This window comes from Nocardioides sp. LMS-CY, from assembly GCF_018732145.1.
Classification (GTDB): domain Bacteria; phylum Actinomycetota; class Actinomycetes; order Propionibacteriales; family Nocardioidaceae; genus Nocardioides; species Nocardioides soli.
The window spans coordinates 115,344-1,025,857 of record NZ_CP076104.1 but is presented as its reverse complement, the minus strand read 5'-3'; the positions used below and the strand labels follow the sequence as shown (position 1 = coordinate 1,025,857).

General features: G+C 71.7%; 852 protein-coding genes, 11 tRNA genes, 1 other RNA gene, 5 pseudogenes and 2 riboswitches (2 of these 871 cut by a window edge). Of the genes and pseudogenes, 309 read left to right on the top strand and 560 right to left on the bottom strand.

Annotated elements, in window-relative coordinates:
- The 6 genes in view from KM427_RS04905 to KM427_RS04880 are tightly spaced (at most 60 nt apart) and all read right to left on the bottom strand, a layout consistent with a single transcriptional unit that may run on beyond the window.
- Positions 1 to 136: the 5' portion of a 3-hydroxyacyl-CoA dehydrogenase NAD-binding domain-containing protein gene (locus KM427_RS04905; RefSeq protein WP_215526464.1), read on the bottom strand. The gene continues 815 nt to the left of window position 1, outside the view; the window shows 136 of its 951 coding nt (coding positions 1-136); its start codon is at positions 134 to 136; the stop codon falls past the left edge of the window.
- Positions 123 to 1,049, bottom strand: coding sequence for a 3,5-dioxohexanoate:acetyl-CoA acetone transferase (gene kce / locus KM427_RS04900; protein ID WP_215526463.1), 927 nt, complete (start codon positions 1,047 to 1,049; stop codon positions 123 to 125). Before kce ends, KM427_RS04905 begins: the two co-directional genes overlap by 14 nt.
- Positions 1,046 to 2,194 (bottom strand): aromatic ring-hydroxylating oxygenase subunit alpha, encoded by a 1,149-nt coding sequence (locus tag KM427_RS04895; protein WP_215526462.1) that lies wholly within the window; start codon positions 2,192 to 2,194, stop codon positions 1,046 to 1,048. Before KM427_RS04895 ends, kce begins: the two co-directional genes overlap by 4 nt.
- A 60-nt stretch (positions 2,195 to 2,254) precedes the next feature.
- Complete coding sequence (locus tag KM427_RS04890; protein ID WP_215526461.1) at positions 2,255 to 2,830, bottom strand: TetR/AcrR family transcriptional regulator; 576 nt, start codon at positions 2,828 to 2,830, stop codon at positions 2,255 to 2,257.
- A gap of 29 nt (positions 2,831 to 2,859) precedes the next feature.
- The gene (locus tag KM427_RS04885; protein ID WP_215526460.1) at positions 2,860 to 4,104 is read right to left on the bottom strand and encodes an RNA polymerase sigma factor; all 1,245 of its coding nucleotides are present in this window, start codon (positions 4,102 to 4,104) and stop codon (positions 2,860 to 2,862) included.
- Complete coding sequence (locus tag KM427_RS04880) at positions 4,101 to 4,520, bottom strand: YciI family protein (protein WP_215526459.1); 420 nt, start codon at positions 4,518 to 4,520, stop codon at positions 4,101 to 4,103. Before KM427_RS04880 ends, KM427_RS04885 begins: the two co-directional genes overlap by 4 nt.
- A gap of 240 nt (positions 4,521 to 4,760) precedes the next feature.
- Here KM427_RS04880 and KM427_RS04875 point away from each other — a divergent pair, with 240 nt between their 5' ends.
- Both KM427_RS04875 and KM427_RS04870 read left to right on the top strand, forming a co-directional pair.
- Positions 4,761 to 5,201 carry a VOC family protein gene (locus tag KM427_RS04875; protein WP_215526458.1) on the top strand — a complete coding sequence of 147 codons (441 nt, stop codon included), beginning with the start codon at positions 4,761 to 4,763 and terminating at the stop codon, positions 5,199 to 5,201.
- 108 nt (positions 5,202 to 5,309) lie between these two features.
- Positions 5,310 to 6,431, top strand: coding sequence for a hypothetical protein (locus KM427_RS04870; protein ID WP_183592875.1), 1,122 nt, complete (start codon positions 5,310 to 5,312; stop codon positions 6,429 to 6,431).
- A gap of 6 nt (positions 6,432 to 6,437) precedes the next feature.
- Here KM427_RS04870 and KM427_RS04865 read toward each other — a convergent pair whose 3' ends face one another.
- Positions 6,438 to 6,932 (bottom strand): macro domain-containing protein, encoded by a 495-nt coding sequence (locus KM427_RS04865; RefSeq protein ID WP_183592874.1) that lies wholly within the window; start codon positions 6,930 to 6,932, stop codon positions 6,438 to 6,440.
- A gap of 51 nt (positions 6,933 to 6,983) precedes the next feature.
- On the opposite strand from KM427_RS04865, the gene KM427_RS04860 reads away from it, so the two are divergent.
- Positions 6,984 to 7,199: a KTSC domain-containing protein gene (locus KM427_RS04860; RefSeq protein ID WP_183592873.1), complete on the top strand. Its 216-nt coding sequence runs from the start codon at positions 6,984 to 6,986 to the stop codon at positions 7,197 to 7,199.
- A 12-nt stretch (positions 7,200 to 7,211) separates the two neighbouring features.
- Here KM427_RS04860 and KM427_RS04855 read toward each other — a convergent pair whose 3' ends face one another.
- The 6 genes from KM427_RS04855 to KM427_RS04830 form a co-directional block, all read right to left on the bottom strand.
- Positions 7,212 to 8,216 (bottom strand): DNA topoisomerase IB, encoded by a 1,005-nt coding sequence (locus tag KM427_RS04855; protein ID WP_215526457.1) that lies wholly within the window; start codon positions 8,214 to 8,216, stop codon positions 7,212 to 7,214.
- Positions 8,200 to 9,153, bottom strand: a complete 954-nt coding sequence (locus tag KM427_RS04850; protein ID WP_215526456.1) for a hypothetical protein — start codon at positions 9,151 to 9,153, stop codon at positions 8,200 to 8,202. The genes KM427_RS04855 and KM427_RS04850 overlap by 17 nt, the downstream gene beginning before the upstream one ends.
- Positions 9,153 to 10,373 carry a class I SAM-dependent methyltransferase gene (locus KM427_RS04845; protein WP_215526455.1) on the bottom strand — a complete coding sequence of 407 codons (1,221 nt, stop codon included), beginning with the start codon at positions 10,371 to 10,373 and terminating at the stop codon, positions 9,153 to 9,155. The genes KM427_RS04850 and KM427_RS04845 overlap by 1 nt, the downstream gene beginning before the upstream one ends.
- A gap of 82 nt (positions 10,374 to 10,455) precedes the next feature.
- Entirely contained in the window at positions 10,456 to 13,152 is a 2,697-nt protein-coding gene (locus tag KM427_RS04840) for an FAD-binding and (Fe-S)-binding domain-containing protein (RefSeq protein WP_215526454.1), read from the bottom strand.
- Positions 13,149 to 13,643 (bottom strand): DUF1648 domain-containing protein, encoded by a 495-nt coding sequence (locus tag KM427_RS04835; RefSeq protein ID WP_183592868.1) that lies wholly within the window; start codon positions 13,641 to 13,643, stop codon positions 13,149 to 13,151. Before KM427_RS04835 ends, KM427_RS04840 begins: the two co-directional genes overlap by 4 nt.
- Before the next feature lie 43 nt (positions 13,644 to 13,686).
- The gene (locus tag KM427_RS04830) at positions 13,687 to 14,943 is read right to left on the bottom strand and encodes a hydroxyacid-oxoacid transhydrogenase (protein ID WP_215526453.1); all 1,257 of its coding nucleotides are present in this window, start codon (positions 14,941 to 14,943) and stop codon (positions 13,687 to 13,689) included.
- An 805-nt stretch (positions 14,944 to 15,748) separates the two neighbouring features.
- Between KM427_RS04830 and KM427_RS04825 the strand changes: the two genes are divergently transcribed.
- From KM427_RS04825 to KM427_RS04790, 8 genes are all read left to right on the top strand, one after another.
- Complete coding sequence (locus KM427_RS04825) at positions 15,749 to 16,912, top strand: glycoside hydrolase family 5 protein (RefSeq protein WP_215526452.1); 1,164 nt, start codon at positions 15,749 to 15,751, stop codon at positions 16,910 to 16,912.
- A gap of 125 nt (positions 16,913 to 17,037) precedes the next feature.
- Positions 17,038 to 17,283 (top strand): hypothetical protein, encoded by a 246-nt coding sequence (locus KM427_RS04820; RefSeq protein WP_215526451.1) that lies wholly within the window; start codon positions 17,038 to 17,040, stop codon positions 17,281 to 17,283.
- The gene (locus KM427_RS04815) at positions 17,280 to 19,409 is read left to right on the top strand and encodes a glycosyltransferase (protein ID WP_215526450.1); all 2,130 of its coding nucleotides are present in this window, start codon (positions 17,280 to 17,282) and stop codon (positions 19,407 to 19,409) included. Before KM427_RS04820 ends, KM427_RS04815 begins: the two co-directional genes overlap by 4 nt.
- On the top strand, positions 19,406 to 21,154 hold the full coding sequence (locus KM427_RS04810) for a hypothetical protein (RefSeq protein WP_215526449.1): 1,749 nt from the start codon (positions 19,406 to 19,408) through the stop codon (positions 21,152 to 21,154). Before KM427_RS04815 ends, KM427_RS04810 begins: the two co-directional genes overlap by 4 nt.
- Positions 21,151 to 21,924: a dihydrolipoyllysine-residue succinyltransferase component of 2-oxoglutarate dehydrogenase complex gene (locus tag KM427_RS04805; RefSeq protein ID WP_215526448.1), complete on the top strand. Its 774-nt coding sequence runs from the start codon at positions 21,151 to 21,153 to the stop codon at positions 21,922 to 21,924. The genes KM427_RS04810 and KM427_RS04805 overlap by 4 nt, the downstream gene beginning before the upstream one ends.
- Positions 21,921 to 23,090 carry a hypothetical protein gene (locus KM427_RS04800; protein WP_215526447.1) on the top strand — a complete coding sequence of 390 codons (1,170 nt, stop codon included), beginning with the start codon at positions 21,921 to 21,923 and terminating at the stop codon, positions 23,088 to 23,090. The genes KM427_RS04805 and KM427_RS04800 overlap by 4 nt, the downstream gene beginning before the upstream one ends.
- The gene (locus KM427_RS04795) at positions 23,087 to 24,586 is read left to right on the top strand and encodes a PstS family phosphate ABC transporter substrate-binding protein (RefSeq protein WP_183592860.1); all 1,500 of its coding nucleotides are present in this window, start codon (positions 23,087 to 23,089) and stop codon (positions 24,584 to 24,586) included. Before KM427_RS04800 ends, KM427_RS04795 begins: the two co-directional genes overlap by 4 nt.
- Entirely contained in the window at positions 24,583 to 25,605 is a 1,023-nt protein-coding gene (locus KM427_RS04790) for a hypothetical protein (RefSeq protein WP_215526446.1), read from the top strand. The genes KM427_RS04795 and KM427_RS04790 overlap by 4 nt, the downstream gene beginning before the upstream one ends.
- Here KM427_RS04790 and KM427_RS04785 read toward each other — a convergent pair.
- The 27 genes from KM427_RS04785 to KM427_RS04655 form a co-directional block, all read right to left on the bottom strand.
- Positions 25,568 to 26,467 (bottom strand): NUDIX domain-containing protein, encoded by a 900-nt coding sequence (locus tag KM427_RS04785; protein WP_183592858.1) that lies wholly within the window; start codon positions 26,465 to 26,467, stop codon positions 25,568 to 25,570. The two genes, KM427_RS04790 and KM427_RS04785, sit on opposite strands and share 38 nt — an antisense overlap.
- Position 26,468: 1 nt before the next feature.
- On the bottom strand, positions 26,469 to 27,704 hold the full coding sequence (locus tag KM427_RS04780) for a geranylgeranyl reductase family protein (protein WP_215526445.1): 1,236 nt from the start codon (positions 27,702 to 27,704) through the stop codon (positions 26,469 to 26,471).
- Positions 27,705 to 28,042: 338 nt separating this feature from the next.
- A complete protein-coding gene (locus KM427_RS04775) occupies positions 28,043 to 31,927 on the bottom strand; it encodes a DNA-directed RNA polymerase subunit beta' (RefSeq protein ID WP_183592856.1) in 3,885 nt (1,294 codons plus the stop codon).
- 119 nt (positions 31,928 to 32,046) lie between these two features.
- Positions 32,047 to 35,550, bottom strand: coding sequence for a DNA-directed RNA polymerase subunit beta (gene rpoB, locus KM427_RS04770; protein WP_215526444.1), 3,504 nt, complete (start codon positions 35,548 to 35,550; stop codon positions 32,047 to 32,049).
- Positions 35,551 to 35,848: 298 nt separating this feature from the next.
- Complete coding sequence (locus KM427_RS04765) at positions 35,849 to 36,583, bottom strand: DnaJ domain-containing protein (protein ID WP_215526443.1); 735 nt, start codon at positions 36,581 to 36,583, stop codon at positions 35,849 to 35,851.
- Positions 36,580 to 37,182 carry a hypothetical protein gene (locus KM427_RS04760; protein WP_215526442.1) on the bottom strand — a complete coding sequence of 201 codons (603 nt, stop codon included), beginning with the start codon at positions 37,180 to 37,182 and terminating at the stop codon, positions 36,580 to 36,582. The genes KM427_RS04765 and KM427_RS04760 overlap by 4 nt, the downstream gene beginning before the upstream one ends.
- Positions 37,179 to 38,465 (bottom strand): MCE family protein, encoded by a 1,287-nt coding sequence (locus KM427_RS04755; RefSeq protein WP_215526441.1) that lies wholly within the window; start codon positions 38,463 to 38,465, stop codon positions 37,179 to 37,181. The genes KM427_RS04760 and KM427_RS04755 overlap by 4 nt, the downstream gene beginning before the upstream one ends.
- On the bottom strand, positions 38,462 to 39,886 hold the full coding sequence (locus KM427_RS04750) for an MCE family protein (RefSeq protein ID WP_215526440.1): 1,425 nt from the start codon (positions 39,884 to 39,886) through the stop codon (positions 38,462 to 38,464). Before KM427_RS04750 ends, KM427_RS04755 begins: the two co-directional genes overlap by 4 nt.
- On the bottom strand, positions 39,883 to 41,007 hold the full coding sequence (locus KM427_RS04745; protein ID WP_215526439.1) for an MCE family protein: 1,125 nt from the start codon (positions 41,005 to 41,007) through the stop codon (positions 39,883 to 39,885). The genes KM427_RS04750 and KM427_RS04745 overlap by 4 nt, the downstream gene beginning before the upstream one ends.
- Before the next feature lies 1 nt (position 41,008).
- Complete coding sequence (locus KM427_RS04740; protein ID WP_215526438.1) at positions 41,009 to 42,001, bottom strand: MCE family protein; 993 nt, start codon at positions 41,999 to 42,001, stop codon at positions 41,009 to 41,011.
- The gene (locus KM427_RS04735; RefSeq protein WP_183592848.1) at positions 41,998 to 43,038 is read right to left on the bottom strand and encodes an MCE family protein; all 1,041 of its coding nucleotides are present in this window, start codon (positions 43,036 to 43,038) and stop codon (positions 41,998 to 42,000) included. The genes KM427_RS04740 and KM427_RS04735 overlap by 4 nt, the downstream gene beginning before the upstream one ends.
- Complete coding sequence (locus KM427_RS04730) at positions 43,035 to 44,330, bottom strand: MCE family protein (protein ID WP_215526437.1); 1,296 nt, start codon at positions 44,328 to 44,330, stop codon at positions 43,035 to 43,037. The genes KM427_RS04735 and KM427_RS04730 overlap by 4 nt, the downstream gene beginning before the upstream one ends.
- Before the next feature lie 5 nt (positions 44,331 to 44,335).
- The gene (locus KM427_RS04725) at positions 44,336 to 45,163 is read right to left on the bottom strand and encodes an MlaE family ABC transporter permease (RefSeq protein WP_183593800.1); all 828 of its coding nucleotides are present in this window, start codon (positions 45,161 to 45,163) and stop codon (positions 44,336 to 44,338) included.
- Positions 45,164 to 45,178: 15 nt separating this feature from the next.
- A complete protein-coding gene (locus KM427_RS04720) occupies positions 45,179 to 45,964 on the bottom strand; it encodes an MlaE family ABC transporter permease (protein ID WP_183592846.1) in 786 nt (261 codons plus the stop codon).
- A 12-nt stretch (positions 45,965 to 45,976) separates the two neighbouring features.
- Positions 45,977 to 46,930, bottom strand: a complete 954-nt coding sequence (locus tag KM427_RS04715; RefSeq protein ID WP_183592845.1) for an ABC transporter ATP-binding protein — start codon at positions 46,928 to 46,930, stop codon at positions 45,977 to 45,979.
- A gap of 196 nt (positions 46,931 to 47,126) precedes the next feature.
- On the bottom strand, positions 47,127 to 47,522 hold the full coding sequence (gene rplL / locus KM427_RS04710; RefSeq protein WP_183592844.1) for a 50S ribosomal protein L7/L12: 396 nt from the start codon (positions 47,520 to 47,522) through the stop codon (positions 47,127 to 47,129).
- 74 nt (positions 47,523 to 47,596) lie between these two features.
- Positions 47,597 to 48,250: a 50S ribosomal protein L10 gene (gene rplJ / locus KM427_RS04705; RefSeq protein WP_183592843.1), complete on the bottom strand. Its 654-nt coding sequence runs from the start codon at positions 48,248 to 48,250 to the stop codon at positions 47,597 to 47,599.
- 221 nt (positions 48,251 to 48,471) lie between these two features.
- On the bottom strand, positions 48,472 to 49,434 hold the full coding sequence (locus KM427_RS04700; protein ID WP_252275059.1) for a D-2-hydroxyacid dehydrogenase family protein: 963 nt from the start codon (positions 49,432 to 49,434) through the stop codon (positions 48,472 to 48,474).
- A 98-nt stretch (positions 49,435 to 49,532) separates the two neighbouring features.
- Positions 49,533 to 50,252 carry a 50S ribosomal protein L1 gene (gene rplA / locus KM427_RS04695; protein WP_183592841.1) on the bottom strand — a complete coding sequence of 240 codons (720 nt, stop codon included), beginning with the start codon at positions 50,250 to 50,252 and terminating at the stop codon, positions 49,533 to 49,535.
- 74 nt (positions 50,253 to 50,326) lie between these two features.
- Positions 50,327 to 50,755, bottom strand: coding sequence for a 50S ribosomal protein L11 (rplK, locus tag KM427_RS04690; protein WP_183592840.1), 429 nt, complete (start codon positions 50,753 to 50,755; stop codon positions 50,327 to 50,329).
- A 255-nt stretch (positions 50,756 to 51,010) separates the two neighbouring features.
- Positions 51,011 to 51,946, bottom strand: a complete 936-nt coding sequence (gene nusG / locus KM427_RS04685) for a transcription termination/antitermination protein NusG (protein WP_502887157.1) — start codon at positions 51,944 to 51,946, stop codon at positions 51,011 to 51,013.
- Between the two features lie 40 nt (positions 51,947 to 51,986).
- Positions 51,987 to 52,226, bottom strand: coding sequence for a preprotein translocase subunit SecE (gene secE / locus KM427_RS04680; RefSeq protein ID WP_183592838.1), 240 nt, complete (start codon positions 52,224 to 52,226; stop codon positions 51,987 to 51,989).
- Between the two features lie 75 nt (positions 52,227 to 52,301).
- Positions 52,302 to 52,374: transfer RNA gene (locus KM427_RS04675), tRNA-Trp, on the bottom strand.
- A 124-nt stretch (positions 52,375 to 52,498) separates the two neighbouring features.
- Positions 52,499 to 53,119, bottom strand: a complete 621-nt coding sequence (locus KM427_RS04670; protein ID WP_215526435.1) for a hypothetical protein — start codon at positions 53,117 to 53,119, stop codon at positions 52,499 to 52,501.
- A complete protein-coding gene (locus KM427_RS04665) occupies positions 53,116 to 53,649 on the bottom strand; it encodes an RNA polymerase sigma factor (protein WP_215526434.1) in 534 nt (177 codons plus the stop codon). Before KM427_RS04665 ends, KM427_RS04670 begins: the two co-directional genes overlap by 4 nt.
- A gap of 70 nt (positions 53,650 to 53,719) precedes the next feature.
- Positions 53,720 to 54,187, bottom strand: a complete 468-nt coding sequence (locus KM427_RS04660; RefSeq protein WP_215526433.1) for a hypothetical protein — start codon at positions 54,185 to 54,187, stop codon at positions 53,720 to 53,722.
- A gap of 47 nt (positions 54,188 to 54,234) precedes the next feature.
- Entirely contained in the window at positions 54,235 to 56,319 is a 2,085-nt protein-coding gene (locus tag KM427_RS04655) for a hypothetical protein (RefSeq protein ID WP_215526432.1), read from the bottom strand.
- A 208-nt stretch (positions 56,320 to 56,527) separates the two neighbouring features.
- Here KM427_RS04655 and KM427_RS04650 point away from each other — a divergent pair, with 208 nt between their 5' ends.
- The 5 genes from KM427_RS04650 to KM427_RS04630 all read left to right on the top strand — a co-directional run bounded on the left by KM427_RS04650 (position 56,528) and on the right by KM427_RS04630 (position 61,621).
- Positions 56,528 to 57,490, top strand: a complete 963-nt coding sequence (locus KM427_RS04650; RefSeq protein ID WP_215526431.1) for a helix-turn-helix transcriptional regulator — start codon at positions 56,528 to 56,530, stop codon at positions 57,488 to 57,490.
- Positions 57,491 to 57,554: 64 nt separating this feature from the next.
- Positions 57,555 to 58,781, top strand: coding sequence for a TolB family protein (locus tag KM427_RS04645; RefSeq protein ID WP_215526430.1), 1,227 nt, complete (start codon positions 57,555 to 57,557; stop codon positions 58,779 to 58,781).
- Between the two features lie 68 nt (positions 58,782 to 58,849).
- Complete coding sequence (locus KM427_RS04640) at positions 58,850 to 60,070, top strand: pyridoxal phosphate-dependent aminotransferase (protein WP_215526429.1); 1,221 nt, start codon at positions 58,850 to 58,852, stop codon at positions 60,068 to 60,070.
- Between the two features lie 19 nt (positions 60,071 to 60,089).
- Entirely contained in the window at positions 60,090 to 61,121 is a 1,032-nt protein-coding gene (locus KM427_RS04635; protein ID WP_183592832.1) for an adenosine deaminase, read from the top strand.
- Positions 61,118 to 61,621, top strand: coding sequence for a DUF4190 domain-containing protein (locus KM427_RS04630; protein ID WP_215526428.1), 504 nt, complete (start codon positions 61,118 to 61,120; stop codon positions 61,619 to 61,621). Before KM427_RS04635 ends, KM427_RS04630 begins: the two co-directional genes overlap by 4 nt.
- A gap of 3 nt (positions 61,622 to 61,624) precedes the next feature.
- On the opposite strand, the gene KM427_RS04625 is transcribed toward KM427_RS04630, so the two are convergent.
- The 8 genes from KM427_RS04625 to KM427_RS04590 all read right to left on the bottom strand — a co-directional run bounded on the left by KM427_RS04625 (position 61,625) and on the right by KM427_RS04590 (position 66,698).
- On the bottom strand, positions 61,625 to 62,662 hold the full coding sequence (locus KM427_RS04625; RefSeq protein WP_252275056.1) for a UDP-N-acetylmuramate dehydrogenase: 1,038 nt from the start codon (positions 62,660 to 62,662) through the stop codon (positions 61,625 to 61,627).
- The gene (locus KM427_RS04620) at positions 62,655 to 63,053 is read right to left on the bottom strand and encodes a MaoC/PaaZ C-terminal domain-containing protein (RefSeq protein WP_215526426.1); all 399 of its coding nucleotides are present in this window, start codon (positions 63,051 to 63,053) and stop codon (positions 62,655 to 62,657) included. Before KM427_RS04620 ends, KM427_RS04625 begins: the two co-directional genes overlap by 8 nt.
- Positions 63,053 to 63,454: an FAS1-like dehydratase domain-containing protein gene (locus tag KM427_RS04615; RefSeq protein ID WP_215526425.1), complete on the bottom strand. Its 402-nt coding sequence runs from the start codon at positions 63,452 to 63,454 to the stop codon at positions 63,053 to 63,055. Before KM427_RS04615 ends, KM427_RS04620 begins: the two co-directional genes overlap by 1 nt.
- 95 nt (positions 63,455 to 63,549) lie before the next feature.
- Entirely contained in the window at positions 63,550 to 63,720 is a 171-nt protein-coding gene (gene rpmG, locus KM427_RS04610) for a 50S ribosomal protein L33 (RefSeq protein ID WP_017932999.1), read from the bottom strand.
- A 39-nt stretch (positions 63,721 to 63,759) separates the two neighbouring features.
- Positions 63,760 to 63,836: transfer RNA gene (locus KM427_RS04605), tRNA-Met, on the bottom strand.
- Positions 63,837 to 63,892: 56 nt separating this feature from the next.
- Positions 63,893 to 63,965: transfer RNA gene (locus tag KM427_RS04600), tRNA-Thr, on the bottom strand.
- Between the two features lie 62 nt (positions 63,966 to 64,027).
- Positions 64,028 to 65,452 (bottom strand): amidase, encoded by a 1,425-nt coding sequence (locus KM427_RS04595; RefSeq protein WP_215526424.1) that lies wholly within the window; start codon positions 65,450 to 65,452, stop codon positions 64,028 to 64,030.
- A 16-nt stretch (positions 65,453 to 65,468) separates the two neighbouring features.
- Positions 65,469 to 66,698 (bottom strand): ROK family protein, encoded by a 1,230-nt coding sequence (locus tag KM427_RS04590; RefSeq protein ID WP_183592826.1) that lies wholly within the window; start codon positions 66,696 to 66,698, stop codon positions 65,469 to 65,471.
- An 84-nt stretch (positions 66,699 to 66,782) separates the two neighbouring features.
- On the opposite strand from KM427_RS04590, the gene zwf reads away from it, so the two are divergent.
- Genes zwf through eda form a run of 3 tightly spaced genes read left to right on the top strand, consistent with a single transcriptional unit; the run spans position 66,783 to position 70,751 of the window.
- Positions 66,783 to 68,279: a glucose-6-phosphate dehydrogenase gene (gene zwf, locus KM427_RS04585; RefSeq protein ID WP_215526423.1), complete on the top strand. Its 1,497-nt coding sequence runs from the start codon at positions 66,783 to 66,785 to the stop codon at positions 68,277 to 68,279.
- Positions 68,276 to 70,147: a phosphogluconate dehydratase gene (gene edd, locus KM427_RS04580; RefSeq protein ID WP_215526422.1), complete on the top strand. Its 1,872-nt coding sequence runs from the start codon at positions 68,276 to 68,278 to the stop codon at positions 70,145 to 70,147. Before zwf ends, edd begins: the two co-directional genes overlap by 4 nt.
- Entirely contained in the window at positions 70,131 to 70,751 is a 621-nt protein-coding gene (eda, locus tag KM427_RS04575) for a bifunctional 4-hydroxy-2-oxoglutarate aldolase/2-dehydro-3-deoxy-phosphogluconate aldolase (RefSeq protein WP_252275054.1), read from the top strand. The genes edd and eda overlap by 17 nt, the downstream gene beginning before the upstream one ends.
- Here the strand turns inward: eda and KM427_RS04570 are convergent.
- The 6 genes from KM427_RS04570 to KM427_RS04545 all read right to left on the bottom strand — a co-directional run bounded on the left by KM427_RS04570 (position 70,748) and on the right by KM427_RS04545 (position 77,444).
- The gene (locus KM427_RS04570) at positions 70,748 to 71,647 is read right to left on the bottom strand and encodes a hypothetical protein (RefSeq protein WP_215526421.1); all 900 of its coding nucleotides are present in this window, start codon (positions 71,645 to 71,647) and stop codon (positions 70,748 to 70,750) included. The two genes, eda and KM427_RS04570, sit on opposite strands and share 4 nt — an antisense overlap.
- A gap of 298 nt (positions 71,648 to 71,945) precedes the next feature.
- On the bottom strand, positions 71,946 to 72,521 hold the full coding sequence (locus tag KM427_RS04565) for a DNA-3-methyladenine glycosylase I (protein ID WP_215526420.1): 576 nt from the start codon (positions 72,519 to 72,521) through the stop codon (positions 71,946 to 71,948).
- A gap of 38 nt (positions 72,522 to 72,559) precedes the next feature.
- Positions 72,560 to 73,486 (bottom strand): methyl-accepting chemotaxis protein, encoded by a 927-nt coding sequence (locus tag KM427_RS04560; RefSeq protein WP_215526419.1) that lies wholly within the window; start codon positions 73,484 to 73,486, stop codon positions 72,560 to 72,562.
- Positions 73,483 to 73,989: a PAS domain-containing protein gene (locus KM427_RS04555; protein WP_215526418.1), complete on the bottom strand. Its 507-nt coding sequence runs from the start codon at positions 73,987 to 73,989 to the stop codon at positions 73,483 to 73,485. The genes KM427_RS04560 and KM427_RS04555 overlap by 4 nt, the downstream gene beginning before the upstream one ends.
- A gap of 152 nt (positions 73,990 to 74,141) precedes the next feature.
- Positions 74,142 to 75,137, bottom strand: coding sequence for a pirin family protein (locus KM427_RS04550; protein ID WP_215526417.1), 996 nt, complete (start codon positions 75,135 to 75,137; stop codon positions 74,142 to 74,144).
- A 21-nt stretch (positions 75,138 to 75,158) separates the two neighbouring features.
- Entirely contained in the window at positions 75,159 to 77,444 is a 2,286-nt protein-coding gene (locus KM427_RS04545) for an FdhF/YdeP family oxidoreductase (protein WP_215526416.1), read from the bottom strand.
- Between the two features lie 176 nt (positions 77,445 to 77,620).
- On the opposite strand from KM427_RS04545, the gene KM427_RS04540 reads away from it, so the two are divergent.
- Positions 77,621 to 78,343 (top strand): hypothetical protein, encoded by a 723-nt coding sequence (locus tag KM427_RS04540; protein ID WP_215526415.1) that lies wholly within the window; start codon positions 77,621 to 77,623, stop codon positions 78,341 to 78,343.
- A 66-nt stretch (positions 78,344 to 78,409) separates the two neighbouring features.
- Here KM427_RS04540 and KM427_RS04535 read toward each other — a convergent pair whose 3' ends face one another.
- Both KM427_RS04535 and KM427_RS04530 read right to left on the bottom strand, forming a co-directional pair.
- Positions 78,410 to 78,643: a hypothetical protein gene (locus KM427_RS04535; RefSeq protein ID WP_215526414.1), complete on the bottom strand. Its 234-nt coding sequence runs from the start codon at positions 78,641 to 78,643 to the stop codon at positions 78,410 to 78,412.
- Positions 78,644 to 78,720: 77 nt separating this feature from the next.
- On the bottom strand, positions 78,721 to 79,956 hold the full coding sequence (locus KM427_RS04530) for a homogentisate 1,2-dioxygenase (protein ID WP_215526413.1): 1,236 nt from the start codon (positions 79,954 to 79,956) through the stop codon (positions 78,721 to 78,723).
- Positions 79,957 to 80,026: 70 nt separating this feature from the next.
- Between KM427_RS04530 and KM427_RS04525 the strand changes: the two genes are divergently transcribed.
- Positions 80,027 to 80,878 (top strand): hypothetical protein, encoded by an 852-nt coding sequence (locus KM427_RS04525; RefSeq protein ID WP_252275053.1) that lies wholly within the window; start codon positions 80,027 to 80,029, stop codon positions 80,876 to 80,878.
- Positions 80,875 to 82,065, top strand: a complete 1,191-nt coding sequence (gene fahA, locus KM427_RS04520) for a fumarylacetoacetase (RefSeq protein ID WP_215526411.1) — start codon at positions 80,875 to 80,877, stop codon at positions 82,063 to 82,065. The genes KM427_RS04525 and fahA overlap by 4 nt, the downstream gene beginning before the upstream one ends.
- 373 nt (positions 82,066 to 82,438) lie before the next feature.
- On the opposite strand, the gene KM427_RS04515 is transcribed toward fahA, so the two are convergent.
- A complete protein-coding gene (locus tag KM427_RS04515) occupies positions 82,439 to 84,532 on the bottom strand; it encodes an acyltransferase family protein (protein ID WP_215526410.1) in 2,094 nt (697 codons plus the stop codon).
- Positions 84,533 to 84,612: 80 nt separating this feature from the next.
- On the opposite strand from KM427_RS04515, the gene KM427_RS04510 reads away from it, so the two are divergent.
- Positions 84,613 to 85,872, top strand: a complete 1,260-nt coding sequence (locus KM427_RS04510) for a GNAT family N-acetyltransferase (protein WP_215526409.1) — start codon at positions 84,613 to 84,615, stop codon at positions 85,870 to 85,872.
- Positions 85,873 to 85,890: 18 nt separating this feature from the next.
- On the opposite strand, the gene KM427_RS04505 is transcribed toward KM427_RS04510, so the two are convergent.
- Positions 85,891 to 86,472, bottom strand: coding sequence for a pentapeptide repeat-containing protein (locus KM427_RS04505; protein ID WP_183592812.1), 582 nt, complete (start codon positions 86,470 to 86,472; stop codon positions 85,891 to 85,893).
- Positions 86,473 to 86,524: 52 nt separating this feature from the next.
- Here KM427_RS04505 and KM427_RS04500 point away from each other — a divergent pair, with 52 nt between their 5' ends.
- Positions 86,525 to 87,457: a metallophosphoesterase gene (locus tag KM427_RS04500; protein ID WP_215526408.1), complete on the top strand. Its 933-nt coding sequence runs from the start codon at positions 86,525 to 86,527 to the stop codon at positions 87,455 to 87,457.
- Positions 87,458 to 87,469: 12 nt separating this feature from the next.
- On the opposite strand, the gene KM427_RS04495 is transcribed toward KM427_RS04500, so the two are convergent.
- The gene (locus KM427_RS04495) at positions 87,470 to 88,159 is read right to left on the bottom strand and encodes an acyltransferase (protein ID WP_215527515.1); all 690 of its coding nucleotides are present in this window, start codon (positions 88,157 to 88,159) and stop codon (positions 87,470 to 87,472) included.
- A 39-nt stretch (positions 88,160 to 88,198) separates the two neighbouring features.
- Here KM427_RS04495 and KM427_RS04490 point away from each other — a divergent pair, with 39 nt between their 5' ends.
- From KM427_RS04490 to KM427_RS04475, 4 genes are all read left to right on the top strand, one after another.
- On the top strand, positions 88,199 to 88,549 hold the full coding sequence (locus tag KM427_RS04490) for an MmcQ/YjbR family DNA-binding protein (protein ID WP_215526407.1): 351 nt from the start codon (positions 88,199 to 88,201) through the stop codon (positions 88,547 to 88,549).
- Between the two features lie 25 nt (positions 88,550 to 88,574).
- Positions 88,575 to 89,735: an alpha-hydroxy-acid oxidizing protein gene (locus KM427_RS04485; protein ID WP_215526406.1), complete on the top strand. Its 1,161-nt coding sequence runs from the start codon at positions 88,575 to 88,577 to the stop codon at positions 89,733 to 89,735.
- Between the two features lie 116 nt (positions 89,736 to 89,851).
- Positions 89,852 to 92,965 carry a M14 family metallopeptidase gene (locus KM427_RS04480; RefSeq protein ID WP_215526405.1) on the top strand — a complete coding sequence of 1,038 codons (3,114 nt, stop codon included), beginning with the start codon at positions 89,852 to 89,854 and terminating at the stop codon, positions 92,963 to 92,965.
- A 380-nt stretch (positions 92,966 to 93,345) separates the two neighbouring features.
- Positions 93,346 to 94,416, top strand: a complete 1,071-nt coding sequence (locus KM427_RS04475) for an IS110 family RNA-guided transposase (RefSeq protein WP_215525712.1) — start codon at positions 93,346 to 93,348, stop codon at positions 94,414 to 94,416.
- Positions 94,417 to 94,537: 121 nt separating this feature from the next.
- On the opposite strand, the gene KM427_RS25885 is transcribed toward KM427_RS04475, so the two are convergent.
- The 13 genes from KM427_RS25885 to KM427_RS04410 form a co-directional block, all read right to left on the bottom strand.
- On the bottom strand, positions 94,538 to 95,026 hold the full coding sequence (locus KM427_RS25885; RefSeq protein WP_215526404.1) for a zinc ribbon domain-containing protein: 489 nt from the start codon (positions 95,024 to 95,026) through the stop codon (positions 94,538 to 94,540).
- Positions 95,027 to 95,124: 98 nt separating this feature from the next.
- Entirely contained in the window at positions 95,125 to 96,726 is a 1,602-nt protein-coding gene (locus tag KM427_RS04465) for a GMC family oxidoreductase (RefSeq protein WP_215526403.1), read from the bottom strand.
- A gap of 4 nt (positions 96,727 to 96,730) precedes the next feature.
- Positions 96,731 to 97,756, bottom strand: a complete 1,026-nt coding sequence (locus tag KM427_RS04460) for a glycerate kinase family protein (RefSeq protein WP_215526402.1) — start codon at positions 97,754 to 97,756, stop codon at positions 96,731 to 96,733.
- Positions 97,753 to 98,595 (bottom strand): sugar phosphate isomerase/epimerase family protein, encoded by an 843-nt coding sequence (locus tag KM427_RS04455; protein ID WP_183592805.1) that lies wholly within the window; start codon positions 98,593 to 98,595, stop codon positions 97,753 to 97,755. The genes KM427_RS04460 and KM427_RS04455 overlap by 4 nt, the downstream gene beginning before the upstream one ends.
- On the bottom strand, positions 98,592 to 99,797 hold the full coding sequence (locus tag KM427_RS04450; RefSeq protein WP_215526401.1) for a dihydrodipicolinate synthase family protein: 1,206 nt from the start codon (positions 99,795 to 99,797) through the stop codon (positions 98,592 to 98,594). The genes KM427_RS04455 and KM427_RS04450 overlap by 4 nt, the downstream gene beginning before the upstream one ends.
- On the bottom strand, positions 99,794 to 101,416 hold the full coding sequence (locus KM427_RS04445) for an acyl CoA:acetate/3-ketoacid CoA transferase (protein WP_215526400.1): 1,623 nt from the start codon (positions 101,414 to 101,416) through the stop codon (positions 99,794 to 99,796). The genes KM427_RS04450 and KM427_RS04445 overlap by 4 nt, the downstream gene beginning before the upstream one ends.
- 37 nt (positions 101,417 to 101,453) lie before the next feature.
- Positions 101,454 to 102,209 carry an SDR family NAD(P)-dependent oxidoreductase gene (locus KM427_RS04440; RefSeq protein WP_183592802.1) on the bottom strand — a complete coding sequence of 252 codons (756 nt, stop codon included), beginning with the start codon at positions 102,207 to 102,209 and terminating at the stop codon, positions 101,454 to 101,456.
- Positions 102,206 to 103,750 (bottom strand): aldehyde dehydrogenase family protein, encoded by a 1,545-nt coding sequence (locus KM427_RS04435; RefSeq protein WP_215526399.1) that lies wholly within the window; start codon positions 103,748 to 103,750, stop codon positions 102,206 to 102,208. Before KM427_RS04435 ends, KM427_RS04440 begins: the two co-directional genes overlap by 4 nt.
- Positions 103,747 to 104,541, bottom strand: a complete 795-nt coding sequence (locus tag KM427_RS04430; RefSeq protein WP_183592800.1) for an enoyl-CoA hydratase/isomerase family protein — start codon at positions 104,539 to 104,541, stop codon at positions 103,747 to 103,749. Before KM427_RS04430 ends, KM427_RS04435 begins: the two co-directional genes overlap by 4 nt.
- A 49-nt stretch (positions 104,542 to 104,590) precedes the next feature.
- Positions 104,591 to 105,613 carry an ABC transporter permease gene (locus KM427_RS04425; RefSeq protein WP_183592799.1) on the bottom strand — a complete coding sequence of 341 codons (1,023 nt, stop codon included), beginning with the start codon at positions 105,611 to 105,613 and terminating at the stop codon, positions 104,591 to 104,593.
- A 55-nt stretch (positions 105,614 to 105,668) separates the two neighbouring features.
- Positions 105,669 to 107,156 carry a sugar ABC transporter ATP-binding protein gene (locus tag KM427_RS04420; RefSeq protein ID WP_215526398.1) on the bottom strand — a complete coding sequence of 496 codons (1,488 nt, stop codon included), beginning with the start codon at positions 107,154 to 107,156 and terminating at the stop codon, positions 105,669 to 105,671.
- Between the two features lie 39 nt (positions 107,157 to 107,195).
- Complete coding sequence (locus tag KM427_RS04415; RefSeq protein ID WP_183592797.1) at positions 107,196 to 108,269, bottom strand: sugar ABC transporter substrate-binding protein; 1,074 nt, start codon at positions 108,267 to 108,269, stop codon at positions 107,196 to 107,198.
- A 103-nt stretch (positions 108,270 to 108,372) separates the two neighbouring features.
- Positions 108,373 to 109,461, bottom strand: coding sequence for a LacI family DNA-binding transcriptional regulator (locus KM427_RS04410; RefSeq protein ID WP_215526397.1), 1,089 nt, complete (start codon positions 109,459 to 109,461; stop codon positions 108,373 to 108,375).
- Between the two features lie 93 nt (positions 109,462 to 109,554).
- On the opposite strand from KM427_RS04410, the pseudogene KM427_RS04405 reads away from it, so the two are divergent.
- From KM427_RS04405 to KM427_RS04395, 3 genes and pseudogenes are all read left to right on the top strand, one after another.
- Positions 109,555 to 109,901: pseudogene (locus tag KM427_RS04405) on the top strand (FAD-binding oxidoreductase); the annotation flags it as partial.
- Entirely contained in the window at positions 109,878 to 110,474 is a 597-nt protein-coding gene (locus tag KM427_RS04400) for an FAD-binding oxidoreductase (protein WP_353846985.1), read from the top strand. The pseudogene KM427_RS04405 and the gene KM427_RS04400, both read left to right, overlap by 24 nt.
- Positions 110,471 to 110,794: an FAD-linked oxidase C-terminal domain-containing protein gene (locus KM427_RS04395; RefSeq protein ID WP_215527514.1), complete on the top strand. Its 324-nt coding sequence runs from the start codon at positions 110,471 to 110,473 to the stop codon at positions 110,792 to 110,794. Before KM427_RS04400 ends, KM427_RS04395 begins: the two co-directional genes overlap by 4 nt.
- A gap of 220 nt (positions 110,795 to 111,014) precedes the next feature.
- Here the strand turns inward: KM427_RS04395 and KM427_RS04390 are convergent, their stop codons facing one another.
- The 3 genes from KM427_RS04390 to KM427_RS04380 form a co-directional block, all read right to left on the bottom strand.
- The gene (locus KM427_RS04390) at positions 111,015 to 112,052 is read right to left on the bottom strand and encodes an FUSC family protein (protein ID WP_215526394.1); all 1,038 of its coding nucleotides are present in this window, start codon (positions 112,050 to 112,052) and stop codon (positions 111,015 to 111,017) included.
- Between the two features lie 270 nt (positions 112,053 to 112,322).
- On the bottom strand, positions 112,323 to 112,520 hold the full coding sequence (locus tag KM427_RS04385) for a HepT-like ribonuclease domain-containing protein (RefSeq protein ID WP_252275049.1): 198 nt from the start codon (positions 112,518 to 112,520) through the stop codon (positions 112,323 to 112,325).
- A gap of 571 nt (positions 112,521 to 113,091) precedes the next feature.
- Positions 113,092 to 113,772: a GntR family transcriptional regulator gene (locus KM427_RS04380; RefSeq protein ID WP_252275046.1), complete on the bottom strand. Its 681-nt coding sequence runs from the start codon at positions 113,770 to 113,772 to the stop codon at positions 113,092 to 113,094.
- A 63-nt stretch (positions 113,773 to 113,835) separates the two neighbouring features.
- On the opposite strand from KM427_RS04380, the gene glyA (KM427_RS04375) reads away from it, so the two are divergent.
- Genes glyA (KM427_RS04375) through KM427_RS04350 form a run of 6 tightly spaced genes read left to right on the top strand, consistent with a single transcriptional unit; the run spans position 113,836 to position 121,497 of the window.
- Positions 113,836 to 115,137, top strand: coding sequence for a serine hydroxymethyltransferase (gene glyA, locus KM427_RS04375; RefSeq protein ID WP_215526392.1), 1,302 nt, complete (start codon positions 113,836 to 113,838; stop codon positions 115,135 to 115,137).
- A complete protein-coding gene (locus tag KM427_RS04370) occupies positions 115,134 to 116,354 on the top strand; it encodes a sarcosine oxidase subunit beta family protein (protein WP_215526391.1) in 1,221 nt (406 codons plus the stop codon). The genes glyA (KM427_RS04375) and KM427_RS04370 overlap by 4 nt, the downstream gene beginning before the upstream one ends.
- Positions 116,355 to 116,374: 20 nt before the next feature.
- A complete protein-coding gene (locus KM427_RS04365) occupies positions 116,375 to 116,668 on the top strand; it encodes a sarcosine oxidase subunit delta (protein WP_215526390.1) in 294 nt (97 codons plus the stop codon).
- On the top strand, positions 116,665 to 119,535 hold the full coding sequence (locus KM427_RS04360; RefSeq protein ID WP_215526389.1) for a sarcosine oxidase subunit alpha family protein: 2,871 nt from the start codon (positions 116,665 to 116,667) through the stop codon (positions 119,533 to 119,535). Before KM427_RS04365 ends, KM427_RS04360 begins: the two co-directional genes overlap by 4 nt.
- The gene (locus tag KM427_RS04355) at positions 119,528 to 120,133 is read left to right on the top strand and encodes a sarcosine oxidase subunit gamma (protein ID WP_215526388.1); all 606 of its coding nucleotides are present in this window, start codon (positions 119,528 to 119,530) and stop codon (positions 120,131 to 120,133) included. Before KM427_RS04360 ends, KM427_RS04355 begins: the two co-directional genes overlap by 8 nt.
- The gene (locus KM427_RS04350) at positions 120,124 to 121,497 is read left to right on the top strand and encodes an L-serine ammonia-lyase (protein ID WP_215526387.1); all 1,374 of its coding nucleotides are present in this window, start codon (positions 120,124 to 120,126) and stop codon (positions 121,495 to 121,497) included. Before KM427_RS04355 ends, KM427_RS04350 begins: the two co-directional genes overlap by 10 nt.
- 75 nt (positions 121,498 to 121,572) lie before the next feature.
- Here the strand turns inward: KM427_RS04350 and KM427_RS04345 are convergent, their stop codons facing one another.
- The 24 genes from KM427_RS04345 to KM427_RS04230 all read right to left on the bottom strand — a co-directional run bounded on the left by KM427_RS04345 (position 121,573) and on the right by KM427_RS04230 (position 147,308).
- A complete protein-coding gene (locus KM427_RS04345) occupies positions 121,573 to 122,403 on the bottom strand; it encodes a FadR/GntR family transcriptional regulator (protein ID WP_215526386.1) in 831 nt (276 codons plus the stop codon).
- A gap of 59 nt (positions 122,404 to 122,462) precedes the next feature.
- Positions 122,463 to 123,308 carry an EamA family transporter gene (locus KM427_RS04340; protein ID WP_215526385.1) on the bottom strand — a complete coding sequence of 282 codons (846 nt, stop codon included), beginning with the start codon at positions 123,306 to 123,308 and terminating at the stop codon, positions 122,463 to 122,465.
- 51 nt (positions 123,309 to 123,359) lie between these two features.
- Positions 123,360 to 125,123 carry an ABC transporter permease subunit gene (locus KM427_RS04335; protein WP_215526384.1) on the bottom strand — a complete coding sequence of 588 codons (1,764 nt, stop codon included), beginning with the start codon at positions 125,121 to 125,123 and terminating at the stop codon, positions 123,360 to 123,362.
- 20 nt (positions 125,124 to 125,143) lie between these two features.
- Positions 125,144 to 126,208 carry an extracellular solute-binding protein gene (locus tag KM427_RS04330; RefSeq protein WP_215526383.1) on the bottom strand — a complete coding sequence of 355 codons (1,065 nt, stop codon included), beginning with the start codon at positions 126,206 to 126,208 and terminating at the stop codon, positions 125,144 to 125,146.
- Positions 126,209 to 126,301: 93 nt separating this feature from the next.
- Positions 126,302 to 127,402: an ABC transporter ATP-binding protein gene (locus tag KM427_RS04325; protein ID WP_215526382.1), complete on the bottom strand. Its 1,101-nt coding sequence runs from the start codon at positions 127,400 to 127,402 to the stop codon at positions 126,302 to 126,304.
- 52 nt (positions 127,403 to 127,454) lie between these two features.
- Positions 127,455 to 128,663: a M24 family metallopeptidase gene (locus KM427_RS04320; RefSeq protein WP_215526381.1), complete on the bottom strand. Its 1,209-nt coding sequence runs from the start codon at positions 128,661 to 128,663 to the stop codon at positions 127,455 to 127,457.
- Positions 128,664 to 128,745: 82 nt separating this feature from the next.
- On the bottom strand, positions 128,746 to 129,684 hold the full coding sequence (locus KM427_RS04315; protein ID WP_215526380.1) for a hypothetical protein: 939 nt from the start codon (positions 129,682 to 129,684) through the stop codon (positions 128,746 to 128,748).
- On the bottom strand, positions 129,681 to 131,114 hold the full coding sequence (locus KM427_RS04310) for an amidohydrolase family protein (protein ID WP_215526379.1): 1,434 nt from the start codon (positions 131,112 to 131,114) through the stop codon (positions 129,681 to 129,683). Before KM427_RS04310 ends, KM427_RS04315 begins: the two co-directional genes overlap by 4 nt.
- Before the next feature lie 284 nt (positions 131,115 to 131,398).
- Positions 131,399 to 132,256, bottom strand: coding sequence for a mycofactocin-coupled SDR family oxidoreductase (locus tag KM427_RS04305; protein ID WP_215526378.1), 858 nt, complete (start codon positions 132,254 to 132,256; stop codon positions 131,399 to 131,401).
- A 29-nt stretch (positions 132,257 to 132,285) separates the two neighbouring features.
- A complete protein-coding gene (locus KM427_RS04300; protein WP_286674311.1) occupies positions 132,286 to 133,299 on the bottom strand; it encodes an alpha-ketoacid dehydrogenase subunit beta in 1,014 nt (337 codons plus the stop codon).
- Positions 133,300 to 133,345: 46 nt separating this feature from the next.
- Entirely contained in the window at positions 133,346 to 134,368 is a 1,023-nt protein-coding gene (locus KM427_RS04295; protein ID WP_215526377.1) for a thiamine pyrophosphate-dependent dehydrogenase E1 component subunit alpha, read from the bottom strand.
- Between the two features lie 276 nt (positions 134,369 to 134,644).
- A complete protein-coding gene (locus KM427_RS04290) occupies positions 134,645 to 135,433 on the bottom strand; it encodes an SDR family oxidoreductase (RefSeq protein WP_215526376.1) in 789 nt (262 codons plus the stop codon).
- 17 nt (positions 135,434 to 135,450) lie between these two features.
- The gene (locus KM427_RS04285; RefSeq protein WP_215526375.1) at positions 135,451 to 136,323 is read right to left on the bottom strand and encodes a mycofactocin-coupled SDR family oxidoreductase; all 873 of its coding nucleotides are present in this window, start codon (positions 136,321 to 136,323) and stop codon (positions 135,451 to 135,453) included.
- A gap of 18 nt (positions 136,324 to 136,341) precedes the next feature.
- Entirely contained in the window at positions 136,342 to 137,364 is a 1,023-nt protein-coding gene (locus tag KM427_RS04280) for an alpha-ketoacid dehydrogenase subunit beta (RefSeq protein WP_215526374.1), read from the bottom strand.
- Complete coding sequence (locus KM427_RS04275) at positions 137,361 to 138,392, bottom strand: thiamine pyrophosphate-dependent dehydrogenase E1 component subunit alpha (RefSeq protein WP_215526373.1); 1,032 nt, start codon at positions 138,390 to 138,392, stop codon at positions 137,361 to 137,363. The genes KM427_RS04280 and KM427_RS04275 overlap by 4 nt, the downstream gene beginning before the upstream one ends.
- Positions 138,389 to 138,802 carry a cupin domain-containing protein gene (locus KM427_RS04270; RefSeq protein ID WP_215526372.1) on the bottom strand — a complete coding sequence of 138 codons (414 nt, stop codon included), beginning with the start codon at positions 138,800 to 138,802 and terminating at the stop codon, positions 138,389 to 138,391. Before KM427_RS04270 ends, KM427_RS04275 begins: the two co-directional genes overlap by 4 nt.
- Positions 138,799 to 139,743, bottom strand: a complete 945-nt coding sequence (locus tag KM427_RS04265) for a polysaccharide deacetylase family protein (RefSeq protein WP_215526371.1) — start codon at positions 139,741 to 139,743, stop codon at positions 138,799 to 138,801. Before KM427_RS04265 ends, KM427_RS04270 begins: the two co-directional genes overlap by 4 nt.
- A 5-nt stretch (positions 139,744 to 139,748) precedes the next feature.
- Positions 139,749 to 141,482 (bottom strand): ABC transporter permease subunit, encoded by a 1,734-nt coding sequence (locus KM427_RS04260; protein WP_215526370.1) that lies wholly within the window; start codon positions 141,480 to 141,482, stop codon positions 139,749 to 139,751.
- A 49-nt stretch (positions 141,483 to 141,531) separates the two neighbouring features.
- The gene (locus KM427_RS04255) at positions 141,532 to 142,578 is read right to left on the bottom strand and encodes an extracellular solute-binding protein (RefSeq protein WP_215526369.1); all 1,047 of its coding nucleotides are present in this window, start codon (positions 142,576 to 142,578) and stop codon (positions 141,532 to 141,534) included.
- Positions 142,575 to 143,720, bottom strand: a complete 1,146-nt coding sequence (locus tag KM427_RS04250) for an ABC transporter ATP-binding protein (protein ID WP_215526368.1) — start codon at positions 143,718 to 143,720, stop codon at positions 142,575 to 142,577. Before KM427_RS04250 ends, KM427_RS04255 begins: the two co-directional genes overlap by 4 nt.
- Positions 143,721 to 143,751: 31 nt before the next feature.
- Positions 143,752 to 144,957 carry a M24 family metallopeptidase gene (locus KM427_RS04245; RefSeq protein ID WP_215526367.1) on the bottom strand — a complete coding sequence of 402 codons (1,206 nt, stop codon included), beginning with the start codon at positions 144,955 to 144,957 and terminating at the stop codon, positions 143,752 to 143,754.
- Positions 144,954 to 145,847 carry a cupin domain-containing protein gene (locus tag KM427_RS04240; protein ID WP_215526366.1) on the bottom strand — a complete coding sequence of 298 codons (894 nt, stop codon included), beginning with the start codon at positions 145,845 to 145,847 and terminating at the stop codon, positions 144,954 to 144,956. Before KM427_RS04240 ends, KM427_RS04245 begins: the two co-directional genes overlap by 4 nt.
- Before the next feature lie 397 nt (positions 145,848 to 146,244).
- Entirely contained in the window at positions 146,245 to 146,826 is a 582-nt protein-coding gene (locus KM427_RS04235) for a hypothetical protein (RefSeq protein WP_215526365.1), read from the bottom strand.
- A gap of 74 nt (positions 146,827 to 146,900) precedes the next feature.
- Positions 146,901 to 147,308 (bottom strand): aminotransferase class III-fold pyridoxal phosphate-dependent enzyme, encoded by a 408-nt coding sequence (locus KM427_RS04230; protein ID WP_215526364.1) that lies wholly within the window; start codon positions 147,306 to 147,308, stop codon positions 146,901 to 146,903.
- 94 nt (positions 147,309 to 147,402) lie between these two features.
- On the opposite strand from KM427_RS04230, the gene KM427_RS04225 reads away from it, so the two are divergent.
- Positions 147,403 to 147,555, top strand: coding sequence for a hypothetical protein (locus KM427_RS04225; RefSeq protein WP_215526363.1), 153 nt, complete (start codon positions 147,403 to 147,405; stop codon positions 147,553 to 147,555).
- 142 nt (positions 147,556 to 147,697) lie between these two features.
- Here the strand turns inward: KM427_RS04225 and KM427_RS04220 are convergent.
- Positions 147,698 to 147,783 (bottom strand) — tRNA-Tyr (locus KM427_RS04220).
- 111 nt (positions 147,784 to 147,894) lie between these two features.
- Here KM427_RS04220 and KM427_RS04215 point away from each other — a divergent pair.
- A complete protein-coding gene (locus tag KM427_RS04215) occupies positions 147,895 to 148,386 on the top strand; it encodes a YajQ family cyclic di-GMP-binding protein (RefSeq protein WP_183592760.1) in 492 nt (163 codons plus the stop codon).
- A gap of 55 nt (positions 148,387 to 148,441) precedes the next feature.
- On the opposite strand, the gene KM427_RS04210 is transcribed toward KM427_RS04215, so the two are convergent.
- The 4 genes from KM427_RS04210 to KM427_RS04195 are packed head-to-tail and all read right to left on the bottom strand — an operon-like array spanning position 148,442 to position 152,186.
- Positions 148,442 to 149,422, bottom strand: a complete 981-nt coding sequence (locus tag KM427_RS04210; RefSeq protein ID WP_183592759.1) for a sulfate/molybdate ABC transporter ATP-binding protein — start codon at positions 149,420 to 149,422, stop codon at positions 148,442 to 148,444.
- A 49-nt stretch (positions 149,423 to 149,471) separates the two neighbouring features.
- Positions 149,472 to 150,278, bottom strand: a complete 807-nt coding sequence (locus tag KM427_RS04205) for a sulfate ABC transporter permease (RefSeq protein ID WP_183592758.1) — start codon at positions 150,276 to 150,278, stop codon at positions 149,472 to 149,474.
- A complete protein-coding gene (gene cysT / locus KM427_RS04200) occupies positions 150,271 to 151,152 on the bottom strand; it encodes a sulfate ABC transporter permease subunit CysT (protein ID WP_215526362.1) in 882 nt (293 codons plus the stop codon). Before cysT ends, KM427_RS04205 begins: the two co-directional genes overlap by 8 nt.
- The gene (locus KM427_RS04195) at positions 151,149 to 152,186 is read right to left on the bottom strand and encodes a sulfate ABC transporter substrate-binding protein (protein ID WP_215526361.1); all 1,038 of its coding nucleotides are present in this window, start codon (positions 152,184 to 152,186) and stop codon (positions 151,149 to 151,151) included. Before KM427_RS04195 ends, cysT begins: the two co-directional genes overlap by 4 nt.
- A 316-nt stretch (positions 152,187 to 152,502) precedes the next feature.
- Here KM427_RS04195 and KM427_RS04190 point away from each other — a divergent pair, with 316 nt between their 5' ends.
- The 3 genes from KM427_RS04190 to rarD are packed head-to-tail and all read left to right on the top strand — an operon-like array spanning position 152,503 to position 156,434.
- Entirely contained in the window at positions 152,503 to 154,431 is a 1,929-nt protein-coding gene (locus KM427_RS04190) for a 2-oxoacid:acceptor oxidoreductase subunit alpha (protein ID WP_252275044.1), read from the top strand.
- Complete coding sequence (locus KM427_RS04185) at positions 154,428 to 155,510, top strand: 2-oxoacid:ferredoxin oxidoreductase subunit beta (protein ID WP_502887150.1); 1,083 nt, start codon at positions 154,428 to 154,430, stop codon at positions 155,508 to 155,510. The genes KM427_RS04190 and KM427_RS04185 overlap by 4 nt, the downstream gene beginning before the upstream one ends.
- Positions 155,511 to 155,525: 15 nt before the next feature.
- Positions 155,526 to 156,434, top strand: a complete 909-nt coding sequence (rarD, locus tag KM427_RS04180) for an EamA family transporter RarD (RefSeq protein WP_215526359.1) — start codon at positions 155,526 to 155,528, stop codon at positions 156,432 to 156,434.
- Between the two features lie 3 nt (positions 156,435 to 156,437).
- Here the strand turns inward: rarD and KM427_RS04175 are convergent, their stop codons facing one another.
- The 19 genes and pseudogenes from KM427_RS04175 to KM427_RS04085 form a co-directional block, all read right to left on the bottom strand.
- On the bottom strand, positions 156,438 to 157,442 hold the full coding sequence (locus tag KM427_RS04175) for a polyprenyl synthetase family protein (RefSeq protein ID WP_215526358.1): 1,005 nt from the start codon (positions 157,440 to 157,442) through the stop codon (positions 156,438 to 156,440).
- The gene (gene nuoN / locus KM427_RS04170) at positions 157,439 to 159,037 is read right to left on the bottom strand and encodes an NADH-quinone oxidoreductase subunit NuoN (protein WP_215526357.1); all 1,599 of its coding nucleotides are present in this window, start codon (positions 159,035 to 159,037) and stop codon (positions 157,439 to 157,441) included. Before nuoN ends, KM427_RS04175 begins: the two co-directional genes overlap by 4 nt.
- A 159-nt stretch (positions 159,038 to 159,196) precedes the next feature.
- Complete coding sequence (locus KM427_RS04165; RefSeq protein WP_215526356.1) at positions 159,197 to 160,723, bottom strand: NADH-quinone oxidoreductase subunit M; 1,527 nt, start codon at positions 160,721 to 160,723, stop codon at positions 159,197 to 159,199.
- Positions 160,720 to 162,651: an NADH-quinone oxidoreductase subunit L gene (nuoL, locus tag KM427_RS04160; RefSeq protein WP_215526355.1), complete on the bottom strand. Its 1,932-nt coding sequence runs from the start codon at positions 162,649 to 162,651 to the stop codon at positions 160,720 to 160,722. Before nuoL ends, KM427_RS04165 begins: the two co-directional genes overlap by 4 nt.
- 11 nt (positions 162,652 to 162,662) lie before the next feature.
- A complete protein-coding gene (gene nuoK, locus KM427_RS04155; RefSeq protein WP_183593791.1) occupies positions 162,663 to 162,956 on the bottom strand; it encodes an NADH-quinone oxidoreductase subunit NuoK in 294 nt (97 codons plus the stop codon).
- Between the two features lie 5 nt (positions 162,957 to 162,961).
- Positions 162,962 to 163,789 carry an NADH-quinone oxidoreductase subunit J gene (locus tag KM427_RS04150; protein ID WP_183592750.1) on the bottom strand — a complete coding sequence of 276 codons (828 nt, stop codon included), beginning with the start codon at positions 163,787 to 163,789 and terminating at the stop codon, positions 162,962 to 162,964.
- A complete protein-coding gene (gene nuoI / locus KM427_RS04145; RefSeq protein ID WP_183592749.1) occupies positions 163,789 to 164,367 on the bottom strand; it encodes an NADH-quinone oxidoreductase subunit NuoI in 579 nt (192 codons plus the stop codon). The genes KM427_RS04150 and nuoI overlap by 1 nt, the downstream gene beginning before the upstream one ends.
- Positions 164,367 to 165,644, bottom strand: coding sequence for an NADH-quinone oxidoreductase subunit NuoH (gene nuoH, locus KM427_RS04140; protein ID WP_215527510.1), 1,278 nt, complete (start codon positions 165,642 to 165,644; stop codon positions 164,367 to 164,369). The genes nuoI and nuoH overlap by 1 nt, the downstream gene beginning before the upstream one ends.
- A 17-nt stretch (positions 165,645 to 165,661) precedes the next feature.
- Positions 165,662 to 168,085: an NADH-quinone oxidoreductase subunit G gene (locus KM427_RS04135; protein ID WP_215526354.1), complete on the bottom strand. Its 2,424-nt coding sequence runs from the start codon at positions 168,083 to 168,085 to the stop codon at positions 165,662 to 165,664.
- Positions 168,082 to 169,392: an NADH-quinone oxidoreductase subunit NuoF gene (gene nuoF / locus KM427_RS04130; RefSeq protein ID WP_215526353.1), complete on the bottom strand. Its 1,311-nt coding sequence runs from the start codon at positions 169,390 to 169,392 to the stop codon at positions 168,082 to 168,084. The genes KM427_RS04135 and nuoF overlap by 4 nt, the downstream gene beginning before the upstream one ends.
- A complete protein-coding gene (nuoE, locus tag KM427_RS04125; protein WP_215526352.1) occupies positions 169,389 to 170,036 on the bottom strand; it encodes an NADH-quinone oxidoreductase subunit NuoE in 648 nt (215 codons plus the stop codon). The genes nuoF and nuoE overlap by 4 nt, the downstream gene beginning before the upstream one ends.
- On the bottom strand, positions 170,033 to 171,376 hold the full coding sequence (locus KM427_RS04120) for an NADH-quinone oxidoreductase subunit D (RefSeq protein WP_215526351.1): 1,344 nt from the start codon (positions 171,374 to 171,376) through the stop codon (positions 170,033 to 170,035). Before KM427_RS04120 ends, nuoE begins: the two co-directional genes overlap by 4 nt.
- A gap of 1 nt (position 171,377) precedes the next feature.
- Positions 171,378 to 172,091: an NADH-quinone oxidoreductase subunit C gene (locus KM427_RS04115; protein WP_215526350.1), complete on the bottom strand. Its 714-nt coding sequence runs from the start codon at positions 172,089 to 172,091 to the stop codon at positions 171,378 to 171,380.
- Positions 172,088 to 172,642, bottom strand: coding sequence for a NuoB/complex I 20 kDa subunit family protein (locus KM427_RS04110; RefSeq protein ID WP_215526349.1), 555 nt, complete (start codon positions 172,640 to 172,642; stop codon positions 172,088 to 172,090). The genes KM427_RS04115 and KM427_RS04110 overlap by 4 nt, the downstream gene beginning before the upstream one ends.
- 45 nt (positions 172,643 to 172,687) lie before the next feature.
- Complete coding sequence (locus KM427_RS04105) at positions 172,688 to 173,047, bottom strand: NADH-quinone oxidoreductase subunit A (RefSeq protein WP_183592742.1); 360 nt, start codon at positions 173,045 to 173,047, stop codon at positions 172,688 to 172,690.
- A 399-nt stretch (positions 173,048 to 173,446) separates the two neighbouring features.
- Positions 173,447 to 173,869, bottom strand: a pseudogene (locus KM427_RS04100) (class I SAM-dependent methyltransferase); the annotation flags it as partial.
- 134 nt (positions 173,870 to 174,003) lie between these two features.
- Positions 174,004 to 174,606, bottom strand: coding sequence for a hypothetical protein (locus tag KM427_RS04095; RefSeq protein WP_215526348.1), 603 nt, complete (start codon positions 174,604 to 174,606; stop codon positions 174,004 to 174,006).
- A complete protein-coding gene (locus tag KM427_RS04090; protein WP_215526347.1) occupies positions 174,573 to 174,923 on the bottom strand; it encodes a hypothetical protein in 351 nt (116 codons plus the stop codon). The genes KM427_RS04095 and KM427_RS04090 overlap by 34 nt, the downstream gene beginning before the upstream one ends.
- A gap of 192 nt (positions 174,924 to 175,115) precedes the next feature.
- A complete protein-coding gene (locus KM427_RS04085) occupies positions 175,116 to 175,805 on the bottom strand; it encodes a demethylmenaquinone methyltransferase (protein ID WP_215526346.1) in 690 nt (229 codons plus the stop codon).
- A gap of 144 nt (positions 175,806 to 175,949) precedes the next feature.
- Here KM427_RS04085 and KM427_RS04080 point away from each other — a divergent pair, with 144 nt between their 5' ends.
- Positions 175,950 to 176,780, top strand: a complete 831-nt coding sequence (locus tag KM427_RS04080; RefSeq protein ID WP_215526345.1) for a L,D-transpeptidase family protein — start codon at positions 175,950 to 175,952, stop codon at positions 176,778 to 176,780.
- Between the two features lie 29 nt (positions 176,781 to 176,809).
- On the opposite strand, the gene KM427_RS04075 is transcribed toward KM427_RS04080, so the two are convergent.
- Positions 176,810 to 177,439, bottom strand: coding sequence for a hypothetical protein (locus tag KM427_RS04075; protein WP_215526344.1), 630 nt, complete (start codon positions 177,437 to 177,439; stop codon positions 176,810 to 176,812).
- A 64-nt stretch (positions 177,440 to 177,503) separates the two neighbouring features.
- Between KM427_RS04075 and KM427_RS04070 the strand changes: the two genes are divergently transcribed.
- A complete protein-coding gene (locus KM427_RS04070; protein WP_215526343.1) occupies positions 177,504 to 178,730 on the top strand; it encodes an isochorismate synthase in 1,227 nt (408 codons plus the stop codon).
- 80 nt (positions 178,731 to 178,810) lie between these two features.
- On the opposite strand, the gene KM427_RS04065 is transcribed toward KM427_RS04070, so the two are convergent.
- Positions 178,811 to 179,446 carry an MBL fold metallo-hydrolase gene (locus KM427_RS04065; RefSeq protein WP_215526342.1) on the bottom strand — a complete coding sequence of 212 codons (636 nt, stop codon included), beginning with the start codon at positions 179,444 to 179,446 and terminating at the stop codon, positions 178,811 to 178,813.
- A gap of 48 nt (positions 179,447 to 179,494) precedes the next feature.
- Between KM427_RS04065 and KM427_RS04060 the strand changes: the two genes are divergently transcribed.
- From KM427_RS04060 to KM427_RS04050, 3 genes are read left to right on the top strand one after another with little or no spacing between them, the layout of a single operon-like run.
- The gene (locus KM427_RS04060) at positions 179,495 to 179,989 is read left to right on the top strand and encodes a GNAT family N-acetyltransferase (protein WP_252275041.1); all 495 of its coding nucleotides are present in this window, start codon (positions 179,495 to 179,497) and stop codon (positions 179,987 to 179,989) included.
- The gene (locus tag KM427_RS04055) at positions 179,986 to 181,164 is read left to right on the top strand and encodes a cytochrome P450 (RefSeq protein WP_215526341.1); all 1,179 of its coding nucleotides are present in this window, start codon (positions 179,986 to 179,988) and stop codon (positions 181,162 to 181,164) included. Before KM427_RS04060 ends, KM427_RS04055 begins: the two co-directional genes overlap by 4 nt.
- A complete protein-coding gene (locus KM427_RS04050) occupies positions 181,161 to 181,997 on the top strand; it encodes an NAD(P)H-binding protein (protein WP_215526340.1) in 837 nt (278 codons plus the stop codon). The genes KM427_RS04055 and KM427_RS04050 overlap by 4 nt, the downstream gene beginning before the upstream one ends.
- Here the strand turns inward: KM427_RS04050 and KM427_RS04045 are convergent, their stop codons facing one another.
- Entirely contained in the window at positions 181,998 to 183,863 is a 1,866-nt protein-coding gene (locus KM427_RS04045) for a Na+/H+ antiporter (protein WP_215526339.1), read from the bottom strand.
- A 50-nt stretch (positions 183,864 to 183,913) separates the two neighbouring features.
- On the opposite strand from KM427_RS04045, the gene KM427_RS04040 reads away from it, so the two are divergent.
- Entirely contained in the window at positions 183,914 to 184,585 is a 672-nt protein-coding gene (locus tag KM427_RS04040; protein ID WP_215526338.1) for a hypothetical protein, read from the top strand.
- Between the two features lie 81 nt (positions 184,586 to 184,666).
- On the opposite strand, the gene menD is transcribed toward KM427_RS04040, so the two are convergent.
- The 3 genes from menD to KM427_RS04025 are packed head-to-tail and all read right to left on the bottom strand — an operon-like array spanning position 184,667 to position 188,189.
- Positions 184,667 to 186,232, bottom strand: coding sequence for a 2-succinyl-5-enolpyruvyl-6-hydroxy-3-cyclohexene-1-carboxylic-acid synthase (gene menD, locus KM427_RS04035; protein WP_215526337.1), 1,566 nt, complete (start codon positions 186,230 to 186,232; stop codon positions 184,667 to 184,669).
- Positions 186,229 to 187,188 carry an o-succinylbenzoate synthase gene (locus KM427_RS04030; protein ID WP_221199826.1) on the bottom strand — a complete coding sequence of 320 codons (960 nt, stop codon included), beginning with the start codon at positions 187,186 to 187,188 and terminating at the stop codon, positions 186,229 to 186,231. The genes menD and KM427_RS04030 overlap by 4 nt, the downstream gene beginning before the upstream one ends.
- A gap of 17 nt (positions 187,189 to 187,205) precedes the next feature.
- Positions 187,206 to 188,189: an AMP-binding protein gene (locus tag KM427_RS04025; RefSeq protein ID WP_252275039.1), complete on the bottom strand. Its 984-nt coding sequence runs from the start codon at positions 188,187 to 188,189 to the stop codon at positions 187,206 to 187,208.
- A gap of 44 nt (positions 188,190 to 188,233) precedes the next feature.
- On the opposite strand from KM427_RS04025, the gene KM427_RS04020 reads away from it, so the two are divergent.
- Positions 188,234 to 189,109 (top strand): 1,4-dihydroxy-2-naphthoate polyprenyltransferase, encoded by an 876-nt coding sequence (locus tag KM427_RS04020; protein WP_215526335.1) that lies wholly within the window; start codon positions 188,234 to 188,236, stop codon positions 189,107 to 189,109.
- A gap of 19 nt (positions 189,110 to 189,128) precedes the next feature.
- Here KM427_RS04020 and KM427_RS04015 read toward each other — a convergent pair whose 3' ends face one another.
- On the bottom strand, positions 189,129 to 189,389 hold the full coding sequence (locus tag KM427_RS04015; protein WP_183592729.1) for a DUF4229 domain-containing protein: 261 nt from the start codon (positions 189,387 to 189,389) through the stop codon (positions 189,129 to 189,131).
- Between the two features lie 43 nt (positions 189,390 to 189,432).
- On the opposite strand from KM427_RS04015, the gene KM427_RS04010 reads away from it, so the two are divergent.
- Entirely contained in the window at positions 189,433 to 189,642 is a 210-nt protein-coding gene (locus tag KM427_RS04010) for a hypothetical protein (protein WP_215526334.1), read from the top strand.
- A gap of 28 nt (positions 189,643 to 189,670) precedes the next feature.
- Here KM427_RS04010 and ccsB read toward each other — a convergent pair whose 3' ends face one another.
- From ccsB to hemL, 6 genes are read right to left on the bottom strand one after another with little or no spacing between them, the layout of a single operon-like run.
- Positions 189,671 to 190,681 (bottom strand): c-type cytochrome biogenesis protein CcsB, encoded by a 1,011-nt coding sequence (gene ccsB, locus KM427_RS04005; RefSeq protein ID WP_183592728.1) that lies wholly within the window; start codon positions 190,679 to 190,681, stop codon positions 189,671 to 189,673.
- Complete coding sequence (gene resB, locus KM427_RS04000) at positions 190,678 to 192,252, bottom strand: cytochrome c biogenesis protein ResB (protein WP_215526333.1); 1,575 nt, start codon at positions 192,250 to 192,252, stop codon at positions 190,678 to 190,680. The genes ccsB and resB overlap by 4 nt, the downstream gene beginning before the upstream one ends.
- Positions 192,249 to 193,010, bottom strand: a complete 762-nt coding sequence (locus KM427_RS03995; protein ID WP_183592726.1) for a cytochrome c biogenesis CcdA family protein — start codon at positions 193,008 to 193,010, stop codon at positions 192,249 to 192,251. Before KM427_RS03995 ends, resB begins: the two co-directional genes overlap by 4 nt.
- Positions 193,003 to 193,584: a TlpA disulfide reductase family protein gene (locus KM427_RS03990; RefSeq protein ID WP_183592725.1), complete on the bottom strand. Its 582-nt coding sequence runs from the start codon at positions 193,582 to 193,584 to the stop codon at positions 193,003 to 193,005. The genes KM427_RS03995 and KM427_RS03990 overlap by 8 nt, the downstream gene beginning before the upstream one ends.
- Positions 193,581 to 194,264 carry a histidine phosphatase family protein gene (locus tag KM427_RS03985; protein ID WP_183592724.1) on the bottom strand — a complete coding sequence of 228 codons (684 nt, stop codon included), beginning with the start codon at positions 194,262 to 194,264 and terminating at the stop codon, positions 193,581 to 193,583. Before KM427_RS03985 ends, KM427_RS03990 begins: the two co-directional genes overlap by 4 nt.
- Before the next feature lie 12 nt (positions 194,265 to 194,276).
- The gene (gene hemL, locus KM427_RS03980; protein WP_215526332.1) at positions 194,277 to 195,602 is read right to left on the bottom strand and encodes a glutamate-1-semialdehyde 2,1-aminomutase; all 1,326 of its coding nucleotides are present in this window, start codon (positions 195,600 to 195,602) and stop codon (positions 194,277 to 194,279) included.
- Positions 195,603 to 195,895: 293 nt separating this feature from the next.
- Between hemL and KM427_RS03975 the strand changes: the two genes are divergently transcribed.
- Positions 195,896 to 197,134: a lytic transglycosylase domain-containing protein gene (locus KM427_RS03975; RefSeq protein ID WP_215526331.1), complete on the top strand. Its 1,239-nt coding sequence runs from the start codon at positions 195,896 to 195,898 to the stop codon at positions 197,132 to 197,134.
- Positions 197,135 to 197,399: 265 nt separating this feature from the next.
- Here KM427_RS03975 and hemB read toward each other — a convergent pair whose 3' ends face one another.
- From hemB to KM427_RS03940, 7 genes are all read right to left on the bottom strand, one after another.
- Positions 197,400 to 198,407, bottom strand: a complete 1,008-nt coding sequence (hemB, locus tag KM427_RS03970) for a porphobilinogen synthase (RefSeq protein WP_183592722.1) — start codon at positions 198,405 to 198,407, stop codon at positions 197,400 to 197,402.
- A 123-nt stretch (positions 198,408 to 198,530) separates the two neighbouring features.
- The gene (locus KM427_RS03965) at positions 198,531 to 200,180 is read right to left on the bottom strand and encodes a uroporphyrinogen-III synthase (protein ID WP_183592721.1); all 1,650 of its coding nucleotides are present in this window, start codon (positions 200,178 to 200,180) and stop codon (positions 198,531 to 198,533) included.
- Positions 200,177 to 201,163 carry a hydroxymethylbilane synthase gene (hemC, locus tag KM427_RS03960; protein ID WP_183592720.1) on the bottom strand — a complete coding sequence of 329 codons (987 nt, stop codon included), beginning with the start codon at positions 201,161 to 201,163 and terminating at the stop codon, positions 200,177 to 200,179. The genes KM427_RS03965 and hemC overlap by 4 nt, the downstream gene beginning before the upstream one ends.
- Entirely contained in the window at positions 201,160 to 202,449 is a 1,290-nt protein-coding gene (locus tag KM427_RS03955; RefSeq protein ID WP_183592719.1) for a glutamyl-tRNA reductase, read from the bottom strand. Before KM427_RS03955 ends, hemC begins: the two co-directional genes overlap by 4 nt.
- A 76-nt stretch (positions 202,450 to 202,525) precedes the next feature.
- Positions 202,526 to 203,224, bottom strand: coding sequence for a redox-sensing transcriptional repressor Rex (locus KM427_RS03950; protein WP_183592718.1), 699 nt, complete (start codon positions 203,222 to 203,224; stop codon positions 202,526 to 202,528).
- A gap of 186 nt (positions 203,225 to 203,410) precedes the next feature.
- Positions 203,411 to 203,659, bottom strand: a complete 249-nt coding sequence (locus KM427_RS03945) for a glutaredoxin family protein (protein WP_215526330.1) — start codon at positions 203,657 to 203,659, stop codon at positions 203,411 to 203,413.
- Positions 203,656 to 205,185 (bottom strand): AMP-binding protein, encoded by a 1,530-nt coding sequence (locus tag KM427_RS03940; RefSeq protein ID WP_215526329.1) that lies wholly within the window; start codon positions 205,183 to 205,185, stop codon positions 203,656 to 203,658. Before KM427_RS03940 ends, KM427_RS03945 begins: the two co-directional genes overlap by 4 nt.
- 55 nt (positions 205,186 to 205,240) lie before the next feature.
- Here KM427_RS03940 and KM427_RS03935 point away from each other — a divergent pair, with 55 nt between their 5' ends.
- The 3 genes from KM427_RS03935 to KM427_RS03925 all read left to right on the top strand — a co-directional run bounded on the left by KM427_RS03935 (position 205,241) and on the right by KM427_RS03925 (position 208,336).
- Entirely contained in the window at positions 205,241 to 206,125 is an 885-nt protein-coding gene (locus KM427_RS03935) for an HAD family hydrolase (protein WP_252275037.1), read from the top strand.
- Between the two features lie 107 nt (positions 206,126 to 206,232).
- A complete protein-coding gene (locus tag KM427_RS03930; RefSeq protein ID WP_183592714.1) occupies positions 206,233 to 206,997 on the top strand; it encodes a sigma-70 family RNA polymerase sigma factor in 765 nt (254 codons plus the stop codon).
- 79 nt (positions 206,998 to 207,076) lie between these two features.
- On the top strand, positions 207,077 to 208,336 hold the full coding sequence (locus KM427_RS03925) for a DUF5667 domain-containing protein (protein ID WP_215526327.1): 1,260 nt from the start codon (positions 207,077 to 207,079) through the stop codon (positions 208,334 to 208,336).
- 191 nt (positions 208,337 to 208,527) lie between these two features.
- Here KM427_RS03925 and KM427_RS03920 read toward each other — a convergent pair whose 3' ends face one another.
- The 6 genes from KM427_RS03920 to KM427_RS03895 form a co-directional block, all read right to left on the bottom strand.
- Positions 208,528 to 209,907 carry an HNH endonuclease signature motif containing protein gene (locus KM427_RS03920; protein WP_215526326.1) on the bottom strand — a complete coding sequence of 460 codons (1,380 nt, stop codon included), beginning with the start codon at positions 209,905 to 209,907 and terminating at the stop codon, positions 208,528 to 208,530.
- Between the two features lie 489 nt (positions 209,908 to 210,396).
- Entirely contained in the window at positions 210,397 to 211,527 is a 1,131-nt protein-coding gene (locus KM427_RS03915; protein ID WP_215526325.1) for a lysophospholipid acyltransferase family protein, read from the bottom strand.
- A complete protein-coding gene (locus tag KM427_RS03910) occupies positions 211,520 to 212,566 on the bottom strand; it encodes an NAD-dependent epimerase/dehydratase family protein (RefSeq protein WP_215526324.1) in 1,047 nt (348 codons plus the stop codon). Before KM427_RS03910 ends, KM427_RS03915 begins: the two co-directional genes overlap by 8 nt.
- 15 nt (positions 212,567 to 212,581) lie before the next feature.
- Positions 212,582 to 212,683: a 30S ribosomal protein bS22 gene (locus KM427_RS03905; RefSeq protein WP_008356322.1), complete on the bottom strand. Its 102-nt coding sequence runs from the start codon at positions 212,681 to 212,683 to the stop codon at positions 212,582 to 212,584.
- Positions 212,684 to 212,814: 131 nt separating this feature from the next.
- On the bottom strand, positions 212,815 to 213,018 hold the full coding sequence (locus KM427_RS03900; RefSeq protein WP_183592710.1) for a helix-turn-helix domain-containing protein: 204 nt from the start codon (positions 213,016 to 213,018) through the stop codon (positions 212,815 to 212,817).
- Between the two features lie 184 nt (positions 213,019 to 213,202).
- Positions 213,203 to 214,390 (bottom strand): acetoin utilization protein AcuC, encoded by a 1,188-nt coding sequence (locus tag KM427_RS03895; protein ID WP_215526323.1) that lies wholly within the window; start codon positions 214,388 to 214,390, stop codon positions 213,203 to 213,205.
- A 184-nt stretch (positions 214,391 to 214,574) separates the two neighbouring features.
- Here KM427_RS03895 and trpS point away from each other — a divergent pair, with 184 nt between their 5' ends.
- Positions 214,575 to 215,543 (top strand): tryptophan--tRNA ligase, encoded by a 969-nt coding sequence (trpS, locus tag KM427_RS03890; RefSeq protein ID WP_215526322.1) that lies wholly within the window; start codon positions 214,575 to 214,577, stop codon positions 215,541 to 215,543.
- Here the strand turns inward: trpS and KM427_RS03885 are convergent.
- The 8 genes from KM427_RS03885 to KM427_RS03850 are packed head-to-tail and all read right to left on the bottom strand — an operon-like array spanning position 215,540 to position 221,789.
- Positions 215,540 to 216,088 carry a TerD family protein gene (locus tag KM427_RS03885; RefSeq protein WP_215526321.1) on the bottom strand — a complete coding sequence of 183 codons (549 nt, stop codon included), beginning with the start codon at positions 216,086 to 216,088 and terminating at the stop codon, positions 215,540 to 215,542. The two genes, trpS and KM427_RS03885, sit on opposite strands and share 4 nt — an antisense overlap.
- 18 nt (positions 216,089 to 216,106) lie before the next feature.
- The gene (proC, locus tag KM427_RS03880) at positions 216,107 to 216,880 is read right to left on the bottom strand and encodes a pyrroline-5-carboxylate reductase (RefSeq protein WP_246390575.1); all 774 of its coding nucleotides are present in this window, start codon (positions 216,878 to 216,880) and stop codon (positions 216,107 to 216,109) included.
- 42 nt (positions 216,881 to 216,922) lie between these two features.
- Positions 216,923 to 217,873, bottom strand: coding sequence for a proline dehydrogenase family protein (locus KM427_RS03875; protein ID WP_215526320.1), 951 nt, complete (start codon positions 217,871 to 217,873; stop codon positions 216,923 to 216,925).
- A 39-nt stretch (positions 217,874 to 217,912) separates the two neighbouring features.
- Positions 217,913 to 218,638 (bottom strand): ABC transporter permease, encoded by a 726-nt coding sequence (locus tag KM427_RS03870; protein ID WP_215526319.1) that lies wholly within the window; start codon positions 218,636 to 218,638, stop codon positions 217,913 to 217,915.
- A complete protein-coding gene (locus KM427_RS03865) occupies positions 218,635 to 219,348 on the bottom strand; it encodes an ABC transporter ATP-binding protein (RefSeq protein ID WP_183592704.1) in 714 nt (237 codons plus the stop codon). Before KM427_RS03865 ends, KM427_RS03870 begins: the two co-directional genes overlap by 4 nt.
- Positions 219,349 to 219,406: 58 nt before the next feature.
- Entirely contained in the window at positions 219,407 to 220,015 is a 609-nt protein-coding gene (locus KM427_RS03860) for a TetR/AcrR family transcriptional regulator (RefSeq protein ID WP_215526318.1), read from the bottom strand.
- Positions 220,016 to 220,026: 11 nt separating this feature from the next.
- On the bottom strand, positions 220,027 to 221,322 hold the full coding sequence (codB, locus tag KM427_RS03855; RefSeq protein ID WP_183592702.1) for a cytosine permease: 1,296 nt from the start codon (positions 221,320 to 221,322) through the stop codon (positions 220,027 to 220,029).
- On the bottom strand, positions 221,319 to 221,789 hold the full coding sequence (locus KM427_RS03850) for a nucleoside deaminase (RefSeq protein ID WP_252275035.1): 471 nt from the start codon (positions 221,787 to 221,789) through the stop codon (positions 221,319 to 221,321). Before KM427_RS03850 ends, codB begins: the two co-directional genes overlap by 4 nt.
- Positions 221,790 to 221,939: 150 nt before the next feature.
- Here KM427_RS03850 and KM427_RS03845 point away from each other — a divergent pair, with 150 nt between their 5' ends.
- Entirely contained in the window at positions 221,940 to 223,487 is a 1,548-nt protein-coding gene (locus KM427_RS03845) for a PucR family transcriptional regulator (protein WP_183592700.1), read from the top strand.
- Here KM427_RS03845 and KM427_RS03840 read toward each other — a convergent pair.
- Entirely contained in the window at positions 223,484 to 224,278 is a 795-nt protein-coding gene (locus tag KM427_RS03840; RefSeq protein WP_215526316.1) for a sugar phosphate isomerase/epimerase family protein, read from the bottom strand. The genes KM427_RS03845 and KM427_RS03840 overlap by 4 nt on opposite strands.
- Positions 224,278 to 225,216 (bottom strand): Ppx/GppA family phosphatase, encoded by a 939-nt coding sequence (locus tag KM427_RS03835; protein WP_215526315.1) that lies wholly within the window; start codon positions 225,214 to 225,216, stop codon positions 224,278 to 224,280. The genes KM427_RS03840 and KM427_RS03835 overlap by 1 nt, the downstream gene beginning before the upstream one ends.
- Positions 225,217 to 225,265: 49 nt before the next feature.
- Between KM427_RS03835 and KM427_RS03830 the strand changes: the two genes are divergently transcribed.
- The 3 genes from KM427_RS03830 (at position 225,266) to KM427_RS03820 (ending at position 227,479) form a co-directional block, all read left to right on the top strand.
- A complete protein-coding gene (locus tag KM427_RS03830; protein WP_215526314.1) occupies positions 225,266 to 226,045 on the top strand; it encodes a DUF3109 family protein in 780 nt (259 codons plus the stop codon).
- A 92-nt stretch (positions 226,046 to 226,137) separates the two neighbouring features.
- On the top strand, positions 226,138 to 226,776 hold the full coding sequence (locus tag KM427_RS03825) for a VOC family protein (RefSeq protein WP_183592696.1): 639 nt from the start codon (positions 226,138 to 226,140) through the stop codon (positions 226,774 to 226,776).
- A 115-nt stretch (positions 226,777 to 226,891) separates the two neighbouring features.
- Positions 226,892 to 227,479 carry a class I SAM-dependent methyltransferase gene (locus KM427_RS03820; protein WP_252275032.1) on the top strand — a complete coding sequence of 196 codons (588 nt, stop codon included), beginning with the start codon at positions 226,892 to 226,894 and terminating at the stop codon, positions 227,477 to 227,479.
- A gap of 10 nt (positions 227,480 to 227,489) precedes the next feature.
- Here the strand turns inward: KM427_RS03820 and KM427_RS03815 are convergent, their stop codons facing one another.
- Positions 227,490 to 228,590, bottom strand: a complete 1,101-nt coding sequence (locus tag KM427_RS03815; protein ID WP_252275030.1) for a LacI family DNA-binding transcriptional regulator — start codon at positions 228,588 to 228,590, stop codon at positions 227,490 to 227,492.
- A 123-nt stretch (positions 228,591 to 228,713) separates the two neighbouring features.
- On the opposite strand from KM427_RS03815, the gene radA reads away from it, so the two are divergent.
- Both radA and disA read left to right on the top strand, forming a co-directional pair.
- Entirely contained in the window at positions 228,714 to 230,126 is a 1,413-nt protein-coding gene (gene radA / locus KM427_RS03810; RefSeq protein ID WP_183592695.1) for a DNA repair protein RadA, read from the top strand.
- 147 nt (positions 230,127 to 230,273) lie between these two features.
- Positions 230,274 to 231,356, top strand: a complete 1,083-nt coding sequence (disA, locus tag KM427_RS03805; RefSeq protein ID WP_215526313.1) for a DNA integrity scanning diadenylate cyclase DisA — start codon at positions 230,274 to 230,276, stop codon at positions 231,354 to 231,356.
- A gap of 8 nt (positions 231,357 to 231,364) precedes the next feature.
- Here the strand turns inward: disA and KM427_RS03800 are convergent, their stop codons facing one another.
- Positions 231,365 to 232,159: a hypothetical protein gene (locus KM427_RS03800; RefSeq protein WP_215526312.1), complete on the bottom strand. Its 795-nt coding sequence runs from the start codon at positions 232,157 to 232,159 to the stop codon at positions 231,365 to 231,367.
- 64 nt (positions 232,160 to 232,223) lie between these two features.
- On the opposite strand from KM427_RS03800, the gene KM427_RS03795 reads away from it, so the two are divergent.
- Positions 232,224 to 233,090, top strand: coding sequence for an HhH-GPD family protein (locus KM427_RS03795; RefSeq protein ID WP_215526311.1), 867 nt, complete (start codon positions 232,224 to 232,226; stop codon positions 233,088 to 233,090).
- A 77-nt stretch (positions 233,091 to 233,167) separates the two neighbouring features.
- Here KM427_RS03795 and KM427_RS03790 read toward each other — a convergent pair whose 3' ends face one another.
- The 13 genes from KM427_RS03790 to KM427_RS03730 all read right to left on the bottom strand — a co-directional run bounded on the left by KM427_RS03790 (position 233,168) and on the right by KM427_RS03730 (position 249,094).
- Entirely contained in the window at positions 233,168 to 235,747 is a 2,580-nt protein-coding gene (locus tag KM427_RS03790; protein ID WP_183592692.1) for an ATP-dependent Clp protease ATP-binding subunit, read from the bottom strand.
- Between the two features lie 157 nt (positions 235,748 to 235,904).
- Positions 235,905 to 236,234 carry a histone-like nucleoid-structuring protein Lsr2 gene (locus KM427_RS03785; protein WP_183592691.1) on the bottom strand — a complete coding sequence of 110 codons (330 nt, stop codon included), beginning with the start codon at positions 236,232 to 236,234 and terminating at the stop codon, positions 235,905 to 235,907.
- 123 nt (positions 236,235 to 236,357) lie between these two features.
- Positions 236,358 to 237,656: a glycosyltransferase family protein gene (locus KM427_RS03780; RefSeq protein ID WP_215526310.1), complete on the bottom strand. Its 1,299-nt coding sequence runs from the start codon at positions 237,654 to 237,656 to the stop codon at positions 236,358 to 236,360.
- A gap of 155 nt (positions 237,657 to 237,811) precedes the next feature.
- The gene (locus KM427_RS03775) at positions 237,812 to 239,380 is read right to left on the bottom strand and encodes a glycosyltransferase family 2 protein (protein WP_215526309.1); all 1,569 of its coding nucleotides are present in this window, start codon (positions 239,378 to 239,380) and stop codon (positions 237,812 to 237,814) included.
- Positions 239,373 to 240,458, bottom strand: coding sequence for a class I SAM-dependent methyltransferase (locus KM427_RS03770; RefSeq protein WP_215526308.1), 1,086 nt, complete (start codon positions 240,456 to 240,458; stop codon positions 239,373 to 239,375). The genes KM427_RS03775 and KM427_RS03770 overlap by 8 nt, the downstream gene beginning before the upstream one ends.
- A 114-nt stretch (positions 240,459 to 240,572) precedes the next feature.
- A complete protein-coding gene (locus tag KM427_RS03765; protein WP_183592689.1) occupies positions 240,573 to 241,349 on the bottom strand; it encodes a type III pantothenate kinase in 777 nt (258 codons plus the stop codon).
- Positions 241,349 to 242,224 (bottom strand): carboxylating nicotinate-nucleotide diphosphorylase, encoded by an 876-nt coding sequence (gene nadC, locus KM427_RS03760; protein WP_215526307.1) that lies wholly within the window; start codon positions 242,222 to 242,224, stop codon positions 241,349 to 241,351. The genes KM427_RS03765 and nadC overlap by 1 nt, the downstream gene beginning before the upstream one ends.
- A complete protein-coding gene (locus KM427_RS03755; RefSeq protein ID WP_252275028.1) occupies positions 242,224 to 243,882 on the bottom strand; it encodes an L-aspartate oxidase in 1,659 nt (552 codons plus the stop codon). The genes nadC and KM427_RS03755 overlap by 1 nt, the downstream gene beginning before the upstream one ends.
- A gap of 9 nt (positions 243,883 to 243,891) precedes the next feature.
- Complete coding sequence (panD, locus tag KM427_RS03750; RefSeq protein WP_215526306.1) at positions 243,892 to 244,311, bottom strand: aspartate 1-decarboxylase; 420 nt, start codon at positions 244,309 to 244,311, stop codon at positions 243,892 to 243,894.
- Positions 244,311 to 245,213 (bottom strand): pantoate--beta-alanine ligase, encoded by a 903-nt coding sequence (panC, locus tag KM427_RS03745; RefSeq protein WP_215526305.1) that lies wholly within the window; start codon positions 245,211 to 245,213, stop codon positions 244,311 to 244,313. The genes panD and panC overlap by 1 nt, the downstream gene beginning before the upstream one ends.
- Complete coding sequence (locus tag KM427_RS03740) at positions 245,210 to 246,127, bottom strand: Rossmann-like and DUF2520 domain-containing protein (RefSeq protein ID WP_215526304.1); 918 nt, start codon at positions 246,125 to 246,127, stop codon at positions 245,210 to 245,212. The genes panC and KM427_RS03740 overlap by 4 nt, the downstream gene beginning before the upstream one ends.
- A 176-nt stretch (positions 246,128 to 246,303) precedes the next feature.
- On the bottom strand, positions 246,304 to 247,986 hold the full coding sequence (locus tag KM427_RS03735) for a class I SAM-dependent methyltransferase (RefSeq protein WP_215526303.1): 1,683 nt from the start codon (positions 247,984 to 247,986) through the stop codon (positions 246,304 to 246,306).
- Positions 247,979 to 249,094, bottom strand: a complete 1,116-nt coding sequence (locus tag KM427_RS03730) for a hypothetical protein (RefSeq protein ID WP_215526302.1) — start codon at positions 249,092 to 249,094, stop codon at positions 247,979 to 247,981. The genes KM427_RS03735 and KM427_RS03730 overlap by 8 nt, the downstream gene beginning before the upstream one ends.
- A 135-nt stretch (positions 249,095 to 249,229) precedes the next feature.
- Here KM427_RS03730 and KM427_RS03725 point away from each other — a divergent pair, with 135 nt between their 5' ends.
- Positions 249,230 to 250,657: a bifunctional cytidylyltransferase/SDR family oxidoreductase gene (locus KM427_RS03725; RefSeq protein WP_215526301.1), complete on the top strand. Its 1,428-nt coding sequence runs from the start codon at positions 249,230 to 249,232 to the stop codon at positions 250,655 to 250,657.
- A gap of 32 nt (positions 250,658 to 250,689) precedes the next feature.
- A complete protein-coding gene (locus KM427_RS03720; protein ID WP_183592681.1) occupies positions 250,690 to 251,610 on the top strand; it encodes a sulfotransferase family protein in 921 nt (306 codons plus the stop codon).
- Positions 251,611 to 252,018: 408 nt separating this feature from the next.
- On the opposite strand, the gene KM427_RS03715 is transcribed toward KM427_RS03720, so the two are convergent.
- From KM427_RS03715 to KM427_RS03690, 6 genes are all read right to left on the bottom strand, one after another.
- A complete protein-coding gene (locus KM427_RS03715) occupies positions 252,019 to 253,074 on the bottom strand; it encodes a sulfotransferase family protein (RefSeq protein WP_215526300.1) in 1,056 nt (351 codons plus the stop codon).
- Positions 253,071 to 256,658, bottom strand: coding sequence for a bifunctional glycosyltransferase/CDP-glycerol:glycerophosphate glycerophosphotransferase (locus KM427_RS03710; RefSeq protein ID WP_215526299.1), 3,588 nt, complete (start codon positions 256,656 to 256,658; stop codon positions 253,071 to 253,073). The genes KM427_RS03715 and KM427_RS03710 overlap by 4 nt, the downstream gene beginning before the upstream one ends.
- Positions 256,659 to 256,668: 10 nt before the next feature.
- Complete coding sequence (locus tag KM427_RS03705) at positions 256,669 to 259,554, bottom strand: CDP-glycerol glycerophosphotransferase family protein (protein ID WP_215526298.1); 2,886 nt, start codon at positions 259,552 to 259,554, stop codon at positions 256,669 to 256,671.
- A gap of 47 nt (positions 259,555 to 259,601) precedes the next feature.
- Entirely contained in the window at positions 259,602 to 260,561 is a 960-nt protein-coding gene (locus KM427_RS03700) for an ABC transporter substrate-binding protein (protein WP_183592677.1), read from the bottom strand.
- Between the two features lie 78 nt (positions 260,562 to 260,639).
- A complete protein-coding gene (locus tag KM427_RS03695) occupies positions 260,640 to 261,404 on the bottom strand; it encodes an ABC transporter permease (protein WP_215526297.1) in 765 nt (254 codons plus the stop codon).
- A complete protein-coding gene (locus tag KM427_RS03690; protein ID WP_215526296.1) occupies positions 261,401 to 262,126 on the bottom strand; it encodes an ABC transporter permease in 726 nt (241 codons plus the stop codon). The genes KM427_RS03695 and KM427_RS03690 overlap by 4 nt, the downstream gene beginning before the upstream one ends.
- A 3-nt stretch (positions 262,127 to 262,129) precedes the next feature.
- Here KM427_RS03690 and KM427_RS03685 point away from each other — a divergent pair, with 3 nt between their 5' ends.
- Positions 262,130 to 263,140, top strand: a complete 1,011-nt coding sequence (locus tag KM427_RS03685; protein WP_215526295.1) for an ABC transporter ATP-binding protein — start codon at positions 262,130 to 262,132, stop codon at positions 263,138 to 263,140.
- Positions 263,141 to 263,159: 19 nt separating this feature from the next.
- Here KM427_RS03685 and KM427_RS03680 read toward each other — a convergent pair whose 3' ends face one another.
- The 12 genes from KM427_RS03680 to dacB all read right to left on the bottom strand — a co-directional run bounded on the left by KM427_RS03680 (position 263,160) and on the right by dacB (position 274,382).
- The gene (locus tag KM427_RS03680; protein ID WP_183592674.1) at positions 263,160 to 264,242 is read right to left on the bottom strand and encodes a GNAT family N-acetyltransferase; all 1,083 of its coding nucleotides are present in this window, start codon (positions 264,240 to 264,242) and stop codon (positions 263,160 to 263,162) included.
- 79 nt (positions 264,243 to 264,321) lie between these two features.
- Positions 264,322 to 264,969, bottom strand: coding sequence for a hypothetical protein (locus tag KM427_RS03675; RefSeq protein WP_215526294.1), 648 nt, complete (start codon positions 264,967 to 264,969; stop codon positions 264,322 to 264,324).
- A 9-nt stretch (positions 264,970 to 264,978) separates the two neighbouring features.
- The gene (locus KM427_RS03670) at positions 264,979 to 265,467 is read right to left on the bottom strand and encodes a DUF3180 domain-containing protein (protein WP_183592672.1); all 489 of its coding nucleotides are present in this window, start codon (positions 265,465 to 265,467) and stop codon (positions 264,979 to 264,981) included.
- Positions 265,468 to 265,486: 19 nt separating this feature from the next.
- Positions 265,487 to 266,056 (bottom strand): 2-amino-4-hydroxy-6-hydroxymethyldihydropteridine diphosphokinase, encoded by a 570-nt coding sequence (gene folK / locus KM427_RS03665; RefSeq protein WP_183592671.1) that lies wholly within the window; start codon positions 266,054 to 266,056, stop codon positions 265,487 to 265,489.
- Positions 266,049 to 266,417, bottom strand: coding sequence for a dihydroneopterin aldolase (gene folB / locus KM427_RS03660; RefSeq protein WP_183592670.1), 369 nt, complete (start codon positions 266,415 to 266,417; stop codon positions 266,049 to 266,051). The genes folK and folB overlap by 8 nt, the downstream gene beginning before the upstream one ends.
- Positions 266,410 to 267,270, bottom strand: coding sequence for a dihydropteroate synthase (gene folP / locus KM427_RS03655; RefSeq protein WP_252275026.1), 861 nt, complete (start codon positions 267,268 to 267,270; stop codon positions 266,410 to 266,412). Before folP ends, folB begins: the two co-directional genes overlap by 8 nt.
- Before the next feature lie 162 nt (positions 267,271 to 267,432).
- Positions 267,433 to 268,047, bottom strand: coding sequence for a GTP cyclohydrolase I FolE (gene folE / locus KM427_RS03650; RefSeq protein WP_183592668.1), 615 nt, complete (start codon positions 268,045 to 268,047; stop codon positions 267,433 to 267,435).
- A gap of 7 nt (positions 268,048 to 268,054) precedes the next feature.
- Positions 268,055 to 270,109, bottom strand: a complete 2,055-nt coding sequence (ftsH, locus tag KM427_RS03645) for an ATP-dependent zinc metalloprotease FtsH (protein WP_183592667.1) — start codon at positions 270,107 to 270,109, stop codon at positions 268,055 to 268,057.
- Between the two features lie 169 nt (positions 270,110 to 270,278).
- Complete coding sequence (gene hpt / locus KM427_RS03640; RefSeq protein ID WP_183592666.1) at positions 270,279 to 270,830, bottom strand: hypoxanthine phosphoribosyltransferase; 552 nt, start codon at positions 270,828 to 270,830, stop codon at positions 270,279 to 270,281.
- 49 nt (positions 270,831 to 270,879) lie between these two features.
- Positions 270,880 to 271,857 (bottom strand): tRNA lysidine(34) synthetase TilS, encoded by a 978-nt coding sequence (tilS, locus tag KM427_RS03635; protein WP_215526293.1) that lies wholly within the window; start codon positions 271,855 to 271,857, stop codon positions 270,880 to 270,882.
- A complete protein-coding gene (locus tag KM427_RS03630; RefSeq protein ID WP_252275024.1) occupies positions 271,854 to 272,912 on the bottom strand; it encodes an Rv3626c family coenzyme F420 biosynthesis-associated protein in 1,059 nt (352 codons plus the stop codon). Before KM427_RS03630 ends, tilS begins: the two co-directional genes overlap by 4 nt.
- Before the next feature lie 60 nt (positions 272,913 to 272,972).
- Positions 272,973 to 274,382, bottom strand: coding sequence for a D-alanyl-D-alanine carboxypeptidase/D-alanyl-D-alanine endopeptidase (gene dacB / locus KM427_RS03625; RefSeq protein WP_215526292.1), 1,410 nt, complete (start codon positions 274,380 to 274,382; stop codon positions 272,973 to 272,975).
- A gap of 86 nt (positions 274,383 to 274,468) precedes the next feature.
- Between dacB and KM427_RS03620 the strand changes: the two genes are divergently transcribed.
- Positions 274,469 to 274,975 carry an inorganic diphosphatase gene (locus KM427_RS03620; RefSeq protein WP_183593777.1) on the top strand — a complete coding sequence of 169 codons (507 nt, stop codon included), beginning with the start codon at positions 274,469 to 274,471 and terminating at the stop codon, positions 274,973 to 274,975.
- A gap of 83 nt (positions 274,976 to 275,058) precedes the next feature.
- On the opposite strand, the gene KM427_RS03615 is transcribed toward KM427_RS03620, so the two are convergent.
- From KM427_RS03615 to KM427_RS03580, 8 genes are all read right to left on the bottom strand, one after another.
- Positions 275,059 to 277,041 (bottom strand): acyl-CoA dehydrogenase family protein, encoded by a 1,983-nt coding sequence (locus KM427_RS03615; protein ID WP_215526291.1) that lies wholly within the window; start codon positions 277,039 to 277,041, stop codon positions 275,059 to 275,061.
- 31 nt (positions 277,042 to 277,072) lie between these two features.
- Entirely contained in the window at positions 277,073 to 278,401 is a 1,329-nt protein-coding gene (locus tag KM427_RS03610; RefSeq protein WP_215526290.1) for a C40 family peptidase, read from the bottom strand.
- A 247-nt stretch (positions 278,402 to 278,648) separates the two neighbouring features.
- Positions 278,649 to 279,683, bottom strand: coding sequence for a phosphatase PAP2 family protein (locus KM427_RS03605; protein ID WP_252275022.1), 1,035 nt, complete (start codon positions 279,681 to 279,683; stop codon positions 278,649 to 278,651).
- 46 nt (positions 279,684 to 279,729) lie between these two features.
- Entirely contained in the window at positions 279,730 to 280,737 is a 1,008-nt protein-coding gene (locus KM427_RS03600; RefSeq protein ID WP_183592660.1) for an ABC transporter ATP-binding protein, read from the bottom strand.
- Positions 280,737 to 282,371 carry an ABC transporter permease gene (locus KM427_RS03595; protein ID WP_215526289.1) on the bottom strand — a complete coding sequence of 545 codons (1,635 nt, stop codon included), beginning with the start codon at positions 282,369 to 282,371 and terminating at the stop codon, positions 280,737 to 280,739. Before KM427_RS03595 ends, KM427_RS03600 begins: the two co-directional genes overlap by 1 nt.
- Positions 282,372 to 282,378: 7 nt before the next feature.
- Positions 282,379 to 283,440 carry a thiamine ABC transporter substrate-binding protein gene (locus KM427_RS03590; protein WP_183592658.1) on the bottom strand — a complete coding sequence of 354 codons (1,062 nt, stop codon included), beginning with the start codon at positions 283,438 to 283,440 and terminating at the stop codon, positions 282,379 to 282,381.
- Positions 283,431 to 283,539: riboswitch (TPP riboswitch) on the bottom strand. It overlaps the preceding gene by 10 nt.
- A 14-nt stretch (positions 283,540 to 283,553) precedes the next feature.
- Complete coding sequence (locus KM427_RS03585) at positions 283,554 to 284,426, bottom strand: RNA polymerase sigma-70 factor (RefSeq protein ID WP_215526288.1); 873 nt, start codon at positions 284,424 to 284,426, stop codon at positions 283,554 to 283,556.
- Positions 284,423 to 285,010, bottom strand: coding sequence for a carboxymuconolactone decarboxylase family protein (locus tag KM427_RS03580; protein WP_183592656.1), 588 nt, complete (start codon positions 285,008 to 285,010; stop codon positions 284,423 to 284,425). Before KM427_RS03580 ends, KM427_RS03585 begins: the two co-directional genes overlap by 4 nt.
- Before the next feature lie 91 nt (positions 285,011 to 285,101).
- Here KM427_RS03580 and KM427_RS03575 point away from each other — a divergent pair, with 91 nt between their 5' ends.
- Together KM427_RS03575 and KM427_RS03570 are read left to right on the top strand one after the other, a co-directional pair.
- The gene (locus tag KM427_RS03575) at positions 285,102 to 286,016 is read left to right on the top strand and encodes an alpha/beta hydrolase (RefSeq protein ID WP_215526287.1); all 915 of its coding nucleotides are present in this window, start codon (positions 285,102 to 285,104) and stop codon (positions 286,014 to 286,016) included.
- The gene (locus KM427_RS03570) at positions 286,013 to 286,453 is read left to right on the top strand and encodes a GNAT family N-acetyltransferase (RefSeq protein ID WP_183592654.1); all 441 of its coding nucleotides are present in this window, start codon (positions 286,013 to 286,015) and stop codon (positions 286,451 to 286,453) included. The genes KM427_RS03575 and KM427_RS03570 overlap by 4 nt, the downstream gene beginning before the upstream one ends.
- Here KM427_RS03570 and KM427_RS03565 read toward each other — a convergent pair.
- The 6 genes from KM427_RS03565 to KM427_RS03540 form a co-directional block, all read right to left on the bottom strand.
- On the bottom strand, positions 286,443 to 287,513 hold the full coding sequence (locus KM427_RS03565) for an MBL fold metallo-hydrolase (RefSeq protein WP_286674295.1): 1,071 nt from the start codon (positions 287,511 to 287,513) through the stop codon (positions 286,443 to 286,445). The two genes, KM427_RS03570 and KM427_RS03565, sit on opposite strands and share 11 nt — an antisense overlap.
- A 10-nt stretch (positions 287,514 to 287,523) precedes the next feature.
- Positions 287,524 to 288,327 (bottom strand): SDR family oxidoreductase, encoded by an 804-nt coding sequence (locus KM427_RS03560; protein ID WP_215526286.1) that lies wholly within the window; start codon positions 288,325 to 288,327, stop codon positions 287,524 to 287,526.
- Positions 288,328 to 288,445: 118 nt separating this feature from the next.
- The gene (locus tag KM427_RS03555) at positions 288,446 to 289,669 is read right to left on the bottom strand and encodes an oxidoreductase (protein WP_252275020.1); all 1,224 of its coding nucleotides are present in this window, start codon (positions 289,667 to 289,669) and stop codon (positions 288,446 to 288,448) included.
- Positions 289,670 to 289,716: 47 nt separating this feature from the next.
- On the bottom strand, positions 289,717 to 290,133 hold the full coding sequence (locus KM427_RS03550) for a hypothetical protein (RefSeq protein WP_215526285.1): 417 nt from the start codon (positions 290,131 to 290,133) through the stop codon (positions 289,717 to 289,719).
- Positions 290,134 to 290,212: 79 nt separating this feature from the next.
- The gene (locus tag KM427_RS03545) at positions 290,213 to 290,611 is read right to left on the bottom strand and encodes a hypothetical protein (protein WP_215526284.1); all 399 of its coding nucleotides are present in this window, start codon (positions 290,609 to 290,611) and stop codon (positions 290,213 to 290,215) included.
- A complete protein-coding gene (locus tag KM427_RS03540) occupies positions 290,608 to 290,964 on the bottom strand; it encodes a hypothetical protein (RefSeq protein ID WP_252275018.1) in 357 nt (118 codons plus the stop codon). The genes KM427_RS03545 and KM427_RS03540 overlap by 4 nt, the downstream gene beginning before the upstream one ends.
- Before the next feature lie 16 nt (positions 290,965 to 290,980).
- Here KM427_RS03540 and KM427_RS03535 point away from each other — a divergent pair, with 16 nt between their 5' ends.
- Together KM427_RS03535 and KM427_RS03530 are read left to right on the top strand one after the other, a co-directional pair.
- Positions 290,981 to 291,754 carry a putative protein N(5)-glutamine methyltransferase gene (locus KM427_RS03535; RefSeq protein ID WP_252275016.1) on the top strand — a complete coding sequence of 258 codons (774 nt, stop codon included), beginning with the start codon at positions 290,981 to 290,983 and terminating at the stop codon, positions 291,752 to 291,754.
- Positions 291,751 to 292,518, top strand: coding sequence for an MBL fold metallo-hydrolase (locus tag KM427_RS03530; RefSeq protein ID WP_215526282.1), 768 nt, complete (start codon positions 291,751 to 291,753; stop codon positions 292,516 to 292,518). The genes KM427_RS03535 and KM427_RS03530 overlap by 4 nt, the downstream gene beginning before the upstream one ends.
- Before the next feature lie 18 nt (positions 292,519 to 292,536).
- Here the strand turns inward: KM427_RS03530 and KM427_RS03525 are convergent, their stop codons facing one another.
- Positions 292,537 to 293,610 carry an exonuclease/endonuclease/phosphatase family protein gene (locus KM427_RS03525; protein ID WP_215526281.1) on the bottom strand — a complete coding sequence of 358 codons (1,074 nt, stop codon included), beginning with the start codon at positions 293,608 to 293,610 and terminating at the stop codon, positions 292,537 to 292,539.
- Between the two features lie 137 nt (positions 293,611 to 293,747).
- Here KM427_RS03525 and KM427_RS03520 point away from each other — a divergent pair, with 137 nt between their 5' ends.
- Both KM427_RS03520 and KM427_RS03515 read left to right on the top strand, forming a co-directional pair.
- Positions 293,748 to 294,248, top strand: coding sequence for a thioesterase family protein (locus KM427_RS03520; protein ID WP_215526280.1), 501 nt, complete (start codon positions 293,748 to 293,750; stop codon positions 294,246 to 294,248).
- A gap of 9 nt (positions 294,249 to 294,257) precedes the next feature.
- Positions 294,258 to 294,668 carry a DUF6314 family protein gene (locus KM427_RS03515; RefSeq protein WP_215526279.1) on the top strand — a complete coding sequence of 137 codons (411 nt, stop codon included), beginning with the start codon at positions 294,258 to 294,260 and terminating at the stop codon, positions 294,666 to 294,668.
- 15 nt (positions 294,669 to 294,683) lie between these two features.
- Here the strand turns inward: KM427_RS03515 and KM427_RS03510 are convergent, their stop codons facing one another.
- The 5 genes from KM427_RS03510 to KM427_RS03490 all read right to left on the bottom strand — a co-directional run bounded on the left by KM427_RS03510 (position 294,684) and on the right by KM427_RS03490 (position 298,319).
- Positions 294,684 to 295,169, bottom strand: a complete 486-nt coding sequence (locus KM427_RS03510; RefSeq protein ID WP_215526278.1) for a response regulator transcription factor — start codon at positions 295,167 to 295,169, stop codon at positions 294,684 to 294,686.
- A gap of 104 nt (positions 295,170 to 295,273) precedes the next feature.
- On the bottom strand, positions 295,274 to 295,546 hold the full coding sequence (locus KM427_RS03505) for a DUF7218 family protein (RefSeq protein WP_183592645.1): 273 nt from the start codon (positions 295,544 to 295,546) through the stop codon (positions 295,274 to 295,276).
- A 68-nt stretch (positions 295,547 to 295,614) separates the two neighbouring features.
- On the bottom strand, positions 295,615 to 295,785 hold the full coding sequence (locus KM427_RS03500; RefSeq protein WP_215526277.1) for a hypothetical protein: 171 nt from the start codon (positions 295,783 to 295,785) through the stop codon (positions 295,615 to 295,617).
- A 228-nt stretch (positions 295,786 to 296,013) separates the two neighbouring features.
- Entirely contained in the window at positions 296,014 to 297,456 is a 1,443-nt protein-coding gene (locus tag KM427_RS03495; protein WP_215526276.1) for an aldehyde dehydrogenase family protein, read from the bottom strand.
- A 59-nt stretch (positions 297,457 to 297,515) separates the two neighbouring features.
- Positions 297,516 to 298,319, bottom strand: coding sequence for an IclR family transcriptional regulator (locus KM427_RS03490; RefSeq protein WP_215526275.1), 804 nt, complete (start codon positions 298,317 to 298,319; stop codon positions 297,516 to 297,518).
- 144 nt (positions 298,320 to 298,463) lie between these two features.
- Between KM427_RS03490 and KM427_RS03485 the strand changes: the two genes are divergently transcribed.
- Positions 298,464 to 299,834: an amidase gene (locus KM427_RS03485; protein ID WP_215526274.1), complete on the top strand. Its 1,371-nt coding sequence runs from the start codon at positions 298,464 to 298,466 to the stop codon at positions 299,832 to 299,834.
- A gap of 41 nt (positions 299,835 to 299,875) precedes the next feature.
- A complete protein-coding gene (locus KM427_RS03480) occupies positions 299,876 to 300,370 on the top strand; it encodes a nuclear transport factor 2 family protein (RefSeq protein ID WP_215526273.1) in 495 nt (164 codons plus the stop codon).
- A 14-nt stretch (positions 300,371 to 300,384) separates the two neighbouring features.
- Here KM427_RS03480 and KM427_RS03475 read toward each other — a convergent pair whose 3' ends face one another.
- The gene (locus KM427_RS03475; protein WP_183592639.1) at positions 300,385 to 301,821 is read right to left on the bottom strand and encodes an MFS transporter; all 1,437 of its coding nucleotides are present in this window, start codon (positions 301,819 to 301,821) and stop codon (positions 300,385 to 300,387) included.
- 149 nt (positions 301,822 to 301,970) lie between these two features.
- Here KM427_RS03475 and KM427_RS03470 point away from each other — a divergent pair, with 149 nt between their 5' ends.
- Together KM427_RS03470 and KM427_RS03465 are read left to right on the top strand one after the other, a co-directional pair.
- Positions 301,971 to 302,435 carry a MarR family transcriptional regulator gene (locus KM427_RS03470; protein WP_215526272.1) on the top strand — a complete coding sequence of 155 codons (465 nt, stop codon included), beginning with the start codon at positions 301,971 to 301,973 and terminating at the stop codon, positions 302,433 to 302,435.
- Between the two features lie 80 nt (positions 302,436 to 302,515).
- Complete coding sequence (locus KM427_RS03465; RefSeq protein ID WP_215526271.1) at positions 302,516 to 302,983, top strand: PTS sugar transporter subunit IIA; 468 nt, start codon at positions 302,516 to 302,518, stop codon at positions 302,981 to 302,983.
- Here the strand turns inward: KM427_RS03465 and KM427_RS03460 are convergent.
- The 14 genes from KM427_RS03460 to KM427_RS03395 all read right to left on the bottom strand — a co-directional run bounded on the left by KM427_RS03460 (position 302,910) and on the right by KM427_RS03395 (position 316,910).
- Positions 302,910 to 304,172 carry a PucR family transcriptional regulator gene (locus tag KM427_RS03460; RefSeq protein ID WP_252275014.1) on the bottom strand — a complete coding sequence of 421 codons (1,263 nt, stop codon included), beginning with the start codon at positions 304,170 to 304,172 and terminating at the stop codon, positions 302,910 to 302,912. The two genes, KM427_RS03465 and KM427_RS03460, sit on opposite strands and share 74 nt — an antisense overlap.
- 25 nt (positions 304,173 to 304,197) lie before the next feature.
- A complete protein-coding gene (locus tag KM427_RS03455; RefSeq protein WP_215526270.1) occupies positions 304,198 to 304,950 on the bottom strand; it encodes an SDR family NAD(P)-dependent oxidoreductase in 753 nt (250 codons plus the stop codon).
- Position 304,951: 1 nt separating this feature from the next.
- On the bottom strand, positions 304,952 to 305,836 hold the full coding sequence (locus KM427_RS03450) for an LLM class F420-dependent oxidoreductase (RefSeq protein ID WP_215526269.1): 885 nt from the start codon (positions 305,834 to 305,836) through the stop codon (positions 304,952 to 304,954).
- The gene (locus KM427_RS03445) at positions 305,833 to 307,404 is read right to left on the bottom strand and encodes a class I adenylate-forming enzyme family protein (RefSeq protein WP_215526268.1); all 1,572 of its coding nucleotides are present in this window, start codon (positions 307,402 to 307,404) and stop codon (positions 305,833 to 305,835) included. The genes KM427_RS03450 and KM427_RS03445 overlap by 4 nt, the downstream gene beginning before the upstream one ends.
- Positions 307,401 to 308,369 carry an amidohydrolase family protein gene (locus KM427_RS03440; protein ID WP_215526267.1) on the bottom strand — a complete coding sequence of 323 codons (969 nt, stop codon included), beginning with the start codon at positions 308,367 to 308,369 and terminating at the stop codon, positions 307,401 to 307,403. The genes KM427_RS03445 and KM427_RS03440 overlap by 4 nt, the downstream gene beginning before the upstream one ends.
- A 4-nt stretch (positions 308,370 to 308,373) precedes the next feature.
- Positions 308,374 to 309,555 (bottom strand): thiolase family protein, encoded by a 1,182-nt coding sequence (locus tag KM427_RS03435; protein WP_215526266.1) that lies wholly within the window; start codon positions 309,553 to 309,555, stop codon positions 308,374 to 308,376.
- Positions 309,556 to 309,565: 10 nt separating this feature from the next.
- The gene (locus tag KM427_RS03430; protein WP_215526265.1) at positions 309,566 to 310,375 is read right to left on the bottom strand and encodes an SDR family NAD(P)-dependent oxidoreductase; all 810 of its coding nucleotides are present in this window, start codon (positions 310,373 to 310,375) and stop codon (positions 309,566 to 309,568) included.
- A gap of 1 nt (position 310,376) precedes the next feature.
- Complete coding sequence (locus KM427_RS03425; RefSeq protein WP_183592629.1) at positions 310,377 to 311,546, bottom strand: acyl-CoA dehydrogenase family protein; 1,170 nt, start codon at positions 311,544 to 311,546, stop codon at positions 310,377 to 310,379.
- An 88-nt stretch (positions 311,547 to 311,634) separates the two neighbouring features.
- Entirely contained in the window at positions 311,635 to 312,594 is a 960-nt protein-coding gene (locus tag KM427_RS03420; RefSeq protein WP_215526264.1) for a nuclear transport factor 2 family protein, read from the bottom strand.
- A gap of 12 nt (positions 312,595 to 312,606) precedes the next feature.
- Positions 312,607 to 313,524, bottom strand: coding sequence for an SDR family NAD(P)-dependent oxidoreductase (locus KM427_RS03415; RefSeq protein WP_215526263.1), 918 nt, complete (start codon positions 313,522 to 313,524; stop codon positions 312,607 to 312,609).
- Between the two features lie 49 nt (positions 313,525 to 313,573).
- The gene (locus KM427_RS03410; protein WP_252275012.1) at positions 313,574 to 314,239 is read right to left on the bottom strand and encodes an ABC transporter ATP-binding protein; all 666 of its coding nucleotides are present in this window, start codon (positions 314,237 to 314,239) and stop codon (positions 313,574 to 313,576) included.
- Positions 314,223 to 315,083, bottom strand: coding sequence for an ABC transporter ATP-binding protein (locus KM427_RS03405; RefSeq protein WP_183592625.1), 861 nt, complete (start codon positions 315,081 to 315,083; stop codon positions 314,223 to 314,225). Before KM427_RS03405 ends, KM427_RS03410 begins: the two co-directional genes overlap by 17 nt.
- Positions 315,080 to 316,003: a branched-chain amino acid ABC transporter permease gene (locus KM427_RS03400; RefSeq protein ID WP_183592624.1), complete on the bottom strand. Its 924-nt coding sequence runs from the start codon at positions 316,001 to 316,003 to the stop codon at positions 315,080 to 315,082. The genes KM427_RS03405 and KM427_RS03400 overlap by 4 nt, the downstream gene beginning before the upstream one ends.
- 19 nt (positions 316,004 to 316,022) lie before the next feature.
- Complete coding sequence (locus tag KM427_RS03395) at positions 316,023 to 316,910, bottom strand: branched-chain amino acid ABC transporter permease (protein WP_183592623.1); 888 nt, start codon at positions 316,908 to 316,910, stop codon at positions 316,023 to 316,025.
- A 185-nt stretch (positions 316,911 to 317,095) separates the two neighbouring features.
- Between KM427_RS03395 and KM427_RS03390 the strand changes: the two genes are divergently transcribed.
- The 4 genes from KM427_RS03390 to KM427_RS03375 are packed head-to-tail and all read left to right on the top strand — an operon-like array spanning position 317,096 to position 320,238.
- The gene (locus KM427_RS03390) at positions 317,096 to 318,376 is read left to right on the top strand and encodes an acetyl-CoA hydrolase/transferase family protein (RefSeq protein ID WP_215526262.1); all 1,281 of its coding nucleotides are present in this window, start codon (positions 317,096 to 317,098) and stop codon (positions 318,374 to 318,376) included.
- Positions 318,373 to 318,858: a MaoC family dehydratase gene (locus KM427_RS03385; protein WP_183592621.1), complete on the top strand. Its 486-nt coding sequence runs from the start codon at positions 318,373 to 318,375 to the stop codon at positions 318,856 to 318,858. Before KM427_RS03390 ends, KM427_RS03385 begins: the two co-directional genes overlap by 4 nt.
- 13 nt (positions 318,859 to 318,871) lie before the next feature.
- Positions 318,872 to 319,357: a nuclear transport factor 2 family protein gene (locus KM427_RS03380; RefSeq protein WP_215526261.1), complete on the top strand. Its 486-nt coding sequence runs from the start codon at positions 318,872 to 318,874 to the stop codon at positions 319,355 to 319,357.
- Positions 319,354 to 320,238, top strand: a complete 885-nt coding sequence (locus KM427_RS03375) for a TIGR03620 family F420-dependent LLM class oxidoreductase (RefSeq protein ID WP_215526260.1) — start codon at positions 319,354 to 319,356, stop codon at positions 320,236 to 320,238. The genes KM427_RS03380 and KM427_RS03375 overlap by 4 nt, the downstream gene beginning before the upstream one ends.
- Positions 320,239 to 320,403: 165 nt before the next feature.
- On the opposite strand, the gene KM427_RS03370 is transcribed toward KM427_RS03375, so the two are convergent.
- The 16 genes from KM427_RS03370 to KM427_RS03295 all read right to left on the bottom strand — a co-directional run bounded on the left by KM427_RS03370 (position 320,404) and on the right by KM427_RS03295 (position 338,616).
- Positions 320,404 to 321,648 (bottom strand): HNH endonuclease signature motif containing protein, encoded by a 1,245-nt coding sequence (locus tag KM427_RS03370; RefSeq protein ID WP_215526259.1) that lies wholly within the window; start codon positions 321,646 to 321,648, stop codon positions 320,404 to 320,406.
- 770 nt (positions 321,649 to 322,418) lie between these two features.
- Positions 322,419 to 323,612: an ABC transporter substrate-binding protein gene (locus KM427_RS03365; protein WP_215526258.1), complete on the bottom strand. Its 1,194-nt coding sequence runs from the start codon at positions 323,610 to 323,612 to the stop codon at positions 322,419 to 322,421.
- A 29-nt stretch (positions 323,613 to 323,641) separates the two neighbouring features.
- Entirely contained in the window at positions 323,642 to 324,796 is a 1,155-nt protein-coding gene (locus tag KM427_RS03360) for a thiolase C-terminal domain-containing protein (RefSeq protein ID WP_215526257.1), read from the bottom strand.
- Positions 324,793 to 325,188, bottom strand: coding sequence for a Zn-ribbon domain-containing OB-fold protein (locus KM427_RS03355; RefSeq protein ID WP_183592616.1), 396 nt, complete (start codon positions 325,186 to 325,188; stop codon positions 324,793 to 324,795). Before KM427_RS03355 ends, KM427_RS03360 begins: the two co-directional genes overlap by 4 nt.
- Positions 325,185 to 326,747 carry an AMP-binding protein gene (locus KM427_RS03350; RefSeq protein ID WP_215526256.1) on the bottom strand — a complete coding sequence of 521 codons (1,563 nt, stop codon included), beginning with the start codon at positions 326,745 to 326,747 and terminating at the stop codon, positions 325,185 to 325,187. Before KM427_RS03350 ends, KM427_RS03355 begins: the two co-directional genes overlap by 4 nt.
- Positions 326,744 to 327,772 carry an acyl-CoA dehydrogenase family protein gene (locus KM427_RS03345; protein ID WP_215526255.1) on the bottom strand — a complete coding sequence of 343 codons (1,029 nt, stop codon included), beginning with the start codon at positions 327,770 to 327,772 and terminating at the stop codon, positions 326,744 to 326,746. The genes KM427_RS03350 and KM427_RS03345 overlap by 4 nt, the downstream gene beginning before the upstream one ends.
- Complete coding sequence (locus KM427_RS03340) at positions 327,772 to 328,971, bottom strand: acyl-CoA dehydrogenase family protein (protein WP_246390747.1); 1,200 nt, start codon at positions 328,969 to 328,971, stop codon at positions 327,772 to 327,774. Before KM427_RS03340 ends, KM427_RS03345 begins: the two co-directional genes overlap by 1 nt.
- Positions 328,972 to 328,973: 2 nt before the next feature.
- Positions 328,974 to 329,897, bottom strand: coding sequence for an LLM class flavin-dependent oxidoreductase (locus KM427_RS03335; protein WP_215526254.1), 924 nt, complete (start codon positions 329,895 to 329,897; stop codon positions 328,974 to 328,976).
- 1 nt (position 329,898) lies between these two features.
- The gene (locus tag KM427_RS03330) at positions 329,899 to 330,711 is read right to left on the bottom strand and encodes an LLM class flavin-dependent oxidoreductase (protein WP_215526253.1); all 813 of its coding nucleotides are present in this window, start codon (positions 330,709 to 330,711) and stop codon (positions 329,899 to 329,901) included.
- A gap of 28 nt (positions 330,712 to 330,739) precedes the next feature.
- Positions 330,740 to 331,867: an ABC transporter substrate-binding protein gene (locus tag KM427_RS03325; RefSeq protein WP_215526252.1), complete on the bottom strand. Its 1,128-nt coding sequence runs from the start codon at positions 331,865 to 331,867 to the stop codon at positions 330,740 to 330,742.
- Positions 331,868 to 332,398: 531 nt separating this feature from the next.
- Positions 332,399 to 333,250, bottom strand: coding sequence for a MaoC/PaaZ C-terminal domain-containing protein (locus KM427_RS03320; protein WP_215526251.1), 852 nt, complete (start codon positions 333,248 to 333,250; stop codon positions 332,399 to 332,401).
- Positions 333,251 to 333,288: 38 nt separating this feature from the next.
- A complete protein-coding gene (locus KM427_RS03315) occupies positions 333,289 to 334,200 on the bottom strand; it encodes a hydroxymethylglutaryl-CoA lyase (RefSeq protein WP_215526250.1) in 912 nt (303 codons plus the stop codon).
- Positions 334,200 to 335,300: an acyl-CoA dehydrogenase family protein gene (locus KM427_RS03310; RefSeq protein WP_215526249.1), complete on the bottom strand. Its 1,101-nt coding sequence runs from the start codon at positions 335,298 to 335,300 to the stop codon at positions 334,200 to 334,202. Before KM427_RS03310 ends, KM427_RS03315 begins: the two co-directional genes overlap by 1 nt.
- Before the next feature lie 71 nt (positions 335,301 to 335,371).
- Positions 335,372 to 335,980, bottom strand: coding sequence for a TetR/AcrR family transcriptional regulator (locus KM427_RS03305; RefSeq protein ID WP_183592606.1), 609 nt, complete (start codon positions 335,978 to 335,980; stop codon positions 335,372 to 335,374).
- A gap of 63 nt (positions 335,981 to 336,043) precedes the next feature.
- Positions 336,044 to 337,231: an acetyl-CoA acetyltransferase gene (locus KM427_RS03300; protein WP_183592605.1), complete on the bottom strand. Its 1,188-nt coding sequence runs from the start codon at positions 337,229 to 337,231 to the stop codon at positions 336,044 to 336,046.
- Complete coding sequence (locus KM427_RS03295; protein WP_215526248.1) at positions 337,231 to 338,616, bottom strand: zinc ribbon domain-containing protein; 1,386 nt, start codon at positions 338,614 to 338,616, stop codon at positions 337,231 to 337,233. Before KM427_RS03295 ends, KM427_RS03300 begins: the two co-directional genes overlap by 1 nt.
- A gap of 104 nt (positions 338,617 to 338,720) precedes the next feature.
- Between KM427_RS03295 and KM427_RS03290 the strand changes: the two genes are divergently transcribed.
- From KM427_RS03290 to KM427_RS03275, 4 genes are all read left to right on the top strand, one after another.
- Positions 338,721 to 339,914: an acyl-CoA dehydrogenase family protein gene (locus KM427_RS03290; protein WP_183592603.1), complete on the top strand. Its 1,194-nt coding sequence runs from the start codon at positions 338,721 to 338,723 to the stop codon at positions 339,912 to 339,914.
- Positions 339,911 to 340,972, top strand: coding sequence for a TIGR03617 family F420-dependent LLM class oxidoreductase (locus KM427_RS03285; RefSeq protein WP_215526247.1), 1,062 nt, complete (start codon positions 339,911 to 339,913; stop codon positions 340,970 to 340,972). Before KM427_RS03290 ends, KM427_RS03285 begins: the two co-directional genes overlap by 4 nt.
- On the top strand, positions 340,953 to 341,426 hold the full coding sequence (locus KM427_RS03280) for a nuclear transport factor 2 family protein (RefSeq protein WP_183592601.1): 474 nt from the start codon (positions 340,953 to 340,955) through the stop codon (positions 341,424 to 341,426). Before KM427_RS03285 ends, KM427_RS03280 begins: the two co-directional genes overlap by 20 nt.
- A 133-nt stretch (positions 341,427 to 341,559) precedes the next feature.
- Complete coding sequence (locus tag KM427_RS03275; RefSeq protein WP_215526246.1) at positions 341,560 to 343,257, top strand: flavin-containing monooxygenase; 1,698 nt, start codon at positions 341,560 to 341,562, stop codon at positions 343,255 to 343,257.
- A 4-nt stretch (positions 343,258 to 343,261) separates the two neighbouring features.
- On the opposite strand, the gene KM427_RS03270 is transcribed toward KM427_RS03275, so the two are convergent.
- Positions 343,262 to 344,194 (bottom strand): LysR family transcriptional regulator, encoded by a 933-nt coding sequence (locus KM427_RS03270; protein ID WP_252275010.1) that lies wholly within the window; start codon positions 344,192 to 344,194, stop codon positions 343,262 to 343,264.
- A 113-nt stretch (positions 344,195 to 344,307) separates the two neighbouring features.
- On the opposite strand from KM427_RS03270, the gene KM427_RS03265 reads away from it, so the two are divergent.
- The gene (locus KM427_RS03265) at positions 344,308 to 344,811 is read left to right on the top strand and encodes a DapH/DapD/GlmU-related protein (protein ID WP_215526245.1); all 504 of its coding nucleotides are present in this window, start codon (positions 344,308 to 344,310) and stop codon (positions 344,809 to 344,811) included.
- Between the two features lie 130 nt (positions 344,812 to 344,941).
- On the opposite strand, the gene KM427_RS03260 is transcribed toward KM427_RS03265, so the two are convergent.
- The 3 genes from KM427_RS03260 to KM427_RS03250 all read right to left on the bottom strand — a co-directional run bounded on the left by KM427_RS03260 (position 344,942) and on the right by KM427_RS03250 (position 347,474).
- Positions 344,942 to 346,204 carry an IS30 family transposase gene (locus KM427_RS03260; protein ID WP_215526244.1) on the bottom strand — a complete coding sequence of 421 codons (1,263 nt, stop codon included), beginning with the start codon at positions 346,202 to 346,204 and terminating at the stop codon, positions 344,942 to 344,944.
- Positions 346,205 to 346,310: 106 nt separating this feature from the next.
- Positions 346,311 to 346,466: a hypothetical protein gene (locus tag KM427_RS03255; protein WP_183592597.1), complete on the bottom strand. Its 156-nt coding sequence runs from the start codon at positions 346,464 to 346,466 to the stop codon at positions 346,311 to 346,313.
- A gap of 132 nt (positions 346,467 to 346,598) precedes the next feature.
- The gene (locus tag KM427_RS03250) at positions 346,599 to 347,474 is read right to left on the bottom strand and encodes a LysR family transcriptional regulator (RefSeq protein WP_215526243.1); all 876 of its coding nucleotides are present in this window, start codon (positions 347,472 to 347,474) and stop codon (positions 346,599 to 346,601) included.
- A 91-nt stretch (positions 347,475 to 347,565) separates the two neighbouring features.
- On the opposite strand from KM427_RS03250, the gene gabT reads away from it, so the two are divergent.
- Together gabT and KM427_RS03240 are read left to right on the top strand one after the other, a co-directional pair.
- Positions 347,566 to 348,921 (top strand): 4-aminobutyrate--2-oxoglutarate transaminase, encoded by a 1,356-nt coding sequence (gene gabT, locus KM427_RS03245; protein ID WP_252275008.1) that lies wholly within the window; start codon positions 347,566 to 347,568, stop codon positions 348,919 to 348,921.
- A gap of 178 nt (positions 348,922 to 349,099) precedes the next feature.
- Positions 349,100 to 350,491, top strand: coding sequence for an NAD-dependent succinate-semialdehyde dehydrogenase (locus KM427_RS03240; RefSeq protein ID WP_215526241.1), 1,392 nt, complete (start codon positions 349,100 to 349,102; stop codon positions 350,489 to 350,491).
- A gap of 169 nt (positions 350,492 to 350,660) precedes the next feature.
- Here the strand turns inward: KM427_RS03240 and KM427_RS03235 are convergent, their stop codons facing one another.
- The 7 genes from KM427_RS03235 to KM427_RS03205 all read right to left on the bottom strand — a co-directional run bounded on the left by KM427_RS03235 (position 350,661) and on the right by KM427_RS03205 (position 357,027).
- On the bottom strand, positions 350,661 to 351,440 hold the full coding sequence (locus KM427_RS03235) for an IclR family transcriptional regulator (RefSeq protein ID WP_215526240.1): 780 nt from the start codon (positions 351,438 to 351,440) through the stop codon (positions 350,661 to 350,663).
- 1 nt (position 351,441) lies between these two features.
- Positions 351,442 to 352,755 (bottom strand): zinc-binding metallopeptidase family protein, encoded by a 1,314-nt coding sequence (locus tag KM427_RS03230; RefSeq protein WP_215526239.1) that lies wholly within the window; start codon positions 352,753 to 352,755, stop codon positions 351,442 to 351,444.
- Complete coding sequence (locus KM427_RS03225; protein ID WP_215526238.1) at positions 352,752 to 353,651, bottom strand: alpha/beta fold hydrolase; 900 nt, start codon at positions 353,649 to 353,651, stop codon at positions 352,752 to 352,754. Before KM427_RS03225 ends, KM427_RS03230 begins: the two co-directional genes overlap by 4 nt.
- A 128-nt stretch (positions 353,652 to 353,779) precedes the next feature.
- Positions 353,780 to 353,926: a hypothetical protein gene (locus tag KM427_RS03220; protein ID WP_215526237.1), complete on the bottom strand. Its 147-nt coding sequence runs from the start codon at positions 353,924 to 353,926 to the stop codon at positions 353,780 to 353,782.
- 36 nt (positions 353,927 to 353,962) lie between these two features.
- On the bottom strand, positions 353,963 to 354,853 hold the full coding sequence (locus tag KM427_RS03215; protein ID WP_215526236.1) for an alpha/beta fold hydrolase: 891 nt from the start codon (positions 354,851 to 354,853) through the stop codon (positions 353,963 to 353,965).
- Positions 354,850 to 355,797: a DODA-type extradiol aromatic ring-opening family dioxygenase gene (locus KM427_RS03210; protein WP_215526235.1), complete on the bottom strand. Its 948-nt coding sequence runs from the start codon at positions 355,795 to 355,797 to the stop codon at positions 354,850 to 354,852. Before KM427_RS03210 ends, KM427_RS03215 begins: the two co-directional genes overlap by 4 nt.
- Before the next feature lie 12 nt (positions 355,798 to 355,809).
- Entirely contained in the window at positions 355,810 to 357,027 is a 1,218-nt protein-coding gene (locus KM427_RS03205) for an aromatic ring-hydroxylating oxygenase subunit alpha (RefSeq protein WP_215526234.1), read from the bottom strand.
- A gap of 256 nt (positions 357,028 to 357,283) precedes the next feature.
- Between KM427_RS03205 and KM427_RS03200 the strand changes: the two genes are divergently transcribed.
- The 6 genes from KM427_RS03200 (at position 357,284) to KM427_RS03175 (ending at position 363,173) form a co-directional block, all read left to right on the top strand.
- Positions 357,284 to 358,273 (top strand): NAD(P)/FAD-dependent oxidoreductase, encoded by a 990-nt coding sequence (locus tag KM427_RS03200; protein WP_215526233.1) that lies wholly within the window; start codon positions 357,284 to 357,286, stop codon positions 358,271 to 358,273.
- Positions 358,274 to 358,305: 32 nt separating this feature from the next.
- Positions 358,306 to 358,647 (top strand): ferredoxin, encoded by a 342-nt coding sequence (fdxA, locus tag KM427_RS03195; RefSeq protein ID WP_215526232.1) that lies wholly within the window; start codon positions 358,306 to 358,308, stop codon positions 358,645 to 358,647.
- Positions 358,648 to 359,021: 374 nt separating this feature from the next.
- Positions 359,022 to 359,357 (top strand): RNHCP domain-containing protein, encoded by a 336-nt coding sequence (locus KM427_RS03190; protein ID WP_252275006.1) that lies wholly within the window; start codon positions 359,022 to 359,024, stop codon positions 359,355 to 359,357.
- 9 nt (positions 359,358 to 359,366) lie between these two features.
- Positions 359,367 to 359,771 carry an RNHCP domain-containing protein gene (locus KM427_RS03185; RefSeq protein ID WP_183592583.1) on the top strand — a complete coding sequence of 135 codons (405 nt, stop codon included), beginning with the start codon at positions 359,367 to 359,369 and terminating at the stop codon, positions 359,769 to 359,771.
- A gap of 177 nt (positions 359,772 to 359,948) precedes the next feature.
- Positions 359,949 to 362,612, top strand: coding sequence for a pyruvate, phosphate dikinase (gene ppdK / locus KM427_RS03180; protein WP_215526231.1), 2,664 nt, complete (start codon positions 359,949 to 359,951; stop codon positions 362,610 to 362,612).
- A 192-nt stretch (positions 362,613 to 362,804) separates the two neighbouring features.
- Positions 362,805 to 363,173 carry a metallopeptidase family protein gene (locus KM427_RS03175; protein WP_215526230.1) on the top strand — a complete coding sequence of 123 codons (369 nt, stop codon included), beginning with the start codon at positions 362,805 to 362,807 and terminating at the stop codon, positions 363,171 to 363,173.
- Positions 363,174 to 363,311: 138 nt separating this feature from the next.
- Here KM427_RS03175 and KM427_RS03170 read toward each other — a convergent pair.
- Together KM427_RS03170 and KM427_RS03165 are read right to left on the bottom strand one after the other, a co-directional pair.
- A tRNA-Thr gene (locus KM427_RS03170) sits at positions 363,312 to 363,384 on the bottom strand.
- 205 nt (positions 363,385 to 363,589) lie between these two features.
- Positions 363,590 to 363,772 carry a hypothetical protein gene (locus KM427_RS03165; protein ID WP_183592580.1) on the bottom strand — a complete coding sequence of 61 codons (183 nt, stop codon included), beginning with the start codon at positions 363,770 to 363,772 and terminating at the stop codon, positions 363,590 to 363,592.
- Positions 363,773 to 363,904: 132 nt separating this feature from the next.
- On the opposite strand from KM427_RS03165, the gene KM427_RS03160 reads away from it, so the two are divergent.
- The 3 genes from KM427_RS03160 to KM427_RS03150 are packed head-to-tail and all read left to right on the top strand — an operon-like array spanning position 363,905 to position 367,415.
- Positions 363,905 to 364,822, top strand: a complete 918-nt coding sequence (locus tag KM427_RS03160; RefSeq protein WP_183592579.1) for a LysR family transcriptional regulator — start codon at positions 363,905 to 363,907, stop codon at positions 364,820 to 364,822.
- A 44-nt stretch (positions 364,823 to 364,866) separates the two neighbouring features.
- Positions 364,867 to 366,066 (top strand): peptidase C69 family protein, encoded by a 1,200-nt coding sequence (locus tag KM427_RS03155; protein WP_215526229.1) that lies wholly within the window; start codon positions 364,867 to 364,869, stop codon positions 366,064 to 366,066.
- Positions 366,063 to 367,415, top strand: coding sequence for a flavin monoamine oxidase family protein (locus KM427_RS03150; protein WP_215526228.1), 1,353 nt, complete (start codon positions 366,063 to 366,065; stop codon positions 367,413 to 367,415). The genes KM427_RS03155 and KM427_RS03150 overlap by 4 nt, the downstream gene beginning before the upstream one ends.
- Before the next feature lie 31 nt (positions 367,416 to 367,446).
- On the opposite strand, the gene KM427_RS03145 is transcribed toward KM427_RS03150, so the two are convergent.
- The 7 genes from KM427_RS03145 to KM427_RS03115 all read right to left on the bottom strand — a co-directional run bounded on the left by KM427_RS03145 (position 367,447) and on the right by KM427_RS03115 (position 377,783).
- Positions 367,447 to 368,760 (bottom strand): ISL3 family transposase, encoded by a 1,314-nt coding sequence (locus tag KM427_RS03145; RefSeq protein ID WP_215525763.1) that lies wholly within the window; start codon positions 368,758 to 368,760, stop codon positions 367,447 to 367,449.
- Positions 368,761 to 368,945: 185 nt separating this feature from the next.
- Positions 368,946 to 371,276, bottom strand: a complete 2,331-nt coding sequence (locus tag KM427_RS03140; RefSeq protein ID WP_215526227.1) for an arylsulfatase — start codon at positions 371,274 to 371,276, stop codon at positions 368,946 to 368,948.
- Between the two features lie 123 nt (positions 371,277 to 371,399).
- The gene (locus KM427_RS03135; protein ID WP_252275004.1) at positions 371,400 to 373,067 is read right to left on the bottom strand and encodes a dipeptide ABC transporter ATP-binding protein; all 1,668 of its coding nucleotides are present in this window, start codon (positions 373,065 to 373,067) and stop codon (positions 371,400 to 371,402) included.
- A gap of 13 nt (positions 373,068 to 373,080) precedes the next feature.
- Complete coding sequence (locus KM427_RS03130; protein WP_252275002.1) at positions 373,081 to 373,971, bottom strand: ABC transporter permease; 891 nt, start codon at positions 373,969 to 373,971, stop codon at positions 373,081 to 373,083.
- A complete protein-coding gene (locus tag KM427_RS03125) occupies positions 373,968 to 374,927 on the bottom strand; it encodes an ABC transporter permease (RefSeq protein ID WP_215526224.1) in 960 nt (319 codons plus the stop codon). The genes KM427_RS03130 and KM427_RS03125 overlap by 4 nt, the downstream gene beginning before the upstream one ends.
- A 12-nt stretch (positions 374,928 to 374,939) precedes the next feature.
- On the bottom strand, positions 374,940 to 376,517 hold the full coding sequence (locus KM427_RS03120; RefSeq protein WP_215526223.1) for an ABC transporter substrate-binding protein: 1,578 nt from the start codon (positions 376,515 to 376,517) through the stop codon (positions 374,940 to 374,942).
- Between the two features lie 54 nt (positions 376,518 to 376,571).
- A complete protein-coding gene (locus tag KM427_RS03115; protein ID WP_215526222.1) occupies positions 376,572 to 377,783 on the bottom strand; it encodes an ROK family protein in 1,212 nt (403 codons plus the stop codon).
- A gap of 168 nt (positions 377,784 to 377,951) precedes the next feature.
- Between KM427_RS03115 and KM427_RS03110 the strand changes: the two genes are divergently transcribed.
- On the top strand, positions 377,952 to 378,899 hold the full coding sequence (locus KM427_RS03110) for a TauD/TfdA dioxygenase family protein (protein ID WP_183592571.1): 948 nt from the start codon (positions 377,952 to 377,954) through the stop codon (positions 378,897 to 378,899).
- A 110-nt stretch (positions 378,900 to 379,009) separates the two neighbouring features.
- On the opposite strand, the gene KM427_RS03105 is transcribed toward KM427_RS03110, so the two are convergent.
- From KM427_RS03105 to tmk, 3 genes are all read right to left on the bottom strand, one after another.
- Positions 379,010 to 380,563, bottom strand: a complete 1,554-nt coding sequence (locus KM427_RS03105) for an alpha/beta hydrolase (RefSeq protein ID WP_215526221.1) — start codon at positions 380,561 to 380,563, stop codon at positions 379,010 to 379,012.
- Positions 380,564 to 380,570: 7 nt separating this feature from the next.
- Positions 380,571 to 381,728 carry a DNA polymerase III subunit delta' gene (locus KM427_RS03100; protein ID WP_215526220.1) on the bottom strand — a complete coding sequence of 386 codons (1,158 nt, stop codon included), beginning with the start codon at positions 381,726 to 381,728 and terminating at the stop codon, positions 380,571 to 380,573.
- 160 nt (positions 381,729 to 381,888) lie between these two features.
- Positions 381,889 to 382,542 carry a dTMP kinase gene (gene tmk, locus KM427_RS03095; RefSeq protein ID WP_215526219.1) on the bottom strand — a complete coding sequence of 218 codons (654 nt, stop codon included), beginning with the start codon at positions 382,540 to 382,542 and terminating at the stop codon, positions 381,889 to 381,891.
- Between the two features lie 172 nt (positions 382,543 to 382,714).
- On the opposite strand from tmk, the gene KM427_RS03090 reads away from it, so the two are divergent.
- Genes KM427_RS03090 through npdG (KM427_RS03080) form a run of 3 tightly spaced genes read left to right on the top strand, consistent with a single transcriptional unit; the run spans position 382,715 to position 385,220 of the window.
- The gene (locus tag KM427_RS03090) at positions 382,715 to 383,518 is read left to right on the top strand and encodes an electron transfer flavoprotein subunit beta/FixA family protein (RefSeq protein WP_215526218.1); all 804 of its coding nucleotides are present in this window, start codon (positions 382,715 to 382,717) and stop codon (positions 383,516 to 383,518) included.
- Positions 383,519 to 383,552: 34 nt separating this feature from the next.
- Positions 383,553 to 384,506: an electron transfer flavoprotein subunit alpha/FixB family protein gene (locus tag KM427_RS03085; RefSeq protein WP_215526217.1), complete on the top strand. Its 954-nt coding sequence runs from the start codon at positions 383,553 to 383,555 to the stop codon at positions 384,504 to 384,506.
- A 51-nt stretch (positions 384,507 to 384,557) separates the two neighbouring features.
- A complete protein-coding gene (gene npdG, locus KM427_RS03080) occupies positions 384,558 to 385,220 on the top strand; it encodes an NADPH-dependent F420 reductase (RefSeq protein WP_215526216.1) in 663 nt (220 codons plus the stop codon).
- 103 nt (positions 385,221 to 385,323) lie between these two features.
- Here npdG (KM427_RS03080) and KM427_RS03075 read toward each other — a convergent pair whose 3' ends face one another.
- From KM427_RS03075 to KM427_RS03040, 8 genes are all read right to left on the bottom strand, one after another.
- Positions 385,324 to 386,304: an LLM class flavin-dependent oxidoreductase gene (locus KM427_RS03075; RefSeq protein WP_183592564.1), complete on the bottom strand. Its 981-nt coding sequence runs from the start codon at positions 386,302 to 386,304 to the stop codon at positions 385,324 to 385,326.
- Positions 386,304 to 387,245, bottom strand: coding sequence for an alpha/beta hydrolase (locus KM427_RS03070; protein ID WP_215526215.1), 942 nt, complete (start codon positions 387,243 to 387,245; stop codon positions 386,304 to 386,306). Before KM427_RS03070 ends, KM427_RS03075 begins: the two co-directional genes overlap by 1 nt.
- A complete protein-coding gene (locus KM427_RS03065) occupies positions 387,242 to 388,660 on the bottom strand; it encodes an aldehyde dehydrogenase family protein (RefSeq protein ID WP_215526214.1) in 1,419 nt (472 codons plus the stop codon). The genes KM427_RS03070 and KM427_RS03065 overlap by 4 nt, the downstream gene beginning before the upstream one ends.
- A 46-nt stretch (positions 388,661 to 388,706) precedes the next feature.
- A complete protein-coding gene (locus KM427_RS03060) occupies positions 388,707 to 390,056 on the bottom strand; it encodes an MmgE/PrpD family protein (RefSeq protein ID WP_215526213.1) in 1,350 nt (449 codons plus the stop codon).
- A gap of 11 nt (positions 390,057 to 390,067) precedes the next feature.
- Complete coding sequence (locus KM427_RS03055; protein WP_215526212.1) at positions 390,068 to 391,693, bottom strand: thiamine pyrophosphate-binding protein; 1,626 nt, start codon at positions 391,691 to 391,693, stop codon at positions 390,068 to 390,070.
- 34 nt (positions 391,694 to 391,727) lie between these two features.
- Positions 391,728 to 393,116: a dihydroorotase gene (locus tag KM427_RS03050; protein WP_183592559.1), complete on the bottom strand. Its 1,389-nt coding sequence runs from the start codon at positions 393,114 to 393,116 to the stop codon at positions 391,728 to 391,730.
- A 70-nt stretch (positions 393,117 to 393,186) separates the two neighbouring features.
- A complete protein-coding gene (gene tcuA, locus KM427_RS03045) occupies positions 393,187 to 394,677 on the bottom strand; it encodes an FAD-dependent tricarballylate dehydrogenase TcuA (protein ID WP_183592558.1) in 1,491 nt (496 codons plus the stop codon).
- Between the two features lie 281 nt (positions 394,678 to 394,958).
- Entirely contained in the window at positions 394,959 to 395,924 is a 966-nt protein-coding gene (locus KM427_RS03040; RefSeq protein WP_215526211.1) for a zinc-binding dehydrogenase, read from the bottom strand.
- Positions 395,925 to 396,126: 202 nt separating this feature from the next.
- Here KM427_RS03040 and KM427_RS03035 point away from each other — a divergent pair, with 202 nt between their 5' ends.
- Complete coding sequence (locus KM427_RS03035) at positions 396,127 to 396,765, top strand: GntR family transcriptional regulator (RefSeq protein ID WP_215526210.1); 639 nt, start codon at positions 396,127 to 396,129, stop codon at positions 396,763 to 396,765.
- A gap of 30 nt (positions 396,766 to 396,795) precedes the next feature.
- Here the strand turns inward: KM427_RS03035 and KM427_RS03030 are convergent, their stop codons facing one another.
- The gene (locus KM427_RS03030) at positions 396,796 to 397,461 is read right to left on the bottom strand and encodes a GntR family transcriptional regulator (protein ID WP_215526209.1); all 666 of its coding nucleotides are present in this window, start codon (positions 397,459 to 397,461) and stop codon (positions 396,796 to 396,798) included.
- 160 nt (positions 397,462 to 397,621) lie between these two features.
- Here KM427_RS03030 and KM427_RS03025 point away from each other — a divergent pair, with 160 nt between their 5' ends.
- Positions 397,622 to 398,074 carry an SRPBCC family protein gene (locus KM427_RS03025; RefSeq protein WP_215526208.1) on the top strand — a complete coding sequence of 151 codons (453 nt, stop codon included), beginning with the start codon at positions 397,622 to 397,624 and terminating at the stop codon, positions 398,072 to 398,074.
- Between the two features lie 76 nt (positions 398,075 to 398,150).
- Here KM427_RS03025 and KM427_RS03020 read toward each other — a convergent pair whose 3' ends face one another.
- Together KM427_RS03020 and KM427_RS03015 are read right to left on the bottom strand one after the other, a co-directional pair.
- Positions 398,151 to 400,997: a molybdopterin-dependent oxidoreductase gene (locus KM427_RS03020; protein ID WP_183592553.1), complete on the bottom strand. Its 2,847-nt coding sequence runs from the start codon at positions 400,995 to 400,997 to the stop codon at positions 398,151 to 398,153.
- Positions 400,990 to 401,793: an FAD binding domain-containing protein gene (locus tag KM427_RS03015; RefSeq protein WP_183592552.1), complete on the bottom strand. Its 804-nt coding sequence runs from the start codon at positions 401,791 to 401,793 to the stop codon at positions 400,990 to 400,992. The genes KM427_RS03020 and KM427_RS03015 overlap by 8 nt, the downstream gene beginning before the upstream one ends.
- 206 nt (positions 401,794 to 401,999) lie before the next feature.
- On the opposite strand from KM427_RS03015, the gene KM427_RS03010 reads away from it, so the two are divergent.
- Together KM427_RS03010 and KM427_RS03005 are read left to right on the top strand one after the other, a co-directional pair.
- Positions 402,000 to 402,986, top strand: coding sequence for a substrate-binding domain-containing protein (locus tag KM427_RS03010; protein WP_215526207.1), 987 nt, complete (start codon positions 402,000 to 402,002; stop codon positions 402,984 to 402,986).
- Positions 402,983 to 404,275: an MFS transporter gene (locus KM427_RS03005; RefSeq protein WP_215526206.1), complete on the top strand. Its 1,293-nt coding sequence runs from the start codon at positions 402,983 to 402,985 to the stop codon at positions 404,273 to 404,275. The genes KM427_RS03010 and KM427_RS03005 overlap by 4 nt, the downstream gene beginning before the upstream one ends.
- Before the next feature lie 45 nt (positions 404,276 to 404,320).
- Here KM427_RS03005 and KM427_RS03000 read toward each other — a convergent pair whose 3' ends face one another.
- The 3 genes from KM427_RS03000 to KM427_RS02990 all read right to left on the bottom strand — a co-directional run bounded on the left by KM427_RS03000 (position 404,321) and on the right by KM427_RS02990 (position 408,475).
- Positions 404,321 to 405,424 (bottom strand): ABC transporter ATP-binding protein, encoded by a 1,104-nt coding sequence (locus KM427_RS03000; RefSeq protein WP_215526205.1) that lies wholly within the window; start codon positions 405,422 to 405,424, stop codon positions 404,321 to 404,323.
- Positions 405,425 to 405,466: 42 nt separating this feature from the next.
- Positions 405,467 to 407,215, bottom strand: a complete 1,749-nt coding sequence (locus KM427_RS02995) for an ABC transporter permease (protein WP_183592548.1) — start codon at positions 407,213 to 407,215, stop codon at positions 405,467 to 405,469.
- Between the two features lie 90 nt (positions 407,216 to 407,305).
- Positions 407,306 to 408,475, bottom strand: a complete 1,170-nt coding sequence (locus tag KM427_RS02990) for an ABC transporter substrate-binding protein (protein ID WP_183592547.1) — start codon at positions 408,473 to 408,475, stop codon at positions 407,306 to 407,308.
- Positions 408,476 to 408,751: 276 nt separating this feature from the next.
- Between KM427_RS02990 and KM427_RS02985 the strand changes: the two genes are divergently transcribed.
- Together KM427_RS02985 and KM427_RS02980 are read left to right on the top strand one after the other, a co-directional pair.
- The gene (locus KM427_RS02985) at positions 408,752 to 409,477 is read left to right on the top strand and encodes a cysteine hydrolase family protein (protein ID WP_183592546.1); all 726 of its coding nucleotides are present in this window, start codon (positions 408,752 to 408,754) and stop codon (positions 409,475 to 409,477) included.
- 28 nt (positions 409,478 to 409,505) lie between these two features.
- Entirely contained in the window at positions 409,506 to 409,964 is a 459-nt protein-coding gene (locus tag KM427_RS02980) for a MarR family winged helix-turn-helix transcriptional regulator (protein ID WP_183592545.1), read from the top strand.
- A gap of 50 nt (positions 409,965 to 410,014) precedes the next feature.
- On the opposite strand, the gene KM427_RS02975 is transcribed toward KM427_RS02980, so the two are convergent.
- A complete protein-coding gene (locus KM427_RS02975; RefSeq protein WP_215526204.1) occupies positions 410,015 to 411,382 on the bottom strand; it encodes an MFS transporter in 1,368 nt (455 codons plus the stop codon).
- 80 nt (positions 411,383 to 411,462) lie between these two features.
- Here KM427_RS02975 and KM427_RS02970 point away from each other — a divergent pair, with 80 nt between their 5' ends.
- Entirely contained in the window at positions 411,463 to 412,158 is a 696-nt protein-coding gene (locus KM427_RS02970) for an isochorismatase family protein (protein ID WP_215526203.1), read from the top strand.
- A gap of 17 nt (positions 412,159 to 412,175) precedes the next feature.
- Here KM427_RS02970 and KM427_RS02965 read toward each other — a convergent pair whose 3' ends face one another.
- The 6 genes from KM427_RS02965 to topA all read right to left on the bottom strand — a co-directional run bounded on the left by KM427_RS02965 (position 412,176) and on the right by topA (position 420,117).
- On the bottom strand, positions 412,176 to 413,750 hold the full coding sequence (locus KM427_RS02965; RefSeq protein ID WP_215526202.1) for an amidohydrolase: 1,575 nt from the start codon (positions 413,748 to 413,750) through the stop codon (positions 412,176 to 412,178).
- On the bottom strand, positions 413,747 to 414,502 hold the full coding sequence (locus KM427_RS02960) for an ABC transporter permease (RefSeq protein ID WP_183592541.1): 756 nt from the start codon (positions 414,500 to 414,502) through the stop codon (positions 413,747 to 413,749). The genes KM427_RS02965 and KM427_RS02960 overlap by 4 nt, the downstream gene beginning before the upstream one ends.
- A complete protein-coding gene (locus tag KM427_RS02955; RefSeq protein ID WP_183592540.1) occupies positions 414,499 to 415,278 on the bottom strand; it encodes an ABC transporter ATP-binding protein in 780 nt (259 codons plus the stop codon). Before KM427_RS02955 ends, KM427_RS02960 begins: the two co-directional genes overlap by 4 nt.
- 17 nt (positions 415,279 to 415,295) lie before the next feature.
- A complete protein-coding gene (locus KM427_RS02950) occupies positions 415,296 to 416,027 on the bottom strand; it encodes an ABC transporter permease (RefSeq protein WP_183592539.1) in 732 nt (243 codons plus the stop codon).
- Between the two features lie 94 nt (positions 416,028 to 416,121).
- The gene (locus KM427_RS02945) at positions 416,122 to 417,105 is read right to left on the bottom strand and encodes an ABC transporter substrate-binding protein (RefSeq protein WP_183592538.1); all 984 of its coding nucleotides are present in this window, start codon (positions 417,103 to 417,105) and stop codon (positions 416,122 to 416,124) included.
- A gap of 315 nt (positions 417,106 to 417,420) precedes the next feature.
- Positions 417,421 to 420,117 carry a type I DNA topoisomerase gene (gene topA / locus KM427_RS02940; protein ID WP_183592537.1) on the bottom strand — a complete coding sequence of 899 codons (2,697 nt, stop codon included), beginning with the start codon at positions 420,115 to 420,117 and terminating at the stop codon, positions 417,421 to 417,423.
- 203 nt (positions 420,118 to 420,320) lie between these two features.
- On the opposite strand from topA, the gene KM427_RS02935 reads away from it, so the two are divergent.
- The 3 genes from KM427_RS02935 to KM427_RS02925 all read left to right on the top strand — a co-directional run bounded on the left by KM427_RS02935 (position 420,321) and on the right by KM427_RS02925 (position 422,595).
- Positions 420,321 to 420,824 (top strand): sigma-70 family RNA polymerase sigma factor, encoded by a 504-nt coding sequence (locus KM427_RS02935; protein ID WP_183592536.1) that lies wholly within the window; start codon positions 420,321 to 420,323, stop codon positions 420,822 to 420,824.
- A gap of 18 nt (positions 420,825 to 420,842) precedes the next feature.
- Positions 420,843 to 421,514: a hypothetical protein gene (locus KM427_RS02930; RefSeq protein WP_215526201.1), complete on the top strand. Its 672-nt coding sequence runs from the start codon at positions 420,843 to 420,845 to the stop codon at positions 421,512 to 421,514.
- 70 nt (positions 421,515 to 421,584) lie between these two features.
- Entirely contained in the window at positions 421,585 to 422,595 is a 1,011-nt protein-coding gene (locus tag KM427_RS02925) for a carboxypeptidase-like regulatory domain-containing protein (RefSeq protein ID WP_215526200.1), read from the top strand.
- Positions 422,596 to 422,601: 6 nt separating this feature from the next.
- Here the strand turns inward: KM427_RS02925 and KM427_RS02920 are convergent, their stop codons facing one another.
- The 4 genes from KM427_RS02920 to KM427_RS02905 all read right to left on the bottom strand — a co-directional run bounded on the left by KM427_RS02920 (position 422,602) and on the right by KM427_RS02905 (position 428,073).
- Positions 422,602 to 424,056 (bottom strand): DUF7059 domain-containing protein, encoded by a 1,455-nt coding sequence (locus KM427_RS02920; RefSeq protein ID WP_215526199.1) that lies wholly within the window; start codon positions 424,054 to 424,056, stop codon positions 422,602 to 422,604.
- Positions 424,053 to 424,859 carry a metallophosphoesterase family protein gene (locus tag KM427_RS02915; RefSeq protein WP_215526198.1) on the bottom strand — a complete coding sequence of 269 codons (807 nt, stop codon included), beginning with the start codon at positions 424,857 to 424,859 and terminating at the stop codon, positions 424,053 to 424,055. The genes KM427_RS02920 and KM427_RS02915 overlap by 4 nt, the downstream gene beginning before the upstream one ends.
- Positions 424,860 to 424,962: 103 nt before the next feature.
- Positions 424,963 to 427,344, bottom strand: a complete 2,382-nt coding sequence (locus KM427_RS02910; RefSeq protein ID WP_215526197.1) for a sodium-translocating pyrophosphatase — start codon at positions 427,342 to 427,344, stop codon at positions 424,963 to 424,965.
- A gap of 390 nt (positions 427,345 to 427,734) precedes the next feature.
- Positions 427,735 to 428,073, bottom strand: coding sequence for an anti-sigma factor antagonist (locus KM427_RS02905; RefSeq protein WP_183592530.1), 339 nt, complete (start codon positions 428,071 to 428,073; stop codon positions 427,735 to 427,737).
- Between the two features lie 322 nt (positions 428,074 to 428,395).
- On the opposite strand from KM427_RS02905, the gene KM427_RS02900 reads away from it, so the two are divergent.
- Together KM427_RS02900 and KM427_RS02895 are read left to right on the top strand one after the other, a co-directional pair.
- Positions 428,396 to 430,624, top strand: a complete 2,229-nt coding sequence (locus KM427_RS02900; protein ID WP_215527499.1) for a DEAD/DEAH box helicase — start codon at positions 428,396 to 428,398, stop codon at positions 430,622 to 430,624.
- Positions 430,625 to 430,633: 9 nt separating this feature from the next.
- Positions 430,634 to 430,933, top strand: coding sequence for a hypothetical protein (locus KM427_RS02895; protein ID WP_183592529.1), 300 nt, complete (start codon positions 430,634 to 430,636; stop codon positions 430,931 to 430,933).
- 108 nt (positions 430,934 to 431,041) lie between these two features.
- Here KM427_RS02895 and KM427_RS02890 read toward each other — a convergent pair whose 3' ends face one another.
- From KM427_RS02890 to ssd, 7 genes are all read right to left on the bottom strand, one after another.
- A complete protein-coding gene (locus tag KM427_RS02890) occupies positions 431,042 to 431,383 on the bottom strand; it encodes an Rv3654c family TadE-like protein (RefSeq protein WP_215526196.1) in 342 nt (113 codons plus the stop codon).
- Positions 431,380 to 431,814, bottom strand: coding sequence for a TadE family protein (locus KM427_RS02885; protein WP_252274999.1), 435 nt, complete (start codon positions 431,812 to 431,814; stop codon positions 431,380 to 431,382). The genes KM427_RS02890 and KM427_RS02885 overlap by 4 nt, the downstream gene beginning before the upstream one ends.
- The gene (locus KM427_RS02880) at positions 431,811 to 432,014 is read right to left on the bottom strand and encodes a DUF4244 domain-containing protein (RefSeq protein WP_215526195.1); all 204 of its coding nucleotides are present in this window, start codon (positions 432,012 to 432,014) and stop codon (positions 431,811 to 431,813) included. Before KM427_RS02880 ends, KM427_RS02885 begins: the two co-directional genes overlap by 4 nt.
- Positions 432,015 to 432,175: 161 nt before the next feature.
- Positions 432,176 to 432,889, bottom strand: a complete 714-nt coding sequence (locus KM427_RS02875) for a type II secretion system F family protein (protein ID WP_252274997.1) — start codon at positions 432,887 to 432,889, stop codon at positions 432,176 to 432,178.
- On the bottom strand, positions 432,886 to 433,662 hold the full coding sequence (locus KM427_RS02870; RefSeq protein ID WP_215526194.1) for a type II secretion system F family protein: 777 nt from the start codon (positions 433,660 to 433,662) through the stop codon (positions 432,886 to 432,888). Before KM427_RS02870 ends, KM427_RS02875 begins: the two co-directional genes overlap by 4 nt.
- On the bottom strand, positions 433,659 to 434,828 hold the full coding sequence (locus KM427_RS02865; protein ID WP_215526193.1) for a TadA family conjugal transfer-associated ATPase: 1,170 nt from the start codon (positions 434,826 to 434,828) through the stop codon (positions 433,659 to 433,661). The genes KM427_RS02870 and KM427_RS02865 overlap by 4 nt, the downstream gene beginning before the upstream one ends.
- Positions 434,825 to 435,880 (bottom strand): septum site-determining protein Ssd, encoded by a 1,056-nt coding sequence (ssd, locus tag KM427_RS02860; protein ID WP_215526192.1) that lies wholly within the window; start codon positions 435,878 to 435,880, stop codon positions 434,825 to 434,827. Before ssd ends, KM427_RS02865 begins: the two co-directional genes overlap by 4 nt.
- Positions 435,881 to 436,000: 120 nt before the next feature.
- Between ssd and KM427_RS02855 the strand changes: the two genes are divergently transcribed.
- Positions 436,001 to 436,792 carry an HAD family hydrolase gene (locus KM427_RS02855; RefSeq protein WP_183592523.1) on the top strand — a complete coding sequence of 264 codons (792 nt, stop codon included), beginning with the start codon at positions 436,001 to 436,003 and terminating at the stop codon, positions 436,790 to 436,792.
- A gap of 502 nt (positions 436,793 to 437,294) precedes the next feature.
- Here KM427_RS02855 and KM427_RS02850 read toward each other — a convergent pair.
- Positions 437,295 to 438,014, bottom strand: a complete 720-nt coding sequence (locus KM427_RS02850) for a Fic family protein (protein WP_183592522.1) — start codon at positions 438,012 to 438,014, stop codon at positions 437,295 to 437,297.
- Positions 438,015 to 438,049: 35 nt separating this feature from the next.
- On the opposite strand from KM427_RS02850, the gene KM427_RS02845 reads away from it, so the two are divergent.
- The 11 genes from KM427_RS02845 (at position 438,050) to KM427_RS02795 (ending at position 449,538) form a co-directional block, all read left to right on the top strand.
- Entirely contained in the window at positions 438,050 to 438,892 is an 843-nt protein-coding gene (locus tag KM427_RS02845) for a class I SAM-dependent methyltransferase (RefSeq protein WP_215526191.1), read from the top strand.
- A 15-nt stretch (positions 438,893 to 438,907) separates the two neighbouring features.
- Complete coding sequence (locus KM427_RS02840) at positions 438,908 to 440,023, top strand: sensor histidine kinase (protein WP_215526190.1); 1,116 nt, start codon at positions 438,908 to 438,910, stop codon at positions 440,021 to 440,023.
- Positions 440,020 to 440,775, top strand: coding sequence for a LytR/AlgR family response regulator transcription factor (locus KM427_RS02835; RefSeq protein ID WP_183592519.1), 756 nt, complete (start codon positions 440,020 to 440,022; stop codon positions 440,773 to 440,775). The genes KM427_RS02840 and KM427_RS02835 overlap by 4 nt, the downstream gene beginning before the upstream one ends.
- A complete protein-coding gene (locus KM427_RS02830; protein WP_215526189.1) occupies positions 440,772 to 441,149 on the top strand; it encodes a DUF485 domain-containing protein in 378 nt (125 codons plus the stop codon). Before KM427_RS02835 ends, KM427_RS02830 begins: the two co-directional genes overlap by 4 nt.
- On the top strand, positions 441,146 to 442,651 hold the full coding sequence (locus KM427_RS02825) for a sodium/solute symporter (protein ID WP_215526188.1): 1,506 nt from the start codon (positions 441,146 to 441,148) through the stop codon (positions 442,649 to 442,651). The genes KM427_RS02830 and KM427_RS02825 overlap by 4 nt, the downstream gene beginning before the upstream one ends.
- Positions 442,652 to 442,776: 125 nt before the next feature.
- The gene (locus KM427_RS02820) at positions 442,777 to 443,427 is read left to right on the top strand and encodes a histidine phosphatase family protein (RefSeq protein WP_183592516.1); all 651 of its coding nucleotides are present in this window, start codon (positions 442,777 to 442,779) and stop codon (positions 443,425 to 443,427) included.
- Between the two features lie 167 nt (positions 443,428 to 443,594).
- On the top strand, positions 443,595 to 443,951 hold the full coding sequence (locus KM427_RS02815; protein WP_252274994.1) for a DUF485 domain-containing protein: 357 nt from the start codon (positions 443,595 to 443,597) through the stop codon (positions 443,949 to 443,951).
- Entirely contained in the window at positions 443,948 to 445,552 is a 1,605-nt protein-coding gene (locus KM427_RS02810) for a monocarboxylic acid transporter (RefSeq protein ID WP_215526186.1), read from the top strand. The genes KM427_RS02815 and KM427_RS02810 overlap by 4 nt, the downstream gene beginning before the upstream one ends.
- 88 nt (positions 445,553 to 445,640) lie before the next feature.
- Entirely contained in the window at positions 445,641 to 447,644 is a 2,004-nt protein-coding gene (acs, locus tag KM427_RS02805; protein ID WP_215526185.1) for an acetate--CoA ligase, read from the top strand.
- Between the two features lie 145 nt (positions 447,645 to 447,789).
- Complete coding sequence (gene nhaA / locus KM427_RS02800; protein ID WP_215526184.1) at positions 447,790 to 449,097, top strand: Na+/H+ antiporter NhaA; 1,308 nt, start codon at positions 447,790 to 447,792, stop codon at positions 449,095 to 449,097.
- 21 nt (positions 449,098 to 449,118) lie between these two features.
- Positions 449,119 to 449,538 (top strand): phage holin family protein, encoded by a 420-nt coding sequence (locus KM427_RS02795; protein WP_183592512.1) that lies wholly within the window; start codon positions 449,119 to 449,121, stop codon positions 449,536 to 449,538.
- Between the two features lie 128 nt (positions 449,539 to 449,666).
- Here KM427_RS02795 and KM427_RS02790 read toward each other — a convergent pair whose 3' ends face one another.
- From KM427_RS02790 to nth, 4 genes are read right to left on the bottom strand one after another with little or no spacing between them, the layout of a single operon-like run.
- Positions 449,667 to 450,842, bottom strand: coding sequence for a MarP family serine protease (locus KM427_RS02790; RefSeq protein ID WP_183592511.1), 1,176 nt, complete (start codon positions 450,840 to 450,842; stop codon positions 449,667 to 449,669).
- A complete protein-coding gene (locus KM427_RS02785) occupies positions 450,839 to 451,576 on the bottom strand; it encodes an NUDIX hydrolase (protein ID WP_183592510.1) in 738 nt (245 codons plus the stop codon). The genes KM427_RS02790 and KM427_RS02785 overlap by 4 nt, the downstream gene beginning before the upstream one ends.
- Positions 451,573 to 452,175 carry a TlpA family protein disulfide reductase gene (locus tag KM427_RS02780; RefSeq protein WP_215526183.1) on the bottom strand — a complete coding sequence of 201 codons (603 nt, stop codon included), beginning with the start codon at positions 452,173 to 452,175 and terminating at the stop codon, positions 451,573 to 451,575. The genes KM427_RS02785 and KM427_RS02780 overlap by 4 nt, the downstream gene beginning before the upstream one ends.
- A 28-nt stretch (positions 452,176 to 452,203) precedes the next feature.
- The gene (nth, locus tag KM427_RS02775) at positions 452,204 to 452,932 is read right to left on the bottom strand and encodes an endonuclease III (protein WP_252274992.1); all 729 of its coding nucleotides are present in this window, start codon (positions 452,930 to 452,932) and stop codon (positions 452,204 to 452,206) included.
- Positions 452,933 to 453,082: 150 nt separating this feature from the next.
- Here nth and KM427_RS02770 point away from each other — a divergent pair, with 150 nt between their 5' ends.
- Positions 453,083 to 453,760 carry a Crp/Fnr family transcriptional regulator gene (locus KM427_RS02770; RefSeq protein WP_183592508.1) on the top strand — a complete coding sequence of 226 codons (678 nt, stop codon included), beginning with the start codon at positions 453,083 to 453,085 and terminating at the stop codon, positions 453,758 to 453,760.
- A 67-nt stretch (positions 453,761 to 453,827) separates the two neighbouring features.
- Here KM427_RS02770 and KM427_RS02765 read toward each other — a convergent pair whose 3' ends face one another.
- The 4 genes from KM427_RS02765 to sp36 all read right to left on the bottom strand — a co-directional run bounded on the left by KM427_RS02765 (position 453,828) and on the right by sp36 (position 456,138).
- Positions 453,828 to 454,568 (bottom strand): MBL fold metallo-hydrolase, encoded by a 741-nt coding sequence (locus KM427_RS02765; RefSeq protein ID WP_252274990.1) that lies wholly within the window; start codon positions 454,566 to 454,568, stop codon positions 453,828 to 453,830.
- A gap of 65 nt (positions 454,569 to 454,633) precedes the next feature.
- Positions 454,634 to 455,503: an NUDIX hydrolase gene (locus KM427_RS02760; RefSeq protein WP_215526181.1), complete on the bottom strand. Its 870-nt coding sequence runs from the start codon at positions 455,501 to 455,503 to the stop codon at positions 454,634 to 454,636.
- A gap of 10 nt (positions 455,504 to 455,513) precedes the next feature.
- Positions 455,514 to 455,978: a RidA family protein gene (locus tag KM427_RS02755; protein WP_183592505.1), complete on the bottom strand. Its 465-nt coding sequence runs from the start codon at positions 455,976 to 455,978 to the stop codon at positions 455,514 to 455,516.
- A 1-nt stretch (position 455,979) separates the two neighbouring features.
- A complete protein-coding gene (sp36, locus tag KM427_RS02750; protein ID WP_183592504.1) occupies positions 455,980 to 456,138 on the bottom strand; it encodes a Sp36 family protein in 159 nt (52 codons plus the stop codon).
- A gap of 82 nt (positions 456,139 to 456,220) precedes the next feature.
- On the opposite strand from sp36, the gene KM427_RS02745 reads away from it, so the two are divergent.
- The 4 genes from KM427_RS02745 (at position 456,221) to KM427_RS02730 (ending at position 461,277) form a co-directional block, all read left to right on the top strand.
- Positions 456,221 to 457,372, top strand: a complete 1,152-nt coding sequence (locus KM427_RS02745; protein ID WP_215526180.1) for a sensor histidine kinase — start codon at positions 456,221 to 456,223, stop codon at positions 457,370 to 457,372.
- Positions 457,373 to 457,434: 62 nt separating this feature from the next.
- On the top strand, positions 457,435 to 458,037 hold the full coding sequence (locus KM427_RS02740) for a response regulator (RefSeq protein ID WP_221199923.1): 603 nt from the start codon (positions 457,435 to 457,437) through the stop codon (positions 458,035 to 458,037).
- 64 nt (positions 458,038 to 458,101) lie between these two features.
- Positions 458,102 to 458,869: an ABC transporter ATP-binding protein gene (locus tag KM427_RS02735; RefSeq protein ID WP_215526179.1), complete on the top strand. Its 768-nt coding sequence runs from the start codon at positions 458,102 to 458,104 to the stop codon at positions 458,867 to 458,869.
- Entirely contained in the window at positions 458,866 to 461,277 is a 2,412-nt protein-coding gene (locus KM427_RS02730; RefSeq protein ID WP_215526178.1) for an ABC transporter permease, read from the top strand. Before KM427_RS02735 ends, KM427_RS02730 begins: the two co-directional genes overlap by 4 nt.
- A gap of 109 nt (positions 461,278 to 461,386) precedes the next feature.
- Here KM427_RS02730 and KM427_RS02725 read toward each other — a convergent pair whose 3' ends face one another.
- Positions 461,387 to 462,256 carry a sigma-70 family RNA polymerase sigma factor gene (locus tag KM427_RS02725; protein WP_215526177.1) on the bottom strand — a complete coding sequence of 290 codons (870 nt, stop codon included), beginning with the start codon at positions 462,254 to 462,256 and terminating at the stop codon, positions 461,387 to 461,389.
- A gap of 186 nt (positions 462,257 to 462,442) precedes the next feature.
- On the opposite strand from KM427_RS02725, the gene KM427_RS02720 reads away from it, so the two are divergent.
- On the top strand, positions 462,443 to 463,816 hold the full coding sequence (locus KM427_RS02720; protein WP_215526176.1) for an MFS transporter: 1,374 nt from the start codon (positions 462,443 to 462,445) through the stop codon (positions 463,814 to 463,816).
- 9 nt (positions 463,817 to 463,825) lie between these two features.
- Here the strand turns inward: KM427_RS02720 and KM427_RS02715 are convergent, their stop codons facing one another.
- The 3 genes from KM427_RS02715 to KM427_RS02705 all read right to left on the bottom strand — a co-directional run bounded on the left by KM427_RS02715 (position 463,826) and on the right by KM427_RS02705 (position 466,023).
- Entirely contained in the window at positions 463,826 to 464,554 is a 729-nt protein-coding gene (locus KM427_RS02715) for an SDR family oxidoreductase (RefSeq protein ID WP_215526175.1), read from the bottom strand.
- Positions 464,555 to 464,626: 72 nt separating this feature from the next.
- Positions 464,627 to 465,253 (bottom strand): CoA transferase subunit B, encoded by a 627-nt coding sequence (locus tag KM427_RS02710; RefSeq protein WP_215526174.1) that lies wholly within the window; start codon positions 465,251 to 465,253, stop codon positions 464,627 to 464,629.
- Entirely contained in the window at positions 465,250 to 466,023 is a 774-nt protein-coding gene (locus tag KM427_RS02705) for a CoA transferase subunit A (protein ID WP_215526173.1), read from the bottom strand. Before KM427_RS02705 ends, KM427_RS02710 begins: the two co-directional genes overlap by 4 nt.
- A gap of 103 nt (positions 466,024 to 466,126) precedes the next feature.
- On the opposite strand from KM427_RS02705, the gene KM427_RS02700 reads away from it, so the two are divergent.
- From KM427_RS02700 to bagB, 3 genes are read left to right on the top strand one after another with little or no spacing between them, the layout of a single operon-like run.
- Positions 466,127 to 466,885, top strand: coding sequence for an IclR family transcriptional regulator (locus tag KM427_RS02700; RefSeq protein WP_215526172.1), 759 nt, complete (start codon positions 466,127 to 466,129; stop codon positions 466,883 to 466,885).
- 22 nt (positions 466,886 to 466,907) lie between these two features.
- The gene (gene bagA, locus KM427_RS02695) at positions 466,908 to 467,921 is read left to right on the top strand and encodes an ATPase BagA (RefSeq protein ID WP_215526171.1); all 1,014 of its coding nucleotides are present in this window, start codon (positions 466,908 to 466,910) and stop codon (positions 467,919 to 467,921) included.
- Positions 467,918 to 469,147 carry an ArsA family ATPase gene (gene bagB / locus KM427_RS02690; RefSeq protein ID WP_183592495.1) on the top strand — a complete coding sequence of 410 codons (1,230 nt, stop codon included), beginning with the start codon at positions 467,918 to 467,920 and terminating at the stop codon, positions 469,145 to 469,147. The genes bagA and bagB overlap by 4 nt, the downstream gene beginning before the upstream one ends.
- A 17-nt stretch (positions 469,148 to 469,164) precedes the next feature.
- Here bagB and KM427_RS02685 read toward each other — a convergent pair whose 3' ends face one another.
- Positions 469,165 to 469,455 carry a WhiB family transcriptional regulator gene (locus tag KM427_RS02685; protein ID WP_183592494.1) on the bottom strand — a complete coding sequence of 97 codons (291 nt, stop codon included), beginning with the start codon at positions 469,453 to 469,455 and terminating at the stop codon, positions 469,165 to 469,167.
- Positions 469,456 to 469,677: 222 nt separating this feature from the next.
- Between KM427_RS02685 and KM427_RS02680 the strand changes: the two genes are divergently transcribed.
- The gene (locus KM427_RS02680; RefSeq protein WP_183592493.1) at positions 469,678 to 472,074 is read left to right on the top strand and encodes a penicillin-binding protein; all 2,397 of its coding nucleotides are present in this window, start codon (positions 469,678 to 469,680) and stop codon (positions 472,072 to 472,074) included.
- A 15-nt stretch (positions 472,075 to 472,089) separates the two neighbouring features.
- Here the strand turns inward: KM427_RS02680 and KM427_RS02675 are convergent, their stop codons facing one another.
- A complete protein-coding gene (locus KM427_RS02675) occupies positions 472,090 to 472,551 on the bottom strand; it encodes a GatB/YqeY domain-containing protein (protein WP_183592492.1) in 462 nt (153 codons plus the stop codon).
- Between the two features lie 26 nt (positions 472,552 to 472,577).
- On the opposite strand from KM427_RS02675, the gene KM427_RS02670 reads away from it, so the two are divergent.
- Positions 472,578 to 473,528, top strand: coding sequence for a metallophosphoesterase (locus tag KM427_RS02670; protein ID WP_215526170.1), 951 nt, complete (start codon positions 472,578 to 472,580; stop codon positions 473,526 to 473,528).
- A 64-nt stretch (positions 473,529 to 473,592) separates the two neighbouring features.
- Positions 473,593 to 473,669 (top strand) — tRNA-Pro (locus KM427_RS02665).
- 81 nt (positions 473,670 to 473,750) lie between these two features.
- Here KM427_RS02665 and KM427_RS02660 read toward each other — a convergent pair.
- From KM427_RS02660 to KM427_RS02650, 3 genes are all read right to left on the bottom strand, one after another.
- Complete coding sequence (locus KM427_RS02660; protein ID WP_215526169.1) at positions 473,751 to 473,981, bottom strand: DUF2249 domain-containing protein; 231 nt, start codon at positions 473,979 to 473,981, stop codon at positions 473,751 to 473,753.
- Positions 473,982 to 474,029: 48 nt separating this feature from the next.
- Entirely contained in the window at positions 474,030 to 474,584 is a 555-nt protein-coding gene (locus tag KM427_RS02655) for a hypothetical protein (RefSeq protein WP_215526168.1), read from the bottom strand.
- 90 nt (positions 474,585 to 474,674) lie between these two features.
- Positions 474,675 to 475,319 carry a DsbA family oxidoreductase gene (locus KM427_RS02650; RefSeq protein ID WP_215526167.1) on the bottom strand — a complete coding sequence of 215 codons (645 nt, stop codon included), beginning with the start codon at positions 475,317 to 475,319 and terminating at the stop codon, positions 474,675 to 474,677.
- A gap of 39 nt (positions 475,320 to 475,358) precedes the next feature.
- Between KM427_RS02650 and KM427_RS02645 the strand changes: the two genes are divergently transcribed.
- Positions 475,359 to 476,078, top strand: coding sequence for a helix-turn-helix transcriptional regulator (locus tag KM427_RS02645; RefSeq protein ID WP_215526166.1), 720 nt, complete (start codon positions 475,359 to 475,361; stop codon positions 476,076 to 476,078).
- Between the two features lie 123 nt (positions 476,079 to 476,201).
- Here the strand turns inward: KM427_RS02645 and KM427_RS02640 are convergent, their stop codons facing one another.
- From KM427_RS02640 to ffs, 7 genes are all read right to left on the bottom strand, one after another.
- Complete coding sequence (locus KM427_RS02640; RefSeq protein WP_215526165.1) at positions 476,202 to 477,242, bottom strand: aspartate-semialdehyde dehydrogenase; 1,041 nt, start codon at positions 477,240 to 477,242, stop codon at positions 476,202 to 476,204.
- 2 nt (positions 477,243 to 477,244) lie between these two features.
- Positions 477,245 to 478,519: an aspartate kinase gene (locus KM427_RS02635; protein WP_183592485.1), complete on the bottom strand. Its 1,275-nt coding sequence runs from the start codon at positions 478,517 to 478,519 to the stop codon at positions 477,245 to 477,247.
- A gap of 39 nt (positions 478,520 to 478,558) precedes the next feature.
- Positions 478,559 to 479,170, bottom strand: a complete 612-nt coding sequence (locus KM427_RS02630; protein ID WP_183592484.1) for a DUF5063 domain-containing protein — start codon at positions 479,168 to 479,170, stop codon at positions 478,559 to 478,561.
- Positions 479,163 to 479,762 carry a recombination mediator RecR gene (recR, locus tag KM427_RS02625; RefSeq protein ID WP_215526164.1) on the bottom strand — a complete coding sequence of 200 codons (600 nt, stop codon included), beginning with the start codon at positions 479,760 to 479,762 and terminating at the stop codon, positions 479,163 to 479,165. Before recR ends, KM427_RS02630 begins: the two co-directional genes overlap by 8 nt.
- 8 nt (positions 479,763 to 479,770) lie before the next feature.
- Positions 479,771 to 480,157 carry a YbaB/EbfC family nucleoid-associated protein gene (locus KM427_RS02620; RefSeq protein WP_183592482.1) on the bottom strand — a complete coding sequence of 129 codons (387 nt, stop codon included), beginning with the start codon at positions 480,155 to 480,157 and terminating at the stop codon, positions 479,771 to 479,773.
- Positions 480,158 to 480,173: 16 nt separating this feature from the next.
- Positions 480,174 to 482,210: a DNA polymerase III subunit gamma and tau gene (locus tag KM427_RS02615; RefSeq protein WP_215526163.1), complete on the bottom strand. Its 2,037-nt coding sequence runs from the start codon at positions 482,208 to 482,210 to the stop codon at positions 480,174 to 480,176.
- A 191-nt stretch (positions 482,211 to 482,401) separates the two neighbouring features.
- An RNA gene (gene ffs / locus KM427_RS02610) (signal recognition particle sRNA small type) lies at positions 482,402 to 482,492 on the bottom strand.
- 126 nt (positions 482,493 to 482,618) lie between these two features.
- Between ffs and KM427_RS02605 the strand changes: the two genes are divergently transcribed.
- Positions 482,619 to 482,706: transfer RNA gene (locus KM427_RS02605), tRNA-Ser, on the top strand.
- Here KM427_RS02605 and eccB read toward each other — a convergent pair.
- Genes eccB through KM427_RS02585 form a run of 4 tightly spaced genes read right to left on the bottom strand, consistent with a single transcriptional unit; the run spans position 482,695 to position 486,098 of the window.
- Positions 482,695 to 484,143, bottom strand: coding sequence for a type VII secretion protein EccB (gene eccB, locus KM427_RS02600; protein ID WP_215526162.1), 1,449 nt, complete (start codon positions 484,141 to 484,143; stop codon positions 482,695 to 482,697). The genes KM427_RS02605 and eccB overlap by 12 nt on opposite strands.
- Complete coding sequence (gene eccD, locus KM427_RS02595; RefSeq protein ID WP_215526161.1) at positions 484,143 to 485,453, bottom strand: type VII secretion integral membrane protein EccD; 1,311 nt, start codon at positions 485,451 to 485,453, stop codon at positions 484,143 to 484,145. The genes eccB and eccD overlap by 1 nt, the downstream gene beginning before the upstream one ends.
- On the bottom strand, positions 485,450 to 485,752 hold the full coding sequence (locus KM427_RS02590; RefSeq protein ID WP_252275359.1) for a WXG100 family type VII secretion target: 303 nt from the start codon (positions 485,750 to 485,752) through the stop codon (positions 485,450 to 485,452). The genes eccD and KM427_RS02590 overlap by 4 nt, the downstream gene beginning before the upstream one ends.
- A 28-nt stretch (positions 485,753 to 485,780) precedes the next feature.
- On the bottom strand, positions 485,781 to 486,098 hold the full coding sequence (locus KM427_RS02585) for a WXG100 family type VII secretion target (protein WP_215526159.1): 318 nt from the start codon (positions 486,096 to 486,098) through the stop codon (positions 485,781 to 485,783).
- 218 nt (positions 486,099 to 486,316) lie between these two features.
- Between KM427_RS02585 and eccCa the strand changes: the two genes are divergently transcribed.
- Positions 486,317 to 490,291 carry a type VII secretion protein EccCa gene (eccCa, locus tag KM427_RS02580; protein ID WP_215526158.1) on the top strand — a complete coding sequence of 1,325 codons (3,975 nt, stop codon included), beginning with the start codon at positions 486,317 to 486,319 and terminating at the stop codon, positions 490,289 to 490,291.
- Between the two features lie 69 nt (positions 490,292 to 490,360).
- Here the strand turns inward: eccCa and KM427_RS02575 are convergent, their stop codons facing one another.
- A complete protein-coding gene (locus KM427_RS02575; protein ID WP_215526157.1) occupies positions 490,361 to 490,810 on the bottom strand; it encodes a nuclear transport factor 2 family protein in 450 nt (149 codons plus the stop codon).
- 172 nt (positions 490,811 to 490,982) lie between these two features.
- On the opposite strand from KM427_RS02575, the gene KM427_RS02570 reads away from it, so the two are divergent.
- From KM427_RS02570 to KM427_RS02560, 3 genes are all read left to right on the top strand, one after another.
- Complete coding sequence (locus KM427_RS02570) at positions 490,983 to 491,153, top strand: hypothetical protein (protein WP_215526156.1); 171 nt, start codon at positions 490,983 to 490,985, stop codon at positions 491,151 to 491,153.
- 69 nt (positions 491,154 to 491,222) lie between these two features.
- A complete protein-coding gene (locus KM427_RS02565) occupies positions 491,223 to 491,519 on the top strand; it encodes a type II toxin-antitoxin system VapB family antitoxin (protein WP_215526155.1) in 297 nt (98 codons plus the stop codon).
- Positions 491,519 to 492,046, top strand: coding sequence for a LytR C-terminal domain-containing protein (locus KM427_RS02560; protein WP_252274987.1), 528 nt, complete (start codon positions 491,519 to 491,521; stop codon positions 492,044 to 492,046). Before KM427_RS02565 ends, KM427_RS02560 begins: the two co-directional genes overlap by 1 nt.
- Before the next feature lie 39 nt (positions 492,047 to 492,085).
- Here KM427_RS02560 and KM427_RS02555 read toward each other — a convergent pair whose 3' ends face one another.
- Positions 492,086 to 493,573 carry a potassium/proton antiporter gene (locus tag KM427_RS02555; protein WP_215527494.1) on the bottom strand — a complete coding sequence of 496 codons (1,488 nt, stop codon included), beginning with the start codon at positions 493,571 to 493,573 and terminating at the stop codon, positions 492,086 to 492,088.
- A gap of 141 nt (positions 493,574 to 493,714) precedes the next feature.
- Here KM427_RS02555 and KM427_RS02550 point away from each other — a divergent pair, with 141 nt between their 5' ends.
- From KM427_RS02550 to KM427_RS02520, 7 genes are all read left to right on the top strand, one after another.
- Entirely contained in the window at positions 493,715 to 495,187 is a 1,473-nt protein-coding gene (locus KM427_RS02550) for an FAD-binding protein (protein WP_215526154.1), read from the top strand.
- Between the two features lie 566 nt (positions 495,188 to 495,753).
- Positions 495,754 to 496,935: a pyridoxal phosphate-dependent aminotransferase gene (locus KM427_RS02545; RefSeq protein WP_215526153.1), complete on the top strand. Its 1,182-nt coding sequence runs from the start codon at positions 495,754 to 495,756 to the stop codon at positions 496,933 to 496,935.
- 73 nt (positions 496,936 to 497,008) lie between these two features.
- A complete protein-coding gene (locus tag KM427_RS02540) occupies positions 497,009 to 497,455 on the top strand; it encodes a hypothetical protein (protein ID WP_215526152.1) in 447 nt (148 codons plus the stop codon).
- A complete protein-coding gene (locus KM427_RS02535) occupies positions 497,452 to 498,831 on the top strand; it encodes an alpha/beta hydrolase family protein (protein ID WP_215526151.1) in 1,380 nt (459 codons plus the stop codon). Before KM427_RS02540 ends, KM427_RS02535 begins: the two co-directional genes overlap by 4 nt.
- A 13-nt stretch (positions 498,832 to 498,844) precedes the next feature.
- Positions 498,845 to 499,258: a hypothetical protein gene (locus tag KM427_RS02530; RefSeq protein WP_252274984.1), complete on the top strand. Its 414-nt coding sequence runs from the start codon at positions 498,845 to 498,847 to the stop codon at positions 499,256 to 499,258.
- Between the two features lie 9 nt (positions 499,259 to 499,267).
- Positions 499,268 to 500,164, top strand: coding sequence for an ESX secretion-associated protein EspG (locus tag KM427_RS02525; protein ID WP_215526150.1), 897 nt, complete (start codon positions 499,268 to 499,270; stop codon positions 500,162 to 500,164).
- Positions 500,161 to 501,450 (top strand): hypothetical protein, encoded by a 1,290-nt coding sequence (locus tag KM427_RS02520; protein WP_215526149.1) that lies wholly within the window; start codon positions 500,161 to 500,163, stop codon positions 501,448 to 501,450. The genes KM427_RS02525 and KM427_RS02520 overlap by 4 nt, the downstream gene beginning before the upstream one ends.
- 95 nt (positions 501,451 to 501,545) lie before the next feature.
- On the opposite strand, the gene KM427_RS02515 is transcribed toward KM427_RS02520, so the two are convergent.
- The 3 genes from KM427_RS02515 to KM427_RS02505 all read right to left on the bottom strand — a co-directional run bounded on the left by KM427_RS02515 (position 501,546) and on the right by KM427_RS02505 (position 504,432).
- Positions 501,546 to 502,910: a vWA domain-containing protein gene (locus tag KM427_RS02515; protein WP_215526148.1), complete on the bottom strand. Its 1,365-nt coding sequence runs from the start codon at positions 502,908 to 502,910 to the stop codon at positions 501,546 to 501,548.
- Positions 502,907 to 503,779 (bottom strand): AAA family ATPase, encoded by an 873-nt coding sequence (locus tag KM427_RS02510; RefSeq protein WP_215526147.1) that lies wholly within the window; start codon positions 503,777 to 503,779, stop codon positions 502,907 to 502,909. The genes KM427_RS02515 and KM427_RS02510 overlap by 4 nt, the downstream gene beginning before the upstream one ends.
- Before the next feature lie 125 nt (positions 503,780 to 503,904).
- A complete protein-coding gene (locus KM427_RS02505; protein WP_215526146.1) occupies positions 503,905 to 504,432 on the bottom strand; it encodes a gamma carbonic anhydrase family protein in 528 nt (175 codons plus the stop codon).
- Positions 504,433 to 504,508: 76 nt separating this feature from the next.
- Here KM427_RS02505 and KM427_RS02500 point away from each other — a divergent pair, with 76 nt between their 5' ends.
- Complete coding sequence (locus KM427_RS02500; protein WP_183592463.1) at positions 504,509 to 504,958, top strand: hypothetical protein; 450 nt, start codon at positions 504,509 to 504,511, stop codon at positions 504,956 to 504,958.
- A gap of 109 nt (positions 504,959 to 505,067) precedes the next feature.
- On the opposite strand, the gene KM427_RS02495 is transcribed toward KM427_RS02500, so the two are convergent.
- The 5 genes from KM427_RS02495 to KM427_RS02475 all read right to left on the bottom strand — a co-directional run bounded on the left by KM427_RS02495 (position 505,068) and on the right by KM427_RS02475 (position 508,603).
- Positions 505,068 to 505,157, bottom strand: a tRNA-Ser gene (locus tag KM427_RS02495).
- Between the two features lie 58 nt (positions 505,158 to 505,215).
- Positions 505,216 to 505,824: a TIGR03086 family metal-binding protein gene (locus KM427_RS02490; protein ID WP_215526145.1), complete on the bottom strand. Its 609-nt coding sequence runs from the start codon at positions 505,822 to 505,824 to the stop codon at positions 505,216 to 505,218.
- Positions 505,825 to 505,843: 19 nt separating this feature from the next.
- Positions 505,844 to 506,455 (bottom strand): LutC/YkgG family protein, encoded by a 612-nt coding sequence (locus KM427_RS02485; protein WP_502887149.1) that lies wholly within the window; start codon positions 506,453 to 506,455, stop codon positions 505,844 to 505,846.
- A complete protein-coding gene (locus KM427_RS02480; RefSeq protein ID WP_215526143.1) occupies positions 506,439 to 507,881 on the bottom strand; it encodes a LutB/LldF family L-lactate oxidation iron-sulfur protein in 1,443 nt (480 codons plus the stop codon). The genes KM427_RS02485 and KM427_RS02480 overlap by 17 nt, the downstream gene beginning before the upstream one ends.
- The gene (locus KM427_RS02475) at positions 507,878 to 508,603 is read right to left on the bottom strand and encodes a (Fe-S)-binding protein (RefSeq protein ID WP_183593757.1); all 726 of its coding nucleotides are present in this window, start codon (positions 508,601 to 508,603) and stop codon (positions 507,878 to 507,880) included. The genes KM427_RS02480 and KM427_RS02475 overlap by 4 nt, the downstream gene beginning before the upstream one ends.
- A 151-nt stretch (positions 508,604 to 508,754) precedes the next feature.
- Between KM427_RS02475 and KM427_RS02470 the strand changes: the two genes are divergently transcribed.
- Both KM427_RS02470 and KM427_RS02465 read left to right on the top strand, forming a co-directional pair.
- Positions 508,755 to 509,153, top strand: coding sequence for a nuclear transport factor 2 family protein (locus tag KM427_RS02470; RefSeq protein ID WP_215526141.1), 399 nt, complete (start codon positions 508,755 to 508,757; stop codon positions 509,151 to 509,153).
- Complete coding sequence (locus KM427_RS02465) at positions 509,150 to 509,347, top strand: serine protease inhibitor (RefSeq protein ID WP_215526140.1); 198 nt, start codon at positions 509,150 to 509,152, stop codon at positions 509,345 to 509,347. Before KM427_RS02470 ends, KM427_RS02465 begins: the two co-directional genes overlap by 4 nt.
- A gap of 8 nt (positions 509,348 to 509,355) precedes the next feature.
- Here the strand turns inward: KM427_RS02465 and KM427_RS02460 are convergent, their stop codons facing one another.
- A complete protein-coding gene (locus tag KM427_RS02460) occupies positions 509,356 to 509,787 on the bottom strand; it encodes a nucleoside deaminase (protein ID WP_215527492.1) in 432 nt (143 codons plus the stop codon).
- Positions 509,788 to 509,810: 23 nt separating this feature from the next.
- A complete protein-coding gene (locus KM427_RS02455) occupies positions 509,811 to 510,296 on the bottom strand; it encodes a tRNA adenosine deaminase-associated protein (RefSeq protein WP_215526139.1) in 486 nt (161 codons plus the stop codon).
- A gap of 112 nt (positions 510,297 to 510,408) precedes the next feature.
- Between KM427_RS02455 and upp the strand changes: the two genes are divergently transcribed.
- Entirely contained in the window at positions 510,409 to 511,050 is a 642-nt protein-coding gene (upp, locus tag KM427_RS02450) for a uracil phosphoribosyltransferase (protein ID WP_215526138.1), read from the top strand.
- A 51-nt stretch (positions 511,051 to 511,101) separates the two neighbouring features.
- Positions 511,102 to 512,598 carry a calcium-binding protein gene (locus tag KM427_RS02445; RefSeq protein ID WP_215526137.1) on the top strand — a complete coding sequence of 499 codons (1,497 nt, stop codon included), beginning with the start codon at positions 511,102 to 511,104 and terminating at the stop codon, positions 512,596 to 512,598.
- Positions 512,599 to 512,613: 15 nt separating this feature from the next.
- On the opposite strand, the gene KM427_RS02440 is transcribed toward KM427_RS02445, so the two are convergent.
- Positions 512,614 to 512,790 carry a hypothetical protein gene (locus KM427_RS02440; protein ID WP_215526136.1) on the bottom strand — a complete coding sequence of 59 codons (177 nt, stop codon included), beginning with the start codon at positions 512,788 to 512,790 and terminating at the stop codon, positions 512,614 to 512,616.
- 73 nt (positions 512,791 to 512,863) lie between these two features.
- On the opposite strand from KM427_RS02440, the gene KM427_RS02435 reads away from it, so the two are divergent.
- Positions 512,864 to 513,622: a GTP pyrophosphokinase gene (locus KM427_RS02435; RefSeq protein ID WP_252274982.1), complete on the top strand. Its 759-nt coding sequence runs from the start codon at positions 512,864 to 512,866 to the stop codon at positions 513,620 to 513,622.
- Here KM427_RS02435 and thpR read toward each other — a convergent pair.
- Entirely contained in the window at positions 513,586 to 514,164 is a 579-nt protein-coding gene (gene thpR / locus KM427_RS02430) for an RNA 2',3'-cyclic phosphodiesterase (protein WP_252274980.1), read from the bottom strand. The two genes, KM427_RS02435 and thpR, sit on opposite strands and share 37 nt — an antisense overlap.
- 10 nt (positions 514,165 to 514,174) lie before the next feature.
- Positions 514,175 to 514,912 carry a VIT1/CCC1 transporter family protein gene (locus KM427_RS02425; RefSeq protein ID WP_183592444.1) on the bottom strand — a complete coding sequence of 246 codons (738 nt, stop codon included), beginning with the start codon at positions 514,910 to 514,912 and terminating at the stop codon, positions 514,175 to 514,177.
- Positions 514,913 to 515,079: 167 nt separating this feature from the next.
- Between KM427_RS02425 and glgX the strand changes: the two genes are divergently transcribed.
- The 3 genes from glgX to treZ are packed head-to-tail and all read left to right on the top strand — an operon-like array spanning position 515,080 to position 521,384.
- Complete coding sequence (gene glgX, locus KM427_RS02420) at positions 515,080 to 517,257, top strand: glycogen debranching protein GlgX (RefSeq protein WP_215527489.1); 2,178 nt, start codon at positions 515,080 to 515,082, stop codon at positions 517,255 to 517,257.
- A gap of 4 nt (positions 517,258 to 517,261) precedes the next feature.
- The gene (gene treY, locus KM427_RS02415; RefSeq protein WP_215526135.1) at positions 517,262 to 519,610 is read left to right on the top strand and encodes a malto-oligosyltrehalose synthase; all 2,349 of its coding nucleotides are present in this window, start codon (positions 517,262 to 517,264) and stop codon (positions 519,608 to 519,610) included.
- Between the two features lies 1 nt (position 519,611).
- The gene (gene treZ / locus KM427_RS02410) at positions 519,612 to 521,384 is read left to right on the top strand and encodes a malto-oligosyltrehalose trehalohydrolase (RefSeq protein WP_215526134.1); all 1,773 of its coding nucleotides are present in this window, start codon (positions 519,612 to 519,614) and stop codon (positions 521,382 to 521,384) included.
- Here the strand turns inward: treZ and KM427_RS02405 are convergent.
- The 5 genes from KM427_RS02405 to KM427_RS02385 all read right to left on the bottom strand — a co-directional run bounded on the left by KM427_RS02405 (position 521,368) and on the right by KM427_RS02385 (position 526,537).
- Complete coding sequence (locus KM427_RS02405; RefSeq protein WP_183592441.1) at positions 521,368 to 522,078, bottom strand: hypothetical protein; 711 nt, start codon at positions 522,076 to 522,078, stop codon at positions 521,368 to 521,370. The genes treZ and KM427_RS02405 overlap by 17 nt on opposite strands.
- A 188-nt stretch (positions 522,079 to 522,266) precedes the next feature.
- On the bottom strand, positions 522,267 to 522,956 hold the full coding sequence (locus tag KM427_RS02400) for an NAD-dependent deacylase (RefSeq protein ID WP_215526133.1): 690 nt from the start codon (positions 522,954 to 522,956) through the stop codon (positions 522,267 to 522,269).
- 7 nt (positions 522,957 to 522,963) lie between these two features.
- A complete protein-coding gene (locus tag KM427_RS02395; protein WP_215526132.1) occupies positions 522,964 to 523,584 on the bottom strand; it encodes a class I SAM-dependent methyltransferase in 621 nt (206 codons plus the stop codon).
- On the bottom strand, positions 523,581 to 524,729 hold the full coding sequence (locus tag KM427_RS02390; protein WP_215526131.1) for a GTPase family protein: 1,149 nt from the start codon (positions 524,727 to 524,729) through the stop codon (positions 523,581 to 523,583). The genes KM427_RS02395 and KM427_RS02390 overlap by 4 nt, the downstream gene beginning before the upstream one ends.
- Positions 524,730 to 524,800: 71 nt before the next feature.
- Positions 524,801 to 526,537 (bottom strand): hypothetical protein, encoded by a 1,737-nt coding sequence (locus KM427_RS02385; RefSeq protein WP_215526130.1) that lies wholly within the window; start codon positions 526,535 to 526,537, stop codon positions 524,801 to 524,803.
- Positions 526,538 to 526,789: 252 nt separating this feature from the next.
- Between KM427_RS02385 and KM427_RS02380 the strand changes: the two genes are divergently transcribed.
- Positions 526,790 to 527,536, top strand: a complete 747-nt coding sequence (locus KM427_RS02380; protein ID WP_252274978.1) for a FadR/GntR family transcriptional regulator — start codon at positions 526,790 to 526,792, stop codon at positions 527,534 to 527,536.
- Complete coding sequence (locus tag KM427_RS02375) at positions 527,533 to 528,267, top strand: cache domain-containing protein (protein ID WP_215526129.1); 735 nt, start codon at positions 527,533 to 527,535, stop codon at positions 528,265 to 528,267. The genes KM427_RS02380 and KM427_RS02375 overlap by 4 nt, the downstream gene beginning before the upstream one ends.
- A gap of 77 nt (positions 528,268 to 528,344) precedes the next feature.
- Here KM427_RS02375 and KM427_RS02370 read toward each other — a convergent pair whose 3' ends face one another.
- From KM427_RS02370 to KM427_RS02335, 8 genes are all read right to left on the bottom strand, one after another.
- Positions 528,345 to 529,739: an ammonium transporter family protein gene (locus KM427_RS02370; RefSeq protein ID WP_183592435.1), complete on the bottom strand. Its 1,395-nt coding sequence runs from the start codon at positions 529,737 to 529,739 to the stop codon at positions 528,345 to 528,347.
- Complete coding sequence (locus KM427_RS02365; RefSeq protein ID WP_215526128.1) at positions 529,739 to 530,776, bottom strand: NAD(P)H-dependent amine dehydrogenase family protein; 1,038 nt, start codon at positions 530,774 to 530,776, stop codon at positions 529,739 to 529,741. The genes KM427_RS02370 and KM427_RS02365 overlap by 1 nt, the downstream gene beginning before the upstream one ends.
- 12 nt (positions 530,777 to 530,788) lie before the next feature.
- Positions 530,789 to 531,079, bottom strand: coding sequence for a hypothetical protein (locus KM427_RS02360; protein ID WP_215526127.1), 291 nt, complete (start codon positions 531,077 to 531,079; stop codon positions 530,789 to 530,791).
- Entirely contained in the window at positions 531,076 to 532,590 is a 1,515-nt protein-coding gene (locus KM427_RS02355; RefSeq protein ID WP_215526126.1) for an FAD-binding oxidoreductase, read from the bottom strand. Before KM427_RS02355 ends, KM427_RS02360 begins: the two co-directional genes overlap by 4 nt.
- Positions 532,587 to 533,873 (bottom strand): (Fe-S)-binding protein, encoded by a 1,287-nt coding sequence (locus KM427_RS02350; RefSeq protein WP_183592432.1) that lies wholly within the window; start codon positions 533,871 to 533,873, stop codon positions 532,587 to 532,589. The genes KM427_RS02355 and KM427_RS02350 overlap by 4 nt, the downstream gene beginning before the upstream one ends.
- Positions 533,874 to 533,884: 11 nt before the next feature.
- Positions 533,885 to 535,321: an aminobutyraldehyde dehydrogenase gene (locus KM427_RS02345; RefSeq protein WP_215526125.1), complete on the bottom strand. Its 1,437-nt coding sequence runs from the start codon at positions 535,319 to 535,321 to the stop codon at positions 533,885 to 533,887.
- A 73-nt stretch (positions 535,322 to 535,394) separates the two neighbouring features.
- On the bottom strand, positions 535,395 to 536,966 hold the full coding sequence (locus KM427_RS02340; protein ID WP_215526124.1) for an AMP-binding protein: 1,572 nt from the start codon (positions 536,964 to 536,966) through the stop codon (positions 535,395 to 535,397).
- On the bottom strand, positions 536,963 to 537,997 hold the full coding sequence (locus tag KM427_RS02335) for a hypothetical protein (protein ID WP_215526123.1): 1,035 nt from the start codon (positions 537,995 to 537,997) through the stop codon (positions 536,963 to 536,965). Before KM427_RS02335 ends, KM427_RS02340 begins: the two co-directional genes overlap by 4 nt.
- 468 nt (positions 537,998 to 538,465) lie before the next feature.
- On the opposite strand from KM427_RS02335, the gene KM427_RS02330 reads away from it, so the two are divergent.
- A complete protein-coding gene (locus tag KM427_RS02330; protein ID WP_215526122.1) occupies positions 538,466 to 539,623 on the top strand; it encodes a Fic family protein in 1,158 nt (385 codons plus the stop codon).
- Between the two features lie 588 nt (positions 539,624 to 540,211).
- Here KM427_RS02330 and KM427_RS02325 read toward each other — a convergent pair.
- Positions 540,212 to 541,129: a 1,4-dihydroxy-2-naphthoyl-CoA synthase gene (locus tag KM427_RS02325; protein ID WP_183592429.1), complete on the bottom strand. Its 918-nt coding sequence runs from the start codon at positions 541,127 to 541,129 to the stop codon at positions 540,212 to 540,214.
- Positions 541,130 to 541,185: 56 nt separating this feature from the next.
- Between KM427_RS02325 and KM427_RS02320 the strand changes: the two genes are divergently transcribed.
- Positions 541,186 to 541,629: a nitroreductase family deazaflavin-dependent oxidoreductase gene (locus KM427_RS02320; protein WP_183592428.1), complete on the top strand. Its 444-nt coding sequence runs from the start codon at positions 541,186 to 541,188 to the stop codon at positions 541,627 to 541,629.
- 21 nt (positions 541,630 to 541,650) lie between these two features.
- Here KM427_RS02320 and KM427_RS02315 read toward each other — a convergent pair whose 3' ends face one another.
- Positions 541,651 to 542,271 (bottom strand): collagen-like protein, encoded by a 621-nt coding sequence (locus KM427_RS02315; RefSeq protein ID WP_215526121.1) that lies wholly within the window; start codon positions 542,269 to 542,271, stop codon positions 541,651 to 541,653.
- Between the two features lie 140 nt (positions 542,272 to 542,411).
- Here KM427_RS02315 and KM427_RS02310 point away from each other — a divergent pair, with 140 nt between their 5' ends.
- Positions 542,412 to 543,737 (top strand): MFS transporter, encoded by a 1,326-nt coding sequence (locus KM427_RS02310; protein ID WP_252274976.1) that lies wholly within the window; start codon positions 542,412 to 542,414, stop codon positions 543,735 to 543,737.
- 7 nt (positions 543,738 to 543,744) lie between these two features.
- Here KM427_RS02310 and KM427_RS02305 read toward each other — a convergent pair whose 3' ends face one another.
- Positions 543,745 to 544,821, bottom strand: coding sequence for a class I SAM-dependent methyltransferase (locus KM427_RS02305; protein WP_215526119.1), 1,077 nt, complete (start codon positions 544,819 to 544,821; stop codon positions 543,745 to 543,747).
- Between the two features lie 104 nt (positions 544,822 to 544,925).
- Here KM427_RS02305 and KM427_RS02300 point away from each other — a divergent pair, with 104 nt between their 5' ends.
- Entirely contained in the window at positions 544,926 to 545,852 is a 927-nt protein-coding gene (locus KM427_RS02300; protein WP_183592424.1) for a LysR family transcriptional regulator, read from the top strand.
- Here KM427_RS02300 and KM427_RS02295 read toward each other — a convergent pair.
- From KM427_RS02295 to KM427_RS02265, 7 genes are all read right to left on the bottom strand, one after another.
- Positions 545,806 to 546,699 carry an LLM class flavin-dependent oxidoreductase gene (locus tag KM427_RS02295; RefSeq protein WP_215526118.1) on the bottom strand — a complete coding sequence of 298 codons (894 nt, stop codon included), beginning with the start codon at positions 546,697 to 546,699 and terminating at the stop codon, positions 545,806 to 545,808. The genes KM427_RS02300 and KM427_RS02295 overlap by 47 nt on opposite strands.
- Positions 546,700 to 546,703: 4 nt before the next feature.
- Positions 546,704 to 547,330: an ACT domain-containing protein gene (locus tag KM427_RS02290; protein ID WP_183592422.1), complete on the bottom strand. Its 627-nt coding sequence runs from the start codon at positions 547,328 to 547,330 to the stop codon at positions 546,704 to 546,706.
- A gap of 59 nt (positions 547,331 to 547,389) precedes the next feature.
- On the bottom strand, positions 547,390 to 549,201 hold the full coding sequence (gene recD / locus KM427_RS02285; RefSeq protein WP_215526117.1) for an exodeoxyribonuclease V subunit alpha: 1,812 nt from the start codon (positions 549,199 to 549,201) through the stop codon (positions 547,390 to 547,392).
- An 81-nt stretch (positions 549,202 to 549,282) separates the two neighbouring features.
- Positions 549,283 to 552,573 (bottom strand): UvrD-helicase domain-containing protein, encoded by a 3,291-nt coding sequence (locus tag KM427_RS02280; protein ID WP_252274974.1) that lies wholly within the window; start codon positions 552,571 to 552,573, stop codon positions 549,283 to 549,285.
- Positions 552,570 to 555,863: an exodeoxyribonuclease V subunit gamma gene (recC, locus tag KM427_RS02275; RefSeq protein ID WP_215526116.1), complete on the bottom strand. Its 3,294-nt coding sequence runs from the start codon at positions 555,861 to 555,863 to the stop codon at positions 552,570 to 552,572. Before recC ends, KM427_RS02280 begins: the two co-directional genes overlap by 4 nt.
- 114 nt (positions 555,864 to 555,977) lie before the next feature.
- Positions 555,978 to 556,796, bottom strand: a complete 819-nt coding sequence (locus KM427_RS02270; protein WP_183592419.1) for an ABC-2 transporter permease — start codon at positions 556,794 to 556,796, stop codon at positions 555,978 to 555,980.
- On the bottom strand, positions 556,793 to 557,731 hold the full coding sequence (locus KM427_RS02265; RefSeq protein ID WP_183592418.1) for an ABC transporter ATP-binding protein: 939 nt from the start codon (positions 557,729 to 557,731) through the stop codon (positions 556,793 to 556,795). The genes KM427_RS02270 and KM427_RS02265 overlap by 4 nt, the downstream gene beginning before the upstream one ends.
- Positions 557,732 to 557,846: 115 nt before the next feature.
- Here KM427_RS02265 and KM427_RS02260 point away from each other — a divergent pair, with 115 nt between their 5' ends.
- The 10 genes from KM427_RS02260 (at position 557,847) to KM427_RS02220 (ending at position 566,882) form a co-directional block, all read left to right on the top strand.
- Positions 557,847 to 558,338 (top strand): cupin domain-containing protein, encoded by a 492-nt coding sequence (locus KM427_RS02260; RefSeq protein ID WP_183592417.1) that lies wholly within the window; start codon positions 557,847 to 557,849, stop codon positions 558,336 to 558,338.
- Positions 558,339 to 558,373: 35 nt separating this feature from the next.
- Positions 558,374 to 559,309: a Dyp-type peroxidase gene (locus tag KM427_RS02255; protein WP_252274971.1), complete on the top strand. Its 936-nt coding sequence runs from the start codon at positions 558,374 to 558,376 to the stop codon at positions 559,307 to 559,309.
- Between the two features lie 73 nt (positions 559,310 to 559,382).
- Positions 559,383 to 559,697: a LapA family protein gene (locus KM427_RS02250; protein WP_183592415.1), complete on the top strand. Its 315-nt coding sequence runs from the start codon at positions 559,383 to 559,385 to the stop codon at positions 559,695 to 559,697.
- 264 nt (positions 559,698 to 559,961) lie between these two features.
- Positions 559,962 to 561,356 (top strand): hypothetical protein, encoded by a 1,395-nt coding sequence (locus tag KM427_RS02245; protein ID WP_215526114.1) that lies wholly within the window; start codon positions 559,962 to 559,964, stop codon positions 561,354 to 561,356.
- 21 nt (positions 561,357 to 561,377) lie between these two features.
- On the top strand, positions 561,378 to 561,512 hold the full coding sequence (locus KM427_RS25680; RefSeq protein ID WP_286674279.1) for a hypothetical protein: 135 nt from the start codon (positions 561,378 to 561,380) through the stop codon (positions 561,510 to 561,512).
- 117 nt (positions 561,513 to 561,629) lie between these two features.
- Positions 561,630 to 562,778, top strand: a complete 1,149-nt coding sequence (locus KM427_RS02240; RefSeq protein ID WP_215526113.1) for a cupin domain-containing protein — start codon at positions 561,630 to 561,632, stop codon at positions 562,776 to 562,778.
- Positions 562,775 to 563,593, top strand: coding sequence for a fumarylacetoacetate hydrolase family protein (locus KM427_RS02235; protein WP_215526112.1), 819 nt, complete (start codon positions 562,775 to 562,777; stop codon positions 563,591 to 563,593). The genes KM427_RS02240 and KM427_RS02235 overlap by 4 nt, the downstream gene beginning before the upstream one ends.
- Positions 563,590 to 564,213: a maleylpyruvate isomerase family mycothiol-dependent enzyme gene (locus KM427_RS02230; protein WP_215526111.1), complete on the top strand. Its 624-nt coding sequence runs from the start codon at positions 563,590 to 563,592 to the stop codon at positions 564,211 to 564,213. Before KM427_RS02235 ends, KM427_RS02230 begins: the two co-directional genes overlap by 4 nt.
- The gene (locus KM427_RS02225; protein ID WP_215526110.1) at positions 564,210 to 565,454 is read left to right on the top strand and encodes an FAD-dependent oxidoreductase; all 1,245 of its coding nucleotides are present in this window, start codon (positions 564,210 to 564,212) and stop codon (positions 565,452 to 565,454) included. The genes KM427_RS02230 and KM427_RS02225 overlap by 4 nt, the downstream gene beginning before the upstream one ends.
- Before the next feature lie 48 nt (positions 565,455 to 565,502).
- Positions 565,503 to 566,882 carry an NAD(P)/FAD-dependent oxidoreductase gene (locus tag KM427_RS02220; protein WP_215526109.1) on the top strand — a complete coding sequence of 460 codons (1,380 nt, stop codon included), beginning with the start codon at positions 565,503 to 565,505 and terminating at the stop codon, positions 566,880 to 566,882.
- A 9-nt stretch (positions 566,883 to 566,891) separates the two neighbouring features.
- On the opposite strand, the gene KM427_RS02215 is transcribed toward KM427_RS02220, so the two are convergent.
- Positions 566,892 to 568,262 (bottom strand): FAD-binding oxidoreductase, encoded by a 1,371-nt coding sequence (locus KM427_RS02215; protein ID WP_183592408.1) that lies wholly within the window; start codon positions 568,260 to 568,262, stop codon positions 566,892 to 566,894.
- Between the two features lie 224 nt (positions 568,263 to 568,486).
- Between KM427_RS02215 and KM427_RS02210 the strand changes: the two genes are divergently transcribed.
- Both KM427_RS02210 and KM427_RS02205 read left to right on the top strand, forming a co-directional pair.
- Entirely contained in the window at positions 568,487 to 568,750 is a 264-nt protein-coding gene (locus KM427_RS02210) for a GlsB/YeaQ/YmgE family stress response membrane protein (RefSeq protein WP_215526108.1), read from the top strand.
- Positions 568,751 to 569,604: 854 nt separating this feature from the next.
- The gene (locus tag KM427_RS02205) at positions 569,605 to 570,303 is read left to right on the top strand and encodes a hypothetical protein (RefSeq protein WP_215526107.1); all 699 of its coding nucleotides are present in this window, start codon (positions 569,605 to 569,607) and stop codon (positions 570,301 to 570,303) included.
- On the opposite strand, the gene KM427_RS02200 is transcribed toward KM427_RS02205, so the two are convergent.
- From KM427_RS02200 to KM427_RS02185, 4 genes are read right to left on the bottom strand one after another with little or no spacing between them, the layout of a single operon-like run.
- Positions 570,225 to 571,598, bottom strand: coding sequence for a hypothetical protein (locus KM427_RS02200; RefSeq protein WP_215526106.1), 1,374 nt, complete (start codon positions 571,596 to 571,598; stop codon positions 570,225 to 570,227). The two genes, KM427_RS02205 and KM427_RS02200, sit on opposite strands and share 79 nt — an antisense overlap.
- 19 nt (positions 571,599 to 571,617) lie before the next feature.
- Positions 571,618 to 572,274 (bottom strand): 3-oxoacid CoA-transferase subunit B, encoded by a 657-nt coding sequence (locus tag KM427_RS02195; RefSeq protein WP_215526105.1) that lies wholly within the window; start codon positions 572,272 to 572,274, stop codon positions 571,618 to 571,620.
- Positions 572,271 to 572,927: a 3-oxoacid CoA-transferase subunit A gene (locus tag KM427_RS02190; protein ID WP_215526104.1), complete on the bottom strand. Its 657-nt coding sequence runs from the start codon at positions 572,925 to 572,927 to the stop codon at positions 572,271 to 572,273. The genes KM427_RS02195 and KM427_RS02190 overlap by 4 nt, the downstream gene beginning before the upstream one ends.
- Positions 572,924 to 574,123 carry a thiolase family protein gene (locus KM427_RS02185; protein WP_215526103.1) on the bottom strand — a complete coding sequence of 400 codons (1,200 nt, stop codon included), beginning with the start codon at positions 574,121 to 574,123 and terminating at the stop codon, positions 572,924 to 572,926. Before KM427_RS02185 ends, KM427_RS02190 begins: the two co-directional genes overlap by 4 nt.
- Positions 574,124 to 574,193: 70 nt before the next feature.
- Here KM427_RS02185 and KM427_RS02180 point away from each other — a divergent pair, with 70 nt between their 5' ends.
- Positions 574,194 to 575,075, top strand: a complete 882-nt coding sequence (locus KM427_RS02180) for a LysR family transcriptional regulator (RefSeq protein WP_215526102.1) — start codon at positions 574,194 to 574,196, stop codon at positions 575,073 to 575,075.
- A 299-nt stretch (positions 575,076 to 575,374) separates the two neighbouring features.
- Here the strand turns inward: KM427_RS02180 and pcaDC (KM427_RS02175) are convergent, their stop codons facing one another.
- From pcaDC (KM427_RS02175) to pcaH (KM427_RS02160), 4 genes are read right to left on the bottom strand one after another with little or no spacing between them, the layout of a single operon-like run.
- Entirely contained in the window at positions 575,375 to 576,571 is a 1,197-nt protein-coding gene (pcaDC, locus tag KM427_RS02175; protein WP_215526101.1) for a bifunctional 3-oxoadipate enol-lactonase/4-carboxymuconolactone decarboxylase PcaDC, read from the bottom strand.
- Positions 576,568 to 577,665: a lyase family protein gene (locus KM427_RS02170; RefSeq protein ID WP_215526100.1), complete on the bottom strand. Its 1,098-nt coding sequence runs from the start codon at positions 577,663 to 577,665 to the stop codon at positions 576,568 to 576,570. Before KM427_RS02170 ends, pcaDC (KM427_RS02175) begins: the two co-directional genes overlap by 4 nt.
- Positions 577,666 to 577,669: 4 nt before the next feature.
- Complete coding sequence (pcaG, locus tag KM427_RS02165) at positions 577,670 to 578,185, bottom strand: protocatechuate 3,4-dioxygenase subunit alpha (RefSeq protein WP_215526099.1); 516 nt, start codon at positions 578,183 to 578,185, stop codon at positions 577,670 to 577,672.
- Complete coding sequence (gene pcaH, locus KM427_RS02160; protein ID WP_215526098.1) at positions 578,182 to 578,967, bottom strand: protocatechuate 3,4-dioxygenase subunit beta; 786 nt, start codon at positions 578,965 to 578,967, stop codon at positions 578,182 to 578,184. The genes pcaG (KM427_RS02165) and pcaH (KM427_RS02160) overlap by 4 nt, the downstream gene beginning before the upstream one ends.
- 69 nt (positions 578,968 to 579,036) lie before the next feature.
- Between pcaH (KM427_RS02160) and KM427_RS02155 the strand changes: the two genes are divergently transcribed.
- The 4 genes from KM427_RS02155 to KM427_RS02140 all read left to right on the top strand — a co-directional run bounded on the left by KM427_RS02155 (position 579,037) and on the right by KM427_RS02140 (position 583,252).
- Positions 579,037 to 579,810 carry an IclR family transcriptional regulator gene (locus tag KM427_RS02155; protein WP_215526097.1) on the top strand — a complete coding sequence of 258 codons (774 nt, stop codon included), beginning with the start codon at positions 579,037 to 579,039 and terminating at the stop codon, positions 579,808 to 579,810.
- A 33-nt stretch (positions 579,811 to 579,843) separates the two neighbouring features.
- Positions 579,844 to 581,016: a 4-hydroxybenzoate 3-monooxygenase gene (locus KM427_RS02150; RefSeq protein WP_215526096.1), complete on the top strand. Its 1,173-nt coding sequence runs from the start codon at positions 579,844 to 579,846 to the stop codon at positions 581,014 to 581,016.
- A 68-nt stretch (positions 581,017 to 581,084) separates the two neighbouring features.
- Positions 581,085 to 582,395 (top strand): S1C family serine protease, encoded by a 1,311-nt coding sequence (locus KM427_RS02145; RefSeq protein WP_215526095.1) that lies wholly within the window; start codon positions 581,085 to 581,087, stop codon positions 582,393 to 582,395.
- Between the two features lie 89 nt (positions 582,396 to 582,484).
- Entirely contained in the window at positions 582,485 to 583,252 is a 768-nt protein-coding gene (locus tag KM427_RS02140) for a hypothetical protein (RefSeq protein ID WP_215526094.1), read from the top strand.
- Between the two features lie 278 nt (positions 583,253 to 583,530).
- On the opposite strand, the gene KM427_RS02135 is transcribed toward KM427_RS02140, so the two are convergent.
- The 10 genes from KM427_RS02135 to mftA all read right to left on the bottom strand — a co-directional run bounded on the left by KM427_RS02135 (position 583,531) and on the right by mftA (position 591,966).
- Entirely contained in the window at positions 583,531 to 584,010 is a 480-nt protein-coding gene (locus tag KM427_RS02135; protein ID WP_183592392.1) for a PGPGW domain-containing protein, read from the bottom strand.
- A 148-nt stretch (positions 584,011 to 584,158) separates the two neighbouring features.
- On the bottom strand, positions 584,159 to 584,821 hold the full coding sequence (locus KM427_RS02130) for a hypothetical protein (RefSeq protein WP_215526093.1): 663 nt from the start codon (positions 584,819 to 584,821) through the stop codon (positions 584,159 to 584,161).
- A 237-nt stretch (positions 584,822 to 585,058) separates the two neighbouring features.
- A complete protein-coding gene (npdG, locus tag KM427_RS02125) occupies positions 585,059 to 585,736 on the bottom strand; it encodes an NADPH-dependent F420 reductase (RefSeq protein WP_183592390.1) in 678 nt (225 codons plus the stop codon).
- Between the two features lie 13 nt (positions 585,737 to 585,749).
- Positions 585,750 to 587,150, bottom strand: coding sequence for a mycofactocin biosynthesis glycosyltransferase MftF (gene mftF, locus KM427_RS02120; protein ID WP_215526092.1), 1,401 nt, complete (start codon positions 587,148 to 587,150; stop codon positions 585,750 to 585,752).
- The gene (locus tag KM427_RS02115; RefSeq protein WP_215526091.1) at positions 587,147 to 587,872 is read right to left on the bottom strand and encodes a mycofactocin-coupled SDR family oxidoreductase; all 726 of its coding nucleotides are present in this window, start codon (positions 587,870 to 587,872) and stop codon (positions 587,147 to 587,149) included. Before KM427_RS02115 ends, mftF begins: the two co-directional genes overlap by 4 nt.
- Entirely contained in the window at positions 587,869 to 588,534 is a 666-nt protein-coding gene (gene mftE, locus KM427_RS02110) for a mycofactocin biosynthesis peptidyl-dipeptidase MftE (RefSeq protein ID WP_215526090.1), read from the bottom strand. The genes KM427_RS02115 and mftE overlap by 4 nt, the downstream gene beginning before the upstream one ends.
- Positions 588,535 to 589,135: 601 nt before the next feature.
- On the bottom strand, positions 589,136 to 590,335 hold the full coding sequence (gene mftD, locus KM427_RS02105) for a pre-mycofactocin synthase MftD (protein ID WP_215526089.1): 1,200 nt from the start codon (positions 590,333 to 590,335) through the stop codon (positions 589,136 to 589,138).
- Between the two features lie 45 nt (positions 590,336 to 590,380).
- On the bottom strand, positions 590,381 to 591,562 hold the full coding sequence (gene mftC / locus KM427_RS02100; RefSeq protein ID WP_215526088.1) for a mycofactocin radical SAM maturase: 1,182 nt from the start codon (positions 591,560 to 591,562) through the stop codon (positions 590,381 to 590,383).
- On the bottom strand, positions 591,559 to 591,843 hold the full coding sequence (gene mftB / locus KM427_RS02095; RefSeq protein ID WP_183592384.1) for a mycofactocin biosynthesis chaperone MftB: 285 nt from the start codon (positions 591,841 to 591,843) through the stop codon (positions 591,559 to 591,561). Before mftB ends, mftC begins: the two co-directional genes overlap by 4 nt.
- A gap of 15 nt (positions 591,844 to 591,858) precedes the next feature.
- On the bottom strand, positions 591,859 to 591,966 hold the full coding sequence (gene mftA / locus KM427_RS02090) for a mycofactocin precursor MftA (protein WP_252274969.1): 108 nt from the start codon (positions 591,964 to 591,966) through the stop codon (positions 591,859 to 591,861).
- Between the two features lie 93 nt (positions 591,967 to 592,059).
- Between mftA and mftR the strand changes: the two genes are divergently transcribed.
- Complete coding sequence (gene mftR, locus KM427_RS02085) at positions 592,060 to 592,659, top strand: mycofactocin system transcriptional regulator MftR (RefSeq protein ID WP_252274967.1); 600 nt, start codon at positions 592,060 to 592,062, stop codon at positions 592,657 to 592,659.
- On the opposite strand, the gene KM427_RS02080 is transcribed toward mftR, so the two are convergent.
- Positions 592,630 to 593,205 carry a TetR/AcrR family transcriptional regulator gene (locus KM427_RS02080; RefSeq protein WP_183592382.1) on the bottom strand — a complete coding sequence of 192 codons (576 nt, stop codon included), beginning with the start codon at positions 593,203 to 593,205 and terminating at the stop codon, positions 592,630 to 592,632. The two genes, mftR and KM427_RS02080, sit on opposite strands and share 30 nt — an antisense overlap.
- A 66-nt stretch (positions 593,206 to 593,271) precedes the next feature.
- On the opposite strand from KM427_RS02080, the gene KM427_RS02075 reads away from it, so the two are divergent.
- Positions 593,272 to 594,444 (top strand): acyl-CoA dehydrogenase family protein, encoded by a 1,173-nt coding sequence (locus KM427_RS02075; protein ID WP_183592381.1) that lies wholly within the window; start codon positions 593,272 to 593,274, stop codon positions 594,442 to 594,444.
- 10 nt (positions 594,445 to 594,454) lie between these two features.
- Here the strand turns inward: KM427_RS02075 and KM427_RS02070 are convergent, their stop codons facing one another.
- Entirely contained in the window at positions 594,455 to 595,225 is a 771-nt protein-coding gene (locus KM427_RS02070; RefSeq protein ID WP_215526087.1) for an IclR family transcriptional regulator, read from the bottom strand.
- Between the two features lie 69 nt (positions 595,226 to 595,294).
- Between KM427_RS02070 and KM427_RS02065 the strand changes: the two genes are divergently transcribed.
- Genes KM427_RS02065 through dmpG form a run of 3 tightly spaced genes read left to right on the top strand, consistent with a single transcriptional unit; the run spans position 595,295 to position 598,058 of the window.
- The gene (locus KM427_RS02065) at positions 595,295 to 596,107 is read left to right on the top strand and encodes a 2-keto-4-pentenoate hydratase (protein WP_215526086.1); all 813 of its coding nucleotides are present in this window, start codon (positions 595,295 to 595,297) and stop codon (positions 596,105 to 596,107) included.
- On the top strand, positions 596,104 to 597,060 hold the full coding sequence (locus KM427_RS02060; protein WP_215526085.1) for an acetaldehyde dehydrogenase (acetylating): 957 nt from the start codon (positions 596,104 to 596,106) through the stop codon (positions 597,058 to 597,060). The genes KM427_RS02065 and KM427_RS02060 overlap by 4 nt, the downstream gene beginning before the upstream one ends.
- A complete protein-coding gene (gene dmpG, locus KM427_RS02055) occupies positions 597,057 to 598,058 on the top strand; it encodes a 4-hydroxy-2-oxovalerate aldolase (protein WP_183592377.1) in 1,002 nt (333 codons plus the stop codon). Before KM427_RS02060 ends, dmpG begins: the two co-directional genes overlap by 4 nt.
- A 70-nt stretch (positions 598,059 to 598,128) precedes the next feature.
- On the opposite strand, the gene KM427_RS02050 is transcribed toward dmpG, so the two are convergent.
- Positions 598,129 to 598,275 (bottom strand): DUF1059 domain-containing protein, encoded by a 147-nt coding sequence (locus tag KM427_RS02050; RefSeq protein ID WP_183592376.1) that lies wholly within the window; start codon positions 598,273 to 598,275, stop codon positions 598,129 to 598,131.
- 168 nt (positions 598,276 to 598,443) lie between these two features.
- Here KM427_RS02050 and KM427_RS02045 point away from each other — a divergent pair, with 168 nt between their 5' ends.
- The 5 genes from KM427_RS02045 (at position 598,444) to KM427_RS02025 (ending at position 601,352) form a co-directional block, all read left to right on the top strand.
- Positions 598,444 to 598,614 carry a hypothetical protein gene (locus KM427_RS02045; protein WP_215526084.1) on the top strand — a complete coding sequence of 57 codons (171 nt, stop codon included), beginning with the start codon at positions 598,444 to 598,446 and terminating at the stop codon, positions 598,612 to 598,614.
- A gap of 64 nt (positions 598,615 to 598,678) precedes the next feature.
- Positions 598,679 to 598,930 carry a hypothetical protein gene (locus KM427_RS02040; protein ID WP_183592355.1) on the top strand — a complete coding sequence of 84 codons (252 nt, stop codon included), beginning with the start codon at positions 598,679 to 598,681 and terminating at the stop codon, positions 598,928 to 598,930.
- Positions 598,931 to 598,955: 25 nt separating this feature from the next.
- On the top strand, positions 598,956 to 599,828 hold the full coding sequence (locus tag KM427_RS02035; protein WP_215526083.1) for an AAA family ATPase: 873 nt from the start codon (positions 598,956 to 598,958) through the stop codon (positions 599,826 to 599,828).
- Positions 599,821 to 600,948: a vWA domain-containing protein gene (locus KM427_RS02030; RefSeq protein ID WP_215526082.1), complete on the top strand. Its 1,128-nt coding sequence runs from the start codon at positions 599,821 to 599,823 to the stop codon at positions 600,946 to 600,948. Before KM427_RS02035 ends, KM427_RS02030 begins: the two co-directional genes overlap by 8 nt.
- Complete coding sequence (locus KM427_RS02025) at positions 600,945 to 601,352, top strand: hypothetical protein (RefSeq protein ID WP_183592352.1); 408 nt, start codon at positions 600,945 to 600,947, stop codon at positions 601,350 to 601,352. Before KM427_RS02030 ends, KM427_RS02025 begins: the two co-directional genes overlap by 4 nt.
- Here KM427_RS02025 and KM427_RS02020 read toward each other — a convergent pair.
- The 18 genes and pseudogenes from KM427_RS02020 to KM427_RS25820 all read right to left on the bottom strand — a co-directional run.
- Complete coding sequence (locus KM427_RS02020) at positions 601,331 to 601,699, bottom strand: hypothetical protein (RefSeq protein ID WP_215526081.1); 369 nt, start codon at positions 601,697 to 601,699, stop codon at positions 601,331 to 601,333. The two genes, KM427_RS02025 and KM427_RS02020, sit on opposite strands and share 22 nt — an antisense overlap.
- The gene (locus tag KM427_RS02015) at positions 601,696 to 601,983 is read right to left on the bottom strand and encodes a hypothetical protein (protein WP_183592350.1); all 288 of its coding nucleotides are present in this window, start codon (positions 601,981 to 601,983) and stop codon (positions 601,696 to 601,698) included. The genes KM427_RS02020 and KM427_RS02015 overlap by 4 nt, the downstream gene beginning before the upstream one ends.
- A 1-nt stretch (position 601,984) precedes the next feature.
- Positions 601,985 to 602,239, bottom strand: coding sequence for a hypothetical protein (locus KM427_RS02010; protein ID WP_183592349.1), 255 nt, complete (start codon positions 602,237 to 602,239; stop codon positions 601,985 to 601,987).
- 2 nt (positions 602,240 to 602,241) lie between these two features.
- Positions 602,242 to 602,469 (bottom strand): hypothetical protein, encoded by a 228-nt coding sequence (locus KM427_RS02005; RefSeq protein WP_215526080.1) that lies wholly within the window; start codon positions 602,467 to 602,469, stop codon positions 602,242 to 602,244.
- A 4-nt stretch (positions 602,470 to 602,473) separates the two neighbouring features.
- Entirely contained in the window at positions 602,474 to 602,725 is a 252-nt protein-coding gene (locus KM427_RS02000; protein ID WP_183593745.1) for a hypothetical protein, read from the bottom strand.
- A gap of 10 nt (positions 602,726 to 602,735) precedes the next feature.
- Positions 602,736 to 603,320: an SRPBCC family protein gene (locus tag KM427_RS01995; protein WP_215526079.1), complete on the bottom strand. Its 585-nt coding sequence runs from the start codon at positions 603,318 to 603,320 to the stop codon at positions 602,736 to 602,738.
- A gap of 3 nt (positions 603,321 to 603,323) precedes the next feature.
- Positions 603,324 to 604,211 (bottom strand): XdhC family protein, encoded by an 888-nt coding sequence (locus tag KM427_RS01990; RefSeq protein ID WP_215526078.1) that lies wholly within the window; start codon positions 604,209 to 604,211, stop codon positions 603,324 to 603,326.
- A complete protein-coding gene (locus KM427_RS01985) occupies positions 604,208 to 606,610 on the bottom strand; it encodes an aerobic carbon-monoxide dehydrogenase large subunit (protein ID WP_215526077.1) in 2,403 nt (800 codons plus the stop codon). Before KM427_RS01985 ends, KM427_RS01990 begins: the two co-directional genes overlap by 4 nt.
- Positions 606,607 to 607,134: a (2Fe-2S)-binding protein gene (locus tag KM427_RS01980; RefSeq protein ID WP_215526076.1), complete on the bottom strand. Its 528-nt coding sequence runs from the start codon at positions 607,132 to 607,134 to the stop codon at positions 606,607 to 606,609. Before KM427_RS01980 ends, KM427_RS01985 begins: the two co-directional genes overlap by 4 nt.
- On the bottom strand, positions 607,131 to 608,009 hold the full coding sequence (locus KM427_RS01975) for an FAD binding domain-containing protein (RefSeq protein WP_215526075.1): 879 nt from the start codon (positions 608,007 to 608,009) through the stop codon (positions 607,131 to 607,133). The genes KM427_RS01980 and KM427_RS01975 overlap by 4 nt, the downstream gene beginning before the upstream one ends.
- Entirely contained in the window at positions 608,009 to 608,251 is a 243-nt protein-coding gene (locus KM427_RS01970) for a hypothetical protein (RefSeq protein ID WP_183592343.1), read from the bottom strand. Before KM427_RS01970 ends, KM427_RS01975 begins: the two co-directional genes overlap by 1 nt.
- Positions 608,252 to 608,414: 163 nt before the next feature.
- A complete protein-coding gene (locus KM427_RS01965; protein ID WP_215526074.1) occupies positions 608,415 to 609,356 on the bottom strand; it encodes a putative endonuclease domain-containing protein in 942 nt (313 codons plus the stop codon).
- Positions 609,357 to 609,524: 168 nt separating this feature from the next.
- Positions 609,525 to 610,484: a LysR family transcriptional regulator gene (locus tag KM427_RS01960; RefSeq protein WP_183592341.1), complete on the bottom strand. Its 960-nt coding sequence runs from the start codon at positions 610,482 to 610,484 to the stop codon at positions 609,525 to 609,527.
- A 9-nt stretch (positions 610,485 to 610,493) separates the two neighbouring features.
- Positions 610,494 to 612,875, bottom strand: a complete 2,382-nt coding sequence (locus KM427_RS01955; protein WP_215526073.1) for an aerobic carbon-monoxide dehydrogenase large subunit — start codon at positions 612,873 to 612,875, stop codon at positions 610,494 to 610,496.
- Positions 612,872 to 613,345: a (2Fe-2S)-binding protein gene (locus tag KM427_RS01950; RefSeq protein ID WP_183592339.1), complete on the bottom strand. Its 474-nt coding sequence runs from the start codon at positions 613,343 to 613,345 to the stop codon at positions 612,872 to 612,874. Before KM427_RS01950 ends, KM427_RS01955 begins: the two co-directional genes overlap by 4 nt.
- Positions 613,345 to 614,229 carry an FAD binding domain-containing protein gene (locus KM427_RS01945; RefSeq protein ID WP_215526072.1) on the bottom strand — a complete coding sequence of 295 codons (885 nt, stop codon included), beginning with the start codon at positions 614,227 to 614,229 and terminating at the stop codon, positions 613,345 to 613,347. The genes KM427_RS01950 and KM427_RS01945 overlap by 1 nt, the downstream gene beginning before the upstream one ends.
- 40 nt (positions 614,230 to 614,269) lie before the next feature.
- Positions 614,270 to 614,665 (bottom strand): hypothetical protein, encoded by a 396-nt coding sequence (locus KM427_RS25400; RefSeq protein WP_252274964.1) that lies wholly within the window; start codon positions 614,663 to 614,665, stop codon positions 614,270 to 614,272.
- A 63-nt stretch (positions 614,666 to 614,728) separates the two neighbouring features.
- Positions 614,729 to 614,986 (bottom strand): annotated as a pseudogene (locus KM427_RS25820) (hypothetical protein); the annotation flags it as partial.
- Between KM427_RS25820 and KM427_RS01935 the strand changes: the two are divergent.
- Positions 614,971 to 615,726 carry a phosphatase PAP2 family protein gene (locus tag KM427_RS01935; protein ID WP_215526070.1) on the top strand — a complete coding sequence of 252 codons (756 nt, stop codon included), beginning with the start codon at positions 614,971 to 614,973 and terminating at the stop codon, positions 615,724 to 615,726. The pseudogene KM427_RS25820 and the gene KM427_RS01935 overlap by 16 nt on opposite strands.
- 52 nt (positions 615,727 to 615,778) lie before the next feature.
- On the opposite strand, the gene KM427_RS01930 is transcribed toward KM427_RS01935, so the two are convergent.
- On the bottom strand, positions 615,779 to 617,560 hold the full coding sequence (locus KM427_RS01930) for a phosphoenolpyruvate carboxykinase (GTP) (RefSeq protein WP_252274961.1): 1,782 nt from the start codon (positions 617,558 to 617,560) through the stop codon (positions 615,779 to 615,781).
- A 239-nt stretch (positions 617,561 to 617,799) separates the two neighbouring features.
- Here KM427_RS01930 and KM427_RS01925 point away from each other — a divergent pair, with 239 nt between their 5' ends.
- Positions 617,800 to 619,566, top strand: coding sequence for an N-acetylmuramoyl-L-alanine amidase (locus KM427_RS01925; protein ID WP_215526069.1), 1,767 nt, complete (start codon positions 617,800 to 617,802; stop codon positions 619,564 to 619,566).
- 3 nt (positions 619,567 to 619,569) lie between these two features.
- Here the strand turns inward: KM427_RS01925 and pgfA are convergent, their stop codons facing one another.
- From pgfA to KM427_RS01905, 4 genes are all read right to left on the bottom strand, one after another.
- Positions 619,570 to 620,451, bottom strand: coding sequence for a cell envelope lipid trafficking protein PgfA (gene pgfA, locus KM427_RS01920; RefSeq protein WP_215526068.1), 882 nt, complete (start codon positions 620,449 to 620,451; stop codon positions 619,570 to 619,572).
- 259 nt (positions 620,452 to 620,710) lie between these two features.
- Positions 620,711 to 622,072 carry a glycosyltransferase family protein gene (locus KM427_RS01915; RefSeq protein WP_215526067.1) on the bottom strand — a complete coding sequence of 454 codons (1,362 nt, stop codon included), beginning with the start codon at positions 622,070 to 622,072 and terminating at the stop codon, positions 620,711 to 620,713.
- Positions 622,073 to 622,212: 140 nt separating this feature from the next.
- Positions 622,213 to 622,614, bottom strand: a complete 402-nt coding sequence (locus KM427_RS01910; RefSeq protein ID WP_215526066.1) for a hypothetical protein — start codon at positions 622,612 to 622,614, stop codon at positions 622,213 to 622,215.
- 966 nt (positions 622,615 to 623,580) lie between these two features.
- Positions 623,581 to 623,653: transfer RNA gene (locus KM427_RS01905), tRNA-Arg, on the bottom strand.
- Between the two features lie 431 nt (positions 623,654 to 624,084).
- Here KM427_RS01905 and KM427_RS01900 point away from each other — a divergent pair.
- Together KM427_RS01900 and KM427_RS01895 are read left to right on the top strand one after the other, a co-directional pair.
- Entirely contained in the window at positions 624,085 to 625,899 is a 1,815-nt protein-coding gene (locus KM427_RS01900) for a phosphoenolpyruvate carboxykinase (GTP) (RefSeq protein ID WP_215526065.1), read from the top strand.
- Positions 625,900 to 626,018: 119 nt separating this feature from the next.
- Positions 626,019 to 627,053, top strand: a complete 1,035-nt coding sequence (locus KM427_RS01895) for a phospholipase D-like domain-containing protein (protein WP_183592332.1) — start codon at positions 626,019 to 626,021, stop codon at positions 627,051 to 627,053.
- Between the two features lie 478 nt (positions 627,054 to 627,531).
- On the opposite strand, the gene KM427_RS01890 is transcribed toward KM427_RS01895, so the two are convergent.
- Positions 627,532 to 627,624: transfer RNA gene (locus tag KM427_RS01890), tRNA-Ser, on the bottom strand.
- Positions 627,625 to 627,715: 91 nt separating this feature from the next.
- Positions 627,716 to 628,216, bottom strand: a complete 501-nt coding sequence (locus KM427_RS01885; RefSeq protein WP_183592331.1) for a hypothetical protein — start codon at positions 628,214 to 628,216, stop codon at positions 627,716 to 627,718.
- 109 nt (positions 628,217 to 628,325) lie between these two features.
- Here KM427_RS01885 and KM427_RS01880 point away from each other — a divergent pair, with 109 nt between their 5' ends.
- Both KM427_RS01880 and KM427_RS01875 read left to right on the top strand, forming a co-directional pair.
- A complete protein-coding gene (locus KM427_RS01880; protein ID WP_215526064.1) occupies positions 628,326 to 628,709 on the top strand; it encodes a hypothetical protein in 384 nt (127 codons plus the stop codon).
- Positions 628,710 to 628,793: 84 nt separating this feature from the next.
- Positions 628,794 to 628,878, top strand: a tRNA-Ser gene (locus KM427_RS01875).
- Between the two features lie 267 nt (positions 628,879 to 629,145).
- Here the strand turns inward: KM427_RS01875 and KM427_RS01870 are convergent.
- Complete coding sequence (locus tag KM427_RS01870) at positions 629,146 to 629,379, bottom strand: biotin/lipoyl-binding carrier protein (protein ID WP_183592329.1); 234 nt, start codon at positions 629,377 to 629,379, stop codon at positions 629,146 to 629,148.
- Between the two features lie 68 nt (positions 629,380 to 629,447).
- Between KM427_RS01870 and KM427_RS01865 the strand changes: the two genes are divergently transcribed.
- Entirely contained in the window at positions 629,448 to 630,077 is a 630-nt protein-coding gene (locus tag KM427_RS01865; RefSeq protein ID WP_215526063.1) for a hypothetical protein, read from the top strand.
- On the opposite strand, the gene KM427_RS01860 is transcribed toward KM427_RS01865, so the two are convergent.
- Together KM427_RS01860 and KM427_RS01855 are read right to left on the bottom strand one after the other, a co-directional pair.
- A complete protein-coding gene (locus tag KM427_RS01860; RefSeq protein ID WP_215526062.1) occupies positions 629,989 to 631,116 on the bottom strand; it encodes a hypothetical protein in 1,128 nt (375 codons plus the stop codon). The two genes, KM427_RS01865 and KM427_RS01860, sit on opposite strands and share 89 nt — an antisense overlap.
- Positions 631,117 to 631,196: 80 nt before the next feature.
- Positions 631,197 to 631,961 carry a carbon-nitrogen hydrolase family protein gene (locus tag KM427_RS01855; protein ID WP_252274959.1) on the bottom strand — a complete coding sequence of 255 codons (765 nt, stop codon included), beginning with the start codon at positions 631,959 to 631,961 and terminating at the stop codon, positions 631,197 to 631,199.
- Positions 631,962 to 631,979: 18 nt separating this feature from the next.
- Here KM427_RS01855 and KM427_RS01850 point away from each other — a divergent pair, with 18 nt between their 5' ends.
- The 4 genes from KM427_RS01850 to KM427_RS01835 all read left to right on the top strand — a co-directional run bounded on the left by KM427_RS01850 (position 631,980) and on the right by KM427_RS01835 (position 634,735).
- A complete protein-coding gene (locus tag KM427_RS01850; RefSeq protein WP_215526061.1) occupies positions 631,980 to 632,528 on the top strand; it encodes an NTP transferase domain-containing protein in 549 nt (182 codons plus the stop codon).
- Between the two features lie 93 nt (positions 632,529 to 632,621).
- Positions 632,622 to 632,948: a DUF6457 domain-containing protein gene (locus tag KM427_RS01845; protein WP_215526060.1), complete on the top strand. Its 327-nt coding sequence runs from the start codon at positions 632,622 to 632,624 to the stop codon at positions 632,946 to 632,948.
- Positions 632,949 to 633,127: 179 nt separating this feature from the next.
- Positions 633,128 to 634,105: an NAD(P)H-quinone oxidoreductase gene (locus KM427_RS01840; protein WP_215526059.1), complete on the top strand. Its 978-nt coding sequence runs from the start codon at positions 633,128 to 633,130 to the stop codon at positions 634,103 to 634,105.
- A gap of 42 nt (positions 634,106 to 634,147) precedes the next feature.
- Positions 634,148 to 634,735 carry a bacterial proteasome activator family protein gene (locus tag KM427_RS01835; RefSeq protein WP_183592323.1) on the top strand — a complete coding sequence of 196 codons (588 nt, stop codon included), beginning with the start codon at positions 634,148 to 634,150 and terminating at the stop codon, positions 634,733 to 634,735.
- A gap of 90 nt (positions 634,736 to 634,825) precedes the next feature.
- On the opposite strand, the gene KM427_RS01830 is transcribed toward KM427_RS01835, so the two are convergent.
- The 5 genes from KM427_RS01830 to serS are packed head-to-tail and all read right to left on the bottom strand — an operon-like array spanning position 634,826 to position 638,841.
- Positions 634,826 to 635,401: a hypothetical protein gene (locus KM427_RS01830; RefSeq protein ID WP_183592322.1), complete on the bottom strand. Its 576-nt coding sequence runs from the start codon at positions 635,399 to 635,401 to the stop codon at positions 634,826 to 634,828.
- 18 nt (positions 635,402 to 635,419) lie between these two features.
- Complete coding sequence (locus KM427_RS01825; protein WP_252274956.1) at positions 635,420 to 636,229, bottom strand: HAD family hydrolase; 810 nt, start codon at positions 636,227 to 636,229, stop codon at positions 635,420 to 635,422.
- A complete protein-coding gene (locus KM427_RS01820) occupies positions 636,222 to 636,713 on the bottom strand; it encodes a GNAT family N-acetyltransferase (RefSeq protein WP_215526058.1) in 492 nt (163 codons plus the stop codon). The genes KM427_RS01825 and KM427_RS01820 overlap by 8 nt, the downstream gene beginning before the upstream one ends.
- Positions 636,710 to 637,561: an HAD family hydrolase gene (locus KM427_RS01815; RefSeq protein ID WP_215526057.1), complete on the bottom strand. Its 852-nt coding sequence runs from the start codon at positions 637,559 to 637,561 to the stop codon at positions 636,710 to 636,712. The genes KM427_RS01820 and KM427_RS01815 overlap by 4 nt, the downstream gene beginning before the upstream one ends.
- Positions 637,558 to 638,841 carry a serine--tRNA ligase gene (gene serS, locus KM427_RS01810; RefSeq protein WP_215526056.1) on the bottom strand — a complete coding sequence of 428 codons (1,284 nt, stop codon included), beginning with the start codon at positions 638,839 to 638,841 and terminating at the stop codon, positions 637,558 to 637,560. Before serS ends, KM427_RS01815 begins: the two co-directional genes overlap by 4 nt.
- 170 nt (positions 638,842 to 639,011) lie before the next feature.
- Between serS and KM427_RS01805 the strand changes: the two genes are divergently transcribed.
- The 6 genes from KM427_RS01805 (at position 639,012) to KM427_RS01780 (ending at position 648,668) form a co-directional block, all read left to right on the top strand.
- Positions 639,012 to 640,583 carry a bifunctional phosphatase PAP2/diacylglycerol kinase family protein gene (locus tag KM427_RS01805; protein WP_215526055.1) on the top strand — a complete coding sequence of 524 codons (1,572 nt, stop codon included), beginning with the start codon at positions 639,012 to 639,014 and terminating at the stop codon, positions 640,581 to 640,583.
- A gap of 345 nt (positions 640,584 to 640,928) precedes the next feature.
- Complete coding sequence (gene kdpA / locus KM427_RS01800) at positions 640,929 to 642,593, top strand: potassium-transporting ATPase subunit KdpA (protein WP_215526054.1); 1,665 nt, start codon at positions 640,929 to 640,931, stop codon at positions 642,591 to 642,593.
- Positions 642,590 to 644,641, top strand: coding sequence for a potassium-transporting ATPase subunit KdpB (gene kdpB / locus KM427_RS01795; RefSeq protein ID WP_252274954.1), 2,052 nt, complete (start codon positions 642,590 to 642,592; stop codon positions 644,639 to 644,641). The genes kdpA and kdpB overlap by 4 nt, the downstream gene beginning before the upstream one ends.
- Positions 644,642 to 644,649: 8 nt before the next feature.
- Positions 644,650 to 645,264 (top strand): potassium-transporting ATPase subunit KdpC, encoded by a 615-nt coding sequence (gene kdpC, locus KM427_RS01790; protein WP_215526053.1) that lies wholly within the window; start codon positions 644,650 to 644,652, stop codon positions 645,262 to 645,264.
- A gap of 1 nt (position 645,265) precedes the next feature.
- On the top strand, positions 645,266 to 647,755 hold the full coding sequence (locus tag KM427_RS01785; RefSeq protein ID WP_215526052.1) for a DUF4118 domain-containing protein: 2,490 nt from the start codon (positions 645,266 to 645,268) through the stop codon (positions 647,753 to 647,755).
- A gap of 235 nt (positions 647,756 to 647,990) precedes the next feature.
- On the top strand, positions 647,991 to 648,668 hold the full coding sequence (locus tag KM427_RS01780; protein ID WP_183592313.1) for a response regulator: 678 nt from the start codon (positions 647,991 to 647,993) through the stop codon (positions 648,666 to 648,668).
- Positions 648,669 to 648,965: 297 nt separating this feature from the next.
- Here KM427_RS01780 and KM427_RS01775 read toward each other — a convergent pair whose 3' ends face one another.
- Genes KM427_RS01775 through KM427_RS01760 form a run of 4 tightly spaced genes read right to left on the bottom strand, consistent with a single transcriptional unit; the run spans position 648,966 to position 651,975 of the window.
- A complete protein-coding gene (locus tag KM427_RS01775; protein WP_183592312.1) occupies positions 648,966 to 649,433 on the bottom strand; it encodes a nitroreductase family deazaflavin-dependent oxidoreductase in 468 nt (155 codons plus the stop codon).
- A 21-nt stretch (positions 649,434 to 649,454) separates the two neighbouring features.
- Positions 649,455 to 650,924 carry a DUF6297 family protein gene (locus KM427_RS01770; protein WP_215526051.1) on the bottom strand — a complete coding sequence of 490 codons (1,470 nt, stop codon included), beginning with the start codon at positions 650,922 to 650,924 and terminating at the stop codon, positions 649,455 to 649,457.
- On the bottom strand, positions 650,921 to 651,586 hold the full coding sequence (locus tag KM427_RS01765; protein WP_215526050.1) for an ABC transporter ATP-binding protein: 666 nt from the start codon (positions 651,584 to 651,586) through the stop codon (positions 650,921 to 650,923). Before KM427_RS01765 ends, KM427_RS01770 begins: the two co-directional genes overlap by 4 nt.
- Positions 651,583 to 651,975 (bottom strand): DUF4446 family protein, encoded by a 393-nt coding sequence (locus KM427_RS01760; protein ID WP_252274951.1) that lies wholly within the window; start codon positions 651,973 to 651,975, stop codon positions 651,583 to 651,585. Before KM427_RS01760 ends, KM427_RS01765 begins: the two co-directional genes overlap by 4 nt.
- A gap of 102 nt (positions 651,976 to 652,077) precedes the next feature.
- Between KM427_RS01760 and KM427_RS01755 the strand changes: the two genes are divergently transcribed.
- Positions 652,078 to 652,938, top strand: coding sequence for a prephenate dehydratase (locus KM427_RS01755; protein ID WP_502887148.1), 861 nt, complete (start codon positions 652,078 to 652,080; stop codon positions 652,936 to 652,938).
- A gap of 18 nt (positions 652,939 to 652,956) precedes the next feature.
- On the opposite strand, the gene KM427_RS01750 is transcribed toward KM427_RS01755, so the two are convergent.
- Entirely contained in the window at positions 652,957 to 653,724 is a 768-nt protein-coding gene (locus KM427_RS01750; protein WP_215526048.1) for a VOC family protein, read from the bottom strand.
- Between the two features lie 97 nt (positions 653,725 to 653,821).
- Here KM427_RS01750 and larB point away from each other — a divergent pair, with 97 nt between their 5' ends.
- The 3 genes from larB to KM427_RS01735 are packed head-to-tail and all read left to right on the top strand — an operon-like array spanning position 653,822 to position 656,874.
- Complete coding sequence (larB, locus tag KM427_RS01745; RefSeq protein ID WP_215526047.1) at positions 653,822 to 654,508, top strand: nickel pincer cofactor biosynthesis protein LarB; 687 nt, start codon at positions 653,822 to 653,824, stop codon at positions 654,506 to 654,508.
- The gene (gene larC / locus KM427_RS01740; RefSeq protein ID WP_215526046.1) at positions 654,505 to 655,662 is read left to right on the top strand and encodes a nickel pincer cofactor biosynthesis protein LarC; all 1,158 of its coding nucleotides are present in this window, start codon (positions 654,505 to 654,507) and stop codon (positions 655,660 to 655,662) included. The genes larB and larC overlap by 4 nt, the downstream gene beginning before the upstream one ends.
- Before the next feature lie 9 nt (positions 655,663 to 655,671).
- The gene (locus tag KM427_RS01735; protein ID WP_215526045.1) at positions 655,672 to 656,874 is read left to right on the top strand and encodes an arginine deiminase; all 1,203 of its coding nucleotides are present in this window, start codon (positions 655,672 to 655,674) and stop codon (positions 656,872 to 656,874) included.
- A 140-nt stretch (positions 656,875 to 657,014) separates the two neighbouring features.
- Here KM427_RS01735 and KM427_RS01730 read toward each other — a convergent pair whose 3' ends face one another.
- From KM427_RS01730 to KM427_RS01715, 4 genes are all read right to left on the bottom strand, one after another.
- A complete protein-coding gene (locus KM427_RS01730; RefSeq protein ID WP_183592303.1) occupies positions 657,015 to 657,962 on the bottom strand; it encodes a DUF5926 family protein in 948 nt (315 codons plus the stop codon).
- A 9-nt stretch (positions 657,963 to 657,971) separates the two neighbouring features.
- Complete coding sequence (locus KM427_RS01725) at positions 657,972 to 658,778, bottom strand: glycerophosphodiester phosphodiesterase family protein (RefSeq protein WP_252274949.1); 807 nt, start codon at positions 658,776 to 658,778, stop codon at positions 657,972 to 657,974.
- A gap of 13 nt (positions 658,779 to 658,791) precedes the next feature.
- Positions 658,792 to 659,994, bottom strand: a complete 1,203-nt coding sequence (locus tag KM427_RS01720; protein ID WP_183592301.1) for an ATP-binding protein — start codon at positions 659,992 to 659,994, stop codon at positions 658,792 to 658,794.
- Positions 659,995 to 660,172: 178 nt separating this feature from the next.
- Positions 660,173 to 660,442, bottom strand: coding sequence for a hypothetical protein (locus KM427_RS01715; RefSeq protein ID WP_215526043.1), 270 nt, complete (start codon positions 660,440 to 660,442; stop codon positions 660,173 to 660,175).
- Between the two features lie 84 nt (positions 660,443 to 660,526).
- Here KM427_RS01715 and KM427_RS01710 point away from each other — a divergent pair, with 84 nt between their 5' ends.
- Positions 660,527 to 661,393: an Fpg/Nei family DNA glycosylase gene (locus KM427_RS01710; RefSeq protein WP_215526042.1), complete on the top strand. Its 867-nt coding sequence runs from the start codon at positions 660,527 to 660,529 to the stop codon at positions 661,391 to 661,393.
- 18 nt (positions 661,394 to 661,411) lie between these two features.
- Here KM427_RS01710 and KM427_RS01705 read toward each other — a convergent pair whose 3' ends face one another.
- Positions 661,412 to 662,101, bottom strand: coding sequence for a hypothetical protein (locus KM427_RS01705; protein ID WP_183592299.1), 690 nt, complete (start codon positions 662,099 to 662,101; stop codon positions 661,412 to 661,414).
- Between the two features lie 462 nt (positions 662,102 to 662,563).
- Between KM427_RS01705 and KM427_RS01700 the strand changes: the two genes are divergently transcribed.
- The gene (locus KM427_RS01700) at positions 662,564 to 662,899 is read left to right on the top strand and encodes a rhodanese-like domain-containing protein (RefSeq protein WP_183592298.1); all 336 of its coding nucleotides are present in this window, start codon (positions 662,564 to 662,566) and stop codon (positions 662,897 to 662,899) included.
- 156 nt (positions 662,900 to 663,055) lie between these two features.
- On the top strand, positions 663,056 to 663,616 hold the full coding sequence (locus KM427_RS01695; protein ID WP_215526041.1) for a hypothetical protein: 561 nt from the start codon (positions 663,056 to 663,058) through the stop codon (positions 663,614 to 663,616).
- Between the two features lie 79 nt (positions 663,617 to 663,695).
- On the opposite strand, the gene aat is transcribed toward KM427_RS01695, so the two are convergent.
- On the bottom strand, positions 663,696 to 664,373 hold the full coding sequence (aat, locus tag KM427_RS01690; protein ID WP_252274947.1) for a leucyl/phenylalanyl-tRNA--protein transferase: 678 nt from the start codon (positions 664,371 to 664,373) through the stop codon (positions 663,696 to 663,698).
- Positions 664,374 to 664,406: 33 nt separating this feature from the next.
- Here aat and KM427_RS01685 point away from each other — a divergent pair, with 33 nt between their 5' ends.
- The gene (locus KM427_RS01685) at positions 664,407 to 665,099 is read left to right on the top strand and encodes an EcsC family protein (protein ID WP_215526040.1); all 693 of its coding nucleotides are present in this window, start codon (positions 664,407 to 664,409) and stop codon (positions 665,097 to 665,099) included.
- On the opposite strand, the gene KM427_RS01680 is transcribed toward KM427_RS01685, so the two are convergent.
- The 8 genes from KM427_RS01680 to KM427_RS01645 all read right to left on the bottom strand — a co-directional run bounded on the left by KM427_RS01680 (position 665,060) and on the right by KM427_RS01645 (position 675,229).
- On the bottom strand, positions 665,060 to 666,274 hold the full coding sequence (locus tag KM427_RS01680; RefSeq protein WP_215526039.1) for a hypothetical protein: 1,215 nt from the start codon (positions 666,272 to 666,274) through the stop codon (positions 665,060 to 665,062). The genes KM427_RS01685 and KM427_RS01680 overlap by 40 nt on opposite strands.
- Positions 666,271 to 667,374, bottom strand: a complete 1,104-nt coding sequence (locus KM427_RS01675) for a hypothetical protein (protein ID WP_215526038.1) — start codon at positions 667,372 to 667,374, stop codon at positions 666,271 to 666,273. Before KM427_RS01675 ends, KM427_RS01680 begins: the two co-directional genes overlap by 4 nt.
- A complete protein-coding gene (locus KM427_RS01670; protein ID WP_215526037.1) occupies positions 667,371 to 668,465 on the bottom strand; it encodes a hypothetical protein in 1,095 nt (364 codons plus the stop codon). Before KM427_RS01670 ends, KM427_RS01675 begins: the two co-directional genes overlap by 4 nt.
- A 10-nt stretch (positions 668,466 to 668,475) precedes the next feature.
- Entirely contained in the window at positions 668,476 to 669,411 is a 936-nt protein-coding gene (locus KM427_RS01665; RefSeq protein ID WP_215526036.1) for a hydroxymethylglutaryl-CoA lyase, read from the bottom strand.
- Positions 669,404 to 671,218 (bottom strand): acetyl/propionyl/methylcrotonyl-CoA carboxylase subunit alpha, encoded by a 1,815-nt coding sequence (locus KM427_RS01660; RefSeq protein WP_215526035.1) that lies wholly within the window; start codon positions 671,216 to 671,218, stop codon positions 669,404 to 669,406. Before KM427_RS01660 ends, KM427_RS01665 begins: the two co-directional genes overlap by 8 nt.
- Positions 671,218 to 672,750, bottom strand: coding sequence for a carboxyl transferase domain-containing protein (locus tag KM427_RS01655; protein ID WP_215527482.1), 1,533 nt, complete (start codon positions 672,748 to 672,750; stop codon positions 671,218 to 671,220). Before KM427_RS01655 ends, KM427_RS01660 begins: the two co-directional genes overlap by 1 nt.
- An 84-nt stretch (positions 672,751 to 672,834) precedes the next feature.
- Positions 672,835 to 673,038 (bottom strand): YgaP family membrane protein, encoded by a 204-nt coding sequence (locus tag KM427_RS01650; RefSeq protein WP_215526034.1) that lies wholly within the window; start codon positions 673,036 to 673,038, stop codon positions 672,835 to 672,837.
- A gap of 40 nt (positions 673,039 to 673,078) precedes the next feature.
- Positions 673,079 to 675,229, bottom strand: a complete 2,151-nt coding sequence (locus KM427_RS01645; RefSeq protein ID WP_215526033.1) for an MMPL family transporter — start codon at positions 675,227 to 675,229, stop codon at positions 673,079 to 673,081.
- A 104-nt stretch (positions 675,230 to 675,333) separates the two neighbouring features.
- On the opposite strand from KM427_RS01645, the gene trxA (KM427_RS01640) reads away from it, so the two are divergent.
- Genes trxA (KM427_RS01640) through KM427_RS01625 form a run of 4 tightly spaced genes read left to right on the top strand, consistent with a single transcriptional unit; the run spans position 675,334 to position 676,989 of the window.
- Entirely contained in the window at positions 675,334 to 675,705 is a 372-nt protein-coding gene (gene trxA, locus KM427_RS01640; protein ID WP_183595553.1) for a thioredoxin, read from the top strand.
- On the top strand, positions 675,705 to 675,968 hold the full coding sequence (locus KM427_RS01635) for a metal-sensitive transcriptional regulator (protein WP_183595554.1): 264 nt from the start codon (positions 675,705 to 675,707) through the stop codon (positions 675,966 to 675,968). Before trxA (KM427_RS01640) ends, KM427_RS01635 begins: the two co-directional genes overlap by 1 nt.
- Positions 675,969 to 676,024: 56 nt before the next feature.
- Positions 676,025 to 676,411 carry a thioredoxin gene (gene trxA, locus KM427_RS01630; RefSeq protein WP_215526032.1) on the top strand — a complete coding sequence of 129 codons (387 nt, stop codon included), beginning with the start codon at positions 676,025 to 676,027 and terminating at the stop codon, positions 676,409 to 676,411.
- A 20-nt stretch (positions 676,412 to 676,431) separates the two neighbouring features.
- On the top strand, positions 676,432 to 676,989 hold the full coding sequence (locus KM427_RS01625) for an SACE_7040 family transcriptional regulator (RefSeq protein WP_183595556.1): 558 nt from the start codon (positions 676,432 to 676,434) through the stop codon (positions 676,987 to 676,989).
- 16 nt (positions 676,990 to 677,005) lie between these two features.
- On the opposite strand, the gene KM427_RS01620 is transcribed toward KM427_RS01625, so the two are convergent.
- Both KM427_RS01620 and KM427_RS01615 read right to left on the bottom strand, forming a co-directional pair.
- Positions 677,006 to 677,677: an SWIM zinc finger family protein gene (locus KM427_RS01620; RefSeq protein WP_215526031.1), complete on the bottom strand. Its 672-nt coding sequence runs from the start codon at positions 677,675 to 677,677 to the stop codon at positions 677,006 to 677,008.
- Positions 677,674 to 680,364, bottom strand: a complete 2,691-nt coding sequence (locus tag KM427_RS01615; protein ID WP_215526030.1) for a DEAD/DEAH box helicase — start codon at positions 680,362 to 680,364, stop codon at positions 677,674 to 677,676. Before KM427_RS01615 ends, KM427_RS01620 begins: the two co-directional genes overlap by 4 nt.
- Before the next feature lie 605 nt (positions 680,365 to 680,969).
- On the opposite strand from KM427_RS01615, the gene KM427_RS01610 reads away from it, so the two are divergent.
- Positions 680,970 to 682,136, top strand: coding sequence for a hypothetical protein (locus tag KM427_RS01610; RefSeq protein WP_215526029.1), 1,167 nt, complete (start codon positions 680,970 to 680,972; stop codon positions 682,134 to 682,136).
- Here the strand turns inward: KM427_RS01610 and KM427_RS01605 are convergent.
- Positions 682,126 to 682,563, bottom strand: coding sequence for a GNAT family N-acetyltransferase (locus tag KM427_RS01605; RefSeq protein WP_215526028.1), 438 nt, complete (start codon positions 682,561 to 682,563; stop codon positions 682,126 to 682,128). The two genes, KM427_RS01610 and KM427_RS01605, sit on opposite strands and share 11 nt — an antisense overlap.
- Positions 682,564 to 682,634: 71 nt before the next feature.
- Positions 682,635 to 682,937 (bottom strand): type II toxin-antitoxin system TacA family antitoxin, encoded by a 303-nt coding sequence (locus tag KM427_RS01600; RefSeq protein ID WP_215526027.1) that lies wholly within the window; start codon positions 682,935 to 682,937, stop codon positions 682,635 to 682,637.
- A 213-nt stretch (positions 682,938 to 683,150) separates the two neighbouring features.
- Between KM427_RS01600 and KM427_RS01595 the strand changes: the two genes are divergently transcribed.
- The 5 genes from KM427_RS01595 (at position 683,151) to KM427_RS01575 (ending at position 686,817) form a co-directional block, all read left to right on the top strand.
- The gene (locus KM427_RS01595) at positions 683,151 to 684,047 is read left to right on the top strand and encodes an AAA family ATPase (RefSeq protein WP_215526026.1); all 897 of its coding nucleotides are present in this window, start codon (positions 683,151 to 683,153) and stop codon (positions 684,045 to 684,047) included.
- A 1-nt stretch (position 684,048) separates the two neighbouring features.
- Positions 684,049 to 684,531 carry a CBASS system Cap8 protein gene (locus KM427_RS01590; protein WP_215526025.1) on the top strand — a complete coding sequence of 161 codons (483 nt, stop codon included), beginning with the start codon at positions 684,049 to 684,051 and terminating at the stop codon, positions 684,529 to 684,531.
- Positions 684,532 to 684,612: 81 nt separating this feature from the next.
- On the top strand, positions 684,613 to 685,050 hold the full coding sequence (locus KM427_RS01585; protein ID WP_252274945.1) for a hypothetical protein: 438 nt from the start codon (positions 684,613 to 684,615) through the stop codon (positions 685,048 to 685,050).
- A 13-nt stretch (positions 685,051 to 685,063) separates the two neighbouring features.
- The gene (locus KM427_RS01580; RefSeq protein ID WP_215526023.1) at positions 685,064 to 685,915 is read left to right on the top strand and encodes a CBASS oligonucleotide cyclase; all 852 of its coding nucleotides are present in this window, start codon (positions 685,064 to 685,066) and stop codon (positions 685,913 to 685,915) included.
- Entirely contained in the window at positions 685,915 to 686,817 is a 903-nt protein-coding gene (locus KM427_RS01575) for an S-4TM family putative pore-forming effector (protein WP_215526022.1), read from the top strand. Before KM427_RS01580 ends, KM427_RS01575 begins: the two co-directional genes overlap by 1 nt.
- Before the next feature lie 279 nt (positions 686,818 to 687,096).
- Here the strand turns inward: KM427_RS01575 and KM427_RS01570 are convergent, their stop codons facing one another.
- From KM427_RS01570 to KM427_RS01525, 10 genes are all read right to left on the bottom strand, one after another.
- A complete protein-coding gene (locus KM427_RS01570; RefSeq protein ID WP_215526021.1) occupies positions 687,097 to 688,404 on the bottom strand; it encodes an HNH endonuclease signature motif containing protein in 1,308 nt (435 codons plus the stop codon).
- A gap of 39 nt (positions 688,405 to 688,443) precedes the next feature.
- Entirely contained in the window at positions 688,444 to 689,409 is a 966-nt protein-coding gene (locus KM427_RS01565; protein ID WP_215526020.1) for a hypothetical protein, read from the bottom strand.
- A 56-nt stretch (positions 689,410 to 689,465) separates the two neighbouring features.
- Positions 689,466 to 690,632 carry a WD40 repeat domain-containing protein gene (locus KM427_RS01560; protein WP_215526019.1) on the bottom strand — a complete coding sequence of 389 codons (1,167 nt, stop codon included), beginning with the start codon at positions 690,630 to 690,632 and terminating at the stop codon, positions 689,466 to 689,468.
- Positions 690,629 to 691,117 (bottom strand): SigE family RNA polymerase sigma factor, encoded by a 489-nt coding sequence (locus tag KM427_RS01555; protein WP_215526018.1) that lies wholly within the window; start codon positions 691,115 to 691,117, stop codon positions 690,629 to 690,631. Before KM427_RS01555 ends, KM427_RS01560 begins: the two co-directional genes overlap by 4 nt.
- A gap of 164 nt (positions 691,118 to 691,281) precedes the next feature.
- Positions 691,282 to 692,505: an MFS transporter gene (locus tag KM427_RS01550; RefSeq protein ID WP_215526017.1), complete on the bottom strand. Its 1,224-nt coding sequence runs from the start codon at positions 692,503 to 692,505 to the stop codon at positions 691,282 to 691,284.
- Complete coding sequence (gene narI, locus KM427_RS01545; RefSeq protein WP_215526016.1) at positions 692,502 to 693,257, bottom strand: respiratory nitrate reductase subunit gamma; 756 nt, start codon at positions 693,255 to 693,257, stop codon at positions 692,502 to 692,504. Before narI ends, KM427_RS01550 begins: the two co-directional genes overlap by 4 nt.
- Positions 693,254 to 693,874, bottom strand: coding sequence for a nitrate reductase molybdenum cofactor assembly chaperone (gene narJ, locus KM427_RS01540; protein WP_183595463.1), 621 nt, complete (start codon positions 693,872 to 693,874; stop codon positions 693,254 to 693,256). The genes narI and narJ overlap by 4 nt, the downstream gene beginning before the upstream one ends.
- A 118-nt stretch (positions 693,875 to 693,992) precedes the next feature.
- Positions 693,993 to 695,657 (bottom strand): nitrate reductase subunit beta, encoded by a 1,665-nt coding sequence (narH, locus tag KM427_RS01535; protein ID WP_183595464.1) that lies wholly within the window; start codon positions 695,655 to 695,657, stop codon positions 693,993 to 693,995.
- Between the two features lie 112 nt (positions 695,658 to 695,769).
- Positions 695,770 to 699,423 (bottom strand): nitrate reductase subunit alpha, encoded by a 3,654-nt coding sequence (locus KM427_RS01530; RefSeq protein ID WP_183595465.1) that lies wholly within the window; start codon positions 699,421 to 699,423, stop codon positions 695,770 to 695,772.
- Between the two features lie 5 nt (positions 699,424 to 699,428).
- The gene (locus tag KM427_RS01525) at positions 699,429 to 699,896 is read right to left on the bottom strand and encodes a CBS domain-containing protein (RefSeq protein WP_183595466.1); all 468 of its coding nucleotides are present in this window, start codon (positions 699,894 to 699,896) and stop codon (positions 699,429 to 699,431) included.
- Positions 699,897 to 700,105: 209 nt separating this feature from the next.
- Between KM427_RS01525 and KM427_RS01520 the strand changes: the two genes are divergently transcribed.
- The 3 genes from KM427_RS01520 to KM427_RS01510 all read left to right on the top strand — a co-directional run bounded on the left by KM427_RS01520 (position 700,106) and on the right by KM427_RS01510 (position 702,650).
- On the top strand, positions 700,106 to 700,564 hold the full coding sequence (locus KM427_RS01520) for a hemerythrin domain-containing protein (protein WP_183595467.1): 459 nt from the start codon (positions 700,106 to 700,108) through the stop codon (positions 700,562 to 700,564).
- A gap of 22 nt (positions 700,565 to 700,586) precedes the next feature.
- Positions 700,587 to 701,075 (top strand): glutathione peroxidase, encoded by a 489-nt coding sequence (locus KM427_RS01515; RefSeq protein WP_215526015.1) that lies wholly within the window; start codon positions 700,587 to 700,589, stop codon positions 701,073 to 701,075.
- 96 nt (positions 701,076 to 701,171) lie between these two features.
- Positions 701,172 to 702,650, top strand: coding sequence for a DHA2 family efflux MFS transporter permease subunit (locus KM427_RS01510; RefSeq protein WP_183595469.1), 1,479 nt, complete (start codon positions 701,172 to 701,174; stop codon positions 702,648 to 702,650).
- Between the two features lie 75 nt (positions 702,651 to 702,725).
- On the opposite strand, the gene KM427_RS01505 is transcribed toward KM427_RS01510, so the two are convergent.
- From KM427_RS01505 to KM427_RS01490, 4 genes are all read right to left on the bottom strand, one after another.
- Complete coding sequence (locus KM427_RS01505; RefSeq protein ID WP_215526014.1) at positions 702,726 to 703,778, bottom strand: NAD(P)H-dependent amine dehydrogenase family protein; 1,053 nt, start codon at positions 703,776 to 703,778, stop codon at positions 702,726 to 702,728.
- A 47-nt stretch (positions 703,779 to 703,825) separates the two neighbouring features.
- A complete protein-coding gene (locus tag KM427_RS01500; RefSeq protein ID WP_215526013.1) occupies positions 703,826 to 705,961 on the bottom strand; it encodes a RecQ family ATP-dependent DNA helicase in 2,136 nt (711 codons plus the stop codon).
- A 204-nt stretch (positions 705,962 to 706,165) separates the two neighbouring features.
- Complete coding sequence (locus KM427_RS01495) at positions 706,166 to 706,897, bottom strand: 2-phosphosulfolactate phosphatase (protein ID WP_215526012.1); 732 nt, start codon at positions 706,895 to 706,897, stop codon at positions 706,166 to 706,168.
- Positions 706,894 to 708,843 carry a M13 family metallopeptidase gene (locus KM427_RS01490; RefSeq protein ID WP_286674264.1) on the bottom strand — a complete coding sequence of 650 codons (1,950 nt, stop codon included), beginning with the start codon at positions 708,841 to 708,843 and terminating at the stop codon, positions 706,894 to 706,896. The genes KM427_RS01495 and KM427_RS01490 overlap by 4 nt, the downstream gene beginning before the upstream one ends.
- Before the next feature lie 181 nt (positions 708,844 to 709,024).
- Here KM427_RS01490 and KM427_RS01485 point away from each other — a divergent pair, with 181 nt between their 5' ends.
- On the top strand, positions 709,025 to 710,446 hold the full coding sequence (locus KM427_RS01485; protein WP_215526011.1) for a hypothetical protein: 1,422 nt from the start codon (positions 709,025 to 709,027) through the stop codon (positions 710,444 to 710,446).
- Positions 710,447 to 710,871: 425 nt separating this feature from the next.
- Here the strand turns inward: KM427_RS01485 and KM427_RS01480 are convergent, their stop codons facing one another.
- The 13 genes from KM427_RS01480 to KM427_RS01420 form a co-directional block, all read right to left on the bottom strand.
- Positions 710,872 to 711,447: a TOPRIM nucleotidyl transferase/hydrolase domain-containing protein gene (locus KM427_RS01480; RefSeq protein ID WP_215526010.1), complete on the bottom strand. Its 576-nt coding sequence runs from the start codon at positions 711,445 to 711,447 to the stop codon at positions 710,872 to 710,874.
- Between the two features lie 54 nt (positions 711,448 to 711,501).
- Positions 711,502 to 712,470: an NADPH:quinone oxidoreductase family protein gene (locus KM427_RS01475; RefSeq protein ID WP_183595475.1), complete on the bottom strand. Its 969-nt coding sequence runs from the start codon at positions 712,468 to 712,470 to the stop codon at positions 711,502 to 711,504.
- A 33-nt stretch (positions 712,471 to 712,503) separates the two neighbouring features.
- The gene (locus KM427_RS01470; protein WP_252274943.1) at positions 712,504 to 713,748 is read right to left on the bottom strand and encodes a M15 family metallopeptidase; all 1,245 of its coding nucleotides are present in this window, start codon (positions 713,746 to 713,748) and stop codon (positions 712,504 to 712,506) included.
- A gap of 39 nt (positions 713,749 to 713,787) precedes the next feature.
- Positions 713,788 to 714,771: an electron transfer flavoprotein subunit alpha/FixB family protein gene (locus KM427_RS01465; RefSeq protein WP_183595476.1), complete on the bottom strand. Its 984-nt coding sequence runs from the start codon at positions 714,769 to 714,771 to the stop codon at positions 713,788 to 713,790.
- Positions 714,768 to 715,523, bottom strand: coding sequence for an electron transfer flavoprotein subunit beta/FixA family protein (locus KM427_RS01460; RefSeq protein ID WP_215526009.1), 756 nt, complete (start codon positions 715,521 to 715,523; stop codon positions 714,768 to 714,770). The genes KM427_RS01465 and KM427_RS01460 overlap by 4 nt, the downstream gene beginning before the upstream one ends.
- A complete protein-coding gene (locus KM427_RS01455; protein WP_215526008.1) occupies positions 715,523 to 718,054 on the bottom strand; it encodes a GcvT family protein in 2,532 nt (843 codons plus the stop codon). Before KM427_RS01455 ends, KM427_RS01460 begins: the two co-directional genes overlap by 1 nt.
- A 116-nt stretch (positions 718,055 to 718,170) precedes the next feature.
- On the bottom strand, positions 718,171 to 719,793 hold the full coding sequence (locus KM427_RS01450; protein ID WP_183595479.1) for a BCCT family transporter: 1,623 nt from the start codon (positions 719,791 to 719,793) through the stop codon (positions 718,171 to 718,173).
- 28 nt (positions 719,794 to 719,821) lie between these two features.
- Complete coding sequence (locus tag KM427_RS01445; RefSeq protein ID WP_252274941.1) at positions 719,822 to 720,808, bottom strand: ABC transporter substrate-binding protein; 987 nt, start codon at positions 720,806 to 720,808, stop codon at positions 719,822 to 719,824.
- Between the two features lie 53 nt (positions 720,809 to 720,861).
- Positions 720,862 to 722,904 (bottom strand): ABC transporter permease, encoded by a 2,043-nt coding sequence (locus KM427_RS01440; protein ID WP_183595480.1) that lies wholly within the window; start codon positions 722,902 to 722,904, stop codon positions 720,862 to 720,864.
- A 67-nt stretch (positions 722,905 to 722,971) separates the two neighbouring features.
- Positions 722,972 to 724,036, bottom strand: a complete 1,065-nt coding sequence (locus KM427_RS01435) for a quaternary amine ABC transporter ATP-binding protein (RefSeq protein WP_183595481.1) — start codon at positions 724,034 to 724,036, stop codon at positions 722,972 to 722,974.
- Positions 724,033 to 725,727, bottom strand: a complete 1,695-nt coding sequence (gene betA, locus KM427_RS01430; RefSeq protein ID WP_215526007.1) for a choline dehydrogenase — start codon at positions 725,725 to 725,727, stop codon at positions 724,033 to 724,035. Before betA ends, KM427_RS01435 begins: the two co-directional genes overlap by 4 nt.
- A gap of 9 nt (positions 725,728 to 725,736) precedes the next feature.
- Entirely contained in the window at positions 725,737 to 727,215 is a 1,479-nt protein-coding gene (locus KM427_RS01425) for an aldehyde dehydrogenase family protein (protein ID WP_215526006.1), read from the bottom strand.
- Between the two features lie 166 nt (positions 727,216 to 727,381).
- Positions 727,382 to 728,146, bottom strand: coding sequence for an IclR family transcriptional regulator (locus KM427_RS01420; protein ID WP_183595484.1), 765 nt, complete (start codon positions 728,144 to 728,146; stop codon positions 727,382 to 727,384).
- Positions 728,147 to 728,261: 115 nt separating this feature from the next.
- Between KM427_RS01420 and purU the strand changes: the two genes are divergently transcribed.
- Positions 728,262 to 729,140 carry a formyltetrahydrofolate deformylase gene (gene purU / locus KM427_RS01415; protein WP_252274939.1) on the top strand — a complete coding sequence of 293 codons (879 nt, stop codon included), beginning with the start codon at positions 728,262 to 728,264 and terminating at the stop codon, positions 729,138 to 729,140.
- A gap of 233 nt (positions 729,141 to 729,373) precedes the next feature.
- Here purU and KM427_RS01410 read toward each other — a convergent pair whose 3' ends face one another.
- On the bottom strand, positions 729,374 to 730,813 hold the full coding sequence (locus KM427_RS01410; RefSeq protein ID WP_183595486.1) for a trimethylamine methyltransferase family protein: 1,440 nt from the start codon (positions 730,811 to 730,813) through the stop codon (positions 729,374 to 729,376).
- A gap of 77 nt (positions 730,814 to 730,890) precedes the next feature.
- Here KM427_RS01410 and KM427_RS01405 point away from each other — a divergent pair, with 77 nt between their 5' ends.
- The 5 genes from KM427_RS01405 (at position 730,891) to KM427_RS01385 (ending at position 735,712) form a co-directional block, all read left to right on the top strand.
- Entirely contained in the window at positions 730,891 to 731,670 is a 780-nt protein-coding gene (locus KM427_RS01405) for an IclR family transcriptional regulator (protein WP_183595487.1), read from the top strand.
- Positions 731,667 to 732,332 (top strand): cobalamin B12-binding domain-containing protein, encoded by a 666-nt coding sequence (locus tag KM427_RS01400; RefSeq protein WP_183595488.1) that lies wholly within the window; start codon positions 731,667 to 731,669, stop codon positions 732,330 to 732,332. The genes KM427_RS01405 and KM427_RS01400 overlap by 4 nt, the downstream gene beginning before the upstream one ends.
- A 67-nt stretch (positions 732,333 to 732,399) precedes the next feature.
- Positions 732,400 to 733,269 carry a dihydropteroate synthase gene (locus KM427_RS01395; protein ID WP_215526005.1) on the top strand — a complete coding sequence of 290 codons (870 nt, stop codon included), beginning with the start codon at positions 732,400 to 732,402 and terminating at the stop codon, positions 733,267 to 733,269.
- Between the two features lie 6 nt (positions 733,270 to 733,275).
- Complete coding sequence (locus KM427_RS01390) at positions 733,276 to 735,135, top strand: ASKHA domain-containing protein (protein WP_215526004.1); 1,860 nt, start codon at positions 733,276 to 733,278, stop codon at positions 735,133 to 735,135.
- A complete protein-coding gene (locus KM427_RS01385; RefSeq protein ID WP_215526003.1) occupies positions 735,074 to 735,712 on the top strand; it encodes a DUF1638 domain-containing protein in 639 nt (212 codons plus the stop codon). Before KM427_RS01390 ends, KM427_RS01385 begins: the two co-directional genes overlap by 62 nt.
- A 72-nt stretch (positions 735,713 to 735,784) precedes the next feature.
- Here KM427_RS01385 and KM427_RS01380 read toward each other — a convergent pair whose 3' ends face one another.
- Complete coding sequence (locus tag KM427_RS01380; RefSeq protein ID WP_215526002.1) at positions 735,785 to 736,633, bottom strand: methylenetetrahydrofolate reductase; 849 nt, start codon at positions 736,631 to 736,633, stop codon at positions 735,785 to 735,787.
- 40 nt (positions 736,634 to 736,673) lie between these two features.
- Positions 736,674 to 738,074 (bottom strand): MFS transporter, encoded by a 1,401-nt coding sequence (locus KM427_RS01375; protein ID WP_215526001.1) that lies wholly within the window; start codon positions 738,072 to 738,074, stop codon positions 736,674 to 736,676.
- Between the two features lie 64 nt (positions 738,075 to 738,138).
- Here KM427_RS01375 and KM427_RS01370 point away from each other — a divergent pair, with 64 nt between their 5' ends.
- Positions 738,139 to 738,999, top strand: coding sequence for a GTP-binding protein LepA (locus tag KM427_RS01370; RefSeq protein WP_252274937.1), 861 nt, complete (start codon positions 738,139 to 738,141; stop codon positions 738,997 to 738,999).
- Positions 739,000 to 739,012: 13 nt separating this feature from the next.
- Positions 739,013 to 739,936: a cadherin-like domain-containing protein gene (locus tag KM427_RS01365; protein WP_215526000.1), complete on the top strand. Its 924-nt coding sequence runs from the start codon at positions 739,013 to 739,015 to the stop codon at positions 739,934 to 739,936.
- A gap of 154 nt (positions 739,937 to 740,090) precedes the next feature.
- Here the strand turns inward: KM427_RS01365 and KM427_RS01360 are convergent, their stop codons facing one another.
- The 5 genes from KM427_RS01360 to KM427_RS01340 form a co-directional block, all read right to left on the bottom strand.
- Entirely contained in the window at positions 740,091 to 740,873 is a 783-nt protein-coding gene (locus KM427_RS01360; protein ID WP_215525999.1) for an ABC transporter ATP-binding protein, read from the bottom strand.
- A gap of 34 nt (positions 740,874 to 740,907) precedes the next feature.
- A complete protein-coding gene (locus tag KM427_RS01355) occupies positions 740,908 to 741,669 on the bottom strand; it encodes an ABC transporter permease (protein ID WP_215525998.1) in 762 nt (253 codons plus the stop codon).
- Positions 741,669 to 742,682 carry an ATP-binding cassette domain-containing protein gene (locus KM427_RS01350; RefSeq protein WP_183595529.1) on the bottom strand — a complete coding sequence of 338 codons (1,014 nt, stop codon included), beginning with the start codon at positions 742,680 to 742,682 and terminating at the stop codon, positions 741,669 to 741,671. The genes KM427_RS01355 and KM427_RS01350 overlap by 1 nt, the downstream gene beginning before the upstream one ends.
- A 120-nt stretch (positions 742,683 to 742,802) precedes the next feature.
- The gene (locus KM427_RS01345; RefSeq protein WP_252274934.1) at positions 742,803 to 743,573 is read right to left on the bottom strand and encodes a maleylpyruvate isomerase family mycothiol-dependent enzyme; all 771 of its coding nucleotides are present in this window, start codon (positions 743,571 to 743,573) and stop codon (positions 742,803 to 742,805) included.
- Positions 743,574 to 743,591: 18 nt separating this feature from the next.
- Complete coding sequence (locus KM427_RS01340; RefSeq protein WP_252274932.1) at positions 743,592 to 744,224, bottom strand: PadR family transcriptional regulator; 633 nt, start codon at positions 744,222 to 744,224, stop codon at positions 743,592 to 743,594.
- A gap of 42 nt (positions 744,225 to 744,266) precedes the next feature.
- On the opposite strand from KM427_RS01340, the gene ppgK reads away from it, so the two are divergent.
- On the top strand, positions 744,267 to 745,031 hold the full coding sequence (ppgK, locus tag KM427_RS01335; protein WP_183595531.1) for a polyphosphate--glucose phosphotransferase: 765 nt from the start codon (positions 744,267 to 744,269) through the stop codon (positions 745,029 to 745,031).
- A 107-nt stretch (positions 745,032 to 745,138) separates the two neighbouring features.
- Here the strand turns inward: ppgK and KM427_RS01330 are convergent, their stop codons facing one another.
- Positions 745,139 to 745,600 carry a MarR family transcriptional regulator gene (locus KM427_RS01330; protein WP_215525997.1) on the bottom strand — a complete coding sequence of 154 codons (462 nt, stop codon included), beginning with the start codon at positions 745,598 to 745,600 and terminating at the stop codon, positions 745,139 to 745,141.
- 62 nt (positions 745,601 to 745,662) lie between these two features.
- Here KM427_RS01330 and KM427_RS01325 point away from each other — a divergent pair, with 62 nt between their 5' ends.
- A complete protein-coding gene (locus tag KM427_RS01325) occupies positions 745,663 to 747,687 on the top strand; it encodes an MMPL family transporter (protein ID WP_215525996.1) in 2,025 nt (674 codons plus the stop codon).
- A 114-nt stretch (positions 747,688 to 747,801) separates the two neighbouring features.
- Complete coding sequence (locus KM427_RS01320; protein WP_215525995.1) at positions 747,802 to 751,578, top strand: 5'-nucleotidase C-terminal domain-containing protein; 3,777 nt, start codon at positions 747,802 to 747,804, stop codon at positions 751,576 to 751,578.
- 617 nt (positions 751,579 to 752,195) lie between these two features.
- Here the strand turns inward: KM427_RS01320 and KM427_RS01315 are convergent.
- Complete coding sequence (locus KM427_RS01315; RefSeq protein WP_183595535.1) at positions 752,196 to 753,572, bottom strand: NAD-dependent malic enzyme; 1,377 nt, start codon at positions 753,570 to 753,572, stop codon at positions 752,196 to 752,198.
- A gap of 109 nt (positions 753,573 to 753,681) precedes the next feature.
- On the opposite strand from KM427_RS01315, the gene KM427_RS01310 reads away from it, so the two are divergent.
- Complete coding sequence (locus KM427_RS01310; RefSeq protein ID WP_183595536.1) at positions 753,682 to 754,275, top strand: TetR/AcrR family transcriptional regulator; 594 nt, start codon at positions 753,682 to 753,684, stop codon at positions 754,273 to 754,275.
- Positions 754,276 to 754,315: 40 nt separating this feature from the next.
- Positions 754,316 to 756,640, top strand: a complete 2,325-nt coding sequence (locus tag KM427_RS01305; protein ID WP_215525994.1) for an MMPL family transporter — start codon at positions 754,316 to 754,318, stop codon at positions 756,638 to 756,640.
- Here KM427_RS01305 and KM427_RS01300 read toward each other — a convergent pair.
- The 5 genes from KM427_RS01300 to KM427_RS01280 form a co-directional block, all read right to left on the bottom strand.
- Positions 756,633 to 757,271, bottom strand: coding sequence for a hypothetical protein (locus KM427_RS01300; RefSeq protein WP_215525993.1), 639 nt, complete (start codon positions 757,269 to 757,271; stop codon positions 756,633 to 756,635). The genes KM427_RS01305 and KM427_RS01300 overlap by 8 nt on opposite strands.
- Before the next feature lie 35 nt (positions 757,272 to 757,306).
- Positions 757,307 to 758,797 (bottom strand): cardiolipin synthase, encoded by a 1,491-nt coding sequence (gene cls / locus KM427_RS01295; protein ID WP_252274930.1) that lies wholly within the window; start codon positions 758,795 to 758,797, stop codon positions 757,307 to 757,309.
- 67 nt (positions 758,798 to 758,864) lie between these two features.
- Positions 758,865 to 759,185: an SHOCT domain-containing protein gene (locus KM427_RS01290; protein ID WP_215525992.1), complete on the bottom strand. Its 321-nt coding sequence runs from the start codon at positions 759,183 to 759,185 to the stop codon at positions 758,865 to 758,867.
- Between the two features lie 12 nt (positions 759,186 to 759,197).
- Positions 759,198 to 759,623, bottom strand: coding sequence for a DUF6325 family protein (locus KM427_RS01285; protein WP_183595540.1), 426 nt, complete (start codon positions 759,621 to 759,623; stop codon positions 759,198 to 759,200).
- A 137-nt stretch (positions 759,624 to 759,760) separates the two neighbouring features.
- On the bottom strand, positions 759,761 to 759,961 hold the full coding sequence (locus KM427_RS01280; protein ID WP_183595541.1) for a DUF8691 family protein: 201 nt from the start codon (positions 759,959 to 759,961) through the stop codon (positions 759,761 to 759,763).
- A 362-nt stretch (positions 759,962 to 760,323) separates the two neighbouring features.
- Between KM427_RS01280 and KM427_RS25395 the strand changes: the two genes are divergently transcribed.
- The 3 genes from KM427_RS25395 to KM427_RS01265 all read left to right on the top strand — a co-directional run bounded on the left by KM427_RS25395 (position 760,324) and on the right by KM427_RS01265 (position 764,884).
- Positions 760,324 to 762,804 carry a LuxR C-terminal-related transcriptional regulator gene (locus tag KM427_RS25395; protein WP_252274928.1) on the top strand — a complete coding sequence of 827 codons (2,481 nt, stop codon included), beginning with the start codon at positions 760,324 to 760,326 and terminating at the stop codon, positions 762,802 to 762,804.
- A gap of 109 nt (positions 762,805 to 762,913) precedes the next feature.
- On the top strand, positions 762,914 to 763,504 hold the full coding sequence (locus tag KM427_RS01270) for an HdeD family acid-resistance protein (protein WP_183595542.1): 591 nt from the start codon (positions 762,914 to 762,916) through the stop codon (positions 763,502 to 763,504).
- An 18-nt stretch (positions 763,505 to 763,522) separates the two neighbouring features.
- Positions 763,523 to 764,884 carry a hypothetical protein gene (locus tag KM427_RS01265; RefSeq protein ID WP_215525991.1) on the top strand — a complete coding sequence of 454 codons (1,362 nt, stop codon included), beginning with the start codon at positions 763,523 to 763,525 and terminating at the stop codon, positions 764,882 to 764,884.
- Between the two features lie 375 nt (positions 764,885 to 765,259).
- Here KM427_RS01265 and KM427_RS01260 read toward each other — a convergent pair whose 3' ends face one another.
- Both KM427_RS01260 and KM427_RS01255 read right to left on the bottom strand, forming a co-directional pair.
- A complete protein-coding gene (locus KM427_RS01260; RefSeq protein WP_252274927.1) occupies positions 765,260 to 766,174 on the bottom strand; it encodes a formylglycine-generating enzyme family protein in 915 nt (304 codons plus the stop codon).
- A gap of 19 nt (positions 766,175 to 766,193) precedes the next feature.
- Positions 766,194 to 768,473 (bottom strand): SpoIIE family protein phosphatase, encoded by a 2,280-nt coding sequence (locus tag KM427_RS01255; protein WP_215525990.1) that lies wholly within the window; start codon positions 768,471 to 768,473, stop codon positions 766,194 to 766,196.
- 174 nt (positions 768,474 to 768,647) lie between these two features.
- Here KM427_RS01255 and KM427_RS01250 point away from each other — a divergent pair, with 174 nt between their 5' ends.
- Positions 768,648 to 769,046 carry a DUF7144 family membrane protein gene (locus KM427_RS01250; RefSeq protein WP_215525989.1) on the top strand — a complete coding sequence of 133 codons (399 nt, stop codon included), beginning with the start codon at positions 768,648 to 768,650 and terminating at the stop codon, positions 769,044 to 769,046.
- Between the two features lie 119 nt (positions 769,047 to 769,165).
- Positions 769,166 to 770,581, top strand: a complete 1,416-nt coding sequence (locus tag KM427_RS01245) for an IS1380 family transposase (protein WP_286674204.1) — start codon at positions 769,166 to 769,168, stop codon at positions 770,579 to 770,581.
- Positions 770,582 to 771,046: 465 nt separating this feature from the next.
- Here KM427_RS01245 and KM427_RS01240 read toward each other — a convergent pair whose 3' ends face one another.
- From KM427_RS01240 to KM427_RS01230, 3 genes are read right to left on the bottom strand one after another with little or no spacing between them, the layout of a single operon-like run.
- Positions 771,047 to 771,895 carry an alpha/beta fold hydrolase gene (locus KM427_RS01240; RefSeq protein WP_215525988.1) on the bottom strand — a complete coding sequence of 283 codons (849 nt, stop codon included), beginning with the start codon at positions 771,893 to 771,895 and terminating at the stop codon, positions 771,047 to 771,049.
- Complete coding sequence (locus tag KM427_RS01235; RefSeq protein WP_215525987.1) at positions 771,892 to 772,836, bottom strand: VOC family protein; 945 nt, start codon at positions 772,834 to 772,836, stop codon at positions 771,892 to 771,894. The genes KM427_RS01240 and KM427_RS01235 overlap by 4 nt, the downstream gene beginning before the upstream one ends.
- 34 nt (positions 772,837 to 772,870) lie before the next feature.
- Positions 772,871 to 774,439: a bifunctional 3-(3-hydroxy-phenyl)propionate/3-hydroxycinnamic acid hydroxylase gene (locus KM427_RS01230; RefSeq protein WP_215525986.1), complete on the bottom strand. Its 1,569-nt coding sequence runs from the start codon at positions 774,437 to 774,439 to the stop codon at positions 772,871 to 772,873.
- A 156-nt stretch (positions 774,440 to 774,595) separates the two neighbouring features.
- Here KM427_RS01230 and KM427_RS01225 point away from each other — a divergent pair, with 156 nt between their 5' ends.
- Positions 774,596 to 775,243, top strand: coding sequence for a TetR/AcrR family transcriptional regulator (locus KM427_RS01225; protein ID WP_215525985.1), 648 nt, complete (start codon positions 774,596 to 774,598; stop codon positions 775,241 to 775,243).
- A gap of 11 nt (positions 775,244 to 775,254) precedes the next feature.
- On the opposite strand, the gene KM427_RS01220 is transcribed toward KM427_RS01225, so the two are convergent.
- Positions 775,255 to 775,998 carry an IclR family transcriptional regulator gene (locus KM427_RS01220; protein WP_183595640.1) on the bottom strand — a complete coding sequence of 248 codons (744 nt, stop codon included), beginning with the start codon at positions 775,996 to 775,998 and terminating at the stop codon, positions 775,255 to 775,257.
- A gap of 59 nt (positions 775,999 to 776,057) precedes the next feature.
- Here KM427_RS01220 and KM427_RS01215 point away from each other — a divergent pair, with 59 nt between their 5' ends.
- The 10 genes from KM427_RS01215 (at position 776,058) to KM427_RS01170 (ending at position 787,709) form a co-directional block, all read left to right on the top strand.
- Complete coding sequence (locus KM427_RS01215) at positions 776,058 to 776,837, top strand: IclR family transcriptional regulator (RefSeq protein WP_215525984.1); 780 nt, start codon at positions 776,058 to 776,060, stop codon at positions 776,835 to 776,837.
- 100 nt (positions 776,838 to 776,937) lie between these two features.
- Positions 776,938 to 777,417, top strand: coding sequence for an acetyl-CoA carboxylase biotin carboxyl carrier protein (gene accB, locus KM427_RS01210; RefSeq protein WP_183595638.1), 480 nt, complete (start codon positions 776,938 to 776,940; stop codon positions 777,415 to 777,417).
- On the top strand, positions 777,414 to 778,769 hold the full coding sequence (locus tag KM427_RS01205; RefSeq protein ID WP_183595637.1) for an acetyl-CoA carboxylase biotin carboxylase subunit: 1,356 nt from the start codon (positions 777,414 to 777,416) through the stop codon (positions 778,767 to 778,769). Before accB ends, KM427_RS01205 begins: the two co-directional genes overlap by 4 nt.
- The gene (locus KM427_RS01200; RefSeq protein WP_215525983.1) at positions 778,766 to 780,241 is read left to right on the top strand and encodes a hypothetical protein; all 1,476 of its coding nucleotides are present in this window, start codon (positions 778,766 to 778,768) and stop codon (positions 780,239 to 780,241) included. The genes KM427_RS01205 and KM427_RS01200 overlap by 4 nt, the downstream gene beginning before the upstream one ends.
- Positions 780,238 to 781,128, top strand: coding sequence for an HAD-IIA family hydrolase (locus tag KM427_RS01195; RefSeq protein WP_215525982.1), 891 nt, complete (start codon positions 780,238 to 780,240; stop codon positions 781,126 to 781,128). The genes KM427_RS01200 and KM427_RS01195 overlap by 4 nt, the downstream gene beginning before the upstream one ends.
- Positions 781,125 to 782,960 (top strand): PEP-utilizing enzyme, encoded by a 1,836-nt coding sequence (locus KM427_RS01190; RefSeq protein ID WP_215525981.1) that lies wholly within the window; start codon positions 781,125 to 781,127, stop codon positions 782,958 to 782,960. Before KM427_RS01195 ends, KM427_RS01190 begins: the two co-directional genes overlap by 4 nt.
- A complete protein-coding gene (locus KM427_RS01185; protein ID WP_215525980.1) occupies positions 782,957 to 784,057 on the top strand; it encodes a PEP/pyruvate-binding domain-containing protein in 1,101 nt (366 codons plus the stop codon). The genes KM427_RS01190 and KM427_RS01185 overlap by 4 nt, the downstream gene beginning before the upstream one ends.
- Positions 784,050 to 786,044 carry an acetoacetate--CoA ligase gene (locus KM427_RS01180; RefSeq protein ID WP_215525979.1) on the top strand — a complete coding sequence of 665 codons (1,995 nt, stop codon included), beginning with the start codon at positions 784,050 to 784,052 and terminating at the stop codon, positions 786,042 to 786,044. Before KM427_RS01185 ends, KM427_RS01180 begins: the two co-directional genes overlap by 8 nt.
- Positions 786,041 to 786,928, top strand: a complete 888-nt coding sequence (locus KM427_RS01175) for an amidohydrolase family protein (protein WP_215525978.1) — start codon at positions 786,041 to 786,043, stop codon at positions 786,926 to 786,928. The genes KM427_RS01180 and KM427_RS01175 overlap by 4 nt, the downstream gene beginning before the upstream one ends.
- 28 nt (positions 786,929 to 786,956) lie before the next feature.
- On the top strand, positions 786,957 to 787,709 hold the full coding sequence (locus KM427_RS01170) for an SDR family NAD(P)-dependent oxidoreductase (protein WP_215525977.1): 753 nt from the start codon (positions 786,957 to 786,959) through the stop codon (positions 787,707 to 787,709).
- Between the two features lie 99 nt (positions 787,710 to 787,808).
- On the opposite strand, the gene KM427_RS01165 is transcribed toward KM427_RS01170, so the two are convergent.
- Positions 787,809 to 788,195, bottom strand: coding sequence for an HsmA family protein (locus KM427_RS01165; protein WP_215525976.1), 387 nt, complete (start codon positions 788,193 to 788,195; stop codon positions 787,809 to 787,811).
- A 196-nt stretch (positions 788,196 to 788,391) separates the two neighbouring features.
- Here KM427_RS01165 and KM427_RS01160 point away from each other — a divergent pair, with 196 nt between their 5' ends.
- Together KM427_RS01160 and KM427_RS01155 are read left to right on the top strand one after the other, a co-directional pair.
- Positions 788,392 to 790,074 (top strand): DHA2 family efflux MFS transporter permease subunit, encoded by a 1,683-nt coding sequence (locus tag KM427_RS01160; protein ID WP_215525975.1) that lies wholly within the window; start codon positions 788,392 to 788,394, stop codon positions 790,072 to 790,074.
- Positions 790,075 to 790,318: 244 nt separating this feature from the next.
- Positions 790,319 to 791,542 (top strand): annotated as a pseudogene (locus KM427_RS01155) (IS30 family transposase).
- 589 nt (positions 791,543 to 792,131) lie between these two features.
- Here the strand turns inward: KM427_RS01155 and KM427_RS01150 are convergent.
- From KM427_RS01150 to KM427_RS01130, 5 genes are all read right to left on the bottom strand, one after another.
- Entirely contained in the window at positions 792,132 to 792,479 is a 348-nt protein-coding gene (locus KM427_RS01150) for a DoxX family protein (protein ID WP_215525974.1), read from the bottom strand.
- Positions 792,480 to 792,764: 285 nt separating this feature from the next.
- Positions 792,765 to 793,376, bottom strand: a complete 612-nt coding sequence (locus tag KM427_RS01145) for a DinB family protein (protein ID WP_215525973.1) — start codon at positions 793,374 to 793,376, stop codon at positions 792,765 to 792,767.
- A 184-nt stretch (positions 793,377 to 793,560) separates the two neighbouring features.
- A complete protein-coding gene (locus tag KM427_RS01140) occupies positions 793,561 to 795,765 on the bottom strand; it encodes a transglycosylase domain-containing protein (protein ID WP_215525972.1) in 2,205 nt (734 codons plus the stop codon).
- The gene (locus KM427_RS01135) at positions 795,762 to 797,624 is read right to left on the bottom strand and encodes a penicillin-binding transpeptidase domain-containing protein (protein WP_215525971.1); all 1,863 of its coding nucleotides are present in this window, start codon (positions 797,622 to 797,624) and stop codon (positions 795,762 to 795,764) included. The genes KM427_RS01140 and KM427_RS01135 overlap by 4 nt, the downstream gene beginning before the upstream one ends.
- A gap of 90 nt (positions 797,625 to 797,714) precedes the next feature.
- Positions 797,715 to 798,176 (bottom strand): GNAT family N-acetyltransferase, encoded by a 462-nt coding sequence (locus KM427_RS01130; RefSeq protein ID WP_215525970.1) that lies wholly within the window; start codon positions 798,174 to 798,176, stop codon positions 797,715 to 797,717.
- Between the two features lie 286 nt (positions 798,177 to 798,462).
- On the opposite strand from KM427_RS01130, the gene KM427_RS01125 reads away from it, so the two are divergent.
- On the top strand, positions 798,463 to 799,644 hold the full coding sequence (locus KM427_RS01125) for a Cmx/CmrA family chloramphenicol efflux MFS transporter (protein ID WP_215525969.1): 1,182 nt from the start codon (positions 798,463 to 798,465) through the stop codon (positions 799,642 to 799,644).
- Between the two features lie 56 nt (positions 799,645 to 799,700).
- On the opposite strand, the gene KM427_RS01120 is transcribed toward KM427_RS01125, so the two are convergent.
- The 3 genes from KM427_RS01120 to KM427_RS01110 all read right to left on the bottom strand — a co-directional run bounded on the left by KM427_RS01120 (position 799,701) and on the right by KM427_RS01110 (position 801,960).
- Positions 799,701 to 800,591 carry a serine hydrolase gene (locus KM427_RS01120; protein ID WP_215525968.1) on the bottom strand — a complete coding sequence of 297 codons (891 nt, stop codon included), beginning with the start codon at positions 800,589 to 800,591 and terminating at the stop codon, positions 799,701 to 799,703.
- Positions 800,592 to 800,723: 132 nt separating this feature from the next.
- Positions 800,724 to 801,440: a LysR family transcriptional regulator gene (locus KM427_RS01115; protein WP_215525967.1), complete on the bottom strand. Its 717-nt coding sequence runs from the start codon at positions 801,438 to 801,440 to the stop codon at positions 800,724 to 800,726.
- 76 nt (positions 801,441 to 801,516) lie between these two features.
- On the bottom strand, positions 801,517 to 801,960 hold the full coding sequence (locus KM427_RS01110; RefSeq protein WP_215525966.1) for a hypothetical protein: 444 nt from the start codon (positions 801,958 to 801,960) through the stop codon (positions 801,517 to 801,519).
- A 122-nt stretch (positions 801,961 to 802,082) separates the two neighbouring features.
- Between KM427_RS01110 and KM427_RS01105 the strand changes: the two genes are divergently transcribed.
- From KM427_RS01105 to KM427_RS01095, 3 genes are all read left to right on the top strand, one after another.
- Positions 802,083 to 803,303, top strand: a complete 1,221-nt coding sequence (locus tag KM427_RS01105) for a M15 family metallopeptidase (protein WP_215525965.1) — start codon at positions 802,083 to 802,085, stop codon at positions 803,301 to 803,303.
- The gene (locus tag KM427_RS01100) at positions 803,300 to 803,683 is read left to right on the top strand and encodes a nuclear transport factor 2 family protein (RefSeq protein WP_252274923.1); all 384 of its coding nucleotides are present in this window, start codon (positions 803,300 to 803,302) and stop codon (positions 803,681 to 803,683) included. The genes KM427_RS01105 and KM427_RS01100 overlap by 4 nt, the downstream gene beginning before the upstream one ends.
- Before the next feature lie 211 nt (positions 803,684 to 803,894).
- On the top strand, positions 803,895 to 804,620 hold the full coding sequence (locus tag KM427_RS01095; RefSeq protein ID WP_252274921.1) for an alpha/beta fold hydrolase: 726 nt from the start codon (positions 803,895 to 803,897) through the stop codon (positions 804,618 to 804,620).
- 35 nt (positions 804,621 to 804,655) lie between these two features.
- Here KM427_RS01095 and KM427_RS01090 read toward each other — a convergent pair whose 3' ends face one another.
- Complete coding sequence (locus KM427_RS01090; protein WP_215525963.1) at positions 804,656 to 805,393, bottom strand: ubiquinone/menaquinone biosynthesis methyltransferase; 738 nt, start codon at positions 805,391 to 805,393, stop codon at positions 804,656 to 804,658.
- The gene (locus KM427_RS01085) at positions 805,390 to 806,316 is read right to left on the bottom strand and encodes a hypothetical protein (protein ID WP_215525962.1); all 927 of its coding nucleotides are present in this window, start codon (positions 806,314 to 806,316) and stop codon (positions 805,390 to 805,392) included. The genes KM427_RS01090 and KM427_RS01085 overlap by 4 nt, the downstream gene beginning before the upstream one ends.
- A 60-nt stretch (positions 806,317 to 806,376) precedes the next feature.
- Between KM427_RS01085 and KM427_RS01080 the strand changes: the two genes are divergently transcribed.
- A complete protein-coding gene (locus tag KM427_RS01080; RefSeq protein ID WP_215525961.1) occupies positions 806,377 to 806,964 on the top strand; it encodes a TetR/AcrR family transcriptional regulator in 588 nt (195 codons plus the stop codon).
- Between the two features lie 141 nt (positions 806,965 to 807,105).
- On the opposite strand, the gene KM427_RS01075 is transcribed toward KM427_RS01080, so the two are convergent.
- On the bottom strand, positions 807,106 to 807,567 hold the full coding sequence (locus tag KM427_RS01075) for a P-loop nucleotide/nucleoside kinase family protein (RefSeq protein WP_215525960.1): 462 nt from the start codon (positions 807,565 to 807,567) through the stop codon (positions 807,106 to 807,108).
- A gap of 623 nt (positions 807,568 to 808,190) precedes the next feature.
- Positions 808,191 to 808,580: a transposase gene (locus KM427_RS25815; protein WP_353846981.1), complete on the bottom strand. Its 390-nt coding sequence runs from the start codon at positions 808,578 to 808,580 to the stop codon at positions 808,191 to 808,193.
- Between KM427_RS25815 and KM427_RS01065 the strand changes: the two genes are divergently transcribed.
- From KM427_RS01065 to KM427_RS25810, 5 genes are all read left to right on the top strand, one after another.
- Positions 808,574 to 808,945 (top strand): nuclear transport factor 2 family protein, encoded by a 372-nt coding sequence (locus KM427_RS01065; RefSeq protein WP_215525958.1) that lies wholly within the window; start codon positions 808,574 to 808,576, stop codon positions 808,943 to 808,945. The genes KM427_RS25815 and KM427_RS01065 overlap by 7 nt on opposite strands.
- A 535-nt stretch (positions 808,946 to 809,480) precedes the next feature.
- Positions 809,481 to 809,798: a hypothetical protein gene (locus KM427_RS01060; RefSeq protein ID WP_215525957.1), complete on the top strand. Its 318-nt coding sequence runs from the start codon at positions 809,481 to 809,483 to the stop codon at positions 809,796 to 809,798.
- Positions 809,799 to 809,844: 46 nt separating this feature from the next.
- Positions 809,845 to 809,994, top strand: coding sequence for a hypothetical protein (locus KM427_RS01055; RefSeq protein WP_215525956.1), 150 nt, complete (start codon positions 809,845 to 809,847; stop codon positions 809,992 to 809,994).
- A 23-nt stretch (positions 809,995 to 810,017) separates the two neighbouring features.
- Positions 810,018 to 810,815, top strand: coding sequence for a pentapeptide repeat-containing protein (locus KM427_RS01050; protein ID WP_215525955.1), 798 nt, complete (start codon positions 810,018 to 810,020; stop codon positions 810,813 to 810,815).
- 9 nt (positions 810,816 to 810,824) lie between these two features.
- Positions 810,825 to 811,025: a molybdopterin dinucleotide binding domain-containing protein gene (locus tag KM427_RS25810; RefSeq protein ID WP_353846980.1), complete on the top strand. Its 201-nt coding sequence runs from the start codon at positions 810,825 to 810,827 to the stop codon at positions 811,023 to 811,025.
- Positions 811,026 to 811,060: 35 nt separating this feature from the next.
- Here the strand turns inward: KM427_RS25810 and KM427_RS01040 are convergent, their stop codons facing one another.
- Positions 811,061 to 811,753 carry a response regulator gene (locus tag KM427_RS01040; protein WP_252274919.1) on the bottom strand — a complete coding sequence of 231 codons (693 nt, stop codon included), beginning with the start codon at positions 811,751 to 811,753 and terminating at the stop codon, positions 811,061 to 811,063.
- Positions 811,750 to 813,174, bottom strand: a complete 1,425-nt coding sequence (locus KM427_RS01035) for a sensor histidine kinase (protein ID WP_215525953.1) — start codon at positions 813,172 to 813,174, stop codon at positions 811,750 to 811,752. The genes KM427_RS01040 and KM427_RS01035 overlap by 4 nt, the downstream gene beginning before the upstream one ends.
- Before the next feature lie 111 nt (positions 813,175 to 813,285).
- Here KM427_RS01035 and KM427_RS01030 point away from each other — a divergent pair, with 111 nt between their 5' ends.
- Together KM427_RS01030 and KM427_RS01025 are read left to right on the top strand one after the other, a co-directional pair.
- Complete coding sequence (locus tag KM427_RS01030) at positions 813,286 to 813,933, top strand: DedA family protein (protein WP_215525952.1); 648 nt, start codon at positions 813,286 to 813,288, stop codon at positions 813,931 to 813,933.
- On the top strand, positions 813,930 to 815,447 hold the full coding sequence (locus KM427_RS01025) for a serine hydrolase domain-containing protein (protein ID WP_215525951.1): 1,518 nt from the start codon (positions 813,930 to 813,932) through the stop codon (positions 815,445 to 815,447). The genes KM427_RS01030 and KM427_RS01025 overlap by 4 nt, the downstream gene beginning before the upstream one ends.
- A gap of 138 nt (positions 815,448 to 815,585) precedes the next feature.
- Here KM427_RS01025 and KM427_RS01020 read toward each other — a convergent pair whose 3' ends face one another.
- Positions 815,586 to 816,578: an ArsR/SmtB family transcription factor gene (locus KM427_RS01020; RefSeq protein WP_215525950.1), complete on the bottom strand. Its 993-nt coding sequence runs from the start codon at positions 816,576 to 816,578 to the stop codon at positions 815,586 to 815,588.
- A 59-nt stretch (positions 816,579 to 816,637) separates the two neighbouring features.
- On the opposite strand from KM427_RS01020, the gene KM427_RS01015 reads away from it, so the two are divergent.
- Positions 816,638 to 818,020 (top strand): MFS transporter, encoded by a 1,383-nt coding sequence (locus KM427_RS01015; RefSeq protein WP_215525949.1) that lies wholly within the window; start codon positions 816,638 to 816,640, stop codon positions 818,018 to 818,020.
- Positions 818,021 to 818,688: 668 nt separating this feature from the next.
- Here the strand turns inward: KM427_RS01015 and KM427_RS01010 are convergent.
- Positions 818,689 to 819,690, bottom strand: coding sequence for a hypothetical protein (locus tag KM427_RS01010; protein ID WP_215525948.1), 1,002 nt, complete (start codon positions 819,688 to 819,690; stop codon positions 818,689 to 818,691).
- Between the two features lie 229 nt (positions 819,691 to 819,919).
- Positions 819,920 to 820,765: a UPF0158 family protein gene (locus KM427_RS01005; RefSeq protein ID WP_215525947.1), complete on the bottom strand. Its 846-nt coding sequence runs from the start codon at positions 820,763 to 820,765 to the stop codon at positions 819,920 to 819,922.
- 872 nt (positions 820,766 to 821,637) lie between these two features.
- On the opposite strand from KM427_RS01005, the gene KM427_RS01000 reads away from it, so the two are divergent.
- The 4 genes from KM427_RS01000 (at position 821,638) to KM427_RS00985 (ending at position 824,286) form a co-directional block, all read left to right on the top strand.
- Positions 821,638 to 822,786, top strand: coding sequence for a nucleotidyltransferase domain-containing protein (locus KM427_RS01000; protein WP_215525946.1), 1,149 nt, complete (start codon positions 821,638 to 821,640; stop codon positions 822,784 to 822,786).
- The gene (locus KM427_RS25880) at positions 822,764 to 823,210 is read left to right on the top strand and encodes a type II CBASS E2 protein (RefSeq protein ID WP_502887147.1); all 447 of its coding nucleotides are present in this window, start codon (positions 822,764 to 822,766) and stop codon (positions 823,208 to 823,210) included. The genes KM427_RS01000 and KM427_RS25880 overlap by 23 nt, the downstream gene beginning before the upstream one ends.
- 70 nt (positions 823,211 to 823,280) lie before the next feature.
- Positions 823,281 to 823,739: a helix-turn-helix domain-containing protein gene (locus KM427_RS00990; protein WP_215525944.1), complete on the top strand. Its 459-nt coding sequence runs from the start codon at positions 823,281 to 823,283 to the stop codon at positions 823,737 to 823,739.
- Between the two features lie 88 nt (positions 823,740 to 823,827).
- Positions 823,828 to 824,286, top strand: a complete 459-nt coding sequence (locus tag KM427_RS00985; protein WP_215525943.1) for an ImmA/IrrE family metallo-endopeptidase — start codon at positions 823,828 to 823,830, stop codon at positions 824,284 to 824,286.
- Between the two features lie 25 nt (positions 824,287 to 824,311).
- Here the strand turns inward: KM427_RS00985 and KM427_RS00980 are convergent, their stop codons facing one another.
- Both KM427_RS00980 and KM427_RS00975 read right to left on the bottom strand, forming a co-directional pair.
- Complete coding sequence (locus KM427_RS00980; RefSeq protein WP_215525942.1) at positions 824,312 to 824,824, bottom strand: SLATT domain-containing protein; 513 nt, start codon at positions 824,822 to 824,824, stop codon at positions 824,312 to 824,314.
- A 606-nt stretch (positions 824,825 to 825,430) separates the two neighbouring features.
- Positions 825,431 to 826,990, bottom strand: coding sequence for an ATP-binding protein (locus tag KM427_RS00975; RefSeq protein WP_215525941.1), 1,560 nt, complete (start codon positions 826,988 to 826,990; stop codon positions 825,431 to 825,433).
- Between the two features lie 325 nt (positions 826,991 to 827,315).
- Between KM427_RS00975 and KM427_RS00970 the strand changes: the two genes are divergently transcribed.
- Both KM427_RS00970 and KM427_RS00965 read left to right on the top strand, forming a co-directional pair.
- Positions 827,316 to 828,488: a hypothetical protein gene (locus KM427_RS00970; protein WP_215525940.1), complete on the top strand. Its 1,173-nt coding sequence runs from the start codon at positions 827,316 to 827,318 to the stop codon at positions 828,486 to 828,488.
- The gene (locus tag KM427_RS00965; protein ID WP_215525939.1) at positions 828,485 to 828,943 is read left to right on the top strand and encodes a hypothetical protein; all 459 of its coding nucleotides are present in this window, start codon (positions 828,485 to 828,487) and stop codon (positions 828,941 to 828,943) included. The genes KM427_RS00970 and KM427_RS00965 overlap by 4 nt, the downstream gene beginning before the upstream one ends.
- 1,221 nt (positions 828,944 to 830,164) lie before the next feature.
- Here the strand turns inward: KM427_RS00965 and KM427_RS00960 are convergent.
- Positions 830,165 to 831,334 (bottom strand): protein kinase domain-containing protein, encoded by a 1,170-nt coding sequence (locus tag KM427_RS00960; RefSeq protein WP_215525938.1) that lies wholly within the window; start codon positions 831,332 to 831,334, stop codon positions 830,165 to 830,167.
- Positions 831,331 to 831,837: a hypothetical protein gene (locus tag KM427_RS00955; RefSeq protein ID WP_215525937.1), complete on the bottom strand. Its 507-nt coding sequence runs from the start codon at positions 831,835 to 831,837 to the stop codon at positions 831,331 to 831,333. Before KM427_RS00955 ends, KM427_RS00960 begins: the two co-directional genes overlap by 4 nt.
- A 405-nt stretch (positions 831,838 to 832,242) precedes the next feature.
- Here KM427_RS00955 and KM427_RS00950 point away from each other — a divergent pair, with 405 nt between their 5' ends.
- The 8 genes from KM427_RS00950 to KM427_RS00915 all read left to right on the top strand — a co-directional run bounded on the left by KM427_RS00950 (position 832,243) and on the right by KM427_RS00915 (position 835,900).
- Complete coding sequence (locus KM427_RS00950; RefSeq protein WP_215525936.1) at positions 832,243 to 832,422, top strand: hypothetical protein; 180 nt, start codon at positions 832,243 to 832,245, stop codon at positions 832,420 to 832,422.
- Positions 832,423 to 832,556: 134 nt separating this feature from the next.
- Positions 832,557 to 832,724, top strand: coding sequence for a hypothetical protein (locus KM427_RS00945; RefSeq protein ID WP_215525935.1), 168 nt, complete (start codon positions 832,557 to 832,559; stop codon positions 832,722 to 832,724).
- The gene (locus tag KM427_RS00940) at positions 832,721 to 833,434 is read left to right on the top strand and encodes a hypothetical protein (protein ID WP_215525934.1); all 714 of its coding nucleotides are present in this window, start codon (positions 832,721 to 832,723) and stop codon (positions 833,432 to 833,434) included. Before KM427_RS00945 ends, KM427_RS00940 begins: the two co-directional genes overlap by 4 nt.
- A 14-nt stretch (positions 833,435 to 833,448) precedes the next feature.
- The gene (locus KM427_RS00935) at positions 833,449 to 834,384 is read left to right on the top strand and encodes a helix-turn-helix domain-containing protein (protein ID WP_215525933.1); all 936 of its coding nucleotides are present in this window, start codon (positions 833,449 to 833,451) and stop codon (positions 834,382 to 834,384) included.
- Positions 834,381 to 834,905 (top strand): thermonuclease family protein, encoded by a 525-nt coding sequence (locus tag KM427_RS00930; RefSeq protein WP_215525932.1) that lies wholly within the window; start codon positions 834,381 to 834,383, stop codon positions 834,903 to 834,905. Before KM427_RS00935 ends, KM427_RS00930 begins: the two co-directional genes overlap by 4 nt.
- Before the next feature lie 12 nt (positions 834,906 to 834,917).
- Entirely contained in the window at positions 834,918 to 835,370 is a 453-nt protein-coding gene (locus KM427_RS00925) for a hypothetical protein (protein WP_215525931.1), read from the top strand.
- A gap of 128 nt (positions 835,371 to 835,498) precedes the next feature.
- Entirely contained in the window at positions 835,499 to 835,729 is a 231-nt protein-coding gene (locus tag KM427_RS00920; protein ID WP_215525930.1) for a hypothetical protein, read from the top strand.
- Positions 835,730 to 835,738: 9 nt separating this feature from the next.
- Positions 835,739 to 835,900, top strand: coding sequence for a hypothetical protein (locus tag KM427_RS00915; RefSeq protein ID WP_157519779.1), 162 nt, complete (start codon positions 835,739 to 835,741; stop codon positions 835,898 to 835,900).
- A gap of 35 nt (positions 835,901 to 835,935) precedes the next feature.
- On the opposite strand, the gene KM427_RS00910 is transcribed toward KM427_RS00915, so the two are convergent.
- Positions 835,936 to 836,802 carry a hypothetical protein gene (locus tag KM427_RS00910; protein WP_215525929.1) on the bottom strand — a complete coding sequence of 289 codons (867 nt, stop codon included), beginning with the start codon at positions 836,800 to 836,802 and terminating at the stop codon, positions 835,936 to 835,938.
- 217 nt (positions 836,803 to 837,019) lie between these two features.
- Here KM427_RS00910 and KM427_RS00905 point away from each other — a divergent pair, with 217 nt between their 5' ends.
- Positions 837,020 to 837,385, top strand: a complete 366-nt coding sequence (locus tag KM427_RS00905) for a hypothetical protein (RefSeq protein WP_215525928.1) — start codon at positions 837,020 to 837,022, stop codon at positions 837,383 to 837,385.
- Positions 837,375 to 838,937: a hypothetical protein gene (locus KM427_RS00900; protein WP_215525927.1), complete on the top strand. Its 1,563-nt coding sequence runs from the start codon at positions 837,375 to 837,377 to the stop codon at positions 838,935 to 838,937. The genes KM427_RS00905 and KM427_RS00900 overlap by 11 nt, the downstream gene beginning before the upstream one ends.
- Before the next feature lie 55 nt (positions 838,938 to 838,992).
- Here the strand turns inward: KM427_RS00900 and KM427_RS00895 are convergent, their stop codons facing one another.
- The 3 genes from KM427_RS00895 to KM427_RS00885 form a co-directional block, all read right to left on the bottom strand.
- A complete protein-coding gene (locus KM427_RS00895; RefSeq protein WP_215525926.1) occupies positions 838,993 to 840,180 on the bottom strand; it encodes an ATP-binding protein in 1,188 nt (395 codons plus the stop codon).
- 83 nt (positions 840,181 to 840,263) lie between these two features.
- Positions 840,264 to 840,605, bottom strand: a complete 342-nt coding sequence (locus tag KM427_RS00890; RefSeq protein ID WP_215525925.1) for a hypothetical protein — start codon at positions 840,603 to 840,605, stop codon at positions 840,264 to 840,266.
- A gap of 219 nt (positions 840,606 to 840,824) precedes the next feature.
- The gene (locus tag KM427_RS00885) at positions 840,825 to 841,280 is read right to left on the bottom strand and encodes a hypothetical protein (RefSeq protein ID WP_215525924.1); all 456 of its coding nucleotides are present in this window, start codon (positions 841,278 to 841,280) and stop codon (positions 840,825 to 840,827) included.
- A gap of 311 nt (positions 841,281 to 841,591) precedes the next feature.
- Between KM427_RS00885 and KM427_RS00880 the strand changes: the two genes are divergently transcribed.
- From KM427_RS00880 to KM427_RS00850, 7 genes are all read left to right on the top strand, one after another.
- On the top strand, positions 841,592 to 843,169 hold the full coding sequence (locus tag KM427_RS00880) for a ParB/RepB/Spo0J family partition protein (RefSeq protein ID WP_215525923.1): 1,578 nt from the start codon (positions 841,592 to 841,594) through the stop codon (positions 843,167 to 843,169).
- 115 nt (positions 843,170 to 843,284) lie between these two features.
- Positions 843,285 to 844,289 carry a DUF932 domain-containing protein gene (locus KM427_RS00875; RefSeq protein ID WP_215525922.1) on the top strand — a complete coding sequence of 335 codons (1,005 nt, stop codon included), beginning with the start codon at positions 843,285 to 843,287 and terminating at the stop codon, positions 844,287 to 844,289.
- A gap of 73 nt (positions 844,290 to 844,362) precedes the next feature.
- Positions 844,363 to 844,662, top strand: coding sequence for a hypothetical protein (locus KM427_RS00870; RefSeq protein ID WP_215525921.1), 300 nt, complete (start codon positions 844,363 to 844,365; stop codon positions 844,660 to 844,662).
- On the top strand, positions 844,659 to 844,898 hold the full coding sequence (locus KM427_RS00865; protein WP_109691838.1) for a hypothetical protein: 240 nt from the start codon (positions 844,659 to 844,661) through the stop codon (positions 844,896 to 844,898). The genes KM427_RS00870 and KM427_RS00865 overlap by 4 nt, the downstream gene beginning before the upstream one ends.
- Positions 844,895 to 845,194, top strand: a complete 300-nt coding sequence (locus tag KM427_RS00860; protein ID WP_215525920.1) for a hypothetical protein — start codon at positions 844,895 to 844,897, stop codon at positions 845,192 to 845,194. Before KM427_RS00865 ends, KM427_RS00860 begins: the two co-directional genes overlap by 4 nt.
- Complete coding sequence (locus KM427_RS00855; RefSeq protein ID WP_215525919.1) at positions 845,191 to 845,433, top strand: hypothetical protein; 243 nt, start codon at positions 845,191 to 845,193, stop codon at positions 845,431 to 845,433. The genes KM427_RS00860 and KM427_RS00855 overlap by 4 nt, the downstream gene beginning before the upstream one ends.
- Complete coding sequence (locus KM427_RS00850) at positions 845,430 to 845,780, top strand: hypothetical protein (RefSeq protein WP_215525918.1); 351 nt, start codon at positions 845,430 to 845,432, stop codon at positions 845,778 to 845,780. Before KM427_RS00855 ends, KM427_RS00850 begins: the two co-directional genes overlap by 4 nt.
- Before the next feature lie 65 nt (positions 845,781 to 845,845).
- On the opposite strand, the gene KM427_RS00845 is transcribed toward KM427_RS00850, so the two are convergent.
- The gene (locus KM427_RS00845) at positions 845,846 to 846,385 is read right to left on the bottom strand and encodes a hypothetical protein (protein WP_252274917.1); all 540 of its coding nucleotides are present in this window, start codon (positions 846,383 to 846,385) and stop codon (positions 845,846 to 845,848) included.
- Complete coding sequence (locus KM427_RS00840) at positions 846,351 to 846,737, bottom strand: hypothetical protein (protein ID WP_252274915.1); 387 nt, start codon at positions 846,735 to 846,737, stop codon at positions 846,351 to 846,353. Before KM427_RS00840 ends, KM427_RS00845 begins: the two co-directional genes overlap by 35 nt.
- Positions 846,738 to 847,037: 300 nt before the next feature.
- Here KM427_RS00840 and mobF point away from each other — a divergent pair, with 300 nt between their 5' ends.
- On the top strand, positions 847,038 to 852,989 hold the full coding sequence (mobF, locus tag KM427_RS00835; RefSeq protein WP_215525916.1) for a MobF family relaxase: 5,952 nt from the start codon (positions 847,038 to 847,040) through the stop codon (positions 852,987 to 852,989).
- Positions 852,990 to 853,394: 405 nt separating this feature from the next.
- On the opposite strand, the gene KM427_RS00830 is transcribed toward mobF, so the two are convergent.
- The 11 genes from KM427_RS00830 to pcaH (KM427_RS00780) form a co-directional block, all read right to left on the bottom strand.
- Positions 853,395 to 853,670, bottom strand: coding sequence for a M48 family metalloprotease (locus KM427_RS00830; RefSeq protein WP_353846979.1), 276 nt, complete (start codon positions 853,668 to 853,670; stop codon positions 853,395 to 853,397).
- A complete protein-coding gene (locus tag KM427_RS00825) occupies positions 853,667 to 854,014 on the bottom strand; it encodes a M48 family metalloprotease (protein WP_215525914.1) in 348 nt (115 codons plus the stop codon). The genes KM427_RS00830 and KM427_RS00825 overlap by 4 nt, the downstream gene beginning before the upstream one ends.
- Positions 854,015 to 854,166: 152 nt before the next feature.
- On the bottom strand, positions 854,167 to 854,523 hold the full coding sequence (locus KM427_RS00820; RefSeq protein ID WP_215525913.1) for a hypothetical protein: 357 nt from the start codon (positions 854,521 to 854,523) through the stop codon (positions 854,167 to 854,169).
- On the bottom strand, positions 854,520 to 855,227 hold the full coding sequence (locus KM427_RS00815) for a hypothetical protein (RefSeq protein WP_215525912.1): 708 nt from the start codon (positions 855,225 to 855,227) through the stop codon (positions 854,520 to 854,522). Before KM427_RS00815 ends, KM427_RS00820 begins: the two co-directional genes overlap by 4 nt.
- Entirely contained in the window at positions 855,224 to 856,684 is a 1,461-nt protein-coding gene (locus tag KM427_RS00810) for a type IV secretory system conjugative DNA transfer family protein (RefSeq protein WP_215525911.1), read from the bottom strand. The genes KM427_RS00815 and KM427_RS00810 overlap by 4 nt, the downstream gene beginning before the upstream one ends.
- Positions 856,681 to 857,220: a hypothetical protein gene (locus KM427_RS00805; RefSeq protein ID WP_215525910.1), complete on the bottom strand. Its 540-nt coding sequence runs from the start codon at positions 857,218 to 857,220 to the stop codon at positions 856,681 to 856,683. The genes KM427_RS00810 and KM427_RS00805 overlap by 4 nt, the downstream gene beginning before the upstream one ends.
- Positions 857,221 to 857,359: 139 nt before the next feature.
- Complete coding sequence (locus tag KM427_RS00800) at positions 857,360 to 860,506, bottom strand: VldE C-terminal domain-containing protein (RefSeq protein ID WP_215525909.1); 3,147 nt, start codon at positions 860,504 to 860,506, stop codon at positions 857,360 to 857,362.
- 403 nt (positions 860,507 to 860,909) lie between these two features.
- A complete protein-coding gene (gene pcaDC, locus KM427_RS00795) occupies positions 860,910 to 862,073 on the bottom strand; it encodes a bifunctional 3-oxoadipate enol-lactonase/4-carboxymuconolactone decarboxylase PcaDC (RefSeq protein ID WP_215525908.1) in 1,164 nt (387 codons plus the stop codon).
- Positions 862,070 to 863,263 carry a lyase family protein gene (locus KM427_RS00790; RefSeq protein ID WP_215525907.1) on the bottom strand — a complete coding sequence of 398 codons (1,194 nt, stop codon included), beginning with the start codon at positions 863,261 to 863,263 and terminating at the stop codon, positions 862,070 to 862,072. The genes pcaDC (KM427_RS00795) and KM427_RS00790 overlap by 4 nt, the downstream gene beginning before the upstream one ends.
- A 5-nt stretch (positions 863,264 to 863,268) precedes the next feature.
- On the bottom strand, positions 863,269 to 863,817 hold the full coding sequence (pcaG, locus tag KM427_RS00785) for a protocatechuate 3,4-dioxygenase subunit alpha (RefSeq protein WP_215525906.1): 549 nt from the start codon (positions 863,815 to 863,817) through the stop codon (positions 863,269 to 863,271).
- Complete coding sequence (gene pcaH / locus KM427_RS00780; protein ID WP_215525905.1) at positions 863,814 to 864,587, bottom strand: protocatechuate 3,4-dioxygenase subunit beta; 774 nt, start codon at positions 864,585 to 864,587, stop codon at positions 863,814 to 863,816. Before pcaH (KM427_RS00780) ends, pcaG (KM427_RS00785) begins: the two co-directional genes overlap by 4 nt.
- Before the next feature lie 68 nt (positions 864,588 to 864,655).
- Here pcaH (KM427_RS00780) and KM427_RS00775 point away from each other — a divergent pair, with 68 nt between their 5' ends.
- On the top strand, positions 864,656 to 865,396 hold the full coding sequence (locus KM427_RS00775; protein WP_215525904.1) for an IclR family transcriptional regulator: 741 nt from the start codon (positions 864,656 to 864,658) through the stop codon (positions 865,394 to 865,396).
- A 7-nt stretch (positions 865,397 to 865,403) separates the two neighbouring features.
- Here KM427_RS00775 and KM427_RS00770 read toward each other — a convergent pair whose 3' ends face one another.
- Positions 865,404 to 866,288 (bottom strand): LysR family transcriptional regulator, encoded by an 885-nt coding sequence (locus KM427_RS00770; protein WP_215525903.1) that lies wholly within the window; start codon positions 866,286 to 866,288, stop codon positions 865,404 to 865,406.
- Between the two features lie 72 nt (positions 866,289 to 866,360).
- On the opposite strand from KM427_RS00770, the gene KM427_RS00765 reads away from it, so the two are divergent.
- The 7 genes and pseudogenes from KM427_RS00765 (at position 866,361) to KM427_RS00735 (ending at position 872,669) form a co-directional block, all read left to right on the top strand.
- Positions 866,361 to 867,545: a thiolase family protein gene (locus tag KM427_RS00765; protein WP_215525902.1), complete on the top strand. Its 1,185-nt coding sequence runs from the start codon at positions 866,361 to 866,363 to the stop codon at positions 867,543 to 867,545.
- Positions 867,542 to 868,237, top strand: coding sequence for a 3-oxoacid CoA-transferase subunit A (locus KM427_RS00760; protein WP_215525901.1), 696 nt, complete (start codon positions 867,542 to 867,544; stop codon positions 868,235 to 868,237). The genes KM427_RS00765 and KM427_RS00760 overlap by 4 nt, the downstream gene beginning before the upstream one ends.
- Positions 868,234 to 868,917 (top strand): 3-oxoacid CoA-transferase subunit B, encoded by a 684-nt coding sequence (locus tag KM427_RS00755; RefSeq protein WP_215525900.1) that lies wholly within the window; start codon positions 868,234 to 868,236, stop codon positions 868,915 to 868,917. The genes KM427_RS00760 and KM427_RS00755 overlap by 4 nt, the downstream gene beginning before the upstream one ends.
- A 678-nt stretch (positions 868,918 to 869,595) precedes the next feature.
- The gene (locus KM427_RS00750; protein ID WP_252274913.1) at positions 869,596 to 870,096 is read left to right on the top strand and encodes an IS110 family transposase; all 501 of its coding nucleotides are present in this window, start codon (positions 869,596 to 869,598) and stop codon (positions 870,094 to 870,096) included.
- A pseudogene (locus tag KM427_RS00745) lies at positions 870,026 to 870,346 on the top strand (transposase); the annotation flags it as partial. The gene KM427_RS00750 and the pseudogene KM427_RS00745, both read left to right, overlap by 71 nt.
- Positions 870,347 to 870,581: 235 nt before the next feature.
- Positions 870,582 to 871,652, top strand: a complete 1,071-nt coding sequence (locus tag KM427_RS00740) for an IS110 family RNA-guided transposase (protein WP_147915764.1) — start codon at positions 870,582 to 870,584, stop codon at positions 871,650 to 871,652.
- Between the two features lie 72 nt (positions 871,653 to 871,724).
- Positions 871,725 to 872,669, top strand: coding sequence for an IS3 family transposase (locus tag KM427_RS00735; RefSeq protein WP_215525898.1), 945 nt, complete (start codon positions 871,725 to 871,727; stop codon positions 872,667 to 872,669).
- A gap of 375 nt (positions 872,670 to 873,044) precedes the next feature.
- On the opposite strand, the gene pdxS is transcribed toward KM427_RS00735, so the two are convergent.
- The 9 genes from pdxS to pnbB all read right to left on the bottom strand — a co-directional run bounded on the left by pdxS (position 873,045) and on the right by pnbB (position 883,498).
- Positions 873,045 to 873,962: a pyridoxal 5'-phosphate synthase lyase subunit PdxS gene (gene pdxS / locus KM427_RS00730; protein ID WP_215525897.1), complete on the bottom strand. Its 918-nt coding sequence runs from the start codon at positions 873,960 to 873,962 to the stop codon at positions 873,045 to 873,047.
- Positions 873,963 to 873,972: 10 nt separating this feature from the next.
- Positions 873,973 to 875,346: an L-serine ammonia-lyase gene (locus KM427_RS00725; protein ID WP_215527470.1), complete on the bottom strand. Its 1,374-nt coding sequence runs from the start codon at positions 875,344 to 875,346 to the stop codon at positions 873,973 to 873,975.
- Entirely contained in the window at positions 875,346 to 876,284 is a 939-nt protein-coding gene (gene lipA / locus KM427_RS00720) for a lipoyl synthase (protein WP_215525896.1), read from the bottom strand. Before lipA ends, KM427_RS00725 begins: the two co-directional genes overlap by 1 nt.
- A 1-nt stretch (position 876,285) precedes the next feature.
- Complete coding sequence (glyA, locus tag KM427_RS00715) at positions 876,286 to 877,557, bottom strand: serine hydroxymethyltransferase (protein WP_215525895.1); 1,272 nt, start codon at positions 877,555 to 877,557, stop codon at positions 876,286 to 876,288.
- Between the two features lie 2 nt (positions 877,558 to 877,559).
- Entirely contained in the window at positions 877,560 to 877,937 is a 378-nt protein-coding gene (gene gcvH, locus KM427_RS00710; protein ID WP_215525894.1) for a glycine cleavage system protein GcvH, read from the bottom strand.
- 18 nt (positions 877,938 to 877,955) lie between these two features.
- A complete protein-coding gene (gene gcvT, locus KM427_RS00705) occupies positions 877,956 to 879,056 on the bottom strand; it encodes a glycine cleavage system aminomethyltransferase GcvT (protein ID WP_215525893.1) in 1,101 nt (366 codons plus the stop codon).
- Positions 879,057 to 879,065: 9 nt separating this feature from the next.
- Positions 879,066 to 881,927, bottom strand: coding sequence for an aminomethyl-transferring glycine dehydrogenase (gcvP, locus tag KM427_RS00700; RefSeq protein ID WP_215525892.1), 2,862 nt, complete (start codon positions 881,925 to 881,927; stop codon positions 879,066 to 879,068).
- A 150-nt stretch (positions 881,928 to 882,077) separates the two neighbouring features.
- A riboswitch (glycine riboswitch) is annotated at positions 882,078 to 882,171 on the bottom strand.
- A gap of 77 nt (positions 882,172 to 882,248) precedes the next feature.
- Positions 882,249 to 882,992, bottom strand: coding sequence for a 4-nitrobenzoate reductase PnbA (gene pnbA / locus KM427_RS00695; protein ID WP_215525891.1), 744 nt, complete (start codon positions 882,990 to 882,992; stop codon positions 882,249 to 882,251).
- Positions 882,989 to 883,498: a 4-hydroxylaminobenzoate lyase PnbB gene (gene pnbB / locus KM427_RS00690; RefSeq protein ID WP_215525890.1), complete on the bottom strand. Its 510-nt coding sequence runs from the start codon at positions 883,496 to 883,498 to the stop codon at positions 882,989 to 882,991. Before pnbB ends, pnbA begins: the two co-directional genes overlap by 4 nt.
- Before the next feature lie 109 nt (positions 883,499 to 883,607).
- Between pnbB and pnbX the strand changes: the two genes are divergently transcribed.
- Positions 883,608 to 884,234: an HTH-type transcriptional repressor PnbX gene (gene pnbX / locus KM427_RS00685; RefSeq protein ID WP_215525889.1), complete on the top strand. Its 627-nt coding sequence runs from the start codon at positions 883,608 to 883,610 to the stop codon at positions 884,232 to 884,234.
- A 676-nt stretch (positions 884,235 to 884,910) separates the two neighbouring features.
- On the opposite strand, the gene KM427_RS00680 is transcribed toward pnbX, so the two are convergent.
- Positions 884,911 to 885,507, bottom strand: coding sequence for an NADPH-dependent FMN reductase (locus KM427_RS00680; RefSeq protein ID WP_215525888.1), 597 nt, complete (start codon positions 885,505 to 885,507; stop codon positions 884,911 to 884,913).
- A gap of 46 nt (positions 885,508 to 885,553) precedes the next feature.
- Between KM427_RS00680 and KM427_RS00675 the strand changes: the two genes are divergently transcribed.
- A complete protein-coding gene (locus KM427_RS00675) occupies positions 885,554 to 886,801 on the top strand; it encodes an MFS transporter (RefSeq protein ID WP_215525887.1) in 1,248 nt (415 codons plus the stop codon).
- 86 nt (positions 886,802 to 886,887) lie between these two features.
- On the opposite strand, the gene KM427_RS00670 is transcribed toward KM427_RS00675, so the two are convergent.
- From KM427_RS00670 to KM427_RS00645, 6 genes are all read right to left on the bottom strand, one after another.
- Positions 886,888 to 888,315 (bottom strand): aldehyde dehydrogenase, encoded by a 1,428-nt coding sequence (locus KM427_RS00670; protein ID WP_215525886.1) that lies wholly within the window; start codon positions 888,313 to 888,315, stop codon positions 886,888 to 886,890.
- A gap of 107 nt (positions 888,316 to 888,422) precedes the next feature.
- Positions 888,423 to 889,202, bottom strand: a complete 780-nt coding sequence (locus KM427_RS00665; protein ID WP_215525885.1) for an IclR family transcriptional regulator domain-containing protein — start codon at positions 889,200 to 889,202, stop codon at positions 888,423 to 888,425.
- 87 nt (positions 889,203 to 889,289) lie between these two features.
- Entirely contained in the window at positions 889,290 to 890,714 is a 1,425-nt protein-coding gene (locus tag KM427_RS00660; RefSeq protein WP_215525884.1) for an aldehyde dehydrogenase family protein, read from the bottom strand.
- Positions 890,715 to 890,731: 17 nt separating this feature from the next.
- Entirely contained in the window at positions 890,732 to 892,297 is a 1,566-nt protein-coding gene (locus KM427_RS00655; protein ID WP_215525883.1) for a GMC family oxidoreductase, read from the bottom strand.
- The gene (locus tag KM427_RS00650) at positions 892,294 to 893,400 is read right to left on the bottom strand and encodes a threonine aldolase family protein (RefSeq protein ID WP_215525882.1); all 1,107 of its coding nucleotides are present in this window, start codon (positions 893,398 to 893,400) and stop codon (positions 892,294 to 892,296) included. Before KM427_RS00650 ends, KM427_RS00655 begins: the two co-directional genes overlap by 4 nt.
- Positions 893,397 to 894,641, bottom strand: a complete 1,245-nt coding sequence (locus KM427_RS00645) for an amidohydrolase (protein WP_215525881.1) — start codon at positions 894,639 to 894,641, stop codon at positions 893,397 to 893,399. Before KM427_RS00645 ends, KM427_RS00650 begins: the two co-directional genes overlap by 4 nt.
- Before the next feature lie 228 nt (positions 894,642 to 894,869).
- Between KM427_RS00645 and KM427_RS00640 the strand changes: the two genes are divergently transcribed.
- Positions 894,870 to 896,267, top strand: a complete 1,398-nt coding sequence (locus KM427_RS00640) for a peptide MFS transporter (protein WP_215525880.1) — start codon at positions 894,870 to 894,872, stop codon at positions 896,265 to 896,267.
- Between the two features lie 99 nt (positions 896,268 to 896,366).
- Here KM427_RS00640 and KM427_RS00635 read toward each other — a convergent pair whose 3' ends face one another.
- From KM427_RS00635 to KM427_RS00575, 13 genes are all read right to left on the bottom strand, one after another.
- The gene (locus tag KM427_RS00635) at positions 896,367 to 897,905 is read right to left on the bottom strand and encodes a putative type IV secretion/conjugal transfer ATPase (protein WP_215525879.1); all 1,539 of its coding nucleotides are present in this window, start codon (positions 897,903 to 897,905) and stop codon (positions 896,367 to 896,369) included.
- Positions 897,905 to 899,410, bottom strand: a complete 1,506-nt coding sequence (locus KM427_RS00630) for an SCO6880 family protein (RefSeq protein ID WP_215525878.1) — start codon at positions 899,408 to 899,410, stop codon at positions 897,905 to 897,907. The genes KM427_RS00635 and KM427_RS00630 overlap by 1 nt, the downstream gene beginning before the upstream one ends.
- 73 nt (positions 899,411 to 899,483) lie before the next feature.
- Complete coding sequence (locus KM427_RS00625; protein ID WP_215525877.1) at positions 899,484 to 901,490, bottom strand: type IV secretion system protein; 2,007 nt, start codon at positions 901,488 to 901,490, stop codon at positions 899,484 to 899,486.
- Positions 901,487 to 902,287 carry a hypothetical protein gene (locus KM427_RS00620; protein ID WP_215525876.1) on the bottom strand — a complete coding sequence of 267 codons (801 nt, stop codon included), beginning with the start codon at positions 902,285 to 902,287 and terminating at the stop codon, positions 901,487 to 901,489. The genes KM427_RS00625 and KM427_RS00620 overlap by 4 nt, the downstream gene beginning before the upstream one ends.
- Before the next feature lies 1 nt (position 902,288).
- On the bottom strand, positions 902,289 to 903,161 hold the full coding sequence (locus KM427_RS00615; protein WP_215525875.1) for a hypothetical protein: 873 nt from the start codon (positions 903,159 to 903,161) through the stop codon (positions 902,289 to 902,291).
- Positions 903,161 to 903,454, bottom strand: a complete 294-nt coding sequence (locus KM427_RS00610) for a hypothetical protein (protein WP_203048687.1) — start codon at positions 903,452 to 903,454, stop codon at positions 903,161 to 903,163. Before KM427_RS00610 ends, KM427_RS00615 begins: the two co-directional genes overlap by 1 nt.
- 36 nt (positions 903,455 to 903,490) lie before the next feature.
- Positions 903,491 to 904,336 carry a hypothetical protein gene (locus KM427_RS00605; protein ID WP_215525874.1) on the bottom strand — a complete coding sequence of 282 codons (846 nt, stop codon included), beginning with the start codon at positions 904,334 to 904,336 and terminating at the stop codon, positions 903,491 to 903,493.
- Positions 904,333 to 904,554, bottom strand: a complete 222-nt coding sequence (locus KM427_RS00600) for a hypothetical protein (protein WP_215525873.1) — start codon at positions 904,552 to 904,554, stop codon at positions 904,333 to 904,335. The genes KM427_RS00605 and KM427_RS00600 overlap by 4 nt, the downstream gene beginning before the upstream one ends.
- Before the next feature lie 61 nt (positions 904,555 to 904,615).
- A complete protein-coding gene (locus KM427_RS00595; protein ID WP_215525872.1) occupies positions 904,616 to 905,575 on the bottom strand; it encodes a hypothetical protein in 960 nt (319 codons plus the stop codon).
- A 507-nt stretch (positions 905,576 to 906,082) separates the two neighbouring features.
- Positions 906,083 to 906,973: a hypothetical protein gene (locus tag KM427_RS00590; RefSeq protein WP_215525871.1), complete on the bottom strand. Its 891-nt coding sequence runs from the start codon at positions 906,971 to 906,973 to the stop codon at positions 906,083 to 906,085.
- Positions 906,967 to 907,500, bottom strand: coding sequence for a hypothetical protein (locus KM427_RS00585; RefSeq protein ID WP_215525870.1), 534 nt, complete (start codon positions 907,498 to 907,500; stop codon positions 906,967 to 906,969). The genes KM427_RS00590 and KM427_RS00585 overlap by 7 nt, the downstream gene beginning before the upstream one ends.
- Before the next feature lie 26 nt (positions 907,501 to 907,526).
- Entirely contained in the window at positions 907,527 to 907,799 is a 273-nt protein-coding gene (locus tag KM427_RS00580; protein WP_215525869.1) for a hypothetical protein, read from the bottom strand.
- 22 nt (positions 907,800 to 907,821) lie between these two features.
- Positions 907,822 to 910,514 carry the 3' portion of a LysM peptidoglycan-binding domain-containing protein gene (locus tag KM427_RS00575; protein WP_215525868.1) on the bottom strand. The gene runs 580 nt beyond the window's last position, so the window shows 2,693 of its 3,273 coding nt (coding positions 581-3,273); its start codon lies beyond the right edge, outside the window; it ends in the stop codon at positions 907,822 to 907,824.

The following is a 910,514-nucleotide window of genomic DNA, read 5'->3' as shown; positions in this document are numbered from 1 at the left end:
GGTCGTAGACCGCCACCGATCGGCCGGCGGCCAGGAACAGCGCCGTCCAGCTGCGGCCGATCAGCCCGCCGCCGAGCGCGGCGACCCGGCCGCTGTGGGTGGCCCTGGGCTCGGGGGCCTCGTCAGAAGGTGACACGGTCGGCTCCCTTCAGGCCGAGGCGCTCGCGCGCCTGCGCCGGGGTCGCGACCTGGAAGCCCAGCGCCTCGACGATGCCACGGATCTTGCGCACCTGATGGGCGTTGGAGGGCGTGAGCTCGCCGGGCCCGATGAAGAGGCTGTCCTCCATGCCGACACGGAGGTTGCCGCCCAGCATCGCCGCCTGGGTGGCGAACGACATCTGGTGGCGGCCCGCGGCCAGCACCGACCACTCGTAGCTGTCGCCGAAGAGTTTCTGCGCGATCGTGTGCAGGTGCTGCAGGTTGTCGAGGTCGGCGCCGACGCCGCCGAGCACGCCGAAGACCATCTGCACGAAGAACGGCGGCTCCAGCCAGCCCTGGTCGATCAACCAGGCCAGGTTGTAGAGGTGGCCGAGGTCGTAGCACTCGAACTCGAACCTCGTGCCGTGCCCCTGGCCCAACTCCTTCACGATGTACTCGAGGTCGGCGAAGGTGTTGCGGAAGATGAAGTCGCGCGTCATCTCCAGGAACTCCGGCTCCCACGGGTGCTTCCACTCGGCGTACTTCTCCAGCATCGGGAAGATGCCGAAGTTCAGCGAGCCGACGTTGAGCGAGGCCATCTCCGGCGACGTCGCCACGGCCGCGCGCAGCCGCTCCTCGCGGGTCATGCCCAGGCCACCGCCGGTCGAGACGTTGAGCACGGCGTCGCACGAGGCGGCGATCTGCGGCATGAACTCGAGGAACAGCTCGGGCCGCGGGTCCGGCTGACCGGTCTCCGGGTTGCGCGCGTGCAGGTGGATGATCGCGGCCCCGGCCTCCGCGGCCTCGATCGACGCGGCCGCGATCTCGTCGGGCGTGACGGGCAGGTGCGGTGACATCGTCGGCGTGTGGATGCCGCCGGTCGGGGCGCAGGTGATGATCACGGGCCTCATCGGCCACCCACCCAGGCGCGGTAGGCGTCGAGCACCAGCCCGTGGAAGTGGTGGACGCCGTGCTCGGACAGCCCGGAGCCGGAGCGGTCGGGATCGAACACGATGCGCCCCTGGTCGAACGCCGGCGTGCGCATCCCCCGCTGGACGCTCTCGACCAGCGCGATGTCCTGCTGCTGGAGCACGTCGTCGATGTAGCGGACCGACTGCTCCTCGCCCTCGGTGAGCTCGGTGGTCTCGAGGAAGAAGTCCCAGGTCTCCAGGGTGCGCTCGGGCCCGTCGGGGATCACCTGGAAGACCATGAAGTTGCCCCGGCCCGGATAGCGGAGCAGGCAGGTGTTCGGCCACAGCCACCACACGGCGTGCTCGGTGACCGAGGCGCCGGAGACGTCGTACGCCGAGTTCTCGTGCTTGCCCGCCTCGGCGAAGTGGCTCGACCAGATGCCGTGGGTCCGCACCTCGTAGGTGTCCATGTCGACGAGGTCGACGAACTCCTGGTGTGCGATGTGACAGTGGTAGCACTCGAGGAAGTTGTCGATGACGTTCTTCCAGTTGGTCGCGACGTCGTAGGTCAGCCGCTTGGCGTGGGTGAGGCTCGCGACGTCGGGCGCCCAGTGCTCGATCTCGGCCAGCAGGTCCCCGGCCTGCTCGCCGAGGGGCGCGGCGGCCGGGTCGAGGTTCACGTAGACGAAGCCGCCGAACTCCTCGACCTGCACCCGGTCGAGGCAGATGTCGCCCTTGTCGAAGCTCGCCATCCGGTCGGCGCGGCGGGCCGCCTTCAGCTGCCCGTCCAGGGAGTAGGTCCAGGCGTGGTAGGGGCAGACGATGTTCCGGGTCGTGCCCGACCCCGAGAGCAGCTCGTGGGCGCGGTGCTTGCAGACGTTGTAGAACGCCCGCAGGCCGCCGTCCCGGTCGCGGACCACCGCGACCGGCATGCCGGCGACCGTCGCCGACACGTAGCTGCCGGGCGTGGCGAGCTTCTCCACGTGGCAGATCCACTGCCAGGTGCGCCCGAAGATCGCCTGGACGTCGGCATCGGCCCAGCGTGAGTCGGTGTAGGTCTCCGCCCGCAGGGACATCGACTGCCCCGGGTCCTCGTGGAAGCCGCTGGCGACGCGGCGTACGTCGTCGGTCGTGACGTTGGTCATACCCGGAGCGTACGAAGAACTGGACGAACGTTCAATCCCTCACTGGACGATCGTTCAGTCTCAGTCGTCGCGCAGGGCGATCTCCTCGCACCGGACGACGCTCCGCTTCACCGACGCGCGGTCCAGGCCGAGCAGCGCCGTCAGCCACAGGCCGTTCTGCACCACGTCGATGTCGGCCGCCCGTCGTGCGCACTCACCCCGCGACAGCTCGGGCCGGGCCGCGCGGATCAGTGCGGCCAGCCCGGCCCGGTAGCGCTTCTGCGCCTCGGTGTTGATCTGCTCGAAGTCCTCGTGGGCCTGGGCGAGCGACCAGAGCTGGAGGCGCAGCGACAGGTACTCGGTCGTCAGGTACTCCGGCGCGGCCACCCGGGCCAGCGCGGCCCGCAGCCGCTCCTCGGGCGACAGGTCCGGGTCGGGTGCGACGATCGCGAGGTCCTGCTCCTCGACCCGCCGCAGCGCCGCCGCGATCAGGCTCGCCTTGTCGGCGTAGTGGTAGTTCACCAGCCCCAGCGAGACGCCCGCCTCCCGCGCGACCGCCCGCATGCTCACCGACGAGATGCCGCCGTGGGACAACAGCTCGACGACGGCGTCGAGGATGCGCTCCTGACGGTCCTTCCCGGGCGCGCTGGTCTCCACGTCGGCAGCCTAGAGGGAGGTCGGGCCGTCTAGCCCAGCGCGGCCAGCTTGCGCTCGAGCACGCGCCGCTCACCGTCGTTGCGGCACCGGGCGAGCGCGGTGCCGAACTCCTCGCGTGCCTCGGCGGTGCGGCCCAGGCGGGTGAGCAGCTCGCCGCGGACCGTGGGCAGCAGGTGGGTCTCGGCGAGGGCGCCGTCGGCGACGAGCTCGTCGACCAGCGGCAGCGCCGCGGCGGGGCCGTCGGCCATGGAGACGGCCACGGCGTGGTTGAGCGCGACGATCGGCGACGGGGCCAACCGGCCCAGGGCCTCGTAGAGCACGACGATCTTCGCCCAGTCGGTCTGCGCCACCGACGGTGCGACCGCGTGGCACTCGGCGATGGCGGCCTGGACGCCGTACGGGCCGAGCCCGCGACCGGTCCGTCCGGCCGCCGTCAGTGCCGCGCGCCCGCGGCGGACCGCGGAGCGGTCCCAGCGGCGCCGGTCCTGGTCCTCGAGCAGCACCGGCTCGCCCGACTCGTCGAGCCGCGCCGGGAAGCGGGCGGCGGTCAGCTCCAGCAGGGCGAGCAGCCCGTGGGCCTCGGCGTCGTCGGGCACCAGCCGGGTCAGCATCCGGGAGAGCCGGATCGCCTCGCGGGCCAGATCGACCCGGATCAGCGCCGAGCCGGCGGACGCGGTCGACCCCTCGGTGAAGATCAGGTAGATCACGCTGAGCACCGACGGCAGCCGATCGCGCCGCTCGTCGGCCGGCGGCACCTCGAAGGGCACCCGCGCCGCAGCGAGCGTCTCCTTGGCCCGGGTGATCCGGGCCTGCACGGTGGCCGTCGGCACCAGGAACGCCCGCGCGATCTCGTCGCTGGTGAGGCCGCCGAGCACCCGCAGCGTCAGCGCGACCTGCGCCTCGCGCGACAGCGCGGGGTGACAGGAGATGAACATCAGCGCGAGCACGTCGTCCTCGATCCGGTCCGGGTCCCAGTCGGGCTCCTCGGCCTCGGACGTCTCGTGGGCGAGCGCGGCGTACCTCTCGTCGAGGGCCGACCGCCGCCGGAACGCGTCGATCGCGCGCCGGCGGGCGGTCGTCAGCAGCCACCCGGCGGGGTTCGCGGGTACGCCGTCGCGGGGCCAGGTCACCAGCGCCTGGGCCAGCGCCTCCTGCGCGACGTCCTCCGCGAGCGTGAAGTCACCCGTGTAGCGGGCCAGGGTGCCGACGATGTGGGCGGACTCGATCCGCCACACCGCCTCGACCGCCTGGCGGGTGGCCCCCGGCGTGGTCACAGCTGACCGGTCGCCTCCCGCCACGCCCGCTCCTTCTGGATCCAGGGGTTGTCCTGCGGGAACTCGTCGATGCTCGCGACCCGGCGGATCTCGGTCTTCATGCCCGGCCCCGTCATCGGCGCCCGCTTGGCCCACTCGACGGCCTCCTCCTTCGACGCCACGTCGAGGATCCAGAAACCGCCGAAGAGCTCCTTGGTCTCGCCGTACGGCCCGTCGGTCACCACCGGCGGCTGCGCGGAGAAGTCGATCACGACTCCCTGCTCGGCGTCGTCGAGACCCTCCGCGGCGACCAGCACGCCCGCCGAGATCATCTCCTCGTTGAAGCGGCCCATCGTCTCGATGATCTCGTCGAAGTCGACGTTCGCGAACGCCTCGAACGCCTCGTCGGTGGCCCGCATGATCAGCATGTACTTCATCGTTCAGCCTTCCTCGGTGGGGTCGCCTTCCGACCCTCTCACCCGACAGACGAACGGCGCTGCCCCGGAATCGACACCGACGGGAGAATTTCTTTCGATCACCTCGTCCGCGCGGCCCCCTGGCGGAGCCCACCCACGACGTCATACAGAACGTGCAAGTGGATGCACCGTTCGCATGACGTCCTCGGACCGGCACCGTCCTGGTATCGAATCGTCGAGACACGTTGAAGGATGGAACCCATGGCACACGTGAGGCGCTTCGACCACATCGGCATCACCGTCGCGGACCTCAACGCAGCGACGGCGTTCTTCGTCGGGTTGGGCCTCGAGGTCGAGGGCACCGGGTCGGTGGAAGGCGAGTTCTTGGAGACCGTCTGCGGCATCCCGGGCGCCCGCTGCGAGATCGCGATGCTCCGGCCGCCCGACGGCGGGTCCCGGCTGGAGCTCTCCAGCTTCGTCACCCCCGACCACGTGCCCGGCTCCCCCGCACCGATGGCCAATGAGATCGGCCTGCGCAACGTGTCCTTCGAGGTCGTCGATCTCGACGCGGCCGTCGCCGCGGTGGCCGCGGACGGGTACGGGCTCGTCGCCGGAATCGGCGAGTACGAGCACAGCGTGCGGATGGCCTACGTGCGTGGGCCCGAGGGGATCATCGTGTCGCTGTTCGAGCAGCTCGGCTGACCCGGACGGCGTACCCGATGTTGGGCACCCGGTCCCCGACTCGCTGACAGTGCCGAGCGCCGGCTTCGACACTGTGGAGCCGGATCGCCTCGGGACAGGAGCCCGTCCATGGCCGACAACTCGATCGCAGACGCAGCACCGCTCGACCCGCTGGGCCCCGACGGCTCGGCGAGCACCGAGGCCGCGACCGGGCTCGTCCCGACCAGCGGCGGGGTGCACACCACCCCGCTCGGGTTCGGGATGCCGTTGAGCATCCGGATCCTGAGCATGTACGCCGGGCAGGACCGTCACAAGAAGCTGCTGCTGAGCTCGGCGGTCAAGAGCCGGGCCGTCTACGACGCCGCACCGCGGGCGATGCACTACGTGTTCGACGAGGTGCCGTCCGACCGGCTGCTGAAGCCCAGCCCCGCCCAGGCCGGGTCCCGCATCGTGTACTACTCACCGGCCGTGCTCGACACGGCCCTGGACCTCGAGGTCCGGTTCTCGTTCGACGACTTCGACCTCGACCAGGCCACGAAGTGGCTCGAGGTGGCCTCCGCGGTCGCCGAGCTGCCGGTGTTCGCGGTCAGCACCACCCTCGGCGGCGCCGGCGGCGCGGCCGCGGGGAAGTCGGTGCTGTACTTCGCCAAGCAGGCGGTCCAGTTCGCGCTGAACGCGATCGACGGCTGGGTCGACAACGACAACGACTGGGCGCCCACCTGGACCCTCAGCCTCGACCGCGGCTCCTCCGGTCTCGCGGAGGCCGAGCCCGGCTACGTCCTGCTGTACGGCGACGGCGAGGCGGCCGAGGTGCTGGCGCCCGTCGACGGCGACCTCAACGACCAGCAGCTCCTGCCCCGCAGCAAGGCCTACCGGGTCGACCCGACCAACGGGACGGTCGTGTACGCCGACCAGCCCAACCAGGTCGTCCTCGACGAGCCGTACGTCCTCGCCTACGTGAACGGCGCCGAGGAGCCCGACCTCGCCGGCTGGAAGGCGGCCGCCGTGAGTGCCGCACTGACCGAGAAGTTCCTCAACGTCTCCGGCCCGACCGCCGCCGACGTCGGCGAGCTGCTGACCGGGTTCAACGACATGTACATGGCCCGCCGCTACTCCGAGACCACCGAGAAGCTGAAGAGCAAGCGCCTCAGCGAGGAGGAGCGGAAGGTGCTGACGAGGAAGCGCGACGCGTTCCTGAAGAACATCCAGGACGACGACGTCAAGGACATCGTCGATCCGCAGAACGCCTAGCCACGCCTAGCCGAGCGCCTCCCTGATCAGCTCGTACGTCGGCGCGTCGAAGGCCACCAGCCTCGCCTCCTCGACCGCGGTCATGGCGGACCGGAACACCTCCAGCGGCGCCGCGATCGCGTCGTCCTTGGGCCATCCGTAGACGCCGGCGGAGACGAGCGGGAAGGCGACGATGCGCGCGCCGAGCTCGTCGGCGACCTCGAGCGCGCGGGAGTAGCAGGAGAGCAGCAGGCCGCGGTCGGTCTGGCCGGCGTGGCGGTTGGGGCCGACGACGTGGATCACCCAGGCCGCCGGGAGGTCGCCGGCGGTCGTCCACCCGGCGTCGCCGGTGGCGAGGCCGTCGGGGAACCGGCGGATGCAGTCGTCGAGGATCGCGCGTCCCCCGGCGCGATGGATCGCGCCGTCGACCCCGCCACCGCCCCGCATCCGGTGGTTGGCGGCGTTGACGACCGCGTCGACCTGCTGCCGGGTGATGTCGCCCTGGACGGCCGTGACCTCCATCGCCCCAGTCTTGCTCGACGCGCTGTCGGAGGCCACTGCTACAACGGAATCATGAAGCTGATCGAGCTGCACCGATCGCGGGCGGTGGCCGCGGTCGGCTATGAGACGGACACCGCGACGCTGCGCGTGCTGTTCCGCCACGGCGGTCTCTACGACTACTTCGACGTCGCTCGGGAGATCTACGACGGCCTGCTCGACGACCCTCATCCGTGGACCCGCTACGGGCGGGAGATCAAGGAGCAGCACGAGTGGCGACTCGTCGAGTGACGTCCATCCGGATCAACGCCCCCTGAGCAGGCGCAGCGTCGCGCGCTCCAGGGCCGCCTGCCGCTCGTCGGCCGTGTCGTAGGTCTTCGCGGTCGCCCGCACGATCGTGCGTCCCTCCTCGTAGGCGTCGACGACGCGGGGGTCGACGTACGCCGAGCGAGCCAGCGTCGCGGTGTTGCCGAGGAAGGCGGCGACCTCCCGCATCGCGCCCGCGATCGCCCGCTTGCGCGACGCCCTCGTCTCGCCGGACTCGGGGGTCGCGGCGAGCGCCGCGGCCGCGAGCACGGTCGCGTGCCAGGTGCGGAAGTCCTTCGCGGTCGCCTCGAGGCCGGTGGTGGAGCGCACGTACTCGTTGACGAGGTCCGGCAGCACCGACCGCCACCGGCGGCCCTCGCGGTAGGCGAGGAGGCGCAGGTCGGCGCCCCGGCGGCGGCGCATCACGTCGATCGCGGCGATCACCACCTCGTCGTCGATCTCGATCCGGTGCTCCACACCGGACTTCCCGACGAAGGTGAACACCAGCCGGTCCTGGCGCCGGCGCACGTGCCGTCGCTCGAGGGTCGTCAGGCCGTAGGAGCCGTGCGCATCGGCGTACACGTCGTTGCCGATCCGGAAGTAGCCCAGGTCGAGCAACCGCACGGCGGCCGCGCACGCGCGCTCGAGCGGCATCCCCTCCCGCCCGAGGTCGACGACGACCAGCTCGCGCGCCTTCGTCAGCGCCCGGCCGAAGTCGAGCACGCGGTCGAACTTCTCCGCGTCGCGCCGGGCCCGCCAGTCGGGGTGGTAGAGGTACTGCCGGCGCCCGGCGTCGTCGGTGCCGACCGCCTGCAGGTGACCGTTGTCGTACGGCGTGACCCAGACGTCGGTCCACGCCGGCGGGATGACCAGCTCGCGGACGCGGCGAGCGTCCTCGTCCGGCAGCCGGTCGCCGCGCTGGTCGAGGTAGACGAAGCCGCGGCCGGCCCGCCGACGGGTCCAGCCGGGCTGGTCGGGTGACGTCCTACGGAGCCTGGCCACGTCGCAGGAGTAGCCAGCCGCCGGCGAGCACAAACGCCGCGACCAGGCCACCGCCGAGGAACCAGGCCCACGGCGTACCCGACTCCTCGGTGATCTCGACCGGTCGCTGCGGCGGCACGTCGGCGGCCGGCGCCATCGCCCGCGCGATCTGCCGCGGGACCTCCATGCGGAGCAGGTCGGTGTACTGCCCCTCGGTGCTCAGGTAGAGCTCGTCGTCGACCCCGACCGAGATCCCCTCCCCCTGCTGCTGCGGCGGCAGCGGGAACGAGCCGACTCGCTCGTGGCCCGGGAAGGTGTAGACGGCCGCGGTCCCGTAGCCGCGCACCACGTAGTGCCGCCCGTCGGGGAAGAACGAGCCGTCGGTGGCGAACGCGAAGCCGTCCGCCACGGCGCGCAGCCGGTTGGGGTGCTCGGTCGAGAGCCGCTTCGGCGCCGCGTAGACCGTGCCCCCGAAGATGTCCTTCGATACCACGAAGAGCTGACCCGTCCGCGGGTGCGCGAGCAGCGTCTCGGCGTCGTGGGCGCGGTCGGGATAGACCAGCTCGTACGCCGTGGGCTCGGCCGTCCGATGCTCGTGCCCGTAGGGCACCCGCAGCACGCTGATCGACTCGCGTGACCTCCGGTTGTCGCCGGTGTCGCCGACCCAGACCTCGCCGGGGCCGGCCGGCGCCAATGCCTCGACGTCCATCGGGTCGGGCGACCACGACGTGGTGCCGACCGTGCGTCCGGAGCGGTCGACGACGAAGACCCGGCCGCCGTCGCCGGAGTCGTTGGTGGTGAGGAACAGCCCGTCGTCGGTGGCGACCAGCCCACTCGACTCCACGATCGCCGGGTCCTCGAAGGTGAGCGCGAGCTGCGCGGGCGGCCCGGCCGGCGCGGCCGCCGCACCCGCCGCGAAGGAGACGGCGGAGGCCAGGCCCAGCAGGCGGTCGAGCATCAGGACCCGAGGAGCTCGGCCAGCCTCGGGTGGATGCCCCAGGTCGCGACGAGCTCGTCGTACTCCTTGCGCACCGAGCCGCCCTTGACTGACCCGCCGGTGCGCACCGCCCGGAGCATGGTGTTGCGCGGGGTGTGCTGGCTCTCGACGAACTGCACGACGTCGACCCGGTAGCCCTGCTGCCGCATCAGCGAGGCCCGCAGCCCGTCGGTGAGGGTGTCGGCCAGCCGCTCGCGGAGGATGCCGTGGCGGGTGAGCACGGCGTACGGCGCGGGCGTCGGTGCCTTGCGCAGCTGAGCGGCGATGTCGTGGTGGCAGCACGGTGCGGCGAGCACGAGCTGGGCGCCCCAACCGACCGCCTGCGCGAGCGCCTCGTCGGTGGCGGTGTCGCAGGCGTGCAGGGCGAGCACGACCTCGGGCGCCGGGTCGAGCGCGACCCCGCCGATGGTGCCGACGACGAAGTTCATACTTTGGCGAGCGGCCACCCCGAGGCCCGCGGCGACCGCGCTGTTGTGCTCGCGCGACTGCTCCTTGACGTCGACGCCGGTCAGTCGGACCGGCAGTCCGCGGACGCCGGAGAGGTAGCGCTCGGCGGCGAAGGTCAGGTAGGCGTTGCCGCAGCCCAGGTCGGCGATGCGGAGCGGCTCGTCGGCGGTCGGGCGGCGCAGGTGGCCCTTGTCGAGCGCGTCGGTGATCGAGGAGTCGAGCAGGCGCAGGAACTCCTCGACCTGGCGGTACTTCGCCTGGCGGCTCGGCTTCAGCCGGCCCTGGGCATCGGAGATGCCGAGGGCGACGAAGACCGGGTCGTCCTCGGGCAGCAGTCGCTGCTTGTCGCGGTCGTGCTCGCGCTCGGCCTCGACCGGCTCGGCGCGATCGGTGGTGTGCACGACCGCCTCGAGCTTCTTGGTCACGCGCAGCTGGTGGCTCTGGGTGGTGGTGTCGACGTTCCAGTTGGCGAAGGGCTCGTCGAGCAGCGCGTCGACCGCGTCGCGCGCGGCGTCGCCGGAAACCGCGTGGTTGGCCGTGAACGCCTGGGTGTCGTCGTACGTCGTGACCTGGAGGTGCCGGCCCGCCTTGAGGTCGACGTACCGCAGCTCCGCGCGACGCCAGGCCGGCTGCTCGCCCTTCTGGCGCCCGGACGCGACGGCCTTGACCAGCACGTCGGGGTCGAGGATCAGCGCACGCAGTCGGTTGAGCTCGCGCAGCAGCGGCTCGGCCATGGCTACAGGACCGCCGCGATCACGACGATCAACAGCAGCGCCACCAGCGCGATCGGGATGACGAGGCGACGCTGGCGGGGATTCACGCCTCGAGTCTAGAAGCGAAGAGCTCGGCGAGGTGCATCGCGGGGACGTCCGCGAGGTCGTCGAGCTGGACCCGGCAGGACATCCCGTCGGCGAGGACGACGGCGTCCCGGTCGGCGCGTACCGCGGGCAGCAGATGGGTCTCGGCGACGGCGACCGACACCTCGTAGTGGCCCTTCTCCATGCCGAAGTTGCCGGCGAGCCCGCAGCAGCCGGCCACCTGGGTGACGGCCGCGCCGGCGCGCTCCAGGAGCCGCTTGTCGGCCGCCCAGCCGATGATCGAGGCGTGGTGGCAGTGCGGCTGCGCGACGACCCGGACCCCGGAGAGGTCGGGCAGCGGCAGGTCGAGCCGCTCGACGAGCTCGGCGAAGCTGAGCACGTCGAGGTGCGAGCCGGTCAGCTCGGGCAGGTCACTGCGCAGGGTGGCCAGGCACGACGGCTCCAGGCCGACGACCGGCACGCCCGACTCGACGTACGGCGTGAGGGTGCGGACCGTGCGCTCCATGATCGAGCGGGCCTTGTCGAGCTGTCCGGTCGTCACCCAGGTCAGCGCGCAGCAGGCGTCGTCGGTGATCACCCGGGCGGTGACCCCCACCGACTCCAACCAGCGGATCGCCGCATGGCCGTTGCCCGGGAAGAAGTGGTCGCTGAAGGAGTCGGCCCAGATCCAGACATCGGGCACGACCTCGGGCACGCCGACGGACCTGCGCAGGGTCTTCGGCGCGAAGGTCGGGATCGAGCGGCGCTGGTCGATGCCCGCGGTCGCCTTGGCCAGGCGGGCGACGGGTCGCAGGCGCATCATCCGGTTGGCGATCGGCGCCATCGGGGCGGCCAGCGCGGCCCACCGCGGCAGCCCGCCGAGGAGGAAGTGGCTGCGCGGGCGCCGCTCGCCCAGCACGTCGTGCTTCTGGTGCAGCGCCTCGGCCTTGTACGTCGCCATGTCGACGCCGGTCGGGCAGTCCGAGGCGCAGCCCTTGCAGGCGAGGCAGAGGTCGAGCGCCTCGTGCACGGCCGGGTCGGCGAAGCCGCGCACCAGCGTGCCGTCGACCGCCTCCTGGAGCACCCGCGAGCGGCCCCGGGTGGAGTCCTTCTCGTCCCGGGTGGCGAGGTACGACGGGCACATCACGCCCGCGGTCTTCGGGGCCACGCACTTGCCGACGCCGGTGCAGCGGTGCACCTGGTCGGCGAGGGCCAGCGCGGCGCGCGGGCGGGTCGGCCGCAGATCGGCGTCGAGCGGCGCGGGGTCGACGATGTTGCCGGGGTTGAGCAGGTTCTGCGGGTCGCAGATCGCCTTGACCGCGGCGAACAGCCGCAGCGACTCCGCGTCGTACATCAGCGGCAGCAGCTCCGAGCGCGCCCGCCCGTCGCCGTGCTCGCCCGACAGCGAGCCGCCGTGCTTGCGCAGCTCGAGCGCGCAGGCGGTGAGGAAGTCGCGGAAGACCTTCGCGCCGTCCTCGCGGCGGAAGGGGAAGTCGATCCGCACGTGCACGCAGCCGTCGCCGAAGTGGCCGTAGGGCACGCCGTCGAGGTCGTGGTCGCGCAGCAGCCGGTCGAAGTCGCGCAGCCAGGCTCCCAGCCTCTCCGGCGGCACGGCGGCGTCCTCCCAGCCCGAGTACGCCGGGGTCGGCAGGCTCAGTGCGGCCAGCCCGGCGCCGTCCTCGCGGATCCGCCACAGCGCCGCGGCCTGCGGTGCGTCCTCCACCACCCGGTGACCCAGCGCTCCCGCGGCGGCGATGACCGGGGCCACCAGATCGGGGTCGACGACCTCGACGAAGAGCCAGCCCGCGCCCGCCGGCAGGTCGGGCACGCCGCCCCCGCGGGCGCGCACGAGGTCGACGATCCGGGCGTCGAGGCCCTCGCAGGCGATCATCCGGCCGTCGGTCGCCGCGATCAGGGCGGGTACGGCGTCGGCGGCCTCGATCATCGACGGGTAGCCGAGCACCACCAGGCGCCGGTCGACCCGGTCGTCGACCAGCCGCACGGTCGCCTGGGTGACCACGCCGAGGGTGCCCTCGGAGCCGACGAGGAAGCGCTCCAGGGACCGGCCGTTCTCGGGCAGCAGGTGCTCGAGCGAGTAGCCGCTGACCTGCCGGGAGAACCGGCCGAACGACGTCCGCACGTGGGCCAGGTGCTGGTCGACCAGGCCCGTGAGCTCGGCCCGGACGTCGCCCGCCCCCGGCGCCCAGGCGACGTCGAGGTCGACGACGTTGTCGACGGTACGGCCGTAGCCCAGCGCCCGCGAACCGCAGGCGTTGTTGCCGATCATCCCGCCGATCGTGCAGCGGGTGTGGGTCGACGGGTCGGGGCCGAACCGCAGCCCGTACGGCGCGGCCGCGCGCTGCAGGTCGGCGTGCACGACGCCGGGCTGCACCACCGCGGTGCGCGCCTCGGCGTCGATCGAGACCACCCGGTTGAGGTGCTTGAGGGTGTCGACGACGATGCCCGCGCCGACCGCGTTGCCGGCGATCGACGTACCCGCACCCCGCATCGTGACCGGCACGCCCGTCGCCTGGGCGACATCGAGGATCGCGTGCAGCTCGTCGGGGTGCCGCGGCCGGACCACGACCTGCGGCACGACGCGGTAGAGCGAGGCGTCGGAGGAGTACAGCGCGCGGGCGAGCGTCGAGTCGTCGACGTCGGAGACCCCCCGGCGGTGGAGCTCGGCGACGACGCCGGTGGCGACCTCGGCGGTCATGCGTCACCGTCCGGGCGGTAGCGCAGCGGCATCACGATCGCGAGCAGCAACGCCGCCGCCAGCGCGCCGACCGCCAGCCACGGTCCGGCCGACAGCCGGGGCGACTCCGAGTGGGCGGCACCGATCGTCAGCGCCAGCACGATGCAGAGCAGGGTCATCGTCCCGACGGCGATGGCCCAGAAGTCGTGACTCAGCCGTCGCCGAGCGCGCTCCTCGCGCTCGGGGGTCGCGGTCCACCAGTCCTTGTGCGGCAGGTTGACCCACGCCGATCGCAGCGGCAGCCGTCGGGCCAGCACCGCGATGCCACCCAGCACCAGCGCCACGCCCCCGCCGAGGAGGCCGAAGACCAGCAGCGCCTCGGTGCGGGAGCCCCACCGGTCGGCGTCGCCGCCGGGCCCGAAGTGCAGCGGCACCCGGTCCGGCATCGTCACGGCGGCCACGACCACCAGGACGGCGTACGCCGCGGAGGACAGGAGGAACGCGAGGCGCACCGGCACAGTCTCCCATCCGAGCGGATCCGGGCGCGCCGGACCCTCACCAGTGGGACATCGACCGGCGGATGATCCCCGCGAGGTCCTCGTCCGTGGGCGTCTTCGGCGCCGTCGCGAGCAGCCGCTGCTGCTTGAGGGCGCCCTCGACCAGGTCGGGGACGTCGCCCTCGTCGTACCCGACCTCGGCCAGGCCGTTCGGGATGCCGACGTCGCGCATCAGCGCGACGAGGGCGGCCGGCAGCGCGTCCGGCCCGGCCTCCGCGCGGGCGCCCAGCAGGCCGGCCGCGTGCAGGTGCCGCTCGGGCGCGGCGTCGAAGGTGAACCGGAACGCCGCCGGTGCCGTCAGCGCCACCGCCATCCCGTGCGGCACCAGCGGCTCGTCGGGGTAGCCGTCGGGCGAGTAGTCGCGGACCCGGCCGGCGATCGGGTAGGCGTTCGCGTGCGGGATGTGCACCCCGGCGTTGCCGAAGCCGAGCCCGGCGAACGTCGCCGCGAGCGCCATCTGCTCCCGCGCCGCCTCGTCCCCACCGTCGCGCACGGCGTCGCGGAACGAACCGGCGAGCAGCACCATCGCCCGTTCCGACCACAGGTCGGCGATCGGGTTCGCGCCGCAGTAGGGCACCCGCTCCTCGGGCCGCTTGGCGTCGAAGTCGGCGTACCAGCGCGCGGTGTAGCTCTCCAGCGCGTGGCAGAGCACGTCCATACCAGCCGCCGCGGTCACCATCGCCGGCTGGGTCAGCGTGAGCCGGGGGTCGACCACCGCCAGCGTGGGGCGCAGCGCGGGGTGGCTGATGCCGGTCTTCACGTGCAGCGAGAGCACGTCGAGCACGCAGATCGTGGTGCTCTCCGAGCCGGTGCCGGTCGTGGTCGGCACCGCCACGAGCGGGAGCAACGGCTGCGACGGCGCCTGCGCGCGGCCGACCGGTGCGTTGACGTAGTCCATCAGTTCGCCCGGGTTGGTGGTGAGCAGGTTGACCGCCTTCGCGGTATCGATCGCCGACCCGCCGCCGACCGCGACGATCGCGTCGAAGGGCCCGGCCTCGCGGGCGAACTCAATCGCCGCCGCGAACGACTCGTCGCTCGGCTCGACGTGCACCCCGTCGTACATCGTGACCGTGACGCCGTACGCCGCGATCCGCTCGGCGATCCGCCCCGGATGGCCGGTCGCCACCACGCCGGCGTCGGTGACCAGCAGCGCCCGGTGCGCCCCGCGCTGGGCGAGGTCGTGGCCGATCTCGTCGGACGCTCCGGGGCCGAACTTGAGCGCGGGCGCGGCATAGGTGAACACGGTCTCGCTCATCCACTCACCGTAGTGGCAGCGCAACCCGACGATGCCGGGTCGGTCGGGTCAGGCGGCGTAGTCGACGGCGATGCGGAGGTCGGTGTAGTAGAGCTCGCCTCCCATGAGGGGCACGACGCGGCACTGGCGCCCCCGGGAGGACGCCGACACTCCCCAACCCGGGACCAGGTGGTTTCGAGACAGGCGCCAGCGCGCCTTCCTCAACCACCGTGCCCCCGACGCGACCAGTCCCGACGAGGTGGTTGAGGAGGTTGCGCTAGCAACCGTCTCGAAACCACCACGAACGCATCCCCGGTCCCGACCACAGATCGGCGTCCTCCCGATACGGCACCCGCACTCGTGCCGCCGGTTCAGGGCGCCTGACGATCGCTCGCGCGGTACAGGTGGTTTCGAGACAGGCGCTAGCGCGCCTTCCTCAACCACCGTGGGCGCGTCTTCCTCAACCACCGTGCCCCCGACGACGGTGGTTGAGGAGGTTGCGCTAGCAACCGTCTCGAAACCACCCCTCACGTCGAACCGACCACAGGTCGGCGTCCTCCCGATAGGCGCCGAACGGGTCCGCGGGAGCACGCCGATACTCCCCCGACACCGGCGGGTGGTTTCGAGACAGGCGCCAGCGCGCCTTCCTCAACCACCGTGGGCGCGCCTTCCTCAACCACCGTGGGCGCGCCTTCCTCAACCACCGGGGGCGCGCCTTCCTCAACCACCGGGAACCCCCACCACCGGCGCGGCGGCGCCGTGGACCGATTGTTGACGGGCCGTTGCCGAGCAGGCCGTACGCTTCGGTCCGGACGAGGGGGGCTTGATGGGGCGGCGTGCGCGCTGGGTCGTGCCGGTGGTGGCGATCGTCGTGCTGCTGACCGGCGGGGCGATCTACGCCGAGCGGCGGGCGCCGGGCGCGGAGACGGCCCGGGTGGAGACGGGAGCCCCGCAGCCGGTCGTCGACGGCAACCGCCTGGTCGACGCGCGCAGCGGCGCGACGTTCGTGCCGCGCGGGGTCAACTGGAGCAGCTTCGAGTACGCCTGCGCCCAGGGCTGGGGGATGTCGTCGCTCGACGCCCTCGCCGGCCCGGACGTGTACGCCGACGAGGCGGCCGCGATCGCCGACTGGGGTGCGAACACGGTGCGGCTGCCGCTCAACCAGGACTGCTGGCTCGGCACCCGGGGCGCGCCGGTGAGCGATCAGTTCGAGGAGCGCACCCCGATCGGCTACCGCTCCGCCGTCCGCCACTTCGTCAGCGCGCTCAACCGGCACGGCATGGTCGTGGTGCTCGACCTGCACAGCCGCAAGCGGATGGGGCAGCCGGAGTTCGGCAACCTCGCGATGCCCGACTCGGAGTCGCTGGCGTTCTGGCGCTCGGTGGCCAGCCAGTATCGCGAGAATCCCTCGGTCATGTTCGACGCGTTCAACGAGCCCTACTCGCGCTACAACGCTGTCGACAAGCTGGTCTTCGACCTGACCTGGGAGTGCTGGCGCGACGGCGGCTGCGCGGCGCCGGTCGAGGACGACCAGACCGCCACCGCGGCCCGGATCACCTACCCCGTGCAGGGCATGGCCACCGTGGTCCGCGAGATCCGCGACGCGGGTGCCGACCAGCCCGTGCTGCTCGGCGGCCTCGACTACGCCAACGACCTTTCGCACTGGCTGGACTTCGCACCCGACGACGACCAGCTGGTCGCGTCGTTCCACAGCTACGACTTCAAGGACTGCGGCACGGAGCAGTGCTGGAACTCCGTCCTCGCCCCGCTGGCCGACCGGGTGCCCGTGCTCACCGGCGAGCTCGGCGCCACCGACCCCAGGGACGGCTACGTCACCCGCTACCTCGACTGGGCCGACCAGCACGGGATCGGCTCGCTCTTCTGGGTGTGGGCCGACCACCCGACCGACCCGATGTCGCTGGTGCGCAACGACGTCGGCGCACCCTCGGCGTACGGCGTGATCGCCCGGAGATATCTGCGCCACCCCTAGACCACCCGGGGTTGTTACCCCTTTGTGGATCGGATGTGGACCCGCCGATGAACGGCTGTGACTAGCCTGGCGAGCAGCCGGAGGTCCTCAGGGGGTGGGGACCCGGCCAGCAGGGGGGCAAGAGAATGAGCGGCATTGCAGCGCGCCCACAACGCATGTCTACGGGCGCTGCGGTCGTCAGAGTGATCGTCACGCTCGTGATGTTCCTCGTCGTCTTCATCACCTTCCTCATCGCACCGCTGGTGGCGCTGGGGATCGGATTCCTCGTCTACCTCGTCTGGCGCTCGCGTGGCACACGTCCCGCGCGACCCGCCGACCCGACGGGTTCGGGTCCGAAGTCGGCCAGCGGGTTCGGAGCAGGAGCGTCATGACCACGACCGCCACCCACACCCGGGCGCGGCTCGCCGACGGCGTGCCCACGGAGCTCGGCCGGCTGCTGCCCGAGGGCATCTGCCGCACCTTCCGGGTGCTGCCGTACGCCGTCGCCGACGGCACCGTGCTGATCGCGGTCGCCGAGGCGGACGACCCGATCACCCGCCAGGTCGTCGAGGAGCGGATCGACCGTCCGGTGCAGCTGGTGCGGCACACGGGCAACGAGATCAGCGCCGCCATCGACCTCGTCTACCCGCCCGCCGAGGGCACGGTGGAGACCGCGGACGAGCGTCGGGCCCGGGTGCAGATGGCCCGGATGCTGACCAGCAGCGGGCTGGTCACCAACGAGCAGCTCCAGGTCGCGATGGTCGAGTACTCGCGGACCGGCGACCCGATCGGCGACATCCTCGTCGCCCACGAGGCCATCACCGAGGACGTCCTGGTGGCCGCCCTCTCGGAGCTGCACCAGATGCAGCGCGTCGGCCTGTCCGACTTCACGCCCGACCTCGAGGTCGCCCGCCGGCTGCCGGAGCCGCTCGCGCAGCGCCTCCAGGCGATCCCGGTCGCGGCCACCGACGAGCTGGTGCTGCTCGCTGTCGCCCGGCCGCTCGACGCCGAGCAGGCGATGGACGTCGAGGAGGCGCTCGGCTCGCCGTTCCGTCAGCTGCTGGCCAACCGCACCGAGCTCGACCAGCTCATCCAGCACGTGCACAGCGCCCACTACGTCGAGGTCTCGACGGTCGCGCTGATGGAGTCGCGCCCGGAGGACTCGGCCAGCGTCGTGTTCACCGGCACCCAGAAGGCGCTCGGCATCTGCGTCGGCATCGCGGTGCTGCTGTGCGCCGTCGTGTGGCCGCTCGGCACCCTGATCGGCCTGGTCGCGGCGTGCTCGCTGCTCTACCTGCTGGTCTCGGTCTACAAGTTCCAGCTGACCTTCCGGGCGCTGGGCACCCACCTCGAGACCGACGTCACCGACGAGGACATCGCGGCGCTCGACGAGCGCACCCTGCCGATGTACACGATCCTGGTGCCGCTCTACAAGGAGGCCGGCATCGTGCGCCGCCTCGTGCGCGGCATCAACGAGCTCGACTACCCCCGCACCCGGCTCGACGTGAAGCTGCTGTGCGAGGAGGACGACGTCGACACGATCGAGACGATCCGGTCGCTCAACCTGCCGCCGCACTTCCACCTCGTGGTCGTGCCCGACGCGCTGCCGAAGACCAAGCCCAAGGCCTGCAACTACGGCCTGCAGCTGGCGACCGGCTCGTTCTGCGTGATCTTCGACGCCGAGGACCGCCCGGAGCCCAACCAGCTGAAGAAGGCCTACATCGCCTTCCAGCGGGTCGCCGGCAACGTGGCGTGCATCCAGGCGAAGCTCAACCACTTCAACCAGAACCAGAACCTGCTCACCGCGTGGTTCGCCAACGAGTACTCGATGCACTTCGAGCTGGTGCTCCCCGCGATGGGCGCCGCCGGCTCGCCGATCCCCCTCGGCGGCACGTCGAACCACTTCATCACCTCGGTGCTGCGCGAGCTCGGCGCCTGGGACCCCTTCAACGTGACCGAGGACGCCGACCTCGGCATCCGCCTGCACCGCGAGGGCTACCGCACCGCGATGATCGACTCCACCACCCTGGAGGAGGCGAACTCCCAGGTCCCGAACTGGATCCGCCAGCGCAGCCGCTGGATCAAGGGTTACTACCAGACCTGGCTCGTGCACATGCGCCGCCCGGGCACCCTGCTGCGCGAGACCGGCGTCCGCGGCTTCACGAGCTTCAACCTCACCATGGCCAACGCCTTCGTGCTGCTGCTCAACCCGATCTTCTGGACCCTGACGACGCTCTACGTGCTGACCCAGTGGGGCCTGATCCAACAGCTCTTCCCGGGCTTCGTCTTCTACGCCGCCAGCGCGATGCTGTTCGTCGGCAACTTCGTCTTCGTCTACCTCAACGTCGCCGGCAGCCTGCAGCGCGGCGAGTTCGGCATCACCCGGACCGCCCTGCTCTCCCCGCTCTACTGGGGCCTGATGAGCTGGGCGGCCTGGAAGGGCTTCATCCAGCTCTTCACGAACCCGTTCTACTGGGAGAAGACCGAGCACGGCCTCGACGCGGGTGATCACGCGTGAGCGCCACCGCCAACCCGCCCGCCAACCCGCCCGCCGGCCCGTCCGCCGCTGAGGTCGCCGAGCCGGTCGACCCCGCCGTCGACCACGTCCGCTCCGAGCGCGAGCGCCTGGCGGGCGTGGTCCAGTCCGTCCATCAGCGGCCGCGCGACATCAAGCGGCGTCCCTGGGAGAGCGCCGCGGTCTTCGTGGTCTCGGCCGGCGCCTACGCCTGGTTCGGCTACTGGCTCGTCGTGAAGATGCACGTCGTCGGCTTCGAGACCCTCGACCGGCTCAACCGGGCGCTGATGATCTGGCACAACGACCCGGCCAAGCTGTCGGCGATCGGCTTCGACTACCCGCCGCTCGCGACCCTGCTGATCTCGCCCCTGGCGATCTTCAGGTCGATCGGCTCCTCGCTCGCCGTCGTACCGCTGACGTCCGCGCTCTTCGCCGGCCTGACGATGGTCGCGCTGAACACGCTCGGACGCCGCGCCCAGATCGTCGGCCCGGTGCGCTACGCCATCCTCGTCGCGCTCGCCCTGAACCCGCTCGTCGCGCTGTACGCCGCCGGCGGCGCCCGCCAGCTGATCGCGATGTCGTTCGTGGTGGTGGCGATGGGCGCGCTCGTCGCCTGGTACGTCACGGCCGACGTCCGGTTCGTGATGCTCTCCGGCATCGCCTTCAGCGTCGCGGCGTTGTCGGGCTACAGCAGCCTGCTGTGGTTCGTGCTGAGCGCGATCATGATCGGCGGCATCCTCGCGAAGCTGGGCGCCGACGGCCAGGAGGTCGAGGGCACCACGGTCGGCTTCGCCGCGCCCACGCTCTACGTCATCGCGCTGTGGACCGTCTTCAACCTGGTGCTGCTGATGAAGCCGTTCTACTGGATCACCAGCGCGAGCGACGCCGGCGGCGGCGACCCCGGCGCGTTCACCGGCGTGGATCTGCTGCGCAGCACCGGTGAGCTCGTGCTGTACGGCGCGCCGATCGCGATCGTGGCGCTGCCCGCGCTGATCTTCGTCGGCGCCTCGAAGAACAACCCGCTGGCGCTCTGGCTCGGCCTGATGCTCGCCGCGGCGATCGTCTGCCCCGCGCTCTCGGTGCTCCTCGACCTCACCGACTCGCCGATGCAGATGCGCAACAGCCTGCCGATCCTGCTGTTCTCGGTCATCGGCGGACTCTGGCTCGCCCGGTCCTCCGAGTCCAACGGCCTGCTCGTCAGCGCCGTCCTCACGGTGCTGCTGGTGGCGAGCATCCCGTGGACCTTCCACGCGATGAAGAGCTACCGCTACCAGAACCTCGAGGCGCCGTTCGCCGCCGCGGTCTCGACCGGCGAGTCCCAGGAGGGCTCGACGACGCTGAGCGGTGCGAGCGTCGGCGTCGTCGACGAGCAGGCGATGGCCGACTACATCAAGGCCAACATCAGCGACCGGAACTCCATCCTGACCGACAACTCCCAGACGTACGCCGTGATGCTGCTGACCGGCCGCCCCGACCTCTTCTTCGACCGGGTCGACCACAGCGACGGCCCGTGGAAGACCGCGGCCCAGGCACCGGCGCAGTACGTCGACTACCTGCTGATGTCGACCGGCACGGGCAACGACCTGCTCAGCCAGTTCTACCCCGACGCTGCCGACGGCGCCGACCCGCGGCTGCCCGTGGTCTACAATACCGACCGCTACGTGCTCGTCGGGGTGCCGGCCGGGTTCGACCCCGACCAGCCCGTCGACGAGGTTCCGGGCACGACGGCCACCGGAGGTGCCGAGTGACCGGGCAGCAGGAGACACAGCAGCGGGCGGACGCGGGCGAGTCGAGGTTCGGCGCGATCCAACCGCCACCCTCGGTCGACGACCTGCTGCAGCTCGCGTCCGACTCCCGGGTCGGCCAGGTCGACTTCGCGACCCGGCTGGTGGAGCCCGCGCCGGAGCCGGCTCCCCAGCTCGCGCCCGTCCCGCAGCCGGCGATCCGACGGGAGGCCCGCAGGGCGACCCCGCCCGAGACCGCACCGGCCGCGGAGCGGCCGGCCGAGCCCAGCAAACCCGAGCCCGCCAAGCCCGAGCCCGCCAAGCCCAAGCCCGCCAAGCCCGAGCCCAGCAAGCCCGAGACCGTCAAGGCCGAGCTCCCCAAGCCGGCCCGGCCGGCGGAGCCGGCACCACCCGTGCCACCGGCGCGACCGGCGATCGACCGGGGCCAGCCGGGACTCACCGTGCAGGAGGTCGTCGACGCCGCGATCGAGCGGGTCCGCGAGGTGGAGCTGGCCACGCTGCGCCACCTCAGCGCGCTCGAGGCGGAGGCCGAGCGTCGGGCCGAGCTGCTCACGGCGCAGGCCGAGCTCGACGCGGAGCTGATCCGGATCACCGCGCGGCGCGAGGCCCACGCGATCATCAGCGCGGCCCGCGCCCCGAGGGGCGTCGGCAGCCCCCAGACCCGAGAGACGCGCGAGCTCAGCGAGATCAGCGATGCGGTCGCCCGCTTCGCCGAATCGGTGGAGGCGAGTGTCGCCCCGCTCCGCGCCGGCGCTACGGAGGACCGGCCATGACCACGCGGCGACGTACCCTCCGGGCCCTGCTGATGACCGGCACGCTGGCCGGTGCGCTGGTGCTGGCCGGTTGCTCCGGCGACGGCGGCGGCCCCCGCGACCGCTCCTCGGACCTCGAGGTGGTGGTCAACCCCGAGAGCGCCTCCGAGGGCGTGCCGGTGCCCGAGCGGCGCTTCTTCGAGACGGACTCGCCGTGGAACACCCGCATCGACAACGCGGACGTCGACGAGAACTCCCACCAGATGATCCGGCAGGCCCGAGAGCGCGTCGGCGTCGTCCAGCGCGTCGGTCGCACCACGTACTACCCCGACCGTCGGATCGTGAACGAGGGCCTCTACATCAACACCGATCGCTGGACGACCCCGGTCGTCGCCGGCGGTACGCCGACCCAGCTGGTCTGCCGGCAGCTGGTCTGCGGCGACGGTGAGCGGACCCAGCTGCTCAACATCCCCTCGGACGTCGACCCGGACCCGCGCTACGACGGCTGGTTCACGGTGTTCGACGTCAGCAAGCCGGTCGCCTACGACCTGTGGCGCGCTCGCCGCGAGGACGACGGCAGCATCTCGTACAACTACATGCGCAAGTGGGACCTCAACGGCCCCGGCTACCAGGCGCCGTACCAGCCCAGTGCGCGCGGCTCCGGGCTGCCGCTCTTCGCCGGCCTGATCCGGCCCAACGAGCTGCGCGCCGGACTGATCAACCATGCGCTGGCGATCAGCGTGCCCGGCCCCGCGCAGAGCGTGTTCGTGCAGCCGGCGTCGGCGACCGACGGCAACGGCCGGGTCACCTCGCTCCCCGAGGGCGCCCGGATCCGGCTCAAGAGCAACGTGACGATCCCACCGCCGGTGGACCCGGTCACGCAGCGACCGATCCGGCTCACCTCGCAGCAGAAGCGGATGTCCGACGCGATCGTCGCCGCGCTGCGCACGTACGGCGCGATCGTGGTCGACCGGGCCGCGGTGCCGACGCTCTACGCCCAGCGCGACGTCACGCGCCAGATGATCTCCGGGAACGAGCTGCTCGGGCTGCGGCTCGAGGACTTCGAGGTGATCCAGCTCGGCCGCAAGTACCGGTTCCCGCCCGAGAGCGGCCGTCGGCTGGGGGCCCTGATCACCGACTCCCCGTCGGCCCCCGCCTCCCCCACGACCGAGGAGGACGCACCGTGACGGGCCAGACCACGAGCCGAACCATGGGCCGGGCCCGTACGACGAGGCCGGGGCGGCGCGCCGCCGTGGCGACCGCGCTGGCGGGGGTGCTGGTGCTGTCGGCGTGCTCGCACGACGACGGCACCGACGCGACCGACCTGGTCGCGCAGGCCCAGTCGGACCAGTACGAGCAGGAGCAGGCCCGGCAGACGCGGATCAAGGAGGCCAACGCCGGCCTGCCCGATCGGCCGCGCGGCGAGATCGCCATCGACGGGACCAGCACGATCTCGCTCACCCCGGGTGAGGTCGACCGCTACCAGGCCACCGGCACCGACACCGTGGTCGACCTCGCCGACAACGGCGAGGAGGAGGCCTTCCAGCGGCTGTGCTCGGGCAAGGTCGACATCGTCAGCTCGCTGCGGCCGATCTCGCGCAGCGAGTGGGACGCCTGCCAGGCCGTCGGCCTCGACGTAGTGCAGTTCCAGGTGGCGTCGGACGCGATCGTGATCGCGATCAAGTCCGAGTCCGACGTGGGTGGCGACTGCCTCACGACCGACCAGGTCCAGGAGATCTGGCGGGCCGGCTCGCCGATCACCAACTGGAGCCAGGTCGGCCTCGACGACGTACCGCTGAAGGTCGGCGGCCCGCTGCTCGACTCCACGGACTTCCAGGTGTTCGGCAAGTCCGTGCTCGGCTCGCTGGCGCCGGCGCTGACCGACGTCCGGTCCGACTACTTCACCTACGACGACTTCGACGAGGCGCTGCGCTTCCTCAACGGTGGCCGGGACAAGATCCGGCACTCGTTCAGGTACCCGGAGCTGGCCCGGGCCCGCGGGCTGCGCAAGTCGGAGCTCGAGACCGAGCGCCAGGTGTTCCTCGACGCGCGGTCCGAGCTCGAGGTCGCCCTGGCTGAGCGAGCCAAGGGCATCCGCGACAAGCGGAGCGCCGCCGACCGGGCCGCCGACCAGGCCCGGGTGGACGCCGCGCGGGTCGCCGCCCAGGAGGCCCGCGCCGACCTGCTCGCCGCGCGGGCTCGCTTCCAGCGGGCCAACCAGCGCCTCGGCGGCGCGACCGAGGCCAAGCGGCTCGTCGACGGCACGCTCGGACACGTGATCTACGCCCGGTTCAGCGACTACGAGGTCTTCGAGGACCAGCTGCGGCCGTTCGAGATCACCCGCCCCGACGGGCGCCGCAACTGCGTCTTCCCGAGCCAGCAGACGATCACCGACGGGGAGTACCCCTTCGCGTCGCAGATGCTGATCACGACCACGACCCGGTCGCTGGCCCGCTCGGAGGTCAAGGAGTTCATCCGCCACTACCTCAACGAGTCGCAGGCCGCGGCCGCGGACGCCCGCCTGGTGCCACTGCCCGACGAGACCCTGCGGGCCGAGCTGGCCTGGCTCGACGGCACCCGCGAACCGGTACTCGTGGTGCCCGCGGAGGGTGGCGAGACGACGACGACCGACCCGAAGGCCTCCGAGGGCGCGTCGCAGGGCCCGGCCGAACCCGCCCGATGACCCGACGTACGCACCGCCTCCTCGCGCTCGGGACCGCGGCCGCCCTGGCCGTGGCCGGCCTCGCGGTGCCCTCGTCGTCCGCGGCGCCGGCCCGCACGTCGGTCGACCGGAAGACGCGGGTCGTCGTGAAGTGGAAGGGCGAGAAGCGCAAGCGGGTCTACCAGCGGACCGCGAACGTGCCCGGCATCGGCCGGGTCGACCTGGTCTGCCGGCCGAAGAGCACCATGGTCCGGGTCCGGCCCAACAACCGGCGCGCCGAGACCCAGATGTGGCTCGCGAAGTTCGAGCAGAAGCGTGGCCGCGACGTCGTCGCGGTCAAGAACGCACGGGTCTTCACCTATGCGACCGCGGCCGACGACGGTCGCGGCGGCACCGGCCCGCGCGCCCACGAGGGACTCAACCAGCGCACGCCGATCGAGGACTTCTCCTCGGGCACGGCGTACGGCGTGATCAGCCAGCGCCCCGGGCGCGACCAGCCCGGCGGGGGCGCGCTGACGACCCCGGTGACGTCCTTCCAGCTGAGCTGGTGGTGGGAGCGGTTCCGCTACCCGGGCAACCAGTACTGCCGGATGGCGCTGTCGCTGCGTACCCAGACCGACGGCCAGTTCGGGCTGACCTGGCACGGCACCGACGAGGCCGCGACCCGGCGGACCAGCACCACCGTGATCCCGGGGCTGGGCGAGGCCATCGTGACCTGCGAGCCCGGCAGCGTGGCCTACGACCAGACCGTGGCCTTCCGACCGATCGGCACGCACCCGGAGGCGTCCTACCTCGACTTCGAGTACCTCCAGGGCGAGGGCGACGTCGGCGACCACGTCGAACGCTACGAGGACCTCGGCTACGACCCCGTGACGGGGCTGCTCGGCCCGGTCGACCTGCCGCGCAACGGGATGATGCGGCTGTGGGTGTCGGTCGACGGCGTGAAGCGGGGCTACGTGCTGTCGTCGTACTACGTCGTGAACAACGACAAGGATCCGCGGCTCAATCTGTGCGAGGTCGCCGCAGCGCCGCTCCCCTGAGCGCCTCGCGCACGAGGTCGCGCACCGGCAGCGCACCCGACTCGACGTCGGCGAGCGGCACCCACGCGGCGACCTCCGTGGTGCCGTCGACCTCCGCGACCGCCGGCTCGGCGTCGTCGGCGACGGACACCTCGAAGGCCAGCGCGACGGCATGGAAGTCCTCGTAGCGTCCCGACGGTGCGGTGCCGCTGAAGTGCTCGTCGTGCACCGCGACCAGCTCGCCCACCGCGCCGTCGACGCCGCACTCCTCACGGAGCTCGCGGAGGACCGCCCCGCGCGGCGACTCCCCGTGCTCGAGGCCGCCGCCGGGCAGCGTCCACGCGCCGCTGTGGAAGCCGCGTGCCGAGATCCGCACGAGCAGCACCCGGTCGGCGTTGACGACCAGCGCGTAGGCGCCGAGCCGCTGGTGGCGGAACGGCCGGTGGTCGGCGAGCGCCTCGAGCACCATCGGCACCGCCGGCACGGTGCCGTCGAGCACGGCCTCGACCGGGTGCCAGGCCGCCGCCATCGTCGACCCGCCGACCTCGACGACGTGGGGCGGCGGCGCGTCGACCGGCACCCAGCCCTCGTAGACGATGCGCAGCGCGTGGGCGTCGACCCGACGGCCGTCGCGCCAGACACCGGGCAGGTGGGCGGAGTAGACCCGGGCGGTCTCACCGATCGCCGCGTCGAGCCCGGTCTCCTCCCGGACCTCGCGCACCACCGCGTCGCGCGGATCCTCGCCGTGGTCGAGCCCGCCGCCGGGCAGCGTCCAGAGCTCCTCGGGGGTGACGCTCTCCGAGAGCCGGCTGAGCAGGATGTTCCCGTCGCGCAGGATCACGGCGTACGCCGCGACCCGCTGTCGCTTCGGGAGGCCGCCCATCTCAGTTGAAGGGCGGGCGGTGGTCGCGGGCGATCGAGCGCCGTCCGGCCCAGCGCCACACGCGGGCCGCCCGGTCGCGGTCGTCGTCGGTGACGAGGTTGCCCATCCAGCGCAGCGCGAGCGTCATCAGCCAGTCCGAGCGCATCCCGACCGGGCCCAGGGTCGGCAGCAGCCGCGGGACCGTCACGAGGCCGGCGAGCCGGCGCGCGATCGAGAACGCCTCGCCGTAGTGGTCGCGCAGCAGCGCCGGCCAGACGGCGCTCAGGTCGTCGTGCTCGCTGAGCACCTCGGCCACCAGGCGGCCGGTCTCGAGACCGTAGTCGATGCCCTCGCCGTTGAGCGGGTTCACGCAGGCGGCGGCGTCGCCGATCAGCGCCCAGTTAGGCCCCGCGACGTTGGACACGGCGCCGCCCATCGGCAGCAGCGCGGAGGTCGGCATCCGCAGCTCGCCCGTGAGCTGGAAGTCATCGCGGCGCTCGCCGGCGTAGTGGGCCATCAGCGGCTTGATCGCCAGGTCCGCCGGCCGCTTCGCGGTGGCGAGCGTCCCGACGCCGAGGTTCACCTCGCCGGTGCCGAGCGGGAAGATCCAGCCGTAGCCGGACAGGATCTCTCCGTCCGCCCCCCGCAGCTCGAGGTGGGAGCTGATCCACGGGTCGTCGGACATGTCGCTGGCGACGTACGAACGGCCCGCGACGCCGTACACGGTGTCGCGGTGCCACTCGCGGCCGAGCACCTTGCCCAGCGGCGACCGGACGCCGTCGGCCACGATCAGGCGGCGGCAGCCGATCTCGACCGGGCCGTGGTCGGTGCGGAAGACGACCGCGGTGACCCGGCCGCCCGCACGGCGTACGTCGAACGCGCGGTGCCCGTCGATCGCGGTCGCGCCGGACTTGATCGCGGTGGTGCGCAGGTGGTCGTCGAGCTCGGTGCGGGCGACCGCCGAGCCCCAGTCGGGCAGGTTGCCCCCCGGCCACGGCAGCAGCAGCGTCTGCCCGAAGCCGTGGGCGCGCAGCCCCCGGTTGACGGTGTGGGCGCGCAGCCAGTCCTCGAGGCCGAGCCGCTGCAGCTCGCCGATCGCGCGAGGGGTGAGGCCGTCGCCGCAGGTCTTGTCGCGGGGGAAGACCGCCGCGTCCGCGAGCACCACCTCCGCGCCCGACCGGGCCGCCCAGGCGGCGGCCGCCGACCCCGCGGGTCCGGCGCCCACGACGAGGACGTCGGTCTGGGTCGGAGTGCTCACCCCCCGATTGTCTCAGGCACCCTCCGAGAACGCCGAGTCGGCGCTGATCGCCCCCGCATGGGTGGTTTCGAGGCTCAGGCGCTAGCGCGCCTTCGCACCTCAACCAACGAGCGCGACTCCGGTGGTTGAGGAGGTTGCGCTAGCAACCGTCTCGAAACCACCCGCAACCCCAAGCGGCGACCGCCGGGTCTCGAAATGCCAGAGGCCCCACCACCCTCAGGTGATGGGGCCTCTGCTCGACTGGGTTTCGAGACGCGTCACTCATCCCGCGCTGGCGCGCGGTCTGAGTCGACGCTCCTCAACCTGACTCCTGGCATCAGAACTTCGCGCTTGCGCGCTCAGTTCTGATAGGAGCCAAAGTCGAAGTCGTCCAGCGCGACGGCCTGGCCGCCACCGAACTCGTAGTCGTAGGAGTCGTAGCCGGTGACGGAGTACGCCGCGGCGCGGGCCTCCTCGGTGGGCTCCACCCGGATGTTGCGGTACCGCTCGAGGCCGGTGCCCGCCGGGATCAGCTTGCCGATGATCACGTTCTCCTTCAGACCGCGCAGCGAGTCGGAGCGGCCGTGGATCGCCGCGTCGGTGAGGACGCGGGTGGTCTCCTGGAAGGAGGCCGCCGAGAGCCACGACTCGGTCGCCAGCGAGGCCTTGGTGATGCCCATGAGGACCGGGCGACCCGAGGCCGGCTTGCCGCCCTCGGAGACCACGCGCCGGTTCTCCTCCTCGAACCGCACCCGGTCGACCAGGTCGGACGGGAGCAGGTTGGTGTCACCGGACTCGATCACCGTGATCCGGCGCAGCATCTGCCGCACGATGATCTCGATGTGCTTGTCGTGGATCGACACACCCTGCGAGCGGTACACGGCCTGGACCTCGTCCACCAGGTGCTCCTGGGCCCGACGGACGCCGAGGATCCGCAGCACGTCCTGCGGGTCGGGCGTACCGACGGTGAGCATCTGACCGACATCGATGTGATCGCCGTCCGCCACGAGCAGGCGGGAGCGCTTCGAGACGGGGTACTCCTGGACCTCGGAGCCGTCGTCCGGCGTGAGCAGGACCTTGCGCGCCTTGTCGGTCTCCTCGATCTCCACGCGACCGGAGGCCTCGGCGATCGGGGAGCGACCCTTCGGGGAGCGGGCCTCGAAGAGCTCGACCACACGCGGGAGACCCTGCGTGATGTCGTCGGCCGACGCCACACCACCGGTGTGGAAGGTACGCATGGTCAGCTGGGTGCCGGGCTCACCGATCGACTGGGCCGCGATGATGCCGACGGCCTCGCCGATGTCGACGAGCTTGCCGGTGGCCAGCGAGCGGCCGTAGCACTTCGCGCAGGTGCCGGTCTTGGCGTCGCAGGTCAGCACGGAGCGGACCTTGACCTCCTCGATGCCGGCCGCGACCAGCTCGCCGATCTTGACGTCGCCGAGGTCCTCTCCGGCGCCGGCGAGGACCTCGCCGGTCTCCGGGTGGGTGATCTCGGTCGCCGCGGACCGGGCGTACGCCGCGGTCTCGGCGTTCTCCGCCTTGACCACAGAGCCGTCCTCACGACGCTCGCCGATCCGCTTGGGCAGACCGCGCTCGGTGCCGCAGTCGTCCTCGCGGATGATCACGTCCTGCGAGACGTCCACCAGACGACGGGTCAGGTAGCCCGAGTCGGCGGTCCGCAGCGCGGTGTCCGCCAGACCCTTGCGGGCGCCGTGCGTCGCGATGAAGTACTCGAGGACGGTCAGGCCCTCACGGAAGTTGGACTTGATCGGGCGCGGGATGATCTCGCCCTTCGGGTTGGCCACCAGGCCACGCATCGCGGCGACCTGCCGGATCTGGTTCATGTTTCCGGAGGCACCCGAGTCGACCATCATGTAGATCGGGTTGGCGCGGTCGAACGTCGTCTCCATCGCCTTGCCGACCTCGTTGGAGGCCTGGGTCCAGATCTCGATGAGCTCCTGGCGGCGCTCCTCGTCGGTGACCAGACCGCGCTCGAACTGCTTCTGGACCTTCGCGGCCTGGGCCTCGTAGCCCTCCAGGATCTGCGCCTTGTCGCCGGGGGTGGTCACGTCGTCGATGGAGACGGTGACGCCCGAGCGGGTGGCCCAGTGGAAGCCGGTGTCCTTGAGCGCGTCGAGCGAGGCGGCGACCTCGACCTTGGTGTAGCGCTCGGCCAGGTCGTTGACGATCGCGCCGAGGGCCTTCTTGCCGACCTCGTAGTTCACGTACGGGTAGTCGGCGGGCAGGGTCTCGTTGAAGATCGCCCGGCCCAGCGTGGTCTCGAGCGTGATCGGCTGCCCCGCCTCGGCCTCGTCCGCGCCCAGCTCGAGCGGCGGCACGATGTCGGTGAAGCGGATCTTGATCTTGCTCTGCAGCGAGATCTCGCCCCGGTCGAAGGCCATGATGGCCTCGGCCGGGCCGGCGAAGGCCCGCCCCTCGCCCGGCTGGTCCTCGCGGTCGGTCGTGAGGAAGAACAGGCCGATGATCATGTCCTGGGTGGGCATGGTCACCGGACGGCCGTCCGACGGCTTCAGGATGTTGTTGGTCGACAGCATCAGGATCCGCGCCTCGGCCTGGGCCTCGGCGGACAGCGGCAGGTGCACCGCCATCTGGTCACCGTCGAAGTCGGCGTTGAACGCCGAGCACACGAGCGGGTGGATCTGGATCGCCTTGCCCTCGATCAGCTGCGGCTCGAAGGCCTGGATGCCGAGACGGTGCAGCGTGGGCGCCCGGTTGAGCAGCACCGGGTGCTCGGTGATGACCTCTTCGAGGACGTCCCACACCACGGCGTACCGAGCACCGGAGTCGGCGCGCTCGACCATCCGCTTGGCGGACTTGATGTTCTGCGCGTGCGACAGGTCGACCAGGCGCTTCATCACGAACGGCTTGAAGAGCTCGAGCGCCATCTGCTTGGGCAGACCGCACTGGTGCAGCTTCAACTGCGGGCCGGACACGATGACCGAACGGCCGGAGTAGTCGACGCGCTTGCCGAGCAGGTTCTGCCGGAAGCGACCCTGCTTGCCCTTGAGCATGTCGGAGAGCGACTTCAGCGGCCGGTTGCCCGGGCCGGTGACCGGACGGCCACGACGGCCGTTGTCGAACAGCGAGTCGACGGCCTCCTGCAGCATCCGCTTCTCGTTGTTGACGATGATCTCGGGCGCGCCGAGGTCGAGCAGTCGCTTGAGGCGGTTGTTGCGGTTGATGACCCGGCGGTACAGGTCGTTGAGGTCGGACGTCGCGAACCGGCCGCCGTCGAGCTGCACCATCGGACGCAGGTCCGGCGGGATGACCGGGACGGCGTCGAGCACCATGCCCTGCGGCTTGTTGCCGGTCTTGCGGAACGCGTCGACGACCTTGAGGCGCTTGAGGGCCCGGACCTTGCGCTGGCCCTTGCCGTTGGCGATCGTGTCGCGCAGCGACTCGACCTCGGCGGCGATGTCGAAGCCCTCGAGGCGCTTCTGGATCGCCGTGGCGCCCATGTGGCCCTCGAAGTACTTGCCGAACCAGTTCTTCATCTCCCGGTACAGCATCTCGTCGCCCATGAGGTCCTGGACCTTGAGCGTCTTGAAGGTGTCCCAGACCTCGTTGAGGCGGTCGATCTCGCGCTGCGCCCGGTCGCGGATCTGCTTCATCTCGCGCTCGGCGCCGTCCTTGACCTTGCGGCGCTGGTCGGCCTTGGCACCCTCGGCCTCGAGGGCGGCGAGGTCCTCCTCGAGCTTCTTCGCGCGGTCCTCCACGCCGGTGTCGCGGCGCTTCTCGAGGCGCTCACGCTCCAGGCCGACCTTGCCCTCGAGCGAGGACAGGTCGCGGTGCCGCGCGTCCTCGTCGACGGAGGTGATCATGTACGCCGCGAAGTAGATGACCTTCTCGAGGTCCTTCGGCGCCAGGTCGAGCAGGTAGCCCAGGCGGCTCGGGACGCCCTTGAAGTACCAGATGTGGGTGACCGGAGCGGCCAGCTCGATGTGACCCATCCGCTCGCGGCGCACCTTGGAGCGGGTCACCTCGACGCCGCAGCGCTCGCAGATGATGCCCTTGAAGCGCACCCGCTTGTACTTGCCGCAGTAGCACTCCCAGTCCCGGGTGGGACCGAAGATCTTCTCGCAGAAGAGGCCGTCGCGCTCGGGCTTGAGCGTGCGGTAGTTGATGGTCTCCGGCTTCTTGACCTCGCCGTGGCTCCAGGTGCGGATGTCGTCCGCGGTGGCCAGGCCGATCCGAAGCTGGTCGAAGAAGTTAACGTCGAGCACGGTGGCTGCAACCCTTCGGTAGTACTAGAAAGATGTGAAGTAGGGGGCGGAGGCAGGGCCCCGACGGTGGTTGAGGAAGGCGTTCTGCGCCTGTCTCGAAACCCCGCCGGGGCACCAGCTCACACCTCTTCGACCGAGCTGGGCTCGCGACGGGACAGGTCGATGCCGAGCTCCTCGGCGGCGCGGAAGACGTCCTCCTCCGCGTCACGGAGCTCGATCTGCGAGCCGTCCTGGCTGAGCACCTCGACGTTCAGGCAGAGCGACTGCATCTCCTTGACGAGCACCTTGAACGACTCGGGGATGCCGGAGTCGGGGATGTTCTCGCCCTTCACGATCGCCTCGTAGACCTTGACGCGGCCGGGCACGTCGTCGGACTTGATCGTCAGCAGCTCCTGGAGGGCGTAGGCGGCGCCGTACGCCTCCATCGCCCACACCTCCATCTCACCGAACCGCTGCCCACCGAACTGGGCCTTACCGCCCAGCGGCTGCTGCGTGATCATGGAGTAGGGGCCGGTGCTGCGGGCGTGGATCTTGTCGTCCACGAGGTGGTGCAGCTTGAGGATGTACATGTAGCCGACCGAGACCGGGTCCGGGAACGGCTCGCCGGAGCGGCCGTCGAACAGGCTGGCCTTGCCGGTCTCGTCGATCATCCGCACGCCGTCGCGGTTGGGGATGGTCGCCCCGAGCAGGCCGGTGATCTCGTCCTCGCGGGCGCCGTCGAAGACCGGGGTCGCGACCCGGGTGTTCGGCTCGGCCTGGTCCGCGTGGATCTTGATCAGGCGCTGCTTCCAGTCGGCGTCCTTGGCGTCGCCGGACAGGTTGAGGTCCCAGCCCTGCTTGGCCAGCCAGCCGAGGTGGAGCTCGAGGATCTGGCCGATGTTCATCCGTCGCGGGACACCCAGCGGGTTGAGGATCACGTCGACCGGGGTGCCGTCCTCCATGAACGGCATGTCCTCGACCGGCAGGATCTTCGCGATCACGCCCTTGTTGCCGTGGCGGCCGGCGAGCTTGTCACCCACCGAGATCTTGCGCTTCTGGGCCACGTAGACCCGGACCAGCTGGTTGACGCCCGGCGGGAGCTCGTCGCCCTCCTCGCGGTCGAAGACCCGGACGCCGATGACGGTGCCGGACTCGCCGTGCGGCACCTTCATCGAGGTGTCGCGGACCTCGCGCGCCTTCTCACCGAAGATCGCGCGCAGCAGCCGCTCCTCGGGGGTCAACTCGGTCTCGCCCTTCGGGGTCACCTTGCCGACCAGCACGTCGCCGGTGTTGACCTCGGCACCGATGCGGATGATGCCGCGCTCGTCGAGGTCGGCCAGCATCTCCTCGGAGACGTTCGGGATGTCCCGGGTGATCTCCTCGGGGCCCAGCTTGGTGTCGCGGGCGTCGACCTCGTGCTCCTCGATGTGGATCGAGGTGAGGATGTCCTCCTGCACCAGGCGCTGGCTGAGGATGATCGCGTCCTCGTAGTTGTGGCCCTGCCACGGCATGAACGCCACGAGCAGGTTGGTGCCGAGCGCCATCTCCGCGTCGTCGGTGCACGGACCGTCGGCGATCGGCGTACCGACCTCGACCCGGTCGCCCTCGGAGACCAGCGGACGCTGGTTGATGCAGGTGCCCTGGTTGGAGCGGCGGAACTTCGACAGCTTGTACGTCGAGTAGGTGCCGTCGTCGTTCATCGTCTCGATGACCTCGGCGGAGACCTCCTTGACGACACCGGCCTCGCTGGCGACGACCACGTCACCGGCGTCGACCGCGGCGCGGTACTCGATGCCGGTGCCGACCAGCGGCGCGTCGCTCCGGATGAGCGGCACGGCCTGGCGCTGCATGTTGGCGCCCATGAGCGCACGGTTGGCGTCGTCGTGCTCGAGGAACGGGATCAACGCGGTCGCGACCGACACCATCTGGCGCGGCGAGACGTCCATGTAGTCGACCTCGTCGGCCAGGACCTCGGAGACCTCGCCGTCACGCTGGCGGACGAGCACCCGCTCCTCGGCGAACCGGCCCTTGTCGTCGAGCACGGCGTTCGCCTGCGCGATGACGAAGCGGTCCTCGTCGTCGGCGGTGAGGTAGTCGACCTTGTCGGTGACCTTGCCCTTCTCGACCTTGCGGTAGGGCGTCTCGACGAAGCCGAACGGGTTGATCCGGCCGTACGACGCGAGCGAGCCGATCAGGCCGATGTTCGGGCCTTCCGGCGTCTCGATCGGGCACATCCGGCCGTAGTGCGACGGGTGGACGTCGCGGACCTCCATGCCCGCGCGGTCGCGGGACAGACCACCGGGGCCGAGCGCCGAGAGGCGGCGCTTGTGGGTCAGGCCGGCGATCGGGTTGGTCTGGTCCATGAACTGCGAGAGCTGCGAAGTGCCGAAGAACTCCTTCAGCGCAGCGACGACCGGGCGGATGTTGATCAGGGACTGCGGCGTGATCGCCTCGACGTCCTGGGTCGTCATCCGCTCGCGCACCACGCGCTCCATGCGGGCCAGGCCGGTGCGGAGCTGGTTCTGGATCAGCTCGCCCACGGTGCGCATCCGGCGGTTGCCGAAGTGGTCGATGTCGTCGGCGGTGATCTCGAGCGTGCCCTGCGGCGACTCGATCTGGGTCTGGCCGTCGTGCAGCGCCACGATGTAGCGGATCGCCGCGACCACGTCGCCGACGGTCAGCGTCTGCTGGTCGAAGGCCTCGACGAGGCCGAGCTTCTTGTTGATCTTGTAGCGGCCGACCTTCGCGAGGTCGTAGCGCTTCGGGTTGAAGTAGTAGTTGTTGAGCAGCGTCTGCGCGGCCTCACGCGTCGGCGGCTCGCCCGGGCGCAGCTTGCGGTAGATGTCGAGCAGCGCGTCGTCCTCGCCCTGGGTGTGGTCCTTCTCCAGGGTGAGCTCGATCGACTCGTAGGCGCGACCCTCGGTGCTGTTCGGGTCGGCGAACTCGCGGCGGATGTCCTCGACGGTCATGCCGAGGGCCTTGAGCAGGACCGTGACGTTCTGCTTGCGCTTGCGGTCGAGACGGACGCCGACCAGGTCGCGCTTGTCGATCTCGAACTCGAGCCAGGCACCGCGCGAGGGGATCAGCTTCGCGGTGTAGATGTCCTTGTCGGAGGTCTTGTCGGCGCTGCGCTCGAAGTAGACGCCCGGGGAGCGGACCAGCTGGGAGACGACCACGCGCTCGGTGCCGTTGATGATGAAGGTGCCCTTGTCGGTCATGAGCGGGAAGTCGCCCATGAAGACCGTCTGGCCCTTGATCTCGCCGGTGTCGTTGTTGGTGAACTCGGCCGACACGTAGAGCGGCGCGGAGTAGGTGAAGTCCTTCTCCTTGCACTCGTCGACGGAGTACTTCGGGTCGTAGAAGACCGGGTTCTCGAACGAGAGCGACATCGTCTCGGAGAAGTCCTCGATCGGGGAGATCTCCTCGAAGATCTCGGTGAGGCCGGACTTCTGGGAGACGTCCTCACCGGCCTCGAGGCGGCGCTGCACCACGGCCTGCCAGGCCTCGTTGCCGATCAGCCAGTCGAAGCTGTCGGTCTGGAGGGAGAGGAGCTGCGGGACTTCGAGGGGTTCGGTGATCTTTGCGAAAGAGATGCGGCGGGAGCCAGTGGAGTTGGCGGGGGCAGAGGAGGTGCGCGCGGCCAAGAGGTGTCCTTCGACGAAACGCTGGAAGATCGGCGTCCAGCCCACCACAGAACCAGCCACCGGGCAGGCTGGAGAGCATTTGAGGGCAGACGCAAAGAGAGAGCCTACCGTAGGCAGGCTCGCGTCACAAACCCCGATCTGAGCGCCGGGTGCTGCGTTGGCCCCGATCATGAACTCCCCCGACGACAAGGTCAAGCAGCGCGGCCGGACGCCACGCCCACGGTGGTTGAGGTGCGAGCGCAGCGAGCCTCGAAACCACCCCTTCCGGACGCTGCTTCTCGGCTCACCGGGTCTGCGGTCAGGTCTCGAGTCCGGCGACCAGCCAGTCGCCGTCGACCTTCTCCATGGTCACCGTGACCCAGTTCTTGTAGACCACCGGCCGCTTCTCGGCCTTGTTGGTGCGCTCCTGGTCGACCAGCAGGAGCACCCGGGCGCGGTCGGCGTCGACGCGGACCAGGCCCGAGCGCACCAGCCTCGCCTGCACGACGGTGCCGGTCGACGGCGCGTTCTTCTCGATCACGCCGTCGAAGAGCTTGTCGTACTCCTTGCGGTAGTCGCCGGTCAGGTGCGCCTGCGCGGCGGCCCGGGACCGGTCGAGATGGGCGGCGTCGTAGGACAGCACCGGGACGATCGCCCGCTCGGCGGCCGCGCGGGCCTGCGCCGCGGCGTCCTCGACGGCGCGGTCGGAGGGCACGGTCGCCGCGACCACGGCCGCGGCACCGGCGACCAGCAGCACGACCGCGCCGACACCCGCCAGCAGCCAGCCGGGCACGAGCCGCCGGCCGGCGGCGACCGGCTCGGGGTCCCCGGCGTCGGGCACAGGCTCGGGCTCCGGCGCCCGGGCGGCGAGCTCGGCGTCGTACGCCGCGCGTCGGGCGGGGTCGAGCAGCACCTCGGCGGCGCGGCTGAGCGGCCCGAACCGCCGGTCGGTCGGATCGAGGTCGGCGACGGCCGCGCGCCAGGCGGCGCGCACCTCGTCCGCGCGAGCGTCGGGATCGACGCCGAGGAGGTCGTACCAGCTGGGTGTGCTCATCGTCGCTCCTCGCTCACCGGGGCGTAGTCGTCGACCCGCCAGTCGCCGTCGGAGCGCACCAGGTCGACCTCCCAGCGCAGCACGTCGGGGTCGGTCTCGACACGCTGGGACCGGTCCTTCGGGTGCTGCGGGTCGGGATAGCTGCCGGTGAGCCCGGCGGCCACGATCACGGTGGCGTCGGCCGGGCCGATCGACTCGACGCCCGCCCCGTAGACCTCCGCGGTGCGGCCGTAGCGCTGCTTCACGACGATCTGCTCCGCGATCGGGAGGCCGGACCTCTCGAAGTCGGCGGCGAACTTCGGCGTGATGACCTCGCTGACCTGCTGCCGGTAGCCGGGCAGGCGACCCTGGTCGTCGAGCTGGCCGGGCCCGTAGGTGTTGAGGCGCAGCACGAACTGCTCGGCCTGGCGGAGCGCGGCGTCGCGCTCGGACTGGGTCCGGTCGGCCGCCCCGCGCCGCTCGGCGAGCAGCCACACGAGGCAGCCGGCCGAGGCGAGCAGCGCGAGCACGAGCACGCCGAGCAGCACGAGCCGGAACGTGCCCCGCGGGCGCGGCGGCCGCGTCCCCGCATCCGTGGCGGGCGGGTCCGGGGCGGTCACCTCGGGCTCCTGGTCAACGGCTGGAGAAACAACCACTTCCAACTCTCCTCTCCGAGACTCGTCGGGGTGGGGGTCCCGGGCTGCGCACCGGCCGCGCCGACCCGGTCGCCCCAGCGCAGCCGCTCGGTCGCGGGGTCGTACGACGCGACGACCGGAGCCTGGTAGTCCGGGGCGGCCCGCTGGAGGTTCTGCACCCCGCGGGCGTTGCTCGTCGAGGCCGGCTCGGTGCAGCCGGCCTGCTCGTTCATCGGCCGGTTGCCGCCGTCCTGGGGCGGCCGGGTGTCGGTGCTCTCGTAGCCGCCGTGGCACACCGGGTTGGTCGTCAGGATCAGGCCGAAGTGCGCGTCGTAGAGCCCGGTGTCGGGCGACTTCGAGACGACGGTGAAGCCGCCCTCGACGACGTAGGGGTAGACGACGAGGATCTGCCGGATGCCCGGCAGGTGCTCGACGATCACCTCGCCGGTGGTCACCAGGTTGTTGACGAGCTCGCCGAGGTCGACGCCGTACTGCTCGAGGAAGGTGCGCAGCTCGTTGGCCGTCGCGGAGCCGTTGTCGATGACCCGGCGCAGCGCCCGGTCGGAGCCGGCCAGGGTGCCGCTGAAGAGGCTCAGCTGCCTGGCGAAGGTGCGGATCGCGCTCGCCTTGTCGGCCTGGGTGCGCAGCACGGTGTTGCTGTCGCGGATCAGCGCCGTGGTGAGGTCGAAGTTGGCGTCGGCCTCCTGGATGAAGGAGCCGCCGGTGTCGATGATCCGCTGCAGGTCCTGACCGGTGCCGGCGAAGGCCTGACCGAGCTCGTCGACCGTCGTGGCCAGCGACTCCTGATCGACGGACCGGACGGTGTCGGAGATGTCGGCCAGCAGCTTCTCGGTGGCGATCGGCGTCCGGGTGTCGGCCATCGCGATCTCGGAGCGGTCCCGGAGGTACGGCCGGCTGTCGCTGCGCGGCTGGAGCTCGACGTACTGCTCGCCGACGGCCGAGCGGTTGCCGACGACCGCCAGGGTGTCGGCGGGGATGTCGTCGTGGTCGTCGTCGATGTCGAGGTGGACGTCGACGCCGTCGTCGGTGAGCGTCATGTCGCCGACCCTGCCGACCTGGACGCCGCGATAGGAGACCTCGCCACCCTCGTAGATGCCGCCGGACCGCTCGAAGTGGGCGACGACGGTGTAGCTGTCGTCGAAGAAGACCCGGTCGAGGCGGGCGTAGCGGGCGCCGACGTAGCTGACGCCGAGCAGCGTGATCGCGACGAAGACGAGCAGCTGGATGCGGGTGCGCCGGGTGATCATCGCGCGCTCACCAGCCCCGGGACGAGCAGCCGGACCAGGGCCGGGTCGAAGGCCCGGCCCAGCTGCCGCATGGTCGGGCCGCGCTGCGACGCCGTCGCGGTCGGGCCGGTGGGGGCCCGGCCACGGCCCAGGAGGTCGCCGAGCACGGGGAGCGACGGGAGGTCCTCCGTGCCCGGCAGCGCGGGCAGGCCGGGCAGCTGGTTGAGGGCCGAGCACAGCGCGGTGTCCTTGTTCGCCGGCTCCAGGCAGGCCGACTTGAGCCGGTCGAGGCCCTGCACGGTGCCGATCAGCTGCTGGCAGGCCGCGCCCGTCAGCGATCCGCTGGTGAGGCACTGGGTGAGCAGCGGCACCAGCTTCGTCGGCTCGAGGTCGCCGGGGAGCAGCGTGGGCAGCCCGGTCGGCAGGCCGGTCACGCCGCCGGACAGGTCGAGGTCGAGCTCGATGGACAGGTTGGTGTAGTCGCCCATGTGCAGGTTGCGCGCCACCTGCGGATCGCGGCCGACCACCTCGTCGACGAACGGGTAGGTGAGGAACACGTTGAAGGACTTCACGAAGGCGTCCCCGGAGTCGGCGAGCCCCTCGACCACCGGGTTGAGTTGCTCGAGCGCCTCGATCGTGCCGTCCTTGGAGGCCCGGATGACCTGCACCCCAACGGCGCTCAGGTCGTCGAGCGCGCCCAGCATCTCGACCAGGTCGCCGCGCTGCTGGTCGAGGGAGCGCAGGGCGCTCGGGAGCTCGTCGAGCGCGGCGTCGATCGATCCCTGCTGCCGGCGTACCTGCCGCGCGAGCCGGTTCACGGCGTCGATCGCGGTGACGATGTCGTCCTTGTTCTCGTCGAGCTGGGACATGAACGTCCGGATCTGCCCGAGCACCGACCGGGCGGCGCCCTCACGCCCGTCGAGCGCCTGGTTGATCTCGGCCGCGATCGTCTTCAGCTGGGCGACGCCGCCGCCGTTGAGCACCAGACTGAGCGCGCCGAGCACCTCCTCGACCTCCGGATTGCGGCCGGTGCGGTCGAGCGGCAGCCGCGCGCCGTCGGCGAGCGTGCCCCGGGCCGACCCGTCGGCGGGCGGCCCGAGCGACACGAACTTCTCGCCGAGCAGACTGGTCTGCCGGATCTGGGCGGTGGCGTTGGCCGGCAGGTCGACGTCCCGCCGCAGCTGCATGGTGACGACGGCGTGGCCGTCGTCGAGGTCGATGTCGGTCACCTGGCCGACGCTCACGTCGTTGACCTTCACGGTCGACTTCGGGACCAGGTCGAGCACGTCGCGGAAGTCGGCGGTGACCGTGATCGCGTCGTCGCCGACGTCGGTGCCGCCGGGCAGCGGGAGCTGGTAGACGTCGAAGTCGCAGCCGGTGAGCAGCAGCACCCCGGCCAGCGCCCCGGCGAGGCCGCGCAGGATCGCGGTCGGCCGGCTCATCGCCGCTCCCCCACGAGACCGCCGAGCGTCGGGTCGAACCGGTCCCCCGACGTACGCCCGCCCGGCGCGCTGCGGCCGAGCCCCTGCTCGACCAGGCGGCACAGGTCGCCCGACCGGTCGGCCTGCCCGACGATCCCGCACAGCAGGGTGGCGGGGTCGGAGCTGATCTGGTGGACGAGCTCGCCGAGGTTGGCGTTGGTGTCGAGCGTGCCGGCCTCCGGGTTGTAGGTCAGCGCGAGGTTGTTCAGCGCGAGCGGCGCGGAGTCGAGGATGGCGTCGAGCTCGGCGCGGCGCTTGACCAGGACCCGGGAGACCCGGTTGAGGCCGGTGATGTTCTGGCCGAGCGCGTCCCGGTTGTCGCGGACGAAGGAGGTCACCTGGCCGAGCGCCGTCGACAGGTTCTCCAGCGCGGCCGAGAGCTCCTCGCGCTCGCCGGAGAGCATCGAGGAGACCTGGGCGAGCGAGTCGTTGAACCGGCGCACGGTCGCGTCGTTCTCGGCGAGGGTGCCGATGAAGCCCTCGAGCTTGCGGGCCGAGCCGAAGAGCTCCTCCTTGTTGTCGTCGAGGGTCGTGCTGAGCCGGCCGAAGTCCTCGATGGTCCGATGCAGCTTCGCGCCCTCGCCGCCGAAGTTCCTCGCGGTGGTCTCGAGCAGGTCGGTGAGCGCCCCCTTCCGGTTGGCGCCGTCGGGGCCGAGGGCGACGGTGAGGTCGTCGAGGCTCGTGTAGATCTGGTCGAGCTCGAGCGGTACGGCGGTGCGGTCCTCGTCGAGCGTGGCGCCGTCGGCCAGCACCTGACCGCCGGTGTAGACGGGCGTGAGCTGGACGAAGCGGTCTCCCACGATCGACGGCGCGACGATCACGGCTTTCGCGTCGGCGGGCACCTGGACGTCGGCGTCGTAGTGCATGGTCACCACGACGTCGGTGCCCGCCGGGGTCACCGTGTCCACCGTGCCGACGGCCACACCGAGCACGCGGACGTCGCTGCCCTCGTAGATCGAGATCGTCCGCGGGAAGTGCGCGGTCAGGGTCTTGGTGTCGTCGCTGCGGAACATCGTCAACGCCGCCGCCACGAGCAGCAGCACCAGCACGCCGGGGACGACGACCCGCTTCAGCACGCTCATGTCAGCCACCCACCTGCGGGACCGGCGGCAGGTTCTGGATGTAGGTGTCGAACCACGGCCCGTTGCCGAGCGTGCTGGCGAAGACCCGGTAGAACGGCTTCATCAGCCGCAGGCTGCTGTCGAGGTTGTCCTCGTTCTTGTTCAGCACGGCGACGACGTTCCTCAGGTGGTCGAGGGCGGGTGCGAGGTCGGCGCGGCTCTGCTTGACCAGGGCCGTGAGCTCCCGCGAGAGACCGGCCGTCGAGACCAGCAGGCCGTGCACGGCGTCGCGTCGGGCCACCAGCGCGCGGAACAGGACGTCGGAGTCCTTCATCAGCCCGACGATGTCGCGGTCGCGCTCGTCGAGCACGCCGGAGACCCGGTCGAGGTTCTTCAGCAGCGTGTTGATCTGCTGGTCGCGCGCGGCGATGTTCGACGACAGCGCCGAGACGCCGGCGAGCGCCTTGCGGAACTCCTGCGGAGTGTTGCGGGTCAGGTCGGCCAGCGTCGTGAGCGACGTCGCGAGCCGGTCGGTGTCGATCCGCTCCGTGGTCGAGGCCAGGCCCGAGAACGCGTCCACGACGTCGTACGGCGAGCTGGTGCGCTCGACCGGGATCTCGCCGCCCTCGGCGAGCTGACCGGGGCCGGCCGGCTCGAGGGCGAGGTACATCGCGCCGAGCAGGGTCTTGACCTTGATCGCGGCGCGGGTGTCGGGGCCGAAGCCGGAGTCGCTCTCGACCCGGAACTCGACCCGCACGTGGTCGCCGTCGAGCTCGACGGACTCGACCTTGCCGACCCGCACCCCGGCGATGCGCACCTCGTCGTTGGCCTTGAGCCCACCGGACTCGGCGAACGCGGCGTAGTAGGTGTCGCCGCCACCGATGACCGGGAGGTCCTGGGCGCGGAACGCGGCGAGCACCAGCAGGGCGACCACGGCAAGGCTCACCGCCCCGATCACGACCGGGTTGCGCTCGCGGAAGGAGGTCGGCTTGGGTCCCCTCGTCGGCCGTGTCATCCGAGATCGCACCTGTCGGAGCCGGTGTCGTAGTCGACGGGGACGGAGCCGCCGCCGGGCAGTCGGACCCGGCCCTGGAAGTGGCAGAGGTAGAAGTTGAACCACGAGCCGTACGTCGCGGTGCGGCCGACCTTCTCGAGCTTGATCGGCAGCACCTGCAGCGTCCGGTCGAGCTCGGCCTTGCCGTCGTCGAGGTTCTTCGACAGCCGGCGCAGCTGGTGGATGTCGTCGACGAATGGCTCGCGGATGCCGGACACCAGGCCGGCCGTCTCCACCGAGAGGTCGGAGATCTCGTCGAGCGAGCCGAGGAGCGCCTTGCGGTCGCCCTTGAGGCCGCCCACGAAGGAGCGGAACGTCGTGATCAGCCGGCTCAGCTGCTCGTCGCGGTCGCCGAGGTGGTCGAGCACCTGGTTGAGGTTGTCGATCAGGTCGCCGATCAGCTGGTCGCGGCCGGCCAGCGTCGAGGTGACCGACGCGGTGTGCGCGAGCAGTCCCTCGAGCGTGCCGCCCTCACCCTGGAAGACCTGGACGATCTCGTAGGAGAGCTGGTTGATGTCCGCCGGGGACAACGCCTGGAAGAGCGGCTTGAAGCCGTTGAACAGCACGGTGAGGTCGAGTGCCGGGGTGGTCTGCCCGACCGGGATCGTGTCCCCCGGTGCGAGGTCGGCGGTGTCGCCGATCTCGTCGGAGAGCGAGAGGTAGCGCTGGCCGACCAGGTTGCGGTAGCGGATCGAGGCGTGGGTGGCCCGGCTGAGCGACTCCCCGTCGTCGACGCTGAAGGTCACCAGCGCCCGGGTGCGGTCGACGATCTCGATGTCCTCGACGGTGCCCACCTTGACCCCGGCGATCCGCACGTCGTCGCCCTTCACCACGCCGGTGGCGTCGACGAACTCGGCGCGGTAGCTGCTCTTCGAGGAGAACGAGACGTTGCCGATCGTCACCACGAGGACCGAGGTGGCCAGGGTGGTGACCACCATGAAGGCGACCAGCTTGACGAGGTCGGCGCCGGTGCGGCGGTCGAGGAGCTTCGGCCTCATCGCAGCGACACCTCCGCCCCACGGGCCATCGGGCCGACCAGCAGCGGCCCGAGGTCGGGGACCTCGTCGGCACCGACGCCGAGGGCGGGCCCGAGCAGCGAGCGCAGCAGCTCGGTCTCGGCCGGGCTGCCCGGCCCGGCGTTCCGGAGCCACGCGTTGGGCACGACCCGGCTGGTGCCCTTGCCGGTCGGCTCGTCGACGCCGTCGTCGAAGTCGGGCTGGTGGCGCACCGGGTTGTCCTGGGTCCAGGGCGGGTTCGGCAGGTGCAGGCAGTTGGGCCCGCGGTCCTCGCCGAACCGCGGGACGTCCTGGGCGCCGTACGGACGCGGCTGGTGGGGCAGCGTCTCGAGGACGATGTGCAGCATGAAGCCGCGGAACGCCTCGGCCTGGCGCGCGCCGGCCTCGACGATGCCGCGGGTCAGGCAGGAGTACTCCGGCGCGTACTTGGCGAACACCCGCAGCTGGTCGGCGCCGACCTCGCTGAGCCGGATCAGGTTCTCGCCGTTCGCGTCGAGGAAGTCCTCGGCGGTGCCGGAGAACGACGACACGTCCTCGAACAGCGCGTGCAGCTTCGCCTCGCGGCCCTCCAGCGTGCCGGTCGTGAGCACGGTGTCGTCGAGGATCTGCGCGATCTGCGGCAGCACGTCGGTGTACTCGTCGGACACCTGGGCGGTGAGTCGCAGGTCGTCGACCAGCGCGGGGATCTGCGGATTGATCCGCCTCAGGTAGCCGTCGAGGGTCTCGAGGTTCTCGCCGAGCTCGTCGCCGCGACCGTCGAGCGCGGTGGCGAGGGCGTTGAGCGTCTGGTTGAGCTGGGCGGGCTGCACGGTGCGCAGCAGCGGGTAGAGGTCGGAGAGCACCTGCTCCACCTCGGTCGACACCGTGGTCCTCGCGATGGTCGCGCCGGGCTGGAGATGCTCGGCCGCGGGGTCGTCGGGCACCACCAACGACACGTACTTCTCGCCGAACAGGGTCTTGGGGACGATCGAGCCCGTGACGTCGGCCGGGATCGCGTCGAGCCGGCTCGGGTAGATGCCGAGGGTGACATCGGCGCCCGCGCCGTTCGACTCGAAGCCGAGCACCTCGCCGACGATCACGCCGCGGACCTTCACGTCGGCGCGCGCCGGCAGCTGGAGTCCGATCGTCGACGTCTGCAGGGTCACCCGGTCGTAGTCGGTGAACTTCTTGGAGAAGATCGCGTACGTCAGGTAGACGCCGGACAGCAGCAGGCAGAGGAACACGACCCCCATCACCTTGGGGAGCGCCAGGCTGCCGAGCGTGTCGCGGGCCATCGGCGTCACCCCGCCAGCCGCACGGTCGTCGTCGTCCCCCAGATCGCCATGGACAGGAACAGGTCGATGACGTTGAGCGCGACGATGCTGGTGCGCACGGCCTTGCCGACCGCGACGCCCACGCCGGCGGGGCCGCCCGAGGCGTTGTAGCCGTGGTAGCAGTGGATCAGGATCACCGTCACCGCGAAGACCAGCACCTTGCCGAAGGACCAGAGCACGTCGCCCGGCGGCAGGAACTGGTTGAAGTAGTGGTCGTAGGTGCCGGTGCTCTGGCCGAAGAACTGGGTGACGGTGAGCCGGGTCGCGAAGTAGGACGCCAGCAGGCCCACGACGTACAGCGGGACGATCGCGATCAGGCCTCCGATGATGCGGGTGGTCACCAGGAAGGGCAGCGACGGGATCGCCATCACCTCGAGCGCGTCGACCTCCTCGGAGATCCGCATCGCGCCGAGCTGGGCGGTGAAGCCGCAGCCGACCGTCGCGGCCAGCGCGATGCCGGCGACGAGCGGGGCGATCTCGCGGGTGTTGAAGTACGCCGAGACGAAGCCCGAGAACGCCGCCGTGCCGATCTGGTTGAGCGCGGCGTACCCCTGCAGGCCGACCTCGGTGCCGGTGAAGAAGCACATCGCGACGATCACGCCGACGGTGCCGCCGATCACGGCGAGCGCCCCCGAGCCGAGCGTCACCTCGGCGAGGATCCGCAGGATCTCCTTCCGGTAGCGGTTGATCGTGCGGGGCGTCCACGCGAGCGCCCGGACGAAGAACAGGAGCTCGGTGCCGAGGTCGTCGAGGAGCCTGGCCGGCCGTTCGTAGACCGCCCGGATGCCCGCCATGCCTGTCATGGCCGCTCACCCCGTCTTCGGCGGGACGAGCTGGAAATAGATCGCGCTCATCACGAAGTTGACGATGAAGAGGAGCATGAAGGTGACGACGACCGACTCGTTGACGGCGTCGCCGACCCCCTTCGGGCCGCCGGCGGCGTTCATGCCCTTGTAGCAGGCCACGACCGCGGCGATCAGGCCGAAGACCAGCGCCTTGACCATGCCCTGCCACAGGTCGGGCAGCTGCGCGAGCGCGGTGAAGCTCGCCAGGTAGGAGCCCGGGGTGCCGTCCTGGAGGACGACGTTGAAGACGTAACCGCCGGCGACACCGACCACGCTGACCAGGCCGTTGAGGAAGACCGCGACCAGCATGCAGGCCAGCACGCGGGGGACGACGAGGCGCTGGATCGGGTCGATGCCCAGCACCATCATCGCGTCGAGCTCCTCGCGGATCTTGCGGGCGCCGAGGTCGGCCGCGATGGCCGAGCCTGCGGCGCCGGCGATCAGCAGCGACGTCGCGATCGGCCCGGCCTCGCGGACCACGGCGAGCACCGCGGCCGAGCCGGTGAAGGACTGGGCGCCGAACTGCTTGATCAGGCCACCGACCTGCAGCGCGATCACCGCGCCGAACGGGATCGCGACCAGCGCGGTCGGGATGATCGTCACCGAGGCGATGAACCAGGCCTGCTGGATGAACTCCCGGACCTGGAACGGACGCCGGAACACGCTGCGCCCGACGTCGAGGCCGAAGGCGAAGAGCCGGCCCGCGGTCCCGACCGGTGCCAGGACCCGCTGCGCGGTGATCGAGGACATCAGCCGGCTCCGTCAGACGCCGACGGCCATCGACATGTTCTGCTCGAACGACCCCGGCGGCGGGACCACGCCGTGTTCGCGGCACCACTCGCCGGCGGGCCGCTGGCTGCGGCGGGACAGGCCGTTGGAGGGCTCGAGCTGGAGCGGGATCGGCGGCAGCGGCGGCAGCTCCTGGTCCTTCTCCGCCTCGAGCTCGTCGGCGTCCTTCTCCTCGGACATGCCGATCGGGCCGACCCGCTGGGCGTTGAGGAACTGGCGCACGACCGGCTCCTCCGACGACAGCAGCATCTCGCGGGGCCCGAACATCGCGAGGTGCCGGTGATAGAGCAGGCCGATGTTGTCGGGCACCGTGCGGGCGGTGTTGATGTCGTGGGTGACGATCAGGAACGTCGCGTCGATCTGGGCGTTGAGGTCGACGATCAGCTGGTTAAGGAACGCCGTACGCACCGGGTCGAGCCCGGAGTCGGGCTCGTCGAAGAGCACGATCTCGGGCTCCAGCACGAGGGCGCGGGCCAGGCCGGCGCGCTTGCGCATGCCGCCGGAGATCTCGCCGGGCAGCTTGTCCTCGGCGCCGAGCAGGCCGACCAGGTCCATCTTCTCCATGACGATGTCGCGGATCTCCGACTCGGACTTCTTGGTGTGCTCGCGCAACGGGAAGGCGACGTTGTCGTAGAGGTTCATCGAGCCGAACATGGCGCCGTCCTGGAACAGCACGCCGAACAGCTTGCGGATCTCGTAGAGCTCCCGCTCCGAGCAGGTCGCGATGTCGGTGCCCTCGATGACGATCGAGCCCTGGTCGGGCTTGAGCAGGCCGATCAGCGTCTTGAGGAAGACGGACTTGCCGGTGCCCGACGGCCCGAGCATCACGCAGATCTCGCCGGCCGGCACGGTCAGCGACACGTCGCCCCAGATCAGCTGCTTGCCGAACGACTTGCTGAGGTTCTCGACCTTGATCTCGACACCCATGATCCGTCCCTCCTCGTCGCTGCGCGCGCCGAAGCACGCCCGAACCGCTGCTCCATCTCCCTGACCGGTACCAACGGGCGCCGGCGAGCGAAGTTACGCGCGAGTTCGGTTTCTGCGGTGGCGAGGGGAAATGGCACGAGGGGCGGCCACCCCTGTCGGGTGACCGCCCCTCGTGGCGGGTGCAGCTAGGAGATCGTCACTTGACGGTGACGGTGGCGCCGGCGCCCTCGAGGGCCTCCTTGGCCTTCTCGGCGGCCTCCTTGGTGGCCTTCTCGAGGATCGCCTTGGGGGCGGACTCCACCAGGTCCTTGGCCTCCTTCAGGCCGAGGGAGGTGAGCGCGCGCACCTCCTTGATGACGTTGATCTTCTTGTCGCCGGCCGACTCCAGGATGACGTCGAACTCGTCCTGGTCCGCCGCGGCGGCGGCGTCGCCGCCGGCCGCGCCGCCCGCTGCCGGAGCCGCCGCAACGGCGACCGGGGCAGCGGCGGTGACGCCGAAGGTCTCCTCGAACTGCTTCACGAACTCGCTGAGCTCGATCAGCGTCATCTCCTTGAACGCGTCGAGGAGCTCGTCGGTGCTGAGCTTCGCCATGGTGGCGTTTCCTTCCAGTCGTTGGCCCGCCGCGATCGCGGGGGCCGGGTTTCAGGTGGTGGTGTACGCCGGGCCTAGGCCTCGGCGGTCTCCTCGTCAGAGGCGGCCTCGGCGGCGGGCTCCTCAGCGGGAGCCGCCTCCTCGGCGGGTGCCTCGTCAGCGGCGACCGGCTCGGCCGAGGCCTGGCCAGCACCACCTGCGAGGATCGAGGGGTCCTGCTCGGCCTTCGCCTGGAGCGCACCCGCGAGGCGGGCGGCCTGGGCGATCGGCGCGTTGAGCAGGTAGACGGCCTGACTGAGCGATGCGAGCATCGCGCCCGCCAGCTTGCCCAGGAGCACCTCGCGCGACTCGAGGTCCGCCAGCTTGGCGATCTCGGACGCGTCGAGGGGCTTGCCGTCGAGGATGCCACCCTTGATGACGAGGGTGGGGTTCGCCTTGGCAAAGTCACGCAGACCCTTGGCCGCCTCGACGACGTCGCCGTTGATGAAGGCGATGGCGGTCGGGCCGGTCAGCAGGTCGTCGAAGCCTTCGATGCCGGCCTCGGAGGCGGCGATCTTGGCGAGCGTGTTCTTGACCACGGCGTAGTTGGCGTTCGCACCGAGGGAGCGCCGCAGGTCCTGCAGCTGCTTCACGGTGAGACCGCGGTACTCGGTCAGCACGGCACCGGCGGACTCGTTGAACGACTCAACGATCTCCGCAACGGCCGCCTGCTTGTCTGCCCGCGCCATGGGTCTCCTTCCGGTGGTCGACCACCGGCCCCGGCCCCACAAACACGAACGCCCCGAGCGCAGGCTCAGGGCGTGGGATCATGCTTCTCGCTCTGTCACCTGCGCAGGCCGTCCACTCTCGCGGAACCTTCGGTCGGGCTGATGCACAGCACGACAACCGGCGGTCTCTGGTTTCGTAGAGAAGACTACGGCGGCGCCGGCGGATCGCCAAAACGGCGGGGTCAGCCGACCACCCGCACCGGAGAGCCGGCCCGCCAGGCGGCGACGTCCTCGACCGCCTCGGCGAAGAACGTCCGGTAGTTGCCCTCGGTGACGTAGCCGAGGTGCGGGACGGCGAGGACGTTCGACAGCGCCAGCAGCGGGTGGTCACCGGGCAGCGGCTCCTCGTCGTACACGTCCAGGCCGGCGCCCGCGATCCGCTCCTCGGCGAGGGCGGCGACGAGGGCACCGGTGTCGACGAGGCCGGCGCGCGCGGTGTTGACCAGGTACGCCGAGGGTCGCATCGCCGCGAGCTCGGGCTCGGCCACGAGGCCGCGGGTGCTCGCGGCGAGCGCGAGGTGCAGCGAGACGAAGTCGGAGCCCGCGAAGAGCTCGTGCTTCGACACCGAGCGCACCCCCGCCTCCGCCGCCCGCTCCGCGGTCAGGTGCGGGCTCCAGGCGATCACGTCCATGCCGAACGCGGCGCCCACGGCGGCCACCCGGGAGCCGATCCGGCCGAGCCCGACGACGCCGAGCGTCGCGCCCGCGAGGTCGGTGCCGACCGTCGACTGCCAGGGCGTGGTGGCGTCGGCGAAGAGCTCGGACTCGGCCACCAGGTGCCGGGCCAGGCCGAGGATCAGCGCCCAGGTCAGCTCGACGGTCGGGGTGGCGAGCGCCCCGGTCCCGCAGACCACGACGTCGCGCTCGCGACAGGCCTCGAGGTCGATCGCGGCATTGCGCATCCCGGTCGTCACCACCAGCCGCAGCGACGGCACGCGGGCGAGCAGCGCGCGGGTCAACGGCGTGCGCTCGCGCATCAGCACCAGCACCTCGGCGCCCTCGAGGATCTCCGCCAGCAGGTCCTCGTCGGCCACGTGGTCGCCGACCGCCGAGACCGTCACACCGTCGAGCGACGACCAGTCGGCGTACGAGAGGGCGACGCCCTGGTAGTCGTCGAGGATCACGCAGTGGATCGGCTCGGGCATGCGCACAGCCTCCCACGCCGATGGCGCCCGGAGCGGTGCCCCGAAAATGCCGCTGACCCGGCAGAGGATCTCTGCCGGGTCAGCGTGTGGAGCTCGGGTCAGGCGGTGGCCTCGTCCTCGACCGCGACGTTGCGGGTGCGGTTGGGGTCGACCTGGATGCCGGGGCCCATCGTCGTGGAGACGGTGACCTTCTTGATGTAGCGGCCCTTGGAGCTGGCCGGCTTCAGACGAAGGACCTCCTCCAGCGCGGCGCCGTAGTTCTCGGCGAGCTGGGCCTCGGAGAAGGACGCCTTGCCGATGATGAAGTGCAGGTTGGCGTGCCGGTCGACGCGGAACTCGATCTTGCCGCCCTTGATGTCGGACACGGCCTTCGCCACGTCCGGCGTCACGGTGCCGGTCTTCGGGTTCGGCATCAGGCCACGGGGGCCGAGCACGCGGCCGAGGCGGCCGACCTTGCCCATCATGTCGGGGGTCGCGACCACGGCGTCGAAGTCGAGCCAGCCACCGGCGACCTTCTCGATGAGGTCGTCGCCGCCGACGACGTCGGCGCCGGCCTCGCGGGCGGCCTCGGCCTTCTCGGCGTTCGCGAACACCAGGACCTTGGCGGTCTTGCCGGTGCCGTGCGGGAGGTTGACGGTGCCGCGGACCATCTGGTCAGCCTTGCGCGGGTCGACGCCCAGGCGCATGACGACGTCGACGGTCTCGTCGAACTTCTTCTTCGATGCGCCCTTCGCGATCTTGATCGCGGCAAGCGGGGCGTAGAGCTCGTCCTTGTCGAACTGCTCGGCCGCCGCGCGGTAGGTCTTGCTGCGCTGCATGGGCTTTCTCTTCTCTCTTCGAAAGTTGTGGTGAGCGGGCCAGCGCGGCCCTGCCACGGTGCTGCTGGAGCTTCTTACTGGGTGTCGACGCCCATCGAACGGGCGGTGCCCTCGACGATCTTCATGGCCGCCTCGATGTCGTTGGCGTTGAGGTCGGGCATCTTGGTCTGGGCGATCTCGCGCACCTGGTCCTTGGTCAGCTTGCCGACCTTCTCCTTGTGCGGGGCGCCCGAGCCCTTCTGCACGCCGGCGGCCTTCTTGATGAGCTCCGCGGCCGGCGGGGTCTTGGTGATGAACGTGAACGAGCGGTCCTCGTAGATGGTGATCTCGACCGGGATCACGTTGCCGCGCATCGACTCGGTCTGCGCGTTGTACGCCTTGCAGAACTCCATGATGTTCACGCCGTGCGGACCGAGGGCGGTACCGACCGGCGGAGCCGGCGTCGCGGCGCCGGCCTGGAGCTGCACCTTGACGAGTGCGGCGATCTTCTTCTTCGGAGGCATGGTGCTTCTCTTTCTGTCTCGTGGTCCTGACGAGGAGTACGTCGTACGCCTCTGCCACCTGCTGCTGCCCGTGGGCAACCGAACTATTGTGATGCGCTTCAGTCGGAACGCGAAATCTTGATCCTCTGGGTTTCGAGACGCGTCACACAGCCCTTCGCTTCGCTCAGGCCTGCGTCGACGCTCCTCAACCTCCTCGGCTCACCTGGTCCTCGCAAGCTCGGACCAGGGCCTCGGACCCCCTGTTACCGGGAGGGATCAAACGCGCTGGATCTGCGAGAAGCTCAGCTCGACGGGGGTCTCGCGGCCGAAGATCTCGACGAGGGCCTTCACGCGCTGCGACTCGGCGTTGATCTCGGTGATCGTCGCGTGCAGCGTGGCGAACGGGCCGTCGACCACCATGACCGAGTCGGAGACGTCGAAGTCGGCGACCTCGACGGGCTTCTTCGCGGTGGCGCCGCTCGTCGCGGCGGGGGTGCCGGCGGCGGCCGCCTCGGCCTCGGCGCGGGCGACCACGGCGGGCGCGAGCATGCTCTCGACCTCGGACATCGACAGCGGCACCGGCTGGTGGCTGTGGCCGACGAAGCCGGTGACCGACGGCGTGTGGCGGACCGCGGCCCACGACTCGTCGGTGAGGTCCATGCGGACCAGGACGTACCCGGGGAGCACGGTGCGCTTCACCATCTTGCGCTGACCGTTCTTGATCTCCGCGACCTCCTCGGTGGGGACCACGATCTCGTGGATGTAGTCCTCCATGTTCAGGGAGATGATGCGGTTCTCGAGGTTCGACTTCACCCGGTTCTCCATGCCGGAGTAGGTGTGCACGACGAACCAGTCGCCCGGCTTGGCCCACAGCTCGCGGCGGAACGCCTCGAGCGGGTCGTCGTCGGCGTCGTCGGAGTCCGGGCCCTCGTCGCCCTCGGCCTCGGAGAGGCCGATGCTGGTGCCGTCGGCCTCGTGGTCGTCGAGGCCGAGGGAGGCGTCGCTGGCCTCGTTGGTGCTCTCGGCGTCCAGGCGCGGGTCGTCCTCGATCTCGGGGCCGTCGTCGGCCTCGCCGTACTGGTCCTCGAGGGCGGGGTCGGGGGTCGCTTCGGCAGGCGCGTCGGCCGCGGCGTCGAACTCCGCGGCCTGCGACGTCGTGGTCTCCTCGGCGTCGACCGAGTCGTACTCCTGCTCAGACACGTACTGCTCCATCACGTTGGGTGCTGCTCTGGTTGCTCCGCGGGACGGCCCGTCAGGAGCCGGCGAAGATCTCGAAGGCGAGCTTGCCGAAGCCCAGGTCGAGCAGCGACACGATCGCCATCATCACGATCACGAACACCATCACGACGATGAAGTAGGTGACCAGCTGCTCCTGCGTCGGGTAGACGACCTTGCGGAGCTCGGCCACCACCTGGCGGTAGAACGTGGGGATGCTGGTGCGCTTGTGGGCGCTGCCGCCCCGCTCACCGCGGACTGCCTTGCTGTTCGGCACGTCCTACTCCCCTTTCCCTAGTTCGGTGCTGCGTCGTCCGGCGTGACCGGCCTGGGGGCCGGCCTGGTGGTCTTGCAGGGCACGAGGGACTTGAACCCCCAACCTTCGGTTTTGGAGACCGATGCTCTGCCAGTTGAGCTAGTGCCCTTCAGGTGACGCCATCAACCTACAAACTCCACACACATGGGCATGGCAAAGCAGCCTGATAGTTCACCGGTGGGTCAAGCATAGGGGGTCGGTGTGCGCCCCGCCTAACCAACGCTCGAAGACGGTCAGCCGGCGCCAACGGGCTCGCACGATCGCACCGGTCCGGCGGTCACGTTGAAGTCCGTCCAGCCGGCGAACCCACCTCTGGTGGTGATGCCGTCGTCGTCCGGCTCGGACTGCGGCGGGATCGCCTCCCCCGAGACGGCCATCACGAACGTCTCGCCGGCGCGGACGCTGCCGGGCGGCAGGGTGACCCGCAGCAGGTCCGACCCCATGGTCACCCCCAGCCCCGGGAGCCTGCGGGCGACCGGGACGTATCGGCCGGGAGCGCACGTCTGACGGTCGGGGAGGTAGGTGATGTCGGCCGTGACGCCATGCTCCGCCAGCTCGGCCTCGAGCCCCTCGGCGTCCTCGAGTCGTCGGACCTCGACGGTGATGGTGCCGGAGTTCCCCTCCTGCACCGAGTACGCCGCCGTCGTACCGAGCCCGGGAACCACGACGACCACGAGACCGGCGACGGCCACGGTCGCGGCCGCAACCAGGATCAGCCGCGCTCGCGAGCGGCGGGGCGGGACGGCCCGCCGGTCCGCCACGGTGGGGCCGGCGAGGATCGCCTCCAGCGTGCTCGCGGACCACTCCGCATCGAGCGGACGGATCTCGGGACGAAGTCGTTCGATGGAGTTCATGACAGCTCCTGTGCCGGGAGTCGGGGTTCGGGATCGGCGGCCTCGGGCGACGCGGGAGCGACCAGGGCGGCCCGCGCGCGGCTGAGTCGTCGCCGGAAGGCAGCGGGCGTAATGCCCAGGACCGTCGCCGCTTGATCGTTGGTGAGCCCGTCCCAACTCACGAGCAACAACGCCTCGCGGTGCTGTTCGCGAAGCAGCGACAGTCGTTCGAGCGCCTCCCTGCGCGTCAGCGCGGCGTCCGCCGAGTCCGCTGCGTAGGCCGCCACCCCGTCGAGCAGCGCGATCCGATCCACCAGGGCACGGCTGCGCCGATGGGCGCGCACCCGGTTCTGGATGACCTTGCGGGCGGCCACCAGGAGCCAGGCGATCGGCGGAGCGGGCAGGTCGTCCCAGCGCCGCCAGGCGATCATGAAGGTCTCCGCGACGACGTCGTGAGCAGCATCGGCTCCCACGTGGCGGCTGGCGAACGCCAGCACTCGCGGAGCCTCCGCGTGCCACATCTGCGTGAACTGCTCCTGCGAGGTGCTCATACCTCGTAATGTCCGGCACCACTCCGGCTGTGACCGGAGTGGTGCGATGCGGCGGGCGCGACGACCGGGCTCACGGGGCGGCGGGCGTGCCGTACAGCAGCCGCCGGACCGCTGCCCGGGACATCAGCAGCACCACGACGAGCAAGGTCACGGGCACGAAGCCGCCCAGGCTCACCGCGCCACCGAACACGAGGTCGATCAGCCAGAGGACGACGAGCTTGCTGCCCGCGGCGACCGCCCAGAGCACCAGGGCGAACGCGGTCTTCGCCGGCCGCGTGGTCGCCCCGCGGAGCCGGGCCAGGACAGCGCCCTTGAGGAGCAGCACCACCTCGAGCGCCACCTTGAGCAGCGCGGCCGTGAGGAGCGAGAGCGTGAAGGTCTCGCTGATGACCTGGGGCAGGTACTGGATGGCCAGGTTGAGCACGACGACGTAGACGAAGAGGTCGACGATGTCCGCCGGATGAGCGGCGATCCACGCGCGGAGCGGTCCTCGCGCGGGCGGCTCGCCCACGGCGTCCGACTCGACTGGTTCGGTCACGACATCGAATCCTGCCGAACCCGACGCCCGGGCGCGACGCCCGGCGCTCAGCCGTGCCGGACGTCGCGGCGTCGGCAAGCGACCAGGCCCACCCCCGCGGCGATGAGGAGGACGGCGAGTGCGGGGAGCGCGCGGGCCGGACCGCCGGCGGCCGGCAGCGGACCGCCGGGGCCATCGGGGCCGCCCGCGGCGCCAGGACCGCCGGAGTCGCCGGAGCCACCGGACTCGCCGGTGGTGCTGGCGGTGACGGCGATCGTGTACTCGCGTTCGTCGGTCCCCACGGCGTTCGTCGCCGTGACGGTGAAGTCGTACGCCCCGGCCGTGGTGGGCCGGCCCGCCAGGGTGCCGTCGGGCTCGAGCGCGAGACCCTCGGGCAGGGTGCTGCCGTCGGCGAGCTCCACCCGTGGGCGCGGGGAGCCGGTGACCTCCAGCACCGTCGCGTAGTCGTGCCCGACCCGGGCGGACGGCAGCCTCCCGGTGACGAGGACCGGCGGCTCCCCCGCGTCGGGCACGGGAGGGGAGGCGTCGTCGACGGGCGGCGAGGCATAGGAGAACCCACCGGCGACGGTCGCGGTCACCCCCGCCTCAGTGACGGTGACCGGGACGGTGGTGCCCGCCTCCCCCGGCGCGGGGATCGGCACCGTCACCCGCAGGCGGGTGCCGCCGTCGCTCGCGGTGCCGGTCACCCGGTCCGCCGCACCGAACCGCACGCTGGTGGCCCCGCTCAGTCCTTCGCCGACGATGACGACCTCGTCACCGGCGACACCCGCCTGCGGCGACATCGACAGGCTGGCGACGGTGCGCGTGAGCGCGATCGCCACGGGCGAGCTGCCGGCGGTGGCCACGCCGTACCGGTCGGACAGGAGCGTCGCCTCCTCCAGCCGACGGTCCTCGTCGTCCACCCAGGCGCCCAGCGGTGCCGCCGGGAGGGCGAAGCCTGCGGCGGCGGCGGTCGGCGCGTACGCGAACTGCGACGGGCCTCCGGGGTAGTCGAGGCGGTAGGCGTGCCCCGTGACGACGCCGCCGAGTGCGGTGGTCGCGTCCGGCATCGTGATGGCGCCGGCATTGTCGATCGTGCCGAGGTTCTCGATCGTCCCGGCGTTGTGGATGGAGCCCGCGCTACGCAGCGTGTGTCCCGCGGGGACCGTCAGGCCCTGGTCGGCGGGGATCGCCAGGATCGCGTTCGGATGGACCTGCAGCGTGTCGTCGAAGTCGATGCCACCGGATACCGTCACCTCCGCCACAGCGGACCCCGCTCCGGCGCCGGGGGCTCCGATCGCCACGACGGCCGGGGTCCCGCCGATACCGCCGCCGATACCGGGCGGCACGGTCGTTGCGACGTCCGGGACGGCCCGCGCGACGACCGTGCCGCCCGAGATCGTCACCACGCCCCCCGAGCCGGCGGCGCCGCCCCCGATGCCCGCACCCTCGCGGGTCCCGGTCGCGGTGACCTCGCCGCCGGTGATCGTGACGACTCCACCCGTGCTCCCGCTTCCGCCTCCGATCCCGGCACCGTAGGTGCCACCGGTCGCCGTCACCACGCCGCCGGCGATCGCCACGGTGCCCGCGTCCTTGCCCTGCGAGCCACCGATGCCCGCGCTCGTCCCGCCGCCCACCGCGGTGACGTCGCCGCCCGCGATCGTCACCGTGCCGCCGACGCCACCCACGCCACTGCCGATCCCCGCGCCTCCACCTGCCGCGGTCACCACCCCGCCGGCGATCGTGATCGTGCCGGTAGCGCCATGTTCATCACCCCCGATCCCGGCACCTCTGGACGTGGAGCGTGCGGCCAGCGTTCCCGGCGACCTGTTCGTGTCCCGGATCGTCAGCTCCGCGCCCGCCGGCACCCGCACCGCCGCCTGGTCGTTGCCGAACACGCTCAGGTCGTGACCGTTGAGATCCAGCACCAGGGCCTCGCCCGGATCGAGCCGCAGAGACGCCGTACCGGTGATGTCCGCGCACAGGATCACTGTCGTCTCGGTCGCCGTCGCGTCCTGGAACGCCGCCACGACGCCGGCCCAGTCGCCGGCCGTGCAGTCGTCGGCGGCCGCGGCCGGCATGCCACGGGCCACACCCGCACCGAGACCGAGCGCCGCGATCGTCAGCGCCGCGGCCGAGCGCACTACTCTCATCGGATCGCCGACCTCCCGAGGTTCCCGCTGTTGGCCGGCCGTCCCCCACCGCCGCCGGCGTTCCGAGCACGCTAGTGACGTCGATGGTGACCCGCTCCGAAACCCGGAAACGTCCTAACTAGGACATGTGTGCTCCTATCCTGTCGGTGGCCGCCGCCCGTCTCCGGGCGACATCCAGCAGTCACCATCCGGCAGTGAGGAGCGCAGGTTGCCCCGCAGCGCCCAGGACGATCTGGCCGAGGCGCTGCGCCTCTACGCGCGGGTCGCGCGCACCGGCACCAGGAGCAGCTCGGTGCTCGACCGACTCACGGTCGCCTCACCCACCCGCGTCCGGCGCCTGCTCCACCTGCTGCGCCGGCTCGGCCTGCTCCAGACGCACAACGGCGTCCTCACCCTGCCGGCCCTCGGGGCCGGCGACCGACCCACGCCCCTCGACCAGCTCGATGTCGGCACCCGGGAGCGGCTGACCGCGTTCCAGGAGTACTGGCGCGACTGGCAGCCGCCCGAGGAGAACCCCGGCGCCCTGCACGGCGCACGCGGCTACTGGTGGCACTGGTGGACCGTCGTACGCGACTGGCCCACGCACGAGCCGTTGCGCATGGACGCCGTGATGCCGGCGGACGATGCCTATCTCGCCCAGGACTGGCTCGAGTACATCGACCGCGACCTGCTCGCCGACCTCCTCGGCTCCGGCCGGATGACCGTGCGCCTCATCGTCTCCGAGCGCGTCGGCGGCACCCCTTACCAGGCGCTCGTCGACCTGCTGCACGCCCACGGCACCCAGGTCCGCCTCCTGGACGCACCCAGCTGGTACACCGTCTACGCCGACCGATACGTCGTCGCCCCCGAGAGCGCCGCCGACCTCTTCAACGGCGTCTCGCACCTCACCGAGGACCCGATCACCGCGCGCGCCCACGCCCAGCTCTTCACCCGTCAGTGGCAGGCCGCGGCCGCCTGGCGGAGACAGCGGCTCGACGACCGTGCCCACCTGATCGCTCTGCTGCGAGAGGGCCTCCACGACCACGAGATCGCCGACCGCCTCGGCACCACCGACCGCACCGTCCGTCGTCACGTCGCCGACCTGATGACCCGCACCGGCGCCCGCACCCGCTATCAGCTCGGCACCCGCATCGGCGGCAGCTCCTTGTCGATGCCGCTCGACGCCGGTTAGCCTGCCCGCTCGAAGCGGCTGGCGCGGTCTCGGCGCCGGCCGGGATACGGGGAGGCGTTTCGCCATGCGTAGGTCCGTCATCGCCGTGCTGGCCACGGCCGTGACCATCGGTCTCGTGGGGTGGGCGGCCCCGCCGGCTCAGTCGGCACCCACCGCACCCGCCGGACGGCTGGTCTACGTGTGCGGGCAGAACCTGTGCGCCGTCGACCCGGCCACCGGCGCACGGGCGCAGATCACCAGCGACGGCGACAGCGGGGCCGCCTACCGCGCACCGTCGATCAGCGCGGACGGCGGCACGGTGGCCGCGGCCCGCAACGGCGACGTCGTCGTCGGGGCGTACGGCGCCAACCTGACCGCCGCGTGGCTGACCGAGCAGAACATCCTGGGCGTGGCACTGCAGCCCGACGGCTCCGCCGTGACCGAGACGCACTCGTATGTCCGCAACGAGGTGAGGCTGTGCTGGCCCGGCCCCTACACCTGTCTCCAGCTGGTCGCCCACAACGACACCAGCTACACCACGCCCGACGGGACCAGTCGTTCCTACAACGGCGGATCGGGGACGTCGTTCCTCGGCGCGAGCACCCTGCTCAGCGCCAGCTACGACATCACCCGTGACGCGCACTACGTCTGCGCCGTGGCGAACCCGGCGGCCGAGTCGCAGGACTGCGCGGAGGTCTTCGCGGTCGCGCAGACGATCTCCAGCATCGCCGGCTCGCCGACCGGCGAGTACATCGCGGCCACCCTCAGCGACGGCGACGCCCCGAGCTCGGTCCAGCTCTACTCGGCCGCCGGAGCTCCGGTGCGCGGGGTGGCCGCCGACGCCGGCTCCCCGGCCTTCTCCCCCGACGGAAGGTGGCTCGCCTACGCCGCGGACGACGGCTGGATCTACGCCCAGCCGACCGCGGGCGGTACGCCGGTGCGACTGGTCCAGGGTGCCGCACCGGCCTGGGGTGGCGGCGCCGTGGCGGGTGACCCGGGTCTGAGCAGCGGAACCGCGAAGGTCCGCGGGGTCAAGAAGAAGGGCGTGCCGGTCAGGAAGCGCACCGTGAGGTTGACCGTCGCCTGCACCGGCGGCACCCCCTGCGCGGGACAGCTGGTCCTCACCGTCAAGAAGGGCAAGAGGAAGGCGGCGATCGCCAAGCCCAAGGCCTACACCGTGCCGGCGGGCGCCCAGAGGAAGGTCGCCGTCAAGCTCACCCCCAAGGGCCTCAAGATCGTCCGGAAGAAGAAGGTCACCAAGGCCGTCGCCACCGTCGGCGGAAACCGCACCACGATCAGGATCCGCCGGTAGCGGGCCGATCGGTCCCGCACCGCAGGCGGAGGTCGGAACGCACCGGCCGCCGCCCTACGATGGTGCACATGACCTCCGTCCCGCAGTCGTCCCCTCGCACCCACCGCGTCTCCCGTCGCGTCGGCGCCATCGCCGAGTCCGCGACGCTGAAGGTCGATGCGAAGGCGAAGGCACTGAAGGCCGAGGGCCGGCCGGTGGTCGGCTTCGGCGCGGGCGAGCCCGACTTCGCGACGCCCGGCTACATCGTCGACGCCGCTGTCGAGGCGTGCCGCGACCCGAAGAACCACCGCTACACCCCCGCCGGCGGCCTGCCCGAGCTCAAGAAGGCGATCGTCGAGAAGACCGCCCGCGACAGCGGCCTGGTCGTGGAGCCGGCGCAGGTGCTGGTGACCAACGGCGGCAAGCAGGCGATCTACGAGGCGTTCGCCGCGATGCTCGATCCCGGCGACGAGGTGATCGTGCCCGCGCCGTACTGGACCACCTACCCCGAGGCCATCCAGCTCGCCGGCGGCGTGCCGGTCGAGGTGCTCGCCGACGAGACCCAGGACTACAAGGTCACCGTCGAGCAGCTCGAGGCCGCCCGCACCGACCGCACCAAGGTGCTGCTCTTCGTCTCGCCGTCCAACCCGACCGGCGCGGTCTACACCGCCGACGAGATCCGGGCGATCGGCACCTGGGTCGAGGAGCACGAGCTGTGGGTGCTCACCGACGAGATCTACGAGCACCTGGTGTATGACGACATCGCGACCGGCTCGCTGCCGGTGCTGTGCCCCGACCTGGCCGACCACACCGTCGTCGTCAACGGCGTCGCGAAGACCTACGCGATGACCGGCTGGCGCGTCGGCTGGGTGATCGGCCCGACCGACATCGTCAAGGCCGCCACCAACCTGCAGTCGCACGCGACGTCCAACGTCGCCAACGTCTCACAGCGCGCGGCGATCGCGGCGCTCGAGGGCGACCTGTCCGCGGTCCACGAGATGAAGACCGCCTTCGACCGGCGCCGACGCACGATCGTGTCGATGCTCAACGAGATCGACGGTGTGGTGTGCCCGCTGCCGGGTGGCGCGTTCTACGCCTACCCGTCCGTGAAGGGCCTGCTCGGCCGGGAGTACGACGGGCGCGTGATCGACACCTCCGCCGACCTAGCCGAGTACATCCTCGACCGGGCCGAGGTCGCGGTGGTGCCCGGCGAGGCCTTCGGCTCCCCCGGCTACCTGCGGCTGTCCTACGCGCTCGGAGACGACGACATCGTGGAGGGCATCACCCGCCTGCAGAAGCTCTTCGCCTGACCCCGATACGCTCCGGGGGATGCGTGATCTCCGGGAGCTGCCGAAGGCACATCTCCACCTGCACTTCACCGGGTCGATGCGGCACGGGACCCTCCTCGAGCTCGCCGAGCGGGACGGGATCGCGCTGCCCGACCAGCTGGTCGAGGACTGGCCGCCCAAGCTGTCGGCGGCCGACGAGAAGGGCTGGTTCCGCTTCCAGCGGCTCTACGACGTGGCACGGTCGGTGCTGCGCACCGAGGACGACGTACGCCGGCTGGTGCGCGAGGCCGCCGAGGACGACGTGCTCGACGGGGGCCGCTGGCTCGAGATCCAGGTCGACCCGAGCGGGTACGGCGCGCGCTTCGGCGGCATCACGGCCTTCACCGACCTGGTGCTCGACGCCGTCGCCGAGGCGTCGGCCGACACCGGCCTCGGCATCGCGGTGGTGATCGCCGCCAACCGCACCCGGCATCCGCTCGACGCGCGCACCCTGGCCCGGCTGGCCGCGCAGTACGCCGGTCGCGGGGTCGTCGGCTTCGGCCTGTCCAACGACGAGCGCCGGGGCAGCACCGCCGACTTCGCGCCGGCGTTCCGGATCGCCGAGCGGGCCGGGCTGCTGCTGGCGCCGCACGGCGGCGAGCTGCGCGGCCCCGAGCACATCCGGGTCTGCCTCGACGCGCTCGGCGCCGACCGGCTCGGCCACGGCGTCCGCTCGGCCGAGGACCCGGCGCTGCTCGACCGGATCGTCGAGGCCGGGGTGGCACTCGAGGTCTGCCCGGTCTCGAACGTCGCGCTCGGCGTCTACTCCGACCTGACCTCGGTGCCGCTGCCCACGCTGCTGGCCGCGGGCGCGACCGTGGCGCTCGGCGCCGACGACCCACTGCTCTTCGGGTCCCGGCTGGCCGGACAGTACGCCACCATGCGCGCCGCGCACGAGCTCACCGACGAGCAGCTGGCCGACCTGGCCCGGATGTCGGTGGCGGCCTCACGGGCGCCGGAGTCGGTCCGCGCCGCGATCGGCGCGGACATCGACGCGTGGCTGGCGGCCGATCCTGCAAGGATGGAGCCATGACGACCGGCCCCGAGAACCCCTACGGCGAGCAGCAGCCGCCCCCGCCGCCGTACGGGCAGCCGCAGCAGGGGCAGCCGCCGTACGGCCAGCCGCAACCGGGCCAGCCCGCGTACGGTCAGCAGCCCTACGGCCAGGCGCCCTACGGCCAGCAGCCCTACCCGCAGCAGGGCTACGGCTACGGGCCGCAGTACGCCGGTCCCCCGGCGCCGAACCACCCATCCGCGACCACGGCGATGGTGCTGGGCATCATCGGCCTGGTCGGCATCCTGTCCTGCGCCGGCGTGACGCTGGTGCTCTCCCCCTTCGCGTGGGCGATCGGCGGCAAGGCCGTCAAGGAGATCGACGCGGCGCCGCCGGGCACCTACTCCGGACGGGAACAGGCGAACGCGGGGCGGATCATGGGCATCGTCGGCACGATCCTGCTCGTGCTCGGCGTGGTCGCGATCGTCGCGATCATCGGCCTGGCGGTCGCGGTCGACTCCAGCTCGTCGACGTACTGACGCCTACAGCTCCGCGCCGACCAGCACCGGCTCGTTGACGAGCACGATGCCGAAGCGCGCCGCGACGCCGTCGCGCACCTCGCGAGCCAGGGCGAGCAGGTCGTCGGTCGTGGCGGCGCCGCGGTTGGTGAGGGCGAGGGTGTGCTTGCCCGACAGCGCAACCCGGTCGTTGCCGTAGCCCTTGCCGAAGCCGGCGCGGTCGATCAGCCAGGCGGCGCTGGTCTTGACCCGCCCGTCGGCCTGCGGCCAGGCCGGCGCGCCGGCGGGCACCTCGGCCGCGTCGACGACCGGGTTGGTGAAGAAGGACCCGGCGCTCCACGTGTCGTGGTCGGCCGGGTCGAGCACCATCCCCTTCCCGGCGCGCAGTGCCAGCACCGCCCGGCGTACGTCGGCGAGCGGGGCGCGCTGCCCGAGCTCGACACCCAGGGCGGTAGCGAGCTCGGCGTAGGCCACCGGCGCACCGAGGTCGCCCTGGGGCAGCTGGTAGCTGACGGAGAGGACGACGTGGCGAGCCGGGTCGGCCTTGAACCGGGAGGTGCGGTAGCCGAACCGGCAGTCGGCGTTGGCGAAGGTGCGGACGCCGCGCAGCATCCGGTCCCAGACCCGCACCGAGGCGATCGTCTGGGAGACCTCCTGGCCGTAGGCGCCGACGTTCTGGATCGGCGTGGCTCCTACCGAGCCCGGGATGCCGGAGAGCGCCTCGATGCCGACCCAGCCCCGGTCGACGGCGAGGGCGACCAGCTCGTCCCAGGACTCGCCGGCGGCGACCCGGACCATCGCCCCGCCACAGGACGCGCCCTCGTCGGCGTCGATCTCGGCACCGGTGGTCGCGACCTCGATCACCGTGCCCGGGAAGCCCCGGTCGGCGACGACCAGGTTGCTCCCGCCGCCGAGCACCAGCACCGGCTCACCGGCCGTGTCGGCGTCGACCAGGGCCTGGACGAGCTCGGCCTCGGTGGTCGCCCGGACCCATCGCTCGGCGGGTCCGCCGAGGCGGAGGGTGGTGTGGTCGCGGAGCAGCTCGCCGGTCAGCTCAGGCACGGCCGGCTTCTCGGAGCACCGCACGCGGCATGCCCAGGACCTTCTGGCCCGCGCAGGTGACCGTGAGCACGACCGTCGTCAGACCGTCGCCGGAGGGCTTGACCTCGCCGGCGACCTCGAGCTCGACGCCGCCCTCGGCGGGCACGACGACCGGGTTGGTGAACTTGCAGCCGAAGCTGACGACCTCGGCGCCGGGGTACCAGGCCTGCACGGCCCGGGCCGCGAGCGCCATGGTGTACATCCCGTGGGCGATCACCCCGGGCAGACCGACGCTCGTGGCGACGGACTCGTCCTGGTGGATCGGGTTGTGGTCACCGCTGGCCGCGGCGTACCGCACCAGGTCGGCGCGGGTGATCGTGAACGTCTGGGTCGCGAGGGTGGGCAGCGTCATCAGGCCTCCGGCCCCCGGTGGACGAGCGTGGCCGAGGTCGTGCAGACCAGCGCGCCGGACGCGTCGATGACCTCGCTCGCGGTGCCGATGATGTCGTTGCCGGCGATCTGGCGCAGGCTCGAGACCGTCAGCGTCGCGGTGAGCACGTCGCCCGGCACGACCGGCCGCTCGTAGGCGAACCTCTGCTCGCCGTGCACGATCCGGAAGAGGTCGATGGACTCGGCCTCGAGGAAGGCGTTCATCGCGTCGAAGGCGAGCACGATCGGGTACGTCGCGGGCGCCGGGCCACCGTCGTAGGCACCACCGGTGGCGGCGACGAACTCCGCGACCTTCTCCCGGGTGACCGCGAACGGTGCCGTCGGGGGGAAGGTGCGGCCGACGAGATCCTGGTCGACTGGCATGGCCTCAAAATAGCCGTCGACCCGGCAGCGAGTCGCTGCCGGGTCGACGAAGGGCTTCGCGAGGGGCTGCCGGGCAACCGCCTCGACCACCGGGCCTATCGGGTCTCGCGGTGTGCCTGGTGCTTGCGGCAGCGCGGGCAGAACTTCGCCAGCTCGAGCCGGTCGGGGTCGTTGCGGCGGTTCTTCTTGGTGATGTAGTTCCGCTCCTTGCACTCCACGCAGGCGAGAGTGATCTTCGGGCGAACGTCGCTGCTCTTGCTGGCCACGGGAAGTCCTTCGGTAGGTACTGGTGTCGCTGGTCTGTCTGGTAGCGGGAGCGGGACTCGAACCCGCGACACCACGATTATGAGTCGTGTGCTCTAACCGCCTGAGCTACCCCGCCATCCGGGCTCGGCAGCGCGATCCAGGCTAGCCGGAACGCGCAAACACCTCTCCCAGAGCCCCTTTACGGAATCGAACCGTAGACCTTCTCCTTACCATGGAGACGCTCTGCCGACTGAGCTAAAGGGGCAACGTCGGAGAACGATACACAGGGAGTGCGGTGATCGAGAAATCGACCGCCGGAGTGGTCTTCTAGGGCTCCACCGGACCCCTCGGAGCCTCGCCCAGACGCGGCCAGGGCGCCGCCTCCTCGAGCTCGTAGGCCAGTTCCAGCAGCGTGCCCTCCTGGCCCGCTCCGGCCGAGAACATCATCCCCTGCGGCAGCCCGGCACCGGTGGTCGCGAGCGGCAGAGAGATCGCCGGATCGCCGGTGGCGTTCTGCCACGGCGTGAACGCGACCCACTCCAGGATCCGCTCCATCACGACCTCGAAGTCGGCGGTCGGGTCGAGGTGGCCGACCAGCGGCGTCTGGAGCGCGAGCGTCGGCGACAGCGCGACGTCGTAGCGCCGGTGGAACTCCGCCGAGACCCGCGACAGCCGGCGCAGGCGCGCGATCGCGCCGGGGAGCCGGTGCAGGCGGCGTCGACAGTGGCGGTCCAGGCCGAGCGTGAGGTGGTCGAGGCGGGTGCGGTCCCAGGTCGGACCGAAGCCGCGGCGGCCGGTGCGCACGACCATCGTCGCGAGCATTCCCCAGTAGAGCAGGAAGTCGTCGGGCACGGTCGGGGGCGCCGGCGAAGCCACCTCCTCGACCTGGTGGCCGAGCTCCTCGAGCAGGTGCGCGGTCTTGAGGGTCAGCTCGGCGACCTCGGGCGAGGCCGACCGCCCGATGCCGGCGGTGTGAACGCCGATCCGGAGCCGCTTGCGCCCGGGCCGGGTGATGTCGCCGATCGGCGGCAGCCGGAGCTCGCGGTAGACGTGCTCGGCCTCGCGCAGGAACGCCGCAGTATCGCGGACCGACCGGGTGATCACGCCGTCGGCGACGATCCGTACCGGCAGCTGGCGGTTGAGCCGGTCCTGGGCGAGCCGGTCGCGGGTGGGCTTGAGCCCGACCAGACCGTTGACGGAGGCCGGGATCCGGATCGAGCCGCCGCCGTCGTTGCCGTGCGCGAGCGGGACGGCGCCGGCCGCCACGAGCGCGGCCGCGCCGGCGGAGGAGGCGCCCGCGGTGCGGTCGGTGTCCCACGGGGATCGCACCGGACCGAGCCGCGGGTGCTCCGCCGACGGGCTGAACCCGAACTCCGAGAGCTGGGTCTTGCCGAGCGGCACCAGGCCGGTCGCGAGGAACATCCGGGCGAAGTCGCCGTCCGCCCGCAGCGGCGTCGCCCGATAGGCGTCGCAGCCCTGTTGGGTGGGCATCCCGGCGACGTCGACGTTGTCCTTGACGAAGGTGGGGACGCCGGCGAAGAACCCGCCGCGCGGATCGCGCGCCTCGGCGCGGGCGCGCTCGTAGGCGACGTACGACACGGCGTTCAGGTCGGGTCGGAGTCGCTCGGTGCGGGCGACGGCGGCCTCGATCACCTCGGGGATCGAGACCTCGCCCTCCTGGATCGCGTCGACGAGCCCGACCGCGTCGCGGTCACCGAGGGCGTCGTCACCGAAGGCGTGGACTCGGGGCACCCGTGGAGCGTATTGCTCAGGACTGGGCCGCGGCGAGCCTCGCGTCGACGGCGACGGGGGCGAGCACGTGGTCGAGGGCGAGCGCCGCGCAGCCGACGACGCCGGCCCGGTCGCCGTGGACGGCGGCGAGGAACTGCAGATCGCGCGTGGCCAGCGGGGCGGCGAGGGCGTAGACGCTCTCGCGGACGCCGGCGACGTGGAAGTCGAACGCCGCAGCCAGGTCGCCGCCGATCACCACAGCGGCGGGGTTGAGCAGGTTGATCGCGGTCGCGAGCACCTCCCCGAGGGCGCGGCCGCCGTCACGCAGCAGGCCGCGCGCCGTCGGGTCGCCCTGGAGGGCGAGCGCGACCAGGTCGCGCACGTGCTCGACCTCGTGACCGGCCTCCTGGGCGCGGGCGACCAGCGCCCAGCCGCCGGCGAGGGTCTCGAGGCAGCCGGTTGACCCGCACCGGCAGGGCAGATCGGCAGCGGCCTCGATCTTGGTGTGCCCGATCTCGCCCGCGGCGCCGAGGTGGCCGCTGAGCACCCGCCCGTCGGCGATGATCCCGAGGCCCAGGCCGGTCGAGGCCTTGACGACCAGCACGTCGCGCAGGCTCGCCGAGCGGCCGAGCAGCTCGGCGCGGGCGAGCACGTCGGCGTCGTTGCCGGCGAAGAGCGGGGCGGTGGTGACCCCCGCGAGGTACGGAGCGAGCTCGACGCCGTCCCAACCGGACACGTCGGGCGAGCCGATGCTGACCCCGCGCGTCGGGTCGAGGGTGCCCGGCAGGCTCAGGCCGACGCCGAGCACCGGCAGCTCCCCGAACTCGGACCGGGCGTCGTCGAGCAGACCCGCGAGGCGCCCGGCGATCTGGGGCATCAGCTCGTCGGGCCCGACGCCGACCTCGTGGTCCCGGGAGTCGGAGGAGATCTCCTCGCCGTCGAGGTCGAGGACCGCGAGCTGGCTGCGCGAGCGGCCGATCGCGACGGCGAGGACCACACCGGCGTGCTGGTTGAACACCAGCGCGCCCGGCGGCCGGCCACCGGTGGAGGCCAGCTCCTCGCCGAGCAGCAGCAGGCCGGCGGAGGTCAGCGAGCTCACCCGGGTGGTGATCGCGGTGCGGGAGAGGCCGGTCAGCGCCCGCAGCTGCGATCGGGTGCTGGCCCGGCCGGTGCGCACGAGCTCGAGGAGCTCACCGGCGGTCGCCGGGGCCGCACTCTCGCGGCCGTCGACACGCGACGATGCGGGGCGGGTCGTGGTCTGCGTCACGGCGGGAGCATAACGCCGTGTTCTTTGGTCTCAAGAAAGCATTAGTCATGCTCGCTTGAGTCCTAATGGGCTACGGTGGCGGCCATGGAGTCGACGACCAGTCCGCACGTGCTCCCCGCCGCGTGCGACTTCACCGTGTTCGGCGGCACCGGCGACCTCGCGCTGCGCAAGCTGCTCCCCGCGCTCTACCACCGCGACCTGGAGGGCCAGCTGCCCGCCGACCACCGGGTGCTCGGCGTCTCCACGTCCGACCTCGACGACGCGGGCTGGCGCGACGCGGTGCGCGCGGCGCTCACGACGTACGTCGCCGCCGAGCAGCTGCTGACGCCGGTCGTCGACCGGTTCCTCGCCCGGCTCCGCCACCTCCGGCTGGACGCCGAGGACCCCGAGGACTGGGACCGCCTGCACGCCCTGCTCAAGGACCGCGCGCACCCGGAGGACGCCGTCCGGGTCTTCTACCTGGCGGTGGCACCGCGGCTCTTCGGCTCGATCTGCCAGCGCCTCGACGAGATCGGCGTGGTGGACGAGCGCGCCCGGGTGGTGCTCGAGAAGCCGATCGGCCATGACCTCGCCTCGGCCCGCGAGGTCAACGACGCGGTCGGCCGGGTCTTCGGCGAGGCGCAGATCTTCCGCATCGACCACTACCTCGGCAAGGAGAGCGTGCAGAACCTGCTGGTCACCCGGTTCGCCAACACCTTCCTCGAGCCGCTGTGGAACTCGCAGTGGGTCGACCACGTGCAGATCACCGTCTCCGAGACCGTCGGCGTCGGCGGCCGCGGCGCCTACTACGACCACGCCGGCGCGCTGCGCGACATGGTGCAGAACCACCTGCTCCAGCTGCTCTGCCTCGTGGCGATGGAGCCCCCGACGTACGTCGGCCGCGAGACCGTGCGCGACGAGAAGGTCAAGGTGCTGCGGGCCCTCCGGCCGATGACGCCCGCGGACGTCGACCGCGACACCGTGCGGGGGCGCTACGACGTGGGACTCGTCGACGGCGCGCCGGTGCCGTCGTACGCCGAGGACCTGGGTCACGGGGGGTCTCGGACCGAGACCTTCGTGGCCCTCAAGACCGAGGTGCAGAACTGGCGCTGGGCCGGGGTCCCGTTCTACCTGCGCACCGGCAAGCGGATGGACCGACGGGTCAGCGAGATCGTGGTGGTCTTCAAGGAGCCGCCGCACTCGATGTTCCCCGGGGCCGAAGGCGCGACCGCGCCGAATCGCCTGCACATCCTGGTCCAGCCCGACGAGGGCATGCGCCTGCACCTCACGGCCAAGGAGCCCGGGCCCGGGGGCTACCGCCTCCGTCCGGTCTCCTTGGACCTCAGCTACGCGGCCGCGTTCGACGCGCGGCTGCCCGACGCCTACGAGCGGCTGCTCATGGACGTGATCAAGGGCAACCCCACGCTCTTCATGCGCCGCGACGAGGTCGAGGCCGCGTGGACGTGGACCGAGCCGATCCTGCGCCGCTGGGCGAGCTCCCCCGAGCGACCCAGGCGCTACCCCGCCGGCACCACCGGACCCACCGCCGCCGCGATGCTCCTCGAGCGGGACGGCCGTACCTGGCAGGAGCCCGACCAGTGACCCATCCCGTTGTCTCCGAGGTGACGGCGCGCGTCGTCGAGCGCAGCGCCGAGACCCGCGCCGAGTACCTGCGCCGCATCCGCGCGGCTGCCCGCCACCAGATCGAGCAGGGCGGCCCGGCTCGCGGCCGGCTCGCCTGCGCCAACCTGGCGCACGGCTTCGCCGCCGCCGAGCCCGAGGACAAGCGCGCGCTGATCGGCCGCTCGAAGCCGAACGTCGCGATCGTCTCGTCGTACAACGACCTGCTGTCGGCGCACCAGCCCTACCGCGACTACCCGCAGGCGCTCAAGCACGCGATCGTCCGCGCCGGCGGCATCGCCCAGTTCGCGGGAGGTGTCCCGGCCATGTGCGACGGCATCACCCAGGGCCGCGACGGCATGCAGCTCTCGCTCTACAGCCGCGACGTGATCGCGATGTCGACGGCGATCGCGCTCTCCCACGACCTGTTCGACGGCGCGCTGATGCTCGGCGTCTGCGACAAGATCACGCCCGGGCTGCTGATCGGGGCGCTGTCCTTCGGTCACCTGCCGACGGTGTTCGTGCCCGCCGGGCCGATGACGTCGGGGCTGCCGAACTCCGAGAAGGCCCGGGTCCGCCAGCGGTACGCCGAGGGGAAGGTGGGCCGCGCGGAGCTGTTGGAGGCCGAGGCCGCGTCGTACCACTCGGCCGGGACGTGCACGTTCTACGGCACCGCGAACTCCAACCAGTTGCTGATGGAGGTGCTCGGGCTGCACCTGCCGGGCTCGTCGTTCGTGAACCCCGGCACGCCGCTGCGCGACGCGCTCACCGCCGCGGCCGGCCGCCGGATCGTCGAGCTCACCCGCGCCGACCCCACGCCGATCGGGGAGATCGTCGACGAGAAGGCGATCGTCAACGCCTGCGTCGCACTGCTCGCCAGCGGCGGCTCGACCAACCACACGATGCACCTGGTCGCGATCGCGCGGGCCGCCGGGATCGCGCTGACCTGGGACGACCTGTCCGACCTGTCGGCGGTGGTGCCGCTGATCAGCCGGATGTACCCCAACGGCGAGGCCGACGTGAACCACTTCCATGCCGCCGGCGGCATCGCGTTCCTGGTGCGCACGCTGCTCGAGGCCGGGCTGCTCCACGACGACGTGCGGACGGTCGCCGGCGGCGGGCTGTCCGGCTACACCCGGGAGCCGGTGCTGCGCGGCGACGACCTCAGCTGGCAGGAGGGATCGGCCACGTCGCTCGACCTCGACGTGCTCCGCCCCGCCTCGGCCCCGTTCACCCCTGACGGCGGCCTGCGGCTGCTCAGCGGACCGCTGGGGCGCGCGGTGATCAAGACCTCGGCGGTCAAGCCCGAGCACCGCGTGGTGTCCGCACCCGCGGTCGTCTTCGACGACCAGCACGACTTCCTCGCGGCGTTCTCCGCAGGCACCCTCGACGGTCGCGACTTCGTCGCGGTGATCCGCTACCAAGGCCCGGCCGCCAACGGGATGCCCGAGCTGCACAAGCTGATGCCCGCGCTCGGCGTGCTGCAGGACCGCGGCCAGCGGGTCGCGGTCGTCACCGACGGCCGGATGTCCGGCGCGTCGGGCAAGGTGCCGGCCGCCATCCACGTCACTCCCGAGGCGGCGCTCGGCGGGCCGCTGGCGCGGGTCGTCGACGGCGACCTGATCACCGTCGACGCGGACGGTGGGCTGCTCGACCTGCACGTCGACCACGACGCGTTCGTGCGGCGACCGAGCACCGGTCGCGCGCCACGGGGACCGGAGTGGGCGGGCACCGGCCGCGAGCTCTTCGCGGCGTTCCGGGCCACCGTCGGGTCGGCCGACACCGGCGCCAGCGTCTTCCCGGGCATCATCGCGCCGGGCCAGGAGGTGCGTGTTGTCCAGTCTGCTTGATGCGGTCCCCGTGCTGCCGGTCGTCGTCGTCGACGACGTGTCCCACGCCGTTCCGGTCGCCCGGGCGCTCGTCGCCGGCGGGCTGCCCGCGATCGAGCTGACCCTGCGCACGCCGGTCGCGCTCGACGCCATCCGCGCCATCGCCGCCGAGGTGCCCGAGATCCTGGTCGGCGCCGGCACGGTCACCACCCCCGACCAGGCGAAGCTCGCCGCCGAGGCCGGCGCGCGGTTCCTGGTCTCGCCCGGCCTCACGCCGTCGCTGCTCTCGTCGATGCGGGACACGGGACTGCCCTTCCTCCCCGGAACGGCCACGGTCTCCGAGGTGCTCACCGCACTCGAGGCCGGCTGCACCGAGCTGAAGTTCTTCCCGGCCGCGGCGTCCGGCGGCACGGCGTACCTCACGGCGATCGGCTCCCCTCTCCCCGCCGCCCGCTTCTGCCCGACCGGCGGCATCACGCCCACGTCGGCGCCGGCGTACCTCGCACTGCCGAACGTCGGCTGCGTCGGCGGCTCCTGGCTCACCCCCGCCGATGCGCTCGCGACCGGCGACTGGGACCGGGTGACGACGCTCGCCAGGGAGGCCGCCGCGCTGCGCGTGTCCTAGGACGGGGCGCTGGGACGCTCGAACATCTGGAGCACGCCGCCCACGGCGAAGCAGACCGCGCCGGCGAACGTCCCCCAGTTGACCAGGCCGGCGTTCAGCGCGTCGGACGTGGCCGGCCGCGTGAAGGCGGCGATGCCGGCCAGGATGAAGAGGATCGAGCCCGCCTGGTTGATCCCGACGATCCACCAGCCGAGGTCGTTGACGACCCGCCAGATGCGCCCGTGACCGACCTCCACGAGCGCGAGGTGTCCCGAGACCAGGAAGCAGACGCAGCCGACCATGTCGGGGATCCAGATCCAGCCGTCGGTCTGCCGGGGCGTGAGGTCCTGCGCGAACGCCGACACCAGGCTGACCCCGAAGAAGAGCGTCCCGACGAACAGTACGGCGGCGCTGAGCCAGCCGATGTCGCGCGGCTCGAGGCCGAACCAGCGCCAGCGGGGCGACGTCAGTGACCCGTTCTCGTCGAGGACGGTGGGCGCGTTGGTCGCCTGGAGCACCGACACGTAGCCGCCCAGGCTGAAGAAGACCCCACCGACGAGGTAGACGACGTCGACCTCGCCCAGGCCGCCGACGTCCAGCTGCGCGAGGAGCGCACCGAGCGCGAAGAGCGTGCCGCCGATGACGAAGGAGGTCGCGGCGACCAGGTTGACGCGGGCCAGCCGGCGCGCGGTCGACGGCGCCGCGTCGACGTAGGAGACCCGTGAGCCGGCCGGATCGAGCAGCTCCACCCGGCCGCGTCGGCGCGCCAGGCGCGACGCCCACCGCACCGAGTGCCCGCCGGGGACGGCCCAGGTCACGCGCGTGGTGAACCAGGCGCTGCGCTCGACCCGGTCGAGGACCCAGTGGTCGTGCTCGGCCCTCGGAACCCGCGAGGACTGCGCCACTCGCTCGCCCATGTGCGAACTCTAGTGACGACTCCAGTGTCGTGGTGAGGTGTCCTCGTGCACCTTCGCAGGCATCGGGTCCAGCCCCGCTGCTCGCCGACTCGGGACTCCGGGTCGCCGCGCCCTTCCTGCGGGGCTACGCGCCGTCGGGGATCCCCGCCGACAGCGACTACTCGGTGCGGGCCCTGGCCGGCGACAGCCGCTGCACTCCTGGCACCTCGCCTACCACCAGGTGCCGGGCCTCGCCGAGCGGCGCTTCGAGCGGCTGGCGCGGACGCTGTGGCGGTGGCCGCCGCGGTGCTCGGCTTCGTCAGCTGAGCCCGCGCCGGAAGCAGCCGACCAGGTGCGGGTCGAAGATCCCGATCGCCTCCATCAGCGCGTACATGGTGGTCGGCCCGACGAACGCGAAGCCGCGCTTCTTCAGGGCCTTCGACAGCGCGACCGACTCGGCCGACGTGGTCGCCATCTCGGCGGTGTCGTGCCAGGCCGGCGGGTCGGCGGGGGCGAAGGAGAGCACGAACGCCTCCAGCCCCTCCTGCTCGCGCAACGCGACCGTGGCCCGGGCGTTGACGAGGGTCGCGTCGATCTTCATCCGGTTGCGCACGATCCGGGAGTCCTGCATCAGGCGCGCGACGTCCTCGTCGTCGAAGGCCGCGATCGCCTCGGCGTCGAACCCGTGGAAGAGCTCGCGGAACGCCTCCCGCTTGTTGAGGATCGTCGACCACGACAGGCCGGACTGGAAGGCCTCCAGCGTGAGCCGCTCGAGGTACGCCGACTCGCCGCTGACCGGCCGCCCCCACTCCCGGTCGTGATAGTCGCGCATCACGCCCGGCCCGCCCGACCACGGGCAGCGGGCGACTCCGTCGTCACCGATCTGGGGTCCCATGTGCCTCATCCTGTCCGACGGCGCCGACAGGGCCTCGGCTACTCCCGGACGGCGAGGTCCTGCAGCTCGCGTCGCAGCCGACCGGCCAGCTCCGAGAGCCCGCTGGAGTGGTCCGCCTCGTTCGACCCGGCGGCGACGTCGATCTCACGGATCCGGACGCCCATCTCGGCGATGACGTCGACGATCCGGCCGAAGACCGTGACCGCCTCCGCGGTCGCCGTCTGACTGTCGGTCACCTGCCGCCTGATGTGCTCGGAGGCGACGGCGCTCTCCCGCGCCAGCTGCTTCACCTCCTCGGCGACGACCGCGAAGCCCCGCCCGGCCTCGCCGGCCCGATGGGCCTCGATCGTGGCGTTGAGGGCCAGCAGGTTGGTCTGGGCGGCCACCGAGGTGATCAGCGTGACGGCCTGCTGGATCTGCGCCGCCGCGGCCTCCAGCCGGCGCACGATCCCGAGGGCGTGCTCGACCTCCGCGTCGGCGGTCCGCGCCGACTCGCTGAGGAAGCCCGCGGAGGTACTGAGCGCGTCGGACGCCGACGCGACCTGGCTCGAGACCTCGTAGACGGTGTCGGCGACCTGGGCGCGCCGGTCCTGCTCGCTCCGCACGGCGGCCGCCCCGGCGGACATCTCGTCTCGCGCGTCGTTGATCGTGGTGGCCCCGTGGGCGAAGGAGCCCGGCATGCCGCGCACGAGGAACTGGCGGTGGTAGCGCCCTTCCCCGGCCGCCGCCAGCGAGGCACCGGCCTCGCGCACGAACGCATCGGTGATGTCGATGAGACTGTTGAGTCCCTCCCGCACCTCGGCGAGGTCCGCGAGACCGCCGAGCTCGGGCACCCGCGCCTCGAGGTTGCCCGACGAGGCCTCGCGACACACCTGGCCGACGGCGACGACCGCCTCACGGTAGGCCCGCAGCTCGAGCACCTCGAGGGACGGCTGCGCCGGGCGCCGGCGGAGGAGGCGGCTCATCGGGCGACACCGGTCGGGGCGGCCGGCGTACCGGCCTCCTGGCCGATGCTCCAGACGAACTCGTCGTAGGTCTGGCCGCGCGCCACCAGGACCTCGCGCAGCTTCGCGGTGCCCGCGTCGACGGCTGCCGTCGCCGCGGTGTGGCGCCGCTCCTCGGCGAGGATCGCGGCGTAGATCGACGCGATCTGGTCGACCGCACGCCGGTCCGGCAGCCGCCGGTTCGAGTGGTAGCCCACGATCTCGCCACCGGGGCCGAAGGACGGCGTCACGTGCGCCAGCACCCAGTAGTGCGCCCCGTCGGCGGCGAGGTTGACGATGTAGGCGAAGATCTCCTGCCCCGACTCGAGCGTCTCCCAGAGCAGCCGGAAGACGCAGCGCGGCATGTCGGGGTGCCGGATCAGGTTGTGGGGGCGTCCGAGGACGTCCTCCTCGACGTAGTCGGAGATCCGCAGGAACACGCTGTTGGCGTAGCGGATGATGCCCTTGGGGTCGGTCTTGGACACGATGAGCTCGTCTGCCCCGAACCTTCTCTCCACGCCTGTCGGGGTGATCTGGGTATGTCGCACGGATCAACGATCGGCTGCGACGGTGTGACCTGAGCAACAGCGGCCACGGACCGATCCCTGCCTAGACCGGTCCACACCAGCCGCAGCGGTCAGCGGCGCTCCTTCAGGCGCGCGTTCGGCAGCGGCGGGGCGGGGATGGGCGGCAGGTGGTCGCCGACCACGATCCCGAACCGGCCGTCGGCGACGTCCTGCGAGTCGCCGACCACCGCGCCGTCGCGGGTGATCTGGTCCTGCCACTCGGTGCGCCAGGCGACGACCTCCTCGTGGGTGCGCGCCACGATGTTCCACCACATCACGATCGACTCGCCGAACGGCGGGCCGCCGAGCAGCAGCAGGCGCACCGGCTGGTCGCGGGCGACCAGCGTCAGCGTCGAGGAGCCCGGCGGCACGAAGGCGAGGTCGGCGGGCTTGGCGTCGGTGCCCGCCACCGACACCACGCCGGCGTCGACGAGCACGCCGAGCTCGAAGGACGGGTCGACGTCGAGGGCGAGGGAGGCTCCGGGGTCGAGGAGGATCTCGGCGCCGAGGAGCGGGGTGTACGTCGCGACCGGCGAGGTGTCGCCGAGCAGCGAGCCGAGGAAGACGCGGACCTCGTGGCCGGGCCCGGTCACCGGCGCCGGAGCGTGGTGGGCGAAGCCGGGATCGGTGTGGCGGTCGGAGTCCGGCAGCGCCACCCAGAGCTGCGCCCCGTGCAGGGTCGTGGTGACAGGCGTCGAGACCTCCGAGTGGCTGATGCCGCGCCCGGCCGTCATCAGGTTCACCTCGCCCGGACGCACCATCGCGTGGTTGCCGGCACTGTCGCGGTGCTCGACCTCACCGGTGAAGAGCCAGCTGACCGTCTGCAGCCCGGTGTGCGGGTGCGGCGCGACCTTCATCCCACCGCTGTCGGCGACGAGGTCGGGCCCGTAGTGGTCGACGAAGCACCAGGCGCCGATCAGCGACCGGTGCCGCTGCGGGAGGGTACGGCGTACCCGCATCGCCCGCGGACCGCCGAGCGGGACCTCGCGCGGAGTCATGATCTCGACCCCCGCCGCGGGTGCCGCCTCGCACTCGAGCTCGTCCGGCCTGTCCTCGAGGTTGCTCATGAGGACATTGTCGCCCACCGGCTATTCCGGCTGCCCCGGCTCGAGACGGACGATCACCGACTTCGAGGTCGGGCAGTTGCTGCCCTCGGCGACCGAGTCGAGCGGCACCAGCGGGTTGGTCTCGGGGTAGTACGCCGCCGCGCAGCCGCGCGGCTGGTCGTAGGGCACCACCCGGAACGCCGGAGCCCGCCGCTCCACGCCGTCCTCCCACTCGCTGACGAGGTCGACGACCTGGTCGACCCGCAGGCCGAGCGCCGCGATGTCGTCCGGGTGCACGAACACCACCCGGCGCCCCTGGTGGATGCCGCGGTAGCGGTCGTCGAGGCCGTAGATCGTGGTGTTGAACTGATCGTGCGAGCGCAGCGTCTGCAGCAGCAGCCGGCCCTCGGGCACCTGCAGCACCTCGGTCGGGCTGACCGCGAAGACCGCGCGCTCCTCCTTCGTCGGGAACGTGCGGCTGTCCCGCGGCGGGTGCGGGAGCACGAAGCCGCCCGGGCGGTCGACCTTCTCGTCGTACGCCTCGCAGCCGGGGACCACTCGCGAGATCCGGCGCCGGATCTCGGTGTAGTCGGCGCGGAAGTCCGACCAGGGCAGGCCGTAGCGGTCGCCGATCGTCGCCTCGGCGATCGAGCAGACGATGTCGACCTCGGACCTGAGGTGCGGCGAGGCCGGCTCGAGCGGTCCGTGGGACGCGTGCACCGCCGACATCGAGTCCTCGACCGTCACCCGCTGCAGCCGGCCGCCGGTGCGGTCGCGCTCGCTGCGGCCCAGCGCCGGGAGGATCAGCGCCTCGCGGCCGTGCACGACGTGCGAGCGGTTCAGCTTCGTCGAGACGTGCACGGTCAGGTCGGCGTTGCGCATCGCCTGCTCGGTGACCTCGGTGTCGGGGGCGGCGGACACGAAGTTGCCGCCCATCCCGATGAAGACCTTGGCGTGCCCGTCGCGCAGCGCCCGGATGGTTGCGACCGTGTCGAGCCCGTGCTCGCGCGGCGGCTCGAACCCGAACTCGTCGCGCAGCCGGTCGAGGAAGACGGCCGGGGGCCGCTCCCAGATGCCCATGGTGCGGTCGCCCTGGACGTTCGAGTGGCCGCGCACCGGGCACAGACCGGCTCCCGGCTTACCGATGTTGCCCTGCAGGAACGCGACGTTGCAGATCTCCTTCACGGTCGCGACCGCGTTGCGGTGCTGGGTGATGCCCATCGCCCAGCAGGTGACGGTCGCCGAGGAGTCGCGGAACATCGCCGCCGCCGCCTCGATCTGCTCGCGGCTGAGCCCGGTGGCGCGGCGTACGACGTCCCAGTCGATCGCCTTGACGTGCGTGGCCCAGTCCTCGAAGCCGACGGTGTGCCGATCCACGAAGTCACGGTCGACGCAGCCCCACTCGAGCAGGAGCGACCCGATCGCCTGGAAGAGCGCGAGGTCGCCGTTGATCCGCACCGGCAGGTGCAGGTCGGCCAGGGCGGTGCCCCGGCCGGCCAGTCCGCGCGCCTTCTGCGGGTTCCGGAAGCGCACCAGGCCGGCCTCGCGCAGCGGGTTGATCGCGAGGATCCTCGCGCCGTTGCGCTTGGCGGTCTCCAGGGCGCTGAGCATCCGCGGGTGGTTGGTGCCGGGGTTCTGGCCCGCGACGACGATCAGCTCGGCGTCGTGGATGTCCTCCAGCGACACCGACCCCTTGCCGATGCCGATCGACTCCGCGAGCCCGACCGACGTCGACTCGTGGCACATGTTGGAGCAGTCGGGCAGGTTGTTGGTGCCGAACGCGCGTACGAAGAGCTGGTAGGCGAACGCCGCCTCGTTGGACGTCTTGCCCGACGTGTAGAAGGCCGCCCGGTCCGGCGAGTCGAGGCCGCCGAGGTGGCGGCCGATGGTCGCGAACGCCTCGTCCCACGAGACCGGCTCGTAGTGGGTGCCGCCGGCACGGACGATCATCGGCTCGGTGATCCGGCCCTGCTGGCCCAGCCAGTAGTCGGTGCGATCGGACAGGTCCGCGAGCGAGTGGGCCTCGAAGAAGGCACGCCCGACCCGGCGCAGCGTCGCCTCCTCGGTGACCGCCTTGGCGCCGTTCTCGCAGAACTCGGCCGTGTGCCGGTGGCTCGGGTCGGGGTCCGGCCAGGCGCAGCCCTGGCAGTCGAAGCCGTCGGCCTGGTTGAGCTTGAGCAGCGTCGCGGCGGTCCGGCGTACCCCCATCTGCTCGACGGCGAGCTTCATCGTGATGGCCACCGCCTTCGGCCCGGCCGCGGCCTCGGCGGGGGCGCCGACCTCGAGATGTGCTTCGTCGATGTCCTGCTGCGGCGCTCTCCGACTCATGCCCCCATCCTGCCGTGCCTGGGCGCTCGCCGGGCCGGGTCTCGGCCCGGCGAGCGACGCGCCATCCGCAATAGCCCGTTCGCACCCTGTGCGACACCGGCCCCACACCGCTAGGTTGCTGCCCAGCCGGCGCCGCGTGCGCCGACCCATGAGCTGACCCACGAGGAGCGACCCGAATGTCGACGTACGAGCCCCCTCTGCCGCCCGAGCAGCAGCCGCCCAGTGACGGGTACGGCGCTCCGCCGCCGCCCCCGCCGCCGCCGGCCCCGCCCCAGGGCGGCGGTGGCTACAGCGCCGGGACCGCGTGGTCCTTCGGCTGGAACAAGTTCACCGGCAACCTCGGCTCCATCGTGATCGCGGTGCTGGTGCTGGTCGCCGTGCAGGTGGTCGTGCAGGTGGTGTCGTACTTCGTCGGCGACAGCCTGATCCTGCGGTGGGTCATCAGCCTGGCCGGCTGGGTGCTCTCGATGATCATCGGCGCCGGCCTGGTGCGCGCCGCGCTGGACATCACCGAGGGCCGCGAGCTGGACCCCAAGACGCTGCTGACGCCGAACAAGCTCGGCGAGGTCATCGTGGCCTCCCTGCTGATCAGCGTCGCCACCTTCGTCGGCCTCATCCTGTGCGTGATCCCGGGCCTGCTGGTGGCGTTCTTCACCTCGTTCACGCTCTACTTCCTGATGGACCGTCAGGAGCTGGGCGCGATCGACGCGATCAAGGCGAGCTTCGAGTTCACCAAGAACAACGCCGGCAACGTGATCGTCTGGTTCCTGCTCTGCCTGGCGACCTACATCGTCGGCTTCCTGCTGTGCGGCGTGGGCCTGATCGCGGCGATCCCGGTGATCCTGATCGGCACGGCGTACACCTACAAGACGCTGAACGGCCAGGCGGTCGCGGCCTGACGGCTGCGCGCGCATTGCCGGCCTGACGCCGCGCGGAATCCCGACATCGAGGGACTCCGCGCGGCGTCAGGGCTCGTCGGGAGAGACCCGGCGGGCGATCGCCGAGATGTCCTTGTCGAGCAGTCGGATCCCAGCCGTCACCTCGGCCCCCAGACTGTTGATCTCACCGAGCAGCTCGCCACGTAGACCGTCGATCTCGGCGCGCAGGACGCGGAGGAAGGTCGTGGACGCGAGACCGACCATGGCGAAGGTGCTCGCGGCGAACACGCCGATCAGGGTCCAGACCTGCGGATCGGTCACGACGGGCACCTCCTTCGACCTCGAGTCTGACACGGTCGATCGGGCCGGTCGACCGAGACCGAGGAGGCTGTGGACGGTCAGCTGTTGGAGAAGACCGCAGGGTCGTCGGGACCTCGGCCGGACCAGGTCCAGGCGTACGCCGGGTCCTCGACGGCCAGCCCGCCCTCGCCGAGCTCGAGCGGCGCGAAGGTGTCGACCATGACGGCCGACTCCTCGAAGTACTCCACGCCGAGCGAGGCCTCGACGGCCGACGGCTGCGGCCCGTGGGCGTAGCCGCCCGGGTGCAGCGAGATCGAGCCGAGGCCGATGCCGGAGCCCCTGCGGGCCTCGTAGTCCCCGCCGACGTAGAACATCACCTCGTCGCTGTCGACGTTGGAGTGGTAGTAGGGCACCGGGATCGACAACGGGTGGTAGTCGACCTTGCGCGGCAGGAAGTTGCAGACCACGAAGTTGTGGCCCTCGAAGACCTGGTGCACCGGCGGTGGCTGGTGCACCTTGCCGGTGATCGGCATGAAGTCCTCGACGTTGAAGGTGTACGGGTAGAGGCAGCCGTCCCAGCCCACGACGTCGAACGGATGGGTCGCGTAGGTCATCCGGGAGCCGACGATCCCGGCCGAGGTGCGGTGCTTGACCAGCACCTCGACGTCCGCGCCGGTCATCGTGAACGGCTGCTCGGGGCCGTAGAGGTCGCGCTCGCAGTACGGCGCGTGCTCCAGCAGCTGGCCGTAGCGGGAGAGGTAGCGCTTCGGCGGCGCGACGTGGCTGTTGGCCTCGATCGCGTAGAGCTGGCTGGGCTGGGCGGGCACCCAGCGGTGCGTGGTCGCGCGCGGCACGATCACGTAGTCGCCGGCGCGATAACCGATGACACCGAAGACGGTCTCGACCACGCCGGTGCCGGACTCGACGTACACGCACTCGTCGCCGATCGCGTTGCGGTAGTACGGCGACGGATCGGTGCCGGTCACGACGTACGAGATCCGCACGTCGTTGTTGCCGAGCACGAGCCGGCGATCGGTCACCGCGTCCGGGTTTCGAGACGGGCGCTGCGCGCCCTCCTCAACCACCGGAAACAAGGAGTGCAGCTTGAGGTGACGCGGCTTCAGCGGATGGTTGGGCGTGCGCGACTGGTCGGGCAGCTCCCAGACCTCACTCGCGACGATCGCCGACGGCACCCCGCGGTGGTAGAGCAGCGAGGAGTCCGAGGAGAAGCCCTCCTCCCCCATCAGCTCCTCGTAGTAGAGCCGACCCTCGGGGTCACGGTGCTGGGTGTGCCGCTTCGGGGGCACCTCGCCGATCCGACGGTAGTGGGCCATCGCTCTCTCTCCAACGTCCGATAATCGAACTGGGTCGTCCGCTATCTGATCCATGGCTAGAGTAGCCAGCGTGTCAACGGAACCCCTTCCGCCCACCTGGCGCGGCCTCGTCGACGACGCCGCCGTCTTCCCCCCGGGCGACGCCCCGCTGCACGAGGCGTCGGCCGCGCACGCCGAGCGCCGCCAGGCGGCGTACGCCGACCTGGTCGGCCCGTTCGTCGTCCGCGACACCGACGTGCCGCTGCTGCGCGGCACCCCGCTCGCGCTCGCGGTCGTCGTGACCGGTGGCGCCGGCCAGATCGCCGGCGCCGCCGGGCTGGGCCAGCGGCTGGGCATCGACGTCGCGGGGCTCGAGATCGCGCTGCGCGACCCCGCGGATCCGGTCGGCGCCGCCCGACGGGTGGTCGCGGCCGTCGACGACGCCCGCAACCAGGGCCTGCTCGACGACGACGTGCCGGTCTTCGTCGAGATCCCGGCGGCGTGCCCCGAGCCGCTCTGGCTCGCGGCCGCCGACGAGATCACGGCCGCCGAGCACCGGCTGAAGTTCCGCACCGGTGGGCTCGAGGCGACGGCGTACCCGAGCGCCACGACCCTCGCCGGTTGGATCGACGCCGCGCTGGACCGCGAGACGCCGTTCAAGTGCACCGCCGGCCTGCACCGCGCGGTGCGGCACACCGGCGACGACGGCTTCGAGCACCACGGCTTCCTCAACCTGCTGATCGCCACCCGCCAGGCCTTCGACGGCAGCTCGCGCGGCGAGGTCGAGGCGATCCTCGAGCAGCGCGAGCCTGCCGTGCTCGTCGAGACCGCGGCCGGGCTCGACCTGGCCGGCGCGCGACGCTGGTTCACCTCGTTCGGATCCTGCTCGATCTCCGAGCCGCTCGACGACCTGCTCGCACTCGGCCTGCTGGAGGAGCCGTGAGCGCCTCGACCTGGGTGCCCGGTGCGGCCGGGTCCCTCTTCGACGTCGACAACCTGCCGTACGGCGTGTTCTCCCGACCGGGCGAGGAGCCCCGCGTCGGCGTCCGCATCGGCGACCACGTCGTCGACCTCGCCCCGATCGCGGCGGCGGAGATGCTCGACGTCCACCACGTCTTCGAGGAGCCCTCCCTCAATCCGCTGATGGCCGCCGGCCGCCAGGTCCGCGAGTCGGTGCGCACCTGGGTCACCGGCCTGCTCGTCGACGAGACCGAGCGCGACCTCGTCGAGCCGTCCCTGCTGCCGCTCGCCGAGCTCACGCTGCACCTGCCCGTCGACGTCGCCGACTACGTCGACTTCTACGCCTCCGAGCACCACGCGACCAACGTCGGCCGGATCTTCCGTCCCGACGGCGAGCCGCTGCTGCCCAACTGGAGGCACCTGCCGGTCGGCTACCACGGCCGCGCCGGCACCGTCGTCGCGTCCGGCACCCCCGTCGTGCGTCCGACCGGACAGCGTCGCGGCGGCTCACCCACCGCGACGCCGACCTTCGGGCCGTCCGCGCGACTGGACATCGAGGCCGAGCTGGGCTTCGTGGTCGGCGTCGGCTCCGAGCTCGGCTCTCCCGTGTCGTACGACGCGTTCGCCGACCACGTGTTCGGCGTCGTCGGGCTCAACGACTGGTCCGCTCGCGACATCCAGGCCTGGGAGTACGTGCCCCTCGGCCCGTTCCTCGGCAAGTCCTTCGCCACCTCGGTCTCCCACTGGGTCACCCCGGTCGAGGCGCTCGACGCGGCATGGATCGACCTACCCGGACAGCACCCCGAGCCCCTGCCCTACCTGGGCCCTGGCGCCACCCGGGGCCTGGACATCGACGTCGAGGTGATGGTCAACGGCGAGGTGGTCAGCCGCCCGCCGTACCGCACCATGTACTGGTCCCCGGCCCAGATGCTCGCCCACCTCACGGTCAACGGCGCCTCGCTGCGCACCGGTGACCTGTTCGCCTCCGGCACCATCAGCGGACCCGAGCCCGACCAGCGCGGATCGCTGCTGGAGCTCGGCTGGGGCGACGAGTCGGCGTTCCTGGCCGACGGCGACGACGTGGTGCTCCGCTACACCGCGCCGGGCACCGGCGGCGGCCGGATCGCGCTCGGCGAGGTGGCCGGCCGGGTCGAGCCGACCCGGGGCTAGCGACGACCGGCCGCCCGGTGGACCCCGTCCCGGCGCTGGTTGAGGTGCGAAGGCGCGCTGACGCCTGCGCCTCGAAACCACCCGGAGGGGTGCGAGCGTGCCCCGGTGGTTGGCCGGCGCGGCCCGGCTCTCCCCGAGAACCGTCACACCGTGTGGAGTCGCACCCGAGGACGCCTCAGGTGTCACACCAGCACCCCGCCTCCCACCTGACAGCCGAAGCCCGCACGACACGCCGTGCTGCCCCGGCGTGTCCCGCGGGTTTCGGCTGCCAGCAGCCGAAACCCCGCGCGACTGCCCAGACGAGGCGGTGGCTTCGAGGCCCAGGCACCGAACGCCTTCACACCTCCACCACCGGCACCGCTCGGGAGCCGAGCTAGCCGAGGTCCAGCCCGTCGAAGGCGCCCGAGTCCTGCATCTGCGCCCAGATCTGCCGGCGGATCGAGAGCACCAGGCCCCGGGACAGGTGGTCGGCGTCGTGCCAGGTGACCTCGCCGTCGACGATCGGCGCGCACAGCACCCGCCCGGGGCAGTAGGCGTCGCGCAGCTCGGCGCTGAAGACGTCGGGATAGATGGTGGTGAAGTACTCGTAGAAGCTGTCGACCGGCGGCCGGGTGGTCGGCGGCACGACGGCGCAGTCGGCCTGCGTCTTCGCGACCCCGAGGCAGTCCAGCGGGTCCGGCCCGCCGATGTCGTAGCCACCGGTGCCGAAGACGCTGTGCATCAGCAGCACCCGCGCGCCGGTGTCGCGGAGCTTGTCGACCGACTCCTGCGACTTGCGCAGCAGCATCTGACGGAAGGTCTCGTCCGGGTGCTCCGCGGCGTCGTCGGCCTCGGTGTCGCGGGCCCAGTGGCCGTCGCTGCGCGCCTTGCCGACGGTCACGACCAGGTCGGCGTCCATCTCGGGGAGGATCTCGTCGTAGAAGCGCGACCGCATCTGCGCGCACTCGTCCTGACGCGCCTGACCGACCCGGGTGACGTTGATGCCGTCCTGCCACGGGCAGTTGTTGAGGATGTTGGTCGAGAGCCGGAAGCCCCGCTCGTCGGCGAGCCGGTGCAGCGCGGTCGCGAGCATCGCCGCGTGGCTGTCGCCGATCAGCACCACCAGCGGTCCGTCGTTGTCGCCGACCACGACGCACGACTCGGGGGTGCCGTCGGCGCACTGCGGACCGACCTCGCCCTCGTCGTCGGCCAGCTCCCGGAAGTCGATGTCCTTCGGCACCGGCTTGTCGAGGTCGGCCAGCGCCGCGGCGACCTCGCCGTCCTGCGCCCGGTCGGGTACGCCGACCGTCGGGCCGCCCCCGGGACCGGACGCCACCACGACCGGCTGCCGGTCGCTCTCGAGCACCACCGGCACGACGACCGCCGCCACCAGGACGCTCACGGCCAGGCCGGAGAGCACCACCGGCCACGGCGTACGGGCCAGGCTGCGACTGCGCCGGATCGGGGTCTCGAAGACCTGGAAGGACAGCGCGGCCAGGCCGGTCGCGACCGCGGTGGCCATCAGCGCGAGCACGATCGGGCGGACGTCGAAGAGCTGGGCGATCACCAGGATGACCGGCCAGTGCCAGAGGTAGGTGCCGTAGGAGATCTGACCCAGGTAGCGCGGCACCGACCAGGACAGCGCCCGGCTCACCGGGGTCGTGGGCGCCAGGCACAGGCCACCGACCGCGGCCAGCGCGGCGACCGTGCAGAGCAGGCCGCGGACGCTCTCGCTGAGGTCGAGCCATCCCGACGCGAGCACCACGACGCCGACCACCCCGAGGGTGCCGACCAGGCCCCCGACACCGCCGCTCTCGGTGGTCCCGCGGCGGCCCAGCTCGCGCAGCGCGATCGCGAGCACGCAGCCCGCGAGCGGCTGGTAGATCCGGGTCTGGGTGGCGTAGTAGGCGAAGTTCAAGTCGTTCGCCGCCGCGTGCACCTGGAGCGCGACCGAGACCGCGGTCAGCACCGCGAGCAGCAGCCCGACCCGCCGCTCGGACTGCCGCGCCTTGATCAGCACCAGGAAGATCAGCAGCGGGTAGACGATGTAGTACTGCTCCTCGATCGACAGCGACCAGTAGTGCAGGAACGGCGAGGCCGAGATGCCGTCACCGAAGTAGTCGTTGGCGTCCGCGATGAACTGCCAGTTCGCGAAGTAGAGCAGTGCGGCGCGGGCGTCGGAGACCATCGACAGCCGGCTGGCCTCCGGCGTGACCAGCACCGCCAGCACACACGTCGCGGTGATCGCGAGCACCGCGGCGGGCAGCAGCCGGCGCACCCGGCGGCCGTAGAAGGCACCGACCGAGAACGACCCTTGCCGGTCGACCTCGTCGAGGATCACGTTGGTGACCAGGAAGCCCGACAGCACGAAGAACAGGTCGACGCCGATGAAGCCGCCGCTCATCGAGACCATGCCCGCATGGAAGGCGAGCACCAGCATGACGGCGACGAACCTCAGTCCGTCGAGCTGCGGCCGGTACTCCCACACGGGCAGCAACCGTAGCGGCGCGCCCGGCACGGCACCTAAACCGGTTGAGACGCGCGCCCCGACGGCGGTTGGCTGTCGGCATGAGCGAGATCCGGGTAGGCATCGCCACCGACGCCGACCGCTACCGCGCGACCGACGACACCGTCTGGTTCAACGAGGCGCTGCCATATCCGAGCGAGCTGATGCTGACCGGGCTGCGGCCCGACCAGCGGTTCGCCGCCGAGACCGACGACGCGGACGGGACGACGTACGCCGGCATCTACGGGGTGTTCCCGCTCGAGCTCGCCGTACCGGGGCCGGGCGGCGACCCGCGGCTGGTGCCCTGCGCCGGGCTGACCTGGGTGGCGGTGCATCCCGACCACCGCCGCCGGGGCGTGCTGACCGCGATGCTGCGCCACCACTTCGAGCAGGTGCGGGCCGAGCCGGGCACGCACGTCTCGGCGCTGCACGCGAGCGAGCCGGCGATCTACGGGCGGCACGGCTACGGCCTGGCATCGCTCGACCTGGAAGTCAGCCTCGCGCGGGGTGCGCGGCTCGTCGCGCCCGGACTGGACGAGGCCGCCGCGGAGGTCCGGGTCCGGATGGCCTCGGTCACCGACGCCGACGTGCCGCGGCGGATGCGCGAGTGCCAGCGCGCCACGTCCGCGCTCGGGACCGTGGTGGGCGCCGTGGAGTACTACGAGCGGGTCTGCCTGGAGGTCCCGGAGCACCTGCGCGACAAGGAGCCCTGGCGGGTGCTGTTCGCGCAGCGGGAGGGACGCGACGTCGGGTTCGCGATGTTCCAGCGGACGGCGAAGTGGGACCGGGCCCGGCCCTCCGGCGACCTCCAGGTCTGGGCGGTCGTCGGCGACCCGGCGGCCCGCCTGGCGCTGCTGCGCCGGCTGGTCGACTTCGACCTCGTCGGCACCGTCAAGGTGGGCACGGTCGGCAGTGAGGACCCGCTGCTGACCTGGGCCGGCGGCCCGCGCGGCACCTCGGCGGTCGAGACCTACGACAGCCTGTGGGTGCGGCTGGTCGACCTTCCCGAGGCACTCGCCGACCGCAGCTGGAGCGCCCCTTGCGACGTCGTCGTGGAGGTGGCGGACCGGTCGGCTCCCTGGAACGAGGGCCGGTGGCGGATCCACGCCGACGCCTCCGGGGCCGCGTCGGTGGAGCGGAGCACCGCCGAGGCCGACCTGCGGCTCCCGGTCGAGGCGCTCGGCGCGGCATACCTCGGCGGCACGAACCTGCTCGGCCTGGCCCGGGCCGGCCTGGTCACCGAGGCGCGGTCGGGCGCCGCCCGCGAGCTGTGGCACGCGATGCGCACCGATGTCGCCCCGACGGCGGCCGTCGGCTTCTGAGCGACCTGCCTCCGGACCTCAGTCCTCCACCAGGATGCCGAGCGCCTCGGCGAGCAGCGGCGCCATCAGCGTGAGCTGGCCGGAGCTGACCGTGACGCCGCGCAGGTGCCGCACGCCGTCGATCGACTCGAGCTCGGCTCCCCTCAGGTCGACGTCGCGGAGCTCGCCCTCGCGCAGGCTCAGGTGTCCGACGCGGGTGTCCTCGAGCCGGACCCGACGGGCGCGCGCGTCGAGCAGGTCGAGCTCCTCGACCACACAGCCGGTGAAGGCGACGTCGAGCAGCTCCGCCCCGCGGAGGTTGACGAAGCTGAGCTTGCAGCCGACGAAGTGCACCGATCGCCACTGCGCGTCGTAGGCCTCGACGGAGCCGAGCCGTCCGCTCACCCGCACGTCGCGCCACTGGCCGCGGGCCGCTCGGACGACGGGCAGGTTGACCTGGTCGAGCTCGACCTCCCGCAGTCGCGCGCTCCGCAGATCGAGCTCGTCGACGCTGAGCCCGGCGAACCGCACGGTCTCCAGCTCGGCGTTCCGGGTCAGCTCGGCGGGGTCCGCGTCGTCGAGGTCGGCGGGCAGGGCGTCGATCCGGGGGGCGGCGGTCATACCGGCACCGTACGGCGGCGCACCGACAGCCACGGCCCGGTAGCGTGACGCCGTGCAGTTCGGCCAGTACCCGGCTCCGGGCCACGTCGTCGCCCACCTCAGCGACCCGCACCTGCTGGCTGCCGGCGCGCGACAGTACGACGTGGTCGACCCCGACGCCGGGCTCCGGCTCGCGCTGACCCGGCTCGACCGGCTCGACCCGGCCCCGCAGGCACTGGTGTTCACCGGCGACCTGGCCGACCGGGCCGAGCCCGAGGCCTACGCCCGGCTGCGCGCGACGGTCGAGCCTGCCGCAGCGCGGCTCGGCGCCGAGGTGGTCTGGGTGATGGGCAACCACGACGAGCGCGCGGCGTACTCGCTCGGCCTGTTCGGCGTCGCGAGCGAGGCCACCCAGGATCGCGTGCACGACGTCGACGGGCTACGGATCGTCTCGCTCGACACCAGCGTGCCGGGCTACCACCACGGCGAGCTCACCGACGCGCAGCTGGCCTGGCTGGCCGACGTCCTCGCCACGCCGGCGCCGCACGGCACGCTGCTCGCGCTGCACCATCCGCCGATCCCGATCCCGATGATGCCGGCGGCCGAGGTGATCGAGCTTCTCGACCAGCATCGGCTCGCGCAGGTCGTGCGCGGCACCGATGTGCGGTGCATCCTCGGCGGACACCTCCACTACTCGACGCACTCCACCTTCGCCGGCATCCCGGTCTCCGTCGCGTCCGCGACCTGCTACACCTCCGACCCGGCGCCGCTCGAGAGGTTCGTCTCCGGGGTCGACGGGCACCAGGCGATGACCATGCTGCACGTCTACGCCGACCGCATCGTGCACACGGTCGTGCCGGCCCACCAGGCTCCGGAGGTCAGCGGCTTCCCGTCCGACGTACGGGCCCAGGTCGAACGGCTCACTCCGGAGGAACGACGCGAGCTGCTGTCGCGCAAGGACTCGCCGATCTACACCGGAGAGATCCGGCTGCCCGGACAGGTCTGACGCGGCCGCCCGTCAGGCGCTCACGAACCCGCTCTCGTCGGCCTCGCCGAAGTGGCCACGCAGCACGGGGCGTACGTCGCCGCGGGGTCCGACCCAGCCGACGCCCGGCTCGAGCCGGCGCAGCAGCCGGGCGGGCGCACCGCCCACCACCGTGTGGTCGGCCACGTCACCCCGGACGACCGAGCCGGCGGCGACTACGACGTTCCGGCCGATGGTCGCGCCGGGCAGGATGATCGCGCCGTGGCCGATCCACGAGCCCGACCCGATCCGCACCGGCAGATGGCCGCCGAACTGCTCGCCGATCGGCAGGTCCGGGTCCTGGTAGCCGTGGCTGGCGTCGCAGACGAAGACGTCCTGGCCGAACCACACGTCGTCGCCGAGCTCGATCGAGGCATGGGCGACCAGGCTGCACCGGGCGCCGATCACGCAGCGGTCGCCGATCACCAGCCCTCGTTCGGGGATCCCGGCGTCGTCGGGGCCGTAGCCGACCGAGAGCGTCACCTGGCGACCGATGAGGATGCCCGACCCCAGGTGGATCGACCGGGTCCCCATCAGCGTCGCCGCCGGGAAGCCGATGCTGGTGCCGGACCCGAAGCTGCCGAAGCCGTCCGCGGCCCGGGTGCCGGGCGTGATCTCCCCGGCCCGGTCGAGCCAGCGCCAGCCGGCCAGCACACCCCGGTTCAGCAGCCGCTTGATGCCCATGTCCACGGTCGGAGGGTAGCCGCCTGGGAGGATCCGGGGGTGCCCTCCCGGATCCCCGACTTCCTCGAGCTCGTCGCTCAGCTGCCCGCCGTCGGCCGGCACGACACCGACCGGTGGAGCCGCTTCGAGGTCGCCGGCCGCGCCTTCGGCTACCTCTGGCCGGCCACCGCCACGGTGGGGCTGAAGCAGACCATCGCGGAGCAGCTCGGCCTGGTCGCCGAGCGACCCGACGTCTTCGAGATCCAGTTCACGGCCGGCGCCTTCGGGTGGGTGGTGGTCCACCTCGACGGCGTCGCGCGCGACGAGCTCGCGGAGCTCACCTTCGAGGCCTGGCGGCTGAGCGCACCGGACGCCCTGGTCGACGAGCGCGGCGACGTACTGCCCGCCTGACCTGCCGACGCGGCAGGATGCCGCCATGGCGAACTACGCGGACTTCCAGATCGGCCTCTACTTCGCGGGCCTGGGCGGAGAGCTGCCGGCGTACCCGCTCACCTTCGCCGGGCTGGAGGCAGCGGCCCAGGCGAAGATGGAGCATCGGCTGTGGGACTACGTCGCGGGCGGCGCCGGCGACGAGCACACCCAGCGGGCGAACGTCGCGGCGTTCGAGCGCTGGGGCATCCTGCCGCGGATGCTGTCGGGTGCCGCCGAGCGCGACCTCTCGGTCGAGCTCTTCGGCCACCGACTGCCGGCGCCGGTCCTGATGGCGCCGATCGGTGTGCTCGGGGTGATGACCGACGACGGGCACGGCGACCTCGCGGCCGCCGCGGCGTCGGCCTCGTCCGGCATCCCGATGATCGCCTCGACGCTGATGCAGGACCCGCTGGAGGAGGTCGCCGCTGCCCTCGGCGACACCCCGGGGTTCTTCCAGCTCTACACGCCCAACGATCGCGAGGTGGCGGAGAGCCTGGTCCGCCGCGCCGAGGCGGCGGGCTTCCGCGGCATCGTGGTCACCCTCGACACCTGGACGCTCGGCTTCCGGCCCCGCGACCTCCAGCACGCGACGTTCCCGCAGCTGCGCGGCGCCTGCCTGGCCAACTACTTCTCCGACCCGGTCTTCCGGTCCCGGCTCGCGGCGTCGCCCGAGGACGACCCGGGCGCCGCGACCCTGCACTGGGCGATGACGTTCGGCAACCCGACCCTGACGTGGGACGACCTCGCCTGGCTGCGCGATCTCACCGACCTGCCGCTGTTGCTCAAGGGCATCGGCCACCCCGACGACGTGCGCCGGGCCAAGGACGAGGGCGTCGACGGCATCTACTGCTCCAACCACGGCGGCCGCCAGGCGGCCAGCGCCCCCGCCCTCGAGCTGCTGCCCGCGGTGGTCGACGCCGCCGACGGCCTTCCGGTGCTGTTCGACTCCGGCGTGCGCTCCGGCGCCGACGTGATCAAGGCCCTCGCCCTGGGCGCCACCGCCGTCGGGATCGGCCGCCCCTACGGCTACGGCGCGGTGCTCGGCGGCACGGCGGGCATCGAGTTCGTGCTCTCGTGCCTGCTCGCCGAGGCCGACCTGACCATGGGCCTCAACGGCTACGCCGGCATCGCCGAGCTCACCCGCGAGGTGCTCCTGCGCTGCTGACCCCGGTCCCAGCGGGACCGGCGACGGCACAGCATGACCATTGCGGGCCAGGTGTGACCAATGTCACAGTGAGAGGTCATGTCTGCCTGCCGGGAGGTCGGATCATGCGACGGTCCATGGTTGTCGCTCTCATCTTCGCCGTCATCGCCGCGCTCTGCGCGGGGCTCACCACGGCCACGGCGGCACCGACGGGCAACGCCGGCAGAGAACCGGACCGGCTGAACGCGTACACCGCGACGGTGACGCCGGACCAGCTCTCCGTGCTGACCCAGGCGGGCGTCGACGTGAGCGGTCAGCGACGGGCCGCGTCGGGGGTCGAGCTCGACCTGGTCCTCGACAAGGCCCAGGCCGACGGGCTGCGGGCCCGCGGCATCGACCTGAGGCTCACGCGGGTCAAGGGTGGCCAGACCGTCCGGCAGTTCGCTGCGGCGCAGGCCGCCAACGGATTCAACGTCTGGCGGTCGTACGACGAGCCGGGCGGCATCCGCGACCAGCTCTACGCCGCGGCGCGCAACAACCCCCAGCTCGTGAAGCTCGAGGTCCTCGGCCACACCGGCCAGGGCCGCGAGATCATCGCGGTCAAGCTGACCCAGGGCGCCCGAGGCGTGCAGGACGGTCGGCGACCCGCCGTGCTGTTCAGCGCCACCCAGCACGCGCGGGAGTGGATCTCGACCGAGGTCGACCGGCGCCTGATGAACTACTACATCGACCGCTGGCGGGCCAACGACCGTGCGGTCCGCAAGCTGCTGCAGTCGACCGAGCTCTGGTTCATCCTCGTCGCCAACCCCGACGGCTACCAGTACACGTTCGATCACGAGCGGCTGTGGCGGAAGAACCTGCGCGACAACAACGGCGACGGCGTGACCCAGGTCGGCGACGGCGTCGACCCGAACCGCAACTTCCCCAACCACTGGGGCTGGGACGAGGAGGGCTCGTCCTCCATCCAGTCCAGCGAGACCTACCGCGGGCCCGGCCCGGCGTCCGAACCGGAGACCCGGGCCATGGTCAGGCTGCTCGACCGGATCAGGTTCGCGTTCCAGGTCAACTACCACTCCAACGGCCAGTGGCTGCTGTACGCCGAGGGCTGGCAGACCAGCACGCCGACCGCGGACGACCCCATCTACTACGCGATGTCCGGCAACCTCGACGCCCCGGCCATCGAGGACTTCCACCCGGGCCTGAGCTCGGACGTCCTCTATGTCACGAACGGCGAGACCACCGACTACGCGCACGCTGCGACGGGCGCCCTGGCCTGGACGCCGGAGCTGTCGGAGGGCTGTGACGGCTGCGGATTCGTGTTCCCCGACGACGAGGCGCTGGTGCAGGCGGAGTTCGAGCGCAACCTGCCGTTCGCGCAGTCCGTGGCGAACTCGGCCGGCGACCCCGACGACCCGAAGACCGTCACCGGGATCAGGACCAAGCCGTTCTACATCGACAGCGAGGACCCCTACAAGCGCAGCAATCCCGGCACGCAGCTGAGCTTCACGGAGTCCTACGGCGACCCGCAGCCGGTCGCCGTGATCGCCAAGCGCAGCCTGGGACGGGTGACCCTGAACTACCGCATCAACGACGGGCGCGTGCGCACCGCGCGGACCTCGGAGTGGAGGGGCGGGTCGAGGTACGACCCCGCGGCCGTCTACTACCACCAGATGCGCGGCGTGGTCAGGGGTACCGATCCCGGCGACTCGGTCGAGGTGTGGTTCACCGGCGGCGGGAAGCGGAGCGAGTCGTTCACCTACCAGGCCGTCTCCGAGACCGACCACCGCGTGCTCGTCGTGGCGGCCGAGGACTACACGGGCGCCTCGCCGGCGCAGGATCCGAACGGTCCGCACTTCGCCGACACGTACGTCGACGCCCTGGCCGCCAACGGTGAGGACGCGGACGTCTACGACGTCGACGCCGCCGGGCGCCTCGCGCCGGACGCGCTCGGGGTGCTCAGCCACTACGACGCGGTGGTCTGGGAGACGGGCAACGACCTGGTGACCCGGACGGCCGGCCGGGGCGCCGGCAACGCGGACGTGCTGGCCCTCGACGAGATCCTGCAGTTCCGCTCGTACCTGAACGAGGGCGGACGGGTGCTGTTCGCGGGCGACTCCGCGGGCCAGCAGTACACCAACAACGTCGGCAACCAGATGTACGACCCGAAGGGCGAGGTCGCGTGCAACCCGCCGCCGGCCGACATCGACCCGCGGCGGTGCCTGCCGCTGTGGGGCTCGTTCGGCGGTGGTGACCAGACCCATGACGTGCTGCAGTACTACTTCGGGGCGTACCTCGCCGTGGCCGGTGACGGCCTCGACGACACCGGCGCCGCGTTCGACGCGAGCGGCGTCGCCGACCCGTTCACCGGCCTGTCCTGGGGCCTCGACGATCCCGTCCTCGCGGGGAACACCACGCGGCGTTCGTCGTTCCTGTCGACCAGCGGCATCCTGCCACCCGACCGGTTCCCGCAGTTCGAGAGCTGGCCGGCCGCGCGGTACGACAAGCCGGGCGGGCCGTTCGACCCACACACGGGAGCGCACTACGTCTACTCCCAGATCGCCGACGTGTCCTACAAGAGGCTGACCCGCGAGATCGCGGTCCCGGCCTCCGGTGGGTCGATGACGTTCTGGACGTCGTACGACACCGAGGCCGACTGGGATCACCTGTTCGTGGAGGCGAGGACCCCGGGCCAGGACGACTGGACGACGCTCCCGGACGCCAACGGCCACACCACGCAGAACACGGGCGAGAGCTGCAAGCAGGAGAACTCGGGCGGCTGGCGCACCTTGCACCCGCAGCTCGACCACTACCAGACGCAGACGGGCGCCTCGGCCTGCGACCCGACCGGGACCACGGGCGCGTGGAACGCCGCCAGCGGCAACTCGGGCGGCTGGCAGGAGTGGAGCGTCGACCTGGACGGGTACGCCGGCCAGACCGTCGAGATCTCCATCGCCTACGCCAGCGACTGGGCCACGCAGGGCATCGGTGTCTTCCTCGACGACATCACGCTGCCCGACGGCACGAGCACGTCGTTCGAGACGGGACTCGACGGATGGACGGTCTCCGGACCGCCCCCGGGTAGCGCGTCGAACTCGAACGACTTCGAGCGCACCGACGCATCCGGGTTCCCGGTCGGCAACGTCATCGCCACGCCGCACTCGCTGCTGATGGGCTTCGGCCTCGAGGGCGTGTCCACCTCGGCGGAGCGCGCCGCGGTGATGGGGCGGGCGCTCGATCACCTGCTCGACTGACGGGGGGCGAGACGGCGAGGGCCCCGCACAGTGATCTGTGCGGGGCCCTCGTCCGGGTCGCTAGTGGTCGTCGCTGGAAGTTCCTCGGGGGTGGCCCGTGCCCGGGGTGCGTGCATCGCAAGGCTGTGAGGATCGCGTACGCAGCCTGATCGTGCTGGGCTGTCCTCGGTGGCCGCGGGCGTGACTCTTGGCAAGGCTGGCCTCGTGCCTTTCTGGCGACTCGTCCGCTCGTGGTCACCGGCCCCGGCCCGGTCGGAGGAGCTGGCCTGATTAGGAGCTTGACCGGCGGGCGTTATCGTCGCCCGTCGTGTCTCATCACAGTCCCGCCGAATCTCCGTCCCGGACCGGAACCACGTCCCTTCCGGCATAGGAGAGAACGCATGACCAGTGTGACCGACCTGCGTGAGGTGGTCGATGTCGTCATCGGCGTCGACACCCACGTCCACACACACTCCGCAGCTGCGGTGGATGCCCGCACCGGCGGTGTGCTCGACCAGATCACCGTCGACGCCACTCCCGACGGCTACGCCCAGCTGACGGAGTTCGCCGACGAGCATGCCACCCTGCGCGCGTGGGCGATCGAAGGCACCGGCAGCTTCGGCGCCGGCCTGACCCGCCACCTCCGCACGCGAGACGAACTGGTGATCGAACTCGATCGACCGGTCCGGACCAAGCGCCGCAACGGCGCGAAGTCTGATCCCCTCGACGCGATCCGCGCAGCCCGTGAGGCGCTCTCCCGCACCAAGCTGGGTGGCCCGCGCGACGGCGGGGATCAGGCCGCAGAGCGGCACTCCCTCTCGATGCTGCTCACCGTCCGCCGCTCCGCCGTGGACGCGGCCAGCGACGCCCGACGACAGCTGTTCAGCCTGGTCATTGCCGCACCGGAGCCTGTGCGGGAACGATTCCGCGGTCTCAAGGCATCCGCCATGCCCGCAGTCGCACGGAACCTGCGCACTCGCGCCTCGTGGGACGTCGAGACACGGACCGCGGTCACCATGCTGCGCACCCTGGCGCGCCGGATCCAAGCCTTCACCGAAGAAGCTGCCGAGCACGAGCGAGCCATCCTGGCGATCGTGCGGTCTTGGCGACCCGACCTCCTCGCCCAGCACGGCGTCGGACCGATCGTGGCCGCGACCGTGCTGTGCGCCTGGTCCCACCCCGGCCGAGTCCGCTCCGAAGCGGCGTTCGCGATGCTGGCCGGGGTCGCACCCATCCCAGCCAACAGCGGCCAGGTCACCACCCGCTACCGCCTCAACCGCCGCGGCGACCGACAGCTCAACCGCGCCCTGCACACCGTCGCCCTCTCCCGCTGCCGCCACGACCAACGCACCCGTGACTACGTGGCCCGACGAACTACCCAGGGCAAGACACCCCGCGAGATCAAACGCTGCCTCAAGCGATACATCGCACGAGACCTCTACCGACTCCTCCAAGCCGGCAGCACCACTTGACGTCCCATAGGAGCGTCGCCGGAGCGCGGCTCTACTTGCTTGTCCAGCAAGCGACGGCAACGCCGCGAGGTGCGTGCCCGGGGTGCGGGCCACCCGAAGAACTTCCGGTGACGGCCACTAGTCAGCGGGTGAGGAACACCGGGTCGACCGGCCGGGTCGTGACCGGTGCGTGCTCGCAGATGAACGAGCAGATCCAGTCACACGCCGGCCCGCTGCAGTACAGCATGCAGCGGTTGTAGCACTCGCCCCCGACGCCGTACCGCTCACGGAACGCGGGTTGGAACGACGCGGCCGCCGGTCCGGGCATGGCGTACTGCGGGAGCGTGCCCATCGACTGGCAGCCGCCGCAACCACCGCCGCAACCACCGCCGCAACCGCAGTCGCCGCCGCTGCTCCGCGTCGCGGCCGGCGTGAGGTCGGAGCGGCAGTGCTTGCAGCGCGTGGCCTCCGGGTGGATGGTCTCCCTGCAGAAGGGGCAGACCCCACCATGGTCGGCACCATGAGGTTTGAGACGCGACCCGCAGTGCCGGCAGACGGTGGCCTCGGCCTGGATGTCTTCCTTGCAGAAGGGGCATTGCGTGACTGTCGATTGCGTCGTTTGCTCCGTCATGAGTCACCTCTCGGGACGGACCCTCGATCGAACGTAACGCATTTCCCCGGCCATCTCGTCCCGACATCTGGGTAGGCACAGGAGCAGCGCCCGCCCCGTCAGAGCTCGGCGCCGAGCACCAGCGCGGCGCCCTTCTCACCGATCATCATCGACGGCGCCTGGGTGTTGCCGCTGATGATCGTCGGCATGATCGAGGAGTCGATGACGCGCAGCCCGTCGAGGCCGCGCACCCGCAGCTCGGGGTCGACCACGGCGAGGTCGTCGACGCCCATCTTGCAGCTGCCCACCGGGTGGTAGTCGGTCTTGCCCCACCTGCGGATGTAGTCGCGGATCTCGTCGTCGGTCTGCACCGACGGGCCGGGCAGCTGCTCCTGCTTCAGGATGCCCCGGAACGCGGGAGCGTCGAACACCGTGCGCATCAGCTTGAACCCCGCGACGGAGACCTCCAGGTCGCGCTCGTCGGCGAGGTAGTTGGGGTCGACGACGGGGGTGTCCGCGGGGTTCGCCGAGGTGAGCGTCACCGACCCGCTGCTGAGCGGGCGGACGTTGCAGGCCAGCAGCGTGACGCCGTGGCCCGGGATCCGTTCGGCGTTGCGGGCCTCGTCCTTCCACACGACGTACGCGGGCAGGAAGTGCAGCTGCAGGTCGGGTGATCGGACGGCGTCCGAGCTGCTCACGAACGCACCGCCCTCGGTGATCGTCGCGGTGGCCGGACCGGTGCGGAACAGGCCGTACTCGACCGCGTGCCTGAGGGCCCGGTGCCAACGGTCCTCACCGCTGTAGGTGATCGGCTCGGCGGCCTCGCGGGTGATGTAGACCTCGAGCTGGTCGCGCAGGTTCTTGCCCACGCCGGGCAGGTCGTGGACGGGGTCGACGCCGACCGCACGCAGCTCGTCGGCCGGCCCGATGCCCGAGAGCAGCAGCAGCCGGGGCGAGTTGATGGCGCCGGCGCTGAGCACGACCTCGCGGTCGGCCCGCACGACCTGGCGCTCCCCCTTGAGGGTGTACTCGACACCGGTGGCGCGGCCGTCCTCGACCACGATCCTGGTGACCTCGGCACCGGTGCGGACGGTGAGGTTGGAGCGGCCGAGGACGGGGTGGAGGAACGCCGTCGAGGCGCTCTCGCGACGGGCGTTGCGCTGGGTGACCTGGTGGAAGAACACGCCGTCCTGGCTCGCGCCGTTCGGGTCGTCGGTGCGCCGGATGCCGACCTCCTGCGCCGCCCGCATGAAGGCCCGGGTGGTCGGGTTGGTCTGGATCTGGTCGGCGACGTTGAGCTCGCCGTCGATGCCGTGGTACTCGTCGGCGAGGCGCTCGTTGCGCTCGTGCACCTTGAAGTAGGGCAGCACCTCGTCGTACGACCAGCCCTTGCACCCGAGGTCGGCCCACTCGTCGTAGTCGAGCCGGTTGCCGCGCACGTAGAGCATGGCGTTGATCGACGTGCTGCCGCCGAGCACCTTGCCCTGCGGGAGGAACATCCGCCTGTTCTCCATGTGCCGCTGCGGGGCGGTGTCGAAGATCCAGTTCGCGGAGGTGCCCATCAGCTTGGCGAAGCCCGCGGGGATCTTGAGCAGCGGGTGCCGGTCCCTGGCGCCGGCCTCGAGCAGCAGGACCTGGTTGCCGGGGTCGGCGCTCAGGCGGTTCGCGAGGACGCAGCCGGCGGCGCCGGCACCGATGATGACGTAGGTGTAGCGGTTCATGAGCTCACTTCCTCGTTCTGCTGCCGGACACGGCGATGTGCTGGCGGGTGATGTCGCGGGCTGCTTCGCGCAGCTGTTCGGGGGTCCCGGCCTCGCGGACGTCGGCGATGCCGAGCCCGGCCAGGACGGCGGGCTCCGCGCGGTGCTGGCCCACGGCGGCGTACACGGGCACGGCCGCGGCCCGCGCCCACCGGGTGACGCCGTCGATGACCTTGCCCTGGGCGGTCTGGGAGTCCAGGCGACCCTCGCCGGTGAGGACCAGGTCGGCGCGGGCCAGGCGGTCCTCGAACCCGACCCGGCGCAGGACCTCGTCGATACCGGAGACCAGCTCGGCGTCGTGGCCCGCCCACAGGGCGCCGGCGAGGCCGCCGGCGGCTCCCGTTCGCGCGACCCCGCGAGGATCGCGGGGGAACGACGACGCGACGGTGTCCAGTCGCTCGGTGAGACGCTCGACGGCCTCGGGGTCGGCGCCCTTCTGCGGCCCGTACACGCGCGCGGCGTCCTGGTAGGTGGTGACCACGTCGCACAGCACGACGAGGCGGGTCCGGCCGAGTCCCCCGCCCGCCTCGATCGCGGCCAGTGCCCCGAGGCCCCCGTCGGAGAAGCCGCTGCCTCCGACCCCGAGGACGATCTCCGCCACACCGGACGACGCCGCCGCGGTGAGGAGCTGGCCGGTGCCGGCACTGGTCGCGGCGTAGGCGTCGACGGTCTCGGGGTCGATCAGGTGCAGGCCGCTGGCCGACGCGGTCTCGACCACCGCGGTGCGGCCGTCCTCGGAGAGCAGGTAGCTCGCCCAGACCTGGCGGCCGTCGGGGGCGATGACGGCGTGCTCGACGTCCGTCCCGGGGACGCTCGCCCGCAGCGCCTCCAGTGTCCCCTCGCCACCGTCGGCGACCGGGCACACGTCGGTCTCGCCACCCGCCTCGCGCACCCCCGCCGCCAAGGCGTCGGCGACGACGGCCGCGGACATCGTGCCCTTGAAGGAGTCCGGGGCGACCAGCACCCGCGGACCTGGATCGGTTGTGCTCATGCGACCACCTCGAGACCGTCCAGCAGGCCGGCCATCCGGGTCCGGATGTCGCCGACCAGGGCACCGACCGGAGTCGCCCACACGTCCTCGTTCAGCACCTCCACCTCGATGCTGCCCTCGTACCCGTCCCGGAGCAATCCACCGACGATGCCGGCGAGGTCGGCGACGCCGTCGCCCGGCAGGCCGCGCCCGGTCAGCACGCTCGGCGTGGGGACGAGCCAGTCGGCGACATGCACGCTGACGGTCCGGGCAGCGGCCCGCTCGAGCGCCTGCGGCAGCCGCGGATCCCACCAGACGTGGTAGGTGTCCACGGCGATGCCCAGGTGCGGATGGTCGATGCGCTCAACCAGGTCGACCGCCTGGTCGAGCGTCACGATGGCCGAGCGCTCGGCGAGGAACATGGGGTGGAACGGCTCCACGGCGAGCACCACGTCGTGGTCGGCGGCGAACGGCAGCAGGTCCTCGATCCCGGCCCGGATCAGGTCCACCGCCGCGACCGGTCGCCCGTCATGGACCGGCCCGCACACCAGCACCAGGACCGGAGCCCCGAGCTCGGCGGCCTCCTCGACCGCGGCCCGGTTGTCGCGCCGCGCCTCGGCCGGGCTGCGGGTCCCGGTGAAGAACCCGCCACGGCACAGGCTGCTCGCCCGCAGCCCCCGCCCGTCGAGTGCTCGACGGGTCCGTCGCACGTCGCCGCCGACGTACTTGTGCCGCCACGGTGCGACCGCGGGCACGCCGGCGGCCACGCACGCATCCAGGAGCTCCTCGGTGCCGCTGGTCTCGGCCGTGGCCTGGTTGATGCTCAGCCGGGCCCGCCAGGCATCGGCCGGGCCGGTCATGGCGACACGCCCGCCACCGCCAGGAACTGGCGCATCCGGAACGTCGCCAGCTCGGGGTCGGCCAGCGCGCCGCCCTCGTCGGCCAGGGCGAAGACCCGGGCCAGGTGCGGCACCGAGCGCTGCAGCTCGGCGCCGGCGACCATCCGGAAGTGGTCCTGGTGGCCGTTGAGCCAGGCGAGGAACACCACGCCGGTCTTGTACGCCGAGGTCGGCGCGGCGAACAGGTGTCGCGCCAGGGGCACGGTGGGCTCGAGGATCGCGCTGAAGCCGTCGGCGTCGCCGGCGTCGAGCCGGTCGAGCGCCGCTCGGGCGGGTGCGGCGATGGCGTCGAAGATCCCGAGCAGGGCATGGCTGTGCCCGTGCTCGTCGCCGCGGATGAGCTCGACGTAGTTGAAGTCGTCGCCGGTGTGCATCAGCACGCTCTCGGGCAGCCGGCGTCGCAGGTCGATCTCGCGCTCCGCGTCGAGCAGGGAGATCTTGATGCCCGCGACCTTCGGCTCGTGGTCGCGGATCAGCCCCAGGACCACCTCGGCCGCGACGTCGAGGTCGGCGCTGCCCCAGTAGCCGCGCAGCGCGGGGTCGAACGCCTCGCCCAGCCAGTGCAGGAAGACCGGGCCGTCGCTCTGGCGCAGCACCTCGTCGTAGACGGCGACGTAGTCGTCGACACCGGTCGCCGAGGCCGCGAGGTGCCGGCTGGCCATCACGACCGGCTCGGCCCGGCTGTCGCGGATCCAGGCGATCTGCTCCAGGTAGGCGTCGACGAGCCGGTCGACCGGGTAGGTGCCGGCCGGGTCGAGCTGGTCGGTCATCGCCCCGGCGACGACGCGACCGCCCCGGGCGGCGGCCTCGGTGCCGGAGGTGCGGATCAGCCGGCGGGCCAGCGCCCAGTCCAGGCCGTTGCCCCGCTGGGCGGTGTCCATGGCTTCGGCCAGCCCGAGGCCGAGGTCCCACAGGTGGCGGCGGAAGGCCAGGGTGGCGTCCCAGTCGATCGCTGCGGCCGTGCCGTGGTCGGCCGGGTCCGCCAGCGGGTCGGCCACGACGTGCCCGGCGGCGTAGACGGACCGGCTGGCGACGCCGGCCCCGCCGTACGCCGCGTCGAAGACGGCGCTGCGCGGGCCGACCCGGTGCAGACGCGTCTCGCCGTCGGCACCGGGGAGGTGCAGCTCCGTCGGCGTCCGCGTCGTGGCCTGGGCGGTGCTCATCGGGCCGCCTCGCTGCCGGCGATCATCCGGTCCCGCCAGGCGGCGCCGAGTGCGACGTCGGTGAAGAGAGCGGCGTCCATCTCGCGCAGGTCGGCGGCGACCTCGATCGGGCCGGGCAGCTGCTCGAGGACGTCGCGGTCGACGTCGACGCCCGGGGCGGTCTCGACGAGCACCAGCCCGGCCGCGCCGAGCTCGAAGACCGCCCGCTCGGTGACGTAGAGGACTCGCTGGCCCCGCAGCCGCGCCTGCTCGGCGCTGAACGTGACCTGCTCCACCTGGTCGACGAACTTGCGGTGCCGGCCCTCGGACTCGATGGCGAGCGTCCCGGCGCCCGGCACGGCGCGCAGCCCGCCGGCGTTGAACGTGCCGCAGAAGACGACCGTCGACGCGTTCTGGGAGATGTTGACGAACCCCCCGGTGCCGACGACCCGCTTGTTGAACTTGGAGACGTTGACGTTGCCGGCGGTGTCGATCTGGGCGAAGCCGAGGAAGGTGATGTCGAGGCCGCCGCCGTCGTAGAAGTCGAACTGGTAGGGCTGGTCGAGCACGGCGACCGGGTTGGTGGCGACGCCGAAGATGACGCCGCGCGCGGGCACGCCGCCGACCAGGCCCTGCTCGATCGTCAGCGTGAAGTGGTCCGACCAGCCCTCCTCGGCGGCGACCGCCGCGACGCCGTCGGCGATGCCGACGCCGAGGTTGACGACGTCGCCGTCGCGGATCTCGGCGAGCGCGCGCCGGGCGACGACCTTGCGCTGGTCGAGCGGGAACGGCTCCAGGTGGCTCAGCGCCGCCTTCACCGCGCCCGAGAACGCCGGGTTGAAGTCGTGCGTCACCAGCTGGCGCTGCTCCTTGTGCACCACGACCACGTCGACGCAGATCCCGGGGACGACCACCGACCGCGGGTCGAGCGAGCCACCCTCCGCGACCTGCTTGACCTGGGCGATGACCAGGCCGCCGCTGTTGCGGGTGGCCTGGGCGATGGAGAGCATCTCCAGCCGGGCGCCCTCCTGCTCCAGCGAGATGTTGCCGCGCTCGTCGGCGGTGGTGCCCCGGATGAGGCACACGTCGATGTCGATGGCCGGGTAGAACAGCCACTCCTTGCCACCGAGCTCGACCACCTCGACGAGCTCCTCGGTGGTGACGTCGTTGAGCCTGCCACCCTCCAGCCGCGGGTCGCAGAACGTGCCCAGCCCGACGTGGGTGACCAGGCCGGGACGGCCGCCGGCGATCTCGCGGAACAGCTGGGCCATCACGCCCTGCGGGAAGTTGTAGGCCTCGAACTGGTTCTCGATGACCATCTCGCTCATCCGGGGCGCCATCCCCCAGTTGCCGGCGATGATCCGCTTGGCGAGGCCGGGCTGGGCGAGGTGGTCCATGCCGCCGCCCTCGCGGTCACCGATGCCGGTGGTGTGCACGAGCGTGAGTCCGGCCGGTGCGCCGTTCTCGCGGTAGGCGTCGCCCAGGGTCCGCAGCAGGAGGTCGGGCTCGACCAGCCCGCCACCGGAGCCGCCGATGGCCACCGTGTCGCCGGGACGGACGAGGGCGATGGCGTCGGCGGCGTCGAGGAAGCGCGGGCCGCTGCGCACCCGTCGGGACGGGCGGGGCGTCGGGTCGGTCATGGGGTGGTCCTCCGAGCTGGGGTGGTGCGGGGGTCGGTCATGAGAGGACGCCGCCGCCGTTCACGTGGATCGTCTGGCCGTGGATGTACGACGCCGCCTCGCTGGCCAGGAAGACGACGCTCGGCGCGACCTCGTGCGCGAGGCCCATCCGGCCCGCGACCAGCGAGGCGGTCCGGGCGCGGGTGAGCTCCTCGTCGAAGCTCGCGTCGGTCATCGGGGTGGTGATCGGGCCCGGTGCGATCGCGTTGACCCGCACCTGGGGGCCGACCTCACGCGCCATCGCGCGGGTCAGCCCGAGCACGCCGGCCTTGGCCGCGCAGTAGCTGGCGAAGTCCTCGGCGCCCTTGTAGGCCAGCTGCGACGAGACGTTGACGATCGCGCCGCTGCCGCGCTCGAGCATGCCGACCAGGACGTGCCGGGACACGACGAAGACGCCGGTCAGGTCCACGTCGATCGTGCGGCTCCACTGCTCGAGCGTCATCTCGGTGATCCGGCCGGCGGTCATGTAGCCGGCGTTGTTGACCAGCACGTCGATCGGGCCCAGGGCGTCCTCGGTCGCGGCCACGAACGCCGCGGCCTCGTCCCAGCTGGTCACGTCGCCCTCGACGACCGCGACCTCGGCGCCGTCGCCGCGCAGCTTCTCGGCGAGCTCGCGGGCCTCGTCCTGCTGGCCGAGGTGGTGGATCGCGACGCGCGCGCCCGCGGCGGCGAGGGCCGCGACCATCTCGCGGCCGAGGCCGCCGGCGCCGCCGGTGACGAGCGCGGTGCGGCCGGTGAGGTCGAAGGCGCTCATCGGTCGCCGCCGTACCACGGGGCGCGGGTGCCGCGACGGATCTGGACAGTCTTGTTCTCGGTGAAGAACTCCATGCCCTCGCGGCCGAACTCGGCGCCGTAGCCGCTGTCGCGCCGGCCGCCGAGGGGCACCTCGGGGAACGCATCGGTCGAGCCGTTGACCCACACGGTCCCGGTGTTGAGGGCGAAGGTCAGGTCGAGCGCCTCGTCGATGTCGTGGGTCCACACCGAGGCGGCGAGCCCGAACTGCTGGGCGTTGGCCCGGGTGGTGACGTCGGCGAGGTCGGCGTACGGCTGGATGGTGGTGACCGGGCCGAACAGCTCCTCGCGGACCGAGTAGTTGTCGTCGGCCTCGGTGAACAGCACGGTCGGGGCGAGGAACGGCGCCGCGGCGGTGCCCTCGACCGTGGCCTGGGTGCCGCCGGCGACCAGCGTCGCACCCTCCGCGGTGGCCTTGTCGACCGCGGCGAGCACGCCGTCGAAGTGCTGCCGGGAGACCAGCGGGCCCATCTCCGTGCCCGCGTCGGCGGGGTCGCCCAGCCGGATCTGCGCGGTCCGCTCGGCCAGTCGCCCGGCCAGCTCGTCGGTGATCGCCGCGTCCGCCAGGATGCGCGACCCGGCGACGCACACCTGGCCCTGATTGAAGAACGACGCGAACAGCAGCCCCTCGACCGTCAGGTCGAGGTCGGCGTTGCGGGTGACGATGACCGGGGTCTTGCCACCGGCCTCGAGCGCGACGCGCTTGAGCCGGTTGCGGCCCGCGCCGGCGGCGATGTGCCGTCCGGTGGTGGTGGAGCCGGTGAAGCTGATGACGTCGGTGTGCAGGTGGCTGACCAGGCTCGCGCCGGCCGCGCCCTCGGCGACCAGGACGGAGAGTGCGTCGGGCTCCAGGCCGGCCTCGAGGAGGATCTGCGCCACCGCGAGGGAGGTCAGCGGGGTCAGCGGGCTGGGCTTCATGACGACCGAGCAGCCCGCGGCGAGCGCCGGCGGGAGCTTCTGGCCCAGGATGCCGAGCGGGAAGTTCCACGGCACGATCAGGCCGGCGACGCCGGCCGGCTCGCGCAGGGTGAACGCGAAGACGTCGGTGCCGATGTCACGGACGGTGCGCCCGTTGATGTCGCGGGCCAAACCGGAGAAGTACTCGAACGCGTTCACGGTCGCGGCGACCTCGCCGCGGGCCTCGCGGATCGGCTTGCCGGTCTCGCTCAGCAACAGCCAGGCGAGCTCCTCGGTGCGCTCCTCGATGAGTCGGGCGGCGGTGGCCAGCACCCGGGCCCGGTCGCGGCCGGTGGTACGGCCCCAGGCGCCGGTGTCGAACGCGCGCCGGGCAGCGGCCACGGCCCGGTCGACGGGCGCGTCGGTGGCGTCGCCACCGGTGAACAACGTCGACCCGCTGGCCGGGCCGACCCGGGCCGGCATCTCCTGCTCGGCCCCGACTCCCGCACCGGAGATCAGCGAGCCGATCACGGGTACGTCGTCGCGGACGTCGAGCACGGCGGGCCCGAGCAGGCGGGCGATGTCGGCGGCGGCAGGGGTGCTCATGATGCGGTTCCTTCGGTCGGGGAGGTGGAGGCGGCCTTCGCCGCGCGAGCGGCGGCCTTGCGGTCCAGGAAGTCCTGCTTGCGGCGGCGTGAGGAGTCCAGGCACGCCGTGTAGCCGGCCAGCGCGTCCTCCCCGGTCAGGGTGGTCCGCGCACCGGCCAGGAACTCCTTGGCGAGACGCACGGCGGTGGGCTCGGCGCCCAGCAGCCGCGTGGTCGTCTCCTTCACGGCGACGTCGAGCTCGGCCGCCGGATGCGCGGAGGTGACCACGAGGAGCTCGGCGGCGCGCGCGCCACTGATCAGCTCGCCGGAGAGCAGCAGGTGCCGGGCGACGCCGAGGCCGGCGACGTCGACCAGCCGCGAGGTGCCACCCCAGGAGGGCAGGTTGCCCAGCCCGAGCTCGGGCAGTCCCAGGGTCGCGTCGGCCGCGGCGATCCGCAGGTCGCAGGCGAGGGCGAGCTCGAGGCCACCGCCGTACGCACCCCCCTCGATGATCGCGACGCTCGGCACCGGCAGCGCGGCCAGCGCGCCGAACGCGTCCTGACCGAGGCGGGAGTTCCGCTCGGCCACGTCGTGGGAGGGGCTCACCCAGTCGGCGATGTCGGCCCCGGCACAGAAGGTGCCGCCGGCGCCCCGCACCAGCACGACGCGGACGTCGTCACGGACGGCGATCTGAGCGACGGCGTCGCGCAGGGACTCGACCATGGCGATGTCGAGGGCATTGCGCTTCGCGGCGCGGTCGAGCAGCAGCAGGGCGACGCCGTCGGGGTCGACGGACACGGTCACCGGCATGGGGAGTTCACTCCTTGGGCGTGGCTGATGGTGGAGATCTGGGGCGGCGTCAGGCCTTGCGGGCTCTCGCCGCCTGGTCGACCAGGAGGGCCAGGATGATCGCGGCGCCGACCGCGACCTGCTGGTAGAAGGCCTGGACGTTGAGCGAGGTCAGCCCGGCGGTCAGGGTCGCGATCAGCACGGCGCCGAACGCCGCCCCGACCATGGAGCCCTCGCCGCCCGCGAGCTTCGTGCCGCCCATGACGGTCGCGGCGATCGCGGTCAGCAGCAGGTCGGCACCGAGGGTCGGGTCGGCGGCGCCCAGCCGGGCGGTGAGGATCGCGCCCGCGAGTCCGGCGCCAGCGCCGGCGACGACGTAGGCCGACGCGGTGTGCCGGCCGACGCGGATGCCGGCGAGGCGGGCCACCTCCGAGTTGCCGCCGATGGCGATCAGGTACTCGCCGAACAGCGTGTACTTGAGCACCAGCGCGGAGACGATGGTGAGGACGACGAACAGGAACACCGGGATCGGGATGCCGGCGATGCCTCCGGCCAGCGCGTCCTGGAAGCCGGTCGGGATGCCGTAGACGGCCTGGCCGCCGGCGATGATCAGGGCGAGCCCGGCGTAGATGCTCATCGTTCCCAGGGTGACGATGAACGGGGTGATCTTGGTGACCGTGATCAGCAACCCGTTGACCAGGCCGCACAGGGCACCGACGACCAGCGCGCCGAGGATGGCCAGTGCTGGGGGCATCGAGTGGGAGAACAGGCCCGCGCACACGGCGGTGACCGCCACCGTCGAGCCGATCGAGAGGTCGATGCCGCCGGTGATCAGGACGTAGGTCTGGCCGAGCGCGAGGATGCCGACGACCGCCGACTGCAGCAGCACGTTCATCAGGTTGCTGGAGTCGAGGAAGAACGGCTTGGCAATGCCGAAGCCGATCACCATCACGACGATGACGGCGAGCAGACCGCCCTGGCGGGCCATCCGGCCGGCCAGGGTACCGAGGCCGACGGTCCGGCCCGGCTCGTTCGGCGTCGGCTTCCCGGCCGCGTCGCCCTGGGCCGGCGCGGTGAGCGTGGTGTTGGACATGACGGGTTCTCCTGCAGTGGCGGTGTTCGATGCGGGCTCGGGAGTCGGGGGGTTCTCACTCAGCGGCGGCATGACGGACCACCACCTCCTCGTTGGCTTCGCTGCGGTCCAGCTCGGCGACCACCCGGCCGCGGCGCATCACGAGGACGCGGTCGCTCATGGCGAGGACCTCGGGCAGGTCGGAGGAGATCATCAGTACCGCCTTCCCAGCGTCCGCCAGGCGGCGCATGATCGCGTGGATCTCGCCCTTGGCTCCGACGTCGATGCCGCGGGTCGGCTCGTCGAAGATGAACACGTCGCTGTCCGAGCGCAGCCAGCGGGCGAGGACGACCTTCTGCTGGTTGCCGCCGGACAGGGTCCGCACCGGCCGGTCGATCTGCATCTTGGTGTTCAGCGGCTCGAGCGCTTCGGTGGCCACCTCGCGCTGGCGGCGCCGGTTGAGGACGCCGAGCCGCGAGGGCGGCGCCATCAGCGTGACGTTGGACGCGGTGGTCATGTCCAGGGCGAGTCCCTGGTGCTTGCGGTCCTCGGTGAGCAGGGCGATGCCGTGGGCGATCGCGTCGGCCGGGCACCGGATAGTGACCTTGCGGCCCCGGACGTAGACGCTGCCGTGGCTGGCCTTGTCGGCGCCGATGACCGCCCGGGCGAGCTCGGTGCGCCCGGCACCGACCATGCCGGCCAGCCCGACGACCTCGCCGGCCCGGACCGACAGCGAGACGCCCTCGACGACACCGGGGACGGTGAGGTCCTCGACGCGGAGCAGCTCGTCGCCGACGTTCTCGACGTTGGACGTCACGCCGATCGCGGCGAGGTTGCGACCGACCATCATCTGCACGAGGTCGTCCTCGCCGCTGATCTCCTCGCGGGTCTTGGTGCCGACCAGGCGCCCGTCGCGCAGCGCGGTGACCCGGTCGGAGAGCTCCAGGACCTCCTTGAGCCGGTGGGAGACATAGATGATCGCCTTCCCGTCGGCGCGGAGCTCGTCGATGATCGCGAAGAGCTGCTCGCTCTCCGCGGTCGTCAGGGATGCGGTGGGCTCGTCCATGATGATGATGTGCGCGTCGGTGGACAGCGCCCGGGCCAGCTCGACGATCTGCTGCTGCGCGACGCTGAGCCGGGAGACCGGGACGTTCACCGGCGCATCGAAGCGCAGCTGCGCGAGCGCCGCGGCCGCGCGGCGCCGTGCCTCCTTCCAGTCGATCACTCCACCGGTGCTGTTCTCACGCCCCAGGACGAGGTTCTGGACCGCGGTCATCTGGGGCACCAGGCTGAGCTCCTGGTGCACCATCGCGATGCCCGACCTCATGGCATCCGACGGGCGCGCGAACTCGACCGGACGGCCGCCGACCCGGATCTCGCCGGAGTCGGGGCGCTGCACCCCGAAGACCGTCTTGAGGAGGGTCGACTTCCCGGCGCCGTTCTCCCCCAGGAGGGTGTGCACCTCGCCGGGGTAGGCCTTGAATCCCACCCCGACGAGGGCGTTCACCCCCGGGAAGGTCTTGGTCAGGTCAGTGACCTCGAGCGCTGCTTCCCGAACAGTCATCGGTCTTCCGTTTCTCCGGCGTGTGCAGATTCGTGCGGATCAGTTGAAGAGGTCGGTGAGGACCTGTCCGTCCTTGTCGTAGAAGTCGTCGACGTTCTTCTTCGTGATCAGCTGGGCCGGCGCGACGATCCAGGGGGCCAGCTCCTGGCCCTCGAGCAGCCGCACGACCGACTCCACCGCCCAGTACCCCTCCCAGTAGGGAAGCGGGCTCACAGTGGCGAACATGGTGCCCTTGCGGACCGCGTCGACCGCCTCCGGGACGCCGTCGGTGCCGACGACCTCGATGTCCTTGCCGGAGGCCTGGACGGCCTTGGCGACTCCGATGGCCATCGTGTCGTTGTTCGCGTAGATGCCCTTGACGTCCGGGTGCTGCTGGATGATCTGCTGAGCGGCCGCGAACGCCTTGTCGGCGTCCCAGTCACCGGGCACGCTGGCCACCAGGTCGAGGTTGCCGGCCTTCTTCACGCCCTCCTTGAACCCCTTGATCCGCAGGATCGCGGCGCTGGAGCCGGCCTGGCCCTCCACCTGCGCCACCTTCGCGCCGTTCGGGAAGTCCTGGGCGAACTCCGCCGCGGCCTGCGAGCCGTCGAGCTCGTGGTCCGGCCCGACGTAGACCGTCGCCGGCACCCGAGCGTCGTCGACGTTCACGATCGGGGCGCCCTGGGCCTGCATCTGCTTGAGGGCCGGCGACAGGTTCGAGGTGCTCTCCGGAGCCACGACGTACCCGTCGAAGTTCTGGCCGAGCAGGGTCTGCGCGATCGTGAGCTGCTCGGTCTGCGCCGACTCGCTGCTGGCCGCCTGGATGGTGACGTCGACGCCGAGGTCGTCGGCCGCGGCCTGCGCGCCCTTCTGGATGCCCTGCCAGTACTGGTTGGTCAGCGCCTTCAGCACGACCGCGATCCGGTAGTCGTCGCTGGCCTCGACAGCGCCGAGCTCGGAGCTCATCTTGGCGCCCTCCATCTCGGTGACGCCGTCCTGGTCGCTGGTGTAGGTGTAGTTCGACTCGCCGTCCGAGCCGCCGCTGGCGACCTCGTCCGCGGAGCTGCACGCGGTGACGGCGAACAGCGAGAGGCTGGCCGCCGCGACGGCGAACATGCGCTTGTGTCGGGTCATGCTGGTCTTGCCTTTCCGGGAGGGTGCCAGGGACTGGCTCCACTGGTGGGATCCGAGAGACGGATAGGAAAACGTTTTCCCATCCGTGCCGCGCAAGAGGCGCTCAGTTGCTGCTTCCTGTGAGGGGATCGGGGGGCTCCGGGGTGCACCCGCAGGTGCCGCGCCGCACGAGTCGCGTGGGGAGCATCCGGAGCTCGACGGGGTGCGGGTGGCCACCGTCGTTCCACCTGGCCTCGATGCGGTCGAGGAGGCGATGGGCGGCGTTGCGCCCGATCTCCCGCGCCCGGCTGTCGACGGTGGTGAGCTGGACGCCGTGCAGGTGCGCGACCCAGATGTTGTCGAAGCCGACGATCGCGACGTCGTCGGGGATCCGGACGCCGCGTGCGGCGCACGCCTCGATCGCGCCGATGGCCAGGCTGTCGTTGGCCACGAACACCGCGGTCGGGGGCTCGTCGGCGCCGAGCAGCTCCGCCATGGCCGGCGCGCCGGACTCCTGACGGGTGCTCTCGGCGACCGAGATCAGGCCGTTGACGGGAAGGCCCGCCTGATGCATGACGCGCTCGAAGACCTCACGCCGGATCTCGAAGGGGTAGACGTTCTGGGGGCCCGCCAAGTGGCCGATTCGCTTGTGTCCATGGGCGATCAGGTGCTCGACGGCCTGTCGCGCGCCGTCCTCGTTGTCGACGATGACGGCGTCGACGAGGTCGGAGCGCCGCATGTGGCGACTGGCCAGGACGACGTCGAGCCCGGCGTCGACGAGCTGGCTGACCTCGGCGTCCTGGAGCGTCACCGAGGCCATCACGATGCCGTCGACCTGGCGCTGCTGCATGCTGCGGATGACGTCGGCCTCCTTCACCGAGGAGCCCTCGGTGCTGCCGAAGATCAGCGTGTAGCCCCGCTCGCCGAGCACCTCGTCGATGCCCGTGATCATCTCGGGGTAGAGAGGGTTCAACACGCTCGCGACGACGACGCCGACGGTCTGGCTGCGCCGCCGGACCAGGCCCCGCGCGAGGGCGTTCGGCTGGAAGTCGAGCTCGGCGATGGCCGCCGCGATCCGACCCCGGGTGGCCTCGGCGATGTAGTAGTCGCCGTCACCGAGGAACTTGGAGACCGTCCCCTTGGACACGCCGGCCAGCGCCGCCACGTCGGCGATCGTGACCCGCTTCGTCTCGGTAGGAAAACGGTTTCCCATACCGGAGATAGTGCAGGTGACGACCGGCACACGTCAAGGGGGACGCCGGAAAAACTCTGCGCGACCCATGCTAGGCAGGGGCACCTGGCGGCGGTGCTCCGGGCGACGTCGCCCGACGACGTCGTCGCCGCCCCGACCTGGGCGTCGACGTACGGCGTCGTGGTGGTCCCGCGCGGCGCCTGCACCGGCCCGTCCGGTGGCGCCAACGCGACCGAGGGCGGCCTGGTGGTCCCGCTCGAGGCGATGACCAGGATCCGGTCGATCGACCCGGCGAACCGGATCGCGGTCGTCGAGGCCGGCGTCGTCAACGCCGACCTGGGCCGCGCGGTCGCCGAGCACGGGCTCTTCTACCCGCCGGACCGGGCAGCTTCGAGGTGTCCACGATCGGCGGGAACCTGGCCACCGACGCCGGCGGCATGCGGTGCGTGAAGTACGGCGTCACCCGCGCCTCCACCCTGGGACTCGAGGTCGTGCTCGCCGACGGCTCGGTGCTGCAGACCGGCGGCCGCACCCGCAAGAACGTGGCCGGCCTCGACCTGACCAGCCTCTTCGTGGGGTCGGAGGGAACGTTCGGCATCATCACCGCCGGCACGATGCAGCTGCAGCCCGCGCCGCCGCGGCCGCCGGTCACCTTCGCCGCGGCGTTCGAGACGCTGGCCGGCGCGGGCCAGGCGGTCGGGACGATCCTGGACTCGGGCCTGACCCCGAGCGTCCTGGAGCTCATCGACCAGGCGACCATCAACGCGATCGAGAACTACCGGTCGATGGGCCTCGAGCGCGACCGGTCCGCGCTGCTCATCGGTCAGTCCGGCGGCGAGAGCGCGGTCGCCGACGTCGAGACGATGGTCGCCCTCTGCACCGACACCGGGGCGACGTTCGTCATCCAGAGCGAGGACCCCGCCGAGGGCGACCAGCTGATGCAGGCCCGCAGGCTGGCCGGCACCGCGACGTCTGAGGCCGGCCCTCGATCATCGAGGACGTCGCCGTACCGCGGACCTCGCTCGTCGACATGATCGAGGTGATCGCGCGGCTGAGCGAGGAGTCCGGCATCCGGGTCGCCACCGTCGGCCACGCCGGCGACGGGAACCTGCACCCGGCGCTCATACTCGACCGGCTCGACGACGACACCCAACGGCGCGCCTTCGACCTCGCCGAGCGGATCGGCGCCGCGGCGGTCGGCCTCGGCGGCACCGTGACCGGCGAGCACGGCGTCGGCCTGCTCAAGCGGGAGTGGGTGCGCGCGCAGCTGGGTCGTACGTCGATCGACGTCCACGCCCGCATCAAGGCCGCCCTCGACCCGGCCGGTATCCTCAACCCCGACCGGGCCTTCTAGCGCCGAGCGTCCGGTCGGCCTGTCGTTCGGATGGCGATGGCCCGGGCTGAACGAACAGATGCAAGGACTCTGCCGCCGCCGCCTGCGCAGGCGTATGACGCTCGATCGCCGCCAGGCTCCGTCGTACCCGACCTCAGTGTCGTGGATTCGCGGTTGGTGCAGCAGATTCGTCAGGTGCGCGAGTCGCCCAGGGCAGTGGGCCGAACCCGTTGGAGCCAGGCTAGAAGTCGAGCACGTTGTCCAGGTCGTCGTACGGCGTGCCGGCCGCGAGCATCATGTCCGCGACGATCGCCCGGATCTGGGAGGCCAGCGCGGCGGTGTTGATCGTCAAGGACCCCGAGGCCGCGCGAATCGCCGACCTGGCGACCTCGATCAGTGCCGGCACGTTCTCCGCGTCGGTACGCGCCAACCGGGCCAGCTCGGCCACCGACTCCGCGAGTCCGACAGGCACCCGCTCGTCGTGACGCAGCATCGCCGCCGTCCGCCGGGTCAGGACGCGCGTGTTGCGCACCGCATGGTCCAGCTCGATGAGAGCGCTGACCCGTCGTGCCATCTCGGTGCGCTGCCGCCATCGGAACGGCGAGAGCCGAGCCATCTCGCTCCCGCTGTCGGCCAGCGCCGATACCGTGTCGATCATCGACTGCGTCGAGCGAGCCTGCGATAGCGCCTCGGCCGCCTTGCCGGAGTCCTGCTCCCGCAGCGCTCGCGCCACCTTGTCCAGGATGGCCGCCAGCTCCTCGCGCAGGTCCTGGATGCCACGCTCCATCTCCCGGACCGGGTTGGCCGGCAGCACGATGATCATGCCCAGCGCGATCAGGCCGCCGATCAGCGCATCCGCGAACCGGGTCAGCGCGGGATCGGTCATGCCCGGCAGCGGGACCACCGCGACCAGCAGGACACCGGAGATCACCGCCTGCGTCACCGCCAGGCCGGGCAGCCCCACGAAGCGAGCACTGATCACCGCCAGCGCGACGACCAGCATCAGCTGCCAGGTCCCGCGCCCGATCGACAGCACCAGCAACTCCCCGACCAGGATGCCGAAGGCGGCGCCGATGACGATCTCGACGACGATCGAGAGTCGCTCGCCGGTACCGATCGTCAGGGTCAGGACGGCAGCGATGGGGGCGAAGAAGGCCTGGTTGTGCTCGAAGATCTGCATCGAGACCCACCACGCCAGCGCCGGAGCCACGCTGAGACGGACCACCACCCGCCAACTCCCGGTCACCGCCCTGGCCCGGTCGCCGAGAGTCTGGATCACCTGGTCCCCTTCCATGCTCGGACGCCTGAGTGAACCACGAGTCTGCCGTCAACCCTGCCCGGCGACACCCGGCTGGTCGGTCCCTCCCTGGAGAGCACGGACGAGCAGCCGATCGAGTGGCTGCCGGTACGGCTCCGAGAGGGACGTCCGGAACCCCAACGGGGCGACCTACCGGCCGGACACGGACGAAGGCCCCCAAGCGTGAGTCACCGGCAGACGGGCAGGCCCGGCCGAGGTTGCCAACACCGACGTTTCCCGACGGCCCCGCGCCTAAGAGGCCAGCAACCGCTTGAGCATCTCGGCCAGTGGCGCGGCACGAGTGGCCGCGACCTCCCAGACGAGCTCGTCATCGATGATGGCGTAGCCGTGGGCCAGGACGTTGCGGAAGGCGACGATCCTGGGGAGATCGGGGATAATGGCCGCGATCTCGGGGTCCACGCGGCTCAGGCGGTTCAGCGCGTCCTCCACGATCTGAATCGTCCGCTCGACCGCTGAGCGCAACATCGGGTCGGACGGCCTCGTCGAAAGCTCCCGTCACCGCCGACCCGAACACCACCATGCGGCTGACGCCGAACCGGCGACACAGCTCACGATCGCGTCGCGATCCAGCACTAACGGACCGACGGATTTACGGTCCGCGCCGCTCGAAGCCCTGACCTGCGGTGATGCCGCGGCACGGGCAACTTCAGCACGTATTCGACACAGACGCTTGCCGACACGACAACCGCAGCGAGCCGAGACCACCCGGATCGAACTGACGACGCCTGAAATGGACTGACCTTCTGTCAAAATGCAAGGTTGAGGCGCCCGTCCCGAGGCTCCGGGCAGGCGACTCGTGTGTCGTGGGGCTAGTAAGCGTGTTGTCGTTGGCGACCCGCGGACAACCTGATATCCCCGAACAGGCCTGGCGAGCCGCGATCGATGGCGATGGCGTCAACGCCGAGCCAACCAAGCTCGCGAAGCATCGAGGCTCGTGGAGCCGTCCGGGATCCTGGCCGATTGCGAGTGTCCAGTCTCTGGCACGCCCCGAGCTGCACACTCACAGCAGGGAGCGGACCTCTTGCTCGAAGTGGGCCACGTGCGCCGAGGCAAGCGCCGCGGCCGTCTCGGGCTCACCTGCGACCACGGCGCGGATCAGGGGTTCGTGCTGGCGCACGTGGCCTGCCATCCCGGGCAAGCGCTCGAGGAACAGGCACCAGATTCTCGTGGCCAGGTTGTCGTAGCTCACCAGCGTGTCTTGCAGGAAGGGATTGTGCGTGGCGACGTAGAGGGCGCGATGGATCCGCAGGTCCAGGCGCATCAGGCGGTCCGGACCGCTCGACAGATCCGAGTCGGTAGCGGCTGCCTCCCGCGCCAGCGCCGACAGCGCAGTGCGCTCGGCCGCGGTCGCTCGAGTCGCCGCTGTCGCGGCGGCCAGCGGCTCCAGGCGCTGCCGGACCTCCGAGATGTGGGCGAGGTCGGTGATGTTGACGTCCGTGGCGAAGGTGCCACGCCGCGGATAGACCGCGACCAGGCGCTCGTGCTCGAGCCTCTTGAGCGCCTCGCGCATCGGCGTACGCCCGACGCCGATCGAGACCGCCAGACGCTCCTCGTTGATCGGTGACCCTGGCGCGATCTCCAGCATCACCAGACGGTCACGGATCAACCGGTAGGCGCGCTCGGAGAGCGACAGGGTCGGGTCGACGGCGTCGACGGACATCTCGTTGACGGACTCACCCACGTGACATAGATTAGTCGCCACGCTGATATATCAACTGTACTTCAACCGTCCATCAGGAGAGCGATGTCTTCCCCAGCACCCGAGTTGACCAGCGATCTGGCTACGACCGACCCCCTCGTCAGCGCCGCGATCGGCGCCGAGCTGCGGCGTCAGCAGACCACGCTGGAGATGATCGCGTCGGAGAACTTCGCCCCGCTCGCGGTGATGCAGGCCCAGGGCTCGGTGTTGACCAACAAGTACGCCGAGGGCTATCCCGGGCGGCGCTACTACGGCGGGTGTGAGCATGTCGATACGATCGAGCGCCTGGCGATCGAGCGCGTGCTGGAGCTCTTCGGCGCCGAGGCGGCGAACGTCCAGCCACACTCCGGCGCACAGGCCAACGCCGCGGCGCTCTCCGCCCTACTGGAGCCCGGGGACACCATCCTCGGCCTCGACCTGGCCCACGGCGGCCATCTGACCCACGGCATGCGACTCAACTTCTCGGGCAAGCTCTACGACGTCGTCGCCTACCACGTCAGCCCGACCGACCTACGCGTCGACATGGCGGAGGTCGAACGGCTGGCACTCGAGCACCGCCCCCGGATGATCATCGCGGGCTGGTCCGCCTATCCCCGCCAGCTCGACTTCGCCGAGTTCCGCCGGATCGCGGACGCCGTCGGTGCCTACCTCCTGGTGGACATGGCGCACTTCGCCGGCCTGGTGGCGGCCGGGCTGCACCCGAACCCGGTCGAGCACGCCGACATCGTCACCACGACCACCCACAAGACACTCGGCGGACCGCGCGGCGGTGTCATCCTGTCGCGGGCCGGGCTAGCCAAGAAGATCAACAGCGCGGTCTTCCCGGGGCAGCAGGGCGGGCCACTCGAACACGTCATTGCGGCCAAGGCCGTCGCCTTCAAGCTGGCAGCCGAGGAGCCGTTCCACGAGCGCCAGCGCCGGACCCTGGCCGGGGCCCGGCAGATCGCGGAGCGGCTCACCGGCGCGGACGTCCGCGCTGCCGGCATCTCCGTGCTCACCGCCGGCACCGACGTTCACCTGGTCCTGGTCGATCTGCGCGAGTCCGCCCTGGACGGCGCTCAGGGCGAGCGTCTCCTGGACGAGATCGGGATCACGGTCAATCGCAACGCCGTCCCGTTCGACCCTCGGCCACCCATGGTCTCCTCCGGGCTGCGGATCGGGACGCCGGCGCTGGCCACCCGGGGCTTCGACGCGACCGCCTTCACCGAGGTGGCCGACGTGATCGCCACGGCACTGGCGGGCACCGACGAGTCACGTCTGCCGGCCCTCCGCTCCCAGGTGGCCGACCTCGCTGCGCGCTTCCCGCTCTACCAGACCCCGGCGCTGACGAACGGCGCCCTCGCATGAGCGCGGAGGCACTGCCCGAGCACCCGGACTGGCTCTGGCGCAACCCCGAACCGGCGCTGTCCTACGACGCCGTGGTCGTGGGTGGCGGTGGCCACGGGCTGGCCACCGCCTACTACCTCGCGCGCAACCACGGACTGACCAACGTCGCGGTCCTGGAGAAGGGGTGGCTCGGCGGCGGCAACATGGCACGCAACACCGCCATCATCCGGTCCAACTACCTGTGGGACGAGAGCGCGTCGATCTACGACTTCGCTCTCCAGCAGTGGGAGTCGCTTCCCGACGAGCTCGACTACGACTTCCTGTTCAGCCAGCGTGGCGTGCTCAACCTCGCCCACACACTGCAGGATGTCCGCGACAGCCGTCGTCGGGTCAATGCGAACCGGCTCAACAGCATCGATGCCTCCTGGCTGGGACCCGACGAGGTGGCCGAGGTGTGCCCGATCCTCAACGTCTCCCCGGAGAGCCGCTACCCGGTCCTCGGGGCGACCTACCAGCCTCGTGCGGGGATCGCCAAGCATGACCACGTCGCCTGGGCCTTCGCGCGCGCCGCCGACCGCCTCGGCGTCGACCTGATCCAGAACTGCGAGGTCCAGAGCATCGTGAAGGCGGGCGAGCGGGTGGTGGGCGTTCGCACCAGCCGCGGCGTCATCCGAACGGCGACGGTGGGGATCGCCTCCTCCGGCCACACCAGCATCCTGGCCGCACGGGCGGGGGTGCGGCTGCCCCTACAGTCCTATCCCCTGCAGGCTCTCGTCTCCGAGCTCCATGAGCCGATCCACCCGACGGTGGTGATGTCCAACCACGTCCACGTCTACGCCTCGCAGGCTCACAAGGGCGAGCTGGTGATGGGAGCCGGCGTCGACGGATACAACGGCTTCGGGCAGCGCGGCTCCTTCCACGTCATCGAGCGCCAGATGGCTGCGGCGATCGAGCTGTTCCCCGTCTTCGGACGGGCCCAGGTGCTGCGCACGTGGGGCGGGGTCGTCGACGTCACGCCGGACGCGTCGCCGATCATCGGCAGCACGCCGGTCGAGGGCCTCTACGTCAACAGCGGCTGGGGGACCGGCGGCTTCAAGGCCACGCCCGCGGCCGGCTGGACCCTGGCCCACACGATGGCGACCGGGCAGCCTCACGAGCTGAACCGTCCGTTCGCCCTGGAGCGGTTCACCTCCGGTGCCCTCATCGACGAACACGGCGCCGCCGCAGTGGCTCACTGACCAGGATCCGAGGTATCCACATGCTGTTGCTCTCCTGCCCCTGGTGCGGGCCCCGCGAAGAGATCGAGTACCACTACGGCGGTCAGGCACACGTGTCCTACCCCGAGGATCCATCGGCCCTCACCGATGCCGAGTGGGCGGACTACCTGTTCTTCCGCGACAACCCCAAGGGCCCCTTCGCCGAGCGTTGGGCGCACGCCATGGGATGTCGCCGATGGTTCAACGTGGTGCGCGACACCGCCACCCACCGAGTGCTCGCGGTCTACCGACTCGACGAGCCTCGACCGAGCGACGTGACGGGAGACCGCGCATGAGCGACGCATCGCACCGCCTGCCGACCGGAGGCCGGATCGACCGGCGTCGGACGGTGACCATCCGGGTCGACGAGGAGGAGCTGGCCGCGCACCCCGGCGACACCGTGGCCTCCGCCCTGCTGGCCCACGGACGCCTCGGCGTAGCGCCGTCGCTCTATCACGGTCGGCCCCGCGGAATCATCGCGGCCGGCGTGGAGGAGCCCAACGCCATGGTGTGCGTGATCGATCGCAGCGGTGAGGCGCTCACGCCCGCCACCACGCTGCCGGTGCGGGCCGGGCTCGCGGTCGAGACCAGGACGGCCATGGGACGGCTCGACACCGCGCAGGACAACAGCATCTACGACAAGCGGTTCCAGCACGCCGACGTGCTCGTGGTGGGCGCCGGCCCCGCGGGCCTGGCCGCGGCACTGGCCGCAGCACGAAGCGGAGCCCGGGTCATCGTCGTCGACGATCAGAGCGAGCCAGGCGGGTCCCTGCTGGCCGCCTCGACCGAGTCGATCGACGACCGGACCGCCCTGGAGTGGGTCGCCGAGGTCTGCTCGGAGCTGACCGGTCACCCCGAGGTGACCCTGCTGACCCGCACCACCGCATTCGGCTCCTACGACGACAACTACGTGCTCGCCGTCGAGCACCGGACCGATCATCTCGACGTCCCACCCGCCCACACAGCGCGCCAGCGCGTGTGGCACATCCGGGCCCGCGAGGTCGTACTGGCGACGGGCGCTCACGAGCGGCCGCTCGTCTTCGCCAACAACGACCGGCCCGGGATCATGCTCGCCGGGGCGGTCCGCACCTACCTGAACCGCTATGCGGTCCGGCCCGGCGAGCGCGTGGTCGTCGCCACCACCAACGACAGTGCCTACGAACTGGTCCGCGACCTGCTCGACACCGGCATCGACGTGGCCGCGGTCGTCGACGCACGCCCCACCGTTGCCGAGCAGCTCACGCGCCTCGGCACCCGGGTGATCACCGGCAGCGCGGTGCGCGACACCGCGGGCGCGGGGCGCGTGACGGGCGTCGAGGTCGCCCCACTGACCGACGACGACTCGCCGGAGGGACCCGGCGAGTGGATCGAGTGCGACACCCTGGCCGTCTCGGGAGGCTGGAGCCCGGTGGTGCACCTGCACAGCCAGCGGCAGGGCCTACTGAAGTGGCACGAGGCCAGTGCGGCGTTCGTGCCCAGCGGCACCGTCCCCCACCAGCACGTCGTCGGAGCCGCTCACGGCGAGTTCACCCTTGCGGGTGCACTCGCCCAGGGGACGCGGGCCGGGGTCGAGGCCGCCACGGCGTCCGGCTTCCCCACCGAGTCAACGGCACCAACCGGCACCGGAGGTGGACTCGGCTCCGTCCGGCCCGTGTGGCTGGTTCCGGGCCGCTCCGGCGGGCCAGGGACCTGGCACGAGCACTACGTCGACCTCCAGCGCGATGAGACGGTGCCGCAGGTGTGGCGAGCCGTCGGGGCCGGGATGCGCAGCGTCGAGCACGTCAAGCGCTACACCTCGATCAGCACCGCGAACGATCAGGGCAAGACCTCCGCCGTCAACGCCATCGGCGTGATCGCCGCCGCCCTGGGCGATCGGAGCAGCCCGGGCGAGATCGGGACGACCACGTTCCGAGCCCCCTTCACACCGGTCTCGTTCGCGGCGTTGGCCGGGCGCGAGGTCGGCCGTCTCTTCGATCCCGAGCGCGTCACCCCGATCCACCGTTGGCACGTGGAGCACGGCGCGGTCTTCGAGGACGTGGGTCAATGGCTGCGCCCCTGGTACTACCCTCGCGCCGGCGAGAGCATGGACGACGCGGTGCTCCGCGAGTGCCGCGCGGCCCGGACCGGCGTCGGCATGATGGACGCCACGACACTCGGCAAGATCGAGGTGGTCGGGCCGGACGCCGGAGAGTTCTTGAACCGCATCTACACCAACGGCTTCAAGAAGCTCGCCGTAGGTAGCGCCAGGTACGGCGTCATGTGCTCCGTGGACGGCATGGTGATGGACGACGGCGTCACCCTGCGCCTGGCCGACGACCGCTACTTCATGACCACGACCACCGGCGGCGCAGCCCACATCCTGGAGTGGCTCGAGGAGTGGCTGCAGACCGAGTGGCCGGATCTCGACGTCACCTGCACCTCGGTCACCGAGCACTGGTCGACCATCGCCGTGGTCGGTCCGCGCGCCCGAGACGTGGTCGGCCGGATCGCCCCGGAAATCGATCTCGGCAACGACGCGTTCCCCTTCATGACCTTCCGGGACACGAAGCTGGCCTCGGGTGTACCCGCGCGGATCTGCCGCATCTCCTTCTCCGGCGAGCTCGCCTACGAGGTCAACGTGCCCGGTTGGTACGGCAAGGCGGTCTGGGAGCAGATCCACGCCGCCGGCCAGGACTTCGACATCACGCCGTACGGCACCGAGACGATGCACGTGCTGCGCGCGGAGAAGGGCTTCGCGATCGTGGGTCAGGACACCGACGGCACCGTCACCCCCCAGGACCTCGGGATGGACTGGGTCGTCTCGAAGCTGAAGGACTTCGTCGGCAAGCGGTCCTTCGACCGGGTCGACAACCAACGTCCCGACCGCAAGCAGCTGGTGGGCCTGCTCCCCGTGGACGGCCAAACCCGAATCCCGGAGGGCGCGCAGCTGGTGGCGGAGACCGACCGGGCGGTGACCCCGGGCGGAGAGCTGATCTCCCTCGGACATGTGACATCGAGCTATCTCAGTGCCGCATTGGACAGCCCGTTCGCCCTCGCCTTGCTCTGTGGTGGACGTGAGCTGCATGGACAGACGGTGCTCGCCACCGTCGGCGAGCACCTCGTGCCGGTCCGGGTCTCCGATCCGGTCCTCTACGACCGCGAAGGGACCAAACGTGATGGCTGATCACACCGCGTGGCGGGAGAGCCCGCTGGCGCACCTGTACCTCGACCCCGAGGCTCTCCTCGCCGAGGCGGACACCTCCCTGCGCGAGGTGCCGTACCTGACCATGGTCGGCATCCGCGTGGACCCCGGAGGCCCGGCCGGTGCCCGGCTGGCCACGGTGTTGGGCGCCGCGCTCCCCGACAGGTGTGCGGCGACCTCGAGCCATGGACCACACACCGCTCTCTGGCTCGGCCCCGACGAGTGGCTCGTCGTCTCCACCGACGAGCCTGAGGCACTCACCGAGGCGCTCGTCGACGCACTCGGAGACAGCTCCGGCGCCGTCATCGACGTCTCCGCAAATCGCACGACCCTCGAGCTCAGTGGCCCGCACGCACGCGAGGCCCTGGAGAAGGGCTGCGCGGCCGACCTGCATCCGCGGAGGTTCCACCCGGGCATGGCGATCACGGCAACCGTGGGCCCGGTCCCGCTGCTGCTGTGGCAGACCACGCCCGACACCTACCGATTGCTGCCCCGCTCGTCCTTCGCCGCCTACCTGGTCGCCTGGCTGCGCGATGCTCTCCTCGAGTTCGGTCTCCATGAGGACATTCGATGCCGCTGAGCGTCTTCGACCTCTACTCGATCGGCATCGGCCCCTCCTCGTCGCACACCGTGGGACCGATGCGCGCCGCGAAGCGCTTCGCCGACGAGCTGCACAGCACCGGCCTGGCGGCCAGGGTCGAACGCGTCAGCGTCGAGCTCTTCGGATCCCTGGGCGCCACGGGGCACGGGCACGGGTCGGCCAAGGCCGTGATCCTGGGCCTGGAGGGCGCAGATCCAGCCACGGTGGACACCGAGACCGCCGACGATCGAGTCCACGACGTGGAGCGGGCACAGCGTCTGCGCCTGCTGGGCGCCACACCGATCGCCTTCGTCCCCGACACGGACCTCGTGCTCCACCGGCGCAAGTCACTGCCGGGCCATCCCAACGGGATGCTCTTCCGCGCCTACGGTGCCGGCGGAGAGTCGCTGACCGAGCGGGTCTACTACTCGGTCGGGGGCGGCTTCGTGGTGGACGAGGAGGCCAGCGGCAGCGACCGGATCGTGCCTGACCCCACGGTCGTGCGCTATCCCTTCTCCAGTGGCGCAGACCTACTGGAGATATGTGCCCGCGAGCGACTTCGGATCAGCGACGTCATGCTCGCCAACGAGCTGTCCTGGCGCAGTGAGGACGAGGTCCGCAACGGCCTCCTGCACCTGTGGCGGGTGATGGTCGACTGCGTCGAACGTGGTTGCCATCGCACCGGAGTGCTGCCCGGCGGGCTCCGCGTCCCACGTCGGGCGCCCGGGCTCTATCAGCGCCTTCTCGCCGACACCCCCAGCGAGGATCCGATGCAGGCTGCGGTCTGGGTGAACCTGTTCGCCCTGGCCGTCAACGAGGAGAACGCATCCGGCGGCAGGATCGTCACCGCTCCGACCAACGGCGCCGCCGGCATCATCCCGGCGGTGCTGCACTACTACCACCGGTTCATCCCCGACGCCGACGAGGACGGCATCGTCCGCTTCCTGCTCACCGCCGGAGCCATCGGAATCCTCTTCAAGGAGAACGCATCCATCTCCGGCGCCGAGGTCGGGTGCCAGGGCGAGATCGGCTCGGCCTGCGCGATGGCCGCGGGCGCACTGTGCGAGGTGCTCGGCGGCACGCCCGAACAGGTCGAGAACGCTGCCGAGGTGGGGATCGAGCACAACCTCGGGCTGACCTGTGACCCCGTCGGTGGACTGGTGCAGATCCCCTGCATCGAGCGCAACGCCATCGCCTCGGTGAAGGCGATCAACGCAGCCCGCCTCGCGCAGGCCGGCGACGGGACACATAAGGTCAGCCTGGACCGAGCGATCAAGACCATGCGAGACACCGGCCGGGACATGTCCACCAAGTACAAGGAGACCTCACGAGGCGGCCTGGCCGTCAACGTGATCGAGTGCTGAAGGCGCGGTCCAGACCGGACCGAAGCTAGACCGCCGGCCGGATCAGTCTCCGGGCGGGTCCGACTGCAGACCGGACTACGGGGACGCGAGCTTGTCGGCGGAGGTCGTCGGCGGCGCGGAGTCGACGTCGGCCCAATCGTGCTTCTCAGTCCGCGCGGCATCTAGCTCCAACGCCTCGATGCTGTTGCGCAGGTGCTGCAGATGCTCGGAGACCAAGGCGGCAACCCCTGCTTCGTCTCGGCGTCGCACCGCCTCGAGGATCCGGCGGTGCTCGACGACCTGCTCCCGCCGCGCCTCGGCGGACTGCATCGCGTGCGCGTTCAGGAGGGTCCACAGTGGATGCTCATCCAGGTCGACCAGCGCGGACGCGAACGCCGCCAGATGGGCGTTCCCACACTGGCTCAGCAGCTCGGCGTGGAATCCCAGGGACATCTTCATGAACTCCGCGAGCTTGGTGATGTCATCCACCAGCACCTCGGTCTCGGCGAGCAGGCGCTCCAGGTCGGCGATCGCCGCATCCGGGGCCCGTCGGGCCGCCAGCGACGCCACCACCGGCTCGAGGAGCAGCCGCGCCTCGATCACCTCGGCGTTCGGCGGCCGCAAGTCGCTGGACGCCAGCAGCTCACGCAACGGCGACTGCTTCTGGCTGTCATTGGCCACGAAGGTCCCGTCGCCCGAGCGCACCTGGAGGATCCCTACTACCTCGAGCGCGAGAATCGCCTCGCGAACCGTCAACCGGCTGACACCCATCCGGTCGGCCAGGTCTCGATCGGAGGGGAGTCGGTCGCCGACCTTCAATCCCTCGGGTTCGCCGATCGCCTGCAAGAGCTGCATGGCGACCTGGAGATACCGACGCGTCGGCGCGATCGGCCTAAAGGTCAGGCGGTCAGACCGCTCAGCAGACATGCTGCCGAGTTTACCTCGGCTGCGCAGTGGCGTCCACTCACTCCAGGATTCGGAGAGCCTCAGGCCATCAGGCAGACCGCGGCGACCGCCAGTACCAACCCCCACCGGCGCCGGCCGAGTACCTCTCCGTACCAGTACCGCGCCCACAACACAGCCACGCCGGGATACAGGGCGGCGATGACGGCGGCACTGGCCACCTCACCGTGGCGGGTGGAGGCGACGAAGCACGCGGTCGCCACGCCTCCGAGCAGACCGACGCCCGAGGCTGCGGCCACGAAGCGCGGAGCCAACGTGGCCGAGCCGGCCGGCCGGAGGCCAAACCCGCACAACACGATCGCCGACAAGACCAGCTCGACACCGATCGGCAGCAGACCCGAGGACTCGTCGAAGTTGCTGATCGACACCCAGGAGCCACCGAACCCCACCCCCGCGAGAAGGCCGAGACCCGCAGCATCGGGTCTCGATGCAACGCCGCGCACCGGGGCGCCCGCCATCAGCGGGATGGCCAGCGCCCCCAGCCCGAGTCCCGCTGCCGTCGCGCCACCGACAACGCCGCCCGTCCCCACGTTCCAGAGACACGCGATGACGCTCGCGACCACTCCGGACAGGGGCGCAACCAGGGAGACGGCACCGACAGCCAGGCCCCGGAAGAGCGCAGCCGTCCCGACTGCGTTGCAGACCGCCGCCGAGAGGATCCACGGGCGGTCGCCGACGTTCCAGCTGCCCGGCACGACCACCGCCGCGGCCAGCAGCGACACCCCGCCTGCGAAGAGGCTCACGATCGCGATGCCGACCGCAGAGGCCTGTCGCGCGAAGTAGCTCGCCAGGAAGTCCCCCGTCCCGTACGAGAAGGCGGCCAACAGCGCGAAGTGGACTGCGTTCATAGTGAGGACACGGCCGATCACGGGATGAGTTTCGAGCCGCCGCCCGGCTCGTGAGACTGAGGTGGACCGGCGTCATCGCGTTCGTCCGGATACCGACCGCCACGCGTAGCCCACGACGAGGACCACGATCGTCAGCATGAAGGTCAGCCCCGAGACCGCCGCCGCCGTCGGGTCCAGGTTGTAGCGGAGTCCGGTCCACATCTTCACCGGGAGGGTCGTGAGGTCCGTCGTCCGCATGAACAGCGCGAACACGAGCTCGGTGAAGGCGATGATGAAGCAGAAGAGGACGCTGACGATGAACGTGGGTCTCAGCATCGGCACCCAGATGTCGCGCAGGCGCTCGAGCGGACGGGCACCGAGGGACTGGGCGGCCGTGTCCAGCGTCCAGTCGAACGACTGCAGGCCCGTGGTCAGCACGATGACCGCGTACGGCAACGCGAACAGGGTGTAGCCGATCAGCAGGGACCCCCAGGTGAACGCCAGGCCCACGTGTTCCATGACCAAGAAGAGCCCGAGCGCGATGACGGGCAGCGGCATGATCATGGGCAGGAGCAGCAGGGTGAAGTAGGCCGCCTGATGGCGCACCCAGCCCTTGACCAGGACGATGGCCGCACAGAGACCGATCGCCGTCGCGAGCAGCGCCGCGGCGATGGAGACGGTCGCACTGGTCACCAGCGCCGCCGCCCAGGCCGGATCCCGGAACAGCTCCGCGTACCAGCGAAGGGACAACTCATCCGGGACGAGCTGGATCAGGGTGGAGGAGCCCAACGAAGCGGGGACCGCCGCCAAGGCCGGGGTGATCAGGAACAGCAGGATGCCCGCGGTCAACAGCCCGCGCAGTCCGACGAGAGCAACCCGCACCGGCACCCAGTCGAAGACGCTGGAGAGGCGTTGGAACGAGGTGGAGTAGACGACCGAGCTCAACGCCGCGAAGCGCCTGCGCCGAGGCGCGGGCCGCCCTGAGGCTCCCGAGGACGCGCCCGCGTACAGGACCTTCAACCCGCCCAAGCGCGCTACCACGAAGCAGCCGACCACGGCCAGGCCCAGCAACAGCATTCCCTGCGCGGCCGCCTGGTTCCAGTCGGCGGTGGTGAACATGCTCGACATGATCAGCGAGGGCAGCGTCGTCTGCTCGTTCGTGCCGCCGAGCAGGGTCGGTGTGGCGTAGTAGGCCAGACCCAGGATGAAGGCGAGCGCCCACGCCGCGAGGATGCCCGGCAGGCACAGTGGCAACGTGACCGACAAGAGCCGCTGGCAACGATTGGCGCCCATGCTGGCGGCCGCCCGCACATACTCCGGTCGAACCGCCAGCACCGTGGGAAGCGCGCTGAGGACGAAGAACGGCAACTCGACGTGCACCAGGCCGATGAGCACGCCGGCGCGATTACCGATCAGCGTCGGAGCGGAATCGAAGACCGTCTCCAGGGCGCGGGAGACCGGACCGTTGGGCCCGAGCACGAGCACCCAGGACACGATCCGGACCAGCTCGCTGGCCGCGAACGGGATCAGCAACGCCGCGATCACGACCGCACGGACCATGCCGCCCCACACGGCGAGACCGCTGAGCAGGACCAGGCCCAGCAGGGCGGCTAGCACGCTCGACTGGAACGCGATCGCCAGTGAGTTCAGCATCGCGCGGCGCACGGCCGGCCCGTCGTCGAACTTCGCATACTCCCCGAGCGTGAAGTCGGGGAACCGCACGCTGCTCAGGAACTCGACGACGACCGGCGCTACAAAGAACGCGAAGACGTATGCCACGGGCACGATGACCAGGGCGCGCCGCAGGAGCACCACCCTGGTCATCGTGCGGGTCGGCATGTTCTCGTGAGAGGACACCCAGAGCTACCTTCGTCTCGTCATCCGCCGTGCTTGGCGAGCCACTGGTTCCACCGCTCGGTCGCGGTGTCGAACTCTTCGGCCCAGTACTTCACCGAGGAGTTGAGGATGTTCGGGTCGTCGGGCGCCGGCAGGGCGTCCCGCAGCTCGGCGGGCAGCAGATCGAAGGCGGCCGAGTTGACGGGAGCCTCACCGGGGAAGGCCTCGATGAACGCCGCCTGCCGCTCCGCGCTGATCGCACAGTTGATGAAGCGCATCGCATTCTCCGTCTGCGGTGCCGTCTTCAGGACCGCCCAGCTCGTGAAGGCCTGGATCGCACCCTCGGACGACATCGAGACGGGCGCGCCCTCCGCTGCCGCCTGGTGGAAGCGACCGCCCCAAGCAGAACCGATCACCGCCGTTGCGGTCTGATACTGCTGCACGAGGGTCGTGCCCGAGTCGTAGAACATCATCTCTCGCGCCTCAAAGAGCTCGTCGAGCTTCTTGAAGGCCCGGTCGTAGTCGATCGGGTACATGTCCGCGGGTGCGACGCCGTCGGCGAGGAGGGCCAGCTCGAGGTTGTAGTTGACGGCGTTCTTCTCCAGGGTGCCGCGACCCGGGAAGCTCTCGACGTCCCACAGGTCCGCCCAGGTGGACGGCTCGCCCTTGATCTTGTCGGTGTTGTGGCCCAGGCCGATCACGGTGATGTCGTAGGGGACCCAGTAGTCGAAGAGAAGGGCATCGTTCAGCCCTTCGCGGTCGACGATCTCGGTGTCGATCGGCGCCAGGATCGAGGCGGCGTCCTCGTCGGTGAGGAAGGCACCCAGCGAGACGACGTCCCACTCCTGGGGGCCCTGCACCTGAGCCTTGATCTGTCCCACCGAGTAGTCGTAGGGAACGACCTCGACCTCGAGCCCGAGCTCCTCGCCGCACGGCTTGTAGATGGCCTCCGCGGCAGCCTCACCGAACGTGCCCCCGCCGTCGGCGAGGACGATCTTGTCGGCGCTCTCGGACGCGTTGTCGTCGCCTCCGCAGGCGGCCAGCGTCGATGCGAGCACGATGCCTGCGGCGACCAGGGCCGATCGCGCAACTCTCTTCTCTTGCATTGGCAGTCCTGTTCTTCAGAGTGGATGTGAGTTCAGGTGAGACTGATGCCCGAGATCGACCCCGCGCCGAGCTGCCGCAGGGACAACTGGCGCCTAGGGCGCGGGATAGACGTGCACCGATTCGCGGTCGAGCACGAGGCCGACCACCTCCCCGGGGCTGGGTGCAGGCAGGCCGCCGGGTGGTTCCTTGAGCACCAGCAGGCCGTCGCCTACCTGTACCTCGTGACGCTGGTGATCACCCATGAACGTCGACTTCCGCAGCCGCCCGGACAAGGCGGGCGGCTGATCGCGCCTGGCGAGGTGCACCCGCTCGGGGCGGATGCATGCGACCACGGGATCCGAGTCGCCTACCTGGGAGCCGGGCCGACGAACCGTCAGGATCTCGCGCGCCCCGCCCAGCTCGAGGTCCACCTCGTGGTCGCGAATCCCCGCCACCCTACCCACGAGCCGGTTGGTCTCTCCCATGAACATGGCAGCGAACTCGGAAGCAGGCTCCTCGTACAGATCACGCGGCGAGCCCTGCTGAACCACGCCGCCCTCCTGCATGAGGATGATCTGGTCGCTCATCGCCATGGCCTCCTCCTGGTCATGGGTGACATGCACGAAGGTCGAGCCGACGGTGCGCTGGATCTCCTTGATCTGGAACTGCAGCGAGTGGCGCAGCCGCCGATCGAGTGCGCCCAGCGCTTCGTCCAGGAGCACGATCGAGGGGTTGAACGCCAGGGCCCGGGCCAACGCGACCCGCTGCCGCTGACCACCGCTCAACTCGTCAGGCCGGCGATCGGCCATCCCCTCGAGATCCACCATCTGCAGGCACTCGGCCACGCGTTCTCGCTGTTCGGCCTTGGGCTTCTTGCGCAGCCGCAGTCCGTAGGCGACGTTCGCTGCGACGTCCATGTGGGGAAACAGCGCGTAGTGCTGGAAGACGAGCCCGAGCTCACGCGAGTGCGGCTCGAGCTTGGTCGCATCGAGGCCGTTCAAGTACACGGTCCCGCTGTCCGGCTGCAGGAATCCTGCGATCAACTGCAGGAGCGTCGTCTTGCCCGATCCGCTGGGACCGAGGAGGGTGACGAACTCTCCCGCCTCGATGTGCACGTCGACGTCCTTGACCGCCTGAACCTCGCCGTAGGACTTGTTGACGCCGGAGAGCCGGATCGCCTCGGTACGGACCGACGACTCCGGGGCGGAGGTCACGGGCATACCCCCATCGCCCATCGACGAGCGATCGCTGCCATCACCAGACTCACTAGACCGGGCCGACCTTTGCTGGATAGTCATTGAGCAGTTCACCGCCGTCCTCTCTCACCACGATCGATCGACTGGAACAGAAGGTCCCGAGACCGGGAATCACCAGGAGCGGGACCAGGTGGAAGGCCATGCCCTCCCGGACGACGCGCTGGTCGTTGCCACGGAGCCGGAACAGCTCGAACTCGGGCCAGTAGATCCCCAGCGAGTAGGCGGCATGGTTCATGAAGTACTTGGCGTACCCGCGTTCGTCGTAGGCGTTGTACGCGTACATGTAGGCATCGTGCGAGGTCATCCCCGGACGGATGTTGGCCCGGACGGCCTCGACCGCTGCGGCGACGGCGTCGATGGCCGGCTGCGCGCCGTAGAGATCCCTGCCCTTGATCGCGGTCCGCTCGATCGGGCAGGCGTAGTGGTGGTCCACACCGCTGATGAACCAGGTCGTCAGCTCGCCTTCGGCCGCCCGGACACGGAACCACGGCGCATGCCCGGTCTCACCTCCGGGACCGGAGAAGACGTACGGGTCCTGAGGCGGGTGCTGGCCTCCGCTCGCGTAGATCACACTCTGCGCTGCCATCGCCGCCTCCACGTCCGACGCGCCGTTGCGCAACGCGTCGACGATGGCATCCGACGCGGCGCAGGAGATCTTTCCGGCGTTCCGCATCAGGGCGAGCTCGGCCTCGGACTTGACGACGCGCATGTCTTCGACCAGGTAGGAACACGAGACCACCTCCTCGGCGCCCGTCAACCGGACCAGAGCCTGGATGTCCTCATAGGTGATCGACTTGCGGTCGATCTCGAGACCGAGCCGACGGATGCCTCCGGGGCAGATCTCCTTGAGCTCGCGAGCGATGACCTCGTTGGTCTTCTCCCGATCGGGGTAGGACACCCAGTTGTCGACCCAGTTCTGGTCCTTCCAGACTCCCTCCCAGCCGCGATCGATCTCGCGCAGGATGAAGCGGTGCTCACCGTTCGAGCTCATCGCCAGCCGATTGCCCGCTGCGCGGCCGCCGGCCTGATTCGCGGTGAGGTAGACCAGGTTCTGCGGCGTGGTGAACACGACCGCGTCGATCCCATCCCGGGCCATCCGCTCGACGATGCGATCGCGGCGACCCTCCATCTCCTCACGCGGTATCGGCATCTGGAGCTCCGCGATGCCCTCCGCCCAGCTCGGCGTGGTGCCACTCGCCGACTCACGTGCTGAAGCCACGACGTCGAACCCCTCTCCTGTCATCTGCATCACATCTTTCTGGTCATGCGGCCATACGTCAAGAGGTTTGCTGGTCTGACCGTTATGCCATGGTGGTCGCGCTGGCCGATGGGTCGCGGTTCTCCCATAGGACCGTGCCCGCCCGCCATTCGGCCGGACGGGCCGAGCCGGACACCTGCGCGAGAGCGAGGCGGGTCCGCGCCGCCAGCGGGTCGGTGAACAGTGCCAGAGACACGGCGTCGCTGGTCACCTGCAGACTCCCCAGGTCGAGCACGCTCGCCGACGACCCGAGGACGTCGAAGGTGCCGACCGGGCCCTCCTCCTGCCGCACGCTGTCGGCGAGGCTGTTGCGGCCCGCGGACCGAAGCCGGCGCCGCACGGCCTCCTCGGTGATCGGCTCACCGAACACCGCGAAGACCGAGCTCACCACCACGCGCTCTGCCGCGTCCCCCACCACCTGGCACTCGAGGCTGGCGACGCCGCCACCGGGCCGAGACGACAGCCCGGCTCGGTTGCCCCGACGCGCCCAGAGCAGGTCCCGCTCGGTCTGGCCGGGGTTCGCCCCTCCCACCGCGGTGACGAACAGGTGCGTCACCGGGGCGAGCGCCGCCAACGCCTCGCCGACCCGGGCGACGACGTCCGCCAACGGATCGGGTACGTCGACGTCCAGTCGCACGACCGGGGTGTCGAGCGCCGCGCCCAGGTCGGGCCAGCCCTCTGCGACGACCACGCAGTCGACATGGCGATCGTTGCCCAGTGCCTCGTCGAGGCTCGCGTAGAGCGGGATGTGGTCGTGGCGCAGTCCCCCGCGACCGTGGCGACCGGCGAGGACCAACGCGTCCGCCACGCGCGTGGCCGTACCGCGAAACCTTGTGACCGCGGAGTCATGGACGAAGGCGTAGGCCACCTCGTCGGGGTCGTCGGTGACGAGACCAACCACCTCCACCGTGGGCTGTCCGAGGGATTGACGAAGGAAGTGAAGACTCGTTGGCGTGGTGCCAGCGACAACGACATTGGTCACGCGGAAACCTCCTGTATCGAGCCGGCCGTCGGCATCTTGTCGTGGAGCATCGGCCCCGAAGCAAGCAGCTGCCCGGGCGACTCGTCCACCAGCTCCCCGTCCTTGCACACCACTCGACCCCCACGGACCACGACATCGAGGGAGCCGTGGATCCGCCGGCCCTCGAAGGGCGTGTAGTCCGAGTCCTGCCGGAGCCGGGCGACCGTCACCTCGGTCTCACCCGACTCCGACCACACCAGGAGATCGGCGTCCGCGCCGGTGGCGATCACGCCCTTGCGGGGAGACAGCCCGGACAGTCGCGCAGGGTTCGCACACAGGAGAGCGACCGCCGCGGAGACCGGGACCCGGCGGTGGACGACGAGCTCCGACAGCATCAACGGGAGCCTGGTCTGCACCCCCGGCATGCCGAAGGGCATCGTGGTCAAGTCGTGGCGCCGATCGGTCTTGATCGTGGTGCCGAAGGCGCAGTGGTCGCTCGCGAGCGTGTCGACCTCGCCGGCGCACACGGCCCGCATGAGAGCCTCCATCGTCCCGCGACTGCGCAACGGGGGGCAGCACGTGTAGTACTCTCCGCCCCGCTGGGAGTACACCGAGTCGTCGAGCAGGGCGTAGTGGGGACAGACTTCGGCGTACGCCGGCAGGCCATCCGCTCGAGCGGCTCGGGTCAACCGGGTCGCCTCAGGCGTCGACTGGTGCACGAAGTAGACCGGGGCGCCTACCTCAGCGGCGATGCCGAGCACATGACGCACCGCCTTCACCTCGGCCGCCTCCGGCCGGGCCTCTCTGATCCGCTCGAAGCCGATCGGGCCGGTCCGCCCGAGATCGGCCATCATGGCCTCGATCATCGAGTTGTCCTCGGCGTGCACGTAGGTCATCCCGGCGTGCGGCAGCAACCGCTCCATCACCGCGCGGATCAGCGCGTCGCTCGCCATCATCTGGCCGCGATACGTCGTGTAGACCTTGATCGTCCGTACCCCTCGGTCGACCAGCTCAGGGACCTGATCGATGACCCCACCATCGCGATCGGTGAAGCAGCCGTGCAGGGCATAGTCGGCCATCGAGCCGGCTCGGGCGCCGGCCAACCTCTCCTCGACAGCCGCCAGCGGGGACTGCCCCGGCCGACCGATCGCGAAGTCGACGATCGTCGTGGTCCCGCCGAGCAGGGCGGCCCGCGAGCACGCCGCATGGTCCTCGGGCGTCTGGACGTCTCCGAACGTGATCCCCACGTGCACGTGCGGGTCCACCCCGCCGGGGAGCACCCACCGGCCGGCACAGTCGAGACGCCGGTCCGCCGTCATCGGCGGGGCGTCGGCGGCGTACCAGACCCCGGCGATCGTTCCTCCGGACACCGCGACGGTGCCGGGGAAGACACCGTCCGCGTTCGCGACCATGCCTCCCTCGAGGATCAGGTCGTAGTGATTGGGATCCACGTGCTTCCTCTCGTCTTTCGTGCGCAGGCCTTTTCAAGCGCAGGCCGCGGTGGGCGCGGGAGACGATGGCGCTGCCGCCCTTCCGTCCGCGCCCGCACCGGGCGTCGGCCCCAGCTGGTGACGAGCCGAGGCGTCGGGGACGTGGAGCGGAGCCCGCTCGGGGAGGCCGGCTCGATGGGGGCACGACCTCGGCGAGGGCCTGCGCACACGCGTGGCAGGCGGTCAATGAGAGCGTTCGCGAGTCGGCCCCGTCAGGTCTCGCGACACTCGACGGGGCCTCGGCCTCATTCCGTGATGGGGTTGTGGTTGAAGCCGGGCAGGACGAGGTGCCCCGCGTCCACCGGAACCGAGATCCCGGTCAGGTGGCGAGCGTCGTCACTCACCAGCCAGGAGACGACACCGGCCACGACGTCGGGCGTGAGCGCCGGCTGGTTCCGCAGCACGTGCCACTGACGGGTCGCGGCGAGGTAGTCCTCCTCGGTCGCGTCGTCGCGGCCGAAGATCCACTTGAGATTGGTGCTGTTGTTCCCCATCACCGTGTTGACCGCACTGGGCATCACCGCGTTGACCCGCACGCCGTGCGGGCCGAACTCCAGGGCCAGGTTCTTCATGAGGCCGAGCACGGCGTGCTTGGACGCCGTGTAGTGGCCGATGCTCTCGCCGGGCTCGAGACCGTTGACCGAGGAGGTCAGGACGACGGTGCCCGACCGCTGCTCGACGAGGTGACGCAACGCGGGCTGAACCGTGTTGAACGCACCCGTCACGTTGATGTCGTTGACCTCGGCCCAGTCGGCCGGTGTGAGATCGAGGAACGGGATCCAGGTCACGAGACCTGCGTTGGCGCACACGATGTCGAGCCGACCGAGCTCGGCGACAGCGTCGTCGACGAAGGTGGACACGGCTGCGTGGTCGCGGACGTCGACGATGCGGTGGAAACAGCGCCGCCCCGCCGCCTCGACGATCCGCACGGTCTCAGCGAGATCCTCCTCCGTGGCACCCGGGTACTGCGACGTAGCCGGCTGAGCGCAGAGATCGAAGATCGCGATGTCGGCTCCCTCGGCGGCCAGCCGACGGGCGATCTCGCGACCTTGACCACGAGCCCCACCACTGATGAGAGCGACTTTTCCTGAATGCAGACCCATGACTTCCTCTCGAGTACGGGCTGGGGGGGTTAGCGGAGGACACGCCGGATGGCGTCGACGACGTGGTCGACCGTCGGGATGTAGGCGTCCTCCAGTTCGGGTGCCGCCGGCACTGGAGTGTGCGGCGCCGTGACCATCGCCGGGGCGGCCCGCAGCGACCCGAAGTCTCGGCTGGCGACCAGCCCGACGATGTCGGACGCGACCGAGCAGCGGGGGGTGTCCTCGTCGACGACGACGAGCCGGCCGGTCTTGGTGACAGACGCGGCGATGGTGCTGTAGTCGAGGGGGGCGATCGTCCGGGGGTCCACGACCTCGACGTCGATACCCTCCTCGGCCAGGATGACCGCGGCCTGCTCCGCGAGGTCGACCATCCTGGCGATGGCCACGACCGTGACATCGGCACCCTCGCGGACGATCGCCGCCCGTCCGATCGGCACGACGTACTCGCCCTCGGGAACCTCGCCCTTGGTCTCGTAGAGCCCCTTGTGCTCCATGAAGAAGACCGGGTCCTGGTCGCGGATCGCCGCGGTCATCAGGCCCTTGGCATCCGCCGGATTGGACGGGGCCACGACCTTGATACCGGGGAAGTGGGCGATCGAGGAGTAGAAGCTCTGCGACTGCGTGCCGCCCGCCCGGACTCCGGCGCCCACCATCGCTCGAACGACGATGGGAATGCCCGACCCCGAACTGCCGCGAGCATAGTGAAGCTTGGCCGCCTGGTTCACGACCTGGTCGAGACAGACGCCGATGAAGTCCAGGAACTGGATCTCGGTCACGGTCCTGAAGCCCTGGGTGGCTGCGCCGATCGCCGCGCCGAGGTATGCCGACTCCGAGATGGGGGTGTCGATCACCCTCTCGCGGCCGAATTCCGAGACGAGATCACGGGTCACCCCGAACACCCCGCCCCACGCATCGGCGCGCTCGAATCCGCGCAGCGTCGCGCCGCCGGCGACGTCCTCCCCGGTCACGATCACCTTGGGGTCGCGCCGCATCTCCTCCCGCAACGCGTCGTTGATGGCGTCGGAGTAACTGATCTTGCGCACGTCTTGGCCCTTGTCTCTCTCGGATGTCTGGAAGCTCGGGGGTCGCTCAGTAGACGCTGAGGCCTTCGCGGTCGACACGAGACGTCTCGTCGGCGTACACGCCGACGAGCGCCGAGGCCGGATCCGGCCGGCTCGCCGACCTACCCGCCTCGACCGCGTCGTCGACCAGGTCGTGGACTTCGTCCTCGATGCCGTCTCGCAGTCGTTCCCAGTCGTCGATCTGCGCGGCGAGACGGTCCGCGTGGATCCGAAGCGGGTCTCGTGAGCGGAAGTCGTTCTCGATCTCGGGAAGTCGATAGCTGCGCTTGGACTCCCCCTCCCAGGCGCCGTGATAGCTGTACGTCGTGCACTCGAGGAACGATGGGCCCTCCCCTCGCCGGGCTCGTTCCACGGCCCGGCCGGCGGCCTCGAACACCGCGACGGCGTCCTGGCCGTCCACGAGCTCCGCCGACAGCCCGAAGCCTGCGGCTCGCTGGTGCGGCGGTACGGCGGAGGCGTAGCTGATCGGCGTGGCCTGCCCGAAGACGTTGTTCTCGCACACGAAGATCGCCGGGAGGTTCCAGACCGCGGCGAGGTTCATGGACTCGAGGATCGTTCCCTGCTGGGCGCCCCCATCTCCGAAGAAGCACACGGAGACATCTGGCCGACGATCAAGAAGGGCCGCCTGCGCGGGGCCCATGGCGAGCGGTCCACCCGCTCCCACGATCCCGCCGCTGGCGAGGTGGCCGACCGTGGCGTCGGCGATATGCATAGACCCACCCTTGCCGTCATTCGTGCCGCCGGCCCGACCGTAGAGCTCGATCATCATGGCCGCCGGCGAGACACCCTTCGCCAGGGCGTGACCGTGGTTGCGATGGGTCGAGGTGATCATGTCGGCGATCCCGAGGTGGGCCATCACCCCGGCCGCCACGGCCTCCTGGCCCGAGCACAGGTGCAGCAGGCCCGGCAGCTCACCATCCTGGAACAGGGTGTGCACCCGCTCCTCGAACACCCGGACCAAGGTCATGGTCCGAAACAGCTCGATCGCCTGCTCGTCGGTGATCGGGGTCGTCTCTACGCTGCTGGGCACGCACAGTCCCTTCCATGACGGACCGGATCTCGTGGTCGAGCGCCCGAGTGGGCGCCCACACCATGGCACTGGTCTGTAGGTCTATTGGTCTGACCGGTTAACCGTAAGTGATGTCGACCACTGGGTCAATGACTTCGCCTCGGCGAACTTCCCCGAGTCTCCGTCACGGACCGGTACTCGGCCGCAGCGCACCGAGTTCCGCCCGGACCAACGCCGAAGGGCCCGACGTCGGGTACGGCGTCAGGCCCTTCGGCTCTGTTGGTTCAGTACATCGGTTCAGCGCACCGTGAAGCCCGCGTCGACCTTGATCACCTCGCCGGTCACGTAGCGGGCCCGCTGCGAGGAGACCCACACCACAGCCTCGGTGATGTCCTGTGGATCGAGTAGGTCCACGTCGAGCAGGTTCGACATGTCCGAGCCGTTGCTCTCCTGATATTCCACGCACCTGCCCATGGCGGGATTGGTGGCCATGTGCGTACGGGTCGCGGTGGGCGAGACCATATTGGACCTCACCCCGTGGGGAGCCAACTCGATGGCCAGCGTCTTGGTCAGCCCGAACACGCCGTGCTTGGCCGCTACGTAGTGAGCCGTCGACGCGATCCCCTTGTGTGCCGACACCGACCCCACGAACACTAGATTGGCGCCGGTGCGACCGAGCATGTGCGGGATGCAGGCTCGCGCCACGGCGTAGCTTCCGAAGAGGATCACATCGGAGCACTCACGCCAGGTCTCCGGCTCCAGCTCCCACGTGTTGGGCGCGAAACTGAACACACCGGCGTTGGCGACGGCCACGTCGACCCCGCCCAGCCGGCCAGCGGCGTCGTCCACCGCACTCTTGACCGCCTCGGCGTCCCGCACGTCGACGGAATAGGCCAGGACCTTCCCCCGCCCCAGCGCGTCGACCTCTGCCCGGGCCGCTTCGAGATCCTCTCCGTCTGCCAGCTCATAGGGCACGGTGGGCAGGGAGACACCCGGCGCGTCCAGCAGCACCAGGTGGTCGCCGGCTCGTGCATAGGCCCTCGCGTGATTGAGCCCCTGCCCGCGAGCGCCCCCGGAGATGACCACGACTCTCGATCGCTCATTCAGTACCACGGTCCGACGGCCTCCCCTTCGCGTTCGACGACCTCGTGATTGAAGCCCTGGAGTTGCAGATGACCGGCGTCCACCGGCAGTTCGACACCCGTGATGTAGCGCGCCTCGTCCGAGCTGAGCCAGACCACCGCGTCCGCGATCGCACTGGGCGGGAGACCGGGCCGGCCCGGCAGCAGGTGCCAGTGCTTGGTCGCCTGGATGTAGTCCGCCGTGGTGGCGTCGTCGCGCCCGAAGATCCACTTGCGGGTCTCGGGGTTCTCACCCATCGCGGTGTGCACCACGCTCGGCAGCACCGCGTTGCAGCGAACGCCGTACCTGCCCAGCTCGTACGCCGTGCTCTTCATCAGGCCCAACACACCGTGCTTCGATGCGGCGTAGTGCGCCAGGTCCTTGCCGGACTCGTGGCCCATCACCGACGACGTGATGACGATGCTTCCCTGCTCACGAGCGATCATGTGGGGTGCGACCGCCTTGATGCCTCGCCACACGCCGGTGAGGTTGACGTCCAGCACCGTGCTCCACGTGTCGTCGTCCATTTCCCACAGCGGAACGAAGCTGTGTACGCCGGCACTGGCGCACAGGACGTCGAGGGCACCGAATCTGTCGATCGTGGCCGTCACCGCAGCATCCATGTCCTGCTGTGACCGGACGTCCCCCACGATCGTGAGGCATCTCGCGCCCAACTGCTCCACCATCGTGCGAGTGGTGTCGAGATCGTCCTCGCTGCCGAGCGTGTAGGGCACCGTATCCAGGTCGTGACACACGTCGACGAGCGCCACGTTGGCGCCTTGGGAGGCGGCCTTGAGGGCGATCGCACGGCCCTGTCCGCGGGCACCGCCGGTGATCAGATAGGACTTGGACATGAGGAGTTCCTCTCTCTTCTAGACGACGCAGATGCGTTCGACGGCTGCGGCGATCCGCGAGACGCTCGGCCGCACTGCGTCGTCGAGGGCGATGGAGTAGGGAATGGGCACATGGGCACGCGCCACACGTTGAGGCGCCGCCCGCATCTCGACGCCGCGCTCGGCGACGGCTGCCAGGATCTCGGCACTCACCCCGAAACCCAGGTAGTCCTCGTCGACGACCACGAGACGACCGGTCCTGGCCACCGAGCCGAGCACGGTCTCGAGGTCCAACGGGACGATCGACCGCAGGTCGACCACCTCACAGGACAGACCCCGCTGGGCCAGTTCTTGGGCCGCGCGCAAGCACTCGTGAACGGTGTAGGACGCCGACACCAAGGTCACGTCTGACCCCTCGCGCGCCACCCGCGCGGATCCCAGATCGACCGTGTAGTCCGTCTCGGGGACGTCGAGCGCGGTCCACTGCTCGATGCCGGGACCGTAGGGCAATGCCAACAGACTGGAGTGGAAGAAGAAGAACACCGGATCGTCGCTGGCGACGCTCGCGCGCAGCAGGCCCTTGGCGTCGTATGAGGTCGCCGGCGCCACCAGCCTGAGCCCCGGCACGTGGGCGAAGGTGCCGAACAGGGTCTGCGCATGGACCGCTCCCTGTCGCAGCGGGTTGCCGACCTGCGTCAGGACCGTGACGGGTACTCGACGCCGGCCGCCGGTGCAGTACCCGATCTTCGCGATGTAGTTGTAGATCTGGTCCATCGCCACGCCGAAGAAGTCCACCCGCATCAGCTCGACCACCGGGCGGATGCCGCGTTGTGCCGCTCCAGCGGCAAGCCCGAAGAACGCCGCCTCCGAGATCGGGGTGTCGATCACCTGCCGGTCGCCGTACTTGGCGTGCAGGCCGCGAGTCTGTCCCGCGACGCCGCCCATGACCCCGACGTCCTCTCCCAGGATCAGGGTGTCCTCGTCCTCGGCGAGGGCGAAGTCGAGGGCCTCCTTCATCGCGTCGGCGAACGTGACCTGCCGGGGCGCTGCCTGGGTGCTCATGCGAACAGTCCTTCCGCTGCGGTACGAGGATCGGGATACGGAGAGGCCTCGGCGAACGCCAGGGCCTCGGCGAAGTCCTCCCTCGCCCTGTCGTTGACCTGGACGATCCACTCGGGGCTGACCACACCTGACTCGACCAACCTGGCCGAGTACTGCGGGAGCGCGTCCAGGCGCGTCTCCCGCTCCAGTTCGCCCTCGGGGCGGTAGGCCTGGCTGTCGCCCTCGAAGGCTCCGCGCAGCCGGTGGGTCCGGCTGACCACCAGACTCGGCCCCGCTCCCGCTCGGGCGCGGTCGACCGCCGACCCGAAGGCCTCGATCAGCACGTCGACGTCGCGATCGTCGACGCCGACGCCGGGCATGTCGTAGGCCCTGGATCTCACACTGAGGTCCTCGACGGCGCTCCCCCGACGGCGAGGAGTGCTAATGGCGTAGCCGTTGTCCTCGATGACGAGGATCAGGGGCAGCTTCCACAGCGACGCCAGGTTCATCGTCTCGTGCACGACGCCCTGGTTGCTGGCGCCGTCGCCGATGAACACCGCTGCGAGCCCGCCGGTCTGCTTGCGCTGGTGGAAGAATGCGTGTCCCGCGGCGACCGCGGTCAGCTGGGCCATGATGGCGCTGTTCTCGAAGTTCACACGAGAGTCGTTGAGCATAAAGTCGCCGGCCCGGCCCCCACACAGCCCGGTCGACCGTCCGTAGATCTCGGCGAGCATCGACTTCCACCCGACGCCCTTGGCGACGGCCAACGAGTGCGATCGGTGGGTGCCACCCACGTAGTCGTCGTCGGTCAACCAGACGCAGAGCGCGGAAGGAGCCACCTCCTGCCCGATCGAGAGCTCCAAGTTTCCCTGGATGGGGATCCGGAAGTCTCGGTTGTAGTCCTCGAAGGCGCTGTTGCGGCCGCCGAAGGCGGCCTTGGCGTGATCGCGCTGGCGCGCGAACTCCACACCCAGCATCTCTTCGAAGACCCGAGCTCGCTGCATCCTCTCCAGGACGCTTCGGCGCCTGGCGTCGTCCACGTCGTTCATCCGGTCTCCCCTTCTCTGTCATGGATCGGTGGGGGCGGGGCGATGCCGCCCAGCAGTGCCGGCTCATCCCCGCGCCCGCGCGGGAAGACGAAGAGCATCACCGCCTCGGTGGTCGAGTCGTTTCGAAAGGCGTGCCGCGTGCCGGGCAGTAGGAGGGTGTGGCTCCCCTCGACCAGCACGTGATCGACTCCGTCCAACACTGCGGTGAGTCGTCCCTCGATGACATAGACGAACTCGACCTCCGTGTGGGAGAGGGAGACGGTCGCACCGCTAGGTCGCATGACGGTCATACCGATGAGCAGCTCGCGTCGTGGGTCCGAGGCCACCAGGAGGTCTTGGTGCAGGGTCGCCTCGTCGGGCATGCCCGCGACTCCCGGCCAGCGTGAGACGTCGATGGGGCGGGTGCTCATGAGGCGCCTCCGGTTGCTGTCAACCAGGCCTCGGCGATCTCCAGGCGGGTGGCGAACCAGACGCCGTCACGCTGCCGAGCATGCTCCAGGAAGGAACGCAGGGAGCCCACCCGGCCAGGTCGGCCGATGATCCGCGGGTGCAGGCCGATCGACATCATCCGCGCGGAGCTCTCCCCTTCGCGGTACAGCTGCTCGAAGGTGTCGACGAGGTACTCCGAGAACTGCCGCGCGGTGACGGGCCCGTTCGCCTGCCAGAAGCGGAAGTCGTTGGCATCCGGGGTGTAGGGAACCACCAGACGCCGCTCCTGCACTCCCTCGACGAAGTACGGCGCGTCGTCGGCGTAGGAGTCGCTGTCGTAGACGAAGCCACCGACTTCCTCGAGCAACCGTCGAGTGCGCTCGCTGGCGCCGTAGCGGCAGTACCAACCGAGTGGCCGTCGCCCGACCGTGCGCTCCAGGCTGCGAATCGCCTCGTCGATGTGTGAGCGTTCCTGTGCCTCGCTGAGGCGGAAGACCTCCTCCCACCGATATCCGTGCGAGCACACCTCGTGCCGCGGGCGATCGCGGATCCACTCTGCAACCTCGCTGTTGCGCTCCAGGGCCTGTGCGCACGCGAAGAAGGTGAGCGGCACGTCGAACTCGGTGACCAGGTCGAGCAGGCGCCAGACGCCCACCCGTGAGCCGTACTCGTAGACCGACTCCATGGCCAGGTTCCGGGTCGTGGGCGGGTAGTCGTACTGGCCCCACTCCGTGCTGGTCTCCTGTGAATCGTCGCCGTTCTCGAAGGTTCGCTCGGAGCCTTCCTCGTAGTTGAGGACCAATGACACCGCCAGGCGGGCGCCATTGGGCCATCGAGCATCGGGGCCGTTCCGTCCGTACCCGACTAGATCCCTAGTCAACGCAGTCCTTTCCTCGTTCATGGATTGACAGTCGAGCGGCACGCCAGTCACCTGGGCCGCCAGCCCATCCGACCCACAGCGACGATCCCGACGGCCAGCACGGAGGCGATCAGCGTCACTCCGGCGGCGGCGGCGGTGGTGGGGTCGAGGTCGTAGCGGACCGCCGACCACAGCTGGACCGGCAGCGTGGTCAGGTAGGCCGAGCGCATGAAGAGCGCGAAGATCAGCTCGCTGAACGCGGTGATGAAGGCGAACAGCAGGCTCACCATCAGTGCCGGCCGCAGGAGCGGGAGCAGGATCCCGCCAGCGCGGCGCCACCACGGGGAGCCGAGGGACTGCGCTGCGCGGTCGACGTCCCAGTCGAAGCTCTGCAGCGCCGCGCTGAGCACCACCACGGCGTAGGGCAGACCCAACAGGGTGTAGCCCAGGATGAGTGCCAGCGGGGTGAAGGCGATGCCGACGTAGGTGAGGACGAAGAAGAGACCCAGCGCCGTGACCTGGATCGGCATGATCATCGGCATCAGCATCGTCGTCAGATAGCGGGTGCCCACCCCGTGATAGCGGCGAACCAGACCGATCGCCGCACATAGACCGATCGCGGTGGCCAGCGCCGCGGCCGGGATGGAGACCAGCAGGCTCGTGCGCAGGGAGGCCGACCAGGCCGGGTCCTGGAAGAGGGTGACGTACCACCGGGTCGACCAGGTGTCCGGCGTCAACTCCACCAGGGTGCCTCCGGACAGCGAGGCCGGGATGGCGGCCAGGGTCGGGGCGGCGAGGTACAGCAGGACGAGCAGAATCAGACCCAGGTGCACCGACCGCAGCAGCCGAGAGGCGACCCGTGTCTCGAGGAGCGCACCCGGACCACGCCACAGTCGGTCCGAGTAGGCGAAGCGCTGGTAGGAGGCGGAGACGACGCCGCCCTGACTTCGATGGTCGACGTCGGAACGTCCGCCGTAGATGACCCGCAGCCCACCCGCCCAGGCCAGGATCATGAAGCCGAGGAGTGCCACCACGACGAGGAGCACGCCGAGCGCGGCAGCATGGTTCCAGCTGCCGCCCTGACCGATGTCGTTGAGGATCAGCGCCTGCAGCGTCGTCTGCTCCTTGACGCCGCCGAGCATCACCGGCGTCGCGTAGTAGCCCAGGCCCAGGACGAAGGTGAGCGCCCAGGCTGCGACCACGCCGGGAAGTGCGAGTGGCAAGGTCACGGACAGGAAGCGCTGGATCTTGTTGGCTCCCAGGCTGGTGGCGGCCCGCCCCAGGGCCGAGTCCAGGGCCAGGACCGTGGGGAGCGCGGCCAGCGTGAAGAAGGGGAGCTCGACGTGCACCATGCCGATCAGGGCTCCGACCCGGCCGCCGAGCAGCGAGGCATCGTGGATGCCGAGGTTCGCGAGCAGGTCGGCCAGGGGACCCTCCGGACCCAGAAGCAGGAGCCACGAGACGATCCGGACCAGCTCGCTGGCCACGAAGGGCAACAGCAGCGCACCGACGATCACGGCCTTCCAGCGTGGCCCGAACGTCACGAATCCGGCGATCAGGACGCAGCCGATGGCCGCCGCGACCAGACTCGACTGCAGGGCGAGCATGAAGGTGTTGATGGTGGCCTGGCGCACTGCCGGCCCGTCGGTGAAGGAGCGGTAGTTCTCCAGGCTGAAGTGCGGGAACTCCAGGCTCCTGGCCACGATCACGAGGGCCGGCACCACGAAGAGGATGCAGACGAAGGCGAAGGGGACCCCCACCAGGGTCAGCGACCCTGCTCGGGCGCGAATTCCTTGTCGCATTGTCCCCTCTGATCCTCTCCGTGGTGCCGGCGCCGTGTCTCAGCAGTCGTCAGCTCTTGCTGGCGATCCAGTCCTGCCAACGCTTCTGCACGTCGCTGAAGTTGGCCGCCCAGTACTCCTGGTTCTCCAGCAGTACGTCCTCGGAGGTGATGTCCGGGACGATCTCCTTCAGCTCGGGTTCGAGCAGGTCGTAGGCGAGCGGGTTCACCGGGTACTGACCCTTGATGGCGTTGGCCGCCGCCGCCTGGTTCTCGGCCTCCATGGCGCACTTGATGAACTCCATCGACGCCTCGGGGTTCGGCGCGGTCTTCAGCACGGCCCAACTGGTGGAGGCCAGGATGGTGCCGTCCTTGGCGAAGGCGAGCGGAGCACCCTCCTCGGCTGCTGCGATGAACCGACCGCTCATGCTCAGCCCGATCGTGGCCGCGCCGCTGGTGTAGTTCTGGACCATGTCGGCGCCGGAGGCGAAGTAGCTCACCTTGCGCTGGTCCATCAGCTCATCGAGCTTCGCGAAGGCACGGTCGAGGTCCAGGGGATACATGTCCTTCGGCGCGACCCCGTCGGCGAGCAGCGCGAGCTCGAGGTTCTGGTTGATCGTGGTGGCCTCGAGGGTCGCGGGGCCGGGAAAGTCCTCGACGTTCCACAGGTCCGCCCATCCGGTCGGCGGAGTGGAGTACTTGTCGGTGCGGTAGCCCAGGGCCACGCCGGTGAGGTCGTAGTCGACCCAGTACGTGTGCTTGGCGCTGTCCGGAACGCCCTCGGTGTCGACCACGTCGTAGTCGATGGGCGTGAAGTAGTCGGCCGCCTCGTCCTCGGTGACGTAGGTCGGATAGGTGACGATGTCCCACTCCTTGGCACCCTCGACCTGGGCCTTGATCTGACCGACCGAGTAGTCGAAGGTGGAGTTCACGATCTTCAGGCCGGTCGCCTTCGCGCAGGGCTCGTAGATCGCCTTCTTCATTCCGTCGTGGTAGGAGCCACCACCGTCGACGACCATGATCGTTCCCTCGTCGGCACCGGAGGCGCCGCTGCTGCAGGCTGCGAGTGGTGCCAGGGACAGGAGAAGAAGGGGGGTCAGCTTGGACAGGTTCATCATGTGGATACTCCGACTCTTGCTCGGTTTGGGTCAGCTGGGACGAACAGCGGAACGTCGTACCGCGGTAGCTCGAGCTGCACTTGCTGGCCGACCTCCACTTGCGCGGTGCGCGAGCTGAAGTCCTTGATCACCAGACTCTGGGTTCCGATGTCGACGTTGTAGCGCCAGTGATCGCCCATGAAGACTCCGGCGGTGAGCACGCCTGTCAGACAGTCGCGCCCCCCGTCGGCAGTCAGGCGAATCGCTTCGGGGCGCACGCAGAGCAGAGGTTCGAAGGCGCCCACGTCCGGCACCGGGACGAGGCGGTGTGACGCCCCGAAGCGTTGCCGACTGCCCGGATGCTCCAGAGCATCCCCCTCGACCCGAGTCACCTCTACCAGGTTCGCCTCCCCCATGAACGCGGCCGCGAAGGGAGAGACGGGGTGGTCGTAGAGATCCGCCGGTGTCCCGACCTGCTCTATCGACCCCGCACGCATCAAGACGATGACATCGCTCATCGCCAACGCCTCATCCTGGTCGTGGGTGACGTGGATGAACGTCGCACCGATGTCGCGCTGGATCCGCTTGATGGTGAACTGCAGGCTCTGGCGCAGCTTGCGGTCCAAGGCACTCAACGCCTCGTCCAGCAACACCACCTTGGGTTCGAACACGAGTGCCCGGGCCAACGCCACCCGCTGGCGCTGTCCGCCACTCAGCTCGTCGGGCATCCGCGAGCCGAGGTCGGACATCTCGACCATGTCCAGGAACCTCTGCACCAGCTCGTGACGGTGCTGCTTGGCGGTGCCCCGGACCCTCAGGCTGTACGCGATGTTCTGCTCCACCGTCAGATGAGGGAACAGCGCGTAGTGCTGGAAGACCAAGCCGATCTCTCGACGGTGGGCGGGGAGCGTGGTGATGTCCATCCCGCCCGCCAGCACCGAGCCGGCGTCCGGATCCACGAAACCGGCGATGGCCTGGAGCAGGGTGGTCTTCCCCGAGCCGCTGGGACCGAGCAGGGTCACAAACTGACCCGGCTCGATCTCCAACGAGACGTCGTCGAGCGCCTGAGTGCGCCCATAGCGCTTGGCCAACCCGCGAAGCGAGATCGCCGTGCCCCCCTCGGCGGTCGCGGCAACCGCCGCCACCTCGGGCCGGGATGCCATGACTCGGCTCACCATTCCTGTGTCCGTGGCATCAGTCGAAGGCCTCGAGGCGGAGCGGTGCGTCGTTGAGCAGCTCGCTACCGTCCTCGCTCACGACCACGAAGCGACTCGCGCAGATGTTGCCGACGCCAGGGACGATGAGCATGGGGACCACATGGAGCGTCATGCCGACCTCCAGGGTGCGCTCGTCATGGGGCCGCAGCCGGAAGAGGTCGAACTCGTTCCAATGGATGCCGGTGGAGTAGGCCGCGTTGTTCAGGAAGTAGCGCTCGTAGCCGAACTTCTCGTGCACCCGGTAGGCGAGGGCATAGGCCTCCTGGGACGTCATCCCCGGGCGAATCCCGCCAACCACCGCCTCGGTCGCCGCCTCGACCGAGTCGAGCATCCGCTGGACCCCGTCGGTGTCCGGGTTGCGCAGCAGCGTCCGCTCGATCGGATTGGAGTAGTTGTGCCGGACTCCGGAGATGTACCAGCTCGTGGTCTCCCCGGGCTTCGGAGCGACTCTCGCCCAGCACATGTGCCCCATCTCGCCCGCCGGTCCGGAGAACACGTAGGGCTGGTTGTGGGTGTGACCACCGCCCTCGCGCATGATCACGGTCTGCGCGGCGATCGCGGCCTCGACGTCGGTGGCGCCAGCCCGCAACGCTTCGACCAGCGCCTCGTTCGCTCGCAGTGACGTGGGAGCCACACTGCGGATGACCTCGATCTCCGCGGGGGACTTGATCACCCTCAGGGACTCGACCATGCGGGTCGCGTTGGTCAGGCCCATGCCCGATCCGCTGCCCAGGCTGACGGCGCTCTCGTAGCTCAGCGAGGGTCGATCGAGCTCCAGGCCCAGCGTGCCCGCCGGCTTGCCGCCCACCTCGCGGATCGCCCGCACGGTGGCCGAGTCGATGCCCTCCCCGTCCTCGTAGTCGAACCAGTCCTTGACCCAGGTCTGCGGCCGCCAGACGGCCCTCCACCCCAGGTCGATCCGGCGCAGGATGAACCGGTGCGTGCCGTCGGCGGCGATCACCAGGCGGTTGAACGCCTCCGGTCCTCCGGCCTGGTTGCCGGTGAGGTAGATCAGTGAGCGCGAGGTGGTGATGACCACGACCTCGACGCCCTCGTCGTTCATCGCCTGCAGCAGGCCGTCACGACGGCGCTCGAGCTCTGCAGCCTCGAAGGGAAGAGTCCATTCACTGTCGGCCTGCACCCAGGTGGGCAGGGCTTCGACCAGTGCGGAGTTCTGCTTCATTCGGGTTTTCCTTTCGCCATCGGCGGGTCGGTTCGGTTGTCGCTTGCGGAACTGTCGCTCTCCCCGTGGGGTTGCCGGTGCCGGCGGCCCCCCTCGCCGGTGGGCCCCCAGACGCCGCGTTCAGTCGTCACCCACAGAGCCCGGACGTCCTCGGACGACTCGTTGCGCCAGCGGTGCGGGGTCTGACTCATGAAGTGCAGGCTGTCGTCGGCCCGGAGCAGGTGCTCCTCCGAACCCAGCCAGACACGGAACTCACCTCCGAGAACCAGCAAGAACTCCTCACCGTCATGCTGGTAGGTGTCAGCACTCCCCGCGCCGGGCGCGATCACGGCGTACTGCGGTTCGAGGAGGCCCTGGGTGGCGGTCAGCCATTCGTAGGTGATCCCCGGCGCCACCGTGACCTGCCTGCCCGCGCCCAGGGTGTGCATCGGCGTGGGCTGCTGGTCGTCGATCGGGTCCTCGCCACGCAGCGCGACGAGCAGCCGGGTCTCGGCCGACGGCGACATCCGTGAGAGGCCGCGTTCGATGGCGCTGAGAAAGGACACGCTCAAACCCGAGCGGTCTGCCACCTCGCGGAGCGTCAGGCCGGCCGATCGACGCAGCGTGCGGAAGTACCCGCCGTCATAGATCGGAGCAGCGCTCGCCGCCTTAGGGGTGGTCTCGAGGTCGCCCGAGATCCCCGCGTAGTCCTCCTCGTCGAGCATCCGCTTGATCGCCGGGGCGTTGAGGGAGCGCACCCGCCACCACTTGATCCGGCGCAGCCGATCCATCTCCTGAGCGCCGTACCGACGTCGACCACGCTCATCGCGAGGCGGCGAGATCAGGCCCTGGGACTCCCACAACCGCAGCGTCCCAGGGCTCATCGCCAGCGCCGCCGCCGCTTCGGTCACGGAGACGGTCGATCGTTCAACCGGAGTGGCCAAGGTCACCAATTCCTCTCTAGATACAGTCGTACTGTAGGTTCTGGTTGCCGCATCTGCAAGAGGTATATGGTGCATCTACAGAATTCCTGCAAGTATGTGGAGGCCTGATGGGAGGCGCTCGCCAGCCATCACTGAGATAGGGCGTGTCCCGGACGCGACATCCGTGCCCAAGGTCGTGCTCCGAGTGCGTGCCTCGCCAGGCGGCGGAGCGCAAGGCTACGGGCGCGCCTCGAAGCTCTGCCAACGCAGCGAGGGGAGGCTTGAGCCGAGCGCAGGCACAGGAGCGCCCTGGCGCGCTACGCCGCCCGTCAGCGCGTGCTGTCTCTCGGCGAGGAGCATGTGTGAGGTCGGCGAGCGCCGTGCGTCAGCACTTGGCGTGCGCTTCGCGCACACGTGGCATGCAACTGCGGCGGTTGCGCTCGCGGGCCGAGCGGGCATGGCCTCGCCCCGACGCCTGGCAGCGCACGGCTGAGGGATCCAACCGGGCAACGACGGCCAACGTACGGCCCTGGCCCGTCAAGGCAGCGGCCGAGCCGGCGCGCGAGGAATGCACCTCCGAGGCGCCTGGGCGGCCGACGAGCGCGAGGGCGCGCGCGGCCAGTCGCGACCGATGCTCGCAGTGACCCGCCGCGCTGCCCGACAGGCCCGGCGTCGACCACGCCGACATGGATCGCGGTGATCGTGGCAGCCTCTCGAGGAACGTCTTCCGGTTCTCGGCGAACGTGGCAAGGAAGATCGTCATCGCCGCGATGCCGCCGACCAGCGCGGCCGCGTCGCCTCCCTGGAGGCCCCCGTCGGTCCCCTTGGTGGACATCCCGTAGATCAGGTAGACGACGAGAGCCAGGTACGCGGTCGGCACCAGCACCGCGAAGGCATTGGTGACCCACACCGGACACGGCGGCTCCGCCCCGTCGGCATCCCTGCTCGACATGGCACGCTCGGCCATCGCGTCGCGGTGCGCGGTGCTCTCGGAGCCGGACCCGGCACCGTTGGACCCGGCACCAGCACGTGTCCGGTCGCCTAGAGCGCGCCCAGCGTGTTGCCGTGATGGCTGCGCCACCGGCCGACGACCTTGTACTTCTCCGGCCGACCGGTCTCCACGAAGGAGTGGCGGGCCAGCTTGATCGCGGTCTCGTTGGCCTTCGAGCCACCGGAGACGAACCGGACGTAGTCCAGGCCCTCCGGGGCGACGTCGGCCAGCTCCCGGGCCAGGGTCTCCTGGGCGTCGCTGGTGAACGACCCGCAGAACGCGACGGCGCGGGCCTGCTCGGTCATCGCCTCGATGACCTCCTCGACGCCGTAGCCGATGCTGATCACCACGTTGCCGCCCGACGAGGCGTCGAGGTACTGGTTGCCCTCCTTGTCCCACACGTGCACGCCCTTGGCGTGGCTGACCATGGTGGGCAGGCCGCGCTCGAGATCGCCCATCAGTACCGGTCGCCTCGTCGAGGCCTGGAACCAGGAACTCGTCGACCAGATCAGACGCTGCGGCCGAGCCGCCGGCCAACGACTCGGCTACCGGGTGCGGACCTTCGCCACCGATCCGGGGCGACGTGACGACCAGGGGGTCATTGTCTATGTCGCGGTCACCGCATCGAACCCGGAGGACGAGGACCGGATCAGCGAGCGGTCCAAGCTGCTCATCGAGAAGGGCCTCAAGGGCCCGTTCCGCTGATCGTCAGCCCAGCGCCCGGCCGAAACTTGCTCACGTATTCCCCACGGACCCCCGTAAATCACCGATTCTGGCCGACATCAGCCGGACACCACGCGAAGGGCCCCTGACCCGCGTCTCCGCTGGTCAGGGGCCCTTCCTCGGCTGGTGGCAGGTGCAGGATTCGAACCTGCGAAGGCGTAAGCCGACGGATTTACAGTCCGCTCCCATTGGCCGCTCGGGCAACCTGCCTCGGCGCTTCCGAGCGGGCCCCGTTTGGCCCACTGGCAGCAAGGCGAAACAATAGCGCAGGCACATCAGCGGGACGAAACTGCCGACCCGCCGGCTCGAGAGGGAGAAACCATGGCCGACTCGTCGTTCGACATCGTCAGCAAGATCGACCGCCAGGAGGTCGACAACGCGCTCGGCCAGACCGCGCGCGAGATCGCCACCCGGTTCGACTTCAAGGGCACCGGGGCCACGATCGAGTGGCAGGGCGAGCAGGCGATCGAGATCTCGGCGTCCGCGGACGACCGGGCGAGCGCCGTGCTCGACGTGTTCAAGGGCAAGCTGGTCAAGCGCGACGTGAGCCTCAAGGTCCTCGACGCCTCCGAGCCCCGCCAGTCGGGCCAGCAGAGCAAGATCGCGATCGCGCTCAAGGAAGGCATCTCCTCCGAGAACGCCAAGAAGATCTCCAAGCTGATCCGCGACGAGGGCCCCAAGGGCGTCAAGGCGCAGATCCAGGGCGACGAGCTGCGGGTCTCCTCGAAGAAGCGCGACGACCTGCAGGCCGTGATCGCGCTGGTCAAGGCCCAGGACTACGACTTCGCGGTGCAGTTCACGAACTACCGCTGAGGTCGAGTCGGCGCCGTCTCGCCTACCCCCCGGGGCGAGACAGCGCCGACTCGGCTCAGCCGACGGCCGCCTTCATGCTCGGGACCGTGAGCGCACCCGAGGCGGGGGTCACCCAGACACGGACGCCGGGCTCGATGCCGAGCTGGCGGGCGTGGGTCCGGGTGAGCACGAGCAGCACGTCCTCGCCGTCGTCGGTGAGCACGTTGACCCGGACCTCGAAGCCGACCCGCAGCACCCGCGAGACCGTGCCCTCGGCGGCGCCGGCGAGCTGGGGCGTCGTCGAGATGTGTACGTCGTGCGGCCGCAGCAGTACGCCGCCCAGGGTGGTCACCTCGCCGAGGAAGCTCATCACGAAGTCGTTGGCGGGCTCGTCGTAGAGCTGGTCCGGTGTGCCGACCTGCTCGACGCGGCCGTCATTGATCACCACGATCTCGTCGGCGACCTCCATCGCCTCCTCCTGGTCATGGGTGACGAAGACCGTGGTCACGTGCACCTCGTCGTGCAGCCGGCGGAGCCAGTCGCGCAGTTCCTTGCGCACCTTGGCGTCGAGCGCGCCGAACGGCTCGTCGAGCAGCAGCACCTTGGGCTCGACGGCGAGCGCGCGGGCCAGCGCCATCCGCTGTCGCTGGCCGCCGGAGAGCTGCGAGGGGAGCCGGTGCGAGAACTGCGAGAGGTGCACCAGTCGCAGCAGCTCGTCGACCCGCGCCGCGATCTCGGCCTTGGGCCGCTTGCGGATCTCGAGGCCGAACGCGACGTTCTTGGCGACCGTCATGTGCTTGAACACCGCGTAGTGCTGGAACACGAAGCCGACGTTGCGCTTCTGGGGTGGCAGCCTCGTCGCGTCCACGCCCTCGATCGTGACCCGACCGGTGTCGGCGGTCTCGAGGCCCGCGATGACGCGCAGCAGCGTGGACTTCCCACCGCCTGACGGACCGAGCAGCGCGGTCAGCTGGCCGGTGGGCAGGGAGACGGAGACGTCGTCGAGCGCGACGAAGTCCCCGAAGGTCTTGGTGACACCTGAGACATCGATGCTCATGGCTGATTCGGTTCCTTGCTGTGAGGTCCTGGCGAGCAGGGCGGGGCGGTCACGGGTGCTTGGGCCGCAGCACGGCGACGACGACGAGGCAGGCGATGCTGACCAGGATCAGCAGGAACGACGTCGCGTACGCCGTGCCCTGCTGGAAGTTCTGGTACTTCGCCTCCACCATCAGCGTCGCGGTCTGGGTGCGGCCGGTGACGTTGCCCGAGACGATCTTGACCGCGCCGAACTCGCCGAGGGATCGGGCCAGGCTGAGCACCACGCCGTAGATCACGGCCCACTTGATGCTGGGCAGCGTGATCCGCCAGAAGGTCTGGCGTGCGTTCGCGCCCAGGCTGCGGGCCGCCTGCTCCTGGTCGTCGCCGACCTCCGTGAGTGTCGGCACGACCTCGCGGATGACCAGCGGGAGTGCGACGAAGCAGGTGGCCATGATCATGCCGGGCGTGTCGAAGATGACCTGGAGGCCGTTGGCCTCCAACGTGGGCCCGAACCAGCCGTCCCGGCCGTTGTAGACCAGCAGCAGCGCCAGGCCGACGACGACCGGCGACACCGACAGCGGCACGTCGATCAGGGCCGAGAGCAGCCGCTTGCCCGGGAACTCGTAGCGGACCAGCAGGATCGAGATGGTCACGCCGAAGAGCGTGTTGATCACGACCGCCCAGAAGGCGACCATCAGGGTCAGCTCGAGCGCGTTGACGACGTGCGGGTCCTGGAAGGCCTCGATGAGGTTGTCGAGCCCGTTCGAGAACGTCTGCCGGACGACCAGCGCCACCGGCCACGCGACCAGGAAGAACACGTACGCGACCGCCGCGAGACGGAGCGCCCAGCGGACGGGAGTGGAGACCTCAACCACGGCGCGACACCCGCCTCTGCACGATGTCCAGCACGACGATGACCAGCAGCGCCACCGCCAGCATGATCGTCGCAAGCGCGGCCGCGGAGGCGGTGTTCCCGTTCTCGATGAACGACAGCACCCGCACCGACACCACCTCGGTGCGGAACGGCAGGTTGCCGCTCAGCAGCACCAGCGAGCCGTACTCCGAGATGGCGCGGGCGAAGGACAGCGCCGCGCCGGCGGCGATGGCCGGGGTCAGGCTCGGCAGCACGATGCGTCGGATGATCGTCGTCCGGCTGGCCCCCAGCGAGGCCGCGGCTTCCTCGACGTCGGACTCGAGCTCCTCGAGCACGGGCTGTACGGTGCGCACGATGAACGGCAGCGTCACGAAGGCGAGCGCGAGGAAGACGGCGCGCTCGGTGTTGGCCCAGTGCACCCCGATCGGGCTGTTGGGCCCGTAGAGCGCGAGCAGCACCAGCCCCGCGACGATCGTGGGCAGCGCGAACGGCACGTCGATGATGACGTCGAGGATCGCCTTGCCCGGGAACCGGTCACGGACCAGCACCCAGGCGATCACCGTGCCCATCACGATGTTGATCACCGTGACGAGCAGCGCCTGGCCGACCGTCAGCTTGATCGCGGCCCAGGTCTGCGGGTTCTGCAGGGTGGCGACGTACTGGCTCCAGCCGTTCTCACTCGCGGTCGCGACGATGGCGGCCAGCGGGATCAGCACGAGGATGCTGAACCAGACCATGGTGACGCCGAGGCCCAGGGCGGCTCCCTTGGTGAGCGTGTTCCTCGGGGTCGCACGACGAGAGCGCCGAGGCCGGCGTCCCTCGTGGGACGCCGGCTCGGCTGCCGCACCCGTGACCCCGGCGAGGGCTGACGTCACTCCTCACCCACCTTGCCGGTCTGCTGCTGGAGCTCGGTGATGATGCCCAGCGGGTTGCCGTCCTCGCCGTCGCCGAAGAACTTGTCCGCCGCTTCGGACCAGCCGCCGAAGTCGTCGTCGATGGTGAAGAGCTCGTCCGGAGCCGGGAACGGGTCGCTCGGGTCGTTGGCGCCCTCGACCTCGGGGATGTCGACGCCGTCGACGACCGGGCGGAAGCCGGAGGTGGCGTAGTCGGCCTGGGCCTCGGGGGAGGTCATGAAGTCGAGGAACGCCTGGGCGGTGTCGTCTGCGTCGGTCGTGACCGCGGCGGGGTTCTGGATCAGCAGCGTGTCCGGCGGTACGACGTAGTCGACGTCCTGGCCGTTCTGCTTGGCGAGGATCGCCTCGTTCTCGTAGGAGAGGAGCACGTCGCCGTTCCCCTGGGTGAACGCCGTGGTGGCGTCGCGACCGCTGCTCGGAAGCGCGATGGTGTTGCCGAGGAGCTTGGTCATGAACGCCTTGGCGTCGGCCTCGGAGCCACCGTTGCCGGTGATGTGGGCCCACGCGGCGAGGATGTTCCAGCGGGCCGAGCCGGACGAGCCCGGGTTCGGGGTGATGATCTCGACCCCGGGCTTCACGAGGTCGTCCCAGGTCTGGATGTCGTCGGGGTTTCCCTTCCGGACCACGAACACCACCACCGACGACGTGGCGATGCCGTCGGTCGCGTTGTCCTTCCAGTCCTTCGCGACCAGCCCCTCGTCCACCAGGCGGGTCACGTCGGTCTCCAGCGAGTAGTGGACGACGTCGGCGTCGGCACCCGCGACGACGGCGCGGCTCTGGTCACCGGAGGCGCCGTACGACGTCTGGAACTCGACGTCCTTGCCCGCGTCGGTCTTCTGGAAGTCGGCGAACACCGGCTCGTTGGCGGCCTCCATGACGGAGAACGCGTTGATGTCCAGGGTCTCCCCGCTGTCGCTGCCGTCCGCAGTCGAGCAGCCGGTCAAGGCCAGCACCCCGGCGACCGCGACCGCCGCAACCTTGATCGAAGTCTTCATCTCTCCTCTTTCCCGCCGCCCACGCTCGGGCCGTTTCTAGTGAATAACGAGGAGATTACTCGACTTTAGGCGGTTAGTGTCCAATGCCCACCTCCTGGGCGGGGCGTGTCCTGCGTCACACGCGGGCGGGCGCTCACCTGAAGAGACACCCGCGGGAGACCGGGGCGGCGGTCTATCGTGGAGAAGTCGGGAGGCGGTCAGGATGAACGGCGCTTCTGTTCCGCCGTACCGCCAGTACGATCGAGGGGGTCGTCCGCCCGCCATGGGGCGCGGGCCGACGACGGAAGCACGCAACTGAGGGAAGTGGGCGCGGCCGGTGTCTAACAAGCAGGTCAAGCAGCTCGATCGGGTGATCATCCGGTTTGCTGGTGATTCCGGTGATGGGATGCAGCTGACGGGTGATCGGTTCACTCAGGAGTCGGCGGTGTTCGGCAATGATCTGGTGACGTTGCCGAACTTCCCGGCCGAGATCCGGGCCCCGCAGGGCACGTTGCCGGGCGTGTCGTCGTTCCAGGTGCACTTCGCCGACCACGACATCCTGACCGCGGGCGATGCCCCGGACGTGCTGGTCGCGATGAACCCGGCGGCGCTGAAGGCGAACCTGGGCGATCTGCCCCAGGGCGCGACGATCATCGTGGACACCCACGACTTCACCGCCCGCAACCTGACCAAGGCCGGCTATGAGTCGAACCCACTCGATCTGCTGGGTGATGCGAACGACCCGCTGGGCGCGTTCGCGGTGCAGCCGGTGGACCTGACCGGGATGACGGTCGAGGCGGTCAAGGAGTACGGCCTGTCCCGCAAGGACGCCGCCCGGGCGAAGAACATGTTCGCCCTGGGCCTGTTGTCGTGGATGTATGGCCGCCCGACCGAGCCCACCATCGCGTTCCTGGAGAAGCGGTTCGCGAAGGTCGAGGCGATCCGCGACGCCAACATCACCGCGTTCAAGGCCGGCTGGAACTTCGGGGAGACCACCGAGGCGTTCGTGGTCTCCTACGAGATCAAGCCCGCCCCGATGGCCCCGGGGGTCTACCGCAACATCACCGGCAACCTCGCCCTGGCCTACGGCCTGGTCGCCGGCGGCGTCCAGTCCGGGCTCCCGGTGTTCCTGGGCTCCTACCCGATCACCCCGGCCTCCGACATCCTCCACGAGCTGTCCAAGCACAAGGCCTTCGGCGTCACCACCTTGCAGGCCGAGGACGAGATCGCCGGCATCGGCTCCGCGATCGGCGCCTCCTTCGCCGGCTCCCTCGGCGTGACCACCACCTCCGGACCCGGGATCGCGCTGAAGTCCGAGGCCATCGGCCTGGCCGTGATGACCGAGCTCCCCCTAGTCGTCATCGACGTCCAACGCGGCGGCCCGTCGACCGGCCTGCCCACCAAGACCGAACAGGCCGACCTCCTCCAAGCCATGTACGGCCGCAACGGCGAGGCCCCGGTCCCGATCGTCGCGCCGCAGTCGCCCGGCGACTGCTTCGACGCCGCCCTCGAGGCCGCCCGGATCGCCATCACCTACCGCACCCCGGTGATGCTGCTCTCCGACGGCTACCTCGCCAACGGCTCCGAGCCCTGGCGGATCCCCGAGATCGTCGACCTGCCGAAGATCGACCCGGCGTTCGCGACTACCGAGGACCTGACCGAGGACGGGAAGTTCCAGCCGTACGCCCGCGACGCCGAGACGCTGGCGCGTCCCTGGGCGCCCCCGGGCGTCGCCGGCCTCGAGCACCGCATCGGCGGCATCGAGAAGGCCGACATCACCGGCAACATCTCCTACGACCCCGCCAACCACGACCTCATGGTCCGCACCCGCCAGGCCAAGATCGACCGGATCGCCGACTCCCTCCCCCCACTCGAGGTCGACGACCCCTCCGGCCCCCCAGGACACGGCAAGGCCAAGGTCCTCGTGATCGGCTGGGGCTCCACCTACGGCCCCATCGGCGCCGGCGTACGCCGCGTCCGCAAGGCCGGCCACCACGTCGCGCAGGTCCACCTACGCCACCTCAACCCCTTCCCCCACGACCTCGGCGACATCCTCCACCGCTACGACAAGGTCCTCGTCCCCGAGATGAACCTCGGCCAACTCTCCCTCCTACTCCGCGGCAGATACCTCATCGACGCCATCGGCTACAACCAGATCAACGGCATGCCCCTCAAGGCCGCGGCACTCGCCGAGGCGATCGGCGGCCTCGTGGCCGACGCCGAGGGAGTCACCGTCGACCTCACTCCTCAGGAGGCAGGCAAGTGAGCACCACCGGGCTTCCGTTCCCCGGACTGCGTTCGGGTGTCGAGCTGGTCCCCACCACCGATCAGCCGCAGACCGGCAAGGACTTCACCTCCGACCAGGAGGTCCGCTGGTGCCCCGGCTGCGGCGACTACGCCGTCCTCAAGGCCGTCCAGGGCTTCCTGCCCGACCTCGGCCTGCGCCGCGAGAACATCGTCTTCGTCTCCGGCATCGGCTGCTCCAGCCGGTTCCCCTACTACCTCGACACCTACGGCATGCACTCGATCCACGGCCGTGCGCCGTCGATCGCGACGGGCATCGCGACCGCCCGCGAGGATCTCTCCGTCTGGGTCGTCACCGGCGACGGCGACGCCCTCTCCATCGGCGGCAACCACCTCATCCACGCCCTACGCCGCAACGTCAACATGACGATCCTGCTGTTCAACAACCGCATCTACGGACTCACCAAGGGCCAGTACTCCCCCACGTCCGAGGCCGGCAAGATCACCAAGTCCACCCCCATGGGCTCCCTCGACCACCCGTTCAACCCGGTCTCGCTCGCGCTGGGCGCCGAAGCCACCTTCGTCGCCCGCACCATCGACTCCGACCGCAAGCACCTCACCACCGTGCTGTCCGCGGCCGCCGCGCACCGCGGCACGTCGCTGGTCGAGATCTACCAGAACTGCCCCATCTTCAACGACGGCGCCTTCGACGCGATCAAGGACAACGACACCAAGGCCGACGCGATCATCCCGCTGGCCCACGGCGAGCCGATCGTCTTCGGCAACGGCGCGAAGGGGCTGGTCCGCGACAGCGAGACCGGCGGGGTGAAGATCGTCGCGGTCGCAGACGTCGGTGACGATGCGATCCTCGTCCACGACGCGCACAACCCCGACCCCACCACCGCGTTCGCGATCTCACGACTCACCGACGCCGGCTACCTCAACCAGTCCCCCATCGGGATCTTCCGCCAGATCGAACGCCCCACCTACGACGACCAGGCCCGCGGCCAGATCACCACCGCCCAGCAGGCCACGCCCGGCGACCCCACCGACCGCCTCGCCGCCCTCATCGGAGGCGGCGACACCTGGACGGTCGTCTGACCCTATCCTGGGTCGGTGCCAGACCAGCGCCGCGGCTTCCTCCTGGGCGTCGCGGCGTACGGTCTGTGGGGCCTGTTCCCGCTCTACTGGCCGCTCCTCGAGCCGGCCGGGGCGTTCGAGATCCTCGCCCATCGGGTGCTGTGGTCGTGCCTGACGATGCTCGCGCTGATCGTGCTGGTGCGGCGTACGCCGCAGCTGCGGGCGATCGCGCGGGACCGCCGGGTCCGGGTCGTGCTGACCATCGCCGCCGTCGTGATCAGCGTGAACTGGGTGACCTACATCTGGGGCGTCAACAACGGCCGGGTGGTCGAGACGTCGCTCGGCTACTTCATCAACCCGCTGGTGACCGTGCTCATGGGTGTGCTGATCCTGCACGAGCGCCTGCGGCCGGCGCAGTGGGTCGCCATCGGCATCGCGATCGCGGCCGTCGTCGTGCTCACGCTCGACTACGGGCGCCTGCCGTACGTCGCACTGGTCCTCGCGCTGTCGTTCGGCAGCTACGGACTCTGCAAGAAGACCGCGAACGTCGGCGCGACCGAGAGCCTGACCTTCGAGACGGCGGTCATCGGGCCGTTCGCCCTCGTCTACGTGCTGTGGCTGGGCGCCACCGGGTCGTCCAACTTCGGCAACCACGGCACCGGACACGCGCTGCTCTTCCTCACCACCGGCATCATCACGGCCGTGCCGTTGATCTGCTTCGGCGGCGCCGCCACCCGCGTCTCGATGGTGACCCTGGGCCTGCTGCAGTACCTCACCCCGATCCTGCAGTTCGGCCTCGGCGTGTTCTGGTTCCACGAGCAGATGCCCGCCGGCCGCTGGATCGGCTTCGTGCTGGTCTGGGTTGCGCTCGTCATCTTCACGGTCGAGGCGATCAGCCACCGGCGACGGCAACTGCGCCTGACCGTCGAGGCCTCCGCCGTCTGAGGACTACGCGGAACGGGTGGCGACGATGTCGGCGAAGGCCTCGAGCGCGGCGCGCACCGGGCCCTCGGGGACGGGGACGAGCCGGGCCTTGGCCCGCTCGGCCTCGGCGACGACGTACGCCCGAGCCTCCTCGATGGCGGGGTGCTTGCGCAGCAGGTCGAGCGCCTCCGCATGGCGCTCGTCGTCGCTCAGGTCGCCGTCGAGCAGCTCGCGAAGGCGGGCGTCGGCGGGGTCGGTGGAGGCCAGTGCCATCAGCACGGGCAGCGTCCGGACGCCCTCACGCAGATCGGTGCCGGGGGTCTTGCCCGACTCGCCCTGGTCGGAGGCGATGTCGAGGATGTCGTCGGAGAGCTGGAACGCCGACCCGACGATCTCGCCGTACGCCGTGAGCGCCTCCTCGACCTCACGGCTGGCACCGCCGAAGCGGGCGCCGTAGCGCGCCGAAGTGGCGATCAGCGAGCCGGTCTTGCCGGCGACGACCTCGAGGTAGTGCTGGAGCGGGTCCTCGTCGGGTCCGGCCGCGATCGTCTCGAGGATCTGCCCCTCGACCAGGCGGGTGAAGGTCTGCGCCTGGATGCGCACCGCATCGGCGCCGAGCTCGGCGGTGAGCTCGGAGGACTTCGAGAACAGGAAGTCGCCGGTGAGGATCGCGACGTGGTTGCCCCAGCGCGAGTGCGCGGTGTCGGCGCCGCGGCGCAGGTCGGCCTCGTCCATGACGTCGTCGTGGTAGAGCGACGCCAGGTGGGTCAGCTCGACCACGCAGGCCGCGGTGATCACCTCGTCGGCGTCGGGCCGGTCCCCCGCCTCGGCGGCGAGCAGCACCAGCAGCGGCCGGAACCGCTTGCCGCCCGCCTCCATGAGGTGGCTCGCCATCTCCGTCACGAACTCGGCGCGGCTGCGGACGTGACCTGCCAGCGCGTCCTCGACGAGGCCCAGGCGCTCACGAAGCCTCGTGGCCAGGGCCTCGTCACCGACGGGGAGAGCGAGAGCGGCAGATCCTGTCGTCACCTGAGGAATTGTCCAGCATGGTCGGCCAGCGTGAGAACCGGCCCAGGTACGACGCCGAGCACGAGCGTCGCGGCGAGCCCGACGGCGATGGTCAGCGAGGTGAGCACCGAGGGCCGGGTGACACTCGCGACCTCGCCCTGCTCGGGGCCGGCGTCGACGAAGAACATCAGCACGATCACGCGGACGTAGAAGAACACCGCGATGATGCTGCACACGATCGCCGCGAGCACGACCGGCCAGGCGCCGGCGGCGAGCGCGACGGTGAAGACCGCCCACTTGCCGACGAAGCCCGCGGTCAGCGGAATGCCGGCCATCGAGAGCAGGAAGAACGCGAACAGGCCGGCGACGAGCGGCGAACGGCGGCCGAGGCCGCGCCAGCGGGTGAACGCCGAGGCCTCGCCCGAGGAGTCGCGCACCAGGGTCACGACGGCGAAGGCGCCGATGATCGAGAAGGCGTAGGTCACCAGGTAGAAGAGCACCGCCTGGGTCGAGGTGATCTCGCCGTCGGAGAGCTCCGAGGCCTGCTGCACGCCGAGCACGCCGGTCAGCAGGAAGCCGGTGTGCGCGACCGACGAGTAGGCGAGCATCCGCTTCATGTCGGTCTGCACGATCGCGAGCACCGCGCCGACGAGCATCGTGAGGATCGCGACCACCCAGAGCATCGGCTGCCAGCTCCACCGGTCGGCGCCGAGCGCGACGTAGAAGAGCCGCAGGATCGCGCCGAACGCCGCGATCTTCGTGCCGGCCGCCATGAATGCCGTCACCGGCGTGGGTGCCCCCTGGTAGACGTCGGGCGTCCAGTTGTGGAACGGCGCCGCGCCGACCTTGAAGAGCAGGCCGACCGACAGCATGCCGACGCCGATCAGCAGCAGCGTCTGGTTGCCCAGGTCGTTGCGGACCGCCTCGTTGATGTTCGCGAACTCCATCGAGCCGGCGAAGCCGTACATCAGTGCGGCGCCGTAGATGAAGAAGCCGGAGGAGAAGGCGCCGAGCAGGAAGTACTTCAGCGCCGCCTCCTGGCTGAGCAGCCGGCGCCGGCGGGCGAGGCCGCAAAGCAGGTACAGCGGCAGCGAGAGCACCTCGAGCGCGACGAACAGCGTGAGCAGGTCGTTGGCCGTCGGGAAGAGCAGCATGCCGAAGACCGCGAACATCAGCAGCGGGTAGACCTCGGTGTGCTCCAGCCCGCGGGTGGACGCCTGGCGCTCGGCCTCGGTGCCCGGGAGCGCGGCGGCCTGGCCGGCGAACGCGGACACGCCGCCCTCGATCCGGCGCTCGGCGAAGAGCAGGACGCCGGCGAGCGCGCAGACCAGGATGACGCCCCAGAGGAAGACCGCCGGACCGTCGACGACCAGCGTGCCCTCGACGTCGATGGCGCCGCGGGCGGCACCGTCGCCGTGGTCCGCCAGGCCGCGCCAGACGAGGACGGTCCCGACCAGCGCGGCCACGAGGCCGCCGCCGGTGAGCACGGTCTGGACGAGGAAGCGCCGCTCGCGCGGCAGGAACGCCTCGACGATGACACCGGCACAGGCCACGGCGAAGACCAGGATCAGCGGCCAGATGTCGCCGTACTCGATGGTGGGCTTGGTGAAGTCCATAGCGTTGTCTCCTTACCGCTGACCGTCGCGAGCGGCGGCCTGCGGGATGCCTGGCAAGGCGGACGAGGGAGGCGTGGCGGAGCCACGACGACCGAGGACAACGCCGTCCAGGCGCCCGCAGGTCGTCGCGCAGCAGGTCGTGCGGTGAGGAGACATCGCTTAGTGAGCACCTTCCTCGGCCACCGGCACGGTCGGCGGGTCGTCGGTCACGCCGACGTGCTGGAGCAGCGAGTCGACGGTCGGGTTGACGGCGTCGAGCATCGGCATCGGCCAGAAGCCGAAGACCACGAGCGCCGCGATGAGCGGCACGACGGCGACCAGTTCGCGCCGGCCGAGATCGCGGATCGCCTCGTCACCGGGCACCGACGGTCCGGTCATCGTGCGCTGGTAGAGCCAGAGCACGTAGATCGCCGCGAGCACGATGCCGGTGACGGCCACCGCTCCGACCCACCAGTGGTAGTCGAAGGCGGCGATCAGCACCAGGATCTCGGAGACGAACTGGCTCAGCCCGGGCAGGCCGAGGGTGGCCAGGCCGGCGATCAGGAACAGCCCGGCCAGCACCGGCGCCCGACGCTCGACGCCGGTGATCTCGCTGATGAGGGACGTGCCCTTGCGCTGGATCAGGTAGCCGGCGAGCAGGAACAGCGCTGCGGTGCCGATGCCGTGGTTGACCATGTAGAGGATCGAGCCGGAGCCGCCCTGGCTGGTCAGCGCGAAGATGCCCAGCGTGATGAAGCCGAAGTGGCTCAGCGAGGTCAGACCGATCAGACGCAGGATGTCGTCCTGGCCGATCGCGAGGAACGCGCCGTAGACGATGGAGATCAGCGCCAGCGTGACCACCACGGGGGTCGCCCACTCCGAGGCGCCCGGGAAGAGCCCGAGGCAGAAGCGCAGCATCCCGAAGGTGCCGATCTTGTCGAGGATGCAGACCAGCAGCACGCTCGTGCCGGGGGTGGCCTTCTCGGTGGTGTCGGCCAGCCAGGTGTGCAGCGGGAACAGCGGCGCCTTGACCGCGAACGCGATCATGAAGCCCACGAAGAGCCAGCGCTCCCAGGCGGTGCTCATGTCGAGCTGCTGCAGGTCGGAGAGCAGGTACGACGGCGAGCCGGCGTCGGCCGAGACGACGTAGAGCCCGATCACCGCGGCGAGCAGCACCAGGCCGCCGCCGAGCTGGTACATCAGGAACTTCAGCGCCGCGTAGCCGCGACCCTCACGCCCGAAGCCGCCGATCAGGAAGTACGCCGGGATCAGCGTGGCCTCGAAGACGACGTAGAAGAGGAACACGTCGGTCGCGAGGAACACGCACAGGGAGAACGCCTCGAGTGCGAGCGCCCAGGCGAAGAACGCCGTCGGGTTGCGGTCACCCTCGTGCCACGCGGCGACGAACACGATCGGCACCAGGCCGACGGTCAGCAGGATCATCATCAGGCCGAGCCCGTCGACACCGAGGGCGTAGTGGACGCCGAAGGCCTCGATCCAGGTGTGGGTCTCGGTCAGCTGCATGCCCGCGCCCGCGTCGTACTGCGCCGCGATCACGATGCCGACCACCGCGGTCAGCAGCGCGAACGCCAGCGCGACCTGCTTGGGCAGCGGGGTGTGGCGGCTCGCCTTGGGCAGGAACGCCGTGACCAGCGCGCCGACGAGCGGCACGAGGATCAGGACGGTGAGCCAGGGGAAGTCGTTCACGCGAGATTCACCGCCAGGAGGGCCAGGGCGACCAGGAGCGCGCCACCGAGGATGGACAGGGCGTAGGTGCGGACGAAGCCGTTCTGGACGCGGCGGGCGAACCCGGCGAACCCGCCGAGCGCGACCGGGCCACCCGTGAACACGCCGTCGACGACGTACTTGTCGGTGATCAGCAGTGCCGTCGTGAGCTCCCGACCCGGGTTGACCACGAGGGTGTCGTTGATCTGGTTGCCGTAGACCTCTTCACGGCCGGCCTTGGTCACCCAGGAGACGTCCTGCGGAGCCTCGCGCGGGACCTCGCGCTTGCCGATCAGGAACCAGGCGAGTGCCACGCCGACGGCCACCACGCAGACCGCGATCACCGTGATGGCGAGCGCCGGGAGCGGTGGGTCCTCGTGTGGTGCTACGCCGGTCACCGGCGCGAGGAAGTCGACGATCCAGTCACCGGCGATCATCACGCCACCGAGCACCGACAGCGCGGCCAGCACGATCAGCGGCACCGTCATCACGGAGGGCGACTCGTGCGGGTGCACGTCCTTCTCCCAGCGCTTGTCGGTGAAGAAGGTCATCAGCATCATCCGGGTCATGTAGAAGCCCGTGATGCCCGCGCCGAGCAGCGCGCACAGCCCCACGAGCCAGTTCTCGGCGAGCGCGGTCTCGATGATCTTGTCCTTGGACCAGAAGCCGGAGAACCCGGGGAAGCCGATGATCGCGAGGTAGCCCATCGCGAACGTCAGGAACGTCACCGGCATCATCTTGCGCAGCGCGCCGTAGTGCCGCATGTCGACGTCGTCGTCCATGCCGTGCATCACCGAGCCGGCCCCGAGGAACATGTTGGCCTTGAAGAAGCCGTGGGTCAGCAGGTGGAAGATCGCGAACGCGTAGCCGGCGGTGCCGAGACCGGCGCCGAGCATCATGTAGCCGATCTGGCTCATGGTGGAGCCGGCCAGCGCCTTCTTGATGTCGTCCTTGGCGCAGCCGATCCACGCGCCCCAGAGCAGCGAGATCACCGCGACGATCACGACGACGGTCTGCGCGTCGGGGGCGAGGTCGAAGACGAAGTTGGAGCGGACGATCAGGTAGACGCCCGCGGTCACCATGGTCGCGGCGTGGATGAGGGCCGAGACCGGGGTCGGGCCCTCCATCGCGTCGAGCAGCCAGGCCTGGAGCGGGAACTGCGCCGACTTGCCGCAGGCGCCGAGCAGCAGCAGCAGGCCGAGGATCGTCATCGTGGTCTGCGACGCCTCGCCGGCCCCGGCGCTGATCACCGTGAAGCTGGTCGAGCCGAAGGTGATGAAGAACAGCATGATCGAGAGCGAGAGGCCCATGTCGCCGACGCGGTTGATCACGAAGGCCTTCTTGGCCGCCGCGGACGCGGACGGCTTGTGCTGCCAGAAGCCGATCAGCAGGTACGACGCGAGGCCGACGCCCTCCCAGCCCAGGAACAGTCCGAGGTAGTTCTCGGACAGCACGAGCATCAGCATCGCCGCGACGAAGAGGTTCAGGTAGGCGAAGAACCGGCGCCGCCGCGGGTCGTGGGCCATGTAGCCGATCGAGTAGACGTGGATCAGCGAGCCCACACCCGTGATCAGCAGCAGGAACAGCGCCGACAGCGGGTCGTAGAGCAGGTCCATGCCGACGTCGAGGTGGCCGGTCTGGAACCAGGTGTAGAGCTCCTGGACCACCTGGCGGTCGTTGTCGTCGCGGCCGAGCAGCGAGATGAACATCGCCAGCGAGATCGCGAACGAGCCGATCGGCAGCGCGGTGCCGAGCAGGTGGCCCCACCGGTCGGTGTACTTCCCACCGATCAGCAGCACCGCCGCGCCGGCGAGCGGGAGCGCGATCACCAGCCAGAGCAGCGAGAACACGCCGTCCGCGGAGGTCGGGTCGACGACCGGGATGCCGCCGCCTTCGTGGAACGCATACATCTACGCGACTCCTAGTACTTCAGCAGGCTGGCGTCGTCGACCGAGGCCGAGCGACGGGTCCGGAAGATGGTCATGATGATCGCGAGCCCGATCACGACCTCGGCCGCGGCGACGACCATCACGAAGAACGCCGCGATCTGGCCGTCGAGGTTGCCGTGCTGCTTGGCGAACGCGACCAGCGCGAGGTTGGAGGCGTTGAGCATCAGCTCGACGCACATGAACACCACGATCGCGTTGCGGCGGGTCAGCACGCCGACGCAGCCGATGGTGAACAGGATCCCGGACAGGACGACGAAGGGGGTCACGTCGCTCACTCGTGCTCACCTCCGGTCGCGGGGGCCTCCTCGGTCGTCGACGCCGGCGGTGCCGCGTCGCGACCGGCGTGCGGCGCCCAGCCGATCTGGTTCTCGATCTCCTCGATGTCGTCGGCCATCGCCGGGGCGGAGCGCACGGTGCCGCGGGCCGCGAGCACCCGCGAGACCGAGGACTCCGCGGCGGTGCCGTCCGGCAGCAGCGCCGGGGTGTCGACCGCGTTGTGACGGGCGTACACACCCGGAGGGGGCAGCGGGCCGAGGTGCGCGCCCTTGTCGGCGTACTCCTGGAGCCGCTGCGCGGCCCGCTCGGCCTGGCCGACCCGCGGGGTCAGCCGCTCGCGGTGGGCGAGCACCATCGCACCCACGGCGGCGGTGATCAGCAGGGCGCTGGTGGCCTCGAAGGCGAACACGTAGCGGGAGAACAGGATGTTGGCGAGCGCCTGGACGTTGCCGGGCGCATTCGCCTCGTCGAGCCCCACCGCGGTGCCGAGCGAGACCTGGCCGAGGCCGGTGACGAGCAGGACGCCGAGGGCGACGCCGCCCACGATCGCGAACGCCCGCTGGCCGCGGATGGTCTCGACGACCGAGTCGGACGCGTCGACGCCGACCAGCATCAGCACGAACAGGAAGAGCATCAGGATCGCGCCCGTGTAGACGATGATCTGCACCGCGAAGAGGAACGGCGCCTCCAGCACGAGGTAGAGCACCGCGAGCGAGATCATCACGACCGCCAGCAGCAGGGCCGCGTGCACGGCCTTGCGGACGAAGAGCAGGCCGAGGGCGGCGATCACCATGATCGGCGCGAGGATCCAGAAGGCCACCATCAGGCATCGCCTCCCTGGGCCGGCGCGGGCGCGGAGAACTCGCCGCGGTAGTAGGCGCCCTCGTCGTCGCCGAGCCGCATCGGGTGCGGCGGCTGCTCCATGCCGGGCAGCAGCGGGGCGAGGAGGTCGGACTTCTCGTAGATCAGGTCGGCGCGGTTGTCGTCGGCCAGCTCGTACTCGTTGGTCATCGTCAGCGCCCGGGTCGGGCACGCCTCGATGCACAGGCCGCAGAGGATGCAGCGCAGGTAGTTGATCTGGTAGACGCGGCCGTAGCGCTCACCGGGGCTGAACCGGCCCTCCCCGTCGGGGTCGTCGCTGTTCGATGCGCCCTCGACGTAGATCGCGTCGGCGGGGCAGGCCCAGGCGCACAGCTCGCAGCCGATGCACTTCTCGAGGCCGTCGGGCCAGCGGTTGAGCTGGTGTCGTCCGTGGAAGCGCGGAGCCGTGGGCTGCTTGTCGAACGGGTACTGCTCGGTGACGACCTTCTTGAACATGGTCCGGAAGGTCACCCCGAACCCGGCGACCGGGTCCCAGAACTGCTCCTTCATGGACTTGGACTCTGACTTCGGCTGGGCCATCAGCCCTCACCTCCGGTGACGGTGGAGCTCGAGGTGCGGAACGCGAGCGGCTGGGCGGCGCCGCGGACGGCGCCCCCGGCGGGCATCGGCGGCACCGGGTACCCGGTCGGGGCGGCCTCGGCCTCGGCGTCGGCCTCCCCCTGCTCTCCCTCGCCGACGAAGAACAGGACGAGGAACACGACGGCGAGGATGCCGATGCCGATCAGGATCCAGCGCCGGTCGACGCCACCCTCGAGCGAGATCGCGCGGATGGTCGAGACGGCGACGATCCAGAGCAGGGCGACCGGGATCAGCCGCTTCCAGCCGAACGCCATGAACTGGTCGTAGCGCAGGCGGGGCAGCGTGCCGCGCAGCCAGATGAAGATGAAGACGAAGAACATGACCTTGCCGAAGAACCACAGCAGCGGCCAGTAGCCCTCGTTGGCGCCCGCCCACACGTGGTCGATCCAGAACGGCGCGTGCCAGCCGCCGAGGAACAGCGTGGTCGCGAGCGCGGAGACCGTGGCCATGTTGATGTACTCGGCCAGGAAGAACAGCGCGAACTTCAGCGAGCTGTACTCGGTGTGGAAGCCGCCGACCAGCTCGCCCTCGGCCTCCGGGAGGTCGAACGGCGCGCGGTTGGTCTCGCCGACCATCGCGATGCAGTAGATGACGAACGACGGGGCGAGGATCAGCCCGAACCACAGGTCGTCCTGGGCGGCGACGATCTCCGAGGTCGACATCGAGCCGGCGTACAGGAAGACCGCGACCAGGGCCAGGCCCATCGCGACCTCGTAGGAGATCATCTGCGCGCTCGAGCGCAGGCCGCCGAGCAGGGAGTACGTCGAGCCGCTGGACCAGCCGCCGAGCACGATGCCGTAGATGCCGATCGACGCGATCGCCAGCACGAACAGCACGGCCACCGGCATGTCGGTGAGCTGCAGCGGCGTCTCCTGACCGAAGAAGTTCACGGTCGGACCGAACGGGATCACGGCGAACGCCACGAACGCCGGCACCGTGGCCATGATCGGCGCCAGGATGAAGACCAGCCGGTCGGCGGCCTTCGGGGTGACATCCTCCTTCAGCGCCAGCTTCACGCCGTCGGCCAGCGACTGGAGCAGGCCGAAGGGTCCGTTGACGTTCGGGCCGATGCGGTGCTGCATCCGCGCCACGACCCGGCGCTCCCACCAGATGTTGAACAGGGTGAGCAGCACCAGGACCAGGAAGATCAGCACCGTCTTGAGGCCGATGACCCACCAGACGTCGTTGCCGAACGCATCCAGCGAGTCGGCGGCCATCGGGAGTACGGAGGTGCTCACCGGTCGGCTCCCTTCGCGATCATGACCCGGCTGCCGGGCGAGGCCAGGTCGGCCAGCACGCCCCTGCCGAACGAGTTGCCCGGCACCCAGACGACGTCGTCGTCGAGGTCCGCCGGCTCCGCCGGCAGCGTCACCGAGCCGCGGTCGCCGGTGAGCGTCACGGTGCTGCCGTGGGCGTCGTACGTCGCCTGGCTCATCCGCGCGACCGGAGCGCGACCGGTGGCGCGGTAGGCCTTGTCACCGTCCTGCATCGAGCCGTTGTCGATCATCAGCTTCCAGGTCGCGAGCGCGAACCCATCGGTGGTGGAGGAAGACGCGCTAGCGCCTGCCTCGAACCCGCCGTCGAGCGTGGCACGTGCGCCGTCCCAGGGACCCATCTCCGCCATCTCGGCGCGCGCCTCGGCGACCGTGCGGAAGCCGAGCGGCCGACCCCGGCCCAGTGCGCTGAGCTCCTCGGCGATGCCGGAGAGGATGCGCAGGTCGGGCAGCGAGGAGGGGCTTGAGAAGACCGCCTCGAACGGGCGCGGGCGCCCCTCCCAGGTGACGAACGTGCCGGCCTTGTCGGCGGCCGGAGCGACCGGGAACACCACGTCGGCGGCCCGGGTCACGTCGGTCTCGCGCAGCTCGAGCGCGACGACGAACGTCGCGGCCTCGATCGCGGCGCGGGTGGCGGCCGGGTCGGCGGTGTCGTCGGGGTCGACGCCGCCGATCACCAGTCCGCCGAGCTCGCCGGAGCGCAGCCCGGCGACGATGCCGTCGGCGTCGCGACCGGGGGTGTCCGGCAGGTCGGTGCCCCAGTCGGCGCCGGCGTCGACGCGGGCGCCGGCGTCGGCGACCGGGCGGCCACCGGGCAGCAGGTTCGGCAGGCAGCCGGTCTCGACGGCCCCGCGGTCGCCGGCCCGGCGCGGCACCCAGGCCAGCCGGGCGCCGGTCTTCGCGGCCACGCTGGCGGCGGCGCTGAGCGCACCGGGCACCGTGGCGAGGCGCTCGCCGACCAGGATCACCGCGGTGCTGTCGATGCCGAAGTCGGCGTGGCCGACCAGGGCCTCGAGCGCGGCGGCCTCACCGCCGGGCGCGGTACGGATCAGCTGGCCGTGCATCTTGGCCAGGCCGCGGGAGGCGTACGGCGCGATCGACACGACGCGCGTGCCTGCCTCACCAGCGGCCTTGCGCAGCCGCAGGAAGATCATCCCCGCCTCGTCCTCGGGCTCGAGCCCCGCGAGCACGACGGTCGCGGCCGACTCGAGGTCGGCGTACTCCACCGGCGTGCGCAGCACGACCTCGGCGGCCAGGAACGCCGCCTCCTCCGCGGAGTGCGGCCGGGCCCGGAAGTCGATGTCGTTGGTGCCGAGCGTGACGCGGGCGAACTTGCTGTAGGCGTAGCCGTCCTCAGCGGTGATCCGGCCACCGGTCAGCACGCCCGTGGCACCGGCGTTGCGGAGCCCGCGGGCCGCGACCGCGAAGGCCTCGGCCCAGGACGCCGGGCGCAGCTCACCCCTGCCCCCGTCCGGCAGAGTCTCGCGGACCTGCGGGTAGCTGAGCCGGTCGGGCTCGGTCGCGTAGTGGAAGCCGAAGCGGTCCTTGTCGGTGATCCACTCCTCGTTGACCTCGGGGTCGTTGCCGGCCAGGCGGCGCATCACCTTGCCACGGCGGTGGTCGATGCGGATCGCGGAGCCGCAGGCGTCGTGCTCGGCGACACCGGGCGTCGAGACCAGGTCGAACGGGCGCGACCGGAACCGGTAGTCGGCGCTGGTCAGCGCGCCGACCGGGCAGATCTGGATGGTGTTGCCGGAGAAGTAGGACTCGAACGGCTCGCGCTCGTAGATGCCGACCTGCTGCAGCGCACCGCGCTCGACCAGCGCGATGAACGGGTCGCCGGCGATCTGCTCGGAGAAGCGGGTGCAGCGCGCGCAGAGCACGCAGCGCTCGCGGTCGAGCAGCACCTGGGCCGAGATGTTGATCGGCTTGGGGTAGGTGCGCTTGACCCCGCCCCGCGCCGAGAAGCGCGAGTCGGCACGGCCGTTGCTCATCGCCTGGTTCTGCAGGGGGCACTCGCCACCCTTGTCGCAGACCGGGCAGTCCAGCGGGTGGTTGATCAGCAGGAACTCCATGATCCCCTGCTGCGCCTTGTCGGCGACCGGGCTGGTGGCCTGGGTGTGGACGACCATGCCCTCGGCGACCGGCAGCGTGCAGGAGGCCTGCGGCTTCGGGAACCCGCGGCCGTTGCCGGCGTCGGGCACCTCGACCAGGCACTGGCGGCACGCGCCGACCGGGGCGAGCAGCGGGTGGTCGCAGAAGCGCGGGATCTGGACGCCGACCTGCTCGGCGGCCCGGATCACCAGCGTGTCCTTCGGGACGCTGACCTGGACGCCGTCGATGGTGAGCGTGACGAGGTCCGTCGTGGCGGGGGTCTGCGTCATGCCGTCACCTCCTGTCCTGCCCAAGCGGTCGAACGGGCCGGGTCGAAGGGACACCCGCCCTGGGTGAGGTGCGCGATGTACTCGTCCCGGAAGTACTGGATCGAACTGGCGACCGGGCTGACCGCGCCGTCGGCGAGCGCACAGAACGAACGGCCCAGGATGTTGTCGCACTGGTCGAGCAGCAGGTCGAGGTCCTCCTCGGTGCCCTCGCCCTTCTCCAGCGCGGCCAGCACCTGCACCAGCCACCACGTGCCCTCGCGGCACGGGGTGCACTTGCCGCAGGACTCGTGCTTGTAGAACTCCGTCCAGCGCAGCACGGCGCGCACCACGCAGGTGCTGTCGTCGAAGATCTGCAGCGCCCGGGTGCCGAGCATCGAGCCCGCGGCGCCGACGCCCTCGAAGTCCAGCGGGACGTCGAGGTGCTCGGCGGTCAGCAGCGGGGTGCTGGAGCCGCCGGGCGTCCAGAACTTCAGCTCGTGGCCCTCACGGATGCCACCGGCCAGGTCGATCAGCGTGCGCAGCGTGATGCCGAGCGGCGCTTCGTACTGCCCGGGCTTCTGCACGTGCCCCGAGAGCGAGAAGATGCCGTAGCCCTTGGACTTCTCGGTGCCCATCGACGAGAACCAGCCGCGACCGTTGGCGATGATGCTCGGCACCGACGCGATCGACTCGACGTTGTTGATCACCGTCGGGCTCGCGTAGAGGCCGGCGACGGCCGGGAACGGCGGGCGCAGCCGGGGCTGCCCGCGCCGGCCCTCGAGGCCCTCGAGCAGCGCGGTCTCCTCGCCACAGATGTAGGCACCCGCACCGGCGTGCACGACGATGTCGAGGTCGTAGCCGGAGCCGTGGATGTTCGTGCCGAGGTGGCCGGCCAGGTAGGCCTCCTGCACCGCGCGCTGGACGCGGCGGATCACGTGCAGCACCTCGCCGCGGATGTAGATGAACGCCTGGTGGGCGCGGATCGCGTAGCTGCTGATGATCACGCCCTCGACCAGCGTGTGCGGGCTGGCCATCATCAGCGGGATGTCCTTGCAGGTGCCCGGCTCGGACTCGTCGGCGTTGACGACGAGGTACTTCGGGTTCGGGTTGTCCTGCGGGATGAAGCCCCACTTCATGCCGGTCGGGAAGCCGGCGCCGCCGCGGCCGCGCAGGCCGGACTCCTTGACCTCCTCGATGACCGCGTCGGGCGCCATCGCGAACGCCTTGTCGAGGGCCCGGTAGCCGCCGCGGGCTTCGTACGCCGCCAGCGTCCAGGCGCGCTCGTCGCCCCAGTTGTCGGTGAGGACGGGGGTCAGCGTGTTCGTCACTTCTCCACCTCCGGCGCGGTCCAGCCGTTCTCGCGCGCGATCTCGAGGCCGACGAGCGAGGCCGGGCCGGCGGCCGGGCCCTCGTCGGCGAGGTCGTCGGGGAAGCCGGCGAGCACGCGCTCGGCCTCGCGCCAGGTGACGATCCGCGGGCCGCGGGTGGAGCGGACCTCCTTGCCCTCGCGGAGGTCGTCGACCAGCTCGACGGCCGACTCCGGGGTCATGTTGTCCATGAACTCCCAGTTGACCATCATCACCGGGGCGTAGTCGCACGCCGCGTTGCACTCGACGTGCTCGAGGGTGATCTTGCCGTCCTCGGTGGTCTCGTCGTTGCCCACGTCGAGGTGGCACTTGAGCTTGTCGAAGATGGCGTCGCCGCCCATCACCGCGCACAGCGTGTTCGTGCAGACGCCGACGTGGTAGTCGCCGACCGGACGCCGCTTGTACATCGTGTAGAACGTCGCGACGCCGCTGACCTCGGCGGCGGAGATGTCGAGGATCTCGGCGCAGACCTCGATCCCCTCGGGCGTGATCCGGCCCTCGACCGACTGCACCAGGTGCAGCATCGGCAGCAGGCCCGAGCGGGCCTCGGGGTAGCGGGCCGCGATCTCGCGCAGCTCGCCGACGGTCTCCTGGGTGAGTGTCATCGGTCGACGCCTCCCATCACGGGGTCGATGGATGCGATCGCGACGATCACGTCGGCGACCATGCCGCCCTCGGCCATCACGCTGGTGGCCTGCAGGTTGGTGAACGACGGGTCGCGGAAGTGCGCGCGGAAGGGCCGGGTGCCGCCGTCGGAGACGACGTGGGCGCCGAGCTCGCCGCGGGGCGACTCGACCGGCACGTACACCTGGCCGGCCGGCACCCGGAAGCCCTCGGTCACCAGCTTGAAGTGGTGGATCAGCGCCTCCATCGACTCACCCATGATGTGGCGGATGTGGTCGAGGCTGTTGCCCATGCCGTCGCTGCCGATGGCGAGCTGGCTCGGCCACGCGATCTTCTTGTCCGCGACCATGACCGGGGCGCCGTCGAGCTTCGCGAGCCGGTCGGCGGCCTGCTCGACGATCCGCAGCGACTCCCACATCTCGTTGAGCCGGATCCGGAACCGCCCGTAGGAGTCGGAGGTGTCCCAGGTCTGGACGTCGAAGTCGTAGGTCTCGTAGCCGCAGTAGGGCTCGGTCTTGCGCAGGTCCCAGGGGTAGCCGGTGCTGCGCAGCACCGGGCCCGACATGCCGAGCGCCAGGCAGCCGGCCAGGTCGAGGTGACCGACGCCCTCCAGACGGGCCTTGAAGATCGGGTTGGCGTTGCAGAGGTCGGCGTACTCGGGGAGCCGCTTCTTCATCAGCGCGATGAAGCTGCGGATCTCGTCGAGCGCACCCGGGGGCAGGTCCTGGGCCACGCCGCCGGGGCGGATGAACGCGTGGTTCATGCGCAGGCCGGTGATCAGCTCGAAGAGGTCGAGCACGAGCTCGCGCTCGCGGAAGCCGATCGTCATCACGGTCAGCGCGCCGATCTCCATGCCGCCGGTCGCGATCGCGACGAGGTGGGAGGAGATGCGGTTCAGCTCCATGAGCAGGATCCGCATGACCTGGGCCTTCTCGGGGATGTCGCCCTCGATGTCGAGCAGCCGCTCGACGCCGAGCACGTAGCTCATCTCGTTGTAGAACGGCGAGAGGTAGTCCATCCGGGTGCAGAACGTGACGCCCTGCGTCCAGGAGCGGTACTCCATGTTCTTCTCGATGCCCGTGTGCAGGTAGCCGATGCCGCAGCGGGCCTCGGTCACCGTCTCGCCCTCGAGCTCGAGGATCAGGCGGAGCACGCCGTGCGTGGACGGGTGCTGCGGACCCATGTTGACGACGATCCGCTCCATCACCTCGTCCTCGGCGAGGCCCTCGGCGATGGAGTCCCAGTCCTGGCCGGTGACGGTGAAGACGCGACCCTCGGTGGTCTCGCTGGAGCCGGCGTAGAGGTCTTCGGTGGTGCTCATGTCAGTTGTAGCTCCGTCGCTGGTCGGGCGGCGGCACGCTGCCGCCCTTGTACTCCACGGGAATGCCGCCCAGCGGGTAGTCCTTGCGCTGAGGGTGGCCCGGCCAGTCGTCGGGCATCAGGATGCGGGTGAGCGCGGGGTGGCCGTCGAAGACGATGCCGAACATGTCGAAGGTCTCGCGCTCGTGCCAGTCGTTGGTCGGGTAGACCGAGACGATCGACGGGATGTGCGGGTCGCTGTCGGGCGCGGTGACCTCGAGCCGGATCCGGCGGTTGTGGGTCATCGAGAGCAGGTGGTAGACCGCGTGCAGCTCCGCGCCGGTGTCGTCGGGGTAGTGCACCCCGCTGACGCCGGAGCAGAACTCGAAGCGCAGCCGCTCGTCGTCGCGGAGCACCTGCGCCACGGTCAGCAGGTCCTCGCGGCGGACGTGGAAGGTGATCTCGCCACGGTGGATCACGACCCGCGGGGTCGCCACCTCGAGACCCGCCGCCCGGCCGGCCTGCTCGAGCGCGTCGGCGACCTCGTCGTGCCAGCCGCCGAAGGGGCGCTGCGCGTCACCCGGGTAGAGGATCGGCTTGACGAGCCCGCCGTACCCGCTGGTGTCGCCGGAGCCGCGGACGCCGAACATCCCGTGGCGTACGCCGACCTCGTGCACCTCTCCCGCCTGGGCGGGGACGTTCTCGGGGGTCTGGTCGGTGTGGTCGTTCTCGCTCACCGCAGCAGTCCCTTCATCTCCGAGGTCGGGAGCGCGCGCAGCGCCTGCGTCTCGAGCTCCTCGACCTCACGCGCCCGGTTGGCGCCCAGCTTGGTGTTCTGCACCTGGTCGTGGAGCTTGAGGATCGCGTCGATGAGCATCTCGGGACGCGGCGGGCAGCCAGGCAGGTACATGTCGACGGGCACGACGTGGTCGACGCCCTGGACGACGGCGTAGTTGTTGAACATGCCGCCGCTGCTCGCGCAGACGCCCATCGCCAGCACCCACTTGGGGTTCGGCATCTGGTCGTAGATCTGGCGCAGGACCGGGGCCATCTTCTGGCTCACCCGGCCGGCCACGATCATCAGGTCCGCCTGGCGCGGGCTGGCCCGGAAGACCTCCATGCCGAAGCGGGCGAGATCGTACTTCGGGCCGCCGGTGGTCATCATCTCGATGGCGCAGCAGGCCAGACCGAAGGTCGCGGGCCAGAACGACGCCTTGCGCATGTAGCCGGCGACGCCCTCGACGGTCGTCAGCAGGACGCCGCTCGGGAGCTTCTCCTCAATTCCCATGAACATCTCCTCCAGCTGAGGGCGGGCAGGGCGACATCGCGGGCCTCAGTTCCAGTCCAGGCCGCCGCGGCGCCATACGTAGGCGTAGGCGATGAAGACCGTGGCGATGAAGAGGACCATCTCGGCGAGCCCGAAGAGCAACAGCTGGTCGAACTGCACGGCCCAGGGGTAGAGGAAGATGATCTCGATGTCGAAGACGATGAAGAGCATCGCGGTGATGAAGTACTTCACCGGGAAGCGGCCACCGCCGAGCGGCTGCGGCGTGGGCTCGATGCCGCACTCGTAGGAGTCCAGGCGGACCCGGTTGTAGCGCTTGGGCCCCACCACCGCGCTCATGATCACGGAGAAGACCGCGAACGCCCCCGCGAGGACGGCCAACGCCAGGACCGGCGTGTAGAGCTCCATGCTTCGCCTCTCTTCCGGACCGTCTTTCCCGGGCCGTCTTGTGACCTTGTGAATGGAATCACTAAGTGGTCCGGGGGCCATCTAACCACTTCGAAAACGCCGCTGCACCCCCGGGGGACCCCGGCGACCGGGTTGCCGCCATCGGTCCCGGAATCGGCGCCTGACCTGCGCATTTAGCGCATGGGAGCGTGCCTTAATTCGGAGGATGGGGGTGGCTGAGGTGCGAGCGCAGCGAGCCTCGAAACCACCCGCCACCGCAGCGCACGCCGACGGCGGAGACGGCTGCTTCTCGACTCACGAGGTTTCGAGGCTCGGGCCTGGCGGCCCTCACACCTCAACCGGCGTCCCGGGGTCTCGGGTCGGGCGGCCCTCACACCTCCGCCAGCGTGGCGGTGCGGCTCAGCGGGTGCCGCGGTGCAGGGCGACGATGCCGCCCGACAGGTCGCGCCACTGCGGCCGCTGCCAGCCGGCCGCACCGATCAGGTCGGCCAGGCCGCGCTGGTCGGGCCAGGCGCGGATCGACTCGGCCAGGTAGACGTAGGCGTCGGGCGCGGAGGAGACCGCGCGGGCGATGGGCGGGAGCGCCCGCATCAGGTACTCCAGGTAGACCGTGCGCCACGGCGCCCAGGTCGGATGGCTGAACTCGCAGACGACGAGGCGACCGCCCGGCCTCGTGACCCGGCGCAGCTCCCGCAGCCCGGCCTCGGGGTCGACGATGTTGCGCAGCCCGAACGAGATCGTGACCGCGTCGAAGCTCTCGTCGGCGAACGGCAGCTGGGTGCCGTCACCGGCCGTGAACGGCAGGTGCGGCAGGGCTGGCTTACGGTGCTCGCGCCGGCGATGTCGGAGCCCACAGGACGGAACCTGCGCGGACCCCCTGAATGCCTCAGTCGAAACTCTGCTCGGACCACCGACCTGGCCGCTCTTGGCCGTGGCGTGTGCCGGCGCTGAGGCACTTAGTGGTTATAAACGGCCTCAATGACGTTGTAGTCGTGGGGCGTGGCTGTGTCGACATAGGGGGCGCCGCCCTTCATACAACTGCCGTCCTGGCTTCCCTCCCACAGCACGCCAGTCGCGTGACCCAGTTCATGGCAGGTGACCTCCCGCCGTAACGCGGTGGTGTAACTATACGCATTGTTTAGTTCCACTGTCATGGAACCGTGCACGATATGCAAAGTCGCCCAGTTCACGTTGTACGTAGTCACACCTCGACCCACGCCCGGATTGTTGATAGTCGTGACGGGGACGCAATGAAGCGCGCTAGGTGTGCAATTTCCCGGCAAGAGATAGTAGGGCCGATAGTAGGCGGGGCGATTGTCCCACGGTCCGGCTATCATCGAGGCGACCGGCCAATTGGGGCCCGTGTGGTCGACGAAGTACACCTGAGCAACGGCTGTCGCGGTCGGCGTGTTGCGGTCCCAGTGTTGGTCCAACCTGTGGTCCGCCCGAGCCGGCGCCGCGATCGACACGCCGGCCACCAGCATCATCAGGACCGGAAGGGCGGCCGCCCGCAACCTTGCGCGCATCAGCGTCCCACCACCATCGACTTGTCGGCGCACCGATCTTCGCCTCGCACGATCTCTCCCAGTTCATCGCCCGACTTCAGATCTGCCTTATCCGAGGGCTCAACGGGCTGACCCAAGACCACTGTGACCTCGGCATCGCCGAGGTTGGCGCAGACATAGACGTCGGGGATCCCTGCGGGATCGATCTGCTTCTCGAATGCCTGCAATTCAGTCAGGTCGCTGACGGTTTTGTCTGCTCGATCGTGGGGCGCTTCCGGAATGACGTTCCCCTGCTCGTCGATGCGCTGCTGGTACTCCGTGCCGTCCGTCGGCCTGTGATCGTCATGTGCATACGACGGGATGTATGCCACCCCAGCACCTACTACCGCCAGTACACATCCCGAGAGGAGCAGGTGTCTGCGCGTCGTCATACCGGGGAGCATGGGCGCTTCTCGCAGATTAGTCAAGAAGAACTTGACGAGTTTTGCCAACACGCACTCCCCGTGGCCATGCCGACAGACACGCCCGCGGCCCTCACACCTCAACCAGCGTGGCGGCGTGGCTCAGCGGGTGGCGCGGTGCAGGGCGACGATGCCGCCCGACAGGTCGCGCCACTGCGGCCGCTGCCAGCCGGCCGCACCGATCAGGTCGGCCAGGCCGCGCTGGTCGGGCCAGGCGCGGATCGACTCGGCCAGGTAGACGTAGGCGTCGGGCGCGGAGGAGACCGCGCGGGCGATGGGCGGGAGCGCCCGCATCAGGTACTCCAGGTAGACCGTGCGCCACGGCGCCCAGGTCGGATGGCTGAACTCGCAGACGACGAGGCGGCCGCCCGGCCTCGTGACCCGGCGCAGCTCCCGCAGCCCGGCCTCGGGGTCGACGATGTTGCGCAGCCCGAAGGAGATCGTGACCGCGTCGAAGCTCTCGTCGGCGAACGGCAGCTGGGTGCCGTCGCCGGCCGTGAACGGCAGGTGCGGCAGGGCCTGCTTGCCCACCCGCAGCATGCCGAGCGAGAAGTCGCACGGGACGACGGTGGCGCCCGCGTCGGCGAAGGGCTGGCTCGACGTACCGGTGCCCGCGGCGAGGTCGAGCACCCGCTCTCCCGGCCGCGGAGCGACCGCGGCGATCACGGCCCGGCGCCACCGGCGGTCCTGGCCCATCGACAGCACGTCGTTGGTGACGTCGTAGCGGCGCGCGACCGCGTCGAACATGCGACGGACGTCGGACGGCTGCTTGTCGAGCTCTGCGCGGACCACGCGGAGAGACTACGGGCCGGGCGTGGGGGCCCCGGCATCGGTCACGAGTTGGTCACGACGCGGGCGACGCGCCGCCCGAATGCAACCGAAGCGCCCGTCGGGGCGTCACCCTCGTGTCCGCCTCCCACTTCCCCAGGAGTGCCCATGCTGTTCGTGCGTCGCCTGCTGCTCGGCCTCGCGATCGCCGCCCTGCTCTGCGCGGCGGCCGTCGTCACGGGTGACGCGCTCCACGACGGCCCGACCGGCCGCCCGGCCGCGGTCGGCACCGCCGGCCCCGAGGCGGCGGTGGCCGCGAGCACGACGTACCCGCCGGCCAGGGCCCGGGTGCCCCGCATCGAGGCGGGGCCGACCCTGCTCGGCCCCGGCGACCGCGGCCGGCCGGTCCGCGATCTCCAGGCGCGGCTGCGGCAGATCGACTGGTTCCAGTCCGACGTGACCGGCTTCTACGGCCGCCTCACCACCACGGCCGTGCGGGGCTTCCAGGCCAAGCGCGGCATCCCGGTCACCGGAGTCGTCGACCGGCGCACGCTCGCGCGGCTGCACGCGATGACCGCGAAGCCGACCCGAGCGGAGCTGCACAACCGCGCCAACGCGCCGGGGGCGCTCGACCCGCGCTGCCGGGTGGGCCGGGTGCTCTGCATCGACAAGACCAGCTCCACGCTCCGGTGGGTGGTCGACGGGCGGGTCCGGCAGACGCTCGACGCCCGCTTCGGCGCGGCCGCGACCCCCACCCGCGAGGGCGTCTTCCACGTCTACCTCAAGAGCGCCGACCACGTGTCGCGGCTCTACGGATCCGCGATGCCGTTCGCGATGTTCTTCTCCGGCGGGCAGGCCGTGCACTACTCCTCGGACTTCGCCGCGGTCGGGTACGCCGGGGCGTCCCACGGCTGCGTGAACATCCGCGACTACGACGGCATCGAGCGCCTCTTCGGGCAGGTGCGCCTCGGCGACGCCGTCGTCGTGTACTGGTCCTGACCGTCCTCGCCGCGGGCGAGCGGCCGGGCTCAGCCCTCCTGGAGGCTGTCGAGCAGGTCGTCGGCGATGCCGACGAGGTCCTCGGCCGAGACCGCGCCGGAGCCGACCTGCGCGGTCAGCCCGTCGTGGGTGACCTGGCACTGGCTGAACACCGGCTCGCCGGCGTCGCCGCCCATCGCCTGGCCGAAGCTGAGGATGCAGACCCCGTCGCCGACCTGGGTCATCTCGGTCGGCGCCTGGCCGCCGGTGTTCTCCGGGTCCGGCAGGTTGTTCGGGGCGAACGCGCCGCCCTCGGACTGGAAGACCTGCACGAAGATCGCCTGGGCGCCGTCCGCGACGTACGTGCGGGTGGCGGCCGCCCGGCCGAGCACCTCGGGCAGCACCTGGTTGCCGTACTCGGCGTTGGCCTTCTCCTGCTTGACGATCTCGTCGGCCTGCTCCGCGAGCTCGCCACCCTCGAACGCCTTCGGGTCGTCGGACGCGATGTAGCCGCCCGGCAGGGTGTCGGGCAGCGTCAGCGTCATGTCGCTCTGGGTCGACTCCTCGCCCTGAGCCTTCGGCAGGCCGATCGCGAACGCCGCGACCACGCCGAGGATCACGATGCCGAGGAGGATGCCGACCAGGGTCGACGTGCGGCTGGTAGACGTGGGGGTGCTCACGTCCCGCGAGGCTACCTGCCCCGTCGAGGCGGGTTTCGGCCGGGTGCGTGAGTAGTCTCGGCCCGTGACGCTCACCGTCCGCACGGTCCACCTCGACTCGGCTCAGGCCACGCGGCTCCTCGACCTGGTCCCGGCCGACCGTCCGGTGACCTGGCTGCGCCGCGCCGACGGCCTCGTCGGCTGGGGTGTCGCCGCCGAGGTCCGCACCCGTGGCGCGACCCGGTTCGCCGACGCCGACAAGTGGTGGCGCGAGACCACCGCCCGTGCGGTCGTGCACGACGTGGTCGGTGAGCCGGGCACCGGCCCGGTGGCCTTCGGCACGTTCGCGTTCGCCGACGAGCCCGGCGAGTCGGTGCTCGTCCTGCCGCGCGTCGTCGTGGGGCGCCGCGGCGACGTGGCCTGGCTGACGGTCGTCGGCGACGACCCGGTCCCCGACCTCGCGCCGGCCGACCCGCCGGCCCCGCCGTCGGGGGCGAGCTTCGCCGACGGCGCCCTCAACGGCGAGCAGTGGATGTCGGCGGTCGCCGACGCCGTCGCGCGGATCGGACGCGGCGACCTGGAGAAGGTCGTGCTGGCGCGCGACCTCGTCGTCACCGCGGACGAGCCGATCGACGTGCGCTGGCCGCTGCGCCGGCTCACCGAGCAGTACCCGATGTGCTGGACCTTCCACGTCGACGGGATGTTCGGCGCCACCCCCGAGATGCTGGTGCGCCGCGAACGCGGCCTGGTCACCTCGCGGGTGCTGGCCGGCACCATCCGGCGTACCGGCGACGACGAGCGCGACCTGGCCCTCGCCGCCACCCTCGCCCGCTCGTCGAAGGACCTCGAGGAGCACGAGTACGCCGTGCGCTCGGTCGCCGACTCCCTGGAGCCGCACTGCTCGTCGATGAACGTGCCCGAGGCGCCGTTCGTGCTGCACCTGCCGAACGTCATGCACCTCGCGACCGACGTCGCGGGCGTGGTGCACGACGCGGCGACCGTCTCCTCGCTGCAGCTCGCCGAGGCGCTGCACCCCTCCGCCGCCGTCGGCGGCACCCCGACCCCGGCGGCCACCGCCCTGATCGCCGAGATCGAGGGCATGGACCGCGGTCGCTACGCCGGGCCGGTGGGGTGGATGGACGCCACCGGCGACGGCGAGTGGGGCATCGCGCTCCGCTCGGCCGTCATCGCCGGGTCGACCGTCCGCCTCTTCGCCGGCTGCGGCATCGTCGCGGACTCCGACCCCGAGGCCGAGCTGGCCGAGGCGCAGGCGAAGTTCGTGCCGGTGCGGGACGCGCTGACCGCGGGTTGACCGGGTGCAGGGATACCCGGTGCACCGGGTATTCCTGCACATCTCCGGCGTTGCAACCCCCGAGAAGCGCAGGAACAGCCCTAGAGGTCCTCGCCGTCGGCGCGGCGGACGTACTCCAGGCCCTCGTTCGGCAGGAACGCGTTCATGTGCTGCTCGAGGATGCCGTGGGCGACCTCGGTGTAGATCCGGTCGTGGATGGCGAGGTTGCGCGGCGCCTTGACCGCCCGGGCGAACTCGACCGCCTCCGACGCCTTGAGCCAGGGCGCCGACGACGGCACGAGCAGGACGTCGACCGCCTCGCCGGGCTCGGTGAGCGCGTCGCCCGGGTGGTAGACCTTCGTGCCGCCGGCGTCGACGACGTAGCCGCTGTTGGTGATCCGCGGGAACTCCGGGTGGATCACCGCGTGCAGCTCACCGACGGCGCGCACGGGCAGGCCCACGTCGAAGGTGTCCCCCGGCGCGACGACCGTGATCCGGTCGGCCAGGGCGGGGGCGTCCTCGCGGATCTTCGCGGCGACCGCCGCGATCGTGAAGATCGGCGCGGCCGCGGCGGCCAGGTGGTCGGCCAGGTAGTGGTCGAAGTGCTCGTGGGTGATCAGTACGGCGTCGGCGCCGTCGACCGCGGCCGGGTCGGTGAAGGCACCCGGGTCGACCACCACCGTGGTGCCGTCGTGCTGGATCCGGACGCAGGCGTGGCCGAACTTGGTGATCCGCATGCGTGCCACGGTAGCGCCGGCGGCGCATCCGCTCCCTACGATGCTCACGTGGACCTCACCCAGGCGCCCGTGCTGCGTGCGGCCGGCCCCGACGACGCGGCGGCCGGCGCCACCATGCACGCGGCCTGCTGGCGCGAGGCCTACGGCCCGTACGTCGACGCCGGGCTGCTCGAGGCGCGGCTGGCCGACACCGACCGCTGGGTGCGGGCCTGGACCCGTCAGCTGGCCGAGGGGCCGCCGCGGATCCTGGCCGAGGTCGACGGTGAGCTGGTCGGCTTCGCGGTCGCCGGGCCCAGCCGCGACGAGGACCACGCCACGTCGACCGAGCTCTACGCGCTCTACACCCGCTCGGCGTGGTGGGGCAGCGGGCTCGGGCAGCGCCTCTGGGACGCCGTCCGGCCCGAGGAGCCGTGCTCGCTGTGGGTACTGGAGGCCAACCAGCGGGCCCGGGCCTTCTACCGCCGCAACGGGTTCGAGCCCGACGGATCCCGTGAGCTGTACGCCGGGCTGGACGCCTGGGAGATCAGGATGGTGACGCCATGACCTACTTCGACCTCTCCGACCCGGCGTTCGACGTCACCTCGCCGACCGTGCACGAGGCGCGCGACGAGAGCTGGTACGTCGAGACCAACTGGGGCTGGGCCGTGCTGCGGCACGCCGAGGTGAGCGCGCTGCTGCGCGACCGCCGGTTCCGCCAGGGCAACGCGCGGTGGCCGGCGCAGAACGGCATCCACTCGGGCATGTTCTCCGACTGGTGGCAGGAGACCCTGCTCAGCCTCGAGGGCGACGACCACGCCCGGATCCGCCGGCTGCTGATGCCGGCCTTCCGCAACAAGACGATCGCGGCCATGCGGCCGCGCTTCCAGGCGCTGGCCGACGAGCTCATCGACGGCTTCGCCGCCCGTGGCGAGGTGGAGTTCGTCGGCGAGTTCGCCGAGCCGTACGCCGCCCGGATCATCTGCGTGCTGCTCGGCCTGCCCGAGGACAACTGGCACCAGGTCGCCCAGTGGGCCGACGACCTCGGCGCGTCGTTCTCCATCGACGTCGGCAACCAGGTGCCGCGCATCGAGGCCGCGCTCACCGGCCTGCACGCGTACGTCGAGGAGGCCGTCGCCGACCGGCGCGCGCACCCGCGCGACGACCTGGTCACGACGCTGGTGCAGGCCACCGACGACGGCGACCGGCTCAGCGAGCACGAGCTCGGCGTGGCCCTCGTCTTCCTGGCCTTCGCCGGCATGGAGACCACCCGCAACCAGCTCGGGCTCGCGCTCCAGACGCTGCTCGCCCACCCGGACCAGTGGCGGCTCCTCGGCGAGCGGCCCGACCTCGGCGAGAACGCCGTCGAGGAGGTCATGCGCGTCAACCCGACGGTCACCTGGGTCACCCGGGAGGCGTTGGAGGACGTGGACTTCCAGGGCCTGCACATCCCGAAGGGCGGCATCGTGCAGACGCTCTCGCACAGCGCCGGCACCGACCCGGCGGCGATGCCCGACCCGGCGTTCGACATCACCCAGCAGCGGCCGCCGCACCACGGCTTCGGCGCCGGCGTGCACCACTGCCTGGGCCACTTCGTCGCGCGCACCGACATGGCGGTCGCACTGCCGCTGCTCGCGCGGCGGATGCCGGACGCCGTGCCCGAGGGCCCGGGCGAGTGGCTGCCGGTGTCGGGCAACACCGGGGCGCTGCGCTTCCCGATCCGCTTCACGCCGTCCTCATGAGCACGATCGCCGTCACCGGGGCGACCGGCGCCGTCGGCGGCATGGTCGCCCGTGCGCTGGCCGACGACTTCCGCAACGACCTGCGCCTCGTGGTCCGCGACCCGTCCCGGGCGCCCGACTACGACACCGACGTGCGCGCCTGCACGTACGCCGACCTCGACGCCTCGGTCGCGGCGCTCGAGGGTGTCGAGACGCTCTTCATGGTCTCGGCGGCGGAGTCCGCCGACCGGCGCGAGCAGCACCGCACCTTCGTGCGGGCCGCCGCCGTCGCCGGCGTCCGGCACGTCGTCTACACCTCGTTCGCCGGAGCCGCGCCCGACGCGACCTTCACGCTGGGCCGCGACCACGCGGACGCCGAGGCCGCCATCCGGGCGAGCGGGATGGCCTTCACGTTCCTCCGGGACAGCTTCTACAGCGACCTGCTGCCGTACTTCGCCGACGAGTCGGGCGTCATCCGGGGCCCGGCGGGCGACGGGCGGGTCGCCGCGGTCGCCCGCGCCGACGTCGCCGACGTGGCGGTGGCGGTGCTCCGCTCCCCTGCCGAGCACGCCGGCGCGGCGTACGAGCTGACCGGGCCGGAGGCGCTGACGATGACCGAGATCGCGGACCGGGCAGGAGCGGCGCTGGGGCGCCGGCTGTCCTTCGAGGACGAGTCCGAGGAGGCGGCGTACGCCTGGCGTCGCGAGCGGTACGGCGCGGCACCGTGGCAGCTCGACGCCTGGGTCAGCACCTACACGGCGATCCGCGACGGCGCGCTGGCCCGGGTGTCCGACGACGTGCCGCGGCTGACCGGGCATCCGGCGCGGTCCCTGGAGCAGGCGCTCGCGACCTGATCAGGCGGTCAGGTGGTGCACGTAGCACCACCGCCAGTCCTCGCCGGGCTCGGCCGACTGCATGACGGCGTGCTGGGCCTCGCGGAAGTGCCGGGTCGCGTGCTGGTTCGGCGAGGAGTCGCAGCAGGCGACGTTGCCGCACTCCAGGCAGCGCCGCAGGGCCACCCACCGGGTGCCCTCGTCGAGGCAGGCCTGGCAGTACGTCGCGGGCGGGGCGTCGACCGCCGGGAAGCGCTCGAGGTCGGCGCAGCTGTCGCCCGTCGACCAGCGGCGCTGGGCGTAGGCCGCCGCCTCGTCGCGCTCCTGCTCCGCGCTGTCGAGCATCGACTCCTCGACGTCGAGCATCGCGAGCACGTCGGCGATCACCTCCGAGGCGATGTTGCCGGACCTGCGGATCTCGAGGATCCGGCGCCGCTCCGCCTCGATCATCTGGGTGCGGATCCGGTAGTAGAGCGCGGCCGGCGACTCCTCGTCGGCGGTGGTGCCGAGGCGCTCCCAGGCGGCGAAGTTGCGCTGGTCCAGCCGCTGCCGGATCAGGTCGCAGACGCCCGCCTGGTCGTCGTACTCGATCCGCTCGAGCTCCTCGAGCGCGGCCTTGCCGGCCTGCTGGAGCAGGGTCGCCCGGGCAAGTGCGTCGTCGAGCGGGTCGGGGGCGGGCACCTTGAGCCGCCGCGCGAACCACGGCAGCGACAGGCCCTGGATGAGCAGCGTCCCGGCCACGACGGCGAACGCGACGATCAGCAGCACCTCGCGATGCTCGGTGTCCTCGGGGATCAGGAACGCCGCCGCCAGCGTCACGACGCCGCGCATGCCGGCCCAGCCGAGCAGGAACGTGAACGACCACGACGGCACCTGGCCGGTCACCGGGTCGCGCCCCGGGCGCACCAGGGCGTAGCGCGCGACGAACACCCACACCAGCCGCAGCACGATCACCGCCACCACGGTGGCGACGCACACGGCCACGATCCGGGCGCCGGAGAGCGAGCTGTCGGCGAGGTCCTGGAGCAGCCACTGGGCCTGGAGCCCGATCAGCGCGAAGACGGCGTTCTCGAGCAGGAACGCGATCGTGCGCCAGTTGATCCGCTCCGCGATCCGCGACTGCGCGGTCTGCAGGATCGGGGCCTTGTGGCCGAGCAGCAGGCCCGCGACCACGACGGACACGACGCCGGAGGCATGGATCCGCTCGGCGGCGAGGAAGCACGCGAACGGGATCACGAACGACAGCCCCACGTCGAGCACCGGCTCGGTGATCCGCTTGCGCAGCCAGCCGACGACCGCGAACCCGACCAGCCCGACCAGCACGCCGCCGCCGGCGGCGACCACGAAGTCCCAGCCGACGCTCCAGGCCTCGACCCCCACCGCCGCCGCGGCCAGCGCCGTACGCAGCGAGACGAGCGCGGTCGCGTCGTTGAACAGCGACTCCCCCTCGAGGATCGTCACGATCCGCCGGGGCAGCCCGATGTTGCGGCCGATCGCCGTCGCGGCGACCGCGTCCGGCGGTGCGACGACCGCACCGAGGGCCAGGGCGATCGGCCACGAGATGCCCGGCACCATCGCGTGGACGAGCCAGCCGACGCCCGCGGTCGTGAACAGCACGAGCCCGACGGAGAGCAGCAGGATCGACCGCCGGTTGGCGTTGAAGTCCCCCAGCGACGACGTGATCGCCGCGGAGTAGAGCAGCGGCGGCAGCAGCCCGAACAGCACGACCTCGGGCTCGAGGTGGAGCTGCGGCACGAACGGCAGGAACGACGCGGCCACTCCCGCCACGACCAGCAGCAACGGCGCCGGCACCTTGACCCGATCGGCGACGACGACTCCCGTGAGCACGCAGACGGCCAGTGCGACAAGCAGGAAGGCGACATCCACGGCGCCATTGTTCCCGGGGGACGCCGAGCCCGCTACGTAGCGTGCTCCTCGTGGTCGATCTCCTCCTGCTGCCCAGCCCGCTCCTCGGCCCGGCGTCGTGGGCGCCGGTGGCCCGCCTGCTGGGTGCGCCCGTGGCGGACCCCGCCGGCGCGACCCGACCTGAGCAGGTGCTCGCGGCGTACGAGCGCGCGGCCGAGGGCCTCGACGACCTCGTGCTGGTGCCCCACAGCAACGCCGGGCTCTACGCACCGCTGCTGGCCGAGCGGCTCGGCGCGGTGGCGACCGTGTACGTCGACGCCGCGCTCCCCGGCTCCGGAGACTCCGGGGACTCCGTGGCCCTCGCGCCGCCGGCGTTCCTGGAGTTCGTGAGCGGTCTGGTGCGCGACGACCGGCTCCTCCCGCCGTGGACACGGTGGTGGGACGCCGCGGACGTCGACGGCCTGTTCCCCGATGCGGCGACGCGGGCGGCGGTCGAGGCGGAGCAGCCGCGGCTGCCGCTGACGTACTTCACCCCCCGGCTGCCGGTGCCCTCCGGCTGGGCCGAGCGGCCGAGCGCCTACCTGGCCTTCGGCGACACCTACGCCGACGAGATCGCCGCCGCGACCGGGCGCGGCTGGCCGGTCGCCGCGATCCCCGGCCGGCACCTGCACCAGCTGGTCGCGCCGGGCGAGGTGGCGGCGACGATCGCGGCACTGGTCGAGCGGGCGGCGGGTGGGCGGTGAGCAGGCAACCTTCTGCCCGGAACAAACGGTTGCCTGCTCACCGCCGCCCAGCCAACACCGGACCGACACGCGGTGCCGGCCTCAGGGTCGCAGCGCCCGGATCCGCTCGTCGAGGGAGCGCCGGTTGTCCCGGCGCACGACGACCTCCACGACCTCGATGCCGCCGTTGGGCGAGGCCAGCACCTGCTCCAGCTCGGGCAGCGACCCCACCCGCAGGTGCGGGGTGCGGGTCGCCGCACACAGCGCCGCGAGGTCGACGCGGTGCGGGGTGCCGAAGAGCCGCTCGTACTGCGCGGCGTACCGCTCCGCCCCCTGCTCGAGCATCGTGAAGATCGAGCCCCCGTCGTCGTTGACCACCACGATCGTCAGGTCGGGCACCGGCTCGCCCGGGCCGATGACCAGGCCGTTGGCGTCGTGCAGGAACGTCACGTCGCCGACCAGCGCGAGCGCCCGGGTGCTCTCCGGCCGGGCGAGGCTCGCGCCGATCGCCGTCGAGACGACCCCGTCGATGCCGGACAGGCCACGGTTGGCGATCACCTTGCGGCGTACGCCGACCTCGTAGTGCGGCACCATCAGGTCGAGGTCGCGGATGGGGCTGGAGGCGCCGACGGTGAGCAGTCCGCCGGGCGGCAGGGCGCGGGCGACCGCGCCGACGACCTCGTGCGGCGTGAGGTCGGGCTCGGCGGCGAGCAGCGCGTCGAGCCGGCGCGAGACCGAGCGGTCGGCCGCGCGCCACTCGTCCAGCCAGCCGGTGCTGTCGGCGGCGGCCGCCGACGGCACCACCGGCAGTCGCTCGGAGACCGGGAACGGCCGCTCCGCCCACACCCCCCGCGTCGGGGTGTCGATCACCTGCACGTCGGCGCGGGCGAGCAGCCGGCTGACCGGCCGCGACAGGGTGGGATGGCCGCAGACGACCACCCGCTCGATCCGCTCGCCGAGTGGGGACCCGAGCAGCAGCCGGTAGGTGCGGATCGCGTTGTCTCCGGTGCGGGAGCCGCTGGAGGGCTCGGCGAGCAGCGGCCAGCCGCCGTCCTGGGCGAGCACCCGCGCGGGTGGACCGGCGTCGTCGCCGGCGACCACGACCGTGCGCGGGCCGGGCTCGAGCGCGACGTGCACGGCCGGTCGGACCCGCTGCGCCGGCGAGCCCGGCGTGACGGACGGCGTCCACCGGTCGTCGGGCACCAGCGGCTCGTCGAGCGGCACGTTGAGGTGCACCGGGCCGGTCGTGCCCAGGTCGATCGAGACCGACGCGTCCTGGGTCGGCACCAGGCGTCCGAAGATCCCGATCTGGTCGGTCGTCTGGTTGGCGTTGGTGCCGCGCAGCCGGGCCGGCCGGTCGGCCGTGACGACGACCAGGTCGACGTCGGCGTGCGCGGCCTCGAGGACGGCCGGGTGCAGGTTGGCGACGCCGGTGCCGGACGTGCAGACGACGGCGGCACGGTGGTGGTTCTTGCTGAGCCCGAGCGCGAGGAAGCCGGCGCTGCGCTCGTCGATGCGGGTGTGCAGCCGCACCAGCCCGGCGGCCGCCGCGTCGTACGCCGCGAACGACAGCGGCGCGTTGCGCGAGCCGGGAGCGACCACGATCTCGGTGACCCCGGCCTCGATCAGGGCGGTCAGCACCGTGCGGGCCAGATCGGTGGAGGTCACGAACGACGATCCTGCCGCACTCGGTCGTCTCTCAGGGCCAGCACCTCGGCCAGGCGGGCCTCCCAGTGCGCGACCCGGTCGGGCGCGGCGGCGTACGTCGTGAGCAGCGACTCGTCGACGACCGGCGTCCGCACGGGCAGCTCGCCGTCGACGGGCAGCAGCGGCTCGGCGGCGAGGTCATGACTCAGCAATTGAACGGTTGCGAGCCCGCACGCGTACGGCAGCTCCGGCAGCGCCGCGGCCAGCGCGACCCCGGCGGCGATGCCCACACTGGTCTCCAGCGCCGAGGAGACGACGACGGGAAGGCCGATGTCCTCGGCGATCCGCAGGCAGGCGCGCACCCCGCCGAGCGGCTGCACCTTGAGCACGGCGACGTCGGCGGCGTCGAGGTCGCGCACCCGGTAGGGGTCGTCGGCCCGGCGGATGGACTCGTCGGCGGCGATCGGCACGTCGACCGCGCGGCGCACCCGGGCGAGGTCCTCGACGGTGGCGACCGGCTGCTCGACGTACTCCAGGCCGCCGGCGGCCCGGTCCAGCACCGCGATCGACGCGACCGCGGTATCGACGTCCCAGAGCCCGTTGACGTCGATGCGCACCCGGCCGTCCGGGCCGATGGCGTCGCGGACGGCCTCCAGGCGGGCCTGGTCGTCGGCGAGCGTCTGGCCCGGCTCGGCCACCTTCACCTTGGCGGTGCGGCAGCCGCCACGGGCGACGACGGCGTGCGCCTGCTCGGCGCCGACGGCGGGCACGGTGACGTTGACCGGCACCGAGTCGCGGACCGGCGCCGGCCAGTCCCCCGCGGCCGCCTCCTCCGCGCAGCGCAGCCACGGCTCGGCGACGGCTGCGTCGTACTCCAGGAACGGGCTCCACTCGCCCCAGCCGTGCCCACCGGAGTCCCCGGAGCCGCGGAGGAGGACGCCCTCGCGCACCGTGATCCCGCGGAAGCGCGTGCGCATCGGCAGCGACCAGACCCTCACACCAGGCCCCGTAGCGTCAGCCGGTCGGGCTTGCCGTTGGGCAACAGGGGGACCGCGTCGAGGGTGACGAGCTGGCGCGGCGCCCACGACCGCGGGTGCGCCTCGGCCACCCAGGCGCGGAGCTCCGCGAGCGGCACCCCGCCCACCACGAAGGCCACCAGCCGGTTGCCCCACTCCTCGTCGGGCACGCCGAGCACCTCGGCCGCGCGGACGCCCGGGTGCTCGCGCAGCCGGGCGGCGACCGCCGGGGCGGGCACGTTGACGCCCCCGCTGACCACGACGTCGTCGACCCGTCCGAGCACCTGCAGCCGGCCGTCGTCGTCGAGTCGACCGGCGTCGGCGGTCAGGAACCAACCGCCGACGAGCACCTCGGCGGTGAGCTCCGGGTCGCCGTCGTAGCCGTCGAAGAGCGTCGGGCCGGCGATCCGGATCCGCCCGTCGGGACCGAGCGCGACGGCGACGCCGTCGAGCGGGTGGCCGTCGTAGACGCAGCCGCCGGCCGTCTCCGCGGAGCCGTACGTCGCGACCACGCGGACCCCGGACTCCGCCGCCCGGGCCCGCAGCCCGGGGTCGATCGGGCCGCCGCCGAGCAGCACGGTGTGGAAGCTGCGCAGCGACGACAGGTCGGTCTCCAGCAGCCGGTGCAGCTGGGTCGGCACGAGCGAGACGAACCGCGGCCCGGCCCCGAGCGCGGCCGTCGCGTCGGCGAACGACGGGTGGTCGTCGAGCAGCACCGGCGGGTGGCCGGCGACCAGCGACCGGCAGGCGACCTGCAGGCCGGCGACGTACGCCACGGGCAGCGCGAGCAGCCAGCGCCCCGACTCGCCGACCCGGCGCGCGCTCGCGGCCACCGACGCGAGCACGGCGCCGCGGGACAGCACGACTCGCTTCGGCCGGCCGGTCGAGCCCGAGGTCTCGACGATCCACGGCGCGGGGTCGTCGGCCTCGAGCCAGGCCGCGATCCGGTGCACGTCCTCCACCCGGTCGAGGCTAGTGCCCGGCCGGACTGCTTGAATCTCCGGTCGTGGCATCTCCTGCTCAATGGCTCGCCGGCGCTCGTCCCCGCACACTGCCCGCAGCCGTCTCCCCCGTCCTGGCCGGCACGGGTGTCGCGGCCTACGTCGACAGCGTCGCGTGGTGGAAGGCGCTGCTCGCCCTCGTCGTGGCGCTGGCGCTCCAGGTGGCGGTCAACTACGCCAACGACTACTCCGACGGCATCCGCGGCACCGACGCCGACCGGGTCGGACCGATGCGACTGGTCGGCTCCGGGGTCGCGTCACCGGCGGCGGTCAAGCGGGCCGCGTTCCTGGCCTTCGGCGTCGCCGCGGTCGCCGGGCTGGCCCTGGCCGCGACCACGGCGTGGTGGCTGGTGGCGGTCGGCCTGGTGTCGGTGCTGGCCGCATGGTTCTACACGGGCGGATCCAGGCCGTACGGCTACCTCGGCCTCGGCGAGGTCATGGTCTTCGTGTTCTTCGGGCTGGTCGCGGTCATCGGCACGACGTACGTGCAGACCGAGACCTGGGAGTGGGCCGCGCTCGCCGCGGCCGTCGGGGTGGGCGCACTCGCCTGCGCCATCCTGGTCGCCAACAACCTGCGCGACATCCCCACCGACACGGTGACCGGCAAGCGGACGCTCGCGGTCGTGCTCGGCGATCGCCGGACCCGACGGCTGTACGCCGCGCTCGTGGCCGCTGCTGCCGCCGCCGTGGTGGGCGTCGCCGCGCTCACCTCGTGGTGCGCGCTGATCGGCCTCGGCTTCCTGCTGCTCGCCCTCCCGGCGACGCGCACCGTGCTCGGCGGCGCGACCGGCCCGGGCCTGATCCGCGTGCTGCAGCAGACCGGCCAGGCCGAGCTGCTCTGGGCCGTCCTGGTCGCCGCGGCGCTGTTCGCCTGCTCGTGACCACCAGAGGGCGACCGGCTCAGTCCGCGTCCTCCTTGGAGCGCATCTCGTCGATCCGGGCGGTCATCCGGTCGGCGCGGTCCTGCACCCGGCGGGCCAGCGCCTCGCGGGGGCGGTTCAGCAGGAAGTAGGAGCCGACCCCGCTGAGCAGGAACGCGATGACGACCGCCCACAGCACCGGCACCTGGCCGTCGATGAGGAACCACACACCGACGACGACGCCGAACGAGCTCGCGAACAGCACGAGACGCAGCAGGGTGTAGATCCAGAACTCCTTCACGGGTTCAGGGTAGGCGTGACCAGGGAGGTCCTACGCTGGAGGGGTGCTGAAGTTCCTGCTCGTCGTGATCCTGGTCGCGATCGCCGTCTACCTGACGACCCGGTCGCTCCAGGGCCGTGGCGGCGCGCCGCTGCCGCGACCCCGGCCGCGCCGGCCGCAGCCGCCCCGCGTCATCGGGCCCGACGACGACCCGGACTTCCTGCGCGACCTCGACCGCAGGCGCCGGCACCCCGAGGATCCCGAGGCCGGCTGAGGGGTCGGGCCCGCTCAGCGTTGCGGGCTCAGCGTTGCGGGACGACCTCGATCTGCGCCGCGCCCCCGGCGTACGAGTGCTGCGAGGTGCTCGAGAAGTAGTTGATCCCGATGAAGTTGAACCACAGCGTGGCCATCCCGACGAGCGCGAGGATCGCGGCGTTGCGGCCCTTCCAGCCGGCGGTGGTGCGGGCGTGGAGGTACGCCGCGTAGACCACCCAGGTGATGAACGCCCACACCTCCTTGGGGTCCCAGTTCCAGTACGACGACCAGGCCTGGTGCGCCCAGATCGGGCCGGTGATCAGCACCGCAAAGGTCCACACCGGGAAGCCGAACGCGTGCAGCCGGTAGGACACCCGGTCCAGCGCCTCGGGCTGCGGCAGCCGGGCGACGTAGCCCGCCTGCTGGGGGCCCTTCTTCGCGAGCGAGCGGGCCTTGACCAGGTAGAGCGCGGAGGTGATGCCGCCGAGCGTGAACGCGCCGGTGGCGACGATCGCCGAGACGACGTGGATGACCAACCAGTACGACGACAGCGCCTCGGTCAGCGGAGCGACCGGCGAGTAGAGCCAGATCACCGCGACCATCAGCACGCTGAGCACGAAGGCGAGCACGATCGGCGCCATCCAGGCGAGCCGCAGCTTGCGGTAGAGCACGACGTAGAGCGCCGCGACCACGAACGTGCCGGCCAGCGTGAACTCGTACATGTTGCCCCAGGGCACCCGGTTGGGGTCCGCGGCCATGCCCCGGGCGACCAGCGCCACGAGGTGGACGACGACGGCCATCCAGGTGATCAGGTAGCCGAGGCGGCCGAACAGCGCCGTACGCCGGACCCGGCCCTCGACGGCGGCGTCCTCGGGACCGGTGGCGACCGCGACGCCGCCCGGGATGTCGACGGAGTCGCGGGCGACCGCCCCCGCCGCCACCGGGACCTTGCGCAGCGACGCCCACTCGACCAGATGCGCCAGGAGCGCCAGGAAGTAGAGCAGTCCGGCGGCGGCGACCGCCTGGTTGCTGAGGCTCTCCCACGCTGCGTCGGTCACGACCGGTCCTCTCGTTGCAGGGCTTCGACGAGCTCGTCGACGACGGCCGCGACGTCTCCGCTGCCGGAGCGGTCGAGGGCGGCCACCTCGACCAGTGTGCCGTCCCCGTCTCGCCGGGCACGAACCCAGACCCGCCGAGGACGGATGAACAGCGAGCCCAGCAGGCCGATCAGGGACAGCACGACACCGGCCAGCGCGATCCACTTGCCGGGGGTCTGGCTGATCTGGATCTTGTTCCAGCGCTCGAGACCGTCGAAGCTCACCGTGCCCAGTCCGTCGGGCAGCTCGACGCTCTCACCCTCGCGCAGGTCGATGCGGTACGGCGTGCCGTCCTTCTTCGTCAGCATCGTCGTCCGGGACTTGTCGAGGGAGTAGACCGACTGGGGGGTCCCGTCGTTCATGCCCAGGTCGCCGGTGTAGACGAGCATCGAGACCATCGGGTCGAGCGGCTTGCCGAGCAGCGAGTAGTAGCTGCCGGTCTGCTTGGAGAACGCCACCGTCGGGTAGAACTCGCCCTCGAGCCCGATCTGGGTCGGGTTGGCGTCCGGCGCCTTGACGACGCCGATCGACTGCAGGCTCTGGCTGGTGGGCAGGAAGATCGTCGGCCCGTCGGTGACCACGTCGCCGTTGCCGTCCCGGATCGTGATGACCGGCGCGTAGCCGTGACCGATCAGGAAGATGTCGGTGTCGCCGATGGACAGCGGGTGGTTGACCCGCAGGTTGTAGGACTTCTCGGGTGCGTCGGGCGAGGTCTGGTAGGTCACGTGGGACTCGAAGCCGCGCGCCAGGCCGGCCCGCGGGCCCGTGGTGAGCCAGTCGACGTCGAAGTCGTCGATCTTGAACGAGAAGGGCTCCATCTCGTCGGCACGGAAGAGGCTGCCCGGGTTGAACTCGTCGTACTGGGTCAGGTTGTTGGCGAACCCGTAGTCGTTGCCGATCAGCAGGATCACGCCGCCCTTGTAGCCGAACAGCCCACCCAGCGCGAAGCCCACCAGCACCACCAGCACGGACAGGTGGAAGACCAGGTTGCCGGCCTCGCGCAGGTAGCCGCGCTCCGCCGAGATCGAGTCGTCGCCGTCGATCAGCCGGTAACGGCGCCGCTTGAGCGCGGCACGCGCGCGCTCGAGGATCTCGTCGGGGGCGTCCGTCGTCGTGTACGCCGCGTGGTCCGGCAACCGGGTCAGGTTGCGAGGCGCCTTCGGCGGCTGGGCGCGCAGGCCGCGCCAGTAGTGCACGGTGCGGGGCACGATGCAGCCGACCAGCGAGATCATCAGCAGGATGTAGATCGCCGAGAACCACGGGGAGTCGTAGACCGAGAACAGCCCGAGCCGCTCGTAGATCGGCGTCAGCTTGGGGTGGTCGTCCTGCCAGTTGGAGGTCTTGAGGGCGTCGACGCCCTCCTGCGGGATCACCGAGCCCGGGATCGCCGCGAGCGCCAGCAGGAGCAGCAGCACGAGCGCGGTGCGCATCGACGTGACCTGGCGCCAGGTCCAGCGCAGCAGCTCGCGGAAGGTCAGGTCACCGGGCCGGCGGTCGTCCTCGGGGGGACGGGTGGAGAGGGCGGTGTTCACAGGGCGGTCTCCGTCGTGCCGACGAGCTGGATCTGCGTCCACGTCACGGCCTGGCTCCACCAGCCGGTCAGCAGCAGCACGCCGACGGCGATCAGCATCAGGCCGCCGGCCCGCATCACCCAGGCCTGGTGGCGGCGGATCCACCCGATGGCGGACAGCGCCTTCTCGTAGGCGAGGGCGGCGATCACGAACGGGATGCCGAGGCCGAGGGCGTAGAACGCGAGCAGGAACGCCCCCCGGCCGGCCGTGCCCTCGGTGATCGCGAGCGTGCTGATGACGGCCAGCGTCGGGCCGGTGCACGGCAGCCAGCCGAGGCCGAAGAGGAAGCCGAGGAGCGGAGCGGCCCCGAGGCCGACGGCCGGCACCTTGTGCACGCGCCACTCACGGCTGAGGAAGGGCAGCCAGCCCGCGAAGACGAGGCCGAGCACGATCGCCAGCAGCCCGAGCACGATGGTCAGCTGGCGCTCCCACTCGATGAGCCAGGAGCCGACCGCGCCGCTGAGCGTCCCGAGCAGGACGAAGACGGTCGCGAAGCCGAGCACGAAGAGCACCGAGCCCAGGAACATCCGGCCGCGCCGGGTGCCGGCGACGCCGTTGGCGAGGTCGGCGCCCGAGAGGCCGGTGGCGTAGGACAGGTAGCCGGGCAGCAGCGGGATCACGCACGGCGAGAAGAACGAGACCAGCCCGGCGATGATCGCGACCGGGACGGCCAGCGCGAGGGAACCGGAGAGCGCGGTTTCCCGGAACCAATCAACCATCGGCCGACCGCGGGGCGGGGGCGTCCAGGTCGCTCACGAGGTCGACGAGCGTCCGCTTCGAGGGCAGCTTGCCGATGATGCTCGCGGCGATCCGACCCTCCTCGTCGAGGATCACGAAGGCCGGGATGGTGCGCGGCCCGAGCGTGCCCTGGAACTGCAGCATCGCCTTGCCGTCCGGAGAGTAGAACGACGGGTAGGTGATGCCGTAGGTCCGCACGTAGGCCTGGGCCTCGGCGGTCGAGGAGTTGCGCAGGTTGATGCCGACGAACTGGGCGTCGGCGCCGATCTCCTCCGCGGCGTCCACGACATCCGGCGCCTCGACCCGGCAGGGCGTGCACCACGACCCCCACACGACGACGACGACCGGCTTGCCGCGGAAGTCGGCGATGTCGAGCGGGTTGCCGTCGAGGTCCTCGCCGGTGAGCTCCACGGCGTCCGCGCGATCGGCCGCCGCGACGGTGCGGATCGTGCCGTCGCCGGTGACGAAGCCCTTGTCTCCCGCACCCTGCAGCGAGGTGCAGCCGGTCACGGCCAGCAGCAACGGCACGGCCAGGCCGGCCAGGAGTCGCTTCACGGGCGCCGCTCCTCGGGTGCTCCGCCGGCCGAGAACGGCGCCTTGCGGTCCTTGGTCGGGATCAGATCGCCGGCGGGCTCGGAGTAGCTGACCTGGGTGATCCGGTCGCCGACGAAGTGGAACGAGGTGAGCGAGCAGAGCGTGCACTGGCGGCTGCGCGGGTCGTGGAGGAAGGAGCGCTTCTCGGCGTGCAGCCGGGTGATCCAGATCGGCAGCTGGTGGGAGACGATCACGGCCTCGTGCCCGTCCGCGTCGCGTCGGGCGTCCTCGACGGCCGCCATCATCCGCGCCACGACCTGCTTGTAGGGCTCGCCCCACGAGGGCGTGAGCGGGTTCCACAGGTGCCGCCAGAGCCGGGGGCGCTTGAGGATCGTCATCGCGCCCTCGCCGAAGCTGACGCCCTCGAACCGGTTGGTCGACTCGATGACCCGCTCGTCGGTCACGATCTCCAGGCCGCGCGCCTCGGCCAGCGGCCGCGCCGTCTCCTGGGCCCGCTCCAGCGGCGAGACCCGCAGGTGCACGATGTCGCGCCCGCCGATCGCCTCCGCGACCCGTCGGGCCATCTGGTTGCCGAGGTCGGAGAGGTGGAAGCCGTCGCGGCGGCCGTAGAGCACGCCCTCGGGGTTGTGGACCTCGCCGTGCCGGAGCAGGTGCACGACGGTGTCGGGGGTCTGGGTCACGGGATCGATCTCCTACGCCTGCGCGGCGGCCGCGGCGCGGGCCGCCCCGGGCAGGGCGTCGAGCACCGTCGAGACGGCGCGGTCGTCGTGGGCGGCGGACAGGAACCACGCCTCGTAGGCCGACGGCGGCAGGTAGACCCCGGCGTCGAGCATGGCGTGGAAGAACGCGGCGTACGCCGCCGCGTCGGTCGTCGAGGCGTCGTCGAAGTCGCGGACGCGGCCGTCGACACCCGGGGTGAAGAAGATCGAGAACATCGTGCCGGTCGACTGCACGACGTGAGCGACCCCGGCCTCGGTGAGCGCGTCGGACGCGGCGACCTTGATCGTGTCGGCAGCCCGGTCGAGGTGGGCGTAGACCTCGTCGGTCGCGAGCCGCAGTGTGGCCAGGCCGGCCGTGGTGGCGATCGGATTGCCCGACAGCGTGCCGGCCTGGTAGACCGGCCCCTCCGGCGCGAGTCGGGACATCACGTCGGCGCGGCCGCCGAAGGCGGCCGCCGGGAAGCCGCCGCCCATCACCTTGCCGAAGGTCATCAGGTCCGGCCGCCAGCCCTCCACGGCGCCGTCGAGGCCCCACTGGCCCTGTCGACTGGCCCGGAAGCCGGTCATCACCTCGTCGCTCACGAACAGCGCGCCGTGCCGCGCGCAGGTCTCCGCCAGGAACCGGTTGAAGCCGGGCTCGGGCGGGACGACGCCCATGTTGCCGGGGGCGGCCTCGGTGATCAGGCACGCGATCCGGTCGGCGTACTCCGCGAACACCCGCTCGACCGCGGCCCGGTCGTTGTACGGCAGCACGAGCGTGAGCTCGGTCGAGGACGCCGGTACGCCGGGCGTGCCGGGCACCGCGAACGTGGCGAGGCCGGAGCCCGCGGAGGCCAGCAGGGCGTCGACATGGCCGTGGTAGCAGCCGGCGAACTTCACGACCACGTCGCGGCCGGTGAAGCCGCGGGCCAGCCGGATCGCCGACATCGTCGCCTCGGTGCCCGAGGAGACGAACCGGACCCGCTCGACCGGCGCACGCGCCGCGATCTCCTCGGCGAGCTCGACCTCCGGCTCGGTCGGCGCGCCGTACGACGTGCCGCGGGCGATCGCCTCGGCGACCCGAGCCTGGACCTCGGGGTGGGCGTGCCCGAGCAGCATCGGCCCCCAGGAGCAGATCAGGTCGACGTACTCGTTGCCGTCGACGTCGGTGAGCCACGCGCCCGAGGCGGACCGGATGAACCGGGGCGTGCCGCCGACCGCGTTGAACGCTCGGACCGGGGAGTTCACCCCGCCCGGGGTCACCGCTCTGGCCCTCTCGAAGAGGGCTGCGCTCGCGGTGGTGCCCGCCGTGGTTCGCACCGCGGTATCAGGGCTCGGTCGGCCGGTCACCGGGCCATTGTCCCCGAGCGGGCCAACCCGCCCCAGTCCAGGGCGGGGGACGGGCTCGGCAGCGTGGGCCAGGCCACGTGCGGGCGCACGGACGAGAACGTGTTTCACCGCCGCGACCTGCGGGAATGGTGGTCCTACCGACGAACGGCTGCACGTCCGGCCCAAGCGACGTACCGTAACCGGTGCAGGGTCCGGTCGTTTGATGTGCGTCACGCCGTGCAGAGGGAGCACGCCGGGTCCGAGGGAGCAGGAGACAGCCGGAGATGTCCAAGAGTGGGTCGACCAGCCGCTTCGGGCGCGGTCAGAAGGCGATCGCCCTGGTGCCGCTCGCCCTGCTCTCCGCGGCCTGGACCGCCAGCCTCGCGACGACCGGCACGGGCACCGCGCTCGCCGATGCGACCACCGACCCCGCCCTGCCCGACGGCACCAGCCTGCCCGCCGAGGCGATCGAGGAGCCGGCGAGCGTCTCGGCCGCCTCCGGTGGCGTGGCCCCCGGAGTGGTCGGCAACGCCGCGCGCGTGGTCGCGACCGCCTCCACCTCCGGCATCCCGGCCGCGGCCCTCGCGGCGTACCAGCGGGCCGAGACCGTGATCAACTCCGCCGACCCCGGCTGCCACCTCACCTGGCAGCTGGTCGCGGCGATCGGTCGGGTGGAGTCCAACCACGGCCGCCACGGCGGCAACACGCTCGACGCCCAGGGCGTCGCCAGGCCGGGCATCTTCGGGCCGCCCCTCAACGGCGGTGACGGCACCAGCCGGATCTCCGACACCGACGCCGGCCAGTTCGACTCCGACGCGGTCTGGGACCGCGCGGTCGGTCCGATGCAGTTCATCCCGTCGACCTGGTCGGTCGTGGGCGTCGACGCCGACGGCGACGGCCAGCGCAACCCGCAGGACATCGACGACGCGGCGCTCGCCACCGCCGTCTACCTCTGCTCCGGCGACGACGACCTCGGCACCACCGCCGGCCAGCAGGCCGCGGTCTACCGCTACAACCACAGCCAGCCCTACGTCGACCTCGTGCTGTCGATCATGGAGGCCTACCTCGACGGCGAGTTCACCTCGGTGCCCAACGGCGTGACCTCGGCCGGCTACGTCGTGCCGCAGCTGCCCGACCGGCCCGATCGCGGCGACAAGCCCGACCAGGGGCACCAGGGCAAGGGCGACAACGGCAAGGGCAAGGACGGCCGCGACGACGACCAGGGCTCGTCCGAGCCCACGGACCCGGCGCAGACCCCGACGAAGTCGCCCACGCAGCAACCCACGCAGCCGACGACGCCCCAGCAGCCCCCGAGCTCCACCCCGGCCAAGCCGGCCGACCCGCCGAAGGCGCCGCTCCCGACGCTGACCCTCCCGGCGCTGCCGTCGACCTCGGTGGCCCCGGTCGACCAACTGCTCACCGACGTCCAGGCGCGTGCCCAGTGCCTGCTCGACGGCTACCTCGACAACATCCTGCGCACCGACGACCCGTTCGACCAGTGCGTCTACGCCTACACCCACTGACGGGTGGTTCCTGAGCCCCGGCCACCGGCCCCGGTGGTTGAGGTGCGAAGGCCGCCAGGCCTGAGCCTCGAAACCACCGCAGCCGTCAGCGTCCAAGCAGCCGCGCGAACTCGCGTCCGCGCGCCGCCCCACCTGCCCGGATGTCACCACCAGTCGCAGGTTCATCAAGGGATGAAGGTGGAGCCCCGGTTCCCCCGCCGAGTTCGGCTCGGGATGCGAAGCTTCGCCAGCATCCCTTGATGAAGCGTCGGCCAAGCGCGCCGGCTCAGCGCCGCAGCAGCCGCGCGACCTCACTCGCCCAGTAGGTCAGCACCACGTCGGCACCGGCCCGCCGGATCGAGGTGAGCGTCTCGAGGATGGCCGGCTCGCGGTCGATCCAGCCGTTCGCGGCGGCGGCCTCGAGCATGGCGTACTCCCCCGAGATGTTGTACGCCGCGACCGGCACGTCGACCGCGTCGCGCACCCGGCGCAGCACGTCGAGGTAGGCCAGGGCGGGCTTCACCATCACCACGTCGGCGCCCTCCGCCACGTCGAGCAGCGCCTCGCGGACGCCCTCGCGGGCGTTGCCGGGGTCCTGCTGGTAGGTCCGGCGGTCGCCCTGCAGCGAGGAGTCGACGGCCTCGCGGAACGGGCCGAAGAACGCGGAGGCGTACTTGGCGGAGTAGGCCAGGATCGAGACGTCGGAGTGCTCGGCGGCGTCCAGCGCGGTGCGGATCACCGCCACCTGGCCGTCCATCATCCCGCTGGGGCCGACCATGTCGACGCCGGCGTGGGCCTGGGCGCGGGCCATCTCGGCGTACGCCGCGAGCGTGCGGTCGTTGTCGACACGACCGTCGGGTGTCAGCACGCCGCAGTGACCGTGGTCGGTGAACTCGTCGAGGCACAGGTCGCTCATCACCGTCAGGGCGTCCCCCACCTCGGCCACCACGTCGGTGATGGCGAGGTTGAGGATGCCTGCCGGGTCGATCGCGCCGGTGCCCTCGGCGTCCTTGTGCTCGGGGATGCCGAAGAGCATCACCCCACCGAGCCCGAGCTCGGCCGCCTCGGCAACCGCCTTCAGCAGCGTCGACCGGGTGTGCTGCACCACGCCGGGCATCGAGGAGATCGGCCGCGGCTCGTCGAGGCCCTCGCGCACGAAGAGCGGGAGCACCAGCTGCCGCGGCTCCAGCGACGTCTCCCCCACCATCCGGCGCAGCGCCGGCGTGGTGCGCAGGCGCCGGGGCCGGACCACGGGTCCGGCCACCGGAGAGGTGCTGGACAGTTGATCGGTCATCGCTCGATCCTCCTCCTGCTCACTCGGTTTCGACCCGCCGTCGCTCGTTCGTACCTCACGAGCGGGCTCGCTCAACCTCCTCGCGTCGTGGAGGTCCGCTGACGCGGACCTCCACGGCTCGGATCACTCCGCGGCGCGAGCCTTCCGCCGCGCGGAGGTCTTGCGCTCCGACGGCTTGGTGACGGGCTGACCCGCCTCGATCAACGACACCCGGCGGGCGGCGCCGAAGTCGGCGAGCGCGTCGACGAGCTCCTCGACGTCCGGCCGGCTCGCGAGGACGTCGACGCGCAGGCCGTGCTCCTCGGCGGTCTTCGCCGTGGCGGGGCCGATCACCGCGATCACCGTCGAGGCATGCGGCTTGCCGGCGATGCCGACCAGGTTGCGCACGGTCGAGGACGAGGTGAACACGACCGCGTCGAACTTGCCGGTCTTGATCGCGTCGCGGGTCTCCGGCGGCGGCGGCGCGGCCCGCACGGTGCGGTACGCCGTGACGTCGTCGCACTCCCAGCCGAGGTCGATCAGGCCGGCGACGAGGTTCTCGGTCGCGATGTCGGCGCGCGGCAGGAACACCCGGTTGATCGGGTCGAGCAGCTCGTCGTACTCCGGCCAGTCGGCCAGCAGGCCGGCGGCCGACTGCTCGCCCGACGGCACCAGGTCGGCGCGCAGGCCCCAGTCGGCGATGGCCTGCGCGGTCTTGTCGCCGACCGCCGCGATCTTGAGGCCGGAGAAGGCACGGGCGTCGAGGCCGTACTCCTCGAACTTCTCGCGCACCGCCTTGACGGCGTTGACCGAGGTGAACGCGATCCACTCGTAGCGACCCTCGACCAGGCCGCGCACGGCCTTGTCCATCTGCTGCGGGTTGCGCGGCGGCTCGACGGAGATGGTGGGCACCTCGTCGGGCACCGCGCCGTAGCCGCGGAGTCGCTCGGACAGCGAGCCCGCCTGCTCCTTGGTGCGCGGCACCAGCACCCGCCAGCCGAAGAGCGGCTTGGTCTCGAACCACGACAGCGTCTCGCGCAGGTCGACCACGTTGCCGACGACGGTGACCGCCGGCGGGGCCATCCGGGCGGCGCGGGCGTCGGCCGCGATCCGGTCGAGGGTGGAGGACACGGTGGCCTGCTCGGTCGTGGTGCCGACCCGGGTCATCGCGATCGGGGTCTGCGGATCGCGGCCCGCGGCGACCAGCGCCTTCGCGATCTCGCCGACCTGGCCGACGGCCGAGAGCAGCACGAGCGTGCGCTTGTCGGCGTACTGCTTCCAGTCGACCTTGTCGCCGCAGGTGACGACCGCGACCTCGCGGTGGTCCTTGGTGGTCAGCGGGATGCCGGCGTACGCCGGGACCGCGTTGACCGAGGAGACACCGGGCACGATCTCGAACGCCAGGCCCGCCTTGACGCAGGCCTGCGCCTCCTCGGGGCCGGACGCGTAGAGGAACGGGTCGCCGGCCATCAGGCGGACCACGCGCTGGCCCTTCTTGGCGTGCCTGACGACCACCTTGCCGCGCGCGGCGTGGGTCAGCGGCTGGCCGTCCTCGCCGAAGCCGCCGTCGACGACCTCGGGGCCGATCGGCTCGGCGCCCTCGACCGGCTCCGGGAGGCCGAGGACCTGGCGGATCAGGCCGGCGTGCTCCGGTACCTCGGTGACGACGACGTCGGCGCGACTGAGCAGCTCGACGGCGCGGACCGTCAGCAGGCCCGGGTCACCGGGGCCACTGCCGACGAACGACACCCAGCCGCGCGGCTGGTCCTTCGGGGTGGACTTGGCTCGGGTCATGGGTTCTGCACCTTGTCTAGCGAGTGGTCGAGCGGGTCATGCTCCGACCCGTCCAGGTCTGCGGCGCCGTCGGCGAGCATCTCCTGGGCGAGTCGGTCGCCGACGCCGGCGGCGTCGGCGGGGTCACCGGTGGCGGACCTGCGCACCGAGAGCCCCCCGTCGGGCGAGAGGGCGATCGCCCGCACCCACAGCTCCTCGCCGTCCTCGCCCTCGACCACCTCGGCCAGGGCTCCGATCGGCGCGGAGCATCCTCCTTCGAGCGTCGCGAGCACCGCCCGCTCCGCCTCGACCGCCGCGCGGGCGCGGGGGTCGTCGAGCGCCTCGCGCAGCTGCGCCGCGAGATCGTCGTCGTCGCGGCACTCGACGGCCAGCGCACCCTGTCCCGGAGCGGGGAGCATCTGGAGCGGGTCGAGCACCTCGGTGGCCTCGTCGAGCCGACCGATCCGGGCCAGCCCGGCGCGCGCGAGCACGATCGCGTCGTACTCTCCCGTGCGCACCTTGCGGATCCGGGTGTCCACGTTGCCGCGGAGGCCGGCGACCTCGACCCCGAGGCCGAGGGCGTGCAGCTGGGCGGCCCGGCGCGGCGAGCCGGTGCCGACGCGGCTGCCCACGGGCAGCTCGCCGAGGGTGAGGCCGTCGCGGGCCACCACCACGTCGCGCGGGTCCTCCCGACCCGGGATCGCGACCAGCGCGATGCCCTCGGCGGGGTAGGTCGGAAGGTCCTTGAGCGAGTGCACGGCGACGTCCACGCGCCCGTCGAGGAGGGCGTCGCGCAGCGCGCTGACGAACACCCCGGTCGACGAGCCTCCGGCCAACGGGGTGCCGGCCGCCTGGCTGCGGTCGCCCTCGGTGCTGATCTCGACCAGCCGGACCGGGCGGCCCAGCCGCTCGGCGATCTGGTCGGCGACCAGCTGGGACTGGGTGGTCGCGAGCACCGAGGCGCGGGTGCCGACCCGGATCGGCGCGCTGACGGCCTGACTCATGACAGACCCTCCGCCCGGGTCACGGCGTCGACGGCCTCGGGGTCGAGCGCGAAGAGCTCGGCCAGGGCGGCCGCGTAGGAGACCGCGCCGGTCTCGTTGGCGAGCTCCTTGACGCGCACGGTCGGCTCGTGGAGCAGCTTGTCGGCGACCCGGCGCACGGTGTGCAGCACCTCGGCGCGGGCGGCCTCGTCGAGGTCGGGCAGCCGATGCGAGAGGCGGTCCATCTCGGCGTCGACGACCGCGGTCGCCATCGAGCGCAGGGCCACCACGGTCGGCGTGACGCTGGCCTGGCGGCGGGCGGCGAGGAACGCCGCGACCTCCTGGGTCACGATGCGGCGGACGGCGGCCACCTCCTGCCCGGCTTCCGACTCGCGCAGCCCCTCGGCGAGGTCGGTGAGGTTGACCAGCGTGACGCCGGGAAGGTCGCCGACCTCCGGCTGGACGTCATGGGGCAGCGCGAGATCGATGAACGTCAGCGCCCGGCCGTCGGCGGTCGCGGCCGCGACCAGGTCGCGGGTCACCACCACGCTGGTCGCACCGGTGCACGAGATGACCACGTCGGCGTGCGCGAGCTCGGCCTCGAGGTCGGCCAGCGCCGCGGAGCGCGCGCCGTACTCGTCCGCGAGGCGCTCGGCCTTGCCGGCGGTGCGGTTGACGACGGTGATGCCGGCGGCGCCCCGGCGAGCCACGGTGGCGGTGACCAGGCCGGCCATCGACCCGGCACCGATCACCAGCACTCGCTTGTCGGACAGGTCGCCCGCGGCATTGCTGTGGTCGAGGGCGGCCGAGACCAGCGACGGCGCTGCCTGGTCGATGTCGGTCTCGGAGCGGGCCCGCTTGCCGACCCGCAGCGCCTGCTGGAACAGCACGTTGAGCGCCGGCCCGACGGTGCCGATCTCCTGGCCCGCGCTGAGCGCGTCGCGGGCCTGGCCGAGGATCTGGCCCTCACCGAGCGCCATCGAGTCGAGACCGGCCGCGACCTGGAAGAGATGCGAGACCGCGCCGTCGTCGTAGTGCACGTAGAGGTGCGGGAGCAGCTCCTCGGGGGCGCCGCCGGCGCGGTCGACCAGCAGCCCGGAGAGCTCCTCGACGCTGCCGTGGAAGCGGTCGACCTCGGCGTAGATCTCCAGCCGGTTGCAGGTCGCGATGACCGTGGCCTCGGTGACGTGCTCGCCGGCGGCGACGTCGTCGATCAGCTTGTGCACGCCGTCGTTGTCGAGCGCCACCCGCTCCAGCAGCGAGACCGGCGCCGACTTGTGGGAGATGCCCACGACCAAGACGCTCATGCGCGTACTCGCTTCGCTCCGTGCGCGCATGAGGCACAGGACGCACTGCCTTGGATGATTCGCTCGCTTCGCTCGCTCATGCAGTCACCTCCTCGGTGACGGCCCCCTGCATCTTGCGCTGCTCGTGGTAGGCCAGGATCTGCAGCTCGATCGAGAGGTCCACCTTGCGGACGTCGACCAGGTCGGGCACCGAGAGCACGATCGGCGCGAAGTTGAGGATGCTGGTGATCCCGCAGGCGACCATCCGGTCGGCGACGTCCTGGGCGGCGACGGCCGGGGTCGCGATGACCCCGATGGCCACGCCGTGGTCGTGGACGATCTGCTCGAGGTCGGCGAACGGCCGCACCTCCAGGCCGGCGACCGCCTCGGCCCGACGGGCCGGGTCGGCGTCGAGGAGCGCGACGACGCGGAAGCCGCGGCTGCGGAACCCGGAGTAGTTGGCGAGGGCCTGGCCCAGGTTGCCGATGCCGACGATGACGACGGGCCAGTCCTGGGTGACGCCGATCTCACGGGCGATCTGATAGCGCAGGTACTCCACGTCGTACCCGACCCCGCGGGTGCCGTAGCTGCCCAGGTAGGAGAGGTCCTTGCGGAGCTTGGCGCTGTTGACGCCCGCCGCCACCGCGAGCTCCTCGCTCGAGCAGGTGGTGGTGCCCTGGTCGGACAGGGTCGTCAGGGCCCGGAGGTAGACGGGCAGCCGCGCGACGGTCGCTTCGGGGATGTCCCGAGCGGCGTCGGGTGAGTTCCGTGCGGTCACAGCTCTTGTCTTCTCCATAGCCAGGGGGCTGCTGGGCCGTCGTCGGGCACGCGAGGACGAACCCGTCCTCGGGGCCTGATGGCTTGTTCACTGTAGGAGTTTGTGAACGGGAGAACAAAACGGAGCGACCCTCGCCCGCTGGCCGGTGCTACCACATGTGATGTGACCCACGCTCGCGGGGCCGGTCGGCGCGATCCCGCGACCTCAGTCGCGGGCGAGCGCGGCCCGCAGGCGACGCTCGTCGACCCGCCAGAAGTCGTGCTGGCGACCGTCGACGAGGGTCACCGGGATCTCCTCGCCGAAGCGCTCACGCAGGGCCGGGTCGTCGTCGATGGTCACCTCGGCGTACGACTCGCCCACCTCGGCGCAGACCCGCTCGATGACGGCCCGCGCGTCGTCGCACAGGTGGCAGCCGGGGCGGGAGTAGAGGGTGATGCGGGGCTCGGTGCTCATTCCAACAGCCCTAGCGTGCGCCGCCGCTCGATCCCGCGCAACCGGCCCTTCTGCACCTTGCCCGTGATCGTGCGAGGCAGCTCGTCGACCACCTCGATGCGCGAGGGCTGCTTGAAGCGCGCGAGCCGGAGCGCGCAGTGCGCGCGCACCGCCGCCGCGATCGCGTCCGGCTGTTCGCCGGGAGCGCGCACGTATGCCACCACGGCCTCGCCGCTCCGCTCGTCGGTCACGCCGATCACCGCGACCTCGACGACGCCGGGGACCTCCTCGATGACGTCCTCGACCTCGACCGGGTAGACGTTGAAGCCCGAGACGATCACGACCTCCTTGAGGCGGTCGACCAGGAACAGGTCGCCGCTCTCGTCGAGGAAGCCGACATCGCCGGTCGGCCACCAGCCGTCGCCGTCGGGCCCCTCCGCGCCGTCGGGCCAGTAGCCGCTGAACAGGTTGACGCCACGGATCGAGATCTCGCCCGGGTCGCCACCCTCCGGCGGAAGCCCGTCCTCGTCGATCAGCCGCAGCTCGATGCCGGGCAGCGCGGCGCCGACCGAGCCCGCCTGAGGCGTCCGGCTGCACAGGGTGCTGGTGACGACCGGCGAGGCCTCGGTGAGGCCGTAGCCCTGGTGGACCGCGACACCGGTGCGCTCGTCGAACTCCTCCACGACCTCGGGACTGAGCGGTGCGGACCCCGACAGGATCAGCCGGACCGGGCCGAGTCGCTCCCGCAGGTCCGGCTCGGAGCGCCAGTGGGCGAAGACCGGTGGCGCGACCGGCACCACGCTGCACGCCTCGTCGTCGATGATGGCCAGCGTCTCCTGCGGGTCGAAGCGCTCGACGAGCACCAGCTTCGCCCGGCGCCGGAGCACGCTGCCGAGCACCGCGTTGAGGCCGTAGACGTGGAAGAGCGGGAGCACGCCGAGCACGACGTCGTCCCCGTGGATCATCGGCGGCTCGACCTGCGCGCATTGCTCGATGTTCGCGAGCAGGGCGCGGTGGGTGAGCATCGCGGCCCGTGGGAGACCGGAGGTGCCGCTGGTGTAGAGCAGGGCCGCGAGCTTCTCCGGATCCTGCAGCGGCGGGATCGGCCGGGCCGGCTCGGAACGCAGCTCGTCATACGACGCCTCGCCGACGACGACCAGGCGGGGCGGCGACTCGAGCGAGTCGACCGCCTCACGGACGGCCGCGGCCGTGGTCGGATCGGCGATCGCCATCCGGGCGCCGGAGTCGTCGAGCATCCGGGCCAGCTCGCCGACCGCCGAGCCGGGGTTCACCGGCACGGCCACGGCCTGCGCGCGCAGCACCCCGAGGTAGGACGTCACGAACTCGAGACGGTTGCCGACCGCGATCAGCACCCGGTGCCCGCCCACGACACCGGCGCCCGCCAGACCGGTGGCGACGCGGCCCACCTGGTCGTCGAGCTGGGCCCAGGTCAGACTGCGCCCGCCGGCCTCGACGAGTGCCAGTCGATCGGGGCTCTCGGAGGCCGCGCTGGTCACCAGCTCGGCCACGTCGCGGATCCCGGACATGGTGCGGATACTTCCACACCACCGCGTGCTGTGCCGGTGGGTCTACCCTGCCGGTGTGACGCCCACGGACCGCCGACCGCGACCGCTGAACCTCCAGCTGCGGTCGACGCTGGCCGGGGAGGCCGCCGCCGCATCCGCCGAGGTCGAGTCGGCGCTGACGCCACCGCTCGATCCTGAGGCCGCGGCCTTCTTCGACGTCGACAACACCGTCATGCAAGGCGCGAGCATCTTCCATCTCGCCCGCGGCCTGCACCGGCGCAAGTTCTTCACCACCCGCGAGATCCTCGGCGCGGCCTGGAAGCAGGCGTACTTCCGGATCGTCGGCGTCGAGGACCCCGACCACGTGGCCGATGCACGCGCCTCGGCGCTCGGCTTCATCGCCGGTCACACCGTCTCCGAGCTCCAGGAGCTGGGCGCGGAGATCTTCGAGGAGGGCATGGCGCACCGGATCTGGCCGGGCACCCGTGCCCTCGCCCAGCTCCACCTCGACGAGGGCCAGCGGGTGTGGCTGGTGACCGCGGCACCGATCGAGATCGCCCAGATCATCGCGCGCCGACTCGGGCTGACCGGCGCCCTCGGCACGGTCGCCGAGCACGTCGACGGGGTCTACACCGGTCAGCTGGTCGGCGACCTGCTGCACGGGCCGGCCAAGGCGGAGGCCGTCAAGGCGCTGGCCGCGCGCGAAGGTCTAGACCTGCGCCGCTGCTCGGCGTACTCCGACTCCTACAACGATCTACCGATGCTCTCGCTGGTCGGCGACCCCTGCGCGATCAACCCGGACGTCAAGCTGCGTCACCACGCCCGCGAGCAGGGCTGGCGGATCCGCGACTACCGCACCGGGCGCAAGGCACTGCGCGCCGGCCTCGTCGTCAGCGCGGTCGCGGGTGCCGCCACCGGTGCCGTCGCGGCGGGGCTGGCCGTGCGCAGCAAGCGGACCTGAACGCCGTAGTTACCGACCGGTTCACATTCGAGTAACTCCCGTTTACGATGGCGGAGGTTTTCGAGGGGCCGGCATCGGGGAGACCGCATTCGGGAGGGCTTGTTCGCATGGCACCAGGCATCCACGACCAGGAGCGGGGCCTCACCGTCCTGCGCCGACTCGTCGCCGAGGTGCTGCTCGCCGAGCGCCTGGCACCAAGGCCCACGCCGGCCTTCGCCGGCAGCATCCTCGCCACCGAGGCGGCGACCAGCCGCGGCAGCGGCGGGCCCGATGGTTACGGGGACGCCGGGCTCGCGGCGTCCTCCGAGGACGACGAGTCCGAGCGCACCCGGCTGATCGCCCTCGTCGAGCTGGCCCGGCAGGGCGACGCCGACGCGTTCGGGCTGCTCTATGACCACTACCAGGGGTCGGTCTACCGGTTCCTCTTCTACCGGACCCGCTCGAGGACGCTCGCCGAGGACCTCACCTCCGAGACGTTCTTCCGGGCGCTGCGCAGCATGAACGGATTCCGGTGGCAGGGCAAGGACTTCGGCGCCTGGCTGATGACCATCGCGCGCAACCTCGCGACCGACCACTTCAAGGCCGGCCGCACCCGTCTCGAGCTCACGACCGAGGACATGAGCCTCCACGACGACGCGACCGACGGGCCCGAGAGCGCGGTGCTCGCCGGGATCACCAACGAGATCCTGATGCGCGCGCTCACCGAGCTGCCCGCCGAGCAGCGCGACTGCCTGGTGATGCGCTTCCTCCAGGGCATGAGCATCGCCGAGACCGCCGCCGTCCTGGGCCGCAGCGACGGCGCCGTCAAGCAGCTCCAGCTGCGCGGGGTGCGCAACCTCGCCAAGCTGATGCCGGAAGGGCTGCGGGACTGATGGCGCGACCGGTCGAAATCGTTCAGTTCCTCGGCGGATCTCGCGTAACTCCGCCGCACTTCTCGTCGTTGAGATCGACATGACATGGGGGATCCGGGCGCGGGGGCGCGCCCACCGGTTCGCCACCCTGGTCGAGCAGTCGTCGACGGGTGAGCGGATCGACGTTGCAGATCGACGTGACCGCGAGCTGGTGGAGCTCGTCGGGGCGCTGCGGGCGGTCCCCGACCCGCAGCCGCGCCCCGAGTTCGTGGCCGACCTGCGCGCCCGGCTCGTGTCCGAGGCCGAGACGGCGCTGGCGCCCGACGACCTCTCGAAGCTCCGGCTCCCCGCTCGCCGCACCACCCGGGAGCGCCGACTCGCGGCCGTCGTCGGCGGCCTGGTGATCGTGGGGGCGAGCGCCTCGGTCGCCGTCGCCTCGCAGTCCGCACTCCCCGGTGAGTCGCTCTACCCGATCAAGCGGGCCATCGAGTCCGCCCACGTCGGGCTGTCGCTCGGCGAGGCCGACAAGGGCAGCATCCAGCTGGCGAACGCCACCGACCGGCTCGAGGAGGCCAGCGCACTGGCCGGCTCGGACGAGCCGGGCGATCAGGCGCGGGTCGCACCGACCCTCGCCACCTTCAGCGACCAGGCCACCCAGGGCGCCGACCTGCTGTTCGCCGACTACGCCCACAGCGACCGGGCCTCGTCCATCGCGAAGCTGCGCGACTTCGCCTCGAGCAGCCTGACGCAGCTCGAGGAGCTCGAGCCGTCGGTGCCCGCCGACGCCCGCGACGAGCTCGTCGCCGCCGCCAACGTGGTCGCCCAGATCGACGCCGAGGCGGCGCAGCAGTGCCCCGACTGCGGGGGTACCCCGATCGAGGCGTTCCCGCCGTCGCTGGTCGCCGCCCCGCCGATCGAGCTGCCGACCCTGCCCGCCACTCCCCAGCAGGCCGGGCCGGACGCGCGCGGCCAGGACAAGAACGGCACCAAGGGCGACCGCGGCGGCAAGGACGGTGGCCGAGGCGATCGGGGTGACCAGGGCGTCGCGCCCGGACTGCCGCCGGTCGACGGCGACCTGCCCCCGGGCAGCGTGCTCGAGCCGACCACGGACCCGACCCTGCTCCCCAGCCCCGGCGCCTCGCCGTCCCGCGGCACCAACCCGCTCAAGACGCTGACCGACGGCCTGACCGGCGCCCTCACCGGTGGCGCCGCACCCTCCGCGAGCGCACCCTCCAGCTCCGGCGGCAGTGGACCCACGTCCCCCACCGCTCCCCTGACCGAGGTGGTCACCGGCGTCACCGAGATCCTCCAGGGCGTGCTCGACCCGATCACGGGCGCCCTGTTGCCGCCCCGGCAGTAGCGACCTCAGCGGCCCGGTTCGCGGCGGCCGCGGCCGGTGACGCGCTTACCGGGTTTGTGTGGTCGCCGTAGGTGGGGGTTACGGGGGGGTGGTGACGGCTGCTGGGCGGCTTGCGGTCTGCTCGGGTCGACCGTCGTGGTCACCGCTGGAGAGGACGATGCGGTCTGCCGGGTCGGTCGGGTCGGCCCGGGTCAGGCGGCGGCGTATTCGATGACGAAGTCGGGGTAGTGGAGTTCGCGTCGGATCCGGGGCACGACGCGGCTGGGGGTGGGTGCGCGGGGTGCTGTTGATCGGATCGTGTGGCCGGTGGGCAGGGTGGTCTCGACGACGTGCTGATCGGGCGGGCCAGCCAGTGGTCTGGCCCGCCACCCGGGGGCTTGTTTGGTGTGGTTGCACTGCTCGCAGAGGCCTTGGCCGTTGATGGCGGAGGTGGGGCCGCCGTGGGCGTGGTCGGTGATGTGGTCGTGGTGACGGACCGGGGCGTTGCACCAGGGGGTGCGACACGTCTGGTCGCGGAGCTCGAGGAACAGGCCGAGGGCCTTGGGGAACGCCCGGGCCTTCGATTCCATCGCGACGAGGGTGCCGGTCTCGGGGGCCACGTAGAGCCGCCGCAGCGCCGTCTGCGCCGTCTGCGCCGTCTGCGCCTGCGCGAGGGCGGTGGCGGCGAGGTCGCGGGCGTGGTCGGCGGTCAGGGGGCCGTAGCCGGTCAGCCAGGCGGGCTGGTGTCCGCCGGCGAGGAGGGTGTGGTCGGAGACGGTCAGGTTGATCGTGACCGGGACCCCCTCCGCGGTGGCCTGTCCGGTGACGAGCTCGACGAGGGTGTCGGTCATCACCTGACCCCGGCTGCGGGAGTCGCCTTGGGCACGAGCCTGGTCGGCGGCCCGGGTCAGGGTGGCGTAGGCCGCGACACCCTGAGCGACCGGCAGCAGCACCGAAAGCCGGGCCATCGTGTCCGGCGCGGGCCGCAGGCTCACGTGCCGGTCGGCCTCCGCCTTCGCGCGGCGGTCGACCACCGCGGCCGGGTCCAGGCCGGCGACCAGCGCCCGGGTCTGCGCGACGAGTCGTCGGTCGCCCCACCCCTCGAACCGATAGGCGCCGTCGGGACCGGGGGCGGCGAGCTGCTCATCGACGATCGCCCGGTGTCCGGGTTGGAGGCAGGCGGTCTCGCGGGCGATCAGGATCGCCCGCCACTCCGACACCACCCCGGCCGCCAGCGCGGCCTCCGTCGAGGGGAGCTCGGCCAGGGCGTGCGCGAACCCCAACAACCGCGTGCCCCGCGCGGGGGACTCCCGGCGGGCGTAGGCCACCAGACCGGGCACGTCCCGCCCCCGCCGTGCCGCCGGCACCCCCTGGTCGGCGTGCCGGGCCTTCACCCGCGCATCCAGCACCCGGGTCAACCGCGCCTGGACCGCGCAGGCCTTCGCTTTGGTGTCCTCGAGGGCGCGGATCGCGTCCACCAGCTCCGCCTCGCTCATCCCCGACACATCGGGCATCGCGGGCATCGCGGGCATCTCGGACATGGCACCGGTGTCGACCGTGGGGTCGAGGTGGGTGTCCGAGATCATCGCCATATCTCATTGTATCGAACAATTGTTCGATCACATAAGGGGTTGGGCGGCGTGTTTCGCCCAGGTTCGTGGTGGTTTCGAGACAGGCGCTAGCGCGCCTTCCTCAACCACCGTGGCCCCGAGGACGGTGGTTGAGGAGGTTGCGCTAGCAACCGTCTCGAAACCACCACGAACGCATCCCGCGTCCCGACCACCGGTCGGCGTCGTCCCGATAGGCGCCGAACGGGTCCGCGGGAGCACGCCGACACTCCCCCGACACCGGCGGGTGGTTTCGAGACAGGCGCTAGCGCGCCTTCCTCAACCACCGGGAGCGCGCCTTCCTCAACCACCGTGCCCCCTGAGGACGGTGGTTGAGGAGGTTGCGCTAGCAACCGTCTCGAAACCCTGCTGCGTCGGCGGATGTGGCGGGTCGGGTGCTGGGTGGTGGTTTCGAGACAGGCGCTAGCGCGCCTTCCTCAACCACCGGGAGCGCGCCTTCCTCGACCGTCGCGACTAGCGGAAGACGGACTGGCGCTGCATCAGCAGCGTGTAGAGCGTCTGCTGGATGGTCTCGCGGACCTGGTCGGTGATGTTGAAGACCAGCATCGGGTCGTCGGCGGCGCCGGCGTCGAACTCGTCGGTGCGGATCGGCTCGCCGAACTCCAGCAGCCACTTCGATGGCAGCGGCACCAGGCCGAGCGGGCCGAGGAGGGGGAAGAACGGCGTGATCGGGATGTACGGGACGCCGAGGAGGCGGGCGAGCGAGGGGAGGTTGCCGACGAGCGGGTAGATCTCCTCGGCGCCGACGACCGAGAGCGGGACGATCGGGACTCCGGTGCGGACCGCGGCGGAGACGAAGCCGCCCCGGCCGAAGCGCTGCAGCTTGTAGCGCTCGGCGTACGGCTTGCCGATGCCCTTGAAGCCCTCGGGCCAGACGCCGACGAGCTCGCCGTTGCGCAGCATCCGTTCGGCATCCTCGCTGCAGGCCAGGGTGGCACCGCTGCGGCGCGCCATCGAGCCGACGAACGGCAGCCGGAAGACCAGGTCGGCACCGAGCGGGCGCAGGAACCGACCGGTCTCGTCATGGATCGAGACCATCGTCATCAGTCCGTCGACCGGGATGGTGCCCGAGTGGTTGGAGACGACCAGGGCGCCGCCGTCGGCCGGGATGTTCTCGACGCCACGCACCTCGATGCGGAACCACTTCTGGGCGATCGGACGCAGCGTGGCCATCAGGAAGCGCTCGGTGACCTCGGCGTCGAAGCCGTACTCGTCGACGACGTAGTCACCGGTGACCCGGCGCCGCAGGAACGCCAGGAACCTCGCCAGCTGCGGCTCCCACTCCTCGCCGAAGACCTCGGCCGCGGCCTGTTGGAACGCCGCCAGCCACTCGGCGGCAGGGATCCCGCCCGCGGGGGTGGGCTCGTCGGTCGTGACCGGCTCGCGGACCACCGCTTCCTCGACCGGCTTCGGCCGGGGCGCGGCCGTGGCCGACTGCTTCTGGGGCGCCTGCTTCTTCGCCGGCTTCGGCGCCGGCCTGGCGCCGTTCGCGGCAAGGCCGCGCGCCGCCGAGGAGGGTGCGGTGCCGGTGCCGCGCCCCGGGCGGCCCCGGGTGCCGATCGGGATCACCTCGGCGTCAGCCACGGTCGCTCCCGGCCAGGGTCGGGTCCGCGGCGGGCAGCCGGTCGGCGAGTCCGGCCAGCAGCCGCTCGGCGGGGCGCCCGCTCGCCGCGAGGGGTGCGGAGAAGTCGGCGAAGGCACCGTCGGTGGTGAACGCCGGCTCGAAGCCGAGGTCGGTGCGCATCCGGGTGGTGTCGACGCCGCGGCCATAGGTGAGGAACGCCGTCTGCTCCGGGGAGAAGTCGGCGACCCGCGCCGAGCGCAGGATCGAGCCGACGTTGCCGACCGCGAACGGCGGCAGCGGCACCGTCGGCCGCCCGAGACGGCGCAACGCCTGAGAGAGCATCAGCAGGCCGTCACCGGCGACGTTGAAGGTGCCGGGGACCTCGGAACGGATGGCGTGCAGCAGCAGCTCGAGCAGGTCCTGCTCGTGCAGGAACTGCATCCGTGCGTCGTGGCCGAGCACCGTCGGAATCACCGGCAGCCGGAAGTACGACGTGATCGGACTGGTGACGTGCGGCCCGATGACGTTGGCCGCGCGCAGCAGCGTGACGCACACGTCGGGTCGCCGCCGGGCGAAGCCGCGGACGTAGCCCTCGATCTCGGCGACGTCCTTGGCGTAGCCGGAGCGGGGCGCCCGCCGCGGCTCCATGTCCTCGGTGAACATGGCGGGGTCGCGGCTGCTCGCGCCGTACACCGTCGTCGTCGACTTCACGACGAGCGTGCGCAGCCCCGGTGCCTTCTGGCACGCGGCCAGGAGCTGCATCGTCCCGATGACGTTGAGCTCCTTCATCGTGTTGCGGCCGCCGGCGCTGCCGGGGGTCGCGATCACGCTCATGTGGACGACGGTGTCGACGTCCTCCTTGACGATGACCTTCGCGATGACGGGGTTGCGGATGTCGGCGCGGACGAACGAGACGTCGCCGATGTCGCCGCGGGGCGGTACGACGTCGACGCCGATCACCCTCGCGACGTCCGGGTCTGCCGCGGCAGCGCGCGCGAACCGCCGGCCGAGGTCACGCGAGACCCCGGTGACGAGGACGACCCTGCCGGCGCTGCCCATGCGGCGAGCGGTGGCCTACTTGCCGAGCTTGCGACGCTGGACGCGCGTCTTCTTCAGCAGCTTGCGGTGCTTCTTCTTGGCCATGCGCTTGCGCCGCTTCTTGATGACAGAACCCACGGGATACCTTTCGACAGCTGTACAGCCGTCCGCCGGACGGACCCGGTGGACCGGCCAAGCCTATCCGGGTGAGCCCACCCGGCAGAATCGACCGGTCCAGCCGAGACCCAGAGGGTCCTGCGCGGTCCGGCTCAGCCGGCGCTGTAGAAGCTCTTGCGCAGGTACTCGTCCACGTCCGACTCGAGGACGCGGAACGAGCGGCCGACGCGAACGGCCGGCAGCTCGCCACCGTGGACGAGCCGGTAGACGGTCATCTTGGAGACCCGCATCATCGCCGCCACCTCGGCGACGGTGAGGAACTTCGAGTCGTTGATGTCTCCGGAACTGGTAGCCATCGTGCACCGATTCTTTCTGTCTGGCGCGCCACCGGCTTCCCCACCGGCGATCGCACGCGCCACGCATCCGTGAGAATAGGGCCTGATGTGACTCATGGGGAAGGGCTTCACCAAAGATACACCCGGGACACGGCGTGTCCGCTTGCATCGGCCGCCAGAACTTCTCCGGTGTAGTTCGTCCCGGTCAGGGCAGCGGGTCGAGCCCGTGCAGCGGGAACGCCTCCATGCGGGTCGCGTGGATGGCCCGGTCGAGCCAGGCCTCGGGGTCGTAGCCGTCGCGCCAGTCCCGGTACGCCGGACTCCGGCCGTCGGTGAGCCGCATCGGAGCCACCCGCCCCAGCCGCTCGCGGACGTGCTCGCGCCACCCCGCCGGCGTCTCGGAGTCGGGGTCGAGCGGCACGCCGCTCACGATGGCGAGCAGGTGGCTCCAGGCGCGCGGCACGACGTCGACCACCGCGTAGCCACCACCGCCGGTCGCGACCCAGCGGCCCTCGCACAGCTCGTGGGCGAGGTCGTGGAGCGCGAGGTACGCCGCGCGCTGGCCGTCGACGGTCAGCATCAGGTGGGCGAGCGGGTCCTCGGCGTGGGAGTCGCAGCCGTGCTGGGTGACCAGCACCTGCGGCTTGAACTCGCGCAACAGCGGGGGCACCACCGCGTGGAAGGCCCGCAGCCAGCCGGCATCGGCGGTGCCGGGCGGCAGCGCGACGTTGACCGCGGAGCCGAGCGCCCGGGGACCACCGAGGTCGCGCGGGAAGCCGGTGCCGGGGAAGAGCATCTGCCCCGTCTCGTGCAGGGAGATCGTGAGCACCCGCGGGTCGTCCCAGAACACCCGCTCGACGCCGTCCCCGTGGTGGACGTCCACGTCGACGTACGCGATCCGCTCGGCGCCCTGGTCGAGCAGGCTCTGGATGCCGATCGCGACGTCGTTGTAGATGCAGAAGCCACTGGCCCGGTCGGGCATCGCGTGGTGCAGGCCGCCGGTGATGTTGGCGGCGTGCAGCGACTCCCCGCTCCACACCTGGCGGAACGCCTCCACGCTGGCGCCGACGATGTGCGCGGTCGCGTGGTGCATGCCGCGGAAGACCGGGTTGTCGTCGGTGCCGAGCCCGTGCACGCCGTCGACGGCCATCGGGTCGCGCCCGGCGTGCATCACGGCCTCGATCAGCTCGGGGCGGTGCACGGTCGCGATCACGTCCTCGCTCGCGATCGGGGCCGGTACGACGCGCAGCCGGTCGCCCACGACGTCCAGCTCGGTCGCGAGCCGCATCGTGAGGTCCACGCGGAGCGGCGACATCGGATGCTCGGGTCCGAAGTCGTACTCCGTCAGGCTCTGGTCGAAGACGACCGTCGCCGGTCCGGGACAGGCAGGCATGTGACGGACGCTACCGCTAGGCTGGATGCGTGCTGACGCTGCGTTCCACGTTCCGTACCACCGCGTGGTGGCCCGCCTGACGGCGGCCCACCGACCTGCGCTGACTCCAGCACACCTTCCAACGGCCGCCCACGGGCGGCCGTTCGCACGTCCCGACCCGTGGGCTCTCATCCCAGGAGATCCCATGAACCACCCCGATCGACGCAACCTCTCGCTGCTCACCCCGAGCGGGCACCTCACCCTCGGCAACCTGCTCGGCGCGCTGCGCCCGATGGCCCGCGGGCAGCACGAAGCAGACTGCTTCTACGGCATCTCCGACCTGCACGCGCTGACCACGCCGCACGAGCCAACCCGACTCAGGGACACCGTCCGCGAGATGGCGACCCTGCTGCTGGCCGCGGGCCTCGACGAGTCGACGCTGTTCCTGCAGAGCCGGGTGCCGGCCCACGCCCAACTGGCCTACCTGCTCGAGTGCACGGCGTACACCGGCGAGCTCAACCGGATGATCCAGTTCAAGGAGAAGGGGCGCGGGGTCGACTCGACCCGGGTCTCGCTCTACACCTATCCCGCGCTGATGGCGGCCGACATCCTGCTCTACCGCCCGCAGCAGGTGCCGGTCGGCGCCGACCAGCGCCAGCACGTCGAGCTGACCCGCGATCTGGCGATCCGCTTCAACAACGCGTACGGGCCGGTGTTCACGGTCCCCGAGGTCGCGGTGCCGGCGGCCGGCGCGCGGGTGATGCGACTCGACGACGCCACCCGGAAGATGGGCAAGTCCGACGCGTCCGCGGCCGGGGTCATCGCGCTGCTCGACCCGCCGGACGTCGTACGCCGCAAGGTGGCGCGCGCGGTGACCGACTCCGACACCGGCACCGGCGCCGTCCGGTCCGACCCGGCGAAGCCCGGCGTCACCAACCTCCTGGAGATCCTCACCGCGTGCGGCGGCAGCGCCGAGGGCATCACGACGTACGGCGCCCTGAAGCGGGCCGTCACCGACGCGGTCGTCGCCGAGCTCGAGCCGCTCCAGAAGCGGTACGCCGAGCTCGCGGCCGACCCGGCGCACGTCGACGGGGTGTTCCGCGCCGGCGCCGAGCGCTGCCGGGCGGTGACCGCGCCGGTGCTCGCCGCGGCCGAGGCGGCGATCGGGCTCTAGAGGAGCCGCTTCAGGGCCCGCTCGGACTCGGTCGGCAGCTTGACCGGCACCGGCTCGGCCAGGGCGCGGAGCCGCCAGCCGTCGCCGCTGCGACCGATCCGGGCCAGCACGACGCCGGTCTCGGGGATGCCGAGGGTGAGCGTGACGCGGGCCAGCTCGACGTCCCGCTCGTCCACCACGCGGCAGTAGGCGTTGGCGATCCACTCGAGCGTCTGACCCTGGTAGCTGGTCACCAGCAGGAAGACCGTGTCGATCTGCGGGTGCACCCGGTCGAGGTCCACGAGGATCTGCTCGTCGTCCCCCTCGCCGCTCCCGCTGGTGTTGTCGCCGAGGTGCTCGACGGACCCGTCCCGGGTGGTGTGGTTGTTGTAGAAGGCGATGTCGAAGAGCCGGCCGCCACCGAACTGCACGGCCGACGCGTCCAGGTCGGCGGCCCGCGCTCCGCCCGAGCTCAGCGCGCCGGCCCCCGGCGCCTGGTCCCAGCCCAGGCCCATCCGCAGCTTGCCGGCCAGCTCGATCTCCTGGCCGCTCGTCAGCTCGATCACGATGTCGACGTTAGCGCGTCAGCCGTTGCCCTCGGCCAGCGCGCGCGAACGGTCGCGGGCGGCCTCCATCGCCGCCAGGAACGCCGCGCGGACCTTGTGGACCTCGAGCTCGCGCAGGGCGGCCGCGGTCGTGCCGGCGGGCGAGGTCACCTGCTCGCGCAGCACGGTGGGATGGGTGCCGGTCTCGCGCAGCATCTTCCCGGAGCCCACCAGCGTCTGGATGACGAGCTCGCTGGCCGTGCTGCGGGGCAGACCGAGGTGTACGCCGGCCTCGATCATCGACTCGACGACGTAGAAGATGTAGGCCGGGCCGGAGCCGGAGATCGCGGTGACCGCGTCCTGCTGGCGCTCCGGGATCCGCAGCACCTTGCCGACGGACGCCATCAGCGCCTCGGCCTCGGCGAGGTGGTCCTCGCTGCAGTGGGAGCCCGGGGAGATCGCGGCCATGCCCTCGTCGACCAGGGCCGGGGTGTTGGGCATCACGCGGACGACGGCGACGCCCTCGGGCACCCGGGCCTCGATGAACGCCGTGGTGATGCCGGCCGCCAGCGAGACGACGAGCTGGCCGGGTCGCAGCGCGGACGCGATCTCGTCGAGCAGGTCGCCCATGTCCTGGGGCTTGACGACCAACGCGAGGGTGTCGGCCTTGCGGGCCGCCTCGACGTTGGAGACCACGGCGACGCCGTACCGCTCCTCCAGCTCGCTGGCGCGCTCGGCGCGCTTCTCGCCGACGAGCAGGTGGTCGACGCGGCGGCCGGCCCGGACCAGGCCGGAGAGCAGGGTCTCGCCCATGACTCCGGCGCCCAGAATGGCAGTTTGAGCCATGGCTACTACCTATTTCTTCGAGATCAGGGACCGCAGGAAGAATGACAGGTTCTGCGGACGCTCGGCGAGCCTTCTCATCAGGTAGCCGTACCACTCGGTGCCGTAGGGCACGTAGACGCGCATCCGCTCGCCCTTGGCGGCCAACCGGCGCTGCTCCTCGGGACGGGTGCCGTAGAGCATCTGGAACTCGTAGCTGCCCGGCGCGCGGCCGTAGCGGCTGGCCAGCGACGAGGCGATCTCGACCATGCGCGGGTCGTGGCTCGCGATCATCGGGTAGCCCTCACCGGCCAGCAGCACCTTGAGGCAGCGGACGTAGGACCTGTCGATGTCGAGGCGGTCCTGGAAGGCGACGTCCTCGGGCTCGAGGTAGGCGCCCTTGCAGAGCCGGACCCGGGAGCCCTCGTAGGCCAGCGCCCGGCAGTCGGCCTCGGTGCGGTGCAGCATCGCCTGGAGGACGGCTCCGGTCTCGGGGAAGTCCTTGCGCAGCTCGCGCAGGATCATCAGCGTCGAGTCGGTGGTGGTGTGGTCCTCCATGTCGAGGGTGACCGTGGTGCCGGCGTTGCGGGCGGCCCGGCAGATGGTGCGGGCGTTCTCGAGAGCGATCTTGTGGCCCCCGCCGGCCGCGACCGTGTCGGGCAGGAACTGACCGATGGCGCTGAGCTTCACCGACACCTCGGCGCCGCGGGTCAGGCCGCGCGCGGCGAGCTGGCGCAGCAGGTCGAGGTAGGCCTGCACGGTGGCCTCGGCCTGGTCGGCGTCGAGAGTGTCCTCGCCGAGGAAGTCCAGCGTCACCAGGAGCTTCTCGTCGGCCAGCCCGGCGGCCGCGTCGACGGCGGACTCCGTGGTCTCCCCGGGCACGTAGCTGCGGACGATGCCGGCCGAGACCGGCATGGTGCTCACCATCTTCTTGACCGCGGCGCTGCGGGCCAGGAGGAGGAGCGGCTGACGGAGGATCGGCATGTCTCTCAGGCTACGTCCGCGGTGCCGCCGCGGCCGATTTCAGGGGGTACGCCGCCGCAGCGTGGCCGCGCCCAGCACCAGCCCGGCCACGGCGAAGCCGGCCACCACGGCGAGGTCCTGCCACACGTCGGCCGTCTCGGCCGTCTGCGTCAGGGTCTGCATCGCGTCGACCGCGTAGCTGAGCGGCAGCACGTCGCTCACCCACCCGAGCACCGTCGGCAGCTGGTCGCGTGGGACGAACAGGCCGCACAGCAGGATCTGCGGGATCACCACCGCCGGCATGAACTGCACCGCCTGGAACTCGGTCTGCGCGAACGCGCTGACGAACAGGCCGAGCGCGGTGCCGAGCACGGCGTCGACCACGGCGACGACCACGAGGAGCCAGACCGGGCCCTGCACCTGCAGGTCGAGGACGCCGACGCTGAGCGCCACCGCCAGCACCGACTGCACCGCCGCGACCAGACCGAACGCCACGCCGTACCCGAGCAAGAAGTCGAGCTTGCCCATCGGCATCGTGAGCAGCCGCTCCAGGGTGCCGCCGCTGCGCTCGCGGAGGGTGGTGACGCTGGTGACCAGGAACATCACGATGAAGGGGAACATCGCGAGCAGCGCCGGGCCGACCTCGTCGAAGACCGGGGTGTCCTGGAACATCCACCACAGCAGGGTGATCAGCAGGCAGGGCAGCACCAGCAGCAGGGCGAGCGTGCGGTGGTCGCGGCGCAGCTGGGTGAGCACCCGCGCGGCGACGGTGATCCTCGAGGTCATCCGGCGTCCTCCCTCACGATCGCCAGGAACGCGTGCTCGACGCTGTCGGCGCCGGCCTTCTCCTTGATCTCGGCGGGCGTGCCGTCGGCGATGATCCGGCCCTCGCGCATCAGCAGCAGCCGGTCGCAGCGCTCGGCCTCGTCCATGACGTGACTGGAGACGAAGACGGCGGTGCCCCGGTCGGCGAGGCGGTGGAAGAGCCCCCAGAGGTCCTCGCGGAGCACGGGGTCGAGGCCGACCGTGGGCTCGTCGAGCACGAGCAGCACCGGCTCGCCCAGCAGCGCGACCGCCAGGCTGGCTCGGCTGCGCTGGCCGCCGCTGAGCCGACCCACGATCTGGTCGCGGTGGCTGCCGAGGTCGACGGCGTCGACCACCCGGTCGATCTCCTCCCTACCGACCCCGAGGACCCGGCAGAAGAACCGGAGGTTCTCGACGACGGTGAGGTCGTCGTACACGCTCGCGGCCTGGGTGACGTAGCCGACCGTCTCGCGCAGCGACCGGCTGCCGGCCGGCTCGCCGAAGACGGTCACGGTCCCCGCCCGGACCTGCTGCACGCCGACCAGGCACCGCATCAGCGTCGACTTGCCGCAGCCGGACGGGCCGAGCAGACCGGTCACGCCGTCGCCGATGGTGACGTCGAGGCGCTCGAGCACCGTGCGCTTCCCGCGGACGACGTGCAGGCCGCGGATCTCGACCGCGTTATTCACCATGCGGTGAATTATGCGCTGGTGGGCGGTTCGGGGCAAGGACGATCGCAGGGATACCCGCCTACGGCAGCGGCATCTCGAAGTACCGCTGGATGGTGGGGGCGACGGCGGCGACGACGTCCTCGGCCGGCAGGGAGGCGAGCGGCTCGAGCTCGAGGACGTAGCGGCCGACGATCAGCCCGAAGATCTGGCTCGCGACGAACGGCATCCGGCGCTCGGGCTGGTCGAGGCCGAGGGCGTCGGCGATCGGCAGGATGATCGCGGGGAGGAAGCCCTCCCGGATCAGCGCGGACCCCTCGGGCTCGAGGATGCCGCGGACCACGCCGAGCAGGGAGGGCTGGAGCTCGGGGTCGTCCCAGACGCCGAGGAACGCCGTGAGCAGCCGCTCGGCCGCGCCGTCGATGCCGCCGACCACGGCCGGGACGATCACGCCGGTCGGGTCGATCGGCAGCTCGAGAGCGGCGACGAAGAGGTCGTGCTTGGTGCCGAAGTAGTGGTGCACGAGCGCGGCGTCGACGCCGGCGTCGGCGGCGATAGACCGCACCGACGTGCGGGCGTAGCCGTGCTCGGCGAAGCGGGCGCGGGCGGCGCCGAGGATCGCCGCGCGCGTGTCGGGTGCCCCGGGACGACGACCCCGTCGTCCCGGCGCACCCGACCTGGCCTGGCTCATGGTCGCTCAGGCTACGACGTGGCGACCCGTTCGGTCCGGGTGCGGTCGAGGGCCACCGCGACCACGACGGCCACGACGATCCCGAACAGCGGCGGGATGCCGACCTCGGCCTCCTTCGACCAGTAGGCGACCCCGCTGGCCACGGCGTACGTCGCGATGTTGCGCCAGTCGAGCGCCACCGGCGCGTGATCGGCCGGGATGCCGCGCCGCCAGCGCAGGAAGAAGTCCGCGATGATCACGCCGCCGAGCGGCGGGATGAACGTGCCGAGCAGGCCGAGGTAGTCGATCAGGTGGTTCTGGACCCCGGTCAGCGCCAGCACCGTGCCGATCACCGAGCCGCCGATGACGAACGGCGTCTTGGTCGGCCGCTCGAACAGCTCCGCGCCGGCCACGCCGAAGGCGTACGCCGTGTCGGCGTTCGACTTCCACAGGTTGCCGAAGAGCAGGAAGACGCCCCAGCCGACCAGGCCGAGATTGTACAGCACCAGCACGAAGTCGCCCTCGCCGAAGGTGATCGCGCCGATGGCGCCGAAGAGGATCATCAGCCCGTTGCCGACCAGGAAGCCGATCAGGCAGGCCCAGACCGCCTGCGAGCCGGACCGGCCGAAGCGGGTCCAGTTGGGCGCCTGGGTGCCGGCCGAGACGAACGTGCCGACGACGGTGGTGATCGCGACGGACAGCGCCATGGTGGCGCTCGGCTCGACGTCGAACAGGCCGCCCAGGCCGCCGACCTCCTCGAGCGAGCGGACCACGACCCACACCGCCAGGATCAGGATGAGCGGCGTGGACACCAGGGAGACCCAGTACATCCCGCGGTAGCCGTAGCAGGCGGTCACGCACATCAGCACGCTGGTGAGCACCATGATCGACGCCTTCGCGGCGTACGACTCCCAGCCGGCCGCCTCGGCGGTCAGGTCGCCGATCGTGCCGACGACCACGCCGTACCACCCGATCTGGGTGCCGCCCAGCAGGATCGAGGCCAGCTTCGAGCCGCGGTTGCCGAAGCTGTAGCGGGCCATCACGACGGTCGTCAGCCCGGTGCGCGCGCCGACGTAGCCCATCAGCGCGACGTAGGTGCCGAGGATCGCGGAGCCGGCCAGGATCACCAGCAGCAGCTCGCCGAACCCGAACGCCGGCCCGAGCTGCGCGCCGGCGAGCATCGTCGGCGTGAAGATCGTGAAGCCGAGCAGCACGACCGCCAGCGAGAGGAACGACTTGCGGGCGCTCAGCGGGACGGGCGTGACGGGGTAGTCCGGGTCGACGGGGTCGACGTCGACCCCGTCGCGGCCGTCGACGTTCGTGGTCACGCCTCCTCCCCGATGTCCTCGGCCCAGATCTCCGCGCGCTCGTCGAGCATCCGGTCCATCAGCTGCTTGCAGGTCGGGTCGTCGAGGACGTCGACGACCACGCCCCGGCTGCGCAGCCAGCTCTCGGAGGCCTCGAACGTGCGGTTCTCGCCCACGACGATCCGCGGGATGTCGTAGAGGACCGCGGTGCCCGCGCACATGAAGCACGGCGAGAGCGTCGTGTAGAGCACGCTGGTGCGGTAGACCGACGCGGGGAGCCGGCCGGCCCGCTCGATGCAGTCGGTCTCACCGTGCCGGATCGCGCTGCCGAGCTGGACCCGGCGGTTGCGGCCCACCGCGAGTACCTCGCCGTCGTTGGTGACCAGCGCGGCCCCGATCGGGACGCCGCCCTCCTCCCAGCCGATCCGCGCCTGGTCGATGGCGAGTCCGAGGAAGTGCTTGTCGTCGAGGTGTTCTGCGGTGGTCACGGAGGGCCTCCCTTTGCCGTCGGGTGCGGACGCGACTGCGCTGCACGCCGACACGATGGCCAGTGCCAGGATCCGACCACAAGGGACACTGTGTCCGGTCCCCACACCATCTTGGGAGACAGACTGCTCGCCTGACGGCAGCATGGGGCCATGATGCCGACGCTGCGGGACGTCCTCGCCATGCCGTCCTTCCGGTCCGCCTCGGTCGAGGTCGTGACCGGCGACCTCGACGCGGTCGTGCGCTGGGTGCACTCCTCCGAGGTCTACGAGATGGGCGGGCTGCTCGCCGGCGGCGAGGTGCTGCTCACCTCCGGCCTCGGCCTGCACGGCCGCACCGCCGAGCAGCTGGTGGCCTACGTCGACCAGCTCGCCGACGCCGGCTGCGTAGCGCTCGCGATGGAGATCGGCCGCTCGTTCTTCGACGTGCCGCCGGAGCTGATCGACACCGCGCGGCGCCGCGACGTGGCCTTCCTGGCCCTGCACTCGGTGGTGCCCTTCGAGCGGATGGTCGAGGACTTCCACGACCTGCTCGTACGCCGCAAGCTCGGGTCGACGCGGTCGAGCGAGGCGATCTGGCAGGAGCTGCTGTCGCCGGTGATGTTCGGCCAGGGCATGGCCGTGCTCCTCGACGCGGTCGCGCGCCTGGCCGGCTGCGCCGCCGAGCTGGTCGACACCGACGGCCGCGTCGTCGAGCGGAGCCGGATCGCGGTCCCGTCGTCGGAGACCGACCGGGTCGTGACCGAGGTGCGCGTCCAGGCCGGGGTCGCCGGACGGGTGGTGCTGCTCGGGCGCGGCACGGCACGGCGTACGGCCGTGGCCCACCGAGCGGCGGCGGCGGTGGCGCTCGAGCTCGGCCGCCATCCCGGCGTGGGGCAGCGCCCCTCGCTCGCGCAGGCGATCGTCACCGACCTCGTGACCGGGGCGTTGGCGTCCGCCGGCGACCTGCGCAAGCGGCTGACGGACATCGGCTGGACGCCGGGCGAGAGCCAGCACGTGCTGGTCGCGGCCGTCGACGTCGACCACAAGGTGCCGGTGCAGGAGCTGCTCCCCCCGGTGCGGGAGGCGGTGCACGAGGTGCTGGGGCCCTGCGTCTCGGGAGTCGCCGGCAGCCAGGTGGTCGTGCTCGCGCACGGGTGGCAGCGCGCGGAGCCGCAGCGGCTGCGCGCGGCGTTCGTCGAGGTGTACGACGCCGTGCTGGCCGGGGCGGGCGACCTCGCCGTCGCCGTCCGCACCCTGGCGGTGGCCGCGCCCGTCGTCGACCTCGCCGAGGTGGGCGCCGCCGTCGCCCAGGCCCGTGAGGTGGTGCAGATCGCCCGTCGGTTCGGCACCCGGACCGGCGTCCTGCTGACCCGCGACGTCGGCGTGCAGCGGCTGCTGGCCGCCGGACCGGCCGCGGCCCTGGCGGCGTTCGTCTCCGAGCAGCTCGGGCCGCTGATCGACCACGACCGCGAGACCTCCGGCGACCTGGTCCGCACGCTCGACGCGTTCGTCAGCCACGGCGCCAGCAAGGCCCGGACGGCCACGGCGCTCGGCATCCGGCGCCAGTCCCTCTACGCCCGGCTGGCCCGGGTCGAGCGGCTGCTGGGCATCTCGCTCGACGACGCCGCACAGGTGAGTTGCCTCTCCGTCGCCCTGGTGGCCTGGCGGATGCGCACCGGCCTGGACCTGCAGGCGGCGTTCGACCGGAAGCCCGCCTAGGGACCGGTGGCGACGGGGAAGTGCTCGCGCGCGAACTCCAGCGACTCGCGCAGGTCGCGCTCCCGCTCGGCGCGGTCGACGCACTTGCGGGTGTTGATCTCCAGCACGATGTCGCCGCCGAAGCCGGTCGCCGCGAGGTGGTGGAGGAACGCGTCGGCACCCATCGTCCCCCGGCCCGGGACGAGGTGCTCGTCCTTCGCCGACCCGGTGCCGTCGGTGAGGTGGATGTGCCGCAGCCGGTCACCGAGCCGGTTCGCCATCTCGATCACGTCGTCGTGGGCGATCGCCGCGTGCGACAGGTCGATCGTGGTGTTGGTGTAGGGCTGGTCGGAGGGGTCCCATCCAGGCAGGTACATCTCCATCGACCGGCCGGAGGCCCGCCACGGGTACATGTTCTCCACCGCGAACGCCAGCCCGGTCGATGCCTCCAGGGCGGCGATGCCGTCGACGAAGTCACGCGCGTAGGTCTTCTGCCAGCGGAACGGCGGGTGCACCACGACCACGTCCGCGCCGACGGCGTGCGCCATCTCCGCGGACCGCTCGAGCTTGCTCCACGGCTCGGTGCCCCAGACCCGCTGGGTGAACAGCAGACAGGGCGCGTGCACGGCCGAGACCGGCACGCCGTGGTGCTCGGAGAGCTGCTTGATCGCCGACGTCTGCTGGCTCAGCGCGTCGATGCCGACCATCACCTCGACCGAGTCGTAGCCCACCGAGGCGGCGTACGTGAAGGCGTGCGCCGACGACTCGGGGTAGACCGAGACGGTCGAGAGGCCGATGCGTGAGCCGCTCATCAGAACGCGAGGTCGCTGATCTGGTCGAGGCGCTCGAGGATCACGCCCTCGCGCAGCGCCCACGGGCAGACCTCCAGCGCCGGGAGCTCGAAGATGTCCATGACCGCCTCCGCGACCAGGGCGCCGGGCAGGATCTGGTGGGCGCGACTCGGCGAGACCCCCGGCAGCTGCGCGAGCTCGTCGTGCCCCATCGCCGCCAGCTTGGGGATCCACTCCGCGAGCACGTCGAAGGCCAGCGACCGCGGCACCAGCGGGCCCTCCGCCGACGGCGCCGCACCGCAGATGCGAGCCAGGGACCGGAACGTCTTCGAGGTGCCTGCCGCATGGTCGGGCGAGCCCGGGCGCAGCAGCCGGCCGGCGTCGCGGGCGATGTCGGCGCGGATCTGCCGGCGCAGCTGCGGGATCGCCTCGTCCCCGACCGGACCGGCGGCGAGGTGCTGTCGGGCCAGCCGGGCCGCCCCGAGGGGCAGCGACCAGGCCACCTCCGGCTCCTCGTCGGCCCCGCCGGCGATCTCCAGCGAACCTCCGCCGATGTCGAAGACCCAGAGCCGGCCTGCCGACCAGCCGAGCCAGCGGCGTACGGCCAGGAAGGTCAACCGCGCCTCGTCCTCGCCCGCCAGCACCACGATCGACCGGCCGGTGCGCTCGCGCACCTCGTCGAGGACCGCGTCGGAGTTGATCGCGTCGCGGACCGCCGAGGTCGCGAAGGCCAGCATGTCCTCGCAGCCCTTCTCCTCCGCGACCCGCTGCGCACCGATCGTGAACTCCGCCAGGGCGTCGATCCCCTGCCGGGACACCGAGCCGGTGGCGTCGAGGTGCTCGGCCAGGCGCAGCGGCTCCTTGTGGGAGTACGCCGGGAGCGGGGCCGCGCCACGGTGCGCGTCGACGACCAGCAGGTGCCCGGTGTTGGAACCGATGTCGAGGACGCCCAAGCGCATGTATCCCACGCTACTAGGACGACCCGGCGCGCGACGTAGGGTTGGGGTCGTGCCCGAAGTCGACCTGGTCTTCCCTCGCGCGTACGTCGAGTTCGTGAACCCGGACGACGAGTCCGAGGTGATGCGCTGCGACCTCACCTGGCTGACGTCGAGCTACCGGTGCATCTTCGGGGAGGGCTGCCCGGGCATCTACGCGGACGCACCCGACGTCGGCTGCTGCACGCTGGGCGCCCACTTCGCCGACAAGACCGACGAGAAGCGGGTCGCGGCGTACGTCGACATGCTCGACGAGAACCTGTGGCAGCAGAAGCCGCAGGGCCGCGCCGTCCGGAAGAAGGACTGGATCGAGGTCGACGAGGACGGCGAACGCAAGACGCGCACCACCACCGTCGACGGCCAGCAGGCGTGCGTGTTCCACAACCGCAAGGACTTCGCCCCGCCGACGGGCGGGGGCGGCGCGGGCTGCGCCCTGCACGCACTGGCCTACGTGCTCGGGAAGAACCCCGTCGAGACCAAGCCGGACGTGTGCTGGCAGCTGCCGATCCGGCGCACCTTCCGCTCCGTGGAGCGGCAGGACGGCACGACGTACACCGAGGTCTCGATCGGCGAGTACGACCGCCGCGGCTGGGGTCCGGGCGGGCACGACCTCGACTGGTACTGCTCGGGCAACACCGAGGCGCACGTCGCACCCGAGCCCGTCTACGTCACCCACGAGGCCGAGCTGACCGAGCTGATGGGCCGGGCGGCGTACGCCGAACTGATCCGGCACTGCGACGCGCACGTGCGGTCGCGCTCGGCGCTGGCGCTGCATCCCGCCGACCCGCACTGACGCGCCGCGCACCCCTGAGAGCTGACCTCTCGACGTCAAGAAACAACGACCCCGGTGTCCGACGACTCCGGACGAGCACACACAATCTCTGCATGCGCCTGGACCATCTTTCTTTCGCCGCAGGACCTGATGGCCTCGCCAGCACTGCCCAGCGACTCGGGGGACTGCTCGGCAAGGAGTTCGTCGACGGCGGCGTCCACCCTCGCTTCGGCACCCGCAACATGATCCTGCCGCTCGCCGGCGACACCTACCTCGAGATCGTCGAGGCCCTGGACCACCCCGCATCCGACAAGGCCCCCTTCGGCCAGGCCGTCAAGGCCCGCTCCGCCCTCGGTGGCGGATGGCTCGGCTGGGTGGTCGCCGTCGACGACATCTCGGTCGTGGAGTCCCGGCTCGGCCGCGAGGCCGCGAACGGCAACCGGCACCTGCCCGACGGTGTCGAGCTGCTCTGGAAGCAGATCGGCGTCAACGGCCTGATCGCCGACCCCCAGCTGCCCTTCTTCATCGAGTGGGAGAGCCCCCGCGAGATGCACCCCAGCAACGGCGCCGACCCGGCGTTCTCCCTGGCCTGCCTGGAGATCGCGGGCGATCCGCTGCGCGTCAGCGAGTGGCTCGGCCAGACCGTCGAGGCGCCGCTGGAGGACGTCAAGGTCGAGTGGGTCGCGCCCAACGGCACCCCCGGCATCCTGGCCGCGCAGGTCCAGACGCCGAACGGCCTCGTGCGGCTCTAGTCCGACCCTGAACATCTCCCCCGGGGCCCGCCCGAGCCCCAACATCTGGCACCACACCGCGACGTACGAGGCCGAGAACCGCGCCGTCGACCCCGACGGTGCGATCGAGGCCGCGATGCGGTCGGTGGCGACCTGGGACGGCCGGGCCGTCCTCGACATCGGGTGCGGCAGCGGCTTCCATCTCCCGTGGCTCGCCTCGACGGCGGCGTCGGTGGTCGGCGTGGAGCCGCACGGCGACCTGATCGCGCTGGCCCGGCGACGCACCCGTCGGCTCCCCCACGTCACCGTCCTGCAGGGCACGGCCCAGCACCTGCCGATCCCCGACGCGTGCGTGGACGTCGTGCACGCCCGGTGGGCCTACTTCTTCGGGCCCGGCTGCGAGCCCGGCCTGGCCGAGCTCGACCGCGTCGTACGACGCGGCGGCACGGCGTACGTGGTCGACAACGACCCGACCCGGTCCACCTTCGGCTCGTGGTTCCGGCGCGGGTACCCCGAGGTCGACCCCGCGGCCGTCGAGCGCTTCTGGTCGACCCGCGGCTGGACCCGGATCCCGGTCGACATGCGCTGGTCGTTCGGCTCGCGCGCCGACCTGGAGAGCGTGGTGCGGATCGAGTTCGCCGCCCAGGTCGCCGACACCGTGCTGGCCGAGCACACCGGCACCGAGGTCGACTACGCCGTCAACGTGTGGTGGCGCGACTACTAGCCCGTGTCGATCAGCCGGTCCCGCGCACCGAGAGCGTCGGGGCGAGCATCACCCCGGGGCCGACGACGGGCGGGTGGGCCAGCAGGCCCGCCAGCGCGGCCACGACCGCGACGGCGACGTCCTCGAGCGGCTGCCGGACCGAGGTGAGGCCGGGCGGGACGACCTGGGCGACCTGCGAGTCGTCGAAGCCGACGACCGCCACCTGCTCACCCGGCCGCAGGTCGCGGTCGCGGAGCGTGTGCAGCACGCCCATCGCCAGCGTGTCGGAGGCGCACACGAACGCCGAGGGCCGGGCGCTGTCGAGCAGATGGGCGCTCGCCTCGCGCCCGGAGGCGACGGTGTCCTCGACCCGCGACGCGAGGCCGGACGTCGACAGCCCGCGGCCGTGCATCGCGCGCGACCATCCCGACCGGCGGTCCTCGCCGATCCGGGAGTCCTGGCGCCAGCCGATCCAGGCGATCCGCTCGTGGCCGCGGTCCAGCAGGTGGGTCGTCGCCAGCTCGGTGCCGGCCGCACCGTCGACGTCGACCCACGGGTGCCGGGCCTGGCCCACGTGTCCGGACTGCAGGGTGTCCCAGGGCCGGCCGAAGGCGACGAACGGCGCGCGCCGCTCATCGAGCCAGGCGGCCTGCGGGTTCCCGAGATAGGTGTCGGTGACGACGAACGCGTCCACGGCCGTGGACCGGAGCAGGTCGTCGTACCCCGCGATCGGGTCCGCACCGTCGCCGGCGAAGAGCAGCACGTGGTAGCCCGCCTCGCGCGAGGTGTCGACGAGGGAGTGCACGAAGCGGTCCATGGTGGCGTTCGCCGTGCCCTCCTGGGCCGGGCCGATGCGCATCCCGATCAGGTGCGAGGCGCGGGTGCGCAGGTTGCGCGCGGCACGGTTCGGCGAGTAGCCGAGTGCGGCGATCGCCTGCTGCACGCGGGCCAGGGTGTCCGGCCGCAGCAGGTCGGGGTTGTTGATGGCGTTGGAGACCGTCTGACGCGAGACCCCGGCGCGCTCGGCGACGTCGGTCAGCGTCGGCGGCGGGGTCGGCGGCAGGGTCGGCGGCGGGGTCGGCGTCGCCAGCCGCGCGACGCCGCGCCGGACCACGGGCTCGCTCCCGGACACCCCCACCTCCTCGGTCGCCACAGGGTCTTGATCGATCCAATGACACCACAGGTGGTCGCTCGTCCACAGGCGGTGCGGCGGGCCGGGGACGCGGTGTCGGCGCCGCCCCTTAGCGTGTGCGGCATGTCGAAGACTCCCAGGCCCGCCTACCGCTGCTCCGAGTGCGGTTGGGAGACCGGGAAGTGGGTGGGCCGGTGCGGCGAGTGCCAGGCCTGGGGCTCGGTGGCCGAGGCCGCCGCGGTCCCTACCGGCCGCACGGCCGCCACGCCCGTGTCCACCCCGGCCGTCCCGATCGGCGAGGTGTCGGTGGAGGAGTCGGCGTTCCGCACCAGCGGCGTGCCCGAGCTCGACCGGGTGCTCGGCGGCGGCCTGGTGCCGGGCGCCGCGATCCTGCTGGCCGGCGAGCCCGGCGTCGGCAAGAGCACCCTGCTGCTCGAGGTCGCCGCGCAGACCGCGCGCTACCAGCGCCGCACGCTCTACGTCACCGGCGAGGAGTCCGCCTCGCAGGTCCGGTTGCGCGCCGACCGCACCGGCGGCGTCCACGACGAGCTGTTCCTCGCGGCCGAGACCGACCTGGGCGCGGTGCTGACGCACATCGAGCAGGTCCGCCCGGCCCTGCTGGTCGTCGACTCGGTGCAGACCATCGGCGCGTCCGGCATCGACGGGGTCCCGGGTGGCGTCACCCAGGTCAAGGAGGTCGCGGCGGCCCTGATCCGGGTCGCCAAGACCCGCAACATCACCACGGTCCTGGTCGGCCACGTCACCAAGGACGGCTCGATCGCCGGGCCTCGGGTCCTCGAGCACCTGGTCGACGTGGTGCTGCACTTCGAGGGCGACCGCAACTCGCGGTTCCGGATGGTGCGCGCGATGAAGAACCGCTTCGGCCCGGTCGACGAGGTGGGCTGCTTCGACCTCGGCGCCGAGGGCATCAGCGCGGTCACCGACCCGACCGGGCTGTTCGTCGAGAACCACCACACCCAGGTCCCCGGCACCTGCGTCGCCGTGTCCATGGAGGGACGGCGGCCGATGCTGGCCGAGGTCCAGGCCCTGGTCACCCACAGCGCGGCCGAGCGTCCCCGGCGCACGACGTCGGGCCTCGACTCCTCCCGCGTCGCGATGGTGATGGCGGTGCTGCACCAGCACTGCGGCATCCGGCTGCAGGCCATGGACGTGTTCGCCTCGACGGTCGGTGGCGCCCGCGTGGTCGAGCCGGCCAGCGACCTCGCGGTCGCGGTCGCGCTCGCCTCGGCCTTCGAGGGCACGCCCGCGCCACGCGGCATGGTCGCGATGGGCGAGATCGGCCTGGCCGGCGAGCTGCGCCGGGTCCGCGACCTCCCGCAGCGGCTCGCGGAGGCGGCGCGGCTCGGCTTCCAGCTCGCGGTGGTGCCGACCGAGCCCGGCCGCCAGCGACCACGCTCGCCCGAGTCGTGGACCGTCGACGGCATGCGGGTGATCGACGTGCCCGACGTACGCTCCGCGCTGCGGCTGGTCGACCTGGTGGCCGAGGGCGGCCCCAGCCGACCCCACGCGCTCTGACGGGCCCCCGGCCAGACCCACGAGGGGCGCGCGGCCCCAGGCTGTGAGCGATCTGTGACCTTCCCGACGGGCGACACGCCCTAGACTGACCGCGCGGGGCCGATCGGACGCCGCCGCAGCCTCAGTCCAACGGGGAGGAACCTCGAGGTGGCCACCGACCGCTCTGACGAGCAGCTGCGCCTGCGCGCGACACTCGCCACGATCGCGCCGGGCACCTCCCTGCGCGACGGCCTGGAGCGCATCCTGCGGGGCCGCACCGGCGCCCTGATCGTGCTCGGCCACGACAAGGTGGTCGAGTCGATCTCGACCGGCGGCTTCACGCTCGACGTGCCGTTCACCGCCACCGGGCTGCGCGAGCTGGCGAAGATGGACGGCGCGATCATCGTCGACAAGGACGTCACCCGGATCCTGCGGGCCGCCGTGCACCTGATGCCCGACCACACGATCCCGTCGGAGGAGACCGGCACCCGGCACCGCACCGCCGACCGGGTGGCGCGCCAGGCCGGCTTCCCGGTCATCTCGGTGTCGCAGTCGATGCAGATCATCGCGGCGTACGTCGGCGCGACCCGCCACGTGCTCGAGGACTCCGGCCAGATCCTCTCCCGGGCCAACCAGGCGCTGGCGACGCTCGAGCGCTACAAGCTCCGCCTCGACGAGGTCTCCAGCACGCTGTCCGCCCTCGAGATCGAGGACCTGGTGACCGTGCGCGACGTCGCGGTCGTTGCGCAGCGGCTCGAGATGGTCACCCGGATCGCCCGCGAGATCGAGGACTACGTGCTCGAGCTGGGCACCGACGGCCGGCTGCTGTCGCTGCAGTTGGAGGAGCTCGTCACCGGCGTCGACACCGAGCGCGAGCTGGTGATCCGCGACTACCTGCCCGTCGGCCGCCGGTCCCGCACGCCGGAGTCCGTGCTCGCCCGCCTGGAGTCGCTGTCGTCGACCGAGCTCGTCGACCCGGCCGCCGCCGCCCGGGCGCTCGGCCTCGGCACCGGCGAGCACCTCGACGGCGCGGTCGCCCCCCGCGGCTACCGGCTGCTCGCCAAGGTGCCCCGCCTGCCCAGCGCGGTGGTCGACCGGCTCGTCGACCACTTCGGCACGCTGCAGAAGCTGCTCTCCGCCGGCATCGACGACCTGCAGGCGGTCGACGGCGTCGGCGAGCTGCGCGCCCGCAGCGTCCGCGAGGGGCTCTCCCGGCTGGCCGAGTCCACCATCCTCGAGCGCTACGTCTGACGCAGCCCTCAGTCCGGCTCGACCGCGCCCGACGGAGACTGACCCGGCTTCTTCTTGGGCTTCTTCTCGGGCTGGTTCTTGGGTTGGTTCTTCGGGGTCGCCGTCACGGTCACGGTCGCGGCCGCCGGGGTCTTCAGCTCGAACTGCACGTCCGACGGCTCACCCCCGAGGGCTGCCGCCGTGACGTGGTACCAGCCGGGCATCGCCCAGGCGGTGCCCACCATGCACGTGCTGCCGGAGCGCTTGGCCTGCTTCCACACGAGTCCGACGTTCGTGGTGACGGCCTTGCGGACGACGACGTCACGACGCGGGACGGCCTGTGGGCACTGGCGGCTGCTCCAGATTGGGTCCTTGCCCGAGGTGATGTTCACGGTCAGCGCACGGGGAGTGACCCGCCAGGTGCAGGCCTCCGCGGTGATCGTGCGCAGCTGCAGCACGATCATCACGTCACGGCCGCCCACGGCGTTGCCGACCTTGGGCGTGACGGCGATGTCGGAGCCGACACACGGGCCGGTCGGCGCCGCGAGCACGGGGGCCGTGCTGGTCTGCTTGCCCTTGCCGGGCCGCTTCTTCTTGGTGCGGGTCTCCCCCGGTGTGACCGGACCGGTGCCGCCGGTCACGGCCGGGGCCGAGGACGTGTCGGCGGAGAGCTCCGCCGCGTCGTCGGCGCCGTCCTTGGCGTCGCTGCCGCCGCCGAGCAGCCGGGCGATCGCCACCACGAGCAGGACGGCGGTGCCGAGCACCAGGATCCGGCGTACCCAGTAGACCCGGGCCGGCAGCGGACCACGGGTCAGGGCAGGCATGCCCCAACGCTAGTGAGCGGCCCGCCCGCGGTGGCGGTGCCACACCGGGGACAATGGCGGCGACATGAGTGAGCTGCACGAACCGATCCTGCGGTGGTACGACGAGCATGCCCGCGAGCTGCCCTGGCGCGGGCCCGACGCCTCGCCGTGGTCGGTGATGGTCTCCGAGTTCATGCTCCAGCAGACCCCGGTCAGCCGGGTGCTGCCCGTGCACCAGGAGTGGCTGCGCCGCTGGCCGGCGCCGGCCGACCTGGCCGCGGAGCCGACCGGCGAGGCGGTGCGCGCCTGGGGCCGGCTCGGCTACCCGCGGCGCGCGCTGCGGCTGCACGCCGCCGCCACCGCGATCGTCGAGCAGCACGACGGCGAGGTGCCCGCGGCGTACGACGACCTGCGGGCGCTGCCCGGCATCGGCGACTACACCGCGGCCGCGATCGCGAGCTTCGCGCACGGTCGGCGCCACGTGGTGCTGGACACCAACGTGCGGCGGGTGTTCGCCCGGGTCATCCAGGGCGTGGAGTTCCCGTCGCCGTCGGTGACGAAGGCCGAGCGGGAGGTCGCGCTCGAGGTGCTTCCCGACGAGGACGCCACCGCCGCAACCTGGTCGGTCGCCGTGATGGAGCTCGGCGCGCTGGTGTGCACGGCCGCCGGCCCGCGCTGCCACGACTGCCCGGTCGCCGACCGGTGCGCCTGGCGGTCGGCCGGCCACCCGGCGTACGACGGCCCGCCCCGCAAGGTGCAGACCTGGGCCGGCACGGATCGCCAGTGCCGGGGCCGGCTGCTCGCGGTGCTGCGCGACACCGACGGCCCGGTGCACCGCTCCCGGCTCGACGCCGCCTGGTCGGAGGATGGCCAGCGGATCCGCTGCCTGGCCTCACTCATCGAGGACGGCCTGGTCGCCCACGTCGGCCCCGACACCTACGCCCTGCCCTGAAATGCCGAGTCGGCGCCAGATCGCATCCGTCAGGTGCAATCTGGCGCCGACTCGCGGGTGATTTGGCGCCGACTCGGCTACTCGGCGCTGCGCGGGACGTCGCTGCCGCTGTCGGAGTCGTCCGGGCCCTCGAGGGAGGGCTCGGTCGCGGAGACCTCGGCGGTCTCGAACGGCGGCAGGTCGGGCAGCTCGCCGACCTTCTGGCCGTGGAAGGTGAACGACGCGGCCGGGCCCTCGCCCTCGACGTCGACCAGCACGATCTGACCGGGGCCGACCTCGCCGTACAGCATCTTCTCGGCGAGCACGTCCTCGATCTCGCGCTGGACGGTACGACGCAGCGGGCGGGCGCCCAGGACCGGGTCGAAGCCCCGCTCGGCGAGCAGGTTCTTCGCGGCCTGGGTGAGCTCGATCCGCATGTCGCGGTCCTTCAGGCGGACCTCGACCGACGCGATCATGTTGTCGACCATGTGGACGATCTGCTCCTGCGACAGCGGCGGGAACACGATGATCTCGTCGACGCGGTTGAGGAACTCCGGGCGGAAGTGCTGCTTGAGCTCGTCCTGCACCTTGTTCTTCATCCGGTCGTAGTCGCCGGGGCCACCAGCACCGCCGGCGAAGCCGAGGTTGACGCCCTTGGCGATGTCCTTGGTGCCGAGGTTGGTGGTCATGATGATGACGGTGTTCTTGAAGTCGACCACCCGGCCCTGCGAGTCGGTCAGGCGACCCTCCTCGAGGATCTGCAGCAGGCTGTTGAAGATGTCGGGATGCGCCTTCTCGACCTCGTCGAAGAGCACGACCGAGAACGGCTTGCGGCGCACCTTCTCGGTGAGCTGGCCGCCCTCCTCGTAGCCGACGTAGCCCGGAGGCGAGCCGAAGAGCCGCGAGACGGTGTGCTTCTCGCCGAACTCCGACATGTCGAGCTGGATCAGCGCGTCCTCGTCGCCGAAGAGGAACTCCGCGAGCGTCTTGGACAGCCAGGTCTTACCGACACCGGACGGGCCGGCGAAGATGAACGAGCCGCCGGGCCGCTTCGGGTCCTTCAGGCCGGCGCGGGTACGCCGGATCGCGCGCGACAGCGCCTTGACTGCCTCGTCCTGGCCGATGACCCGCTTGTGGAGCTCGTCCTCCATCTTGAGCAGCCGGGTCGACTCCTCCTCGGAGAGCTTCACGATCGGGATGCCGGTCGCCACGGCGAGCACCTCGGCGATCAGCTCCTCGTCGACCTCCGCGACCTCGTCCATGTCGCCCGCACGCCACTGCTTCTCGCGCTCGGACTTCTTCAGGATGAGCTGCTTCTCCTCGTCGCGCAGGCGCGCGGCGGCCTCGAAGTCCTGGCCGTCGATCGCGGCCTCCTTGCGCTGACGGACCTCGCCGATCTTGTCGTCGTACTCGCGCAGGTCGGCGGGCGCCGTCATCCGGCGGATCCGCAGCCGCGAGCCGGCCTCGTCGATCAGGTCGATCGCCTTGTCGGGCAGGAAGCGGTCGGAGATGTAGCGGTCGGCCAGCGTCGCCGCCGAGACCAGCGCCTCGTCGGTGATGGTGACGCGGTGGTGCGCCTCGTAGCGGTCGCGCAGGCCCTTGAGCATCTCGATCGTGTGCGCGATCGAGGGCTCGGCGACCTGGATCGGCTGGAAGCGGCGCTCCAGCGCGGCGTCCTTCTCGAGGTACTTGCGGTACTCGTCGAGGGTGGTCGCGCCGATGGTCTGCAGCTCGCCGCGGGCCAGCATCGGCTTGAGGATGCTGGCCGCGTCGATCGCGCCCTCGGCCGCGCCGGCCCCGACGAGGGTGTGGATCTCGTCGATGAACAGCACGATGTCGCCGCGCGTGCGGATCTCCTTGAGCACCTTCTTCAGGCGCTCCTCGAAGTCACCGCGGTAGCGCGAGCCGGCCACCAGGGCGCCCAGGTCGAGCGTGTAGATCTGCTTGTCCTTGAGCGTCTCGGGCACGTTGCCCTTGACGATGTCCTGGGCCAGGCCCTCGACGATCGTCGTCTTGCCGACGCCGGGCTCGCCGATGAGGACCGGGTTGTTCTTCGTACGCCGCGAGAGGATCTGCATGACCCGCTCGATCTCCTGCTCGCGGCCGATCACCGGATCCAGCTTGCCCTCGCGGGCGTCCTGGGTGAGGTTGCGGCCGAACTGGTCGAGCACGAGCGAGGACGACGGGGCGTCGCTCTGCGAGCCACCCGTGGTGGCGCCGGCGCCGGCCGCCTCCTTGCCCTGGAATCCCGAGAGCAGCTGGATGACCTGCTGGCGGACCCGGTTGAGGTCGGCGCCGAGCTTCTGCAGCACCTGGGCGGCGACGCCCTCGCCCTCGCGGATCAGGCCGAGCAGGATGTGCTCGGTGCCGATGTAGGAGTGGCCGAGCTGCAGCGCCTCGCGCAGGGACAGCTCGAGCACCTTCTTGGCGCGCGGGGTGAACGGGATGTGGCCGCTGGGCGCCTGCTGGCCCTGGCCGATGATCTCCTCGACCTGCGCGCGCACCGCCTCGAGCGAGATGTCCAGGCTTTCGAGCGCCTTCGCGGCGACACCCTCACCCTCGTGGATGAGGCCGAGCAGGATGTGCTCGGTGCCGATGTAGTTGTGGGAGAGCATGCGGGCCTCTTCCTGGGCCAGCACGACCACCCGGCGGGCTCGGTCAGTGAACCGCTCGAACATGCGTATCTCTCCTACAGGCTTTCGGTGGGGCTACGTAGGTCATCAACCCCGCACACAGCCTACGCGTTCCCCGGTGGGGGCCTATTCAGTCCGCTCAGAGCGAACAGCACTCGGCGGCGGCGCCAAGGCGCGGGCCGCCGCCGAGATCAGGCCAAACTCAGTGGGCTGCGTCGTAGGCTGAACGGACCTCGGCCGACACGCGACCCCGGTCGGGGACGTCGTGGCCGTTGGCCCGCGCCCACTCACGGATCTCCTTCGCGCTGGGGCCGCCGCTGCTCGCGGCGGACCGGCGCCCGCCCCGGCGCGGTGCGGCACCGACCTTGCGGCCATGGCCGACGTACGGCGCGAGCAGGCCGCGCAGCTTGTCGGCGTTCTTGTCGTTGAGGTCGATCTCGTACGAGGTGCCGTCGAGGCCGAACGAGATCGTCTGCGTCGCCTCGCTGCCGTCGAGGTCGTCTTCGAGAACAATGTGGATCTTCTGCGCCATGAGAAATCCTTTCGGGCACGGGCCCATATCGCCTATTCGGCCGCCACTCCCAGTGCGGATATCAGGCAACGCTACAGCACGTCCGGCGATACTCGCGACGGGCAACCGCGCCGAATTCGGCGCTTAGAAAAGCAGGTTCTTCAACGCCACGGCCACCCCGACGAACCCGGCCACGAGAAGGACAATGTCCCATCGGCGGCGTTGACTGACCACGCAGGCGAATACCGCAACAGCTGCCGGGAGCAGACTGAGGCCATATCTACTCGGGATCGCAAAGTAGGCGTGAGCGCCGAGGAAGATGACCAACACGAAGAACGGCGCAGCGAGCAGCATCCCGACAACGGTCGAGAACCCGAGGAGTTGCACCTGCCTCGGAGTGGTCGTGCTCCAAGCAGCCCCCAAGTTGGACGCCAGCAACAGGATATTGAAGGCGGCCACGATGGCCAGGAGCAGGGCACTGGCCAAGACCGGCGGCGTATACGAGTTCCACACGGGAGAGAATGTCGAATACAACGTGCCCAGGATCTGCTCCGACCCGATCGAGTCGACTTCGAATCGCGCCATCTCCGGTTCGGGCGGCGACGGCAGCGCGGTAGCCATGATCAGCCCCCGCCAGATGAGCGTGGGGAGCAGCGCCCCGGCGACCAGCCCCGCCATGATGAGCAGGCCGCGGCGACGTTCGAGCTGGACTCTCGAACCGTCGGCGGTCCTGTTCCCCCACGGCAGCATCATCGCCAGCACGAAGATGAGGCTCATGCCCACGACCGCCAGCCCCGTGACCTTGACCAGGCACGCCAGGGCGGCGGCGACCCCGGGCCACGCTGCGCTGGCCTCGGATCGAACGGCAGCCAACGTCATCAACACACACAGCGCACCCACGAGGAGCTGCGGACTGTCGCTGGTGACGGTGGCGGCACTGTGAAGCACACCCGGTGTCCCGGCGAGTAGCAGGCAGACGCCGAGAGCTGCGAACCCGGTGGCGCCCAGGCGCCGGGCCAGAAGGTAGGTGAGCAGCAACCCGGCAGCCAGCCACAACGCACCGAGCGCCCTGGCTCCCGTGACGATGCTGTCGACGCCGGGCAACAGGTCGACGGCCCTCGCGACGAGACCGGTCGAGTAGTAGTAGAGCGGTGGATCGGCGGCCGCCGTGTTGTATCCGAGCTCCTGGAAGGCCGAAGGATCCAGCTCCTCCTGGTGGCAGGGTGGATTGGGGAAGCCGGGAGCGTCGATGCCTCGACAGGCCTGCTCCCGCATCGCCGGCTCTTCGACCCGGTCGTTGGCGCGGACGAACTCCAGCTCCGAGGCCCGCTCGAGATAGTCGACGTGCTGCAGCTCATCGAGAGGCGAGAGCGTGGAGTACTGCTTCATGTGGACGAATACGACGATCGCCGAGATCGCCAGGAGCAGCCCGGCGACAGCCATGGTCTTCCGTCGCCGATTGCTGTCGTCAGCCCGACGAGACGCGGTCCGACCGTCGGGACTCGGGCTGTCCAGTGTGCTTCTCCTCGCAGCGTCCGACCGACCATCACTTCGACCCCGTGACGCGGTCGCGGACGCCCCGGGAGTCTCCGGTTCGGTCATGACAGATCCGGCAGGTAAGGGTCGACCACCGGCATCTCCCAGCGGCGAGTGAGCAGGTCCCGCTCCCAGGCATCCACCTGTGCCACGCGCGTCTGCGACTCGAAGTGGAACGCCTTGGCGGTCGAAATCCAGACAATTCGCAGGCCGATGTGCGCCACCTTGAGCGAGAAGTCGACGTCGTTGAAGTTGACGGGCAGAGTTTCCGTCATTCCCCCGACGCGCTCGTAGGTCTCCCTGGTGACGGCGATGCAGGCACCCGTGACCGCCGACACCTCGCGATTGATGACCAGCGCGGCGAAGTGACCCGGGTCGTCGAACGCGGACCGCGAGAAGACGTGGATCGGCCAGCGCTTCTTGAACACCAGGCCGACGTGCTGTGCCGTCGTGTCCGCGAAGCGCAGGTTGGCCCCGGTGAGGCCGACGCCCTCCTCCAGGACCGGGCCGACGAGGTCGGGCAGGAAGTTCTCACTGATCAGCTCGACGTCGTCGTTGAGTATCACCAGCAGGTCGCCGGAGGCCGCGAGCGCACCGAGGTTGCACTTCTCGCTGAAGTTGAAATCGTTGTGGTACGGCAGCAGCTTCAGGCGCTCACCTGCGAGTTCGAGCAGTTGGGTGAGCACCCATTCGGGCGTCGAGTCGTCGTGCACCACGACGAACTCGAGATTGTCGTGTCCGCCCTTCTCCAACACGGAGCGGACGGCTTCGACGACGAGCGCGCGGTCCCGACCCCACGCCCGGCGCACGGTCCCCCGCGTCGGAATGACGATGCTGACCAGCTCGTCCGGGGGCAGCTCGCGCCTGAGGAGCACCGAGCCGGTACGCGGCTCGAGGTAGGACGTCGCCTTGAGCCCCGTGCGTTCGATGTGGTCTCGAACCGCACGCAGGCGGGCGTCGACGGCGTACGGCTTCGCCTCCGCCGCGGAGGCGGTCGAACTGGCGATCGCCCGCCAGTGGTAGAGCACCTCGGGGACGTGCACGACGCGGCGGGCCCGCTCGGTGACCCGCAGCACGAGGTCGTGATCCTGCGAGCCGTCGAAGCCGAGCCGGAAGGCACCGACCTCCCGGACCAAGGAAGCCCGCAGCACGGAGAGATGGCAGGTGTACATCTGTGCGCGGAACCGCTCCGGCGACCACGGCGGCTTACGGAACAGCGAGAAGTGGTTGCCGTCCTCGTCGATCTTGTCCTCGTCGGAGTAGAGGTAGTCGACGTCCGCCTCGGAGTGGATGGCGGCGTGCATCACCTCGAGCGCGTCGGGGGTCAGCAGATCATCATGGTCGAGCAGCGCGAAGAACTCGCCTCGCGCCGCGTCAACCGCGTCGTTGGACGCGGCACAGATCCCGCCGTTGGTCGCCCGCTCGACCACCCTGATCCGACTGTCGGCGGCCGCTGCGTCGCGAAGGACCGTGCGCACCTCCTGCTCCGGGGACAGGTCGTCGACGAGCACGAGCTCCCAGTCGGCGAACGACTGCGCGAGCACGGAGTCGATCATCTCCCGCAGCACGTCGAGCCCCGGGTTGTACACGGGGGTCAGGATCGAGAAGTACGGCGCATCCACGTCAGGCACCGCGGCGGAAGATTCGGCCGGGGCTGGTCACGACCCGACCAGCTCGCCAGGTGCGGGAGGCGCGCAGCTCCCGCTCCGCTCGGCGGGCCAGCCGGAGCCTACGGCGCAGCGCCTTGATCCGGCGCCGGGTGTTCGCGAGCTTCTTGGTCCGCTCCTTGAGCCTCCGCTCGGCGATCTCACGCTGACGATTCGCCTGGGCGACCCGCTTGCGGCCGCTTGCGGCCTCGGCTTCCAGCCCCAGGATGTGATCGCGCACGTTCAGCAGCTCACGACGCAGCTGCGCCGCCTGTGCAGTGCTGATCTCGGCGAGGTTGCGGGTGTGCTGGAGGGTCTCGAGCTCCTCTTGGTAGCGACGCGCGTACTCGTCGGACTCGCGGATCTCCTGAACCGGGATCACCGGCACCAGCTCGGGCAGCTCCGCGGTGTCCTCGGGCTGGGTCGGGTGGGCGCTCGTCACGAACTGGTAGACGAACGAGTCCGGCTGGTCGCGCACCCACTCGATGAAGCCGGGCGGCAGCTCGTCGGGGCGGACGTCGACCTCGCTCGACAGCGGGTCGATGGTCACGCCCCGGAGGTGCTCGATGGTCAGGCCGGCGCTGGCGAAGAGCTTGGCGACGCCGGCGCGGTCGAAGAAGCGCACGTGCGTCTCGTCGAGGAGGCCGACCTGGGTGTAGGTCCACTGCCCACGGAGCAGCGCCAGCCGCAGCGAGCCGTGGGTGACGTTGGGGATCGAGACGACGATGCGACCGCCCTCGGCCAGGAGGGACACGGCGTCGCGCAGCGCCCGGACCGGGTCGACCAGGTGCTCGAGGACGTCGCCGAAGACGACGGCGTCGAAACTGCCCTTGTCGAAGTGGTCGGTGAGGGGCTCGGTCTCGAGGTCGGCGATGACCAGCTCCTCGAGGAGCGGCCGCGCCTGCTCAGCGGCCTCCGCGTCGATGTCGACGCCCCAGACCTTGCAGTTGCGCGCCGCGAGACCGCTCGCGACGTAGCCGGTGGCGCAGCCGACATCGAGCACGCGCTTGTGGGTGCCGACGAGTTCGACGATCTGGGTATGGCTCACGTTCCGGTTGGCCATGTCCACATGGGTGTCGTATCGCGCCACGCCGTCTCCGCTTCGTCTTCTTCTCGGGGCGCTCCACGATGATCCCCCCGGCCGATCGCGCGGCAGTCTACCGGAGCCACCGGCGGGTCACCGGTTGCGGGCGAAGACCAGCTCGAGCCCGCGCAGGGTCAGCCAGGGATCGTGCGCGGTGAAGCACCGGCAGTCGTCGACGACCAGGGGCGCGAGATAGCCGGTCGCGATCACGGTGACGTCCTCGACGGGCGCGCCGAGCTCCTCGATCATCCGGCCGACGATGCCCTCGACCTGGCTGGCCACGCCGAAGACCATCCCCGACTGCAGCGCCTCGACGGTGTTCCTGGCGATCACCGACCGGGGCCGGGCGAGCTCGACCTTGCGCAGCTGCGCGCCCCGGCGGCCCAGTGCCTCCAGGGAGATCTCGATGCCCGGCGCGATCGCGCCGCCGACGTACTGGTCCTGCTCGTTGACGACCTCGAACGTCGTCGCCGTGCCGCGGAAGTCGACCACGATCGCGGGGCCGCCGTAGTCGCGGGCGGCCGCGAGGGCGTTCATGATGCGGTCGCTGCCGACCTCGCGCGGGTTGTCCATCAGCACGGGGATGCCGGTGCGGACGCCGGGCTCGACCACGACCGTGGGCACCCCGGCGAAGTGTCGGGCCAGCATCTCCCGCCACTCGTGCAGCACCGCGGGCACCGTCGCGCAGACCGCGATGCCGTCGACGTCGCCGGCAGGGGCGTCCGCCAGCAGCCCGCGCAGCAGCACCGCCCACTCGTCGGAGGTACGCCGCTCCTCCGTGGCGACCCGCCAGTCGGCGCGGACCTGCCCGTCGTCGACCAGCCCCAGCACCGTGTGGCTGTTGCCGATGTCGGCCGCGAGCAGCGCCATCAACCCTCCGACAGGTCGAGCCCGAGGTCGAAGACCTTGACCGAGTGGGTGAGCGCGCCGACCGAGATGAAGTCGACGCCGGTCTCGGCGACCTCCCGGGCCCGCTCGATCGTCAGGCCCCCGGAGGCCTCGAGCGTCGCCCGGCCCCCGGCGATGCGCACCGCCTCGGCCATCGTCGCGGAGTCCATGTTGTCGAGCAGGATCTCGGTGCAGCCCGCCTCGAGCAGCTCGCGCAGCTCGTCGAGGTCGGTGACCTCGACCTCGACCCGCAGGTCCGGGTACGCCGCCCGCACCGCGTCGTACGCCGGCACCACGCCGCCGGCCGCGACCACGTGGTTGTCCTTCACCATCGCCCGGTCGCTGAGGCTGAACCGGTGGTTGACGCCGCCGCCGCAGCGCACGGCGTACTTCTGCAACGCGCGGAAGGTCGGCAGTGTCTTGCGGGTGTCGAGCACCCGGGCGCGGGTGCCGGCGAGCGCGTCGACCCAGTGCGAGGTGGCGGTCGCGACGCCCGAGAGGTGGCTGGCGTAGTTGAGCGCGGTGCGCTCGGCGGTGAGCAGCCCGCGGGTCGGGCCGGACACGCGCATGACGACGTCGCCCGGCACCACCCGGGTGCCGTCGGCGACCCGGTCGGTGACCTCGACGGTGTCGCCCATGACCTCGTGGAAGACCAGCGCGGCGACGCCCAGGCCCGCGACCACACCGGCCTCGCGGGCGGCGAAGACGCCGCTCCCCCGGGCCTCGGTCGAGATCGTGGCGACGCTCGTGACGTCGTCCCCGGGCAGGTCCTCGGCCAGTGCGGCGCGGATCTGGGCGAGCACCGCGTCGGGGTCGAGTCCGGCGGCGCGCAGCTCGTCGTCGTACGGGGTGGGCATCAGGCTCCGTCCGTGGCTGGGGCCGGGGTGAAGGCCAGCGTGCTCGCGCCGTCGCGCATCACGACGTCGAGGTGGCCGGCGAAACGGGCGTCGTCGCGCTCGGGGAAGTCCTCCCGCCAGTGCGACCCGCGGGTCTCCTCGCGCAGCGCGGCGGCGTCGGCGAGCGCGGTGCTGATCGTGAGCAGGTTGGTGGTCTCCCAGGACTCCTGGTCGACGCTCTCGGCCGCGACGCCGGCGAGCTTGTCGAGGTGGCCGAGCCCGTCGGCGAGCCCGTCGGCGCTGCGCAGCACCCCGGCGCGCGCGGTCATCACCTCCTGGAGCTCCCGGCGCACCTCGCCCGGCACCAGGCCGGCCGTGCGGGTGTCGGGCGCGGGCGGCCGCAGCGGGCGCAGCTCCTCGGGCAGCACGGTCGCGATCCGCCGCGAGAAGACCAGCCCCTCGAGCAGGGAGTTGGAGGCGAGCCGGTTGGCGCCGTGGACGCCGGAGCAGGCGACCTCGCCGGTGGCGTAGAGGCCCGGGACGTTGCTGCGTCCCCACAGGTCGGTGCGCACCCCGCCGGAGGCGTAGTGGCAGGCCGGGGCGACCGGGATCAGGTCGGTGACCGGGTCGACGCCGTGGCGGCGGCAGGTCGCGAGGATCGTCGGGAACCGCCGCTCCCAGAAGGCGCGGCCCAGGTGCCGGGCGTCGAGCCACAGGTGCGGCTTGCCGGTCTCGTCCATGCGGCGGGTGATCGCCTTCGCGACGACGTCGCGCGGGGCCAGGTCGCCGAGCTCGTGGACGCCCTGCATGAGGCGGTCGCCGTCCCAGTCGACGAGGAAGCCGCCCTCGCCGCGCACCGCCTCGGAGATCAGCGGCTGCTGGCCGCGCGAGTCGGCGCCGAGGTACATCACCGTCGGGTGGAACTGCACGAACTCCAGGTCGCGCAGCACCGCGCCGGCGCGCAGCGCCACCGCCATGCCGTCGCCGGTCGAGACCGACGGGTTGGTCGTCTGGGCGAAGACCTGGCCGAGGCCGCCGCTGGCGAGCACGACCGCGCGGCACAGCACGGCCCCGACGCCGTCGCGCTGGCCCTCGCCCATCACGTGCAGCGTGAGGCCCGCGACCCCGCCGTCGTCGGCGAGCAGGAGGTCGACGGCGAGCGCGTGCTGGATGACCTCGATCTCCGGAGTCTGCGCGATCGCGGCGATCAGCGCCCGCTGGATCTCGGCGCCCGTGGCGTCGCCGCCGGCGTGGGCGATCCGGTCGCGGTGGTGGCCGCCCTCGCGGGTCAGCGAGAGCTCGCCGTTCGGGTCGTGGTCGAAGTTGGTGCCCAGGGCGATCAGCTCGCGTACGGCGTCCGGCCCCTCGGTCACCAGCACCTCGACCGCGTCGCGGTCGCAGGCGCCGGCCCCGGCGACCAGGGTGTCGACGAGGTGCTCGGCGGGCGTGTCCCCCGGGCCGAGCGCCGCGGCGATGCCACCCTGGGCCCACTGGGTCGAGCCGGCCGCGAGCACGTCCTTGGTGACGACCAGGATCTTCCCGACCTGTCCCCGCAGTCGCAGTGCGGCCGTCAGCCCCGCGATACCGGAGCCGACGACGACGACGTCGGCGGTGGTGGTCCAGCCGGGTGCCGGGGCGAGCAGGCGCCCGGGCACACGTCGGACGGGGGCGGTGGGCACTGGCGAAGGCTACCGGTTGGCGAGTCGGTCGCCGCGCGTCAGGCCCGAGCCGTCGACCGCCTCGGCCGGGTCGAAGCCGGTCGCCAGGATCCGGTTGTCGGCGTCGACGAAGACCACGTGCGGCTGGTGCTCCTTGGCCTCGGCGGTCTCCATCTGGCCGTAGCCGATCAGGATGACCAGGTCGCCGGGGTGCACGAGGCGGGCCGCCGCGCCGTTGATGCCGATCACCCCGGAGCCGCGCTCCCCCGCGATCGTGTAGGTCTCGAGCCGGGCGCCGTTGGTGATGTCGACGATGTGCACGAGCTCACCGGGCAGCAGGTCGGCCGCGTCGAGCAGGTCCTCGTCGACGGTGACCGAGCCAACGTAGTGCAGGTCGGCCTGGGTCACCGTGGCGCGGTGGATCTTGCTCTTCATCATCGTGCGGAGCATCAGGACTCCTCCTCGGTTGCGGCCACCCGTCCGATCACGAGCGGCAGGTTGTCGATCAGCCGGGTGGTGCCGACGCGGGCGGCCACCAGGATCCGGGCCTCGGTCCCGGGAGGTACGTGGGGCGGCAGCTCGCCCAGGTCGGGGTCGGTGACCACCAGGTAGTCGAGGTCCACGCCCTGGGCGGCGCGCAGCTCGGCGCGGGCGGCGGCCAGGGCGCTGGCCGGGCCGTACTCCGCGGCGTGCTGCGCGACCCGGAGCAGCCGGCTGAGCGCGGTCGCGGCGTCCCGCTGCTCGGCGTCGAGGTAGCGGTTGCGGCTGGACAGCGCGAGCCCGTCGGCCTCGCGGACGGTCGGGGCACCGACGACCTCGACGCCCATGTTCAGGTCGAGCACCATCCGGCGCACCAGCACCAGCTGCTGGTAGTCCTTCTGGCCGAAGACGGCGACGTCGGGGCGCACCAGCCCGAACAGCTTCGCGACGACGGTGAGCACGCCGCGGAAGTGGCCGGGCCGGGTCCGCCCCTCGAGCAGGTCGGCCACCGGGCCGGGCTCGACGACGACCTGCGGGGCGCCGCCGGGGTAGACCTCCTCGACGCTCGGCGCGAAGACGATGTCGACGCCCTCGCGGGCGCACACCTCGAGGTCGGCGGCGAGCGTGCGGGGATAGCGGTCGAGGTCCTCGCCGGCCCCGAACTGGAGCGGGTTCACGAAGATCGAGACGACGACCGGCCCCGTCTCGCCATCTCGGGCCACCCGCTCCCGCGCGGCGCGGATCAGGCTGGCGTGGCCCTCGTGCAGCGCGCCCATGGTCGGCACGAAGCCGACGGGCCGACCGCCCGCGCGGGAGTCCGCGAGCAGGCTCGCGAGCTCGGCGCGCGTGGACGCGAGGGTGGGAGTCGTCATCGGTGGGTCGGCGTGCGCGCGGCAGCGCGCTCCGCCTCGTCGAGCACCCGGGTGATCGCGGCGGCGCGGATCGGCAGCACCCGGCCGTCGGTCACGGCCCGGCCCAGGGTGGCGCGGGCCAGCGCGACGTACGAGGTCAGCGTGAGCGGCGCGTTGGCGCGGATCTCGGCGAGATGGGCGCGCACGGTGTTGACGTCGCCGCGGACGATCGGCCCGGTCAGCGCGGCGTCGCCCTGCTCGAGGGCGTTGTCGAGCGCGGCGGTCAGCAGCGGGCGGAGCGTGCCGGCGGGGTCGTCGGAGCCGGCGGCGGCGAGCAGCTCCATCGCCTGGGTGACGAGCGTGACGAGGTGGTTGGCGCCGTGTGCGAGGCCGGCGTGGTACAGCGTGCGCATCTCCTCGGGCACCCAGGTGGGGCGTCCGAGGAGGTCGGCCACCAGCGCCTCGACGAACAGGCGCTCGTCGGGGCCGGCGGTGAGGCCGAAGACGGTTCCGGGCAGGCGGTCGAGGTCGACGGCGGTGCCGGTGAACGTCATCGCGGGGTGCATCGCGGCGACCCGCGCGCCGACGGCGGCCGCGGGCGCCAGCACGTCGAGGCCGTGCCGGCCGGAGGTGTGCACGACGTATTGTCCGAGCCGGATGGCGCCGGCGTCGCTGAGCGTGGTGACGACGTTGCCGAGCATGTCGTCGGGGACCGTCAGCAGCAGCAGGTCGCAGTCGCGCGCCACGGCGGTCGGCTTCCGCGTCGCGACCCCCGGCAGCAGGTCGGCGATGCGGGCGCGGGAGGCGTCGGACTCACCGGCGGCGGCCACGATGTGGTGGCCCGCGGCGCCCAGCGCGGCCGCGAGCACGGCGCCGACCCGACCCGCGCCGACCACGCCCACGCGCAGCGCGGTCTCCCCGGAGTGGTGCGTCATGAGAGAACCTTTCGTTCCAGTCCCGCCGACCACCCGCCGGACCGAGGTCCGTGCGGGCCGGGGTGGGTACCGGACGTTGTTCAATGATCCAGGTGGATGCTGACGCTGTGAGCGTACGCCGCGGCCCACGACCCGGAAACCGGCGTGACCCGTGGGGTGGGTCACACGGACCGGGGTCAGACGCGGCGGGCGATCACGCGGCAGAGCACCGGGTCCTCGGTGCCCCACGGGGCGAGTCCGTCGGACTCGACCTCGTAGACGATCTCCCAGCCGCGCCGGCGCAGGTCGGCCAGGAACTCCCCGGCGCTCTGGTAGCGGCGGTAGTGCTTGGGGTGCGCCTTCTGGAGCTTGGCGTCCTTGTCGGTGCGGAACTCCGCCGCAAGCACGTCGCCGGGCGCGGCCTTGGCGCCGAGGACGTCGAGCAGGGTCTGCTGCACGTCCTCGGTGATCGCGTGCAGCACGAAGCGGGTGTAGTAGAGCACCGGGCCGTCGACCCGGTCGAGGACCTCGCCGAGACCGGCCGCGTCGCCGAGGTCGCAGACCTCGAAGGTCATCCGGTCACCGAGCCCGGCGCCGAGAGCGCGGTCGCGGGCATGGGCGACGCCGACGTCGGAGCGGTCCAGCGCGACGACCGTGCGGCCGACCGAGCCGAAGTAGAAGGAGTCGCGCCCGTCGCCGCAGCCGATGTCGACGACCGTGCCGGGGGCGTCGGGGCGGTCCTGCACGAACTGCGCGAACGACGAGCCCTCGGTGTGGCCGTTGTGCGCGTAGTAGTCGGCCCAGTAGACGGTGGTGCGCTGGGCGGGGGTGAGCTGTCCGGCCTCGTCCTCGCCGCGCCGCTCGATCTTCCAGTCGAAGCCGGTCTTGGGCTGACGCCAGTCGTCGCCGTACAGCGCGGCGAGCAGCTCCTCGGCGCGCACGGGCACCAGGGCGCGGCCGCCGGAGAAGTCGATCTCGCGGGTGCCCTGCCACTCGCGCTCGGTGACCGGGGTGGTGCCGGCGTACCCGAACGGGTGTCGCAGCTCGCCGTCGGCGTCGAGGTAGGTGTGGAAGATGTCGATGCGGTACTTGGACCGCTCCGCGTCGACGATGTGGAGGCACGAGCTCATCGCCTCGACGCGGTAGCCGCGGTCGAGCAGGGTGCGTCCGAGAGCCACCAGCTCCGCGGCCGCCTCCGGGCCGGTGCGCGCCCGCGAGACGTAGGCGACGTCGAAGTCGTTGTCGTGCCCGATGTAGCCGCCCTCGCGGACCGCGCCGAGGAGGGTGCCGAACGTGAGGAACAGGTCGTAGCCGTGCTCCTCCCGCACGATCGTGCGGACCGCGGTGTAGAGGTCCATGACGGCCGCCTGCCACTCGGTGTTGAGCTGCTTGGACAGCTGCACCATGCCGGTGCGCGCCAGCACCCAGCCCGACCCGAGCCGCTCCTCCAGCAGCTTCGGGTCGTGCTCGCCGCTGTGAGGCGCCTTCACGAACATGCCGTGCCCGTGGATCGGCAGCGGCCGGCCGTCCACCTCGACCCGGAGGCGCGAGCCGCGCTTGGCGTAGGTCCAGAGGCTGTGGATCTTGAACGAGAACGTGCGGATCTGGGCCCGGCTGTTGCGGCGGTCGCCGCGCGGCGGGCGCAGCGACGGCGTCTTGGTGCGCTTCTTCGCCGACGCCTGCGACATCGCGCCGTCGGCCGTGGCGTACGTCGAGCTCACCTTGAGCGGTCCGAGGAAGAGGTCGACCCGGGTCGGCGCCGCCGCGGCGGGCACGGAGACCCAGCCGAGCACCTGCTCGTGGGAGAACTCCTCGACCATCCCGACGGCGGCCGGTGCCTCGGGCCCGCGAGCCCGGCCACGCCGGAGCAGGTCACGCATCTCGATGCTCCTCGTGGTTCGGCGTGGTGTCGTCCTTGAGCAGGTCGGGGAGTCGCTCGACGGTTGCCCGCACCAGCGCCTGCACGGCGACGGCGACGGCGGCCTGCGGCAGCGCGGGCGGTACGTCGACCGGGCCGACCGGCAGCGGCTCGCGCGCCAGCAGGGCGTCGGGCGACCCGATCACCCGGACCGCGGACTCGCGCACCGCTCGGGCCCGCTCGGCGCCGATCTCGCGCACCTGCTCGGCCGCCCACTCCGGGAACGGCGGGGTCGTCGGCGTGGCCCGCGGCAGATCGACACCCTGGAGGTGGCGGACCAGGCCGGCGGCGGTCCACGGGTCGCGCTCGCGGCGGTCGACCCCGAGGTCCTCGAAGGCGCGGTGGGCCGCCCGCACCAGCTCGACCTCGGCCCACGACAGGCTCGGGTTCGACTGCGACGGGTCGGGGGCGAGCAGCCCCTCGGGCAGTCCGAGCAGACGCTCGAAGGTGCGGGGCAGCAGGGTGCGGTCCGCGCCGTCGTTGACGATCAGGGTGATCCGCTCCGGCCCGACGACCTCGCTCCAGTTGCGCAGCAGGCGGCCGACGTCGTGGGCGCGCCAGACGTTCATGCGCTCGTAGTGGCGCTCGTCGGCGTCGCGGTCGAGGACGATCCGCAGCCACTCCTCCCAGGAGAGCGTCACGCCGGCCTTCACCCGCTCCTGCCACTGCGAGGGCAGATAGGAGTCGAGGCGCCGGGCGACGGCCACCACGTGCACGCGGTCACCGCCGAGCTCGTCGACGATCCGCTGTCGCTGCTCCTTGGTGGCCCGCCCGAAGTCCTCGTTGGAGATGCAGACCCGCTGGTCGCCGGCCGCCTCGACCTCGGCGACCAAACCCTCCCAGTGCTGGATCGGCGGGCGCGCCACGCCGTACTTCTTGCCGGCCAGGCCGATCGACCAGCCGGCGAGCCGCGGCCGACGTCCGGCGCCGGCGTAGTGGACGCCGTGGGCGGACAGCTGCTCGCGGGCCTCGTGGAAGGCCACCTGCACCGCGGTGCTGCCGGTCTTGTGCGGCCCGATGTGGACGAGACGGGTGCCTGCGGGCAGGAGCAGGTCCACGCCATCGCTCACGTGCCACACCTCCCGGGCGTCGTCCGACGGTGCCACGCGGCCCGTTCAGTCCGGGTGGCACTGTAACGGAGGTGGGCGCGGCGGCCCGCACGGGCACCACGGGCCCACCACGGCCCGTCTGCGACACTATCCGGCATGGATTCGAGCCGTCAGCGTCGCGTCGCGGTCCTGCTCGCCGGAGGCGTCGGGGCCCGGATCGGACTCGAGATCCCCAAGCAGCTGCTCAAGGTCGCGGGCCGCACGATCCTCGAGCACTCGCTGATCGCGCTGCACGAGCACCCGATGGTCGACGAGATCGTGATCATGATGACGCCGGGCCACCTCGACGCGGTCCGCGCGATCGTCGCGAAGGGCGGCTACGACAAGGTCGGCCAGATCCTCGAGGGCGGCGAGACCCGCAACGACACGACGCTGCGCGCGCTGGACGCCCTCGGCGACGACGACTGCTACGTACTTCTCCACGACGCCGTGCGACCGTTCGTCTCGGCCCGGATCATCCAGGAGTGCTTCGAGGCGCTCGACTCCTACCCCGCGGTCGACGTCGCCATCCCCTCGGCCGACACGATCATCGAGGTCGGCGACGAGAACACCATCCGCGAGATCCCGCCGCGCGCGGCGCTGCGCCGCGGCCAGACCCCGCAGGCATTCCGGTCGGGGGTGATCAAGGCGGCGTACGTCGAGGCCGGCCGCGACCCGAACTTCGTCGCCACCGACGACTGCACGGTGGTGCTCCGCTACCTGCCCGACCACCCGATCTGGGTGGTCAACGGCGACGACCGCAACATGAAGGTCACCGAGCCGATCGACGTCTACCTCGCCGACAAGCTCTTCCAGCTGACCAGCAACGACCTGCCCTCGCCGGGCGACGAGGGCGCCTACCGCGACGCGCTGGCGGGCCGGACGATGGTCGTCTTCGGCGGCAGCTACGGCATCGGCGCCGACATCGCGGAGCTCGCGACCAGGCTGGGCGCCGACGTGTTCACGTTCAGCCGGTCCAGCACCGGCACCCACGTCGAGCGCCGGACCGACATCGCCGAGGCGGCGCGTCAGGTGCTCGAGAAGACCGGCCGCGTCGACTACGTCGTCAACACCGCCGGCGTGCTGCCGCGCGGCGAGCTGGTCGACACGACCGAGGAGACGATCTACAACGCCACCGAGGTCAACTACCTCGCGCCGGTGTTCATCGCCCAGGTCTTCTTCCCGCTGCTGCGCGAGACCAAGGGCTCGCTGCTGCTGTTCACGTCGAGCTCCTACACCCGCGGCCGCAGTGGCTACAGCCTCTACTCCTCGGCCAAGGCCGCCACCGTGAACCTCACCCAGGCGCTCGCCGACGAGTGGGCCGCCGACGGGGTGCGCGCCAACTGCATCAACCCCGAGCGGACCGCCACCCCGATGCGCACGAAGGCCTTCGGCCAGGAGCCGCCCGGCTCGCTGCTCGACTCCTTCACCGTCGCCCGGACCTCGCTCGACGTGCTGCTCAGCCCGCAGACCGGGCACATCTACGACGTCCGCAAGGACGACCCCCTCGCCGCCGCGGCCGCCGACATCACCGGCGTCGGCTGAGCCGGCACGAACCACTCCTGCAAGAAGGACTGATGAGCTCCGAACGACTCCACCCCAACGCCGTACAGAACCGCCGTCTCCGACGGCTGGCGGCCCTGGAGAAGGCGCCCCACCGGGTGCCGGTCAACTTCTCGATCGTCGGCGTGCAGAAGGCCGCGACCAGCACGATCTACATGATGCTGGCCGCCCACCCGCTGATCGCGCGCGGACCCGAGAAGGAGATGCGCCTGTTCATGATGGAGCATCTCGACTGGGAGCAGCCGGACTACTCCGACTACGTGCGCCCGGCCCGCAGCGCCGAGCCGACGATGGCCGGCGACGCGACGCCGGAGTACCTCTTCTGGCCGCACGCCCTGGAGCGGATGCGGCGCTACGACGCCGACCTGCCGCTGATCGCCACCTTCCGCGACCCGGTGGAGCGCGCCTTCTCCCAGTGGTCGATGCAGCGCTCGCGCGACCCGGAGTTCCCGGACGTGCCCGAGACCATCGAGCGGTGGGCCGACCCCCGACTCCCCCTGGACATCCCCGCCGGCGTCAGCCCCTACGAGCTGCGCCGCCGCTCGCTCTACACCCGCGGGCTCTACGGCCAGCAGCTCGAGCGCGGCCTCGACCTCTTCCCGCGCGAGCAGTGGCTGCTGCTCGACCTGCGCGAGATCGCGACCGACCCCGAGGGCGTGCTCGACCGGCTCACCGACCACCTCTCGCTGCCGCGCTTCGAGAAGTACCCCGAGCGCCTGCACCGCAACCAGACCCCGACCAGCAACGACGGCGCGGCGCCGACCGTCGAGCACATCCAGCGGCTCGTCGACGTGTACGCCGACGACCTGGCCCGCTTCGCCGAGCTCTCCGGCCTCGACCTCAGCGGCTGGTCGACGGTGAAGGTGCTCGACGGCAGGCTGTCGGTCTCCGACTTCCGCGACAAACTGGTGGGCAAGCTCGGACTGGAGGGCTGAGGCGGGCCTCGCCGTTACCGCCTGGCCGCTGTCGGGCGCGGTGTCATAGCGGTGCAATTGCGCCGAAATGGTCGCCGCGGCCGCCGCGGCCGCGAGCAGCCGCCCCTCCCGCCCCCCATGTCACCGCCCGCCGCAGCTTCATCAAGGGATGACGGCCAAACCACGCTCCCCTGGGCGAACTCGGCCAGGGAAGCGCGAGGTCGACCTCATCCCTTGATGAGACACCGCCCCCCGGAGCGACCCGGATCCAGACCACAGGTCGGCGTCCTTCCGACAGGCGCCGAACGGGCGCGCGGGAGGAGTCGTCAAGGGGCGCGAAGCGGCGAAGCGAACCCCTTGACGACGGAGGACGCGCGCCCATCCTGGCGCCGCCGGAAGGGCGCCGAGAATCGCCCAACCGGGGCCGGCTCAGCCGCGGTGCAGCTTCGAGCGCATCCGGCCGGCCACGACCCGGAGCAGGTCCTTGCTGCCGGTCTCACCCACCCGGCGGTCGGCGACGGTCGCGGGCGCGGTGGCGCCGGCCTCCTTGCGGGCCTCGCGGGCACCGGCGGCACGGGCCTCGCGGCGCACCTCCTCGATCGCGTCGTGGCTGACGGCGGTCGCGTCGGCGAGCAGCCGGTCGTAGCGGGCCGACAGGGCGTCGAGGTCGGCGGACGCGCTGGCGTCGACGCCGTGGCTGTTCGCGAGCACGTCGAGGTCGTCCCAGATCCGCTGCGCGACGTCCTGGAGGTCGGCGGGCACCTCGAGGTCGTCCCAGGTGACCCGGTGCCGGCGCAGGTCGGGATCGATGAACTCGTCGACCGGGCTGGGAGCGTCGGTGGTGACGTCGACGTCGTAGGTCAGGCCCAGGTCGGTACCGAGCCCGGCGAGCACCGGCCGCCAGTCGGTGAGCAGGTCGGTGTAGCGCACGAACGCCCGCGGCAGCGCCCGGGTCTCGCGCTCGTTGACGATCGAGTTGTTGACCCAGCGGGCGACGTTGAACGTCTCGTAGCGCCGGCGGGCCACCTCGTCGTCGGGGTTGGCGTAGTACGTCGCGCGGCTGCCGACCACCTCGGCCGGGTGCCGCAGCATCGAGATGCAGCGCAGCTCGAGCCCGGCCTCCGCGGCGGCCCAGCGCCACAGCTCCTGGGTCCACACCGTGCGCGGGTCCTTCACCACGACCTGGTCGCTCTGCTCGGCCTGCTCGGCGAGGAAGGCGACCAGGCGCCGGCGCTGGTCGTCGGTGATCGATTCCTGCACGCGGCCGAACGCCGTCGGTCGGCTGTCGAACTCGTGGATGCCGGCCGCATCGGTGACCTGCTTGTGGAAGCGCACCGCCCACTTCGACTCGAAGAAGCCCTTCGGGTTCGACTCGTTGGCGCCGAGGTAGGGCCCCGGCACGAACAGGCCGAGGTGGTGCAGCGTGCCCGACATCGTGCTGGTGCCGCTCCGGCCGGTCCCGGTGATCAGGATCAGCAGCTTCATCGGGTCTCCTTCTCGGGGCCGGGGTCCGGCGGCGCGTCGCCGCGCGGCACCATCACCGCGTCGACGAAGCGGGCGCCGGCGCGACCGTCCTCGAGGTCGAGGAAGTCGGCACGGAACTTCTCGTACGCCGTGGCGTGCTCGGCGCGCAGCCGGTCGAGGTCGCGCAGCTGGTCGATGACCTCGTCGGTCGTCGCGACCAGCGGGCCGGGCGCGGTCGGCTCGAAGTCGAACAGCCAGCCGCGGGTGTCCTGGTACCGCTGCAGGTCGGGCACCTGGAAGACCATCGGCTTGCCGGTGACGCCGAAGTCGAAGCGCAGCGAGGAGTAGTCCACGACGCCGGCGTCGGCCGCCAGGTAGAGGTCGGAGATCTCCGGGTAGTCGGTGACGTCGATGCAGCCGCGCAGCGAGCCGAGCCGGTGCTCGGAGCGCGCGTTGAACGCGTGGCCGCGGATCAGGATCACGTAGTCGGGACCGAGCGCGGCGGCGGCCCGCTCGAAGTCGAGGAAGTCCGGCCACCACGCGCTGTTGTCGTCGACCGACAGGTAGTCGCGGAACGTCGGGGCGTAGAGGACCGCCTTCTGGTGCGGCTCGATGCCGAGTGCCGCCCGGGTCGCCTCGCGGATCGGCTCAGCGAGCGACGACCGGAGGACGTCGTTGCGCGGGTAGCCGATCTCGAGGACCTCGCCGTCGTAGGCGAAGTCGCGCCGCAGCAGCGGGGTGGCGTAGCGCGCCGGCGAGATCAGGTAGTCCCACTGCCGGGCGCGCTCGTCGTAGGAGTCGATGCGCGCCTGGGAGAACTGCACGTTGCGCCAGTGGGTGTGCCCCATCTGCTTGAACGGGTAGCCGTGGAAGGTCTGCACGAGCACCTGGCCGTCGGGCTTGCGGTGCCACTCCGGCTGGTACATGTTGTCGACGTAGTAGGTCGCCGACTGCACCAGCTCGTACCACTGCGGGCTGTTCACGACGACCGGGATGCTGCCCTCGGGGATCACCACCGAGTGGTCGTGCACGGCCCAGTAGACGGGCAGGTCGGAGCCGCGGCGCCGCAGCTCGCGCTGGATCGAGAGGCCGTTGTCGGTGGCCAGCTCGCCGAAGTACGACCGCAGCAGCAGGCCGCGGGTGAGCCGGGTGCGCGGCGGCGCGGAGCGCAGCCGGTTCTGCCGGTAGGTGCCGCGGCCGTCGCCGATCGGGCGCAGGATCGAGACCCGTACGACCGAGTCGGGGCCGCGCACGACCCGGCCCTCGATCTGCTCGGTGCGCACCGGTGCCGGGAGCGCGTCGTTGAGCCGGCGCGACACCTGCATCGGCACCCGCACGACGTCGCCGTTGGCGACGGTCAGGTCGGCGGCCAGGTCGTGGTCGCCCAGCGGCAGCGGCCACCGGCCGAAGCGGTAGACCTGGTGACGCAGCTCCAGCTCCGCGGTGAACCGGCCCGCGGTCACCGGGAAGAACTCGCCGACGGCGCGGCTCCGCTTGCTGCGGGCCCGGATCCGCAGGCTGCTGGCCGACCGGCCCACGACGCGGCCGGAGACGCGCAGCACCCCGTCGGCCCCGAGCTCGGCGGTGTCGACGCGCACGCCCGCGCCGAACTCGCGGACGATCAGCGCGGCGTCGCGGCGTACGTCGACCGCCAGCGCGACCCCGGCCGGGTAGGCGTAGGTGTCGTCGGTCGGTACGACGTCGCTGCGACCGGCGTCCTCGCCGGACTGCGCGGAGCGCTGGGCGACCAGCCGCCACTCGACCGCGGCGCCGGGCTTGGGAGCCGGCACGCGCGGCAGCGTGACCTGGAAGCCGCCGTCGGCCCCCACCGGGGCGACCGCCCGGTCGTTGCCGTCGTTGAGGACGATCGCGGTGACTCCGGAGGTGTCGACGACGGTGCCGCGCAGGGTCCGTCCGTCGAGCTCGACGTCGCGCACGACGGCGGCGGTCCGGTCGACGGTGAGCCGCAGCACCCGGTTGACCTGCCACTCCGGGAGCAGCCGGCCACCGCCGGTCAGCAGCACGGCGGGCACCAGACCGGCCGCGCCGCTGCGCAGCATCCGCTGCACGGGCCGGGTGACGCTGAGGCCGCCGACCTCGATGCGCAGCTGCACGGTCCACGAGGAGCCGTGCCTCGCGGCGGTCGCGAGCCGGCCGATCGGCACCCGCACGCCGAAGAGGCCGGGGTTGTAGTCGCACCAGGCGTCTTCCATCGGCGGCTCGAACGACGACTCCGGCGTCTCGGTCGACCAGCTGACGTGCTCCTCACCGGTCTGGTCGTCGCGGAGCACGACGGCGACGCGCTGCTCGTGGCTCGAGAGGTCGACCTTGCCCAGGTAGGCGCGGCCGGTGATCCGCGCGACGACCTGGCCGTCGGCGTCGGTCTCCCAGTGGAAGTTCTCGACGTGGTGCCAGAGCTGGAGCTGGTCGGGGTGGATCACGAAGAGCTCGTCCGGCAGAGCGGGGTCGCCGAGCAGCGGCAGCTCGAGCAGGACGCCGTCGTCGCGCAGCCGCGCCGGCCACGGCGGGAGGTTCTGCACCTTGCGGCGGACCAGCTCCTGGAGGTCCGCGCGGCGGTCCTGGATCGCGAGCTCGACCAGCAGCCGGCGGTTGGGGAGCGTCTGGTCCCACACCCACTCGGGCGCGCCCTCGGCGAGCTCGCGGACGGCGGCGACCAGCTCGCTCCAGTAGTCGTCGTCGACGGTGCCGGGGCTGGTGAGGTACCAGTGGAAGTGGACCTGGAAGAGGGTGAGCCGCCACTCGTCGTAGAGCTCGGGGGTGAGCTCCCGGGTCAGTACGTCGCGGCTGGTCCGCCAGGCGGCGATCCGGTCGCGGAGGTCCTTGATGCTGGCGGTCTGCTGGCTGATCGAGCTCAGGTCGTCGCGGGCGCGGTAGCGGTAGACGTGGTCGGGGATCACGTCGATGGCCGCCGCGCGGGCCAGCAGCTGGGTGACGATCGGCTGGTCCTCGTAGGCGACGCCCTCGCGGAACCACAGGCCCTGGGCGTCCCAGAAGTCGCGCCGGAACAGCTTGTTCCAGGTGTAGAGGTTGCGCAGCAGCGCGGGGTACTGCTCGATCGTGACCCGCTCGCGCACGTCGTCGTGGACCTCGGGCACCCAGGTGGGCCACCAGTCCTTCGCGACGTTGAAGCGGTCCACGGCACCGGCGACGATGTCCGATCCGGTTCGTACGGCGCTGTCGTGGAGCCGGCGCAGCGCCCCCGGGGTGAGCTTGTCGTCGGAGTCGACGAAGGTGAGGAAGCGGCCGCGCGCGGCGCGTACGCCGGTGTTGCGGGCCGCGCCGAGGCCGCCGTTCTCACGGGTGACGATGCGGAACCGGGCGTCGCGGGCGGCGTACCGCTCCGCGATCGCCCGGGAGCCGTCGGGCGAGCCGTCATCGACGAGCAGCACCTCGAAGTCGGTGAACTCCTGGGTCACGATGCTGTCGAGGCACTCCGCGATGTAGCTCTCGACGTTGTAGAACGGCACGATCACGCTCACCCGAGGGGGACGGATCCGGCGGCCGAGGCGGGTGCGGGCGGCCCGGCGCGCGACCCGGCGGGCGAGCACGGTCGCCTGGTGGCGACGGGCAGCGAGGCGGCTCACGGCGACCAACCTAACGGCTGGGTCCACGCCGTCCCGCATCCGCCTCCCTGGCCAGCACCTCCGTCAGCGCGTCGACGACCCGCACCGACGAGCGCCCGTCCTGGAACGGGTTCCAGCGGGCGTTGAACTCCGCGATCGGGCCCGCCCAGCGCTCGGCGAGGCTCGGGTCGAGGAGCTGCTCGACGACGCCCCCGGTGTCGACGACCAGCGGTCCGGGCGCCGACTCCTCGAAGGGGAAGAGGAAGCGGCGGCTGCCGCGGGCGTAGTCGTCGAGGTCCGGCACCAGGAAGACCATCGGCCGACCGGTGAGCGCCACGTCGAAGCGCATCGAGGAGTAGTCGAGGACGCTGGCGTCGGCCGCCAGGATCAGGTCGTTGACCTCGGGGTACGCCGTCACGTCGACCACCCGGGCCCCGCCGACCTCGACCGGGGCGGGCGTGTGGAAACGGTGCCCGCGCAGCAGCAGCACGAAGCGGTCGCCGAGCGCGGCGGCCGCCCGGGCGAGATCGAGGTGCTCGGTCATCCGTGCGCCGCGCGGCCGGAAGGCCAGGTGCTCGCGCCAGGTGGGCGCGTAGAGGACCGCGGTCTGGTCGGCGCGGATGCCGAGCAGGTGCCGGGCCGCGGCGCGCCGGTCGGCGGCGTCGGGCCCGACCAGGGCGTCGTCGCGGGGGTAGCCGTGCTCGAGGGCCGGGCCGGCGTAGGAGTACTGCTCGCGGTAGAGGCGGGTCATCTCCGGGGTCGGGGTGAGGATCGCGCTCCAGGTGTCGACACCCCGGGCCCGCAGCTCGCGGACCTTCGCCGGCGGGTAGTGCTGGGCCTGCCACTGGCTGGCGCCCATCGCCTTCGACGGGTAGCCGTGGAAGGTCTGCAGGAGGTACTGGTCCGGCCGCCGGCGGAACCACGCGTCCGTGTCGGTGTTGACCACGAGCGCCCGCGCCCGGGCGAGCACGTCGTACCACTGCCGGCTGCGCAGCAGCACCTGCTCGGCGCCGTCGGGCGCCCGCTGCCCGGCGTCCGCGACCCCCCAGACCAGGCGCAGATCGCGACGTCGGCCGCGCAGCTCCTCGAAGATCGCCCGCGGACTGTCGGTGGCGGTGCGGCCGGCGTAGCTCTCGAAGTAGACGAGGCCAGGGTCGAGCGGGCGGTCGTCGAGGCGGTACGCCGCCTGGAGCCGCTCCTGGGCACGGCGACCGGCCTCGTCGTCGGCGAGCGGTGGGCCGAGCTCGACCACGAGGCCGCCACGCGGCCCGAGGTGCGCGCGCACCCGGTGGCTGGCAGTGCGGTGTTCGGCCGGGAGCCGCGCGCGCAGGTCGCCGGTCACGGCGACGTTCGCCTCGCCGGCGACGATCCGGTAGCTGCCCGGCGGCAGCGCGGTCGCGCGGCCGAGGACGTCGGTCTCCAGCGCGACGGCCACCCGGTCACCGTCACGGCGCACCGGCACCGGGATCGGCACGTCGCCGCGGCGCAGCACCCGGAGGTCGTCGACGCGTCCGGTCGCGGTGAGCAGGAGCCCGTCGTCGACGACGTCGAGGCCGGCGACGGTGACCGGGCCGGGGCTCGGGGCGACGGCCGCGGGGACGTCGACCCGGGCGGTGCGGGTCAGCTCGCCGGCCCGCACCGTCACCTCGAGCCCGGCCGGACCGGACACCTCCACCCGCACCGCGACCGCCGCCTGGAACCGACGGTCCCACCAACGGGTCGCCTCGCCGGGGTCGAGCACGGTCACCGGGAGCGCGGCGCCGCGGGCGTCGCGGACCTCGACGACGGTCGCGGGGTCGGCCAGGTCCACGCCGGGGACGCCGAGCCACAGGTCGGTGCGCCCGGCACCGGTGCGGACCACCCGCGCGATCGGTGCCGTCTCGCTCTCGTCGAGCCGGCGCACCTCGCCGGCCAGTCCCGGGACCGGCCAGACGGCGAGCACGTCGCCGCCGCGGCGCTCGGTGCGCAGGTCGTCGCCGAGCCCGAGCAGCTCGGCCGCGACGGCCTCGAGATCGGTGCGCCGGCCGGCGGCGGCGAGCGCGACCAGGGCCCGCGCCGCGGCACCGATGCCGGCGGTCCAGCCTGCGTCGGCGGTGGCCCGCTCCGCCACGCGCCGCAGCTCGGACCACTGCGTCTCGTCGGCGCGCTCGGCGTCCTGGAGCAGCCGCGGCAGCTCGAACCCCACGACCGTGCGGCGCCACCGCTCGGCCAGTCGCGGGTCCCCGCCGAGCCGGCCCTCGACCCGGGACCACTGCTCCAGCCGCTGCCCGAGACCGGGCAGCGGGCTGGGCGTGGCGCCGTAGGCGCGGGTGCCGTGGTCGGGGTACCAGGTCACGCCCGTCGCCGGCAGCGCGACGGGCGCTCCGTGCTCGGCGACGAGGCCGGCGAGCGTGGGCGAGCACAGCCAGTCGTCGTGCTCGGTCAGCGTCCGGCCGCCCCAGGCCGCGCGCCGCACCACCGCGCCGGCCAGCCGCACCTCGAGGGTCTCGTCGGCGTGCTGGAGACGGCGCAGCCAGGGCTCCGGCTCGCCCGCCTGCTCCAGTCGGGGAAGCGCGGCCGGCTCACCGGCGCCACCGAGCCGGTCGACGGCCGACCGCACCGCGTCGGGGGCCAGCGTGTCGCAGCCGCGCAGCAACAGCACCAGGTCGGCGGCGGACGCCGTCAGCGCGGCGGACGCCGCCCGCTGCCAGGTCGGCTGCTCGTCGAGCAGCCGGCCCAGCCCCGCGTGGACGGCGGCGCCGGCGACCGGAGCGAGCAGCACGCCGGGTGTCGGTCCGTGCTGCGCGCCGACCGAGCGGAGCGCCTCGCCGAGTCGCGGCAGGTCGATCGGCTCGACCACCACGGCGACGTCGACCGACGGGCGGCCCGCCGACCGGAGCGCCGAGCCGAGCGCCCGGCGGACCCGGCCCGGCAGCACCGCGCGCGCGACCGACCGGACGCCGGGACGCCGCGACCGGCCCGGGGTCAGAGCAGCCCCGCCTCGGTGAGGAAGTCGTGGGCGACGTCCGCGGCCTTCTCGCGGTCGACGGCCATCCGGCCGTTGAGCTCGGTGAGCTTCTCGGTGGTCAGCGCCGCCATCAGCGGGTTGAGCACGTCGGCGATGTCGGGGTGGGCGTCGAGGAACTCGGTGCTGACCGCCGGCACGAGGTTCTGCGCCGGCTGGATCTGCTTGTCGTCGTCGAGCACCACGAGGCCCTGGGACTCGAGCGTGCCGTCGGTGGTGCTGGTCTCACCGAGCTGCGACTCGCCCTTCAGCACCGACTGGTAGGTCTGGTCGCTGGCGTAGCCCAGCGGCAGCACCTTGGTGATGTCGATGCCGTACTCGTCGGAGAGCCCGCCCTCGCAGTCGAGGCGGCCCTTGCAGTCGGGCGCGGCGGCCAGCACGACGGACTTGCCCTCGAGGTCGGAGAGCTGGGTGACGCCCTCGGAGTCGGAGTAGTCCTTCGTCACGAAGAACGCGTTGGTGTCGGTCGCGGGCGAGAGGTCCAGCAGCGTGATGCCGGCCTCGTCGAGCAGGTCCTTGCCCTGGTCGGCCAGCTCGGCGCCGTCACCCGCGGTGAACGGCTCCGCGTCGGCGCCGTTGGCCCGGCCGTTGAGGAAGTTGACGATGCCGCCGACGTATTCCGGCACCACGTCGACGTCGCCGGGGAACGTGGGCATGTAGGCGTCGCGGGCGTCGACGAGCTTGACGTCGGGCTGGTAGCCGGCGTTGGTCAGCAGCTCCTCGTACATGGCCGCCACCAGCTGGGCCTCGGGGAAGTTCTGCCCCGCGATGTGGACCGGCCCCTGGTCGGCGCTGCCGGAGGCGGCCGGGGTGCTCTCGTCGTCGCTGGCGTTGTTGTCCAGGTCGTCGCCGGCACAGGCCGTGACCAGGAGCAGGGACCCGACCGCGAGGACCGCAGCCAGGGATCGTCGGACGTTCATGTGCTTCACCTTCTGTGTCCCGCGGGCGCACCGCGCGTGTCCGGATCGAGCTGTCGACGTACCCACGTGCACAGGCCGTCAGGGGCCGACGGTGTCGGCCTTCTCGGCAACGATAGGGGCGGCCTCCGACATTCCTCGACGCCGTTTCCGAACCGTTGTCCGCGGCACCGGGTCGAGCATCCGCTGGGCGAACGCACCGACGGCCTCCAGCACCAGTGCGACCACCGCGATCACGATCGCCCCGGCGATGCCCTTGCCGTAGTTGGTGCGGAGGAAGCCGTCGGTGACCACCTCGCCGAGCCCGGGTCCCGCGACCAGGGCGGCGATCGTCGCGGTCGCCCAGACCTGCACGAGCGCGAGGCGGACGCCGGAGAGCACCAGGCCCGCCGACAGCGGGAGCTCGACCCGCCAGAACTTCTGCCCGCCGGTCATGCCCATGCCGTCGGCCGCCTGGCGCACCGCGGGCGAGACCTCCCGCACCGCGATGTTGGCGTTGGTGATGATCGGCGGCAGCGCGAAGAGGGTGAGCGCGATGATCGTGGCCAGGCCGGCGCGGCCGTACGGCCCGAACTCCCGCGTGCCGGGCCAGTCGGCGACCACGAGCAGCGCGAGCAGCGCGAACGTCGGCACCGCGCGCCCGACGTTCGAGACGTTGATCGCCAGCAGCGAGCCGCGACCGAGGTGACCCAGCCACAGCGCGAGCGGCAGCCCGATCGCCATCGCCACCAGCAGCGCGGTGCCGGTGAGCAGCAGCTGCTGCGCCATCAGCTGCAGCATGCCGTCCTCGCCGGTCCAGCTCGACGCGGTCGTGAGGTAGTCCCAGGCGTCGGAGAGGACCGTCATGCCGCGGCCGCCTTCCCGTGCGTCCACGGCGTCAGCAGCCACTGGGAGCCCACGATCAGCAGGTCGAGCACGACCGCCAGCACGACGCACAGGATCGAGGCGGTCATCAGCTCGGCCCGGAAGTTGGTGAGCACCCCGTCGCTGATCATGTTGCCCAGGCCGCCGAAGGACACGATGGTGCCGACGGTCGTGAGCGCGACCGTCGAGACCGTCGCCACCCGCAGGCCGCCCATCATCACCGGCAGCGCCAACGGCAGCTCGACGCGCAGCAGCCGCCGGGTCGCGCCGTACCCGAGCCCGGTCGCCGACTCACGCACCTCCTCGGGCACCGACCGCAGCCCCTCGAGCATGCTGCGCACCAGGATCGTGAGCGCGTAGAGCGCGAGGCCGATGACGACCGTGGTCGCGGTGAGGCCGGTGAACGGCACCAGCAGCGGGAACAGCGCCAGGGACGGCACCGTGTAGAGGGCGGTCGAGACGCCGAGGATGCTGCTCTCCAGGCGCGGCAGCCGCCGGGCGACCAGCGCGAGCGGGAACGCGATCAGGACGGCCAGCACGACCGCGGCGACCGTGATCTGGATGTGCTCGACGGTCGCGTCGACGATCTCGGACCGATAGTCCTGGAGGTACTGGCGGCAGAACCACTCGTTCGTGAGCCGGCTGTAGCAACTGGGGTCGTCCGCCGATGACGCTGCTGCCGTGGCCGCCGCGAGTAGGGTCACCGCATGGACGCTACCCCCTCGACGGGCGCCCACCCCATGATCCGGCTCTCCGGCGTCGGCAAGACCTACGACGACGGCACGGTCGCGGTCCAGGAGCTCGACCTCGAGGTGGCCCGGGGCGAGCTGGTCTGCCTGGTGGGGCCGTCGGGCTGCGGCAAGTCCACGACGCTGAAGATGATCAACCGCCTCATCGAGCCGAGCACCGGGCGGATCGAGATCGACGGCGAGGACGTCACGGCGAAGGATCCCGTGCAGCTGCGGCGCAGCATCGGCTACGTGATCCAGCAGGTCGGGCTCTTCCCGCACCAGCGGATCCTGGCCAACGTGATGACGGTCCCGCTGCTGTACGGCGAGTCGAAGGCGATCGCCCGCGAACGCGGCCGGGAGCTGCTCGACCTGGTCGGACTCGACCCCGCGACGTACGCCGACCGCTATCCGCACCAGCTCTCCGGCGGCCAGCAGCAGCGCGTCGGCGTGGCGCGCGCCCTGGCGGCGCACCCGCCGGTGCTGCTGATGGACGAGCCGTTCGGCGCGGTCGACCCGGTGGTGCGGACCCGGCTGCAGGACGAGTTCCTGCGGCTGCACGACGAGCTCGGCGTGACGGTCGTCTTCGTCACCCACGACATCGATGAGGCGGTGCGGCTCGGCGACCGGGTGGCGGTCTTCGCGGCCGGCGGCCGGCTCGCCCAGTTCGACACCCCGGCCCGGCTGCTCGGCCGGCCGGCCGACGACTTCGTCGCGGAGTTCGTCGGCTCCACGTCGGGCCTGCGGCGCCTCACCGTCACCCCGCTCGACCCCGCGCACCTGGAGCCCCTCGACGGGGTGCGGGGCGGCGACCTCGGCGACGCGGTCGGCCTCGACATCTCGCTCGGCGACGCCCTCGCGGTGCTGCTGCGCGACGACCGCGGCATGATCGGCGTCCGCGACGGCGCGCGCTTCGTGGGTGTGCTCACCCCCAACGGCGTGCACCAGGCCCTGCGGGCCGCGTTGGCGGAGATGGACGCGTCGGCGTAGGTCAGCATTCGCCGAGAAGTCAGGCCACCGGCACGTCCCGGTGCCAGGACTCGGTGACGTACTTCGTCGCCCAGCCCATCGACGTGTAGAGGCCGGCGGCACCGGTGGGCGAGTCGGCGTCGACCTCGAGCCCGACGCGGTCCCGCTCGCGCAGCGCGGCGTCGGCGACGATCGTGCGCAGCAGGCCCTTGGCCACCCCGCGACCGCGGGCGGCGGAGAGCACGCCGAGGTAGGAGACGTAGGAGCCGTCGGGACCGCCCCGGGTCTCGGAGACGGTGCCCACCAGCGCGCCGACCGGCACCGGCTCCGGGCCGTCGACGAGCTCGGCGAGCCACCAGTGGTCCCAGCGGTGCCCGGGGTCCTCCCGCAGCCGGTGCAGGAACTCCTCGAAGGTCTCCTCGCTGGAGTTGAAGTGGTCGACGAAGGCGCCCTCGAGCACGTCGTGCATCCGGCGCAGGTCGTCCTCGTCGGGCAGGCCGCCGTCGCCGTGGCGGACCAGCCGGATCACGACGCCGTCCTTCTCCCAGTGCGCGGGGTCGGGCACCAGCCCCAGCTCGGCGGGTACGACGGGCCGGCTCATCTGCCACCAGGTGCGGACCCGCTCGAAGCCCGACTCGCGCAGCCAGCGCGCCTGCCGCTCGTCGCCCTGGAACGCGCCCGTGTCGATCTGCTGGGTCGTGAGCCCGCGGGCGGCACCCACCGCGCGGGCCTGCGCCCGGGCCCACTCGACGAGCAGCTCGGCGCACCGATCCGCGATGTCGTCGGGGAGGTCGCGCGCGACGACGTGCACGAAGAGCATCCGGCCGACCGAGCGGTCGTGCACGCTCCCCCATGCCTGGATCTCCCCGTCGGCGTCGCGCACGACGACGTTCTCGCGCATCCGCAGCCCGTGCTCGGACACCTCGACGAGCACGTCGTCGACCCCGGCCCCCGCCCAGCCGCGGCCATGTCGCTCGTGGTCGCGCAGCAGGCGCGCGAGCCGCGCCACGTCGAAGCGATCCGCGGCGTCCGGGCTCCCGACGGACCAGCCGGGTGGCAGCCCGACCACCGGCCCCAGGGCCGCGTCGGGGTCGCTCTCGAACCGGTTCTGATCGGGAATCACGTTCGATCGTATGCCCCGGTCGGGGCGGGCTGACGCGAACTCCGCAGAAGTTTCCGGCCCGCTCGGCGTGACCTGGGACTCAGGCGTGCCGGCGCTGGCCGGCCTCGGCCGCGCGCCAGGCCTCGGTGACCGTGACCAGCTCGGCGCGGGCCACGTCGAGCTCCTGCTCGAGCTCCACGACGCGGACGACGGCCTCCGCGGCGCGCTCCTCCGCCTCGGCGAGGCGCTCCTCCAGCCGGTCGGCGGTCTCGCGGCCCTGCCGCTCGGCGGCCTCGGCCCGGCGGGCCTCCACGTTGAGCTTGCGGGTGGCGTCGGCGGCCCGCTGCTGGGCCGTCGTGAGCGCCTCCTCGAGCTCGTGGGCGAGCGCCTCCTGGCGCCGCAGGCGGCCCTCCATGGAGTCGACGAACGCGGCGTTCTCGGCGGCCCGCTCGTCGGTGAGGCGCCGGTAGGCCTGGGCCTGCTCGGCGCGGTCGCGGGCGGCGGCGCGCCGGGTCGCGGCCAGCTCGCTGTGGGTGATCCGGGTGGCGGCGGCGCCGAGGAGGACGCCGAGCACGGCGGCGAGCGTGACGAGGAGCCACGAGCCGCTGAGGATGGCGCCGGCCACCACGAGGGCGGCGAGCACGAGGAGGGCGACGGCGACGGTCAGCCGGGTGCTGCGCTGCCGACGCCGGCTGGAGCGGGTGGCCGCCGCGGCGGGGCGCTCCGGTCGAGCCTGGGGGGAAGCCATACCAGCAGGTTAGGACTCTTCGTCGTCGGATCTGACGCGACACGCGCGCTCGAGCAGCAGCGCGGTGCCGACGATCGCCGCGCCGGCGAGCCCGGCAACGAGCGAGCGCAGCACCCGCTGGTCGGCGAGCTCGGTGCCGACGCCGACCCAGCTCACGGCGTACCCGAGGTAGCCGCCGGCCACCAACGCGCCCACGAGCGCGCACGCGCGCGCGAGCACCAGCCGGTTGACGGCCTGGTGCGGCTGGAGCAGCTCGTGGTGGACGTGCACGGTCCGCCAGGTGAGGTACGCCGTGGTGCCCAGGATCGCCGCGACCAGCACGAGCGCCAGCGGCTGGGCCCAGGTGACGATCGGCGGGGTGCCACCCGACCGGACGACGAGCGTGCGGAGCAACCAGCCGCCGACGAGCCCCACGACGGCCCAGGCGGTGAGCGTGGCCGCCGAGGTCGGCCGCAGCCTGCCGGGGCGGTCCTCGGGACCGCTGGGACCGTCGTTCACCGCCCCACCCGCAGCAGCGTCACTGCAACTCGAGGACCAGGTCGTCGCGCAGCTTGATGCCGCTCCGGTCGGTCTGGTCCAGGAGGTCGGCGACCGGGCCCCGGTCGGGGAACTCCGCGCCGGGGTCGACGTCGAGCCACGGCTGCAGCACGAAGGCGCGCAGGTGGGCCCGCGGGTGCGGCAGTCGCAGCGACTCCTCGTCGCTGCGCCGGTCGCCGACGACGATCAGGTCGACATCGAGCGTGCGGGGGGCGTTCTGCACCTCGCTCCGCTCGCGCTCGAAGGCGTCCTCGATCGCGAGCGCGCGGTCCATCAGCCGCGGGGCGGCCAGCGTCGTGTCGATGAGCACGACGGCGTTCAGGTAGGTCTTCGCCTCGGGCGGGCAGTCGACCGGGTCGGTCTCGTAGACCGGGGACACGCCGGTGATCCACACGTCGGGAGTGTCGGCGATCGCGTTGAGGGCGCCCTGCAGGCTGGCCATCCGCTCACCCAGGTTCGAGCCGAGGGCGAGCACCGCTCGACGGATCGGACGCATCTCCCCGGTCAGCGTGTCGGCGTCGACGATGTGGGGGTTCGGGGTCTCAGTCACGGTGGCCCTTCCGGGTGATCGTCAGCGCGACGTCCGAGAACGTCGCGTCGATGGGTGCGTTCGGCTTGTGGACCGTCACCCGAGCCCATTCAACACGATCGTCCAAGAGGCAGACGTCCGCGATCCGCTGGGCCAGGGTCTCTATCAGGTCGACCGGATCCTTCTCCACGGCGGCTTTCACATGCGCCACGAGGCTCCCGTAGTCCACGGTGTCTCGCAAGTCGTCGCTGGCCGCCGCCGGGGTGCTGTCGACGCCGAGCACGAGGTCGATCACGAAGACCTGGCCCTCACGCTTCTCGAACTCGAAGACCCCGTGGTGTCCGTAGCACTCGATGCCGAGTACGGCGAGCTCGTCAACCATCGGTAGCTCCTTCGCGATCCGTCTCCAACCTGGCCAGCTCCAACCTGGCCAGCACCAGCAGGGCGTCCTTCGCGACTCGTACGTCGTGCACGCGCAGGCCCCACACGCCCTGCTGGGCGAGCAGCACGGTGAGCGCGGAGCTGGCGTGCTCGCGCTCGTCGACCGGGCGCGGGATCCCGCCGGAGGCAAGGAGCCTACCGAGGAAGGATTTCCGGCTCGCACCCACCAACAGCGGATAGCCCAGCGCGTGCAACGGCCCGAGGTCGCGCAGCAGCTCCCAGTTGTGCTCGGCCCGCTTGGCGAAGCCCAGGCCCGGGTCGAGCACGATCCGGTCGCGTTCGATGCCGGCCGCCCGCATCGCGTCGACGCGGCCCGCGAGCTCGTCGCGCACCGCGGCCACCACCCCGCCGGGGCCGTCGTAGACCGCGAAGTCGCGCATATGGTCGGCGTGGGCGCGCCAGTGCATCGCGACGTACGTCGCACCGAGGTCGGCCACGGCGTCGAGCATCCGCGGGTCCGCGAGGCCGCCCGAGACGTCGTTGACGATCGCCGCCCCGGCGGCCACCGCCGCCTCGGCGACCTCGGCGCGCATCGTGTCGACCGAGACCCGGGCGCCGTCGGCCGCGAGCGCCGTGATCACCGGGATGACCCGGCCCAGCTCTTCCTCGACCAGCGGCCGGGTCGCGCCGGGACGCGTTGACTCGCCGCCGATGTCGAGGATGTCGGCGCCGTCGGCGAGCAGTGCCCGACCGTGCTCGATCGCGGTGTCCGGCTCGAGCCACCGGCCCCCGTCGGAGAAGGAGTCAGGGGTCACGTTGACCACGCCCATCAGCAACGGGATGGTCGGCGGCATGCCCACGAGGCTAGTGCCGACCGCTCCGGGCGGGTCCAGCGGCCTCCGTGCCGGCGGGCGGGGTTTCGGCTGTCAGCAGCCGAAACCCGCGCGACACGCCGGTGGGGTACGGCGTGTCGTGCGGGGTTCGGCGGTCAGCAGCCGAAACCCGCACCACACACCTCACCGGCGATGGATCAGCGCCATCGCCTCCGCGCGGGTGGTGGCGTTCGAGAGCATCGTGCCGCGGACGGCGGAGGTGATGGTGCGGGCGCCGGCCTTCTTCACCCCGCGCATCGTCATGCAGAGGTGCTCGGCCTCGATCACCACGATCACGCCGCGCGCCTCGAGGATGTCCATGAGCGCGTCGGCGACCTGCGTGGTGAGCCGCTCCTGCACCTGGGGGCGCTTCGCGTACACGTCGACCAGCCGGGCCAGCTTGGACAGCCCGGTGATCTTGCCGCTCTCGGCGGGGATGTAGCCGACGTGGGCGACGCCGGTGAAGGGCACCAGGTGGTGCTCGCACATCGACCAGAGCTCGATGTCGCGGACCATCACCATCTCGTCGTGGCCGATGTCGAACGTCGTGGTCAGCACGTCCTCGGGGGCCATCCGCAGGCCCGCGGTGAGCTCGGCGTACGCGCGCGCCACCCGGGCCGGCGTCTCGAGCAGGCCCTCGCGGTCGGGGTCCTCCCCGATGGCGATCAGGAGCTCGCGTACGGCGGCCTCGGCACGGGAGTGGTCGAACTGCGGGATCTCGTCGAGACGGCGGACGTCGGGGCGGATCGAGTCGGTCATCGGCGGCTCAGGCCCCCGGGATCGGCGGCTCGGGGCGGGTGCCGGGCCCGCCGGTGACACCCGGGTCGCCGTGCACGTCGCCGCCGGACCCCGGCGGGGTCAGCACGGCGCCGGTGTCGGACGCCTCCGGCGTCTGTCCGTTGGCGGCCGCCCGGTCCTTGATCCACTGCGGGATCTCGACCGGCGGGACCGTCGACGGCACGCGCTGGTCGGAGCCGGTCCAGGCCGGCCGTGTCGGGCGGCGGCGCAGCGGCTCGAAGATCCGGGCCACCTGCTCCTTGTCGAGCGTCTCCTTGTCGAACAGCTCGAGCACCAGCGCGTCGAGGACGTCGCGGTTCTCGTCGAGGATCTCGAAGGCCTCCTGGTGGGCGGTCGCCAGCAGCTTCTTGGTCTCCTCGTCGACGATCGCGGCGACGTCCTCGGAGTAGTTGCGCGAGTGGCCGAGGTCGCGGCCGAGGAACGGCTCGGAGTTGGACTCGCCGAGCTTGATCGCGCCGAGCCGCTCGGTCATGCCGTACTGCGTCACCATCGCCCGGGCCAGGTTCGTGGCCTTCTCGATGTCGTTGCCCGCCCCCGTCGTCGGATCGTGGAAGATCAGCTCCTCCGCCGCCCGGCCGCCCAGCATGTAGGCGAGCGAGTCGAGCATCTGCGAGCGGGTCTGGGAGTACTTGTCCTCGTCGGGCAGCACCATCGTGTAGCCCAGCGCGCGGCCGCGCGGCAGGATCGTGATCTTGTGCACCGGGTCGGTCCCGGGCAGCGCCGCGGCGACGAGGGCGTGGCCGCCCTCGTGGTAGGCGGTGATCAGCTTCTCCTTCTCGCTCATCAGGCGGGTACGCCGCTGCGGGCCCGCGATGACCCGGTCGATCGCCTCGTCGAGCGCGGACTTGGTGATCAGCTTCTGGTTGCCGCGCGCGGTGAGCAGGGCCGCCTCGTTGAGCACGTTCGCGAGGTCGGCACCGCTGAAGCCGGGGGTACGCCGGGCGACGTTCATCAGATCGACGTCCTGCGCGAGCGGCTTGCCGCGCGCGTGGACCTGCAGGATCTTCTCGCGGCCGGCGAGGTCGGGAGCGTCGACCTGGATCTGACGGTCGAAGCGGCCCGGTCGCAGCAGTGCGGGGTCGAGCACGTCGGGGCGGTTGGTCGCGGCGATCAGGATGACGCCGCCGCGGACGTCGAAGCCGTCCATCTCGACGAGCAGCTGGTTGAGCGTCTGCTCGCGCTCGTCGTGGCCGCCGCCCATGCCGGCGCCGCGATGCCGGCCGACGGCGTCGATCTCGTCGATGAAGACGATCGCCGGCGCGTTCTCCTTCGCCTGCTCGAACAGGTCGCGGACCCGGGAGGCGCCGACGCCGACGAACATCTCGACGAAGTCGGAGCCGGAGATCGAGTAGAACGGCACGCCCGCCTCGCCGGCGACGGCGCGGGCCAGCAGGGTCTTGCCGGTGCCGGGCTGGCCGTAGAGGAGCACGCCCTTCGGGATCTTGGCGCCGACCGCCTGGAACTTCGCGGGCTCCTGGAGGAACTCCTTGATCTCGCCGAGCTCCTCGATGGCCTCGTCACAGCCGGCGACGTCGGCGAACGTCGTCTTCGGCATGTCCTTGGTGATCAGCTTGGCGCGGGACTTGGCGAACTGCATGACGCCGCGGCCGCCACCGCCCTGGACCTGGTTCATCAGGAAGAGGAACAGCAGGATGATCAGCGCGAAGGGCAGCAGCGTGGCGAGGATCGAGCCGAGCAGGCTCGGCTTGGGGACCTCGACGTTGTACTTCTCGATCGAGCCGTCGTCGGCCTGCTTCTGGATCTCGTCCTTCAGCTGGGCCTGGGTGCCGTCGAGCCAGAACGACGTGACCTTGTCACCGTTGTCGAGGGTGGCCTTGATCTGCTGGTCGCCCCCGTCGACGAAGGTGACCTCCTTGATCTCGCCGCCGGTGATGTAGCTCTCCATCTTGGAGGACTCGATCTCGTCGTACCCGCCGTTGGGGGCGAGGTACTGCAGGGCGAGCAGCACGCCCACCACGGCGAGTACGATCCACAGCCACGGACCCTTGAATATGCGCTTCACAGGCTTCTCTCGACACGACCTGGCCGCCCGGCGGCACGGTAGCCGCGTGGACGCTCAACTGAACTGACGACGGTACACACCTTCGTCAATCAGCATTGTCGCAGGAATCGGCCGGCCGGACGCATCCGGAGGCGAGCCGAATGAGACGGGCGCCCCTCGGGCGCGCCGGTCAGGAGTACACGTGCGGCGCGAGCGTCCCGATGTCACGCAGGTTGCGGTAGCGCTCCCGGTAGTCGAGGCCGTAGCCGACCACGAACTCGTTGGGGATGTCCCAGCCGACGTACTTGACGTCGACGGGCATGGTCAGCGCCTCGGGCTTGCGCAGCAGCGTGCAGATCTCGACGCTCGCGGGGCTGCGCGAGGCGAGGTTCGAGGTCAGCCAGGAGAGCGTGAGGCCGGTGTCGATGATCTCGTCGACGATGACGACGTGCCGCCCGGAGATGTCGGTGTCGAGGTCCTTGAGGATCCGCACGACGCCGCTGGACTTGGTGCCGGAGCCGTACGACGTGACCGCCATCCAGTCCATCTCCAGGTGCCGGCCGAAGCTGCGGGCCAGGTCGGCCATGACCATCACCGCGCCGCGCAGGACGCCGACGATCAGCAGGTCCTGGCCCTCGTAGTCGGCCTCGATCTGGGCGGCCAGCTCCTTCAGCCGAGCGTGGATCTGCTCCTCGGTGAAGAGAACGTTGACCAGGTCGTCCTGCACGTCGGCTGCGTCCATGCGCCAGAGACTAAGTGATCGAGATGACGCCCGCGCCAGGGGTCGGCACTCAGCGGCCCGGCTCGAACCGGAGCACCCCGTCGGCCCGGGAGCAGCGGACCGGCCCGGGGAGGTCGACCCAGCGCTGGCCGTGCCAGTCGGTGAGCAGGGCGTCCATCGCGAGGACGTGCTCGTGGAAGAGCTCCGAGCCCGGTGAGCCGGCGGCGAGCGCGGCCAGCCGGAGCACCCGCCGGCGGACCGCATCGGGGAGGGCGGCGGTCGCCGGGACCGGCAGGGTGCCGTCGGCGCCGCGCAGCCCGGCGTACGCCGTCTCGGCGAGGTCATCGAGGTAATCCATGTCGGTGCGGAGCTGGTCGGCGGTGCGGGCGAGGGTCTCCGCGACGCCGGGACCGAGCTGCTCCTCGAGCATCGGGAGCACCGTGCGCCGCACCCGTACGCGGGCGTAGGCGGGGTCACGGTTGTGCGGGTCGTCCCAGGTGTCGTGGCCCTCGACCAGGCAGGCGGTGACAGTGTCGGCGCGCCCGACGTCGAGCAGCGGCCGCACGAAGCGGTCGTAGCGGCGGCGCATGCCCGCCAGCGACCGGCCCCCGGACCCCCGGGCCAGCCCGAGCAGCACGGTCTCGGCCTGGTCGTCGCGGGTGTGGCCGAGCAGCACGGCGGCCGCGTCGAAGCGGGTGCCGACCTCCTCCAGCACGGCGTACCGAGCCCGTCGGGCGGCGGCCTCCGGCCCGAGTCCGGCGCCCTCGACGACCACCCGCGCGGTGACGGTCTCGGCGGCGCCGATCCCGGCCATCCGGGCGACGACGGCGGCGGCCCGCTCGGCGGACCCCTCCTGCAGGGCGTGGTCGACGGTGACGCCGACGACGTGCCAGCCCGCCTTGCGGCCCTCGAAGACCGTGGCGGCCAGCAGCGCGGTGGAGTCGGGCCCGCCCGAGCAGGCGACCACGACGGTGCGCCCGGGCTCGACGTCGCCGAGCGCCCGGCGTACGCCGCGGCGGACGGCGGCGACGGCGGGATGGAGGGTCACAGCACGCGCGAGATCCAGGCGGTCGGGTCGCCGATCTCGGCCTTGGAGGGCAGGTTCTCGGGGCGCTCCCAGATCGCGTTGAACTCGGCCATGCCGGCCTTGTCGACGATGGTGCGGACGAACTTCGCGCCGTCGCGGTACTGCGCCATCTTGGCGTCGAGCCCGAGCACCCGGCGCAGCGTCCGGTCGAGGACACCGACGCCCTGGCGCCGCTTGTTGAAGCGCTTGCGGATGTCCCTGACGGTCGGGATCACCCGGGGCCCGACGCCGTCCATGACGACGTCGGCGTGGCCCTCGAGCAACGACATCACGCCGGTGACGCGGTCGATGATCTCCCGCTGCTCGGGCGTGCTGACCGCCTCGATCAGGTTGCCGCCACGGGAGCCGTCCTTGAGCGACTCGATCACCCGCTGGAAGCCGTCGTCGAGGAGGCCGGAGGGCTCGAGCGAGTCGGCGATGGCGTGCATCTGGGCGAGCAGGTGGTCGCCCAGCCACGGCACCGCGGTGAACTGCACCCGGTGGGTCTCCTCGTGCAGACAGACCCAGAGCCGGAAGTCGTGCGGTGCGACGCCAAGCTCGCGCTCCACGTGCACGATGTTGGGCGCCACCAGCAGCAGCCGCCCCGCGGGTGGATAGAAGGGGTCGAACTGGCCGAGCACCTTGCCGGCCAGGAAGCCGAGCAGGCCGCCGACCTCGACGCCGGTCACCCGTGAGCCGACGGCGTGGGCGATCTTCGACTGCCCGGACTTGCCGGACTTGCCGGTCGACTTGCCGGCCATCTTCTCGACCACGGGCGCGAGCACGGTCGCGAAGCCGTCGGCGTTGGCCCGCACCCAACCGGTCCGGTCGACGACCACCACCGGCGCGGTGTTCTCGGGCGCCGCGAGCCCGGTGAAGTCGCGCACGAGTCCGGTCGACCGGGCCGCACCGGCGCGCAGCTCGGCGACCACCGCCGCGGCGTCCTGGGGACTCATCGACGGGCTCTTGCCGGCCAGCCGGCTGCCGACCGTGACCGCGAGGTCCCAGTCGACCATGCTCGGGGGCCGCTCTGTCATGTGCCGAAGGTACCCGTGCCGGCCAACGGACGCCGCCGGTCGCCGGGACTCACGAGCCGGTCACGAGCACCGGCAGCCGGCCAGCGCGGAGGTGATCTGGTCGAGGGCGGCGCGGGCGTCGAGGGTGTCGACCGGGTCGATCCGGTCGGAGAGGAACGCGAAGACCATCGGCGTGCCCGTGCGGTCGGTGACGGTGCCGGCCAGCCCGCTCACTCCGGTGAGCGTGCCGGTCTTGGCGCGCACGGCACCGCGCCCGGCGGCGTCGGCGTCCTGGGTGAACCGCTGGGTCAGCGACCCGTTGAACCCGGCGACCGGCAGCCCGGTGAGCACCGTGCGCAGCTCGGGATGCTCCGGCGCGGCGGCGACGTCCAGCAGCCCGGTGAGCGTCTCGGGGTCGAGCAGGTTGTCGCGCGAGAGCCCGCTGCCGTCGTACACCTCGGCGCCCTCGGTGGGTACGCCGAGCGCGGCGACCGTGTCGAGCACGGCGCCCGCCCCGCCGGCGAAGGTCGCGGGCGCCCCGGTCGCGAGGGCGGTCTGGCGGGCCAGCACCTCGGCGGCCTCGTTGTCGCTGGTCGCCACGGTGTGCTCGACGATCTGCCCGAGCGGCGGGCTGCTGACCCGGGCGAGCTCCTCGTCGCCGACCCCGGCCTCCCGGGGCTCGGGGACGCCGACGACCTCGACCCCGGCGCGGACGAGCGCCGCGCCGAACGCAGTGGCGGCGGCCTGGGCGGGGTCCTCGACCCGGCCGTAGCCACTCGCGGGGCGCCCCTCGTCGACCCACAGCGACTGGATCGGCGCGACCACCTGGTCGGGCACGTAGGAGTCGGGCCAGTGCGGGCTGACGTCCGGCCCGGTGAACAGGGTCGCGTCGTACCCGACCCGCACCCGCGTCGTACCGCGGGCGAGGAGCCGGGCGGCGGTGTCCTTGGCGAGGGTGACGACGTCGGCGACCCGGGGGTAGGCGTCCTTGCCGGGCCGCTTCGAGGCCAGCAGCGGGTCACCGCCGCCGACCAGCACGATCCGGCGCCGGCTCGGGGCGACCACCGTCGTCGCGAACGTCTGCTCCGGCCCCATCGTCTCGAGCGCGGCCACCGAGGTGAGCAGCTTGAGCGTCGAGGCCGGGATCGCGGTGCCGCGCCCCTTGGCGAAGAGGGGCGTGCCGTCGAGGCCCGCGACGGCGGCGAGCACGTGCGGTCCGAGGTCGTCGTCGCGCAGCAGCCGTGCGACGGCCCGGCGTACCTTGCGGGGATCGGCGACACCGGCGGCGGGCGCCGCGACCGGGCTGGGGTCCGCCAGCGGCGGCAGCTCCAGTCCACTGGGCGGCGACACCGCGGCGGGCTCCCCGTCGGGGTCCGGCCGGTCGCGGTCGAGCCAGTACGCCGTACCGGCGCCGGCGAGCAGCGCGACGACGAGCAGCACGGGAAGCCAGAACCCGAGCCGGGAGCCGTGGCGTGCGTCACTTCTCCCCACGGTCCGCCCCTTCCCGACTCCACGTTTGCGGACATTGTGCGCGAGACTGACCCCGACCCCATGCAGGGGTGGCCCGGACGCAGCTGATGGCGGAGGAAGACGTGCTCGAGTTCGACGTGCTGGTGGAGATCCCCAAAGGGCAGCGGAACAAGTACGAGGTCGACCACGAGTCCGGCCGGATCCGCCTCGACCGGACGCTCTTCACCTCGACGCAGTACCCCGCCGACTACGGCTACATCGAGAACACCCTGGGCCTGGACGGCGACCCGCTCGACGCGCTCGTGATCCTCCAGGAGCCCACCTTCCCCGGCTGCCTGATCCGCTGCCGCGCGATCGGCATGTTCCGGATGACCGACGAGGCCGGCGGCGACGACAAGGTCCTCTGCGTCCCCGCGACCGACCCGCGCCTGGAGCACCTGCGCGACATCTCCCACGTGTCGAAGTTCGACCGCCTCGAGATCCAGCACTTCTTCGAGGTCTACAAGGACCTCGAGCCCGGCAAGTCCGTCGAGGGCGCCGAGTGGGTCGGCCGCACCGAGGCCGAGACCGAGGTCAACGCCTCGTTCGAGCGGTTCAAGACCGAGGGTCACTGACCCGCCCGCCGAGTCGGCGCCAGATTTCACCCGAGTCGGCGCCAGATTTCAGCTCAGGCTGCAATCTGGCGCCGACTCGGCTTTCAGATCAGGTCCGGGGCGCGCAGCATCTCCGCCGGTATGCCCCAGGCGTCGACCAGGTCGACGGCGACCGGTCGCAGCAGTCGGCAGTGCCGGTTGACCTCGCGGGTGATCGCCTTCGACCGCTGCACCGACAGGCGGCCGTGCTCCATGAACCACGCGCGGTCGGCCTCGATCGTCGACAGCGCGAAGAGGTCGCACAGGAGGCCCAGGGCGACCCGGTTGCCCTCGGGGGTGTCGTCGGGCAGCGCCCGCATCCGGTCGACGAACGCCTCCAGCACCAGCCGCTCCACGTGCGCGCGGGCGGCGCCGACGACGTGGTCCTGCGCCTCGGAGAACACGGCACCCGGGTCGAGTCCCTGGTCGACGCCGCGCTTGAGGCGGCGGGCGACCCCGGCCAGCATGTGCTCCTCGCGGAAGCGCAGCATCGCGAGCTGGTACTCCGAGTCGAGCAGCCCCGCCTCCTGGTCCCACTCGTCGCCGCCGGGCAGCAGGTCGCGCACCCGCTCCAGCAGCTTGTGCACCGACGTCTTCTCGATGACGGTCTCGACCGCGAGGCCGGCGACGAAGCGGACCATCCCCAGCTGGTCGAGGTCCTCGAACTCGCTGGCGTAGTCGGTCAGCAGCCCCTTCGCCACGAGCTGCAGCAGCACGTGGTTGTCGCCCTCGAACGTCGTGAAGACGTCGGTGTCGGCCTTCAGGGCCGCGAACCGGTTCACCGCCAGGTAGCCGGCGCCGCCGCACGCCTCGCGGCACTCCTGGATGGTCCGGGTCGTGTGCCAGGTGCCAATGGCCTTGGTGCCGGCTGCGCGGGCCTCGAGCTCGCGGCGGGCCGCCTCACCCGACCCGGCTTCCGGAGCGGCCGAGAAGACCTCGTGCAGCTGCGCGCGTACGACGTCCTGGGCGAAGTGCAGCGCGTAGGTACGGGCGACCAGCGGCAGCAACCGGCGCTGGTGCAGGCCGTAGTCGAGCAGTAGCTGCTCCTCGGCCCCGGGCGTCGCCTCGAACTGGCGGCGGCGCACGGCGTACCTCACCGCGATCGCGAGGGCCACCTTGGCGGCGTTGATGCCGGCGCCGCCCACGCTCACGCGGCCCTGCACGAGGGTGCCGAGCATGGTGAAGAAGCGCCGATCGGGGTTCTCGATCGGGCTCTCGTAGGCGCCGTCGGGCGTCACGTCGGCGAAGCGGTTGAGCAGTGCCTCGCGCGGCACCCGCACGTCGTCGAACCAGATCCGGCCGTTGTCGACGCCGTTGAGGCCCATCTTGCGGCCGTCGTCCTCGATACGGACGCCCGGAGCGACCTCGCCGCCGACCCGGATCGGCACCACGAACGCGTGCACACCCTCCCGGCGGCCACCGACCTCGAGCTGGGCGAACACCACCGCCAGCTCGCCGTGCCTCGCCGCGTTGCCGATGTAGTCCTTGCGCGCCTGGTCGCCACCGGTGGTGATCACGAACTCCCGGGCGTCGGCGTCGTACGTCGCGACCGTCCCGAGCGCCTGCACGTTGGAGCCGTGGCCGGTCTCGGTCATCGCGAAGCAGCCCATCAGCCGGCCGCTGGCGATGTCGCGGAGGTAGGCCTCGTGATGGCGCTCGGTGCCGAGCTGGAGGATCGCGCCGCCGAACAGCCCGAACTGCACGCCGACCTTCACGAGCACCGACAGGTCGCCGAAGGCGAGCGTCTCGAACGCCGCGACGGAGGCGCCGAGATCCCCGCCCCCGCCGTACTCCTCCGGGAGGCCGAGGGCGGTCTGGCCGGTCGCCGCCAGCTCCAGGACGACCTCGCGCACCCGCTCGCGGAAGTCGTCGATGCCGAGCTCGTCGGCCTCCTCCAGCACGGAGGCGTAGGTCGCGAGGTTGTCGCGCACCAGGTCGCGGACGTCGGCGTACGCGCCGTCGAGCAGCCGCGTCAGCGCGGGCACGTCGACCTCGGGCGGAGTCGCCGTGTCGACGGCGGCGGTCGGGGCGGCGGTGTCGGAGGCCATGCCCCGAGCCTCCCCCATGCCCGTCACCGGGTCAGGGACGGGCGAAGAGTGTCGGCGCGGTCCAGGCGTACATCGACTCCTCGGTCACGGGCCGGCCGGTGCGCGGGGCGTGGATGATCCGGCCGTCGCCGACGTAGAGCGCGACGTGGTAGATCGACGACGGGCTGCCGCCGGAGCCCCAGAACACCAGGTCGCCCGGCTGGAGCTCGCTCGCCTCGATCGGCGTCGACTGCTCGTACTGGGCCACCGAGTAGTGCGGCAGCGAGACCCCGCCGGCGGCCCAGGCTCCGGCAGTCAGGCCCGAGCAGTCCCAGGCGTTCGGGCCTGCCGCGCCCCAACGGTAGGGGTCGCCGAGCTGCGCCCGAGCGAACGCGATCGCCGCCTGCGCGCCCGCGCCGGGCGCCGGCGGGGCGGGCTGGGCCTCGGGCTCGGGAGTGGGCTCGGGAGTGGGTTCGACGGCGGGGGTGGGCTCGGGCGTGCTCTCCGCCGTCGGCCGAGGCTCCGGGGTGGGCTCGGGCGTCGGCGTGGGGGTCGGCCTGGGGGTCGGCGTGGGGATGGGGGTCGGGCTCGGGGCGGGAGCCGGCGTCGCGGCCTGGTCCTGCCGGGCCGCGCGGGCGGCCCGTCGGGCGGCGCGCACCTCGAGCACCGCCTGCCGGCGCTGCGCCAGCCGGACACTCACGTGCTGGAGGCCGGCGAGCTCGGCGATCAGGTCCGCCTTCTCGGCGGCGATCGACTGGGTCTCGGCCGCGGCCAGGTCGGCGGCCCGCCGAGCCGCGCGCTTCGCCTCCCGAGCCCGGTCCATGGCTCGCACGGCCTCGGCACGCGCCTCCTCGGCCCGCTGTCGGGCCGCGTCGGCCGCCGTCGCCGCGGTGCGGAGCCGGTCGTAATTGGCGTCGAGGGCGTCGGTGGCGCTGGCCATCGTGGCGGAGCGCTGCAGCACGGCGTCGATGCCGTCGCTGCGCGCGACGGCCGCGAGGGCGGTCACCTCGGGGGCGAGCTCGTACGACGTGACGACCGCGTCGCGGACGACCGCGCGCTGCTGGTCGGCCTCGGCCTGCGCGGCGGCGGCCTCCGCCCGGGCGTCCGCGGCCGCGCTGCGGGCCTCCCGGGCCCGCCAGCGGGCACCGTTGAACTCCTCCGCGGCGCGGGCGGCGGCGATCGAGGACCGGTCCATGCGCTCGCCGGCGGCCGCCAGGCGGGCCCGGACCGCGTCGACGTCGCCGGCCCGGTCACGCACCGTCGCACGCGCCTCGCGGACCTCCTGCCGGCTCGGTGCGGTCTCGTCGGCGACGGCGACCCCGGCGGTGACCCCGAGCACCACCGTGACCACCGTCGTCGCCGCCACTCCGCGCGCTCGCACCTCGTCCAGCCCCTTCCACGACACCGCTCCGGAATGGCGGCACTCGGGGCACGCTAGACAACTTTCGTCACAATAGAAACAGTTTCCCCAATTTTCTCACCAGTCACCGGCGTGTCGCCTTGACGAACCACACGGATGTAATTCGCGCGATGAGGGGATAGTCCGTCACGTTTCGGTTGCCCCCAGGGCCTCGGGTCAACCGAAACGTGACGGACTATCCCGACGACCCACACCGCCGGAGCCCGCGTCAGCGGTCGACGGGGACGTGCGAGGTCGTGGTGGTGGGGTGGGAGGCGAGGCCGTGCCGGTCGAACTTCTGGCCGCTGGCGATGCCGCCGACGTAGAAGGAGATCAGGGCGATCATCACGCCACCGATGTCGTCGGCGATGTAGTGCCAGCCGAAGTAGAGGGTGGCGACGACGGTGAGGCCGAAGTTGACCCAGAAGACGATCCGGATGATCCGGTTGCGGACGGTGAACTGGACCATCAGCGCCCACAGCAGCGAGATCGCCGTGTGCAGGCTGGCGAAGCCGGCCACGGTCTGGGCCTGGCCGTCGCCCCACAGGACGCCTTGGCGCGCATTGACCAGGGAGTTCATCAGGTCGGTGGTGCCGGTGTGCGCGAGGTCGTAGAGGTAGGGGTACTCGAGGCCGGGGCCGAGCGTCGGCAGGGCGTAGTAGGACACGGTGCCGAGCGTCCACGCGATGCCCTGGGCGGTGACGAACCACCAGCCGTAGGAGAGGTTGCGCGACCAGACCAGCCAGACCGTGACCATGATGGCCACCATCGGGATGAAGAGCAGGTAGAAGCTCGACAGCACGTGCGCGACGACCGTGGTGCCGAGCACCTCGTGGATGACCGTGCCCGGGTTGTGGCCGAAGAAGAGGATCTTGTCCAGGCTGTGCAGCTCGCGGTCGTACATCCGGCCGCTCACCAGCGGCAGGAACGACTTGAGGTTCCGGTAGCAGACGTAGATCACGTAGAAGCAGGCGATGCCCAGCACGACCAGGAGCAGCCGCTCCCGCGACCAGTGCCCCTCCCAACGCTCGCGGACCAGCTCCGGCATCCGGCGGACCCGGCCGCGCGAGAGCCACACCGCGCGCGGCACCAGGTCGAGGAAGAGCGCGCCCACGCAGAGGATCGGCAGCCGCAGCCAGGACGGCCCGAGGAAGCTGCCCTCGGGGTCGATCAGCGGCTTGCCGACGTACCACGCCGTGATCGCCGCCCACACGCCCATGACGATGGCGTTGACCACGAGCAGGGTCCAGGCGCGGCGATACACGCCCGACAGTGTAGGGAGGTTTCGAGGCGCCCCGCGCCTCGGCTCCTCAACCGCCGGGTCTGACGGGACCCGCCGGGATCGCGGCCGTACGGGAGGCATCGACCGCGATCGCGACCCGGTCGCCCGGCGCCGGATGGGCATCCAGCCGGGCCACGGCGTCGAGCTCTCCGACGCCGTCGACGGCCACGATGAGCCTGATCTGCTCGGGTGTCACGCGGGCGGAGACCACCGTGCCGGAGAGCGCGCCGGCGTCGGCGACGACCAGCGCGGACCGGCGCACGGCGACCGCGTCGTCGCCCGGGGAGCGGCCCGCGGCCCGCAGCAGCACGTGGGCAGGATCACCCTCGAGCACCCGGGCGTAGCCGAGGAAGAGCGCGGTCTCGGCGTCGACGGGCCCGCGCCAGACCGCGGCGATGTCGCCCTGCTGCACGATCCGGCCGTCGCGCATCACCGCGAGCCGGTCGGCCACGGTGAACGCCTCGTCCTGGTCGTGGGTGACCATCAGCGCGGTGGTGCCGGCGGCGCGCAGGATGTCGCGCAGCTCGGTGGCGAGCCGCTCGCGCAGCCCGGCGTCGAGCGCCGACAGCGGCTCGTCGAGCAGCAGCAGCCGCGGCTGCACGGCGAGCGACCTCGCGAGCGCCACCCGCTGCCGCTCGCCGCCGGAGAGCGTGGCCGGCAGCCGGTGCTCGTAGCCCTCGAGCCCGACCAGCGCCAGCAGCTCGCGGACCCGGGCCGCGGCGTCGGGGGTACGCCGCAGCCGGAGCGCGTATCCGACGTTGCGGGCCACGGTGAGGTGTCCGAAGAGCTGGCCGTCCTGGAACATCAGCGCGAAGCCGCGCCGGTGCGTCGGCACCCCGCGCAGGTCGGTGCCGTCCCACGCGACCCGGCCGGACGCGACCGGCTCGAGCCCGGCGATCGCCCGCAGCAGTGTCGACTTGCCCGACCCGCTCGGGCCGAGCACGGCGAGCACCTGGCCGTCGGCGAGGTCGAGCGAGGCGTCGACGACGGCGGGCGTGCCGTCGTACGAGACGGAGACGTCGTGCAACGACAGCATCAGAAGCTCCCCAGGGACGGGACCCGCAACCGCTCGACCGCGAGCATCACCAGCGCGGTCGTGGTCGCGAGGACGACGGAGGCGGCGAGGGCCATGCCGTAGTTCATCGCCCCCGGGTGCCCGATCAGGTGGAAGATCACGATCGGCATGGTCGGGTTCTCGTCGCGGGCGAGGAACGACGTGGCGCCGAACTCGCCGAGCGACACCGCGAACGCGAAGCCGGCGCCGGCCAGCAGCGGCTTCCACAGCACCGGCAGGTCGACGGTCGCGAACGTGCGCAGCGGCCCGGCGCCGAGCGACGCGGCGGCCTGCCGCTGCCGGTCGTCGATGCCACCGAGCGCGGGCGCCAGCGTGCGGACGACGAGCGGGAGGGCCACCAGCGCCTGGGCGATCGGCACCAGCAGGGCCGAGTCGCGCAGGTCGAGCGGCGGCTCGTCGAGCGTGATCAGGAAGCCGAAGCCGAGCGTCACCGCGGACACCCCGAGCGGCAGCATGAAGAGCCCGTCGAGCAGCCCGCGGACCCGGCGCTCGGTGCGGCTGTGCGAGCGCCGGCTCACCACGATGGCGACCAGCACGCCGAGCGTCAGCGACATCCAGGTGGCGTCGACCGCGACCCGCAGCGACGTGACCAGCGCGTGGGTGACCGGCACCAGCAGCGCCTGCCGGGAGCCCTCGGTGGTCAGCGCCCGGTAGTTGCCCAGCCCCCAGCCGTCGCCGACCTGCAGCGACCCGGCGACGAGCGCGGCGATCGGCAGGCCGACGAGGACGACGACCAGGCCGGTCGCGAGCAGGCCCGGCCAGTCGCCGCGCGAGGGCCGCGGCGCCCGGACGGTCGAGCGCGCCACGGTCGGGTCGGGCACCGCTCGCAGCCGGCTCGTGATCGCCAGCAGCGCGGTGATGGCCAGCAACTGCACGATCGAGAGCGCGGCCGCCGCCTGCAGGTCGAGCAGGTTGGTGGTGAGCAGGTAGATCTCGGTCTCGACCGAGGAGTAGCGCAGCCCGCCGAGGGTGAGCACGACGCCGAACGCCGTCGCACAGAAGAGGAAGACCACGCTCGCGGCCGAGACGATCGCCGGGCGCAGCGCGGGCAGCGTGACCGTGCGGAAGACCTGGGCCGGGCTCGCGCCCAGGGCGGCGGCTGCCTCGGCCGGGCGCGGGTCGAGCGACTCCCACGCCGCGCCCACGGCCCGGATCACCACGGCGACGTTGAAGAACGCCAGGCCCGCCACGATGGCGCCGGCCGAGCCGTCGAAGCCCAGGAAGCCGAGCGGTCCCGCCTCCCCGATCAGCTCGCGGAAGGCGACGCCCACCACCACGGTCGGCAGCACGAACGGCACCAGCAGCGCGGCCCGCAGCGCACCCCGACCGGGGAACGTGCGGCGGTGCAGCAGGTGCGCCGCGGGGACCCCGAGAAGCACCGCCACCGCCGTGCCGGCCGAGGCCGACCAGACCGTGAACCAGACGACCCGGATCGTCCGCGGCCTGGTCAGTACCTCGGCGACCGCCCCGGGGTTGAAGCGTCCGTCGATCCACAGGCCCTCGGCGAGCATGCCGCTGACCGGGAGCACGAAGAACACGCCGAGCACAGCCAGCGGCAGCGCCGCGAGGCCGACCAGGGCGAGGGACCGGCGCATCGGACGGTCACCGCGAGGTGACGTCGCTCCATTCACGCAGCCATTCGTCGCGATGCTCGGCGATGTCGGCCGGGTCGACCTGCAGCGGGTCGGTCGGCTGCTTCGCGTACGTCGCCCACTCCTGCGGCAGCTCGACCGTCGAGTCGACCGGGAAGACGTACATGCTGTCCGGCAGCGCCGCCTGCACCTGCGGCGAGAGCAGGAAGTCGACCACCGCCTCGGCACCGTCGGGGTTGTCGGCCCCGGCGAGCACGCCGGCGTACTCGACCTGGCGGAAGCAGGTGTCGAGGAGCGCGCTGGTCGTGGACGATCCGTCGTCGCCGATCGTGAACGCCGGCGAGGAGTCGTAGGACAGCACGATCGGACGGTCGCCCTTGCCGCCGCCCTGGGTGAAGTCGACCTGGTAGGCGTCGGACCAGCCGTCGGTGAGCAGGGCGCCGTTGTCCATCAGCCGCTGCCAGTAGTCCGGCCAGTCGTCGCCGTACTCCGCGACGGTGGCCAGCAGGAACGCCATGCCCGGCGAGCTGGTCGCCGCGCCCGGGAGCACGAACAGCTTCGCGTACTCGGGCCGGGCCAGGTCGTCGAGCGACGTCGGCGGCGGCACGTCGTGGCCGGCGAACCAGCCGTCGTCGATGTTCACGCACACGCTCGCGTTGTCGACCGGGCTGAGGGCGTGGTCGTCGTCGCCCGCGAGGCGGTACTGGTCCGCGCCCTCGGGCAGCTTCGCGTCGTACGCCGCGAAGACACCCTCGCCCAGCGCCCGCGACGCGAAGGTGTTGTCGACGCCGAACGCCGCGTCGCCCAGGGGCTTGTCCTTGGTCAGCACCAGCTTGTTGGTGAGGGTGCCAGCATCGCCCGCGGCCCGGACGACGAGGTCGTAGCCGGTCTCCTGCTCGAACTGTCGCTGCAGCTTCTTCGGCAGTGCGAACGACTCGTGGGTGACGAGCACCACCGTGTCCGAGCCCTGCTCGGATGCGCTGTCGTCGCCGCCCCCGACGGTCGAGCAGGCGGTGAGGGCCAGGGCCCCCGCCGCCAGGAGGGCAGGCGTGATCGTACGGAAATATCTCAACTCCGACTCCCTTCGCCGGTGCTAACCGGAGCAGGTTCGAGGGTCTGCGGCTGGTCCGCACTCTCAGCACGCCGGTCGCGTGCTCCCCTGTCTGTGAGATCGACTCTAGCCCGTCACCTGGTCAGGGCGACCACCGCGTCCAGGCGAGCGAGCTTGGCCGGGTTGCGTACGGCGTAGAGACCCGTGACGCGGCCGTCCTCGACCACCATCGACACCACGGTGTCGAGCACCCCGTCGAGCAGGATCCGCAGCGCGGGCGCGCCGTTGACGACCACCACGTCGGCCTCGGCCGGGCCCTCGGAGACTCCGTCGAGGAAGCGGACCACCTTGTCGCGGCCGAGGATCGGGCGCAGCGCGGCCTTCTTCACCCCGCCGCCGTCGGTGACCAGCACGACGTCGGGCGCGAGCACGTCCATCAGGCTCTGGATGTCGCCGGTGGCCGCCGCCCGCACGAACTGCTCGAGCACCCGGTCGCGCTCGACCTGCGTCGCCTCGGCGCGCGGGCGCCGCTCGGCGACGTGCGCCCGGGCCCGGTGGGCGACCTGGCGGACGGCGGCCGGGGTCTTGTCGACGGCGGCCGCGATCTCGTCGTAGCCGAAGTCGAAGACCTCGCGCAGCACGAAGACCGCGCGCTCGGTCGGCCCGAGGGTCTCCAGCAGGGTCAGCATCGCCAGCGACACCGAGTCGGCGAGCTCGACGTCCTCGGCGACGTCGGGGGTGGTCAGCAGCGGCTCGGGCAGCCACGGCCCGACGTACGACTCGCGGCGGCGGGCGTTGGCGCGCATCCGGTTCAGCGCGAGCCGGGTGGTGATCCGCACCAGGTAGGCGCGGTCGTCGCGTACCTCGGCGACGTCGACGTCGACCCAGCGCAGCCAGGTCTCCTGGAGCACGTCCTCGGCGTCCGCGGCGGAGCCGAGCATCTCGTAGGCGACCGTGAACAGCAGGTTGCGGTGCCGCACGAAGACGTCGGTCGACCGGACCGTCATGGCTGCCTCACACTGCCCGACGGTACGGCGAGCGGCAGCTCGCACACATCCGAGTATCCCTGCGCCTGCAGGCCGGCGGCGGAGTTGAACCGCGAGCGCATGTTCTCCAGCGCGACCATCTGGGTCAGCTCGACGACGGCCGGCGTGCCGAGCTGCTCCAGCAGGCTCGCGGTCATCTCGTCGGTGACGGTCGGCGGCGTCGTCGACATCGCCTCGGCGTACGCCAGCACCTCCCGCTCCAGCGGGGTGAAGACGTCGGACTCGCGCCAGCGCGGCACCTCGCGCACCTTGGCGAGGTCGAGACCGTCGTGGTGGGCCAGGTAGTAGCCGAAGTCGAGGCACCAGCTGCAGCCGATCACGGCGGCACTGGCGAGCTGGGCGTAGGACTTGAGCGTCGGGTCGAGGGCGTCCCACTTCGCGACCTTGCCCTCGAAGCCGAGCACCGCCTTGAGCACGGGCTTGTGGTGGAAGTAGACGTAGGCGTTGTCGGGGATCTCGCCGAAGGTGCGGCGGGCGTAGATCGACATCAGCCGCCCGTAGAGGCCCGTGATCGGCGCCTTCGGGATGCGGAACGTGCTGGGCATCTCTCCTCCTCGGATCGGTCGGTCTGGCATGGAGACACCGCTCGGCCCGCTCGTGTGACATCCCTGCTGCCGCGATCTCTACGCTGGGCCCATGCCGAGCCGCCGCCACGACCTCCTCGCCTGGGCGATCCCGCGGATGCGCCGGTCGCGGGAGCTCGTCTCACCCGACGAGGAGCGGGCCCGCATCGAGGCCTGGCACCGCACGCTCGAGCCGAGACTGCCCACCCAGGCGGTGCGCCGCTTCGACCGGCGCTTCTCGGTGGTCACCGAGATGGTGCCCGGGCCGGCCGGCACGTTCCCGTCGTACGTCGTGACTCCGCGACACAGCGATCCGCGGACCACCGTCGTCTACCTGCACGGCGGTGGGTACGTCGCCGGCATCGACCCCTTCCACGTGCGCTACCTGGCCCGGCTGGCCGATGCCCTCGACGCGCGGATCGTGGTCCCCGACTACCCGCTCGCGCCCGAGCACACCTGGCGCGACTCCCACGAGGAGCTCGCCGACCTGACCGGCCGGTGGGCCAAGGACTCCGAGCGGCTGGTGCTCGCGGGCGACTCGGCCGGCGGCGGCTACGCGCTGGCCCTGGCGCTGACGCTGCGCGACCGGGGCGGCCCGCAGCCCGACCGACTGCTGCTGATCTCGCCGTGGGTCGACCTGACGACGAGTACCCCGGAGACCGAGGAGTTCTCCGGCCGGGACCCGTGGCTGTTCCTCGGCAAGCTGCGGGAGTACGCCGCGTGGTGGGCCGGCTCGCCCGACGACCTCGGCCGGCCGGAGGTCTCCCCCGCGCTCGGCGACCTGGCCGGGCTGCCGCGGGCGCTGATGTTCTGCGGCACCCGCGACACGCTCGCCCCGGGCTGCCGGCTGCTCGACCGCCGCGCGGCCGACACCGACTGGGACCTCGCCTACGTCGAGGTGGCCGACCTCGTGCACGTCTACCCGCTGCTGCCGCTGGTCCCCGAGGCCGAGGACGCCTGGGCCCGGACGTCGGAGTTCCTGCGATGAAGGTCGTCGCCGTCGCGTTCGGGCAGCTCGACCCGTACGCCGTCTACGGCGTCTGCAAGCTGCGCCAGGACGTGTTCGTCGTCGAGCAGCGGTGCCCCTACCCCGACCTCGACGCGCGCGACGTCGAGCCGGAGACCCGGCACGTGCTGCTGCTTCACGACGACGCTCTACTGGGCTACGCGCGCGTCGTCGACGACGCCGTCGACGGCCGGGCCGTCTGGCGGATCGGCCGGGTCCTGCTGGCGCCCGACGCGCGCGGGCAGGGGCTGGCCGACCCCGTCATGGAGACCGCGCTGTCGGTGGCGAAGGAGCGCGACGTCGTACTCGACGCCCAGTCGCCGCTGGCGCGGTGGTACACGACGTTCGGGTTCGTGGTGGACGGGCCGGAGTTCCTGGAGGACGGGATCCCGCACACGCCGATGCGGCTCAGCCGGTGACGGCCGTGAACACCACGCCGTCGGGGGTCTCCGTGCGGGTGACCCGGCCGCGGGCGGCGAGCAGCTCGAGGTGGGCCTTGGTCTCCATCGCGGCCATGCCGCGGGAGAACTCGTCGAGCTCGTCGTAGGCCTTCTCGTGCCGGGTCCAGCCGAGCCGCCGGGCGACCTCCTGCGACGTGGACGGGCCGGAGTCGAGGGCGGCCAGGCTCTGGTCGAGCCGGTGGTCGTGGTGGGCGAGCAGCTCGTCGACCCGCGCATGCGACGACGGGGCGACCGGGCCGTGCGCGGGCAGGATCGTCAGGTCGGGCAGTCCGCGCACCTTGGTCAGCGACGCGAGGAAGTCGCCGAGCGGCTGCGGCACCGGCGGCGTGGTGAACCCGATCGACGGGGTGATCGTCGGGAGCACGTGGTCACCGGCGAACAGCAGGCCCGCCGCCTGGTCGGCGAAGACGTAGTGGCCCGGGGTGTGCCCGGGCGTGTGCACGGCGTCGAGGGTGCGCGGGCCGACCGAGATCTGCAGGTCGCCCTCGAGCCAGGTGTCGGGGTAGGCCCACCACGCCGGGTCCGGCAGGTCGAACTCGTCGGGCCCCTGGTTCCAGAGCTCGGCGAGGTCGCGCGCCCCGGCCGAGACGAGCGGCTGGGTGAAGGGGCTCTCGGTCAGCGACTCGAGGTCGTTGAGCAGGTCGAGGCCGGGCTTCTCGTCGGCGCCGAGCGCCACCTCGGCGCCGTACTCCTTCCCGAGCACGGCGGCCATCGTGTAGTGGTCGCGGTGGATGTGGGTGACCAGGAACCGCTTGATGTCGCCGAAGCCGTAGCCCACGTCGCGCAGGCACCGCTCGAGCAGGTCGCGGGCCACCTCGATCGCCCAGCCACCGTCGATGAGGGTGAGACCGTCGGCGGTCTCGAGGACGTAGACGTTGACCGCCTTCAGCCCGTCCATCGGCAGCGGCAGCGGGATCCGGTGGATGCCTTCGGCGACCCGCCAGGCACCCTCCTTCGACCAGTGCTCGCCGGAGTCGGGCGAGATGGCGTGGGCGGTCGACGTCGAGGAGGTGCTCACGGTCCGGACCCTACGGGGCCACGTCGGGGAACCCGAGGTCCAGGGTCGGCTGCTGGATGCCGCCGTCGATCTCCAGCAGCTTGCCGGTGACGTACTGCCCGGCCCGCGAGGCGAGGTAGACGACCCCGGCGGCGATGTCCTCCGGCTCACCGACCCGGCGCAGCGGCGTCTTGGTCTCCAGCTGGCCCATCAGCTCCGGCTGGCCCGCGACGTACTCGAGTGCGCTGGTCATGATCGAGCCGACGTAGATGCCGTTGACCCGGATCCGCGGTGCGAGGTCCTGGGCCGCCATCTTGGTCCAGTGCGCGAGCGCGGCCTTGGCCGTGCCGTAGGCGAGGAAGCCGCGGTCGGCGGTGCGGCCCATCATCGAGCTGATCGTGACGACGCTCTTCTGCCGATCCGCGTCCTTCAGCATCAACGGCACCGCGGCCCTGGTCAGGGCGTGCGCGGTGGTGACGTTGAAGCTGAACGCCTCGTTGAGGAACTCGCTGCTGGTGTCGAGGAACGCACTGGGGAACGTGCCACCGACGTTGTTGACGACCGTGTCGAGCCGCCCGAGCTCGTCGTACGCCGCCTGTGCCAGGCCGGCCACCGCGTCGAGGTCGCTGAGGTCGGCCGGGACGACGACGCAGCGCCGCCCGGTGGCCCGCACCCGCTCGGCGACCACGTCGAGCTGCCGCTCGGTGCGCGCGGAGATCAGCACGTCGGCGCCCGCCTCGGCGAGCGCGACCGCGGTGGCCGCACCCAGCCCGCGTCCGGCGCCGGTGACGATCGCGACCTGCCCGTCGACGGAGAAGCGCTCCAGGATGCTCATGCAGGGCAATCTAGAACACGTTCTACTGTGCCGGGAAGGGTGCCGGCGGCATGTAACGCCGGGTTACCGACTGTTCCCACGGTGCTGCAACCTGGCGGGAACAGTGAATAACCCGGCGTTACATGCGAGAGGGTGCCGGGTCGATCACCACGCACCGCGTGCCGGAGTAGATGGTGGGCATGCACCGGTTGCAGTGGATGCAGACGCCCTCGGTGGCGCGGCCGGCGGCGAGCCGGGCGACCAGGTCCGGCTCGCGGAGCAGGGCGCGGCCCATGGCGACGAAGTCGAAGCCGTCGGCCATCGCCTGCTCCATCGTGTCGGCGCGGTTGATGCCGCCCAACAGCATCAGCGGCATCGACAGCGCCTCGCGGAAGCGCAGCGCCTTCGCGCGGAGGTAGGCCTCCTCGAAGGGGTAGGTCTTGAGGAAGCCGCGGCCGATCGGCGTGCGCATCCCCCACCGCACCAGGAACGGCATCGACTCGGCGAACTCGCGCACGGGGGTCTCGCCGCGGAAGAGGTACATCGGGTTCATCAGCGAGGAGCCGCCGCTGAGCTGGAGCGCGTCGAGGGCCCCGTCGGACTCGAGCATCGCGGCGTACTCGATGCCCTCGTCGGTCGTCACGCCGCCCTTGAAGCCGTCGGAGACCGAGATCTTCGCGGTCACGGCGCAGGAGTCGCCGACCTCGTCGCGGACCGCCCGGGCGACCTGGCGGCCGAGCCGGGCCCGGCGCTCGAGCGCGCCGCCCCAGCCGTCCTTGCGGCGATTGAGGCCGGGCGCGAGGAAGGACGAGATCAGGTAGCTGTGCGCCATGTGCAGCTCGAGCACGTCGAAGCCCGCGTCGACCAGCGTGCGCGCGGCGGCGACGTAGTCGCGGGTGATGCGCGTCAGGTCGGCCTCGCTGGCCGACCGGACCATCTGCATCGACAGCGGGCTCGGCATCCGGCTCGCGGCCAGCGCGTGGACGCCGTTGGAGCGGCCGTTGGCGACCGGGCCGGCGTGCCCGACCTGGCCGGCGATCGCGGCGCCGGCCTCGTGGATCGCGTCGGCCATCCGAGCCAGGCCCCCGCGGGTCTGCGGCCCCACCACGATCTGCTCGCGGTGGGTACGACCCTCGGGCGCGACCGCGAGGTAGGCCACGGTCGTCAGGCCGACGCCGCCGCGGGCCACCGCAAGGTGGTAGTCGATGAGCGCGTCGGTCACCCGGCCCTGCGGCGCCCGCCCCTCGAACGTCGCCGCCTTGACGGTCCGGTTGCGCAGCCGGACCGGACCCAGCCGGGCGGGAGCGAAGACGTCGGGCGCGGGCACGTCGGCCGCGGGGCGCTGCGATGCATCGGATGCCACCCCCCGAATCTAGAACACGTTCCAGTATCGGGCCAGGCCGGTCCGGATCACGCGGCGGCGAGCTGGAACAGCTCGGGCTCGCTCAGCTCGGCGAGCAGCCGGGCCTCGCTGTCGTCGTAGGGCCGCTCGTCGCGCAGGATCCGCAGCAGGCCGGCGTAGCCGTGGCCGGCGGCCAGCGCGAGCACCAGCGCCTCGGGGCCGAACCGGTCGAGCCAGGTCCACAGCGTCACGGCGTCGACGCGGTGCCGGGCCACCCGGGACATCACGAAGTCCGCGTGGGCGACGGGCAGCTCGGCGTCGAGGCGCCGGTGGACGTCGCCGAGGTTGGCGAGCGCCGGGTGGCGGGTGACCCGGCGGGCGCGGCGGGCCGCCTCCCGGCGGCGGGTGCGGGGGGTCGCGCTCGCGGTGGCGACGTACGCGATCAGCACGACGGTCGGCACGACGATGGCGATCAGGGTGTTCACGGTGGTTCCTCGATGGTGGGGGGACGGACGATCCCACGGTCCCGCACACCACTTGGCCCCCACTGGGGACGCACTGGGATCAGGCTGGGGACCGTCGCTGCCGGCGCAGCCAGAGGAGGCCGGCCACGGGCAGCGCCGCGGGCACGAAGCCGTAGCCGATGCCGTAGTCGGACCACACCGACGCGTCCGGGAACCAGTCCGGGACCAGCAGCGACACCGTGCCCACCGTGAGCACGCCGGCCAGCTCGATCCAGAGCATCACGCCGGCGAAGCCGGTGTGCCCGGACGACGCCTGGCGGATCGCCCACCAGCCGAGTGCGTAGGTGGCGGCGGCCGCGAGCGAGAGCCAGTACGCCACCGGCGCCTCGTCGTAGCGCGTCGTCAGCTGCACCAGCGACCGGGCGCCGGCCGCGAGGGCGAACAGCGCGTAGAGCGCGAGCAGCACCTGGTGCGGCCCGGAGCGCGGGGCCTCGCTCATCCGGTCATCTCGAGCCGGACGGCGATCACGCCGACCGCCAGCGCGGCGACCGCGAGCACGGCCGAGGACCACGGGGCGCGGTCGCCCGCGACGGACCTGATCGCGATCGGCAGCACGCACACCGAGGCGAGCAGGTAGCCGACGTACGTCGAGACCGAGTCGGGTCCGTCCCCGCGGAACGCCGACAGGCCGACCAGCGCGCGGACCACGAGCAGCAGCTCCAGCATCCAGGCCATCTGGTCCAGCCATGCGGGCCGCTCGCCCCTGCGCACCGCGACCATGACGGCGAGGACGACGACCAGGGCGGCGTACCCGACCACGATCCAGGTGATCTGGGTGGACACGCTCGGCATGGGAGCATCATCGACCATGGCCCTGGACGACCTGGTGGCCGCCCTCCGCGCGGCCGGCTGCGTCTTCGCCGAGGACGAGGCTCGCGTGCTGCTCGCGGCCGCCGACGGCGACCACGCCGCGCTGGCCCGGATGCTCGCCGAGCGGGTGGCGGGGGCGCCGCTGGAGCTCGTCGTGGGGTACGCCGACCTCGGCGGGCTGCGGATCGCCGTCGCGCCAGGTGTCTTCGTGCCCCGGCAGCGCTCGGCGCTGTTGGCCCGCACGGCCGCCGCGGAGCTGCGGGCGGGCGACGTCGCGGTCGACCTGTGCTGTGGCACCGGGGCGCTCGGCGCCGTGCTGCTCGCGGGCCTGCCCGGCCTCGAGGTGTACGCCGCCGACGTCGACCCCGCCGCGGTCGCGTGCGCCCGCCGCAACCTGCCCGCCGACCGGGTCGTCGAGGGCGATCTGTACGCCGCGCTGCCGGAAGAGCTGCGCGGACGGGTGCGGGCACTGGTCGCGAACGCGCCGTACGTGCCGACCGACGAGATCGCGCTGATGCCGCCCGAGGCCCGCGACCACGAGCACCGGGTCGCACTCGACGGCGGCGCCGACGGGCTGGATGTGCAGCGCGGCGTGATCGCCGGGGCGCCGGCCTGGCTCGCCCCGCAGGGGCGGCTGCTGATCGAGACCGGCCGCGACCAGGCCGACCGGACCGCGGGACTGCTGGCCGCGGCCGGGCTCGAGCCCACGATCGTGACCGACGAGGAGATCGGCGCCACGGTGGCCGTCGGACGCCTTACAGTGCGAGCATGACCGGCCTCGCGGTGACCTGGTGGGGTCACGCGTCGGCGACCGTCGAGATCGGCGGCGCCCGGGTGGCGGTCGATCCGCTGCTCTCCGACCGGCTCTTCCACCTACGGCGCTACGCCCCGAGCCCGAGCGGCGCGGCGTACGACGTGGACGTGGTGGTCGTCTCGCACCTGCACCACGACCACCTGCACCTGCCGTCCCTGCGCCGGGTGTCCCGCGACGTGCCGATCCTGGTGCCCCGCGGCGGGGAGGGCCTGCTGCGCTCGCTCGACCACGGGCGGGTCCGCCCGGTCGTGCCCGGCGAGGTCGTCGAGGTAGCCGGGGTGACGATCCGGGTGCTGCCCGCCACGCACGACGGCGGCCGCGGGCCGCACACCCGGATCACGGGGCCGCCGCTCGGCTTCCGCATCGACGCCGGTCCGCGGTCGTTCTGGTTCCCGGGCGACACCGAGCTGCGCGAGGACATGGACGAGGTCGGCCACGTCGACCTAGCGCTGATCCCCATCGGGGGCTGGGGCCCGACGCTGGAGGACGGACACATGGACCCGGTCGCCGGGGCCGCCGCCGTCGCCCGGGTCGGCGCGGACGTCGCGGTGCCCGTGCACTGGGGCACGTTCTGGCCGCTCGGCCTGCGCCAGGTCGCCCGGGCCAACCACCAGCGGCTGTTCGTCACGCCCGGCGACCGGTTCGTGGCGGCGCTGGGCGACGCGGCACCGGGCACCACGGCGACGCTGGCCCGGCCCGGCGAGCGGGTCGTGATCGGGTAGCCGGCTCAGCCTCGAGGCTCAGGTCAGCCGCAGCCGGACCACGAGCGGCCGGTGGTCGCTGTTGAAGTCCGGCAGCACCCAGTGCCGCAGGAACTCCATCCGCCCCTCACGCCGCGCGGCCCGGTCGACCCAGACGTAGTCGATGCGTCGCTGGAGCTCGGGGTAGGTCGGCGGCGTCCGCGCACCGAGCGCCTGGTACGACGAGATCGCGACCCGGCCCAGCATCCGGATCGGGCCGCCGGGCGAGCGCTGCCGGGCGTCGGCGCGGGCGTCGAAGTTGAGGTCGCCGGTGCCGACCACCCACCGGCTGCCGACCCGGCTCCAGGCCCGGGCGATCCGCGCGAGGTGCTGGCGGGCCCGCGAGGCGTTCAGGGTGGCGGCCCACCGGCCGGGCACGCCCTCGTCCTCGATCATCGTCGGCAGGTGGGCGTCGAGCACGGTGAGCCGCCGGCCGCTCTCACGGTGCTCGAGGGTGACGATCGCGATCCGGCGGCCGGCGAAGGGGAAGCGCCCCTCGTCGGGACGGACCCCGGGGATGCCGTAGACCAGCTTCGAGCGCACCAGCCGGAACGTGTCGGCCCGCCACGAGACCGCCAGCTCGGAGATGTCGCCGCGGCGCTCGAAGGTCGCCGTGCGCCAGCCCGGCAGCGAGCGCAGCACGGAGCGGAAGTGCTGGGCCTCCTGCCAGCCGACGACGTCGACGGCCGGGTCGGCGGTGAGCCGGCGCGCGTCGGCGCGCGCCTGCTCCGGGGTGAGCAGCCGGAGCATGTTCATGCTGGCGACGCCGATGTCGACCGCCGGCTGGAGCGGCGCCGCGTCGGCTCCGGTCGCGGCCCGGCCGCCGCGACCCGACGTCTCGACCCGGCGGACGAGGCGCGGCTCGATCGAGCGGGGCGTGGCGGCGGCGCTCGTCGGTGGGTCGGCATGGACGGCCGACGGCCCGGCCGACGGCCCGGGCGGGTCGTCGGCGACCGCCGGCGCGACCAAGACGCCCAGCACGGTGACGAGCAGCAGCAGCGGCGGCGGGCCCGCCCAGGCGGCACGCCGTCGCCGTACGTCGTCACGGCGCCCGCGACGGACCCGTCGGACCACGCGGCTTCCCCTCCGGCTCGGTCGATCGACGCTGATCACGCTAGCCCCGAGAGCCCCTCCCGCCCCGGAGGCCACGCCGATGTCCGGCCCGGGGGCCGCTGTCTGGCGCGGGCACGCGAGCCAGTAGCGTCCCAGGGGTGACCACCGCGCATCCGACGTACGACCAGCTCGCCGCCCTGCCCTCCTACACCGCCCAGGCCGTGCCGGCCGCGTTCGAGGACATCAACGGCCACCTCAACATCCGGCACTACGTCGGCATCGCGAGCGAGGGCCTCGACGAGTCGCTGGTCGACGTGGGCATCCCGCAGAACTGGCCGACCGTGGCCGGGCAGGGCGTGTTCACCGCGGAGCACCACATGACCTACCTGTCCGAACTGCGCACCGGCGACCGGATCTCGGCCCGGGTGCGGCTCGTCGGCCGCTCGGCCCGCGCCGCCCACGCGGTCGTCTACCTCCTCGACGACACCCACCAGCGGCTCAGCTACGCGATGGAGGAGATCTTCCTGCACATCGACATGGCGAGCCGGCGCACCGCCGCGTGGCCCGAGGACGTCGCGGCTGCGCTCGACAAGCGGATCGCCGCGGAGGCCGCGCTGCCCTGGCAGCCCGCCCTGTCGGGCTCGATGGCCCTGCGCTGACCCCGACCGGTGGACCTGGCGGCGCTCCTCGGCACCTGGTCGCTGACCCGCGTGGTCCACGACCGGCGCACGGGTGAGCGCCGCGACGTCACCGGGACCCTCACGCTGACCGCCGAGTCGCCGCGCCGGATCCGGTGGGTCGAGGCGGGCACGATGAGCTGGCCCGGGCACGAGGTGCCGGTCGAACGGACGCTGTACGCCGACCTCGAGGACGGCGGTTGGATCGTGCGGTTCGCCGACGGGCGCGTCTTCCATCCCTGGACGGTCGGCGCCTGGGTCGACCACGCGTGCGCGCCCGACCACTACCGGGGCCTGGTCGAGGTGACCGGCGACCCGGCCGAGGCGTGGACGGTCACCTGGGACGTCACGGGGCCGGAGAAGGACTACCGGATGGTCACCGTGCACGACCGGCGGCGCTGACCGTCCCCGCACCCGTCACTCGGAGGGCGGGATGACGCCGTTGCGCAGCCCCCAGGCGACGGCCTGGCTGCGACTGCCGACGCCGATCTTGCGGTACGCCGAGCGGATATAGGTCTTCACCGAGTTGATGCTCACGAAGACCCGGTCGGCGATCTCCTGGTTGGTCAGGCCCTGGGCGATCAGCGCGAGCACCTGCTTCTCGCGGTCGCTGAGCCCGACGTGCCCGTGCTCGGACCGCCCGACCCCGGCCGCTGCCTCGACCATCGCCAGGATCTGGTCCACCCCGCCCCGCAGCGGCACCCAGCCGACCGCGCCGGTGCGCCGCAGCAGCTCGTCGATGTCCTCGGCCCCCGGGCGGTCCGCGTCGTGGAGGACCACGTCGGCCTCCCCGCCCGCGACCACGACGACCCGGTCGGAGCGTGCGGTCAGCATCGTTCGCAGCCCCTCCTCGACGGTCTGGTCGGGGCTGGCGATGGCCAGCCGGAGGGGACGCCCGGGCATGCCCGAATCCTTTCGGGACAAGGCCCGTCCGAGCCACCCGGACTCACCACCCGAAGGGGTGAAAGTGCAGGTGAGACAGGTCTCTCGCGCGCGTCGCGGCGCCGTCAGTGGTCGCGCAGGGCGCGAATCAGCTCGGCCTTGGTCATCGACGAGCGGCCGTCGATGTCCAGCTCCGCGGCGCGACCGCGGAGGTCGTCGACCGTCCACTCGTCGTACGACGGGGAGCGTCCGCCCCGCTTGCCGACCTCCTGTCGAGAGGAGTTGGCGGCGGCGTTCGCGATCGCGGCGGACTTCTGCTTGCTGTTGCCCTCGCCGCGGAGCTTCTCGTACAGCTCGTCGTCCTTGACGCTGGGGCCGGGCTTCTCGCCACCGGGCATCGCGATCACCTCCGTTGCGGTCGGACCGTCTCCGTACCCGCGGTCGCCCGCGGCATGCGGGCCGGCCCTCACGCCGCCCGGCTGAACTCGCATGGCGGGACGGCGGGCGTCTCGGCCGGAGCGGGGGCGGCACGGAGCTCGCGGACGGCGATGACGAGCCCGGCGACGGCGGCGACGATCGCGACCGCGGCGACAGCGAGGAAGGCGTAGCCGAGAGCGACCAGGGTGGTGTCGATCATGAGGTCCTCCTGGGTTGCCGGGTCCGCGGTGGCGGGCCCGGATCGGTGCGTCGGGGTTCCGACCGACCCACCGTGCCCCTGGCCCCTTGAGGTCCGCTGGGAGTCGACTGGGAGCCTCGCCGACGTCGCCCGGCGGCGGGGGTGGCGGGCTCCTGACGCAGGCGCGGGTCAGGTGTGCCGCTCAACCACCGCCACCGCCCGTGTCACGACCCACCGCGGCGGATCGGGTCAGAACGGGAACGGGCGCGAGGCGTCGCGCGTCGTCACCCACTGCAGCTCGGTGAACTCGTCGACGGCGAAGCCGACGCCGAAGCTGCCCCACCCGCTGTCCTTGGTGCCGCCGAAGGGCATCTGCGGCTCGTCGTTGACCGTCTGGTCGTTGACGTGCACGATGCCGGCATCGAGTCGCCGGGCGACCTCCATGCCCTGGGCCGCGTCGGCGGCGAGCACCGCGGCGTTCATGCCGAAGGCGGAGGCGTTCGCCCGGCGCACCGCCTCGTCGCGGTCCTCGACCGCGTCGATGACCACGACCGGCCCGAAGGTCTCGTCGAAGGCCAGCTCGACGTCGGGCGGCACGTCGACGAGCACGGTCGCCGGGTAGCACGGTGGTCGCGCCTCGCCTCCCGCGAGCACCCGGGCGCCGTGCGCGACGGCCTCCTCGACCCGGCGGGCGATGGTGGACAGCGCCCAGCGGCTGATCACCGGGCCGATCACCGTCTCCGGGTCGGCAGGGTCGCCGACCGGCAGGCTGGCGGCCCGGGCGGCGAAGCGCTCGGAGAACTCCTCGGCGATGGGGCGCTCGACGTAGATCCGGCGCGCGCACATGCACACCTGCCCCTGGTGCACGAACGAGCCGAAGACGGCGGCGTCGACCGCGTAGTCGAGGTCGACCCCGTCGAGCACGATCAGCGGGTTGTGGCCGCCGAGCTGCAGCAGCATCCGCTTCAGGTGCCGGCCGGCGGCCTCGGCCAGGCGCCGGCCGGTCGTGGTGGACCCGGTGAAGTTGATCCGGCGCACCAGCGGGTTGGCGATCAGCTCCTCGCCGACGAACGCCGCCTCACCCGGCCCATGGGTGACCAGGTTGAGGACGCCCGGGGGCAGCCCGGCCGCCACGAAGACCTCGGCCAGCAGCGCCCCGCAGGCGGGGGCGTGCTCCGACGGCTTGAGGACCACGGTGTTGCCCAGCGCGATCGGCCCGGCGACGGCGCGCGAGGAGAGCGTCAGCGCGGCGTTCCAGGGTGCGATCGCGCCCACCACCCCGACGGGCCGGCGTACGGCCATGGCCCGGGTCCCGGGCAGGTCCGAGGGCAGCAGCTGGCCCTGGGACGCGTACGGCAGCGCGGCGGACTGGCGCAGCAGCGAGAGGGCGAACTCGAGCTGGATGTCGGCGAAGTGCCGGGTGCAGCCGGTCTCGTGGGCGAGCAGGGCGATGACCTCGTCCCCGCGGCGCTCGAGCTCGTCGGCCGCCCTCAGGAAGATGCCCTGCCGCTCGTGCGGCAACGACGCCGACCACGGGCCGAACGCCTGCTGGGCGGCCTCGATGGCGGCCCGGGTGTCGTCCTGGTCACCGGCCGCGACGGTGGCGACGACCTCGCCCGACCACGGGCTGACGCTGTCGAAGACGCGCCCGTTGCGGGAGTCGATCCACTCCCCGCCGATGAGCTGGCGCACGTGCTTGACCCCCGCCGGTGGTTCCGATGGACGGCCCCGCGTCCCGCGATCCGGAACGCTCACCCGAGGTACCCCATCCGCTGGGAGATCTCCTGCGCCGTGCGCCGCAGCGGGGTCTGCAGGCGGGCCACGACCGCCTCGACGGTCGCGTTCCAGGCGCTCAGGTGCACCGCGATCCCCACCGCCGCCACCACCCCGCCGCCGTGGTCGCGCACCGGCACCGCCAGCGACCGGAGACCGGCGGCCAGCTCCTCGTCGTTGACGGCGAGCCCGGTGCGCCGTACCTCGGCCAGCTCGGCGGTGAGCTGCTCGCGGGCGGTGATCGTCTTCGGGCCCCGGCGGGCCAGGTCGATCCGGTCGACCGCGGCCCGCACCGCGGCGGGGTCGCGGTAGGCGAGGAGCGCCTTGCCCATCGACGTGCAGTACGCCGGCAGCCGCGTGCCGACCTGCACGTTCAGCTCGATCCGGAACCCCGCGCGGGTGGGCCGCCGGCGGTCGACGTACACGATGTCGGCACCGTCGAGGATGGCCATGCTGACGGTGTGGTTGGTCTCGTCGGCGAGCGCCTGGAGGGCGCGGCCGGCCACCTTCGTGAGCTCGAGCGAGCTCACCGCCGCGACGCCGAGAGCGATCGCCGCGGGACCGAGCTCGTACTTGCGGGTCTCGGGGTCCTGCTCGAGGTAGCCGAGCGCGACGAGGCTGGCGACGTAGCGGTGGCAGGTGCTCTTGCTCAGCTCGGTGGCGCGGGCGATCTCGACCAGCCCGAGCGGGCGCCGGTGCTCCGCAAGGGCGGTCAGCACGGACAGGCCGCGCTCCAGCCCCGCGGCGCCCGCCCCCGCCGGCTCGGCGATCCTCGCGACCATGCCCGGACAGTACTGGAACCGGGTTCGCTGTCATGGAACACCCGTTTGACGGGGCACCCGGCGCCCCGGAGCATCTGCGGCTCAGGCATCCGCCGCCCACGATCCCGCGCACCCGCCGACCCGCACCCACGGAGGAGTCCCCGCATGACCGGCCTCGACGCCCTCACCCTGGTCGGCGCGGCACACGCGATCCGCACCGGCGAGCGCACCTCGACCGAGCTCACCGAGCACTTCCTCGCCCGCATCGAGGAGACCGAGCCGGCGGTGCACGCCTGGACCACCGTCGACGCCGACGGCGCCCGGGCGGCGGCGCGCGCGGCCGACGCGGCCGTGGCCGGGGGCGCCCCGCTCGGGGCGCTGCACGGCGTACCGCTCGGGGTGAAGGACATCGTCGACACCGCGGGCCTGCGCACGACGTACGGCTCACCGCGCTGGCTCGACCACGTCCCGGACCGCGACGCGACCGCCGTGGCCCGGCTGCGGGCGGCCGGCGCGGTCGTACTCGGCAAGCACGCCACCCACGAGCTGGCCTGGGGCGGGCGGACGGACAGCGCCCGCCTCGGGCCGACCCACAACCCGCATCGCCGCGACCACATCCCGGGCGGCTCGTCCGGCGGGTCGGCGGCCGCGGTGGCGGTCGGCAGCTGCCTCGGCGCGATCGGCACCGACACCGCCGGCAGCGTCCGGATCCCGGCCGCGCTGAGCGGCTGCGTCGGCTACAAGCCCGGCCGGGGCCGGGTCAGCCTCGCCGGGGTGATGCCGCTCGCGCCGTCCCTCGACCACGTCGGCGCCCTGGCCCGCACGGTCGAGGACGCCGCCGCGATCGTGGCCGCCATCGCGGGCCCCGACCCGGCCGACGCCCGCACCGAGGCGCTCGCGCCGGAGGACGACCCGGAGCTCGACGTCCGCGGTCTGGACGTCGCGTTCCTCACCGGCTGGCCGACGCACCCGCTCGACGCCGGCGTCGCCGCGGCGTACGCCGAGACCCGCCGCCGGGCCGTGGACGCGGGCCTGCGGGTGGGCGATCGCGAGGTCGCCGGCGAGGCCGGCGCGGCCGAGGCGCTGCTCACCCGGATCCTCGCCGAGGCGGGCGCCCGCCACCGCCCGACGTACGCCGAGCGGCCGGACCTCTTCGGCGCGGACCTGGCCGAGCTGCTGGCACTGCCGGCGCCGACGCCGCGCGAGCTGGCCGCCGCCGAGGCGACCATCGCCCGCACCAGCGCGCAGCTGTTCGGCCTGTTCGCCGACCACGACGTGCTGGTGCTGCCGACCGTCGCGGTGCCGGCCCCGCCCATCGGCGCGACGACGGTGGCCGTCGGCGGCGAGCACCAGCCGGTCGAGATCGCGCTCACCCGGCTCACCAGCCCGTTCAACGCCGCCGGCCTGCCGGTGGTGAGCATCCCGGCCGGCACGGTCGACGGCCTGCCGGTCGGCGTCCAGGTCGTCGCCGGCCCGGGCGCCGACCGCCGAGCGCTCGCGGTCGCCGCCGCCATCGAGGCCGGAGCACTCGACTAGAACGTGTTCCTATTTCCGCCGCGGCCGCCTACAGTCCCGGCATGACGCAGTTCTCCCGCGCGGAGCTCGAGACCGCCTTCCAGGACTACCAGGACGAGGTCGACCGGATCGCCGGCAGCGGCGACTGGGCCCGGTTCGCCGACCTGTTCACCGAGGACGCGACGTACCGCGAGCACGCGTACGGCGACTTCACCGGCCGCGAGGAGATCCGGCGCTGGATCACCCGCACCATGTCGGCCTTCCCCGGCAGCGCGATGCCGCACTTCCCGATCGCGTGGTACGTCGTCGACGAGGAGCGCGGCCGGATCGTCTGCGAGGTCTACAACGAGATGCACGATCCCGGGGACGGGCAGCCGCACGGCGCCAGCAACCTCACGATCCTGACCTACGGCGGCGACGGCCTGTGGTCGGGCGAGGAGGACGTCTACAACCCCGCGACGTTCCTGCGGGCCACGCAGCAATGGTGCCGGGTGGCCCGGGAGCACGACCGGATGACGCCTGCCGCCGAGGCCTGGATGGCGGCCTTCGGCGGCTGACGCCCACGCGCCGCTCAGGCGCTCCGCTCGCTCCTCGGGATGGTCAGCGCCAGCACGCCGCCGAGGACCGCGGCCGCGGTGGCGACCAGGAAGCAGACCTTGAAGGCGTCCTCGGACGGCAGCCCGGTGCCGCTGATCGTCAGCCCGGTGAGCACGGCGGCCATGACGGCCGCGGCGATCGTGGTGCCGACCGAGCGCATCAGGGCGTTGATGCCGACCGCCGAGGCGGCCTCGTTCATCGGGACGGCGTCCATGACGAGCGTCGGCATCGCGGCGTACCCGATGCCGACACCCGCGGAGCAGACGACGGACGCGACCAGGATCTCCCAGGGCGCGTCCATCAGGAAGAACGACAGCAGGTAGCCCCCGCCGAGCACGAAGGCCCCCAGCGCGAGCGCGTACTTGGCGCCGAAGGTGCGCATGATCCAGCTCGAGACGGGCGCGAGCGCCAGCATCATCAGGCCGCCGGGCGCCATCCAGAGGCCGGCGGCGAGGATCGACTGCTCGAGCCCGTAGCCCGTGGACTCCGGCAGCTGCAGCAGCTGCGGGAAGACGATCGCCTGGGCCATCATCCCGAAGCCGATCACGATCGCGGCGATGTTGGTGAGCAGCACGGGACGGCGAGCGGTCACCCGCAGGTCGCAGAGCGGGTCGCGGCGACGCAGCTCGTACCAGCCCCAGACCAGCAGCACGACCACGCCCGCCGCGATGCAGCCGACGGTGCGGCCCGAGGTCCAGCCCCAGTCGTTGCCCTTCGAGACGCCGACCAGCGTGGCGACCAGGCCGACGGCGAGGCCGATCGCGCCGCCGACGTCGAAGCTGCCCTCGTGGGCGTCGTGGACGTGCGGGACCAGGAGCCAGGTGCCGAGGCCGACGACCAGCGCCAGGCCGGTCGCCACCCAGAAGAGCCCGTGCCAGTCGCCGCTCTCGGCGATCCAGGCGGACAGCGGCAGGCCGATCGCGCCGCCGACGCCGAGCGTCGCGCTCATCGCCGCGACGGCGGTCGTCGCCATCGCGGGCGGCACCACCTCGCGCATCAGGCTGATGCCCACCGGAATGAACCCCATCGCCAGGCCCTGCAGGGTCCGGCCGGCGAGCACCGGCGCGAGGCTGGAGGAGAGCGCGCAGATCAGCGAGCCGGCGAACAGCAGCACCGAGCTGCCGACCAGGACCCGCTGCTTGCCGAAGAGGTCGGCGAGGCGGCCGGCGATCGGCATCGCGACCGCGCCGCCGAGCAGGGTCGCGGTCACCACCCATGACGCGTTGGCCGGGGTGGTGTGCAGCAGGCCCGGCAGGTCGGGCTGGATCGGGATGACCAGCGTCTGCATGAGGGCGACGCTCATGCCGCTGAAGCAGAGGACGACGACGGTCAGTGCCGCCGCGCGTCGTCCCTGGTCGACCAGCGGCTCGACCTCCTCCGCAGTCGCGGTCGTCTTGATCGTGTCCGTCACTCGCCCTCCGTCCGTGCTGCGGCGCGGCTCCGGGTCCGGAGCCGATGTGCATCATACATATGTACTCTGCACATCGGCGGTACCATCCATCACGTAGAGGCCCCGCGGAGCACAGGCACGCCTGATCCGCAGGACACGCAAGGAGGACCATGGCCGGGAAGGCCGCCCCCGACCGGGCGCAGGCATCGCTGCTCGACGACCTCGCCGACGAGCTGCTGCGCTTCAGCAAGCGCCGGCACGCCGGCATCGAGGGCACCGAGCTCGACACCTCGGCGTTCAAGCTGCTCTGGGTGCTGGCCGACGAGCGCCCGCGCACGCTGCGCGAGCTGGCCGAGGAGCTCGACCTCGAGCTCTCGACGATCAACCGGCAGGTCAACGCCGCCGTGCGCGCGGGGCTGCTGGAGCGGTTCTCGGTGCCGGACAGCCCGAGCAAGCCGGTGCGCCGTACGACGGCGGGCCGGAGGTCCTACGAGCACGACTCCGCCGTGCACGCCGACCTGCTCCGCTCGGTGCTCGCCGAGATGGGCGCGACGTCCGCGCGCGAGCTGATCAGCGGACTGCGCGCGTTCAACGACGCGTACGAGCGGCGGCCGCCGCGGCGCCGCCGGGACTGACCCCGGCCCCGGTCGCCGTCCCACCACGAGGACCGGCGGCTTGCCGGGCACCCCGCGGCGCACCGTAGGGTCGGGGCGTCATGGATGCCACGCCCCCGCCGGTCACCGCGCCGGAGCTCGCCACCGTCGACCAGGAGATCGGCTCCGACAGCGCAGCGGTCATCCACTCGCTGGCCTCTCGCCTCGAGGACGCCGGGCGGGTCAGCGACCTCGATGTCTTCGTCGAGGCGGTGCTGGCCCGGGAGGCGCTCGGCTCGACGGTGCTGCCGGGCGGCATCGCGATGCCGCACGCCCGCAGCCATGCCGTGACCGCGCCGTCGGTGGCGGCCGGCCGCCTGCCCGATCCGGTCTCGTTCGCCTCCGACTCCGACCCGGTCCGGCTGGTGCTGCTGATCGCGGCGCCGGGCGACGACTCCCCCGGCTACCTCGAGCTGCTGCAGAGGCTCGCGACCGCGTGCGTGCTGCCGGCGTTCGTCACCGATCTGGCCGAGGCGGAGACGCCCGGGGCGCTGGCCGACCTGGTCGGCTCGGCGGTCGCGCAGCACTGACCCGACCGCCCGGCACCGGCCGCGCGGGCATCCCCAGCGCGACGGTCATCGCGAGCACCTCGTCGGGGTCGTCCAGGCGGTCGCCGTAGAGGTCGCGCAGCTGGGCCATCCGGTACCGGACGGTCTGCGGATGGACGACCAGCTCCGCCGCGACACCCTCGCGTCGTCCCTGGTGACGGAGCCAGGCCCGCAGCGTCTCGACCAGCTTCTCCGCGGTGGCCGGCCGGACCTCGGCGAGCGGCGCGAGCACCCGGACCCGGAGGTCCTCGCGGGCCCGGGCGTCCGAGGTCAGCACCAGCTCGGCGAGGTGGAGGTCGGTGTCCGGCCCGAGGCCGAGTCGCCGGGCGCGCGACGCGCGCTCGTAGGACCGGCGTACGTCGAGCCAGGCCACAGCCTGCCCGGCCGTCGCGTCGTGGCCGCCGAGCGCGCGGAGCAGCACCGCGCGCCGGCGGTCGTGCATGTCGGGGACGAGCAGCAGCGTCGTGCCGTCGGCGAGCTCGGCGGCCTCGTCCAGCTGCAGGGTGCCGCCGGGCAGCAGGCCCAGCACCGACCGGGCGTGCGCCTCGGGCACCAGCACGGCGGTCAGGGTCGTCGGGATCGCCCAGCCGGCCTCCTCGGCGGCGGCTCCGACCACCTGCTCGCCGGTGCCGAGGAGCAGCTCGCGACCGAGCCGCTCCATGCGCCGCCGCCGGATCCGGCCCAGCGTGGCGCGCTCGTCGGCGTGCCCGGCGACGGCGGCGGCCGAGAGCTCGTCGATGTAGGCGAACACGAGCTCGGCGAAGTCGACGAGGACGGCGGGCTCGACCCGGTTGGCCACCGCCGCCGTCGACAGCTCGCGCCAGGCGACCCGGGCACCGATCCGGAACGCCGCCAGCAGCGCCTCGGTGGACCGGCCGCTCCGCGCCTCGCCCCGGCCGAGCTGGTAGGAGCCGGCCGCCGCCGGCGCTCCCGGCGCTCCCGGATCCGTGCTCCGCCGGCCGCTCGCGAGCGACAGGAACCCGCCGAGCGCGAGCTCCACGGCGTTGCGGATCGTCTCGGCCATCCGGCTGTCGAAGGCGTTCGTGTAGCTCGGGACCTCGCTGATCACGGCGCTCATGACTCGCTCGGACACGTGCGGCAGCTGGGCGCGCATGGCCGCGATCGCTCCCGCCGGGAGCCGCAGGCCGTGGTCGGCCGCGCGCCGTGCCACCTCGCTCAGCTCCGGCTGGCGACCGCTAGATCGACCAGTGCATGCCGCCGTCGACGCTGACGGTGTCGCCGGTGACGTACGACGCGGGTCCGGACGCCAGGAAGGCCACCAGGGCCGCGGCCTCCTCGGGGGTCCCGAACCGGCCGGCCGGGATCCGCCGGCGGATGAACTCCTCGCGGCCCTCCGCGGTCGGGAAGGCGCGCTGGACCTGCTCGCTGTCGACGCGCCCCGGCGCCACGCAGTTGACCGTCACCCCGGCCGCCGCGACCGTGCGCGCCAGCGCCTTCGACCACAGGATGCAGGCGGCGACGGCGGCCTGGGCCGCGGACACGACGGCGGGCTCCAGGAGCCCGACGAAGTTGACCACCCGGCCCTGGCCGCTCGCCTCCAGCATCGGGAGCACCGCCTGGGTGAGCCGACGCTTGGCGTGGAAGTTCAGCTCGAACTGCCGGTACCAGAGCTCCTCGGTCAGCACGTCGCCCGCCTGTTCCGCCGCACCGGCGGCGTTGACCAGGACGTCGAGCCGACCGTGGCGCTCGGCCACCGCGGCGGCGACCCGGTCGGCACTCTCCGCCGCAACGAGGTCCGCCTCCAGGACGTCCGGGCGTGCCCGGCCCGACCCCGCGATCTCGTCGGCCAGCTCCTCGAGCTGGGCGCGGCGCCGGGCGACGAGCACGACGTGCGCACCCTCGTCGGCGAGCGCCCGGGCGGTCGCCCGGCCGATGCCGGCGCTCGAGCCGGTCACCAGGGCCACCCGGCCGTCCAGCTGCAGGTCCATGTCAGAGGCCGACGATCTCGGCGTAGCGGCGCATCTTCTTCTCGTAGTCGTCGTCGCCGATCCGGGGCGAGACCACGACCTCGTCGATGCCGAGACGGAAGGCCTCCTCGATGTAGGCGCGGTCGTCCTCCCAGTCCTTCTCCGTGGTGCCCTTGCTGCGCCGGCCGACCTTGAGCGAGAGCTCGGACATGTCGCGACCGGCTGCCTCCATGGCGACCGAGAGCTTCTCGGTGAAGACCTTGATGTCCTCGTGGGTGCGGCTGTACCCGGCCCACCCGTCGCCGTACTTCACGATCCGCTCGAGGGTGGCGCGACTGTTGCCGCCGACGATGATCGGCAGCCGCGGCTGGGCGGGCTTCGGGAAGCAGTAGAGCGGCTCGAACTCGACGAATTCGCCGGAGAACGACGTCAGCTCCTCCTCGGCCCACAGCTCGCGGATCGCCGCGAGGTACTCGTTCATCCGCTCACCACGCCGCTCGAAGGGCACGTCGAGCGCGGTGTACTCCTCCTCGGACCAGCCGACGCCGACGCCGAACTCGAAGCGGCCCCCGCTGAGCTGGTCGACGCTGGCGACCTGGCGGGCGGTGACGATCGGGTTGCGCTGCGGCACCACGAAGACGTAGGTCCCGATCCGCAGGGTCGTCGTCGCGGCCGCGATGGCCGAGGCGAGCACCAGCGGGTCGTGCACGCCGAGCATCCGGTGCACCTCCTGGGCGCCGCCGGACTCGTAGGGGTACTGGGAGCGGTAGCTGGGGAAGAAGACGACGTGCTCGGGGAGCCACACGGAGTGGTAGCCGATCTCCTCGATCAGCTGCGCGGCGTCCATCGACCACCGGCCGTCGCGCGGTCCGGCGCCCGGGAAGAGCTCACTGATGCCCAGGTTCATGCCATCACCTCTGTCGTGTCCGTGCCGACCGCACCGGCCAGCTGCTCCTTGAGCACGTGCTTCATCACCTTCATGCCGGAGTTGCGGGGCAGCTCGGCGAGGAAGAAGACGTGCACCGGCTTCTTGTAGCCGGCCAGCTGGGTGCGGGCGAAGGCGCGGACGTCGTCCGCGCTCACCTCGGCGCCGGTCCGCAGCACCACGGCGGCGGAGACCGCCTCGCCCCACCGCTCGTCGGGCAGGCCGAAGACGGAGGCGTCGACGATCTCGTCCATCTGCACCAGGACCCGCTCGACCTCGGCCGGATAGACGTTGGCGCCGCCGCTGATGATGAGGTCCTGGGCACGGCCGGTCAGGTAGAAGTAGCCGGCCTCGTCGCGGAAGCCGAGGTCGCCGGTGAAGTACTCGTCGCCGCGGAGCGCGGCCGCGGTCTTCTCCGGCTGGTTGTGGTAGCCGGAGAACATCGTGTCGGCCTCGATCACGAGCTCGCCGACCTCGCCGTCCGGAACCGTCTCCCCGTCCGGGTTCGCCACTCGCATCGTCGAGGTCGGCAGCGGCCGGCCCACCGAGGCGAAGATGTCCCGCGCACCACCGAGGCCGCGCCAGTCGCTCCGGTTGGTGATCGTGATCGGACCGACGACCTCGGTCATGCCGTAGGTCTCCACCAGCCGGTCGTCGATGAGCTCGACCAGGTCCGAGGCGAGCTCGGGCGGCAGTGGTCCACCGGAGTGCAGCACCGACTGCAGCGTGTCGAGCGCCCCGGGGTGCAGGCGCAGGGCCTCCATCAGGCCGGGGATGAGCGGAGTGAGCCCGAGCGTGAACGTCGAGCGGTTCTCGACCATGTGCCGGCCCCACTCGTCGGGGGTCGCGCCGGGGATGAACGAGACGGTCCCGCCGGTGTAGAAGTGCGGGAAGATCACGCCCCACAGGCCGGAGACGAAGGACCAGCCGCCGGGGAACGCCGCGTGGCCCTGGAGCGGGAAGCGGTAGGCGTAGGGCACGAGCTTGATGCAGTTCGTGACCGCGCGGTGGCTGACCAGGACGCCCTTGGGGAAGCCGGTGGTCCCGCTCGTGTAGCCGACGAGGGCGATGTCCTCTGGCCGGACGTCGGCCTCGATCGGGTCGGCGGCCGCGGCGCCGAGGGCGGCGTCGAACGACTCGGCGCCGGCGGGCGGCGCGTCGTCGACGGCGAGCCACGCGGCAAGCGACGCGGTGGTCGTGAGGGCGGCGGCGACGGGCGACGCGCCGTCGGTGTGCACCAGCGCCACCGCGCCGGAGTCCGACAGCACGTAGTCGACCTCGGCGGCGGTGAGCCGGTCGTTGACGTGGACCGCGGTGAAGCCGCCCAGGGCGAGGCCGACGTACACCTCCAGGGACTCGACCCGGTTGCCGAGCATCGCGGCCACGGACTGGCCGGGGCGGACCCCACGGTCGCGGAGTGCATGGGCGAGCCGCCACCCGCGGTCCACCACCTCGCCGAAGGTCCGCTGACGGCCCTGCGAGACGATCGCGACGTTCCCGTGGAACCGGCGACCGGCATTGGCGAACAGTGCTCCGAGCGAGTCGGTCATGAGTGCTCCTTGAGGTCGAACAACCGAACTGCGTTGCCAGCAAGGAGGAGCCCGAGCTCCTCGGCCGAGAGGACCGGCGCGCCGCCGTCGTACGGCGCCGCGAGGTCTCGCACCATGCTGATCCACCGCACCAACTCGTCGCCCTCGGGGTCCTCCCGGGGACCCCGGATGATGTCGGAGCCGAAGACCAGACGATGCGCCCCGATCTGCTCCTTCATCAGGCGCACCCGGCGCCGGAACTCCGGGTAGTCCCGCTGCGCCAGCCGCTGCCACAGGGACAGCTCCAGGTAGGCGTGCTGCCAGCCGGTCGCGCAGTCGAGCGCCTCCGCCCACCACGCCTCGATGCCGGCGTGCGCGAAGGAGACCCGCAGCGTGGGGTACGCCGCCAGCAGCGCGCCGATCTCGGCGGGGCGGCTGCGGATCGTCTGGAGGGGGTCGCCGCCGAGCGGGCTGCAGTGCACGACGACCGGCAGGTCGCGCTCGCGGAGCGCCTCGAACAGCCAGGCGTGGTCGGGGTCGCGCAGGTCCCAGCCCGCGGCCGGGTAGAGCTTGACGCCGCGGCAGTGCGGATGGGCGACCGCGGCCTCGAAGAGCGCGCGGGCGTCCGCGTGCCGCGGGTCGAGGCCCGCCGCGAAGTAGAGCCGGCCCTCGTGCTCGTCGCAGAGCTGCTCGTACCGGGCGTTCAGGCTCGCGATCGGCAGGTGCTCGCCGGCCGGGGCCCCCACGACGGTCCAGTCGACGACCGGCACCACGCCCGCCTTGACGCCGGCCCGGTCGAAGGCCGCCATCGTCAGCCGGGCCTCGGGGTCGCTCTGGCCGCGGGAGACGTGGGCGAGGATCTCCTGCGGGTCGCGCTCGGGCAGCCGCCGGCCCGCGCCCTGCCGCGCCCAGGCGAGGCGCAGCCCCTCCGGGAGCCAGGAGGCGTCCCAGACGTGCAGGTGCGCGTCGATGACGAGGTCCGACACCCGGTCAGCCCCTCGCCAGCACGTGCACGCTCGACGCGGCGGTCAGCCAGTCGACGACCCCGCCACCGATCTGCACGACGGCCCGTCGCGGATCGAGCAGCTGGAGCTCGCCGGCCTCGCCGCGCAGCTGCTGCACCACGTCGTGGATCTGGGCGAGCCCGCTGGCGCCGAGGGCGTGGCCACGACCGACCAGACCTCCGGAGCGGTTGACGGGCATCGCGCCGTCGGCCTCGGTGACGCCCTCCATCGCCCACTTCTGCTCGTCGCCGGGCCGGCACAGGCCGACGTCGGTCCATGCCATCAGCTCGTAGGCCACCGACGCGTCGTGCACCTCGGCGAGGTCCATGTCCTCCGGCCCGAGCCCGGCCTGCTCGAACGCCGCGTGCGCCGAGGCCTCGACGGCGTTCGGCGCGTCCGGCTGGTCCTGGGGCGGCCGGGTCGCCATCCGCGAGGCGAGGATCTCGACCGCGCGCGGCGAGGCGACGGCCTCGGGGCGGCTGGTGACGACCACGGCCGCCCCGCCGTCGCTGACCGGGGAGCTCATCAGCACCGTCAGCGGCTCGACCACGACGCGCGAGGCCAGGACGTCCTCGACGGAGGCACCGAACCGGCGGTGGGCGAAGGGGTTGAGGCGTGCGCTCTCCAACGACCGGGAGGCGATCCGGGCCAGGCCCTCCATCGTCACGCCGCGCTCGTCGAAGAGCATCCCGGCCAGTCGGGCCTGGCGGTCGACGAACGGGCTGCGCTCCTGGCCGGCTCCGTCACCGGTGGCGAAGCCGGCATCGACGTCCATGCCGGCGGCGTACGCGCTGAACGTGCGCTGGCGGTCCTCGTGGTTGGCCTTCTCGACGCCGAGGGCGAGGACGGTGTCGTACATGCCCGACGCCACCGCCATCCAGGCGAGGTGCAGGGCGTTGCCACCCGAGGCGCAGGCGTTCTCGACGTTGTGGATCGGGATGCCGGCCAGTCCGAGGGGGTAGCCCACGACCTCGCCGCGGATGCACTCCTGACCGGTGATCAGCCCGGCCAGGGCGTTGGAGAAGAACATCGCCTGCACGTCGCGGACGCCGATGCCCGCATCGGCCAGCGCGGCGTCGACCGCGACCCGGCCGAGCTCCTTCATCGAGGTGTCGAGGAACTTCCCGAACGGGCTCATCCCGACACCGCTGACGACGACCTTGCTCACGAACAGCTCCTCACTGCGAAACGATCGGTGGGATCGGCCAGGCGGCGCTCACGCCGCCGTCGACCAGCAGGCTCTGGCCGGTCACGTAACCGGCGTCGTCGCTCACCAGGAAGGCCACGGCACCGGCGGCCTCCTCGGGGCGACCCTCTCGGCGCATCGGCACGACCGCCGCCCGGGCGTCGCCGTTGCCGTCGCCGAACTCGCGCCGCACCAGGGCGGAGTCGATGTTGCCGAGCACGACGGCGTTGGAGCGGATCCCCCGGTCGGCGTACCGGACGGCGACGTGACGCATCACGGCCAGCTGCGCGGCCTTGGTGGCCTCGTAGGACAGCGACCGGCGGCTGCTGAACACGCCGGCGGTCGAGCCGACGAACGCGAAGCACCCGCGCCCCTGCTCGAGCATCGGCACCAGCGCAGCCTGGGCCGTCAGCCAGTGCGAGCGCACGTTGACGTCCGAGGCGAGCTCCCAGTCGTCGAGCGACTGCACCTTGACCGGCTCGCGGCCGGAGACGCCCACGTTGCACACGACCACGTCGAGCCGGTCGCCGAACTCGACCGCGGCGCGGACGGCCGCGACACACGACTCCGGGTCGGCGGCGTCCACCTCGACCGCGAGCCCGGCCCCGTCGAGGTGGTCGACGGTCGCCTGGGCCCGTCCGAGGTCCTTGTCGCCCACCACGACGAGCGCGCCCTCGGCCGCCAGGCGCAGCGCGATCGCCCGTCCGTTGCCCATCGGCAGCGCCTCACCCGGGCGCGCCGGGCCGTCGCTGCCGCCGCCGAGCACGTACGCCACCCGGCCCTCCAGCCGCTTGCCCTCCATGTCAGTAGCTCCTCGGCAGGCCCAGCACCTGCTGGGCGATGAAGTTGAGCGACATCTCCTGGCTGATCGGCGCCAGCCGCATCACGCGGGCCTCCCGCCAGTAGCGCTCCACGTGGTACTCGAGCGCGTACCCGAGTCCGCCGTGGGTCTGCATCGCCCGGTCGGCGGCGTCGTAGCCGGCGTCCGCGGCGAGGTACTTCGCGATGTTCGCCTCGGCCCCGCAGGACAGGCCGGCGTCGCAACGCCCCGCGGCGATCAGCGTCATCTCCCAGGCCGCCTCCAGCCGGGCGTGGGAGTCGGCGAGCGGGTGGCTGAGCGCCTGGTTGCTGCCGATCGGGCGGTCGAAGACCCGCCGCACCTTGGCGTACTCCGTGGCCCGCCGCAGCGCGGCGTACCCGATCCCCGTGGCCTCGGCCGCGATCAGGATCCGCTCGGCGTTGAGCCCGGCGAGGATGTGCTTGAAGCCCTTCCCCTCCTCGCCGACGAGCCGCCAGCCCTCGACCGGCAGGTCGTCGTAGAAGGTCTCGCACGTCGCGACCGCGTTGCGCCCGGTCTTGGGGATCGGCCGGATGTCGACGTGCTCGGGGTCGAGGTCGATCAGGAAGAGGCTGAGCCCCTCGAACCGGCGGGCCTCGTCGTCGGGCGCGGGCGCCGTCCGGGCCAGCATCAGCGCCACCGAGGACTCGAGCGCCTTGCTGGTCCAGATCTTCTGACCGCTGATCCGCCACCCGTCGCCGTCGCGGACCGCGCGGGTCTTGATCTTCGAGGTGTCCGTGCCGGCGTCGGGCTCGGTCACCGCGAACGCGACGTGCAGGTCGCCCGCCGCGGCCGCCGGGAGGAAGGTCTCCTTGAGCCGCTCGTTGCCGTACTTGATCACCGGCTGCAGGCCGAAGACGTTCATGTGCAGCGCGGTACAGCCGTTCATCGCCGCACCGGAGGCGGCCACCTCGCGGAGCAGGATCGCGGCCTCGGTCACCCCGCGCCCACCGCCGCCGTACTGCTCCGGGATCGCGACGCCGACCCAGCCGTCCTTCGCCATCGCGTCGAAGAACTCCCAGGGGAACCGGTGCTCCCGGTCGCACGCCGACCAGTAGTCGTCGTCGAACTCCGAGACCCGAGCCCGGATCGCCTTGGCGATCAGCTCGTGGTCCGGATCGCGCAGCTCACGCACCTGCCACCTCCTGTTGCACTCACTGAGAGTAAAGCAAGTGCTTGATTCTTATCAAGCACTTGCTTGCGATGGATCGGCCCGGCCGCCATCAGCGGTCGATGCCGTAGACGTCGAAGGCGTGCCGGGTGTCGCAGTACTCGCGGATCTCGGCGAGTCGGCCGCCCTCGGCCCGGAGCACGAAGACATAGCGGTTCTGGTAGGTGCCGCCGTCGCGGTGCCCGCCCTGGCCTCGCACCTCGACGGCGAGCAGGCCGCTCTCGTCGTACGCGTCGTCGACGACCACGCGGTGCGCCCGCAGCGCGAGGCCGTCCGGGAAGGTCGTGCGCAGCCCGCCGATCCGCGGCGCCCGCGCCGTCACCGGCACCCGCCCGACGACCACGAGGTCGGCGTCGGGGTCGGCCGGCGCCTCGGGTCCCGCCGTACGCAGCCGGCCGCCGTCGGCCCACCAGGTGGCCTCCGGCGTGCAGACCGCGAGGAGGCGGTCGCCGTCGGCGGCCTCCAGGCTGGCCAGGAACTCCGCCGCCAGCCGCTCCGCGGGATGGCTCGACGGGCCGAGGTCGCGCAGCACGTCACGGTCGGGCGGCGGCGCGACCGACCGGCGGTCGAGGTTGCGGCCGTCGAAGACCGCAGCACTGTGCGCCGTGTCGAGGTACTCCCGCAGGCCGGTGACCAGCCCGTCGGCGACCGACATCACGAAGCAGTAGCGGTTCCGGTAGGGCCGCTCCCCCAGGAACAGCCCGTCCCCCTCCACCTCGAGCACCGCGACATCGCGGCCCGCGAAGGAGCGGCGGACCAGCTGGCGTACGCCGCCGGGGAAGCGCTCCGGGACCGACGCCAGCAGGTCGCACTTCTCGTGCGCCGGCATCAGGCCGTGCAGCGGCCACGGCCGGTCCGGTCCGGGGTCGACGTCCGGGTCACCGGCCGCGCGATCGGTCCCGGTGTCGACCCACCACGTCCCGTCGGGCGCGAACCAGCGCCGTACGCCGTCCGCGTCGTTGCGGTCGAGCTCGGCCATCAGGCCGAGGGCCGCGTCGAGCGTCGTCGTCATGACTGGCTCCGGTCAGCTCGCGCCCGCCCGGTCGCCGTCCGAGAGCATCTGCACCAGCACCGCCAGCTCCTGCTGGAACGACGTCATCACCTCGGCCCGGGCCGGGTCGTTGATCTCGTCCCAGCCGTCGCGCAGGCTCTCGGGGGAGAGGTCGCGCGCGAACAGGCCGGGGGTCTGCGCCACCACGACCCGGGCGACCCGGCCGCCGCCGACGTTGTAGACCTCGCCCGTCGTCGGGCACTCCTCCGCCGCCAGCCACGCCACCAGCGGCGCCACCAGGACGGGGTCGAGCTGGTCGGCGAGGTCGCCGAGCAGGTCCTCGGTCATCCGGGTGCGAGCACCGGGCTCGATCGCGTTGACCTGGATCCCGTGTCGGGCGCCCTCCAGGGCGAGCGTCTTGGTCGCACCCCAGATGCCGGCCTTGGCCGCGGCGTAGTTGGTCTGGCCGAAGTTGCCGAAGATGCCGGCCGCGGACGTCGTGTTCACGATCCGGCCGTATCCCTGCTCGACCATCACCGGCCAGGCGGCCTTGGTCATCCACAGCGTGCCGTGCAGGTGGACGTCGAGCACGGCGTCGACGTCCTCGCGGGTCAGCTTGGCCATCGTCCGGTCCCGCAGGATGCCGGCGTTGTTGACCAGGATGTCGAGGCGGCCGAAGCTCTCGGTCGCGAGCCGGACGATCTCGGTCGCGCCGTCGAGCGTGCGCACGTCGGTCGTGTCGACGATCGCGGTGCCGCCGGCGGCGCGGATCTCCTCGACCACCTGCTCCGCCGGGGTGGCCTCGGCGCCGCCGCCGTCGAGCGACCCGCCGACGTCGTTCACCACCACGGCCGCGCCTCGCGCGCCGAGCAGCAGCGCGTGCGCCCGTCCGAGCCCGCGTCCGGCACCGGTCACGACGGCCACCCGTCCGTCCAGCCTGATCTCGCTCATCGTGTTGGAAGCTCCTTCTCGTGGTCGATCGTGGTCGGCCGACGCGTGGTCAGCCGAAGAGTGCGGACATGACCTCCGGCCGGCCGCGGACTGCCTCCGCGGTCCCGTCGGAGACGATCTGGCCCCGCTGCATCACGTAGACGCGGTCGCTGACCGCGAGCGCGAGCTCGGCGTTCTGCTCGACGAGCAGGATCGTGGCGCCGGCCAGGTGCAGGGTCTCGATGGTCTCGAACAGCACGTCGACGATCGACGGCGCCAGGCCCATCGACGGCTCGTCGAGGAGCAGGACGTCGGGGCGGGTCATCAGCGCCCGGCCGAAGGCCAGCATCTGCTGCTCGCCGCCGCTCATCGACGCCGCCAGCTGGTTGCGCCGCTCGGCCAGCCTCGGAAAGAGGTCGAACACCCGGGCCAGCTCCTCACGCTGCTGGGCCTTGGTGCTGCGGCCGCTGTACGCCGCGAGCTCGAGGTTCTCCTCGACGGTCAGCGGCGGGGCGATCCGCCGGCCCTCCGCGACCAGCGCGACGCCCGACCGGACCACCTTGTGGCAGGACCAGCCGGTGATGTCGCGACCGCCGACGTGGACCGACCCGCCGGACGGCTTGTGCAGCCCGGCGATGCTGTTGAGCGTCGTCGTCTTGCCTGCGCCGTTCGAGCCGATCAGGGCGACCAGGGTGCCCTGCGCGACCTCGATGTCGACGTCACGTACCGCTTTCACCGCGCCGTGCGCGGCGGAGAGTCGCGATACGCGCAGCATCGGATCGTTTCCCAAAGTAGGCCTCCTTCACGTCGTCCTGTTCCAGGCACCACGTGGGTGCGCCTTCGGCCAGCAGCGCGCCAGAGTTCATCACCGAGACCGACTCGCAGAACTCCTCGACCAGCCGCATGTTGTGCTCGATGAGGATGAGGGTCAGCCCGAGGTCCCGGAGGTCGAGCAGCAGGCGGCCGACCTCCTCCGACTCCGCGTCGTTCATGCCCGCGGTCGGCTCGTCGAGCAGCAGCACCCGCGGGTTCGTCGCCAGGGCGCGGGCGATCTCGACCCGGCGCTGGTCGCCGTACGACAGGGTCTCGGCGAGCGCGGACGAGCCCGCCCGGACGCCGACCTTGTCCAGCAGCTCGGTGGCCCGCTCGCGCATCTCGCGGCGCTCCCGGCGCTCGCCGGGACTGAACAGGATCGCCCCGGCGATCGTCGAGCTGCGCTGCATGTAGGCGCCGGCCACGACGGTCTCGAGCACGGTCAGACCCGGGAACAACCGGATGTTCTGGTAGGTCCGGCCCACACCCTGCCGGGCGATCCGGAAGGGCTGCATCCGGGTGACGTCCGCACCGAACACCTCGATGCGACCGGCGTCGGCCTGGATGAATCCGCTGACCATGTTGAGCACGGTGGTCTTGCCGGCGCCGTTCGGCCCGAGGATGCCGTGGATGCGGCCGCGCGGGACCCGGATGGTGACGTCGTCGACGGCCCGCAGGCCGCCGAATGCCTTGGTCAGCCCGACGATGTCGACCGCCAGCTCGGTGCCCGGCTCAACGGTGTCGCGGTCGGGGAGCAGCTGGGTCATGAGGCCGCCTCGGCTCGCGCCGGCCCGGCCACGTCGGTGGGCTCGGGCCCGTCGTCCGACGGCGAGCTCGCTCGCGAGCGCCACCATCGCGCCTTGAGCAGCCGGAGCCGGCGTACGTCGACGAGGCCACGGGGCATGTAGATGATGATCAGCACGAGCAGCACGCCCGTGACGACCCGGTCGTACTCGCCCATCGGCTCGCGCAGCAGCTCGGGGAGGATCGTGAACACGACGGCTCCGACGATCGGGCCGAGCCAGTAGAACGCGCCGCCGAGCACGACCGCCGCCAGGCTGACGAAGCCGAGGTGGGTGTAGAAGGTGTCGGGGCCGATGTACTGCAGGAAGCTCGCCTGGAAGACGCCGGCGGCACCGCCGAGCGCTCCCGACAGCATGAAGCCCACGAACTGGATCCGGCGCGGCGAGATCGCCAGCGTCTGGGCCACCGCCGGGTCCTCGCGGACGGCGTCGGCCGCCAGCCCGAAGCGCGACCCGGCGAGGCGCGACATCACGTAGCCCGCCACCACGAGCGTGCCGATCAGCCACGCCCAGGTCCCCAGGTCTCCGGGGACGAGCGTGCCGGTGGCGCCGCCGGTGTACTCGGGCAGGTTGAGGATGACCACCCGCCCGATCAGCACCATCGCGATCGTCGCCATGGCCAGGTAGTGACTCTCGAGCCGGACCAGCAGGCCGGCGGTGACGGCACCGAGACCGGCACCGAGGGCGACGCCGATGATCAGGCAGAGCACGGGTGAGAGACCCGTGACTCCGGCCAGGTAGCCGAACGTGAACGCGCTGACGGCACCGAAGAAGATCGGCGCGAGGCTCAGCACTCCGGTCCAGAGCGAGGCGTAGATGGCGAGGGCGAACAAGGCGTTGACCCCTGCGAACTGCAGGGTCGTCAGCCAGGCCGTTGTGCTCACGAGGTTTCCTCTCCGGGGGTCAAGCCCTGACGAGCTGTCGCTCGCCGAACAGGCCCTGGGGCCGGACGACGAGGACCAGCAGCAGGACACCGAACGTGATGGCGTCGCGGAAGCCCGAGGAGATGTACTGGGCGCTCAGCACCTCGAGCACGCCGATGGCGACACCGACGAGCGCGGCGCCGCGGATGTCGCCGTAGCCACCGACGACGACCGCGGCGAAGCCCTTCAGGAGGAGCGCTTCACCGAGACTGGACGAGACGTTGTTGTCGGACAGCGCGGCGAGGATGCCCGCCAGGCCGGCGATCGCCGCCGCGAGGAAGGCGACCGTGACGAGGGTGCGCCGCGCGTTGACGCCGACGATGGTGGCCGAGCGCGGGTCGACCGCCACGGCCCGCACCGCGGCACCGAACCGGGTGTGGGTGAGCAGCACGTGGATCGCCGTCACCACGAGAACCAGCGTGATGACGCTGATCACCTGGGCCGGGAGCATCAGCAGGCCGAAGAGCCGGATCGGCTCGGTCGGCACCGACTCCGTGGGGTAGCTCGTGGCCGCCGGGCCGCTGAAGGCTTCGGCGAGGGTGAGCAGGACGATCCAGATCCCGATGCTCGCGATGATCGGGGCGAACACCCCGGCGTTGCGCCGCCGTAGCGGCTCGAACGCCAGCAGGTCCGACAGCACGCCGAGCAGACCGGCGAACGCGACGCCGGCCACCAGCGCGAGCCAGAAGTTCATGCCGTGCTCGGACACCAGCCAGTACGACGACAGCGCACCCCACGTGGCGAACGTCCCGTGCGCCACGTTGAGGATGCCCATCTTCGCCAGGATCAGCGAGAATCCGATCGCGAACAGGGCATAGATCGACCCGAGCGCGATCCCATTGACGAGCTGCTGGGCAAGCAGTTGCACGTTCGGTCCTCCGTCCCCACGAGCAGCGTTCTGGGCTGAATCAAGCGCTCGCTTGACGAGAAGTAAGCCACGTCACATGGCCCCTGTCAAGACATGAATCAAGCACTTGCTTAAAATCTCGGGCAAGGTTAGCGTCACGCCGACGAATCGGCCAGGTCGGGTCGATCCGACCGCCACCGAGGGAGGTGCTCGACGCCGTGCTGGGCCACCTCTCCACGCAGCGCGCCGCTGACGCCGTACGCCGCATCGCGCCGGGGGCGAGCATCGTCGCGGCGCCGGGCTGCGGGACGCCCGAGACCCTGCTCACCGCGCTCGGCGAGCACGCCGATGGGCTCGGCCGGCCGACGCTCTACTCCGGGCTCCAGCTCGGCGCCTACCCGTTCCTGCCCGCGGCCGCCGCCGGCCATCTCCGCTACCGCACCTGGCACCCCTACGGGCCGGCCCGCGCGGCGCTCGAGCCCGGGAAGGTCGACTACGTGCCGGCCCGCGGGTCCGCCGTGCCCGCGCTGCTCGACGAGTGGGCGACGTCGGTCGCGCTGGTCCGGGTGTCGCCGCCCGACCGCAACGGCTGGTGCAGCCTCGGCCCGTCGGCCAGCTACGTCTGCCACGCCGTCGCCCGGGCCGGCCTCGTGCTCGCCGAGGTCGACGAGCAGACGCCGCGCACGACCGGCGACTCGATGGTGCATGTGTCGCAGATCGACGTACTCGTCGACGCGGACACGCCGGCGTGCTACTTCCCCGCTGCACCCCGGGACGCCACGAGCGACCGGGTCGCCGAGCACGTCCTCGGCCTGCTGCCCGAGGCGCCCACCCTCCAGCTCGGCATCGGCGCCGTACCCGAGGCGCTCACGGCTTTCCTGGCCGGCAGCGACCTCGGCGCGGTGCGGTTCGTCGGGATGGCCAACGACGCGATGGTGCCGCTCTTCGAGCGCGGCATCCTGCGCTGGAGCGACATCGGCGACCGCCCGGCGATCTCGGCGGCCGAGCTGATGGGCACCCGGACGCTGATGGACTTCGCCGACGGCAACCCGTCGATCGTGATGCGCGACAGCCGGATCTCGCACGCGCCCCGGGCGCTGGCCGCGATCCCCCGGCTCGTCGCGATCAACTCGGCCGTCGAGGTCGACCTCGCCGGCCAGGTGGGCTCCGAGCTCGTGGGCCGGCGCCAGGTGTCGGGCATCGGCGGCAGCGCGGACTTCGTCGAGGCCGGCTTCGGGTCCGACGGCGGCCTCTCCGTGATCGCCCTGTCGTCGACCACGCCCGACGGCCGGCACAGCAGGATCGTCCGGCGCCTCGGCGCCGACGTGGTGAGCCTGGCCCGACACACCCCCGACGTCGTCGTCACGGAGCACGGCGTGGCCTGGCTCCGCGGCCGCACCGAGGCCGAGCGCACCGAGGCGCTCGTCTCCGTCGCCCACCCCGATCACCGAGCCGAGCTGCTCACCGACCCCCAGGAGGACCGATGACCGTCCACACCCGACGCGGCCGCTACTACGAGGAGATGGTGCCGGGTGACGTCTACCGGCACGAGCCCGGCCGGACCATCACCGAGGCCGACAACGTGCTGTTCTGCAGCATCACGCTCAACACCCAGACGCTGCACCTCGACGCCGTGAAGTCCGCCGAGTCGGAGTTCGGGCAGCGCCTGGTCAACAGCCTGCTGACGATGGGCATCGTGTGCAGCATCGGCGTGCCCGACCTGACCCAGAAGACGACCATCGCCAACCTCGGCTTCCAGGAGATCGCGTTCCCCGCTCCGGTCTTCATCGGCGACACGCTCTACTGCGAGACCGAGATCAAGGACAAGCGGCCGTCGGCGTCGCGGCCGGGGCAGGGCATCGTCACCCTCGAGCACCGGGGCCTGAACCAGGACGGCGTCCTGGTCTGCCGGGCGGTGCGCTCGGCCCTGGTCAGGTTCCTGCCCGAGGGCGAGCCGGCCCAGGCCTGACGGAGGAGCATCCATGACGACGTTGGAGGAGCGGCTCGACTCCCTCGAGTCCCGGCTCACCGAACTGGAGGACGTCCGCGCCATCGAGGCCCTGGCCGCGCGGTACCACTCGCTGTGCGACGGCGGCTGGGCCGGGCCGAGCCACGCCGACCCGGACGCCCTCGCCGAGCTGTGGGTCGCCGACGGCGTCTACTGCATCAACGCCGCGCGACCGCCGTGCCGCGGTCGTGGCGAGATCCGCGAGCAGTTCGTCCGGCTGCAGACGTCGATGCCCTGGATCCTGCACACCTTCACCAACAGCGTCGTCGAGGTCGACGGCGACCGGGCGTCGGGACGGTTCAAGGGGACCGCCTACTACCGCCGCAGCGGCGGCAGCCACGTCGTCGTCGGTGAGTACGTCGGCGAGTTCGTCCGCACCGAGGACGGCTGGCGCTTCGCCTCGTGGGTCGCCGACCTCGCGCACGGCTCGGTGCTCTCCGTCGACGCGGACGCCTCGTGAGCCTGCCGACCGGCCCGTGGGGCGCCTGGTCGAGCGGGCTGCGCCTGCGCGAGCGCGCCGCCGCCGTCGAGGCCGCAGCCGCACTCGAGGAGGCCGGCTGCTCGGCGCTCTGGATGACCGGCGGGCTGTCCGACCCGTTCGAGCGGGTGGCGGACCTGCTCGGCGCGACCTCCCGGGTGACCGTGGCCACCGGCATCCTGAGCATCTGGACCATGTCTCCCGACGACGTGGCGACCGGCGTACGGTCGCTCCCCGACTCCGACCGGCACCGTTTCCTGCTCGGCCTCGGCGTGAGCCACGCCCAGCTCGTCGACCGGGGCGCCGCCGGACGCTACCGGCGACCGCTCACCCAGTTGCGCACCTACCTCGACGGCCTCGACGCGACGGGCCCGGTGACCGTCGGGCGGCACAGCCGCGTCCTCGCCGCACTCGGACCGAAGATGCTCGAGCTCGCGGCCACCCGCGCCGCCGGCGCGCACCCCTATCTGACCACCGTCGACCACACCGCCGACGCACGACGGATCCTCGGCCCCGACGCCTTCCTGGCCCCGACCCAGATGGTCGTGCTCGACGCCAACCCCGACACCGCCCGGGCCGTGGCCCGGCGCCACCTCGCGATGTACCTCGGCCAGCCGAACTACGTGAACAGCTGGCTGCGCCTGGGCTTCACCGAGGACGACGCCGCCGACGGCGGCTCGGACCGACTGGTCGACGCACTCGTGATGTGGGGCGACCCGGAGCGGGTCGCGGCCCGGCTCCGGGAGCACCTGGCGGCCGGGGCCGACCACGTCGCCGTGCAGATGCTCGACCGGGAGGCGGGCTGGCAGGAGCAGCCGCTGCCGGTCGCGGACTGGCAGCGGCTCTTCACGGCGCTGCACTGATCTGCCGGATCGGCCGCGGTTGATCGTGATCTTGCCGGAAGGTGTCGCGCGCCAGGTGATCGCAGCGATCTCTCGCAGGCCAGCCAGCACTGTGGTGGTGAGGAAGTTGTCGCCGTGGTCGACCCGAGCGAGTTCGGGGAGCCAGGACGAATCTGAGCCTGACCCTCACGTTCGCCGGTGGAATCGGATCTTCCCGGTCGGGAGGTACGTCGTCTGGTAGGTGGGGTCGTGGATGAGCGTGTGGTGCCAGGCGCACAGGGGGACGGCATCGTGGAGGTTGGTGTGGCCGCCGTCGACCCAGTGCTGTTGGTGGTGGGCGTGGAGTCCGGTGGTGCGGTCGCAGCCTTCGGCGCGGCAGCCGCGGTCGCGCAGGAACATGGCGATCCGTTGGTGCTCGGTGTGGTAGCGGCTCCGCCTACCCAGGTCCAGGGGAACGCTGTTGCCGCCGAGGACGGCGGGGATGATCCCCGCCTCGCACGCCAGCCGGCGCGCCATGCCGGGGCTGATCCGGTCGCCGGTGTCCAGGACCCCGGCCTTCTCCAGCCGACCCATCAGGGAGTCCTCGTCGATGACCACCACGACGGTGGCGTTGACCCCGCCGGTCTGGGGCAGTCGGTCGACCGGGTAGCGCTCGATCAGCTCGCACAGCGCCCGGCCGAGTGCTTCGGGTCCGGGCCTGCGCTCGATGCCGGGGCCCTGGGTGGCCGCGAGGTGCTTCGGGGCGGCCAGGGCCATCAGGATCTTCTTGAGTGCGGCGGCGTGGCAAGTCGGCAGGGTGAACCGGCCCCGGGTCTTCCCGTCCCCGTCGTCGACCATCGTCAGCGAACACGCCCGCAGCGCGGCCGCCTCCTGCCGTTGCAGGATGTCGGCTTCGTGGGCGTCGGCCTCGTCGGGGGCGATGACCTCCCACAGCCGCCGCCCCAGCCGACCCAGTGCCTTCGCGTCGTGATGACGAGCCTCGGCCAGCAGATGCGCCTCGGCCTTGGCGAGGGTCTCGGCGCCGAGGTCGGCGGGGAGTCGGTCGACCCACCGAACCACCACCCGCGCCTGCTCGACGTCGATGTCCCCGGCCGCGAGCGCCTCACGGGTCGACGCGTGCTGTTCGAGGTCGTGGCCGAGCCGCACCGCGCCGTACGCCGCCGCCCGCGTGGTCTTGATGGTGTGGGCCAGCCAGTTCGCCGCACTGGACGCACCCACCTCGGCGCCCACGTGAATCGTGTCGGCGTGCGCGGCGACCCGGGCCTGCAGCTCGCTGACCTGCGCGGCCAGCCGGGTCAGCTCGACCAGTGTCGCGCCGGCCTCCGCGGGGTCCATGGACCACACCGACGCATCGGCCACGGCATCGGCCAGGTCGCGCATCCGCGCGGTCGTCGTCGACACCCGATGTCGCGGCGTGGCCTGTGCTGTCATGCCCACTACTCAAGCACCCGCCACCGACACTCAAGGCCCTGGATCCCCTTGTTCCACAGGGTTCTGGGTCACGAACAGGTCACGATCCGGGGCGCTTCTCCACACCCGGATCGGATGTCTGTGGAGGGGTGGTTTCGAGACAGGCGCTAGCGCGCCTTCCTCAACCACCGTGACCCCCGGCGACGGTGGTTGAGGAGGTTGCGCTAGCAACCGTCTCGAAACCCCGCTGCGTCGGCGGATGCGGTCGGTCGGGTGCTGGGTGGTGGTTTCGAGACAGGCGCTAGCGCAACCTCCTCAACCACCGTGACCCCCGACGACGGTGGTTGAGGAGGTTGCGCTAGCAACCGTCTCGAAACCCACCCAGCCAACGCGCGTCCCGACCGCAGGTCGGCGTCGTCCCGATAGGCGCCAAACGGGTGCGCGGGAGGAGCCGTCAAGGGCGCGAAGCGGCGAAGCGGACCCTTGACGGCGGAGGATGCGCACCCACACTGGCGCCTCCGGGAGGACGCCGACACCAGCCCCAACCCGGACCAGGTGGTTTCGAGACAGGCGCTAGCGCGCCTTCCTCAACCACCGTGCCCCCCGTGGACGGTGGTTGAGGAGGTTGCGCTAGCAACCGTCTCGAAACCCACGTACCCAACACGGCCCAGTCCGACCCGGACTGTGGTTTCGAGACAGGCGCTAGCGCGCCTTCCTCAACCACCGTGACCCCCAGGCACCAGCGCGGCTTCCTCAACCACCGTCACGCCCCAGGCGCTAGCGCGCCTTCCTCAACCACCGTGGGAGCTGGTCCACTCGGTGAGGGTGCCGTTGTCGCCCCAGACCAGGTGGCGTGCCGGGTCGGCGACCTCGGCCTGGCCTTCGTGGTAGCTGATGTCGCCGTAGACGCTCTCCTGCTGCTCGATCGCGGTCAGGGCGGCGCCGACGTCCTCGGGGTCGCCGCTGCCCGCGTCGCGGATCGCGGTCGCGAGGAGCCAGGTAGCGGTGTAGCCCTGGGCGGCGAACATGTCGGGGGCGCTGCCGTACTCCTCGGCGTAGGCCGCGGCGAACTCCTCGCCGAGGTCGTTGACCGGGAAGTCCGCGTGGTACGGCGTGGGGAAGATCGTGCCGGCCATCGCGCCCGCCGAGGCGTCGTACGCCGCGCGGCTGTCCGCGCCGACGTTGGAGACGATCGGCCTGTCGTAGCCGCGCTCGCGCAGCGCCTTGGCCAGGTTGGCCGTCGCGGAGCCGATGGTGCTGGCGACCACGACGGCGGGGTCGGCGGCGGCGATCTGGGTCGCGACGCCGGTGTAGGAGGTCTCCGCCGTGCCGACCTTGATCGTCTCGAGCAGCTCGACGTCGTGGCGCGCCAGGCCGGCGGCGTACACCTTGCCGTCCTGGACCATCGCGTCGTTGTCGTCGTTGACGACCATCACCGCGTCGGCGTAGCCGCCGTCGCCGAGGACGTCGTCGAGGAACTGGTCGTAGGTGCCGCCCGACTCCGAGGGCACCTCGAAGGGCCGGAACAGGTGGGGCGGGCTGGCCAGGCCCTCGAGGATCGACACGGTGACGACGGCGGCCGTCGATCCCGCGGCCAGCTGCGGGGCGAGCGCCCCGGCCTCGCCGCCGAGCGTGCAGCACAGCAGGCCGGCGGCGCCGTCGGCCTCGAGCTGCTTGTAGGCCGCGATCGCCTTCGCCGGGTCGCCGGCGGTGTCGACGATCTCCAGCTCGAGCCGCGCGTCGTCGCCGAGGAATCCGCTCTCGTTGATCTCGGAGACCGCGAGCTCGATGCCCTGAGCCACCGGTACGCCGGCGAACGCGCCCGGTCCGGACTGCACGATCGGCGCGCCGACGAGGTAGACCTCGCCACCGTCGCCACTGTCGTCGCCGCCACCGCAGCCGGCCAGCGCGAGGGTCAGCGCGAGGGTCAGCGCGGCCGCGCCGAGGACCATGGTGCGGCGCCGGGCCGCGGAACTGCCGTACATCGACGACTCCTGTCGCTCGAGTGAGTGGGTCAGACGGTCGCGGGGCTGCCCAGGACCAGGGTTCCGGAGCTCATGAACATGCCGCCGACACCGGTGACGACGCTGATGTCCACGCCCGCGACCTGCGCCGGCGCCGTGCCGCGCACCTGGCGGACGCCCTCCTGGATCGCGAACATCCCGTACATGCCGGTGTGCGTATAGGCCAGGCCGCCGCCGTTGGTGTTCAGCGGCAGCCGCCCGCCGGGCGCCGTGTTGCCGTCGGCGATGAACGCCGGCGCCTCGCCGCGCCCCACGAATCCGAGGTCCTCGAGGCCGTAGATCGGGACGTGCGCGAACGCGTCGTAGATCATCAGGTGGTCGACCTCGTCGTGCCGCAGCCCGGCCTGCTCGAAGGCCCGCTCCCCGCCGATGCGGATCGCCCGCGACGACGTGAGGCTCTCCAGGCCGGAGACCACGGAGGACTCGCTGGACTCGCCGGCGCCGAGCACGTAGACGGGCGGCGTCGACAGGTCCATCGCCCGGGCCCGCTCGGCCGAGGTGAGCACGAGGGCGCCGCCGCCGTCGGTGACCAGGCAGCAGTGCAGGAGGTGCACCGGGTCGGCGATGACCGGCGACGACAGCACGTCGTCGACCGTGATCGGGTCACGGAGCTTCGCCCGCGGGTTCATCGCCGCCCATTGTCGCTGCACCACCGGGACCATGGCGAGCTGCTCGCGCGTCATGCCGTACTCCGCCATGTAGCGGCGCACCCCGATCGGGAAGAGCGACGGCGCGCCCACCGGGCCGTGCGGCACCTCGAGCTGCGCCATCAGCGACTGCGGCGCCGGGGCCCACGGGACCATGCCGATCCGCGACCGGCCCGACTCGCCGTGGGTGACGAGCACGGTCTCGCACAGGCCGGCCGAGATCGCGGCCATCGCGTGACGCACGTGCAGCATGTACGACGACCCGCCGACGTTCGTGCCGTCGAGGTACTCCGGCACGATGCCGAGGTAGTCGGCGACGTCGACCGGCATCTCGCCGGCCGAGGCCACGCCGTCGACGTCCGCCGGCGTGAGCCCGCAGTCCGCGAGCGCGTTGAGCGCCGCGTCGACGTGCAGCTCCAGGGCGGACTTGTCGGGGATCTTGCCCAGGTCGGTGCTCTCGGCCGCTCCGATGATCGCGACCGCTCCGCGCAGCGTCATCCGCGCTCGTCCTCCAGCTCGAAACACACCACACGGCGGTCGCCGCGCTGCTCGAACGCCACGCGCACCGGCGCGTCGACCTCGACGAGGGCCGGCTGGTCGGTGACCAGCGTCCCCGTCAGGTGCGGCCCCTCGGCCAGCCTGACGACGGCCAGCACGTACGGCGGGTCGAACCCGGACGGCCCACGGTGGTTGACCACGAAGGACATCAGGGTCCCGGTGCCGGCCGCCTCGACCAGCTCCACCGAGCGCGCGCCGCAGCGCGGGCAGACGCTGCGCGGGTACAGGAAGTACGACGCGCAGGCTCGGCAGCGCGGCACGGTGAGCGAGCCCGCGTCGATGCGGTCGAACCACTCCTGGGTGTCGGGTGTCGGACTGGGGACGGGCTTCACGTGGTCTCCCTGACGAGATCGGGCAGCAGATGCTTGCGGAGCTTGCCGTTGGCTCCGCGCGGGAGCTCGGCGACGACCTGGAACCGGCGCGGCAGCTTGTAGCGCGCGACCCGGTCGCCCAGGAACGCCGTCAGCTCGGCGGCCGCCGCGCCGGCGTCCTCGGTCAACGGCGAGCCGGACGACACCTGGACGACCGCGCACACCGACTCGCCCCACTCCGGGTCGGGCAGTCCGATGACGCCGGCGTCCTGCACGTCGGGATGCTCGAGCAGCGCCGCCTCGACCTCCGCGGGGTAGATGTTGACGCCGCCGCTGACGATCACCTCGGCGGTGCGGCCGAGCAGGAACAGGTAGCCCGCCTCGTCGAGGTGGCCGAGGTCGCCGACGGTGACGAAGTCACCGTGCCGCGTCGACCTGGTCTTGTCCTCGTCGCCGCGGTACTCGAACGCGTGGGCACCCATCCGCAGGTACACCACGCCGGACACCCCCGCCGGCACCTCGGCGCCGTCGGCGTCCAGGACGCGCACCTCGGCGCCCGGCTGCGGCCGGCCCACGCTGCCGGGCCGCTCGAGCCACTCCGCGGAGGCGATCACGGTGCCGGCCGCCTCGGTGGCGCCGTAGTACTCCCAGACCACCGGGCCGAACCAGTCGATCATCGCCCGCTTGACCGACGCGGGGCACGGGCCGGCGCCGTGCACGAGGTTGCGCATGCTGCTCACGTCGTACGCCGCGCGCACGTCGTCGGGCAGGCGCAGCAGCCGGTGCAGCTGCGTCGGGACCATGTGGGTCGTCGTCACCGCGTGCTCCTGCACCAGCTCCAGCATCCGCTCCGCGTCGAAGCGCGCCATCAGCACGATCGCGTGCCCGTAGTGCAGCGACGTCACGGCGAGGCCGCTCACCGCGGTGTGGCTGAGCGGCGAGGTCACCAGGTGCACGCCGTCGTCGAGGGGCTGGATGCCGAACATGCCCAGCTGCCAGGCCGCTCCGGCGGCGAAGACGTCGTCGGGGTCGCCCTCGGCGAGCCGGCGCAGCACGCCCTTCGGGCGGCCGGTCGTGCCCGACGTGTAGCCGAGGTAGGAGCCCGGCGACCGGTCCTCCAGCGGGCCCGTGGCCACACCCCAGAGCTCCGCGGTCAGGTCGCGCAGCCCCGGCTCGGCGCCGAACGCGAACCGGCGCTCGGCCGGGAAGCCGGCCCCGTCGGCGGCCGACCGGAGCGTGTCGGCGTATGCCGCCGAGGCGACCACCGCGACCGGGTCGGCGTCACCGATGATGTAGGAGACCTCGGCCGTGGTGAGCGAGGTGTTGACGGGGACGAAGTAGCTGCCTACCTGCTGGCAGGCGAGCACCAGCGCCAGGGCCCAGGACTCGTTGGCCAGCACGCCGACGACCCGGTCGCCGCGCTGCAGGCCGCACTCGCGGAGCACCCGGCCGATGGCGTTCGCCCGGCCGACCAGCTCGCCGCGGGTCAGCTCGCTGCCGTCGGGATCGACGACCGCGAGCGCCTCCGGGTCGGCCGCGGCGAGCCGCCAGAACCCCAACCCGATTCCCGGGTCGCTCATCCGCGCCGCACCTCCTCGACCGACGCGAGCAGCTCGCGCGCGAGCGTGCGCCGCAGCGTCGCCGTGGTGCCGTACGACGCGGCCAGGCCCATCACCCGCTTCAGCCAGATGTGCAGGTGGTACTCCCAGGTGAAGCCGATCCCGCCGTGCAGCTGCAGCGCCTCGACGTTGGCGAGGTGGGCCGCGTCACCGGCGTAGGCCTTGGCGGCCGCCGCGCGCCGGAAGGCGTCCGGCTCGTCGACGGCGTCGAACGCCGAGAGTGCGGCGGCGGTGGCCATGTCGACCATCACCGCCATGTCGGCCGCCTTGTGCTTGACGGCCTGGAAGGAGCCGACCGGCCGGCCGAACTGCTGGCGCACCGCGACGTACTCGACGGTGAGGTCGAGCAGCCGCCGCGAGGCGCCGGCGAGCAGGCAGGCGGTGCCGGCGACCGCGAGCGTCCGGGCCCGGGCCACCACCTCGGCGGACCTGCCGAGCAGCACGCCCCCGCCGCGCAGACCCACCCGGGCGAGCGGGCGCAGCGGGTCGAGGGCCGCGACCGGCTCGACGTCGAGGTCGGCGGGTGCGTAGCCGCGGATCGCGCCGTCGTCGGCGAGGTCGAGCAGCAGGTCGGCGTCGGCGGCGTGCGCGACGTACGGCGTCAGGTCGCCGATCCGGACGGCGACGAGCGCCTCTCCGGCGGCGATCCGCTGGAGCCACGTCGCGGCCTCGGCGCCGGGCAGGGCGCCGAGCACCGCGGTCGCGACCACGGCGGTCTCGAGGTACGGCTCCGGCACCGCGTGCCGGCCGAGGCTGTGCAGCACCCCGGAGAGGTACGCCGGGGCGAGACCCGCGCCGCCGTGCTCCTCCGGCACGAGTGCCGAGACCAGGCCGGTCTCGGTGAGTCGGGCCCAGAGTTGCGGCGTGTGCGCGGTGCCCTCGTCGAGCCGGGCTCGGAGGTGGTCGAGGTCGCAGTGGCGACCGAGCAGGTCGTCGGTCAGCTCGACGAGCGCCTGCCGCTCCTGGTCGAGGATGTCGTTGGTCATCAGCGTCGAGGCTCCATCGGCAGTCCGAGCACGCGTTCACTCACGATGTTGCGCTGGATCTCGTTCGTCCCTCCAAAGATCATCGCGGCCCGGGCGTACCAGTAGCGGTGGTGCCACTCGGACCACGCCCGGAGGGTCGGGTCGTCGGCGCCGGGCAGGGCTCCCGGGTCGCCGACGACGGCACCGTCCTCCTGCATCAGGCGCAGGCCGGTGTCGAAGATGTCGTGCTGCATCTGGGTCCAGAAGATCTTGTTGATGCTCGCGGTGCTGTCCAGATTGCCGCCCGCCTCGGCGAGCGCCGCGAGCCGGTAGACGTTCGCGCGGTAGACCTCGGTCTGCACCAGCACCCGCCCGAGCTCGTCGAGCGCGGCCTCGTCGTCGGCCAGGCCGCGCGCGGAGACCAGTGCCGCGAGCGACGCGACGTCGTTGGAGAACTTGGCGTGGTCGCCGAACACCGCGCCCCGCTCGAAGCCGAGCGTGGACATCGCGACCGCCCAGCCCCGGTCGACCTCGCCCACGACGTTCTCGACCGGCACCCGGACGTCGGTGAAGAAGACCTCCGCGAAGCCCCTCGTGCCGTCGACCATCGTGAGCGGCCGCACCTCGACCCCGGGCGAGCGCAGGTCGATGCAGAGGAACGTGATGCCGTCGTGCTTGCGCCTGCGCCCCGCCTCGGGGTCGGTGCGCACCAGCGCGAAGATCCAGTCGGCGAAGCCGCCCATCGACGTCCAGATCTTCTGGCCGTTGACGACGAAGTGGTCGCCGTCGCGCTCGGCGCGGGTCCGCAGCGACGCGAGGTCCGAGCCGGAGCCGGGCTCGGAGAAGCCCTGGCACCAGATGGTCCGGCAGGCCAGCAGGTCCGGGATCCAGCGCGCGCACTGCTCGGGGGTGCCGTACTGCATGAGCACCGGTCCGAGCAGGTAGAGCCCGCCCATGTTGATCCGCTCCGGCGCCCCCGCGCGGTAGTACTCCTCAGCGAAGGCGATCGAACGGCGTAGGCCGGCGTCCCGGCCGCCGTACTCGGCCGGCCAGTCGACGGCGGCGTACCCGCCCTCGAACAGGGTCCGCTCCCAGTCGCGGTGCAGGTCGAACCCCGCGCGCTCGGTCCACGACGGCAGCGGCTCGGCGGGCACGTGCTCGGCCAGCCAGGCCCGCACCTCCGCGCGGAACTCCTCGACCTCGACGTCGGTCACGCTCATGCTCACGCCGCCAGCTCCAGGGCGTCGGCGACCGCGGCCATGGTGTCGGCGTAGCTGTCGACCTCCATCCGCAGCGAGATGTTCACGCCGTCGGCGCCGATCTCGGCGTACCGGGCGACGATGTCGGGCAGCGCGGCGAAGTCGCCGGTGAACCGGAGCCCGGCCACCACGTGCTGGTCGGCGCGGTCGCGGCCGGCCGCGTCGAGCAGTTCGCCGTATGTCGCGTGGTGCTCGGCGAACTGCGGCATCGTGAGGTTCCACGGGTACCAGCCGGTCGCCACCTCGGCCGCCCGCCGCAGCGCCGCGGCGGAGTGACCGCCGACCAGCATCCGCGGCAGCGCCGGGGACCGCTCGGGGTAGATCTCGGCGGCGTCCTCCCAGAGCCGACCGAGCTCGGCCAGGTCGTCGCCGCAGCGCCGGCCGCGGGTCTTGAAGTCGGTCTCGCAGGCGGCGAACTCCTCGGCCGACCAGCCCACGCCCACGCCGAGGTCGAAGCGGCCGTCGGTCAGTTCGCCGAGCGTCATCAGCTCACGCGCGAGCATCCGCGGGTTGCGCAGCGGCAGCAGCAGCACGGAGCTGCCGATCCGCAGCCGGGTCGTGGCGTGGCACACCTCGGCGGCCGCCTGCAGCACGTCGAGCAGGCCCTGGTCCGCGGCCGCCTCGACGCGCGGCTTTCCGTCGACGGTCTTGTTGTGCCGCTCCACGCGGTCGGGGTCGTCGGCCGACGGCGCCTCCGGATACGGGTACGCCGAGGTGTACTCGTCGAAGAACATGATGTGCTCGGGCAGCCAGATGCCCGAGAAGCCGAGCCGCTCGGCGGTCCGACCGAAGGCCGCCATGAATCCCGTGTCCCGCTCGACGGAGCCGTCGAACAGGTCGACCAGACCGATCTCCACCGGCACTCCCTGCTTACTCGTCACGGTCATGTCAGGCCACCGGCCCCGCGAGCCCGGCCAGCCCGGTCAGCTCGGTGGGCGTGGGCACGTGGTCGACGTAGGCCACGACCTCGTCGACCCGCACCTGCAGGCCGGCCACGGCGTCGCGCGAGGCGGCCAGGTCGGCGGCGCGGACGAACCAGGTGCGACGTACGTCGTCGGCCGCCTCGCCGAGCACCTGGGTGAGCGCCTCGACGCCGGCCACCAGCTCGCCCGGCGTCTCGAGCCAGGCCAGCCACCCGTGCGGGGCGCCGCAGGCCGCGACGTACCGCTCCAGCACGTCGGGCGTCGTCGCGCGCAGATGGGTCGCCGGCACCCGGTCCCCGACCGGCTTGGGGAGCGCGATCGCTCCGGCGAAGGAGACGTGCTCCCCCTCGTGCGTGGCCCGGCGCTGGGTCCAGAGCTGACGCATCGCGGCGAGCCGGTCCACGGCCAGCCCGACGTGGTCGTCGACCGGGCGGAACGGGTCGGCCAGCGCCGCGGGCGGGCGGGCCAGGTCGAGACCCAGCTCCACCCGTCCGCGACCGAACCAGTCGAGGCTGGCGATCCGCTTCGCGCGGACCGCCGCCACCTCGGTGGAGAGGATGTCTCCGGAGCAGCCGAGCCGGATCACCGTCGTCTCCCGGGCCACGCACTGCAGCCCGAGAGTCGGGTCGTGGGACCGGTCGGCCGCGACCTCGCGGTCGCCCGCGGCCCACCAGGACGCGAAGCCCAGATCCTCGGCGGCCCGCCCGGCCTGCGCGAGCGCAGGGCCGAGTCGGTCACCGCCGGTGGTCCGGAAGCTGCACGCGAGTCCGAGGTCCATCGACATCCTCTCCGTCACGAGATCGGCGTCAGCCGGCCCACTCGACCAGCTGGCCGTCGTCGCCCCACTCCAGGTAGCTACCCGGCGCGTTCAGGCTCGCCTGGCCGCCCTCGTAGGTCAGCTCGCCGTAGACCGAGTCCTGCGAGGTGATCGCCTCGAGCGCCTTCGCGACGTCCTCGGCGTCCTTGCTGCCGGCGTCCTTGATGCCCTGGGCCAGCAGCCACATGGCGGTGTAGCCCTGCGCGCCGTACATGTCCGGCTCCTTGCCGTACTCCTTCTCATACGCCTCGGTGAACTTCGTCGCCATCTCGTTGTCGGTGAACCCCGCCTGGAACGGAACAGCGAACAGCGTGCCCCTCAGGCCGCCGCCGGAGGTCTTGTAGAGCTCGGCGCTGTCGACGCCGTAGCTGGTGAGGATGCGCTTCTCGTAGTCGCGCTCGCGCAGCGACTTCGCGAGCAGCGCGGCCGGCGTGCCCAGCATGCTGGCCACCACGGCGTCGGGGTCGAGCGACTGGATCTCGGTCGCCGCCTGCGTGTAGTTGGTGTCGGTCGACGCGGTCTGGATCGTCTTCACGACCTCGACGCCGTTGCGCTCGAGCGCCGCCTGCCACACCTCGGCGTCGCCGACCATGCCGTCGTTGTCGGAGGTGACGACCATGACCACGGTCTTGATCTTCTCGGCCGGGACGACCGTGTCGACGAACTGGTCGTAGATCCCGCCCGACTCGGCCGGCAGGACCACCGGACGGTAGACGTAGGGCGGCTTCGCGAGGCCGGCCAGGATCGCCGAGGTGACGATCGCCGGCGTCTTGCTCTGCTCGATGATCGGCGCCAGCGCACCCGCCTCGGAGGACAGGCCGCAGCACAGCACGCCGGACGCTCCGTCGGCGACGTACTGCCGGTAGAGGGCGATCGCCTGCGCCGGGTCGCTCTTGATGTCGTCGATCTTCAGCTCGACGGTGGCGTCCTCCCCGAGGAAGCCGGTGTCGTTGATCTCCTTCGCCGCGAGCTTCGCGCCTTCGGTGATCGGAACGCCGGCGAACGCCGCCGGTCCGGACGTGAGGGCCGGGAACCCGACCAGGTACTCCGTGGCACCGTCGCTCCCCTCGTCCGAGGAGCCGCATCCCGAGAGAACGACGATGGCCGCCGTGGTCATGGCGACGAGGGCGCGGAGCCGCCGCCGACTGGTGATGGATCGAGACACAAGCGTCCCTTTCATGAGCAGGTGATCAAGCAAGTGCTTGATTAAAGTGAAGCAAGCACTTGATATTTGCACAGTGACGGCCGTCACGCAATGGCCATCGATGACGGAAATCGAGCGATTCCGCAGGCACGGGGTCGCGGCACGGCCACGCTGGCCGAGGCGCGAAGACGCTGGGGGCGTTCGCGACGACGGTGGTTGAGGAGGTTGCGCTAGCAACCGTCTCGAAACCACCGACCCGACCGGCGACGTCGTGGTTTCGAGGCTCGGGCCTGGCGGCCCTCACACCTCAACCACCGCGACCGGCTCGGGCCTGGCGGCCCTCACACCTCAACGACCGCGACCGGCTCGGGCCTGACGGCCCTCACACCTCAACCACCGCGACCGGCTCGGGCCTAGCGGCCCTCACACCTCACCCACCGACCTCCCGAACACGGTGGTTGAGGAGGTTGCGCTAGCAACCGTCTCGAAACCACCGGACCGGACTCAACCACCGCCCAGGACGACGCGGCCCCGGTCGAGCACGGGGTCGCCGGTGGCGGCGAGGACGCGGAAGTCGGCGCCGTCCGGATCGCGCCAGGCCAGGAGGCGGAGGGTGTCGCCGGGGAGGACGGGCCGGGTGAAGCGGCCCGACATCGTGCGCAGGCGCGAGGCGTCCCCGCCGCACAGCTCGTTGACGAGCAGCCGCGCGGCGTAGCCGTAGGTGCACATGCCGTGCAGGATCGGCCGCTCGAAGCCCCCGCGCGCGGCGAAGGCGGGGTCGGAGTGGAGGGGGTTGCGGTCGCCGGTCAGTCGGTAGAGCAGCGCCTGGTCGGGCGGGGTCGCGAACTCCACCTCCACGTCGGGCACGCGCTCCGGGGCGGACCACGCCGCGGTCGGTCCGCGCTCCCCGCCAAACCCGCCCGCGCCGCCGAGGAACGCGCCGGTCCGGCTGCTGGCCAGCAGCCGCTCGCTCCCTGGCTCCCGCAGCTCGGTCTCCGTCCACACCATGGCGTGCGGGTCCTTGTCCCACATCTGCGTCACCGTCGTGGTGACGACGGCCTCCCCCGCCGGCGGCAACGGGCCGGCCACCTCGACCTGCTGCTCGGCATGCACCGCTCGCGTCGGGTCGTAGTCGCCGATCTCCGGCATGCCGTCGCCGAACCCCAGCACCACCGCGAAGGTGGGGATCACCTGCTGCTCGGTGCCGGCGGTGTTCTCGGTCGTGAAGGCCAGCTCGGCCAGTGGATCGGCCTGGCCCGCGCCGACGGCGAGCGCGTAGAGCAGCGACTCCTTCGTGGTCCAGCGGACCGTGCGCGGCTCGCTCGCGCTGCCGATGAAGGTGGGGTCGAGCGGCATGGAACCTCCTGGACGGGAAGGGAGATGGGGCCGGGTCGTCAGACGGCGAGGCGGGTGCGCGGGCCGGCCTTGAGCACCCGCGACGGGAGCTCGCGACCCACCAGGCGCTGGGCGAGGTCGGCGACCTCGAGGAGCCGGTCGAGGTCGACGCCGGTCTCGACGCCGAGCTCGTCGAGGAGGTAGACCGCCTCCTCGGTGGCGATGTTGCCACTGGCGCCGGGGGCGTACGGGCAGCCGCCGAGTCCGCCCACGCTCGCGTCGAAGCGCTCGACGCCCAGCTCGAGCGCGGCGACCAGGTTGGCCATGCCGGTGCCCCGGGTGTCGTGGAAGTGCAGCGCGAGCGTGGCCTCCGGCGCCTGCTCCCGGAACCGGCCGACCAGCCGCCGGACCCGGGGCGGCGAGCCCATCCCCGTGGTGTCGCCGAAGCAGATGCTGTCGGCGCCGTCGCGATGGGCGCGGGCGGCGTACGACGCGACGAGGTCCTCGGGCACCTCGCCCTCGTAGGGGCAGCCGAACGCCGTCGCGACGATCACCTGACAGCTCGCCCCGGCTGCGTGGGCGACCTCGATGACCTCGGCGATCGCGTCGAGCGACTCCTCGGGCGAGCGGTTGATGTTGCGCAGGTTGTGGGTCGCCGACGCCGAGACCACGACCTCGATGTCGGTGAAGCCGGCGTCGAGGGCCCGGTGCGCTCCGACCAGGTTGGGGACCAGCGCCGAGTAGCGGATCTCCGGCCGCCGGTCGACGGCGCCCCAGACCTCGGCCGCGTCGGCCATCTGCGGGATCGCTCGCGGGTGCACGTAGGAGACTGCCTCGATCTCGGTCAGTCCGGTGGTCCCCAGGGCGTCGATGAGCCGGACCTTGCCGTCGGTCGCGACCGGCGGCTCGTTCTGGAGCCCGTCGCGGGGGCCGACGTCGCGCAGGACGACGCGTGCCGGGACGTCGCTCATCAGAACCCGACCTCGGTGGCGACCAGGGCGCGGTGCCGCGCGGGCGTGCCGTAGAGCGCCCGCTCGGCCGTCACGCGACGGAAGTGGTGGGACACCTCGTGCTCCCACGTGAAGCCGATCCCGCCGTGCACCTGCACCGACTCGCGGAGCACGGCCATCGTCGCGTCGCCGCCCCGCGCCGCCGCGGCGGACGCCGCGAAGCGCCAGTCGGCGCTGCCCTCGGCGGCCGCCTCCAGGGCGGCTGCGATCGCGGCGGACGCCGTCTGCAGCTCGGCGTACATGTCGACGAGCTTGTGCTTGACGCTCTGGAACGACGCGACCGGGCGGCCGAACTGCTGGCGCTGCACGGAGTAGTCCCGCGCGAGCGCGAACGCCCGGCCCGCGGCACCGAGCGCGTCGACCGCCACCAGGAGCGCCCCGGTGAGCCACGCGTCGTGGAGGGCTGCCGGGACGTCGGAGCCGCCCGCGACGACCTCGACCTCGGCATCCCGCAGCTCGACGACCGCCAGCCCGCGACCGGGGTCGACGGCGCTCATCTCCTCGACGACGACACCGGGCGCGGCGGCGTCCACCCTGGCCAGCACGGGTCGACCGTCGGCGTCGACAGCCGGCAGGAGCAGCACGTCGGCGTGCGTGCCGCTGTCGACGAAGGTCTTGCCCCCGCGCGCCGTCGTCCGGCCGTCGACGACGCGGACCACGGTGGCGGCGTCGAGGGAGGAGCCGGCGTCGTCCTCGTGCAGCGCGGCCACGACGACCCGGCCGTCCTCGGCGATGCCGCGACGCAGGCCGCTGGCGTCATCGGGGTCGACCCGCCCGAGCAGGACGACGGCGACCCCCGCGGTCGCGACGAGCGGGCCGGACCACCCGCAGCGTCCCGCCTCGGAGACGGCCGCGGCGAGCTCGACGAGTGTCGCCCCCTGACCGCCGTGCTCCTCCTCGACGAGCAGCCCGGCGGCGCCGACCTCGGAGACCAGCGCGTCCCACAGCTCGGGGCGCACGGCGCCGCCGAGCCGGCTGACGTCGACCGGACTCCGGTGGTCCATGAAGCGCGCGAAGACCGGACTCAGCTCCGGGCTCAGGTCGGGTACGAGACCTGGCACGAGATCCTCCTCTGTAGAGCAAGCGCTTGCTATGTCGGCGCGGACCGGACGGACCGGCCGACCGGGTTCACTCAGGCCGCGGCGCGGATCCCGTCGACCAGGATCGCGGTCTGGATGGTGATGACCTGGTCGATGCTCACCCGTCCACGCGGGTTGAACCACCGGATCACGGCCTGGATGGCGCCCATGATCGTGCGGTACATCATCCGGGCGTCGATGTCGGACCGGATGACCCCGGCGTCGATGCCCTTCTGGATCGTGTCGAGCCAGACCTTCTCGATCTGGTGCTGGCGGTCGACGATGCCTTTCATCAGCCTGACGTAGTGCCAGTCGTTCTGCAGGATGGTGACGTGCTCGCGGTTGTCGACGAGGCCGCGCAGCGCCTGGGCGATCAGCCGCTCGAGGCCGTCCGTGGAGCCCTTCGCGTCCGCCACGGCGATGCCGTAGGCGCGGACCATCCGGTCGAGGTACTCGACCAGCACCTCCTCGACCATCGCCTCCTTGGAGTCGAAGTAGTAGTAGAGGCTCCCCGACAGCATGTCGGCCTCGTCGGCGATGTCACGCACGGTGGCGCTGGAGAAGCCCTTCTCGGCGAATACCTTCGCCGCGGAGCGCAGGATCAGCTCCTTGCGGGCCACCCCAGTCGGAGATCCGGTGGAACGCCGTCGGGTCGTGCTCACGCTGACCAGCCTTTCTGGCGCCTGTGGAGTTGCTCGGTCACCCTACTGGAAACCTGATCTCGTTCACGGCCTCTGGCCCGACACGATGGTGACGGCGCTGACGAGATCACCGGGACTGCCGCCCTGGTTCTGCACGAGCCCGAACTGCGGATCGGCCACCTGTCGGTCGCCGGCCTCACCGCGGAACTGCAGCCACATCTCGAAGAGCATCCGCAGTCCGCTCGCCCCGATCGGGTGGCCGAAGCTCTTGAGGCCACCGTCGATGTTCACCGGCAGCGCGCCGTCGCGGTCGTAGCGGCCGTCCAGCACGTCGCGCCATGCCTTGCCGCGCTCGGAGAAGCCGAGCTCCTCCATCAGCACCATCTCGGTCGGCGTGAAGCAGTCGTGCACCTCGGCGAGCGAGATCTGGGTCGCGGGGTCGGTGATCCCGGCCTGCTCGTACGCCGCGCGCGCCGAGGCCGCCGACTCGGCCAGGTCGGAGTAGTCGTAGTCGCTGTCGTTGCGCCCGGTGCCGGAGCCGGCGTCGAGGGCGAGCGCGTGGACGTAGAGCGGCCGGTCGGTGTAGCGATGCGCGTCCTCGGCGCGGACGATGACGGCGGCCGCCGCACCGTCGGCGACACCCGAGCAGTCGAAGACGCTCAGCCGGCCGGCCAGCGTCGGCGCAGCGGCGATCGTCTCCTTCGGCGTCTCCTTGCGGAACTGCGCCCGCGGATTCAGCGCACCGTTGCTGTGGTTCTTCCAGGCGATGTGGGTCATCGCCTCCTTGATCTGCTCCTCCGGCACGCCGTAGCGGCGCGCGTAGGCCGGCACGATCATCGAGTACATCGCGGGCGCGCTGAGCACCGGCGGGGTCCCGTCATTCGGCACGCTCGGCATCTCGAGGCCCGAGTAGCCGGCGTCCTTCAGCTTCTCCCCGCCGACGGCCATCACCACGTCGTACGCCCCGGAGGACACGGCGTAGCAGGCATTGCGGAAGGCCTCGGACCCGGTGGCGCACATGTTCTCGACCCGGGTGACCGGCTTGTGGCTGATGTTGAGCGGCCGGGTCAGGGTGAGCCCGGAGACCCCCGAGATCATCGAGCCGAGCCAGAACGCGTCGACGTCCTGGACGTCGAGGCCGCCGGCCGAGACCAGGGCGCCGTGCGTCGCCTCGACCAGGAGGTCGTCGACGTTGCGGTCCCACAGCTCCCCGAACTGGGTGCAGGCCATCCCCACGACGGCCACCGGGTTTGCGAGCGCGTGGCTCCCCATCAGTCCTCCTCCTCCTGCGGGCGCACCTTCCAGACATAGTTGCGCACCCCGTTGCCGGCGACGCTCGCCAGCCGGAACGTCGGGCGCACGCGGTCGCCGATCGCGAGCTCGACGCCGACGGCGTCGGTCATCTCGCACTCGAACCGGCCGCCGCCGTCGAAGTCGACCGCGACCACCCGAGCCGGAAGCTGCACCGACTCCGAGAGCCAGTCGTCGGTGAACGTCGCGATCCGACCGGTCACGTCGACCATCGACACCGACTCGAAGCCGTCGGTGGCCGAGCAGCGCAGGCAGACCCGTCGCGGCGGCAGGTTGCGGTAGCCGCAGGCGGTGCACTGGGCCGCGACGAACCCGAACTTCCACGCCGCGGTCCGGCGCGACGCCGGCGGCACCGGAGGCTTCACGTCCGGACGGCGCGCGGGCTCGCGCGGCAGCAGGCCGCGCCAGTTCAGGTAGTCGCCGTAGCCCACCGGCTGGCCACCCGCCAGGTCCGCGGCCAGCCCGCTTCGCGCGCCGCCGGCGTGCCGGTCGGTGACGACGAAGACGAAGGCGTCGGCGCCGTCGACCGCGGAGACCACCAGGATGTGGTCGCCCGGCACCGCGGCGTCGAGGGCGCCGGCGAGGCCGACGCCGAGGTCGGCGGCACCCGCGAAGCCCAGGCCGTACGCCTCGGCGCCGGCCAGCTGGGCCTCGTCGAAGCCGCGCCGGACGGTGGCCCGCGCTCGTGCGTGCGGGATACTGAGGACGACGTGCTGGATCTGCTCGCGCTTGAGCTCGCAGCGGCCGAGCACCGTGTCGACGGCGCGCTCGACCAGGGGCACGTACTCCTCGACCCCGAAGCGCTCCTCCCAGGTGCGGGTGCGGACCTCGCCGGGCTCGCGCCAGCGGTCGAGGAACTCGCTCGTCAGGGACGCTGTGCCGACCAGCTCGGCGACCGGCTCGGCGCCGATCACGAACGCCGCGGCGGCGTCCGCGCCCGCGGACTCGTCGACCGACCCGGGCAGGCCGAGGCGCAGGTCGCTGGCGACGACGACCGCGGCACCCGCGGCCAGGCCGGCGCGCAGGGCGCCCGCGCCGCCGCGCACGGCACCGGAGACGTCGTACGCCGCGACCTCGACCGGCAGGCCGGCCGCGGCGGCGACCGTGGCCGCGTTGGACTTCTCCAGGTAGGCCGGTCGGCTGGTCGCGAACCACACCGACTCGACGGGGTGCGCCCCGCGCAGCGCCCGCCGGGTGGCCTCGACCGCCATCGTGGTCGAGTCCTCGTCATAGGAGGCGACCGGCCGGACACCCTTCCCTCGCCCGGCTGCCAGCACCCGGGCGATGTCGGCGCGATCAAGTCGCGGCGACGGCACATAGGCGGCGTACGACTCGATGCCGACCACGGGACCTCCGATCCTCTTTCAATCAAGCACTTGCTTTGCTATCTTAGGCGCGCCGTCAGGTCGGCGCAACCACGCACCGGCTCCCGCACCGCGATCGGAGGACGATGTCGAGCCTGAGCGAGGACGAGTTCCGCGACGAGGTGACGGAGGCGCTCAGCGCCTTCTCCAGCCGCCGGACGGCGTCCGGCTCCGGGTGGGGGGAGGGCGACGACCGGGTGTCGGTCGTCGCCGAGCGCTCCGAGGGCGAGGCCGAAGAGCTGGCCGAGCTGCGCCGCTACCGCTCCTTCCTCGCCGAGCGCGGACTGGCCTGGGTGGACGGGCCACCCGAGCACGGCGGCCGCGGGCTCCCGGCGTCGTACGTCGACCTGCTGCGCGAGCTCGAGGCCGAGTTCGACCTGCCCGACGACGCGTATCTCCGGTTCAGCGCCTCGACCCTGTGCCCGACGCTGCTCGCACACGGCACCGAGGCGCAGCAGCGCGAGCTGCTGCCACGGCTGCGCTCGGCCGAGCTGATCGCCTGCCAGCTCTACAGCGAGCCCGGCGCCGGGTCCGACCTCGCCGGCCTCTCGACCCGCGCCACCCGCGACGGCGACGGCTGGCGGATCACCGGACAGAAGGTCTGGAGCTCCGGCGCCCACTACAGCGACCTGGGGCTCTGCATCGCCCGCACCGACGCCGACAAGCCCAAGCACGCCGGCCTCACCACGTTCCTGGTCGACCTGGGCTCGCCCGGCATCGAGGTGCGCCCGATCCGCCAGCTCACCGGCGGTGCGTCGTTCGACGAGGTCTTCCTCTCCGACGTCTACGTGCCCGACGACCAGCGGGTCGGCGAGGTCGACGGCGGCTGGTCCGTCGTGGTCACCTCGCTGCTCAACGAGCGGTCCGCGATCGGCCGCGAGGTCGGCGTGGACGCGGCGCTCGTCGACCGGCTCGTCGACCTGGCCCGACACGTCCGCCAGCCGCTCGACGACCGGACCCGCGACCAGCTCGCCGACGTCGTCGTCCGGGCATGGGCGACCCGGCTCACGACCGCCCGCTTCCTCGAGGGCGGCGGGACCCCCGGGCCGGAGCTCGCCCTCACCAAGCTCCTCACCACCGACCTGCTCCGGCAGATGAGCGACGTCGCGGCCGACGTCCTCGAGGCCGCCCACGTCGCCGACAACGGCACCTGGGGCAGCTACGCCTGGTCGGAGCTGACCCTGGGCCTGCCCGGACTGCGCGTCGGCGGCGGCACCGACGAGATCCTCAAGAACGCCGTGGGAGAGCGGGTTCTCCAATTACCAAAGGATGCGCGATGAAGATCGACATGGGCATGATCGGCTCCTCCGCCGCGGCGTGCGGCCCGATCGCCGCAGACGCCGAGGAGCACGGCTTCGACGGCGTCTGGGCGAGCGAGAGCGTCACCGACGCCTTCCTCCAGTCGCAGGCCGCGCTGCTCTCGACCTCGCGGGTCTCCGTCGGCACGGCGATCGCGGTCGCCTTCGCCCGCAACCCGATGTCGGTCGCCTACCTCGCCTGGGACCTGGCGGCGATGTCGGGCGGCCGGTTCGTCCTCGGGCTCGGCAGCCAGATCCAGGCGCACGTCGAGCGGCGGTTCTCCATGGAGTGGAGCCCGCCGGTCGACCGGATGCGCGACTTCCTGCTGGCCCTCGACGCGATCTTCACGGCCTGGCGCGACGGCACCCGGCTCGACTACCAGGGCGAGCACTACCGGCACACGCTGATGACCCCGGTCTTCACCCCGCACCACCACGAGCTGCCGATCCCGACGATGATCGCCGCGGTCGGCGCCCGGATGACCGAGCTCGGCGGCGAGCTGTGCGACGGGCTGCTGCTGCACGGCATGACCACCACGGCGTACCTCGACCAGGTCACGCTGCCCGCCGTCGAGCGCGGCCTCGCGACCTCCGGCCGCGGCCGCGATGAGCTGGAGCTGTACGTCCCGCTCTTCCTGGTGATGGGCGACACCGACGAGCAGTTCGAGGAGACGGCCCGCAAGACGCGCGAGCAGATCGCGTTCTACGCCTCCACGCCCGCCTACGTGAAGGTGCTGGAGAGCGTGGGCTACGAGAACCTCCAGCCCGAGCTCCAGTCGCTGTCGCGCGAGGGCCGCTGGAGCGAGATGGGCGACCTCATCGACCAGCGCCTGTACGACGAGATCGCCCTCACCGGCACGCCCGAGCAGATGCCGGCGCTGTGCCGGGAGCGCTTCGACGGCCGGGTCGACCGCATCTCGTCGTACTACGGCTGGCCGAGCGACGACCCCGACCGCCTGCGCGCGATCCTGGCCGGCTTCGCCGACGAGTCCGCCCGCCCCGCCACCGAGGAGAACTCCCATGAGCCGATTGACGCCTGACGAGCTCGTCGCGAGGTCCGAGATCTGCGACACGCTGCACGCCTACAGCCGGGGCGTGGACCGGTGCGACATCGACCTGCTCGCCGACCTCTTCACGCTCGACGCCACCTTCGACTACGGCCACGGCAATGTGACCGCCGGCCGGGAGAGCCTGCGCGCTCTCTTCCGCCAGGCCACCGGCAAGTACACGGCGACCAGCCACCACGTGTCGACGGTCAGCTTCCTGCGGCTCGACGACGGGACGGCGAGCACGATCTCCTACGTCTACGCCTTCCACGAGAACTCCGACCAGGACCTCCACCTGCACGTGTGGGGCTGCTACGAGGATGAGCTCGTCGACGAGGGCGACCGCTGGCGGATCGCGGCCCGGCGGGTGCGGGTGGCCGGCACCAAGGCGACGGCGTCCGACGCGCTGCCCGAGCGGTTCGAGCGGTACCCGCGCCAGCGCGGCTGACGCCCCGGGCCCGGCCCTCCGGGTCGCCGTCGGAGCGTGACGCTCCCCTCGCCGCTGCGGTGTTCCCGATGCGCCCGTCCTGCGATACCGTACGATGTGTAGCAAGCGCTTGATTCACAGGAGGCCCGAAGACATGACCAGCACCGCCCCGAGCGAGACGCCCGACCTCGACTACCTGATCATCGGCGCCGGCGTGTGCGGCCTCTACCAGCTGCACCAGCTCCTCGAGGTCGGCGTCTCGGTGCGCGTCGTCGACTCCAACGCCGGGCTGGGCGGCACCTGGTACAACAACCGCTACCCGGGCTGCCGGTTCGACTCGGAGTCGTACACCTACCAGTACTCCTTCTCCGACGAGCTGCTCGCCGAGTGGGACTGGAAGGAGCGCTTCGCCTCGCAGGCCGAGACCCTCGCCTACCTCGAGTACGTCGCCGACAAGTTCGACCTCCGCCGGCACATCACGTTCAACGCGCGCGTGGCGCGGGCGGAGTGGGTCGAGGACGGCTGGTTCTGGCGCGTGACGCTGGCCGACGGCGAGCAGATCCGGGCTCGGTTCGTGCTCTGCGCGATGGGCCTGCTGTCGGTGCCGACGTACCCGCGGGTCCCCGGCGTGGGCACGTTCGGCGGGGTCGAGACGCACACGTTCGACTGGCCGGAGGACCTCGACGTCACCGGCAAGCGGGTGATCGTGATCGGCACCGGCGCCAGCGGCGTCCAGGTGATCACCGACATCGCCGACCAGGTCGAGCAGCTGATCGTCCTGCAGCGGGACGCCAACTGGTGCGCACCGCTGGGCAACGGCCCGATCACGGCCGAGGAGATGGCGAAGCTGCGCGCGTCGTACGACGAGATCTTCGACTGGTGTCGCTCGACGCCGGCGGGGTTCATCCACCGGCCCGATCGCACGCTGTCGACCGACGTCACCCGCGAGGAGCGGCTGCGGCACTGGAACGACCTCTACGACAACGGTCAGGGCGCGTCGCTCTACATGGGCAACTACCGCGACACGATGATGGAGGCCGCGCCGAACCGCGAGCTGTCGGAGTTCGTCGCCGACCGGATCCGTCAGCGGGTGCACGACCCCGAGGTCGCGGAGCTGCTGATCCCGAAGGACCACGGCTTCGGCAACAAGCGGGTCGCCGGCGAGTCCGGCTTCTACGAGGTGTTCAACCAGCCGAACGTCGAGCTGGTCGACCTGATGGCCTACCCGATCAAGGAGGTCACCGAGACCGGGATCCGCCTCGACCTCGGCGACGGACGGGTGCGCGACCTGGAGGTGGACGTGATCGTCTACGCGACCGGGTTCGACGCCGTGACCGGCCCGTTCGACCGGATCGACTTCCGCGGCGTCGACGGCGTCCGGCTCAAGGACCAGTGGCGGGACGGGCCCGAGACCACGGTCGGCGTCCAGGCCACGAACTTCCCCAACCTGTTCATGCTCGTGGGGCCGCAGTCGGGGTCCGCGACGGCGAACTTCCCGCGCGGCATCGAGGACGTCGTGAACTGGATGACCGCGACCGTGCGCTACCTCGAGGAGCACGACATCGCGCGCTTCGAGGGCCGGCGCGAGGCCGAGATCGCCTGGGTCGACCACGTGCGCGAGATCAACAGCCTGCTGCTGCTCGCGCACTCGAAGTCCTGGTTCAACGGCCACAACATCAACCTCGACCGCGACGAGCGGCCGCGGGTGATGGTCTACCTCGGCGGCGCGCCGCGCTACCGCCGGCGGCTCCAGGAGGAGATCGACAACGGGTACCCGAGCTTCGAGCTGCGCAGCCGCGCCGACGCGGGCCGCGAGGCCGAGCTGCTTCGGGCCCGGCCCGGCACTCGCTGACCGGTCAGCGCGCCCACGCGGGCTCCCAGGTGCGCCCCTGGGGTGGGCGTCGATGGGCCATCAGGTGGTCGAGGAACGCCGCGAGCACCGGATGCGCATTGTCCTCGCGCCAGACGATCGAGTGCGGGTAGACGGGCGTGGGGTCGACGATCGGGATCCGGCGCAGGTCGTACGCCTCGGGCCACAGGTAGCGAGTGCCCTCCCCGACGAAGGTGGCGAGCTCGGCGGACTCCGCCAGCTCGTCGAGGAGGACCTCGACGCCGAAGCTCGGCCCCATCGTGTCGATCCGGAGCCCGAAGGCCCGGCCGAGCTCGTCGTAGTACGCACCCCACTCCGTGTCGGCCTGCATCCCCGGCATCCAGATCCGGTGCCCGGCGAGGTCGGCCGGCCTCAGGCTGGTGGCGCCGGCGAGCGGGTGGCGCGGTCCGACCAGCAGCTGGTGCCGGTCGTCGATCACCCGCGTGGCCCGCACCGGGGACGGGACCTCGCCGCCCGGCACGGAGATCGCCCGGAAGGTCGCGTCGACGCTGCCGCCCACGACCGCGGCCACCGCGGCGTCGAGGTGGGCGTCGGGCAGAGTGACGACGTCGAGCTCGACGTCGGGGTGGCTCCGGTGGAACGCGTGCAGCGCGGTCGCCGGCGCCGTACGCCGGTTGAGGACGTCGACGCGCAGCGCTCGTCGTCCCGGTCGCACCGAGCCGACGGCTCGAGCGGCCACCCGGATCAGCTCGCGGGCGTGCGGCAGGAACGCCTGCCCGTCGACGCTCGGCTGCGTGCCCCTGCCCGAGCGCACGAGGAGCGAGACCCCGAGGGTGCGCTCCAGGGTCGCGACGCGCTTGGAGACGGCCTGCTGGCTGATGCCCAGGTCGTCCGCAGCCGCCTGGAACTGCCCCGCCTCGGCGACCGCCACGAACGTACGGACGCCCTCCAGATCCACGGCAGCACCCTAGTGAACAACCGGCGGTTGTGACGCTCCGCGATCGCGGTTGTTGGACCGGGAGGAGCGTCCCCTGGTCTCCTCTTCTCTCCGGTAGTCCACGAAAGGAAGACATGAGCTTCGTCGAGAAGGTCCAGCGCGCGATCCGCCTGACCGAGGAGATCAACCTGCTCCGGTACGCCGATCAGGAGGCGATCCAGCGCGGCTGGAGCGAGCTGACCGGTCAGGAGGTCGACGAGACGCTCCACCTGATCCCGCCGGTCTACTCCGACCACGGCATCAACATCCGGATCGGCCGCAACGTGTTCGTCAACCAGGGCTGCCGCTTCAACGACATCGGTGGCATCGAGATCGGCGACGACGTGATGATGGGCCCGAACGTCAGCCTGATCACCTCGGGCCACCCGCTCGACCCCGAGCAGCGCCGCCGCGCGGTCACCTCGGCGCCGATCCGCATCGAGCGCAACGTCTGGCTCGGGGCGTCGTCCTTGGTGATGCAGGGCGTGACCGTCGGTGAGAACGCCGTCGTCGCGGCCGGGGCCGTCGTCACCCGAGACGTCCCGCCGAACACCCTGGTCGGCGGCGTACCGGCGTCTGTCATCCGCGAGATCGCGTAGGCGGCGGCTACCTCCTCGGCACGTACCGCGCAGGCGCGCTGCGAGGGTTCCCGCCATCCGTGGGCGACTCACGCACCTGACTTATCTGCTCCCGATCCGCGGTGAGGTCAATCGGTCGTAGCAACGTGGTTCATGCTGCTGTCGGTTCGGTGAGCAGCTGGTTCAGCATCTCAGCTGGGGTCTTGAGGTCCAGGGTGGGACGGGGGCGGGCGTTGAGGGTGGCGGCGATCTGGCGCAGGTCGTTGGCGGTGAATCGGGACAGGTCGGTGCCCTTGGTCAACCAGTGCCGCAGCAGCCGGTTGGTGTTCTCGTTCGTGCCGCGTTGCCAGGGCGAGTGTGGGTCGCAGAAGTAGATCGGCATCGCGAGGTCGAGCTGGATCTTGTCGTAGCGGGCTAGCTCGGTGCCGCGGTCCCAGGTCAGCGATCGGCGCAGGTGCTCGGGCAGTTGGCGCATCTCCCGGATCATGGCCTGCGCGACGGCTTCGGCGTCGTGGCGCCCGGGCAGGTGCAGCAGGATCGTGAACCGGGTCTGGCGCTCGACCAGGGTGCCGACCGCGACGCCGCCGGCGGTCCCCATCACCAGGTCGCCTTCCCAGTGGCCGGGCACGGCCCGGTCAGCGACCTCGGGTGGGCGCTGGCTGATCTTGAACGCCTCCTTGTAGGGGCTGTTGGCCCGCCTCGCGCCGGTGCGGGGATGACGGCGGGACCGGCTGGTCGACAGCCGGCGGTAGAGGTCCTTGCGCAGCGATCCGCGGGTCTGGACGTAGAGCGCCTGGTAGATCGTCTCGTGGGACACGCGCTCCATGATCATGTGTGGGTAGTCCCGCCTGAGGATCATCGCGATCAGCTTCGGCGACCAGCCATCGTCCATCCACGCCTCGATCTGCCGACACAGCCGAAGATTGGCCACCAGCCGGAACTCCTTGGGCCGTCGTCGCCGCTGGTGCGCGGCAGCATGTGCCAAGCCACCGTGGTAGCTGCCGTCGGGACCACTGTTGCGGGCAATCTCGCGGCTGATCACCGACTTGTCCCGATCGATCAGATCCCCGATCTGAGCCAGCGTGATCTGCTCGCCCGCAGCCCGCCGCCGCAGACACACCGCGATCACCGCCCGGTCCTCACTGGTCAACGGCCGCCGCCCGGGCCGATCACCCACAACGACCGACCCCGCAGACCCCGCAGACCCCGTGGGCGGCGCGTCGGATCGAGCCACGGGCAACCCGCCACGTCTGGTCTGAACCAATCTCAACATCACCGGAGCAGACTGCCGCCACCACTCCCACGCCGACTGCTTCGCCACGCCCGCCTCCACGGCAGCAGCCGAGAGCGACCAACCCTCGGCCACCCGATCAAAGAACCTGACCCGCACCTCGCCCGGCACACCTCGGCCCATCTCACAACACCCTCCAGATCGGTGTTGCTTCGACCGATTGAATCCGCCCGCAAAACCACGACACTGAGGTCAGGTACGACGAAACCCGGCAGGCGTCGCGCACAGGTCAGTTCGTCGCGTAGGCGAGCCAGGTGATGAACAGGAAGAGCGCGACGATCCCCGCCCCCAGTAGCACTGCGCACACGAACGCGATGACCTCGGCGCCCCTCTCGTCGTAGGCCCGTGCGGACTCGTGGTGGTACTCCGGCATCTGGTCAGCCATCTCTCGTCCCTCCATCGCGCGGGCGAGCGGCCCGCTGTCTCATTGGTACTCCCCCAGCGGCGCGGCTGCCAGGCCCGAAAGGGGCCAACCGGGTCTCCCCCTTCGGGTGGTCGCGTCAGCACAAACCCCGGCTCAGCCGGGGTAGCGGTGCGCGATCCACGTCCGGAGGCGCTCGGCGAGCCCGGCCAGGGCCGCGGCGGAGTCGCCGCGGGGGTCCCAGGCCGCGACCAGGCGGATCGTGAGGGGCTCGCCGCCGAGGTCGATCGCCAGCGGCACCAGGTCGAAGCGGGGGTCGTCGGAGACCACCGCGACACCGCGCCCGGCCGCGGCGAGCGCCTGGGCGATGGTGCCGTTGGCGGCCTCGACCAGCGCGGTGTACGACGACCCGTGCGTGACGGCCGCGGCGTCGAGCGCCTCGCGGGCGGTGAACGTGGAGGGCAGCCCCACGAGCGGGCGCTCCAGCAGCTCGGCGAGCGGCACCCGGCCGCGCTCGGACCAGGGGTCGCTCGCGGGCACGTAGGCCCAGACCGGGAGCACCGCGAGCTCGCGCGCGGCGTACGGCGGCGGAGGGCACTGGGTGCCGATCGCGAGGTCGGCGCCGCCGCGCAGCATCTCGGCCGGGTCGAGGCCGTCGCCGGCGCGGGCGTCGACGACCGGGTCGTCGGTCGACATGGTGGCCACGAACGGGGAGACGACATCGGTCAGGGTCACCGTCGGCGCGGCGATCGTCAGCCGCTCCAGCCGGCCACTGCCGTGGAAGGCCGCCGAGGCCTGGAGCGCATCCGCTGCGTCGAGCAGCCGGCGCGCGCTGGGGAGCAGGGCCCGGCCCGTGCGGTTGAGGGCCAGCCGGCCCGCGCTGCGATCGAAGAGAGTGACGCCGAGGTCCTGCTCGAGCTGGCGCAGCTGGCGCGAGAGCGCGGGCTGGGTGACGTGCACGCGGGCCGCGGCACCACTGACGCTGCCGGCGTCGGCGGTCGCGACGAAGTACCGGACGTGCCGGAGCTGCAACGGTGCCCTCCCGGAATCATGCCTAAAAGGCATGGTGATGGATCAGAACAAGTATTGGACAGCATATTCTCGCGGTTCCGACACTCGACGGGTGACGACCCTCGACGTACCCACCACCATCGAGCAGCGGCGGCTGCTCGTGACCCCGCTCCCCGGCCCGCGCTCGCGCGAGCTGATGTCCCGCAAGCAGGCCGCGGTCGCCGCCGGGGTCGGCACCACGATGCCGGTCTTCGCCGCCCGAGCGGCCGGCGGAATCGTCGTCGACGTCGACGGCAACCACCTCGTCGACCTCGGCTCCGGCATCGCGGTCACCACGGTCGGCAACAGCGCCCCGCGCGTGGTCGAGGCCGTGCAGGAGCAGGTCGCGGCGTTCACCCACACCTGCTTCATGATCACGCCCTACGAGGGGTACGTCGCGGTCGCCGAGGCGCTCAACCGGCTCACGCCCGGCGACCACGAGAAGCGCACGGCGCTCTTCAACTCCGGTGCCGAGGCCGTTGAGAACGCCGTGAAGATCGCCCGCGCCCACACCGGCCGCCAGGCCGTCGTCGTCTTCGACCACGCCTACCACGGGCGCACCAACCTGACGATGGCGATGACCGCCAAGAGCATGCCGTACAAGCACGGCTTCGGGCCGTTCGCCAGCGAGGTCTACCGCGCCCCGCTCTCCTACCCCTTCCGCGACGGCGGCCTCGACGGCGAGACCGCCGCCGTGCGTGCGATCGACGTGATCGAGAAGCAGGTCGGCGCCGACAACCTCGCCGCCGTGGTGATCGAGCCGATCCAGGGCGAGGGCGGCTTCATCGAGCCGGCGCCGGGCTTCCTGCCCCGGCTCGCCGCGTGGTGCCGCGACCACGGTGTGGTCTTCGTCGCCGACGAGGTGCAGACCGGCTTCGCCCGCACCGGCGACCTCTTCGCCTGCGACCGCGAGGGCGTCGTGCCCGACCTGATCGTCACCGCCAAGGGCATCGCCGGCGGCCTCCCGCTGTCCGCGGTCACCGGCCGCGCCGAGATCATGGACGCCGCGCACGCCGGCGGCCTCGGCGGCACGTACGGCGGCAACCCGCTCGCCTGCGCGGCCGCCCTGGCCGCGATCGAGACCATCGAGGCCGAGGGCCTGGTCGACCGCGCCCGCGAGATCGAGGCGCTGATGCTCGACCGGCTGCGGGCACTCCAGGCGCGTGACCCACGGGTCGGCGAGGTGCGCGGTCGCGGCGCGATGATCGCCGTCGAGCTGGTCGAGACGGGCACCGACGTGCCGGACCCGGCGCTCGCGAAGGCGGTCGCGGCCTCCGCCCACCAGCAGGGCGTGATCGTGCTGACCTGCGGCACGCACGGCAACGTGCTGCGCTTCCTGCCGCCGCTGAGCATCTCCGACGAGCTGCTGCGCGACGGGCTGGACGTGCTGGACGCGGCGTTCTCGGCGACCACGGCGGACGCCCGATGAGCGCGCGGCTGCTGCGGGCCGGCGGTGAGCCAGCAACCGGTCTGCGACAGCAGATGGTTGCTCACACACCGCTGACGGACTGCCGTGCGGTTCCGCGGTGCGTGAGCAACCATGATGGCTCGGCAGATGGTTGCTCACACACCGCCGCTCGGACCACGCGTCACCAGGAGGCGGTCCGATGAGAAGCGTCCGCACCTTCGCCGTCGAGGACCCGGCGACCCTCGAGGTCGTCGCCCACGTGCCCGACCTGGGCGTCGACGACGCGCTCGCGGCGGTCGACCGCGCCGCCGCAGCGTACCCCTCCTGGTCGCGCACCTCGCCGCGGCACCGCTCCGACGTGCTGCGCCGGGCGCACGAGCTGATGCTGCGCGACAAGGACGAGCTCGCCGCCCTCATCGCCCGCGAGAACGGCAAGTCGCTGACCGACGCCGCGGGCGAGGTCGGCTACGCCGCGGAGTTCTTCCGCTGGTACTCCGAGGAGGCCGTGCGGCCCGGCGGCGAGTACGGCGAGGCGCCGGCGGGCGGCGCGCGCACGCTGGTGTCCCACCGCCCGGTCGGCGTGGCGGCGCTCGTCACGCCGTGGAACTTCCCCGCCGCGATGGCGACCCGCAAGATCGGCCCGGCCCTTGCGGCCGGCTGCACGGTGGTGCTGAAGCCGGCGGCCGAGACCCCGCTGACCGCCCTCGCGGTCGCGCGGATCCTCCGCGAGGCCGGCGTGCCCGACGGCGCGGTCGAGGTCGTCACGACCACCGATGCCGCCGGGGTGGTGGGCGCCTGGCTGACCGACGCCCGCGTCCGGAAGGTCTCCTTCACCGGCTCGACCGGCGTCGGCCGCACTCTGCTGCTCCAGGCGGCCGACCGGGTGCTCAACGCCTCGATGGAGCTCGGCGGCAACGCGCCTGTCGTGGTCACCGAGGACGCCGACCTCGACGCGGCCGTTGCGGGCACGATGGTCGCGAAGTTCCGCAACGGCGGGCAGGCCTGCACGGCCGCCAACCGGATCTACGTGCACCGCGACGTCGCCTTCGACTTCCTCGCCCGGTTCGGCGCGGCGGTCGAGAAGCTCACGGTCGGCCCCGCCCCCGACGGCGCCGCGATCGGCCCGCTGATCACCGCGGCCGCCGTGGACCGCGTCCGCCGTACTGTCGAGCACGCGGTCGCCGAGGGCGCCCGGATCTCTCACCGCGCCCAGCTGCCCGACGCACCCGGGCACTTCTACCCGCCGACCGTGCTCGCCGACGTCGCCCCCGACGCCACGATCCTCCGCGACGAGATCTTCGGCCCGGTCGCCCCGGTCGTCGTGTGGGACGACGAGGACGAGCTGATCCGCCTGGTCAACGACACCGAGTACGGCCTCGCGGCGTACGTCTTCGCCGGCGAGCTCGGCCGCGCCGTCCGGCTCGGCGAGCGCATCGAGGCCGGCATGGTCGGCATCAACCGGGGCCTGGTCTCCGACCCCTCCGCGCCGTTCGGCGGCGTGAAGCAGAGTGGCCTCGGCCGCGAGGGTGCGCGCGAGGGGCTGCGGGAGTTCCAGGAGACGCAGTACCTCAGCGTCGACTGGCCCGAGTAGCAGCCGCACTAGATGACTAATTCCAAGGCCTCGCACGCTGCGCGACGCTCATCATCCGCTCCGGCGGCGTTGCCGACGCTTGAAAGACGTCCAGTCTGCCGACGCATCGGCGCCTTGCCGGAGCGGCGCTGAGCGCCGCTCGCTTGCACGATCCCTTGGAATTACTCATCTAGTTGATCTGCTGGCTCGCGGCGATCTTGCGGGTGACCGCGGTCAGCGCCGCGGCGAACGCGGCGGTGTCGGCCCGGAAGGTCGGCGCGGTGAGCGAGAGCGCGGCCAGCACCATGCCGCTGCTCCCGAACAGCGGCACCGCGACCGAGGTGTAGCCGGCCGTGGTCTCCTCCTGCTCCACGGCGTACTGCCTCTCGCGGACCCCGCGCAGCTGCTCGGCCAGCACCCCGGGCAACACGATCGTCACCGGGGTCACCCGCTCCAGCCCCCGGTCGACGACCTCGTCGAGCAGCGACGGCGGGCCGTAGGCCAGCAGCACCTTCCCGGTGGCGGTGCTGTGCAGCGGCATCCGGCCGGCGATCCGGGAGGGTCGGGTCGCCTGGCGGGCGCCGGTCACCTTCTCCAGGTAGAGCACGTCGAGCCCGTCGAGTACGGCGAGATGCACGGTCTCCTTGGTACTGAAGTGGAGGCCCTCCATGAGCGGACGGACCGCGTCGCGGAGCACCCGGAAGCGGGGCACCCGGCTGCCCAGCTCGAAGGCCCGCATGCCGAGCCGGTACTCCAGCCCGGACCGCTCGAGCATGCCCCACTCGAGCAGCTCCTGGGCGAGCCGGTGCACCGAGGCCTTCGAGATGCCCGTCTGGCGGGCGAGCTCGGAGAGCGACAGGTCGACGTCGTCGAGCTGGAAGGCCTCGAGGATCAGCCGGGCCTTGCCGAGCACGCTGTTGGCGCCGGCCCCCTGCCCCTCGCCGTAGCGCCGCGGTTGGACCGTCGTCACCTCAGCCCGCCTCCCTCGCATCGTGGCCGTCCAGCACCAGCACCGTCCGGACCAGGACCTCGACCAGCCGGCGTGCCTCGCGGACGTCCACGAGGTTCATGCCGAGCGTGAAGTCGACACTCTCACCATCCGACCCCGCGGGGACCTTCGGCATGCCGACCCGGGCCGTCGGGATGCCGCGCATCCGGAGGATGTTGGCGTCGGTGGCTCCGCTGTTCTCACGGATCGGCTGGTGCGGTACGCCGGCGACCGCCTCCCACGCCGCGACGGCGGCTCGGATGACCGGCGCGTCCGGATCGGTGCGGGACGCGGGGATGCCCGCGATCTGGTCGACCCGCAGCTCCGCCTCGAGCTCGCGGCCCAGGGCGGTCACGAACTCGCGGACCTCGCGCGTCACGGTCGCCGGGGTCTGCCGGGTCGTCAACCGCACGTCGGCCCGCAGCCGCACGGTCGCGGGCGTCGAGGCGGCCAGGTGGCCGAGCCCGCCCTCGACCGAGGACACCACGCCCTGCGGGCGCATGGTGTCGTGCTCGTGGCGTACGGCGTACTCCGCGAACCAGTCCTCCAGCCGGTTCGCGACGACGCCGGCGAGCGCGACGGCGTTGCGGTAGGGCATCCGGTGCCGGCTGCCGACGTAGGTGTGCTCGCCGGGCACCACGATGTCGAGCCAGGCCAGGCCGACCTCCTCGTGGGAGACGCTCCAGCCCGGCTTGGCGATCACCGCATGGTCGGTCGTGAACCCACGCTCGGCCAGGAAGCCGGCGCCGACGCCGTGACCGGTGTTGGCCCGGCCGGGCGTGCCGATCCCCTCGGGCGCGAACGTCGGCATGCCGCCGGCGCCGAACCCGGCGACCACGTCGCCGGCCAGCTCCACGCCCGAGGCCGCCAGTGCCTCGAAGGCGACGAGCACGCAGGCCGCATGCCCCTTCGGGTTGCCCGCGCCCAGCCCCTGGACGAGGTCGCCGCGGACCACCGCACGGGGCAGCATGTCGGGCCGCATCCGGCGGGCGGCACCGGGCACGTCCCGCGTGGGATCACCGGTCGTGAAGGTGTCCAGCGGCGCGTAGAGCAGGGTCGACGCGCCGGTGCCGGAGCCGCGGAGCACGGCGACCGCGTTGGCCTGGAGCCCGTCGATCCACTGGACCTTCGACTCGATCCGGTCGCCGAAGAGACGGGCGGCGATCCAGGACGCGAGCTCGCCCTCCGCGCCGGTCGGGCTCGCGACGTCGACGAGGCCGGTGATGGCGGCGAGCAGATCCTCGTCGGCCACTCGCCGCATCACGCGGCCGACGGCCGCATCGAGCGGCGCGCTCATCCCGGCTCCCCCTCGACGGGCACCTCCGCCGGGTGCTTGCCGAGGAAGTCGAGGCTCAGCTCGTTGTACCGGTCGGCCTGCTCGTGCTGGGGCCAGTGGCCGCAGTCGTCGAGGAGGACCAGCTCCGAGCCCGGGATCGCGTCGTGCATGGCGGTCGCCTCGGGCACGTCGCCGAAGGGGTTGTCGCGGCCCCACACGATCAGCGTCGGGACGGTGATCTGCGCGAGGTCCCCCGGCTCGAGGATGTTCCGCAGCCGGGTCTCGATCTCCTGCAGGCACAGCAGGTTGTCGATGTTCGCGACGAAGTCGGGGCGGTGGTAGATCTCGTGCCGCACGGTCACGAGCTCCTCGGTGGCGTTGCCCGGGTCCGCCATCAGCAGCTGCATCCGGCGGCGGGTCAGCTCGACGTCGTCGGTCTCGACCGCGCGCCGGGTGCTGGTCCGGATCCGCTCCATCACCTCGGGGTTGGCGACCGTGCCGCCCGCGCACAGCAGCTGCAGCGACGCGATCCGATCGGGGTCGTCGATGGCGGCCCGACCGCCGACCCAGCCGCCGAGGGACTCCCCGACGATGTGGGCCCGGTCGACGCCGACGGCGTCCATGTAGGCCAGCAGGTGGTCGCGGTAGCGCGGGATCTCGTACGGGTGGTCCGGCTTGCCGGTGTAGCCGTGGCCGAGCATGTCGATCGCGTGGCAGCTGTACCGCTCGGCGTGCGGGCGGAGGTTGCGGACGAACGCCTCCAGGTGACCGGAGGTGCCGTGCAGGAAGATCACCGCCTCGGCACCGTCGCCGGCGCGCAGCGAGCGGGTCGGGACGCCGGCCGCGTCGACGGTCGACAGGCTGAAGTCCAGGTCGGCCAGCTCGGCCCAGATGGTGCGGGCCAGGTCGTTGCTCATGTCTGCTCTCCCTCGAGGTAGGTCACGGTGGTTGAGGTGCGAAGGCCCCCAGGCCCTGGCCGCCCCGGTGGTTGAGGTGCGAAGGCGCCCTGGCGCCTGAGCCTCGAAACCACCGCTGCGGCACTCGCTCAGGGCTGGTTGATACGGGTCACCCGGGTGTTGACCCGGCCGGCGAGCCCGGGCAGCACGGCCTGGTGGCTCGCCAGGCGCCGGCTCGCCAGGCCGAGCCCGGCCAGGACCAGGGCGATCAGCCCGGGGCCGAGGATCTTCTTCATGCGCTTGCTCCTTGGACGTCGAGGAGATGGACGGGCTCACGGGTGGTCGACGGAGCTCAGGAAGCCGTCGACGATCGCGTGGTAGGCGGCGGGACGCTCCTCCTGGAGGTGGTGGGAGACGTGGTCCATCACGTGCAGGTTCCCGTTCCGCACCATGCGCGCGAGCATCATCGGGTAGTCCGGGGTCAGGAACGCGTCCTCGCGGCCCCACATGAACAGGGCGGGTGCCTCGACGCGGCCGAGCTCCTCGGTCAGGTCCTGCCACTCCCCGCGCGGGGAGTCGGACATCGCGGCGAGCTCGCGCTCCTCGGGGTCGAGGCTCCGCTGCCAGCGCATCTCCAGCGTCTCGTCGGGGAGCCGGTCGGCGTCGTACCACTCCAGCCGGGTGATCAGGGACCGCATCTTCTCCCGGGTCGGCCCCTCGCCGCCGTAGTAGACGTCGCGGGCGTTCCGGCCCCGGTGACCGTTCTCGGGCAGCGGTGCGAGGGGGCCGTAGAAGACCGGCATGCTCCCGGTGATCACCAGCGAGCGCACCCGGTCCGGGTAGTTGGCCGCGAGGCAGAGCGCGATCGTGCCGCCCCACGAGTTGCAGACGAAGTCGGCCCTCTCGACGCCGAGCTCGTCCATCAGGGCGACCGTCTTGGCGGCGTGGAAGTCCCACATCGGCCCGCTGATCCGGCACTTCTCGGACCCGCCGTACTGGAGGATGTCGACGATCAGGCAGCGTCGGTCGATCGCGAACAGCGGGGCGACCGGGCCGAAGTCGCTCCAGCCCGTGCAGCCGGGGCCGCCGCCGTGCAGGAAGATCGTGTCCGGGCCCTGCCCGATGTCGAGGTAGTGGTACCTCACGCCACCGGCGTCGGCGTACCGGCTCTCGGGCATCGGTCCGGCCACGGAAGACGTGAGCCGATCGGTCGTCGTGGTCATGGTGTGCTCTCTCCTCGTTCGATCACTGCGGCGCCCATGCCGGTCAGCCATTCGGGCATCGGCGAGTAGGCAAGGGCCTGTCCAGGTGCGAAGCCGAGCGCGGAGGCCATCACCATCCAGGTGCGCAGCTCCTGCCCGCCGTTGCCGGCCCGGGCCTCGATCTCCTCGGTCGTCAGCTCCGCGTACGAGCGCAGGTCGCCCCTCTCCAGGTCCGCAAGGAACTCCTCGTCGAACTCGGAGACGATCGTCGGCCGGGCGCCGACGATGATCTCCCGGCGCCGCTTGTCGTAGCGGCTCCACTGGCCACGGCCGTTGAGCCAGGCCTCGACCAGGAACTCCTCGTCCTCGCCCTCGGGGGCGGTCCAGTCCGACGGCCAGGGCAGCTGGTGCGACAGGCCGCCCGAGGAGACCACCACGACGCGCTTGTCGTCGGGCATCCCGGCGACCGCGGCCGCGAGGTTCGCGCCGAGCTCGACGCACCGGCTCATCCGGGGCAGCGGGGCGGCGAACACGTTCACCACCAGCGGCACAACGGGTACGTCGATGCCGTCGAGCAGCCACTGGATGGCGTGCGTCTGGCCGTGGTCGATGGTCAGCCTCGCGGAGATCGCCACCTCGGTGCCGGCGTCGACGAGCGCGGCGGCGAGCGCCCGGGCGAACTCGGGATCGGTGCGCTGCGGGCCCTGCGGCGTTCCGCCGTCGCCCGCCGCGACCACCTCGCCGACCCCGAGCGTGAACGACGGGATCAGGTCCAGCCAGAAGCCGCGGAAGTGGTTGGATCCGACCACCACGACGACGTCCGGCCGGGCCTCGGCGATCCTGGCGCGGGCGGCGGCCAGGCCGTCGCGGAACGCCTCGGCCCGCTCGGTGTGGACGACCTGGTCCCAGTGGGTGTTCATCAGCGTCGAGTGCGAGGCACCGACGCCGAGCACGATGGCTGCCATCGGTCGGTCCCCTCAGGCCGTCGGGTCGGCCGGGTCGAGTCCCTGCTCGCGTAGCCGGTCGAGCCGGTCCTCCGTCGTGTCCTCGGCGAGCTTGCGCCACTGCAGCAGCGAGTCGTCGGGGCGGTAGAGCTTCTCCGGCGGCGCGTCGGTGACCTCGACCATCCACTTGTCCTGCCCGGAGAACTGGCCGTGGAAGAGCCACCGCACCGCGCCGAGGTACTTGGCGTAGAACGGCAGCGTCCGGGCGCCCTGCCGGAAGTCCGCCAGCACGCCGACGTAGAGGTGCTGGTCGGCGTCCACCGGCACGTAGAACTCGTAGTGGATGAACGTCGGGTAGGCGATCCGCAGCACGCCGGGCATGCTCACGCTCGCGAAGCCGGGGAACTCCTGGGCCGCGATCACCGGATTCACCTCGCGGTGCGAGGAGGTGTTCCCGATGTTCTTGGTCTCCTTCGGCGGCCTGGCCTTCCACCACCCCAGCCCGCTCCACCGACCCAGGCCCGGGAAGTCCGCCTCCCAGAACTGCTGCTCCTGGACACGGTAGATCCACCGCCCGCGCTTGACGATCCTCGTCGTGTTCCACACCGGCATCGGCTTGAACAGCCGCCACAGGGCCGTCCGGTGCAGGTACTTGGCGTGGCCCTCGTCGTAACCGTTCTCGCAGGCGAACCGCCAGTTGCCCTCGCGCGGCTGGATGCGCTGGCCGAGCACGGCGGCGTTGCCCACGAGCTCCTCGGGCAGCTGCTCGTCGATCGGGTGCGGCTCCTCGCCGTCGCCGACATAGACCCACACCATGCCGAGCCGCTCCTCGACGTCGTACGTCGGCTGGGTGACCTTGCCGCAGATCGGCGACTCCGGGCCGTCGGTGATCGCGGCGGCGAGGTCGCCGGTCTCGAGGTCGAAGGTCCACCCGTGGTAGACGCACGAGACCGTGCCGGGGAACTGCTTGTTGCCGTAGCTGAGCGGCACGCCGCGGTGCGGGCACCGGTCCTTCATCCCGAAGATCCGGCCCCGGTCGCGGATCACGAACAGCTCCTCGCCGAGCAGCCGCACCTTGCGCGGCTTCTCGCCGACCTGGTTCGAGAAGCAGACCGGGTACCAGTAGCCGCGGAACCCGGCGTCGGCCGCCTGGTAGTGCGGCCAGCTCGACCAGTCCTGGCGCCCGGGCAGCCTGCCCTCGCGGTGGCGGGCCGCCTGCGTCGGCGACGGGGGGTTCGCTGTCTCGGTCATGGTCTGCTCCACGTTCCTACTGGCACGGCATCGCGCTCGATCTCGGTGGGTCTCGGTGGGCTGCCGTCGCGTGGCGGCGTCTCCGACCGGGAGGACACCAGCGGCCGCGACCCCGCGACAAGGCGCGTGGTCCGCCTGGCGGACCGGGGCACCGGATTCGTCGTCCGGTCCGGTCAGCGGTCCACGGCAGAGGCCGAGTGGCCGCCGGCCTTCCTACATTCGCCGCCGAGGGAATCGAGTCGCCTGGAGGCACGACATGTCCGCACCACCCGTCCGCACCGACGTGCTCGTCGTCGGGGCCGGCCCGACCGGCCTGTACGGCGCCTACTACGCCGGCTTCCGCGGCCTGTCCACGGTGGTGGTCGACGTGCTCCCCGCGCTCGGCGGCCAGGTCACGGCGCTCTACCCGGAGAAGGAGATCCGCGACGTCGCCGCGATCCCCTCGATCCGCGGCCGCGACTTCGTGAGCGCGCTGGAGGCGCAGGCGGCGGCGTTCGACCCCACCTACCTGCTCGGGCGACAGGCCAGGCGGCTGGAGTACGCCGACGGCGAGCCGGTCGTCACGCTCGACGACGGCACCGTCGTCCACGCGCGCGCCGTCGTGCTTACGGCCGGCATCGGCACGCCCACGCCCCGCCCGCTGCCCTGCGGCGACGAGTGGGTCGGTACCGCCCTGTCCTACTTCGTGGTCGACCCGACCGCCCACGCCGACCGCGACGTCGTCATCGTCGGGGGCGGCGACTCCGCGCTGGACTGGGCAGACACCCTGGAGCCGATCGCCCGCAGCGTCACCCTCGTGCACCGGCGGGCGGCGTTCCGGGGCCACGCGGCGACCCTGGCCCGGGTGCGCGCCGGCTCGAGCGCCATCCACGTCGACACCGAGGTCGTCGGCCTCCACGGCGACCTCGGGTCCGGGACCCTCGCCAAGGTCACCCTCCGCGGCAAGGGCGGCGACGAGACCGTCGTGGCGGCCGACCACGTGATCGCGGCGCTCGGCTTCATCAGCGACCTCGGGCCGCTGCGCGACTGGGGCCTGGCGCTCGAGGGCAGGTCCGTCGCGGTCGACCGGAGCCTGCGCACCAACCTCCCCCGCGTGTACGCGGCCGGGGACCTGACCGACTACGACGGCAAGGTCAGGCTGATGTCGGTCGGCTTCGGCGAGGTGGCGACGGCGATGAACCACGTCGCCGTCGACCTCGACCCCGACCTCACCCTGTTCCCGGGTCACTCGACCGACGGCGCCTGAGCCACCCACCGACGCTCCACGAGAGGACCACCATGAGCTACGTCATCGGCTCGGACTGCATCGACGTCCTGGACCGTTCCTGTGTCGACGTGTGTCCGGTCGACTGCATCTACGAAGGCGACCGCAAGAGCTACATCCAGCCCGACGAGTGCATCGACTGCGGCGCCTGCGAGGTCGAGTGCCCGGTCACCGCCATCGTCGTCGACCGGAAGGCACGCAAGGACCCGGAGCTGACGGCGCACCTCGACGACTCGCGCACCTTCTTCGACGAGACCCTGCCGGGACGCGCCGAGCCGATCGGCAGCCCGGGCGGCGCCCAGGCGTACGGCGTGATCGGCGCGGACACCCCGCTGGTCGCGGACTGGTCCGCCTGAGAACCCGATCCGGAGCGCTCCTCGGCAGCGACGGCGGTGGCTCGGGGCGGCGCTGCTTCATCAAGGGATGAAGGTGAGGCCGCGCTTCCCCGGCCGAGCTCGGCCGGGGAAGCGCGGGGCGATCCTCATCCCTTGATGAACCCGCAGCCTCGGGTCCGGTGGGTGGCCCAGCGCCGGCGTCGGCACACCCGGGATATCCCGTGGCGCCGGCTCCGGCGCCCGGGCTACGGTCACGCCATGACCCGGCCCGCGCCGAGGACGCCTCGTGGCGTGGCTCGGAACCCCGACCACGCCGGTAGCGCCTGACGCTGCCCCTACCGAGGCGCACTCGGCCTGCTCCTGCTTTGTCATCACCGAGGAGCAAGGAGAACCGGGTGTCCGACACCTTCACCTGCGTGCGATGCGGACTCGTCGTCATCACGCTCGCGCCCGACGACGTACGCCGTAACCACTGCCCGAGCTGCCTGAGCTCGCTGCACACGCTCGACCACGCCGCTGGCGGCGCTTCCGACTGCCGGGGACGGATGGCCCCGCTGTCGATCGCCGTCCGGCGCGACGGCTCGTGGGCGCTGGTCCACCGCTGCACGCGCTGCCGAGAGCTCGACCTGCATCCGACCGCTGCCGACGACAACCAGCTGATCCTGATGCGGCTGGCCGTCCGACCGCTCGCGGAGCCGCCGTTCCCACTCGACGTCTTCGGCACCCTCTAGAGCCAGAAGATGCCGAGGAGGAAGTCGACGTCGAGGCGCACCCAGCGCCCCAAGGACGTCCTGCATCGCACCGGCGCCGCCGACACCTTCCGGTGCGTCGGCTGCCGGCTCCACGTGCCGGTCGTCGCGCCCGGCACGGCGCACCGCAACCACTGCCCGAGTTGCCTGACCAGCCGCCACGTCGACGGCCGGGTCCCCGGTGACCGTGCGTCGCCGTGCGGCGGCCGGATGGTCGCGGTCAGCCTGTCGGTGCGCGCGGACGGCGAGTGGCTGCTGGTGCACGAGTGCACCGGCTGCGGCGCGCTGAAGCTGAACCGGATCGCCGGCGACGACAACGCGCTCGCCCTGGTCCGGATCGCGGTGCGGCCGCTGGCCGATCCGGGGCTGGGACGTCGGGCGATGCTCTCGCTCTGAGGTCCCGAGGCGCCCGCGATGGACGCGGCGTCGACCCGGCCCGGCGGGGTGGGACAATTCGGCGGGCTGGGCGGGCGCGTCTTCCACCGATGCGCGCGCACAGGCGCTCAGCCTTGCGCACACGTCGAACAACGGCGGTCGATCTCGATCGAGCGTGACACCAACCAGGGGGCAGGCATGGACTACGTCTACGACTTCTCGCACGGCAGCAAGGACCAACGAGACCTCCTCGGCGGCAAGGGCGCCAACCTCGCCGAGATGACCAATCTCGGACTTCCGGTCCCCCCGGGATTCACGATCACCACCGAGGCCTGCCGGGCCTATCTCCGGCACGGCGGGGAGCCCGAGGGCCTCGCCGAGCAGGTGTCCGCGCACCTGGCCACGCTCGAGGGCACGATGGGCCGCCGGCTCGGCCAGGCCGACGACCCGCTGCTGGTCAGCGTGCGGTCCGGCGCGAAGTTCTCGATGCCGGGGATGATGGAGACCGTCCTCAACATCGGGCTCAACGACGAGTCCGTCGTCGGGCTGGCCCGCCAGAGCCAGGACGAGCGGTTCGCCCAGGACTCCTACCGCCGGCTGCTGCAGATGTTCGGCGCCACCGTCCTCCACATCGACGGCGAGCACTTCTCCGAGGCGCTCGACGCGGCCAAGAAGGCCCGCGGCACCGAGAGCGACCTCGACCTCGACGCCGACGATCTCCGCGGGCTGGTCGAGACGTTCAAGGCGATCGTCCGCGAGCGGGCCGGCCGGGAGTTCCCGCAGGACCCGCGCGAGCAGCTGGACCTCGCCGTACGCGCGGTCTTCGACTCGTGGAACACCGACCGGGCCCGGCTGTACCGCCGCCAGGAGCGGATCCCCGAGGACCTCGGCACCGCCGTCAACATCCAGGCCATGGTGTTCGGCAACTTCGGCATGGACTCCGGCTCCGGCGTGGCGTTCACCCGCGACCCTGCCAGCGGCGCCCAGGGCGAGTACGGCGACTACCTGCAGAACGCCCAGGGCGAGGACGTCGTCGCCGGCATCCGCAACACGGTCAGCCTGGCCGACTTCGCCGAGGTCGACCGGGCCTCCCACGACGAGCTGATGGCGATCATGGCCCGGCTCGAGCGGCACTACCGCGACATGTGCGACATCGAGTTCACCGTCGAGCGCGGCAAGCTCTGGATGCTGCAGACCCGCGTCGGCAAGCGCACGCCCGAGGCGGCGTTCCGGATCGCGATCCACATGGTCGACGAGGGCCTGATCCAGATGGACGAGGCCGTGACCCGGGTGACCGGCGAGCAGCTGGCGCAGCTGATGTTCCCGCGCTTCGACGAGTCGGCCGAGCGCACCCTCCTCGCGACCGGCATGAACGCCTCCCCCGGCGCGGCCGTCGGCCGGGCGGTCTTCGACTCCGACACCGCGGTGGAGTGGGCCGAGCGGGGCGAGGACGTGATCCTGGTCCGCAAGGAGACCAACCCCGACGACCTGCGGGGCATGGTCGCGGCCCGGGGCATCCTCACCAGCCGCGGCGGCAAGACCTCCCACGCGGCCGTGGTCGCGCGCGGCATGGGCCGGACCTGTGTGTGCGGCGCCGAGGCGCTGGACGTCGACGCGAAGGCGCGCGAGTTCCGGGTCCGCGGCGGCGGCACGGTGCGCGAGGGCGACCTGATCTCGATCGACGGCTCCACCGGCGAGGTGTTCGCCGGCGAGGTCCCGGTCTCGGCCGCGCTGGTGGTCCGGCACTTCGAGGGCGAGAAGGTCGACGACGACCTCGTCAGCGCCGTCGCCCGGATCATGGCCCACGCCGACGGCGCCCGCCGGCTGCGGGTGCGCGCCAACGCCGACACCCCCGAGGACGCCGCCCGCGCCCGCCGGTTCGGCGCCCAGGGCATCGGGCTGTGCCGCACCGAGCACATGTTCCTCGGCGACCGGCGCGAGCTGGTGGAGACCCTGATCGTGGCCGAGAACGAGGACGACCAGCGCGCCGCCCTCGACGCGCTGCTGCCGCTGCAGCGCCAGGACTTCACCGAGATCCTCGAGGCCATGGACGGGCTGCCGGTCACGATCCGGCTGATCGACCCGCCGCTCCACGAGTTCCTGCCCGACCTGACCGAGCTCTCGGTGAAGGTCGCCCTCGCCGAGGAACGCGGCGAGCCCGACGAGCACGACCTGGTGCTGCTCCGGCACGTCCGGCGACTGCACGAGCAGAACCCGATGCTCGGCCTGCGCGGCGTCCGGCTGGGCATCCAGATCCCCGGCCTGTTCCAGATGCAGGCCCGCGCGATCCTCGAGGCAGCGGCCGACCGGGCCGCCCTCGGCATGCGGCCGCTGCCGGAGATCATGATCCCGCTCGTCGCCAGCGTGCGCGAGCTCGAGATCGTCAAGGCCGACATCCTCGCGGTCGCGGCCGAGGTCGAGCGGAGCCGTGGCGTGACGCTCGAGTACTCGGTCGGCACCATGATCGAGCTGCCGCGTGCCGCCTTCCTGGCCGACCGGATCGCCGCCGAGGCCGAGTTCTTCTCGTTCGGCACCAACGATCTGACCCAGATGGCGTGGGGCTTCTCCCGCGACGACGTCGAGGCGGCGTTCTTCTCCCGCTACTTCGAGCACGGCATCTTCGACGTCTCCCCGTTCGAGTCGCTCGACACCCGCGGGGTCGGCGGCATGGTCGAGATGGGGACCCGGAAGGGCCGCGAGGTCCGACCCGACCTCAAGGTCGGCGTCTGCGGCGAGCACGGCGGCGACCCGCGCTCGATCCACTTCTTCGACGAGGTCGGGCTCAACTACGTCTCCTGCTCCCCCTTCCGCGTGCCGGTCGCCCGGCTGGAGGCGGGCCGCTCGGTGCTGAAGCGCCGGTAGTGGTCGTCGCTGGAGGTTCCTCGGGGGTGGCCCGTGCTCCGGGTGCGTGCATCGCAAGGCGGCGGAGCGAAGGCATACCGCGTCGTCTTTCGAGCGACGCCAACGCAGCGAGGTGCGCGCTCGGGGTGCGGGACGCCCGAAGAACCTCCGGTGGTGGCCACTAGCCGCCGGCCGGGTCTGCATACTCGATGCATGGACCCGGCCGCGGTAGCGCCCGACGCCTTCGAGGCGATGGTCGTCGACGCCCTCGACTCGCTGCCCGACTGGGTGCAGCCCGTGGTCGACGAGATCGCCGTCCTCGTCGACGACGAGCAGCCCGAGGCCGAGCGCCGTCCCGGCGTCCTGCTCCTCGGCCTCTACCGCGGTGTACCGCGCACCACCCACTACGGCCGCGCCCCCGGCACCCTGCCGGACACGATCACGCTCTACCGGATCCCGATCGTGGCGGCCTGCGCCCGGGTCGAGGACGTGCCCGACCGGGTGCGCACCGTGCTGGTCCACGAGGTCGGCCACGCGATGGGCCTGTCCGAGGCGCGGCTGCGCGAGCTCGGCTGGGCCTGACCAGCGACGGGCTGTCGTCGCACCCGACCTGAGTGTCGCGGATCCGCCGATTGGGGAGCCGCCTGGTCAGGTGCGTGAGTCGATGAACGGCGAAAGGGCCTCCGACCAGCGCTTCCGCTGGCCAGAGGCCCTTCTCGGAGCCGCCTGTCGGAATCGAACCGACGACCTTCTCATTACGAGTGAGACGCTCTACCGACTGAGCTAAGGCGGCGTGCTGCCCGGCACGGGCAACCCGAGGAAGTATAGGGAGCGGGGCGCCGGGCCGCGAAAACGGGGCCGCTGCCCGGAGGGCGGGTGCCGCGGGACCGGACAGCGCCGGGCCGGCGGAAATGCGAACTGCCCGGATCCTGGGATCCGGGCAGTCGACAGCCCTCCGTGCGCCGAACGCGACAACGCCGCCCGGAGGGTGGTCCGGGTCAGGCCGCGAGCGTGACCTTCGAGGTCGAGACGGCCTTCTTGCCGGTCACCAGGGCCTGCTCGGCCCCGCACCAGCAGGTGAACGAGACGACGATGCCATGGTCGGTGTTGGTCATCCCGGTGATCTGGCTCGAGAAGATGAGCTGACGCTTCTCGCACTGGGTGCACAGGTGATCGAACATGGATGGCCTCCCTCTCACGGTCCTCGGTCGCCCTCACGGCGAACGTCTCCACCACCATGGTCCAACATCCGTATCCATAGGGGTAGCCTTACTTTCCTTTAGAAAGAACAGGCTCGACCTAGAGTTGTGATCATGCTCTCACTCCACCAGCTCACCTGCTTCCTCGCGACGTACGAGCGCGGGTCGCTCACCGCGGCGGCCGAGCAGCTGGGCTACGCCCAGCCATCGGTGTCGGAGCAGATCCGGGCGCTGGAGAAGTCGCTCGGGGTCCAGCTCTTCCGGAGGGTCGGACGCGGCGTCGTGCCGACCACCGTCGCCGACACCCTGCGCCCGCACGCCGAGCGGGTGCTGGCCGCGGTCGACGAGGCCCAGCAATCGGTGCAGCGGGTGAAGAGCTTCGAGACCGGGACGATCCGGTTCGGCATGTTCGGCACCGCGCGGCTGTACGCCGGGGCGGGGCTGGTCGCCGACGTGCTGTCCCGCTACCCGGGGGTGCGGGTGGAGCTGATCGGCCAGAACTCCATGGACGTCCAGGAGGACCTGCGCCGCGGCCGGATCGAGGCCGCGATGATCGCGGTGCCGCAGGTCGACAGCGAGGGGTTCGAGGTGACGCCGGTGGCCCGCGACGAGCTCGTCTACATCAGCACGGACCCGGCCCGGCTGGAGAGCCCGGTCACCGCGCACCGGCTCGCGCGGGCCTCCCTGGTGATGCCCGAGACCACCTGGCGCGCCGACGACTCCACCCGCCGGGTGCTGCGGCGGATGCTGCACGAGACCGGCCGCAACCCGCAGACCCGGATCGAGGTCGAGGACGTCGAGACCGCGGTCGAGCTCGTGGGCATGGGGTACGCCGACTCGGTGATCCCGAAGGGCGCGGCGCTCCAGCTGCTGCCGCGCCTGGCGCCCGACGCGGGCTGGGTGTCGTTGCGGCCGCGCCAGTACGACACGTTCGCGATCGTCCACCGCACCGACGCGCTGCTCTCCCCCGCCGCCCGGCTGATGATCGAGCTCGCGACCAAGCGCATCCAGGCGATCGCCGACCCGATCTGACGATCCACCGTGCCGGAGCGGCCGGGAGCCCTACGATCGGTGGCGTGTGCGACACCTTCGTGATGCGGGGGATCGGCGGCTACCTGCTCGCCAAGAACTCCGATCGCGATCCCAACGAGGCGCAGCTGTGGGAGTGGACGCCGGCCGCCGACCACGCGCCCGACGCACCGGCGCGCACGACGTACGTCGAGCTGCCACAAATCGCCCGCACGCACGCCACCGTCGTCTCGCGGCCGTGGTGGATGTGGGGCGCCGAGATGGGCGCCAACGAGCACGGTGTCGCGATCGGCAACGAGGCGGTCTTCACCAAGGAGAAGGCCGGCCTGGAGCCCGGGCTGCTCGGCATGGACCTGCTTCGGCTCGCGCTGGAGCGGTCGACCGACGCACGCGAGGCCGTCGAGGTGATCGTCGGGCTGCTCGAGGAGCACGGCCAGAGCGGGCGGTGCAGTGCCGAGCGGCGCCGGTTCACCTATCACAACAGCTTCCTGGTCGCCGACCGCGAGCGGGCGATCGTGCTCGAGACCGCCGGGCGCCAGTGGGCGACCGAGGACGTGAAGGGTCACGTCCGCAGCATCAGCAACGGGCTGACCATCCCCGGCTTCGCCGAGAGGTACGCCGACCGACTGCGCGGCCGGGTCGCGGCGTGCGACGTACGCCGTGGCCTGACCCAGCGTCGGGCGAGCGAGAGCGGCGGGGTCCTCGGCGCGATCGGGATCCTGCGCGACACCGGCACCGGCGGCGGGCCGCGGTGGTCGCCGCTGAACGGGTCGATGGCCGGCCCCAACATGCACGCCGGCGGACTGCTCGCGTCGAGCCAGACCGTGTCGTCGTGGGTCAGCGACCTGACGAACGGCGTGCACTGGGCGACCGGCACCAGCGACCCGGCGTTCTCGCTGTTCGTGCCGCTGCGGGTCGGCGAGCCGGCCGCAGACGCGGCGTACCCGACCAAGGACGTCGACAACCACCGCGACGAGCACTCCCTGTGGTGGCAACAGGCCGCACTGCACCGCCGCGCCCTGCGCGACTGGGTGCGGGCCGAGCGCGTCATCGCCGCCGACCGTGACCGGCTGCAGCGGCGCTGGCTCGGCGACCCGCCCAGCACGGACGAGGCGCTGGAGCAGGCGGCCGAGGCCCGGCGGCGGTGGCGCACGGGGATCGACCCGGTCACCGTCCGCGACAGCCGGCCGCTGTGGGTGCAGCGACGGTGGGCCGGCTTCGAGCACGCGGCGAGGGCACACTCGTGACCCGCACCGACGTCGTGGTCGTCGGCGCCGGGCTCGCCGGCCTGTCGGCGGCGCGCGCGGTGCAGGCGGCGGGCCGCTCGGTCGTCGTGGTCGAGGCACGCGACCGGGTGGGTGGTCGCACCGAGGCCGGCCTGCTCTCCGACGGCCAGTGGATCGAGCTCGGCGGCCAGTGGCTGGGTCCGACCCAGGACCGGATGTACGCGCTGGTGGCCGAGCTCGGCCTGGAGACGATCCCGACGTACAACGACGGCGACATCGTCTTCGGGCTCTGCGGGCGCATCGGACGACTGGCCGGCCGGAAGGGGGCGGTGCCGCGGCTGAACCCGTTCGCGATCGCCGACCTCGCGCAGGGCACGCTGCGGTTCGCGCGGCTCGCGAAGCGGGCCGACCTCGAGCGGCCGTGGGCCACGCCGCACGCGGCCGAGCTCGACGGGCAGACCTTCCGCACCTGGGTGCGCCGCAACCTGCGCACGCCGCAGGGCCGGGCCTACTTCGAGCTCTTCTGCGAGGCGGTGTTCTCCGCCGGGCTCGCGGACGTGTCGCTGCTGCACGCGCTCTTCTACACCCACTCCGGCACCGACATGGACACGCTGATGGCCGTCGACCGCGGCGCCCAGCAGGACCGGGTCGCCGGCGGCTCGTGGCTGGTCAGCGAGCGGCTGGCCGCCGGCCTCGACGTACGCCTCTCCTCGCCGGTGCGGTCCGTCGCACACGGCGAGGGTGGCGTGCGGGTGACGACCCGCGACGGCACGGCGTACGACGCGGAGCGGGCGATCGTCACGCTGCCGCCGACGCTGGCCGGGCGGCTGGAGTACGACCCCGTGCTGCCGTCGTGGCGCGACCAGCTGACCCAGAAGCTGCCGGCGGGCAGCGTGTTCAAGGTGTACGCCGTCTACCCGACGCCGTTCTGGCGCTCCGCGGGGCTCAACGGGCAGGCGGGATCTGATCGCGGGCCGGTCAAGGTCACCTTCGACAACACGCCGCCGGGCTATGAGCGCGGCATCCTGATGGGCTTCATCGAGGCCGACGACGGCCGCCGCTGGGCCCGGCGCACTCCCGAGGAGCGGCGGGCCGCCGTGGTCGACTGCTTCGTCCGCTACTTCGGCCCGCGGGCCGCCGAGCCGCTGGAGTACGTCGAGCGCGACTGGATGGCCGAGGAGTTCAGCCGCGGCTGCTACGGCGCACACTTCGCGCCCGGCGTCTGGACGTCGTACGGCGCGGCGCTGCGTGCCCCGATCGACCGGCTGCACTGGGCGGGCGCCGAGTGCAGTCCGGTGTGGAACGGCTACATGGAGGGCGCGGTCCGCTCCGGCGAGTCGACCGCCGCCGAGGTGCTGCGCCTCCTGTAGCCGGTTGCGCGGGATCCCCGGTTCACCCGCTCTACTGACGTATCTGTGGGTCGCGTCCGGGCAGTCGTGGTGGATGCGGTCCGCGGCTGAGCATGGCCAGGGCGATCAGTGGTTGGGGTGAGTGGAAGCCGAAGGCGATGCGGGTCAGGAGTCGGATCTTGGTGTTGACCGATTCCACGAGGGCGTTGCTGAGCTTGTGCGTCAAGGTCGCCTCGACGCGGTCGCTGATCGCGGTGATGCGTCGGGCGAGGTGTGCGAACTCCTCGATCTGGCTGGCGGTGGCCCAGGCCAGCCACTCGTGGAAGGCCTCGACAGCCGGGCGGCCTTGCATCGCGAACAACAGCCGTAGACCTTCCTTGAGCCGGTAGGCCTCCCACAGCATCGGGTGGGTGGCCGCGACCCAGTCCAGGCGTTGTCGTTGCCGGTCGGTGAGGTCCTCGGGGTTGCGCCACAGGGCGTAGCGGGCGTCGCGCAGCGCCTTGGCGTCACCGGTGGAGTCACGACGCTGCCGGCCCTGCTCGTGTCCGTTCTTCCGGGTCGCGCCGGCGGCGCGAGCGGCCCGCCAGGCGGCGGCACGGACGATGGCCAGGGCCTGGTTGGCCCATTTGACGATGTGGAACGGGTCGGCGCACTGCACCGCGTCGGGGCAGCGGGCGGTGACGACCTCAGCAATCCAGGTTGCGGAGTCGGCGGTGACGTGGGTGATCTGGCGACTGCGCTCGGGCCCGAGGTCGTCGAAGAATCGATGCAACGTGGGCCGGTCCCGTCCGGGTTCGGCCCACACCAGCCGGCCGGTGTCGTGGTCGACGACCACGGTCAGGTACAGCTGGCCGCGGCGGTAGGAGATCTCGTCGATCCCGATCCGGGTCAGCCCATCGAGCCGGGCCCCGGTCGGGCCCCCGTGCTCGGCGTCGATACTCGCCCAGACCCGGTCGACGATCGCGCCCACGGTGCGCCAGGCGACCCGCATCAGCTCGGTCACCGCGCTCTTGGACGTCCGGACCACCAGCCAGGCGACCTGGGCGTCGAAGGTCAGGGTGTGACCGGCGCCGTGCACGGCCCACGGCACATGCGCGACCACCACGCCGTGCGCCGGGCAGCGGACCCGCGGTGCGTCGGCCTCCAGGAATGCCATCGCGACCCCGTGGTCCAGGGTCCGCCACCGCCGGCGTCCCGAGCCGGGGTCGTAGCCCGGACATCGACGCCGGCACCGGCCACACCGGCCACACCGGCGTGCCATCGGCCGCACGTGGAAGACCAGCGACCCATCCGGATCCCTGGTCACGTTCTCGATAGCGGTGTGCTCCAGACCGAGCAGACCCCGCCATAGGCTGACCCCAGGCACGCCGTTCTCCTGACCCGGTTCCTGTTCTTCGACAGCTCAGAAACCTAGGCAGCGAACGGCGTGCCGCCATCCACGGCGCGCTCAACCACCCACAGATGTGTCAGGAGAGCCGGCGCACCGGGGATCCCGTCACTTCTCGGGGGTTGCAACGCCTGAGAAGTGACGGGAGTCCCTGAGAAGTCGCGTCAGTGGGCGACCAGCGTGGCCTCGAGGAGCTGCTCGTCGGGTGGGGTGAGGGCGTCGTCGCCGGCCTCGATCACGACCTCGCGCAAGGCTCCGGTGAAGGGGAAGCCGCGTCCCGGGCCGTAGTCGGCGGTGACCGGGGTGCCGCGGTCGAGGCCGACGTCGAGGGTCTGGTCCATCGAGTAGAAGAACGGCAGCGTCCGCTCGACGCGGCCCTCGCCGACCAACTCATGGTCCACCACCAGGCGTACGTCGCCGCCGCGGCCGAGCCCGCCGCCGTCGTAGCCGAACCGCACCTCGACGACGTGGTCGCCGGCGAGCAGCGGCGTGGTGGCGCGCACGTGGGTGACCGTGACGGCGCCGAAGCTGTAGGCGTAGGTGAGCAGCCCGTCCTTGACGTAGAGCGACCAGCCACCGAAGCCGCCGCCCTGCGCGACGATGACGCCCTCGGTGCCGGTGCCCGCGGCGAAGGCCGCGCGGATGACGAACGACGTGTTCTTCAGGCTCGGTACGGCGTCCTCGCGCAGCCGGCCGGCGCCGGGGAGCAGTCGCAGCGACCGCGGCGGCGCGGGCCGGCCGGCCGTGCGCGCGTCGAAGCGACCGGACAGCTGGTCGTCCATGGGCAGCACGTGGTTGCGCCGCGCCTCGGCGAGGAACAGCTCCTGCAGCGCGGCGAGCCGCTCCGGGTGCTCGGCCGCGACGTCGCGCGCCTGGGTCCAGTCGGTGCGGGTGTCGTAGAGCTCCCAGCGGTCCTCGGCGAGGCTGGGCGTCTCGGTCCGTGCCGTCTCCCAGGGCGTCTTGTGCTGGGCGACCGCGGTCCAGCCCTCGTGGTAGATGCCGCGGTTGCCGAACATCTCGAAGTACTGCGTGCCGTGCCGCTCCGGCGCCCCCGCGTCGTCGAAGGAGTAGCGGAACGACACGCCGTCCAGCGGCTGCTGCGCGACGCCGTCGACCGTCTCGGGCACGGGTACGCCGGCCGCCTCGAGCAGCGTCGGCAGCACGTCGACCACGTGGTGCCACTGGTGCCGGACCTCGCCCGGCGTCGAGATCCCGGAGGGCCAGTGCACGACCAGGCCGTTGCGGGTGCCGCCGTAGTGGGAGGCGACCTGCTTGGTCCACTGGTACGGCGTGTCCATCGCCACCGCCCACCCGGTCGGGTAGTGCGCGTAGCTCTCCGGCGTGCCCAGCCGGTCGAGCTGGCTCGCGATCCGGACGGTGTCGTCCTCGATGCCGTTGAGCCGCAGCGTCTCGTTGAGCGTGCCCTCGATGCCGCCCTCGGCGGACGCGCCGTTGTCGCCCAGGATGTAGAGCACGATCGTGTTCTCGAGCTCGCCGGACGCGCGCAGCCACTCGACGAGCCGGCCGACCTGGGCGTCGGTGTGCTCGGCGAAGGCCGCGTACAGCTCCATCAGGCGCTCCGCCACCAGCCGCTCGGTGTCGGAGAGCTCGTCCCAGTGCGGCACGCCGGGCGTCCACGGCGCGAGCTCGGCGTCGGCCGGCACCACGCCGAGCGCCTTCTGGCGCTCCAGCGTGAGCTCGCGCTGCCGGTCCCAGCCGTGGGCGAACTCGCCGCGATAGCGATCCGCCCAGCCCTCCGGCACCTGGAACGGCGCGTGCGTGGCCCCGAACGGCAGGTAGCAGAACCACGGCTTGTCGGGGGCGTGGGTGCGCACGTCGCGCACCCAGTCGATGGCCCTGTCGACCAGGTCCTCCGAGAGGTGGTAGCCCTCCGCCGCGGTCCGCGGCGGGTCGACGAACGTCGTGCCCTCGACCAGCGTCGGCTCGAACTGCGACGCCTCGCCGCCGAGGAACCCGTAGAACCGGTCGAAGCCCTCCCGGGTCGGCCACCGGTCGAACGGGCCAGCGGCGGTCTGCTCCCACGACGGCGTCTGGTGCCACTTGCCGAAGGCGCCGGTCGCGTAGCCGTTGTAGGACAGGGTCTGCGCGAGCGTGCCGGCGCTGAGCGGCCGGGTCGCGTCGTACCCCGGCAGCCTGGTCGAGATCTCCACGACCGTGCCCATGCCGACCGCGTGGTGGTTGCGGCCGGTCATCAGCGCCGCGCGGGTCGGCGAGCACAGCGCCGTGGTGTGGAAGCGGCTGTAGCGCAGGCCGCCGTCGGCGAGCCGCTCGGCCACCGGCATCCGGCACGGTCCGCCGAAGGCCGACGAGGCCCCGAACCCCATGTCGTCGAGCAGGATCAGCAGCACGTTCGGGGCGCCGTCGGGCGCGGCGGCCAGCGGCCGGGTGGGCAGGGGGTCGAGCTGGTCGCGGACGTCGACCGCGGCGTCGTACGCCGGTCGCGTGCCGTCGAAGGGCAGGTGGGTGCGGTCCATGGTCTCTCCTCGTGGTGGGGTGGTGGTTTCGAGGCTCGCTTCGCTCGCACCTCAACCACCGATGGCGATGGTTGAGGCGTGAGGGCCGCCCGGCCCGAAACCCCGCGATGGTCGGTGTGCTGGTCAGGACGCGATGTGCTCGCGCAGAGCGGGCCCCGTCGCGTCGCGCACGGTCGGGTCAGGGACGGGTACGGCGTCGAGCAGCCGCCGGGTGTACTCGTGCGCGGGATCGCCGAACACCCGGGCGGCCGGGCCGGACTCGACGACCCTGCCGGCGCGCAGCACCGCCACCCGGTCGGCGACGGCGTTGACGACCGCGAGGTCGTGGCTGATGAAGACGCACGCGAACCCCAGGCGCCGCTGGAGGTCCGCGAACAGCTCGAGCACCTCCGCCTGCACCGACACGTCGAGGGCGCTGGTCGGCTCGTCGGCGATGAGCAGCCGCGGCTCGAGCGTGAGCGCGCGGGCCAGCGCGACGCGCTGGCGCTGGCCGCCCGAGAGCTCGCGCGGCCGCCGCCGGGCGAACGACGCGGGCAGGCGTACGGCGTCGAGCAGCTCGACCACCCGCTGATCGCGGGCGCGGCGGGTGCCGACGCCGTGCACGTCGAGCGGCTCCCGGATCGCCTCGCCGACCGTGAAGCGCGGGTCGAGCGAGGCCTCCGGATCCTGGTGCACGAAGGCCAGCCGCCGGCACAGCGCGGCACGTCGCCGACCGCGGGCCTGGGTGATGTCGGTGCCCGCGACCCGGACCCGGCCGCCCGCGAGCGGCACCAGCCCGGCGGCGAGGCGGCCCAGCGTGGTCTTGCCGGAGCCGGACTCCCCCACCAGGCCGAGGACCTGACCGGTCTCGAGGCGCAGCGTGACGCCGTCGACGGCAGGCAGCACCCGGCCACGCGTCCGGGAGCCGAAGTGGACGTGCACGTCGTCGTACTCCAGGGCCGGAGTCGCCATCTCGTGGGCGACGCCTTCGGGCTCGGGCTCGGCGAGCAGCTCGAGCACCCGGTCGTCGACCTCGGGCAGCCGCGGCACGGCGGCGAGCAGCTGGCGGGTGTAGGGGTGTCGGGGCCGGGCGAACAGCGCGCGGGTGTCGGCCTCCTCGACCACCTCGCCCTGGCGCAGCACGACCACCCGGTCCGCGAGGTGGGCGACCACGCCCATGTTGTGGGTGATGATCACGATGCTGGTGCCGGTGCGGTCGCGGATCCGCCGCAGCAGCGCCAGGATCTCGGCCTGCACGGTCACGTCGAGCGCGGTGGTGGGCTCGTCGGCGAGCAGCAGCTCGGGTTCGTTCGCGAGCGCCAGCGCGAGCACGACCCGCTGCTTCTGGCCGCCGGAGAGCTGGTGCGGGTAGAAGTCGAGCCGCTCCTCGGGGTCGGGGATCTCGACCTCGCGGAGCAGCTCGACCGCCCGCTCCCGCGCCGCCCTGCCCCGCGCGCCCCCATGCGCGCGCAGGGCCTCGGCGAGCTGCCAGCCGACGGTCCGCACCGGGTTGAGGGCGGTCTGCGGCTCCTGGAAGACCATCGCGACCCGGCGGCCGCGGTAACGGAGGATCTCCTCCTCGGGAAGACCGAGCACCTCCTCGCCGCGCAGCCGCACCGAGCCGGTCGCGACGGCGCCGTCGGGCAGCAGACCGATCACCGCGCGGGCGGTCATCGACTTGCCGGAGCCGGACTCGCCGACGAGGGCGACGACCTCCCCCTCGTCGACGGTCACGCTCACCGACCGGACCGCCGGCCGGGGATGGGCGAAGGAGATGGCGAGGTCGCGGACCTCGAGCACGGGATGGGACACGGGTACCTCCACGTCAGGATCGGCGGGCCTCGGCCAGCGCCTGGGACACGAGCAACAGGCCGAGGACCAGCGCCACGACGAGCGCGAGCGGTCCGACGGCGAAGAACGGCGCGTCGTACATATTGCGGACGCCGTCGCGGATCAGGGAGCCGAGCGAGGGGTGCGGCGGGCGGACGCCGAGTCCGAGGAAGCTCATCGCGCCCTCGATGAACACGGCGACCGACATCGAGACCGCGAGCTGGACCAGCAGCGGCTCCCAGGAGTTCGGCAGCACGTGCCGGCGCAGCTGCCACCACGACCCGGCGCCGACGACATGGGCGGCCTCGACGTACGGCATCTCGCGCACGGTGCGCACCGAGGTGCGCGTGAGCCGCCCGAACACCGGCAGCTCGACGGCGATGATGACGAAGAAGACGGTGCGCAGCCCGGGCCCGACGAACGCCGTGAGCGCGATCGCCAGGATCAGCGTCGGGAACGCCAGCACCAGGTCGAAGACCCGCTGGGCGATCACGTCGGTGAACGTCCACCAGCTCGACACCAGCCCGACCAGGATCCCGATCACCGCACCGATCGGGACCGCCAGGAACACCACGACCAGGTCGGTCCGGATGCCGTAGAGGGTGCGGGAGTAGACGTCGCGGTTGACCTCGTCGGTGCCGAGCCAGTGCGCTCCCGACGGCCCGACCAGGTTGGCGCCGGGGATCTGCTCGGTCGGGCCGTACGGCGCGAGCAGCGGCGCCAGCAGGCCGAGCGCCACCACGACCCCGATCAGCAGTACGCCGGCCAGGCCCTTGCCCCGGCGCAGCGCCGGCCGGGCGCCCGGCCGCCGCCGCTGGTCGAGCTCGTCGTCGGGCCGGGGCGCGGCGCCCTCCGGCGCCGCCACGTCGATCAGGGACTCGCTCACGAGGCACCTCCGATCCGCACGCGCGGGTCGAGCCACGCGTGCACGATGTCGGTCAGCAGCTGGACGGCGACGAAGACGGCGACCGACAGCAGGAGCAGCACCTGCACCAGCGGGTAGTCGCGCCCCGAGATCGCCTCCTCGATCAGTCCGCCGAGACCCGGCCAGGTGAAGATCGCCTCGACCAGCACCGCGCCGCCGAGCAGGGTGCCGAACTGGATGCCGAGCACGGTCACGGTCGAGGGCAGCGCGTTGCGCAGCGCCTGGGTCAGCACGATCCGGCGGCGGGAGATCCCGAGCGCCCGGGCGGTGGTGACGTAGGGCTGGCGCAGCTCGGTGCGCAGCGCCTCGGTGAGGAACCGGGTGAGGGCGGCACCGGCACCGAGCGCCAGGCAGACGGCCGGCAGCAGCAGGTACTGCGCGGCGATGTCGGGCCGGGCGATGAAGCCGTCCGGCGGCGTACCGCCGGCCGGGAGCACCGGGAGCACGACGGCGAACAGCAGGATCAGCACGAGGCCGGTGACGAAGGTCGGCAGCGCGATCGCCAGGGTGTTCCCGAAGGACAGCGCCGCGTTCACCCAACGGTTGTCGAGCACGACCGCGAGCACGCTGGAGACCAGCGCGACCACGACCGCGAGCAGCAGCGCGGTCACGGTCAGCACGATCGTGTTGACCGCGCCGTCGGCGACCAGGTCCTTGACCTGACCGCCGATCCGGTACGACGTGCCGAGGTCGAGGCGGGCCAGCTGGCCGAGCCAGATGAGGTACTGCCCGAGCAGCGGCTGGTCGAGCCCGAGGTCGGACCGGATCGCGGCCCGGGCCTCCGGGCTCGCGTCCGGCCCGGCCAGGGTGCTGACCGGGTCGCCCGGGACCAGGCGCACCAGGGCGAAGATCCCGAACGACGCGACGGCCAGCACGACCAGCGCCGACGGCAGCCGGCGGAGCAGGTAGCGGGTCATCTCGGCCCCCGCTCAGTCGGCGAGGTAGGCGCGACCGAGGTCGAGCTCGTTGCGCTTGGAGAGCCCGATGTCGTGCACCTTCGCGGTCGTGGCGACCCGCGGCGGCGTGACCGCGATCTCGATCAGGAACAGGTTGTCGAGCAGGTCCTGGTTGAGCTGCCGGTAGATCCGGACCGCCCCCTGGTCGGTGCCGCTGTCGCGCTGCCACGCGCCGTCGGCGTGCTTCTGGTAGGCCGGCGAGGAGAAGTGCGAGGCGTTCTTGTCGGCGTTGAACGGATACGCGCTGACCGTCAGCGTCGACGGCGTGTACTGCGCGTAGCTGTGCTCCAGGATCCAGAGCCCGCCGAAGGTGCCGCCGATCAGCTGCTTGATGAACTGGCTGTACTCCTGCGGCTCGAGCTTGGTCTCGATGCCCACCGCCTCCAGGTTGGCCTGGACGACCTGGGCGACCGCCTCGAAGTTGCCGTTGCCGGCCGGGTAGGCCAGCGGGAGCGTCGGTTGGTCGCCGAGCTGGGAGACCAGCTCCTTGGCCTTCGCCGCGTCGTAGGCGTAGGTCTGGTTGACCCGGGCGTCGTACGCCGGTGACGACTCCGGCCACGGCAGGTTGGCCGGAGTGCCCGCGCCGCGGAAGACCTCGTCGACGATGCGCTGCCGGTCGAGCGCGTAGGCGATCGCCTGGCGCAGCTTCACCTCGCGCAGGTCGGGGTTGGCGAGGTCGGCGCCGAGGTAGATGGCGTTCTCGGCACCCTTGAACTCGGTGACCGAGTAGGCGTCGTCCTTCTCGAACGACTCGCGGTCGCGGTCGGTCAGGCCGAGCGCGACGTCGAGCTGGCCCGAGCGCAACTGGGACGCCTGCGCCTGGGGGTCGGTGACCACGTCGATCTCGACGCCGTCGAGCAGGGGCTGCTCGCCCCAGTAGTCCTCATTGCGCGTCAGGACCACCTTGGAGCTCGGCGTCCACGACTCGAAGACGAACGGACCGGTGCCGACGTACGCCGTGCCCTCCCGGAGCTGGTCGATGCTCTCGCTGTCGATGATCGGGAGCATGTCGAGCAGATCGAAGACGTTGCTGAGCGGATGGGCGAAGGTCAGCGTGATCGCGTGCGGGTCGCTGGTGTCGAAGCCGGTGATCGCCGCGGCGGTGCGCTGGAGCTGGACCGTCCAGGCCGGGTCGGCCCAGGTCCTGATGCTGAACTCGACATCCTCGGAGGTGAGGTCGCGGCCGCTGTGGAAGGTCACGTCGTCGCGGAGCTGGAGGGTGAGTGACAGCCCGTCGTCGGACTGCTGCCACGAGGTGGCCAGCCGCGGCTGCGGCTCGAGGCTGTCGGTCGGGTAGTCGACCAGGCTCTCGTAGACGGTGCCGACGAGGGTGTTCGCGACGTCGGAGGAGTTGGTGAACACCGACGCCGGGATCAGGTCGGAGCCGGCGCCGACCCGGAGGACGCCGCCCTCGCTCGGGCCGGAAGCGCTGCCGCCGCCGTTGGCTTCGCCCACGGCCGACGAGCACGCCGACACGACGGCGACGACGAGCAGGCCGGCCAGGGTCAGGGCCAGGCCGCGGAGCAGATGGGGACGTCGTTCTCGGCGCACGGGTGCGTCCTTTCGCAGGGTGCTTCTCGGGAGTGGAGGAGGTGGTGGGGCCGGTCAGGCGGTCACGTGCTCGGCCGCCGGCGCGGCGCCCTGACATCGGTCGGGCGCGGGAGTGCGACGGGGCACGGCCGCGAGCGGGTCGTCGTAGACGGGGCCGAGCGCGATCATCCCGGCGGCGACGGCCTGGATGCCGGCGCCGAACCGGGTGAACGTCGGAACCAGGTCCGGCAGCCGCGTGGTCTCGCCGAAGCCGGCGAGCACCTCGTCGAGCAGCGGCGGGTAGTCGGTGAACGCCTGCCCGACCAGGATCAGCCGGTCCGGGTCGACCATGTCGCGGACGGTCGCCGCCACCCGGCCCAGCAGCCGGGCCCGCCGCTGGAGCAGGGCGTGCGCCGGCTCGGAGCCCGAGGACGCGGCGAGGTAGACCTCCTCGATGCGCGGCCGCTCGACCAGCCCGGCGTCGTACGCCTCCTGGGCCAGCGCCTGGTCGCCGGCGCTCGCGGCCAGGCAGCCGGAGTGGCCGCAGTGGCAGGCCACCCCGGTGCCGGCCGGGAAGTGCGTGAGGCTGGCGACCCGGGACACCTCCGTCTGGACGCCGCGGTCGACGGCCATCACGAAGCCGGCCGAATTGCGGGCGTAGAGGTAGGTGGTGACGCCGCCGAGTCGGTGCCGGCGGTGGATGTACTCCGCCGCCGCGACCGCGGCGATGTGGTCGGCGGCGACGACGTCGAGTCCGAGCTCCTCCTGGAGCGCCGCGGCCGTCACGGTCGGGTCCAGCCCGAGGTCGCGCCACGGCGCGACCAGCCCGGCGCCGAGCGGCACCCGCGTCGGGGCCTCGGCGAGCAGGCCGGCCGCGAGCCGGGCGATCGGAGCGAGGTCGAGCGGCGCGCCGCGCCGGTGCGGCCTCGACCGGCTGACGATCACCCGGCCGGCGAGGTCGCACAGCGCCACCGTGGTCTCGAGGACGCCCTGGTGCACGCCGACCACGACGTACGTCGTGGGGTCGATCTCGACCGGGGTGCCGGGCCGCCCGACGGCGCCGGCGGGCGTCAGGTCGCGGCGCTCGCGGACCAACCCCGCGGTGCCGAGGGAGGTGACGGCGCGTGCGATCGTGGCCCCACTCAGTCCGGTGGCCCGGACGAGCTGGTCACGGGCCAGGGGGCCGGAGCCGCGCAGCTCCTCCAGCACGCGCGTCGCCGCCGAGGCGAGCCTGCCCCGCGAGACGACGACCATCGGCGAGCGCTGCACTCCGTACCCCTCATCCATGCCGAGTTAAAGTCTAGTGATTTGATTGACTATAGAGATTGATAGCGGACGACGAGGCCGATCTCCAAGCGCGCCGCGGGGTTTCGGTCGCGGTGAGAGAAACCCTTGGCCGGGCGGCGCGGGCTCCGGACAGTGGCGGACAGACCGATCCCGGAGAAAGGACCCCCCATGACCATCAGCCTCGACCGCGTGTCCACCACGAGCCCCGCCGTCACCGTCACCAAGCTGGGCGGGCGCATCGGCGCCCGCATCGACGGCGTACGACTCGGCCCGGACCTCGGCGAGGAGACCGTGGCCGCGATCCGGGCCGCGCTCCTCGAGCACAAGGTGATCTTCTTCCGCAACCAGCGCCACCTCGGCGACGAGGGTCAGCTCGCCTTCGCCCAGCAGCTCGGCCAGCTGACGACCGCCCACCCGACGGTGAACACCGGCAGCGCCCGGGTGCTCTCCCTCGCCGCCAGCAAGGGCATGGCGGCCAACAGCTGGCACACCGACGTCACGTTCGTGGACCGGATCCCGGCCATCAGCGTGCTGCGCGGAGTCGCGATCCCGGCGTACGGTGGCACAACTAATTGGGCCAACACGGTCACGGCATACGCGGCGCTGCCGGCGCCGCTGAAGGCGCTGGTCGACAACCTGTGGGCGGTGCACACCAACGACTACGACTACGCGGCGACCTCGGAGAAGGCCGAGCTGGCGGGCGACCGGGAGAGCGTCTTCACGCGCCAGCAGTTCACCCGGATCCCCTTCCGGACCGAGCACCCGGTGGTCCGCGTGCACCCCGAGACCGGCGAGCGCGCCCTGGTGCTCGGCCACTTCGTGAAGAGCTTCGTCGGCCTCAACACCGCCGAGTCGCACGCGCTCTTCCAGCTGCTGCAGAACCGGGTCACCAAGCTCGAGAACACGATCCGCTGGACCTGGGCCGAGGGCGACGTAGCGGTGTGGGACAACCGCGCGACCCAGCACTACGCCGTCGCGGACTTCGACGAGCAGTACCGCGAGGTCCGCCGGATCACCGTGGCCGGCGACGTGCCGGTCAGCATCGGCGGCGAGCGGAGCCGGGTGCTCCAGGGCGACGCCTCGGCGTTCTCCAGCCTGGACGAGCTGATCAGCTGACGCACTGCGGTGGTTGAGGTGTGAGGGCCGCCAGGCCCGAGCCTCGAAACCACCCCACCATGAGCCGAGGCCCCGGGGAACCGCACCCTCCCCGGGGCCTCGTCACGTGCTCAGCAGGACAGCCCGTCGTCGGGCACGACGCCTGCGAGCAGGTAGCCCTCGACCGCCTCGTCAACGCAGTCGTTGCCGGAGTTGTAGCCGGTGTGGCCGTCGCCGTCGCGGCTGACCAGCACCCCGGACTCGAGCTGGTCGGCGAGCGCGACGGCCCATTGGTACGGCGTGGCCGGGTCGCGCGTCGTGCCGACCACGACGATCGGGTCGGCGCCGGCGGCCCGGAGCTCGCGGGGCGGCTCGGCGGGCTCGACCCGCATCCCGCCGCACGTGGTGAGCCCCCAGGCGAAGACCGAGCCGAAGGTGGGCGAAGCCTGCTCGAAGTCGGCGAGCTGGTCGGGCACCTCGGCCGCGGGGATCGCCCAGGGGTCGTCGAGACAGTTGATCGCGTAGATCGCCTCGGCGCTGTTGTCGGTGTAGCCGCTCGATCCGCGCGAGACGTAGAGGTCGGAGAACCACAGCAGCTCGGTGCCGTCGCCGTCCAGCGCCGCGCGCAGCGCGTCGTTCAGCGCGCCCCAGAAGTCGCGGCTGTAGAGCGGCAGCACGATGCCGTAGAAGGCGTTGCCCACCTCCAGGTCGCGGTCGGAGTCGGTGGGCAGCGGCTCGGCGTCGACGTCGTCGAGGAGCGCACGGATCCGGGCCACGCCGGCGTCGACCGTGTCGCCGAGGAAGCAGTCGCCCTCGTCGACGCAGTCCTGCACGTAGGCGCGCAGCGCGGTCTCGAACCCCTGCGCCTGCTGCCGGCTCAGCTCGCGCGAGCCCAGCGAGAGGTCGACGGCGCCGTCGAGCACCAGGCGGCCGGCGCGGTCGGGGAAGAGGTCGGCGTACGTCGCACCGAGCTTGGTGCCGTAGGAGGCGCCGAAGTAGGCCATCGACGACTCCCCGAGCGCGGCGCGCAGCACGTCCATGTCGCGGGCCGCCTCGACGGTGCTGACGTGCGCGGCCAGCGCGCCGGACCGGTCGGCGCAGCCGCGGCCGATCCGGTCGACCCAGCCGGCGTAGGTCGAGGCCTCGGCGGCCGTGTCGGGGTCGGGGTCCTGGGCGACGTACGCGTCGAGGTCGTCGTCGCCCAGGCAGTCGACCGGGTCGCTGTCACCGGTGCCGCGCGGGTCGAAGCCGACGATGTCGTAGGCGTCGCGGACGGGCTGGCGGAAGACCGCGGCGGCGCTCGCGGCGTAGTCGGTGCCGGGGGCTCCCGGCCCGCCGGGGTTGACGACCAGCGAGCCGAGCCGGCGGCCGGGGTCGGCGGCGGGCACCTTGAGCAGCGCGAGCCCGACGGTCTCGCCGCCCGGATGCCGGTAGTCGAGCGGCACCTCGAGCGTCGCGCACAGGCCGACGCCGCGGCAGGGCTCCCAGGTCAGCCGCTGGCCGTAGAACCGAGCCAGGTCGGGGCTCGGGGGCACGGTCGCGCCGGGGGCCGGCGTGGTGGTGGGGGCGTCCCTCGGATCGCTCGTGGCGGTGTCGCCGTCGAGCAGCACGAGCGCGACGGTGCCGGCGGAGCCGAGCGCGAGCGCCAGCACGAGGAGCAGCACCACCGCCCGCTGGGCGGTCACGGGTGGATCACCGGCCGCGCACCTCGGGGGCGACCAACGCGAGCATCATCGACTCCAGGGCCAGCGCCGGCTGGACGTTGAACTCCAGCATCTGCTCACGGGCCTCGAAGATCGCGGCGATCCGGCGCAGCTGCCCCTCGGGGGTGCCGGTATCGGCGAGCCGCTGGATGTCGCCGCGGATCTCCTCATTGACCAGCGGCCCGGGCGCACCGGCCGAGACCGCGATCGCGTCGCGGTAGACCGAGACCAGGTCCATCAGGCCGCGGTCGACCACGTCGAGGTGGCGGCGCTTGGCGCGGGACTTCTGCTCCTTCTCGAGCTCGCGCAGGGCGGGGGCGTACTCGCGCGGGCGGCGGCCGCGCTCGACCACGCCGTACGCCGTGTCGAGATCGGACTTCTCGCGGGCGTCGAGCTCGGAGGTGATCGCGTCGGCCTCCTCCTTGGTCACTTCGGCGAGCCGGGCGGCCTTGCTCATGCACGCGCCCAGCGAGGTCAGCGAGACCGGGATCGCGACGACCTCGCGGCGCCGGTCGCGGGTCGCCTCGTCGCGGGCGAGCGCCCGGGCCCGGCCGATGTGGCCCTGGCTGGCGCGGGCGGCGTACGACGCGAGCGCCTCGCTCGCCCCGTCGGTGCGCCGGAGGAAGTCGGCGACGTCGGCGGTGCTCGGGGTCGTCAGCGTGACGAGGCGGCAGCGCGAGCGGATCGTCGGGAGCACGTCCTCGACGGTCGGCGTGCAGAGCATCCACACCGTCCGCTCGGCGGGCTCCTCGATCGCCTTGAGGAGGGCGTTGACGCCCTGCTCGGTGAGCCGGTCGGCGTCCTCGACGATCACGATCTGCCAGCCGCGGCCGACCGGGGCGAGCGCGGAGCGGCGGACCAGGTCGCGCACCTCCTTGACGCCGATCGAGAGGCCCTGGGTGCGCACGACGGCCACGTCGGCGTGGCTGCCGGCCAGCACGGTGTGGCAGGCGTGGCAGGTGCCGCAACCGGGCGGCTGCTCCTGGCACTGCAGCGCCGCGGCGAACGCGACCGCGGCGTTGGACCGGCCCGATCCGGGCGGTCCGGTGAAGAGGAAGGCGTGGCTCATGCCGCGGCCCTCGGCCGCGGCCGAGAGGGCCTCGACCGCACGGTGCTGGCCGACCAGGGAGTCCCAGACGGTGGTCATCGCCGCACCTCCTGCCGCCGGGCGGCGGTGAGCAGGCAACCGTCTGGGACGGCGGAACGGTTGCTGACGCACCGCTGCCCGCGTGCCGCGCCGGGCGGCGGTGAGCAGGCAACCGTCTGGGACGGCGGAACGGTTGCTGACACACCGCCCCACGGCCGGCTCATCGGCGCACCGCCTGCCGCAGCAACGGGGCGATCGCCGCCCGCACCTGCGCGGTGATCTCGTCGACGTCGGCGCGCGCGTCGAGCACCAGGTAGTGGGCGGGGTCGGCCGCGGCCATCCGCAGGTACCCGGCGCGCACCCGCTGGTGGAACTCCAGCGACTCACCCTCGATCCGGTCGCGCTCCTCGAACCGGCCCAGGCCGTGCTCGGGCTCGAGGTCGAGCACGACCGTCAGGTGTGGTCGCAGATCGTGGGTCGCCCAGCGCGCGACCTCCTCGACCTCGCCGAGGTCGAGCGCCCGTCCGGCGCCCTGGTAGGCCAGCATCGAGTCGACGTAGCGGTCGGTGATCACCACCGCGCCGCGATCCAGCGCCGGCTGCACGACCGTGTCGACGTGCTCGGCCTTGTCGGCGGCGTAGAGCAGCGCCTCGGTGCGGTCGGAGATCTCCCCGGTCTCGGGGCTGAGCACGATCTCGCGGAGCTTGCGGCCGACCTCGGTGTCGCCCGGCTCGAACGTCGAGATCGCGACGTAGCCCGACTCCGCCAGCCAGGCCGCCAGCCGCCGCGACTGCGTGGACTTGCCCGAGCCCTCGCCACCCTCGAAGCACACGAACACGCCCGCCTCGGCGTACACCCCGAGCCGACTGCTCATCCGGAGACCCCCGCGCAGACGTGGGCCAAGCGAGGGGCTCCGTCGGGTGGGGTCACGGCGTACACCCTAGTGGCCCGCACCCACCGGCCTCCCGGCCGGAAGGGTGGTCGATGGCGGCATATTGTGTGCAGATGTATCCTGTTGCGCACATTCTATCGGAAGGGCGCCTGCCATGAACATCGTCGTGCTCGTGAAGCATGTCCCGGACGCGACCGCCGACCGGCGGTTCGAGCCGGACCTCACCGTCGACCGGGTCGGGGTCGCCGGCCTGCTCTCGGAGCTGGACGAGTACGCCGTGGAGCAGGCGCTCCAGATCAAGGAGAAGCGCGCGGACGGCGAGGAGGTCGTGGTGACCGCACTGACGGTCGGCCCGGAGCAGGCGGCGGAGGCGGCCCGCAAGGCGCTGCAGATGGGCGCCGACCGGGCCGTCCACGTGAGCGACGACGCGATCGCGGGCTCGGACGCGCTGGCGACCTCGCTGGTGCTGGCCCGGGCCACCGAGAGGCTCGGCGAGGCCGCGCCGGTCGACGTGGTGATGTGCGGGATGGCGTCCACCGACGCCGGCCTGTCGGTCGTGCCCGCGATGCTGGCCGAGCGCCTCGGCCTGCCGCAGGTCACGCTCGCCTCCGTCGTCGAGAGCCAGGGCGACCAGGTCCGGATCAAGCGCGACACCGACGCCGCGACCGAGGTGATCGGCGGCACGATGCCGCTGGTGCTCTCGGTGACCGACCAGTCCGGCGAGGCCCGCTACCCCTCATTCAAGGGGATCATGGCCGCGAAGAAGAAGCCGCTGGAGACCTGGTCGCTGGCCGACATCGGACTCGACGCGAGCGCCGTCGGCCTGGCCGCGGCGTACACGACCGTCGAGGAGGCGGCCGCACGCCCCCCGCGCGCCGCCGGCGAGATGGTCACCGACCAGGACGGCTCGAGCGCCGCGGCGCTCGCGGACTTCCTGGCGTCGAAGAAGTTCATCTGAGCGAGCACGGCTCGAGAGGTAGGGAGAAGCAAGGATGTCCGAGGTACTCGTCCTGGTCGACCACGTCGATGGCGCGGTCAAGAGGTCCACGTTCGAGCTGCTCACGCTCGCGGCCCGGCTCGGCACGCCCGCGGCGGTGTTCATCGGCGCCGCCGACGCCGGTGCGCGGGTGGCCGAGGCGGTGCGGGCGTACGGCGCGGAGCGGGTCCACGTCGTCGACGACTCCCCGATCAAGGGCTACCTGGTAGCCCCCACGGCGGAGGCGCTCGCGCAGCTGGCCCGACAGGTCGAGCCGGCCGCGATCCTGATCCCGTCCGGCGCGGAGGGCAAGGAGGTGGCCGGGCGACTGGCGGTCAAGCTCGACTCGGGCCTGATCACCGACGCGATCGACGTCACCGAGGACGGCGCGGCGGTCCAGAGCGCGTTCGCGGGCAACTACACGCTGACCGGCAGGGTCACGAAGGGCACACCGATCATCACGGTCAAGCCCAACTCGGTCGCCCCCGTCGAGGCCGCGGGCGCCGGCACGGTCGTGCCGTTCGCGGCGCACATCTCGGACGCCGCCAGGACCGCGCAGATCGTCGCGACCCAGCCGCGCCAGGCGACCGGCCGGCCCGAGCTCACCGAGGCCGCGATCATCGTCTCCGGCGGCCGGGGCACCGGGGGTGACTTCACCGCGGTCGAAGCACTGGCCGACGAGCTCGGCGCCGCCGTCGGGGCCTCGCGGGCCGCGGTCGACTCCGGCTGGAAGCCGCACACCTTCCAGGTCGGCCAGACCGGCAAGGTCGTCTCCCCCCAGCTCTACGTCGCCAACGGCATCTCCGGCGCGATCCAGCACCGGGCCGGCATGCAGACCTCGAAGACGATCGTCGCCGTCAACAAGGACGAGGAGGCCCCCATCTTCGAGCTGACCGACTTCGGCGTCGTGGGCGACCTGCACACGGTGCTGCCCGCCGTGACCGAGGAGATCCGGCGCCGCCGGGCCTGAGGCCTCTCGCCACCGACACCGACACCGACACCGACACCGAAGGAGCTCGACATGGACAGACGCAGGATCGCCATCGTGGGTGGCACGGGCCCGCAGGGACGAGGCCTGGCCTACCGGTTCGCGACCGCCGGCCACGACGTCACGCTCGGCTCCCGCGACGCCGGGCGCGCGGCGTCCGCCGCGGCCGACCTCGGCACCCTGGCCGGCACCGGGCTCCGGGGTGACTCGAACCCCGGAGCCGCCGCGGTGGCCGACGTCGTCGTGCTCGCGATCCCCTTCGACGGCCACGACGAGCTGGTCGCCTCCCTCGCCGACGAGCTGGCGGGGAAGGTGGTGGTCAGCTGCGTGAACCCGCTCGGCTTCGACAAGCACGGACCGTTCGGGCTCGACCTCGGCGGCGAGAGCGCCGCCGAGCGGGCCGCCGCCCTGGTGCCGGACGCGCAGGTCGTCGGCTCCTTCCACCACCTGTCCGCGGTCTCGCTGATCGACCCGGACGCCGACCTGTCGACCCAGGACGTCCTCGTCGTGGGGGACGACGCCGAGGCGAAGACCGTCGTGATGGACCTGGCGATCGCCGTCACGGGCCGGCCGGGCGTCGACGCCGGCAGCCTGCGGCTCGCCCGCCAGCTCGAGCCCCTGACCGCCGTCCTGATCTCGATCAACAAGAGGTACCGGACCCACTCGGGGGTCGCGATCGCCGGCCTCGGCCACTGATCCCGGCGGCCCGGTCGGTGCACCCGGCCACGACGTAGCGACCGACCAACGAGAGAAGACAGCCGGAGTGGACGCCCTTGTCCACTCCGGCTGTCTGCTTTGCTCAGGCGTCGGCGAGACGCGGCAGGACCTCCTCGCCGAGCATCTGCATCTGCTCCTCCCACTCCGGGAAGGACAGCCTGAAGTCGAAGGCCAGGTGGTCGAGGCCGGCCTCCTTGAGCTCCAGTGCCTGCTCGACGATGTCGTCGGGCGTGCCGTAGATCAGCACGCCGGCCAGGTCCTCGACGGTCTCGAACCGGCCGGACGCGGGCTTGACCCAGAACGGCGCGTTGTTGGCCCACTGCAGCAGGCCGGGCACGTTGATCCGGGCCAGGGCCTTCTCGCGCGAGGCGGCCACCGACGTCGTCGGGATGATGCCGACCGTGGACATCGGCCGCTGGTGCAGCTCGGCCTGCTCGCGCAGCAGCGCGATGCGCTTGCGCAGTGTGTCGATGCCGATCCGGCCCGGCAGGAAGCCGTTGCCGAACTCGGCGGCGAGGCGCGCCGACTTCGGGGTCGTGCCGCAGTACCACAGGGGAACGGCGTCGGCTCCGGGCTTGGGCGACTGCGAGGCGTCGGCGAAGGAGAAGGGCGCCTCGTCCCAGCCGACGCCGTCCTTCTCCCACATCTCGCGCAGGATCTTGAAGTTGTCGATCACCAGCTCGGGGCGCGGAACGCCGCCGAGGCCGACCGCCTCGAACTCGTGGTCGAAGTTGCCCGACCCCATGCCGAGGATGACCCGCGGCCCGAAGAGCTTCACCATGGTGGCGACCTGCTGCGCCAGCACCAGCGGGTGGCGGAACGGGATCAGCGCACCCGTGCCCAGGGTCAGCCTGCTCGTGGAGGCGCCGATCGCCGTCAGCGTCGTCAGCGCCTCGTAGAAGGTGGTGTCGGGGTTCTCGAACTCGCCGTGCGGCTCGAAGAGCAGGTGGTCGCGGACCCAGACGGAGTCGAAGCCGAGCCGCTCCGCGAGCTGGGACCCCTTGACGATCTTCTCGGGGTCGGCGTGCTCGCCGAAGTGAGGGAGCAGAAGTCCGGTGCGCATTACTCTCCTAGGTTCCTGAACGGGGACGAGGCGGTGCTCTCGTCCTTGACGATGACGCCGCCGAGCGGCCGGACGTAGGCGTCGAGCCAGCTCACGATCTCGGGGATCACGACGTCGGCGTACTTGGCGTAGGCCGTGTAGTGGCCGGTGTCGCGCTGCACCAGCAGCCGCTTCGGGCCGGCGGCCGCCTCGAAGATCGCGGTGGCATGGTCGGTCGGGGTGGTCGCGTCGTCCTGGACGGTGACCACCATGAGCGGGGTCTCGAGTCCGCGGGCGGCGTCGATCGGCCGGTAGCGGAGCAGCGGGTCGACCATCGACGCCGGCACCGACATCTGGATCTTCTTGTCGACGTCGCTCTTGAAGTCCGAGCCGAGCCGCTCCGGCGTCTGCACCATGATCTCGTTGCGCGGGTGGATCATCCGGCTCTGACCGGTGAGCACGCGCTGTCGCCGGTCCTCCTCGAGCATCTTCTTGTACTCGACCCAGTCCCACTCGTTGCGCATGCGGTGCAGCCAGTCCGCACCGTCGGCGACCGGGAACTGGCTGACGACGGCGCGGACCCGCTCGTCGTACGCCGCCAGCATCACGACGTTGCCGCCGCCGGTGCCGCCCGTCGCGAACGCGCCGATCGCACCGGCCACGACGTCCTCACGCGTGGTCAGGTAGGTGACCGCGTTGATGAGGTCCTCGAGCTGGTGGGTCGGGTTCACGATCCCCCGCTCCCCCTCGGAGTCGCCGAAGCCGCGGTAGTCGATCGAGAGGACGCCGAAGCCGGCGTCGGTGAAGCCCTCGTGGTAGCGGAGGTAGTCCTTGGCGTCCTTCAGGCCGAGCCAGCCCGGGCCCTGCACGATCGCCCGGAACGGGCCGGGGCCCTCCGGGGTCCGCCAGATGGCGCGGACCCGGTCGGGGCCGCTGTAGAACTCGATGCTCTCGGTCTTCACGGTCGTCCCATCGTCACGAGTCGCTGCTCGGTCATCTCCTCGATCGCGTAGCGGGGTCCTTCGACTCCCGCGCCGCTCTCCTTCACGCCGCCGTAGGGCATCAGGTCGACTCGACTGCTCGACGTCTCGTTGATGTGGACCGAGCCCATCCGGAGAGTTTCGGCGGCCTGCAGCGCCCGCCCGATGTCACGGGTGAAGATCCCCGCGGCGAGGCCGTACGGCGTGTCGTTGACGTCGTCGAGCGTCGTGTCGAAGTCGTCGAAGGGCACCAGGTTGACCACCGGGCCGAAGACCTCCTGGGAGAACACGTCGGCGGCGGGGTCGACGTTCGCGAGGACGGTCGGCGCGATCACCTGTCCGTCGCGGGTGCCGCCGGCGACCACGTCGGCGCCCTTCTGCTGCGCCTGCTGGATCCAGGACTCGATGCGGTCCGCGTCCCTGGCACTGATGACGGGGCCGACGAAGCCACCCTGCTGACGCGGATCGCCGACGACGCGACCCCCGAGCTCGGCGGCCAGCCTGCCCGCGAAGTCGTCGAGGGCACCGCGCTCGACGTACAGCCGCTGGATCGAGGTGCAGACCTGGCCGGCCTTCCGGAAGGCCGCACCCACGCAGGCCGTGGCCGCGCGGTCGAGGTCGGCGTCGGCGCAGACGATGGTGCTCGCCAGGCTGCCGAGCTCCAGCTGCGTCTTGCGCAGCCCCACGGCGGCGCGGATATGCCGGCCGACCTCGGTGCTGCCGGTGAAGGCGTAGAACGCCGGCACCGGGCTCTGCAGCAGCCACTCGCCCACCGTGGAGCCGCTGCCGTTGAGGACCGCCAGCAGCTCGGGCGGGAGCCCCGCCTCCAACAGCACCTCGACGAGGATGCCGGCGCTCAGCGGCGTGTACGCCGCGGGCTTGAGCACCACGCCGTTGCCGGCAGCGAGCGCCGGCGCGACCTTGTGCGCGACGGTGTTCAGGGGCGAGTTGAACGGCGTGATGGCGGCGACCACGCCGACGGGGTGCCGCACCGTGAAGGCCAACCGGCCGTCGGCGCCCGGGGCGCCGTGGAGCGGGACCATCTCACCGTGGATGCGCTTGGCCTCCTCGCCGGAGATCGTCAGCGTCTGCACGGCGCGGCCGACCTCGCGCTCCGCGTCGGCCACCGTGAAGCCCGTGTCGTCGACGATCGCGGCGACCACGTCGCCGCGCTGCTGCAGCAGCGCGGCCGCCCTGGTCAGCACCTCGTAGCGCCGGTAGTGGGGGAAGTCGACCGTCGCCTGTGCCTCGGCGACGGCGGCCAGGGCCCTCTCGACCTGCTCCCGGTCGGCCTCGTGCACCTCGGCGACCACCGAGCCGTCGTACTTGTCGCGGAGCTCGCTGGTCGACGCGCCGTCGACCCATGCTCCGTCGATCAGCAGCCGTGCCTGTCTCATCTGCCCGTCCTTCGTCGTTGCCACATCTGGTCCGGTCGCCGCCTCGTCACCGTGGGGCCGCTCCCTGCAGTGCCGGGCCCACGTCGGCCGCCGCCTCGATCGACCAGAGGGTCCTGCCGAGGGCGGTCGCGGCCTCGGCGCCCAGCACGTGGGCGACCAGCTCGGTGAACTTGTCGTCGAGCTCGGCGTCGGTGAGCGGGTCGTCGGGGTCGCCGTGCCGGGTGTGGCGCACCCGCTCCTCGCTGGTCCCGTCCTTGAGGGTGACCCGCACGCGGGCGGCCCGCTGCTGAGGGAACAGCCGGTCGAAGTCCTCCGAGACCGCGGCGTCGACCCGGCCGACGAGTTCGCGCAGGCCCTCGTCCTCCAGCCAGCGCGGGGTGAAGGACGCCAGCCGGACCGAGCCGACCTCGAACGCGGCGGCGACCGTGTAGGCGAGGCTGAACTTCGCCTCGAACTCGGTCGTCGGCTTCTCGTTGCCGGCGACCTCGAGAGCCGTGCGGTAGGTCTCCACGAGCACCCGGTCGATCTGGTCGGCGCGCACCCCGGCCGCGCGCAGCTCGAGGGCGGCGTCGACCGCCGCGAAGGTGTGCCCGCAACAGGAGTGGTTCTTCACCGTCTGCTGGGTGACGGCCCAGCTGGTGCCCAGGGCGGCGACGGCCGCCTGCCAGTCGGGCTGGTCCGACATCGCCGCGCCGAACCCGGCCGGCCCCTCGAGGATGTCCCATGCGCCGGTGAAGCCCTCGCGCGCCGCGAAGGCCGCGACCATGCCGGCGTCGGCGGCGTGGCCGGCGTGCAGCGGCTTGCCCATCGCCTCGGAGCGGAAGGCCTGCTGGAGACCGGCCGCCGTGGTGGTGGCGTTGGCCAGCGCGTGCGCGAAGCGGTCGGCGTCCAGGCCGAGCAGCTCGGCGGTGGCGGCCGCGGCACCCAGGGTGCCGACCGTGCCGGTCGTGTGCCAGTAGGCGTAGTGCGCCGGCTGGATGGCGGCGGCGGTCCGACAGGAGATCTCGTAGCCGATCGCGATCGCCCGCAGCAGCGCCTCACCGGAGGCGTTGACGTGCTCGGCGGTCGCGAGCGCAGCCGCGACCGTCGGCGAGCCGGGGTGGTAGATCCCGTCCCGGAAGATGTCGTCCATCTCCACCACGTGGGAGGCGGTGCCGTTCACCAGCGCCGCGGTGCGCGGGTCGGTCCACGCGCCGTCGGGGACCAGGCGGGCGGTCCCGCCGGTGGTCCCGAAGTCGAGCCCGGCCCGGATCCGCCGCCCGGCCTCGGTGGCGCTGCCGGCCACGGTGGCGCCGAACCAGTCGACCAGGGCCCGCTTCGCGCCGTGCATCACCTCGGGCGGGAGCGCACCGGCACGGCGAGCGACCGCGAACTCCGCGAAGTCGTGGACGATCACGCTGCCTCCTCTCAGAACTGCGACTCGTACTGGCTCGGGTCGATCCGCGCCTCGACGACCAGCGGCCGGCTGAGGTCGCGGGCGTCGGCGAGCACCTTCTCCAGCTCCGGCACCGAGTCGGCGCGCACGCCGTCGCACGCCATCGACGACGCCAGCTGCACCAGGTCGGTGTCCTCGATGCGGGTCGCGGTGCTCGGGTAGTCCTTCACCATCTGCTTGAGCTCGATGCGGTTGAGGCTGCCGTCGACGAAGACGACGACCACGAGCCCGAGCCCGAGCGCCGCCGCGAGCCGGAGCTCGGTCGCGGTCATCGCGAACCCGCCGTCACCGACCATCGCGACGACCTGCCGGTCCGGGAAGGCGTACTGCGCCGCGATCGCGGCCGGGAGCCCGAAGCCCATCGACGACAGGCCGTTGGTCATCAGCAGCTCCCGCGGGGCGTACGTCGTCCAGCCCTGCCCGACCAGGAGCTTGTGCGATCCCACGTCGGTGCTGGCGATGGTGCCTCGCGGGAAGGAGCTCCGGACGACGTCGACGACGTCCGTCGGGTTCATCCGGCCGGAGACGCGTCCCGCGTAGTACGACTCGCGCAGCGTCGTGCGGTGGGCCGCGACCTCGGCCGCCGACCAGCGCGGCTCGCCGCGCCACTCCTCGGCGAACCAGGAGTAGATCGCGGCGATGTCGCCGACGCACTCGGTCGCGGCCTGGTAGATCTGGTCGGAGTTGCTCAGCGAGTCGACGTGCAGCACCGGGGTGCTCAGCGACCACGGCTTGATCAGCTCGACCGCGTCGAACCCGGCGGTGACGATCAGGTCGGCGTCGCCCAGCAGCTGCCAGAGCACCTGGTTGCAGGCCATGTCGAGGACGCCCGCGAAGAGGTCGTGGTCCTCGGGGAAGACGCCCTTGGCCATCGGTGCGACCACGACGGGGATGCTCGCCCGCTCGGCGAACGCCACCAGCGCGTCCGTCGCGCCGGCCCGGGCGGCACCGATCCCGGCGAGGATGACGGGCCGGCGGGCGGCCTCGACGGTCCGCACCGGGTCGTCGCCGCCACGGACCCCGAAGGTCCGCACCACTGCATCCACGGGCGGCGGCACGAAGTCGGCGTCCGTGGCCGGCTGCGCGCTCACGTCGCCCGCGATCGTCAGGTGTACGGCGCCCGGCCGCTCGGCCGTGGCGGTGGCGAGCGCCTTGCGGAGGGTGGTGGCCGCCGACCCGGGCTCGATGCGGCCCGCCCACTTGGTGATGGGCGAGAACATGAGCTTGTGGTCGATCACCTGGTGGGTGAAGAACTGCTCCCGTGACGACTCGATCTGGCCGGACAGCGCCAGCATCGGCACCCGGTCGACCGTGGCGGCGGCGACGCCGTTGACCAGCGCGCTCGAGCCGGGCCCGAGGGTCGACAGGCAGACGCCGACTCGGCCCGTCGCCTGCGCGAGGCCCTCGGCCATGAAGGCGGCGGTGCCCTCGCGCCGGGCGAGGACCACGTCGATCTCGTGGACCCGGGCCCGCTCCATCAGCTCGATGATCGGGTCGCCCGGGTAGGCGAAGATCTGCTTGACGCCCGAGGCCGCGAGGCCCAGCGCCACGACGTCGGCGGTCGATACCGGCCCGGATGCGGGCGTCGGCTCAGTCACGGGAGCAGTTCCTTTCTGAGGAGGTGGGAGACGATCAGCGCTGGGGACGCAGCAGCCGGCCGGAGCCCTTCTCGGCCGTGACGTTGCCGTCCTCCATGATCACCCGGCCGCGCAGGACCGTCATCTGCGGGCGGCCCTTCGAGGGCAGGTCCTCGGCCGACATCCACCCGCACATGTAGTGCGAGTGCTCGGCGTGCAGCACCTCCTCGTGGTCCATGTCGAGGACCACGAGGTCGGCGTCGGCGCCGGGAACGATGGCGCCCTTCCGGCCGTAGTAGCCGGTCAGCTTCGCCGGGCTGTAGCAGCACAGCTCGACGACGCGCTCGAGCGTGAGGCGTCCGCTGTTGACCTCGGTGAGCAGCAGTCGCAGGTACTGCTCGATCATCGGGCTGCCGCCCGGAGCGGTGTACATGTCCGTCCAGCCGACCTCCTTCTCCTCACGCGTGTGTGGGCCGTGGTCGGAGCCGACGACGTCGATCGTGCCGTCCTGGACGGCCTTCCACATGTAGGGGTTGTCCTCCTCGGGCACCCAGAAGCCCAGCGTGAAGGGACCGTGGCGCTCGATCTTGTCCCAGTCGTTGGTCACGAACATCGCGAACGGGTTGGCCTCGGCGGTGACGTCGCGGCCCTCCGCCTTGGCCTCGGCGACCATCTTGATGCCGGCCTCGGTCGACAGGTGCAGCACGTGGAGCTTGGTGCCCACCGAGCGCTGCATCTCCAGGATGGTGGCGATCGCGGTGTTCAGGACCACGCCGCGGCCGCCGCGCAGGGCGCGCGCATAGGAGCGGAAGTCCATGCCCCACTGCTGCTGCGACCGCTGGACGAACAGCTCGTAGAGGTCGTGGTTGTGCGGGTGGATGTAGAGCGGCAGGCCGGTCTCGGCGACCTCCTCGAACACGCGGTAGAGGACCGCGTCGTTGGTCAGCGAGGTGCCCGGAGGGTGCGGGTAGTCGCGGCCGATGTCCTTCATCATCCAGACCTTGAACGCCGTCGCGCCCGCGTCGGCGAGCGCCTTGATGTTCTCGGGGACGACGCCGGAGGCGTTGTGGCCGAAGTCGACGACGGCCTTCGACTGGGCGTTCTCGAGGTGCGCCTTCAGCCGGTCGGCGGTCGTGGTCGGCGGGTCGACGTTCGGCATGTCGAAGACCGTGGTCACGCCACCGGCGGCAGCGGCGATCGTGCCGTGGTAGTAGTCCTCCTTGTGGGTGTAGCCCGGGTCACGGAAGTGGGCGTGGGTGTCGATCAGGCCGGGGATCACCGGCTTGTCGCCCGCGTCGATCACCTTGGTCGCGGCCACCGGCTCGTCGGCGCCCAGGATCGCGACGATCCTCTCGTCCTTGACGGCGATCTGGCCGTTCACGCGGCCCTCGGGGGTGAGGATGACCGACGACTTCAGGACCAGGTCGTACTCATTAGCTACCACGGTGATGCTCTCCTAGGTTGGAAGATGGCCCGCTCACGTCACGGACCGGAGGGACAGGAAGGACGCCGGGTCAGGCGTGCTGCTTGACGAAGTCGCCGGCCGAGGCGCCGGCGATCCGCCCGAAGACCGAGCCGTTCGTCAGGCCGGAGCCGCCCGGGTAGTTGAAGTAGAAGATGCCGCCGACCAGCTCGCCGCAGGCGAACAGGCCGGGGATCGGCTCACCGCTGGTCGAGACGACCTCTGCCTCGGGGGTGATCCGCAGGCCACCGAAGGTGAAGGTGACGCCGCAGGTGATCGCGTAGGCCTCGAACGGGCCCTCGTCGAGGGTGTTGGCCCAGTTGGTCTTGTCGATGTCCAGCCCGACCGTACGACGCCCGTCCTTCACGTTGGGGTTGAACGGGACGTCGGTGGCGACGGCGTCGTTGTACTTGCGGAGGGTCTTCAGCAGGTTCTCGGCGTTGACGCCCTCGAGCTTCGCGGCCAGCTCCTCGAGGGTGTTCGCGGCGACCTTGGTGACCTGCTTGATGCGGTACTCGTCACGGAGCAGGTGGATCACCTTCTGGTCGAAGATCTGCCAGGCGAACTGCTGCGGCTGGGCCAGGATCTTGTGGCCGTACTTCGCGTAGGTGTAGTTGCGGAAGTCGGCACCCTCGTCGACGAACCGCTCACCGTTGGCGTTGACCATGATGCCGAACGGGTAGCTGTGCTTCTGGAACCCGTCGCCGACGGCGAGGTCGCCGAACGGCGGCGCGTTGAGCTCCCAGCCGACCGCGTGGGCCCCGGACCAATGACCCCACGGGAGCGCCCCGAGGTCCAGCGCCATCTTGATGCCGTCGCCCATGTTGAAGCGCGAGCCGCGCACCTTGGCGAGGTCGTAGCCCTGGCCGAGGTAGCGGGTGCGCCACTCCGGGTTCGCCTCGAAGCCGCCCGCGCCGAGGATCACGGCGCTGGCCTCGACCTCGCTGACGACGCCACCCTTGCGCACCTTCACGCCGACGACGGTGCCGTCGCGCTCCAGCAGCTCGATCGCCCGGGTCTCGTACCGGATCTCGATGCCGGCGGCGGCCGCGGCGGCGGAGAGGGAGTCGACCAGGCCGGGGCCGCCGCCCCAGGTCTCGATGGTCAGGCCGCCCCAGAACTTGAACTTGCCGTCGATCTTGAAGGCCTGGCGCCCGTAGATCGGGTTGAACTTGACCCCCTTGGTGCGCATCCACTTGAGGGTCTCGAACGAGTTGCGCACGATGATGTCGGCGAGCTCGGGGTCGGTCCGGTACTCCGTGACCCGGCAGAGGTCGTCGTAGAACTGGTCGGCGTCGTAGGTGCCGAAGTTGGTGGTCTCGATCTGCTCCGGGGTGAGGTCGGGGCACAGCTCGAGGATGTCCTCCACGCCGCGGTACGCGACTCGCATCGCACCGGCGGTGAACGCCGTGTTGCCGCCACGCTCTCGCTCGGGCGCGACCTCAAGAACAAGGACCCGCGCACCGTGGTCGTGCGCCGAGAGCGCCGCGCAGAGGGCGGCGTTGCCGGCCCCGACGACGACGACGTCGTACTTCTCGTTCATGCATCAAAACCCTTCTGGGACAGCCGTGACAGCTCGGGAAGCGCGAGGGCCGAGACCGATCCGTTCCGGCAGACAAGGTAGCTAGATTCCGCTCTGGATACAAGAGCATACATCGGTCCGCAATCGACGACCGCGCCGATGTGTCGGCGACTCCTCGGGCCGGGGCACCGGCCCGAGGCGAGGACGCGGCGACCGCTCGGGCCCGGGTCCGAGCAGGCATCCGCAGCGGACCCTCCGGACCGCGGCACCCGTGCCCGCACCGCCGGCCGGGCCCACGCCGCTCAGGACAGGTCGAGCACGACCTTGAGCCGGCCGCTGGCCGGCCGGGCCGCCGTCTCGTAGGCCCGCTGGAGGTCGGCGCGCCCGAAGCGGTGGGTGACCAGGGCGGACGGGAGCGCCGCGTGCTCGTGGAGATAGTCGTCGGCCGACGTGAGCGCCCGGGCGTGGAAGCGGGTGACCCCGCCGATCAGGGTCAGGCTCTTGCGCATCAGCCGTTCGACGTCCACGGGGTAGACGTCCTGGTCGGGGATGCCGAAGCACAGTACGGTGCCGCCGACGGCGACCGCCCGGAGGGCATGGTCCACCGTCGCCGTCTGGTGCCCGACCGCCTCGACGACCAGGTCCGGCGGGCGGTCGGCGGCGGACTCGGCCCAGGCCCCGCTGTCCGCGTGGACGCATTCGTCGAGACCGAACGGGACCTGCGCGTCGGCGCGATCGACGAGGTCGACGCCGACGACGTGGCGCGCACCCCGGGCACGCGCCACGTGGGCGAAGAGCAGCCCGATCGGCCCCAGGCCGATGATCGCGACGTCACGACCCGCGATCGGCACCCGCCCCAGGGCCTCGATGACGCAGGCCAGGGACTGGATCACCACCGCGTCGCCGGGTGCCAGCGACGGTCGATAGGGCCGGAGCCGGTCACCATCGCTGATCACCCGCTCCGCCAGGCCGTCCGAGCGGCTCGCCCAGCCGACGACCCGGTCGCCGACCCGCAGCTCCGGATGGCGCGTGATCTCGACCACGCCCACGACCTCGTGGAGCGGCGCACCCAGGCGGCCGGGGAGGTTCTCGCCGTACTCGCCGGCCCCGAGGTCCTTGGTCCCCGCGAACTTCGGGAGGTCGCTGCCGCAGATCCCGCCGGCGAGCATCCGGAGCACGACCTCACCCTCGCCGACCGAGGCCTCCGTGGGCTCGTCCGCCACCTCCTCCGCGAGCCGGCCGGGGGCGACGACGCGGTACGCCCACACGCTGCCACTCCTCCCGACTCCGCTGCTGTCGATCCTTTTGCATGCTAGAGCATGCGACGGTGCACGAAAGCAATCGGTCGGATATTCTCGGACACACGTGATACATCAGAGGTGTCTCGCGCCGGATAGGGTGCGTCGAGACGTCTCGACGACGTGGCCACCTCCGCCGAGCGCGGAGCCCGGCGGACGGAAAGGGGTGCCCATGGCCGCTGGTGTCTATGAGCAACTGCGCCAGAGGATCGTGAGCGGCGACATCCCGCCCGGTGAGCGCCTCACCGAGATCGCGCTCGCCGAGGACTTCGGGATCAGCCGGACCCCCGTCCGCGAGGCCCTGCGCCGCCTGGAGCAGGACGGCCTGGTGGAGCGCGCCGCGCGCGGCATGCGGGTGCGCGAGCGCAGTCCCAACGAGATCCTGGAGATCTACGAGGTCCGCATCCTCCTCGAGACCGCCGCCGCCCGCGCCGCCGCGACCCGGCGCACGCCGCTCGACGTCGCACGCCTGGAGCAGCTGCACGAGAACATGGTCAAGACCGAGCCCGGCGACGCCCAGACCATGGAGGCGATCAACCGGCGGTTCCACGAGATGCTCTGGGCCACCAGCCACAACTCGACCCTCATCGACGTGCTGACCCGGTTGAACTCCTACCTCCTGCGCTATCGCGGCACCACGCTGACCCACGGCGACCGCTGGAAGACGGCGCTCGAGGAGCACGCCGCGCTCCTCGACGCCATCCGGGAGGGCGACGCCGACCGCGCCGCCGAGATCGCCGAGGCGCACATGACCGCGGCGCGCAACGTCCGACTGCTGATGTACGCCGAGATGAGCGACGACACGGTCTAGCCCCACCGGCCGGCCCCCGCCGGCCCCGCCTCAGATGTCGGCACGCTCGGCGTAGATCTGCAGGCGCTTGTTCCGCACGCCTGCCATGTGCCGCTCCGCCAGGGTGGCCGCCTCCCCGCTCCGACCGCGGCGGATCGCCGCCAGGATGCCGTCGTGGTCGGCGAGCACCACCCGCCACTGATCGCCGCCGTGGGCGAGCGTGGCGCCGCGATAGGGCCGCAGGCGGGCGTTGAGCTGCCGCAGCATCCGGTCCAGCGACGGGTTGTGGCTCGCACTCCAGACGTACTCGTGGAACCTCAGGTTCAGCTCCGCGAGTCGGATCGAGTCGCCGACGTCCGAGGTGACCATCGCCTCGTGCAGCCGCTGGAGACGCAGCAGGTCGAACTCCGTACGCCGCTCGGCGGCGGCTCGGCCCGCGGCCGCCTCGAGCGCGATCCGGACCTCGTAGATCTCGAGGAGCTCCTCCGGCCTCACCAGGCGCACCCGCATCCCGCGCGGACCGCGCTCGGCCCAGCCGTCCTGCTCCAGTCGGCGCAGGGCCTCGCGGATCGGCGTCCGGCTGGTGCCGAACCGGTCCGCGAGCGCCCGCTCCCGCAGCGCGCTCCCGGCGGGGAGCTCCCCACCGACGATCTCGTCGCGCAGAGCCTCGTAGATCGACCACGACATCTTCGGCGCCTCCGACCCGGTGAGCCTCACTCCGCCTCCGCCTCCGCCGCGAGCCCGCGGGCGTCGCGACGGCCGTGCGGATGGAGGCCGGTTGCATGACTGCATACCATCGCATACTTTACTCCCGAGCCACGCCGGCCGCCCCCGAAGGGGCGCGAGTCGGCGGCACCCGACGACAGGAGATGGACCCATGGCCGAGTTCGACTTCGAGCAGACCGTCCAGGTGAACGGCACTCCCGACGAGGTGTGGTCGCTCATCACCGACGTGCCGCGGCTGGTCGGCTGGATCAGCGTGCTGCACGACGCCACGACGGTCGCGGAGCTGGCACACTACCGGGCGGTCATGCAGGACAAGGTGGGCATGTTCAAGCTCAAGGCGGATCTCGACATCCGCGTGACCGAGAAGACCGAGGGCCAACGGATCGTCGTCCACGCCGAGGGCGAGGACCGGCAGGTCGGGTCCCGGATCGTCATCGACGCCACGGTGACGATGAGCCCGGGCGAGAGCGCCACCGGCGTCACCGTCGCGGGCCGGTACGGCATCAGCGGGTCGGCGGCCACGCTCGGCTCGAGCACCATCCGCAGGAAGGGCGACAAGATCGTCCAGGAGTTCTTCACGAACCTGGGCAAGGACGCCGCCTAGGGAGTGGGAGAGCCCCCGACCGGAGTCCGGTCGGGGGCTCTCCCATGCGCCGTCGGGCCGGACCGGCCGGGTGCGGTCAGTCCGCCTCGGGAGCGGAGCCGCCGGCCGCCTCCGCCCGGGCCGCCTCACCCTCCTGGATCAGGCGCCACACCCGCTCCGGCGTGAGTGGCAGCTCCGTGGGCCAGACCCCGGTCGCCCGCGCGACCGCCGAGGCGATCGCACCGCCCATGGGGATCCGGGCGCCCTCGCCACCGCCCTTCGCACCGTAGGGCCCGGTGCCGTCGCGGCGCTCGACGATCACGGAGTCCCAGCGACGGGGAGCATCGCCGATGTGCGGCACCCGGTACTCGACGAGGTTCGGATTGCGCAGCTGGGCGCCCTCGTAGACGAGCTCCTCGCTCAGCCCGCCGCCGATGCCTTGGAGTGCCGCGCCGACGTCCTGGCCCTCGACCCCCATCGGGTTGATGGCGAAGCCGACGTCGGCCATGGTGACGAGCTGGTCGACCTTGGTCACGCCGGTCTCGGGGTCGATGTCCACCGCGACGGCGACCATCCCGATCTCCCAGAAGGACGGCTGCACCTGCAGCTCGCCCTCACGCCGCACCGTGCCGCGTCCGGTGATCTCGCCGCCGCCACCGCCGTACCACTTCTTGATCAGGGGGCCGAACTCCTCGCTGCGGCCGTCGGCGTGGACGATGCGGTCGCCGACGTGCCGCACGTCGTCGACCGGACACTCCCAGACGGTGGCCGCCATGGCGAGCAGCTGCTGGACGATGTCGCGACAGGCGCGCTGGACCGACAGGCCGGTCATCGTGGTGGTCCGGCTGCCGCCGGTGGTCCGCTCGAAGGAGGTCCCGGCGGAGTCGGACTGGAAGACCCGGACCTTCGCGATGTCGAGCCCGAGCTCCTCGGCGGCGATCTGGGTGAGGATCGAGCGACTGCCCTGACCCATCTCCGTCGAGCCGCTCAGGACCAGCGCTGAGCCGTCGGGCGACATCTTCACCTGGGCCGTGGAGGTCGGGTACGCACCGCCTTCGTTGGCGCCCACGCCGAAGCCGACGGCCTGCAGCACCCCCTCGCGCGGCTCGACGCGCACCCGCGCCATCATCTGGTCGAAGTCGTCGACCAGGTCGGTGTCCATCGGCCGCTTGCCCTCGATGAAGCGCTCACCGCGGGGCACCAGGTTGATCCGACGCAGGTCCGCGGCGTCGATCCCGAGCTGCTCGGCCGCCTGGTCCATGTTGGTCTCCGCGGCCAGGTTGACCTGGAAGGCCCCGAGCGCCCGGTACGACGACGCCGGCACCGTGTTGGTGTAGACGAGCCGCCCACGGACCCGCAGGCTCGGGATCGAGTACGGACCGAAGCAGCGCGCGACGGCCTTGGAGAGCACCGTCGCGCTGTTGTCGACGTAGGCGCCGGTGTCCATGACGATGTCGACGTCGCGGGCGAGCAGCCTGCCGTCCTTCCGGAAGGCGCTGCGCACCCTGGTCCGCGCCGCGTCGGCGCGGGTCGTGTAGATCGACTCCTCGATGCTGAGGTCGAGCTTCACCGCACGCTGCGTCACCCAGGCGGCGACCGCGGTCAGCGGCTCGATCTTGGTGTAGGACTTCGATCCGTAGCCACCGCCGATGTAGGGCACCGAGACGCGGACCTTGCTGTGCGGGAGGTCGAAGACGCGCGCGAGGTCCTTGATCACCATGAACGGATGCTGGGCCGTGCTCGTGACCTCCAGATAGCCGTCGGCGAACCGGGCGCTGGAGTTGTAGGGCTCCATCGCATAGGCGTAGAGCGCGGGATGGAACGTCTCGGTCTCGACGACGAGGTCGGCCTCCGCGAAGGCGGCATCGACGTCGCCCCAGCCGAGGTGCATCGTGTTGGCGACGTTGGGCTCGTCCTCGGTGCGCGTGATCGCGACCTGGTTCACCGCCTCGCCGCTGTAGGCGTCCTCGTGGATGACCGGGGCCGCGGGCGCGAGAGCCGCCTCGGCGTCCATCGCGGCCGGCAGGTCCTCGTAGCGGACCTCCACCAGCCGGGCCGCGTCGCGAGCGATGTGGCGGGTCTCGGCCACCACGAGGGCGACCGGCTCGCCGTAGTAGCGCACCTTCCCCGCGGCGATGATGGCGTGGTCGGGGACCATGTGCCCGAAGCGCGGATAGAGGCCGTCGAGGTCCTCGGCGGTGACGACGGCCACGACGCCGGGCACGTCGAGGGCAACCTTCACGTCGATGCCGAGGATCGTCGCGTGGGCCCGGTCGGAGCGCACCGCGACGGCGTGCGTCGTGTCGGGGAACGGCGTGTCGATGGCGTAGCGTGCCCGGCCGGTCACCTTCACCCCGGCATCCACCCGCTCGATCGACCGCCCGACGTAGCGGAACGGCTCGCCGTCCTCCTTGAGGTGGCCGGCGTACGGGCGGTGCGCGGCGTCCGGGTCGTAGGTCCCGGCCAGCCGCGCGGCGGCCTGCTCGACGGCCTCGATGATGGGCAGGTACCCGGTGCAGCGACACAGGTTGCCCTCGAGCTCGTGCTCGATCTCCTCCCGGGTCGGGCTCGGGTTCGTGGCCAGGAGCGCCTTCGTCGACATGATGAAGCCGGGGGTGCAGTAGCCGCACTGCAGCGCCGTGCAGTCCGCGAACGCCGCCTGGACCGGGTCCAGCCCCGCCTCGGTCTCCAGGCCCTCGATCGTGGTCACCTCGGCCTCGTCCGCCTCGACGGCCAGGACCGTGCAGGAGCTGACCGGGCGGTCGTCGACCAGCACGGTGCACGCACCGCAGACCTGGGACTCGCAGCTCACCTTGGTGCCGCGCAGGCCCTCCTTCTCGCGGAGGAACTCGGCCAGCGTCAGGCGGTTCTCGACGCGCTTCTTGATCCGGCGGCCGTTGACGGTCGTGGAGACGACCGTCTCGTCGTAGGTCTCCTCAGGCATCGTTCGACTCCTTCAGCTCGGCAGCGGCGCGACGGACGAACACACCCACCAGGTGGCGCTTGTAGGACTCCGAGCCGTTGAGGTCCTCGATGACCTCCAGCTCGGGGAGGATCGCCTCGACGTCCAGCTCGTCGAGCGACGGGGCGGCGAAGCGCTGCGGGATCTCCCCGACCGCGCCGACCGTGACCCGCAGGCCCTCCGGGTCGGAGACCAACGCAACCGCGATCGTGGGGTACTCGGTCGGCTGGTGCCGCAGGTAGACCTGGGGCGCGACGGTCACCGGGACGAGCACCGAGTCGAGCAGCTCTCCCTCGTCGAGGTCCACGTCCATCGCACCGAGGACGAACTCGTCGATCGGCAGCACCCGCTCGCCGTCGGCGGAGCGGAGCCGCACCCGCGCACCGAGCGCGAAGAGGGCGGTGGCCACGTCGGAGCGCGGGTCGGCGAAGCACAGATTGCCGCCGACGGTGCCCGTCGCGCGCACGCGGGCGTTGCCCAGCTCCGCGCAGGCCCGAGCGAGGATCGGGGCCGAGCGACGTACGAGCTCGGAGTCCGCAACCTCGACATGCCGGACCGCAGAACCGATGACCAGCACCTCTCCCTCGAGCCGGATCCCGCCGAGCGCGGGGATCCGCTTCAGGTCCACGAGGTGGGCCGGCGAGACCAGCCCCAGCTGCATGGCGGCCACGAGCTCGGTGCCGCCGACGTAGGCGATGCCGTCGTCGGCGAGCAGGTCGAAGGCCTCGGGGAGCGTGGCCGGCCGCGAGAGTCGGAACGTCGGGAGCAGCGGAATCACCTCGCGGGTCGATCAGACATGAATGTATGCGAGCGTACACCAAGGTCGGCCGCCGAATCATCGGTCGGCGACGCCCTGTATCCCATCGTGTACATTCTGCCTCGACGGCGTTAGTTAGCCAGGACAATCATCTGCCCGGACGGGCCCGGGGAGCCACCGGGACGGGCAGGGAGTGAGCGAGAAGGAAGCAAGGAGTGAGCTCTGCCATGGGAAAGTCACTGCTGAGCCTGAGCCTCGCGCTGGGCGACTCGGACCTGAACCGGGGGCTGCTCACCGGTGCGGTCGGCATCCAGGGCGTCGAGACCCGCGCCCTGACGTTCTCCTCCCCGGAGCGGCACTGGCGGATGTTCCGGCGGCGAGAGTTCGACGTGTCCGAGGTGTCCTTCGGGGCCCTCCTGTCGATCCAGGCCCGGCAGCCCGGTGAGTTCGTGGCCGTCCCGGCCTTCCCGCACCGCCGCTTCCGGCACTCGTTCGTCTTCGTGCCCGAGGGCTCCCCGATCGCGGCGCCGAGCGCGCTCAACGGCAAGCGGATCGGCCTGCGCACCTGGACGAACTCCGCCGGCGTGTGGACCCGGGGCATCCTCCAGGACCACTACGGACTGGACCTGGGCAGCGTGGAGTGGGTCATCCAGGACGCCGACACCGCGGGCATGGAGAACCTGCCCGCGGCGTACCGCATCCACCAGGTCGCCCCGGGAACCTCGATCGTCGACCTGGCCTGCCGGGGCGAGATCGACGCCCTGATCTATCCCGAGACCCCCGCCGTACTGGGCACACCGGGCGGCCTGCGTCGGCTCTTCACCGACGCGCGCGCCGCCGAGGTGGAGTACTTCACCAACACCGGGATCTTCCCGGTCATGCACACGGTGGCCGTGCGCCGCGACATCGTCGACCAGAACGCCTGGCTGCCCTACGAGGTGCTGCGCGCGTTCCGCGCCTCCAAGGACCTGGCGCTGGACGCCATCAAGGACCCCCGCAAGATCTGCCTGGCCTGGGCGCAGGACGCCTACGAGCAGCAGGTGGCGCTGATGGGGGAGGATCCGTTCGGCTACGACGCGGAAGGGTCCCGGACGGCGGTCGAGACGCTGATCCGCTACTCGGTCGAGCAGGGCATCCTGCCGGAGCCGCTCACGCTCGAGGAGATCTTCCACCCGACCACGATGCAAGAGCCGCCGCGCTACGTGCGCCGGTGAGCGAGACCACCGATGCGGACCGGCGACCCCGAGGCGCCGTGACGGCACCGGGCCTGGCGGGCCGGCTGCTCGACTCCGCCGGGCTGCGGTCGCGGTGGGCCTGGGTCTCCTTCGGCACGCTGATCTACTGGCTGGCGCCACAGTCGGTCCGGCTCTTCTACCCCCTGCGGATGGGGGATCTCGGCGCCTCCGACCTCGTCATCGGCATCGCCGTCGCCGGCTCCTCGGTCGCCGGGCTCGTGCTGGCGGTGCCCAGCGGCTACCTGCTCGACCGGTTCGACTCCCGACGGGTGCTGATCGTGTCGATGGTCGGGCTCGCCATCACCATCGGCGGCTTCGTGGTCACCACCTCGGTCCTCGCGATGGCGGCGCTGATGTTCGTCCAGGGCCTGTTCCAGATGTGGGTCTGGCTGGTGCTGCAGGAGATGATCACGCGGGTCGGCGACGGCCGGCACGCCGAGCGCCAGCTCTCGCTCTTCTCGCTCTCCTGGGGCGTCGGCCTGGCCGCCGGCCCGGTCGCGGTCGCCTGGCTGTACGCCGCGATCGGGTTCCAACTGCTCAACGTGGTCTGCTTCGCCATGATCCTCACCGCGGCCGCCGCGGGCTTCCTGGTGCCGGCCAGCCTGCGCGAGGTCGAGCCCCGCCCGCCGGCCGAGCGCGACGCGAAACGGAGGGTCGGCATGCTCACCGCGTTGCGCGCATCGCTCTCCAACGCCGTCGTCATCGGCGTGATGGCCTCGAGCTTCGTCAACATCTTCGTCCAGTCGCTGCGCACGTCCTTCTACCCGCTCTATCTCGAGGGGCACGGGGTCGGCATCGCCCTGATCGGCGTGCTGCTCTCCTGCATCGGCGTCTCGTCCCTGGCCGTCCGGATGGTGCTCGGCGGGCTGGTCCGCCGGTTCGGCATCGTCCGGCCGCTGATCTGGAGCACCTGGTTGGCGGTGCTCGGTGTCGCCGTCACCCCGATCACCACCAGCCCGGCCTTCCTGGTGGCCGCCGCGCTGATGATCGGCGTCGGCCTGGGAGCGAACCCGCCGATCACCGTCCAGCTGCTCGCCGGCCGCGAGACGACCAACCGCGGCACGGCCGTGGGCCTGCGGATGCTCGCCAACCGGTCCGCCCAGGTCGTCCAGCCGCTGGTCTTCGGTGCCCTCTCCGTCACGATCGGCCTGGCGGCCGCGTTCCCCGTGGCGGGCGTGCTGCTCGGGGCCGCCACGATCTGGACGGGCCGGCGGCTGGCCGGGTTCCGGGACCAGGGACGCGTGCGGGCCGCGGCGCCGGACGCCTGAGCTGGCGGTCGCGGAGTCACCGATGCGGGATCCGGACGGGCCGGGTCAGTCCCCCACGAGGACGCAGCGCTGGTCCGTGACCCGCACCGCCACCTCCGTGCCGGGGGTGACGTACAGGTCGGGGCCGCTCTTGATCCGCAGCAGCGCGCCACGGACCTCGATGTCGTAGTCGATGACGTCGCCCTGGTAGACCGCGTTGCGGACCACACCCTGCTGACCGGTGCCCCCGGCTTCCAGCGAGACCCGGATCCGCTCCGGCCGCACCATGACGTTGACCTTCGCGTCGGACGCCGCGTCGACGCCGTTCCCGGTCGCCGCCAGCCGGCCCAGCGGCGTCTCGACCACGACCTCGTCGGCCCCCTCGCCCCGGCCGACGATGCCGCCCTCCATGAAGTTGGCCGAGCCGATGAAGTCCGCGACGAACCAGTTCGTCGGCTTCTCGTAGATCTCCCGGGGCGTGCCGAGCTGCTCCACGCGACCCTCGCTCATGACCGCGACGACGCTGGACATCGCCAGGGCCTCGTCCTGGTCGTGCGTCACGTAGAGGACCGTGAGCCCGAGCTCGCGCTGCAGCCGGATCAGCTCCTTGCGCATGCTCTCCCGCAGCTTGGCGTCCAGGTTCGACAGCGGCTCGTCCAGCAGCAGCAGCGGCGGCCGGTAGACGAGGGCCCGGGCCAGCGCGAGTCGCTGCTGCTGGCCGCCGGAGAGGTCGGTCGCGCCGCGGCTGGCCAGATCGCCCAGCCCCATGATCTCCAGCGTCTCCCCGACCCGCTCCTTGACCTCGGCGGCGGGCGTCTTGCGACGTCCCGAGATCAGCGGGTAGGCGACGTTCTGGAACACGGACATGTGCGGCCAGATGGCGTAGGACTGGAAGACCATGCCCAGGTGCCGCTTGTTGGCGGGCACGTCCACGCCCTGGTCGGAGCAGAACAGCGTCCGGTCGTCGACGACGATGGTCCCCTCGGTCGGCGACTCGAGGCCGCCGACGCTGCGCAGCATCGTGGTCTTCCCGCAGCCGGACGGCCCCAGCAGCGTGAAGAACTCGCCCTGGCCGACGGTCAGGCTGACCCTGTCGACGGCACGCTCCCGGCCGAACCGCTGCTTCTGCTTCGAGGCGTACACCTTCGTCAGCCCAGTGATCTCAAGCATGGTCTTCTTCCTTCGTTGTCACACGGTCTGGGTGGGGTCCGGTCACATGGCGTCGAGGCTGATCCCCCGGCGGGAGCGCCGCCCGACGAGCAGCAGCAGCATCACCAGCGTGACCAGGACCGCGATCATCAAGGTGCCGATGGCGGCCAGCGCCCCGAACTGCCCGTCGGAGTACTGCGCCCAGATCACCACCGGGAGCACCTCGTTGCCCGGCGAGTAGACCAGGAGCGACGTCGAGAGCTGCCTCATCGCGGAGACGACGATGAAGATCCATCCCCCGAGCAGTCCCGGTGCGAGCAGCGGCAGGTCGATCCGGCGCAGCGTCTCGAACAGGCCGGCGCCCGAGATCGCCGAGGCCTCCTCCAGCTCCCCGCCGATCTGGTACATCGCGCTCGACGCGTAGCGCATGCCGTAGGGGATGTAGAGCGTGATGTAGGCCAGCAGCAGGATCCAGATCGTCCCGTAGACCGGGATCGGCGAGCGCAGGTAGACGAAGATCAGGGCCACGCCGAGCACGACGCCGGGCAGGGCGAGCGGCACGAACGCCAACCCGTCGAGGGCCCAGCGGCCCGGGAGCCGGGTCCGGATCACGACCCACGCGGCCACGGCCATCAGGAGCATCACGATCGTCGCGGCCGCGCCACTGAGCCACAGGGAGTTGAAGAGCGCTCGCGGGACGACGGGGTTCTCGAAGATCCGCCGGTAGTGGTCCAGGCTGAAGTCGGCCAGGTGCTCGACGCGCGGGCGCCGGAAGTACGGCTGTGTCGAGACCCAGAGCAGGATCGCGGTGGGAGCGACCACGGCCAGGAAGAAGTACACCGCGACGAACGCGCCACCGAGCCACTTCCACGGACCCAGGGAGATGGTGCGCGGGCGGTATCCCTTGCCGGTCACCGTCTGGTACTTGCGGCCGCTCTTCGACAGGCGCGTGTAGAGATAGCTGCCGACCAGGGTCAGCAGGATGAGCAGGGTGGAGTACGAGCCCGCGGCCCCGTAGTTCGCCGGGAACTTCGACAGCTCGAACCAGATCTTCGTCGACAGCACCTGGATGCCCTCGGGCGCGCCCAGCAGGAGCGGCACCTCGAAGCCCTCGATGCAGTTGACGACCGTCACGAGCAGCGCCGCCCAGAGGGCCGGTCGCAGCATCGGGAGGGTGACCCGTCGCAGCGACTCCAGCACTCCCGAGCCCGAGATCGCCGCCGCCTCCTCGAGCGTGGGGTCCATCGCCTTGAAGGCGGGCAGCATCAGCAGGAAGACGAGCGGGACGGCGTGCAGGCCCTGCACGAAGATCATCCCGCCCATCGAGCTGATGTCGAGCGAGCCGAGGCCGACCCACTTCAGGTAGGGGTTCATCGCGCCGATGTTGGGGCTGACCAGCATCAGCCAGGCCACGGTGTGCAGGATGCCCGGGATGATCAGGGGCACGAGCGAGGCCGCGGTGACGAAGCTCTTGAACGGGATGTCGGTGCGCGCGACCAGGAACGCCAGCGTCGCGCCGATGAGGGTCGCGAAGATCGCCGATCCGGCTCCGAACACCACGGTGTCGCGCAGCATCCGGATCGTGCCGGGCTGACCGAAGGCGTCGACCAGGTAGCCCAGCGTCAGGCCGTCGGGCCCGAGGAAGGTGCCCCGCAGCAGGTAGACGACCGGGTTGGCGACCAGGTAGCCGATGACCAGGACGAGGACGACGGCCAGGGCGAGGTGCGCGCGGTTGATCCGCGTACGACGCCCTCGGGCTCGCGACGGAGCGGGCTCCGCGGGCCGGGCGCTCACCGATTGGGACAAGCTCATGAGCTTCGCTTTCTCATCGATACGGGCTGGCGGCCGGGTCAGGGGCGCCCCGTCGAGGCACCCCTGACCCGTCGATGGGAACTGGTCGCGTCACTCCCGCACGGGTCGGCCGGACGACTGCATCATCTCGGCGTAGAGGTCGTCCCACTTCTGGAGCTCGGCGTAGAGCGCATCGTCGTCGAGGATGTAGAGGTCGAAGCCCTGGCCGAGGATGCCGCCCTGGTAGTTCTCGTTGGTGGGGGTGCGGCCGGCCTCCACCCAGTACTCCTGCTCGCCGGTCAGCTGGAACTCGACGAACAGCAGGGCCGAGGCGGGCCGACTCGTCGTCGCGGCGATGCCGGTGCCGGACACCGTGGTGATGACCGGGCCGGGCTGGGGCTCCCAGGCGACGGGGGCACCGTCCTCCACCTGACGTGCCGACCGGTAGTGATAGGTGGTCGCGGCGGCGACGTACTGTCCGGACGCCAGCAGCTCGGAGAGCAGCGTGTGGCCGACCACCGGAACGCCGCGGCGCGCGGCGTCGGCCACCATGTCGATGGCCTCCTGCTCACTCACGCCCTCCTGCTCCTGCAGCAGCTGGACCACGCCGAAGAGCCAGTTGGAGTCGGTGGCCTCGAACGCCAGCTCGCCGTCGCCGAACGCCGTCAGCACGTCCTTGAACGTCTCGGGCGACTTCCCCTGGTAGCGCTCGGTGTTCCAGGCGACGATGAACGGGTACAGCTGGTCGGCGATCCAGTCGTCGTGGACCGTGCCCTCCACCATCTGGTCGGCCAGCGGCGTCTCCAGGTCGGCGTACAGGCTCTCGTTGGACGCGATCGTCGGGTCGAGCCCGGAGAAGTTGAGGACGTCACCGCGGATGCGGCCGGCCTTGGCCTCCTCCATCGTCTTGGCGAGGACCGTCGCGGACGATGCCCGATAGACCTGGACGTCGATACCGGTCTCCTCCTTGAACTTCTTGATCAGCGGCGCGGTGTCGTCGTCGGCGGCGGCCGTGTACCAGACGATCGGGCCGTCCTCCTCCTTCGCCAGCTCGATCAGCTCGGCCTTCCGCTCGCTCTCGCCGAGGCCGTCGAGCTGGTCGTAGATGTCGGCCAGCTGGTCCGAGGTCTTGGTCGCGGCCTCCTCGAACGACGTCGACCCCGAGGCGTCCGTGGAGTTGGGACCGGCCCCGCAGGCCGACGCGACGAGAGACAGCAGACAGGCACCCGCGATCACGCTGGACACCTTCAGACGTCGGGAGAACCGCGACGTAGTGAACATGGTTCCTCCATGGGCCCAGGCCCGTCAGGACACCCCGCAGCGAGTCACTCGGTCCCGGAACCGACGGCCGTCCGGCCGCGTGACTGCGGATTGTCTACGTTAGTACACAATGGAATACTGAGTGATACAGTTCACGTTGTCAACCACGAGTTCGACGTCGAGCCACCCGGGTTCCTCGCCTGCGGACGAGCCCCCTCGCCGCGCTGCGCGGCCTCTCGGGGCGACCACAGAGCGGTGCTCGGGCGGCGTCGTCACCGGAACGGAGAAGCGAGAGCCATGAGCACGGCGCCGACCAACGAGAGCACCGACGACACCCGAGCAGCCGATACCCGGATCTGGGACCGGTTCCTGACTCCCCAGGACCAGGAGGTAGCCCGCCGCCAGAGCAAGACCCAGCACGGGATCGGGCCGCGGCCGGCGGTCGTGGTGATCGACGTCTACCGCCGAGTGTTCGGCGAGCGGCCGCTGCCACTCCTCGAGGCGATCGTCGAGACGCCGAGCAGCTGCGGCCTCAACGCCTGGGAGGCGCTCGGGCCGATCCAGGACCTGCTCCGGGAGGCGCGCCGCCTCGGCCTCCCGGTCATCCACGTGACCGGCGATCCTCAGATCCCGGGCTGGCGCAACCCGCGCGGCGGCGCCACCAGCCGGGCCGACGCCGAGGCCGGCTACCGGATCATGGACGAGGTGGCCCCCCTCCCGGACGAGGTGGTCATCCGCAAGTCGGCCCCGAGCGCCTTCTTCGGCACCCCGCTCGTCGCGCTGCTGCGGCAGTGGGACGTCGACTCCCTGATCGTCGCCGGCGAGTCCACCAGCGGCTGCGTGCGCGCGACGGTCGTCGATGCCCGCTCGCACCGGTTCGCCGTCACCGTGGTCGAGGAGTGCGTGTTCGACCGGACCGAGTCGACGCACGCCATCAACCTGTTCGACATGGATCAGAAGTACGCCGACGTGCGTCCGCTGGCCGACGTCCTCACGACCCTGGGGTCACGAGCCCAGGCGTGAGACGATCGCCCGCCGTACCATCGTCGGCATGGCGCTACCGTCCGAGGTGTCGACCTCCGAGCCTCTTCCCGCGCGGCTGGACACGCTCCGGCTCGCCATCGTCCGCATCGAGCGCAAGCTGCGGAAGAGCGCCGGCGCCGAGGTCACGCCCTCCCAGCTGTCGGCGCTCTCCGTGCTGCACCGCACGGGCCCGATGCGACTGAGCGAGCTCGCCGAGCGGGAGCAGGTCAGCAAGCCGACCGTCACCCGACTCGTGGGCCGGCTGGAGGAGAAGGACCTGGTCGAGCGGATCCCGGACGACACCGACGCACGCAGCCAGACGGTCCGGCTCACGCCCACCGGTCTGCGCCTGGTGGAGAGCGCCGCGGAGCGGTCCAACGACTACCTGCGCCAGCGCGTCGGCGAGCTCGAGGAGCGCGAGCTGGAGCGCCTGCTCGACGCCGTCGAGATCCTCCAGCGCCTGGCCGGCCCGCGCCCCCGGGCCTGACCGGGCGACTCACGTCCGGCACGCGCGGGACGGCGCCGGCGCGATCGCCGTCAGCCGGCGGCCGGCGAGCTGGTGCGCCAGGCCAGCGCCGCCCCGGCAGCCACCAGGCAGCCCAGCACCATGACCACCACCATGTCGGCGAGACCGCTCGGCCCCAGCCCCGCGGAGAAGACCAGGCTGAGCACGATCGTCGCCACGGCTCCCCCGGCATGCCGGCAGGTCTGCAGCATCCCCGTCGCCACGCCGATCTTGGCCGCGGGCGCCTCGTCGTACATCGCCTTGGCGTAGCCGAGCGTCGAGATGCAGTAGGGGACGCCCAGGACCCCGCACACGACGAGCACCAGCGCCGGATGGCTGAACCCGGTGAGCAGCAGCGCCAGGCAGGAGCCGGCGGCCATCCAGACGGCGCCCACGATCAGGACCACCTTCGTGCCGACCCGCGTCAGCACCCTCGCCACCACCGGGTTGGCGACCAGCGAGACGCCCGCCAGCGGCACCATCAGCGCTCCGACCTGCCCGGTCCCGAACCCGAGCGCACCCTCCAGGTACTGGGGCATCCCGTAGAACACGCAGTAGTAGACGACCGTCATCACCCAGAACCCGACGAAGGTCGGGAGCACGCTGGCGCTCGTGACCAGCGAGAGGTCGACGAAGGGGCGCTCGACCCGGCGCGAGCGCCGTACCAGCAGGAGCGCGGAGGCGAGACCGACCGCGACCAGCGACAGCGACCACCCCCGGCTCGGCCGGGAGAGGAAGACGAGGATCGGGATGATCGTCGTCCCGAACAGCGCGACGCTGGGCAGGTCCAGGGCGGCGATCAGGGATCGCCCCCGGCCCGCCGGCGGCGGCCCGTCCGGCTCGATCAGGAGCAGGACGGCGGCCAGCGCGCACAGGGCGATCGGAGCACTCAGCCAGAAGAGCACGCTCCAGTGCCACAGGCTGACCACGAGCCCGCCCACCGCCGGCCCCAGCACGACACCCATGGAGTTGCCCAGCTGCACGCGCGCGATCGCCGGCATCGGCGCGATGCCGACGCGGTCCGCACTCCGGCGGATGATCGACAGCGCGGCGGGGAAGGCCGCGGAGCTCCCGAAGCCGATCGCCACCCGCATCGCGCACAGCGCCGCGAAGCCGGGCGCGAGCGGGGCTACGGTGCTCATCACCGCCACCACCACCATGCCGGCGGCGAGCACGCGCCGCGGCCCGACCACGTCGGCGAGCCGGCCCATCAACGGCTGCGCCACCACGGAGGTGAGGTAGAAGACCGTCACGATCCAGGTGACCTCGGCGACCGAGATCCCGAAGTCGTCGCGCAGCGCCACCAGGCCGACGGCGAGCATCGAGGAGCTGAGCGGGTTGAGCATCGTGCCGAGCCCCATCGCGGCGACGGCCAGCCGCCACCTTCTCGTGGGGTTCACGTCGCTCCCGCCATCGCCGCTATTGTATGCATAAGCATACCGAAGGCAGCGCCGCACCGCATCGAGGGCAGGAGACAGACATGACGTGGACCCAGGACGCCGACCGGCTCCTGACGGATCTCGACCGCGAGGTCGTCCGGTTGAGCGGATTCGGCCAGCGCGGCACGACCGGCGAGCGCCCGGCACTGCTGGTCATCGACGTGACCGAGGCGTTCTGCGGCGACCGGCCCGAGCCGATCCTCGAGTCCGTCAAGCGGTTCCGCAACAGCAGCGGCGAGGCCGCCTGGGACGCCGTCGAGGTGATCGGCTCCCTCGGCGAGACGGCCCGCGCGAACGACGTGCCCGTCATCTACACCCGCGGCATGTCGCCCGCGTCCGGGCTCGGACCGGGCAGGTGGGCGACGAAGAACAGCCGGGTCGCGGAGGACCGCGACAGCCAGCGCCGGATCGTCGAGCCCCTGGCGCCCCAGGACGGGGACGTCGTGCTGGACAAGGCGAAGCCGAGCGGCTTCTTCGGCACGCCGTTGCTCAGCCTGCTCATCGACCGCGGCATCGACTCGCTCATCGTCTGCGGCTGCACCACGAGCGGCTGCGTGCGCGCGACCGTCGTCGACGCCTTCTCCAACAACCTCCCCGTCAGCGTCGTGGCCGACGGATGCTTCGACCGGGTCGCGGTGTCGCACACGGTCGGGCTCTTCGACATGAACCTCAAGTACGGCAACGTCGTCGACTCCAGCGAGGCGCTCGCGATGCTGGCGGGCCGCGCTCGGGACTAGGCCGCCTCCGCGGCTGGTCAGACGGCGCGGCCGCCGACCAGGGTGAGCCGCACCCCCGGCCGCAGCGTCGCCGTCGGGTCGGCGTCCAGGCCGACCAGGTCGGCGCTCGCTCCCGGGGCGATCACGCCCAGGTCGCCGCGACCGAGCATGAGCGCGGCCGTGCGCGTGTGCAGGTGGAGCGCGGCCGACACGGGCAGGCTCTCCTCGACATCGAAGTCCTGACCCCACAGCGAGCGCCGCTCGACCGACAGCGCCACGCTCTCCAGCGGCTGGAACGGCCGGCCCCGCCTGCCCGGCGTACCGTTCCAGTCGCTGCCGAGGACGCAGCCGACGCCCAAGCGCAGCGCGGTCCGCAGCGGCACGAGACGGTGCCGGCTCAACGCCGTCGCGGCGGCGTTGAGCTCCACCCCCACCACGGCCGGCTGGGTGGACCACCAGATGTCGTGGGCCGCCATCCGCGTCAGCTGGGCGTCCGAGACGTCGAACCCGTGCTCGATGCTCAGCCGCGTCGTACTCGTGCGCCGGACCCGTTCGAAGACATCGAGGACCGCGTCCACCCCGACCCGGGTCGCGGCGTGGCAGGTGACCGCCCAGCCGAGACCGGCGGCACGAGCCACCAGCGCAACGAGCTCCTCGCGCTCCATCAGCAGCGTCGGCTCACCGCCGTCGACGATCGTCTCGATGCCGTGGTCGACGAAGATCTTCACCGCGTCGTGGGCCAGCCACTCGCCACCGAAGCCCGTGGCCGCCGGCCAGCTCGCGATCGTGGCCAGCCGGTCCGCAAGCGTGGCGGTCGGGTCCAGGCGCGGCCCGCCGAACACCCGCGTGGCCAGTCGGCCGTCGGCCGCCAGCACGCCCTGGAAGGCGGCCAGCTCGCCCTCCCGGAAGCCGGTGACCCGCACGGTGGTGATCCCGGTGCGGGCATAGTCGCGCTGGGTGGCGCGGATCGCGTCCGACAGGTCGCCGGCGACCGCTCTGGGGTCGAAGCACCGGAGCACCAGCCCGATCGCGCCGTACTCCCGGATGATCCCGGTGGGGCGTCCGCTCGGGTCGCGCTCGATCATCCCGCCCGGCGGGTCGCCCCGGTGGTCGGCGATGCCGGCCAGGGCCATCGCCCGACCGTTGAGCACCATGGCGTGAGCGCCCAGCCGGACCGCGATGGGGTTGTCGCCGGGGACCCGGTCCAGCACCTCGGCGGACGGCGGATCGCCGATCGGGAACTGCTGGAGCGAGAGAGCGTGCTCGGTGACCACCCACTGGTCCGCAGGCAGTCCGGCCACGGCGGCCGCGAGCGCGGCCACCAGGTCGTCGTTGGAGAGCACGTGCGCGGTCGGGACGGCGAAGGAGTCGAGGACGGCCGACGGGAGATGGTTGTGGGCGTCGATGAACCCGGGCACCAGCACCGTGTCGCCGAGGTCCTCGACCGCGACGCCGAGGTCCCGGCGGGCCGCTCGGTCGTCGGGATCGAAGAGGGCCAGAATGCGCCCGGCGCCGATCACGACGCCGCGGGGCAGGACCGTCTCCGCCGGCTCGTGGAAGCTGAGCACCTTGCCCGCGACGAGGGCGCGCTCCGGGCGGGGCCACCGGATCACGCGTCGGTCCTGTATCGCTCCTTGCCGAAGTGGTTGATGGCGTACTGCACGATCGCCACGAAGACCAGCAGGATCAGGATGAGCGCGAACGCCTCCGCGACCTGGAGGGTCTGCGACGCCCGGGCCAGCTCGTAGCCGAGGCCCCGGGTCGAGGCGAGCATCTCCGCCAGGATGACGGTGATCATGCACAGGGCCGCACCGATCCGGACGCCGGAGAGCACCATCGGGAGCGCGGCCGGCATCTTCACCTGCCAGTCGGTCTGGCTGCCGCTGGCCCCGAAGGCCCGGGCCACCTTCAGGTAGCGCTGGTCGATCGCCCGGAAGCCGCGCAGCGAGTTGAACGCGATCGGGAAGAACCCGGACAGCGCGCCGTAGGCGATCTTCGACTGCATCCCGACGCCGAACCACAGGATGAACAGCGGGTAGAAGAGCACCAGCGGCACCAGGTAGCCCCAGGCGATCAACGGCTCGGCGACCTCCGCCCGGAAGGGCGTGCGCCCGCAGATGAAGCCCACGACGACGCCGGCGACCAACGCGATCGCGAACGCCGCGAGGAGCTCGACGGCGGTGATGCCGGCGCTGCTCCAGGTGTGACTGGAGGTCACCAGCAGCTTGAACTGCTCCCAGACCACCGACATCTTCGGCACCAGGATCGGCGAGACCCCGCCGGGACCGGTGGCATAGGCCCAGGCGCCGAAGAGTCCGATCAGGCCGAGGATGCGCAGGCACCACACGGCGATCTTGTGCTTCACGGTGCGACGACCTCCTCGGGCGCGCCCTCCAGCAGGCCGAACAGCTCAGCCCGCAGCGTGTCGAAGGAGGCGGTGGTCATGAAGTCGAGCCGGCGCGGCCGGGGCGCGTCGACGACGAACTCGCGGACGATCCGGCCCGGGCCCTTGCCCATCACCAGCACCCGGTCGGCCCAGAAGATCGCCTCGTCGAGACTGTGGGTCACCATCACGACGGTCTTCTCCGCCTCGGTCAGCACGTTCGACATCTCGATGCCGATCCGCCGCCGCGACTGCTCGTCCAGCGCACCGAACGGCTCGTCCATCAGCATGATCTGCGGGTCCATCGCGAGCGCGCGCGCCACCGCCACCCGCTGCTGCATCCCGCCCGACAGCTCCGCGGGATAGGACTCGGCGACGTGATCGAGGCCGACCAGCTCGAGCTGCTTCATCGCGACCGCGCGCCGCTCGGCCTTCCGCACCCCGGCGAACCGCAGTCCGGTCGCCGCGTTGTCGACGACCGAGCGCCACGGGAAGAGGCTGTAGTCCTGGAAGACGAACGCCGCCCGCGACGGCTTCGGGCCGGTGATCGGCTCGCCGTCCACCGTGATCCTGCCCGAGCTCGGGCGCAGCATCCCGCCCATGCAGTGCAGCAGCGTCGACTTGCCACATCCGCTCGGGCCGATCAGCGAGACGAACTCACCCCGGCGGACCTCCAGGTCGATGTCACGGATCGCCGTGACCGGGTCACCCTTGGCCCGCTCGTAGGTGAGCGTGACCGATTCGATGTTCATAGTCATGTCTGGGCATCCAAGTTCTAGATTGTTGCGACCGTTGCGGCGCCGGTGGAGCGCCACCTGTTCATCCGGGTCTCGGCGCGCGTCCAGAGCGCGCCGGCGACGACCGCGACGATGGTGATCAGCAAGACGATGGCGAGGACGTAGTCGGTCTTCAGGGCGGCGGAGTAGGTGCGGATCAGCGGCCCGATGCCGCCGTCCGACGCCCAGAGCTGGGCGATCATCACGCCCAGGAAGGCGTGCTTGATGCCGTACCAGAACGCCGCGAAGATCCCCGGCAGCGCGGCCGGGAGGATCACGTCGGCGTAGCGGTGCACGGTCCGTGCGCCGAAGGCGTCGGCGACCTTGAGGTGCCGCTGCTCGACGAGCCCGAGGCCGCCGATCACGTTCACGACGACGTAGAAGAAGCTCTCGAACGCCCCGAACGCGGCGGCGGACATCCCGCCCAGACCGAAGATGAGGGTGAAGATCGGAAGGAAGATCGACTTCGGGGTCGAGAGCACGAAGGCGATCGGGCCGAGGAACGCCTCCCGGAGCAGCCTCGAGGCGCCGAGGGCGAGGGCGACGAAGAGCCCGGCGGAGGTGCCCATCACGAAGGCGAGCAGGATCGAGGACCCGGTACGCCGGAAGGCCTCCTGGGCGTCGGGGTCGCCGAGCAGGTCGGCCATCGCCCGGACCACCTCGGTCGGCGCGCTCAAGAAGTCGCCGTCGATGACGCCGATCCGGACCAGGATCTCCCAGAGGAGGATCACACCGATGACGATCGCGCTCCGCAGCAGCGACGCGCTGTGAGCGCGTCGCTGCCGAGGAGCACCACGTTGTGCGGAAGGCTGCCGCATGAGTACCTCAGAGGTCCTTCCAGTAGCTGTAGATCGAGGTGATGTCGAAGTCACCGATGCCCTCGACGGTCGTGTGGACGGCGTCGGCCAGCCCCTCGAGGTTCTCCTGCGGGATCTCCCCGTCGGTGGACAGGATCGGCAGCAGCAGGTCGACGGCCTCGTCGGCGACCTCCGGGTCCTTCTTCCACTCGTCCACGACGAACTTCTTCACCCAGTCCGGGTCGGCCTGCAGCTTCTCGACCGCCTCGAAGTAGCCCTCGAAGAAGGCCTTGACGTTCTCCGGGTGCTCCTTGGCGTACTTGTTGCTCACCAGGAACGCCTCGAAGGCGTTCGGACCGACCAGGTCGGCGACCGAGCCGAGGTTCTCGCCGAAGCCCTCGTTCTCGGCGGTCAGCACCGTCTCGATGCTCCAGATGAAGGCGTCGATGGTGCCCGACCGCAGCGCCCCCAGGAGGCCTTCGAGGTTGCCGAGCGGAACGACCTCGTAGTCGGACTCGGACCAGCCGAGGTTCTTCGCGACGGTCAGCGTGGCGAAGTGGCCCGCCGAGCCGAAGCTGGAGATCCCGAACTTCTTGCCCTTGAGGTCCTCGGGCTTGGACGCACCGGCGTCGGGCGACGCGATCACGTACTGGTCCCAGGGGAGCACGTCGCCGGCCGTCAGCGTGGCGTCCAGCCCGGCGATGATGTCGGAGGCCGCCTTGACGCCGGTACCGAGACCGATCTCCGCATTGCCGCTGGCGATCGACGGCCCGACCGTCGAGGAGGTGCCGTCGATGATCTTGACGTTGATGCCCTTGTCGTCCCACACCCCGAGCGCCGCGCCGGCCTCGGCGCCGATGAACGGCAGGGAGTCGCCCTCGCTCACGATCAGCCGCACCGTCGGAGTGCCGTCCGACGACTCGCCCCCGTCGTCGCCACCGCCGCATGCCGCCACCAGCAGCATGGCAAGGCCGAGACTCCCTGCGATGGCCGCCTTCCGCCGCGCACCCATATGAACCATGCCACAACCCCTCATACTGAGCCCGAACGACTCCACGTTCGGTACACGAATGTATGCATCGAAATACCAAACGCGACGGATGTCAACCCCCGTGAGCGGTTTTTGAGCACTCCCGGGCCGGGTCCGAGGGCGTCCGTAGCGGCCCGCGGAGCACACCGATCCCCGCGATGACCTGCGAGAACACGCGGGCACGCGCCCTTCGCGGGGCGGGCCGGCGGACACCACCGGATCCGGCCATCGGACGGCCGGCCGGAGTGCCTCAACACCGGCGCCGAACGACGCCGGACCCATCGCCGGACCGGGTGGTCACGCCTTCTTGGCGGGAGCCTTCTTGGCGGTCTTCTTCGCCGCGGTCTTCTTCGCCGGGGCCTTCTTGGCCGCCTTCTTCGCGGTCTTCTTGGCGGCCTTCTTCGCCGGGCCCTTGGCGCGGCGCTCGGCGAGCAGCTCGGCGGCCCGCTCGATCGTGATCGACTCGACCGAGTCGTCCTTGCGGAGGGTGGCGTTGTACTCGCCGTCGGTGACGTACTCGCCGAAGCGCCCTGCCTTCACGACCACCGGCTGACCCGACACGGGGTCGTTGCCGAGCTCCTTGAGGGGGGCCGCGGCGGCGGCCCGGCCGCGCTGCTTGGGCTGGGCGTAGATGCGCAGCGCCTCGTCGAGGCCGATCGTGAGCAGCTGGTCCTCGCTGGCGAGCGAGCGCGAGTCGGTGCCCTTCTTCAGGTACGGACCGTAGCGACCGTTCTGCGCGGTGATCTCGTCGCCGGACTCGGGGTCGACGCCGACCACGCGGGGCAGCGACAACAGCTTCAGGGCGTCGTCGAGGGTGATCGTGTCGAGCGACATCGACTTGAAGAGCGAGCCGGTGCGCGGCTTGGTGCCCTTCTTCACGTCCTCGGGCAGCACCTCGGTGACGTAGGGGCCGAACCGGCCGTTCTTCGCCACGACCTGCAGGCCGCTCTCCGGGTGCACCCCGAGCTGGATCTCCTCACCCGCCGGGTTGGCGAGCAGCTCCTTGGCCTTCTCGAGGGTCAGCTCGTCGGGCGGCAGGTCGTCGGGCACGTTCGCGCGGCGGGCGTACGGCGTGCCCTCGTCGTCCGGGCCCTCCAGGTAGGGGCCGTAGCGACCCACGCGCAGGTGGACGCCCGAGTCGGGTCCGGCGATCGGGAAGGTGGCCAGCTCGCGCGCGTCGATGTCGCCGAGCCCGTCGACGAGCGGCTTGAGCCCGGCCACCGTGTCGGAGCCGTAGTAGAACTCCGAGAGCTCGGTGTTGCGGTCCTTGCGGCCGCCGGCGATCTCGTCGAGCACGTCCTCCATGCCGGCGGTGAACTCGTAGGAGACCTGCCGCGGGAAGTGCTCCTCCAGCAGTCGGATCACCGAGAACGCCAGCCAGGCCGGCACCAGCGCCGTGCCCTTCTTGTAGACGTAGCCGCGGTTGAGGATCGTCCCGATGATCGAGGCGTACGTCGACGGCCGGCCGATCTCCCGCTCCTCGAGCTCCTTGATCAGCGTGGCCTCGGTGTAGCGGGCCGGCGGCTTGGTCTCGTGGCCGTTCGCGGCCAGCGACGCGGCGGTGACGGCGTCGCCCTCGTGCAGGTCGGGCAGCGGCACCTGGTCGTCGTCGCTGCGCTTGCCGGCGTCGGTGCCCTCGACGTACGCCTTGAGGAAGCCGTGGAAGGTGATCACCCGGCCCGACGCGCCGAACACCACGTCCCGGCCGTCGGCGGCCGCGCCGCCGATCCGCACGGACACCGTCTGGCCGACCGCGTCCTTCATCTGCGAGGCGACCGTGCGCATCCAGATCAGCTCGTAGAGGCGGAACTGGTCGCCGGTCAGGCCGGTCTGCGCAGGGGTGCGGAAGAAGTCGCCGGCGGGCCGGATCGCCTCGTGCGCCTCCTGCGCGTTCTTCACCTTGCTGGCGTAGGTGCGCGGCGCGTCGGGGAGGTACTCCGCGCCGTACAGCTCCTGCACCTGCGCGCGGGCCGCGCCGATCGCGGCACCCGACAGCGTGGTGGAGTCGGTACGCATGTAGGTGATGAAGCCGTTCTCGTACAGGCGCTGCGCGACCGACATGGTCACCGACGCGCTCATGCCGAGCTTGCGGCTCGCCTCCTGCTGGAGGGTGGTGGTGCGGAACGGCGCGTACGGCGAGCGCCGGTAGGGCTTGGCCTCGACCGAGCGGACGTCGTACGTCGTGTCCGCGAGCGCCGCGACCAGGGCCTCGGCGGCGGCCCGGTCGAGGTGGACGCGCTCGTCCTTGCGGGACTTCAGCAGCCCGTCCGGGCCGAAGTCGGAGCCGCTGGCCACCCGGCCGCCGTCGATCGAGTGGAGCTTGGCCGGGAACATCCGGGGCTCCTTGCTCGCCCCGGCATCGAAGGTGCCCTCGAGGTCCCAGTACGACGCGACCCGGAACGCCATCCGCTCGCGCTCGCGGTCGACGACCAGGCGGGTGGCCACCGACTGCACGCGGCCGGCCGACAGGCCGGACATGACCTTCTTCCAGAGCACCGGGCTGACCTCGTAGCCGTAGAGGCGGTCGAGGATGCGGCGGGTCTCCTGGGCCTCGACGAGGTCCATGGCCAGCTCGCGCGGGTTCTCGGCGGCGGCGAGGATCGCCGGCTTGGTGATCTCGTGGAAGACCATCCGGTGCACCGGGATGCCCTTGGGCTTCAGCTCGTCGAGCAGGTGCCAGGCGATCGCCTCGCCCTCGCGGTCCTCATCGGTGGCGAGGTAGAGCTCGTCGGCGTCCTTGATGAGCGTCTTCAGCTTGGAGATGTGCGACTTCTTGTCGCGCGGCACGACGTAGTAGGGCTCGAAGCCGTTGTCGACGTCGACGGCGAGCCGGCCCCACGGCTTGTCCTTGATCTTCGCCGGGGTGTCGGCGGCGCTCTGCGGGAGGTCGCGGATGTGGCCGATGGAGGACTCGACGACGTACCCCTGGCCGAGGTACTCGCCGATCTTGCGAGCCTTGGCCGGGGACTCGACGATCACCAACTTGTGGGCCACGGGTTCTTGTCTCCTGCAGTGGGATGGTGCCCGGTTCGCTCTGCCGGGTGAAGCGGTACTACGGCCGACACGGTAGCGCGTGGAGCACGCCGGGCATTCCCGGGCGTCCGCGAAGAAGACACCCCGGGCCCTCAACGTTCCGCGCCGTGTCCCCGTCAAGGAAGAGTAGGCGAGGGGACGACCGGGTGACTCGGAGGCGGACGGTGGAGGGTGATCTGACGGGGGACTTCGCGGACTTCGTCGCGGTGCAGAGCAGGTCGCTGCTCGGGTTCGCACACGCGCTGACGGCCGACCCCCACGACGCCTGGGACCTGACCCAGGAGACGTTCGCCCGGATGGGCGAACGCTGGGGCCGGACCCGGCTCGACGAGCCCGCGGCGTACGCACGCACCGTGATGGTGCGGCTCAACATCGACCGGATCCGGCGGCTGCGCCGCGAGCTCCCGCTCCTGGTCGGCACCCGCGAGGCGGCGCCGGTCGAGCTCGTCGGCGAGGTCGACGCCTGGCTCGTCGAGGCGCTCGCGACCCTCTCGCCGCGGCAGCGCACCGCGCTGGCGCTCCGGTACGTCGAGGACCTCGACGTGCGCGGCATCGCCGAGCGGATGGGCTGCTCGGAGGGCACGGTCAAGAGCCAGCTCTCCCGCGGGACCGAGCGGCTCCGCGAGCACGCCCGCCAGCACGGCGTGCTCCGCGTCGGCCAGGCATGACACGAGAGGACTGAGCACATGACCGAGCAGCAGATCAACGACGGGTACGCGCGCCTGGACGCCGCGCTGGCGCCGCCGGTGGACACCGTGCAGCGCGTCGAGCGGCGGGCCGCGGTGCTCCGCCGTCGTCGGCGTACGGTGCTGGTCGGAGGCACCGCGCTGGGCGTGCTCGCCGTCGGCGGCACCGTCTTCGCGGCGCTGAGCGGCGACGACGGCGCCGGCCAGAGCGTCGCGGTCGACCCGCCCGCCCGCGAGCTGGTGCTGACCCGGCCCGACGGCTCGACGTACGCCTTCCACGACATCGAGGTGACCTGCAAGCCCCCGGTGGAGGACGAGGCGGCGGGTGGCGGGCCGCAGCGGATCTGGGCGGTCAGCCCGCGCGCGGTCGAGGGCGACCGGGTCATCGAGCCCTTCGTCTACTTCGAGGGGATCGTGCCGAAGATCGAGGGCGATCGGACCTTCACGTTCCCCCACGAGTGGGACATGCGCTCCGACCGCTTCCCGATGGTGCTGTTCGTCGCGGACACCGACGGCAACGAGGCGGCCAGCAGCGCCGGCGGGGAGTCGGGCACGGTCCGGGTCCTCGAGGCGTCCTGCGAGCCGGCGCCGGTGCTGCGGCTGGAGGTCGACATGACGCTCGGCAGCGAGGAGCAGCAGCAGCCGCTCGAGGTGGCCGGCCAGCTCCGCTGACCGGCCTGGACCGGCGACCGGTTCTCGGGATTCGGCTACGAACCGGGGCCGCATTGCCGACCATTCAGGTATGCGCTCCCCCGTCGGCGCCGCCCCGCGCGCGCCCAGGCTCCTCGTCGCCATGCTCGGCCTCCTCCTGGCCGCACCCGCGCCCGCGGTCCTGCTGGCGCCCGCGGCGACCGCGGTCGAGCCGTTCGTGCTGTCGGGCACGGTGTCCGACCCGGACGCCGAGCCGCTGGTGGGCGTCACCGTGTCGGTGCTACCTGCAGGCGGTGGCTCCGCCGTCGCGACCGGCACCTCGCAGCTGGTCGACGACGAGGCGGTCTACGCGGTGCGCGTGCCGGCCGGCAGCTACTGGCTCAGCTTCGACAAGACCGGGTACGCCACGGCGTACCTCGAGAACGACGCGGACGACGACCCGACGACCGTCGACGTCGACGCCGCGGGCCGGGTCACGTCGTCGGGCGTCGAGCTCGAGGACGGGCTGCTGCCCGACGTCTCCCTGCTGCTGACGGCACCGACGGTGCAGCAGGCGCCGCGGCTGAGCGGCGAGGCGGCCGTCGGTCGGACCCTCACGGTCAGCACGGGCTCCTGGAGCGGCATCACCGTCGACACGGACTACGTGACCGTCGAGTGGTTCATCGGCGGTGTGGAGGCCGACGAGTACAGCGACGGCGCCTGGTGGCAGCGGTTCAAGGTCCCCCTCGAGGCGGTCGGCGCGAAGGTCGGCTTCCGGCTGACCGTGGAGGACCCCGAGGGCGCCCGCGCCGACGCCGTCTACGAGGACTCCTCGGCCGTGGTGCCCCGACCGGTCTCGTCCGTCGCCGCGGCCGTGCGGAAGACCCGGCTCACCGCCGTCGTGACCGTTCCGGGCGTGCCCCGGCCGGTCGGCACGGTGTCGGTCACCGACGGCAGCCGGAGCATGGGCCGGGCCAGGCTCACCGCGCGGAGCAAGGGCAAGGTGGTCGTGAAGCTGCGCAAGCTGAAGCCCGGCAGGCATCGGCTCACCGTGGCCTATGCCGGGCCGGCCGCGATCGTCGCGTCGAAGACCGTGGTGAGGGTCAAGGTCCCGCGGCGGTAGCCCGGCTCAGGACTCCAGGAAGCCCTCGACCACGAGCTCCCGCACCACCGGCAGGTAGGTATCCCGGGTCTCGGCCGGGTCCAGGTCGAGCAGCTGGGCGAGCGCGTCGAGGATCTGGCCCACGGACAGCTCGCCGTCGCAGGCGCCGACCAGCGCCGCCTCGACGGTGTCGGCACGGCGCGCGCGGCGCAGCCCGCGCTGCTGCCGGAGCACGACGGTCTCGGGGTCCTCGGCGCCCGGCGCGCCCAGGGTCTCCTGTCGTACGTCGGAGCGGAGCACCAGCCGGGAGTCCAGGTCGACCTCGCGGTCCCCTGCGATCGCCCAGTCGTGCAGGGCCGGGGCGATCGGCTGCTCGACGTCGTAGGGCCACTCCAGCAGCTCGCGCACCGGCCGCTCGGCGCCCGTCCGGCGCAGATTGATCCACCCGAAGCCGACCGCCCCGATGCCCTGCTCCTCGAACCACGACAGCCAGGTGTCGTAGCGGGTGGCGTAGTCGGGGCCGCCGTGCCGGCCGGCGTCCTTGAGCCAGAGCTCGACGTACGACGCCGGGTCGACGACCTCGCGCTGCACGACGTACAGGTCGCACTCGGGATCCGCCCAGCCGGCCAGCCGGTCCTCCCAGGAGGCGCCGACCGGGATCACCCAGTTGGCGAGCACCTGGCACCAGCCACCGTCGCTCAGGTGCGCGGGCGCGGCGCGCACGATGTGCTCGACCGCACGGTCGCCGGGCAGGCCGGAGTCGCGGTAGACGAGGCGTTCGCCGGTCGCCGGCGAGATCACGAACGGCGGGTTGGTCGCGATCAGGTCGAAGCGCTCCCCCGCCACCGGCTCGAAGAACGACCCGCTGCGCACGTCGACCGGCGTGCCGAGGTCGTTGAGCGCGACGTTGAAGCGGGCGATCCGCAGCGCCCGCTCGTTGACGTCGGTCGCCACGACCGCGGCGCTGTGGCTCGCGAGGTGCAGGGCCTGGACCCCGCAGCCGGTGCCGAGGTCGAGCGAACGGCCGACCGGCTCGCGGATCGTCAGCTGGGCCAGGGACGTCGACGCCGAGCTGATGCCGAGCACGTGGTCGGGCCCGACCCGGCTGGGGCCGCCGTCGAGCCCGGGGGTCAGGTCGCTGACGACCCAGAGGCTGTCGCCGTCCGCGGCGTACGGGCGGACATCGAGGCGGGCCGCGACCTCGCCGACGGACCGCTCGAGGAAGCCCTCCGCGGCCAGCCGGTCGACGAGCCCGGGCAGCGCCCGCTCGGCGGCGTCGAGGTCGACGACCGTCTGCAGCAGGAAGAGTCGCACCAGGGTCTCGAGCGGACTCCCGCCCGCCGTACGCCGCCGCGCGGGCGTGGTCTCGTTGCGTCCCAGCGCGTCGTGCGCGGCCGGGCCCAGCAGCTCCGCGACCCGGTCGTAGGTGAAGTCGGCGGCGACCAGGGCCGATCGCAGTCGTGTGGGCAGCGGGGTGCTCATGCCGGAACCCGCTCGTGGTAGCCGGTCGGGCGCTCGCCGGCGCGCCACTGGGTCAGGCCGCCGCGGTAGAGGCCGTGCCGCAGCTCCAGCTCGTAGCCGTCGTACTCCGGCATCCCCAGCTCGCGGGCGGCGGCGAGCTCGGCGTCGACGTCGTAGGGCACCCGGACGTAGGAGACCGACCACGGGGCCGTCTGCTCGCTGTCCACGACGCCCTCCAGCACGCAGTAGAGCGGGGTCGGGTCGCCCATGCAGTTGCCGACCGAGCCGGTGTTGAAGCTGGTCCGCCGCTCGAGCTGGCACTCGTAGTGCGGGTCGTGGGTGTCGGCGTACCCCACCAGGTCGGGCGGCGGGCCCTCTCCGGTCGCCTCCGTGTTGCGGAACAGCCCCTCGAACTCGGCCTGGGAGCGCACGTAGCGCACCCGTCGGTGGACGGTCTCCTCCGAGGCGTGGAAGAGCCGGACGCGGCGACCGCTGAGCCAGAAGTCGTGGCAGAAGGGCAGGCCGCGCAGCCAGGCGCCCTGCCCGGGGCCGAGCTGGTCGAGCCACCAGCGCATCGCGGCGTTGTCGAAGTCCCGGTCGGGGTCGGGCAGGAAGTCGTCCCAGTTGCCCAGCAGGTTGACCTCGCAGCGCTCGCGGCACAGCTCGATGACCTCGCGCCCGCGCGGCCCCTTGCCGACGTAGTCGCCGAGGTTGAAGATCCGAGTGATGCCGCGGGCGTCGATGTCGGCCAGCACGGCCTCCAGCGCCGTCAGGTTGCCGTGCACGTCGGAGATGAGGGCGATCCGCTCGGGTCGGTTGGTCACCGGGCCAGTCTCGCAGCGCGCCGCTGCGGGCGGTCCGCGCCCCGGCCGAACGCGAGCGACCCCGCCCCTGGTCGGGACGGGGTCGCTCGGTCGGCCGGCAGGCTCAGCGCTGCTGCGGGGCCTCGAACTGCTGCGTCGGCGCCGGATCCGCGGGCGGGGCGGGCGGCGCGGTGGCCGGCGGCGGGGGCGGCGGCGCCGTGGTCCCCGACTCGTCAGCGTCGATCGCGATCGGGCGGCGCTTGGACACGTAGACCGCGACGACGATGCCGATGAACGCGGCCAGCGCGATCGCGACGCGCAGCGGCGTGTTGGCGTCCTCGCCGACCGACAGCTTCACGATCGCGGCGACGATCAGCAGCGAGACCAGGTTCATCACCTTGAGCAGCGGGTTGATCGCCGGGCCGGCGGTGTCCTTGAACGGGTCGCCGACGGTGTCGCCGGTGACCGTCGCGGAGTGCGCCTCGGAGCCCTTGCCACCGTGGTGGCCGTCCTCGACGAGCTTCTTGGCGTTGTCCCAGGCGCCACCGGAGTTGGCGAGGAACACCGCCATCAGCGTGCCGGTCGCGATCGCGCCGGCCAGGAAGCCGGCCAGGGGTCCGACGCCGAGGCCGAAGCCGACGGCGATCGGCGCGAGCACGGCGAGCAGCCCCGGTGTGGCGAGCTCGCGCAACGAGTCGCGGGTGACGATGTCGACCACGCGCCCGTACTCCGGACGGCCGGTGCCCTCCATGATGCCCGGGATCTCGCGGAACTGCCGGCGCACCTCGTACACCACGGCACCCGCGGCCCGGCCGACGGCACTGATCGCCAGACCCGAGAAGAGGAACACGACCGCAGCGCCGAGCAGCGCACCGACCAGGATGTTCGGGTTGGAGATGTCGAAGCTGAACGACAGCACCGTCAGATCGCTGACCTCGCCGACGTCGCCGACCTCCTTGAGCGACTCCGCGAGGCTGTTGACGTAGGAGCCGAACAGCGCGCTCGCGGCGAGCACCGCGGTCGCGATCGCGATGCCCTTGGTGATCGCCTTCGTGGTGTTGCCCACCGCGTCGAGCTCGGTCAGGATCTGCGCGCCCTCGTCGTCGACGTCGCCCGACATCTCCGCGATGCCCTGGGCGTTGTCGGAGACCGGGCCGAAGGTGTCCATCGCGACGATGACACCGACGGTCGTCAGCAGGCCGCAGCCGGCCAGGGCGACCGCGAAGAGCGCGACGCCGACCGTGCCGCCGCCGATGAGGAACGCGCCGAAGACGGCCGCGCCGATCACCAGGGTGGTGTAGACCGCCGACTCGAAGCCGACCGCGAGACCGGACAGGATGACGGTCGCGGCGCCGGTCAGCGAGGTGCGACCGACGTCCTTGACGGGCCGGTACTCGGTGCCGGTGAAGTAGCCGGTCAGGCTCAGGATGATCGCGGCGAGCACGATGCCGATCAGCACCGCGACCGCGGCGATGATCCGCGGGTCGCCGTCGGACTGGATGGTGGCGTTGGTCAGGTCGGAGAAGTCGCCCGGCAGGTAGACGAAGGCCAGCACGACGCTCGCCACCGCGCCGATCGCGGCCGAGATGTAGAACGCTCGGTTGATCGTCACCAGGCCGCTCTCCCCGGCACGCGGCCGGCAGAGGTAGACGCCGGCGACCGCGGTGAGCGCGCCGATGGCGGGGATCAGGAGCGGGAAGACCAGGCCCTTGTCGCCGAACGCCTGCGAGCCCAGGATCAGGGCGGCGACCAGCGTCACGGCGTACGACTCGAACAGGTCGGCGGCCATGCCGGCACAGTCCCCCACGTTGTCGCCCACGTTGTCGGCGATCGTCGCCGCGTTGCGCGGGTCGTCCTCGGGGATGTTGTTCTCGACCTTGCCGACCAGGTCGGCGCCGACGTCGGCGGCCTTGGTGAAGATGCCGCCGCCGACCCGCATGAACATCGCGAGCAGCGCGGCGCCGAAGCCGAAGCCCTCGAGCACGTGCGGAGCGTGCTCCTGGAAGATGATCACCACGATGCTGGCGCCCAGCAGGCCGAGGCCGACGGTGAGCATGCCCACCGTGGCGCCGGTGCGGAAGCCGATGTTCATCGCCGGGTCGCGGCCCTGGGACTGCGCGGCGGCAGCGACCCGCAGGTTCGCGCGGACGGCGAGCGACATGCCGAAGTACCCGACGGCGGCGGAGAACCCGGCACCGACCAGGAAGAACACGGAGCGGAAGATCCGGACGGTGGTGTCGTCCGCGGGCAGCGCCAGCAACAGGAAGAACGCGACGCCGGCGAAGATCGCCAAGGTGCGGAACTGCCGCTGCAGGTAGGCGTTCGCCCCCTCCTGGACGGCCTGGGCGATGTTCTTCATGTTGTCGGTGCCCTCACCGGCGGCAAGTACCTCCTGGCGGAACATCGCCGCCATCGCGAGCGCGCCCAGCGCGATCAGTGCGACGACGATGACCAGGACGAGATTGCCTCCGGAGACTTCCACGACAGCGGGACTGATCCCCGTCATGTGGTTCCTCCTGGGTGCGATTGGGTGATGCAGATCTCAGCCGGACGCGCCGGAGTCTACGCATGCCCGAGCGTGCAGACCCCCTGGGGTGTGACTCGGAACACACCACGAGTTGCGGTTTGACGCCTGAGGCGGACGGTCCAGACCGGGCCCGGAATGTGCGCGTCGGGCGGGTCTGGGGGCCGCCACCGGGGGCGCGTCCGCTCGTTTCCCCGGTCGCCCGGGGAAACGAGCGCGACACGCCGCAGCGCACCGGCGTGTCGCCGTCGCTTCCGCCGACGGACGGGCTCCCCGGGCGCCGGGAGGACGCCGGCCGACACGCAGATCGCCCCGTCGTCCGGTGGACGACGGGGCGATGCGAGCCGGGTGGCGCGGGCGGGTGGCGCCGGGTCAGCTGCCGGCGAGCGCGGCCTCGGCGGAGTCGTGGATCACGAAGACCTTCGCCAGACCGGTGATCCGGAAGATCTTGAGCAGGCGGTCCTGGTTGCAGACCAGCTCCAGCGAGCCGTCATGGGCGCGGACCTTCTTCAGCCCGCCGACCAGCACGCCGAGGCCGGTGGAGTCGAGGAACTCGACCGCCTCCATGTCCACGACGATGTCGTAGCTACCGGCGGCCACGAGCTCGGTGATCTTGTCGCGCAGCTTCGGAGCCGTGTAGACGTCGATCTCGCCGCCGACGGCAACGATGGTCTTCCCACCGGCATCGCGCGTCGTCAGAGTCAGATCCACCTCAGTACTCCCCGTGCAGTTCGATCGGTCGGCCGGTCCGCCGATGGGCAGCCCATGTCGTCCAGCCTGGTCAATGAAACCACGCTCGTGCCGTCCCGCGCACAAACGAGGTCTCAGCCGGTGGAGCAAGGGCCCGGGCAGCGTACGTCGTGGCGCCCGGCCCGGCCCTGGTGTCCGCGGCCCGCGACGACGCGGTGTCGGCACGCCGCGCGAGAATGGATCGGTGACCACGACCCCGCGCTCCCGCCCGGTCGACGTCGCCGACCTGGTGGACCGGCTGGCGTCCGTACCGGGGCGCGAGGACCGGCTGCGGCACCTCGAGATGCTGCCCCCGCGGGCGGCGACGTACGCCGACTGGCCGGCCTGGGCCGGCGCCGACGTCGTGGCCGCGTTCGAGGCCCGGGGGGTCGAGCGGCCGTGGCGGCATCAGGTCGTCGCGGCGGAGGGTGCGTGGGAGGGTCAGCACGTCGTGCTGGCCACCGGCACGGCGTCCGGCAAGAGCCTGGGCTACCAGCTGCCCGCGCTGAGCGCGATCCGCGCGACACGCGGCACCCGGGGGCAGCGGGGCGCGACCGTGCTCTACGTCGCCCCGACCAAGGCGCTCGCGCAGGACCAGCTCGCCGGCGTGACCGCGCTGGGCCTGGACGTGCGCGCGACCACCCATGACGGCGACAGCTCGCACGAGCAGCGCGACTGGGCCCGCGACCACGGCGAGTACGTGCTCACCAATCCGGACATGCTGCACCGCTCGCTACTCCCCGGGCACCAGCGTTGGTCGTCCTTCCTCGGCTCGCTGCAGTACGTCGTCGTCGACGAGTGCCACCACTACCGCGGGGTCTTCGGTGCACACGTGTCCCACGTGCTGCGTCGGCTGCGCCGGCTGTGCGCGGCGTACGGCGCCGCCCCGACGTTCGTCCTCGCGTCGGCGACCGTGGCCGAGCCCGAGGTCGCGGCGGGCCGGCTCACCGGGCTCGACGTGCTCGCCGTCACCGGCGACGGCTCGCCCCGGGGCCGGGTCGCGCTCGCGCTGTGGGAGCCGCCGTTCACCTCCTTCACGGGCGAGAACGGCGCGCCCGTGCGCCGGGCGGCGTCGTCGGAGACCGCCGACCTGCTCGCCGACCTGGTCGCCTCCGACGCCCGGACGCTCGCCTTCGTCCGGTCGCGACGGGGCGCCGAACAGGTCGCGATGACGGCCGCGGAGCTGCTCGCCGAGGTCGACCCGTCACTGCCCGGGCGGGTCGCGGCGTACCGCGGGGGTTACCTGCCCGAGGAGCGCCGCGCCCTGGAGGAGGCGCTGCGCAGCGGTGATCTCGCGGGGCTGGCCGCCACCAACGCCTTGGAGCTCGGTATCGACGTCAGCGGCCTCGACGCAGTGCTGATGGCTGGCTTCCCCGGCACCCGTGCCGCGCTGTGGCAGCAGGTCGGCCGGGCCGGGCGCGGTGCGCGCGACGCACTCGGCGTCCTGATCGCCCGCGACGACCCGCTGGACACCTATCTGGTCACGCACCCCGAGGCGCTGCTCGGCCGGCCGGTCGAGGCGACGGTCTTCGACCCGGCGAATCCGTACGTGCTCGGGCCGCACCTGTGCGCCGCGGCCCAGGAGATCCCGCTGACCGAGGCCGACCTCCCGCTCTTCGGGCCGACCGCCGGCGAGATCGTGGCCGCCCTGACCGACGGCGGACTGCTGCGCCGCCGGCCGCGGGGCTGGTTCTGGACCGACCGGCGCCGGGCCAGCGACCTCGCCGACATCCGCTCTGCCGGCGGCGCGCCGGTGCAGCTCGTCGAGGCCGAGACCGGCCGCGTCGTCGGCACCGTCGACGCCTCGAGCGCGCACGCGACGGCCCATGCGGGCGCCGTCTACGTCCACCGCGGCGAGACCTGGCTGGTGCGCTCGCTCGACCTCGACGAGCACGTGGCCGTCATCGACCGTACCGAGACCGACTACTCCACGACCGCCCGCGAGATCACCGACATCTCCATCGTCGAGGAGCGGGCGCACGCCACCTGGGGCGACTGCCGCCTGTCCTTCGGGCTGGTCGACGTCAGCCACCAGGTCGTGGCCTACCTCAAGCGGCGCCAGCCCGGCGGCGAGGTGCTCGGCGAGGAGCCCCTCGACCTGCCCGAGCGGTCGCTGCGCACGGCCGCCGTCTGGTGGACCGTGCCCGAGCACGCGCTGACCGAGGCGGGGCTGACGACGCGCGACCTGCCGGGCGCCGCACACGCGGCCGAGCACTGCTCGATCGGGCTGCTGCCACTCTTCGCGACCTGCGACCGGTGGGACATCGGCGGCGTCTCCACGGCCGTACACCCCGACACCGGGCAGCTGACCGTATTCGTCTACGACGGCCACCCGGGTGGCGCCGGCTTCGCCGAGCGCGGCTTCCGCGCCGCCCGCGACTGGCTGGGCGCCACCCGCGACACGATCGTCTCGTGCGGCTGCGACGACGGGTGCCCGTCATGCATCCAGTCGCCCAAGTGCGGCAACCAGAACAACCCGCTCGACAAGTCCGGCGCCGCCGCGCTGCTCGACCTGCTGCTCGGAGCGGGATAGCGTCGCGGCATGGTCGCAGGACTGCTGCTCCTCGTGGTCGGTGCGCTTGCGGTCGTAGCGGCCGTGTTCACCGCCGACGGCACCGGAGTCGAGCTGCTCGGCTTCGACGTCACCGCCCTCGGGCTGTACCTGATCGGGCTCGGGAGCGGCGTGGCGATCCTCTGGGGCATCGGCCTCACCAAGTGGGGTACGAAGCGCAGTCTCCGGCACCGCCGCGAGGCCAAGCAGCTCAGCGAGCTGAACGACAAGCTCGACCGGCAGGACGCCGACCGGCAACGCGAGAGCCCGGACGGCGAACGACCCTTCTGAGCCCCGCTGCACGACACCCGTCCGGCGGTGAGCAGGCAACCGTCGTGGTGCCCGGAACGGTTGCCTACTCACCGCGGCACGGCACCACGACCCGCGCCGGCGCCGGGCTCAGCCGGGTCCCGCGCGCGCCTCGGCGACCAGGTCCGCCGACTGCCCGAGCCACCGGGGACCGGTGACCTCCACGCGCAGCCGCACCTCGCGACCCGCCACCGCACACGACACCAAGCGTGCCCCGTTCGCCGTGGCGATCCGGGTGCCCTCGCCGCACCCGTCCGCCCCGTGGGCCAGGGCCCGCGCCGCGGAGAGCGCCGCGAGGTCGGCCGCACTCTGGGCGCGCCGCTGAGCGTGGATCATGGCGGCGACCACGCCGAGGGCGGCCGCGACGAGCACCAACAGGCCCAGGCACGCGACCGCGAACGGCGCCGCCGATCCCCGCTGGTCGCGGCTCACGGCACCGCCTCGGGCGCCGTCTCCTCGGCGACCGCGACCGCGTCGGCCGACACCTGCGCGTGCGGCAGGTCGAACAGTCCGCCGGGACCGCGGACCCGGCCCGTGACGGTCACCCGGACCTCGCCGCCGGACCTGTCGACGCTGACCCGGCTGCCCGGCGGGGCGACCTGCTCCCCGCGGCCGACGGCCGCCGCGACGTCGTCGCCACGCGCGACGGCCCGGGCGGTCTCCCGCGCGGCGTCGACGGCGCGCACCTGGGCGGCCCCGACCGCGAGCAGCCAGACCAGTCCGATCGTCGCGGCGAGCAGCAGCGGCAGCACCATCGCCAGCTCGGCGGTGGCGGCACCGCGCTCGGACCGCAGGTGCCCCCACGGAGTCGCGGACCGGAGGAACGCATCGGGGGAGGTCCGCGATCCCGTGGGGTGGCTCATCCGATGCCCAGGAGCCCGAGCACGTGGTCGAAGAGGGTCTTGAGCAGCTGGTCTCCGAAGCCGCCGGTGAGCAGCTTGTAGAGCAGCCCGGCCAGGCCGGCGCCGGCCGCGGTGCCGACGGCGTACTCGGCGGTGGTGATGCCGCGCTGGTCGCGGCGGGCCGGCTCGCGCCGGCGTCGGTCACGGAGGTGGAGGGACATGGAATCTCCTTGTTCGGAAGGCTTCCCGGGCCACCCGATGTGGCCCGGGAGTACGACGATGCGACATCGCGGGGACGGTCCGCCGCCGCGACGGCCGAGGCTGTGGACGGCGCGGTCGGAGCGCCGGCGGTGGACGACTCGTGGCCCGGCGCCGGCGACCCTCACAGGTCGAGGCCGCTCAGGAGGGCCACGACGAGCGGGACGATGCCGATCAGCACGAAGGCCGGCAGCAGGCACAGCCCGAGCGGCACGGCGGCCCGCACCCCCACGGCGCGGGCGCGTTCCTCGGCATCGGCCCGGGCGTTGCGGGCGAGCTCGTCGGCGAGTCTCTCGACGGTCGCCACCACCGGTGCGCCGGTCTCGTGGGCTCGCGCGAGGGCGCGGCCCAGCGGCGCGAGAGCGGGCTCCGCCGTGAGCGACGACCAGACCTCGACGGGGTCGAGCCCGAGCGAGAGCCGGGCGGCCGCCCCGAGCAGCCGGTCGGCGGCCGGGCCGGGCAGCGCGGCGCACACCTGGGCGATGCCGTCCTGGGGCGATGCGCCGGCTCGCAGGGTCGCGGCCACGAGCGCCACGACGTAGGGCAGGTCGCGAGTGACGGCGCGACGACGGGCGCGCTCGGACGCGGGCTCGGCGCGCCCGATGACGATCCACACGACGACCGCCGCGACCGTACCGGCGGGGATGCCGGCGGGCCCGGAGACGAACGTCAGTGCGCCGGCTCCGGCGCAGCCTGCCCAGAGCAGGCGGTGCCGATGCAGCCAGCCGACACCCGACGAGGCCGGCGCGGGAGCGGCGACGGTCGGCGGCACCGGTCTGGGCCGCACCAGCATCGCCGCCGCACCGGCCGCGGCCAGTACCGCGAGCCAGAGACTCACGTCGCGTCCCCGGCGTCGCGGGCGATCGTCTCGATCCACCACAGCCCGGCCAGCCCGAAGGCGAGGCCGGCCGCCAGGCAGCCCAGCCCCGCGGGCGTCCGGAGCAGGAACCGCCACGGATCGCCTCCGGCACCCGATCCCATGAGCAGCGCGAGGATCGGGAGCCCGGCGACCAGCCGCGCGGTCGCCCGCGCTGACGCCAGCTCGCCCGCCACCACGCGGCGGGTGCCGGCGTCGGCGCGCAGTGAGATCGCGACCCGGTCGACCGTCGCGGCCAGGCCCTCGCCGGTGCGGTGGGCGACCTGCCACGCGGCGGCGACCACCCGCAGGTCTCCGGCCCCGTCGACCTCGGTGGCGACGGCCCGCAGCGCGGACGGCACGTCGGCACCGACCCGGAACGCCGCCGCGACCGGCGCCAGCGGCATCCAGGTGCGCGCCGCCCGATCGAGGCAGTCGCCCGGTGGCAGCCCGCCCGCGAGCTCGCTCGCCATCGCCTCGCAGGTCTCGAGCACCCGGGCGGCCGTGGCCGCCGCGGCCCGCCTGGCCCGCTGGCGACGGACGAGCGCGACCCCACCGAGCGCCGCGAGGGCGCCGACGGCGCTCAGCGCCGAGAGTCCGGGGACCAGGACCACCGCGAGCGCGACCACCGCGGCCCCCGCCGTCAGCTGCGAGCGCCCGGACATCCGGGCCAGCCCAGCCAGGCGGGGCGGCGATCGCACCAGCAGGGCGGCGGCCCCGGCCGCGCACCCCGCGGCCAGCACCATCACCGTCATGGGGCGCCGCCCAGCCGGTCGGCCAGCACGTCGGCCGCCGGACCCGGTCGCGCTCGGCCATCGGCCGCGACGACGAGCGCGGCGCTCATCGCGACCAGCCCGTCCGGCGACCTGCTGGGCACCGCTACCTGCCGGAGCCGGCGCCGACCGTCGCGGTCACGGGAGAGGTGGAGCACGACGTCGACGGCCGAGGCGAGCTGGCTGTGGGCGGCGTCGCGCCCCAGTCCGCCGGCGAGAGCCAGCGCCTCGATGCGCGCCGGGACGTCGAGCGCGGAGTTGGCGTGCAGCGTGCCGCACCCGCCCTCGTGGCCGGTATTGAGGGCCGCCAGCAGATCGACCACCTCGGCGCCGCGCACCTCGCCGACCACGAGCCGGTCGGGCCGCATCCGCAGCGCCTGCCGCACCAGCACGCGGACGTCGACGGCGCCCGCGCCCTCGATGTTGGGCGGTCGCCCCTCCAGGGCGACGACGTGGGGATGGTCGGGCCGCAGCTCGCTGGCGTCCTCGACCACGACGACGCGCTCCTGCGGCGGCACCCGGCCGAGCAGCGCCGCGAGGAGGGTGGTCTTGCCGGAGCCGGTGCCGCCGCTGACCAGGAACGCCAGCCGGGCGGCCACGATCGCGTCGAGCAGCTCGGCGGTCGGCTGGCCCAGCGTGCCGGAGTGGACCAGCTCGTCGAGCGTGAACGCCTGGCGGCGCGGCACGCGCAGCGAGATCACCGTGCCCGGCCGGGCCAGCGGGGCGAGCACCGCATGGAAGCGGGTGCCGTCGGGCAGTCGCAGGTCGACATACGGCGTCGCGTCGTCGAGGCGGCGCCCGCCGAGCGCCGCCAGTCGCTGCGCCAGGCGGCGGACGGACTCCTCGTCGCGGAACCGGACCGTGGTGAGCTCGAGGCCGGCACCGCGGTCGAGGTAGACGTGCTCGGCACCGTTGACGAGGACGTCGGTGACCTGGGGAGTGCGCAGGAGGGGCTCGAGCGGACCGGCGCCGACCACGTCGCGGCGCAGGGTCTCGTAGACGGCGAGCACGGCTGCGTCGCCGACCGGGCGGCCGCTCTCGCGCAGCGCCTCGGCCACGCGGTGGGGCGTCAGCTCTCCCGGCGAGCGCGCCAGCCGGTCGCGCACCGCCTCCAGGTCGACCGGGTCCGCCTCGGGAGCGACGCTCATGCCGCCTCCGCCGACCCGTGCAACAGGGCCAGCTGGTCGAGCGCGTCGCCGGCGGCCCGCCCCAGCGCCCCGCGGCGAGACCGCACCGGGCCGAGGCCGAGATCGATCGCCTCGGCGAGACCGCGCTGGTCGCCCATCGTCGTGAGCACCGGGACCCGGGTGGCCCGGGCGATCGCCTGGGGGTCGACACCGGCGCCCCGCACCACGAGCCGGACCCGGGACGGGTCGGGGTGGCGTGCGCACACGCGCACCGCGGAGGCGACCCCGGCCACCGTCGGTACCACGACGACCAGCAGCCGGTCGCACCGGGCGGCGACCTCGTCGACCAACGGGTCGCCGGTGCGCGGCAGGTCGACGACCACGAAGTCGTGGCCACGCTGCGCCGCCGAGAGCACCTCGCGCACGGCGAACGCCTGCAGCGTGCCGGGTGGCCCGGCCCGCCAGGTCAGGGCGGCCAGCTGCTCGCGGCGCGGCAGCGCCTCGCGCAGGGCCCGGGCGCTCAGCCGGCCGGTCGCGTGGCACAGCCCGTCCCAGCGCACGCCGTCGCGATCTTCGAGGCCGAGCACCCGGTCGACGCCCGGACCGAGCGGATCCGCGTCCACCACGAGCGCCCGGCCACGCCGAGCGGCGAGCTGGCCCAGGGCACACGCGAACGTCGTCGCGCCGGCGCCACCGCTCCCGCCCACGATGCCGACCACCACGCCGGACGCGCGGTGCGGGTCGCCGAGATCGGTGAGCGCCTCCACGAGCCAGGCCTCCGACGCCGGGAGGTCCGTCACACTCTCGGCGCCGAGCGCGACCGCCACCCGGAACAGCTCGTCGGGCACCGGTCCCCACGCCACGACGTGCGCCCCGTCGCGCCGGGCCGGAGAGATGGCCGCCAGCTCGGCGGCGACGTCGGCGCCGACCAGCACCAGGGGCGCCACCGGCCAGCGCCCGAGGGCGGCGCCGATGTCGGGCGCCACCTCGGGTTCGACGCCGGCCGCAGCGGCCAGGCGCAGCAGCTGGTCGAGGAGGGAGCGATCGCGGGTGACGATGAGCGGAGCGTTCATGCGGCGATGCTCCCCGCGCCGCGACGTCCCCACCACCGGGCCGATTCCCCTTGTGGACAAGGGTGCTGGACACCGGGGCTGTGCACGGAAGCTGGGCCATGGCCCCCTACGATTGGGGCCATGGCGCCGACCGCGGCCTTCTTCGACCTCGACAAGACGATCATCGCGAAGTCGAGCACGCTCGCCTTCAGCAAGCCGTTCCAGGCCGGCGGCCTGATCTCACGCCGCGCCGTGCTGCGCTCGGCGTACGCCCAGTTCGTCTACCTGGTGGGCGGCGCCGACCACGACCAGATGGAGAAGATGCGGCAGTTCATGTCGCAGCTGTGCACCGGCTGGGACGTCGCCACGGTCCGCGAGATCGTCGCCGACACGCTGCACAACGTCGTCGAGCCGCTCGTGTACGACGAGGCCGTGTCGCTCATCGAGGAGCACCAGCTCGCCGGACGGGACGTGATCATCGTGTCCGCCTCCGGGGCCGAGGTCGTCGAGCCGATCGCCGCCATGCTCGGCGCCGATCGCGTGATCGCCACCCGGATGGAGATCGTCGACGGCCGCTACAGCGGCAACATCGAGTACTACGCCTACGCCGAGGAGAAGGCCCGGGCGATCCGCGAGATCGCCGACCAGGCCGGCTACGACCTCGAGGGCTCCTACGCCTACAGCGACTCCGTCACCGACGTGCCGATGCTGGAGGCGGTTGGGCACGCCTACGCCGTCAACCCCGATAAGGAGCTGCGCAAGGCGGCGGCCGCGCACGAGTGGCCGATCCTGGTCTTCACCAAGCCGGTCGCGCTGCGCGCCCGGGTACCGCTGCCGGCCCGACCGACCCTCGCCGCACTCGCCGTGGGCGGCGTGGTCGCCGTCGGCGGGGTCATCTGGGCGAACGCTCGCAAGCGCCGGCTCGGCGCCTGAGCGCCGCGGCGCAGCCCCCTCGAACGGCTCGCCCCGGAACCCATACTTCCCCCGGCAAGTCAAGGGACCTCAGGGCTTGAAGGGCTCCCTCAACGGGCGTACAAACGAAGGCAAGAACTCCATAGTCTGCACGTGAGCCGGGTACCCACGCGGCGATCTACCCTTCCTACAGGGCGTCGGCCGAGCCGGGACACTCCCGGGGCCGCAGTTGATGATGCACGCCTGGTAGCCGTCGGCCTCACGTGTCAGCGGCGGCACCCGGCCCAACCACTCGAGATCCGGGTGCCGTTCGCATGTCTGAGCGCAGTGAGCCACGACGAAGGAGCGGCTCGCGTCGCGCGAGGAGGTCGAGGGCGCCCGCGACCGACGAAGGAGGTCGCGACGGCGCGTCTCGAGACCCGGTGAGACGAACGCCGACGGCGACCACCGCGTTCACGGTGGGTTTCGAGACGGGCGCCAGCGCGCCTTCCTCAACCACCGGAGGGACAGGACCCCGTCCCCCTCAACCACCGTGGACGGGACTGGCCTGCGCGCCGGCGGCGTACGCCTCGGCCGCGTAGAGCAGCCAGGAGTGCACGCCGGCGAGGCCGCCCTCGGCGTACCCCCGCAGGTTCGACTCGTACGCCGCGCGCAGGGCCAGGTGACCCGCCTCCGGGACCACCAGCGACTTCTCGTCCACGCCGCGCGCGACCAGCACCAGCCGCTCGGCGGCCCGGGCGACGATGCCGTTGTGCGACGGGAACGGTGCCCCGGTCACCAACTCGGCGTGCACGACCGCGGCCACCAGCAGCGCCGGCGCGGCGGTCGCCGCCGACAGCAGGTCGCCGACCCGGCGCAGCCGGCCGGCGGCCGCGCCGTCGCGGGGCCGGCCGCGGGTGTCGGCCGGCAGGCCGGTCGCGGCCAGCGCATGGATCCGGGCCAGCGCCTGCAGCGGCGCGCGCCCCAGCACCGGCACCAGCCCGAGCAGCTCCGTCGAGACCCGCACCGCGTCGAGCGCGATCTCGTCCCCCTCGCCGGCCCGCACGTCGGCCAGCGACGAGCCCGACCCCTCCAGCACCGCGCTCGCGTGGGCGCCGCGCAGCAGGCTCTCGCCCGTCAGCTCCGGCGAGGTCCGGCGCAGACCCCGGTCGCGCAGCATCACGTCGATGCCGTCGCGGGCGGCGGCGTACCCCGACGGGACCCCCTCGAGGTCCACCAGGCTCGACAGCGGATCGGCAGTCACGCCCGGAAGGCTATCCAGCGGGTACGGTGAGCCCGATGAGTGACCAGCCCCAGCCCGCCCGCTCCTTCGGCTCCGTGGCGGCCGCCTACGACCGCGGGCGTCCGTCGTACCCGCGCGAGGCCGGGGCCTGGCTGGTGGGTGACCAGCCGCAGACGGTGCTCGAGCTCGGCGCCGGCACCGGCAAGCTCACCGAGGTGCTGCTCGGGCTCGGCCACGAGGTGCACGCCACCGACCCCGACGACGCGATGCTGGCGCGGCTGCGGGAGCGACTGCCCGACGTACCCACCTCGGTCGCCTCGGCCGAGGAGCTGCCCGCCGCCGACGGGTCGTACGACGTGGTGGTGGCAGGCCAGGCGTTCCACTGGTTCGACCACGAGCGGGCGCTGCCGGAGATCGCCCGGGCGCTGCGGCCCGGCGGCCGGCTCGCGCTGATCTGGAACAAGCGCGACGAACGCATCCCCTGGGTGAAGCGGCTCGGCCGGATCATCGGCACGCAGGAGCAGGAGACCGATCCGACCGAGACCCTGGTGACGTCGGGCTGGTTCGGCTTCGTCGAGAACGCCTCCTACAAGCACTGGCAGGTCATCGACCGCGAGTCCGTGCAGGACCTGGTGCTGTCACGCTCCAACGTCGCGGTGCTCGACGAGGACGGACGGCGGGCCAAGCTGGCCGAGGTGCTGGCCTTCTACGACGACTACGGGCGCGGCATGGACGGCATGCAGCTCCCCTACGTCGCCTCGTGCTTCCGCGCGACCGTGGTCGACCGGCCGGAGGGCGCGGCCATCGCGACGACCGAGGCGGGCGACGAGGGCCGGCCGGCCACCACGGGGGGCGAGCCGGCCGACACCGACGACGTCCTGCTGATCGACTTCCGTTAGCAGCCGGAGACGTCGATGCCCCGACCTTGGCGCCGTCGACACCTGGGCACCGAGGCCGACCGGGCCACCTTCCGCACCCTGCACAGCGCCTCGCTGGCGGCCCCCGCACTGCGCGCCGGCCTGACCACGGAGAGCGCCGAGCGCAGCATCCGGCACCTGCACGACCTGCTCGGCAGCCCGGCTCTCGCGATCACCGACACCTCCGGCTCCCTGGCCTGGCACGGCTCCGGGCAGCATCACGAGGAGCAGTGCGCCGGGCTCGCGGAGCTGACCGTCGAGGCGGGCCGCACCCGGGTCTTCGACCGGCACGACCTGCCCTGTGGCGCCCCCGGCTGCGACGTACGCGGTGCCATCGCCAGCCCGCTCGTCGTCGACGAACGGGTGGTCGGCACCCTCCAGGTCTTCGCCGACGCACCCACCGCGGGCCTGGCCCGGGCCACCGACGAGGTGGCGGCGTGGGTGGCCTCGCAGCTCGAGCTCGCCGAGCTCGACGCGTCTCGCACCCGGCTGATCGAGGCGGAGGTGCGGGCGATGCGGGCCCAGATCAGCCCGCACTTCATCTACAACTCCCTCGGGGCGATCGCGAGCTTCGTGCGCACCGACCCCGACCGCGCCCGCGACCTGCTGTTGGAGTTCGCGGACTTCACCCGCTACTCCTTCCGCCGGCACGGCGAGTACACCACCCTCGCCGAGGAGCTGCGCTCGGTCGAGCGCTACCTGCTGCTCGAGCAGGCCCGCTTCGGCGAGCGGCTCCAGGTGACACTGCGGATCGCGCCGGAGGTGCTCCCGGTCGCCGTACCCTTCCTGTGCATCCAACCGTTGGTCGAGAACGCCGTCCGGCACGGACTGGAGTCGGCGGAGGGCGGCGGCGCGATCCGCATCGTCGCCCGCGACCAGGACCAGGAGTGCGTGATCGAGGTGGAGGACGACGGGGTGGGCGAGGACCCGGACGTCGTACGCCGCGCGCTGGCCGGCGACGCGGGTCTGGACTCGGTGGGTCTCGGCAACGTCGACGGCCGGCTGCGCTCGACGTTCGGCGACGACTACGGGCTCGTGGTGGAGACCGCGCCCGGCGCGGGTACCAAGGTCGTCGTGAGAGTGCCCAAGTTCGCACCGGGAGTCCATGCATGAAGCCACTGACGGTGCTCGTCATCGACGACGAGCGGCCCGCCCTCGACGAGCTGACCTACCTGCTCGCCGACGACGACCGGATCGGCGAGGTGCACACCAGCAGCTCGGCGACCGACGGGCTGCGGATCCTCCACGAGGGCGCGGTCGACGCGGTCTTCCTCGACATCCAGATGCCCGGGCTGACCGGACTCGAGCTCGGGCAGGTGCTGAGCCGGTTCCGCACGCCGCCGCCGATCGTCTTCGTCACCGCCCACGAGCAGCACGCCGTGGAGGCCTTCGACCTGCGCGCGGTCGACTACGTGCTCAAGCCGGTGCGCGCCGAGCGCCTGACCGAGGCGGTACGCCGGGTGGTCGGCATGCTCGACGGCGTTGCGGAGTCGGCCCCGGTCCGCGACGACACGCAGGTCGCCGTCGAGCGCGGCGGGGTCACCCGGTTCGTCCACCGCTCCGACATCACCCACGTCGAGGCGCAGGGCGACTACGCGCGGTTGCACACCGCGGCGGAGTCCCACCTGGTGCGCAGCCCGCTGTCCACCCTCGAGGAGGAGTGGGCCGCGGCCGGCTTCGTGCGCATCCACCGCTCGCTGCTGGTCTCGCTGTCGCAGGTGACCGAGGTGCGCATGGACGGCGGCCGCTGCACGGTCACGGTCGGGCCGCGCGGGGTCGAGCTCGTGGTCAGCCGCCGGCACACCCGTGAGCTCCGCGAGCTGCTGCTGGAGAACCGCACGGTGTCACCGCGGACCGACTCGTGACCGAGCCGGGCCCGGCGCCCACCCGGGTCCGGGTCACCGGGCCGCCCCGGCGCCGCCCGCCGACCCGCCGTACGTCGGACATCGACGCGGGCACCCGGCTCGGCGGCGTCTACATGCGCTCGCTGCTGCGCGAGCAGCTGCGGCTCGCGGTCGGCGTGCTCGCGGTGATGGGGGTGACGATCGGCCTGCTGCCGCTGGCCTTCTACCTCCTGCCCGAGCTCTCCGACGTACGCCTGCTCGGGATGCCGCTCGGCTGGCTGCTGCTCGGCGTGGTCGTCTACCCGGTGCTGGTCGGGCTCGGCTGGGCCTACGTGCACCGGGCGGAGCGCAACGAGCGCGACTTCGCCGAGATCGTCTCGGAGGCGGAGAGATGAACGCCGCCCCCGGGATCATCGCGATCTCGCTCGTCACGGTCGCCACCCTGGCGATCGGCACCTGGGGGCTGCGGTTCTCGCGGACGACGAGCGACTTCTTCGTGGCGTCCCGCACCGTGCACCCGCGCCTGAACGCCAGCGCGATCGGCGGCGAGTACCTCTCCGCCGCCTCGTTCCTCGGCGTCGCCGGCCTGGTGCTGATCCACGGCGCCGACATGCTCTGGTACCCGGTCGGCTGGACCGCCGGCTACCTGGTGCTACTGGTGCTGGTGGCCGCGCCGCTGCGCCGGTCCGGCGCCTACACGCTCCCCGACTTCGCGGAGGCTCGACTCGGCTCGCGCGGCGTACGCGCGGTCTGCTCGGTGCTCGTCGTCGCGATCGGGTGGCTCTACCTGGTGCCCCAGTTCAAGGGCGCGGGACTCACCCTGCGGTCGGCGGTGGGCGCCCCGATCTGGGTCGGGCCGGTCATCGTCGGCGTCGTGGTGCTCGCCAACGTCACCTCTGGCGGGATGCGCAGCATCACGTTCGTGCAGGCCTTCCAGTACTGGCTCAAGCTCACCGCGCTGCTGGTCCCGGCCGCCGTGCTGCTGGTGGTGTGGGCGGGGGACGGCAGCGCCCGCCCGACGGGCGGCGACTGGTCGGTGCCGCTCGCGCCGGGCGGCGCCGAGGGCCTCTACGTCACCTACTCGCTCATCGTCGCGACGTTCCTGGGCACGATGGGGCTGCCGCACGTGGTCGTGCGGTTCTACACGAACCCCGACGGCCGCGCCGCCCGTCGTACGACGCTGGTGGTGCTCGCGCTGCTCGGGCTCTTCTACCTGCTGCCGCCGATCTACGGCGCCCTCGGCCGGATCTACGCCCCCGAGCTCGCCGCGTCCGGGGCGTCGGACGCGCTGGTGCTCGAGCTGCCGCGGATCATGGTCGACGGCGCCCTGGGCGAGGTGCTGACGGGCATGGTCACCGCCGGCGCGTTCGCGGCGTTCCTCTCGACGTCGTCGGGGCTGTCGATCGCCGTCGCGGGCGTGCTGAGCCAGGACCTCACCGGGCGCGCGCAGGTCCGCGGCCGCCGACTGGGCGGGGTCACGGCGTTCCGGCTCGGCGCGGTCGTCGCGGTGACCGTGCCCTGCGTCGTGGCCCTGCTGGCGCCGGACCTCGGCGTGGCCCGCGCGGTCGGCCTCGCCTTCGCGATGGCGGCGGCGACCTTCTGTCCGCTGCTGCTGCTCGGCATCTGGTGGCGCGGGCTGACCTCCGTCGGCGCGATCGCGGGACTGGTCGCCGGTGGACTCGGCTCGACCGTCGCGATCCTCTGGACGATCCGCGTCCCCGAACCGTCGGGCTGGCTCGACACGCTGATGGGCCAGCCCGCCGCCTGGACCGTGCCGCTCGCGCTGACGACGATGGTCACCGTCTCGCGGCTGACCCGCGCTCGCGCGCCGGCCGACGCGGGACGCTTCCTGGTCCGGCTGCACACCCCGGAGACGGTGGAGCTGGATCGCGGCTGATCACGGCCTCACGGCTGTAACGCCGGGTTACCGACTGTTCCCACCATGGTGCAACCCCGTGGGAACAGCTAGTAACCCGGCGTTACAAGCGAGCCGGATTTCCGACACCGCCTAGCCTTGCCGATGTGCGCCTGATCCTGATCCGCCACGGCGAGACGCCGTCCAACGTCACCGGGGCGCTCGACACCGCTCGACCGGGCGCGCCGCTCACCCCGCTCGGCCACCGGCAGGCGGCGGCGATCCCGGCCGTGCTGACCACGTCGCGGATCGCGGCCGTGCACGCCTCGCCGCTGGTCCGGACCCAGCTCACCGCCGACCCGCTCGCCCGGGCGCGCGGGATCGAGATCGTGGTCAGCGAGGGTCTGGAGGAGATCGGCGCCGGCGCGCTCGAGATGCACACCGCCGCGGAGTCCGTCGACCGGTACGCCGAGACCGTCACGTCCTGGATCGCCGGCGACCTCGGCGTCGCGATGCCGGACGGGGAGGACGGACACGCGTTCTTCGGCCGGTACGACGACGCCGTCCGCGCACTCGCGACCGGCCACGCCGACGACGCCACCGTGGTCGCGTTCAGCCACGGCGCGGCGATCCGCACCTTCGCGGCCCGCCACGGCGGTCCTCCCGAGCAGCGGCTGCGTAACACCGGTGCCGTCGTACTCGACGGCTCGCCGGGCACCGGCTGGGCCGTCACCGGCTGGTCGAGCGACCCGCTCGGCGGTGCGCACCTGATCGACGCCGGAGCAGCCGACCCGACCGGGGAGCCGGACCCGGTCTGAGAGCGAGCCGGACGCCGAGCGACGGAAAATCCGCTCGTCGCGCCAGGAGCACCGCTCGTCGTTTCGACGTCGCCGCTCGGCGCGGATCCCGCTCGCACCCCTGCCCGACCCGGGTGCTCGTGGGCATGGTGACGACGATCACCATCCCCTCGAGAAGGGCGCCCCCCGTGACCGAGCCACTGACCCACGATCATGCCCACCGGCACGATCCGGTGTACGACGAGCTGCACGCCCTCCCGGAGTTCGCGCGGCTGCGCGCGCTCTACCGCGGCTTCGTCTTCCCGGCGACCGTTGCCTTCCTGGCCTGGTACCTGCTCTACGTCGTGATGAGCAACTGGGCCACCGACTTCATGAGCACCAAGGTCGTCGGCAACATCAACGTCGCCCTGGTCTTCGGCCTGCTCCAGTTCGCGACCACGTTCCTCATCGCCTGGCTCTACGCCCGCTTCATGAACCGCAACGCCGACCCGATCGCGCGCGACCTCGAGCGGCGCTACAACGACCACGTGGGAGGCGCACAGTGAGCTCCGACAGCCTCACCACGATCCTGTTCGTCCTGGTCGTCCTGGTCACGGTCGCGATCACCTTCTGGGCGAGCCGGCAGACCAAGGGCGCCGCCGACTTCTACGCGGGCGGCCGGGGCTTCACCGGCTTCCAGAACGGCATGGCGATCTCGGGCGACTACATGTCGGCCGCGTCGTTCCTCGGCATCTCCGGCGCGATCGCGCTCTACGGGTACGACGGCTTCCTGTACTCGATCGGCTTCCTGGTCGCCTGGCTGGTGGCGCTGCTGTTGGTCGCCGAGCTGCTGCGCAACTCCGGTCGCTACACGATGGCCGACCAGCTCGCCTACCGGATGCGGCAGCGCCCGGTGCGCACCGCGGCCGCGACCTCGACGGTGGTCGTCTCGATCTTCTACCTGCTGGCGCAGATGGTCGGCGCCGGTGCGCTGGTGGCGCTGCTGCTCGGCGCGGACTCGGACGCCGCGAAGAACATCACGATCGTCCTGGTCGGCCTGCTGATGATCTTCTACGTCACGGTCGGGGGCATGAAGGGCACCACCTGGGTGCAGATCGTGAAGGCGATCCTGCTGATGGGCGGCACGATCCTGATCACGATCCTCGTGCTGGCGAAGTTCGACTTCCACATCTCCGAGCTGCTCGGCGCCGCGGCCGCGAACACCGGCAAGGGCGACGCCTTCCTCCAGCCCGGACTGAAGTACGGCATCGACACCACGTCGAAGATCGACTTCCTCAGCCTCGGCCTGGCGCTGGTCCTCGGCACCGCCGGGCTGCCGCACATCCTGATCCGCTTCTACACGGTGCCGACCGCGAAGGCCGCCCGCACCTCCGTGCTGTGGGCGATCGGCCTGATCGGCGCGTTCTACCTGATGACCCTGGCCCTGGGGTTCGGTGCCGCGGCGCTGCTCGACACCGGCGCGGGCAGCAAGGTCGCCGCCTCGGGCGGCAACCTGGCCTCCCCGCTCCTGGCCGAGGCCGTCGGCGGTGGGGACGGTACGACGGGCGGCGCGGTGCTGCTCGCCCTGATCTCGGCCGTGGCGTTCGCGACGATCCTCGCGGTGGTCGCCGGGCTGACGCTGACCTCGGCGTCCTCGGTCGCCCACGACCTCTATGCGACGGTCTTCCGCCGCGGGGAGGCCAGCGAGCGCGACGAGGTGCGGGTGGCCCGGATCTCGGCGTTCGTGATCGGCGGCATCGCGATCGCGCTCGCGATCCCGGCGCAGAAGCTCAACATCGCGTTCCTGGTGGCGCTCGCCTTCGCCGTCGCCGCCTCGGCGAACCTGCCGTCGCTGATCTACAACCTCTTCTGGCGGCGGTTCAACACCCGCGGCGCGACCTGGGCCATCTACGGCGGCCTGATCGCCAGCGTGGGCCTGGTGTTCTTCTCGCCGGTGGTCTCGGGGTCGGAGACGGCGCTGTTCACCGACCACGACTGGCAGTGGTTCCCGCTGAGCAACCCGGGCATCATCTCGATCCCGATCGGGTTCCTGCTCGGCTGGCTCGGCACGATCACCTCGCACGAGCCGGACACGGCCGCGCGGTACACCGAGCTCGAGGTCCGCGCACTCACCGGCGCGGGCGCTGAGCAGGCGGTCCAGCACTGACCGCCTGCGGACGCCCGGCGACCCTCGGTCGCCGGGCGTCCGAACACGCCCTAATGTGGCGAGTACCACTACGTCTGCAGGAGAGAACGTGAGCGAAGAGACCACCGACGAGACGCTGGCCAACCTGCTCAAGGAGGAGCGTCGGTTCGAGCCGCCGGCAGCGATCGCCGAGCACGCCAACGTGAAGGCCGAGGCCTACGAGCGGGCGCGACGCGATCCGGAGGGGTTCTGGGCCGAGCAGGCCGAGCGGCTCGACTGGTCGCAGAAGTGGGACCGGGTCCTCGACTGGGACGACGCGCCGTTCGCGAAGTGGTACGTCGGCGGCCGGCTGAATGCGGCGTACAACTGCGTCGACCGGCACGTCGAGGCGGGCCGCGGCGACCGGGTCGCGATCCACTGGGTCGGCGAGCCGGTCGACAGCCAAGGAAATGCGGATAGCCGGGACATCACCTACGCCCAGCTGCAGGACGAGATCTGCCGGGCCGCGAACGCGCTGACCGAGCTCGGGGTGCGGACCGGCGACCGGGTCGCGATCTACCTGCCGATGATCCCCGAGGCCGTCGTCGCGATGCTGGCCTGCGCCCGCATCGGAGCGCCCCACACCGTTGTCTTCGGCGGCTTCTCGGCCGACGCGCTGGCCTCGCGGCTCGAGGACTGCCAGGCGAAGGTCGTGATCACCTCGGACGGCGGCTACCGGCGCGGCGCGCCCTCCGCGCTGAAGCCGGCGGTCGACGAGGCCCGCACGAAGACCTCCCAGAACGGACACGTCGTCGAGAAGGTCGTGGTGGTACGCCGTACCGGGCAGGACGTCGCGTGGGACGACGCGGTCGACATGTGGTGGCACGACGTGGTCGACTCCGCCTCGACCCAGCACACGCCGGAGGCGTTCGACTCCGAGCACCCGCTCTACGTGATGTACACCTCGGGCACCACCGGCAAGCCGAAGGGCATCCTGCACACGACCGGCGGCTATCTGACCGGCGCGGCGTACACGCACTGGGCGGTCTTCGACCTCAAGCCCGAGACCGACGTCTACTGGTGCTCGGCCGACATCGGCTGGGTGACCGGCCACTCCTACCTGGTCTACGGCCCGCTCGCGAACGGCGCGACCCAGGTGATGTACGAAGGCACGCCCGACAGCCCCGAGCGGGGCCGCTGGTGGAAGATCATCCAGGACTACCAGGTCACGATCTTCTACACCGCACCCACCGCCATCCGCTCGTTCATGAAGCAGGGCCGCGAGATCCCGGACAAGTACGACATGTCCTCGCTGCGGATCCTCGGCTCGGTCGGCGAGCCGATCAACCCCGAGGCCTACGTCTGGTACCGCCACGTCATCGGCGGCGACCGCACCCCGGTCGTCGACACCTGGTGGCAGACGGAGACCGGGATGATCATGATCAGCCCACTGCCCGGCGTCACCGCCGGCAAGCCGGGCTCGGCGATGACTCCGATCCCGGGCGTCTCCGCGGAGGTCGTCAACGAGGCCGGCGAGCCGGTGCCGAACGGGTCCGGCGGCTACCTCGTGCTCACCCAGCCGTGGCCGGCCATGCTGCGCACGATCTGGGGCGACGACGAGCGCTTCAGAGACACCTACTGGTCGCGCTTCGCCAAGGAGGGCTTCTACTTCGCCGGCGACGGCGCCAAGAAGGACGACGACGGCGACATCTGGGTGCTCGGCCGGGTCGACGACGTCATGAACGTCTCCGGCCACCGCCTCTCCACCACCGAGATCGAGTCCGCCCTGGTCTCCCACCCCAAGGTCGCCGAGGCCGCCGTCGTGGGCGCCAAGGACGCCGACACCGGGCAGGCCGTCTGCGCGTTCGTGATCCTGCGTGAGGACGCGGGCGACGGCGGCGACGACATCGTCAAGGAGCTGCGCCAGCACGTCCGCAAGGAGATCGGCCCGATCGCCACCCCGCGCCAGATCATGATCGTCCCCGAGCTGCCCAAGACCCGCTCGGGCAAGATCATGCGCCGCCTGCTCCGCGACGTCGCCGAGAACCGCGAGGTCGGCGACGTCACCACCCTCGCCGACTCCTCGGTCATGGACCTGATCTCCCAGGGCCTCGACTCCGGCAAGGAGGACTAGGCCGAGTCGGCGCCAGTTCACCCGCGAGTCGGCGCCAGTTCACCCCGGACATGGTGAACTGGCGCCGACTCGGCATTTGTAGACTGTCCGTGGTGCGCCGGGAAGTCTGGTCGGCAGTCGAGCCCGACCGACCCCGAGGAGCACCGTGACCCGATCCGCCGACACCCGACGTACGCCGAGGCTGTTCGCGCGCGGTTCATGGCTGGAGTCGTCGCGGGCCGCCGACATCCTGCGCGCGGAGACGACCGGTGGCCTGCTGCTGATCGCCGCCGCCGCGGTCGCGCTGGTCTGGGCGAACAGCCCGTGGCACGACGCGTACTTCGCGATCCGCGACCGGGTGGTCGGGCCGGACGCACTGCACCTCGACCTCACCATCGGCGGGTGGGCGGCCGACGGGCTGCTGGCGATCTTCTTCTTCGTGGCCGGCCTGGAGCTCAAGCGCGAGTTCGTCGCGGGCGACCTGCGCGACCCGCGGCGTGCCGCCCTGCCGGTGATGGCGGCGGTCGGCGGCATGGCGGCCCCCGCGGTCGTCTTCGTGCTGTGGAACCTCAGCACCGACGACCTGGTCGGCTGGGCGATCCCGACGGCGACCGACATCGCCTTCGCGGTCGCGATCCTGGCGGTGATCAGCACCCACCTGCCCAGCGGCCTGCGCACCTTCCTGCTGACCCTCGCCGTGGTCGACGACCTGCTCGCGATCACGATCATCGCGGTCTTCTACACCGACTCGCTGCAGCTGCCGTACCTCCTGCTCGCCGCGGTGCCGATCCTCGCCTTCGGGATCCTGGTGCAGCGCCGCGTCCACCGCTGGTGGCTGCTGCTGCCGCTCGCCCTGACCGCGTGGACGCTCGTGCACGCCTCCGGGGTGCACGCCACGGTCGCCGGCGTCGTGCTGGCGTTCACCGTGCCGGTGCGCCGCGCCGACGGCAGCGACGGGCCCGGACTCGCCGAGCACCTCGAGCACCTGATCCGCCCGATCTCGGCGGGCGTCGCCGTGCCGGTCTTCGCGTTCTTCGCGGCCGGCGTGTACGTCGGCGGGCTGGACGGTCTCGCCGCCTCGCTGACCGACCGGATCGCGCTCGGCATCGTCTGCGGCCTCGTGGTCGGCAAGACCGTCGGCATCACCGGGTCCACCTGGCTGCTGGCCAGGTTCACGCGCGCCGACCTCGACGACGAGCTCAGCTGGGTCGACGTCGTCGGCATGGCGATGCTCGCCGGCATCGGGTTCACCGTCTCGCTGCTGATCGGCGAGCTCGCCTTCGGCTCGGGCACCGTCGCCGACGACCACGCCAAGGTCGGCGTACTCGTCGGCTCGCTCGTCGCGACCGCCCTGGCAGCGGTCGTGCTGCGGGCCCGCAACCGCGTCTACCGGCGGCTGCAGGAGATCGAGGAGCGTGACGACGACCGCGACGGGGTACCCGACGTCTACCAGCGGGACGACCAGCGGGAGTAGGGATTCTGTAGGGTGACGAGCATGGCGAGCAACGACGTCCAGGCAGCCCCTTCGGCTGCGGAGGACCCCACGATCGGCCGGCTGGTCCACGACGCCACCCAGGACATCTCCACGCTGATCCAGAAGGAGATCCAGCTCGCCAAATCGGAGCTCAAGGTGAGCGTCCGCGCCGGCGGCACCGGCATCGGCCTGTTCCTCGGCGCCGCGTTCCTGCTGGTGCTCGCGATCATCATGCTGTCGGTCTCGATCGCCTACTTCATCAACTGGAACGGCGACGGGCTCGCGCTGCACTGGGCGTTCCTGATCGTGTTCGGCTTCTACCTGCTCGTCGCCGCGTTGATGGTCTTCATCGGCGTGCGCCAGGTGAAGAAGGTCCGCGCCCCCGAGCGGGCGATCGAGCAGGGCCGCGAGATCCCCAAGGCGCTGAAGGGCCAGGCCTAGCCAGCCCCAGCCCTGCTTCTCGGCTCACTGGATTTCGACGCGAGGTCGCTGCGGCTCCTGAGGAGCCGAGGGACGAGGCGTCTCGAAGGGCAATCCTCCTGCGCCACGGGTGCCGCCGCTTCGCGACGTCACCCGGCGCAGTCGCCCGTGTCGACGACGTCGGAGCTGCGCAGGCCCGCACCGGCCGCCTCGGCGACCTGCTCGGCGGTCAGCGCGTAGCCCGTGTCGTGGTCGTTGACCGACGCCGCGAACACCACGCCCACGACGTCGCCGCGCGACGACACGATCGGGCCGCCGGAGTTGCCGGGGCGGATCAGCCCGCGCAGCGAGTAGACGTCGCGGATCACCGTGCCGCGGCCGTAGATGTCGGGCGAGCGCAGCCGCTGCTGCGACCGGATCCGCGCCGGCTGTACGTCGTACGGGCCGTCCTCGGGGTAGCCGAGCACGGCCACGCCGTCGCCGGCGCCCGCGGACTGGTCGAACTCGAGCAGATCGGTGTCGCCGCTGTCGTAGGCGAGTACGGCCACGTCGACGTCGGGGTTGTAGTAGACGACCGACGCCGGCAGCGTCGTGTCGCCGACCACGACCTCGGGCTCGTCGACGCCGGCGACCACGTGGGCGTTGGTCATCAGCCGGTTCTGTGCGTAGAGGAAGCCGGAGCCCTCGACACCGCGACCGCAGTCGTTGGTGCCGCGGATCTTCGCGACGCTGACGGCCGCGCGCTCGACGTCGGGGTCCTGGAGCAGCCGCCGCGGCCCGGGCCCGACCTCGACGATGCGCTCGGGCGCGAACGGCTCGAGGTAGCGCGGGAAGAAGGTCGTGCCGACGACGTTGTTGAACGCCTGGAGCGCCCCGTCGGCGCTGTTGGGCAGCACGCCGTCGACGCTCGAGAGCACCGTGGACTCCCGCACCAGCGGCGTGACGCCGCTGATCCGGGACCCGGAGATCGCGACGCCGAGCGCCCACGCCACCAGCAGGACGGCGACCGCGCTGAGCAGCGCCCCGCCGACCGCGTCGACCGCGCGGGCCGGCTGCCAGGTGATCCGGTCGCGGATCCGCGACCCGACGAACTGGAACAGCGCCTGGCCCAGCGACGCCGCCAGGATCACGATGAAGAGCGCGCCGAGCGAGACCAGCATCGAGGGATCGGCGTCGCCGAGCGCGGTCGGGGCGAGCCAGACGCCGAAGAGACCGCCGAACAGCAACCCCGCCGTCGCGAACGCGCCGGTGACGAAGCCCTGCCAGTAGCCGGACAGCGCGTAGGCGAGGACCAGGACGACGAGCAGCCAGTCGAGCAGGTTCACCGGGCACCCCCGCGGCGCTGGTCGTCGTCGATGTCGAGCAGGTCGACGTCGCGGCGGCGTTCCTGCCCCTTGAACATGTACGCCGGCAGGTCCCGCACGCGCGACTCGTCCCACGGGACCGACCAGTCCAGATAGTCCAGCAGCCGGGCGATGATCCCGCCGGTGAAGCCCCAGAGGATCACGTCGTGGTCTGGACCGATGAGGAAGCCCGGGCTCAGGTAGCCGCCGCGCGGCATCCGGACGGTCACCCGGTGGGTGGGGTCGACCAGCTCGGAGAGCGGCACGTGGTGGATCGCGTGCACCTCGGCCTGGCTCACGACGGAGACCTCGGTCGGCCGGGCCCACCAGCCGAGGATCGGCGTCACGGCGTAGTCGCTCGGCGGCAGCCACAGCTCGGGCAGGCGACCGAACACCGCGACCGTGCTCGGGTCGACGCCCACCTCCTCCTCGGCCTCCCGGAGCGCGGCCTCGACCTCGTCCTCGCCGGGGTCCAGCGAGCCGCCCGGGAACGACACCTGACCGGGGTGGGAGCGCATGTCGTGGGCCCGCTCGGTGAGCAGCAGCTCGCCGCCCTGCGGGCCGTCGCCGAAGAGCATCAGGACGGCGCCGCGGCGGGAGGCGCCGCCGGGCGGCGGCACGAACCGGGTGAGGTCCTCGGCCCGGATCTCGCGCGCGGCGCGCTCGATCGGCAGCAGCCAGTCGGGGAGGTCCTCCCCCGGGTCCGATGCGGTCACAGGGTGACCCCGAGGTGCTCCTCGACCAGGTCGACCATCTCGTCGACGCTGTCGATACCGCCCTGCGTGTACGTCGCCGCGCCCTGCTCGTCGACGAAGAGGAAGGAGGGCATCAGGATCTTGAGCGGGAAGGGCTCCTGGGCCTGCAGGTCGCCCTGGGGGTCGGCGAGCAGTGGGTAGGTGACGCCCGACCGCTGCGCCAGCTCCAGCGCGGGGCCGGTCTGCGGGTCCTGGTAGTCGATCCCGATGACCGACACCTCGTCGCCGTACCGGTCGTAGAACTTCGCGAGCGCCGGCATCTCCCGCGCACACGGCTGGCACCACGCCGCCCAGACGTTGATGACCAGCGGGCCGCGCAGGCTCGCCAGGTCGACGTCGTCGCCGCCGCCCAGGCACGGCAGCGTCACGTCGGGCAGCTCGCTCGCCGCGGGGTCGCCGTCGCCCGGAGCGCACGCCTCGATGCCGGCGTCGGCCCGCAGCTGCCGCAGCTGGGGGGTGTCGACGTCGATCTGCGCCCGACCGGGCCCGGGGACGTCGTCGGTGCAGCCGGACAGCGCGAGCAGCGCCGCGACCAGCGCGGCGGAGAGGGCTCGTCTCATCCGAGGCCCCTGCGGGTGAGCGGGAGGGTCATGCCCGGCCCTCGGTGCGGACCAGCTTGGCCGCGGCGACCGGGTCGGTCGGGCCCTCGCCGTACGCCGGGCACCACTTCGCCACCGGACAGGCACCGCACGCGGGGTTGCGGGCGTGGCAGCGGCGCCGCCCGTGCCAGATGAGGTGGTGGCTCAGCATCGTCCAGTCCTTCTTCGGGAACAGCTCACCGATCGCGTGCTCGACCTTGACCGGGTCGGTCAGCTCGGTCCAGCCGAAGCGCCGGACCAGGCGCCCGAAGTGGGTGTCGACGGTGATGCCGGGGATGCCGAAGGCGTTGCCGAGCACGACGTTCGCAGTCTTGCGGCCGACGCCGGGCAGCTTGACCAGATCGTCGAGCCGCGGCGGGACCTTGCCGTCGTGGTGCTCGACCAGCGCGGCGCTCAGCTTGAGCAGCGACTCGGTCTTGGCGCGGAAGAACCCGAGCGGGCCGACGATGCCCTCGAGCGTGGCCCGGTCGGCCGCGGCCATCGCCTTGGCGTCGGGGTACGCCGCGAACAGCGTCGGGCGCACCGCGTTGACCCGCTTGTCGGTGGTCTGCGCCGACAGCACCGTCACGACGAGCAGCTGGAAGGGGTCGTCGAAGTCGAGCTCGCAGTGGGCGTCGGGGTAGGTCTCGGCGAGCACGCGGTCGATCTTGCGGGCTCGGCGGACCAGGCCGGTGCGGGTCTCCCCGCCGCTGATCACCGTCTCGGGCGCGTCGGACACGCGGCCCAGCGTACGGCGCCGCACCGACAGGGCCGGATTCGCCGTGGGCTCACTCGACTTGCGGGGGCCACTGCTGTCTGTGAGGTTTGCCACTGGCTAGGATCATCGGCGGAACCCGTGCGTTCACGGGCAACGTCACGAGGAGGATCCGTGGACAACGACGTGCTGCGTCAAGCACCGCTCTTCAGCGCGCTCGACGACGAGGCGGCGACCGCGCTGCGGGCGTCGATGGCCGAGACGCGGCTGCGCCGCGGCGACGTCCTGTTCCACGAGGGCGACTCGGGCGACAAGCTCTACATCGTGCTCGACGGCAAGGTGAAGCTCGGCCGCACGTCCTCCGACGGCCGCGAGAACCTGCTCGCGATCCTCGGCCCCGGCCAGATGTTCGGCGAGCTCTCGCTCTTCGACCCGGGCCCGCGCTCGGCGACCGTGACGGCGGTGACCGACGCGACGTTCGCCTCGCTCTCCCACGAGGACCTGCTGCGCTGGCTCGAGGGCCGCCCGGTCGTCGCCCGCGGCCTGCTCGCCCAGCTCGCCGGCCGGCTGCGCAAGGCCAACGACGTGGTGGCCGACCTGGTCTTCTCCGACGTGCCCGGCCGGGTCGCCAAGGCGCTGCTCGACCTCGCCGACCGCTTCGGCCGCACCGCCGACGACGGCGTCCACGTGCACCACGACCTCACCCAGGAGGAGCTCGCCCAGCTGGTCGGCGCCTCCCGCGAGACCGTCAACAAGGCGCTCGCCGACTTCGCCTCCCGCGGCTGGCTGCGCCTCGAGCCCCGCTCCGTCGTGATCATGGACGTCGAACGCCTCTCCCGCCGCGCCCGCTGAGCACCCGGACGTCATACGGACAGTGCGTCCCCTTGCTCGCGACGTATGACGTCTCGAGCCGGTCAGCTCACCGACGCGCGAGATAGGCGAGCTGGGCCCGGACGGACTGCTCGGCGGCGCCCCAGAGCGACTGGTCGACGTCGGCGTACACGATCTCGACCACCTGGCGGGGCAGGGTCCCGTCCTCGGCGAGCTCGGGCGAGATCGACACCGACAGCTCGGCGAGGGCGCCCTCGACCTGCGCGAGGCGTTCGCGACGGTGGGCGAGGTAGAAGTCGAGGACGCCGAGCGCGTCGTCGAGCACGGGGCCGTGGGCCGGCCAGAGGGTGCGGACGTCGCCCGACGCCGCGAGCGCGCGCATCCGCTCGATGGACGTGAAGTACGGGCCGAGCTGGCCGTCGGGGTGGGCGACGACCGTCGTGCCGCGACCCAGCACCATGTCGCCGGTCAGCAGCGCGCCGTCGTCGGGCAGCAGCAGCGAGATCGAGTCCGCGGTGTGCCCGGGCGTTGTCAGCACCCGCAGCGACAGCCCGTCCACGACGATGGACTCGCCGTCCACGATCGGGTCGGCGCCGACGCACAGCGCCGGGTCGAGCGCGCGGACGGCGCAGCCCTTGCGGCGCGCGAACTCCGCCGCCACCTCGGCGTGGTCGAAGTGGTGGTGGGTCAGCAGCACCAGCCCGACGTCACCGAGCTCGGCGGTCAGCCGCTCCAGGTGACCGTCCTCGATCGGCCCGGGGTCGACCACGACCGACGCCGAGGCGCCGGGCTCCTGCAGCACCCAGGTGTTGGTCCCGTCGAGCGTCATCAGACCCGGGTTGGGGGCGAGGAGGCACCGTCCGCGGGACCCGAAGGAGCCGCCCGCCCAGGGACTCATCCGCGCCGCCGGGCGGCGACGAGCGGCCGCAGCCGGTCGGGCATCGACAGCGTCCAGCCGTCGCCGAGCGGCTCGACCGACGGGGTGAACATCTCCACCGACCGGGCCGCGGCCACCACGAGCACCTCGTCGGGGGAGTCGTGCAGGCCGACCTCCAGCGAGGTGAGGTACGTCGGGGGCATCAGCGCCAGGTCGCCGGCGTCGGCCTGGACCGCCGCGGACCGGGCCGGGATCCAGGCCACGGACGACGACTCGGTCGAGACGTCGCGAGTGACCTGGCCGGTGGGCAGCGAGGCGACGAAGAACCAGGTGCGGTAGCGCTTCGGCTCGAAGATCGGCGTCAGCCACCCGTCCCACGCGCCGAGCAGGTCGGTGCGCAGCACCAGGCCTCGGCGGTTGAGGAAGTCGGTCATCGACAGCTCGCGCGACTCCAGCGCCACCCGGTCGGACTCCCAGTCGTCGGCGGTCGTGTCCGCGACGACCGAGGAGGACGACGTACCGGCGAGCAGCACGCCCGACTCCTCGAAGGTCTCGCGCACGGCCGCGCAGACCAGCGCCCGGGCGGTCTCCTCGTCGCACCCGAGCCGGGACGCCCACGCCTCCGGCGACGGGCCGGCCCAGGCGACGGACGCGTCGAAGTCGCGCGGGTCGACACCGCCTCCGGGGTAGACGGCCATGCCGCCCGCGAAGTCCATCGACACCTGACGGCACAGGTAGTAGACCTCCGGCCCGTCGTCCGAGGGGCGCATCAGGATGACCGTGGCCGCGTTGCGCGGCTCCACCGGCGTCCGGCTGCCCTCCTCGAACCGACGCGCGACGTCGACGAGCTCGTCGGGCAGCGGCACCGGCGGGAGTGGGATCCTCACCGGAGCGGCCTCACGGGGCCATCCGGACGACGACCTCCACCTCGACCGGGGCGTCGAGCGGCAGCACGGGCACGCCGACCGCCGAGCGGGCATGCACCCCGGCGTCGCCGAACACGGTGCCGAACAGCTCCGACGCGCCGTTCGCGACCTGCGGCTGCCCGGTGAAGTCCGGCGTCGAGGCGACGAACGCCACGACCTTCACCACCTGCACGACCTTGTCGAGGTCGCCGACCATCGACTTCACGGCGGCGATCGCGTTGAGCGCGCACTGCTGGGCGCAGGCCGCGGCCTGCTCGGGGCTGACCTCGCCGCCGACCTTGCCGGTCGCCAGCAGCTCGCCGTTGCGCACCGGCAGCTGGCCGGAGGTGAAGACCAGGTCGCCGGAGACGACGGCCGGGACGTACGCCGCGACTGGCTTGGCGACGTCGGGGACGGAGAGGCCGAGCTCGGCCAGGCGGTCCTCTGCTGCGCTCATCTCACGCCTCCAGCGGCCGCTTGAAGTAGCCGACCAGGTTCTCGGGGTTCATGCCGGGCGCGATCTGCACGAGCTCCCAGCCGTCGGCTCCGAAGTTGTCCAGGATCTGCTTCGCGGCGTGCGTCAGGATCGGCGCCGTCAGGTACTCCCACTTCGTCATAGCTCGCACCTTACTCAGGGGCTACGCCGGGTCCACCCGTGGTCTGACGTCAACGACCTCGAGCCCAACTAGGGTCGCTCCCGTGACCACCGCGCCCGCCCACCGCCAGCCGTGGCGGCTCGGCCCGCGTGGGCAGTGGTGGTTCGACATCGCCCTGGCCACGGCGCTGGTGACGCCCGCCGCGCTCACCCCGCTGACCGACCCCGGCTGGACCGGCCTGGTGATCTCGCTCGCCCAGCTGGTCCCGCTCTACTGGCGCCGGCACCATCCCGTGGCCGTGTTCGCGGTGGTGGCGCTCGCGAGTGCCGCCCAGGCCGCGCTGATCGACACCCCGATGTGGAGCCAGGTCGCGTTCCCGGTCGCGGTCTACTCGGTCGCCCGCTACGCGTCGGCGGCCTGGGGACTCGCGGCCGTCGGCGTGGGCCTGTGCGGCGCCGTGGTCGCGGCGATCCGCTGGGTGCTCGGCTTCGGGGGGAACCTCGAGCCCGACCCGGTGATCGCGTACGTCGTCACCATCGCCACCATCGTGGTCACCGCGTGGGCACTGGGCGCCCTGGCCCGCACCCGCCGGGCGTACGTCGACGCGCTGGTCGAGCGCGGCGAGCGGATCGAGCGCGAGGCGGCGCAGCAGGTCGCGCTCGCGGCGTCCGACGAGCGCGCCCGGATCGCCCGCGAGATGCACGACGTGGTCGCCCACGGGCTGTCGACGATCGTGGTGCAGGCCGACGGTGCCCGGTACGCCGCGCGGCGGGATCCGGCCGTCGCGGCCGACACCCTCGCGACGATCTCCGCGACCGGCCGCGAGGCGCTCCAGGAGATGCGCCGGATGCTCGGACTCCTCCGCACGGGCGACAGCGCGGACCTCCTGCCCCAGCCCGGGCTCGCCGACCTCGCGGGCCTGGTGGTCGGCACCTCCGTCGACGCGACGCTCCCCGACCCGGCGACCTCGGTGCCGGACGGCATCGGGCTGACGGCGTACCGGATCGTCCAGGAGGCCCTCACCAACGTCCGCAAGCACGCCGGCCCGGACGTCCGGGTGCGCGTCGACGTCACCGTCGACGACGAGGTCACCGTGCTCGTCGAGGACGACGGCCGCGGGGCCGCGGCTCCCGACGACGGGCACGGCCTCGGCCTGCTCGGCATGCGCGAGCGGGTGACCGCCCACGGCGGTGACCTGGAGGCAGGGCCCCGGCCCGGTGGCGGCTTCCGCGTGCGTGCGAGGCTGCCCCGGTGAGCGGCGGGGTGATCCGGGTCTTCCTCGTCGACGACCAGCAGCTGGTGCGCGGCGGCTTCCGGATGCTGGTCGACAGCCAGCCCGACATGGAGGTCGTCGGCGAGGCCGGCGACGGCGGCGAGGCGGTGCAGCAGCTCGCGGTCACCGCCGCCGACGTGGTGCTCATGGACGTCCGGATGCCGCGCATGGACGGCGTCGAGGCGACCCGGGCGCTCACCGGGCGCGGCGAGGTGCCGCGCGTGGTGGTGCTGACGACGTTCGACCTCGACGAGTACGCCTTCGCCGCGATCAAGGCCGGCGCGGCGGCGTTCCTGCTCAAGGACGCCCCGCCCGAGGATCTGCTCGCGGCGATCCGCACCGTGCACGCCGGCGACTCCGTGGTCGCCCCGAGCACGACGCGTCGGCTGCTCGACCGGTTCGCGGCCGTCCTGCCCGACGCTCACACCGGGGCCGACGACCGGCTGGCCGGGCTGACCGAGCGGGAGCGCGAGGTGCTGGTCCTCGTGGGGCGCGGGCGGTCCAACCCCGAGATCGCCGCCGACCTCGTCGTCGCCGAGGCCACCGTGAAGACGCACATCGGCCGGCTGCTCGCCAAGACCGGCTCCCGCGATCGGGTGCAGCTGGTCGTCCTGGCGTACGAGACCGGCCTGGTGCGTACGACCTGAGTCGTACGCCGGGCCCGGCCCGCGGGCTGACGATCCGCGCGCGGAAGACCGCGATCGTCGAGGCATGACGATCACCCAGACCTCCGTCCGTCTCGCGGCCAGCGCCCGCGGCCTCACCCGCGTCTACGGCCAGGGCGACGCCTCCGTGCACGCCCTCCGCGGCGTCGACCTCGACCTGCCCGCGGGGCGGTTCACCGCGATCATGGGCCCCTCGGGGTCGGGCAAGTCCACGCTGATGCACTGCCTCGCCGGGCTCGACACCCCCACCGGCGGGTCGGTGCAGGTCGCCGGGCGCGCGCTCGAGGACATGGACGACACGGCCCTGACGGTCTTCCGGCGCGAGCACGTCGGCTTCGTCTTCCAGTCCTTCAACCTGCTCCCGATGCTCACCGCGGGCCAGAACGTGCTGCTCCCCCTCGAGCTCGCGGGCCGCCGGGTCGACGCCGAGGTCCGCGACCGCTACGACCTGGTCGTCGACGTGCTCGGCATCCGCGACCGGCTCGGGCACCGCCCCGCCGAGCTCTCCGGCGGACAGCAGCAGCGGGTCGCCATCGCCCGGGCGCTGGTCAGCCAGCCCGACATCGTGTTCGCCGACGAGCCGACCGGCAACCTCGACAGCGACGCCTCCGCGGAGGTGCTCGGCTTCCTGCGCCGCTCGGTGCGCGAACTCGGGCAGACCGTGGTGATGGTGACCCACGAGCTCGACGCCGCGGCGTACGCCGACGACGTCGTGGTGATCGCCGACGGGCAGATCCGGGCGCACCTGGTCGAGCCCACGGCCGAGCAGCTGGTCGAGACCCTGCGCGGCGGCCGGCCGGGAGCCGGCCGATGAGGACGGTGCTGCGCGCGTCGCTGCGCACCCACACCCGCCGCTACGTCTCGGCGGCCGTCGCCGTCGTCATCGGCGTCTCCTTCATCGTCGTGACCAGCCTGCTGTCGGAGGCGGCGAGGGCCGGCCTGGTCGCCGGCGTCGAGCTGCCCTACCGCGGCGCGGACGTGGTCGTCACCGACGTCGACGCCGACCAGGCCGCGCGGATCGTCGACCGCGCGGAGCGCGACGGCGACTCCGCCGCCGTGCTCGGCTGGACGCCGCAGCAGGTGCGGATCGGCGACCGGCTCTTCGGTGAGCGCACCGACGTGGGCGGCATCGCCGCCGATCCGGCGCTGCGCTGGCAGGTGCTCCGCGACGGCCGCTTCCCACAGCGGCCGGGCGAAGTCGTCGCGGACGCCAACGCCGTCAAGGGCAAGGACGTCTCCCTCGGCGACCGGGTCGAGGTCGGCACCGGCCGCGACTCCGTCGAGGCCACGCTCGTCGGGCTCGTCGACACGCCGTCGGCCAGCGTCGGCGCCCAGCTCTACCTCCCCTGGTCGGACCTGCGGGCCCTCGACGACGACCTCTGGATCGACTCGGTGGCGTACGCCGGACCCGGCGCGTCGTCGCTCGACCTCCCGCGGGGCGCGACCGTGCAGCCGCGCGACGAGTTCGTCGAGGACCGCCAGGCCGAGCTCACCAACGAGGTGAACGTGCTGGCGATCATGCTGCTGGTCTTCGCCGCGATCGCGCTGTTCGTCTCGGTGCTGGTCATCGCCAACACGTTCTCGATCCTCTTCGCCCAGCGCGCCCGCGACTTCGCGCTGCTGCGCTGCGTCGGCGCCACCCGGCGCCAGGTGCTCCGCTCGGTGCGGGTGGAGGCGTTGGCGCTCGGCGTCCTGGCGGCGGCGCTCGGACTGGTCGTCGGCACCGGCCTCGGGTACGCCCTCGTGGCGCTGGCGAAGTCGGCGCTGCCCAGCGGCAGCATGGCGTTCCCGGTGCCGGCTCCATCCTGGTACGTCGGCGCGTTCGTGGTCGGCGTGCTGGTCACGGTCGTCGCGGCCTGGCTGCCGACCCGGCGCGTGGTGCGGGTCAGCCCGCTGACCGCGCTGCGTCCGGACGACTCGGCGAGTGTGCGCACCGGTGCCGGCCGGCTTCGGGTGCTGCTCGGCCTGGTCACCATCGCCGTCGGTGTCGCGCTGCTCGCGCTGTCGATCAGCGCCTCCAGCCCGGGCGCGATGGTCGCCGGCGGCGCGGCGGCCTTCGGCGGCGTGCTGCTGCTCGGGCCGGTGCTGGTGCCCGCGCTGATCCGCGCGGTCGGCGGCGTCGCCGGTCGGCTCGCCGGCGCCCCGGCCCGGCTCGCGGCCGAGAACGCCGTACGCAACCCGCGGCGTACCGCTGCCACGACCGCGTCCCTGCTGGTCGGCGTCACGCTCACCACCGCCGTGCTGGTCGGACTGGCCAGCTCGCGCAGCGCGGTCGAGCGGGACCTCGACCGGGACTATCCCGTCGACGTGACGCTCACCGGCGGCGAGCGCTCGCTGCCCGCCGACCTCGTCGACCGGGTGCGGTCGGCGCCCGGCGTGGGGTCGGCGGTCGCGCTGCCGGGCACCTCGGCGACCGTGAGCGGTGTCGGCCGGCTGCCGCTCGTCTCGACCGGCGAGGTCGGCGGGTTCGTCCGGGGTACGCCGGCGATGGCGACCCCGCGGCCCGGCCAGGTCTGGCTGCCCTGGGAGGTCATGGACGACCTCGCGGTCGGCGACCGGGTGACGGTGCGGGTCGGCGACCGCAGCGAGGTGCTGCGGGTCCGCGGCGGCGCGGGCTTCGGCGAGGCGGCGATCGTGGCGCCGGCGACCCTGGCCGCGCTCACCGACGCACCCGAGCCGTGGGCGGTCTGGGTGCGGGCCGAGCCGGGCGCGGACGCCGAGGACCTGGGCGGTGATCTCGACGCGCTCGCGGCACCGGCCGGGGCGGACGTGGTCAACAGCCTGCGCGAACGGTCGTGGGTGACCCTCCAGCTGGACATCCTCACCGGCACGGTTGTGGCGCTGCTCGGGATCGCGGTCGTGATCGCGCTGATCGGCATCGGCAACACGCTCGGCCTGTCGGTGCTCGAGCGCAGCCGCGAGAACGCCCTGCTCCGCGCCCTCGGCCTGACCCGCCGCCAGCTGCGCGCGACCCTCGCGACCGAGGCGATGCTGCTCTCCGTGGTGGCGACCGTCCTCGGTACGGCGATCGGCGCGACCTTCGCCTGGGTGGCCGTGCAGGCGCTGGTGAGGAAGGCCGTCGAGGACGCCCCGATGGTGCTGCCCTGGGGTCAGCTGGCGATCGTCGTCCTGGTGGCCGCGGTCGCCGGCCTGCTCTCGGCCCTGCTGCCGGCCCGCCGCGCGGCGCGGGTGTCGCCCGCGGCCGGGCTCAGCCTGGACTGAGGCGTCCGCTGGGATAGTCCGTCACGAAATGGCTGCTGGGAGCGCTCCCCAACAACCAGAACGTGACGGACTATCCGAAAATCCGGCTCCAGAGGGCCTCGGCCGGGGGTCAGGCGGAGGCACCCAACGGCACCCGGCGCCGGGCGGCGTGGCGGGCGGCGTGGCGGGCGGCGACGGACGCGGCGTACGCCGTCCTGCGTCGGGCGGCGACGCCGCCCGGATTGGCGGGCTCCTCGGCCAGGTGCGGCTCGAGCCCGGCGGCCAGCGCGCCGCGGAGCAGCGCCAGGGCCTCCGCGCGCAGCTGGGAGACCCGCGACTCGGTGACGCCGAGCTCGGCACCGAGCTCGGCCATCGGTCGCTCCTCGAGGAAGTAGCCGCGGACGACGACCCGGAGCCGCTCGGGCAGCTCGGCGATGGCGTCCGCGAGGTAGGCGAGCCGCTCGGCACGCTCCAGGGCCGCCTGTGGCCCGAGGGCCGTGGTGGGCAGGTCGTCGGCGAGGTCGCGGTCGGTGCCGTGGATCGACAGCACGGCGGCGCGGACGACGTCGGCATCGCTGCGCACCACCTCGGCGGTCGAGACGCCCAGCGACTCGGCAACCACCCGGTCGTCGGGGAACTGCCCCACCGCCGTGGCGAGGCGCTGCCGGGCGGCCTCGATCTCGCGGCCCTTGCGCCGCACCGAGCGGGACGCCCAGTCGACCGAGCGCAGCTCGTCGACGAGCGCGCCGCGGATGCGCTGGGCGGCGTACGCCGGGAACGGCACACCCCGGTCGGCGTCGAACGCACGCGCGGCCGCGACCAGCGCGACCAGCCCCGCCGAGCGGAGGTCGTCGCGGTCCACCGACGCCGGGATCCGGCCCGAGATCTCGCGCACCAGGTGCGCCACCAGGGGGATGTGGTCGACGGCGAGCTGCTCGGGGGCGGTGGAGTCGGCGATCGGGCTGGTCACGCGAGCGGAACGGCGTACCTCCGCCCTCATGACGCACTCCTGAGGGCTTTCCGGGCCTACTCGTCCGTAATGGTCGAGACGGGCTACCCGAACCACCGCATGGGCCATCCGAACCAGCCACCCCCGCGTGCCCCAGGTCACACGGCGACGCAGCACACCTGCGCGCGGCCCGAAACCGATTGATCTGAACCGCGGTTGAAGTCCTACCGTCCTGACGTGACACTCACCGCTCCACCGGCCGAGGACCGGCCCCGGCTGCTCTCCCCGACGTACGCCGCCACCACGATCGGCATGTTCGCGCTCTGCGCCTTCGCGGCGTTCGAGGCGACGGCGGTGACCACGGTGATGCCGACCGTCGCCGCGGAGCTCGACGGGGTCGGCCTCTACGCGCTGTCGTTCGCGGCGCCACTGGCGAGCGGTGTCGTCGGCATGGTCGCGGCCGGCGCCTGGAGCGACCGCCGCGGGCCGGTGCGACCGCTCGCGGCGGCCCTGGTCCTCTTCGCGCTCGGGCTCGTGGTCTGCGGTACGGCGACCTCGATGGAGGTGCTGGTCGCCGGACGGGTGCTCCAGGGGCTCGGCGGCGGCGCGCTCACCGTGTGCCTGTACGTCGTGGTCGGCGCGGTCTTCCCGGCGGTGCTCCAGCCCGCGGTGTTCGCGAGCTTCGCGGCGGCCTGGGTGCTGCCCTCCCTGTTCGGCCCGGCGCTCGCGGCGTTCGTGGCCCATGCGGCGGGGTGGCGCTGGGTCTTCCTCGGCGTCGTCGGTCTCGTGGTGCTCGCCGCGCTGCTCATCGTCCCGGCCCTGCGGGGCATCGGGCGGCCCGGTGAGGGCGAGCCCGTGCCGCGCTCCCGACTGGCCTGGGCGGCGGTCGCGGCGGCGGCCGTGCTCGCACTCGAGCTGCTCGGCTCCCGGGAGGGCGCCGCCGCCCTCCTCGCGATCGCGGCGCTCGCTGCGGTCGTGCTCTCCCTGCGGCGACTGCTGCCGGCCGGCGCCCTGGTCGCCCGGCGCGGCCTGCCCTCCGTCATCGACACCCGCGGGCTGCTCAGCGCGTCGTTCTTCTGCTCCGAGGCCTACATCGTCTTCGTGCTCCAGGACCACTGGGGGCTGACGCCCGGCACCGCCGGCATCGCGCTGATGGTCGTGGGCCTCACGTGGGCGGGCGCGAGCCAGGTGCAGTCCCGGCTCGGCGAGCGGGTCTCCCACGTGGCGGCGATGCGCTGCGGCAGCGGCCTGGCGCTGCTCGCCACGACCGCGCTCGCCCTCGTGGTGGCGATCGACGGGCCCTGGGCACTCGCGATCGCGGCGTACGCCGTCGCCGGGGCCGGGATGGGCTTCGGCTACCCGCGCACCGGCGTCGCGATGCTCGCCGCCTCGACCGACGCCGACCGCGGCTTCAACTCCGCCGCGCTGTCGATCGCCGACTCGCTCGGGGGCGCGCTCGCCCTGTCGGTCTCCGGGATCGTGTTCGGCGTGGCGAACCGGGCGGGCGCCGACCCGTTCCTGTCGGTGTTCGTGCTGGCCTCCGCCATCGGGGTGCTGGCGGTCGTCACGGCCGCGCGGACCGCACCGGGCCGCGCGCAGCCCGTCGGCTGACCCGCTCGCTCAGCGGTCGGCCAGCCACGCGTCGAAGGTGATCCGGCCGCGGGGGCCCGGCCCGGTGGGCAGCAGGGCCCCGGAGCGCATCGCGCGACCGGCGGCGCCCGGCAGCGGCACCGGCACCACGCGGCGGCCGTGCGCCACCCGGCGGGCGAGGTCGACCATCTGGTGGACCTCCGGCCCGGCGAGGTCGGGCGACCGGCCGGCCGGTCCCGCCTCCGCGGCGTCGACCAGCGCCTCCGCGACCTCGCGCGCCGCGACCGGCTGGCTCGTCATCCGTGGCACCAGCGAGAACGGGCCGATCCGCGCGAACTGGAGCACCTGCTCGGCGAACTCGTGGAACTGGGTCGCCCGCAGCACCGTCCAGGGCACCTCGCCCTCGGCGACGACTCGCTCCTGGAGCCGCTTGCCGGCGTAGTAGCCGGAGTCGACCCCGTCGATGCCCACGATCGAGAGCACGACGTGGTGGCCGACGCGGGCCCGGCGCTCGGCCTCGAGCAGGTGCCGGGTGACAGCGCGGAAGAACGCCTCCGCCTCGGCGCGCTTCTGCACGGGCCGGTTGCTGGTGTCGATCACGGCATCGACCCCGGCCAGTCGGTCGATCAGCCCCGCACCGGTGGTGAGGTCGACGCCCTCCGACCGGCTCAGGACGACGACGTCGTGGCCGCGCTCACGGGCGACCTCGACGACGTGGCGGCCCACGACTCCGGTTCCCCCGGCCACGGCGATCCTCATGGACTCAGTCTCGTCCAGGTCGTGGCGAGACGACAGCCCCGCGAGGCGTGACCTCGCGGGGCCGGCGAAGCCTCAGCGGATCGGGGGTTCGGTCTTCTCCCGGACCTCGTCCTCGGTGACCCCCGGGGCCAGCTCGACGAGCCGCAGCCCCTCGGGAGTGACGTCCAGGACGCAGAGGTCGGTGATGATGCGCTGCACCACGCCCCGGCCGGTGTAGGGCAGCGAGCACTCGTCGACGATCTTGTACGACCCGTCCTTGGCGACGTGCTCCATCAGCACGATCACCTTCTTGGCGCCGTGGACCAGGTCCATCGCGCCACCCATGCCCTTGACCATCTTGCCGGGGATCATCCAGTTCGCGATGTCGCCCGCCGCCGAGACCTGCATGGCGCCGAGGATCGCGGCGTCGATCTTGCCGCCACGGATCATCCCGAACGACGTGGCCGAGTCGAAGAAGCTGGCGCCCCAGCGCAGCGTGACGGTCTCCTTGCCGGCGTTGATCAGGTCGGGGTCCTCCTCGCCGTCGATCGGGTAGGCCCCGACCCCGAGGATGCCGTTCTCCGACTGCAGCACCAGCTCGACGTCGTCGGCGACGTAGTTGGGCACCAGCGTCGGCAGCCCGATGCCGAGGTTCACGTAGGACCCGTCGGACAGCTCGGACGCCGCCCGCGCGGCCATCTCCTCACGACTCCAGCTCATGCCCGCTCCCTGACCGTCCGCTTCTCGATCCGCTTGTCCGCGGCCTGCTCCGGCGTCAGCGCGACCACGCGCGCCACGTTCACCCCCGGCGTGTGCACCTCGTTGGGGTCCAGCTCGCCGGGCTCCACCAGCTCCTCGACCTCCGCGACCGTGACCCGGCCGCTCATCGCGGCGAGCGGGTTGAAGTTGCGCGCGGAGTCGCGGTAGACGAGGTTGCCGTGCCGATCGCCCTTCCAGGCGCGCACCAGGCCGAAGTCGGCCACGATCGCGTGCTCGAGCACGAACTCCCGCGGCCCCTCCGCCGTCTCGAAGGTCTGGGTCTGCTTCGCCGGGCTCGACACCACGACGTTGCCCTCGGAGTCGTACTTCCACGGCAGCCCGCCCTCGGCGACCTGCGTGCCCACGCCGGTGGCGGTGAAGAACGCCGGGATCCCGGACCCGCCGGCCCGCATCCGCTCCGCGAGCGTGCCCTGCGGGGTCAGCTCGACCTCGAGCTCCCCGGAGAGGTACTGGCGGGCGAACTCCTTGTTCTCCCCCACGTACGACGAGATCATCCGGCGGATCCGCTTCTCCGAGAGGAGCAGTCCCAGGCCCCAGTCGTCGACGCCGCAGTTGTTCGAGACCGCCTCGAGGTCCGTCGTGCCCGCCTCCAGCAGCGCCTGGATCAGCACCGACGGGATCCCACACAGCCCGAAGCCCCCGACCGACAGCGTCGCGCCGTCGGGGATGTCCGCGACCGCCTCCGCGGCCGAGCTCACCACCTTGTCCATGCGCACGATCCAAGACGGCCAGCGGGATCGGGTCAACGTCTGCCCACCCACCAGACGCCGATCACTCATCACGTGGACGTGACGAAGAGGTAGCGTCCACTGAGTGAACACCCCAGCAGACGTGGTCGGCCGGGTCGGCGCCGTGCTCCGGGCCGTCTCGGCCCACGAGCCCGACGGCGGCACCACCTCCGCGGTCGCCCGCACCACCGGTCTCGCCCGGCCGACCGCACATCGGCTGCTCACCTCGCTGCTGGGCGAGGGCCTCGTGGACCGGGCCCCGGACGGCCGCTGGCTGCTCGGCCCGGAGCTCTACCTGCTCGGCACCGCCGCGACCAGTCGGTACGACGTGACCGAGGTCGCCCAGCCGTTCGTGCGTCAGCTGGCCCTGGTGACCGGCGAGAGCGCGTTCTTCTCCGCGCGTCGCGGCGACGAGACCGTCTGCCTGCTGCGCGAGGACGGCAGCTTCCCGATCCGCTCGCACGTGCTGCACGAGGGCATCCGCTTCCCGCTCGGGGTCGCGTCGGCCGGCCTGGCGATCCTCGCCTACCTGCCCGACGCCGAGATCGACGCCTACCTGGCCCGCACCGACCTGGTCACGGCGCACGGCGTCACCCACGACACCGAGCCGCTGTGGGCGCGGGTCGCGGCGACCCGGCGGGCCGGGTACGCCGTGAACCCCGGGTTGATCGTCGAGGGCAGCTGGGGCATGGCGGCCGCGGTCTTCGACCGCGACGACCGTCCGATGTGGGCGCTCAGCCTGACCGGGATCGAGCAGCGGTTCGGCCGCGACCGCCGGCGCGAGCTCGGCACGCTGCTGCTGCGCGCCGCCCACGAGGTGACCACAGCCCTACGGCGCGGCTGACCCGCCGCCTACGCTGTCGAGCATGGCCGAGCCGACGGAGCCCGACTGGTCGCGCGTGCGCCTGCACATCGTGACCGGCAAGGGCGGCACCGGGAAGTCCACCGTCGCCGCGGCGCTCGCGCTCGGGCTGGCCTCCCACGGCCAGCAGGTGCTGCTCTGCGAGGTGGAGGGCCGGCAGGGCATCGCGCGGATGTTCGACGTCGACCCGCTGCCGTACGCCGAGCGCCGGATCGCCACCGGGCTGCGCCACGACGGCCGCGCACCCGGCGTCGTGCACGCCCTGCACATCGACGCCGAGTCGGCGCTGCTGGAGTACCTCGCGATGTACTACAAGCTCGGCCGCGCGGGCCGGGCGCTGGACCGCTTCGGCGTCATCGAGTTCGCCACGACGATCGCACCCGGGGTCCGCGACGTGCTGCTGACCGGCAAGGTCTTCGAGGCCGTCCAGCGCAACAGCCGGAACAAGTCCGCGACCCGGTACGACGCGGTGGTGCTGGACGCCCCGCCGACCGGGCGGATCACGCAGTTCCTCAACGTCAACGACGAGCTCGCCGGGCTGGCGAAGGTCGGCCCCATCAAGGGCCAGGCCGACACCGTGATGACCCTCTTCCGCTCGCCGCGCACGGCGGTCCACCTCGTCACCGTGCTCGAGGAGATGCCGGTGCAGGAGACCGCGGACGCGATCGCCGAGCTCGAGGCCGCCGGGCTGCCGGTCGGTGCCGTGGTCGTCAACCAGGTCCGCCCGCGCGACCTCTCGTCGGCCGACCTGGAGGCCGCACGCTCCGGCCGGCTCGACCTCGTCGCGATCGAGGCGGACCTCGTCGAGGCCGGGATCGACCCCGACGACGGCCTCGTCGACGGGCTGCTCCAGGAGGCCTCCGATCACGCCGTACGGCGCGCGCTGGAGGACCAGCAGCGCGAGCTCGTCGGCGGGCTGGGCCGCCCGACGTACGAGCTGCCCCGGCTCCCGAGCGGGATCGACCTCGGTGCGCTCTACGAGCTCGCCGGCGACCTGAAGGCGCAGGGACTGGCATGAGCAGCACCCCCCGCAGCACCCCACGCAGCACCCCACGAGACCGGTCCCGGGGCCGCGTCGGCCCCCTCGCCAGCCGCCCCGGCCCGGCGCCGGAGCTCGACGTCGACGCGCTGCTCGACGACCCGGGCATCGGCATCATCGTGTGCTGCGGCTCCGGCGGGGTCGGCAAGACGACCACGTCCGCGGCCCTCGCCCTGCGCGCCGCGGAGCGCGGCCGCCGGGTGGTGGTGCTGACCATCGACCCGGCCAAGCGGCTCGCCCAGTCGATGGGGATCGAGCAGCTCGACAACACCCCCCGGCCGGTCGCGGGGCTGCGCACCAACGGCAAGGGCAACCGCAAGGGCGGCGGGCTCGACGCGATGATGCTCGACATGAAGCGCACCTTCGACGAGGTGGTCGAGAGCCAGGCCACCCCGGAGAAGGCCCAGCAGATCCTCTCGAACCCCTTCTACATCGCGCTCTCGAGCTCGTTCGCCGGCACGCAGGAGTACATGGCGATGGAGAAGCTCGGCCAGCTCCACGCCGATGCGCAGCGCGACGGCAGCTACGACCTGATCGTGGTGGACACCCCGCCGTCCCGGTCGGCACTGGACTTCCTGGACGCCCCCGAGCGGCTGTCGAGCTTCCTCGACGGACGGTTCATCCGGCTGCTGCTGACCCCCGCCAAGGGCCCGGCACGGATGATGACCGCCGGCCTCGGGCTGATCACCGGCGCGCTCAACAAGGTCCTCGGCGCCCAGGTGTTGCGCGACATGCAGACCTTCGTCGCGGCGTTCGACACCCTCTTCGGCGGGTTCCGGCAGCGCGCCCAGAAGACCTTCGAGCTGCTCCAGGCCGACGGTACGGCGTTCCTCGTCGTCGCCGCGCCCGAGCCCGACGCGCTGCGCGAGGCGGCGTACTTCGTCGAGCGACTCGCCGAGGACGACATGCCGCTGGCCGGCCTGGTCGTCAACCGGGCCAGCCCGGAGCCGTCCGGGGCGCTGTCCGCCGACGAGGCGATGGCGGCGGCCGCCCGGCTGCGCCAGCAGGATCCGTCGTCACTCACCGCGGGACTGCTGCGGCTGCACGCCGACCGGTCGCGGATCGTGCAGCGCGAGGAGCAGCTGCGCGCACGGTTCGCCGCCGCGCACCCGCAGGTGCCGACGGCGGTGGTGCCGGCACTCGCCGGCGACGTCCACGACCTCGCCGGCCTGCGCCGGGTCGGTCAGCTGCTTGCGGGTGCCTGAGCGGTCAACCCGAGCGGTCAGACGGTGACCGCGGCCAGCGAGCCGTCCTTGTCGCGAGCGGCCTCGAGCACGGCTCGCCAGGAGGCATGCGGACGCCGGCGCAGCAGCGCCCGGCGCTCCCGCTCGGTCATCCCGCCCCAGACGCCCCACTCGATCTGGTTGTCGAGCGCCTCGGCGAGGCACTCGGTGCGCACCGGACAGGCGGAGCACAGCTGCTTGGCCTTGTTCTGCTCCGCGCCGCGCACGAACAGCTGATCCGGATGCGATTCCCGACACGCGGCCGCACTGGCCCAATCCTCAACCCACATGGTGATGTCCCCACATCATTCCGAGATAGGCGGCGTCCCCATGACGCCTACCCGGGATACTTCCCCTCGGGAGGCAAAGTTAAGGAACCACCCCGCCCAGAAACAGACTATTTGTGCCCAAATCCCGTAGTCCATTCGGACTAGCCCCCTCGGGTCGGGGCCATCGAGGCGGTACCATCGCGAAATCGGGCGGGCTCGGACCGGTCCCGTACCCTAGCGGGCATGGTTGTCCCACGCGAGGAGCGCCTCTCCGCCGGCCGTGTCGCCTCCCATCTGCTGGTCATGGTGGCGGTCGCGGCGATCCTCGGCGTCGTCGTCGCCGGCCTCGCGATCCCGTTCGCGGGCGTCATGGGCATCGGGGCACGCAACGTCGCCAAGGCCATGGACAACCTGCCGGCCGAGCTCGAGACCGACCCGCTGCCGCAGCGGACCCGGCTGCTCGACGACGACGGCAACACGATCGCGACGTTCTACGACGAGAACCGCGTCAACGTCTCGCTCGACCAGATCTCCCGGACCATGGTCGAGGCGATCGTCGCCATCGAGGACTCCCGCTTCTACGAGCACGGCGCGCTCGACCTCAAGGGCACGGTGCGCGCGCTGATCACCAACCAGGCCAACAACGGCGTGGTGCAGGGCGGCTCCTCGATCACCCAGCAGATGGTCAAGATGACCCTGCAGACGCAGGCGAAGACCAAGGCCGAGCGCGCGGAGGCCACCGAGGACACCTACGCCCGCAAGCTGCGCGAGCTGCGCTACGCGATCGCGTTCGAGCAGCACCACAGCAAGGACTGGATCCTCGAGCGCTACCTGAACATCGCCTACTTCGGCGACGGCACCTACGGCATCCAGTCGGCGGCACGCCACTACTTCGGCGTCAACGCCAAGAAGCTCAACCTGCGGCAGTCGGCCATGCTCGCCGGCCTGGTGAAGAACCCCACCGGCTACGACCCGACCAATTCACCCGACCGGGCGCTCGAGCGGCGCAACATCGTGCTCGACCGGATGGCCCAGCTCAACGTGATCACCCGCGAGAAGGCCGAGAAGACCAAGGAGAAGAAGCTCGGGCTCAACGTCGTGGCCTCCAAGAACGGCTGCTGGTACTCCCGCGCGCCGTTCTTCTGCGACTACGCCTGGAACTACCTCCTCGACGACCCGTCACTCGGCAAGACCGTCGCCCAGCGCCGGCAGCTGCTGAAGTCCGGCGGCCTCACGATCCGCACCACCCTCGACCTCGCCGACCAGGCGGCGGCCGAGACCGCCGTGTCCGGCCACGTCTACAAGGGCGACCGGGCCGTCGGCGCGCTCGCCATGGTCGAACCGTCGACCGGCTACGTGCGGGCGATCGCGCAGTCGCGACCGATGGGCCGCAACGAGCAGGCGGGCGAGACCTTCCTCAACTACGCGGTCCCGACGAAGTACGGCGACTCCGCCGGCTTCCAGGCGGGCTCGACGTTCAAGCCGTTCGTGCTCGCCGCGGCCGTGGAGCAGGGCATCCCGCTCCAGACGACCTTCAACGCCCCGCAGTCGATGACGATCGACACCGCCGAGTTCGCCAACTGCAAGGGCGCCGGCAACTTCGTCGGGCCGTGGAACGTGTCGAGCTCCACGACGTACGGCACCATGGACCTCTACCGCGGCACCCGCGAGTCGGTGAACACCTTCTACGCGATGCTCGAGCGCGCGACCGGGGTCTGCGAGCCGTTCAAGCTCGCGAAGCGGATGGGCGTGCAGCTCACCTACCCCGAGGGCGACGGCACGCACCTGCCCGAGCGGGTGCCGACGTTCACGCTCGGCATCGCCGACGCGAGCCCGCTGGAGATGGCCGAGGCGTACGCCACGTTCGCGGCCCGCGGCCTGCACTGCGACTCGGTGCCGATCACCTCGATCGCCGACTCGTCGGGCAACGTCCTGAAGAAGTACGGCAGCTCCTGCCAGCAGGTGATCCAGCAGACGACCGCCGACGCCGTCAACGACGTGCTGCGCGGCGTCCAGGAGCCCGGCGGCTTCGGCTACGGGCAGGGGACCGGCCTGACCGTGCCGTCCGCCGCGAAGACCGGCACCACCCAGGACGGCAAGTCGGTCTGGTACGTCGGCTACACCCCGCAGCTCTCGACGGCCGCGATGATCGCCGGCGCCAGCAAGGACGGCCAGAAGCCGATCCCGCTCGCCGGCCAGACCATCGCCGGCAGCTACGTCTACTCCGTCTCCGGCTCCGGCTTCGCCGGTCCCATGTGGGCCAAGGCGATGCATGCCATCCAGGGCAACCTGGACCCGGTCGACTTCACGCCGCCGTCCCAGACCGCGGTGCAGGGCATCCCCGCGACCGTGCCCAGCGTCGGCGGGATGAGCATGGACGAGGCCGAGCGCACGATCGAGCAGGCCGGGTTCAACGCGATCCGCGGCGGCACGACGTACTCCGAGTACGCCGCCGGCACCGCGGCGTACTCCAGCCCGTCGGGCGGCTCGTCGATCGCGAAGGGCTCCGTGGTCACGATCTACGAGTCCAACGGCACGCCGCCGCCGTCGACCAAGCCGAACAAGGGCAAGGGCAAGAACAACGGCAACCGCGGTGGTCGTGGCCACGGCGGGCGCGGCCACGGCGGCGGGGGCCGCTGAGGCCTTCGCGGCGGCTCAGGCCCCCAGCTGGCGGCGTACCTCCGCCGCGACCGCGGCGCCGTCGGCGCGGCCCTTGACCTGGGGCTGCACGATGCCCATCACCTTGCCCATCGCCTTCATGCCCTCGCCGGCCGCGCCGGCCTGGGCGATGGCGGCGGTGACGATGTCGACGACCTCCTGCTCGGAGAGCTGCTCGGGCAGGTAGTCGGCGATCACGGCGGCCTCCGCGGTCTCCTTCTCGGCCATCGCGGGGCGACCGCCGTCGGTGAACGCCGTGGCGGCCTCGCGGCGCTTCTTCGCCTCCGTGGAGAGCACGCCGATGATCTCGTCGTCGCTGAGCTCGCGAGCCGTCTTGCCGGCCACCTCGGCGTTGGTGATCGCGGTCAGCACCATCCGCAGCGTCGAGGAGCGCACCTCGTCCCGGGCCTTGATGGCGGTGGTGAGGTCGGCGCGGAGACGGTCCTTGAGCACACTCATGACCGCCATTGTGGCAGCCTTGCCAGGTGAGCTCCCGTGACGTCGCGCGCCGTACCGCGCTCGGCGTCCTCGGGACCGGCGCGGTCGCCGGCGCGGCGCTCACCGCGTACGCCGTCGTGGAGGCCCGGGCCTACACGCTGCGCCGGGTCACGGTGCCGATGCTGCCACCGGGGGCACCCTCGCTGCGGGTGCTGCACCTCAGCGACGTGCACCTGACCCCGGGCCAGCGGCGCAAGCGGGAGTGGCTCCGCGGCCTCGCCGAGCTGCGGCCCGACCTCGTCGTCGACACCGGCGACAACCTCGCTCACCGCGACGCCGTGCCGGCCGTGCTCGACGGCCTCGGCGAGCTGCTCGACGTGCCCGGGGTGTTCGTCTTCGGGTCCAACGACTACTTCGAGCCGAGCCTGCGCAACCCGGTCCGCTACCTGCTCCCCGACGACGGGCGGCGGAACACCGACACCGCGCAGCTGCCGTGGCGCGAGCTGCGTGACTCCCTCTCCGGCGCGGGCTGGACCGACCTCACCAACCGGCGTGCCTCGGTCGAGGTGCGCGGCCTGCGGATCGCCTGCGCCGGCGTCGACGACCCGCACCTGGGCTACGACCGGCTCGACCTGGTCTCCGGCGCCGCCGACCCCGAGGCCCACCTGCGTCTCGGCGTGACGCACGCGCCGTACCTGCGGGTGCTGGACCGGTTCGCCGCCGACGGATACGACGCCGTGCTCGCCGGGCACACCCACGGCGGCCAGGTCTGCCTGCCCGGGGTCGGTGCGCTGACCACCAACTGCGACCTCGAGCCCGCGCGGGCCAAGGGCCTGCACCGGCATCCGGCCGCGTCGCGGCCCGGCGATCCGGGGTCGTCGTGGCTGCACGTCTCGGCCGGCCTCGGGACCAGCCCGTACGCCCGGATCCGGGTCGCGTGCCGCCCCGAGGCCACCCTGCTGACCCTGATCGAGTCCACGACACCGACCACCGTCTGAACCGATTTCAGGGCGCCGCCCGGGCTCCGGTATGGTTGCCCCCGGCCCGCTCCGGTGGGCCGATCGGGCTGTGGCGCAGCTTGGTAGCGCGCCTCGTTCGGGACGAGGAGGCCGCAGGTTCAAATCCTGTCAGCCCGACCAGTGTGATGTCTCAGGACATCGTGGACACCCGGACCTGCAACTGCAGGTCCGGGTGTCGTTCGTTCGGGGGCCGAGGCGTGCTCACGTCCGCCCGATGCGGACCTTCCACACCTCCGGGCCCTGCTCGGTCGGCTCCCAGGTGAACCGACCGGTGTGCTCGGCCTCGAACTGGTAGTACAGCGGCTTGGGGTCGTGGTCGTTGACCAGCTCGAACGCCTCCCCCGGAGCCAGCGCGTAGTACGTCTCGAAGATGAGCTCGTGGCGGCGGGCGGGCGGGTGTGGGCGGATGTCGAGCTGCTTGAGATCCTGCATGGTGCCTCCGTTCTGTTGCGGTGGTTCCGTTGTGGTGGTTCCGGGTCCTCAGGCCGCCTCGGGCGGCGACTCGTCTCGGGCGCTCGACGTCTCGATGGCGATCACCACGGGCGGCTCGGCCCGGTCCGCTCCGGTCGGCGGAGCGGTGGCGGGTCCGCCGATCAGCAGCGCGTCGAAGTCGAGACCGTAGGTGGGCGGTGTGCCGGGAGCACGTGACGCACCGTGCTGGAGGTCACCGATCGCGGGCCCGGACATGCCGGTGTCGATGGCACGCACACTCCCGATCGACAGCAGCCCGATCTCGTCCTGCTCGGCGAACAGGTGCATCACGCGCGCGGTGCCGAGGATCGAGAGCCGGTGCCGCCACGCCGACCACTCGCGGTAGGAGTGCTGCCTGGCCAGACCGGTGGCCTGGCGCAGGAGCGCATCGGCCCGGTCGAAGGCGCCCCTGACCTCCGCGCTCGCCGCACGAAGCTCGAGGAGGGGCACCTGCTCGGCCCGGGCGCGGGCCAGGTGCGCGCGTGCGGTGTCGACGGCGACGAGCGCCTCGTCGATCTCATGGACCAGCTGAGCCGGTACCGCGGGTGGTCGCCGCCTTCTCATGATGTGCCTCCTGTCGAGTGGGTCGCGTGGGTCGAGTGGGTTCGGACCTCGGCGTGACGCCCCTGCCGCCTGCCGTCGGGTCACGTGGGGTCACGAGGCGTCGCGAAGCTCCTCCCTCGTCCGGAGCCCGGCAAGGGCCGCGGCCCCGGTAGTGAGGGCGTCGGTGGTGAGGTCGTCGGCGGTGAGCGTGAGCGCGAGCGGTGCGCCGAGCGCGAGCCAGTCGCACCGCCAGTCGCGGATGCGTCGGTAGGCGGCAGTGGTGACCGGACCGCGCTGCGAGGTGACGGCGTAGCCGAAGTCCCGGACCGGGTCCCCGGTCGCTCGGCCGGTCGCGAACGCCGGGGGCAGCAGGTGCCGCAGCACCTCGGGGTCGCCGATGTCGCCGCCCTCCAGCCAGTAGGCGCGGAACAGCAGCGACCGCACCTGGTCGGCGACCCCGGCGCCGACGGCCTCGGCGTAGGCGGCGACCGCGGCGCCGGTGTGCGGCAACAGGGCCGGGGAGCCGGTCGGCAGCTCCTCGCCCGACTCCGCGAGCCGCGCGACCGCGGCCAGCTCGCGGTCCCGGAGCCGGTGCGCCGCCGGACCCAGGCGCAGCCCGGTGAGCGGCAGTCGGGGTCGGTGCTCGATCGCACGCCAGTCCGGCGTGGCACGGCCGGTGGCCCGCAGTCGGTCCACCCGCAGGCTGGCCAGGTAGCACATCGGGCAGCTGAAGTCGGCGTAGACGATCGCGCTCATGACTTGTTTTTACAGGAACTTCCGTGAAAAATACAGGGTGTGACCGATCACTTCGCGACTCCGGTCGACCGGGAGCGGCACCGGCTGCTCGCCGGCGAGAGCCGGGTGCGGGTCCTGGAGGCGCTGCGCGCCGCACCCGCACCGCTGACCATCCTCGAGCTCGCCGACCTGGTGGACCTGCACCCGAACACGGTCCGGATGCACCTCGCCCAGCTGGTCGACGCCGGCCTCGCCACCGGTCGGCGGGAGGCTCGGGACCGACCCGGTCGGCCTCGACTGGTGTACGACGCGGTCGCAGCGACGTCCGAGGAGCCGGACGCCGGCCCCGACGACGAGAGCAGCTATCGACTGCTCGCGGAGGTGCTCGTCAACCACGTGGAGCAGACCGCGCCCGAGCCGGTCGCCGAGGCCACCGCGGCCGGCCGCGCCTGGGGTCGGACCCTGGCCCGGGAGCCGTCGGCGCCCCCGTCGGCGGAGCGGGCCACGGCCGACCTGACCGGCCTGCTCGACCGGTTCGGCTTCGCGCCGCACCCGACCGACGCCGGCCGGACCATCGAGCTGCACCGGTGCCCGTTCCGCCAGGTCGCCGAGCAGCACAGCCCGGTGGTGTGCGGGGTGCACCTCGGCCTGATGCAGGGTGCGCTCGAGCGCAACGGCGCGCCGATCCGCACCGGCGCGCTCGAGCCGTTCGTGACGCCGGAACTGTGCCTGGCCCGCCTCGAGCCGGTCCCGACCGGAGGCGACGGGCAGGCCGCCTGACCGTGCCCGCCGGACCGTCGAGCCCGGCGGCGGCGGGTGGTCCACCGTTCCGCCGACCCGAGTCGGTGGAGGAGCCACCGCCGGCCGCGGACACCCGCCCGACGGCCGGCTCCGGATCGGGGCTCAGGAACGGGCGATCAGCTCCGCGATCTGGACGGTGTTGAGCGCGGCGCCCTTGCGCAGGTTGTCGCTGGAGACGAAGAGGGCCAGGCCGCGGTCGTCGTCGACACCCGGGTCCTGACGCAGCCGACCGACGTACGACGGGTCCCGGCCCGCAGCGTGCAGCGGCGTCGGAATGTCGGCGAGCTCGACGCCCGGCGCGGCCGCGAGCAGCTCGCGGGCGCGCTCGACCGGCATCGAGCGCGCGAACTCGGCGTTGATCGCCAGCGAGTGGCCCGTGAAGACAGGCACCCGCACGCAGATGCCCGACACCTTGAGGTCCGGGATGCCGAGGATCTTGCGCGACTCGTGGCGCAGCTTCTGCTCCTCGTCGGTCTCGTTGAGCCCGTCGTCGACGATCGAGCCGGCCATCGGGAGCACGTTGTAGGCGATGTTCCGCACGTACGTGCTCGGCTCGGGGAACGCGACCGCCTCGCCGTCGTAGGCCAGCTCCCGCGCCTTGTCACCCACGGCCGCGACCTGGGTCGCGAGCTCCTCGACGCCGGCGACGCCGGAGCCGGAGACGGCCTGGTACGTCGACGCGATCAGCCGGACCAGCCCGGCCTCCGCGTGCAGCGGCTTGAGCACCGGCATCGCGGCCATCGTGGTGCAGTTGGGGTTGGCGATGATGCCGCGACCCGCCGTGATGACGCCGGCGGCGGCCTCCGGGTTGACCTCGGAGACGACCAGCGGGATGTCGGGGTCCTTGCGGAACGCGCTGGAGTTGTCGACGACGATCACGCCGGCGTCCGCGAACGACGACGCGAGCGCCCGCGAGGTGGTGGCGCCGGCCGAGAACAGCGCGATGTCGAGGCCCGACGGGTCGGCGGTGGCGGCGTCCTCGACGACGATCTCACGTCCACCGAAGGGCAGCACCGTGCCCGCGGAGCGGGCCGAGGCGAAGAAGCGGACCTCGTCGACGGGGAAGGCCCGCTGCTCGAGGATCTGGCGCATCGCGACACCCACCTGGCCGGTAGCACCGACCACACCGAGGTTCACGCCCATGACTATCGCCCGGTCCCGCCGTAGACGACCGCCTCGACCTCGGTCGAGTCGAGGTCGAACGCCGTGTGCGTCGCGCGGACGGCGTCGTCGACCTGCGCCTCGTCGACGATCACCGAGATCCGGATCTCGGAGGTGGAGATCATCTCGATGTTCACGCCGGCGGCCGCGAGCGAGGCGAAGAACTTCGCGGTGATGCCCGGGTGCGAGCGCATGCCGGCGCCGATCAGCGAGACCTTGCCGATCTGGTCGTCGTACAGCAGTTTGTCGTAGCCGACCTCGTCCTGGATCCGGGCGAGCGCGCCCATCGCGGTCTGGCCGTCGGAGCGCGGCAGCGTGAACGAGATGTCGGTGAGGCCGGTGGCGGCGGCGGAGACGTTCTGCACCACCATGTCGAGGTTGACCTCCGTGGCCGACAGCGCCTCGAAGATGCGGGCGGCCTCGCCCACCTTGTCGGGCACGCCGACGACGGTGATCTTGGCCTCGCTGCGGTCGTGGGCCACGCCGGCGATGATCGCCTGCTCCATCTCAACTTCTCCTGCTCGGCGGTCCGGGATGACCCAGGTGCCCTCCTTCTCGCTGAAGGAGGAGCGCACGTGGATCGGCATGTTGTAACGGCGGGCGTACTCGACGCACCGCAGGTGGAGGATCTTGGCGCCCGAGGCCGCCATCTCGAGCATCTCCTCGGTGGAGACCTGCGCGAGCTTGCGGGCGGCGGGGACGATGCGGGGGTCGGCGGTGAAGACACCGTCGACGTCGCTGTAGATCTCGCAGACGTCGGCCCCGAGCGACGCGGCCAGCGCGACCGCCGTCGTGTCGGAGGCGCCCCGGCCCAGGGTCGTGACGTCCTTGGTGTCCTGCGAGACACCCTGGAAGCCCGCGACGATCGCGATCGCGCCGTCGGCGAGAGCCGCCTCGATCCGGCCGGGCGTGATGTCGATGATCTTGGCCTTGCCGTGCGCCGAGTCGGTGATCACGCCGGCCTGCGACCCGGTGAACGACCGGGCCTTGTAGCCCAGCTGCGAGATCGCCATCGCGACCAGCGCCATCGAGATGCGCTCACCCGCGGTGAGCAGCATGTCGAGCTCGCGCGGCGGCGGCAGCGGGGTGACCTGCTCGGCGAGGTCGCGCAGGTCGTCGGTCGTGTCGCCCATGGCCGAGACCACGACGACGACGTCGTGGCCGGCCTTGCGCGTGTTGACGATGCGCTGCGCGACGCGCTTGATGCCGGTGGCGTCGGCAACGGACGATCCGCCGTACTTCTGCACGACAATGCCCACGATGCGGTCCTCGAGGTCGGGGAAGTTCCGCCGCCGATTCTATCGAGCGTCCGGCTCGCCCGACTCGAGCATCTCATCGGCGACGGCGAGCTGCTCCTCCTCCTCGACGAGCGGGTCGGTGTCGAGCCGGTCGTGGGAGACGACGGAGAGCAGCGCGTTCAGCGCCGCACCGGCGAGGTTGCCCCACGAGGAGACGTAGGAGAACTGCCACCACCACAGCGCCTCGGAGACGTTGCCGAGCCGGTAGTGGCGTAGGCCGTTCTCGAGATCGGTCGCGATGCTGGTCAGGTCGTCGGAGAGCTGGCTCTCGACGATCTCGGGCACGTACGGGTCGAACACGAAGGAATAGGTGTCGACCCCGCCCAGCATGCCGGCGAGCGCGAGGCGCATCTCGTCGAGGTCGGCCTCCGGCCCCACGTCGGGCTGGTACTCCGCGGCGGGCGTGAAGTCCTGCTGGGCGCCCAGGCGGGCACCGGCGAGGAGCACCTGGCTGATCTCGAGCAGCAGCAGCGAGATCGCCCGGCCGCCGTCGGCCTCGCGCGCGATCGCGCGCAGCGCAAGCAGGAAGCTCTCGACCTGGTCGGAGATCTGGCTCGCGAACTCCCGGGTCTCGGGGTCCAGCGTGCCCAGCTCGGGCTTGGTGTCAGTCATCTGCGGATCGTCTCCCTGCAAACGCTCGGCCGAGGGTCACTTCGTCGGCGTACTCGAGGTCGCCGCCTACCGGCAGTCCACTCGCCAAACGCGTCACGCGCAACCCGAGCGGCTTCAGCATCCGCGTGAGGTACGTCGCTGTCGCCTCGCCCTCGAGGTTGGGGTCGGTCGCGAGGATGATCTCGGTGAGGTTGCCGTCGGAGAGGCGGACCATCAGCTCCCGGATGCGCAGCTGGTCGGGCCCGATGCCGTCGATCGGCGAGATCGCCCCGCCCAGCACGTGGTAGCGGCCCCGGAACTCGCGGGTCCGCTCGATCGCGACGACGTCCTTGTACTCCTCCACGACGCACAGCACCGTCGGGTCGCGGCGCGGGTCCCGGCAGATGCGGCACTGCTCGTCCTCGGAGACGTTGAAGCAGGTGCTGCAGAACTTCACCTTCGCCTTGACCTCGATCAGCACGTCGGCGAGCCGACGTACGTCGGTCGGGTCAGCCTGGAGCAGGTGGAACGCGATGCGCTGGGCGCTCTTCGGACCCACGCCCGGCAGCCGGCCGAGCTCGTCGATCAGGTCCTGGACGATGCCTTCGTACAACGTGACCTCTAGAAGCCGAGCTGGCCGGGGGCATCGCCCCCGGGCAGGCCGCCACCCGGCAGGCCGCCGGCGAGCGGACCGAGCGCCTCGCCGGCGAGCGCGTCGGCGTTCGCCTTCGCGTCGCGGTAGGCGGCCACGATCATGTCGCCGAGGTCGGCCAGGTCGTCGGGGTCGCTCCCGTCGAAGCCGCCGGCCTTGATCTCGACGCCGACGAGCTCGCCGACGCCGTTGACCTTGACCGTGACGGCACCGCCGGCGACCGTGCCGTCGACGACGCTCTCCTGCAGGCGCGCCTGCGCGTCCTGGAGCTGCTCCTGCATCTGCTGGGCCTGCTGGAGCAGGGCGTTCATGTCGAAGCCACCGCCGCCCAGGGCATCGAAGGGGTTCTGGCTCATGTGGTGCTGCCTCTCGTCACTGGTGGCGGATCTCCTCGATCATCTGGGCGCCGAGCTCGCGCTGGAGCAGCTCGGTGGCGCTCATGCCCTGGTGATCGGCGTCCAGGTCGTCGGGGTGGGCGTCGGCGTCGGCCGAGGCCCAGTCGGGGCCGGACGGCTCGGGCTGATGGTCGGCGGAGCGGGTCTGCTGGATCGCCTCCCGCGCGGCAGCGCTGGCACTCGGCCCGCCGGGTTCGGCGGGCTCGGCGGGTGGCTGCTGGGGCGCCTGCTGGGGTGGCGGCTCGGGCGCAGGCGGCGCTGCGGCCGGCTCCGCGACCGCGGACCGGGTCACCGCCGGCGTGCCCTCGGCCTGGGCACCGGGGTCGACGATGGTCTCGATCTTCCACTCCGCGCCGACCACGTCGATCGCAGCCTGGCGCAGCACGTCGTCGCAGCCCGCGCTGACGAACGAGTCGCGGGCGCCGGAGTTCGCGAAGCCGAGGGTCAGGGTGGTCCCGTCGACCGCGACCACCTGGCAGTTCTGGGTCAGGTGCATCCAGGCGAGGCGGCGGCGCAGCTTGGTGGCGTCGACGATGTCGGGCCACAGCCGGCGTACGTCGACGAGCGACAGGCTGCCCGATGCCGCCGGCGCCGGCGCGGGTGTCGGGGCGGGCTCGGGTGGCGCCTCGACGACCGGCTCGGGCGCGGGAGCCGGCTCGGCCGTCGTACCGGACACGGGCTCGGACACGGGCTCGGGCACGGGGGCGGGCTCGGTGGCCGGTGGGGCCACGGGCTCCGGGCGCGCGGCGGCCGGGTCGGGGGCGTCCGGCCGGTGGGCGGGTGCCACCGGCCGGTCCTGAGCGGGCGGCGCGGGCGGTGCCGACGTCGGCGTGGGCGCGCCCCCGCTGATCGTCAGCCGCTTCTCCAGCCGGTCGAGCCGGGCCAGCACACCGTCGGTCGCGTGGTCGGCACCCGGCAGCAGCACCCGGGCGCAGAGGAGCTCGAGCAGCAGCCGCGGCGCGGTCGCGCCCCGCATCTCGGTGAGCCCGGACGCGACGATGTCGGCCGCGCGGCTGAGCTCGGCCGGGCCGAAGCGCGCCGCCTGGGCGACCAGCCGCTCGCCCTGGTCCTCGGAGACGTCGATCAGCCCGGTGGCGGGCGCGTCGGGGACGGCCGCGACGATCACCAGGTCGCGCAGCCGGCGCAGCAGGTCCTCGGTGAACCGGCGTGGGTCCTGCCCGGTCTCGATCACCCGGTCGACCACGCCGAAGACCGCGGCGCCGTCACCGGCCGCGAAGGCGTCGACGACGTCGTCGAGCAGCGTGTCGGGGGTGTAGCCGAGCAGCCCGGTCGCGAGCTCGTAGGTCACCCCCGCCGAGCCGGCACCGCCGAGCAGCTGGTCGAGGACCGAGAGCGTGTCGCGGGCCGACCCGCCACCGGCGCGCACCACCAGGGGCAGGGCCGCCGGGTCGAGGGTGACGCCCTCCTTGTCGCACAGCTCGGAGAGGTACGACGACAGCAGCCGCGGCGGGATCAGCCGGAACGGGTAGTGATGGGTGCGCGACCGGATCGTCGGCAGCACCTTGTCGGGCTCGGTGGTCGCGAAGATGAAGCGCAGGTGGGGCGGGGGCTCCTCGACGAGCTTGAGCAGGGCGTTGAAGCCCTGCGTCGTGACCATGTGGGCCTCGTCGATGATGTAGACCTTGTAGCGGCTCTTCACCGGCGCGAAGAAGGCCTTCTCGCGCAGGTCGCGGGCGTCGTCGACACCGCCGTGGGAGGCCGCGTCGATCTCGATCACGTCGATCGAGCCGGGGCCGCCCCGGGCCAGGTCGCGGCAGCTCTCGCACTCCCCGCACGGGTCGGCCACCGGCGCCCGCTCGCAGTTGAGCGCACGCGCCAGGATGCGGGCGCTGGTGGTCTTGCCGCAGCCGCGCGGCCCGGAGAACAGATAGGCGTGGTTGACCCGGTTGTTCGCCAGCGCGGCCCGCAGCGGCTCGGTCACGTGGTCCTGGCCGATGACCTCGGCGAAGGACTCGGGCCGGTAGCGGCGGTACAGCGCGAGAGGGGACTCCACGCATGAACCCTAACCAGCGGCACCGACAGCCGGTAGCGGGCGGGGGAAGCGGGTTGCCGTCTCCGCTGTAACGCCGGGTTATCCGCTGTTCCCACCGTGCTGCAACATGGTGGGAACAGCAGATAACCCGGCGTTACATGCGTGAGCCGCGCCGGGTCGACGCCCTGGCAGGCTCAGGCACCGGGACGTGAAAAGGCCCCCCGCGCACCCGACAGAGCTCGCTTACCCTTGCTGCCTTCCGGCCCTGGGGGAGTTGGGCAAGATGCCGCCACACGGGGGGTTGGCCCCGAGTGTAGGTGAGCCCCCGGCAGCGCTCCAAGACGGGCCTCCTCCGAGCGGCCGACACACCGACCCGACCACGAACCGGTCGATTTCGCAGCGTCGTACGGCGCCCGGTAGCCTCCTCCCGGAGGTATCGCCTAGTGGCCTATGGCGCTCGCTTGGAAAGCGGGTTGGGTTAACGCCCTCGGGGGTTCGAATCCCCCTACCTCCGCCAGGTAGCCGCGTCGTCCGCCTCAGGACGGTCTCCACACCCTCCTGAGACGGACGACCCGGCTTCATCCTCAGGCGGCGAGAGCGCGGCCTCGCGCGACAGCGTGACGCCGCACCCGAGGAGCCGCAGCCAGGTCTCCGGTACGACGACCGCCCGGTGGTCGCCGTAGCCGAGCGCGGCCGCGGCGTCGTCGCCGACCAGCCGGTTCGCCCGGCCCCGGGCGTCGACGAGGTACGGCGCACCCCGGTCGGGGTCGGTCCAGCCTCCGGAGAGCACGTGGGCGCCGCGGCCCGGCACCACGTCCACGTCCCGCTCACCCGCGAGCACGTCGGCGGCGCCGGCGGACGCACCCGGGGTGCCCAGCCGCACCGCCGGGACGGCACCGGCCTCGGCCACCAGCTCGGCGCACGGCTCGTCGACGGCGGCGTCCGGCACGGTGGCCGGCCAGCCGGCGCCCTCGAGCACCGCGTCGCCGCGCGGCACCCGGGGCGCCGTGTCGACGACCTCGGGCGCGACCACCCGGTCGTCGGGGGCGACCACGTTGCGGTAGACGGTCGCCGCGAACTCGGTCAGCGCCACGGGGCCGCTCTCGGTCAGCAGCAGCCGCTCCTCGCCGGTCATCAGCAGGTCGCCGATCTCATGGGCGCCGATCGCGCCGGCCGCGTACTCGGGAGTCGAGCCGTAGCCGGTGAGCCCGAAGCTCCGCCAGTCCAGCGGAGCGCCGACCGGGAAGAGGTCGATCCAGGCCCGGTCGACCGGGATCGCGGCAGCGGTGGTCTGGAGGCCGAGGGCCGCCAGCAGGTTGTCGGTCTGGTCGCCCGGTGCGCCCATCGGGAGCAGCACCGCACCGCCGCCGGAGAGCTCGTCGCTCGGCACCACGACGAAGAGCTCGCCGCCGTTGCTGACGGTCACGCCCCGCGCCCCGGCGGGCAGCAGGTCGGGTCGTTCGGCGATCCGCAGCCTGATGCCGGCGCCGGCGGCCGTGCAGGCCGTCCAGCCGCTGTCGACCAGCCGGTCCGGCGCCGGCAGGCTCGCCGGTGCGTCGACGATGCCGAGGTCGTCGCCGATGCGTTGCTCGTCGATGGCTTCCTGCTCGACGAGCGTCGGCTCGGCGTCGCCGTCGAGGATCAGCCTGGCGCTGGTGGCGTTGACGACCGGCCGCAACTCAGGGTCGTCGCCGACGACGACGTACGCCGCACCGGTGTCCTTCGAGACGACCAGGCCCCGGCGCATCCAGTTGTCGGGCGCGGCCGGTGCGAGCACGCCGGCGATCGCGACGCCCGCGGCGACGAGCACCGCCAGCACCGCGCCCCCGACGATCGATCGGCCCGGTCGCGCCGGCTCGGCCTCCCGTGCGCCCGGGGCACCGGACAGGAACGCGGTGACCAGGCGCCGGCGGCCGAAGGAGAAGGCCTCGACGAGCTCCTTCCTGGTGGCCATCAGCCGCGGATCGCGGAGAGGACGCCGGTGGCGACGACGAGCAGCGGCAGCAGGGCCGCGAGCCCGACGCTCTCGGCGAGGTCGCTGAGCCGGCCGCGGCGTACCGACGGCGTACGCCGGACCAGCGCCTGCGGCAGCAGGACGGCACCGCTCACGACCAGCAGCACCGCGACCGCGGGTCGCCAGTCGGGCTCGAGCCAGAGCGCCGCGACCGCGGCGGAGAGCAGGCCGAGGAGACCCGCGCCGAGCCCGACGATGACCTCCGCCTCGGCGCGATGCCGCCGGGTGCGCAGCATCACGACGGCGCAGCAGGCCACGACCAGGATCGCGCCGGCGCCGCCGAGCGACACCGCGAACGGCGCGATCAGCACCAGCAGCAGGCCGACGCTCGCCGAGACCGCGGCCAGGATCTCGTGGGCCAGCCGAGCGTCGGCCGCGACCCGATCGGCGTCGACGGGCCGAGGCTCGGCGGCGATGTCGGCGTGGAGCAGGTCGACGGAGGTCCCCGCGGCACCCAGGGCGAGCCACGGGAACGCGATGCCGGCGAGCACGACGAGCACGAGCGCGACCGTCAGCACGACGGCAGGCCCGACGTCGGCGACCTCGCGCAGCAGCCCGACGGCGAGGAAGGTCGCACCGGACACGACCGGCGGCAGCACCAGCACTCGCCCGTCGCCGAGGCCCAGCAGGCAGATCAGCCCGACGCCGAGTGCGGCGGCCGAGGCGGCGATCGCGGGCGGGCCGAGCAGCACGCCCGCGACCGCGGCGTACAGCGCGGCGGTCCAGGCGACCACGACCGCGGCGTCCCGCTCGTGGACGACCCGGGAGAGCACGATCGCGCCGGCCGCCAGCCCGGCCGCGATCACGGCGGCGGCGACGCCGGCGAACGGCGACCCGCGCTGGAGCAGCAGGGCCGCGGCGCCGAGCGCCAGCGACAGCCCCGCCGCGCCGAGGGCGGTACGCCGGCCCGCGGCGGCCGGCCAGGGCGTCAGCTCGCGCTCGACCGCGTCGGCCATCGCCTCGACGACGTCGTCGTAGATCCGGGGCGGCTCGTCGTCCACCCCCGCGGCCATCGTGAGCAGGCCGCCGTCCGCGACGCCCTGACTCACCAGACCGGCGTCGGCGGCGAGCCGGCGGCCACCCGCCGTGACGAGGCGGTAGCCGCCGTGGACGGTCCCGGGGTCGAGGAGGCCGACGCTGCGGGCCAGCTCGGGCACCAGCTCGGCGACGGGGACGGCGCCGGGCAGCACCAGGTCGACGCACCGGGTGCCCGATGCGACCGTGACCCGCACCAGCGCCGGGCCGCTCACCCTCGGATGCCGAACGACGCCGCTCCCCGGGCGTCGGCGGCCTGGTACTCGGCGTTCGAGTGGTGGACGGTCGTGCTCGTGTCGTGCAGGAGGGTCTTCATCTCCTGCATCGCGGTGTCCCACGTGGCCTTGGCGACGACGTAGGCCTGCTGGGCGTTGCCGGTCCAGTCGCTGCGCAGCGGGGCCAGCTCCGCCTCGAGCTGGTCGAGCCGGCCGTCGATCTTATGGACGGCGTCGGCGAGGTCCTGGGCGGCCGTCTCGAGGCCGGCATGGTGGACGCGGAGTCCGTCGAGGGTCATCTCGCTCACTTCCTTCGTTCCGGGCCGGTCAGCCGAGCCGGCCGGCCATCGTCGAGTAGGCGGCGGACTGCGCCTGGTCGGTGTCGAGGTTGTCCTTCTCCGTCGCGGTCAGCGACGCCTCGAACTCGTCGAGCGCGCCGGTGATCACGCGCTGCCGGTCCGTCCACGCCCGGTGCAGCGCGAGGAAGGCGGTGCCACCGGCCCCGGCCCACCTGCCCTGGAGGCCGGAGATCCGGCCCTCGAGAGCCTTGCTCAGCCCGTCGAAGTCCTGCTTGGCGGCGGCCACGAGCGCCGCGGCCTTGGTGAGCGTGCCCTCACCCTGTCCCATCTCTGCTGCGCCCGACATGGCGTCAACTCCTTCTCCACCGGGCCGCGTCGCCGCCCGAGACCGAATCCGATTCCGGTGCCTGAGCCCGTTCCCGCACCGGACAGGACTCGCTTGCCCGGGTCGAGGGGCCACAAACCCGTCTCCACAGCCCCGGCCGGCAAGGGAATCTCCCCTGTGGATCACGGGGTGGACCGGTCCCGAGCGGGTAGTTCCGAGGAGCAGGAGAGGAGGGCGCGTTGACGACGCTGCGCAGGACGAGACCGGACCGGCCGGAGCTGCCGTCGGGCGAGCTCGTGCTCCGGCCACCCCCGCGGATCCTCCCGGCCGAGGGCGCCGGAGGCGTGCTGATGAACGCCATCCCGATGCTCGGCAGCCTCGGTTCGATCGTGCTCGTGGCGACCATGAGCCGCACCGAGGGCGGCCGGGCCTTCGTCGCGGCGGGGCTGTTCGTCTTCGCCACGGTCGGCTTCGTCGTCGTCCAGATCGACCGACAGCGCCGGCAGCGCGAGCAGCGGACCAGCGGCTCGCGCGCCGACTACCTCCGCTACCTCGCCGGCGTCCGCGAGCAGGTCCGCGACGCCGCGGCCCAGCAGCATCGGGCGCTCACCTGGCGCCACCCCGAGCCGGCGGCACTCCCGGCGCTGGCCGCGGCGCGGTCGCGGCTGTGGGAGCGCGACGGCGCCGACCCCGGCTCCCTCGAGGTGCGGTACGGCGTCTGCGCGCAGCCGCTCGCACTCGCGCTGGTGCCACCCGAGGGCACGCCGGGCGACCAGGCCGATCCGGTGTCGGCATCGGCGCTGCACCGCCTGCTCGCGGTCCACGGGCTCCAGCCCGACCTGCCCGCGTCGATCGACCTGCGCACCTTCGACCGCATCGAGGCCTGCGGTCCGGCGGAGCCGGCGCGGTCCCTGGCTCGGTCGCTGATCTGCTCGGCGGCGGCGTTCCACGCCCCCGAGCAGCTGGCGGTCGCCGTCCTCGCCTCCGAGCAGAACCTCGCCCACTGGGACTGGGTCAAGTGGCTCCCCCACGCCCACAGCGGCCGGCGATCCGACGCCGTCGGCCCGATGCGGATGGTCTCGACGTCGCTGGTCGACCTGGCCGGGCTGCTGCCCGCCGACCTGCCCGACCGTCCCCGGTTCGGCGCCGAAGGGCGGCCCGCGACCCCGCACCTGATGCTCGTCATCGACGGGGGCGAGCTGCCACCGGGCAACCACGTCGTACCGCCCGAGGGTCTGCACGGGGTCACGCTCGTCGACCTGCCCGTCCGCTGGGACGAGCTGGAGGACCCGAGCCGGCTGCGGCTCGAGTTCGACGAGACCTCCGGCCCGGACGCGCAGGGCCGGCACCCCGTCCTCGCGCTGCGGCCACGTGAGGAGCCGATCCGAGCGCACGCCGACGCGTGCCCCCTCGCGACCGCCGAGGCGTTCGCCCGACGGCTGACGGCGCTGCGCACGGCGTCGTCCGAGGTGGTCGGGTCGGGCGGCGAGGTCGCCGCGCCCGACGACCTCATGGAGCTCCTCGGACTCGGCGACGTCCGCTCGCTCGACCCGGCCCGCGCCTGGCGACCGCGGCCCGCGCGCGACCGGTTGCGGGTGCCGATCGGACTCGGCGACGACGGCGCGCCGGTGCACCTCGACCTCAAGGAGTCCGCCCAGCAGGGCATGGGGCCGCACGGCCTGGTGATCGGCGCGACCGGCTCGGGCAAGTCGGAGCTCCTGCGCACCCTGGTGCTCGGCCTCGCGACGACCCACTCCCCCGAGCAGCTGAACATGGTGCTGGTCGACTTCAAGGGCGGCGCGACGTTCGCGGGCCTGGCCGGCCTGCCCCACGTCTCGGCCGTGATCACCAACCTGGCCCAGGAGCTCACGCTCGTCGACCGCATGCAGGACGCGCTCTCGGGCGAGATGGTGCGCCGCCAGCAGCTGCTGCGCGACGCGGGCGACGTCGCGTCGGTGCGCGACTACGAGCGGGCCCGGGCGGCCGGCGAGCGACTGGCTCCGCTGCCGTCGCTGCTCATCGTGGTCGACGAGTTCTCCGAGATGCTGTCGGCGAAGCCGGAGTTCGCCGACCTCTTCGTCGCGATCGGCCGGCTCGGCCGCTCGCTCGGCCTGCACCTGCTGCTCGCCTCGCAGCGGCTCGAGGAGGGGCGCCTGCGGGGACTGGAGTCCCACCTGTCCTACCGGATCGGGCTGCGCACCTTCAGCGCCACCGAGTCGCGCGCGGTGCTCGGCGTCCCCGACGCCTACGAGCTGCCGCCCGTCCCCGGCCTCGGCTACCTCAAGCCCGACCCGGCGATCCTGCTGCGGTTCCAGGCGGCGTACGTCTCCGGTGCGCCGAGATCCCGCCTCCCACCGGTACGTCGCGACGAGGGCAGCCGTGCACACGGCATCCTGCCGTTCACGATCTCGGAGGTGCGGAGCCTCGACGTCGCCGCCCCCGATCCCGAGCCCGCACCGCCGACACCCGAGGTCGGCGAGTCGCTGCTCTCGGTCGCGGTGCGCCGCCTGGCCGGGCACGGCCCGGCCGCCCACCAGGTCTGGCTGCCGCCCCTGGACCGGCCGGACACCCTCGACCGGCTGATGCCCGACCTGGCCCCCGCCGCACGGCTCGGCCTGGTCTCCGAGCGGTGGCGTCGCCGCGGCGGCCTCGTCGTACCGCTCGGCACCGTCGACCGGCCGCGCGAGCAGCGCCGCGACCCGCTCACCGTCGACCTGTCGGGCGCCGGCGGGCACGTCGCGGTCGTCGGCGGTCCGCGCAGCGGCAAGAGCACCCTGCTGCGCACGATCGTCACCAGCCTGTCGCTGACCGCGACGCCGCGCGAGTCGCAGTTCCTCGTGCTCGACTTCGGCGGCGGGACGTTCGCGCCGTTCGCCGGGCTGCCGCACGTCGCGGGCGTCGGCACGCGCGCCGAGCCCGACGTCGTACGCCGGATCGTCGCCGAGGTCCGCGGCATCGTCGACCGGCGCGAGGCGCACTTCCGCGCGCACGGGATCGACTCGATCGAGACCTACCGCTCGTGGCGCGCGGACGGGCGCACCGACGACGGGTACGGCGACGTGTTCCTGGTCGTCGACGGCTGGAGCACGCTGCGCGCCGACTTCGACGACCTCGAGGCCGGGATCCAGCAGCTCGCGGCCCGCGGCCTGACGTACGGGCTGCACGTCATCGTGGGCGCCGCCCGGTGGGCCGACTTCCGGGCCTCGATGCGCGACCTCCTGGGCACTCGGCTGGAGCTGCGGCTCGGCGACCCGATGGACTCCGAGATCGACCGCAGTGTCGCGGCCCTGGTGCCGACGGGACGCCCCGGGCGCGGCCTGGTGCCGGGCGCGCTGCACTTCCTCGCGGCGCTCCCGCGCATCGACGGCGACCCCGATGCCGACACGCTCGGCGCGGGCGTCTCGGACCTGGTCGCGCGGTCGAACGCCGCCTGGGCCGGTCCGCCGGGGCCGAAGCTGCGACTGCTGCCCGGGCTCGTCGCGCTCGACGACGTCCGCGCGCGGGCCGGGAGCCCCGGACCCGCACTCCTGCTCGGCGTGGCCGAGCAGGATCTCGACCCGGTCGCGCTCGACGTCGCCGCCGAGCCGCACCTGCTGATCCTCGGCGACGGCGGGTCCGGCAAGAGCGCCGCGCTGCGGACCTACGCCCACGAGGCGATGCGCACGCGCACCCCCGCGGACGCCCAGCTGGTGGTCGTCGACTACCGGCGCTCGCTGCTCGGTGAGGTGCCGGAGGAGTACCTCCTCGACCACCTCACCTCCGGCACCCGGGCGCAGCCCGCACTGCGCGACCTCGCGGCGTACCTCGAGGGCCGGCTCCCCGGCCCCGACGTCACGTCCGAGCAGCTGCGCAACCGGTCGTGGTGGACCGGCGCCGAGGTGTTCGTGCTGGTGGACGACTACGACCTGGTCGCCACCCCGCAGGGCTCGCCGCTGCACGCGCTGGTGCCGCTGCTGCCGCAGGCCCGCGACGTCGGACTGCACGTCGTCGTCGCCCGCCGCTCGGGCGGCGCCTCCCGGGCGATGTACGAGCCGGTGATCCAGTCCCTGCGCGACCTCGCGATGCCCGGCCTGCTGCTCTCCGGCAGTCCCGACGAGGGCCCGCTGCTCGGCGGCCAGCGGCCGCAGCCGGCACCGCCCGGTCGCGGCCGGCTGGTCACCCGCGACCGGGGCGTCGAGGTGGTGCAGCTGGCGTGGACCGAGGCGTCGCAGTGACCGACTTGGCCGGTGGTTTCGAGGCTCAGGCGCCAGGGCGCCTTCACACCTCAACCACCGTCGGCGACGTCACACGTGGGTGTGCTCACCGGGCCCCTTGACCTGCAGGCCGGGCAGGTCGGCGAGGTCGTAGGTGATCTCGAAGGTACGGCGGTAGCCGGTGTGCGCGACCCGCCAGCCGTCGGGCGTGCGCCGGTAGCGGTCGTCGTAGAACGCCGCGCCCTCGAGCATGAACCGGAACGCCGGCACGATCACCTTGTCCTGGAGGTACCAGCGTGCCGTGGCGGTGTCGCCGTCGACCTCGATCTCGGGGTGGTGCACCTGGTGCAGGGTGAGGAGCCCCTCGCCGAGGTTCTCGCGCATGTAGGAGACCAGCGCGGCCCGGTCCTCGAAGACCAGGCCGTTGTAGTCGCCGGTCGCCTCGGGCAGGAAGCAGTCGGCGAAGGCGTCCCAGTCCTTGGTGTCGAGGGTGCGCAGGTAGCGGTACTTCAGCTGGCTGATCGCGGTGATGTCGTCCACGAACTAGAACGTATTCCAGTTCGGTCCGCGGTGCCGACCGAAACGTGTGACGCGGCCGTAACCCGGAGTCAACCTGCCGGCGATGTGAACGATCCAACCTGGGTACCGGCGGTCGTCCCACCACCGACGGCGGCCCACCGATGTCGATCACCACCGACCCAGGAGGCAGCAGATGAACGAGCGGACCACCCCCAACGACTTCGAGCGGCACGGCACCCAGCGGACCCGGCTGCGCGAGCGGCACCCGGCCGCCCTGGCGTCGCTGCTGGACGAGCGCACCGACCTGCGCGGCGTCCACGCCCTGGCGGACCACTTCGACGACGCGATCCGCTGGTCGGCCTGACCCAGCCCTGACCCAGGCCCGGGCCCGACCCGGGGCCGGCGTTCGGAGCGCGTCGTTATAGTCGCGCCCGTGATCTTCAAGCGCGTCGGCGTCGGGCGGCCGTACCCCGATCACGGGCTCTCGTCCCGGGCCTGGGCCGACGTGCCGCCGCGCCAGGTGCGCCTGGACCAGCTGGTCACCACGAAGGACACGCTCCAGCTCGCGGCCCTGCTCGACGAGGACTCGACGTTCTACGGCGACCTGTTCGCGCACGTCATCGAGTGGCAGGGCGAGTACTACCTGGAGGACGGGTTGCACCGGGCGCTGCGCGCCGCCCTCCAGCAGCGCCTCGTCCTGCACGCCCGCGTGCACGCAGTGGAGGGCTGATGAGCCAGCCGACGACCCCGCTGAGCCAGGGCGCCCGCACCGCCCTGACCCTCGCCATCCTCTGCCTGCTGCTCGTCGTGGCCGCGATCTGGGGCTGGAGCGCGACGACGAAGCCGCTGCCCGCCAAGGTCGACAGCCCGATCTGCGTGTCCACGCCGGTCAGCGCCGGCTCCGACCTGTACCGGCAGCAGGTCACCGTGAGCGTGTACAACGCCGGCCAGCGCGACGGGCTCGCGGGCCGAACGATGCAGCTGTTCGTCGACGCCGGCTTCAGCGAGGGCACCTCCGGCAACGCCCGGTCGGCGAAGGTACGCCGGGTCGCGATCTGGACGACCGAGCCGGAGAGCCCCGCGGTCCAGCTGGTCGCGAGCTACCTCCCGGGCGTCGAGATCGAGCGCCGCGACGGCATCGGGGCCGGCGTCACCGTGCTCGTCGGGGACGACTTCGGCTCCACGAAGCTGGCCGCGGGCGAGCAGTCCGTGACGGTCGAGTCGGACACCGAGGTCTGCAGCCCCCCGGTGGGCTGACGGCCGGCCAGGCGGCCGGCATGGCGGCCGGCATGGCGGTCAGCGTTGCGGCCGACCCTTCCGGTCGCCGAGCCACTGGGCCAGCCGGCCGTGCGCGCTCACCTGGCGCAGCCGCTCCTCGGTCTGCTCGCGGAGCTTGCGAGGCGTGACGACCAGCAGGTCGTCGCCGTGCCGCAGCACGGTACGGCGCTCGGGGACGATCGTCTGGCCGTCGCGGATCACCATCGACACCGAGGCCCCCGGCGGCAGCCGCAGCTCGCCGACCTCGACGCCGTGCATCCGGGAGCTCGGGCTGATCGACACCTGGAGCAGGTCGGCCGCGACCCGCTCCAGGGGCGCCGCCTCGACGTCGAGGCCGCGCGGCTCGGAGCGGCGCGCGACCTTGAGCACCCGGGCCACGGCCGGCAGGGTCGGGCCGGTGAGCACGGTGTAGATGACGACCATCACGAAGACGATGTCGAAGAGCCGCTCGGCCTGGTCGACGCCCTCGGCGAGCGGGATCGTCATCAGCACGATCGGCACGGCGCCACGCAGGCCCGCCCAGGAGATGAACGCGAGCTCGCGCCGCGGCATCGGCTGCACGATCGAGCTGACCAGCACCGACACGGGCCGCGCCACCAGGGTCAGGATCAGGCCGGCGACCACGGCGAGACCGACGATCTCGAGGTTGATCCGCCCCGGAGACAGCAGCAGGCCGAGCATCACGAACAGCCCGATCTGCGCCAGCCACGCCAGGCCCTCGGCGAACGAGCGGGTGGCGGCACGGTGGGGCAGCTCCGAGTTCCCGAGCACCAGCCCGGCGACGTACACCGCGGCGAAGCCGGAGGCGTGGACCGACGTCGCGATGCCGTACCCGAGGAAGGCGAGAGTCAGCACGGCCAGCGGGTAGAGGCCGGAGGACGGCAGCGCCGCGCGGCGCATCACCCAGGCGCCGCCGAACCCGGCCGCCAGACCGATCAGGGTGCCGGCGGCGAGCTCGTAGCCGATGATGCCGACCAGCCCCAGCGGGCCGTGCTCGTCGACGGCGCCCGAGGACACCAGCGTGACGAGTACGACGGTCGGGGCATCGTTGAGACCGGACTCGGTCTCCAGCGAGCCCGTGAGCTTCTTCGGGAGCGGCACCACGCGCAGCACGGAGAACACCGCGGCCGCGTCGGTCGGCGACGTCACGGCGCCCAGGATCACCGCGAGCTCCCACGGCAGCCCGAGGATGTAGTGCGCACCGAGCGCGACGATGAGCACCGAGATCGCGACGCCGATGGTCGCCAGCGAGACGCCGAGCCGGATCGAGGCCCGCATCTCGTGCCAGTTGGTGGTCAGGCCACCCTCGGCGAGGATGACCGCGAGGGCGGCGAAGCCCAGCGCGTGCGCGAGCTCGGCGTTCTCGAACTGGATGCCGAGGCCGGCCTCGCCCAGGACCACGCCCATGAGCAGGTACATCAACAGGCTGGGCAGACCGGCCTTCGACGAGACCCGGACGGCCAGGATGGCGAGGAGGGTGACGGCCGACCCGACCAGCACGAACATGTCGAGGTCGTGGACGTCGAACGACACAGGCCTACCTTGGCGATCGTCGGGCGGGGCCGCATTCTATCGGTGCCGGGTCGACCACCTGTCGACGGTGTCCGACTCGTCGCCAACAAATGGAACTTGTTCTAGATTTGCCCCATGAGCAGCGGAACCGCCATCCCCGAGGCCCTCGACGCCTCCGTGCTGACCGACGACACGGAGCGGTACGACGTCGTCGTCGTCGGCTTCGGCATCGCGGGCGGCTGCGCGGCCCTCGAGGCGGCGCGCGCCGGGGCGCGGGTGCTGCTGCTCGAGCGGGCCTCCGTGCACGGCGGCACGTCGTCGATGTCGGGCGGCCACTTCTACCTCGGCGGCGGCACGCCCGTGCAGCAGGCGACCGGCTGGTCGGACTCCGCCGACGAGATGTACGCCTACCTCGTGTCCGTCTCCAAGGAGCCGGAGCACGAGAAGATCCGCGCCTACTGCGACGGGTCGGTCGAGCACTTCGGGTGGCTCGAGGCGCTGGGCTTCGAGTTCGAGCGGTCCTACTACCCCGAGAAGGCGGTGATCCAGCCCGGCACCGAGGGGCTGATGTTCACCGGCAACGAGAAGGTCTGGCCGTTCAAGGAGCAGGCCGCGCCCGCACCGCGCGGCCACAAGGTGCCGGTGCCCGGCGACACCGAGGGCACCAAGATGGTGATGGACCTGCTGCGCGCGCGGGTCGACGAGGCGGGCGTCGAGGTCCGCTACGAGACCGGGGCGACCAACCTCGTCGTGTCGTCCGGCGCCGTCGTGGGCGTCGCGTGGCGGTCGTTCGACTCGACCGGTGTCATCGCGGCCCCGGCCGTGGTGCTCGCGGCCGGCGGCTTCGTGATGAACCCGGACATGGTCGCGGCGTACACGCCCGCCCTCGCCGAGAAGCCGTTCACGCTGGGCTCGACGTACGACGACGGCCTGGGCATCCGGCTCGGCGCGTCGGCCGGCGCGGAGCTCAAGCACATGGACGAGCCGTTCATCACCGCGCCGTTCTACCCGCCGTCGGCGCTGATGACGGGCTTCATCGTGAACAAGCGGGGCGAGCGGTTCGTGGCCGAGGACTGCTACCACTCGCGCACGTCGCAGTTCGTGATGGAGCAGGAGGACCACGCGGCGTACCTGATCGTCGACAGCGAGCATGTCGAGTACCCGAAGTTCCCCCTGGTGCCGCTGATCGACGGCTTCGAGACCATCGCCGAGCTCGAGTCCGCGCTCGGGCTGCCGGCGGGCTCGGTCGCGGCCACGCTCGAGCGCTACAACAAGATGGCCGCCGCCGGCGAGGACCTCGACTTCCACAAGTCGCCCGACTGGCTCGCCCCGCAGGACGCCGGCCCTTGGGCGGTCTTCGACCTCCGGCTCGGCCACGCGATGTACGCCGGCTTCACCCTCGGCGGCATCCGGGTCTCGGTCGACGGCGAGGCGCTGCGCGCCGACGGCTCGGGGGTCCCCGGCCTGTACGCCGCCGGCGCGTGCGCGTCCAACATCGCCCAGGACGGCAAGGGCTACTGCTCCGGCACCCAGCTCGGCGAGGGCTCGTTCTTCGGCCGCCGGGCGGGGCGAGCCGCCGCGATCCGAGCTCGCGAGGATCGCGAGTAGCGGCGAAGGTCGAGGAGCGTCGGGTCGAGCCGTCGCTGCCCGAGCTCGCGAGGGCAGTGAGAAGCGGCGAAGGTTGAGGAGCGTCGGGTCGAGCCGCCGCCGCCCGAGCTCGCGAGGGCAGCGAGAAGCGGCGAAGGTTGAGGAGCGTCGGGTCGAGCCGCCGCCGCCCGAGCTCGCGAGGGCAGCGAGAAGCGGCGAAGGTTGAGGAGCGTCGGGTCGAGCCGCCGCCGCCCGAGCTCGCGAGGGCAGCGAGAAGCGGCGAAGGTTGAGGAGCGTCGGCTCGGACCGAAGCGGAGCGAGGGCCGAGCGACGCGTCTCGAAACCCGGTGAGACGAGAGGCAGGCTCAAGCCCGACAGTCGGCACGGAGGTTTCGAGACGGGCGCAGAACGCCCTCCTCAACCACCGTGCCCCCACAACCGGCGCGGAACGCCCTCCTCGACCACCGGCACGCTGCGGGTTCGGCTGCTGACAGCCAGAACCCGCACGACACTCCGAGGCCGACCGGCATGTCGCGCGGGTTTCGGCTGCCGGCAGCCAAAACCCGCACGGCCCGTACAGTCGCCCCATGACCGACCGCTTCCAGGTGGCCAGCCGGGCGAACGTGCCGCCGTTCCACGTGATGGACCTGCTGGCGGCCTCGGCGGCCCGCCAGCGCACCCACGGCGACCTGCTCAACCTGCTGGCCGGTCAGCCGATGACCGGGGCGCCGGCCCCGGTGCGCGAGGAGGCCAAGCGGCTGCTCGACTCGGGCGACCCGCTCGGCTACACGCCGGCGACCGGCATCCTCGAGCTGCGCCAGGCGATCGCCCGGCATCACAAGCGGGCGCACGGCATCGAGGTCGACCCGGACGAGGTCGTGGTGACGACGGGGAGCAGCGGCGGCTTCCTGCTGGCCTTCCTGGCGGCGTTCGAGGTCGGCGACCGGGTGGCGATGGCGCGGCCGGGCTACCCCTGCTACCGCAACGTGCTCACCGCGCTCGGCTGCGAGGTCGTCGAGATCCCGACCGGCCCGGAGACCCGGTTCCAGCCGACCGTGGAGCAGCTCAGCCAGCTCGGCGGCATCAAGGGCCTGGTCGTGGCCAGCCCCGCGAACCCCACCGGCACGATGCTGCTGCCGGGCGAGCTGGCCGCGCTCGCGACGTACTGCGAGGAGCAGCGCATCCAGCTGATCTCCGACGAGATCTACCACGGCATCGAGTACCGCCCAGAGATGACAGAGCCCCACCTGGCGCGCAGCGCCTGGGAGACCAGCCGCGAGGCGGTCGTCTTCTCCAGCTTCAGCAAGTACTTCTCGATGACCGGCTGGCGGATCGGCTGGATGCTCGTCCCCGAGCGGCTGCGCCGCGCGGTCGACGTGCTGACCGGCAACTTCACGATCTGCCCGCCGGTGATCGCGCAGCGGGCTTGCCTCGCGGCGTTCGACGAGGCGACGTACGCCGAGCTCGACGGCCACGTCGCCCGCTACGCCGAGAACCGCCGGCTCCTCCTCGACGGCCTGCCCCGGATCGGCATCACCGAGCTGGCGCCGGCGGACGGCGCGTTCTACATGTACGCCGACGTCGGTCACCTCACCGACGACACGATGGCGTTCTGCCACGACCTGCTCGCTCGTACCGGCGTCGCGATGGCGCCGGGCATCGACTTCGACACCGTCGACGGGCCCCGGTTCGTGCGGATGAGCTTCGCGGGTCCCGGCAGCGAGATCGAGCAGGCCCTGGAGCGGCTCTCCACAGGCCTCGACCGCTGAGGTTTCTCCACAGCGGCGCTCTGGTGACCCTCCCCACCGACGACCCGATCCACGGGTCGCGGGAGGGGACGAGATGTACGGCGACGCCACCGCGATCCACGGCCTGGCCGGGCAGCTGCGCGACCGCGCGGCGCAGATCCGCGACGTCGCGACCGACCTCGCCGCGGCGATCGACCGGGTGGCCTGGGACGGCCTGGCCGCCGACGCGATGCGCGCGCAGACCGGCCTGCAGCTCGACGCGCTGCGGCACACTGCGGCCCTCCACGACGACGCGGCGGACGCCCTCGACCAGCACGCCGCCCGGGTGCAGCAGCTCCAGGACCTGATCGCCGCGATCGAGCAACAGGCCGCCCAGCTCGTCGACGCCGCCCATACGCGGCTGTCCGACCTGGCCCACGGCGTCTTCGACGGGCTCACCGCGCTCGCGCCGGACCCCGTCGACGAGGTGCTGGCGCACTTCCGGCCACCGCCGCCCGGGCACCTCGACTGGCTCTCCGTCGACCTGCCGGGGCTGCCGTGACCGACGACGGAGCGGCGCGCATCACCGACGTCCGCGGCGGGTCCGGCAGCATCGAGGCGACGTACGACGCCGTCCGCGGCCTGGCCGACGCGATCGACGCCGCGGCGGACCGCCAGCGCGCGTGGGCGCTGTCCGGGGCCAGACTGCTCGCCGACCCCGACCTGCTGGCGTCCGCCCCGCTGTCGCCACCGACGTTCGCCGAGGCCGAGGCCGCCCTGGTCGCGGCGACGACCGGGCCGCTCGGCCTGCTGCCCGGCTCCGCCGGCTGGGAGGCGACCGCGGTACTGATCCGCGCGGCGCTCGACGGGCTGGAGGCCAGCGACGTCGCCGCCCGGGTGGCGATCGACGCTCTCGACTGGCGACTCGGTCTGATGGCCGGCATGGTCCTGCGCCTGGCCGGGCCGGTCGCGCTCGCCACCGCGTCCACGCTGCCGCCCGAGGCCCGCGCCCGCCTCGGTGCCGACCTGCAGCGGTGGCTGGTCGACCATCCACGCATCGTCCAGCACCTGGTCAACGGCGGCGGTGGACTGCTCACCGGGCTCGGCCCACTCGCGGCGATCGACCGGCGGGCCGCGACGACCCTGCTGGCCCTGGCCTATGCCGACGGCGACCCGGTCACCACGCCGCGCCCCGATCTCCGGGTCCGCGCCAGTCGCCGTCAGCCCGCCTCGGTCGCCGACCTCGTCGATCACCTCGCCCAGGTCGCCGCGCTGTCCCCCGAGGCCGGCTCCGCGGACAATGGCACCATCGAGGTGCAGAGCCTCGACCCCGGCACCGACCGCGCCCGGCACGTCGTCTACCTGCCCGGCACCGACGACCTGGCGACGCTGCCCTGGACCCAGGACCGCGACGTGCGCGACATCGGCACCGATCTCCGGTCCGCGGCGGGCACGAGCACGGCGTACCAGCGCGGGATCCTGCACGCGCTGGCCGATGCCGGAGTGCGACCGGACGAGCCGGTGCTGCTGGTCGGCCACTCGCTCGGCGGCATGGAAGCGGCGGCGCTGGCCGGTCGCGACACCGGCTTCGCGATCACCGACGTCGTCACCGCCGGCTCGCCGACCGCGCACCTGGGTGGCTTCCCCGACGGGGTCCGGGTGCTGTCGCTCGAGCATCGCGGCGACATCGTGCCGCTGCTCGACGGAGCCGACAACCCCGACCGGGTGGAGCAGGTCACGGTGCGCTTCGCCCACCCCGGCGACGGCACGGTCGCGGGCGAGCACGGCTACGACCACTACCGCGCGGGTGCGGCGGCGGTGGACGCGTCGACCGACCCGACCGTGGTCGACCATGTCGACGGGCTGCGCGACCGCGGGTACCTCGGTCGGTCGGCGGAGGTGTCGAGCCGGGTGTTCCAGGTCGCTCGCCACCGTTGAGCGGTTTTGATCCGTGGTGCTGCGGGAATGCGAGCCACTGACCCGCGACGGGAGGCAGGCGATGTACGGCGACTCCGAGGTGATGCGCAGACGAGCGGCAGAGCTCCGCGCGCAGGGCGCCGACCTCCGCACGCTCGCCGACCGACTGGTCGCGGGCACCGAGGGTGCCGGCCGGACCGGCCGGGTCGCGGCCGCACTCGATGAACGGCTCCGGATCCGGGCGGGCCGTCTGCGCGAGGCCGCCGGCCGCCACGACGACGCAGCCGAGGCCCTCACCGCCCACCGACGCGAGGTCGACCGGCTCAAGGAGGCCATCGCCGACACCGAGCGCCGCGCGACCCAGTTGCTCGCGCAGACCGGCGCCACCGTGCCGACCCCGCCACCGGGCCACCGCGACTGGCTCACGCTCGACCTGCCGGGGCTCTGACCGCCGCCCATGCCGACCATCGACCTGGGCGTCGCGCCCGTGACCCCCGCTCCGGTCGGCCTGCTCGCCGCGCTGCCCCGGCGGCTCACGCTCACCCTCCCGGAGCTCCGCCTGGTGGCGGAGCGCGCCGGCGACGCGCCGCTGCCGTTCGACATCCGACCCACCGGGTCCGCGGGCGCGGACGAGTCGGCCTACCTCGACGCGCTCGCGGCGCTGCCCGAGCCCGACGCCGCCCTCACCCGGCGCGGACTCCTGCACGGCGACGCGGTCGACGAGGGCCTGCTCGGCGCCGTCGGGCTGATCGCGGCGCCCACGGTCGCGCTCGACCTCGACGTACGCGCCGGTCCCGGCCGCACGAAGGCGTGGCACCGACAGTCCGGGGGCGCCGTCGCGGCGCTGGCGACCGCCGACGGCATCGTCTTCGAGCTCGCCTGGTTCCCGGTCGACCGGTGGGGCGAGGAGCTGGCCCGGGCCGCGGTGCTGCCCGAGACGGTCGCCGTCGGCTCCTCGGCCGTCCCCGACGGCCTCGACCTCCCGTACGAGCTGCTGGACGCCGCGGCCGAGGCGGCTCGGAGCGGGCGGCACGACCTGCTGTCGGTGCTGGTGGCCGAGCACGCCACCGACTGCCGCGGCCCCGGCGGAGCTCCGCTGCCGGAGCTCGACCTGCTCACCCTGCTCGAAGGGCTCACCTCGGAGTGCCGGGGGCGGCTCCGCGCGCTGGTCGCCGACGTCTCCGGCGCGACCACCGAGGTGGTCGGCGTGGTGTCGTGGCTGCTGCTCGCCGACGGGTGGCGTTCCCTGCGACCGCGTCGGGTCGCTAGCGTCAGCCGGATGACCGTCCTGCGCGTGACACCCCCCGAGCTCGCGCTCGCGCTGGCCCCCGTGCTCGCCGAGGTGGCCCGGTGACCCAGCAGACCCTCGACGACGGCCCCGACCGCTACGAGCCCCTGATGCGGCTCGCCGACCTCTTCGATGCCGCGGGCAGCGAGATGCGCACCCGCGCCGGCCTCGGCGAGCGGGTGCTCCGCGACCCCGAGGTCGCCGACTCCGCCGAGCTCGCGCCCGCGACCTGGGCGCGGTTCGACGACGAGACCCGCGCCGCCACCACCGGCCGCCACGGACTGCTGGCCCGCTCGGTGGAGCTGGACGCCGACGCGCTCGCCGTCCGCGCGACCGTACGGACCTACCGCTGGGCCGACGACCTCCAGGCGACAGCACAGCGGACGCTGGGCAGCGTCGCGGCCCGCGCGGTCGGCTACCTCGCCCCCGACGTGGCGCTCGGCGGCGACGTGGTGTCGGCCGGGCTGATCGAGACCGACGCGCTCGACCGCGAGGGGGTCGCCGGGTTCCTCGACGAGCTCGCGGGCCGGCACCCCGAGCTGCTCGAACACGCCGTCACCGTCGGCGGCCTGGTCGACGGGCTGCGGATGCGCTCCCTGCTCGCGACTCCCGTGCTGGCCGGCGACCGCGGGCCGGCCGCCTCCCGCGGCGGGATGGCGGCGCTGGGCGAGGGCCCGTTCGCCGTCGACCTCGGCGCGGCGCTGCGCGACGTCGCCACCGACCCGGGCGAGCGGGGCGACGACGCACCACCCGAGCACGCCTCCGACGGGCCGCCCTCCGGACTCGAGGACCTGATGATCCGGCTGTTCGCCGTCACCCGGTCGGTGGCCGTGCAGCGGGTGGCTCCCGGGGCGTACGTCGCCTTCCTGCCCGGCCCGCACGGCCGCTCCGGCCGGCCCCTGCGCCTGGTCGGGGGCGACCACCTGCCGTACGCCGACCGCGTCACCCGCACGCTCGAGGGCGCGATCCGCCGGCACGACGACCATGCGCGGGTGCTGCTGGTCGGCCACGCCCAGGGCGGACCCACCGCGCTCGACATCGCGGCGATGGCCGAGTCCCCGCTCTTCGACGTCGACCGGGTGGTCACCGCCGGCGCGCCCTCGGCGCTGGTCCCCCGGGTGCCGCGGACCACCCGGATGCTCAGCCTCGAGGACCGCAGCGACCCGGTCGCGCTGCTCGGCTCGCTCGTCAACGCCGCCTCCGACAACCGCCTCACGGTCGTCTTCGACGGCGCCGGCGCCGAGTCCACGGCCGAGCGCTACATCGCCGGAGCCCGCCTCGCCGACGCCTCCGACCACCCCGACCTGGTCCGCGCGATCGACGACCTGCGGGGGCTGGGGTACCTGTCGTAGGTCGTCGCCGATCGGGATAGTCCGTCACGTTCTGGTTGTCCGACCGGGCGAGACCACCACCAGAACGTGACGGACTATCCCGGCATCCCGGTGGCTCACAGGATGTCGTGCACGAACTCCCCGAGCTGGGTGAGGTTGCGGCACTCCACCATCGGCACGATCTCGCCGTACTTCGACGCAGCGGAGTCACCGGTGTCCCAGTGGCGGCGGTGCTCGGGGTTGAGCCACCAGGAGTGCTTGGCCGACCCGGCCAGCCGCCGCAGCACGTCGAGGTGCAGGTCGCTGTAGTTGGAGCGCGCGTCGCCGAGGATCAGCAGCGACGACCGGGGCCCGAGCGCATCGGCGTACGACTCCTCGAACTTGGCCAGCGCGCGTCCGTAGTTCGTGCGCCCCCACAGCGCGGCGTGGGCGGTGCTGGCGGCGAGGCCGGCGAGCACGTCGCCGGGGTCGGCGCCGGGACGGAAGTGCGAGGTGACCTCGTGCACGTGGTCGATGAACGTGAAGGCCCGGACCTTCTCGAACTGGTCGCGCAGCGCGTAGACGAGCAGCAGCGTGAACTGCGCGAAGTTCGCCACCGACCCGCTCACGTCGCACAGCACGACGAGCTCGGTGCGATGCGGCCGCTTCGGCCGGTGATGGGTGACGAGCGGGACGCCGCCGGTGGAGATCGAGGCGCGCACGGTACGCCGGAAGTCCAGCGGGCCACGCCGCTTCGCGTGGTGCTCCTGGGTCAGGCGAGTGGCGAGCCGGCGGGCGAGCGGGTAGATCTCGCGGCGCATCTCGTCGAGGTCGGCCTTGCGCGCGGCGGTGAAGTCGATGCGGTCGATCGACGGTCGCAGCGCGACGTTCGCGACGTGCTCGGGACCCTTCTCCTCGGCGATCCGCCGACGCGCGTCGGCCTCCACGAGACCGGTGAGCTCGCCGGTCCGGCGGCGCGCCTCGACGCGGGCGTCCTCCAGGCGGCCCTCGCCGAGCAGCGCCTGCGCGATCCGGTCGACCAGCTCCTGGGGCGAGACCCGCTGCAGGGCGGTGTACGCCGACCACGACGACAGCCCCGGCCCGCGCCCCGGCATCGCGCCGAAGCGGGCGACCATCTCGGCGGCCAGGTCGAGCATCGCCTGCCGGTCGCCCTCGGCCAGCGCGTCGACCAGCTGGTCGCGGAAGGCCGCCAGGGCCTGGGCGTTGTCGACCACGCGGTTCGCGTCGTCGCGCTGCCCGGCCGCGCCGTCGCCGACCATGCGCGGGAAGTAGACGTCGAAGAGCGCGTCGAACGTCGCCCGCTGGCTCTGCTTCTTCACCAGCGTCGCGGCGTACGCCGCCCGCACGGTCTCGCGCCGGTCCCAGTCGACGGCGCCGAGCGCGGCGACGGCGTCGAGGTCCTCGGCGAGCGATACCGACATCCCGGCAGCGCGCAGCGCCTCCAGGAAGGAGATGTGGCGGTCGACCAGCCCCGAGGTCATCCCGCGAACCTCAGCTCCTTCATGGCCTTCTCCCGGTCGGAGTGGTGCTTGAGCAGGACGCCGAGGGTGTCGTCGATCGTCGTGGGGTCGAGGTCGCGGATCTCGAGCGCCACCAGGGTCCGGGCCCAGTCGACCGACTCGGCGATCGACGGCGCCTTCTTCAGGTCGAGGTCGCGCAGCCGGTGCACCACCTCGACGAGCATCCGGGCGGTGCGCTCCTCGAGGTCGGGCACCTGGCTGGTCACGATCTCGCGCTCGCGCTCGGCGTCGGGGTAGTCGAGGTGCAGGTAGAGGCAGCGTCGCTTGACGGCCTCCGACAGCTCGCGGGTCGCGTTCGAGGTGAGCACCACGAAGGGACGGCGTACGGCGGCCACCGTGCCGAGCTCGGGGATCGTCACCTGGAAGTCCGACAGCACCTCCAGCAGCAGTCCCTCGACCTCGACGTCGGTCTTGTCGACCTCGTCGATGAGCAGCACGGTCGGCTCGTCGCGCCGGATCGCGGACAGCAGCGGTCGGGTGAGCAGGAACTCGTCGGTGAAGATGTCGTCGTGGGTCTCCTCCCACGACTGGTCGCCGGAGGCCTGGATGCGGAGCAGCTGCTTCTTGTAGTTCCACTCGTAGAGCGCCCGCGCCTCGTCGAGCCCCTCGTAGCACTGCAGCCGCACCAGCTCGGCCCCCGTCACGCGAGCGACCGCCTTGGCGAGCTCGGTCTTGCCGACCCCGGCCGGCCCCTCGACGAGCAACGGCTTCTCCAGGACGCCCGCGAGGTACGCCGTGATCGCCGTCGCCGGATCGGCGAGGTAGCCCGATCCCGCCAGGCGGGTCGCGGCGTCGTCGGGCGAGGAGAACCAGGTGCTCGGCTGCGGCATGTCCCCATCCTCGCCCAACCCTCGGTGCGGTCGGTCGCTGGCTCATACAGGAACCCAGGGGGATAGCCACAGACGAACTGGTTGTTCCCGGTGCTCGGGAACGACCAGTTCGTCGCTGGCTATCCCTAACCGATCTCGCCGGCGCCGGCGGCGTGCCGCTTGGCGAGCTCCTGGTAGTACGGCGCGTTCTGCTCGACCCAGAGCGCCGACGAGCTGCCCTCGACCGGCTTGGTCGGCTTCGCGGGGATGCCGCTCACCACCATCGCGCCGGGCAGCTCGGTTCCCGGCGTGACCACGGAGCCCGCCGCGACCAGCGTGCGCGGACCGATCACCGCGTGGTCGAGCAGCGTGGACCCGTTGCCGATCAGCGCCTGCTCGCCGACCTCCCGACAGTGCACGACGCAGCTGTGGCCGATGGTCGCGTTGCGGCCCACCACCAGCGTCTCCCCCGGCGCGGCGTGCAGTACCGAGTTGTCCTGCACGTTGGCGCCCTCACGGACCACGATCGTGCAGATGTCGGCGCGCAGCACCGCGCCGTACCAGACGCTGGCCCCGGCCTCGACGGTCACGTCACCGATCAGGGTCGCGGTCGGCGCGACGAAGGCCTCGGGATGGACGCTCGGGCGCTTGCCCTCGAACTCGAACAGCGGCATGCGCCCATTCTGGTCGGCCGCCCCTCGCCACCCGGCCCGCAGGGCCCGTCCACGCGACCTCGTAGGGTTGTCGCACATGACCGCGACCGCGGCCGGGGTGTTCCGGCGCACTGCTCTCGAGCGAGCCGACCAGCGGGTCGCCTGGGAGAGATCCGACCAGGCGTTCTTCGCCGCCGGGGCGTGTCACATCCTGGCGTGGACGTGTCGCGAGTCCTATCCGGAGGAGCCGATCGGCATCGCCGCCGTCCGGTTCCCAGGCGAGCGGCAGGTGTTCCACGCGTTCGCGACCTGGAACGGGTGGGCCTTCGACCACTCGGGCTGGAACCGCGAGGGCGACCTGCTGGCCGCGAACGCCGACTTCGAGGGTGGCCCCCTCGAGGTGGTCGAGATCGACGCGGACCTGGCCGAGTTCTGCGACGAGCACTACTCCCGCATGCCGCACCAGTACTGGCGCGACCCGCGGCCCCGTGCCCGCGCCTACCTCGGACTGCACTCGCCACCGTGGGCGGGCGCACCGGCACCGTGATCGGCGGCGTCGCATCCGAGAGACGAAGACGCCGCCTCGCGACCCTTCCGGACCACGAGACGGCGTCTTCGGACTTTCTCCCAGGCTCCGGATCTCGTTCCGCAGCCCCTGGCGGTGGCGGAGGGATTTGAACCCTCGGTGGGCTTGCACCCACAAACGCTTTCGAGGCGTTCTCCTTAGGCCGCTCGGACACGCCACCGCCGGAGAGAGTACCGGAGGCGGTGGGAGCGGGTGAAATCGCGTGGGTGCCGTGTCACTCAGGGCGTCCAGCCCGGGTTGCGACCGGTCGCGCCGGCGAGCCGGTCCAGCGGGGGCGCGTCGGCGGCGACCGGGACCGGCGGGCCGAAGGGGCCGGCGCCGGCGCCCTCCGGCACCTCGAAGCCCTCGGCGAAGGCCAGGCAGGCCAGCACGGCGTCGGCGCCGGGGTCGTAGGTCTGTGCGGTGGCCCGGGCCAGGTCCCAGCCGTGCACGACGACCTCGTCGAGGGCGACCAGTGCCGCGATCTCGGACGGCATCTCGATCGGGCCGGCCAGCGTCATGCCGGCGTACGCCGCGGGGTCGGACCACGCGGCGGCGAGGCGGTCGAGGCCGGCGGGGATCTCCGCACGCCAGCCCAGGCCGAGCCGCGAGCCGTCGAATGACGCGCCACCACCCGGTGCCGACTCCTTCGTCGCCGCGAGCGTGAAGGCCAGCGTCAGGCCGTCGAGGTGGTCGAGCAGGTCGGCGACCGTGAGCCCGGCACACGGCGTGGGCCGGGCGAGATCGGTGTCGTCGATGCCGGTGACGATGCGGGTGACCGCGTGGACGGCCGGGGCGAAGTCGATCGGGTCCATGCAGGTCCGACCCGGCCCACGCCCGAGACTCATCGGCGGGCTCAGCCTCGGATCAGTCCACCAGCAGCACGTGCAGGGTCCGGGGGCCGTGCACGCCCTCGACCCGGTCGAGCTCGATGTCGCTGGTGGCCGACGGACCGCTGATCCAGGTGTGCGGGCGGCGGGGGTCGAGGAGCGGCAGCGCGTCGGGTACGTCGGGCACCACCTGGTCGGCGCGCACGATGCACACGTGCCGGTCGGGCACCAGCGAGATCGCGCGGCGGCCCTGCCCCGGGCCGTGATCGAGCACGATCGTGCCGGTCTCGGCGATGCCGACCCGGGCCTCGGTGACGACGGCGTCGTAGCCGTCGAGCTCCGCCGCGGTGAAGCCGGCGTCCTCGTCGGCGCCCGGCACGGGCACGGTCAGCCCGGCGGGTACGACGACCCGCGCGCCGGCCGGGAGCGCGGCGGCCACCCCGGCCGCGAGGTCGGCGGCCGAGCACCGCTCGACCACGGCCCGGTAGTCGGCGACCCGCTCGGCGAAGTGCGCCACCACGTCGGACACCGGCGCGATCCGCGGCGACGGGGGCACGGCGTACCCGGGCTCGACGCCCGCGAGCGCGCGGCGGACCCGGCCCAGGATCTCGTCGCGCGCGGGTTTCGAGGCCTCAACCACCGTGACCACCCCCCTCGGTGCGCCTCCACCAGGCGCGGAACGACTCCCGTGGAGCCGGGGGCAGGTCGCGGGCCGAGGTCCACGTCGATGCGCCGAACCGGCGCCCGATCCTCAGGCCGAGCCCGGTGAAGCGCTCCCCCAGACGGAGCCTGCGGGAGTCGGAGAGCGCGACCGCTGCGCCCTTGAAGGCGAGGGCCTCGACCTTCGGGCGGCCGCCACGATGTGCGTCGACGACCTTGGCCCGCTGGTCGACGAGCACCGACGGGATGTCGATGCGCACCGGGCATGCCTCGAAGCAGGCCCCGCACAGCGACGAGGCGTACGGCAGGGAGTCGACCTGGTCGTCGTGTCCCACCCCCTTCAGCAGCGGGTTGAGGATCGCCCCGATCGGGCCGGGATAGACCGAGCCGTAGGCGTGCCCGCCGGTGCGCTCGTAGACGGGGCACACGTTGAGGCAGGCCGAGCAGCGGATGCAGCGCAGCGCCTGGCGGCCGACCTCGTCGGCCAGCGCGTTGGTGCGGCCGTTGTCGAGCAGCACGACGTGCACCTCCTGCGGCCCGTCGCCCGGCGTCACCCCCGACCAGGTGGAGGTGTAGGGGTTCATCCGCTCGCCGGTCGAGGAGCGGGGAAGCAGGCGAAGGAGCGAGTCGAGATCGTGGAACGTCGGGACGATCTTCTCGATGCCGACCACCGAGACCAGCACCTCCGGCAGCGTCAGGCACATCCGGCCGTTGCCCTCCGACTCGACGACGACCAGCGTGCCGGTCTCGGCCACGGCGAAGTTGGCGCCCGAGATGCCGACCTTCGCGCGCAGGAACTTCTCCCGCAGGTGCTCCCGTGCCGCGGCCGCCAGCGCGGCCGGCTCGTCGGTGAGGTCGGCGGGCGCCGGCCGCCCGGCGGCGGCCATCCGCTCCAGGAAGATCTCGCGGATCTCCGCGCGGTTGCGGTGGATCGCGGGCACCAGGATGTGCGAGGGCAGGTCGTCGCCGAGCTGCACGATCAGCTCGGCGAGGTCGGTCTCCCACGCGGCGATGCCCTCCGCCGCGAGCGCCTCGTTGAGCCCGATCTCCTGGGTCACCATCGACTTGACCTTGACGACCTCGTCGACGCCGTGGGCCTTGACGATCGCCGCGACGACCGCGTTGGCCTCGGCCGCGTCGCGCGCCCAGTGCACGATCGCGCCGTTGGCGGTCAACGTCTCCTCGAGCCGCTCGAGATGGGTGCCCAGGTCGACCAGCGCCGACTCCTTGACGCCCGCCCCGGCGAGGCGGAGCTCCTCCCACGAGCAGCTGGCGTCGAGCTCGTCGACCAGCCGCTGCCGCTTGGCGCGGATCGTGCCGGTGGCGTGGGCGAGGTTGTGCCGCAGTTGGGCGTTGCCCAGCGCCGCGTGGGCGGCAGCGGGGAAGGCCGGCATCCCGACGAAGGTGGCGCTCATCGCGCGGCACCTTCGGTGGAAGCCAGGATCTCGGCGAGGTGCACGGTGCGTACGCCGGACTGCTGGCGACTCAGCAGCCCGCCGATGTGGGTCAGGCACGAGTTGTCGCCGGCCACCAGCACCTCGGCTCCCGTGTCGCGGACGTGCCGGGCCTTGTCGGAGCCCATCGCCACCGACGTCTCGGCGTTCTTGACCGCGAACGTGCCGCCGAAGCCGCAGCACTGGTCGGCGGCCGGCAGCTCCCGCAGCGTGAGCCCCCGCACCCGCTCCAGCAGCCGTCGCGGCCGGTCGCCGACGCCGAGCATCCGCAGGCTGTGACAGGTCGGGTGGTAGGTGACCGTGTGCGGGTAGTAGGCACCGACGTCGGTCACCCCGAGCACGTCGACGAGGAACTCCGACAGCTCGTAGACCCGCGCCGAGGTCGCCTCCACGGCCGCCGCGAGCGCCGGGTCGGCGCCCCGGCGGGCCACGATCGCGTGCTGGTGGCGGGCGCAGCCCGCGCACGACCCCGACGGCGTGACGACCGCGTCGTACCCCTCGAACGCCTCGACGAAGTTCCGCACCACCGGCACCGCCTCGTCGAGATAGCCGGTGTTGACCATGGGCTGCGCGCAGCAGGTCTGCGACTCCGGGAACTCCACCTCCACGCCCAGCCGACGCAGCAGCGTCACCACCGCCCGCCCGGTGTCCGGGTACAGGGCGTCGTTGATGCAGGTGACCATGAGGGCGACGCGCACCCGCCCATCATCGCCCACGCGACGGCGTACTGCTCGAGGACCGGTTCGCCGCCACCCAGGCTGCCGGTCGAGTCCGGAGTCCGGTGTCCAGAAGTCCCGACTCGACCTCGGAGCAGGCCGGCGTACCGTGAGAGACATGGACCACGGCAGCGCGCAGCAGTGGCTCGACCGGTACGTCGCGGCATGGCTCAGCTACGACCCGGCCGAGATCGGCGCGCTCTTCGCCGACGACGTGTCCCACCGCTACCACCCGTACGACGAGCCGATCGTCGGCCGGACGGCCGTCGTCGCATCCTGGCTGGGTGCGGACGCCTCCGGCGTCGCCTCGACCCGGGACGAGCCCGGCACCTACGAGGCGACGTACGCGCCGGTGGCCGTCGACGGCAACGTGGTCGTGGCGCGCGGGTCGACCAGCTACCGACGGCATCCCGGCGGGCCCGTGCACCAGGTCTACGACAACTGCTTCCTGATCCGGTTCGACGACCGGGGGCGGTGCCGGGAGTTCACGGAGTTCTACGTGCTGCGGCCGTCGTGATCCCACCGGACGACTCCTTCGTCGACTCCCTGGTCGGCCGGACCCTCGACGAGGCGACCCGCATCGCGACCGGGGCCGGCTGGCTGGTCCGTCCGTACACCCCCGACTCGATGCTGACGATGGACTACCGCGAGAGTCGGGTGAACCTCGAGCACGACGACGACGGCATCGTCACGCGGGCCTGGGCGGGATAGCCGCGCCGTCAGCGATGGCCCGCGAAGAACTCCTCCAGCAGCGCCGCGGACTCGGCGGCCCGGACCTCGGCGACCACCTCGGGCCGGTGGTTGAGGCGGCGGTCGCGCACCACGTCCCACAGGCTCCCGACGGCGCCCGCCTTGGGGTCCCAGGCACCGAAGACGACCCGCTCCACCCGGCTGAGCACCGCGGCCCCCGCGCACATGGTGCAGGGCTCGAGGGTCACCACCAGCGTGTGCCCGTCGAGCCGCCACTCGCCGCGCCGCCGGGCGGCCTCGCGGAGCGCGACCACCTCGGCGTGCCCGGTCGGGTCGTGGTCGGCCTCGCGCACGTTGCGACCGCGCCCGGCCGGCGTACCGTCCGGGGCCAGCACGATCGCACCGATCGGCACGTCGCCGGTCGCCAGCGCGGCGCGCGCCTCGTCGAGGGCAGCGCCCATCGCGCCGTCCCACCGGCCGGCGCTCACGCGGAGGTCAGCCCGATGGCGTCGTCGAAGAGCTCGCCGAAGCCGAGCCGGCGGGCGATGTCGGAGAGCATCTCGTCGGGGTAGAGGTCGACGTCGTCGAGCAGGACGCCCATGTCCATCGCGCGCATGCCGAGGTCGCCGAGCAGGTCGAGGTCGCCCGCGGGCACCTGGTCGTCCTCGTCCTCGGGCTGCGGCAGCCCGAGGAAGTCGACGACGGAGCTGGCCAGCTCCCACTCGTCGGCGGCGGTGATGTCGGAGAGCAGCACCCGAGTCGTCGCGCCGGCGACCCGCACGATGATGAAGAAGTCCTCGTCGACGGCGACCAGCCCGACCGCACCGCCGTCGCCCGGGAAGCGGCGCAGCGCGTGGGAGAGCGTGTCGACGTCGTCGATCAGGTCGTGGGCGAGCTCCGCGACGGCCCAGACCCCCTCCTCGCGGTAGGCGGCGAGGGCGAAGTCCACCGCCTCGATCTGGTCGGCCATGGCACCCCTCCGTTCCGCCCCCGCTGCGTCCACGCCATCGATGCCTCCAGGGTGGCAGACCGGACGGGAGTGGCCAACCCCCTTTCGGCCCTCAGCCATTAGGGTTCGGGGCATGCGCACCCACGTCGTCGACCACCCGCTCGTCGCCCACAAGCTGACCCACCTGCGCGACGAGGGCACCGACTCGCCGACGTTCCGCCGGCTCGCCGACGAGCTGGTGACCCTGCTGGCCTACGAGGCGACCCGCGACGTGCGCGTCACCCCGTACGACATCGTGACGCCGGTGGCGCCGACGACGGGCGTCTCGCTGGCGACCCCGAAGCCGCTGGTGGTGCCGATCCTGCGCGCCGGCCTGGGCATGCTCGACGGGATGATGCGGCTGCTGCCGACGGCCGAGGTCGGCTTCCTCGGCATGATCCGCAACGAGGAGACGCTGCAGGCCTCGACGTACGCCGAGCGGCTGCCCGAGGACCTCTCGGGGCGCCAGTGCTACGTGCTCGACCCGATGCTGGCGACCGGCGGCACGCTGGCCGCGGCGGTCCGGTTCCTCACCGACCGCGGCGCCAACGACATCACCGCGATCTGCCTGCTCGCGGCTCCCGAGGGCTGCGAGCGGCTGGAGCGCGAGCTCGACGGCCTCGACGTGCCGGTCACGGTCGTCACCGCGGCCCTCGACGAGCGGCTCAACGAGAAGGGGTACATCGTGCCCGGCCTCGGCGACGCCGGCGACCGGCTGTACGGCGTCGCCGGCTGAGCGGATCCTCCGGGGCGTTTACCGCGGCGCCCGCGTGCTCATGATCCACCCATGAGCATTCTCGGGAACCACGCTCGTCCAGCGCGCCACGTCGTCCTCACCGCGGCCGTCACCCTCGTCGTCCCGCTCGCCGTCGCCTGGGCCTCCGCACCGGCCGGTGCGGCCCCGGCCGACGTGCTCTGCCAGGGCAAGCCCTCGGACAAGGTCGCGACCGCCGCCGGGCAGACGATCACCGGCACTCCCCAGCGCGACGTCCTGTCCGCCAACGGCTTCGCCCAGGTCACCGTCGTCGGGCTCGGTGGCGACGACGTGCTCTGCGGCAGTCCGTCGGGGTCGAGCGCGGCACCGGCCGCGGTGCGCGGGGGCACCGGGGCCGACTCGATCGAGGCCGGCCCGGGCGTCCGCATCCACGGCGGCGACGGCAACGACTCGATCACCGGGGCCTCGGCGGTTCTCCACGGCGACGCGGGCCACGACCAGATCCACGCCTCCGGGGGCGGCGGCACCTTCGCCTACGGCGACGAGGGCAACGACATCCTCGACTCCACCGGCGGCGACGACCAGCACCTGTTCGGCAACGAGGGCGACGACAGCCTCTCCGCACCCGGCGGCAGCGGGCACGTGCTCACCCCGGGCGCCGGCGACGACACCATCACCGGCCCACCGACCGCGACCCTCGACTACAACGGCTCGGCACCGGTCACCTTCGATGTCGCGGCGGGCACCGCGATCGGCCAGGGCACCGACACCTTCAGCGGCGTCCGCCGGTTCGACGGCGGCACCGGAGCCGACGTCTTCCTCGGCACCGGCGACACCGAGTACTACAGCAGCGTCGACGCGCTCTCCACGAGTACGCCGGGCGTCGACGCGGTGTGGACCGCCGGCGGCGACGACCACGTCACGGTCGCCTCCGGCGACGTGCACGCCGGCCCGGGCGACGACTACGTGCGCATCCTCGGCGGAAGCGCGGCCGGCAACTCCGGCAACGACACGCTGATCGCGTCGTACCAGGGCACGCTCGACGGCGGCTCGGGCAAGGACCGCCTGCGCGGCGAGGTCGACCTCACCGCCAACCTGATCCCGGTGGGCACCTTCGCCTTCCGCGGCGGCGAGGGCAAGGACCGGATCCGGCTGCCCTACCCGACCCTCGCCTCCGGCGCCGTCACCGCCTGCGGTGCGCTGCCGGCCTGCACCAGCACGGCCCAGGGCGGCGCCGGCGTCGACCTGCTCGACCTGCGCGACGTCCACGGGAGGACCAAGGTCGACCTCGCCGGGCACGGAAAGGTCTCCTACCGGTTCGGCACCTCGACGGCCGCCGGCTTCGAGCGGGTCCAGGGCTCCCAGGGCAAGGACCGGATCCGGGGCAACGCCGCGGCCAACCGGATCGACGGCAACGGCGGGGCCGACCGGATCTGGGGGCGTGGCGGCCGCGACGTGCTGATCGGCGGCGCCGGCCGGGACCGGTTGGTGGGCGGACCGGGCCGCGACATCGCCCAGGGCGGCTCCGGCCACGACGTGTGCCGGGGCGAGGTGCGCCGCCGCTGCTGACGCCGGGGACGTGGGTCAGCCGCCCGGGAAGATCTGCACGGTCCCGGTGGCGATCAGCACCATCAGCACCAGCACGAGGACGCCGAGGACGCCGTAGACCCACTCCTTGCCGATCCGGGTCTCGCGGGACTCGGGCGCGTCGTACCGGTGGCCGTCCGGCCGGCCGAGCCGCTCGTCGTCTTCCTCGCTCATGCACCTCCAACGACCGAGTCGTCGGGAGGTCACCGGCGCAGCGGGCACCCACCCGCTTCGTAGTGTGGATGCCGTGACCACGGGACCCGGCACCCAGGAGGAGGACTTCCGGCGGTTCATGCTGGAGCACCGGTTCGGCATGGACGAGGTCGTCACCAAGCTCAACATCCTGCGCGACGAGTTCACCCACCTGCACGACTACAACCCGATCGAGAGCGTCTCCTCCCGGCTCAAGTCGCCCGAGAGCCTCCTGGAGAAGATCCGGCGCAAGGGCCTCTCGCTCGACGAGCACCCGTCGTTCGACGAGGTCCGGGCGAAGGTCACCGACATCGCCGGCGTCCGGGTCGTGTGCAGCTTCACCTCCGACGTCTACCGCGTCTTCGACCTGCTCACCGAGCAGCCGGACATCACCACGATGGAGGTCCGCGACTACGTCGGCACGCCGAAGCCGAACGGCTACCGCAGCCTGCACGCGCTCGTCGAGGTGCCGGTCTTCCTCTCCGGCGGGGCGAAGCCGGTGACGGTCGAGGTGCAGTTCCGCACGATCGCGATGGACTTCTGGGCCAGCCTCGAGCACAAGATCTACTACAAGTACCGCCGCGACGTCCCGGCCGACCTGCTCGACGGGCTGCGCGAGGCGGCCGAGACGTCGTACGCCCTCGACACCACGATGGAGCGGCTGCACCAGGAGGTGCGGGGGCTCGACGCCCTGCCGTCGTCGGTGGTCACCGAGCTCCAGGACGGCGTCAGCCACCCGGACGCCGCCCTCCTGGCCGCGCTGCGCCGGATCGGCGCTCAGCCGCCGAGCTCGAACTCGCCGACCTCCTCGTAGCGGGGCCGACCGCGCGGCCCCTCCCCGAGGTACGACGCGACCAGCGTGACCCGGTCGACGCTCCAGCGCGGCCCGGCGTACCCGTCGAGCAGCCGGACCCAGCTGGTCAACTCCGTGGGATGGCCGACCCGGGCCACGGTCAGGTGCGGCCGGAAGCGCTGCCCGTCGACCTCGATCCCCGCCCGCGCGGCCGCGGCGCGGCAGCCGGTCGCGAGCCGGTCGAGCTGGACGCGGGCCGCCTCGTCGAGGTCCAGCCCGGCCCAGAGCACCCGTGCCCGCCCGACGTTCGGGAAGGCGCCGCCGCCGGCGATCGCGGTCTCGAACGCAGTACGCCGTGCGGCCGCCCGGGCCAGCCGCTCGGCGAGGTCGTCGAGCCGGCGCTCCTCGACCCGAGCCAGGAACGCCAGCGTGACGTGGAGCTGCTCGCCGCTCGCCCACCGGAACGGCGCGGCCGTCCGGCGCGGCTCGAGAAACTCGTCGAGGTCCTCGACCGCCTCGGCCGGCGGCACGACGGCGGCGAACATCCGCAGCGCAGCGGGCATCGGCCGACCGTCACCCGATCTGCGTGCCGAGCGCGGAGCCGATGGCATAGGTCACGGCCATCGCGAAGAGTCCACCGGCCATGTTGCGCACCACGGCGCGCCCGGGCTTGGCGTACCCGAGCCGGGCGCTGACGAAGCCGGTCGCGGCCAACGCGACGACCACGGCCCCGACGGTGAGCCAGAGCCGGAGATCGGGCGCGGCCAGCGTCATCGTCAGCAGCGGCAGCAGCGCGCCGACCGTGAAGGACAGCATCGACGCCCACGCCGCGTGCCAGGGACTCGAGATGTCGTCCGGGTCGATCCCGAGCTCGACCTCGGCGTGCGCCCCCAGCGCGTCCTTCCTCGTCAGCGCCTCGGCGACCTCCTGGGCCAGGGACTCGTCGAGGCCCTTCTCGACGTAGAGCGCCGTGAGCTCGGCGAGCTCCTCGTCGGGCATCTCGGCCAGCTCCTGGCGCTCCCGGTCGAGCAGCGCGAGCTCGGAGTCGCGCTGGGTGCTGACGGAGACGTACTCGCCGGCACCCATGCTCATCGCGCCCGCGGCCAGCCCGGCGACGCCGGCGATCACGATCGCGGAGCGCTCGCTGGTCGCACCGACGGCGCCGATCACGATGCCGGCCGTCGAGACGATGCCGTCGTTGGCGCCGAGCACGGCCGCGCGCAGCCAGTTCAGTCGGCTGGCGAGCCCGCCGGAGCGGTGCGGCTCACCCTCGTGCGGCCCGCTGGGGACGTCGATCTCGCTGGCGGTCATGCCCGAATCCTTCGCCTGCTCGGCACGACCCGCAACCGGGGGTGGTGGCGGGACCGCGGGTTCGGCCCTCCCGCGGGCGGGGTACGTGTGCTTCGATCGTTCCAAGCAGCGGCCGACGGGCGGTGGACCAGGCGGTGGACCAAGCGGTGGACCAGGCGGTGGACAGGGTGGAGTGCTGGCCGGGTCAGGCCTACCCGCTGGGCGCGACGTTCGACGGCAGCGGCACCAACTTCGCGCTGTTCAGCGAGGTCGCCGAGCGCGTGGAGCTGTGCCTCTTCGACGCGGAGGGCACGGAGACTCGGGTCGAGCTGACCGAGGTGGACGCCTTCGTGTGGCACTGCTACCTCCCGGCCGTCCAGCCCGGGCAGCGCTACGGCTACCGGGTGCACGGCCCGTGGGATCCCCAGCAGGGCCAGCGCGGCAACCCGGCCAAGCTGCTGCTCGACCCCTATGCCAAGGCGACCGCCGGCGAGATCGACTGGGACCAGGCGCTCTTCTCCTACGACTTCGGCGATCCCGACTCCCGCAACGACGACGACTCCGCGCCCCACATGACGTACGGCGTGGTCATCAACCCGTTCTTCGACTGGGAGGGCGACCGGCGCCTCGACTACCCCTACAACGAGTCGGTCGTCTACGAGGCCCACGTCAAGGGCCTCACCGCGCTCCATCCCGACGTGCCCGAGGACCTGCGCGGCACCTACGCCGGCGTCGCGCACCCGGCCGTCATCGAGCACCTGACCAAGCTCGGCGTAACCGCGATCGAGCTGATGCCGGTGCACCAGTTCGTACAGGACAGCACCCTGCTCGAGAAGGGACTGCGCAACTACTGGGGCTACAACACCCTCGGCTTCTTCGCCCCGCACGCCGACTACTCCGCCATGGCGCGCGACGAGGAGCGCCTGGGCCAGCAGGTGCAGGAGTTCAAGGCGATGGTCAAGGCGCTGCACGCCGCCGACATCGAGGTCATCCTCGACGTGGTCTACAACCACACGGCGGAGGGCAACCACCTCGGCCCGACGCTGAGCTTCAAGGGCATCGACAACGCGGCGTACTACCGCCTGGTCGAGGACGACCAGCGCTACTACATGGACTACACGGGCACCGGCAACAGCCTCAACGTCCGGCACCCGCACTCGCTCCAGCTGCTCATGGACTCGCTGCGCTACTGGGTCACCGAGATGCACGTCGACGGCTTCCGCTTCGACCTCGCGTCGACGCTGGCCCGGGAGTTCTACGACGTCGACCGGCTCTCGACGTTCTTCGAGCTCGTGCAGCAGGACCCGGTCGTCAGCCAGGTGAAACTGATCGCAGAGCCCTGGGACATCGGCCCCGGCGGCTACCAGGTCGGCGGCTTCCCGCCGCAGTGGACCGAGTGGAACGGCAAGTACCGCGACACCGTCCGCGACTTCTGGCGTGGCGAGCCGTCCCTCGGGGAGTTCGCGTCCCGGATCGCCGGCTCCGCCGATCTCTACGAGCACTCCGGCCGGCGCCCGGTCGCGAGCATCAACTTCGTCACCGCACACGACGGCTTCACCCTGCGCGACCTCGTGTCGTACGACGAGAAGCACAACGCCGCCAACGGCGAGGACAACAACGACGGCGAGAGCCACAACCGCTCGTGGAACCACGGCGTCGAAGGCCCCACCGACGATCCCGAGATCCTCGCGGCGCGCTCCCGGTCGCAGCGCAACCTGATCGCCACGCTGCTGCTCAGCCAGGGCGTCCCGATGCTGCTGCACGGCGACGAGCTGGGCCGCACCCAGCAGGGCAACAACAACACCTACGCCCAGGACAACGAACTCTCGTGGGTGCACTGGGACGACGCGGACCAGCCGCTGGTCGAGTTCACCGCGGCCGTCTCCCGGCTGCGCCGGGAGCACCCGACGTTCCGGCGCAAGCGCTTCTTCACCGGCGACACGGTGCGCGTGCCCGACGGGGGCGACGGCGACCGGCTCAACGACATCGTCTGGCTGCACCTCGACGGGCGACCGATGGAGGACGACGACTGGCAGGGCGGGGCGCAGGCGCTCGGCATGTACCTCAACGGCCACGGAATCGCCGGTCGCGACGAGCGCGGACGGCAGATCGTCGACGACCACTTCCTGCTCTACTTCAACGCCGACGGCGAGGCGGCGGTGACGCTGCCGCCAGACGAGTACGCCGACGCGTGGGACGTCGTCATCGACACCGGAGGCTCGGCCGACGAGGACGGCACGTTCGCCGCCGGCGAGACGTTCCCGATCCCCACGCGCAGCATGGTCGTGCTCCGCGAGCACCGGGAGCCCGCGGTCGAGCCGGACCTGTCCGTGGCGGCGTCGGTCGCGCAGGCGCGGAAGGCCTGAGGCCATGAGGGTGCCTGTCTCGACGTACCGCCTGCAGATCACGCCCGACTTCGACCTGTTCGAGGCCGCGCGCCGGCTGCCGTACCTGCACGACCTCGGCGCCGACTGGGTCTACCTTTCCCCGCTGCTCGCGTCGGAGCCAGGCAGCCAGCACGGGTACGACGTCGTCGCGTTCGACCACGTCGACCCGCAGCGCGGCGGACCCGAGGGCCTCGCCGCGCTGTCGGCCGAGGCGCGCCGGCTGGGCATGGGCGTGCTCGTCGACATCGTGCCCAACCACGTCGGCGTCGCGACGCCGGAGGAGGACCCGTGGTGGTGGGACGTGCTGCGGCTCGGTCGGGAGTCCGAGCACGCGGTCGCCTTCGACGTCGACTGGGCGGCGGGCGACGGGCGGCTGCTCATCCCGGTGGTCGGCGACGGCGACGATGACGCGATCGAGGTACGGGAGGGCCACCTCCGCTACCGCGACCACCGGTTCCCGCTCGCACCCGGCACGAGCACGCACGACGAGCAGCACTACCGCCTCGTCAACTGGCGCGAGGCCGACGACAACCTCAACTACCGCCGCTTCTTCGCGGTCAGCACGCTCGCCGCCGTACGCGTCGAGGACCCCGAGGTCTTCGCCGAGACGCACGTCGAGATCCGGCGCTGGTTCGAGGAGGGCCTGGTCGACGGGCTGCGGGTCGACCACCCCGACGGGCTGCGCGACCCGAAGCGCTACCTCGACGACCTGGCCGCCCTCACCGGCGGTGCCTACGTGCTCGTCGAGAAGATCCTGGAGGCGGGCGAGACGCTGCCGTCGTCCTGGGCGACGGCAGGCACCACCGGCTACGACGCACTGGCCCTGATCAACCGCGTCCTCACCGACCCCGACGGGCAGGGCCCGCTCGACGCGCTGGAGGCGCGACTGCGCGGCGGCGAGATCCACTGGCCGTCGTTCGTGCTCGCCCGCAAGCTCGAGGTCGCGAACGGCATCCTGCACGCGGAGGTGCGGCGGATCGTCCGCGAGGTGCGGCACCTCGACGACTCGGTCCCGGCGGCCGAGCTCGAGTACGCCGTCGCGCACCTGCTCGCCGCGTTCCCGGTCTATCGCTCCTACCTCCCCGAAGGCCGCGAGCACCTCGACCAGGCGTTCGAGACCGCCCGGATCAACACTCAGCACGTGGACTCCCGGGCCTTCGACGTCCTCGAACCGCTGCTCTCCGACCCGTGGACGCAGCCGGCCCGACGCTTCCAGCAGACCAGCGGCATGGTGATGGCCAAGGGCGTCGAGGACTGCGCCTTCTACCGCTGGTCGCGGCTCACCTCGCTCAACGAGGTCGGCGGCGACCCCTCGATCTTCGCCGTCGACGTCGACGACTTCCACCACGCGATGACGCTGCGCCAGCGCGACCGGCCGCTCGCGATGACGACGCTGTCGACCCACGACACCAAGCGCGGCGAGGACGTGCGCGCCCGGATCACCGTGCTCGCCGAGCTGCCCGACGTGTGGTCCGCGGCCCTCGACGAGCTGCTGCGCCTGGCGCCGGTGCCCGACCCCGGGTTCGGCTCGCTGCTCTGGCAGGCGGTGCTCGGCGCCTGGCCGGCCTCCCCCGCGCGCCTGCACCGGTACGCCGAGAAGGCGATGCGCGAGGCGGGCGACCACACCACGTGGACCGATCCCGACGAGGCCTACGAGTCGGCCGTGCATGCCGCCGTCGACGCGATCTTCACCTCGCCGGACGTCGAGCGGGTGCTCACCGACCTCTGCACCCACGTCGACGAGCCCGGCCGGTCGAACTCCCTCGCGGCCAAGCTGATCGCGCTCACCATGCCCGGGGTGCCCGACGTCTACCAGGGCAGCGAGCTGTGGGAGACCTCGCTCGTCGACCCCGACAACCGGCGCCCGGTCGACTTCGACCACCGGGCGGCCGTGCTCGCGGGCACGGCCGGGGACGACGCCGCCACGAAGCTCCACGTCACCTGCACCGCGCTGACCGTGCGACGCGAGCGACCCGAGCTGTTCACGTCGTACGCCCCCGTGCTGGCGCGCGGTTCCGCGGCCGACCACGTGCTCGCGTTCGACCGCGGCGGCGCCGTCACCGTCGCGACCCGGCTGCCGGTCGGCCTCGGGCTGCGGGGCGGCTGGGGCGACACCGGGCTCGCGCTGCCGTCGGGCACGTGGCGCGACGTGCTCACGGGGCACACGGTGGTTGAGGTGCGAGGAGCGCCAGCGACGAGCCTCGAAACCACCGACCCCGGCAACCCGGTGGTTGAGGTGCGAGGAGCGCCAGCGACGAGCCTCGAAACCACCGTCCCGCTGAGCGACCTGCTGGCCGTGCACCCCGTCGCCCTGCTGGTCCGGGAGGACTGAGATGAACCGAGGTCCTTTCGACGTCTGGGCGCCGCGGCCGCATCGGGTGCGGCTGCTGTGCGGGGACAACGCCGGCGGATCGGTGATCGAGATGAGGCGCGGCGCCGACGACTGGTGGACGCCGGCCGAGCCGCTGTCGCCGACGGCCGACGACGAGTACGTCGACTACGGCTACCTGCTCGACGACGACCCCGACCCACGGCCGGATCCGCGCTCGCGCCGCCAGCCCGGTGGGGTCCACGAGCTCTCGCGACGCGACCGCACGACGTACACCTGGACGGACCAGGCCTGGACGGGGCGGCAGCTCGCAGGCTCGGTCGTCTACGAGCTGCACGTCGGGACCTTCACACCCGAGGGGACCTTCGACGCCGCCCTCGGCCGGCTCGGCCACCTCCGCTCGATCGGGGTCGACCTCGTCGAGCTGATGCCGGTCAACGCCTTCAACGGCACCCACAACTGGGGGTACGACGGGGTCGGCTGGTTCGCCGTGCACGAAGGGTACGGCGGGCCGGAGGGCTACCAGCGGTTCGTCGACGGCTGCCACGCCGCCGGGCTCGGCGTCATCCAGGACGTGGTCTACAACCACCTCGGCCCGTCGGGCAACTACCTCCCCGACTTCGCGCCGTACCTCAAGGAGGGCACGAACACCTGGGGCGAGCTGGTCAACCTCGACGGGGAGGGCTCGGCCGAGGTGCGGCGCTACGTCCTCGACAACGTGCGGATGTGGCTCGAGGACTACCACGTCGACGGCCTGCGGCTCGACGCCGTGCACGCGCTCAGCGACTCCTCACCCACCCACCTGCTCGAGGAGATGGCGGTCGAGGTGGCCGCGCTGTCGGCCCACCAGCGCCGACCGCTCACGCTGATCGCGGAGTCCGACCTCAACGACCCGAGACTGATCCGGCCGCGGGAGGCCGACGGCTACGGCCTGGACGCCCAGTGGAGCGACGACTTCCACCATGCCGTCCACGTCGCGCTGACGGGCGAGACGAGCGGCTACTACGCCGACTTCGCGCCCCTGTCGGCGCTGGCGAAGGTCTGCGAGCGCGGGTTCTTCCACGACGGCACGTTCTCGTCCTTTCGCGGGCGCGCCCACGGCCACGCGATCGACACGGCCACGACGCCGACCTGGCGGCTGGTCGTGTGCAGCCAGAACCACGACCAGATCGGGAACCGCGCGCGTGGCGATCGGATCACCGAGGTGCTCGACGACGACCAGCTGGGCTGCGCGGCGATGCTGACCCTGCTCGGGCCGTTCACCCCGATGCTCTTCATGGGTGAGGAGTGGGCGGCCTCGACGCCGTTCCGGTTCTTCACCTCGCACCCCGAGCCGGAGCTGGGCCGGGCGACCGCCGAGGGCCGGATCGCCGAGTTCGCGCGGATGGGCTGGGACCCGGCGGTCGTGCCCGACCCGCAGGACGCCGCGACGTACCAGCGATCGAAGCTCGACTGGTCGGAGACCGGCTCGGGGCGGCACGCGCGGCTGCTCGACCTCTATCGGCGGCTCGGGCGACTGCGCCGGGAGCGGCCGGAGCTCACCGACCCGTCGTTCGGCTCCGTGCGCTGCACCGTCGATGAGGAGACCCGGCTGTTCACCATGCGCCGCGGTCCGCTGCTCGTCGCGCTCAACCTGGGCGAGGGAGTCGTCGCCCTCGCCGCGCGGGGTGGCCTGCTGCTCGAGACGGGCGGGGGCGCAACGCACGACGGCGGGAGGCTGAGCCTCCCGCCGCACGTGGGAGCGGTCGTCGGCCCCGGTCTCAGCCCAGCGAGTTGAGGTCGACGACCTCGCTGTCGCTCGGGGCCTGCACGTCCACCGACTCGTCGAAGTCGCTGAAGGTCACCGACCCGGGCTCGTCGCCCTCGGTCTTCTCGACCTTGACCAGGTAGTGCGGCTCGTCGACGAGCACGTAGCCGGTCGAGGTGCCCTCGTCGTCCTTGCTCTCGATGGCGAGCACCTTGTCGCCGTCGATCTCGTCGTCGCCGGTCTTGGAGTACGTCGTGTCGTCGTCGCCCGCGATCAGCTCGTCGAGCAGCTCGTCGAGGTCGCAGAGCTCCGCGAAGCCGTCCTCGCCGTCGGGCACGACCACCCACTTGTCGGCGACCAGGCTCATGACCTGCTCGGCGTTGTCGCCGGCGAAGGACGTCCAGAACGCCTCGTCGGGCTTCATCCAGACCGATCCGCCGGTGCCGAGGAGCTCGGTCGTGCCCCCGCCGAACCCGAGCGTGCCGGTGCAGTCGGCGTCGGTGTTGAGCTGCATGTCGAGCTCGATCTCCTGGCCACCGGTGCTGACCGATCCCGCGACCCGGACCGAGTCGAGGCCCTCCATGTCCTTCTTGGCGCGCTCGACGATCTTGTCGGCCGACTGGCCCTCGAAGTCGCCACCGCTGCCGTCGTCACCACCGCAGGCCGTCAGCAGGGCCGCCCCGAGCCCGAGTGCCGCCAGTCCCATGCTCACCTTGATCGTCATGGCGTCCACCCTTTCATCGGCGAACCGGCACTGGCTACCGACTACTCCGCGGCCTAGACGAGGGCCCGGTCACACCGGGGGTTTCGAGGCTCGGGCCTGGCGGCCCTCGCACCTCAACCACCGTGGGCCTGGCGATCCTCGCACCCGGACGCCGACGACACCGGCGACGCCGCCGGCCGGACCCGGGGTCAGGAGCCCAGGACCTCGGAGACCCATCGCGGCACGAGCACGGAGGCCGGACCCTGCCTGGCCTCGGCGAAGAGGGCGGATCCGGCGCTGGGCTCCAGGTTGAGCTCGACGGTGTGCGCACCGCGCCCGCCGGCGTACTGCACGAAGCCAGCGGCGGGATAGACCGCACCCGAGGTGCCGATCGAGACGAAGACGTCGGCCCGGTCGAGGGCGGCGGAGATCCGGTCCATCTCGTAGGGGATCTCGCCGAACCAGACCACGTCGGGCCGCAGCTCGGTCACGCCGCACCGCGGGCACGGCGGATGGTCCGCGAGGTCGTCGTGCCAGTCGGTGCGCCCGTCGCAGGCACGACACCAGGCCGAGCGCAGCCGCCCGTGCATGTGCACGACCTGGGTCGAGCCGCCGCGCTCGTGCAGGTCGTCGATGTTCTGGGTCACCACGAGCAGGTCGTCGCCGATCGCCTCCTCGAGCCGGGCGAGCGCGTGGTGCGCCGGGTTCGGGTCCACGGTCGCGAGCGCCGCCCGCCGGGCGTCGTAGAAGCGGTGCACCACCGAGGGCTGGTACTCGAAGGCCTCGGGTGTCGCGACGTCCTCGACCCGGTGGCCCTCCCAGAGCCCGTCGGCGTCGCGGAAGGTCGGCACCCCGCTCTCGGCCGACACCCCGGCCCCGGTCAGGACCACGATCCTCATCGGGCGGTCACCGTCGCGGCTCGGCGTAGAGCGTGATCGCGTAGCCGGCGACCGGATCGAACGCGTCGCCGCCCCAGGTGCCGTAGCGCATCACCGCGTCGAGGCCGAGCACCCCGAACGCCGCGTCGACCTCGGCGAGGTCGGTCGGCGGGCAGTCGCCCGGCAGGTGCGCGGCGTCGAGGCCGTAGCCGCACACCACCACCCCACCCGGCGTCAGGTGGGCGCCCAGGCGCTCGCAGGCGTCGAGCAGCGTGCCCGGCTCGAGCAGCGGGATCGTGTTGCCGGCGACCAGCACGACGTCGAACGTCGCACCCAGGTCGAAGGTCGCGAGGTCGCCGAGGCGCCAGTCGAGCTGCGGTGCCTCGGCCCGCGCGACCTCCAGCATCGACGCGTCGACGTCCACGCCGACCACGTCGTACCCCAGCTCCGCCAGGCGTACGGCGACGCGGCCGGTGCCGCAGCCCGCGTCGAGGACCCGCGCCGGCGGTGGCAGCAGGTCGGCCACGAACGCCGCCTCGCCATGGACGTCGCCCCCGCGCCCCGCCAGCGCCCGGAACCGCTCGGCGTACCGCGCCGCGTAGTCGTCGCCCGCCTGCGCGCGGGCGATCCGCTGCCACCTCGTGCTCATGTCGACAGCTTCCTCCGGTTCGCCTGTGCCTTGAACTCGCTCATGAAGACCCGGTGGATCGAGTCGCCGTCCAGCGCGCCACCGACCGCCCGCAGCTCGCCGCGGGCGAGCCGCTCGCACACCCGGAGCCAGGCGTGGCCCATCGCGTAGGTGAAGGTGCCGGCCACGGAGGCGTTGATCGTGCCCGCGACCGCCGTCCCGGCGCCCGGCACGAACTTGATCAGGTTGCCGACCAGCGACCGCCCGGCCGTGGTCGCGGCGGCGGTCGCGGCGATCGAGGCGGCCGTCGAGCGCTCGATCGAGATCCCGTAGGTCACCGCGATCGAGGCCATCATCGTCAGCTGGAGGGGGACGAGGACGGCGGCGTCGGAGAAGGGGATGGGGGAGGCCCCGGCGGTGGTCGCCGCGCCCGTCGCCACCTTGATCGCAGCCTCCGCACGCTCGCGCTTGCGGTCGAAGTCAATCCGCTGAGCCGCCGTGATCGCGTGGGCAACGCCCGAGGGCGCGCCGCGAAAGGTGGCATCGAGGAGCTCCTGCAGGCCGTACGCCGCCTGCCCGGTGAACTCGTCGCCCAGCGCCATCGTGTAGTGGATCAGCCCGTCCTGGATCGGCAGGTCCAGGGCGGCGATGCTGGCGGCGAGCGCCTCGGCGTCCGGGTGCACGCGGCCGCCTCCCCCGGGTCCGACACTGCGGGGCACCTGGGTGAGCACCAGGATCACCGGCAGTCCGAGCTCGTGCAGGGCGCGGACGAAGTCGCCCTCGGTCGGCTCGAAGCGCCGGTCGCCGGCGCGCACGCAGTACCACGCCACGTGGATCTGCTCCGTCAGGGGACGCCGCCGCATGTCGCGCAGGTAGTCCTTCAGCTCCGCCAGGAGCTTGTCGTTGTCGCGGCCGACCTCGAGCCCCCGGGTGTCCAGCACGCCGAGCGTCCCGCTCTGGTGCAGGTACAGGTGCTCGGCCCGGGTGACGGGCTCGCCGATGCCGGTGGCCGCGATCTCCGCGCCGAAGATCGCGTTGACGAGCGTGCTCTTGCCGACACCGGTCTTGCCGAAGATCGCCAGGTTGAACCGACCGATCTCCGCGGCCCGGTCCTGCCACGCCTTCCCGAAGGCCTGGCCGAACCACGCATCCATGGGTTTCGACATGGCACCAGCGTCTCAGGCCGGCGCAAGCACCTTCGTCGTCGAGCCGGCGCGAGCACGCCGGCCGCGCCGGATCAGAACCGTCGCTGGTGCAGCGTGGTCACGCCGTTGCGCGACATCGCCACGCCGAGCAGTCCGCGGTGCGTGGCGGCGGCCAGCCGGAACGGCGAGCTCGCGCCGCGCTGGACCACGCTCGGCCGGGCCACGATGCGGCGGCCGCGCAGGCCGACGTGGTAGACGCCGCTGTGGAGGCAGCCCATCACGCCGCAGGTGGTGTGCGCGACCGTCGAGAAGACCACGTGCGTCAGCGACCCGTCGGTCGCGAGCGCGACCGCCTCGGCAGGGGTGCGGGTGCCGATCCGGCGCCCGTCGGTGAGCACCGTGAGGCGGCGTACCGTGCCGCCCGACCACGCCACCACCGGCTTCCGGCCGGCGTAGGCGACATCGAAGTCGTGGACCTTCCTGGCCCGGGCGAGCACCCGGAAGGGCCGGTCCCCCGACCGCTCGAAGACGGTGAGCCGGCCGCTGCCCGTGGTGGCGCCCAGGAGGAGCCGGTCGCCGTGGGAGGCCATCCGGATCCGGCGCACCCCCTGCACCGGCAGCGACACCGGCGCCTGGTCCAGCCGATGGTGCACCAGGCGGCCGTTGACGTCGTAGGCCAGGTGCAGCTGCGAGCCGACCCGCTCGACCTCGGGATGCAGGAAGGCGGACCGCGTCGACTCGGGCAGCGCCCGCAGCAGCTCCGTCGTGCCGCCGGGGACCGCCAGGTGCAGGCGCGGGCAGTAGACGACCCGCCCCGCCACGGTGGTGGGCTTCCGCTCCCCCCACACGACGACCGGACGCCCGTCGGTGCCGAACGACAACCCGACGCCGTCGTTCTGGTCGATCGTCCGGTCCAGCGTGCGGGCACCACCGGGTCCGAAGTAGTGCACCGCGTACCCCGTCGCGCCGCGCGCGGCGACGTGCGGCCGGCCGCCCCGGTCGTAGCCGAGCTGGACGTCCATCATCCGGTCCGCGCGTCCGACGACGCGCTTGCTCCAGCGCGGGGCCGGCCGACGCGTCGGCACTGGGAGTTCGGTCCGGGACGCCGCAGCGTCGGGCGCCATCCGCGCCGGAGCTCCGCAGCTCGCCCCGTCCTGCCCCGATCCGTCCGTTCCGGGACCGCCGGCACCACCGGCGCCGCCGCCACCACTGCCGCCACCGGAACCGCCGGCGGTGGTGATGTCGAGACTGACGAGGGCGCGCTGCTGCGGGCGCTCGGCGTACGCGATGGTCCCCGCGGCATGCGCCCCGGCGTGCACCGCGGCCACGTCGTCCGCGCCGCCGGTTGCGAGGAACGACGGCCGCGACTCGGCGTCCGCACCCGTCACCTGCAGGGCGACGTAGTCCCCGGCCGCGACCGGCAGGCTCAGGCCGAAGGTGCTGGTGCTGTCGGTGCTCGACGTGGGCGCGAAGGTGACGCGCGCCGAGCGGACCACCGTGTACGACGTGCCGGTCCGCGACAGGACCAGCACGGTCCCGTCGGTCGTCATCAGGCCGCCACCGGCGATCGCGCCGTGCCGCACCCGCAGCCGGCTGAGGGTCCCCGCCACCGGCACCAGCGTGGTCGCCGGACCGGACACCTGCAGCGCCGTACAGGTCGCCGTACCGCAGTCGAGCGTCGGCACCCCGTCCAGCGTTCCGATGGTGACCGTGCTCCCGCTCGCGGCCGGCGCACCGGCCGACACCGGCGCCGTCACGACGCTCGGCAGGGTCACGACCAACACCGCCGCGACGAGGGCGGCCAGCAGCGAGAAGGGGCGTCTGCGCATGCGGCCGGACCATAGCCTCACCCGCACGGCCGCACACCTTGTTGCCGACCGGTGTTGCCGACCGGTCTGGACAGGGGCCTGTGACGTACGTCGCGGACCTGCCGAGCGATCGGCGATCCGGCACTCCGCACCAGGACGTCTCGATTCGCCGATGACGGACCCGTCGCCGCTCACGGATCGAGCAAACATATAGGCCTGACGTATTGAGGGCTAGACTCCTGGCCACCGCATCGGGCGAGAGGAGGGGCGGCGATGGGCGCGGAGCATTCGATCCTGATCGCGCCCCTGGGCGCCGCCGGTCGCGCCGACGAGATCGCGGTGCGCATCTCGGAGGCCATCCAGCTGGGACTGCTCTCCGACGGCGAGCGGCTGCCTCCCGAGGCGGAGTTCGCCCAACAGTTCGGCGTCTCCCCGGTCACGCTGCGCGAAGCGATCGCCACCCTGCGTGAGCGCGGACTCATCGAGACCCGTCGTGGTCGCACCGGCGGATCCTTCGTGCGCCGCGCTGCCGAGCCGGACGAGTCGCCGGACATCGCGCGCCTCCGCGGGCTGTCGGCAACGGCACTTCGAGACATCGCCGACGAGCACCTGGCGATCGCGACCACGGCCGCGACCCTTGCCGCGGAGCGGGCTTCGGAGGCCAGCATCAAGCGCATCTTCCAACTGGCGGACCAGTTGAGGGTGGCCTCGACCCGCAGCGACCGGATGAAGGCCGACAGCCGATTCCACATCGAGGTCGCGATAGCGACGCGCTCGGAGCGTCTGACTCGCCACGAGGTGGCGATCCAGGCCGAGACGATCGGCCTGCTGTGGACCTCCCACCTCCCCGACGACGAGATCGAGGCACAGCACGACGAGCACCTGGCCATCGCGACCGCGATCGCCCAGGAGGACGGCGAGACCGCCGGAGCGCTTGCGAAGCAACACGTCTCGAACAACCTGAGGCGACTCACGACCACGTACCTGTCTCTGACGCGACCGACGAGGGGGCAAGCATGACCCGGCCACGCGCCGCCACCAGGACTCGCCTCGACGAGGTCTGCTCCTGGATCCAGGAGCAGATCGACGCGCGCCTGCAACCGCTGCTCGGCTACGCGACGGCCCTGGTCGACCTGGTCGACGCCTCGAGCCAGAGCCCCCTGACCTCGTCGGCCGTCGAATCCCTCAATCCTCAGGTCGAGTCGATCATCGACGGGTCGGCAGCCATCATCGGCAGTGGATTCATCGCGGCTCCGGGGACGGTCGACGCTGCCCCGCGCTACATGCTCTGGCTCCAGCAACGCGGCGATGCGATCAAGCGGCTCCGGCTCAACTTCGACACCTCCGACCTCGAGGCCTACGACTACGTCGACATGGACTGGTACCTCCGGACCGACCATCGGCGATGCCCGACGCTGGTCGGTCCGTACCTGGACTACTCCGGCTCCGACGCCCTGGTCATCACCCTCGTGGTGCCCGTCGTCGCGGACGACACCTTCCTCGGCGTCGTGGCCGTCGACCTCATGGCCCAGGCCGCCGAAGAGCTCATCACGACCGAGCTGTGTCAGCTCCGGGGAGACGCCGTGGTCGTCAACCGCGACCGGACGATCGTCGCGACCAACTCCGTCCGCTGGATGCCCGGCGAGAGGGTCCTGCGCATGCCGGACCAGGACCCCGGCGGGTACCGGGAAGTCCTGCCGGTCGGGGACTGGTCGGAGTGGCAGATCGCCGTCGCCGAGCCGGAAGGCTGACGAAAGGGCTGACGCCCTCCCGCACCCGCGAGGGAGCAGAAGGGCGCCAGCCCCGACAGACGCCGTCGTGCTCGGCGCTACCGTGCCGGTTCCGGAACCCGGTGACCACCTGCCGACGATGTCGTCGTGGAACGCGGCGTCCACCGGGCGGCGTCGGTGCCGTTGACCTCGTCCTCCGGGTCGACGCGCAGCCGCATGAAGGTCCCCAGGACACCGACCAGCAGCGCAGCGGAGATCGCGCCGATCGCAATCGTGACGACGATGCCGACGAGCTGCCACCACAGGTTGATCTCGGCGTGCTGGAACCCGAAGTCGCCCTCGAGACCGAAGTAGCCCCCCGTCGGGGTGCCCCAGGCGATCAGGCCGACCAGGATGTCCCCGGCCACCGCCGCACAGGCCAGGGGGAAGACCTTGCCGTCGTCGATCCCACGCTTGCCGACCCAGGTGTAGGCGACCGCGACGACCACCGGTCCGGCGACGGCGACGACCGCCGTCTCCCAGGGCTTGAGGACGTCGAACGCGGTCGTGTTGGCGACGTAGGCGGAGATCGGGCCCAGGATCGCGTGCACCGGGTTCTTGGTCCGGTAGGCGATCGCGGCGCCCACCAGGCCTCCGACGACGAAGGAGACGAAGACGTTGATGTAGACCACGCCCAGGCCCGAGGTCGTCATCGAGACGCCGTAGTAGCCGTCCTCGGGGACGAAGAACCCACAGCCCATCACGATCAACGGGGCGGCGAACAGCAGCACGACCACGCCGAACAGCGCCATCGGCACGCTGTTGGGTGCCCAGGTCGCGGTCTCCCCGGGCTTGGGGAAGAGTCCGATCCGCGGCTTCAGCTTGATGGTGAGCACCAGTCCGAACGCGCCGGCGAAGATGTACGCGCTGTAGGCCCCGACGAAGTCGTGAAGGCCGGCGTTCGTCAGGGGGCTGGTCGACCCCCAGGTCAGCCAGAGCACGACCGGATAGATCACGCCGCCGATGGCGGCGGACATGATGTAGAACGGCCCGCTGCGGACCCGTTCGGACGCCGCCGTGTGCACCAGGGCGCACACGAAGCCACCGTAGACAGCGAGGAAGACGAAGAAGATCTGCGAGTTGCCGACGCCGGGCGCAACCGAGGAGTCGATGTTCTGCGCGTAGTCGTTCAGGAAGGTGCCCCCGAACCACCAGTCCTTGAAGGCCTGCGAGAGTCCGTTGTCGACGGCGAACGCCTTGTTGTACTGGTAGTTCCACAGCGCGAACCCCGCGACCATGTAGGCCCCGGTGCCGATCGTGAACGCAACGAGCTTCTGCACGGCCGTCGACAGGGCGTTGACGGGCCGCACGAGCCCCACGTCGACGAGCACCAGCCCCAGCAGACCGAGCACCACGGCGGTCGCGGCCATGATGTAGAAGAAGTTCTGCGTGAAGGCGTCGGAGCTGACCTGGTCGCCGAACGTGTCGGTCGCGGCCAGGATGACCGGGCTCATCAGCGGCCCTTCTCGGTCAGGTAGGTGTGGAGCCCGAAGGCGCGGTACTTCAGCCGAGGCAGCTTCTCGATGGTCACGAAGCCGGGTTCGGCGTTGATGACGTCCGGGATCCGGTTGACCATCTGGGTGCAGGTCGTGATCTGCGTCGGGACGGTGCCGTTGGACAGGACGAGGTCGGGCTCTCCCTGGATCTCCCACTCGTTGATGTCGCCGTCGGCCTCGCCGTAGACGCGGCCCGACATCTCGAAGGTGAGGACCGGACCCTCCTCGGTCTGGATCTCGTCGATGTCGGTGAAGCCGATGACCTGCCCGGCGTCCACGTCGAGGTCGAGCGCCTGGGAGTGCATCGGACCGATAGCGACGTCGGGCCGGGTGGTCGAGGCGATGGACTTGACCGTCAGGCCCGTGTCCGCGACGAGGGCGTCGAGGACGTTGCGCCCGAACGTCGGGGGACGCTCGGCGCCCCTGAGCCACTCCTCGAACTCCTCGACGGACCTGCCGACCTGCTGGTCGCTCGCGACCTCGGGGCCGTAGTCGTCGACGTTCCAGCTGGCGTGACCGGTGACGTGGTCGATGTGGTGCGAGGTGCCCATCATCATCGCCACGATGTTGACCCAGTAGGTGTCCTGGTGCCCCGTGCCGGTGAGGGTGGCCCCGGTGCGCCTGGCGATCGTGTCGAGCTCGGCGGTGATCTCGGGCGAGGTGTTCCAGGGGTAGAGGGCCTCCTCGGAGAGCGTCACGGCGTTGACGCCGGCCTCCGCGCAGATGCGCAGCTGCTCGACGGCGTCGGCCATGTAGCTGTTGACGGCGATCACGGCCACGTCGGCGCCGGAGGCGGCGAGCGCCGCCTTGGCATCGTCGGTGACGGTGACGCCCAGCTGCCTGCCCAGACCGGTCAGGTCCCCCAGGTCCCTACCGACCTTGTCCTTGCTCCGGGAGATCGCGGCGACGATGTCGACGTCCTTGTCCAGAAGCATGCGAGTGGCGATGGAGTTCATCGCTCCGACGCCGTAGATGGCGGCCTTGATGCGGTTCATTGCCTTGACTCCCTACTCGGTTTCCGAACTGGTCGTCGGTCCGGGGTCGGGCCCCTCGCCGGCGAGTACTACTTCATCTGCGAACTCGGCGTGGACGGCGTCGAGGTGGTCCCACCGCGCGGCGACGATCCGCTTCGTGTCCCAGGTCGCCATCCGCTGTTGCTGGAAGTGGGCTCCCATGAGATCGGGATCCACCTCGAAGACGTGCTCGAAGCGTTGGATGACCTGATCGGTGACGCGCTCGGGCTCCGGCGGAGCCTGCTCCGCCGGCACCCAGCGTCCGAACCGGTACTCCTCACTCACGGCGCCACCTCCTCGTACGCCTCGTCGAGGCTCTGCTTGCCGGGGTTCATGATGTTGTGGGGGTCCAGGGCCCGCTTGATGGTCTTCATGACCTCCCAGGAGGCGCCCATCTCGGTCGGAACCAGCTCGGCGTCTCCGGCCCTGGTAGCGCCGTGGCAGGAGGACATCGACCCGCCGTGGTCGATCGCCACCTGGGCGATCTCTCGCTTGAGGGACACGAATGCCTGCCAGGACTCCTCGTCCATACGGTCCTCCCACAGGCCCATGTCGATCTCGACGAGGACGTCGCCCCAGGGCTTGTGTGCTCCGTTGGTGTACTGGAAGGCACCCCAGTCGTCGAAAATGTCGTACCGCTCGACGTATCGCTGGGCGATCTCGTGCCACTTCCGCAGCACCTCGGGAACCTCGCTGTAGGGGATCGCGGCGTCCTCGCAGTGCCAGGACATCGGCACGACCTTGCCGTCCTTGTCGCGCCCGTGGAGCGGGTTGGCGTAGCGGTCGTGGCGGGCGGCCCAGTCGCCGGCGGCGATCTCGTCGCCGATGTAGCGGCCGCCGAGGCTGCGTCCCAGCTCCATGACCTTCTGCGCGCCGACCTCGACCTCGGCCTTGGTCCCGAAGAGCGAGGCGGCGCACACGGCCTGCACCCAGTCCGGCTGGATGATGTAGGCCTCGTCGTCTCGACGCAGGTACTCGACCTTCTCCGGGTCGAACATCATGACGCCGCCCAGCGTGGCCAATCCACTCTTCGCGATGACCGAGAACGTCTGGTACGCCGTCTCGTAGTCCTCGAACAGGAAGAAGGCTGCGAACTCGGCCTCGGCCCTGGGGACGAGCTCCAGGGTCGCCTCGGTGACGATGCCGAGGGTGCCCTGGTGGCCCATGAAGAGGTGCTTGAGGTGGTAGCCGGTGGAGGACTTGCGGATCTTGCGTCCTCCCCCGTCGCCGACCTCGATGATCTCCCCCGTGGGGGTCACGATCTCGAAGGAGATGACGAGGTCGCGGGTGTGTCCGTAGCGCGCGCCGAGAAGTGACAGCCCGCTCGTTCCGATCCGGCCGCCGACCAACGCGCACGCGTAGGAGGCGGGGTCGTCGGGGTAGATGACACCGTGCTTCTTCAGGGACCGGTTCAGCGTCTGCATGTTGATGCCGGGGCCGACCGTGACGGTGTTGTTGACCAGATCGATCTCCTTGATCTGGTCCATCCGCTTGATGTCGACGACGATGCCGCCCTTCATGGGCACCGCGCCGTCGGCCAGCCCGGTGCCTCCCGCGCGGGGTACGACCGGGATCTTGTACTCGTTGGCGAGCTTGACGATCTGCGAGACCTGCTCGGCCGTCCGCGGCAGGACGACGACGTCCGGAATGAACTCCTCCCACCGGTGGACGGGGAAGGGCGCGGGGACGCGGGCCCGGTTGAACCGGCTGGACCTGCTGGTCAGGACCGCGTCGTCCTCGCCGAGGATCGCGTGGAGCCGCTCGAGAACCTCGTCGCCGATGCCGGTGGTGGTCACGGGCGCGTCCTTCCGCCGATCTCGATGCCGGCCGACTCCGCGACGAGCTCGATGATGTCCTTGACGTCGATGCCGGCCTCGTCGCCCGCGGCGGTGAGGGGGCGCTCCGACCACACACACGCCGAGACCAGGGTGTCGACCTCCAGCTCCGCCGCCTTCTCCAGTCGCCGTCGGCTGATCTCCGCGGTGATCTCGGGCTTCTCGATCGGCAGGCCGCCGCCACCGCCGGAGCAGTAGGACCACTGGGTGACTCGGTCGACGTCCTTGAAGGTCAGGCCGGGGATCGCCCGCAGGATCTCCCGTGGCGCCTCGTGGATGCCCTTGCGCTTGTTGAGCCGGCAGGGGTCGTGGTAGGTGACCACCCGGTCGATCGGCTTGGTCAGCTTCAGGCGACCGTCGCGGATCAGCTCCGCGACGAGGTCGATGATCTGGACGACCTCGAAGTCGAAGTCGTCGCCGAAGTACGCCGGGTAGTCCTCGGTGAAGTGGACGTAGTCGTGCGGCTCGATGGCGATGATGCGCTTGACGCCGGACTTGCGCCAGTCGTCCACGTTGTGCCGGGCGAAGCGCATCGACTGCTCGACGTAGCCCATCTCGGCGGCGGGACCGCCGCAGCACCACTGCTCGTTCATGAGGCCGAACTCGTAGCCGGCGAGCTGGAGGATCTGGGCGGTGGCTCGCGGGATGGAGGTGCGGTAGTAGGCGGCCTCGCAGTCGACGAACATGATGGTGTCGCCACCGATCGGGATGTCCAGGCCCTCGGCCCAGTCGCGGACCTGCGCCTGACCGTTGGGCTGGTCTCCCTCGACGCCGAGCACGGGCTCGTTCTTGAGCTCGTTGGTGAGGCGGTTCCAGACCTTCCAGCCCTCGCGGTCCAGGCCCTTGTCGACGAGCATGGCGCGCATGGCGCGCACGACCTTCACGGTCTCGGTGCGGGCTCGGTAGAAGTCTCCGACCATGAGGGTGTTGGGGCAGCGGACCTCGCAGCCGCCGCACTGGGTGCAGTGCACGTAGTCGTCGGCGACGTCCTCGACGGTGAGGTGCCCCTTCTCCAGCGCGATGACGTTGGCATGGAAGGCGGTCGGGGTGTGGTTCTCGTTGCGGGTGACCTGGGTGACCGGGCACACCTCGCGGCAGAACTTGTGTCCGGAGGAGAAGCAGCCGGTCGCGTTCTCGTGCCACTTCTCGACGAAGGCCTGCTCGACCTCGCCCAGGATCTGGGGCGTGCCGAGGTCGACCGTCGTCGGGGGCGTGGCCTCGTCGTGTTCGTGCGTGTTGCTCATCGCTGGCCCTTTCAGACGGACTTCGTCATGACGTGCTTGATCCGGGTGTATTCCTCCAGGCTGTAGACCGACATGTCCTTGCCGTAGCCGGACTGCTTGAAGCCGCCGTGGGGCATCTCGGACATCACGGGGAGGTGGTCGTTGACCCAGACGCAACCGAAGTCGAGCTCGCGCGCAGCTCGAGCGGCGTGGTTGAGGTTCTGGGTCCAGATGGAGGAGGCGAGGCCGAAGTCGATGTCGTTGGCCCACGCGAAGGCCTGGTCGACACTCTCGGCCCGCTGCACCGAGACGACCGGGCCGAACTGCTCGGTCTGGACGATGACGTCGCCCTGGCTGGGGTTGAGGACCACGGTCGGCTCGATGAAGTAGCCCCTGCCGGGGATCGCCCGGCCGCCGGTCGCGATCGTTCCGTCCGTCTTGGCGAGGACGTCGAGGATCGACTGCCGGTGGGCGGCCGAGACGACCGGCCCCAGGTCGAGATCCTCGGTCTCGGCCGGGTTGCCGACCTTGAGGCCCGCCACGGCGGGGACCAGCTTCTCGACGAGACGGTCGTAGACGCCGGGGGTGGCGATGACACGACAGGCGGCGGTGCAGTCCTGTCCGGAGTTGACGAAGCCCCCGAGCAGGATGCCGTCGACGACGGCGTCGACGTCGGCGTCGTCGAGCACGATGACCGGCGCCTTGCCCCCCAGCTCCAGGTGGGCCTTGGCGACATGGTCGGCGGCGACCTTGGCGATGTGACGCCCGGTGCCCGTGTCCCCGGTGACGGAGACGAGTCCGATCCGGCGGTCGCTGACCAGCGAGTCGCCCATGTCGGCGGCCGAGCCCGAGAGGACGTTGAAGACGCCCGCGGGGAAGATGTCCTTCGCGAGCTTGGCGACGTACAACGCCGTCAGGGGGGTCTGCCGGGAGGGCTTGAGGACGCTGCAGTTGCCGGTGGCGAGCGCGGGGCCGAACTTCCATGCGGCCATCAGGAGTGGGTAGTTCCAGGGCGCGATGCCGGCCACCACACCGATGGGCTCACGTCGGACGTAGGACTCGTACCCGTTGAGGTACTCGCCCCCCGCACGACCCTCGAGTGAGCGCGCGGCACCCGCGAAGAACCGGAGGTTGTCGACGACGAGGGGGACCTCGTCACGGGCGACGGGCATGGGCTTGCCGACGTTGCGCGACTCGAGCATCGCGAGGTGGTCCGCGTTGTCCTCGATCGCGCCGGCGAGCGCCAGCAGCATCTCGGCCCGCTCGCCGGGGGTGGTGCGCCGGTAGGTCGTGAACGCCTCCGTCGCGGCGGTGACCGCTGCGTCCACGTCCGCGGCGTCGCTGGCCGGCACCTGGGCGAGGACCTCCTCGGTGGCCGGTTCGATGACGTCCAGGAGCCGACCGGAGCGGGCCGGCACCAGCTCGCCGCCGATCAGGTTCAGTGCGCTCACATCATGGGGATCAAGCATCGTTGTGCTCCTCTGTGGTCTTCTCGAGATCGAGGTCTCGGCCGGTGTGTGACCGAGCCTCGGGTTGGCGGGCTTAGAGGCCGGACCCGCTGCCTGCGGTGGTCGGCGCTGCGAGCTGCTTCTTGAGCTCGAACTTCTGCACCTTGCCGGTGGAGGTCTTGGGCAGCGTCGCGAACTCGAACCGGTCGGGGATCTTGAATCTGGCGACCCGGTCGACGAGGTGGTCGCGCAGCTCTGCCGCCGAGACGGTGGACCCGTCGCGGAGGGAGACGAAGGCGACCGGTCGCTCGCCCCAGTGCTCGTGAGGCATCGCCACCACCGCCGCCTCCTGCACCGCGGGGTGCTCCAGGATGGCCTGCTCGACCTCGACCGAGCTGATGTTCTCCCCGCCGGAGATGATGACGTCCTTGGCGCGGTCGCGGATCTCGACGTACCCGTCGGGATGCCTGACTGCGAGGTCGCCGCTGCGGAACCAGCCGTCGGGCACGGCGGCGGCCGTCGACTCGGGGTCGAGGTGGTAGCGCGGCGTCACGTTGTTGCCGCGCATGGCGATCTCGCCGACGGTGGTCGCGTCGGCCGGGACGTCGAGACCGTCGCTGTCGACCACCCGCACCACGTCGGAGACGATGTTGCCGATCCCCTGCCGAGCCTTGAGCCGGTCCTGCTCGTGGAGGGGAAGGTCGTGCCAGTGGTCCCGCCACTCGTTGATGACGGAGGGGCCGTAGGTCTCGGTCATGCCGTACAGGTGCACGATCTCGAGACCGCAGCGACGCGCCCGGGCCAGGAGGGCCGGGGCGGGCGGCGCCCCGCCGGTGGCGACCCACACGGACCTGTCGTCGACGGTCGGCCCGGCGGGATCGGCGGTGAGTGTGGAGAGAACGGTCGGTGCCGCGCACAGGTGGGTGATGGAATGGTCGGCGATGGCGTTCCACACGGCGCCCGCTTCGACCCTCTCCAGGCAGACGTGCGTGGCGCCGGCCGCCGTGACCGCCCAGGTGAAGCACCAGCCGTTGCAGTGGAACATGGGCAGCGTCCACAGATAGCTCGACGAGGGTCCCATCCCGGAGTGGAACGCCATCGCCAGCGACTGCAGGTAGGCGCCGCGATGGGTGTAGACCACGCCCTTCGGCGTCCCCGTCGTGCCGCTGGTGTAGTTGATGGCGATCGTCGCCCGTTCGTCCCTGACGGCGGCGCGGTAGGGCATGGCGACGGCCAGCGCGGCCTCGTACTCGGCTCCGGTCACCAGGGTGGTGATGTCCAACCCGCCCAGCCTGATGGCGTCGCGAGCCAGGTCCTCGAGCGCCGCGGCGACGATGAGGATCTCGGCTTCCGAGTGCCGCAGGACGTAGGCGATCTCTCCGGGGCTGAGCCGGGAGTTCAGCGGCACCAGGACCCCGGTGGCGTAGGGAACCCCGTAGTGCGCCTCGAGCATCTCGTGAGTGTTGGGTGCCAGGACGGCGACGCGACCACCAGCACGGAGGTCGAGCTCGAACAGCGCCCCGGCGAGGCGCGTCGCCCGGAGATGCAGCTCCCCGTAGGTGTAACGGGTCTCGCCGTCGATGAGGGCCACCTTGTCCGCGTACGCAGCAGCGGCGCGATCGAGGAAGCCGACCGGGCTCAGCGGGGTGTCGTCGTGCCGCATCATCGGCGCCCTCCCGCGAGACGCGAGCCCTTCGATGCGAGGTCGCGGGCGGCGAGATCTCCCATCGAGAGCAGCCCGGGTCGGGCGTCGATCACGGCCGCCGCGGTGTTCACGGCCGCGGCGATGGTGCTGAGGAACGACTCGAAGCCCACCGTGGAGGAGAGGTCGAGGACCTGCTCCTCGCCCTCGATCCGGTAGTCGTCACCGGCCTGGACCGTGTCGGCGCCGGCGAAGAAGCCGAACATGATCTCCAGGTCGATGACCGCCCGGTCGCCGATGCGGCCGCGTGCCGCATGGGTGACGGCGGCGATCTCACCGGGCTCGATCGTCACGTGGTCGCCGCAGCGGCGTTCCCGGCTCACCAGCGCGGGCGTGACCTGGTCGACGTCGATGCCGTCGAGGCTCCACCCCAGACCGCCGGCAACCGCGCTGATCGCCTGCTCGAAGCCGTAGTGCCCGACGACCTGGCCCTCGGCCTGCGCGGCCGCGAACTCCTCCGGAGTGAGGCCGAGCCCGAACTTCGTCAGGATCGCCCCGTAGCGCGACATGTTCGTGCGGCGCCGGATGACGACCCGCTCGACACGCTGGGTGAGGACCGTCAGGAGCAGCGGGAGCGTGTCCATGAGGACCCCGGGGTTGGCGCCCGTGCCGAGCACGGTGACGCCGTGCGACCTGGCCGCGTCGTCCAGCCGGCGGGCCAGCTCGGGATGGCTCGCCCACGGATACGACAGCTCCTCGCAGATGCTGAGGACGTTGTACGAGCGCTCCAGCAGCGGAAGGAGCGTGTCCGCGACCTGGTTCAGGTCCGACGTCGTCGCGACGACGGCGAGCTCGGCCTCGGGGAGCTCGGCCGGGTCGCCGACCACCGACACCCCGAGCGGCCCGGTGCCGAGGACCGCGCCGAGGTCGGTGCCGATGGTCACTGGGTTCTTGTCGGCGGCTCCGACGATCTGCAGGTCGCTGCGCCGGACGAGCGATTGCGCCATCGCCACGCCGGTGGCTCCGAGGCCCACGAGGACCACACGGTTGGTCACGGTTCTGCTCCTTCACTGACCGGGAACAAACCGAAAACATACAGGGTAATCGGATTTAAGGGTAGCCCAGATCACACTCCTTCTCGGTCGACCGGGGAGCGAGCGGCGAAGCGTCCGGGAGTCAGCGCGGACTGGCGCCCGACTGCCGGATGAGCCCGGGGAGCGGGCGGATCATGGGGCTTGGTTGGCTGTACGTCGGATCCTGGAGCACCGCGGTCATCTGTGAGCCCGTCGCGCTCGCCAGAGCGACTACTCCGTCGCAGCTCGCATTACGTCGGCGCTCGCCGTGCGAGGGGTCTAGGTCCGGTCTCCGCGGACCGACCCCTGTCGCTTCACCTGGTTGACGTCCTCGACCCAACGCGACGGGTTGTGCCCCCTGGCCCCACGAGCGCTGTCAGTATGTCTCTTAATAAGTGACATAGCGCGCCTTGCACGATAGTGTTGTCACTTATTAAAGGACATACGGACATGACTTCACTCTTCACCTCCCCCGACCCCGATCTCGAAGATCAGCGCGTCATCAGCGAGATCCACGACACGCGCGCGTCGCTCGCGGACTACCTGCGCGCGCCCAAACGCTGGAACGGACTGCTCCGGCGCACCTCGACCGCGCGCGCGATCCAAGGCTCTAACACCATCGAGGGCTACACCGTCAGCGATGAAGACGCCGTCGCGGCTGTCGATGACGAACCCCCACTCAGCGCTAACCAGGCAACCTGGCTGGAGATTCTCGCCTACCGCCGAGTCCTCACCTACGTCCTCAACGTGGCGACCGAGCCCGGCTTCGTGATCGACGCGGCTGTGCTGCGTTCGATGCACTTCATGCTGCTCGATCACGACCTGTCTAAGACACCCGGTCGTTACCGCACCAAGGAGATCTTCGTCCGCGACGACAAGCGCGGCATCAACGTATACGCGGGTCCGGACGGCGACTTGGTGCCGGAGCTAATGCGGTTGCTATCCAAGTCGCTGTCAACGCCCACAGCCGACGATCCGCTGGTGCGCGGGGCAATGGCGCATCTCAACCTCGTGATGATCCACCCGTTCCGCGACGGGAACGGACGTATGGCCCGGGCGCTCCAGACCATGGTGCTCGCCCAGGACCAAGTAGTCGAGCCGACCTTCTCCAGCATCGAGGAGTGGCTCGGCAACAACACCCAGGACTATTACGACGTCCTCGCCGCGACCGGGCACGATGCCTGGAACCCCGACAACGACGCGACGCTGTGGGTGAAGTTCAACCTGCGGGCGCATCACATGCAGGCCCAGACGATGCGCCGTCGATTCGACGAGGCCGAGATCCAGTGGCGCAAGATCGACGAACTGGTCGCAGCGCACCGCCTCAACGACAGGATCGGCGCAGCGCTCTTCGACGCGTTGATCGGGTTGCGCGTGACACGGCCCTCCTACGTGAAGCTCACCGAGCTCGACGAACGGACCGCCACACGCGACTTGGTCAACGCCGCCGACATCGGCCTCCTGGAGGCTCGAGGCGAGCGCCGAGGCCGCCACTACGTGGCCGGCGAGCCACTCCGACAGATCCAGGCCGAACTCAGAGCCGAGCGGAAGCCACTGACCGATCCGTACCCCACTCTCATCGGCGAAATCAGACGAGCACTGCCGTGAGGTCTTCGACAAGCAACGTCGCCCGCTGCGCCCCGCCCAAGACATCGCATCGGGGAGGACGTACCACTCGGCGGGTCGCGAGGATCCCTAATCCGAAAATCAGCCGGAGCCGGACACACGACAACCTTGCGCCGTTCCGATGGCTCGGTGCTGCGTGTCGGCTTCAGTTGTGGACGGGTGACCTCCGCGCTGTTGGAGCAGGGGTGTGACAGGTGACCGCCCGGGGGGACTGATGAGGTGGATCGAATCTAATCCTCGTGCTCTGACCCTGAAGGGTCGTGGCGACATCGAAGGGCACATGGCCGGTCCCCGCGCGCAGGCTAGTCCACGGCCTCGTAACGGACCATAGGGTGAGCGTCGTCGACCGGGCGGCCACCCACCGATTTTCAGCCCGGAACGGGCGCCCCCGCAAGGGGGCAGGATGGCTAGTCCTCCTAACACCCTCCTGACGTCAGGCTCGATGAGGAGTGGCCGCGACCGAGCGGGCACTCGGAAGCCTCTGGCGTGCCGCACTCGCGACGCCATGTGCACAGTAGGACGCGTGACTAGCGGCCAATCAGCACTCTGACCCGCGCGAACGCGTCAGATCTAGTAGTACCAGGGGTACGGCGACCAGTCCGGGTCCCGCTTCTCCAGGAACTGGTCGCGCCCCTCCTGGGCCTCCTCGGTCATGTAGGCCAAGCGGGTGGTCTCGCCGGCGAAGAGCTGTTGGCCGACCAGGCCGTCGTCGATGAGGTTGAAGGAGTACTTGAGCATCCGCTGGGCCGTGGGCGACTTGCCGTTGACCAGCCGGCCCCATTCCAGGGCGACCTTCTCGAGCTCGGCGTGGGGGACGGCGCGGTTGACGGTGCCCATCCGGACGCCGTCCTCGGCGGAGTACTCCTGGCCGAGGAAGAAGATCTCGCGGGCGTACTTCTGGCCGACCTGGCGGGCGAGGTACGCCGAGCCGAAGCCGCCGTCGAACGAGCCGACGTCGGCGTCGGTCTGCTTGAAGCGGGCCTCCTCGAGGCTCGCGAGCGTCAGGTCGCAGACGACGTGCAGGCTGTGGCCGCCGCCGGCGGCCCAGCCCGGGACGACGCAGATGACGACCTTGGGCATGAAGCGGATCAGCCGCTGCACCTCGAGGATGTGCAGCCGTCCGAGCTTGGCCTTGTCGACCGTGTCGGCGGTCTCGCCCTCGGCGTACTGGTAGCCCGCGCGGCCGCGGATCCGCTGGTCGCCGCCACTGCAGAAGGCCCACTTGCCGTGGGTGGCATCGGGTCCGTTGCCGGTCAGGATCACGCAGCCGACATCGCTCGTCGTGCGGGCGTGCTCCAGGACCCGCAGCAGCTCGTCGACGGTGTGCGGCCGGAAGGCGTTGAGCACGTCGGGTCGGTCGAAGGCCACGCGGACCGTGCCGTGCGCCTTCGCCCGGTGGTAGGTCAGGTCGGTCAGGTCCTCGAAGCCGGGCACGGCGTCCCAGTCGGCGGCGTCGAAGATCTCCGACACGCCCTCGATTGCGCTCATGGATCGAGAGGCTATCGCCGGGGAATGCGGGCGCCCCGAGCGGGCATTGACCCGGTATGGCACTAGAAGGCGAGTACGAGCCCAGCCCGCAGCAGTGGGTGCGCGACCAGGTCGAGGAGTTCGAGGCCTCGAACGGCCAGCGCGCGAACATCCTGAGGGGCAAGCCGGAGTGGCCGATCGTGGTCATCACCTCCCAGGGTGCGCAGTCCGGCAAGCTCCGCAAGAACCCGGTCATGCGGGTCGAGAAGGACGGCGTGTACGCCGCGGTCGCGTCGAAGGGCGGCGCGCCCGAGCACCCGACCTGGTACCACAACTTCCTCGCCCACCCGGAGGTCGACCTCCAGGACAAGGCCGAGAAGCACACCTACCGCGTGCGCGTCGCCGAGGGCGCGGAGCGCGCGGAGTGGTGGGAGCGCGCGGTCGCGCAGTACGCGCCGTACGCCGAGTACCAGGAGAAGACCGACCGGGAGATCCCGGTCTTCCTGCTCGAGCGGGTCTGACGACCGCGCCGCCCGGACCGGTCAGCTCGGGCAGTACGCCGTGATCGTGAAGGGGAAGCTGCTCAGCGCCCAGGTGCCGACACCGCCCTGCACGCCGTACCCGTAGGTGCGCACCATCGCGGACGTCGCGGTCTCCGCGTCCGCCCAGATCGTGCGTGGCTGCGCGAAGTCGGATCCGTTCAGCGTCGCCGCCAGGGCGCAGTTCGAGATGTCGCGGCCGAACTCGACGGAGAAGGTGCCGTTGGTGTGCCAGTCGGCCGCCACGACCTCCGGGGCGTGGTGCACCAGGTCGCCGAAGGCGTCGACCGATGCCCAGATGGCGACAGCGTCCCGGCCGTCCCTGCCGGGCTGGCCCTGCTGACCGGCTGGTCCCGTGCCTCCGGACGGGCCGACCGGGCCCGCGGCGCCGTCCCTGCCCTCGGGTCCGGCGGAGCCGCGCAGGCTGGCGACCGTGCCCGGGGCGAGGTCACGCACCTTGATGGTGCCGTCCTTGATCTTGGGTGAGGTGACGGCGTTCTTGGCCAGTTGCTTGGTGGTGATCTTGGCGGCCGCGTAGGCGCTGGTCATGCCGGTCGCCACGACGAGGGCGAGGATGGCGAGCACGAGGGCAGCAGGGCCGAAGGCCCGGTCGATGCGCTTCACGATGTCCTTTCGAGGGTCCGTGGAGCGGCACGAACGGGATTCTGGTCGACGCCCGCAGGCTGGTCGGGCGTCCTCGTGAGGCTACCGCCCGTTGGCCGATTCGGGACAACGGGGACGGCGGGCGCTCCACAATGTGCGATGTGACGACCGCCAGTCCGCCCGACCCGTCCGCGCTCGGCGTACGCCGCTCCGCGCTGGCCGAGCCGCTGCAGAGCCCGCCCGCGCGCTGGGTGGCGTTCCTGACGTTGGCCAGCATCGGGCTGTGGGCCGGCTTCTTCGGTCCGATCCAGGTCCTGCTCGCGCAGCAGGCCGAGGCGATCGACGCCGACAGCAAGAAGCAGATCCTCTCGCTGGTGCTCGGGCTGGGCGCGGCGACCTCCGTGGTGTGCAACCCGGTGTTCGGGGCGTTCTCGGACCGCACCACGCTGCGGATGGGCCGACGGCTGCCGTGGGTGATCGGCGGCGCGACCGGCGGCGCGCTGTCGCTGCTGGTGCTCGGCGTCGCCGACGGCGTCGTGGTGATGGCGATCGGCTGGTGCGGCGTCCAGGCCGCCCTCAACGCGATGCTGGCCGCGGTCACCGCGACCGTGCCCGACCAGGTACCGGTCAGCGCTCGGGGGCGGGTCGGCGGCATCCTCGCGATCGCGCAGACCATCGGCGTGGTGGCCGGGACCGGCATCGCGTCGGCGACCGGCAGCATCGCGGCCGGCTACACGGTGACGGCGCTCGTGCTCATCGTGCTCATCGTGCCCTGGTGCCTCAACTCCCGCGACCTCGCGCTGGCGCCCGCCGAGCGGCCGGCCGCGTTCGACTGGGGCGCGTTCCTGCGCGGCTTCTGGATCTCGCCGCGCGCCCACCCCGACTTCGCGTGGGCCTGGATCACCCGCTTCCTGGTCAACCTCTGCAACGCGCTCGGCCTGCTCTATCTCCTCTACTACCTGCAGGACGTGCTCGGCTTCGACAAGGACGAGGCGGCCGACCGGGTCTTCCTGCTCACCGCCGTGTACGCCGTGGTGCTGATGAGCACCGCGGTCGTCTTCGGCATCTGGAGCGACCGCAGCGGCCGCCGGAAGGTCTTCGTGATCTGGTCCGGTGTCGTCGCCGGCGCCGCGACGCTGCTGCTCGCGGTCGCCCAGACCTGGCCGGCTGCGGTCGTCGCGGCGGTGCTGATGGGACTCGGCTACGGCATCTACGTCTCGGTCGACTTCGCCCTGATCACCCAGGTGCTGCCGGGGGCGGAGGACCGCGCCAAGGACCTCGGGGTCATCAACATCGCCAACGCGCTGCCCCAGGTCTTCGCACCCGGCATCGCGGCGGTGATCCTGATCGTCGTCGAGGCCCTCGGCGGGATCACCGAGACCGCCGGCGACGGCTTCTCCGTGGGCTACTGCGTCCTCTACCTGTGCGCCTTCGCGGTCGCGGTGCTCGGCTCGGTCCTCGTCACCCGGATCAGGTCGGTGCCGTAGCCACCGCTCAGGGGCGGACCTCGTAGACGTCGTTGAACGGCGTCTGCGCTGCCAGCCGGAACCGGGTGAACCCCGCCTGCTCGACCACGTCGCGGATCCGGGCCGGGCCCGCCTGGGTGCCGAGCGCGGCGCCGACCGGCTGGGACAGCGAGGCCGGCGTGCAGAGCAGGGTGGAGAAGCCGTAGTAGGCGCGGCCGACCGGGTTGAGGTTGTCCTCCACCCGGTCGCCGGCGGTCGGCTCGACGATCATCCAGGTGCCGTCCGGGTCGATCACCGAGCGCACGTGCCGCGCCGCGCCGACCGGGTCCCCCATGTCGTGCAGGCAGTCGAACATGGTCACCAGCTGGTAGCCCCCGCCACCGAGCTCGGTGGCTGAGGCGACCTCGAACCGGATCCGGTCGCCGACCCCCGCCGCGGTCGCCCGGTCGCGGGCGGTCGCGATCGACGCCGCGTGGTAGTCGGAGCCCAGGAACGACGAGCGCGGGTAGGCCTGCGCCATCAGCACCGTTGACGAGCCGTGCCCGCAGCCGACGTCGGCGACCCGGGCGCCGCTCTCGAGCTTCGGGACCACGCCGTCGAGCGCCGGCAGCCAGGCGGACACCAGGTTGGCGGCGTACCCCGGACGGAAGAACCGCTCGCACCCCTCGTGGACGTCGCCGGTGTGCTCGTGCCATCCCACTCCCGTGGCCGTCCGCGCGGCCTCGACGATCCGGTCGGCGTCGTGCACGGTGCCGAGGGCGATCTGGAAGAACCCCGGCAGGTACGCCGGGCTGGTCTCGTCGGCCAGCGCCACGGCGTGCTCCGGTGGCAGCGTGTAGCGACCCGAGCCGGCGTCGTACTCGACGTACCCTCCGGCCGCCTGGGCGTTGAGCCACTCGCGGGCGTAGGGCAGCCCCGTCTCCGTCCGGGCGGCGAGCTCCTCGGGCGTCGTCGGCCCGTGCTCGGCGAGGTCGCGGTAGTAGCCGAGCCGGTCGCCCAGGTGCACGAGGGCGCAGCCGAGCGTGGCGCCGACCTCGTCGACGGCCCGGAACACGAAGGCCATCAGCTTGTCGGTGTTGATCTGGGGGGACGCGTCGGTGGTCATGGCGCTCCTCCTTCCGTTCGTCGGTGGAGGGCTGACGCTAGGAAGCGCCTCCATTAGCATCAAGACTGATCACTTCAGGGAGTTCAGTGATGCTGATAGGCCAGGTGCGGTCCATCCGCGTGCTCTGCGCGATCGCGGAGCACGGCTCCTTCTCCGCTGCGGCCCGCTCCCTCGGGATGACCCAGTCGGCCGTCAGCCAGCACGTGGCCCTGCTCGAGCGCGAGACCGGACTGCCGGTCGTCGACCGCGGCACCCGGCCGGTCGAGCTCACCGAGGCCGGGGCGGTGCTGGTGCGCCACGGACGGGCCGTGACCCGGCAGCTCGAGGACGCCGAGCAGGCCCTCGCCGAGCTCGCGGGCCGGCGTGCCGGCCGGCTGCGACTCGGCGGCTTCCCGACCGCGCTGACGTCGTTCGTGCCGGCAGCGATCGCCCGGTTCCGCGAGGAGGCCCCCGAGGTCGCGCTGACGATGGTGGACGACCACATGCAGGGCCTGCTCCCCCGCCTGGAGCAAGGTGAGCTGGACCTGGCCGTGGTCTACGAGAATCCCGGCCTCCCCGGCGGGCTGCCCGGTCGGCTCGCGCTGACGCCGCTCTTCGACGACCGCTTCCGGGTGTTGCTGCCGGCGTCGCACCGGCTGGCCCGCCGGCGCGCGCGGCTGCGGCTCGCCGACCTCGCGGACGAGGCTTGGGTGGGCGGCCGCGCCGGCAGCGCCTGGTTCCGGATCGTGCTGCACGCGTGCCGCTCCGCCGGCTTCGAGCCGCGGACCCAGCTCGCCACCGACGACCACCGGGCGGTGCAGGCATTCGTGGCGGCGACCCTCGGAGTCGCCGTCGTCCCCGGACTCGCCGCCGACAACCCCCAGCCCGGCGTCGTCGTCCGCGACCTCGCCGACGCCGTCCCGGTGCGCCGCATCGGTGTCGCGCACCGCGCCGACGAGCCGGCGCCGACGCCGGTGCGGCTGATGGTCGACGTGCTCCGCGACGCTACGGCAGTACGCCGTGCCGGACGTGCGGCGCGACGTCGCGCATGACCCGCTCCAGCTGCCGCTCGTGGTCGGCGAGCGGCCACACCAGCACCAGGTCGGCGCCCGCGGCGGCGTAGGCGCTCAGCAGTTCGGCGCACGGCTCGGGTGGCCCGACCAGCACCCGACCCGCCAGCTCGCGCTCCGGACGACCGAGCACGTCCGCAAGCCGCGCGACCCGGTCGCCGCGCTCCCGTTCATCGTCGGTCACCCAGGTCCACAGGGTGGCGACCGTGCAGGGCAGCCGCCGGCCCGCCCGCTCCGCGACCAGCGCACGGCCGCGTGCGAGCTCCGTCGGCGTCGTGTTGTACGCCGAGGCCAGCCATCCGTCGCCGAGCCGGGCCACCCGCCGCAGACCGGCCGGCGATCCCCAGCTGGCGATCCAGATCGGCGGGCCGCCCGGTCGCACCGGCCGCGGCTCCAGCGCGGCCGCCCCGTCGTCGATCCCGAGGTGGGACCGCACCGCCCGGACCGCCTCCTCGAACCGCGACCAGCGTCGCTCGAAGTCCGCGCCGACCGCCGCATGGTCGGCGCGGGACGAGCCGGCACCCAGGCCGAGCACCAGCCGACCGCCCGACAGGACGTCGAGCGCCGCGGCCGCCTTCGCCAGCGCGGTCGGACCCCGCACGGCCGGGAGGGCCACGGTGGTCGCGAGGTCGAGGTCGCCGCTCGCGCCGACGACCGAGGCGAGCGCCACGATCCCGTCGAGCCACGGCCGCTGGAAGACCAGGTGGTCGTTGGCGGCCAGGGTGGTGAACCCGAGCTCGTCCGCGACCCGCGCGTAGGACGGGAGACTCGACACCGGCCAGCCCCGACCGTCCAGGTCGACCAGCGGCAGGTGCGCGCCGTACCTCATGCCGTCAGTGCGCGTGGGCCTTGGCAGCGGTGCGCGAGATCGACATGGCGAGGCCGACCAGGTGGCCGAGCCGGGCGATCTCGGAGTCGAGGAACCCCGGGCCGCCCCGGCGACCGATCACCACGATCTCCGACTTGTTGAGCCGGGCCGCGCAGGCGACCGCGTTGTCGTCGCCGATCTCCAGCGGCGCGGCGCGGTCGACGGGCACCCAGGTGAGGTCGCCGGGCGCGGCCTCCGTGGTGTAGACGATGCCGTCGATCTTGCTCACCCGGACCGCCCAGTCGGCGCGGAAGGTGACCGGCAGCAGGTCGATGAGCCGGTCGAGCGCGCCCTCGGGATCGGCGGTCAGCTCCTCGACGGCCTCGAGGTCGAGGAACAGGTTGCCGCCCGCGGCGTACCGACTGATCCAGACGACCCGGACGCCGTCGAGGGCGTTGCAGGCCGAGACGATGGAGTCGGGCATCGAGCCGGGCGCGATCTCCAGGAGCACGTCGTCGACGGCGGTGCCGTCGTGCCGCTTCTCCACGATCTCGATGGCGCCGATGTCACCGCCGACCTCACCGATGGCACCCGCGAGCCGACCGAGCGATCCGGGGACGTCGGGCAGCTCAACACGCAGCAGGAAGGGCATCACGCACTCCAATCTCCCCCGACCCTAGCCCCGAACTGTTGCGTCCGGGTTTCGTCCGATCACTCCGCGGGCGCCGCCAGCCGCAGCCGGAGCCCGGTCGCGCGCTGCGCGCGGGTGGCGACCGCGGCGCGGACGGCGGCCTCGGAGCCGACCACCCGCACGTGGTGCCGGGCCCGGGTGACCGCCGTGTAGAACAGCTCGAGGGTGAGCAGCCGGGAGCCCTCCTCGGGCAGCAGCACCGTGACCCGGTCGGCCTGGCTGCCCTGGCTCTTGTGGATGGTCATCGCGTGCATCGTCTCGACGGCGTCGAGGCGGCCGGGCGCGAACTCCTTGAGCCGCTCCGACCCCGCCACGAACGCCCGCCGCCGCGCGCCCTGCCGCACCACCACGCCGGTCTCGCCGTTGTAGACGTCGAGCGCGTAGTCGTTGCTCGTCACCAGCAGCGGCCGGCCGACGTACCACGGGCCGTAGACCTCGACGTCGGGGTCCTCGCCGAGCCAGCGCTCGACCCGCTGGTTCCAGCGGCGCACGCCGTAGGGGCCCTCGCGGTGGGCACAGAGCAGCCGGTAGCGGTCGAGCTCCTCGAGCGCGCGGGCGGGGTCCTCGGCGCTGGCGGCCTCCCAGACCGCCCGCGCGGCAGCGAGCGACTCGGGCCGCAGGGCGGCCTCGACCTCGGCCTCGTCGGAGGTCTCGATCCAGGACACCTGCTCGGACGGCGCCCGGAGCGCGCCGAGCACCGCGTCGGCGTCGCCCGTGCGCAGCGCGTCGGCCAGCGACTTGATGTCCTGCTCCGAGCGGAAGTTGGTGGTGAGCGCCGACACCGGGGAGTCGGGGCGCGCGTCGTAGCCGGCCACGAGGTCGCTGAGCACCGCGCCGGCGCCGACCGACGTGAGCTGGCGCGGGTCGCCGACCAGCACGAGCCGGCACTCGGGGCGCAGCGCCTCGAGCAGGCGGCCCATCATCGTCAGCTCGACCATCGACGACTCGTCGACCACGACCACGTCGTACTTCAGGCGGTTGCCGCGGTCGTGGCGGAAGCGGGTCGCGTTGTCGGGCCGCCAGCCGAGCAGCCGGTGCAGGGTCAGGCCGTCGAGACGCCCGACGAGCCCGGGCGCCTCCGGCCACGACTCGGCGACCGCGCCGAGCTCGGAGACCACGGCCTCCTGGAGCCGGGTGGCGGCCTTGCCGGTCGGGGCGGCGAGCGCGATCGCGAGCCGCCCGCCCTCGCCGGCCGCCTGATCGGCCAGCAGCGCCAGCAGCCGGGCGACCGTCGTCGTCTTCCCGGTGCCGGGGCCACCGGTGAGGATGGTGGTCCGCCGGTGCACGGTCGCGACCACGGCCGCCCGCTGCTCCGCGCTGAAGTGCCCCGCCTCGACGCGGGCCAGCGCGGCCTCCAGCCGGGCCTCGTCGACCGCGGGTGGCGCCAGGGCGAGCCGGGCCTCGAGGTCGTCGTGGACCTGGGTCTCGAGCCGGTGGTAACGGTCGAGGTAGAGCAGCCCGAGCTCCCAGCGGACGGCGCCGGCGGCCACCAGCGGCGACGCCTCGATGGCGGCCACCCAGGCGGCCGGGTCGGGCCAGTCGAGGTCGGGCGCGGTCTCGGCGACGGTGGCGAGGTCGAGGCAGACCGACCCACGGCGTACGGCGCGCACCGCGAGCGCCACCGCGAGCAACACCCGCTCGTCGTCCTCGTCGCCGAGCGCGCCCATCCGGGTCGCGACGTGGAGGTCGGAGGAGGTGAGCACCCCGGCGGCGTTGTACGTCGCGAGCAGCCCGGTCGCCCCGGTCGCGATCCGCCAGTCGTGCTCGCCGGTCGGCTCGAACAGTGGTTCCTGAGGAGCCGAGGGACGAGGCGTCTCGAAGGGCTCAGTCATCGGGTGTCTCCGTCCGGGAGGCACCGGGCGGCGGTGGGAGATCCACGCGCTGCGCGCCGAGAAGGGTGGCGGAGACACCACTCATCGCGCACCGTCCAGCAGGTCGGAGAGGTCCTCGACGAGTGCGACCGGAGGGCGCCACGCGAAGACGCCGCAGGGTGCGCCGTCGACCAGCGGCGTCTCGGGTCCGCACATGCCGCGCAGATAGAGGTAGAGCACGCCGCCGAGGTGCCGCTCCGGGTCGTAGCCGGGCTGGCGCCAGCGCAGGAAGCGGTGCAGCACGGCGGCGTAGAGCAGCGCCTGGAGCGGATAGTCGCTGTGGCCCATCGCGCCGTCGAGCGCCTCGGGCCGATAGCTGTGGGCGGTCAGCGGCTGGTCGACCGGGCCGAGCCAGTTGGTCTTGTAGTCGACGACCAGGTAGGTCGGACCCTGCTCGGTGCGCAGCCGGAGCACCACGTCGACAGAGCCGGTGAGGTAGCCGCGCAGCGTCTGCTCGCCGAGCGGTCCGGTGAGCTGCACGGCGTACGCCCGCACCGGGTCGCCCTCGGGCAGGTGCCGCTCCAGCAGCGGGCCGAGATCGCCCAACAGGCCGTCGCCGAGCGGGAGCTCGAACTCCATCTCGCGCAGCCGGTCGGCGAGCGACACCTGGCGCAGCGACGCCCCGCCCGCGAGCGGCCCGAGCGGCGAGTCGCAGACGGCCACCAGCGCGTCGGCGAGCTCCTCGCGGTCGAGGGCGACCGGCCACCAGCCGAGCTGCTCGTCGATGTGGCCGAGCAGCTCCGCGCGCAGGTCGGTCGCGTCGGGGTCGGTGTGCTCCAGCACGGCGTGGACGAGCGATCCGAACGTCGCGCCGACCGGCAGCCCGGCCATCGGCGAGGGCACGTCGCCGGCGACGGGCGCGGGCACCTCGACGATCTCCGGGCCGAGCACTTCGTCGTCCTTGGCCGACACCTCGGGCTCGCTGACCACGGCTCCGGCCGGGCCGGTGGCCACCTCGACCCTGCTGAGGGAGGAGTACGACGCGCGCCGCCACTCGGTGTCGACCTCGCGGGTGAACGAGCGGGCCGCGAGGGAGACCGGGTCGGGCAGCGGCGGGTCGACACCGGGATCCTGGTGCACCGCGAGCTCGGGCGCGGGTCCACCCCGGTCGCGCCACTGCGCGAAGAGCGTGACGACCGTGTCGTCGTCGGGCACCGGCGGCGTCTCGGGGACCTCGGTGGCGTCGGTCGCGCGCATCAGCATGCGGTGCAGCGGCGACGCGACGGCGTTCTTGGTCGGTGCCCACCAGGCGATCACCTGCGACTTGGCCCGCGTGACCGCGACGTACAGCAGGCGCAGCCACTCGCCGGCCTCCTCGTCGGCCCAGCGACGGCAGTGGTCGCCCCACTCGGCACCGGCGCCGCCCACGTCGAGGCAGCGGTGGCCGTCGTCGTCGTGGAAGAGCGGGCGGGTCGGCTTCGGGACGAAACGGTCGGCGAGGGCGGGGAGGTAGACGACGGGGTACTCCAGCCCCTTGCTCGCGTGGATCGTCACCAGCTGCACCGCGGCGGCGTCGGAGTCGAGCCGGCGGGTGCGCTCGATGCCGCGGCCGGCGCGGCCCTCGGCGACCTGAGCGCGAAGCCAGGTCAGCAGGGAGACCAGGCCGTGCCGCTCGGTGAGCGTGACCTCGTGCAGCGCCTCGCCGATGTGGCGCAAGTCGGTGAGCCTCCGGTCGCCGCCGACCTCGGCGAGCACGCGCTCGGGCAGCCCGGCCACGTTGGCGGCCTCCAGCACCGCGGCGAGTCCGCGGGTCGTGAACAGCTCGACCCAGCCGCGCAGGGTGTCGGCGACCTCGTCGGTGAGATCGTCGCCGCGCGCGTCGAGCTCGGCAGCGGAGTGGCCGACGAAGCAGGTGAGCGCCGCCGACCGCACCCGGGCGCTGCGGTGCGGCTGCTCGAGCGCCTCCAGCAGCGTCAGCCACTCGACCGCGGCCGGCGTCGCGAAGACGCTGCCGCCACCGGCGATCACGGCCGGCACCCCGATCTCCAGCAGCGCCTCGCGCACGGCGGCGAGGTCGGCATGGCGGTAGCTGATCACCGCCACGTCGCGCGGCCGGATCGGCTCGCAGTCGTACGTCGCGCCGCTGGCCAGCAGGCGGCGGACGTCGAGCGCCAGGTCACGGGCGATGTGGGGCCGCACATCCTTGACCGACAGCATCGCGTGGCCACGGCGGTTGAAGGTCTCGCGGCGCACCACCCGCACCCGGAACGGCTCCGCCGCTGGCGCCCCGACGAGCCGGCTCTCGCCGTGATGGGCGGTCACGTCGCGCACCACGATCCGGTCGTCGCCGAGCGCCGCCCCGGCCAGCAGCCGCTGGAACCCGTCGAGCAGCGGCCCGTCGCTGCGCCAGTTGACCGCCAGCGTCTGCTTCGTCCGCGCGGTCTCGGCCGCCCGGAGATACGTCGTGACGTCGCCGCCCCGGAACGCGTAGATCGCCTGCTTCGGATCGCCGATCAGCACCATCGTGGCGTGGCCGGAGAAGGCGCGGTCGAGCACCTGCCACTGCACCGGGTCGGTGTCCTGGAACTCGTCGACCAGCACGATGCTCCATCGCTGCCGCATCCGCTGGGCGGCCGCGCCGTCCTCGTCGGCGAGCGCGTCGGCGAGCTGGGAGAGCAGGTCGTCGTAGGACAGGATGCCGAGCCGGCGCTTGCGCCGGTCGAGCTCCTTGCGCACGGCCTCGGCGAAGCTGACCTTGCGGCCCGCGGGCGTGCCGCGCTCCTCGCCGGCCGGCTCCAGGCGCGCCTGCGGGTCGCCCACGGCCGCCCGTGCGATCGCGAGCGCCTCGGCGTGCGTGAAGACCGGCCCACCCTCGTCGTAGGCGAACGCGCGGAGGAAGAGGTCGTCGACGGTCTCCTTGACCAGGTCGTCGAGGTCCTCGACCAGCCGGGCCCGGGAGTCGGTGTCGCCGGCGGTGCCGAGCGAGTCGAGCACCATCGAGCAGAACTGGTGGGTGGTCGCGATCGTCGCCGCGTCGAAGCCGGCCAGCGCCTCGGTGACCCGGCGGTGGCCGAGCCGCCGCCGCTCGGGCTCCCAGCCACGCAGCATCCGCACCAGCTCGGTCTCGCCCACGTCGCCCGAGACGGGGTCGTCGCCGAGGACGCGCTCGGCCTCGACCAGCTGGGTACGCACCCGCTCGCGGAGCTCCTGGCTGGCCGCGCGGCCGAACGTCACGACGAGCATCTGCTCCAGGCGGGCGACCCCCTCGGCGACGTACCGGGTCACGAGCGCACCGATGGTCCAGGTCTTGCCCGTGCCGGCGCTAGCCTCGAGGAGCACGGTGCCGGTGGGCAGCGGGTCACTGATGCTGAACGGCGTCATCGGCGCGCTCACAGCGGGCCCACCTTCTCGGCGCCGGTGAGCAGCGGCTCCCAGATCCGCCAGGCGTGCTCGGGCAGCCCGGCGTCGAGCAGTACCCGCACCGGAGCCCGGGCACCGAAGACCCGCTGGTGGTAAGAGTCGTCATCCTCGCCGGAGATGCCCAACATGTTGTGTGGATCGGTCTCCCACTCCCGGCCCGCGGCCTCGGCGGGCGAGAGGTCCTGGCCCATCAGCTCGCGCGCGTGCGCCTCGGCCCAGGCCCCGGCGCTCTTGACCGGCACCGGCAGCGGCTCGCGCAGCCCGCGCTCGCGCAGGTCGACGAGGTCGCGCAGCCAGCCGACGGCGCGGTGGTCGAGGGGACCGGAGATCGCGCGCTTCGGGCCGGCTCGCTCGCGGCCGATGGCGTGGGCGGTCCAGTGCTGGTCGGGGTACGACGCGCTGAGCGCCAGCAGGTCGGCCCAGGCCTGCAGCCGCTGCCGGTAGTTGAGCCGCGAGTAGCCCAGCGAGACCACCCGGCTGCCGTAGACGCCGGGCACCGTGCCGGTGAGCCGGCGGCCGTCGCCGAGGTCGACGTCGACGTCGACGGACCGGCGCTCGCCCTGGCGCACGTCGACCGTGCGAGCCCAGAGCCGCTGGCACTCCTCGACGACCTCGTTGAGCGCGGCCCGGCCGAGGCCGCCCGGCGGGAGGGTGCCGGCGAGCTGCTCGGCGGTCATCACCGCGACCGGGTCCTGCCCGGCGAGCAGCTCGCGCAGCAGCCGATCGCCGACCTGCCACTTCTCCAGGCTGTCGAGCGCCACCGGGATCGCGTCGGCGAGGTCGTCGGGCTCGAACGGGGTCGCCACGTCGAGCCGCTCGCGCAGGAAGGTGCGCACCGGGTGGGCGAGGAACGCCTTGAGGTCCTGCAGCGACACGTCCTCGCGAGGTCGCGGGGGCAGCGGGCCGGTGAGCAGCGGCGGGGGCTCGCGGCGGACGCTCCACGCCGAGCGTGCACCGGCCAGTGCGGCGGCATCGAAGCTGAACGGTCGCTCCGGGGCGAAGTTGCGTGCGTCGTACGGCTGGAGCGGGTGCCGGGTCTCGACGCGGTCGCGCACCGGTGCGGCGGTGGTGCGATCGGCGGCGTCGAGGATCTCGCCGAGGGGTACGGCGGGCGGGCGGCGCGCGCCGGACTGCTCGTCGGCACCGCTGTAGGTGATGACGAGGCGCTCGGTCGCGGCCAGCACGGCGTCGAGGAGGAGCTGGCGGTCCTCGCTGCGGGCGTCCCGCTCGCCGGTCAGCGGCCGCCGGCCGAGCACGTCGTCGCCGTCGACCGCTCCGGCACGGGGGAACACGCCGTCGTCGAGGCCGATCAGGCACACGACGCGGTGCGGCACCGAGCGCATCGGCACCAACGTGGCGACCGTGAGCGTGCCGGTGCGGAAGTTGGCGCGGGTCGGGCGGCCGGCCAGGCGGGACTGGAGCATCGCGCGCACGTCGGAGAGCCGCAGCTCGACCTCGCCCTCGTGGGACGAGGCGGCGGCGCGGGCCAGCTCGCGCTCGAACTGCGGCAGCTGCCAGGCGTCGTCGGCGTCGACGTCGGTGAGCGACCGTACGCCGTCGCGCAGCCGGGCCGACCAGTCGGCGACGGTCCGCGCGCCGGCCAGCCCGGTCAGCGTCGCGTCGAGTCGCTCGACCAGTTCGGCGAGCCGGCCGGCGAGGTCGATCTCGCTGCTGCCGATGTCGTCGAGCGGCAGGCCGCGACCGAGATGACGGTGGTCGTCGCCGCTCATGGCGACGCCCAGCAGGATCCGGTCGAGGCCCATCCGCCAGGTGTTGTGGGGGAAGCGCTCCATCTGGAACGCCCTGCGGGAGTCCTCGTCGAGGCCCCAGCGCACCCCGGCGCGGGCGACCCAGCGGCTGACCCGGTCGAGCTCGTCGTCGGTGAAGCCGAACCTCAGGCGACAGGGCTCGCTGCCGGCCAGGTCGAGCACATCGGCGGCCGTGACCCGACCACCCGAGAGCTCGAGGAGCCGGCCGGCCACGGCGAGCAGCGGGTTGGTGCTGGTCAACGCGCGGTCGGCCAGCTTGACCCGGAGCAGGTGCGCGGGGTGCCCCCGCGTCGCGGGGCCCTGGCTCGTCGCGAGGCCGAACCCGGCTGAGATCAGCGGCGCGTAGGACTCGATGTCGGGGCACATCACGAGGATGTCGCGCGGCTCGAGGGTGGGGTCGTCCTGGAGCAGCCCGACCAGCACCTCGCGCAGCACGTCGACCTGGCGGGCCGGGCCGTGGCAGGCGTGCACCTGCAGGCTGGTGTCGGCGGCGTCGAGGAGGCGGCCGGCGCGCTCGTCGTACGACGGAGCATGGTTGGCGCGCAAGTCGTGCTGGAGCCAGCCGAGCAGCGTGGCCGGGTCACCCTCGGGCGCCGGCACGAGCTCGGCGTCGATGCCGTCGAGCGTGCGGCGCAGCTCGCGGGCGTCGCGGCCGAGCGAGGCGAGCAGCGGGTGCCCGACGCGTTCGGACGAGGCGTCCTCGTCGCGCGACACGACGCCGCCGAGCCCGTTCAGGTCGTCCCAGAGCGTCGGCGACGGCTGCGGGAGGAAGAGGTGGACGTCGCGGTGCTCCCCGAGCGCCCGCAGCAGCGCCACCTCGGTGACGGGGATGCGGGTGTGCCCGAAGAGGCTCAGCCGCCCCGGCAGCGGCAGGTCGGCCCCGCCCTCCTCCAGCGCCGCACAGGTCTCGGCGTGCCGGACGTCGGGCGGTGGGGCGGCCACCTTCTCGAGGAGCCGCCGCCACAGCTCCGCCTGCCAGCGCAGGTCGTCGGCGAGGTCACCGTCGTCTCCCTGGCGCCAGGCGGTGACCAGACCGGGTCGCTGTACGGCGTACGACGCGTAGAGGTGCGCCAGCCGGATCGCGACCGAGTAGCGACGGTTGCGGCGCAGCTCCTGGTCCGGGCCCTCCCGACCGTGGCCGAGATGTCTGGCGAGGGTCTCGAACCGCGGGTCGTCGAGGCTCTCGTCGATCGTCGCGAGCAGCGGCCAGACCAGCCGCTCGGGGTCCCACGGGTCGTCGCGCTCGCGGCCGAGCAGCAGGCTGACCAGGCTGCGCGGGTTGAGGAACCGCACCCCCGCGCACACCCCGTCGCCCCCGCGCGGACCCGCGCCGAGCCGGTGGCTGAGCCGCTGGGTGAGCCACCGCTCCACGCCCTTGGCCGGCACCACCACGACCTCCTCGGCGAACGGATCGTCGAGCGGTGCGGCCAGCAGGTCACCGAGGCGGTCGGCCAGCACGTCGGTGCGGGCGGCTCGGTGGATCTGCAGGGGCACGGGCCGACCCTATGGGGTGGCGGGGACAGCTGCTCGTTTCCCCGGCCGCCCGGGGAAACGAGGGCGACACGCCGACGGCGCACGGCGTGTCGCCCTCGCTTCGCCTGACCGGTCCTACGCGTCCCGCCGCCGCACCACGACGTACGCCGCGGCGAGCAGCACGGCGATCTCCACGAGGAAGACGCCGAAGCCGGGCCAGGGGTCGAGCAGGTTCGGGTTGAACGCGACCGGGGTCGAGACCGCGGAGCCGGCGTTGCCGGGCATCAGCTTGGTCAGCCACTCGCCGACCGCGCCGGGCACCAGGTTCACCATGTTGCCCAGGATCAGCATCAGCGCGAGGACCACCGAGATGGTGCCGGCGGTGTGCCGGAGCAGGAAGCCGACGGCGAGCGTGAAGATGCCGATGCCGGCGAGGTAGAGACCGGAGCCGTACATCGAGCGGAGCACGTCCCCCTCGAGGGCCATCCCGATGCCCTCGCGGTCCAGGAAGTAGTTGCCGCCGGCGTACCCGACCAGCGCGGTGCCGGTGCCCACCACGAAGAACACGACGGTGACCAGAACCGCCTTCGCGGCCAGCACCCGGCCGCGCGCCGGCACGGCGGCGAACGTCGTGCGGATCATGCCGGTGCCGTACTCCGTCGTGACGACCAGCGCACCGAGCACCACGGCGGTGATCTGGGCGACCATCATCCCCCAGGTGATGAAGGAGCCCGGCGACTCGTCGGCGTCGGCCGAGGCCAGCCAGTCGGCGTTGCCCCAGCACATCAGGATCGTCAGGCCCGCACCGAGGACGAACGTCGCGAGCAGCGTCCACCACGTCGAGCGGACGGTGCGCAGCTTGAGCCACTCGCCCCGCAGCACGGCCGCGAACGACGGCCGGGCAACGTCGCCGCGCTCGACGACGCGGCCGGACTCCATGAGCGTGGCGGTCATCGGGCGACTCCTTCCGAGGGGGCGATCGCGTGGTACTCGACGCTGTCGGCGGTCAGGCCCATGAAGGCGTCCTCGAGCGAGGAGCGCACCAGCGTCAGCTCGTGGACGGCCAGGCGGTGCTCGAAGAGCAGCTCCCCGACCGACGGCGCGTCGAGCCCGACCACGCGGATCTCGTCGTCGTGCCGGCTGACCTCGAGGCCGCGTCCGCCCAGCACGGCCGCCGCGTCGGCGAGGGCCGGCGCCTTCACCCGGACGTACGACGCGGCGTGGTCGCTCATGAACTCGGTCATCGAGCAGTCGGCGAGGATCCGCCCGCGGCCGATCACCAGCAGGTGGTCGGCCATCAGGGCCATCTCGGACATCAGGTGGCTGGAGATGAAGACGGTGCGGCCCTCGTCGGCGAGCTGTCGTGCGAACGTGCGCACCCAGCGGATGCCCTCCGGGTCGAGGCCGTTGACCGGCTCGTCGAGGACCACCACGGGCGGGTCGCCGAGCATCGCGGCGGCGATGCCGAGCCGCTGGCCCATGCCGAGCGAGAACCGCCCGGCCCGCTGGCCGGCCACCGGCTCCAGGCCGACCAGCTCGAGCACCTCGCCGACCCGGGTGGTCGGGATGCCGTTGGACGCCGCCATCCACCGCAGGTGGTCACGGGCGGACCGCCCGGGGTGGATGGCGTGCGCGTCGAGGAGCGCGCCGATCTCGCGCAGCGGCGCGGGCGACGCGGCGTACCGGTGTCCGTTGACGCTGACCGTCCCCGACGTCGGGGCGTCGAGGCCGAGGATCATCCGCATCGTCGTCGACTTGCCGGCGCCGTTCGGGCCGAGGAAGCCGGTGACGCGGCCGGGCTCGACCACGAAGTCGATGCCGTCGACAGCGTTCTTGCTCTGCCCCTTTCCGGTGGTGAAGCGCTTGGTGAGGGAGTGGGCACGGATCATGGGTCGACCCTCCATCGCGCGGGCCCCTCGGCACATCGGGGAGCACCCCCGGACCGACCCCGAGATCCCCTGATCCGCTGCGGGGGTACGCCGTGCGTCCCTACCCTCACCAGACATGAAGCGACTCCTCGTTCCCCTCGCCGGGCTCGGCCTCGTCGGCTCCGGCTTCGCCGCGGGCATCACCGTCACCGCCGCCGCCGCGGACGACGACCCGGCCCCGGTCACCGTGGCCCGCCAGTCGCTCGCCGAGGCCCCCGGCCCGACCGGCTCCCCGAAGCGCACGCTCGGCCTGAGCAAGGTCGTGGTGATGCCGGGTGCCGCCCTCGCCTCGCACCACCACCCCGGCACCCAGCTCGGGTACGTCGCCGAGGGCGTGCTCACCTACACCGTCGAGACCGGCCGCGCGCGGCTGATGACCGGCCCCGGCGACGACGCCGAGCTGGTCCGGGTGATCAAGCCGGGACAGACCGTGAAGGTGCGCCCCGGCCACTGGCTCGTCGAGGAGCAGGGCGAGGTGCACCACGCCCGCAACGCGGGGACCACCCCGATCACGCTCTACGTCGCCACGCTCTTCAAGACCGGCGCGCCGGCGGCGATCGCGGACTGAGCCGGGCAGAGCCGGATTGAGGCACGATGGCGTCCATGCCAGCCTCCGAGCCGCAGCCGGTCACGACGCCGCTCACCCGGGCCGCCATCTTCCTGGTCCTGACCGTGGACGCCGGCGGCGAGTCGACGGTGCGCGAGGTGCTGGCCGACGTGCCCGGGATGGCCCGGGCGATCGGCTTCCGCAACGTCGAGGCAGCGCTCTCGTGCGTGGTCGGGATCGGCAGCGCGGCGTACGACCGGGTGCTCGGCGGCGCCCGGCCCGCCGAGCTGCACCCCTTCGCGGAGATCCGGGGTCCGCGCCACCACGCGCCGGCCACGCCGGGGGACCTCTTCTTCCACATCAAGGCCGAGCAGCAGGACCTCTGCTTCGAGCTCGCCTCCCGGCTGACCCGGCGGCTGCGCGGGGCGGCCACGATCGTCGACGAGGTGCACGGCTTCCGCTACTTCGACCGCCGCGACCTGCTCGGCTTCGTCGACGGCACCGAGAACCCGGTCGGCGTCGCGGTCGACCGGGCGCTGCTCGTCGGCGACGAGGACCCGGACTTCGCCGGCGGCAGCTACGTGGTCATCCAGAAGTACCTGCACGACGTGGACGCCTGGAACGCGATGACCGTCGAGGAGCAGGAGGCCGCGATCGGCCGGGAGAAGCTCTCCGACATCGAGCTGCCCGACGAACAGAAGGCGCCGGGGGCGCACACCGCGCTCACCAGCATCGAGGACGCCGACGGCACCGAGCTGCAGATCCTGCGCGACAACATGCCCTTCGGCAGCCTGACGGGCGCACCGGGCGGCACCGGCGAGTACGGCACCTACTTCATCGGCTACACCCGCGACCCCGCGGTGATCGAGCGGATGCTGCGCAACATGTTCCTCGGCGACCCGCCCGGCACCACCGACCGCCTGCTCGAGGTCTCCACCGCCACCACCGGCGCACTGTTCTACGTGCCGACCGTCGACCAGCTCGAAGGCTGACGGGGCGGGCTCCCACCGCGCGCTCGTCGCGGGGCAGCGACTCGTCCGGTCCGCGACGGGGTACGGCGTACCCATGACCGATCAGACGCCCGACCCCGAGCCGGAGGTCGCGGCACCCACCCCTCCCACCCAGGACCCGCTGCGCCGATCACGCACCAGCGGCGCCTGGACGGCCGTGATCATCGCGGCGGTCCTGCTGGTCCTGCTGGTCACCTTCATCGCCCAGAACACCGCCGACGTGCACATCTCCTTCCTCGGCTGGGACGGCACCGCACCCCTGGCGGTCGCGCTCCTGATCGCGACCGTGGGCGGCATCGTGCTCACCGCTGCGGTCGGCACCCTGCGGATCTGGCAGCTGCGCCGCCGGGTCCGTCGCGGAGGCCACTGAGATGACTAATTCCAAGGTCTCGCACGCTACGCGACGCTCAGCATCCACGCTGGCTGCGTTGCCAGCGCTCGAGAGACATCCAGTCTGTCGTCGCGCCGGCGCCTGGCCAGCGCGGCGCTGAGCGCCGCTCACTTGCACGATCCCTTGGAATTACTCATCTGAGATGAAGCCGGCGGACTCGGCGAAGTCGGGGCGACGACGCGGGTTCTCTGAGAAAGTGGGGAGCCGTCGTGGCTCGGGGAAGGCGTTCGGAGGTGGTCGGTGATGACCGGACAGCAGGTGCCGATGGAGCTGGGCGAAGCCGAGCGCGAGGAGTCGTCCGGGGACCGTCAGGAGCCGATGGACCTCGCCGAGGCCGAGCACGACATCGCGATCGGGCAGCACGAGGTGCCCATGGACCTGGCCGTGCCCGACTCCACGGCGTCCGGGCCGATCGCTCCGGTGCCGCTGCCGGCGACCGCCGGCGACGTACCGGACCGGCCGAGCCCGGGCCGGGGCGGCCGGCCGGCGATCACCCGGCCCGGGCGGTACGTCCACGAGCCGGTGCGCTACCAGGACTCCAAGAGCCAGGTGAAGTACGGCCCGGGTGAGGGCCTCTCGCCCGGAGACCAGACGCGGGCCTACCAGAAGATCTACGGTCAGGCGCCGCCGACGGAGACCGAGGCGGACCCGACGACCCGTCCCCTGCTCAAGAAGCGGCCGCGCCGGGCCAAGGACAAGCAGTCGGCGATCTTCGAGCGCCTGACGCAGTACGACAGCAGCCACGGCGCCTACCTCGCCCACGCCCATCGCACCGGCCGGCCGCTCACCCTCCAGGAGCAGACAGCCCAGGACGCCGGCGACAACGCGCCGGACTCGAGCATCAACCACGTCATCGCCTCCGGTGTCGGCCAGAACACCCTCAACCAGGCCCTGGCGAACTTCTCGCGCGGCGCGGAGACCGCACCCGCCCCGGGGTCGCTGGCCCTGCAGGCGGCCGCGGTCGGACGGGTGCAGATGTACAACCGGGCGATCGCGTTGGAGAACCACAAGTCCCCGGACTCCGCCGACTCGAGCCAGCCGGAGGTGGTCGCCGCACGCAACACCCTGCTGAGGAACACCCTCGCGCTCATGGAGACGGGCGGCCTGGACAAGTACCGGGCGCTCCTGAAGAGCACCTTCGACTCGCCGGGCAACCTGCGCGTGGGCCACGACGGCGCCAACAACGCCGTGTCGACCGGCGTCGACGTCGAGCTGACCCCGCAGGGCCTGCCCACCCAGCGGAGCCAGCGACTCCTCGACGCCCACCTGGCCGCCGCACCCGACCACGACACCGACATCTGGACGACGTTCACCGACGATGCCGACGTGCCCGTGGAGAGCCGCCTCGCTGCGCTGTCGAGCAGCCAGGAGGCCCCGAACCCGGAGCAGGCCGACGTCTACCTGGCTCCGGAGCCGGCGCCCGCGCCGTCCTTCGTCAAGCGCCCGAGCAAGCGACCGCGCACGAGTCGGCCGGCCACCACGACCGGGGCGACCCGCACGTCGCTGAAGGCCAGCAGCAGCATCCAGCTCGCCCAGAAGACCGAGGAACGGAAGGCGCGAGCCAGCGCCCGGGCCAAGGAGCGGCGACAGCAGGCTGCCGCGAGTCGACGCCGCACGCCGTCGGACGACGAACTCTAGGCCAGCGGCGCGAGCGGCGCGGTGTTCCTACCTGCGCACCCCCGAGCGCTGGCGGGTCGCGCACACCGGCTACCGCCGTACCTCGAGATCACCTACGACCTGGCCGACCTGCCGAGCCTGAAGGTCAAGGGGCCCGGGGAGCACACGCAGGTGTAGCCGTCTCCGGCGCACCACGGCGCACCCAGAGGAGAGCCGGCCTCGAGGAACGCCCATACATTCTGTCAACCAGAATTCTCTGTTCTTCACAGTGGTGGACGGCCCAGGCTCGTCGGCATGAGCACCACGCAGACCCCCGTCCGGCTGCAGGCCGTCGCTGCTCCGGACCAGCCCGACGTGACCCCCGCGCTGGAGGACCTCTACCGCGGCTTCGAGCGGGAGCTGCTCGTGCCGCTGTGGACCGAGATCGGCGACCTGATGCCGGCGCACCCGCGCTCCCGCGCGGTGCCGCACCTGTGGCGATGGGAGAGCCTGCGCCGGCTGGCCGCGCAGGCCGGCGAGATCGTGCCGGTCGGACGCGGCGGCGAGCGCCGCGCGATCGCGCTGGCGAACCCGAGCCTGGGTGGCCGGCCGTTCGCGACGCCGACGCTGTGGGCGGCGATCCAGTACCTGATGCCGGGCGAGGACGCCCCCGAGCACCGGCACACCCAGCACGCGTTCCGGTTCGTCGTCGAGGGCGAGGGCGTGTGGACGGTCGTGGGTGGCGACCCGGTGCCGATGCGCCGCGGCGACTTCCTGCCTCAGGCAGGCTGGAACTGGCACGCCCACCACAACGCCACGCAGCAGCCGATGGCGTGGATCGACGGTCTGGACATCCCGTTCCAGTACCTCACCGAGGCGCAGTTCTTCGAGTTCGGCCGCGACGAGATCTCCGACGCCGAGCGGATCACCCCCGAGCGCTCCCGCTCCGAGCGGCTGTGGGGCCACCCCGGCCTGCGCCCGCTCTCGGCCGGCAGCGGGGCGACCGCGCTCACACCGGGCTCCCCGCTGCTGGCCTACAAGTGGGAGTTCACCGACCGGGCCCTGGCCGACCAGCTCGCCGTCGAGGCCGAGGGGTACGGCGGGACGGTCGAGCCCGGCCACGCCGCGGTCCGCTATGCCAACCCCGCCACCGGAGCCGACGTGCTGCCGACGATCCGCGCTGAGATGCACCGCATCGCCCGCGGCGCCGAGACCGCCCCGGTCCGCGAGACCGGCTCCAGCGTCTACCAGGTCTTCGACGGCTCCGGCACCGTCACCGTCGGCGACCGGACCTGGTCGGTCACCCGCGGCGACCTGTTCGTGGTGCCGTCGTGGGAGCCCTTCTCCGCCCGTTCCGAGGCGGGGTCGACCGACTCCGACTCCGGCGGCCTCGACCTGTTCCGCTTCTCCGACGCGCCCGTCTTCGAGGCGCTCCACCTCGACCGACAGGAAGTCACCCGATGAAGCTCGCCACCATCCGCACCGGCACCGGGACCCGCGCCGTACGGCAGGACGGCGACCTGCTCGTCGACCTCGGCCACGCCGACCTCGGCGCCTACCTGGCGGCCGGCTCGCCGGCCCCGGCGGCCGACGCCGCGACGTACCCGGTCGAGGGCGCCGACTTCGCGCCGGTCGTCCCGAACCCGTCCAAGGTGATCTGCGTCGGCCACAACTACACCAACCACATCAAGGAGATGGGCCGCGAGCTGCCGGCGTACCCGACCCTCTTCCCGAAGTTCGCCGACACCCTGATCGGCGCCCACGACGACATCGTCAAGCCCGCCGAGACCGACGCCCTGGACTGGGAGGTCGAGCTCGTCGTGGTGATCGGCACGCCGGTACGCCGCGCGTCCGAGGCCGAGGCCGAGGCCGCCATCGCCGGGTTCACGGTGATGAACGACGTGTCGGTGCGCGACTGGCAGTTCCGCACCATCGAGTGGACCCAGGGCAAGATCTGGGACTCCTCCACCCCGGTCGGCCCGTACCTGGTCACCCCCGACGAGGTCGGCGGCGTCCGGCCGGCGCTGACGGTGCGCACCACGGTCGACGGCCGGGTCATGCAGGAGGACGACACCGCCACCCTGCTCTTCGACCCGGTCCACCTCGTGCAGTACGTCTCCACCGTCATCCGGCTCAACCCCGGCGACCTGATCGTGACCGGCACTCCGGCCGGCGTCGGCCACGCCCGCGACCCCAAGGTCTACCTGGTCGGCGGCGAGACCGTCGTCACCGAGGTCGAGGGCATCGGCGCCTGCACCAACACGGTGGTCAAGGAGTGAGCCGCACGCCGCAGGACGCCCGCCGCTGGGTCGACGAGGGCACCACGCTGCTGCTCGACGCGGTCGCCGGCCTCGACGCACCGGCGTACGGCGAGCCCACCCTGCTGCCCGGCTGGACCCGCCAGCACCTCGTCGCCCACGTGGCGGCCAACGCCGACGCGCTCGGCAACCTCGTGCGCTGGGCGGCGACCGGCGTACCCACCCCGATGTACGCCGGCCCCGAGGAGCGCGCCGCGGGCATCGAGCGCGGGTCGCGGCTCTCGGCCGCCGAGCTCGACCGCTGGCTGCGCGGCTCCACGGCCGAGCTCGCGGCCGCGATGGGCCGGCTGACCCCCGAGCAGTGGGCCACCGAGGTCACCACCGCCCAGGGCCGCACCGTCCCCGCGACGGAGATCCCCTGGCTCCGGGCCCGCGAGGTGTGCGTGCATGCCGTCGACCTCGACCTCGGCATCACCTTCGCCGACCTGCCGGCCGACTTCCTCACGGCGCTCTGCGAGGACGTCGTCGCCAAGCGCGGCCAGGTGCCGCTGGTCGAGGGCCCTGTCGACCAGCGCGTGGCCTGGCTCACCGGCCGACCGCACGGGCTGGCCGGCGCACCCGACCTGGGAGCCTGGCTGTGAGCCCCGACGCGATCGTCGTGGGCGGCGGCATCGGCGGCCTGAGCACGGCGTACGCCCTGTCCCGCCAGGGGCTCCGGGTGCGCGTGCTCGAGCAGGCCAAGGAGTTCGGCGAGGTGGGCGCGGGCATCCAGATCGCGCCCAACTGCACGCGGATCCTGCACGAGTACGGCCTCCTCGACGAGGCGAAGTCGCTCGGCGTGCTGCCGACCAGCATGGTGATGCGCGACGCCGTCGACGGCACCGAGCTCACCCGGCTCGACCTCGTCGACCTCGAGCGCACCTACGGCTTCCCCTACATGGTGATCCACCGCAGCGACCTGCACGGGCTGTTCCTGCGCGCCTGCCAGCGCGCCGGCGTCGACCTGCGCACCGACCAGCGGGTGGTGGGCTACACCAACACCGCCGACGGGGCACGGGTGCAGCTCGCCGACGGCCGGGTCGAGGAGGCGCCGGTGGTGATCGCCGCCGACGGCCTGCACTCGGTCGCCCGCACGCTGCTCGTCGACGACGAGCCGGTCAGCTCGGCGTACGTCGCCTACCGCGCCGCCGTGCCGATCGCCCGGGTCGAGCGCGAGGTCGACCTGTCCGAGGTGGTCGTGCACGTCGGCCCGGGCTGCCACTTCGTGCATTACGGGCTGCGCGGCGGCGAGATGCTCAACCAGGTGGCGGTGTTCCGATCGCCGAAGGCGCTCGCGGGCGAGGAGGACTGGGGCACCCCGGACGAGCTCGACGAGGCGTTCGACCGCACCTCGGCCGAGGTGCGGGAGGGCATCCCGCTGATGTGGCGGGACCGCTGGTGGCGGATGTACGACCGCGACCCCGTCATGACCTGGGTCCACGGCCGGATCGCGCTCCTCGGCGACGCCGCGCACCCGCCGCTGCAGTACATGGCCCAGGGCGCGATCATGGCGATCGAGGACGGCTGGGTGCTCGCCGAGCACGTCGGCCGGCGGCGCACGGACACCGATGCGGTCGACTGGCCGACCGTGCTCGCGGCGTACGAGGCCGTCCGGCCCGAGCACTGCCGCCGCGTGGTGCTCACGGCCCGCGCCTGGGGAGAGCTGTGGCACCTCGACGGCGAGCAGCGGCTGCAGCGCAACGCGCTGCTGCGGGCCCGGGACACCCACGACTACACCTACACGGACTGGATCTACGGGCCCACGGCGCTGACGCCGGACCAGGAACCGCCGATGTACCCGGTCGTCCCGCTGGGCTCGGCCGACCTCGTGGACGCCCCGTAACGCATTCGGGCCATGGACCCCGCCCCTCGGGCGTGCTTGTCTGCGGTGATGGGGCGGACCCTCGACGTGGACTACCTCGTGATCGGCGCCGGTGCCACCGGGATGGCCTTCACCGACGCGCTCATCGACCACGCGGACGTCACGGTCGCGCTGGTCGACCGGCGACACGCCCCGGGAGGGCACTGGCTCGCGGCCTATCCGTTCGTGCGCCTGCACCAGGCGTCGACGTTCTACGGGGTCGCGTCGACCCGGCTCGGTGACGGACGGCTCCAGACCCGCGGGCCGGAGGCCGGCCTGCACGACCGGGCCGACCAGGCGCGGATCTGCTCCTACTACGCCGACCTGCTGGCCGACCGGCTGGCGGCGACCGGTCGGGTGGAACTACTGGCAGGGTGCGAGTACGTCGGGGACCGGACCGTCGTCTCCCGGATCTCGGGCCGGCGGCACACGGTGCCGGACCGGTGCCGGCTGGTCGACGCGCGCTACCTCGCACCGGACATCCCGGCCGAGTCGCCGCCGCGGTTCGGGGTCGGCGACGGAGCGCGGGTGGTCCCGGTCAACTTCCTGCCGCACGTCGCGCAGCCCCCCGGCCGCTACGTCGTCGTCGGCTCCGGCAAGACCGCCACCGACGCCTGCGTCTGGCTGCTGGCGAACGGCGTGGACCCCGACGCGATCTGCTGGATCCGCCCGCGCGATCCCTGGATGCTGAACCGCGCGAAGATCCAGCCCGACCCCGAGGTCTTCCTCGGCATGGTGGCCGACCTGCTGCAGGCGTCCGCCGTGGCCACGTCGCTCCCCGAGCTCTTCCTGCGGCTCGAGGACCTCGACATCATGCTGCGCATCGACCGCTCCGCCAGCCCGACGATGGCCAAGACCCCGACGCTCGCGACCTGGGAGCTCGACCTGCTGCGGAGCATCGAGCACGTCGTCCGCCTCGGGCACATCACCACGGTCGGCCGCGACCGGATCGACCTCGAGCGGGGCTCGGTCCCGATCCCGGGCGACGCCCTGGTCGTCGACTGCGCCGCCGACGGCCTGAAGCGGCCGCCGCTGATCCCGATCTGGCGGCCGGAGGCGATCACGCCGCAGCCGATCCGGGCGGGATTCCCCTGCTTCGGCGCCGCGCTGGCCGGGTACGTCGAGGCGACCCGGACCGACGACGCCGAGAAGAACCGGCTCTGCCCGCCCTCGCCGTACGGCGACAGCCTCGCCGAGTGGGCCCGGATGAACGCGCTCGGGATGCGCAACGCGGCGTCCTTCGGCGCCGAGCCCGACATCAGGGAGTGGGCGGCCCGGGTCGCCCTGAACCCGGCGCGCATCCCGCCCGGCCACGACGGCTCCGCGGCGCTCGACGACGCCGTCGCCCGGATCGGCGCGCACGCGGGCCCCGCGGCCACCCGGCTCGCCGAGCTGGCCGCCGCCGGGTGACGCGCCGCGTCAGCCCGGCTGGATGTTCTGGTTGTGCCGGAAGAGGTTCCCCGGGTCGTACCGCCTCTTGAGCTCCGCCAACCGGTCGTAGTTGCCTCGGTAGTTGGCCCGGATCCGGTCCTGGTCGTCCTCGGCCATGAAGTTGATGTAGCCGCCCTCCTCGGAGTGCGGCGCGATGGCGTCGTAGTACTCCCGCACCCAGGCGGTGTTCCGCTGGTCGTCCTTCTCGTCCGGCCACATCCCCGCGATCACGGTGGCGAAGGTGGCGTCGCGGTAGGCGAACGCGGTCGCGTCGGACGCCACCCGGTGGCAGGCCCCGTTGATCGGGTAGATGTGCATCGTCGAGGTCATCTCCGGCACCTTCGACCCGTGCTCGACGTGGGCGTCGATCGCCTCGTCGGTCAGCTCCCTGACGAAGCTGGCCTTCCAGTAGTGACGCAGGCCCGCGGGGTAGAGGTCGTCGAAGGCGCTGTTCAGGGCGGGGTAGGGCATCGGCCCGACCATCTCCGCCACCACCGGCGCGAGGTCGCGGAACGGCTTGAGCACCTGCTCCCCGCGGTCGAGGTCACCGGACCAGCAGGTCACCATCAGGGCGAGCGTCGTGCCGTGCCGCTCCTCGGGGATGAACGGCAGCGGTGGCGCGATCTGGTAGGCCGGGAACCCGCCGAACTCCTCGGGCGCGTCGGCGATGAACTCCCGGTAGAGACGGAACAGCTCGCCCGCGCGGTCCAGCTCGAAGAACATCGGTCCGCCGTAGATGTCGGTGACCGGACTCAGCCGGAACTCGAACGACGTCACCACGCCGAAGTTGCCGCCGCCACCCCGGATCGCCCAGAAGAGGTCGGCGTCGTCGTCCTCGCTGGTGACGTGGAACGTGCCGTCCGCGGTCACCACGTCGGCCGCGACGAGGTTGTCGAGGCTGAGCCCCAGACCGCGCGCGAGGTACCCGATGCCGCCGCCGAGGGTGAGGCCGCCGACGCCGGTGGTCGAGATGATGCCGCCCGTGGTGGCCAGCCCGAACGGGTACGTCGCGGCGTTCAGGTCGCCCCACGTCGCGCCGCCCGCCACGGTGGCCGTCCGCGCCTTCGGATCGACCCGGACGCCGCGCATCGCGGACAGGTCGATCACCACGGCGCCGTCCGCCGTACCGAAGCCGGGCACGCTGTGCGCCCCGCCGCGCACGGCGATCGTCAGTCCGTGGTCGCCCGCGAACCGGACGGCGGTCAGCACGTCGCCGGCGTTCGCCGATCTGACCACCACGGCGGGACGTCGGTCGATCATGCCGTTCCGGACGGCGCGCGCCTCGTCGTAGTCGGCGTCGTCGGGTCCGATCACCGTCCCCCGGACCTGCTCGCGCAACGTGTCCAGCTCTGCGTTCATCTGACGCCTCCTCGTGGCTCGGCCCGCCGCCACTGCGCCACGGGCGTCAGGAGGGCGTCAGGAAGGCGTCAGGAAGGGCGTCGACAAGGCGTCGCTGGGCGCGGCGGGCCGCGGCAGATATGGACCGACGCTAGACCGGACCGCAGGAGTCGTCATCGTCCACGCGTACTAGTCCTCGCCGCCACTCGACCAGGCCGGTTGGGACGTCGAGCAACAATGGACCCATGATCGGTTTCCTCGTCGCCGGCCTGATCATCGGAGCGCTGGCGCGGCTCTTCAAGTCGGGCAAGCAGGACCTGGGCCTCCTCGCGACCCTCGGACTCGGTGTCGTCGGCTCGCTGATCGGCGGCACCATCGCCTGGCTCCTCGGCACCGGCAGCATCTGGGAGCTCAACGTGCTCGGCTTCGTGCTCTCGGTGATCGCGGCCGTGCTGCTCGTCGGCACCGCCGAGGCAGTGGCCGGGAAGAACCGGCCCAGCCTGCGCTGACCGCACCTCGCCCCGGCTCCCACGGTGGTCGAGGCGTGAGGGCCGCCACGCCCGAGCCGTCACGGTGGTTGAGGTGCGAGGGCCGCCACGCCCGAGCCGTCACGGTGGTTGAGGTGCGAGGGCCGCCAGGCCCGAGCCTCGAAACCACCACGTCCGGACGAGGGGCCCCGGTGGTTGAGGAAGGCGCGCTGGCGCCTGTCTCGAAACCACCCGTCGGGACGTCGGGCTGTGGTCGGGGCTGGGTCGCGTTGGGTGCGTGGGTTTCGAGACGGTTGCTAGCGCAACCTCCTCAATCACCGTGCTCGGGACCACGGTGGTTGAGGAAGGCGCGCTAGCGCCTGTCTCGAAACCAACTTCCCCAGATCGCGGGGAGTGTCGTCGTCCTCCCGGCGGCGCCAGTATTCGTCCTCCGCCAGTGGGGTCAAGGATTCCCTGCGGCGGCTTCGCCGCCCTTGACCCCGCTGTCTCCGGACGATCTGGGCGCCTATCGGGAGGACGCCGACCTGCGGTCGGGACACTGTGGCAGGCGGTGGTTGAGGTGCGAGGCCCGCCGGGCCCGAGCCTCGAAACCCACCACCCGGCAGTCCCGACCCCTGCGGCGACGCGGGTCTGCAGTTTCATCAAGGGATGAAGGCGAACCCTCGCCCACCCGGCCGAACTCACCCAGGGATCCGCAACTCCGACCTCATCCCTTGATGAAGCAACACCACCACAGACCCACCCACACGCCTCCCACGGTGGTTGAGGTGCGAGAGCCGCCAGGCCCGAGCCTCGAACCACCACCCGGACCGAATTCGCCAGGCCGGCCCCGCGACCCCCTTGCGGCCACGGCGACATCGGCGGATCGTGGAGGCATGAAGACGCACGGGATCCCGGACGGCATGCCCGTCCTGTCGCGAGGCAAGCACCGCAGCCCTCGCCGGGGCGCCTGCTTCATGGAGATGGCGTCCGTCCTCGCCAACGAGCCGTGGAGTGACCGGCCGAAGTGCACTCATCCGCTGCTCGCCCAGCTGGCCCGGCTGGTCAACGACTACACCACCGACGAGCATCGCAGCGAGCTGGCCGTTCTCATCCCCGACGTCGTCGGCGTGCACGGCCACGGCGTCGACTGGGAGGCGGCGGTGACCGCCGCGGTCGCCTGCGAGGCGCTGCCCCACGTGGCCGAGGAGTCACAGCGCGCGCTGGCCGCCGGCCTGATCCGCTGCGACGAGGTCGCGGCCCACGACGGCCCGACCACCGTCGACCGCCAGGCGATCGCCCGCGCGCTCGATCAGGTGCCGCTGGCCGCGACCTGGGCGCGCGGCTTCATCGACGGCGCCGCGCCGCTGAAGCCCAAGAACTTCCAGAAGCACTCGGCGCCCGCCGTGCTGCTCAGCGCCGTGCGGGGCACCGCCAAGGCCGCCGTCGGCGACCCCGACCGGCGGCTGCGCTACCTGCTGGTGACCGGCATCGCGGCCGCCCACCGCCAGCCGGCTCAGCCCTCCTCGAACATGCCCGAGTCGACGACGTTGAGGAACGCGATGGCGAAGTCGCGGCCGAGGTCGGTGAGCTGATAGCTGCTGCCGTCGAGCCGCCACAGGTTGCAGTCGGCGAAGTGGAACCACAGGAGGTCCAGTCGCTCCTGCCAGCCGAGCGCGGCGAGATCTCGCAGCTGCTGGGGACACCGGGAATCCCACCACGCGCGAACGGCGTCCACCGGTACCCACTCGTCGTCGGCCACCGCTGCGATCAGCAGCAGCCCGACCATCGGCTCGACGGCGTACCACCCCAGGCGCAGGCACATCCCGACGATCAGGACCAGCGCGAGGTCCCTCCAGCCCTCGTCGTCGACCGGGTCGTCACCCGCGCGCCGAACGGTCGATGACCTCGGCTCGACCAGGCCCGCGGCGTCGCACGCGTACCAGAGTCGGTCGAGCGGCAGGCAGTCGCCGGCGCTGCGCCAGGAGTGGAGCGCTGCGTCGGCCAGGACCGCGTCGGCCTCGGCGGAGAGCTCCTCCTGCACACCGCGGAAGGAGCGTTGCAGCCGGTCGTACTCGCGCTCCCACTGCCAGAGGTCGAGGTGCTGATACGCCTCACGGGCGACGGGCGGACGCAGCAGGCCACGTGCCGTCGCCGGCCGGCCCGCGCCCACCCAGTCGACGAGAGCCAGGCACTGCTGCACGAACGCCGACCCGCGCGCGAGTCGCGCGGACTCGCCGACATCGCCCGGGTCGATGCCCGGCTCCTCGTCGTCCAGATCGGCGTCGTCCAGGTCGTCGTCGAACTCCCAGGGCGGATACGGTCGACCGTCGTTGATGGACGAGGTGAACCGCTCACCGCGCAGGCTCTTCGGCGCCGGGTCCGGCATTCGTGCCACCCGCTCCTCCTGCGGGAGCGCGTTCCAGGCGCTCTGGATCGAAGCGAGTCGCTCCTTCAGCTCTTCGACGTCGGCGGCCCCATCGAGGTCGATCCCGATGCTCCGGCCGAACTCCGCGAGCACGCGCCCCTGGGAGTGCCGTGCCGGATCGTCGTACGCCGCCGCCATCTTCGGCAGTGCCCGCTTGGCCTCCTTGCGCAGGTCCGCCGGGCTCGCCGACCCCGTGCTCATCCGACCGGTCGCGCGCAGGAACCCCCAGAACGTGTCCAGCGTGTCGCGCAGCGCCTCGGCGTCCGGAAGCTCGCTCCCGTAGGCGGGCCAGGTCACGAGCAGCAACCGCTCGGCGCTCCCGGACGGCCACGTCCCGAGCGGATAGTCATCGTGCTGCAACCTGAGGTCGACGACCTGCTGGAGCAGCGCGGCGTCCAGGGATCGCTTCTTCTGCTCGGCCCAGGCCGAGGCGTGCCGTACGAGGAGGTCGGGTTGGTCCACGGACCCACGGTAGTAGGGGTCAGCCGCGGTCGTGCGCCCGCCGCAGCGGCACCGCGAGCCGCTGCGCGAGCTCGTCGTACGACGTGCCGAACGTCTCGACCACGGCCACGTCCCGACCGTCGGTGCCGCCGCCGAGCTCGAAGACCGCGAGGTCGGTGTAGACACGCGAGACGCAGCCGACCCCGGTGAGCGGATAGGTGCACTCGGGCACCAGCTTGGCGGTGCCGTCCTTGGCGAAGAGCGTCATCATCACGAAGACGCTCTTCGCGCCGATCGCGAGGTCCATCGCGCCGCCGACCGCGGGGATCGCGTCGGGTGCCCCGGTGTGCCAGTTGGCCAGGTCGCCGGCGGCGCTGACCTGGAAGGCGCCGAGCACGCAGACGTCGAGGTGGCTGCCGCGCATCATCGCGAACGAGTCCGCCGAGTGGAAGTACGCCGCACCCGGCGGCTCGACGACCGGGATCTTGCCGGCGTTGACGAGGTCCTGGTCGACCTCGTCGCCGACCGCGGCGCGGCCCATGTTGAGCATGCCGTTCTCGGTGTGCAGCACCACGCCGGACTCTGCGTCGAGGTGGTCGGCCACCAGCGTGGGCTGGCCGATGCCGAGGTTGACGTAGGCGCCGCGCGGGATGTCCCGGGCGACGCGGGCCGCCATCTGGTCCTTGGAGAGCGTCATACCGCGACCACCCTGTCCACGTAGATGCCCGGCGTGACGACCGTCTCCGGGTCCAGCTCACCGACCTCGACGACCTCGCGCACCTGCACGATCGTGGTGGCCGCCGCGGTGGCCATCACCGGCCCGAAGTTGCGGGCGGTCTTGCGGTAGACGACGTTGCCCATCCGGTCGGCCCGGTGGCCGCCGATCAGCGCGACGTCGCCCTTGATGGGGTACTCGAGCACGTAGGTCCGTCCGTCGATCTCCCGGGTCTCCTTGCCCTCGGCGAGCGGCGTGCCGACGCCGGTGGGGCAGAAGAACGCGCCGATGCCGGCGCCCGCCGCGCGCATCCGCTCGGCCAGGTTGCCCTGCGGCACCAGCTCGAGCTCGATCCGACCCTCCCGGTAGAGCCCGTCGAAGACGTGGGAGTCCGACTGCCGCGGGAAGGAGCAGATCATCTTGCGCACCCGGCCCTTGGCCAGCAGCGCGGCCAGGCCGGTGTCGCCGTTGCCGGCGTTGTTGGAGACGACCGTCAGGTCGGTGGCGCCCTGGTCGATCAGCGCGTCGATGAGCCGGATCGGCATGCCGGCCAGGCCGAAGCCGCCGATCAGCACGGTCGCGCCGTCCTCGATGCCGGCGACCGCCGCGGCAGCCGAGTCGCAGATGGTGGTCATCGGTCGACGTTCTCCAGGACGACGGCGAGCGCCTGGCCCACGCCGATGCAGATCGCGGCCACGCCGTACCGGTCGCCGGACTCGCGCAGCCGCGCGGCCAGGGTGCCGAGGATGCGGCCCCCGGACGCACCGAGCGGGTGGCCGATGGCGATCGCGCCGCCCTTGGCGTTCACGATCTCGGGGTCGCTCAGCCCATCCTTGGCCCAGGCGTCCACGCACGCGAGCGACTGCACGGCGAACGCCTCGTTGAGCTCGACCGCGCTCACGTCGGCCCAGGTGATGCCGGCCCGGGCGAGCGCACGCGCCGCGGCCTCGACGGGTGCGTAGCCGAACATCGGCGGCTCGACCGCGCTCACGCCGCGCCCGGCGATCCGCGCCAGCGGGGCCGCGCCGATCGTCTCGGCCGCGGCCTCGGAGCCGAGCAGCACGGCGGACGCCCCGTCGTTGAGCGGGGACGCGTTGCCGGCGGTGATGGTGCCGCCCTTCGCCGCCGGGCGGAACGACGGCTTGAGGGCGGCCAGCTTGGTCGCGCTCGAGCCGGGGCGGATGCCCTCGTCGCGGGCGAGGTCGCCCACCGGCACCACGAGGTCGTCGTAGAAGCCGGCGCGCCACGCCTCGTCGGCCAGGTTGTGCGACCGGGCGGCGAACTCGTCCTGCCGCTCCCGGCCGATCGCGAACCTCTCGCCGAGCAACTCGTTGGCCTCGCCCAGCGAGACCGTCCACTCCGCCGGCATGTTCTCGTTGACCAGGCGCCAGCCGAGGGTCGTCGAGACCGCGGTGACGTTGCCGGCCGGGAACGCGCGCGACGGCTTGGGCAGCACCCACGGCGCCCGCGTCATCGACTCCACACCACCGACGAGCACGATGTCGGCGTCCCCGGACTCGATCGTGCGCGAGCCGATGATCGCCGCATCGAGCGAGGAGCCGCAGAGCCGGTTGACGGTGGTGGCGGGCACCCCGACCGGGAGCCCGGCCAGCAGCACGGCCATCCGGCCGACGTTGCGGTTGTCCTCCCCGGCCTGGTTGGCGCAGCCCCAGACGACGTCGCCGATCCGCTCGGCGTCGAGCTCCGGAGTCTTCGCCAGCACGCTGCGGATCGCGGTGGCGGCGAGGTCGTCGGGCCGGACCTCGGCCAGGGCTCCGCCGAAGCGGCCGAACGGCGTCCGGAGCGCGGCGTACACGAAGGCGGCGGTCATGCAGCCACCGTAGGCCGGAAGTCACGTCCGCTTCCAATACTGAATCAGGCTTGATTGATAAGTTTCAGGCATGGAACTGCGGCACCTGCGCTCGTTCGACGTGCTCGCCGAGGAGCGGCACTTCGGCCGGGCAGCGGCCCGGCTGCACATCGCCCAGCCCGCGCTCTCCCAACAGATCAAGCAGCTCGAGCGCGAGCTCGGCGTCTCGCTGCTGACCCGGACCACCCGGCGGGTGGAGCTGACCGAGGCGGGAGCGCGGTTCGCCGCCCACGCCCGGACCGTGCTCGGCGACGTCGCGCGCGCCTCGTCGGACATGGCGCTGCTCGCCTCGGGCGCCGCCGGGCGGGTGTCGATCGGGTTCATCGGCACCGCGACGTACGACGTGTTGCCGCGGGTGGCCCGCGAGGTGCACTCGTCGCTGCCCGACATCGACCTCGACCTGCGCGGCGAGCTGCTCTCGCCGCAGCTGCTCGACGGCCTCCGGGACCGCACCTTCGACGTCGCCCTGGTGCGGCCGGACCCGCTCAACAGCGGGGATCTGACCCTCCGGCGGCTCCGGTCGGAGCGATTCGTCGCCGTGCTGCCCGCGGGCCACCGGCTCGCCGGGCGGCGCCGGATCCCGCTGTCGGCGCTGGCGGACGAGTCGTTCGTGATGCACCCGTCGGGCCATCGCTCGTCGATGCACGACCGAGTGCGCGCGGCGTGCGAGGCCGCCGGCTTCTCCCCGGACCCGGTGATCGAGGTGAGCGAGACCGCCACGCTGGTCGTCTTCGTCGCGGCCGGCCTCGGCGTCGCGCTGGTGCCCGAGCCGGTGCGCAGCCTCGGCCTCGACGGCGTCTCCTACGTGTCGCTCACCGATGCTCCGACGATCGACCTGGCCCTGGCCACCCGCGCCCGCGACGACTCCCCCGCCGTACGCCGGGTCGCGGAGATCGTGGGCGGCTGCGTCTGAGGGGTGGTTCCGAGGCTCGGGCCTGGCGGCCCTCACACCTCAACCACCGTCACGGTGGTTGAGGTGCGAAAGCGCGCTAGCGCCTGAGCCTCGAAACCACCACCTCAACCACCGTGACCGCGCACTTGTCGACGATCGACGACGGTGGTTGAGGAGGTTGCGCTAGCAACCGTCTCGAAACCCACCAGCCCAGGCATCTATCGATCACTCGCGGGGTGGTGGTTTCGAGACAGGCGCTAGCGCGCCTTCCTCAACCACCGTGATCCCCTGCGTGCGGGCCCTGGCGGCCTCGAGGCTCCTCAACCACCGAGCAGCCCCTCCTCCCGGAGCACCTCTGACGCGATCCGGAACGCCGTGTTGGCATCGGGCACCCCGCAGTAGATCGCCGACTGCAGCAGCACCTCCTTGAGCTCGTCGACGCTCAGGCCGTTGCGCAGGGCGGCGCGCACGTGCATCGCGAGCTCCTCGTGGTGGCCGCGGGCGATCAGGGCGGTGAGGGTGATCATCGAGCGGGAGCGACGGTCGAGGCCGGGGCGGGTCCAGATCTCGCCCCAGGCGTACGCCGTGATCAGCTCCTGGAAGTCGCGGGTGAAGTCGGTGGTGCCGGCGACCGCGCGATCGACGTGGGCGTCGCCCAGCACCTCGCGGCGCACCCGCATGCCGGGCGACGCCTCGGGCGCGGCCTCGGGGCTCGACTCACCCAGGAAGTGCGCCCGCAGCAGCCGGGCCACCTCCGCCGGCTGCTCGGCGGGCGCGAGGTGGGCGACGCCGGGCAGCTCGACGAACGACCCGTCCGCCACACCGGAGGCGATCTCACGCAGGCGATCCGGCGGCGTCGCGACGTCGTCGGCGCCGGCGACGGCGAGCACGGGGGGTGTGATCCGGCCCAGCTGCGCGCGCACGTCGAAGCCGGCGAGCGCGCCGCAGACCTGGACGTAGCCCTCGTCGATCGCGTCGGAGAGCGCCCGGAGCAGGGCGCCGCCGCGCTCGGGCTCGCGCTCCAGGAAGCCGGGGCCGAACCACCGCTCGGCCGACCCGCTGACCATGACCGGCGTGCCGGAGGCGCGCACGGCCGTCATCCGCTCGGCCCACGACTCGGGGGTGCCGATCTGCGCGCCGGTGCACAGCAGCGCGGCGGCGACGATCCGGTCCGGCGCGTCGAGCAGCAGCTGGAGCCCGACCGCGCCCCCCACGGAGTCCCCGGCGTAGAAGAACGGCCCGCGCGGCTGACCGCGCTCGGTGAGCACGTCGTCGACCACGTGCAGCACGCCCGCCGCGAGCTCGGCCATCGTGAAGGGCTCTTCGGGCACGGACCGGTTGTGGCCGTGCCCGGGCAGGTCCCAACCCACCACGTCGAAGGCGTCGGTCAGGCCGGCGGCACACGCGGCCCAGAGCGTGGTCGCCGAGGTGCCGAGCGAGGGTCCGAGGACCAGCAGCGGCAGGGTGGTGCGGTCGCGCCCGCCGGTGAGCCGGACGACGGTAATGCTCGGGATCAACGGGACTCCTTCGAGAGGGACTCACGGGCTCGCACGACGACCGCATCGACGTGCTCGATCGCGTCGCCGAGGTACGACGGGGCCGGCGGGTGCCCCGCGGCCTCGGCCATCGACCGCTGCTCGGCGAGCACGTCGGCGCCGGCCGCGGCGAGCGTAGCGGCCATCCGGTCGGGGCGCACCACCAGACCGGTGACCAGGTCGTCGGTCTGGGAGACCGCGACCAGCGCGCGCCGGACCAGGTCGCGCAGCGTCGCCCACTCCGCGTGCCAGCCGCCGTCGGCGCGATCGTCGACCTGCTGCGCCGCGGCCAGGTGCAGGGTCGCCGCGAGCTGCGGCGTGGTCAGCGCGGCGCGCCGCACCAGCACCGAGAGCGTCGGGTTCGCCTTGTGCGGCATGGTCGACGACCCGCCGCCGGAGCCCTCGGCGAGCTCGCCGATCTCGGGCCGCGACATCACCAGCACGTCGTTGGCGATCCGCGCGCAGGCGTCGGTGCAGCCGGCGAGCGCGTCGCCGATCCGGGTGATCGGCGCGCGGGTCGTGTGCCATCGCGGCACGCCGCCCGGGGCCGGCCGGCCGAGCTCGGTGAGCGCGGCCCGCGTGCCCGCGGCCCCGCCGAGCTGCTCGGGGAAGTCGAGACGGGCGACGTCGTCGTCCGCGTCGAGGACGGCGGTCAGCCAGGCGGCGACACGGAAGCCGAAGGTCGTCGGCACCGCGTGCTGGGTCAGCGTCCGCGCGACCATCGGCGTCGACCGGTGCCGTTCGGCCAGGCCGGCCAGCCGGTCCACCACGGAGCGCAGGTCGTGGCGCAGCGACGCCACCGCCGCGGCCGCCATCCGCATCAGCGCGGAGTCGACGACGTCCTGACTGGTCATACCGCGGTGGACCCGGGGGTCCTGCTCGCGCAGCAGCTCGACGAGCGCGATCACCGGGTTGCCGCCGAGCTCCGCCTCGTTGGCGAGCCACTCCAGGTGGTCCGGCACCTCCAGGGGCCTGCCGAGCCAGTCCGCCTCGACGTCGACCATCGCCCCCAGGAACGACTCCGACGTGAAGTGGTCGCCGGCCCGGTCGTCCCCGGGCCAGAAGAGATCCGCCATGAGGTCAGTCTCGCGCGTGGGACAGGAAGACGGTCTCGTCCTCTCCTTGGAGCCGGATGTCGAACACGAACCCACGGTCGTCCGGCACCGCCTCGAGCGCGGCCAGCTCGGCCGGCGCGGCACCCGGCAGGTAGGCGCGCGTGAACAGCCGGTCCAGCAGCCCGCGGGCGAAGACCGTCAGCGAGAAGTACGGCGCCCCAGCCGACGACAGGGCGCCCGGTCGCAGCGTCGAGAACCGGTAGTACCCCGTGCGGTCGGTCTGGGCGCGGCCGAAGCCGGTGAACGTGTACCCGTCGCGACGGAGCGAGCCGGCGACCTGCGGCACCGCGCCGTCCGGGCCGGTCTGCCAGACCTCGACGAGCGCGTCCGGGACCGGGTCGCCGGCCCCGTCGTAGACCCGGCCGTGCAGCCGGATGGCGTCCGCACGCGCGGGCGGCACGAGCTCCGCGTCGCCGGTGTACGGCAGCGCGTAGTGGAAGAACGGCCCGACGGTCTGGCCGGGGGTCGGGGTGAGACTCACTGCTCGTCCTCCTCGAAGACCGTGCGATGGCTGCCGGAGAGCACGATGTCCCAGCGGTAGCCGGTGGCCCACTCGTGGGTCGTCACGTCGTGGTCGTACGTCGCGACCAGGCGGTCGCGCGCGGCCGGGTCGACGATCGACTGGTAGATCGGGTCCAGCGCGAAGAGCGGGTCGCCCGGGAAGTACATCTGGGTGACCAGCCGCTGGGTGAACTCGCGGCCGAAGACCGAGAAGTGGATGTGCGCGGGCCGCCACGCGTTGTGGTGGTTGCGCCACGGGTAGGGCCCGGGCTTGATCGTGGTGAAGCGGTAGCGGCCGTCGTCGTCGGTGAGGCAGCGGCCCATGCCGGTGAAGTTCGGGTCGAGCGCGGCGGGGTGCTGGTCGCGCTGGTGGATGTAGCGGCCCCCGGCGTTCGCCTGCCAGATCTCGACGAGCTGGCGGCGCACCGGCCGGCCCTCGCCGTCGGTGACCCGACCGGTAACGACCATCCGCTCGCCGACCGGCTCGCCGCGGTGCTGGACGGTCAGGTCCGACTCGAGCGGGTCGACGTCGAGCTCGCCGAAGACCGGCGCCCACAGCTCGACGCCCTCCGGGTCCACCTGCCGGGGCGCCTTCGTCGGGTGGCGCAGAATGCTGGAACGGTACGGCGGGTAGTCGAGTCGGGGCGCGGTCTCGGTCGCGCCCTCCCCGGATCCTGGGCGGGCGTCGTACTCCCGCGAGATCGCCGCGATCTCGGCGCTGATCTCGGCCTGGCTGGCGGCCGCTGAGTCGGAGCTGGTCACGCGGCGACCGTAGGGACGGACGTGGGCGCTGGCGACCGATCTCTTCCGGTGAGTGGAAGACTCCCCCGCATGGCCGGCAACACCTCGACCCCGGGCGCCACCGTCACCTCGCGCGCGCTGGCGCTGCTCGGGGCGTTCGACGAGCGGCACCCGCGGCTGACGCTGACCCAGCTCGCCGAGCGGGCCGGCCTCCCGGTGCCCACGGCGCACCGCCTGATCGGCGAGCTGGTCGCGTGGGGAGCGCTCTCCCGCACGGAGACCGGCTGCTACGTCGTCGGCCGGCGGCTCTGGGACCTGGGCCTGCTCGCGCCGGTGCAGACCGGGCTCCGCGAGCTGGCCTCGCCGTACCTCCACGACCTCTACGGCGCCACCCTCGCCACCGTGCACCTGTCGGTGCGCGACGGCCTCGACGTCCTCTACCTCGACCGGCTCGCCGGGCACGCGTCGGTGCCGGTGGTGAGCAGCGTCGGCTCCCGGCTGCCGCTGCACGCGACCGGTGTCGGCAAGGTGCTGCTCGCGCACGCGCCGCCGGAGGTGCAGCAGGCGGTGCTGGCCGACCTGACCCGGATCACGCCGTACACGATCACCCAGCCGGGCCTGCTGCGCCGCCAGCTGGCCCGGGTGCTGCGCGAGGGCCACGCGACGACGTCGGAGGAGATGAGCCTCGGCGCCTGCTCGCTCGCCGTCCCGATCCGGCGCGGCCCGGACGTGGTCGCCGCCCTCGGCATCGTGGTGCCCTCGCTCAAGGACCGGTCCAAGCTGCTGGGCGCGCTCCAGGTCGCCGCCCACGGCGTCGGGCGCGAGCTCGCCCGGACGCTTCCGTCCAGCGGAATCTCCGGATAGTCGCGCCGCCCGCCGTCGCCCGAGACTGCGGCCATGCGCACCCAGGTCGCCATCATCGGCGCGGGCCCGTCCGGCCTCCTGCTCTCGCACCTGCTCGCCGCCGACGGCATCGAGTCCGTCGTGCTGGAGACCCGCTCGGAGGAGTACGTCGCGGGCCGGATCCGCGCCGGCATCCTCGAGCAGTCCACGGTCGACCTGCTGCGCGCGGTCGGGCTCGGCGACCGGCTCGACCGCGAGGCCGACCCGCACCGCGGCATCTACCTGCAGTGGCCCGAGGAGCGGCACCACCTCGACTTCGTCGACCTCACCGGCCGCCAGGTCTTCGTCTACGGGCAGACCGAGGTGCAGAAGGACCTCGCCGCCGCCGCGCACGCCCGCGGCCAGCAGGTGGTCTACGAGATCGCCGACACCGCGCTCCACGATCTCGGGACCGACCGGCCGTCGGTGACCTTCACCGACCGCGACGGCACGGCCCAGCGCCTCGAGGCCGACGTGGTCGTGGGCTGCGACGGGTCGTTCGGGCCGTCGCGGATCGCCGTGCCCGACGACGTGCGCCGTACCTGGGAGCGGACCTACGACTACTCCTGGCTCGGCGTGCTCGCCGACGTCGCGCCCTCGACCGACGAGCTGATCTACGCCTGGCACCCGGACGGGTTCGCGCTGCACTCCATGCGCTCGTCGAGCGTGTCGCGGTTCTACCTCCAGGTGCCCAACGACACCGCGGTCGAGGCCTGGTCCGACGACCGGATCTGGGAGGCCCTGGCGACCCGGCTCGGCCACGGCCAGGACGGCTGGGCGCTCGACACGGGGCCGATCACCGACAGGAGCGTGCTGCCGATGCGCTCGTTCGTGCAGCAGCCGATGCGGCACGGGCGGCTCTTCCTGGCCGGCGACGCCGCGCACATCGTGCCGCCGACCGGCGCCAAGGGGCTCAACCTCGCGGTCGCCGACGTCGCGCTGCTCGCGCCGGCCCTGGTCGCGCTGCTCCGGGGCGACCCCGCGGCCGCGGACGCCTACTCCGACACGGCGCTGCGCCGGGTCTGGCGCTGCACCCACTTCTCCTGGTGGATGACGACGATGCTGCACACCGGCGCCGACCCGTTCGACCAGCAGCTGCAGCTCTCCCAACTGCGCTGGGTCACCTCCAGCGAGGCCGGCGCCAGCGGGCTGGCGGAGAACTACGCGGGCCTGCCGATCGGGTTCTGAGGGGTGATCACAGGAAGTCCACAGTCGTTCCCAGGGGAACCAGCAGGATCGGCAGGTCCACTGGTGGCATGACCTCCCCCGACTCCGGCTCGACCCCGCCGCCCCCGTTCAACCCGTACTTCGCCGCGCCGACGACCCCGCCGCCCGCCGGTCCGCCCGCCGGTCCGCCGTCCGGTCCGCCGGCCTTCTCGGCCCCGCCGCCGGCTCGGCGTACCGGCTGGAGCTGGCGCGCCACCCTCGCCGGGGCCGTCGCCGGCGGCGTGCTCGCCGCGTCGGTCGCGGTGCCCGTGACCTGGGCGCTCAGCCACGGAGGGTCGGTGGCCGACTCCCCGTCCGCGGCCACGCCGCAACAGCCGGGCACCGGCACCCTGCCCCAGCAGCCCGGCTCCGGCGCGCTGCCGCAGGACCCGTTCGGCGGCTCCCGGGGACTCCCGTACGGCGGCAGCACCAGCGACCGGACCGGCAGCTGGAGCGACGCGACCGCCGACCAGGCGCAGGGCGTGGTGCTCATCGACACCCGCACCACCGCAGGCGAGGCCGCCGGCACCGGCCTGGTGATCGACGCCTCCGGCCTGGTGCTCACCAACTACCACGTGGTCGAGGGCTCGACGCAGGTACAGGTGACCGTCGCGGCCACCGGCGACACCTACGACGCCACCGTCGTCGGCCACGACCAGGAGGCGGACATCGCGCTGCTCCAGCTCGACGGCGCCTCCGGCCTCACCACGGTCGACGTCGACGACGACGGCGGCCCGGCCGTCGCCGACGAGGTGACCGCGGTCGGCAACGCCCAGGGCCAGGGCTTCCTCTCCGCCGCCGACGGCAGCGTGGTGGCGCTCGACCGGTCGATCGACACCCAGTCGGAGGCCACCGTGCAGGGCGAGCACCTCACCGGCCTGATCCAGACCGACGCGTACGTCGTCGGCGGCTTCTCCGGCGGCGCCCTCCTCGACGACGAGGGCGAGGTCGTCGGCATCACCACGGCCGCCTCCAGCGGCGGCGCGGCCCAGAGCTACGCCGTGCCGATCGACGAGGCACTCGACGTCGCCGGCCAGATCGAGGGCGGCCACCAGTCCGACGGCGTGCAGATCGGCCCGTCCGCCTACCTCGGCATCGCGATCGCCCAGGCGGGATCCGGCGTGGCGGGCTCCGGCGTGCAGGTCGGCCAGGTCGAGAGCGACAGCGCCGCGGCCCAGGCCGGCATCGAGGCCGGCGCGACGATCACCGGCATCGACGACACCGCGATCACGTCGTACGCCGGCCTGCGCTCGGCGCTCGCGACGTACGAACCCGGCGACTCGGTCACGCTGCACTGGACCGACGCGTCCGGCGGCACGCACGACGCGCAGGTGACCCTCGGCTCGTCGCCCGTGAACTAGTGGCGTGACCTTCTGGTCAGACGCTCGTTGCTGCTGGGTACGAGATGCGGGCCCGGCTCAGCGGGGATCGCAGCACCAGAGGGAGAGCCATGATCAAGCACGTATGGAAGGCGCTGCTGGCGCTGGTCGTCGTGTGCGCGCTGTCGCTGGTCGGCACGACCACGACCGCGTCGGCGAGCACCGGTGGGAGCGAGCGCACGACGAGCGCGGCCGCCCAGGCCGGGCCGTGTGCCAAGCAGAAGCAGAAGGTCGCCAAGTCCAAGAAGCAGGCCGCGAAGGCCAAGAAGCAGGTCACGAAGGCCAAGAAGGCCAAGAAGCGCGCCGACCGCAGCCACCAGCGGAAGGCCGCGTCCAAGCTGAAGAAGGCGAAGAAGGCCAACGCCAAGGCACACCAGAAGGTGAAGAAGGCGAAGAAGGCCCTGAAGCGGTGCCGCGCGATCAACGGCGGTGGCGGTAGCACCGGTGGCGACACCGGCGGAGCCGCCGCGAGCCCGCTGCAGCCGCTCTGCGACGCCGTCGCCCAGCTGCAGCCCCTCTGCGACGCGACCGCGGGCATCCCGCTGCCGCCGTCGAGCGGTGGCGACCCGTCGGCCAGCCCGCTCGCACCGCTGTGCCAGGCGATCCCCCAGGCCCAGCCGCTCTGCGACGCCACGGCGGTGGCCCCCGCGCCCGGAGCCCCCAGCCCGCTGCAGCCGCTCTGCGACGCGGCCGGTCAGCTGCAGCCCCTCTGCGACGCGACCAGTGGCAGCAGCGGGGGCGGCGGTGGTCTCCTCGACCCGGTCCTGCAGCCGCTGTGCGGCGCCCTCCCGGCACTGTGCTCCGCACTGCCACCGCTCCCGGTGCGAGCAGCCGCCTGAGCGGAGCCGACCGATCTCCGACCGGGGGTGTCGTCGCAGTCGCGGCGGCACCCCCGGCTCATCCTCGGCGCGGGTCCGGGCCGACTTCACTTGGTCGCCGCCGGCCGGTTTCGGCGGCCGACAGCCGAAACCCGCACGGCACGCCGGGCCGATGCGGCGTGTCGTGCGGCCTTCGGCTGCCAGGCGGAAGGGTGCTGCGGTGGACCCCGAAGCGGGCCGGCGCGACCTGGTGTGAACGGTGGGCGGCCGGCGCGGGCGGCCCCCGCCGGGCCCGACTCTCAGTCGGTCGCCGCATCCTCGTCGCGCAGCGGCGGCACCGGGACGCCCTGCACGCGGTACTTCCAGTAGCTGTAGGCGAGCAGCCCGAGCGCGATGAACCCCGAGAGCACGAGGCTGATGCCGGCGGCCGGGGCCCCCGGCAGCCACCACGACTCCCGGGCCGGCCACCAGCCGGGCACGTCCGGATCCAGCAGCCAGAGCACGCCGAAGCCCACGATCGCGAGGCCGCCGGCGGCCGACAGCACGACCCGCGGCCAGGTCTCGACACCCTCGGCCGCGGCCCGCTTGGCCGCCCGCTCGACCGGGTCGAGACGGCGCTCGGCCCACTCGTACTGCTGCGAGAGGACCACCAGCCCCGCGAACAGCATCAGCAGCCCCGGGCCGGGCAGCACCAGCGCGGCCAGGCCGGCCACGATCAGGACCCAGCCGACGATCTCGAGCACGATCCGCTTCGCCGCGGCGCCGCCCGGAAAACCCATGCCGGAAGCCTGCCAGACCCCGTCAAGCGCCCGGACCGGTGGCCGGCCGGTGCCGGCCCGCCCGCGGTGAGCAGGCAACCATCCGGACCACCACAACGGTTGCCTACTCACCGCCACCCAGACCGGCAGCCGGCCGGAGATCCGCGGCTCAGGCGGCCAGGCTCAGGTCGTCGCGCGCCACGTCGGGGTCGATCCCCTCGGGCAGGCGCACCAGCCGGGCGTGCAGGTGCGGCGGCACGGCGAGCCGGGCCAGGATCAGCGCGGCGCCGCTGGTGGCGACCAGGGCGTAGATGAGGTTCGCGTCGATGTCCGCGAGCAGCCCGTAGGCACCGGCGAGCGCGGCGTCCACGATCAGCATCGCCCAGGCGGAGGCGGCGATCGCCGAGACGTCCGGCGAGCGCCAGGCCGTGATCGCGGCCGGGACGACCATCAGCGTGATCGAGCAGCCGAGCGCCACGATGAACGGGCGCGAGCCGAGCACCGGCACCAGCGCGGCGAGGGCCGCGATCGACGAGGCCCAGACCACCGGCAGCCACATCCGGTCGCGGTTGCCGCCACGGGACCAGGCGAGCACCATCGCGCCCGCGGTGCCCGGCAGTGTGAGCAGCGCCGGGAGGATCACCCAGATCTCGCGCTCGGCCACGCCGTACGCCGTCCAGGCGGTGCCGCTGATCGTCGAGTTCGCGAGGGCGGCGACGCTGACTCCGGCGGCCGTGCCCGCATGCACGAGCTTGCGCATCTGGGGGACGGTGTAGGCGAACGCGAGGAGCGTGGCCGCCAGGCCGACGGCGGTCGCGAGCGAGATGTTCACGGGCTGCTTTCTCTTCTGCACACAGACGACGGCCGCCGCGTGCAACGCACGCGACGACCGTCGTCGAACCGACTGGGAGGCCGGGGATCCGTCACCCGACACGAGCAATCCTACGGGCCGTTTCGGACCCAACCCGACCAAAAGGAGTGCTCCTCAGGGTGATATCACCCACAGATCCTGTCGTAGCAAGCAGATTCAGCAGGAAGATATTCCGTCGTACGCCCGATGGGCCGGAGGTCAGATGTCGGTGACCCGGACCCCGGCGTGGGCCTGGTAGCGCCGGTTGACGCTGATCAGGTTCGCGGTCAGGGCCTCGACCTGGTGGGCGTTGCGCAGCCGGCCGCCGTACACGCCGCGGACCCCGGGGATGGTGCCCGCGAGGTCCTGGACCAGGTCGGTGGCCGCGCGGACGTCGCCGAGCACCAGCACGTCGGTGTCGACCGAGGCGACCTCGGGGTCCTCGAGCTTGACCGCGCTGACGTTGTGGAAGGCCCCGACCACGGTCGACTCGGTCAGGATCCCCTGCGCCTGCTGGGCCGCCGACCCCTCCTCGACCGGCAGCGCGTAGGCGCCCTGCTTGTCGAAGCCGAGCGGGTTCACGCAGTCCACGACGACCTTGCCGGCCAGCACCGGGGCGAGCTCCTTGAGCAGCTCGCCGTGTCCGTCCCACGGCACCGCGACCACGACCACGTCGCCGGCCTCGGCCGCACCGGCGTTGTCGGCGCCGGTGACCGTGCCGCCGACCGCCTCGACCAGCGCCGACGCCGCCTCGGCCGCGCGCTCGGCGCTGCGGCTGCCGATCACGACGGGAAGGCCCGCGGCGGCGAACCGCCGCGCCAGGCCGCGGCCCTGGGGACCGGTGCCACCGAGCACCGCCACGGTCTTGCCGACAAGGGATTCGGGGAGAGAGGTCATGGGGGCCACTCTCTCAGTCGCGGGCGCGGCGCAGCCCTGTGATCTTGGGCACCAAGACGCGCGCCGACCGGGCCCGCAGGGCCCCCCACCACAGCCCGGCGCCGTAGGCCAGGTCGTCGAGTCGGCGGGCGACGAAGGCCTCCGGCGCTCGCGCCGGGGGCACCTCGCGGTGGTCGATCAGGTCCCAGACCAGGGCGGCCGCGACCGCTCGCCGGGCCCGCCGCGAGACCAGCGCGGCGGCCGCGGCACCGGGCCACCAGTGCCGGAGCAGCAGGTGGGAGCCCTGGCGCAGCGTCGACATCGCCACCTCCCCGGTCAGCTCTGTGGCCAGCCGCGCGCGGTCGGGGGTGTCCGGGAGGGTGCGGCCGAGGCGCAGCCGGACCAGCGCGAGTGCGCCGATAGCGCACGGGATCGACCACGTCCGCTGCCACAGCAGCGCAAGTGCGCCGAGGGCGGGCACCGGCGAGAGCACCGCCGGTGCCATCCAGTCACCGTGCCGCTGCGCCAGCCAGGCGCCGCCGGTGCCGTAGAAGGCCTTGCGTCCCAGCCACGTCGACCAGGTGCCGCGGCTGTCGTGCCTCGCGACGTACGTCGGGTCGTAGCGGACCTGCCGGCCCCGCCGGACCAGTCGCCAGACCAGATCGACGTCCTCGCCCACGCGACGGCCGGCCTCGAAGCCGTCGCCGTCGAGATCCGCCATCCGTACCAGCAGGCAGGCGCTCGGCAGCCAGCCCACCTTCGACCACGGCCGCACCAGCGCCGGCGCGGTGCCGAGGTCGAGCGAGAGCCCGTCGACGTCCCAGCGCTCGAAGCGGCGCGGCCGGGTGTTGCGCGCGACCCCGCGCACCCGCGGCCCGACCGCGGCCACCCGCGGGTCGACGAAGTGCCCGGCCAGCCCCCGCAGCGCTTCGGCGTCGACGACCACGTCGGAGTCGACGAAGGCGACGTACGCCGTGCGCACCTGCGCGAGCCCGGCGTTGCGGGCGCCGGCGGGCCCGACGTTCGTGGTCAGCGCGACCAGCCGGGCGCCGTGCCGCGCGGCGACCCGCGCGACGCCGCCGGGGTCGCGGGAGGCGTCGTCGACGACGACCACCGGGAGCGCGGCCAGCTCCGCCAGCAGCCGATCGAGGCGGTCGGCGCGGTCCCGGATCGGGACCACCACGGTCAGGTCGGCCGTCTCCCCGGAGGGCGGGCCGGACAGGAGCGGCGCCGCGAGGTTGGCCGCCAGCAGCCGCTCGGCCACGACGCCGGTGGTCCGGTCGCCGACCTCGAGCACCTCGCCGCGACCCAGGGCCGGTGCCGGCTCGCGCAGCCGGAGCACGCGCAGCGGCGAGCCGCCGACCAGGGTCCGGCCGCCGTCGTGCACGCGCACGTCGTCGCCGACCCGCACCCGGAAGCCGGCCGGCAGGGTCACGAGAAGCCGCCGGTGGCCGACACGACGCTGCCGTTGAGCACGGCCGCCTCCCGCGAGCAGCAGAAGGCCAGCGTCGCCGCGACCTCGTCGGGGTCGAGCAGACGCCGAAGCAGCTGGTGACCGGCGAAGGCCTCGGCGTCGGTCAGCCCGTAGATGTCGGCGGTGGCGTCGAGCATGGGGGTCCGGGTGGAGCCCGGCGAGACCGCGCAGGCGGTGACGCCGGTGCCGACGAGGTCGGCCGCGAGACCCTTGACCAGCCCGACGACGGCGTGCTTGGCGGCGACGTACGCGCCGAGCCCGAACAGGCCCTGGTGGGCGGCGGCCGAGGCCACCGCGACGAACCGGCACCCCGACGGGTCCGGCCCCGCGAGCATCACCGGCACGGCGGCGACGGCGGTCTGCCACACGGTCCTGGCGTCGGCCTCCCAGAGGTCGTAGACCTCCTCCAGCGGCGTCTCCCACAGTGGCCGGCCGCCCGCGATCACCGCGGCCGCCGCGACCACCGCGTCGAGCCGGCCCCACCGCTCGACGGCGAGCGCCACCGCGGACTCCAGCACGCGCTGGTCGCGTACGTCGCCGCGCACGTGGGCCGCGCGCTCCGACTCGGGCACGACCGCCGCCTCGCGATCGACGCCGACCACGGCGTATCCCTGCGCGAGCAGGCGCGCGACCGTCGCCGACCCGATGCCCCCGGCCGCGCCGGTGACCAGGGCGACCCTCATGCCAGCCGCCCTCGCACGTCGGCGACCATCGCCGCGAGCACCCGCTCGCCCTCGGCGGCGGTCGCGCCGGCCGGATCGCCGAGCACGCCGTTGGCCGAGACCGCGGCGATGCCGCCGGCCAGCATCGCGGGCAGGATCTCGCTCAACGGCTGGGTGTTGCCCGCCTCGGCTCGGCCGAGCCGCACCGACCCGGGCCGCAGGTGGAGCATGAGGCTCGTCTCGGTGTAGCCCGCATGGAGATCGACGTCCTCGGTCGCGCACGGCACCCACGCCACGTCGCGGCCGTCGTGGCCGTCGTGGCGCAGGACCGCGATCGCGGCGTCGAGGGCGACGAGGTTTCCCCCGTGGGCGTTGACGAACACCACCCGCCGCGCCCAGGTACGCATCGACCGCACCAGCTCGACGACCTGGGTGCGCAGCGCGTCGGTGCCGACCGAGCAGGTGCCGGGGAAGGACTGGTGCTCGCCGCTCGATCCGTACGCGATCGCCGGCGCCACCCAGGCACCCGGCAGCCCGGCCGCGACTCCCTCGGCCACCGCGATCGCGATGGTGGTGTCGGTGTCGAGCGGGAGGTGCGGCCCGTGCTGCTCGATCGAGCCGACCGGCACCAGCACCAGCCCGGCCCCCTCCGCCTCGGGGGACGTGGCGTCGGCGAGGCTCATCGGCCGGTCCCGGCCGGCGGTGGGCGATCCACCGAACGCCAGCCTGAGAACGTGGACCGGTCACCGCCGTCCGGCGCCCCGTCCGGGGAGCGGTGGGCGATCCACCGAACGCCCGCCGAGAAACGTGGAGGAGCCACCGCCGCCCGGCACGCCGATCGGGGAGCGGTGGGCGATCCACCGAACCCCGGCTGAGAAACGTGGAGGAGCCACCGCCGCCCGGCGCACCGACCGAGCAGCGGTGAGCCAGCAACCGATCCCGACTCCCAGAACGTTGCCTGCTCACCGCCGCACGACGCCGACCCCAGGCAGCGGTGAGCCAGCAACCGACCCGGGCCGCCAGAAGGTTGCCTGCTCACCGCCGCCCGGCACGCCGACCGGGGAGCGGTGGGCGATCCACCGAACCCCGGCCGAGAAACGTGGAGGAGCCACCGCCGCCCGGCGCACCGACCGAGCAGCGGTGAGCCAGCAACCGATCCCGACTCCCAGAACGTTGCCTGCTCACCGCCGCACGACGCCGACCCCAGGCAGCGGTGAGCCAGCAACCGACCCGGGCCGCCAAGAGGTTGCCTGCTCACCGCCGCACGGCGACGGCCCCGACGACTCATGACCGGTGGAAGCCCTCGGGCACCAGCAGCGTCTCGGGGGTCAGCTCGTCGATCGAGGACAGCCCGAGGCCGAGCAGCGCCGAGTCGAGGCCGCCGCGCAGGACGTCGAGCACGTTCTCCACGCCCGCCTGACCGTTGGCGGCCAGGCCCCACAGGTAGGCGCGGCCGATCAGCACCGCGCGGGCACCGAGAGCGAGCGCCTTCGCGACGTCCGAGCCCCGGCGTACGCCGCCGTCCATGAGCACCTCGATCTCGTCGCCCACCGCCCGGGCGATCGGGTTCAGCAGCCGGATCGCGGCCGGGGTGCCGTCGAGGTTGTTGCCGCCGTGGTTGGACACCGAGATAGCGGCGACCCCGGCGTCCACGGCCCGGCGCGCGTCGTCGACCCGGGAGACGCCCTTGAGCACGAACGGCGTGGCGCTGATCTCGCCCCACGTCGCGCGCATCCACGCGACGTCCTCCCAGGAGGGCGGGGGCGTGGTCATCCACTCGTAGTAGGCGCCGAAGAAGGTCGGCGCGGGACCGCCGTCGGGCGGCGCGAGGTTCGGCGCGGTCAGGTCGGGGATCTGGCCGGTGCGGCCGAACTGGTAGAGCCAGCGCGGCTTGGTGGCGACCTTCGGCGCCATCCGCACCATCGTCTTGAGGTCGACCTTCTCGGGGATCTCCGGGCTGCCCCAGTCGCGGCCCATCGAGAACGACCAGTCCAGGGTGGCGATCAGCCCGATCGCTCCCGCCTTGTGGGCGCGCTCCATGCGCTGCACCATCACGTCGCGGTCGCCGGTCCAGTACATCTGGAAGAACGTGCGCGGGCAGGCCTCCACGACCTCCTCGACCGACTTGGAGGCGAAGTTCGACAGGCCCATCAGCGTGCCGCGGGCGTTGGCGGCCCGGGCGACGGCGACCTCGCCGTCGGGGTGCACCGCCTGGACGCCGGTCGGGCTGATCAGCACGGGCAGCGAGACCTCGTGGCCGAGCACGGTGCGCGTCATCGAGCGGTCGGCCTGGTGGCCGGCGACATGAGGCAGCACCCCGATCTCGGCGAACGCCGCCTGGTTGTCCGCGATCGTCTGCCCGCGCTCCGACCCGGCGACCAGCGCGCCGTAGACCGGCTTCGGCAGCCGCTTGCGGGCGCGCTGCTGCGCGACCGCGACGGACTCGAACCAGGGGTTCTGCTTCCAGGGGTTCTCGAACTTCATGATGCCGTCCTGTGTGGTGGTTTCGAGGCTCGCTGCGCTCGCACCTCAACCACCGTCCGGCACGAAGCCGGCCAGCGGGCTCTCGGCACAGTCGCTGACGGGCGGCCGGGTCATCAGCTTGAGCATCACCGGCTGGTTGCGGGTGGGCGTCACCTTGGAGTGGTCCTGGCTGGCGGCCGGGATGGTGCGGGCGCCGGCCAGCGCGAGCTCGCTGTGGCCCTGGACGCACTCGGGGTCGGGACCGTCGAGCGGCAGGCCGGTGAAGAACTTCGCGGCCATGCAGCCGCCCCGGCAGGCGTCGTAGTGGGCGCACTTCGTGCACGCGCCACCGGTCTGCGGCGAGCGCAGCTCGGCGAAGAGCGGCGAGGTCTGCCAGACCTGCCGGAAGCCGCCGTCGGTGAGCAGGTTGCCGGCGTGGAACTGGTCGTGGATCGCGAACGGGCAGGCGTAGACGTCGCCCACGGGGTCGATCAGGCACACCACCCGGCCGGCGCCGCAGAGGTTGAGGCCCGGCAGCGCCTCACCGAACGCCGCGAGGTGGAAGAACGAGTCGCCCGTGAGTACGCCGTCCCCGTGAGCGAGCAGCCAGTCGTAGAGCTCGCGCTGCTGCTCCGGCAGCGGGTGCAGCTCGTCCCACACGTCGGCGCCGCGGCCCGAGGGGCGCAGCCGGGTGAGCCGCAGCGTCGCGCCGTACCGGTCGGCGATCGCCTTGAACTCGTCGAGCTGGCCGATGTTCTGCCGGGTACAGACGACGCTGATCTTGGCGTCGCGGAAGCCCGCGTCCTGGAGGTTCTGCAGGGCGAGCAGCGCGGTGTCGAACGAGCCCGGCCCGCGCACGTAGTCGTTGACCTCGGCGGTCGCACCGTCGAGCGAGATCTGCACGTCGACGTAGTCGGTGCTGGCGAGGAAGCGGGCGCGTTCGGGGGTGATCCGCACCCCGTTGGTCGAGAACTTCACCCCGACCTGGTGCGCCACGGCGTACTCCAGCAGGTGCCAGAAGTCCGGCCGGATCGTCGGCTCGCCGCCGCCGATGTTCACGTAGAACACCTGCATCCGCTGCAGCTCGTCGATCACCGCCTCGCACTGCTCGGTGGTCAGCTCGCGCGGGTCCCGGCGGCCACTGCTCGACAGGCAGTGGGCGCACTCCAGGTTGCACGCGTAGGTCAGCTCCCACGTCAGGCAGATGGGCGCGTCCAGCCCCTGCTCGAAGTGCTCGACCAGCCTCATGAGGCCTCCTCGATGGCGTCGGCTCGCGGTCGGATCATGTCGGCGTCGGCGAGACCCTCGAGGGCGGCGGCGTACGCGTCGTGCTGCGCCTCCGGTACGCCGACGGCGCGCAGCGTCGCGCGCACGTCCGCGTGGTCGGCCAGCTGCTCGACCACCCGCACCAACGCAGGCGTCTTGAGGAAGGTCAGCTTGCGGTTGCCGAAGTGGTAGGCGAGCGCCCCGAACGGTTCGGGACGCAACGCCACCGACGGCGACAGCCGCCAGGCCTCGTCGAGGATCATCGGGTCAGGTCCGGCTCAGTAGACGCCGCACATGCCGTCGATCGAGACCTCCTCGATCAGGTCCTCGCTGGTCAGGGTGGCGGTGACGTCCTGCTCGATGTTCTCGGTCTGCTCCGGGTTCACGGCGGCCTCCTCGGGCGTGGATGAGTGGTGCGGGACACAATAAGTGCACTCATGGCATAAATGGAAGACCCCCGCTCGCCCTACGATCTCCCCGTGCCGCCGCCGACCACCCGCCGCTCCCTCGTGGGCCGACCCGAGGCGACCTCGCACGCCGCGATCGAGCAGGCGGCGTTCGCACTGTTCGCCGAGCGCGGCTTCGACGGCACCACGCTCGACGACATCGCGGCGTCGGTCGGGGTCAGCCGGCGCACGCTGTTCCGCTACTACCGCTCGAAGAACGACATCCCGTGGGGCCAGTTCGCCCGCACCCTCGACAGCTTCCGGCAGATCCTGCGCGAGCTGCCGCAGGAGCAGCCGGTGGCCGAGGTGGTGCAGCAGGGGATGCTGGCCTTCAACGAGTTCGACGAGGACGCCGACCCGCCGCACCGCGAGCGGATGCGACTCCTCCTCGAGACGCCCGCGCTCCAGGCCCACTCGGTGCTGCGCTACGCCGAGTGGCGCGCCGTCATCGCGGAGTACGTCGCGGAGCGCCGCGGCCTCGCGCCCACCGACGCCGTCCCCGAGACGGTGAGCCAGGTCTGCCTGGCGCTGGCCCTCTCGGCGTACGTGCTCTGGCTGCGCGAGCCCGGACCCACCCTCGACGAGCGCCTGCGACAGGCGCTGTCAGACCTGCGCGCCTACCTGGGCGAGTGACAGCCCGTTCATGACCAGGTCGGCGAGCCGGCGGTACGCCGCGGCGTCGTCGAGCCCGGTCGCCGCGCCGATCGCACCGCTCTCGATGCCGGCCATCACCTGCGCCACCGCCGCCCCGACGAACGTCGCGTCGACCTGGCGCAGCGCCCCCGCCCCGACGCCGGCGACCACCAGGTTCTGCACCCGCCGGGCGGCGAGCCGGGTGTTGTCGACGTAGATCTCGGCCGCCGGCGGGTAGGCCACCAGGTCCGCGTGGAAGCGCGGGCTCGCCGGGCTGAGCTCCGCCGCGACCGCGGTCAGGTAGACGGCGATCCGGGCGCCCGGGTCGGGCTCCCGCGCGACCTGAGCCTCGATCCGCTCGGCCGCGCGCCGGAAGAAGCCGCGCACGGCGGCGAGCACGATCTGCTCCTTGCTGCCGGCGACGAGGTAGAGCGTCGAGCGCGAGCAGCGGAGCCGGGTCGCGAGGTCGCCGACGCCGAAGTCGAGGAAGCCCTCGGCGAGGAACAGCTCGATCAGCTCGTCGAGCAGCTCGTCGCGACGGGACACGTGATGAAGGCTATCAGTACCAGAACGGGTACTGTAGTACTGTCGCCGTTCCCCGAGGAGTCCCCGATGCCCGCTTCCCGCCTGCTGCCCTCCGCCGAGGCCGTCGACCTGATCGCGCTGGTGCGCGACCTCGCCACCCACGAGCTCGCCCCGCTGGTCGCGACGGCCGAGCGCGACGAGGAGTTCCCCCGCGAGGTCTTCCGGCTGCTCGGCCGGGCCGGCCTGCTCGGCCTGCCGTACCCGGAGGAGCAGGGCGGCGGCGGGCTGCCGTACGAGGTCTACCTCCAGGTGCTCGAGGAGATCGGCGCAGTCTGGTCGAGCGTCGGCGTCGGCACGTCCGTGCACGTGCTGAGCTGCTTCGGCCTCGCGACCGCGGGCACCGAGGAGCAGCGGCAGCGCTGGCTGCCCGACATGCTCGGCGGCGACCTGCTCGGCGCGTACTGCCTCTCCGAGCCGCACGCCGGCTCCGACCCGGCCGCGATGACGACCCGCGCGCGGCGTACCGGCGACGACTACGTGATCACCGGCGCCAAGGCCTGGACCACCCATGGCGGGCAGGCCGACTTCTACACCGTGATGGCCCGCACCGGCGACGGCCGCAACGACATCTCCTGCTTCCTGGTGCCCGCGGACGCCGAGGGCCTGGTCGCCGACCCGCCCGAGCAGAAGATGGGGCTGACCGGCTCGACGACGGCCACGATGCGCTTCGACGGCGTCCGCGTGTCTGCGGAGCGGCGGCTCGGCGCCGAGGGCGACGGCCTCAAGATCGCGCTGGCGGGCCTCGACGCCGGACGGCTCGGCATCGCGGCGGTCGCGACCGGGCTCGCCCAGGGCGCGCTCGACCAGGCGGTGGCGTACGCCAAGAGCCGCGAGACCTTCGGCGCCCGGATCATCGACCACCAGGGGCTGAGCTTCCTGCTCGCCGACATGGAGGCGGGCATCCAGAGCGCCCGGGCGATGCTGCTGCACGCCGCCCGACTCAAGGACCAGGGCCTGCCGTACGCCCGCGAAGCGTCGATCGCCAAGCTGGTCGCAACGGACACGGCGATGAAGGTGACCACCGACGCCGTCCAGGTGCTCGGCGGCTACGGCTACACCCGCGACTTCCCGGTCGAGCGCTACATGCGCGAGGCCAAGGTGATGCAGATCTTCGAGGGCACCAACCAGATCCAGCGGCTGGTCATCGGCCGCTCGCTGGACCGCGGCGGCGCCGGCCGGCTGGTCCACGTGGAGTCGTGACACCGCACGGTCAGTGCAGTGAGCGGCGGCGCGCGACCAGGGTGCCCAACCCCTGCGCCGCGGCCCGTACGGCGTCCACGTGCTGCTCGGGCCGGAACCGCCCGACCGGTCCGGTCACGCTGATCGCAGCGATCGGCCGGTCGTCGGCGTCCAGGACCGGGGCGGCCACGCACTGGAGGCCGAGCGCCGACTCCTCGCGCTCGAAGGCGACCCCGGCCTCGATCGCGGCGTCGAGCTGCTGAGCGACCCGCCCGGGGGCCACGATCGTGTGCGGCGTACGCCGCTCCAGCGGTCCGGTCAGGACGTCGCGGCGCAGGTCGTCGTCGGCCCACGCGAGCAGGACCTTGCCGATCGCCGTGCAGTGCAACGGCATCCGGCCGCCGGTCCGCGACGGGCTGGCCGCCTGGCCGCGCCCGGCGATCTTGGCGACGTAGACGACCTCGCGCCCCTCGCGGATGCCCAGGTGCACCGTCTCGTGGGTGCGCTCGTAGAGGTCCTGGAGGTAGGGCATCGCCAGCTCCAGCAGGCTGCGCTCGACCGAGGCGCGCATGCCGAGCTCGAAGAGCCCGCCGCTGAGCCGGTAGCCGAGCACGGTCCGGTCGAGCAGGCGGTAGCGGACCAGGTCGCCGGCGATCCGGTACACGCTGGTCTTCGGGAGCCCGGTGCGCTCGACCAGTGCGGCCAGGGAGAGCTCGTGGTCGTCGACGGTGAAGGCGTGCAGCACCGCGACGGCCTTGCCCAGCACCGAGCCGAGATCGGGGTCCGTGGGTGTTGTCGCCATCGTCAGGAGCGTACCGGTGAGTGGAACGATCCCCTCGGTGAACGCCGGCCCGGCGGCGACAGTGGGGTCATGAGTGAGACCATCTCGAGCGCGACGGCCGTCCAGGAGGCGGCCGACCGACTGTGGGCCGCGGACCGCAGCGGCGTCCCGTGCCCGCCCGTGCGGGACCTGATCGGCCGCGACGACCTGCCCGCGGCGTACGCCGTCCAGCAGCGGCTCACCGACCGGCGGGTCGCCGCGGGCGCCCGGGTCGTGGGCCGCAAGATCGGGCTGACCTCCCCCGCTGTGCAGGAGCAGCTCGGGGTGGACCAGCCGGACTTCGGCGTGCTCTTCGACGACATGGCGCACGCCGACGGCGACGCCGTCCCCTTCGGCGCGGTGCTGCAGCCGCGGGTGGAGGCCGAGATCGCGTTCGTGCTCGAGCACGACCTGGTCGAGGGCCCGCTCGACGCGGCGCAGGTGCGCGCGGCCGTCGACTACGCGGTGGCCGCCCTGGAGATCTGCGGCAGCCGGGTCGCGGGCTGGGACATCAGCCTCGGCGACACCGTCGCCGACAACGCGTCGGCCGGCGCGTACGTGCTGGGCTCGCAGCGGCGCACCCTGGCCGACCTCGAGCCCCGCGACGTGACGATGTCGATGGGCATCGACGGCCAGGTGGTCTCCACCGGCGACGGCGCCGCCTGCCTGGGCGACCCGCTGGAGGCGGTGGCCTGGCTCGCGCGGACCGCGCGGGAGTTCGGGGAGCCGCTGCGCGCCGGCCAGGTCGTGCTGTCGGGTGCCCTCGGCCCGATGCGGCCGGTCACGCCGGGTGCGTCGGTCCGCGCCGACATCTCGGGGCTCGGCAGTGTCTCGATTCGATTCAGCAGGGAGGACGAGCGATGAGTGGGAAGACGAAGGTCGCGATCATCGGGTCGGGCAACATCGGCACCGACCTGATGATCAAGGTGCTGCGCACCAGCAAGCACCTCGAGATGGGCGCCATGGTCGGCATCGACCCCGCCTCCGACGGGCTGGCCCGCGCCCAGCGGCTCGGCGTGCCGACGACGGCCGAGGGGGTCGAGGGGCTGGTCGGGCTACCCGGCTTCGAGGACATCGAGATCGTCTTCGACGCCACCAGCGCGAAGGCCCACGAGTCCAACGCCGCACGGCTCCAGCCGCTGGGCAAGCGGATGATCGACCTGACGCCGGCGGCGATCGGACCGTACGTCGTGCCGGCGGTCAACCTCGACGCGCACCTGGACGCCACGAACGTGAACATGGTGACCTGCGGCGGCCAGGCGACGATCCCGATCGTCGCGGCGGTCTCGCGGGTGGTCCCGGTCGCCTACGCCGAGATCGTCGCGTCGATCGCCTCGAAGTCGGCCGGTCCGGGCACCCGGGCGAACATCGACGAGTTCACCGAGACCACCTCGGCGGCCATCGTCTCCGTCGGCGGCGCGACCGCGGGCAAGGCGATCATCATCCTCAACCCGGCCGAGCCGCCGCTGATCATGCGCGACACGGTCTTCTGCCTGGTCGACGCGCCCGAGCCGGCGACGCACGAGCTGATCCGGCAGAGCATCGAGAAGATGGTCGGCGACGTCGCGGCCTACGTGCCGGGCTACCGGCTCAAGCAGCAGGTGCAGATCACCGAGATCCCCGCCGACCAGCCGGTGCACACGCTGGTCCCCGACGGCCTGCCGCGACCGACCCACCAGGTGTCGGTGTTCCTCGAGGTCGAGGGCGCCGCGCACTACCTGCCGGCCTACGCCGGCAACCTCGACATCATGACCTCGGCCGGCCTGCAGGTCGCCCAGGAGATTGCTCAGCGCCTCGCCGGAAGGGACCAGGCATGACCGACATCTTCGTCCAAGACGTCACGCTGCGCGACGGCATGCACGCCGTACGGCATCGGATCGAGCCCGACGACGTACGCCGCATCGTCGCCGCCCTCGACTCCGCCGGCGTCGACGCCATCGAGGTCGCCCACGGCGACGGGCTGGCCGGCTCGTCGGTCAACTACGGCCCCGGCTCGCACACCGACTGGGCCTGGATCGAGGCGGCCGCCGAGTCGATCACCCAGGCCCGGCTGACCACGCTGCTGCTGCCGGGCGTCGGGACCATCCACGAGCTGAGGACCGCCTGGGACCTCGGCGTCCGGTCGGTCCGGGTCGCGACGCACTGCACCGAGGCGGACATCTCCGCCCAGCACATCGCCGCCGCGCGCGAGATCGGCATGGACGTCTCCGGCTTCCTGATGCTCTCCCACATGGCGCCGCCCGACGAGCTCGCCCGGCAGGCCAAGCTGATGGAGTCCTACGGCGCCCACTGCGTCTACGTCACCGACTCCGGCGGTCGGCTCACCATGAACGACGTGCGGGACCGGGTGCGGGCCTACCGCGACGTCCTCGACGCCGGCACCGAGATCGGCATCCACGCCCACGAGAACCTCTCCCTCTCGGTCGCCAACTCCGTGGTCGCCGTCGAGGAGGGCACCTACCGCGTCGACGCGTCGCTGGCCGGCCACGGCGCGGGTGCCGGCAACTGCCCGATCGAAGCGTTCGTGGCGGTCGCGAACCTGTCCGGCTTCGAGCACCGCTGCGACCTCTTCGCGCTACAGGACGCCGCCGACGACCTGGTCCGGCCGCTGCAGGACCGCCCGGTGCGGGTGGACCGCGAGACGCTGACGCTCGGGTACGCCGGCGTCTACTCCAGCTTCCTGCGGCACGCCGAGAACGCCGCCGCCCGCTACGGCGTCGACGTGCGCGACATCCTCACCGAGTGCGGCAAGCGGCGACTGGTCGGCGGCCAGGAGGACATGATCATCGACATCGCCCTCGACCTGGCCGGCTGAGCCTGACCCCGACCGTCCCGTCGGCCCCAGCCCGAGCCGGGCTGGGGCCGACGGTCGTTCCGACCGTCGGTCAGGTCGCGATGAACAGGATCTCGTCGCGCCCGTAGGACATCCCCGGGTGCGCCTCGGCGAGGTGCTGCTGGGTCAGCTCGACGAGCTGGTCCTCGTCCTCGCCCTTGATCACCTCGCCGCACGGGCAGGTCAGTCGCGTCTTCATGCGGACAGCCTAGAACGGGTTCTCGCCCGCGGCCGGCCGAACACGGTCCCGCGACCGCCCGCCGACGCCCGGACAAGCGATGCCGCAGACGACCGGTGCGGGCCGTAACCGTTCAATTGCGCCGGGATGACGGCCAGGGGTGCGCTCGGGTCGGTTCGGACCCAGCGATTGGACCGTTACGCGCGGGCCGGGCCGCTGTCGACCGTGCGCCAGGTCGTGGCCCGCAAGGGCGAGATCGCCGTGGCCTCGCTGCTGGCGGTGATCCGGGGCGGGCCGTCAGCCGCCGACACACTCCCCACCGAGCTGGTGGTCCGGGAGGGCACCTCAGCGTTCCCTTAAGCAGCCCTCCCCCGCGCCGCCGCGCCGACCTACAGTGGAGATGCCGCGACGAGGGGAGGCAGCGATGAGCGACGAAGCCACCGAGGTGCTGCGAGCCCTCTGGTCCGCCGACGAGGCCACCGAGGCCGCCCGCGAGCTCGACGAGTCCACCCCGGCCAAGGTCTGCAAGCGGATGCGCGGCGTCACCTTCGACGGCATGGCGCCGCCGGGCACCGACCTGCGGGAGGCGTGGCGCGACCTGCTGCTCCGCGAGGGCAAGTACGACGGCACCGGCGGCACGATCCGCGACCTCGTGCTCGGCCCTCCCCCGAGATGACTCCCCAGAGAACGACGCAGCGCGGATGACGCGACCGGCGAGCGTCGCGGCGCTGACCGAGACCCTGCGCGCGGGCGGCTACCTGGCCGACCGCGGGCTCTCCACCGCGGCGTACGTCGCCCTGACCCTCGACCGGCCGCTGCTGCTCGAGGGCGAGGTCGGCGTCGGCAAGACCGAGATCGCCAAGACGCTCGCGACCGTGCTCGGTCGGCGGCTGATCCGGCTCCAGTGCTACGAGGGCATCGACACCAACCAGGCCATCTACGAGTGGGACTACGCCCGCCAGCTGCTGCAGATCCGGGCGCTGTCGGAGGCCGCGCTCGCCGACGAGGGCGCCGTCGACGCGCTGTTCGGCCCGAAGTTCCTGCTCGAGCGGCCGCTGCTCGACGCCGTGCGCACCGGCGACGGCGCGGTGCTGCTGGTCGACGAGGTCGACCGGGCCGACGACGAGTTCGAGGCCTTCCTGCTCGAGCTGCTCTCGGAGTTCCAGATCACGATCCCCGAGATCGGCACGATCCGGGCCGAGCGCCCGCCGCTGGTGGTGCTCACCTCCAACCGGACCCGCGAGCTGCACGACGCACTGAAGCGGCGCTGCCTCTACCACTGGGTCGACTACCCCGACTTCGACCGCGAGGTCGAGATCGTGCTGGTGCGCGAGCCCGGCGTGTCCGAGACCCTCGCCCGCAGGGTGGTGGCCGCGGTCACCCGGCTGCGCGAGCTCGACCTGGCCAAGGCTCCCGGGGTCGCCGAGACCATCGACTGGGTGCGCACCCTGGGCGCCGTGGGCGCCGCCGACCTCGACCCGCAGACCGTCGAGGACACGATCGGCGCGGTCGTCAAGGACCGCGACGACCTCGACGTGGTCCGCGCCCACGTGCACGAGCTCTCCCGTGGCTGACGCGACCGGCACCGCGTTCCTCGAGACCCTGGTCGGCTTCGGGCGCGCGCTCCGCGCGGCCGGGCTGCCGGTCGGCACCGGCGACGTGCAGACCTACTGCGCCGCGATGGAGCCGCTCGACCCGACCGACCTGCTCGACCTCTACTGGGCCGGGCGCACCACGCTGGTCGGCCGCCGCGAGCACCTGCCCGTCTACCACCGCGTCTTCCGGGAGTGGTTCCTCGGCGTGCCCGGGGAGCCCGACGAGGCGCGGCCCTTCAACCGGCCCGACGCCCCCGAGGCCTGGGCCGACCTGCAGCTGCCCGAGCCGGAGCGGTCGGGCGAGGAGCGCGAGCAGCAGGAGGCGCCGATGGGCCTGGTCGGGTCCGACGTCGCGACGCTGCGTGCGAAGTCGTTCGCCGACTGCACTCCCGACGAGCTGGCCGCGCTGCGCCGGATCATGCGCACCGTGCGGCTGACCCCGCCGCGGCGGCGGTCGCGGCGTACGGCGCCGGCGGTCGACGGCCGCCGACCCGACCTGCGGCGTACCGTCCGCGAGGCGTTGCGCACCCACGGCGACCCGGCCACGCTGCGCTGGCGCGAGCGGCGGGTGCGGCCGCGGCGGCTGGTGCTGGTGCTCGACGTGTCGGGGTCGATGGCCGACTACTCCCGGGCGCTGCTCCAGTTCGCCCACGTCACCTCGCGGGCGGCCCGGCGGGTGGAGGTGTTCTGCTTCGGCACCCGGCTGACCCGGATCACCCGCGAGCTCGAGCACCGGCGGCCCGACGACGCGCTGGCGCGGGCGGCCGACGCGGTCGTCGACTGGGAGGGCGGCACCCGCATCGGCGCATCGCTGGACGCGTTCGTGCGCGAGTGGGGACGGCGGGGCATCGGCCGCGGCGGCATCGTCGTGATCTGCTCCGACGGCCTCGACCGCGGCGACCCCGCGCTGCTCGAGTCGGCGATGCGGCGGCTCGCGCGTCGGTGCCACCGCGTGGTCTGGCTCTCTCCGCACGCCGGCTCCGGCAGCCCGCCGTCGCTGGGCATGACCGTTGCGACGCCGTACGTCGACCGGCTGCTGCCGGCCCGCGACCTCGACGACCTGGAGCGGTTCGCGCGGACGCTGGCGGTGCTCGGATGATCCGGCTGGGCTCGCTCGCCGGCTACCCCTTCGACGGTCCGCGGGTGCTGGCCGGGTGGACCCCGCCTGCGACGGCCGGCGTCTACGCCATCCTCTACCGGCCCGATCCCGATCGCGAGCGCTACGCCGTGATCTACGCCGGACACAGCGAGGACCTGTCAACGGAAGGGTTTCCGTTCCGCCACTCGGCCGCGCCGTGCTGGATCAGGCGCGCGGGCGGCAAGTACGCCGTGCACGTCGCGACGTACGAGATCCCGGGTGGCCTGGCAGGACACCGTCAGCAGGTCACCGACGAGCTGGTCGCGGTCTACAAGCCGCAGTGCAACGACCGTCAGTACGACAGCACCTGGCAGGACCACTGGATCGGGCGGGTGCCCGACGGTCAGCCACCGACCGGCTCGTAGCCGACGGAGTCGTGCAGCCGCGAGCGGCGGCGGCCCGAGGCGGGGACTGCCGGCGGTCGCGCGGCGTCCGCCGGGGCGGGCTCGTACGTCGCCCCGGCGACGATCCCCTCGGCCATGCCGTAGAGCAGCGGCAGCGCGCCGGCGACGACCCCGCCGGTCCGGTTGATGTGCTGCAGCTCCGGCAGGATCGGCTCGGCGTTGGCGACGATGCGGCGCACGATCTCGCCGCACTCCTCGAGGTTTCCGGCGATCCGGGTGAGCTGGGTGCCCACGACGTACAGGTAGAACGCGAGTCCCGCGATCAGCAGCAGGATGTCGACGACGGTCAGCGTCACGAGGAGGGTCACGTCCGCACCTTTCCGAGGACCCGGCCGAGGAAGAGGTGGTGCTCGAGGCCCTCGGCCAGCACCGCGTCGACGCCGGCCGCCGTCGTCGCGAGCAGCGCGGTGTCGTCGGTGTTGCGCTCGGCCTCCAGCAGCGTGTCCCTGACGGAGCCGACCCGCTGGTCGATGGTGCGCACGGAGAGCACCAGGATCGTCAGCAGCGCGGCGACGGCGAGCACGACGACGAAGCCGCCGATCACCGCGCCCCACCACAGGCTCTCCTGGGTGTCGGTCAGGTAGAGGGTCATCTCAGCCTCCCAGCCTGGTGCGGCCACGGTTGAGTCCCGCGACGATGATCTCGGCGCTCTCGATCGTGGTGTGCAGCCCCGCCAGGCCCGCGGTGTTGCGCACCGACTCGCCCAGCGACTCGTCGATCGCGCCGGCCTGACGACCGATCCGGTGCGCGAGCAGCAGGATCGGCACGACGAGCGCGACGACGACCAGCACGACGACGATGCCGACCGTGTAGCCGACCGCCCAACCGGTCTCCACCATCGCCGTCATCGCTACACCCCCTCGCAGAAGTCGCGCACCGGCTTCAGGCTGGTGTTCACGGTGACGACCGAGGCCGGCACGGTCGCGGTCCGGTCCGCGACGACACCGACCCCGGCGATCACCCCGTCGAGGGTCTTCGTCACGGCTAGCAGGTGGCCGATCACGCGGATCAGGCCGAGCGCGGCGGCGGCGATGATCAGCGCGGCCAGCACCACGGTCACCCAGGCGACAACGGGCATCACGTCACCCCAGGAGCTTTCCGACGGAGCCGGCGTACCGGACCGCGCCCTGCGAGACGGCCTCGACGGTGGCGCCGGTCTCGGCGAGCGTCTCGGGCACCCCGTCGAGCTCGGCCGCGAGCGCCCCGCCACCGGCGAGGATGTCGTCGGACGCGGCCCGGATCCGCTCCAGGGCGGCGAGCACGCGGTTGAGCAGCGCCACCAGCACGGGTACGACGACCACCAGCAGCACGATGTTGCCGATCCACCACAGCATCAGGGACACCTCAGCTCGTCGGAGTGGGTTGATAGGGCAGGAAGAACCGGCGGAAGACGCGCAGCAGCGCCATCCGCATGGCCTGGAGGCCGATCGACAGCCCGCTCGCGGGCTTCGCGGTGAGGGCGTCCACGGACTCGCCGCGCTCCAGCGCGTCGATGCGCCGCTGTGCGTTGTCGGCGAACTGGCCCATCAGCACGGTCGTGACGTCGGAGATCATGCCGCGGCCGTACTGCGCGGCGGCGCCGGAGAGCTGGAGGTCCTGCTCCATCCGCACCCGGGTGCCCCGACCGGCCGGGGTGAGCACGGCGGTCACGGTCATCGCGGCCTGGCCGCGGCCCTTGAGGTCGGAGCCGGAGGCGTCGATGACCATCCGCTTGGCTGCGTCGTCGCGCTCCAGGATCTTCGCCCGGCCCGTGAACTCCATCCGCACCGGGCCCATCCGCACGCCGACGGTGCCGCCGTAGGTGTCGTCGCCCAGCTCCTCGGTGAGGTCCGCCCCGGGCAGGCACGCCGCCACCCCGGGCACGTCCCCGAAGAACTCCCAGACCCTGTCGACCGACTGGCCGACCTCGAACTCGTTGCCGATCCGCACGTCTCAGGCCTCCGTCCTGGTGAGGAACGCATCGCGGCACCCGACGCAGCAGAAGTGGTACGTCGTGCCGTCGACCTCCAGCGGGAAGTGGGCGTCGTCGGCGGGCACGGTCATCCCGCACACCGGGTCCAGCGCCTCGGCAGTCGGCAGCAGGGGGAGCTCCCGGCGGTCCGGCTCGACGGCCAGGCCGCCCGCCGCGCGGACCCGCACCAGTTCGGCCAGGATGGACACCGCGATCTCACGGTGGGTGGTGTGGCCGAGGTCGAGCCCGACGGGGGTGTGTACCCGCTCCAGCAGGTCGGGCGGGACGCCGCGGTCGGCGAGGTAGCCGAGGACGGCCTCGCCCCGCTTGTGCGACGCGACCAGGCCGACGTACGCCGGCCGTGCCGACGCGGCGTGCCGGATCACGTCCTCGTCGTGGTGTCCCTGGGTGGCGACCACGACGACGGCGCGCTCGTCGACGTCGGCGGCGGTGAACCCGGCGCCGTCGACGAGCTCGGCCCGCCAGCCGAGCACGCGAGCGAGCTCGGTGAGCAGCTCGGCCATCGGCGACCGGCCGACCACCACGAGGTGCACGGGCGGGTGGACGGGCTCGACGTAGATCTGCAAGGCGCCCTCGCTCTGGCACGACATCGGGATCGCGGTCATCCCCTCGGGCAGCACCAGGTCGTCGCTCGCGCCCAGGTAGAGGAGTCGGGCCTCGCCCTCGCGGATCACCCGTTGCGCCTCGCGGATCACCGTCGGCTCGGCGCAGGCACCGCCGATCCAGCCGTGGATCTGCCCGTCGGCGGTGACGATCGCGCGCGACCCGATCTGGCCCGACGACGGCGCCTGCCGCCACACGACCGTCGCCACGGCGTACTCCTGACCGGCGAAGTCCTGCTCGTTCATGCGTCGGTCCTGATCGGTGGGGCGCCGGAGACGTCGGCGCGCGTGGTGAGGGCCTCGTGGACGCGGTCGGGGAGCAGCGGCATGTCGACGTTGCGCACGCCGTGGCCCTTGAGCGCGTCCATCACGGCGTTCACGAAGGCCGCCGGCCCGCCGACCGTCGCGCACTCGCCGATGCCCTTGGCGCCGATCGGGTGGTGCGGGCAGGGGGTGACGACCTCGTGCAGCTCGTAGCCGGGGGTCTCCCAGGCCGTGGGCAGCAGGTAGTCCATGAAGTTCGAGCCGATGCAGTTGCCCTCGGCGTCGAAGGTGATGAACTGCATCGACGACATCGCGTAGGCCTCGGTGAGGCCGCCCATGATCTGACCCTCGACGATCATCGGGTTGATCCGCACCCCGCAGTCGTCGACGGCGACCACCCGCAGCACGTCCCAGACCCCGGTCACCGGGTCGACCTCGACGGTCACGATGTAGCAGCCGAACGGCCAGGTCAGGTTGGGCGGGTCGTAGTAGGCATTGGCCTCCAGGCCCGGCTCGAGGCCGTCGGGCATGTTGGAGTACGCCGCCATCGCGCACTCCTGGATCGTCACGCCGCGGTCCGGGGCGGAGCGGACGTAGAACCGGCCGAGCTCCCACTCGACGTCCTCCTCCGACACCTCCAGCAGGTGGGCGGCGAGCTTGCGCGCCTTGGCCCGCACCTTGCGGGCGGCCATCGCAACCGCGGCGCCGGCGACCGGCGTACTGCGCGAGGCGTAGGTACCCATCCCGAACGGCGCGGTGTCGGTGTCGCCCTCCTCGACCACGATGTCGTCGGCGGGCAGGCCGAGCTCGTGGGCGACGATCTGCGCCCAGGTCGTCTCGTGCCCCTGGCCCTGCGTCTTGGCGCCGGTGCGCAGGATCGCCTTGCCCGTCATGTGCACCCGCAGCTCGGCGGAGTCGAACATCTTGATGCCGAGGATGTCGTACTCCCGGCTGTTGCCGGCGCCGAGCGGCTCGGTCATGCAGGAGATGCCGATGCCGAGCAGCCGGCCGTTCTTCGCCGCCTCGGCCTGCTCGCGGCGGAAGCCCTCGTAGTCGATCGCGTCGAGGCCGACCTGCAGGCACTTCGCGTACTGGCCGGAGTCGGTGAGGAAGCCGAACGGCGTCCGGTGCGGGAAGTCGTCGTCGCGCACGAAGTTCATCCGCCGGAACTCCGCCTGGTCGATGCCCAGGTCGTCGGCCGCGGCCTGGACCATCCGCTCCTGGAAGAACATCGCCTCGGTGACCCGGAACGAGCACCGGTAGGCGACGCCGCCGGGAGCCTTGTTGGTGTAGACACCGCGCGCGGTGAGGTGCGCGGTCGGGATGTCGTAGCAGGAGAACGCCGAGTGCAGCAGGCCGATCTTGAACTTGCTCGGCTGGGCGTCGCCGAAGAACGCGCCGTGGTCGGATTCGGTGTGCATCCGGACGCCGAGGATCTTGCCGTCCTGCCGCAGCGCCATCTCGCCGGTGAGGTAGACGTCGCGGCCGAAGCCGGTCGAGATCAGGTTGCTGGTGCGGTCCTCGATCCACTTCACCGGGCGCTCGGTGAGGATCGAGGCGAGGATCGACATCACGTACCCCGGGTAGACCGGCACCTTGTTGCCGAAGCCGCCCCCGAGGTCCGGGGAGACGATCCGGATCAGGTGCTCGGGCAGCTCCGCGATCAGCGCGACGGCGGCCCGCACGATGTGCGGCGCCTGCGTGGTCATGTAGACGGTGAGCTTGCCGGTGGCCCGGTCGAAGTCGGCGACCGAGCCGCAGGTCTCCAGCGGGGAGGGGTGCGAGCGCGGGTAGTGCATCCGGATCCGCGACACGACGTCGGCCTCGGCGAACGCACGGTCGGTGCCGTCCTTGTCGCCGACCTCCCAGTTGAAGCAGACGTTGTCGTGCTGCCCCTGCTTGTCGTCGCGGATGATCGGCGCGTCGGCAGCGAGCGCCTGCGTCGGGTTCACGATCACCGGCAGCTGCTCGTACTCGACGACGATCGCCTCGCAGGCGTCCTTGGCGATGTAGGGGTCGTCGGCGATGACGCAGGCGACCTCCTGACCCTGGAACCGCACCTTGTCGGTGGCCAGCACGGCCTGGGTGTCGTAGCTCAGGGTCGGCATCCACGCGAGGTTGCGGGTCGCCATCATCTCGCCGGTGAGCACCAGGCGTACGCCGGGGACGTCCCACGCGGCGCTGGTGTCGATGGACCGGATGCGCGCGTGCGCGACCGGGCTGCGCAGGATCTCCATGTGCAGCATGCCGGGCAGCACCACGTCGTCGATGTAGTGGCCCTTGCCGCGGATGAAGCGGTTGTCCTCGACGCGCTTGCGGCTCGCGCCCATGCCGCCGATCTTGATCTCGTCGAGCGCGCGGCTCGGTTCGGTGAGGGTCACTGGTCGCCCCCGTCCATCTTCTCCGCGGCCCAGAGCACCGCCTTGACGATGTTCTGGTAGCCGGTGCAGCGGCACAGGTTGCCCGAGAGCGCGAACCGGACCTCGTCCTCGGTCGGGCGGGGGTTCTCGGCCAGCAGGGCCTTGGCGGCCAGCATCATCCCCGGCGTGCAGAAGCCGCACTGCAGGCCGTGCTCGTCCTTGAAGCCCTCCTGCAGCGGGTGCAGCTCACTCGGCCCGCCGAGCCCCTCGACCGTGGTCACCTCGTGGCCGTCGGCCTGCACGGCGAGCATCGTGCAGCTCTTCACGGGCAGCCCGTCGACGAGCACCGTGCAGGCACCGCAGTTGGTGGTGTCGCAGCCGGTGTGGGTGCCGGTGAGCCGGAAGCCCTGGCGCAGCAGGTGCGCCAGCAGCAGCCGCGGCTCGACGTCCGCGGTGCGCTCCCGGCCGTTGACGGTGACCGTCACCCGGCGTACCGGCACTCCGTCGGCGGGGGCCGGGGGGATCTCCTCGAACAGGGTGCTCATGCGGCGTGCTCCGTTGTCGTCGTGGTGACCCGGGTGAGGATCCGGGTCACGAAGGTGTGGATGACGTGGCGCTTGTACGCCGCGCTGCCCCGGTGGTCGGAGTTGGGCTGCGCGGCCTCGGCCGCGAGCTCGGCGGCGCGGGCGATCGTCTCGGCGGTCAGCGCCCGCCCGAGCAGCGAGTCGGCGGCGGCCCGCGCATCCAGGGTGCGACTGCCGACGCCGGTGAGCGCGATGCCGGCACGGGTGACCCGGTCGCCGTCGAGCTCCAGCGCGACCGCGGTGCCGGCCGTCGCGAAGTCGCCGACCCGGCGCTCCAGCTTCAGGAAGCCGCCGGCCACCCGGTCGCGGGCGGCCGGGATCGTGGCCTCGACCGCGACCTCGTCGTACTCCAGGACGTTCTGGAACGGGCCGACGACGAACTCGCCCACCGGGATGCTCCGGCGGCCGTGCGGCCCCTGGGCGACGACCTGCCCGCCGGCCGCGAGCACCGCTGCCGCCCAGTCGCCCTGGGGGTCGGCGTGGCACAGCGAGCCCACGAGCGTGCCGCGGGTGCGCACGATCGGGTCCGCGATCAGTGGCGCGGCCGCCGCCATGACCGGCTGCGCGCTCGCCAGTGCGGTGGCCCGCTCGAGGTCTCGGTGGCGGACGAGGGCGCCGACGCGGACGCCGCCGTCGGCCGCGATGTCGAGGTGGTCGAGGCCGGGCAGGTTGTTGATGTCGACGAGCAGGTCGGGGTTGGCGAAGCGGAGCTTGAGCAGCGGCACCAGGCTCTGCCCGCCGGCCAGCACCTTGGCCTCGCCCCGACCCTGCGCCAGCAGGTCGATGGCCTCGTCGAGGGTGCGGGGCGCCTCGTAGGCGAAGCGGGAGGGGTACATCAGGCCCCCTCGCTCGCCGGATCGGGCACGGCGACCGGCATCGAGTCGACCTCGGTCGGGTCCGGCCGGGGCTGCTGGTGCGGCGGCCACGGACCCTGCACCGGCTGGCCCGCGACCTTGAGGAACTCGACGAACTGCGGGAACGCCCACACCGTCGGGCTCTTCCCCTCCTTCGGGGCGCCCTCGATCAGCTCGTACATCCGCGGGTTCCCCCGGCTGTGCCCGTCCGACTCGATCGGCACGCGCGCCACCTCCCCCTAGAGCCGCGTCAGGATTGGCGCCACTGTGCTCCCGGTCACACCCGGCCGCAACAGCGAATCAACACTTCGCTTAGGTGCCGCCCGCGGCCGGGACGTCATACGGACGGTGGAAGGGGACACACTGTCCGTATGACGTCCGCGGGGGTCAGGCGGCGGCGGGGCGCCAGCCACCGGCGCGGAGCGCGTGCTCGACCTGGGCGAAGAAGTCGCCGGGGCGCAGCCGCAGCCCGAGCAGGGGCAGCCGGAGGAAGGTCTCGCCCTGGAGCACGACGGCGTTCTGCCGCAGCGCGTCGCCGACGACGTTCTCGGCCCAGGCGTGGTGGATGCCGTCGATCTCGAGGACCAGGGCGTAGTCGGGCCAGTAGAGGTCGAGGTAGTAGCGGTTGCGACCGTCCTGGCGCAGCACCTGGCGCGCCGGCGGCGGCAGTCCGCGCCGACGCAGCTCGCGGGCGACGTCGATCTCGCCCAGGGATCGGGCGCCGTCGAGGAGCTCGTTGACGACCGCGTGGAGCAGCAGCCGACGCCGGTCGCGCCGGATCCTCAGCAGCTCCTCACCCAGCTCGTGAGGTGGCACCAGCCCCTGCTGGACCGCGATCGTCAGCACGTAGGTCGCCTCCCGGTCGGTGCGGGCCCACAGGCCGGCGCGCACCGCCGCGGTCGGCGTCCGGGTCCGCGGGATCCCGACCCGCACGATGTCGGCGGCGTCCCAGCGCCGGGTCTGCCTGATGTTGAACCGCCGGTTGCGGCGCACCCGTGCCCCGCGGGGCACCGACACCCGCACGCGATCCATCTCGAAGCGCTCGAGCCCGGCCGCGATCAGCGCGGAGCCGGCGTCGAGGCTCGCCCGCGGCCCACCCTGGAACACCGCGCCCCACATCTCACCCCACGCCGACAGCGTGCTGTTGTGCAGCTGCACCGACTGGTCGCCGACCAGCAGCCAGCGCCGAGCCCGCACGTGGCCGGTGATCTCCCAGCGGGTGATGCCCAGCGCATAGAGCTGGCGCCGCGACAGCAGGCCACCCTGCTCCTCGGCGAGCTCGCGCGCGGCGGCGAACCTGCGGTCGTCGTACGAAGGTCCTCGTGGCATGCCGACACCATGCGCACCGCTGCCCGCACCGCGTGGCTGCTCGCCACTCAGCTGTGGACGACCGCGCCCGACCCGCCGCTGTGGACGATTCGCGGCGCGCTGCTGTCGCGGGACGTCATACGGACGGTGGAAGGGGACACACTGACCGTATGACGTCCGCGGAGGCGGTCAGCTCCAGAGGGTGACGTGCACCGCCGGCTTGAACCGGCCGTGGGTGACCCCGCGACCGCGCAGCATCGCCTGGGTGGCCCGCGGCGTGGTCACGAACCGGGCCATCTCCTCCGCCGCCGGGGTGGCCCGCTGGCCGGCGAGGATCGAGAGGTTCCAGGACCCCTGGCCCTGGAGCAGCCGGCCGGGCACGCGGGCCAGCGCGCCGGCGGCGAGGTCCTGGGCGACCGCGAAGGAGACGGCGAGGCCGATGCCGGTGCCGCGCTTGGCCTCCTCGACGGCGGCGGCGTGGGACTGGAAGATCTGCTGCCGGTCCTCCGGTACGCCGATGCGGTGCAGCATCGCGGGGATCACGCCGGAGTCGTCGGCGGCCGACGGCCCGAGCAGCCAGGTCTGGTCGCGCAGCAGCGCGGTGCCCGGCTGGCCGGTGCGGGTCAGCGGGTGGTCGGGGGTGACCACGGCCAGGATCTGGTAGTGCAGGAACAGCGTGCTGGTCACGGCCGGGTCCGACGTCGCGGGCCGCGGTCCGATGGTGGCGTCGACGGTGCGGGTGAGCAGCATCGACTCGAAGTCCCGGGCGCGGTGGACACTCAGCTCCACGTCGAGGTCGCGGGCGCGGTCGGCGAAGAGGCCGATCAGGCCCGGCGCGGCGTACTCCGCGAAGAGCGAGGTGGTGCCGAGCCGCAGCAGCCGGCGGCCGGCGCCGGCAGCGCGCACCTCGAGCACCGTCCGGTCCTGCAGCCCGAGCAGCTCGACCGCGCGGCTGGCGAGCCGCAGTCCGCCTGGAGTGAACGCCAGCCCGGACGACGTCCGGTTGAAGAGCTGGTCGCCGAGCTCCTTGCGCAGCTGGCCGACGTGCAGCGAGACCGCGGCCTCGGTCACGCCCAGGTCGGCGGCGGCGGCCTTCACCGAGCCGAGCCGGACCACGGACGCGAAGGCCCGCAGCTGCGTGGGTGTCATGAGGGCACCTCAGAAGGGAGGAGCGGCACGGCCCTGCATCGCCTCCCAGACTCGTGACGGGGTGAGCGGCATGTCGGCGTGCCGGACGCCGTACGGCGCCAGCGCGTCGACCACCGCGTTCACGACCGCCGGCGGCGAGCCGACCGTAGCGGACTCGCCCACGCCCTTGGCCCCGATCGGGTGATGCGGCGACGGGGTCACGGTCGTGCCGCACTCCCAGTCGGGCACCTCGAGGGCGGTCGGGATCAGGTAGTCCATCAGCGAGCCGCCGAGGCAGTTGCCGTGCTCGTCGAAGCCGATGAACTCCATCAGCGCCATCCCGATCCCGTCGGCCAGCCCCCCGTGGATCTGTCCCTCGACGATCATCTCGTTGATCCGGGTGCCGCAGTCGTCGACCGCGATGAAGCGGCGTACCTTCACCACCGCGGTGCCCGGGTCGACGTCGACCACGCAGATGTAGGCGCCGAACGGGTAGGTCAGGTTGTCGGGGTTGTAGGAGATCTGCGCGTCCAGCCCGCCCTCGACACCGGCGGGCAGGTCGCCGGCACCGTGGGCGCGCATCGCGATCTGCTGGATCGTCACACCCGTGTCGGGCACGCCGCGGACGTCGAAGCGGCCCCCCGAGTCGTCCTTGGTCCACTCGAGGTCCTCGGGCGCGACCTCCAGCATCCCGGCCGCGATCAGCCGCGCCTTGTCGCGCACCCGCCGGGCCGCGAGCACCGCTGCCGCGCCCGACACCGGGGTCGAGCGGGATCCGTAGGTGCCCAGGCCGTACGGCGTGTTGTCGGTGTCGCCGTGCACCACGTCGACGTCGTCGGGACGGATGCCGAGCTCCTCGGCGACCAGCTGGGCGAACGTCGTCTCGTGCCCCTGCCCCTGGGTCTGCACGGCCAGCCGGATCACCGCCGAGCCGGTCGGGTGCACCCGCAGCTCGCAGCCGTCCGCCATGCCGAGCCCGAGCATGTCCATGTCCTTGCGCGGCCCGGCGCCGACCGCCTCGGTGAAGAAGGAGACCCCGATCCCCATGAGCTCGCCACGCGACCGTCGCTCGGCCTGCTCGGCCCGCAGCTCGTCGTACCCCGCGATCCGCAGCGCCTCCGCCATCGCGCGGGGGTAGTCGCCGGAGTCGTAGACCCACCCCGTGCGGCTCGTGTAGGGGAACTGCTCGGGCCGGATGAAGTTCTGCATCCGCAACGAGACCGGGTCGCGGCCGAGCTCGGCGGCGAGCAGGTCCACCATCCGCTCCACCAGGTAGACCGCCTCCGCGATCCGGAACGAGCACGCGTACGCCACCCCGCCCGGGGCCTTGTTGGTGTGCACGGCGGTCATCGAGCAGTACGCCGCCTCGAGGTCGTAGCTGCCGGTGAACACCCCGAAGAAGCCGCCGGGGAACTTGCGTGGCGCGGCGGTGCCGTTGAACGCGCCGTGGTCGGCGAGCACGTGGCTGCGCAGCCCGAGGATCCGCCCGTCCCGGGTGGCCGCGATCTCTCCCTGCATCACGTAGTCGCGGGCGAAGCCGGAGGCGACCAGGTTCTCGGTGCGGTCCTCGGTCCACTTCACCGGCCGGCCGGTGAGCATCGAGCCGACGATCGCGTGCACGTAGCCGGGGTAGACCGGGACCTTGTTGCCGAAGCCGCCGCCGATGTCGGGCGAGACCACCCGGATCCGGTGCTCGGGCAGCCCGGCGAACATCGAGAGCAGCGTGCGGTGGGCGTGCGGCGCCTGCGTCGTCGCCCACAGGGTCAGCCGCTCCTCGACCCGGTCGTAGTCGGCGACCGCGCCGCAGGTCTCCATCGGCGCGGGGTGCACCCGCGGGAACACCAGCTCCTGGCGCACCACGACCTCGGCCCGGTCGAAGACCGCCGCGGTCGCGGCCGCGTCGCCGGTCTCCCAGTCGAAGCAGTGGTTGTCGCGCTTGCCCTCGACGTCGTCGCGGATCAGCGGCGCGTCGTCGTCGAGGGCTCGGCGTACGTCGACGACGGGCTCGAGCACGTCGTACTCCACGTCGATCAGCTCGAGGGCGTCGCGGGCGGCGTACCGGTCCTCGGCCACGACGAACGCGACCTCCTGCCCCTGGAACCGCACCTTGTCGGTGGCGAGCACCGCCTGCACGTCGCCCGACAGCGTCGGCATCCAGGCCAGCCCGCGCTCGGCCAGCATCGCGCCGGTGACGACCGCCTTGACCTTGGGATGCGCTTCGGCGGCGAGCGTGTCGACGCCGACGATCCGGGCGTGCGCGACCGGCGAGCGCAGCACGGCGAGGTGGAGCATGCCGGGGAGGCTGATGTCGTCGACGTACGTGCCGCGGCCGCGCACGAAGCGGCGGTCCTCCTTGCGGAGCATCCGGCCGTGACCGAGCGGCCGCTGGTCGTTGTCGACGAAGGCGCTCATGACCGCTTGCCCTCCGGGTGCGCCGCGGCCCATTGGACGGAGCGGACGATCGAGGCGTAGCCGGTGCACCGGCAGATCTGGCCGGAGATCGCCTCGCGGATCGTCGCCTCGCTGGGGTCGGGGTCGCGGTCGAGCAGCGCCCGCGCGGTCATCAGCATCCCCGAGGTGCAGAAGCCGCACTGCAGCCCGTGGCACTCCATGAACCCCTGCTGCACCGGGTCGAGCTCGCCCTCCCACTCCAGGCTCTCGACGGTGCGTACGTCGTGGCCGCTGGCCATCGCGGCCAGCACCGTGCACGACTTCACGGGCTCGTCGTCGTACAGCACCACGCAGGTGCCGCAGTTGCTGGTGTCGCAGCCCCAGTGGGTGCCGGTCAGGCCGAGCTCGTCGCGCAGGAGGTGCACGAGCAACAGCCGCGCCTCCACGTCGCGGGTCACCGGCTCGCCGTTCACCGTCAGGCTGATCTCCATCAGGCTGCGCCCCCCTCCCGGGCCCGCTCCCACGCCGCGCGGAGGGTACGCCGGGTGAGCTCGCCGGCCAGGTGGCGCTTGTAGTCGGCCGTGCCGCGGCTGTCGGTGACCGGGCGGCAGGCCTGCGCCGCGATCGCGCCCGCGAGCGACCACGCCTCGTCCGACGGCGGGCGCCCGCGCAGGGCGGCGGAGACCTCCGGGATGCCGGTGGTGTTGGGGCCGACCGCCGCGAGGCCGACCCGGGCGTCGGCGATCGTGCCCCGCTCGTCGACCCAGAGCGCGGCGCCGGCCGCGGCCACCGCCCAGTCGCCGGCCCGTCGGTCGACCTTGGCGTAGGCGCTGCTGCCCCGCGGCCGCACCGGGATCCGCACCTCGGTGAGCATCTCGGCGTGCCCGACGACGGTCTCGTAGGGCCCGAGGTGGAAGTCGTCCATCGACACGGTGCGCTCGCCCTCCGGCCCGCGGATCACGCAGCTCGCGTCGAGGGTGGTGCAGACCGACGACAGGTCCTCGGACGGGTCGGCCTGACAGAGCGCGCCGCCCAAGGTGCCGCGGTTGCGCACCGGCGGGTCGGCGATCACCCGTTCGGCGTCGCGGAAGATCGGGCAGACCGCCGCGAGCTCGTCGGACTCGAGCAGCTCGCGGTGTCGGGTCATCGCGCCGATCCGCACCTGCGTCGGGGTGATCCGGATGTAGCCGAGCTCGTCGTGCAGGTCGTTGATGTCGACGAGGTACTCCGGGTTGGCCAGCCGCAGCTTCATCATCGGCAGCAGGCTGTGCCCCCCGGCGATCAGCCGGGCCTCCTCGCCGAGTCGCTCCAGCAGCCCGATCGCGTGCTCGACGCTGACCGCCCGCTCGTACTCGATCGGGGCCGGGACCTGCACCTGCGCCTCCTGCACCTCGTGACGCCCGTCACTGTGGATGCTACGAGCCCGGGCGGCACCCCGGGTGCGGATCGGCCGGGCCGAGCACCAGGCCGGACAGCTCGACGAGGCGGACCGCCAGGGTGGAGGCGTCGGGACGGTCGGGCCCATCGTCGTCCAGCAGCCAGGCGCGCACCGCGCCGAGGAACCCGGCCGCGGCGTACCGCACCGCCGTCGGACTCGCCCCCGGCGCGCGCTCGGCCAGCCGGTCGGCGAGCCAGGTCTCGACGGCGTCGCGTGAGGCGGAGAACGCCGTGCCGGTGCCGATCGTGTGCCGCCACGACTCGCACTGGGCGTCGATGTCGCCGAGGAAGGCGACGAGGAGCCGGTACGCCGCGTCCGGGCCGTCCACGGTCTCGGCGCGCAGCTCGGCGAAGCGGCGCTCGATGCCGGCCACCGCGACCTCGTCGAGGCTCGCGAAGTGCTGGTAGAAGGTCGGGCGGCTGACACCGGCCTGGGCGCAGAGGGCCGAGACCGAGATGTCCCGCGAGTCGCGGGTGCTCAGCAGCGTCTGCAGCGCGTCGGTCAGCTGCGCCCGGCTGCGCTCGACACGCGGGTCGCAGGTATCTGCGGTGGCGATCGCCCCTCCTCTCGATGAGTTCGGCCCGTCGCCCGGGTCGGACCCGATGTGCCCCCGGAGGGGCCGTCTGACTATCTTACAGTTGTAAATCTCTACGAGAGGACGGTAGGACGCCGATGGCGGTGAGCACGGTCGCACCGACCGCGTCTCGTCGTACCGGCGGCGCGGACGTGGTCCGCGAGCTGGCCCAGGTCCTGGGCGCCTTCCTCCTCTACAACCTCGGCCGGATGCTCGCCGCCCAGGAGCTCGACCGGGCCGACGCCCACGCGGGCGGCATCCTCGACGCGGAGCGCTGGCTGCGGCTGCCGACCGAGGGGTCGCTGCAGGCCTGGGCGCTCGGGCACGAGTGGCTGATCGAGCTCGCGAACCGCTACTACGTCTCGGTCCACTTCCCGCTCACGATCGCGGTCCTGGTCTGGCTCTACCGCTACCGGCGCCCGGCGTACGCCTGGGCCAAGCGCGCCCTGCTGACCGCCACCGGCGCCGCGCTCGTCTTCCACGTGCTGGTGCCCGTCACCCCGCCGCGGCTGCTGTCGTCGCTCGGCATGGTCGACACCGGCCACGCCGGCGGCATGTCCATCTACCAGGCGCCGGTGCTCTCCAGCCTCTCCAACGAGTACGCCGCGATGCCGAGCCTGCACGTCGGCTGGGCGCTGCTGCTCGCGATCGTGCTGATCGCCGCCTGCCGGTCACGCTGGCGCTGGCTGTGGCTCCTGCACCCGCTGGCCACGCTGTTCGTCGTCGTCAGCACGGCCAACCACTACTGGCTCGACGGCGCCGCCGGCGCGGTGCTGGTGGTCGGCGCGCTGTGGCTGACCCGACCGGTGGGCCGGACCTCTCAGGCAGAGCCTGCACTTCTCGGCCGACGCACCACGTGAGAAGTGCAGGAATACCCGGTGCACCGGGTATTCCTGCACCTCACCAACTTCCTCAGGCCTCCGCGTCGAGAGCGGCGGCGACCCTGCGGTGGGCCTCCCAGATCTCCTCGGGCAGCCGGTCGAACTGCTTGAGGTGCTCCTCGCGGAAGCCCATCTCCTGGCGCCACCGGGCGACGTCGATGGTCAGGATCGTCTCGAGGTCCTCGGGGGTGATCTCCACGCCCTCGAGCTCGAGCTCCTCGACCGTCGGCAGCACACCCACCGGCGTCTGCCGGCCGGAGACCTCGCCGTCCTTGAAGCGGCACAGCCACAGCAGGGCGCGCAGGTTGTCGCGGTAGCCGGGCCAGCGGAAGTGGCCGTCCTCGCCGCGCTGGAACCAGTTCACGTGCGCGAAGACCGGCTGCTCCTTGGCCGCGCCGATGATCTTGAGCCAGTGGGCGGCGTAGTCGCCCTCGGCGTAGGCCATGAACGGCCGCATCGACATCGGGTCGTAGCGCAGCTGGCCGTCGACGCCCTCGGCGGCGAAGGTCGCCTCGGCGCCGAGCGTCAGGCCGTCGTAGACGCCCTCGGCCAGGTCGGAGATCGCGCGGACCAGCGGCTCACGGTCGCTGGTGCGGCCGCCGAAGATGATCGCGTCGATCGGGACACCCTGCGGCGCCTCGAAGTCGGCGGCCACGTTGGGCACGTTGGCCAGCGTCGTGGTGAAGCGGCTGTTGGGGTGCGCCCACGGCGAGTCGTCCCCGGGCTCCCGCTCGGAGATCAGGTTGCCCTTCCAGTCCCGCCAGCCGGTGACGTCCTCCGGGTGGCTCTTCGTCTTGCCCTCCCACCAGACCTCCTCGGTCCGGTCGTTGTAGGCGACGTTGGTGAAGATCACGCCGGTGCCGTCGGCGATCGAGTCGAGCGCGGTCGGGTTGGTCTTCTCGTTCGTGTCCTTGGCGACGCCGAAGACGCCGAACTCCGGGTTCATGCCGTAGACCCGGCCGTCCTCGCCCACCCACAGCCAGGCGATGTCGTCGCCGTAGAACTCGACGTGGTAGCGGTCGCCCATCGCGTCGGGCGCCAGCGTCATCGCCAGGTTGGTCTTGCCGGAGGCGCTCGGGAAGCCGCCGCAGACGTGCCAGCGCTTGCCGGTCTGCTTGTCGGTGATGCCGAGCAGCATGAACTGCTCGGCCAGGAACACCCCGGACTCGCGGCCGTCGTAGCAGGCCTGGCGCAGGCCGTGCGCGATCTTGCCGAGCAGCGCGTTGCCGCCGTACGACGAGCCGTAGTGCAGGATCGTCCGCTCGTCGGCGACCGTGGCGAAGTAGCGCTGGTCGTCGGGCGTGCCCTGGCCGAGGTTGGGCAGGTCGCCGGTGACGTGCACGGCGCGCACGAAGCTGTCGGGGTCCTCGAGGTCGTTGAGGTAGTCGACGCCGACCCGCGACATCCGGATCATGTGCAGCACGACCGGACGGCTGTCGGTGAGCTCGACACCCGTCGCGTACGGCGCGAGGGGCGATCCGGGCGGCGCCATCAGGTAGGGGATGACGTACATGGTCTTGCCCGCCGAGGCGCCGCGCATCCGCTCGGTGAGCAGCTCGGTCATCTCCTTGGCGGGCTTCCAGTTGTTGTAGACGCCCTTGTCGGCGTCCTTGCTGGTGGCCACGACCGTGCGCTCCTCGGAGCGGGCGGTGTCCTTGTGGTAGCTGCGGGAGTAGTAGCGCCCCGGCCCGGCGGGCTGCAGCTCACCCGCGTCGAGCGACTCCTGGACCAGGCGAGCGTCGTCGGCGGCGCCGACGACCTCGATCCGGGCAGGCTGGGTGATCGCGGCCCACTCGGCCACGTACTCCCTCACCCGCGGGTTGGTCAGTCCTGCCTGATCCAGCGCACTCTCCACGTCGACCATGTCAGTCGTTACCTTTCGATCCCCTCGGGCATTTGTCGGGACGGTAACCCAAGCTCGGGACGATCGCGGAAGCGGGGTAGGCCGAAAATGCCCAGAACCCAGTACAGACAGGGCTTTCGTCCTTCTCGTACGTAAGTTCTCGGCGGGTCCGTGTGACACATGGTGCTGATGTGACGCACACTGGCGGGGTGGAACGCACCCACGCGCATCGTCGACCCGTCATCCTCGGCCTGGCCGGGGCCGCCGCCCTGGGCACGGCAACCGCCGCGACCAAGCTCGCCGCGAGCCTGACCGACGGCGACTCCGCGGACCGTCCGCGCCTCGAGCTCTCCTCCGACTCGCAGGTCGGCTCGCTGACAGTGCGGCTCGGCGACGACCTGCTGCCCGTGACCGCGGACGGCTCCTGGCGCTCCCGCACGCTCGGCACGTCCACGCACTCGATGGTGGGCTTCACCTGGACCGGACGGCGCGATCCGCAGATCCGGTTCCGCTCCCGGCTCCGCGGCCAGTGGACGCCGTGGCGCCCGGCCACCGTGATGCACGACGAGCCCGACGCCGGCGCCGCCGAGACCTCCTCCACCCGGGGTACCCACCTGGTGTGGATCGGGCGGTCCGACGGCATCGACATCCGGGTCGACGGCAACCGACCGGCCGACCTCTCCCTGGTGCTGCTGCACCCGCGGCGGCTGCGCGGCGACGCGACCGTCCGGCCGCGGCTGCGCTCGAGCCGGACCCGGGGGCGGGTCAGCGGGCGCGGCCGACTGCAGCGCAAGACCGTCACCCAGCCGGCGATGCTGACCCGGAAGAAGTGGGGCGCCGACGAAAGCTGGCGATCGGGCTCGCCGACGTACAACAAGACCCTGCAGCAGGTGCACGTCCACCACACGGCCAGCGGCAACGACTACGGCGAGGCCGACGTGCCGGCACTGCTGCGCGGCTTCTACCGCTACCACACCAAGAGCCTCGGCTGGTCCGACATCGGCTACAACTTCCTCGTCGACAAGTTCGGACGAATCTGGGTCGGCCGGTCCGGCGGGCCCGCGAAGCTGGTCCGCGGCGCGCACACCCTGGGCTTCAACGCCACGTCGACGGGGATCTCGGTGATCGGCAACTACGACAGCGTCTCGCCGACCCCGCAGATCATCTCCGCGGTGGCCGCGCTGGCCGCGTGGAAGATCGCGCCGTACGGCCTCGACCCGCTGGGCAGCGCGACCGTCACCTCCGAGGGCAGCGACAAGTTCCGCGCTCGGCGGGTGGTGAGCCTGCCGGTGATCGACGGCCACCGCGACACCAACGACACCGCCTGCCCCGGTGGTCGGCTCTACGCGCAGCTGCCGGCGATCCGGCAGGCCACCAAGCAGGTGATCGCCGCCGGCAGCGCGCCGCCGCCGCCGATCGCCGAGGCGACCCCGGCCGTGGTGGGCGGATCCACGGCGCTCGGCCAGGCCCTGACCGTCACCCCGGGCACCTACAACCCGGCGGATGCCGCGGTGGCCGTCGCCTGGCTCCGCAACGGCACCGCGATCCCCGGAGCGACCGCCGCGACGTACACGACGACGGCCGACGACCTCGGCGCCACGATCAGCGTCCAGGTCACCGCGACCCGCGACGGCTACTCGGCGGTGAGCTCCACCGTGGCCGCGCCGGCCGCCGTCACGACCATGACCCGCATGAAGGTGAAGCGCAAGCGGCTCGCCCGCAAGGCCGCGATCGGGGTCAAGGTGCGCGCCGCCGGCACCACGGCCCGGCCCACCGGCACGGTGACCGTGAAGCTGCGCAAGCAGACGATGACGCTGCCGCTCAACGCCAAGGGCAACGCGGTCGCGAAGTTCCCGCTCGTCAAGCCGGGCCGCACCACGGCGACCATCACCTACTCCGGCGGCCCCGGCTTCGATGCCTCGACGACGACCGCCAGGGTCGCCGTCCTCCGCAAGCGCAAGCGGCGCAAGCGCTGACGGCTACGCCGGGGTCCGCCGGCGCACCACCAGCAGCGCCAGCCCGCCCAGCAGGGCGAGGCCGCCCACGACGTACCCGACGACGGGCACGATCGTCTCGAGCAGCCGCAGGCGCGAGATGTTGTCGCGCGCCTCGTCGACGTTGGTCTGCACCTGGTCGTCGGTGAACGCGAGGTCCAGGACGAGGATCTCACCGACCCCGTCGGCCGACCGCTCCTGGTGCACGACCTGCTTGATGATCGCGCCCGTGCGCGGCTCGATGAAGTAGTCGGTGGTCTGCGCGTAGTCGCCGGGCACGCCCTCGAGGACGTCGACGCCCTCGGCGGCCGCCTCCGCCCGGTAGTGATACGTCTCGAGGCCGTCGAACTCCTCGGTGCCCTCGTACGTCGCGTCGACGGCCGCGCCGACCACGCCGTCCCACACCGGGTAGGTCTGCCGCTGCGCACCGAACGGCCACTTGTTCTGCAGGCCCTCCTGCTGGGGGACGTCGGCCGGCAGGTAGCCATCGTTCGCGACGGTCAGCGCCGTGTGCCGGTCGGTCGCGAACGCCTCGGCCTCCGCGCTGATCAGCCGCCTCTGCGGGTCGTCGGCACTCACGCACCCGTCGATGCCACCCTCGTCGCGCACCACGCACAGCGAGGTCGCCCAGACGATCACCTCGTCGTCGGACGCCTCGGAGTCGGCGCGGTTGATGCTGTAGGCCAACACCGGCCCGACCGGCTCCTTCGGCCCACCGACCCGGGCCTCACCGGAGAGGTGCGTGGTGCTGTCGGTGTCCAGCGGCGTCCGCTCCACCTGCCCGGGCACCCAGGTCTGCGCCAGCACCGCCGCGACCACCAGGAAGGCGCCGATGCCGACGAGGACGGGGGCGAGGATCTTGCGCATGACGGGCTGGCTTTCGTGCCGGGGAAGGATGGGCTACCAGTCGGTAGCCTACGAGCCGGCCGACTCCGCGGACGCGGTGGGTCCGGACCACTAGTCACCACGACCACCGCGGCCGGTTACCAGGCCCGCGAGGATCCCCGACAGCTCGGACGGGGCACCGCCGAGTCGGTACCAGCGCGTTGACCACACGCCCCACCTGCGCAGTATCAGCTCGAGATCGCATGCGGCCGCACCACACCGAAGAGCATCTGCAGTGGCCTCAACTCGACCCCGATTGCATCGCGCTCGAGCCCGGGATGGTTGTCCACAGCCCGGCACCCGAAGGGCACGCCACAAGCTCGAGGGCCTCCCCGAACGACGCGGGCAGGTCAACCGACATCTCGAAGCCGCACCGCACTGGAGCCGACGAAAAGACCTGACCAACGTCGGGTCGGTCGGTCCAATAAGCACGATGAATCCTCAACACTTCTCCACGGTCATCGCGCACGCCCAGGTCCACACTTTGATCTTCCGCCTCCACGAAGGCCCAACCGCGGGCGGTGAGTTGACGATCCACGATGGCCCACTCGTCCACCCACCCTCGAAGCTCGAGGTGCCATCCGGGATAGCGGCGATCCAGCGCCGGTTCGGAAACGCCTCGAAGCGCACCGGCTAGCCGCGACATCAGCGCAGCGTCACCAACGACGTCGTCGACAACTTGACGAGCCCTCGCGCGCGTCAAGTCTGCGGCCATCCTGGTGGCGGGACCGACGCCGGTCGCTGAGAAGAACTTAGCCCGCTGTTCGAGATACGACGCAAGGTGAACTGGAGGTAGAGCATGTCGGAGAACCGGACGGTCCAGGGGTTTGAATCCCGTTCGATTGTCCCGATAGGGAGAGCCGCCGGCCACCCGCCGAGGAGCCTTCCTCAGCGAGGCGAGGTACTCGACCTGTGACCGATGGATCCGATGGAGTACATAGGCTTCAGGAATCGAGTTCCACGTTGCGGACAGCGATTCGAAATCAATGAAACTCCCCCACTGCTGCAGGCGCCGGTTAGCCATGGGGAATCGGTCACGGATCAACAATCGACGACCCGCCCTTGTCCTCGCGGTGTGGGGCCTGAACTGAACGACCCTGTCATCCAGACGCACCACCGACTTGACATGATGGTCCATCTGTATCCGCAATCTCGAAGCGAAGGCGTTCTCAAACGGGATCGCATCTGAGTCGGCGACGTCGAATGCCCAAGGGAACGAAACAACGTTCACCGCGTATGGGTCCGGCAAGAACTCGCGAACCGGCGAGACGAAATCATGCGGGACCCAGTACTCGTCCAGGTCGAGAAATGCGATATGCGAGAAGCCATCAGCTTCTGCCTTTTCAGCCATTCGGGCATACGCCTCGTACTGAAAATACCGACCACCAGCAATGCACGCCTCGAGCAATCCGTCTGCATTACTGAATTCTACCGACGGATGGATGGCGCTCACTCGCCTGGCGATCACCTCAGAGGGATCGTCCGTGCCATTAATCCAAATTTCGACTGCATCGAATCCGAAGTGCAGGTGGTGGAAGATCCAGTCCGCGAGGTAGGGCCCCTCATTCATTGCAACCGCGCAAAGTTTTACGGCCCGCTTCATCGAAGCACGGTATCACGCCTTCTCGGTTCCCGATCAGGCGGCGGCCTTCGGCAGAACATGAGCTCTCGGAGGGTCACAGACCCAAGACCCCGGAGAGGCAATTCGCTTGGCACAGGTTCAGACCATGGCTCCCGCTGTCCTCAGCTCAAGATCTCCACCCTGATCCAATCCACGGTCATCTGCGATCGGGTTCCGCCGACAGGGGTGTACTTATTGGACACCGCCAAGCTGTATGGGCGGTCGGCCCCTACTCGACTCACCTTGCCGTTCGGCAACGTGGTCCGATAGATGATGGTTCCTGCGGCATCGCGCGCATAGAAGAGAACGCTATAGGTTGTTGCCACCGTGAACTCGACTACATATTCGTGCCACGTCTGCCAGGGCTTGTATCCGGCAGGGAAGTAGTTGTCGGTCCTGAATGACCAGTCGATGGCCGTCGGAACTTCGGGACAAGGCTCGCTATTCCAACAGGCATGCGTAGCCACCTGCGACTTCTTGGCAGAACCCGAACGGTTCGGCCCCCAACTCTCCACAAAGTCCATTTCCCCACGCGGTGGACCGTCATCGTGAACCGACCAGACCCCAGCCAGGTTCTCACTTGAATTCGGCATAAGTGCACTCGCCGTGATTCTCACGCGAGTGCCACTGGGGCAATTGAGGGCTCCGGCGCGCCGCATGTTCGCGTTCGTGGGGACGATCAGTTGCCCTGTCCCGTTCAAGTACCCGGGCGCCCACGTGCTACCGCCAGTGACCGCCCAGCCCGCCGGTGTCGTCCCGGCGGCTCCATCGAAATGGTCAATGAATGGGAAGCATGTCGGCGTCACCGTGCGCGCGGAATCTTCTGATCCGATGTCAGACGGGATCGCGTTCGCGAGCGCTTCCCCCGTTCCCAGAGCCAAGAGACCCGCGATGGCAGCCAACGTGCAGATCTTAGTCCGAGCCAGTCGAGGTCTCCGAGAACGGCGCATGAGAATCCTGTCCTAACAGAAGGAACACGTCCTCCGAAATTGGATGTGCGAGGACACTATGGGCCGCCATGGCAGCCGTCAAGCAAGTGACGCACTTCGATGCAGGCTTCTGGGGCGATACAAGCAGTCTTCCCAGGCGGGGTTTCGACCCATATTTCGGGCGCGCGGCGGCATTGATGGCCGGATGGCCATGCGCGGTCCTACAAGACACCACCCAACCGGTCCAGCCGGCCACGATCGAGGGGCTCCAGGACCTTGTCGATCTCTTCATCGACGAGACAACCACCGACGCCCCACCGATCACTGCCTCGACGAGCGACCCTGGCCACCACCTGCCATGCCTGCCCGAAGACCTCCGGCAGCGACGGGGCCGGCGAGGCCCGCCACCACGTCCTGCACACGACATTGTCGACGACTCAACATCGACCCCACCCGCGACTACCAACCCACCGGCCGAACCCCAGGACCAGACCCCAGAAACAGAGAACCCGGACCCAACCAGGGTCCGGGTCGTCCGGGATCTCGTGAGAGATCACACTGCGCGCCCGTAGGGATTCGAACCCCAAACCTTCTGATCCGTAGTCAGATGCTCTATCCGTTGAGCTACGGGCGCATGCCGCCCTCGCGAGCGACTGGACGAGGATAGCGGACCGTCGCCGCCGGGCCGAAATCAGCGTCGGCGCCGGGGCGGGGACCCCGGGCCGGGCGGGTCCGCGCCGGCGGTCCCCCTTCGGCCCGCGAAAGGCCGAAGCAGGGGCCGTCGCGAACGCACTAGTGACGCTCAGAACCGCTCAAAACAAGGGATGTGACGCCGCACACCGGTCGTTGATCGTTCCAATGTGTGGCCCTCGACCGGGCGGGTACGGTCGCCACGTCCCGGAGCCGGGCACCAGGCCCGCACCGCTTCGGAGCGGCTCCGTCAGTCGCCGACGACGGCGCCGCCCGAGACCACCACGACTCCGACACACCGTCGATGCGCTCGACGGCCGGCGCCGGCCCGCCCACGGGCACGACCGCGAATCGCGAGAGGGAAACGAACCAGGCATGACCGCCACGCACGCCACCACCACGCCCACCACCCACCGGGGCATCCTCGACTTCGTCGAGGAGATCGCCGCCCTGACCCGGCCGGACCGGATCCACTGGTGCACCGGCTCCGACGAGGAGTGGGCCGAGCTCACCGACACGCTGGTCGCGACCGGGACCTTCACCCGGCTCGACCCCGCGATCAAGCCCAACTCCTTCCACGCCGCGTCCGACCCGACCGACGTGGCGCGCGTCGAGGACCGCACCTACATCTGCTCGGTCGACGAGCGCGACGCCGGCCCCACCAACAACTGGATGGCGCCGGACGAGATGAAGCGGATCATGCGCGGGCTGTACGACGGGTGCATGCGGGGCCGCACCATGTACGTGATCCCGTTCGTGATGGGACACCTCGACGCCGAGCGGCCGATGTTCGGCATCGAGGTCACCGACTCGGCGTACGTCACCGCGTCGATGCGCGTGATGGCCCGGATGGGCACCGAGGTGCTCGACCGGATGACCGAGCTCGACGCCGACTTCGTGCCCGCCATCCACTCGGTCGGCCACCCCCTCGCCGACGGCGAGCCCGACGTCGCGTGGCCCTGCAACGACACCAAGTACATCGTGCAGTTCCCCGAGGAGCGCGCGATCTGGTCCTACGGCTCCGGGTACGGCGGCAACGCGCTGCTCGGCAAGAAGTGCTACGCCCTGCGCATCGCCTCCGTGATGGCCCGCGACGAGGGCTGGCTCGCCGAGCACATGCTGATCCTCAAGCTGACCTCGCCGCAGGGCGTCGTCAAGTACGTCGCCGCCGCCTTCCCGAGCGCGTGCGGCAAGACCAACCTCGCGATGCTGCAGCCCACGATCCCGGGCTGGACGGTCGAGACGCTCGGCGACGACATCGCCTGGATGCGGATCGGCGAGGACGGCCGCCTGTGGGCGGTGAACCCGGAGTACGGCTTCTTCGGCGTCGCTCCCGGCACCAACGAGCACACCAACCCCAACGCCATGAAGACCATCGACAAGGGCAACTCGGTCTTCACCAACGTCGCGCTCACCGAGGACGGCGACGTCTGGTGGGAGGGCCTGGAGAACCCGCCGGCCCGGGCCACCTCCTGGACGGGCCAGCCCTGGACGCCGGAGTCCGACGAGCTCTCCAGCCACCCGAACAGCCGCTACTGCACGCCGATCAAGCAGTGCGACATCCTCGCGGCCGAGTACGACGACCCGCGCGGCGTCCCGATCGACGCGATCCTCTTCGGCGGCCGCCGCAAGACGACCGTGCCGCTGGTCTTCGAGGCCCGCGACTGGACCCACGGCACCTTCCTGGGCGCGACCCTCTCCTCGGAGACCACCGCCGCCGCGGTCGGCGCGGTCGGCGTGGTGCGCCGCGACCCGATGGCGATGCTGCCCTTCATCGGCTACCACGCCGGCGACTACTTCGGCCACTGGATCTCGGTCGGCAAGGACAACGACGCCGCCAAGCTGCCGAGGATCTTCTACGTCAACTGGTTCCGCCGCGACGACAAGGGCGACTTCCTGTGGCCCGGGTTCGGCGAGAACAGCCGCGTGCTCAAGTGGGTCGTCGAGCGCATCGACGGCCAGGCCGCCGCGGTCGAGACCCCGATCGGGCACGTGCCGGCGCCGGGCTCGCTCGACACCGACGGCCTCGACCTGAGCGACGAGGCCCTGGCCGCGGCGCTGCACGTCGACGCCGAGGAGTGGCGGGCCGAGCTCCCGCAGATCCAGGAGTGGTTCGAGAGGTTCGGCGACGACCTGCCGGCCGTGCTCTGGACCGAGCTCGACGCGCTCCGCGCCCGCCTCCAGGGCTGAGAGCGGCCCCCTCCGTACGCCGTACCCACGAGGGCCCCGTCCACGGACGGGGCCCTCGTCCTGGGCCCCTGTGGGAGGATCGTGCCCACACGGGACGTGGGGAACGGCCAGGAGGGGATGTGGGGACATCCGACGCGGGGGACCGCGCGCTCTTCGAGACCGCCGGTGCGGCGCTCTACGAGGAGATCGTCAGCTCGGGCGGCATCGTGGCCGGAGAGCCACGAGTCGTCGCGGGCGGTGATCTGCACGACGCGTTCGAACAGCTCCGCGAGATGGGGCTGGTGCGGCTCGACCCGGACAATGATCGCTGGGTCGCCGAGGACCCGGGGCTGGTCCATGGACGCGTGGTCGCGCCGCTGAGCCAGCAGGGTGCGCTGCTCCTCGAGGAGTCGCTGCGCTGGGCCGAGGCGCTGAACACGGTCAGCCAGACCTGGCGCAAGGCGCCGGAGGCCTCCGAGCGGGGCCCGTTCCGCTACCTGCACGGCGACACGATCAACGCGTTCCTGGGGACGCTGGGCGCCGAGGCCGAGGAGGAGGTGCTCACCGCGCAGCCGCAGAGCGGGCGAGACACCGGCAAGGGCCTCGAGGAGTCGCTGCAGATGGAGCGGGCGCTGCTGGAGCGGGGCGTGCGGATCCTCACGCTCTACCAGCACAGCGCCCGGCGCAGCACCGCCACCCGGGAGTACGTCGCGGCGCTCAGTCCGCTGGGCGCGGAGGTACGCACCCAGGACGAGTTCTTCAACCGGATGATCGTGGTCGACCGGCGGACGGCGATCATCCCGTCGCCGCAGGACCTCAAGATCGCGCTCGCGATCCGGGAGCCGACGATCGTCGCCTACCTCGTCGACGTGTTCATGCGCTCCTGGGAGCGGGCCCGGCCGTTCACCAGCCAGGAGGCCTCGGTCGTCAAGCACATCGCCGACGAGCAACGGGCGATGACGATGCGGATGCTGATCGAGGGACACTCCGACCCGGTCTCGGCCAAGCGGCTCGGCGTCAGCCCGCGCACCTACGCCGGCTACGTCGCCGACCTCAAGGAGGAGTTCGACGCGGAGACCCGCTTCCAGCTCGGCTACTCGCTGGGTCGGCTCGGCCTCCGAGCCGAGGCGGATCCGGCGGAGGACGGCACCGGGGACGGTCCAGGCGAAGACTGAGGGCAGTGGCCCGGGGGCGGGCCACTGCCCTCTATCAGTGAGGCTGGCTCTGGGGGGTGAGCCTCGGAGCCGGGCAACGTGGGGGGTGTGGCCGGCTCCCGCCTCAAGAACTGCGTCTCGGTCAGCGGCGGACCGACCAACCCCAGCTCATGTCAGCGTGTGCCGGAGCCGAGATCCCCAGCAGGCCGACGCTGAGGGTCGCCGAGGCGACCACGAACGCGATCTTGCGCGCAATCTTCATGTTGACCCACCTCATGTACTCATCGGACCCCACGGATGGTCCGGTGCCACCCATGATCCGGGATGCCCGCATCCCTTCCGAGCCAAACGATGCCTCAATTAAGTGCAATGCAACTTCCTGCAAACTCCTGCAGCGCCGCCGCGGAGCGCGGGACGCAGGCGAGGAGAGCGCGGGTCGGAATCGACCATACAACGCCTCGACCCCCTCCGCGCAGAGGCGCGAAGGGGGTCGGATCACTGGCGGAGGCGGCGGGATTTGAACCCGCGAGAGGGGTTTGCCCTCAACCCGCTTAGCAGGCGGGCGCCATAGACCGGACTAGGCGACGCCTCCCGACAGCCAGCACAGGCTACAAGGAGCCACCGGCGGGTGCCGAATCAGGGCTCGGATCGGGGGCTGGACCGGCGCCCCGGTCCAGGCCGGGTCACGACAGCGGGGTCAGGCCCTGGCCGCGCTGGAGGTGGCCCTGGAGGACCCGTACGAACTCCTCGCGGTCGACGTCGAGCAGGCTCACCGGAATGGTTGTGGTGCCCCCGTCCGCGAGCCTCAGGACGACGACCGGCAGCCCGTCGGACGCCGTCGTCACCGCCTCCCGCACCTCGGTCCAGGCCGCCGCCGACGTGCCCGCGCCCCGCACCAGCCGCACCCGGTAGCCGTCGGGGCCCAGGTGCACCACCGGCAGGCGCCGGGTGAGCAGGTTGCCGGCCACCAGCACCCCGACGACGCCGATCAGGGCCACCAGCACGAGCACCAGGAAGGGCAGGCTCGCGACGGCGACGACGACGGTCGTCACCACCAGCAGCACGGCGAGCACGACCAGCAGTCCGCCGACCAGCCGGGCGGCGAAGGCGGGCGCGAACCGGAACTCCGACACCTCGGGCACGGCATCGGGTCCGGGACGGGAGCCGTCGGGTGCAGCGGACATGGGTTGATTGAACAAGACACCGGATTCGGGGCCGACAGCGGGTTGTCGTCCGGCCACCTGGGAGCGACACTCGTAGTCCCCCACCGCTCCGGGTCACCGGGAGGTTGTCATGGCCGTCACCACTACGGGACTCCCGGCCGCACTGCTGGGCCTCGGCCAGGCGCTCGACGCCTACGGCCGGCCCGAGGTCTCCGTCGGACAGTGGCGCTGGCGGGTCCGCCAGGGCCTGGCCGCCGTCCGCGACGCGCTGGTCGCCGAGACCGGCACCGGCACCGAGGCCTGGACCGCCGCCCGCGAGGGCAGCGTGCTCCGCGAACGCAACGCCCTGCTCGCCCGGATCGGCACGCTCGGACCCCACGTGCTCCAGCACCCCGATCCTGAGGCCGTCCGCGCGGAGCTCCAGCGGCTGCTCGTCGACGTCGGCCACCACGCCCAGCGGCTCAGCGACCTGGCGTACGACGAGGTCGAGCTCGAGCTCGGCGGCTCCGAGTAGGCCGGTCGCCCACCCCGGCCTGGGGCGGGCCCACCGAGATCGGCGCCCTACACTGCTCGGGTGCCCGGGCCCCGGCCCGGCCACGGAGGGGTGCCGGAGTGGCCGATCGGAACCGCCTTGAAAGCGGTCGTGGGGAGACCCACCGCGGGTTCGAATCCCGCCCCCTCTGCTTCAGCTGCCTCAGGCCGAGCTTGCGAGGCCTGAGATCCAGCAGCAAGCTCGAGGAGCCGCGCGACCTCAGCTGCCTCGGCCTGAGCCTGCGAAGGCCGAGACCCAGCAGCAAGGTCGAGGAGCCGCGCGACCTCAGCTGCCTCAGGCCGAGCTTGCGAGGCCTGGGACCCAGCAGCAAGGTCGAGGAGCCGCGCGACCGACGGAGGAGGTCGCGACCGGCGTCTCGAGACCAGGCCGTCAGGGGCCGTCAGGGGCCGTCAGACCGTCAGTCGGCGACGATCTCCAGCAGCGCGTCGCCCTCCTGGACGACGTCGCCGGGGGCGACCTTGACCGCGCGCACCGCCCCGGCCGCCTCGACGAGCACGGGGATCTCCATCTTCATCGACTCGAGCAGCACGACGGTGTCCCCGGCCGCGACCCGGTCGCCCGGCGCGACGGCCACGCTCATCACGTTCGCCACCATCTCGGCCACGATCTCGGTCACCTGTTCGCGGGGCATGCTCAGAACCTAGACCGTTACCTCGTAGTACGCCGTATCTGACCCGCCCCGTCGCTGCTCCTCCGGGCGTGACCACGCTCCGCCTCCGTCTCGCGCTGGCGACCGCCGGCGACGTGCCGCAGCCCTACGTCTGCGACGACCTCGACGCGACGGTTCGCCTGGACGCCGACGTGTACGTCGGCACCGCGGTCAGCAGCCCGCGCCAGCGCGAGGCGTGGTGGCGCAAGATGCGGGAGGCGGGGCACGAGACCTACCACCGCCACGGCGACGCGCCGATCTCCACGCGGCTGCCGGTGCAGCACTCCTGGACGGGCGCCGTGCGCCTCGACGTGAGCGTGCCGACCCAGGTGCTCGGACCCCGGTGCTCCGGCCGCCGGGTCGAGCGGGCCCGGGCCCGCGGCGTCACCAGCGTCGTCGCGGCCGAGGTCGGCGCCTGCGCCCCGGCCTACCACCCCGAACAGCTGGTCGCCGCCCACCGCGGCTCGCTGTGGGTCGCGGTGGTCCCCGCGCCCGGGATCGACGTGGTCGTCGGCCCCGAGCTGCTGGTGCCGGCCGGCGAGCTGCACGCCGGACCGGTGCTGGCGGTCGACCTCGAGCTGACCGGGCGACTCAGAGCAGGGCGCGCGTGCGCGACGGCTCCGGACGCAGTGCGGCGGCCTCCTCCGCCCGTCGCCCACGCCGACCGCGCGGCGCGGTGAAGGCGAGGTCGATCCGGATCACCACGTAGCCGATCGCCAGCCCGACGATCGCGCCGTAGGTCACCGCGAGCACCGACTCGGTGAGCGCGACCGCGGGGTTGACCAGCGCCTGTGCGACCGAGACCGTGGCCGCGACGCCGAACGCACACACCCACCAGCCCTGTCGGCGGCGGGCCCGCATGTGCACCCCCCAGGCCAGGGCGGGGATGCCGAGCACGGTCTCGAGCGGCCGCGGGAACGCCCCCAGGTTGTCGCGCGACCAGACGACGACGTCGAGCAGGTTGCCGACCAGGCCGGGGGTGCCGTAGCGCCGGAGCAGCTCGGCGTAGGCCAGCGTGATCGCCAGCACCCCGGTGCCGAGCAGCACGATCACGAGCCCGCGCCGGCCCAGGCCGTGCAGACCCGCGCCGAGCCGGTAGACGAGCGCGAAGGAGCCGAGCAGCGACAGGCCGAGCGTGGCGTACTCGAAGCGCACGACCGTCACCACCGGCGCGAAGCCGACCGTGGCCATCGCACCGACGGCGGCGAGCACGACCGCGATCACCACCTCGCGGACGGCGCCAATGAAGCGGACCGCGGGGACCGTCGCCATCACCGCGAACACCGACGCGACCACGCAGGTCAGCACCGCGGCGCCGGTGCGCAGCGACTCGTCCCCGCTGAGCACCGCGGCGAGGCCGAGCACGAGGGCGAGCAGCCCGACGACGACCGGCCGGCCGCCGCTGCGGACCGCGAGCGCCCAGGAGTACGCCGTGGCGACCGTCACCGCGCCGGCGCTGCACAGCCAGCCGGGGCCGACCTCGAGCAGGCACGAGACGAGCGCGCCGACGCCGGCCAGGACGACGGCCGACCAGAGCACGAACGGCCACCGGGAGCGGGCCAGCTGCTCCCGTCCGGTCAGCCGGCGCGGCCCCAGCCCGACGGCGCGGACCGGTTCGACCGCGGGGGTCGGCTCGGGCCCGGCGACCGGCCCGGGCGCCGGCTCGGGGGCGGGTCGGTCGACCGGGGCCGGCAGCGCCTCGACAGGGGCCGGGTCCACCGGGGTCCGCCGTCCGTCGCGGCGCCGCGACGGACGCGCGGCACGACGACGAGGGACGGACCTGGACACGGGCAGGAAGGTTACATTCGCCGGTTCGCCAGCGAGGGGTTGGTCCTGCGGGCCCGCTCCAGCACCGTGTGCTCGACCACAGCGGTCACCACCTCGGGACCGTCCCCGGCCTCGGCGAGCACCTCGCCGAACGGGTCCACGGCCAGCGAGTGGCCGGTGTAGCGGGGCCCCGGCTGGCCCACGGCGACCACGAAGGCGGTGTTCTCGATCGCCCGTGCCCGCACGAGGGTGCGCCAGTGGTCGACCTTGTGCGGCCCGGCCACCCATGCGGCCGGGACCAGCAGCACCTCCGCCCCCGCGTCGACCAGCGCCCGCGCGAGCTCGGGGAACCGGAGGTCGTAGCAGGTCATCAGGCCGACGCCGAACCCGTTCAGGTCGAACACGACCGGGCTGGTCGGGCCCGCGCGGAGCCGGTCGGACTCGCGGTAGCCGAACGAGTCGTAGAGGTGGATCTTGCGGTACGCCGCGTCGGCGGCGCCCCGGGCGAGGAGGGTGTTGAAGGGTCGGTCGGGGTCGTCGCCCCGCTCGAACATGCCGGCCACGACCGTCGACCCGCGGTCGCCGGCCACCCGGGCGAGCTCGGTCGCGAACGGCCCGTCCGCGGGCTCGGCGTACGGGCTGACGTCGGAGCCGGCCGGTCCGAAGTCACGGGCGAACGCCTCGGGGAAGACCACCAGGTCGGCGCCGGCCGGCGCGAGCCGGTCGAGCAGGGCGCGGTTGCCGTCCGGCTCCAGGCCGGAGGCGTGCTGGACGAGGGCGACTCGCAGGCTGGCCACGGTGCGAGACTGCCACACATGACCTTCGCCGCGATCGTGCTGGCCGGCGGTCGGGCGGTGCGCATGGACGGCGCCGACAAGGCGTCGGTCGAGTACGCCGGGCGATCGCTCCTCGAGCACGCGATCGGGGCGCTGCGCGACGCGCACGAGGTGGTGGTCGTGGGCGACCCGGTGCCGACGACTCGGCCGGTGACCTTCTGCCGCGAGGAGCCGCGGTTCGGCGGGCCGGTGGCGGCGCTGCTGACCGGGTACGACGCGCTGGCGCGCCGGCCGGCGACCGTGGGCGTGCTGGCCGTGGACATGCCGCGGGTCACGCCGTCGACGTTCCGGCGGCTGCACGAGGCGGCCGACGGCCGGGACGGGGCGTTCCTGACCGACGCCGCGGGACGCCGCCAGCTCGCCGGGGTGCTGGCCGCCGACCGGCTCGACGGCGTCCGCCCCGATCCGGGCGCGCAGCACGGGATGTCGATGCGCGCGCTGCTCGCCGGCCTCGACCTGGCGCTGCTGGCGCCGGCGGGGGCGGAGGGCCGCGACGTCGACACCTGGGCGGACCTGCGCGACCTGTGACCGCCGCCCGGCGGCCCCTCCCGGCGGCGGAGTCGGGCGGAGTCGGGCGGAGGGGCTTGCCACGCGCCCGGCGGAGCGGCAAATCTGGGAGGCGTGAACCTCCACGACTGGATCGACGAGCTCAGCGACGTCCTCGACGTGGACACCGAGGTCGACGAGGGACTGATCCTCGACCTGGCCCGGATCGCCGCCCACAACGTGGCCCGGCCGGCCGCCCCGATCACGACGTACCTCCTGGGCTTCGCCGCCGGCGCCGGCGGCGTGGACCCGGAGGACCTCGAAGCGCTCGCCGCGCGGGCGCAGCGGTTGGCCGAGAGCTGGGACCGCCCCGCGGGGGCGCCCGATCCCGACGACGTCGACGACGAGATCCCCGACGACTCCTCGGTGGACCACACCGGCGAGACCTACGACGGGGCCTGATCTCTAGTGTCGTGCGTTGGAAGTTGTTGCACGGTTGGCGTGCTCAGGGTGCGTGCGCTGCAAGGCGCCGGAGCGCCGCCATACCCGCTCGTCTCGCAAGCGACGGCAACGCCGCAGAGTGCGTGCCATGGGTGCGCGAAGCGTCAAGAACTTCTGACGCCCGGCACTACGCTGGGCGCATGCGCGCCGTCATCGCCGCCGAGCCCGGCGGCCCCGAGGTCCTGTCCGTCGCGGAGCTCCCCGACCCCGAGCCCGGCCCCGGCGAGGTGCTGCTCGACGTCGCCGCGGCCGGCCTGAACCGGGCCGACCTGCTGCAGCGCCAGGGCTTCTACCCGCCGCCGCCCGGAGCGTCCGACGTGATCGGCATGGAGTGCAGCGGCACGGTCGCGGCGATCGGATCCGGCGTCGAGGGCTGGTCGGTCGGCGACCAGGCCTGCGCCCTGCTGGCCGGGGGCGGGTACGCCGAGCGGGTCGTCGTACCGGCCGGGCAGCTGATGCCGCTGCCCGCCGGCGTCGACCTGGTCACCGCCGCGGCGCTCCCCGAGGTCGCCGCCACGGTGTGGTCGAACGTGTTCATGGTCGCCGGCCTGCAGCCGCAGGAGACGCTGCTGGTGCACGGCGGGGCGGGTGGCATCGGGTCGTTCGCGATCCAGCTCGCCCACCGGCTGGGCGCCCGGGTGGCCACCACCGCCGGCAGTCCCGACAAGTTGGCGGCCTGCGCGGCGCTGGGTGCCGACGTGACCATCGACTACCGCGAGCAGGACTTCGTGGCCGTCGTGAAGGACGCGACCGACGGCCGCGGCGCCGACGTGATCCTCGACAACATGGGCGCCAAGTACCTCGACCGCAACATCGACGCGCTCGCGATCCAGGGCCGGCTGGTCATCATCGGCATGCAGGGCGGCACCCGGGCGGAGCTCGACATCAACAAGCTGCTCCGCAAGCGCGGCGCGGTGATCGCGACCAACCTGCGCGGTCGGCCGAGCGACGAGAAGGCCGCCATCTGCGCGTCGGTCGTCGAGCACGTGTGGCCGCTGGTCGCCGAGGGCCTGGTGCGCCCGGTCGTGGGCAGGTCGTTCCCGCTGGCCGAGGCGGCCGGTGCGCACGCGTTCATGGAGTCGGGCGAGCACAGCGGGAAGATCCTGCTCACCGTCTGATCCCTTCCCGATGCCTTCACCGACACCGATACGGTGGAGATCATGAGCGAGCAGGACTCCCCGCAAGCCGAGCAGCAGGTCGTCATCATCGGACCCGACGGGCAGCCGGTGGCCGCCGTGCCCGCCTCCGCCGTGTCCGCGGCGGCCGACGGGGACGACGACAGCGAGCGCTCGGTGACCGAGCTGGTCGAGCAGCCGGCGAAGGTGATGCGGATCGGCAGCATGATCCGGCAGCTGCTCGAGGAGGTGCGCTCGGCGCCGCTCGACGAGGCGAGCCGGCAGCGGCTCAAGGAGATCCACCAGGCCTCGATCAAGGAGCTCGAGGAGGGCCTCGCCCCCGAGCTGGTCGAGGAGCTCGAGCGACTGTCGCTACCCTTCACCGACGACGCCACGCCGTCCGACGGCGAGCTGCGGATCGCCCAGGCCCAGCTGGTGGGCTGGCTCGAGGGCCTCTTCCACGGCATCCAGACCGCGATCTACGCCCAGCAGGTGGCCGCCCGGGCGCAGTTCGAGCAGATCCGCCGCGGCCTGCCGCCCGGCATGAGCCGCCCCGGCGCCCCCGGCGTCCAGCCCGGCGCCGGCGACCAGCCGCCGCCGACCCCGGGTGATTCCGGCGGCATGTACCTCTGACCGCTCGGGCACTTCCCTCGCTTCTGCCCGTCCGCACACCCCGAGAAGTGCAGGGATACCCGGTGCACCGGGTATCCCTGGGGGAAGCCGTCAGGCCCGACGCCCGCGCCAGGCCACGAAGACCAGGCCCAGCAGCCCCACGATCACCAGGGCGGCGCCCGGCGCGGCCAGTCGCCGGAGCTCGACGGGCTCGTCGGCGACGGTCGTGAAGGTCGCCGGCTCCGGCTCGGGCTCGACCGCCGGGCGACCGGCGCCGAGCAGCCGCTCGACCTGCCCGACGTACACCTCGGTCGCCGGCGCGGTGCCGCTGCGACTGTCGGTGCTCAGCGCGTCGCCGTCGCGCCGGACGAAGAACACGTAGTCCGCACCGGGGCGCAGCCCCGGCTTGCCGCACCTGGCGCGCCGGGCGTCGGTGGTGACCTCGACCTGCGACGTCGCGACCGGGCCCTTGAAGACCAGGTCGGCGTCGACGACGTAGGTCACGGTCGTGCCGGCGACGCTCCGATCGGCGACGGTGCCGGTGAAGACGCCGTTGGCGCCCTTGGCATGCTCCTCCAGGCTCCCCCGGTCGGCCGGGCACGCGGCCACGGCCGGCGCCGCGCCCACCGCGACCACGCCCGCCGAGGAGAGCAGGAGCGCGGCGAGGGCCGATCGGACGAGGGACACGACGAACATCTCAACAGATCACAGGTCGAAGAGACCAGCCAGCACCCGGGCCACGCCGTCGTCGTCGTTCGAGCCCGCGCGGTGGAGCGCGGTCTCCAGGACGGTCGGGTGGGCGCCGGCCATGGCGTACGACGAGCCGGCCCAGGCCAGCATCGGCAGGTCGTTGGGCATGTCGCCGAAGGCGACCACGTCGGCCGCGTCGACGCCCAGGTCGGTGCACAGCAGCTCGAGCGTCGAGGCCTTGGTCACCCCGGGGGCGCTGATCTCCAGCAGCGACGAGGTCGACGACCAGGTGATCACGAGCCGGCCGCCGACGGCCTGCTCGGCGAGCTCCCAGAACTCCTGCGGGCCGAGCCGCTCGTGGCGCGCCAGCAGCTTGAGCGCCGGTCGGTCGAGGAGCTCCTCCACCGGTCCGCGGCGGGCGTCGGCCGGCACCGGAGCCAGCTCGACGAAGTGGTCCTCGAGCCCGAACCCCGCCAGCGTCTCGACGGCGAACGCGGCGTCCGGCAGCGCGGCGCGCAGCAGCCGACAGGCCTCGAGGCCGAGGGCGGGCTCGATCGGGCGCTCGAGGTGGGGCCGGTGCCGGGCGACGTCCCACACCAGCGCCCCGTTGGAGACGACCGCGAGGCCGTGCTCGCCGACGTGCTCGAAGACCTCCTCGGTCCAGCGCAGCGGGCGCCCGGTCACGAAGACGACGGGCACGCCGCACGCCTCGATCTGGGCCAGGACCTCGGCGGTGTACGCCGACACGCTGCCGTCGCTGCGGACCAGGGTGCCGTCGAGGTCGGTGGCGACGAGGCGGGGCCGCGCCGCGCGCACCTCAGCCACCGGCGGGCAACGGCCGCGCCATCACGAGCTCGCCGTCCTCGTTGGCGCCGCGCAGCTCGGTGAAGCCGCACTTCGCGAGCACCCGGATGCTCGGCTTGTTGGTGGGCTCGACGCTGGCCCGCACGCGGACGCCGAGCGCGTCGGCCTCGGCCAGCAGGGCCTGGAGCGCCTCGGTCGCGAACCCGTAGCCGTGCGCCTCGTCGACCAGGCCGTAGCCGACCTCGACCTCGGGCACCCCGTCGGCGGCCGGCTCCGGCGGGCCGAAGAAGCCGATCGAGCCGAGCGCTGTCACGCCGCGGACGATGTGCCGCGGCGCCCAGCAGTCACCCTCGCGCCACAGTCCGGCGGCGTCGAGGTCGTCGCGACGCGGGTAGTCGGGGTGCCAACCCGGGCGGCGCTCACCGCTCCGGATCGCCACGACGTCGTCGGCCGTCCACAACGGGAGCCGGAGCCGCTCGGTCGTGACCATCGGCGGAAGGCTCATCCGCGCTCCCCATCGGGGTCGAACCAGCGGTCGAGCTCGGCGGCGAGACCGTCCTCGTCGACCGGCCCGGTCACGTCGTCCGCGGCGTCCTGGACCTCCTGGATCGCCTGGCCCATCGCCACCGCCCGGCGGGCCCAGGCGAACATCTCCAGGTCGTTGCGCCCGTCGCCGACCGCGAGCGCGTCGTCGGCACTGACGCCGAGTCGCTCGGCGACGTGGGCCAGACCCGATGCCTTCGAGACCCCGATCGGCGCCAGGTCGAGCCACGCGGTCCAGCCGACGACGTAGTTGATGCCATGCAGGCCGAGCCGCTGCGCGAGGTCGACGAACTCGTCGGCGGTCGCCTTGGGGTCGCGGATGATCACACGGCTGACCTCGACGGCGAGCAGCTCGTCGATCTCGGTGACGATCATCTCCCCCGAGAGCTCACCCTCCGGGAAGGGCGCGTTCACGCGGTAGCCGATGCCGCGCTCCTCGACGCCGACGAGGGCGTCGGGGTGGTGCTCGAGGATGGCCGCGACCGCCGGGCGCGCGTCGAAGGTCTCCTCGTGCACGACCTCGATCGGCGGGTAGCGGAAGACGACGGCCCCGTTGGACGCGACGATCCACAAGCGGTCGCGCCGCTCGTCGTACAGCTCGAGCTGGTCGGCGATCGACGTCATGCCGTGGGGCGAGCGGCCGGAGGCGAGCACGACGTGCGCACCGGCGTCGATCACCCGGTGGATCGCCTTCTTGACCGCCGGGGTGACCTCTTCGTGGACCATCCCGGCGCCCTCGATCCAGGACAGGATCGTGCCGTCGATGTCGAGCGCGACCAGCTGCGGCCGCCAGTCGAGGGGGACTCTCACTTCTGAACCGGCTCCAGAGTCTCGCGCCCGAGCCACTTCTGGAGCGCCTTCGGGACCCGCACCGAGCCGTCGGCCTGCTGGTGGGTCTCGAGGATCGCGACGATCGTGCGGGTCATCGCGCACAGCGTGCCGTTGAGCGTCGAGATCGGCTTCGTGCCGCCCTGGTCGCTCGGGAACCGCCCGCGGGTGTCGAGCCGGCGGGTCTGGAACTCGGTGCAGTTCGAGGTCGAGGTGAGCTCGCGGTACTTGCCCTGGGTCGGGATCCACGCCTCGCAGTCGAACTTGCGGATCGCCGAGAGCCCGAGGTCGCCGGCGGCGACGTCGATGACCCGGTAGGCCAGCTCGAGCTTGTCGAGGAACTGCTTCTCCCACTCGAGCAGCCGCTGGTGCTCGGCGTACGACTCCTCGGTCGTCGTGTAGACGAACATCTCGACCTTGTCGAACCAGTGCACCCGGATGATGCCCTTGGTGTCCTTGCCGTGCGAGCCGGCCTCCTTGCGGAAGCAGGGGCTAAACGCGGCGTACCGCAGCGGCAGCGCGCCGCCGTCGAGGATCTCGTCGGAGTGGTAGGCCGCCATCGGCACCTCCGAGGTGCCGACGAGGTACATGTCCTGCCCCTCGATCCGGTAGACGTCGTCGGCCGCCTGGCCGAGGAAGCCGGTGCCGTCCATTGCGCGCGGCTTGACCATCGACGGCGCGATCACCTGGGTGAAGCCGGCCTCGCGGGCCTGCTCCATGGCGAGGTTGAGCAGCGCCAGCTCGAGCTCGGCACCGGCTCCGGTGAGGAAGTAGAAGCGCGAGCCCGACACCTTCGCACCGCGGTCGAGGTCGATGGCGCCGAGGATCCGGCCCAGCTCGACGTGATCGCGCGGCTCGAAGCCCTCGGCGGCGAAGTCGCGGGGCGTGCCGACGGTCTCGAGGACGACGAAGTCGTCCTCGCCCCCGGCCGGCGCCTCTGCGGCGGCCAGGTTGGGGATGCTCATGATCGCGTCCTGCCACGCGGCCTCGGCCTCGCCCTGCGCGGCCTCGGCCTGCTTCACCTCGGCGGCGAGCGCCTTGGTGCGGGCGAGCAGCTCCTGCTTCTCCTCGCCCTGGGCCTGCGCGACCTGTTTGCCGAGCGCCTTCTGCTCGGCCCGCTTCGACTCGAAGTCGGTGATCGCCTGACGCCGTGCCTGGTCGGCGGAGAGCGCCCGGTCCACGACCTCGCCGGAGAGGCCGCGCTTGGCCTGGGCGGCGCGCACGCGGTCGGGGTCGTCACGGAGGATGCGGGGATCGATCATCTCGGGGTCCCCGCGCAATCGGGAGCGCGGCGAGCGATTTCGTGGGGTGAGGTCACGCTGCCAGGCTATCCGGGGCGGGTCGGGGCGCGCTCGCGAGATAGCGGTGCCTGGGGAGAACCGGCGCTCCCGGCATACTTTCCGAGCAGACGCCCCCGACCGTGAGGATCCACGTGCTCGACCGCCCCCGCGCCACCGTGCTGAGCTGGGCCGCCTTGTGCTTCGTGCTCTTCGGGCTGTTGCTGCTGGCGGTCGTGGGTGACGCCGCGTGGCTCGTCGACCTCGACGACCGCGGCGAGGGATCGCAGACCTGGGCGACCGACGTCGGCTGGCTGCACGACGTGCTGCGGGTGATCGAGGTCGCCACCGGGACGATCGCGATGACGGCCTACACCGCCGTGCTCTTCGTGCTGCTGCTGCGTCGCTACCACCGGGCGGCGTTCTTCACCGCCGGCGTGATGATCGTGACGGCGGTGGCGACGACCCTGCTCAAGGGCCTGGTCGACCGCGACCGGCCGCCGTGGCAGAGCACCGAGGCGCTGCTGCACAACGGCGCCTTCCCCTCCGGCCACGCGTCCTCGATCACGGCGTTCGCCGGCATCGTGATCGTGCTGGTCGGGATGCTGGTCCGTCGGCGCAGCGTGCGCCGCCTGGCGTACGTCGGGGCGGTGCTGCTCGTCGTGGTCGTCTGCCTCGACCGGGTGCTGCTCGGGCGCCACTACCCCTCCGACGTGGTCGGCGGGGTGCTGCTCGGCGCCGGGTTCGTGCTGCTCGCGATCGGCCTCTACAACCCCCGGCCGCGCGGCCACGCGGAGAGCGTCGAGCCGCTGCCCGAGGTCTTCGTCTCGGAGAAGCAGCTCGCGGTGATCCTCAACCCGATCAAGGTGGAGGACGTCGGGCAGTTCAAGGCGATCGTGTCGACGATGGCCGCCGAGGCCGGCTGGTCCACGCCCAGCTGGCACTACACGACCGTCGAGGACCCCGGCACCGGCATGGCCGAGGCGGCGTCGGTCGCGGGCGCCGACCTGGTGCTGGTCTGCGGGGGCGATGGCACGGTGCGCGAGGTGTGCGCCGAGCTCGCCGGCACCGGGATCCCGGTCGGGATCATCCCCGCCGGCACCGGCAACCTGCTGGCCCGCAACCTCGACATCCCGCTCTACCTGCGCGCGGCGATCGACGTCGCCCTCAACGGCCAGGACCGGGCGATCGACCTGGTCGAGGTCTCCGGCGACGGCTTCGAGGACACCCACTTCCTGGTGATGGCCGGCATGGGGTTCGACGCCGCGATCATGGAGGGCGTCAACGAGGACATCAAGAAGAAGATCGGCTGGGTCGCCTACGTGCTCTCCGCCCTGAAGTCCCTGATGTTCCCCGCCGTCCGGGTCGAGGTCTCCGTCGACGACGGCGAGTTCACCAAGCATCGCGCCCGCACCATCGTCGTCGGCAACGTCGGCTTCCTCCAGGCGGGCATGCCGCTGCTGCCGGACGCCGCCATCGACGACGGCGTGCTCGACGTGGTGCTGCTGCACCCGCGCAAGTTCCTGTCCTGGATCCCGCTCGCCTACCGGGTGCTCGCCCGCCGCCCCCGCACCGACGACCTCGTGAACCGGATGACCGGCCACACCGTCGTGGTGCGCGCCGCCGCCGACACCCCCCGGCAGCTCGACGGCGACTCGATCGGCCCGGGCCGGGAGCTGCGGATGACCTGCGTGCACGGCCGGCTGCTGGTGCGCGTCCCGCGCTGAGCCTCGGGTGGTTTCGAGGCTCGTCGCTGGCGCTCCTCACACCTCAACCACCGTGGTCGACCGAGTAGGTGGTGGTTTCGAGGCTCGTCGCTGGCGCTCCTCACACCTCAACCACCGCCGCGGTGGTTGAGGTGCGAAGGCGCCCTGGCGCCTGAGCCTCGAAACCACCCGTCAGGGATGCGTCAAGGCGCCGACCGGGACCGTCAAGGAACCGTCAAGACGCGCGCGAGCACGCCGCGCGCGGACCTATGACTGAGGCGTGTCCGATGTCATCTACGTGCTCCTGACCCTCGCGGTCTTCGGGTTGCTCGCCCTGCTGGTGGGCGCCCTGGATCGGGGGTCCCAGTGAGCGATCTCGCTCCCGCCCTCGGCCAGATCGCGGTGCTCGTCGCCGCGCTGGCGGTCGCCGTCCCGCTCCTGGGCCGCCACCTCGCCCACGTCTACACCTCGCCGCGGCACCTTGCGGTCGAGCGCGCGGCGTACCGGCTGCTGCGCGTCGACCCGGACGCCGACCAGCACTGGAAGACGTACACGATGTCGGTGCTGGGCTTCTCGCTCGTCAGCCTGCTGCTGCTCTACCTGCTCGGGCGGGTGCAGGAGCACCTGCCGCTGAGCCTGGGGTACGCCGCGCTGCCGGCCGACGGCGCGTGGAACACGGCGGTCAGCTTCGTGACCAACACCAACTGGCAGTGGTACGCCGGGGAGTCGACGGTCGGCCACCTCTTCCAGATGTCCGGCCTGACCGTGCAGAACTTCGTCTCCGCCGCGGTCGGCATGGCGGTCGCCGCCGCCTTCGCCCGGGGCCTCGCGCGCCAGCTCGCCGGCGGCCGGGTCGGCAACTTCTGGTCGGACCTGGTCCGCGGCGTGCTGCGGGTGCTGCTGCCGATCTCCGTCGTCTCCGCGGTCGTGCTCGTCGCGGGCGGGGCGATCCAGAACCTGATGGGCACCCGGACCGTCGAGACGCTCGCCGGCGGCACCCAGCAGGTGACCGGCGGCCCGGTGGCCAGCCAGGAGGTGATCAAGCAGCTCGGCACCAACGGCGGCGGCTTCTACAACGTCAACGCCGCCCACCCCTTCGAGAACCCGACCCCGCTCACCGACGTCCTCCTGATCTTCCTGATGCTGGTGATCCCCTTCGCGATGGCCTGGGCCTTCGGCCTGATCGTCCGCGACCGCCGCCAGGGGATCGCCGTGCTGTCGGTGATGGCGCTGCTGCTCGGCGTCGCGGTGACGCTGCTCACCTGGGCCGAGATGGCCGGCGTCGGCCGGGCCCCCGAGGCCGCGGGCGGCGCGATGGAGGGCAAGGAGGTCCGGTTCGGCGAGGCGGCCTCGGCGCTGTTCGCCGCGGCCACGACCGGCACCTCCACCGGTGCCGTCAACTCGATGCACGACTCGCTCACCGCGCCCGGCGGCGGCGTGGCGATGTTCGGCATGATGCTGGGCGAGATCGCGCCCGGCGGCGTGGGCTCGGGCCTCTACGGCATGCTGATGCTCGCGATCGTCACCGTGTTCCTCTGCGGCCTGATGGTCGGGCGCACGCCGGAGTACCTCGGCCGGAAGATCGGCCAGCGCGAGATCGTCCTCGTCGCCCTCTACGTGCTCGCCACCCCGGTGCTCGTGCTCGTCGGCATCGCGATCGCGATCACGGCGCAGGACGGCCTCGCCGGACTCCAGGAGTCGGGGCCGCACGGGCTCTCCGAGGCGCTGTACGCCGTGACCTCCGCCGCGAACAACAACGGCTCGGCGTTCGGCGGGCTCACCTCGGGCACGCCGTTCTGGAACACGCTGCTCGGCCTGCTGATGCTGCTCGGGCGCTTCGTGCCGATGGTCCTCGTGCTCGCGATGGCGGGGCGGTTCGCGAGCCAGCGACACTCCCCGCCGAGCGCCGGCACGCTCCCCACCCACCAGCCACTCTTCGTGGCGCTCCTCTCGGGCGTCGCCCTGGTCGTGGTCGGCCTGACCTACGTACCCGTGCTCGCCCTCGGCCCGATCGCGGAGTCCCTGTCGTGAACGCCATCGCCAACCTGAACCTCGCGCAGGCGCTCCCCGGCGCCGTCCGCAAGCTGGACCCGCGCGAGCTGGTCCGGGCCCCCGTCCTGCTGGTCGTCGAGATCGGCGCGGTCGCCACCACGGTGCTGTCGGTGGCCGACCCGAGCACCATGGGCTGGATCGTCACGGTGTGGCTCTGGCTCACCGTGCTGTTCGGCACGCTCGCCGAGTCCGTCGCCGAGGGCCGGGGCAAGGCCCAGGCCGCCAGCCTGCGGGCGCTCCAGCAGGAGACGGTCGCGCACAAGGTGCACGGCTCCTTCGACCAGCTGCGCTACACCGGCAACCTGGCGGAGCTGCCCGTCGACGAGGTGCCCAGCACCGCGCTGCGCGCCGGTGACGTCGTGGTGGTCGCCGCGGGCGACCGGATCCCCGGCGACGGCGACGTCATCGAGGGCGTCGCGTCGGTCGACGAGTCGGCGGTGACCGGCGAGTCCGCCCCCGTGATCCGGGAGTCGGGCGGCGACCGGTCGGCGGTCACCGGCGGCACCGTGGTGCTGTCGGACCGGATCGTCGTCCGGATCACCTCCGACCCCGGCCGGTCCTTCGTGGACCGGATGATCGCGCTGGTCGAGGGCTCCGAGCGACAGCGCACGCCCAACGAGCTCGCGCTCAACGTGCTGCTCTCCTCGCTCACCGCGATCTTCGTCGTGGTCGTCGGCTCCCTCTACTTCGTGGCCGACTACAGCGACGCCCACCAGTCGCTGATCGTTCTGACCGCGCTGCTGGTCTGCCTGATCCCGACCACGATCGGCGCCCTGCTCTCCGCGATCGGGATCGCGGGCATGGACCGGCTGGTCCGCCGCAACGTGCTGGCGATGTCCGGCCGCGCGGTCGAGGCGGCGGGCGACGTCGACGTACTCCTCCTGGACAAGACCGGCACCATCACGCATGGCAACCGGCAGGCGGCCGAGCTGCTGCCGCTCACCGGTGTCGCCCAGGACGAGCTCGCGCAGGCGTCCCTGCTGTCCTCGCTCGCCGACGAGACGCCCGAAGGGCGCTCGATCGTCGCGCTGGTCGGTGGTTTCGAGACAGGCGCAGAGCGCCTTCCTCAACCACCGGGGGAGCTCGTCCCGTTCAGCGCCACGACCCGGATGAGCGGCATCGACACGGGCAACGTGAGCATCCGCAAGGGCGCCGACTCGGCGGTCGCGAAGTGGGTGCACAGCACCGGCGGCCACGCCACCGACGAGCTGGACGCGATCGTCGAGCGGATCGGCGCCAGCGGGGGTACGCCGCTGGTCGTCGCCGAGCGTCGCGGCCTGCAGCCGGCCCGGGTGCTCGGCGTCGTCCACCTCAAGGACATCGTCAAGGACGGCATCCGCGAGCGGTTCGACGAGATGCGCGCGATGGGCATCCGCACCGTGATGATCACCGGCGACAACCCCCGCACCGCCGCGGCGATCGCCCGGGAGGCCGGCGTCGACGACTTCCTCGCCGAGGCGACCCCCGAGGACAAGATGGCACTGATCCGCCGGGAGCAGGAGGGCGGCCGGATGGTCGCGATGTGCGGCGACGGCACCAACGACGCGCCCGCGCTGGCCCAGGCCGACGTCGGGGTCGCGATGAACACCGGGACGACCGCGGCCAAGGAGGCCGGCAACATGGTCGACCTCGACTCCGACCCGACGAAGCTCATCGACGTCGTCGAGATCGGCAAGCAGCTGCTGATCACCCGGGGCGCGCTCACGACGTTCTCGGTCGCCAACGACGTCGCGAAGTACTTCGCGATCCTGCCGGCCATGTTCGTCGTGGCGTTCCCCGACCTCGGCGTGCTCAACGTGATGCGCCTGTCGAGCCCGGAGTCGGCGATCGTCTCCGCGGTCGTCTTCAACGCGCTGATCATCATCGCGCTGATCCCGCTGTCGCTGCGCGGCGTGCGCTACCGGCCGTCGTCGGCGGCCGCCCTGCTGCGCCGCAACCTGCTGATCTACGGCGTCGGCGGACTGATCGCACCGTTCGTCGGGATCAAGCTGCTCGACCTCGTCATCTCGCTCATCCCGGGGCTCTAGGAGGACCGATGAAGGACATCTACACGCTCTTCCGCCACAGCCTGGCCGGGCTGCGGGTGCTGGTCGCGATGACGCTGCTCCTCGGCCTCGCCTACCCCCTGGCGATCACCGGCATCGCCCAGATCGCCTTCCCCTGGCGGGCCGACGGGTCGCTGATCACCGCCGCCGGAACCCACACGACCGACGCGCACGACGCCGTCGGCTCCGCGATCGTCGGCCAGGTCGGCGACTCCGACGCGCTGTTCCGCAACCGCCCGTCCGCTGCCGGCGACGGCTACGACATGCTCGGCACCGCCGGCTCCAACCTCGGCCCGAACAGCTCCGATCTGGTCGCGTCGATCGAGCGGCGCCGGGCCGAGATCGCCGCCCGCGAGGGCGTCGACCCGGCGGCCGTGCCACCCGACGCGGTCACGGCCTCGGCGTCCGGCATCGACCCGGACATCTCGCCGGCGTACGCCGCGATCCAGGTGCCCCGCGTGGCCCGTGCGACCGGCCTGGCCGAGGCCGACGTGCGCCGGCTGGTCGGGGAGCACACCTCGGAGCGCACCTGGGGCGTGCTGGGCGAGCCCCGGGTCAACGTCCTGGAGCTGAACATCGCGGTCCGGGAACTGGCAGGATCCTGACATGAACGAACCCCGCCGGGGGAGGCTCACCGTCTACCTCGGCGCCGCACCCGGCGTCGGGAAGACCTACGCGATGCTCGGCGAGGCGCGCCGGCGCTGCGACCGCGGGACCGACGTCGTCGTCGGCTACGTCGAGACACACGGCCGCGAGCACACCGCGACGATGCTCGGCGGGCTCGAGGTGGTGCCGCGCGCGGAGGTCTCCTACCGCGGCACCACCTTCACCGAAATGGACACCGACGCGGTCATCGCCCGCAAGCCCGCGGTCGTCTGCGTCGACGAGCTCGCCCACTCCAACGTGCCGGGCAGCGCCCGCGAGAAGCGGGCCGAGGACGTCGAGCTGATCCGGCGCGCCGGCATCGACGTGATCACCACGGTCAACATCCAGCACCTGGAGTCGCTCAACGACGAGGTGGAGCGGATCACCGGCGTCCGGCAGCGCGAGACGGTGCCGGACGAGGTGGTCCGCACGGCCGACCAGATCCAGCTCGTCGACATGTCCCCCGACGCGCTGCGCCGCCGGATGGCGCACGGCAACATCTACAAGGCCGACCAGATCGACGCCTCGCTCACGTCGTACTTCCGCGTGGGCAACCTGACCGCGCTGCGCGAGCTCGCCCTGCTCTGGCTGGCCGACCGGGTCGACGACGCGCTCGGCGACTACCGGCGCGCGCACCGCATCGAGCAGCCGTGGCCGGCCAAGGAGCGCATCGTGGTCGCCCTCACGGGCGGCGCCGAGAGCGAGACGCTGCTGCGCCGCGGGGCCCGGCTCGCCCAGCGCGCGGCCGGCTCGGAGCTGATCGCCCTGCACGTGATCGCCGCCGACGGCATCGCGAGCGCCGACGAGTCCCGCATCGACCGGGCGCAGCAGCTCGCGGCCTCGCTCGGTGGCACGTTCCACTCGGTCGTCGGCGAGGACGTGTCGCGCGCCGTGGTCGACTTCGCGACCGGCGCCAACGCGACCATGATCATCGTGGGCGTCTCGCGGCACGGCCGGCTGCGCCGTCTCTTCACCGGCACGACCGGCGAGCGGATCGCCTCGCTCGCCGGCACCATCGACGTCCACCTCGTCACGCACGAGCAGACCGGGGGCGCGGGGCGGCCGCGGTGGTACGCCTCGCCGCTGACCCGGCGTCGCCAGGTGGCCGGCCTGGTGCTGTCGGTGCTGCTGCCGGTGCTGCTCACGCTGGTGCTCAAGCTCTCCGACGACCCCGACCAGCTGCCGCTCGACGTCCTGCTGTTCCTGGCGGTGACGGTGCTCGTCGCCCTGATCGGCGGGATGCTGCCGGCGCTGGTCGCGGCGCTCGGCGGCTTCCTGCTCATGAACTGGTACTTCACGCCGCCGGTCAGCAGGTTCACGGTCGCGGAGCCGACCAACGTGGTGGCCCTCGTCGTCTTCGTCGCCGTCGCGATCGGCGTCGCTAGCGTGGTCGACCGCGCCTCCCGACGGGCCTCCGACGCCGTGCGCGCCCGCACCGAGGCGACCACGATGGCCTCGCTGTCGCGCTCGGTGCTGACGGGCCAGGACACGGCCGACGCGGTCGTCGAGCGGCTGCGGGAGACGTTCGGGCAGCGGGCGGTCAGCCTGCTGGCCCGTGGGCCGGTCGGCTGGACCGTGGTGGCGGCCAGCGGCACCGCCCCGGCGACCGGACCCGACGCCGGCGACACCCAGGTCGCGGTCGACGACGACCACGTCATCGTGCTCAGCGGGTCGCCGCTGCGCGCCACCGACCAGCGGGTGCTGGAGGGCTTCGCGGCCCAGACCGGGCTGGTGCTGGAGTACCGCCGGCTGCGCGAGCGCGACGAGCGCGCGGCCGCGTTGGAGCGCGCCGAGGCGACCAGTACGGCGATCCTGCGGGCGGTGTCGCACGACCTGCGCACGCCGCTGGCGACGATGCGCACCGCCGTCGACGGACTGGTCTCCGACAGCGTCGACCCGGCGGCACGGACCGAGCTGGTCGGCGCGGTCGAGTCGTCGACCGAGCAGCTCGAACGGCTCATCGACAACCTGCTGGACCTCTCCCGGATCGAGTCCGGACTGGTGCGCCCCATGCTGCGCGACCTCAGCCTCGAGGAGGTGCTGCCGCTGGCGGTGGCGGGCCACCCGCCGGGCAGGGTGTCGCTCGAGGTCGAGGAGTCGGTGCCGCTCGTGCACACCGACCACGGCCTGCTCGAGCGGGTCGTCGCCAACCTGGTCGGCAACGCGGTGCGGGTCTCGCGCGGCGCCCAGGTGCGGGTGCTCGCACACGTGCTGCCCGAGTCGGTCGAGGTGCTCGTGGTCGACCGCGGCCCCGGCGTACCCCCCGAGCAGCGGGAGCGGATGTTCGAGCCCTTCCAGCGCCTCGACGACAGCTCCGGCGCGGGGCTCGGCCTCGGCCTCGCCGTGGCGCGCGGGCTGACGGCGGCGCTGGGTGGCACGCTGTCGGCGGAGGACACCCCGGGCGGAGGGCTGACGATGGTGCTGTCGATCCCGCGGGCGGGTGGGTCGTGAGGCGGCGGGTCGGCGGTGCGTCAGCAACCGTTCGGGGGCGTCGGAAGGTTGCCTGCTCACCGCTGACCGGGGCCGGAGCCGGCGTCCGCGCCGGCGTCCGGGCCGGCGTCCGCGCCGGCGTCCGCGCCGGCGTCCGGGCCGGCGTCCGGGCCGGCGTCCGCGCTGCCCGGCGGTGCGTCAGCAACCGTTCGGGGGCCTCGAAAGGTTGCCTGCTCACCGCTGACCGGAGCACGTCGTGAGCAAGGTCCTGGTGGTCGACGACGAGCCCGCGCTGGCGCGGGCGCTCGCGATCAACCTGCGCGCCCACGGCTGGGAGGTCGTCACCGCCGCCGACGGCCGCTCCGCGCTTGAGGCGGCCGCCACCGAGCACCCGGACGTGGTCGTGCTCGACCTCGGCCTGCCCGACCTCGACGGCACCGAGGTGATCGCGGGCCTGCGCGGCTGGAGCCCGGTGCCGATCGTGGTGCTCTCGGCGCGCCAGCACGGCGAGGACAAGGTCGAGGCGCTCGACCTGGGCGCCGACGACTACGTCACCAAGCCCTTCGCGATGAACGAGCTGATGGCCCGCCTGCGCGCCGCCGTACGCCGCTCGCAGGACTCGCCCCCGTCGACGTCGGTGGTCACGGTGGGCGACCTGGTCATCGACATGGCGCGCAAGCGGGTCGCCCGGCGCGGCGTCGACGTGCGGCTGACCCCGACCGAATGGGCCTTCCTCGAGCTGCTCGCCCGCAACGTCGGCAAGCTGGTCACCCGCGAGCAGGCGCTCCGCGAGGTGTGGGGGCCGGCGTACGAGCACGAGACCCACTACCTGCGGGTCTACGCCGCCCAGCTGCGCCGCAAGCTCGAGGACGACCCGGCGCACCCGCGGCACCTGGTCACCTCACCGGGGCTGGGCTACCTGCTGGAGGAGTGAGTGGGGGCGTCGGTGTGGTCGTGCCCCCGGTGCTTCATCAAGGGATGATGGCGAAGCCGCGCATCCCTGGCCGGCCTCACCCGGGTAGGCGCGGGTCGACCTTCATCCCTTGATGAACCTGCGGCGGGTGGTGGCAGAGCCCGCCTCCGGCCCGGATCACCTCGTTTCCCCGGCCGCCCGGGAAATGAGCGCGACCCGCCAGTTGGCATAGTCCGTCACGATCTGGTTGCCCGAACACCGGAACGACAGCAAGAACGTGACGGACTATCCCGGCCGCGGGCCAGCAGACAGCCCGGGTCAGCGCGGGGTGAGCCAGAAGAGTGGCAGCTCGCGGTCGGTGCGGTCGGCGTACGTCGCGTAGTTGGGCCACCCGGCGACGGCGACCGCCCACTTCTCGTCGCGCTCCGGACCGGCAAGCTCGCGGGCGTCGACGGCGAGGGTGCGGCCCCGGTAGGTGATGGTCGGGTCCTGGGCGGCGCGCAGGTTGGCGGCCCAGGCGGGCGGTTCGGGGGCGCCCCAGTTGGAGCCGACGACCAGCCAGCCGTCGCCGTGCGGGACGGTCAGCAGCGGCGTGGTGCGCAGGATGCCCGACCGGCGGCCCGGCACCTGGAGCACGAGCTCGTGCAGCCCGGTCGTCGTCATGATCGTGACCCGGCCGCGCGAGAGCCGCTGGAGCGTCTCGTCGATGCGGACGATGAGGCCGGCGTAGCGCGGCAGCCACGGCTGCGCCCCGAGCTTGATCGCCATCCACCGCAGGGGGTTCATGGCCGGATCGTAGGGCCCCGATCAGCGCCTCGACACCAGAAAGGCGAGGACGGCGACGCTGAGCGCCACCGACCATGCCGCGCCGACGGCGGTCGGCGCCGCGAGCAGCGGGATGGTGCCGAGCAGCAGGACGTCGAACCCGCGCAGCACGCTGCCGTAGAGCGAGGTCGGCACCGCACCCATCGGGGAGGCGATCAGCGGGAGCCGGTAGTCCGGCGGCCGGCTGGTGGTCCACCGCACCGCCGCCGCGGCGACCGTGACGCCGGCGGCCAGGGCGGTCAGCAGGCTGTCCGGCCACGGTCCGCCGACCGCGTGGTGCACGGCCGGCGCCGTCGCGAGGCCCCACAGGACCAGCACCAGCCCGGGTACGCCGAGGCACGCCAGCCGGACCACCCACGCCGGCTGCGGGAAGCAGCGCAGCAGGCTCATGGTCCGCGAGAGCACCCGCAGCGCGGTGAACAGCCCGACGCCGCCGACGAACCCGGTCAGCGTCACCACCACGAGCACCAGGTGCCCGAGGCCGAGGGTCGCGGCGACGTACGGCAGCACCAGCCCGGCGGCCAGGGCGGTGAGCACGGCACCGTTGCGCCGCAGTCGCACCACCTCGCGCCACACCAGGGCGCCCCCTCCCACCGCTCGGCCGCGCACGATCCGCACCGTGCTGCGCGCCCGCCAGTGCCGGGCGAGCAGCACGTCGAAGAGCAGCGTCAGGTCGAGGCTGGAGAGCGCGCCCGAGAGCCCCGGCAGCAGCGCACCACCGTCGGTGAGGCGCTGGCGACGGATGCCGGCGAGCGCCCGGCCCGCGCGGACGACGTACGCCGCTGCGCCGGCCGCGACCAGCACCGCCGCGCCGGCCAGGACCGGGGTCGCCGGGCTGCCGGAGGCGCCGGGGACCAGGCCCGCGGCGACCAGCACCAGTCCGGCCCACAGGACGGCCGCGAGCATCCGGCCCAGCGCCCGGATCCCGCGGTCGGAGGCCGCCTGGGCCCGGGCGGCGAGGGCGACCAGGAGCACGCACAGCAGCGCCGCGAGCACGGCGGACCACGCCACGGCCGAGGCAGCGAACCCGCCCAGGAGGCCGCCGACGGCCGCCGGGACCGCGCCGGCGACAGCGGCCACCGCGAGGGTGCCGAGGAGCCGACCGCGGAGCAGCGCCGTGCGGTCGAGCGGCGTGGCGAGCAGCCAGCTGCCGACCGCCGGCGACGCGAGCATCGGGCCGAGCAGGCGGGCGACCCCGAGCACCGCGGTCACGCCGGCGAGGGCCAGCAGCCAGCCCAGCGCGCCACGGGCGTCGACACACGCCTCGGACGTGCACGCGCCCGAGGTGACGACCCGCAGGTTGAGCAGCACGTTGATCGCCATCGCGCCGACGACGAGGGCGGAGAAGATCGCGACGTACGCGTCCTGGAACGCCTCCAGGAGGCTGGTGTCGGTGCGGCCGCGGCGCCAGGTGCGGACCTGGCGCCGGAGCTCGCGGACCTCCGCGCTCATGGCTCGGACGACACCGGTGGCTCGGGCGTGCCGAGCGCGTCCAGGTCGAGCACGTCGTCGGCGACGGCCGCGACCAGGTCGGGGTCGTGGCTCGCGAGCAGGATGCCCAGCCCGTCGGCCTTCTCCCGCCGGAGCCGCTCGACCAGCCAGGCGAGGCCGGGCCGGTCCAGGCGGGCCTCTGGCTCGTCGAGGACCAGCAGCCGGCGCGGCCGCACGAACGCGCTCGCCAGCGCCAGCCGGCGGCGCTGCCCCGACGACAGCGTGCCCGGCAGCTGTGCGGCCTGCGCGACCAGCCGGACCTCCTCCAGCACCTCGTCGACCAGCGCCTCCGCGTCGTCGACCCGGTGCGCCCGGGCGAGCAGGTCGAGGTGCTCGACCACGCTGAGGTCGGGGAAGAAGTCGAGGTCGTCGGTCACCGCCGCGACGTCGCGGCGGTCCCGGACCGAGCGCTCGTCCACGGGGCTGCCGTCCAGCTCGACGGTGCCCGAAGTGGGCTCGTCCGCGCCGGTCACGCACCGCAGCAGCGTCGACTTGCCGGCGCCGTTGCGCCCGCGCAGCGCCAGCGCCCGGCCGGGTGCGACGTCGAGGTCCACGCCCTCGAGGACGGTGACCTCGCCGTACTTCTTGGTGAGCCCGCGGACCCGCAGCAGGGGCGCCGTCACGGCCGCGCGTGGTCGATCGCCTCGAGCTCCTCGGGGGAGAGCTGCTGCTCGCAGGTCCAGTCGCTGATGCTCTTGGCGTAGGTGCGCGCGTCGCTGCGACCGTGGATCGAGGTCAGTACGACGCCGCTGCCGCTGTCGTCGAGCAGCGCGACCGACCACGACAGGTGGCCGCCCATGTCGCCGAACGCGTCGTAGCGCACCACCGCCAGATGGCGCAGCGCGTCGGTGCCTTCGCGACGCAGCGCGGCGACCTCCTGGCGCAGGCCCTGGACGTCCTCGGGCACCGCGTCGACCCCGCCGTCGCCGGCCCGCGGCGTGCGCCGCGCCTGCAGCGTCAGCGCCAGGGCGACGGCGGCCAGGGCCAGGGCAACCACGGACACGAGCTCCACGACGTCGAGCCTAGGCGCTGGGGCCAGGCCGCTCCGGGCACGCCATGCCGCACTCTGGGCAGCACGGCCTCCGGCCCGGCGCCGCGTGGGACCATGACGGGTGTGACCCGACGCATCGCCTACCAGGGCGAACCCGGCGCCAACTCCCACCAGGTGTGCAAGGAGCACTACCCCGACTGGGAGGCGCTGGCGTGCGCGTCGTTCGAGGACGTCTTCGCGGCGGTCGACGGTGGCCCCGGAGTCGAGCCGAGTGCCGACCTGGCGATGATCCCGATCGACAACTCGATCGCGGGCCGGGTGGCCGACATCCACCACTTCCTGCCGGACTCCGGGCTGCACATCATCGCCGAGCACTTCCTGCGGATCCGGTTCCACCTGATGGCGGTGCCCGGCGCGGGGCTCGACGGCATCCGCACCGTGCACAGCCACGTGCACGCGCTCGGCCAGTGCCGCAAGATCATCCGCCAGCACGGCCTGACCCCGGTGATCGCCGGCGACACCGCCGGGGCGGCCCGCGAGGTGGCCGAGCTCGGCGACCCGACGATGGCCGCGATCTCCCCGCCGCTGGCCGCGGAGATCTACGGCCTGGAGATCCTGGCCAAGGACGTTGAGGACGAGGACCACAACACCACCCGATTCGTGGTGCTCTCCCGCGACTTCGTCCAGGCGCCCGCCGGCAACGGCCCGGTCGTGACCAGCTTCATCTTCAACGTCAAGAACCTGCCCTCCGCGCTCTACAAGGCACTCGGGGGCTTCGCCACCAACGGTGTCAACATGACCAAGCTGGAGAGCTACATGGTCGGCGGGGAGTTCACCGCCACGCAGTTCCTCGCCGAGGTCGACGGACACCCCGACGACCCCGGCGTACGCCGGGCGCTGGACGAGCTCGCGTTCTTCACCACCGAGGTGAAGATCCTCGGGGTCTACCCGGCGGACTCCTTCCGGACCACCGCCTCGGGCTGACCCGACGGGCGGCCGTCATCAGCTCGCCATCAGGTTGAACATCCCGCCCTGCGGGTCGGCGAGGACCGCCATCCGGCCGACTCCCGGGACGTCGAATGCGGGCGCGACCACGGTGCCGCCGAGCCCGACCGCCCTCTCGATCGTGGCATCGACGGACTCGACGTTGAAGTAGACGTTCCAGTGCGGCGGCACCTCCGCCGACATCGGCGGCAGCGCACCACCGACCTGACGGCCCTCGACGACCAGGCAGGTGTACGCCGGGCCGCCGCCCATCGCCATCTCCTCCCAGGCGACCCCGAGGACCTCGGAGTAGAACCTCGTGGCGGCCGGGATGTCGGGCGTCACGACCTCGTTCCAGATCGGGGTGCCGGGCTCGTTGGCGCGCTCGGTGCCGATCGAGGTGCCGGGCTGCCACAGGTTGACCCGCGCCCCGGTCGGATCGGCGATCGCGGACATCCGGCCCATGTCCATCACGTCGAAGGGCTCGGCGTCGACCCGCCCACCGGCGCCGGCCACCCTCGCCGTCGTCGCATCGACGTCGCCGACGGTGAGGTACACGCTCCAGAACGCCGGATGGTCCTCCATGCCCGGCATCGGCCAGCTGATCCCGGCGACCGTGTCGCCCTCCTTGCTCACGGCGACGTAGTAGTGGTCGTCCTCCATCGGGACGTCCTCCAGCTCCCACCCGAACAGCGGACCGTAGAACTCCTTGGCCGCGGCCTGGTCGGGCGTGACCAGCTCGACGTAGCTGGGCGTGCCCTGGGGGTACCTCTCGAACTTCGGCATCTTCCTGCTCCCTGCTTCCGGTGCTGCCTCGGTGTCGACCCGCTGTCCAGCCAACACCCGGCCACCGACAGTCGCAACGGTCGAGTAGGTTCGGCCCGTGGAGCAGCAGGACCCCCGGATCGCCGACCTCGGCTTCGCCCGCGTCGACATCGACCGCGCGGCGCGCACCGGTGACCCCGAGGTCGTCTACGGCGCGGGCAAGACGCCCGACCAGGTGGTCGCGATCCTGCGCACCCTCCACGCCCAGCACCCCGAGCGCGCGGTGCTGGCCACCCGGCTCGACCACGAGACACTCGAGGCCGTGACGCAGGCGCTGCCCGACGCAGCCGTCGACCTGGTCGCCGGCGCCGCGACGCTCGGACCGCTGCCGGAGCCGCGGGGCACGGTCGCAGTGATCAGCGCCGGCACCTCCGACGCCCCGGTCGCGGCCGAGGCGGCGCTCACGGTCGCGGTGCACGGCGCCGGGGTCGACCGCGTCGACGACGTCGGCGTCGCGGGCCTGCACCGGCTGCTCGGCGTCCGCGACCGGCTCGAGGCCGCCGACTGCCTGGTGGTGGTCGCCGGCATGGAGGGCGCGCTGCCCTCGGTGGTCGGCGGGCTGACCGGCGTGCCGATCGTGGCGGTCCCGACCAGCGTGGGCTACGGCGCCTCGCTCGGCGGCGTCGCCGCCCTGCTCGCGATGCTCAACTCCTGCGCCCCCGGCATCACGGTGGTCAACATCGACAACGGGTACGGCGCGGGCGTCCACGCGGCCCGGGTCGCCCGCCAGTCGGTGCCCCGATGACTGTCTGGATCGACGCCGCCGCGGGCGCCAGCGGCGACATGCTGCTCGGCGCGCTGGTCGGCGCGGGCGTGCCGCTCGCGGTGCTGCAGGACGCGGTCGACGCGGTCGCCCCCGAGCCGGTGACGCTCCGCGTCGAGGAGGTACGCCGCGGCGACCTCGCCGCCACCCGGGTCCACGTCGATGTCACCGAGTCCCACCACCACCGCACGTGGCGCGACGTGCGGTCCATGCTGACCGGCCACGACCTCGCGCTGACCGTCTTCGAGCGGCTCGCGGTCGCGGAGGCCGCGGTGCACGGGACCACCCCCGACGAGGTGCACTTCCACGAGGTCGGGGCGCTCGACGCGATCGCCGACATCGTGGGCGTCTGCGCGGGCTTCGAGCACCTGGGTGCCACCGAGGTCACGGTCTCCCCCGTCGCGGTCGGCTCCGGCACGGTCGAGACCGCGCACGGCACCCTCCCGGTGCCGCCTCCAGCCGTGGCCGAGCTGCTGCGCGGCGTGCCGACCTTCGCCGGTCCGGTGGCCATGGAGCTGTGCACCCCGACCGGCGCGGCCCTGCTCACGACGCTGGCCACGGCGTACGGCCCGCAGCCGCCGATGGTCGTCGACCGGATCGGCGTCGGCGCGGGCGGGCGCGACCCGGAGGGGCACGCCAACGTGCTGCGGCTCTTCCGGGGTCTCGAGGCCTCGACCTCCGGGAGCGAGCGCCCGGTGCTGCTCGAGTGCAACGTCGACGACCTCGACCCCCGGGTCTGGCCGGCGGTGCTCACCGCACTGCTCGAGACCGGGGCGGCCGACGCCTGGTTGACCCCGATCCTGATGAAGAAGGGCCGGCCGGCCCACACCCTCAGCGTCCTCGTCGACGCCGGCCATGCGGCCGTCGTGCGCACCGAGATCTTCCGGCAGACCACGACGATCGGGCTGCGCGAGCAGCCGCTCACCAAGCACGCCCTCGACCGCGAGATGCTGCCGATCCAGGTCGACGGCCACACGATCGCGGTCAAGCTCGCCCGGCACGAGGGCGTCGTGGTCAACGCCCAGCCGGAGTACGACGACGTGGCCCGGGCGGCCGCGTCGCTCCGGCGTCCGGTCAACGAGGTGCTCACCGAGGCGCAGGACCTCTGCCGCGCCTTCCTCGGGACCGGCTCGTAGTCTGGCCGCATGGCCACCCACGGTGCCGACAGCGAGGTCGGCCGGCTCCGGACCGTGCTGCTGCACCGGCCCGGCAACGAGCTGCGCCGGCTCACCCCCCGCAACAACGACCGGTTGCTCTTCGACGGGATCCCGTGGGTGGCCCGCGCCCAGGACGAGCACGACGGGTTCGCGGCGGCACTGCGCGACCGCGGGGTCGAGGTGCTCTACCTCACCGACCTCCTCACCGAGGCGCTGGCGAGCGAGGCGGCGCGCGACGGCGCGATCACGACCGCCCTCGCCGGGCTGCACCTCGGCGACTCGCTGCGCGCCTACCTGGGCGGCTTCCTGCGCGAGGCGTCGCCGGCGGAGCTGACCGGCTACCTGACGGCGGGGATCCGCAACGACGAGGTCCGCGGCGGCTACGGGCTGGTGACCTCGCTGCTCGCGCACGACGACTTCCTCGTCGACCCGCTGCCCAACCTGCTCTTCACCCGCGACTCCTCGGTCTGGGTGCGCGACCGGGTGGCGGTCACCTCGCTGGCGATGCCCGCGCGCTCGCGCGAGACCCAGCTGACCGAGCTGATCTACGCCGAGCACCCGCGCTTCCGCGGCACCCGCACCATCCACGGCTGGCGCCACGAGCACGTCGAGGGCGGCGACGTGCTGCTGCTCGCCCGCGGCGTGATCGCGGTCGGCGTGGGCGAGCGCACCACCCCGGCCGGCGCGGAGCGGTTCGCCGGCCAGGTGTTCTCGGCCGGCCTCGCGCACACCGTGCTCGCCGTACCCATCGCGCAGGAGCGGGCCACGATGCACCTCGACACCGTGTGCACGATGGTCGACGTCGACAAGATCGTGATGTACCCCAACGTCGCCGACTCGCTCCAGGCGTACGCCGTGACCGCCGCCGACGACGGGCCGCTCACGGTGGCCGACGCCGAGCCCTTCCTGGTCGCGGCCGCCAAGGCGATGGAGATCGACACGCTGCACCAGATCGACACCGGGCTCGACCCGGTCACGGCCGAGCGCGAGCAGTGGGACGACGGGAACAACACCCTCGCGATCGCGCCGCGGGTGGCGGTGGCCTACGAGCGCAACGTCGAGACCAACGCCCGCCTCGAGGAGGCCGGCATCGAGGTGGTGCGGATCGCCGGCTCCGAGCTCGGTTCGGGCCGCGGCGGGCCGCGGTGCATGAGCTGCCCGGTCTGGCGCGAGCCGCTGCCGGCCGACTGACTCACCCGATGGGCCGCACCGCACGGACGGCACCTGGAAGACCCGGTCGTTGGCGACGGGGGATGCGCCAACGACCGGGCTCCGTGGACACTACGCGGCCGTCTCGGACGGCTCCAACCCAGGGGTGACCGGGACGCCGATCAGCGCAGCGTGACCTGCCGGTTGGCGAGTCCGGACCGCGCGGAACGCTCCGCGGTGGTGAGGTTCGAGTCGTCGGCGAGCGCCGCGGCGAGGTCGGCCGCGATCCGCTGGGCGGGCTCCTCCAGCACCTCCGGACCGGTGCCGACGGGCAGGTCCCAGACCGGGGCCAGCAGGCCGTGGGCCCGGAACATGCCGACGAACCTCGAGCCGTCGACCAGCACGTCCTTGCCGGCCGCGTGCAGCCGCGCGAGCGCGTCGAGGAGCCGGTCCTCGGGCTCGGGCATCACCCACCGCAGGTGCTCCTTGGTGCCGACGTTGGTCCAGTACGCCGCCTCGACGCCGGCCAGCCGCGCGGTCGGCTGGGCGACCGCGTTGGCCTGCTCGAGCGCCGCGGTGGCCGCGGCCCGGTCGTCCTCGTCGACGTCGGCGAACCAGAAGTCGAATCCCTCCTGCACCTCGACCGTCAGCGCGGCGTCGTCGACGAGGTCCTGGAACCGGGCGCCGGGTCCGGGCGGGTCGGTCAGGCCGATCGCGCCCGTCTCCTCCCGGCCCACCGCGTCGAGGGCCGCCTCCAGGGCGGCGCCCAGGTCGCGCGCCGGGTCGCCGAAGTTGTGCTGCACCTGGAGGCCCAACCAGATCTCGCCGCTGTCGCGCACCATCGCCGGCGCCGCCATCGGCAGCAGCGTGCAGAGCTTGACGACCCGCTCCGGGTCGGCGGTCAGCCTCAGCGACGCGACGGCGGCGGGCACCAGCTCGCGCATCGCGACGATGTCGCACTCGGACGCCAGGCCCGCGAACGGCCGCGCGACGTACACCTCGGCGGCACCGCCGGGCGCGCCGTGGCAGGCCTTGTAGCGCTTGCCGGAGCCACAGGGGCAGGGCTGGCGCGGGCCGACCTCCCCCGGCGCGGTCTGGGGGCGGGACTTGGTGCGGGACTTCTTGGCCATGCGGGGAACCTATCCGGCCACCCCGTCGCGGTGGTCGAGAAGGTCGAGAACGTACGCCGGGCGGTCGGTGATCACCGCCTGCACCCCGAGCTCCAGGCACAGGTCCAGGTGGGCCTCGGTGTTGACCGTCCAGACGTGCATGCCGTGGCCGGCGGCGGTGATCCGCGGGCCGAGCCTCGGGTGCTCGGCGAGCTCCTTGATGCCGGGGCCGACCAGCCAGTCCGGCCCGATCAGCCGGCGCAGCATCGGCCAGTGCCGGGCGTGCTCGATCAGCATCACCAGCCGCAGGTCGGGGGCGAGCCGCTCGACCCGCTGCAGCGCGATCCGCGAGAAGCTCATCACGCGCACCGGCGACCCGGCGCGCTCCCAGCCGAAGTGCCGCAGTTGCTCGACGAGCCGACGCTCGACCAGGCCGCTGTACCGCGTCGGGTGCTTGGTCTCGATGGCGATCTCGACGCGCCGGTCGTAGTCGGCCACCGTCTCGAGGAGCGTGCGCAGCGTCAGCACCCGGTCGAGCCGCTCGTCGGGGCCGGGGGCCTCGTCGTCGAGGTCGGCCCAGGGGTTCTTCCAGGAGTGGAAGTCCAGCGCGTCGAGGTCGGCGAGCTCGCTGTTGGAGACCAACGTGCGGCTGCTCGACGTACGCCGCAGGTCGCGGTCGTGCACGCAGACGAGGTGGCCGTCGGCGGTGAGCCGGACGTCGCACTCGAGGCCCTCGGCGCCGGCGTCGAGCGCCGCGACGTAGGCCCGGAGGGTGTGCTCGGCGTTCTCGTGGCTGGCGCCGCGATGGGCGACGACCTGGGGTCTCACGGCCTTCATTCTTCCCCGTGGGTCAGCGGCTGCGGAGGAACCGGCCGAAGTGTGGCACGGTGAACGCCACGCTGCCCCGCTCGGCGGCGTAGACGAGGCCCTTCTTGATCAGCCCGTCGCGCGCGGGCGAGAGCGACTGCGGCTTGCGGCCGAGGTGGCGCGCGATGTCGGACGTGGCCACCGCGGCGTCGCCGTGCTCGGCGCCGAGGTCGGCCATCGCCGACATGTAGTCGCGCTCGGCGGGCGTGGCCCGCTCGTACCGCGCACCGAAGAAGCCGACCGCGAGCTCGGCCTCCGCGTCGGGTGCGGCGGCGTGGACGTCGGCGGCGCGGACCGGCGACCCGACCGCGGCGTCCCAGGTGACCTTGCCGTAGGCCTGCACGAAGTAGGGGTAGCCGTCGGTGAGCCGGTAGAGCTCGTCGAGCGCCTCCTGCTCGAACTCCACCCCCTCGGAGCCGGCCGGGACGGTCCAGGCCCGGTCGGCCATCTCGCGCGGCAGCCGGTCGACGCTGACGTAGCGGAACAGCCGCTCGGCGTAGGACTTGGACGCGGCGAGCGCGACCGGCAGGTGTGGCAGGCCGGCGCCGACCACGATCAGCGGCGCGCCCTGCTGGCTGATCTCGTGGCAGGCGCCGCAGAGCGCCGCGAGCTCGGCGGTGGCGGCGTCCTGCATCTCGTCGACGAAGAGCGCGACGCCGACGCCGAGGTCGCCGGCCAGGGTCGCGACGTCGGTGAACAGCTCGACCAGGTCGAGCTCGAGGTCGCCCGAGTCGGCGCGGCCCTTGGCGGCGGTGACGTCGACGGGCGGGGTCCAGCGTCGCCCGGCCCGCGCGGCGGCCCGGCGATCGTCGAGCGTGGTCGTCAGCGCGAAGCTCTTGAGCACGCCCGCGACCTCGTCGACCCGGTCGGGGTCCCGGTGCCGGTGCGCCACCTCGCGCACCGCGGCGTGCACCGCCTGCGCGACCGGGATCCGGACGCTCTGGTCGGGCCGTGCCTCGATCTTGCCGGTCCCCCACGCCCGGCGCACGGCCTGGCCGCGGAGGGCGTTGAGCAGCACGGTCTTGCCGACCCCGCGCAGCCCGGAGAGCACCATGCTCCGCTCCGGACGGCCGGCGGCGACCCGCTCCAGCGTCACCTCGAACTGCTGGAGCTCGCGGTCGCGGCCGGCCAGCTCGGGCGGTCGCTGGCCGGCGCCCGGTGCGTAGGGATTCCGGATCGGGTCCATGTGTTCGACGGTATCCGGGTGTCTAGGGGATTTCGTAGATTTGGCGGCATGCCGTCGCGCGCGTCGGTTTCATCAAGGGATGAAGGCGGAGTCACGCTTCCCAAGGTGAGCACAGCGAGGGATGCGCGACTTGATCCTCATCCCTTGATGAACCGGCGGCCGCCGTGACGAACCGGCCTCAGGCGGACTCGGCCGTCCCAGCCTCGATCTCATCGAGCCGCTCACGGGCGTCGTCGTAGGAGCGCACCAGCCCGGCGCGCAGCAGCTCGATCAGCGCGGGCACCTCGTCGACGGCCAGCCGGAAGCTGCCGGCGCACACGTTGTCGCGCCACAGCGACAGCACGACCAGGCCCGACTCGTGGTGCCAGCTCACCCGCAGGGCGCGGTCGTCACCCCGGGCGTCGAGGTAGATCGACCCCAGCTCGGGGAGCGGGCGCACGACGGACACGCCCCCATGATGCTCCCGGAAGTCGACGCCTGTCATCGGTTCCGCCAGGTCGCCGGGCCTGCCCAGCTTCATTAGACTCGCGCCGTGCCCGAGCTGCCCGAGGTGGAAGCGCTGGCCCTCGACCTCCGGGGGCGGCTCGACGGCCACGCGATCGCGAAGATCCACGTGGCGCAGTTCAGCGCCCTCAAGACCTTCGATCCTCCGCTGAGCGCGCTCGAGGGCACGCTGGTCGACGACGTCACCCGGCACGGCAAGTTCCTCGACATCGAGGCGTCCGGACTGCACCTCGTGCTCCACCTCGCCCGCGCCGGCTGGGTGCGCTGGCGCGACGAGGTGCCCACGATCCCGCCGAAGCCGAGCACCAAGTCGACGCTCGCGCTCCGGATCGTGCTCGACGACCAGTCCGGGCTCGACGTCACCGAGGCCGGCACCCGCAAGAGCCTCGCGGCGTACGTCGTCCGCGATCCGCAGGACGTGCCCGGCATCGCCAGCCTGGGCCCCGACCCGCTGACCGACGACTTCACGATCGACCGCCTGCGGGCGATCCTGGAGCGGGAGGGCGGCAAGCAGCTCAAGGGCGTGCTGCGCCACCAGGGCACGATCGCGGGCATCGGCAACGCCTACTCCGACGAGATCCTGCACGCCGCGAAGATGTCGCCCTTCAAGCCCGCCGGCCACCTCGCCGACGAGGAGCTCGAGGTGCTGTACGCCGCGCTGCGCACCACCCTCGGCGACGCGGTCGACCGCTCGCGCGGCCTGGCGGCGAGCGAGCTGAAGGGCGAGAAGAAGTCCAACCTCGCCGTCCACGGCCGCACCGGCAAGCCCTGCCCGGTCTGCGGCGACACGGTGCGTGAGGTCTCCTTCGCCGACTCGAGCCTGCAGTACTGCCCGACCTGCCAGACCGGCGGCAAGCCGCTCGCCGACCGGCGGATGAGCAAGCTGCTGAAGTAGTCCCCGGGCCCAGGCCCGTCAGAAGGTGACGTCCCCTTGCGTGATGGCGGCCTGCTGGGCAGCCAGGACTGTCGGCACCGTGCTACAGCCGTCGATGAATGTTCGTGCGTCGGGATGCACCATCGCTGCGACCTCGAGAATGGCGTCGTAGACCTGTTGCAGGGGAGAAACGTAGATCGGTTCGTGATGGGCGATGCGATTGCGCAGGTGTTGTATGTCGCGAAGCTTGGCGTGGACGTAGCGGCGACCGTGCTGGGCATGCGGGAACGCCTTGACCAGGCGTGGTTGCCAGAGCGTCGTTTCGTAGCGCAGGGCGAGGTTCGAGTGGACTCCTTCACTGAGGAGCCCGACCCACAGCCCGAACGAGGTTGCTGCGACGACCTGGTCGGGCGTCGGACTGGCCGTTCCGCGCTGCTGGAGGGTGGTGATGGCCGAGGTGAGGTGCGCCCTCTCTCCAGCGCACAGGTTCAGATGTGGGTCGTTCCACCAGTCGGCGCGTTTCCGGCCAATGGTGAGCTGGTCGTGAATGGCATTTCGGATGGCGATCTCAACGATGCCGATCGGCCCCCAGAAGGCAGCTGCGGCAGCATGATTCCAGCCGTAGAGCCGGGCAGCGTAGATGCGGTTCCCGCCGTAACGGGAGAGGTAGCGATTGAAGCGTGGCCCGCCGATGAATGCTTCAAGACCTGCGAGGGATGCGGGGTCCAACGTAGCCCCTAGAAGACAGTAGCCCCAGGGGTCCGGCTCTCGCCGAAGGTCCCTGGGGCGCTACGTGTACGAGTATGGTCGGCACCGGCCCCGACTTCAAGTCGATCGATGGCGTGAGTTGCGATGCCTCGATCCATGTCGCTCCCTCCTCGTCGCCGGTGCCTGTCTGCGGCAATCTGCCACGGGGCACCGACATGGTCGGGAGACGCACAGCGCACCTCGGGGTCGTCGGGACGGCGCGGGGAGCCTAGTGCCGTGCGTCGGAAGTTCTTGTGCGCTTCGCGCACCCATGGCACGCACGCTGCGGCGTTGCCGTCGCTGGCGAGACGGGCGGGTATGGCGGCGCTCCGGCGCCTGGCAGCCTACGCACCCTGAGCACGCCAACCGTTCAACAACTTCCAACGCACGGCACTAGTGTCGGATCATCGACCGCGCAGCCGAACGCCCCAGAGAGGCCGACCGATGACCCAGATCCCGACCGTCGCCGTCGACGGCGTACCCGACCCGCTTCCGGAGGGGTTGGTGGTGCTCGACGTGCGCGAGCCGGTCGAGTGGGCCTACGGCCACATCGAGGGCGCCCTGCACATCCCGCTCTCGCTGCTGCCGCTGCGCCTCGACGAGCTGCCGGCCGGGCAGACGCTGGTGGTCTGCAAGATCGGCGGCCGCTCCGCGCAGGCCGTCTCCTGGCTCCAGCAGCAGGGGTACGACGCGGTCAACCTCGCCGGCGGGATGCTCGACTGGGAGGGCGCCGGCCGGCCGATGGTCAGCGACACCGGACAGCCGCCCCAGGTCGTCTGACGCTCACCGCCGGATCGCGGGCAGCGGCGGGCGCAGCGCCCGCGGCAAACAACAGACAACAGCAGACATCGGAGTTCGACGGGTTTCTGACGGGATCTTCACGGGCGGCCGCGAAGGTGTCCGTCGTCCGATGTTCGACAGCTGATGGGAGTTGTGATGATGAAGCGTAAGACCCGTCGACTCGCGGCCGCGGGTATCGCGGTGGGTGCGATCGGCGGCCTGGGCGCAGGCGTGCTGGGCACGGGTGCGGCGCAGGCCGCGCACGCGGAGATCGATCGTTCCGGGAACGGCGGCGGCCTCGCGTCGATGTCCTCGCCGTTCATCCCCGGGGTCGAGCACGTTGCCGCCGACGTGCTGCTGCACCTGGATCCGGACGGTGGGCCGGAGGGCGCCAGCTACGAGGGTCCGGCGGGCTCGAAGTGGAACGGCCCGGCCGACCGGGTCGAGACCGATGGTGACGGTCTGGCCGCGATGTCCTCGCCCTACCTTCCCGGCGTGATGCATCTGCCCGCCACGGTCGGGCTGGCGCTCGGCCCGGGCGGGAGCCTGGAGGGCGCGCGGTACCTCGCCCGGGAGGGGTCGATCTTCGACGGCCCCGTCGCGGAGGTCGACGCTCGCGCGCAGGCGTTCTGGGACGAGCAGGTCGCCGCCGGCGCCACCCCGGAGCAGGCCGACCGGAGGCTCGCCGGCCTCGTCGACCGAGGCAACGCGGAGTAACCGCGCGACGAGGGAGGGCCCGGCACCGCCGTCACCGCGGGCCGGGCTCTTCCCCTTCCCGGATGGGTCGCTCGCCGCCTCAGCGCCAGATCGCGGGCAGCGGCGCGCGCAGCGCCCGCGACAGCAGCCCCAGGTACGTCGTGCGCTGGATCTCGACCACGCCCAGCGAGGCCAGGTGCGGGGTCATCCACTGCACGTCGAGCAGCCGCGCGTCGACGTACTCGTCACGGAGCAGCCCGACCAGCCCGACCAGCGCGACCTTCGACGCGTCGCGCTCGTGGTGGAACATCGACTCACCGGCGAACAGCCCGCCCACGGCGACGCCGTACAGCCCGCCGGCCAGCCGACCGTCGCGCCAGGCCTCGACGGAGTGCGCCCAGCCGAGCTCGTGCAGCCGCAGGTACGCCGATCGGATGTCGCCGTCGATCCAGCCCTGCGGCCGGGCCGGGTCGGCGCACGCGTCGACGACGTCGGCGAACGCCGTGTCGACGCGGATCTCGAAGTCGCGGCACGACCGCCGCAGCGACCGCGACACGACCAGCCCGTCGAGCGGCAGCACCCCGCGGTCCACCGGGCAGAACCAGTGCAGCGGGTCCCCCGGCTTGCCTCCCGGCATCGGGAACAGCCCGCGCCGGTACGCCGCGAGCAGCGTGCCCGGCTCCAGGTCGGCGCCGATGCCGACCATGTCGTCGAACAGATGCTGGCCCAGCGGTTCGCCGAACGACCAGCGCGACGGTGGCGGTTCGACGGGCGGCACAGGGTCGACGGTAGCGGTCCGTACGATCGAGACATGGCAGGAAAGGGCAGCGTGAGCAGGATGGCGGGGCGCTACGTCGCGCCGCGGTTGCCCGCGCTCGCCCCCGACCTCAACGCCGGCTTCGTGCGGGAGGCCCTGCACCGCGCGATCCACGGCATCGGACCGCTGGCCCCGGCGGCGGTCGCGGCGGAGCGCCGGCTGCACGACGCCCGCGGGCACCGCAGGCGCGCGCTGAACGCGATCATCGACGACCACGTCCGCTACGCGGGCGCCCAGGGCATGCTGACCAGCGTCGGCGGGGCGTTCACGGCCGTGGTCACCGTGCCCACGAACATCACCGGCCTGGCCCTGATCCAGGCCCGGATGGTGGCGGCGATCGCCCACCTGCGCGGCTACGACCTCGACGACCCCCGCGTGCACGACGCGGTGCTGGCCTGCCTGCTCGGCGAGGAGAAGGTCGACGCGCTGGTGCGGGCCTGCAAGATCCCCGCGCCGCCGATGGCGCTGGCCACCGCGCCGGTGCACGATCCCGAGACCCAGCGGGTGCTCGCGGCCGAGGTGACCTCCGAGCTGGTCGCCAAGGTGGCCGGCAAGCGCGCCGCCGTCGCGGTCACCCGCAAGGTGCCGATCGTCGGCGGCGTGGTCGGCATGGGCGTCGACGGGCTCGCGACCTGGCGGATCGGCCGCTACGCCGGCTCGGAGCTGCGCCCGCGGGCGCGGCGGTAGGCCCGGAGCAGTCCGCGGCCGAGCTGGCCGTCCTGGAGCCGGCGCACGGTGCGCTCGCGCCAGCGGTACGTCGGTCGCAGGTAGGAGCGCTCCAGCGCCTTCTGGGTGTCGAGCAGCTCGGCGCGCAGCTGGGCCTCGACGTGCCGCAGCCGGGCCGCCTCGAGCAGCACCGCCTTGAGCGCGTCGACGCCCGCCTCGGCCACCTGGGCCTCGTCGGGGTGGTCGGGGTCGACGTAGTCGGTCACCGCGGGCGCACCGACCAGGTCGCGCAGGTCGCCCACCACGTCGTACCCACGCCCCTCGATCTCCTCGATCCACGACGAGGTCACCTCGCTGACCCACGGGTGCAGCTCGGGCGGCAGCGCGAGGCGCGGCGAGCCGCTGCGCTGCGAGAGCGTGTTGTGGGCGAGCAGCTCGCGCACGAGCGGCCGGTAGTCGGCGGGCTCGAGCTCCTGGTTGGCGGCGCGGTTGAGGCGGCGCACCAGCGTCGTCTCCGGTACACCGAGCGACGGGTTGGCGCGCTCCGCCTCGAGGTCGAGGTCGAGCCCGTCGAGGCCGAACACGAGGCTGAACCGCTTCCAGAGCAGCTGCTGCGGGCCGCCGGGGGGCGGCACGGTGACCACGTGGATCCGCTCGGGCGGCAGGTCGTGGCCCCACCGGTCGAGGATGTCGGGCAGCTCCTGGACGCCCCAGAACCACGTCGAGATGCGGGTGTCGCGCGCCGGGTCGCGGATCTGGTCGAGGAAGGCCCGGTAGGGCAGCCCGGCGCGGTGCTTGACGTTCTCCTGCCACTCCGCGGGCAGCTGGCGCACCAGGTCGCGCGCGGAGATCACCAGGTGGATCTCGGTGCCGTCGCCGTGGCCGAGCGAGGCGAGCGCGCGGCCGGCCTGCGCGCGCGAGGCGGTCGCGAGGATCTCGTGGCTGACGATCGCGGTGCCGCGGTGGCGGCGGACCCGCTCGGCGAGCCGGTCCCAGGCGCCCACGGCCTCGGCCTCGAGGCCGCCCCAGGGCATCCGCATCAGGTCGAGCGCCGCCAGGAAGTGGGCGTCGAAGCGGTCGGCCGGATAGAGGATGCCCGAGCTCGCGAGCCGGCGCCGGTTGCGGAACAGCACGTCCTGGAGGTACGACGTGCCGGTCTTCGGCGTGCCGACGTGCAGGAGGACCTTCGCGCTCACGGTGCTCCTCCACTCCGGTCCAGCAGCAGGCGCATCCCGAGCGCCAGCGCGCCGGCGTCCGACGGCTCGGGGACGCCGGGGCGAGTCACGGGCAGCAGGCCGTCCGGATCGCCGTGGACAGGGTAGCCACCGCGCAGCAGCGCGTCGCGCATCCGGGTCGCCCGCCCGTGCACCCGCTCCAGGTGCCGGGCGGGCAGCACCAGCTCCGGCCCGGGCGCGCTCGCGAGCCACGGCAGCAGCGTGGCGCGCAGCAGATCGCGACGCAGTGGGGGTACGGCGAGCAGCCCGATCACCTGCCCGACCCGGCGGGCCAGGTCGACGGCGTCGGCCGACAGGCGGGGCGCGCCGGCGGGAGCCCGGCGCACCCGCACCAGGCGCGGGACGGCGTCCAGGTCGAGCACGATCCGCACCCGGTGCCGGCCGACGTGGCCGCGCCAGAAGTCCGCCGTGCGGGCCAGGTCGACACGCTGCGGGAGGTCGCCGCGCACCGCCCGCGCGACCCACTCGCGGAAGGGCGGCGCGCCGTACCCGAGGCTCCGGGCGGTCCACTCGTCGACGAGCATCCGGCCCAGGTCGGCGCCGAGTACCAGCACCACCGAGCCACGTCCGCCCGGCGGCCGGCCGCGGGCGATCAGGTCGCGGCGCCGCGGGTCGGCCAGCACCGGGTCGCCGACCAGGCGGTAGCGCTGCCGCCACGGCCGGACCGCGCGGGCGCGCGGCGGCTCGGGCAGGCCGGCGGCGACCACGTCCTCGGCGAGCAGGCCGGCCAGCACGCGCAGCAGCTCGTCGTCGGGGAGGTCCGCGGGATCGACGGGCCCGGGGCCGAAGGGCCGCGGCTCGACGGCGCCCGCCAGCTCGAGGTCGGGGCGGCCGCGGCCGGGGGCGCTGGCCTCGAGCACCCGGCCGACCAACGCAGCCGGGACCGGCGCCGTGAGGTTGAGGCGGCGCAGCAGCTCGAGCTGCTGGGCGCCCGGCAGGTAGCGGCCGCCGGGCTCGCCGGCGCCCGACCACTCACTCCACGGCGTCGCGCCCCCGTCGCGCAGGTGGGCGTGCCACCCCCACGCCCGCCGGAGGCCCGGAGAGTCGGGGTCGGGGCTCACCGCTCCCGCAGCCGTTCGGCCTGGGTGCGCATCCGCGAGACCAGGGTCCGGTCGGGGTCCGAGCGGCGCGCGGCCTCGCGGGTCATCGCCGCGAGCGCGTTGAGGGCGGTCTCGAGCTGTCGCTTGCGGCCGACCCGGTCGGGGTGGCGGTAGCGCTCGCCGGGGTCGGGGCGCACCGGCCGCAGCTCGTCGACGTCGCCGACGACGTGGACGCCGCTGCCCTCGATCCACTCGATCCAGCGCTCCGCCCGCTCCTCGGCCCAGTCGAAGTGGTCGGGTGGCAGGCGGACCGCGGCCGACTCGCGGCGCACCAGCTCACCCTGGTCGAGCAGGTTGCGGATCAGCTCGTCGTACGCGCCCTCGCGGCGGGTCGCGCGCTTCATCCGCTTGTTGAGCTGGCGGATCACCTGCGTCTCGGCGCGGCCGAGCGACTGGTTGGAACGATCGCTGTCGAGCGGGGCCCAGGCGGGGTCGATGCCAAGCACCTCGCACATCCGCTCCCACAGCGGCTCGCCGTGCCGGCGCTCGTCGACGGACTGCGGGATCGTCACGACGTGCACGCGCTCGGGCGGCAGCCCCGCGCCCCACGTGCCGAGCACCCGCGGCAGGTCGAAGGCGCGGCTGAACCACGTCTTGTTCTGCACCATCCGCTCGAGGAACCGCTCGTAGGTCCACGCCCGGCCCTGCTTGATGCTCTCCTGCCACGCGGCGGGCACCTGCCGCGCCAGATCGCGCGCGGTGTAGACGACGTGGATCTCGGCGCCGGCGAGGTCGCGCATCGCACGGGCGACCTGGTCGGACACCGCCGGGGCGAGGATCTCGTGGCTGATCACCACGGTGCCGGTGCGGCGCCGGACCTTGCGCGCCATCGCCGACCAGCCGCCCTCGGCGTGCCCGGGCGGGCCGCCCCAGTCCTGACCGAGGAGGTCGAGGGCCGCGCGGAAGTGGAACAGCGCCGGGATGACGGTCGCGCCACCGGGGAAGTGGATCCCGTGCGGCGCCAGCGTGCCCGCGTTGATGGCGAGCCGATCCTGCAGGTACGTCGTGCCCGTCTTGGGCGCGCCGACGTGCAGGTAGACCCTCCGGCTCATGCTGTCCCGCTCATGCCGGCGATTGTGCCAAAGCGCGGACGACGGCGGACGGACTGGGCCGCCCGAGCTGCCCGGCCATCCAGACGCTGGTCGCGACGACCTGGTCGAGCGCGACCCCGGTCTCGATGCCGAGCCCGCGCAGCATCCACACGAGGTCCTCGGTGGCGAGGTTGCCGGTGGCGCTCCTCGCGTACGGACAGCCGCCCAGGCCGCCCGCGCTCGCGTCGTACGTCGTGACGCCGGCCAGCAGCGCGGCGTAGGTGTTGGCGAGCGCCTGGCCGTAGGTGTCGTGGAAGTGCATCGCCAGCTGGTCGAGGCCCATGCCGGCCGCCTCGAACGCGCCGACGAGCGCGGTCACGTGGCCGGCGGTGCCGACGCCGATCGTGTCGCCGATGCTGAGCTGGCTGGCGCCGAGGTCGAAGAGCCGCTTGCCGACGCCGACCACCTGCTCGATCGGCACCGCCCCCTCCCACGGGTCGCCGAAGCACATCGACACGTAGGCGCGGACGTCGAGGCCGGCGTCGCGGGCCCGGCGTACGGTCGGCTCGAACATCGCGAACTGCTCGTCGAGGCCGCGGTTGAGGTTCTTCCGCGCGAAGGTCTCGGTGGCGGAGCCGAAGATCGCGATGTGCCGAGCGCCGAGCTCGAGGGCCCGGTCGAGGCCGCGCTCGTTGGGCACCAGCACCGGGCAGTCGCGGCCGGCCTCGCCGAGCAGCCCCATCAGGTCGGCGGCGTCGGCGAGCTGCGGTACCCACGTCGGGTGCACGAAGCTGGTGGCCTCGACGATCGGCAGTCCGGCGGCCAGCAGCCGCTGCACGAACTCCACCTTGACTCCGGTGGGCACGAGCGCCTTCTCGTTCTGCAGCCCGTCGCGGGGGCCGACCTCGTAGATCGTCACCCGGTCGGGGAGTCCGTCCTGGCGGACCGGCATCGGGAGCTCATGCATGCGGCTGCACCTCCATCAGGGTGGCGCCGAGCGCGACCTGCGACCCGGTCGAGGCGGCCAGGCCGTCGACCGTGCCGTCGAACGGCGCCTTCAGGGACAGCTCCATCTTCATCGCCTCGAGCACGAGGAGCACCTGGCCGGCCTCGACGCGGTCCCCCTCGGCGACCCGGACGTCGAGGACGGTGCCGGGCATCGGGGCGATGATCACGCCGTCGCCCGGGTCGGCGGCGTGGTCGCCGAAGACGTCGGGCCGCTCGAACACGAACCGCTGGCCCTGGTGCACCACCTCGACCCGGTCGGACCGGACGTCGGCCACCGGCAGGTCGTGCGGCTCCGGCCCGGTCAGCCGCACCCGCTCGTCGAGGTCGATGACCACCGGCGCCGGCGCCGCGCCGAGGCGGAACCCGTCGGAGCGGAACGGTCCGTCGTCCTCGGGCCGGGCGCGGAAGACCGCCCACGCCGCCAGCCGACGGGCCTCGGCGGGGTCCGGGGCGGGTACGTCGTGGCGGTCCAGCCAGGCCGTGTCGATCGTGGCGTCGCGGAACTCGTCGCTCGCCACCAACACCCGCAGGAAGCCGGTGTTGGTGGTCAGCCCGAGGATCGCGGTCGCGTCGAGCGCGTCGACCAGCGCGGACCGGGCCTCCTCGCGGGTGGCGCCGTGGGCGATGACCTTGCCGAGCATGGGGTCGTACGCCGTGCTCACGACCTGCCCGCTCTCCAGCGCCTGGTCGACCCGCACGGTGGTTGAGGAAGGCGCGCTAGCGCCTGTCTCGACACCACCGTCGGGCCAGCCCACGTACGTCGCCCGGCCGGCCTGGGGCAGGAAGCCGCCGAACGAGTCCTCGGCGTACACCCGGGCCTCGATGGCGTGGCCGCTGACGGTGACGTCGTCCTGGGTGATCGGCAGCGGCTCGCCCGCGGCGACGCGGAGCTGCAGCTCGACGAGGTCCAGCCCGGTGATCAGCTCGGTGACCGGGTGCTCGACCTGGAGGCGCGTGTTCATCTCCAGGAAGTAGGCCTCGCCGGTGCCCCCGTTTGCCTCAGGGTCGAGCAGGAACTCCACGGTGCCGGCGTTGCGATACCCAACTTGTTTGGCCAGGGCGACCGCGCTCGACGTGACGAGCTCGCGGATCTCCGGCGTGATCGTCGGGGCGGGGGCCTCCTCCAGCACCTTCTGGTGCCGGCGCTGGGTGGAGCAGTCCCGCTCGAAGAGGTGGACGACGTCGCCGTGGGCGTCGGCCATGACCTGGACCTCGATGTGCCGGCCACGCTCGACGTACTTCTCGATGAGCAGGGTGTCGTCGCCGAAGGCGCTCCTGGCCTCGCGGGCCGCGGCGGCCGTGGCCTCCGCGAGCTCGGCCTGCTCGCGGACGATGCGCATGCCCTTGCCACCGCCGCCGGCGGCGGCCTTCACGAGCACGGGGAACGAGATCGGTGGTTGAGGAGGGCGTTCTGCGCCCGTCTCGAAACCCCCGAGCTCGTACGACGGCACGACCGGGACGCCGGCGGCCACGGCGATCTCGCGGGCGTGGTCCTTGCGGGCCATCGCCTCCATCGCCTCCGGTGGCGGGCCGATCCAGGTCAGGCCGGCGGCGGTGACGGCGCGGGCGAAGGCCGGGTTCTCCGAAAGGAAGCCGTAGCCGGGGTGCACCGCGTCGGCACCGGCGGCCAGCGCCTGCGCGATCTGCGCCTCGACGTCGAGGTAGTCGCCGCTGCTGGCGGTGGCTGCGATGCCGAGCCGGTGGCAGGTGCGGGCGACCCGGGCGGCGATCTCGCCGCGGTTGGCGATGAAGACGGACTCGATCATCACATTCTCCAGACACCGTACGACGGCGCGGGGACGGGCGCGTTGGCGGCGGCCGCGAGGCCGAGCCCGAGGACGCGGCGGGTGTCGGCGGGGTCGATGATCCCGTCGTCCCAGAGACGGGCGGTGGCGTAGTACGGCGAGCCCTGGGTCTCGTACTGCTCGCGGATCGGGGCCTTGAGATCCTCGTCGTCGGGCCGGCCGGCGACGGTGGCGAGCACCGACGCGGCCTGCTCACCGCCCATCACGGAGATGCGGGCGTTGGGCCACATCCACAGGAAGCGCGGGTCGTAGGCGCGGCCGCACATGCCGTAGTTGCCGGCGCCGAACGAGCCCCCGATGACGACGGTGAACTTCGGGACGACCGAGCAGGCGACCGCGGTGACGAGCTTGGCGCCGTCCTTGGCGATGCCGCCGTTCTCGTACTCCTTGCCGACCATGAAGCCGGAGATGTTCTGGAGGAAGACCAGCGGGATGCCGCGCTGGTTGCACAGCTCGATGAAGTGCGCCCCCTTGAGCGCGGACTCGCTGAAGAGGATGCCGTTGTTGGCCACGATGCCGACCTGGTGGCCCCACACGTGTGCGAACCCGGTCACCAGCGTCTCGCCGTACAGCCGCTTGAACTCGTGGAAACGGCTGCCGTCGACGATCCGCCGGATCACCTCCCGCACGTCGTACGGCGTGCGGGTGTCGGCCGGCACGACGTCGTAGAGCCCCGACGGGTCCTCGTGCGGCTCCTCGACCTCGATCGGTGGTTGAGGAGGGCGTTCTGCGCCCGTCTCGAAACCACCACCCCGCGGCAGGGTGCCGACGATGCTGCGCACGATCGCGAGCGCGTGGGCGTCGTCCTCGGCGAGGTGGTCGACCACGCCCGACGTGCGCGCGTGCACGTCGCCGCCGCCGAGCTCCTCGGCCGTGACGACCTCGCCGGTCGCGGCCTTCACCAGCGGCGGGCCGCCGAGGAAGATCGTGCCCTGGTTGCGCACGATCACGGTCTCGTCCGACATCGCCGGCACGTAGGCGCCGCCGGCGGTGCACGAGCCCATCACGCTGGCGATCTGCGGGATGCCGCGCGCGGACAGGTTGGCCTGGTTGAAGAAGATCCGGCCGAAGTGTTCGCGGTCGGGGAAGACCTCGTCCTGCATCGGCAGGAACGCGCCACCGGAGTCGACGAGGTAGACGCACGGCAGGTGGTTGTCGCTCGCGACCGTCTGCGCACGCAGGTGCTTCTTGACCGTCATCGGGTAGTAGGTGCCGCCCTTGACGGTGGCGTCGTTGGCGACGACCACGACCTCGCGCCCGCTCACCCGGCCGATGCCGGTGACGACGCCGGCCGCCGGCACGGCCCCGCCGTACATGTCGTACGCCGCCAGCGGGCTCAGCTCGAGGAACGGGCTGCCCGGGTCGAGCAGCCGGTCGACCCGGTCGCGCACCAGCAGCTTGCCCCGGTCGGTGTGCTTGGTGCGGGCCGCCTCGCTGCCGCCCAGCCGGGCGATCGCCAGCCGCTCGCGCAGCTCGTCCACCAGCTCCTTCATGTGGCTCACGGAACCAAGGTTAGCGATCGTTAACCAACGGGTCCACCGGTCGCGTCGACCGGTGGACCCCTCGACGGGGACGGCTCAGCGGAAGGCGCAGCCCGCCGAGAGCCCGAGGCGCCGGAAGAGCACCGCGGCCGGACAGAAGCCGGTGATGCTCGACTGGAGCAGGTTGAGGCCGACGAAGGCCGTCAGCAGCAGCCACCACGGCGACAGCACGGCGACCAGCAGCGCGCTCACCAGGACCATGCTGCCGGCGAGGGCGAGGACGGCACGGTCCAGGTTCACGCCAGGGACGGGACGACACATGGGATCTCCTCTCGTCGGGTCAGCCGTGGCTGAACCGGATGTCGGGAAGGACGCGGCGCAGCCAGCGCGGCGACCACCAGGCGGCCCGCCCGGTCAGGCGGAGCAGGACCGGCAGCAGGACGAGCCGGACCAGGAAGGCGTCGAGCAGGACGGCGACGCCGAGCACGATGCCCATCTCCTTGGGCGGCAGCGGTCCGGACAGGGCGAAGGTGAAGAACACCGCGACCATGACGGCGGCCGCCGCGAAGATCACCCGGCCGGAGTGCGCCATCGCGCCGACCATCGCCTCGCGCGCGTCACCGGACCGCTCGAAGTGCTCCTTGGCGGAGGCGAGCAGGAACACGGTGTAGTCCATCGCGATCGCGAAGATCATCGCGAAGAAGAAGACCGGCGCCCAGGCGTCGAGGAACCCCTGGTGCTCGAAGCCGAGCAGGCCGCTGCCCCAGCCTTCCTGGAAGACCAGGCGCGCCACGCCGAAGGCCGCCGCGGTGGACAGCAGGCTGGCGAGCGTGCCGAGCAGCGCGATCAGCGGCGCCTGCAGCGCGACGAGCAGGAGCAGAAAGCCGAGCCCGAGGATCACGCCCAGGACCAACGGCGTCGACTCGTCGAGCTGGGCCTTCAGGTCGAGGTTCTCGACCGCCGCGCCGCCGACGTACGCCGAGGGCGGGAGGTCGGCGCGCAGCCGGTCGACGGTGTCCCCGATCGCCGGATCCGACGGGTCGACGGTCGGGACGGCCGAGATCAGCACCAGACCGCTGTCGTCCGCGGCCGGCTGACCGGGCATGGCGCCGGCGATGCCGACGTCGGCGGCGAGCACCTCGGCGGCGGCGTCCGCGTCGTCGGCGTCGACCACGACCTGCAGGGTGCCCGGGGCGCCGTCACCGAACGCCGTCTGGACCGTGTCGTAGCCGACCCGTGCGCTGGCGTCGTCCGGCAGCACCTTGATGGAGGGCATCGCGGTCTGCAGGCCGAGGATCGGGGCGGCCAGGGCGAACAGCACGACCAGCGAGCCGAGGCCGTAGCGCCACGGCTTGCTCCAGAGGCGCTCGCCCCACCGGGCGAAGCGGGGCGAACGGTGCTCGCCGCCGTGCACCCACTTCAGGGCGAGCTTGTTGATGCGCAGGTCGAGCTTCGCGAGCACCAGCGGCAGCAGCGTCAGCGTGGCCGCGAGCACGAAGACGACGGCGAGCATGATGCCGCCGGCCATCGAGCGGAACGCCGGCGACGGCACGAGCATCACCGCCGAGAGCGACACGAGCACGGTGAGACCGGAGAGCAGCACGGCCTTGCCGGCGGTGTCCATGGTCTCGGCGACGGCGTCGGCGACCGACCGCTCGCGCCCCATCCGGGCGGCGCGGTAGCGGACGACGAGGAACAGGGCGTAGTCGATGCCGAGGGCGAGCGCGAACATCATCGCGAAGTTCATCGCCCAGATCGAGACCGGCACGAACTGGTTGATCAGCACCAGCGAGCCGGCCGAGGCGACCAGCCCGGCCAGGGTGAGCAGCAGCGGGAGTCCGGCGGCGACGAGCGCGCCGAAGGCCAGCACCAGGATCGCGAGCGTCACCGGCCAGGAGATCATCTCCGACGTCAGCATCGCCTCGAGGTTCGCCTCGTTGAAGTCGGCCCAGAGCTGGGAGGCGCCGGTCGGATGCACCTGGACCGAGCCGGTCGCGAGCTCCTGGAGCGGCTCGGTCAGATCCTTGGCCGCCCGCACCATGTCGTCGGTGGACGCGTCGGCGCCGGCGAGCAGGACCGCGGTGTGCCCGTCCTCGCTCAGCGTCGCCCCCGGCTGCGGCTGGATCACCTGCGCGATCCGGACGTCCCCCTCGAGAAGCGCCGTGGCCTCGGCGAGGACAGCGGCGCCGTCGCCCTCGGTGACCCGACCGTCGGGGTCGTGGACGACCACCTGGAGGGCGGAGCTGGCGTTCCCGCCGAAGTGCTCCTGCGCGAGCTCGCGGGCGGCGACGGAGTCGGAGGAGTCGGCCTGCCAGCCGGCGCCGGAGAGCTCGGCCTCCACCCGCGGCGCGAAGATGCCGAGCCCGACGACGAGGACGACCCAGAGGAGCGCCGTCAGCCGGGCATGTCGGAGCACGGCGAGGCCGAGCCGCCCGAGCGGGCCGGGCCGGGTCGTCGCCGAGACGACGACCCGGTCGTGGATGGAGGTCATGCGCTTCCCCTTCTCTCCCAAGGAATACCCCTGGGGGTATATTCGGTTGCACACGTTAACACCCCCGGGGGTATCGTCAAACCCGGACCGAACCAAGGAGAGAGATGAGCACCACCACCCTGACCACCGCCGACTTCGAGGCGACCGTGACCGGCGACGGCATCGTGTTCGTGGACTTCTGGGCGTCCTGGTGCGGCCCGTGCCGCCAGTTCGCGCCGGTCTTCGAGGCCGCGTCCGAGGCCCACCCGGACGTCGTGTTCGGCAAGGTCGACACCGAGGCGGAGCAGTCCCTCGCGGCGGCCGCCCAGATCACCTCGATCCCGACGCTGATGGCCTTCCGCGACGGCATCCTGGTCTTCAACCAGCCCGGCGCCCTGCCCGCACCCGCGCTCGAGCAGGTGATCACCGCCGTCAAGGAGCTCGACATGGACGACGTCCGCGCCCAGGTCGCAGCGCAGCAGGGCCAGGAGGGCTGATGGAGCTCGACCCGACCGAGATGACCTCGGTCATCAACCGCATCAAGCGCGCCCGCGGCCAGCTCGACGGCGTGCTCCGGATGCTCGAGGAGGGCCGGGAGTGCGAGGACGTCGTGACCCAGCTGGCCGCCGTCTCCAAGGCCCTCGACCGGGCCGGGTTCGCGATCGTCGCCACCGGCCTCCAGCAGTGCCTGACCGCCGGCGACGGCCTCGAGGGGATGGACGTGAAGAAGATGGAGAAGCTCTTCCTCTCCCTCGCGTGAGGAGCGGCCGAGCCGCCCGGCGGAATGCTGGGCGCTCGCCGCTCGTTGTCCGAAGCATGACCACCACCGCCCTGACCGCCGACACCTTCGAGCAGACCGTCGTGGAGAACGACATCGTGCTCGTGGACTTCTGGGCGTCCTGGTGCGGCCCGTGCCGCCAGTTCGCGCCGGTCTTCGAGGCCGCCGCCGAGCGGCACGACGACGTGGTCTTCGGCAAGGTCGACACCGAGGCGGAGCAGTCCCTCGCGGCGGCCGCCCAGATCACCTCGATCCCGACGCTGATGGCCTTCCGCGACGGCATCCTGGTCTTCGCCCAGCCCGGCGCCCTGCCCGCACCCGCGCTCGAGCAGGTGATCACGGCGGTCAAGGACCTCGACATGGACGACGTACGCCGTCAGATCGAGGCCCAGGATTCGGGCGAGCAGCCGAACGAGCAGGGTTAACAACCTCTAACCTTGGCGGCATGAGCCGCCCCACGGATCGACGCAGTCAGATCCTCGAGACCGCGGCGGGGCTGTTCGCGTCTCGCGGCTACCACGGGGTGTCGGTCGCCGACCTCGGCGCCGCGTGCGGGATCTCCGGCCCGGCGCTCTACAAGCACTTCGACTCCAAGCAGGCGATGCTCGCCGAGATGCTGGTCTCGATCAGCGAGGAGCTGCTCCGGGTGGGCCGGCAGCGGGTGGCCGACGCCCAGGGGCCCGACGCGGCGCTCGAGGCGCTGGTCGCGTGGCATGTCGACTTCGCGCTGCGGCACCGGCCGCTGATCGTGGTCCAGGACCGCGACTGGGAGTCGCTGCCCGCCGACGCGCGCGAACAGGTGCGCAGCCTGCAGCGCGAGTACGTCGACCTGTGGGCCACCCAGCTCCGCGGGCTCGACCCCGCGCTCGACCTGTCCGCCGCGCGGGCGATGGCGCACGCGGCGTTCGGGCTGATCAACTCCACACCGCACAGCGGCCTGCTCGCCGACCCGCGGATGCGGGACCTGCTCACCCGGATGGCGCTCGGGGCGCTCCGCGGCTGAGCGGCTCGCCCGCCGGTCAGGCCTCGGCGCCGGCTACCCCGCCGTCGGACTCCAGCAGCCGCGCGGCGTACAACGCGGCCTCGACGGCCAGGTCGAGGTCCACGTCGGGGTCGGCGCCGGCCGACGCGGCGGACTGCCGCGCGTGCAGGCGCGCCAGCAGCTCGTCGCGGGGCAGGCCGCGCAGCTGGAAGAGTACGAACGGGTCGGCGTCGAGCAGCCACGCCAGCTGGGAGAGCACGGCGAGCGCGTGCACGCAGGGGTCGGCCCAGTGGTCGCACCCGCAGGCCGAGCCGAGCTCGAAGCCGCTCGGCAGCAGCTCGGCCCCGGACTCCTCCGCCTGCTCGACCAGGTCGTGGGGGAGGTCGCCGGCGAGCAGCGCGGCGATCCGCCCGGCCTCGGCGGCCACGGTCTCCACGAGCGCGGCCAGTCCGGCGTCGTCGAGCACCGGCAGGGATCCCTCGACCGTCCAGAGCCCGCGCGCGTCGTCGACCGACGCGACGTAGCGCCCCGGCTCGGTCGCGATCTGCCCGACGTGACCGCCTCGGGCGAGCGCCCGCGCCGCCCGGGCATCCGCCTCGGCGTACGCCGCCTCCTCGACGGCCCGGACCCAGGCCTTGCCCCACCAGGTGGTGGCGCGGACGCCGCCGCGGCGCGCCGGGACCCGGGGGTGCAGGATCGCTCCGGTCATTCGTCGGCGGCCTCCGGCCGCAGGGTCACGAGCTCGCGGAGCTCGTCGTTGCTGAGCTCGGTCAGCGCCGCCTCGCCGCGGCCGAGCACGGCGTCGGCCAGCGCCCGCTTGCGGCCCAGCATCTCGGCGATCCGCTCCTCGATCGTGCCGCGCGTGATCATCCGGTGCACCTGCACCGGGCGGGTCTGGCCGATCCGGTAGGCGCGGTCGGTGGCCTGCTCCTCGACGGCGGGGTTCCACCAGCGGTCGACGTGGATCACGTGGTCGGCGCGGGTCAGGTTGAGCCCGGTGCCGCCGGCCTTGAGCGAGAGCAGGAAGACCGACGCCTCACCGCCCTGGAAGCGCCGCACCATCGCCTCGCGCTCGCGCACCGGTGTGCCGCCGTGCAGCAGCTGGTGGGGTACGCCGGCCCGCGCGAGGTGGGACTCGAGAAGCCGGGCCATCGCGACGTACTGGGTGAAGACCAGGGCCGCGCCGTCCTCGGCGAGCACGGTGCCGAGCAGCTCGTCGAGCAGGTCGATCTTCTGCGAACGGCCCGGGAGCCGGACCGCTGACTGCTTGAGGAAGTGCGCCGGGTGGTTGCAGATCTGCTTCAGGCCGGTGAGCAGCTTGAGCACGAGGCCGCGTCGGGTGTCCTCGTCGGAGCGCTCGATGCGCTCCATGATGTCGCGCACGAACGACTCGTAGAGCACCACCTGCTCGCGGGTCAGCCCCACCCGGTGGTCGGTCTCGGTCTTCGCCGGCAGCTCCGGTGCGATGCCCGGGTCGGACTTGCGGCGGCGCAGCAGGAACGGCTCGATCAGGTCGGCGAACTGCTTCGCCTTGGTCGGCTCGCGGCCCGACTCGATCGGGCCGGCCCACACCTTGCGGAAGGCGTTGCGGCTGCCGAGCAGGCCCGGGATCGCCCAGTCGAGGATCGCCCACAGCTCGGTGAGGTTGTTCTCGACCGGCGTGCCGGTCAGCGCCACCCGCGCCCGGCTCGGGATCGAGCGCAGCGCCCGCGAGGTGGCGGTGCGCGGGTTCTTGACGTGCTGGGCCTCGTCGGCGACGACGAGGTCCCACGCCACCTCCGCGAGCCGCTCGGCGTCGCGCTGCATGGTGCCGTACGTCGTCAGCACGAACCCGTCACCCGCGCCCTCGAGCTCGCGGGCGCTGCCGTGGAAGCGCACCACCGGCGTACCGGGGGCGAAGCGGCGTACCTCGTCCTCCCAGTTGCCGAGCAGGCTGGCCGGGCAGACCACGAGCGTCGGGCCGGTCGCCCCGCGCTCGCGGCGGTGCAGGTGCAGCGCGATCAGCGTGATCGTCTTGCCGAGGCCCATGTCGTCGGCGAGGCAGGCGCCGAGGCCGAGCGAGGTGAGCTCGGCCAGCCAGGTCAGCCCGTGCCGCTGGTAGTCGCGCAGCGTCGCCGCCAGCGCCTCGGGTGGCTCGACCGGCTCCCGGGTCGCGGCGGTGAGCAGCCGCTCGCGGACCTGGAGCAGGCTGGCGCCGACGATCACCTGCTCCTGGGCGGCGTCCTGCGGCCCGACCTGGACCACTCCGGTCAGTGCGGCCGCGACCGCCTCGGCCGGGCGCACGGTGCGCAGCAGCCGCTTGCGGGCCTTCCGGACGATCGCCGGGTCGACGACCGTCCAGTTACCGCGCAGCCGCATCAGCGGCGTGGCCGACGACGCCAGCTGGTCCATCTCCGCCTCGGTGAGCGGGTCGCCGTGCAGGGCCACCTGCCACTTGAACGCGAAGAGCGACTCGGTGCCGAGCAGCGGCTCGTTCAGCGGCTCTACTCGTGCCCCTGACGGCGCGGCGCGGTCGAGCGTCGCGGTGGCGCTCAGGTCGCGGCCCAGGCTGCGCGGCCACAGCACGTCGACGCCGCGCTCGCGCAGCGCGCCGACCCCCTCGTCGAGCAGGCTGACCAGCTCGTCGGTGTCGAGCACGATCTGGTCGGGCACCCGCAGCTCGAGCAGCCGGTCGAGCACCGGCCACGCGTCGGCCGCGGCCCGCAGCGCGATCGTGGCGTGGGTGCGCGCGCGGTCGCCGAAGCCGTGCTCGTCGGAGCCGTGGGTCCAGAGCACCGCCAGGTCGCACAGGTGCAGCGGGTTCTGCTCGTCGTGCGCCTGGGGCACGAGGCGTACGGCGCCCGCGATCAGCTCCTCCTCGTCGGCCTCCACCCGGAGGGAGAGCCGCACCAGGTGCGGCAGGTCGCCCGCCTCGACCCGGCGGTGCCGGGCCAGCCGGGACTGCAGCCGCTCCTCGAACGTCGGGCCCCGCGGCGCCACCGGCCTGCGCTCGGGCACCTCCACCGGGGGCTGCCGGGGCATCGCGTCGACGACCGCGTCGATCAGGTCGCGCACCACCCGCTCGTCGTCGCGCTGGGCCCGCGACAGCATCTCGATCCGGTCCTCGTCGTCGGCGTCGAGGCCGCTCACCCGCCAGCTCGGCGGGCCGCCGTCCCCCGCCGCGGCCGGCGCGAACTTGCCCGCCGCCACCAGCCGCATCCCCAACAGCGCCGCCCCGCTCAGCAGCCCGACGCTCGGGTGCAGGTCGTCGCGGCTGCGCGCCTTGGTGAGCACCGGCAGCGCCGCCCGGATCGGCAGCGCCACGGTGCGCCGGGCGTCGCTGAACTCCACGACGCCCTCCCGCGGCGGCTCCCCCGCCCGGAACGTCGCGGGGCCGGTGAGCGGGACGAAGGACACGACGTAGAACGTAGCCCGCGGTCCCGACAGCGCCCGGGTCGTGTGCCTGTGCACGCGCGATCCCGCGGCGTCAGGCACACGACCTCACACGGGGAGTGCCAGCACCGGGTCCGGGTCTCGGTGGCACACGTCTGGCCGCGGCGAAAGACATTGCGCCCACTACGGGCACGTCACACTGCGCTCGAGTCCGGCCGCGATGGGGATCCCGCAATTATGCGGGTCAGCGTTCGAGTGCTCTCAGCTCCACCAACTCGGCGCGGGCTGAACGCAGCCGTCCCAGGCCGACGTCAATCAAGGTTGCCGGATTCCATGAAAGTGTCGGATCCCCCGCGTATCGTCCATTGACCGGCCCGGCAGGGTGGGGGTGCCTCGGAAGCAAGGGAGCGCAGGTGGACCAGGAAGCACAACTAATCTCCGTGGCCTTGGTGCGGTACGCCGACTCTTGCCCGCCGGCTTTGCACCCGGACTGCCCGTACGCCGAAGAGTCGGACGGGAACCGAACCTGCCATTCACAGTGCCGAGACGAGGTTGTGCGCCTCTCGAATCCCGGACACACTGGCGGGACCATCCTCGCCGGCCCGCTATTTGACGCCCGACAGTGCCTGTTGAGTGAATCGACGGTGGTGCCGGACGCGAACTGGCATACGTCGTCGCTACTGCAACGACTTCGATCGGCTCTTCTTTATCCGCCCCGAAGTCAGCATGGTGAGTACTTCCTCGTTCGCGAGATCGATGCCACCAACGCCTTGGCATATCTCGGTCAGCGGGGATTCGACTCCGAGTGGATCGTGCGGTTCGGTTTGGCCCAGGATCTACCGACCAGGCTGGCCCTGTGGGTGATCGACTGGTACTCCGAGCTCGGCCAGACGGAGCAGCGCCCACCGTGGGTTGGCCCATGGCTCGATGCCTTCGAGAAGCACGTAGGTGAGTGCGACAGCACTGACATTGGCCAGTTGCTGGCGGCTGCGCACCGGAGTGGTTACATCGAATGGATCAAGAGCTGGCTTCAGCAGGCGCCGTTGCACGACGTCGTGGCGTGGACGCCCATGGACGGCATTACCGACGACAACGACCCTGATGATGGGCAGGCGCGCTGGCTGATCGATCGCTTCACCGAAACGTACCTTCGGGACTGGGCCGAGACCTCGCTTCACCACGAGTACCACTACTTGCGCGGCAGACAGGATCCGCCGGTCGCCGTAGCAGAGATGATGCGCCGACAACTGAGTAAGAGCGACGTCGATCGCGAGCTCGCCCGGAGGGCCGTCGAAGGCTCGCGCTCTCGACTCGCTGAGGTCAAGAGCCAGGCTATCGGCTTGCTTAGCGAGGGTCGTCGCCGTGAAGCTGCCGCCCTCTTCGACGCCGCCCGCATACTCGAACCGCAGGACGCGGAGGCACACAACAACTACGGATTCTGTTTAACGCCTGACGACCCCGAGACCGCCCTCCGTGCACTTGTCCGTGCCTCGGAACTCAGCATTCCGACCAAGGCTCTGAACCTCCTTAATCAGGCAATCGCACTGCACCTACTTGGCAGGACAGTGGACGCATTGACGGCGGCCGAGCTCGCACACGATCACACAGGCGGACGCAGCGAGCCGGCCTGGCTCTGGGTCAATCTGTCCGGGCCCGACGAACCGACGATCGAGAACGTCGACCTCGTGACTTACATCCGTCGCCTTGGCCGAGACCTCGCTGAGGAGCTCGGCGAGGAGGAGCAAATGGATCTGTGGCGGGATCGAGTGTCGGAGCTTGATGGCGCTACTGACTGACTGACTTGCGCAGATCCTTCAGCAGAAGGAACAACTGCAAGGGGTCGATTGGCGATGGCTCGAACTCAGCCTGGGCCAGATAGAAGTCCCGAGCCTCGTGGTCCTTGGCGTGGAGGAGTAGCGCTCTGACGCCGATCTCTTCCGCTGCGTTCGAGACCCGCACAAGCGCATCACGCAGCAATCCACGGCCAAGTTTCTGGCCGTGATGGTCTTCGTGCACGGCCAGGCGGGCGAGAACAATGACTGGGATCGGGTGCTTCGGCACCCCCCTCGTCACCCTGGCAGGCGCGTCCTGATGGTCCACGCCACCCGTTGCCAGCGAGTAGAAGCCAACGACCTCGCCTGAGTCGCCGACCGTCGTCACGAACGTGGTGGCCATGCCGGCGTGCTGGTTGATCAACGAGTAGCGCTTAAGCCAGTCGTCCAAGGGTTGACGTCCGCACCGGAACCCAGACACGTCATGGTCAGGAGTCAGCCGCGCAGGTTCGCGATACGACGTCACCTCTGCGGCTCGAACGGCGAGTCTTCGTTGAGCAGCTCGTGGAGCCTTGGCTTGAACACAGCCGGCCTCTCAAGCGCAGCTTCGAACGCTTGCCAAGCGTCATCGCTGACAGCGAAGTACCGGCGATCTGCAAGCACATGCTCAGCGGTCGCAGTCGCGCTGTCTAGAACGAACTCGCTCACGCTCTTGTCGACTGCCTGCGCTGCCTGGCGGATCAGGTTGTCCTGCTTAGCCGAGGTTCGGATGTTGAGCCGCGAGTCGCGCGCAGGACGGGCAGTTGCGGCTTCCTCAGTGGGCATGACGGGTTCCTTTCCACAGATTGTCACCCCAATGTACTCACAGAGCCTTGCGTTGAGCAACCTGTGTCTGTACATTGTGAGTACAACACCGATGTAGTTCGGTCGACCACATCTAGCTCCCGAAGACCAGGAGAACCATGCGAGACCCGAAGAACCCCGGGCACCTGGGACCTAAGCCGCGGCACACCTCGCCGACCCGGCCGGAGGTGCGCCGTGGATGTTGCTGAGTGCGTCGTGCGCAACGACCTCGTCCCTGACGACCGCTATCGCGGGCTTTGGGACTCGATCGTCGTCGACGCGAACATCAAGCAGCAGCTGGTTCGCTCGATCGCCCTCGGGCTCAACCTGCGCACCAAGCTCCCGTTCCACGCCACCGCACTGCACGGCCTCGCGCTCCTGACGGGCCCGCCCGGGACCGGCAAGACCACCCTGGCGCGTGGCCTCGCCCACGTGGTGGCCGGCCTGATGCCCGACTCCAAGGCTCGGTTCATCGAGGTCAACCCCCATGGCCTGATGAGCGCCGAGCACGGACAGAGCCAGCAGCGAGTCTCAAGGCTCCTCGCCGAGCACATTCCGGACCTCGCCCTCGACGGGCTGCCGACCATCGTTCTCCTCGACGAGGTCGAGTCCATGGCCGTCGCCCGCGGCGCCGCGTCCCTCCAGGCCAACCCGGCCGATGTCCACCGGGCGACAGACGCCGTGCTCACCGCGCTCGATGACGTCGCCATCAAGGCGCCCCACATCTTCACTGTGGCGACGAGCAACTTCATCGACGCGCTCGACGAGGCGTTCGTCTCCCGCGCCGACCTCGTCGTCGAGGTTCCCCTACCCAACGCGGCAGCGGTCAAGGCCATCCTCACCTCCACGCTGACCGACTTCTCCGAGGCCTTCCCGGCGCTGAAGAAGGTCGCTCAGGAGCCGCGGCTCTCCGAGGTCGCCGGCCTGCTCGTCGGCCAGGACGGCCGCGGTCTTCGCAAGCTCGTGTCCGCCGCGATGCTCACGCGGACCGAGACGACTGTGGACCCGAACGAGCTGACCATCGAGGACCTGGCCGCCGCCGCGTCGAGGTTGGCCTCGCGCCCGACCAAGCAGGGCAGGGAGGGCATCTGACGTGGAGCGCACACGCAAGTTCGCAGCCTCGCCGGTCCGGCCGGCGAACGAGACCTGGCTGCAGATGAAAGCTCTGCTGGCCGATTCCCTCGAGCGCAGCTCGGCGGTGCCCGGCAACTCGGTCGCGCCCGCCCTCAGCCCGCTGGACGGCCTCGCGCCCTCGCTCATCGCCAGCGGCTACCTGGCAACCGAACCGCTGGTTGTGATCGCCGGCGACCTGCGACTGAACCTATACGCCATCCGCGGCGACGCAGCGTTCGAGGTCGAGGAGAACCTGAGCCCGGTCCCGGGCGGGGGCAGCAGTCCCGCCAACTGGCGGATGTACGTCCCCTCACCGGTCCACCTGCGCGACACCGCCGCGGACGCGTGTGCCGAGAGGGACCACCTGACCTCCGGGAAGCCACCTGCCGTCACGGAAGCCGCCGCCTCGGCGACCGCTTCTCGGATCTACGCCATCGACCCCGCCGCGCTGCGGCAGATCTGAGCCAACCCCATGACGACTACCTCCGTCGGTGTACACGCCACGACCCGGACGCACACCGCGAACCACCTCTCCGACGTGATCATGTCCTCCATCGGCGACATCCTCGCGACGCTGAAGATCAACACCAGCCGCCTCTACAAGGACTGGACCCAGGACTTCACCGCCATCAGCAACTGGATCGAGGAAGGCACCCTAAAGACGGTGACGCTCGAGTGCCACCGCCCGGACGGGACCGTCAAGCCTGTCTTCGACTTCGACGTCACGTACGCCACCGGCGGGGTCGGCGACCGAAAGTTCACCGCGGACAACGCCTCGCTCCTGAAGTACCTTGCCAAGCTCGAGCAGGTCCCGGCCGGGACGACCTACCAGCTTTTCTGCTCGTTCAACTCGGCCTGGCATTCCCAACAGGTGGGCTGGAGCCCCGGCAACAAGGCCTCGACCAGCGGCCTCCGCAGCCGGACCGTCGGCACACTGGCCGGCGGGCCCGACGCCACCGCCACGACCCGCATCCACTCCTGAAGCGAGAAGCATCATGACCCTCGTCGACGACGCCTTCTCCGGGCTCAAGACCAACCTCGAGATCACCTCGGCCGAGCAGGCCCTCGCCCAGAGCCGGCACGTGCTCATCCGCGACCACGTGCGGACCCGGTGGAAGTTGACCGCCGACTTCCTCACCGGCAGCTACGACCGCCACACGAAGACCAAGAAACTGAAGGATGTCGACCTGTTCGTCGTCATCGACCCCGACGGCGGCCAGCGGCACCTTGCCAACGGTACAGGGACTGCCGCAGTCGATGCCCTCGCCGAAGTCCTTAGCACCCGTTGGCACGACGTCACCACCGACGACACCGTGGTCACCGTCTCCTACGTCGGCGAAGACGTCGCCTCCTACGAGATCGCGCCGGCGTTCGCGACCAAGGACGGCTACAGGATCCCCAACGGCACGGGCTGGATGGAGACCAACCCGAACAAGCACGCCGAGATGGTCACCGCCAAGAACAAGGCCTGCGGCGGCAAGTTCGTCCCGCTCGTCAAGATGATCAAGGGCATGAACCGTGAGGCCGGCGAACTCATTAGCCCGTCCTTCCTCATCGAGGTCATGGCCCTCGAGCTCGTCGAAACGCCGTTGGGGAGGTACCAGGACGAGGTGCGGTTCTTCCTTGCATCGGCGACCGACGCCGCGCTCAAGAGCTGGCCCGACCCGGCCGGGCTGGGACCTGACGTCAACGGCAGCACCCAGTCCTGGGAGCGGACCGCTCACCAGAACGCCTTCCGCTCCTGGCTCGCTGTCGCCGAGGAGGCGATCCTGCTGGAGAACGAGGGGCAGGAACGCGCCGCAGTCAGCAAATGGAAGGCGCTGTTCGGTTCGCGGATGCCCGGCTGATGGCGAGCACGACCGAGCACCAACCCGGTCCGATCAACCTGCGTCAGGAGCACCCGCACGCGCAGCGTCTGCTCGCCGCCCAATCCCGGCTGTACAGCGACGCGAAGAACATCCGCAAGCTACGCCTCCCGGTCACCTTCGCCCTCGCGGCGTTGAGCGTCGTCGCGGGGATAGTCGTGCCGGACGCCCGGCCCGGGCTCGGGCTGGCCGGAGCCGTCGTCAGCCTGGCGTGGTCCGCCCTGGCCTTCACCCCGGAGCGGCGCAAGCGATCGACGGCAGTCGGGACGCAGGAGGAGTTCGACTGTTACGTATTCGAGCTTCCGTGGAAGTCGAGCGCGGTCGAGTATCCGTCCGCTACCACGATCGCCGAAGCCGCTGACCGCTACAAGGGTGACCGGCTTTCTAACTGGTATCCGAAGACAGGCCCCTTGCCGCGGCCCCTAGATGTGCTGGTCTGCCAACGCGGCAACCTCGGATGGGGCACGGCTGCTCACCGGCAGTACGCGTACATCCTCACCGGCATATTCTTCCTGCTGATCGTCGCGGCGGCCGCCGTGACCTGGTTGGTTGATGACGGCGTATTCATCGCGCTCCCGCTTGCCGCTCCAGCCAAGGAGCTCTTCGAGCTGGCTCGAGAGCACCGAACGAGCGCGGAGTCCAAGGAGAGCGCCGAGTCCAAGGTCCGAAAGGTCTGGGACCAGGCGCTGGCGGACCCATCGGCCGTGACGGTGGCTGACTGTCGGGACATGCAGGACCTGATCATGGCGATCCGCCGAAACAACGCCAGCGTCCCCGACTGGTTCGACAACCGTCGCCGCAGGAATTACGAGACGAGCATGCTACTGAGCACCGAGCACTACATCGAACAGGCGATCGCAGCCGGCCAAACGCAGACGCCGTAGGCCCGAACGACGAGCTGAGCGGCGGTGGTGACTGAGCGAGCAACAGGGCAGCGGGTCAGGCCGGTGACGCTCTCAGCCTTCTGCCCCGACCCCGGTAGCTGTCCGGCTCGTTCCTGGACTTGGTCGGCTTCCGATGGAAAGAACTCGACCTGACCGTCCGAGGTGCTTGAAGGGTTCGACGGCATCGAGAGCGCACGGATCTGGCGAGATGAGCGCGTCTTTCCGCGAATGCCTCACGACACGGGAGGCTCCCTTGCCGCTGGATCCAGCGGTCGGCCGTCAGGCGACCTGATCGAGCCGCACGCCGGCATCGCGTGACGCCGGCAGTCGCCGGGTGCCGGTGTGGTCGACGAGGTAGAAGGCGCCGTGGGGGTCGCGCCAGACGTAGATGCCGGGGAAGGGCTGTTGCACCTGCCAGCCGCGGCCGTGGGTCTTGATCCGGTGGTGCCGGGTGGTCATCGGCCCGTAGTTGCCCAGCCCGCTGGCACCGCCGCGGTGGAACGGGACGGTGTGGTCCAGCTGCATGGTGCGCTTGGTGCAGCTGGCGTACGGGAAGGTGTCGGCCGGCGTCATCAGATGCACGGCCTGCCTATGTCGGTCCGGGATCTCGTAGGCGTCGACCGGAGCCTGGCCGGCCAGGTCGAGCACCGGCTGGATCCGGAACCGGGCCGTCGGGCCGAGCACGCGGCGCACCCACGCGTCGGTGACCGGGCCGTGCCCCTCCACCCGGGCGACGCCCTCGCGGTCGTCGCCGGCGTAGGTGTGGACGTAGAGGACGACCTCGGGCAGCAGGTCCGCGACCTCGGGGACCTGCTCGACGCCGGGGACGTCGGCATCCCGGAGCCCGGAGCGGCCACAGACGAGCAGCAGGACGGCGAGCACCCGACGTTCGTCGTCGGTGGCCTCCGGCACGGAGTCGGACAGGCGGTTCGCGAAGGCGGTGATGGCGGCGTCGAGGGCGTTGACGGTCGCGACGTCGGCGCGGACCAGCAGGGACGCCATGCCGTGGGCCTCACCGCGGAGCTTCTTGGCGAAGCGCGACTTCGCCGCCCGCTCCTCGCGCGCCCGCGCGGTCTCCGGATCGGCCTGGGCGACCTTGGCGTCCACCAGGGTCTCGAAGCGCGACCACGGGATCCGACCGTCCGCCGACTCGGCGACGGCGGCGTCGACGTAGGCCGCCTGCTCGCGGGTGAGGTCCCGCGTCCGGGCGCACACGTGCCGGGCATACGAGGCCCGGACCTCCCCGGCCCGCACGCGCGCCCACAGCTGGGGGTGCCGGTGGTGCAGGTCGAGGGCGTCGGCGATCAGCCGGGAGGCGGCGTACGGCGAGCGGCCGATCCGCACCCCGAGCTCCGCCGCGGCGAACTCGCCGACCTCGGGCGTCCCCTCGCCGCCCCACTGCCGCGGACGCTCACGACCGGGCCGGGCAGAGGTGGCGGGGTCCAGCCGGCCGGCCGGGTGCGCCAGCGCCCACTGGTAGGCGGCGCGCAGCAGGTCGACCTCGGCTCGACGCGCGGTCTCCGCGCAGGCGCCGGCGAACTCGAGGACCTGGTCCTCGCTCATCGCCTCCAGCCGAGTCTCCTGCATGGGTCCAGTCCAGCACCGGCCACCGACACAGGCGATCGGTCAGCCGAGCCCCCGGTCACGGCGGACGGCCGACGCCCGCTGACACTCGCCGATCTCGCAACGGACCAGCGCGGTACGCCGCTTGGTGTGCGTGTCGAGCAGCAGGACGCGGTCGGACTCCCACGCGATGCTGCCGAACCAGTACGCGTCGTAGGACGCGATCGCCCGGCCGCGGACGGTCCGGGCGCGCACCGAGCTGGGGCCGAGGCCGTCCGCGAGGATGTGCATCGTCGCCATCCGGCCCCCGTCCGGCGAGAACGCGACGACGGCCTCCTGACACGACCGCCACAGCGTCCGGCGCGGGCGGGTGAGCGAGGTGACGACGGTGCAGCCACCGTCGTACGGGTCGCCGGTGAACGTCGCGAGCCGGTCGGCGCGGATGTCGGCGTGCCCGGCGGCGCGGCCGACGATCCGGGACGTGCCGCCCGAGACGAAGTCCCACCACAGGGTCCGCCCGGGCGTCCAGGTCGAGAGCACGAGGCGTCCCTCGTCGGCGTCGAGCACGGTGGCGTAGTGCGAGAACGTACGGCGGGCCACGCGCGCTCCCGTGCTCGCGTCGATGACCATCACCAGGCCGTCGCCGCCACGCGCGAGGCGGATGAGGCGGGTGACGATGACGTGGGCGCCGTCGCGACTGAGCGCGAGCTCGGCGTCGTCGGCGACCCGCGCGATCTGCGCCGTGGTGCCGTCGGCCTGGAGGCGCAGCACGCGGCCGTTGCCGGCGACGACGTACGCCGTGCCGGACCTGCCGAGCAGGTAGGTGTTCGACGGGAGCTTCACCCGGGTGTCGCCCTCGAGGACGTGGCGGCCGACCTGGGTCGGGACCGCCGGGCGGTCACCCGCGAGCAGGGCACCCGGGCGGACCCGCACGGTCGGGGCGTCCGCAGGGGCGCCGACGGCGGTCGGGGTGCCGGGCACGAGGACGACGGCCGCGAGCGCGGCCAGGATCAGGATCCGAGATCTCATACCGGGGAGACGCGAGGTACGACGGATTGGTTGCACGCCACCGGTCGGCGGGAGCCTCACCGGTCCAGGAGGTCGGTGGCGAACACCGCGTCGAACGACCGCTCCCAGCATGAGACACGGGAGATGTCGCCGGTCTCGACGTCCCAGGTCATGAGGTACCTCTTGGCGGCCCCTGCGGAGAGCACGGTGAACGCCAGGGTGTCGTCGTCGAGCCACGTGAGCGGGCGCAGGTCCTCGGCGTGCACGTAGTAGTGGTCGTCGGGCACCGGCAGGTAGGCGCGCGTCTCGAAGGTCTCCCGGTCGAGCGCGAGCAGTCCGTCCCGGTCGGCCGGCTCGGGCGGGTCGGCGATCGCGAGGTTGGCGCGGGCGAACGCGAGGCCGGACCCGCCGACCGCCGGCAGGACGAGACCTTCGAGTCCCGCGGTGGACACACGATCCGTCTCCCGGCCGTCTCGCCACTGGACGACCGAGCGGCCCTCGGTGACGCCGACCAGCGCGCCGTCCGGAGCCACGCCGAGGTGGGAGACACCCTCGAGGAATCGCTGCTCCGCCACCTCGCCGCTGGCGAGGTCGACGAGGACCGCTCGCTTCCAGCCTCGGACGATGACCCCAGAGCTGTCCGGGAGCCACGACAGCTGCGCCTCCAGCGGCACGTCCTCCGCCCCGAGACGCTGCCAGTCGCCGTCGATCTCGCGCCAGAAGAAGCCCCCGGCTCCGGTCGCCACCAGGCGCCGGCCGTCGGGCGAGAGCGACACGGTGCGTCCCCTCGTCAGGCCGCCGGGCAGGTCCAGCTCATGGACGAGGCCGTCGGCCGAGACCAGGCGCGCCCGGCTGCCGTCGTCGAGGAGGACCACCGGCCGCGTCACCTCCCCGGGCGTCAGGGACTCCATCACCCGGGGCACACCCAGCTCGACGACCGGCTGCCCCTCGGCACCGCGCGGGTCCCAGACCGGCTGGATCCGGTCGGGGGCGATGGCCGGAGCCGTCCGAGCCGGAACGCCGGTCGGCGAGGTCGCCGGGACGCGCATCGGCTCCACCGCCGGCGCGCCACCCAGCCGGGTCGTCACGGCGACACCGACGACGAGCACCACCGCCGCCACCGAGGCGAGCACCCCGCGGCGGACGGTGCGGCGCCGCTGTGCGACGGTCAGGGCCCGGCCCGCCAGGCCGGGGGGCTCCAGCCGGTCGGTCGCGAGGTCGAGCAGGTCGTGGAGATCCGTCATCGGGTCCTGCCGATCAGGTCGAGCAGCTCGGGGGCTCCACCGCGCAGCCGGGCGAGCGCCGCGGCGTTCTGGCTCTTCACCGTGCCGGGCGAGACGCGCAGGATCGTGGCGGTCTCCGCCACGGACAGGTCGTCGAAGTGCCGCAGCACCACGACCGCGCGCTGGGCGGGCGTGAGGCGACGGAGCGCCTGCCGCACGACCATCGCGGTCTCGGGGTCCGACGACGTCGCCGCCCCGCCGTGGATCTCCTCGACGGGGGTCTCCCGCCTGCGTCGCCACCACGAGATCTGGTCGCGCACCAGGATCGTCCGCGCGTACGCCGTCGGGTTGCCGTCACGTAGCCGGTCCCAGCGCAGCGCCACCTTCACGAACGCCTCCTGGACCAGATCCTCGGCACGGTGCAGGTCGCCGGTGAGCAGGTACGCCGAGCGCAGCAACCGGCGCTCGACGCCGGCCGCCCACGCCGTGAAGTCCTGGCTGTCCATCGGCCTCCCTCGCCGGATGAACGCTCGCACCACCCCGGCCGGTTGGCACGACTTTCGACGGACTCGGGTCCAGGCCGCCGGGACGTCATACGGACGGAGTGTCCCCTTGCTCGGAACGTATGACGTCCCGGCGACCCGACCGACCGGCCGGCCCGACGACACCCTCAGCCGGAGACGGGCTCCTTCCGCTTCTTGATGCCCAGCAGCGTGTAGAGCAGCGCCACGAGTGCGGTAGCGCACAGCAGCATCAGCCCGATCGTGTAGCTGTGGTCGGCCTCGTCGTACGTCGCGCCCATCACCAGGGGCGGGAAGAACCCACCGAGGCCGCCGGCGGCGCCGACGATGCCCGAGACGCTGCCCACGCGCTCCTTGGGCGCCGTCGCGGCGACCCAGGCGAAGACGCCGCCGGTGCCGAGGCCGAGGAACGCGGCGAGCACCACGAACGAGATCCCGGCCGGGATCTCCGGCTCGGGCTGGAGGGCGACCACGACAGCCATCACCGCGGCGCCGGCGAACGAGGTCGCCGCCACGGCCCGCGGCCCGATCCGGTCGGAGAGCACGCCGCCGATCGGCCGGCAGACCACCGCGGCGATCGCGAAGCCGGCGGTCCGGGTGCCGGCCTGGGTGAGGTCGAACTCGTAGACGTCCTTGAGGTACGTCGGGAGGTAGGTCGAGAACGCCACGAAGCCGCCGAAGGCGACGGCGTAGAGGAACGACATCTGCCAGGTCACCGGGAGCCGCATCGCCGCGGCGAGCTTGGGCACCACGGGGTCGGTGTTGGGCGACCAGACCGGCGAGTCCCGCATCGCCGACCAGACCACGAGCGCGACGACGACCAGCGCGACCGCGATGATCACGTGCGTCACGCCGTACCCGAACCAGTCGACGAACCGCGGGGTGAAGAACGCCGACAGCGCGGTGCCGCCCATGCCGGCGCCGAAGACGCCGGTGGCGAAGCCGCGCCGGTCGGCCGCGAACCACGCGTTGACGAAGGGGATGCCGACCGCGAACGTGGTGCCGCCGATCCCGAGGAAGAAGCCGAAGAGCAGCATCAGGCCGTAGGAGTCCTGGTCGCCGGCGAACGCGACCAGCAGCACGAACGGCGCGGTCGCCACCAGCAGGACCGTGAACATCAGCCGGCCGCCGAAGCGGTCGGTCAGCGCGCCCGCCAGGATCCGGCCGAGCGAGCCGACCAGCACCGGCGTCGCGACCAGCAGCGACTTCTCACCCGAGGTGAGGCCCATGCTCTCGGCGTAGCGGACGCCGAGCGGCGCGATCATGTTCCACGCCCAGAAGCTCACCGCGAAGGCGAGCGTCGCGAGTGCGAGGTTCTTCGACTGACCGGACCTGAGATCCGGTACGACGGCGGTGTCGCTCGTGTGGCTCATCGGTTGCTCCGATCCCGGTCGGGAGTGCCCACCGGACTCCAGCCGGCGCGCGGCCGGCCGGTCGGCGCCGGGGTCCGGGCGTCGCGGCTCCGGTAGACGATGTAGGGGCGGAAGAGGTAGTGCACGGGCGCGGTGAACGCGTGCACGAGCCGGGTGAACGGCCACGCGGCGAAGAGCAGCATCCCGACCAGCACGTGCACGTGGAACTGGATCGGCGCCTCGGCCATGGCGTGGACGTCAGGGTTGAGCCGCCAGATCGAGCGGAACCACGGCGAGACCGTCTCACGGTAGTTGTGCGCCTCCGACCCGGCGCCGACCGCGACCAGCGTCGTCCAGAGGCCGAGCGTGATCGCGCCGACGAGCAGCACGTACATCACCTTGTCGTTGACGGTGGTCGCCATGAAGACCGGCCCGGTCCTGCGCCGCCGGACGACCAGGATGATGATCCCGGCCAGCGTGCAGAAGCCGGCGATGCCGCCGAAGAGCAGGGCGTTGAAGTGGTACATGCTCTCGGAGATCCCGACCGCCTCGGTCCAGTCCTCCGGGATCAGCAGGCCGCCGACGTGGCCGATGAACACCACGAGGATGCCGAAGTGGAAGAGCGGCGACCCGATCCGCAGCAGCCGCGACTCGTAGAGCTGGGAGGACCGGGTGGTCCAGCCGAACTTGTCGTAGCGATAGCGCCAGATCGTGCCGAGCACGAGCGTCGCGATCACCAGGTAGGGCAGCACGCCCCAGAGCAGCACGTTCATGGGCGCTCTCCTCCGCTGTTGGCCATCGGCAGCAGGCGCGGGTCGTAGGGCTCGAGGCCGACGAACTCCGTCGGCGGGCCGCCGACCATCGCCTGCACGGCGGCCCGATCGGCGGGCGAGGCGCCCGGCAGGGTGGCGCAGACGGCCGCCACCACCTCGGCGTACGGCGCCCCGTCCTCCTCGAGACCGATCCGCAGCAGCTCCAGGCTGGGGCGGTACTCGCGCAGGATCGTCTCGCCCACCTCCGGGTCGGCGATCGCCGCGAACTCCAGCACCATCGGCAGGTAGTCGGGCAGCTCACCGGAGGTGTCGACGACGAAGCCGCAGGCCCGGTACGCCGCCTTGAACCGCGCCAGCACCTCGCCCCGCCGCCGGGTGTCGCCATCGGTCCAGTAGGACAGGTAGAGCGCGTGCCGGCGGGAGAGGTCGAAGACCTCGACGTACTGCCGCTCCAGCTCGCGCAGCGGAGTGCCCTCGAGATGGTCGAGGAAGGCGTCGAGGCCGTCGACCCCCTGCTCGGCCAACGCGTCCCGCAGCAGCGGCACCCGGTCGAGCAGCGCCTGGTCGGGGTAGGCGAGCAGGTACGACGCGGCCTGTCGGGTCACCCGCGCCCTCATGTCGTCGCCTCCCTGGTGGTGGTTTCGAGGCTCAGGCCTAGCGGCCTTCGCACCTCAACCACCGTGTCGGTGGTTGAGGTGCGAGCGAAGCGAGCCTCGAAACCACCCCGTCCCGCGCTCATCGCGACTCCTCCTCCCGCCGCGGCGGGAACAGCCCCCGAGGGGTGCCGTTGCCGTCCCAGTTGAGCAGGTTGACCCGGCCGCGCAGCTCCTCGTTGCCGGCGGGCTCGTCGCTGGTCTGGCGCTGCTGCAGCGCCTGGAAGTTCTCGACCGCGACCGGTACCGGGCGACCGCTGGCCTCGCCGAACGGGCCGTACATGCCCGGGCCCTCGTCGTAGTCGAGCGAGCAGCCGAGCTCCTCGAGGTCGTGGGCCTGCTCGACGTGCGCCTTCGGGATCACGTAGCGCTCGTCGTACTTGGCGATCGCCATCAGGCGGTACATCTCGTACATCGTCTCGCCGCTCAGGCCGACCGAGGCCGGGATGGACTCGTCCGGCTCGCGGCCCAGGTTGATGCCGCGCATGTAGGAGCGCATCGCGGCCAGCTTGCGCAGCACGCCGTCGATCACCTCGGTGTCGCCGGCACTGAAGAGCTCGGCGAGGTACTCGATCGGGATCCGCAGCGCCTCGATCGCGCCGAAGAGCACGTCGCGGTCCTCGGCGTCGTGCCCCTGCTCGGAGAGCAGGTCGACGATCGGGGACAGCGGCGGGACGTACCAGACCATCGGCATCGTGCGGTACTCCGGGTGCAGCGGCAGCGCGACGCGGTACTTCTTCGCCAGCGCGTAGACCGGGGAGCGCCGGGCGGCGTCCAGCCAGTCCTCGGGGATGCCCTGCTCCCGCGCCGCGGCGATCACCTGCGGGTCCTCCGGGTCGAGGAGCAGGTCCATCTGCGCCTCGTAGAGGTCCTTCTCGTCGGGCACCGAGGCCGCCGCGGTGACGGCGTCGGCGTCGTACAGGAAGAGCCCGAGGTAGCGCAGCCGGCCGACGCAGGTCTCCGCGCACACGGTCGGGATGCCGACCTCGATCCGCGGGTAGCAGAACGTGCACTTCTCGGCCTTGCCGGACTTGTGGTTGAAGTAGATCTTCTTGTACGGGCAGCCGGTGATGCACTGGCGCCAGCCCCGGCAGCGGTCCTGGTCGACGAGCACGATGCCGTCCTCGGAGCGCTTGTAGATCGCGCCGGAGGGGCAGGAGGCCATGCACGACGGGTTCAGGCAGTGCTCGCAGATCCGCGGCAGGTAGAACATGAAGGTCTGCTCGAACTCGAACTTGATCTTGTCCTCGGACTCCTGGCGGATCTTCGCGACGATCGGGTCGAGGTGGCCCAGCTCCGACGTGCCGCCCAGGTTGTCGTCCCAGTTGGCCGACCAGGTGACCTTGGTGTCCTCGCCGGTGATCAGCGACTTGGGCCGGGCCACCGGGAAGTCGTCGCCGAGCGGGGCCTCGACCAGCGTCGCGTAGTCGTAGGTCCAGGGCTCGTAGTAGTCCTTGAGCTCCGGCTGCACCGGGCTGGCGAAGATCGACAGCAGCCGCTTGAGCCGGCCGCCGGTCTTGAGCTGGAGCCGGCCGCGCTTGTTCAGCTCCCAGCCGCCGTGCCACTGCTCCTGGTCCTCGTAGCGGCGCGGGTAGCCCTGGCCGGGGCGGGTCTCGACATTGTTGAACCAGACGTACTCGGTGCCGGCCCGGTTGGTCCACGCCTGCTTGCAGGTCACCGAGCAGGTCTGGCACCCGATGCACTTGTCGAGGTTCATCACCATGCCCATCTGGGCCATGACGCGCATCAGCTCTCCCCTCCGATGGTGGTTTCGAGGCTCGTCGCTGGCGCTCCTCGCACCTCAACCACCGTCTCGGTGGTTGAGGAAGGCGCGCTAGCGCCTGTCTCGAAACCACCCATCAGTAGGTCACCTCCTGCGAGCGCTTGCGGATCGTGGAGACCATGTCGCGCTGGTTGCCGGTCGGGCCGAGGTAGTTGAACGTGTAGGACAGCTGGGCGTAGCCGCCGATCAGGTGCGTCGGCTTGACCAGCAGCCGGGTCACGGAGTTGTGGATGCCGCCGCGGCGGCCGGTCGCCTCCGACTTGGGTACGTCGATGGTCCGCTCCTGCGCGTGGTGCACGTAGACCACGCCCTGCGGCATCCGGTGGCTGACGATCGCCCGGGCGACCAGGACGCCGTTCGCGTTGGTCGCCTCGACCCAGTCGTTGTCGTGGACGTCGATCGCGCCGGCGTCCTGCGGGCTCATCCAGACCGTCGGGCCACCGCGGGAGAGCGACAGCATGAAGAGGTTGTCCTGGTACTCGGAGTGGATCGACCACTTCGAGTGCGGGGTCAGGTAGCGCACCGTGATCTGCAGCTGTCCGTCGGAGCCGAGCGCCGGCTCGCCGAAGAGCCGTTGCATGTCCAGCGGCGGCCGGTACGTCGGCAGCGCCTCGCCCACGTCGGTCATCCAGTCGTGGTCGAGGTAGAAGTGCATCCGCCCGGTCAGGGTGTGGAACGGCTTGAGCCGCTCGATGTTGACGGTGAACGGCGCGTAGCGGCGTCCCCCGGTCTCCGAGCCCGACCACTCCGGCGAGGTGATCACCGGCACCGGCGCCGCCTGGGTGTCGGCGAAGCTGATCCGCTTCTCCTCCGACCCTTCGGCCAGGTCGTGCAGCTGCTTGCCGACCCGCTCCTCGAGGGTCCGGAAGCCCTGCACCGCGAGTGCGCCGTTCGACGTGCCGGAGAAGCGCAGGATCGCCTCGGCCAGGTGCTGGTCGGTGGCGATCGAGGGCCGCCCGGCGCCGGCACCGGACGACATCACGCCGTTGCTCCGGGCGAGCGCGGCGACCTGCTCCTCGAGCCGGTAGGTGACGTTCTTGACCGTGAACCCGAGGGTGTCGGCGAGTGGGCCGACGCTGGCGAGCTTGTCGGCGATCGCGGTGTAGTCGCGCTCGACCACCTGGAAGACCGGGGTCGTGTCGTACGGGTCGCGCGGCGTCTCGCCCGGGGTGTCGTGCTGCAGCGGGACGCTGACCAGGTCCTGGCGCGTGCCGAGGTGCTTCTTCGACAGCTCGGAGAGCCGCTGCGCGATCGCGTGGAACGTCTCGAAGTCGGTGCGCGCCTCCCACGGTGGGTCGATCGCCGGGCTGAAGGCGTGCACGAAGGGGTGCATGTCGGTCGAGGAGAGATCGTGCTTCTCGTACCAGGTCGCCGCCGGCAGCACGACGTCGGAGAGCAGCGTCGTCGAGGTCATCCGGAAGTCGGCGGAGACGAGCAGGTCGAGCTTGCCCTCCGGTGCCTCGTCGTGCCACGCCACCTCGCTCGGCCGGGGCGCGGCCGGGTTCTCGCTCCCGAGCACGTTGGAGTGCGTGCCCAGCAGGTTCCTGAGGAAGTACTCGTTGCCCTTCGCGCTGGAGCCGAAGAGGTTGGAGCGCCAGAGCACGAGGGTGCGCGGCCAGGACTCCGGTGCGTCGACGTCGGCGATCGCGGGCTTCAGCCGCCCGTCCGCGAGCGCGTCCTTGACGTACTGCGCCGGGTCGTCGGCAGCGGCCGCCTCCGCGCCGACGTCGAGCGAGCTCCGGTCGAACTGCGGATAGAAGGGCATCCAGCCCTTGCGCGCCGACTCCGCGATGACGTCGGCGGTGTGCTTCCCGGAGAGATGCCCCCGAGCGAGCGGGGAGTTGAGCGAGTCGGCCGAGTAGCCGTCGGTGCGCCACTGGCCGGTGTGCATGTACCAGAACGACGTGCCGGTCATCGTGCGCGGCGGCCGGCTCCAGTCCAGCGCGTTCGCGAGCGAGATCCACCCGGTGATCGGGCGGCACTTCTCCTGCCCGACGTAGTGGGCCCACCCTCCTCCGTTGCGGCCCATCGCACCGGTGAGGATCAGCAGCGAGAGGATCGCCCGGTAGGTCGCGTCGCCGTGGAACCACTGGCAGATGCCGGCGCCCATGATGATCATCGAGCGGCCGCCGGACTCCTCGGAGTTGCGGGCGAACTCGCGGGCAATCCGGATGCACTGCTCCGCCGGCACGCTGGTGCGCTCGGCCTGCCAGGCCGGGGTGTACGGCGTGCTCGCGTCGTCGTAGCCGGTCGGCCACTCGCCGGGCAGGCCGTCCCTGCCGACGCCGTACTGCGCCAGCATCAGGTCGAACACGGTCGTCACGAGATGACCACCGACCCGGCGGGCCGGGACGCCGCGCCGCAGCACCGTGCCGCTGCCGTCGGCGTCGACGAAGGCCGGCAGCAGCACCTCGACCGGCTCGCTCGCATCGCCGGCCAGGGTCAGCGCCGGCGCGACGCCCTCGAGGTCGAGGTTCCACTTCCCCTTGCCGGACTCGGCGTACCGGAACCCCATCGACCCGTTGGGGACGACGGCCTCGCCGGTCGTGCCGTCGAGCAGCACGGTCTTCCAGGCGTCCTCGGGGGTGGCACCGCCCAGGTCGGTCGCGGTGAGGAACTTGCCCGGGACCAGGCCTCCCCCGGAATCGGCACCGTCGTGCTCCTCCAGCCGGATCAGGAACGGCAGGTCGGTGTACTTCTGCACGTAGTCGACGAAGAACGGCGTGCGCCGGTCGACGAAGAACTCCTTGAGCAGCACGTGGCCCATGGCCATCGCGAGCGCGGCGTCGGTGCCGGCCTGGGCGGGCATCCACTCGTCGGCGAACTTGGTGTTGTCGGCGTAGTCGGGGCTGACCGTGACGACCTTGGTGCCGCGGTAGCGGACCTCGGCCATCCAGTGGGCGTCGGGCGTCCGGGTGACCGGCACGTTGGAGCCCCACATCATCAGGTACGTCGCGTCCCACCAGTCGCCGGACTCGGGCACGTCGGTCTGGTCGCCGAAGACCTGCGGGCTGGCGACGGGCAGGTCGGCGTACCAGTCGTAGAACGACGTCATCACGCCGCCGATGAGCTGGATGAAGCGGTTGCCGGCGGCGTGCGAGACCATCGACATCGCCGGGATCGGCGAGAAGCCGGTGCAGCGGTCGGGCCCGTGGGTCTTGATCGTGTGCACGTGCGCGGCGGCGACCATGTCGATCGCGTCGCGCCAGCTGACCCGCACCAGGCCGCCCTTGCCGCGCGCCTGCTGGTACGTCCGTCGCTTGACCGGGTCGCCGACGATCTCGGCCCACGCCTCCACCGGGTCGCCGAGGCGGTCGCGGGCCTCGCGGAACATCTCGACGAGCACGCCGCGCGCGTAGGGATAGCGCACCCGCGTGGGCGAGTAGGTGTACCAGGAGAACGCCGCGCCCCGCGGACAGCCGCGGGGCTCGTACTCCGGCCGGTCCGGCCCGACCGAGGGGTAGTCGGTCTCCTGGCTCTCCCAGGTGATGATCCCGTCCTTGACGTAGACCTTCCACGAGCAGGAGCCGGTGCAGTTCACCCCGTGCGTCGAGCGGACCACCTTGTCGTGGCTCCACCGGTCGCGGTAGAAGACGTCGCCCGCGCGGCCGCCCTCGCGGAACACCGCCCGGCCGTCGTCGGTCTCCTCCCACCTCGTGAAGAAACGTCCGGCCCGCAGCAACGCATCGCTGCCCGCGCCGTCCAGACCTGTCCGAGAGGTGTCGGTCATGCGCTTCAACGTAGGGAACCTCCGGTCTCGCTGACAAGGACGACCGGCTCGGCGCGCCCCCTTCGGGTGCCGGCGTCGGCGGCGCGGGCCGCGACGTCCGCATCGCTGCAGAAGCCGGTACGCCGCCGCTTCAGGCACAGCAGCCCGACGAGCCGCCCCTCGCCGTCGACGACGGCGAGTCGTCGCTCGCCACGGGAGAGCAGCAGCTGCCGGGCCTGCTCGACGCCGACCGAGGGCGGGATCGTCCGGCCCTCCAGCACGGCGTACCCCAGCGCCGGGTCCGCGCCGGGCGCGTCGTCCGGCAGGTCGGCGCGCACCAGCGTGCCGAGCAGCTGCCCATCGTCGGTGAGCAGCAGCATGTGCACGTGGTCACGCTCGAAGGCCGACCGGGCCTGTGCAACCGTGGCCGCACGGCCGAGCGTCTTGGGCAGTCGCACGACGACCTCGGCGACGGTCCGGACGTCGGGACCCATCGGTCTGCCCTCCTGTGCTGTCGGGTCAGGGTGCTGTCGGGGTGACGGTGACCGCCCTCCCGCGGAACATGCCGTCATCCTGGGCGGCGCTGCTCCGTGTGTCTCAGGGACGTTAGTCCCTGACGCCCGTGCCCATCGGCCCACCGGACCGGCGCGCCGGGGACCTTCGGCCCTGGCCCGGCGCGGTCCGACGACCCAGACTCGGCGACATGTGCGAGCACTGCGGCTGCCGCGGGGTCGAGCCCATCGCCGAGCTGATGGACGAGCACCTCGATCTCCTCGACCACGCCGGCGAGGTGCGCCGGCTCCTGGACGGCGCCGACCTCGACGGCGCCTGGGACCGGATGGGGCTGCTCGCCGGCCTGCTGACCCGGCACGTGCGGCGCGAGGAGGCCGGCATCTTCACCGCGATGAAGGAGCAGGGCGACTTCGCCGACGCGGTCGTCGAGCTGGAAGCGGAGCACCGGTCCTTCGACGAGGCCCTCAGCGACCTGGACCGCTCCTCCCCGACGCTGGGCGCCGACCTCGAGGCGCTGTTCGCCGAGCTGACCGAGCACATCGACAAGGAGAACCTCGGCATCTTCCCGGTCGCGGTCGTCACGCTCGGCGCCGACGGGTGGGACACCGTCGCGCGCGCCCACCGCCAGCACCCGCCCCTGGCCTCCTAGGCCGAGGCCCTACGCTCGATCCATGACCATCCTCGACTCCTCGATCGCCCGCCTCGACGGCACCCCGGCCACCCTCGGCGAGCTCACCGCCGGCCGCCCCGCGCTCCTGGTCAACGTCGCCAGCAGGTGCGGACTCACGCCGCAGTACACCGGCCTGGAGCAGCTCCAGGAGAAGTACGCCGAGCGTGGCTTCACCGTCGTCGGCCTGCCGTGCAACCAGTTCATGGGCCAGGAGCCCGGCACCGCCGAGGAGATCGCCGAGTTCTGTTCCGCGACCTACGGCGTCACCTTCCCGATGACCGAGAAGATCGAGGTCAACGGCGACGGCCGGCACGAGATCTACCGGACCCTCACCGCGGCGGCCGACGAGAAGGGTGACACCGGCGACGTCCAGTGGAACTTCGAGAAGTACCTGGTCTCCGCCGACGGCGCGGTCGTGGCCCGCTTCTCGCCCAAGGTCGAGCCCGACGACGAGCGGATCGTCGGCGCGATCGAGGCGCAGCTGAGCTGAGCCCGGAAACGTGCACTCGGGCGGTGACGAAGCCCACGTCGCCGGCAGACGAAAGTCGGATGACCACTGTCGGTGGCGACACCTAGCCTCCTACGAGTGAGTACTGAGACCCAACCAGCCCCCGAACCGGAGACCGAGAAGCTCGACGGCCGCGTGCTCGTCATCGCGGGGGTGGTCGTGCTGGGCGCGATCATGTCCATCCTCGACATCACCGTCGTGTCGGTGGCGCTCGAGACGTTCAAGCAGGAGTTCGACGCCACCGCGGCGCAGGTCGCCTGGACGATGACCGGCTACACGCTGGCCCTGGCCGCGGTGATCCCGATGACCGGGTGGGCGGCCGACCGGTTCGGCACCAAGCGGCTCTACCTCCTCGCGATCGTGCTGTTCGCGGCCGGGTCGGCGCTCTGCGCGCTGGCCACGAGCCTGCCGATGCTGGTCGCGTTCCGCGTCGTCCAGGGTCTCGGCGGCGGCATGTTGATGCCGCTCGGCATGACGATCCTGACCCGGGTCGCCGGCCCCGAGCGGGTCGGCCGCGTGATGGCGATCATGGGCATCCCGATGCTGCTCGGCCCGATCTTCGGCCCGATCCTGGGCGGCTGGCTGATCGACATCGCGAGCTGGCACTGGATCTTCCTGATCAACCTCCCGATCGGCGTCGCCGCGATCATCTACGCCGCGAAGGTCCTGCCCCGCGACCACGTCGAGCCGTCCGAGACCTTCGACTGGCTGGGCATGATCATGCTCTCCCCGGGCCTGGCGCTGTTCCTCTTCGGCATCTCCACGATCCCCGAGACCGGCACCTTCTTCGCCACCAAGGTCGTCGTGCCCGTCGTGGTCGGCATCGTCCTGATCGCGGCGTTCGTGCCGTGGGCGCTCAACCGCCGCAACATCCACCCGCTCATCGACCTGCGGCTCTTCCAGAACCGCAACATGACGGTCGCGGTGCTCGCGATGTCGCTCTTCGCGATCTCGTTCTTCGGCGCCGGCCTGCTGTTCCCGCTCTACTTCCAGCAGGTCCGTGGCGAGGACGCCATGAACGCCGGGCTGCTGCTCGCCCCGCAGGGCCTCGGCGCGATGATCACCATGCCGATCGCCGGCATGCTCGCCGACAAGATCGGCCCCGGCAAGATCGTGATGACCGGCATCGTGGTCATCACGATCGGGATGGGCATGTTCTCGACGCTGACCGACACCACGTCGTACGCCTTCCTGCTGACCTCGCTGTTCATCATGGGTCTCGGCATGGGCGGCACGATGATGCCGATCATGTCGGCCGCGCTGGCGACGCTGCGTGAGCACACGATCGCCCGGGGCTCCACACTGATGAACATCGTCCAGCAGGTCGCCGCGTCGATCGGCACCGCGGTCTTCACCGTGCTGCTGACCAACGGCCTGCAGGACAAGCTCACCCCGAGCACCCCGCCCGACGAGATCTCCAGCGTGACCGCCGGGGTCTACGGCGACGTGTTCGTGGTCGCGGCCGTGCTCGTCGCGCTGGTGCTGGTGCCGGCGTTCTTCCTGCCCCGCAGGAAGGTCGAGCACGAGCTCGACCCGGCCGTGCTCGTCGGCCACTAGCCGGTTCCGGCTGTCAGCAGCCACGACCCGCACGACACGCCGTGTTCGACCGGTGTGTCGTGCGGGTTTCGGCTGTCAGCAGCCGAAACCCGCCAGCCACCCGGTGATCGGCGGCAGGTCCGCGAGCGTCACGATGCCGGGTGGCGCGGCGACGACGTACGGCACCGCGTTGGTGACCGGCATCGCGGTGTAGATCATCCCGAGGCCCATGAAGCCGGGCTCGGTCCAGTCCTCGGGCGGCAGGCAGTGCAGCACGGTGCGCATGTTCGGTCGCCCGAAGACCTGGATCACGTGCCCGTGCGCGAGCGGCTTCGGCGGCACGGTGTGCTCGCCCATCACCCAGTTGAAGCCGACGCTGACGACGTTGCGACCGCCGGACCAGCCCCGGTGGTAGCCCAGCACGCCGCCGACGGTGCCGGCGGGGATCGTCATGAAGCCGAGGTCGCTGTCGCCGGTCGCGGTGGTGAACTCGACGTCGAAGGTCATCTCGTCCAGGGTGACCCCGAGCGCGTCGGCCATCATCGCCGCCGACTCGGCGAAGACCTCGCTCTCCCGGCGCACGCTCTCGGCGAGGCCCGGGGTGTCCGGGTGCTGCGAGAAGCCCATCGCCCGCTGGGTGCCGGCGCTCTCGTACGTCGAGCAGTCGACCGACTCGGTGATCCGGATCTCGTCGACGCGCTCGCACGCCCCGGAGAGCACCATGCCGACGAGGTTGGTCATCCCGGGGTGCGCGCCGCTGCCGAAGATCGTGGCGTCGCCGCGCTCGCAGGCCTTCCGGATCCGGTCGAGGTCCTCCGGCGTCTGCTTGCCGCCGGTGATCCAGGCCGCCGAGGTGCACACGTTGACGCCCGCCTCGAGCAGCACGCACAGCTCGTCGATGCTCGGCCAGAGCGGGTTGTAGCAGCAGGCGTCGGCCCCGAGCGCGAGCAGCGCGGCCACGTCACCGGTGGCCAGCACCCCGGTCGGCGTCGGCCACCCGCACAGGTCGGCGGCGTCCTTGCCGATCTTCTCCGCACCGTGGGCGTAGACGCCGACCAGCTCCAGGTCTGGTCGGCCGAGGATCGCGTGCAGCGACCGACGGCCGATGTTGCCGGTGGTCCACTGGATGACGCGCAGGGGTCTGTCCATCCCCGAAGATTAGAACGCGTTCTAGGATTGGACCAGTCCCGGACCGGCTACGCCTGGGTGGCCAGCACCAGGGGCCGGACCTCGGCGGCGCCCGCCCCGCGGATCGCCCGCGCGGCCAGGGTGAGCGTCCAGCCGGTGCCGACCCGGTCGTCGACCAGCAGGATCCGGCCGCCCTCGGGCACCTCGGCCCGGAGGCCGAAGCGCCGGCCCACCGCGGCGATCCGCTGCGCGGAGTTGGCCGCTCCCTGGTCGGGCGCCACGTCGGGGTCGACGATGGCCCACCGCCCCACGACCGGCACCCGCAGGTAGCGGGAGAGGCCGTCGGCCAGGTCGGCGGTCAGCGTCGGCCGAGTGGCGGACTCGACGACCACGATGCCGTCGACCGGCGGCCGCCAGTCGTCGAGCACCTCGATGACCGCGCGGACCAGCGGCACGGGCACCGGGCCGTCCGGGGTCGACGTGGCGAAGAGCTCGCGCAGCGCGTTGCCGTAGCCGAGGTCGGTGAGCCGGGCGACGGCCCGGCCCTCCTCGGCGGCCTCCCGGATCTTGCCCTTGAGCTCGACGCCGAGGTTGCCGAGCGCGGTCGGCCACATCTTGCGCGGCTCGATCACCACGCCGGGCCGCGCGAGCCGGGCCTCGGCCTCCTCGACCGCGGCGGCGGAGATCTCGGTGGCGACGCTCAGGCCGCCGCAGTTGTCGCAACGGCCGCAGTCGAGCTCGGCGTCGAGGTCGGGATCGTCGAGCTGCTCACGCAGGTAGCGCATCCGGCAGCCGTCGGTCGCGATGTAGTCGAGCATCGCCTGCTGCTCGCGCTCGCGCGCCTCGCGGACCCGGAGGTAGCGCTCCTCGTCGTAGGTCCACGGCCGGCCGGTCGCCTCCCAGCCGCCGCGGACCCGGCGCACGGCACCGTCGACGTCGAGCACCTTCAGCATCGTCTCGAGCCGGGTGCGGTTGAGGTCGACGTACGTCTCGAGCGTGGCGGTGCTCAGCGGCCGGCCCTCCTCGGCCAGCACCTCGAGCGTGCGGCGCACCTGCTCCTCGCGCGGGAAGGCGAGCGAGGCGAAGTAGGCCCAGATGTCGCGGTCCTCGGTCGCCGGCAGGAGCACCACCGTGGCGCTCTCCAGATCCTCGGGGAGTCCGCGGCCGGCGCGGCCGACCTGCTGGTAGTAGGACACCGGCGACGCGGGCGCGCCCAGGTTGACCACGAAGCCGAGCGTCGCGTCGAAGCCCATGCCGAGCGCGCTGGTCGCGACCAGCGCCTTGACCCGCCCGCCGGCGAGATCCTGCTCGAGGGCGTGCCGCTCGGTGGTCTCGGTCTGGCCGGAGTACGCCGCGACGTCGTGGCCGCGCGAGCGCAGGTAGTCGGCGACCTCCTGGGTGGCCGCCACCGTCAGGCAGTAGACGATGCCGGACCCGGGCTGCTCGGCGAGATGGTCGGCGAGCCAGGCCAGGCGCTGCTCGGGGGTCTTCAGGCGCACCACGCCGAGCCGCAGCGACTCGCGGTCGAGCGAGCCGCGCAGCACCAGGACGTCTCCCAGGGATCCGGCACGGCCCAGCTGCTCGGCGACGTCCTGGGTGACCCGGGCGTTGGCGGTCGCGGTGGTCGCGAGCACCGGGATGCCGTCGGGCAGGTCGCCGAGCAGCGTACGGATCCGGCGGTAGTCGGGCCGGAAGTCGTGGCCCCAGTCGGAGATGCAGTGGGCCTCGTCGACGACCAGCAGCCCGCAGGTCGCCGCCAGCCGCGGCAGCACCTCGTCGCGGAAGCCGGGGTTGTTGAGCCGCTCGGGGCTGACCAGCAGCACGTCGACCTCGCCGGCCCGGATCGACTCCTGGATCGGCTCCCAGTCCTCCATGTTCGTGGAGTTGATGGTCACCGCCCGGATGCCCGCACGCTCCGCGGCGGCGATCTGGTTGCGCATCAGCGCGAGCAGCGGCGACACGATCACGGTCGGGCCCGCGCCCTGCTCGCGCAGCAGCAGCGTCGCGACGAAGTAGACCGCCGACTTGCCCCAGCCCGTCTTCTGCACCACCAGCGCCCGGCGCCGGTGCACGACGAGCGCCTCGATCGCCGACCACTGGTCCTCGCGCAGCACGGCGTCGCCCTGGCCGTCGCGGGGGCCGACCAGCGCTCGGAGGTGGGCCTCCGCGCTGCGGCGTACGTCGGTCGTGGTCGGCGTGCTCATGTCGCCTGTCTACCAGCGGCCGCCGACCGCCGATCCCCGCCCTCCACAGGAAAGTGCCGGGACCGAGGTATCTGCGGCCCGGAGGCGTGCTCCTGGAAGGTGCCAGCGCGCAACACGGGGTGCGTTCGCTGGCAGGGGTCACACCCTGGGCAGGTGCCCTGCGTGAGCCGCAGCGACGCAGGGCGCCTGTCCGCCTCCGGTCGGTCAGCCCGCCTCGAACGCGCCGTGCGTCAGCACGGGTACGACGTCGCTGCCGTCGAGCTCGGCGGCCACGGCGACGTCGCCGGCGAAGCCGATCGCGGCCAGCTCGCGGCCGCTCGCACACGCCGCGAGCTCGTCGGCCAGGTGCGGCTCGACGGCCCGGAACGCCCGCTCGGCCAGCCGCGCCTCCGGGCTCAGGCCGCCCACCCCGAGGTCGACCAGCGCGGCGATGAGGGCGCCGGCGCCCCAGAGGTCCTCGACGGCCGGCCGCAGCGACCCGTCGGGCCACCGCTCGCCGCCCGCGACCACCGCCACCGCACCCCCGCGCCCCGCGAGCCGGCGGGCGACCGCGGACCGGTTGCGCAGCGAGGCGCCGACGACCTCGGCGCCGGCCTCCGCGAGGGCGACGCTGATCGCCGAGCCGTTGGGCGAGGGCAGCACCAGCCGCTCGACGCCCACCGACTCACGCACCGACACCGGCGACAGGCTCACGCCCTCCCGCTGGGACCGCCCGGTCGCGAGGACGGCGCCGCGCTCCGCGGCGTACGCCGCCGCCCGCTCGTCCTTCCAGCGGAACGGATAGACGGTGATCCCGCGGTCGGCCGCGACGCTCAGCGTCGTCGTGAACGACAGCACGTCGACCACCACGGCCACCGGCGCCGCCACGGCCGCGGCGCCGGTCGGGCCCCACTCCAGGCGGACGTCGTACGCCGCCTGGCGGTGGGCCAGGTTCACCAGATCCGTACCCGATCGGCGGGGTCGAGCCAGAGGCCGTCACCGTCGGAGGTCTCGAAGACCTCGTGGAACTCGTCGAGGTTGCGCACGATGTTGGCGCGGAACTCCGGCGGGCTGTGCGGGTCGATGGTGAGGTACTGCTGGTCGAGCTCCTTGCGGCGCTTGGTGCGCCAGCAGTAGGCCCAGTTCATGAAGAGCCGCTGCCGCTCCTCGACGGAGGCGGAGCCGCCGCGGGCGATGAGGTACGCCGTGTGGCCGATCGTCAGGCCGCCGAGGTCGCCGATGTTCTCGCCAACGGTCAGGGCACCGTTGACGTGCTCGCCGGGCAGGTTGCGCGGCTCGAAGCCGTCGTACTGCTCGATCAGCTTCTTCGACTTCACCTCGAAGGCGGACTTGTCGTCGGGGGTCCACCAGTCGTTGAGGTTGCCGGCACCGTCGTACTGCGCGCCCTGGTCGTCGAAGCCGTGGCCGATCTCGTGCCCGATGACCGCGCCGATGCCGCCGTAGTTCTCGGCCTCCTCGGCGTCGGCGGAGAAGAACGGCTTCTGCAGGATCCCGGCCGGGAAGCAGATCTCGTTGGTGCCCGGGTTGTAGTAGGCGTTGACGGTCTGCGGCAGCATGAACCACTCGTCGCGGTCGACCGGTGCGCCGATCTTCGCGAGCTCGCGGTCGGTCTCGAAGGCCGACGCGGCGGCGACGTTGCCGAGCAGGTCGTCGCGGGCGACCTGGAGCGCCGAGTAGTCACGGAACTTCTCCGGGTAGCCGATCTTGGGCCGGAACCGGTCGAGCTTCTCGTACGCCCGCTGCTTGGTCTCCTCGGTCATCCAGTCGAGCCGCGAGATCGACTGGCGGTAGGCCGCGAGCAGGTTGGCGACCAGCTCGTCCATCATCGCCTTCGACCGCGGCGGGAAGTGCCGCGCGACGTACTCCTTGCCGACGGCCTCGCCGATCGCGCCCTCGGCGAACGCCACTCCGCGCTTCCAGCGGGCCCGCAGCTCCGGCGTGCCGTTGAGGGTGCGGCCGTAGAAGTCGAAGTTGGCCTCGACGAACTCGTCGGTGAGGTAGCCCGCGGCCGCGCGCAGCACGTGGGAGAGCAGCCACTCGCGCCAGTCGTCGATCGGGACCTCGTCGAGCACCGTCGACAGGTGCTCGAAGTACGACGGCTGCCGCACGCAGACCTCCGCGAGCGTCTCGTCGGAGCCGCCGAGGTTGGTGACGTAGGCGTCCCAGTCGAAGCTCGGGCAGATCTCGACGAGCTCCGCCTTGGTCTTCAGGTTGTAGGTCTTCTGGACGTCGCGGGTCTCCGCGCGCTCCCAGTGGCCGGCCGCGAGCCGGGTGTCGATGCCGAGCACGATGGCCGCGGCGCCCTCGGGGTCGGGACGCTCGGCGAGCGTGAAGAGCCTCGTCAGGTAGGCGACGTACTTCTCCCGCACCTCGGCGAACTTCTCGTCGCGGTAGTAGGACTCGTCGGGCAGGCCCAGGCCGCCCTGGACCAGGTTGAAGAGGTAGCGATCGGAGTTCTTGCTGTCGGTGTCGACGTAGGACCCGAAGAGGCCGTGCCCACCGGTGCGCTCGAACTCGCCGAGGAACGCCGCCAGGTCGCGCACGTCGCGCAGCCCGGCCACCGCGTCGATCATCGGCTGCACCGGGCGGAGGCCCTGGGCGTCGATCGTCTCGGTGTCCATGAACGAGTGGAAGAGGTCGCCGATCTTGCGGGCGTCCTCGTCGACGTCCTCGCCCGCCGCGACGCGCTGGGCGAGGTCCTCGATGATCGCGTGCACCTGCTCCTCGGCGATCTCCGCGAGCTGGACGAAGGGGCCCCAGCTCGAGCGGTCGGACGGGATCTCGGTCTGCGCGAGCCAGCGCCCGTTGACGTGACCGAAGAGGTCGTCCTGCGGACGGATGGTGGTGTCCATGCCCTCGCGGGCGTCCTCGAGAATGCTCACGCCCTCGACCCTAGTCCCCATCCCAGGGGCGGGCGTAGAGGCGGGGCGGCGAACGACGCCGCCGATCGGCCGCGGTGGCCGAACCACCCGAAGGGACCATTCCGGTGGCGCCCCCGCCGATGCCACGCTCGGCTCTCGTCCCTCAGTTCCGCACCGCTGGTCACACACGATCGGAGTCGGCATGCGCTCCCGCCTGTTCGCCGCCGCCGCGCTCGGCGCACTGACGCTCACCGCGCTCGCCCCAGCCTCCGTCTCCGCGGCCGAAGACGCCGGTACGTCGTACCAGCGCGGCGCCCCGGGCACGTGGACCAGGATCACCACCGGCGAGGTCACGAACATCGCGGAGCCCGGGCTCTACCGGACCCCCGACGGCGTGCTGCACGTGCTCTACCACCGGCGGAACGCCTCCAGCGAGGACCTCGCCTTCACCAACGTCTCCTCGACCGGCAAGGTCGTCGCGACCGGCAACGCCGTCACCGGCTGGGCGAGCCTGCCGAACGACCCGAAGATCGTGGCCGGACCGGGCGGCGGCATGCGCCTGGTCTTCGGCGGGCTCCAGGACACCGACGTCGAGAACCCCTACAGCGCGGGCCGGATGTACAGCTCGCTCGCCGACGCCGCCGGCACCTCGTGGGCACTGCAGCCGGGCGCGCTGACGCAGAGCGGCTACGCCTATGGCAGCTACGGCACCGGCGCGACCACCCTGGCCGACGGCAGCACCCCGGTCGTGAGCTTCCCGCTCAACACCGAGGTGACCTGGAACGCCGGCGGCGCCGACGCGGCCTTCACCACGGGCCAGTGCTGCTCCTATCACACGACCCTCGCCCGCGAGGGCGACGCGGTGTGGGTGGCCTACTACTCGAACAGCTCGGCCGAGGCCGAGCAGGGCACCTTCGTGCGGCAGCTGCTGCCGAGCGCCGGCCCGTCGATCAAGGCGCCGCAGTCGACGACGAACGGCGACTCGCTCGCCCCCGGCCAGTCCACGCCGTTCGTCGCCCGCCCGGGCGGCGGGCTGTTCGCGACGTACTGCATCGGCTACCCGACCTGCACCAGGCTCGGGCTCTGGCAGGTCGGCTCGGCCAAGCCGATCACGGTCCCCGGCTCGGTGGGCGCGCAGGAGTACGCGATGGCGGTCGGCCCCGCCGGCCGGATCTGGGTGGCGTGGGCAGAGGCGGACACCAACATCGTGCACGCCACGCACACCGGCACGAAGGGCCTGCGGTTCGGCGCCGTCAGCACGATCAAGGCGCCGAAGGGCGCCACGATCTACCGGATCGCCGTGGCCGGCTCCGACGGCTCGGCCGACCTGGTCGTCGGCGACGGCGCGTCGATGTTCCACCAGCTGGTGCTGCCCGGCCTGTCGCTCAAGGCCTCCCCGACCGCCTGGAAGAGGGCGACGAAGCGGAAGGTCACCTTCAAGGTGACCGATGCCGGCGTCGCGGTGAAGGGCGCCAAGGTCACCGCCGCCGGCAAGTCCTGCACCACCGCCGGCTCGGGCGCCTGCTCGATCACCTTCGCCCCGTCCAACAAGAAGCACCGCCTCTGGGCCACCGCCCGCCACACCGGCTACGGCGCCGCCAAGGTCCGCCTGCGCCAGAAGTAGCCCCGCCCTTCGGTGGTTGAGGTGCGAGGGCCGCCAGGCCCGAGCCTCGAAACCACCGTCACCCGACCCCGGTTGTTGAGGTGCGAGGGCCGCCAGGCCCGAGCCTCGAAACCACCGCCTCGATCCAGCGGTCGCCGTCCGGGCGTCGCCGTCGCTCCCTTCGCTAGAGCTCCCGGAGTCGCACCGCGGGGATGGTCAGGCAAAGCGAGCCCGACACGCCGTCGTTCCCCGGCGTGTCGCCCTCGCTTTCCCTGACCACCCCAGCGGGTCATCGGCGTGTCTCGCCGTTTCCCCGGGCGGCCGGTGAAACGGCGGGAGATGCGCCACGCGCACCCACCCCCAGCCGAGTCGCACCCCCGCTCCAACGTGAGCTCCCCTACCCCGACGTCGTCATCGAGTACGCCGCCTGACCGGAGCAACCGGCGTCAACGTGCCAGGTCGACGGCCCGCATCAGCACCCCCGCCAGCGGGGCCGGCACCCGGTCGGGCTCCAGGGCATCGGTCAGCGACCCCGCGTACCGCGCCTTGCGACCCGCCTTGGATCCCAGGAAGCGGCGGAGCACCTCGGTGCGGGTCCAGGACCGCTGGGCGGGCATCGCCGCCAGCAGGTCCAGCGAGCGCGTCTCCCCGGCGTCGCCGATCACCCGCTCGACGGCCGGTACGCCGAGCGCGCGGATGAGCTCGTCCTCCAGGTCCGCGGTGCAGGCGAAGAAGCCGAGCGCCGACAGCGCGCCGAGGTCCCGGGTCACGGTGAGGCCGGCCGCGCGGAGACCGCGGCGGACGACGTGCTCCTCGGGGGCGTCGTACAGGCCGGCGAGCGGGAGGTCGAGCCCGCGAGGTCCGAAGCGCAGGGCGGAGGACCGGAGGTTCGTGATGCCACCCATCGCGACGACCGCGACCCCGTGGGCGCTGAGGTCGTGGCCGAGGAGCCGGGCGAGCGCGTGCACCGCGCACCGGTCGCTGTCGCCCTCGACCAGCACGACGACCCGCGGTGACTCCACCCCACCATTGGCCGGGACCCGCCACGACGGGTCAACCGGATATCGGTGCGCTGGTCAGTCCCGCACCCGGACCACGGACTTGCCGAGCGTACGGCGCTCCTCCATGTCGACGAGGGCGCGGCCGAACTCCTCGAGCTCGTACGTCGCGCCGATCGGCGGCCGGATCACGCCGGACTCCATCATCGGGAGCAGCTCGGCCCACTGCTGCTGCAGGTAGCCGGGACGCGCCATCGCGTAGGCACCCCAGCCGACGCCGCGCACATCGATGTTGTTGAGCAGCAGCCGGTTGACCTTCACCTCCGGGATGCCCTGGCCCGCGGCGAACCCGACGACCAGCAGCCGCCCCTGAGCCGCCAGCGCCCGCAGCGAGTCGGTGAAGGCCGCGCCGCCCACGACGTCGAGGACCACGTCGACGCCCCGGCCGTCGGTGAGGTCCTTGACCGCCGGGAGGAACCCGTCGAGCAGCACGACCTCGTCGGCACCGGCGGCCCGCGCGATCGCGGCCTTCTCCTCGGTGCTGACGACGGCGATGGTGCGCGCGCCGTACCCCTGGGCCACCTGGAGGGTCGCGGTCCCGACCCCGCCGGCCGCGCCGTGCACGAGCACGGTCTCGCCCGGGCAGAGCTGACCGCGCTCGGCGAGCGCGAACTGCGCGGTGAGGTAGTTCATCGGCAGCGCCGCGCCCTCGTCGAGGGAGACGCCGTCGGGCAGCGCGAACGTGAAGTCCGCCGGGCTCGCGACCCGCTCGGCGGCGTTGCCGTAGCCCCCCACGCCCGCGACCCGCTGCCCGGGCTCGAAGCCCGCGGGGCCGGAGACGACGACGCCGGCGAAGTCGACGCCGAGGGTGAACGGCAGCTCCGGCCTGAGCTGGTACTGCCCCTTGCTCAGCAGCAGGTCGGGGAAGGAGACCCCGATCCGGTGCACGTCGACCAGCACGTCGCCCGGCCCCGGAGTCGGCTCGGGCACCTCGTTGACGACGACGTCGGCGGGACCGGTGGGCTGGACGACCTGGACGGCGCGCATGGCCCGAGGCTAGCGAGTCGCGCCGGGGCCGGGTCAGCGCGGGGAGACCAGCTCGTGCATCTCGAAGTGCATCGGGTCGGTGTAGCGCCAGCGGCCGCCCCAGGTGAATCCCCACTTCTCGAAGGCGGCGACCACGCCGCGGTCCATCTCGCCCGTGGTGCCGCGCTGGTTGCCGGAGACGTTGAGGTCGAGGGCGAGCCCGAAGGCGTGGTTGGAGAGTGTCGTCGAGCCGGCGATGAAGCGCGGGTAGTAGCAGCCGGCGTAGTCGTCGCGGTCGATCTCGTCGGCGAGCCCGCGCGAGACGACCTCCTCGAGGGCGGCCCGCAGCTGGGGGAGGATCAGCTTGTTGCAGGTGACCGACCCGAGGATCGGCACCGACTCCGTGGTGATGTGCTCGGCGACCCAGCCCGGGTCGGGCTCGATCTTGCCGGCGCCCAGCACCCGGTAGCGGTAGACGCCCACCGCGTCGGCGATCGTCCCGACGACGACGGCGGTCTGCACGACGTCGGGGTCCAGTCCCTCGCGGGCCACGACGTCGGTCATCTGCACCGACGCGTCGGTGCCGCGCAGCAGCCGCTCGATCGGCTTGCGCAGCGGTCCGGGTGCGGCGGTCGCCGTCCGGATCAGCAGGGAGTTGTCCGGCGTCATGCCGAGCGTCTTCACCCACGTCTCGTTGACGACCGCGTCGGCCTGCCAGGTCTGCTGGGCATAGGCGCCGACGTGGATGCGGGGCGCGTCGGCGGTGCTGCCGAGCGCGACGAACCCCTGCTCGTCGACCGGCAGCTCGCGCTCGGCCGCCGGCCGGATGGCGAGCTCGCCACCGGCGACCCGGTCCCAGATCGCCTGCTTCCTGGCGCTGGGCAGCGAGACGACGTAGTTGCGGTACGTCGCGGGGTCGACCGCGAGCACCGAGAGCGTGCGGTTCTCGACCGGGATCTCCGCCCGGGCGACCCGCTCCACGTCGGTGACGCCGGGAAGCGCGCGGATCCGGGCGACCAGGTCGGGCGGGATGGTCTCGGCGCTGGTCACGATGATGTCCGGCGGCCCCCAGCGGCCCTCGCGCGCACCCGGGGCGTCGACGGCGTGGGCGGGGTCCAGCGTCGGGACCGCGGACGGCGTGGGCGTGCCGCTCGCGGACCCCGACGTCGCCGGGTCGGCCGGTCGGTCGTCGGCACGCGGCGAGCCCTCGCAGGCGGTGGCGGACGCAGCCAGGAGCAGCACGAGGGCGAGCGAGGCGGCCCGCCGTCGCCCGGTCGTGCGTGCTCCCCCCGATCTCACCGGTCCAAGGGTAGGCGGACCGGGTACGGCGCGCAGCCGTCAGCCCGCGCGCCGGCGCCTGATCTCGGCGTTGATCGCCGGCACCACCTCGTGCAGGTCGCCGATCACGGCGTACGTCGCCTTGGTGACCATCGGCGCCTCGGCGTCGGTGTTGATCGCGAGGATCGCCTTCGCCGACGAGCAGCCGGCCCAGTGCTGGATGGCGCCGCTGATGCCGCACGGGATGTAGAGGTCCGGCGAGATCCGCGACCCGGTCTGGCCCACCTGCTCGTGGTGCGGCCGCCAGCCGAGCGAGGTGACCACCCGCGAGACGCCGAGGGACCCGTCGAGCAGCTCGGTCAGCTCGAGCAGGTCGGCGAACCCGTCGGCCGACCCGGCGCCGCGGCCCGCGCCGACGACGACCTTGGCGGACTTGAGGCTGCCGGACAGGTCCGGCTCGGGCTCCTCGGTCGACACCACCCGCGCGACCAGGTCGGCGGGGTCGACGACCGGCCGCTCGACCACGACGTTCCCGACGCCCGGGGTCGGCGCCGGCGTCGCCTCCACGGCGTGGCCGGCGACGGTGAACACCGCGGGCCGCTGCCCGAGCTCCATCTCCTCGAGCGCCGCGCCACCGACGACCTGGCGGGTCACGGTGAAGGGCGACAGGCCCGAGAACGACAGCACGTTGGCCGCCATCGCGACACCGGCCCGGGCGGCGACGTGGGCCATCACCTCGTTGCCGCGCGGCGTGCCGGCGGCCATCACGACCACGGCGTTCTTGGCGGCCCGCACGCCGAGGACGCCCGCGGCCCAGGCCGCCCCGGAGAACGCGTCGAACGCCTCGCCGGTCAGCGCGTGCACGTCGCGGACGCCGTACGCCGCGAGCTGCTCGGCCAGCCCGGCCGACGGCTCGCCGACGACCACGGCGTCGATCGGCACGCCGCCCCCGGCCTCCGCGAGCGAGCGGGCGAAGGCGACGGTCTCGCGGGAGACCTCGACGGCGGCGCCGGACAGGTCGGTCTCGACGAGCACGACGATCATCGGGCGATCACCCCCAGCCGCTCGAACAGGTCGACCACCGCGGGCGCGGCCTCGGCGCCCTTGCCGAGCACCTGCACGTCCGACGGCGTCGGCGGGGGCAGCAGCAGCCGAACCCGGCCGGTCCCCGCGGGCGGAGCGGCCGGCTCGCGCTCCTCGATCGGGACCTTCTTCGCCTTCATCCGGCCCGGGACGGTCGGGTAGCGCGGCTCGACCCCGCCCTCGAGCACGGTGACGACCGCGGGCAGCGGCAGCCGGTAGGTCTCGTGCCCGTCGGGGCCCGAGACGTGCACGGTCGCGGTCGGCCCGTCGGGACCGTCCCCCACCGTCACGGTCTGGGCGCCGTTGACCACCGGCCAGCCCAGCTCGTAGGCCAGCCGGATGCCGACCTGGAAGTCGCCGCTGTCGGCGGCGTCGTTGCCGAGCAGCACCAGGTCGTGCCCGTGCTCGCGGACGACGCCCGCCAGCTCGCGGGCGACGTCGGCGGGGCCGAAGGTCTGCGGATCGGCCACGAGGTGGGTGGCCGCCGTGCAGCCGACCGCGAGTGCCGCACGCAGCTGCTCGACCGCGTCGGCGTCGCCGAGGGTGACGACCCGGGACTCACCGAGACGGACGGCGAGCTCGACCGCGCACTCCTCGTGCGCGCTCATGGTGAAGCCGGCGAACCGGCCGTCCACCGCCTGCGCGTCGTCGGTCAGCACCACCTCGCTGGAGGAGTCGACGACCCGCTTGACGGCGACCAGGGGCGCGACCATCACTTCATCCGCTCGTTGGCGGGGTCGTACGGCGCGGTGGCGTCGGCGGAGACGACGGTGACCGGGTAGAGCTCCTCCATGTACGACACGGCGAGCTCGGTGCCCACCCGCGCCTGCTCGGGCGGCAGGTAGGCCATCAGCAGGTGCTTGCCCAGCGACGGCGCCGAGCCGGCGGTGGTGACGTAGGGGTGGTGACCGTGGCCGTCGGTGAGCGGCTCGCCGGAGCGGGTCAGGATCGGCTCGCCGCCCAGCATGTAGCGCTTCACCCCGGACGCCGACGTGTGGTCGTCGACGGCCATCGTGCAGAGCACGGTCTCCGGCGCCTCCCCGGAATCGAGCCGAGCGCGCTGCGCGAGGTAGGCCTCCCGGCCGGTGAAGTCGGCGGCCTTGACCTTCGGCCGCTGCATGCCGGCCTCGACGATGGTCCGCTCGGCGTCGAGCTCCGCGCCGACGGCCCGGTAGGCCTTCTCGATCCGACCGGTGGTGCCGTAGACACCGATGCCGACCGGCACCACGCCGGACGACGAGCCGGCGTCGAGCAGCGCGTCCCAGAGCTGCGCGGCGGCGTCGACCCCGACGTAGAGCTCCCAGCCGAGCTCGCCGACGTAGGAGATCCGCGACGCGAGCACCGGCAGGCCGGCGACCGTGATCTCACGGCAGGTGAGCATCGCGAAGCCCTCGCCGGACACGTCGTCGGAGGTGAGTGAGGCGAGCACATCGCGGGCCCGCGGACCCCACAGGCCGATCGTCGCGATGTCGTCGGTGCGCGGGGTGAGCGTCGTGTCGGGCCCGGCGTGGTCGGCGAACCACGACCGGTCCGCCGGGCCGTGCGCTGCTCCGGTGACGACGCGGAAGTGCTCGTCGCCCAGGCGCATCACGGTGAGGTCGGCCTTGAAGCCGCCCGCCCCGTCGAGCACCGGCGTGTAGACGACCTTGCCGACCGGCACGTCGCACTGGGCGACACAGGTGCTCTGCACGGCGTCGAGCGCGCCCGGGCCCGTGATGTCGAAGACCTCGAACGCCGAGAGATCGACGACGCCGCCGGCCTCGCGCATCCGGAGGTGCTCGGCGTTGATGACCGGGCTCCACCAGCGGGCGTCCCACTCGTGCTCGCGGGGCAGCACCGCGTCGCCGTACTCCTCGAGCAACGGGGCGTTGGACTCGTACCAGTGCGGCCGCTCCCAGCCGCCGGTCTCGAAGAAGACGGCGCCCAGCTTCACCTGGGAGTCGTGCATCGCGGCGAGGCGCTGGTCGCGGTCGGACTCGTACTGCTCGGACGGGTGCACGATCCCGTAGGTCTTGATGAACGACTCGGTGGTGCGCAGCCGGGTGTGCTCGCGGCGCATCTGGTGGGGGTGGAAGCGCCGGATGTCGCTGTGGCTGACGTCGATCTCCGAGTGACCGTCGACCATCCACTCGGCGACCGCACGGCCGACGCCCGGACCCTCCTTGATCCAGACCGCGGCCGCGGTCCACAGACCCTCGACCAGGCTCTCACCGAGGATCGGGTTGCCGTCGCAGGTCAGCGACAGCAGGCCGTTGATGGCGTAGCGCATCTCCGCACCCTCGGCGCCGAGCAGCTCCGGCATCAGCTCGTAGGCCTGCTCCAGCTGCGGGTCGAAGTCGTCGGAGGTGAAGGGCATCTCGGTCGGCGACAGCTTCGCCTGCTCGATCGAGGGGATGTCCTCGGGCTCGTGCAGGATCGCGCGGTGCGCGTAGGAGCCGACCTCCATGTCGGCGCCGTGCTGCCGCTCGTAGCAGAAGGTGTCCATGTCGCGGACGATCGGGAAGGAGATCTCGCCCTCCCGCTCGGCCAGCTGCGGGCACGGCCCGACGCTGATCATCTGGTGCACCGCGGGCGTCAGCGGGATCGAGATCCCGGCCATGTCGCCGATCTTGGGGCTCCAGACGCCGCAGGCGATCACGACGTACTCGGTCTCGATGTCGCCGCCGTCGGTGCGCACCCGGCGGATCCTGCGACCACTGGGCACGTCCTCCACGTCGAGGCCGACGACCTCGGCGTTCGGCACCACGGTGAGCGCCCCGGCCTCCAGCGCGCGCTCGCGCATGATCGTGCCCGCCCGCAGCGAGTCGACCACGCCCACGCTCGGCGTCCAGAACGCCCCGATGAACTGGTCCTCCTCGATGAAGGGCACCTTCTCCTTCACGAACGCCGGGTCGACCAGCTCGGACTCGATGCCCCACGCCCGCGCGCTCGACATCCGGCGCCGCAGCTCCTCCATGCGCTCCGGCGTGCGCGCGATCTCGAAGCCGCCGGACTGGGTGAAGACGCCCATCTCCTGGTACTGCCGCACGGAGTCGAGCGTCAGATCGGTGATCTCCCGGGAGTGGTCCACGGGGAAGATGAAGTTGGAGGCGTGGCCGGTCGAGCCGCCCGGGTTCGGCAGCGGCCCCTTGTCGATCTGCACGATGTCGCGCCAGCCGAGCCGCGCGAGGTGGTGGACGAGGCTGTTGCCGACGATGCCGGCGCCGATCACGACGACCTTCGCCGAGGCGGGGACGGTGGCCATGGCGTCTCCTTCATTGTTGCGTATTGTGCAACACGATGCGTATTACGAAACCATCCTCAGTGTTGGCCGGACGCCCCGCGACTGTCAAGGCGGTCGCGGGGTCGTCCGGTCGTCGGTCACTCCGGCGCGGAGCCCTCTCGGCGCTGCTCGAGCAGCAGCTCGCGCTCGCGACTCGGGATCAGCGAGATGTCGGGCTCCTGGCGCAGCGCCTTCATCAGCGAGAAGCACATCGCGATCAGCACCACCATGAACGGTCCGGCGACGATGATCACCAGGGTCTGCAGGGCCTCCAGTCCGCCCTGCCAGAGCAGCAGCGCGGCGACGCAGCCCATCGCCACGCCCCAGAAGACGACCAGCCAGCGCCGCGGCTCCTCCTCGCCGTGCTCGCTGAGCATCCCCATCACGATCGACGCGCTGTCCGCGCCGGTGACGAAGAAGATCGCCACCAGGAAGATCGCCAGGCCGACCGTGATGCCCGACAGCGGGAACTCGCGCAGGGTGTCGAAGAGCGCGTTCTCCAGCCCGGCGGCGAGCGAGGCCGGCATGTCGACGCCCTCCTTGAGCTGGAGGTCGAACGCCGCGCCGCCCATGATCGAGAACCAGACGAACGACACCAGGCTCGGCACCAGGATCACGAAGATCACGAACTGCCGGATGGTCCGGCCCTTCGAGATCCGGGCGATGAACATGCCGACGAACGGCGTCCACGAGATCCACCAGGCCCAGTAGAAGATCGTCCAGCCGTTCAACCACGCGCTGTCGCCGAACACCCCGGTGCGGAAGCTCATCGTCGGCAGGTGGGTGAGATAGCCGCCGAGCGACTCGGTGAACGTGCCCAGGATGAACACGGTCGGGCCGACGACGAAGAGGAAGAGCACCAGCAGCCCGGCCGCGACCGCGTTGGCGTTCGAGAGGTACTTGATGCCCCTCTCGACGCCCGAGACCGCGGACGCCACGAAGCAGAGCGTCAGGAAGCCGATCACCCCGACCGCCAGGAGCTTGCTGTCACCGCCCTCGCCGAAGACGTTGTCGATGCCCCCGGTGATCTGGAGCGCACCGAGGCCGAGCGAGGTGGCCGAGCCGAAGAGCGTCGCGAAGATCGCGATGACGTCGATGCCCTTGCCGACCGGCCCGTCCACCCGGTCGCCGAGCAGCGGCCGGAACGTGCCGCTCACCAGGTTGCCGGCGCGCTTGCGGTAGGCGAAGTAGCCGATCGCCAGGCCGATCACGGCGTACATCGCCCACGGGTGGAAGCCCCAGTGGAAGAACGTGTACTCCATGGCGAGGTTGGCGGCCTCCGGGCTCGCCGGCTCGGCGAGCCCGAGCGGCGGGGTGTTCAGGTGGGTCAGGGGCTCGGCGACGCCCCAGAACATCAGCCCGATCCCCATGCCGGTCGCGAACATCATCGAGACCCAGGAGAACGTCGAGAACTCCGGCTCGGAGTCGTCGGGGCCGAGCTTGATGTTCCCGAACCGGGAGATGGCCAGGTAGGCCGAGAAGATCACGAAGCCCGCGCTGGTGAGCACGAACAGCCACCCGAACGAGTCGGTGACCCAGGCCAGGATCTCGGACGTGCCGTCTCCCATCGCCTCCGGGGCGACGACCCCGGAGGCGACGAAGGCGATGGAGATCGCGGCGGCGACGCCGAACACGACCTTGTCGATCGGCAGCTTGCCGTCGGGCTCCCGCGGGGCGCCGGACCCCGCCGGCGCTCCCGCTCTCTCGTGTACGTCGGTCATCTGCGGCTCCTCCCCGATCGCACGCGACTCAGCCGATCCAGGCGTCCACCTTGTCGGGGTTCTCCTCGACCCACTTGGCCGCGGCGTCCGCGGGGGACATGCCGTCGGAGGTGATCCAGGCCGCGACGAGGTTCTGGTCGTCGTTGGTCCAGTTGAAGTTCTTGACCAGGTCGACGCCCGGGCCGCCCTCGTCGGCCCACGAGGTCGACACGATCTTCTTCAGCGGGGTCTCGGGGTAGTCGCAGTCGACCGTGGCCGGGTCGTCCTGGCAGCCGTCCTCGTACGGCGGCAGCGCGACCTTCTCCATCGGGACCTCGGCGTGGACGTACTGCGGCTCCCAGAAGTAGCCGATCAGCCACTCCTTGTTCTTCTGCGCCTGCTCGAACGCCGTGATCGTCGCGGCCTCGCCACCCGAGAAGACGACCTTGAAGTCGAGGCCGAGGTTGCTGATGATCGCCTCGTCGAACTGGACGTACGACGGGTCGGACCCGAGGAACTGGCCCTTGCCACCGGACTCCGACGTAGCGAACTCCTTGGCGTACTTGTTCAGGTTGTTCCAGTCGAGGATGTCGGGGTGCTCCTCGGCGAGCCAGCCGGGGACGTACCAGCCGATGATGCCGACGTTGCCGTTCTCGCCGAAGTCGGTCGCGCTGCCGTCGCCGGAGCCGTCGAAGAACTTCTTCTCGAGGTCCGGATGGCCCCAGTCCTCGATGACGACGTCGACCTCGCCGGTGCCGAAGCCCTGCCAGGAGACGTCCTCTTTGAGGTCCTTGTAGTTGACCTTGCAGCCGAGCTTCTCCTGCGCGACGGTGCCAACCACGTAGGCGCTGGCCTCGTAGCCGACCCATGGGTTGACCGCCATGTTGAGGTCGCCGCAGTCGCCGCCACCGGCGGCGCCCGACTCGTTGGCCTCGGTCTGCTCGTCGATCGACCCGCCGTCGCCGCAGCCGGCCAGGACGAACGCCGCGACCGCCGCGACCGCCGTCAGCTTCGTTCCGATTCGCATCTTCCGCATTCCATCTCCTCCGTCGGGCTGTGCGATGTCTTCCGTTCCGAGCGTGTGGTTCGTCAACCGCCGAGGGCGGCTCGCCATCGGGGCCGCCGGGTGGCGTCGTGCGTCACGGCCTCGTCGTGGGCGGCGGCGCGGCAGATGCGGTCGACCATGATCCCGATCAGCACGATGCTGATGCCGGCGGCCGCGCCCTTGCCCCACTCCTCCGAGCGCGAGAAGCCGAGCACCACGTCGTACCCGAGGGCGCCGGCGCCGACCATGCCGCCGATGACGGCCATCGCCAGCACGTAGAGCAGTCCCTGGTTGGCGGCCAGCACCAGCGAGCTCCGGCTCATCGGCAGCTGCACCTTGGTGATCTCCTGCCAGGTGGTCGCGCCGGTGGAGCGCGACGCCTCGAGCGTGGTCGGCGAGACCCCCCGGACCCCGTCGGCCACGAGCTTGATCGCCACCGGCGCGGCGTACACGACCCCGGCGACGATCGCGGTGAACCGGGTGGGCCCGAAGAGCGCCAGCATCGGGATCAGGTAGACGAACGGCGGGATCGTCTGGCCGGCGTCGAGCACCGGCCGGAGCATCAGGTCGACGGAGGCCCGGCGGGCCATCCAGACGCCGAACACCACGGCGAGGATCATCACCAGGAGCGTGCCGACCAGGGTCATCGTCAGCGTGATCATCGAGTCGTGCCACAGGCCGAAGTAGCGCAGCCCGGCCAGGCAGATCACCGTCGGCAGCAGCGCGCGGGCGCGGCCGAAGACGAACGCGAGCAGCAGGATCGCGGTGGCGGTGACGTACCAGGGCGACTCGGCGATCAGCGACTGGAGCGGGTTGAGCAGGTAGTCGCTGATGAGGTTCTTGAACCAGTCGGTCGCGCCCCGGAACGTGTCGGTGAACCACTCGGTGAAGTCGTCGACCCACCCGGCGAGCGTGGGTCCCCAGGACGTCTCGGGGAACTCCGCGAGCGAGATGTAGGTGCGCGACGCCCACACCGCGACCAGTGCGCCCACCGCGGTGACCGCGAGGACGATCCGGCGTAGCCGGAGGTCGACCTGACCGCGGGCGGCCCGCTCGGACGCCTCGCTGGCGGCGGTCGTCGTCCGGTCGAGCATCACGGCCATGACGACGATCAGCATGCCCGGCACGAACGCGCCGCCGACGTCGTTCTTGAACAGCGCGGACAGCACCGGCTTGCCCAGGCCCGGGCCGTCGACGTACGCCGCGATGGTCGCCATCGAGAGCGCCGCCATGATCGTCTGGTTGAGGCCGACCACGATCGTCTTGCGCGCCATCGGCAGCTGCACCTTGCGCAGCCGCTGGAAGGAGGTCTGCCCGGCCGCGTCGGTGGCCTCGATCGTGGTCGGCGAGACGTTGCGGATGCCGTGGCCGGCGACCCGGATGATCGGCGGCAGCGCATAGATCAGCGTGCAGACCACCGCGGCGGAGGCGCCGATGCCGAAGAAGAGCACGATCGGCAGCAGGTACACGAACGTCGGCATCGTCTGGAAGATGTCCAGGAGCGTGTTGATCATGGACACCACCCACGGCCGGCGGCTGGTGCCCAACCAGACGGCGAGCGGCATCCCGATCAGCACGGAGAAGACGACCGCCACGAACGTGACGATCAGCAGGTCCATCGAGTCCGACCAGTAGCCGAACAGGCCGAACGAGACGAAGGACGCACCCACCAGCAGCGCGATCCGCCAGCCGGCCACCGCCAGCCCGATCCAGGTGGCGATCGCGGTGACGCCGAGCCACCCGATCTGCGGGACCGGCCGCGGGAAGTCGGGGATCGAGATCATCCGCTGGGCCCAGTCGACGACGTCGGTGAACCAGCCGCCGAGGCTGTAGGTGAACTGGATCAGCGGATTGGTGTCGCGGCTGGCCAGCACGGAGTCGCGGAAGTCGGTGAGCTGCTGCTGGACCTCCGTGTGCACCCGCACCGGGATCTCGAGTGTGTCGGTGCCTTTGGTCAGCGCCCAGACCACGATCCAGACGCCGATGACCACGAGCGCCCAGGCCCAGCGCGGCAGGCTGCGCGGCTCACTCGGGGGCGGCGGCTCGGCGCCGGCCTGCGGGCGCGGCGGGGCGATGGTGGCCGTCATGCGGGATCCCCGCGGAATCGTGGGCTGGCGGAGCGCAGCGGGGGAAGCTCGCGATTTCGTGGGGTGCTCATGCTGAAACTTCTTCCTCCGCGACCACGACGCGCAGGATCGCGTCGTCGTCGACGATGCCGACCAGCTGCCCGTCGTCGACGACCCGCACCGGGTGCTCGGAGGCGAGCGCGGCCTGGGCCGCCCGGCGGACGACGGTGTCGGAGCTCATCACCGGGCCGTCGGTCGAGTCGCCGGGCCGCGGATCGCGCATCACCCACTTGAGCGTGAGCACGTGCGAGCGCGGCACCTCGGAGGTGAAGTCCTTGACGTAGTCGTCGGCCGGGGCGCCGACCACCTCGTCCGGCGTGCCGATCTGCACGACCGCGCCGTCGCGCATGATCAGGATCCGGTCGCCGAGCTTGAGCGCCTCCTGGAGGTCGTGGGTGATGAAGACCATCGTCTTCCCGAGCTCGCGGTGGAGCCGGATCACCTCGTTCTGCATGTCCCGGCGGATCAGCGGGTCCAGTGCCGAGAACGGCTCGTCGAAGAGCAGCAGCGACGGGTCGCTGGCCAGCGCCCGGGCCAGGCCGACGCGCTGCTGCATGCCGCCCGAGAGCTGGTCGGGGTAGGAGCGCTCGTAGCCCGAGAGCCCGACCAGGCCGACGATCTCCTCGGCCTTGGCCCGGCGCTCCTTCTTGCCGACGCCGCGCACCTCCAGGCCGTAGGCCACGTTGTCGATCACCTGGCGGTGCGGCAGCAGGCCGAAGTGCTGGAACACCATCGAGGCGTGGGTACGCCGCAGCTCGCGCAGCTCGGCCTCGCTGGCGGAGACGACGTCGTGGCCGTCGACGACGATCTCACCGGAGGTGGGCTCGATGAGGCGGGTCAGGCAGCGCACCAGCGTCGACTTGCCGGAGCCCGACAGGCCCATGACGACGAAGACCTCACCGGGCGCGACCTCGAAGGAGACGTCGCGGACGCCGACGACGCAGCCGGACTTCTCCTTCAGCTCCGCGCGGGACAGTTCGGCGTCGGGCGTGCCGACGATCCGGTCGGCGCCGCGGCCGAAGATCTTCCAGAGGTTCTTGACGGAGAGGGCTGCGTCGCCGTTCTGGACGGTTCGCTCGCTGCGCTCGTTCATGAGGACTCCTCGGGATAGAGCGGCATGCCGTCGCGGTAGCGGTAGTACGGCACGTCGGCGGGCGGGAGTGGCGTGTTGCCGGCGATCAGGTCGGCGGCCTTCTCGGCGACCATCATCACGGGGGCGTAGATGTTGCCGTTGGTGACGAAGGGGAAGACGGACGCGTCGACGACCCGCAGTCCCTCGACGCCGTGCACGCGCATCGAGGCGGGGTCGACGACGGTGTTCTCGCCGACGCCCATCCGCGCGGTGCACGAGGGGTGCAGCGCGGTCTCGGCGTCGGCGCGGACCCAGTCGAGGATCTGGTCGTCGGTCTCGACGTCGCGGCCCGGCGAGAGCTCGCCGTCGTTGTACGGCGCGAAGGCCGGCTGGTTGAGGATGGTGCGGGCGACCCGGATCGCCTCGACCCACTCGCGCCGGTCGTTGGGCGTCGAGAGGTAGTTGAAGAGGATCGAGGGGTGCTGCCGCGGGTCGCGGGAGCGGATCCGCACGTGACCGCGGGTGTCGGCGTACATCGGCCCGATGTGCACCTGGTAGCCGTGCCCCTCGGTCGGCGCGGAGCCGTCGTACCGGATCGCGACCGGGAGGAAGTGGAACATCAGGTTCGGGTAGTCGACGTCGTCGTTGCTGCGGCAGAAGCCGCCGCCCTCGAAGTGGTTGGTCGCGCCGAGCCCGCGGCGGTGCACCAGCCACTGGTAGCCGATGCCCGGACGCTTGCGCCACGCGAGCCCGGGTGCGATCGAGACCGGCTGCTTGGAGGCGTACTGGATGTAGACCTCGAGGTGGTCCTGCGCGTTGGCGCCCACGCCCGGCAGGTGCTGCACGACCGGGACGCCGTGCCGGCGCAGCAGCTCCTCGTCGCCGATGCCGGAGAGCTGCAGCAGCTGCGGGGTGTTGATCGCGCCGCCGCAGAGGATCACCTCGCCGGCGTACGCCGTGCGCCGCAGCCGCCCGCCGCGCAGGTAGTCGACCCCGACCGCCCGCGTGCCCTGCACGCGCACCCCGGTGACGAACGCGAGCGTCTCGACCCGGAGGTTCTTCCGGTGCCGCACCGGGTGCAGGTAGGCGCGCGCGGCCGAGAGCCGCCGGCCGCGGTGCACGTTGCGGTCGAACTTCGCGAACCCCTCCTGGCGGTACCCGTTGACGTCGTCGGTCAGCGGGTAGCCCGCCTGCTGGGCGGCCGCGAAGAAGGCGCCGAAGAGCGGGTTGTCGGCCGGGCCGCGCTCGAGCACCAGCGGCCCGTCGCCGCCGCGCCAGGCGTCCGCGCCGTCGCTGCCGTCGGGCAGCAGCAGGCGCTCCATCCGCTTGAAGTAGGGCAGGCAGTGCCGGTAGTCCCAGTCCGCCATCCCCGGCTCGGCGGCCCAGCGCTCGTAGTCCATCGGGTTGCCGCGCTGGAAGATCATGCCGTTGATCGAGGAGGACCCGCCGAGCACCTTGCCCCGCGCGTGGTAGACCCGGCGGTCGTTCAGGTGCGGCTCGGGGTCGGTCTCGTAGCGCCAGTCGTAGAGGCGGTTGCCGATCGGGAAGGGCAGCGCGGCGGGCATGTGGATGAAGGGGTCGATCCGGAAGTCCGAGCGGCCCGCCTCAAGGACGAGCACGGACGTGCCGGGGTCGGCGGAGAGCCGGTTCGCCAGGGCACATCCCGCGGAGCCACCGCCCACGATGACGTAGTCGAACCGGTCCGCACCCATGTCCCGCTCCTACCCCGCGAACCAGTTCTGGACTGCCGGCCGGATGTTGTGCCAGACGTGCTTGGTCTCGCGGTACTCGTCGAGACCGGCCTGCCCGAGCTCGCGGCCGATGCCGGACTGCTTGTAGCCGCCCCACTCGGCCTGCGGCACGTACGGGTGGTAGTCATTGATCCACACGGTGCCCATCCGCAGCCGGGCGGCGACCCGCTGCCCCTTCCCGGCGTCCTGGGTCCAGACCGCGCCGGCCAGGCCGTAGATCGAGTCGTTGGCGATCCGCACCGCGTCGTCCTCGTCGGCGAACGTCTCGACGGTGAGCACCGGCCCGAAGGACTCGTCCTGGGTGACCGACATGTCGCTGCGACAGCCGTCGAGCACGGTCGGCAGGTAGTAGAACCCGTCGGCCAGCGCGGGGTCGGCCGGTCGGGCCCCGCCGCACCGGAGCACCGCGCCCTCGGCGAGGCCGCGCGCGACGTACGCCTCGACCTTGTCGCGATGCGCGGCGCTGGTGAGCGGCCCGGTCTCCGCCTTGTCGTCGAACGGACCGCCGAGCCGGATCCGCTCCGCGCGCTCGACCAGCCGGTCGACGAACTCGTCGTGGATCTCCGCCTGGACCAGCAAGCGAGCCCCGGCCGAGCAGACCTGACCGGAGTGCAGGAAGACGGCGGTCAGCGCGAAGTCGAGGGCGACGTCGAGGTCGGCGTCGGCGAACACCACGTTGGGGTTCTTGCCGCCGAGCTCGAGCGCCACCCGCTTCACGGTGGCGGCCGCCCCGGCCATCAGCCGCCGGCCGGTCTCCAGGCCGCCAGTGAAGGAGACCAGGTCGACCCGCGGGTCGCTGGCCAGCGGCGCGCCCGCGGCGGCGCCGGCGCCGGCGCCGAGGACCAGGTTGCCGACGCCAGCCGGCAGGCCGGCCTCCTCGAGCACCCGCATCAGGTGGACCGCCGAGTGTGGGGTGATCTCGCTGGGCTTGAGCACGAACGTGTTGCCGGCCGCGAGGCACGGCGCGACCTTCCAGGAGACCTGGAGCAGCGGGTAGTTCCACGGGGTGATCAGCGCACAGACGCCGACCGGCTCGTGCACGATCCGGCTGACGACGTCGGGGTTGCCGGTGTCGACGACGCGGCCGGCGTCCTCGGCGGCGACCCGGCCGTAGTGCCGGAACACGGAGACGACGTCGGCCACGTCGTACCGGCTCTCGACCAGGCGCTTGCCGGTGTCGAGCGACTCCAGTCGGGCGATCTCCTCGGTGTCGCGCTCGAGGAGGTCGGCGACGGCGAGCAGCAGGTCGCCGCGCTCGCGGCTCGAGGTCTGCGGCCAGCCGCCGTCGTGGAAGGCGTGGTACGCCGCGGCGATCGCGCGGTCGGTGTCCGCGGCGGTGGCCTCGTCGACCTCGCCGACGAGCGTGCCGTCGGCCGGGCACCGGATCTCACGGCGCGCTCCACCCGAAGCGCTTGCCCACGCGCCGTCCAGGTAGAGCTCGGGTACCATCCGAATCACTCCCCTGCGCGAGGTCAGAGTTGCGTATTGCGCAACAAATTCCTCTCCGCGCAACCAGTTGTTGGTCCTGAGGATGGAGTGGGGTCACTCCCCCGTCAAGGGAAACGCCGAGATGTAACGCTCCGGTGACCTGCCCGACCAGTCCGGCGGGGCACCGTCAGCGGTGCCCCCAGCCGAGTCGGTGCGAGACCTCCTCGGCGGCCGCCGTCAGCAGGGTCAGCACCTCGTCGACCCGCGGCTCCGGGAGCCGGAACGTGGGCCCCGAGACGCTCATCGAGGCGACCACGTCGCCGTGGGCGTTGCGCACCGGCGCCGCCGCAGCGGTGAGCCCCTCCTCGAGCTCGTCGACGGCCACGGCGTACCCGCGCTCGCGCACCTCGGCCAGCTCGTCGCGGAGCTTGGCCTTCGTCGTGATCGTCAGCCGGGTGTAGCGGGCAAGGGTGCCGAGCATGTCGGCCAGCTGGTCCTCGTCGAGGCCGCTGAGCAGGACCTTGCCGTTGCTGGTCGCGTGCAGCGGGATGTGCTGCCCGACCCAGTTGTGCGGCTGCAGCGCGGAGGAGCCCGCGATCTGGTCGAGGTAGAGCGCCGACCGGTCGGAGAGCACCGCGATGTTGACGGTCTCGCCGGTGTCGGCCGCCAGCTGCCGGCAGACCGGCCGCGCCTCCTGCACCAGGTCCAGCCGGGCGGTGGTGGCGCCGGCCAGCCGGAGCACGCCGACCCCGAGGCGGTAGCGCCCCCGGTCACTGGTCTGCTCCACCAGCCGGTGCGCCTCGAGCGTGGCGACGAGCCGGAACGCCGTGCTCTTGTGCACGCCCAGCTCGCCCGCGATCTCGGTGACTCCGGCCTCGCCGACCCGGGCGAGCACCTCGAGGACGGTCAGGGCACGGTCCACGGACTGGACCCCGACGGCGCCCTCGCTCATGCCCGGAGAGTAGCGCAGGATTGTTGCGTATCGCAGAATGCGTTTCGGTTCACGCAACACTCGGGGCAAGATGCTCGGAGCACATCGCGAGCACATCGGAAGGCGGCTGATCCCCGTGGCCTCTCTCGCCACCCCCACCATCGCGGCGGGTGACTATGTTCTCATCCTCTCGTGCCCGGACCGGCCCGGCATCGTGCACGCCGTCTCCGGCTTCCTGGTCTCGCGCGGCGGCAACATCCTGGAGAGCCAGCAGTTCGGCGACCCGCTCACCCAGCGGTTCTTCATGCGCATCGACTTCGAGACCCCCGGGCCGATCGACGCAGACGCCATGCGGACGGCGTTCGCGCCCGTGGCCGCGGAGTTCGACATGAGCTTCGAGCTGTGGGACGCGACCGCGCCGTACCGCACGCTGATCATGGTCTCCAAGCACCTGCACTGCCTCAACGACCTGCTCTTCCGCGCGAGCACCGGCTCGCTGCAGATCGACATCCCCGCGGTGGTCTCCAACCACCCCGACGCCGAGGCGCTGGCCTCGTCGTACGGCATCCCCTTCCACCACGTGCCCGTCACGGCCGACACCAAGCCCGACGCCGAGGCGGAGCTGATGCGGCTGGTGGACAAGTACGAGGTGCACCTGGTGGTGCTGGCGCGCTACATGCAGGTGCTCTCCGACGACCTGTGCCGCCAGCTGTCGGGGCGGGCGATCAACATCCACCACTCGTTCCTGCCGAGCTTCAAGGGCGCCAAGCCCTACCACCAGGCCTTCGACCGCGGGGTGAAGCTGGTCGGCGCCACCGCCCACTACGTCACCGCCGACCTCGACGAGGGCCCGATCATCGAGCAGGACGTGATGCGGGTCGACCACACCTACGACCAGGCGCAGCTGGTCTCCGCCGGCCGCGACGTCGAGGCGCAGGTGCTCTCCCGCGCCGTCCGCTGGCACTCCCAGTCGCGCGTGCTCCTCAACGGCTCGCGGACGGTCGTCTTCCGGTAGGTGGTTTCGAGGCTCAGGCGCCAGGGCGCCTTCGCACCTCAACCACCGCAACGCCGGGTTGAGGTGCGAGGGCCGCCAGGCCCGTGTCGCCGGTTGAGGTGCGAGGGCCGCCAGGCCCGAGCCTCGAAACCCCGTGAGCGGCGCATCACGCCGAGTTCGAGGCTGCTTCTCGGCTCGCCGGGTTTCGAGGCTCCTCCGCTCGTTCCTCGCTCCGGAGCACCTCAACCACCGTGTCAGTCGCCGAGCTCCGCCCGCCGGCGTACGACGTAGGCCTCGAGCTCCTCGCGGATCGCGTCGTCGAGCGGCGGGGGCTCGTACTCGTCGAGCTTGCGCTGGTAGATCTCCCCGGCGCGGGCGGCGGTGTCCTTGGCACCGCCGCGCATCCAGCGCTCGTAGTTGTCCGAGGAGGAGAGGAACGGGCGGTAGAAGCAGGTCCGGAAGCGCTCCATGGTGTGCATCGCGCCGAGGAAGTGGCCGCCGTGGCCGACCTCCTGGTGGGCGTCGAAGGCCAGCGACGCCTCGTCGATCTCCAGCGGCGTGAACTCGTGCTGGAGCATCTGCACCAGCTCCACGTCGATGATGAACTTCTCGTAGCCCGACACCAGCCCGCCCTCGAGCCAGCCGGCGGAGTGCATCACCCAGTTGGCGCCTGCCAGGAACGTCGGCAGCAGCGTCATCATCGCCTCGTAGCCGGCCTGTGCGTCGGGCACCTGCGAGGAGGTGAGCCCGCCACCGGTGCGGAACGGCAGCCCGAAGTGGCGCGCGATCTGGCCGGTGCAGAGCAGGCCGATGCCCGACTCGGGGGTGCCGAACGTCGGCGAGCCCGACTGCATGTCGATGTTGGAGAGGAACGACCCGAAGACCACCGGGCAGCCCGGGCGGATCAGCTGCGAGAGCGCGATGCCGGACAGCGCCTCGGCCATCTGCTGCACCAGCGCGGCCGGGATCGTCACCGGTGACATCGCGCCCATCAGGATGAACGGCGTCAGGACGACGGGCTGGTTGGCCGCGGAGTACTCGAACTGCGCCTCGAGCATCCGGTCGTCCCAGCGCAGCGGGCTGTTGCAGTTGACCAGCGAGATGAGCGCCGGCGTCTCCTCGATCGCCTCGCGCGACCCGAAGAGGATCTCGGTCATCGCGATCGTGTCGCGGGCGTTTACCCCGGAGACGACGTTGCCCATGTAGACCTTGTCGGTCAGCGTCTGCAGCGCGTAGGTCATGTCGAGGTGCCGGCTGTCGAGCGGCGTGTCGTTGGGCTCGGTGACCACCCCGCCCGCCGAGTCGAGCGCGCCGAAGGACTGCGCGAGCCGGGCGAAGTTGCGGAAGTCGTCCATGGTGCCGTCGCGGCGCACGTCGCCCTGGCGCACGAACGGCGGGCCATAGACGGCGCCGAAGGCCATCGCGTCGCCGCCGATGTGCACCGAGTGCTCGGGGTTGCGGGCCTGGAGGTCGAACTCACGAGGCGCCTTCGCCACCTGCTCCAGCACGAAGTCCGGGTCGAGGAAGACGGTGTCGCCCTCGACCTTCTGGCCGGCGGCCGCGAACAGGTCGCGGGCCCGGGCGTCCATGAACTCGACGCCGATCTCGCTGACCAGGCGCCGCCAGCCGGCGTCCAGCGTGGCCATCGCGTCCTCGGAGAGCACCTCGTAGCGCGGCATCTGGTTGCGGAACATCGCCCCTCCTGCTTAACCTCATGATGTGGGACCACAGTTCCACATCATGGGACCACTGACCAGAGGGAAATATCGACGTGGCACAGGCGAGGACAGAGTCGAGCACCGGCACCCAGGCGGTCGACCGCGCCGCCGCGCTGGTGTCGACGGTGGTGCAGGCCGACGAGCCGCTCACCTTCGCCGAGCTCCAGGAGTCCAGCGGGCTGGCCAAGTCCACGACCTCGCGGATGCTGGCGGCCCTCGAGCGCGGCGGCCTCCTCGAGCGCGACCAGGACGGGTCGTACGTCGCGGGCAGCCTGTTCTGGCTCTACGCCGCGCGCCACGACCCCTGGCAGGAGCTGGTCCGGCTGGCCCGGCCCGCGATGGAGCGGATCGGGGAGGAGACCTCCGAGACCGTGCACCTCTCGGTGACCCGGGGCGAGAAGGTCGTCCAGGTCGCCCAGGTCGACAGCCGCTACCTGCTCGGCACCCGCGACTGGACCGAGATCGACGTTCCCGCGCACTCCTCCGCGCTCGGCAAGGTCTTCTACGCCTGGGGGGCGCTGCCGCTGCCCGAGGGCGACCTCGAGGCGCTGACCGACACGACCATCACCACGCCCGAGGCCCTGCGCCGCGACGGCGTCCGCACCCGCAAGCGCGGCTGGGCGGTCACCGACGGCGAGCTCGAGGTCGGCCTGACCGGCCTCGCCGTACCCGTCCACGGCGTGCACGGCGACGTGGTCGCCGCGCTCGGCGTCTCGGGACCCACCCCACGACTCGAGGACCGCCTCGAGACGCTCGGCAAGCACCTGTCGTCCCACGCCGCGCAGCTCTCCCAGCTGCTGCGCGGCCGAACACCCAAGGAGGGTGTGGCATGACCCCAGAGGAGATCCTGCAGGGCCTGTACGACGAGACGCTGGTCGGCAACGGCCCGCGCGTGCTCGAGCTCACCGAGGAGGGGCTCGCGCTCCAGATGGAGCCGCAGACCCTGCTCTTCGACGCGCTCATCCCCTCGCTGGAGGAGGTCGGCGCGCGGTTCGAGCGCGGCGACTTCTTCGTGCCCGAGATGCTGATCGCGGGCCGCGCGATGGCCGGCGCGATGGAGCGGCTGCGGCCGCTGCTCGCCGAGACCGGCGTGGCGACCGTCGGCAAGTTCCTGATGGGCACGGTCAAGGGCGACGTCCACGACATCGGCAAGAACCTCGTCAACATCATGCTCGAGGGCGCCGGCTTCGAGGTCATCGACCTCGGCGTCCAGGTCGCACCGGAGAAGTTCGTCGCCGCGATCGAGGAGCACCAGCCCGACATCGTCGGCTTCTCGGCGTTCCTCACCACGACGATGCCGATGTTCAAGGCCAACATCAACGCGCTCGAGAAGGCCGGCCTGCGTGACTCGGTCGTCGTCATGGTCGGCGGCGCCCCGGTCACCCAGGAGTACGCCGACGCGGTCGGCGCCGACGGGTACGCCGCCGACGCCTCGGCCACGGTGAAGAAGGCCAAGGCGCTGCTCGACGAGCGGCGCGCGAAGGTCCCCGCATGAGCACCCCACGAAACTGCGGGCTTCCCCCGCTACGCTCCTCCAGCCCACACTTCCGCGGGGTCCCCGCATGAGCACGCTCCACACCGTGCTCCGGTCGGCCTCGAAGGAGGTCGTGATCGGGCACGACCAGCGCTTCTGCCTGATCGGCGAGCGGATCAACCCGACCGGGCGCCGGATCTTCCAGGAGCAGCTCCGCGCCGGAGACCTCTCGGCGATCGAGCGGGACGTCATGGCGCAGGTCGAGGGCGGCGCCGACGTGCTCGACGTGAACATGGGCGTGCCGCTCACCGACGAGCCCGAGCTGCTGGCGCAGGCGATCCGGATGGTGCAGTCGCTCACCGACCTGCCGGTCTGCATCGACTCCTCCGTCGTCGAGGCGCTCGAGGCGGGGCTCTCGGCGTACGAGGGCCGGGCGCTGGTCAACTCGGTCACCGCCGAGGACGAGCGGCTCGCGGCGGTGCTGCCGCTGGTGAAGAAGCACGACGCGGCGATCATCGCGCTCCCCAACGACGAGGACGAGATCCCGATGGCGGCCGACAAGCGGCTCGACCTCACCGCGAAGATCATCCGGGTCGCGACCGAGGAGTACGGCATCGCCAAGGCCGACATCGTCATCGACCCGCTGGCGATGCCGATCGGCGCCGACACCACGACGTCGCTGGTCACCTTCGAGACGATGCGCCGGATCCGCGACGAGCACGGCGTGAACATGACCTGCGGCGCCTCGAACACGTCGTTCGGCATGCCCGACCGGCACACGCTCGGCGCCGCCTGGCTGCCGATGGCGATGACCGCCGGGCTGACCAGCGCGATCATGGACGCCCGCACGCCGCAGATCGTCGACGCGGTCAAGGCCGCCGACGTCTTCCTCGGCCACGACGAGTGGGGCATGGCCTGGATCGCCGCCCACCGCGCGAAGGCGGCCGCGACGACATGACCTGCCATGGATGAGCAGGGCCACGACGGCACCGGACGCGTCGACCTGAGCTTCACGGTCGAGGAGGCCCAGCGCACCGTGCGCGTGCCGCCCGGTGTGACGGTCTTCGACGCGGCGTCGTGGAACGGCATCGCGATCGACTCCACCTGCGGCGGGCACGGCACCTGCCACAAGTGCAAGGTCCGCATCGACGGGCCCAGCCCGATCACCCGGCACGACGTCAAGACGTTCTCGCGCGAGCAGCTCGACGCCGGCTGGCGGCTGGCCTGCCTGGTCAACGCCACCAGCGACCTGGCCGTCGAGGTGCCGCCACTCACCACCCGACCCAAGGCGGCGACCGTGGGCGTCGGCCGCCAGGTGATCCTGCGGCCGGCGGTCCAGAAGCGGTACGTCGAGCTGGCCGAGCCGACCCTGGAGGACCAGCGCACCGACCTGACCCGGCTGCTCGACGCGATCGACGACCTGGAGCCGGTGCCCGACCTGCACGTGCTGCGTCGGCTGCCGACCGTGCTGCGGCAGGCGGACTTCAAGGTGACCGCGGTCGTCGTCGACGAGGCGCTGGTGGACGTCGAGCCCGGCGACACCACCCGCGCGGCGTACGCCATCGCCGTCGACCTCGGCACCACCACGGTCGTCGCCACGCTGCTCGACGTCACCACCGGCACGCCCGTCGCGGTGGCGTCGATGCTCAACCGGCAGCAGCCCTTCGGCGGCGACGTGATCACCCGGATCAGCGCCACGATGCTCGACCCGGCCGCGCTCGACCGGCTGCGCGACGCGGCGGCGCAGACGCTGGCGACGCTGGCCGATCAGGTCTGCACCGAGGGTGGCGTCGACCCGGCCCAGGTCTACGAGGTGGCGCTCGCCGGCAACGCCACGATGACGGCGCTCGCGCTCGGGATCGACCCGGAGCCGCTGGGCGTCGCGCCGTTCGTCATGTCGACCCCGCAGCCTCCCGACCTGCTCGCCTCCGAGCTCGGGCTGCGGCTGCACCCGCAGGCCCGGGTCACGCTGTTCCCCGCGCTGGGCGCGTACGTCGGCGGCGACATCGTCGCGGGCATGCTCGCCACCGGCATGGACCGCGACAAGCGCACCCGACTCTTCATCGACGTCGGCACCAACTGCGAGATCGTGGTCAGCGACGGCGACCGGATCGTGTCGACCGCGGCGCCGGCCGGACCGGCCTTCGAGGGCGGCGCGATCCGCTGCGGGATGCGCGCCGCCGACGGCGCGATCGAGGTCGTGAAGCTCGGCGGACCCGACGACCCGGTCGAGCTCGGCGTGATCGGAGACGTCGAGCCGCGCGGCCTCTGCGGCTCGGGTCTCGTCGACGCGGTGGCCGAGCTGGTGCGGGTCGGCCTGCTCGACGCGTCGGGACGCTACGTCGCCGACGACGTCGCGAAGGAGATCGCCCCGTCGCTCGCGGACCGGCTCGCGTACGTCGGGCAGGAGCGCGTCTTCGTGCTGCACCGGCCGGCGCCGGACGCCGAGCCCGAGGACTGCGTGGTGCTCTCGCAGCGCGACGTGCGCGAGCTGCAGTTCGCGAAGGCCGCGATCTCGACCGGCTGGACGCTGCTGCTCGAGGAGCTCGGCCTAGAGCACCGCGACGTCCAGCAGGTGCTGCTCGCCGGGTCGTTCGGGTCCTACCTCTCGGCCGCGTCGGCCGTCCGGATCGGGCTGGTGCCGAAGCTGCCGGTGCTGCGGATCGTCGCCGCCGGCAACGTCGCCGGCGAGGGCGCGAAGATGGCGCTGCTCTCCGTGCGCGAGCGCGCCGGCGCCCGGGCGCTGCTGGAGGAGGTGACCTATGTCGAGCTCTCCGACCGCGCCGACTTCAACGACCGCTTCGTCGACCAGCTCTCCTTCTAGAGTCGCTCTCATCGCCTGCGGCGCGATCGCCCAGCCCTGCAAGGAGATCGCCGACCGCCGCTCGTGGCCGGTCGACGTCCACCCGCTGCCGCCGCTGCTGCACAACCAGCCCCAGCTGATCGCCGAGGAGGTGCGCCGGCTGGCGATCTCGCTGCGGGCGGCGTACTCGTCGGTCGTCGTGGGGTACGCCGACTGCGGCACCTACGGCGCGCTCGACGCGGTGTGCGCGGAGCTCGGCCTGGAGCGGCTGCCCGGCCTGCACTGTTACGACGTCTACGCCGGCGCCTCGCACGTCGAGCGGTTCTTCGAGGAGCAGCCGGGCACCTACCTGCTGACCGACTTCCTGGTGCGCTCGTTCGCGCGCACCGTCGAGCGCGAGCTCGGCCTCGATCGCTGGCCCGAGCTGCGCGAGGTGTACTTCGGCCACTACACCCGCGCGGTCTGGCTGGCCCAGCAGCCGGACGACGAGCTGCGCCACCTCGCCGCCGACGCCGCCGACCGGATGGGCCTGCCGCTCACCGTCGTCGAGACCGGCGACGCGCGACTGGAGCGAGCCCTCCGCGACCTGGTCGGCTAGCTCCGGCTCCGCCGCGGACGTCATACGTTGCGAGGAAGGGGACGCACTGCCCGTATGACGTCCCGGGCGACCTCAGCCCCGCAGTCGCCCCAGCAGGTCCTGCCGCCAGGCCTCGGTCTCGGCGATCTGGTTGAACGTGAAGACGTGCAGGCCCTCGACCAGGGCGGTCGGCTCGGCGAGGGTGGGCGCGCACTTCTCGAGGAACGACTCTCCGGTGAACCCGCCGGGGGCGGCGAGGCGGGCGAAGGTGCCCTTGTGCTTGGCCAGGAAGCGGGTCGACTCGCCGACGCCGATCTTGGTGGCCATCGCGAGCAGCTTGGTGCGTTCCACGGGCCCGGGTACGCCGAGCAGCAGCGGCATGGTGATGCCGCGGCGGCGCATCCGGTGCACCCAGTCACGGATCACCCCGGGGTCGAAGGTCAGGTTGCTGACGACGTGGGTGGCATAGCGCCGCTTGTCCCACATCGACTGCACGGTCAGGTCGTCGTCGATGGTGGGGTGCGACTCCGGGTAGCCGGTGATCCCCACGTGGGCGAACGGGCGGCCGAGCGCCGCGAGGTCCTCGAGCAGCGCGAGGGCGTCGGGGTAGTCGCCGGCCGGGTCGGCGTCGCCGCCGGGCACGAAGATCCGGCTGATCTGCTTGCCGACCAGCCGCTCGCTGATCTCGGCGAGCTCGGTGCGGCCGCTGATCATCCGGGCCGCCAGGTGGGGCACCACGGCGTACCCGTGCCCGGCCAGCCGCTCGGCCAGGTCGAGCGTCGCCTCCAGGCCCTTGCCGGGCGACGCGGTCACGGTCACGGTCACGTCGCGGGGCACGTGGTCGAGCACCTTCTGCTCGGTGCTCGCGGTGGGCAGCACCTCGTAGCGCGCCAGTTCGAGCAGCCTCGAGAGGGTCTGCCGGTTCGTCATTCTGTTGCGCATGGCGGAACTCATTTCGGGATGCGCACCAACGTCGGCGAGTCTAGCGCTCCGGCTCCCGGATCGTCACCCACGAGATCAGGCCGCCAAGGGCCAGCAGCACGGCACAGATCAGCATCGCCGAGGAGTACGCCGCGTCGAGGGCGACCGGGTCGGCGTACTCCTCCCCGCCGAGCCCCACCGCGACCGGCAGCGCGGCGACCGCCAGCAGCGAGCCGGCGCGGGCCACGGCGTTGTTCACGCCACTGGCGATGCCGGCGTGCTCGTCGGCCGCCGCGGCCAGCACGGTCGCCGTGAGCGGCGCGACCATCAGCGCCAGGCCGAGGCCGAACACGGTCAGCCCGGGCAGCACGTCGCGCCAGTAGCTGACGTCACCGCCGACGCCGAGCAGCAGCAGCGTGCCCACGGCCATCGTCAGCGGCCCGAACGTCATCGGGATCCGCGGCCCGATCCGGGTGCCGAGCCGCCCGCCGCGCTTGGCCAGGAACAGCATGCAGACGGTGATCGGCAGCGTGGCCACACCGGCCTCGAGCGCGGTGTAGCCGCTGACCGTCTGCAGCTGCAGCACCAGGAAGAACAGCACCGCACCGAGGGCGGCGTAGACGACGAGCGTCATCGCGTTGGCGGCGCTGAAGATCCGGTTGGCGAAGATGCCCAGCGGCAGCATCGGGTGGTCGCTGCGCCGCTCGTCGACGACGTACGTCGCGCCGGCGAGCACCGCGATCACCACCGCCCAGGGCGCCCCGGAGCCGCCCCACTCGATCAGCGCGTAGGTGATGCCGCCCAGGAAGAGCGCCGCCATGGTCGCGCCGACCAGGTCGAAGCGGCGCGGCGCCTGGGGGTCGAGCGTCTCGGGGACCGCCCGCTGCGCGATCACCACGGTCACCGCCGCGATCGGCAGGTTGATCAGGAAGATCCAGCGCCAGCTGACGTACTCGACGAGCCCGCCGCCGACGAACGGGCCGATCGCCGCGGCGATGCTGCCGAGGCCCGACCAGGCGCCGATCGCCGCGGCCCGGTCGGCGCGGACGAACGCGCCCTGGATCATCGCCAGGCTGCCGGGGGTGAGCAGCGCGGCACCGCCGCCCTGGAGCACCCGGGCCGCGATCAGCACCTCCGCGGTTGGCGCGAGGCCGCACAGCAGTGAGGCCAGGGCGAACCAGACCGTGCCGACGACGAACATCCGGCGGCGCCCGTAGCGGTCCCCCAGCGACCCGCCGAGCAGGATGAAGCTCGCGAGGGACAGCAGGTAGCCGTTCGAGATCCACTGGAGCTGGGCGAGCGAGGCGTCGAGGTCCTCGCCGATGGTGCGCAGGGCGACGTTGACAACGGTCCCGTCGAGCATGGTCATCCCGGAGCCGAGCACCGCGGCTGCGACGACGGCCCGTCCCGTCGGCGTGCCGAGACGAACTCCTCCCGGCCCGGATCCGGCGACGTCGGTCACACGGATGACGGTATCGGGGACATCCCCGATGAAGGCTCCCCTAACCTCCCCCTAGGATTTGGCAATGGCACGCGCGTCGATGACCGAGGCGAGACTGGCCGAGCACGTCGACCGGCTCGGCCACGAACACCCGCCGATCGACCTGGCGTCGGTCGACTACTCGGTGCGCCGGCCGGAGGCCTTCAACGAACGGTTCGGCGACGTGCTCGACTACATGGCCCGGGTCGAGCTCGAGGTCGACCGCAACGTCCTCGAGCTGGCCGCGCTGCTGCCCGACCCGCCGGAGATCGACCGGCGCTTCTACGCCGAGGTGTGGCAGCCGCAGGAGACCCGCCACGGCCTGATCCTGGACCAGCTCCAGGTCGAGCTCGGCCGGCCGCCCGCCGAGGTCGACCTGACGTCGGTCGGCGTGAAGATGCGGATCCTCGGCGCGTTCGCGCACCTCGACGCCTTCCAGGACGTCTGCCGGATGCTCTACTACCTGACCGGCATGGCCACCGAGCGCTCCGCCGTGCTCGCCTACAACCTGCTCCACGAGGGCGTCGCCGAGATGGGCGAGGACGCCGTCGCGACGACCGTGATCGCGCCGATCAAGCGCCAGGAGCCCGGCCACTACGCCTTCTACCAGCTCTCGGCGCGCGGCCTGTGGGGGCAGCTGGCCCGGTGGCAGAAGTGGCTGGTGCGCCGGATGCGCAGCTTCTCCTTCGCGCCCGTCGGCGCCAACGACGACGAGCAGAAGGCCGACTTCGGCGAGCTGATGCGCACGCTCCGCATCGACGAGGACTCCGACGACTTCGCCGGCCAGATCTCCCGGGTCGAGCGCGAGCTGCTGTGGGCGCACCGACGCGGGCTGGCGGTGCCGCCGTACGTCGCGAAGGCGTTCCGCGAGGCGGTCGAGCTCGCCCGGCTGCGCCGCACCGGCTAGTACCGTGCCGGGCATGACGCTCCCCGGACGGCGCCGGCTCGGCGCGATCGCCGTCGCGATCGCGTGCGCGCTGGCCCCGCTCGCGCTGCCGTCCCCGGCGGCCGCCGCGAAGCGTGCCGTGACCAATGACCGCTACACCGGCACCGAGGACACCGTGCTCCGGGTGAAGGCCCCGCAGGGAGTGCTCGCCAACGACCGCATCCGCCGCGACGTGCGCCGGCTCGTCGTGGTCAAGGCCCCGCGCCACGGCACGCTGAAGCTGGGCCGGCGCGGCGCCCTCCGCTACCGGCCGGCCCCGAACTGGTCGGGCCGCGACACCTTCCTCTACCGGGCCGTCGACAGGCAGGGCCGCCGCAACGTCGCGGTCGTGCGGATCGAGATCAAACCCGTCGACGACCCGACCACGACGGTCGACGACGTCGCCACCGTGCTCGAGGACGGCGTCGTCACCGGCAACGTCCTCGCCAACGACTCCGACATCGACAGCAAGCTGGCGATCCTCGAGCACAACGCCTCCCGGGCGCCCGGATCGTTCACGATCCGCCCCAACGGCGACTGGACCTACGCGCCTGCCGCCGACTGGAACGGCCTCGCCGTGGTCGGCTACGCCACCACCACCGGCGCCCTCGGCACGCTGCGGATCACGGTCACGCCGGTCGACGACCCGACCGTCGTGGTGGACGACTTCGCGGCCGCTGTCGCGGGCGGCCCGATGGTCACGGGCAACGTGCTCTCGAACGACATCGATGTCGACTCGGCCCTGAGCGTGGTCGACGACGCCTTCTCCGGCCCCGGCGACTGGGGCATCGATCCGGACGGCACCTGGCGCTACACGCCAGACCCGGTCGAGGGCGGCATCGTCACCGTCACCTACACCACCAACACCGGCGCGGTCGGCACGCTGCGGATCGAAATCACCGCGCCGGAGTCCGACTAGCCGCGCAGCCCGCCAGGTCCCGGAGGGGAGGACGACTTCTCGGGCGATCCTGGCACTTCTGGGGGTGTTGCAACACCCGAGAAGTGCCGGGATACCCGGTGCACCGGGTATCCCGGCAAAGACCGGCGGCGCCTCCGACTAGCCCTCGTCAGGCTCAGGCGCGGGCGTGCCACCGGCCGTCGTCGTCGCGACGCACCCGGATCGGGTGGTCGAAGGCCGCCGACACCAGCTCGGTGGTGAGGACGCCGTCGACGGGGCCGGCCGCGACCAGCCGGCCGTCGCGCAGCAGCGCGGCGTGGGTGGTCGCGGGCGGCAGCTCCTCGAAGTGGTGGGTGACCATCACCGTCGTCAGCCCCGCGATCCGGGTCGGCAGCTCGTCGAGGGTGCGGATCATCTGCTCGCGCGCCGCGACGTCGAGGCCCGTGCTCGGCTCGTCGAGGAGCAGCAGCGGCGGGTCGGTCATCAGCGCCCGGGCGATCAGGGTCCGGCCGCGCTCGCCCTGCGACATCGTGTGCCAGTGCGGGGAGGTCGGGACGTCGACGCCGAGCGTCTTCATCATCAGGTGCGCGCGGTCGAGCTCGTCGGTCGTCGGCTCCCAGCGCGGCACCCGCTCGATCGTGCCGGTGATGCCGGTGAGCACGACGTCCTCGACGGTGAGGTCGGAGCGCAGCGGGTGCCGGGGGTTCACGAACCCGATCGACCGGCGCAGCTCGCGCAGGTCGATCTCGCCGAGCCGGTGGCCGAGCACCCGGACCCATCCCCGGCTGGGGAAGGTCACCGCGCCGCAGAGGTTGAGCAGCGTGCTCTTGCCGGCGCCGTTGGGCCCGATCAGCGCCCACTGCTCGCCGGACCCGACCTCGAGGTCGATGTCGGCGAGCAGCGGGCGGCCGTCGCGGACGAAGGTGACGTTGTGGAGCTCCAGCGCGGGTGTGGTCACTCGCCCACGGTAGGCGCCGAGGCGGGCCGCGCGGTCAGGCGTTCTCCTTGCGGAACGTCGCGGTGCCCCACCAGGTGCCGAGCGCGGCCAGCACCGCCGCCCAGGCCGCACCCCAGAAGACCGTCGAGGTGCCGAAGTCACCGGCGAAGGAGCCACGCACCGCGTCGACGATGTAGCGGAACGGCATGAAGTCGCTGATCTTCTGCAGCCACTCCGGCCCGATCGTCATCGGCAGCAGGATGCCGCTGAGCAGCAGCACCGGCATCATTACGATGTTGATCACCGGCGCCATCACGTCCTCGCTCTTGGTGGTCAGCGCCAGAGCGTTCGACGCGGCGGCGCACGCGCCGCCGACCACGAGGGTGATGAAGATGCCGAGCAGCACGCCGCCCACCGATCCGCGCATGCCCATCAGGTAGCCGAGGCCGACCAGGATCAGCGCCTGCACGAACAGCTGGATGACGTCGCGCATCAGCCGGCCGACCAGCAGCGCCGTCCGGCTGGCGGGCGTGACCCGCTCGGCCTCGATGACACCCTCGCGCCACTCCCCGATCAGGCCGAAGCCGGCGAAGAACGCCCCGAACATGCCCAGCTGCACCAGCAGTCCCGGCACCAGGAAGGTGTAGGCGTTGTCGGTGCCGGTGTCGAAGGAGCCGACCAGCGGCTTGAGCAGCGGGCCGAACAGCACCAGGTAGAGCACCGGCTGCATGATCCCGATCAGCACCCAGGCCGGGTTGCGCAGGTTCATCCGGATCTGACGCCGGAAGACGATGTTGCTCTCACGCACGAACGCCATCAGGCCACCTCCTCCTTCTGCTCCGGCTCGCCCTCGGACGACGAGGCCTCGCCGGCCTCGGCGTCGCGCAGGGACCGGCCGGTGAGGGTCAGGAACACGTCGTCGAGCGTCGGCCGGAGCACCTCGATCGAGTCGAGGACGACGCCGGCGGACCCGAGGTCGCGCAGCAGGCTCGGTACGACGCGGCCGGCCCGCTCGACCCGGCCGCGGACGCGGCGCCCGTCGGTCTCGACCGCCTGCCCGATCGCGCCGAGCCGCTGGGCGGCCACCGCGACCTGGTCGTCGGAGGCCACCTCGAGGTCGACCAGGTCGCCGGCGACCTGGGCCTTGAGGTTGTCGGCGGTGTCGCTCGCGACGATCCGGCCCTGGTCGATGATCACGATCCGGTCGGCGAGCGCGTCGGCCTCGTCGAGGTAGTGCGTCGTGAGGAAGACCGTGGCGCCGTGCGAGGTGCGCAGGCTCTCGATGTGCTCCCACAGGTTGGCCCGCGCCTGCGGGTCGAGCCCGGTGGTCGGCTCGTCGAGGAAGACCAGCGTCGGGTCGTGGATCAGCCCCATCACCACGTCGAGGCGGCGCTTCTGCCCGCCGGACATGTTCTTGGGCATCCGCTTCCACAGCCCGTCGAGCTGGAGCCGCTCGAACAGCTCCTGGCCACGGCGTACGGCGTCGCCGCGCGCCATGCCGTAGAGCATCCCGTGGTCGACGACCTCGTCGCCGGCGTACGCACCGGAGAAGGTCGAGCCGACCTGCGAGACGTAGCCGATGCTCCGGCGCACCTGCACCGGCTCCTTGACGACGTCGTAGCCGGCGACCGTGGCGGTGCCGGCGGTCGGGCGCAGCAGCGTGGTCAGCATCCGCAGGGTCGTGGTCTTGCCGGCGCCGTTCGGGCCGAGGAAGCCCACGACCTCGCCCTCGGCGACGTCGAGGTCGACGCCGTCGACGGCACGGACCTCCTTGGCCGCCTTGCCCCGTCCGGTGTGGAAGGTCTGCACGAGTCCTCGTGCGGTGATCATCTGGTCTCCTATGTTCAAACTTGAATAGAAGTGTTCAACATTGAATACCCGGCCGTCAAGCCGCACCCCGGACCGACCCGCCGCCGCGGCCGGACTCATCGGTCCGGTCGGCCCCGGCCGTCAGCTCCACGTCACGGCGGCGCGCTCGCTCCATCCGGGACCGAGGTCGGGGCGCACCGAGCGGTTCCACAGGGCGAGGTAGAGCTCGACCGCGGTGCCGGTCAGCTCCCAGTCGGCGGGCGGCAGCTGCGGGACCGGCCCGGTGCCGCGCTCGGTCACGGCCGGACGCGGGCCGATCCGCACCAGCCACCAGTCCGGCGCGTCGTCCGGGGCGACCACCAGCACGGCGTCCTCGTCGCAGCGCAGCCGCGAGACCGGCCGGGTCACGAACCCGCCGAGCATCTCGTCGATCCCGTCGGTGGCCAGCTCGGTGCCGATCCAGGTCTCGGCCGGGTCCGGCCGCCGCCCGAACACCGCGGACAGGGCGTCGACGGCGTGCATGGTCGTCTCGTGACACTGGCGCCGAGCCCAGAACTCCCGTGGCCGGGGCGCATCGTGGAGGTACACCGGCGCCCGGACGTCGTCCGGCGCCCCGGCGATCGCCTCCACCAGCTCGATCGCCCCGTCGCGCAGCCACTCCAGCGGGTCCTCGGCCGCGCGGCCCTCGGCCTCGAGCGCGTCGGCGTCCCGGTCGAGCGGCCGCTCGCCGCGCAGCAGGCCGGCCGCCCAGCGGTGCACCATGGCCTGGTGCGCGACCAGGTCGCGCACCGTCCACCCGGGGCAGGTCGGCACGGGAGCCGCGAGTCCGGCGCGGTCGGCGTACCGCACGAACGCGACCATCGCGGCGCGCAGGCCCTCGAGATGCTGGGCCAGGGGAAGCTGGGTGGGCACTCCCCGAGGGTGGCACGGCTACCGGTCGAGAAGCGCGCGATATTTCTCCCGGTCGGCGTTCATCTGCCAGCCCGGGTCGTCGGCGGGCGGGGTCCACGAGCCGTCCTCCGGAGACACCGGCAGGGTGCCGTCGCGGAGGTCCTGGATGGTCTCGCGCAGCCAGGCCAGCTCCGCCACGGCGAGGTCCAGCCAGAGCAGCATGGTCCGGGTGGCGTGGGGCGGCGCGGCACCGGTCCTGGCCTCGACGAACTCCGCCACGGTGCGCTCGAGCTCGACCCGCCGGGTGGTCAGCGACCGCAGCACGGCGGGCTTGTCGAGCAGCGGCAGCATCGAGAACGCGACGTTGAACGCCGTGCGCTCGTAGGGGTTCACGGTCTCGAGCGCGTCGACCAGCAGCCGGTCGAGCTCGGTCCGGCCGGAAACGGTCAGCTCGTAGACCGCCACCTCCCGGCCACCGTCGACGAGGTCGTGCCGGCGCAGGTGCCCCTGGCCGGTCAGCGTGGTCAGCCCGTGGTAGATCGAGCCCGGGTTGGTGTGCGCCCAGCGGTCGACATGCCACGACAGCAGCTCGCGCCGGATCTGGTAGCCGTTGACCGGCTCGAAGAGCGCGACCGCCCCCAGGAGCAGCATGCGGGTCTCCTGGCCGGCCATGACCGGAGTCTAGGAGTCGTCCCGGAGTCATAGGGTCGGGCCATGGCGTCCTCAGGCACGAACGAGCAGCCCTTCGGGATCGACTTCGGCGGCACCGGCATCAAGGGCGCGCCGGTCGACCTCGAGATCGGCGACTTCGCCGGGGAGCGCGAGCGGCTCCGGACCCCGCATCCGTCGAAGCCGCAGGTGATCGCCGAAGCCTTCGTCGAGCTGCTGGCGAAGTTCCCCGACTGCCGCGGCGCCGTCGGCGTGACCGTGCCCGGCGTCGTCCGCCACGGGGTGGTGCACTCGGCGGCCAACATCGACAAGGCCTGGGTCGGCACCGACGCCGACCGGCTCTTCACCGAGGCGACCGGGCGCGACGTGCACGTCGTCAACGACGCGGACGCCGCGGGCCTGGCCGAGGTGCGGTACGGCGCGGCGCGGGGCCGGTCGGGGCTGGTCATCGTCACGACGCTCGGCACCGGCATCGGCTCGGCGCTCGTCCACGACGGCGTGCTGGTGCCCAACTCCGAGCTCGGCCACCTCGAGATCGACGGCCACGACGCCGAGTCCCGGGCGGCCAACAGCGCCCGCGAGCGCGAGGAGCTGTCGTGGAAGCACTGGGCCAAGCGGCTCACGGCGTACTACCGGACGCTGGAGCGGCTCTTCTCCCCGGAGCTGTTCGTGGTGGGCGGCGGGGTCTCCAAGGAGTCCGACGAGTTCCTGCCGCTGCTCGACCTCGACACCGAGATCATCCCGGCGCAGCTGCGCAACAAGGCGGGCGTCGTGGGTGCCGCGCTCTACGCCTCCGAGGGCGGCGGCTGAGCGGAGACGCGTCAGCGGATCCGCTGATGGTGGTCGAGCGAGCCGCGCGACTGAGGAACGAAGTCGCGACTGGCGTGTGTCGAGACCTGACGAGCAGACCTGCCAGGTCAGTCGGCCTCCAGGTGTTCGAATGCGGCGATCGCGCCGCGCAGGTACCGCTCGACGACCGCGCGCTCCTCGGCAGTGAACGACCGGTCGAGCCGCTCCAGCTCGCGGAACATCGGCAGCAGCTGGGTGAGCACCTCCTCGCGGCCCGAGGGTGTCATCTCGACCTGGGTACGCCGCCGGTCGGCCTCGTGCGGGGTCCGCCGGACGTGGCCACGCTGCGCCAGCCGGTCGACCAGCCCGGTCGCGGCCGCGGTGGTGACGTCGAGGATCCGGGCCAGCTCACCCGGACCGAGCGCCCCCTGCGTCAGGTGCTCCATCGCGACCAGGTCGCTCTCGGACAGACCCGCTCGGCGCGCGATCACGTGCCGCAGCCGGCCGCCCCGCTCGATGGCCTCGCGCAGCGCCCTCAGGCTGCCGGCCGGCTCCCAGCGGTCGGCGAACGCGGTTGCGGGTCCCGCCATTTCATCTCACCTGCTTGATTGCTAATTTAGTTAGCGATTCTACGCCTGCCCCGGGAGGGACCGTGTCCGCCACGTCGATCATCGCCGGTCGCCGCACCGCCTGGGCGTTCGCGGTGCTCCCCATCCTGCTGGCCCTCACGGTCATCGGCGGGGTCGGGGAGGCCGGACACCAGGCGGACGCGCGCGACCTGCTGCCCGACGGCGCCGACAGCACCGTCGCCGCCTGGCTGGTCGACGAGCTCCCGGAGGAGACCACCGAGGCCGCGATCGTGCTGTGGACCGCCGACGAGGGCGAGCTCGGCGATCCCGCTCTCGACGCGATCGGGGTCCAGGCCGACGGGGACGTGGTCCGCTCCGAGGACGGCACCGCGGTCGTCACCGTCGTCCCGGTCGAGGCCGGCGACGCCGACCAGGTCGGGCAGCGCGTCGACGACCTCCGCGAGCGGCTGCGCGCCGAGGCCCCCGACGGCGTCACGGTGCAGGTGACCGGGCCCGCGGGGATCCACGCCGACCTCGGCAAGGTCTTCGACGGCGCGGACCTGCGGCTGCTGCTCGCCACCATGCTGATCGTCGCCGTCCTCCTGGTGGTCACCTACCGCAGCCCGGTGCTCTGGCTGGTCCCGCTGGTCGTCGTCGGCCTGGCCGACCGGGTCGCCGTGGTCGCCGCGACCCGCGCGCTCGACGCGGCCGGGCTGCCGTGGGACGGCACCACGACGGGCATCCTCTCGGTGCTGGTGTTCGGCGCGGGCACCGACTACGCGCTGCTGCTGATCTCGCGCTACCGCGACGAGCTGCGCACCACGACGTCGCGGCACCGGGCGATGTCGCATGCGCTGCGGCGTACGTCGGAGGCGGTCCTCGGCAGCGCGACCACGGTCCTCCTCGCCGTGCTCACCCTGCTGCTCTCGCTGACGCCCGCGACCCGGGGCCTGGGCCTCGCGTGCGCGGTCGGCATCGTAATCGCGGCGGCGTTCGCGCTCGTGATGCTGCCGGCCACCCTGGTGCTCTTCGGGCGCTGGATCTTCTGGCCGATGGTGCCGCGGCACGGCGACCTCGCCGCCGCCGAGCGCAGGACAGTCTTCCAGCGGATCGGCCGGCTGGTCTCCCGGCGTCCGGCGACCGTGGTGACGGGGACGCTGGTGCTGCTGGCGGTGCTCGCGACCGGCCTGGCCGGCATCCGGATCGGCCTCGACCAGGCCGACCAGCTCCTCGACGAGCCGGAGGCGATCACCGCGGCGGAACGGCTGGCAGAGTCGTTCCCCGCCGGCACCGTCGAGCCGACCCAGGTGGTCACTCGGAGTCCGGGCGGCCGGGTGCTCGACACGGTCGCGAGCACCGACGGCGTCGCGTCCGCCCGCGTCTCCGCCTCAGGCGCCAGCATCACCCAGATCGACGCGGTGCTCGCCGCCGACCCCGGCTCCGCCGACGCCCGGGCCACCGTCGAGCGGCTGCGCGACGCCCTCGACGACGTCCCCGACACCCACGTCGGGGGCAACGAGGCGGAGGCGGTCGACGCCCGCGCCGCCGCGGAGCGCGACCTGTCGGTGATCGTGCCGCTCATCCTCGGCATGGTGCTGCTCGGGCTGGCGGTGCTGCTGCGCTCGCTGCTCGGACCGGTGCTGCTGGTGCTGTCGGTGGTCGCGACCTACGTCGCCGCCCTCGGCGCCTCCTGGTGGATCTTCACCGAGGTGCTGGGGTTCCCCGCGCTCGAGGTGAAGATCCCGCTCTTCGCGTTCCTCTTCCTGGTCGCGCTCGGCGTCGACTACAACATCTTCCTCGTCACCCGCGCCCGCGAGGAGGCCCGCGGCCACGGCTCGCGAGAAGGCATGCTGCGCGCGCTCACGGTCACCGGCGGCGTGATCACCAGCGCGGGCATCCTGCTGGCGGCCGTCTTCGCCGTCCTCGGCGTGCTGCCCCTGGTCGCGCTCGCCCAGCTCGGCACCATCATCTGCATCGGGGTGCTGCTCGACACGCTCGTCGTCCGCACGCTGCTGGTCCCGGCCGCGGCGGTGCTGCTCGGCGACCGGTTCTGGTGGCCGGGCCGGGTGGGTCCACCGACCGGCGACGTACCCGATTTGGGGCATTGACGGTCACGGACCGGTCACGAGAGGTTCGACCCCATCGGGGGAGCCGCAACTCGGAAGGCGCCATCCTCACGACCCTCCGGGCCGGGCTCCACGCTTCGGGCCTGGGAGGGTGCCGTGAACCGCTCACATCGTCGATCCGCCGTCCTCGTCACCGCCGCCGCGCTGGTCGCGGCCGCCGCGGTGCCGTCACTCGCCATCGGCTCCACCCAGGCGGCGCCGGCCGCCGCGACCCACGGCCGCGGTCACGACCCCGGCCACCATCCCGGGAACGGGCACGGGAACACCCAGCAGAAGGCGGTCTACTTCGCCTCCGACGGCCTGCGCCAGGATCTCGTCGAGAAGTACGCCGACCAGGGCGTGATGCCGACGATGAAGTCGTTCCTCAAGCGCGGTGTCAAGGCGCGCGGCAACGGGATGCTGACCCAGGCACCCCCGAACACCGGCGCCGGCTGGTACACGATGGCCACCGGCGCATGGCCCGCCGTGACGGGCTCCACCAACAACACCTTCCACAAGAACGGCGACCCGTTCGCCAACCGCACCGCGGCCTTCGACCCGGGCGTGCTCCAGGCGGAGTCGATCGCGCAGTCGGCCGAGCGCGGCGGGCTCAAGGTCGCCCAGGTCGAGTGGGCCGGCGGGCGCAACGCCTCGATCCAGGGCCCGACGATCGACTTCCAGACGTTCCACTCCGGGCGGGGTGTCGCCACCAACTTCATCGGCCGGGCCGGCGAGCCGATCTTCGACGACGCGGCGTTCATCCGCTCCTTCGGCCTGCAGTTCGACCACCCCGACGGGTACGCCGGCCAGGCGCCGTTCCCCGGCGCGGCGCCCACGCCGGCCACCGGTTGGACCGACGTGCCCACGTCGTACAGCCCGGCCCGCGAGATGCGGCTGCGGGTGCTCGACGGCACCGTCGACAAGTACGGCCTCAACGCCTACCTCTACGACAGCCGCAACGACCACCGCACCCGCTACGACCGGGTGCTCTTCTCCACCACCAAGAGCGGCGCGGACACCGTCGGCGACCTGCGCGAGGGGGAGTGGGCCGACGTGAAGGTCACCCTCCAGGGCGGCGCGCTCGACGGGAAGACCGCGGGCATGCTGGTCAAGGTCGAGACGCTCGCCCCCGACCTCTCGCGGGTGCGGCTCTTCCACACGTCGGTGAGCCGCGCGATCGCGAGCTGGCCGACCTGGCCGGGCGAGCCCGGCTACACCGACCCCCAGCAGTTCGACGAGTTCCTCGCCGCGGAGTTCCCGACCTCGACGGCCGCCGACTTCGCGATCCTCGAGTCCGGCATCACCAGCGAGGAGACCTACGTCGAGCAGGGCCTCTACTGGTCGACCGGGCACTGGCCGATGCTGAAGTACGTCGCCCGCACCTACCGGCCCGACCTGCTGCTGGTCGGCATGCCGACGACCGACGAGTTCCAGCACCAGTTCCTCGGCCTGGTGAGCAAGCGGCTGCCGAACGGCCAGCGCAACCCGGCGTACGACGACGTCGACCTCGACGGCGTCCCCGACGGTCGGGTGCGGGAGCGCGCGGGGTTCATCCGCGAGGCCTACCGGGAGTCCGACCAGACCCTGAAGCTGGCGCGGTCGCTGGTCGGCAGGGACCCGACGACGTTCGTCGGCTCCGACCACGGCTTCGCACCGCAGTTCCTCGCCATCGACGCCAGCCTGCCGCTGGTCGAGATGGGCCTGCTGTCGCGGCCGCAGACGTCGAACTGCCGCCCGGCCACCGGCGAGACCATCGGCAAGGCCAAGGCGTGCTGGGCCGGCGGCGCGCTGCAGATCTACCTCAACCTCGCGGGTCGCGACCCCGCGGGAGGCGGGTTCCAGCAGGTCGCGGCCGCGGACGAGGCCGCGACCGTCGCGGCGATCAAGGCCACGTACCTCGGCCTCACCGACCCGAACGACTGGACCCACGACGGCCGGCCCGAGGGCTGGAAGGTCATCGACCGCGCCTACACCAAGGCGGAGGCACGGCACATCCCCAACGGCCCGGGCAGCACCGCCGACATGGCGCACCCGACCCGCACCGGCGACCTGGTCGTCTTCTCCTACCCGCCCTACCAGTTCGACGCCGAGACCCCGGGCACGCTCGTGGCGCCGTCGCACTTCTTCGGCCAGCACGGCTATGTGCCCGACGTGCAGGTGCTCGACGCGAACGTCAACATGCGGGCCACGTTCCTGGCCGGCGGCCAGGGCATCGCGCACCGGACGGTGACCGCGCGCTCGATCGACCTGGCGCCGACACTGGCGTTCCTGCTCGGCATCCCCGAGCCGCAGCACAGCCAGGGCCGGGTCCTGCTCGAGGTCGCCGACGGCGGACACCGGTACACCCCGGTGCCGATCGTCGGGCTCAACGACTTCCACGGCCAGCTCGACCCGACCACCCGCGCCTACGACAACGCCATCAACGCCCGGGTCGGCGGCGCGGCGTACCTCGCGACGATGTTCGACGAGGACCTCGACGCACTCCCCGGCCAGGGGCTGATCCTGGCCGGCGGCGACAACGTCGGGGCGTCGCCGCCCAACTCGGCGCTGCTCCAGGACAAGCCGGCGATCGACGTCGAGAACGCCTGGGGCCTGGACGCGACGTCGTACGGCAACCACGAGTTCGACTACGGCGTGAGCCGGCTGCTCGAGCACCAGGCGCGGGCCCACTTCCCGTTCCTGGCGACCAACATCGTGGACGCGACGACCGGCAGGGCGCCGCCCTGGGTGACGCCCTCGAAGGTGTTCCGGGTCAACGGCGTGAAGGTCGGCGTGATCGGCGCCGGGCTCGAGGAGACTCCCGAGCTGGTCTCCGCCGGCGCGACCGCCGGCCTGGAGTTCCTGCCGGAGGGTCCGCGGATCAAGGCCGAGTCGGAGCGGCTGCGTCGACAGGGTGTGAAGGTCCAGATCGTGGTGATCCACCAGGGCACCGCGAGCGGGACCAACCCGACCGGCAACACCCCGGGCACGCCGTGGGACGGCCCGATCCTCGGCATCGCCGACCAGCTCCAGGGCACGACGGTCGACGCGATGATCGTCGGCCACACGCACCGGGTCTCGAACCTGATGCGCGGCCACATCCTGATCACCGAGGGCGTCAACGCCGGCGCGACGTACTCCGTGCTCCAGCTGATGGTCAAGGGCGGCGACGTCGCCTGGGCCGGCGGCGCGACCAGGGTCGCCAAGAACGTCGGCGTGACCGGCCGGGCCGACGTGCAGGCGATCATCGACCAGGCGAACGCCGACACGGCGGTGCTGCGCAACCAGGTCATCGGCACCCAGGTCGCCGACATCCTGCGCGACCCGACCCGGCTGCACGAGTCCGCGATGGGCAACCTGGTCGCCGACGCGATGCGGCTGAAGTACCCCGGCGTCGACGCGGCGTACACGAACTCCGGCGGTCTCCGCGCGGACCTCGTGTGCTCACCGCCGAGCGCCAACGAGGCGCCCTGCGAGATCACCTGGGGCGAGATGTTCGCGGTGCTGCCCTTCGGCAACCGCACCACGATCCTCACGCTCACCGGGGCGCAGCTGCGCACGGCGTTCGAGAACGGCTTCTCGCCGGTGTGCAACTCCGCGATCGCGACCGGCCGGTTCCCGCAGATCTCCGGGCTGCGCGCGACCTTCCACTGCAACGGCACCACCCCGGTCGTCGACGGCATGTGGAAGACGCCGGACGGCATCGGCGGTGCCCAGACGCCCATCACCGACGGGGACTCGGTGCGGCTGGTCACCAACGACTTCATGTACACCGGTGGCGACGGCTACACGATCTTCGGGCAGGGCACCGACGTGCTCCAGCCCGGTGACGACCTGATGCAGGTCGCCACCGACTACGTGACCGCGAACTCGCCGGTGAACCCGCAGGTGGAGGGGAGGGTCACGCAGAACTGACCGACCGATCGGTGGTTGAGGTGCGAGGCGCGCCAGCGCCGAGCCTCGAAACCACCGTGGACCACGCGACTCACGGTGGTTGAGGTGCGAGCGGAGCGAGCCTCGAAACCACCACTCACGATCAGCCCACTCGAGGCTGCTTCTCAGCTCACCGGGTTTCGAGGCTCCTCCGCTCGTCCCTCGCTCCGGAGCACCTCAACCACCGCCGCCCAAAGGCCGCCCCGACACGGTGGTTGAGGTGCGAGCGGAGCGAGCCTCGAAACCACCACTCACGATCAGCGCACTCGAGGCTGCTTCTCAGCTCACCGGGTTTCGAGGCTCCTCCGCTCGTTCCTCGCTCCGGAGCACCTCAACCACCGTCGGCTCCTCCGCTCGTTCCTCGCTCCAGAGCACCTCAACCACCGCCGCCCAAAGGCCGCCCCGACACGGTGGTTGAGGTGCGAGCGGAGCGAGCCTCGAAACCACCGCGAACCACGCGACGACTCCCGGGGTAGAGGCTGCTGCTCAGCTCACCGGGTTTCGAGGCTCCTCCGCTCGTTCCTCGCTCCGGAGCACCTCAACCACCGTCGGCTCCTCCGCTCGTCCCTCGCTCCGGAGCACCTCAACCACCGTCGGCCTCAACCACCGTCGCCGCGGATGGCGGCGGCGACCGCCTTGGGCACGTCGGGGTGGAAGACGGTGGGGATGATGAAGTTCGGGTTGAGCTCGTCGTCCTTGACCACGTGGGCGATCGCGTCGGCCGCGCGCAGCAGCATGTCGATGGTGACCTCGGAGGCGCGGGCGTCGAGGAGGCCGCGGAAGACGCCGGGGAAGGCCAGCACGTTGTTGATCTGGTTGGGGTAGTCCGACCGCCCGCTGGCGACGACGGCGGCGTACTTGTCCGCCTCGGCCGGGTCGACCTCGGGGTCGGGGTTGGCGAGCGCGAAGACGACCGGCTCGGGGGCCATCTCCTTGATCCACTCCGCGTCGAGCACGCCAGGGGCGCTGACGCCGATGAAGACGTCGGCGCCCGCGAGCACGGTGCGCAGGTCGCCGCGGACCCGGCGGGGGTTGGTCACCGCCGCGAGCTCCTGGTGCACCGCAGGCAGGTCGTCATCGGCCGACAGCGCTCCGTTGCGGTCGACGACCACGACGTCGATGGCGCCGGCGGCGAGCAGCAGGGTGACGATGGCGGTGCCGGCCGCACCGCCTCCGGACACGACGACGCGGACGTCGGACAGCGACTTCTTCACCACGCGCAGCGCGTTGGTCAGCGCCGCGAGCACGACGATCGCGGTGCCGTGCTGGTCGTCGTGGAAGACGGGGATGTCGAGCGTCTCGCGCAGCCGGCGCTCGATCTCGAAGCAGCGGGGCGCGGCGATGTCCTCGAGGTTGATGCCGCCGAAGCCCGGCGCGATCATCTCGACCGCCCGGACGATCTCCTCGGTGTCCTGCGAGGCCAGGCAGATCGGCCAGGCGTCGATGTCGGCGAACCGCTTGAACAGCGCGGCCTTGCCCTCCATCACCGGCAGCGCCGCACCCGGGCCGATGTTGCCCAGGCCGAGGACGGCGGAGCCGTCAGTGACCACCGCGACCGAGTTGCCCTTCACGGTCAACCGCGGGATGTCCTCGGGGTTCTCCGCCAGCGCCGTGCTGACCCGGCCGACGCCGGGCGTGTACGCCATCGACAGGTCGTCGCGGTTGCGCAGCGGGACCTTGGAGGCGACCTCGATCTTGCCGCCGATGTGCAGCAGGAAGGTCCGGTCGCTGACCTTGTAGACCGTCACGCCGCCGACGGCGTCGACCGCCTGCTCCAGCAGCCCGGCGTGGTCGGCGTCACTGGCCGAGCAGGTCACGTCGACGACGAGCCGGTCGTGGCTGGACTCGGCGACGTCGATCGCGGTGACGATGCCGCCGGCCTGGGAGATCGCGGTCGCCACCGCACCGACCACCCCGTGATCCGGGGCCGTGTGCAGACGCATGGTGATCGAGTACGACGAGGTGGTGGCGGCCATGCTTCGCACTCTCTCCCCGCGCGCGGGTCACCGGCAAATCGGGTCGCCGACGGAGACCCGATCGGCGTCGATTTTGCACTTCATTAGCTGAAGTGCAAACATGCACTCCATGGTCGAGAGTGCAACGACACTCCGCGAGCAGCGGCGGTGGGACACGAGTCACCGGATCACGGTCTGCGCCCAGGCGCTCACCGCCGCGCACGGCCTCGACGGCTTCACGATGGAGGAGCTGGCCGAGGCCGCCGACGTCTCCCGCCGCACCCTGTTCAACTACTTCCCCAGCAAGACCGACGCGGTGCTCGGCGCCGCACCCGAGCTGCCCGACGCCGACGTCGACACGTTCCGCGCCGGCGGTCCGAGCGGCAACCTGATCGACGACCTCACCGAGCTGGTCCGCATCGCCGTGTCGGTCAAGCGGCCCGAGCGGGACGAGGCCGGGCGGGCGCGGCGCATCCTGGCCACCGAGCCCCGCCTCCTCGCCGCGGCGCACCAGCGCTTCGAGGCGATCACCATCGAGTTCACCGAGCTGGTGCTCGAGCGCGAGGGGGCCGACTTCGGCGCGTCCCGGGCGCGGCTGCTGCTGCGCCTGCTCCTGGCCCTGCTCGACGTCGCCCTCGATCACTTCATCGCCGACGACGGCGACCGGTCGCTGGTCGAGCTCTTCGAGGAGCAGCTTCGCGACGCCCGCGCCCTGCTGGGCTGACCGACCCTTCCCCACACCCACCACACAGGAAGCCCCACCCATGGCCACCCTGCTCTACCGACTCGGCAAGACCGCCTACCGGCGGTGGCCGGTCTTCATCGCCGCCTGGGTCGTCGCGCTGATCACCGTCGGCTCCGTCGCCGCCGGCTTCGCGAAGCCGATGACCGACTCCTTCTCGATCCCGGGCATCCCGTCCGAGAAGGCCGCCGATCTCCAGTCCGAGCTCTTCCCCGCGAGCCAGGACGCCTTCGACGAGGCCACGGTGAACGTCGTGGTCGCCGCCCCCGAGGGCCACACCCTCGCGGACCCGGCCTACGAGCGCGAGGTCGACCAGCTGATCCGTGACCTCGCGGCCCTGCCGCAGCTGCCCGACGACGCCCAGCTGGTCAACCCGGTGGCCGCCGCGGCGCAGCAGGAGCAGCAGATCCTCGGCGCCGCCCAGGAGTCCGGTACGCCGGCGAAGGTCGCCCGGGCGAACGCCGACGCCCTCTCGCCGCTCTCCCCGGACGGCCGGGTCGGGCAGATCAGCTTCCGGTTCGACGTCGACACCGTGGCGGACGTCGAGCTCTCGACGATCACCGCCCTCGACGAGGTGATGGCCGAGCACCGGGCGGACGGCCTGCAGGTGGAGGCGAACGGCTCCGGCTCGGCCGGCATGACCGAGCTCGACGGCACCTCCGAGCTGCTCGGCATCGCGGTCGCCCTCGTCGTGCTCGTCCTCACCTTCGGATCGCTGATCGCCGCCGGGCTCCCGATCCTCACCGCCGTCTTCGGCGTCGGGCTCGGCATCACCGGCATCACCGCGATGACGGCGTTCACCGACATCGGCTCCACGACGCCGATGCTCGCGACGATGATCGGCCTCGCGGTCGGCATCGACTACACGCTGTTCATCCTCGCCCGCTACCGCACCGAGCTGCACCACACCGAGGACCGGGAGGAGGCGGTCGGCATCTCGGTCGGCACCGCCGGATCGGCCGTGGTCTTCGCTGGCCTCACCGTGCTGATCGCGCTCGCCGCGCTCGCGGTCGTCCGGATCCCGTTCCTCACCACCATGGGCCTGGCGGCGGCGGTCACCGTGCTGATCGCGGTGCTGGTCGCGCTCACGCTGCTACCGGCCGTGCTCGGCCTGCTGCGGTCGAAGGCGTTCGCCGGCCGGGTCCGCCGCTACGCCCCGCATCGCGAGCCCGACGGTCAGGTGCTGAACAACGGCGTCCGCTGGGCCCGGCTCGTGGGCCGCAAGCCGGCCGTCGTCGCCCTCCTGGCGGTCGTAGGCCTCGGCGCCCTCGCGGTCCCGCTCACGGGGCTGCACCTGGCCTTCCCGACCGACTCCACCGCGGCCGCCGACACTACGCAGCGCAAGGCCTCGGACCTGGTCGCCGACGCGTTCGGTCCCGGCCGGGACGCGCCGCTGCTCGTCGTGGTCGACGGCCGCGGCATCGACGACCCGCAGGACCAGCAGGCGGCGTACGGCGCGGTCACCGAGTGGGCCGCCGGCCAGGACGGCGTGGCCAACGCGCAGGTCGTGGCGATGAACCCGGACGGCACCGGCGCCCAGATCCTGGTCACGCCGACCACCGGTGCCGAGGACACCGCCACCGAGGGCCTGCTCCGCGACCTGCGCGACGGTCAGGCCGGGGTCGAGGCCGACACCGGCACCCAGATCGGCGTGACCGGCCTGACCGCGATCACCACCGACGTGTCGGAGCGGCTCAGCGACGCGCTGCCGATCTACCTCGCCGTGGTCATCGGGCTCGCGTTCGTGCTGCTGATGCTGGTCTTCCGCTCGGTGCTGGTGCCGCTGACCGCCACCTTCGGCTTCCTGATGTCGGTGCTCGCGACGCTCGGAGTCACGGTCGCGGTCTTCCAGGAGGGCGCGTTCGGCCTGCTGGAGGGCCAGCCGATCGTGAGCTTCATGCCGATCTTCCTGATCGGGCTCGTGTTCGGCCTGGCGATGGACTACCAGGTGTTCCTGGTCAGCCGGATGCGCGAGGCGCACGTGCACGGCATGACCACCCGCGAGGCGGTCGTCGACGGCTTCCGCAACTCCGCCCGGGTCGTCACCGCCGCCGCGGTCATCATGATCTCGGTCTTCGCCGCGTTCATCCTGATCGACGAGCCGATCATCAAGTCGATGGGCTTCGCACTGGCGATCGCCGTGCTGTTCGACGCCTTCGTGGTGCGGATGGCGCTGATCCCGGCGCTGATGTACCTGCTCGGCGAGCGGGCCTGGTGGCTGCCGCGGTGGCTCGACCGGCTGCTGCCCAACGTCGACGTCGAGGGCGAGCGGCTCGACCGGCCGCACCTGCGCGACCCGTCGTACGACGACGAGCTCGAGGAGCTCGCCGCGCGGGGCATCAGATGAGGCGGGCGTGCACCTGGGCGGCCTGCTGGTGGCCGACCGGGTTGCGGTGGCCGTCGAGCAGCACCAGCACCGACCGGTCGGCGAGCTCGATGACGACGCGGTCGTCGCCGAGCTCGGCGACCTCGCCCCGGACCAGGTAGGTCTCGCCCTCGATCCGGTCGAGGGCGACGCCGGGCGGGCACCGCTCCACGTCGCCGACGGCGATCGCCCGCAGCTGGGGGCGACGCCGCCCGCCGTAGCGCCAGAGGAGCAGCGCGACCACGACCAGCAGCACGTCGGCGATCAGCGTGATCACCAGCAGCGCGCTGCTGTCGACCTGCCCGTCCACGCGGTACGCCGCGGGGTCGCTCTCGACGACCCGCACGGTGATCTCGCCGGTGCCGACGGCGCGGTCGAAGGTCGCGGCGTCGACGTCGGCCGACCAGGTGCGCTGGTCGGGGTCGATGTCCTCGGGGAACCGGAAGGTGAGCAGGTGCTGTTCACCGGCGGTGCGGTGGTCGACGACCGTGGCCCCCACCTCGACGCCGCTGCGGTCCACCCGCAGGTCGGTCCACGTGGCGTGCAGCAGCGGCAGGTTGACCAGCACCGCGGCCAGCACGAGCACGAGCACGTAGCGGGTCCGACGCTTCACGGGGTGTCTCCCATAGGGCCCAGTATCCCGGCCGGTCACTGGATCGTGGCGGTGAGCCTCATCAGGTTGTCGACGTAGCGCTGACCGCGGCTGCGACCCAGCCAGGTGTCGAGCGTGAGCTCGGTCGACAGCGAGCGGTAGGTCGCCTGCACCTGCTCCAGCCGGGCCACGATCTCGCGCCCGGTCATCATCATCACGACCTCGTAGTTGAGCGCGAACGAGCGCATGTCCATGTTGCTCGACCCGACCACCGCGACCCGGTCGTCGACGGTGAAGTGCTTGGCGTGCAGCACGTAGGGCTCGGGGTAGAGCCAGATCCGCACCCCGGACCGCAGCAGCGCCTCGTAGTAGGAGCGCTGCGCGTGCGCGACCATGAACTGGTCGGCGGCGGCGCTCACGAACAGCTCGACGTCGATGCCGCGCTGGGCCGCGGTCGTCACGGCGTACAGCAGGGAGTCGTCGGGCACGAAGTAGGGGCTGGTCAGCGACAGCCGACGCTCGGCGGAGTAGAGCATGCTGTTGAACAGCCGCAGGTTGTTCTCGCTCACGAAGCCCGGGCCGCTCGGCACCACCTGCAGCCCGACGCCCGTGACCGCGCCGGGTCGCACCGACGGCGCGGGCGGTACGTCGGACACCACGTGCCGCAGGTCCTCGCCGGTCTCGGTGAACCAGTCCGTCGCGAAGACGACGTTGAGCTCCTGCACGGCGGGGCCCTCGACCCGCGCCATCAGCTCGACCCAGGCGCGACCGAGCCGGTGGTTCTTCGGCTTGTTGTAGCCCGCCTCGATCAGGTTCTGCGAGCCGCTGTACGCGACCCGGCCGTCGACGACCAGGATCTTGCGGTGGTTGCGCAGGTCCGGTCGGCGCACCTCGCCCTTCAGCGGCCGGATCGGGAGCATCGGCGCCCACTGGATGCCGGTGCCCGCCAGCTTGCGCAGCATCTCCTGGTACACCGGGATGCCCCGCGACCCGATGTGGTCGAAGAGGAAGCGCACGGTGACGCCCCGCTGCACCGCGCGCACCAGCTCGTCGAAGAACGGCGCGGTCACGTCGTCCCACGCGGAGATGTAGAACTGCACGTGGACGTAGCCCTCGGCGGTCGCGACCTCGCGGGTCATCGCCTCGACGCAGCCGACGTAGTCGTCGATCAGCTCGACGGTGTTGCCGAACGTCATCGGCAGCACGCCCAGCTCGCGGTTGAGGTGGACGAAGCCCTGCACCAGCGGGTCGAGCTCGGCCTGGCGCTCGGCGTCGGCGAGCTCGTCGAGCGGAGCCCGCGCCATGATCGCGGCGTTGACCTCGGCCTGCTTGGTACGCCGCTTGCGCCCGACGCTGGTGCGCCCGAACATCAGGAAGAGCACGAAGCCGAAGAGTGGCACGGCCAGGATCAGGATCAGCCACGCGAGCGCGGTCTGCGGCCGCCGGCCGCCGGGCAGCACCACCAGCGCGCACAGGATGATCGCGACGTCGACCGCGACCAGGATCGCACTCAGCGCCGCCCCGGGGGACGAGAGCCAGCCCGTCACCGCGTCGTCACACTCTCGTCGGGGTCGTCAGGGCCATCGGGGCCTCGTCCGCGTCGCCGGCCCGCGATCAGCCGAGGAGCTTCTGCTTGGCCGCGGCGAACTCCGCGTCGGTGAGCACGCCCTGCTGGTGCAGCTGGCCGAGCTCGCCGAGCTTGGCGATCAGGTCGTCGCCCCCGGCGGCCGGGGCGGCCGGGGCGGCCGGCGGCGCCGGTGCCTGCGCGGCGTACGCCTGCTCCTGCTGGTAGGCCTCGGCCTGGGCGCGCTGCTCGGCGCGCGCCGCCTGCCGTCGGTTGACCGCGTTGCTGGTCGCGGTCGCGGTGCCCGCGATCACCGCGGTGCGCGCCATGGTGCCGACCAGGCCGGGGCGACCCACACGTCGTCCGATCATCTTCCTCGCCTCTCAGTCCTGCGCGGCGGCCGCCGCGAACGCCAGCTCCACGTCCTCGACCGGGACGTGCGCGAACAGCCCGACCTCGGCCCCCAGCCCCTGCAACGCGTGCACGGTCCGCTTGGCCCAGACCTCCTCGTAGACGATCGCGATCCCGAGCTCACCCTCGCCGAGGGAGTCGACGAACACCTGGATGTCGAGGTCGTTGAGCAGGTCGTGGGCGTCGATCTCGAGCCCCGCCAGGCCCGGCGGGAGCTCGGTCTCCTCCTCGAGGTCCACCACGGAGACCGTGCCGTCCGCGGCGGGCAGCATCAGCACGCAGTCGACCAGCCGGATCACGCCGTCGTCGACCGGCTTGCGCAGCACGCTCGCGACGTCCGCCAGCGGTGCATCCGCCGGGAACGTCAGGAACAACACCTCGACCGGACCGTGCTCCATCCCCGCCCCACACTCCTCGCCTCGTGCTCCCAGTGCCCGTCCTCGTCGCAACGTCCCCAGCCGGGCGCGACGGCTCCCACCCTAGGCAGCGCGAGCACACCGCGACGTCACCCGACTCGGGTGAGCGGGTCGGCGGCTCAGTCCGGGATCGTGACGACCTCGACGACCGAGATGCCCAGCGAGTCGAGGAGGTTCAGGACGCCCTGCAGCTCCTGCTGGTCGGTGACGTCCCCGGTGAGCGTGGTGGTCACCGGCTGGGTGCGCGCGATCAGGTGCGGAAACGCCCCGCTGAGCTCGTCGGTCAACTCGGCGTCCACGCGGATCAGCATCCTGGTCATGGTCGCCCGTCACACCCCTGCCCTACCCCGCCCCAGCCCTGCTCCGACGGTAGGTGCCGGGATCGCCCACCGCCTCACCGGAAAAGGGCGACCCACCGGGCGGCGGCGCCGCCGAAAGTCGACGCCATCCGTCCGCGTTTGGTGCGGCCGGCAGCGCTTTCACGCAATACTGACCCCGTCCAGCGGCGGGTCGCTCCGGGGCGACCACCCACGCTCAGACAGGGCGCACGATGGCCAAGCCGATGTCGAACAGGGAGCGGCGCGGATCCACCGCGCAGATCGGCCGCGTGCCGTCGCTCCCCCGGGCCTACGTTCCCCGGCTGCGCCTGTGGAGCAGGTTGGACGCCGCCACGGAGTCAGCGGTGACCCTGCTGATCGGACCCGGCGGCGCCGGGAAGACCCTCGGCATGGCGGGCTGGCTGCGTCGCACCGGTCGGGCCGGCGACACCACCTGGATCGCCGCCGACACCGCCTGGAACGCCGAGCGGCTGCAGGTCCAGCTCGCGCGCCGCGCCGCGAACGGACAACAGGCACTCGTGGTGGTCGACGACGCCCACCGGCTGCCGATGCCGACGATCCGGGCGCTCGACGCGCTGCTCGACACCGACCCCGAGTCGTTCCGGGTGCTGCTGGCCTCGCGCTGGGACCTGCCGTTCACGCGCCTGGCGCCCGAGCTGCTCGGCCACCTGACCATGCTGCGCGGTGACCTGCTGCGCCTCGACGAGGACGAGTCGGCGGCCCTGGTCGCCGCCCACGCCCGCACCGACTCCCCCGACGTCGCCCGCGCGATCGCGCGGCGTACCCAGGGCTGGTGCGCCGCCGTGGTGCTCACGGCCCGCGCCGTCGGGGCGGCCCCCGACCCGCTCGCGCTCGCCCAGCGGTACGCCGAGGTCGGCCCCTCCGTCGCCGACCGGGTCGCCAGCGAGGTGTTCGCGACGTTGCGTCCGCACGAGCGGCACGTGCTGCTCTGCATCGCCAGCGAGCCGGTCGTCACGCCCGCGCTCGCCGAGCACCTCTCGCACGACGCCGCGGCCGGCACCATCCTCGCCGACCTCGGGGCCACCGGACTGCTGGTGACCCGGGTCGACTCGCACGAGTCCGACGACGGGGCCGACGGGGCCACCGGGGAGCGCTACGTCATCCACCCGCTGCTCGCGGAGGTGGTCCGCCGGCAGATCTCCTCGGGTGGCGAGGACGTGGTGCGGGCGGCCGCGACCGTCGTGCGCGCGGTGCAGCTCGACGTGGGCCGGGGGGTCGCCGAGCACGCCCTGCACCGGCTCGAGACGATCGGCGAGCACGCGGCCGCCGCGGCGCTGATCGCCGACGAGGGTCCGCGCCTCCTGCTGCGCGGCCAGGGAGACACCCTGCACGACTTCGCCGTCGCCCATCCGTCGGCCATCGAGGTCAATCCCGGCTCGTGGTTCGCGGTCGCGCTCGAGCGATGGCTGGTCGGCGACGTGCACACCGCCGCGCAGTGGCTGGAGCGGATCCTCTCCGAGCCCCAGCCCGAGACCTCGGCGGCGGTGCTGCACCGGGCCTGTGCCCGGGTGATGCGCGCCCGCCTCGGGCTCGAGCCGATCGCCACCGCGGTGGAGCACGCCCAACGGGTGGCGGCCGACCCCGAGCTCGCCGCCGCCGGGTCGACGGCCATGCCGATCCTGCTCTGCGAGCTCGCCGTCACCCAGAACTGGACCGGCGACCTGGTGGCCGCGGAGGCGAACCTCACCGACGCGATCCGGCTCAGCCGCACCCACGACCTCCCGGCGCTGGCGGTGATCGCGCTGTCCCACCTGGCCTTCACCGAGTACCTCCGTGGGCGCGAGAGCGCCGCCGCGGAGGTCGCCGAGCAGGTGCTCACCCTGGTGGCCGAGGGCGAGGTGGAGGCGCCGTACTCCGTGAGCCGCGCCCGCCTCGCCCTCCAGCTCGCGCGGCTGAGCGGACTGCCCCTGGGGGGCGGCGACCTCGACCTGGACGCCGACGACCTCGGGAGCCACGCGGCCGACCTCACCACCCGCTTCTGGATCCGCACCCGCCGTTCCCGTCTCGAGCTCGCGCACGGCTCCGTCTCGGCCGCGGAGCTCGCGCTCGAGGTGCCGCTCGAGACGCCGCCGCTGCCCGGGCACCTCGCGGTCGCCCTGCTGGTCGAGCGCGCGTTCCTGGCCAGCCTCTCCGGCGACGTCGTCCTGCTCGGGCGGCTCCAGGAGCAGCTGGTCGAGCTGGGCGCCACGGCCGAAGCCGCCCTGGTGAACGGGCTGCGCGCCGACCTCACCGGCGATCGCCGCGCCGCCGCCCGGCACCTCGCCGAGGCCGTCCGCGGGCCTGCGGTCGAGCAGCCCGCGGTGCGTGCCCTGGCCCTGGTGACCAGGGCACAGCTCCTCGACGGCCTCGGCGACGACGACCGGGCCCTGGGCGATCTCCGCGAGGCCGTGCGCGAGACCCAGCTGCGCCAGAACGCCGTGCCGTTCCTCGGCTGGAGCCGGCACGGCACCCCCGTCGCCGACCTGATGCGCCGGCTGACCGAGACCCATCCCGACCCCTGGCTGGTCGAGGTCGAGGGCGCGGTCGCGGGCCGTTCCGGCATCGTCAACCACTTCGGCCCGTCCACGCCACGGCCACGCGAGCGCGAGGACGCCCCGGCCGGGGCGATCCGGCCGACCCTCAGCCCGCGCGAGCGCGACGTGCTCTTCGAGCTGGCGCGCGGCTCGACGTACGCCGACATCGCCGCCAACCTGTTCGTCTCCGAGAACACCGTGAAGACGCACGTGTCGAGCCTCTACGCGAAGCTCTCGGTCAACCGGCGCAGCGCCGCGCTCGCGGCCGCCCGGTCGATGCAGCTGCTCTGACCCCGAGGCACGGTCCGCGTGGCCCCTTCAGGCCACCCGATTTGGGCGAGGGCACCGGCGCCGTCCGCGCGGGACAGTGGAACTCTCCGATCCGCCACCGGGAGGTTCCATGAGCGACCGCGCCGACCCGTCGTACGACTCGCCCCGCGCCGTGCCGGCCGGGCTCGCGAGCCTGGCCGAGCACTGGGGGCTCGTCCTGGCGTACGGCGTGGTGACGCTCGTCCTCGGGATCGTGCTCGTCGTGTGGCCGGACTCCACGGTCACGGTCTTCACCGTGCTGCTGGCCATCCAGCTGATCGTCGCCGGCATCTTCCGCATCGTCGGCGCGCTCAAGATGCACCGCAGCGACGGCATGCGCGCCCTCGTCGGACTCACCGGCGGCGTCGCGCTCATCGTCGGCCTGCTGATCCTGCGCGACCCGCTCCAGAGCGTGCTCGTGCTCGGCATGATCCTCGGCGTCTTCTGGCTCTTCGTCGGGATCGTCGACATCCTCGGCGCGATCGTCGCCCCGCCGCCCGAGGGTCGCGGATGGCAGCTCTTCAGCGGCGTCCTCGGGATCCTGTTCGGCGGCTTCCTGGTCGTCTACACCGACCTGTCCCTGCGGGTGCTGATCGTCCTGGTCGCGATCTGGCTGATGGTCGCCGGCGTACTGGCGCTGATCGCGGCCTTCCAGCTCCGGTCGCTGCGACCGGCGCGCTGAGACTGAGAGGATCGGGCCATGGCGGAGGAGAAGCGCTCGTCGGAGGTCGAGGAGCTGCGGGCCGAGGTCGAGCGGCTGCGAGCCGAGATGGGCGGGCCACCCCCGACCGCCGAGCTCCCCGTCGAGGGGCACGGGCGCACCGGCTGGTGGCGGCCGGTCGTAGCGACGGTGCTGATCATCCTGATGGCCGTGCTGGCCCCCCTCTCGGTCGTCGCACGGTGGGCGCACGACACGGTCTCCGACACCGACCGCTACGTCGAGACGGTCCAGCCGCTCGCCAGCGATCCCGCGGTGCAGGCCGCGGTGATCGACCGGATCACCAACGAGATCGTGACCCGGCTCCAGATCGACTCCGTGACCGACCGGGCCGTCGACGCGCTCGCGTCGCGGGGCCTCCCGCCCCTGGCCGAGTCCAGCCTCCGGGCGCTCTCCGGCCCGCTCGCCGGCGCGATCGACGGGTTCGTCAAGGAGCAGGTCACCTCGCTCGTCGAGTCCGACGAGTTCGAGACGGCCTGGGTCGAGGCGAACCGCCAGGCGCACACCCAGCTGGTCGCGGTGCTCACCGGCAAGGACACCGACCAGGTCCAGATCACCAACAACGCGGTGAGCATCAACCTCGCGACCCTGATCGACACCGTGAAGCAGCGCCTGGTCGACCGCGGGTTCGCGCTGGCCGGTCAGCTGCCCACGATCAACGCGCAGTTCACGATCTTCCAGTCCGACGACATCACCAAGGCGCAGACGGCGTTCCGGCTGCTCGGCGCGATCAACACCTGGCTGCCGATCATCGCCCTGCTCTGCCTGGCCGGGGCGGTCGCGGTCGGCCGCTCCCGCCGACGCACCCTGGTCGCCGGCGCGCTCGCGCTCGCACTGTCGATGCTGCTGCTCGGCGCCGCACTCAACCTCTCGCGCGAGATCTATCTCAACGCGGTGCCGACCGACCAGCTGCCGACCGAGGCGGCCGCCGCGATCTACGACACGCTGGTGCACTTCATCCGGCTCAGCCTCCGCGCGCTCCTCGTGGTCGCGCTGGCCGTCGCCTTCATCGCCTGGCTCACCGGACCCGAGGGCTCTCCCGCCGCGTTGCGCCGGGGTACGTCGCGCGCGATCGGCGCCGTGCGACAGGGCGGCGACCGGGTCGGCCTCGACACCGGCCGCTTCGGCATCGCCCTGCACACCTACAAGACGCCGATCCGGATCGCCGTCCTCGGTGGCGCGCTGCTGATCTACGTGCTGCGCGACCATCCGACGGGAGGCTTCGCGATCGGACTGCTCGTCGTCGCCGCGATCATCCTGCTGCTGGTCGAGCTGCTGTCCCGGCCGCCCGCTCCGGCCGGCGACGGCACGGCCGCGCCCCCGGCACCGCCCACTCCTTCCTGAGGGATCGGTCGGGGACGGATCGGGTGTCACACCACCACCCGCCTCCCACCTGGGCCAGGTGGTTTCGAGGCTCAGGCGCCAGCGCGCCTTCACACCTCAACCACCGGCTTCGGTGGTTGAGGAGGTTGCGCTAGCAACCGTCTCGAAACCACCCACCCGAACACGCCCGGGCCAGACGCCCGCCAGGTGGTTCCAAGGCTCGGGCCTGACGGCCCTCACACCTCAACCACCGACTTCGGTGGTTGAGGAGGTTGCGCTAGCAACCGTCTCGAAACCACCCACCCGAACACGCCCGGGCCAGACGCCGGCCAGGTGGTTCCAAGGCTCGGGCCTGGCGGCCCTCACACCTCAACCACCGTGCGGGGCGCTGCGGACTCAGGCGCGGCGTACGCACCGGAAGCCGACGTGGGAGGTGGTGTCCTTGACCCCGTGTCCCTGGCGCGCCGCCGGGCGATAGCGCTGGCAGTAGTCGGGCGAGCACAGGTGCGAGCCACCCTTGGTGACGAACCGGTCGGTCTCGGCGAGCCGCAGCGTGCCGCCGCAGCAGGGGCTGGCGGTCGCCGCGGCGCCCACGGTCTCGCCGGTGTCGGCGTGGGTGTCGGTCCACCGGGTCGACGTCCACTCCCAGACGTTGCCGATCATGTCGCGCAGCCCGTAGCCGTTGGCGGCGTAGCTGCCCACCGGCGAGGTGCGGTGGTGGCCCTCGGGGTCGTCGCTGCGCCAGGGGAAGGGGCCCTGCCAGGTGTTCGCCAGCCGCGCGCCCCCCGGCATCAGCTCGTCGCCCCACGCGAAGTCACGACCGACCAGGCCGCCCCGGGCGGCGTGCTCGAACTCCGCCTCGGTCGGCAGCTCCTTGCCGGCCCAGCGGGCGTACGCCGAGGCGTCCTCCCAGCCGACGTGCACCACGGGGTGGTCGGGGACGTCCTCCCAGGTGCTGCCCGGTCCCTGGGGAGCGCGCCAGGACGCGTCGGGCTGCCAGCGCCACCACTGGGTCCAGTTGCCCAGGTGGACGGGGCCGGCGGTCTGGGTGAACACCTGCGATCCCGGCACCAGCAGGGCGGGGTCGGCACCGGGGAAGTCGGCCGGGTCGGGAGCGACCTCCGCGACCGTCACGTGGCCGGTGTCCGCGACGAAGCGCGCGAACTCGGCGTTCGTCACCGGGTGCACGTCGAACCAGACGTCGTCGACCGTCACCCCGCGCAGCGGGCGCTCCTCGGCGTAGAAGTGGTCGTTGCCGAGCGTGGTCGGCCCTCCCGGCACGAGCACCATGTCGCTCACCGCTGTGGTCACGTCTCCTGTCTAGCAGACGTCAGCGGGCGGGGGCGTCGCCGCCGGACGCCGCGGGCGCGAGCCGCAGCGCGAGCAGCGTCGTGTCGTCGTCGCCGCCGTCGTGCAGGCCGAGCAGCCGGTCGAGCCAGAGCTGGAAGTCGGAGCCGCCGTAGGTGTCCGCGGCCAGCGACCGGAGCCGCTCGGTGCGCTCGCGCAGGTCGGTCCCGCGCCGTTCGACGAGCCCGTCGGTGTAGAGCAGCAGCGCCTCCCCGGGCTCGAGCGGCACGTCGACCGTCGCGGCCTCGCCGGCACCGACGCCGAGCAGCGGCCGGAGGGGTACGCCGAGGTCGCGCGCGCCGTCCGGGCCGATCAGCACCGGCTCCGGGTGGCCGGCGTTGGCCAGGCTGATCCGGGTGCGGCCCGGGTCGACGATGCCGACGATCGCGGTCGCGACGCGCTGGTCGAGCAGGTTGGCCATCAGGTGGTCCAGGCGGTCCAGCGCGCCCGCCGGCGAGTGGCCCTCGACCAGGTAGGCGCGCAGCGCCGTGCGCAGCTGCGTCATCGCCGACGCCGCGGAGACACCATGGCCGGCGACGTCGCCGACCACGAAGGCCACGCTGCCGTCGTCGAGCTCGAACACGTCCCACCAGTCGCCGCCGAGCTGGAAGGTCGACGCGGGCCGGTAGTGAGCGACCACGTCGAGCCCGGTGACCGGCGGTGGCCGGTCGAGCACCACGCTGCGCTGGAGCGACTCGGCCATCGCGATCTGCTCCTTCGAGCGGGTCAGCAGCAGCCCGATCAGGTGCTTGCCGAGCGCGTCCGCCGCCTCGAGCTTCCACTCCGCCCAGGGCAGGCTGCGCCCCCGCACGACCTCGCGCCACTTCTCGAACGACCGGCGCGGGCTGAGCCGTACGTCCGGCCCCTCGGCCGCAGCGAGCTGCTTGTTGGTCGGGTCGCCGCCCCAGTCGACGACCCGCTCCTGCTCGGGCCGGAACCAGAGCAGGAACCGGTCGGAGGCCGACCCGACCCGCAGCACCCCCGCGGCGCTGGTGCGGCCGGCCAGCTCGGGCAGCAGCGTCGTGAGCCGGTCGGTGCAGGTCGCGTAGGTCAGCGGATCCTCCAGCGTCGACGCGATGAGCTGGAGGTCGTCGTCGTCGAGGTCCACCTCGCCGCGCCGGGTGACCACCCCGTCGTAGGACAGCACCGCCCCCGTGGCCTGCACCAGGGTGAGCAGCTCGGGGTCCGCCATCAGGCTGACCAGCGGCGACGCCGGGTCGGCGGAGATGCGCCCGGTCATCCGGGCGAGCACGGTCTGGGCGGCGAGCTTGCGCTCGCGCACGTCGGCGCGCTCCCGGTCGGCCGCCAGCTGGCTGGCCACCTGGCCGAGGAACTCCGCGGCCGCCCGGGCGTCGTGGCTGGGCCGGTGCGGTCCCGAGTAGTGGTGGCAGGCGACCAGGCCCCAGAGCACCCCGTCGACCACGAGCGAGATCGACATGGACGCCCGCACGCCCATGTTCGACAGGTACTCGACGTGGATCGGCGAGACGCTGCGCAGGCTCGCGTGGGAGAGGTCCAGCGGGGCCTCGGTGACCGGGTCAAGGACCGGCTGCAGCGGCACCGGGGTGTAGCCGACGTCGACGATCAGCCGGGTCCAGTTGATCGTGTAGAGGCGCCGCGCCTGAGCCGGGATGTCGGTCGCGGGGTAGTGGAGCCCGAGGAAGGGGTTGAGATCGTCGCGCCGCTCCTCCGCGACGACCTCGCCGTTCCAGTCCTCGTCGAAGCGGTAGACCATCACCCGGTCGAAGCCGAGCAGCCCGCGGATCTCCGTCGCCAGCTGACCGGCCAGGTCGCGCACCGACGTCGCCTGCGCCAGTCGGGCCATCGCCCCGCGCGTCGACTGGTAGGTCAGGCGCGTCGCACCCACGCCGCTGACCGGCTCGATCTCCACGATCCACCGCGCCCCGGAGCGGTGGTGGCGGACGTCGACCTGCCGGCCGGCGAGCCCGGCCCGGGGTGGGAGCTCGTCCAACCGCACCACGAGCGGCTCGGTCGTCGCCTCCGCCGCGATCCGCTCGGCAAGGTCGGCGGCCAGGAGCGGGCCGAGGAGCGACTCGAGCGGCGCGCCGATCGCCACCTCGGCGCGGACGCCCAGCAGCGCGTCGCAGTTGCCCGACACCACCACCACGCGCAGCTGCTCGTCGAGGGCGAGCAGGACGCCGTGGGGCTGGATCGCACCCGGGACGTGGATCGGCTCGCGGTCACACGTGGTGAGGTCGACCTCGCCGTACGCCGGCGTGTGCGGCGCAAGGGACTCGGACACGAGCGGCTCCGGTTGTGCTGGTGGGGGCGGAACGACCAGTCTGGACCAGTAGGCCCCCGAGCGGGCCATCCATCCGGATGAGTTCCGCCCGGAGCGTCGCCGCGCCTCCGCACACTTGCGGACTCACCCGGTCCGGGTGAGTCCAGGACCAGCGCGGGCCGCCACACTCGAAGCATGACTGCGTCGAAAACCGAGAGCGCCTGGGCCGAGGGCATCGGCATCTTCGCGGGCGCCGCACTGCTGACCGTCGGCCTCTTCCAGTTCCTGGAGGGAGTCGCCGCCGCCGCCAAGGACGACGTGTTCGTCCGGACCACCAACTACGTCTTCGAGTTCGACCTCACCACCTGGGGCTGGATCCACATCGTCCTGGGCATCATCGTCGCGATCGTCGGTGGCGCGATCCTCGCCGGCCAGGGCTGGGCGCTGGTCGCCGGCATCGTGCTCGCGATCCTCTCGGCGCTGATGAACTTCGTCTGGCTGCCGTACTACCCCTTCTGGGCGATCCTCATCATCGCCTTCGACATCGCCGTCATCTGGGCACTCAGCACGATGCTGGGCAGCCGCCGGCACTAGCCTCGGGATTTCGTCTCTGATTGGGCGACACCGGCCGTGAACGCACGGAAGTGCCTGTCCTGAGCGGGAAACTTGGGATTGCGACGTCTCAAGCAACCGCACGGAAAGGCACTCCGTAGGTGAAGGGTAGCCCGGTCCCGAGTCTGGTTCTCGATCCCGTCCGCGAGTCGTTGGTCTCGTCGTCGGGGGCGCTGTTGTTGAAGGAGGCGATCCGGGTCGCGGGCCTGGACCGCGGCCTGGTGGCGGCGCTCGCGCCGTGGCGCCCGGCCCGGGCGACACATGATCCGGGCAAGGTGCTGCTCGATGTCGCGGCCGCGGTCGCGCTGGGTGGTGACTGTCTGGCCGATGTCGCCGCGATCCGCGCGCAGCCGGAGGTGTTCGGGCCGGTGGCCTCGGACCCGACGATTTCGCGGCTGGTCGCGAGCCTGGCTGTCGATGTCGACGGCGCGGTGGCCGCGATCCGGGCCGCGCACGCCCAGGCTCGGGCCCGGGTGTGGGCCCGACGGCGGCCGCTGGCCGGTGCTCCTGGCCGTCGGGCGGGCGGGCAGGTGATCGTCGACCTGGACGCCACGCTGGTGACCGCGCACTCGGACAAGGAGGGCGCCGGACCCACGTTCAAGAAGGGCTTCGGGTTCCACCCGATGTGCGCGTTCGTCGACCACGGTGAGCACGGCACCGGCGAACCCCTGGCGATCGACCTGCGACCCGGGACGGCCTCTGCATGGGCCAGCGCCGACCACATCACCGTCCTCGACAACGCACTCGAACAACTGCCCGCCCATGAGCGGGACCAGGTGTTGGTGCGTGCGGACACCGGCGCCTGCTCCAAGGCGTTCTTGCACCGCATCACCGACACCGGCCTGGAGTACTCGATCGGGTTCCCCGGCCGCGAAGGCGTGCAGGCCGCGATCGAGGCGATCCCCGAGCAGGCCTGGCGGGCTGCGGTCGACTCCGACGGACAGCCGCGTGATGGGGCGCAGGTCGCCGAGCTGACCGCGTGGATGCCGACCCCGACTAAGCCGGGTCGGTCCCCGGCACGGTTCGGCCCGCAGGAGTGGCCGGCCGGGATGCGGGTCATCGCCCGCCGGGAGCGTCCCCATCCCGGCGCCCAGCTCCGGTTGACCGACCACAACGGCTGGCGGGTCACCTGCTTCGCCACCAACACGCCACGTTCCGCCGGCTGGCGGCTGGCCGACCTGGAGGTCCGGCACCGCCAACGCGCCCGCTGCGAGGACCGGATCCGCGCCCTGAAAGACACCGGGCTACGGAACCTGCCCTTCCACGGCTACGCCCACAACCGGATCTGGATCGAGATCGTCACCCTGGCCGCCGACCTGCTGGCCTGGTCCCAGATCCTCGCCTTCGACGAAACCGAGCCCGCCCGACGGTGGGAACCCAAACGACTCAGATTCCGCGTCCTCGCCGTTGCCGGCCGCATCATCCGCACCGGCCGACGAAGACGCCTGCGGCTGCCACGCGGCTGGCCCTGGAACCACCTCATCGACACCGGTTGGCACGCACTCCGCGCCGCCTGACCACGTGCAACCAAGGACCCGAACCCGCTCCCACGACCAGGACATCGGAGAACCGGCGAACACAGCGCCGACGGCCGAGCACGCACTTCGCAGGCCGCATCCCGCGAACCCGCAGCAGACCCGGCCGGACCGGACTCACGAAAGATCGAGGCTAGTGGCCATCACCGGAAGTTCTTCGGGTGGCCCGCACCCCGGGCACGCACCTCGCGGCGTTGCCGTCGCTTGCTGGACGAACAAGTAGAGCCGCGCTCCGGCGCCTTGCGATGCACGCACCCCGAGCACGGGCCACCCCCGAGGAACTCCCAGCGACGACCACTAGCTCGGGTCCTGTCGAGACCCGTGAGTTGGCCGCACCGGAGCGATTCCGGGAGCCATCTCGCGGGTCTCGACGCATGTCGGGGGTACGGCGAGGGCTGAGTTTCGGCTGGTCCGGGGCTCGTCGGGTCGGTCGCGAGCGGGCCCGCGTCAGTGGTGGGTGACGAAGTCGATCACGAGGCGGTTGAACTCGTCGGCGTGCTCCAGTTGCGCCCAGTGACCGCACCGGTTGATGATGTGCGCGCGCGAGTCGGGGATGCGGGCGGCCGCGAACAGGGTGCCCTCGAAGGTGACCACGCGGTCGTCGCGGCCGTGGATCAGCAGCGTCGGTACGGCGATCTCGGAGAGGCGGTCAAGGTCCGCCCAGGTCGGGATCGGGCCACGGATGCCGGCCTTCGCGACGTTGGCCAGGTGCTCCGGGCGCCGGGCGGCCGCGTCGGAGCGCTGGCGGCAGAGCTCCGGCGTCGCGAACCGCTCCACGTCGAAGACCATGATCTCGACCAGGCGGCGCATCGCCTCCGGGCTGTAGTCGGTGTAGCCCTGGTACATGATCTTGATGCCCTCGCCGGGTCCGGTCGGCCCGAACAGGAACGGCTTGAGCTGCAGCGGCGCCCCCATGGTGATCAGGTGGGTGACCCGCTCCGGGCGTTCGATCGACATCCGGATCGAGGTGTGTCCCCCCATCGAGTTGCCGACGAACGCCGCCCGCTCGATGCCCAGCGCGTCCATCAGCTGGCACAGCGCGTCGAGCGGCTCGTAGTCGAGGAAGTCGACCTCGGAGGATCCGCCCCAACCCGGCAGGTCGGGTGCGATGACCCGGAAGCCGGCGTCGGCCAGGAACCCGATGTTCGGGCTGTAGTTGCTCCAGCCGGTGGCGCCGGGGCCACCGCCGTGGATCAGGAGGACCGGCGGGCCGTCGGCGGGGCCCGCCTCGTTGTAGTGGATGGTGAAGTCGGCGGTGGTGACGTCCTTCGCGACGTCGCTCTCCAACAGCGTCATCGGTGCGCGTCCTCTCGGGCCGGGTCGTTGGCGATCGCGGCCTGCAGCCAGCCGAGCTCGGCCTGCATCGGGTGGTGACCCCAGTTGTTGAGCCGGTCGAGGGTCTTGACCTCCCACGTGGCGTCGTCGATGAGCAGCCCGCCCCAGCCGTACTCGACCGCGAAGCCGGACGGCGTCGTGACGTAGAAGCTGAACATGTTGTCGTTCGGGTGCATGCCGAGCGTCATCTCGAACGGCTGACCGGCCTTCAGGCAGCGGTCCCACGCCATGCCCACGTCGCGCATGTCGGTGACCTCGACCATGAAGTGGTGGGTCTTCTTGGGGTGCGGCATGTCCCCGAACGCGACCGAGTGGTGGCGCGGGTTGCAGTGCAGGAAGATCAGGTCCGCGACGATGCCCGGCGCCAGCTCCTCGACGATGATGTCGGAGATCCGGAAGCCAAGGACGCCCTCGTAGAACGCCAGGTACGCCTCCCGCGAGACGCCCTTCGACAGCAGCACCTGGTGGCCGGCGCCACCGGCGCCGGTGACGAACTCGCCCAGCAGCAGGTCGGACGCGAACGGCGTCTCCGCGTCGGCGAACCCGGTGACGAGCTCGATCCGGTTGCCCATCGGGTCGACGGTGGTGACCACGCGGTCGACGCGGCGCGCCGCCGCGAGCGCGGCGTCGCCCTCGGCCACCTCGGCACCGGCCGCGGTCAGCCGAGCGACCAGCTCGTCGAGCTCGCCCGCACCGGCGACCTCGTAGCCGCTGACCACCAGATCGTCGGCAGTGCCGCGCTCGACCCGCCAGCGGTACGGCTTCGCATCCATCCGCAGCGACAGTCCGTCGGCGTCCTTGTCGGCGAGCTGCAGGCCCAGCAGCGCCGTGCCGAAGTGCTCCCACGCGGCGAGGTCGGTGACCTCGTACACGACGTACGCGAGCTCCTTGACTCCACTCATCACGTTTCTCCTTGGGTTACGGGTTCTGGGGTGGTCAGGCAGGTACGGCGAGGCCGGAGCCGTCCGCCGCGGCGACGAACCGGTCGGGGCGCACGGCGACCGCGCGGGCGCCGTAGCGGGCGAGCCAGGGCAGCAGCACCTCGTCGAGGTCGACGAGGTCGTCGGCACCCTGGGTGTAGGACGTCTTGGGCCGCACCGCGACGTAGCGCGCACCGAGCGCGTCCCACGCCGCCTTCTCCTCCGCGCTCAGCAGGGTGGCCGGGTCGACGTCCGCACCGAGCAGCACGAAGCCGTCGCCGAGCAGGTCGTCGAGGCGGGTCATCCGGCCGGTCGTGTCGCCGACGATGGGCTGCGGCAGCATCCGGCCGACCACGCTGGCGTCGCCGACCGGGCCGCGCAGCCAGCCGCCGTCGAGCACCGGCGGCGCGATCAGCGGCGGCTCGAACGGCGTGACCAGGCCCTCCGGCACGGTGTTCATCGCCGCGATCTCCTCCGGCGTCGCCTCCTGCTTGATGACTCGGCCGAGCTGGACGGCGAGGCCGGTGTAGAAGACGGCGTTGGGCCGGCGCTCGGCCTCGTAGGTGTCGAGCCACGCGTCGTCGAGCTCGCCGCGGAGCACCCGGGCCAGCTTCCAACCGAGGTTGTGGACGTCGCGGATGCCGGTCTGCATGCCCGCACCGGCCCACGGCGGCATCAGGTGCGCGGCGTCGCCGGCCAGGAAGACCCGGCCGTCGCGCCAGGTGTCGGCCATCCGGGTGTGGTGCCGGTAGAACGCCCACTGGTGGATCTCGACGTCGTCCTCGGTGACGCCCATCGCCGCCAGGAGCGGCCAGACCTGGGCCGGACTGGCGAAGTCGTCCTCGGTCTCGCCCGGCTTGAGCGGGATCTCCCAGCGGTGGTTGCCCGCCGAGAGCGCGATGTCGACGACCGGGCGCTCGCGGTCGGACCAGAAGGTGAGGAAGTCGCGGTCGGGCCACCAGCGCTTCACCTTGCAGTCGATGACGATCCACTGGACGTCGAGCGTGTCGCCGGTCAGGTCGCAGTCGATCGCCCCGCGGACGCGGCTGCTGCCGCCGTCGGCGCCGATGACGTAGCGCACCCGGGCCCGTCGGGTCTCCCCCGTCGCGAGGTCGGTCGCGGTGACGACCACGCCGTCGGCGTCCTGCTCGAGGCCGACCACCTCGGCGCCGTACTCGACCCGCAGGAGGTCGCCGTACTCGGCGGCGCAGTCGCGGAGCTCCTGCTCCATCACCGGCTGGTAGATGTTGTAGAAGCGCGGCTTCACGCCGAGCGTCGACGGCGGGTGCTCGACGCGCATCAGCTCCGCGCCGTCGTAGGTCACCCAGCGCAGGGCGCGCTGCGGCTCGATCACCCGGGTGATCCGCTCGTCGATGCCGAGCGACTGGAAGATCCGCATCGTCCAGTCGTTGATCGTGACCGCACGCGCCCGCGGGTAGATGTCGCGGTCGCGCTCGAACGCCAGGACCGACACCCCCTGGTGGGCCAGCGTGAGCGCCGCGGTCACCCCCGTCGGGCCGTACCCGACCACCGCGACGTCGGCGTCGTACCCGACCCCTGCGCCCTGCTCTGCAACCTGCGTCATCCCGGCTCCCGGTGGCTCGTGCTCGGCCAAGTTTTGGACCGATCGTTCCAATAGTGCATGACCACGGTCACACGGCGGCATCCGGAGGACAATGAGATTCCGGTGTGCAGAAAAGGCTCGGCGATCCGCGCCCGGGAGCACACCTATGCTTCGCGGGTGACGAGCCAGCGGACCACGAACCGGCGCGGACGCCGCTCCCGCGAGGAGATCCTCGAGATCGCCTCGCGGGTGATGGCCGAGCGCGGGTACGCCGCGACCTCGCTGTCGGTGCTCAGCCAGGAGAGCGGGCTGCCGAAGAGCGCGATCTACCACCACTTCCACTCCAAGAGCGGCCTGCTCACGGCGGTGATGTCGCGCGGCGCCTACGACTTCTTCGAGGCGATGCGCTCGGCCCACGCCGGCGGCCCCGAGGGGGCGACCCCGGGCGAGCGGATGCGCTGGTTCCTGGTGCGCACCGCCGAGGTCTTCCTGGCCCGCTCGGACTTCCTGCGGCTGCACCTGATCCTGGTGATGAGCGCCGAGGCCGCGGAGGCCGAGGTGGACGCCATGATCGAGCAGGTACGCCGCGACGGCCGCGCGTACATGCACCACATGATCGCCACCGCCTTCGCCCCGCGCGGCGACGACGTCGCGCGGCGGGTCGCCGACGGGCTCGACTACTTCGGCATCGCCGGCTTCGACGGTGCCTTCGTCGCCCAGCAGGCCGACCCGCGGCGCGACCTGACCGCCCAGATGGAGCTGCTCGCCGAGGCGATCGTGGCGCTCGGCGAGGCCCGGTGCGCCGAGCCCGATGGCACCGCGTAGGCGCTCAGGCCTCAGGCGGTCGCGGCGCTCAGCGCCTTCTCGATCGCCCGGGCACAGCCGTGCAGCTCCTGGACCCAGCCGGACACCCGGTCCCGCGAGAAGCGCGCGGTCGGCATCGCGAGCGAGATGCCGGCGGTCATCCCGTCGGCCCAGCTGACCGGGACGCCGATCGCCGTCAGGCCCGCCTCGGTCAGCTCGTTGTTGATCGCGAAGCCGTTCTGCCGCACCGCGCGCAGGGCGCGGCGTACCCGAGCGCGCTCGGCCGGCTCGAGGTCGGCCAGCGCCTCGCCGAGCGCGTCGTCGTCCAGCACCGAGAGCATCGCCTTGCCGCCGCTGCTGACGTGCGCCGGCAGCGACTTGCCGGTCCGGTCGCCCACGCGCAGCAGCTGGTCGCACTCAACGGTGAGCACGAACCGCGCCTCCGAGCCGGTCAGCACCACCAGGTTCGCCGACTCGTCGGTGCGGTCGACCAGGCGCTGCAGGTGCGGCCGGGCGGTCTGCCGCAGCGTCGAGAGCGGGACGGCGGTCGAGGGCGACCCGTGCAGCAGCCGCCCGGGCCGGTAGCGCTTGTCCGCGTCCTGCTCCGCGAAGTCGCGGTAGACCAGCATCGCGAGCAGCCGGTGGGCCGTCGAGGGCGACACCCCGAGGCGCGCGGCCGCGTCGGTCACCCGCATCGGACCCTCGAGCAGGAGCAGCTGCGCGAGCAGCAGCGCGTTGTCCACCGACTCGATGGCGTACGACGGGCGGTTCTTCACAGCAGAAGATCCTATTGCTCTCAGCGGCAGAAGGCGCCCTGTCGTGCGAAGATCCCGCCATGCGTGACGACGGCCGCCCACCACTGGAGTCCGTCGACCGTGCCCTCCAGCTGATCGAGGCGCTGCGCGACGGGCGGACGCTGACGGTCAAGGCCGCCGCCGAGATGCTGGGTGTCGCGCCGTCCACCGCGCACCGGCTGCTCAACGCCCTCCGCTACCGCGAGTTCGCCCGGCAGGTCGACGACCGTGGCTACCGCGCCGGCCCGGCACTGAGCGGCGAGGACGAGGCGTTCACCCCCGAGGAGCTCACGGTGGCGGCCCGTCCCGCGCTCGAGCTGCTGCACGACCGCACCGACGAGAGCAGCCAGCTGATGATCCGGCGCGGCACCGACATCCAGTTCCTCGACGGGGTCGAGAGCACCCGGCCGCTGCGGGTCGCGGTCCGGATCGGCGACCGCATCCCGGCACACTGCTCGGCGGGCGGGAAGGCGCTGCTCGCCCGGCTCGACGGGCCCGCGTTCGACCAGCTCTACGCCCAGGGCCTCCCGCTGTGGCCGACCGCTTCCATCACCACCACCGGCGACCTGCGCCGGCACCTCCAAGGCGTGCGCCGCTGCGGCTACGGCGTCAACCAGGACGAGACCGAGGACGCCGTCAGCGGCATCGGCGTCGTCGTGACGGACCCGAGTGGGCACCCGGTGGCTGCGCTCACCCTCGCCGTGCCCTCGGCACGCTTCGACCGCCGCCAGGTCACCGGCTACCTCGACGCGCTGGGCGAGGCCGCGGCGCTGACCGGAAGCCGGCTCGGCGCCGCACCCGCGGCCCGTCCGGTGCGCTGAGCACCGCGGGAGGTTTCTGCTAGACAGAATGGTGTAGATCGCTCGTTGCCGAGAGGCGAATACTCCCTTGTGACAGCCAACACACGGGAGGAGATCGCCCATGGGCCTCGACCTGGAGGAGCTGGCAGCCGTCATGGAGCTGCTGGCCGACGCCGACTTCACCCAGCTCCGGATCCAGCAGGGTGACTTCAGCCTGGTGGTGAGCCGGGGCGTGCCGATCGACGACGGCGGTACGACGCCCGCGGCGCCCGCGCCCTCTCCGGTAACGGTCCCCGTCGCAGCCCCGGTGGTGCAGGAGGTCCAGCCCGGCCCGGCGTCCTCCGAGCTCGGCGCCGACGAGGTGCATGTGACCACCCCGATGCTGGGCACCTTCTACCGGGCACCCAAGCCCGGCGAGCCGCCGTTCGTCGAGGTCGGCACCAAGGTCGGCGCGGACACGACGGTCGGCATCGTCGAGGTGATGAAGCTGATGAGCTCGATCCAGGCCGGCGCCGAGGGCGAGGTCACCCGGGTCCTGGTCGAGGACGGCCAGCTGGTCGAGGCCGGTCAGCCGCTGTTCGTGCTCCGGGTCGTGCCGTGACCCATCGCGTCTTCGTCGCCAACCGCGGCGAGATCGCGGTCCGGATCATCGAGGCCTGCGACCGGCTCGGCTTCGAGACGGTCCTCGGCGTCTCGGCGGCCGACCGCGACACCCTCGCGGCCAGGCGCGCCGGCCGGGTGCTGACGCTCGGCGGGGCGCGCTCCACCGACAGCTACCTGCTGCTGCCCGCCGTCGTGCACGCCGCGATCGCGACCGGATGCACGGCGCTGCACCCCGGCTACGGCTTCCTCTCCGAGCGGCCCGAGCTGGCCCGGCTGTGCGCCGAGAACGGCATCACCTTCGTCGGCCCGTCGCCGGAGGCGCTCGACGCGCTCGGCGACAAGCTCAAGGCCCGCGCGCTCGCCGAGTCGCTCGGCGTACCCGTCGCTCCCGGCGGCACGGCCGAGACCGAGGCCGAGATCGACGCGCTGGCGGCCGAGATCGGCTACCCGATCCTGGTCAAGGCCGCCTTCGGCGGTGGTGGGCGCGGCATGAAGCTCGTGCACGGCCGCGCCGAGCTGCTCGACGCCTGGCGGGTCGCCTCCTCCGAGGCGAGCGCCGCCTTCGGCGACGGGACCGTCTTCCTGGAGCGCTACGTCACCGACGCCAAGCACATCGAGGTGCAGGTGCTCGGCGACCGGCACGGCCACTACCTCCACCTCGGCGAGCGCGAGTGCTCGGTGCAGTACCGCTACCAGAAGGTGGTCGAGGAGGCGCCCTGCGCGGCGATCGACCAGGCCACCCGCGAGCTGCTGCACGACAGCGCGCTGCGCATCGCCTCCTCCCTGCAGTACGTCGGGCTCGGCACCGTCGAGTTCCTGTACGACGTCCAGCGCCGCCAGGTGAGCTTCCTCGAGGTCAACCCGCGGCTCCAGGTCGAGCACCCGGTCACCGAAGCGGTCACCGGCGTCGACCTGGTCCGCGAGCAGCTGCTGGTGGCGCTCGGCGAGGAGCTCACCCTGCGCCAGGAGGACATCCGGCTGGAGGGCCACGCGGTCGAGTGCCGGATCACTGCCCAGGACCCGGCCCGCGGCCTGGCCCCCTCCCCCGGCCCGGTCACCCGCTGGCGGCCGCCGGTCGGCCGCGGGCTCCGGCTCGACACGCACGTCTACGAGGGCTACCGGTTCCCGCCGTACTACGACGCGCTGATGGCCAAGCTGATCGCGTGGGGCCCCGACCGGCCCGCGGCGATCGCCACGATGCGCGAGGCGCTCGACCGCTTCGAGATCGAGGGGCTCGCCACCTCGCGCGAGCTGCATCGGCGGATCCTCGCCCATCCCGAGTTCCAGGACGGGTCGGTCACGACCCACTGGCTGGAGCCGATCGTCACCGATCAGGAGGTCACCGCATGAAGGACGTCCAGCTCGTCGACGTCTCGCTGCGCGACGGCAACCAGTCGCTGTGGGGCGCCACCGGCGTCACCACCCGGATGGTCCGCGGCGTCGCGCCGCTGCTCGACCGGGTCGGCTACCGCACCGTCGAGATCGCGTCGAGCACGATGCTCGCGACCGCCGTCCGCTATCACCGCGAGGACCCCTGGGAGCGGCTGCGCACGGCGCGCGACCTGATGCCGAACACCCAGCTCGGCTTCCTCACCACCGGCAAGCGGTTCATCACCTTCTACCGCACCCCCGACGCGATCTTCGAGCTCGCCTTCCGACTGCTCGCCCGCAACGGCGTGACGCGGCTCTGGGTGATCGACCCGATGCACGACATGGACGGCGCGAAGCGCACCGCCGCGCTCGCCAAGCGGGTCGGCTTCGAGGAGGTCGTGGGCGGGGTCTGCTACACGACCAGTCCGGTGCACACCGACGACTACTTCGCCGACAAGGTCGCCGAGCTCGACGACTGCCCGGAGATCGACTCGGTCTACCTCAAGGACCCGGCCGGCCTGCTCACCCCCGAGCGGGTCTCGCACCTGGTGCCCACCCTGCAGGCGCGGCTCGACCGGCTCCGGGTCGACGAGATCCACAGCCACACCACGACCGGCATCTCGCCGCTCACGGTGCTCGCCGCCGCGGACGTCGGCGTCGACACGATCCACTGCGCGCTGCCCCCGCTGGCCAACGGCGGCTCGCACCCGCCGGGCCCGCGACTGGTCAAGAACCTGCACGCGCGCGGCTACCGGACCCACGTGGACGTCGAGGCGATGGCCGACGCGTCGGCGTACCTGATGCGGCAGGCGCGCATCAAGGGCCTGCCGATCGGCACCCCCAACGAGTACGACGAGGAGTACTACCGCCACACCATCCCCGGCGGCGTGCAGTCGACCACCCGGCGCCAGCTCGCGGAGATCGGCAAGGCCGACCTCTTCGACGCGGTGATCGAGGAGTCGGTGCAGGTCCGCGAGGACCTCGGCTGGCCGATCGTGATGACCCCGTTCGCGCAGTACATCGTCACCCAGGCGACGCTGAACGTGATCGGCGGCGAGCGCTACCGGCAGCTCTCCGACGAGGTCGTCGACCTGCTCCGCGGCGACTTCGGTCCGCTGCCCGGGCCGGTCGACCAGGACCTGATGGACCGCGCGATGGCGACCTCCCGCGCCACGCAGGCGCCGGACCAGGACATCACGATCGAGGACCTGCGCCGGCGGTTCGGCCACACCCTCAGCGACGAGGAGCTGCTGCTCCGTGCGGTGATGCCGGCCAACCAGGTCGACGCGATGATCGCCGCCCGGGGCACCGGCCCGGCCAGCACCCTCGCGACCGCGCTCGCCGGGATGGCCGGCGCCCGCCCGGGCCGGACCACGATCGACCTCACCCAGGACGGCACCGCGCTCACGCTCACCCGCGACGTCCCCGCCGACCAGGGAGCGGCGTCGTGACCGGCCTGTCCCGGCTCACCGGGGTCGAGGGCTGGATCCTCGACGTCGACGGCTGCCTGGTCCGCACCTCGCGCGCCGGCGGCACGGGCGGTACGCCGATCCCGGGCGCGGCCGAGCTGCTCACCGGGCTCGCCGAGCGCGGACACCGGGTCGTGGTCTGCACCAACGCCTCGGAGCTCCCGCCCGCGGCGTACGCCGCGCACCTGCGCGAGATCGGCCTGCCCGTCGCCGACGAGGACTTCGTCACCGCGGGCAGCGCCGGCGCCGACCACATCGCCGCCGCCCACCCGGGCGGTCGGGTGGTCGCGGTCGGCGGGCCGGGCATCACCGTGCCGCTGCGCGAACGCGGCCTCGAGGTGGTCGAGGCCGACGGCCTGCGCGACCCGGGCGAGTGCGCGGCCGTGCTGGTCGGCGCCGCGCCCAGCTACACGCACGCCGCGCTCAACGCGGCCTGCCTCGCCATCGAGGCCGGCGCGCCGCTCTACGTGTCCCAGAACCAGCCGTGGTTCCACGGCGGCGTGGGCCGCAGCATCGCGATCTCCGCGGTGATGGCGGCCGCCATCGCATGGGCGACGGGCGCGGGGGCCGAGGTGACCGGCAAGCCGTCGCCGGTACTCGCCGAGGCGCTGCGGCACCGGCTCGGCGTACCCGCCGAGCGGATCGCGGTCGTCGGCGACGCGACCGCCGAGATCGAGCTCGCCCGCGCCATCGGCGCCCAGGCGGTCACCGTGCTCAGCGGCGCCCTCACCGCCGACGCGGTCGCCGCCCTGCCCGACGTACGTCGTCCCGACCATGTGCTGCCCGACGTGGCCGCTCTGCACCACCTGCTCTCGCGAACCCCCGACAGCGCCCCCGTCTCGGACCGAACCCCAGGAGTCCTCTCATGACCGCACCCGACCGCTTCCCCTTCTTCAACGAGGTCGCGCCACCCGCCGGTGCGGAGGGCTGGGAGTCGATGTACCCCTACTTCCTGGTCCCCAGCGAGGAGACCCGCGAGCAGGAGAACGGCCAGTTCTGGTTCGCCGACACCATGCACTGGGCGCGCGGCGCGCATCCCTTCGACAGCATCGGCGCGGAGGCGGTCTACCTCGGCGCCGGCCAGAACAGCACCCGCATCTTCGTCCTGCCGACCGCCCTCGGCCTCGACGTGCGGATGATGAACGGCTACGTCTACATCTCCCCCATCGCAGTCACCGACCCCGAGGAGATCGGCCGCCGCGCGGCGCTGTTCCAGGAGCGGGCCGGCTACTACTACCAGAACTGGGACGAGCTCTACGGACGCTGGAAGACCAAGATGGAGGCCGCCGTCGCCTCCATGAAGACGATCTCCTTCCCGCCGCTGGGCGAGCTGGACCCGATCGAGGTCGTCACCGAGGGCCGCGGCCGCTCGACGTCGTGGGACATCATCGCGGAGTACCACCGGCTGATCGACGAGTTCTTCCTGGTCTGGCAGTACCACTTCGAGTTCCTGAACCTCGGGTACGGCGGCTACATCGTCTTCTTCCAGTTCTGCAAGTCGGTCTTCCCGAGCATCAGCGACCAGGAGATCGCCCGGATGGTCGCGGGCGTCGACGTCCTCGCCTTCCGGCCCGACGACGAGCTGCGCCGGCTGGCCGCGCTGGCGGTCGAGCTGAAGGTCGACCACCTGCTCGCCGGCGACGACCCCGACGCCGTCGTCGCGGCGATGGGCGAGTCGGACGCCGGCCGCACCTGGCTCAAGGAGCTCGAGGTGGCCCGCGACCCGTGGTTCAACTACTTCGCGGAGTACGGCTTCACCCACGACCAGGACACCTGGATCAGCGACCCGTCGATCCCGCTGCGCAACATCGCCCGGTACGCCGCGCGGCTGGCCGCCGGCGAGGACATCTCCCGACCCGTCGAGCGGCTGCGCGCGGAGCGCGACGAGCTCGTCGACGAGTACCGCTCGCTGCTCACGCCCGAGGAGGCGGCGCAGTTCGACGAGCTGATCGGCCTGTCCCGCAAGGTGTTCCCGTTCATCGAGGAGCACAACATCTACGTCGAGCACTGGACCCACTCGGTGTTCTGGCAGAAGGTCCACGAGCTCGGCGACTTCCTGCTCGCCGCCGGCTTCACCGAGCAGCACGACGACATCTTCTACATCAACCGGTTCGAGCTCGACCAGGTGCTCTTCGACGTCGTGGAGTCCTGGGCGATCGGCGTCCCGGCGCGCGGCAAACAGCGCTGGGCGGCCGAGGTGCGGCGGCGCCGCGGCATCATGGCCGCGCTCCAGGCGCAGGGCGCCCCGCCGGCGTACGGCGTGCCGCCGGCCGAGGTCACCGACCCGTTCGCCGTGATGAACTACGGCGTCACCACCGAGCGGGTCCGCGACTGGCTGGGCGCGGGCAGCGACGAGGGCGACTCCTTCAGCGGCATCCCCGGCGGCCCGGGCGTGGTCGAGGGGCCGGTGCGCGTGCTCCGCTCGGAGAAGGACCTGGCCGAGCTGCAGCAGGGCGAGATCCTGGTCGCGCCGATCACCGCGCCGTCCTGGGCGGCGGCGTTCTCCGTCGCCACCGGCGTGATCACCGACATCGGCGGGATGATGTCGCACGCCGCCATCGTCTGCCGCGAGTACGGCATCCCCGCCGTGGTGGGCACCGGCTTCGCGACCGCCCGCCTGACCACCGGCCAGCAGGTCCGCGTCGACGGCAACGCCGGCACCGTGACCCTGCTCGACGACACCGCGGGAGCGGAGGCATGAGCGTGATGACCGAGTCCTCGCTCGACTACACCCTGGACTTCACCCACGAGCGGGCCCGCCTCGTCGCCGAGGTCGGCGGCAAGGGCGCCGGGCTCGCCGAGATGACGGCGGCCGGGCTGCCGGTCGCACCGGGCTTCGTCGTCACGGCGAGCGCCTACCGGGAGTACCTCGACACCGACGGCCTGCGTGCCGACATCGAGGCGCTGCTGGCCCCGGTCCGCGACGGCGACCACGCGTCGTACGACGTGGCGGAGCGGGCGATCGCGCAGCGGCTCGCCGAAGCACCCCTGCCGGCGGCCGTGGCCGTGCAGGTCCGCGAGCAGTACGCCGCGCTCTGCGCCCGGGTCGGCATGGCCGACGTGCCGGTCGCGGTGCGCTCGAGCGCCACCGCGGAGGACTCCGCCGCCGACAGCTTCGCCGGCGAGTTCGAGACCTGGGTCGACGTGGTCGGGGCCGACGAGGTGCTCCGGCACGTGCACCGCTGCTACGTCAGCGTCTTCACCGGGCGGGTGCTCGCCTACGCGCTGGAGCGCGGGATCGACCTGGCGACCGTGGACATGGCGGTCGTCGTCCAGAAGACCGTGCGGGCCCGCGCGGCCGGCGTGATGTTCACCCTCGACCCGATCACCGGCGACCGGTCCCGGATCGTGCTGGAGGCGAGCTGGGGCCTGGGCCTGGCCGTCGTCGGCGGCGAGGTCAACCCGGACCGCTTCACCGTCGCCAAGGTGGGGCTCGCGATCGCCGAGCGGGTCGTCAGCTCCAAGCACGTGGAGTACCGCACCGGCCACGCCTCGGTCGAGGTGCCCGCCGAGCGCCGCGACGTGCTCTGCCTCGGCGACGACGAGGTGGTCGCGCTGGCGACCCTGGCCAAGCAGGTCGAGCGGATGAACGGCTGCCCGCAGGACATCGAGTTCGCCGTCGACGAGGACCTCGCCGCGGGCGAGAACCTGGTCCTGCTGCAGTGCCGCCCCGAGACCGTGTGGAGCACCGTCGAGCGCAAGCCCGCCTTCGACACCGGCGCCTCCGTCGTCTCCTGGATCACCGGGACGATCGCCGGCTCGGGCTCGGTCCCGACCGACGGGCACCAGCATGGCTGACGGTCCACCGCTGCTCACGACCCCGCCCGACGACGTACTCGACACGACCCAGCTGGGCCGCTACGTCGGCTGGCTGCGGGAGCACCGCGGCCTCGAGATCGCGGACTGGCGCACCCTGTGGCGGTGGTCGGTCGACGACCCGGAGGGCTTCTGGTCCTCGATCTGGGAGTTCGGCGGGATCCGCGCGCACCGCGGCTACGACCGGGTGCTCGGCTCGCGGTCGATGCCCGGCGCGGAGTGGTTCCCCGGCGCGCTGCTCAACTACGCCGAGCACGCCCTGGGCCTCCCCGAGGACGCCGACTCCGTCGCCGTGGTCGCGCACTCGCAGACCCGCCCGCCGGTCGAGCTCACCTTCGGTGAGCTCGCCGACCAGGTCGCTCGCGCCCGCGCTGTGCTGCGCTCGCTCGGCGTCGGCCGCGGCGACCGGGTGGTCGCCTACCTGCCGAACATCCCCGAGACGCTGGTGGCGTTCCTCGCCACCGCCAGCCTCGGTGCGGTCTGGGCGAGCTGCGCCCCGGAGTTCGGCGCGCCGAGCGTGCTCGAGCGCTTCGGCCAGATCGAGCCGAAGGTGCTGCTCGCCATCCCCGGGTACGTGTACGGCGACAAGGTCGTCGACCGCCGCGAGGAGGTGCGCCGGATCGCCGAGGGGCTGCCCAGCGTGGAGCACCTGATCGGCGTGGCGTACGGCGAGCACCCGCTGCCCGGCGTACCGGACTGGGCCTCGCTGCTGGCCTCCGCTCCGAGCGAGGAGCTGACGTTCGAGCCGGTGCCCTTCGACCACCCGCTCTGCGTGCTCTTCACCTCCGGCACCACCGGCGCGCCGAAGGCGATCGTGCACGGCCACGGCGGCGTGCTGCTCGAGCACCTCAAGACCGGGCTGCTGCACTACGACCTGGGTCCGGGCGACCGGATGCTGTGGTTCACCACCACCGCCTGGATGATGTGGAACGTCCTGGTCTCCAGCCTGCTGGCCCGCGCCTCGATCGTGATGATCGACGGCAACCCGGCCTACCCGGACGCCCGCGCGCAGTGGCGGCTGGCCGAGGAGACCCGGCCGACGCTGATGGGGGTCAGCCCCGGCTACGTGATGGCCTCGCGCAAGGAGGGCATCGAGCCCGGACGCGAGTTCGACCTGGCCTCGGTCCGCCAGCTCGGCGCTGCCGGCAGCCCGCTGCCGCCCGAGGGCTACCGCTGGATCCACGACCAGTTCGGCGACGGCGTGCTGCTCAACGTCGGCAGCGGCGGCACCGACGTGTGCACCGGCCTGGTGCAGGGCAGCCCCTGGCAGCCGGTCTGGGAGGGCGAGATGTCGGGGCCCAGCCTGGGCGTCGACGTCGTCGCGTTCTCTCCCGACGGGGAGGTCGTCGTGGGCGAGCTCGGCGAGCTGGTGATCCGGCAGCCGATGCCGTCGATGCCGGTCGCCTTCTGGGGCGACGACGACGGCGCGCGCTACCGAGCGGCGTACTTCGAGGAGTTCCCCGGCGTCTGGCGGCACGGCGACTGGATCCGGTTCCGCGAGTCGGGCGGCTGCGTGATCACCGGGCGCTCCGATGCGACCCTCAACCGCGGCGGCGTCCGACTCGGAACCGCCGAGTTCTACCGCGTGGTCGAGGAGCTGCCCGGCGTCGCCGACAGCCTCGTCGTGCACCTGGAGTCGCCCGACGGCGGCACCGGGGAGCTGATCCTCTTCGTGGTGACCGACCCCGGCACGACGTACGACGCCGGCCTGGAGCGGACGCTGCGCGGGGCGATCCGCGCGTCGCTCTCCCCGCGGCACGTGCCGGACACGATCGTGCCGGTGTCGGCGGTGCCGCTCACCCGCACCGGCAAGAAGCTCGAGGTGCCGATCAAGCGGATCCTCCAGGGCCAGGCAGCCGAGGAGGTCGCGCGCCCCGACGCGCTCGCCGACCCCGCCGCCCTGGCCGAGTACGTCGCCTACGCGCGCTCCCGAGGCGCCGGGGCCCGAGACACGAGGAAGGTGTCATGACCACCCGCTACGAGCCCGCCATCGACGTCGACGCGATCGTCGCGCTCGACGTCCACACCCACGTCGAGGCCGACGGCCACGACCACTTCGCGCTGGACGACGAGCTGCTCGACGCGTCGGCGAAGTACTTCCGCTCCGACGACAACCGCACGCCCACGGTCGAACAGCTCGCGGCGTACTACCGCGAGCGCAGCATGGCCGCGGTCGTGTTCACCGTCGACGCCACCACCGGCCTGGGCCACCCGGGACTCTCCAGCGAGGAGATCGCGAAGACCGCGGCCGCGCACCACGACGTGCTGATCCCCTTCGGGTCGGTCGACCCGCACGCGCCCGACGCGGCGGCGCGGGCGCGGCGGCTGGTGACGGAGTACGGCGTGCGGGGCTTCAAGTTCCACCCGAGCATCCAGGCGTTCACGCCCAACGACCCGGCGTACTACCCGATCTACGACGTGCTGCAGGAGCTCGGCGTGGTCGCGCTCTTCCACACCGGCCAGACCGGCATCGGCAGCGGGCTGCCGGGCGGGCGCGGCATCAAGCTGCGGCTCTCGGACCCGATGCTGCTCGACGACGTCGCCGCCGACTTCCCGCACCTGCAGATCGTGATGGCGCACCCGTCGGTGCCGTGGGTCGACTCCGCGATCTCGATCGCGACGCACAAGGCGAACGTCTTCATCGACCTGTCGGGCTGGTCGCCGAAGTACTTCCCGCCGCAGCTGGTGCGCCAGGCCAACAGCCTGCTCAAGCACAAGGTGCTCTTCGGCTCCGACTACCCCGTGATCAACCCGGACCGGTGGATGGCGGCCTTCGACGAGCTGGAGATCAAGCCGGAGGTCCGGCCGCTCGTGCTCAAGGAGAACGCCCTGCGCCTGCTGGGCCTGCGCTGATCCACCCCCGCACTCCGACGAAGGGAACATGCACATGTCACTCGACGGGAAGGTCGCCGTCGTCACCGGAGCCGGCGCCGGTCTGGGTCGCGCGATCGCGTCCAGCTACGCCCGGCGCGGCGCCAGAGTCGTGGTCGCCGACATCGCCGACGACGCCGCGGCGGAGACCGTCCGCCTGATCGCGGCCGACGGCGGTGTCGCCGCCGCCTGCCACGCGGACGTGACCGTGCCCGAGGACTCCGAGCGGCTGGTCGATTTCGCCCGGACGACGTACGGCGGGCTGGACATCGCCTGCAACAACGCCGGCATCGCGCCACCCGCGCACCCGGTCGCGGAGGTGCCGCTCGACGTCTGGCGCCGGACGCTCTCCGTCGACCTGGACGGCGTCTTCCACGGCGTCCAAGCGCAGATCCCGGCGATGCTCGCGCGCGGTGGCGGCGTGATCGTCAACGTGGCCTCGATCCTCGGCCAGGTCGGCTTCCCCGGCCTGGCGCCGTACGTCGCGGCGAAGCACGCGGTCGTGGGCCTGACCCGCCAGATCGCCGTCGACTACGCCGCACAGGGCATCCGCGCGGTCGCGGTCGGGCCTGCGTTCATCAAGACCGGCCTCGAGGCGATCTTCGACGACGAGACCCGCGCCGCCCTCGACGCCGCGCACCCGGTCGGCCGGATGGGCGAGCCGATCGAGGTCGGCGAGGTCGTGGCGTCGATCTCCTCGGACGCCTGGTCCTTCGTGAACGGTGCCTACCTGCCGATCGACGGCGGCTACCTGAGCCGATGAGCGGTGGTCGAGCGCGAGATCGCCGAGACCGTCGAGGCCGTGGTGGAGGGCTGAACGCCGGAACGACGGGCGCGGCCCGCACGTCGGGGCGCCGTCGCCCTAGCCGGCCGTCATCGCTCCGATGGCTCCGGTGACGTAGGGCACCAGCCAGATCGACCACACGACGATGCTGAACCGGTGGAAGCTGGCCTTCTCGGACTCCCGGTCCCGGACCAGGACGACGATCGCCCACAGGAGGTGGATCGCCATCAGTGCGATCGCCAGGCCGCCGGTCCAGATCATGACCGTGTTGAACGCGCTGGTGGGTTCGTCCGACTCGTCCGCGATCCGGCTCATCAGGAGGGTCCCGGCGCCGTCGCACAGCAGGCCGGCGGCGAAGGCGACGGCGTGCCAGGGTTTCAGGATCCCCTGGATGCGCTCGGACCAGACGCCGATCGTGTAGAAGACCAACGCCAGTGTGATGACGACGATCGCGAGCGCGAGCATCTGCCCTCCTCGTCAGTGCCCTGGCTGCCTGCCGGGCACCTGCCGTCCAGCATGGCAGTCAACGGGCGGCAGCACCTCACGGCAGGCACGTCATCGGCCGAAAGGTGGAAGTCGTGGCCGAGCCTCGGACGATCCGATCTGGCAGGGTGGGACCGTTCCGGAGCACACCTTTCCACTCCCGTAGACGGGATGGGGCATGAGTACCGATCCGACCATCCGCCGGACGCACGATCACGGGTCCGAGGCGTCCGAGCTCGAGGTGGACGCTCGGGCTCACGCCAACCGATGGCGTGCCCTCGTGGTGCTGTCGGTGGCCCTGTCGATGGTCGTCATCGACGGCACGATCGTCGCGGTGGCGATCCCGGACATCGTCGCTGACCTGGGTCTGAGCCTGAGCGAGGCGCAGTGGGTGAGCGCGTCGTACGCCGTGGTCCTCGCGGGGCTTCTGCTGTCGGCCGGAAGGCTGGGAGACCGGCTCGGGCGGCGCCGGATGCTGGTGGCGGGCGTGGTCGCCTTCCTCGTCGGCTCCGTGATGTCGGCGGCGGCGGACACCGGGAGTGCACTGATCGGTGGCCGTCTGGTCCAGGGCCTCGGTGCCGCGGCGATCCTGCCCGCGACGCTGTCGACAGTGAACGCCACGTTCCGGGGCAAGGACCGGGCGGCCGCGTTCGGTGTCTGGGGTGCGGTGATCTCCGGCGCGGCGGCGATCGGCCCACTGGCGGGCGGGTGGCTGACCACGTCGTTCACGTGGCCGTGGATATTCCTGGTCAACCTGCCGATCGGTGTGCTCGTCGTGGTCGCGGCCTTCTGGTGGGTCCCGGAGACCCGCATGCGGGTGACGGTGCCCGGCCTGGACGTGGTCGGGCTGCTCCTGTCCGGACTGGGCTTCGGCGCGTTGGTCTTCGGTCTCATCGAGGGCCAGACCCTGGGCTGGTGGGCGCCGAAGGCGGGTCTGGACGTCTTCGGCTGGACATGGTCGAGCTCCGCACCGGTCTCGCCGGTCCCCGTACTGCTCGGGGTCGGCGTCCTGCTGCTGCTCCTGTTCGTGATGTGGGAGCGCCATCGCGCTCACGTGGGTCGCTCCGCGCTGCTCGACCTCGCGTTGTTCCGGCTCCCGACGTTCCGATGGGGCAACGTCGCGGCGACCATGGTCGCGGTGGGCGAGTTCGGCATCATCTTCGTGCTGCCGCTCTTCCTGGTGAACGTGCTGGCTCTCTCCACCATGGGAGCCGGGTTGGTGCTCGCGGCCATGGCGATCGGGGCGTTCCTGTCCGGGGCGTCGGCCCGCCACCTCGCCGCCCGGGTCGGGGCGCCACTCGTGGTGGTGATCGGACTCGTCCTGGAGATCACGGGTGTCGCCGCGGTCGCGCTCGCCGTGTCTCCCACCGTCTCGCCGTGGCTGCTCGCCGCGGTCCTGGTCGTGTACGGCGTCGGGCTGGGCCTGGCCTCCGCGCAGCTGACCAGCACCACGCTTGCACACGTGCCGCCCGCGCAGTCGGGACAAGGCTCCGCCATGCAGTCGACGGTCCGGCAGGTCGGATCCGCCCTCGGCACGGCCCTGGTCGGTGCGGCGCTGGCCGTCGCCCTGGCCTCGACCGTCCCGGCCGCACTCGACGGTCAGGACCTCCCGGACCGTCAGGTCAGCCAACTGGCGAACGCCACCAGCGAGTCCGCGGGCAACGTCATCTCCAGCCTGCGGGACCAGGGCACGCAGGGGCAGTTGGGTGAGCAGGCGCCGGCGGTCGTGGACGCGTTGTCGACCGGGTTCGCCGCCGCCACCCGTGGCGCCCTGTTCGTGGCCGGCGTGTTCCTGCTCCTGGGACTGGCCGCGTCGCTCGCCGTCGTACGCGCCGCACGCCGCAGCAGCAGCGACCCATGATCGCTCGGCGTGCGCCGCGATGCGCAGCCCGAGCGCAGGTGGCCGGAGCGTGAGGCCGGCGTCGCGTTGCCTCCGGTTGACTCCCGTTTCCTCGGGTCCGTGCACCCCGGGGGTGCACCAGCCGGTGTTCAGTGGCCCAGCACTCACTGCTGGACGATGAGCGGTACCGAGGGGCTTCGTCGTACCTGACCTGAGTGTCGTGAAATCTGCCTTGGCCTCAAGGGGTGGTCGCAACACCTGAGTGATGGAGGGGTGTTGCATGCCGCGTGTGCCGTTTGTGGTGCGAGGGGTGTTCTGGGACGGGATTCGTGCCGGGTTGTTGATCGAGGAGGCTGCCGCGGTGGCTGGCGTGTCGACCACCACAGGGCGGTCCTGGGTTCCGTGAGCGTGGGGGCGTGAAGCCACCACCAGCGCCCGCGGGCAGGCCCCGCTGGCTGACGTTCGAAGAGCGCGAGAAGATCGCGGTGCTCCGTGCCGCGAAGATGTCCGGGGCCGAGATCGCCCGAGAGCTTGGCCGGCATCGCGCCACGATCAGCCGCGAGCTGCGCCGCACGCCGCGGGGGCCGAACAACTGGCGCCGTCCGGAGTACCTGGCCTCGGTCGCTCAAGAGCATGCAGACGAGCGCGCCAAGCGGCCCAAGGAGGCGAAGCTGGCCACCAACCTGCGGTTGCGGCGAGAGGTCCAGGCACGGTTGAAGAAGAATCACAGTCCCGAGCAGATCGCTGCCCGGCTGCGTGAGGACTTCCCCGACGATCCGGAGATGTGCCGGAGATGTGGGTGTCGCACGAGACCATCTACCAGTCGCTCTACGTCCAGGGCCGCGGCGGCCTGAAACGAGAGCTGACCAGGCATCTTCGCACCGGTCGGAGCCTGCGCAAGCCGCGGCGGCAGCCCGATGAGCGGCGGGGCCGGATCCCGGGCATGATCAACATCAGTGAGCGCCCGCCCGAGGTCGAGGACCGCGCCGTGCCGGGTGACTGGGAAGGTGATCTGATCCTGGGGTCGACCGAGTCCGGCTCGGCGATCGGAACCCTGGTCGAGCGGGTCACGGGCTTCACGATGCTGCTGCACCTGCCCGGCGACCACACCGCCGAGACGGTCGCGGAGGCGATGGTCGTCAAGATGAGCGGGCTGCCCGATCAGCTGCGCCGCACGCTGACCTGGGACCAGGGCAGCGAGATGGCCAGCCACGTCCAGATCGCCGAGGCCACCGGGCTCGACATCTACTTCTGCGACCCGCATTCGCCCTGGCAGCGGGGCAGCAACGAGAACACCAACGGGCTCCTCCGCCAGTACTTCCCCAAGGGCACCGACCTGTCCCAGTGGGGCCCGGGCTACCTCGACAAAGTCGCCGCCGAGCTCAACAACCGCCCCCGCAAACGACTCGGCTGGCGCACCCCCGCCGAAGCCCTCGACAAACTACTGTCGGACCAGCCAGATCCACCTGCTGTTGCGCCCACCGCCTGAATCCACCGCCGGAATGGGAGCAGCCTGGTCAGGTGCGTCAGTCGCCTTCCGCCAGGAGACGACGGCATGTCAGTCCGTCGCGGCCGCACCTGGAACGCATCGTCACGCAGGGTCGTGTGCCTGACGACGGCCCATGGCAGGGCCAGAGGCACACGGCAGGAGGTTCACACGGCGACAACAGAGCATCGCGGGGCATTTCGGCGCCGCCCGGCCGCACAGAACCTGCCCACGAACGGACGAGGCCCCGGGTCGATGACCCGGGGCCTTGTCTCACTTGCACACGTGCGCGAGGGGGGAGTTGAACCGTAAGCACCCGACGCTCAGTCTCGCGAGAACCGCCGTCCTGAGCGTGGACCCAGGCTCCCGTTGCCTTCGGTTGCCTCCCGTTGTCCCGGGTCCGTGCACCCCAGGGGTGCACCAGCCGATCTTCAGTTGGACCAGCCTGATGACTGGCCATGCCACCCTAGCCACGGGTACGACCGACCAACTACGTCGGGCCGACAGAGCCTGATCCGGCTACCGGGGGTCACGCTCCATCGCTGCGGAACATGTAGAGGCGGAAGCTCGACACCTTTGTCAAAGTCGCGAACTACGATCGAGCAGGCGTTGCAACCTCTCTCCTCGCTGCCAGGTGCGTCGCCGCGACCATCCCTGTAGCTGCGAGGAAGACCATCTGTATCAATGTGCGAGGCATCAACGGCATTGCGTCCGAAGAACCGTTGAGCGCAGCATGGATGTTAGCTGGGAACATCACCACCAGGAGGACGAACAGTCCAGCCGCTGCCCAACCAGACGTGCGGCGCACGAGAAGTCCCGCGGCTCCCAGTAACTCGAGTACGCCCGTCAGCGTGACGAGCAAATCCGGCGCCGGCAGCGCTGGTGGCACCATCTGAACCATTTCATCGCGCATACCGACGAAGTGCGAGACGCCGGTCATGGGAAACATGGCGGCAAGTCCGCCTCGCAGGCAGACCACCCAGGACTTGAGGCATGGCACCCCCAGAGTCCCTAGGATTCGCAAGAGCGTCACTGCGATCGCGAGCACCATCACGGGCGCCATCCGAACCTCCCGGTGGGTTGATCTCGGCCTTGGGAACTGCGCTTTGTTTCCATGCTGTGCTGCATCAATGTCGACGAGCCCGGGCTGCCGTGGCGGTTTGCTGCGCCGGCCTGCCGTGGCCGTGGCAGCGCTAGGCGCTGCTGCCATGAACGCCGGTTGTCATCACCGCCGGTCGGATCCTCGTGAAGAGAGGTTCCGCATTGCCTCAAGCTGCCTCGCGTGGTCGCTGACGTGACCCGGCAGGAAACCAACGACAGCGCCGAGCGTTACCGGTGTTCCGTCGTCCCAGACAGCTGGGATGAGAAGGGCTCGCTCGTCCAATGACTCAATCGCATTCAGCAACTGCTTGTGTGCCTGACCCAACGGCTCTTGGAGCTGGCAGATCGCCTGTCCAGCCCACCGACCGGCGTTGCGGTATGGGTCGAAGTCCGCAAGCACCGCTCCTCTCTGTGCCCGCACCGTCCTCACCCGCCCGGTGAACACTCGGGCGCTCTCGATCAGGTGACCGGTCACTTGGGCGGCGGTCCAAAGAAGTTCGGGCGCGTAGTCGGGGAAGTGGCCGATATCGATCAGCATCTTGCGCGCGGCCACGCCGAGAGCTTCGTCGCCCGACAGGTCCTCGAGGACTCTGGCTACGCGATTCTGCTGGTCGCGCAGCGCCAGTACGATCGTCTCGACCAGCAGTGGACCCGTCGTGTGGCTGGTCTCAACCCTCGTTTCCGCCGCCAGCCCTCCGCGAGGGGCCCGTGTGTCGGCGCGCTGGGGCTTGGTCATGAGTTTCCGTTTCCTCCTTGGTCCTGGTTCGGGCTGGAACGGTCGTTGCAGACGCGTCGCTCGGCGCCCATCCGAAAGCCGCATTCGCGATGGACCAGCGCTGAGCACGGCTCCTGCTTGCTTAGTTGGGCTTGGTAGCAGTCGCTACGTGAGGGGTGGGCGACGCTGAGGAGGGACGATGCGGTCACTCAGACTCAGTCCCGTCTTCGGCGCCTGGCGACCTTTCGTCTCCGCGTCGACTGCGAGGATCTGGTTCGCTCCCACGCGGCGGGGACACGCCGTCTTGATCATTCGTGGTCGGCATGTAAGGCGTCTCGATGCCGAAGCCGGGCACGCCACTGGATGGCATGAAATCGACAGCGTCTAACCCGTCGTCGATGACCTGCATGGCGTCACCCCAGATCGGAGCGGCGTACGCCGTAGCGGATGCGCCGTAGACCGGCTCACCTCCGACCACGGTCCCGTCGAGCAATATAGGGGTGCCCTCCTCGTTGGCGCCGGCGATCATCGCAGCCGCGGACACCTGTGGGGTGTATCCGACGAACCACACGGAAAGGCCTTCGTTATTGCCGGTCTTTCCCGCAGCCGGTTGGTCAAGAGCCTGTGCCTGCACGAGCCCGCCCGGTTCGAGCACTCCGCGCAGGACGTCGTTGACGGCGTCGGCGGTGGCTGCACGCAGTACTCGTTCGCACTCCGGGTCGTACTCCAGCAGGGTGTTTCCACGCGAGTCCTGGAGCGTATTGACGGGTCGGGAGGAGCAGTGCACGCCGCGTGCGGCGAACGTCGCGTACGCCTCGGCCATCTCCAGCGGGCTGGCGTTGGCGACACCGAGCGGGAAGATCGGCACCCGCTCCGGTTGCGTGTTGCCGTCTCCGTCCGGAGCAGTCAATCGCACCCCCATCCGCCGTGCGAGCTCGAACGGCGCGCAGACGCCGGTCTCCTGCTCCAACCGCAGGAAGAAGGTGTTGATAGAGCGGCGCGTTCCCGTGTACAGGTTCTCGCGTCCCGAGGAGGGCACCGCGTCGTTGCTGACGGAGAAGCTGCCGCTGAACGGCGGGGCGCCTGGGCAGTTCTCGTAGTCGGCCTGATCGAAGACCGCCTCGTTCGGAGTCTGGAACGTGGTGTCCAGCGCGATGCCCTGTTCGATGGCGGCGGCGAGGACGAACGCCTTGAACGTCGAGCCGGCCTGGAAGCCAGCGGAGTCGCCATACTCGGCGGGAACCACGTAGTTGAGGAACGTCTGGCCCGCGGACCGGTCCGGACCCATGGGCCGGGACTGTGCCAGCGCACGCACCTCCCCGGTGCCTGGCTCGGTGATCGCCAGCGCGCCAATCGCGCGGTCGGTCGGGTCCGTCCGGCCGGCGACCGCCGAGTCGGCAGCGCGCTGCCATCCCAGATCGGCGGTGGCGCGGATGGTGAGCCCACCGGTGCGGACCAGGTGTATACGCTCCTCGCGGGTTGGGCCGAGCCGTTGATCGGCGTACAGATACTGCAGTACGTAGTCGCAGAAGAACGGCGCGGCGCTGTCGACGCACCCGTTGGGGGTGGGACGTGGGTCAAGTCCAAGTGGCCGCTTCTTGACCTGGGCAGCGCGGTTCCGGGAGAAGGCCCCTAGGCTCGCCATCCGGTCGAGCACGACGTCGCGGCGGGCGCGCGCCCGGGCCGGGTGATTGGTCGGGTCGTATGCCGAGGGGTTCTGGACCAGCCCGGCCAACGTGGAAGCCTGGTTGAGGTTGAGGCTCTTGGCGTCCACGCCGTAGTAGTGCTCGGCTGCGGCCTCGATGCCGTATGTACCGTCACCGAAGTACACGGTGTTGAGGTAGCGCTCGAGTATCCAGTCCTTGGAGTACTCCTGCTCGAGTCCGATGGCGTACGTGAGTTCGCGCAGCTTCCGCGCGAAGGACTCCTCTGTCGCGGCACGCCGCTCAACCGGGCTGCCGGCCTGGTTGGCCAGGGTCTGCTTGACGAGCTGCTGGCTGATGGAGGAGCCGCCCTGCACGACTCCGCCAGCGGCTGCGTTGTTGAGGAGAGCGCGCAGAGTGGCTCGCAGGTCGAGGGCGCCGTGCTGGTAGAAGCGGTGGTCCTCGATCGCCAGCACCGCCTTGACTGCGGTGCGCGAAATCCGGCGGAGCGGGACCACGACCCGGTTCTGCTCGAACACGGTCGCCAGCACCGCCCCGTGACGGTCGAGGATCCGGCTACGCTGCGGCAGCGGCTCGACATGAAGCGAACGAGGCAGGTCATCGACCTTCTCGGCCACCTCGCGCGTCGCGAGTCCGGTGACCGCGGCCATCGGAAGCACCAGCCCAGCCATGAGGACGCCCAGCACCACGGACACGATCCCCATCCCGGCCAGGTGCGCGACGACGGATTGCAGTCGCGCACTCACTGCAAGAACGCCTCGAGGATGGGGCCAGCGGTTCCGGATCCGGACTGGCCGGTCTCCACGAAGACAGCCACCGCGAGGTCACCGTGGGTCGCGATCATCCAGGCGTGGGTGGCGAGCGACCCGTCCGGTCCCGGCGTTCCGTACTCGGCGGTACCGGTCTTGCCTCCCACCTCCCCGGGAATGTCCGCCAGGAACGTGCCCGACCCCTCGCTGACGACCGCTCGCATCAATCCACGAAGTGTCTCGCTTTCCCCATCCGTCAACGGGACCTCGGGCTTGTGCGGATTCACCGAGTGGTCCGGCAGGAGGGTAGGCACCACCGTGCGGCCGGCCTCGACTGATGCGGCGACGGCGGCCATCGCCATCGGGCTGGCGAGGACCTTGCCCTGACCGATGAGTGACGCCGCGTGCTCGGTCTCACCCGAAGCGGCCGGGACCTGTCCGAAGTACGCGGGAAAGCCCAAATCGTGGTCGACGCCCAACCCCAATGCGGCGGCGGCCTGCGCCAGATCCTTGCTCTCCAACTGGTCGCGTGCGGCGATCAGGGCCGTGTTGCAGGAATGGGCGATGGCCGAGGTGAACGTGATGTCGCCGACCTCGCTGACGGGGTAGTCGTCGTAGTTCTCGAACCATCTGCCGTCGACCTCGACGGTGTCGGTACAGGAGAGAACGTCGTCGGGCTCGACGCCGGCACGCAGGAGCGCCAGGGCGGTGACGATCTTGAACGTGGATCCCGGCGCGTACTGACCCGCGGTCGCGACGTTGAGGCCCCCGTTGCCGGGGCCGTTGGCGGCAGCGAGGATCTGGCCGTCTGAGGGGCGGACGGCGACGAGTGCGGATCGCGGTCCTTCCTCGCCCAAGGTCGCCAGTGCCTCCTCGGCCCGTATCTGCAGGTCGGGATCGATGGTCGTGGACAGGTCGCGGCCGCGGTCCGCCGCGACCCGGAAGAGCCGCCGACGCTGTCCGTCCGCACCTACCGCGACCACCTCGATCCCGCTTTCGCCCGCGAGCTGGTCCTCGTACCGCGCCTGCAGACCCGACGTGCCCACGACGTCCCCGGCCTCGATCTCTCCGCCGGACTCCTCGATGATCTCCGCCGTGGCAGGTCCGACCCGTCCAAAGAGCTCGGCGGCGAAGTCACGGGTCGGGGCCAGCGGCATCTCATCTTCGAGTGCCGCCGCCCCCGGAATCTCCGCATAGTGCGGATCGATGGACTCACGGGCGTCCTCGACACGGACGACGAGCGCCTCGACGAACGCTTCGGGACCGGCGGCTCGCACCTTCGAGACGTAGGCGGCGACATCGATGTCGAGCGCTTCCGCGATCCGCTGGGCGCTGGCGACGACCTGTCTCGGCTTCACCTTCGTCTTGTCCAGGCCGTAGCGGAGTACGGGACGTTCGGTCACCAGCGGCACACCGCCCTGGCCGAGGAACCGTCCGCGCGCGCCGTCCAGGGTGAACAACCCGAGGCGATCGCCGTCCTGGAGACTGGGCTCGAGCGCGCTCGGGGCCCAATCGACCTCCCACCTGTTGCCGTCGTCGACCAGCTGGACCGTGCTCGTGTAGCGCCACGCCTTCCGCGGGAACGACCAGTCCCACTGCAGGGTGACCTCGGCGTCGGCATCCCCGGCATCGACCTCGGCCACGGTGACGTCCACCGTCTCGTCATCCAAGGGCGCCACGAGTTGCGCGTACCGGTCGCGGTCGCTGTCCCGCGTCAGGGGGATGTCGGCCAACGAGTGTGCACTCATGGCATCGGCCAGGTCCTGGGCCAGCGCCTCCGCATCGTTCTGACCCAGCAGCGCGCAACTGGTGCAGGCGAGCAGGCTAACCAGGCCCAAGCTCAATCGTCGAAGCATGGGCGCAATGTTGGGAACACCCACGGCGAGAGTCAAAGACTATAATGCAATGGTAGCGATACGGAATGAATATCGCCGTGGATGCCCAGGTCAGACCCGGCGCTCGAACCAGACCTGGTCGTGCAGTGGAATACCGTCGACCGTCAGACCAGGCGGATAACCGTTCGCCTCGGTGAAGACGTCTCGGACCACATCGGTCATGCGGAATCCGCAGCGCTGGTAGAACCGCAGAAGGCCGACGTCGGCGGTGCCAGTGGCCAGCACCAGCCTGGACACTCCACTCCGTGTCGCCTCAGAGACGGCGCGCTCCAGCAGCGCCCGGCCCACACCCCGCCCACGGTAGGACTCCGCGACAGCCATGTTGGTGACCTCGCAGACTTCGGCGTCCCGGCGCACCAGCTGTACGTGGCCGGCCACCGTGCCGTCCGCCGCACGGGCTACCCACACCCGGCCGGAGTCGATGTAGGCGTCGAGGAGATCGACGGAGTCGTCGGCGATGCGAAAAGACCAGTACAGGTCTCGGTGTGCCCCGGGGTACTCCTCGATGGTCATGCTCATAGGCACCTCTCGCTGCGGTCGGACGCAACGACGCTACCGGCGGCGTCGCCCGACAGCGACCACCTAATCGATGTGCGCCTCACCCGCTGGCACCGTTAGGGTGTCCGCCATGTCGAGCCCTGAGGCGTCCACTGCGGGGGCGACGGTCACCCCGTCAGCCCCGTTGACCAGCTGAACTGCAGCTCCTTCCCACGGTCGCGCTTGACCGTGAGAGGACAGACCTGGGTGCTGACCGTGGTGACGAGACGCTCCATGTCCGTTCTCTCGCCTCGGAGTCCTCGTGCCTCTCGCTCTTTACCTTCTCGCCTTGGCGGTCTTCGCCATGGGAACCTCTGAGTTCATGCTCGCCGGCCTGGTGCCGGATATCGCAGCCAACCTCGATGTCTCGGTGGGGACCGCCGGTCTGCTCACCTCGGCCTTTGCGATCGGCATGGTCGTCGGAGCACCGAGCATGGCCATCCTCGCACGTCGATGGCAGCAAGGCGACGCGCTCCTCTGCTGCGTCGTGCTCTTCGCGCTCTGCCATGTAGTCGGCGCGCTGTCCCCCACCTTCGCGATCCTTCTTGCCACCCGGGTCGTCGCCGCACTGGCGAACGCCGGGTTCCTCGCGGTCGCGCTGAGCACGGCTGTCAAGCTCGTAGCCCCTGACCAGAAGGGCCGCGCCTTGGCGGTCTTGCTCTCAGGAACCACGATCGCCACCGTTGCCGGCGTGCCGGCCGGAGCTCTGATCGGCACCGCTCTGGGATGGCGCGCGACCTTCTGGGCGATCGCAGTGGTGTGCGTCCCGGCTGCCTACGGCATCGTGCGCAGCATTCCCCGTCGCTCGGCTCACGACTCGCCGGACTCCACCACTCAGCCCTCCCTACGGGCAGAGCTCGCCGTGCTCGGCTCGGCCAGGTTGTTGACGGCCATCCTGCTGGCTGCATTGGTCAATGCAGGGACGTTCGCCACCTTCACCTTCCTGGCGCCGATCGTGACCGACACGGCCGCCCTTGGTGAGCTGTGGGTCTCGTTCGCCCTCGTGCTGTTCGGCCTGGGGTCATTCGTCGGCGTCACAATGGCGGGACACCTCTCCGATAGCAGGCCAGTCCTCACGATCGGCATCGGCAGTCCCCTGTTGGTCGCGGGGTGGGTCGCGTTGGCGATGCTGGCCGATCAGCCCGCGGCGCTGCTGACGCTGGTGTTCACGCAGGGCGTCCTGGCGTTCGCAGTGGGAAGTACATTGATCTCGCAGGTGCTCTACGCGGCTGCGGACGCGCCGACGATGGGTGGGTCGTACGCGACTGCGGCGCTCAACGTCGGAGCCGCCGCCGGCCCCGTGATGGGCGCTGCCGCGCTCACCGCTGCGGGCAATGACGTGGGGCCGGTATGGGTCACCGTCGGCCTGACCGGGACTGTCTCGCTGGTCATGCTGCCCCTGCGACGGATGATCACGCCACGCGTCCCCACGAGCCTCCAGTGAACTGTTCGGGTCGCTCCTGCGCTCGATCCCGACCACCGAGCCGGCCCAGCGGCGATTCAGGCTATGGCGTCGGCGGACATCCGCAGCGGGGTGACGGCCGCTCGGGCCAGTTCGCCGATGGCCGCGTCCACGCGAGGGAGGTGCCGCTCCGCGCGCGCGGCCCGGGTGAGAACCGTGACGGCCACCGGGTGCTCCCCTGGGAAGCCGATGACCGCAGCCTCGTGGCGCAACCTGCCCAGGGTGCCGGTCTTGCCATGGACGGCAACGTCGTCGTGGGGGAAGCCCGACCCGATGCGGTGCCGCCAAGCCTGGTGGGCCAGGGCGTCGCGCACCAGCGCATGTGGCGGATCGGACCGGGACCACAGTACGCCCAAGACCTGGCAGAGGTCGGCCGCGCTGGAGGAGCTGGCCAGGGCGGAATCGTACTGGCTGGTGACCACATCGTGCTCGACGTCGGCCAGTGCCCGCTCTGCCAGCGCCGTGCTCGTCGCGCCGGTCTCCCGCTGGACGATGCGCAGGCTTTCCGTCGACCCGTGCCGGACGACGGTGTCCCGGAGCCCGATCTCCGCGAGCCAGTGGGACAGCCGGCCCAGGCCGACCCGCTGGAGGACCACATCGCCGGCGGCGTTGTCGGACACCGCCAGCATCAGTCGGACCGTGTCGCGGAGCGTGAGGGTCACTTCGTCGAGGAGCATCGCGATTCCCGTGGGGCCCGGCGTGCGCTCTCCTGGGGTAAGGACAAGCCGCTCCCCGCCGTCGAGGGCGCCGCTGCTGACGAGGTCTGCCCACGCGATCGCGAGCGGCAGCTTGTAGAGCGACGCGACGGCCACCGGCTGGTCGCCCGCGAGCGTCACCTCGCCCTTGGGGCCAGAAAGCCTGGTCGCGTGCACCCAGGCGGTCACTCCGGCGTCCTGGGCGATCTCCCGGAGCCGCTCGCGGACCGTCACGACAGCTCACCCTCCAGGAGGGTCGCCGCGCCCTCGTGGTCCAGATCCGGACGGCGCGCCGCCGGCACTGGCAGCACCACCCGTAGCCGCAGCGGCAGCGTTTCACCCTCGAGCGCGAGCCCGGCACCGGGGTCAGGTGTGAGTCGTACGGCGCGACCCGCCGCCACCATCGCCTGGCGTGCGAGGGGTTCGGCCTCCTCTACGTTGGCGCCGCTGTGCCCGGCCCGGCGCAGGCTGTCGACCAGCTGGTCGTGTGCGGGGGGGGTGGTGCCGTCGGGGAGGCACCGCTAGCGGTTGAGCGATGGACGCCAGCCGCACCGGCCCGGACGACGGCGCCTCCGGCAGACCGCCAGGGACCACCAGCCGGTTCGGCACCGTGCAGACCGGACCGGGGCGGGTCCCGTCGATGACACCGGGATGTCGCACGACCGCAAGGTCGAGGTCGCCGGCGCGGAGCCGGTCCATCAGCTCGACGCTGCCCGCGACCAGGGGGGTCACCAGAACGCCGTGGTCAGTCAGCCCACGCACCAGGTCCGGAATCCGACCTTCGAGGTCAGCTGCCAGACCCACCCGCAAGGACGCGGTGACCACCCAGCTGCCGGCTTGCTCCAGGAGTTCGTCGGCCGCCGCCAGGAGGTCCTCTGCCCGCGGTAGGAGCGCCGCCCCTGCCTCAGTGATCCGCACACCTCGCGCGTCGCGGTCGAACAGCCGCACGCCCAGGTGGCGCTCCAGGCGCTGCACTCCCTGGGACAAGGGCGGCTGTGTCATCCCGAGGGTCGCCGCCGCGTGGCCGTAGTGCCGCTCCTCGGCCACCGCCACGAAGAAGCGCAGATGACGGAGAAGATCCACTGCAGCATGATAGTGCTTCGCTATCGAGTCCCGTCATCGAAACATTCCGCCTCTCGTGCGGCGTGATGGCTCCTCGTCAGCGCCACCACGTGCTGAGCGAGACGTACCCTCTGACTCCGTCGCTCCCCAGGCGGTAGCCCACACAGAGCTTCCTCCGGTCGACCAACGAGTTGGCCGAGCACTGTTCTTTCGATGGCAGCCTGTCCAAGATGGATTCGGGTGTGTCGGACGGGCTACCTTCGACGTCGAACTCGAGATAGCAACCGCCGGAACCGCACCCCGCTCTCTCGTCACTGATCGTGAGTCCGTCGGGTAGGTCGGGCAGATCATCTCGCGACGGAACCGTTGCCTCGACGTAGACGGTCAGATTCAGCAGCACCACGGTCACCGTCAACGCCACGATCGATGCGACGCCGGCCCACACGAGCCGATTCATCGGAGGCATATCCAAATCGTCGTCACGCCAACGATGCGAGTCAAAGTCCGTCGGTGACTCCCCGCGATAGCGTTTCTCAATCACTCGGCTCGCCTAGAGTCGCAGGGCCTCGGTCGTCCAAGGATCCGGCCCATATCGGATGGCTATGGCGGGGGGTTTCGTTGCGTCTTTGACCCGGCGGACACGGACCACAAAGGATTCCTTCCATGCTTCGCCGACGTCGGTTCTGGACTGTGTTCTCGCTGTTCGCGGTCCTTCTCGCAGTCGGGATGGGTGCTGGTGTGGTCCGCGCCCTCGACGAGTCCTCATCGGAGAAGTGGGAGCGCTTCGCGCAAGAAGACCTGCTTCGAATGCATCGTGATCTCGACGAGTCCATCGCGCTGCTGCGTGCCTCCGGGTTCGAGATCACGGGCCAGGACCTGGCCGCCTGGCTTCGTAACCTCGACAAGGGCGGGTACCTCGCACCTGGCTCGACCGCCATGAGGCTGTACCGCCAGGACTTGGATGCCGATCACTTCCTGGTCATTGCTCACGGCAGGTGGCATAACGCGCTCACGGAGTCCACCAGCACCGGCAACGCGTGCGCTCGTCTGGAGCTGACCCCTGAGCCACAGCAGCCCCTGGGCTTCACCGAGGTGTCGTGCCCGGCGGATGTGGAGGCGGAAGTCGCCACCGCTGTGCCCCCACCGCTGTGCCCGGTCGGCGGGTGTGCCGAGGACGACAACTTGTTGGCCCGAACCGTCCTGCGCGTGCAGCGCGCCCGCTGGGACACGCCCGTCGGCTCGCGAGTGAGGCTGTCGCCCCGGCCCGTGCCAACCAGGCCCGTCGGTGACCTGCGAACAGACTCGACCGCCCTTCGGTGTGCTCCAGGTACGCGTGACGTGGGGGTTCACGCCGGGTACGTCGAAGGGCGGCGCGTTCCTGTGCGCTTGTGTGCGTTGCCGGACCTGCCCAGCTCGGGAGCGGAGAGCTCGCATCGAAGCGGCTTCTACGTTCGTGGCGCGCGTGGACAGGCCATTGTCAACGCGCGCGTCTCCGGTGCGGCGCAGTCGCTCGTCGAGGCTGCACGCCGAGAGGGCATCCGGCTCTCGGCCAACAGCTCCTTCCGCACGATGCGCCACCAACGGCGCCTGTGCAGGGACGACCTTGGCTGCCGCACCGGCAACCACAGGCTCGTCGCCCCGCCCGGCCACTCGCAACACCAGCTCGGTGTCGCCATCGACTTCGCCGGGACCCGGGTGACGGCCGCGGGATCTTGCGAACGACGCGCCGAGGACCCGACGAGCCGAGTCTGGACGTTCCTCCACCGCCATGCCGGTCGCTTCGGTTTCCGTCAGTACGCCGCCGAGTCCTGGCACTGGGACGCCCTACCGGGGCCGGCGCGATGCCGCTCGCGAGACGCCGATCACTACCATCCGCCCGCATGAGCGAAGCGAGCCTGAAGACGACCCTCGTCCAGCTCGAGGCTCAGGGCTGGGACTCCCTCTGCGACGGCACCGGCGGGCAGTTCTACGGAGAGCTGATGACCCAGGACGCGGTGATGGTGCTGGCCAACGGCATGGTCCTGGACCGCGCAGCCGTCATCGAGTCGCTCGAGCACGCACCACCGTGGAGCGGCTACGAGATCGTCGACGAGCGGGTCATCCGCACCGGCCCCGACAGCGCGATCCTGGTGTATCTGGGCCGCGCCTCCCGAGACGGCGACGCCTCGTCCTTCGTCGCCATCATGTCGAGCGCATACCGGCTGCAGGACGGTGAATGGCGCCTCTGCCTCTACCAGCAGACCCCCGTGCCCGCCGGCGCCTGATGTGTACCGACAGCACTGGCCTCTGGCCCGGGCGCACGCAGGTGTGCCGGAGGAGGAGGGGAGAGATGTGACCGTCACTTTGCGAGCCGCGGACCGGGAGGCCGTCACCCGGTTACCGGACGGCCGACTGCTCGCCCGAGCCGAATGGGGACCCCCCGGGGGCCCGCCCGTCCTCCTTTGCCCCGGCGCCGCGACCAGCCGGCTCCTCGGCATGGACGCACAGGCGGTCGATGCCGCCGGTGTCCTCCTCGTGTCCTTCGACCGGCCAGGTTTGGGTGGGTCGACGCACGATCCGGGAAGAACCCTCACCTCGTGGGCAGCCGACGTCGCCCACGTCGTCGCGCAAGAGCGGTGGCCACGGCCGGTGGGAATCGGCTTTTCCCAGGGTGGGCCCTTCGCTTTGGCCTTGGCAGCCGCTGGCACAGTCAGCGCCGTGGCCCTCGTCTCGGCGCAGGACGAGCTGTCTGCTCGCAGGGAGGATCTCGATGAGCACCTCCTCGGCCTGGTCGACGCCGTCGCCGCTGATCCCAGCTCCGTCGAGCGCTCGATGGCGACGACCGTCGAGCCGGTGTCCTTCGTCGCGATGGTTCGGGAGATGAACGGCGGGGCGGACCGCCTAGTCTACGAGGAGCGCCTATTCGCCGAGTACTTCTCCGCAGCGGTACGCGAGGCGCTCCGCGGCGGTGCTGAGGGCTACGCGCGTGACCTGGTGCTCACCCTGGGTGCGTGGCCGTTCCGGCCGGAGGACATCACGATGCCGGTCCACCTTTGGTACGGCGCCCTCGACGACAGTCCCGTGCACTCGCCGGATCACGGTGCTCGCCTCGCCGCGCGCATCCCGAACGCGCGCCGGACCATCGTGGAGGGCGAGGGCGGAGCGATTCTCTGGACCCGGACGGCCGAGATCCTGGCGGACCTGGGGCGAATGCCGCGATGAGCACCACGGCGTCGCGCCGTGACCGGGGCATGGACTCACTGCGGCTTCGTCGCCCAGTGGACGACGACCATTTCCTGAAGGAAGGCGTGGTGGCCCACGTCGACAAAGCCTGCCCCGCTCAACGTTTCAGCCACGTTCGTGGGACCTAGGAACGCCAGAGTGGAATCCTGGAGATACCCGTAGTCTCTCGCATCGCCGGCCACTAGATACCCGACGATCCGTGGCCACCGGCGGGCGAGGAATCTGGCGACCGAGCCACCGGGCCCGCGACGGCCGGGGGCGGTCTCGAGGGCGACTAGACGGCCGCCCGGCTTCAGGACGCGCCACTGCTCCAGCAGCCCCGCTTCCAGGTCGTCGACGAGGTAGCGGAGCAGGTAGCCATGAGTCAGAACGTCGAACGACCCGTCGGAGAAGGGCAGGAAACGAGCGTCGGTCTGCAGCCACCTGATCGTGCGCGCCGCTGGCCGACGTAGGGCCAGCTCGAGCATCTGGGGCGTGAGGTCGGCGGCCACGATGTCGGCGGACGGTTGACGGCGCCTGGCGTCCAGAGCGAGCTGCCCTGTTCCGGTGGCCAGGTCGAGGAGCCGCTCGCGCGGACCCAGGTTCGCTTTGTCCTGGACGTATCTGCGCCAGCGACGATCCATGCCAGCCGTCAGCAGCAGGTTGCCGAGGTCGTATCGGGGGGCCACCCGGGCGAACATCGAGCGGACCCTGTCCGGACTGAGCGCGGGGCCGGTGCGCCCACCGAGCTCAGCGCCGATCTCGTTGCTCACGCTCGCGCGAGCTCGGCGCCCTGCGCGGGCTCTGCGAACTCGTTGTCGACAAGGCGGCGGCGCAGAACCGACAGCCCGTAGATGGAAGCGCCAGGGAAGGAGGCGAGGGCAAGCAGGATCATCGCCGGAGTCGGGTCGCCCTGGTTGGCGAGGAGCACTTGGGTCAGGCTCTGCAGTGCAGCGGTCGTGCAGCCGGTCCACGTGACCAGCCACGCGGTCCGCGATCGGCGCACTGTCGGGCGCGCCAGCAGGGGGGTCAGCCAGCCGATGATGGCGAACAGACCAGACAGCACGAGCACGGTGCGCTGTGCGACGGCGTCCATGCCGTGCGGCCCGGCTTCTCCTGGCCCGAGGACCCCCCAGGAAACCATGGTCACCCCGAAGGGAAGCAGGCCGAGAGCGCCGGCAATGGTCGCCCAAGCCGCGGGGCGGCGAGGGGGGCGACTAAGGACCCATCCCCATCGATCGAGCGAGTACCGCCAAGCGAGAACCGCGATCCCGAGAGCCAGCAGCCCGAACCCGCCGTACGCGATCGCGAACACCCATGGGCTCATGTTGTCCATTCCCCTCGTGTGCAGGTCACCCGCGACGACGAGCTGGAGGGCGCTGCCCATGGTGAGTCCCAGCAGGATCGGAGCCAGTAGACCGGTCGCACCTCCAGCAAGGCCGAGTACCGCCCAGGCAGGGACGCGCCGGCCCCATGGTCGGACCAGCGCGATCGCCAAAGCCACGGCCAACAGCTCGAGAACGATCGTGACGATGTTGCCCGCGACCATCCGTGAGCTGTGGAGCTCTGCGACTTGGGCATCGGTCCTTAGCCCGACCGTGCTGCCGGCAAGCCAGGCGAGTTTCAGCGCCGTGTAGGGCACGACCGCCACTACGACCAAGCACATGGCGATCCACTGGGAGCGCGTCCCCATCACTCCTCCAAAATAGAGATAGGCATCTAGAGATCGGTATCTAGAATGAAGTAGGATCCAGCCATGGTCAAGCCCGCGCGGTTCACCGTCGACGACCTCCTCGATGGCGCGACCGCGGCCGTCCACGCGCACTGGCGATCAGCCACGGTCGCGCACGTCACGGCGCTATTGGGTGCGCCCTCGGGGTCGATCTACCACCGGTTCGCCTCCCGCGACGCGCTCTTCGCCGCCGCATGGATCCGTGCTGTGCGCCGCTACCACGCACAATTCGACAGAATCGCGACGATCGGCGACCCGGTCGAGGCCATCGTCGAGACCGGCCTGCTCATCCCCCGGTTCTGCCGCGCGCACCCACGTGACGCCCGAATGCTCACAGTCTTCCGCTACAAGGACCTGGCGGCCGACCCGCCTGCCGGACTTGAGGACGACCTTCGCGACCTGAACGCCCCCGTAGGGCGCCTGCTCTCTGACCTCGCCGAGCGGCGCTACGGGCGCGTGACCAAGCGCGGACTCGAGCTCGTCTCCCTCGCCGCCCGCGACACGCCCCTCGGCATGGTGCGCAGCCTCATCGGCGAACCGATCCCTACCTGGCTGGACGCTCCGGTGCGCGTGGCCTGTGAAGCTGTCGCGTTGCTCAACGACTCGCAGTGACGCTAGCGGGAGTCCTCGCCCGGTCGGCTCGGCAGCGCGCCTGGAGCAGCCCGCGCTTTGCTCACGGGCAGTTGACTTACTGCGTGTGTCCTACTTGATGCGCGAGGTGTGCGCCGGAGAGCGGCGACGAAGCTTCCTCGGCTATCCAATGATTGTGAGCGGGCCTTCGTCCGCCGTAGGTGGCTCGAATTGGTCGAAGTACTGGACGACGAGGTCTTCGGTAACCACGAAGTCGTCGGAGTGACTGCCACGTCTGGTCCTCATGCGGCTCAGGACCGTTTCGCGATCGGTCGCGAGGTAGATCGTCTCAGGTACGACGCCTGTCGGCTCGAGCAGCTTGCGGTAGTCGTCGCGCATCCGCCGTGACCAGAACGAGAAGTCGAGGACGACGTCGTTGCCCGCCGCGACGACCTCCAGCAGCCGGGACCGCAGGTCAGCCTCGATCTCGTCGTGCACGTCTGGGGGTGGTGGCAGCGTCGAGATCCCGCGACGCCACATCTCCACGTCGAAGGAAAGCCGAACCATCCCCTCGCTCTCCAGGCGTCGGGCGTACGTCGACTTCCCTGCCCCCGAAGGTCCGCACATGAAGATCACGCGGCTCATGGATGGACCCTACGTCCCTGCGACTGTCGTTTCGGTGGAGCGTAGCCCGGCGTTCCCACGCTGCGGCCGCAACTAGCTAAGGAGCCCGCGGGCTTGGCTCGGGAGAGGTGTCGCAGCGTGGTCGCGATGCAGGCGATTGCGGTCTGGAGCCAGCCGGTGGCCGGGTTGGTGGTGTTCTCGAAAACGACGTCGCCTAGCGTCGGGCGCGGCCGAGGCGGCCGTGGGCGACCTCGACGCGCCAAGCGTGCCGGATGGGCCGGAACACCGGCTGCCTGTCGTCCAATCCCACACGCGGACTTCCACGGCGCTGGCGGCTGAGCCTGCGGCAGCAGCGGCGGGTTCACTAGAATGATCTCGAGCCGTTCGGCGACGGCTTGGCCGGCGAGGTGTTCCAGCATCAGCTCGCTGGCCCGTTCTCGTGGTGGAGGCCGGCACGGCGAGTGCACCCACGGGCGGGCCGGTCCGTCGACGGCCACGACACGCCTGACGCCTTTGATGCGGCCTTTGGGGTCGCCGCGGTCGTGAAAGGTGCATCCGTCGTTGGATGCCCCGCGGGCCAGTGACTGTCGATGACGACCATGAAGGGGCGTCGCGTCCGCCCGTCCACCTCGCATGAGGCCGCGTCAGCACCGACAGGGCACGCGTCCACGTGCCGTTGCGCGATCAGCGGCGAAACTTCGACAACACCTGATCCACGGCACGAACGGCTCCGGCAGGAAGTGCCACTGGCAGCCGGTGTGGGAGATGCAGAGCATCTCCTCCACAGCGCTCCGCAGGTCAGCCGCGTGGCTGGGTCCCTGCTTGCCCGGTGCGTTGAACACCGGTTCCAGTAGCGTCCACTGCTCATTGGTGAGGTCAGTCGAGACGACGTGACCGACACGGTGCGACCAAGCCGCTGGCGGCAGTCCCAACCAGATGGGACAGTCCCAGTTAGTTTGGATGCAGCCTAGCTCGGGACGTGGCACGCCGGTTGCATCGTTCCTGCAGGTCGGAAACCATTCAGGCCATGGCATTGTCACCGCCGCCGCGGGCGATCGATCGCGTCCTTGAACTCGAAAGGGAGCTTCAAACACCGGCCTGCCGAGCCGACGAAGCCCGACTCAGGAACCTTCTCGCGCCCGACTTCGTAGAGATCGGGGCGTCCGGTCGTCGTTGGGATCTGGAGAGCATCTTGATGATGCTGCGCGATGAGAGCGCAGCAGCGGACGGTGCCGTCATCGAACTCGCGGGTCTCACGGCGCGGCTGCTGGCTCCGGGCGTGGTCCAAGTCTTCTGGGAGTCCGACTGGGCCGGACGGCGCGCACGCCGGACATCCGTCTGGTGCGAGCGCCAGGGGCGATGGGAGCAGGTCTACCACCAGGGCACTCCACTCTCCTGATCGCCATGCTCGCCTGTGTGATGTCTGGGCGGGTGACCACTCGCGGTACTGCCGTCGTACCCCGTCATCTCGGTCGGACAGTGCGGCGCCAAGGCACCGCCCGAGGCGCTGCACTCCCCTGCGAGACCGGAAACCGGGTTGTGTCGAAAGGCGCAGCCGCGTGACCGTGACTGCCGCTCGTTGCCCGCTGTGCAGAAGGCAAAAAGCGAGGAGGACCTAGCACCGGAGCATAGGTTTTCGCTATCGATACCCGAGTTGAGGCACTTCGACTCCCCGACCGGCGTACGCCACCATTTCGACATGCATGTTTCCTCCCGGGACCTGACGCCACGAGTTGCGTCGACGACCTTGTGCAGATCCCATCCTCGGTGCTTGGTCGCGGAGGGCCCAGCCCCCTCCTTCACTTCCAGCACCGGACATGTAACGCCGGGCCGGTCACCCGGAGCCCTCTGGCGGGTATATGTACCGGTCAAGGACCAGACGAGCGTTCACTTCGGCAAGGACCTCGCCTGATCGCGATGGAAGGACGCGCTCGATGACCCCGCCGGCCGACCGCTCCCGCGTCATCTGGGGCGTCCTCGCCGGCCTGGCCGCGCTGGCGGTGCTGGCGTTCCCCATCACAGGCGTCGGTGTTCTGGCGATCGCCAGTTTCACCGGCTGCTTCATCGAGTGCGGGGAGACCTATCCATGGCGTGGCGTGATGTGGACGGTGGCGGGGGCTCTGATGCTGGCGGTTCCGTTCCTCGTGGGGGGCCTCGTGGCGCGAGTCCGTCTACGACGGCTGTGGCCGTGGGCGATCGTGCCCACACTCGTGCTCGCCGCGGCTGCGGCGTTCGCGCAACGCGCCATCTGAGACAATCACCTCCTGAGCGACCGGTCCAGAACAACCGTCCGGGCCGATGGCCGTGGCGGGAGCAGTCCTCATCTCAACGCGAGCGAGCACGATCATCGGCAAGCTGATCTGCGACAAACGGGCGGTCGTCGCGCTGTTCGCCAGCCTCCTCGTGTTGAACGCCTTCGCCATCCAACACGGGCGGTACGGCGCCTGATCGTGACATGACACCATCCCCAGGTGACGACACCCGGGTTGAGGTCCGACTGCGCGCGCTGCTTCGCGCTGTGCTGCGTCCTCCTGACCTTCTCGGCATCGGCGGGCTTCGGAGTCGACAAGCCCAGCGGGCGCCCGTGCCGCAACCTGCTCGAGGACGACAGCTGCCGCATCCACGCGACGCTGCGTGAGGACGGCTGGCCAGGTTGCACGGTCTTCGAGTGCTTCGGTGCCGGCCAGCAGGTCTCCCAGGTCACCTACGCCGGTGTCTCCTGGCGCGAGCCCGGCAGTCCGCCGCACCGGGTGGCCGAGATGGCCGCGGTGCTGTCGGTCATGCGCCAACTGCACGAGATGCTAGTCCACCTCGCCGAGGTCGCACGACGCTCCCCCGACCCGGCCGCCGACGCGGTCCGAGCGGAGATCGAAGATCTCACCGCCGCCGACCACGAGACCATCCTGCTCGCCGACGTCGAGTCGCTCCACGAGCGGGTGGGCCGGCTGCTGGCAGAGGCCAGTGCACGCGTCCGACGGTCGTGGCCAGCCGCGCGGGACCACTCCCGCGCCGACCTCGCCGGACGGCGGATCGCCGGCGACCACAACGGCGCGACCTTCCGAGGCGCGCTCCTGATCCGGGCGGACCTCTGTGGAGCCACGCTGCGCGACGCGGATTTGCTCGGCGCCGACCTCCGCGACGCCGACGTACGCGGCTGCGACCTGTCGAGCGCGCTCTTCCTTACCCAGCCGCAGGTCAACGCGGCCGTCGGCGACCCGGCGACCACCCTTCCGGACGGCTTGTCGCGCCCCGCACGCTGGCAGCGCTGAGCCGTCGGAATGCCAGGCTCGCCCGTGAGACGGGGCATCAAGAACCGCGACGTCCTCCGCCTCTACAACGAGCGCGGCGCCTGCCTGGCCGGCGCCCGACTGGCTGACGGCATCCGTCACGGCGTTGTGCAGTTGGCAACGGGAGTTTGGTTCGGAAGCCGGTCACCGCGCGGGGGCTCGCGCGGTGAAGGTCAGGTCGTCGACGGCTAGGACGTCGCCATAGGCCTTGGTCAGGTGGACCTTGATCATGTGCCGGGCTCCGGATCGCGCCCGATCCCGGCTTCGTGGGCGAGGATCGCCGCCTGCACGCGGTTCGCCACACCGAGCTGGTCCAGGATCGCGCTGACATAGATCCGCACGGTGCCTTCCGCGAGGTGAAGCTTGCGCGCGATCTGCGCGTTGGAGGATCCGGCCGCTACTAGGGCGAGGACGTCGGTGTGCCGCGGTGACAGGCCGTCGAGGGCGCGCCGGGCGCGGGTGCGCGCCGTCGTGTGTGCGTAGCCGGTGTTCTCGACCAGCCATCTGGCGACGCTGGGCGAGAAGAACGCGCCGCCCTCGGCGACCGAGTGCACCCCGAGGATCAGCTCGCGGGGGGCGCCTGCCTTGAGCACGAAGCCGCGGGCACCGCCGGAGATGGCTCGCGCCACGTAGTCGCCCTCGGAGAAGGTCGTCAGCATCATGACGGCGGTGTCGGGGCAGGCGCCCAGGACTGCGGGGAGCGCCGCCAGACCGTCCAACCCGGGCATCCTGATGTCGAGCAGTACGACGTCAGGTCGGTGACGGCGTACTAGTTCGACAGTCGCCCGGCCGTCGACCGCCTCACCTACGACCTCGATGGTCGGATCCGAAGAGAGCACGGCGGCGACACCGGCACGCACCATCGCGTCGTCGTCGGCAAGCGCCAGCCGGACGCGCTGCTCCTGGGGCGCCCCCGTCACGGTGCCTCCGGGTGAACGACGTCCGTCGAGCTGACGGTGTCATCGTCGAAGCAGACCCGGTAGACCTGCCCGCGATCGAAGAAGCTGACCTCGCCCTCGTAGAACCGGCACTCGATGCCCTCCGGTGGCGTCGCAACCCGATCGGTGGGTGGCTCCAGCATCTCCACAGGCGGAAGGATGCGCTCGGTCTCGGCGCGGGAGTCGCCGACGTCGATCCGGGCGAACTCCTCCGGGGTGAGCACCGAGGCGATGGTGACGTAGGTGAAGTAGCTGGTGAGAAGCACCGCGATCAGCAGCAGGCCCAAGACCGGCACGAGGACCACCCGCAGCAGGCTGCGTTGCGCGTCTCGCCGGCCAGCGGCCAGCTCGGCGTGCGGCAGGGCGAGGCCTGGCCGATCGTCGGCTGGCTGCGCGTCCTCACGCGCCCGGATGGGGACGTGGGCGAGAAGCTCGAATCCATCGGCGAGTTGCTCTGCCCGCAGCGAGCCGCCGAGGTGCTCGACCCGCTCGGTGAGCCCGAGCAGGCCCCGGCCGCCGCTGGGTGCGCTCTGCACGCTGCCGACCGACCCCCGATCCTTCACGCGCAGGACGACCTCGTCGCTGACACGCTCGATGTGCACTTCGACGCGAGCCCCCGGGGCGTGCTTGACGACGTTCGTCAGGCCCTCCTGGATCACCCGCCCGACCGTGTGTGCGACGACCGGAGGAAGGGTGTCCAGGTCGATCGTCGAGGTCAGTCGCGCGTCGAGGCCGGCGTCCGCGGCACGACGTACGACGTTTCGTGGGTCCCCGGCCGGCGGCTGAACCGGTGCCGGGTCGGCGCCGTCGGTGAGGAGCCCGACGATGTCATTGAGCTGTTCGGCGGCTCGTGTGGTCGCGGCCCGCAACCGGCCAGCCTCGCCGGACCGCTCGGCGGCAGTGACAACACCCACCTCGAGCGCTCCGGCGTGCAGCGCGATGAGGCTCAGCTGGTGGCCCAGGGTGTCGTGCATCTCCTTGGCGAGCCGGGCCCTCTCTCGCAGCCTGCCTTGCTCGGCACGTTCCCGCTCGCGCTGTGCCAGGGAGCCCAGTAAATCGGCTTCTGCTCGCCGCAACGCGAGACGGTCGCGAAGGTGACGCCCGATCAGCCAGGGCAACAGCGCCGAGACCACGGCGGCGGCGACGACTCCCGCCCAGATCCGCGGATCCCACCACGACGCGCCCAGCGCTATCGGGGCGAGCACCAACCCGACGACCACCGCCACGGCGAACCACCGGGCTCCCGTGTCACAGCGCCCCAGCAGATACGCCCACACGGGCACGGTGAGCACGACAACCGGGTGCAGTGCCATGCCGGCAACGCCCAGCAGTAACAGGGTGGACCACAGCACCACGGGTACACCAGGCAGTCGAAGACCCGACCGGTCTCGAAGGTACTTCACGTTCACCACCGTAGGTGCCGAGCCACCGCCTTGCGCATTGACGAAAGTCAGCGTCGAGGACTGACCGATGACAGCAGACGCCGCAGCCCTCCCCTCTCTAGCGTCTCGGCCGTGACCGAGTTCCTGACTACAGTGGCCGACGAGTTCGGGCCCACGCTGTTGGCGGCGGCGCTGTTCGCGGCGTTCGCCGAGTCAGCGTTGGGCGTGGGCTCCTTGCTGCCGGGCGAGGCCGTGATCTTGGCCCTCAGCGCCTCGGTCGCCGCACCGCCGCAGGCACTGTGGCTGGTAGCGGCTGTCGCCGTCGGAGCCATTGCCGGCGACCACACCGGCTACCTGCTCGGCCGCAGCCAAAGCACCACCATCCGGACCTCTAGACCGATCTCGCGCATCGGCGTGCCCAAGTGGGACCGCGCCGCCGCACTCGTACACCGACACGGGTCCCTGGCAGTCGTGGCAAGCCGCCTCTTCCCCGTCGTGCGCACCCTGACGCCCGCCGTTGCCGGCGCCACCGCGCTTCCCTACCGGATCTTCTGGATCGCGTCCGCCACCGGCTCGGTGCTGTGGGCCGGGCTCTGGGTCGCGATGGGCACCGCGGGCAGCTCCCTGATCGCCCACGCCGGGCGTCAACTGGGGCCGGTCGGTGTCGCCGCACTGGTCCTCGTTGCCGCATCGGTCGCGGCCCTGCTCGTGCTGCGGCGCCGTCGGCTCACCGCTACCGCCCCCACCATCGATTTCGCCCCAGGAAAGGACCGCAGGTGACAACACCTACACCCCGACGCCTTCTCCTCGCTGTCGCCGCCGCGGCCCTGAGCGTGCTCCTCGGCGCGGGGCCGGCTTCGACAGCGACCGGAGCCGAGCATCTCGACCCGCAAGACGTCGAGCAGACGGTCGCCGACTACCTCGAAGAGTCCGGAGCCCCGGGCGCCGCGGTCGCTGTCACCCGCGGCACACGGGTCCTCTACACCGGCGGAATGGGCACCGATGGCTCCGGAGAGCCGATGACCGCCGACACCCGGTTGCGGATCGCCTCGCTGTCGAAGTCGTTCACCGCCCTGGCCGTGATGCAGCTCGTCGACCGCGGCCGGATCGACCTCGACGACCCCGTGATCGACCACCTGCCGGAGTTCTCCCTCGACGACGACCGCGCCGACGAAATCACCGTGCAGCATCTGCTCAACCAGACCTCCGGCATGGCCGACGCCGCCTCCCCCGACGAGTACGTCACGGGGCCCACCGACTTGTCCGCGGCCGTACGACGCCTGCGGCCGGCATCGCTCGTCGCGGACCCAGGCACCGAGTGGAACTACCACAACCCCAACTACCACGTGGCCGCCCGGCTGGTGGAGGTCGTCAGCGGCCAAGACTTCACCGACTACTTGCGCGCCCACGTCTTCGAGCCCGCCGGCATGGACGCCTCGACCGCCACCGCCACCACCAACACGTCGGTCCCCGGACTCGCCGAGGGACACACCTTCGCCTACGGGCAACCGGTGACGGTCGACGGACCGAACTACTTCACCGCCGGCGCCGGCGGAGTGGTCAGCACCGCCGAGGACATGGCCAACTGGTTGGTGCTGCACAACAACAACGGGCTGGCAGCCACCGGCCGCCAGGTCGTCTCGACAGCAGCCGTGCAGCAAATGCACACCGCCCAGGAACCAGGCGGCGGCACCTACGGACTCGGCTGGTATCACACCCCGGCCGAGGACGACCGGGCCGAGCACATCTCCCACAGCGGCGGAGCCGCCGCGTTCAGCGGCTACCAGGTGATCTACCCGACCCCCGGCGAGGACTACGGAATCGTGGTTCTGCTGAACAGCGGTGCCAGCCTGACCGGACCGACACCGACCGACCCCGCGCAGGAGATCGCCGCACTGCTCAGAATCGACTCCCCGCCCAAGGACGACCCGTCGCGAGCTCTCGTCGTCGACCTCGCGACCACGCTGGTCGGACTGCTCATCGCCACCGCAGGATGGCGAGGCCTCCGTCGCGCACCACTCTGGGCGAGACGGCGACGAGATCAGGCACCCCTGTGGGCAGCCGTGCGGCTGACGCCATACCTGCTCGGGATCGGGTTCGTGCTGGCCATCCCTCGCCTGCAGCTAATGCTGATGCAGCGCGACGCTCCATGGCAGGTGCTCTTCTACGTCGCCCCAGTCCAGGTCGTCGTGCTGGGCGTCCTCGCCGCAACGTGCACCGCCGTGATAAGCGCGCGCGTCGCCCACCTCGTGCTGGACCGATCAGAACGGCGGCGACCGATGGTCGCAGATTGAAACGCATCATGACTCCTGTGGTGGGATGCCGAGCGGCGTTCGCCGGACCGCGCCGACAGGTAACGCCGGGATGCTGTTCAGTTACGGGTCGAAGGGCCCGCGGACGGCGTTCCCCGGGCTGTGACCCGAGTTGTCAGATCAGGCCCGGCGCGGCTTCGCGGTCAAGTGGGTCCGCGCGGCGCGGCTCAGTTCATGTGCGGCGGCGGTCCACCAGTAGAGGACTTCGCGACCAGATCGTCGTCGCTGTAGCAGGCCTGCTTCGTGCAGGACTCGGAGATGGGCGGCGACGGTGCTGAGTGGGAGGTTGGTCGATGCCGCGATGGCGCTGGTGCTGATCGGTTGTTCTGCGCTTTGGAGGACGGTGGCTCGTCTGCGGCCGAGTAGGGCGCGCAGTGACGCTGGTCCGGCTCGGTCTTGGTCGGCGAAGATCCCGATAACGGGGTAGACGATGCCGTAGTGCGTCGGCTCAGCGAGGTTCCACGTGACCCAGCCGCTTCGGCAGTGGGCTGCGTAGAAGGTCAGCTGGCGGCCGCGAATGTCGATGTCGGGATAGGGACGAGCGTCGTACTGGAGGCGATTGTTGCCGACCCATCTCGTGCCGTCGCGGAGGTCGTCGAAGACCGCGGCCCAGCCGCTCCGGGCGAGTCGATTGGTCCTGGCAACCAGGTCGGCCTCGAGGACGCGGTGCCGGGTCGGCCACTCGGGCGCGACCGTTGTCTGCCACACCCACCGAAGTAGTGCGGTTGCATGGGCGGCGAGGCCCGGGCCCAGCAGGTCGGCAGCGAGCGGCCGTCGCACGTGCTCTAGGTCTGCGCGGAGACAGTCGTCACTCAGTGCCTCGATCTCGCTCAGGTGCGGCTCGATCGAGGTGTGCTCATCGTTGCGTGGCGGTGCGGTGAGGAAGTCCGCGGCCCACGTCGGTGACACCGCGTGAGCAGCGATCGCTGCTTGAACAGGATGCGCAGCCAGGTGGTCGCCAAGCTGTTCGATGTAGCGGCGGCGCCAAGCAAGGTGCCAGGGCATCGGGTCGGGACGGAGCAGGACGCTGAGCGCCGCCACGCACTCCGCCAGCTCTGAGGTGCCGAAGCGCGCGCGGGCCAGCGTGTCGCTATCGACCAAGAAGTCCGCCATGTTTCCACTCCAACGGAAACTGTAGGTGCATCAGCACCGTCGGCGCGACGCTGAGCGGCGTGTCTCACCCGAAGCGGCGATGGCCGCGCAACTTCTACGCACTGTGGGCGGCCACGGCTACGACGAACCTGACCGACGGCGTGGTGAAGATCGGCTTGCCGTTGCTTGCGGTGAGCATGACCAGTTCGCCGGGCGCCATCGCTGCCGTCACCGCACTCGGATCACTTCCATGGCTGTTGTTCGCACTGCTGGCAGGTGCTGTCGCTGACCGCGTGGATCGACGTCGATTGATGATCGCCCTCAATCTCGTGCGCGTTTTCGTTGCCTTCGTCATGGTGCTCCTGCTCGCGACCGGAGTGTTGATCTTGCCGCTGGTTTACGTCGGCGCGTTCGCCCTGGGCACCTGTGAAGCGTTCATCGACACGACCCGGATGTCGGTGGTGCAGATGGTCGTGCCGCGCCATCTGTTGGAGCGCGGTTACGGCCGACTGACGGCAACAGAGACGGTCGCCAACGAATTCGTCGGGCCGCCGCTTGGAGGGGCTCTCGCCGGGCTCTCGCTGGCGCTGACCATGGCCACCGGCTCCGTCGGCTACCTCATCGCGGCCGTAGCTCTACTACTGATGCCGGGGGCCTTTCGCCTGACGCATTGTTCGACAACCGAGAACCCGCCTGCACGCGGACTCACACGCCAGATCGGCGCCGGACTGCAATACGTCTGGAGCGAGCGGACCCTCGCCGTCCTGCTCTCCGCCGCCGGCATCAGCTCCGCCTGCTGGGCCGGTTGGCTGGCGATCATGCCCGCCTATGCCGTGAGGGGACCGCTGCAACTCAGCGAGACCGGCTACGGCCTGCTCATCGGACTCCTAGGCGTAGGCGGGTTCATCGGCGCCCTGAGCACCGACCGACTACGCAAGATCCTGGGCCGACGCAATCTGCTCATCGTCGCCTTGGCTGCCACCACGGCGATGCTGCTCGCCCCCGCCCTCAGCGAAACCCCCGCTGTCATCGTCCTCGGCACCGCGCTCGGAGGGCTCGGAGCCGGGACATGGAACGTCGCTTACAGCACCCTGCGCGCCCTCGTCGTCCCCGACGAGATGATGGGCCGCTACAGCGGCGTAAGCCGCCTCGTCAGCTTTGGCGCAATGCCCCTCGGCGCCGCGGCAGCCGGTGGCATCAGTGAACTAGCGACACCACGCTGGGCGTTCATCGCCGCGACCATCGGCATGCTGAGCGCGCTCGTCATCGTGCCCACCCGGATCACGGCCTCCCGCATCGCTGAGATCGAACAGACTGCCGCGATCCGCCGCGACCATCACACGGTCGCCGAACTGAGACCCGGACCGAATGCTGCCCCAGAATCTCGACCGCCCGACGACGCGCTTCACGCGGTCACAGGCAGGCGTACTGCAGGAGGACCCCCAAGTGGCAACGCCGGGTGAGCACGTGGTTCAGGCCCCTTGACGTCCCGCAGCACCCGTTCGAACAGGTGACTCCGGGAGACGGCGCCTCATCGCGACGCCGAGCAAGCCCTCTCGACCCCGCGCTGGCACGGTCCTCGCCGATCGCCGCAGACAGTGGCCCAGCGCCGCAGAGGAGCAGCGAAGATTTCCGTCGGAGATTGATCGCCCGCCCTCTCCCGCAGGACATAGGTGACCGAAGACACCAAGTACCCAGATCAGGAGGATGACGCCGCAGCAACGGCGACAACCGAACACCGCGAACCCCCAGCGAGCGCTCCACTGAGCTCGCACGAAAATGGACAAAGCCCCAGATCCGAGGACCCAGGGCCTGTCACACGTGCGCGAGGGGGGAGTTGAACCGTAGAACCACCACGCTCAATCACGCGCGAACCGCCGTCCTGAGCGTGAAAGCGGTGTGCAGTTGCCTCCGGTTGCCTCCCGTTTCCTCGGGTCCGTGCACCCCAGGGGTGCACCAGCCGATCTTCAGTTGTACCCAGCCCGCGGGCTGGATCAGACCACCCTAGTCAGGGAGTTCGGCGCAGTCGATTGAGACCCAGCGGCGCGAGGACATGCCGCAGTCGAATCGCTCGACGCCACCGCCCGAGTACCCACCACTGAGTACCAATCCCGCTCCCATCAATGTCCAGCTAGCCCAGGTGCTTGTGAGGCCGCTTCGGGCAACCGCGGAGCTCTGACGTCGAGATCCGTAGGCCGCTGGGACCTTTGTGCTTGTTGATGATCACACCATCGGCGTCGCGGTCTGCCTCGTGTTCGAGGGCTGAGTTGCGCTCCGTGTAGGTCTTGAAGATGGTGCCAGCGTGACGGTCGTCATCGCGGGTCCACCAGAGTCCGGTGTCACCGTCTTGAAGATAGAACCGATTGCCGTGGTGCAGACACTTGACCGGGTTAGTGATCGGGATTGGCGCTCGGACCTCCCTTCCCTTGGGTGACCGGTCGGCCGGCACGATCGGCAGTAGCGAGGCACTGAGCCCTGAGAGCTCAGTGACCTGCTCCAGGATGGTCTCGGATACGTCCCGGTTACCATTACCGGCTACGTAGCGCACCAATCTGTGCGGATCAACGTCCAAGTAGCTGTCCCTGAGGCTACGGGTGGCGGTGTCCAGCGGGCCGACAACGATCAGGGACCCACCCGCTGTGCCGGCAAGCCGGCGCTGTACTGAGAATGCGTCGATGCGCCCGCGGTCGACCACATCGAGGGCGGAGTCCATTAGCTGTGAGGCGCTCTGGAGGCGAGCGCGGTCCGTATCGGTGAGTCGCTCGCTGAAGTCAGGCTGCACCAAGAGCGTGATGCGACGCGTGGTGCGAACGGTGACCGTGCCGGGAAGGGCCTGGCGACGCAGGGCATCCAACTCGGCAAGAAGACTCGGCGTGGAGATATGCCATGCGCTGCGCAGCACTGCCGATTCGATGAATCTGGTCTGGGGCGTCAGGGTGAGGGTGAGGTGCGAGGTCACGGCCAAGCGCGGTTGCCTCAGGCCCGCCTTGGTCAGGTCCTCCTCGGGCTGCTTGTAGACCGTGACTAAGCCGAAACGGTGTTGAAGGGCAGTTGTACCTGTGAGCTCCTCGGTAGCGAGGGGAATGGCCAGCCCCGGAGTGGCAATCAGGCCCACCCACGCGGACTCGGCCATCGCCTCGAGGTCATGAGGAAGACACTCACCGCGTGCTTGCAGCAGGTGCTCAACGGCCGGGCCTTGACTCGGTAGGGAAAGCCCACCGTCAGGATGGCTCAGCCACGTCTTAGTTTGCACGATTCCGGCCCCTAGGGGGTGCGGCTTACGGCCGGTCCCCCTCGTCGGTCGAATCTCGAGTTCGTAGGGATTCTCGACCAGTCCGCGAAGGCTCAGACTGGTCAACCGACTACCTCCTGATTAGGTACTCGACTGGGATGGGAAGTCGCAGCAGTTCAGCCAAGGGCATGCGCTCGACCGCCGAGATGACGGCCGCTCGAGCTCGGCTCTCGTAATTTGCGAGGTCATCACCGTGCGTGTCTCCAGGGCCCTCGCGCAGCTTGTCGGAAAGCGCCGCAGGAGGAGACGGGCGCTCTCCGCCATCGCCGGCGCGGAACAGCCTTTCACGCGGGACGGAGTTGTCCTCTGCCCACCGGAAGGCGTGACGCATCACATGGTCGCGGTAGAAGCGTCCCCACCTACGCGCCGTGCCCTGATGGGATCGCACCTGGGCGTTGAAGTTCTCCACCGACGATGCGGTGTCTAGGGACGCCAGCAGTTCCGCGTTTCGCGTCGGGTCCTGCACGCCTTCCGCGAAGGCACGCATCCACGACGTCAGTTCAGCGCGCGTAAGCGGACGCAGCTCCACCCACTCGCTGCCATCGTCTGGCTGGTCGCTCATCGGCCCGACAATGCGCCCAGAGTCGCGCTGCCACCATGACGAGGCCGCCTCGATCCGTGTGAACGCAGCCCAAGCTTCCTGGCGCAAGTAGCGTCCCGACGGCACTACCTCTTCACCGGCCACAGCAGGTGTGTCGACGCCCGTCACGGTGAAGTCGCTTGCGCCTGATCTCCGCGAAACTCGCACGACACCCTCTTCGACGGCGTGAGCGAGGAAGGACTTGAACGTAGCGAACCCGCAGTTTCGGACGTCAAAGGTGGGATCGGCTTGCTTCATGCGTGCCGAAACGCCGGCAGCGTAGGTGGCCGACCCTCGCCGCTCGAGTTCTGCGACTGTCGCTTTCAGGAGATCCATCGCGTCCCGGATAGCGGCTACTCCGGACGCGGCAACCGGCTGGGATGATTCCATCCCAGCCGGCCGCGTCAGCTTCGTGGCGACTGAGGCTGCGGGTCCAATGACCCCTCTGCTGGCAGCTCCCGGGAGAGCGGGATCGTCGGTGTTTCTCTCTCCATCACCGACGTGCTGTGGTTCCTGGGGGTTGGACATTCTCGCAGCCTCTCGCGCCATTTGATGGGCCGCGCGCTTTGCGCGGTCCCGCGCGAGAAACGATCAGCGTGCCCCTGCTTGCGTCTTTCAGCCTCGATGGGCCTTGGCCTGCGACGACCCCTGCTGACGGGGTGATCGACGTACCTTTTCAAGCTGAGACGGTATGGCTTCAGCATTGCCGAGTGGTGTCAGCATTGCCTCAGTCCTCGATTTCTCAATCACAAGCCTACGCCATTGGTCCTGCGCGTCAAGTTGAACTGCGGATCTCGAACCGTGCCGACCGACGTTCAGCCCATGCGTCCCCCCGGCAGCCCCCACCGGGGGTGCTCACGGCACCTCAGGGAGATGTTGCTTGTCGCGCCTGGGCGCCGGCACCCGACGAAGGCGTAGCCCACAATACGAGGGCGGAGTTCAACCGCGCCTCCCGCATGCCAAGCGCCCGCGACGACCCGCGAAGAACCCGCCACCACGGCGGACCGCCTCCCGGCAACCTGTTCGAGTTCCCGGGCTTGCTCGTCGCGCGAGTGAGGCGTGAGAGCTGTCACCACACGGCAATGGCCGCGATGGCCGCGTCTCTATAAGTCGAAGTGGCTGGCTCCCCCAACCGATGGTGTCGGGCGACCAGCGACCGCCAGCGCCTCGCGATAGTACGATTGTACTACTTGTGATACAGTCGGATCATGACAGCTACTCGACCGGAGGGAACGTTCGGCGGTCTGCATTACCTGATCGGCGACGGGCTGCAGGCCCTGGACATCACGCCGGCCGAACACGCGCACGTCACATCGCACTACATCGGGCTCGGCGACGAGCTCGACGTTCACTGGAGCGCGACCCAAGGTCACAACGTGATCTCACCGCAGGGGTCGTTCCTGCTGGGCACCGTGGTCCGCAACATCCACCGCGACGACGACATCGACATCGACTGCGTCGCTCTGCGTGACATCGACAAGGGGTCGACGACGCAGGCTGATCTGAAGGCCGACGTCGGCGTCGCGGCACGCAAGTACTCCGCCAAGCCTCGCAGCGAGTACCCCGCGGTTAGCCAGTGTTCGCGCTGCTGGACGCTGACGTGGCCCGGGATGCACCTCGACGTCCTGCCGGCGGTCCCGAACCGGGACAAGGGCGGCACGAACATCCTCATCACCGACCGCGACGTCCGCCGATGGCTGGACTCAAACCCGGCCGGGTACGCCCAATGGTTCCGGAACCAGATGCGCGACGAGTTCCTCTCCGAGCGCGCCATCCTGTCCAAGAAGCTCGAGGTCGAGGACGTTCCTGACTGGCGGGTGAAGACCACCCTGCAGCAGGCCGTCCAGGCCCTCAAACGGCACCGCGACATCTACTTCGGCGACCGGCTCGACGACCGGCCACCGTCGATCGTCATCACCACGCTCGCCGCGCTCGCCTATCCCGGCCGCGGCGACCTGTACGACGTGCTCCGCGAGATCACCCAGACGATGGGCGCGTACCTGACCCTGGTCGAGGGGAAGTGGGTGCTGCCGAACCCCGCCCAGAAGGACGAGAACTTCGCGGACTCCTGGGTCGCCGATCCGCGCCGGGCCACGGACTTCTTCAAGTGGCTGGAGGACGCGCAGTCCACCTTCGAGAACCTCGGGCGGCGCGGCGGTCTTGACCGGATCGTGCCGCTGCTCGCCGATGCGTTCGGTGACCGGTTCGCGAAGGCCGCGGCGCAGTCGCTCGGCGGGTCGGTGCACCGGACGGTCCAGGAAGGAAGGCTCCAGGTGGTCACCGGCGGGGCGCTGGTGGCCGCGACCGCAGGCCGGACGGTAAGGAGCCACGGTTTTGCCGGCGGCTCCACGCGTTGAGGTCTCGTTGCCGGTCCAGGCGATCGCTCTCGACCGGCTCCTGCCGGATGGCCGCACACGGCTGCACCGAGGCCGTCTCGCCTGGACCGGGACCGTTCAGCCCGGCCCGGCGTGCGGCGAGTACGAGCTACGTCTTGAGGCCAGGCCCGCATCACCCCCGACGATCGCCGTGACAGCACCGCGCCTGCGACCGACCGACGACGGCCTCCTGCCTCACGTCTACGACGACGGCAGCCTGTGCGTCAGCCAGCGCGACGACTGGCGCCCGCACATGCTGTTCACCGACACCTTCATCCCATGGTCGTGTGAGTGGCTCATCCACTACGAGCTCTGGCTCGCCACCGGCATCTGGTACGGCGACGGGCCCGACATGCTCGATTCGGAGTCACAAGCCCGAATCCTTCACCCGTACATTCAGCACTAGCACCAGCAACAACGCCGGCGCTTCCCCACCGGCGCCGGCTGTCGCCGATGTACACGAGCAAGGGGTCGACATGACAGATGGTCCGAGCCAACCCGCGCTCGGCGACGCGCTCCGCGCCGAACGCCGCCGCCGGCGCATGTCGTTGCGAGACCTCGCCGACGAGATCGGGGTCTCGTTCAACACGCTGTCCCGTGTCGAGCGCGGGCACCTACCTGACCTGACCAACTACAACCGCATCGTGAACTGGCTCAGCGCCCCCGGCCTCGCCTTGTTCGGCAACGACGAGGGGGAGGCAAAGAGCACTCCGGAGATGCTCGCCAAGCACCTTTACACGGATCCGCGGCTCAAACCCGAGCAGGCGAGACAGATGATGGCGCTGATCCAGGACATGTACGACAAGCTCGCCGCGCCCCGCCCTGCGTTCGCGGTCCATCTGCGTTCGGGGCAGACGTTCCTTCCCGAGGTGGGCAGCCTGCTTTCCTCCGCGCTCGAGGACATGCACAGAGCGCTGGTCGAGGAGAACCGCTGAGGTGCGTCGAGGGTTCAAGGCTCAGGCCGAGCGACGAAGCATCGAGCTTCGCGAGGAGCTCGGCCTCAAGGATCGCGACGAGCTCCCGATGGAGCTGCTCGCCGAGCGGCTTGGTGCGGAACTCCGTTCCGCGGCCGACCTGATCGACATCAGCCGGCTCGACCGGATCGACGCCCTCCAACCAGGCGCGTTCTCCGCCTGCACTTTCGAGATCGGCGACCGACGCGTGATCGTGTGGAACCCGCTGTCGACGGCCGCGCGCACCCAGAGCGACATCGCTCACGAGCTCTCCCATCTAGATCTCAAGCACAAGGTGCAGGAGGTCAAGACAGTCGGCGATCTGACGTTCTTCGGGTGCGACCCGGACGAGGAGCAGGAGGCGAACTGGCAGGCGGGGTGCTTCCTACTCCCGCGGCCACTGCTCGTCGCTGAGCTGCGGGCCGGAAACACGGTGGCGGGGATTGCGGAGAGGTACAACGTGAGCTTGCAGATGGCGCAGTACCGAGTCCGTGCGACCGGGGTGCAGCGGCAGGTACACGGCCGCTGACACGCACCGGGCCGGTGCAGACCGGTCAGGTCGCGGGTTCCGCGGCGGGGTCCCCATGGTCGAAGTGGCCGGCCTTCATCTTGCGTTGCGCTCGCCAGAACGCGACCGGGCCCGTCGTCGGTGCTCCTTGGTGCATCGCGTGCTTCTCCGCGGTGAACTTCGCGACGTCGTTGCGCAACTCGGCGTCGGTGTGGCCAGAATCGGGGTTGCCGTCCAGAGTCCGGCACTGCCCGACCCGACGCTTCAGGTCCCCCAACTCGCGGGCGCAGGCAACATGCTGCTCAGCAAGGCCCTGGGGCTTGACGAAGGTGATCAGCGCGGCCGCGAGAGCCGAAACCAGAGCCAGAACCGCGCCGACGTTCCCGCTCGACTTCACGATGGCCGCCGACGCGGCCGCCGAGGTGATTGCTGCCAGCCCCCCGAGGAGATAGTGAAGAGCCCGGAGATGCTCGGCGGCGGCGAAGTGCGTCTTCTCTGTGTACTCGATGTCGATGTGGAGCTTCCGCAGCTCCTCGAGGATGTCGTCGCGATGCGCCACATCATTTCCGATCTGCACTTGAGGGGCTGGCGAGTGCACCGGGCCAGGGCGCCATCCTAGACGTCGGCCCGCACGTCTACCCGGACCACGAGGAGGCGCGCGGCCTGAGGGTGCACGGCGGCCCGAGATTCTCGGCAGAAAGTTGCCGCGGATTGATCGCCCGCCCGTGCCACCGCTACTTAGGTGACTGAGACGAGCACCCACACCCACACGAGGAGGACGACACCGCGGCAACGGTGACAACCGAACATCGCGGTCACAACAGCCACCCCACGGGCGATCCGAAAGGACAAAGCCCCGGATCTGGACCCGGGGCCTGTCTCACGTGCGCGAGGGGGGAGTTGAACCGTAGGAACAGAACGCTCAGCCAGGCGCGAACCGCCGTCGTGAGCGTAAAACCGGCTCCCGATACCTCCGGTTGCCTACGGTTACCTCGGGGGCGTGCACCCCAGGGATGCACCAGCCAGTGTTCAGTTGATCGAGCCTTGCAGCTGGCGGACCACAGTAGCCCAGACGGGCCACCCGTCGAATCTCGGTCACGTCGATGACTCACCGAAGCAATAGGGCGACCGCCAACGTCTTCAGACGTCGCCGCCGACGCGCGGGTCACTGCAGGCGGTATGTGGTGCCGCGCCGCTCACCTTGCTGCGCGAGCTTGCCTTCGTTCACTAGTCGGCGAAGCAGCTGGCCCGCCTGATAACGATCGAGGGAGGTCAGTTCCCGGACGATTGCGTTCGTGAGCGGCGCGGACTGCGCCGCTTCCAGCACTACCTCCTCGGCGCTCCGGTCGGGCCCGATCACGCCGAGTGTGTAGTACGCCCGGCCGCGGGTTCCATGCTGGATGAGTAGGCCGGCGTCGCGGAGTCGACCCAAGCGCGTCCGCGCCTCGACGCTGTCGGCACCGAGGATTTCGCGAGCGCGGGCATTGGTGACCTGGCCGTCGCGCATCACTGTAAGCAGAAGCAATCGGTCGCCTTCGCGCAGTCGGCCCTGCCTCTCATGCTCGGCCAGCCAAGCGCGCTCGGTGGTCGACACGAGCCCCCGCAGTCGCAGCGTTACGCGGAAACTGTCATTGGTTTCCTCGAACAGCGGCTCGTGCAAGAGCTCCAGGCGCATGCCGTCCTGGATGACGTCGATACCCTGCCCACTGTCCTCAGCCAGGCCGAATCGCCGAAGCACGTCGATGATCGTGTGGTTTCGTGGCGCCTGAGCCTCCCGGAGGGTCGCGATCGTTACCGGCGCGGGGAGCCGCCCTGGACTGGTCACGATTACTGCAGAAGGCCGTATCTCGACCACGATCGGGGTCTGGTCTCGCGCGTAGTCCCGGTGGGCCACGGCATTTGCGACCGCCTCCCGGACCACGCGCCGTGGGAGACGAGGAACGTCATGGCGTTTGGCACCGGTAACCACCATCTCAGTTCCGATGTCACGCAGGATCCAGTCGGTTGCCGCTTCGGCTTGGGCTTGGACTTGTCCGGTTATTGCTTCCCGTCGGACATAGCTGTTGGAGTCATCGGACTCGTAGGACCGCACGTCTATGGCGAACTTGGCGGCACCTAGCGTCTCTTCGGGCCGGGTAAGGGTAAGCGCTCCCGCGATCGTGAGTGATCCGTCGGCGTGGAGAAGGCCGCGCTCCCGCCACCGGTCGGGGAGGTTCTCGGTCCAGCCGAACACGCCAGCAACCTCGTCTGCGATAGCCGGCGGCACTGCAGACGGTGGAACACCGCTTGCGCTCGCTTCATATCGCCGCAGCGCGCGCGACGTCATCATCTCCCAAAGCTCCGCGCCGAAGACCGCAACGTTCCGGCCCCCGCGCCGGCGAAGTACACGGCCGTCGCTCGTCTGGGCGACTTCGTCCTCACGAGGCTCGACGTCAACTACGACGATGGGCGTTCCGTCGACCGTCCCTCCACTGATGGCGTATCGGCCAACGTTGACCCCGTTGAGTGCGGCCTCATGGATCGCATCGTCGGTCCCTTGGTCGCGTCGTCGACCGATCACGACGCGCTGGTCGTTGACCCCGATGAAGATGGTCCCACCACCGCTGTTGGTGAATGCCACCATTGCTTCTTGGAGCTTCTTTGGGGACGCTCCGGACTTGAGTTCGACGTCGTCGTCCTCGCGCTCGATCAGGCGCTGGAACTCTGCGGCGGTCCACTTCGGCACGGAGCCAGTTTGTCACAGTTTTGAAGTCGAAGCGCGACGACCTTAGAGGTGCCTGCTTCTTGGCTTCATAACCTCTCCAAAGTGATGACGCTGGCTTGACAGCTTCCAGGAAATCCAAAGAGCCCTGCTCCCCCTACCGCTCCACTGAATCCGTCCCGGCTAGGGCGCCGGAGCACGGGCTGCTGCCGCCGAACCCCACGCTTCTGCGTGGCCCACCGCTCACCTGGATCGGCGATTCCGAAGCGGACCATGACCAGCTCGGCGCATCATCTCTGGACGGCGGCCACGGAGGCCAAGCCGTCAATCGACCAGAGAGTCCAGCAATATGACCATCACTGTCGGGATCGGCAAGGAGTCCGTACCCGTCAACAGGGATGTGTTCGTCGCGCTGTTCGACAACTCGGTGGTCAGCGAATACGTCGGCTTCACCAAGGCTCTGACATCCGGGTTCATCGAGTTCGATCAGCTGGCAAGGCTCGCCCGCAAGGCCGACATCCCCTACAGCCTGTTCTTCGCACCACTCGAGGTGGTCGAGGCTCAACTGGAGCGCAAGACCAACATCCTCCTGGAGGGCGTGCGCAAGGAAGCGTTCTCGATGAACTCCCGCAGCAAGGTGCGGCTAAGCGACGTCGAGCTCATCGTCAAGGACCTGCTGCGCAAACAGGACCTGATCAAGCGACTCGATGACCGCCTGATCGACAACAAGGTGGTCGGGTGCATCCGCAGAAGCCGGGGCGTGGCCGCGGACGCCGAGACGCTGCGAGCGGCGCTCAAGCTCAGCGTCCCGGACATCAAGGCAGCCAAGAACAAGGAAGCTGCGTTCGAGTTGCTGATCGAGCGGTTCGAAGCACAGCAGGTCCTGGTCTCGCGGAGCCAGCAGAACTACATGCCTCAACGCCTCCGGGAGCGGGCCAAGTTCAGCGGCATGTGCGTGCGAGACAAGAAGGTGCCCTACATCTTCCTCACCAACGGCGATGAGGGAGACAACTACGAGCCAGCGGGCAGACGCATCTTCACTTTGACGCTCCTTGGGGTGTTCGTCGCGCGGGGCAAGTTTGCTCCGGTGACCTACGACGACCACACCGACGGAGTCATCACCGACTACGAGTACCAAGTCACAGAGGAGGTGCTCGTGCCGGCCACCGAAGTCCGGGGTCTCGATGCATCAACCCTCGACGCGGTCCAAGCAGGAGCGGAAACTTACCGCGTGACGCCGAGTGCCTTCGTCATGCGAGCCCAGCGACTCGGCCTGATCGACAGAGACCAGGCACGGGCCTTCATGGAGGAGCTGGCAGCCGACTTCGCGTCCCGGGAGAAGTCGCGTGGCTGGCCCGCGACGCCCATCAACGCCATCAAGCGATACAACGGCGCAGAGTTCTGCCGTCGCATGGTCGCGCAGCTCGACCGAGGCAGCATCTCGGAGACGGACTTCTGCCGGGTCATCGGCCTGAACAAGCTCAAGGCCAGCCAGATCCCGGAGTTCAAGGCGGCTCTATGACCATCGTGAAGTACCTCATCGATACCAACGCCCTGAGCCGGATCGGACGCAAGAACCGCGAGAGCACCTTCGTTCGAGACAACTGCAAAATCCCGAGCGAAGTCCTCCACGAGGCCGCGACGTTCCCAGACATCGCGATGCTGCGGACCCTTGAGTACCCCATTAGCGCCCACGTCTTGAACCTCCTCCGGGACGTCATGTCAACGGTTCCACCCGGCGACAAGGACTTGATCGATCTCTACCACGCTCGCGGGAACGCCGATCCGATCCTGGTTGCCACCGCGCTCGACGCCATCGCCAAGTCCGAGGAGACGTTGCTCGTCGAGGACTGGCAGATCGTCACCGACGACGAAGGGGTCAAGAAGAAGGCCGCCGAGTTCAATCTCAGAACCGTCACCTCCCCTGAGTTCAAGAAGCTGATCAGTGGTACGGACACCAGCAACAACTCGAGCTAAGGCTGTCCGCCGACCCGATCCTCCTTCCAATCGTCCTTCTCACGGGCTGAGCCCCCGTGCACCCCGAGGGGCGCACGGGGACCTACAGGGTCTCGCCAGAAAGTTGCCACGGGTTGATCGCCCGCGCATACCGCCGCGACTTAGGTGACTGAGACGAACAACCAACCCCACAGAAGGAGGGCCACGCCGCAGCAACGGCGACAACCTCACACTGCGAGGCGCTTCGAACCACCGACGCGACGCCCTGGGAATGGACGAAGCCCCGGATCGAGGACCCGGGGCCTGCCTGTGTGGTGCGCGAGGGGGGAGTTGAACCGTAGGAACACCACGCTCCGTACCGCGTGAACCACGGTCGTGAGCGTGAAACCAGTGTCCCGTTGCCTCCGGTTGCCTCCCGTTCGCTCGGGGGCGTGCGCCCCAGGGGTGCACCAGCCAATGTTCAGTTGATCCAGCCTTGAGGGCCGGACGTCAAATGCTAGTCGTGCTGGCCGGGGACCAGCGCTGGGCATCACACCTATTCCGCGGTACGAGGACCTGGCCGGTGCTTCCGGAAGAGTAGGACGTCGCCCTTAACCTCGACGTCACCCAGTGGAGCCTCCCGGACCAACGCCGTTCGATACCGCTGCAAGAGGTCCCTCAACTCGTCGCCAGAAGGATCAGCGTCGAAGAGAAGCGCCGCTAGCAGCTCACGCCGGTTGGTGTTCTCGCCAACCGCATCAGCACGGTCGAGCAGGTCATCGAGACGTTGATCCAGCGCAATCGGCCACCGAATCGAGACCTGCTTGTCCGCAGAGTCACGCAATCGCTCTTCTGGGTTCACAGAGTGTCGCTCGCGGGTCATGTCTGTGCCATCTCGTATATTGGAAATATGTCTTTCAGAGGTCTATCTGACCTCGTCGTCACCATGATGGCCGCGGCTGGGGTATCTGCGCTACCCGCCCGAAACCTGCAACCGCTCCACCGTGAGCTCGCGGTTCTCGGGGGCAACGACACTGCCGCGGCAGAGCGACTCTGGACCCGGGTCGGCGGACGCCCCAAGGTGTTGAGTTCCGAGCGCAAAGTCCGCGGACTCCCCGCGAGCCTCTGGTCGGCGGTGAACTCCGGCGCCATCACCGCGTCCGAGTACGCGGACGGATCCGGCGCGTACGTGCTCACCGACGCTCAGCAGGTGGCCGGACGTCGGCTGCTGCTCTCCCTGCCCGCAGACGAAGCCGAACTCGTCTACCGAACTGGTGCTGCCTGGGCCGCCTCCTCGACGGCACGGAAGAACCGCGCGAGCGCTGCTGAGTCTCCTCGCGCGACCCGCCGGTCGAGCCTCGCATAGCGTCGCCACGTCCCCGGACCGGGGCCACGCCACGAGGCCTCCAGCTTGTCCAGCCCTGCGTACCGGCCCTTCTCGACCGGCGTCGCCATGATCCGCACCGTGCGAAGATGACGGGCGCGCGCACCCGGCGGCCATGTGCCCTCCCAGGCTCCGAGGAGACCCGTCCCGTCGATCCGACGCCAGTCGACGTACCGTGCGTCGTCCAGCCGCCGGCGCGCCTCGGCAGCTGAGCCAGGACGTCGGTCAGGGTCCGAGTCGGTCATCGCGCGCGCAACGGTTGCGACGGCAGTAGGCACCCACGGCGCCAGCTTGTAGAACTTCTGCGGCAGCGCTCGCTTGCGGTTGTCGACGTTGGCCTCCATCTTGGCCTCGTCGACGCTCTCCCAGTCGTAGAACCCGTTGAGCATCTCGATGAGCACCATTCCGGCCGAGTACACGTCCGAGCACGGGTAGAGCTCCCCTGCAGCGCTCTCCGGCGGCAGGTAGGCGAGCGTTCCAGCACCTGCGGGCGAAGCCCCGGCGGTCAGCGCGGCCACACTGCCCAGGTCGCCCACGAAACCTGTCGTCCGTGAGCCATCGAGCATCACGTTGCCGGGCTTCACGTCGCGATGCAGCAGCTCGTGGTCAACGTGCATGTAGTCGAGCGCGGCGAGCACGTGCGAGCAGATCGTCACGGCTTCCCGGATGGAGAAGACGTGTCCCTCCTCGAGGGCGGTGTAGACGCTCTGCCCCTCGCAGTAGTCCGTGGTGAACGTGACCACCTTGAGCGAAGGGTCCATGTCCGGCGTCCACTGCGCCTCCCGCACCGTCAGGAGGTTGTCGTGCCTGAGGTTCTTGAGGAGCTGAGGCTCGGTGAGTGAGCCAGGGACCCCGAACAGTGCGACGGTCTTCGCGACGACGTCGTGCTCGAAGACCTCGTGGCGGTACCGGTAACACTCCCCAGCCGCACCCTCGTTGATGCTCTGCAAGAAGGTGTACGACGGCTTCGCCAGGTACTGGCCGTGAAGCTCCGGGGCCTCGCTCGGCGCCTGGATACTCGCCTCAACCGCTCCCTGCTTGGCGCTCACTGGGAGTCTTCCAGCTCACTGAGGGCAGCCAGAACGGTCGCGACGGCTAGGTCACGCTTGTTCGGTCCCCAGTTAGGCGTGATCTTCTCGGGGACCAGATCTACGGCGATGTCCTGCAGCTTGCCGCTGTCGTAGCCAAGGCGAGACCGCACGGTCTCGCGCGCCACCCGGCGGAACTCGACGTCCTCCTCCGCGGCGGCGAACGCGACAACCGTCTCCATGGTGATCCGCGGAACCAGCGCGTGGTAACCCTGCTTGAAGCGCTTGTCGTACTCGGCCGAGAGCAGCCAGACCAGTCCGATGTCGTATGCCCGCAGGACCCGACAGATGTCCTTGCGGGCGACGATCAGGGCCTGACCGGTGTCCAACCCCTTGGGCAGGTCGAGCCGGTACGCGTTGCCGAGATCGATCAGCGTGCCGTCGGGCTCGGCAGCCGCGAACCAGAGCACATCGCTCGCAGCGTGCACACCCAGCGCCCGCACCCGGTCCACCTCCCCGCCCAACCCATCAGCACCAATCCTAGTTCCCCGTCAGGTTGGGAAGCGGGCTACTTGGACTTGATCCACCACCCTCGCCAGAGGGCGGGGCGGGGGGCCGGGTCTGCTGCACGGACGGGTGACAGCGGCACAGAAAGTTGCCGCGGACTCGCCCGCGCCACCCCTGCGACTTAGGTGACTGAGACGTGCACCCACACCCACTGGAGGAGGGCCCCGCTGCAGCAACGGCGACACCCGAACCTCGACAGGCACTCCACGCCCCTGGCGACACACAACGTTGGCCGGAATGGACGACGCCCCGGATCCGTCGCGGAATTCGCCGACCTCGCGGCCGCGCTGCCCCAGGCGTTCTCGCAGCTGTCGAGCACGCTCGAGCAGGCATTGGCCGACCAGGTGCTCAGCATGGACGCGATGACCGACGAATCCGACCCCGCGATGGCGATCGGCGTCGCGCGTCTCCACCTGGAGGAGGCCCGCGGACTCGCGGTCGACCTCCACAAGCACCTGCACGCCGCCCGCAACGCCGCCGCGCACATCATCAGCCAGGGCGTCGACGACGGGCAGGAGTCGATGCCCTCGGACCAACCCTGACCTGGTGGTCCCCGGCCCTCGGTGACCCGCGGCGCCTGAGGCCCGCGAAACTTCTTCGCGCTCGGTGATCGCCCGAGCGGGTCGACCTTCCTTTGGTGACTGAGACATGACCCCGGTCAACCAAGGAGCTGCCCGTGAGCACGCCCACCGATTCTCCCTCCGCCGCGGCCGACCGTGACCCGGTTCAGGAGGCCCGCGACCACCTCGAGCAGGCCCTGGCCGCGCTCGACCGCCTCCGCGAGGTCCTGCCCCCGTCGAGCAGTACGCCCCCGTCCGACACGGGAGGCGGTGAGCCGGCATGACCACCGACACCGCACTGCAAGCCGCAGACGCAGTCTTCATGGCCGAGCAGGCCGTGGGACGCGCCTGCCGGGTCGTCGACGAGCTCCACACCACGATCAACTCCGCGCTCCGGGTTCTCGATGACGCCGAGCTCGACTCTGCGAAGGCCCGCCTCAGCGACCGCGGTGACTACTACCTCGAGGCCGCCGGCGAGCACTTGAGCCGCCTGCAGCGGCGCTGCAGCGACAACGCCGAGCTGGTCGACGAACTCACCGGACACCTGGAGCGTGCATCGCAGGCGATCGCCGATGCCCACGATCTCCTCCAAGACGCCGACACCTCCGATCCTGAGCTCGCCAGCGAGGTCGCGCAGTTGAAGCCACGCCTCGCCGTCGTGGGCGAGATGATCGACCTGGCCAAGCCGATGGCCCGGTTGACCGCTCAGCACGTCGACAGCGCACTGCTGGCGGCCCAGCACGTGACCCCGCCGTCGCTGCTGGAGCCGGTCACGCTCGAGCGGAGCATCGCGACCGCCGGCAAGGAGCTCGGCCGCGCCGACGAGGACGTGCGCCTGCTCGAGAACGTCGTCGACCACGCCGCGGCCAACGCCCGGCAGTCGACCGGCATCGCCAGCGAGATCACCGACAACGCCCGCCGGCGTATGGCCGAGCAGGGACGCGGCCAGGTTCCTCGCCAGGCCGCCCCGGCCGGCGGGTCGCCGGCGCGGTAGGCGGGAGGACAGGCATGGACCTCGATCAGGGCGGCCGCCAGCTGGCTGGCCTCGTCCTCGATGCCGCCGGCCGCGGGCAGCACGACCAGGTCGCCGACCTGATCGCGCCGCTGGACGCCGACCAGCTGCGGTCGCTGGTGGCGGTCCTGGCCGTCCAGGTCGACCAGACCATGCCGTCGGCGCCGGCAACCGGCCCGGCTGCAGTGTGCGAGCTGGCCATCAACGCGGCTGCGCCGATGTTCGGCACCACGCCGGAGGCGATCCTGAGCGCCGAGCGCAGCCGTGCGGTCAGCGACGCCCGCGCCGTGGCCATGACCGCCGCCCGCGAGGTCGGCCTGTCCCTCCCGGCGATCGCCGAGCACTTCAACAAGGACCACGGCTCGGTGATCCACGCCGTGCGCCGCACCGCCGAGCGACCCCGGCTGGCCGACGCCGCGGCCCGGGTCAGTGAGCACGTCAACGACCGCTACACCGCCCGGCTCCCCCGCCCCGAGGCCACGGTGGTCAGCCTCCACCAGGATCCGCCAGCGTCGACCTTCGAGCCTGACGGCCCGGTCGAGCATGCCGTCGCGGCGGCCGAGGCCTTTGGCACCACGCCGGAGGTCCTCCTCAGTACCGACCGCAGCCGGGCGGCAGCGGACGCCCGTGCGGTCGCCATGACGACGGCCCGCATCCACGGGCACAGCCTGCCGACGATCGCGCGTCACTTCGACCGCGACCACACGACCGTGCTCCACGCGACCCGGCGCATCGAGAAGACCCCACCGCTGCGCGACCTGGCCGCGAAGATCGCCGGCGAGCTCCCCGAGGAGCCGGCCGACGCCGGCACGAGCGGGGCAGACGGCGCCGAGCAGATCCCCGAGCCCGGCGACCGCTCCCCCGGCGCCCGGGCGCAGGAGCGCGCGGTTCCCGTCGCCGGCGAGCGTCCCCAGCTGAGGGTCGCCCGATGAAGGCCCTCATCGGCCTCGCCGGCGTGGCGATCGCCGTGCTCGCCGCCGGCGGCATCAAGGCAGCCCTCCCCGGCGCTCCCACGGGCCCCGACCCATCGGCGGGCCAGGCCACCCAGGTCCGCGTGACGGCCGTGGTCGACGGGGACACGCTGCGCGTCGAGGACCTCGGCGGCCGCGAGCTCGGCCGAGTCCGCCTGCTCGGCATCGACGCCCCCGAGGTCGCCCACCCACCGGCGCCGGAGGAGTGCTACGCCGACCAGGCAACAGACCTGCTCGAGGAGCTCGCGCCGGTCGGCAGCACCGTCCAGCTGGTCACCGACAGCGACCAGCCCGACCGCGACCGGTACGACCGGCTGCTGCGCTACGTCGACCACGCCGGCGTCGACGTGGCCCACGAGCTCCTGGCCCGCGGCGCCGCACGCCGCTACGAGGCTGTCCAGGACCTCGCCCGCGAGGAGTCGTACTCCGCGGCCGCCGCCGATGCCCAGGACGCCGACAGCGGCCTTTGGGGCACCTGCTGAGGGACGGCCGGGATGGACGACGAGCAGCTGATGACGGCCGCGAAGACGCTGGCCCGGTGGTGCTACAGCCGCGGCGTCGACGAACGCGTCCTCGGCTGCAGGGCGCAGCTCCACAAAGCGGCGGTCGACCAGGCGCTCGGCCGGCCGGCGCCGGCACACCTCGAGCACGCGCTGTGGCACCAGACCGCCACGCTGCTGCGCCAGCGGCGCGACTGGGACCGCGACCACCAGGTGACTCCCCCGCCGCCCGCGGCGTGCCTGCCCTGCGCCGTGGCGGTCGACCAGTGCCCCCACCACGCCGGACGGCGCTGTCGCGCCTGCGGTGGCCAGCTGCACCGCATCGTCGTCGACGAGGGCTTCGACACCCATCCGTGCTGCGACCGCACGGCCGGGACCGGTTCCCACGCCGTCCTCGAGCACACGGCACAAATGCTGGGCGCCACGCTGCTGGCCCAGCCGGCCTGAGCGGCCAGGTCCCCGCGACTTTCAAATCCAGTCGAGCCGCGGTGATCGCCCGGGCCCTCGATCCGCACATAGGTGACCAGGAGGACCGGCGCAGCCGGTGCCGGTCCACGGGATCCATGGCAGTTCACATGAGTGACGCCGCTCGCGAGGAAGCCGCGCTCGAGGAAGCGGCGCGACAGCGCGCCGAGGAGATCAGGGCCAGCGAGGAAGCAGCCGCCCAGGCCGCGGCCGCCGACACCGGCCCCTCCCCCGACGCCGAGATCGCACAGGTCCACCGGTCCGGCCGCCAGCACGACAACACCGACACCGCCGCCTACCAGCGGCCCCAGCTCGGCCGCCGCCGCGGCCCGCGCCGATAGGAGGCCCCGATGGCTACCGCACTCGCGCCGACAACCGGATCCTCGACCGTCCGCTGGGTCGACTGCTCACACAAGCTGGGATCGCTGCCCTGCATGAACCACAAGCCGCACGAGGGCGACGGCCGCGGCTGCGTGCACCACTCCACGTCCGGCTTCCAGGACGACGAGTAGCCCGCCGCCGGCCGCCGCACCGCCAGAGAACAGCCTCAGCCGTGCACCAGGTGAAGCCGCGGCCGCTGAGGCTGCTCGACGGCCGTCTCCAAGCGCTGCATCCGCTCGAGCGTCATCGGGTGCCCGTAGCGCCGCAAGAGACCTGCCAGCACGGGACCGAGGCCGAGAGAGAGCACGAACCGGTCGGCCTGGGCCTCCGCGTGGAGCTCGATCCGCCGGCCGGCCGCCGGCACCAGAAAGGTCAGCGCGATGACCGCGCCCCCAAGCAGACCGGCCCAGGCCCGGTCCTCAACGACCGACTGCACCACGCAAATAACCCCCACGACGCCGCGCAGCGTCCAGGCCAGCCGCATGAACGGAAGCCAGGCGAAGGCACGGCCGACGCCGCGGAACGTCGCCACCATCAGGCGCCACGGCGTCGTCGCCGCGAGCACGGCCAGCTCCAGACGCGGCTGGAAGGCCTGGCGCCGGCCGACCGTATGAGCCAGCGCGGCGGCCGCCTCCGCGCCGGTCACACCGCCGCGGTACGTCGCCTCGACCAGCCCAGGGCTGACCACCACGGTGCGCCGGCCGATCGCCACCGCCACCGGGGTGCTCGGTCGCTGGATCCGGCGCACGAACACCGCGCCGACGTCGACGCCGCGGCCGCCCAGCTCGGCCAGCACCGGCGCCATCACCCGGACCTCGGCCTCCTTCGCCGGCCGCGAGCTGGTCAACGCCGCGACCGCAGGCTCGTGCAGCTGCCCCAGCGCCAGCGCGACCAGCACGCCGCCCGCAGCCATGAACGCCACCAGGCCCAGCGCCGGCGGGAGCAGGGCGCACACCACCACGGTGAGGACGAAGCTCACCAGCAGTGCTGGCGCCAGCGTCACGGCTCTCAGCACGGTCATCGGGAACCTCATCTCGACCCTCCTCCATCTTCCGGCACTAGTGCGGATCTCTTGACTTTGCTCGCGGTGATCGTCCGACAACCACCGAACGACATAGGCGAACGAGACCAGTTTGTGCCCAGGGACCGACAGCACCCCGAGTTATCCACAGCCCGCCGCTCGGCGCAGCGGGCCGCGGCCGGGACGTGGGTTCATAAGCCAGACCGACCTCCGACTGAAAGGAACACCCGTGGACACGCTCAACGCTGACGCCCCCTGGGACCGCCTCTGCTCGATCGCCCATCTGCTGCACCAGACCGCTGCCCAGGTGTGGAGCGACGCCGACGAGGCCGCCCCCGACTCCCCGCTCCACGACCTCGGACTGGGCGTCTACCTCGCGCACTCCCAGGCGAGCGCCCTGCTGCCCGACGACTACGAGCTGCCCGACGTCGACCCGCTCCCCGACCTCGAGGACCGAACGCCCCTGCAGCTGCTCACCGAGGCCGAGGAGCTGACCCGCCCGCTACCACTGCACCAGCCGGACCTGGTCCACGGCTCGCAGCTGGTCGTCGACCTGTGCGACCTCATCCGAGAAGCCCGCGGCCTTGGCTACTGACCTGCGCCTGGCGTACGCCGACATCGACGAGGAACTCTTCGACGTCGACCAGATCCCGGTGACCTCGCGCGACGTACGCAGCGTCGGCGAGATGCTCTTCGACGTCGACTACCTGGCTCGCCAGCTGCTCATGGACGTCGACGGCGATGACGCCGGCACGCTCCTGCGGAGCTGGCCGACGATGGTCGCGGCCGCGGAGGACCTGTGGGCCTCGCTACCGGGTCGCCGGCCTGGCGTCGACGAGCGCGATCGGCCCATCACCAGCCTCGCGGCGCAGGCCTCGACCATCGAGTCCAGCCTGTCCGGCCGAAAGGCCTGGCCAGGTCCGGGCCCGACCAACCCCCGCGTCGACCAGATGACCCAGACCCTGCTCAACGCCGCGGCTCTCGTCCGCCGCTACGGCGCCGAGGTCCCGCACGAGCAGACCGACGCCCACCGCGACCTCGAGGCAGCCCGGACCAGGATCATGCACGGTCTCTACCTGACCGCCCACGCCGTCAACGTCGCCCTGCACGACAACGGACGCGACCGCGTCAACGACGCCCGTGCGTCGGGTCGCCGGGTCCACCTGGCCCAGCACCACTCCCCCTACGCTATCGCACCCACCGGGGTCTGGGTCGATCGGATGTCGGCATGCGAGAACACCGCACGCAGCTACCTGACCAACCGGTTCGCCCAAGCCCTCGCTGGTGAGGCGATCAGGCCGGTCGACGACCCCGGCCGCCTGGCGCAGGCCCTGGCCAGCTGGGACATCCAGTCCCACCGCGCGCTGGTCCGCGACCCGGAACCGTCCAACATCCTGCTCATCACCCGCACCCAAGGACTCATCGCCGGCGCCAGCATGGTGCTCGTCGACGCGGCCGCCACCGCCGGCATCCTCGAGCCATCGGATCGCCTGGTCCCCGCGATCGCCGAAGCAGGCCGCTCCTGGAGCAACCTGGCCAGCCGCTGGGGCGACCTCGCTCCCCCGGCCGCCCGCCTCGAGGAGCCCTTGGCACGCGCGGCCGCGGAGGTCCGCGCCGCGTACCGCCAGATCACCCACGACACCACCACCCTCGCAACACCGGAGGTCATCGCCACCCGGCCAGGACTCCCCCAGGCCACCATGGCGACGCTCCGCGCGATCGAGGGCGGCACCGAGCTCGCGCACGTCGTCGCCGAGAAGGCAGACGCCCCCAACCTCACCGGTCCCGCCCGCGCCCTATCCCGCCGAGCGCACAACGACGTCGAGGCCGGCCTGGCCACCCCGCCGGCCGAGGGCGACGTTGTCTGGGTCTCCCCAGCCGACATTCTCGCCAAACGCCTGGTCCCGCTCCCCCCACCCCTTGCCGAGGCGCTGCGCTCCGCGGGCGACGCCACAACCGAGGCATCCAGCACGGCATCCGCCATCGCCACGATCCACTCGCCGGGGGGAGGCACCGTCGGTGGCGAGGAAGTATTCGGATTCGCAGGATGGCCGGTGAGAGGCAAGGGGATCGTTCAGGCTCGGTCTCACACGAAAGAGCCCAGGCCGGCGACGAGCAGCGCTCCGCCGCGGCGGCACGCGCGCTGATCAGGAACTACCTCGACAACCGATTGCCGCTGTGGTTCTCGGGTGGCCCTGGAGGTTACCTGCTCTCCTGTTCGGGACTGTTTGGCGCGGATCGTGCGGCCGATGGAAACTGCAGGTCCTCGGGACTCCAGTGGCTGCTGGCGGCGTGCTCGCGCAGGTAGTCGCGCAGGCCCGGGAGGGTGAAGTCGACCAGCCCGTGGCCCCGGGGCTCGATCACCTCCGCGGCGATCAATCGCAGCCGGTACTGGCCGGCGTAGGTGGCGTCGACGCCGAGGCGGGCGGCGATGTCGGCCATGCGGCTCGAACCGTCGTCGTGGGCCATGGCGGCCAGGAAGGAGCGGTCCACGTCGGAGAGGTCGGCCAGAGCGCTGGCGTGGACGAGCTGCCCGACCTTGCGGCGCGCCTGGTCGACGCCGCGACGAGCTTGGTCGACGTCGATGGTCGCGGCGGTGCGGTCGGCCCGCCAGGCATGCAGTCCGACGAGCTGGATCATGAACGGGTATCCGCCGGTGCCGGCCACGGCGACCTGCAGGGCGTCAGGAGTGATGTCTCGGCCGGCCTCACGGACGGGCACGGCGATCGCCGCGGCGACCTCCTCGGGCCGGACCGTACGGAGGTGGCGCCGGTCGGCGCGGCGCAGGAACGTCGAAACCTCATCGGAGAGCAGGTCGTCGACAGCGGAGGGCAGGCCGGCGCCGACGAACGCGACGTTGCGGCGCTCGCGGAAGGCATGCTGGATCGTGGTTCCGAGCTCGCGTAGATCGTTCAGGCCCTTGCGGTGGACCTCGTCGACGGTGATGAGGACACCGCCGCCGCCTCGCTCGGCCAGGATGTCGGTCAGCAAGTTCAGCTGGGACCGCAGGCCCGGGCGGGGAGTGTGGCGCTCGGAGACCTCGCGGTCGGCGCCGAATCCGCCCGGGAGCGAGACGCCGGTCAGGCGCGACTCGGTCTGGCGGGGATCGACTTCACTCAGCAGGCGCGGCAGGTGCTCATGGGTGATCCGGTCGATGAGGTTGGGCGTCGCGGTCTCGGAGATCACCAGCCAGCCTTCCGCGCCGGCGACGTCCTCGTAGGCGTTGAGCATGACCGTCTTGCCTGTGCCGCGCAGCCCGGTGACCAACGTGGCGCGCTCAGGCGATCCGGGGCCTCCTCGAAGCCCCTCGCGGAAGTCGTCCAGGTCGGTATCGCGGCCGACCAGCAGCGGGGGACTGGTCCCGAACGTGGGGGTGAAGGGGTTGTTCACGCCAGACACCGTATCAACCTCTTTAAATCCTTTAAAGATCGCCGCGAGCTTTAGCGGCCTTTAAACCCTTTAACTCTCGCCTGTCAGCGCGGGATGCCCGTGCCTTGTGCACCGGGGTTGCCGCCGGCGAGCGGCGACCGGGTCGAGAGCCGGCGACGCGCAGCGTCGTCGGGGCTCTCGGCCGGCGGCCCGAGCTCGTCGACGTCGGGGCTCTCGGCCGGCGCCGGCCGGGCGCTCTGGCTGAGGGATTCGGCTAGGTCCTCGATGTCGGCTTCCAGCACCTGTTCGAGGAGGTTGGCGATGCTCGTGGGGGAGCCGTCGCACTCGGCCACCAGTGCGTCGGCCAGCTGGTCGAGGGCGGCGTTGCCGCGGGCGGTGAAGGTGACGACTCCGGGGACCGGGTTCTCGGCTGGGGAATTACTCATGGGTCCACCTCGCTTTCCTGGTCACCTAGGTGTCATCCAGGCCCGGCAGCGATCACATCGGCCGAAGTCGTTTCCACCGCTCGAGCCCGGCTGGCGGCCCGCGGGAAATCACCAAGGGCACGCAGAAGCGCCCCGACCGGCTCTCGGGTACCGGATCGGGGCGCTGGGAGGCACGCTAGGACCAGGTGCCGAGCCAACTGCCGGCGTCGTCCTCGCCGGCTACCGGGCAGGCCGGCGCCGCGGCGGTCGGTTGCTGAGCTTCTGCGGTGGGGGCGGCAGTTCGCGGCCCAGGCGCCGGCGGGCCTCCTCGGCCGCGACGATCACCGCTTCCTGGGCGAACGCCGAGCGGGCGAGCATCCGGCCGAGCTCCTGACGGTCGGCCACGAGCGCGTCTTCGACCGCCTCGATGGTCGAGGCGGGCAGGTCGTGCTTCTTGTTGAAGCTCTTGCGGGTCACGCTGACCAGGGCGGGATGCTTCTCGCCCGCGGCTGCGAGCTCGGCCCGCTGCTGCGGTGAGCGCCGGGCGTGGAGCTCGAGCGCCTGGGCGAGCCAGCCGACGAACGAGCCGGGTGAGTCGGCGTCGGTGTCCAGGTCTGCGAGGTAGGCCGAGCGTGCGAGGTCCCACACGCCGGGTTTCCAGTAGATCCCGACCGGGATCGTGGTCTGGCTCGTCACCTGATCACTCCCCTGGTCTCCTCCGCCGGCGTCGAGCTGCAGCGGCTAACACCAACGCCGCTGCATTCCCGGTCGGGGCCCTGCGCAGCCGTTCCCACCCTCGCTCGATTCCTTCCGTTCCAGCCAGCTACGAGGTGCAGCCGCGCCGCGCCGCCGCAGCGGAGTCCGCGCGCCCGTGAGGCCGGGTTTTCCCCACCCTCGCCGGGTGCCCACCTTTCCACAGGTCCGCCCTGTGGCCCGGTAGGCGTCAGCCCCCGCTGGGAGACTTTGTTCTGTCAGTTCTTTCTATTCTACTCATGGAGGACAGCCGCATGACCGACACCATCCAGACCCCCGCCGCGACCGACGCCGACGAGGCCTCCGAGGCCGTCCAGGCTGAGGAGTTCCTGTACCTCGACCCCGCCGCGATCATCATCGGCACGAACGTCCGGACCGACCTGCGCCCCGACCACAAGGAGTTCCGCAAGTCGATCAAGGAGCGCGGCGTGCTGGAGGCCGTCACGGTCTACCGGAACGAGGACGGCCAGTACGTCCTGCTGCGTGGCCAGCGCCGGACCGTCACCGCCGCGGAGATCGGCACCCCCACCGGCCTGATCCCTGCCCGCGTCGTCCCCCAGCCCGCGGACGCCGACCGGATCGGGGACCAGATGGTGGAGAACATCCACCGCGCCGGGATGCGCGAGGCCGAGATCGTCGCGGGCGTGGAGCAGCTGGCCCTGCTCGGCGTGAGCGCCGCGCAGATCGCCAAGCGCACCAGCATCGACCGCCCGACCGTGAACGCCGCCCTAGCGGTCACCAAGGCCGACCAGAGCCGCAACCGGCTCGACTGCGGTGACCTGACGTTGGAGGAGGCCGCGATCTTCGCCGAGTTCGAGCACGACCCCGAGGCCGTCGAGCGCCTGGAGAACGCCAAGCGGTGGCGTCGCTCGCTCGCCCACGAGGCCCAGCGGCTGCGCGACGAGGCCGCCGAGCGCGAGGCCGACGCCGCCGAGGTCGAGCGGCTGCGCGCCGAGGGCCTGCCGGTGCTGAGCGCCGAGGACGTCGCGGAGGCCGACGAGGTGCTGCGCATCGAGCGGCTGGTCACCGAGGACGGCGAGTCGCTGCCCGAGGAGGAGTGGCCCAACGTTCCCGGCGCTCGCGTCCAGGTCGTCAAGGAGTGGGCCTACCCCGAGGACGAGTACGACGAGGAGCACGAAGACGACAGCGACGAGGAGCACGAGGACGACGAGCCCGCCGAGCCCTACCAGCAGTACGTGCCGGTGTGGGTCGTCACCGACCTCGACGCGTCCGGCCTGCGTCGTCGCGGCGGCGGGTCCGGCAGCACCGCCAGCGCGGACGAGGGCGGCGAGAGCGAGGAGGAGGCCGAGGCCCGCCGCGAGGAGCGCCGCCGCGTGATCGCCAACAACAAGGCCTGGGCGAGCGCGGAGACGGTGCGCCGCGCGTGGCTGGCCACGTTCGTGGCCCGCAAGACCGCCCCGAAGGGTGCCGAGGCCCTGATCTGCGAGGCCGTCGTCACCGGCCACCACTCGCTGAGCAAGGCCATGGACCACCGGCACCCGATGCTCTTCACGCTGCTCGGGATCGACGTCCCGACCGGCTACTACGGCGCGGGGTACGAGGAGTGCCACAAGATCGCGACCAAGGCGAGCACGCCGAAGGCCGCGACCATGACCACCCTCGCCGCGATCGTCGCCGCGTGGGAGGCCACGACCGGCAAGCACTCGTGGCGCAACCCGACCGCGTGGGACGCCCGCGTGCTCGGCGCGCTCGTGGAGTGGGGCTACCAGCCCAGCGAGGTCGAGCGGATCCTGCTCGGCGAGGAGCCGCAGCCGAGCACCGAGGACGACAGCGACGACGACGCCGACGAGGCCAGCGACAGCGCCGCCTGATCGGCTCCCCCTCCCCCACCTGAGGGCGGTTCTTCCTGTGGAGAACCGCCCTCAGTGGAATAGAAACCATAGAATGAACTCAGTTCGTTTAATCCGCTACCCGGGAGGACAAGACATGTCACACGAGATCGAGACCCACGGCACGGAGGCCGCAGCCGTCTTCGCCCGCAAGGACGCCTGGCACCGCCTGGGCACCACCGTCCGCGACCGCGCGTTCACCGCCGAGGAAGCCATGAGGCTCGGCCACCTGGGCGGCTGGGACGTCCGCAAGTTGCCGCTCACCACCGCCGAGGTCAGCGAGGGCGGCGTCACCCCGATCGAGGTCCCCGGCTTCGCCACGGTGCGCACCAACCCGTTCACCGGAGCGCCCGAGGCGCTCGGCGTCGTCGGCGGCGGCTACACCCCGCTGCAGAACGAGGACCACGCCGAGTTCCTGAACCTGCTGGCCGACGAGTCGGGCGCGATATTCGACACCGCCGGGTCACTGCGCGGCGGGCGGCAGGTGTTCATCACCATGCAGCTGCCGAACTCGCTCACGGTCGGCGGCACCGACCGCGTCGACCTCAACATCGCCGCGCTCAACAGCCACGACGGCACGAGCGCGTTCCGCATCCTCGTCACCCCGGTCCGCGTCGTCTGCGCGAACACCCAGAGCGCGGCCCTGCGCAACCACGAGTCGTCGTTCTCGATCCGGCACACCCGCAACGCCAAGGCCGCCGTGCAGGCCGCCCGCGACGCGCTCGGGCTGACCTTCACCTACGTCGACGCGTTCCAGGTCGAGGCCGAGCGGCTGATCCAGCAGACCATGACCGACGCCGCGTTCGACGCCCTGATCGACGCCACGTTCGGCAAGGCCGAGGCGAACGCCACCAAGCGAGTCCGCGAGACCGAGCGCCGCCGCCGCTCCCGACTGCACTGGCTGTTCGCCGACGCCGACACCCAGGCCGGCATCCGCGACACCGCGTGGGCCGGCTACCAGGCCGTGGCTGAGTACGTCGACCACTACGCCCCGGTCCGCACCAAGGGCGACGAGCACACCGCCCGCGCCACGCGCGTGCTCACAAGCGACGACCCCGACCGGATCAAGCGCCGCGCCTGGACCGCGCTCGCCCCGGCCTGACCGTCCCGCCAGTTCCTCCGGTGGCGGGCTGAGCCCGAGTCCGGCCCGCCACCGGCCAACCGAAGGAGGAGCCATGACCGACACGACCACCACCCACGCCAGCGCCGCACCGACGACGCCCGACAGCACGCCGGTGGAGTGGCACACCGTGGACGCCGACGACCGCTGGCCGGGTCGCTGGACCGCGCACACCGCCAGCGTCCACGCCCACGGGCGCACGTACCTGATCCGGATCACGCCCGGTGACCACGCGACCTACCTCGCACCGGGGTTCTACGCCGACATCGACGGCGGCTACGGGCAGCACTGGGCGATCAACACCCGCACGCTCGACGAGGCCAAGCGCCGCGCAGTCGAGGACGTCCTGCGATGAGCCAGCCGACCGCCACGCCCGCCGACGTTGAGGCCAGCGCCGCCAAGGACCGGCACACCCTCAGCGAGACGGCCTGCGACCTGATCGTCATCGAGCACCGGCTGCGCGACGTACGCCGCTGGACCCCCGAGACCGCCCGCGCCCACCTGGACGCGGCCCTGTCCAGCGTCGCCACGGCGCTGGACGCCCTGCACGCCGAGCACACCCACCGCACCACCGAACAGGAGCAGTCATGACCAACGACGCAGCTTCAACCACGACGGTGATCAGCGAGCGCGACCAGCGCCGCATCCGAGCCGCCATGTCCGCGATGCCCTACGCCGCCACCGAGCGGGTGCCCAAGCCGTGGGTCGCCATGGGCGATGCCGTCGACGCCGATGCCGTCGTGGCCTTCCTCCACGGGCTCGCGGAAGTCCTGGGCGAGGTCGCCGCCGAGAGCGACAAGCACCGGCGCCGACTGTTCTCCCTCGAGGCCGACGTGGAGGCGTTCCGCCGCCTCATCGGCACCGCGCCCGCCGAGGTGACCCCATGAGCGCGCACATCGAGTGGCTGACCGCTCGGGAGACCAGCGTCCAGGTGTTCACCCCCGGCGAGGACTGGGTGGGTGCCGGTGAGCATCGTCAGCCGGTCCTCACCCTCGCCGGTGACGACGTGGTGGCGATTCAGGGCACGCCCGCCGAGTTGCGGGCGCTGGCCGCCCGGATCACCGCCGTGGCGACCGCTGCATCCGGGCGGCTCGACCTCGCCGCTCGGGAGGACCAGCCCGCATGAGCGACGACGCAGCCCTGCGCGCTCTGGAGGCACGCGCCACCCCCGGCCCCTGGACTCCGGACGGTGACAAGATCCGCGCCACCGCCGCCGACGCCCTGCTGCCCGACACCATCGTGGTGGCCTACTACACCGGGCACGACCACCGGCTTGGCCTCAAGACCACCGGCCATGCCGCCGACGTCGAGTTCATCGCCGCCGCCCGTGACGCGCTCCCCGACCGCCTCGACCGACTCGACCGCATCCGCGATCTTCACGCCAAGTGGGGCGAGCAGTCGCCCGAGGATGCTGACGGCTACCTCGACCTGTGGGAGACGCTCGGTCGCCTCCTCGACGGCGAGCCCGCCTGACCGCCCAGCCAGAAAGCCGCCCGTAACGCTGTCCGCTGCGGGCGGCCTTCTGCGTCGGCCCAACCTCACCAGAGCGTCAGTTGCTCGCCCAGCAGCTCCTGGAGCCGCGCGAGGTCGTCGGCCACCAGCTGCGGGTCCTCACGCGCGAGGTCGCGCAGTTCCCGCGCCCGCCGTCGCGGCCCGCGCGGATCGGCCAGCGGGCTGTACGGCAGCCGCCGTTGCACCGACCACTCCCGGCGGTTCTGCGCCGCGCTCGACACCACGACGTGATCCGGTGCGATCCGCTGACACAGCGGGTTGTGACACCGATGCCCGAGCAGCCGCGCCTCCGCGAGCGCGTCCACCCCGTTCATCACCGCGAACGCGAACCGGTGCGCGATGATCACCCGCCCCGGCGCGTACCAGAACCGGCCATGCCCGCCGCCGTCCGTGCGCTCACGATCGGACCGCCCGGCAACCGCTCCGGTCCACCACAGGCACTCGCTCCCCGGCACCGTGGCGACCTTCGCCCGGTACCGCGCGAGCACGGCCGGATCGGTGATCGCTGCCGCGACCACCGCGAGGCCGGCGTCATCCAGCCGCCGAACCGGCACCCGCTCCCCCACTCCCAGCGGTCACCAGCGCCGCACCGTCGCCGCCCTGGTCGCCGTCGTCGCCTGCCTGCGACTCACTGGCGAGCCGCCGCAGCCGCGTCGCCTCGCGCACGGTGATCGTCTCGCCGCACCACTCGACGGCCTCGCCCAGGGACAGGCCCTCGCGCTCGGTCAACTCGCGCAGCGCCTCACCGGCTCGCTTCTCGGTCTCGGCCACCGCCGCGTCGCGCTCACCGATCGCGACCATGACCCGCTCGGCCAGGTCGATCACCCGACGCTCCCGCTCCTCGCGCTCGCGCCGCCGCCTCTCGGCCATCTCCCGCGCCGTACGCCGTGCCTGCTGCTTGATCGTCTGCTGACTCATCCGGTCCTCACTCGTGTCGACATGGACTCTGACAGTCACCTACGACATTTCCCCGACCCCGAGCGATCACCGAACTGCAGAAACCTTCAAATCCGCTCCCTCGACCCATCCAGCCCACCCGATCCGAACCCGACGCCCCAGCCGTCACCCACGCCCCTCAGCGTCCCCCTAGATTTCCGCGACCGACCAAAGTGCCACACACCTCTTGCATTCTCGGTCAGCCGAATAGAAAGAACACACCAGAAATCCGGCCGGAAGTGATCGCACCGCCCGTCCGCGCGCATGTAGGTGACCGTGACGATGAGCCTCCACAAGCTGACGGCCGGGTCGGGGTACGACTACCTGACCCGTCAGGTCGCAGCACTGGACGCCACCGACAAGGGCCACACCGGGCTGGCGAGCTACTACACCGAGAAGGGCGAGACCCCCGGCGTGTGGGTCGGCTCGGGCATGGAGGGCCTGGAGGGCCTCGATGCCGGCGACGTCGTCACCTCCGATCACATGCAGAGCCTGTTCGGCTCCGGTCACCACCCGCTGGCCACCCAGCGGACCAAGGATCTGGACCTGCGCATCGGCCGCCCCATCGAAGGTGGCGGCGTCGATCGGCCGACCGAGGCCGACTACAAGACCGCCCGCCAGCTCGGCACGCCGTACAAGGTCTACGAGAACGACATCAGCCCGTTCCGGATCGAGGTCGCCAAGCGCATCGCCGCCCTCAACGACGCCGCTGGCCTGCCGGGCGACTGGCCGGTCCCGGCCGCCGATCGGGCCAAGGTCCGCACCGAGGTCGCGGCCGAGTTCTTCCGTGCCGAGCACGGCCGCGAACCGGCCGACGCCCGCGAGCTGGCCGCCACGATCGCCAAGCACTCCCGCCCCAAGACCAACGCGGTGGCCGGCTACGACCTGACCTTCTCGCCGGTCAAGAGCGTCTCGGTGCTGTGGGCGATCGCCGACCCGAAGACCGCCGCGGTGATCGAGCGGGCCCACCAGGCGGCGATCAAGGACGCCCTGGACTTCATCGAGTCCAAGGCGCTGTTCACCCGCCGCGGCACCAACGGCGTGCGCCAGGTCGACGTCCGCGGCCTGGTCGCCACGGCGTTCACCCACCGCGACTCCCGCGCCGGCGACCCCGACCTGCATACGCACGTCGCGGTGGCCAACAAGGTTCAGACTCTCGACGGCAAGTGGCTGGCCATCGACGGCCGGCCGCTGCACAAGGCGGTTGTCTCGGCCTCGGAGACCTACAACACCGCGCTCGAGCGGCACCTGGTCGACGCCCTCGGCGTGCGTTTCGAGGAGCGCCCGAACGAGGACGCCCGCAAGCGGCCGGTGCGCGAGATCGTCGGCGTCGATCCCGACCTGAACCGCCGGTTCTGCAAGCGCCGCGCCAGCGTCGAGGACCGCCGCAAGGTCCTCGCGGCCGCCTTCCAGGCCACGCACGGGCGGCCGCCGACGCCGGTGGAGACCATCCAGCTGTCCCAGCAGGCGACGCTGGAGACCCGCGAGGCCAAGCACGAGCCGCGCTCGCTGGCCGAGCAGCGCGAGACCTGGAACCGCGAGGCCGTCGAGGTCCTCGGCACCCCTCAGCGGGTCAAGCAGATGGTTCACGGCGCTCTCAACCCGAAGGGCGCGGCCCGGTCCCTGGCCGACTCGGCGTGGTTCGCCAAGACCACCGACCGGATCGTGTCGACGATGGAGGGCGGCCGCAGCACCTGGCAGTACTGGCACGTCTACGCCGAGGCACAGCGGCAGGTCAGGGGCGCCAACGTGCCCACCAACCAGGTCTCCCAGGTGGTCGACCTGCTGGTCAGCGAGGTCCTCGACGGACGCTCGGTGAGCATGGCCCGCCCGTGGGACACGATCAGCGAGCCGGCCGAGCTGCGCCGCGCCGACGGCGCCTCGGTCTACACCCAGAGCGGCGCCGAGCTGTTCACCTCGAGCAAGGTGCTGGGCGCCGAGGAGCGCCTGGTCGCGGCCGCCGGCCGCCACGACGGCTACGCCGTCTCGACCGACTCGGTCGACCTGGCGCTGCTCGAGTCGACCGCCAACGGCATCACCCTCAACGCCGGTCAGGCCACCTTGGTCCGAGAGATGGCCACCTCCGGGGCACGGCTCCAGCTGGCGATCGCACCCGCCGGATCGGGCAAGACCACCGCGATGCGGGCGCTGGCGAGCGCGTGGGCTGACGGCGGCGGCACGATCATCGGGCTGGCGCCCTCGGCCGCGGCCGCGGACGCGCTGCGCTCGCAGATCGACACCCAGACCGACACCCTGGCCAAGCTCACGCACTCGCTGCAGGAGGCCCGCGAGTCCGGCGCCGCGATGCCCGCGTGGGTGGCCGGCATCAACTCCTCCACCCTGGTGGTCATCGACGAGGCCGGGATGGCCGACACCCTCTCGCTGGACGCCGCGGTGTCCTACATCCTCGAGCGTGGCGGCAGCGTGCGCCTGATCGGTGACGACCAGCAGCTCTCCGCGATCGGCGCCGGCGGTGTGCTGCGCGACATCCGCGCCACCCACGGGGCGCTGCAGCTGACCGAGCTCGTCCGGTTCAAGGACCCCGCCGAGGGCGCCGCCTCGCTCGCGCTGCGCGGGGGCAAGGCCGAGGCTCTCGGCTTCTACCTCGACCGCGACCGGGTCCACGTCGGCGACCTGGCGTCGATGACCGAGGAGGTCTTCGCCGCTTGGCAGGCCGACCGCGCGACCGGTCTGGACTCGATCATGCTCGCCCCGACTCGCGACCTGGTCAGCGAGCTGAACCAGCAGGCACGCGCCCACCGGCTCGACGGGATCGACCCGGCCGACCTCGCCAGCCTCGGACCGGTGCGCCGGCTGGGCGACCGCAACGAGGCCTCGATCGGCGAGCTGATCATCACCCGCGAGAACGACCGCGCGCTGCGCACCTCAGCCACCGACTGGGTGAAGAACGGCGACCGCTGGCACGTGCTGGAGATCCACGACGGTGGCGACCTGACCGTCCAGCACACCCAGCACGGCCGCACCGTACGGCTGCCCGCCGACTACGTCGCCCGCTCCACCGAGCTCGGCTACGCGTGCACCGTGCACACCGCCCAGGGCGTCACCGCCGACACCATGCACGGCCTGGCCACCGGCACCGAGTCGCGTCAGCAGCTCTACACGATGATGACCCGCGGCGCGCGCGCCAACCACGTCTACCTCGAGGTCGTGGGCGACGGGGACCCGCACTCGGTGATCCACCCGACGCTCGTCCGGCCGCTCACCCCCACCGACATCCTCGAGTCGATGCTGGCCCGCGACGACGCCCAGCGGTCCGCGACCAGCCTGATCCGCGAGCAGGCCGACCCGGCGACCCGGCTCGGCGAGGCCGCCCAGCGCTACCTCGACTGCCTCTACGTCGCCGCCGAGGACCTGCTGCGCCACGAGACCATCACCGCGGCCGACGGGACGACGCTCAACGTGGTCGACGCGCTCGACAGCGCCGTCGAGACGCTCGTCCCGGGGCTCTCGGAGGAGGCGGCCTGGCCGACCCTGCGCGCCCACCTGCTGCTGCTCGGCGCGGCCGGGGAGAATCCCGTCGACGCGCTCCGGGCCGCCGCCGGCGATCGCGAGCTGGAGACCGCGCACGACCGTGCCGCGGTCCTGGACTGGCGCCTGGACGCCTCCGGCCTGCGCAACGCCGGCGCCGGCCCGTTGCCCTGGTTGCCCGCGGTTCCGGCCCGCCTGGCCGAGGACCCGCACTGGGGTGCCTACCTCGCCCAGCGTGCTCACCTGGTCACCGAGCTCGCTGACCAGGTGAGTACCCGCGCGACCGACCAGGCCGACAAGGGCGCGCTGCCGGTGTGGGCCCAGAACGGCATCCGCCCCGAGACCGCCACCATCGCCGACGTCGAGGTCTGGCGAGCCGCAATGCAGGTCCCCGGCGACGACCGGCGACCGACCGGGGCGCCGCAGCTGCAGAAGATCTCCGCGAGCTGGCAGCGCCGGCTCAACAAGTCCGTCACCGGAGACCACACCCCGGCGCTCAAGGAATGGCGCCAGCTGCTCTACTCGCTGGCCCCGCAGGTCCGCGACGACGAGTTCACCCCGCTCCTGGCCGAGCGTCTCGCCGCGATGTCGCGCGCCGGCGTCACCGCCCACGAGCTGCTGCGCACCGCCACCGCCCCCGACCACCCGGCCGGTCCGCTGCCCGACGAGCACGCCGCAGCGGCCGTGTGGTGGCGCATGGCCCGTCAGCTGACCCCGGCCGTCGCCGCCCAGATCGGCGACGGTTCCCACGGCGAGAGCGTCACCACTGAGTGGACTCCACGACTCGTGAAGCTGTTCGGTCCCGAGCGCGCCGCGAGCATCCAGGCCAGCACCTGGTGGCCGGCGCTGGTCTCGAACGTCGACCACGGCGTTCAGCGCGGCTGGCAGGTCGACGCGCTGCTGGGTGCCGGGCGGGCGATGCCGAGCGACGGCTGGGACGGCGTCGACGAGTGCCAGGCGCTGGTGTGGCGGACCTCGATCGCGCTCGAGACCGTTCCCGACGAGCACGGGCACGTGGTCCACTTCGACGAGCCGCCGGCCGACCTGTGGGAGGGAGTGGAGCCGGATCCGGCCACGGTCGTCGACCACGCGACCGATCACGATTGGGCCGACTGGCCGCTCGCCGAGGACCCCGGCCCGTACGACGAGCACCTGGTCGACGAGGCCGACGAGCACGTGGTCGACGTCGTCGCCGGCGGCCCGGTCGGCGCGAGCGATCCGGTCGACGAGGACCAGTACGTCGAGCCCGACCTCGCCCTGTCGGCCTACATCCGCGACCTGGGCGGCACTCGTCTGGAGCCCACGGACGCCGACCTGCGGCTCATGTATCAGCGTGCCGAGGAGTGGCAGTCCTCCCCCGTCTCGCGTGAGCGCATCGTGGAGATCAACGACATGGCGCAGGCGTTCTTCGAGGCCCGTTTCGCCGACTCGTGGGGTCGCGACTACCTCACCGGCCGGTTCGGTGTCGACCTCGCCGGCGACGAGCGGTTCCGGCCCGGGCAGGCTCCGGCGGGGTGGACCAACCTGGTCGATCACCTGCGCGGCCGCGGTGTCAGCGACACCGAGATGCTCGCCACCGGGGTGGCGACCGAGGCCAGCACCGGCCGCCTCATCGATCGGTTCCGCGATCGGGTGATGTTCCCCGTGATCCACCAGGGCGAGGTGCTCGGCTTCGTCGGCCGACGGCGCCCCGACCTCACCGATGCTGACAAGGGCGGGCCGAAGTACCTCAACACCGCCGACACCCCGCTGTTCCACAAGGGCGCTCAGCTGTTCGGCGTCGTCGACGAGCTGCTTGCCGAGGGCGCCGTGCCGGTGATCGTCGAGGGCCCGATGGACGCCGTCGCCGTCACCATCGCCAGTGCCGGTCTCTACGTCGGCGTGGCGCCGCTGGGCACGTCGCTGACCGATGAGCAGGCCGCCCAGCTGGCTGCCGTCGGGCGCGACCCGATCGTGGCCACCGACGCCGACCTGGCTGGCCAGGTCGCGGCCGAGCGGGACTTCTGGATGCTCACCCCGCACGGCCTCGACCCCGGTTTCGCCCGGTTCCCTGACGGCCTCGACCCGGCCGACCTGCTCGCCCAGCGCGGCCCCGCCGCGCTCACCGCCGCGGTGGCCAGCGGCCAGCCGGCCTTCCGGTCGCTGGGTGACCAGCTGCTCACCGAGCGGCTCGACAATCTCGCCCCCGAGCAGGCGCGCGTGGCGGCCATGAGGATCCTGTCGGCGCGGCCCAGCCGCGCTTGGGAGCCGGGCGTGAACCAGGTGAGGGCTCGGCTGCAGCTCTCCCAGATGCAGGCCCGCCGGGACCTGCGCGACGCGGTCAAGAGCTGGGATGCTGACCCGCGGAAGGCGGCGCTGGCCGAGCTGCACAAGAGCAGCGAGGTCCGCGCACGGCTCGTGGCCGCGGCCGAGCAGACCCCGGCCGAGCGCTGGGCGCCGCTGGCTCGCGAGCTCGACCCGCGCCTGCTCGAGCAGGGCGACTGGGCCGCTACCGCGGCGATGCTGCAGCAGGCCCACGAGCAGGGTCACGACGTCGGCGCCGCCACGCGCGGCCTGGTCGCTGAGAAGCCGCTGGGCGACAGCCCCGCTCGCGACCTGCGCTACCGGGTCATGTCCCGTCTCGAGCTCCCGATCGACGACACCGGCGCAGGCAGCCCGGCGTCGACCACGTCGCAGGGTGCGGCCCGCGACCGGCAGGACGTCAACCGTCCGCGGACGCCGCGCCCCGGCACTCCGCGCCGCTGACCACCGGCCTGTTCCGGGCCGGTCGCTCGAGGCTGGTGCAGAGCGGACCGGCCAGCGATCATGGTCGCCATGGACCCAGCGACCGCACGAGCGCTCGACGACCGAGCGCAGCTGATCGGTGATCGACTGGGCTTGCGACTCCGGTTCCGGGTCGCTCCGGACGGCCTCTTCGCCGGCCTGACGGCCGGTAGCAGCTCGAGCTCGGCAGAGGTGCCGGTGGCCAACTTCGTCGGCTTTGGCACCGCGGCAGCGCACGCAGCTCACTGGGATCTCGATCGCCTCGAGGACGGGAGGTACGTCATCCACGAGGCTCCCGCCGGCGCCGTTTGGTCCGCTTCCTCTCCGCCGCCGAGTTGATCGCCAAGGCCGCGGGCCGCGGGCCGCGTTGAGGACTCCCCGGGGCGCTTAGTCGGCTCGCTCGTCGACCAGGTGCCGACGCATCGCTGCGAGCCGCGCCCGGGGGTCCGGGTGGGTCGCGAACCAGCGGCGCTCGAGCTGCGCCCACCCGCGTGCGAGACCGCCGGCCGGGAGGGGCTTCGCGACGTAGGTCTCGTAGAACCGCATCAGCTCGGCGGCCGCCTCGAGGTCGCGGGTCAGGGCTACGGCGAACCGGTCGGCGGCGATCTCCTCTCGCCGGTCGAACGCGACTTGGAGAGCGAGGAAGGCCACCGCGGCGCTCATCGTGGCGAGCAGCGCTGGTCCGGCCAGGTGGGCGCGGCCACCAGGGCCGCGACCGTGAGTCCTGCGCCGGTCAACACGAGCGCCAGGTAGCCGACGAGCCAGCCATAGCGCGCCGCGGCCGAGGAGCGCTCACGTCGGATGACGTGCGCGAGCTCGTGCGCGGCGAGGCTCTGCACCGCGGCGGGGCTCAGGCCGGTGAGGGCGGCCTGCGCGAACACCACCGTGGGCCGCCCGGCCCGGAAGCGGGTCACCGCGAGACCACCATCGCCCACGGGCCGGGCGTCGTCTCCGGTGGGCGCACCGAGGTAGGCGATTGCCGCGACGAGAAGGAGCGCTGAGGTCACGGGATCGGCCACGTTCTACGCCGGGGTGTTGGCGGTGAGGAGAGCGCTCAGAATCGCTCCCTGACAACCGGACGGGCCGCGAATGCCTGAAAGGGGTGATTCGGCGTCGCCCAGCGGCGTTCTGAGCCCGATCCGAGCCCGTCGCGCGCCCTTCATCGCGATGGAGCTGGAGCACGGTCCACGTCCGCGGCCGGCGACGTCGACGGGATCGCGCGGTCCTCCGCCGCGCGGCCGCGGGAGGCTGTCGCAGGCTCCTCGAGGTCCTCGCTCGCCTCGACGAGCTGTCGCTGCCCCTCGGTGCTCGGCACGCCGTAGCGGCGCTCAGCCATCGCCTCGACCTGCGCCACGGCGTTCCACACGTGCTCCCCGGATGAGTGGGCATAGCAGGCGTTGACGTGCTCACGCGCGTGGCCGAGCTCCTTCTTGCTCGAGCGCGGGTGCTCGCCGAGCGCCTTGAGTGCGCGCTGGGCTCGCTGGATGGCCTCGGAGCGCTCCTTCATCTGCATCATTCGCGCGGTCCTTTCTCGGTGCGGGTACGCGGCTGCGGGCCGTCGAGCTCGTCATCCTGGAGCTCGCCGGTGTCGAGGTCGACGAGGCCGAGCCGCGGCGGCCCGGCCGGCGCCGACGGCTGCTCGTAGCCCCGCCTGTTGACCGGCAGAGCGTCGACGTCGTGGGCGAAGGCGTTCTCTCGCCGCTGGCGGCTGGCTTCGGCCAGGTGCTCGTTGTGTCGCGGCTTGGCCGGCCACGTCTTGTGCTCGTCGTCGCAGTGGGCCCGCAGCCGGTCGCGCATGCGGTCGGTGAACGCCGGCAGGCAGTAGCGGTGCCACTCCTCGAGGGCGTCGCTGGTCATCGCCAGTCCCGCTCGCCGGCGCTGGTCGGCCAGGACGGCGATCTCGTGAACCAGGTGCGGGTGCAGGGGCCAGCAGCTGGGGATGAGCCCGGAGACGTCCCAGGTGTACTCGCGGTTCAGCCAGATCACGACGTCCTCGAGCCACTCCCACAGGTCGTGCCGAAGATCGGGGTCCAGACAGGAGGCCGGCTCCCACGGCCGCGGCAACAGCGCGTGGTTGCCGAGGGCCTTCTTCTCTTCCTCGGTGCCGTTGATGGCGATGTGCAGCTCCCGGTAGGCGAGCCGCACGTGGTCGCCGGGCATGGGGAACGGGAAGACCATCAACGCGGGCGCCGCCCGGCGGGTCTGCTGCTCGGTGGTCACAGGTCGTCACTCCTTGCGTGGTCCTCGTCGACGAAGCCGAGACGGCGTGCCTCGACGAGTGCCGCGGTGGCGCGGGCCTCGGGGGTGATGACCATCCGCCGGTCGTTGGTGAGGCGCTCGCGCAGCGCCCGCTGGTCGGCCAGGAGGCGTTCGCCGGCCTTGCCCTCCACGCAGCGGTGCAGCTTGGCGATGATCGGCTTGCCGTTCTCGGCGATCACCAGGGCTTGGCGCTCAGGCAGCTGGCGGACCTCCTCGGGCCGCATAATCGCGATGTCGTCGCCTTCGTAGCCGCCGCCACCACCGCGGTGCGTGCGCCGGCCGATCCGGACCTGGCCGAGGAGGTCGGAGATCTCCTGGTTGAAGGCGACGTCCTTGGACCCGCCGAACATGACCAGGGTGTTGGTGAGGCCGAGCAGCGCCCGGGCCTCGTGCTCGCCGAAGATGCTGGTCAGCTGGGGCCGGGTCTGGGCGGCCCAGATGAACGACAGCCCCAGTGCGCGCTCGTTGGCCATCCGGGTCCGCAGCGTCGGCAGCGGCGCGGTCGAGGGGAGCTCGTCGAGCACCGAGACCAGCGGCGGGCACAGCCGGCCTCCCCATTGGGAGTTGTTGGCCAGCACCAGGCCGGTGTCCAGCACGTGCTCGGCCGCCGCCGTCATCAGCGGGCTGGCCGACGCGTAGGGGTCCTCTCGGCCGAGGAGGTAGATGGTGCCGCGTCGGCGGATCACGTCGGCCAGGTCGGTGGCGGGGTGGCCGGGGCTGGGGATGCAGCGGCGACGGATGTCGGCCTGGAAAAACAGCGACACTGCCTGCTGCACCGTGGTGACGGTGTTGCCGGCGGTGCGGTCGTCGCCGTTGAGCGCACCGTGCAGCAGGCCGTGCCAGAACGGTTCGGCGTGCGGGTGTCGGCGCAGGATTTCCATCGGCTGCGTGGCCGCGGTCGGGTTCGCGACCCACTGCAGCACGTCCTCGAGCGTCTTCCCGGTCAGCGCGGCGGCGTGGAAGTAGCCCTGCAGGACCTTCGCGGACTCCGCGGCGTAGAACCGCGCCGCATCGTCGCCGGTGCCCCCGGTGATCGCGCCCTTGACGGTGCCTGCGGTGAACGCCTTGGCGCGACGCTCGGCCACCTTGGGGTCGACACAGCCAGCGATCGGGTCCCAGATCAGCTCGTCGACGACGCCCTCGGCCAGCCCGAACGGGTCGAGCACCACGCACGGCCGGTCGCCGCGGGAGCGTTCGGTCAGGCTGAGCAGCAGGTCCTCGACCTTCGTCAGCGTCACCAGGGCGGCGCCGGGGGCGCCGAGGAGCGCCGGGGTAAGCAGGTCGAGGGTCTTGCCGGAGCCTTGCGGGCCGATCACGCCGGCAGTTCGGTCCCACGGCACCCAGAGCTCGCCGCCTCTCGGCTCGTGCGCGTCACCGATCCGCCACCCGACGTCCCACGGATCAAACCTGAGCTTCATCGCTCCTCCTTCGTTCGTCGGCCGTCTAGGAGCCAGGGGCTGAGCCCGTGGCCGAGCTGCGGGCCGGGTTGCTCGGTGTGGTCTCCGGGAGTGCGCTGCACCGGCGCGGCCGCGGCGGCGGCGTGCTTACCGTAGATATCGGGGCGGACGATGCCGGCGACCTTGCGCAGGCGAGTGACTCCCAGGAGCTTCTCGGCTTCGGCTGCGGTCGCCATGCCGCGCATCCGGCCGGGCCCCCAACGCTGGTAGGCCCAAACGCCGGCCCAGATGGTCGCGGCCAGCAGCGAGAACTCGGTCAGCGCGAGACTGGCCCACACCAGGCCGCGGCCGGCGAGATCGCCGGGGACCGGGGTGGGCAGTCCCGCCCCGGCGTTGCCGCTGAGGACGCCCGGCAGGCTGGTCCAGAACGCGGTCCCGATCGGTGAGGGGAAGGCGCCGGCGTTGGCGTCGGGCCAGGTCCACCCGGCGCCGGCCAGCAGGTTGGCCGCCGAACGGCCGAGCTGGATGCCGATGACGATGACGAACAAGGTCGCCACCGTCACTGCTAGCGGGACCTCCCAGGTCCAGGGGTAGGGGTCTCGTCGTCGGTCGCGTTGCATCGGTGGGCCACCTCCGGGCGGTCGTGGGTCGTTGGGCCTCGCTGGTCACCTATGTGCGATCAGCCCTCCGGTGCGATCACACGGCGCGACTGGGGCGCGAGGCGTTCTCGGCGAGCCAGGTGGACGGGTCGACGTTGTCGGGGCCGTAGATCGAGCCGTTCTTGAGGTGGACCTCGAAGTGGAGGTGGCAGCCCGAGACGTTGCCCTCCTTGCCGACCTGCCCGATCGGCTCGCCGGCAGCGACGGTCTGGCCGCGGCTCACGCTGATGTTCTGCATGTGGGCGTACCAGGTGGTTAGCGATCCTGCGCCGGTGGTGACCTTGACCAGCTGAGGGCCGGCCCAGCCCTGGGTGGTGTCGATCTCGATGGTGCCGGCGTGGGCGGCGTAGACGGTGGTGCCGCAGGGCGCAGAGAAGTCGGTGCCGGTGTGCCAGTTGGACCAGTAGGGGCCGGTCTCGTGCCAGTTGTGGTTGTCGGAGCCGATGTACTTCGCCGGCACCGGGTAGACCACCTCGTCACAGCTCGCGCCCTCGAGGCCGACAGGTGAGACCTTGGCGTTGGGCAGCACGTTGATGTGCGGGTGGTCCATGTGGTTGGCGGTAGCGGAGCCGCGGTCCTCCATCCGTCGCCAGCCCTCGTCGGCTCGGGCGACGGACCAGATCCGCTGGTACCACATGATGTAGTCGATGCCGAGCTGGCGGGCGTGGGCCTGGGCGTAGGCCGCGAGGGCGTCTCCTTGGGCCTTGCCCGCGGGCGTCAGCGGGACCATGAAGTCGGCGGCGAGGCCGGCGGGGTGGCCGTTGGGATCGGTGGCGCTCGCGCGGTAGCCGCCGACGGTCTTGATGCCGAACATGGGGCCGAGGATGTTGACCAGCTGGGTCAGCTGGGGCTTGACCGGCCCGAGGTTGTAGTTGGTCTCGGTGGCGACGGCGCACCCGGCGCTGCTCCCGGCGGTCGTGGCGGTCACGAGCGGGTGGTCGGCAAGCTTGCTGGCCTTGGTGCTGTTGTCGACCTCGGCGCTGGCCCAGGTGAGGTTGGTGCCGTAGACGTGGTCGATCGGCGCGTCCGGCTTGGGCTTCTTGCAGGGCTCGGCCGACCCGCCGAAGGCGTTGGTCAGCTCGGGGGTCAGGGCGCAGTGCGAGGAGTCGTTGCCGTCCTTGCCGTCGTTGAAGTCGCCCAGGATCACCGCCGGGGTGCCGGTGCCGGAGAGCTCGGTCATCGTGGCCAGCTGGCGGCGGAGTGCCTCCTTGCGGTGCCCCGCGGCGTTCCCCTGGGTGTCCGCGGGGTTGTGGATGCTCCAGACCCAGATGACCTGCCCGGCGCTGGGGCCGCCAGCTGTGCCGGTGAGCTGGACCAGCGGCATGCCGGTGTCCTTGCCGCCGAAGTAGGGGATGTCGACGAGACGGGCGTCGGTCTGCTCCCACTCGTTGCGGTCCCAGACCACCCGGTTCTGGGCCTTCCCGGTGGCCGGGTACATGCCCCACTTGGCGGCGTACTGGTTGGCCAGGGCCTTGGCCTGGGGCGGGTGGACCTCCTGGAGGCCGGCGATCGAGACGCCGGCGTTCTCGATGGTCCGCATGGCGCCGGGCAGTCGCTTGTCCCAGGTGTCGTAGCCCGGTCGCTCGCCGGGCTGGTCGGTGTGGCCGGCACCGAGCAGGTTGAGGGTGCCCACGGTGATCGGGTTGACGGTGTCGCCCTGGCAGTTGGCGACGTTGGTGGTGGAGCCGCCGTCGGGCAGGTCGGGCAGGTCTCCGCCGAGCAGGTCGGTGATGTCGCCGGCGACGTCCTCCCATTGGGCGTAGGCGTCGGGGTAGCCGGAGCGCTGCACGGCCTGGGCGGCCTGGGTGAGAGTCATGTCCTGCCAGCCGGGGATGTCGAGCAGGCCGGGGTTCCCGGTGTGCTGGGCCTCGCCGAAGAACGCGCGGGCGGCGAGCACCGGGGTGGTGATCTCGGCTCGGCTCCCCCACCCGGTGGACGGGCGCTGCTGGAACAGGCCGAGGGAGTCTCGGTCGCCGCTGCTGAGGTTGACCAGCTTGGACTCCTGGATCGCCGTGGCGATCGCGATCTGCAGGCCGCGGCGGGGAATCTGGAGGTCGCGGGCGACCTGGGCGATGGTGATCGCGTTGCGTGCCTGCTCGGCGGTCATGGTCGGGTAGCTGGAGGCGAACCGCAGCCGCATCAGCTGGGCGAGCACGTCGCCGGCCGGCGGCGCGGCGGACGTCCTCGAGGTGTGGGCGACGTTCACGACACCGTCGCTGCTGGCCGCGGGCTCAGTTGCGCTCTCGGGGCCGGCGCCGTTCATGGCGATCCGCGCGGAGAGCCAGTGGTGGTCCGACACCATCGTGCCGTCCCAGCCCTGCTCGAGCCGGACGCCCTGGTGCTGGGGGAAGAAGATGAAGTCGACGCCGTGGTTGTGCCAGCCGTAGCCGGCGCCCTTCATCTTCGCCGCGGCCGCCCACGGCAGGTCGGTGTAGGAGGCCTGGGTGTTCATGTCGCCGCCGACGAGCACCGGGCCGTGCGCGGCGAGCGAGTTGCGCAGCTGCAGCAGGATGTCCATCCCGGCGCCGTACTGCTGGGGGCGGGTCAGCGGCGGGTTGCCGTGCTGCTTTGGCCAGCGGTGCGGGTTGGTCATGTGGTGGGTGGAGACCACCGACACCACGGCGCCGTCGGCGCGTTCGAGGATCACCCAGGTCGCGAACCGGTCCCAGGTGACGGGCCGACCGTCGTAGAAGGTCTTGTCGTCGTCGACGAGCTGGACGCGGCCGCCGTTGGCCTTGGTCCAGGTGGACCGCTTCCAGAGCACGACGTTGCCCATGGCCTGCTCGGCACCGGCACCGGACTCCGACGGTGTCGACACTCGGAAGGCGTCGTAGCCCGGGGCTGCGGCCTCGATCTGTGCCAGGCTCCAGCCGCTGGCCTCATTGAGGGTGACGAAGTCGGGGTTGGTTGAGAGCACCCGCGGCATCGAGGCCCGGAACCCGGCGAGGCCGGAGCGGCGCGGGATGTTGGCCTGGGACATGGTGATCTTGCCCTTGACCGGCACGCCCACGGGGCCGTCGATGGCTCCGAGGTCGCCAAACTCGGTGGGTGTCGAGCCGTCGCTGCTCTGGGTGCGGCACTCGGCGGCCGCGGTCGTGGTCATGACCACCATCAGGGTCACGACGAATGGCACGCCCAGGAAGATGATTAGGGGCGGCAGCCCGGCAAGCAGCAGTTTCCTCACGTTCTCCTAAGTGGCGACGGAGGTTCGCGGCGATCACCTGGCCTGGCCCAGGTTCCTGAATCTTGGGTTCAGGACCCCGGATGCGGACGTCCACGGCGGAACAACTGGACTTGCACGGCGGCAGGACGGCCGTGGTCGCAGTCCGGCCGCTCAACTCTCATCATTGTCTGGACCGCCTAGACAGGCGGACCCCGAATCCTCCTATAGCGGCCTGGGCAGCGATCACACGGCCCGCCAAGGTCGACACCGACGCCAAGGAATAGGATTGTGCGGAGCCATATCGAGAGTTCGAAGCACTCGGCTACCGCCTCAACGCGAACCCACCGCCTATGACCAAGCCGCGGCTATCCGGCTGTCCAACTACACCGGACGCTGCTGCTGCCTGACTTAAGTCATCTTCGGCCTAGTGACGATTGGCGAGGGTGTCGTGCGCGATCTGGAAGGCCGTGTTGGCGTCGGGGACTCCGGTGTAGATCGCAGATTGGAGGATGACCTCCTTGATCTCGTCCGCGGTGAGCCCGTTGTTGACGGCCGCCCGCACGTGCATCGCGAGCTCCTCGTGGTGGCCGCGGGCGATGAGGGCGGTCAGCGTGATCATCGAGCGGCTGCGGCGGTCGAGGCCGGGGCGGGTCCAGATCGTGCCCCAGGCGTACTGGGTGATCAGCTCCTGGAAGTCCTCGGTGAACGGCGTGGTCGTGGCGGTCGCGCGGTCGACGTGGGCGTCGCCGAGCACCTCGCGGCGCACCATCATGCCGGCGTCGTAGACCTCCCGCATCGTCGGCGACGGCAGCAGGTGGTCGCGCAGCAGCCGGGCGACGCGGTCGGGGGCCTCGGCGGGCGCCAGGTGCGCCACGTCGTCGAGTATGACGACACGCCCCTCCGCCACACCGGCGGCGATCGCCTGCAGGCTCGCTGGGGGTGTCGGGTCGTCCTGGGCTCCTGCGACGGCCAGCACCGGCGTGGTGATGTCGGCCAGCCGGTCGCGCACGTCGAAGTCCGCGAGCGCCTCGCAGACCTGTGCGTAGCCCTCGGCGTCGGCGTGCTGGAGCGACTCGAGCAGGGCGCTGCTCGTGGCGGGATCGCGCTGGAGGAAGCCGGGCGCGAACCAGCGCTGCACCGACCCGGTGACCATCGACGGCGTGCCGCTGGCGCGCACGGTGGCGGCGCGCTCGTGCCAGCCGTCGGCGGTGCCTATCTGCGCGCCCGTGCAGAGGAGGGCGGCTGCGCGGATCTCCGTCGGCGCGTCGAGCATCATCTGGAGGCCGATCGCGCCGCCGGCCGAGACCCCGGCGTAGGCGAACGGGCGCTGGTCGTCGCGCGCACGGCGGGCGCCGTCGACGAACGCGAGCACGCCGGCGGCGAGGTCCTTCATCGTGAACGCGTCGCCGGCGGGGGTGCTGCCGTGGCCGGGGAGGTCCCAGCCGACGACGTGGAAGTGCTCACCGAGGACGGTTGCGGCGCCGGACCAGAGCGCGGTGACCGCGGCGCCGAGGGACGGACCGACGACGAGGAGCGGCTTCGAGGCGTCGCCGGCGAGCTCGACTCCGGTGATCTTCGGGATCGTCATTGCTGCTGCTCCTCGAGGAAGGTCCGGGCACGGTCGAGGACCGCGTCGATGAAGGTGTCGGTGGTGCCGAGGTAGTCGCCGGCCGAGGGCTCGACCCCGGCGAAGCGGGCGATCGCGTCCCGCTCGGCGGTGAGGTCGGCCCAGTGAGCGCGCGTGGTGGCGGCCATCCGCTCGGTGTCCACGCTCAGGCCGGCCAGCAGCTCCGTCGCGTGCGACGCCGCGACCACGGTGCGCCGGCCGAGGTCGCGCAGGGTCGCCCACTCCGCGTGCCAGGCGCCGTCGGGGCGCTCGTCGCCGGCGAGGGCGGAGGCGGTGTGCAGTGTGGCGGCGAGCCCGGGGGTGGTCAGGGCGGCGCGGCGGATCAGCACGGACAGCACGGGGTTCTGCTTGTGCGGCATCGTCGACGAGCCACCCGGGCTCGGCTCGGCGAGCTCCCCGATCTCCGGCCGGGCGAGGGTCACGACGTCGGTCGCGACCCGGCCCCACGCGTCGGTGCAGGCGACCAGGGCGTCACCGGCTGCCGTGACCGGCCCGCGGGAGGTGTGCCACGGGGGCCGCTGCTCGAGGCCGAGTCGCTGAGTCGCCGTACGGACCAAGGCAGAGGCGGCCGCGGGTGATCCGGCCAGCTCGACGACAGCCGACAGCGTGCCGGCCGCGCCGCCCAGCTGGGCCGGCAGCGCGACGTCGTCGACCCGGGCGGCCGCCGCGAGCACGCCGTCCAGCCAGCCGGCGGCCTTGCGGCCGAACGTGGTGGGTACGGCGTGCTGGGTCAGGGTCCGGGCGGCCATGAGCGTGGAGCGGTGGGCATCGGCCTGCGCCACCAGTGCCACGACCTGAGCCCGCAGCTCCTCGCGCAGCCGGCCCCGGACGTCGCGGAGGCAGAGCGCGAGAGCGGTGTCGACGACGTCCTGGCTGGTGAGCCCGCGATGCACCCACGCGTTGCCCGAGCGCTCGCGCAGCAGCGTGACCACCGGCTGCGCGGGGTTGCCGCCCGCCTCCGCCGCCGCCGCGACCGCGACCACGTCCTCGGCGTCCAGCATCCCCGTCAGGTCCGTGCCCTCCGGAGCCAGTCCGGCCCCGACGAGCGCGTCGAGCCACGCCTGCTCGACGGCCACCAGCGCGTCCAGGAACGCCTCGTCGCCGAGCAGGCCGCCGGCCCGCTCGGCGCCGGGCCAGAACAGGTCGCCCATGACGCTCACTGCCCGGGGAAGCGCAGGAAGACCGTCTCGTCCGCCCCCTGGATCCGGATGTCGAACCGGAAGCCGCGGTCGTCCGCGACGGCCAGCAGCGTCGACCGCCGCTCCTCGGGCACCGACGCGAGGAACGGGTCGGCATCCAGGTCCGACAAAGGTAGGTAGGCGCGCGTGAAGAGCCGGTCGAGCAACCCGCGAGCGAACACGGTGACCGCCCAGAACGGTGGCCGTCCGGCGTCGGTCGCGCCCGGCACCAGCGTGCTGAACGCGTAGCGGCCGTCGCGGCCGGTCGAGGCCCGGCCGAAGCCGGTGAACGTCCAGCCGTCCCGGCGGATCGAGCCCGGCTCCTGCGGGACCGTGCCGTCGGGGCGGGCCTGCCAGATCTCGACCAGCGCGTCGGGGACCGGGGCCTCGTCGCCGTCGAGCACGACACCGTGCAGCAGCACGGCGCCGGCGGAGCCCGGCGGGACGAGGTCGCGGTCGCCGTCGTACGGAAGGCCGTAGTGGAAGAACGGCCCGACGGTCTGTCCGGGCGTGGGTGCGAGCGTCACAGGTCGGCTCCTTCGGGCTCGAGGTAGGTCGGGGTGGCGCCGGTCAGCACGATGTCCCAGCGGTAGCCGGTCGCCCACTCGGGCGTCGTCAGGTCGTGGTCGTACGTCGCCACGAGCCGCTCGCGTGCCTTGGCGTCGGTGATCGCCTGGTAGATCGGGTCGAGCGCGAACAGCGGGTCGCCGGGGAAGTACATCTGGGTGACCAGGCGCTGGGTGAAGTCGGTGCCGAACAGGGAGAAGTGGATGTGCGCCGGCCGCCAGGCGTTGCGGTGGTTGCGCCACGGGTAGGGGCCGGGCTTGATCGTGGTGAACCGGTAGCTGCCGTCGTCGTCGGTCAGGCAGCGGCCGGCCCCTGTGAAGTTCGGGTCGAGCGGGGCCGGGTGCTGGTCGCGCTTGTGCACGTAGCGCCCGCCCGCGTTGGCCTGCCAGATCTCCACCAGCTGCCGGCGGACGGGACGGCCCTCGCCGTCGACGACCCGGCCGCTCAAGGTGATCCGCTCGCCGAGCGGCTCGCCCGCGTGCCCGATCGTGAGGTCGGCCTCGAGCGGGTCGACGTCCCACTCGCCGAAGCACGGCGCCCAGCGCTCGATGGTCTCCGGGTCGGCGTGGTGCAGGTCCTTGGTGGGGTGGCGCAGCCGGCTCGAGCGGTACGGCGGGTAGTCGCGCCGCGGCTGGTCCTCGTCGCCGCCGGCGTGTGCAGCGGCGGTGGCGACCGCCTCGATCTCGGCGCTGATCGCGCTCTGCAGCTCCGGGTCGGGGGTCGTGCTCATGGCGCTGACGCTAGGTCGGGTCCCGGCCGCGCTGGCGGCGGACTTCCACTGAGTGGAAGTATGCGCGCATGGCTGGGAACACGCGGAAACCGGGCGCGAGCGTGGTCGGTCGCGTGGTCGACCTGCTCGACGCGTTTGACCCGACCCACCGGCACCTGCCGCTCACCGCGATCGCCCGCCGCTCGGGCCTCCCCTTGTCCACGACGCACCGGATGGTCGCCGAGCTGGTCGCGCAGGGCCTGCTCGCCAAGGACGGAAGCGACTACGTCATCGGCCGCCACCTGTGGGACATCGGGCTGCTCGCCCCGGTACAGGCGTCGTTGCGGGAGGCCGCCTCGCCGTTCCTGCACGACCTCTTCGCCGCGTCGCTGGCGGCGGTCCACCTCGCGGTCCGCGAGGACGACGTCGTGCTCTACCTCGAGAGCCTGTCCGGCCGCGCGTCGGTGACGACCGTGCACCGGATCGGGTCGCGGCTGCCCCTCCACGCCACGGGCGTCGGCAAGGTGCTGCTGGCCCACGCTCCCGATGACGTACGGCGACGCGTGCTGGCCGACCTGACGGCGGTCACGCCGCACACCATCACCGACCCGCGGGCGCTCGACGCCCAGCTGGAGCGGATCCGCCGGCAGGGATGGGCCACCACCGAGCAGGAGATGTCCCTCGGGGCCTTCTCGGTCGCCGTACCCGTGCGGCGGGGGGAGGAGGTGGTCGCCGCGATCGGCGTCGTCGTGGAGAACCTCGAGCGCGACCGCGGCCGGGCGGTGTCCGCTCTCCAGGTGGCCGCGCAGGGCATCGGCCGGACCCTTTGAGCGACTGTCAGACCAGGCGTCGGACCAGGTTCACCGTCCGCACCAGGTGCGGCTCGGAGCGCTCGGCTCGGTAGGCCATGGCCAGCTCGACCGAGGCGGTGGGGCGCACGAGCGGCCGGAACTCCAGGCCGTCGAGGGCGAGCGCGCTGACCGGCTCGGGGACGACGGCGACGCCGAGGCCGCCGGCGACCAGGGTGGCGAGGGTCGAGGTCTCGCCGACCTCGTGGCGGATCCGCGGGGTGTGGCCGGCGTCGCGGAAGAGGCGCAGCACGACGTCGTACATCGCGGAGCGGCGGCCGGCGGAGTGCACGATCAGGTCGGCGTCGGCGAGGTCGGCGACCCGGAGCTGGCGACGCTGCGCCAGCGCGTGCCCCGACGGTACGGCGACCACGAGCCGCTCCTTGCGCAGCGGAGTCACGGCCAGCGTGCCGTCGGACACCGGCGGGCGGAGCAGCGCGAGGTCGATGGTGCCGTCGTGCAGCGCGGTCAGCTGGTCGGCCACGAGCATCTCCCCGCGGAAGGAGAACTCGACCCCCGGGAGCTCGTCGGCCAGGCGCCGCGACAGGGCGGGGATCAGGCTGTAGGTCGCGGATCCGACGCAGCCGATGGTCAGGTGGCCGGTCGCGCCGGCCGCCACGCGTCGCGCCTCCTCGGCCGCCGCGTCCACCGCGTCGAGGATCGCGCGCGCCCGCTCGAGATAGGCCGCGCCGGCGGCGGTCAGGTCGACCCGGCGGGTGGTCCGGCTGAACAGCTCGACGCCGAGGTCGGCCTCGAGCCGGCGGATCTGCTGGGACAGCGGCGGCTGCGCGATGTGCAGCCGCTCGGCCGCCCGGCCGAAGTGCATCTCCTCCGCGACGACGACGAACGCCTGGAGGTGCCGCACCAGATCCATATGTGTATTCGTCTCAATTGGTATCAATATTGATCCTTCACATTAACAAGCAGTCCACCTACCGTCGAGAACGTGACCTCCGCCTACGTCTACACAGCGACTCGCACCCCGTTCGGCCGGTTCAACGGCGCACTGGCGAGCACCCGCCCCGACGACCTCGCCGCGTCCGTCCTCACCGGCCTCCTCGCCACGGCGCCCGGCGGCGACAGCGCCGCGATCGACGAGGTCGTGTGGGGCTGCGCCAACCAGGCCGGCGAGGACAACCGCAACGTCGGCCGGATGGCCGTGCTGCTCGCCGGGCTCCCCGTGTCGATCCCGGCCACCACGGTCAACCGGCTGTGCGGATCGTCCCTGGACGCGGCGATCATCGGCTCCCGCACCGTCGAGACCGGCGACGCCGAGGTCGTCGTGGTCGGCGGGGTGGAGTCGATGACCCGCGCCCCGTGGGTGCTTCCGAAGCCCGAGCGGGCCTTCCCCGCCGGCGACACCACGGCCGTCTCGACCACGCTCGGATGGCGGCTGGTCAACAAGCGGATGCCGCAGGAGTGGACCGTCTCGCTCGGCGAGGCCAACGAACAGCTCCAGGATCGGTTCGGCATCTCCCGCGAGCGGCAGGACGAGTTCGCGGCCCGGTCGCACCAGCTCGCCGCGACCGCCTGGGACGACGGCTTCTACGACGACCTGGTCGTCCCCGCCGGCGACCTGACCCGCGACGAGGGCATCCGCCCCGGCTCGACGCCGGAGACCCTCGCGGGCCTCAAGCCGGTCTTCCGCACCGACGGCACCATCACCGCGGGCAACGCCTCGCCCCTCAACGACGGCGCCGCCGCCGTCCTGCTCGGCTCCGAGGCCGCGGCCACCACGCTCGGCCTCGAGCCACAGGCCCGGATCGCCGGCCGCGGCGCCTACGCCCTCGAGCCCCAGGCCTTCGGCTACGCCCCGGTCGAGGCCGCGAACATCGCGCTGTCCCGGGCGGGCATCGGCTGGGACCAGGTCGGCGCGGTCGAGCTGAACGAGGCGTTCGCCGTACAGGCGCTCGCGTGCGTCGACGCCTGGAAGGTCGACCCCGACATCGTCAACGCCCGCGGCGGCGCGATCGCGATCGGCCACCCCCTGGGCGCCTCGGGCGCCCGCCTGGTCGGCACCCTGGCGAAGCGGCTCCGCGAGGAGAACCAGCGGTACGGCGTCGCCGCCATCTGCATCGGCGTCGGCCAGGCCCTCGCCGTCGTGCTCGAGAACGTGGAGGCTTCGGCATGAGCCGGACGCAGGTGTTCGACGGGGTCGACGAGGCGGTCGCCGACATCGAGGACGGCAGCACCGTCCTGGTCGGCGGGTTCGGCCTGGCCGGGATGCCGTTCGACCTGATCGACGCCCTTATCCGGCAGGGCGCGAAGGACCTCACGATCGTCGCCAACAACGCCGGCAACGGCGACGTCGGCCTGGCCGCACTGCTCAAGGCCGGCCAGGTCCGCAAGGTGCTCTGCTCGTTCCCGCGGCAGGTGGACTCCTACGTGTTCGACGAGCTCTACCGCGCCGGGAAGGTCGAGCTCGAGGTCGTGCCACAGGGCAACCTCGCCGAGCGGATGCGCGCAGCGGGCGCCGGCATCGGCGCCTTCTACTGCCCCACCGCGGTCGGCACCCCGCTCGCCGAGGGCAAGGAGTCGCGGGTGATCGACCGCCGCGAGTACCTCCTCGAGTACCCGATCCGCGGCGACTACGCCCTGATCTCCGCCCACCGCGCCGACGGCATGGGCAACCTCGTTTACAACAAGACCGCCCGCAACTTCGGCCCGGTAATGGCCACCGCCGCCACGACCACGATCGTCCAGGTCGACGAGGTCGTGCCGGTCGGCACCCTCGACCCCGAGGCCGTCGTGACACCGAGCATCTACGTCGACCGCGTCGTGGCCGTCGAGGCCCGCCGCTACACCGTCCAGGGGGCTCGATGACCAGCCAGGCCGACTCCGCGCTCGCGGTCGCAGGCGCCACCGAGCACGACCGTGGCCCGTTGTCGATGGACGAGCTCGCCGCCGTCATCGCCCGCGACATCCCCGCGGGCTCCTTCGTCAACCTCGGGATCGGCCAGCCCACCAAGATCGGCGACCACCTTCCCGACGAGCTCGGCGTCGTGCTGCACACCGAGAACGGCATGCTCGGCATGGGCCCGGTGGCGCACGGTGACGACGTCGACCCCGACCTGACCAACGCCGGCAAGGTCCCCGTGACCGAGCTGCCCGGGGCGTCGTACTTCCATCACGCCGACTCGTTCGCGATGATGCGCGGCGGCCACCTCGACGTGTGCGTGCTCGGCGCCTACCAGGTCGCCGCGAACGGCGACCTCGCCAACTGGCACACCGGAGCGCCGGACGCGATCCCCGCCGTGGGCGGCGCGATGGACCTCGCCGTCGGCGCCAAGCAGGTGTTCGTGATGATGACGCTCTTCGACAAGCAGGGCCGCCCGAAGCTGGTGCCGTCGTGCAGCTACCCGCTGACCGGCGTCGGCTGCGTCAGCCGCGTCTACACCGACCTCGCGGTGATCGACGTCGGCCCCGGCGGCGCCCTCGTCCGCGAGACCTTCGGCACCACCGTCGCCGAGTTGGCGCAGCGGCTCGACGTACTGACCAGGTAGCCAACTCTCCCCGCGACGTTTTACCTTAGTCCCTGATCGGCGTGCGCGACCAAGCATGCGCCCTGCGGGCCCCAATTAGGCGGACCGGTTCCCACACGCCGACTGGCTCCCGGAGAGGACCGAACCGGTCGCCCTCGCTGGCGGTGCGTTCGGCATAGATCGGAGCGAGCGCTCTGTTTCAGAGAAGCCGCCCCTTGCGCCACATTCTCGAAGAAGCTTCACCGCTCCCAGAGGCAGGCTAGTCCGGACAGGGGCGAGCTCCTCGGTGGGGATGGCGTTGAGGATGACGGTCCTGGGCTCCGGGTATGCCCGCGACCCTTCGAGGCAACCTTCACGGCCGAGGCCGGACTCCCTGAATCCCCCGGCGACGATCGTGAAGTCGGTGCAGAAGGCGTTACTACCGAGTGTTCCCGCCTGCAGCCAGCGAGCCACGTGGACGGCCTTGTCGGGTCGGGCGTGAAGAGCGTGTTGAGGCCATAGATGCTGTCGTTGGCGATGTCAGGTTTCGACTGTCGGGCCGCCGTCACACCGCAGAGTTTCGGTCCGTCCTCTAGACGGTATGTGGTGACCACTCGGGGCGACTGAGTGGTTGCGGGCCGGGGCCTCACTCACACATGTTCGTGGGTTACCGAGCAGGGGCCACCTGCTCGGCCTATCCGACAGTTGTGGGAGGCCCCGGTGTTTACCGAGCGTACGAGTGTTGGGCTCGACGTGCACGCACGATCGGTCGCGGCAGCAGCGATCGACGGCGTCACGGGCGAGCTCATTCAAGCGAAGCTGACCCCGTCACACGAGCACATCAAGTCCTGGATCCATGGCCTGCCAGGCCCGGTGGCGGTGACCTACGAGGCCGGCCCGACCGGCTTCGGTCTGTCACGAGCATTGACCGCGGCCGGGATCCGATGCGAGGTCGGGGCGCCATCGAAGTTGCAGAAGCCGTCGGGCGATCGGGTGAAGACCGATGCCAAGGACGCGATCCATCTCGCTCGACTGCTGCGACTGGACGAGATCACCGCGGTGGCGATCCCCAGCGTCGACCAGGAGGCCGCCCGTGATCTGGTGCGGGCACGTGAGGACTGTCGTGGTGACTTGAATCGCCCCGGGTCTGATGGAGGCTCTCAATCCATGGAGGATGAGAGTCATGGCAGCACCGAAGAAGTACCCCGACGAGCTGCGTAATCGGGCGACCCGGATGGCGGTGGAGCTGCGTGCTGATCCAGCGACGAAGGTAGGCGCGATCGCTCGAGTGGCTGAGCAGCTCGGGATACATCGGGAGACGTTGCGGAGCTGGGTTCGGCAGGCCGAGATCGACGGCGGCGCCCGGCCCGGCACCACGTCCAGTGATGCGCTGCGGTTGGCCGAGCTCGAGCGCGAGAACCGTGAACTGCGGCGGGCGAACCACATCTTGAAGACGGCCTCGGCTTTCTTCGCGTCAATGTCAAAGTGATCGTGCCCGATCGGGGTTCGCTCGTTTCTTCGCTGCCCCGGGTTACGAACGGCACTCGGTGGCTTCTCTCCGATGTGCGGCCTCGGTCGGGCGCCCTGTCGGCAGCGGGTGCGTGGCTTGATAGGAGCCTGCCTGCGAGTTTCGCGCTGAATTGAGGCGTGCCCGCCTCGCTGCCGACAGGGCGCCCGAATAGCCCGTCGACGTAGGAGGTCCCTGGATGGTCATGATCGGCACCGACTCGCACAAGCGCACCCACACGGTCGTGGCGCTCGACGAAGTCGGCAGAAGACTCGGCACCAAGACGGTCCGGACCAACGCCGAGGGCCACCTCGCGCTGGTCGAGTGGGCCACACAGTTCGCCGACCACGACGAGCACGGCGTCAGGTTCGCCTTGGAGGACTGCCGCCACCTCACCCGCCGGCTGGAATCCGACCTCTTGGCTGCGGGTCAACGCGTGCTGCGGGTGCCGACTCGGCTCATGGCCGGTGCTCGCCGCAGCAGCCGCGAACCTGGTAAGTCCGACCCGATCGACGCCGAGGCCGTAGCCCTGGCTGCGCTACGTCACCCCGACCTTCCCGTCGCTGAGCTGGACGGACCTGCGCGTGAGGTCAAGCTTCTGTCTGATCACCGTCATGACCTGGTGGTTCAGCGGTCCCGCATCGCTCAACAGGTTCGCTGGCACCTCCACGAGCTGGACCCGGACCTGATGATCCCCAGCCGCGGCCTGCGACGCCAGAAGGTCGTACGTGAGCTGCTGGCGGAACTGGAACGCTTCGACGGCGTCGTGGCCAGGCTTGCCCGGCGACACCTGCTGCGCTGCCAGGAGCTGACTACACAGATCAACGACCTCGAGCGAGAGTTGCGGGACCTGGTTCGTCGGCTCGCTCCCTCGCTACTTGAGATCCCCGGCTGCGGCGTGCTGTCCGCAGCCGTGATCGTCGGCGAGACAGCCGGAGTGCACCGCTTCCGCGACAAGGACGCCTACGCCCGCTTCACAGGCACAGCGCCGGTGCCGGTCTGGTCGGGATCCAGCGCGGGCAAGGTTCGGCTCAACCGAGGCGGCAATCGGTCCGTCAACTGCGCCCTGCACATGATCGCCGTGACCCAGGCCCGCGGCGTCGGGCCGGGCCGGCCCTACCTCGACAAGCAGTTGGCCCGCGGCAAGGACCGCGTAGCCGCCCTGAGGCTGTTGCGCCGGCGCCTTTCCGATGTCGTCTTTGCGGCTCTTCGCGCCGACCTACGTGCAGCCCAGCAGCCCGCCGCGTCGCCTGTTCAACTCGCGGCTTGACATAGGAGCATCGCGGAGCTCGACCGCCCCAACAGCAGGTAGTGGCCTACATCGACGCCCATCGTCCACGACGTGGTCGAGGGGCGCGAGGTCGGGGTCGAGCCGATCTGCGCTGTGCTGAAGGACGCCGGCGTGCAGATCGCCCCGAGCAGCTACTACGCCGCCAAGACCAGGCCGCCGTCGACGCGTGCGGTGCGCGACGCTGAGCTGGTCACCGACATCAAGGTCGCCCACAAGGCGAACCTTGGTGTCTACGGCGCGCGAAAGATTCATGCCGAGCTCAACCGCGAAGGCGTCAAGGTCGCCCGGTGCACCGTGGAGCGGCTCATGCGGGCCGAAGGGCTGCGAGGGATCCCGCGGGAGAAGACCCGCAAGACCACGATCGGCGATGGCGCGGAGACCGAGCGGCCCGAGGATCTGGTCAAGCGGAAGTTCCTCGCGACCGGTCCTAACCAGCTGTGGGTCGCGGACCTGACCTACGTCCGGACCCATGCCGGCTGGACCTACGTCGCGTTCGTCCTCGACGTCTTCTCCCGGATGATCGTCGGCTGGCAGGTGTCGACCAGTCTGCGCACCGACCTGGCACTCGACGCCCTCGACATGGGGCTGTGGACCCGGCAACGGGCCGGGCAGGACCTCACCGGCCTGATCCACCACAGCGACAGAGGCGTGCAATATCGAGCGATTCGCTACACCGAGCGGCTCGCCGAGGCCGAGGCGGTCGCCTCCGTCGGCAGCCGAGGCGACTCCTACGACAACGCGATGGCCGAGGCGCTCAACTCGCTGTTCAAGGCCGAGTGCATCCGCAACCCGGTGATGCGGCCCAAGGGCGGCTGGAAGTCAGTGCGCGACGTCGAGATAGCAGTCGCCGAGTACGTCGACTGGTTCAACCACAGGAGGCTTCACGGCGAGATCGGGCTCGTCCCACCGGCGGAGTTCGAGTCCAACCACTGGGCCAGCACCACGCTCGAGCACTACCCTGAAGCACCTGTCCCCACAGGGGCTGATTCCAACTAACCGAGCCTCCACGAAACCCGGGGCGATTCACTTTGAGCGGTGACCGGCTCGGTGCTCGGCAGTGTCGACACGCCGCCTGGTCATCACCGCTGTTCTCGCCGGCCCTCCCAGTCCGAGGTGGCCCGTACCTACGGGGTCTCCCAGGGCTGGATCAGCCGGCTTATGGGAGAGTGAACCGCCCCGGCGACAGCCACGACCGGGTCCGCACCGACAAAGTCGACAGATCCGGCACCGTCATCCTGCGCGTCGCCGGTCAGCTGCGCCACATCCGGATCGGACGACCCCACGCCGACCCCCCGTCCTCCGCAGATGTCCTGAGACATCACAGTGCGGTGGTCAGAACACTTGAACCAGCATCAGGGTCGCCCTGCCGCCTCACCAGCCGCGCTGGGCGAGGCGGTGCGGCACCGGGATGTCGTCCACGCTGATGCCGACCATGGCCTCGCCCAGGCCGCGGGAGACCTTGGCGACCATCTCGGGGTCGTCGAAGAACGTCGTGGCCTTGACGATCGCCTCGGCCCGCTGCGCCGGGTTGCCCGACTTGAAGATGCCCGAGCCCACGAACACGCCCTCGGCCCCGAGCTGCATCATCATCGCCGCATCCGCGGGGGTCGCGATCCCGCCCGCGGTGAACAGCACCACCGACAGCTTGCCCGCCTCCGCGACCTCCTTGACCAGGTCGTACGGCGCCTGCAGCTCCTTCGCCGCGACGTAGAGCTCATCGCCCTCCAGCGCACCGAGGCGCCGGATCTCCCGGCGGATCGTGCGCATGTGCGTCACCGCGTTCGAGACGTCGCCGGTGCCCGCCTCACCCTTGGAGCGGATCATCGCCGCACCCTCGGTGATCCGCCGCAGCGCCTCACCCAGGTTGGTCGCACCACACACGAACGGCACCGTGAACGCCCACTTGTCGATGTGGTTCCCGTAGTCGGCCGGGGTCAGCACCTCCGACTCGTCGACGTAGTCCACACCGAGGCTCTGCAGCACCTGGGCCTCGGCGAAGTGACCGATCCGGGCCTTCGCCATCACCGGGATCGAGACCGCGGAGATGATGCCGTCGATCATGTCCGGGTCGCTCATCCGCGACACCCCGCCCTGCGCCCGGATGTCGGACGGCACCCGCTCCAGCGCCATCACCGCGACCGCGCCGGCGTCCTCGGCGATCTTCGCCTGCTCGGGCGTGACGACGTCCATGATCACGCCGCCCTTGAGCATCTCGGCCATCCCGCGCTTCACGCGCGTGGTGCCGTGACGGTCGGGAGGGGGAAGTTGGTTGTCGAGAGTTTGCGCCATTGATCCGCCTTCAGCACTCGATCACGTTCACGGCGAGACCGCCCCGTGAGGTTTCCTTGTACTTGATGTGCATGTCGTGCCCGGTTTCGCGCATGGTCTTGATGGCCTGGTCGAGGGTGACCTTGTGGCGTCCGGTGCCCTTGAGGGCGAGTCGAGCGGCGTTGATGGCCTTCACCGAGGCAACAGCGTTTCGCTCGATGCACGGGATCTGGACGAGCCCGCCGATGGGGTCGCAGGTGAGTCCAAGGTTGTGCTCGATGCCGATTTCTGCGGCGTTCTCGACTTGCTCGGGCGTGCCGCCCATCACCTCGGCCAAACCAGCCGCAGCCATCGCGCACGCGGTTCCGACCTCGCCCTGGCAGCCGACCTCGGCGCCCGAGATGGAGGCATTCTTTTTCACGATGATGCCGATCGCAGCTGCGGCCAGCATGAACCGAATAATGCCTTCCTCGTTCGCGCCGTCCGGCCCGAAGTGCCAGTAGTAGTGCAGCACCGCAGGCATGATGCCTGCGGCGCCGTTGGTTGGCGCGGTGACGACCCTGCCACCGGAGGCGTTCTCTTCGTTGACCGCGAGCGCATACAGGTTGACCCAATCCATGATGTGGAGGGGATCAGAGCGGTCCGTACGGCTCATGAGTTCTGCATGGAGCGCGGGCGCGCGCCTCGGCACCTGCAGGCCGCCCGGCAAGACGCCGTCGCGGCGCAAGCCAGTTTGCACGCACGACTTCATGACCGCCCAGATGTTCAGGAGGCCGTTCCTAATCTCGTCCTCAGTGCCCCACGCCGTCTCATTGGCGAGCATGACGTCGCTGATGGACGCACCCTGCTCGCGACAGATCCGAAGTAGGTCCGCGCCGCTGCTGAAGGGGTACTTGAGTTCGGTCGCGTCCACGATCCGATCGACCCCTGCCGCATCTTCGTCGACGACGAATCCGCCACCTACCGAGTAGTAGCGGCGTTGACGAAGCTCGACGCCACGACGGTCGAACGCAGCAAACGTCATCGCGTTGGGGTGACCTGGCAGGGAACGGTTGCGGTGCAAGGTGATGTCGTCGCTCGGCTTCAGACGCACCGGATGGACTCCGCCCAGAACGAGGGTCTCAGTCGCTTTGATCAGTTCGACTCGGCCCTCGGCCCGAGCTGTGTCAACGGTGGCGGGTTCTTCGCCCTCAAGCCCTAGGATTATCGCCTGTTCTGAGCCGTGGCCGCGCCCTGTCGCCCCGAGCGAACCGAACAGCTCGACCTTCACGCGATCGGTTCTACCGAGGATGCCCGAGGCCGCGAGGTCATCGACGAACCGCTTCGCCGCCCGCATCGGACCCACGGTGTGCGACGAGGACGGTCCGATACCAATGGAGAAGAGGTCGAATGCGCTCAGGGCCATCACGCCGCCCGGCGTTCGACGACCTGGCGGTAGAGGCGTCCGGCGCGGTACGACGAACGCACGAGCGGGCCGGACATCACGCCGGAGAAGCCGATCTGGTCGGCCTCCTCCTGGAGCTCGACGAACTCCTCGGGCTTGACCCACCGCTCGACCGGGTGGTGCCGCAGGGAGGGGCGCAGGTACTGGGTGATCGTGACCAGCGCGCAGCCCGCGTCGTGCAGGTCGCGCAGCGCCTGGGTGACCTCCTCGCGGGTCTCGCCCATCCCGAGGATCAGGTTCGACTTGGTCACCAGGCCGAAGTCCCGGGCCCGGGTGAGCACGTCGAGAGATCGCTCGTAGCGGAACGCCGGGCGGATCCGCTTGAAGATCCGCGGCACCGTCTCGACGTTGTGCGCGAGCACCTCGGGGCGGGACTCGAACACCTCGCGGAGCAGGTCCGGCTTGCCGTTGAAGTCGGGGATGAGGTTCTCGACGCCGGTGTCGGGGTTGAGCTCGTGGATGGCGCGGACGGTCTCGGCGTACAGCCACGCGCCGCCGTCCTCGAGGTCGTCGCGCGCGACGCCGGTGATCGTGGCGTACCGCAGCCCCATGGTGCGCACCGACTCGGCCACCCGGCGCGGCTCGTCACGGTCCAGCGGCTGCGGCCGGCCGGTGTCGATCTGGCAGAAGTCGCAGCGCCGGGTGCACTGGTCGCCGCCGATGAGGAACGTCGCCTCGCGGTCCTCCCAGCACTCGAAGATGTTGGGACAACGGGCCTCCTGGCACACCGTGTGGAGCCCCTCGGACTTCACCAGGCTCTGCAGGTGCTTGTACTCCGGGCCCATCTTGGCCCGCGTCTTGATCCACTCCGGCTTGCGCTCGATCGGGGTCTCCGCGTTGCGGACCTCGAGCCGGAGGAGCTTGCGACCGTCGGGTGCCGGGGCTTGCGTAAGCGGCATCTCACTGCCCCGGGTACAGCGGATACTTCGCAGCCAGCACGTTCACGCGCTCGCACAGACTGTTGCTGAGGTCTGCTGCCGGGTCCGTGGTAAGCACCCGGGCGATGATGTCGCCGACCTCCGCGAACTCGGCAGTCCCGAAGCCACGAGTAGCGAGGGCCGCGGTGCCGACGCGCAGACCGGAGGCGACCATCGGCGGACGAGGGTCGAAGGGCACCGCGTTGCGGTTGATCGTGATGCCGATCGAGTGAAGGCGGTCCTCGCCCTGCTGGCCGTCGAGTTCGGAGTTGCGTAGGTCCACCAGAACGAGGTGAACGTCGGTCCCGCCGGTCAGGACTGTGATGCCGGAGGCGACGACGTCGTCGGCCAGCATCCGGGCAGCGATGGCACGCGCTCCGTCGAGAGTGCGCTGCTGACGGTCCTTGAACTCCGGCATCCCTGCTGCGCGAAAGGCCACGGCCTTCCCAGCGATGACGTGCTCGAGCGGACCACCTTGTTGCCCTGGGAACACCGCGGAGTTCAGCTTCTTTGCCAGTTCAGCCCGGTTGCTGAGGATGACACCGCCGCGAGGCCCGCCGAGCGTCTTATGCGTGGTCGTCGTTACGACGTCCGCGTATGGGACCGGGTTCGGGTGCAGCGCTGCCGCTACCAGGCCGGCGAAGTGTGCCATGTCGACCATCAGGTAGGCGCCTACCAGGTTGGCGATACGGCGGAACTCGGCGAAGTCGAGTTGACGTGGGTAGGCGGACCACCCGGCGACGATCATCTTCGGGCGGTGCTCGACGGCCAACCGTTCGACCTCGGCCATGTCGACCCGGTAGTCCTCCTCGCGGACGTGGTAGGCGACGACCTTATAGAGCTTGCCGCTGTAGTTGAGTCGCATTCCGTGAGTCAGATGACCGCCGTGGGCGAGGTCGAGACCGAGGATTGTGTCACCCGGATCGAGCAGCGCGGACATCGCTGCTGCGTTCGCTTGCGCACCCGAATGTGGCTGCACGTTCGCGTACGTCGCGCCGAAGAGTGCCTTCACGCGGTCGATCGCCAGCTTCTCGACAACGTCGACGTGCTCGCAACCGCCGTAGTACCGCCGGCCGGGGTAGCCCTCCGCATACTTGTTGGTCATCGCCGAACCCTGCGCCTGCATGACAGCGACTGGCGCAAAGTTCTCGGATGCAATCATCTCCAGCGTGCCCTGCTGACGCCGGAGTTCGGCGCTTATAGCTCCGTGGACCTCGGGATCGAAAGTCTCCAGTGGCTGGTACAGGCTCGACATTCTCACTCCCCGCCGATCAGCGTTCGGTATTCGTCGGCATTCAGCAGTTCCGACTGTGCGTGAACCCTGACCCGGATCAGCCACCCGGCGCCGAACGGCTGAAGGTTGACAACGCCGGGGTCGGCGATTGCGTCCTGATTGATTTCGACAACCAGGCCGTCGACAGGGGAGCCGAGGTCGCTGACTGACTTGGTCGATTCGATTTCGCCGCACGACTCCCCCGCGGTGATCGTCGCGCCGACGGCGGGGAGCTCGAGGTAGACCACGTCGCCGAGGGCCGCGGCTGCGTAGGCGGTGATGCCGATGGTGGCGATCCCTTGGCCGTCGATGCTCAGCCACTCATGATCGGCGGTGTACTTGAGGTTGCTCGGCACGGTCATGTTGAAGCTCCTAGTCCGTTAGTTCTTGTGACGGGTGTAGAAGGGCAGTGCGACGACGTGTGCATCGACAGCGGTCCCTCGGACGTCGATCGACAGGGAGGTGCCGGGTTCGGCGTAGCCGGTGCTTATGTAGGCGAGGGCGATCGAGTGGCCCAGCGTCGGCGACGGGGCTCCGCTAGTGACGTCGCCGACAACGCGGCCACCCTGGTCGCGCACCGGGTATCCGGCGCGGGGGGCCCGGCGGGTGTCAGCTATGAGCCCGATGAGCTGCTGGTCGACGCCGGACTCTCGACGCGCCTCGAGCGCGTGTCGGCCCACGAAGTCGCTGTCCTTCGCGAAGGCGATGACGCGTCCGAGCCCGGCTTCGAACGGCGTCCGGTCGCGGCTGAGCTCTTGCCCATATAGGGGCATTCCGGCCTCCAGCCGGAGCGTGTCTCGGCTCGCGAGCCCGGCGGGAATGAGTCCGTGCGGTTCACCGGCGTCGGTGAGCGCCTCCCACAGGTTTACGGCGTTGCCGGGGCGGCAATAGACCTCAAATCCGTCCTCGCCCGTGTATCCGGTTCTGGCCAGCAGCACTGCGGTACCGGCGAGTGTCCCTCTGTGGATCGAGTAGTACTTCAGGTCCTCTAGGTGCACCTCGGTCAGGCCGGAGATGATGTCGACTGAGGCGGGACCTTGGACCGCGACGAGCGCCCAGTCGTCGCGAGCATCGCGGATTTCGGCGTCCAACCCGTGGGCCCGGCTTCGAAACTCGGCGAGCACGGTCTCGCTGTTAGCGGCGTTGGCGACGACCATGAAGTGCTCGTCGGCGAGGCGGTAGACGACAAGGTCGTCGAGGATGCCGCCGGCCTCGTCGCACATCATCGAGTACTTCGCCTTGCCGACTGCGACAGCCGAGAGGTTGCCGACCAACGCGCGGTCGAGGGCGCGGCCAGCGTCGGTGCCCTCGATCTCGATCTCGCCCATGTGGCACAGGTCGAAGATCCCCGCGGCCTGGCGGACCGCGTAGTGCTCAGCGATGTCGGAGGTGTAACGAACCGGCATGTGCCACCCGCCGAAGTCGGTGAAGGACGCACCGAGGCATTCATGGACGGCGTGTAACGGAGTGATCTTGGACATGCTGTCGCCTCAGTTCTCGAATGCGGTGGGGTCGGGGCAGGAGCAAACCAGGTGGCGGTCGCCGTGGGCTTGGTCGACTCGACCGACACTGGGCCAGTACTTGCTCCGGGTGATGCCGGTCGGATACGCGCCCTCGGCGCGGCTGTAGGGCCGGCTCCAGTCACCGGCGAGCGCGGCGGCTGTGTGGGGGGAGTGCCTCAGCGGGCTGTCCTCGACTCGCCATCTGCCAGCGGCGATGTCGTCGATCTCTCGGCGGATGGCGGTCATGGCGTCGATGAACCGATCGATCTCGCGCAGACCCTCACTTTCAGTCGGCTCGATCATGAGGGTTCCGGCGACAGGGAAACTGACCGTCGGTGCGTGGAAGCCGTAGTCAGCGAGGCGCTTGGCGACGTCTTCGACGGTGACGCCGGTCGACGCCGTCAGGGGACGTAGGTCGAGGATGCACTCGTGGGCCACCAGGCGCTTGGCACCGGTGTATAGGACAGGGAAGCAGCCAGACAGGCGCGTGGCGACGTAGTTGGCGGCCAGGACGGCGACCATCGTGGCTCGAGTCAGACCCTCGGAGCCCATCATCCGTATGTAGGCCCACGGGATCGGCAGAATGCCGGCTGATCCGTAGGGTGCGGCGCTGACCGCACCGACTCCGTGACGACGATGTGGGTCGGGATGGCTTGGGTGTGTCGGCAAGTAGGGCACCAGGTGGGCAGCGACCGCGACCGGGCCGACGCCCGGCCCCCCGCCGCCGTGGGGGATGCAGAACGTCTTGTGCAGGTTGAGGTGGGAGACGTCGCCGCCGAACTCGCCGGGCTTGGCTACGCCGAGCAGCGCGTTGAGGTTCGCGCCGTCCACATAGACCTGGCCGCCGTGGTGATGGACCAGTTCGCAGAGACGGGTGATGCCTTCCTCGTACACGCCGTGGGTCGACGGGTAGGTGACCATGACAGCGGCGAGCCGGTCCGAATGCGTCTCGCACTTCGCCTCCAGATCACCCATGTCAATGGTGCCGTCGTCGTTGGAGGCGACGACGACCACCCGCATGCCAGCGAGGACCGCGGACGCCGCGTTGGTTCCGTGGGCACTGGCGGGGATCAGGCACACGTCGCGGTCAGGCTGCTCTTGGTCGCGATGGTAGGCGCGGATGGCGAGCAGTCCAGCCAGCTCGCCCTGGGACCCGGCATTCGGCTGGATGGAAACGGCCGCGTAGCCGGTGATCTCGGCCAGCCAGCTCTCAAGCTGACGAACGAGCTCCGCGTAGCCCAGGGCGTCCTCGGCGGGCGCGAACGGGTGGAGGTCGGCGAAACCCGACAGGGACACCGGCTCCATCTCAGTGGAGGCGTTCAGCTTCATGGTGCACGAGCCGAGGGGAATCATCCCGCGGTCCAGAGCGAAGTCGCGGTCCGCAAGCTCTCGCAGGTACCGCAGCATCGTGGTCTCGGACCGATGCTGCGAGAATACCGGGTGCGTCAGGAAAGTTGAGGTTCGCCTCAGTGCCGGCGGAATCGTAGAGCGCAGGTCGGGTGTGACCTCCGTCAGCTCAACGGCGTCCTCGCCAAAGGAAGCCAGGATCCGTTTGAGGTGCTCCGGTGTGGTCGTCTCAGAGCAGCTGATCCCGACGTGCTCGTCATCGACTAGGCGGAGCAGGATGCCGTCGGTATGGGCGTTAGCGACGATCTCGGCCGCTCGCCCGGGTGTGTAGACAACGATCGTGTCGAAGAACGCTTCGTTGATGACGGAGTAGCCGCGGCGGCGCAGCGCCGCCGCGACTCTCAGGGCGTACCGATGGATCCGCTCCGCGATGGCGGTGAGTCCTTCGGGGCCGTGGTACACGGCGTACAGGGAGGCGACCACGGCGAGCAGTACCTGCGCGGTGCAGATGTTGGAGGTGGCCCGGTCCCGTCTGATGTGCTGTTCGCGGGTCTGCAGCGCGAGGCGGTAGGCCGGCTGGGCGTGCGCGTCGATCGAGACACCGACAAGCCGGCCGGGCAGGTGTCGTTCGAGGCCGTCACGGATGGCGATGTACCCGGCGTGCGGCCCGCCGTAGAATAGGGGCACGCCGAACCGCTGGGTCGACCCGACGGCTATGTCGGCGCCGAGGTCTCCGGGGGGTGACAGCAGGGTCAGAGCCAGCAGGTCCGCGGCGATAGTGACGAGGGCTCCGCTGCGGTGGGCTTGGCGGATGGCGGAGGAGAAGTTTCGCACCTCGCCAGAGCATCCCGGGTACGACACGACGACTCCGAAGTAGTCGACGTCTGGCAGTGCCGAATCGGCGTCGAATAGCGCCACCTCGATCCCGAGCGCGGCCGCGCGAGTCTGGGCGACGGCAATGGACTGGGGGAACAGGTCGGCGTCGACAAGCACGCGGTTCGAGGACGACGCCACCGCGCGCCGCATCACCATGATCGCCTCGGCGACCGCCGTCCCTTCGTCGAGCAGCGAGGCGTTCGAGGTGGGCAGACCGGTCAGGTCGCCGACCATCGTCTGGAAGTTGAGCAACGCCTCCAATCGGCCCTGACTGATCTCTGGCTGGTACGGGGTGTATGCGGTGTACCAGGCCGGACTTTCCAGCACGTTGCGGCGGATGACGGAAGGGGTGCTCGTGGGGTAGTAGCCGAGTCCAATCATCGGGACCGTGACATTGTTCGCGGCGCTGAGGGCGCGAAGCTCGTCCGCGGCTTCCGGCTCTGTGGCGGCTGGGGGAAGTCGGAGTCCCGCCGTTCGGATGCCTTCCGGCACTGCGACGTCGATCAGGTCCTCTAGGCTCCCGTAGCCGACTTCCTTCAGCATGCAGGCGACGTCGTCGGCGCTTGGCCCGATGTGGCGGCGAGCAAAGATGTCGCGTGAGTCCGACGGCGGGCTCTGGTCAGGCATTGGGCTCCCGGTTCTTGAGGGCGCCGCATGTATGCGGCGACTATTGAGCGAGTGCTTCCCCCTCTGTCACTGGGACCTGAGAGCTTCACCACCGAGCGTCGGCGGCTTGCACCGTGGGCGCAGGCCCGGAGCCTGTCTTTCCAGAGTTGCCTCATCAACGCGGTACAGGGGCCTGAGAGATTGTGGGGACAGTTGCTCCTACGGCGGCCCTCCCGATCGGAGGGCACTCTCCCGCGGTGATTGGTAGCGGCGGTATTGAGTTGAGGATGCCTTGGGCGGCTGCGCTTGTCAGGCAAAACCGGCCGTCGCAGATGCCCGCGGTCAGTCGTCGTCGTCCCATAAGAACGTCACGTGGCGGTCGACTGGCTCTCGCGTCGTGGCATTGGAGGCGATGGGATGCTGAGCGTCTTCGTATCCAAGCGAGATGCCGCAGACGATGGTTCGGTGGGTGGGGATCGCCAGACATTCCCGCACGGCTGGGTGGAAGTCCAGGAACGATGCCTGCGCACACGTGGACAGGCCGCGGCTGCGGGCGCTGAGCAGAATCGTCTGGATGTAGGCGCCCGCGTCGATTAGAGCGCTCAACCGTGGGTTCCTTGCAACAGTAACGATCAAGCCGACCGGGGCGGCGAAGAAGTCATAGTTGCGCCGGTGGTAGAACTCGCGATCATCCACGTCCGCGAGGCTCAATCCGAGAGCTCGTCCGTAGAGTCCCTCACCGAAGCTCTCGCGGCGCTCCTTGTACGGCTCCTCCCACCCATCAGGGCCGGGCTGGTAGTCGAACTCACGCACCGTCCTACCGATCGTGTCGTAGTAACGCAGCACGCTGTCCGTCAGTGCCCGCTTGTGCCGACCGGTCAAGACGTAGGTATGCCAGGGTTGCACGTTCGAGTTGCTGGGCGCGCGGGCGGCCAACTCAAGGACGTCCCGGACAGTCCGTCGCGGGACCTGGACGTCAGCGTATGAGCGCACACTGCGTCGACCCCTTACGATCGCGTCGAAGGCTTCGATCGCGGGCAGAGCGAGCAGAGGCCGGGCCACGTCCTCGGGCGCGGTCGAGCTCACTCGGCCGGGGGCGTGATGTCGTAGGAGATCCGACCCGCCGGGAGGTAGAAGAGGGCGATGATGGCGCCGCCGCGCACCTCCGGGTAGTGGTGGCTCGCCGGATCCGGCGCCGTCCAGCCGCCCCCGCACCAGCCACGAGGGCCGGCGAGCTCGGCACCTTCATTCAACGGGACGACCATATTCAGTTCGCCATAGGGATGCTGGTGGTACTGCCCGCGGTACGGCTCGACGCTGTCCATGTACACCGCCGTGATGCTGAAGTAGTTCAACTCCTCACAGGGCTCGGCGAGCCGGCTGCGCCTGTATCGCGGGCCGTCGACCTCGATGTTCGCCGCCCACCCGTCTCGGACACCGTCCTTTACGAGACCCGCGACGCGCTCATAGAACTCCGAGCCAGGACCGTAGGCGTCATTCAGCCACTTCTCCAGGTCCTCCCCCGCTGTGCGGTTCTTCAGCTCGTTCAGGAACGGGATGCTGGCGTCGATCAGATCCTGCGGTGTGCTCATCGTGCGGTCCTCCTGTGGCTACGGGGCGGCGAGCGTCATCAAGATAGAGAGTAACATTACAGGCAGTAGTTGTAAATAAATTGTCGGAGGATGATGGGATACTTGGGCCATGACCCGTACCGCGCGCGCTAAGTCCGCCCCGGCCGTCGGGCCCGGACGGCCTCGAGACACCGACCTCGACACAGCGATCATCCACGCGACCCGCCAGCGGCTGGCGGAACAGGGCTACTCCCAGATCAGCTTGAGCGAGATCGCCGCAGCGGCGGGAACGACTCGGCCGTCGTTGTACCGCCGATGGCCGACAAAGTTGGATCTGGTCGTTGCTGCGCTCGAGTGGGGGTTCCGCGCCCAAACCGACTCCTATCCGACTGAGGCGATCAGTGAGTTGGAGCCGCGAGAGGCATTCATCGAAGCCATTCGCCGCCTTGATCCTGCCTACTTCAACGCGGACGCGATGCTCCTGATGGGCAATTTCATGGGTGAGGCTCGCCGGACTCCCGAGCTGCTCGATGTGGTTCGTGAACGCGCGGTCAATCCACGCCTCGCCCAGCTGGAGGCTGTCCTGCTGAAGCTGCGAGAGGACGGTCGCATTCGCGCCGATACGGACGTGCGCACCGTGGCCACCCTGTGCTTCGGCGCCTACTTCGCCACGTTCTTGCGTGAGGATGCGGACCATCGAGCTATCGCAGAGCGCGTGTGCGACACACTGTGGCCATCGATGGTCGCTGACGGCTAGCTGATGAGCCTTGACCTGGGCTGATTCCCTCGAATCACTGCTCACACGGCCTCGGCGTGGGGGGTGTCAACATGTGAGCACGTGCAGCGCAGCGCTGCATGAACGACGTTGACACCGACGAGCGCAGTCTGACCGTGGGCCGTCGAGGGATGACCTGACTCGACGCAGGGACGTCGAGCCTTCTCCGATCAGTGAGGAGGACGGCCATGTCGATTCTTCAGGCGGCACTTGAGCAGGCGACTTTGGTGATCGCAGTGACCGCGCGCCAGGCCGGCGACTCCACTATGCTCGGGCCGGCGTTGACCCACCTGGCTCCCATCGGCTCGGCGCGGGACGGTAAAGTGCCGCCCCGACGCCCCGATCGGCGACATGGCCTACGCCTCGCGCGGCGAGCGGGCCGCGCTGCGCGCCAAGCACATCAAGGCCCTGATCCCGCAGCCCGCCGACCAAATCGGCCACCGCCTGCGCTGCGGCTCGGCCGGCGGCCGGCCACCGGCTTTCGAGTCGATCGCCTACCGCGGCCGTAATGTTTTCGAGCGCCCGTTTAACGAAACAAGCAATGGCGCGGACTGTCCAGTCGCAACGATAGTCTCGTCGTCGTCTACTCCGCTCAGTGATGATCTGGCTACGCCAAGGGGAGACGCGCCCGGACTAGCCGGAATCTTCACCGACGGCTTCAGCCCGCAACCCCACCCGGCGCGAGGCGACACCGCGGAATCCACGAGGCGATGCCGTCAAGCATGTCGTCTAGCGCCTGAGCGCTCTCCGGACTGGGGCAGAAACTCGGCCCGGCGTCGCCAGCAACGATGCGACTGCTGACGAGCGGAACCACCACAGCCTCAGGAACGACCACAGCCCGAACCGAGGAGAGCACCGGTCGCAAGGCAGCCGCAGCCCTCGTTCCGCCAGAGATCCCGCCATAGCTGACGAGGCCGATCGGCTTGTCGGCCCACTCGTGAAAGAGGTGGTCGATGGCGTTCTTGAGCGCAGCGTTGAAGCTGTGGTTGTACTCGGGAAAGACGAAGACATGTGCGTTCGCGCGCTCGATCCGGCGGCTGAAGGCCCAGGTCTCCTCATGCTCATACTGCTGCAGCCGTGGGTGCCTCGGCTCGTCGTACAGCGGAAGATCGACCTCCGCCAGGTCGAGGCGCTCGACCGCGAAGTCTCCTCGTATTCCTGCGCGACTCGCCACCCACTCAGCAACGTGGTGACCAACCCGGTTCCGCCTGGTACTTCCGGTGATCACTTGAACCACTGGTTTCTGGCTGGACATCTCATACTCCTTTCCACATAGCATTACACGACTGTATTGTAATGCTATGTGGAAGCCGTGGTCCCACCGTCCCGCGCTGTGGACAGTTGCCTCCGGGATCGCCACCTTCCTGGCCTTCAGTCAGCTGTTCACCCTGACGCTGATCTTCAGCTCCCTCTGGCTGTCGAGGTGCGGCGGTCAAGCGGGTCCCAGCTCGCTGATGGCGTCAGCGGCCTTAATACTTCTCCCACGGTTGGCTGGAAGCGTCATCTGGGGCGATCGGGCCGACCGCTACGGGCCGCTCACGGCGCTACGAACGTGTTTAGCGTTCAGCGCCGCTACTTCAGCCGTTGTCAGCCTCGTTGCGGTTCGGCCACCCGGTACTCCGGGCGGCACGGGGATCTACGGCGCGCTCGTCGGCTTGTCGGCGTTCACAGCTGGCGGGATGTGGCCAATCTCGGCGGTGCTCTGTGCGAGTAGCGCTTCGGCGCAGCGTCGCGGTCGCGCTGGGCTCTCGCCACAGTTAGGAGTGCTCGCTGCAGTCATCACCGCCGCATGTTTCGGCCTCTTAGTCTTCCGCAGTCCCCCCCTGGTCAGCGTCAACGCGTGGATAGCGACATCCCATGCTGCTTTGGCAGTCGCCATGTTCGGCGTTCGGCGGACCGCCGGACAAGCACAGCGCATGCGTCAATCAACGACTCGGGCGGATCCCATGGAGAGCCGACCACATCGTGCGACCTTGCACATCTCGCGGCGAAGCTGGCGGCGACTCCTGCTAGCCGGCGCAGCCCTGTCGACCACCTTTGCTGTGTTCGGTATGGCGACGGCCCCGGTTGTGGGGATCGACGCACGCGCCGATCAACTCGAAGACCCTCGTGTCGCCGCAGCTCTCGCCACTTCCATCTGCGCATTGGTCGTGGCTGGCACGATCGCCGCGATCGTTTCTGACGCCCTCCCCCGACAGCTCATTGTCCTGGTCGGCACGTCCCTGACTGCGGGCGCGGCACTTTGCGCAGCCCTCCTGAAGCCGGACGCGTCCCCTGTGACGGTTGCGCTCCTGGCGATTCCGGCAGCACTGCCGTTCGGCTGCGGCGCGGCACTTCTACCCGCGTTGTTCCCCCCTGATCACCGCGCGGTCAGCGTTGGGATCGCCTCGGCGCTGGGCGCTGCCGGCGGAGCCGTGGCATCCGCGGTTGCGACGGCCGCCCCGTCCTCCGGCCCCGGGGGCGCGCCGTCGCCGGTGGTGGTCGCCGTGGTCGGAACCTTCAGCGCCCTGTGCATCGTAGCCGTGATTCGCGACACGGCGCGGGAGTGACCCGGACCCTTCCCTCGGAATGCCGCACGGCCCAGGCGGGGTTCCGCTCCGTCTGGGCCGTGCGACTTGAGTGCGACGCGGTATGGCTAATTGGCACCGAGGTGCACCGACTGGACCCGAAGGTAGCCAGCGAGGCCCTCCGGGCCGAGCTCTCGACCCAGCCCACTCGCCTTCCAGCCTCCAAAGGAGATCGCAGGATCTGGAACGTAGCCGTTGACGCCGACCGCGCCTGCCTCGAGCCGTGCAGCAACGTTCTCGCCGAGCTCGGCGTCCTCGGTCCAGACAGTGCCGCACAGGCCGAAAGGCGTGTCGTTGGCCAGCCGGACTGCCTCGGCTACGTCGGCGTAGGGCGTGACCGTTAACACCGGCCCGAAGATCTCGGTCCGCGCGATGGTCGAGCCGTTGTCGACATCGGCAATCACCGTGGGTTCGACAAACCACCCTGCGCCGAAGCTGTCCCCCGAGCCGCCGCCGACGACAACGCGGCCACCCTCCTCGACCCCTGTCGCGATCAAGGCTTTGACTCGATCACGCTGTCGACGCGACACGAGCGGACCGACTTGGGTCTCGGGGCGCGACGGATCTCCGACGTTCAGCGCACCGACGAACTCTGCGATGGAGCCAACCAATTCGTCGTACCGCGATCGCGGGACCAGCAGTCGTGTCGTCGCGTAGCAGGTCTGCCCGTTGTTCAGGAGCGCGACGCCGAACAGGTCCCACCAACGGTGGGACATGTCCACATCTTCGAGGAAGACCGCCGCAGACTTGCCCCCCAACTCGGTGGTCACCGGCCGAAGAAGCCTCCCACAGCGCTCTGCGATCGCCCGCCCGACCTCTGTCGATCCAGTGAAGGAAACCTTGTCAACGCCCGGGTGGCTGACCAGCGCCTCGCCGACCTCCGGACCGCCTGGCAAGATGCCGATTATCCCGGCCGGGATTCCTGCTTCGTCGATTGCGTCCGCCAGGATCATGCTGTCGAGCGCGGTCTCGGGCGACGGCTTCAAGATGATGCTGCACCCGGCCGCCAGCGCCGGAGCGAGCTTGGTAAAGGCAAGAGTCTGGGGGAAGTTCCAGGGAACGATGCCGGCCACAACGCCAACTGGAACCTCGCGAACCCGAGCCGTCCCGCCGTGCCGGCCCGCCCGCAGCGGCGCGAAGTCCTTCTCACGGATCAGGTCGGCGTAGAAGCCCAACGCGGCAGCAGGCATCCCTGCTTCGAGTTGGCTCGCAAGCTGGATGGGCATGCCGTTCTGCGCGGTGACCGTGGCGGCGATACGATCCGCGCGAGCCGTGAAGGCTTTGGCAAGCGCCTCGAGCTTGTCCGCACGCTCGGCAGCCGGCCATGACGGCCACCCGCCAGCATCATCGACGGCGCGCCTTGCATGACCGACAGCCGCGTCGACGTCGTCGACGGAGGCAGCGCTCGTCGAACCGACGAGTTCCAGGGTTGCGGCGTTGCGCGCAACGATCGTCGCGTCTCTAGCGGGGCGTCGCCAGCTGCCGCCGTAGTACAAGCCTCGCGGCTCTAGAACTTCCACCTTCGACCTCTCCTCCGGTTTCCGTTACAGACCGTTTCTGTAACGCATTTCGTCCGAGACGAAGCGCTGCGGTGCAGCGCTGGCTAGACGAGCTGCGCCTTCCGCTCGGCGACCTCGTCTCGAAGTCGATCCAGCACTTCGCCGAGCATGCGGTCCGGCGAGATCTCCTCCTTCGTCGCGCCGACGTGAAGGGCGGCAACCACCGTGCCGTCCCAGCGCGCAACGGGGACGGCGATCGAGTGCTTGCCGGCTTCAATGTCGTCCGCCACGTAGCTAAAGCCGTCGCTTCGTACGGCGGCTACATCGGACTGCGTCAAGCCGCCGGCGTCGTCGATGTACGGCGCCGCCTCGTCGTCTGGAAGGTGCGCTATCAAGACCTTGCCCAGGGACGAAACCCTAGCCGGCGTCCGGAACCCGATTCCGGTTCCGATGGCGATCAGGTGGTTCGGCACAAACCGCGCCACGATGAGTGCGTCGTCACGATCCAGGACTGCCACTGAGCACGCGGCGTCAAACAGGGAGCCGATGCGATCGCACGCCGGTTGAAGCACCGAGGTGACGGGGTTCGACCCCAGGTAGCGCCCCGTCAGCGACATCACCTTGGGGGTGAGCTCATATGAACGTCCGTCATTGCGGAGGTAACCAAGGAACTCCAGAGTGAGGATCGCGCGGCGGACAGTGGCTCTCGAGACGCCGATGATCTTGGCCACCTCTGCCTGCGTCAGGCGGTCGCGATCAGAGCTGAAGGCCTCGAGTACGGCGAGACCCCTTGCAAGAGCCTCCGAAAAGTCGGCCGGGTTGGCCCCTTCGGGAAGCGCCCGGGCTCGGCGAGCCAGCTCGTCCTCTGGTGCGAGTCGACCCATCAGCTCCAGTCCTCTCTCTCCCGAGGATTTCGGGACAACGTGCGGCGCATCAGTATGGCGGTACGGTCAGCCATCGGCCCGGTGGCCTCACAGTTCCTTGGACCGTCGGTACACGGTTTGGGGTCGAGTTGCCGCGTCGAAGGAGGCGGTGCCTCCCGTGGCTCCCATTCCGCTCGATCGGGTGGGTTCGTAGACCATGATCTCCCCGCGGCCCTGCCACTGGTTCAGCCACAGGAGGGCGACGGGCAGCTGGGCAGCTGACTGCAGATGAGCCTCGGTGTTGGAGTACACCGTCGCGCCCAAGCCGTACTCGCTCTCAGCGGCCTTGCGCAGTCCCTCTTCAAATGAAGCGACGGTCTCGATCGCGACGACGGGGCCGAATGTTTCCTCCTGCATCAGTCGCATCGATCCGTCCACTCCGGTGACCACCGTGGCGGGCAGGTTGTTTCCCGGACCGTCAGGAACAGTCCCGCCACGCACCACGCGTGCGCCGCGAGTGGCCGCGTCCTGCAGTTGGTCTACCACCAGCTCTCGCTGTCGCACGGAGGCAAGGGGCCCGAGGGCAGGCATCTCCGTGCCTCCTTCATCGGCTCTCCACGCCTCGGTAGCCGCGACCACCGCATCGGTGAAGTCGGCCGCGATGTCGGAGTGCACGTAGATCCGCTCCATCGACGTGCAGATCTGGCCAGTGTTCAGCAGTGAGCCGAACGCCACCTCTGCGGCGACGCTGGCCACGTCGACGTCTCTGTCCACGACGACCGCGTCCTTCCCCCCGAGCTCGAGCGTCGCGCGCGTTAACTTGCGAGCCGCGGCGAGAGCAACGGATCGTCCGGACCGGACAGACCCAGTGAAGGTGACGAGCTGTACCTCGCGGTGAGCGCAGAGGATCTCGCCCGTTGTGCCGTCCCCGTTGACGACATTCATCACGCCTGGCGGCAGGGTCGAAATCGATGCGAGGAGCGCGATCGACATGGGGCACAGCTCGGAGGGCTTGAGGACCAGCGCATTGCCGCTGAGCAGAAGCGGACCGCACTGTTCGAGTACGGAGAGGACAGGAGAGTTCCAGGGCGTGATCAGTGCCGCGACGCCCAAGGGTCGCCGCTCGAGACGGCTCGAGCCGGTTGCGTCTTCATCATGCGCAGTGAACCCATAGGTTTCGGCAAGTGCGCACGCCGACCTGAGCGCTTCGATTCCTTGCACAATCAGCATCCGGCCCAACGCGAGGGGTTGGCCCATCTCGAGCCGCTGCAGCGCGGCCAGCTCGTCGGTCCGCGATTCAACCGATGAGGCGAAGTCCTGGACGTGACGAATGCGGTCAGATAGGTGGAGTCGCCCCCAGCTCACCTGGCTTTCGACGGCCGATTCCACGGCGGCATCCACCACCGAAGAGTCTCCGATCGGAAGCCGTCCGACGACGGTGCCGTCATGCGGGGAGAGGACCGGGCGCGTCGCGACCCCATTCGGGATCTCGGATCTGCCGGACACCCAGTTGGCGATCGTGCTCTGCTCCATTGTCTTCGACCCAGCCCTCAACTTAGCCGGTCCGCGAGATACTCGCCCACCATGACCGCCGCGAGGTGAGTGTTGGCCCGCGGCACGAACGGGAGCACCGACGCGTCGGCAACCATCACGCCTTGGAAGCCGTGGAGCCGACCGTCGCTCGCAACTACGGCGCGCGGATCGTCAGCTCGACCGATGCGGCATGTGCTGGTGGGATGCTGCGCGTCGGCTGCGGTGGCAAGCAGGAACTCGTCCAGCCGCCGGTCGTCCTCGATGGCGTTGAACAACTCATCGTTGAGCCCGCGCAGATCGCCAGCCGAGATCGCTGACACCGCATCAGACTCGCACAGGTCAGCGACAAGGCGGATCCCGTGCCTAAAGCGCGCCAGGTCCCGTTCGTCGTCAAGCATGCGCTGGCGGACGAAGGGCTGCGTCATCGGGTTGTCAGATACCACCGATACCGATCCTTCGGAGTACACACGGTTGACCCACACCCCGATCGCGCCGGCGCCAAATCGAACATCGGCGCGCTCCATAGCGAGCACGTTCTGATTTCCCGACATGATGAGCATGTCGTTGAACACGGCGCCCGGGCCCTCACTGGTGTAGCGGACCGTGACGTTGGTGTGACGGCCGTCGACGGAGGTAACGGCAGACTCCTCGGTAAGCGGCACGCGCACGAAGACGACCGGGTGATCCTGGAGGCCCTGCCCCACGGGGAGGTCAGCCCGAATCTCGATGCCTGCGTTCTCGAGCACATCAACCGGGCCGATGCCGCTGCGCTGAAGGATCGCCGGGGAGTGGATGGCACCAGCGGACAGGACCGTCAGGTCGGCGCGGAACTCCGCCGTCTCGCCGTGAACGACAGCGGTGACGCCAGTGACACGGTCGCCGTCGATGATTAATCGGTCAACGACGACGCCGCCCCTGACCTCGAGGTTTTGGTGCCCGCGCATCGGCTCGAGGTACGCATCGTTGGTGGTAACCCGGCGGCCACCCCGACTGTTGATCGGATAGCGCGAGACTCCCGTCGCCCCTGGCGCGTTTACGTCATCCTCCCAACCGAAACCGGCGTCGAGCGCGGCCGCATGAAGCGCTCGGTCGACCGCACCCCATTGCGAGGGGGCCGTGCGGAAGATCGGGATCGGCCCGCCCGCACCGTGATAGTCCTGAGCCCCATAATCGTTGTCGTCTTCCAGCTTCGCGAAGTACGGCAGGACGTCGTCGCGTCCCCAACCGTCGGCACCCATCTCGACGTAGTCGTCGAAGTCTTCCATCGGCGGGCGAATCGCAATCTGGCCATTGACCGACGAGCTTCCGCCGACGCCACGGCCGCGCCAATACAGCTGAGCTGGCTGACGTTCCGTGCGGGTAGCCATCAGGTCGCGCCAGACGAAGCTCTTGGTCGCGTCGGGATCGAGCAACGCGCGAAGCGGGTTAGGCGAGCGCCAGACCTCCGGCATCTCGCCCGATCGGTAGTCGGGGCCTCCCTCGAGCAGGAGCACCCGGCGGCCAGCCGCCGCGGCGCGAGCCGCGAGAGCTGCCCCAGCGGACCCCGCACCCACGACGAGCAAGTCCCAATTGTTCTTCGTCATACCTTCACTCCTCTGCTCGATGTACGAGTAGCGGCTGCGCGCCGCGATCTGGTCGACGCTTTGGCCTTCGCCGCCGCGATCACGTGTGTGATGTCAGCCGGGCTCGTGTCGAAGGAGCACACCAGGCGGCATCGTCCGCGCTCCTCGTCGTAGACATAGAAGTCGGCGACCTCTGCCATGGCCGCTCGAATCTGGGGGCTCAAGTCCACGAACAGCATGTTTGCCTCGACCGGAAAGGCAAGGCGCGCCCCGTTCAGCGCGGAGAGGCCATCGGCGAGCTGGCGGGCTGCCCGGTTCGCATGCTCGGCGTTGTGCTTCCACAGGCCCGACTGCAGGTAGGTCTGGAACTGCGCCGCGATGAAGCGTTGCTTCGATGCGAGCTGTCCCGCTTGCTTGCGAACGTGACGGATCCTCGATTCCGGGACGCGCGCTCGGGAAGCGGCGACGACGACGGCTTCGCCGACCAGCAGTCCATTCTTGGTCCCGCCTAGGGTCAGGACGTCGACCCCGGCGCCGATGCTGATCTCGCGCAGTGACGTCCCGTGATGCGCCGCGGCGTTGGCCAGTCGCGCCCCGTCCATATGGACCATGAGGCCTCTTGCGTGCGCCCAGTCGGTCAGCGCCTGGACCTCGGCCGCACTGTAGACGCGCCCTGTCTCGGTCGCGTTCGTGATCGTCAGTACTGACGGCAGAACCTGGTGCTCGCCTCGGACGAACTGCTTCATGGCGCTGTCGAGCGCCGGCACGGTGAGCTTCGCGTCGTCGGTTGCGACCGGGACGAGCGTGGTTCCAGCAAACCTTGAAAGCGCACCGGCCTCGTCGGTGAGCACGTGGCTGGCTGCCGAGCAGAGGACCGCCTCGTGGGAGCCAGTCAGCAACGACGAGATGGCCACGACGTTCGCGCCGGTGCCTCCGAATGTGAAGTACACGCGTGCACCTCGTCCGAACTCGACGGCAAAAGCCTTCGCGGCTGCGGTTGTCCATGTGTCCGAGCCGTATGCGGGGGCCGGCCCGTCGTTCACGGTCTCGAGGGCCGCCATCAGGTCGGCGTGCGCTGGGGACCAGTTGTCGCTCGCCAGCGCGATTCGGTCGGAAGATTTCACCAGTCGTCACCACCGGGCGGCGTAAGCCAGGCGCGGGCTGCCGACGTCAGCGCGTCAACGCCGGTGGCCAACGTCAGGCGCGGGGTGGGCGCGAACTGGGGCGAGTGATTGGTTGGTAGCTGATCGATCGTCCCGGCGTCGCTAGCCCGCCGGTACTCGAGCGGGTCGACGCCACCGAGTGCCCAGAACACGTAAGGAGCCCCGGACTCTCGTCCGAACTCAGGGAAGTCCTCACTTCCCATGATCGGCTCGATCTCTCGTACTGCTGAGGAGCCGAACACCGAGCGATGGGCTGCCACGACGCGGTCGGTCGCGACGGGATCGTTCACGGTCGGCTTGAACCCGAAGAGCTCTCGGAACTCGGGTGGCTTCGGCGAACCCGAGGCCGTGCACTCCGCCTCCACAATTCGGCGCAGCGAGCCGGTGACTCTGGCTGCGACCGACTCGTCGAAGGTTCGAGCACTGACAGTCATGTCCGCGAAGTCCGGAACGATGTTGCCGGCCACTCCGGCGTGGAACTGACCGACCGTCAGCACGACCCGGTCGGCGGGAGAGACCTCGCGCGAGACGATGGTCTGCAGACGGGTCACGATCGACGCAGCGAGCACGACCGGGTCCACGACCGCCTGCGGCTGCGAGCCGTGCCCGCCCCGGCCGTGCACGCGGATGTCGAATGCGTCGGACGCAGCAAGAATCGGTCCGGAGCGATGACCGACGGTACCTGCCTCGTACGGGAAGACGTGTTGACCGAAAATTACGTCCGGGCAACCGACGAGGTCGAACAGGCCGTCGTCGATCATCGCTCGGGCCCCGCCGGCCCCTTCCTCTGCGGGCTGGAAGAGTGCAACGAGAGTGCCGCTCCATGAGCTTCGATCGCGGGAGAGCTCCTCTGCCGCACCGACAAGGCACGCCATGTGCACGTCATGACCGCACGCGTGCATCAGCGGAATCTCGATGCCATCCTCGCCGCGCGCGGACTCCTGGCTCGCATAGGGAAGGCCCGTCTCCTCCTTCACCGGAAGTGCGTCCATGTCAGCACGGACGACAACGACTGGACCCGGGCCATTCGAGAGAACGCCGACAACGCCCGTTCGTCCCACACCCGTCGTGACCTCGAAGCCGGCAGCTTCTATGCGCTCGGCCACGACCGCAGCGGTCCGGACCTCTTGATACGCCATCTCCGGATGAGCATGAAGGTCTCGATACAGCAGCTCGATGTTGTCGAGGCGGGTCTGATCCATAGTCGTCCCAACTAGTTCGTTTATCGCACGGGCGTGCGTCAGTCTGAACAGTAGGCCCCATTCTGCCGAACTTGCAACCCTGAAGCCCTTGCGCTCTCGGAAAATGTGGGCCTAATCTCTCTTGTCATCGCACTATCGTGCGATAATCGAACAGGAGGAGCTATGGATTCAACCGTCCTGACGCCAGCTGAGCATCGAAGCGGCCAAGTCACTCGAGGACTCCTCACCATGTCCGGTATCGGCATGTGGGAGCGCTTCTCGTTCTATGGGACGCAAGTCGTCCTCCTGTACTACCTCTACTTCAGCGTCGAGGAGGGCGGCCTCGGCCTTCAGCCAGCAGAGGCCGTGGCGATCGTGGGCACGTACGGCGCCCTGGTGTACTGCTTCACGATCGTCGGCGCCTGGGTGTCCGATCGCCTTCTCGGTCCCGAACGGACAGTCTTCGTCAGCGCGATCGGCATTATGCTCGGCCACCTCGCGCTCGCTGTTCTGCCCGGCACGGCCGGACTCATCGTCGGTCTCGGCCTTCTGGTGATCGGCACCGGCGGAACGATCAGCAACATGCCGTCTTCGGTCGGCCTCCTCTACGAGAACGACGACAAGCGTCGCGATGCCGGTTTCATGCTCTTCTACATGGGCCTCAACATCGGCGCGCTCGGCGGCCCGTTGCTCACGGGTCTCCTTCGCAAGGAGATGGGCTTCCACGTCGCGTTCGGCGCCGCGGCCGTGGGAATGGCCATCGGCCTCATCGTCTACACCGTCGGACGAAACAGCCTCAGCCCTGAAGGTCTGCGCGTACCGAACCCCCTGCCGCGCGGCAACGCAATGTCGCGACTCCTCGCGGTCGCAGGACTCGCGGCACTGGTAGTAATCGCGGTGGTCTCCCATCGCCTCACGCCCACGAACCTGCCGAACGTCACAGCGGTTGCTGTGGCTGTCATCAGCGCCGGAGTCTTCGCCACGATGTTGCGCAGCCCGAAGACCACGACCGCCGAGCGTCGCAGAGTGACGGCCCTGATCCCGCTCTACCTCGCTAGCGCGCTGTTCTTCGCGCTCTATCAGCAGCAGTTCACAGTTGTCCAGGTCTACGTCGCATCGCGCGTAGACCTCGAACTCTTGGGTATGACCCTGCCGCCGGAGTTCTTCAACTCGGTCGTCCCAGCTTTCGTGATCATCCTCGCGCCGCTCTACGCACGCTGGTGGACGATGGACGAGACCCGCCAGCCGTCGGCGCCGACGAAGTTCCTGCTCGGGCTCATTGGTATCAGCGTCGCCTTCTTCTGCTTCCTGCCCCTCGCCGACCAGCACGGGCCGACGGTCTCGCCCCTGGCCATTCTGGGCATCCTGTTCCTCTTCACAATCTCGGAGCTCTTCGTCGCGCCGGTCCAACTCTCGACGGCCACGAAACTCGCACCGATCCACTACCAGACGCAAACCGTCGGACTGATGTTCCTGTCGATCGCGTTCGGATCATCGCTCGGCGGCATCGCAGGCAAGTCCTACTCACCTACGAACGAGACCGACTACTTTCTCACTGTCGGAGCCCTCGCATTCCTTGGGGCACTCGTATTCGCTGCTTCGATCCCTTGGATCAAGAGAACCATTGCGGAGAACAGCGGGCGCTGAGCAAGACCCTCAACTGCACCGCGCCCACGCACCTGGGCACCCGTCGTCCGACTCGGCGAATCGCGGGCGCCCAGGTGTTAGCCAAGATCATGCGAACTTCTAAAGAGCGGCCTCGATGGCCTTGTTGGTGTAGTAGAGCTGCTTCTCCAGCGCGTGGAGCACCGTCTGGACCTTGTAGGTCGCGTCTCCGATGCACCACAGCGCTCGGCCCTTGTCCTGCATCGCCCACCCGGAGACGAGGTCCCGGGCGATCGGGCCGAAGCCGAGCATGGAGTCGAGCTCGCGGGCGACGCGCGGCTTCTGGCCCCCGAGGATCTTGATGTCGGCCAGCTCGAGGAGGTCCTTGGCGATCATCGCGGCCTGGGAGTCGGCGTCGCCGACCGAGAGCAGGTCGGATGGCTTGTGGAGGTTGGCGAACTGGATGTCGCCGCCCTTGCCCGCCATGCCGCGGGAGAGCCGCAGGTCGGCGTCGAAGCTCATCACCGCGGAGACGCCCAGGCGCATCTGCTTCCAGACCTCGTCGCGCACGACGATGCGCAGGTCACCCGGTTCCGCGATCTCCCGCAGGCCGCGGCCCCAGGAGTTCATGCACAGCAGCGCGATGCCCACGGCCTCGTCACCGAGGCCGTCGAGCCGGGAGAGGCTGAACGACTGGATCGGGGCGCGCCAGTCGACCTCGATGTTGGTGAAGTCGTCGAAGAGGCCGGCCAGGGTGCCGGTGACCAGCTCGCCGAGCGCGTTGCGCAGCAGCCGGGTCTCGTCGAGGAACTGGCGGGTGTTCCCGTACTCACACGCCCAGACGAGGTCCTCGGTGGGGTTGCGCAGCAGGTCCCACAGCCGCGGAATGGTGGTCTCATTCAGGACGGTGTTGCCGACGGCGTAACCGGTGAGGATCGCCAGGGCGTTGCGGACGACGTCGCTCTCGTCTGGGCCGAACGGCACCCGGTGCTCGTCGTCGATCTTCATGCTGCCGACCAGGCCGCGGACCAGGACCAGCCACCGCTTGAAGATGATCGTCGTGCGCCGCTGCGCCTCCTCCGCCGAGAGGTTCTCCCAGCCGAGCCCCAGCGGGCCCATGGCCAGCGGGTTGATCCGGGTGGGCAGGCCGGGGCCGATCACGAACGGCTCGACACCGAGCGCGCGGCACAGCGACTCGTACTCGTCCTTGGGGTCGCCCAGGACCAGGGTCCGGTAGCCGAAGGGCATCATCCGGGTGCAGAACGCCTTGGTGGTGCCGGACTTGCCGGTGCCCGGCTTGGCGAACTGGAAGATGTTCGGGTTGGTGGCCGGCACGTCGTCGCGCAGCACCCAGCCGAACGGGTCGCAGTAGAAGCTGCCGCCGGAGAGCTGGTCGACGCCCATCTGTGCCCCGGTCGGGGGCAGGGCAGGTGCGGAGACGAACGGCCAGAACACCGGCGCCTGGTCGCTCGTCATCCGCCAGGCCTGCGCCGGGGCCTTCGCGGCCGCCCAGCCGCGGCCGCGACGAGCGGTCCCGCGGCGCGGGGCGTACTTGAAGATCCGGGACTCCTTCGCCTCCGGAGACGGAGCGGGGATCAGGGGCAGGTCGTGACCGAAGTCCGACAGCAGGGCGGCCATGTCGCGGCCGCCACGTCGGTTGCGGCGCGTGGTGGTGGTCATCAGGCGTCTCCGCTCCGGGTCAGGCTCGTGCCGAGCGGGATGGTCGAGGCGGCGAACCCGGCGTCCTGGGCCAGGTCGAGGCGCAGCGGCGCGAACCCAGCGCGGCGGACCGAAGCGTCCAGTCGGCGGCCGAACTCGGTGATCCGCAGCGTCTCGGGGACGGTGACCGTGCACACCGCGTAGGGCCGGCTGAGCGAGTTGCCTCGGGCTAGCTTCGCGTCCAGGCCGCGGGCCTTGTGGGCCTCGTCGCGCTGCTTGGCGCGGGTCTTGCGGCCGAGCTTCTCGTTCATGCCCTCGGCCAGGTCGGCGGCCCACTCGGCGTTGCCGGACTGCCGGTCCGCCTTGGACTGGGACACGATCGGGTAGGCGACCACGAACGAGCGCCGTTCCCCGGACTCGCTCGGCGTCAGGATCGGCGCCAGGGCGCCCATCGCGACCCCGCGGGTGGGCAGCTTGATGGTCGCGCTGACCGAGTTCCAGGCGTCGTGGCTGTAGTGCCGCACCGTCGCGTCGGCACCCGACGGGCCGGCCATCGCCCAGGGGACGTCGGCGTTCACGCCCGGGTCCTTCTCGCGCATGGCCAGGGCCTCGACGATGCCGGCCCGGTCGCCGGGAGCGAACCCGGTCCGGCAGGCCAGGGCGAGCTCCGGTGAGGTGAGCCAGCGGACCGAGGTCATCCCGAGCGGGCCGCGCAGCTGGGCCTCGATCTCGGCCATCAGCAGGTAGAGCTCGCGGCAGCGTCCCTCGAAGCCGCCGCCGGACTCCTTGGCCGACCGGGCGATCCGGGTCTCGGGGACGACGATGGTCACGAACGTCTCGGTGCGCACCGACGCCTGGGTGAGGCCGTGGGCCAGGTCGCTGTTGACGACCTCGGACAGCTCTGGGGCGTTGCCGCGGCGGTGCTTGCTGACCCACAGGTCGCGCTCGGCGCCGTCCTCGGGGACGGTGCGGACCATGAAGAGGATCTCGTCGACCTTCTCGGTGCGGCCGGCGACGTCGAGCAGGCCGGCCAGCGCCTCGCCGTAGCGGTTGCGCTCCTCGGTGTCCTTCATGCCGATGCCCGGATGCACGATCGCGGCGGTGACTGCCCACGTCTTGGTCGCGTGGTCCTGGATGACCGCGACGCGCTGCAGCTGCGAGCCGTGCGGCGGGCCGTCGTGGATCTGGATCCCCTGCAGCACGCCGGGCAGGTCGGGGGTGTCGAGGTCCTCGCCGCGGCCCTGGGTGGCCTTGGCCCTAAACGAGGTCCAGCCGAGCAGCCCGCCGACGGCGTACGCCGTCGAGGCGAACACCCAGCCGGTGGCCGAGCGGCCCCGGACCGGCACCACGGTGATGGCCAGCAGGAACAGCCAGACCAGGGCGAACAGGAACGCGGAGAACCAGGCTCCGCGGCTGATCGCCCAGAACGCCGGCAGGCTGGCCACCGCCAGGAACATCAGCTGGCCTCCGGAGAGGCCGAAGAACCAGCCGATGCGGTCGCGCTGGTAGTCGGCGTAGACGGTCATCGTCGGCTTCCTTCCGGGTCAATGAGGTCGGGGTTGGTCGTCAGGGGCTCGAGGTGGAGTGGGCGGCGCATCGCTACACCGCCACCGGGGGAATCCCGCCGGCAGCCGCGCCGGCACCACCTGCCCCGCCGGCCGCTCCCCCACCGCCGGCGGCCGGGGTCTTGGGAGCAGCTCCGGCTCCCCCAGCACCGCCCTGGCCACCGCCCGAGCCGCCACCAGGTGCACCGCCGGTGGGCAGTGTCGGAGGTGTCGGCGGAGCCGGTGGGGTCGGCGGGGTCGGCGGGGTCGGCAGCGGCTGGTCGTCGCCGCTGTTCTGCGAGCCGGGGTGCGTGCCGCTGCTCTGCCCGCCCGACTGGCCTCCGGACTGACGTCCACCCATGCCGCTGAAGTCGGGTCCGAAGGTGCTCTGCCCAACACCGGTCTGGTTCGTCTCGTCCGACATCAGCGAGGTGGCCTTGGCGCCGGCGGAGTTGATCCAGCCCATGCCGGTCGACAGCGCCTGCCCGACCGGGCCGAAGCTGCCGAGGAAGCCTTGAGTCGACTTGTTGAACCGGTCGCCGGTGGAGGCCTCGGCGCTCTGCTCACCCGAGGAGCGGCCATTGGCGTCCGTGGTCGACGCGGCCGACGAGCCACCGCTGGCACCGCCGCCGCCGAGCAGGCCCTGGAGGCCGCCCTGGATGGCTATGCCCTGCCGGAACGATGCCCCGCTGGGGGTGCCGGGGTCGACGAAGGCCAGGAGCTTGAACAGCGCCAGGGGTGCCACGACGCTGATCAGGATCGTCATCACCGACGGCAGGGCGGTGCCGAAGGCCTTGGCGGTGCCGTCGGCCAGGTGGGCGGCGACTCCGTTGGCGAACTGCACGCCAATCCCCAGCACCATCACCATCAGCACCGGGGTGAACGCCGCGGCGTGGAACCACCGCAGCGACTTCCAGAACCAGGAGCGGGTGAAGTCCGAGACCAGGCCCGCAGCTGAGAGCGGACCGGTGGCGGTCAGCACCAGCAGCGACGCTGCGCGGGCCAGGTAGACCAGGACGTGACCGATCGCGGCCAGCCACAAGAAGATCCCGAGGAAGGCCAGCGCGGTGGCCACGCCGGCGTCGGTGATGTCGTCGACGCCGAGTCCGCCCAGCGGATCCCAGTCGGGCCAGGTCTGCACCTTGAGCAGCGACTTCATCAGCGCCTTGGTGATCGCGCCGCAGGCCGCGACGATCATCACGCAGTAGCCGAACCAGCACGCACACACCACGACGAACTGGCCGGCGCCGATGAACGCCCGCGCAAGGCCCTTCCCCTCGCGCTTGAAGGCCGCGGCACCGAGCTGGACCATCGCCAAGATGACCACCAGGGCGAGCGCGAGCCAGAGGGCGAAGGCGTAGACGTCCTTGCCGGGTCCGTCGGCGCGCAGGTCGGGTGTCAGGAACAGCTCGCTGAACGTGAGCACGATGCGCAGCACGAACAGGCCAGAGTTCCAGACCGCGAGCATCGCAGCGGTCCAGGCGTCGGCCGTGGCCTTGGCGATGACGTCCCCGATCGCCTCGAACGGGTTGGGGATGTCCCCGAGGCCGGGGATGCCGCCACCGAACAGGTCCCCCACGTTCGGGAGGCCGGGGATCCCGGGCAGGCCCGGGACGCCGGGGAGGCCGACCCCGGGGAGTCCGCCGTCGCAGATCGCGTCGAGGATGCCGCAGCCGTCCGGGAGCAGCCCGGCGGCGCCGTCCAGGACGTCCCCGGCGCCGTTGAGCAGGTTGCCGGCGTTGTCCTTGACCTCACCGGCGGCGTCCGTGCCGCAGTCGATCGGGTCCTTGGCGCAGTCGACGGCGGCGCCGCCGAGGTCGCACAGCGCGTCGGGGCCGGGGCAACCCATCTTGACGTTGCGGGCCGGCAGCTGGCCGGCGGCCGCGACCGGCGAGACCGCCGCCGAGGCGACCATGCTTCCGGCCCTGCTGGCGGCCGGCTCGGCGGCCGCCGCGGCGGGCGGCTGCAGCGCGGTGGCGGTACCAAGGAGCGTGGTGAGGACGAGGACCGCCAGCGTGGCGATCCCCAGCCGGGTCAACCGGGCGGCGAGGGCGGCGGTCACTGGGGTGCTCCGTTGATCGGGATCCAGCCGGCCTGCTTGTACTCAGGGGTGCCCGGCGCGACCGCCTTGGGCTGGCCCTCGGAGACCAGGTGGTTGATGTCCTCGTCACTGCCCTGGACCAGGCGCCAGTCCCCGACGCCGTCGACCGCGGTCCACCGCATCAGCTGGGTTCCGGCGTAGAGGCCGTCGCTGACCTTGCCGCCGGCGGTAGTGAGGGTGACGTAGCTGAGCAGGTTCACCGCGTAATAGCCGGTGTCGAGCTGCTCGAGGGTGTAGGCGATCGGCGTCACGGCGTAGGACGCCGGCGGCGGGACGTCGCCTTCCTTCGGTACGCCGGCCTGCTGGCGGCGCAGCGCGACGGCATCGTGGGCGCGCTGCTCGAAGACCGCCTTGTCGTCGGGGTCGGCGTACAGGCCGGCCACACTGACTGCCTGGTCGTAGTCGAATCCGAGCTGTGCCTTGGCGACCTCGACTTGCAGCGCGACGGCGCCCAGGTCGCTCTGCGGGAACCGGGTCGGATAGCCGTCGACCAGCTCTGCGCCGGTCGGGATCACGACGCCGTCGGCGGGAGCGGTCTCCGGGGCGACCTGCTCGACCGAGATGTTCTGCGCGCCCTGGCTCGAGGAGTCTCCGGAGGTCGTGTCGGTGCCGCGGTTGTCGTCGCTGCGACTGCGCGCTCCGAGCCACACGGCGGTGGCCACCAGGACGGCGATCACCACCAGCACGCCCACGCGCAGCAGGGTGGTGCGGGGCTCTCCCATCGGGCCGTGGATCCGGTTGCTCATGTCGTTGCGCATGTCAGCGCTCCCCTTCCGTGTCGCCGGGGTCGGTGGGTTCGGTGGTGTCGTCGGCGGACCAGGTGAGCCAGCCCGCCTCGTGGGCGAGCTGGGTGCCGGGCCAGGTCGCGGGTGCGGGTGCCGGCGGGGTGCCGGGGGCGACCATCCAGCGGCCGCCGACCCACTGCATGCGCTCGCAGTGCGCGAAGGCGATCTGGCCCTCCGACTTGTAGGTCGCGCTGACCTTCATCAGCACGCAGACCGTCGTCCAGTCGGGGCCGTCGGTTCCCTTGACCAGCGCGGCGGCCGGCTCGAGGGAGACCGAGGCGCTGAGGTCCTTGACCTCGCCCATGCCGGTGCTGGAGAGGAACGCTCGGACGCTGGCGGTGATCCACCAGTCCTCGGCGCGCACGCCACCGGGCAGGGCCCAGGCGTTGTAGACCTCCTCGGCGGTGGTCAGGCTCATCGACTGCAGCACCGCGAGGTCGATCTGGGCGAGCTGGCCGATCGCGCCCTCCGGGGTGTGCGGGAACCCGGCCATCACAAACGCGGGCCCGTTGACGGTGCCGACCGGGATCTTGATCTCGGGGGCCTTCGCGCCGGTGGTCTCGGCCGGGAAGGCCGCACCCTGCGGGACGCTCAGCATCGGCTCGGCCGCGATGTCGTCGCGGTGTGCGGCACCGCGGGCCACCGTCGAGCGGTCGGTCTCGCCGGTGGCCACGCCGGTGTTCGCGTTCGCCTCGTCCCCGATGCCGGCGATCGCCAGGTACACCGCGTAGACGAGGCCGACCAGCAGGAGCACAGCCACGGCGACGGCGGCGGCCAGGATGCCGAGCAGCCGGCGCCGGCCCCACTCGGTGGTGCCCTCTGCCTTCTTCGTGGCTGCGCGCCGCATCAGATGCAGCCCTTGCCGAGGATCCCGTTGAGCATGCCGGGCAGGACCAGGTAGGCGATCGCGCACGCGAACACCACCACCACCGAGATCACGCCGACCTTGGAGGCGTGCGGCAGCGAGAACACCCGGCCGGCGATGATCGCGCCGATCGCGATGATGATGCCGAGACCGAACAGGACGATGACGCCCCACAGCACGTAGCTGGTGATCTCGTTGGTGGGGCCGACAGCACCCGGGGGTGCCTTCGGGCAGACCTGGGCGGCCATCGGGAGAACAGCGGTCATGACGTCCATGGGTGGACTTCCTTTCTGGTTGCTGACCCCGGTGGGTCAGGCGCTTGCGCTGGTGTCCGCGGACAGGTGTGCGGGCTCGAGCATCTGACGCGCTGCCGAGATCAGGGGGGCCGGGACGGGACGGGAGTCCAGGCCGTTGACCGCGAGCTCGCGGTCCTCGGGGATCTCCACGAACCGGTCGCTGGCCAGGGCGCGCCGTACGGCGGGGCCGCCGGCGTGCTCGAGGCCGCGGGGCCACTTCTTGCGTCGCGGGCCGCGCACGGCCAGGGCGATCTGCTCGGGCTGCCAGTGGTTGGCCAGCAGTTCGAGCGCGACCGAGGCTCGGCGCATCCCGGGGACGGTGGCGGTGGTGACCAGGACGATCTCGTCCGCGGTGCGGACGGCCTCGGCGAGCCAGCAGTCGGTGGCCAGCAATTGGCCGGCCTCCCAGCCGATGTCGAGGATGGTCAGCTGGTTCTCGGCGGCCTCGGTGGGCAGCGGGACCTCATCGACGCCGGCGAGGACCTCGCTGGCGCGCTCGAGCAGGACGTGTTCGCGCTTGCCCTGCCGCCAGTCGGTCGGGTGCAGCCCGAGCTCGGCGGTGCTGGCCGCGGTGAGCCCGGAGGCGGTGACCGAGCAGCACTCGACGACCCGCACCGGGGCGGCGGCGGCCAGGCCGGTGGCCAGCGCGACGGTGCTAGCGCCGACCGAACCGGCGCAGCCGATCACGGCGATGATGTGCTCCCCCGCCGCCGGGGTCCAGTTGTCCTCGGCGGCGGTGCCGCGGCCGCGGGGGCCCTTGCCGGCGCCAGGGCCGGTCCGGAACTCGCCGGCGTTCACCGCGTTCCAGGCCCGCTTGAGCTCGTCGACGCCGACCGGGCGGCTCGAGGTCTGGGTGCTCACCGGGCCTCGCCGAGGCCGCCGCGGCGGAACTCGAGCGCGGCGCGGACCTCGGCCGGGGTCAGCGTCGCCAGCTGGGCCTTGGCGGCCTGCACCTCGTGCAGCTGCGCGACGCAGCCGGTCAGCTGCTCAATCGCCTCGGTCTCGCGGCCGGCGATCGCGTACAGCTCGGCGATCTCCTCCGGCGTCCGGGTCTCGCCGTCGTCCTGGGTGTTCGTCATGGGCTTCACCACCTCCAGTCGCCTATGTGTCGTGGGGCGGCGGGAGAGATCACTTCCGGGCCTATTCGTCATGGCCGAACTTCTTCGGAGCGGCCGCGGCGAGGGCGCGCATGCTGCGCGAGCCGTGGCGGCGGACGGTGGCCTCGGACACCCCGACGCGAGGTGCGACCCGGCTGGAGACTTCGTTGCTGAGTAGGCCGCCGTAGCCGCGGGCCATGTTGCGGGTCTCGACCCGGTCGGCTTCCTCGACCAGGCACAGCAGCAGGTAGCGGTCGGCGGGACTGATGACCTGGTTGTCGCAGGCCCAGGCGAGCAGCTCCAGGAGCTCCTCGGGGGCCGAGGGCTCCTCCTGCTCGGGTCCGGCGTCGGCGAGGATCTCGGGGCGGTGGAACAGCGCGCCGGCGACTCGTTCGGTCGGCATCGCCGTGGCGCTCCACGCACCTGCGTCGCCGTCGGCGGCAGTGAGGTCACCAGACGAGAAGGACTCAACGAGGGTGGTGTTGCCCCAGGTGCGGTCGGCGCGGGAGACGTAGAAGAAGTCGCCGACCTCGCGCAGGACACCGACTCGGGTGTTGATCAGGATGTTGGCCGCGACCTTGCGCAGCCGGCGCCACTTGAAGGTGCGGACCTCGATCCACAGCTGCGAGGCCACCAGCTCGTCGATCCGCTCGACCGCCGACCAGGTGCCGGCCGTGACCGGCTGGCTGTCCCGGAAGACCTCCAGGGGCGGGAACGTGCTCAGCCAGCCCGCGAGTCGGCAGGCGCCGGGCAGCAGGCACTTGGCCAGCGCGGCCGCGGCCGCGATGTCGTCACCACCGTCGGGGGCTGTCAGCATGGCCAGCGCCAGGAGGACCTCGTCAGAGGCTGCGCTCTCCACTGAGGGCAGCCAGGCCCGCAGGTCGTCGAACTCCTCGACAACCCCGAGCCGTGGATCCGCTGCCACCCAGGAAGGCCACTTCTGGCGGGCCTGGTCGAGCAGTTCGCTGTTGTCGTCGAGGCCGAGCTGGTCTCCCACACTCATCGCACTCGCTCCTTTCGTCCGTGGCTGAGCACGGCAGAAAGGTCGCGAGCGGGCGTCCCCGCATCCGTCCCCCCAAACCCCGGATTTCAAGGGGGGACGCCGAGGGGAGACGCACGTTTGCGCAGGTCAGCGGGCGTCCCCCCGAAAGTTGAAGAAGTTCCTGGGCGGCCCCTTGCGCGGCCTCGAAACGGCCGGCTGAGCGGCGCCGGCCGACGTCACCGCAAGAGCCAGGCACCGCCGCGACCACGGCGGCGCTCTCCGCGCTGGCGGTTTCCGGTTCTCATGCGCGGCCACGCCGGGGCGTGCTCTACTTGGCACCAGAGCCCCAGGTGACCCGAGACGCCTGGGGCTCTTCCCTTTGGACGGGGCGCCTCACCGGGCGACGGCGTGCACTGGACACAAACCGGCCTCGATCGACCCAGGAACGCAAACAGGTCCCCGTCCTGCTCCGAGGACGGGGACCTGTTTTCTGCGGCCGCTCGAGCCGCGGCTACCGACTGGCGGCGGTTACTGCGTCAGCACCTGGGCCTCGCCGATCCGGATCGGACGGGGGTCCGTGGTCAGGTCGAACTCGATGGTTCCGGACTGGCCGCCACCGGTCCAGTCGACAACCCAGTGGCTGGTCGCGGTCACCTGGTAGGCACCGTCGGGCTGGTCCGACGACATCTCCGCGTAGCGGTACCCACAGGTCGGCGAGGGCTGCTTGCCGTAGTGGTCGGAATACGGGGTGCCCTTGCCGGTGCAGGTCACCCGGGTGCCATCACCCATGTCCCACACGATGCTGGAGACGCTGGCGGTCGCGCTTACCGACACCGGCCCTTGGCTCGCCGATGCCGTGATCGGCCCGAAGGTGTCGTCGGTGGGGCTGTCGACCCACATCCACACCGGCAAGCCAACCAGGCCGGCGCGGTTGGCCCCGGACTCGGGAACGATGCCGATCCTAATCGGGTCCAGGTCCATCGAGGCGATCGCACGCTGGGCGAGGACTACCGGGTCGATCCCCACCTCACCGGTCTCGATCCACATGTACTCCCACGACGACCCCGGCGGCGGGAAGTAGCAGACGTGCCACCAGCCGTCCTCCTTGGTCTGACCCTCGGGCGGGACCAGGTCGTCGGGTCCGCGCTCACCGATCCAGCACTTGTACTTGCTGCTCCAGACGGAACCATCGGGGCCCGTGCATGGGATCTCGTTCCCCGCGTACGTGCAGGTCGACGAGCCCCCGGTGCCAGGGTCGCTACTTCCGCCCCCGCCATTGCCCGGGTCTTCGTCGTCGCAGACGACCTCGCCGGTCTCCTCGTCGACGTCGCAGCCGGCGCTGGCCGAGGGCGCCACCACCACGACGATCACGAGCGATGCGCCGAGCATCGCCAGCAGAGCAAGGATGCGCCTCAGCATGGCTGGTCCCAGAGCAGATCGGACTCGGAAACCTTCCACGATCCCTTGTCCTTGACGAGCGTGTACTTGATCGGCACCGGATTGCGGAGCGGCTTGCCATCCGGAGCCTTGTAGTCAGGTGTCCGCACCTTGCCCTTCACCTTCACCGTCACTCCCGATCGGTCCTCACAGTCCGTGATCTCGATCGAGCTGCCGCGGTCGCGCGGGTCTCCATGCGTGTGGACGTACTCCCCGGTCTTGGTGACATCGGCCTGGGTCATGTCCACCACGGTGTCCTGCAGCTCGAGAAACTCGTCGCCCGTCGCTACCGGGTTGAGGGTCTTGAAGTCGATCGTTCGCTTGATCTGCGCGAGGTCGCGCACCTCGAGGTACCTCGTCAGCTGGGCTGCCGCCTTCTCCTCGGGGGTCTTCGCGGTCGGCGTGCTGGTGGGTGTCTGCGAGGGCGACTCGCTCGGGGTCTCCTGAGCCTTGGGATCAGGGTCGTCGCCGCCGCAGCCCGACAGGGTCAGGGCCAGGGCGAGGGCCACTCCCCCGAGTGCGGAGTGGTGCTTCCTCATGCGGTGTCTCCTCCTGTGGTGGTCGCCGTCGTGACCGACCGGCTGATGTCGTTGGCGATGTGCTCGAGGTGTTCCTCTGCGGCGTCGACGAGCTCGGCCAGCGAGCCGTTGTCGGCCGGGTCGATGCTGAATCGTTTGTCAGCGTCATACAGGGCGCGGATGGTGTCCCGGACGAAGACCGCCCGGGCCACGCGCCTGGATTCGAGATCGGGGCGGTCGCTGCCGGCCGCGACGTAGCCGCCGGTGAGTTCCTGGGTGAACGTCGTCATGTGCTGGTGCTCCCTTCCCGAGTCAGCTCGCCAGCCAGCCGTGAGTACTGATGATGGTCTTCGTGCGCTCCGACAGTTCCATGGGTGCCTCGCCGTCGTCGGACCGGTTGCAGATCTCCTCCCGCAGGATCCGGTCGGCTTCGAGCTGGTCACCTTCGGCCTTCATGACGTGGGCCAGGCACAGGCGGGTGCTCTCGCCGTCGGGGTCGGCCCGGTTGGCGACGTAGGCGGCGGAGCGGGCCTTGACCAGATCGCCGGCCGCGAGTGCCTCGGTGACGACGATGAGCGCGACGTCGGCGATCCATCGGGGGGCCATCTGATCGACGCGGTTGTTCTCCTTGATCAACCACTCCCAGCCGTCTACCCGCTTCTGGCTGAACGGCGGCGCTTCTCCCACGAGCTCGAAGGCGGTGCACAGGTCGGCGAGACCTTCGGCGCCGCCGCGCGCCTGGCCGCGCTTGCGGAGCCGCTTGAACAGGTCGAGGTCGACGAGCAGGCCGTCGTCGACCTGGTACACGTTCACCCCGGTGAGCTTCTTGGCTGGTGCCTTATCGGCGTAGGGAAGGTGCTTCTCGCCGGTGCGCGGGTTGGTGCCGAGCCAGTCGCGGACGATGTTGGTGTAGTCGCGGACCTTGCCGTCGGAGATGGTGAAGGCCTCCTCGATCTGCTCGCGAGTAGCCCCGGTCTTGCGGTGGAGCGCGAGGTAGGCCAGGAGCTCGATGAAGTAGTCCTTGCGCTTGGCCAGCGGCTTGCCGTAGGCGCGTGCGGTGACGGGGCCGAGCAGGGTGAGCCTGGGCCGCTTGCAGTCGGCTGAGAACCAGTCGGCGATGTCCTGGTCGAGGTCGGGGTCCTCCTTCTCGACCTCGGCCCGGACGTGTTCGGGCACCTTGGGTGCGAGCGCGTCGAGGTCCTCCTTCACGACCGGGCTCGTGCGGATGTAGTCCTCGTCGTCGCCCTCGAGGAGGGAGGACAGTGGCTCGTCGACGGCGCCGTCCGGGGTGTTGCGGGGGAGCGTGTACTCGCGGCGCAGGGCTCCGGAGGAGTCGGTGTAGGCCTCCCAGCCGTCGGTGGCGTCCTCGTCGACGGGGGTGTCGATGTACTCGGGGGTCTCGCTCTGGGCGTAGACCAATGCGCAGCCCCGGGCCTCGTCGCTGGTGAGGCCGACGGCGATGAGGTTGAGGCCGGCGTGCTCGAGGACGACGCGGCCGGTGTTGGTCATGTGCAGCACCGCGCCGGGGGTGTTGGGGCGTTCGCCGGCGACGACGATGGAGGTTGCGGACTCGCCGACGTGGTCGTTGACCAGCTGCAGCAGCTGCTCGAGGTCGTCGGGGTCTCCGGCCGCGGCGTCGACCAGCAGCATGCGGGCCGGCCAGGTGTCGTCGTCGACGCTGCCTGTGCGGGCCGTGGACACGTCGGTGCCGTGGCGCTTGGCCCGGTCGACCGTGGTGACGGCGGCCGCGAGGACTTCGGCGGTCGCGGGGCTTCCGGCTGCTCCGGTCGGGTAGTAGCTGATCCGCTCGTCCATGGCGACGGTCTCCTCGGCCACGCCGATGCAGTCGACCTGGACACGGCGCGACCACGGGTTGACGGCCAGCTGTGCGGCGAGGTGGCGGGCGAAGTCGCGGCCGTAGGTCGGGTCTCCGCTGATGGTGAGCGTGGAGAGCTCCTCGCAGTTCAGCAGCCAGGTCTCGCCGGTGTCGCTCATGCCGATGGTGGCCAGCAGCGGGTAGGGCGGCTCCACGTTGTCGGTGGCGGGGCCGAGCTCGTCGACGTCGGTGTCCGTGCTGACGTGCCAGTGGGTCTGGTCGGGGCTGCCCACCCACGGTGCCGGCATGGCGGCTGGCGCGCTCAGGTGCAGGGTCAGCTTGCCGTGTGCGAGCTCGCCGGCCGCGAGCGGCGGCATGGTGCCGCCCTGGGCTCCGACCGCGGCCGCGAGGCGGCGCAGGGCCTCGTCGGCGAACTCCACGGTGGCCGCCGCGGCCGCGCCCGTCGCGTTCAGAGTCATCTCGACCGGCGCGAGCTCGGGAGGCGGGGCGGCGATCGCGCGGCCGGGCGGACGGTTCCGGTAGCCGGCCCGTCGACGGGACCGCAGGGCCATGAGCAGTGCCCCGGAGAGCAGGACACCCCCGCCGGTGAGACCGGCGAGGACCCATGGCGCATCCAGATTCGAGTCGTCGGCCTCATCAACGTTGTCGTCGACCTGGTCGCCGGCGGTCGGCGCCGCCGGGTCCTCGGCCTGGGACGGAGCGGCGTCGGGAGCGGCCGTCTCGGGGGCCTCGGACTCTCGTGCGGCCGGCGGCTCTTCCTCGGCCGGCGGGTCGACGGACTGCTGGTCCTCGGGGGTGGTGGGCGTCTCCGGCTCGACCTCGCGCGGCTGCTGGTGGTCGGTGTCGTTGTGGCTGCGGCCGGGCTCGGTGCCGGGGATGTTGAGCTTCCAGCCGACGTCGATCACGTTGGGGTCGGTCAGCTGGGCGCCGCCGGGCTGGGTGATGCCGGTCGAAGCCTGGTAGATCTCGGGCCACCGGTCGGCGTCACCGAGCTGCTCCTGCGCGATCTGACTGAGGGTGTCGCCGGGCTGCACCCCGTACTGGTGCGCCGGAGCGTTCTTCGCCCGAGGCGCAGGCAGTTTGAGCACCCAGCCGGGCTCGAGGAAGCCCGGCTGACCGCCCAGGAGGTCGCGGTTGAGCTCGGCGATCTCCTTGTACCGGGCTCCGT

Bases quoted from the DNA above. Each gene is read 5' to 3' on its own strand.
- kce (WP_215526463.1), bottom strand. From the start codon at position 1,049: ATGAGGCCCGTGATCATCACCTGCGCCCCGACCGGCGGCATCCACACG.
- KM427_RS04895 (WP_215526462.1), bottom strand. From the start codon at position 2,194: ATGACCAACGTCACGACCGACGACGTACGCCGCGTCGCCAGCGGCTTC.
- KM427_RS04880 (WP_215526459.1), bottom strand. From the start codon at position 4,520: ATGAAGTACATGCTGATCATGCGGGCCACCGACGAGGCGTTCGAGGCG.
- KM427_RS04875 (WP_215526458.1), top strand. From the start codon at position 4,761: ATGGCACACGTGAGGCGCTTCGACCACATCGGCATCACCGTCGCGGAC.
- KM427_RS04870 (WP_183592875.1), top strand. From the start codon at position 5,310: ATGGCCGACAACTCGATCGCAGACGCAGCACCGCTCGACCCGCTGGGC.
- KM427_RS04865 (WP_183592874.1), bottom strand. From the start codon at position 6,932: ATGGAGGTCACGGCCGTCCAGGGCGACATCACCCGGCAGCAGGTCGAC.
- KM427_RS04860 (WP_183592873.1), top strand. From the start codon at position 6,984: ATGAAGCTGATCGAGCTGCACCGATCGCGGGCGGTGGCCGCGGTCGGC.
- KM427_RS04850 (WP_215526456.1), bottom strand. From the start codon at position 9,153: ATGCTCGACCGCCTGCTGGGCCTGGCCTCCGCCGTCTCCTTCGCGGCG.
- KM427_RS04845 (WP_215526455.1), bottom strand. From the start codon at position 10,373: ATGGCCGAGCCGCTGCTGCGCGAGCTCAACCGACTGCGTGCGCTGATC.
- KM427_RS04840 (WP_215526454.1), bottom strand. From the start codon at position 13,152: ATGACCGCCGAGGTCGCCACCGGCGTCGTCGCCGAGCTCCACCGCCGG.
- KM427_RS04830 (WP_215526453.1), bottom strand. From the start codon at position 14,943: ATGAGCGAGACCGTGTTCACCTATGCCGCGCCCGCGCTCAAGTTCGGC.
- KM427_RS04825 (WP_215526452.1), top strand. From the start codon at position 15,749: ATGGGGCGGCGTGCGCGCTGGGTCGTGCCGGTGGTGGCGATCGTCGTG.
- KM427_RS04820 (WP_215526451.1), top strand. From the start codon at position 17,038: ATGAGCGGCATTGCAGCGCGCCCACAACGCATGTCTACGGGCGCTGCG.
- KM427_RS04815 (WP_215526450.1), top strand. From the start codon at position 17,280: ATGACCACGACCGCCACCCACACCCGGGCGCGGCTCGCCGACGGCGTG.
- KM427_RS04800 (WP_215526447.1), top strand. From the start codon at position 21,921: ATGACCACGCGGCGACGTACCCTCCGGGCCCTGCTGATGACCGGCACG.
- KM427_RS04790 (WP_215526446.1), top strand. From the start codon at position 24,583: ATGACCCGACGTACGCACCGCCTCCTCGCGCTCGGGACCGCGGCCGCC.
- KM427_RS04785 (WP_183592858.1), bottom strand. From the start codon at position 26,467: ATGGGCGGCCTCCCGAAGCGACAGCGGGTCGCGGCGTACGCCGTGATC.
- KM427_RS04765 (WP_215526443.1), bottom strand. From the start codon at position 36,583: ATGAGCACACCCAGCTGGTACGACCTCCTCGGCGTCGATCCCGACGCT.
- KM427_RS04755 (WP_215526441.1), bottom strand. From the start codon at position 38,465: ATGATCACCCGGCGCACCCGCATCCAGCTGCTCGTCTTCGTCGCGATC.
- KM427_RS04750 (WP_215526440.1), bottom strand. From the start codon at position 39,886: ATGAGCCGGCCGACCGCGATCCTGCGCGGCCTCGCCGGGGCGCTGGCC.
- KM427_RS04745 (WP_215526439.1), bottom strand. From the start codon at position 41,007: ATGAGCGTGCTGAAGCGGGTCGTCGTCCCCGGCGTGCTGGTGCTGCTG.
- KM427_RS04740 (WP_215526438.1), bottom strand. From the start codon at position 42,001: ATGACACGGCCGACGAGGGGACCCAAGCCGACCTCCTTCCGCGAGCGC.
- KM427_RS04735 (WP_183592848.1), bottom strand. From the start codon at position 43,038: ATGAGGCCGAAGCTCCTCGACCGCCGCACCGGCGCCGACCTCGTCAAG.
- KM427_RS04730 (WP_215526437.1), bottom strand. From the start codon at position 44,330: ATGGCCCGCGACACGCTCGGCAGCCTGGCGCTCCCCAAGGTGATGGGG.
- KM427_RS04725 (WP_183593800.1), bottom strand. From the start codon at position 45,163: ATGGCGGGCATCCGGGCGGTCTACGAACGGCCGGCCAGGCTCCTCGAC.
- KM427_RS04720 (WP_183592846.1), bottom strand. From the start codon at position 45,964: ATGTCCTCGATCACCGCGCAGCGGGTCCTGGCACCGGTCGGGACCGCG.
- KM427_RS04715 (WP_183592845.1), bottom strand. From the start codon at position 46,930: ATGGGTGTCGAGATCAAGGTCGAGAACCTCAGCAAGTCGTTCGGCAAG.
- rplL (WP_183592844.1), bottom strand. From the start codon at position 47,522: ATGGCGAAGCTCAGCACCGACGAGCTCCTCGACGCGTTCAAGGAGATG.
- rplJ (WP_183592843.1), bottom strand. From the start codon at position 48,250: ATGGCGCGGGCAGACAAGCAGGCGGCCGTTGCGGAGATCGTTGAGTCG.
- KM427_RS04700 (WP_252275059.1), bottom strand. From the start codon at position 49,434: ATGCCCGAGCCGATCCACTGCGTGATCCTCGACGACTACCAGGGCGTC.
- rplA (WP_183592841.1), bottom strand. From the start codon at position 50,252: ATGCAGCGCAGCAAGACCTACCGCGCGGCGGCCGAGCAGTTCGACAAG.
- rplK (WP_183592840.1), bottom strand. From the start codon at position 50,755: ATGCCTCCGAAGAAGAAGATCGCCGCACTCGTCAAGGTGCAGCTCCAG.
- nusG (WP_502887157.1), bottom strand. From the start codon at position 51,946: ATGGAGCAGTACGTGTCTGAGCAGGAGTACGACTCGGTCGACGCCGAG.
- KM427_RS04670 (WP_215526435.1), bottom strand. From the start codon at position 53,119: ATGAACTCCATCGAACGACTTCGTCCCGAGATCCGTCCGCTCGATGCG.
- KM427_RS04665 (WP_215526434.1), bottom strand. From the start codon at position 53,649: ATGAGCACCTCGCAGGAGCAGTTCACGCAGATGTGGCACGCGGAGGCT.
- KM427_RS04655 (WP_215526432.1), bottom strand. From the start codon at position 56,319: ATGAGAGTAGTGCGCTCGGCCGCGGCGCTGACGATCGCGGCGCTCGGT.
- KM427_RS04645 (WP_215526430.1), top strand. From the start codon at position 57,555: ATGCGTAGGTCCGTCATCGCCGTGCTGGCCACGGCCGTGACCATCGGT.
- KM427_RS04640 (WP_215526429.1), top strand. From the start codon at position 58,850: ATGACCTCCGTCCCGCAGTCGTCCCCTCGCACCCACCGCGTCTCCCGT.
- KM427_RS04635 (WP_183592832.1), top strand. From the start codon at position 60,090: ATGCGTGATCTCCGGGAGCTGCCGAAGGCACATCTCCACCTGCACTTC.
- KM427_RS04630 (WP_215526428.1), top strand. From the start codon at position 61,118: ATGACGACCGGCCCCGAGAACCCCTACGGCGAGCAGCAGCCGCCCCCG.
- KM427_RS04620 (WP_215526426.1), bottom strand. From the start codon at position 63,053: ATGACGCTGCCCACCCTCGCGACCCAGACGTTCACGATCACCCGCGCC.
- KM427_RS04615 (WP_215526425.1), bottom strand. From the start codon at position 63,454: ATGCCAGTCGACCAGGATCTCGTCGGCCGCACCTTCCCCCCGACGGCA.
- zwf (WP_215526423.1), top strand. From the start codon at position 66,783: ATGGAGTCGACGACCAGTCCGCACGTGCTCCCCGCCGCGTGCGACTTC.
- KM427_RS04570 (WP_215526421.1), bottom strand. From the start codon at position 71,647: ATGGGCGAGCGAGTGGCGCAGTCCTCGCGGGTTCCGAGGGCCGAGCAC.
- KM427_RS04565 (WP_215526420.1), bottom strand. From the start codon at position 72,521: ATGGGACCCCAGATCGGTGACGACGGAGTCGCCCGCTGCCCGTGGTCG.
- KM427_RS04560 (WP_215526419.1), bottom strand. From the start codon at position 73,486: ATGAGCCGCCTCCTCCGCCGGCGCCCGGCGCAGCCGTCCCTCGAGGTG.
- KM427_RS04550 (WP_215526417.1), bottom strand. From the start codon at position 75,137: ATGAGCAACCTCGAGGACAGGCCGGACGAGCTCGAGTGCGAGGCGGCA.
- KM427_RS04545 (WP_215526416.1), bottom strand. From the start codon at position 77,444: ATGAGTCGGAGAGCGCCGCAGCAGGACATCGACGAAGCACATCTCGAG.
- KM427_RS04540 (WP_215526415.1), top strand. From the start codon at position 77,621: ATGTCGACGTACGAGCCCCCTCTGCCGCCCGAGCAGCAGCCGCCCAGT.
- KM427_RS04530 (WP_215526413.1), bottom strand. From the start codon at position 79,956: ATGGCCCACTACCGTCGGATCGGCGAGGTGCCCCCGAAGCGGCACACC.
- KM427_RS04510 (WP_215526409.1), top strand. From the start codon at position 84,613: ATGAGCGAGATCCGGGTAGGCATCGCCACCGACGCCGACCGCTACCGC.
- KM427_RS04505 (WP_183592812.1), bottom strand. From the start codon at position 86,472: ATGACCGCCGCCCCCCGGATCGACGCCCTGCCCGCCGACCTCGACGAC.
- KM427_RS04495 (WP_215527515.1), bottom strand. From the start codon at position 88,159: ATGGGCATCAAGCGGCTGCTGAACCGGGGTGTGCTGGCCGGCTGGCGC.
- KM427_RS04485 (WP_215526406.1), top strand. From the start codon at position 88,575: ATGGCGAACTACGCGGACTTCCAGATCGGCCTCTACTTCGCGGGCCTG.
- KM427_RS04480 (WP_215526405.1), top strand. From the start codon at position 89,852: ATGGTTGTCGCTCTCATCTTCGCCGTCATCGCCGCGCTCTGCGCGGGG.
- KM427_RS04475 (WP_215525712.1), top strand. From the start codon at position 93,346: ATGACCAGTGTGACCGACCTGCGTGAGGTGGTCGATGTCGTCATCGGC.
- KM427_RS25885 (WP_215526404.1), bottom strand. From the start codon at position 95,026: ATGACGGAGCAAACGACGCAATCGACAGTCACGCAATGCCCCTTCTGC.
- KM427_RS04465 (WP_215526403.1), bottom strand. From the start codon at position 96,726: ATGAACCGCTACACCTACGTCATCATCGGTGCCGGCGCCGCCGGCTGC.
- KM427_RS04460 (WP_215526402.1), bottom strand. From the start codon at position 97,756: ATGAGCACAACCGATCCAGGTCCGCGGGTGCTGGTCGCCCCGGACTCC.
- KM427_RS04455 (WP_183592805.1), bottom strand. From the start codon at position 98,595: ATGACCGGCCCGGCCGATGCCTGGCGGGCCCGGCTGAGCATCAACCAG.
- KM427_RS04450 (WP_215526401.1), bottom strand. From the start codon at position 99,797: ATGAGCACCGCCCAGGCCACGACGCGGACGCCGACGGAGCTGCACCTC.
- KM427_RS04445 (WP_215526400.1), bottom strand. From the start codon at position 101,416: ATGACCGACCCGACGCCCCGCCCGTCCCGACGGGTGCGCAGCGGCCCG.
- KM427_RS04440 (WP_183592802.1), bottom strand. From the start codon at position 102,209: ATGAGCGCCTTCGACCTCACCGGCCGCACCGCGCTCGTCACCGGCGGC.
- KM427_RS04435 (WP_215526399.1), bottom strand. From the start codon at position 103,750: ATGAGCACCCCTGCCGCCGCCGACATCGCCCGCCTGCTCGGGCCCGCC.
- KM427_RS04430 (WP_183592800.1), bottom strand. From the start codon at position 104,541: ATGCCGGTGACCGTGTCCGTCGACCCCGACGGCGTCGCCCTGCTGCTG.
- KM427_RS04425 (WP_183592799.1), bottom strand. From the start codon at position 105,613: ATGTCCAACACCACGCTCACCGCGCCGGCCCAGGGCGACGCGGCCGGG.
- KM427_RS04420 (WP_215526398.1), bottom strand. From the start codon at position 107,156: ATGACTGTTCGGGAAGCAGCGCTCGAGGTCACTGACCTGACCAAGACC.
- KM427_RS04415 (WP_183592797.1), bottom strand. From the start codon at position 108,269: ATGACCCGACACAAGCGCATGTTCGCCGTCGCGGCGGCCAGCCTCTCG.
- KM427_RS04410 (WP_215526397.1), bottom strand. From the start codon at position 109,461: ATGGGAAACCGTTTTCCTACCGAGACGAAGCGGGTCACGATCGCCGAC.
- KM427_RS04400 (WP_353846985.1), top strand. From the start codon at position 109,878: ATGCGGTGCGTGAAGTACGGCGTCACCCGCGCCTCCACCCTGGGACTC.
- KM427_RS04395 (WP_215527514.1), top strand. From the start codon at position 110,471: ATGATCGAGGTGATCGCGCGGCTGAGCGAGGAGTCCGGCATCCGGGTC.
- glyA (WP_215526392.1), top strand. From the start codon at position 113,836: ATGTCTTCCCCAGCACCCGAGTTGACCAGCGATCTGGCTACGACCGAC.
- KM427_RS04370 (WP_215526391.1), top strand. From the start codon at position 115,134: ATGAGCGCGGAGGCACTGCCCGAGCACCCGGACTGGCTCTGGCGCAAC.
- KM427_RS04365 (WP_215526390.1), top strand. From the start codon at position 116,375: ATGCTGTTGCTCTCCTGCCCCTGGTGCGGGCCCCGCGAAGAGATCGAG.
- KM427_RS04360 (WP_215526389.1), top strand. From the start codon at position 116,665: ATGAGCGACGCATCGCACCGCCTGCCGACCGGAGGCCGGATCGACCGG.
- KM427_RS04355 (WP_215526388.1), top strand. From the start codon at position 119,528: ATGGCTGATCACACCGCGTGGCGGGAGAGCCCGCTGGCGCACCTGTAC.
- KM427_RS04350 (WP_215526387.1), top strand. From the start codon at position 120,124: ATGCCGCTGAGCGTCTTCGACCTCTACTCGATCGGCATCGGCCCCTCC.
- KM427_RS04345 (WP_215526386.1), bottom strand. From the start codon at position 122,403: ATGTCTGCTGAGCGGTCTGACCGCCTGACCTTTAGGCCGATCGCGCCG.
- KM427_RS04330 (WP_215526383.1), bottom strand. From the start codon at position 126,208: ATGCAAGAGAAGAGAGTTGCGCGATCGGCCCTGGTCGCCGCAGGCATC.
- KM427_RS04305 (WP_215526378.1), bottom strand. From the start codon at position 132,256: ATGGGTCTGCATTCAGGAAAAGTCGCTCTCATCAGTGGTGGGGCTCGT.
- KM427_RS04285 (WP_215526375.1), bottom strand. From the start codon at position 136,323: ATGTCCAAGTCCTATCTGATCACCGGCGGTGCCCGCGGACAGGGCCGT.
- KM427_RS04280 (WP_215526374.1), bottom strand. From the start codon at position 137,364: ATGAGCACCCAGGCAGCGCCCCGGCAGGTCACGTTCGCCGACGCGATG.
- KM427_RS04275 (WP_215526373.1), bottom strand. From the start codon at position 138,392: ATGAACGACGTGGACGACGCCAGGCGCCGAAGCGTCCTGGAGAGGATG.
- KM427_RS04270 (WP_215526372.1), bottom strand. From the start codon at position 138,802: ATGAGCACCCGCCCCATCGACGTCTCACGCTGGCCGGGAGTCGCGGGC.
- KM427_RS04260 (WP_215526370.1), bottom strand. From the start codon at position 141,482: ATGCGACAAGGAATTCGCGCCCGAGCAGGGTCGCTGACCCTGGTGGGG.
- KM427_RS04255 (WP_215526369.1), bottom strand. From the start codon at position 142,578: ATGATGAACCTGTCCAAGCTGACCCCCCTTCTTCTCCTGTCCCTGGCA.
- KM427_RS04250 (WP_215526368.1), bottom strand. From the start codon at position 143,720: ATGGCATCCCGGCCCGAGGTGGCGGCGGTTGCCGCGACCGCCGAGGGG.
- KM427_RS04245 (WP_215526367.1), bottom strand. From the start codon at position 144,957: ATGAAGCAGAACTCCGCACTGGTCGAAGCCCTGCCCACCTGGGTGCAG.
- KM427_RS04235 (WP_215526365.1), bottom strand. From the start codon at position 146,826: ATGGCCGAGCGTGCCATGTCGAGCAGGGATGCCGACGGGGCGGAGCCG.
- KM427_RS04230 (WP_215526364.1), bottom strand. From the start codon at position 147,308: ATGGGCGATCTCGAGCGCGGCCTGCCCACCATGGTCAGCCACGCCAAG.
- KM427_RS04215 (WP_183592760.1), top strand. From the start codon at position 147,895: ATGGCCGACTCGTCGTTCGACATCGTCAGCAAGATCGACCGCCAGGAG.
- KM427_RS04210 (WP_183592759.1), bottom strand. From the start codon at position 149,422: ATGAGCATCGATGTCTCAGGTGTCACCAAGACCTTCGGGGACTTCGTC.
- KM427_RS04195 (WP_215526361.1), bottom strand. From the start codon at position 152,186: ATGAAGACTTCGATCAAGGTTGCGGCGGTCGCGGTCGCCGGGGTGCTG.
- nuoN (WP_215526357.1), bottom strand. From the start codon at position 159,037: ATGGACTTCACCAAGCCCACCATCGAGTACGGCGACATCTGGCCGCTG.
- nuoL (WP_215526355.1), bottom strand. From the start codon at position 162,651: ATGTATGCGTTCCACGAAGGCGGCGGCATCCCGGTCGTCGACCCGACC.
- KM427_RS04150 (WP_183592750.1), bottom strand. From the start codon at position 163,789: ATGGTGGCCTTCTGGATCCTCGCGCCGATCATGGTGATCGCCGCCCTC.
- nuoI (WP_183592749.1), bottom strand. From the start codon at position 164,367: ATGGCCCAGCCGAAGTCAGAGTCCAAGTCCATGAAGGAGCAGTTCTGG.
- nuoH (WP_215527510.1), bottom strand. From the start codon at position 165,644: ATGGCCGCCGACTCGCTGGATGCGTTCGGCAACGACGTCTGGTGGGTC.
- KM427_RS04135 (WP_215526354.1), bottom strand. From the start codon at position 168,085: ATGACGCAGACCCCCGCCACGACGGACCTCGTCACGCTCACCATCGAC.
- nuoE (WP_215526352.1), bottom strand. From the start codon at position 170,036: ATGACACTCACCCAGGAGACCGTCGGCGAGCTGCGCGAGATCGCGGCC.
- KM427_RS04120 (WP_215526351.1), bottom strand. From the start codon at position 171,376: ATGAGCACCACCGAAGACCTCTACGCCGGCTCCAGCGAGACCACCGAG.
- KM427_RS04110 (WP_215526349.1), bottom strand. From the start codon at position 172,642: ATGGGAATTGAGGAGAAGCTCCCGAGCGGCGTCCTGCTGACGACCGTC.
- KM427_RS04105 (WP_183592742.1), bottom strand. From the start codon at position 173,047: ATGGAGCTCTACACGCCGGTCCTGGCGTTGGCCGTCCTCGCGGGGGCG.
- KM427_RS04080 (WP_215526345.1), top strand. From the start codon at position 175,950: ATGCTGTTCGTGCGTCGCCTGCTGCTCGGCCTCGCGATCGCCGCCCTG.
- KM427_RS04065 (WP_215526342.1), bottom strand. From the start codon at position 179,446: ATGCGGATCACCAAGTTCGGCCACGCCTGCGTCCGGATCCAGCACGAC.
- KM427_RS04055 (WP_215526341.1), top strand. From the start codon at position 179,986: ATGACCTACTTCGACCTCTCCGACCCGGCGTTCGACGTCACCTCGCCG.
- KM427_RS04050 (WP_215526340.1), top strand. From the start codon at position 181,161: ATGAGCACGATCGCCGTCACCGGGGCGACCGGCGCCGTCGGCGGCATG.
- KM427_RS04030 (WP_221199826.1), bottom strand. From the start codon at position 187,188: ATGCGCACGCGCTTCCGCGGGATCACGGTGCGCGAGGGCGTCCTCCTC.
- KM427_RS03995 (WP_183592726.1), bottom strand. From the start codon at position 193,010: ATGGTTGATTGGTTCCGGGAAACCGCGCTCTCCGGTTCCCTCGCGCTG.
- KM427_RS03975 (WP_215526331.1), top strand. From the start codon at position 195,896: ATGTCCAAGAGTGGGTCGACCAGCCGCTTCGGGCGCGGTCAGAAGGCG.
- hemB (WP_183592722.1), bottom strand. From the start codon at position 198,407: ATGACCGATCAACTGTCCAGCACCTCTCCGGTGGCCGGACCCGTGGTC.
- KM427_RS03965 (WP_183592721.1), bottom strand. From the start codon at position 200,180: ATGACCCGAGCCAAGTCCACCCCGAAGGACCAGCCGCGCGGCTGGGTG.
- hemC (WP_183592720.1), bottom strand. From the start codon at position 201,163: ATGAGTCAGGCCGTCAGCGCGCCGATCCGGGTCGGCACCCGCGCCTCG.
- KM427_RS03955 (WP_183592719.1), bottom strand. From the start codon at position 202,449: ATGAGCGTCTTGGTCGTGGGCATCTCCCACAAGTCGGCGCCGGTCTCG.
- KM427_RS03950 (WP_183592718.1), bottom strand. From the start codon at position 203,224: ATGGAGAAGACAAGAGCTGTGACCGCACGGAACTCACCCGACGCCGCT.
- KM427_RS03945 (WP_215526330.1), bottom strand. From the start codon at position 203,659: ATGAGCACCGAGCCCCGCATCACCCTCTACTCCCGCCCCGGCTGCCAC.
- KM427_RS03940 (WP_215526329.1), bottom strand. From the start codon at position 205,185: ATGTCCGGGATCCGCGACGTGGCCGAGCTGGTGACCAGCGCGGCCTCC.
- KM427_RS03930 (WP_183592714.1), top strand. From the start codon at position 206,233: ATGGCACCAGGCATCCACGACCAGGAGCGGGGCCTCACCGTCCTGCGC.
- KM427_RS03925 (WP_215526327.1), top strand. From the start codon at position 207,077: ATGACATGGGGGATCCGGGCGCGGGGGCGCGCCCACCGGTTCGCCACC.
- KM427_RS03920 (WP_215526326.1), bottom strand. From the start codon at position 209,907: ATGGCGATGATCTCGGACACCCACCTCGACCCCACGGTCGACACCGGT.
- KM427_RS03910 (WP_215526324.1), bottom strand. From the start codon at position 212,566: ATGGGCAGCGCCGGCAGGGTCGTCCTCGTCACCGGGGTCTCGCGTGAC.
- KM427_RS03900 (WP_183592710.1), bottom strand. From the start codon at position 213,018: ATGGCTACCAGTTCCGGAGACATCAACGACTCGAAGTTCCTCACCGTC.
- KM427_RS03895 (WP_215526323.1), bottom strand. From the start codon at position 214,390: ATGCCTGCCTGTCCCGGACCGGCGACGGTCGTCTTCGACCAGAGCCTG.
- trpS (WP_215526322.1), top strand. From the start codon at position 214,575: ATGAACCACCCCGATCGACGCAACCTCTCGCTGCTCACCCCGAGCGGG.
- proC (WP_246390575.1), bottom strand. From the start codon at position 216,880: ATGGGCGAGACCCTGCTCTCCGGCCTGGTCCGGGCCGGCCGCCGCGTC.
- KM427_RS03875 (WP_215526320.1), bottom strand. From the start codon at position 217,873: ATGCCGATCCTCCGTCAGCCGCTCCTCCTCCTGGCCCGCAGCGCCGCG.
- KM427_RS03870 (WP_215526319.1), bottom strand. From the start codon at position 218,638: ATGACCTCGAGGATCACCGTCGCCGCGCGGGTGCTCACCCAGCTGCGC.
- KM427_RS03865 (WP_183592704.1), bottom strand. From the start codon at position 219,348: ATGGTGAATAACGCGGTCGAGATCCGCGGCCTGCACGTCGTCCGCGGG.
- KM427_RS03860 (WP_215526318.1), bottom strand. From the start codon at position 220,015: ATGAGCCAGGCCAGGTCGGGTGCGCCGGGACGACGGGGTCGTCGTCCC.
- KM427_RS03845 (WP_183592700.1), top strand. From the start codon at position 221,940: ATGATGCCGACGCTGCGGGACGTCCTCGCCATGCCGTCCTTCCGGTCC.
- KM427_RS03840 (WP_215526316.1), bottom strand. From the start codon at position 224,278: ATGAGCGGCTCACGCATCGGCCTCTCGACCGTCTCGGTCTACCCCGAG.
- KM427_RS03835 (WP_215526315.1), bottom strand. From the start codon at position 225,216: ATGCGCTTGGGCGTCCTCGACATCGGTTCCAACACCGGGCACCTGCTG.
- KM427_RS03825 (WP_183592696.1), top strand. From the start codon at position 226,138: ATGCGCCTGGACCATCTTTCTTTCGCCGCAGGACCTGATGGCCTCGCC.
- KM427_RS03820 (WP_252275032.1), top strand. From the start codon at position 226,892: ATGCGGTCGGTGGCGACCTGGGACGGCCGGGCCGTCCTCGACATCGGG.
- radA (WP_183592695.1), top strand. From the start codon at position 228,714: ATGTCGAAGACTCCCAGGCCCGCCTACCGCTGCTCCGAGTGCGGTTGG.
- KM427_RS03800 (WP_215526312.1), bottom strand. From the start codon at position 232,159: ATGCCTGCCCTGACCCGTGGTCCGCTGCCGGCCCGGGTCTACTGGGTA.
- KM427_RS03795 (WP_215526311.1), top strand. From the start codon at position 232,224: ATGAGTGAGCTGCACGAACCGATCCTGCGGTGGTACGACGAGCATGCC.
- KM427_RS03790 (WP_183592692.1), bottom strand. From the start codon at position 235,747: ATGTTCGAGCGGTTCACTGACCGAGCCCGCCGGGTGGTCGTGCTGGCC.
- KM427_RS03785 (WP_183592691.1), bottom strand. From the start codon at position 236,234: ATGGCGCAGAAGATCCACATTGTTCTCGAAGACGACCTCGACGGCAGC.
- KM427_RS03780 (WP_215526310.1), bottom strand. From the start codon at position 237,656: ATGGCTGTCGCCGGGCTGCTCCTGGCGATCTCGGCGATCGTCGTATTC.
- KM427_RS03770 (WP_215526308.1), bottom strand. From the start codon at position 240,458: ATGGCCAACCGGAACGTGAGCCATACCCAGATCGTCGAACTCGTCGGC.
- KM427_RS03765 (WP_183592689.1), bottom strand. From the start codon at position 241,349: ATGGCGCTGCTCGCGGCCGACATCGGCAACAGCCACACGGTGCTGGGG.
- nadC (WP_215526307.1), bottom strand. From the start codon at position 242,224: ATGCCCACCCCGTACGACGACGAGCTGCGCGCCGCCGGACTCGACCCC.
- panD (WP_215526306.1), bottom strand. From the start codon at position 244,311: ATGCTCCGCACGATGATGAAGAGCAAGATCCACCGCGCCACGGTGACC.
- panC (WP_215526305.1), bottom strand. From the start codon at position 245,213: ATGACGACTCCCACCCTCGCGTCCACGCGCGCCGAGCTCGCGAGCCTG.
- KM427_RS03740 (WP_215526304.1), bottom strand. From the start codon at position 246,127: ATGACGCACCACTCCGGGGAGACCGCGCTGCGCGTGGGCGTGGTCGGC.
- KM427_RS03735 (WP_215526303.1), bottom strand. From the start codon at position 247,986: ATGCGTGACCTGCTCCGGCGTGGCCGGGCTCGCGGGCCCGAGGCACCG.
- KM427_RS03725 (WP_215526301.1), top strand. From the start codon at position 249,230: ATGGATTCGAGCCGTCAGCGTCGCGTCGCGGTCCTGCTCGCCGGAGGC.
- KM427_RS03720 (WP_183592681.1), top strand. From the start codon at position 250,690: ATGAGCTCCGAACGACTCCACCCCAACGCCGTACAGAACCGCCGTCTC.
- KM427_RS03715 (WP_215526300.1), bottom strand. From the start codon at position 253,074: ATGAAGCTGCTGATCCTGATCACCGGGACCGGCCGGAGCGGCACCAGC.
- KM427_RS03700 (WP_183592677.1), bottom strand. From the start codon at position 260,561: ATGAACGTCCGACGATCCCTGGCTGCGGTCCTCGCGGTCGGGTCCCTG.
- KM427_RS03695 (WP_215526297.1), bottom strand. From the start codon at position 261,404: ATGACGGTCCTCTCCGACGCCTGGGACTACCTCACGACCGCGTCGAGC.
- KM427_RS03685 (WP_215526295.1), top strand. From the start codon at position 262,130: ATGGACGCTACCCCCTCGACGGGCGCCCACCCCATGATCCGGCTCTCC.
- KM427_RS03675 (WP_215526294.1), bottom strand. From the start codon at position 264,969: ATGGCTTCCCCCCAGGCTCGACCGGAGCGCCCCGCCGCGGCGGCCACC.
- folB (WP_183592670.1), bottom strand. From the start codon at position 266,417: ATGGTTGACGAGCTCGCCGTACTCGGCATCGAGTGCTACGGACACCAC.
- folP (WP_252275026.1), bottom strand. From the start codon at position 267,270: ATGCCGCCGACCATCCCGTTGCTGATGGGCGTGGTCAACGTGACCCCT.
- folE (WP_183592668.1), bottom strand. From the start codon at position 268,047: ATGACCGACTCGATCCGCCCCGACGTCCGCCGTCTCGACGAGATCCCG.
- hpt (WP_183592666.1), bottom strand. From the start codon at position 270,830: ATGGACGCAGCCGACGTGCAGGACGACCTGGTCAACGTTCTCTTCACC.
- KM427_RS03630 (WP_252275024.1), bottom strand. From the start codon at position 272,912: ATGACAGAGCGGCCCCCGAGCATGGTCGACTGGGACCTCGCGGTCACG.
- KM427_RS03620 (WP_183593777.1), top strand. From the start codon at position 274,469: ATGGCGGAGGAAGACGTGCTCGAGTTCGACGTGCTGGTGGAGATCCCC.
- KM427_RS03615 (WP_215526291.1), bottom strand. From the start codon at position 277,041: ATGGCCTCCGACACCGCCGCCCCGACCGCCGCCGTCGACACGGCGACT.
- KM427_RS03600 (WP_183592660.1), bottom strand. From the start codon at position 280,737: ATGCTGTCGTTGCACGACGTCTCCGTCTCGTACGACGGCACGCCCGCC.
- KM427_RS03595 (WP_215526289.1), bottom strand. From the start codon at position 282,371: ATGCGCCGGTCCCTCGCCCTGGTCGGCCTCGCGGCGCTGCCGCTGGCT.
- KM427_RS03585 (WP_215526288.1), bottom strand. From the start codon at position 284,426: ATGACGGTCCGGTCGACCGACGTCTTCGTGCGGCACCGCAACCTGCTG.
- KM427_RS03580 (WP_183592656.1), bottom strand. From the start codon at position 285,010: ATGCCCAGCACGTTCCGCATCCCGAAGGCGCCGATCACGGGCCTCTAC.
- KM427_RS03575 (WP_215526287.1), top strand. From the start codon at position 285,102: ATGCCGAGCCGCCGCCACGACCTCCTCGCCTGGGCGATCCCGCGGATG.
- KM427_RS03570 (WP_183592654.1), top strand. From the start codon at position 286,013: ATGAAGGTCGTCGCCGTCGCGTTCGGGCAGCTCGACCCGTACGCCGTC.
- KM427_RS03560 (WP_215526286.1), bottom strand. From the start codon at position 288,327: ATGAGCATCCTGGAGCGCTTCTCCGTCGACGGGCAGGTCGCGATCGTC.
- KM427_RS03545 (WP_215526284.1), bottom strand. From the start codon at position 290,611: ATGAGCGAGGCCCCGCGCTCCGGGCCGCACCAGGTGCTGCTCGCGCTC.
- KM427_RS03540 (WP_252275018.1), bottom strand. From the start codon at position 290,964: ATGCCGAGCGTGTCCACCCAGATCACCTGGATCGTGGTCGGGTACGCC.
- KM427_RS03535 (WP_252275016.1), top strand. From the start codon at position 290,981: ATGGCCCTGGACGACCTGGTGGCCGCCCTCCGCGCGGCCGGCTGCGTC.
- KM427_RS03530 (WP_215526282.1), top strand. From the start codon at position 291,751: ATGACCGGCCTCGCGGTGACCTGGTGGGGTCACGCGTCGGCGACCGTC.
- KM427_RS03510 (WP_215526278.1), bottom strand. From the start codon at position 295,169: ATGCCCGGGCGTCCCCTCCGGCTGGCCATCGCCAGCCCCGACCAGACC.
- KM427_RS03505 (WP_183592645.1), bottom strand. From the start codon at position 295,546: ATGCCCGGTGGCGAGAAGCCCGGCCCCAGCGTCAAGGACGACGAGCTG.
- KM427_RS03500 (WP_215526277.1), bottom strand. From the start codon at position 295,785: ATGATCGACACCACCCTGGTCGCTCTCGGCTACGCCTTCCTCGCTGTC.
- KM427_RS03490 (WP_215526275.1), bottom strand. From the start codon at position 298,319: ATGGTCGCGAGGATCGCCGAGCCGGCGGGGGCGGGCGCCGCGGGGCTG.
- KM427_RS03485 (WP_215526274.1), top strand. From the start codon at position 298,464: ATGACCGGCCTCGACGCCCTCACCCTGGTCGGCGCGGCACACGCGATC.
- KM427_RS03480 (WP_215526273.1), top strand. From the start codon at position 299,876: ATGACGCAGTTCTCCCGCGCGGAGCTCGAGACCGCCTTCCAGGACTAC.
- KM427_RS03470 (WP_215526272.1), top strand. From the start codon at position 301,971: ATGGCCGGGAAGGCCGCCCCCGACCGGGCGCAGGCATCGCTGCTCGAC.
- KM427_RS03465 (WP_215526271.1), top strand. From the start codon at position 302,516: ATGGATGCCACGCCCCCGCCGGTCACCGCGCCGGAGCTCGCCACCGTC.
- KM427_RS03455 (WP_215526270.1), bottom strand. From the start codon at position 304,950: ATGGACCTGCAGCTGGACGGCCGGGTGGCCCTGGTGACCGGCTCGAGC.
- KM427_RS03450 (WP_215526269.1), bottom strand. From the start codon at position 305,836: ATGAACCTGGGCATCAGTGAGCTCTTCCCGGGCGCCGGACCGCGCGAC.
- KM427_RS03445 (WP_215526268.1), bottom strand. From the start codon at position 307,404: ATGACCGACTCGCTCGGAGCACTGTTCGCCAATGCCGGTCGCCGGTTC.
- KM427_RS03430 (WP_215526265.1), bottom strand. From the start codon at position 310,375: ATGGAGGGCAAGCGGCTGGAGGGCCGGGTGGCGTACGTGCTCGGCGGC.
- KM427_RS03420 (WP_215526264.1), bottom strand. From the start codon at position 312,594: ATGACGACGACGCTCGACGCGGCCCTCGGCCTGATGGCCGAGCTCGAC.
- KM427_RS03415 (WP_215526263.1), bottom strand. From the start codon at position 313,524: ATGAGCGAGATCAGGCTGGACGGACGGGTGGCCGTCGTGACCGGTGCC.
- KM427_RS03405 (WP_183592625.1), bottom strand. From the start codon at position 315,083: ATGACCCAGCTGCTCCCCGACCGCGACACCGTTGAGCCGGGCACCGAG.
- KM427_RS03385 (WP_183592621.1), top strand. From the start codon at position 318,373: ATGACCGTCCACACCCGACGCGGCCGCTACTACGAGGAGATGGTGCCG.
- KM427_RS03380 (WP_215526261.1), top strand. From the start codon at position 318,872: ATGACGACGTTGGAGGAGCGGCTCGACTCCCTCGAGTCCCGGCTCACC.
- KM427_RS03370 (WP_215526259.1), bottom strand. From the start codon at position 321,648: ATGACAGCACAGGCCACGCCGCGACATCGGGTGTCGACGACGACCGCG.
- KM427_RS03365 (WP_215526258.1), bottom strand. From the start codon at position 323,612: ATGTACGGCAGTTCCGCGGCCCGGCGCCGCACCATGGTCCTCGGCGCG.
- KM427_RS03360 (WP_215526257.1), bottom strand. From the start codon at position 324,796: ATGACGCTGCGCGGAGCGGTCGCGATCATCGGAGCGGCCGAGAGCACC.
- KM427_RS03350 (WP_215526256.1), bottom strand. From the start codon at position 326,747: ATGAGCGACCCGGGAATCGGGTTGGGGTTCTGGCGGCTCGCCGCGGCC.
- KM427_RS03345 (WP_215526255.1), bottom strand. From the start codon at position 327,772: ATGACCAACGACATCCTCGACCAGGAGCGGCAGGCGCTCGTCGAGCTG.
- KM427_RS03340 (WP_246390747.1), bottom strand. From the start codon at position 328,971: ATGAGCGTGACCGACGTCGAGGTCGAGGAGTTCCGCGCGGAGGTGCGG.
- KM427_RS03335 (WP_215526254.1), bottom strand. From the start codon at position 329,897: ATGACCGTGACGAGTAAGCAGGGAGTGCCGGTGGAGATCGGTCTGGTC.
- KM427_RS03330 (WP_215526253.1), bottom strand. From the start codon at position 330,711: ATGGACCTCGGACTCGCGTGCAGCTTCCGGACCACCGGCGGTGACCGA.
- KM427_RS03325 (WP_215526252.1), bottom strand. From the start codon at position 331,867: ATGACCACGGCGGCCATCGTCGTTCTCTCGGGATGCGGCTCCTCGGAC.
- KM427_RS03320 (WP_215526251.1), bottom strand. From the start codon at position 333,250: ATGCCGCTCGACCCCACCTTCATCGGCAGCGCGAGCGAGCCGCGCACG.
- KM427_RS03315 (WP_215526250.1), bottom strand. From the start codon at position 334,200: ATGAGCGACGTCCCGGCACGCGTCGTCCTGCGCGACGTCGGCCCCCGC.
- KM427_RS03300 (WP_183592605.1), bottom strand. From the start codon at position 337,231: ATGGGGAGCCACGCGCTCGCAAACCCGGTGGCCGTCGTGGGGATGGCC.
- KM427_RS03290 (WP_183592603.1), top strand. From the start codon at position 338,721: ATGTCGAGCCTGAGCGAGGACGAGTTCCGCGACGAGGTGACGGAGGCG.
- KM427_RS03285 (WP_215526247.1), top strand. From the start codon at position 339,911: ATGAAGATCGACATGGGCATGATCGGCTCCTCCGCCGCGGCGTGCGGC.
- KM427_RS03280 (WP_183592601.1), top strand. From the start codon at position 340,953: ATGAGCCGATTGACGCCTGACGAGCTCGTCGCGAGGTCCGAGATCTGC.
- KM427_RS03275 (WP_215526246.1), top strand. From the start codon at position 341,560: ATGACCAGCACCGCCCCGAGCGAGACGCCCGACCTCGACTACCTGATC.
- KM427_RS03265 (WP_215526245.1), top strand. From the start codon at position 344,308: ATGAGCTTCGTCGAGAAGGTCCAGCGCGCGATCCGCCTGACCGAGGAG.
- KM427_RS03260 (WP_215526244.1), bottom strand. From the start codon at position 346,204: ATGGGCCGAGGTGTGCCGGGCGAGGTGCGGGTCAGGTTCTTTGATCGG.
- KM427_RS03255 (WP_183592597.1), bottom strand. From the start codon at position 346,466: ATGGCTGACCAGATGCCGGAGTACCACCACGAGTCCGCACGGGCCTAC.
- KM427_RS03240 (WP_215526241.1), top strand. From the start codon at position 349,100: ATGAGAAGCGTCCGCACCTTCGCCGTCGAGGACCCGGCGACCCTCGAG.
- KM427_RS03230 (WP_215526239.1), bottom strand. From the start codon at position 352,755: ATGAGCGCGCCGCTCGATGCGGCCGTCGGCCGCGTGATGCGGCGAGTG.
- KM427_RS03225 (WP_215526238.1), bottom strand. From the start codon at position 353,651: ATGAGCAACGACCTGGCCCGCACCATCTGGGCCGAGCTGGCCGACCTG.
- KM427_RS03220 (WP_215526237.1), bottom strand. From the start codon at position 353,926: ATGAAGAAGATCCTCGGCCCCGGGCTGATCGCCCTGGTCCTGGCCGGG.
- KM427_RS03215 (WP_215526236.1), bottom strand. From the start codon at position 354,853: ATGACCACGACGACCGATCGGCTCACGTCTTCCGTGGCCGGACCGATG.
- KM427_RS03210 (WP_215526235.1), bottom strand. From the start codon at position 355,797: ATGGCAGCCATCGTGCTCGGCGTCGGTGCCTCGCACTCGACGCTGATG.
- KM427_RS03205 (WP_215526234.1), bottom strand. From the start codon at position 357,027: ATGACCGAGACAGCGAACCCCCCGTCGCCGACGCAGGCGGCCCGCCAC.
- KM427_RS03200 (WP_215526233.1), top strand. From the start codon at position 357,284: ATGTCCGCACCACCCGTCCGCACCGACGTGCTCGTCGTCGGGGCCGGC.
- fdxA (WP_215526232.1), top strand. From the start codon at position 358,306: ATGAGCTACGTCATCGGCTCGGACTGCATCGACGTCCTGGACCGTTCC.
- KM427_RS03185 (WP_183592583.1), top strand. From the start codon at position 359,367: ATGCCGAGGAGGAAGTCGACGTCGAGGCGCACCCAGCGCCCCAAGGAC.
- ppdK (WP_215526231.1), top strand. From the start codon at position 359,949: ATGGACTACGTCTACGACTTCTCGCACGGCAGCAAGGACCAACGAGAC.
- KM427_RS03175 (WP_215526230.1), top strand. From the start codon at position 362,805: ATGGACCCGGCCGCGGTAGCGCCCGACGCCTTCGAGGCGATGGTCGTC.
- KM427_RS03165 (WP_183592580.1), bottom strand. From the start codon at position 363,772: ATGTTCGATCACCTGTGCACCCAGTGCGAGAAGCGTCAGCTCATCTTC.
- KM427_RS03160 (WP_183592579.1), top strand. From the start codon at position 363,905: ATGCTCTCACTCCACCAGCTCACCTGCTTCCTCGCGACGTACGAGCGC.
- KM427_RS03140 (WP_215526227.1), bottom strand. From the start codon at position 371,276: ATGGACCGCACCCACCTGCCCTTCGACGGCACGCGACCGGCGTACGAC.
- KM427_RS03125 (WP_215526224.1), bottom strand. From the start codon at position 374,927: ATGACCCGCTACCTGCTCCGCCGGCTGCCGTCGGCGCTGGTCGTGCTG.
- KM427_RS03115 (WP_215526222.1), bottom strand. From the start codon at position 377,783: ATGGATGAGGGGTACGGAGTGCAGCGCTCGCCGATGGTCGTCGTCTCG.
- KM427_RS03110 (WP_183592571.1), top strand. From the start codon at position 377,952: ATGACCATCAGCCTCGACCGCGTGTCCACCACGAGCCCCGCCGTCACC.
- KM427_RS03100 (WP_215526220.1), bottom strand. From the start codon at position 381,728: ATGACCACCGTCTGGGACTCCCTGGTCGGCCAGCACCGTGCGGTCGAG.
- tmk (WP_215526219.1), bottom strand. From the start codon at position 382,542: ATGAGCAGTCGGCTCGGGGTGTACGCCGAGGCGGGCGTGTTCGTGTGC.
- KM427_RS03090 (WP_215526218.1), top strand. From the start codon at position 382,715: ATGAACATCGTCGTGCTCGTGAAGCATGTCCCGGACGCGACCGCCGAC.
- KM427_RS03085 (WP_215526217.1), top strand. From the start codon at position 383,553: ATGTCCGAGGTACTCGTCCTGGTCGACCACGTCGATGGCGCGGTCAAG.
- npdG (WP_215526216.1), top strand. From the start codon at position 384,558: ATGGACAGACGCAGGATCGCCATCGTGGGTGGCACGGGCCCGCAGGGA.
- KM427_RS03075 (WP_183592564.1), bottom strand. From the start codon at position 386,304: ATGCGCACCGGACTTCTGCTCCCTCACTTCGGCGAGCACGCCGACCCC.
- KM427_RS03065 (WP_215526214.1), bottom strand. From the start codon at position 388,660: ATGAGACAGGCACGGCTGCTGATCGACGGAGCATGGGTCGACGGCGCG.
- tcuA (WP_183592558.1), bottom strand. From the start codon at position 394,677: ATGAACGAGAAGTACGACGTCGTCGTCGTCGGGGCCGGCAACGCCGCC.
- KM427_RS03035 (WP_215526210.1), top strand. From the start codon at position 396,127: ATGGCCGCTGGTGTCTATGAGCAACTGCGCCAGAGGATCGTGAGCGGC.
- KM427_RS03025 (WP_215526208.1), top strand. From the start codon at position 397,622: ATGGCCGAGTTCGACTTCGAGCAGACCGTCCAGGTGAACGGCACTCCC.
- KM427_RS03020 (WP_183592553.1), bottom strand. From the start codon at position 400,997: ATGCCTGAGGAGACCTACGACGAGACGGTCGTCTCCACGACCGTCAAC.
- KM427_RS03010 (WP_215526207.1), top strand. From the start codon at position 402,000: ATGGGAAAGTCACTGCTGAGCCTGAGCCTCGCGCTGGGCGACTCGGAC.
- KM427_RS03000 (WP_215526205.1), bottom strand. From the start codon at position 405,424: ATGCTTGAGATCACTGGGCTGACGAAGGTGTACGCCTCGAAGCAGAAG.
- KM427_RS02995 (WP_183592548.1), bottom strand. From the start codon at position 407,215: ATGAGCTTGTCCCAATCGGTGAGCGCCCGGCCCGCGGAGCCCGCTCCG.
- KM427_RS02990 (WP_183592547.1), bottom strand. From the start codon at position 408,475: ATGTTCACTACGTCGCGGTTCTCCCGACGTCTGAAGGTGTCCAGCGTG.
- KM427_RS02985 (WP_183592546.1), top strand. From the start codon at position 408,752: ATGAGCACGGCGCCGACCAACGAGAGCACCGACGACACCCGAGCAGCC.
- KM427_RS02980 (WP_183592545.1), top strand. From the start codon at position 409,506: ATGGCGCTACCGTCCGAGGTGTCGACCTCCGAGCCTCTTCCCGCGCGG.
- KM427_RS02970 (WP_215526203.1), top strand. From the start codon at position 411,463: ATGACGTGGACCCAGGACGCCGACCGGCTCCTGACGGATCTCGACCGC.
- KM427_RS02955 (WP_183592540.1), bottom strand. From the start codon at position 415,278: ATGACTATGAACATCGAATCGGTCACGCTCACCTACGAGCGGGCCAAG.
- KM427_RS02945 (WP_183592538.1), bottom strand. From the start codon at position 417,105: ATGGGTGCGCGGCGGAAGGCGGCCATCGCAGGGAGTCTCGGCCTTGCC.
- KM427_RS02930 (WP_215526201.1), top strand. From the start codon at position 420,843: ATGACCGAGCAGCAGATCAACGACGGGTACGCGCGCCTGGACGCCGCG.
- KM427_RS02925 (WP_215526200.1), top strand. From the start codon at position 421,585: ATGCGCTCCCCCGTCGGCGCCGCCCCGCGCGCGCCCAGGCTCCTCGTC.
- KM427_RS02920 (WP_215526199.1), bottom strand. From the start codon at position 424,056: ATGAGCACCCCGCTGCCCACACGACTGCGATCGGCCCTGGTCGCCGCC.
- KM427_RS02910 (WP_215526197.1), bottom strand. From the start codon at position 427,344: ATGACGGGGATCAGTCCCGCTGTCGTGGAAGTCTCCGGAGGCAATCTC.
- KM427_RS02900 (WP_215527499.1), top strand. From the start codon at position 428,396: ATGCTGCCCCCGCGGGCGGCGACGTACGCCGACTGGCCGGCCTGGGCC.
- KM427_RS02895 (WP_183592529.1), top strand. From the start codon at position 430,634: ATGGTCGCAGGACTGCTGCTCCTCGTGGTCGGTGCGCTTGCGGTCGTA.
- KM427_RS02885 (WP_252274999.1), bottom strand. From the start codon at position 431,814: ATGAGCCACCCCACGGGATCGCGGACCTCCCCCGATGCGTTCCTCCGG.
- KM427_RS02880 (WP_215526195.1), bottom strand. From the start codon at position 432,014: ATGTCCCTCCACCTCCGTGACCGACGCCGGCGCGAGCCGGCCCGCCGC.
- KM427_RS02870 (WP_215526194.1), bottom strand. From the start codon at position 433,662: ATGACGGTGATGGTGCTGGCCGCGGGGTGCGCGGCCGGGGCCGCCGCC.
- KM427_RS02865 (WP_215526193.1), bottom strand. From the start codon at position 434,828: ATGAGCGTCGCTCCCGAGGCGGACCCGGTCGACCTGGAGGCGGTGCGC.
- ssd (WP_215526192.1), bottom strand. From the start codon at position 435,880: ATGAACGCTCCGCTCATCGTCACCCGCGATCGCTCCCTCCTCGACCAG.
- KM427_RS02855 (WP_183592523.1), top strand. From the start codon at position 436,001: ATGGCGCCGACCGCGGCCTTCTTCGACCTCGACAAGACGATCATCGCG.
- KM427_RS02845 (WP_215526191.1), top strand. From the start codon at position 438,050: ATGAGTGACCAGCCCCAGCCCGCCCGCTCCTTCGGCTCCGTGGCGGCC.
- KM427_RS02840 (WP_215526190.1), top strand. From the start codon at position 438,908: ATGCCCCGACCTTGGCGCCGTCGACACCTGGGCACCGAGGCCGACCGG.
- KM427_RS02835 (WP_183592519.1), top strand. From the start codon at position 440,020: ATGAAGCCACTGACGGTGCTCGTCATCGACGACGAGCGGCCCGCCCTC.
- KM427_RS02825 (WP_215526188.1), top strand. From the start codon at position 441,146: ATGAACGCCGCCCCCGGGATCATCGCGATCTCGCTCGTCACGGTCGCC.
- KM427_RS02795 (WP_183592512.1), top strand. From the start codon at position 449,119: ATGGCGAGCAACGACGTCCAGGCAGCCCCTTCGGCTGCGGAGGACCCC.
- KM427_RS02780 (WP_215526183.1), bottom strand. From the start codon at position 452,175: ATGAGACGAGCCCTCTCCGCCGCGCTGGTCGCGGCGCTGCTCGCGCTG.
- KM427_RS02765 (WP_252274990.1), bottom strand. From the start codon at position 454,568: ATGACGCTCGACGGGACCAACACCTGGGTGCTGCAGGAGCCCGGCGCC.
- KM427_RS02755 (WP_183592505.1), bottom strand. From the start codon at position 455,978: ATGAGCGCAGCAGAGGACCGCCTGGCCGAGCTCGGCCTCTCCGTCCCC.
- sp36 (WP_183592504.1), bottom strand. From the start codon at position 456,138: ATGACGAAGTGGGAGTACCTGACGGCGCCGATCCTGACGCACGCCGCG.
- KM427_RS02740 (WP_221199923.1), top strand. From the start codon at position 457,435: ATGCTGGTCGACAGCCAGCCCGACATGGAGGTCGTCGGCGAGGCCGGC.
- KM427_RS02735 (WP_215526179.1), top strand. From the start codon at position 458,102: ATGACGATCACCCAGACCTCCGTCCGTCTCGCGGCCAGCGCCCGCGGC.
- KM427_RS02730 (WP_215526178.1), top strand. From the start codon at position 458,866: ATGAGGACGGTGCTGCGCGCGTCGCTGCGCACCCACACCCGCCGCTAC.
- KM427_RS02725 (WP_215526177.1), bottom strand. From the start codon at position 462,256: ATGAGGGCGGAGGTACGCCGTTCCGCTCGCGTGACCAGCCCGATCGCC.
- KM427_RS02715 (WP_215526175.1), bottom strand. From the start codon at position 464,554: ATGAGGATCGCCGTGGCCGGGGGAACCGGAGTCGTGGGCCGCCACGTC.
- KM427_RS02710 (WP_215526174.1), bottom strand. From the start codon at position 465,253: ATGAGCTGGAGTCGTGAGGAGATGGCCGCGCGGGCGGCGTCCGAGCTG.
- KM427_RS02705 (WP_215526173.1), bottom strand. From the start codon at position 466,023: ATGGACAAGGTGGTGAGCTCGGCCGCGGAGGCGGTCGCGGACATCCCC.
- bagA (WP_215526171.1), top strand. From the start codon at position 466,908: ATGGCCGAGCCGACGGAGCCCGACTGGTCGCGCGTGCGCCTGCACATC.
- bagB (WP_183592495.1), top strand. From the start codon at position 467,918: ATGAGCAGCACCCCCCGCAGCACCCCACGCAGCACCCCACGAGACCGG.
- KM427_RS02685 (WP_183592494.1), bottom strand. From the start codon at position 469,455: ATGTGGGTTGAGGATTGGGCCAGTGCGGCCGCGTGTCGGGAATCGCAT.
- KM427_RS02680 (WP_183592493.1), top strand. From the start codon at position 469,678: ATGGTTGTCCCACGCGAGGAGCGCCTCTCCGCCGGCCGTGTCGCCTCC.
- KM427_RS02675 (WP_183592492.1), bottom strand. From the start codon at position 472,551: ATGAGTGTGCTCAAGGACCGTCTCCGCGCCGACCTCACCACCGCCATC.
- KM427_RS02660 (WP_215526169.1), bottom strand. From the start codon at position 473,981: ATGCAGGATCTCAAGCAGCTCGACATCCGCCCACACCCGCCCGCCCGC.
- KM427_RS02655 (WP_215526168.1), bottom strand. From the start codon at position 474,584: ATGAGAAGGCGGCGACCACCCGCGGTACCGGCTCAGCTGGTCCATGAG.
- KM427_RS02650 (WP_215526167.1), bottom strand. From the start codon at position 475,319: ATGAGCGCGATCGTCTACGCCGACTTCAGCTGCCCGATGTGCTACCTG.
- KM427_RS02640 (WP_215526165.1), bottom strand. From the start codon at position 477,242: ATGGGCGTGAACCTCGGTGTGGTCGGTGCTACCGGCCAGGTGGGTGTC.
- KM427_RS02630 (WP_183592484.1), bottom strand. From the start codon at position 479,170: ATGACTGACACCAAGCCCGAGCTGGGCACGCTGGACCCCGAGACCCGG.
- KM427_RS02620 (WP_183592482.1), bottom strand. From the start codon at position 480,157: ATGAGCCAGAACCCCTTCGATGCCCTGGGCGGCGGTGGCTTCGACATG.
- eccB (WP_215526162.1), bottom strand. From the start codon at position 484,143: ATGGCCACCAGGAAGGAGCTCGTCGAGGCCTTCTCCTTCGGCCGCCGG.
- KM427_RS02590 (WP_252275359.1), bottom strand. From the start codon at position 485,752: ATGACCCTCGACGGACTCCGCGTCCACCATGCCGGCCTCGAGACGGCC.
- KM427_RS02585 (WP_215526159.1), bottom strand. From the start codon at position 486,098: ATGTCGGGCGCAGCAGAGATGGGACAGGGTGAGGGCACGCTCACCAAG.
- KM427_RS02570 (WP_215526156.1), top strand. From the start codon at position 490,983: ATGAACGAGCGGACCACCCCCAACGACTTCGAGCGGCACGGCACCCAG.
- KM427_RS02560 (WP_252274987.1), top strand. From the start codon at position 491,519: ATGAGCCAGCCGACGACCCCGCTGAGCCAGGGCGCCCGCACCGCCCTG.
- KM427_RS02555 (WP_215527494.1), bottom strand. From the start codon at position 493,573: ATGTTCGTGCTGGTCGGGTCGGCCGTCACCCTCCTCGCCATCCTGGCC.
- KM427_RS02550 (WP_215526154.1), top strand. From the start codon at position 493,715: ATGAGCAGCGGAACCGCCATCCCCGAGGCCCTCGACGCCTCCGTGCTG.
- KM427_RS02545 (WP_215526153.1), top strand. From the start codon at position 495,754: ATGACCGACCGCTTCCAGGTGGCCAGCCGGGCGAACGTGCCGCCGTTC.
- KM427_RS02540 (WP_215526152.1), top strand. From the start codon at position 497,009: ATGTACGGCGACGCCACCGCGATCCACGGCCTGGCCGGGCAGCTGCGC.
- KM427_RS02525 (WP_215526150.1), top strand. From the start codon at position 499,268: ATGCCGACCATCGACCTGGGCGTCGCGCCCGTGACCCCCGCTCCGGTC.
- KM427_RS02515 (WP_215526148.1), bottom strand. From the start codon at position 502,910: ATGACCTCGGGGCTGGTCGACCGCCACATCTCCTTCCTGGAGGCGCTG.
- KM427_RS02510 (WP_215526147.1), bottom strand. From the start codon at position 503,779: ATGCCGCAGCCGAGCACCTGGTTCTCCTCGCCCGACGACGCCGCGACC.
- KM427_RS02505 (WP_215526146.1), bottom strand. From the start codon at position 504,432: ATGCCGCTGTTCGAGTTCGAGGGCAAGCGCCCGAGCGTCCATCCCGAG.
- KM427_RS02500 (WP_183592463.1), top strand. From the start codon at position 504,509: ATGACCGCGACCGCGGCCGGGGTGTTCCGGCGCACTGCTCTCGAGCGA.
- KM427_RS02490 (WP_215526145.1), bottom strand. From the start codon at position 505,824: ATGAGTCTCGGGCGTGGGCCGGGTCGGACCTGCATGGACCCGATCGAC.
- KM427_RS02480 (WP_215526143.1), bottom strand. From the start codon at position 507,881: ATGAGCGCCACCTTCGTCGGGATGCCGGCCTTCCCCGCTGCCGCCCAC.
- KM427_RS02475 (WP_183593757.1), bottom strand. From the start codon at position 508,603: ATGGTCACCTGCATCAACGACGCCCTGTACCCGGACACCGGGCGGGCG.
- KM427_RS02470 (WP_215526141.1), top strand. From the start codon at position 508,755: ATGGACCACGGCAGCGCGCAGCAGTGGCTCGACCGGTACGTCGCGGCA.
- KM427_RS02460 (WP_215527492.1), bottom strand. From the start codon at position 509,787: ATGGGCGCTGCCCTCGACGAGGCGCGCGCCGCGCTGGCGACCGGCGAC.
- KM427_RS02455 (WP_215526139.1), bottom strand. From the start codon at position 510,296: ATGGCCGACCAGATCGAGGCGGTGGACTTCGCCCTCGCCGCCTACCGC.
- upp (WP_215526138.1), top strand. From the start codon at position 510,409: ATGCGCACCCACGTCGTCGACCACCCGCTCGTCGCCCACAAGCTGACC.
- KM427_RS02445 (WP_215526137.1), top strand. From the start codon at position 511,102: ATGAGCATTCTCGGGAACCACGCTCGTCCAGCGCGCCACGTCGTCCTC.
- KM427_RS02440 (WP_215526136.1), bottom strand. From the start codon at position 512,790: ATGAGCGAGGAAGACGACGAGCGGCTCGGCCGGCCGGACGGCCACCGG.
- thpR (WP_252274980.1), bottom strand. From the start codon at position 514,164: ATGCCCGCTGCGCTGCGGATGTTCGCCGCCGTCGTGCCGCCGGCCGAG.
- KM427_RS02425 (WP_183592444.1), bottom strand. From the start codon at position 514,912: ATGACCGCCAGCGAGATCGACGTCCCCAGCGGGCCGCACGAGGGTGAG.
- treY (WP_215526135.1), top strand. From the start codon at position 517,262: ATGAGGGTGCCTGTCTCGACGTACCGCCTGCAGATCACGCCCGACTTC.
- treZ (WP_215526134.1), top strand. From the start codon at position 519,612: ATGAACCGAGGTCCTTTCGACGTCTGGGCGCCGCGGCCGCATCGGGTG.
- KM427_RS02405 (WP_183592441.1), bottom strand. From the start codon at position 522,078: ATGACGATCAAGGTGAGCATGGGACTGGCGGCACTCGGGCTCGGGGCG.
- KM427_RS02400 (WP_215526133.1), bottom strand. From the start codon at position 522,956: ATGAGGATCGTGGTCCTGACCGGGGCCGGGGTGTCGGCCGAGAGCGGG.
- KM427_RS02395 (WP_215526132.1), bottom strand. From the start codon at position 523,584: ATGAGCACGAGGTGGCAGCGGATCGCCCGCGCGCAGGCGGGCGACGAC.
- KM427_RS02390 (WP_215526131.1), bottom strand. From the start codon at position 524,729: ATGTCGAAACCCATGGATGCGTGGTTCGGCCAGGCCTTCGGGAAGGCG.
- KM427_RS02385 (WP_215526130.1), bottom strand. From the start codon at position 526,537: ATGCGCAGACGCCCCTTCTCGCTGCTGGCCGCCCTCGTCGCGGCGGTG.
- KM427_RS02380 (WP_252274978.1), top strand. From the start codon at position 526,790: ATGGGCGCGGAGCATTCGATCCTGATCGCGCCCCTGGGCGCCGCCGGT.
- KM427_RS02375 (WP_215526129.1), top strand. From the start codon at position 527,533: ATGACCCGGCCACGCGCCGCCACCAGGACTCGCCTCGACGAGGTCTGC.
- KM427_RS02370 (WP_183592435.1), bottom strand. From the start codon at position 529,739: ATGAGCCCGGTCATCCTGGCCGCGACCGACACGTTCGGCGACCAGGTC.
- KM427_RS02365 (WP_215526128.1), bottom strand. From the start codon at position 530,776: ATGAACCGCATCAAGGCCGCCATCTACGGCGTCGGAGCGATGAACTCC.
- KM427_RS02350 (WP_183592432.1), bottom strand. From the start codon at position 533,873: ATGAGCAACACGCACGAACACGACGAGGCCACGCCCCCGACGACGGTC.
- KM427_RS02345 (WP_215526125.1), bottom strand. From the start codon at position 535,321: ATGCTTGATCCCCATGATGTGAGCGCACTGAACCTGATCGGCGGCGAG.
- KM427_RS02340 (WP_215526124.1), bottom strand. From the start codon at position 536,966: ATGATGCGGCACGACGACACCCCGCTGAGCCCGGTCGGCTTCCTCGAT.
- KM427_RS02330 (WP_215526122.1), top strand. From the start codon at position 538,466: ATGACTTCACTCTTCACCTCCCCCGACCCCGATCTCGAAGATCAGCGC.
- KM427_RS02325 (WP_183592429.1), bottom strand. From the start codon at position 541,129: ATGAGCGCAATCGAGGGCGTGTCGGAGATCTTCGACGCCGCCGACTGG.
- KM427_RS02320 (WP_183592428.1), top strand. From the start codon at position 541,186: ATGGCACTAGAAGGCGAGTACGAGCCCAGCCCGCAGCAGTGGGTGCGC.
- KM427_RS02305 (WP_215526119.1), bottom strand. From the start codon at position 544,821: ATGACCACCGACGCGTCCCCCCAGATCAACACCGACAAGCTGATGGCC.
- KM427_RS02295 (WP_215526118.1), bottom strand. From the start codon at position 546,699: ATGAGGTACGGCGCGCACCTGCCGCTGGTCGACCTGGACGGTCGGGGC.
- KM427_RS02290 (WP_183592422.1), bottom strand. From the start codon at position 547,330: ATGCCCTTCCTGCTGCGTGTTGAGCTGCCCGACGTCCCCGGATCGCTC.
- recD (WP_215526117.1), bottom strand. From the start codon at position 549,201: ATGACTGAGCCCTTCGAGACGCCTCGTCCCTCGGCTCCTCAGGAACCA.
- KM427_RS02270 (WP_183592419.1), bottom strand. From the start codon at position 556,796: ATGACCGCCACGCTCATGGAGTCCGGCCGCGTCGTCGAGCGCGGCGAC.
- KM427_RS02265 (WP_183592418.1), bottom strand. From the start codon at position 557,731: ATGATCCGTGCCCACTCCCTCACCAAGCGCTTCACCACCGGAAAGGGG.
- KM427_RS02260 (WP_183592417.1), top strand. From the start codon at position 557,847: ATGAAGCGACTCCTCGTTCCCCTCGCCGGGCTCGGCCTCGTCGGCTCC.
- KM427_RS02255 (WP_252274971.1), top strand. From the start codon at position 558,374: ATGCCAGCCTCCGAGCCGCAGCCGGTCACGACGCCGCTCACCCGGGCC.
- KM427_RS02250 (WP_183592415.1), top strand. From the start codon at position 559,383: ATGACCGATCAGACGCCCGACCCCGAGCCGGAGGTCGCGGCACCCACC.
- KM427_RS02245 (WP_215526114.1), top strand. From the start codon at position 559,962: ATGACCGGACAGCAGGTGCCGATGGAGCTGGGCGAAGCCGAGCGCGAG.
- KM427_RS02240 (WP_215526113.1), top strand. From the start codon at position 561,630: ATGAGCACCACGCAGACCCCCGTCCGGCTGCAGGCCGTCGCTGCTCCG.
- KM427_RS02235 (WP_215526112.1), top strand. From the start codon at position 562,775: ATGAAGCTCGCCACCATCCGCACCGGCACCGGGACCCGCGCCGTACGG.
- KM427_RS02220 (WP_215526109.1), top strand. From the start codon at position 565,503: ATGGGGCGGACCCTCGACGTGGACTACCTCGTGATCGGCGCCGGTGCC.
- KM427_RS02215 (WP_183592408.1), bottom strand. From the start codon at position 568,262: ATGAACGCAGAGCTGGACACGTTGCGCGAGCAGGTCCGGGGGACGGTG.
- KM427_RS02210 (WP_215526108.1), top strand. From the start codon at position 568,487: ATGATCGGTTTCCTCGTCGCCGGCCTGATCATCGGAGCGCTGGCGCGG.
- KM427_RS02205 (WP_215526107.1), top strand. From the start codon at position 569,605: ATGAAGACGCACGGGATCCCGGACGGCATGCCCGTCCTGTCGCGAGGC.
- KM427_RS02195 (WP_215526105.1), bottom strand. From the start codon at position 572,274: ATGACGCTCTCCAAGGACCAGATGGCGGCCCGCGTCGCCCGGGACATC.
- KM427_RS02190 (WP_215526104.1), bottom strand. From the start codon at position 572,927: ATGACCACCATCTGCGACTCGGCTGCCGCGGCGGTCGCCGGCATCGAG.
- KM427_RS02185 (WP_215526103.1), bottom strand. From the start codon at position 574,123: ATGACCGCCGCCTTCGTGTACGCCGCGCTCCGGACGCCGTTCGGCCGC.
- KM427_RS02180 (WP_215526102.1), top strand. From the start codon at position 574,194: ATGGAACTGCGGCACCTGCGCTCGTTCGACGTGCTCGCCGAGGAGCGG.
- KM427_RS02170 (WP_215526100.1), bottom strand. From the start codon at position 577,665: ATGGCGGATCTCTTCTGGCCCGGGGACGACCGGGCCGGCGACCACTTC.
- KM427_RS02155 (WP_215526097.1), top strand. From the start codon at position 579,037: ATGGCCGGCAACACCTCGACCCCGGGCGCCACCGTCACCTCGCGCGCG.
- KM427_RS02150 (WP_215526096.1), top strand. From the start codon at position 579,844: ATGCGCACCCAGGTCGCCATCATCGGCGCGGGCCCGTCCGGCCTCCTG.
- KM427_RS02145 (WP_215526095.1), top strand. From the start codon at position 581,085: ATGACCTCCCCCGACTCCGGCTCGACCCCGCCGCCCCCGTTCAACCCG.
- KM427_RS02140 (WP_215526094.1), top strand. From the start codon at position 582,485: ATGATCAAGCACGTATGGAAGGCGCTGCTGGCGCTGGTCGTCGTGTGC.
- KM427_RS02135 (WP_183592392.1), bottom strand. From the start codon at position 584,010: ATGGGTTTTCCGGGCGGCGCCGCGGCGAAGCGGATCGTGCTCGAGATC.
- npdG (WP_183592390.1), bottom strand. From the start codon at position 585,736: ATGACCTCTCTCCCCGAATCCCTTGTCGGCAAGACCGTGGCGGTGCTC.
- KM427_RS02115 (WP_215526091.1), bottom strand. From the start codon at position 587,872: ATGAGGGTCGCCCTGGTCACCGGCGCGGCCGGGGGCATCGGGTCGGCG.
- mftE (WP_215526090.1), bottom strand. From the start codon at position 588,534: ATGAGCCTCGCCGACGCCACGTCCCCCGAGGCGGAGGGGGCCGGGCTG.
- mftD (WP_215526089.1), bottom strand. From the start codon at position 590,335: ATGAAGTTCGAGAACCCCTGGAAGCAGAACCCCTGGTTCGAGTCCGTC.
- mftC (WP_215526088.1), bottom strand. From the start codon at position 591,562: ATGAGGCTGGTCGAGCACTTCGAGCAGGGGCTGGACGCGCCCATCTGC.
- mftB (WP_183592384.1), bottom strand. From the start codon at position 591,843: ATGATCCTCGACGAGGCCTGGCGGCTGTCGCCGTCGGTGGCGTTGCGT.
- KM427_RS02075 (WP_183592381.1), top strand. From the start codon at position 593,272: ATGCCCGCTTCCCGCCTGCTGCCCTCCGCCGAGGCCGTCGACCTGATC.
- KM427_RS02070 (WP_215526087.1), bottom strand. From the start codon at position 595,225: ATGGCGACAACACCCACGGACCCCGATCTCGGCTCGGTGCTGGGCAAG.
- KM427_RS02065 (WP_215526086.1), top strand. From the start codon at position 595,295: ATGAGTGAGACCATCTCGAGCGCGACGGCCGTCCAGGAGGCGGCCGAC.
- KM427_RS02060 (WP_215526085.1), top strand. From the start codon at position 596,104: ATGAGTGGGAAGACGAAGGTCGCGATCATCGGGTCGGGCAACATCGGC.
- dmpG (WP_183592377.1), top strand. From the start codon at position 597,057: ATGACCGACATCTTCGTCCAAGACGTCACGCTGCGCGACGGCATGCAC.
- KM427_RS02050 (WP_183592376.1), bottom strand. From the start codon at position 598,275: ATGAAGACGCGACTGACCTGCCCGTGCGGCGAGGTGATCAAGGGCGAG.
- KM427_RS02040 (WP_183592355.1), top strand. From the start codon at position 598,679: ATGAGCGACGAAGCCACCGAGGTGCTGCGAGCCCTCTGGTCCGCCGAC.
- KM427_RS02035 (WP_215526083.1), top strand. From the start codon at position 598,956: ATGACGCGACCGGCGAGCGTCGCGGCGCTGACCGAGACCCTGCGCGCG.
- KM427_RS02025 (WP_183592352.1), top strand. From the start codon at position 600,945: ATGATCCGGCTGGGCTCGCTCGCCGGCTACCCCTTCGACGGTCCGCGG.
- KM427_RS02015 (WP_183592350.1), bottom strand. From the start codon at position 601,983: ATGACCCTCTACCTGACCGACACCCAGGAGAGCCTGTGGTGGGGCGCG.
- KM427_RS02010 (WP_183592349.1), bottom strand. From the start codon at position 602,239: ATGACGGCGATGGTGGAGACCGGTTGGGCGGTCGGCTACACGGTCGGC.
- KM427_RS02005 (WP_215526080.1), bottom strand. From the start codon at position 602,469: ATGCCCGTTGTCGCCTGGGTGACCGTGGTGCTGGCCGCGCTGATCATC.
- KM427_RS02000 (WP_183593745.1), bottom strand. From the start codon at position 602,725: ATGCTGTGGTGGATCGGCAACATCGTGCTGCTGGTGGTCGTCGTACCC.
- KM427_RS01990 (WP_215526078.1), bottom strand. From the start codon at position 604,211: ATGAACGAGCAGGACTTCGCCGGTCAGGAGTACGCCGTGGCGACGGTC.
- KM427_RS01980 (WP_215526076.1), bottom strand. From the start codon at position 607,134: ATGAGCACCCTGTTCGAGGAGATCCCCCCGGCCCCCGCCGACGGAGTG.
- KM427_RS01975 (WP_215526075.1), bottom strand. From the start codon at position 608,009: ATGTACCCCTCCCGCTTCGCCTACGAGGCGCCCCGCACCCTCGACGAG.
- KM427_RS01965 (WP_215526074.1), bottom strand. From the start codon at position 609,356: ATGCCACGAGGACCTTCGTACGACGACCGCAGGTTCGCCGCCGCGCGC.
- KM427_RS01960 (WP_183592341.1), bottom strand. From the start codon at position 610,484: ATGACACCCACGCAGCTGCGGGCCTTCGCGTCCGTGGTCCGGCTCGGC.
- KM427_RS01955 (WP_215526073.1), bottom strand. From the start codon at position 612,875: ATGAGCGCCTTCGTCGACAACGACCAGCGGCCGCTCGGTCACGGCCGG.
- KM427_RS01950 (WP_183592339.1), bottom strand. From the start codon at position 613,345: ATGGAGATCAGCCTGACGGTGAACGGCGAGCCGGTGACCCGCGACGTG.
- pgfA (WP_215526068.1), bottom strand. From the start codon at position 620,451: ATGCGCAAGATCCTCGCCCCCGTCCTCGTCGGCATCGGCGCCTTCCTG.
- KM427_RS01915 (WP_215526067.1), bottom strand. From the start codon at position 622,072: ATGAAGCGGGCCGTAAAACTTTGCGCGGTTGCAATGAATGAGGGGCCC.
- KM427_RS01910 (WP_215526066.1), bottom strand. From the start codon at position 622,614: ATGGACTTTGTGGAGAGTTGGGGGCCGAACCGTTCGGGTTCTGCCAAG.
- KM427_RS01900 (WP_215526065.1), top strand. From the start codon at position 624,085: ATGACCGCCACGCACGCCACCACCACGCCCACCACCCACCGGGGCATC.
- KM427_RS01885 (WP_183592331.1), bottom strand. From the start codon at position 628,216: ATGTCCGCTGCACCCGACGGCTCCCGTCCCGGACCCGATGCCGTGCCC.
- KM427_RS01880 (WP_215526064.1), top strand. From the start codon at position 628,326: ATGGCCGTCACCACTACGGGACTCCCGGCCGCACTGCTGGGCCTCGGC.
- KM427_RS01870 (WP_183592329.1), bottom strand. From the start codon at position 629,379: ATGCCCCGCGAACAGGTGACCGAGATCGTGGCCGAGATGGTGGCGAAC.
- KM427_RS01850 (WP_215526061.1), top strand. From the start codon at position 631,980: ATGACCTTCGCCGCGATCGTGCTGGCCGGCGGTCGGGCGGTGCGCATG.
- KM427_RS01840 (WP_215526059.1), top strand. From the start codon at position 633,128: ATGCGCGCCGTCATCGCCGCCGAGCCCGGCGGCCCCGAGGTCCTGTCC.
- KM427_RS01835 (WP_183592323.1), top strand. From the start codon at position 634,148: ATGAGCGAGCAGGACTCCCCGCAAGCCGAGCAGCAGGTCGTCATCATC.
- KM427_RS01820 (WP_215526058.1), bottom strand. From the start codon at position 636,713: ATGAGCCTTCCGCCGATGGTCACGACCGAGCGGCTCCGGCTCCCGTTG.
- serS (WP_215526056.1), bottom strand. From the start codon at position 638,841: ATGATCGATCCCCGCATCCTCCGTGACGACCCCGACCGCGTGCGCGCC.
- kdpC (WP_215526053.1), top strand. From the start codon at position 644,650: ATGAAGGACATCTACACGCTCTTCCGCCACAGCCTGGCCGGGCTGCGG.
- KM427_RS01785 (WP_215526052.1), top strand. From the start codon at position 645,266: ATGAACGAACCCCGCCGGGGGAGGCTCACCGTCTACCTCGGCGCCGCA.
- KM427_RS01775 (WP_183592312.1), bottom strand. From the start codon at position 649,433: ATGAACCCCCTGCGGTGGATGGCGATCAAGCTCGGGGCGCAGCCGTGG.
- KM427_RS01770 (WP_215526051.1), bottom strand. From the start codon at position 650,924: ATGAGCGCGGAGGTCCGCGAGCTCCGGCGCCAGGTCCGCACCTGGCGC.
- KM427_RS01750 (WP_215526048.1), bottom strand. From the start codon at position 653,724: ATGCCGAAGTTCGAGAGGTACCCCCAGGGCACGCCCAGCTACGTCGAG.
- larC (WP_215526046.1), top strand. From the start codon at position 654,505: ATGACTGTCTGGATCGACGCCGCCGCGGGCGCCAGCGGCGACATGCTG.
- KM427_RS01735 (WP_215526045.1), top strand. From the start codon at position 655,672: ATGGCCACCCACGGTGCCGACAGCGAGGTCGGCCGGCTCCGGACCGTG.
- KM427_RS01730 (WP_183592303.1), bottom strand. From the start codon at position 657,962: ATGGCCAAGAAGTCCCGCACCAAGTCCCGCCCCCAGACCGCGCCGGGG.
- KM427_RS01725 (WP_252274949.1), bottom strand. From the start codon at position 658,778: ATGAAGGCCGTGAGACCCCAGGTCGTCGCCCATCGCGGCGCCAGCCAC.
- KM427_RS01720 (WP_183592301.1), bottom strand. From the start codon at position 659,994: ATGGACCCGATCCGGAATCCCTACGCACCGGGCGCCGGCCAGCGACCG.
- KM427_RS01700 (WP_183592298.1), top strand. From the start codon at position 662,564: ATGACCCAGATCCCGACCGTCGCCGTCGACGGCGTACCCGACCCGCTT.
- KM427_RS01695 (WP_215526041.1), top strand. From the start codon at position 663,056: ATGATGAAGCGTAAGACCCGTCGACTCGCGGCCGCGGGTATCGCGGTG.
- KM427_RS01685 (WP_215526040.1), top strand. From the start codon at position 664,407: ATGGCAGGAAAGGGCAGCGTGAGCAGGATGGCGGGGCGCTACGTCGCG.
- KM427_RS01670 (WP_215526037.1), bottom strand. From the start codon at position 668,465: ATGAGCCGGAGGGTCTACCTGCACGTCGGCGCGCCCAAGACGGGCACG.
- KM427_RS01665 (WP_215526036.1), bottom strand. From the start codon at position 669,411: ATGCATGAGCTCCCGATGCCGGTCCGCCAGGACGGACTCCCCGACCGG.
- KM427_RS01660 (WP_215526035.1), bottom strand. From the start codon at position 671,218: ATGATCGAGTCCGTCTTCATCGCCAACCGCGGCGAGATCGCCGCCCGG.
- KM427_RS01655 (WP_215527482.1), bottom strand. From the start codon at position 672,750: ATGAAGGAGCTGGTGGACGAGCTGCGCGAGCGGCTGGCGATCGCCCGG.
- KM427_RS01645 (WP_215526033.1), bottom strand. From the start codon at position 675,229: ATGACCTCCATCCACGACCGGGTCGTCGTCTCGGCGACGACCCGGCCC.
- trxA (WP_183595553.1), top strand. From the start codon at position 675,334: ATGAGCACCACCACCCTGACCACCGCCGACTTCGAGGCGACCGTGACC.
- KM427_RS01635 (WP_183595554.1), top strand. From the start codon at position 675,705: ATGGAGCTCGACCCGACCGAGATGACCTCGGTCATCAACCGCATCAAG.
- trxA (WP_215526032.1), top strand. From the start codon at position 676,025: ATGACCACCACCGCCCTGACCGCCGACACCTTCGAGCAGACCGTCGTG.
- KM427_RS01625 (WP_183595556.1), top strand. From the start codon at position 676,432: ATGAGCCGCCCCACGGATCGACGCAGTCAGATCCTCGAGACCGCGGCG.
- KM427_RS01620 (WP_215526031.1), bottom strand. From the start codon at position 677,677: ATGACCGGAGCGATCCTGCACCCCCGGGTCCCGGCGCGCCGCGGCGGC.
- KM427_RS01600 (WP_215526027.1), bottom strand. From the start codon at position 682,937: ATGCCCACTGAGGAAGCCGCAACTGCCCGTCCTGCGCGCGACTCGCGG.
- KM427_RS01585 (WP_252274945.1), top strand. From the start codon at position 684,613: ATGTCCTCCATCGGCGACATCCTCGCGACGCTGAAGATCAACACCAGC.
- KM427_RS01580 (WP_215526023.1), top strand. From the start codon at position 685,064: ATGACCCTCGTCGACGACGCCTTCTCCGGGCTCAAGACCAACCTCGAG.
- KM427_RS01575 (WP_215526022.1), top strand. From the start codon at position 685,915: ATGGCGAGCACGACCGAGCACCAACCCGGTCCGATCAACCTGCGTCAG.
- KM427_RS01570 (WP_215526021.1), bottom strand. From the start codon at position 688,404: ATGCAGGAGACTCGGCTGGAGGCGATGAGCGAGGACCAGGTCCTCGAG.
- KM427_RS01565 (WP_215526020.1), bottom strand. From the start codon at position 689,409: ATGAGATCTCGGATCCTGATCCTGGCCGCGCTCGCGGCCGTCGTCCTC.
- KM427_RS01560 (WP_215526019.1), bottom strand. From the start codon at position 690,632: ATGACGGATCTCCACGACCTGCTCGACCTCGCGACCGACCGGCTGGAG.
- KM427_RS01555 (WP_215526018.1), bottom strand. From the start codon at position 691,117: ATGGACAGCCAGGACTTCACGGCGTGGGCGGCCGGCGTCGAGCGCCGG.
- KM427_RS01550 (WP_215526017.1), bottom strand. From the start codon at position 692,505: ATGAGCCACACGAGCGACACCGCCGTCGTACCGGATCTCAGGTCCGGT.
- narI (WP_215526016.1), bottom strand. From the start codon at position 693,257: ATGAACGTGCTGCTCTGGGGCGTGCTGCCCTACCTGGTGATCGCGACG.
- narJ (WP_183595463.1), bottom strand. From the start codon at position 693,874: ATGAGGGCGCGGGTGACCCGACAGGCCGCGTCGTACCTGCTCGCCTAC.
- narH (WP_183595464.1), bottom strand. From the start codon at position 695,657: ATGCGCGTCATGGCCCAGATGGGCATGGTGATGAACCTCGACAAGTGC.
- KM427_RS01530 (WP_183595465.1), bottom strand. From the start codon at position 699,423: ATGACCGACACCTCTCGGACAGGTCTGGACGGCGCGGGCAGCGATGCG.
- KM427_RS01525 (WP_183595466.1), bottom strand. From the start codon at position 699,896: ATGGGTCCCGACGTCCGGACCGTCGCCGAGGTCGTCGTGCGACTGCCC.
- KM427_RS01520 (WP_183595467.1), top strand. From the start codon at position 700,106: ATGTGCGAGCACTGCGGCTGCCGCGGGGTCGAGCCCATCGCCGAGCTG.
- KM427_RS01515 (WP_215526015.1), top strand. From the start codon at position 700,587: ATGACCATCCTCGACTCCTCGATCGCCCGCCTCGACGGCACCCCGGCC.
- KM427_RS01505 (WP_215526014.1), bottom strand. From the start codon at position 703,778: ATGGACAGACCCCTGCGCGTCATCCAGTGGACCACCGGCAACATCGGC.
- KM427_RS01500 (WP_215526013.1), bottom strand. From the start codon at position 705,961: ATGAGCACGCCGACCACGACCGACGTACGCCGCAGCGCGGAGGCCCAC.
- KM427_RS01485 (WP_215526011.1), top strand. From the start codon at position 709,025: ATGCGCTCCCGCCTGTTCGCCGCCGCCGCGCTCGGCGCACTGACGCTC.
- KM427_RS01475 (WP_183595475.1), bottom strand. From the start codon at position 712,470: ATGCGCGCCGTCCAGGTCGTCCAGCCCACCGGTCCCGCCGACGTCGTC.
- KM427_RS01465 (WP_183595476.1), bottom strand. From the start codon at position 714,771: ATGATCGTCGTGCTCGTCGAGACCGACCTGTCCGGCGCCGCCGTCGAG.
- KM427_RS01460 (WP_215526009.1), bottom strand. From the start codon at position 715,523: ATGGTCGCGCCCCTGGTCGCCGTCAAGCGGGTCGTCGACTCCTCCAGC.
- KM427_RS01455 (WP_215526008.1), bottom strand. From the start codon at position 718,054: ATGGCCACCGTCCCCGCCTCGGCGAAGGTCGTCGTGATCGGCGCCGGC.
- KM427_RS01450 (WP_183595479.1), bottom strand. From the start codon at position 719,793: ATGACCGACGTACACGAGAGAGCGGGAGCGCCGGCGGGGTCCGGCGCC.
- KM427_RS01445 (WP_252274941.1), bottom strand. From the start codon at position 720,808: ATGCGGAAGATGCGAATCGGAACGAAGCTGACGGCGGTCGCGGCGGTC.
- KM427_RS01440 (WP_183595480.1), bottom strand. From the start codon at position 722,904: ATGACGGCCACCATCGCCCCGCCGCGCCCGCAGGCCGGCGCCGAGCCG.
- KM427_RS01435 (WP_183595481.1), bottom strand. From the start codon at position 724,036: ATGAACGAGCGCAGCGAGCGAACCGTCCAGAACGGCGACGCAGCCCTC.
- betA (WP_215526007.1), bottom strand. From the start codon at position 725,727: ATGGGTGCGGACCGGTTCGACTACGTCATCGTGGGCGGTGGCTCCGCG.
- KM427_RS01425 (WP_215526006.1), bottom strand. From the start codon at position 727,215: ATGGTACCCGAGCTCTACCTGGACGGCGCGTGGGCAAGCGCTTCGGGT.
- KM427_RS01420 (WP_183595484.1), bottom strand. From the start codon at position 728,146: ATGAGCGAGGGCGCCGTCGGGGTCCAGTCCGTGGACCGTGCCCTGACC.
- KM427_RS01410 (WP_183595486.1), bottom strand. From the start codon at position 730,813: ATGTTCCGCAACCAGATGCCGCGCTACGAGGTGCTCTCCGAGGACGCG.
- KM427_RS01400 (WP_183595488.1), top strand. From the start codon at position 731,667: ATGACCCCAGAGGAGATCCTGCAGGGCCTGTACGACGAGACGCTGGTC.
- KM427_RS01395 (WP_215526005.1), top strand. From the start codon at position 732,400: ATGAGCACGCTCCACACCGTGCTCCGGTCGGCCTCGAAGGAGGTCGTG.
- KM427_RS01390 (WP_215526004.1), top strand. From the start codon at position 733,276: ATGGATGAGCAGGGCCACGACGGCACCGGACGCGTCGACCTGAGCTTC.
- KM427_RS01385 (WP_215526003.1), top strand. From the start codon at position 735,074: ATGTCGAGCTCTCCGACCGCGCCGACTTCAACGACCGCTTCGTCGACC.
- KM427_RS01380 (WP_215526002.1), bottom strand. From the start codon at position 736,633: ATGCGCAACAGAATGACGAACCGGCAGACCCTCTCGAGGCTGCTCGAA.
- KM427_RS01370 (WP_252274937.1), top strand. From the start codon at position 738,139: ATGGCACGCGCGTCGATGACCGAGGCGAGACTGGCCGAGCACGTCGAC.
- KM427_RS01365 (WP_215526000.1), top strand. From the start codon at position 739,013: ATGACGCTCCCCGGACGGCGCCGGCTCGGCGCGATCGCCGTCGCGATC.
- KM427_RS01355 (WP_215525998.1), bottom strand. From the start codon at position 741,669: ATGGCGTTCGTGCGTGAGAGCAACATCGTCTTCCGGCGTCAGATCCGG.
- KM427_RS01350 (WP_183595529.1), bottom strand. From the start codon at position 742,682: ATGATCACCGCACGAGGACTCGTGCAGACCTTCCACACCGGACGGGGC.
- KM427_RS01340 (WP_252274932.1), bottom strand. From the start codon at position 744,224: ATGGCCGGCCAGGAGACCCGCATGCTGCTCCTGGGGGCGGTCGCGCTC.
- ppgK (WP_183595531.1), top strand. From the start codon at position 744,267: ATGGCGTCCTCAGGCACGAACGAGCAGCCCTTCGGGATCGACTTCGGC.
- KM427_RS01330 (WP_215525997.1), bottom strand. From the start codon at position 745,600: ATGGCGGGACCCGCAACCGCGTTCGCCGACCGCTGGGAGCCGGCCGGC.
- KM427_RS01315 (WP_183595535.1), bottom strand. From the start codon at position 753,572: ATGGCCGCCACCACCTCGTCGTACTCGATCACCATGCGTCTGCACACG.
- KM427_RS01310 (WP_183595536.1), top strand. From the start codon at position 753,682: ATGGTCGAGAGTGCAACGACACTCCGCGAGCAGCGGCGGTGGGACACG.
- KM427_RS01305 (WP_215525994.1), top strand. From the start codon at position 754,316: ATGGCCACCCTGCTCTACCGACTCGGCAAGACCGCCTACCGGCGGTGG.
- KM427_RS01290 (WP_215525992.1), bottom strand. From the start codon at position 759,185: ATGATCGGACGACGTGTGGGTCGCCCCGGCCTGGTCGGCACCATGGCG.
- KM427_RS01285 (WP_183595540.1), bottom strand. From the start codon at position 759,623: ATGGAGCACGGTCCGGTCGAGGTGTTGTTCCTGACGTTCCCGGCGGAT.
- KM427_RS01280 (WP_183595541.1), bottom strand. From the start codon at position 759,961: ATGACCAGGATGCTGATCCGCGTGGACGCCGAGTTGACCGACGAGCTC.
- KM427_RS01270 (WP_183595542.1), top strand. From the start codon at position 762,914: ATGAGCGACCGCGCCGACCCGTCGTACGACTCGCCCCGCGCCGTGCCG.
- KM427_RS01265 (WP_215525991.1), top strand. From the start codon at position 763,523: ATGGCGGAGGAGAAGCGCTCGTCGGAGGTCGAGGAGCTGCGGGCCGAG.
- KM427_RS01250 (WP_215525989.1), top strand. From the start codon at position 768,648: ATGACTGCGTCGAAAACCGAGAGCGCCTGGGCCGAGGGCATCGGCATC.
- KM427_RS01240 (WP_215525988.1), bottom strand. From the start codon at position 771,895: ATGACGCTGTTGGAGAGCGACGTCGCGAAGGACGTCACCACCGCCGAC.
- KM427_RS01235 (WP_215525987.1), bottom strand. From the start codon at position 772,836: ATGAGTGGAGTCAAGGAGCTCGCGTACGTCGTGTACGAGGTCACCGAC.
- KM427_RS01230 (WP_215525986.1), bottom strand. From the start codon at position 774,439: ATGACGCAGGTTGCAGAGCAGGGCGCAGGGGTCGGGTACGACGCCGAC.
- KM427_RS01215 (WP_215525984.1), top strand. From the start codon at position 776,058: ATGCGTGACGACGGCCGCCCACCACTGGAGTCCGTCGACCGTGCCCTC.
- accB (WP_183595638.1), top strand. From the start codon at position 776,938: ATGGGCCTCGACCTGGAGGAGCTGGCAGCCGTCATGGAGCTGCTGGCC.
- KM427_RS01200 (WP_215525983.1), top strand. From the start codon at position 778,766: ATGAAGGACGTCCAGCTCGTCGACGTCTCGCTGCGCGACGGCAACCAG.
- KM427_RS01190 (WP_215525981.1), top strand. From the start codon at position 781,125: ATGACCGCACCCGACCGCTTCCCCTTCTTCAACGAGGTCGCGCCACCC.
- KM427_RS01185 (WP_215525980.1), top strand. From the start codon at position 782,957: ATGAGCGTGATGACCGAGTCCTCGCTCGACTACACCCTGGACTTCACC.
- KM427_RS01180 (WP_215525979.1), top strand. From the start codon at position 784,050: ATGGCTGACGGTCCACCGCTGCTCACGACCCCGCCCGACGACGTACTC.
- KM427_RS01175 (WP_215525978.1), top strand. From the start codon at position 786,041: ATGACCACCCGCTACGAGCCCGCCATCGACGTCGACGCGATCGTCGCG.
- KM427_RS01170 (WP_215525977.1), top strand. From the start codon at position 786,957: ATGCACATGTCACTCGACGGGAAGGTCGCCGTCGTCACCGGAGCCGGC.
- KM427_RS01165 (WP_215525976.1), bottom strand. From the start codon at position 788,195: ATGCTCGCGCTCGCGATCGTCGTCATCACACTGGCGTTGGTCTTCTAC.
- KM427_RS01160 (WP_215525975.1), top strand. From the start codon at position 788,392: ATGAGTACCGATCCGACCATCCGCCGGACGCACGATCACGGGTCCGAG.
- KM427_RS01150 (WP_215525974.1), bottom strand. From the start codon at position 792,479: ATGACCGGCGTCTCGCACTTCGTCGGTATGCGCGATGAAATGGTTCAG.
- KM427_RS01145 (WP_215525973.1), bottom strand. From the start codon at position 793,376: ATGACCAAGCCCCAGCGCGCCGACACACGGGCCCCTCGCGGAGGGCTG.
- KM427_RS01135 (WP_215525971.1), bottom strand. From the start codon at position 797,624: ATGCTTCGACGATTGAGCTTGGGCCTGGTTAGCCTGCTCGCCTGCACC.
- KM427_RS01130 (WP_215525970.1), bottom strand. From the start codon at position 798,176: ATGACCATCGAGGAGTACCCCGGGGCACACCGAGACCTGTACTGGTCT.
- KM427_RS01105 (WP_215525965.1), top strand. From the start codon at position 802,083: ATGCTTCGCCGACGTCGGTTCTGGACTGTGTTCTCGCTGTTCGCGGTC.
- KM427_RS01100 (WP_252274923.1), top strand. From the start codon at position 803,300: ATGAGCGAAGCGAGCCTGAAGACGACCCTCGTCCAGCTCGAGGCTCAG.
- KM427_RS01095 (WP_252274921.1), top strand. From the start codon at position 803,895: ATGGACGCACAGGCGGTCGATGCCGCCGGTGTCCTCCTCGTGTCCTTC.
- KM427_RS01080 (WP_215525961.1), top strand. From the start codon at position 806,377: ATGGTCAAGCCCGCGCGGTTCACCGTCGACGACCTCCTCGATGGCGCG.
- KM427_RS01075 (WP_215525960.1), bottom strand. From the start codon at position 807,567: ATGAGCCGCGTGATCTTCATGTGCGGACCTTCGGGGGCAGGGAAGTCG.
- KM427_RS01065 (WP_215525958.1), top strand. From the start codon at position 808,574: ATGGCATTGTCACCGCCGCCGCGGGCGATCGATCGCGTCCTTGAACTC.
- KM427_RS25815 (WP_353846981.1), bottom strand. From the start codon at position 808,580: ATGCCATGGCCTGAATGGTTTCCGACCTGCAGGAACGATGCAACCGGC.
- KM427_RS01060 (WP_215525957.1), top strand. From the start codon at position 809,481: ATGACCCCGCCGGCCGACCGCTCCCGCGTCATCTGGGGCGTCCTCGCC.
- KM427_RS01055 (WP_215525956.1), top strand. From the start codon at position 809,845: ATGGCCGTGGCGGGAGCAGTCCTCATCTCAACGCGAGCGAGCACGATC.
- KM427_RS25810 (WP_353846980.1), top strand. From the start codon at position 810,825: ATGCCAGGCTCGCCCGTGAGACGGGGCATCAAGAACCGCGACGTCCTC.
- KM427_RS01020 (WP_215525950.1), bottom strand. From the start codon at position 816,578: ATGGCGGACTTCTTGGTCGATAGCGACACGCTGGCCCGCGCGCGCTTC.
- KM427_RS01010 (WP_215525948.1), bottom strand. From the start codon at position 819,690: ATGGCCGAGTCCGCGTGGGTGGGCCTGATTGCCACTCCGGGGCTGGCC.
- KM427_RS01005 (WP_215525947.1), bottom strand. From the start codon at position 820,765: ATGGATCTCCTGAAAGCGACAGTCGCAGAACTCGAGCGGCGAGGGTCG.
- KM427_RS01000 (WP_215525946.1), top strand. From the start codon at position 821,638: ATGACAGCTACTCGACCGGAGGGAACGTTCGGCGGTCTGCATTACCTG.
- KM427_RS00990 (WP_215525944.1), top strand. From the start codon at position 823,281: ATGACAGATGGTCCGAGCCAACCCGCGCTCGGCGACGCGCTCCGCGCC.
- KM427_RS00985 (WP_215525943.1), top strand. From the start codon at position 823,828: ATGGAGCTGCTCGCCGAGCGGCTTGGTGCGGAACTCCGTTCCGCGGCC.
- KM427_RS00970 (WP_215525940.1), top strand. From the start codon at position 827,316: ATGACCATCACTGTCGGGATCGGCAAGGAGTCCGTACCCGTCAACAGG.
- KM427_RS00965 (WP_215525939.1), top strand. From the start codon at position 828,485: ATGACCATCGTGAAGTACCTCATCGATACCAACGCCCTGAGCCGGATC.
- KM427_RS00950 (WP_215525936.1), top strand. From the start codon at position 832,243: ATGACCGACGAATCCGACCCCGCGATGGCGATCGGCGTCGCGCGTCTC.
- KM427_RS00940 (WP_215525934.1), top strand. From the start codon at position 832,721: ATGACCACCGACACCGCACTGCAAGCCGCAGACGCAGTCTTCATGGCC.
- KM427_RS00935 (WP_215525933.1), top strand. From the start codon at position 833,449: ATGGACCTCGATCAGGGCGGCCGCCAGCTGGCTGGCCTCGTCCTCGAT.
- KM427_RS00930 (WP_215525932.1), top strand. From the start codon at position 834,381: ATGAAGGCCCTCATCGGCCTCGCCGGCGTGGCGATCGCCGTGCTCGCC.
- KM427_RS00925 (WP_215525931.1), top strand. From the start codon at position 834,918: ATGGACGACGAGCAGCTGATGACGGCCGCGAAGACGCTGGCCCGGTGG.
- KM427_RS00920 (WP_215525930.1), top strand. From the start codon at position 835,499: ATGAGTGACGCCGCTCGCGAGGAAGCCGCGCTCGAGGAAGCGGCGCGA.
- KM427_RS00915 (WP_157519779.1), top strand. From the start codon at position 835,739: ATGGCTACCGCACTCGCGCCGACAACCGGATCCTCGACCGTCCGCTGG.
- KM427_RS00910 (WP_215525929.1), bottom strand. From the start codon at position 836,802: ATGAGGTTCCCGATGACCGTGCTGAGAGCCGTGACGCTGGCGCCAGCA.
- KM427_RS00890 (WP_215525925.1), bottom strand. From the start codon at position 840,605: ATGAGTAATTCCCCAGCCGAGAACCCGGTCCCCGGAGTCGTCACCTTC.
- KM427_RS00880 (WP_215525923.1), top strand. From the start codon at position 841,592: ATGACCGACACCATCCAGACCCCCGCCGCGACCGACGCCGACGAGGCC.
- KM427_RS00875 (WP_215525922.1), top strand. From the start codon at position 843,285: ATGTCACACGAGATCGAGACCCACGGCACGGAGGCCGCAGCCGTCTTC.
- KM427_RS00870 (WP_215525921.1), top strand. From the start codon at position 844,363: ATGACCGACACGACCACCACCCACGCCAGCGCCGCACCGACGACGCCC.
- KM427_RS00865 (WP_109691838.1), top strand. From the start codon at position 844,659: ATGAGCCAGCCGACCGCCACGCCCGCCGACGTTGAGGCCAGCGCCGCC.
- KM427_RS00860 (WP_215525920.1), top strand. From the start codon at position 844,895: ATGACCAACGACGCAGCTTCAACCACGACGGTGATCAGCGAGCGCGAC.
- KM427_RS00855 (WP_215525919.1), top strand. From the start codon at position 845,191: ATGAGCGCGCACATCGAGTGGCTGACCGCTCGGGAGACCAGCGTCCAG.
- KM427_RS00850 (WP_215525918.1), top strand. From the start codon at position 845,430: ATGAGCGACGACGCAGCCCTGCGCGCTCTGGAGGCACGCGCCACCCCC.
- KM427_RS00840 (WP_252274915.1), bottom strand. From the start codon at position 846,737: ATGAGTCAGCAGACGATCAAGCAGCAGGCACGGCGTACGGCGCGGGAG.
- mobF (WP_215525916.1), top strand. From the start codon at position 847,038: ATGAGCCTCCACAAGCTGACGGCCGGGTCGGGGTACGACTACCTGACC.
- KM427_RS00830 (WP_353846979.1), bottom strand. From the start codon at position 853,670: ATGAGCGCCGCGGTGGCCTTCCTCGCTCTCCAAGTCGCGTTCGACCGG.
- KM427_RS00820 (WP_215525913.1), bottom strand. From the start codon at position 854,523: ATGATGCAGATGAAGGAGCGCTCCGAGGCCATCCAGCGAGCCCAGCGC.
- KM427_RS00810 (WP_215525911.1), bottom strand. From the start codon at position 856,684: ATGAAGCTCAGGTTTGATCCGTGGGACGTCGGGTGGCGGATCGGTGAC.
- pcaDC (WP_215525908.1), bottom strand. From the start codon at position 862,073: ATGACGATCCCGAAGATCACCGGAGTCGAGCTCGCCGGCGACGCCTCG.
- KM427_RS00790 (WP_215525907.1), bottom strand. From the start codon at position 863,263: ATGGGCGACCTGTTCTGGCCCGGCGCCGAGCGGGCCGGCGGCCTGCTC.
- pcaH (WP_215525905.1), bottom strand. From the start codon at position 864,587: ATGAGCACGACCCCCGACCCGGAGCTGCAGAGCGCGATCAGCGCCGAG.
- KM427_RS00775 (WP_215525904.1), top strand. From the start codon at position 864,656: ATGGCTGGGAACACGCGGAAACCGGGCGCGAGCGTGGTCGGTCGCGTG.
- KM427_RS00770 (WP_215525903.1), bottom strand. From the start codon at position 866,288: ATGGATCTGGTGCGGCACCTCCAGGCGTTCGTCGTCGTCGCGGAGGAG.
- KM427_RS00760 (WP_215525901.1), top strand. From the start codon at position 867,542: ATGAGCCGGACGCAGGTGTTCGACGGGGTCGACGAGGCGGTCGCCGAC.
- KM427_RS00755 (WP_215525900.1), top strand. From the start codon at position 868,234: ATGACCAGCCAGGCCGACTCCGCGCTCGCGGTCGCAGGCGCCACCGAG.
- KM427_RS00740 (WP_147915764.1), top strand. From the start codon at position 870,582: ATGGTCATGATCGGCACCGACTCGCACAAGCGCACCCACACGGTCGTG.
- pdxS (WP_215525897.1), bottom strand. From the start codon at position 873,962: ATGGCGCAAACTCTCGACAACCAACTTCCCCCTCCCGACCGTCACGGC.
- KM427_RS00725 (WP_215527470.1), bottom strand. From the start codon at position 875,346: ATGGCCCTGAGCGCATTCGACCTCTTCTCCATTGGTATCGGACCGTCC.
- lipA (WP_215525896.1), bottom strand. From the start codon at position 876,284: ATGCCGCTTACGCAAGCCCCGGCACCCGACGGTCGCAAGCTCCTCCGG.
- glyA (WP_215525895.1), bottom strand. From the start codon at position 877,557: ATGTCGAGCCTGTACCAGCCACTGGAGACTTTCGATCCCGAGGTCCAC.
- gcvH (WP_215525894.1), bottom strand. From the start codon at position 877,937: ATGACCGTGCCGAGCAACCTCAAGTACACCGCCGATCATGAGTGGCTG.
- gcvT (WP_215525893.1), bottom strand. From the start codon at position 879,056: ATGTCCAAGATCACTCCGTTACACGCCGTCCATGAATGCCTCGGTGCG.
- gcvP (WP_215525892.1), bottom strand. From the start codon at position 881,927: ATGCCTGACCAGAGCCCGCCGTCGGACTCACGCGACATCTTTGCTCGC.
- pnbB (WP_215525890.1), bottom strand. From the start codon at position 883,498: ATGAGCACACCGCAGGATCTGATCGACGCCAGCATCCCGTTCCTGAAC.
- pnbX (WP_215525889.1), top strand. From the start codon at position 883,608: ATGACCCGTACCGCGCGCGCTAAGTCCGCCCCGGCCGTCGGGCCCGGA.
- KM427_RS00680 (WP_215525888.1), bottom strand. From the start codon at position 885,507: ATGTCCAGCCAGAAACCAGTGGTTCAAGTGATCACCGGAAGTACCAGG.
- KM427_RS00675 (WP_215525887.1), top strand. From the start codon at position 885,554: ATGTGGAAGCCGTGGTCCCACCGTCCCGCGCTGTGGACAGTTGCCTCC.
- KM427_RS00665 (WP_215525885.1), bottom strand. From the start codon at position 889,202: ATGGGTCGACTCGCACCAGAGGACGAGCTGGCTCGCCGAGCCCGGGCG.
- KM427_RS00660 (WP_215525884.1), bottom strand. From the start codon at position 890,714: ATGGAGCAGAGCACGATCGCCAACTGGGTGTCCGGCAGATCCGAGATC.
- KM427_RS00655 (WP_215525883.1), bottom strand. From the start codon at position 892,297: ATGACGAAGAACAATTGGGACTTGCTCGTCGTGGGTGCGGGGTCCGCT.
- KM427_RS00645 (WP_215525881.1), bottom strand. From the start codon at position 894,641: ATGGATCAGACCCGCCTCGACAACATCGAGCTGCTGTATCGAGACCTT.
- KM427_RS00640 (WP_215525880.1), top strand. From the start codon at position 894,870: ATGTCCGGTATCGGCATGTGGGAGCGCTTCTCGTTCTATGGGACGCAA.
- KM427_RS00635 (WP_215525879.1), bottom strand. From the start codon at position 897,905: ATGACCACCACCACGCGCCGCAACCGACGTGGCGGCCGCGACATGGCC.
- KM427_RS00630 (WP_215525878.1), bottom strand. From the start codon at position 899,410: ATGACCGTCTACGCCGACTACCAGCGCGACCGCATCGGCTGGTTCTTC.
- KM427_RS00620 (WP_215525876.1), bottom strand. From the start codon at position 902,287: ATGCGCAACGACATGAGCAACCGGATCCACGGCCCGATGGGAGAGCCC.
- KM427_RS00615 (WP_215525875.1), bottom strand. From the start codon at position 903,161: ATGCGGCGCGCAGCCACGAAGAAGGCAGAGGGCACCACCGAGTGGGGC.
- KM427_RS00610 (WP_203048687.1), bottom strand. From the start codon at position 903,454: ATGGACGTCATGACCGCTGTTCTCCCGATGGCCGCCCAGGTCTGCCCG.
- KM427_RS00600 (WP_215525873.1), bottom strand. From the start codon at position 904,554: ATGACGAACACCCAGGACGACGGCGAGACCCGGACGCCGGAGGAGATC.
- KM427_RS00595 (WP_215525872.1), bottom strand. From the start codon at position 905,575: ATGAGTGTGGGAGACCAGCTCGGCCTCGACGACAACAGCGAACTGCTC.
- KM427_RS00590 (WP_215525871.1), bottom strand. From the start codon at position 906,973: ATGCTGAGGCGCATCCTTGCTCTGCTGGCGATGCTCGGCGCATCGCTC.
- KM427_RS00580 (WP_215525869.1), bottom strand. From the start codon at position 907,799: ATGACGACGTTCACCCAGGAACTCACCGGCGGCTACGTCGCGGCCGGC.